This is a genomic window from Klebsiella sp. w6 (assembly GCF_033100215.1).
Lineage (GTDB): Bacteria > Pseudomonadota > Gammaproteobacteria > Enterobacterales > Enterobacteriaceae > Klebsiella > Klebsiella variicola.
The window spans coordinates 228755-1143407 of record NZ_CP136907.1 but is presented as its reverse complement, the minus strand read 5'-3'; the positions used below and the strand labels follow the sequence as shown (position 1 = coordinate 1143407).

At 58.0% G+C, this 914653-nt stretch carries 884 protein-coding genes, 14 tRNA genes, 4 rRNA genes, 2 other RNA genes, 6 pseudogenes and 3 riboswitches (1 of these 913 only partly in view); of the genes and pseudogenes, 398 read left to right on the top strand and 512 right to left on the bottom strand.

Going from position 1 to position 914653, the window contains the following annotated elements; genetic code table 11:
• The first annotated feature begins 49 nt into the window (after window positions 1-49).
• The 9 genes from speB (R0140_RS05645) (at window position 50) to R0140_RS05605 (ending at window position 8612) form a co-directional block, all read left to right on the top strand.
• Window positions 50-1000, top strand: a complete 951-nt coding sequence (speB, locus tag R0140_RS05645) for an agmatinase (RefSeq protein ID WP_004145693.1) — start codon at window positions 50-52, stop codon at window positions 998-1000.
• Between the two features lie 10 nt (window positions 1001-1010).
• Window positions 1011-1874 carry a sugar phosphate isomerase/epimerase family protein gene (locus R0140_RS05640; RefSeq protein WP_012540818.1) on the top strand — a complete coding sequence of 288 codons (864 nt, stop codon included), beginning with the start codon at window positions 1011-1013 and terminating at the stop codon, window positions 1872-1874.
• Window positions 1871-2938, top strand: a complete 1068-nt coding sequence (locus tag R0140_RS05635) for an isopenicillin N synthase family dioxygenase (RefSeq protein WP_004145695.1) — start codon at window positions 1871-1873, stop codon at window positions 2936-2938. The genes R0140_RS05640 and R0140_RS05635 overlap by 4 nt, the downstream gene beginning before the upstream one ends.
• A gap of 19 nt (window positions 2939-2957) precedes the next feature.
• Window positions 2958-3761, top strand: a complete 804-nt coding sequence (locus tag R0140_RS05630) for an ABC transporter substrate-binding protein (RefSeq protein WP_004899993.1) — start codon at window positions 2958-2960, stop codon at window positions 3759-3761.
• A gap of 30 nt (window positions 3762-3791) precedes the next feature.
• On the top strand, window positions 3792-5312 hold the full coding sequence (locus tag R0140_RS05625) for an amino acid ABC transporter permease/ATP-binding protein (protein WP_012967389.1): 1521 nt from the start codon (window positions 3792-3794) through the stop codon (window positions 5310-5312).
• Window positions 5313-6041, top strand: coding sequence for a class II aldolase/adducin family protein (locus tag R0140_RS05620; protein WP_004899997.1), 729 nt, complete (start codon window positions 5313-5315; stop codon window positions 6039-6041).
• A gap of 5 nt (window positions 6042-6046) precedes the next feature.
• Window positions 6047-6979 (top strand): 2-hydroxyacid dehydrogenase, encoded by a 933-nt coding sequence (locus tag R0140_RS05615; RefSeq protein ID WP_008806113.1) that lies wholly within the window; start codon window positions 6047-6049, stop codon window positions 6977-6979.
• Between the two features lie 60 nt (window positions 6980-7039).
• On the top strand, window positions 7040-7834 hold the full coding sequence (locus tag R0140_RS05610; RefSeq protein WP_032731122.1) for an SDR family NAD(P)-dependent oxidoreductase: 795 nt from the start codon (window positions 7040-7042) through the stop codon (window positions 7832-7834).
• A gap of 157 nt (window positions 7835-7991) precedes the next feature.
• On the top strand, window positions 7992-8612 hold the full coding sequence (locus R0140_RS05605) for a hypothetical protein (RefSeq protein WP_032740862.1): 621 nt from the start codon (window positions 7992-7994) through the stop codon (window positions 8610-8612).
• Between the two features lie 54 nt (window positions 8613-8666).
• Here the strand turns inward: R0140_RS05605 and R0140_RS05600 are convergent, their stop codons facing one another.
• A complete protein-coding gene (locus R0140_RS05600; RefSeq protein ID WP_012967386.1) occupies window positions 8667-9503 on the bottom strand; it encodes a transporter substrate-binding domain-containing protein in 837 nt (278 codons plus the stop codon).
• Between the two features lie 466 nt (window positions 9504-9969).
• Here R0140_RS05600 and R0140_RS05595 point away from each other — a divergent pair, with 466 nt between their 5' ends.
• On the top strand, window positions 9970-10521 hold the full coding sequence (locus tag R0140_RS05595; protein WP_012540815.1) for a fimbrial protein: 552 nt from the start codon (window positions 9970-9972) through the stop codon (window positions 10519-10521).
• 36 nt (window positions 10522-10557) lie between these two features.
• Entirely contained in the window at window positions 10558-11247 is a 690-nt protein-coding gene (locus R0140_RS05590) for a fimbrial biogenesis chaperone (protein ID WP_032736315.1), read from the top strand.
• On the opposite strand, the gene R0140_RS05585 is transcribed toward R0140_RS05590, so the two are convergent.
• The 5 genes from R0140_RS05585 to R0140_RS05565 form a co-directional block, all read right to left on the bottom strand.
• On the bottom strand, window positions 11244-12338 hold the full coding sequence (locus tag R0140_RS05585; RefSeq protein WP_032733662.1) for a fimbrial protein: 1095 nt from the start codon (window positions 12336-12338) through the stop codon (window positions 11244-11246). The two genes, R0140_RS05590 and R0140_RS05585, sit on opposite strands and share 4 nt — an antisense overlap.
• 7 nt (window positions 12339-12345) lie before the next feature.
• Window positions 12346-14859: a fimbria/pilus outer membrane usher protein gene (locus tag R0140_RS05580; RefSeq protein WP_032736316.1), complete on the bottom strand. Its 2514-nt coding sequence runs from the start codon at window positions 14857-14859 to the stop codon at window positions 12346-12348.
• Window positions 14860-14937: 78 nt separating this feature from the next.
• On the bottom strand, window positions 14938-15600 hold the full coding sequence (locus R0140_RS05575) for a fimbrial biogenesis chaperone (RefSeq protein ID WP_008806121.1): 663 nt from the start codon (window positions 15598-15600) through the stop codon (window positions 14938-14940).
• A 194-nt stretch (window positions 15601-15794) separates the two neighbouring features.
• Window positions 15795-16388: a fimbrial protein gene (locus R0140_RS05570; protein ID WP_008806122.1), complete on the bottom strand. Its 594-nt coding sequence runs from the start codon at window positions 16386-16388 to the stop codon at window positions 15795-15797.
• Window positions 16389-17089: 701 nt separating this feature from the next.
• Complete coding sequence (locus R0140_RS05565; RefSeq protein WP_008806123.1) at window positions 17090-18610, bottom strand: acetaldehyde dehydrogenase ExaC; 1521 nt, start codon at window positions 18608-18610, stop codon at window positions 17090-17092.
• Between the two features lie 263 nt (window positions 18611-18873).
• Between R0140_RS05565 and R0140_RS05560 the strand changes: the two genes are divergently transcribed.
• Window positions 18874-20661, top strand: a complete 1788-nt coding sequence (locus tag R0140_RS05560) for a sigma-54-dependent Fis family transcriptional regulator (RefSeq protein WP_032740864.1) — start codon at window positions 18874-18876, stop codon at window positions 20659-20661.
• Between the two features lie 2 nt (window positions 20662-20663).
• On the opposite strand, the gene R0140_RS05555 is transcribed toward R0140_RS05560, so the two are convergent.
• Window positions 20664-21260 (bottom strand): undecaprenyl-diphosphatase, encoded by a 597-nt coding sequence (locus R0140_RS05555; RefSeq protein ID WP_008806125.1) that lies wholly within the window; start codon window positions 21258-21260, stop codon window positions 20664-20666.
• Window positions 21261-21319: 59 nt separating this feature from the next.
• Window positions 21320-22237, bottom strand: a complete 918-nt coding sequence (locus tag R0140_RS05550; RefSeq protein ID WP_032736318.1) for a LysR family transcriptional regulator — start codon at window positions 22235-22237, stop codon at window positions 21320-21322.
• A gap of 103 nt (window positions 22238-22340) precedes the next feature.
• Here R0140_RS05550 and R0140_RS05545 point away from each other — a divergent pair, with 103 nt between their 5' ends.
• From R0140_RS05545 to R0140_RS05535, 3 genes and pseudogenes are all read left to right on the top strand, one after another.
• Complete coding sequence (locus R0140_RS05545; RefSeq protein ID WP_008806127.1) at window positions 22341-22946, top strand: FMN-dependent NADH-azoreductase; 606 nt, start codon at window positions 22341-22343, stop codon at window positions 22944-22946.
• 75 nt (window positions 22947-23021) lie between these two features.
• Window positions 23022-23321 carry an ArsR/SmtB family transcription factor gene (locus R0140_RS05540; protein WP_012540804.1) on the top strand — a complete coding sequence of 100 codons (300 nt, stop codon included), beginning with the start codon at window positions 23022-23024 and terminating at the stop codon, window positions 23319-23321.
• 7 nt (window positions 23322-23328) lie between these two features.
• Window positions 23329-23875 (top strand): annotated as a pseudogene (locus R0140_RS05535) (rhodanese family protein).
• Here R0140_RS05535 and lpxO read toward each other — a convergent pair.
• The gene (gene lpxO / locus R0140_RS05530) at window positions 23856-24758 is read right to left on the bottom strand and encodes a lipid A hydroxylase LpxO (protein ID WP_012540802.1); all 903 of its coding nucleotides are present in this window, start codon (window positions 24756-24758) and stop codon (window positions 23856-23858) included. The pseudogene R0140_RS05535 and the gene lpxO overlap by 20 nt on opposite strands.
• Before the next feature lie 205 nt (window positions 24759-24963).
• On the opposite strand from lpxO, the gene R0140_RS05525 reads away from it, so the two are divergent.
• Entirely contained in the window at window positions 24964-25143 is a 180-nt protein-coding gene (locus R0140_RS05525) for a YodC family protein (protein ID WP_012540801.1), read from the top strand.
• Window positions 25144-25221: 78 nt separating this feature from the next.
• On the opposite strand, the gene stpA is transcribed toward R0140_RS05525, so the two are convergent.
• Window positions 25222-25623, bottom strand: coding sequence for a DNA-binding protein StpA (gene stpA / locus R0140_RS05520; RefSeq protein WP_008806130.1), 402 nt, complete (start codon window positions 25621-25623; stop codon window positions 25222-25224).
• Between the two features lie 728 nt (window positions 25624-26351).
• Here stpA and alaE point away from each other — a divergent pair.
• The gene (gene alaE / locus R0140_RS05515) at window positions 26352-26801 is read left to right on the top strand and encodes an L-alanine exporter AlaE (RefSeq protein WP_008806131.1); all 450 of its coding nucleotides are present in this window, start codon (window positions 26352-26354) and stop codon (window positions 26799-26801) included.
• A 75-nt stretch (window positions 26802-26876) separates the two neighbouring features.
• On the opposite strand, the gene R0140_RS05510 is transcribed toward alaE, so the two are convergent.
• Window positions 26877-27239: a DUF2002 family protein gene (locus R0140_RS05510; RefSeq protein WP_008806132.1), complete on the bottom strand. Its 363-nt coding sequence runs from the start codon at window positions 27237-27239 to the stop codon at window positions 26877-26879.
• Between the two features lie 149 nt (window positions 27240-27388).
• Between R0140_RS05510 and R0140_RS05505 the strand changes: the two genes are divergently transcribed.
• Complete coding sequence (locus R0140_RS05505; RefSeq protein WP_002914293.1) at window positions 27389-27736, top strand: ElaB/YgaM/YqjD family protein; 348 nt, start codon at window positions 27389-27391, stop codon at window positions 27734-27736.
• A gap of 118 nt (window positions 27737-27854) precedes the next feature.
• Here R0140_RS05505 and R0140_RS05500 read toward each other — a convergent pair whose 3' ends face one another.
• Window positions 27855-29216, bottom strand: a complete 1362-nt coding sequence (locus R0140_RS05500) for a MocR-like pyridoxine biosynthesis transcription factor PdxR (RefSeq protein ID WP_032736320.1) — start codon at window positions 29214-29216, stop codon at window positions 27855-27857.
• Between the two features lie 88 nt (window positions 29217-29304).
• Between R0140_RS05500 and R0140_RS05495 the strand changes: the two genes are divergently transcribed.
• The 14 genes from R0140_RS05495 (at window position 29305) to leuA (ending at window position 43897) form a co-directional block, all read left to right on the top strand.
• Complete coding sequence (locus R0140_RS05495; protein ID WP_012540797.1) at window positions 29305-29736, top strand: carboxymuconolactone decarboxylase family protein; 432 nt, start codon at window positions 29305-29307, stop codon at window positions 29734-29736.
• Between the two features lie 183 nt (window positions 29737-29919).
• A complete protein-coding gene (nrdH, locus tag R0140_RS05490) occupies window positions 29920-30165 on the top strand; it encodes a glutaredoxin-like protein NrdH (protein WP_012540796.1) in 246 nt (81 codons plus the stop codon).
• Window positions 30162-30572 carry a class Ib ribonucleoside-diphosphate reductase assembly flavoprotein NrdI gene (gene nrdI / locus R0140_RS05485; protein WP_008806136.1) on the top strand — a complete coding sequence of 137 codons (411 nt, stop codon included), beginning with the start codon at window positions 30162-30164 and terminating at the stop codon, window positions 30570-30572. Before nrdH ends, nrdI begins: the two co-directional genes overlap by 4 nt.
• On the top strand, window positions 30545-32686 hold the full coding sequence (nrdE, locus tag R0140_RS05480) for a class 1b ribonucleoside-diphosphate reductase subunit alpha (protein ID WP_032736322.1): 2142 nt from the start codon (window positions 30545-30547) through the stop codon (window positions 32684-32686). The genes nrdI and nrdE overlap by 28 nt, the downstream gene beginning before the upstream one ends.
• Window positions 32687-32696: 10 nt before the next feature.
• Window positions 32697-33659, top strand: a complete 963-nt coding sequence (gene nrdF, locus R0140_RS05475; protein ID WP_008806138.1) for a class 1b ribonucleoside-diphosphate reductase subunit beta — start codon at window positions 32697-32699, stop codon at window positions 33657-33659.
• 357 nt (window positions 33660-34016) lie between these two features.
• Window positions 34017-35219, top strand: coding sequence for a glycine betaine/L-proline ABC transporter ATP-binding protein ProV (gene proV, locus R0140_RS05470; protein ID WP_008806139.1), 1203 nt, complete (start codon window positions 34017-34019; stop codon window positions 35217-35219).
• A complete protein-coding gene (gene proW, locus R0140_RS05465) occupies window positions 35212-36279 on the top strand; it encodes a glycine betaine/L-proline ABC transporter permease ProW (RefSeq protein WP_008806140.1) in 1068 nt (355 codons plus the stop codon). The genes proV and proW overlap by 8 nt, the downstream gene beginning before the upstream one ends.
• Window positions 36280-36357: 78 nt before the next feature.
• On the top strand, window positions 36358-37356 hold the full coding sequence (proX, locus tag R0140_RS05460) for a glycine betaine/L-proline ABC transporter substrate-binding protein ProX (RefSeq protein WP_044613575.1): 999 nt from the start codon (window positions 36358-36360) through the stop codon (window positions 37354-37356).
• Between the two features lie 183 nt (window positions 37357-37539).
• Entirely contained in the window at window positions 37540-38286 is a 747-nt protein-coding gene (locus R0140_RS05455; RefSeq protein ID WP_008806142.1) for an AzlC family ABC transporter permease, read from the top strand.
• Entirely contained in the window at window positions 38276-38611 is a 336-nt protein-coding gene (ygaH, locus tag R0140_RS05450; RefSeq protein WP_008806143.1) for an L-valine transporter subunit YgaH, read from the top strand. Before R0140_RS05455 ends, ygaH begins: the two co-directional genes overlap by 11 nt.
• A 90-nt stretch (window positions 38612-38701) precedes the next feature.
• Window positions 38702-39232 carry a transcriptional repressor MprA gene (gene mprA, locus R0140_RS05445; RefSeq protein WP_002914337.1) on the top strand — a complete coding sequence of 177 codons (531 nt, stop codon included), beginning with the start codon at window positions 38702-38704 and terminating at the stop codon, window positions 39230-39232.
• A gap of 125 nt (window positions 39233-39357) precedes the next feature.
• The gene (gene emrA / locus R0140_RS05440; protein ID WP_008806144.1) at window positions 39358-40530 is read left to right on the top strand and encodes a multidrug efflux MFS transporter periplasmic adaptor subunit EmrA; all 1173 of its coding nucleotides are present in this window, start codon (window positions 39358-39360) and stop codon (window positions 40528-40530) included.
• Between the two features lie 15 nt (window positions 40531-40545).
• Window positions 40546-42084 carry a multidrug efflux MFS transporter permease subunit EmrB gene (gene emrB, locus R0140_RS05435; RefSeq protein WP_008806145.1) on the top strand — a complete coding sequence of 513 codons (1539 nt, stop codon included), beginning with the start codon at window positions 40546-40548 and terminating at the stop codon, window positions 42082-42084.
• Between the two features lie 136 nt (window positions 42085-42220).
• Window positions 42221-43897: a 2-isopropylmalate synthase gene (gene leuA, locus R0140_RS05430; RefSeq protein WP_032736323.1), complete on the top strand. Its 1677-nt coding sequence runs from the start codon at window positions 42221-42223 to the stop codon at window positions 43895-43897.
• On the opposite strand, the gene R0140_RS05425 is transcribed toward leuA, so the two are convergent.
• From R0140_RS05425 to mltB, 20 genes are all read right to left on the bottom strand, one after another.
• A complete protein-coding gene (locus tag R0140_RS05425) occupies window positions 43876-44643 on the bottom strand; it encodes an AraC family transcriptional regulator (protein WP_032736324.1) in 768 nt (255 codons plus the stop codon). The genes leuA and R0140_RS05425 overlap by 22 nt on opposite strands.
• 52 nt (window positions 44644-44695) lie before the next feature.
• Window positions 44696-45211, bottom strand: a complete 516-nt coding sequence (gene luxS, locus R0140_RS05420) for an S-ribosylhomocysteine lyase (RefSeq protein WP_002914351.1) — start codon at window positions 45209-45211, stop codon at window positions 44696-44698.
• Window positions 45212-45374: 163 nt separating this feature from the next.
• Window positions 45375-46931 (bottom strand): glutamate--cysteine ligase, encoded by a 1557-nt coding sequence (gene gshA / locus R0140_RS05415; RefSeq protein WP_008806148.1) that lies wholly within the window; start codon window positions 46929-46931, stop codon window positions 45375-45377.
• A gap of 66 nt (window positions 46932-46997) precedes the next feature.
• Window positions 46998-47426 carry a YqaA family protein gene (locus R0140_RS05410; protein ID WP_032740867.1) on the bottom strand — a complete coding sequence of 143 codons (429 nt, stop codon included), beginning with the start codon at window positions 47424-47426 and terminating at the stop codon, window positions 46998-47000.
• A complete protein-coding gene (yqaB, locus tag R0140_RS05405) occupies window positions 47423-47989 on the bottom strand; it encodes a fructose-1-phosphate/6-phosphogluconate phosphatase (RefSeq protein ID WP_004174701.1) in 567 nt (188 codons plus the stop codon). The genes R0140_RS05410 and yqaB overlap by 4 nt, the downstream gene beginning before the upstream one ends.
• 124 nt (window positions 47990-48113) lie before the next feature.
• Window positions 48114-48428, bottom strand: a complete 315-nt coding sequence (locus R0140_RS05400; RefSeq protein WP_008806150.1) for a BON domain-containing protein — start codon at window positions 48426-48428, stop codon at window positions 48114-48116.
• A 288-nt stretch (window positions 48429-48716) separates the two neighbouring features.
• Window positions 48717-48793, bottom strand: a tRNA-Arg gene (locus R0140_RS05395).
• Window positions 48794-49021: 228 nt separating this feature from the next.
• A tRNA-Arg gene (locus tag R0140_RS05390) sits at window positions 49022-49098 on the bottom strand.
• A 56-nt stretch (window positions 49099-49154) separates the two neighbouring features.
• A tRNA-Arg gene (locus R0140_RS05385) sits at window positions 49155-49231 on the bottom strand.
• A gap of 150 nt (window positions 49232-49381) precedes the next feature.
• A tRNA-Arg gene (locus R0140_RS05380) sits at window positions 49382-49458 on the bottom strand.
• 4 nt (window positions 49459-49462) lie between these two features.
• A tRNA-Ser gene (locus R0140_RS05375) sits at window positions 49463-49555 on the bottom strand.
• A gap of 322 nt (window positions 49556-49877) precedes the next feature.
• Complete coding sequence (csrA, locus tag R0140_RS05370) at window positions 49878-50063, bottom strand: carbon storage regulator CsrA (RefSeq protein ID WP_000906486.1); 186 nt, start codon at window positions 50061-50063, stop codon at window positions 49878-49880.
• Between the two features lie 364 nt (window positions 50064-50427).
• A complete protein-coding gene (alaS, locus tag R0140_RS05365) occupies window positions 50428-53055 on the bottom strand; it encodes an alanine--tRNA ligase (RefSeq protein WP_032740868.1) in 2628 nt (875 codons plus the stop codon).
• Between the two features lie 251 nt (window positions 53056-53306).
• Window positions 53307-53807: a recombination regulator RecX gene (gene recX, locus R0140_RS05360; RefSeq protein ID WP_008806152.1), complete on the bottom strand. Its 501-nt coding sequence runs from the start codon at window positions 53805-53807 to the stop codon at window positions 53307-53309.
• A gap of 70 nt (window positions 53808-53877) precedes the next feature.
• Entirely contained in the window at window positions 53878-54936 is a 1059-nt protein-coding gene (recA, locus tag R0140_RS05355; protein ID WP_004205686.1) for a recombinase RecA, read from the bottom strand.
• A gap of 90 nt (window positions 54937-55026) precedes the next feature.
• Entirely contained in the window at window positions 55027-55524 is a 498-nt protein-coding gene (pncC, locus tag R0140_RS05350; RefSeq protein WP_008806153.1) for a nicotinamide-nucleotide amidase, read from the bottom strand.
• A gap of 138 nt (window positions 55525-55662) precedes the next feature.
• The gene (locus R0140_RS05345) at window positions 55663-56541 is read right to left on the bottom strand and encodes a metal ABC transporter substrate-binding protein (RefSeq protein WP_016161684.1); all 879 of its coding nucleotides are present in this window, start codon (window positions 56539-56541) and stop codon (window positions 55663-55665) included.
• 7 nt (window positions 56542-56548) lie between these two features.
• Complete coding sequence (locus R0140_RS05340) at window positions 56549-57412, bottom strand: metal ABC transporter permease (RefSeq protein ID WP_012540788.1); 864 nt, start codon at window positions 57410-57412, stop codon at window positions 56549-56551.
• The gene (locus R0140_RS05335; RefSeq protein ID WP_012540787.1) at window positions 57409-58119 is read right to left on the bottom strand and encodes a metal ABC transporter ATP-binding protein; all 711 of its coding nucleotides are present in this window, start codon (window positions 58117-58119) and stop codon (window positions 57409-57411) included. The genes R0140_RS05340 and R0140_RS05335 overlap by 4 nt, the downstream gene beginning before the upstream one ends.
• Window positions 58120-59213: 1094 nt before the next feature.
• Window positions 59214-60293 carry a lytic murein transglycosylase B gene (gene mltB / locus R0140_RS05330; protein WP_012540785.1) on the bottom strand — a complete coding sequence of 360 codons (1080 nt, stop codon included), beginning with the start codon at window positions 60291-60293 and terminating at the stop codon, window positions 59214-59216.
• Window positions 60294-60570: 277 nt separating this feature from the next.
• On the opposite strand from mltB, the gene R0140_RS05325 reads away from it, so the two are divergent.
• From R0140_RS05325 to gutQ, 7 genes are all read left to right on the top strand, one after another.
• The gene (locus R0140_RS05325) at window positions 60571-61134 is read left to right on the top strand and encodes a PTS glucitol/sorbitol transporter subunit IIC (RefSeq protein ID WP_022065932.1); all 564 of its coding nucleotides are present in this window, start codon (window positions 60571-60573) and stop codon (window positions 61132-61134) included.
• The gene (locus R0140_RS05320; RefSeq protein ID WP_012540783.1) at window positions 61131-62102 is read left to right on the top strand and encodes a PTS glucitol/sorbitol transporter subunit IIB; all 972 of its coding nucleotides are present in this window, start codon (window positions 61131-61133) and stop codon (window positions 62100-62102) included. Before R0140_RS05325 ends, R0140_RS05320 begins: the two co-directional genes overlap by 4 nt.
• Window positions 62103-62115: 13 nt before the next feature.
• A complete protein-coding gene (srlB, locus tag R0140_RS05315) occupies window positions 62116-62478 on the top strand; it encodes a PTS glucitol/sorbitol transporter subunit IIA (protein ID WP_048964376.1) in 363 nt (120 codons plus the stop codon).
• A gap of 12 nt (window positions 62479-62490) precedes the next feature.
• Complete coding sequence (srlD, locus tag R0140_RS05310) at window positions 62491-63270, top strand: sorbitol-6-phosphate dehydrogenase (protein WP_008806161.1); 780 nt, start codon at window positions 62491-62493, stop codon at window positions 63268-63270.
• A 618-nt stretch (window positions 63271-63888) separates the two neighbouring features.
• Complete coding sequence (gene gutM / locus R0140_RS05305; RefSeq protein WP_099217056.1) at window positions 63889-64248, top strand: transcriptional regulator GutM; 360 nt, start codon at window positions 63889-63891, stop codon at window positions 64246-64248.
• Between the two features lie 67 nt (window positions 64249-64315).
• Window positions 64316-65089 carry a glucitol operon DNA-binding transcriptional repressor SrlR gene (srlR, locus tag R0140_RS05300; RefSeq protein ID WP_008806163.1) on the top strand — a complete coding sequence of 258 codons (774 nt, stop codon included), beginning with the start codon at window positions 64316-64318 and terminating at the stop codon, window positions 65087-65089.
• Window positions 65082-66047 carry an arabinose-5-phosphate isomerase GutQ gene (gutQ, locus tag R0140_RS05295; RefSeq protein WP_023298119.1) on the top strand — a complete coding sequence of 322 codons (966 nt, stop codon included), beginning with the start codon at window positions 65082-65084 and terminating at the stop codon, window positions 66045-66047. The genes srlR and gutQ overlap by 8 nt, the downstream gene beginning before the upstream one ends.
• On the opposite strand, the gene norR is transcribed toward gutQ, so the two are convergent.
• The gene (gene norR, locus R0140_RS05290; protein WP_099217055.1) at window positions 66010-67560 is read right to left on the bottom strand and encodes a nitric oxide reductase transcriptional regulator NorR; all 1551 of its coding nucleotides are present in this window, start codon (window positions 67558-67560) and stop codon (window positions 66010-66012) included. The two genes, gutQ and norR, sit on opposite strands and share 38 nt — an antisense overlap.
• Window positions 67561-67747: 187 nt before the next feature.
• Here norR and norV point away from each other — a divergent pair, with 187 nt between their 5' ends.
• Window positions 67748-69196 (top strand): anaerobic nitric oxide reductase flavorubredoxin, encoded by a 1449-nt coding sequence (norV, locus tag R0140_RS05285; protein WP_099217054.1) that lies wholly within the window; start codon window positions 67748-67750, stop codon window positions 69194-69196.
• Entirely contained in the window at window positions 69193-70326 is a 1134-nt protein-coding gene (norW, locus tag R0140_RS05280; RefSeq protein ID WP_086512062.1) for an NADH:flavorubredoxin reductase NorW, read from the top strand. The genes norV and norW overlap by 4 nt, the downstream gene beginning before the upstream one ends.
• A 96-nt stretch (window positions 70327-70422) precedes the next feature.
• Here the strand turns inward: norW and R0140_RS05275 are convergent, their stop codons facing one another.
• From R0140_RS05275 to R0140_RS05260, 4 genes are all read right to left on the bottom strand, one after another.
• Entirely contained in the window at window positions 70423-71436 is a 1014-nt protein-coding gene (locus tag R0140_RS05275; RefSeq protein ID WP_008806172.1) for a HoxN/HupN/NixA family nickel/cobalt transporter, read from the bottom strand.
• Window positions 71433-73667: a carbamoyltransferase HypF gene (gene hypF / locus R0140_RS05270; protein ID WP_049153533.1), complete on the bottom strand. Its 2235-nt coding sequence runs from the start codon at window positions 73665-73667 to the stop codon at window positions 71433-71435. The genes R0140_RS05275 and hypF overlap by 4 nt, the downstream gene beginning before the upstream one ends.
• 8 nt (window positions 73668-73675) lie before the next feature.
• Window positions 73676-74203, bottom strand: coding sequence for an electron transport protein HydN (gene hydN / locus R0140_RS05265; RefSeq protein ID WP_008806174.1), 528 nt, complete (start codon window positions 74201-74203; stop codon window positions 73676-73678).
• 135 nt (window positions 74204-74338) lie between these two features.
• Window positions 74339-75352 carry a LacI family DNA-binding transcriptional regulator gene (locus tag R0140_RS05260; protein ID WP_032740884.1) on the bottom strand — a complete coding sequence of 338 codons (1014 nt, stop codon included), beginning with the start codon at window positions 75350-75352 and terminating at the stop codon, window positions 74339-74341.
• A gap of 267 nt (window positions 75353-75619) precedes the next feature.
• Between R0140_RS05260 and ascF the strand changes: the two genes are divergently transcribed.
• From ascF to R0140_RS05245, 3 genes are all read left to right on the top strand, one after another.
• Window positions 75620-77062 (top strand): PTS cellobiose/arbutin/salicin transporter subunit IIBC, encoded by a 1443-nt coding sequence (gene ascF, locus R0140_RS05255; protein WP_032740885.1) that lies wholly within the window; start codon window positions 75620-75622, stop codon window positions 77060-77062.
• 26 nt (window positions 77063-77088) lie between these two features.
• Window positions 77089-78513 (top strand): 6-phospho-beta-glucosidase, encoded by a 1425-nt coding sequence (locus tag R0140_RS05250; RefSeq protein WP_032740886.1) that lies wholly within the window; start codon window positions 77089-77091, stop codon window positions 78511-78513.
• A gap of 181 nt (window positions 78514-78694) precedes the next feature.
• The gene (locus tag R0140_RS05245; RefSeq protein WP_012967361.1) at window positions 78695-79003 is read left to right on the top strand and encodes a SymE family type I addiction module toxin; all 309 of its coding nucleotides are present in this window, start codon (window positions 78695-78697) and stop codon (window positions 79001-79003) included.
• Here the strand turns inward: R0140_RS05245 and hycI are convergent.
• From hycI to hycA, 9 genes are all read right to left on the bottom strand, one after another.
• Window positions 79000-79470: a hydrogenase maturation peptidase HycI gene (hycI, locus tag R0140_RS05240; protein WP_008806179.1), complete on the bottom strand. Its 471-nt coding sequence runs from the start codon at window positions 79468-79470 to the stop codon at window positions 79000-79002. The genes R0140_RS05245 and hycI overlap by 4 nt on opposite strands.
• On the bottom strand, window positions 79463-79873 hold the full coding sequence (locus R0140_RS05235) for a formate hydrogenlyase maturation HycH family protein (RefSeq protein ID WP_032731137.1): 411 nt from the start codon (window positions 79871-79873) through the stop codon (window positions 79463-79465). Before R0140_RS05235 ends, hycI begins: the two co-directional genes overlap by 8 nt.
• Entirely contained in the window at window positions 79870-80637 is a 768-nt protein-coding gene (locus R0140_RS05230) for an NADH-quinone oxidoreductase subunit B family protein (protein ID WP_002914891.1), read from the bottom strand. The genes R0140_RS05235 and R0140_RS05230 overlap by 4 nt, the downstream gene beginning before the upstream one ends.
• Window positions 80637-81179: a formate hydrogenlyase complex iron-sulfur subunit gene (locus R0140_RS05225; RefSeq protein WP_032731138.1), complete on the bottom strand. Its 543-nt coding sequence runs from the start codon at window positions 81177-81179 to the stop codon at window positions 80637-80639. Before R0140_RS05225 ends, R0140_RS05230 begins: the two co-directional genes overlap by 1 nt.
• Before the next feature lie 9 nt (window positions 81180-81188).
• A complete protein-coding gene (gene hycE / locus R0140_RS05220; RefSeq protein ID WP_004151044.1) occupies window positions 81189-82898 on the bottom strand; it encodes a formate hydrogenlyase subunit HycE in 1710 nt (569 codons plus the stop codon).
• A gap of 16 nt (window positions 82899-82914) precedes the next feature.
• Window positions 82915-83838, bottom strand: a complete 924-nt coding sequence (locus R0140_RS05215; protein WP_317703953.1) for a respiratory chain complex I subunit 1 family protein — start codon at window positions 83836-83838, stop codon at window positions 82915-82917.
• A 2-nt stretch (window positions 83839-83840) separates the two neighbouring features.
• On the bottom strand, window positions 83841-85667 hold the full coding sequence (hycC, locus tag R0140_RS05210) for a formate hydrogenlyase subunit 3 (protein ID WP_012967357.1): 1827 nt from the start codon (window positions 85665-85667) through the stop codon (window positions 83841-83843).
• A complete protein-coding gene (locus tag R0140_RS05205; RefSeq protein WP_012540764.1) occupies window positions 85664-86272 on the bottom strand; it encodes a 4Fe-4S dicluster domain-containing protein in 609 nt (202 codons plus the stop codon). Before R0140_RS05205 ends, hycC begins: the two co-directional genes overlap by 4 nt.
• Window positions 86273-86354: 82 nt before the next feature.
• Window positions 86355-86804 (bottom strand): formate hydrogenlyase regulator HycA, encoded by a 450-nt coding sequence (gene hycA / locus R0140_RS05200; protein ID WP_004205645.1) that lies wholly within the window; start codon window positions 86802-86804, stop codon window positions 86355-86357.
• A 209-nt stretch (window positions 86805-87013) separates the two neighbouring features.
• Between hycA and hypA the strand changes: the two genes are divergently transcribed.
• The 6 genes from hypA (at window position 87014) to flhA (ending at window position 92882) form a co-directional block, all read left to right on the top strand.
• Entirely contained in the window at window positions 87014-87358 is a 345-nt protein-coding gene (hypA, locus tag R0140_RS05195) for a hydrogenase maturation nickel metallochaperone HypA (RefSeq protein WP_012540763.1), read from the top strand.
• Between the two features lie 3 nt (window positions 87359-87361).
• On the top strand, window positions 87362-88234 hold the full coding sequence (gene hypB, locus R0140_RS05190) for a hydrogenase nickel incorporation protein HypB (protein ID WP_008806186.1): 873 nt from the start codon (window positions 87362-87364) through the stop codon (window positions 88232-88234).
• Window positions 88225-88497 (top strand): HypC/HybG/HupF family hydrogenase formation chaperone, encoded by a 273-nt coding sequence (locus R0140_RS05185; protein WP_022064696.1) that lies wholly within the window; start codon window positions 88225-88227, stop codon window positions 88495-88497. The genes hypB and R0140_RS05185 overlap by 10 nt, the downstream gene beginning before the upstream one ends.
• Window positions 88497-89618, top strand: coding sequence for a hydrogenase formation protein HypD (gene hypD / locus R0140_RS05180; RefSeq protein ID WP_012967355.1), 1122 nt, complete (start codon window positions 88497-88499; stop codon window positions 89616-89618). Before R0140_RS05185 ends, hypD begins: the two co-directional genes overlap by 1 nt.
• Window positions 89615-90625 (top strand): hydrogenase expression/formation protein HypE, encoded by a 1011-nt coding sequence (gene hypE, locus R0140_RS05175; protein ID WP_048964703.1) that lies wholly within the window; start codon window positions 89615-89617, stop codon window positions 90623-90625. Before hypD ends, hypE begins: the two co-directional genes overlap by 4 nt.
• A gap of 184 nt (window positions 90626-90809) precedes the next feature.
• Entirely contained in the window at window positions 90810-92882 is a 2073-nt protein-coding gene (gene flhA / locus R0140_RS05170; RefSeq protein ID WP_008806189.1) for a formate hydrogenlyase transcriptional activator FlhA, read from the top strand.
• A gap of 53 nt (window positions 92883-92935) precedes the next feature.
• On the opposite strand, the gene R0140_RS05165 is transcribed toward flhA, so the two are convergent.
• The 4 genes from R0140_RS05165 to R0140_RS05150 form a co-directional block, all read right to left on the bottom strand.
• Complete coding sequence (locus R0140_RS05165; RefSeq protein ID WP_032731143.1) at window positions 92936-94336, bottom strand: glycoside hydrolase family 1 protein; 1401 nt, start codon at window positions 94334-94336, stop codon at window positions 92936-92938.
• A 50-nt stretch (window positions 94337-94386) separates the two neighbouring features.
• Entirely contained in the window at window positions 94387-96579 is a 2193-nt protein-coding gene (locus tag R0140_RS05160) for a CBM35 domain-containing protein (RefSeq protein ID WP_048964702.1), read from the bottom strand.
• A gap of 12 nt (window positions 96580-96591) precedes the next feature.
• Window positions 96592-97929 (bottom strand): maltoporin, encoded by a 1338-nt coding sequence (locus R0140_RS05155; RefSeq protein ID WP_008806192.1) that lies wholly within the window; start codon window positions 97927-97929, stop codon window positions 96592-96594.
• 262 nt (window positions 97930-98191) lie between these two features.
• Window positions 98192-99463, bottom strand: a complete 1272-nt coding sequence (locus R0140_RS05150) for a PTS sugar transporter subunit IIC (RefSeq protein WP_004151052.1) — start codon at window positions 99461-99463, stop codon at window positions 98192-98194.
• Between the two features lie 177 nt (window positions 99464-99640).
• Here R0140_RS05150 and R0140_RS05145 point away from each other — a divergent pair, with 177 nt between their 5' ends.
• The 9 genes from R0140_RS05145 (at window position 99641) to R0140_RS05105 (ending at window position 107219) form a co-directional block, all read left to right on the top strand.
• Window positions 99641-99955, top strand: a complete 315-nt coding sequence (locus R0140_RS05145; RefSeq protein WP_002914979.1) for a PTS sugar transporter subunit IIB — start codon at window positions 99641-99643, stop codon at window positions 99953-99955.
• A gap of 9 nt (window positions 99956-99964) precedes the next feature.
• Window positions 99965-101287 (top strand): PTS cellobiose transporter subunit IIC, encoded by a 1323-nt coding sequence (locus R0140_RS05140; protein ID WP_012967351.1) that lies wholly within the window; start codon window positions 99965-99967, stop codon window positions 101285-101287.
• Between the two features lie 23 nt (window positions 101288-101310).
• The gene (locus R0140_RS05135) at window positions 101311-101625 is read left to right on the top strand and encodes a PTS lactose/cellobiose transporter subunit IIA (RefSeq protein ID WP_002914983.1); all 315 of its coding nucleotides are present in this window, start codon (window positions 101311-101313) and stop codon (window positions 101623-101625) included.
• A 50-nt stretch (window positions 101626-101675) separates the two neighbouring features.
• Window positions 101676-102590, top strand: a complete 915-nt coding sequence (locus R0140_RS05130; protein ID WP_012540756.1) for an ROK family protein — start codon at window positions 101676-101678, stop codon at window positions 102588-102590.
• A gap of 56 nt (window positions 102591-102646) precedes the next feature.
• The gene (locus R0140_RS05125; RefSeq protein WP_008806194.1) at window positions 102647-103609 is read left to right on the top strand and encodes a LacI family DNA-binding transcriptional regulator; all 963 of its coding nucleotides are present in this window, start codon (window positions 102647-102649) and stop codon (window positions 103607-103609) included.
• 181 nt (window positions 103610-103790) lie between these two features.
• Window positions 103791-104708, top strand: coding sequence for a metal ABC transporter substrate-binding protein (locus tag R0140_RS05120; RefSeq protein WP_046622649.1), 918 nt, complete (start codon window positions 103791-103793; stop codon window positions 104706-104708).
• Window positions 104705-105526, top strand: a complete 822-nt coding sequence (locus R0140_RS05115) for a manganese/iron ABC transporter ATP-binding protein (RefSeq protein ID WP_004181057.1) — start codon at window positions 104705-104707, stop codon at window positions 105524-105526. Before R0140_RS05120 ends, R0140_RS05115 begins: the two co-directional genes overlap by 4 nt.
• Window positions 105523-106371, top strand: coding sequence for an iron/manganese ABC transporter permease subunit SitC (sitC, locus tag R0140_RS05110; protein ID WP_008806197.1), 849 nt, complete (start codon window positions 105523-105525; stop codon window positions 106369-106371). Before R0140_RS05115 ends, sitC begins: the two co-directional genes overlap by 4 nt.
• Window positions 106365-107219, top strand: a complete 855-nt coding sequence (locus R0140_RS05105) for a metal ABC transporter permease (protein WP_012540752.1) — start codon at window positions 106365-106367, stop codon at window positions 107217-107219. The genes sitC and R0140_RS05105 overlap by 7 nt, the downstream gene beginning before the upstream one ends.
• 59 nt (window positions 107220-107278) lie before the next feature.
• On the opposite strand, the gene R0140_RS05100 is transcribed toward R0140_RS05105, so the two are convergent.
• The gene (locus tag R0140_RS05100; protein WP_008806199.1) at window positions 107279-107620 is read right to left on the bottom strand and encodes a nitrous oxide-stimulated promoter family protein; all 342 of its coding nucleotides are present in this window, start codon (window positions 107618-107620) and stop codon (window positions 107279-107281) included.
• A gap of 67 nt (window positions 107621-107687) precedes the next feature.
• Window positions 107688-108575, bottom strand: coding sequence for a LysR family transcriptional regulator (locus tag R0140_RS05095; protein ID WP_012967349.1), 888 nt, complete (start codon window positions 108573-108575; stop codon window positions 107688-107690).
• Between the two features lie 186 nt (window positions 108576-108761).
• On the opposite strand from R0140_RS05095, the gene R0140_RS05090 reads away from it, so the two are divergent.
• Together R0140_RS05090 and R0140_RS05085 are read left to right on the top strand one after the other, a co-directional pair.
• Complete coding sequence (locus tag R0140_RS05090) at window positions 108762-109703, top strand: AEC family transporter (RefSeq protein WP_008806201.1); 942 nt, start codon at window positions 108762-108764, stop codon at window positions 109701-109703.
• A gap of 35 nt (window positions 109704-109738) precedes the next feature.
• Window positions 109739-111448, top strand: coding sequence for a thiamine pyrophosphate-requiring protein (locus R0140_RS05085; RefSeq protein WP_032740899.1), 1710 nt, complete (start codon window positions 109739-109741; stop codon window positions 111446-111448).
• A gap of 39 nt (window positions 111449-111487) precedes the next feature.
• Here R0140_RS05085 and R0140_RS05080 read toward each other — a convergent pair whose 3' ends face one another.
• On the bottom strand, window positions 111488-111781 hold the full coding sequence (locus R0140_RS05080) for an Rdx family protein (RefSeq protein WP_049153520.1): 294 nt from the start codon (window positions 111779-111781) through the stop codon (window positions 111488-111490).
• Between the two features lie 215 nt (window positions 111782-111996).
• Between R0140_RS05080 and R0140_RS05075 the strand changes: the two genes are divergently transcribed.
• From R0140_RS05075 to mutS, 9 genes are all read left to right on the top strand, one after another.
• Window positions 111997-114360 (top strand): TonB-dependent receptor domain-containing protein, encoded by a 2364-nt coding sequence (locus R0140_RS05075; protein ID WP_048964699.1) that lies wholly within the window; start codon window positions 111997-111999, stop codon window positions 114358-114360.
• A gap of 71 nt (window positions 114361-114431) precedes the next feature.
• Window positions 114432-115463 carry a hemin-degrading factor gene (locus R0140_RS05070; RefSeq protein ID WP_032740910.1) on the top strand — a complete coding sequence of 344 codons (1032 nt, stop codon included), beginning with the start codon at window positions 114432-114434 and terminating at the stop codon, window positions 115461-115463.
• On the top strand, window positions 115460-116278 hold the full coding sequence (locus tag R0140_RS05065; protein ID WP_032733708.1) for a heme/hemin ABC transporter substrate-binding protein: 819 nt from the start codon (window positions 115460-115462) through the stop codon (window positions 116276-116278). The genes R0140_RS05070 and R0140_RS05065 overlap by 4 nt, the downstream gene beginning before the upstream one ends.
• Entirely contained in the window at window positions 116278-117273 is a 996-nt protein-coding gene (locus R0140_RS05060; RefSeq protein WP_032740911.1) for a FecCD family ABC transporter permease, read from the top strand. Before R0140_RS05065 ends, R0140_RS05060 begins: the two co-directional genes overlap by 1 nt.
• Window positions 117266-118045, top strand: a complete 780-nt coding sequence (locus R0140_RS05055; RefSeq protein ID WP_032740913.1) for a heme ABC transporter ATP-binding protein — start codon at window positions 117266-117268, stop codon at window positions 118043-118045. Before R0140_RS05060 ends, R0140_RS05055 begins: the two co-directional genes overlap by 8 nt.
• 278 nt (window positions 118046-118323) lie before the next feature.
• The gene (locus R0140_RS05050) at window positions 118324-118806 is read left to right on the top strand and encodes an Hcp family type VI secretion system effector (protein WP_002915094.1); all 483 of its coding nucleotides are present in this window, start codon (window positions 118324-118326) and stop codon (window positions 118804-118806) included.
• A gap of 11 nt (window positions 118807-118817) precedes the next feature.
• Entirely contained in the window at window positions 118818-119267 is a 450-nt protein-coding gene (locus R0140_RS05045; RefSeq protein ID WP_004188736.1) for an STM2901 family protein, read from the top strand.
• A complete protein-coding gene (locus tag R0140_RS05040) occupies window positions 119252-119599 on the top strand; it encodes a DUF1493 family protein (protein WP_008806210.1) in 348 nt (115 codons plus the stop codon). The genes R0140_RS05045 and R0140_RS05040 overlap by 16 nt, the downstream gene beginning before the upstream one ends.
• 268 nt (window positions 119600-119867) lie before the next feature.
• Complete coding sequence (gene mutS / locus R0140_RS05035; RefSeq protein ID WP_012967342.1) at window positions 119868-122429, top strand: DNA mismatch repair protein MutS; 2562 nt, start codon at window positions 119868-119870, stop codon at window positions 122427-122429.
• A gap of 118 nt (window positions 122430-122547) precedes the next feature.
• Here mutS and R0140_RS05030 read toward each other — a convergent pair whose 3' ends face one another.
• The 4 genes from R0140_RS05030 to R0140_RS05015 all read right to left on the bottom strand — a co-directional run bounded on the left by R0140_RS05030 (window position 122548) and on the right by R0140_RS05015 (window position 125306).
• Window positions 122548-122700, bottom strand: a complete 153-nt coding sequence (locus tag R0140_RS05030) for a Hok/Gef family protein (RefSeq protein ID WP_002915097.1) — start codon at window positions 122698-122700, stop codon at window positions 122548-122550.
• Between the two features lie 338 nt (window positions 122701-123038).
• The gene (locus tag R0140_RS05025; RefSeq protein ID WP_002915098.1) at window positions 123039-123275 is read right to left on the bottom strand and encodes a non-oxidative hydroxyarylic acid decarboxylases subunit D; all 237 of its coding nucleotides are present in this window, start codon (window positions 123273-123275) and stop codon (window positions 123039-123041) included.
• A 10-nt stretch (window positions 123276-123285) separates the two neighbouring features.
• On the bottom strand, window positions 123286-124713 hold the full coding sequence (locus R0140_RS05020) for a non-oxidative hydroxyarylic acid decarboxylases subunit C (protein ID WP_023340664.1): 1428 nt from the start codon (window positions 124711-124713) through the stop codon (window positions 123286-123288).
• Window positions 124713-125306, bottom strand: a complete 594-nt coding sequence (locus R0140_RS05015; protein ID WP_002915099.1) for a non-oxidative hydroxyarylic acid decarboxylases subunit B — start codon at window positions 125304-125306, stop codon at window positions 124713-124715. The genes R0140_RS05020 and R0140_RS05015 overlap by 1 nt, the downstream gene beginning before the upstream one ends.
• A gap of 174 nt (window positions 125307-125480) precedes the next feature.
• Between R0140_RS05015 and R0140_RS05010 the strand changes: the two genes are divergently transcribed.
• Window positions 125481-125888: a MarR family winged helix-turn-helix transcriptional regulator gene (locus R0140_RS05010; RefSeq protein WP_008806213.1), complete on the top strand. Its 408-nt coding sequence runs from the start codon at window positions 125481-125483 to the stop codon at window positions 125886-125888.
• 8 nt (window positions 125889-125896) lie between these two features.
• On the opposite strand, the gene R0140_RS05005 is transcribed toward R0140_RS05010, so the two are convergent.
• On the bottom strand, window positions 125897-126784 hold the full coding sequence (locus R0140_RS05005) for a LysR family transcriptional regulator (protein WP_012540741.1): 888 nt from the start codon (window positions 126782-126784) through the stop codon (window positions 125897-125899).
• A 108-nt stretch (window positions 126785-126892) separates the two neighbouring features.
• Here R0140_RS05005 and R0140_RS05000 point away from each other — a divergent pair, with 108 nt between their 5' ends.
• Window positions 126893-128095 (top strand): MFS transporter, encoded by a 1203-nt coding sequence (locus R0140_RS05000; RefSeq protein ID WP_032740915.1) that lies wholly within the window; start codon window positions 126893-126895, stop codon window positions 128093-128095.
• A complete protein-coding gene (locus tag R0140_RS04995) occupies window positions 128092-128469 on the top strand; it encodes a DUF4440 domain-containing protein (RefSeq protein ID WP_008806216.1) in 378 nt (125 codons plus the stop codon). Before R0140_RS05000 ends, R0140_RS04995 begins: the two co-directional genes overlap by 4 nt.
• A 52-nt stretch (window positions 128470-128521) precedes the next feature.
• On the opposite strand, the gene rpoS is transcribed toward R0140_RS04995, so the two are convergent.
• The 13 genes from rpoS to cysG (R0140_RS04930) all read right to left on the bottom strand — a co-directional run bounded on the left by rpoS (window position 128522) and on the right by cysG (R0140_RS04930) (window position 139752).
• Window positions 128522-129514, bottom strand: coding sequence for an RNA polymerase sigma factor RpoS (rpoS, locus tag R0140_RS04990; RefSeq protein ID WP_317703952.1), 993 nt, complete (start codon window positions 129512-129514; stop codon window positions 128522-128524).
• A gap of 157 nt (window positions 129515-129671) precedes the next feature.
• Entirely contained in the window at window positions 129672-130808 is a 1137-nt protein-coding gene (nlpD, locus tag R0140_RS04985) for a murein hydrolase activator NlpD (RefSeq protein WP_008806218.1), read from the bottom strand.
• 125 nt (window positions 130809-130933) lie between these two features.
• Window positions 130934-131560, bottom strand: coding sequence for a protein-L-isoaspartate(D-aspartate) O-methyltransferase (locus tag R0140_RS04980; RefSeq protein WP_008806219.1), 627 nt, complete (start codon window positions 131558-131560; stop codon window positions 130934-130936).
• Complete coding sequence (gene surE / locus R0140_RS04975) at window positions 131554-132315, bottom strand: 5'/3'-nucleotidase SurE (protein ID WP_012540737.1); 762 nt, start codon at window positions 132313-132315, stop codon at window positions 131554-131556. The genes R0140_RS04980 and surE overlap by 7 nt, the downstream gene beginning before the upstream one ends.
• Window positions 132296-133345, bottom strand: coding sequence for a tRNA pseudouridine(13) synthase TruD (gene truD, locus R0140_RS04970; protein ID WP_008806221.1), 1050 nt, complete (start codon window positions 133343-133345; stop codon window positions 132296-132298). The genes surE and truD overlap by 20 nt, the downstream gene beginning before the upstream one ends.
• The gene (gene ispF, locus R0140_RS04965) at window positions 133342-133821 is read right to left on the bottom strand and encodes a 2-C-methyl-D-erythritol 2,4-cyclodiphosphate synthase (protein ID WP_008806222.1); all 480 of its coding nucleotides are present in this window, start codon (window positions 133819-133821) and stop codon (window positions 133342-133344) included. The genes truD and ispF overlap by 4 nt, the downstream gene beginning before the upstream one ends.
• Window positions 133821-134531 carry a 2-C-methyl-D-erythritol 4-phosphate cytidylyltransferase gene (ispD, locus tag R0140_RS04960; protein WP_008806223.1) on the bottom strand — a complete coding sequence of 237 codons (711 nt, stop codon included), beginning with the start codon at window positions 134529-134531 and terminating at the stop codon, window positions 133821-133823. The genes ispF and ispD overlap by 1 nt, the downstream gene beginning before the upstream one ends.
• 19 nt (window positions 134532-134550) lie before the next feature.
• On the bottom strand, window positions 134551-134868 hold the full coding sequence (ftsB, locus tag R0140_RS04955; protein ID WP_002915156.1) for a cell division protein FtsB: 318 nt from the start codon (window positions 134866-134868) through the stop codon (window positions 134551-134553).
• A gap of 140 nt (window positions 134869-135008) precedes the next feature.
• Window positions 135009-135335, bottom strand: a complete 327-nt coding sequence (locus R0140_RS04950; RefSeq protein ID WP_008806224.1) for a DUF3561 family protein — start codon at window positions 135333-135335, stop codon at window positions 135009-135011.
• A gap of 50 nt (window positions 135336-135385) precedes the next feature.
• On the bottom strand, window positions 135386-135991 hold the full coding sequence (cysC, locus tag R0140_RS04945) for an adenylyl-sulfate kinase (protein ID WP_002915158.1): 606 nt from the start codon (window positions 135989-135991) through the stop codon (window positions 135386-135388).
• Window positions 135991-137418 (bottom strand): sulfate adenylyltransferase subunit CysN, encoded by a 1428-nt coding sequence (gene cysN, locus R0140_RS04940; protein ID WP_012967340.1) that lies wholly within the window; start codon window positions 137416-137418, stop codon window positions 135991-135993. Before cysN ends, cysC begins: the two co-directional genes overlap by 1 nt.
• Before the next feature lie 9 nt (window positions 137419-137427).
• Complete coding sequence (gene cysD, locus R0140_RS04935) at window positions 137428-138336, bottom strand: sulfate adenylyltransferase subunit CysD (RefSeq protein ID WP_002915160.1); 909 nt, start codon at window positions 138334-138336, stop codon at window positions 137428-137430.
• A gap of 9 nt (window positions 138337-138345) precedes the next feature.
• Window positions 138346-139752 carry a siroheme synthase CysG gene (gene cysG, locus R0140_RS04930; protein WP_162494494.1) on the bottom strand — a complete coding sequence of 469 codons (1407 nt, stop codon included), beginning with the start codon at window positions 139750-139752 and terminating at the stop codon, window positions 138346-138348.
• 246 nt (window positions 139753-139998) lie between these two features.
• Here cysG (R0140_RS04930) and R0140_RS04925 point away from each other — a divergent pair, with 246 nt between their 5' ends.
• Window positions 139999-141045 (top strand): aminopeptidase, encoded by a 1047-nt coding sequence (locus R0140_RS04925; RefSeq protein ID WP_032736344.1) that lies wholly within the window; start codon window positions 139999-140001, stop codon window positions 141043-141045.
• Window positions 141046-141117: 72 nt separating this feature from the next.
• Here R0140_RS04925 and cysH read toward each other — a convergent pair whose 3' ends face one another.
• From cysH to cysJ, 3 genes are all read right to left on the bottom strand, one after another.
• Complete coding sequence (cysH, locus tag R0140_RS04920; protein WP_008806238.1) at window positions 141118-141852, bottom strand: phosphoadenosine phosphosulfate reductase; 735 nt, start codon at window positions 141850-141852, stop codon at window positions 141118-141120.
• A gap of 98 nt (window positions 141853-141950) precedes the next feature.
• The gene (gene cysI / locus R0140_RS04915) at window positions 141951-143663 is read right to left on the bottom strand and encodes an assimilatory sulfite reductase (NADPH) hemoprotein subunit (RefSeq protein ID WP_008806239.1); all 1713 of its coding nucleotides are present in this window, start codon (window positions 143661-143663) and stop codon (window positions 141951-141953) included.
• Window positions 143663-145462: an NADPH-dependent assimilatory sulfite reductase flavoprotein subunit gene (cysJ, locus tag R0140_RS04910; RefSeq protein ID WP_032740917.1), complete on the bottom strand. Its 1800-nt coding sequence runs from the start codon at window positions 145460-145462 to the stop codon at window positions 143663-143665. Before cysJ ends, cysI begins: the two co-directional genes overlap by 1 nt.
• A gap of 316 nt (window positions 145463-145778) precedes the next feature.
• Between cysJ and queD the strand changes: the two genes are divergently transcribed.
• Window positions 145779-146144 carry a 6-carboxytetrahydropterin synthase QueD gene (gene queD / locus R0140_RS04905; protein WP_012967329.1) on the top strand — a complete coding sequence of 122 codons (366 nt, stop codon included), beginning with the start codon at window positions 145779-145781 and terminating at the stop codon, window positions 146142-146144.
• Between the two features lie 41 nt (window positions 146145-146185).
• Here the strand turns inward: queD and queE are convergent, their stop codons facing one another.
• Window positions 146186-146857, bottom strand: a complete 672-nt coding sequence (gene queE, locus R0140_RS04900) for a 7-carboxy-7-deazaguanine synthase QueE (protein WP_008806241.1) — start codon at window positions 146855-146857, stop codon at window positions 146186-146188.
• 475 nt (window positions 146858-147332) lie between these two features.
• Between queE and R0140_RS04895 the strand changes: the two genes are divergently transcribed.
• Window positions 147333-148442 carry an SDR family oxidoreductase gene (locus R0140_RS04895; protein WP_032740919.1) on the top strand — a complete coding sequence of 370 codons (1110 nt, stop codon included), beginning with the start codon at window positions 147333-147335 and terminating at the stop codon, window positions 148440-148442.
• Window positions 148443-148505: 63 nt separating this feature from the next.
• Here the strand turns inward: R0140_RS04895 and eno are convergent, their stop codons facing one another.
• From eno to rlmD, 5 genes are all read right to left on the bottom strand, one after another.
• Entirely contained in the window at window positions 148506-149804 is a 1299-nt protein-coding gene (gene eno / locus R0140_RS04890) for a phosphopyruvate hydratase (RefSeq protein ID WP_008806243.1), read from the bottom strand.
• 80 nt (window positions 149805-149884) lie between these two features.
• A complete protein-coding gene (gene pyrG / locus R0140_RS04885; protein ID WP_008806244.1) occupies window positions 149885-151522 on the bottom strand; it encodes a glutamine hydrolyzing CTP synthase in 1638 nt (545 codons plus the stop codon).
• A 280-nt stretch (window positions 151523-151802) separates the two neighbouring features.
• Entirely contained in the window at window positions 151803-152594 is a 792-nt protein-coding gene (mazG, locus tag R0140_RS04880; RefSeq protein ID WP_016161725.1) for a nucleoside triphosphate pyrophosphohydrolase, read from the bottom strand.
• A gap of 412 nt (window positions 152595-153006) precedes the next feature.
• The gene (gene relA / locus R0140_RS04875) at window positions 153007-155244 is read right to left on the bottom strand and encodes a GTP diphosphokinase (protein ID WP_008806246.1); all 2238 of its coding nucleotides are present in this window, start codon (window positions 155242-155244) and stop codon (window positions 153007-153009) included.
• A gap of 121 nt (window positions 155245-155365) precedes the next feature.
• A complete protein-coding gene (gene rlmD, locus R0140_RS04870; protein WP_032740921.1) occupies window positions 155366-156670 on the bottom strand; it encodes a 23S rRNA (uracil(1939)-C(5))-methyltransferase RlmD in 1305 nt (434 codons plus the stop codon).
• A gap of 112 nt (window positions 156671-156782) precedes the next feature.
• Here rlmD and barA point away from each other — a divergent pair, with 112 nt between their 5' ends.
• Window positions 156783-159533, top strand: a complete 2751-nt coding sequence (gene barA, locus R0140_RS04865; RefSeq protein ID WP_012540726.1) for a two-component sensor histidine kinase BarA — start codon at window positions 156783-156785, stop codon at window positions 159531-159533.
• Window positions 159534-159762: 229 nt separating this feature from the next.
• Here the strand turns inward: barA and R0140_RS04860 are convergent, their stop codons facing one another.
• From R0140_RS04860 to syd, 8 genes are all read right to left on the bottom strand, one after another.
• The gene (locus tag R0140_RS04860; RefSeq protein WP_008806249.1) at window positions 159763-160902 is read right to left on the bottom strand and encodes a glycerate kinase; all 1140 of its coding nucleotides are present in this window, start codon (window positions 160900-160902) and stop codon (window positions 159763-159765) included.
• A gap of 72 nt (window positions 160903-160974) precedes the next feature.
• Window positions 160975-162315 (bottom strand): glucarate dehydratase, encoded by a 1341-nt coding sequence (gene gudD / locus R0140_RS04855; RefSeq protein WP_008806250.1) that lies wholly within the window; start codon window positions 162313-162315, stop codon window positions 160975-160977.
• A 17-nt stretch (window positions 162316-162332) separates the two neighbouring features.
• Window positions 162333-163673: an enolase C-terminal domain-like protein gene (locus R0140_RS04850; protein WP_012967325.1), complete on the bottom strand. Its 1341-nt coding sequence runs from the start codon at window positions 163671-163673 to the stop codon at window positions 162333-162335.
• A complete protein-coding gene (locus tag R0140_RS04845; RefSeq protein WP_008806252.1) occupies window positions 163670-165028 on the bottom strand; it encodes an MFS transporter in 1359 nt (452 codons plus the stop codon). The genes R0140_RS04850 and R0140_RS04845 overlap by 4 nt, the downstream gene beginning before the upstream one ends.
• A gap of 471 nt (window positions 165029-165499) precedes the next feature.
• Window positions 165500-165943 carry a flavodoxin gene (locus R0140_RS04840; protein WP_008806253.1) on the bottom strand — a complete coding sequence of 148 codons (444 nt, stop codon included), beginning with the start codon at window positions 165941-165943 and terminating at the stop codon, window positions 165500-165502.
• A gap of 4 nt (window positions 165944-165947) precedes the next feature.
• Window positions 165948-166742 (bottom strand): tRNA pseudouridine(65) synthase TruC, encoded by a 795-nt coding sequence (gene truC / locus R0140_RS04835; protein WP_008806254.1) that lies wholly within the window; start codon window positions 166740-166742, stop codon window positions 165948-165950.
• Entirely contained in the window at window positions 166742-167071 is a 330-nt protein-coding gene (locus R0140_RS04830) for a YqcC family protein (RefSeq protein WP_008806255.1), read from the bottom strand. Before R0140_RS04830 ends, truC begins: the two co-directional genes overlap by 1 nt.
• Window positions 167072-167703: 632 nt before the next feature.
• Entirely contained in the window at window positions 167704-168249 is a 546-nt protein-coding gene (syd, locus tag R0140_RS04825; protein ID WP_008806256.1) for a SecY-interacting protein, read from the bottom strand.
• Between the two features lie 68 nt (window positions 168250-168317).
• Between syd and queF the strand changes: the two genes are divergently transcribed.
• The 5 genes from queF to R0140_RS04800 all read left to right on the top strand — a co-directional run bounded on the left by queF (window position 168318) and on the right by R0140_RS04800 (window position 174954).
• Window positions 168318-169163, top strand: coding sequence for an NADPH-dependent 7-cyano-7-deazaguanine reductase QueF (gene queF / locus R0140_RS04820; protein WP_008806257.1), 846 nt, complete (start codon window positions 168318-168320; stop codon window positions 169161-169163).
• A 111-nt stretch (window positions 169164-169274) separates the two neighbouring features.
• The gene (gene ppnN, locus R0140_RS04815; RefSeq protein WP_008806258.1) at window positions 169275-170642 is read left to right on the top strand and encodes a nucleotide 5'-monophosphate nucleosidase PpnN; all 1368 of its coding nucleotides are present in this window, start codon (window positions 169275-169277) and stop codon (window positions 170640-170642) included.
• A 509-nt stretch (window positions 170643-171151) separates the two neighbouring features.
• On the top strand, window positions 171152-172441 hold the full coding sequence (locus R0140_RS04810; RefSeq protein WP_032731171.1) for an HAAAP family serine/threonine permease: 1290 nt from the start codon (window positions 171152-171154) through the stop codon (window positions 172439-172441).
• A 65-nt stretch (window positions 172442-172506) separates the two neighbouring features.
• Window positions 172507-173874, top strand: coding sequence for an L-serine ammonia-lyase (locus R0140_RS04805; protein ID WP_317703951.1), 1368 nt, complete (start codon window positions 172507-172509; stop codon window positions 173872-173874).
• A gap of 138 nt (window positions 173875-174012) precedes the next feature.
• On the top strand, window positions 174013-174954 hold the full coding sequence (locus tag R0140_RS04800; RefSeq protein WP_002915261.1) for an aliphatic sulfonate ABC transporter substrate-binding protein: 942 nt from the start codon (window positions 174013-174015) through the stop codon (window positions 174952-174954).
• A gap of 45 nt (window positions 174955-174999) precedes the next feature.
• Here the strand turns inward: R0140_RS04800 and R0140_RS04795 are convergent, their stop codons facing one another.
• The 9 genes from R0140_RS04795 to R0140_RS04755 form a co-directional block, all read right to left on the bottom strand.
• Window positions 175000-176223 (bottom strand): acyl-CoA dehydrogenase family protein, encoded by a 1224-nt coding sequence (locus R0140_RS04795; protein WP_016161727.1) that lies wholly within the window; start codon window positions 176221-176223, stop codon window positions 175000-175002.
• A 10-nt stretch (window positions 176224-176233) separates the two neighbouring features.
• Window positions 176234-177655 carry an MFS transporter gene (locus R0140_RS04790; RefSeq protein WP_004151071.1) on the bottom strand — a complete coding sequence of 474 codons (1422 nt, stop codon included), beginning with the start codon at window positions 177653-177655 and terminating at the stop codon, window positions 176234-176236.
• Between the two features lie 193 nt (window positions 177656-177848).
• Window positions 177849-178727: a MetQ/NlpA family ABC transporter substrate-binding protein gene (locus tag R0140_RS04785; protein WP_032740925.1), complete on the bottom strand. Its 879-nt coding sequence runs from the start codon at window positions 178725-178727 to the stop codon at window positions 177849-177851.
• Complete coding sequence (locus tag R0140_RS04780) at window positions 178724-179422, bottom strand: methionine ABC transporter permease (protein WP_008806263.1); 699 nt, start codon at window positions 179420-179422, stop codon at window positions 178724-178726. Before R0140_RS04780 ends, R0140_RS04785 begins: the two co-directional genes overlap by 4 nt.
• Window positions 179419-180441, bottom strand: a complete 1023-nt coding sequence (locus R0140_RS04775; RefSeq protein ID WP_008806264.1) for a methionine ABC transporter ATP-binding protein — start codon at window positions 180439-180441, stop codon at window positions 179419-179421. Before R0140_RS04775 ends, R0140_RS04780 begins: the two co-directional genes overlap by 4 nt.
• Window positions 180438-181844, bottom strand: a complete 1407-nt coding sequence (locus R0140_RS04770) for an LLM class flavin-dependent oxidoreductase (RefSeq protein WP_032740927.1) — start codon at window positions 181842-181844, stop codon at window positions 180438-180440. The genes R0140_RS04775 and R0140_RS04770 overlap by 4 nt, the downstream gene beginning before the upstream one ends.
• A gap of 73 nt (window positions 181845-181917) precedes the next feature.
• Window positions 181918-183315, bottom strand: a complete 1398-nt coding sequence (locus tag R0140_RS04765; RefSeq protein WP_032740929.1) for an FAD/NAD(P)-binding protein — start codon at window positions 183313-183315, stop codon at window positions 181918-181920.
• Window positions 183316-183361: 46 nt separating this feature from the next.
• Window positions 183362-184534, bottom strand: a complete 1173-nt coding sequence (ssuD, locus tag R0140_RS04760) for an FMNH2-dependent alkanesulfonate monooxygenase (RefSeq protein ID WP_259614906.1) — start codon at window positions 184532-184534, stop codon at window positions 183362-183364.
• A 77-nt stretch (window positions 184535-184611) separates the two neighbouring features.
• Window positions 184612-184728: a hypothetical protein gene (locus R0140_RS04755; protein ID WP_004219275.1), complete on the bottom strand. Its 117-nt coding sequence runs from the start codon at window positions 184726-184728 to the stop codon at window positions 184612-184614.
• A gap of 77 nt (window positions 184729-184805) precedes the next feature.
• Here R0140_RS04755 and R0140_RS04750 point away from each other — a divergent pair, with 77 nt between their 5' ends.
• Complete coding sequence (locus R0140_RS04750; RefSeq protein WP_008806268.1) at window positions 184806-186749, top strand: sigma-54-dependent Fis family transcriptional regulator; 1944 nt, start codon at window positions 184806-184808, stop codon at window positions 186747-186749.
• A gap of 96 nt (window positions 186750-186845) precedes the next feature.
• The gene (gene xni, locus R0140_RS04745; protein ID WP_004142871.1) at window positions 186846-187601 is read left to right on the top strand and encodes a flap endonuclease Xni; all 756 of its coding nucleotides are present in this window, start codon (window positions 186846-186848) and stop codon (window positions 187599-187601) included.
• A 70-nt stretch (window positions 187602-187671) separates the two neighbouring features.
• On the opposite strand, the gene fucO is transcribed toward xni, so the two are convergent.
• Together fucO and fucA are read right to left on the bottom strand one after the other, a co-directional pair.
• The gene (fucO, locus tag R0140_RS04740; protein WP_023298150.1) at window positions 187672-188820 is read right to left on the bottom strand and encodes a lactaldehyde reductase; all 1149 of its coding nucleotides are present in this window, start codon (window positions 188818-188820) and stop codon (window positions 187672-187674) included.
• Between the two features lie 27 nt (window positions 188821-188847).
• On the bottom strand, window positions 188848-189495 hold the full coding sequence (gene fucA / locus R0140_RS04735; RefSeq protein WP_012540715.1) for an L-fuculose-phosphate aldolase: 648 nt from the start codon (window positions 189493-189495) through the stop codon (window positions 188848-188850).
• Window positions 189496-190061: 566 nt separating this feature from the next.
• On the opposite strand from fucA, the gene fucP reads away from it, so the two are divergent.
• The 5 genes from fucP to fucR all read left to right on the top strand — a co-directional run bounded on the left by fucP (window position 190062) and on the right by fucR (window position 195899).
• A complete protein-coding gene (gene fucP / locus R0140_RS04730) occupies window positions 190062-191372 on the top strand; it encodes an L-fucose:H+ symporter permease (RefSeq protein WP_008806271.1) in 1311 nt (436 codons plus the stop codon).
• Window positions 191373-191404: 32 nt separating this feature from the next.
• The gene (fucI, locus tag R0140_RS04725) at window positions 191405-193180 is read left to right on the top strand and encodes an L-fucose isomerase (RefSeq protein WP_032733731.1); all 1776 of its coding nucleotides are present in this window, start codon (window positions 191405-191407) and stop codon (window positions 193178-193180) included.
• A 107-nt stretch (window positions 193181-193287) separates the two neighbouring features.
• Window positions 193288-194706 carry an L-fuculokinase gene (gene fucK / locus R0140_RS04720; protein ID WP_032740937.1) on the top strand — a complete coding sequence of 473 codons (1419 nt, stop codon included), beginning with the start codon at window positions 193288-193290 and terminating at the stop codon, window positions 194704-194706.
• A gap of 1 nt (window position 194707) precedes the next feature.
• Entirely contained in the window at window positions 194708-195130 is a 423-nt protein-coding gene (gene fucU / locus R0140_RS04715) for an L-fucose mutarotase (protein ID WP_008806274.1), read from the top strand.
• Between the two features lie 58 nt (window positions 195131-195188).
• Window positions 195189-195899 (top strand): L-fucose operon activator, encoded by a 711-nt coding sequence (gene fucR / locus R0140_RS04710; RefSeq protein WP_012540709.1) that lies wholly within the window; start codon window positions 195189-195191, stop codon window positions 195897-195899.
• 48 nt (window positions 195900-195947) lie between these two features.
• Here fucR and rlmM read toward each other — a convergent pair whose 3' ends face one another.
• From rlmM to R0140_RS04690, 4 genes are all read right to left on the bottom strand, one after another.
• On the bottom strand, window positions 195948-197048 hold the full coding sequence (gene rlmM / locus R0140_RS04705) for a 23S rRNA (cytidine(2498)-2'-O)-methyltransferase RlmM (RefSeq protein WP_008806275.1): 1101 nt from the start codon (window positions 197046-197048) through the stop codon (window positions 195948-195950).
• A complete protein-coding gene (locus R0140_RS04700; protein WP_002915543.1) occupies window positions 197041-197436 on the bottom strand; it encodes a DUF423 domain-containing protein in 396 nt (131 codons plus the stop codon). Before R0140_RS04700 ends, rlmM begins: the two co-directional genes overlap by 8 nt.
• Window positions 197437-197455: 19 nt before the next feature.
• Window positions 197456-198373, bottom strand: coding sequence for a glycine cleavage system transcriptional regulator GcvA (gcvA, locus tag R0140_RS04695; protein WP_002915545.1), 918 nt, complete (start codon window positions 198371-198373; stop codon window positions 197456-197458).
• 351 nt (window positions 198374-198724) lie between these two features.
• Window positions 198725-198949 carry a YgdI/YgdR family lipoprotein gene (locus tag R0140_RS04690; RefSeq protein WP_002915549.1) on the bottom strand — a complete coding sequence of 75 codons (225 nt, stop codon included), beginning with the start codon at window positions 198947-198949 and terminating at the stop codon, window positions 198725-198727.
• Window positions 198950-199146: 197 nt separating this feature from the next.
• Between R0140_RS04690 and csdA the strand changes: the two genes are divergently transcribed.
• On the top strand, window positions 199147-200352 hold the full coding sequence (gene csdA, locus R0140_RS04685) for a cysteine desulfurase CsdA (RefSeq protein WP_008806276.1): 1206 nt from the start codon (window positions 199147-199149) through the stop codon (window positions 200350-200352).
• Window positions 200352-200789 carry a cysteine desulfurase sulfur acceptor subunit CsdE gene (csdE, locus tag R0140_RS04680; protein WP_032740939.1) on the top strand — a complete coding sequence of 146 codons (438 nt, stop codon included), beginning with the start codon at window positions 200352-200354 and terminating at the stop codon, window positions 200787-200789. The genes csdA and csdE overlap by 1 nt, the downstream gene beginning before the upstream one ends.
• A gap of 140 nt (window positions 200790-200929) precedes the next feature.
• Here csdE and tcdA read toward each other — a convergent pair whose 3' ends face one another.
• Together tcdA and mltA are read right to left on the bottom strand one after the other, a co-directional pair.
• A complete protein-coding gene (gene tcdA, locus R0140_RS04675; RefSeq protein WP_032731177.1) occupies window positions 200930-201739 on the bottom strand; it encodes a tRNA cyclic N6-threonylcarbamoyladenosine(37) synthase TcdA in 810 nt (269 codons plus the stop codon).
• Between the two features lie 87 nt (window positions 201740-201826).
• Window positions 201827-202924, bottom strand: a complete 1098-nt coding sequence (mltA, locus tag R0140_RS04670) for a murein transglycosylase A (protein WP_008806279.1) — start codon at window positions 202922-202924, stop codon at window positions 201827-201829.
• 210 nt (window positions 202925-203134) lie between these two features.
• On the opposite strand from mltA, the gene R0140_RS04665 reads away from it, so the two are divergent.
• The 3 genes from R0140_RS04665 (at window position 203135) to R0140_RS04655 (ending at window position 203432) form a co-directional block, all read left to right on the top strand.
• A tRNA-Met gene (locus tag R0140_RS04665) sits at window positions 203135-203211 on the top strand.
• 35 nt (window positions 203212-203246) lie between these two features.
• Window positions 203247-203323: transfer RNA gene (locus R0140_RS04660), tRNA-Met, on the top strand.
• A 32-nt stretch (window positions 203324-203355) separates the two neighbouring features.
• A tRNA-Met gene (locus R0140_RS04655) sits at window positions 203356-203432 on the top strand.
• A gap of 93 nt (window positions 203433-203525) precedes the next feature.
• On the opposite strand, the gene cobT is transcribed toward R0140_RS04655, so the two are convergent.
• The 21 genes from cobT to pduF all read right to left on the bottom strand — a co-directional run bounded on the left by cobT (window position 203526) and on the right by pduF (window position 221769).
• Window positions 203526-204581 carry a nicotinate-nucleotide--dimethylbenzimidazole phosphoribosyltransferase gene (cobT, locus tag R0140_RS04650; protein ID WP_032740941.1) on the bottom strand — a complete coding sequence of 352 codons (1056 nt, stop codon included), beginning with the start codon at window positions 204579-204581 and terminating at the stop codon, window positions 203526-203528.
• 43 nt (window positions 204582-204624) lie between these two features.
• Entirely contained in the window at window positions 204625-205170 is a 546-nt protein-coding gene (gene cobU, locus R0140_RS04645; protein ID WP_016161746.1) for a bifunctional adenosylcobinamide kinase/adenosylcobinamide-phosphate guanylyltransferase, read from the bottom strand.
• Entirely contained in the window at window positions 205164-206687 is a 1524-nt protein-coding gene (locus R0140_RS04640; RefSeq protein ID WP_012540692.1) for a cobyric acid synthase, read from the bottom strand. The genes cobU and R0140_RS04640 overlap by 7 nt, the downstream gene beginning before the upstream one ends.
• Window positions 206684-207508 (bottom strand): energy-coupling factor ABC transporter ATP-binding protein, encoded by an 825-nt coding sequence (locus tag R0140_RS04635; protein ID WP_317703950.1) that lies wholly within the window; start codon window positions 207506-207508, stop codon window positions 206684-206686. Before R0140_RS04635 ends, R0140_RS04640 begins: the two co-directional genes overlap by 4 nt.
• Window positions 207509-207516: 8 nt before the next feature.
• Window positions 207517-208194 (bottom strand): energy-coupling factor ABC transporter transmembrane protein, encoded by a 678-nt coding sequence (locus R0140_RS04630; protein ID WP_032740943.1) that lies wholly within the window; start codon window positions 208192-208194, stop codon window positions 207517-207519.
• Window positions 208181-208462 (bottom strand): energy-coupling factor ABC transporter substrate-binding protein, encoded by a 282-nt coding sequence (locus R0140_RS04625; protein WP_008806285.1) that lies wholly within the window; start codon window positions 208460-208462, stop codon window positions 208181-208183. Before R0140_RS04625 ends, R0140_RS04630 begins: the two co-directional genes overlap by 14 nt.
• Window position 208463: 1 nt before the next feature.
• Window positions 208464-209201 (bottom strand): cobalt ECF transporter S component CbiM, encoded by a 738-nt coding sequence (gene cbiM / locus R0140_RS04620; RefSeq protein WP_008806286.1) that lies wholly within the window; start codon window positions 209199-209201, stop codon window positions 208464-208466.
• Complete coding sequence (locus tag R0140_RS04615; RefSeq protein WP_023287952.1) at window positions 209201-209911, bottom strand: cobalt-factor II C(20)-methyltransferase; 711 nt, start codon at window positions 209909-209911, stop codon at window positions 209201-209203. Before R0140_RS04615 ends, cbiM begins: the two co-directional genes overlap by 1 nt.
• Entirely contained in the window at window positions 209908-210702 is a 795-nt protein-coding gene (gene cbiK, locus R0140_RS04610; RefSeq protein WP_008806288.1) for a sirohydrochlorin cobaltochelatase, read from the bottom strand. Before cbiK ends, R0140_RS04615 begins: the two co-directional genes overlap by 4 nt.
• A gap of 10 nt (window positions 210703-210712) precedes the next feature.
• Complete coding sequence (locus R0140_RS04605) at window positions 210713-211498, bottom strand: cobalt-precorrin-6A reductase (RefSeq protein ID WP_008806289.1); 786 nt, start codon at window positions 211496-211498, stop codon at window positions 210713-210715.
• The gene (locus R0140_RS04600) at window positions 211495-212220 is read right to left on the bottom strand and encodes a precorrin-3B C(17)-methyltransferase (RefSeq protein ID WP_008806290.1); all 726 of its coding nucleotides are present in this window, start codon (window positions 212218-212220) and stop codon (window positions 211495-211497) included. Before R0140_RS04600 ends, R0140_RS04605 begins: the two co-directional genes overlap by 4 nt.
• Window positions 212220-213275 carry a cobalt-precorrin 5A hydrolase gene (gene cbiG, locus R0140_RS04595; protein ID WP_032740945.1) on the bottom strand — a complete coding sequence of 352 codons (1056 nt, stop codon included), beginning with the start codon at window positions 213273-213275 and terminating at the stop codon, window positions 212220-212222. Before cbiG ends, R0140_RS04600 begins: the two co-directional genes overlap by 1 nt.
• A complete protein-coding gene (locus R0140_RS04590) occupies window positions 213256-214029 on the bottom strand; it encodes a cobalt-precorrin-4 methyltransferase (protein ID WP_004149602.1) in 774 nt (257 codons plus the stop codon). The genes cbiG and R0140_RS04590 overlap by 20 nt, the downstream gene beginning before the upstream one ends.
• Window positions 214022-214591 (bottom strand): decarboxylating cobalt-precorrin-6B (C(15))-methyltransferase, encoded by a 570-nt coding sequence (locus tag R0140_RS04585; protein WP_012540685.1) that lies wholly within the window; start codon window positions 214589-214591, stop codon window positions 214022-214024. The genes R0140_RS04590 and R0140_RS04585 overlap by 8 nt, the downstream gene beginning before the upstream one ends.
• Entirely contained in the window at window positions 214581-215186 is a 606-nt protein-coding gene (locus R0140_RS04580; protein WP_012540684.1) for a cobalt-precorrin-7 (C(5))-methyltransferase, read from the bottom strand. The genes R0140_RS04585 and R0140_RS04580 overlap by 11 nt, the downstream gene beginning before the upstream one ends.
• On the bottom strand, window positions 215180-216319 hold the full coding sequence (cbiD, locus tag R0140_RS04575; RefSeq protein WP_032740947.1) for a cobalt-precorrin-5B (C(1))-methyltransferase CbiD: 1140 nt from the start codon (window positions 216317-216319) through the stop codon (window positions 215180-215182). The genes R0140_RS04580 and cbiD overlap by 7 nt, the downstream gene beginning before the upstream one ends.
• Window positions 216316-216951 (bottom strand): cobalt-precorrin-8 methylmutase, encoded by a 636-nt coding sequence (locus R0140_RS04570; RefSeq protein ID WP_032740949.1) that lies wholly within the window; start codon window positions 216949-216951, stop codon window positions 216316-216318. The genes cbiD and R0140_RS04570 overlap by 4 nt, the downstream gene beginning before the upstream one ends.
• A gap of 10 nt (window positions 216952-216961) precedes the next feature.
• Window positions 216962-217921 carry an adenosylcobinamide-phosphate synthase CbiB gene (gene cbiB, locus R0140_RS04565; protein ID WP_032740951.1) on the bottom strand — a complete coding sequence of 320 codons (960 nt, stop codon included), beginning with the start codon at window positions 217919-217921 and terminating at the stop codon, window positions 216962-216964.
• Complete coding sequence (locus R0140_RS04560) at window positions 217918-219294, bottom strand: cobyrinate a,c-diamide synthase (RefSeq protein ID WP_317703949.1); 1377 nt, start codon at window positions 219292-219294, stop codon at window positions 217918-217920. Before R0140_RS04560 ends, cbiB begins: the two co-directional genes overlap by 4 nt.
• A gap of 92 nt (window positions 219295-219386) precedes the next feature.
• Window positions 219387-219565: riboswitch (cobalamin riboswitch) on the bottom strand.
• A 280-nt stretch (window positions 219566-219845) separates the two neighbouring features.
• Window positions 219846-220757, bottom strand: a complete 912-nt coding sequence (pocR, locus tag R0140_RS04555; protein WP_012967304.1) for a transcriptional regulator PocR — start codon at window positions 220755-220757, stop codon at window positions 219846-219848.
• Window positions 220758-220959: 202 nt separating this feature from the next.
• Window positions 220960-221769 carry a propanediol diffusion facilitator PduF gene (gene pduF / locus R0140_RS04550; protein WP_032740957.1) on the bottom strand — a complete coding sequence of 270 codons (810 nt, stop codon included), beginning with the start codon at window positions 221767-221769 and terminating at the stop codon, window positions 220960-220962.
• A gap of 524 nt (window positions 221770-222293) precedes the next feature.
• Here pduF and pduA point away from each other — a divergent pair.
• From pduA to R0140_RS04445, 21 genes are all read left to right on the top strand, one after another.
• Window positions 222294-222578 (top strand): propanediol utilization microcompartment protein PduA, encoded by a 285-nt coding sequence (gene pduA, locus R0140_RS04545; RefSeq protein WP_002915737.1) that lies wholly within the window; start codon window positions 222294-222296, stop codon window positions 222576-222578.
• The gene (pduB, locus tag R0140_RS04540; RefSeq protein WP_317703948.1) at window positions 222575-223387 is read left to right on the top strand and encodes a propanediol utilization microcompartment protein PduB; all 813 of its coding nucleotides are present in this window, start codon (window positions 222575-222577) and stop codon (window positions 223385-223387) included. The genes pduA and pduB overlap by 4 nt, the downstream gene beginning before the upstream one ends.
• 18 nt (window positions 223388-223405) lie before the next feature.
• On the top strand, window positions 223406-225070 hold the full coding sequence (gene pduC, locus R0140_RS04535; protein ID WP_002915744.1) for a propanediol dehydratase large subunit PduC: 1665 nt from the start codon (window positions 223406-223408) through the stop codon (window positions 225068-225070).
• Window positions 225071-225080: 10 nt separating this feature from the next.
• On the top strand, window positions 225081-225770 hold the full coding sequence (pduD, locus tag R0140_RS04530; RefSeq protein WP_008806302.1) for a propanediol dehydratase medium subunit PduD: 690 nt from the start codon (window positions 225081-225083) through the stop codon (window positions 225768-225770).
• A gap of 14 nt (window positions 225771-225784) precedes the next feature.
• Window positions 225785-226309 (top strand): propanediol dehydratase small subunit PduE, encoded by a 525-nt coding sequence (gene pduE, locus R0140_RS04525; RefSeq protein ID WP_012540674.1) that lies wholly within the window; start codon window positions 225785-225787, stop codon window positions 226307-226309.
• A gap of 12 nt (window positions 226310-226321) precedes the next feature.
• Entirely contained in the window at window positions 226322-228154 is a 1833-nt protein-coding gene (locus R0140_RS04520) for a diol dehydratase reactivase subunit alpha (protein WP_032740958.1), read from the top strand.
• Window positions 228144-228494 (top strand): glycerol dehydratase reactivase beta/small subunit family protein, encoded by a 351-nt coding sequence (locus R0140_RS04515; RefSeq protein WP_064323777.1) that lies wholly within the window; start codon window positions 228144-228146, stop codon window positions 228492-228494. The genes R0140_RS04520 and R0140_RS04515 overlap by 11 nt, the downstream gene beginning before the upstream one ends.
• 18 nt (window positions 228495-228512) lie before the next feature.
• Complete coding sequence (pduJ, locus tag R0140_RS04510; protein WP_002915806.1) at window positions 228513-228788, top strand: propanediol utilization microcompartment protein PduJ; 276 nt, start codon at window positions 228513-228515, stop codon at window positions 228786-228788.
• A gap of 21 nt (window positions 228789-228809) precedes the next feature.
• Window positions 228810-229277 (top strand): BMC domain-containing protein, encoded by a 468-nt coding sequence (locus R0140_RS04505; protein ID WP_032740960.1) that lies wholly within the window; start codon window positions 228810-228812, stop codon window positions 229275-229277.
• Window positions 229277-229909: a phosphate propanoyltransferase gene (locus R0140_RS04500; RefSeq protein ID WP_032740961.1), complete on the top strand. Its 633-nt coding sequence runs from the start codon at window positions 229277-229279 to the stop codon at window positions 229907-229909. Before R0140_RS04505 ends, R0140_RS04500 begins: the two co-directional genes overlap by 1 nt.
• Complete coding sequence (gene pduM, locus R0140_RS04495; RefSeq protein WP_012540669.1) at window positions 229906-230397, top strand: microcompartment protein PduM; 492 nt, start codon at window positions 229906-229908, stop codon at window positions 230395-230397. The genes R0140_RS04500 and pduM overlap by 4 nt, the downstream gene beginning before the upstream one ends.
• A 3-nt stretch (window positions 230398-230400) precedes the next feature.
• Entirely contained in the window at window positions 230401-230676 is a 276-nt protein-coding gene (locus tag R0140_RS04490; protein WP_012540668.1) for a EutN/CcmL family microcompartment protein, read from the top strand.
• Window positions 230677-230686: 10 nt separating this feature from the next.
• Window positions 230687-231703 (top strand): two-domain cob(I)yrinic acid a,c-diamide adenosyltransferase PduO, encoded by a 1017-nt coding sequence (pduO, locus tag R0140_RS04485; protein ID WP_032740962.1) that lies wholly within the window; start codon window positions 230687-230689, stop codon window positions 231701-231703.
• Window positions 231700-233085 (top strand): CoA-acylating propionaldehyde dehydrogenase PduP, encoded by a 1386-nt coding sequence (pduP, locus tag R0140_RS04480; RefSeq protein WP_032740963.1) that lies wholly within the window; start codon window positions 231700-231702, stop codon window positions 233083-233085. Before pduO ends, pduP begins: the two co-directional genes overlap by 4 nt.
• 11 nt (window positions 233086-233096) lie before the next feature.
• Window positions 233097-234209, top strand: a complete 1113-nt coding sequence (pduQ, locus tag R0140_RS04475; RefSeq protein ID WP_032740964.1) for a 1-propanol dehydrogenase PduQ — start codon at window positions 233097-233099, stop codon at window positions 234207-234209.
• Window positions 234206-235558: a 4Fe-4S dicluster domain-containing protein gene (locus R0140_RS04470; RefSeq protein WP_032740965.1), complete on the top strand. Its 1353-nt coding sequence runs from the start codon at window positions 234206-234208 to the stop codon at window positions 235556-235558. Before pduQ ends, R0140_RS04470 begins: the two co-directional genes overlap by 4 nt.
• A 2-nt stretch (window positions 235559-235560) precedes the next feature.
• Entirely contained in the window at window positions 235561-236115 is a 555-nt protein-coding gene (gene pduT, locus R0140_RS04465) for a propanediol utilization microcompartment protein PduT (protein ID WP_012967293.1), read from the top strand.
• Window positions 236115-236465, top strand: a complete 351-nt coding sequence (pduU, locus tag R0140_RS04460; RefSeq protein ID WP_002915850.1) for a propanediol utilization microcompartment protein PduU — start codon at window positions 236115-236117, stop codon at window positions 236463-236465. Before pduT ends, pduU begins: the two co-directional genes overlap by 1 nt.
• 4 nt (window positions 236466-236469) lie before the next feature.
• Window positions 236470-236910, top strand: a complete 441-nt coding sequence (pduV, locus tag R0140_RS04455; RefSeq protein ID WP_072125676.1) for a propanediol utilization protein PduV — start codon at window positions 236470-236472, stop codon at window positions 236908-236910.
• The gene (locus tag R0140_RS04450) at window positions 236907-238121 is read left to right on the top strand and encodes an acetate/propionate family kinase (protein ID WP_032740967.1); all 1215 of its coding nucleotides are present in this window, start codon (window positions 236907-236909) and stop codon (window positions 238119-238121) included. The genes pduV and R0140_RS04450 overlap by 4 nt, the downstream gene beginning before the upstream one ends.
• A 91-nt stretch (window positions 238122-238212) precedes the next feature.
• The gene (locus tag R0140_RS04445) at window positions 238213-239079 is read left to right on the top strand and encodes a GHMP family kinase ATP-binding protein (RefSeq protein WP_032741042.1); all 867 of its coding nucleotides are present in this window, start codon (window positions 238213-238215) and stop codon (window positions 239077-239079) included.
• A gap of 3 nt (window positions 239080-239082) precedes the next feature.
• Here R0140_RS04445 and cobD read toward each other — a convergent pair whose 3' ends face one another.
• On the bottom strand, window positions 239083-240159 hold the full coding sequence (cobD, locus tag R0140_RS04440) for a threonine-phosphate decarboxylase CobD (RefSeq protein WP_012967290.1): 1077 nt from the start codon (window positions 240157-240159) through the stop codon (window positions 239083-239085).
• A 17-nt stretch (window positions 240160-240176) separates the two neighbouring features.
• Window positions 240177-241430, bottom strand: coding sequence for an N-acetylmuramoyl-L-alanine amidase AmiC (amiC, locus tag R0140_RS04435; RefSeq protein ID WP_008806319.1), 1254 nt, complete (start codon window positions 241428-241430; stop codon window positions 240177-240179).
• Between the two features lie 227 nt (window positions 241431-241657).
• Between amiC and argA the strand changes: the two genes are divergently transcribed.
• The gene (gene argA, locus R0140_RS04430) at window positions 241658-242989 is read left to right on the top strand and encodes an amino-acid N-acetyltransferase (protein WP_004149616.1); all 1332 of its coding nucleotides are present in this window, start codon (window positions 241658-241660) and stop codon (window positions 242987-242989) included.
• Window positions 242990-243220: 231 nt separating this feature from the next.
• Window positions 243221-243541 carry a hypothetical protein gene (locus R0140_RS04425; protein WP_008806320.1) on the top strand — a complete coding sequence of 107 codons (321 nt, stop codon included), beginning with the start codon at window positions 243221-243223 and terminating at the stop codon, window positions 243539-243541.
• 59 nt (window positions 243542-243600) lie between these two features.
• On the opposite strand, the gene recD is transcribed toward R0140_RS04425, so the two are convergent.
• The 12 genes from recD to rppH form a co-directional block, all read right to left on the bottom strand.
• Window positions 243601-245445 (bottom strand): exodeoxyribonuclease V subunit alpha, encoded by a 1845-nt coding sequence (recD, locus tag R0140_RS04420; RefSeq protein WP_317703947.1) that lies wholly within the window; start codon window positions 245443-245445, stop codon window positions 243601-243603.
• Window positions 245442-248978, bottom strand: coding sequence for an exodeoxyribonuclease V subunit beta (gene recB, locus R0140_RS04415; RefSeq protein ID WP_012540659.1), 3537 nt, complete (start codon window positions 248976-248978; stop codon window positions 245442-245444). Before recB ends, recD begins: the two co-directional genes overlap by 4 nt.
• Window positions 248975-251860: a pitrilysin gene (gene ptrA, locus R0140_RS04410; RefSeq protein WP_008806323.1), complete on the bottom strand. Its 2886-nt coding sequence runs from the start codon at window positions 251858-251860 to the stop codon at window positions 248975-248977. Before ptrA ends, recB begins: the two co-directional genes overlap by 4 nt.
• A 120-nt stretch (window positions 251861-251980) precedes the next feature.
• Complete coding sequence (gene recC, locus R0140_RS04405; protein ID WP_012967287.1) at window positions 251981-255358, bottom strand: exodeoxyribonuclease V subunit gamma; 3378 nt, start codon at window positions 255356-255358, stop codon at window positions 251981-251983.
• A 12-nt stretch (window positions 255359-255370) separates the two neighbouring features.
• Window positions 255371-255694, bottom strand: a complete 324-nt coding sequence (locus tag R0140_RS04400; RefSeq protein ID WP_008806325.1) for a prepilin-type N-terminal cleavage/methylation domain-containing protein — start codon at window positions 255692-255694, stop codon at window positions 255371-255373.
• Entirely contained in the window at window positions 255679-256086 is a 408-nt protein-coding gene (locus R0140_RS04395) for a DUF2509 family protein (RefSeq protein ID WP_032740972.1), read from the bottom strand. Before R0140_RS04395 ends, R0140_RS04400 begins: the two co-directional genes overlap by 16 nt.
• Window positions 256083-256640, bottom strand: coding sequence for a prepilin peptidase-dependent protein (locus R0140_RS04390; protein WP_023298179.1), 558 nt, complete (start codon window positions 256638-256640; stop codon window positions 256083-256085). The genes R0140_RS04395 and R0140_RS04390 overlap by 4 nt, the downstream gene beginning before the upstream one ends.
• On the bottom strand, window positions 256637-257188 hold the full coding sequence (locus R0140_RS04385) for a prepilin peptidase-dependent protein (RefSeq protein WP_032736373.1): 552 nt from the start codon (window positions 257186-257188) through the stop codon (window positions 256637-256639). The genes R0140_RS04390 and R0140_RS04385 overlap by 4 nt, the downstream gene beginning before the upstream one ends.
• A 188-nt stretch (window positions 257189-257376) precedes the next feature.
• Window positions 257377-258171: a thymidylate synthase gene (gene thyA, locus R0140_RS04380; protein WP_008806329.1), complete on the bottom strand. Its 795-nt coding sequence runs from the start codon at window positions 258169-258171 to the stop codon at window positions 257377-257379.
• Window positions 258172-258177: 6 nt separating this feature from the next.
• The gene (lgt, locus tag R0140_RS04375) at window positions 258178-259053 is read right to left on the bottom strand and encodes a prolipoprotein diacylglyceryl transferase (protein WP_002915934.1); all 876 of its coding nucleotides are present in this window, start codon (window positions 259051-259053) and stop codon (window positions 258178-258180) included.
• A gap of 245 nt (window positions 259054-259298) precedes the next feature.
• The gene (ptsP, locus tag R0140_RS04370; protein WP_008806330.1) at window positions 259299-261545 is read right to left on the bottom strand and encodes a phosphoenolpyruvate--protein phosphotransferase; all 2247 of its coding nucleotides are present in this window, start codon (window positions 261543-261545) and stop codon (window positions 259299-259301) included.
• 12 nt (window positions 261546-261557) lie between these two features.
• Window positions 261558-262088: an RNA pyrophosphohydrolase gene (gene rppH, locus R0140_RS04365; RefSeq protein WP_004205443.1), complete on the bottom strand. Its 531-nt coding sequence runs from the start codon at window positions 262086-262088 to the stop codon at window positions 261558-261560.
• A gap of 453 nt (window positions 262089-262541) precedes the next feature.
• Between rppH and R0140_RS04360 the strand changes: the two genes are divergently transcribed.
• From R0140_RS04360 to R0140_RS04340, 5 genes are all read left to right on the top strand, one after another.
• On the top strand, window positions 262542-262685 hold the full coding sequence (locus R0140_RS04360; RefSeq protein ID WP_012540652.1) for a hypothetical protein: 144 nt from the start codon (window positions 262542-262544) through the stop codon (window positions 262683-262685).
• 85 nt (window positions 262686-262770) lie between these two features.
• The gene (gene mutH / locus R0140_RS04355) at window positions 262771-263466 is read left to right on the top strand and encodes a DNA mismatch repair endonuclease MutH (RefSeq protein ID WP_008806331.1); all 696 of its coding nucleotides are present in this window, start codon (window positions 262771-262773) and stop codon (window positions 263464-263466) included.
• Window positions 263467-263529: 63 nt separating this feature from the next.
• Window positions 263530-264243 (top strand): TerC family protein, encoded by a 714-nt coding sequence (locus tag R0140_RS04350; protein WP_004205441.1) that lies wholly within the window; start codon window positions 263530-263532, stop codon window positions 264241-264243.
• A 123-nt stretch (window positions 264244-264366) separates the two neighbouring features.
• Window positions 264367-264585, top strand: a complete 219-nt coding sequence (locus tag R0140_RS04345; protein ID WP_002915974.1) for a YgdI/YgdR family lipoprotein — start codon at window positions 264367-264369, stop codon at window positions 264583-264585.
• A gap of 220 nt (window positions 264586-264805) precedes the next feature.
• Window positions 264806-265846: an NADP(H)-dependent aldo-keto reductase gene (locus tag R0140_RS04340; protein ID WP_008806332.1), complete on the top strand. Its 1041-nt coding sequence runs from the start codon at window positions 264806-264808 to the stop codon at window positions 265844-265846.
• Window positions 265847-265950: 104 nt separating this feature from the next.
• On the opposite strand, the gene lplT is transcribed toward R0140_RS04340, so the two are convergent.
• Together lplT and aas are read right to left on the bottom strand one after the other, a co-directional pair.
• Window positions 265951-267144: a lysophospholipid transporter LplT gene (lplT, locus tag R0140_RS04335; protein WP_008806333.1), complete on the bottom strand. Its 1194-nt coding sequence runs from the start codon at window positions 267142-267144 to the stop codon at window positions 265951-265953.
• A complete protein-coding gene (gene aas / locus R0140_RS04330) occupies window positions 267137-269296 on the bottom strand; it encodes a bifunctional acyl-ACP--phospholipid O-acyltransferase/long-chain-fatty-acid--ACP ligase (RefSeq protein ID WP_012540651.1) in 2160 nt (719 codons plus the stop codon). The genes lplT and aas overlap by 8 nt, the downstream gene beginning before the upstream one ends.
• 621 nt (window positions 269297-269917) lie before the next feature.
• On the opposite strand from aas, the gene galR reads away from it, so the two are divergent.
• Window positions 269918-270934, top strand: coding sequence for an HTH-type transcriptional regulator GalR (gene galR / locus R0140_RS04320; protein ID WP_008806335.1), 1017 nt, complete (start codon window positions 269918-269920; stop codon window positions 270932-270934).
• Here galR and R0140_RS04315 read toward each other — a convergent pair.
• The 4 genes from R0140_RS04315 to R0140_RS04300 all read right to left on the bottom strand — a co-directional run bounded on the left by R0140_RS04315 (window position 270895) and on the right by R0140_RS04300 (window position 274984).
• Window positions 270895-271374, bottom strand: coding sequence for a GNAT family N-acetyltransferase (locus R0140_RS04315; protein ID WP_012540650.1), 480 nt, complete (start codon window positions 271372-271374; stop codon window positions 270895-270897). The two genes, galR and R0140_RS04315, sit on opposite strands and share 40 nt — an antisense overlap.
• Window positions 271371-272144, bottom strand: a complete 774-nt coding sequence (locus R0140_RS04310; protein ID WP_004205433.1) for a GntR family transcriptional regulator — start codon at window positions 272142-272144, stop codon at window positions 271371-271373. The genes R0140_RS04315 and R0140_RS04310 overlap by 4 nt, the downstream gene beginning before the upstream one ends.
• A 67-nt stretch (window positions 272145-272211) precedes the next feature.
• The gene (locus R0140_RS04305; protein ID WP_032733773.1) at window positions 272212-273639 is read right to left on the bottom strand and encodes a glycoside hydrolase family 1 protein; all 1428 of its coding nucleotides are present in this window, start codon (window positions 273637-273639) and stop codon (window positions 272212-272214) included.
• Window positions 273640-273646: 7 nt separating this feature from the next.
• Window positions 273647-274984: a PTS sugar transporter subunit IIC gene (locus tag R0140_RS04300; protein ID WP_008806339.1), complete on the bottom strand. Its 1338-nt coding sequence runs from the start codon at window positions 274982-274984 to the stop codon at window positions 273647-273649.
• Window positions 274985-275283: 299 nt separating this feature from the next.
• Here R0140_RS04300 and R0140_RS04295 point away from each other — a divergent pair, with 299 nt between their 5' ends.
• Window positions 275284-276291: a LacI family DNA-binding transcriptional regulator gene (locus R0140_RS04295; RefSeq protein ID WP_162708846.1), complete on the top strand. Its 1008-nt coding sequence runs from the start codon at window positions 275284-275286 to the stop codon at window positions 276289-276291.
• On the opposite strand, the gene lysA is transcribed toward R0140_RS04295, so the two are convergent.
• A complete protein-coding gene (gene lysA / locus R0140_RS04290) occupies window positions 276277-277539 on the bottom strand; it encodes a diaminopimelate decarboxylase (RefSeq protein WP_023340698.1) in 1263 nt (420 codons plus the stop codon). The genes R0140_RS04295 and lysA overlap by 15 nt on opposite strands.
• Window positions 277540-277676: 137 nt before the next feature.
• Here lysA and R0140_RS04285 point away from each other — a divergent pair, with 137 nt between their 5' ends.
• Window positions 277677-278603 (top strand): LysR family transcriptional regulator, encoded by a 927-nt coding sequence (locus R0140_RS04285; RefSeq protein ID WP_008806342.1) that lies wholly within the window; start codon window positions 277677-277679, stop codon window positions 278601-278603.
• On the opposite strand, the gene R0140_RS04280 is transcribed toward R0140_RS04285, so the two are convergent.
• A complete protein-coding gene (locus R0140_RS04280) occupies window positions 278569-279282 on the bottom strand; it encodes an aspartate/glutamate racemase (RefSeq protein WP_008806343.1) in 714 nt (237 codons plus the stop codon). The genes R0140_RS04285 and R0140_RS04280 overlap by 35 nt on opposite strands.
• A 139-nt stretch (window positions 279283-279421) precedes the next feature.
• On the opposite strand from R0140_RS04280, the gene R0140_RS04275 reads away from it, so the two are divergent.
• The 5 genes from R0140_RS04275 to R0140_RS04255 all read left to right on the top strand — a co-directional run bounded on the left by R0140_RS04275 (window position 279422) and on the right by R0140_RS04255 (window position 284430).
• A complete protein-coding gene (locus R0140_RS04275; RefSeq protein WP_012540645.1) occupies window positions 279422-279748 on the top strand; it encodes a cupin domain-containing protein in 327 nt (108 codons plus the stop codon).
• Window positions 279749-280201: 453 nt separating this feature from the next.
• A complete protein-coding gene (locus tag R0140_RS04270) occupies window positions 280202-281092 on the top strand; it encodes a carbohydrate ABC transporter permease (RefSeq protein WP_004205419.1) in 891 nt (296 codons plus the stop codon).
• On the top strand, window positions 281085-281987 hold the full coding sequence (locus tag R0140_RS04265) for a carbohydrate ABC transporter permease (RefSeq protein ID WP_008806346.1): 903 nt from the start codon (window positions 281085-281087) through the stop codon (window positions 281985-281987). Before R0140_RS04270 ends, R0140_RS04265 begins: the two co-directional genes overlap by 8 nt.
• Before the next feature lie 12 nt (window positions 281988-281999).
• Complete coding sequence (locus R0140_RS04260) at window positions 282000-283127, top strand: ABC transporter ATP-binding protein (RefSeq protein ID WP_008806347.1); 1128 nt, start codon at window positions 282000-282002, stop codon at window positions 283125-283127.
• A 16-nt stretch (window positions 283128-283143) separates the two neighbouring features.
• A complete protein-coding gene (locus R0140_RS04255; RefSeq protein WP_008806348.1) occupies window positions 283144-284430 on the top strand; it encodes an ABC transporter substrate-binding protein in 1287 nt (428 codons plus the stop codon).
• A gap of 59 nt (window positions 284431-284489) precedes the next feature.
• Here R0140_RS04255 and R0140_RS04250 read toward each other — a convergent pair whose 3' ends face one another.
• From R0140_RS04250 to R0140_RS04235, 4 genes are all read right to left on the bottom strand, one after another.
• Window positions 284490-285833: a carbohydrate porin gene (locus R0140_RS04250; RefSeq protein WP_022064921.1), complete on the bottom strand. Its 1344-nt coding sequence runs from the start codon at window positions 285831-285833 to the stop codon at window positions 284490-284492.
• 121 nt (window positions 285834-285954) lie between these two features.
• The gene (locus R0140_RS04245; protein WP_032747069.1) at window positions 285955-287388 is read right to left on the bottom strand and encodes a glycoside hydrolase family 32 protein; all 1434 of its coding nucleotides are present in this window, start codon (window positions 287386-287388) and stop codon (window positions 285955-285957) included.
• Between the two features lie 19 nt (window positions 287389-287407).
• Window positions 287408-288649, bottom strand: coding sequence for an MFS transporter (locus tag R0140_RS04240; RefSeq protein ID WP_012540640.1), 1242 nt, complete (start codon window positions 288647-288649; stop codon window positions 287408-287410).
• A gap of 12 nt (window positions 288650-288661) precedes the next feature.
• On the bottom strand, window positions 288662-288796 hold the full coding sequence (locus R0140_RS04235; protein WP_046621754.1) for a hypothetical protein: 135 nt from the start codon (window positions 288794-288796) through the stop codon (window positions 288662-288664).
• A gap of 94 nt (window positions 288797-288890) precedes the next feature.
• Between R0140_RS04235 and R0140_RS04230 the strand changes: the two genes are divergently transcribed.
• Window positions 288891-289886 carry a LacI family DNA-binding transcriptional regulator gene (locus R0140_RS04230; RefSeq protein WP_008806352.1) on the top strand — a complete coding sequence of 332 codons (996 nt, stop codon included), beginning with the start codon at window positions 288891-288893 and terminating at the stop codon, window positions 289884-289886.
• On the opposite strand, the gene R0140_RS04225 is transcribed toward R0140_RS04230, so the two are convergent.
• Both R0140_RS04225 and kduD read right to left on the bottom strand, forming a co-directional pair.
• Window positions 289883-291304 carry an arabinose-proton symporter AraE gene (locus R0140_RS04225; RefSeq protein WP_008806353.1) on the bottom strand — a complete coding sequence of 474 codons (1422 nt, stop codon included), beginning with the start codon at window positions 291302-291304 and terminating at the stop codon, window positions 289883-289885. The two genes, R0140_RS04230 and R0140_RS04225, sit on opposite strands and share 4 nt — an antisense overlap.
• Before the next feature lie 297 nt (window positions 291305-291601).
• A complete protein-coding gene (kduD, locus tag R0140_RS04220; RefSeq protein ID WP_012540639.1) occupies window positions 291602-292363 on the bottom strand; it encodes a 2-dehydro-3-deoxy-D-gluconate 5-dehydrogenase KduD in 762 nt (253 codons plus the stop codon).
• Between the two features lie 486 nt (window positions 292364-292849).
• On the opposite strand from kduD, the gene R0140_RS04215 reads away from it, so the two are divergent.
• On the top strand, window positions 292850-294025 hold the full coding sequence (locus tag R0140_RS04215; protein ID WP_008806355.1) for an oligogalacturonate lyase family protein: 1176 nt from the start codon (window positions 292850-292852) through the stop codon (window positions 294023-294025).
• 134 nt (window positions 294026-294159) lie between these two features.
• Here the strand turns inward: R0140_RS04215 and ompK26 are convergent, their stop codons facing one another.
• The 3 genes from ompK26 to R0140_RS04200 form a co-directional block, all read right to left on the bottom strand.
• Window positions 294160-294855, bottom strand: a complete 696-nt coding sequence (ompK26, locus tag R0140_RS04210; RefSeq protein WP_012967271.1) for a KdgM family porin OmpK26 — start codon at window positions 294853-294855, stop codon at window positions 294160-294162.
• 249 nt (window positions 294856-295104) lie between these two features.
• Window positions 295105-296283, bottom strand: coding sequence for an acetyl-CoA C-acetyltransferase (locus R0140_RS04205; protein ID WP_008806357.1), 1179 nt, complete (start codon window positions 296281-296283; stop codon window positions 295105-295107).
• A 118-nt stretch (window positions 296284-296401) separates the two neighbouring features.
• A complete protein-coding gene (locus R0140_RS04200; protein ID WP_032755442.1) occupies window positions 296402-297271 on the bottom strand; it encodes a LysR family transcriptional regulator in 870 nt (289 codons plus the stop codon).
• A 102-nt stretch (window positions 297272-297373) separates the two neighbouring features.
• Here R0140_RS04200 and R0140_RS04195 point away from each other — a divergent pair, with 102 nt between their 5' ends.
• From R0140_RS04195 to R0140_RS04170, 6 genes are all read left to right on the top strand, one after another.
• Window positions 297374-297835, top strand: coding sequence for a multidrug/biocide efflux PACE transporter (locus R0140_RS04195; RefSeq protein WP_008806359.1), 462 nt, complete (start codon window positions 297374-297376; stop codon window positions 297833-297835).
• A gap of 124 nt (window positions 297836-297959) precedes the next feature.
• The gene (locus R0140_RS04190; protein ID WP_110184894.1) at window positions 297960-299189 is read left to right on the top strand and encodes an amino acid permease; all 1230 of its coding nucleotides are present in this window, start codon (window positions 297960-297962) and stop codon (window positions 299187-299189) included.
• Between the two features lie 119 nt (window positions 299190-299308).
• The gene (locus R0140_RS04185; RefSeq protein WP_012967270.1) at window positions 299309-300187 is read left to right on the top strand and encodes an aldo/keto reductase family oxidoreductase; all 879 of its coding nucleotides are present in this window, start codon (window positions 299309-299311) and stop codon (window positions 300185-300187) included.
• A gap of 382 nt (window positions 300188-300569) precedes the next feature.
• Complete coding sequence (mrkH, locus tag R0140_RS04180; RefSeq protein ID WP_008806362.1) at window positions 300570-301274, top strand: transcriptional activator MrkH; 705 nt, start codon at window positions 300570-300572, stop codon at window positions 301272-301274.
• 17 nt (window positions 301275-301291) lie between these two features.
• Complete coding sequence (locus tag R0140_RS04175; protein ID WP_022064922.1) at window positions 301292-301864, top strand: transcriptional regulator MrkI; 573 nt, start codon at window positions 301292-301294, stop codon at window positions 301862-301864.
• Window positions 301865-302007: 143 nt separating this feature from the next.
• Window positions 302008-302724 (top strand): cyclic-di-GMP phosphodiesterase MrkJ, encoded by a 717-nt coding sequence (locus R0140_RS04170; protein WP_032740977.1) that lies wholly within the window; start codon window positions 302008-302010, stop codon window positions 302722-302724.
• Window positions 302725-302760: 36 nt separating this feature from the next.
• Here R0140_RS04170 and mrkF read toward each other — a convergent pair whose 3' ends face one another.
• The 5 genes from mrkF to mrkA all read right to left on the bottom strand — a co-directional run bounded on the left by mrkF (window position 302761) and on the right by mrkA (window position 308299).
• Window positions 302761-303396, bottom strand: a complete 636-nt coding sequence (gene mrkF, locus R0140_RS04165) for a type 3 fimbria minor subunit MrkF (protein WP_012540633.1) — start codon at window positions 303394-303396, stop codon at window positions 302761-302763.
• Window positions 303397-303409: 13 nt separating this feature from the next.
• A complete protein-coding gene (gene mrkD / locus R0140_RS04160; RefSeq protein WP_032733785.1) occupies window positions 303410-304405 on the bottom strand; it encodes a type 3 fimbria adhesin subunit MrkD in 996 nt (331 codons plus the stop codon).
• Window positions 304396-306882, bottom strand: a complete 2487-nt coding sequence (gene mrkC / locus R0140_RS04155) for a type 3 fimbria usher protein MrkC (RefSeq protein WP_008806367.1) — start codon at window positions 306880-306882, stop codon at window positions 304396-304398. Before mrkC ends, mrkD begins: the two co-directional genes overlap by 10 nt.
• Before the next feature lie 11 nt (window positions 306883-306893).
• Window positions 306894-307595: a type 3 fimbria chaperone MrkB gene (gene mrkB, locus R0140_RS04150; protein ID WP_012967265.1), complete on the bottom strand. Its 702-nt coding sequence runs from the start codon at window positions 307593-307595 to the stop codon at window positions 306894-306896.
• Between the two features lie 95 nt (window positions 307596-307690).
• Window positions 307691-308299: a type 3 fimbria major subunit MrkA gene (gene mrkA, locus R0140_RS04145; protein ID WP_008806369.1), complete on the bottom strand. Its 609-nt coding sequence runs from the start codon at window positions 308297-308299 to the stop codon at window positions 307691-307693.
• 705 nt (window positions 308300-309004) lie between these two features.
• Between mrkA and R0140_RS04140 the strand changes: the two genes are divergently transcribed.
• Window positions 309005-309214, top strand: coding sequence for a YdgH/BhsA/McbA family protein (locus tag R0140_RS04140; RefSeq protein WP_002916131.1), 210 nt, complete (start codon window positions 309005-309007; stop codon window positions 309212-309214).
• A gap of 95 nt (window positions 309215-309309) precedes the next feature.
• On the opposite strand, the gene R0140_RS04135 is transcribed toward R0140_RS04140, so the two are convergent.
• A complete protein-coding gene (locus R0140_RS04135) occupies window positions 309310-310206 on the bottom strand; it encodes an EamA family transporter (protein ID WP_012540631.1) in 897 nt (298 codons plus the stop codon).
• A gap of 81 nt (window positions 310207-310287) precedes the next feature.
• On the opposite strand from R0140_RS04135, the gene R0140_RS04130 reads away from it, so the two are divergent.
• Window positions 310288-310794 (top strand): MarR family winged helix-turn-helix transcriptional regulator, encoded by a 507-nt coding sequence (locus R0140_RS04130; protein ID WP_012540630.1) that lies wholly within the window; start codon window positions 310288-310290, stop codon window positions 310792-310794.
• Here R0140_RS04130 and R0140_RS04125 read toward each other — a convergent pair.
• The 5 genes from R0140_RS04125 to yehD all read right to left on the bottom strand — a co-directional run bounded on the left by R0140_RS04125 (window position 310791) and on the right by yehD (window position 316667).
• Window positions 310791-311747, bottom strand: coding sequence for a nickel/cobalt transporter (locus R0140_RS04125; RefSeq protein ID WP_032731217.1), 957 nt, complete (start codon window positions 311745-311747; stop codon window positions 310791-310793). The genes R0140_RS04130 and R0140_RS04125 overlap by 4 nt on opposite strands.
• A gap of 137 nt (window positions 311748-311884) precedes the next feature.
• On the bottom strand, window positions 311885-312874 hold the full coding sequence (locus R0140_RS04120) for a fimbrial protein (protein ID WP_012967263.1): 990 nt from the start codon (window positions 312872-312874) through the stop codon (window positions 311885-311887).
• A 12-nt stretch (window positions 312875-312886) separates the two neighbouring features.
• On the bottom strand, window positions 312887-315367 hold the full coding sequence (locus R0140_RS04115) for a fimbrial biogenesis outer membrane usher protein (RefSeq protein ID WP_012967262.1): 2481 nt from the start codon (window positions 315365-315367) through the stop codon (window positions 312887-312889).
• Between the two features lie 12 nt (window positions 315368-315379).
• The gene (locus R0140_RS04110; protein WP_012540626.1) at window positions 315380-316063 is read right to left on the bottom strand and encodes a fimbria/pilus periplasmic chaperone; all 684 of its coding nucleotides are present in this window, start codon (window positions 316061-316063) and stop codon (window positions 315380-315382) included.
• 61 nt (window positions 316064-316124) lie between these two features.
• Window positions 316125-316667 (bottom strand): fimbrial protein YehD, encoded by a 543-nt coding sequence (gene yehD / locus R0140_RS04105; RefSeq protein ID WP_008806376.1) that lies wholly within the window; start codon window positions 316665-316667, stop codon window positions 316125-316127.
• 349 nt (window positions 316668-317016) lie between these two features.
• Between yehD and R0140_RS04100 the strand changes: the two genes are divergently transcribed.
• The gene (locus R0140_RS04100; protein ID WP_008806377.1) at window positions 317017-317262 is read left to right on the top strand and encodes a hypothetical protein; all 246 of its coding nucleotides are present in this window, start codon (window positions 317017-317019) and stop codon (window positions 317260-317262) included.
• A 410-nt stretch (window positions 317263-317672) separates the two neighbouring features.
• Here R0140_RS04100 and R0140_RS04095 read toward each other — a convergent pair whose 3' ends face one another.
• A complete protein-coding gene (locus R0140_RS04095; RefSeq protein WP_153242724.1) occupies window positions 317673-317870 on the bottom strand; it encodes a hypothetical protein in 198 nt (65 codons plus the stop codon).
• Window positions 317871-318114: 244 nt separating this feature from the next.
• On the opposite strand from R0140_RS04095, the gene fimB reads away from it, so the two are divergent.
• From fimB to R0140_RS04045, 10 genes are all read left to right on the top strand, one after another.
• Entirely contained in the window at window positions 318115-318720 is a 606-nt protein-coding gene (gene fimB, locus R0140_RS04090) for a type 1 fimbria switch DNA invertase FimB (RefSeq protein ID WP_012967261.1), read from the top strand.
• Between the two features lie 463 nt (window positions 318721-319183).
• Window positions 319184-319792, top strand: a complete 609-nt coding sequence (gene fimE / locus R0140_RS04085; RefSeq protein ID WP_012540621.1) for a type 1 fimbria switch DNA invertase FimE — start codon at window positions 319184-319186, stop codon at window positions 319790-319792.
• A gap of 480 nt (window positions 319793-320272) precedes the next feature.
• Entirely contained in the window at window positions 320273-320821 is a 549-nt protein-coding gene (gene fimA / locus R0140_RS04080) for a type 1 fimbrial major subunit FimA (protein ID WP_008806380.1), read from the top strand.
• A 70-nt stretch (window positions 320822-320891) separates the two neighbouring features.
• Window positions 320892-321428 carry a type 1 fimbrial minor subunit FimI gene (locus tag R0140_RS04075; protein ID WP_012967260.1) on the top strand — a complete coding sequence of 179 codons (537 nt, stop codon included), beginning with the start codon at window positions 320892-320894 and terminating at the stop codon, window positions 321426-321428.
• A gap of 49 nt (window positions 321429-321477) precedes the next feature.
• Window positions 321478-322182 (top strand): fimbria/pilus periplasmic chaperone, encoded by a 705-nt coding sequence (locus R0140_RS04070; RefSeq protein ID WP_012540619.1) that lies wholly within the window; start codon window positions 321478-321480, stop codon window positions 322180-322182.
• 80 nt (window positions 322183-322262) lie between these two features.
• Entirely contained in the window at window positions 322263-324878 is a 2616-nt protein-coding gene (locus R0140_RS04065; protein WP_094917336.1) for a fimbrial biogenesis usher protein, read from the top strand.
• A 10-nt stretch (window positions 324879-324888) separates the two neighbouring features.
• Window positions 324889-325416 carry a type 1 fimbrial adaptor subunit FimF gene (locus R0140_RS04060; protein ID WP_023323247.1) on the top strand — a complete coding sequence of 176 codons (528 nt, stop codon included), beginning with the start codon at window positions 324889-324891 and terminating at the stop codon, window positions 325414-325416.
• 27 nt (window positions 325417-325443) lie between these two features.
• Window positions 325444-325929 (top strand): type 1 fimbrial minor subunit FimG, encoded by a 486-nt coding sequence (locus tag R0140_RS04055; RefSeq protein WP_074194464.1) that lies wholly within the window; start codon window positions 325444-325446, stop codon window positions 325927-325929.
• Window positions 325930-325946: 17 nt separating this feature from the next.
• Window positions 325947-326852, top strand: a complete 906-nt coding sequence (locus tag R0140_RS04050) for a fimbrial protein (RefSeq protein WP_012540615.1) — start codon at window positions 325947-325949, stop codon at window positions 326850-326852.
• A complete protein-coding gene (locus R0140_RS04045) occupies window positions 326849-328261 on the top strand; it encodes a cyclic diguanylate phosphodiesterase (protein WP_110184895.1) in 1413 nt (470 codons plus the stop codon). The genes R0140_RS04050 and R0140_RS04045 overlap by 4 nt, the downstream gene beginning before the upstream one ends.
• 42 nt (window positions 328262-328303) lie before the next feature.
• Here R0140_RS04045 and R0140_RS04040 read toward each other — a convergent pair whose 3' ends face one another.
• Both R0140_RS04040 and yjdI read right to left on the bottom strand, forming a co-directional pair.
• The gene (locus R0140_RS04040; RefSeq protein WP_008806388.1) at window positions 328304-328576 is read right to left on the bottom strand and encodes a GNAT family N-acetyltransferase; all 273 of its coding nucleotides are present in this window, start codon (window positions 328574-328576) and stop codon (window positions 328304-328306) included.
• A gap of 11 nt (window positions 328577-328587) precedes the next feature.
• Window positions 328588-328818: a 4Fe-4S mono-cluster protein YjdI gene (gene yjdI, locus R0140_RS04035; RefSeq protein WP_012540613.1), complete on the bottom strand. Its 231-nt coding sequence runs from the start codon at window positions 328816-328818 to the stop codon at window positions 328588-328590.
• A 206-nt stretch (window positions 328819-329024) separates the two neighbouring features.
• On the opposite strand from yjdI, the gene R0140_RS04030 reads away from it, so the two are divergent.
• From R0140_RS04030 to R0140_RS04015, 4 genes are read left to right on the top strand one after another with little or no spacing between them, the layout of a single operon-like run.
• Complete coding sequence (locus tag R0140_RS04030) at window positions 329025-329297, top strand: YtcA family lipoprotein (RefSeq protein WP_008806389.1); 273 nt, start codon at window positions 329025-329027, stop codon at window positions 329295-329297.
• 6 nt (window positions 329298-329303) lie between these two features.
• Window positions 329304-330329 carry a multidrug transporter subunit MdtN gene (gene mdtN, locus R0140_RS04025; protein ID WP_008806390.1) on the top strand — a complete coding sequence of 342 codons (1026 nt, stop codon included), beginning with the start codon at window positions 329304-329306 and terminating at the stop codon, window positions 330327-330329.
• Window positions 330330-330341: 12 nt separating this feature from the next.
• Window positions 330342-332279 carry a multidrug efflux transporter permease subunit MdtO gene (gene mdtO / locus R0140_RS04020; RefSeq protein ID WP_032733790.1) on the top strand — a complete coding sequence of 646 codons (1938 nt, stop codon included), beginning with the start codon at window positions 330342-330344 and terminating at the stop codon, window positions 332277-332279.
• Complete coding sequence (locus R0140_RS04015; protein WP_110184896.1) at window positions 332276-333724, top strand: MdtP family multidrug efflux transporter outer membrane subunit; 1449 nt, start codon at window positions 332276-332278, stop codon at window positions 333722-333724. The genes mdtO and R0140_RS04015 overlap by 4 nt, the downstream gene beginning before the upstream one ends.
• Before the next feature lie 62 nt (window positions 333725-333786).
• On the opposite strand, the gene R0140_RS04010 is transcribed toward R0140_RS04015, so the two are convergent.
• The 5 genes from R0140_RS04010 to R0140_RS03990 form a co-directional block, all read right to left on the bottom strand.
• A complete protein-coding gene (locus R0140_RS04010; protein WP_008806393.1) occupies window positions 333787-334086 on the bottom strand; it encodes a DUF1889 family protein in 300 nt (99 codons plus the stop codon).
• A 183-nt stretch (window positions 334087-334269) separates the two neighbouring features.
• Window positions 334270-335823, bottom strand: a complete 1554-nt coding sequence (locus R0140_RS04005; RefSeq protein ID WP_032740980.1) for a peptide MFS transporter — start codon at window positions 335821-335823, stop codon at window positions 334270-334272.
• A gap of 476 nt (window positions 335824-336299) precedes the next feature.
• A complete protein-coding gene (gene arsC / locus R0140_RS04000; protein ID WP_008806395.1) occupies window positions 336300-336722 on the bottom strand; it encodes a glutaredoxin-dependent arsenate reductase in 423 nt (140 codons plus the stop codon).
• Between the two features lie 9 nt (window positions 336723-336731).
• Window positions 336732-338024 carry an arsenic transporter gene (locus R0140_RS03995; protein ID WP_032740981.1) on the bottom strand — a complete coding sequence of 431 codons (1293 nt, stop codon included), beginning with the start codon at window positions 338022-338024 and terminating at the stop codon, window positions 336732-336734.
• Window positions 338025-338076: 52 nt separating this feature from the next.
• Window positions 338077-338406, bottom strand: a complete 330-nt coding sequence (locus R0140_RS03990; RefSeq protein ID WP_008806397.1) for a metalloregulator ArsR/SmtB family transcription factor — start codon at window positions 338404-338406, stop codon at window positions 338077-338079.
• A 219-nt stretch (window positions 338407-338625) separates the two neighbouring features.
• Between R0140_RS03990 and R0140_RS03985 the strand changes: the two genes are divergently transcribed.
• Both R0140_RS03985 and R0140_RS03980 read left to right on the top strand, forming a co-directional pair.
• The gene (locus R0140_RS03985; RefSeq protein ID WP_032740982.1) at window positions 338626-338919 is read left to right on the top strand and encodes a YciI family protein; all 294 of its coding nucleotides are present in this window, start codon (window positions 338626-338628) and stop codon (window positions 338917-338919) included.
• A gap of 18 nt (window positions 338920-338937) precedes the next feature.
• The gene (locus tag R0140_RS03980; protein ID WP_023323252.1) at window positions 338938-339510 is read left to right on the top strand and encodes a DUF1349 domain-containing protein; all 573 of its coding nucleotides are present in this window, start codon (window positions 338938-338940) and stop codon (window positions 339508-339510) included.
• Window positions 339511-339513: 3 nt separating this feature from the next.
• Here the strand turns inward: R0140_RS03980 and R0140_RS03975 are convergent, their stop codons facing one another.
• Together R0140_RS03975 and R0140_RS03970 are read right to left on the bottom strand one after the other, a co-directional pair.
• On the bottom strand, window positions 339514-339789 hold the full coding sequence (locus tag R0140_RS03975) for a hypothetical protein (protein ID WP_008806400.1): 276 nt from the start codon (window positions 339787-339789) through the stop codon (window positions 339514-339516).
• Between the two features lie 170 nt (window positions 339790-339959).
• Window positions 339960-340859, bottom strand: coding sequence for a LysR family transcriptional regulator (locus tag R0140_RS03970; RefSeq protein WP_012540606.1), 900 nt, complete (start codon window positions 340857-340859; stop codon window positions 339960-339962).
• 138 nt (window positions 340860-340997) lie between these two features.
• Here R0140_RS03970 and R0140_RS03965 point away from each other — a divergent pair, with 138 nt between their 5' ends.
• The 4 genes from R0140_RS03965 to R0140_RS03950 are packed head-to-tail and all read left to right on the top strand — an operon-like array spanning window position 340998 to window position 343748.
• On the top strand, window positions 340998-341306 hold the full coding sequence (locus tag R0140_RS03965; protein ID WP_032740983.1) for a superoxide dismutase: 309 nt from the start codon (window positions 340998-341000) through the stop codon (window positions 341304-341306).
• 2 nt (window positions 341307-341308) lie between these two features.
• Window positions 341309-341872: an NAD(P)H-dependent oxidoreductase gene (locus tag R0140_RS03960; RefSeq protein WP_032755472.1), complete on the top strand. Its 564-nt coding sequence runs from the start codon at window positions 341309-341311 to the stop codon at window positions 341870-341872.
• Window positions 341873-341892: 20 nt separating this feature from the next.
• On the top strand, window positions 341893-342912 hold the full coding sequence (locus R0140_RS03955; RefSeq protein ID WP_110184898.1) for an aldo/keto reductase: 1020 nt from the start codon (window positions 341893-341895) through the stop codon (window positions 342910-342912).
• A gap of 32 nt (window positions 342913-342944) precedes the next feature.
• Window positions 342945-343748, top strand: coding sequence for a carboxymuconolactone decarboxylase family protein (locus R0140_RS03950; RefSeq protein WP_032740985.1), 804 nt, complete (start codon window positions 342945-342947; stop codon window positions 343746-343748).
• Between the two features lie 360 nt (window positions 343749-344108).
• Here R0140_RS03950 and R0140_RS03945 read toward each other — a convergent pair whose 3' ends face one another.
• Window positions 344109-345038 (bottom strand): LysR family transcriptional regulator, encoded by a 930-nt coding sequence (locus tag R0140_RS03945; protein ID WP_008806405.1) that lies wholly within the window; start codon window positions 345036-345038, stop codon window positions 344109-344111.
• 129 nt (window positions 345039-345167) lie between these two features.
• Here R0140_RS03945 and R0140_RS03940 point away from each other — a divergent pair, with 129 nt between their 5' ends.
• A complete protein-coding gene (locus tag R0140_RS03940) occupies window positions 345168-346556 on the top strand; it encodes an MFS transporter (RefSeq protein ID WP_032736400.1) in 1389 nt (462 codons plus the stop codon).
• Between the two features lie 230 nt (window positions 346557-346786).
• Here the strand turns inward: R0140_RS03940 and R0140_RS03935 are convergent.
• Together R0140_RS03935 and actS are read right to left on the bottom strand one after the other, a co-directional pair.
• Window positions 346787-346860 (bottom strand) — tRNA-Gly (locus tag R0140_RS03935).
• Between the two features lie 80 nt (window positions 346861-346940).
• Entirely contained in the window at window positions 346941-347654 is a 714-nt protein-coding gene (gene actS / locus R0140_RS03930; protein ID WP_016161813.1) for an amidase activator ActS, read from the bottom strand.
• Between the two features lie 313 nt (window positions 347655-347967).
• Here actS and idi point away from each other — a divergent pair, with 313 nt between their 5' ends.
• Window positions 347968-348522 (top strand): isopentenyl-diphosphate Delta-isomerase, encoded by a 555-nt coding sequence (idi, locus tag R0140_RS03925; RefSeq protein WP_008806421.1) that lies wholly within the window; start codon window positions 347968-347970, stop codon window positions 348520-348522.
• A gap of 230 nt (window positions 348523-348752) precedes the next feature.
• Here the strand turns inward: idi and lysS are convergent, their stop codons facing one another.
• The 5 genes from lysS to xerD form a co-directional block, all read right to left on the bottom strand.
• The gene (lysS, locus tag R0140_RS03920) at window positions 348753-350270 is read right to left on the bottom strand and encodes a lysine--tRNA ligase (protein WP_008806422.1); all 1518 of its coding nucleotides are present in this window, start codon (window positions 350268-350270) and stop codon (window positions 348753-348755) included.
• 9 nt (window positions 350271-350279) lie between these two features.
• Window positions 350280-351378 (bottom strand): peptide chain release factor 2 gene (prfB, locus tag R0140_RS03915; protein ID WP_012540595.1). Its coding sequence is split into 2 segments (ribosomal slippage): window positions 350280-351302 and window positions 351304-351378, totalling 1098 coding nucleotides; the frame shifts between segments, so codons are not numbered across the junction.
• Between the two features lie 85 nt (window positions 351379-351463).
• On the bottom strand, window positions 351464-353197 hold the full coding sequence (gene recJ / locus R0140_RS03910; protein WP_032736401.1) for a single-stranded-DNA-specific exonuclease RecJ: 1734 nt from the start codon (window positions 353195-353197) through the stop codon (window positions 351464-351466).
• Between the two features lie 5 nt (window positions 353198-353202).
• Window positions 353203-353916 carry a bifunctional protein-disulfide isomerase/oxidoreductase DsbC gene (dsbC, locus tag R0140_RS03905; protein WP_012540593.1) on the bottom strand — a complete coding sequence of 238 codons (714 nt, stop codon included), beginning with the start codon at window positions 353914-353916 and terminating at the stop codon, window positions 353203-353205.
• A gap of 22 nt (window positions 353917-353938) precedes the next feature.
• Complete coding sequence (gene xerD / locus R0140_RS03900) at window positions 353939-354835, bottom strand: site-specific tyrosine recombinase XerD (protein ID WP_008806426.1); 897 nt, start codon at window positions 354833-354835, stop codon at window positions 353939-353941.
• Window positions 354836-354935: 100 nt separating this feature from the next.
• On the opposite strand from xerD, the gene fldB reads away from it, so the two are divergent.
• A complete protein-coding gene (gene fldB, locus R0140_RS03895) occupies window positions 354936-355457 on the top strand; it encodes a flavodoxin FldB (RefSeq protein WP_008806427.1) in 522 nt (173 codons plus the stop codon).
• A gap of 6 nt (window positions 355458-355463) precedes the next feature.
• On the opposite strand, the gene R0140_RS03890 is transcribed toward fldB, so the two are convergent.
• Window positions 355464-355874, bottom strand: coding sequence for a protein YgfX (locus R0140_RS03890; protein WP_002916310.1), 411 nt, complete (start codon window positions 355872-355874; stop codon window positions 355464-355466).
• The gene (gene sdhE / locus R0140_RS03885) at window positions 355855-356121 is read right to left on the bottom strand and encodes an FAD assembly factor SdhE (RefSeq protein WP_002916312.1); all 267 of its coding nucleotides are present in this window, start codon (window positions 356119-356121) and stop codon (window positions 355855-355857) included. Before sdhE ends, R0140_RS03890 begins: the two co-directional genes overlap by 20 nt.
• A 245-nt stretch (window positions 356122-356366) precedes the next feature.
• On the opposite strand from sdhE, the gene ygfZ reads away from it, so the two are divergent.
• Window positions 356367-357350 (top strand): tRNA-modifying protein YgfZ, encoded by a 984-nt coding sequence (gene ygfZ / locus R0140_RS03880; protein WP_032740987.1) that lies wholly within the window; start codon window positions 356367-356369, stop codon window positions 357348-357350.
• Between the two features lie 155 nt (window positions 357351-357505).
• Here ygfZ and trhA read toward each other — a convergent pair whose 3' ends face one another.
• Window positions 357506-358165 (bottom strand): PAQR family membrane homeostasis protein TrhA, encoded by a 660-nt coding sequence (gene trhA / locus R0140_RS03875; protein WP_008806429.1) that lies wholly within the window; start codon window positions 358163-358165, stop codon window positions 357506-357508.
• Window positions 358166-358328: 163 nt separating this feature from the next.
• Window positions 358329-358640, bottom strand: a complete 312-nt coding sequence (gene yqfB / locus R0140_RS03870) for a N(4)-acetylcytidine aminohydrolase (RefSeq protein WP_008806430.1) — start codon at window positions 358638-358640, stop codon at window positions 358329-358331.
• Between the two features lie 50 nt (window positions 358641-358690).
• Between yqfB and R0140_RS03865 the strand changes: the two genes are divergently transcribed.
• The 6 genes from R0140_RS03865 to R0140_RS03840 all read left to right on the top strand — a co-directional run bounded on the left by R0140_RS03865 (window position 358691) and on the right by R0140_RS03840 (window position 364621).
• On the top strand, window positions 358691-359419 hold the full coding sequence (locus R0140_RS03865; RefSeq protein WP_012967245.1) for a MurR/RpiR family transcriptional regulator: 729 nt from the start codon (window positions 358691-358693) through the stop codon (window positions 359417-359419).
• A 119-nt stretch (window positions 359420-359538) separates the two neighbouring features.
• Window positions 359539-360972, top strand: a complete 1434-nt coding sequence (gene bglA / locus R0140_RS03860; RefSeq protein WP_110184899.1) for a 6-phospho-beta-glucosidase BglA — start codon at window positions 359539-359541, stop codon at window positions 360970-360972.
• Window positions 360973-361096: 124 nt separating this feature from the next.
• Entirely contained in the window at window positions 361097-361456 is a 360-nt protein-coding gene (locus tag R0140_RS03855) for a hypothetical protein (RefSeq protein ID WP_012967243.1), read from the top strand.
• Between the two features lie 49 nt (window positions 361457-361505).
• On the top strand, window positions 361506-363515 hold the full coding sequence (locus R0140_RS03850) for a protein-disulfide reductase DsbD family protein (RefSeq protein WP_049152859.1): 2010 nt from the start codon (window positions 361506-361508) through the stop codon (window positions 363513-363515).
• Window position 363516: 1 nt separating this feature from the next.
• Window positions 363517-364128: a DsbA family protein gene (locus R0140_RS03845; RefSeq protein ID WP_032740990.1), complete on the top strand. Its 612-nt coding sequence runs from the start codon at window positions 363517-363519 to the stop codon at window positions 364126-364128.
• Complete coding sequence (locus tag R0140_RS03840) at window positions 364118-364621, top strand: protein disulfide oxidoreductase (RefSeq protein ID WP_022064985.1); 504 nt, start codon at window positions 364118-364120, stop codon at window positions 364619-364621. The genes R0140_RS03845 and R0140_RS03840 overlap by 11 nt, the downstream gene beginning before the upstream one ends.
• A 231-nt stretch (window positions 364622-364852) precedes the next feature.
• Here R0140_RS03840 and R0140_RS03835 read toward each other — a convergent pair whose 3' ends face one another.
• From R0140_RS03835 to R0140_RS03800, 8 genes are all read right to left on the bottom strand, one after another.
• Window positions 364853-365596 carry an SDR family oxidoreductase gene (locus R0140_RS03835; RefSeq protein WP_008806437.1) on the bottom strand — a complete coding sequence of 248 codons (744 nt, stop codon included), beginning with the start codon at window positions 365594-365596 and terminating at the stop codon, window positions 364853-364855.
• Window positions 365597-365656: 60 nt separating this feature from the next.
• Window positions 365657-368530 carry an aminomethyl-transferring glycine dehydrogenase gene (gene gcvP / locus R0140_RS03830; protein ID WP_023323258.1) on the bottom strand — a complete coding sequence of 958 codons (2874 nt, stop codon included), beginning with the start codon at window positions 368528-368530 and terminating at the stop codon, window positions 365657-365659.
• A 206-nt stretch (window positions 368531-368736) separates the two neighbouring features.
• Window positions 368737-369126, bottom strand: coding sequence for a glycine cleavage system protein GcvH (gene gcvH, locus R0140_RS03825; RefSeq protein WP_002916479.1), 390 nt, complete (start codon window positions 369124-369126; stop codon window positions 368737-368739).
• A 24-nt stretch (window positions 369127-369150) separates the two neighbouring features.
• A complete protein-coding gene (gene gcvT / locus R0140_RS03820) occupies window positions 369151-370245 on the bottom strand; it encodes a glycine cleavage system aminomethyltransferase GcvT (protein ID WP_008806440.1) in 1095 nt (364 codons plus the stop codon).
• 422 nt (window positions 370246-370667) lie between these two features.
• The gene (ubiI, locus tag R0140_RS03815; protein WP_117122471.1) at window positions 370668-371870 is read right to left on the bottom strand and encodes an FAD-dependent 2-octaprenylphenol hydroxylase; all 1203 of its coding nucleotides are present in this window, start codon (window positions 371868-371870) and stop codon (window positions 370668-370670) included.
• 10 nt (window positions 371871-371880) lie between these two features.
• Window positions 371881-373059 carry a 2-octaprenyl-6-methoxyphenyl hydroxylase gene (ubiH, locus tag R0140_RS03810; RefSeq protein ID WP_022064835.1) on the bottom strand — a complete coding sequence of 393 codons (1179 nt, stop codon included), beginning with the start codon at window positions 373057-373059 and terminating at the stop codon, window positions 371881-371883.
• A complete protein-coding gene (gene pepP / locus R0140_RS03805; RefSeq protein WP_008806443.1) occupies window positions 373056-374372 on the bottom strand; it encodes a Xaa-Pro aminopeptidase in 1317 nt (438 codons plus the stop codon). Before pepP ends, ubiH begins: the two co-directional genes overlap by 4 nt.
• A 23-nt stretch (window positions 374373-374395) precedes the next feature.
• Window positions 374396-374974 (bottom strand): YecA/YgfB family protein, encoded by a 579-nt coding sequence (locus tag R0140_RS03800; RefSeq protein WP_142792203.1) that lies wholly within the window; start codon window positions 374972-374974, stop codon window positions 374396-374398.
• Between the two features lie 166 nt (window positions 374975-375140).
• Between R0140_RS03800 and zapA the strand changes: the two genes are divergently transcribed.
• From zapA to R0140_RS03785, 3 genes are all read left to right on the top strand, one after another.
• Window positions 375141-375470, top strand: a complete 330-nt coding sequence (gene zapA / locus R0140_RS03795; RefSeq protein ID WP_004205298.1) for a cell division protein ZapA — start codon at window positions 375141-375143, stop codon at window positions 375468-375470.
• Between the two features lie 40 nt (window positions 375471-375510).
• Window positions 375511-375694, top strand: a non-coding RNA gene (gene ssrS, locus R0140_RS03790) — 6S RNA.
• A 99-nt stretch (window positions 375695-375793) separates the two neighbouring features.
• On the top strand, window positions 375794-376390 hold the full coding sequence (locus tag R0140_RS03785) for a 5-formyltetrahydrofolate cyclo-ligase (RefSeq protein ID WP_012967234.1): 597 nt from the start codon (window positions 375794-375796) through the stop codon (window positions 376388-376390).
• 83 nt (window positions 376391-376473) lie between these two features.
• Here the strand turns inward: R0140_RS03785 and serA are convergent, their stop codons facing one another.
• Together serA and rpiA are read right to left on the bottom strand one after the other, a co-directional pair.
• On the bottom strand, window positions 376474-377706 hold the full coding sequence (gene serA, locus R0140_RS03780) for a phosphoglycerate dehydrogenase (RefSeq protein WP_008806446.1): 1233 nt from the start codon (window positions 377704-377706) through the stop codon (window positions 376474-376476).
• A 269-nt stretch (window positions 377707-377975) separates the two neighbouring features.
• Window positions 377976-378635, bottom strand: coding sequence for a ribose-5-phosphate isomerase RpiA (gene rpiA, locus R0140_RS03775; protein WP_008806447.1), 660 nt, complete (start codon window positions 378633-378635; stop codon window positions 377976-377978).
• A 167-nt stretch (window positions 378636-378802) separates the two neighbouring features.
• Between rpiA and argP the strand changes: the two genes are divergently transcribed.
• Entirely contained in the window at window positions 378803-379696 is an 894-nt protein-coding gene (argP, locus tag R0140_RS03770; protein WP_008806448.1) for a DNA-binding transcriptional regulator ArgP, read from the top strand.
• 54 nt (window positions 379697-379750) lie between these two features.
• Here argP and R0140_RS03765 read toward each other — a convergent pair whose 3' ends face one another.
• From R0140_RS03765 to tkt, 7 genes are all read right to left on the bottom strand, one after another.
• Window positions 379751-380518, bottom strand: coding sequence for an oxidative stress defense protein (locus R0140_RS03765; protein WP_032740992.1), 768 nt, complete (start codon window positions 380516-380518; stop codon window positions 379751-379753).
• A gap of 89 nt (window positions 380519-380607) precedes the next feature.
• Entirely contained in the window at window positions 380608-381243 is a 636-nt protein-coding gene (gene argO, locus R0140_RS03760) for an arginine exporter ArgO (protein WP_032740993.1), read from the bottom strand.
• A gap of 151 nt (window positions 381244-381394) precedes the next feature.
• Window positions 381395-382252, bottom strand: a complete 858-nt coding sequence (locus tag R0140_RS03755) for a small-conductance mechanosensitive channel MscS (protein WP_012967232.1) — start codon at window positions 382250-382252, stop codon at window positions 381395-381397.
• Window positions 382253-382443: 191 nt separating this feature from the next.
• The gene (gene fbaA, locus R0140_RS03750; RefSeq protein WP_008806452.1) at window positions 382444-383523 is read right to left on the bottom strand and encodes a class II fructose-bisphosphate aldolase; all 1080 of its coding nucleotides are present in this window, start codon (window positions 383521-383523) and stop codon (window positions 382444-382446) included.
• A gap of 97 nt (window positions 383524-383620) precedes the next feature.
• Entirely contained in the window at window positions 383621-384784 is a 1164-nt protein-coding gene (pgk, locus tag R0140_RS03745) for a phosphoglycerate kinase (RefSeq protein WP_008806453.1), read from the bottom strand.
• Window positions 384785-384823: 39 nt separating this feature from the next.
• Entirely contained in the window at window positions 384824-385852 is a 1029-nt protein-coding gene (gene epd / locus R0140_RS03740; protein WP_004205289.1) for an erythrose-4-phosphate dehydrogenase, read from the bottom strand.
• A 384-nt stretch (window positions 385853-386236) separates the two neighbouring features.
• A complete protein-coding gene (gene tkt, locus R0140_RS03735) occupies window positions 386237-388228 on the bottom strand; it encodes a transketolase (RefSeq protein ID WP_012540573.1) in 1992 nt (663 codons plus the stop codon).
• 280 nt (window positions 388229-388508) lie between these two features.
• Here tkt and R0140_RS03730 point away from each other — a divergent pair, with 280 nt between their 5' ends.
• Entirely contained in the window at window positions 388509-389267 is a 759-nt protein-coding gene (locus tag R0140_RS03730) for a metalloprotease LoiP (protein WP_012540572.1), read from the top strand.
• Window positions 389268-389644: 377 nt separating this feature from the next.
• The gene (locus R0140_RS03725) at window positions 389645-390913 is read left to right on the top strand and encodes an OprD family outer membrane porin (RefSeq protein ID WP_008806455.1); all 1269 of its coding nucleotides are present in this window, start codon (window positions 389645-389647) and stop codon (window positions 390911-390913) included.
• A 131-nt stretch (window positions 390914-391044) separates the two neighbouring features.
• Here R0140_RS03725 and speB (R0140_RS03720) read toward each other — a convergent pair whose 3' ends face one another.
• The 4 genes from speB (R0140_RS03720) to R0140_RS03705 form a co-directional block, all read right to left on the bottom strand.
• Window positions 391045-391965 (bottom strand): agmatinase, encoded by a 921-nt coding sequence (speB, locus tag R0140_RS03720; RefSeq protein ID WP_002916572.1) that lies wholly within the window; start codon window positions 391963-391965, stop codon window positions 391045-391047.
• Window positions 391966-392198: 233 nt separating this feature from the next.
• The gene (speA, locus tag R0140_RS03715; RefSeq protein ID WP_008806456.1) at window positions 392199-394175 is read right to left on the bottom strand and encodes a biosynthetic arginine decarboxylase; all 1977 of its coding nucleotides are present in this window, start codon (window positions 394173-394175) and stop codon (window positions 392199-392201) included.
• 8 nt (window positions 394176-394183) lie between these two features.
• Window positions 394184-394315: an acid stress response protein YqgB gene (yqgB, locus tag R0140_RS03710; RefSeq protein ID WP_002916578.1), complete on the bottom strand. Its 132-nt coding sequence runs from the start codon at window positions 394313-394315 to the stop codon at window positions 394184-394186.
• 287 nt (window positions 394316-394602) lie between these two features.
• Window positions 394603-394878, bottom strand: coding sequence for a hypothetical protein (locus tag R0140_RS03705; protein WP_136027425.1), 276 nt, complete (start codon window positions 394876-394878; stop codon window positions 394603-394605).
• Window positions 394879-395016: 138 nt separating this feature from the next.
• Between R0140_RS03705 and metK the strand changes: the two genes are divergently transcribed.
• From metK to ruvX, 8 genes are all read left to right on the top strand, one after another.
• Window positions 395017-396171, top strand: a complete 1155-nt coding sequence (gene metK, locus R0140_RS03700) for a methionine adenosyltransferase (protein ID WP_008806457.1) — start codon at window positions 395017-395019, stop codon at window positions 396169-396171.
• 379 nt (window positions 396172-396550) lie between these two features.
• Window positions 396551-397945 carry a sugar porter family MFS transporter gene (locus R0140_RS03695; RefSeq protein WP_008806458.1) on the top strand — a complete coding sequence of 465 codons (1395 nt, stop codon included), beginning with the start codon at window positions 396551-396553 and terminating at the stop codon, window positions 397943-397945.
• A 77-nt stretch (window positions 397946-398022) separates the two neighbouring features.
• Window positions 398023-398523: a SprT family zinc-dependent metalloprotease gene (locus R0140_RS03690; RefSeq protein ID WP_008806459.1), complete on the top strand. Its 501-nt coding sequence runs from the start codon at window positions 398023-398025 to the stop codon at window positions 398521-398523.
• Between the two features lie 94 nt (window positions 398524-398617).
• Entirely contained in the window at window positions 398618-399325 is a 708-nt protein-coding gene (gene endA, locus R0140_RS03685) for a deoxyribonuclease I (RefSeq protein WP_012540568.1), read from the top strand.
• 91 nt (window positions 399326-399416) lie between these two features.
• A complete protein-coding gene (rsmE, locus tag R0140_RS03680) occupies window positions 399417-400148 on the top strand; it encodes a 16S rRNA (uracil(1498)-N(3))-methyltransferase (protein WP_008806461.1) in 732 nt (243 codons plus the stop codon).
• Window positions 400149-400168: 20 nt separating this feature from the next.
• The gene (gshB, locus tag R0140_RS03675) at window positions 400169-401119 is read left to right on the top strand and encodes a glutathione synthase (protein WP_012540567.1); all 951 of its coding nucleotides are present in this window, start codon (window positions 400169-400171) and stop codon (window positions 401117-401119) included.
• A gap of 174 nt (window positions 401120-401293) precedes the next feature.
• Window positions 401294-401857 (top strand): YqgE/AlgH family protein, encoded by a 564-nt coding sequence (locus tag R0140_RS03670; protein ID WP_012540566.1) that lies wholly within the window; start codon window positions 401294-401296, stop codon window positions 401855-401857.
• The gene (gene ruvX / locus R0140_RS03665; protein WP_012540565.1) at window positions 401857-402273 is read left to right on the top strand and encodes a Holliday junction resolvase RuvX; all 417 of its coding nucleotides are present in this window, start codon (window positions 401857-401859) and stop codon (window positions 402271-402273) included. The genes R0140_RS03670 and ruvX overlap by 1 nt, the downstream gene beginning before the upstream one ends.
• Before the next feature lie 52 nt (window positions 402274-402325).
• On the opposite strand, the gene R0140_RS03660 is transcribed toward ruvX, so the two are convergent.
• Together R0140_RS03660 and R0140_RS03655 are read right to left on the bottom strand one after the other, a co-directional pair.
• A complete protein-coding gene (locus tag R0140_RS03660; protein WP_004205179.1) occupies window positions 402326-402979 on the bottom strand; it encodes a LuxR family transcriptional regulator in 654 nt (217 codons plus the stop codon).
• A gap of 348 nt (window positions 402980-403327) precedes the next feature.
• Window positions 403328-404308, bottom strand: a complete 981-nt coding sequence (locus tag R0140_RS03655) for a type IV pilus twitching motility protein PilT (protein ID WP_032736413.1) — start codon at window positions 404306-404308, stop codon at window positions 403328-403330.
• Window positions 404309-404324: 16 nt separating this feature from the next.
• On the opposite strand from R0140_RS03655, the gene R0140_RS03650 reads away from it, so the two are divergent.
• From R0140_RS03650 to R0140_RS03615, 8 genes are all read left to right on the top strand, one after another.
• Window positions 404325-405026 (top strand): YggS family pyridoxal phosphate-dependent enzyme, encoded by a 702-nt coding sequence (locus tag R0140_RS03650; RefSeq protein ID WP_023298214.1) that lies wholly within the window; start codon window positions 404325-404327, stop codon window positions 405024-405026.
• Window positions 405027-405046: 20 nt separating this feature from the next.
• The gene (locus R0140_RS03645) at window positions 405047-405613 is read left to right on the top strand and encodes a YggT family protein (protein ID WP_004205182.1); all 567 of its coding nucleotides are present in this window, start codon (window positions 405047-405049) and stop codon (window positions 405611-405613) included.
• Window positions 405610-405900, top strand: a complete 291-nt coding sequence (yggU, locus tag R0140_RS03640) for a DUF167 family protein YggU (RefSeq protein ID WP_002916614.1) — start codon at window positions 405610-405612, stop codon at window positions 405898-405900. The genes R0140_RS03645 and yggU overlap by 4 nt, the downstream gene beginning before the upstream one ends.
• A gap of 12 nt (window positions 405901-405912) precedes the next feature.
• Entirely contained in the window at window positions 405913-406506 is a 594-nt protein-coding gene (locus R0140_RS03635; protein ID WP_008806469.1) for an XTP/dITP diphosphatase, read from the top strand.
• A complete protein-coding gene (hemW, locus tag R0140_RS03630; RefSeq protein ID WP_032736417.1) occupies window positions 406499-407635 on the top strand; it encodes a radical SAM family heme chaperone HemW in 1137 nt (378 codons plus the stop codon). Before R0140_RS03635 ends, hemW begins: the two co-directional genes overlap by 8 nt.
• A gap of 305 nt (window positions 407636-407940) precedes the next feature.
• Window positions 407941-408927 (top strand): TRAP transporter substrate-binding protein, encoded by a 987-nt coding sequence (locus tag R0140_RS03625; RefSeq protein ID WP_317703946.1) that lies wholly within the window; start codon window positions 407941-407943, stop codon window positions 408925-408927.
• Between the two features lie 46 nt (window positions 408928-408973).
• Window positions 408974-409477, top strand: coding sequence for a TRAP transporter small permease (locus tag R0140_RS03620; RefSeq protein ID WP_032731249.1), 504 nt, complete (start codon window positions 408974-408976; stop codon window positions 409475-409477).
• The gene (locus R0140_RS03615; RefSeq protein ID WP_022064843.1) at window positions 409477-410778 is read left to right on the top strand and encodes a TRAP transporter large permease; all 1302 of its coding nucleotides are present in this window, start codon (window positions 409477-409479) and stop codon (window positions 410776-410778) included. The genes R0140_RS03620 and R0140_RS03615 overlap by 1 nt, the downstream gene beginning before the upstream one ends.
• 47 nt (window positions 410779-410825) lie before the next feature.
• On the opposite strand, the gene R0140_RS03610 is transcribed toward R0140_RS03615, so the two are convergent.
• From R0140_RS03610 to trmB, 3 genes are read right to left on the bottom strand one after another with little or no spacing between them, the layout of a single operon-like run.
• Window positions 410826-411545, bottom strand: a complete 720-nt coding sequence (locus R0140_RS03610; protein WP_317703945.1) for a YggN family protein — start codon at window positions 411543-411545, stop codon at window positions 410826-410828.
• Between the two features lie 50 nt (window positions 411546-411595).
• Entirely contained in the window at window positions 411596-411922 is a 327-nt protein-coding gene (locus R0140_RS03605; RefSeq protein WP_012967224.1) for a YggL family protein, read from the bottom strand.
• A complete protein-coding gene (trmB, locus tag R0140_RS03600; protein WP_317703944.1) occupies window positions 411922-412641 on the bottom strand; it encodes a tRNA (guanosine(46)-N7)-methyltransferase TrmB in 720 nt (239 codons plus the stop codon). The genes R0140_RS03605 and trmB overlap by 1 nt, the downstream gene beginning before the upstream one ends.
• A gap of 136 nt (window positions 412642-412777) precedes the next feature.
• Here trmB and mutY point away from each other — a divergent pair, with 136 nt between their 5' ends.
• From mutY to R0140_RS03580, 4 genes are all read left to right on the top strand, one after another.
• Window positions 412778-413836, top strand: a complete 1059-nt coding sequence (gene mutY / locus R0140_RS03595; protein WP_008806473.1) for an A/G-specific adenine glycosylase — start codon at window positions 412778-412780, stop codon at window positions 413834-413836.
• Between the two features lie 28 nt (window positions 413837-413864).
• The gene (locus tag R0140_RS03590) at window positions 413865-414140 is read left to right on the top strand and encodes an oxidative damage protection protein (RefSeq protein WP_004105744.1); all 276 of its coding nucleotides are present in this window, start codon (window positions 413865-413867) and stop codon (window positions 414138-414140) included.
• A gap of 48 nt (window positions 414141-414188) precedes the next feature.
• On the top strand, window positions 414189-415271 hold the full coding sequence (gene mltC, locus R0140_RS03585; RefSeq protein WP_012540557.1) for a membrane-bound lytic murein transglycosylase MltC: 1083 nt from the start codon (window positions 414189-414191) through the stop codon (window positions 415269-415271).
• Window positions 415272-415462: 191 nt separating this feature from the next.
• On the top strand, window positions 415463-416716 hold the full coding sequence (locus tag R0140_RS03580; RefSeq protein ID WP_008806476.1) for a nucleoside permease: 1254 nt from the start codon (window positions 415463-415465) through the stop codon (window positions 416714-416716).
• A 43-nt stretch (window positions 416717-416759) separates the two neighbouring features.
• Here R0140_RS03580 and R0140_RS03575 read toward each other — a convergent pair whose 3' ends face one another.
• Window positions 416760-418898, bottom strand: coding sequence for an ornithine decarboxylase (locus tag R0140_RS03575; protein ID WP_008806477.1), 2139 nt, complete (start codon window positions 418896-418898; stop codon window positions 416760-416762).
• Between the two features lie 419 nt (window positions 418899-419317).
• Between R0140_RS03575 and R0140_RS03570 the strand changes: the two genes are divergently transcribed.
• A complete protein-coding gene (locus R0140_RS03570) occupies window positions 419318-420031 on the top strand; it encodes a DUF554 domain-containing protein (protein WP_008806478.1) in 714 nt (237 codons plus the stop codon).
• 105 nt (window positions 420032-420136) lie between these two features.
• Window positions 420137-420212: transfer RNA gene (locus R0140_RS03565), tRNA-Phe, on the top strand.
• Window positions 420213-420472: 260 nt separating this feature from the next.
• Here the strand turns inward: R0140_RS03565 and R0140_RS03560 are convergent.
• From R0140_RS03560 to R0140_RS03545, 4 genes and pseudogenes are all read right to left on the bottom strand, one after another.
• Window positions 420473-420770, bottom strand: a pseudogene (locus R0140_RS03560) (transposase); the annotation flags it as partial.
• Between the two features lie 96 nt (window positions 420771-420866).
• Window positions 420867-421460 carry a hypothetical protein gene (locus R0140_RS03555; RefSeq protein ID WP_004188553.1) on the bottom strand — a complete coding sequence of 198 codons (594 nt, stop codon included), beginning with the start codon at window positions 421458-421460 and terminating at the stop codon, window positions 420867-420869.
• A 703-nt stretch (window positions 421461-422163) separates the two neighbouring features.
• Window positions 422164-422649, bottom strand: coding sequence for a GNAT family N-acetyltransferase (locus tag R0140_RS03550; protein ID WP_032740995.1), 486 nt, complete (start codon window positions 422647-422649; stop codon window positions 422164-422166).
• A complete protein-coding gene (locus tag R0140_RS03545) occupies window positions 422646-422939 on the bottom strand; it encodes a type II toxin-antitoxin system TacA family antitoxin (protein WP_004150912.1) in 294 nt (97 codons plus the stop codon). The genes R0140_RS03550 and R0140_RS03545 overlap by 4 nt, the downstream gene beginning before the upstream one ends.
• 595 nt (window positions 422940-423534) lie before the next feature.
• Here R0140_RS03545 and R0140_RS03540 point away from each other — a divergent pair.
• Window positions 423535-424911 (top strand): pyridoxal-phosphate dependent enzyme, encoded by a 1377-nt coding sequence (locus R0140_RS03540; protein WP_016161835.1) that lies wholly within the window; start codon window positions 423535-423537, stop codon window positions 424909-424911.
• Window positions 424912-424922: 11 nt separating this feature from the next.
• Window positions 424923-426071, top strand: a complete 1149-nt coding sequence (locus tag R0140_RS03535) for a trans-sulfuration enzyme family protein (RefSeq protein ID WP_008806488.1) — start codon at window positions 424923-424925, stop codon at window positions 426069-426071.
• Here R0140_RS03535 and R0140_RS03530 read toward each other — a convergent pair whose 3' ends face one another.
• Window positions 426072-426983 carry a LysR family transcriptional regulator gene (locus tag R0140_RS03530; RefSeq protein WP_012540554.1) on the bottom strand — a complete coding sequence of 304 codons (912 nt, stop codon included), beginning with the start codon at window positions 426981-426983 and terminating at the stop codon, window positions 426072-426074.
• 97 nt (window positions 426984-427080) lie between these two features.
• Here R0140_RS03530 and R0140_RS03525 point away from each other — a divergent pair, with 97 nt between their 5' ends.
• From R0140_RS03525 to R0140_RS03515, 3 genes are all read left to right on the top strand, one after another.
• Window positions 427081-427683: a short chain dehydrogenase gene (locus tag R0140_RS03525; protein WP_012540553.1), complete on the top strand. Its 603-nt coding sequence runs from the start codon at window positions 427081-427083 to the stop codon at window positions 427681-427683.
• An 86-nt stretch (window positions 427684-427769) separates the two neighbouring features.
• The gene (locus tag R0140_RS03520) at window positions 427770-428114 is read left to right on the top strand and encodes a hypothetical protein (protein ID WP_012540552.1); all 345 of its coding nucleotides are present in this window, start codon (window positions 427770-427772) and stop codon (window positions 428112-428114) included.
• A 199-nt stretch (window positions 428115-428313) separates the two neighbouring features.
• Window positions 428314-428502: a hypothetical protein gene (locus tag R0140_RS03515; RefSeq protein WP_016161836.1), complete on the top strand. Its 189-nt coding sequence runs from the start codon at window positions 428314-428316 to the stop codon at window positions 428500-428502.
• Window positions 428503-428698: 196 nt separating this feature from the next.
• On the opposite strand, the gene R0140_RS03510 is transcribed toward R0140_RS03515, so the two are convergent.
• The 3 genes from R0140_RS03510 to R0140_RS03500 form a co-directional block, all read right to left on the bottom strand.
• Window positions 428699-429880 (bottom strand): aminotransferase-like domain-containing protein, encoded by a 1182-nt coding sequence (locus tag R0140_RS03510; protein WP_110185299.1) that lies wholly within the window; start codon window positions 429878-429880, stop codon window positions 428699-428701.
• 145 nt (window positions 429881-430025) lie between these two features.
• Window positions 430026-431891, bottom strand: a complete 1866-nt coding sequence (gene gss, locus R0140_RS03505; protein WP_008806494.1) for a bifunctional glutathionylspermidine amidase/synthase — start codon at window positions 431889-431891, stop codon at window positions 430026-430028.
• Between the two features lie 76 nt (window positions 431892-431967).
• Window positions 431968-432090, bottom strand: coding sequence for a hypothetical protein (locus R0140_RS03500; protein WP_004217169.1), 123 nt, complete (start codon window positions 432088-432090; stop codon window positions 431968-431970).
• A 20-nt stretch (window positions 432091-432110) separates the two neighbouring features.
• On the opposite strand from R0140_RS03500, the gene R0140_RS03495 reads away from it, so the two are divergent.
• Both R0140_RS03495 and yghU read left to right on the top strand, forming a co-directional pair.
• Entirely contained in the window at window positions 432111-432671 is a 561-nt protein-coding gene (locus R0140_RS03495) for a DsbA family protein (protein ID WP_317703943.1), read from the top strand.
• A gap of 47 nt (window positions 432672-432718) precedes the next feature.
• A complete protein-coding gene (yghU, locus tag R0140_RS03490) occupies window positions 432719-433585 on the top strand; it encodes a glutathione-dependent disulfide-bond oxidoreductase (RefSeq protein WP_008806496.1) in 867 nt (288 codons plus the stop codon).
• 72 nt (window positions 433586-433657) lie between these two features.
• Here the strand turns inward: yghU and R0140_RS03485 are convergent, their stop codons facing one another.
• From R0140_RS03485 to exbB, 5 genes are all read right to left on the bottom strand, one after another.
• The gene (locus R0140_RS03485; RefSeq protein ID WP_002916743.1) at window positions 433658-433945 is read right to left on the bottom strand and encodes a DUF2623 domain-containing protein; all 288 of its coding nucleotides are present in this window, start codon (window positions 433943-433945) and stop codon (window positions 433658-433660) included.
• A gap of 78 nt (window positions 433946-434023) precedes the next feature.
• Window positions 434024-434911: a YghX family hydrolase gene (yghX, locus tag R0140_RS03480; protein ID WP_012967220.1), complete on the bottom strand. Its 888-nt coding sequence runs from the start codon at window positions 434909-434911 to the stop codon at window positions 434024-434026.
• Window positions 434912-435033: 122 nt separating this feature from the next.
• On the bottom strand, window positions 435034-435528 hold the full coding sequence (locus tag R0140_RS03475) for a TIGR00645 family protein (protein ID WP_008806498.1): 495 nt from the start codon (window positions 435526-435528) through the stop codon (window positions 435034-435036).
• Between the two features lie 140 nt (window positions 435529-435668).
• Window positions 435669-436094, bottom strand: a complete 426-nt coding sequence (gene exbD, locus R0140_RS03470; protein ID WP_012967219.1) for a TonB system transport protein ExbD — start codon at window positions 436092-436094, stop codon at window positions 435669-435671.
• A 6-nt stretch (window positions 436095-436100) separates the two neighbouring features.
• A complete protein-coding gene (gene exbB / locus R0140_RS03465; RefSeq protein ID WP_004174395.1) occupies window positions 436101-436832 on the bottom strand; it encodes a tol-pal system-associated acyl-CoA thioesterase in 732 nt (243 codons plus the stop codon).
• A gap of 250 nt (window positions 436833-437082) precedes the next feature.
• Here exbB and metC point away from each other — a divergent pair, with 250 nt between their 5' ends.
• A complete protein-coding gene (gene metC, locus R0140_RS03460; protein WP_008806499.1) occupies window positions 437083-438270 on the top strand; it encodes a cystathionine beta-lyase in 1188 nt (395 codons plus the stop codon).
• A gap of 131 nt (window positions 438271-438401) precedes the next feature.
• A complete protein-coding gene (gene yghB / locus R0140_RS03455) occupies window positions 438402-439061 on the top strand; it encodes a DedA family general envelope maintenance protein YghB (RefSeq protein WP_004205217.1) in 660 nt (219 codons plus the stop codon).
• A gap of 49 nt (window positions 439062-439110) precedes the next feature.
• On the opposite strand, the gene R0140_RS03450 is transcribed toward yghB, so the two are convergent.
• Entirely contained in the window at window positions 439111-440010 is a 900-nt protein-coding gene (locus tag R0140_RS03450) for an AraC family transcriptional regulator (protein ID WP_012967218.1), read from the bottom strand.
• A 196-nt stretch (window positions 440011-440206) separates the two neighbouring features.
• Between R0140_RS03450 and yqhD the strand changes: the two genes are divergently transcribed.
• Together yqhD and dkgA are read left to right on the top strand one after the other, a co-directional pair.
• Window positions 440207-441370 carry an alcohol dehydrogenase gene (gene yqhD / locus R0140_RS03445; RefSeq protein WP_317703942.1) on the top strand — a complete coding sequence of 388 codons (1164 nt, stop codon included), beginning with the start codon at window positions 440207-440209 and terminating at the stop codon, window positions 441368-441370.
• 145 nt (window positions 441371-441515) lie between these two features.
• Window positions 441516-442343 carry a 2,5-didehydrogluconate reductase DkgA gene (dkgA, locus tag R0140_RS03440; protein ID WP_008806502.1) on the top strand — a complete coding sequence of 276 codons (828 nt, stop codon included), beginning with the start codon at window positions 441516-441518 and terminating at the stop codon, window positions 442341-442343.
• Between the two features lie 86 nt (window positions 442344-442429).
• Here dkgA and R0140_RS03435 read toward each other — a convergent pair whose 3' ends face one another.
• The 6 genes from R0140_RS03435 to R0140_RS03410 form a co-directional block, all read right to left on the bottom strand.
• Entirely contained in the window at window positions 442430-444703 is a 2274-nt protein-coding gene (locus tag R0140_RS03435) for a YgiQ family radical SAM protein (RefSeq protein WP_171005125.1), read from the bottom strand.
• A 33-nt stretch (window positions 444704-444736) separates the two neighbouring features.
• Window positions 444737-446149 carry a cell division protein FtsP gene (gene ftsP / locus R0140_RS03430; RefSeq protein WP_008806504.1) on the bottom strand — a complete coding sequence of 471 codons (1413 nt, stop codon included), beginning with the start codon at window positions 446147-446149 and terminating at the stop codon, window positions 444737-444739.
• An 83-nt stretch (window positions 446150-446232) separates the two neighbouring features.
• Window positions 446233-446970: a 1-acylglycerol-3-phosphate O-acyltransferase gene (gene plsC / locus R0140_RS03425; RefSeq protein ID WP_008806505.1), complete on the bottom strand. Its 738-nt coding sequence runs from the start codon at window positions 446968-446970 to the stop codon at window positions 446233-446235.
• 191 nt (window positions 446971-447161) lie between these two features.
• Window positions 447162-449420 carry a DNA topoisomerase IV subunit A gene (gene parC / locus R0140_RS03420; protein ID WP_317703941.1) on the bottom strand — a complete coding sequence of 753 codons (2259 nt, stop codon included), beginning with the start codon at window positions 449418-449420 and terminating at the stop codon, window positions 447162-447164.
• A gap of 121 nt (window positions 449421-449541) precedes the next feature.
• Complete coding sequence (locus R0140_RS03415) at window positions 449542-450411, bottom strand: AraC family transcriptional regulator (protein ID WP_032741000.1); 870 nt, start codon at window positions 450409-450411, stop codon at window positions 449542-449544.
• A gap of 77 nt (window positions 450412-450488) precedes the next feature.
• Window positions 450489-450896 carry a YgiW/YdeI family stress tolerance OB fold protein gene (locus R0140_RS03410; protein ID WP_008806508.1) on the bottom strand — a complete coding sequence of 136 codons (408 nt, stop codon included), beginning with the start codon at window positions 450894-450896 and terminating at the stop codon, window positions 450489-450491.
• A 149-nt stretch (window positions 450897-451045) separates the two neighbouring features.
• Between R0140_RS03410 and qseB the strand changes: the two genes are divergently transcribed.
• From qseB to R0140_RS03390, 4 genes are all read left to right on the top strand, one after another.
• The gene (gene qseB / locus R0140_RS03405) at window positions 451046-451705 is read left to right on the top strand and encodes a quorum sensing response regulator transcription factor QseB (protein ID WP_317703940.1); all 660 of its coding nucleotides are present in this window, start codon (window positions 451046-451048) and stop codon (window positions 451703-451705) included.
• Entirely contained in the window at window positions 451702-453051 is a 1350-nt protein-coding gene (qseC, locus tag R0140_RS03400) for a quorum sensing histidine kinase QseC (RefSeq protein ID WP_032741001.1), read from the top strand. Before qseB ends, qseC begins: the two co-directional genes overlap by 4 nt.
• Before the next feature lie 106 nt (window positions 453052-453157).
• On the top strand, window positions 453158-453739 hold the full coding sequence (locus tag R0140_RS03395; RefSeq protein ID WP_008806511.1) for an NAD(P)H-dependent oxidoreductase: 582 nt from the start codon (window positions 453158-453160) through the stop codon (window positions 453737-453739).
• A gap of 81 nt (window positions 453740-453820) precedes the next feature.
• Window positions 453821-454135, top strand: a complete 315-nt coding sequence (locus R0140_RS03390; RefSeq protein ID WP_008806512.1) for a putative quinol monooxygenase — start codon at window positions 453821-453823, stop codon at window positions 454133-454135.
• A 72-nt stretch (window positions 454136-454207) separates the two neighbouring features.
• Here the strand turns inward: R0140_RS03390 and parE are convergent, their stop codons facing one another.
• From parE to nudF, 5 genes are read right to left on the bottom strand one after another with little or no spacing between them, the layout of a single operon-like run.
• Complete coding sequence (parE, locus tag R0140_RS03385; protein WP_008806513.1) at window positions 454208-456103, bottom strand: DNA topoisomerase IV subunit B; 1896 nt, start codon at window positions 456101-456103, stop codon at window positions 454208-454210.
• A gap of 30 nt (window positions 456104-456133) precedes the next feature.
• Complete coding sequence (gene yqiA / locus R0140_RS03380; protein ID WP_008806514.1) at window positions 456134-456709, bottom strand: esterase YqiA; 576 nt, start codon at window positions 456707-456709, stop codon at window positions 456134-456136.
• Window positions 456709-457536: a 3',5'-cyclic-AMP phosphodiesterase gene (cpdA, locus tag R0140_RS03375; RefSeq protein WP_008806515.1), complete on the bottom strand. Its 828-nt coding sequence runs from the start codon at window positions 457534-457536 to the stop codon at window positions 456709-456711. Before cpdA ends, yqiA begins: the two co-directional genes overlap by 1 nt.
• 24 nt (window positions 457537-457560) lie before the next feature.
• Window positions 457561-457983, bottom strand: a complete 423-nt coding sequence (locus R0140_RS03370) for a DUF1249 family protein (RefSeq protein ID WP_002916847.1) — start codon at window positions 457981-457983, stop codon at window positions 457561-457563.
• The gene (gene nudF / locus R0140_RS03365; protein ID WP_008806516.1) at window positions 457980-458612 is read right to left on the bottom strand and encodes an ADP-ribose diphosphatase; all 633 of its coding nucleotides are present in this window, start codon (window positions 458610-458612) and stop codon (window positions 457980-457982) included. Before nudF ends, R0140_RS03370 begins: the two co-directional genes overlap by 4 nt.
• Window positions 458613-458808: 196 nt before the next feature.
• Here nudF and tolC point away from each other — a divergent pair, with 196 nt between their 5' ends.
• The 3 genes from tolC (at window position 458809) to R0140_RS03350 (ending at window position 462286) form a co-directional block, all read left to right on the top strand.
• Window positions 458809-460281: an outer membrane channel protein TolC gene (tolC, locus tag R0140_RS03360; RefSeq protein WP_008806517.1), complete on the top strand. Its 1473-nt coding sequence runs from the start codon at window positions 458809-458811 to the stop codon at window positions 460279-460281.
• A gap of 167 nt (window positions 460282-460448) precedes the next feature.
• A complete protein-coding gene (locus R0140_RS03355; protein ID WP_008806518.1) occupies window positions 460449-461120 on the top strand; it encodes a DUF1190 family protein in 672 nt (223 codons plus the stop codon).
• A 5-nt stretch (window positions 461121-461125) separates the two neighbouring features.
• Complete coding sequence (locus tag R0140_RS03350; RefSeq protein WP_008806519.1) at window positions 461126-462286, top strand: glutathionylspermidine synthase family protein; 1161 nt, start codon at window positions 461126-461128, stop codon at window positions 462284-462286.
• Window positions 462287-462326: 40 nt separating this feature from the next.
• Here the strand turns inward: R0140_RS03350 and ygiD are convergent, their stop codons facing one another.
• Window positions 462327-463118, bottom strand: coding sequence for a 4,5-DOPA-extradiol-dioxygenase (gene ygiD / locus R0140_RS03345; protein ID WP_008806520.1), 792 nt, complete (start codon window positions 463116-463118; stop codon window positions 462327-462329).
• A gap of 186 nt (window positions 463119-463304) precedes the next feature.
• Here ygiD and zupT point away from each other — a divergent pair, with 186 nt between their 5' ends.
• Complete coding sequence (zupT, locus tag R0140_RS03340; RefSeq protein ID WP_032731259.1) at window positions 463305-464075, top strand: zinc transporter ZupT; 771 nt, start codon at window positions 463305-463307, stop codon at window positions 464073-464075.
• Window positions 464076-464136: 61 nt separating this feature from the next.
• Here zupT and ribB read toward each other — a convergent pair whose 3' ends face one another.
• Complete coding sequence (gene ribB / locus R0140_RS03335) at window positions 464137-464790, bottom strand: 3,4-dihydroxy-2-butanone-4-phosphate synthase (protein WP_004174356.1); 654 nt, start codon at window positions 464788-464790, stop codon at window positions 464137-464139.
• A 105-nt stretch (window positions 464791-464895) separates the two neighbouring features.
• A riboswitch (FMN riboswitch) is annotated at window positions 464896-465047 on the bottom strand.
• Window positions 465048-465167: 120 nt separating this feature from the next.
• Between ribB and ubiK the strand changes: the two genes are divergently transcribed.
• Entirely contained in the window at window positions 465168-465440 is a 273-nt protein-coding gene (gene ubiK / locus R0140_RS03330) for a ubiquinone biosynthesis accessory factor UbiK (RefSeq protein WP_008806522.1), read from the top strand.
• A 35-nt stretch (window positions 465441-465475) separates the two neighbouring features.
• On the opposite strand, the gene glgS is transcribed toward ubiK, so the two are convergent.
• Window positions 465476-465673 carry a cell surface composition regulator GlgS gene (glgS, locus tag R0140_RS03325; RefSeq protein ID WP_004205248.1) on the bottom strand — a complete coding sequence of 66 codons (198 nt, stop codon included), beginning with the start codon at window positions 465671-465673 and terminating at the stop codon, window positions 465476-465478.
• Between glgS and R0140_RS03320 the strand changes: the two genes are divergently transcribed.
• A complete protein-coding gene (locus tag R0140_RS03320; protein ID WP_004144536.1) occupies window positions 465665-465814 on the top strand; it encodes a hypothetical protein in 150 nt (49 codons plus the stop codon). The two genes, glgS and R0140_RS03320, sit on opposite strands and share 9 nt — an antisense overlap.
• 77 nt (window positions 465815-465891) lie before the next feature.
• On the opposite strand, the gene hldE is transcribed toward R0140_RS03320, so the two are convergent.
• The 3 genes from hldE to R0140_RS03305 are packed head-to-tail and all read right to left on the bottom strand — an operon-like array spanning window position 465892 to window position 471540.
• On the bottom strand, window positions 465892-467325 hold the full coding sequence (gene hldE, locus R0140_RS03315) for a bifunctional D-glycero-beta-D-manno-heptose-7-phosphate kinase/D-glycero-beta-D-manno-heptose 1-phosphate adenylyltransferase HldE (RefSeq protein ID WP_012540541.1): 1434 nt from the start codon (window positions 467323-467325) through the stop codon (window positions 465892-465894).
• Window positions 467326-467383: 58 nt separating this feature from the next.
• Complete coding sequence (glnE, locus tag R0140_RS03310) at window positions 467384-470221, bottom strand: bifunctional [glutamate--ammonia ligase]-adenylyl-L-tyrosine phosphorylase/[glutamate--ammonia-ligase] adenylyltransferase (RefSeq protein ID WP_317703939.1); 2838 nt, start codon at window positions 470219-470221, stop codon at window positions 467384-467386.
• Window positions 470222-470241: 20 nt separating this feature from the next.
• Window positions 470242-471540: a CYTH domain-containing protein gene (locus R0140_RS03305; RefSeq protein WP_032741004.1), complete on the bottom strand. Its 1299-nt coding sequence runs from the start codon at window positions 471538-471540 to the stop codon at window positions 470242-470244.
• Window positions 471541-471754: 214 nt separating this feature from the next.
• Here R0140_RS03305 and R0140_RS03300 point away from each other — a divergent pair, with 214 nt between their 5' ends.
• Window positions 471755-472375, top strand: a complete 621-nt coding sequence (locus R0140_RS03300; protein ID WP_008806527.1) for a TIGR04211 family SH3 domain-containing protein — start codon at window positions 471755-471757, stop codon at window positions 472373-472375.
• Window positions 472376-472436: 61 nt separating this feature from the next.
• The gene (locus R0140_RS03295) at window positions 472437-473678 is read left to right on the top strand and encodes a multifunctional CCA addition/repair protein (RefSeq protein ID WP_032741005.1); all 1242 of its coding nucleotides are present in this window, start codon (window positions 472437-472439) and stop codon (window positions 473676-473678) included.
• Between the two features lie 11 nt (window positions 473679-473689).
• Here R0140_RS03295 and bacA read toward each other — a convergent pair whose 3' ends face one another.
• Window positions 473690-474511 (bottom strand): undecaprenyl-diphosphate phosphatase, encoded by an 822-nt coding sequence (gene bacA, locus R0140_RS03290; protein ID WP_008806529.1) that lies wholly within the window; start codon window positions 474509-474511, stop codon window positions 473690-473692.
• 197 nt (window positions 474512-474708) lie between these two features.
• Window positions 474709-475092, bottom strand: coding sequence for a bifunctional dihydroneopterin aldolase/7,8-dihydroneopterin epimerase (folB, locus tag R0140_RS03285; RefSeq protein ID WP_004150923.1), 384 nt, complete (start codon window positions 475090-475092; stop codon window positions 474709-474711).
• Between the two features lie 107 nt (window positions 475093-475199).
• Between folB and plsY the strand changes: the two genes are divergently transcribed.
• A complete protein-coding gene (plsY, locus tag R0140_RS03280; protein ID WP_008806530.1) occupies window positions 475200-475817 on the top strand; it encodes a glycerol-3-phosphate 1-O-acyltransferase PlsY in 618 nt (205 codons plus the stop codon).
• Between the two features lie 155 nt (window positions 475818-475972).
• Complete coding sequence (locus tag R0140_RS03275; RefSeq protein ID WP_046621578.1) at window positions 475973-476068, top strand: hypothetical protein; 96 nt, start codon at window positions 475973-475975, stop codon at window positions 476066-476068.
• A gap of 10 nt (window positions 476069-476078) precedes the next feature.
• Here R0140_RS03275 and R0140_RS03270 read toward each other — a convergent pair whose 3' ends face one another.
• Window positions 476079-476225, bottom strand: coding sequence for a short-chain dehydrogenase (locus R0140_RS03270; protein WP_317703938.1), 147 nt, complete (start codon window positions 476223-476225; stop codon window positions 476079-476081).
• Between R0140_RS03270 and R0140_RS03265 the strand changes: the two genes are divergently transcribed.
• From R0140_RS03265 to R0140_RS03230, 8 genes are all read left to right on the top strand, one after another.
• A complete protein-coding gene (locus R0140_RS03265) occupies window positions 476215-477039 on the top strand; it encodes an urease accessory protein UreD (protein ID WP_032731261.1) in 825 nt (274 codons plus the stop codon). The two genes, R0140_RS03270 and R0140_RS03265, sit on opposite strands and share 11 nt — an antisense overlap.
• 9 nt (window positions 477040-477048) lie before the next feature.
• Window positions 477049-477351, top strand: coding sequence for an urease subunit gamma (locus R0140_RS03260; RefSeq protein WP_002916871.1), 303 nt, complete (start codon window positions 477049-477051; stop codon window positions 477349-477351).
• Window positions 477352-477360: 9 nt separating this feature from the next.
• On the top strand, window positions 477361-477681 hold the full coding sequence (locus R0140_RS03255; RefSeq protein WP_008806532.1) for an urease subunit beta: 321 nt from the start codon (window positions 477361-477363) through the stop codon (window positions 477679-477681).
• Complete coding sequence (ureC, locus tag R0140_RS03250) at window positions 477674-479377, top strand: urease subunit alpha (RefSeq protein WP_032741006.1); 1704 nt, start codon at window positions 477674-477676, stop codon at window positions 479375-479377. The genes R0140_RS03255 and ureC overlap by 8 nt, the downstream gene beginning before the upstream one ends.
• Window positions 479378-479386: 9 nt before the next feature.
• Window positions 479387-479863 (top strand): urease accessory protein UreE, encoded by a 477-nt coding sequence (gene ureE / locus R0140_RS03245; RefSeq protein WP_008806534.1) that lies wholly within the window; start codon window positions 479387-479389, stop codon window positions 479861-479863.
• Between the two features lies 1 nt (window position 479864).
• Complete coding sequence (locus R0140_RS03240) at window positions 479865-480539, top strand: urease accessory protein UreF (RefSeq protein WP_032739005.1); 675 nt, start codon at window positions 479865-479867, stop codon at window positions 480537-480539.
• Window positions 480540-480547: 8 nt separating this feature from the next.
• Window positions 480548-481165 (top strand): urease accessory protein UreG, encoded by a 618-nt coding sequence (ureG, locus tag R0140_RS03235; RefSeq protein ID WP_002916877.1) that lies wholly within the window; start codon window positions 480548-480550, stop codon window positions 481163-481165.
• A gap of 152 nt (window positions 481166-481317) precedes the next feature.
• Entirely contained in the window at window positions 481318-482925 is a 1608-nt protein-coding gene (locus tag R0140_RS03230) for a purine-cytosine permease family protein (RefSeq protein WP_032731264.1), read from the top strand.
• A gap of 44 nt (window positions 482926-482969) precedes the next feature.
• Here R0140_RS03230 and tsaD read toward each other — a convergent pair whose 3' ends face one another.
• The gene (gene tsaD / locus R0140_RS03225) at window positions 482970-483983 is read right to left on the bottom strand and encodes a tRNA (adenosine(37)-N6)-threonylcarbamoyltransferase complex transferase subunit TsaD (RefSeq protein ID WP_008806537.1); all 1014 of its coding nucleotides are present in this window, start codon (window positions 483981-483983) and stop codon (window positions 482970-482972) included.
• A gap of 237 nt (window positions 483984-484220) precedes the next feature.
• On the opposite strand from tsaD, the gene rpsU reads away from it, so the two are divergent.
• The 3 genes from rpsU to rpoD all read left to right on the top strand — a co-directional run bounded on the left by rpsU (window position 484221) and on the right by rpoD (window position 488353).
• On the top strand, window positions 484221-484436 hold the full coding sequence (gene rpsU / locus R0140_RS03220) for a 30S ribosomal protein S21 (protein WP_001144069.1): 216 nt from the start codon (window positions 484221-484223) through the stop codon (window positions 484434-484436).
• 111 nt (window positions 484437-484547) lie between these two features.
• Window positions 484548-486293, top strand: a complete 1746-nt coding sequence (gene dnaG / locus R0140_RS03215) for a DNA primase (RefSeq protein WP_008806538.1) — start codon at window positions 484548-484550, stop codon at window positions 486291-486293.
• Window positions 486294-486511: 218 nt separating this feature from the next.
• Complete coding sequence (rpoD, locus tag R0140_RS03210; protein ID WP_008806539.1) at window positions 486512-488353, top strand: RNA polymerase sigma factor RpoD; 1842 nt, start codon at window positions 486512-486514, stop codon at window positions 488351-488353.
• A gap of 99 nt (window positions 488354-488452) precedes the next feature.
• On the opposite strand, the gene mug is transcribed toward rpoD, so the two are convergent.
• Window positions 488453-488959 carry a G/U mismatch-specific DNA glycosylase gene (mug, locus tag R0140_RS03205; protein ID WP_002917636.1) on the bottom strand — a complete coding sequence of 169 codons (507 nt, stop codon included), beginning with the start codon at window positions 488957-488959 and terminating at the stop codon, window positions 488453-488455.
• A 124-nt stretch (window positions 488960-489083) separates the two neighbouring features.
• On the opposite strand from mug, the gene R0140_RS03200 reads away from it, so the two are divergent.
• Window positions 489084-489159 (top strand) — tRNA-Ile (locus R0140_RS03200).
• Between the two features lie 159 nt (window positions 489160-489318).
• Here the strand turns inward: R0140_RS03200 and R0140_RS03195 are convergent.
• Together R0140_RS03195 and R0140_RS03190 are read right to left on the bottom strand one after the other, a co-directional pair.
• A complete protein-coding gene (locus R0140_RS03195) occupies window positions 489319-489891 on the bottom strand; it encodes a GNAT family N-acetyltransferase (RefSeq protein WP_008806541.1) in 573 nt (190 codons plus the stop codon).
• Window positions 489892-489983: 92 nt separating this feature from the next.
• Entirely contained in the window at window positions 489984-490211 is a 228-nt protein-coding gene (locus tag R0140_RS03190; protein ID WP_223168545.1) for a hypothetical protein, read from the bottom strand.
• Between the two features lie 755 nt (window positions 490212-490966).
• Here R0140_RS03190 and R0140_RS03185 point away from each other — a divergent pair.
• The gene (locus R0140_RS03185; protein WP_008806543.1) at window positions 490967-491812 is read left to right on the top strand and encodes an MBL fold metallo-hydrolase; all 846 of its coding nucleotides are present in this window, start codon (window positions 490967-490969) and stop codon (window positions 491810-491812) included.
• 303 nt (window positions 491813-492115) lie between these two features.
• Window positions 492116-492388 (top strand): hypothetical protein, encoded by a 273-nt coding sequence (locus tag R0140_RS03180; RefSeq protein ID WP_032691249.1) that lies wholly within the window; start codon window positions 492116-492118, stop codon window positions 492386-492388.
• A gap of 68 nt (window positions 492389-492456) precedes the next feature.
• Here R0140_RS03180 and R0140_RS03175 read toward each other — a convergent pair whose 3' ends face one another.
• On the bottom strand, window positions 492457-492822 hold the full coding sequence (locus R0140_RS03175; RefSeq protein ID WP_163613462.1) for an HdeA/HdeB family chaperone: 366 nt from the start codon (window positions 492820-492822) through the stop codon (window positions 492457-492459).
• Window positions 492823-493122: 300 nt separating this feature from the next.
• On the opposite strand from R0140_RS03175, the gene evgA reads away from it, so the two are divergent.
• Together evgA and R0140_RS03165 are read left to right on the top strand one after the other, a co-directional pair.
• Window positions 493123-493737 (top strand): acid-sensing system DNA-binding response regulator EvgA, encoded by a 615-nt coding sequence (evgA, locus tag R0140_RS03170; protein ID WP_008806546.1) that lies wholly within the window; start codon window positions 493123-493125, stop codon window positions 493735-493737.
• A 4-nt stretch (window positions 493738-493741) separates the two neighbouring features.
• On the top strand, window positions 493742-496984 hold the full coding sequence (locus tag R0140_RS03165; protein WP_016161848.1) for an ATP-binding protein: 3243 nt from the start codon (window positions 493742-493744) through the stop codon (window positions 496982-496984).
• 90 nt (window positions 496985-497074) lie between these two features.
• Here the strand turns inward: R0140_RS03165 and R0140_RS03160 are convergent, their stop codons facing one another.
• Window positions 497075-497737 (bottom strand): YfdX family protein, encoded by a 663-nt coding sequence (locus R0140_RS03160; RefSeq protein WP_162493302.1) that lies wholly within the window; start codon window positions 497735-497737, stop codon window positions 497075-497077.
• Window positions 497738-497974: 237 nt separating this feature from the next.
• Between R0140_RS03160 and R0140_RS03155 the strand changes: the two genes are divergently transcribed.
• Together R0140_RS03155 and hdeB are read left to right on the top strand one after the other, a co-directional pair.
• Entirely contained in the window at window positions 497975-498550 is a 576-nt protein-coding gene (locus R0140_RS03155) for an HdeD family acid-resistance protein (RefSeq protein WP_012540525.1), read from the top strand.
• 26 nt (window positions 498551-498576) lie between these two features.
• Entirely contained in the window at window positions 498577-498882 is a 306-nt protein-coding gene (gene hdeB, locus R0140_RS03150; protein ID WP_016161849.1) for an acid-activated periplasmic chaperone HdeB, read from the top strand.
• A gap of 55 nt (window positions 498883-498937) precedes the next feature.
• Here hdeB and R0140_RS03145 read toward each other — a convergent pair whose 3' ends face one another.
• Genes R0140_RS03145 through R0140_RS03125 form a run of 5 tightly spaced genes read right to left on the bottom strand, consistent with a single transcriptional unit; the run spans window position 498938 to window position 504323 of the window.
• Entirely contained in the window at window positions 498938-499741 is an 804-nt protein-coding gene (locus R0140_RS03145; protein WP_008806551.1) for an MIP/aquaporin family protein, read from the bottom strand.
• A 53-nt stretch (window positions 499742-499794) separates the two neighbouring features.
• Window positions 499795-501618 (bottom strand): diol dehydratase reactivase subunit alpha, encoded by a 1824-nt coding sequence (locus R0140_RS03140; protein WP_032736435.1) that lies wholly within the window; start codon window positions 501616-501618, stop codon window positions 499795-499797.
• A gap of 12 nt (window positions 501619-501630) precedes the next feature.
• Window positions 501631-502056 (bottom strand): glycerol dehydratase small subunit DhaB3, encoded by a 426-nt coding sequence (locus R0140_RS03135; protein WP_002917670.1) that lies wholly within the window; start codon window positions 502054-502056, stop codon window positions 501631-501633.
• Window positions 502057-502058: 2 nt separating this feature from the next.
• Window positions 502059-502643 carry a propanediol/glycerol family dehydratase medium subunit gene (locus R0140_RS03130; RefSeq protein WP_002917672.1) on the bottom strand — a complete coding sequence of 195 codons (585 nt, stop codon included), beginning with the start codon at window positions 502641-502643 and terminating at the stop codon, window positions 502059-502061.
• A 12-nt stretch (window positions 502644-502655) separates the two neighbouring features.
• A complete protein-coding gene (locus R0140_RS03125) occupies window positions 502656-504323 on the bottom strand; it encodes a propanediol/glycerol family dehydratase large subunit (protein WP_002917676.1) in 1668 nt (555 codons plus the stop codon).
• A 412-nt stretch (window positions 504324-504735) separates the two neighbouring features.
• Here R0140_RS03125 and R0140_RS03120 point away from each other — a divergent pair, with 412 nt between their 5' ends.
• From R0140_RS03120 to R0140_RS03105, 4 genes are read left to right on the top strand one after another with little or no spacing between them, the layout of a single operon-like run.
• The gene (locus R0140_RS03120) at window positions 504736-505164 is read left to right on the top strand and encodes a GlcG/HbpS family heme-binding protein (RefSeq protein ID WP_032736439.1); all 429 of its coding nucleotides are present in this window, start codon (window positions 504736-504738) and stop codon (window positions 505162-505164) included.
• A gap of 21 nt (window positions 505165-505185) precedes the next feature.
• Window positions 505186-506349, top strand: a complete 1164-nt coding sequence (gene dhaT / locus R0140_RS03115) for a 1,3-propanediol dehydrogenase (RefSeq protein ID WP_004889680.1) — start codon at window positions 505186-505188, stop codon at window positions 506347-506349.
• A 20-nt stretch (window positions 506350-506369) separates the two neighbouring features.
• Entirely contained in the window at window positions 506370-506723 is a 354-nt protein-coding gene (locus tag R0140_RS03110; RefSeq protein WP_032731284.1) for a glycerol dehydratase reactivase beta/small subunit family protein, read from the top strand.
• The gene (locus R0140_RS03105; RefSeq protein WP_032731285.1) at window positions 506724-507254 is read left to right on the top strand and encodes a cob(I)yrinic acid a,c-diamide adenosyltransferase; all 531 of its coding nucleotides are present in this window, start codon (window positions 506724-506726) and stop codon (window positions 507252-507254) included.
• Here R0140_RS03105 and dhaR read toward each other — a convergent pair.
• Together dhaR and R0140_RS03095 are read right to left on the bottom strand one after the other, a co-directional pair.
• Entirely contained in the window at window positions 507232-509157 is a 1926-nt protein-coding gene (gene dhaR / locus R0140_RS03100; protein ID WP_032741012.1) for a dihydroxyacetone kinase operon transcriptional regulator DhaR, read from the bottom strand. The genes R0140_RS03105 and dhaR overlap by 23 nt on opposite strands.
• Window positions 509158-509258: 101 nt before the next feature.
• Window positions 509259-510356 (bottom strand): glycerol dehydrogenase, encoded by a 1098-nt coding sequence (locus R0140_RS03095; protein ID WP_008806556.1) that lies wholly within the window; start codon window positions 510354-510356, stop codon window positions 509259-509261.
• Between the two features lie 251 nt (window positions 510357-510607).
• Here R0140_RS03095 and R0140_RS03090 point away from each other — a divergent pair.
• The 5 genes and pseudogenes from R0140_RS03090 (at window position 510608) to R0140_RS03070 (ending at window position 515836) form a co-directional block, all read left to right on the top strand.
• Window positions 510608-510810: pseudogene (locus R0140_RS03090) on the top strand (hypothetical protein).
• A gap of 155 nt (window positions 510811-510965) precedes the next feature.
• Window positions 510966-512036: a dihydroxyacetone kinase subunit DhaK gene (dhaK, locus tag R0140_RS03085; protein ID WP_032741013.1), complete on the top strand. Its 1071-nt coding sequence runs from the start codon at window positions 510966-510968 to the stop codon at window positions 512034-512036.
• Between the two features lie 10 nt (window positions 512037-512046).
• A complete protein-coding gene (dhaL, locus tag R0140_RS03080; RefSeq protein ID WP_008806558.1) occupies window positions 512047-512679 on the top strand; it encodes a dihydroxyacetone kinase subunit DhaL in 633 nt (210 codons plus the stop codon).
• 10 nt (window positions 512680-512689) lie between these two features.
• Complete coding sequence (gene dhaM / locus R0140_RS03075; protein WP_032741014.1) at window positions 512690-514111, top strand: dihydroxyacetone kinase phosphoryl donor subunit DhaM; 1422 nt, start codon at window positions 512690-512692, stop codon at window positions 514109-514111.
• Window positions 514112-514186: 75 nt separating this feature from the next.
• Entirely contained in the window at window positions 514187-515836 is a 1650-nt protein-coding gene (locus R0140_RS03070) for a glycerone kinase (protein WP_032736447.1), read from the top strand.
• Window positions 515837-516039: 203 nt separating this feature from the next.
• Here the strand turns inward: R0140_RS03070 and R0140_RS03065 are convergent, their stop codons facing one another.
• Window positions 516040-516816, bottom strand: coding sequence for a siderophore-interacting protein (locus R0140_RS03065; RefSeq protein WP_004144829.1), 777 nt, complete (start codon window positions 516814-516816; stop codon window positions 516040-516042).
• A 237-nt stretch (window positions 516817-517053) separates the two neighbouring features.
• Here R0140_RS03065 and R0140_RS03060 point away from each other — a divergent pair, with 237 nt between their 5' ends.
• Together R0140_RS03060 and ygjG are read left to right on the top strand one after the other, a co-directional pair.
• On the top strand, window positions 517054-517608 hold the full coding sequence (locus R0140_RS03060) for a PadR family transcriptional regulator (RefSeq protein WP_008806562.1): 555 nt from the start codon (window positions 517054-517056) through the stop codon (window positions 517606-517608).
• A gap of 257 nt (window positions 517609-517865) precedes the next feature.
• A complete protein-coding gene (gene ygjG, locus R0140_RS03055) occupies window positions 517866-519245 on the top strand; it encodes a putrescine aminotransferase (RefSeq protein WP_012540512.1) in 1380 nt (459 codons plus the stop codon).
• 47 nt (window positions 519246-519292) lie between these two features.
• Here the strand turns inward: ygjG and lsrG are convergent, their stop codons facing one another.
• From lsrG to lsrA, 6 genes are read right to left on the bottom strand one after another with little or no spacing between them, the layout of a single operon-like run.
• On the bottom strand, window positions 519293-519589 hold the full coding sequence (gene lsrG / locus R0140_RS03050) for a (4S)-4-hydroxy-5-phosphonooxypentane-2,3-dione isomerase (RefSeq protein WP_002917723.1): 297 nt from the start codon (window positions 519587-519589) through the stop codon (window positions 519293-519295).
• Window positions 519586-520473, bottom strand: a complete 888-nt coding sequence (gene lsrF / locus R0140_RS03045; RefSeq protein WP_002917724.1) for a 3-hydroxy-5-phosphonooxypentane-2,4-dione thiolase — start codon at window positions 520471-520473, stop codon at window positions 519586-519588. The genes lsrG and lsrF overlap by 4 nt, the downstream gene beginning before the upstream one ends.
• Window positions 520474-520484: 11 nt before the next feature.
• The gene (lsrB, locus tag R0140_RS03040) at window positions 520485-521498 is read right to left on the bottom strand and encodes an autoinducer 2 ABC transporter substrate-binding protein LsrB (RefSeq protein WP_008806564.1); all 1014 of its coding nucleotides are present in this window, start codon (window positions 521496-521498) and stop codon (window positions 520485-520487) included.
• Entirely contained in the window at window positions 521495-522499 is a 1005-nt protein-coding gene (lsrD, locus tag R0140_RS03035) for an autoinducer 2 ABC transporter permease LsrD (protein WP_008806565.1), read from the bottom strand. The genes lsrB and lsrD overlap by 4 nt, the downstream gene beginning before the upstream one ends.
• Window positions 522500-523534, bottom strand: coding sequence for an autoinducer 2 ABC transporter permease LsrC (gene lsrC / locus R0140_RS03030; RefSeq protein ID WP_016161856.1), 1035 nt, complete (start codon window positions 523532-523534; stop codon window positions 522500-522502).
• A complete protein-coding gene (gene lsrA, locus R0140_RS03025) occupies window positions 523531-525018 on the bottom strand; it encodes an autoinducer 2 ABC transporter ATP-binding protein LsrA (protein WP_317704050.1) in 1488 nt (495 codons plus the stop codon). Before lsrA ends, lsrC begins: the two co-directional genes overlap by 4 nt.
• Window positions 525019-525236: 218 nt before the next feature.
• On the opposite strand from lsrA, the gene lsrR reads away from it, so the two are divergent.
• The 3 genes from lsrR (at window position 525237) to R0140_RS03010 (ending at window position 530047) form a co-directional block, all read left to right on the top strand.
• The gene (gene lsrR / locus R0140_RS03020; protein ID WP_012540508.1) at window positions 525237-526208 is read left to right on the top strand and encodes a transcriptional regulator LsrR; all 972 of its coding nucleotides are present in this window, start codon (window positions 525237-525239) and stop codon (window positions 526206-526208) included.
• Between the two features lie 37 nt (window positions 526209-526245).
• A complete protein-coding gene (gene lsrK / locus R0140_RS03015) occupies window positions 526246-527844 on the top strand; it encodes an autoinducer-2 kinase (RefSeq protein ID WP_016161858.1) in 1599 nt (532 codons plus the stop codon).
• Between the two features lie 181 nt (window positions 527845-528025).
• The gene (locus R0140_RS03010; RefSeq protein WP_032736453.1) at window positions 528026-530047 is read left to right on the top strand and encodes an NADPH-dependent 2,4-dienoyl-CoA reductase; all 2022 of its coding nucleotides are present in this window, start codon (window positions 528026-528028) and stop codon (window positions 530045-530047) included.
• Between the two features lie 224 nt (window positions 530048-530271).
• On the opposite strand, the gene rlmG is transcribed toward R0140_RS03010, so the two are convergent.
• Both rlmG and R0140_RS03000 read right to left on the bottom strand, forming a co-directional pair.
• Window positions 530272-531402, bottom strand: coding sequence for a 23S rRNA (guanine(1835)-N(2))-methyltransferase RlmG (rlmG, locus tag R0140_RS03005; protein WP_012967193.1), 1131 nt, complete (start codon window positions 531400-531402; stop codon window positions 530272-530274).
• Between the two features lie 76 nt (window positions 531403-531478).
• Window positions 531479-532819 (bottom strand): MFS transporter, encoded by a 1341-nt coding sequence (locus R0140_RS03000; protein WP_008806572.1) that lies wholly within the window; start codon window positions 532817-532819, stop codon window positions 531479-531481.
• A gap of 108 nt (window positions 532820-532927) precedes the next feature.
• On the opposite strand from R0140_RS03000, the gene R0140_RS02995 reads away from it, so the two are divergent.
• From R0140_RS02995 to sstT, 6 genes are all read left to right on the top strand, one after another.
• Entirely contained in the window at window positions 532928-533794 is an 867-nt protein-coding gene (locus R0140_RS02995; protein WP_012540503.1) for a helix-turn-helix domain-containing protein, read from the top strand.
• A gap of 129 nt (window positions 533795-533923) precedes the next feature.
• Window positions 533924-535567, top strand: a complete 1644-nt coding sequence (locus tag R0140_RS02990) for a glycoside hydrolase family 43 protein (protein ID WP_012967192.1) — start codon at window positions 533924-533926, stop codon at window positions 535565-535567.
• A 78-nt stretch (window positions 535568-535645) separates the two neighbouring features.
• Window positions 535646-536146: a M48 metallopeptidase family protein gene (locus R0140_RS02985; protein WP_012540501.1), complete on the top strand. Its 501-nt coding sequence runs from the start codon at window positions 535646-535648 to the stop codon at window positions 536144-536146.
• 73 nt (window positions 536147-536219) lie between these two features.
• The gene (locus R0140_RS02980) at window positions 536220-537209 is read left to right on the top strand and encodes a Gfo/Idh/MocA family protein (RefSeq protein ID WP_012967191.1); all 990 of its coding nucleotides are present in this window, start codon (window positions 536220-536222) and stop codon (window positions 537207-537209) included.
• A gap of 271 nt (window positions 537210-537480) precedes the next feature.
• Window positions 537481-538452, top strand: coding sequence for a TerC family protein (locus tag R0140_RS02975; protein ID WP_008806577.1), 972 nt, complete (start codon window positions 537481-537483; stop codon window positions 538450-538452).
• 231 nt (window positions 538453-538683) lie between these two features.
• Window positions 538684-539931, top strand: a complete 1248-nt coding sequence (gene sstT / locus R0140_RS02970; RefSeq protein WP_008806578.1) for a serine/threonine transporter SstT — start codon at window positions 538684-538686, stop codon at window positions 539929-539931.
• Window positions 539932-539946: 15 nt separating this feature from the next.
• Here the strand turns inward: sstT and R0140_RS02965 are convergent, their stop codons facing one another.
• The 3 genes from R0140_RS02965 to uxaC form a co-directional block, all read right to left on the bottom strand.
• Window positions 539947-540501 (bottom strand): YgjV family protein, encoded by a 555-nt coding sequence (locus R0140_RS02965; RefSeq protein ID WP_008806579.1) that lies wholly within the window; start codon window positions 540499-540501, stop codon window positions 539947-539949.
• A gap of 129 nt (window positions 540502-540630) precedes the next feature.
• Complete coding sequence (locus tag R0140_RS02960) at window positions 540631-542118, bottom strand: UxaA family hydrolase (RefSeq protein ID WP_317703937.1); 1488 nt, start codon at window positions 542116-542118, stop codon at window positions 540631-540633.
• A gap of 18 nt (window positions 542119-542136) precedes the next feature.
• Window positions 542137-543549, bottom strand: a complete 1413-nt coding sequence (uxaC, locus tag R0140_RS02955; RefSeq protein WP_032736454.1) for a glucuronate isomerase — start codon at window positions 543547-543549, stop codon at window positions 542137-542139.
• Between the two features lie 482 nt (window positions 543550-544031).
• On the opposite strand from uxaC, the gene R0140_RS02950 reads away from it, so the two are divergent.
• The 11 genes from R0140_RS02950 to R0140_RS02900 all read left to right on the top strand — a co-directional run bounded on the left by R0140_RS02950 (window position 544032) and on the right by R0140_RS02900 (window position 551496).
• On the top strand, window positions 544032-545333 hold the full coding sequence (locus R0140_RS02950) for an MFS transporter (RefSeq protein WP_008806582.1): 1302 nt from the start codon (window positions 544032-544034) through the stop codon (window positions 545331-545333).
• 127 nt (window positions 545334-545460) lie between these two features.
• The gene (exuR, locus tag R0140_RS02945; RefSeq protein WP_012967188.1) at window positions 545461-546237 is read left to right on the top strand and encodes a transcriptional regulator ExuR; all 777 of its coding nucleotides are present in this window, start codon (window positions 545461-545463) and stop codon (window positions 546235-546237) included.
• 341 nt (window positions 546238-546578) lie between these two features.
• Window positions 546579-547241: a DedA family general envelope maintenance protein YqjA gene (gene yqjA, locus R0140_RS02940; protein WP_004206121.1), complete on the top strand. Its 663-nt coding sequence runs from the start codon at window positions 546579-546581 to the stop codon at window positions 547239-547241.
• Window positions 547242-547249: 8 nt separating this feature from the next.
• Complete coding sequence (gene mzrA, locus R0140_RS02935; protein WP_162493301.1) at window positions 547250-547627, top strand: EnvZ/OmpR regulon moderator MzrA; 378 nt, start codon at window positions 547250-547252, stop codon at window positions 547625-547627.
• Window positions 547628-547776: 149 nt separating this feature from the next.
• The gene (locus R0140_RS02930) at window positions 547777-548145 is read left to right on the top strand and encodes a DUF1090 domain-containing protein (RefSeq protein ID WP_032741017.1); all 369 of its coding nucleotides are present in this window, start codon (window positions 547777-547779) and stop codon (window positions 548143-548145) included.
• 45 nt (window positions 548146-548190) lie between these two features.
• Window positions 548191-548496: an ElaB/YgaM/YqjD family protein gene (locus R0140_RS02925; RefSeq protein ID WP_008806586.1), complete on the top strand. Its 306-nt coding sequence runs from the start codon at window positions 548191-548193 to the stop codon at window positions 548494-548496.
• 2 nt (window positions 548497-548498) lie between these two features.
• Window positions 548499-548897: a phage holin family protein gene (locus tag R0140_RS02920; RefSeq protein WP_012540496.1), complete on the top strand. Its 399-nt coding sequence runs from the start codon at window positions 548499-548501 to the stop codon at window positions 548895-548897.
• Entirely contained in the window at window positions 548894-549190 is a 297-nt protein-coding gene (locus R0140_RS02915) for a YqjK-like family protein (RefSeq protein ID WP_022066322.1), read from the top strand. Before R0140_RS02920 ends, R0140_RS02915 begins: the two co-directional genes overlap by 4 nt.
• Before the next feature lie 356 nt (window positions 549191-549546).
• Window positions 549547-549939, top strand: a complete 393-nt coding sequence (locus R0140_RS02910) for a DoxX family protein (protein WP_002917920.1) — start codon at window positions 549547-549549, stop codon at window positions 549937-549939.
• A gap of 75 nt (window positions 549940-550014) precedes the next feature.
• Window positions 550015-551001, top strand: coding sequence for a glutathione S-transferase family protein (locus tag R0140_RS02905; protein WP_008806589.1), 987 nt, complete (start codon window positions 550015-550017; stop codon window positions 550999-551001).
• A gap of 126 nt (window positions 551002-551127) precedes the next feature.
• On the top strand, window positions 551128-551496 hold the full coding sequence (locus R0140_RS02900) for a DUF805 domain-containing protein (protein WP_008806590.1): 369 nt from the start codon (window positions 551128-551130) through the stop codon (window positions 551494-551496).
• A gap of 41 nt (window positions 551497-551537) precedes the next feature.
• Here R0140_RS02900 and R0140_RS02895 read toward each other — a convergent pair whose 3' ends face one another.
• Window positions 551538-552434 carry a LysR family transcriptional regulator gene (locus tag R0140_RS02895; RefSeq protein ID WP_032741018.1) on the bottom strand — a complete coding sequence of 299 codons (897 nt, stop codon included), beginning with the start codon at window positions 552432-552434 and terminating at the stop codon, window positions 551538-551540.
• A gap of 104 nt (window positions 552435-552538) precedes the next feature.
• On the opposite strand from R0140_RS02895, the gene R0140_RS02890 reads away from it, so the two are divergent.
• Together R0140_RS02890 and R0140_RS02885 are read left to right on the top strand one after the other, a co-directional pair.
• Window positions 552539-553240, top strand: coding sequence for a pirin family protein (locus R0140_RS02890; protein WP_008806591.1), 702 nt, complete (start codon window positions 552539-552541; stop codon window positions 553238-553240).
• 24 nt (window positions 553241-553264) lie between these two features.
• Window positions 553265-553432: a hypothetical protein gene (locus tag R0140_RS02885; RefSeq protein ID WP_008806592.1), complete on the top strand. Its 168-nt coding sequence runs from the start codon at window positions 553265-553267 to the stop codon at window positions 553430-553432.
• A 73-nt stretch (window positions 553433-553505) separates the two neighbouring features.
• Here the strand turns inward: R0140_RS02885 and R0140_RS02880 are convergent, their stop codons facing one another.
• Window positions 553506-553916 (bottom strand): Spy/CpxP family protein refolding chaperone, encoded by a 411-nt coding sequence (locus R0140_RS02880; RefSeq protein WP_008806593.1) that lies wholly within the window; start codon window positions 553914-553916, stop codon window positions 553506-553508.
• A gap of 311 nt (window positions 553917-554227) precedes the next feature.
• Here R0140_RS02880 and R0140_RS02875 point away from each other — a divergent pair, with 311 nt between their 5' ends.
• On the top strand, window positions 554228-554692 hold the full coding sequence (locus R0140_RS02875) for an OB-fold putative lipoprotein (protein WP_032741019.1): 465 nt from the start codon (window positions 554228-554230) through the stop codon (window positions 554690-554692).
• Between the two features lie 577 nt (window positions 554693-555269).
• Here R0140_RS02875 and rnpB read toward each other — a convergent pair.
• The 4 genes from rnpB to garL form a co-directional block, all read right to left on the bottom strand.
• Window positions 555270-555652, bottom strand: an RNA gene (gene rnpB / locus R0140_RS02870) — RNase P RNA component class A.
• Between the two features lie 32 nt (window positions 555653-555684).
• Window positions 555685-556830, bottom strand: a complete 1146-nt coding sequence (gene garK / locus R0140_RS02865; RefSeq protein WP_032741020.1) for a glycerate 2-kinase — start codon at window positions 556828-556830, stop codon at window positions 555685-555687.
• A 64-nt stretch (window positions 556831-556894) separates the two neighbouring features.
• Window positions 556895-557785, bottom strand: a complete 891-nt coding sequence (gene garR, locus R0140_RS02860) for a 2-hydroxy-3-oxopropionate reductase (RefSeq protein WP_012540492.1) — start codon at window positions 557783-557785, stop codon at window positions 556895-556897.
• 26 nt (window positions 557786-557811) lie between these two features.
• Window positions 557812-558582, bottom strand: a complete 771-nt coding sequence (gene garL, locus R0140_RS02855; RefSeq protein ID WP_023298255.1) for a 2-dehydro-3-deoxyglucarate aldolase — start codon at window positions 558580-558582, stop codon at window positions 557812-557814.
• A 523-nt stretch (window positions 558583-559105) separates the two neighbouring features.
• On the opposite strand from garL, the gene garD reads away from it, so the two are divergent.
• On the top strand, window positions 559106-560677 hold the full coding sequence (gene garD, locus R0140_RS02850; protein WP_317703936.1) for a galactarate dehydratase: 1572 nt from the start codon (window positions 559106-559108) through the stop codon (window positions 560675-560677).
• A 200-nt stretch (window positions 560678-560877) separates the two neighbouring features.
• Here garD and rsmI read toward each other — a convergent pair whose 3' ends face one another.
• Window positions 560878-561741 (bottom strand): 16S rRNA (cytidine(1402)-2'-O)-methyltransferase, encoded by an 864-nt coding sequence (rsmI, locus tag R0140_RS02845; protein WP_032741022.1) that lies wholly within the window; start codon window positions 561739-561741, stop codon window positions 560878-560880.
• Between the two features lie 63 nt (window positions 561742-561804).
• Here rsmI and R0140_RS02840 point away from each other — a divergent pair, with 63 nt between their 5' ends.
• From R0140_RS02840 to dolP, 4 genes are read left to right on the top strand one after another with little or no spacing between them, the layout of a single operon-like run.
• Window positions 561805-563913 carry a penicillin-binding protein activator gene (locus R0140_RS02840; protein WP_032741023.1) on the top strand — a complete coding sequence of 703 codons (2109 nt, stop codon included), beginning with the start codon at window positions 561805-561807 and terminating at the stop codon, window positions 563911-563913.
• A complete protein-coding gene (locus R0140_RS02835) occupies window positions 563871-564257 on the top strand; it encodes a YraN family protein (protein WP_008806614.1) in 387 nt (128 codons plus the stop codon). Before R0140_RS02840 ends, R0140_RS02835 begins: the two co-directional genes overlap by 43 nt.
• 25 nt (window positions 564258-564282) lie before the next feature.
• Complete coding sequence (diaA, locus tag R0140_RS02830; protein ID WP_002918211.1) at window positions 564283-564873, top strand: DnaA initiator-associating protein DiaA; 591 nt, start codon at window positions 564283-564285, stop codon at window positions 564871-564873.
• 9 nt (window positions 564874-564882) lie between these two features.
• Window positions 564883-565458: a division/outer membrane stress-associated lipid-binding lipoprotein gene (gene dolP / locus R0140_RS02825; protein WP_008806615.1), complete on the top strand. Its 576-nt coding sequence runs from the start codon at window positions 564883-564885 to the stop codon at window positions 565456-565458.
• A gap of 121 nt (window positions 565459-565579) precedes the next feature.
• Here the strand turns inward: dolP and R0140_RS02820 are convergent, their stop codons facing one another.
• Window positions 565580-566620, bottom strand: a complete 1041-nt coding sequence (locus R0140_RS02820; protein WP_008806616.1) for a permease — start codon at window positions 566618-566620, stop codon at window positions 565580-565582.
• Between the two features lie 75 nt (window positions 566621-566695).
• Window positions 566696-567343 carry an NAD(P)H-binding protein gene (locus tag R0140_RS02815; protein ID WP_016161870.1) on the bottom strand — a complete coding sequence of 216 codons (648 nt, stop codon included), beginning with the start codon at window positions 567341-567343 and terminating at the stop codon, window positions 566696-566698.
• A gap of 128 nt (window positions 567344-567471) precedes the next feature.
• Here R0140_RS02815 and R0140_RS02810 point away from each other — a divergent pair, with 128 nt between their 5' ends.
• Window positions 567472-568008, top strand: a complete 537-nt coding sequence (locus tag R0140_RS02810; RefSeq protein ID WP_008806618.1) for a type 1 glutamine amidotransferase domain-containing protein — start codon at window positions 567472-567474, stop codon at window positions 568006-568008.
• On the opposite strand, the gene R0140_RS02805 is transcribed toward R0140_RS02810, so the two are convergent.
• Entirely contained in the window at window positions 567970-568413 is a 444-nt protein-coding gene (locus tag R0140_RS02805) for a YhbP family protein (RefSeq protein ID WP_008806619.1), read from the bottom strand. The two genes, R0140_RS02810 and R0140_RS02805, sit on opposite strands and share 39 nt — an antisense overlap.
• Before the next feature lie 49 nt (window positions 568414-568462).
• Between R0140_RS02805 and R0140_RS02800 the strand changes: the two genes are divergently transcribed.
• On the top strand, window positions 568463-568753 hold the full coding sequence (locus R0140_RS02800; protein WP_032691467.1) for a GIY-YIG nuclease family protein: 291 nt from the start codon (window positions 568463-568465) through the stop codon (window positions 568751-568753).
• Here R0140_RS02800 and R0140_RS02795 read toward each other — a convergent pair.
• Both R0140_RS02795 and R0140_RS02790 read right to left on the bottom strand, forming a co-directional pair.
• Window positions 568740-569243, bottom strand: coding sequence for a GNAT family N-acetyltransferase (locus tag R0140_RS02795; RefSeq protein ID WP_008806621.1), 504 nt, complete (start codon window positions 569241-569243; stop codon window positions 568740-568742). The two genes, R0140_RS02800 and R0140_RS02795, sit on opposite strands and share 14 nt — an antisense overlap.
• The gene (locus tag R0140_RS02790; protein WP_016161871.1) at window positions 569237-569761 is read right to left on the bottom strand and encodes a ubiquinone anaerobic biosynthesis accessory factor UbiT; all 525 of its coding nucleotides are present in this window, start codon (window positions 569759-569761) and stop codon (window positions 569237-569239) included. Before R0140_RS02790 ends, R0140_RS02795 begins: the two co-directional genes overlap by 7 nt.
• A 221-nt stretch (window positions 569762-569982) precedes the next feature.
• Here R0140_RS02790 and R0140_RS02785 point away from each other — a divergent pair, with 221 nt between their 5' ends.
• From R0140_RS02785 to R0140_RS02775, 3 genes are all read left to right on the top strand, one after another.
• Window positions 569983-570978, top strand: coding sequence for a ubiquinone anaerobic biosynthesis protein UbiU (locus R0140_RS02785; RefSeq protein ID WP_004206164.1), 996 nt, complete (start codon window positions 569983-569985; stop codon window positions 570976-570978).
• A 5-nt stretch (window positions 570979-570983) separates the two neighbouring features.
• On the top strand, window positions 570984-571862 hold the full coding sequence (locus R0140_RS02780) for a U32 family peptidase (RefSeq protein WP_008806623.1): 879 nt from the start codon (window positions 570984-570986) through the stop codon (window positions 571860-571862).
• A gap of 143 nt (window positions 571863-572005) precedes the next feature.
• Window positions 572006-573013 (top strand): luciferase-like monooxygenase, encoded by a 1008-nt coding sequence (locus R0140_RS02775; RefSeq protein ID WP_022066332.1) that lies wholly within the window; start codon window positions 572006-572008, stop codon window positions 573011-573013.
• A 44-nt stretch (window positions 573014-573057) separates the two neighbouring features.
• Here the strand turns inward: R0140_RS02775 and mtr are convergent, their stop codons facing one another.
• The 12 genes from mtr to R0140_RS02715 all read right to left on the bottom strand — a co-directional run bounded on the left by mtr (window position 573058) and on the right by R0140_RS02715 (window position 586759).
• Window positions 573058-574302 carry a tryptophan permease gene (mtr, locus tag R0140_RS02770; RefSeq protein ID WP_012540482.1) on the bottom strand — a complete coding sequence of 415 codons (1245 nt, stop codon included), beginning with the start codon at window positions 574300-574302 and terminating at the stop codon, window positions 573058-573060.
• 143 nt (window positions 574303-574445) lie between these two features.
• The gene (gene deaD, locus R0140_RS02765) at window positions 574446-576377 is read right to left on the bottom strand and encodes an ATP-dependent RNA helicase DeaD (RefSeq protein ID WP_012540481.1); all 1932 of its coding nucleotides are present in this window, start codon (window positions 576375-576377) and stop codon (window positions 574446-574448) included.
• Complete coding sequence (gene yrbN, locus R0140_RS02760) at window positions 576370-576450, bottom strand: protein YrbN (RefSeq protein WP_085903200.1); 81 nt, start codon at window positions 576448-576450, stop codon at window positions 576370-576372. Before yrbN ends, deaD begins: the two co-directional genes overlap by 8 nt.
• A gap of 104 nt (window positions 576451-576554) precedes the next feature.
• On the bottom strand, window positions 576555-577439 hold the full coding sequence (gene nlpI / locus R0140_RS02755; RefSeq protein WP_002918241.1) for a lipoprotein NlpI: 885 nt from the start codon (window positions 577437-577439) through the stop codon (window positions 576555-576557).
• Between the two features lie 108 nt (window positions 577440-577547).
• Window positions 577548-579683 carry a polyribonucleotide nucleotidyltransferase gene (gene pnp, locus R0140_RS02750; RefSeq protein ID WP_008806626.1) on the bottom strand — a complete coding sequence of 712 codons (2136 nt, stop codon included), beginning with the start codon at window positions 579681-579683 and terminating at the stop codon, window positions 577548-577550.
• 242 nt (window positions 579684-579925) lie between these two features.
• Complete coding sequence (gene rpsO, locus R0140_RS02745) at window positions 579926-580195, bottom strand: 30S ribosomal protein S15 (RefSeq protein WP_012540479.1); 270 nt, start codon at window positions 580193-580195, stop codon at window positions 579926-579928.
• Between the two features lie 148 nt (window positions 580196-580343).
• The gene (truB, locus tag R0140_RS02740; RefSeq protein WP_008806628.1) at window positions 580344-581288 is read right to left on the bottom strand and encodes a tRNA pseudouridine(55) synthase TruB; all 945 of its coding nucleotides are present in this window, start codon (window positions 581286-581288) and stop codon (window positions 580344-580346) included.
• Window positions 581288-581689 (bottom strand): 30S ribosome-binding factor RbfA, encoded by a 402-nt coding sequence (rbfA, locus tag R0140_RS02735; protein WP_002918248.1) that lies wholly within the window; start codon window positions 581687-581689, stop codon window positions 581288-581290. The genes truB and rbfA overlap by 1 nt, the downstream gene beginning before the upstream one ends.
• Window positions 581690-581791: 102 nt before the next feature.
• Window positions 581792-584482, bottom strand: a complete 2691-nt coding sequence (gene infB, locus R0140_RS02730; protein WP_008806629.1) for a translation initiation factor IF-2 — start codon at window positions 584480-584482, stop codon at window positions 581792-581794.
• 24 nt (window positions 584483-584506) lie between these two features.
• Complete coding sequence (gene nusA / locus R0140_RS02725; RefSeq protein ID WP_008806630.1) at window positions 584507-585994, bottom strand: transcription termination factor NusA; 1488 nt, start codon at window positions 585992-585994, stop codon at window positions 584507-584509.
• Window positions 585995-586021: 27 nt separating this feature from the next.
• Window positions 586022-586474 carry a ribosome maturation factor RimP gene (rimP, locus tag R0140_RS02720; protein ID WP_002918364.1) on the bottom strand — a complete coding sequence of 151 codons (453 nt, stop codon included), beginning with the start codon at window positions 586472-586474 and terminating at the stop codon, window positions 586022-586024.
• Between the two features lie 208 nt (window positions 586475-586682).
• Window positions 586683-586759: transfer RNA gene (locus R0140_RS02715), tRNA-Met, on the bottom strand.
• A 307-nt stretch (window positions 586760-587066) separates the two neighbouring features.
• On the opposite strand from R0140_RS02715, the gene argG reads away from it, so the two are divergent.
• The 3 genes from argG (at window position 587067) to R0140_RS02700 (ending at window position 590112) form a co-directional block, all read left to right on the top strand.
• On the top strand, window positions 587067-588410 hold the full coding sequence (gene argG / locus R0140_RS02710; RefSeq protein ID WP_008806631.1) for an argininosuccinate synthase: 1344 nt from the start codon (window positions 587067-587069) through the stop codon (window positions 588408-588410).
• A 171-nt stretch (window positions 588411-588581) separates the two neighbouring features.
• Window positions 588582-589211, top strand: coding sequence for a winged helix-turn-helix transcriptional regulator (locus tag R0140_RS02705; protein WP_012540476.1), 630 nt, complete (start codon window positions 588582-588584; stop codon window positions 589209-589211).
• 349 nt (window positions 589212-589560) lie between these two features.
• Window positions 589561-590112 carry a YfaZ family outer membrane protein gene (locus tag R0140_RS02700; protein WP_032736457.1) on the top strand — a complete coding sequence of 184 codons (552 nt, stop codon included), beginning with the start codon at window positions 589561-589563 and terminating at the stop codon, window positions 590110-590112.
• A gap of 41 nt (window positions 590113-590153) precedes the next feature.
• Here the strand turns inward: R0140_RS02700 and R0140_RS02695 are convergent, their stop codons facing one another.
• The 7 genes from R0140_RS02695 to rlmE all read right to left on the bottom strand — a co-directional run bounded on the left by R0140_RS02695 (window position 590154) and on the right by rlmE (window position 596295).
• Window positions 590154-590402 (bottom strand): hypothetical protein, encoded by a 249-nt coding sequence (locus R0140_RS02695; protein WP_162493299.1) that lies wholly within the window; start codon window positions 590400-590402, stop codon window positions 590154-590156.
• 297 nt (window positions 590403-590699) lie between these two features.
• Window positions 590700-590786 (bottom strand) — tRNA-Leu (locus R0140_RS02690).
• A gap of 9 nt (window positions 590787-590795) precedes the next feature.
• Window positions 590796-591125: a preprotein translocase subunit SecG gene (gene secG / locus R0140_RS02685; protein ID WP_002918369.1), complete on the bottom strand. Its 330-nt coding sequence runs from the start codon at window positions 591123-591125 to the stop codon at window positions 590796-590798.
• Between the two features lie 229 nt (window positions 591126-591354).
• A complete protein-coding gene (gene glmM, locus R0140_RS02680; RefSeq protein WP_002918370.1) occupies window positions 591355-592692 on the bottom strand; it encodes a phosphoglucosamine mutase in 1338 nt (445 codons plus the stop codon).
• Window positions 592685-593533, bottom strand: coding sequence for a dihydropteroate synthase (gene folP, locus R0140_RS02675; protein ID WP_117122444.1), 849 nt, complete (start codon window positions 593531-593533; stop codon window positions 592685-592687). The genes glmM and folP overlap by 8 nt, the downstream gene beginning before the upstream one ends.
• Window positions 593534-593631: 98 nt before the next feature.
• Window positions 593632-595566, bottom strand: a complete 1935-nt coding sequence (gene ftsH / locus R0140_RS02670) for an ATP-dependent zinc metalloprotease FtsH (RefSeq protein WP_008806637.1) — start codon at window positions 595564-595566, stop codon at window positions 593632-593634.
• A 99-nt stretch (window positions 595567-595665) separates the two neighbouring features.
• The gene (gene rlmE / locus R0140_RS02665; protein WP_008806638.1) at window positions 595666-596295 is read right to left on the bottom strand and encodes a 23S rRNA (uridine(2552)-2'-O)-methyltransferase RlmE; all 630 of its coding nucleotides are present in this window, start codon (window positions 596293-596295) and stop codon (window positions 595666-595668) included.
• A gap of 123 nt (window positions 596296-596418) precedes the next feature.
• On the opposite strand from rlmE, the gene yhbY reads away from it, so the two are divergent.
• Window positions 596419-596712: a ribosome assembly RNA-binding protein YhbY gene (gene yhbY, locus R0140_RS02660; protein ID WP_002918374.1), complete on the top strand. Its 294-nt coding sequence runs from the start codon at window positions 596419-596421 to the stop codon at window positions 596710-596712.
• Between the two features lie 152 nt (window positions 596713-596864).
• Here yhbY and greA read toward each other — a convergent pair whose 3' ends face one another.
• Window positions 596865-597341: a transcription elongation factor GreA gene (greA, locus tag R0140_RS02655; RefSeq protein WP_008806639.1), complete on the bottom strand. Its 477-nt coding sequence runs from the start codon at window positions 597339-597341 to the stop codon at window positions 596865-596867.
• Between the two features lie 235 nt (window positions 597342-597576).
• Between greA and dacB the strand changes: the two genes are divergently transcribed.
• Window positions 597577-599010 carry a serine-type D-Ala-D-Ala carboxypeptidase gene (gene dacB / locus R0140_RS02650; RefSeq protein ID WP_008806640.1) on the top strand — a complete coding sequence of 478 codons (1434 nt, stop codon included), beginning with the start codon at window positions 597577-597579 and terminating at the stop codon, window positions 599008-599010.
• A 51-nt stretch (window positions 599011-599061) separates the two neighbouring features.
• Here the strand turns inward: dacB and cgtA are convergent, their stop codons facing one another.
• The 4 genes from cgtA to rplU all read right to left on the bottom strand — a co-directional run bounded on the left by cgtA (window position 599062) and on the right by rplU (window position 601903).
• Complete coding sequence (gene cgtA, locus R0140_RS02645; protein WP_008806641.1) at window positions 599062-600240, bottom strand: Obg family GTPase CgtA; 1179 nt, start codon at window positions 600238-600240, stop codon at window positions 599062-599064.
• A 15-nt stretch (window positions 600241-600255) separates the two neighbouring features.
• The gene (locus tag R0140_RS02640; RefSeq protein WP_023298271.1) at window positions 600256-601221 is read right to left on the bottom strand and encodes a DMT family transporter; all 966 of its coding nucleotides are present in this window, start codon (window positions 601219-601221) and stop codon (window positions 600256-600258) included.
• 92 nt (window positions 601222-601313) lie between these two features.
• Window positions 601314-601571 carry a 50S ribosomal protein L27 gene (gene rpmA, locus R0140_RS02635; RefSeq protein ID WP_002434222.1) on the bottom strand — a complete coding sequence of 86 codons (258 nt, stop codon included), beginning with the start codon at window positions 601569-601571 and terminating at the stop codon, window positions 601314-601316.
• 20 nt (window positions 601572-601591) lie between these two features.
• Entirely contained in the window at window positions 601592-601903 is a 312-nt protein-coding gene (gene rplU, locus R0140_RS02630; protein ID WP_002918379.1) for a 50S ribosomal protein L21, read from the bottom strand.
• Between the two features lie 260 nt (window positions 601904-602163).
• Between rplU and ispB the strand changes: the two genes are divergently transcribed.
• Window positions 602164-603135, top strand: coding sequence for an octaprenyl diphosphate synthase (ispB, locus tag R0140_RS02625; protein WP_008806643.1), 972 nt, complete (start codon window positions 602164-602166; stop codon window positions 603133-603135).
• A gap of 196 nt (window positions 603136-603331) precedes the next feature.
• Window positions 603332-603604, top strand: coding sequence for a DNA-binding transcriptional regulator SfsB (gene sfsB / locus R0140_RS02620; RefSeq protein WP_008806644.1), 273 nt, complete (start codon window positions 603332-603334; stop codon window positions 603602-603604).
• 54 nt (window positions 603605-603658) lie between these two features.
• On the opposite strand, the gene murA is transcribed toward sfsB, so the two are convergent.
• From murA to mlaF, 7 genes are all read right to left on the bottom strand, one after another.
• Window positions 603659-604918, bottom strand: coding sequence for a UDP-N-acetylglucosamine 1-carboxyvinyltransferase (gene murA, locus R0140_RS02615; RefSeq protein ID WP_008806645.1), 1260 nt, complete (start codon window positions 604916-604918; stop codon window positions 603659-603661).
• A 53-nt stretch (window positions 604919-604971) separates the two neighbouring features.
• Window positions 604972-605226, bottom strand: coding sequence for a BolA family iron metabolism protein IbaG (ibaG, locus tag R0140_RS02610; protein ID WP_004144910.1), 255 nt, complete (start codon window positions 605224-605226; stop codon window positions 604972-604974).
• Window positions 605227-605362: 136 nt separating this feature from the next.
• Entirely contained in the window at window positions 605363-605653 is a 291-nt protein-coding gene (gene mlaB / locus R0140_RS02605) for a lipid asymmetry maintenance protein MlaB (RefSeq protein WP_008806646.1), read from the bottom strand.
• Complete coding sequence (gene mlaC / locus R0140_RS02600) at window positions 605653-606288, bottom strand: phospholipid-binding protein MlaC (protein WP_002918386.1); 636 nt, start codon at window positions 606286-606288, stop codon at window positions 605653-605655. The genes mlaB and mlaC overlap by 1 nt, the downstream gene beginning before the upstream one ends.
• 18 nt (window positions 606289-606306) lie before the next feature.
• Window positions 606307-606858 carry an outer membrane lipid asymmetry maintenance protein MlaD gene (gene mlaD, locus R0140_RS02595; protein WP_004206195.1) on the bottom strand — a complete coding sequence of 184 codons (552 nt, stop codon included), beginning with the start codon at window positions 606856-606858 and terminating at the stop codon, window positions 606307-606309.
• A 4-nt stretch (window positions 606859-606862) separates the two neighbouring features.
• A complete protein-coding gene (mlaE, locus tag R0140_RS02590; protein WP_004150949.1) occupies window positions 606863-607645 on the bottom strand; it encodes a lipid asymmetry maintenance ABC transporter permease subunit MlaE in 783 nt (260 codons plus the stop codon).
• Window positions 607646-607652: 7 nt separating this feature from the next.
• Window positions 607653-608465: a phospholipid ABC transporter ATP-binding protein MlaF gene (mlaF, locus tag R0140_RS02585; RefSeq protein WP_012540470.1), complete on the bottom strand. Its 813-nt coding sequence runs from the start codon at window positions 608463-608465 to the stop codon at window positions 607653-607655.
• A gap of 209 nt (window positions 608466-608674) precedes the next feature.
• On the opposite strand from mlaF, the gene R0140_RS02580 reads away from it, so the two are divergent.
• The 11 genes from R0140_RS02580 to npr all read left to right on the top strand — a co-directional run bounded on the left by R0140_RS02580 (window position 608675) and on the right by npr (window position 616571).
• A complete protein-coding gene (locus tag R0140_RS02580) occupies window positions 608675-609652 on the top strand; it encodes a calcium/sodium antiporter (RefSeq protein WP_008806648.1) in 978 nt (325 codons plus the stop codon).
• Entirely contained in the window at window positions 609649-610653 is a 1005-nt protein-coding gene (kdsD, locus tag R0140_RS02575; RefSeq protein WP_075206807.1) for an arabinose-5-phosphate isomerase KdsD, read from the top strand. Before R0140_RS02580 ends, kdsD begins: the two co-directional genes overlap by 4 nt.
• A 14-nt stretch (window positions 610654-610667) precedes the next feature.
• Window positions 610668-611234: a 3-deoxy-manno-octulosonate-8-phosphatase KdsC gene (gene kdsC / locus R0140_RS02570; RefSeq protein ID WP_032741030.1), complete on the top strand. Its 567-nt coding sequence runs from the start codon at window positions 610668-610670 to the stop codon at window positions 611232-611234.
• Window positions 611231-611806 (top strand): LPS export ABC transporter periplasmic protein LptC, encoded by a 576-nt coding sequence (gene lptC, locus R0140_RS02565; RefSeq protein ID WP_008806651.1) that lies wholly within the window; start codon window positions 611231-611233, stop codon window positions 611804-611806. The genes kdsC and lptC overlap by 4 nt, the downstream gene beginning before the upstream one ends.
• Complete coding sequence (gene lptA / locus R0140_RS02560) at window positions 611775-612320, top strand: lipopolysaccharide ABC transporter substrate-binding protein LptA (RefSeq protein WP_002918415.1); 546 nt, start codon at window positions 611775-611777, stop codon at window positions 612318-612320. Before lptC ends, lptA begins: the two co-directional genes overlap by 32 nt.
• A 6-nt stretch (window positions 612321-612326) precedes the next feature.
• Window positions 612327-613052, top strand: a complete 726-nt coding sequence (gene lptB / locus R0140_RS02555) for an LPS export ABC transporter ATP-binding protein (RefSeq protein ID WP_002918417.1) — start codon at window positions 612327-612329, stop codon at window positions 613050-613052.
• A gap of 47 nt (window positions 613053-613099) precedes the next feature.
• Window positions 613100-614533, top strand: a complete 1434-nt coding sequence (rpoN, locus tag R0140_RS02550) for an RNA polymerase factor sigma-54 (protein ID WP_008806652.1) — start codon at window positions 613100-613102, stop codon at window positions 614531-614533.
• Window positions 614534-614555: 22 nt separating this feature from the next.
• On the top strand, window positions 614556-614843 hold the full coding sequence (gene hpf / locus R0140_RS02545; protein WP_004206206.1) for a ribosome hibernation promoting factor: 288 nt from the start codon (window positions 614556-614558) through the stop codon (window positions 614841-614843).
• A 70-nt stretch (window positions 614844-614913) separates the two neighbouring features.
• On the top strand, window positions 614914-615402 hold the full coding sequence (ptsN, locus tag R0140_RS02540) for a PTS IIA-like nitrogen regulatory protein PtsN (RefSeq protein ID WP_004144926.1): 489 nt from the start codon (window positions 614914-614916) through the stop codon (window positions 615400-615402).
• 45 nt (window positions 615403-615447) lie between these two features.
• On the top strand, window positions 615448-616302 hold the full coding sequence (gene rapZ, locus R0140_RS02535) for an RNase adapter RapZ (protein WP_002918428.1): 855 nt from the start codon (window positions 615448-615450) through the stop codon (window positions 616300-616302).
• On the top strand, window positions 616299-616571 hold the full coding sequence (npr, locus tag R0140_RS02530) for a PTS phosphocarrier protein NPr (protein ID WP_002918431.1): 273 nt from the start codon (window positions 616299-616301) through the stop codon (window positions 616569-616571). The genes rapZ and npr overlap by 4 nt, the downstream gene beginning before the upstream one ends.
• A 63-nt stretch (window positions 616572-616634) precedes the next feature.
• Here npr and mtgA read toward each other — a convergent pair whose 3' ends face one another.
• From mtgA to uxuA, 4 genes are all read right to left on the bottom strand, one after another.
• Complete coding sequence (gene mtgA / locus R0140_RS02525) at window positions 616635-617360, bottom strand: monofunctional biosynthetic peptidoglycan transglycosylase (RefSeq protein WP_008806653.1); 726 nt, start codon at window positions 617358-617360, stop codon at window positions 616635-616637.
• Window positions 617357-618010: an isoprenoid biosynthesis glyoxalase ElbB gene (gene elbB, locus R0140_RS02520; protein WP_032733859.1), complete on the bottom strand. Its 654-nt coding sequence runs from the start codon at window positions 618008-618010 to the stop codon at window positions 617357-617359. Before elbB ends, mtgA begins: the two co-directional genes overlap by 4 nt.
• Window positions 618011-618243: 233 nt before the next feature.
• Window positions 618244-620583 (bottom strand): aerobic respiration two-component sensor histidine kinase ArcB, encoded by a 2340-nt coding sequence (gene arcB / locus R0140_RS02515; RefSeq protein ID WP_012540466.1) that lies wholly within the window; start codon window positions 620581-620583, stop codon window positions 618244-618246.
• Between the two features lie 149 nt (window positions 620584-620732).
• Complete coding sequence (gene uxuA / locus R0140_RS02510; protein ID WP_008806656.1) at window positions 620733-621797, bottom strand: mannonate dehydratase; 1065 nt, start codon at window positions 621795-621797, stop codon at window positions 620733-620735.
• 288 nt (window positions 621798-622085) lie between these two features.
• On the opposite strand from uxuA, the gene R0140_RS02505 reads away from it, so the two are divergent.
• Together R0140_RS02505 and R0140_RS02500 are read left to right on the top strand one after the other, a co-directional pair.
• Entirely contained in the window at window positions 622086-623102 is a 1017-nt protein-coding gene (locus R0140_RS02505) for a Zn-dependent oxidoreductase (RefSeq protein WP_012967168.1), read from the top strand.
• Between the two features lie 86 nt (window positions 623103-623188).
• A complete protein-coding gene (locus tag R0140_RS02500) occupies window positions 623189-624472 on the top strand; it encodes an MFS transporter (protein ID WP_008806658.1) in 1284 nt (427 codons plus the stop codon).
• A 46-nt stretch (window positions 624473-624518) separates the two neighbouring features.
• Here the strand turns inward: R0140_RS02500 and R0140_RS02495 are convergent, their stop codons facing one another.
• Entirely contained in the window at window positions 624519-625454 is a 936-nt protein-coding gene (locus R0140_RS02495) for a tRNA modification radical SAM protein MnmL/YtqA (protein ID WP_032736465.1), read from the bottom strand.
• A gap of 673 nt (window positions 625455-626127) precedes the next feature.
• Between R0140_RS02495 and gltB the strand changes: the two genes are divergently transcribed.
• Complete coding sequence (gene gltB, locus R0140_RS02490; protein WP_008806660.1) at window positions 626128-630588, top strand: glutamate synthase large subunit; 4461 nt, start codon at window positions 626128-626130, stop codon at window positions 630586-630588.
• A gap of 9 nt (window positions 630589-630597) precedes the next feature.
• Entirely contained in the window at window positions 630598-632016 is a 1419-nt protein-coding gene (gene gltD / locus R0140_RS02485; protein ID WP_016161882.1) for a glutamate synthase subunit GltD, read from the top strand.
• A gap of 55 nt (window positions 632017-632071) precedes the next feature.
• Here gltD and R0140_RS02480 read toward each other — a convergent pair whose 3' ends face one another.
• The 7 genes from R0140_RS02480 to zapE form a co-directional block, all read right to left on the bottom strand.
• Window positions 632072-632776 carry an N-acetylmannosamine-6-phosphate 2-epimerase gene (locus tag R0140_RS02480; RefSeq protein WP_012540463.1) on the bottom strand — a complete coding sequence of 235 codons (705 nt, stop codon included), beginning with the start codon at window positions 632774-632776 and terminating at the stop codon, window positions 632072-632074.
• A 119-nt stretch (window positions 632777-632895) separates the two neighbouring features.
• On the bottom strand, window positions 632896-633390 hold the full coding sequence (sspB, locus tag R0140_RS02475) for a ClpXP protease specificity-enhancing factor (RefSeq protein ID WP_008806663.1): 495 nt from the start codon (window positions 633388-633390) through the stop codon (window positions 632896-632898).
• A 3-nt stretch (window positions 633391-633393) separates the two neighbouring features.
• The gene (gene sspA / locus R0140_RS02470; protein WP_002918467.1) at window positions 633394-634032 is read right to left on the bottom strand and encodes a stringent starvation protein SspA; all 639 of its coding nucleotides are present in this window, start codon (window positions 634030-634032) and stop codon (window positions 633394-633396) included.
• A gap of 41 nt (window positions 634033-634073) precedes the next feature.
• A complete protein-coding gene (locus tag R0140_RS02465; protein WP_136047529.1) occupies window positions 634074-634286 on the bottom strand; it encodes a hypothetical protein in 213 nt (70 codons plus the stop codon).
• 57 nt (window positions 634287-634343) lie between these two features.
• On the bottom strand, window positions 634344-634736 hold the full coding sequence (gene rpsI, locus R0140_RS02460; RefSeq protein ID WP_000829815.1) for a 30S ribosomal protein S9: 393 nt from the start codon (window positions 634734-634736) through the stop codon (window positions 634344-634346).
• Window positions 634737-634751: 15 nt separating this feature from the next.
• Window positions 634752-635180, bottom strand: a complete 429-nt coding sequence (gene rplM / locus R0140_RS02455) for a 50S ribosomal protein L13 (RefSeq protein ID WP_002918559.1) — start codon at window positions 635178-635180, stop codon at window positions 634752-634754.
• A 266-nt stretch (window positions 635181-635446) separates the two neighbouring features.
• On the bottom strand, window positions 635447-636577 hold the full coding sequence (zapE, locus tag R0140_RS02450) for a cell division protein ZapE (protein WP_008806664.1): 1131 nt from the start codon (window positions 636575-636577) through the stop codon (window positions 635447-635449).
• Between the two features lie 190 nt (window positions 636578-636767).
• Here zapE and zapG point away from each other — a divergent pair, with 190 nt between their 5' ends.
• The 3 genes from zapG to degS all read left to right on the top strand — a co-directional run bounded on the left by zapG (window position 636768) and on the right by degS (window position 639853).
• Window positions 636768-637166 carry a Z-ring associated protein ZapG gene (zapG, locus tag R0140_RS02445; RefSeq protein ID WP_012540461.1) on the top strand — a complete coding sequence of 133 codons (399 nt, stop codon included), beginning with the start codon at window positions 636768-636770 and terminating at the stop codon, window positions 637164-637166.
• 173 nt (window positions 637167-637339) lie between these two features.
• Window positions 637340-638707 (top strand): serine endoprotease DegQ, encoded by a 1368-nt coding sequence (gene degQ, locus R0140_RS02440; RefSeq protein ID WP_008806666.1) that lies wholly within the window; start codon window positions 637340-637342, stop codon window positions 638705-638707.
• Between the two features lie 87 nt (window positions 638708-638794).
• Complete coding sequence (gene degS, locus R0140_RS02435; protein ID WP_008806667.1) at window positions 638795-639853, top strand: outer membrane-stress sensor serine endopeptidase DegS; 1059 nt, start codon at window positions 638795-638797, stop codon at window positions 639851-639853.
• Window positions 639854-639878: 25 nt separating this feature from the next.
• Here degS and R0140_RS02430 read toward each other — a convergent pair whose 3' ends face one another.
• The 10 genes from R0140_RS02430 to mdh all read right to left on the bottom strand — a co-directional run bounded on the left by R0140_RS02430 (window position 639879) and on the right by mdh (window position 649524).
• Window positions 639879-640589, bottom strand: a complete 711-nt coding sequence (locus tag R0140_RS02430; RefSeq protein ID WP_008806668.1) for a hypothetical protein — start codon at window positions 640587-640589, stop codon at window positions 639879-639881.
• A 59-nt stretch (window positions 640590-640648) separates the two neighbouring features.
• Window positions 640649-641950 (bottom strand): oxaloacetate decarboxylase subunit beta, encoded by a 1302-nt coding sequence (locus tag R0140_RS02425; protein ID WP_117122497.1) that lies wholly within the window; start codon window positions 641948-641950, stop codon window positions 640649-640651.
• Between the two features lie 15 nt (window positions 641951-641965).
• Window positions 641966-643735: a sodium-extruding oxaloacetate decarboxylase subunit alpha gene (gene oadA, locus R0140_RS02420; RefSeq protein ID WP_032741034.1), complete on the bottom strand. Its 1770-nt coding sequence runs from the start codon at window positions 643733-643735 to the stop codon at window positions 641966-641968.
• A gap of 15 nt (window positions 643736-643750) precedes the next feature.
• Complete coding sequence (locus R0140_RS02415; RefSeq protein WP_012540458.1) at window positions 643751-644002, bottom strand: oxaloacetate decarboxylase subunit gamma; 252 nt, start codon at window positions 644000-644002, stop codon at window positions 643751-643753.
• A gap of 141 nt (window positions 644003-644143) precedes the next feature.
• Window positions 644144-644761 (bottom strand): L(+)-tartrate dehydratase subunit beta, encoded by a 618-nt coding sequence (gene ttdB, locus R0140_RS02410; protein WP_012967163.1) that lies wholly within the window; start codon window positions 644759-644761, stop codon window positions 644144-644146.
• The gene (ttdA, locus tag R0140_RS02405) at window positions 644761-645660 is read right to left on the bottom strand and encodes a L(+)-tartrate dehydratase subunit alpha (protein WP_008806674.1); all 900 of its coding nucleotides are present in this window, start codon (window positions 645658-645660) and stop codon (window positions 644761-644763) included. Before ttdA ends, ttdB begins: the two co-directional genes overlap by 1 nt.
• A gap of 32 nt (window positions 645661-645692) precedes the next feature.
• On the bottom strand, window positions 645693-646961 hold the full coding sequence (locus R0140_RS02400; RefSeq protein WP_012967161.1) for an SLC13 family permease: 1269 nt from the start codon (window positions 646959-646961) through the stop codon (window positions 645693-645695).
• 211 nt (window positions 646962-647172) lie between these two features.
• A complete protein-coding gene (locus R0140_RS02395) occupies window positions 647173-647838 on the bottom strand; it encodes a GntR family transcriptional regulator (protein ID WP_008806676.1) in 666 nt (221 codons plus the stop codon).
• Window positions 647825-648454, bottom strand: a complete 630-nt coding sequence (locus tag R0140_RS02390; protein ID WP_008806677.1) for a GntR family transcriptional regulator — start codon at window positions 648452-648454, stop codon at window positions 647825-647827. The genes R0140_RS02395 and R0140_RS02390 overlap by 14 nt, the downstream gene beginning before the upstream one ends.
• 131 nt (window positions 648455-648585) lie before the next feature.
• Window positions 648586-649524, bottom strand: a complete 939-nt coding sequence (mdh, locus tag R0140_RS02385) for a malate dehydrogenase (protein WP_008806678.1) — start codon at window positions 649522-649524, stop codon at window positions 648586-648588.
• A gap of 414 nt (window positions 649525-649938) precedes the next feature.
• Here mdh and argR point away from each other — a divergent pair, with 414 nt between their 5' ends.
• The 3 genes from argR to yhcN-B all read left to right on the top strand — a co-directional run bounded on the left by argR (window position 649939) and on the right by yhcN-B (window position 651411).
• Window positions 649939-650409: a transcriptional regulator ArgR gene (argR, locus tag R0140_RS02380; protein WP_002918625.1), complete on the top strand. Its 471-nt coding sequence runs from the start codon at window positions 649939-649941 to the stop codon at window positions 650407-650409.
• A 373-nt stretch (window positions 650410-650782) separates the two neighbouring features.
• A complete protein-coding gene (gene yhcN / locus R0140_RS02375) occupies window positions 650783-651046 on the top strand; it encodes a peroxide/acid stress response protein YhcN (RefSeq protein WP_008806679.1) in 264 nt (87 codons plus the stop codon).
• 98 nt (window positions 651047-651144) lie between these two features.
• The gene (gene yhcN-B / locus R0140_RS02370; protein ID WP_008806680.1) at window positions 651145-651411 is read left to right on the top strand and encodes a DUF1471 family stress response protein YhcN-B; all 267 of its coding nucleotides are present in this window, start codon (window positions 651145-651147) and stop codon (window positions 651409-651411) included.
• A gap of 193 nt (window positions 651412-651604) precedes the next feature.
• Here the strand turns inward: yhcN-B and R0140_RS02365 are convergent, their stop codons facing one another.
• The 4 genes from R0140_RS02365 to aaeX form a co-directional block, all read right to left on the bottom strand.
• Window positions 651605-651880 (bottom strand): barstar family protein, encoded by a 276-nt coding sequence (locus tag R0140_RS02365; RefSeq protein WP_008806681.1) that lies wholly within the window; start codon window positions 651878-651880, stop codon window positions 651605-651607.
• Between the two features lie 79 nt (window positions 651881-651959).
• Window positions 651960-653927, bottom strand: coding sequence for a p-hydroxybenzoic acid efflux pump subunit AaeB (aaeB, locus tag R0140_RS02360; protein ID WP_008806682.1), 1968 nt, complete (start codon window positions 653925-653927; stop codon window positions 651960-651962).
• Between the two features lie 5 nt (window positions 653928-653932).
• On the bottom strand, window positions 653933-654865 hold the full coding sequence (gene aaeA, locus R0140_RS02355) for a p-hydroxybenzoic acid efflux pump subunit AaeA (protein ID WP_008806683.1): 933 nt from the start codon (window positions 654863-654865) through the stop codon (window positions 653933-653935).
• A gap of 7 nt (window positions 654866-654872) precedes the next feature.
• The gene (gene aaeX / locus R0140_RS02350) at window positions 654873-655076 is read right to left on the bottom strand and encodes a p-hydroxybenzoic acid efflux pump operon protein AaeX (RefSeq protein WP_002918640.1); all 204 of its coding nucleotides are present in this window, start codon (window positions 655074-655076) and stop codon (window positions 654873-654875) included.
• A 131-nt stretch (window positions 655077-655207) separates the two neighbouring features.
• On the opposite strand from aaeX, the gene aaeR reads away from it, so the two are divergent.
• Complete coding sequence (gene aaeR, locus R0140_RS02345) at window positions 655208-656137, top strand: HTH-type transcriptional activator AaeR (RefSeq protein ID WP_008806684.1); 930 nt, start codon at window positions 655208-655210, stop codon at window positions 656135-656137.
• Window positions 656138-656172: 35 nt separating this feature from the next.
• Here aaeR and tldD read toward each other — a convergent pair whose 3' ends face one another.
• The 9 genes from tldD to R0140_RS02300 all read right to left on the bottom strand — a co-directional run bounded on the left by tldD (window position 656173) and on the right by R0140_RS02300 (window position 668714).
• A complete protein-coding gene (gene tldD / locus R0140_RS02340) occupies window positions 656173-657618 on the bottom strand; it encodes a metalloprotease TldD (RefSeq protein WP_008806685.1) in 1446 nt (481 codons plus the stop codon).
• Between the two features lie 88 nt (window positions 657619-657706).
• Window positions 657707-661504 carry an AsmA2 domain-containing protein YhdP gene (gene yhdP / locus R0140_RS02335; RefSeq protein WP_032736472.1) on the bottom strand — a complete coding sequence of 1266 codons (3798 nt, stop codon included), beginning with the start codon at window positions 661502-661504 and terminating at the stop codon, window positions 657707-657709.
• Window positions 661505-661541: 37 nt separating this feature from the next.
• A complete protein-coding gene (rng, locus tag R0140_RS02330; RefSeq protein ID WP_008806687.1) occupies window positions 661542-663011 on the bottom strand; it encodes a ribonuclease G in 1470 nt (489 codons plus the stop codon).
• 2 nt (window positions 663012-663013) lie between these two features.
• Window positions 663014-663595: a Maf family protein gene (locus R0140_RS02325; RefSeq protein WP_008806688.1), complete on the bottom strand. Its 582-nt coding sequence runs from the start codon at window positions 663593-663595 to the stop codon at window positions 663014-663016.
• A 7-nt stretch (window positions 663596-663602) separates the two neighbouring features.
• A complete protein-coding gene (mreD, locus tag R0140_RS02320; protein WP_008806689.1) occupies window positions 663603-664091 on the bottom strand; it encodes a rod shape-determining protein MreD in 489 nt (162 codons plus the stop codon).
• Window positions 664091-665083, bottom strand: a complete 993-nt coding sequence (gene mreC / locus R0140_RS02315; RefSeq protein ID WP_008806690.1) for a rod shape-determining protein MreC — start codon at window positions 665081-665083, stop codon at window positions 664091-664093. The genes mreD and mreC overlap by 1 nt, the downstream gene beginning before the upstream one ends.
• A 70-nt stretch (window positions 665084-665153) precedes the next feature.
• Window positions 665154-666197, bottom strand: a complete 1044-nt coding sequence (gene mreB, locus R0140_RS02310; RefSeq protein ID WP_002918653.1) for a rod shape-determining protein MreB — start codon at window positions 666195-666197, stop codon at window positions 665154-665156.
• A gap of 305 nt (window positions 666198-666502) precedes the next feature.
• Window positions 666503-668443 (bottom strand): RNase E specificity factor CsrD, encoded by a 1941-nt coding sequence (csrD, locus tag R0140_RS02305; RefSeq protein WP_008806692.1) that lies wholly within the window; start codon window positions 668441-668443, stop codon window positions 666503-666505.
• 79 nt (window positions 668444-668522) lie between these two features.
• Window positions 668523-668714 carry a hypothetical protein gene (locus R0140_RS02300; RefSeq protein ID WP_032691257.1) on the bottom strand — a complete coding sequence of 64 codons (192 nt, stop codon included), beginning with the start codon at window positions 668712-668714 and terminating at the stop codon, window positions 668523-668525.
• A gap of 228 nt (window positions 668715-668942) precedes the next feature.
• Between R0140_RS02300 and msrP the strand changes: the two genes are divergently transcribed.
• The 10 genes from msrP to fis all read left to right on the top strand — a co-directional run bounded on the left by msrP (window position 668943) and on the right by fis (window position 677409).
• On the top strand, window positions 668943-669944 hold the full coding sequence (msrP, locus tag R0140_RS02295; RefSeq protein ID WP_012540448.1) for a protein-methionine-sulfoxide reductase catalytic subunit MsrP: 1002 nt from the start codon (window positions 668943-668945) through the stop codon (window positions 669942-669944).
• Window positions 669944-670543, top strand: a complete 600-nt coding sequence (gene msrQ, locus R0140_RS02290) for a protein-methionine-sulfoxide reductase heme-binding subunit MsrQ (RefSeq protein WP_012540447.1) — start codon at window positions 669944-669946, stop codon at window positions 670541-670543. The genes msrP and msrQ overlap by 1 nt, the downstream gene beginning before the upstream one ends.
• A 232-nt stretch (window positions 670544-670775) precedes the next feature.
• Entirely contained in the window at window positions 670776-671228 is a 453-nt protein-coding gene (aroQ, locus tag R0140_RS02285; protein ID WP_012540446.1) for a type II 3-dehydroquinate dehydratase, read from the top strand.
• A 22-nt stretch (window positions 671229-671250) separates the two neighbouring features.
• Window positions 671251-671718 carry an acetyl-CoA carboxylase biotin carboxyl carrier protein gene (gene accB, locus R0140_RS02280; protein ID WP_008806696.1) on the top strand — a complete coding sequence of 156 codons (468 nt, stop codon included), beginning with the start codon at window positions 671251-671253 and terminating at the stop codon, window positions 671716-671718.
• Between the two features lie 10 nt (window positions 671719-671728).
• Window positions 671729-673078: an acetyl-CoA carboxylase biotin carboxylase subunit gene (accC, locus tag R0140_RS02275; RefSeq protein WP_008806697.1), complete on the top strand. Its 1350-nt coding sequence runs from the start codon at window positions 671729-671731 to the stop codon at window positions 673076-673078.
• A 110-nt stretch (window positions 673079-673188) separates the two neighbouring features.
• Window positions 673189-673431, top strand: a complete 243-nt coding sequence (locus R0140_RS02270; RefSeq protein WP_012540445.1) for a YhdT family protein — start codon at window positions 673189-673191, stop codon at window positions 673429-673431.
• The gene (gene panF, locus R0140_RS02265) at window positions 673421-674872 is read left to right on the top strand and encodes a sodium/pantothenate symporter (RefSeq protein WP_012540444.1); all 1452 of its coding nucleotides are present in this window, start codon (window positions 673421-673423) and stop codon (window positions 674870-674872) included. The genes R0140_RS02270 and panF overlap by 11 nt, the downstream gene beginning before the upstream one ends.
• A gap of 11 nt (window positions 674873-674883) precedes the next feature.
• On the top strand, window positions 674884-675765 hold the full coding sequence (gene prmA, locus R0140_RS02260) for a 50S ribosomal protein L11 methyltransferase (protein ID WP_008806699.1): 882 nt from the start codon (window positions 674884-674886) through the stop codon (window positions 675763-675765).
• A 357-nt stretch (window positions 675766-676122) separates the two neighbouring features.
• A complete protein-coding gene (gene dusB / locus R0140_RS02255) occupies window positions 676123-677088 on the top strand; it encodes a tRNA dihydrouridine synthase DusB (protein WP_008806700.1) in 966 nt (321 codons plus the stop codon).
• A gap of 24 nt (window positions 677089-677112) precedes the next feature.
• Window positions 677113-677409, top strand: a complete 297-nt coding sequence (gene fis / locus R0140_RS02250) for a DNA-binding transcriptional regulator Fis (protein ID WP_000462905.1) — start codon at window positions 677113-677115, stop codon at window positions 677407-677409.
• An 84-nt stretch (window positions 677410-677493) separates the two neighbouring features.
• On the opposite strand, the gene envR is transcribed toward fis, so the two are convergent.
• On the bottom strand, window positions 677494-678147 hold the full coding sequence (gene envR, locus R0140_RS02245; protein ID WP_008806701.1) for an acrEF/envCD operon transcriptional regulator: 654 nt from the start codon (window positions 678145-678147) through the stop codon (window positions 677494-677496).
• 378 nt (window positions 678148-678525) lie between these two features.
• Here envR and R0140_RS02240 point away from each other — a divergent pair, with 378 nt between their 5' ends.
• The 3 genes from R0140_RS02240 to R0140_RS02230 all read left to right on the top strand — a co-directional run bounded on the left by R0140_RS02240 (window position 678526) and on the right by R0140_RS02230 (window position 683307).
• The gene (locus R0140_RS02240; protein WP_008806702.1) at window positions 678526-679665 is read left to right on the top strand and encodes an efflux RND transporter periplasmic adaptor subunit; all 1140 of its coding nucleotides are present in this window, start codon (window positions 678526-678528) and stop codon (window positions 679663-679665) included.
• A 12-nt stretch (window positions 679666-679677) separates the two neighbouring features.
• Entirely contained in the window at window positions 679678-682788 is a 3111-nt protein-coding gene (locus R0140_RS02235) for an efflux RND transporter permease subunit (RefSeq protein ID WP_032741036.1), read from the top strand.
• 297 nt (window positions 682789-683085) lie between these two features.
• Window positions 683086-683307: a putative periplasmic lipoprotein gene (locus tag R0140_RS02230; protein WP_004206262.1), complete on the top strand. Its 222-nt coding sequence runs from the start codon at window positions 683086-683088 to the stop codon at window positions 683305-683307.
• A 435-nt stretch (window positions 683308-683742) separates the two neighbouring features.
• Here R0140_RS02230 and rrf (R0140_RS02225) read toward each other — a convergent pair.
• The 5 genes from rrf (R0140_RS02225) to R0140_RS02205 form a co-directional block, all read right to left on the bottom strand.
• Window positions 683743-683858 (bottom strand): 5S ribosomal RNA (gene rrf / locus R0140_RS02225).
• A gap of 38 nt (window positions 683859-683896) precedes the next feature.
• A tRNA-Thr gene (locus tag R0140_RS02220) sits at window positions 683897-683972 on the bottom strand.
• 14 nt (window positions 683973-683986) lie between these two features.
• Window positions 683987-684102: ribosomal RNA gene (rrf, locus tag R0140_RS02215) — 5S ribosomal RNA — on the bottom strand.
• A 96-nt stretch (window positions 684103-684198) separates the two neighbouring features.
• Window positions 684199-687102, bottom strand: a 23S ribosomal RNA gene (locus tag R0140_RS02210).
• Between the two features lie 194 nt (window positions 687103-687296).
• Window positions 687297-688836 (bottom strand): 16S ribosomal RNA (locus R0140_RS02205).
• Together the 16S, 23S and 5S rRNA genes with 1 tRNA gene alongside form the textbook arrangement of a ribosomal RNA operon.
• Window positions 688837-689307: 471 nt before the next feature.
• Here R0140_RS02205 and R0140_RS02200 point away from each other — a divergent pair.
• Window positions 689308-689862, top strand: a complete 555-nt coding sequence (locus R0140_RS02200) for a gamma carbonic anhydrase family protein (protein WP_008807065.1) — start codon at window positions 689308-689310, stop codon at window positions 689860-689862.
• Here R0140_RS02200 and R0140_RS02195 read toward each other — a convergent pair.
• From R0140_RS02195 to dprA, 6 genes are read right to left on the bottom strand one after another with little or no spacing between them, the layout of a single operon-like run.
• Window positions 689838-690095 (bottom strand): DUF1488 family protein, encoded by a 258-nt coding sequence (locus R0140_RS02195; protein ID WP_008807064.1) that lies wholly within the window; start codon window positions 690093-690095, stop codon window positions 689838-689840. The genes R0140_RS02200 and R0140_RS02195 overlap by 25 nt on opposite strands.
• The gene (gene aroE / locus R0140_RS02190) at window positions 690092-690910 is read right to left on the bottom strand and encodes a shikimate dehydrogenase (protein WP_008807063.1); all 819 of its coding nucleotides are present in this window, start codon (window positions 690908-690910) and stop codon (window positions 690092-690094) included. The genes R0140_RS02195 and aroE overlap by 4 nt, the downstream gene beginning before the upstream one ends.
• Before the next feature lie 3 nt (window positions 690911-690913).
• On the bottom strand, window positions 690914-691486 hold the full coding sequence (tsaC, locus tag R0140_RS02185) for an L-threonylcarbamoyladenylate synthase type 1 TsaC (RefSeq protein ID WP_008807062.1): 573 nt from the start codon (window positions 691484-691486) through the stop codon (window positions 690914-690916).
• Between the two features lie 4 nt (window positions 691487-691490).
• On the bottom strand, window positions 691491-692033 hold the full coding sequence (locus R0140_RS02180) for a DNA topoisomerase family protein (protein WP_032740259.1): 543 nt from the start codon (window positions 692031-692033) through the stop codon (window positions 691491-691493).
• Window positions 692034-692059: 26 nt separating this feature from the next.
• Entirely contained in the window at window positions 692060-692533 is a 474-nt protein-coding gene (smg, locus tag R0140_RS02175; protein WP_008807060.1) for a DUF494 family protein Smg, read from the bottom strand.
• A complete protein-coding gene (dprA, locus tag R0140_RS02170; protein ID WP_080782733.1) occupies window positions 692505-693629 on the bottom strand; it encodes a DNA-protecting protein DprA in 1125 nt (374 codons plus the stop codon). The genes smg and dprA overlap by 29 nt, the downstream gene beginning before the upstream one ends.
• 128 nt (window positions 693630-693757) lie before the next feature.
• Between dprA and def the strand changes: the two genes are divergently transcribed.
• The 5 genes from def to mscL all read left to right on the top strand — a co-directional run bounded on the left by def (window position 693758) and on the right by mscL (window position 698521).
• Window positions 693758-694267 (top strand): peptide deformylase, encoded by a 510-nt coding sequence (gene def, locus R0140_RS02165; protein ID WP_008807058.1) that lies wholly within the window; start codon window positions 693758-693760, stop codon window positions 694265-694267.
• Window positions 694268-694281: 14 nt separating this feature from the next.
• Complete coding sequence (fmt, locus tag R0140_RS02160; RefSeq protein ID WP_022064750.1) at window positions 694282-695229, top strand: methionyl-tRNA formyltransferase; 948 nt, start codon at window positions 694282-694284, stop codon at window positions 695227-695229.
• A 52-nt stretch (window positions 695230-695281) separates the two neighbouring features.
• Window positions 695282-696577, top strand: a complete 1296-nt coding sequence (rsmB, locus tag R0140_RS02155) for a 16S rRNA (cytosine(967)-C(5))-methyltransferase RsmB (RefSeq protein ID WP_008807056.1) — start codon at window positions 695282-695284, stop codon at window positions 696575-696577.
• Between the two features lie 13 nt (window positions 696578-696590).
• Complete coding sequence (gene trkA / locus R0140_RS02150) at window positions 696591-697967, top strand: Trk system potassium transporter TrkA (protein WP_008807055.1); 1377 nt, start codon at window positions 696591-696593, stop codon at window positions 697965-697967.
• Between the two features lie 140 nt (window positions 697968-698107).
• Window positions 698108-698521 (top strand): large-conductance mechanosensitive channel protein MscL, encoded by a 414-nt coding sequence (mscL, locus tag R0140_RS02145; protein ID WP_004145325.1) that lies wholly within the window; start codon window positions 698108-698110, stop codon window positions 698519-698521.
• Here the strand turns inward: mscL and R0140_RS02140 are convergent.
• From R0140_RS02140 to R0140_RS01985, 32 genes are all read right to left on the bottom strand, one after another.
• Window positions 698457-698735: an alternative ribosome-rescue factor A gene (locus tag R0140_RS02140; protein ID WP_072023787.1), complete on the bottom strand. Its 279-nt coding sequence runs from the start codon at window positions 698733-698735 to the stop codon at window positions 698457-698459. The two genes, mscL and R0140_RS02140, sit on opposite strands and share 65 nt — an antisense overlap.
• Before the next feature lie 57 nt (window positions 698736-698792).
• Window positions 698793-699218, bottom strand: a complete 426-nt coding sequence (gene zntR / locus R0140_RS02135) for a Zn(2+)-responsive transcriptional regulator (RefSeq protein WP_008807053.1) — start codon at window positions 699216-699218, stop codon at window positions 698793-698795.
• A gap of 2 nt (window positions 699219-699220) precedes the next feature.
• Window positions 699221-699589 carry a DnaJ family domain-containing protein gene (locus tag R0140_RS02130; RefSeq protein ID WP_008807052.1) on the bottom strand — a complete coding sequence of 123 codons (369 nt, stop codon included), beginning with the start codon at window positions 699587-699589 and terminating at the stop codon, window positions 699221-699223.
• A 108-nt stretch (window positions 699590-699697) separates the two neighbouring features.
• Window positions 699698-700084, bottom strand: coding sequence for a 50S ribosomal protein L17 (gene rplQ, locus R0140_RS02125; protein ID WP_002919206.1), 387 nt, complete (start codon window positions 700082-700084; stop codon window positions 699698-699700).
• Window positions 700085-700124: 40 nt separating this feature from the next.
• On the bottom strand, window positions 700125-701114 hold the full coding sequence (locus R0140_RS02120) for a DNA-directed RNA polymerase subunit alpha (protein WP_002919219.1): 990 nt from the start codon (window positions 701112-701114) through the stop codon (window positions 700125-700127).
• 25 nt (window positions 701115-701139) lie between these two features.
• Complete coding sequence (rpsD, locus tag R0140_RS02115; RefSeq protein WP_002919224.1) at window positions 701140-701760, bottom strand: 30S ribosomal protein S4; 621 nt, start codon at window positions 701758-701760, stop codon at window positions 701140-701142.
• A gap of 33 nt (window positions 701761-701793) precedes the next feature.
• The gene (rpsK, locus tag R0140_RS02110) at window positions 701794-702183 is read right to left on the bottom strand and encodes a 30S ribosomal protein S11 (protein ID WP_004388621.1); all 390 of its coding nucleotides are present in this window, start codon (window positions 702181-702183) and stop codon (window positions 701794-701796) included.
• A 16-nt stretch (window positions 702184-702199) separates the two neighbouring features.
• The gene (gene rpsM, locus R0140_RS02105; protein ID WP_002919259.1) at window positions 702200-702556 is read right to left on the bottom strand and encodes a 30S ribosomal protein S13; all 357 of its coding nucleotides are present in this window, start codon (window positions 702554-702556) and stop codon (window positions 702200-702202) included.
• A 146-nt stretch (window positions 702557-702702) separates the two neighbouring features.
• The gene (gene rpmJ / locus R0140_RS02100; protein WP_000868187.1) at window positions 702703-702819 is read right to left on the bottom strand and encodes a 50S ribosomal protein L36; all 117 of its coding nucleotides are present in this window, start codon (window positions 702817-702819) and stop codon (window positions 702703-702705) included.
• Between the two features lie 33 nt (window positions 702820-702852).
• Window positions 702853-704184, bottom strand: coding sequence for a preprotein translocase subunit SecY (gene secY / locus R0140_RS02095; protein WP_008807050.1), 1332 nt, complete (start codon window positions 704182-704184; stop codon window positions 702853-702855).
• A 7-nt stretch (window positions 704185-704191) separates the two neighbouring features.
• Complete coding sequence (gene rplO / locus R0140_RS02090) at window positions 704192-704626, bottom strand: 50S ribosomal protein L15 (protein ID WP_002919516.1); 435 nt, start codon at window positions 704624-704626, stop codon at window positions 704192-704194.
• A gap of 3 nt (window positions 704627-704629) precedes the next feature.
• The gene (gene rpmD, locus R0140_RS02085) at window positions 704630-704809 is read right to left on the bottom strand and encodes a 50S ribosomal protein L30 (RefSeq protein ID WP_001140434.1); all 180 of its coding nucleotides are present in this window, start codon (window positions 704807-704809) and stop codon (window positions 704630-704632) included.
• Between the two features lie 3 nt (window positions 704810-704812).
• Window positions 704813-705316, bottom strand: coding sequence for a 30S ribosomal protein S5 (rpsE, locus tag R0140_RS02080; protein ID WP_000940121.1), 504 nt, complete (start codon window positions 705314-705316; stop codon window positions 704813-704815).
• Window positions 705317-705330: 14 nt separating this feature from the next.
• Window positions 705331-705684 (bottom strand): 50S ribosomal protein L18, encoded by a 354-nt coding sequence (rplR, locus tag R0140_RS02075; protein ID WP_006817270.1) that lies wholly within the window; start codon window positions 705682-705684, stop codon window positions 705331-705333.
• 9 nt (window positions 705685-705693) lie between these two features.
• A complete protein-coding gene (gene rplF / locus R0140_RS02070) occupies window positions 705694-706227 on the bottom strand; it encodes a 50S ribosomal protein L6 (RefSeq protein ID WP_008807049.1) in 534 nt (177 codons plus the stop codon).
• Between the two features lie 12 nt (window positions 706228-706239).
• Window positions 706240-706632 (bottom strand): 30S ribosomal protein S8, encoded by a 393-nt coding sequence (gene rpsH / locus R0140_RS02065; RefSeq protein ID WP_008807048.1) that lies wholly within the window; start codon window positions 706630-706632, stop codon window positions 706240-706242.
• 33 nt (window positions 706633-706665) lie between these two features.
• A complete protein-coding gene (rpsN, locus tag R0140_RS02060; RefSeq protein ID WP_002919667.1) occupies window positions 706666-706971 on the bottom strand; it encodes a 30S ribosomal protein S14 in 306 nt (101 codons plus the stop codon).
• Between the two features lie 14 nt (window positions 706972-706985).
• Window positions 706986-707525, bottom strand: a complete 540-nt coding sequence (gene rplE, locus R0140_RS02055; RefSeq protein ID WP_003031123.1) for a 50S ribosomal protein L5 — start codon at window positions 707523-707525, stop codon at window positions 706986-706988.
• A 14-nt stretch (window positions 707526-707539) separates the two neighbouring features.
• Entirely contained in the window at window positions 707540-707854 is a 315-nt protein-coding gene (rplX, locus tag R0140_RS02050; RefSeq protein WP_003031122.1) for a 50S ribosomal protein L24, read from the bottom strand.
• Window positions 707855-707864: 10 nt separating this feature from the next.
• Window positions 707865-708236, bottom strand: coding sequence for a 50S ribosomal protein L14 (gene rplN, locus R0140_RS02045; protein ID WP_002919748.1), 372 nt, complete (start codon window positions 708234-708236; stop codon window positions 707865-707867).
• Between the two features lie 165 nt (window positions 708237-708401).
• Window positions 708402-708656: a 30S ribosomal protein S17 gene (rpsQ, locus tag R0140_RS02040; protein ID WP_004106347.1), complete on the bottom strand. Its 255-nt coding sequence runs from the start codon at window positions 708654-708656 to the stop codon at window positions 708402-708404.
• Window positions 708656-708847: a 50S ribosomal protein L29 gene (gene rpmC, locus R0140_RS02035; protein WP_002919754.1), complete on the bottom strand. Its 192-nt coding sequence runs from the start codon at window positions 708845-708847 to the stop codon at window positions 708656-708658. The genes rpsQ and rpmC overlap by 1 nt, the downstream gene beginning before the upstream one ends.
• The gene (gene rplP / locus R0140_RS02030; RefSeq protein WP_002919759.1) at window positions 708847-709257 is read right to left on the bottom strand and encodes a 50S ribosomal protein L16; all 411 of its coding nucleotides are present in this window, start codon (window positions 709255-709257) and stop codon (window positions 708847-708849) included. The genes rpmC and rplP overlap by 1 nt, the downstream gene beginning before the upstream one ends.
• A gap of 12 nt (window positions 709258-709269) precedes the next feature.
• Window positions 709270-709968, bottom strand: coding sequence for a 30S ribosomal protein S3 (gene rpsC / locus R0140_RS02025; protein ID WP_002919766.1), 699 nt, complete (start codon window positions 709966-709968; stop codon window positions 709270-709272).
• A gap of 17 nt (window positions 709969-709985) precedes the next feature.
• Entirely contained in the window at window positions 709986-710318 is a 333-nt protein-coding gene (gene rplV, locus R0140_RS02020) for a 50S ribosomal protein L22 (RefSeq protein ID WP_002919773.1), read from the bottom strand.
• Between the two features lie 14 nt (window positions 710319-710332).
• Window positions 710333-710611, bottom strand: coding sequence for a 30S ribosomal protein S19 (gene rpsS / locus R0140_RS02015; RefSeq protein ID WP_001138115.1), 279 nt, complete (start codon window positions 710609-710611; stop codon window positions 710333-710335).
• Between the two features lie 16 nt (window positions 710612-710627).
• Window positions 710628-711449 (bottom strand): 50S ribosomal protein L2, encoded by an 822-nt coding sequence (gene rplB / locus R0140_RS02010; RefSeq protein WP_002919786.1) that lies wholly within the window; start codon window positions 711447-711449, stop codon window positions 710628-710630.
• A gap of 17 nt (window positions 711450-711466) precedes the next feature.
• A complete protein-coding gene (gene rplW / locus R0140_RS02005; RefSeq protein WP_000617546.1) occupies window positions 711467-711769 on the bottom strand; it encodes a 50S ribosomal protein L23 in 303 nt (100 codons plus the stop codon).
• The gene (gene rplD / locus R0140_RS02000) at window positions 711766-712371 is read right to left on the bottom strand and encodes a 50S ribosomal protein L4 (RefSeq protein WP_002919794.1); all 606 of its coding nucleotides are present in this window, start codon (window positions 712369-712371) and stop codon (window positions 711766-711768) included. Before rplD ends, rplW begins: the two co-directional genes overlap by 4 nt.
• 10 nt (window positions 712372-712381) lie before the next feature.
• Window positions 712382-713011, bottom strand: coding sequence for a 50S ribosomal protein L3 (gene rplC / locus R0140_RS01995; protein ID WP_002919796.1), 630 nt, complete (start codon window positions 713009-713011; stop codon window positions 712382-712384).
• A 32-nt stretch (window positions 713012-713043) separates the two neighbouring features.
• Entirely contained in the window at window positions 713044-713355 is a 312-nt protein-coding gene (rpsJ, locus tag R0140_RS01990) for a 30S ribosomal protein S10 (protein WP_001181005.1), read from the bottom strand.
• A 209-nt stretch (window positions 713356-713564) separates the two neighbouring features.
• On the bottom strand, window positions 713565-713723 hold the full coding sequence (locus R0140_RS01985; protein WP_153242722.1) for a hypothetical protein: 159 nt from the start codon (window positions 713721-713723) through the stop codon (window positions 713565-713567).
• 13 nt (window positions 713724-713736) lie between these two features.
• Between R0140_RS01985 and R0140_RS01980 the strand changes: the two genes are divergently transcribed.
• Window positions 713737-714222: a prepilin peptidase gene (locus tag R0140_RS01980; RefSeq protein ID WP_008807047.1), complete on the top strand. Its 486-nt coding sequence runs from the start codon at window positions 713737-713739 to the stop codon at window positions 714220-714222.
• Here R0140_RS01980 and bfr read toward each other — a convergent pair.
• The 11 genes from bfr to fkpA all read right to left on the bottom strand — a co-directional run bounded on the left by bfr (window position 714206) and on the right by fkpA (window position 722422).
• On the bottom strand, window positions 714206-714682 hold the full coding sequence (bfr, locus tag R0140_RS01975; protein ID WP_004206792.1) for a bacterioferritin: 477 nt from the start codon (window positions 714680-714682) through the stop codon (window positions 714206-714208). The genes R0140_RS01980 and bfr overlap by 17 nt on opposite strands.
• A 73-nt stretch (window positions 714683-714755) precedes the next feature.
• Window positions 714756-714950 (bottom strand): bacterioferritin-associated ferredoxin, encoded by a 195-nt coding sequence (bfd, locus tag R0140_RS01970; protein ID WP_317703935.1) that lies wholly within the window; start codon window positions 714948-714950, stop codon window positions 714756-714758.
• A gap of 179 nt (window positions 714951-715129) precedes the next feature.
• Window positions 715130-716314, bottom strand: coding sequence for an elongation factor Tu (tuf, locus tag R0140_RS01965; protein WP_012540432.1), 1185 nt, complete (start codon window positions 716312-716314; stop codon window positions 715130-715132).
• 69 nt (window positions 716315-716383) lie between these two features.
• Window positions 716384-718498, bottom strand: a complete 2115-nt coding sequence (gene fusA / locus R0140_RS01960; protein WP_008807045.1) for an elongation factor G — start codon at window positions 718496-718498, stop codon at window positions 716384-716386.
• A gap of 96 nt (window positions 718499-718594) precedes the next feature.
• A complete protein-coding gene (gene rpsG / locus R0140_RS01955) occupies window positions 718595-719065 on the bottom strand; it encodes a 30S ribosomal protein S7 (RefSeq protein WP_008807044.1) in 471 nt (156 codons plus the stop codon).
• Between the two features lie 96 nt (window positions 719066-719161).
• Window positions 719162-719536: a 30S ribosomal protein S12 gene (rpsL, locus tag R0140_RS01950; protein WP_002920115.1), complete on the bottom strand. Its 375-nt coding sequence runs from the start codon at window positions 719534-719536 to the stop codon at window positions 719162-719164.
• A gap of 124 nt (window positions 719537-719660) precedes the next feature.
• Window positions 719661-719948 (bottom strand): sulfurtransferase complex subunit TusB, encoded by a 288-nt coding sequence (gene tusB / locus R0140_RS01945; RefSeq protein WP_008807043.1) that lies wholly within the window; start codon window positions 719946-719948, stop codon window positions 719661-719663.
• 7 nt (window positions 719949-719955) lie between these two features.
• Complete coding sequence (tusC, locus tag R0140_RS01940; protein WP_012967152.1) at window positions 719956-720315, bottom strand: sulfurtransferase complex subunit TusC; 360 nt, start codon at window positions 720313-720315, stop codon at window positions 719956-719958.
• Window positions 720315-720701: a sulfurtransferase complex subunit TusD gene (gene tusD, locus R0140_RS01935; protein WP_008807041.1), complete on the bottom strand. Its 387-nt coding sequence runs from the start codon at window positions 720699-720701 to the stop codon at window positions 720315-720317. Before tusD ends, tusC begins: the two co-directional genes overlap by 1 nt.
• Window positions 720701-721423 (bottom strand): helix-turn-helix transcriptional regulator, encoded by a 723-nt coding sequence (locus R0140_RS01930; protein WP_002920130.1) that lies wholly within the window; start codon window positions 721421-721423, stop codon window positions 720701-720703. Before R0140_RS01930 ends, tusD begins: the two co-directional genes overlap by 1 nt.
• Before the next feature lie 168 nt (window positions 721424-721591).
• A complete protein-coding gene (fkpA, locus tag R0140_RS01925) occupies window positions 721592-722422 on the bottom strand; it encodes an FKBP-type peptidyl-prolyl cis-trans isomerase (RefSeq protein WP_012540430.1) in 831 nt (276 codons plus the stop codon).
• 222 nt (window positions 722423-722644) lie between these two features.
• Here fkpA and R0140_RS01920 point away from each other — a divergent pair, with 222 nt between their 5' ends.
• A complete protein-coding gene (locus tag R0140_RS01920; protein ID WP_002920136.1) occupies window positions 722645-722863 on the top strand; it encodes a protein SlyX in 219 nt (72 codons plus the stop codon).
• 58 nt (window positions 722864-722921) lie between these two features.
• Here the strand turns inward: R0140_RS01920 and slyD are convergent, their stop codons facing one another.
• The 4 genes from slyD to kefG all read right to left on the bottom strand — a co-directional run bounded on the left by slyD (window position 722922) and on the right by kefG (window position 726173).
• Complete coding sequence (slyD, locus tag R0140_RS01915) at window positions 722922-723512, bottom strand: peptidylprolyl isomerase (RefSeq protein WP_008807039.1); 591 nt, start codon at window positions 723510-723512, stop codon at window positions 722922-722924.
• A 93-nt stretch (window positions 723513-723605) separates the two neighbouring features.
• Window positions 723606-723806: a YheV family putative zinc ribbon protein gene (locus R0140_RS01910; protein WP_002920143.1), complete on the bottom strand. Its 201-nt coding sequence runs from the start codon at window positions 723804-723806 to the stop codon at window positions 723606-723608.
• Window positions 723807-723817: 11 nt separating this feature from the next.
• Complete coding sequence (gene kefB, locus R0140_RS01905; protein WP_012967149.1) at window positions 723818-725623, bottom strand: glutathione-regulated potassium-efflux system protein KefB; 1806 nt, start codon at window positions 725621-725623, stop codon at window positions 723818-723820.
• Window positions 725610-726173, bottom strand: coding sequence for a glutathione-regulated potassium-efflux system ancillary protein KefG (kefG, locus tag R0140_RS01900; RefSeq protein WP_008807037.1), 564 nt, complete (start codon window positions 726171-726173; stop codon window positions 725610-725612). Before kefG ends, kefB begins: the two co-directional genes overlap by 14 nt.
• A gap of 173 nt (window positions 726174-726346) precedes the next feature.
• On the opposite strand from kefG, the gene R0140_RS01895 reads away from it, so the two are divergent.
• The 4 genes from R0140_RS01895 to R0140_RS01880 all read left to right on the top strand — a co-directional run bounded on the left by R0140_RS01895 (window position 726347) and on the right by R0140_RS01880 (window position 730596).
• The gene (locus R0140_RS01895; protein ID WP_008807036.1) at window positions 726347-728251 is read left to right on the top strand and encodes an ABC transporter ATP-binding protein; all 1905 of its coding nucleotides are present in this window, start codon (window positions 726347-726349) and stop codon (window positions 728249-728251) included.
• A gap of 264 nt (window positions 728252-728515) precedes the next feature.
• Window positions 728516-729475 carry a hydrolase gene (locus tag R0140_RS01890; RefSeq protein ID WP_229531505.1) on the top strand — a complete coding sequence of 320 codons (960 nt, stop codon included), beginning with the start codon at window positions 728516-728518 and terminating at the stop codon, window positions 729473-729475.
• Complete coding sequence (locus tag R0140_RS01885) at window positions 729472-729690, top strand: YheU family protein (protein WP_002920151.1); 219 nt, start codon at window positions 729472-729474, stop codon at window positions 729688-729690. The genes R0140_RS01890 and R0140_RS01885 overlap by 4 nt, the downstream gene beginning before the upstream one ends.
• Window positions 729691-729726: 36 nt before the next feature.
• Window positions 729727-730596, top strand: a complete 870-nt coding sequence (locus R0140_RS01880) for a phosphoribulokinase (RefSeq protein WP_008807033.1) — start codon at window positions 729727-729729, stop codon at window positions 730594-730596.
• A gap of 55 nt (window positions 730597-730651) precedes the next feature.
• Here the strand turns inward: R0140_RS01880 and R0140_RS01875 are convergent, their stop codons facing one another.
• Window positions 730652-731056 carry an OsmC family protein gene (locus tag R0140_RS01875; RefSeq protein WP_004202200.1) on the bottom strand — a complete coding sequence of 135 codons (405 nt, stop codon included), beginning with the start codon at window positions 731054-731056 and terminating at the stop codon, window positions 730652-730654.
• A gap of 306 nt (window positions 731057-731362) precedes the next feature.
• Between R0140_RS01875 and crp the strand changes: the two genes are divergently transcribed.
• Window positions 731363-731995 (top strand): cAMP-activated global transcriptional regulator CRP, encoded by a 633-nt coding sequence (gene crp / locus R0140_RS01870; protein ID WP_000242758.1) that lies wholly within the window; start codon window positions 731363-731365, stop codon window positions 731993-731995.
• Between the two features lie 51 nt (window positions 731996-732046).
• Window positions 732047-734125 carry a YccS/YhfK family putative transporter gene (locus tag R0140_RS01865; RefSeq protein WP_012540426.1) on the top strand — a complete coding sequence of 693 codons (2079 nt, stop codon included), beginning with the start codon at window positions 732047-732049 and terminating at the stop codon, window positions 734123-734125.
• On the opposite strand, the gene R0140_RS01860 is transcribed toward R0140_RS01865, so the two are convergent.
• The 5 genes from R0140_RS01860 to ppiA form a co-directional block, all read right to left on the bottom strand.
• Complete coding sequence (locus R0140_RS01860) at window positions 734115-735335, bottom strand: bifunctional acetylornithine/succinyldiaminopimelate transaminase (RefSeq protein ID WP_008807030.1); 1221 nt, start codon at window positions 735333-735335, stop codon at window positions 734115-734117. The two genes, R0140_RS01865 and R0140_RS01860, sit on opposite strands and share 11 nt — an antisense overlap.
• Window positions 735336-735425: 90 nt before the next feature.
• A complete protein-coding gene (gene pabA, locus R0140_RS01855; RefSeq protein ID WP_008807029.1) occupies window positions 735426-735989 on the bottom strand; it encodes an aminodeoxychorismate synthase component 2 in 564 nt (187 codons plus the stop codon).
• 32 nt (window positions 735990-736021) lie between these two features.
• Window positions 736022-736624 carry a putative adenosine monophosphate-protein transferase Fic gene (locus R0140_RS01850; protein WP_008807028.1) on the bottom strand — a complete coding sequence of 201 codons (603 nt, stop codon included), beginning with the start codon at window positions 736622-736624 and terminating at the stop codon, window positions 736022-736024.
• Window positions 736614-736781: a YhfG family protein gene (locus tag R0140_RS01845; RefSeq protein WP_012540423.1), complete on the bottom strand. Its 168-nt coding sequence runs from the start codon at window positions 736779-736781 to the stop codon at window positions 736614-736616. Before R0140_RS01845 ends, R0140_RS01850 begins: the two co-directional genes overlap by 11 nt.
• 106 nt (window positions 736782-736887) lie before the next feature.
• On the bottom strand, window positions 736888-737457 hold the full coding sequence (gene ppiA / locus R0140_RS01840; protein WP_002920238.1) for a peptidylprolyl isomerase A: 570 nt from the start codon (window positions 737455-737457) through the stop codon (window positions 736888-736890).
• A 277-nt stretch (window positions 737458-737734) separates the two neighbouring features.
• Here ppiA and tsgA point away from each other — a divergent pair, with 277 nt between their 5' ends.
• Window positions 737735-738922 (top strand): MFS transporter TsgA, encoded by a 1188-nt coding sequence (tsgA, locus tag R0140_RS01835; protein WP_002920240.1) that lies wholly within the window; start codon window positions 737735-737737, stop codon window positions 738920-738922.
• Here the strand turns inward: tsgA and R0140_RS01830 are convergent.
• Window positions 738919-740241 carry a cytosine deaminase gene (locus R0140_RS01830; protein WP_012540421.1) on the bottom strand — a complete coding sequence of 441 codons (1323 nt, stop codon included), beginning with the start codon at window positions 740239-740241 and terminating at the stop codon, window positions 738919-738921. The genes tsgA and R0140_RS01830 overlap by 4 nt on opposite strands.
• 238 nt (window positions 740242-740479) lie before the next feature.
• Between R0140_RS01830 and nirB the strand changes: the two genes are divergently transcribed.
• From nirB to cysG (R0140_RS01815), 3 genes are all read left to right on the top strand, one after another.
• On the top strand, window positions 740480-743023 hold the full coding sequence (gene nirB, locus R0140_RS01825; RefSeq protein WP_022065527.1) for a nitrite reductase large subunit NirB: 2544 nt from the start codon (window positions 740480-740482) through the stop codon (window positions 743021-743023).
• Window positions 743020-743346, top strand: coding sequence for a nitrite reductase small subunit NirD (nirD, locus tag R0140_RS01820; RefSeq protein ID WP_077139456.1), 327 nt, complete (start codon window positions 743020-743022; stop codon window positions 743344-743346). The genes nirB and nirD overlap by 4 nt, the downstream gene beginning before the upstream one ends.
• A gap of 152 nt (window positions 743347-743498) precedes the next feature.
• Window positions 743499-744872 (top strand): siroheme synthase CysG, encoded by a 1374-nt coding sequence (cysG, locus tag R0140_RS01815; RefSeq protein WP_012967144.1) that lies wholly within the window; start codon window positions 743499-743501, stop codon window positions 744870-744872.
• 74 nt (window positions 744873-744946) lie between these two features.
• On the opposite strand, the gene trpS is transcribed toward cysG (R0140_RS01815), so the two are convergent.
• The 12 genes from trpS to R0140_RS01755 form a co-directional block, all read right to left on the bottom strand.
• Window positions 744947-745951 carry a tryptophan--tRNA ligase gene (gene trpS / locus R0140_RS01810; RefSeq protein WP_008807022.1) on the bottom strand — a complete coding sequence of 335 codons (1005 nt, stop codon included), beginning with the start codon at window positions 745949-745951 and terminating at the stop codon, window positions 744947-744949.
• The gene (gene gph / locus R0140_RS01805) at window positions 745944-746705 is read right to left on the bottom strand and encodes a phosphoglycolate phosphatase (RefSeq protein ID WP_012540418.1); all 762 of its coding nucleotides are present in this window, start codon (window positions 746703-746705) and stop codon (window positions 745944-745946) included. Before gph ends, trpS begins: the two co-directional genes overlap by 8 nt.
• Window positions 746698-747375 (bottom strand): ribulose-phosphate 3-epimerase, encoded by a 678-nt coding sequence (gene rpe / locus R0140_RS01800; RefSeq protein ID WP_008807020.1) that lies wholly within the window; start codon window positions 747373-747375, stop codon window positions 746698-746700. The genes gph and rpe overlap by 8 nt, the downstream gene beginning before the upstream one ends.
• 17 nt (window positions 747376-747392) lie before the next feature.
• Complete coding sequence (gene dam / locus R0140_RS01795) at window positions 747393-748220, bottom strand: adenine-specific DNA-methyltransferase (RefSeq protein WP_008807019.1); 828 nt, start codon at window positions 748218-748220, stop codon at window positions 747393-747395.
• Between the two features lie 78 nt (window positions 748221-748298).
• A complete protein-coding gene (damX, locus tag R0140_RS01790; protein ID WP_012967143.1) occupies window positions 748299-749588 on the bottom strand; it encodes a cell division protein DamX in 1290 nt (429 codons plus the stop codon).
• A gap of 84 nt (window positions 749589-749672) precedes the next feature.
• Window positions 749673-750767 carry a 3-dehydroquinate synthase gene (aroB, locus tag R0140_RS01785; protein WP_008807017.1) on the bottom strand — a complete coding sequence of 365 codons (1095 nt, stop codon included), beginning with the start codon at window positions 750765-750767 and terminating at the stop codon, window positions 749673-749675.
• A 55-nt stretch (window positions 750768-750822) separates the two neighbouring features.
• The gene (gene aroK, locus R0140_RS01780) at window positions 750823-751344 is read right to left on the bottom strand and encodes a shikimate kinase AroK (RefSeq protein ID WP_002920267.1); all 522 of its coding nucleotides are present in this window, start codon (window positions 751342-751344) and stop codon (window positions 750823-750825) included.
• Window positions 751345-751614: 270 nt separating this feature from the next.
• Window positions 751615-752856: a DNA uptake porin HofQ gene (hofQ, locus tag R0140_RS01775; protein ID WP_032691266.1), complete on the bottom strand. Its 1242-nt coding sequence runs from the start codon at window positions 752854-752856 to the stop codon at window positions 751615-751617.
• The gene (locus R0140_RS01770; protein ID WP_049152999.1) at window positions 752792-753172 is read right to left on the bottom strand and encodes a HofP DNA utilization family protein; all 381 of its coding nucleotides are present in this window, start codon (window positions 753170-753172) and stop codon (window positions 752792-752794) included. The genes hofQ and R0140_RS01770 overlap by 65 nt, the downstream gene beginning before the upstream one ends.
• A complete protein-coding gene (locus R0140_RS01765; RefSeq protein WP_032740269.1) occupies window positions 753162-753590 on the bottom strand; it encodes a HofO family protein in 429 nt (142 codons plus the stop codon). The genes R0140_RS01770 and R0140_RS01765 overlap by 11 nt, the downstream gene beginning before the upstream one ends.
• A complete protein-coding gene (locus R0140_RS01760; protein ID WP_012540413.1) occupies window positions 753580-754113 on the bottom strand; it encodes a PilN domain-containing protein in 534 nt (177 codons plus the stop codon). Before R0140_RS01760 ends, R0140_RS01765 begins: the two co-directional genes overlap by 11 nt.
• Complete coding sequence (locus R0140_RS01755) at window positions 754097-754897, bottom strand: type IV pilus biogenesis protein PilM (RefSeq protein ID WP_032740271.1); 801 nt, start codon at window positions 754895-754897, stop codon at window positions 754097-754099. Before R0140_RS01755 ends, R0140_RS01760 begins: the two co-directional genes overlap by 17 nt.
• Window positions 754898-755015: 118 nt before the next feature.
• On the opposite strand from R0140_RS01755, the gene mrcA reads away from it, so the two are divergent.
• The gene (gene mrcA, locus R0140_RS01750; RefSeq protein WP_008807011.1) at window positions 755016-757574 is read left to right on the top strand and encodes a peptidoglycan glycosyltransferase/peptidoglycan DD-transpeptidase MrcA; all 2559 of its coding nucleotides are present in this window, start codon (window positions 755016-755018) and stop codon (window positions 757572-757574) included.
• Window positions 757575-757627: 53 nt separating this feature from the next.
• Here mrcA and nudE read toward each other — a convergent pair whose 3' ends face one another.
• Window positions 757628-758188 carry an ADP compounds hydrolase NudE gene (nudE, locus tag R0140_RS01745; protein ID WP_012967138.1) on the bottom strand — a complete coding sequence of 187 codons (561 nt, stop codon included), beginning with the start codon at window positions 758186-758188 and terminating at the stop codon, window positions 757628-757630.
• Window positions 758189-758507: 319 nt separating this feature from the next.
• Here nudE and R0140_RS01740 point away from each other — a divergent pair, with 319 nt between their 5' ends.
• The 5 genes from R0140_RS01740 to pckA all read left to right on the top strand — a co-directional run bounded on the left by R0140_RS01740 (window position 758508) and on the right by pckA (window position 764664).
• Window positions 758508-760637 (top strand): intracellular growth attenuator family protein, encoded by a 2130-nt coding sequence (locus tag R0140_RS01740; protein WP_012540410.1) that lies wholly within the window; start codon window positions 758508-758510, stop codon window positions 760635-760637.
• Window positions 760638-760697: 60 nt separating this feature from the next.
• Entirely contained in the window at window positions 760698-761381 is a 684-nt protein-coding gene (gene yrfG / locus R0140_RS01735; protein ID WP_004181456.1) for a GMP/IMP nucleotidase, read from the top strand.
• Window positions 761378-761779, top strand: a complete 402-nt coding sequence (gene hslR, locus R0140_RS01730) for a ribosome-associated heat shock protein Hsp15 (protein WP_008807008.1) — start codon at window positions 761378-761380, stop codon at window positions 761777-761779. The genes yrfG and hslR overlap by 4 nt, the downstream gene beginning before the upstream one ends.
• Window positions 761780-761797: 18 nt before the next feature.
• Window positions 761798-762682 carry an Hsp33 family molecular chaperone HslO gene (gene hslO / locus R0140_RS01725; protein WP_008807007.1) on the top strand — a complete coding sequence of 295 codons (885 nt, stop codon included), beginning with the start codon at window positions 761798-761800 and terminating at the stop codon, window positions 762680-762682.
• A gap of 359 nt (window positions 762683-763041) precedes the next feature.
• A complete protein-coding gene (gene pckA, locus R0140_RS01720) occupies window positions 763042-764664 on the top strand; it encodes a phosphoenolpyruvate carboxykinase (ATP) (RefSeq protein ID WP_032731343.1) in 1623 nt (540 codons plus the stop codon).
• 77 nt (window positions 764665-764741) lie between these two features.
• Here the strand turns inward: pckA and envZ are convergent, their stop codons facing one another.
• Complete coding sequence (gene envZ, locus R0140_RS01715) at window positions 764742-766097, bottom strand: two-component system sensor histidine kinase EnvZ (protein ID WP_049139638.1); 1356 nt, start codon at window positions 766095-766097, stop codon at window positions 764742-764744.
• Window positions 766094-766813 (bottom strand): osmolarity response regulator transcription factor OmpR, encoded by a 720-nt coding sequence (gene ompR, locus R0140_RS01710; RefSeq protein ID WP_001157751.1) that lies wholly within the window; start codon window positions 766811-766813, stop codon window positions 766094-766096. Before ompR ends, envZ begins: the two co-directional genes overlap by 4 nt.
• A gap of 227 nt (window positions 766814-767040) precedes the next feature.
• Between ompR and greB the strand changes: the two genes are divergently transcribed.
• From greB to feoC, 5 genes are all read left to right on the top strand, one after another.
• Entirely contained in the window at window positions 767041-767514 is a 474-nt protein-coding gene (gene greB, locus R0140_RS01705; RefSeq protein ID WP_008807004.1) for a transcription elongation factor GreB, read from the top strand.
• Between the two features lie 100 nt (window positions 767515-767614).
• Window positions 767615-769945, top strand: coding sequence for a Tex family protein (locus tag R0140_RS01700; protein WP_008807003.1), 2331 nt, complete (start codon window positions 767615-767617; stop codon window positions 769943-769945).
• A gap of 420 nt (window positions 769946-770365) precedes the next feature.
• Window positions 770366-770593: a ferrous iron transporter A gene (gene feoA, locus R0140_RS01695; protein ID WP_002920506.1), complete on the top strand. Its 228-nt coding sequence runs from the start codon at window positions 770366-770368 to the stop codon at window positions 770591-770593.
• 28 nt (window positions 770594-770621) lie between these two features.
• The gene (gene feoB, locus R0140_RS01690) at window positions 770622-772940 is read left to right on the top strand and encodes a Fe(2+) transporter permease subunit FeoB (protein WP_008807002.1); all 2319 of its coding nucleotides are present in this window, start codon (window positions 770622-770624) and stop codon (window positions 772938-772940) included.
• Between the two features lie 9 nt (window positions 772941-772949).
• Window positions 772950-773189, top strand: a complete 240-nt coding sequence (feoC, locus tag R0140_RS01685; protein ID WP_004202151.1) for a [Fe-S]-dependent transcriptional repressor FeoC — start codon at window positions 772950-772952, stop codon at window positions 773187-773189.
• A gap of 86 nt (window positions 773190-773275) precedes the next feature.
• Here feoC and R0140_RS01680 read toward each other — a convergent pair whose 3' ends face one another.
• Together R0140_RS01680 and bioH are read right to left on the bottom strand one after the other, a co-directional pair.
• Window positions 773276-773545, bottom strand: a complete 270-nt coding sequence (locus tag R0140_RS01680; protein ID WP_002920510.1) for a YdgH/BhsA/McbA-like domain containing protein — start codon at window positions 773543-773545, stop codon at window positions 773276-773278.
• Window positions 773546-773665: 120 nt separating this feature from the next.
• Window positions 773666-774439 (bottom strand): pimeloyl-ACP methyl ester esterase BioH, encoded by a 774-nt coding sequence (bioH, locus tag R0140_RS01675; protein WP_012540403.1) that lies wholly within the window; start codon window positions 774437-774439, stop codon window positions 773666-773668.
• 39 nt (window positions 774440-774478) lie between these two features.
• Here bioH and gntX point away from each other — a divergent pair, with 39 nt between their 5' ends.
• The 3 genes from gntX to gntT all read left to right on the top strand — a co-directional run bounded on the left by gntX (window position 774479) and on the right by gntT (window position 777439).
• A complete protein-coding gene (gene gntX / locus R0140_RS01670; protein WP_032731349.1) occupies window positions 774479-775153 on the top strand; it encodes a DNA utilization protein GntX in 675 nt (224 codons plus the stop codon).
• Window positions 775154-775211: 58 nt separating this feature from the next.
• Window positions 775212-775787 carry a Fe-S biogenesis protein NfuA gene (nfuA, locus tag R0140_RS01665; protein ID WP_002920540.1) on the top strand — a complete coding sequence of 192 codons (576 nt, stop codon included), beginning with the start codon at window positions 775212-775214 and terminating at the stop codon, window positions 775785-775787.
• 335 nt (window positions 775788-776122) lie between these two features.
• A complete protein-coding gene (gene gntT, locus R0140_RS01660; protein WP_008806999.1) occupies window positions 776123-777439 on the top strand; it encodes a gluconate transporter in 1317 nt (438 codons plus the stop codon).
• A gap of 98 nt (window positions 777440-777537) precedes the next feature.
• On the opposite strand, the gene malQ is transcribed toward gntT, so the two are convergent.
• The gene (gene malQ, locus R0140_RS01655; RefSeq protein WP_032740275.1) at window positions 777538-779634 is read right to left on the bottom strand and encodes a 4-alpha-glucanotransferase; all 2097 of its coding nucleotides are present in this window, start codon (window positions 779632-779634) and stop codon (window positions 777538-777540) included.
• A 10-nt stretch (window positions 779635-779644) separates the two neighbouring features.
• Window positions 779645-782035, bottom strand: coding sequence for a maltodextrin phosphorylase (malP, locus tag R0140_RS01650; protein WP_016161908.1), 2391 nt, complete (start codon window positions 782033-782035; stop codon window positions 779645-779647).
• A gap of 624 nt (window positions 782036-782659) precedes the next feature.
• Here malP and malT point away from each other — a divergent pair.
• Window positions 782660-785365 carry an HTH-type transcriptional regulator MalT gene (malT, locus tag R0140_RS01645; protein ID WP_012967130.1) on the top strand — a complete coding sequence of 902 codons (2706 nt, stop codon included), beginning with the start codon at window positions 782660-782662 and terminating at the stop codon, window positions 785363-785365.
• Window positions 785366-785380: 15 nt separating this feature from the next.
• Here malT and R0140_RS01640 read toward each other — a convergent pair whose 3' ends face one another.
• Genes R0140_RS01640 through glpE form a run of 3 tightly spaced genes read right to left on the bottom strand, consistent with a single transcriptional unit; the run spans window position 785381 to window position 787399 of the window.
• Window positions 785381-786139, bottom strand: coding sequence for a DeoR/GlpR family transcriptional regulator (locus R0140_RS01640; RefSeq protein WP_008806995.1), 759 nt, complete (start codon window positions 786137-786139; stop codon window positions 785381-785383).
• 49 nt (window positions 786140-786188) lie between these two features.
• A complete protein-coding gene (glpG, locus tag R0140_RS01635; protein ID WP_032740277.1) occupies window positions 786189-787019 on the bottom strand; it encodes a rhomboid family intramembrane serine protease GlpG in 831 nt (276 codons plus the stop codon).
• Window positions 787020-787069: 50 nt separating this feature from the next.
• Complete coding sequence (glpE, locus tag R0140_RS01630) at window positions 787070-787399, bottom strand: thiosulfate sulfurtransferase GlpE (RefSeq protein ID WP_032733885.1); 330 nt, start codon at window positions 787397-787399, stop codon at window positions 787070-787072.
• 204 nt (window positions 787400-787603) lie between these two features.
• On the opposite strand from glpE, the gene glpD reads away from it, so the two are divergent.
• A complete protein-coding gene (gene glpD, locus R0140_RS01625; protein WP_032740278.1) occupies window positions 787604-789112 on the top strand; it encodes a glycerol-3-phosphate dehydrogenase in 1509 nt (502 codons plus the stop codon).
• Window positions 789113-789174: 62 nt separating this feature from the next.
• Here glpD and R0140_RS01620 read toward each other — a convergent pair whose 3' ends face one another.
• The 8 genes from R0140_RS01620 to asd form a co-directional block, all read right to left on the bottom strand.
• On the bottom strand, window positions 789175-789474 hold the full coding sequence (locus R0140_RS01620) for a helix-turn-helix domain-containing protein (RefSeq protein ID WP_008806992.1): 300 nt from the start codon (window positions 789472-789474) through the stop codon (window positions 789175-789177).
• Window positions 789474-789821 carry a type II toxin-antitoxin system RelE/ParE family toxin gene (locus tag R0140_RS01615; protein ID WP_032740280.1) on the bottom strand — a complete coding sequence of 116 codons (348 nt, stop codon included), beginning with the start codon at window positions 789819-789821 and terminating at the stop codon, window positions 789474-789476. The genes R0140_RS01620 and R0140_RS01615 overlap by 1 nt, the downstream gene beginning before the upstream one ends.
• A gap of 214 nt (window positions 789822-790035) precedes the next feature.
• Window positions 790036-792483 carry a glycogen phosphorylase gene (gene glgP / locus R0140_RS01610; protein WP_008806990.1) on the bottom strand — a complete coding sequence of 816 codons (2448 nt, stop codon included), beginning with the start codon at window positions 792481-792483 and terminating at the stop codon, window positions 790036-790038.
• A gap of 17 nt (window positions 792484-792500) precedes the next feature.
• A complete protein-coding gene (glgA, locus tag R0140_RS01605) occupies window positions 792501-793934 on the bottom strand; it encodes a glycogen synthase GlgA (RefSeq protein ID WP_004202133.1) in 1434 nt (477 codons plus the stop codon).
• Window positions 793934-795229, bottom strand: a complete 1296-nt coding sequence (glgC, locus tag R0140_RS01600; protein WP_008806989.1) for a glucose-1-phosphate adenylyltransferase — start codon at window positions 795227-795229, stop codon at window positions 793934-793936. The genes glgA and glgC overlap by 1 nt, the downstream gene beginning before the upstream one ends.
• A gap of 80 nt (window positions 795230-795309) precedes the next feature.
• Window positions 795310-797286, bottom strand: coding sequence for a glycogen debranching protein GlgX (glgX, locus tag R0140_RS01595; protein WP_032733887.1), 1977 nt, complete (start codon window positions 797284-797286; stop codon window positions 795310-795312).
• Window positions 797283-799469 (bottom strand): 1,4-alpha-glucan branching enzyme, encoded by a 2187-nt coding sequence (glgB, locus tag R0140_RS01590; RefSeq protein WP_032740282.1) that lies wholly within the window; start codon window positions 799467-799469, stop codon window positions 797283-797285. Before glgB ends, glgX begins: the two co-directional genes overlap by 4 nt.
• Window positions 799470-799707: 238 nt before the next feature.
• Window positions 799708-800814, bottom strand: coding sequence for an aspartate-semialdehyde dehydrogenase (asd, locus tag R0140_RS01585; protein ID WP_008806986.1), 1107 nt, complete (start codon window positions 800812-800814; stop codon window positions 799708-799710).
• A gap of 103 nt (window positions 800815-800917) precedes the next feature.
• On the opposite strand from asd, the pseudogene R0140_RS01580 reads away from it, so the two are divergent.
• Window positions 800918-801280: pseudogene (locus R0140_RS01580) on the top strand (hypothetical protein).
• On the opposite strand, the gene gntU reads toward R0140_RS01580, so the two are convergent.
• From gntU to R0140_RS01555, 5 genes are all read right to left on the bottom strand, one after another.
• Complete coding sequence (gntU, locus tag R0140_RS01575; protein WP_008806984.1) at window positions 801277-802617, bottom strand: gluconate transporter; 1341 nt, start codon at window positions 802615-802617, stop codon at window positions 801277-801279. The pseudogene R0140_RS01580 and the gene gntU overlap by 4 nt on opposite strands.
• The gene (gntK, locus tag R0140_RS01570; protein WP_012540395.1) at window positions 802617-803147 is read right to left on the bottom strand and encodes a gluconokinase; all 531 of its coding nucleotides are present in this window, start codon (window positions 803145-803147) and stop codon (window positions 802617-802619) included. The genes gntU and gntK overlap by 1 nt, the downstream gene beginning before the upstream one ends.
• A 180-nt stretch (window positions 803148-803327) precedes the next feature.
• Complete coding sequence (gene gntR, locus R0140_RS01565) at window positions 803328-804323, bottom strand: gluconate operon transcriptional repressor GntR (protein WP_002920777.1); 996 nt, start codon at window positions 804321-804323, stop codon at window positions 803328-803330.
• Window positions 804324-804437: 114 nt separating this feature from the next.
• Window positions 804438-805133: a pirin family protein gene (locus tag R0140_RS01560; protein WP_002920779.1), complete on the bottom strand. Its 696-nt coding sequence runs from the start codon at window positions 805131-805133 to the stop codon at window positions 804438-804440.
• Window positions 805134-805254: 121 nt separating this feature from the next.
• Entirely contained in the window at window positions 805255-806292 is a 1038-nt protein-coding gene (locus tag R0140_RS01555; RefSeq protein WP_032740283.1) for an oxidoreductase, read from the bottom strand.
• A 264-nt stretch (window positions 806293-806556) separates the two neighbouring features.
• Between R0140_RS01555 and R0140_RS01550 the strand changes: the two genes are divergently transcribed.
• Both R0140_RS01550 and yhhY read left to right on the top strand, forming a co-directional pair.
• The gene (locus tag R0140_RS01550; RefSeq protein WP_032740285.1) at window positions 806557-807210 is read left to right on the top strand and encodes a bactofilin family protein; all 654 of its coding nucleotides are present in this window, start codon (window positions 806557-806559) and stop codon (window positions 807208-807210) included.
• A 227-nt stretch (window positions 807211-807437) separates the two neighbouring features.
• The gene (gene yhhY, locus R0140_RS01545; RefSeq protein ID WP_317703934.1) at window positions 807438-807926 is read left to right on the top strand and encodes an N-acetyltransferase; all 489 of its coding nucleotides are present in this window, start codon (window positions 807438-807440) and stop codon (window positions 807924-807926) included.
• 207 nt (window positions 807927-808133) lie between these two features.
• On the opposite strand, the gene ggt is transcribed toward yhhY, so the two are convergent.
• Window positions 808134-809879, bottom strand: coding sequence for a gamma-glutamyltransferase (gene ggt, locus R0140_RS01540; protein ID WP_032740286.1), 1746 nt, complete (start codon window positions 809877-809879; stop codon window positions 808134-808136).
• A gap of 123 nt (window positions 809880-810002) precedes the next feature.
• Between ggt and R0140_RS01535 the strand changes: the two genes are divergently transcribed.
• The gene (locus R0140_RS01535; RefSeq protein WP_032740288.1) at window positions 810003-810323 is read left to right on the top strand and encodes a DUF2756 family protein; all 321 of its coding nucleotides are present in this window, start codon (window positions 810003-810005) and stop codon (window positions 810321-810323) included.
• Window positions 810324-810346: 23 nt separating this feature from the next.
• Here R0140_RS01535 and ugpQ read toward each other — a convergent pair whose 3' ends face one another.
• From ugpQ to livK, 12 genes are all read right to left on the bottom strand, one after another.
• Window positions 810347-811087 carry a glycerophosphodiester phosphodiesterase gene (gene ugpQ / locus R0140_RS01530; RefSeq protein WP_016161912.1) on the bottom strand — a complete coding sequence of 247 codons (741 nt, stop codon included), beginning with the start codon at window positions 811085-811087 and terminating at the stop codon, window positions 810347-810349.
• A complete protein-coding gene (locus R0140_RS01525; protein WP_023323353.1) occupies window positions 811084-812154 on the bottom strand; it encodes a sn-glycerol-3-phosphate import ATP-binding protein UgpC in 1071 nt (356 codons plus the stop codon). The genes ugpQ and R0140_RS01525 overlap by 4 nt, the downstream gene beginning before the upstream one ends.
• Window position 812155: 1 nt before the next feature.
• Complete coding sequence (ugpE, locus tag R0140_RS01520) at window positions 812156-813001, bottom strand: sn-glycerol-3-phosphate ABC transporter permease UgpE (RefSeq protein ID WP_032740290.1); 846 nt, start codon at window positions 812999-813001, stop codon at window positions 812156-812158.
• Complete coding sequence (gene ugpA / locus R0140_RS01515; protein ID WP_012967120.1) at window positions 812998-813885, bottom strand: sn-glycerol-3-phosphate ABC transporter permease UgpA; 888 nt, start codon at window positions 813883-813885, stop codon at window positions 812998-813000. The genes ugpE and ugpA overlap by 4 nt, the downstream gene beginning before the upstream one ends.
• Window positions 813886-813991: 106 nt before the next feature.
• A complete protein-coding gene (gene ugpB / locus R0140_RS01510; RefSeq protein ID WP_008806974.1) occupies window positions 813992-815308 on the bottom strand; it encodes a sn-glycerol-3-phosphate ABC transporter substrate-binding protein UgpB in 1317 nt (438 codons plus the stop codon).
• A gap of 291 nt (window positions 815309-815599) precedes the next feature.
• Window positions 815600-815968 carry a type II toxin-antitoxin system death-on-curing family toxin gene (locus R0140_RS01505; protein ID WP_032733892.1) on the bottom strand — a complete coding sequence of 123 codons (369 nt, stop codon included), beginning with the start codon at window positions 815966-815968 and terminating at the stop codon, window positions 815600-815602.
• Window positions 815965-816186: a type II toxin-antitoxin system Phd/YefM family antitoxin gene (locus R0140_RS01500; RefSeq protein WP_004174006.1), complete on the bottom strand. Its 222-nt coding sequence runs from the start codon at window positions 816184-816186 to the stop codon at window positions 815965-815967. Before R0140_RS01500 ends, R0140_RS01505 begins: the two co-directional genes overlap by 4 nt.
• A 162-nt stretch (window positions 816187-816348) precedes the next feature.
• Window positions 816349-817062 carry a high-affinity branched-chain amino acid ABC transporter ATP-binding protein LivF gene (livF, locus tag R0140_RS01495; RefSeq protein WP_004145133.1) on the bottom strand — a complete coding sequence of 238 codons (714 nt, stop codon included), beginning with the start codon at window positions 817060-817062 and terminating at the stop codon, window positions 816349-816351.
• 1 nt (window position 817063) lies between these two features.
• Window positions 817064-817831: a high-affinity branched-chain amino acid ABC transporter ATP-binding protein LivG gene (livG, locus tag R0140_RS01490; protein WP_008806972.1), complete on the bottom strand. Its 768-nt coding sequence runs from the start codon at window positions 817829-817831 to the stop codon at window positions 817064-817066.
• On the bottom strand, window positions 817828-819105 hold the full coding sequence (gene livM / locus R0140_RS01485) for a branched chain amino acid ABC transporter permease LivM (protein WP_008806971.1): 1278 nt from the start codon (window positions 819103-819105) through the stop codon (window positions 817828-817830). The genes livG and livM overlap by 4 nt, the downstream gene beginning before the upstream one ends.
• Window positions 819102-820028 (bottom strand): high-affinity branched-chain amino acid ABC transporter permease LivH, encoded by a 927-nt coding sequence (gene livH / locus R0140_RS01480; RefSeq protein ID WP_012540389.1) that lies wholly within the window; start codon window positions 820026-820028, stop codon window positions 819102-819104. Before livH ends, livM begins: the two co-directional genes overlap by 4 nt.
• Before the next feature lie 61 nt (window positions 820029-820089).
• Window positions 820090-821199 (bottom strand): high-affinity branched-chain amino acid ABC transporter substrate-binding protein LivK, encoded by a 1110-nt coding sequence (livK, locus tag R0140_RS01475; RefSeq protein WP_002920808.1) that lies wholly within the window; start codon window positions 821197-821199, stop codon window positions 820090-820092.
• 423 nt (window positions 821200-821622) lie between these two features.
• Between livK and panM the strand changes: the two genes are divergently transcribed.
• Window positions 821623-822006: an aspartate 1-decarboxylase autocleavage activator PanM gene (gene panM / locus R0140_RS01470; protein ID WP_012540387.1), complete on the top strand. Its 384-nt coding sequence runs from the start codon at window positions 821623-821625 to the stop codon at window positions 822004-822006.
• A gap of 647 nt (window positions 822007-822653) precedes the next feature.
• Here panM and livJ read toward each other — a convergent pair.
• From livJ to R0140_RS01455, 3 genes are all read right to left on the bottom strand, one after another.
• Complete coding sequence (livJ, locus tag R0140_RS01465) at window positions 822654-823757, bottom strand: branched chain amino acid ABC transporter substrate-binding protein LivJ (protein ID WP_002920812.1); 1104 nt, start codon at window positions 823755-823757, stop codon at window positions 822654-822656.
• A 257-nt stretch (window positions 823758-824014) separates the two neighbouring features.
• Window positions 824015-825259 (bottom strand): aromatic amino acid transport family protein, encoded by a 1245-nt coding sequence (locus tag R0140_RS01460; protein ID WP_008806968.1) that lies wholly within the window; start codon window positions 825257-825259, stop codon window positions 824015-824017.
• A gap of 147 nt (window positions 825260-825406) precedes the next feature.
• Complete coding sequence (locus R0140_RS01455) at window positions 825407-826672, bottom strand: 4-aminobutyrate--2-oxoglutarate transaminase (protein WP_032740291.1); 1266 nt, start codon at window positions 826670-826672, stop codon at window positions 825407-825409.
• 118 nt (window positions 826673-826790) lie between these two features.
• Between R0140_RS01455 and R0140_RS01450 the strand changes: the two genes are divergently transcribed.
• Window positions 826791-828314, top strand: coding sequence for a MocR-like pyridoxine biosynthesis transcription factor PdxR (locus R0140_RS01450; RefSeq protein ID WP_317703933.1), 1524 nt, complete (start codon window positions 826791-826793; stop codon window positions 828312-828314).
• 52 nt (window positions 828315-828366) lie between these two features.
• Here R0140_RS01450 and rpoH read toward each other — a convergent pair whose 3' ends face one another.
• The 4 genes from rpoH to ftsY form a co-directional block, all read right to left on the bottom strand.
• Window positions 828367-829221 (bottom strand): RNA polymerase sigma factor RpoH, encoded by an 855-nt coding sequence (gene rpoH / locus R0140_RS01445; protein WP_002920815.1) that lies wholly within the window; start codon window positions 829219-829221, stop codon window positions 828367-828369.
• 269 nt (window positions 829222-829490) lie between these two features.
• Complete coding sequence (gene ftsX / locus R0140_RS01440) at window positions 829491-830546, bottom strand: permease-like cell division protein FtsX (RefSeq protein ID WP_008806965.1); 1056 nt, start codon at window positions 830544-830546, stop codon at window positions 829491-829493.
• Complete coding sequence (ftsE, locus tag R0140_RS01435; protein WP_008806964.1) at window positions 830539-831207, bottom strand: cell division ATP-binding protein FtsE; 669 nt, start codon at window positions 831205-831207, stop codon at window positions 830539-830541. The genes ftsX and ftsE overlap by 8 nt, the downstream gene beginning before the upstream one ends.
• Window positions 831208-831209: 2 nt before the next feature.
• Window positions 831210-832733, bottom strand: a complete 1524-nt coding sequence (gene ftsY / locus R0140_RS01430) for a signal recognition particle-docking protein FtsY (protein ID WP_012540382.1) — start codon at window positions 832731-832733, stop codon at window positions 831210-831212.
• Window positions 832734-832916: 183 nt separating this feature from the next.
• Between ftsY and rsmD the strand changes: the two genes are divergently transcribed.
• Window positions 832917-833513, top strand: a complete 597-nt coding sequence (rsmD, locus tag R0140_RS01425) for a 16S rRNA (guanine(966)-N(2))-methyltransferase (protein WP_002920820.1) — start codon at window positions 832917-832919, stop codon at window positions 833511-833513.
• Window positions 833503-833778, top strand: coding sequence for a DUF1145 family protein (locus tag R0140_RS01420; RefSeq protein ID WP_002920822.1), 276 nt, complete (start codon window positions 833503-833505; stop codon window positions 833776-833778). The genes rsmD and R0140_RS01420 overlap by 11 nt, the downstream gene beginning before the upstream one ends.
• A 13-nt stretch (window positions 833779-833791) precedes the next feature.
• Here the strand turns inward: R0140_RS01420 and R0140_RS01415 are convergent, their stop codons facing one another.
• On the bottom strand, window positions 833792-834142 hold the full coding sequence (locus R0140_RS01415) for a DUF2500 domain-containing protein (RefSeq protein WP_004173989.1): 351 nt from the start codon (window positions 834140-834142) through the stop codon (window positions 833792-833794).
• A 150-nt stretch (window positions 834143-834292) separates the two neighbouring features.
• On the opposite strand from R0140_RS01415, the gene R0140_RS01410 reads away from it, so the two are divergent.
• The gene (locus tag R0140_RS01410) at window positions 834293-834919 is read left to right on the top strand and encodes a lysoplasmalogenase (RefSeq protein WP_004173987.1); all 627 of its coding nucleotides are present in this window, start codon (window positions 834293-834295) and stop codon (window positions 834917-834919) included.
• Window positions 834920-834997: 78 nt separating this feature from the next.
• Window positions 834998-837208 (top strand): Zn(II)/Cd(II)/Pb(II) translocating P-type ATPase ZntA, encoded by a 2211-nt coding sequence (gene zntA, locus R0140_RS01405; protein ID WP_317703932.1) that lies wholly within the window; start codon window positions 834998-835000, stop codon window positions 837206-837208.
• Between the two features lie 364 nt (window positions 837209-837572).
• On the opposite strand, the gene tusA is transcribed toward zntA, so the two are convergent.
• A complete protein-coding gene (tusA, locus tag R0140_RS01400; RefSeq protein ID WP_002920858.1) occupies window positions 837573-837818 on the bottom strand; it encodes a sulfurtransferase TusA in 246 nt (81 codons plus the stop codon).
• A gap of 206 nt (window positions 837819-838024) precedes the next feature.
• Here tusA and R0140_RS01395 point away from each other — a divergent pair, with 206 nt between their 5' ends.
• Together R0140_RS01395 and R0140_RS01390 are read left to right on the top strand one after the other, a co-directional pair.
• Window positions 838025-838690, top strand: coding sequence for a 7-cyano-7-deazaguanine/7-aminomethyl-7-deazaguanine transporter (locus tag R0140_RS01395; RefSeq protein WP_008806961.1), 666 nt, complete (start codon window positions 838025-838027; stop codon window positions 838688-838690).
• A gap of 73 nt (window positions 838691-838763) precedes the next feature.
• Window positions 838764-839321, top strand: coding sequence for a DcrB family lipoprotein (locus tag R0140_RS01390; RefSeq protein ID WP_012540380.1), 558 nt, complete (start codon window positions 838764-838766; stop codon window positions 839319-839321).
• On the opposite strand, the gene R0140_RS01385 is transcribed toward R0140_RS01390, so the two are convergent.
• Window positions 839322-840542, bottom strand: coding sequence for an MFS transporter (locus tag R0140_RS01385; RefSeq protein WP_008806959.1), 1221 nt, complete (start codon window positions 840540-840542; stop codon window positions 839322-839324).
• 133 nt (window positions 840543-840675) lie between these two features.
• On the opposite strand from R0140_RS01385, the gene R0140_RS01380 reads away from it, so the two are divergent.
• Window positions 840676-841725, top strand: a complete 1050-nt coding sequence (locus tag R0140_RS01380; protein ID WP_008806958.1) for an AI-2E family transporter — start codon at window positions 840676-840678, stop codon at window positions 841723-841725.
• Here R0140_RS01380 and arnF read toward each other — a convergent pair.
• From arnF to R0140_RS01340, 8 genes are all read right to left on the bottom strand, one after another.
• Complete coding sequence (gene arnF, locus R0140_RS01375; RefSeq protein ID WP_012540378.1) at window positions 841722-842102, bottom strand: 4-amino-4-deoxy-L-arabinose-phosphoundecaprenol flippase subunit ArnF; 381 nt, start codon at window positions 842100-842102, stop codon at window positions 841722-841724. The genes R0140_RS01380 and arnF overlap by 4 nt on opposite strands.
• Complete coding sequence (arnE, locus tag R0140_RS01370; protein ID WP_008806956.1) at window positions 842102-842440, bottom strand: 4-amino-4-deoxy-L-arabinose-phosphoundecaprenol flippase subunit ArnE; 339 nt, start codon at window positions 842438-842440, stop codon at window positions 842102-842104. Before arnE ends, arnF begins: the two co-directional genes overlap by 1 nt.
• Complete coding sequence (gene arnT, locus R0140_RS01365) at window positions 842437-844092, bottom strand: lipid IV(A) 4-amino-4-deoxy-L-arabinosyltransferase (protein ID WP_008806955.1); 1656 nt, start codon at window positions 844090-844092, stop codon at window positions 842437-842439. Before arnT ends, arnE begins: the two co-directional genes overlap by 4 nt.
• Window positions 844092-844994, bottom strand: a complete 903-nt coding sequence (arnD, locus tag R0140_RS01360) for a 4-deoxy-4-formamido-L-arabinose-phosphoundecaprenol deformylase (protein WP_008806954.1) — start codon at window positions 844992-844994, stop codon at window positions 844092-844094. The genes arnT and arnD overlap by 1 nt, the downstream gene beginning before the upstream one ends.
• Window positions 844991-846976: a bifunctional UDP-4-amino-4-deoxy-L-arabinose formyltransferase/UDP-glucuronic acid oxidase ArnA gene (gene arnA, locus R0140_RS01355; protein WP_008806953.1), complete on the bottom strand. Its 1986-nt coding sequence runs from the start codon at window positions 846974-846976 to the stop codon at window positions 844991-844993. The genes arnD and arnA overlap by 4 nt, the downstream gene beginning before the upstream one ends.
• The gene (gene arnC / locus R0140_RS01350; RefSeq protein ID WP_008806952.1) at window positions 846973-847956 is read right to left on the bottom strand and encodes an undecaprenyl-phosphate 4-deoxy-4-formamido-L-arabinose transferase; all 984 of its coding nucleotides are present in this window, start codon (window positions 847954-847956) and stop codon (window positions 846973-846975) included. Before arnC ends, arnA begins: the two co-directional genes overlap by 4 nt.
• Before the next feature lies 1 nt (window position 847957).
• Complete coding sequence (arnB, locus tag R0140_RS01345; RefSeq protein ID WP_012540377.1) at window positions 847958-849097, bottom strand: UDP-4-amino-4-deoxy-L-arabinose aminotransferase; 1140 nt, start codon at window positions 849095-849097, stop codon at window positions 847958-847960.
• A 396-nt stretch (window positions 849098-849493) separates the two neighbouring features.
• Window positions 849494-850000 (bottom strand): phenolic acid decarboxylase, encoded by a 507-nt coding sequence (locus R0140_RS01340; RefSeq protein ID WP_012540376.1) that lies wholly within the window; start codon window positions 849998-850000, stop codon window positions 849494-849496.
• Between the two features lie 97 nt (window positions 850001-850097).
• On the opposite strand from R0140_RS01340, the gene R0140_RS01335 reads away from it, so the two are divergent.
• From R0140_RS01335 to R0140_RS01300, 8 genes are all read left to right on the top strand, one after another.
• Window positions 850098-850958 carry a LysR family transcriptional regulator gene (locus R0140_RS01335; RefSeq protein WP_008806950.1) on the top strand — a complete coding sequence of 287 codons (861 nt, stop codon included), beginning with the start codon at window positions 850098-850100 and terminating at the stop codon, window positions 850956-850958.
• Window positions 850959-851097: 139 nt separating this feature from the next.
• Window positions 851098-852666 (top strand): nickel ABC transporter substrate-binding protein, encoded by a 1569-nt coding sequence (nikA, locus tag R0140_RS01330; protein WP_016161923.1) that lies wholly within the window; start codon window positions 851098-851100, stop codon window positions 852664-852666.
• Window positions 852666-853610: a nickel ABC transporter permease subunit NikB gene (gene nikB / locus R0140_RS01325; RefSeq protein WP_016161924.1), complete on the top strand. Its 945-nt coding sequence runs from the start codon at window positions 852666-852668 to the stop codon at window positions 853608-853610. The genes nikA and nikB overlap by 1 nt, the downstream gene beginning before the upstream one ends.
• Window positions 853607-854440: a nickel ABC transporter permease subunit NikC gene (nikC, locus tag R0140_RS01320; protein ID WP_012967107.1), complete on the top strand. Its 834-nt coding sequence runs from the start codon at window positions 853607-853609 to the stop codon at window positions 854438-854440. The genes nikB and nikC overlap by 4 nt, the downstream gene beginning before the upstream one ends.
• Window positions 854440-855204 (top strand): nickel import ATP-binding protein NikD, encoded by a 765-nt coding sequence (locus R0140_RS01315; RefSeq protein WP_008806946.1) that lies wholly within the window; start codon window positions 854440-854442, stop codon window positions 855202-855204. Before nikC ends, R0140_RS01315 begins: the two co-directional genes overlap by 1 nt.
• Window positions 855201-855992 (top strand): nickel import ATP-binding protein NikE, encoded by a 792-nt coding sequence (gene nikE / locus R0140_RS01310; protein WP_008806945.1) that lies wholly within the window; start codon window positions 855201-855203, stop codon window positions 855990-855992. The genes R0140_RS01315 and nikE overlap by 4 nt, the downstream gene beginning before the upstream one ends.
• Complete coding sequence (gene nikR / locus R0140_RS01305; protein ID WP_016161926.1) at window positions 855980-856378, top strand: nickel-responsive transcriptional regulator NikR; 399 nt, start codon at window positions 855980-855982, stop codon at window positions 856376-856378. The genes nikE and nikR overlap by 13 nt, the downstream gene beginning before the upstream one ends.
• 98 nt (window positions 856379-856476) lie before the next feature.
• Window positions 856477-856658: riboswitch (M-box (ykoK) riboswitch) on the top strand.
• 56 nt (window positions 856659-856714) lie between these two features.
• A complete protein-coding gene (locus tag R0140_RS01300; RefSeq protein ID WP_012540371.1) occupies window positions 856715-857728 on the top strand; it encodes a magnesium transporter in 1014 nt (337 codons plus the stop codon).
• A gap of 39 nt (window positions 857729-857767) precedes the next feature.
• Here the strand turns inward: R0140_RS01300 and R0140_RS01295 are convergent, their stop codons facing one another.
• Window positions 857768-858961 carry a BaiN/RdsA family NAD(P)/FAD-dependent oxidoreductase gene (locus R0140_RS01295; protein WP_012967106.1) on the bottom strand — a complete coding sequence of 398 codons (1194 nt, stop codon included), beginning with the start codon at window positions 858959-858961 and terminating at the stop codon, window positions 857768-857770.
• A 229-nt stretch (window positions 858962-859190) separates the two neighbouring features.
• Here R0140_RS01295 and pitA point away from each other — a divergent pair, with 229 nt between their 5' ends.
• Complete coding sequence (gene pitA, locus R0140_RS01290) at window positions 859191-860687, top strand: inorganic phosphate transporter PitA (protein ID WP_008806938.1); 1497 nt, start codon at window positions 859191-859193, stop codon at window positions 860685-860687.
• Between the two features lie 59 nt (window positions 860688-860746).
• Here the strand turns inward: pitA and uspB are convergent, their stop codons facing one another.
• Window positions 860747-861082, bottom strand: a complete 336-nt coding sequence (uspB, locus tag R0140_RS01285) for a universal stress protein UspB (RefSeq protein WP_002921203.1) — start codon at window positions 861080-861082, stop codon at window positions 860747-860749.
• Between the two features lie 382 nt (window positions 861083-861464).
• On the opposite strand from uspB, the gene uspA reads away from it, so the two are divergent.
• Together uspA and dtpB are read left to right on the top strand one after the other, a co-directional pair.
• The gene (gene uspA, locus R0140_RS01280) at window positions 861465-861902 is read left to right on the top strand and encodes a universal stress protein UspA (protein WP_004145166.1); all 438 of its coding nucleotides are present in this window, start codon (window positions 861465-861467) and stop codon (window positions 861900-861902) included.
• Window positions 861903-862182: 280 nt separating this feature from the next.
• Window positions 862183-863631 carry a dipeptide/tripeptide permease DtpB gene (gene dtpB, locus R0140_RS01275; RefSeq protein ID WP_194388802.1) on the top strand — a complete coding sequence of 483 codons (1449 nt, stop codon included), beginning with the start codon at window positions 862183-862185 and terminating at the stop codon, window positions 863629-863631.
• Window positions 863632-863776: 145 nt separating this feature from the next.
• Here dtpB and rsmJ read toward each other — a convergent pair whose 3' ends face one another.
• The 3 genes from rsmJ to R0140_RS01260 all read right to left on the bottom strand — a co-directional run bounded on the left by rsmJ (window position 863777) and on the right by R0140_RS01260 (window position 868033).
• On the bottom strand, window positions 863777-864529 hold the full coding sequence (rsmJ, locus tag R0140_RS01270; RefSeq protein WP_012540366.1) for a 16S rRNA (guanine(1516)-N(2))-methyltransferase RsmJ: 753 nt from the start codon (window positions 864527-864529) through the stop codon (window positions 863777-863779).
• A 7-nt stretch (window positions 864530-864536) separates the two neighbouring features.
• A complete protein-coding gene (gene prlC, locus R0140_RS01265) occupies window positions 864537-866579 on the bottom strand; it encodes an oligopeptidase A (RefSeq protein WP_117122378.1) in 2043 nt (680 codons plus the stop codon).
• Between the two features lie 182 nt (window positions 866580-866761).
• Window positions 866762-868033 (bottom strand): acid phosphatase, encoded by a 1272-nt coding sequence (locus tag R0140_RS01260; protein WP_032755961.1) that lies wholly within the window; start codon window positions 868031-868033, stop codon window positions 866762-866764.
• Between the two features lie 193 nt (window positions 868034-868226).
• Here R0140_RS01260 and R0140_RS01255 point away from each other — a divergent pair, with 193 nt between their 5' ends.
• Together R0140_RS01255 and gorA are read left to right on the top strand one after the other, a co-directional pair.
• A complete protein-coding gene (locus R0140_RS01255) occupies window positions 868227-869069 on the top strand; it encodes a 23S rRNA (adenine(2030)-N(6))-methyltransferase RlmJ (RefSeq protein ID WP_032755963.1) in 843 nt (280 codons plus the stop codon).
• 72 nt (window positions 869070-869141) lie between these two features.
• Entirely contained in the window at window positions 869142-870494 is a 1353-nt protein-coding gene (gorA, locus tag R0140_RS01250) for a glutathione-disulfide reductase (RefSeq protein WP_012967102.1), read from the top strand.
• Between the two features lie 52 nt (window positions 870495-870546).
• Here the strand turns inward: gorA and R0140_RS01245 are convergent, their stop codons facing one another.
• Window positions 870547-871170 (bottom strand): glutathione S-transferase family protein, encoded by a 624-nt coding sequence (locus R0140_RS01245; protein ID WP_012540364.1) that lies wholly within the window; start codon window positions 871168-871170, stop codon window positions 870547-870549.
• Between the two features lie 135 nt (window positions 871171-871305).
• Between R0140_RS01245 and R0140_RS01240 the strand changes: the two genes are divergently transcribed.
• The 3 genes from R0140_RS01240 (at window position 871306) to R0140_RS01230 (ending at window position 874946) form a co-directional block, all read left to right on the top strand.
• Entirely contained in the window at window positions 871306-872454 is a 1149-nt protein-coding gene (locus tag R0140_RS01240) for an iron-containing alcohol dehydrogenase (protein ID WP_023323366.1), read from the top strand.
• 239 nt (window positions 872455-872693) lie between these two features.
• Complete coding sequence (locus R0140_RS01235) at window positions 872694-874346, top strand: alpha,alpha-trehalase (RefSeq protein ID WP_008806929.1); 1653 nt, start codon at window positions 872694-872696, stop codon at window positions 874344-874346.
• Between the two features lie 66 nt (window positions 874347-874412).
• Complete coding sequence (locus R0140_RS01230; protein WP_032740307.1) at window positions 874413-874946, top strand: GNAT family N-acetyltransferase; 534 nt, start codon at window positions 874413-874415, stop codon at window positions 874944-874946.
• A gap of 34 nt (window positions 874947-874980) precedes the next feature.
• On the opposite strand, the gene R0140_RS01225 is transcribed toward R0140_RS01230, so the two are convergent.
• Window positions 874981-875739, bottom strand: coding sequence for an SDR family NAD(P)-dependent oxidoreductase (locus R0140_RS01225; RefSeq protein WP_032736512.1), 759 nt, complete (start codon window positions 875737-875739; stop codon window positions 874981-874983).
• Between the two features lie 119 nt (window positions 875740-875858).
• On the opposite strand from R0140_RS01225, the gene R0140_RS01220 reads away from it, so the two are divergent.
• The 3 genes from R0140_RS01220 to R0140_RS01210 all read left to right on the top strand — a co-directional run bounded on the left by R0140_RS01220 (window position 875859) and on the right by R0140_RS01210 (window position 879490).
• Window positions 875859-876758 (top strand): LysR family transcriptional regulator, encoded by a 900-nt coding sequence (locus R0140_RS01220; protein WP_012967098.1) that lies wholly within the window; start codon window positions 875859-875861, stop codon window positions 876756-876758.
• A gap of 106 nt (window positions 876759-876864) precedes the next feature.
• Window positions 876865-877896, top strand: coding sequence for an inner membrane protein YhjD (yhjD, locus tag R0140_RS01215; protein WP_032740309.1), 1032 nt, complete (start codon window positions 876865-876867; stop codon window positions 877894-877896).
• Between the two features lie 271 nt (window positions 877897-878167).
• The gene (locus R0140_RS01210) at window positions 878168-879490 is read left to right on the top strand and encodes an MFS transporter (RefSeq protein ID WP_012967096.1); all 1323 of its coding nucleotides are present in this window, start codon (window positions 878168-878170) and stop codon (window positions 879488-879490) included.
• A 37-nt stretch (window positions 879491-879527) separates the two neighbouring features.
• Here the strand turns inward: R0140_RS01210 and R0140_RS01205 are convergent, their stop codons facing one another.
• Entirely contained in the window at window positions 879528-881579 is a 2052-nt protein-coding gene (locus tag R0140_RS01205; RefSeq protein WP_023340806.1) for an AsmA family protein, read from the bottom strand.
• A gap of 194 nt (window positions 881580-881773) precedes the next feature.
• On the opposite strand from R0140_RS01205, the gene R0140_RS01200 reads away from it, so the two are divergent.
• Window positions 881774-882703 carry a 2-dehydro-3-deoxygluconokinase gene (locus tag R0140_RS01200; RefSeq protein WP_012967094.1) on the top strand — a complete coding sequence of 310 codons (930 nt, stop codon included), beginning with the start codon at window positions 881774-881776 and terminating at the stop codon, window positions 882701-882703.
• Between the two features lie 53 nt (window positions 882704-882756).
• Here R0140_RS01200 and R0140_RS01195 read toward each other — a convergent pair whose 3' ends face one another.
• From R0140_RS01195 to bcsR, 9 genes are all read right to left on the bottom strand, one after another.
• Entirely contained in the window at window positions 882757-884259 is a 1503-nt protein-coding gene (locus tag R0140_RS01195; protein WP_008806921.1) for a M16 family metallopeptidase, read from the bottom strand.
• 220 nt (window positions 884260-884479) lie between these two features.
• Window positions 884480-885766, bottom strand: coding sequence for a dicarboxylate/amino acid:cation symporter (locus R0140_RS01190; RefSeq protein WP_008806920.1), 1287 nt, complete (start codon window positions 885764-885766; stop codon window positions 884480-884482).
• Window positions 885767-885922: 156 nt separating this feature from the next.
• Complete coding sequence (gene hmsP / locus R0140_RS01185) at window positions 885923-887929, bottom strand: biofilm formation regulator HmsP (protein ID WP_016161933.1); 2007 nt, start codon at window positions 887927-887929, stop codon at window positions 885923-885925.
• Between the two features lie 243 nt (window positions 887930-888172).
• Window positions 888173-891652 carry a cellulose synthase complex outer membrane protein BcsC gene (gene bcsC, locus R0140_RS01180; protein WP_032740311.1) on the bottom strand — a complete coding sequence of 1160 codons (3480 nt, stop codon included), beginning with the start codon at window positions 891650-891652 and terminating at the stop codon, window positions 888173-888175.
• A complete protein-coding gene (bcsZ, locus tag R0140_RS01175; protein WP_032740312.1) occupies window positions 891634-892743 on the bottom strand; it encodes a cellulose synthase complex periplasmic endoglucanase BcsZ in 1110 nt (369 codons plus the stop codon). Before bcsZ ends, bcsC begins: the two co-directional genes overlap by 19 nt.
• Before the next feature lie 3 nt (window positions 892744-892746).
• Window positions 892747-895092, bottom strand: a complete 2346-nt coding sequence (gene bcsB, locus R0140_RS01170) for a cellulose biosynthesis cyclic di-GMP-binding regulatory protein BcsB (protein WP_008806916.1) — start codon at window positions 895090-895092, stop codon at window positions 892747-892749.
• A gap of 10 nt (window positions 895093-895102) precedes the next feature.
• On the bottom strand, window positions 895103-897721 hold the full coding sequence (gene bcsA / locus R0140_RS01165) for a UDP-forming cellulose synthase catalytic subunit (RefSeq protein ID WP_012540356.1): 2619 nt from the start codon (window positions 897719-897721) through the stop codon (window positions 895103-895105).
• A complete protein-coding gene (bcsQ, locus tag R0140_RS01160) occupies window positions 897718-898449 on the bottom strand; it encodes a cellulose biosynthesis protein BcsQ (RefSeq protein ID WP_022064695.1) in 732 nt (243 codons plus the stop codon). Before bcsQ ends, bcsA (R0140_RS01165) begins: the two co-directional genes overlap by 4 nt.
• Before the next feature lie 11 nt (window positions 898450-898460).
• Window positions 898461-898649: a cellulose biosynthesis protein BcsR gene (bcsR, locus tag R0140_RS01155; protein ID WP_002921513.1), complete on the bottom strand. Its 189-nt coding sequence runs from the start codon at window positions 898647-898649 to the stop codon at window positions 898461-898463.
• A gap of 168 nt (window positions 898650-898817) precedes the next feature.
• Here bcsR and bcsE point away from each other — a divergent pair, with 168 nt between their 5' ends.
• Genes bcsE through bcsG form a run of 3 tightly spaced genes read left to right on the top strand, consistent with a single transcriptional unit; the run spans window position 898818 to window position 902244 of the window.
• Entirely contained in the window at window positions 898818-900371 is a 1554-nt protein-coding gene (bcsE, locus tag R0140_RS01150) for a cellulose biosynthesis protein BcsE (RefSeq protein ID WP_032740317.1), read from the top strand.
• Window positions 900371-900568, top strand: a complete 198-nt coding sequence (gene bcsF, locus R0140_RS01145) for a cellulose biosynthesis protein BcsF (RefSeq protein WP_008806912.1) — start codon at window positions 900371-900373, stop codon at window positions 900566-900568. Before bcsE ends, bcsF begins: the two co-directional genes overlap by 1 nt.
• A complete protein-coding gene (gene bcsG, locus R0140_RS01140; RefSeq protein WP_032740318.1) occupies window positions 900565-902244 on the top strand; it encodes a cellulose biosynthesis protein BcsG in 1680 nt (559 codons plus the stop codon). The genes bcsF and bcsG overlap by 4 nt, the downstream gene beginning before the upstream one ends.
• 107 nt (window positions 902245-902351) lie before the next feature.
• Here bcsG and R0140_RS01135 read toward each other — a convergent pair whose 3' ends face one another.
• The 9 genes and pseudogenes from R0140_RS01135 to dppF all read right to left on the bottom strand — a co-directional run.
• Complete coding sequence (locus tag R0140_RS01135) at window positions 902352-903353, bottom strand: glycosyl hydrolase family 8 (protein WP_012967086.1); 1002 nt, start codon at window positions 903351-903353, stop codon at window positions 902352-902354.
• An 11-nt stretch (window positions 903354-903364) separates the two neighbouring features.
• A complete protein-coding gene (gene bcsD, locus R0140_RS01130; RefSeq protein ID WP_008806909.1) occupies window positions 903365-903841 on the bottom strand; it encodes a cellulose biosynthesis protein BcsD in 477 nt (158 codons plus the stop codon).
• The gene (locus tag R0140_RS01125) at window positions 903841-907893 is read right to left on the bottom strand and encodes a cellulose biosynthesis protein BcsC (protein WP_032740320.1); all 4053 of its coding nucleotides are present in this window, start codon (window positions 907891-907893) and stop codon (window positions 903841-903843) included. Before R0140_RS01125 ends, bcsD begins: the two co-directional genes overlap by 1 nt.
• Window positions 907893-910325 (bottom strand): cellulose biosynthesis cyclic di-GMP-binding regulatory protein BcsB, encoded by a 2433-nt coding sequence (bcsB, locus tag R0140_RS01120; RefSeq protein ID WP_032740321.1) that lies wholly within the window; start codon window positions 910323-910325, stop codon window positions 907893-907895. Before bcsB (R0140_RS01120) ends, R0140_RS01125 begins: the two co-directional genes overlap by 1 nt.
• Window positions 910322-912433 carry a UDP-forming cellulose synthase catalytic subunit gene (bcsA, locus tag R0140_RS01115; protein ID WP_008806906.1) on the bottom strand — a complete coding sequence of 704 codons (2112 nt, stop codon included), beginning with the start codon at window positions 912431-912433 and terminating at the stop codon, window positions 910322-910324. Before bcsA (R0140_RS01115) ends, bcsB (R0140_RS01120) begins: the two co-directional genes overlap by 4 nt.
• Window positions 912434-912452: 19 nt before the next feature.
• Window positions 912453-913245: pseudogene (locus tag R0140_RS01110) on the bottom strand (cellulose synthase operon protein YhjQ/BcsQ).
• A gap of 1 nt (window position 913246) precedes the next feature.
• A complete protein-coding gene (locus R0140_RS01105) occupies window positions 913247-913783 on the bottom strand; it encodes a cellulose biosynthesis protein BcsO (RefSeq protein ID WP_008806904.1) in 537 nt (178 codons plus the stop codon).
• 316 nt (window positions 913784-914099) lie between these two features.
• Window positions 914100-914273 (bottom strand): annotated as a pseudogene (locus R0140_RS01100) (hypothetical protein); the annotation flags it as partial.
• 24 nt (window positions 914274-914297) lie between these two features.
• On the bottom strand, window positions 914298-914653 hold the 3' end of the coding sequence (dppF, locus tag R0140_RS01095; protein WP_008806903.1) for a dipeptide ABC transporter ATP-binding subunit DppF. The gene runs 658 nt beyond the window's last position; 356 of the gene's 1014 nt are visible here — the last part of the coding sequence; its start codon lies beyond the right edge, outside the window; its stop codon occupies window positions 914298-914300.

Below are 914653 nucleotides of genomic sequence, written 5' to 3'. Positions count from 1 at the left end.
GCGCACTATCTCTCCTGTTACGTTTCATCCGTCAGATTCAGGAGCAGACATGGATAACCTCTTTCACCAACCGCAGGGTGGCAATGAGATGCCACGCTTCGCCGGCCGCGCCACAATGATGCGCCTGCCGTTTATCGAAGATTTACAGGGACTTGATGCGGCATTTGTCGGCATTCCGCTGGATATCGGCACCTCGCAGCGCTCAGGTACGCGCTACGGACCGCGCTATATTCGCGCCGAATCGGTGATGATCCGTCCGTACAATATGGCAACCGGCGCCGCGCCGTTCGACTCGCTGTCGGTGGCCGACATCGGCGATGTGCCGATCAATACCTACAGCCTGCTCAAATCGGTGCAAATTATCGAAGATTACTACACCGGTTTGAATAGTTATCCGCTGATCCCGCTAACCCTCGGCGGGGACCACACCATTACCCTGCCGATCCTGCGGGCGCTGACCAAAAAACATGGTCCGGTGGGGCTCATCCACGTCGACGCCCATACCGATACCAATGATGAGATGTTCGGAGAGAAAATCGCCCACGGCACCACCTTCCGCCGCGCCGTTGAGGAGGGACTGCTCGACCTCAAACGGGTGGTGCAGATTGGCCAGCGCGCCCAGGGCTACGCCGCCGGCGACTTCCAGTGGGGCGTTGACCAGGGCTTTCGCCTGGTGCAGGCGGAGCAGTGCTGGCATACCTCGCTGGCGCCGCTGATGGCCGAAGTCCGTCAGCAGATGGGCGACGGACCGGTGTATCTCAGCTTTGATATCGACAGCCTCGATCCCATCTGGGCTCCAGGAACCGGGACGCCGGAAGTCGGCGGCCTGACCTCCATTCAGGCGCTGGAGATCGTCCGCGGCTGCCGCGGCCTGAACCTGATTGGCGCCGATCTGGTCGAGGTCTCGCCCCCCTATGACGTGAGTGGTAATACCTCCCAGCTGGCGGCCAACCTGCTGTACGAGATGCTCTGCGTCCTGCCCGGCGTGAAGTACGCCTGAGGAAGCCGCCATGGAGCTGAAATGCTTTCGCACCCTCTGGGGAGTCACCACCCCCTGGTCGCAAACGCTGGATGAGCTGCAGCGCGTCGGCTGCTGCGGTATCGAAGCCCGCGTGCCGTTAACGGTGGCCGAACGGCGGGAGCTCGCCGACCGCCTGCAGGCGTCGGGGCTGGAGTATATCGCCATTCTTTTCAGCGGCGGCGGAGTGCTTCCCGCCCAGCATGAAACGCCGGAGCAGCATCTGGCGCGCCTGCAGACCCGCTTCGCCGAGGCCAGCAGCCTCAACCCGCGCTTTGTCAATCTGCTGGCGGGCAACGATCGCTGGCCGCTGGCGCAGCAGGTCGATTTTCTCGGCAAGGCGCACGAGCTGGCCGCCGGGTTTGGTTTGACCTGCAGCTTTGAAACCCATCGCGCCACCTCGCTGTACAGCCCGTGGCTCACGCTGGAGATTATTCAGCAGCTCCCCCAGTTGCGCTTTACCGCCGACATCAGCCACTGGGTGGTGGTCAGCGAGCGCCTGCTGGATGACCCCTGCGATGACTTCAGCGCCTTTATCGACCGCGTGCATCACGTGCAGGCCCGGGTGGGCTACGACCAGGGGCCGCAGGTGCCGCACCCGGCGGCGCCGGAGTATCAGCCGGCGCTGGCTTTTGCCGAGCGCTTCTGGCAGCAGGTCTGGCATTCACAGCGCCAGCGCGGCTACCCGCAGACCACGCTGACCCCGGAGTTTGGCGCCGACGGCTATCTGCACCATCTGCCGTTCACCAACGTTCCGGTGGCCGACCTCTGGTCGCTCAACGCCTGGATGGCCGCGCGCCAGCAGGCCCACTTTCAGCAGTTTTTAACGCTCACTGAACAGGAACCGCAGCCATGACCGCCGTGAAGCACGCTTTTACTGAACTCCCGACCATCGATATCCGCGATCTGGCCGGCGACGATCTCGCCAGGCGCCAGGCGGTGGCCGACGCCATCGGCCGCGCGGCGCGCGAGGTGGGCTTTTTCTACATCACTGGCCACGGCATCGATCCGGCGCTGATCGCCGGCGTCCGCGAGGCGGCGAAGCAGATCTTCGCCCTGCCGATGGAGGAGAAGATGAACTATTACATCGGCCACTCCAAAAGCCATAAGGGCTACGTTCCGGAAGGAGAAGAGATCTACGGCTCCGGCAAGCCGGACCATAAAGAGGCTTTCGATATCGGCTTCCAGGCAGCGGATGACCATCCGCTGGTGCTCGCCGGCACGCCGCTGATCGGCGCCAATGAGTGGCCCGATCTGCCGGATTTCCGCGCGCGGGTGCTGGCCTACTACGACGCAGTCTTCGCCCTCGGCCACCGTCTGTTCGACGCTTTCGCCCTCGCGCTCGGCCTGCCGGAAGGGTATTTCAAACCGATGGTGACCTGCCCGCCGGCCAAGCTGCGGCTGATCCATTACCCGTTCGACGCCAGCGTCGAAGATGTTCCCGGAATTGGTGCACACACCGACTATGAGTGCTTCACCCTGCTGCTCGCCGACCAGCCCGGCCTTGAAGTCCTCAATGAAGAAAGCGTGTGGATCGATGCACCTCCCGTCAAGAACGCCGCCGGAGAAGAGGCGTTCGTGATCAATATCGGCGACATGCTGGAAGTGCTCAGCGCTGGCACATTTGTTGCTACAGCCCACCGGGTGCGCAAAGTGCCGCAGGAGCGGTACTCCTTCCCGCTGTTTTTCGCCTGCGATTACCACACGCTGATCCGCCCGCTGCCGACCTTCCTCGCCGCCGGCGAAGCCGGTGAATATCAGGAGCTCAGCATCGGGGAGCATATGTGGAGCCAGGCGCTGCAAACCTATCGCTACCTGCGCGAGAAGGTCAATCGCGGTGAACTTCAGCTACCGGAGCGCGCGCGCGGCACCAATACCTTTGGCCATTTGAAAAAACAGGCACAGCAAAAAAACCCCTAACCACCCGTGAGGAACCATGATGACTAGCACCCTGAAAAAAATCTCGCGCCGTGTCGCGCTTACCCTCGCCGTCAGCGCCTGTTTTTCCCCTGTCACCCAGGCGGCGGAACTGCTGACCGAGGGCGTCTTTAAGGTGGGGATGGAGGTCACCTACCCGCCGTTTGAGTCCTATGACAGCAATAACAACATCGTCGGTCTCGACCCGGATTTCGCCGCGCTGATCGCCCAACATCTGCAGGCCAAACCGCAGCTGATCGACACCAAGTTCACCAGCCTGATCCTCGGCATCGGCAAGAAATATGATGCGGTGATCTCCGGGATGTACGTGACGCCGGAACGCCAGAAACAGGCCGACGCCATCCCTTACGCCCTCTCCGGCGCGTCGATCATCGCCCTGAAGGGCGGCGCGGTGCAGCCGAAAACCGAAGATGAGCTGTGCGGCGTGAAGGTCGGCCTGCAGGCAGGCACCACCTGGGTGACCAGCCTGAAAAAACACTCCGATGAGTGGTGCCTGAAAAACGGCAAACCGGCCATCACCATTCAGGAGTTCCCGACGGCGCCGGAAGCCTCGCAGGCGCTGCTGTCGAAGAACATCGGCGCCCAGCTTGAGATTGCCCCGGCGGCGCAGATCATCGTCGACAAGAGCCGCGGCCGCCTGGGGATAAGCTCTACGCGCCTGGTCTACCCGCTGCCGTTGGGGATCTACGTCGCCAAAGGCAACACCGAGCTGGCGGAGGCGATTAAGGCTACCCTGGCCGCGCTGAAAGCCAACGGCCAATATGCCGCGCTGATCAAAAAATACAACTTAGAAAGCATCGATTAAGACAATAAGCACTGCGCAACAGGAGTCGGTATGGCGTTCGATTGGGGATACTTTTTTTCACTGTTTAGCATTGGAGCATTCTGGCAGGCGTGCGTGACCGTGATCGTGGTCAGCACCTTGTCCTGGGGGATCGGCCTGGTGGTCGGTTTTCTGTTAGCCTGCGCGAAGCTCTCCGCGCCGCGCTGGGTCAAGATCCCCGTCGAACTCTATATCTGGTTTTTTCGCAGCGTGCCGCTGATGGTGCTGCTGGTGTTTGTCTACAACCTGCCGCAGCTGTTTCCGGTGACCCAGCCGCTACTCGGGGTGCCGTTTATCGCCGGGCTGGTGTCGATGACCGTCACCGAAGCGGCCTATATGGCGGAGATCCACCGCGGCGGCCTGCTGTCGGTGGCCAAGGGGCAGAGCGAGGCGGGCCATGCGCTGAGCTTCAGCTTTATCGGCATCCAGCGGCTGATTGTTATTCCTCAGGCGTTTCGCATCTCGCTGCCGACGCTGATCAATGAATACATCACCATCATTAAGCTGAGCTCGATTCTGTCGGTGGTCTCCTTACCCGAGCTGCTGCTCACCGGCCAGCGCTTGTATGCGCAAAATTTCCTCGTGATGGAGACCCTGCTGGCGGTGGCGGTGTACTACGTGATGGTGGTTACCGTCTTCACCTGGCTGTTCCGGGCGCTGGAAAATCGTCTCGATATTCAGCGCAAGCGTCCGCAAACCCTCAGCGAGGCGGAATGCCAGGCGCTGCGCCAGAGCCTGCCGGCGCTGACGGAGGAGATCAAAACGCCGGCCGTCAACGGCGCGCCGCCAGCGCTCGATCTGCGGGGCATCCGCAAATCCTGGGGTCAGCATGAGGTGCTGAAAGGCATCGATCTGCAGGTGGAGAACGGGGAGGTGATCAGCATCATCGGCCCGTCCGGCTCCGGCAAAACCACCCTGATCCGCACCATCAACGCCCTCGAAAGCCTTGATGGCGGGGAGATCATTCTCTACGGCGAGGACTATCTGAAGGGCGGAGCCATCGTCGACAAACGCCAGATGCGCGCCGGGGTGCGGCGCATCGGCATGGTCTTCCAGAGCTTCAACCTGTTCCCCCACCGCACGGTGCTCGACAACGTGATGCTGGCCCCGCGCTATCACCAACTGCTTGACCAGCCGGTCGCCCGCGAGCAGGCCCTGGCGCTGCTCGACCGCGTCGGCCTGCTGGCCCATGCCCACAAATACCCCTGGCAGCTCTCAGGCGGCCAGCAGCAGCGCGTGGCGATCGCCCGGGCGCTGGCGCTGAAGCCGGACATTATGCTGTTTGACGAGCCAACCTCGGCGCTGGATCCGGAGCTGGTAGGCGAAGTGTTGAAGGTCATTCAGTCGCTGGCCCGCGAAGGCATGACCATGCTGATTGTCACTCACGAGATGGAGTTCGCCCTGTCGATTTCCGACCGCGTGGTGCTAATGGAGAACGGCGTGGTGCAGGCCGATATCGCCCCGCAGGTGATCCGCAGCCCGCTGGAGGCCCCTTCTCTGCAACGAATCCGTGAATTTATGGGAGTACGCTAAATGGCAACTGAGCAACACCTGCGCCAGCAGTTGGCCGCCGCCTACCGGCTGGCGGCGCTGTTCGGCTGGGAGGATACCCTCTACACCCACTTCTCCGTGCGCCTGCCCGGCGACGGTGAGCCGCGTTTTTTAATTAATCCCTTCGGCATGATGTTTGACGAAGTCACCGCCAGCAACCTGATCGTGGTGGATATGCAGGGTAAGGTCGTAGAGGGCGACGCACCGGCTAACTCGGCGGGCTTTACCATCCACAGCGCGGTGCATATGGCCCGGGAAGATGCCCACTGCGTGATCCACACCCATACGCTGCCGGGAATGGCGGTGGCCGCCTGCGAGGACGGCCTGCTGCAGCTCAACCAGATCAGCACCGAGTTTTACCAGCGCGTCGGCTACCATCCCTATGAAGGGGTGGCCTTTGACCTCGACGAACGGGCGCGCATCCAGCGCTCGCTGGGGAATAATATCGCCATGATCCTGCAGAGCCACGGCCTGCTGTCGGTGGGCCGCACCGTGGCTGACGCCTTTTATATCATGTACTACCTGAACCGCGCCTGCGAGATCCAGATGGCCACCGCCCAGCTGGCGGCCCTCAGCCCGATCCACACCATCGCTCCGCACCTCAGCCAGCACGCCTGCGAGCAGCTGATGGGCGTGGAGCATGAACGTCAACAGGTCTGGCAGGCGTGGCTGCGCCGTCTTGACCGTCTCGATACCTCTTACAAAGACTAACGCCTATGTCTGATATCACTATCGTTGTGGATTGTAACGACGCGGATTTCGCCCGCGATATTTGCGCCGCCCTGCAGCAGTTTCCCGACGTCACGGCGCTTCTGCCCCATCACCAGGCGGCACGCGACGCCCAGTACGCCAGTTGCTGGTTCCCGGACCCGCAGCTGCTGAGCCGCTCGCCGGGGCTGAAGCTGATCCAGGCCGCGTCCGCCGGGGTCGATCATCTGCCGCCCGCGCTGTTCGCCAGCGAGATCCCGCTGTGCCGGGTGATCGATGAAGATTTTCGCCACGGCATGTTCGAATATGCTCTGTGGAGCGTCCTGTGGTTTCAGCGCCATTTCGACCGGGCGCTGGCCCACCAGCGAACCCAAACCTGGAAGCTCTATCCCCAGCGCGCCGCCGCCGACTTCCATATCGGCATTATGGGTCTGGGCGAAATTGGCGGCTATATCGCTGACCAGCTGGCCCGCCTCGGCTATCGGGTCTCCGGCTGGTCGCGCAGTGAAAAGCAGCTGGCTGGTGTCACCTGCTATCGCGGCGAGGAGGCGCTCGACCACTTTCTTGGGTCGCTTGACGGGCTGATTAACCTCCTGCCGCTCACCGCGCAGACCCGAGGTATCCTCGCCGCGCCGCTGTTCAACCGGCTACCCGCCGGGGCGGTGTTGATCAACTGCGGCCGCGGGGAGCATATGGTCAATGATGATGTGCTGGCGGCGCTGGAGAGCGGCCAGCTCGCCGGGGCGGTGCTCGACGTCTTCCCGCAGGAGCCATTGCCGGCGGACGATCCGCTGTGGCGCCATCCGCAGGTGGTCATCACCCCGCATATGGCCTCTGCGGCCCCTGCCGAGGTGATCGCCCGCCAGTTGCTGGAGAACATTCAGCGCCAGCGCCGCGGGCTGCCGCTGAAGAACCTGGTCAATAAGCACGCCGGTTACTGATCCCCAGCCATACTGCCGCTGCTACGCTTAATGGGAGATCCACAACCAGAAGGCAGGAACATGAAGATTGATTTAGCGGGGAAAGTCGCGCTGGTCACCGCCTCCACGGCGGGTATTGGCTTCGCCATCGCCAAAGGCCTGGCGGAGAGCGGCGCAGAGATCATCATTAACGGGCGCAGCGAGCAGAGCGTGAACGCCGCCATCGCTCGTCTGCAAAATGAGGTGTCGGGCGCGAAGGCGCGACCCGCCATCGCCGACCTCAGCGACGCCGACGGCGCAGCCCAGCTGCTGCGGGCGGTGACCGGCGTCGATATTCTGGTCAATAACGCCGGGATCTATGGCCCGCAGGATTTCTACGCCACCGACGACGCGACATGGGACAACTACTGGCAGACCAACGTCATGTCCGGCGTACGCCTGTCACGGGGGCTGCTCCCGGCGATGGTCAGTAAAGGCTGGGGGCGGGTGGTGTTTATCTCCTCAGAATCGGCGCGCAATATCCCGGCGGACATGATCCATTATGGCGTGACCAAGACCGCGCAGCTGTCGCTGGCCCGCGGCCTGGCGAAATATGTCGCCGGCAGCGGAGTGACCGTTAACAGCGTACTGCCGGGGCCGACGATTTCCGACGGCTTTGCCGAGATGCTGAAAGACGACGTGGCGAAAACCGGCAAGTCGCTGGAGGAACTGGCGAAAGCGTTTGTCATGACCCATCGTCCGAGCTCGGTGATCCAGCGGGCGGCCTCGGTGGAAGAGGTCGCCAATATGGTGGTCTACGTCTGCTCGCCGCAGGCATCGGCCACCTCCGGTGCCGCACTGCGCGTCGACGGCGGCGTGGTGGATGATATTCTCTGACGCCCACCTCATTCAGGGGAGTCACCCTCCCCTGTCGCCTTCGCCGGCGCTAAACCGCGCAAAATGTTAAAAAAACGCGGCAAAGTCGCACAAAGTGAACAGGAACATGCATTCCCAAAACTTATGATATTTCTTTTAAGTATAAGTTGTGGTGTTAATGTCTCTGTTACGAAGCTTGCTATTCTTTCTCGGCGCGGCGGTCGCAGCCGCCCTCGCGGTACTCTGTCTGTGGGTGGATATTCGGGTGTTTGGCAACGACATCCCGGAGGTGTCGCTGACCGAAGTGGTGCAGGAGAGCGTGCTGGCCGTCATCGTACTGGTTCACTTCCTGCTGGCGCGAAAATATACCCGCCTGCGCTATAGCAATATCCTCATCGGCGGCTTCTTCCTCGCCATGCTGATCCGTGAACTGGATGGCCTGTTTGATTTGCTCTCCCACGGCAGCTGGGTGTGGTTTGCCCTGCTGGCCACCGTAGGGTCGCTGCTGGCGCCGCTGCGCCATCTGCGTCAGACCCTGTCGCAGCTGGCGGAGTATACCCGCACGCCCTATTACGGGATGATGATCAGCGGCCTGCTGGCGATTCTGGTCTTCTCTCGGCTGTTTGGTATGCACGGCCTGTGGTACGCCGTGCTGGATGAGAACTACGCCCGGGTGGTGAAAAACACGGTCGAGGAAGGCAGCGAGTCGTTTGGCTATATGCTGTGCCTGACCGCCACCCTCGGCTACGCCTGCTACTTCCGCGGCCTCGCGCGACAGACCCTGTCGCCGCAGCGCTAACCGTGGACGATAACCACCGCCGGACGCGTCTGCCGGCGGTGGCGCGCCGCCGCGTTAACCGCGAATTTTCCACTTCCGTTTGAGAACCTCTTTGTCCTGGCTATCCAGCCACTGGTTCACTTTCTCCAGCAGCGCCGGGTTATCCTTATTCATCATATACACCTTGTCGCTGGCGGTGCCGGCGAACGGTGTTTCGTTAGCAACGCAGAACACGCCGGGCTCTTTGCTTTGGTAATAGTCGCCTTCGATCAGGTCTGTCACCATCATATCGGCTGTTTTCTGCCGCAGCGCCTCCAGATTGTCGACGTTGTTCTGTACGCGAATGATCTGCGCCTGCTTAATATGCTCATCGACAAAGCTCTGGTTTGTGCCGCCAGGGTTGACGACCACCTTCACCTCCGGGCGGTCAATCTTCGCCAGCGAGCCGAGCCGCGGGGCGGCCTGGCAGTTGGCTAAGGCGATTTTACCGTTCGCCACTACCGGATGGCTGAGGGCGAAGTCCTTCGCCCGCGCCGGAGTCTGCGTCACGCCGCCCATCGCAATATCAAACTTGTCCGCCCGCAGATCGGCGGCGAGCGCTGGCCAGCTGGTGTAGACGAAGCTCACCTTCAGCCCCAGCGTGCGCCCGAGATCGCGGGCCATGTCCACGTCATAGCCCTGCAGCTCGCCGGCGGCATTGCGAAACGCCAGCGGGGCGTAATCGCCCGGCACGCCCACTTTCAGCTCACCGCTGTGCTCGATGGTTTGCATATCGCGCGCCTGGGCGCCGCAGGTCATTATCGCCAGCGTCAGCGCCAGCCCCACCGTCAGTTTCATCTCGCCATCCTTATCGTTATCGATTTTTCGCGCCGGGGTGATCGGCCGCTTATCAGTCAACACCATCCGCAGCATACGCCAGGGCATTCATCCTATTTTTAATCATCGTGACATACAACCCGGCAGCACGGTTGCCGATCGCAAATCTGGCGATAAAAAACAGCCCCCCTCCGGTGAATGATCCCTCATCTGCCGGGCGTAGCCTTACGTGAACGATCGTATTTTCCACCATGAAGTGGGTTCGAACACCTGGCAAAAAAGAGCAATAAGCTATTTCTAATGCATTGAATTAAAATAGCAATTTATTTTATCGAGCGATATTTGGCATTCAACTCGCGTTAATAACCGTCTTATTTACGTCGCAATTCCCCCACGCTACTATCCCGACAAAAGCAGCCCCTAAATAACAAGCCAGTTTATTTCCTGGTATTAATAAATTTGTCAGTCAGATGAATTAATAAAAAACATACCTGGCGTAAATAAGACTCATCAAAATAACGGCCCTGGCGCCAGCTTTACGGGCAATAGAGAAGGAAAGAAAATGAAAATAATCACGCTGTGTCTGGCGACGGTCTTTGCCGGGCTGGCCGCTGTCCCTGCACTCGCGGCAGAGGGCAAGCTGAATTTCATCGGCAAGGTCGTGAACGCCTCCTGCAAGCTCGAAGGGGTGAGCGACAGCGGGGTCATCGACGTCAGTATGGGCGCTATTCCGCTGTCGAGACTGAAAAACAGTCAGTCTGGGACCGGGCCGGCGGTCGGCATCGACATTCGCGTTAAAGATTGTGAGAAAGGCACTTACTACATTGTGGTTGACGGCCCCTCGCCTGCCGACACACCTGAAAACCGCGTGCTGGCGCTCGACGGCAGCGGTAAGCCGGCCAGCAAGGTAGGTATTCTGCTCACTGACCGCACGGGCACCCCGCTCAGCCTCGATGAACGCCTTGATCCGCAACACGATCCCCGCATAGAGATCCCGGTGGACGGCGGCTCCGGAACCTTCAGGCTGAACGCCTTCTATTACACCTGGGACAAAACCCACGCCGATCCCGGCGACGGCAATGCGACGGCCCGATTTACCATTATGCAGGAATAACTTCCCGGTCAGGGATGAGACGTCAAGGGAGTCCTCATGAAAACACAGCTGGCGATTCTGCTCTGCGCAGTGACCTTTCAGGCCTGCGCCGGGATCACCATTAATGCCACGCGGGTGGTCTATTCCGGGAAAGAAAAGGTCGCCAGCCTGAACATTCACAATCGCAGCAGCACGCCTTATAAAGTGCAGATCTGGCTGGACGCCGGACTCAATACCTCGCGCGTCGGCCTGCCGATAGTGGCGACGCCGCCGCAGGTCTATTTATCGCCGCAACAATCCGCCCAGCTGCGCTTTATCTATCTCGGCGGCGGGCTGCCCGGCGATCGGGAAAGCGTGTACTGGGTCAATATCCAGGAGACGCCTCCCGCAGCCGTCGGCACGCATACGCTGCAATTTGTCGTCCGTACCCGCCTGAAGCTCTTTTATCGTCCGCCCGCCATCACCACCACCCTCGCCAGAGAGGTGCAAAAGCTGCAGTGGCAGCAGAACGGGAATCACCTGCGCTTTACCAACTCAGGCCCACTGCATATCACCCTGGTCAACGGGACGCTGATCGATAATAAAGGCCACTTCTCGCCGATGAGAAACGTGATGCTCCGGCCATACAGCAGCCATACCGTGATGACCACCGACAGCACTCGCCTGTACCAGCTGAACTATATCGACGACTACGGCGCGGTGGTGCCCATCCCCCTGCAGAATGCCCATGCGCCAGCGTCAGGCTAGTTATACTCCAGGGCGAAGGTCACCATGCTGTTGGCCGTGCCCGCTCCCACCGTGGCGTCAGTTTGCACATACTGGGCGTTAAAATTGATCGCCTCGGCGGCCCCGGCGTTTGTGCCGGTCACCCTTTTCAGGATCGGCAAGTTGCTGGCCTCATTGATCTTAACGCTGGTGCCATCAGAGACCGCCGCGCCGGGGTTATTACCGTAGGTCAGCTTCACGCCGACGCCGCTGGCGCTGTTGCTGGCCTTGCTCAGGGCCAGGGTATCGCTCTCCACGCTGACGCCGAAAAAGCCGATGCGCACGTCGGTCGGCGACGGGCAGAACACCGGGATCGAAAAGCGCTTCGCCTGGCCGCCGGTGCTCCCTTTACCGTGAAACTCCGCCCGGTTTACCGTGCCCAGAGTGACCTGGATCGTCGACGTCGCTACCTGACAGCTGCCGCTGCTGCCGATGTCCACGTTCAGGGCCGCCATATCGATACTGACCGGCGCGCTGGCGACATAGCTGGCGCTCCCGCTGGCCTGCTGCTCAATGGTCATCTCCCCCACCTGCGGCAGCGACGGCGAGTTGGTGTGCGTCCCGTCCGCCAGCTGCACCGTCCCGGTTTTATAGAAGGTCACCGCGATCCTGACCGTGGTTTGCTGCTGCGTCATCAGCGCCGGAAGCATTGCGCTGTCGCACACCACCACCGACTCGCCGCCTGCGGAGTGGCTGCCATCGATAGCGCGCATCGGGCCGCCCGCGCACTGAAAGCTGAGCGAGTAACCGATGCCGTCGATGGCGCTGGGGTAGACGTGCTGTCCGTTAATCACCACCGGCGAGCCGCCGGTTTTCAGTTGCTTATAGACGATGCGTTTGGCGCTCGCCGTCGGCAGCTGCAGGTCGCAGGAAAAGGGGATCCCGCTGCCGTTATCCGCCATCGCGCTGGTCATCTGGGTATTGACCGGTAGCGTGGGTAAATATTTGATATTGGGAATATTGACCGTGGTCTGGCCGATATTCGCGCGGCAGGTTTCAGCCCGCACGCCGGGGAGGTAACCACTCAGCGCCAGCAGAAAGAGAACAGGAAGTAGACGAAAAACAGATTTCATAGCCGCCTCAGCGTGTCTGGCACAGTCCGGAGACGGTTTTCACCGTATTCAGACTCTGCTGTGGGTTATCCGGAAGTTGAAAATGCAGCGTGCAGCTCTGCGACTGGTTGTTAACGACCCAGCTCACCGCCAGGGTCCCCTCCTGCGGCACGCCGCTGAGGTACACCTGCCCACCGTCGGCCACCATGCCGCCCGGCGCATTGCCGCTCTCCTCCGCCGTGACCAGCCGCGCGCTGGCGCCAAACGGCAACGGCCCCTGGGCATTGCGCAGGGTAAACAGCACCCGGTTGCCAATGTGGGTCCGGTAGTTGGCCATCACCACCGCGCCGCCGCCGGGGATCACGGTCTGCCCCTCCTGATCGACGTCGGTATCGTCGGCCATCGACTCTGTGTCGAGGGTAATGACATTTTTTCGATAGGCGGTCAGGGATGGCACCACGGCATAGCCGCGCCAGTCGGTGTGCACATTGTTGCCGTTTTGTACCGCCACCCCAGCGGCCCCCGGCGCGCGGACGATGGCGAAGCTCTCGCCCACCGTCTGGCCGAAGGTGACGCCGTGCGGATGCGCGACCACCGAGCCGGCGCCTCCCCAGGTCAGCTGGTTGCTGGCGGCGTCATGACGATAGCCGAGCTGGGCGTTGCCGAAGCCGCCGTGGTAATCCAGCGCGACGCTGCTGTTGCTGCCTCGCCCCTGGTTGCCATAGCCCTGCTGGACCGAATAGAACAGATTTGGCCGCGTCGGCACCGCGCCATACAGCAAGACCTGCTGCGAGGTATAGCCATTGCTGTCCGAGGTGGTGTTATAGCTTACCGCGCTGTCGGACAGCGGGCCGCCCAGCGGGATGTTGATATTAAATGACCAGGAACGGTCATTTTTTTCCTGATTGCTGGCGCGGGTGTAGTAATAGCCCACGCCCCAGGAGATCCCCTTCCAGGCGCTGTAGAACCCGAGGTGTACCGTCTCATCCCGGCTCTGCCGGTGCCAGTAATCCTGCGACCAGGCGGAGATCGCCAGACTGCCGAGGCCGCCAAGGCTTTGTGTCACCGACAGCTCTTCCCGGCGACGCCGGTTGTCCACCTGCCCCTGCGCGCTTTCCAGCGCGCTGGCTTCGGCAAAATCGTAATAGCCGCTGGAGGAGTAGCGGTAGCTGGCGAGGCTGAATGAAGTCCCCGAGCTGACAAAATCTTTCTGATACTGGGCGCGCAGCGAATGGCCCGCGTAGCGCTTGCCCGACGGCGTGCGGGTGATGGCCTGGGTCACGTCGCCTCCCAGCGATCCGAACTCGCCGAAACCGCGCCCCAGGCCCAGCGCCCAGGACTGATAGTCCTGGGCCAGTTGCGTACCGCCGTAGAGAGTAAATCCCGCCGACAGACCGTAGAACAGGGTTCCCTGCAGGAATTCCGGCGAGCGGACGGTATCCGCCCCCGAATGGTAGCGCCCGGCGCTAAGGCTGAATTTGCCGCGCCCTTCGCGCAGCATAAAAGGAACTGCGGAATAGGGCTGAGTAAAAGTGCGCACCGAACCATTGCTCTCGGTCACCTTCACCTCCAGATCGCCGCTCTGCGAGGTGGGGTAAAGATCGCTGATGGCAAATGCCCCCGGCGACACGAAGGTTTCGTAGATCACATACCCGTGCTGAGAGACGGTCACTTTGGCATTGCTGTGCGCCACGCCGCGGATGGTGGGGGCAAAGCCGCGCTGGCTGTCCGGAAGCATCTCATCGTCAGACATCAGCTGGACGCCGCGAAAGGGGATGCTGTCAAACACATCGCCGGTGGTGTAGGTATCGCCGATCCGCAGCAAGCTCTTCAGCGAGCGGACGTCGCGCTGCAGCCAGGTGCTCTGGGTATCCCAGTGCCGGCGCTGCTGGTCGTACTGCATTGAGGAGACGTTGCGCAGCCGCCAGGCGCCCAGGTTCACGCCGCTGCGTAAATTGAGGTAGTTTGAGCGGCTGCTCTCCCCGTCATCGGCGTTCTTTATTTGCGCGCCGGAAAAATAGTAATCGACAAACGCGGCCGGCACGCCATCGTCCCAGCGCGAGGGATCGACATAGCCGCGGCTTTGCACGTTCATCGCCGCCTGGGGAATACTCAGCGTCAGGCGCTGGTTAGCAAAGGTGAACCGACTGCTGGCGTCGGGAATAAACTTCTCGATCCGGGTGAAGGTTTCTCCTTCATGCAGCGTTTGAAAGGCGGGAAAGGCGCTGACGTTGACCCCATAATCCGCCAGCTGACCGGGCGTCAGCACCGGCTGCAGCTTCCCGCCATCGTCAACAAACGTAATATCAGCCTGACCCAGCTCCTGATCGTTAACCACCACGGTGACAGAGTAAGTGCCCGGCTGCTGCCCGCCGGGTTTGGCGAAGTAGTGCAGGTCGGAGGTTTGCTGCTGCGGGTCGGCAAACTCCAGCGCCGCCGGGTCAAAATAGTCGTCGGCCAGCGCCCGGTTCAGCGGGCTGAGACAAAACATCATCGTCGGCACTGTCGCCAGCGCCAGCGCCCGTCCTGCTGTCACTGGCATTGCGGCATATTCCCGCACCTTCGCTGTTGTTGTTCTTTTCATGCTGGCGCCGTCCGGTCATGTCATCACAAAAGGGAATTACTGCTGGGCGAAATCGCTGACGCCACCGTAGTCGTTAATCGCCCGCCATTTGACGGCGCCGTGCCCGCTCACCGGCCACGTTTTCTGGCCGAACGGAGCCACCATGCCTGGCTCATCGATGCTCTGCCCGCCCACCGCGACGGAGTAAAAAGAGACAAAATAGGGAGTGGGGTTTGCCACCGTCAGATGACCGCCGGACTGGGTAAACTTCAGTTGCTGCCAGGCTTTTGCCGGGTCGCCTGCCAGACCGTTGGGGCGATAGAAAATTTTGAATTTCGACTTAATATTGACCTGCAGCTTATTCACCTCGCCCTGCGGCGTCGGAGAAATACTTTTGACGTTCAGCCAAAACACCGACTCACGATCGCCGGGCAGCGAGGCGCCAATAAAGTTAATACGCAGAACGTTATTCTGCTCCGGATCGAGACGGAACAGCGGTGGGGTCACAATAAAGGGCACCTTGCTCTTGTCATTTTCCGCGTAATTTTCCACCCACGACTGCACCAGATAGGGTGTGTGAGTATCGGCATTGGTGACTGAAATAGCGGCTTCACGCTTCCCTTCCTGATAAATCACACGGGTTCCCCCCATGACAATACCGGCCTGCGCTGCCGTGGAGCACAGCAGAAAAGCCGCAACGGCAATTATTTTCTTCATCATTAATAACCATCAGGTAAAGGTTGAACAGACAATAAAATAAAGCTGTGAATAACAGAGCCAGTAACCATTGAGATAATTAGCAGGAACAACAATACCGTCACGAATATATATCGCGACTGCTTCGCCATTAATATTTCAACAGACTGCTATGGATCCAGACGCAATGGACTGGCTCTGAATAACGCGCAATATGCTTAGTTATAAATCATATTGAAATTAGCCGTACCGTTGGCATCGCCCGCCGCCACGGCCCCGGTAGAGACATAGTCGGCGTAAAACTCGAGGTCAGCAGAGCCGGTGCCGGCAGTGGCGCCCGCGACGACCGGGTGATCTTTGGACACTTTGCCGAGGCTGACCGCCGTGTTCTGGTCGTCTTCATACAGCTTGATCGCCACGCCGGTGGCGCCGCCATTGGTGGCCAGCAGAGTGGTATCAGACTGATCGCGCGCGCCGTCAAACAGCACCGCAACCTTGGCCACGCTGGCCGGGCAATCTTTGACTTTGATATGGAAGGGAGTTTTGGTGGTTTCGGAGCCGGTGCCGGTAAAATAGCTGCTGGCCCATTTGCCCAGATCCACGGTCTGGCCGGTTGAACCGCTGTCGACGTTGCAGGAGCTGTCGGTAATAGAGCCGTTAAAAATTACCTGCCCACCGGTACCCTGAGTGCCTGCGCTGGCGCCTGGGTTAACGGTCATTGTCGATCTTGCCGGTTGCGTATTGCCTGAAATTGCCGCGCCCGAAACCAGCGCGCCCATGAGAATTGCCATAATACGAAGTTGGGTTTTCATTATTTATCTCATCGTTAACGAATATATCACACAGTCATCGGCAATAGCGCTTGGCTATCGCGAAGCTGCTCATCAGTTCCTCCTTGTAAATGTTCATTGCGTTCCTTCCGCAGGATAGTAGGCACACGCCCTCTCGCTCTGCTTTATTCTGTCAAAAGGTGAACATTAATAAAAAACAGAAGCTAAAAAAGTTATTTTGGTGTGCGAAATAAATATATTACCGCACCTACCAAAAGGCAACCCGGCACAATGTTACGAATAAGTTAATGATTATCAGAGGCATAAAATTTATTTTTGAAATGCCTTTTCAATGTTAATTTACATATCTATACAAACGGTAATAAAACACTTTCAAACAACAACAGATCAAAACCATTAACAAATTTAAAGTTAATTACTCAAAAAGTTGTCTTGTTTTATTGTGCTTCCGATCGGCAGCACAGGAAAATTAGGAATTTTCCTGGTATTAATATTCATCATTTCTACATAAATGAAGCACAAGTGTCCGCCTCACTGCGCATAATTTCTTGTTGTGGAACCCTTTTTATTTTCAAGTGAAAGATATTACATCAGCCGTGTGAATGTGTTGGTCATGCCGCTCAATAAAGCCGGCTAAATAGCAGGGTTATTTTGCAGTTAAAAAAAATCCGCAACCCGGACGGATTGCGGACAGAGGTTGGAACAGAAGCGCGGGGTTGTATTTAGAACAGACCCAGCGGCGCGGTGCCGTAGCTCACCAGCAGATTTTTGGTTTGCTGATAGGCATCCAGCGCCATCTTGTGCGTTTCCCGGCCAACGCCAGACTGTTTATAGCCACCGAACGCCGCATGCGCCGGGTAGACATGATAGCAGTTGGTCCATACGCGGCCGGCTTTAATCCCGCGGCCCATGCGATAGGCGAGGTTGGTATCCCGTGTCCAGACCCCGGCGCCAAGGCCAAACTGGGTCTCATTGGCGATGGTCAGCGCTTCCGCTTCGTCCTTAAAGGTGGTCACCCCGATCACGGGCCCAAAGATCTCCTCCTGGAAGCTGCGCATATCGTTGCGGCCTTTAATCAGCGTGGGCTGAATATAAAAACCGTTATCCAGCGCCGGCGCGATAGCCGCCCGCTCGCCGCCGGTCAGAATTTGCCCGCCCTCTTCCCGCGCAATCTGAATGTAGGAGAGGATCTTATCGAACTGCTGGCGGGAAGCCTGCGCGCCGATCATGGTGTCGGTATCTAACGGGTCACCACGGCGGATCTGCGCCACCTTCTCCATGACCCGCGCCATAAAGGGCTCATAGATGGATTCATGGATCAGCGCCCGCGACGGGCAGGTACATACCTCCCCCTGGTTGAAGAAGCCAAGCACCAGTCCCTCCACCGCCTTCTCAATAAACTCCTCTTCTCCCTCCATTACGTCGGCGAAGTAGATGTTGGGCGATTTGCCCCCCAGCTCGACAGTGCAGGGGATAATATTTTCCGCCGCGCAGGCGAGAATATGCCGCCCGACCGGCGTGGAGCCAGTGAACGCCAGCTTGGCGATACGCTTGCTGGTGGCCAGCGCCTCGCCTGCCTCTTTGCCGAATCCCTGTACCACGTTAAGCACCCCGGCCGGGAACAGATCGCCGATCAGCTCCAGCAGCAGGGTAATGCTCAGCGGCGTCTGTTCAGCCGGCTTGAGCACCACGCAGTTACCCGCCGCCAGGGCCGGGGCCAGCTTCCACGCGGCCATCAGCAGCGGAAAGTTCCACGGGATAATCTGCCCAACCACCCCCAGCGGTTCATGGAAATGATAGGCCACCGTCGTTTCGTCAATCTCGGCGGTGCTTCCCTCCTGGGCGCGCAGGCAGCCGGCGAAGTAGCGAAAATGGTCCACCGCCAGCGGCAGGTCGGCATTCAGGGTTTCGCGGATCGGTTTCCCGTTGTCCCAGCTCTCCGCGACGGCCAGATACTCCAGGTGCTGTTCAATACGATCGGCGACCTGTAGCAGCAGCCTGGAGCGCTGCTGCACTGACGTTTTACCCCACGCCGGCGCCGCACGGTGAGCGGCATCGAGGGCGAACTCAATGTCTTTGGCGTCCGAGCGGGGAAACTGCGCAATGTTGCTGCCGTCGACCGGGGAGGTATTCATAAAGAATTCACCGCTCAGCGGCTCGACAAATTTACCGTCAATGAAGTTGCCGTAAGCGGATTTAAATGAAACCAGGGCGCCGGGCTGGCCAGGATGTGCATAACGCATCGCAAATCTCCTTCTGTAGGGTTGAGACGCAGCGGCATATTGATTTTTTAAACTTGCCGCCGAACGCTTCTCACTTTGCAGGGGTTATGCCAGTTTTTAATCGCCAATAATTTACATTATTTATTAATGAGTTAGGGTTATCTCTTTACCAGGCTGGCAGGCGCTGTCGCACAGATGTCCACTTCTGTGTTGCAAATCGCAACACCAAATAAACCAAATGGCTACAATATTGCAACACAGCAACATCGACCCTGAGGTGCCCTGTGCCAGGTAATCCCTATCTTCTCGCACCAGAGGTTAACGCTAACCCCCTGCTCAGCGACTCGTGGTCTCGCTGCCAGCGCTATGGTCTGGATCCCGCTACCGAGGATTTTCCCCGTCTGCGCGCCGGGGAGCTGGCAGACCGGCTCGCCAGCCACCGCAGCCTGCAGCAGCTGGCGCAGCCGGTGGTGGATGCCCTGTCGCGCCAGGTGGCGGACCTGCAGTCGGTGGTGGTCCTCTCCGACCCCAGTGGCCTGGTGCTGCACACCGTCGGCGATACTCAGGCGATGCAGAAGGCTCAGCGCGTGGCGCTGGCCCCCGGCAATCTGTGGAGCGAAAGCGGGCGCGGGACCAACGCCATTGGCACCGCGCTGGTCATTGATGACGGCTGCGAAATCGATGGCCGCCAGCATTTTCTTACCCGCAATCAGAATCTGTACTGTGCGGCGATGCCGCTCCAGCGGCCGGACGGAAGTATTGCCGGGGTGCTGGATATCTCCGGCCCGGCGGATTTTCCCCACCAGCATACCTTTGGCTGGGTGAAGGCGGCGGCAAAGCAAATTGAGTATCTGTGGGTGAAACAGAGCCTGCATCCGGAGCAGTGGCTGATGAGCCTGCACCGGCAGGTGGACAAGCTCGACAGCGTCGAGGAGCTGCTGCTGGTCTTTTCTGACAACGTCCTCACCGCCGGCAACCGACTGGCGATGCGCGAGTTCGGCCTGAGCGCGGCGCAGTTTGGCCAGCTAACCTTTGCGTCGCTTTTTCCGACGCTGGCGCAAAGGGCGGTCAGCGTCCCGCTGCCGCTGACCACCCCGCAGGGCCGCTATCACTATCGCCTGCGGGAGCCCACCCGCCGCCGGGTGGCGGTAAGCGCCCCGCAGGTCATGCATCTCCCTTTCACCAGCCCGCGCGAAGGCGAAAAGCTGCTGCGGCTGCTCAACGCCGGCATTGCGCTATGCATTGAGGGAGAAACCGGCAGCGGCAAGGAGTATGTCAGCCGTACGCTGCATCAGCACAGCCGCTGGCGCAGTGGCAAATTTGTCGCCATCAACTGCGCGGCCATCCCGGAATCGCTGATCGAATCCGAGCTATTCGGCTACCAGCCGGGGGCATTTACCGGCGCCAGCAAAAACGGCTATATCGGTAAAATCCGCGAGGCTGAGGGCGGGGTACTGTTTCTCGATGAGATCGGCGATATGCCGCTGGCGCTGCAGACGCGGCTCCTGCGGGTGTTGCAGGAAAAAGAGGTGGCCCCGCTGGGCGCCAGCCGCAGCGTGCCGGTGAATTTCGCCTTGATCTGCGCCACCCACCGCAATCTGACGCAACGGGTCAGCGCCGGCGAATTCCGTGAAGATCTGCTGTGGCGCCTGCGGGAGTATGCCCTGGCGCTGCCCCCGCTGCGCGAGTGGCCGGCGCTGGAAACCTTTATCGCCACGCTGTGGCGCGACCTGGGCGGTGTTTCACGCCGGGTGACGCTTTCAAATGCACTGCTGGTCCACCTCAGCCAGCTGCCGTGGCCGGGAAACGTGCGCCAGCTGCAGAGCGTCCTGAAGGTGATGCTGGCTCTGGCCGATGAGGGCGACACGCTGACGCCCGACGCGCTGCCGGAGGCGTATCGCACCGCGCCTGCGCCGCTGCCGCGCGGAGGATTGCAGGCCCATGACGAGCAGTTGATTGTCGATACCCTGGCCAGCGTTAACGGCAACGTCAGCCGGGCGGCACAGATACTGGGTATCGCCCGCAGCACGCTATACCGCCGCGCCGCCCGTACCGGACGGCCTCGTCGCTGAGGCTATGGCGTAAAGCGCGCCGGCAGCCAGGAGAACATCCGCCGGCTGACGGCCTCGCACAGCAGCACCAGCCGTGGGCCGACCGCCTGCCAGACCCGCTTCGCCACGATGACCCCGCCAATGGAGACCAGGGCTGCGCCCACCATATCCAGCGGAAAATGCACCCCAAGATAGATCCGCGACCAGGCCACCGGCAGCGCAGCCAGCAGCATCAGCAGACCAGGCGCCCGCAGGCGCAGCGACAGCAGCGCAAACGCGGCGCTGAACATCACCGTAGCGTGATCGCTGGGGAAGCTGTTATCCGCCGGATGACTTATCCAGGTATGGCCGAGGGGGATCATAAACGGCCGCGGATGAAACCAGAGCGTCCCGCACACCATCCCCAGCCCGAGGGAAATCATCACAGCCAGGGTCATAAACAGCGCCTGGCGGTGTCCCTCACGACCACCGAGAAACCACAGGCCGAGCGCGATCGCCGGCATCATAAACACGATGCCGCTGGCGCAAAAACGGGCCAGCGACAGCAGGCCCTCCGCGGCGCCAGGCTGCGCGTTAAGCGCGAAAAAAACAGATTGATTCAGCGTTTCCAGGGCGTTCATGGCGATAGCTCTCAGTCGTCATCTTTCTGTCATTATCGCCCGGTCGCCTTAAGATACCCTTAACCGCTGGGCGGTGTGCTTTTAGCAAGGCGCAGTCCTTCCCGCAGGGCATCGATCGTCACCCGCGTTTTTTGCGGCAGCCACGGCCCCTCCGGCCACACCGCGTGGATAGCGAAACGCACCTGAGCGCTGGGCGCCAGCACCTGCTGCAGCGTCCCGTCGGCGAGCGCCTGCGCCACCAGCCAGTCCGGCAACCAGGCGATGCCCATCCCCTGCAGCACCGCCGCCGCGATGGCGGCAAAATCATCCTGTACCAGCCCCGTCTCCGGACTGAAGCGCACTTCGCCCTGCTGCGGGTCGTACAGTTGCCATTTTTGCAGTTGGCCGTTGTGCAGATAGCCGAGGGTGCGGTGCTCGCTCAGCCCGGCGATGGTCTGCGGCGGCGGCTGGCGGCGCAGGTACTCCACCGCCGCGCACAGCACCATGCCATGCTCCCCCAGCGCCCGCGCCCGTAGCGACCCGGTATCGGCCAGGTTTCCGATACGCACCGCAAGATCAAACCCCTCCTCCAGCAGATTGACCTGCCGGTCGCTGTAGTGGAGCTCGAGCTTCAGTAACGGATAGCGCTGGCTCAGGCGGAATAGCACCGGCGCCACGCAGCGCTGGCCAAAGAGCACTGGTAGCGAGATCCGCAGCCGCCCCTGCACCTCGCCCTTCCCGCGCTGGAGCGCCTCTTCGGCCTCGCGGATGCGCGCCAGCGCTTCCCGGCACTGGTGGTAAAATTGCTCCCCCTCTTCCGTCAGCAGTTGCCGACGGGTAGTGCGCTGGAATAACGCCACGCCGAGGCGCGCTTCCAGCCGGGCAATGGTTTTACCCACCGCCGAACGCGTCACGTGGAGGATCGCCGCCGCGCTGGCAAAGTTACCGCTCTCGACCACGGTGACAAACACCGGGATCGCGTTCAGATCGTCACGCACAGATTGGTTCCTTACGGGATACAATAGAGGAAAATAATGTCACTCCAGAGAGAAAAAAGACAGTGTTAGTCTCTGCCTCTCCCCTTCACTTGAGGCACTCATCATGGCTAACGTTCTGGTATTAAAATCCAGCATTAATGGCGAAACATCCCTGACCAATCAGCTGATTAACGAATTTCTCGCGGCGCGCCGGGCAGCAGGACACCGCGATCGGCTCACGGAACACGATCTCAGCGCCATGGCGCTGCCAACGCTGGATCGCCCCCTGTTCGCCGCCCTGCGCGGGGCAGTGGATCCGCAGCCAGCCATCCGCGCGGCGGTTGCGCGCTCCGACCAGCTTATCGCCGAGTTAAAAGCCAGCGACCTGCTGGTGATCGGGGCGCCGATGTATAACCTCAACGTCCCGACCGACCTGAAGAAATGGTTCGACCTCGTGGCGCGGGCGCGGGAAACCTTTCGCTACACCGACAGCTGGCCGCAGGGGCTGGTCGAGGGCGTTCGGGCGGTGGTCGTCAGCAGCCGCGGCGGTATTCACCAGGGAGAGACCACCGACGCCATCACCCCCTATCTGCGCGCGGTACTGGGGCTGATGGGGATCCATGAGGTGGAATTTATCTATGCCGAAGGGCTGGACAATCGTCCGCATGGTCGCGACGCAGGGATCGCCAGCGCCCGGGCGCAGATTGCCCAGCTCGCCGTTCCGGCCTGAGTCACAGATAAAAAGTGCTGGCGCAGGGGATGTTTTTATTTTAGAGTTATCTAAATTTAGAAAAAGCTAAAATATATGACCACACCTGAAGACCTGCAGGCCCGCGCCGGAGAAGCCGCCGCGCTGATGAAAGCCATGAGCAATCCTCACCGATTGCTGATCCTGTGCATACTGTGCGATGCGCCGCGGGCCAGCGCCGGTGAACTATCGCGCGCTACCGGCCTGAGCCCTTCCGCCACCTCGCAGCACCTTGCGCGGATGCGTGACGAGGGGCTGATCGACAGCGAGCGCGATGCCCAGCGTATCCACTATTTCATCACCCACCCTGCGGTACAGCAGGTGATCAACACGCTGAAAACGCTCTATTGCCCGTGAGGATCCTATGACCATCGCTACCTTAACCCCGGCCGAAGCCCGGGCGCTGATTGCCCAGGGCGCCAGACTGATTGATATCCGTGATGCGGATGAATACGCGCGCGAACATATTCCCGATGCCGAACTGGTGCCGCTGGCCAGCCTGACCAACGGTGCGACCCTCAATGCCCGGGCCGGAGAGACAGTCATCTTTCACTGCCAGGCGGGTTCCCGGACGCAGAATAACGCGATTCGCCTGGCCGCCGCCGCCGCACCGGCGCAGGCAAGCCTGCTGGCCGGGGGGATTCAGGGCTGGAGGGCCGCGGGGTTCCCGGTTGAGGAGGATAAATCCCAGCCGCTGCCGCTGATGCGCCAGGTACAAATTGCCGCTGGCGTCCTGATTTTACTCGGTGTACTGCTGGGCTATACCGTGAGCAGCGGCTTCTTCCTGCTCAGCGGCGCGGTCGGCGCCGGGCTCACCTTCGCCGGGGTGACCGGCTTTTGCGGCATGGCGCGTCTGCTGGCGATCATGCCCTGGAACCGGCGTCATGAGGGTTAAAACGCACTCCAGATAAGCCAGGCAATGCCGCCGAACAGCAGCCATTTAACGATGTAATAGACCGTCTTATTCCATTTTTTCAGCCGCTTGCCGACAATGCGGATCTGGTAGATATAGCGAAACGCCCGGTTAATCCCGCCAATGCGATCGCCGGTATCATTGGGCGCCGAGGCGGCGCTCATCAGATGACGTCCCAGCCAGTGGTTCACCTGCTGCGCCCAGCGGTAGCGCATGGGCCGTTCAATATCACAGAACAGAATCAGCCGATTCTCACCGCTGGTATTTTCCGCATAGTGAATATAGGTCTCATCAAACAGCACCCCTTCCCCATCGCGCCAGCTGTAGCGCTGGCCATCCACCTCGATAAAGCAGCGGTCATCGTTCGGCGTCGCCAGGCCGAGATGAAAGCGCAGCGAACCGGCGTAGGGATCGCGGTGGCGCGGCAGACGGCTGCCGTCTGGCAGGGTGGCGAACATGGCCGCTTTCACCGACGGGATATCGCGCAGTAGCGCGGTGGTGTGTGGGCAGAGCTGGCTGGCGGAGGGATGGGCCTCCTCATACCATTTCAGATAAAAACGTTTCCAGCCGGTTTTAAAAAATGAGTTAAATCCGGCATCGTTATATTTATCGGCCGCTTTAATCTGCTCCAGCTGCTGAAGGTGGAGACCTTCATCGCGAATTACCTGCCAGTTCTGCTGCAATATCGCCAGCTCGGGAAACATCTCCGGGCGCAGATATGGCGTATTCGGCACGCGGGAAAATAAATACATAAATCCATTCAGCGGAGCAGTAAATGTTGAATGATCGGAGAGCTGTCGCCAGAAACGATAGCGCACCCGCCCGCGATAATGGACATACAGAACAGCAATAACAATGATCAATAGAACGATATACTTCATGGTGTCTTTCCTGACCTGATTGATGGTAACCCTACCCTCGCCGTCCCCCCTTCTCAGCAGCGGTATGGCGCCAGCAAAACATTAACAACATTAATACATATACCCCCAAATTGTTTTAACAAAAAACAGCACAGCCAGTGTTCACTGGCCAGTCGTTGAGCTATGGTTGAGGTTCATCCAGGATGTTAACCGTGAGGAGTGAATGATGTTTTCTGTCGGCGATCTGGTACAACCGCGTGCGGGTGGACCAAAACTGAAAGTGGTTGAAGTACAGGGAGAACAGCTGGTGGTGGTTCAGGCCGCGCAAGAGCAGGGCGAGCGCTATACGCTGAACTCAGAAGAGGTGACGCCATACCAGGAAGAGGGCGACTTTGGCGTCTGCTAAAGCCCCTCTCCCGGAGAGTGATAAGGCCGGACGGAACGGCGGGTCTCCCCCACTGTCCTGATACCGGCCGGATCGGCTTTAAATGAGGAAACTGTCCAGCGATTTGCCCTGAGCAACCGCCTGAGCAATCGGCTTCGGCATTCTTCCCTGACCGGTCCAGGTTTTTTCTGCGCCAGTATGATCGGTATAACGATATTTCGCCGGGCGCGGTTGCCGCTTTTTCCCTACCGCCATCGACGGCTGAATATCGGCCACGAGGTCGTCAGGAGAAATACCGTCGGCGCGCATCAGCTCAAGCCAGGTATTCACTTTTTCCTGATATTCCGCCTGCTGCTGCGCCGCCAGCTGCTGTTGCGTACGTTTTTCTTCAGTGACGATCCTGAGCTTTTCCAGCATCTCTTCAAGCACGTCAATGGAGAATTCACGGGACAGGGTACGCAGTGAACGGATATTATTCAGTTTGTGTAACATTAAAGACATAAAATTAAGAAATCCCAGATAACCAATTAAAAGATACAACGCGGCAAGTGTAATGGAAACACTTATTTATTTCCAGCCTTCGGTTGTCCAGATAAATATATTATGCAAAGAGTAAACCTTTTCCGCCTGCCCTATATCGGCAAATCCCCGGTTCTTTTTCGCCAGCGCAGGCCAACAAGACCATGAATAAATAAAAGCGGCGGATGGTAAGATATGAAAATATATTCAGCAGGCGATATTACCTTTATGGTCAGCGGTTTATCCTCTTATCGTCGGCGGATGCGCAGGCCCTCTCCACACGGCCTAATGAATAGTTACCCAGCCAATCAGAATAAAACGCCACACGTCATTTTAGAATTTTTCACCACAAAAACCGGCATAATGGCATAAAAACATCTTAACGAGACCTTCATCACAGGCTCACGCGATTTTGCGCCACAGCGGGCGGTCAGACGCCGCCTCCCTGGTCAGATATCATGCAAAAACGTCAAGTAACCAACTGAAATTAAACACATTTAACAAAACCAGCAATAAAAGTAGCGTAACGGGCAGAAAACCAACTGTCGCAGAGTATTTTATCGACAAAAAGACAATAAATAAAAATTTATAGCTAGTTGCCACTTTTAATGCAGAGATATACTCTACGCACATCAAAACAGGCAGCCCAAAAACGCTATACCAACGCGCATTTTTCGGCGTTATTGACTTCATTTTCGAGGAGCACTCCGATGTTCTCTGCGCACTCCCGCTTGCGGCATGCGGTTGCAGACACCTTTGCGATGGTGGTTTACTGCACCGTCGTCAACATGATGATCGAAATTTTTCTCTCTGGTATGACGTTTGAGCAGTCGTTATCGTCGCGCCTGGTGGCGATCCCGGTCAACATTATTATTGCCGTGCCCTATGGTTTTTATCGCGACTTTGCGATGCGTCAGGCCCGGCGCATTAGCCCGGCAGGCTGGATGAAAAATATGGCCGACGTGCTGGCCTACGTCACTTTCCAGTCGCCAGTGTATGTCGCAATATTGTGGAGCGTAGGTGCAGACTGGCACCAGATTGTCGCTGCAGTGAGCTCAAACCTGGCGGTATCGATGATGATGGGCGCTGCTTACGGCTACTTCCTCGACTATTGCCGCCGCCTGTTCCGCGTGGCCCCCTACCAGCAGGCGAAAGCCTGACCGACGCTATTCCAGCGACTGGCCCTGCCAGTCGCTCTCTCGCCAGCCTGCTCCGCCCCGGTCTTAACCGTCGTATTAATTTGTCGACATCGCCGGCTGGGCTTCGCCAAATAGTCCATTCAGAAAACGCTCAAGCGCCATCCGTGAGCTAAATCCGTGCGGAATACCATAATGCTGCTGCGCATCTCCGGCTAAATACAGCGGAAATTGTTCATAATGGTCGCAGGTTTTGATATCTGAGGCCGGTTCGGCCAACATATTGCTACGCTCTTTGAGCGCTGGATGAATAATTAACGCTGTCCGCCCCATGCGCGCTTCGCGGTTCACATAAACATAATTATCGCCTCGGCGATAGCCGTACGCTTTTTGCGTCACAACATCCATGGTGAAGCCGGCTTTTTCAAGAACACGCGCCACCTCATCGGGTCTTAAATACATACTGATTCCTCGTTATCTTTTACCGCACATTGACCTTACCTTATTCGTTAAGCGCAGTGCTTTCGGAATATTCCAGAAACCACAGCAGTAAGCATAATTCAAAATCTTGTCCTACACTTACTCACTCGATGGAATTAAGGGAGATAACGATGGCTAACCATGTGAACCGCAACAATTTTGACGAGAATGCTGAGGATATCCATAACGATGTCAGTCAATTAGCGGATACGCTGGAAGAGGTGCTGAAATCGTGGGGCAGTGACGCGAAAGAGGAAGCCGAAGCGGCGCGCGTTAAAGCTCAGTCGCTGCTGAAAGAGACCCGTGCCCGCCTCAATGGTCACAACCGGGTGCAGCAGGCGGCGCTGGATGCCCGTCAGGCAGCCTGTGATGCGCTGGGCTGCGCCGATACCTACGTGCGCAATAAACCCTGGCACAGCGTCGGCGCCGCAGCCGCCGTCGGGGTATTTATTGGCGTATTGCTCAATTTACGTCGATAATAGAGACAGCGTCAGCTTCCGCGCGCGCCTGGCGAGCGGAAGCCCGCGAGCTTCACGGAATCTAATGAAGATAACAAATACGCGTCAGCCCCTGCGCGCCTCTGGCCGCAGGGGTTTTTTATGCGCCATCGTTCGCGATCGCCTCTCTGAGCCGCCGGGCCAGCGCATCGGCCATCGCCGCTGAGCGAATATTGGTAAAACTCATCAGTAATCCCCCCTCGCCTGCATGGCGAAGACGCCAGTCGCTCAGCGCCTGCACCGCCAGCCCGGCCTCAACCGCCTGCCGGGCCAGCAGGCGATCGTTGCCGCTGACCGGCATGACCAGCTGAATGCCCCCCTGCTGCGGCGTGACCTGAAAGCCCTGCGCCTGCAGGGCCGACTCGAGCCACTGTCGGCGCTGGCTATAGCTGGCGCGCATTTTTTTCAGATGACGCCAGAAATGTCCCTGCTGGATAAAATCCGCCAGCGTCTGCTGCCACAGAGTAGGAACGGTGCAGGGCTGGCGCTCCGCCGTCTGATGAAAACGCGCCGCCAGCGGGGTCGGCACCACAAGCCAGGCGGTGCGCAGCGCCGGAAACATCGACTTACTGAAAGTGCCGGCGTAGATAACCCGCTGCGGCGCATCGAGGCTTTTCACTGGCGGCAGCGGTTTGCCGTGATAGCGAAACTCACTATCGTAATCGTCCTCAATAATCCACGCGTCGCGCGCTGTCGCCCACGCCAGCAGCTGGCGACGCCGGGGCAGCGACAGCGCGACCCCCAGCGGGCTCTGGTGTGCCGGGGTGAGCAGGGCAAACCGCGCTTGAGGGTGATGCCGCAAGCCCCAGCCAACATCCATTCCTTCGTCGTCCACCGGGATCGCATCCACCACCAGCTGCCTGGCCTCAACGACCGGGCGGATAAAGGGATACCCCGGATCCTCCATCCACATATGCTGCCCCGGCTGCGCCAGCGTACGCAGGATAAGATCCATGGAGGTAGCATAGTTGCCGGTAATCAGCACCTGCTCCGGCTGGCAGTCAATACTGCGCGACAGGCGCAGATACTCCACGATCGCCTGGCGCAGAAGCGGGTCGCCGCCGGGATCGCCGGGGGCAAGGTCGAACCGCGACTGCGTCCGCAGCCGACGACCCATCACTCGCGCCCACAGCCCGCGCGGAAAGAGATCCAGCGCCGGCAGCCCCATCTGAAAGGGCAACGGGTCCGTCGAGGCGGCTGATTGCGCTGGCGTTACCGGCGCCAGCTGGCGCGGACTGAGCCGCTCGCTGACAAAGGTCCCCGCCTGCCCACGCCGCTCAAGCCACCCCTGGGCGACCAGTTCACCCCAGGCGTTTTCGATAGTCCCCCGGGAGACGCCCTGCTCCTGGGCAAACACCCGGCTGGCGGGCAGACGGCTGCCCGGGGTCAGTTCGCCCCGTTCAATTGCCGATTTCAGCTGGCGGGCAATACGCTGATAAAGAGGGAGGTGGATCGCTTCCATTATGGTCTGCTTTTTTCATCACAATATGGCTATCTTTTGCAGTCCATTATAGTGCTATTTTGGCTGCCGTCTTAGAGAGGAGAACACCATGAGCCAATTACGTCAGCCATTCAGTGAACTGAGCCCGGAAGTCTATAAAGGGCTGGTACAGGCCAGCATCGCGCTGGAGAAAAGCGAGCTGGGCAGCGCCCTGGTAGAGCTGGTTTATTTACGCGTCTCGCAGATCAACGGCTGCGCCTTCTGCCTTGAGAAGCACAGCCAGGCGCTGCGCAAGGGCGGTATGGCGCAAAGCAAACTGGATGCCCTGGCGGGCTGGCGGGTAAGCGCCCACTTCACACCTGGCGAACGCGCAGCGCTGGCGTGGGCCGAGTCGGTCACCGACATTGCCGCCAGCCATGCGGAAGATGACGTTTACCTGCCGCTGCGCGAACATTTTACCCCGCGTCAGATAAGCGATCTGACCTTAGCCATCAGCCTGATGAACGCTTTCAACCGACTCGCCGTCGCCATGCGTCTGTAGTTCCGCACAGCCTTCCCCCTCCTCCGCCGAATTGTCCCGGCGGGGGATTTCCTTGCTAAAAACGCTATATATTGAGTGGTTGAACTTTCAAACAACTACATCTAGTATTTCCTTATCGAATGACCCACAACGTTCGACGCTGCGTTTAGCGCCGTGCTGTTATCTTAAATGGAAATACGAATCATGCGCATTATTATTTACACTCGAAATGACTGCGTGCAGTGCCATGCCACACGGCGAGCCATGGAGAGCCGAGGACTGGCCTTTGAAATGGTGAACGTCGACCAGCAGCCGGATGCAGCTGACACCCTGCGCGAGCAGGGATTTCGCCAGCTGCCGGTGGTGATCGCCGGTGAGCTACGCTGGAGCGGCTTCCGCCCGGATATGATCAATCGCCTGCGCCCCTCCGTCACGGCGGCCAGCGCATGAGCCTCATCGTCTACTTCTCCAGCCGTTCGGAGAATACCCATCGCTTTGTGCAGCGCCTGGGGCTGCCGGCGGTGCGCATTCCGCTGAACGAGCGCGAACATCTCCAGGTAGACGAACCCTATATTCTCATCGTTCCCAGCTATGGCGGCGGCGGTACGGCCGGCGCGGTACCGCGTCAGGCGATCCGCTTTTTAAACGACGTGCATAACCGCCAGCTGATCCGCGGGGTGATTGCCGCTGGCAATCGCAACTTTGGCGACGCTTGGGGGCGTGCCGGGGAGGTCATCGCGCAAAAATGCGCCGTGCCCTATCTCTACCGCTTCGAGCTGATGGGAACCCCCGACGATATCGACAACGTGCGTAAAGGAGTCAGCGAATTTTGGCAACGACAACCGCAGAACGTATAACCGCCGCGGCGGATTTTCACGCCCTCAACGCGATGCTGAATTTGTACGACAGCGAGGGTCGCATACCGTTTGAGAAAGATCGCCAGGCGGTGGAGGTCTTTATGACCGCCCAGATACAGCCCAACACCCTCAGTTTTGTCAGCCAGGAGGATAAACTCACCTGGCTCGTTCGTGAGGGCTATTACGATCCGCAGGTGCTGGCCGGCTATGACCGCGCGTTTGTGCTGGCATTGTTCGCCCATGCCCGGCGCGCCGCGTTTCGCTTTCAGACCTTCCTCGGCGCCTGGAAGTTCTATACCAGCTACGCGCTGAAGACCTTTGACGGCAAGCACTACCTCGAGGATTTTGCCGATCGCTGCGTAATGGTGGCGGTGACGCTGGCCCAGGGGGATGACCAGCAGGCGCGGCAGCTAATGGAAGAGATGCTCAGCGGCCGCTTCCAGCCCGCGACCCCCACCTTCCTCAACGCCGGCAAGCAGCAGCGCGGGGAGCTGATCTCCTGCTTCCTGCTGCGCATTGAAGATAATATGGAATCCATAGGCCGGGCGGTTAACTCGGCGCTGCAGCTGTCGAAGCGCGGCGGCGGCGTGGCCTTTTTACTCTCCAACCTGCGCGAGGCCGGGGCGCCGATCAAGCGCATCGAAAATCAGTCCTCCGGGGTGGTGCCGGTGATGAAGATGCTGGAGGACGCCTTCTCCTATGCCAACCAGCTTGGCGCCCGCCAGGGGGCGGGAGCGGTCTGGCTGCATGCGCACCATCCCGATATTTTGCGCTTCCTCGATACCCGGCGTGAGAATGCCGATGAGAAAATCCGCATCAAAACCTTGTCGCTGGGAGTGGTGATCCCCGATATCACCTTCCAGCTGGCAAAAGAAGACGCGCAGATGGCCCTGTTCTCGCCGTATGACGTCGAGCGGCTGTACGGTAACCCCTTCGCCGACTGCGCCATCGGCGATCTCTATCCGCAGCTGGTGGCCGACGAACGGGTCCGCAAGCGCTGGATCCGCGCCCGCGACCTTTTCCAGCGCCTGGCGGAGATCCAGTTTGAGTCCGGCTATCCGTACATCATGTTTGAAGATACCGTCAATCGCGCCAATCCGGTGGCCGGACGGATCACCATGAGCAATCTGTGTTCGGAAATTCTGCAGGTCAGTACGCCATCCACCTATGATGAGAACCTCAGTTACGCCCATATCGGCGAGGATATCTCCTGCAACCTCGGCTCGCTGAACATCGCCCATACCATGGACTCGCCGGATTTTGCCCGCACTATCGCCACCGCGGTGCGCGCCCTGACCGCGGTATCCGATATGAGCGACATACAGTCGGTTCCCTCGGTGGCGGCCGGCAATGCGGCCTCCCACGCCATCGGCCTGGGGCAGATGAATCTGCACGGCTACCTGGCGCGAGAAGGGATTGCCTACGGCAGTCCGGAGGGGCTGGACTTCACCAATATCTATTTTTACACCGTGACCTGGCATGCCCTGCACACCTCGATGCTGCTGGCCCGCGAGCGCGGCCAGCGCTTCGCTGGCTTCGAACAGTCACGCTACGCCAGCGGGGCGTACTTCGACAAATATCTGCAGGAGGAGTGGCAGCCGAAAACCGAACGGGTGCGCGCACTGTTCGCCCGCGCCGGTATCCCCCTGCCCGACCGGGAAAGCTGGCGCCAGCTGCGCGACGATGTCATGCGCTATGGCATCTATAACCGTTATCTGCAGGCGGTGCCGCCCACCGGGTCGATCTCGTACATCAACCATGCCACCTCCAGCATTCATCCGATCGTCTCGAAGATTGAGATCCGCAAAGAGGGGAAGACCGGGCGGGTGTACTACCCCGCGCCGTTTATGAATAACGCCAATCTGGCCCTTTATCAGGATGCGTACGAGATAGGGCCCCAGAAGATCATTGACACCTACGCCGAGGCGACGCGCCACGTCGATCAGGGGCTGTCGTTGACGCTGTTCTTCCCGGATACCGCCACCACCCGCGATATCAACAAGGCGCAAATCTACGCCTGGAAGAAAGGCATTAAGACCCTCTACTACATCCGTCTGCGCCAGCTGGCGCTGGAAGGCACTGAAATTGAAGGCTGCGTGTCCTGCGCACTGTAAGGAGAACAGGATGACCCATTTAACGCGCATCAGCGCTATCAACTGGAACCGCATTGATGACGACAAAGATCTTGAGGTCTGGAATCGTCTCACCAGCAACTTCTGGCTACCGGAGAAAGTGCCGCTATCGAACGACATTCCCGCCTGGCAAACCCTCAGCGCGGCGGAGCAGCAGTTGACCATTCGCGTCTTCACCGGGCTGACGCTGCTCGACACCATTCAGAACACGGTCGGCGCGCCGGCGCTGATGGCGGACGCGCTGACCCCGCATGAGGAGGCGGTGCTGTCGAACATCAGCTTTATGGAAGCGGTTCATGCCCGCTCTTACAGCTCCATTTTTTCCACGCTGTGCCACAGCAAAGAGGTGGATGCCGCCTTCGCCTGGAGTGAAAGCTGCGAACCCCTGCAGCGCAAGGCGCAACTGATGCTGGGCTACTATCAGGCCGACGAGCCGCTGAAGAAAAAAATCGCCAGCGTGTTCCTCGAATCCTTTCTCTTCTACTCCGGCTTCTGGCTGCCAATGCACTTCTCCAGCCGGGGAAAACTGACCAATACCGCGGATCTGATCCGTCTGATCATTCGCGATGAAGCGGTACATGGCTATTACATTGGCTACAAGTATCAGAAAGGACTGGAGATCGTCAGCCCCGGAAAGCGCGAAGAACTGAAAAATTTCGCCCTCGATCTGCTGATGGATCTTTACGACAACGAGCTGGCCTACAGTCGGGAACTGTACGGCGAGAGCGGCTGGTTTGACGACGTCAGCGCTTTCCTGTGCTACAACGCCAACAAAGCGCTGATGAACCTCGGTTATGAAGCGCTGTTTCCGGCGGAGATGGCAGCGGTTAACCCGGCGATCCTCGCCGCGCTGTCGCCTAACGCCGATGAAAACCACGACTTTTTCTCCGGCTCCGGCTCCTCGTACGTGATAGGCAAAACGGAAGAAACCGCCGACGACGATTGGGACTTTTAACCATACTTTCACCAGGAATATGGCGGGCTGGTTCCTGGTGATCTATTTCGCAGAAAAGTGGGTTCATCTGCCAAATATTCTCTCCATCGCATAACCGTCATCACTCCGTCATATTTAACAGAAAACTGGTCCATTTCAGTCGAATTATCCAGAGATAATCAAAAAATATTACCCACAACAAATTGACGCTCAGCCCTTATATCACGGGGGCTGCGCCACCCTATCCCTCACGCCATTTTGCCGAGAGTTTGCCATTGAGGGTTGTCACAGAATCTGAGTATGTTAGGGTGTAAAAAGATCATAATCACCATCGGGTATCGTATCGCAATAAACAAATAACAGGAACTTCTCTATTGCATGGCAATTAAATTAGAAATCAAAAATCTTTATAAGATATTTGGCGAGCACCCAAACCGGGCTTTCAAATATATTGAGAAAGGACTCAACAAAGCGCAAATACTGGAAAAAACGGGGCTGTCGCTTGGCGTCAAAGACGCCAGTCTGGCCATTGAAGAAGGCGAGATATTCGTCATCATGGGGCTCTCCGGCTCGGGGAAATCCACCATGGTTCGCCTTCTCAATCGCCTGATTGAACCCACCCGCGGCCAGGTGCTGATTGACGGGGTCGACATCGCCAAAATGTCGGATGCCGAGCTGCGCGAGGTGCGTCGCAAGAAAATTGCGATGGTATTTCAGTCCTTTGCGCTGATGCCACACATGAGCGTGCTCGACAACACGGCGTTTGGCATGGCGCTGGCCGGCGTCCCGACCGCCGAACGAGAACAAAAAGCGCGGGAGGCGCTGCGGCAGGTGGGGCTGGAGAATTATGCCCACGCCTGGCCGGATGAACTCTCCGGCGGGATGCGTCAGCGCGTCGGTTTAGCTCGCGCGCTGGCGATTAATCCCGATATTCTGTTAATGGATGAAGCCTTCTCCGCGCTCGACCCGCTCATTCGCACCGAAATGCAGGATGAGCTCATCAAATTACAGGCTAAGCATCAACGCACTATCGTCTTTATTTCCCATGACCTTGATGAAGCCATGCGAATTGGCGATCGCATTGCCATTATGCAAAATGGCGAAGTGGTCCAGGTCGGTACGCCGGATGAAATACTGAATAATCCGGCCAATGATTATGTGCGCACCTTCTTCCGCGGCGTGGATATTAGCCAGGTCTTCAGCGCCAAAGATATTGCCCGCCGCAGCCCGGTTGGATTGATTCGTAAAACCCCAGGTTTTGGCCCCCGCTCCGCGCTGAAATTATTACAGGATGAAGACCGGGAATATGGCTATGTCATCGAACGCGGAAATCGCTTTGTCGGGATTGTCTCGATCGATTCTCTGAAAACCGCGCTCAGCGTCGGCCAGGGGATCGAGGCGGCGCTGATTGACGCCCCGCTGGCGGTGGAGGCGCAAACGCCGCTCAGCGATCTGCTCTCCCACGTCGGCCACGCCCCGTGCGCCGTCCCGGTGGTGGATGAAGAACAACAATACATTGGCATCATTTCCAAACGAATGCTGCTCCAGGCTTTAGATCGCGAGGGGGTGAATCATGGCTGATCAAACTAATCCGTGGGACAGCGCCCCGGCAACCGACAGCGCTGCGCAGGCCGCCGATGCCTGGGGTGGCGCCTCTACTGCCGCGCCGGCCAACGGCGGCGGCGCCGACTGGCTGCACAGCGCGCCCGCGCCGCAGCCGGAATCGTTCAACATCATGGACCCGTTCCATAAAACGCTGATCCCGCTCGACAGCTGGGTCACCCACGCTATCGACTGGATCGTGCTGCACTTCCGTCCGCTATTCCAGGGGATCCGCGTGCCGATCGACTACATCCTCAGCGCCTTCCAGCAGCTGTTGTTGGGGATGCCAGCGCCGGTGGCGATTATCGTCTTCGCGCTGATCGCCTGGCAGATCTCCAGCCTCGGCATGGGGGTCGCCACCCTGGTTTCGCTGATTGCCATCGGCGCTATCGGCGCCTGGTCGCAGGCGATGGTCACCCTGGCGCTGGTCCTCACCGCCCTGCTGTTCTGCATGGTTATCGGCCTGCCGCTGGGTATTTGGCTGGCGCGCAGCCCGCGGGCGGCAAAAATTATCCGCCCGCTGCTCGATGCCATGCAGACCACGCCGGCCTTCGTCTACCTGGTGCCGATCGTGATGCTGTTCGGCATCGGCAACGTGCCCGGCGTGGTAGTGACGATTATCTTCGCCTTGCCGCCGATCGTCCGCCTGACAATTCTCGGGATAAACCAGGTGCCCGCGGATCTGATCGAAGCGTCGCGCTCGTTTGGCGCCAGCCCGCGCCAGCTGTTGTTTAAGGTTCAGCTGCCGCTGGCGATGCCCACCATCATGGCCGGGGTAAACCAGACGCTGATGCTGGCCCTGTCGATGGTGGTGATCGCCTCGATGATCGCCGTCGGCGGTCTTGGCCAGATGGTGCTGCGCGGCATCGGCCGCCTGGATATGGGTCTCGCCACCGTCGGCGGAGTGGGGATCGTGATCCTCGCGATTATTCTTGACCGCCTCACCCAGGCCGTCGGTCGCGACGCCCGCAGTCGCGGCAACCGCCGCTGGTACACCACCGGCCCACTGGGGCTTATCACTCGCCCTTTCTGTCGATAAGTCGATAACAGCGCCGCTCCCCGGCACCAGCCGAGGCCGGGGGGTCGCTCTTCCCGTTAAACAATAAGAGGAACCACCATGCGACATCGTACGATGATGGCCACCGCCGCCTTTGCCACCCTGATCGCCACCAGCACCTTCGCCGCCGACCTGCCGGGCAAAGGGATTACCGTGAAGCCTGCCCAGAGCACTATTTCGGAAGAGACCTTCCAGACCCTGCTGGTCAGTCGCGCGCTGGAGAAGCTTGGCTACACCGTCGAGAAACCGAGCGAAGTGGACTATAACGTTGCCTATACCTCGATTGCCGCCGGGGATACCACCTTTATCGCCACCAACTGGCAGCCGCTGCACGATGACATGTACGCCGCGGCGGGCGGTGATAACAAATTCTATCGTAAAGGGGTGTATGTCTCAGGCGCCGCTCAGGGCTATCTGATCGACAAAAAAACCGCCGAGCAGTACCACATCACCTCCATCGATCAGCTTAAAGATCCGCAGATCGCCAAACTGTTTGATACCAATAACGACGGTAAAGCGGATCTCACCGGCTGTACGCCAGGCTGGGGCTGCGAAGCGGTGATTAACCACCAGATTGACGCCTATGGCCTGAGCAAAACCGTCACCCATAACCAGGGCAACTACGCGGCGATGATGGCTGACACCATCGCCCGCTATAAAGAGGGTAAACCGGTGCTCTACTACACCTGGACGCCGTACTGGGTCAGCGACGTGCTGAAACCTGGCAAAGACGTCGTCTGGCTGCAGGTGCCGTTCTCCTCCCTGCCGGGCGAGCAGAAAAACATCGACACCAAACTGGCCAACGGCGCCAACTATGGCTTCCCGGTGAACACGATGCACATCGTCGCCAACAAAACCTGGGCCGAGAAAAATCCGGCCGCCGCCACCCTGTTTAGCGTCATGAAGCTGCCGATCGCCGACATCAACGCCGAGAATGCGATGATGCACGAAGGCCATGCTTCCGAAGCCGACATTAACGGTCATGTCGATGGCTGGATCAAAGCCCACCAGCCGCTGTTCGACAGCTGGGTGAAAGCGGCGCTCGCCGCGCAGCAGTAACCCTGCCTCCCGGATAAGGCGCTCCGTCTTATCCGGGCTCCCTTTCCCTCGTTGCTCGCAGCACAGAGTATGGAAAAGCGGATTCCAGGAATTTCCATAGTGTTAAGGCGCGTCGCGCTCTGTTAAGGTGGACCCATCGGTCAATTTGTCACCTTCACATGGATCCAGCGATAAGTTATTCATATGGAAAACCCCGCGCCCTTAACCTGTGCCTTACCTGAACGTGTCGCCACCGTCGGCGAAGGCATCAAAGACAGTCTCCCCATCGTTATCAGCTACCTGCCGGTGGCTTTCGCCTTCGGACTGAACGCCACCCGGCTGGGATTCACCCCGCTGGAAAGCCTGTTTTTCTCCTGCATTATTTACGCCGGCGCCAGCCAGTTTGTGATCACCGCCATGCTGGCCGCCGGCAGTTCGCTGTGGGTCGCCGCCCTGACGGTGATGGCGATGGATGTCCGCCACGTGCTGTATGGTCCCTCATTGCGCAGCCGCATTCGCTCAGCGCTGGATAAAAAGAAAACCGCCCTCTGGGCCTTCGGCCTGACCGATGAGGTTTTCGCCGCGGCCACCGCCAGGCTGGTTCGCGATAACCGCCGCTGGAGCGAAAACTGGATGCTCGGTCTCGCTTTTACTTCCTGGGCATCGTGGGTGTGCGGCACGCTGGCCGGCGCCTGGTCCGGTAACGGCCTGCTGGTGGATTATCCCGCGGTGGAGGCCGCGCTCGGCTTTATGCTGCCGGCGCTGTTTATGAGCTTCCTGCTGGCCTCATTCCAGCGCCAGCAGTCACTCTGCGTCACGGCAGCCCTGGCGGGCGCGCTGGGTGGCATTTTGTTATTTTCCATTCCGGCGGCCATCCTCGCCGGGATTGTCTGCGGGTGTCTGACGGCGCTGGTCCAGGCCATGCTTAAGGGGATGCCGGATGAACAGTGAAGTCCTTCTGCTCGGGGTGATAGTCGGCAGCGTGAATTATCTGTTTCGCTATCTTCCCCTGCGCCTGCGCGCCGGCCATGCCCGGCCTGCCCGCCGTGGCCCGGTCAGCGTGCTGCTGGATACCATCGGCATCGCCTCGATTTGCGCGCTGCTGGTGGTCTCCAGCGTGCCGGAGATCCTCGCCGATGCCCATCGCCTGGCGCCGACGCTGATCGGCTTCCTGGTGCTGGGGGCCGCCTTCTGGAAAACCCGCAGCATTATTGTCCCGACGCTGCTGTCGGCGTTGGCCTACGGTCTGGCATGGAAAATCACCAGCGGACTCTAAGCTTTACGTATCAATTTTAGTCAATAATTCATTTGATTTATTTGTCACAATAGTTATTATATCGGCTGTAATTAATGAGGTCATACCCAAATGGATAGTTCGTTTACTCCCATTGAGCAAATGCTCAAATTCCGCGCCAGCCGCCATGAAGATTTCCCGTTCCAGGAGATCCTGTTAACTCGTCTTTGCATGCATATGCAAGGTAAGCTGCTGGAAAATCGCAATAAAATGCTCAAAGCGCAGGGAATTAACGAGACATTATTTATGGCGCTGATTACGCTGGAGTCACAGGAAAACCACAGCATCCAGCCGTCCGAGCTGAGTTGCGCGCTGGGCTCGTCGCGTACCAACGCCACCCGTATCGCTGATGAACTGGAAAAACGCGGCTGGATTGAACGTCGCGAGAGCGATAACGATCGCCGCTGTCTGCATCTGCAACTGACCGAAAAGGGTCATCAGTTTTTGCGTGAAGTCCTGCCACCGCAGCATAACTGCCTGCATCAGCTGTGGTCTTCACTCAGCACCAGCGAAAAAGATCAGCTCGAACATATCACCCGCAAACTCCTGAGCCGCCTTGACCAGATGGAAGAAGAAGGCGTGCTGGCGGACTCTCTACGCTAAGGGCGGCGTCGCTCAGCCCATTTTTACGTTGCAAGGAAAACAGCCAGGCCAGCAGATCTCTGCTGGCCTTTCTGATAAACAGGTCGGCTCAGCCGATGTGAAATAATAAGATCGTGGAGAATAACATGAGCGCAAATGCGGAGAGCCAAACCCCGCAGCAACCAGGCAGCAAAAAAGGAAAGCGCAAAGGCGCACTCCTGTTGCTGACATTGCTCTTTATTATTATTGCCGTGGCATATGGGATTTACTGGTTTCTGGTACTGCGTCATTACGAAGAGACCGACGATGCCTACGTGGCAGGGAACCAGGTACAAATTATGGCCCAGGTCTCAGGCAGCGTGACCAAAGTCTGGGCTGACAACACGGACTACGTGCAGAAAGGCGATCCGCTGGTGACGCTCGATCAGACCGATGCCCAGCAGGCGTTTGAGAAAGCCAAAACGCAGCTGGCCGCCAGCGTGCGTCAAACCCGTCAGCAGATGATCAACAGCAAGCAGTTGCAGGCGAATATTGACGTCAAAAAGACCGCCCTCGCCCAGGCGCAGGCTGACCTGAATCGCCGCATCCCGCTGGGCGCCGCGAACCTGATCGGCCGCGAAGAGTTGCAGCACGCCCGCGATACCGTCGCCAGCGCGCAGGCCGAACTCGACGTGGCAATCCAGCAATACAACGCCAACCAGGCGATCGTGCTGGGCACCAAACTGGAACAGCAGCCGGCGGTGCTGCAGGCGGCCACCGAAGTGCGTAACGCCTGGCTGGCCCTGCAGCGTACGCAAATCGTCAGCCCGATTAGCGGCTACGTTTCCCGTCGCTCGGTACAGCCTGGGGCGCAGATCGGCACCACCACGCCGCTGATGGCGGTGGTCCCGGCGACCAACCTGTGGATCGACGCCAACTTTAAAGAGACCCAGCTGGCGCACATGCGCATCGGCCAGCCGGCCACCGTGATCAGCGACATCTATGGCGATGACGTGAAATACACCGGCAAAGTGGTCGGCCTCGATATGGGCACCGGCAGCGCCTTCTCCCTGCTGCCGGCGCAGAACGCCACCGGTAACTGGATCAAAGTGGTACAGCGCCTGCCGGTCCGTATTGAGCTGGATGAAAAACAGCTGGCGGAACACCCGCTGCGCATCGGCCTCTCCACGCTGGTGGAGGTCAACACCACCGATCGCGATGGCGAAATGCTGGCCAGCCAGGTGCGAAGCTCCCCGGTTTACGAGAGCAATGCCCGCGAAATCGCGCTTGAGCCGGTTAATAAACTGATCGACGAGATCATTCAGGCCAACGCCGGATAATTCGGGGTGAGCGTAATGCAACAGCAAAAACCGCTCGAAGGCGCGCAACTGGTCATTATGACCATTGCGTTGTCGCTGGCGACGTTCATGCAGGTGCTGGACTCCACGATCGCCAACGTGGCGATCCCAACCATTGCCGGTAACCTTGGCTCGTCGCTGAGCCAGGGGACGTGGGTCATCACCTCGTTCGGGGTGGCCAACGCCATCTCCATCCCCATTACCGGCTGGCTGGCGAAGCGCGTCGGCGAGGTGAAGCTCTTCGTCTGGTCGACGGTGGCATTCGCTATCGCCTCCTGGGCCTGTGGGGTGTCGAACAGCCTGACGATGCTGATTTTCTTCCGCGTCATTCAGGGGATCGTCGCCGGTCCGCTGATCCCGCTGTCGCAGAGCCTGTTGCTCAGCAACTACCCACCGGCGAAGCGGTCGATTGCGCTGGCCCTGTGGTCAATGACCGTGATCGTCGCTCCGATCTGTGGCCCGATTCTCGGCGGCTATATCAGCGATAACTACCACTGGGGCTGGATCTTCTTCATCAACGTGCCGATTGGTATCGCAGTGGTGATCATGACGCTGCAAACCCTGCGCGGGCGCGAAACCCGTACCGAACAACGACGTATCGACGGCGTCGGGCTGGCGTTGCTGATTATCGGTATCGGTAGCCTGCAGGTGATGCTCGACCGCGGTAAAGAGCTCGACTGGTTCGCTTCCAACGAGATTATCATCCTGACCATCGTGGCGGTGGTGGCGATAAGCTTCCTGATTGTCTGGGAGCTGACTGACGATAACCCGATAGTCGACCTGTCGCTGTTTAAGTCGCGCAACTTCACCATCGGCTGTTTGTGTATCAGCCTGGCCTATATGCTCTACTTCGGCGCTATCGTACTGCTGCCGCAGCTGTTGCAGGAGGTCTACGGCTACACCGCTACCTGGGCCGGTTTGGCGTCGGCGCCGGTGGGGGTGATCCCGGTCATTCTGTCGCCGATTATTGGCCGCTTTGCCCATAAGCTCGATATGCGTCGGCTGGTCACCTTCAGCTTTATTATGTATGCCGTCTGCTTCTACTGGCGTGCGTGGACCTTTGAACCGGGTATGGACTTTGGTGCATCGGCGTGGCCGCAGTTTATCCAGGGCTTCGCGGTGGCTTGTTTCTTCATGCCATTGACCACCATCACCCTCTCCGGCCTGCCGCCGGAGCGGCTGGCGGCGGCGTCGAGCTTGTCAAACTTTACCCGAACTCTGGCCGGCTCCATCGGGACCTCGATCACCACCACCATGTGGACCAACCGTGAGGCGCTGCACCATGCGCAGCTCACCGAGTCGGTGACGCCGTTCAACCCCAACGCCCAGCAGATGTACGATCAGCTGCAGGGCATGGGAATGACCCAGCAGCAGGCTTCCGGCTGGATAGCGCAGCAGATAACCAACCAGGGGTTGATTATCTCCGCCAACGAAATCTTCTGGGTTTCGGCGGGGATCTTTATTCTTCTGCTCAGCCTGGTGTGGTTCGCCAGGCCGCCATTCAGTGCCGGCGGCGGCGGCGGGGGCGCACACTAAGCATCAGACTAAGGGACCTGCGGGTCCCTTTTTTATGGCGTCAGATTGTCCAATTCTCGCTAGTTTCTGTCTCGTTTGCGAAAGCTCGCCACCCGGTGCTCGGGCAGGATAAAGGCTGACCATTAAGGAGAACACTATGCTGAGCCATCCTGCTGAAAAGTACCGTCCCTATCCGCCGATTGCCCTGCTCGACCGCCGCTGGCCCGACCGGCAAATCAGCCACGCCCCGCGCTGGCTGTCGACCGACCTGCGCGACGGCAACCAGGCGCTGGCGGAGCCCATGGACAGCGCCCGCAAACTGCAGTTCTGGGATCTGCTGCTGGAGTGCGGTTTTAAAGAGATTGAGGTCGCCTTCCCTTCCGCTTCGCAAACCGATTTCAACTTCGTCCGCCAGCTGATCGACGAGCAGCGCATCCCGGAAGATGTCACCATCCAGGTGCTGACCCAGGCGCGGGATCCGCTGATCCTGCGCACCTTTGAGGCACTGCGCGGCGCCCGCCAGGCCACCGTCCACCTCTACAATGCCACCGCGCCGCTGTTTCGCGAGCTGGTCTTCGGGATGGATAAAGCCGAAGTGATCGCCCTGGCGACCCGCGCCACCCGACTTATCCGCCAGCAGTGCGAACAACAGCCGGAGACCCGCTGGCAATACGAATACTCACCAGAGACCTTCTGCTTTACCGAACCCGAGTTTGCCCTTGAGATTTGCGAGGCGGTGGCGGACGTCTGGCAGCCCTGCGCCGAACGGCCGATGATCGTCAATCTGCCGGCGACGGTGGAAGTGAACACCCCCAACGTCTATGCCGATCAGATCGAGTATTTTTGCCGCCACTTCTCCCGCCGCGGCGAGGTCTGCATCAGCGTGCACCCGCACAACGACCGCGGGACCGGTGTCGCCAGCGCCGAGCTGGCGGTGATGGCCGGCGCCGATCGGGTGGAAGGCTGCCTGTTTGGCAATGGCGAACGCACCGGCAACGTCTGCCTGGTGACGCTGGCCATGAATCTCTACAGCCAGGGCATCGACCCTGAGCTTCGCTTCGAGCAGATGAACCGGGTGGTGGAGGTGGTGGAAAACTGCAACCAGATCCCCGTTCACCCACGCCACCCGTGGGCGGGAAGTCTGGCTTATACCGCCTTCTCCGGCTCCCATCAGGATGCCATCAAAAAAGGGTTTGATGCCCGTCAGCCAGGCGATCCGTGGCAGATGCCCTACCTGCCCATTGATCCACAGGATATTGGCTGTAGCTATGAGGCGGTGATCCGCGTCAACAGCCAGTCGGGAAAAAGCGGCAGCGCCTGGCTTATCGAACAAAACCATGGTCTCAAGCTGCCCCGCGGGCTGCAGCAGGACTTCAGTCAGCATGTACAGCAGGTGACCGATAGCGACGGCAAAGAGATGACCCACCACGCGCTGTGGCAGCTGTTCCGCACGCGCTACGGCCTGCTGGCGCAGCCTGCGCTGACGCTGCTTGATTATCAGAGCGCCAGCCAACAGGATGGCCAGCTTTCGCTGCAGGCGACGCTGCGACACCACGGCGAAACCCGACGCCTGCAGGGCCAGGGCAACGGCCTGCTGTCGGCCGCCGCCAGCGGCCTCAGCGCGCTGCTCAGACAACCGTTTATGATCAAGGACTACCATGAGCATACCCTTGGCGCGCGCAGCGACAGTCGGTCGGTCGCCTATATCCGCTGCGTTTTTCCACAAGGTGAAAGCTACTGGGGAGTGGGTATTGATAATGACGTGGCGCGCGCTTCGCTGCAGGCATTGTGCAATGCGATTAGCGTCGCCGATCAGGTCGAAGGGCGAAAATAGTCGCTGGGGGCGACGCCCATCACCCGACGAAACATGGCGCTGAAGGCGCTGTGGCTGCCGTAGCCCAGCTCCAGCGCCACCCGCAGCACGGAGTGACCCTGCGCCAGGCGAATCAGCGCTTCCATTAGCTTCGCCCGGCGCACCCACTCGCTCCACGTCAGGCTAGTCTGCTGCTGAAAATGGCGGTTAAGGGTTCGCTCACTCATGCTGCACACCTTTGCCGCCTGGCCGCTGCTCCAGGCTTTGCCCGGCGCCTCGCGTACCTGCTGGCACAGCCGACGCAGCGTGTCACTTTGCGGTTCCGGCAGGCCAAACGGCAGGATCGCCATCCCGCGGATCTCATCGAGGATCAGCTCATAAATCCGTTCGTCACGGCTGGCGGGGGCATAGCACTCGGCCAGTCCCAGGGATGAGACGATCAGTTCCCGCAGCAGCGGCGTGATCTGTACGATCTGGCAACCCGCCGGGAGATCGGCGCGCGCCAGCGGATCGATAAACAGGGTGCGCGCCGCCACGTTGCCGGTCATACGCAGCGCGTGCGGCGTTCCCGCCGGCAGCCAGACGCCGCGCCCGGGAGGCACCACCCAGTAACCTGCCGGTGTCGCGACCCGCACCACGCCGCTTAAAATATGCAGCAGCTGGGCGCAGTCATGCTGATGCCAGTCTTCCTGGTCACCGTGGGCATAATCATGGGCAAAAGGCACCAGCGGGCGGTGCTGAAAGGAGAAAGTCGTGGTGGTCGTCATGGCGGCGTCAGGAGAGCGGCCCGGCGACAGGCGTCGGGCCGTGGCGGAAGCACTAGATGTGCAGTTCCTGCAGTTTTTCTTTCGGCAGTGCCAGTTCGTCGTTGCTGTTGATGCGTACATCGCGCTCAATGATATGACGAGCGATGTCCTGGGCCTCTTCCAGCGAGTGCATGGTATAGGTTCCGCACTGGTAGACGTTGAGCTCCGGGATCTGGTTCTGATCTTTCACCTTCAGCACATCGGCCATCGCCGCTTTCCAGGCGTCAGCGACGCGCTGCTCGTCCGGTGTACCAATCAGGCTCATATAGAACCCGGTGCGGCAGCCCATTGGCGAAATGTCGATAATTTCCACGCCATTCCCGTTCAGGTGATCGCGCATAAAGCCCGCGAACAGGTGCTCCAGGGTGTGGATACCGCGTTCCGGCATCACTTCCTGGTTCGGCACGCAGAAGCGCAGATCGAAAACGGTGATTTCATCGCCATGCGGCGTGTTCATTTTCTTCGCGACACGCACCGCTGGGGCTTCCATTCGGGTATGGTCGACTGTGAAACTATCTAACAACGGCATTCGTCACCTCCGGGAGTGATTTTTTTTAAAATAAAATGAACTCTTTGTTCAGCCGCGAGTCTCAGTATATGAAAGACGCGCATTTATTATCATCATCATCCCTGAATCAGAGATGAAAGTTTGGCCACATTGATGTGGCCTTTTTCTTTTGTATCGTCAGCGGCTACGCGTGTCGTGCCAGCAGCGCTTCGAACGGCTCACTGTCTTCCGCTTCCACTTTCTTCTGCCGTGCCACCGATGCCTCGCGCTCGGCGATGAAATCGGCTTCGCTCAGGATCTCCAGCGGCTCTTCCCGCAGTTGCGTCCGATAGCGATCCGCCAATGCACGGCCAGTGCCGCCAATCCCTTCTTCAATCATAGAACGCAGAATGCGGGCTGAGAAGGTTAATTCCGGATCGTCAAAGCAGGCCAGCAGCTCGTCGCAGACCTGCTGATATGCCTGGCCACCGTGGATACTGTCAAGGGTCTGCGCCACGCGGCGTAAATCGCGGAACAGATCTTTGCCCACCTGAGCCAGCGGGAACTGCGCGCTTTCGCAGCCAATCCCCAGCGTTAAGCCCGGCTTACGCCCTTCCAGAATCACCCGATTCCAGTTGGTGCGAGTGCACAGCAGCTCATCGCTGCTCATCTCCGGCGCGTCGGCCAGCGCGCACCAGACCATAAACAGATCGAGGAAACGCACCTGCTGGGCGTCAACGCCGATCGGCGAGAACGGGTTGATATCCAGCGAACGCACTTCAATGTACTCAATGCCGCCGCGGAGCAGCGCATCGGACGGGGTTTCGCCCCGACGGGTCACGCGTTTCGGACGGATCGGCGCATAGAGTTCGTTTTCAATCTGCAGGATATTGCTGTTGATCTGCAGATACTTGCCGTCTTTCTGCAGCCCGATTTTAGCGTACTCTTCCGACGGCGTTTTAATCGCCCGCTTCAATCCTGCCACATACTCATGCAGATCGTTAAACGTAATTCCGAGATTGCTTTGCGACTTATTGGTATAACCGAGGTCGCTGAGGCGCAGCGAGGTGGCGTACGGCAGGTAGTACATACCGTTACCCGCTTCCTCAAAAGGCAGCGTCGTCGGTTTCCCTTGCAGGAACGAGGAGCAAATCGCCGGCGAAGCGCCGAACAGATAAGGGATCACCCAGCCAAAACGATAGTAGTTACGAATCGAGCGGAAATAGCCCGCCGAGATAGCTTCTTTACCGCTTTCGACGTCTTCCACGCCACACTTCGCCTGCCAGAACGCCATCGGCAGCGAGAAATTATAGTGCACGCCGGAGATAGTCTGCATCAACGCGCCATAGCGGTTCTTCAGCCCCTCGCGATACAGCGTTTTCAGACGCCCCACGTTTGAGGTGCCGTACTGCGCCAGCTCAATATCCTGACCGGGAGCGATATAGCATGGCATACTCAGCGGCCACATTCGCTCGTCGCCCAGCTGACGCGCGGTATAGCGATGGACATCGCGCATAAAGGTCAGCATATGCTCAATATCGCCATCCACCGGCGTAATGAACTCGAGTAAAGCTTCGGCAAAATCGGTGGTAATCCATTTATGCGTCAGCGCTGAGCCTAACGCCAGAGGGTGACCGGTCGTTGCAAGGGTGCCGTCTGCGTTCACGCGCAGCGTTTCCCGCTCCAGACCACGTTGAATACCCTGCAGAGCCTGCGGATGTTTTTCCAGCCAGGCCAGCGCCTGTGATACGTCCGGGATCAATTTGACCTCCCGCCTGTCGAAATCGTTTGAATAAGCATAATTGTAATGGATGAACTATCAGTCCAATTAGTGCCACCACGTCATACCCTGAAGCGTCGCTGCTGCAATAACGATATAGCGCAGCGCCTTACCAAGGCATAAGAAAAAGAGTACCGGTCCCCAGGAAATGCGCATCCATCCCGCCAGCAAACACAGTAAATCGCCGACAACCGGCGCCCAGCTCAGTAAGAGCGTGACCGCGCCGTAGCGCTTAAGCCAGCCAGCCGCCCGCTCCTGCCAGCGCGAGGTTTTGCGCAGCGGAAACAAGCGCCCCAGAATAACGTTAGTTACCCCTCCAAGGCTATTGCCGATTGTTGCTATTAATACTAACCACCATGGATGACTGACCCCTGCAAGTAGCATAGCCACCAGCACAACCTCCGAATTACCGGGAAGCAGCGTGGCGCTTAAAAAGCTACTGGCAAACAGCGAGGTGAGTGACAGCGCGCCACTCACAGCAAACGCACGTCAACAGCGTCCATGCCTGCACGCTTCGCCGCCTGCAGACCAAAGTCGGCATCTTCGAAGACCACGCATTTTTCCGGCGCGACGCCCATGCGCTCGGCGCACAGCAGGAAGGTATCGGGCGCGGGTTTATGGTTGACTACATGATCGGCCGCCACCACCGCAGAGAAGTAATGACGCAGGCCCAGGTGCGCCAGTAGCGCCTCGGCGACGGCGCTTTCGCTGCCGGTACCCACCGACATCGGGCGACGACCATGCCACGCTTTGACCACCTCAATTAGCGGCAACGGGCGTACGCTGTCCAGCAGCATCGCCTTAACCGCCTGGGTTTTTTCCTGCGCCAGGCGATGTGGATCGAGATCCGCCTGGTTGAGTTCAATAATCGCCTGGGCAATCCGCCAGGTTGGTGAGCCATTGAGCGCGACCATCGCCTGTTCGTCGAAACGCATACCGTAGCGGCCCAACACCTCGTTCCATGCCTGCCGATGGGTCGGCTCGGTATCGAGAATGGTGCCATCCATATCAAAGATCAGTCCTGCGTAACCTTCGTACATTGTCTTCTCACCAACCGGTTAATGAATAGTTACTCTATCGCAAAAGCCCGTCGTTGTCGCGGCCAGCGGCTCAAACGACAAAGGCGCCCTCAGGCGCCTTCAGGCATAAACCGGGTAGTGGGTCTTATTTAATACGCAGATCGTTCTCGACCATACGCACGCCCTGCACCCGACGGGTGACTTCCACCGCACGTTTAGCGCTTTCCGCAGAGGAGACAAACCCGCTCAACTGCACGCGGCCTTTAAAGGTCTGGACGCTGATTTCTGAGGACTTGATATCTTTATCGTTAAAGAGCGCCGTTTTCACCTTAGTGGTCACCACGGTATCGTCAATGTAACCGCCGGTGCTTTCTTTGGTGGACGAACCGGCACAGCCAGTAAGGGCCGTCGCCACCAGCAGCGTCGCGCAAAAAGCAGGTATTGCTTTGAACCATTTCATGGATTTCTCTCCTTGCATTTAACTCAGCCTGATAACGCTGATATACAAGGATAAATTATAGTGGAAAGCGCGGCTTGCCAATAAAAAAAGTCAGTATGAAACCGGTGATGGAAAACGAGGTTATCGGGATGGTGAGGAGAGAGTAAAGAGTGAAGATGGTGCATCCGGGAGGATGACTCGGCTAAGCCTCGCCCTTCGGGCCGTTGCTTACGCAACGTTATCCTTCCTGGTGCTGGCGCTGATTTCGCAGACCATACAACAACGTCGTCGCTGTTACTAAGGAGAATATGGTGCATCCGGGAGGATTCGAACCTCCGACCGCTCGGTTCGTAGCCGAGTACTCTATCCAGCTGAGCTACGGATGCATCGGGAAAGCTATTTTACTGCGGGGTTACTCTCCTGGCACTTACGATGGTTTCGCAAACCAGATAACAACAATGTTGCTGTTACTAAGGAGAATATGGTGCATCCGGGAGGATTACTCGGCTGCGCCTCGCCCTACGGGCCGTTGCTTACGCAACGTTATCCTCCCTGGTGCTGGCGATAATTTCGCAGACCATAAAACAACATCGTTGCTGTTATCAAGGAGAATATGGTGCATCCGGGAGGATTCGAACCTCCGACCGCTCGGTTCGTAGCCGAGTACTCTATCCAGCTGAGCTACGGATGCATCGGAATAACTAGTTTACTACAGAATTCATCTAAATAATCAGAATCGGGCAAGAATGGTGCATCCGGGAGGATTCGAACCTCCGACCGCTCGGTTCGTAGCCGAGTACTCTATCCAGCTGAGCTACGGATGCATCGGGAAACTTGCTTTACTACGCGTCAGTGTCACAACTAACACCTGCCACACTGAGTATGATGGCCTAATCGGTAGAGTGACTCGATTATGCCTCGCACTGCGGGCCGCTGCTTTCACAGCGTTCTTCTCTCTTAATTCAGAAAGAAGATGGTGCATCCGGGAGGATTCGAACCTCCGACCGCTCGGTTCGTAGCCGAGTACTCTATCCAGCTGAGCTACGGATGCAAAATGGCGGTGAGGCGGGGATTCGAACCCCGGATGCAGCTTTTGACCGCATACTCCCTTAGCAGGGGAGCGCCTTCAGCCTCTCGGCCACCTCACCACACACGCCTCTTTCGAGTGCTTCGAAGAACTTGTTTCTGCTCTTCGTCGCTGCGATGGCGCACATATTACTTTCTGGTACTTATAAGTCAAACACTTTTTCGAGACCTTTTTTCGTTTGCACACTTCGCACGCAATTCGCGTGCAAAAACGGCAAAAAGGGCAATTTATCAACAGGAAATCAGACCTGACGCAGGCATAACGCCAAACAGCCAAAGCGGCAAAGGGTGATGAAAACCGGTATTGCGCAGGGGAAAAAGTGAAAAAGGCAAAAATAACGGCGGGAAGGGATGCGCCTCACTGAACAGCGAGGCGCGGAAACCTTAGTAACTGGACTGCTGGGATTTTTCAGCCTGAATACGCTGGTAGATCTCTTCACGGTGAACAGATACTTCTTTAGGGGCGTTTACGCCAATACGAACCTGGTTACCCTTCACCCCTAAAACTGTCACAGTGACCTCATCTCCAATCATGAGGGTCTCACCAACTCGACGAGTCAGAATCAGCATTCTTTGCTCCTTGAAAGATTAAAAGAGTCGGGTCTCTCGTATCCCGGCATTATCCATCATATAACGCCAAAAAGTAAGCGATGACAAATACCTTGCGGTATAAGGCAGTCATGGCATCACATTCTGTTAAACCTAAGTTTAGCCGATATACACAATTTCAACCCGACTTTATCGTTATCAGTACTTATGACGCAAGGTGCCGTTTCCCCGAGGTTACGGCACCTATACCCGCCATACTTCAAGTTGCCTGTGTGTTGGCTTTCCTCACTCACCCCAGTCACTTACTTGAGTAAGTTCCTGGGGATTCGCTGCGTCGCCGCCTTCCTGCCACTCGAATTATTTAGGGTATAGGCGTTTATAGTTATTACAGTTTTGCGCTGACCCAGCCTTTCACACTGGCTAACGCTGCAGGGAGAGCAGACGCATCGGTACCACCGGCCTGCGCCATATCCGGACGACCGCCCCCTTTACCGCCCACCTGCTGAGCGACCATACCAACCAGCTCCCCTGCCTTCACGCGATCTGTCACATCCTTAGACACACCGGCAATCAGGGAAACTTTACCGTCTGCGACCGTAGCCAACACCACAACCGTCGAACCCAGTTGGTTCTTCAGATCGTCAACCATGGTACGCAGCATCTTCGGCTCCACGCCGGCCAGCTCGCTGACCAGCAGCTTAACGCCGTTAATCTCTTCCGCTTTGCTGGAGAGGTTTGCGCTCTCCTGCGCCGCAGCCTGCTCTTTCAGCTGCTGCAGCTCTTTTTCCAGCTGACGGGTACGCTCCAGCGCGGCGCGAACTTTCTCGCCGAGATTGTGGCTGTCGCCCTTCAGCAGCTGTGCGATATCGCTGAGCTGATCGCTCTGCGCGTGCAGCATGGCTATCGCGCCTTCGCCGGTTACCGCTTCGATACGGCGCACGCCAGCGGCGGTACCGGACTCAGAGGTGATGCGGAACAGGCCGATATCACCGGTACGCGCCGCGTGAGTCCCGCCGCACAGTTCGGTGGAGAAGTCGCCCATCTGCAGCACGCGGACGCGGTCATCGTATTTCTCGCCGAACAGCGCCATGGCGCCGGATGCGCGCGCGGCATCGATATCCATAATGTTGGTTTCGATAGCCAGGTTACGACGGATCTGCGCATTGACCAGATCTTCGACTGCACGGATCTCTTCCGGCTTCATCGCTTCGAAATGCGAGAAGTCAAAGCGCAGCGCTTTATCGTTAACCAGCGAGCCTTTCTGCGCCACATGGGTGCCGAGCACCTGGCGCAGCGCCGCATGCATCAGATGCGTCGCGGAGTGGTTCAGACGGATACGCTGACGGCGAGCCTCGTCCACATCGGCCTGCACCGCGTCGCCCACTTTCAGGGAACCGCTGGCGACTTTACCGATATGACCAATGGCCTGACCGTACTTCTGCGTGTCGCTGACGGCGAAGGAGATGCCTGCGCCTTTCAGTTCGCCTTTATCGCCCACCTGGCCGCCGGACTCCGCATAGAACGGGGTCTGGTCGAGGATCACCACCGCTTCCTGGCCCGCGCTGACACTATCCACCGCTTTACCGTCGATAAACAGCGCAGTCACTTTGCCGTTCAGCTCCAGATGATCGTAGCCTTTAAATTCAGAGGCGCCGTCAACGCGGATCATCGCGTTATAGTCAGCGCCGAAACCGCTGGACTCGCGCGCGCGGCGGCGCTGCTCTTCCATGGCGGCCTCAAAGCCAGCTTCGTCAACTTTAATGTTGCGTTCGCGGCACACGTCCGCCGTCAGGTCGACCGGGAAGCCGTAGGTGTCGTACAGACGGAAGGCCGTTTCGCCATCCAGCGTGTCGCCTTTCAGCTTCGACAGCTCTTCATCCAGCAGCGCCAGTCCGCGCTCCAGAGTACGGGCGAACTGCTCTTCTTCAGTTTTCAGTACCTGCTCAACCTGAGCCTGCTGCTGTTTCAGTTCTTCACCGGCGGAACCCATCACGGCGATCAGCGGGGCAACCAGTTTCCAGAAGAAGGTGTCCTTCGCGCCCAGCATGTTGCCGTGACGGATCGCACGGCGAATGATGCGACGCAGCACGTAGCCGCGGTTTTCATTCGACGGGATCACGCCGTCAGCAATCAGGAATGCACAGGAGCGAATGTGGTCGGCAATCACACGCAGCGACTTGTTCGTCAGGTCGGTCGCGCCGGTGACTTTCGCCACGCTGGCGATCAGATCGCGGAACAGGTCGATATCATAGTTGGAGTTAACGTGCTGCAGCACGGCGGCAATACGCTCCAGCCCCATACCGGTATCAACGGACGGCTTCGGCAGCGGCTCCATGGTACCGTCAGCCTGACGGTTGAACTGCATGAAGACGATGTTCCAGATCTCGATGTAGCGGTCGCCGTCTTCTTCCGGGCTTCCCGGAGGGCCGCCCCAGATGTGATCGCCGTGGTCAAAGAAGATTTCGGTGCACGGGCCGCACGGACCCGTGTCGCCCATCTGCCAGAAGTTATCAGAAGCAAACGGCGCGCCTTTGTTGTCGCCGATGCGGATGATACGCTCGCGCGGAACGCCTACTTCATTGGCCCAGATGTCGAATGCTTCGTCATCGGTCTCGTAGACGGTGACCCACAGCTTCTCTTTCGGCAGGGCGAACCAGTTTTCACCGGTCAGCAGTTCCCATGCGTATTTGATGGCATCCTGTTTGAAGTAATCGCCAAAGCTGAAGTTGCCCAGCATTTCAAAGAAGGTGTGGTGACGCGCGGTGTAACCGACGTTTTCCAGATCGTTGTGTTTACCACCCGCACGCACGCAACGCTGCGCGGTGGTCGCGCGCGAGTAATTACGTTTGTCGAGGCCAAGGAAGACATCCTTGAACTGGTTCATCCCGGCGTTGGTAAACAGCAGGGTTGGATCGTTGTGCGGTACCAGGGAGCTGCTGGCAACTACCTGATGTCCCTTACTATGGAAAAAGTCGAGAAACGCCTGACGGATCTCAGCGGTGCTCTTGCTCATAATTATCCTGAAATCAAGCTACACGTCATCCTTCAAGTCGCCTCTGTCCTGGCTGCGCTTGCTCTCCCGGCACCGAACTGACGTGCGTTCCAGAAGATGTTCTCTCTTGCCGCCCTGATGCAGCTTGAATGATTTTGTGTATAAGGAATAATCGCCCTGGACGCTGTCTGTACTGTCACAACCAGCGGCCCGACGGAATAAAGTGGGAATAAGATAAGTTTTCTTTACGGCGAAGTAAAATCCCCGATGGGTCAATCTGCAAAATTTCGCCAGATTTCCTGGATATCTTCCATCAGGTAGCCGCGGTAAAGCAGGAATCGCTGAACTTTCACTTTTTCAGTAAAGGCGGAAGGTAACGGTTCGCCGTATTTACGCTGCGCCTGCTCCCTGGCAAGGCTCACCCAGTCGATATCACATTCGCGCATCGCCTGTTCAACGTCCTGGCGGGCAATCCCTTTCTGGCTGAGCTCCTGACGAATGCGCGCCGGGCCATAGCCTTTGCGGCTCCGGCTGGCGATGAACTGGCCGACAAAACGGTGATCGTCGAGATAGCGGTTTTCGATACACCAGGCAACCACCTGCTCCAGCTCTTCGGGGGTGACGTCCAGCGCCTCGGGGCCATTTTTGCTCATTACTGGTGCAGCCAGTTTGCGCCGCAGCTCCTGTTCGCTGTGGTCGCGCATGGCCAAAATGCGGATAGCGCGGTCCAGCAGGCGGGCGTAGCCGGAGCGGCGTGATGAAGGTTCAGTCACAGGCACCTCAATAATCTAAAAAATGCAAAAGGGCCGCATAAGCAGCCCTTTATCACTCTGTTAGACGATATCAGAAATCTTGTTCCGTTTCTTCTGCGTCGTTGCCGTCAACGGCGAAGTCCGGCGTAGAGTCCTGGTTGTTGAGCAGCAGTTCGCGAACTTTCTTCTCAATTTCTTTCGCCGCCGCCGGGTTCTCTTTCAGCCAGGTGATCGCGTTCGCTTTACCCTGACCAATTTTGTCGCCGTTGTAGCTGTACCAGGCGCCCGCTTTCTCAATAAGCTTCTCTTTCACGCCCAGGTCAACCAGCTCGCCGAAGAAGTTGATGCCTTCGCCGTAGAGGATCTGGAATTCAGCCTGTTTGAACGGCGCGGCGATCTTGTTCTTCACCACTTTGACGCGGGTTTCGCTGCCGACGACATTGTCGCCCTCTTTCACCGCGCCGATGCGGCGGATGTCCAGACGCACGGAGGCGTAGAACTTCAGCGCGTTGCCGCCGGTGGTGGTTTCCGGGTTACCGAACATTACGCCGATTTTCATACGGATCTGGTTGATGAAGATCAGCAGCGTGTTGGACTGCTTCAGGTTACCCGCCAGCTTACGCATCGCCTGGCTCATCATACGCGCCGCGAGACCCATGTGAGAATCGCCGATTTCGCCTTCGATTTCCGCTTTCGGCGTCAGCGCCGCGACGGAGTCGACGACGATAACGTCAACCGCGCCAGAGCGCGCCAGCGCGTCACAGATTTCCAGCGCCTGTTCACCGGTATCCGGCTGAGAACACAGCAGGTTGTCGATATCCACGCCCAGTTTGCGCGCATAGACCGGGTCCAGCGCGTGTTCGGCATCGATGAACGCACAGGTTTTACCTTCACGCTGCGCTGCGGCGATAACCTGCAGCGTCAGGGTGGTTTTACCGGAAGATTCCGGGCCGTAGATCTCGACGATACGGCCCATTGGCAGACCGCCGGCGCCGAGCGCAATATCCAGAGAAAGCGAGCCGGTGGAGATGGTTTCTACGTCCATAGAACGGTCTTCACCCAGGCGCATGATGGAGCCTTTACCGAATTGCTTTTCGATCTGGCCCAGTGCAGCCGCCAACGCTTTCTGTTTGTTTTCGTCGATCGCCATTGTTACTCCTAATCATGCAGGGTGAAGCGTGTTCGCTTCGCCGTTAATATTTGTTCAGTTGAGGCAATTATACTGTATGGTCATACAGTATCAAGTGTTTTGTAGAAATTGTTGCCAGAGCAGATTGAGCGCATAGGCCGTCGCCTGACGACGCACCGCTTCGCGGTCTCCGGCAAAGCATTCGCGCCGCGTCACGCCTTGCCCGCTCACGCTGGCGACACCAAACCACACCGTGCCGACCGGCTTTTCGTCGCTGCCGCCATCCGGCCCGGCGACGCCGCTAACGGAGATGGCATAGTCCGCGCGCGCCGCGCGCAGTGCGCCGATCGCCATCTCGACCACCACCGGTTCGCTCACTGCGCCGTTCTCCCGCAGCGTCGCTTCGCTGACGCCGATCATTTGCGATTTGGCTTCGTTGCTGTAGGTCACAAAACCGCGTTCAAACCACGCTGAGCTGCCGGCAATATCGGTGATCGCTTTCGCTATCCAGCCGCCGGTGCAGGATTCCGCCGTGGTCACCGTCGCACCGCGCGCCTTCAGCGCCCGGCCCACCTTCTCGCTTAGCTGCATTAATTCTGAATCGGTCATTATCGCCCCGCTTTGGTCTGGATAAAGAGGCCATCAAAGATAGCACTTTCCACAGAGATATGGGGACGAGGTGTGGAATTTACGAGGGGACATCCAAAATGAATCATCCCGGCGACGCCGGGATGATAAATCGCACGATTACTTCATGCTGGCGGCGATCAGCGCCACGTTATGACGCATCATTTTCACATAGCTATCCGCGACGCCACCCGGTGCGGAGAGCGCCTCCGGATAGAGTTCGCCCCCCGGCTGGGCGCCTGTCGCGCTGGCGATTTGCTTCACCAGCCGCGGGTCAAGCTGGTTCTCCATAAACCAGGTATGGACGCCATCGGCTTTGATTTGCTTAATCAGCGCCGCCACCTGCGCCGCGCTGGCCTCGCTCTCTGAAGAGAGCCCCTGTGGCGCGAGGAATGTCACATTGTAAGCGCGGCCAAAATAGCCGAAGGCGTCATGGCTGGTCAGGACCTTGCGCTTTGCCAGCGGAATGGCGCTGAACTGCGCTTTCGCCCAGCCGTCGATATTCGTCAACTGCTCGATATAGCGCTTGCCGCTGCTGGTCAACGCCGCTTTATCTTCCGGGTCGGCTTTCACCAGACCATCGAGGATATTCTGCGCATACAACGCACCGTTCGCCGCGCTGTTCCAGGCGTGGGGATCGGTCACCGTTTTGCCATCCTCATCAAGGGTATGGGTCTTGACGCCTTTCGAGGCCACCACCAGCTCGCCCTTAAAACCAGAGGCCTTAATCAGACGATCCAGCCACCCTTCCAGCCCCAGGCCGTTGACCACCACCACGTCGGCCTTGCTGAGCAGCGCACTATCTTTCGGCGAGGGCTCGAAGGTGTGTGGATCGCCGTCCGGGCCGACCAGCGTATCGACATGGACATGCTCGCCGCCGACCTGCTGCACCATATCACCCAGCACCGAAAAACTGCTTACCACGTTCAGCGTTTTTGCCATCGCCCCCTGCGCCATCAGCCCCAATGCCAGCGCCACAACCATTGCACTACGTTTCATCATTTCCTTACCCCATCAATTTGCGCCAGCCGACCAGCAGCCGGCTATGCGTGCCAAAAAACAGCGAAATAAAAAACAGCGCGCTGGCGGTCAGCACGATGGCGGGCCCGGCGGGAAGACTGGCCGCCCAGGAGAGACTTAATCCCAGCCAGGCGCAGAGTGCGCCGGAGAGCGCCGCCAGCAGCAGAATGCCCGGCAGCGTTCGCGCCCAGCAGCGCGCGGCAACCGCCGGAAGCATCATCACCCCTACCGCCATCAGCGTGCCGAGTACCTGAAACCCCGCCACCAGATTAAGCACCAGCAGCGCCAGAAACAGTCCATGCAGCAGCGCGGGAAGGCGGGGGTGGTTCACCTGCAGCCAGGCGCTGTCGAACGCCTCGCTGACCAGACCGCGGTAGCACAGCGCAATGCACAGCAGCGTCAGGCTGGCGACGCCGCTGACAAACAGCGCCGCGTCACGATCGACCGCCAGAATAGAGCCAAATAACAGATGCAGGAGGTCGACGCTGGAGCCGCGCAGCGACACCAGGGTGACGCCCAGGGCCAGCGATCCCAGATAAAATCCGGCAAAGCTGGCGTCCTCTTTTAACGGTGTCCGCCGGCTCACCCACCCGGCCACCAGCGCCACCACGATGCCGGCGATGAAGCCGCCCAGGGTCATGGCCAGCAGCGACATGCCGCTCAGCAGATACCCCACCGCCACCCCGGGGAGAATGGCGTGCGACAGCGCATCGCCCATCAGGCTCATACGCCGCAGCAGCAGGAAGACGCCCAGCATGGTGGTGCTCAGCGACAGCGCCAGACACACCACCAGCGCCCGGCGCATAAAACCAAATTCAATAAAAGGCTGAAAGAAGGTGTGCCAGATCATGCCGACCTCGCATGACTGAAAGCCGGAAGTACCGCCCGGGTGACGCCCCAGCAGGCGCGTTGGGAAGTCAGCAGCAGCGTCTCGGGGAAAAAGTCGGCCACCCGCTGGTTATCATGCAGCACCGCCAGGATGGTCTGCCCCTGCTGATGCATCTCGAGGATCAATTCCATCAGTTCCCGGCAGGTCGCTTCGTCGATGCCGGTGAAGGGCTCGTCGAGCATCACCAGCGGCGCCTGCTGCACCATCACCCGGGCAAACAACATGCGCTGAAACTGGCCGCCGGAGAGCGCCTCAATCGGCGATTTCGCCAGACCCGCCAGCCCGACCCGCTCCAGCACCGCGCTGATACGTCGCCGGGTATCGCCGCCCAGACCGCGTAGCAGCGACACGCCGGGCCATGCGCCCTGACTCACCACATCCTGCACGTTGAGAGGAAACTGCGACTCGAGGGCATGGCGCTGCGCCAGCCAGCCAATCACCGGCCGTTTCCCCTGCCAGCGCAGGCGGCCACTGACCGGTGGTAGAAACCCGGCGAGCGTTTTCAGCAGCGTTGATTTTCCGCAGCCATTGAGGCCAACGATTGCTGTCAGGCTGCCGGGGCATATCATCCCGCTCAACGGTGGGGTGATCGCCACCCCGTCATAGCCAGCGACCAGTTGCTCCAGCTCAATCATGGCAGCGCCACCGCCCACCAGGTCGCTAACCATAGCGCCACCAGCAGCACGCCTGCGATGGTCGCGCGCGTCGCGCCGGAGGCCATAAAAACTGATGTGAACATATTTCACCTCTTTTAATGTTATAACATAACAATACAGAAGCGAAAAAAGAATGTAAATCAGTGTCAGTGAGCAGAAATGTAACAAAGGTCAACAAGAGGCATGCGGGCGGGTAAAAACGGGAGGTTAAGCGCGGCCGCCCCGGCGTCATCCCCCGGTCGCGCTGCGCTTACCGGGGCTAGCAACCGGATACCGCATCGTAGCCCGGATAAAGCGCTGCGTGCCGCTATCCGGGGAGGCGCGGAATCTGTCAGTAACGTAGCCGCTGTGTTGCCGATGGGTGACAAGCTGTCATTGAACTCTCCCCCGGTCGCGCTGCGCTTACCGGGGCTAGCAACCGGATACCGGACCGTAGCCTGGCTAAGGCGCTACGCGCCGCTATCCGGGGAGGTTCGAAATCTGTCAGTAACGTAGCCGCTGTGTTGCCGATGGGTGACAAGCTGTCATTGAACTCTCCCCCGGTCGCGCTGCGCTTACCGGGGCTAGCAACCGGATACCGGACCGTAGCCTGGCTAAGGCGCTACGCGCCGCTATCCGGGGAGGTTCGAAATCTGTCAGTATCGTAGCCGCAGTGTTGCCGATGGGCGACAAGCTGTCATTGAACTCTCCCCCGGTCGCGCTGCGCTTACCGGGGCTAGCAACCGGATACCGGACCGTAGCCCGGCTAAGGCGCTACGCGCCGCTATCCGGGGAGGCGCGGAATCTGTCAGTAACGTAGCCGCTGTGTTGCCGATGGGTGACAAGCTGTCATTGAACTCTCCCCCGGTCGCGCTGCGCTTACCGGGGCTAGCAACCGGATACCGGACCGTAGCCCGGATAAGGCGCTGCGCGCCGCTATCCGGGGAGGCGCGGAATCTGTCAGTAACGTAGCCGCAGTGTTACCGATGGGCGACAAGCTGTCATTGAACTCTCCCCCGGTCGCGCTGCGCTTACCGGGGCTACCAACCGGATACCAGACCGTAGCCCGGATAAGGCGCTACGCGCCGCTATCCGGGGAGGCGCGGAATCTGTCAGCCGGATGAAAATCAGTACCCGCCACGGGCCTGAGAAACCGCCAGGCCCAGTTGCCAGACGGCCATCGCGTAGTGGGTGCTGTGGTTATAGCGGGTGATGGTGTAGAAGTTCGGCAGCCCGTACCAGTACTCATAGCCGGTGCCGACATCCAGCCGTAGCAGACTGGCCTGCTGATGGTTACCCAGCGGCTGGGTTGGGGTTAGCCCCGCCGCCGCCAGCTGCGACACGCTGTATTTGGTTTTGAAACCATTCTCCAGCCCCGGTGCCTGGCCCAGCGCCTGCACCGCCACCAGATCGCCGCTCACCCAGCCATGCTGTTTGAAGTAGTTGGCCACGCTGCCGATGGCATCCACCGGGTCCCACAGGTTGATATGGCCGTCACCGTTAAAATCGACCGCATACTGCTTATAGGAGGACGGCATAAACTGGCCGTAGCCCATCGCCCCGGCGAAAGAACCTTTCAGATCCAGCGGGTCGTCGCTTTCGCTGCGCGCCATTAACAGGAAGGTTTCCAGCTCCGACGAGAAGTATTCAGCGCGGCGCGGGTAGCTAAATGACAAGGTCGCCAGCGCATCAAGGATGCGGGTTTTGCCCATCACCCGACCCCAGCGAGTCTCCACGCCGATAATGCCGACGATGATTTCCGGCGGCACGCCATAAACCTGATAAGCGCGGTTCAGCGCATCCTGATACTGGTTCCAGAACACCACGCCGTTCTGCACATTATCCGGGGTAATAAACTGTTTCTTGTAGCGCAGCCAGGCGCCGGTCGGCCCGGTCGGCGGCAGGCCGGTCGGCGCCTGACGATCCATCAGCCGCAGGACGTAATCCAGGCGCTTAGCCTGCGACAGGATCTCCTGCAGCTGCTGTCTGTCGAAGCCGTGCTTCGCCACCATCTTATCGATGAACTGCGCCGCCGCCGGATTGTTGGCGAAGTCGCCGCCCATCTGCATCACGTTATGCTGCGGTTCCAGCAAAAAGCCGCCGGTTCCACTCGCCATCTCCGTTTCCGCGGGGGTCTTGGGTTTGCTGCTGCAGGCAGCGAGGAGCACACAAAGGGGAAGTAAAGCCAGATAGCGACGCTTCAACATGGGAATTCCGTTTAACAAATTCAGCAAGGGATAATTATGGTAAAGCATGCGACGACCAACAAGAAAGCGACAATCCGTTTGTAGACAAAATAGTCCTTCACCGACCCCTTCCCGGCATGCTGCCATGCGCCTCATCGTTTCATCCTCTTGCCTTCAAACTTTCAAAATAAAATATTTATCTTTCATTTTGCGATCTATTTAACACTTTAAAACCTTTCAAAATGATTAAAATCAGCCTGCAGTTAGCAAGAAAAATAACACGCTGAAGGAGAGAACAATGATTGACGTCGTTACCCACGGCGCGGAGTGGTTTATCGGCCTGTTTCAGAAAGGCGGCGAGGTATTTACCGGCATGGTGACCGGGATCCTCCCCTTACTGATCAGCCTGCTGGTGATCATGAACGCGCTGATCAACTTTATCGGCCAGCAGCGGATCGAAAAACTGGCGCAGCGCTGCGCCGGAAATCCGATCTCCCGCTATCTGCTGTTGCCCTGCATCGGCACCTTCGTTTTTTGTAACCCAATGACCTTAAGTCTCGGCCGCTTTATGCCAGAGAAGTACAAGCCCAGCTATTACGCGGCGGCGTCCTATAGCTGCCACTCGATGAACGGTCTCTTTCCACATATCAACCCCGGCGAGCTGTTTGTTTATCTCGGCATCGCCAACGGCCTCACCACGCTTGGCCTGCCGCTTGGTCCCCTGGCGGTGAGCTATCTGCTGGTTGGGCTGGTGACCAACTTCTTCCGCGGCTGGGTCACCGACCTGACCACCTCTATTTTCGAGAAAAAAATGGCGATTCAGCTTGCCCGGAAAGTGCATCTGTCAGGAGCGACATCATGACCCGCATTCGTATTGAGAAAGGCACCGGCGGCTGGGGCGGCCCGCTTGAGCTCGACGTCGTCGAGGGCAAAAAGATCGTCTATATCACCGCCGGCACCCGCCCGGCGATCGTTGACCGCATCGCCAGCCTGACCGGCTGGCAGGCGGTGGACGGTTTTAAAGAGGGCGAACCGGCGGAAAGCGACATCGGCGTGGCGATTATCGACTGTGGGGGTACCCTGCGCTGCGGGCTCTATCCCAAGCGCCGTATCCCTACGGTGAATATCCATGCCACTGGCAAATCGGGGCCGCTGGCGCAGTATATCGTCGAGGATATTTACGTCTCCGGGGTGAAAGAAGAGAACATCAAACTGCTGGAAGATAGCGGCGAGACGGCAGCGCAACCACTCCCTGCCGCGGGCCGCGATTATGACGCCAGCAAAAAGATCACCGAACAGAGCGACGGCCTGCTGGCTAAGGTCGGGATGGGGATGGGATCGGTGGTGGCGGTGCTGTTCCAGGCCGGACGCGACACCATCGACACGGTGCTGAAAACCATTCTGCCGTTTATGGCCTTCGTCTCGGCGCTGATCGGCATCATCATGGCCTCCGGCATCGGCGACTGGATTGCCCACGGCCTGGCGCCGCTTGCCAGCCATCCGCTGGGGCTGGTGACCCTGGCGCTGATCTGCTCCTTCCCGTTGCTGTCGCCATTTCTCGGCCCCGGCGCCGTTATCGCCCAGGTCATCGGCGTGCTGATCGGCGTCCAGATCGGCCTTGGCAACATTCCACCGCACCTCGCCCTGCCCGCGCTGTTTGCCATTAACGCCCAGGCCGCCTGCGATTTTATCCCGGTAGGCCTGTCGTTGGCCGAGGCCCGTCAGGATACCGTGCGCGTCGGCGTGCCGTCGGTGCTGGTCAGCCGCTTCCTCACCGGCGCGCCAACCGTGCTGATCGCGTGGTTCGTTTCCGGATTTATTTACCAGTAAGAGGTTCCTGAAGATGACCGTCATTTACCACACCACCATTACCCGCATCGGCGCCTGCGCGACGATGGCGCTGGAAGAGCAGATGCTGATCACCTTCCGCGAGGGCGCCCCGGCGGATATCGAAGAGTATTGCTTTATTCACAACCACGGCGAGCTTGCCGGCCCCCTGGCGCCGGGCGCAGAGCTGCAGCTCGGTGACAGGCGTTATCCGGTGACCGCCGTCGGCGAGGTCGCCGAACAAAACCTGCGCGAGCTGGGCCATATCACCCTGCGCTTCGACGGCCATCGTGAAGCGGAGTTTCCCGGAACTGTTCACGTCGCCGGCCCGGTGCCGGACGCTATCGCGACCGGCTGCGTACTGAAATTTGTTGCTTAGAAGGAGAGAAAGATGAATCAGGTTGCTGTTGTCATTGGTGGCGGACAAACCTTAGGAGAGTTTCTGTGCCGCGGTCTGGCCGCCGAGGGCTACCGCGTGGCGGTGGTCGATATTCAAAGTGAAAAAGCCAGCCGGGTCGCCCAGGAGATCAACGCTGAATATGGCGAAGGCACGGCATACGGCTTCGGCGCCGACGCCACCAGCGAAGCCAGCGTCACTGCCCTGGCTCACGGGGTGGATGAGATTTTCACGCGCGTCGACCTGCTGGTGTACAGCGCCGGGATTGCCAAAGCGGCGTTTATAAGCGACTTCGCGCTGGGGGATTTCGACCGCTCGCTGCAGGTGAACCTGGTGGGCTATTTCCTCTGCGCCCGCGAGTTCTCGCGGCTGATGATCCGCGACGGCATTAAGGGACGCATCATTCAGATCAACTCGAAGTCCGGCAAAGTGGGCAGTAAGCACAACTCCGGCTACAGCGCGGCGAAGTTCGGCGGCGTCGGGCTGACCCAGTCGCTGGCGCTGGATCTGGCGGAGTACGGTATTACCGTCCATTCGCTGATGCTCGGCAATCTGTTGAAATCGCCGATGTTCCAGTCGCTGCTGCCGCAGTATGCCACCAAGCTCGGTATCGATGAGAGCGAAGTCGAGCAGTACTACATCGATAAGGTGCCGTTGAAACGCGGCTGCGATTACCAGGATGTGCTGAACGTGTTGATGTTTTACGCCAGCCCGCAGGCGTCGTACTGCACCGGGCAGTCAATTAACGTTACCGGCGGCCAGGTGATGTTTTAAAAGGTTCCCGGATGGCGCTGCGCTTATCCGGGCAAAAAAACCATAGATACTGTTATCGGTTTGCAACGGTTTTGGTTGGGGAAAAACATGTGCTTTGTGTTAATTCCGAGCACATTGCGCTCCCGATATTTCTTCTGCGTTATGGCTCTCATGGCGCAGGGAGCGCACAGAGGGCGGCCAGTCGCCGCCGCCCTCTGTACTCCCGGGCTCTGGCCGCCAAAATCGCCACTTCGTGGTACCTTCGACTTATCCCGGCAGGCTCCGGGTCGGGCCGAGGCAGCGTCCCTGCAAATCACGGCCCTCAGCCCGCATCCATGCGGGCTGCCCCGGCCTTCCGGGAACGTCTCAGCGATTTTGAGGCCACCAACACCGCAGTTTCAGTAGCCATGGTTACAAGATAGAGATCTTAAGCTCACAATGGCACGGACCGTAGGCCGGATAAGGCGCAGCCGCCATCCGGCGCGAAAGTAGCTCTTTACCCGCGGTTATTGCCCGGCGGCGCTACGCTTGCGCGGGCCTACAGATCACATGCCAGCGTAGGTCGGGTCAGGCGCTAGCCGCCACCCGACAAAAAACGGTACCGGGGTTGTACCCGATACCCCACCTTCAGGAGACATTATGGTTACCACATTAATCACCGTCGCCGCTATCGCCTGGCTGACTCAGCTGGCTTTCGGCGGCTGGCAAATTCGCCGCTTCAATCGCGCCTTTGATAGCCTTTGCCAGCAGGGCCGCGTTGGCGTCGGCCGTTCCTCCGGGCGCTTTAAACCGCGCGCGATTGTCGCTATCGCCGTCGATGAAAACGATCGTATTTGCGACACGCTATTGATGAAGGGACTCACCGTCTTCGCCAGTCCGCAAAAAATCCCCACGCTTAGCGGTAAACATCTCGAGGAATTGCAGCCTGATGTGATCTTTCCCAATGATCCGCTCTGTCAGAATGCACTATCATTAGCGCTTAATCCGAAACATGCATAATTTCGTTGTGAAAGTTAATATCTTGCGAAATTATCACTTCGAAACTTAAACGCAGGATACAACGCCTATGAAACCACGTCAGCGCCAGGCAGCCATTCTCGAGCACCTGCAATCGCAGGGCAAATGCTCGGTCGAAGAGCTGGCGCAACACTTCGACACCACCGGCACCACTATCCGCAAGGATCTGGTGATTCTGGAGAATGCCGGGACCGTCATCCGCACCTACGGCGGCGTAGTGTTGAATAAAGACGAGGCCGACCCGCCTATCGACCACAAGACGCTGATCAACACCCACAAGAAAGCGCAGATTGCCGAGGCCGCCGTACGCTACATCCACGATGGCGATTCAATTATCCTCGACGCCGGCAGTACCGTGCTGCAAATGGTGCCGTTGCTGAGCCGCTTCAATAACATCACGGTGATGACCAACAGCCTGCATATCGTCAACGCCCTTTCCGAGTTCGATAACGAGCAGACCATCCTGATGCCGGGCGGCACCTTCCGTAAAAAATCGGCTTCATTCCACGGCCAGCTGGCGGAAAACGCCTTCGAACAATTCAGCTTCGACAAGCTGTTTATGGGCACCGACGGCATCGATCTGGTGGCGGGCGTCACCACCTTTAACGAGGTCTATACCGTCAGTAAGGCGATGTGTAACGCCGCCCGCGAAGTGATCCTGATGGCCGACTCATCCAAGTTTGGCCGTAAAAGTCCCAACATTGTCTGCGGCCTTGAACGCGTGGATAAATTGATTACCGATGCCGATATTGACCCTGAATTCCAGCGGGCGCTGGAAGCCAAAGGTATTGAAGTCATTATTACTGGAGAACATCATGAGTAACTTTTTGTTAGAGGCCGGACGCCAGACCCTGATGCTTGAGCTGCAGGAGGCGAGCCGCCTGCCGGAACGCCTGGGCGACGACTTCATCCGCGCGGCGGAAACCATCATCCACTGCGAGGGCAAACTGATTGTCTCCGGTATCGGTAAATCCGGCCACATCGGTAAAAAGCTGGCGGCAACCTTCGCCAGCACCGGCACCCCGGCCTTTTTCGTCCATCCGGCGGAAGCCCTGCACGGCGATCTCGGTATGCTCGATAGCCGCGACGTGATGCTGTTTATCTCCTACTCCGGTAGCGCAAAAGAGCTGGATCTCATCGTGCCGCGGCTGGAAGAGAAATCCATTCCTCTGCTGGCGATGACCGGCAAATCCACCTCGCCGCTGGCGCTGGCGGCGAAAGCGGTGCTGGATATCGCCGTGGAGCGCGAAGCCTGTCCGATGCATCTGGCGCCGACCTCCAGCACCGTTAACACCCTGATGCTGGGCGACGCGCTGGCGATGGCGGTGATGCAGGCGCGCGGTTTCAATGAAGAAGATTTCGCCCGTTCCCACCCGGCGGGCGCCCTCGGCGCGCGTCTGCTGAATAAGGTGCATCACCTGATGCGCCGCGACGAAGAAGTGCCGCGGGTCAATACCGAGGCTAACGTCATGGACGCCATGCTTGAACTAAGCCGAACCGGACTCGGCCTGGTGGCGGTCTGCGATGAAGCCAACCGCGTGCAGGGCGTTTTCACCGACGGCGACCTGCGCCGCTGGCTGGTTGCTGGCGGTACGCTCAACGATAGCGTCACTCGGGCGATGACCCGCAACGGCGTGACGCTGCAGGCGGAAAGCCGCGCGGTGGAAGCCAAAGAGCGGCTGATGAAACACAAAATCAGCGCCGCGCCGGTGGTGGATGAAAACGGCCAACTGGTCGGCGCCATCAACCTGCAGAATTTTTACCAGGCAGGGATCCTTTAAGCCCCAGACGTTTCGCCAGCCGATGCAGGTTGGCGACGTCCAGTTCCAGCGCACGGGCGGTCGCCGCCCAGTTGCGCTGGTTCGCCTCCAGGGCGCGGCTAATCGCTTCTCGCTGAAAAGAGTCAGTCGCCTCGCGCAAATTGACGTTTTCCGTCGCCGGCGCCGCTGCCGCCGTCTCAGTCGGCAACATCGGCGCCGTCACCGCAAACTGGAAATGCTGCGGCTCCAGTACCACTTCATCACCGGCCTGGGTGGCCCGCGCCAGCACCACCGCCCGGTGAATAGCATGCTCCAGTTCGCGCACGTTGCCCGGCCAGGACCACTGCTGCAGCCTGTTTCGCGCCGCCTCAGCCAAAATGACCCGCGCCAGCCCCATCCGCAGGCGGCACTGCTCACAGAAATAGCCCGCCAGCAGCACCACATCGTTTTCCCGTTCGCGTAGCGCCGGAACCGACAGCGGGAAGACGCTCAGCCGATGGTACAGATCGGCGCGAAAGCGCCCTTCCACCACCTCCTGGCGCAGATCGCGGTTCGTCGCCGCCAGCACCCGCACATCGACCCGCAGGCTGCGGTCATCGCCGACGCGCTGAATATCGCCATACTGCAACACGCGCAGCAGCTTCGCCTGCAACGCCAGCGACAGTTCGCCTATTTCATCAAGGAACAGGGTGCCGTTATCAGCCATCTCAAATTTACCGCTACGGTTGCTGATAGCCCCGGTAAACGCCCCTTTCACATGGCCAAACAGCTCGCTCTCCGCCACGCTTTCCGGCAGCGCCGCGCAGTTGAGATAAACCAGCGGATTGGCGGCTCGCGGCGATCCCTGGTGCACCGCCTTCGCCACCAGCTCTTTACCGGTGCCGGTTTCGCCGCTTATCAGCACGTTTAAATCCGAGGCGGCGACGATATCGATCTCTTTTTTCAGCTGCAGCATGGGCGCTGACAGGCCGATAATTTCCTGGCGCTCAGGTTGCGCATAATTGACCGGCTGCGCCGGCAACACGTTTTGCGCCTCAAGGCGGGCGATGAGCAGCGCGTTGTTCAGCGCGCCGGCCACCAGCGCGGCAATCAGCCGCAGCTCTTCATCGCTGAAGCTATCGAAACGGTCGGCATCCATACCATCAAGGGTCAGCGCGCCAATCAGCGTCTGTCCGGCAAACAACGGCAGGCCAACGCAGGCGTGAACCTTCAGGCTCTCATGACCGGGGATCAGCCCGTCATAGGGGTCGGGCAAATCGCTATCCGCCGGGAAGCGCACCACATCCCCGGCGCGCGCAATCGCCTCAAGCCGCGGGTGTCCTTCCAGGGCAAAGCGCCGACCAAGCACATCCTGCGCCAGGCCATCGATCGCCAGCGGCACAAACTGATGCGCCTCATAGCGCAGCAGCGCCGAGGCATCGCAGCCGAGGATCTGCCGCAGGGTAGTAATCAGGCGCGAAAAGCGGTCGGTGTGACCAATATCGCTTTGTAAATCAATGGCGATTCTCGCCAGCTCGTCGACGGAAAAACTCATTGCCGCTCCATTGTCATTTTGACAACACGCATTGTCATATCGACTATTTTAGCTATTGTCATTTTGACAGCAACCAAAATCAGAAAAAATTAAAAATAGATAATTATCAATGAATTAAAAAGTTGGCATGTAACTTGATATAAGCCAGTCAACTGAGTTTAAACACACTGTATTGATTGAGGTTGCTATGTCTATTGCGGTTAAAAATAACATTCTTTGGGTTGGCCAACGTGACTGGGAAGTGCGTGATTTCCACGGCACCGAATATAAAACGCTGCGCGGCAGCAGCTACAACAGCTATCTCATCCGCGAAGAGAAGAACGTGCTGATTGATACCGTCGATCATAAATTCAGCCGCGAGTTCGTGCAGAACCTGCGCAGCGAAATCGATCTGGCCGACCTCGACTATATCGTCATTAACCACGCCGAAGAGGACCATGCCGGCGCGCTGACTGAGCTGATGATGCAGATCCCGGATACGCCGATCTACTGCACCGCCAACGCTATCGACTCGATCAACGGCCACCATCATCATCCTGAGTGGAACTTCCACGTGGTGAAAACCGGCGATACTCTCGATATCGGTAATGGTAAACAGCTGATCTTCGTGGAAACGCCGATGCTGCACTGGCCTGACAGCATGATGACCTACCTGACCGGCGACGCGGTGCTGTTCAGCAACGACGCCTTCGGCCAGCACTACTGCGACGAACACCTGTTCAACGATGAAGTGGACCAGATTGAACTGTACGAACAGTGCCAACGCTACTACGCCAACATCCTGACGCCCTTCAGCCGCCTGGTGACGCCGAAAATTACTGAAATCCTCGGCTTCAACCTGCCGGTGGAGATGATTGCCACCTCCCACGGCGTGGTCTGGCGCGATAACCCGACGCAAATCGTCGAGAAATACCTCGAGTGGGCGGCGGATTATCAGGAAGATCGCATCACGATTTTCTACGACACCATGTCCAACAACACCCGTATGATGGCGGATGCTATCGCTCAGGGGATCACTGAAGTCGACCCGCGGGTAGCGGTAAAAATCTTCAACGTCGCCCGCAGCGACAAAAACGACATTCTCACCAATGTTTTCCGCTCGAAAGGCGTACTGGTGGGCACCTCCACCATGAACAACGTGATGATGCCGAAAATCGCCGGGTTGGTGGAAGAGATGACCGGGCTGCGTTTTCGCAATAAACGCGCCAGCGCCTTTGGCTCGCACGGCTGGAGCGGCGGCGCGGTAGACCGCCTCTCCACCCGCCTGCAGGATGCCAGCTTTGAGATGTCGCTGAGCCTGAAAGCCAAATGGCGCCCGGATATCGACGCGCTGGAATTGTGCCGCCAACACGGACGCGACATCGCCCGCCAGTGGGCCCTCTCTCCGCTGCCGGTTGCTGAAGCAGCGACAACGCCGGAACAACAGGACTGTGCCTGTGCCGCCGCCGCGGCCGCCGATCTCGGTCCCATGATGCAGTGCAGCGTGTGCCAGTGGGTCTATGACCCGGCGAAAGGCGAACCTAACCAGGATGTCCAGCCGGGTACGCCGTGGAGTGAAGTGCCGGACAATTTCCTCTGCCCAGAGTGTTCTCTTGGCAAAGATGTCTTTGACGTACTGGCGACGGAGGCAAAATGAGTGATGGCATCGTCATCATCGGCTCGGGCTTCGCGGCCCGCCAGCTGGTGAAAAATATCCGTAAGCAGGATACGCAAATCCCGCTGACGTTAATCGCCGCCGATAGCATGGATGAATACAACAAACCGGACCTCAGCCATGTCATCAGCCGCGGGCAGAAGGCTGACGATCTGACCCTGCAAAGCGCCGGCGAGTTCGCCGAGCAGTATAATCTGCGTCTGTTTCCCCATACCTGGGTGAGCGATATCGACGCCGAAAAACGGTTAGTGAAGAGCCAGGATAACCAGTGGCGCTATGACAAACTGGTGCTGGCCACCGGGGCGACGCCGTTTATCCCCCCGGTACCGGGACGCGAGCTGATGCTGACGCTGAACAGCCAGCGCGAATACGGCGCGGCGCAGAGCCAGCTGCACGACGCGAAGCGCGTGCTGATCGTCGGCGGCGGCCTGATTGGTTGCGAACTGGCGATGGATTTCTGCCGCGCCGGTAAAGCGGTAACGGTGGTCGATAACTCAGCCAGCGTGCTGGCGGCGCTGATGCCGCCGGAGGCCAGTAGCCGCCTGCAGCATCGGCTTACCGAGATGGGCGTACAACTGATGCTCAAGGCGCAGCTTGAGGGGTTAGAGCAAACCGCCGACGGCATTCGCGTCAGTCTCGACCGCCAGCGCGCGATAACCGTCGATGCGGTGGTGGCCGCCGCCGGCCTGCGCCCGGAAACGTCGCTGGCGCGCCATGCCGGATTGCAGATTAACCGCGGCGTGGTGGTCAATAACCAACTGCAAACCAGCGACCCGGCGATTTATGCGCTCGGCGACTGTGCGGAAATCAACGGTACGGTACTGCCGTTCCTGCAGCCGATTTTACTCAGCGCCATGTGCCTGAGTAAAAACCTGCTGGCGCAGGCGGGGGAACTCAAGCTGCCGCCAATGCTGGTGAAAGTGAAAACCCCGGATCTGCCGCTGCATCTGGCCGGCGACACCCGCCGCGACGATCTGACGTGGAATATCGTGGCCGCCAAAGAGGGGCTGGTGGCGAAAGGCCTGGATGCAGAGAATCAACTGCGTGCCTTTGTGGTCAGCGAAGACAAGATGAAAGAAGCCTTTGCGCTGCTCAAGCAACTGGTGAGTTGATGGTTTTCCCGGCTTGCGGCGTAAACGCCTTAGCCGGGCTACGGTATTGTCCTGGTAGCCCGGCTAAGCACAGCGCAAGCCGGGAAAATCTCCAGGTTAACGCGCCAGATTGTCGTAGCCGCGCCAGCGGTAGTTAAGCACCGACAGCGCCCAACAGGCGACAAACAACCCGACCACCACAAATCCGGCATCGCCAAGGTTATCGTTTAACATCCCCACCCAGCGCCATATCCCGCCACTGAGCGCAAACTTATCCATTAGCAGGCCCAGCGCTTCCAGGCCGCCGATAAACAGCGCCACCACCACCGAGGTGCCGGTGATGGTCATATTGTAATAAAGCTTGCGCTGCGGTTTGCTGAACGCCCAGCCGTAGGCGCCGACCATCAGCACGTTATCGAGGGTATCCACCAGCGCCATACCACTGGCGAACAGCGCCGGGAAGACCATAATCGACCAGACGGAAATCCCGCTCGACGCGCCGGCGGCGGAGATACCCAGCACGCCGATTTCGGTAGCGGTGTCAAAACCGAGGCCGAACAGGAAGCCGACCAGGTACATCTGCCAGCTGCGGCTGACCAGACGGAAGGTTTTGCCAAACAGCCAGCTCATCACCCCGCCGCCGCTGACGATTTCGTCGCTCACTTTCTCACCGCGCTTCCACGCCCGAAAGCTGCGCCACACGCTGCGTAAAATCACCAGGTTGATAAAAGCCATCGCCAGTAAAAACAGGGCCGACACGGCGGTGCCGATGACGCTACCGGTGTCATGCAGCCAGCTCATCTGCGCGCTGAAGGCCGTGGCGGTCGCGGCAATCGCCGCCGAGGCCAATACCACAATCGATGAGTGGCCCAGCGAGAACCAGGCCCCGACGGCGAAAGGCCGCCGCCCCTGCTGCATCATCTTCCGGGTCACGTTATCAATCGCCGCGATATGGTCGGCATCCACCGCGTGGCGCAGGCCGTAGCCCCAGGCCAGAAGGCTGGCGGCCATCAGCGCGCCGCTGTCGCCAAAGGCCTGCAGCGCCCAGCACCAGGCCAGTAAGTTTGCCGCGATCAACCCCAACACCAGTCCCGCAGCGCGCGGCTGCTGGCGTAAAACTGTCATTATCATTGTTGTGTTCCTTGAGCCTGCCCGCGGGCGGCGGCGATCACCGCCTGACCATATGCGATTGCGCCGTCGCCGGCCGGCAACTGCTGCGCCAACAGCAGAGTAAAATCCGCCAGATAAAAGGTCAATCGCGCCGCCAGCAGGCGGTTATGCAGCACCCCGCCGGTGCAAACTATCGTGTCGATGCCGCGAGCGGTGGCGCAGTCGCAGGCCATCGCCGCCAGCCCACAGGCCAGGGCGTCATGGAAGGCCCAGGCTTTCTGCGCCGGGGTCGCCTGCCAGTTCAGCCACCGTCGCCAGAAGGTTGCTAAGTCCAGCGCGTCGTCGCGCCACGGCAGCGTAACCGGGTGGCTGACGCCGGGGCAGCTGGCGGCCAGCGCCTCCAGCCGACAGGCTGCTTCGCCTTCATAGCTCAGGCTCTCCGGCGCACAATCCAGCGCACAGGCGACGGCATCAAACAGCCGTCCGCAGGACGAGGCGCGCGGCGCGTTAATGCCGCGATCGATGGCCTGCGCCAGCAGCGGCCAGTTGCGCTGGCGGAGGGGGGCGGTCTGCGGATAATCCTGCCAGTCAGGGACAAAGGCCAGGCACTGAGCCAGCAGATTTCGCCACGGCTGGCGCGCCGCCAGGTCACCGCCCGGCAGCGCGACGGCCGGCAACCCGCCAAGATGTTCGCACTGGCGATAGTTAACCCGCAGGCACTCCCCGCCCCACAGCGCGCCGTTCTCCCCCATGCCGATGCCGTCGAGGGTCAGGGCGATAACGTCGCCGCCGTCAAGCGGCCAGCGGTGCTCGGCCAGGCACGCCGCAGCATGAGCATGGTGATGCAGCACCGTCTCCACCGGCAGCGACAGGGACGCCGCCCACTGCGTTGAGCGATAGCCGGGGTGGGCATCAACCACCACCCGCTGCGGCACAAACGCGTAAATGCTTTGCATCAGTTGCAGGGCGCGGCGCCACTGCTGTTCAACGCCTTCCTCGCCAAGATCGCCAAAGTGCTGGCTCAGCACCGCTTCGCTGCCGCGCGCCAGGCAGAAGGTATTTTTCATATCCGCGCCGAGAGCCAGCAGCGGCGGGATGTCTTGTAGCCCCGGCGGCAGCGGCAGCGCATCCGGGACGTAGCCCCGGGCGCGGCGCAGCATTTCACCGCTTGACCGCACCAGCGAATCATCCATTCGCTGCAGGATGTCGCGATTATGCAAGAGAAAGCCGTCGGCAATGTCGGCTAAGTCGTTGAGCGCCTGAGCATTACTTAACGCCGGCGGACGGCCGCTAAGGTTGCCGGAGGTCATGACGATGGGGCGCGCCAGGGCCTGCAGAAGCAAATGCTGCAGCGGATTAGACGGCAGCATCACCCCTACTTCCGCAAGTCCTGGCGCAATCTCGTCACACAGGCCGGAGACCTGCGCTTTAGCAATCAGTACGATGGGCGCCGCCGGGGAGCCCATCAGCGCCGCGGCGTCGGCGGGTAAGCCCGCCGCTGACGGCAACATCACCGCCAGCGGTTTCGCCGGACGGTGTTTCCTCGCCCGCAGCGTGGCAACGGCAGCGGGATTACCGGCATCGCAGGCCAGATGAAAGCCGCCGATGCCTTTTATCGCCACGATGTCGCCTGCCGCCAGCCGCGTGATGGCCGCCTGCAGCGCCGCCTCGCTGTTCAGCGTTTCCCCCTCTGCCCGCCATTCCAGCCGCGGTCCGCAGTCGGGGCAGGCCACCGGCTGGGCGTGAAAACGGCGATCCGCAGGATCGCGGAACTCCGCCTCACAAGGGGAACAGAGCGGGAACGGCGCCATTGCGGTGAAAGGCCGGTCGTAGGGCATGGCGCGGATAATGGTTAACCGCGGCCCGCAGTGGGTGCAGTTGATAAAGGGGTAGCGGTAGCGGCGCGCCCGGGGATCGTTCATCTCCGCGAGGCACGCCGGACAGGTCGCGGCATCGGGCACGATCTGAGTGCGCATGCATCCCGCCCCGCTCTCGCGGATGGTGAAATCCTTCGGCGTGGCCGTCCAGCAATAAGGGGTGCAGTCGGTGCTGTCGATACGCGCCAGCGGCGGGCAGTGGTCAGCCAGAGCGGCAGTAAAACCATCGTCGCCCCCGGCCAGCCGCACGAGGACGCCGTCACCGTCATTACAGACATCGCCGCAGCGGGCCTGCGTCCGGGCCAGCTGCCAGACAAAGGGGCGGAACCCCACCCCCTGCACTTTACCGCGAATGCGGATTTGCACCCCGTTCATGCCACGACTTACCAGGCCAGCGCCGTACGGCGACGTTTCTCGATATTCATCTGCTCGAGTTTATTGCGGTCAACGCACACCAGGGCGTGCGTCGGGCAGACTTCCATGCAGGCCGGGCCGCTCTCGCGGTGGAAGCAGAGGTCGCACTTGTTGGCTTCGGCTTTTTCCGCCACGACGTTCAGTCCGGCACCGCTATGGCGGATCACCGGGCGCACCACCACCTCCATCGCCCCGTACGGGCAGGCAACAACGCAGGTTTTGCAGCCGATGCAGCGCTCCTGCATCACATGGACAAAGCCTTTATCGCGGCTAATGGCGCCGTTCGGGCAGACGTTGGCGCAGGGGGCGTCTTCACACTGACGGCAGGCGGTCGCCGTGGAGACATTGACCCCTTTGATCACGTGAATACGCGGTTGAAAGGTGTGAGGCGTCAGGGCGGCGCAATCCTGATGTTCCTGATGGGACACCACGCAGGCCACTTCGCAAGTGCGACAGCCGATACATTTGCTCGCATCGGCGATAATGAAACGGTTCATCCATTTCTCCAGCAGTAAGAAGGTTAGGCGCCGGAGTATGCATAATACGTTCCAGTTTTTATATCATTGATAGTTAAGAGAATTAAATCGAATATTTGCTGTCATCGTCAGTAGTGACGATGACAGCTGACGACGTCAGGCACAGGGACCCGACACCAGTGAATCACGCTCAATTAACGCCCCGGGGAAGCTCTGCTGAAAGTTGAATTCCCCACCATCCAGCATAAATATCAGCCGATTGATGCTCTCTTTAATCATCTCCGTCACCGGTACCCGAACGCTGGCGAGCGACGGCACCATATACGGCGCCAGCACAATATCGTCAAACCCCACCACCGAGACCTGATCCGGAACCTTAACGCCCAGCTGGTGAAGCTGCTTCATCGCTCCGATCGCCATATCGTCATTGCTCGCCACCAGCGCGCTGTAGGTCACCCCGCGCTGACGCAGGATCTCCACCGCCGCCGCGCCGGTTTCCGGCGTCCAGCGCCCCTCCGCGATGAGCGCCTCGTTCAGGGCGACGCCATGGCCAGCCAGCGCGTCTTTGTAGCCGGCAAGGCGTTCGACGCCGGTGGGTGAGTCAAGGGAGCCGGTAATAAAGGCGATATCGCGATGGCCAAGCGCAATCAGCCGCTCCACCACCCGCATCGCCGAGGCTTTTTGATCGGACCAGACACAGTGGCTGGCGTGGCGACGCAGGCGGCGGTTAAGCACCATGATCGGCTGCGAGTGGTTCTCAACGATCTCGTCCATCTCGTCAACGGTGAGAAAGCGCGGGTAGATGATGATCGCATCGCAGCGCAGATCCAGCAGGTACTGGATCGCCTCCCGCTCCTCTTGCGCGCTGTGCTTGCCGTCGGCCAGGATCAGCTGTCGTCCCTTGTCTTCCGTCATCCGCGCCACGTGATACAGCAGCTCGCTGAAATAGACGCCGTGGTACAGGGTGTTGGTCACCACCAGGCCCAGGGTTTGCGTCGTTTTAGTCGCTAGGTTGCGCGCCAGCAGATTAGGCCGGTAGCCGCTCTCCGCCACCGCCTTAAACACCCGGTCTTTGGTCTCCTGACTGACATAGCCGTTGCCCGACAGTACCCGCGAAACGGTTGCCTTCGATACCCCCGCGCGCTTTGCGACCTCCAGCATCGTTGCCATGTGATTCTTCCTGTTGCAAAAGTTGCAGGCAGTGTACTGCACGTTTCCCGCTTTTACAGCATTCCCCTGTTCACCACCGCGATCCGGCTTACGGCGACGCTTCGCGATCAAAATCACAAAATTGAGATCATCTTTTTTTATTCCTTGTGCAATCAAATGAAAGTCACCATGATTTTGTGGAACCGGTTTCCTATATAAACATGGTATCGCCCGGCGATGCGGCGCGGTAGCAGATCAGTACCCTATTGATAAACAGGATAAAATCCGATGTCGAAAAATTATGCAGCCCTGGCGCAACAGATAGTCGAGGCAATCGGCGGAGTCGATAACGTCGCCGCCGTGACCCACTGCATGACCCGTCTGCGCTTCGTGGTCAAAGACGACAAAAAGGTCGATAGCCCCACCCTGAAAGGCCTGACCGGGGTACTCGGCGTTGTGCGCAGCGATAACCAGTGCCAGGTGATCATCGGCAATACCGTTTCCCAGGCCTACCGCGAGGTGGTGAATCTGCTGCCTGGCGACCTGCGCCCGGCTGAGCCGCAGGGCAAAGCGCCGCTAACCCTGAAACGCATCGGCGCCGGGATCCTTGACGCGCTGATCGGCACCATGTCGCCGCTGATCCCGGCGATTATCGGCGGATCGATGGTCAAGCTGCTGGCAATGATCCTCGAGATGAGCGGCGCGTTGCCGAAAGGCTCACCGACGCTGACCCTCCTGACGCTTATCGGCGATGGCGCGTTTTTCTTCCTGCCGCTGATGGTGGCCGCCTCCGCGGCGGTGAAATTCAAAACCAATATGTCGCTGGCTATCGCCATCGCCGGGGTGCTGGTGCATCCCGGGTTTATCGAATTGATGGCCAAAGCCGCCCAGGGCGAACACGTTGAATTTGCCTTTATTCCGGTTACCGCGGTGAAATACACCTACACGGTGATCCCGGCGCTGGTGATGACCTGGTGCCTGTCGTATATCGAGCGCTGGGTGGATCGCATTACCCCGGCGGTGACGAAAAACTTCCTTAAGCCGATGCTGATCGTGCTGATCGCCGCCCCGCTGGCGATCCTGCTGATTGGCCCGCTGGGCATCTGGATCGGTAGCGCCATTTCCGCGCTGGTGTATACGATCCACAGCTATCTCGGCTGGCTGTCGGTGGCGATCATGGGCGGGCTGTGGCCACTGCTGGTGATGACCGGGATGCACCGCGTCTTTACGCCAACCATCATTCAGACCATCGCCGAAACCGGCAAAGAGGGCATGGTGATGCCATCGGAGATCGGCGCCAACCTGTCGCTGGGCGGATCGTCGCTGGCGGTGGCGTGGAAAACCAAAAACCCGGAGCTGCGCCAGACGGCGCTGGCCGCCGCGGCATCGGCGATTCTGGCCGGGATTTCCGAACCGGCGCTGTACGGCGTGGCGGTGCGCCTGAAGCGCCCGCTGATCGCCAGCTTAATCAGCGGCTTTATCTGCGGCGCGGTGGCGGGAATCGCCGGTCTGGCCAGCCATTCGATGGCGGCGCCAGGGCTGTTTACCAGCGTGCAGTTTTTCGATCCAGCCAATCCGATGACTATCGTCTGGGTATTTGGCGTGATGGCGCTGTCGGTGGTGCTGTCGTTTGCCCTGACGCTGATCCTCGGCTTTGAAGATATTCCCGTTGAACAGGCCGCTGCCGACGCCAGAGCGCGCCAGGCCCGGGCCCAGGCATCCCACACCTGAACACACAATTGATAATGAGGTAATGCATGGCGAGTTTCCCACAGGGATTTTTATGGGGCGGCGCACTGGCCGCCAACCAGTCTGAAGGCGCTTATCTTGAAGGCGGTAAGGGGCTGACCACCGTGGATACCCTCCCCCACGGCGCCCACCGCCTGCCGGTAAAATTAGGCCTGGAGAAGCGCTTTACGCTGCGTGAAGACGAATTTTACCCCAGCCATGAGGCGATCGATTTTTACCATCGCTATAAAGAAGATATTGCCCTGATGGCCGAGATGGGGTTCAGCGTCTTTCGCACCTCCATCGCCTGGAGCCGACTGTTCCCGCGCGGCGACGAGCAACAGCCGAATCCGCAGGGCATCGCCTTCTACCGCTCACTGTTTGAGGAGTGCAAAAAGCACGGTATTGAGCCGCTGGTCACGCTGTGTCATTTCGACGTGCCGATGCATCTGGTGATGGAGTACGGCTCCTGGCGCAACCGCAAAATGGTGGATTTTTTCAGCCACTACGCCCGCACCTGCTTTGAAGCTTTTGACGGTATGGTGAAATACTGGCTCACCTTCAATGAAATCAACATCATGCTGCACAGCCCCTACTCCGGCGCCGGGCTGGTGTTTGAAGAGGGTGAAAATCAGGAGCAGGTGAAGTACCAGGCCGCGCATCACGAGCTGGTGGCCAGCGCGCTGGCGACAAAAATCGCCCATGAGATTAACCCGCAAAATCAGGTCGGCTGCATGCTGGCGGGCGGCAATTTCTATCCTTACTCCTGCAAGCCGGAAGATGTGTGGATGGCGCTGGAGAAGGACCGCGAAAATCTGTTCTTTATCGACGTCCAGGCGCGCGGCGCCTATCCGGTGTGGGCCGCGCGGGTGTTCCGGGAAAAAGGGGTCACGATTGCGAAACAGCCGGGCGATGACGAGATCCTCAAAAACACCGTCGATTTCGTCTCCTTTAGCTACTATGCGTCGCGCTGCGCCTCGGCGGAGATGAACGCCAGCAACACCAATGCCGCCAATATCGTCAAGTCGCTGAAGAACCCGCACATCCCGGCCAGCGAATGGGGCTGGGGCATCGACCCGCTGGGCCTGCGTATCACCATGAACATGATGTACGACCGCTATCAGAAACCGCTGTTCCTGGTGGAAAACGGGCTTGGCGCCCGCGATGAGATCGATGCCAATGGCGACATCAATGACGACTATCGCATCAGCTACCTGCGCGAGCACATCAGGGCAATGCGCGACGCTATCGGCGACGGTATTCCGGTGCTGGGCTACACCAGCTGGGGCTGCATCGATCTGGTCTCAGCGTCAACCGGCGAGATGAGCAAGCGCTACGGCTTTGTCTATGTCGATCGCGACGATGCCGGCAATGGCACCCTGGCGCGTAAGCGTAAAAAGTCATTCTTCTGGTACCAGAAGGTGATAGCCAGCAACGGCGCCGATCTCGACTAAGCGTCCTCGCCCACGCGCGCCCATTCCCCGCGATAAACGGGGGACGGGCGTCTGCTTTCTGTTGCATCTATTACATGCTTTTTTCTCGAGCCTGATTCCAGTTTCTGGTTTGCCTCCTGTTCACAATAACTGGTATTTTATCCAGTACTTTTACAGGGGTATCTTCAGCAAGGAGCACATCATGAGCGCACAGCACACTACCGCAGCCAGAGGGATAGCCAGGGCCATTCGCCAGTTAACCGTGGGATATGTCAGAAAACGCCATGAAGACCGCAAAACGCGGGAGACGCGGCGCTACACCCGCCACGCAGCCCTGAACCTGAACGGCGACTGGCTGGAGCAGGCGGGGTTTCCGGTCGGCACGCAGGTCAGAGTCTCGGTGTCGCCCGGGAAATTAGTGATAGAGAATCTTGAGCTGGCGCCGCCGGGAACGGGGCTCCCGGCAGGTCAGTCGTGCGCCGGCGGAGAGCCCGGTTCGCCGCTGGGTTAATCGTCTTCAGCCTCCAGCCGGGCAAAGCCGCCCTGGCCCTGCCAGTCTGCCAGCTGCTGGTACACCCGGGCAACGGCCTCTTTTACCGGCTGGGTCATCGGATAATAAAAACCGACGATATCCGGCTGAATGCCGAGGAAAATCACCTCGCCGACGTCCTCTTTCAACTGATCGACCAGATAGTTGAGCGGCATGTTATGGGTGGTCATCATAAACATCTCGGCGATGTCGTCGGGGTCGATGACGCGAATGTCGCCGGGGTTGAGGCCCATATCGGTGGCATCGACAATCAGCAGGCGTTCGGGGCGTAATTCGCGGATCGCCACGATGTCGTTTTCCGGCGCGCTGCCGCCGTCGATGACCACCCACTGGCCGGCCGGGTTCGCCGCGCACATCTCCGCCAGCAGCGGGCCGGCGCCGTCGTCGCCCATCATGCTGTTGCCAACACAGAGTAAAACGTCAGTCACGTAATCTCCTCACCATCAGGTAGATGGCGCTCTCCTGGTGAATATCATGCAGCATGCTGAGCAGGGTTTTGCTCCACGCCTGCTGCTGCGGGGTCTGCGCGGACTGCGCTTTATCAAAGGCGTTGGCCAGCATCGCCACATGGCTGCTGTCGATGACGATTTCGCCATACTTCGGCACGCCCTCCATTTTGCGCCGCGCGGCGCTCCCGGCCTCAAGGGTGGCGATCCATGCCAGATACGCCTCCCACGGGCAGCTCAGCGCCGCCTCAAGACAGTCGATGACGCCGAGGTGGTGGCCAATCGCCAGGCTGTAATAGACCACCTGCTGCGCCTGATCCGGCGTGGCGTCGTTCTCATCAATAAATTTACGGCTCAGCTGACTGAACACCACCGTCTCGCTCATCGGATACGCGCCCCCTCGACCACCTGGTTGAGATGGGTGACGATCTCGGTCAGACGCGGATCTTTCTCCGCCTCCAGCCAGCGCAGCACCTGGCTGTCGCCCTGGCCGAGCAGACGCATATAGTCGTCAGCAATCTGCCGGCCATAGCGATAGCCCGCCAGACGCCGCGCTTCGCGATCGATGCGCACCCGCAGGGGCTGCACCATATCGGCATGCAGCAGCTCGGTCGGCTGTTCGTCGAGTTCGCCTGGCAGACGAGCATGGATTTTCTGCTCCAGCAGGCCGAGCGCCATAGCAAAGCCGTACAGGGTGGCGGCGGGCGTCGGCGGGCAGCCCGGAATATAGACATCGACCGGTACGATTTTATCGGTACCGCCCCAGACACAGTACAGGTCGTGGAAGATGCCGCCGCTGTTGCCGCAGGCGCCGTAGGAGATACAGATCTTCGGATCCGGCGCCGACTGCCAGGCGCGCAGCGCCGGGGAGCGCATGGCGCGGGTCACCGCCCCGGTAAACAGCAGGATATCGGCATGGCGCGGCGAAGGCACCACTTTAATCCCGAAGCGTTCAGCGTCGAACAGCGGCGAAAGGGTGGCGAAGATTTCAATTTCGCAACCGTTGCAGCCGCCGCAGTCGACGCGGTAGACGTAGGCCGAACGTTTAATCTTCTTCAGCAGCGAGGCCTTCATGCTGGCGATGGATTCATCCACCGTCATCGGCACGGGAATGCCGTTTTCATCGCGCGGGCCAAGTAAAGTACTCATCAGCTGGCCTCCCTCATATGGCGGGTTAGTTCAATACGATCGGACGGCACCAGGCATTTCTGGCGCTTGCATTCCGGGCAGGTTTCGAAGCTTTCGCGGTGCAGCTCGGCGCGGGTATCGCCGTTATGCTTGAGCAGCGCGATGGCGTAGTCGATCTCCTTCTGCACCGCGAACGGACGCTGGCACTCCCGGCAGTGGCAGATAGCGAAGCGCGACTGCTGGAGGAAATCCTCTTTCTTCCACACCGCCAGCTCATACTCCGGCGACAGCTTAATCGCCGCCGTCGGGCACACCTCTTCACAGCGGCCGCAGAAGATGCAGCGCCCGAGGTTAAACTGCCACGCCAGCTGTTTAGTGGTCAGATCGGTCTCGACCGTCAGGGCGTTCGACGGGCAGGCGTTCACGCAGGCCGCGCAGCCGATACACTGCTGCGGCGTATGCTCCGGCTTGCCGCGAAAGTTTTTGTCTACCGGCATCGGCTCCAGCGGGTAGGCGTGCGTCGCGGTGCCGGTCTTAATAACTTTTTTAATAAAGGTAAACATGGCGATTCCTTATTTCAGCGGCGAGTTTTTACGCTCGATGCTGTAGCGCTCCAGCTCTTTGTACGGCACCACTTTGCTCTTCTTCTTGCGTACGTCGACAACGGTCATGCGGTCGGTACAGGAGTAGCACGGGTCGAGGCTGCCGATGATCAGCGGCGCATCGGAAACGGTGTTGCCGCGCAGCATATAGCGCAGGGTCGGCCAGTTGGCATAGGTCGCCGCCCGGCAGCGCCAGCGGTACAGTTTCTGGTTGTCGCCGGTCATGCTCCAGTGGATATCGTCGCCGCGCGGCGCCTCGGAGAAGCCCAGTGCGAAGCGGTGCGGAATATAGGTGAACCCTTCCACCATCAGCGGGCCGCCCGGCAGGTTATCGAGACCGAAATCAATCATATTCAGCGCGGTATAAACCTCGTTGATCCGCACCTTGAGGCGAGATATTACGTCGCAACCCTGCTCGCTGTGGACTTCCATCGGCAGCAGGCCGTAGCCGACAAACGGGTGGTCGGCGCGGGTGTCGCGGGCGTGGCCGCTGGCGCGCACCATCGGGCCGACGTTACTAAAGTCGCGGGCGATTTCCGGATCCAGACGGCCAATACCGACGGTACGCTGTTCCATATTCGGCGTGCTGAGCAGCATATCCACCAGTTCCTGCACGTCGCGGCGCATCTGCTGCGCCAGCTGACGGGTCTGGATCATGTCCTCTTTCAGCAGGTCGCGGCGGATCCCGCCGATCAGGTTCAGGCCGTAGGTTTTACGCGCGCCGGTGAGAATTTCCGCCATCTTCATTGAGGTTTCGCGCACGCGGAAGAACTGCATAAAGCCGGAGTCAAAGCCGGTAAAGTGGCAGGCCAGACCGAGGTTCAGCAGGTGCGAGTGCAGGCGTTCCACCTCCAGCAGAATGGCGCGGATCATCTGCGCCCGCTCCGGCACCACGATGCCCATCGCGTTCTCCACCGAGGTGGTGTAAGCGGTACTGTGGGCGAAGCCGCAGATGCCGCACACCCGGTCCGACAGGAAGGTCACTTCGTTATAGCCCATGCGGGTTTCCGCCAGCTTTTCCATCCCGCGATGGACGTAGAACAGGCGGTAGTCGGCATCGATAATGTTCTCGCCGTCAACGAACAGGCGGAAGTGGCCAGGTTCATCAGAGGTGACGTGCAGCGGGCCGATCGGCACCACGTTGTTTTTCTTGCTGCCGAGCTCGTTAATGAACTCGTAGGTTTCCGCGTCGGTGGTCGGCGCCGGACGCTGGCGATAGTCCATGCTGTCTTTGCGCAGCGGATAGAGTTCGTCCGGCCAGTCGTCCGGTAGCACCAGACGACGTTCGTCCGGCAGACCGACCGGCACCAGGCCGTACATATCGCGCACTTCGCGCTCGCCCCACACCGCCGCCGGGACGCGCGGCGTCACCGACGGGTATTCCGGTTTGTTGGCGTCCACTTCCACGCGCACGGTGATCCAGCATTTGGTGCCCTGCTCCATCGACAGCACGTAATAGACCGCGTAGTGGCCGTTGAGCTTACGTTCATCGTTGCCGAACAGCACCGACAGCCAGCCACCCTGCTGGTAGTAGAGAAACTCCACCACTTCCGGCAGGTAGTTGACCTTCACGGTGATAGTTAACTGGTCTTTGGTCTGCCAGGCTTCGTCCAGCACCACGCCCGGAAAGGCCTGGTGCAGCGCCGCAAGATAGTGTTGACCGATTTTTTCTTCAGACATGCTCAAACTCTCTTAATCACGCCACCAGCAAGGAGACGAAAGCTAAAAAGGCGAAACCAAACCCGGCCCAGGTGACGCGGGAGGTGGCACAAAAACGCAGACGCGCCATGCTGTTTTCAAACAACGCGATAATCAGCACCCCGACTACCAGCTTGACGACAGCGACCACCAGCGCCAACAGCAGGCCGCCGACGCTGAAGCTGGTCATCTGGCCCCACGGGAAAAAGACCCCAACAAACATCTGCAGCACCACCAGCTGTTTGAGGCTGATGCCCCACTTCAGGATGCCAAAGCCGCTGCCGCTGTATTCCGACAGGGGGCCCTCCTGCAGCTCCTGCTCCGCTTCCGCCAGATCGAACGGCAGTTTGCCCATCTCGATAAAGGTGGCGAAGGCGCAGGCGCACAGCGCCAGAATCAGTGGAATGCTGTGCGCCGCCGGCCAGTGGTAAAGGGTATCGGTGATGGTGCTGATATGGGTCGAGCCGGCGACCTGCGCCGCCACCCACAGGCCCAGCAGCAGGATCGGCTCCACCAGCACGCCGAGCATCGCTTCGCGACTGCTGCCCAGCGCGGTAAACGGGCTGCCGGTGTCCAGACCGGAAATAGCAAAGAAGAAACGGGCGATGGCGAACAGGTAGATCAGGGTGATGAGATCCCCGAGCACCGGCAGCGGAGAGTCCACCGTCACCACCGGCAGCGCGGTGGCGATGGTCAGCATCACGCCGACCATGACGTACGGCGTCAGGCGGAACACCCAGCTAGAGGCGTCAGGACCGACGCTCTGACGGCCCAGCAGTTTCAGGATATCGCGATACTCCTGCAGTACCCCCGGTCCGCGGCGGTTATGCAGCCGCGCGCGGGCGACGCGAACGATCCCGGACAACAGCGGCGCGACGGCAAACAGCACCAGCGCCTGTAGCAATGCAATTAACAGACTCATTCTCAGGCTCCTCGCGAAATGACAATCACCACCAGCACCGCCAGCTCAACCAGCGCGATCCCGCGCAGCAGCGCCGGCGCCGAGGCCGATTGCCAGCCCGGCACCAGACGCACCGGGTTCAGCCAGTGACGCAGCTTCAGCAACGGCGCAAAGGCCTCTTTCACCGGCATGGCAAAGCCGTGGGCCGTTACCACCATCGACTGCTCGTGGTCGTAACCGCAGACCCACGCCGCGCCGCGCGAGCGCGCCGCCAGGCGATCGCCTTTAAAGAAGATCATCAGCAGGAACGGCAGCAGCGGGCAGGCGATAAGCAGCAGCGCGATCATCGGCTGCGATACCACGCTCGATACCTGAGCCTGCACCGGGAAGGCGCCGCTCACCAGCGGCAGCAGCCACGGCGCGGCGATGCCGCCAACGAGGCAGAAGACCGCCGCCAGTATTACGCTCAGGGTCATCAGCCAGGGGGCGCAGGTGGCGTTTTCCGCCTCTTTCGTCCGCGGCGCGCCGAGGAAGGTCACGCCATAGACTTTCGCCATACACATCACCGCCAGTGCGCCGGTGATCGCCAGGCCGACGGCCAGCAGCGGCCCCAGCAGACGGCCAATAAACAGGTCGCCGGTGCTCATTTTGAAGAAGGACTGGTAGATAACCCACTCGCCGGCGAAGCCGTTCAGCGGCGGCAGGGCCGCCATTGCCATCAGTCCTACCAGCATGGCGAGGGAGATCAACGGCATTTTTTTACCGATGCCGCCCAGCTTCTCGATATCGCGATGGCCGGTACGGAACCACACCGCCCCGGCGCCGAGGAACAGCGTGGTTTTGAACAGGCTGTGGTTAATCAGGTGATACATGCCGCCGATAAAACCCAGCACCATCAGCGTGCTGTTGCGGGTTGCCACGCCGGTAACAAAGGCGCCCAGCCCCAGCAGGATGATGCCGATGTTCTCGAGGGTGTGATAGGCCAGCAGACGCTGAATGTTATGCTCCATCAGGGCATACAGCCCGCCGATAAAGGCGGTGATCATCCCCAGCGCCAGCAGCATGACGCCCCACCACAGCGGCGGCACGCCGCCAGCCAGCGAGACGGTCAGCATGCCGTAAAGACCGACCTTCATCACCACGGTGGAAAACAGCGCGGCGGCCGGCGCGCTGGCCCCGGCGTGAGCCTGCGGCGCCCAGCCGTGCAGCGGGATCGCCCCGGCCAGCAGGGCGAACCCCACCAGTCCCGGCAGCCACAGCAGCGGGTTCTGCATCATATCCACTGCCTGGAGGTTGATCTGCGCCAGCTCGAGGGTGCCGTAGGTCGACCACACCAGCCAGCAGGTCCAGGCCATCAGCAACGTGCCGAGACGCCCCAGGGCAAACCACAGCTTACCGGAAGCGGCGCAGCCGGTGAGAAACGCCGCGCAGAGCGCCATGATCTCCGCCATCACCACCAGCGAACCGATATTGGTCACCACCACCGCGCAGGTGGCGGCGGCCAGCAGCAGGTTGACCAGCAGGCCGTTGGCCTTCACCTGCGGATGGCGATGCCAGCTAATATTGAACAGCGACACCGGCAGCGCCGACAGGCCGATGGCCAGCAGCCACAGCGCGTTGACACCGCCCACCCGCATCGTCAGATGCAGAAACTGCAGCATGCCGCCGTGGATCCGTTCCGGCATCAAGAGCGCTGCGCCGCCGGCAACCACCAGCATGGCGCTGGCCACCGCGCCGCCGATCCCGGCAATAGCGCCGCTGAGCGGTTTACGCATGGCAAACACAAAGGCCAGCACGGCGCTGGCGGCGTACCACATCACCGCCTGATTGACTAATCCCATTACACTCATTCCCTCTCCCCCTGTTGCGCCTGGAACAGCGACAAGTCGCCAAGGTCGGTATTAAAGGTCAGCTGGCGTTTACGCTTGCTGGCCTGGGCGATATCCCGGCTATCCACCAACAGCAGCGCGTTGGTCGGGCAGGTCCGCACGCAGGCCGGGCCCTGGTCATCGAAGTGGCAGAGGTCGCATTTCACGGCAATGGCGCGCACGCCGGGCACCCAGTCGAGCAGCGAGCTGACACGGGCCGGCGCCGGCGGCGCGGGGGGCGCCAGTCGGGTATTGGCATTGGCCGGAATATCCAGCGGACGGCTGCCGGAAAATTCGATGGCGCCAAACGGGCAGGCGATGCCGCACAGTTTGCAGCTTACGCACAGGCTCTCGTTGAGCTGGACGGCGCCATCGACGCGCTGGATGGCGTTAACCGGGCAGACGGTGGCGCAGGGGGCATCTTCGCAGTGGTGGCACATCTGCGGTGCCGATTCTTTTTCATTACGCATCACCTGCAGCCGCGGCATAGCCTGCAGGCCGTGCTGGCGATGCGTCTCAGAGCAGGCGGCTTCGCAGGTGCGGCAGCCGATACAGACAGTGGAGTCAGCAATTACAAAACGGTTCACCGGGTCATCCTCGGGTGAAAGTCATTTTTGACGAAATCAGGTTGCGCAGGTGTCATTTTCGACACGTGTCGACACCTCGCGATCAGTGGGTCAGGGCCAGATGGCTTAAATCCACCGGTTGGTCTTGCTCCATGGCGTCATATAGACGGTCATAGACAGTGGCGATAATCGCCAGATAGTGCTCCAGCACCTGGTCGCGGGAGCGGTTGCTGATCCGCCCGTCCACCGTGCCATCTGCCGCCAGCGTGGCCTGAGCAATCAGGTACTTATCACCGCCGCCTTTGTTTTCGACGTAGTATTCGATGGTGTGGCTGTTAAAGCCTTCCGCCAGCGCGACAAACACCTGAAAATGGCCGAACAGCACGAAGCACAGCTCTTTATCCGGCGCGCAGCTCATCGCGTGATGCAGGCGGGCCTTCGACAGGGTGATCCCCTGAACCAGCGAGTTACAGTAGATGTGCCACTGCTCCTGCTGCTGCCGGTGACGGTCGGCGATGTAATCCGCCTTTTCACTTATTTCCCAAATAGTCATATCGGTTTCTCCGTTGCATGAGATGCACCCTCTAAGCATTTTTCATGCCATTTTTTATTTAATTGATTTAACTATGTTTTTGTATTCATCCCTACCGATGCGACATGTCGATGACAGCCCCGGGGCGTCGACATCGACATTGCCGGCCACGACGATTTCATTCTGGCATCGTTATTGCATACAAGGCGCATTGCGATACGGAGGCGACTATGCACGAAATCACCCTCAGCCAGCGGGCGCTGGAAATTATTGAACAACAGGCGCAGCAGGCCGGCGCGCGACGGGTGACCGGCGTGTGGCTCAAGGTCGGCGCATTTTCCTGCGTGGAAGCCAGCGCCCTGACCTTCTGCTTTGAGCTGGTCTGCCGCGGCACGCTGGCGGAGGGGTGCGAACTGCATATCGCCGAACAACAGGCTGAATGCTGGTGCGAACGCTGCCAGCAGTACGTCCATCTTGTCTCGCAGCACGTCCGCCGCTGCCCGCTCTGCAATAACGACCAGCTACAGATCGTGGCGGATGACGGCTTACAGATTCAGCGTTTAGAACTGGAGTAAACTATGTGTACAACATGCGGCTGTGGCGAAGGCAACCTCTATATTGAAGGAGACGAACGAAACCCGCATTCCGCGTTCCGCAGCGCCCCCTTCGCGCCCGCCCCACGCCAGACGATGACCATCACCGGTGTCAAAACCGATCACTTCGCCCCCACCCGCACGCCAGAGGGCGACCTGCATTACGGCCATGGCGAGGCTGGGACTCACGCCCCGGGGCAGAGCCAGCGGCGGATGCTGGAAGTGGAGATCGACGTGCTGGATAAAAACAACCGTCTGGCGGCGCGCAACCGCGCACGCTTTGCGGCGAAACAGCAGCTGGTGCTGAATCTGGTTTCCAGCCCCGGCTCCGGTAAAACCACCCTGCTGACCGAAACCCTCACCCGGCTGAAAGGACGCGCCGACTGCGCGGTGATTGAAGGCGATCAGCAAACGGTCAATGACGCCGCCCGCATTCGCGCCACCGGCACCCCGGCGATTCAGGTCAATACCGGGAAAGGCTGCCATCTCGATGCCCAGATGATCGCCGACGCCGCCCCGCGCCTGCCGCTGGCTGACCACGGCATTCTGTTTATCGAAAACGTCGGCAACCTGGTCTGCCCGGCCAGCTTTGATCTTGGCGAACGCCATAAGGTGGCAGTGCTGTCGGTCACCGAAGGCGAAGACAAGCCGCTGAAATATCCACATATGTTTGCCGCCGCCAGCCTGATGCTGCTCAACAAAGTCGACCTGCTGCCGTATCTCAATTTCGACGTTGAGAAGTGCCTGGCCTGCGCCCGTGAGGTCAATCCGCATATTGAGATTATTCTCCTCTCGGCCACCAGCGGCGAAGGCATGGAGCAGTGGCTCACCTGGCTGGAGACGCAGCGATGTGCATAGGCATTCCGGGACAAATTTGCGCCATCGACGGCGTGCTGGCGAAGGTGGAAGTCTGTGGCATTCAGCGCGACGTCGACCTGACGCTGGTGGGCGCCGTTGACGAGCAGGGTCAGACGCGTCTCGGCCAGTGGGTGCTGGTGCACGTTGGGTTCGCCATGAGCGTGATCAATGAAGCCGAAGCGCGCGACACTCTCGAGGCGCTGCAAAATATGTTCGATGTGGAGCCGGACGTCGGCGCGCTGCTGTATGGCGAGGAGCGATAATGCGTTACGTTGACGAATACCGCGCCCCCGAACAGGTGATGCAGCTGGTGGCGCATCTTCAGCAGCGTGCGCGTCTGCTGCCGCACACCGCCGCGCGACCGCTACGCATCATGGAGGTCTGCGGCGGCCATACTCATGCCATTTTTAAATTCGGGCTCGACCAGCTGTTGCCGGAGAATATCGAATTTATTCATGGGCCAGGCTGCCCGGTGTGCGTCCTGCCGATGGGGCGCATCGATGCCTGCATTGAGATTGCCAGCCGTCCGGGGGTCATCTTCTGCACCTTCGGCGACGCCATGCGCGTGCCAGGTAAAAACGGCTCGCTGCTGCAGGCGAAATCCCGCGGCGCCGATGTCCGCATCGTTTACTCGCCGATGGACGCCCTGCGGCTGGCGCAGCAAAACCCGCAGCGTGAGGTGGTCTTTTTCGGCCTCGGTTTCGAAACCACCATGCCCGCCACCGCCCTCACCCTGCGTCAGGCGCGGGAGCGCAACGTCGATAACTTCTACTTTTTCTGCCAGCACATCACCCTGCTGCCGACCCTGCGCAGCCTGCTGGATCAGCCGGACAACAGTATCGACGCCTTTCTCGCCCCGGGCCACGTCAGTATGGTGATCGGCACCGAAGCCTACGGCTTTATCGCCAGCGACTATCATCGTCCTTTAGTGGTCGCTGGTTTCGAACCGCTTGATCTACTGCAAGGCGCGGTGATGCTGGTTGAGCAGACAATAGCGCAGCGCAGCGATGTGGAAAATCAGTACCGTCGCGTGGTGCCGGATGCCGGCAACCCGCTGGCGCAAGCGGCGATGGCCGACGTCTTTCGCCTGGATGGCGACAGCGAATGGCGCGGCCTGGGGGTCATTAGCGACTCCGGCGTGCAGCTTACGCCAGCCTATCAGCGCTTCGATGCCGAGGCGCATTTCCGCCCGGCGCCGCAGCGCGTGTGCGACGACCCGCGGGCCCGCTGCGGCGAGGTGCTGACCGGCCGCTGTAAACCGCACCAGTGCCCGCTCTTCGCCCGCACCTGCAATCCGCAAAGCGCCTTTGGCGCGCTGATGGTCTCCTCAGAAGGGGCCTGCGCCGCCTGGTATCAATATCGCAGTCAGGAAAATGAAGCATGAAAAGCGTCCAGTTAGCCCACGGTAGCGGCGGTCAGGCAATGCAGCAGCTGATCGGCGACCTGTTTATGCAGGCCTTCGCCAACCCCTGGCTGGCGGAGCAGGAGGATCAGGCGCGCCTCGATCTGGCAGCGCTCGCCTCCCAGGGGGACCGCCTCGCCTTCTCCACCGACGGCTACGTGATTGACCCGCTGTTCTTTCCCGGCGGCAATATCGGCAAGCTGGCCGTCTGCGGTACCGCCAACGATGTGGCGGTCAGCGGCGCCATCCCCCGCTATCTTTCCTGCGGCTTTATTCTCGAAGAGGGGCTGGAGATGGCCACCCTGGAAGCGGTGGTCGCCAGCATGGCCGACACCGCCCGGGCGGCAGGGATCGCCATCGTCACCGGCGACACTAAAGTGGTGCCGCGCGGCGCGGCGGATAAGCTGTTTATTAACACCGCCGGCATCGGCGCCATCCCGGCGGACGTTCGCTGGGGGACGCAGCAGATTAGCGCCGGTGATGTGCTACTGGTCAGCGGCACGCTGGGGGATCATGGCGCCACCATCCTTAACCTGCGCGAGCAGATGGGGCTGGACGGCGCGCTGTCCAGCGATTGCGCGGTGCTGACGCCGCTTATCCAGACCCTGCGGCCACTGAGTGGAGTGAAAGCTCTGCGCGACGCCACCCGCGGCGGGGTCAATGCCGTCGCCCATGAGTTCGCCGCCGCCAGCGGCTGCGGCATCGAACTGCAGGAGGCAACGCTGCCGGTCAACGATACGGTGCGCGGCGTCTGCGAACTGCTTGGGCTGGACGCCCTGAACTTCGCCAATGAAGGCAAACTGGTGCTCGCCGTCGCCCGCGAGGCCGCGGAAAACGTGCTAGCGCATTTGCGGTCTCACCCACTGGGACGCGATGCGGCGATAATCGGCGAAGTGGTCGACCGCCCGGGCGTGCGTTCCGTTGGGCTGTACGGCGTGAAGCGTACGCTCGATCTTCCCCACGCCGAGCCGCTGCCGAGAATTTGTTAACGACGGCGTCGGGTCCCGGATAGCGGCTGGCGCCTTATCCGGGCTACAAAACTGCGCGCACGTAGCCCGGCTAAGCGCAGCGCGAGCCGGGGTTAAAGCGGCAATAACCGCTTTATTAACATACTATTATTTGTACCATCATTTTCTTATGCGCCACGTTGTCGGCGCGTTTTGGACGTAAGCAATGTCGTATACACCGATGAGCGATCTCGGCCAGCAAGGGCTGTTCGATATCACCCGGCTTTTATTACAGCAGCCCGATCTGGCCGCGCTGAGCGAAACTCTCACCCGCCTGGTGCAACAGTCTGCGCTCGCCGACGAGGCGGCCATCATCCTGTGGAACGCGGGTAACCACCGCGCGGCCAGGTACGCCTGCGATGAAGCCGGTCACCCGGTGAGCTACGAGGACGAAACCGTGCTCGCCCACGGTCCGGTGCGCCGCTTACTCTCCCGGCCGGATGCCCTGCATTGCGACCACGAGACCTTTGCCGACACCTGGCCGCAGCTTATCCGCAGCGGGCTCTATCGCCCGTTCGGGTACTACTCGCTGCTGCCGCTGGCGGCTGATGGGCGGATCTTCGGCGGCTGTGAATTTCTGCGCCGTGACAACCGGCCGTGGAGCGAGAAAGAGTTCCAGCGGCTGCATACCTTCACGCAGATCGTCGCCGTCGTCACCGAGCAAATTCAGAACCGGGTCAGCAATAACGTCGATTACGATCTGCTGTGCCACGAGCGCGACAACTTTCGCATCCTGGTGGCGATCACCAACGCGGTGCTCTCACGCCTGGATATCGACGAGCTGGTCAGCGAGGTGGCGAAAGAGATCCATCGCTACTTCCGGATCGACGCCATCAGCGTGGTGCTGCGCAGCGACCGCAAAGGGAAGCTCAACATCTATTCCACGCATTATCTTGACGCCAGCCATCCCGTCCACGACCAGAGCGAGGTGGATGAAGCTGGTACCCTCACCGAGCGCGTGTTCAAAAGCAAAGAGATGCTGCTGCTCAACCTGCACGAGCATGACACCCTCGCGCCGTATGAGAAAATGCTCTTCGAGATGTGGGGCAATAAGATCCAGACCCTGTGCCTGCTGCCGCTGATGTCCGGCAATACCCTGCTCGGGGTGCTGAAGCTGGCGCAGTGCGACGAACAGGTCTTCACCACCACCAATCTCAAGCTGCTGCGGCAGATCGCCGAGCGGGTATCGATCGCTATCGATAACGCCCTCGCCTACCGCGAAATTCAGCGCCTGAAAGAGCGGCTGGTGGATGAGAACCTCGCCCTCACCGAGCAGCTCAATAATGTCGAGAGCGAATTCGGCGAGATCATCGGCCGCAGCGAGGCGATGAACAATGTGCTCAAACAGGTCGAGATGGTGGCGCACAGCGACAGCACCGTGCTGATCCTCGGCGAAACCGGCACCGGTAAAGAGCTTATCGCCCGCGCCATCCACAACCTCAGCGGGCGTAACGGTCGACGGATGGTGAAGATGAACTGCGCCGCGATGCCCGCCGGGCTGCTGGAGAGCGATCTGTTCGGCCACGAACGCGGCGCGTTCACCGGGGCCAGCGCCCAGCGTATCGGCCGCTTCGAGCTGGCGGACAAAAGCTCCCTGTTCCTTGATGAAGTGGGCGATATGCCGCTGGAGTTGCAACCTAAACTGCTGCGCGTCCTCCAGGAGCAGGAGTTCGAACGTCTGGGGAGCAACAAGCTGATCCAGACCGACGTCCGGCTGATCGCCGCCACCAACCGCGATCTCAAGCAGATGGTTATCGACAGGGAATTCCGCAGCGATCTCTACTATCGGCTCAACGTGTTCCCCATCCACCTGCCGCCGCTGCGCGAACGTCCCGACGATATCCCGCTGCTGGTGAAGGCCTTTACCTTTAAAATCGCCCGCCGCATGGGGCGCAACATCGACAGCATTCCGGCGGAAACCCTGCGCACCTTGACGCGGATGGAGTGGCCGGGCAACGTGCGCGAGCTGGAAAACGTTATCGAACGGGCGGTGTTACTCACCCGCGGCAACGTACTGCAGCTCTCCCTGCCGGAGCGGGAGATCGTGGAAGTTCCTCGAACGCCGGCGGTCCTGCCTGAGGAAGGTGAGGATGAATATCAGCTGATCGTCCGGGTGCTGAAGGAGAGCAACGGCGTGGTGGCCGGGCCGAAAGGCGCCGCCCAGCGACTGGGGCTCAAGCGCACCACGCTCCTGTCGCGCATGAAGCGGCTGGGTATTAATAAAGACGAACTGGTGTAACCTCGCGCGCTCCCCCTTTCCGCCCCGGTGAGAGGGAGCGCTGGCGCCGCGCGCTATTTATCGCTGGTAAAACCGTTGCTGGTCGCCAGTTCGGCAAACCACAGCGCATTGCGTTTTATCTGTCGCTCGCCGGTCTCCAGATCCAGTCGCCAGAAGCCGTAGCGTCGTTTGAAGGCATTGATCCACGACCAGTTGTCGATAAACGTCCACTGGTGTACGCCAAAGCAGTTCGCGCCGTCGGCAATGGCGCGGTGCAGCTGCACCAGATGCTCCTCCATCAGCTGGATGCGGAAATTATCGTCTATCACCCCGTCCGCCCCGGGCTCTCCCTCTGATTGTCGATCCATCGCGATGCCGATTTCCGCGAGATACCACTTAATGTTGCCGTAGTTATCGCGAATATTGGCGGCAATGTCATAGATCGCCTGTGGCAGGATCTCGTTGTTATCACGATAGGGATTAAAGCGGCCCTGCGGGTTCACCGCGTTTTCGAAATAGTATTCCGGGGTGAAATAATCGAGATCATATTCGCCCTCACGCGCTTTTACCCGCCGCGGCACGTAATAGTTCACCCCAAGAAAATCGATATCCGCGCTGAGGATCAACGCCACGTCGTCTTTGCTGGTCGTCGGCAGGCAATCGTGGGCGGCGAGGATCTCGCACAGCGCTTTGGGGAATTCATGTTTTACCAGCGGGTCAAGGAAGCTGCGGTTAAAAAACAGGTCGGCATACCCGGCGGCTTTTTTATCCGCGTCGCTGTCGGTGAGGGTATAGCTCGGGGTCAGGTTGAGCACCACGCCGATCTCGCCCACCAGCGCCAGTTCACGATAAGCCGTTACCGCTTTGGCGTGCGCCAGCATAATGTTAAACGCCACCTGCGCCGCCAGCCGGCCATCTTTCTTACACGGATAGTGGAAGTCGTACAGGTAGCCCCCCTCAACCGGCACAATCGGCTCGTTGAAGGTTATCCAGTATTTAACCTTATGGCCAAACAGGCTAAAGGCGGTGCGGGCAAAGCGGGCAAACAGCTCGGCCACGTGCGCCGATTCAAAGCCGCCGTACTGTTTCTGCAGCGCTTCCGGCATATCAAAGTGGTAGAGATTGATCATCGGCTCAATGCCGTTGGCGATCATCTCATCGAGATAGGCGTGATAAAAACGCACCGCGTCCGGGTCCGGCGCGCCGGTTTCCAAATCAGCGATCAGTCGTGACCACTGTATCGAGGTGCGAAACGAGTTGAAGCCGGTCTGTTTCATTAGCGCCACGTCCTGCGGATACTGATGATAAGTATCACATACGGTTTGCGGCCCTACCTGCTGATAAAATCGCTCCGGTTGTTCGGCAAACCAGCTATCCCAGATGGAACGATGGCGCTTATTGGTGACCCCTTCCGTTTGCGGGCCGGACGCCGCCGCCCCCCACAGGAACCCTTGCGGAAACTGATATTGCTGCATAACCTCTCCTTCGAAAAAAGGCTGCGCCCGTCTGGCGCAGCCTGAACGTACTACTCTGCGACCACTTCGATCGATTTAATGAACATATAGCCCCAGTCGCCGGCGAAGCGGCCGAAGTCAATCTGATTAGTCCCCGCGTTAAGCGTCACCGGTATCCGCAACTGCTGGCCCTGCTCATCCGTCTGCGGGAAGGCCACGGCCTGCGGAGCGCCCCCGTTGACGACAAATGAGTTCTGCTTACCGCCCCATTTGCCGTTGAAGGTTACATTGAGCAGGAACTGACCGCTCCACGGCGCCTGCACCTGCCAGCTGACCTTATCCCCCTCGTTGGCAAATGGGCCGAGGAAGCCGTCCTCGCCAACTGTCAGCGCGTCTTTATCACTCTTCATCACCGTCAGCCGCCCCTCAGCCACGCCATAAACTTCGCCGTGATAACGACAAAAATCTGCTGGCGCTTTCCCCGTCGCTTCGCCCACCGTCACGGTCACGGTTTTGCTGCTTTTCAGCAGCCCATCGTCCGCCGTGAACGTCAGCGCATAGGTACCTGGCGCCGTAAACCAGGCCCGGGTTTGAGCCCGATCGGCATGGCAAAAATGCACCTGCCCCTCACCGGCGTGCTGCCAGCCCACCTTAACCTCTCGCGACGGCAGGCCATCGTCCTGCCAGCTGGCCGTAAGCTCGACGCCCTGGTCCTGCGTGGTGGTTAGGGCCGGTTCCAGCGTGACAACCGGCGGCTGATTCTCCTCGCTATGCTGCACGCTAATCACATTGGAAGGAGCCGAATGACCGCTCTCGTTTTTCGCCGTCACCCGGTAGTAATACGTATGCCCGAGCTGAAGCTGACGATAATCGTCGCGGAACAGAACCATGGTTTCCGGATTCCATTCGTTAACGCCATCGGAGATATCCCGGCCCACCACCGTCCACGGCCCGGTCGGCGAGGCGGCGCGTTCGACATCGTAGCTGCGTCCCACCGCGGCTCCCATCCAGTTGATCGCGAAGGGCGAGGTGGTCTCGCGCAGCAAAGGCGCGTCCGGCTTCGGCAGCGGCGCCATCGTCTGCTGCCCGGCCATCTGCGCCGCGGCCGTGCGCACCAGATCGACCACCGCCTGCTCCTGGTTCGCTTCGCCTTCTTTGGCAAACCCCGGCAGGTGGTAACTGTAGTGCCCGGTCGACTCCTTATGCCAGTAGAAGCCGCCGTCTTGACGATGGCCGCGGAAGCCCCAGATAAGCCCGCCGGCGGCTTGCGCCCCGTTGACGTCGCTGTGAACGATCGACTGCATAATGGCGTTCAGTTGATCCGCCGGCAGCAGGCCAAACTCGCCGACGAGATAGACTTTTTGCCCGCCGACGGCGCGCAGATCCTGCGTCACCTGCCCGGGATGGTTATTATCGGCATTGGTGTAATAGTGATTGCTGACGATATCTACATTGGGGTCGGTCAGCGCAAAGGAATTGATTTTCTTATAGGTGCCATCCACCACCAGCTGATGAGGGGCCCATTTTTTAATCCACGCCGCGGTCTGATGCAGGAAATCGGCGTTGGTATCCTCCAGCTCGTTACCGGTTTCCCAGGCCATGATCGCCTTTTCATCATAATAGGCGCGGCCGGTGACAGTATTTGTCCGGGTGATAACCTGGCGGATCACATCCAGATAGGCTTTGAAGGTCTTGCTATCGGTCCGATAAAAGTCTTCCGCTTTTTCGTGGTAGAAGGCCGCCAGCTGCTCGCGCCCGCCCCACCACCACCAGTGGTCAATAAACGGCAGGATCAGTCGCAATCCCTGTTTATCCGCTTCGGCAATCATGTTGTCATACACCCGCATGGCTTTCTCATTCAGCCGCGGCATGCCGTCCGCCGTTTCCGGCGCCAGAATATGGGTCTCGCGCCCGCAGGCTTTATCAAATTCCTGCTGCACCGACAGCACGTAGACGCGCTGGGCTTTCGCCCCGGTTTGCACCATCGCCTGGATCCAGTTTTGCTGCTCCTGCGCCGTTGGCCATTTAAAGTATTGTCCCCAGCCGCGCGGGTCTGCTCTGCAGGGGCCGCGGGCGTCGTCTTCAATGCGGTGCAGCTCCGGCGCGTGGATCCCGGCGAAACGAAACACCTTGTCGCCGTCCTTGAGGGTGGCGCCGTCGCGAGTGATAAAGTGCGTAAAGTGCGATCGCTCGGCGGCCAGCGCCCCGCCGGCCCCCAGCGCGGACAGCAGCCCCATCAGCAGCAGGTTTTTCATCGGCTTCATCGTTGTCTCTCCTTAGAACCAAACCTCGGCCTGTACGCCGAAGTTAACGGTGTCGGTAGAGCCACTGCGGGAATACCCGCCGGCGGTGATGGTATTGGTATCCCAGTTGTAGTTGCCGTCCAGCGCATCGGAGACACCTTTATCCCACTTCGCGTAGGTGACGAAGAAGCGCAGCTGCGGGCGTGCCCAGAAACCGGAGTCAAAGGTCAGGGTTGGCGCAACGGTGACTTTGGTCAGGCCGCCTTTGCCTTTGCCGTTTACCCCTTTGTAGTTTTTGTCATCCAGGTATTCGTAGCCCAGCTCGTACTGCATGGCAAAGTTGCGGGTGATCTGATGATAAGGGCGGATACCGGCGACCCACATCGAGCGTCCCCAGCCATGGTCATCTTCCGTCCACCAGCGGTAGTTTTTATCTTTCTGCCAGAAAGCGAAGGTCGAGATCTCCAGGTCGCCCATCGAGGCCACGCTATCCAGCACCACTCGCCAGGACTGAGTGTTTTCCAGATTGGCCCAGCCCCAGCCGTTTTTACCCAGTGAGTCACCCGCCGCCAGCCCTTTCCCGTACTGCAATGCAAGGCGGGAGTAGCCTCCGGTCAGACCATAGAAACCGTCAAAGTTATAAATACCGGTCACGCCATAGCCCTTCTCGGCGGAAGTCGGGTGGTTTTCGTTACGGTTCATATGGTGGCCGATCAGCTCCAGATCGAAGCCTGTCCCCGCGATCTTTTTCAGCCACAGGTTGAGGGAATAGTCATCCGGGTAGCCCTGATCTCCCTTATCCACCGGGTAGGCTTTGGTTTCATCGGTGGGTGAAAAGGCGTACACCCCGGCGTCGAAGCGGGCGAAGCCGAGATCCATGTTGTCGAAGCCGCCGCCGGTGCCGTTGTACTGAATGTACTCCCAGTCGAACTGATGGCTGGAGGTGTTGGAGCTGCTGTAGCGCTTACCGGCCCAGAAGGTCATCTCCGGCGCAAAATCCAGATTGCTCAGCTCGGCGAACCCTTCGCGAAACTGTACGTCATGGCCATCGTCATCCTGACAGTTCCAGTCGGAGGTGCATTTCGACTGATGAGTGAGGTTGGCCTGCACTTTCGCCACCACGCCGCTGTCCGCCGTCAGCGTCACGGTGGGGATCAGTTCGATCTTGGTGTCTTCTTCGTTGCCCAGTCGCCACTTACCGTCCGGCATCAGGCCGACGGAGTCCGCGCGGTTGCCATCGGAGTTCGCCAGGATCCCGGAGCGGATATAGCCATGCAGCGCAAAATCATACTTCGGATCGGCGCAGGCCAGGCTGCTGGCCCCTGCCAGCGAGAGGAGAGCCAGAGGTATTGAATGTTTCAGCTTTATCATTATTTTTTTCCCACGTTATGTTTGTTAACACGAACCGATAACGGAGGGGAAATTTACGGATCAAAAATGGAAATGTACATCCGTTAATGGAAAGCGCTTTCCATAATTGCCTATCTGGTTCACAAAATTCGCTCCGCGACGAATATATTCGTGAGACTGATCACATAAAATAACAAGAATGCCGCCGGGAGCCGGCAGCAGAGCGGAAGGAGGAGCAGGTGAATGAGTGCCGCCGGGGGATAAGCCGCCGACGGCGAGGGGGTCAGCGTTCGGTTTCCGCGAGCTGGCGTTCGTACACTTTGAAGAAGGGGCGATAGAGCATCCAGGCGTTAAACATCGCGAACAGGCTCATGCACAAATTTTTCCAGCTACCGTTCGCCGACCATGCTGCCCCCAGCGGGGAAGGCATCGACCATGGCAGCATCGCCACCGCGCGGTCGAGGATACCCAGCTGAGTTAAATACCATGCGATACAGGCATTTATCAGCGGAACAAAGAGAAACGGCAGTAAAAAAACCGGGTTCATGATTACCGGAAAACCAAACAGTATTGGCTCGTTGATATTAAACAGCGACGGCAGCAGGCCAATTTTTGCCACGCTTTTCAGCTGCCGCGAGCGGCTGCGCATCGCCATCAGCACCAGCGGCAAAGTGGAGCCAATACCGCCGATCAGCAGGTAAAAATCCCAGAACCCCTGCAGATAAATATGCGGCAGCGTTGGCGAACCCGCCGCCAGCGCCTGCTGATTTTCAAACAGATAGGTCATCCAGAAGGGGTTCATGATCCCGGTGATGATCAGCGCGCCATGGATACCGATAAACCAGAGTAAGTTACAGATAAATAAAGAGATAAGTACCGCCATCAGCGTGTCGGACGCCAGCACCAGCGGCCGCACCGCTTCGCTGATCAACTCCGGTACGATGCGTCCGGTGGTCTGCAGCAGTATGGCATTCATCACGCTTATCGACAGCATCACCACCAGCAGCGGGATCAGCAGTTGAAAGCCATTGCGGGTCATCAGCGGCACTTCATCAGGCAAGCGAATACACCAGCCTTTTTTGTAAAAAAAGCGAATTATCTCAATGGAATAGGTGCTGGATATCAGGGCGGTAAATATCCCCATACCGCCGAGATAAACATTGCTCACCGCAGTCTCACGAAAGCCGATAAACAGCAGAAAAGCCAGACACCCGGTTAAACCGCAGAGCCGTTCCGGCAGACGGTACTGCTTGGCAAGACTGGCGCTGGCGCCGAAGGCGACAATCAGCGCCACCAGGCCAATGGTTAGCTGAAAGGTCGGCAGCAGGATAGGCCGCAGTAGCAAATAGACCTGGCCGAAACGCGAGGCGCCGTCTATGGAAACGGGCGGAAACAAAATGGGCACCAACAGGCTGCCAACAATCACAAAGGGCATCGCCAGCGCAAAGCTATCGCGCATCGCCGTAATGTGGTTGTTGCGCGTCAGAACATTCGCCAGCGGCGCCAGCCGCTGCTCGATGATGTCCACGGCCACATTCATTAACTGAATGTTCATACTCCTACCTTTGCGAATGGTTGTCTCGCCGGGATGATCGCCCACAACACCGGAAAGTGAAAGCCTGCCATAGGTGATCATGGTCACAATTAATAAATCCACAAACGGAAAGCGCTTTCCGTAATGCATCCATTTTGACTATAGTCCGCTCATCCAACCTCATCAGGAGCGGTACTTATGAAAAAAATTATGTTGTGTTGTTCGGCAGGCATGTCCACCAGCCTGCTGATGAAAAAAATGATTGCCGAAGCCGAACAGCGGGGCCTGCCGGTAGAGATCAATGCCTATGGCGTAGCGGAGTTCGCCGAACAGGTTGGCCATTATCAGGTGGTACTGCTAGGGCCGCAGGTGAAATACATGCAGCAGGATCTGCAAAAACAGGCGGATAAATACGGTATTCGCGTCGAACCCATCAATATGATGGACTACGGCATGCAAAAAGGCGCCGCGGTCCTCGATTTCGCCCTTTCCCTCATTGAAAACAAGAACTAAGGAAAGAACATGAGCTCTCTGTACGCTAAATTGATCGATGTGATCGAACGGCAGATCACGCCTATGGCGGGGGCGATCGGCCAGCAAAAATACGTCACCTCGATCCGCGACGGTTTTATTACCGCCCTGCCCTTTATGATCGTCGGCTCGTTTTTGCTGGTATTTATCTTTCCGCCGTTTTCTCCGGATACGACGTGGGGCTTTGCCCGCGCCTGGCTGCAATTTTCGCTCGATCATCGCGATGCGCTGATGCTGCCGTTCAACTTCAGCATGGGGGTGATGACCCTGTTCATTGCCGTCGGGATCGCCGCCAGCCTCGCCAAGCACCATCACCTGGACTCGCTGACCGCCGGGATGCTGTCGCTGATGTCGTTTCTGCTGGTGGCCGCGCCGCTGAAAGATGGCCAGATCTCTACGGCCTACTTCTCCGGCCAGGGGATCTTCACCGCCATTCTGGTGGCCATCTATTCCACCGAGCTGTACGCCTTCCTCAAGCGGCATAACATCACCATTCGCCTGCCGCCGGAAGTGCCTGCCGGGGTGGCGCGCTCGTTCGAGATCCTGATCCCGGTGCTGGCGATCATTCTGACGCTGCATCCGCTGAACCTGTTTATCGAGGCTCAACTGGGGATGATCATTCCGGAAGCGATCATGTCGCTGGTCAAACCCCTGGTCGCGGCTTCCGATACGCTGCCGGCCATTCTGTTGTCAGTGCTGGTCTGTCAGGTACTGTGGTTCGCCGGGATCCACGGCGCGCTGATCGTCACCGGGATCATGAACCCGTTCTGGATGGCCAACCTGTCGGTCAATCAGGCGGCCATGGCGGCAGGTACCGCTATCCCGCACATCTATGTCCAGGGCTTCTGGGATCACTATCTGCTGATCGGCGGCGTCGGCTCCACCCTACCGCTGGCGCTGATGCTGCTGCGCAGCAAGGCCGTGCATCTGCGGACGATTGGCCGGATGGGGGTCGTGCCGGGGGTATTCAATATTAACGAACCGATCCTCTTCGGCGCGCCGATCATCATGAACCCACTGTTTTTCCTGCCGTTCGTGCTGGTGCCGATGGTCAACGCGACCCTGGCGTACTTTGCGCTGAAGCTGGATCTCGTCAGCCGCGTAGTATCGATGACGCCGTGGACAACGCCGGCGCCCATCGGCGCCTCGTGGGCGGCGAACTGGAGCTTTAGCCCGGTGATCCTGTGCCTCATTTGTATGGCCACCTCCATGGTGATGTACCTGCCATTTCTCAAAGCTTACGAAAAACAGCTGCTGGCCCAGGAGCGTGAAAACGCCGTCGGCCAGGCTGACAACGCGGCGCAAACCGCTTAACGCTAACGATTCAGAGGATAATCATGGAATTAGAAGAACAGGTGATGGGGATCATCATCAACGCCGGCCAGTCACGTAGTCTGTGCTACGAAGCGCTGCACGCCGCTAAAGCGGGTGATTTCGCCACCGCCGACGCCAAAATGCAGGAAGCGGCGCACTATTCCCGCGAAGCTCACCTTGTACAGACCCAGCTTATCGAAGCTGACGAAGGCGAGGGAAAAACCAAAATGACGCTGGTAATGGTCCATGCTCAGGATCACCTGATGACCTCCATTCTGGCGAAAGAGCTGATTGCCGAACTGATTGCGATTTACCGCGCGCAACCACTTCACGCCTAGCGCGTTCCCCGGCCAGGCGCGCTGGCCGGGTCTGATTCCCCGAGGTCACTATGTTACATCTTGGAATAGATATTGGCGGCACCAAAATGGAAGCCGTACTGCTGGACCCGGCGGGCGAATGCGTCCAGCGCCTGCGCCGGCCGACCCACAAAGAGAGCTATGACGCCTTTATGCGTCAGCTGCTGACCCTGATTGCCGATATTCGCGCGGTCAGCCCGCAGCCGTTCACCCTGGGGATCGGCCTGCCCGGGGCTATCGATCCGCAAAGCGGACGCATTAAAAACTGCAACTGCCTGGTGCTCAACGGTCACGATCTGCGCCGGGATATCATGCAGCAGCTTGGCCAGCCGGTGTGGATGGCAAACGATGCCGACTGCTTCACCCTTTCGGAGGCGGTAGATGGCGCCGGCGCCGGGGCCTCCACCGTCTTCGGGGTGATTATCGGTACCGGCTGCGGCGGGGGGATCGCCGTTCATCAACAACTGCTCAGCGGCCCCAACGCTATCGCCGGGGAGTGGGGGCATAATCCGCTGCCGGGCTATACTCCTGAGCGCGATGGTCCGCCGCAGCCCTGCTACTGCGGCAAAACGAACTGCATCGAAAGCTTTCTCTCCGGCACCGGCTTCGCCCGCCGCTATGGGGAACAAGCCCGTGCGGAAGCCATTGTCGCCGCGGCGCAAAACGGCGATCCGCGCGCGCTGGCCCACTGGCGACACTTTATCGATGCCTTTGCCCGTAGCCTGGCGTCGGTGATCAATATTCTCGACCCGCAGGTGATTGTGCTGGGCGGCGGTCTGTCCAACGTCAGCCAGATCTATCGCGATCTGCCTGCCGCCATCGTGCCGTGGATCTTCTCCGACACCTGCCGCACGCAGATCAAACCGGCCCGCTTCGGCGACGCCAGCGGCGTGCGCGGCGCGGCCTGGCTGCCCCGTCTGCCCGGCGCCGCGGACGGGCAGCGGTAGACACTTTTTTCAGCAGGTATGTTAAGCTAGGCGAAAATGTTCAGACAGAAAAAGCCATGCCAACGATTGATGATGTTTCAAGATTAGCGAATGTCTCAAGAGCGACGGTTTCCCGCGTGCTGACCGGCACCCGGGGCGTGCGCGAAGAGAGCCGGGAAGCTGTGCTGCGGGCCGTTGAAGAACTCAACTATCGCCCTAGCTTTGCCGCGCAAAACCTCGCCAGTCAGACATCCAGCCACGTTGGTCTGGTGATTTCCGCGCAGGACGAAAGCCACGGCGCGCGTCTGCTGCCGCTGCTCTCTCAGGCGCTGAAAGGGCTGAATAAAAGCCTGCTGGTCCAGTATGTCAGCGATCCGGTAGAGCAGGCGGCGGTGATCGACGATCTGCAGCGCCAGTGCGTGGCGGTGGTGGTGCTGGGCGCCGTTGCCGCCGACGCGCCGCGCAACGTTATCGCCTTTGACCGCTTCGGCGTCGCCGGGAGCAACAGCCAGGGCTACGACTTCGCCTTCGCCACCGAAAGCGCCTGCCGCTATGTGATTGGCAAGGGACACCGCAACATCGCCCTGCTGATGGACAGCGATAGCGACGATGCCAGCCGTCAGATGCTGGAAGGCTACCGCAACGTCCTGCAAAACTACTCCATTCCTTTTAACCGCCAGCTGGTGCTGACGGCCAACGATGATGTCGAGCAGGCGCTGCTGACCTTAATTAACAGCTTCAGTAAATACTCAGTGATTATCGTTAAACGCGACCGCTACGCGGCTGAGGCGATGCGTCTGTTACGCGAATTCACCATCGCCGTCCCGCAGGAGGTCTCCCTGTTGAGCCTTGAGGATTCCCCGCTCGCCTCGCTGCTCTACCCGCCGCTGACCTGCATCTCCTGGCCACTGGAGGCGCTGCTGGATAACTGTATTCAGCGTATTCGCAGCCTGATTGACGACCGGCCAACCTTCACCGCCGAGGGCCGCTCGCTGGCTGGCCGCCTGATCCCGCGCCAGTCGGTCGCCGATATCTCTTGATCTTCGCCCGGTTCGCGCCGGGCCAGCCTTATCTCCCCCTTTCTTGTCGCTTTCGTTTCCCGGCTCATTATTACCCACGCATGCAAATAAGAATTATTTTCATTTGTAAATAGCTTGTGCTATATAACATAGCAATGGCTATAAACGCTGGGAAATTAACCACACCATTGCGAGGGATCCTATGCTACACCTGACACCGCTGAAATCATTGCTGCTGGCCAGCGCGCTGGCTCTGCTGGCCGCGACGCCGGCCACCGCGCAGGAGAAATTCAGGGTTATCACTACCTTCACGGTTATCGCCGATATGGCGCAGAACGTGGCCGGCGACGCCGCCGTCGTCAGCTCCATCACTAAACCGGGCGCGGAGATCCATGATTACCAGCCCACGCCCGGCGATATCAAACGCGCGCAGGGGGCGCAGCTGATCCTCAGCAATGGGCTTAATCTCGAGCGGTGGTTTGCCCGTTTTTATCAGCACTTACAGGGCGTTCCGGAGGTGGTAGTCAGCGAGGGGATCCAGCCGATGGGCATCAGCGCGGGCCCCTATAGCGGGAAGCCCAATCCCCATGCCTGGATGTCGGCAGATAACGCCTTGATCTATGTCGATAACATTCGCGATGCGCTGGTGAAGTACGATCCGCCTCAGGCCGACACCTATCGCCGTAACGCCGAGGCCTATAAGGAGAAGATCCGCCAGACGATGGCGCCGCTGCAGGCCAGACTGGCGCAGCTGCCGGCGGATAAGCGCTGGCTGGTCACCAGCGAGGGGGCCTTCTCCTATCTGGCCCACGACTATGGTCTGCGCGAACTGTATCTGTGGCCGATCAATGCCGACCAGCAGGGCACCCCGCAACAGGTGCGCAAGGTTATCGACATCATGAAGAAAGAACGCATCCCGACCATCTTCAGCGAAAGCACCATCTCCGATAAACCGGCGCGTCAGGTGGCGCGCGAAGCCGGGGCCCACTACGGCGGCGTGCTGTATGTCGATTCGCTGAGCGCCGCCGACGGCCCGGTGCCGACCTGGCTCGACCTGCTGCGCGTCACCACCGAAACCATCGTCAACGGTATCCAGGACGGGATGAGGAAGCAGCCATGAATGCAGCGCAAGCGGGACTGTATGTCGACCAGCTCACCGTCACCTGGCGCAACGGCCACACTGCCCTGCGCGACGCCTCGTTCAGCGTACCGCGCGGCTCCATTGCCGCACTGGTGGGCGTTAACGGCTCGGGTAAATCCACACTGTTTAAAGCGCTGATGGGCTTTGTGCGCGTCGGCCACGGCGAGATCGCCATACTCGGCCAGCCGGTCAACCGCGCGCTGCGCCAGAACCTGGTCGCCTATGTCCCGCAGTCGGAAGAGGTGGACTGGTCCTTCCCGGTGCTGGTGGAGGATGTGGTGATGATGGGCCGCTACGGCCATATGGGCTGGCTGCGGCGGGCAAAGCCGCGCGATCGCGAGATTGTCGATGCCGCGCTGGCCCGCGTGGGCATGAGCGAGTTCCGCCATCGGCAGATTGGCGAGCTCTCCGGCGGGCAGAAAAAGCGCGTTTTCCTTGCCCGCGCTATCGCTCAGCAGGGTCAGGTGATCCTGCTGGATGAGCCTTTTACCGGCGTCGATGTGCAGACCGAAGCGCGGATCATCAGCCTGCTGCGCGAGCTCCGCGATGAGGGCTGTACCATGCTGGTCTCCACCCACAACCTCGGGTCAGTGAGCGAATTTTGTGATTACACGGTGATGGTGAAAGGCACCGTGCTGGCCAGCGGCCCGACAGAAACCACCTTCACCGCCGAGAATCTGGAGCGGGCTTTCAGCGGCGTGCTGCGCCACGTCGCGCTCACCGGCGGGGAAGCGCAGGTTATCACCGATGACGAGCGGCCGTTTATCAGCCGGCGCGCGGCAGGAGGCCCACGATGAGCTGGCTGCTGGAGCCGTTTGGCTATCACTATATGATCAATGCGATGTGGGTGTCGGCGCTGGTAGGCGGCGTCTGTGCGTTTCTCTCCTGCTACCTGATGCTGAAGGGCTGGTCGCTGATTGGCGACGCCCTCTCCCACTCGATTGTGCCCGGCGTCGCCGGGGCCTATATGCTCGGCCTGCCTTTCGCGCTCGGCGCGTTTCTCTCCGGCGGCCTGGCGGCGGGCAGCATGCTGTTTTTGCAGCAGCGCTCGCGGCTGAAAGAGGATGCCATTATTGGCCTGATCTTCTCCTCCTTCTTCGGGATCGGGCTGTTTATGGTGTCGCTGAATCCGACGTCGGTGAATATCCAGACCATTATCCTCGGCAATATTCTGGCCATCGCCCCGGAGGATATTATCCAGCTGGCGGCGATCGGCTTTATCTCGATGGCGATCCTGCTGCTGAAGTGGAAAGATCTGATGGTGACCTTCTTTGATGAAAACCATGCCCGCTCGATTGGCCTGAACACCCGCGGCCTGAAGCTGCTGTTCTTTACCCTGCTGGCCGCCTGCACCGTGGCGGCGCTGCAGACCGTCGGCGCCTTTCTGGTCATCTGCCTGGTGGTGACTCCCGGGGCCACCGCGTGGCTGTTAACCGACCGCTTTCCGCGCCTGCTGGCCATCGCCGTGGCTATCGGCAGTCTGACCAGTTTCTTCGGCGCCTGGCTCAGCTACTATCTCGACGGCGCCACCGGCGGCATTATCGTGGTCGCGCAAACGCTGTTGTTCCTCATCACCTTTATCTTCGCGCCGAAGCACGGCCTGCTGGCCAGCCGCCGCCGTGCCAGGGAGGCCGCATGCTGAACCTGTTCCTGGCCCCGTTCCAGTTTCCTTTTATGGTCAATGCGATAGCGGTATCGATCATCGTGGCCGTGCCCTGCGCGCTACTGTCGGTTTTTCTGGTGCTCAAAGGCTGGGCGCTGATGGGCGACGCCATGAGCCACGCGGTCTTTCCGGGCGTGGTGCTGGCCTACATTATCGGCATCCCCTTCGCCATCGGCGCGTTTATCGCCGGGCTGCTGTGCGCCGTGACGACCGGTTTTCTCGACGATAACAGCCGACTCAAGCGCGATACCATCATGGGGATTGTCTTCTCCGGCATGTTTGGCGCCGGGCTGGTGCTGTATGTAGCGATCCAGTCCGATGTTCATCTCGACCATATCCTGTTCGGCGACATGCTGGGGATATCCCTTCGCGATATTGGACAAACGGCGGCTATCGCGCTGGTGATTGCGCTGATTATCGGTCTCAAATGGCGGGATTTTTTGCTGCACGCCTTTGACCCGACGCAGGCCAAAGCCAGCGGCCTGCGCGGCGGGCTATTGCACTACGGCCTGCTGTGCATGATCGCCCTGACCATCGTCGCGACGCTGCAGTCGGTGGGGATTATTCTGTCGATTTCGCTGCTGATTGCTCCCGGGGCGATCGCGCTCCTGCTGGTGCGGCGCTTTATCCACGCCCTGCTGCTGGCGGTAGCGGTGGCCATCGGCTGCTCGGCGGGAGGGGTGTGGCTGGCGTTTTATCTCGACAGCGCGCCGGCGCCGACTATCGTGGTGCTGTTTTCCGCGCTGTTTGTGGTCGCCTTTGTGGCAAGCACAATTCGGGATAGTCAGAAACAGAGGGCTTCAGCAACCATCCCCGGTGGCGGCTAATGCCTTACCGGGGCCGACTTGTCGCCCGGCTACGCGCCGCGCTGACCAGGGAAAGGCCGCTATTTTTTCGGTCGGTATTTTTCCGGTAGCGCCGGCACCGGGCGCCTGTCGTCCAGCAGATGGCGAATAGTGAGGATCGGGTGGCGCCAGAGCATTCGCGGCCCGGCCCAGCGCATAATCTGCTTCATCTCTTCGCGCTTCGCCGGCTGGTAGCAATGCACCGGACACTGCTTGCAGGCTGGTTTATTCTCGCCAAACACGCACTTATCAAGGCGCTTGTCGGCGTAGGCGTTCAGCGCCTGATAGTGCGCATTATCGGCCAGCGCCCCGGGACAGCGCCGCTGGTAGAGGGCAATCATCCGCTGAATCGTCATCTTTTCCCGTTCGATACGCTTCCCCATCTCCCCGCCTTTCGCCTGTTATTAAGATGCATATATTATACATCTTATTGTTCGTGCCCGACCAGCCTCACTGCTTGAGATGCTGGATCAACTGCAGGGCTGCCCCGGACAGAACCCCGAAATGGCTGTAGGCATAGAAATCGCGGATAAAAACGCTGCCCTCGAGTTCGAACGGACGCAGCAGGCCCAGCGCTTCCTCGTGCCGGTAAACCGGGGCCGGCATCGACGTTAACAGATCGCTCTCGCACAGAAAGGCCTTAATGGCCGAGGAGGACGCGCACTCAATCACCGGCTGCGGACAGGGTAGCTGATGGGCACGAAAGATATCCTCAAGGATGTTCATCGGGGTACTTAACGGCGGCGGCATGATCCACGGATAGTCCAGCATCGCCTCGAGGGATAAGTTCGCCGCCTGATGTAGCGGGTGGTACTGCCTGGCGACGATGCAGATCCGGTCCTGCCAGTTAATTTTACCGCGCACCACGATTTTCTCATCATGCGGTAAGGGGCCGCAGAGGGCGATATCGATGTCGTGCATCCGCAGGAGTTTAAAGAGCTCGGAGTCAATGCGGTCAACGATCCGCAGATGGATCTTGGGATGACGCTGATGGAAAGCCGCCAGCTTATCGATGAAATGGCTGGTCAGCAGGCTGGAAACACAGCCAATCCGCAGGATACCTTTCCCGGCGCCGCGGATGAGCGCAATCTCCTCGCGGGCCTTTTGTTCGGTATTCAGCATCGTCAGCGCATAGGGTAAAAAGGCGCTGCCATATTCGCTCAACGCCATACCGTGTTTGTGTCTTTCGAATAAGGTCGCGCTCAGGTCCGCTTCCAGGCTCAATAACAGCCGGCTCAGTCCCGACTGAGTGATCCCCATCTTCTCTGCAGCCAGGGTCATATTGCCTTCGTGAGCGACAGTAATAAAAGCCTGAATCTGCTTAAATTTCATTGGCATGATATTTACTCATTGAATAAACGGTTTTTGCATTTCCCTTGCGGCCTGTTTTAGCGAATAAATGTCGCTATCAATACGCTCAAAAATAGCTACCGCGCATCAGGAAAAACGGATTTATTAACCTCATCACGCACGGCAAAAACGAATTGCGGACCCGAAGATAATTTATAACGAGAATATATCACCATGACACAGAACAATATTCTATTAATTTCAGGCGCTATATTACCGGTCATCATTACCGTCATCATCGGCTATATTAGCGGTAAACGAAAAGACTTTAACTGGCAGCAGGCAGGAGACATCAATAAAATTGTGATGCTCTATGCATTACCACTAAGTATTTTCAGCAATATGGTGATGACGCCGCGACACATCGTCATGACCATGGGCCCGGTTGCGGTGGCCATTATCCTCGCGCTGATTCTGAGCTTCGTCATTCCCTTACTGGTCGCCCGCTATCTGTTCCGACGCGACCTCGCCCTCAGTACGCTGCAGGCGCTGGCCATCGGCTCGCCGGCGGTTCCTTTCATCGGCACCTCAGTGCTGGCCTTTTTATTTGGCACCGTCAGCGCGTCGCTGATCACGGTGTCCAGCATCACGCAAAATGTCTTCCAGCTGCCGCTGGTGATGATTCTGATGTCGGTCGCCACTGGCGATAAAAGCCAGCATATCTCCTTTGGCACACGGGTGATAAACGCCATTAAACAACCTGTGGTCTGGTCACCGGTGATCGCCCTGATCATCGTGCTGGCGGATATCCATATTCCGCAGACTATCTCGATGTCGCTGGGTCTGCTGGGTAAAGCCTCTGGCGGGCTGGCGCTGTTTGCCGCCGGGATCGTGCTCTATACACGCAGCATTGTTATCACCACCGCTACCATTATCACCGTTATCGCCCGCAATATTTTGGTGCCCGGCGCCTGCTATCTCCTGTTATTAAAAATGGGCTTCAGCATGGAGCAAATAAAGGAAGTCGTATTGACGATGGCTATCCCGGTAGGCTCCATCGCGATAATTATTGCCATGCAGTATAAAACCGGCGAGCAGGAAATGGCCTCGACGATGGCGCTGAGTATTATTGCCTCCATCATTACGATGGGCGGATTTATTTTCTTAACCTTTTAATTATCGCGATTACACCGCGTGAATACGGAGAGAATATGGCCTCTATCACATTATCGGCTGCTGAACTGTTACTGCATCGGCTACAGGCGCTGGACGTGGCATATATTTTTATTAACTCGGGCACCGATTATCCGCCAGTTATTGAAGCCTGGGCAAAGGCCCGGGCGACCGGGCAAAAGGTACCCGAGCTGGTGATCTGCCCGCATGAAAACGCCGCCATCGGCATGGCGCACGGCTACTACCTCGGCACTGGCAAGGTGCAGGCGGTAATGGTTCATACCAACGTCGGGTTAGCCAACGCCGCCTGCGGTGTCATCAATCTGGCGAACAGCAATATCCCGGTGCTGATTTTTGGTGGTCGCACGCCGATTAGCGAACATTCCCACTTCGGCTGCCGCAATACGCCGATTGGCTACGGCCAGGAGATGCGCGACCAGGCGGCGCTGATCCGTGAATCCGTGAAGTGGGATTTTGAACTGCGGCTGGCCGATCAGATCGGCGAGCATGTTGACCGGGCCTGGGCGATTGCCAGCTCCCTGCCGAAAGGGCCGGTCTACCTGAGCTTACCGCGCGAGCCATTGTGCGAGACCTTTGCTATTGATGAGGCCGCACTGCAGGCCGGTCCTTCGCAGCAGCCGGTCCGCTATGCGCCAGTCCGGGAAGATATCGCCCGGGCCGCCGAGGCAATCGCCTGCGCCAGGCATCCCGTCATCTTCGCCCAGCGCGGCGCCCGAACGGCGGGTGGCTTTGCGCGACTTAATAGCCTGGTGCGCGAATGGGCGATCCCATTGGTGGAATACTGGGGTACCGAGGTGACCCTGAGCGCCGATAACCCACTGCTCGCCGGGGCTGATCCCAGCGCCTGGCTCGCCGACGCCGATGTGATTCTGGTGGTCGACTCGCAGGCGCCATGGATGATCGCCGAGGGCGACTGTCGCCAGGACTGCACCGTGATCCAGATGGGCCCCGATCCGCTCTTCTCCCGCTACCCGGTACGTGGCTATCGCGCGGACATCAACCTGGCGGGCGAGACCGATGAAGTCTTCAGCCTGCTGGAAGAGGCGCTGCGCCCGCTGCAGGCCGCCCGCCAGCAACATGTGGCGGAGCGGGCGGCATATACGCAGAACCGCATCCAGCAACAGAAAAACCAGCGCGACGCGCTTCTCCATGCCAGCCAGACCGGGGTCATTACCAAACCCTGGCTCAGCTACTGCCTCGGCCATCTGGCGAATCAACACCGCGGCCGGATCGTTTCTGAGCTGACCACGCTGCCGCAATTTGCCGGGCTGATCCATGCCGAGAGCTATTACCAGGAAGCGCTGGCCGGCGGCCTGGGCGAAGCCCTGCCTATCGCACTGGGGCTGCAGCTTGCGCGCCAGGAAGAGCTGATTATTGCCGCCGTCGGCGACGGGTCGTACCTGTTCGCCAACCCTGCGGTCTGCCACCATATTGCGGAGGTAATGAAGCTCCCTGTGCTCGTCGTGGTCGGAAATAACGGCGGATGGGGCGCCGTCGCGGGCGGCACCAAAGCGCTCTACCCGGACGGCTACGCAGCCCGCGCGGAGACCATTCCGGCCACCGCCTTTACCACCTCGCCGGATTTCGCCGCGATCGCCGCCTCCAGCCGCGCGGCGTCCCTGTCGGTTTCCCGGGCCGAGGATCTCCCCGGCGTGCTGGAAGAAGCGGTCACCCTCATACGCACCCGCCGACAAAGCGTGCTGGTTGACGTGCAGTTAGCCCGCTAACGGCTTCTCCTCCGGGCGCTTGTCGCCCGGAGGGGGTTGTCACCCCTTCTGCTCACCTTTATCCACATGGCCCAGCGGCTTCTCCGGGAAACAGACATCGCGCACCCGGCGTTTCAGCTCGGCCGCATCCGGAAAACCGCCATCCTGCTTGCGCTCCCAGATCTGCTGACTGCCGACATCGATCGTGAAGATCCCGCCGGTCCCCGGCACCAGCGTCACCGAGGCGATGTCGGTGCTGAAGGTATGTAACAGCTCCTGCGCCATCCAGCTGGCGCGCAGCATCCAGTTGCACTGGGAACAGTAGGTGATGGTGATGGCCGCTTTTGAGTTCATCGTCGTCTCGCTAAGTCTGAAAGGGCAAATTGTAAACAAAGTGCAGTTTAAATGAAGAACACATGATTATTTTGTTGCAAACGATAATACCTATCATTACCATTCGCAATCAACAAATGGAGTAAGACCCCATCCGCAACGGAAAAGACGGAGCAACCTGCAACTCTGGAAGTAACGCGTGAGCCGATACTAATAACGATCAAGGCGTGGCGACTATGTACAAATCGACTCCGTCAGCAGCATGGTGTAAAAAACGCCTGCTGGTGACCTCTTTGCTTGCAGCAATTTATCAGACTTCTGCCATCGCAGCAGACACTTCCGCCGTTAGCGGCGAGGCGGTGGATGACACCTCGGAACAAATGACCGTCACCGCCCCCGCACCGGTGCAGAAAGCCGGTAGTGAGCACAGCATCAGCGCCCGGGAGCTGGAGGATAAAGGCGCTAACGATTTTGGCTCTATTATGCGCTATGAGCCGCTCATCAGCGCCACCGGGGCCAGCGGCGGCTCCGGCAACGGCAAAAGCGGCTTCGACCGCGGAGGCTACACCGGCTACAACATCCGCGGCATGGAGAGCAACCGCGTCGGCATCGACGTGGACGGTATTGCCCAACCCAACGCTACCGGCCGCGGCTACGTCGGTCGCGCCGGGCTCAACACCTTCGGCATCGGCCGCGATTATATCGACCCGTATATGTATGGCAGTGTGGATATTCAGTCCGGCGCCACCTCGACGGAAACGGCCAACAGCGCTATCGGGGGAAATGTCTCCTTCCGCCCGAAATCGGCAGATGATTACCTGCGCCCGGGCAAGACCAGCGCCTTCGGCTACCGCAGCGGTTACGACTCTGCGGATCGCAGCTGGCACAACGGGGTGACCGTCGCCGGCGGCGATGAGTTCCTGCGCGGAATTTTGGTCTATAGCCGCCGTGACGGCCAGGAAACCGAAAACAACAGCGGCACCGTCGACGCCTACCCGGCGAACTGGCACTCCGATGCGTTTCTGGCCTCCGGGATCTGGCAGCCTAACGATGAGCACAAGCTGACCAGCACCTTCGACTATTACCATAAAACCAACCACACCCACTACGATACCTGGGACTCCAGCGGCAACAGCACCATCGGCACCGCCAACCAGACCAGCCAGACCCGGCGCTGGGGCCTGAGCCTGAAGGATGACTGGACGCCGATGAACGACTACCTCGACAGCGTCTCCACGAAAATCTACTACCAGCATACCGAAGCCCATGACTGGACTTATATGCCGGACAGCGTCACCCGCAGAATGCAGACGGTGAACTCTAACTACGATACCGATACCTGGGGCCTGCAGACCGCGCTGGCGAAAACCCTGGGCCGCCACGATCTGAGCGCCGGCTTCAACGCCAGCACCAGCAAAACCCAGCGACCGTTCAGCCAGTCGCCGATCCCCAGCGTTTACAGCGAGATCATGCAGCCGGAGGCAGACAGCCGCAGCTACACTCTCGGCGGCTTTGTCCAGGATAAGATCAACTTCGACCTTGATAGCCACAACTTCGCCATTATTCCCGGCGTGCGCGTGGTGCATCAATCGACTAAGCCGGAAAATCTGTCCGACCTTGCCGCCAACAGCAGCGTACTGACCGAATCGTCGGTGGCGAATCTGTACGGCAAAAACAGCGATACCCAGGTTCTGCCGTCGTTGACCTTCCAGTACGACCTCACCCCGCGCCTGATGACCTACCTGCAGTACCAGCGCGGCGCGCAGTTCCCCAACGCCAGCCAGCTGTATGGCTCCTGGAACCTCGGCTCCAGCTACGCCGGTAGCCAGCAATATGCCCTGATCGGCAATACCGATCTGAAGACGGAAACCAGCGATAATCTCGAGTGGGGGCTGAAAGGGGAAGTCACCGAAGGCATCACCGTGCGCACGGCGCTGTTCTACAACAGCTATAAGAACTTTATCGCCTATACGCGCTATACCCGCGCCAATAATCCGGGCCAGTTCACGAATGTGCCGTCGAACATCTACACCATTTATCAGGCGGAAAACCGCGATAAAGCCTATATCTACGGCGGAGAGATCAGCACCAAATTTAACTTTGGCACCTGGTTTGAGCAGGTGAACGGCCTGAGCAGCACCCTCGCCCTCGGCTATAGCGAAGGGAAATCGAAATCCAGCTACAGCGGCGATAAATACGTCGACCTCGACAGCGTGGCGCCGATGAAAGCCATCGTCGGCGTGGCGTGGGACGATCCGGCGAAACGCTACGGCACCGCCCTGACGGCGACCTTTGTCAAAGGGAAACAGGCGACCGCCACCAACCGCGAAAGCTACAGCAACAGCGGGTCCGCCATCACCGATGCCAGCAGCGACTATATGCGCGTGCCGGGCTACGGCATGCTGGACTGGACCGCGTACTGGCAGGTGGCGAAAAACGTGCGCCTCAATGGCGGGGTCTACAACCTCACCGATCGTAAATACTGGGATTACCTGAGCAGCCGCAATATCGAGACCGGCACCAACCAGGACGCCAACGATAAAGCGCTGGCGGTGATGCCGGGCCGCACCTGGCAGCTGGGCGTCAACGTCGACTTCTGATTGCCCGAATAATAACGCACCTGCCCCCGGCCCGCCGGCCGGGGATATTCATCGTCGAGAAGGATATGATTATGCCAAATGCACACCCTGACCTGTGGCAGCGCTACCAGGCCACCAAAGCGGCCAGTACCGCGAAATATGCCCGCGATATCGCCGCGGAAATGGGGATCAGCGAAGCCGAGCTGACCGCCGCCCGCCTCGGCCATGATGCCGTGCGCCTGAGCGATGACGCCCGGACGCTGATTGCCGCCCTGGAGCGCGTCGGCGAAACCAAATGCATCTGCCGCAACGAGTATGCCGTGCATGAGCAGGTGGGCCAGTTCACGCACCAGCACCTCAGCGGCCACGCCGGGCTGGTGCTGAATCCGCGCGCGCTCGACCTGCGTCTGTTCCTCAGCCAGTGGGCCAGCGCCTTCCATCTGAACGATAATGGCCGTCAGAGCATCCAGTTTTTCGACCACCACGGCGACGCCCTGCTGAAAGTCTATGCGACCACGCAGACCGACATGGCGGCCTGGGACACCCTGATCGCGGAACATCAGGTGGCGGCGCCGGCACCGCTGGCCCTGCGCCCGCTGGAGCCGGTGAAATATGCCGACACCGCCGACGGCGCCGCGCTGGAGAACGACTGGCGCGCGATGACCGACGTTCACCAGTTCTTCGGTCTGCTGCGTAAATATCAGCTTTCCCGCCAGCAGGCCTTCCGTCTGGTGAGCGACGACCTCGCCTGCCGCGTGGATCGCCATGCGCTGCCGTCGCTGCTGGAGACGGTGCGCCAGGAGGGCAATGAAATCATGATCTTCGTCGGCAATCGCGGCTGCGTACAGATCTTCACCGGCGCCCTGGAAAAGCTGGCCCCCATGCGCGGCTGGCTAAATATCTTCAATACCACTTTTACCCTGCATCTGCGCGAAGAGAGCCTCGATGAAGTGTGGGTGACCCGCAAGCCGACCTCAGATGGACACGTCACCAGCGTCGAACTGTTCGCCAAAGACGGCACCCAGATTGCCCAGCTCTATGGTCAGCGCAGCGAGGGGCACCCCGAGCAGGCGCAATGGCGCCAGCAGGTAGATCGTCTGACCCGTGAAGGGCTGCCCGCATGATGCGCTGGTTACTGCTCTTCATCGCTTTCCCGCTGCTGAGCCACGCTGCCGTTGAGCGACTCGTCACCCTCGGCGGAGATGTCACTGAGATCGTCTATGCCCTTGACGCGGAACAGAGTCTGGTGGCGCGGGATAGCACCAGCAGCTGGCCCCCGGCGGCGCAAAAGCTGCCGGACGTCGGCTACCTGCGACAGCTGAACGCCGAGGGGATCCTCGCGTTACGCCCGCAGCTGGTATTAGCGAGCGCCCAGGCGCAGCCCTCGCTGGTCTTACACAAAGTACAGGCGAGCGGGGTGAAGGTGGTTAACGTGCCGGGCGGCGAAAGTCTGTCCGCGATCGATAACAAAGTGGCTGTCATTGCCGAAGCGTTAGGCAAAACGGCGGCAGGCGACGCGCTGCGCCAGCAGCTTCAGCAACAGATCGCCGCCATTCCCACGCAGCCGGTTGCTAAGCGGGTGCTGTTTATTCTCAGCCACGGCGGAATGAATACCCTGGTGGCCGGACAGCACACCGCGGCCGATGGCGCCATTCGCGCCGCCGGGCTGCAGAACGCGATGCAGGGCTTCAACCACTATCGCGCCATGTCGCAGGAAGGGGTCGCCGCCAGCCAGGCGGATCTGGTGGTGATCTCCGCCGATGGTCTCAAAGGGATGGGCGGCGAAGCCGGGCTGTGGAAACTGCCCGGTCTGGCACAGACCCCGGCGGGGCGTCATAAACAGCTGCTGACGATCGACGATATGGCCCTGCTCGGCTTCGGGCCGCGCACACCGCAGGCGATAATCGCGCTGCGAAACAAAGCGGAGCAGTTGCCCTGATGCGCCCTGCCCTCGCCCGTCGTTTGCTGTTGATGACGCTGCTGCTGGTCTCCCTGACGCTGTTTGCCACCACCCTCGGCGCTATGCGTTTGCCGCTGGTCAACTTGCTGCCTTCCGGGGATGAGATGCTGCGCCACATCTGGCTGAGTATCCGTCTGCCGCGGGTACTGCTGGCCCTGCTGGTGGGCGCGGCGCTGGCCCTCTCCGGTTGCGTGATGCAGGGGCTGTTTCGCAATCCGCTTGCCGACCCGGGCCTGCTGGGCATCAGCAGCGGCGCCGCGCTGGCGGTGGCCAGCTGGCTGGTGCTTCCGTTCTCCGCTACGGGGCTGATCGCCCTGTACATGCCGATGCTGGCGGCGTTTATTGGCAGCCTGGCGGTGATGGTGGTGATTTTCATCCTCAGCCGGGCGGAGGAGGGTTCGCTGTCGCGCCTGCTGCTGGTGGGGATCGCCATCAACGCGCTGTGCGGCGCGCTGGTCGGGGTCCTGTCCTGGCTGAGCAACGACGCCCAGCTGCGCCAGCTGTCGCTGTGGGGAATGGGCAGCCTGGGCCAGGCCGAATGGCCGACGCTGCTGGTGGCCGCGACCTTGATTATCCCGGCGGCGCTGGCGGTGTGGTGGATGGCGTCCCGCCTCAATCTGCTGCAGCTTGGCGATGAAGAGGCACACTATCTCGGGGTCAACGTGCAGGCACTACAGCGCTGGCTGCTGCTGTGCAGCGCAGTGCTGGTGGCCGCCGCGGTGGCCATCAGCGGAGTCATCGGCTTTATCGGCCTGGTGGTGCCGCACCTGATGCGCCTGTGGCTGGGGCCGGACCATCGCGGACTGATCCCCGGCTCGCTGTTGGCCGGCGCGATCCTGCTTCTGCTGGCCGACACCCTGGCTCGCACCGTGGCGGCGCCGGCGGAGATACCGGTCGGTCTGCTCACCAGCCTGCTGGGCGCCCCCTGGTTTCTGTGGCTGGTCTTTCGTCGGGAGAACTCCAGACATGGTTAATGAATACTGCGCCCAGGGGCTGTCACTTCACCTTGGTAAACGACAGATTATCGACAACGTCTCCGTCGCGCTGCGCGGCGGCGAGATGACGGCGCTTATCGGGCCGAACGGCGCCGGGAAATCCACTCTGCTGCGCCTGTTGACCGGCTATCTGACTCCGGACAGCGGCACCCGCCATCTTGCAGGCAAGCCGCTGGAGGCCTGGTCCCCCGAGGCGCTGTCGCGCCGGCGGGCGGTCATGCTGCAGCGAACGGCCCTGCAGGCCGACTGGACGGTGGAAACGGTCATTGCCATGGGACGCTCACCGTGGGGCGCGACGGCGGATCCGGCGGTGCTGGCGGCGGTGATGGCCGTCACCGGCTGCGATGGCCTTGCCGGTCGCCGCTATCCCGGCCTCTCCGGCGGCGAGCAGCAGCGGGTGCAGCTGGCCCGCTGTCTGGCGCAGCTATGGCGCGACGGCGCGCCGCAGGGCTGGCTGTTTCTCGATGAGCCCACCTCGGCGCTGGACCTTTACTATCAGCAGCACCTGCTGCGTTTGCTCAAACGGCTCACCGCCGGCGGGCAACTGCATGTCTGCGTGGTGCTGCATGACCTTAACCTCGCCGCCCTGTGGGCCGACCGCATTCTGATGCTTCACCAGGGCCATCTGGTCGCCCAGGGCACGCCGCAGGAGGTGATCCAGCAGCCGGTTATCCATCGCTGGTACGGGGCGGATGTCCGCCTCGTCCAGCACCCGGACAACGCGGCCCCCCAGGTTTATCTGGCGCCATAATCCCCGCGCGGCGCAACTGGAATCCGGATCGCGCCGCGCTTACGCTTTCTGGCAATAATTGCCTGCATTATATTATTGAGGGTCATTTATATTTAAAATCTATACCAATGGCGTAATAACCCAATGAAATATTTACGACAGCTATTTTTAAATATAAACCATCATTACAGAGAAGATATTTCCCGTATTGATCCAAAAACGACACATTGATTATTTACTGCGCTTAATCAACTCGATACACTGTTTTCTTACTAATGATAATAGAGGGAAGAAGAAGCATGGCTATTCCAGGTAATATGTGGATATACGACGACGGTGGGGCACTAATCAAAGGTGGTTGTGATGTTGCAGACAGGGAGTTCAGCATCGAATTTAAAGGGTTTCATCACAATCTCTCCATTCCCACTGATAATGCCACTGGCAAGCCTACCGGCACTCGTCAGCACTCACCAATGATCATCGTTAAAGAATTCGACTATTCCAGTCCATACCTCTACAAAGCAGTAGCTACTGGTCAGAACCTGAAATCTGCTGAAATCAAATGGTATAAAATCAGCGATGCTGGTCAAGAAGTGGAATACTTCAATATGCTACTTGAAGGCGTCCGAATCGTATCAATATCTCCTACAATGGCTTCCCCAGAAGACAAGAACAACAACCATCTTGAATCTGTCGAACTTAGATATGAGAAGATCACCTGGAAACATTGTGACGGAAATATAATTTTCACCGATGCCTGGAATGAAAGACAAACAGCATAATAGATGAGCAAATGGATACGACAGAAGAACTAAATGGAACCTATTTCTATCACGGACAATCCAATCTTTCGGCTGGTGAACTTTTTGATGTCATTTTTCTTGAACAATTTTGTGACGAACTTGGCATTGGTATTGAGTCTGGTGCCGCTATCCTCGCCGGGCAACCTTGGCTAAAAACCAGAACAAAGCCAGGAGAGGCAATAAAAGGAACAAGTGTTGTTTCTAAATATGGAAGGATGCTTCTGAGAAATGCAAAAACTCCATTTGGTATTAGGGTTCCTACACCCGTTGGTGTAAGAATGAGAAAAACAAATAGTCTTGCTGCTGTTATCGCCCGTTATGTTCCGTGGTTAGGTTGGATAGGACTTGTAAACTCAATTTATCAAGTTTCAAGAAAAACTCAGGAAAAATACAACCTAATAGCTCGCCCCAAAGACCGTATACAATGGACATCCTTTTAATGAAAAGTATTCAAGATCAGGTTTTAGACTTGTTTAAAGATGAGATCTCAACCCGTTTAGATAAAAATTGGAAAGAAATCCCATTGGAACTTGATTATGACTTATTTGATGCTCCCGGCGACGATCTGCATGACGCTTTAAATAAATTTGAACAAAAATTTAATGTTGATCTTTCCAGTGTTAAATGGTCGTGTTATTTCCCTTGGGAGAATACTCCAATGCTAACTCGGTGGTTTAAAGTAAAACGAGAAGATGTAGAAAAAACGCGTAAACCTTTAACCATCAAAATGTTTGCCGAATCAGCAAAAGCAGGTAAATGGCTTTACGACTAGCAACCACAAGCCGTTGTCGTAACGAGGTCTGCGGCCAGAAGGCAGAACAACATCGACGGCGAACGTAATGCATGAAGACGATCGCGTGCCGGTGATTCAACCACTGTGACGGTACCCCGCCCCCTCTGCAACTGGAATCCGGATCGCGCCGCGCGCTTTCGTCGGTTTCCCTCACCTGCCCATCTCCGTTATTATGTCTCATCCATGTGATAACGACGACAACTACAAAATCGCAGCCATTTCAAATCAGGGATCTGGATAACACCCCATGAGCACAATTGACAATCTCGACGCCCACACGCCGATGATGCAGCAGTATCTCAAGCTGAAGGCGCAACATCCTGACATTCTACTGTTTTACCGGATGGGGGATTTTTACGAGCTATTTTATGACGATGCGAAACGCGCGTCGCAGCTGCTCGATATCTCGCTGACCAAGCGCGGCGCCTCCGCGGGCGAACCCATCCCGATGGCCGGCATCCCCCACCACGCGGTCGAGAACTACCTCGCCAAACTGGTCAACCAGGGCGAGTCGGTGGCCATTTGCGAGCAGATTGGCGACCCGGCCACCACCAAGGGACCGGTCGAGCGTAAAGTGGTGCGTATCGTTACGCCGGGCACCATCAGCGATGAAGCGCTGCTGCAGGAGCGCCAGGACAACCTGCTGGCCGCCATCTGGCAGGACAGCAAGGGCTTTGGTTACGCGACGCTGGATATCAGCTCCGGGCGCTTTCGCCTGAGTGAACCGGCCGACCGCGAAACCATGGCGGCAGAGCTGCAGCGTACTAATCCGGCGGAACTGCTGTATGCGGAAGATTTTGCCGAATCGTCGCTGATCGAGGGCCGCCGCGGTCTGCGCCGTCGCCCGCTGTGGGAATTTGAAATCGACACCGCGCGCCAGCAGCTTAACCTGCAGTTCGGCACCCGCGATCTGGTCGGCTTCGGCGTGGAAAACGCCCCACGCGGCCTGTGCGCCGCCGGCTGCCTGCTGCAGTATGTCAAAGACACTCAGCGCACCTCGCTGCCGCACATCCGTTCCATCACCATGGAACGCCAGCAGGACAGCATCATTATGGATGCCGCCACCCGCCGTAACCTCGAGATCACCCAGAATCTGGCCGGCGGCACCGACAACACCCTGGCCTCGGTACTCGACTGTACGGTGACGCCGATGGGCAGCCGGATGCTCAAGCGCTGGCTGCATATGCCGGTCCGCGATACCGCCGTGCTGGTGGAGCGCCAGCAGACCATCGGCGCGCTGCAGGAGCGCTATACCGAGCTGCAGCCGGTGCTGCGCCAGGTCGGCGATCTGGAACGTATTCTGGCGCGTCTGGCGCTGCGTACCGCCCGTCCACGCGATTTAGCCCGCATGCGTCATGCCCTGCAGCAGTTGCCGCTGCTGCGTGAGCTGCTGGCCGACGTTGACCGTCAGCCGGTGCAAAAATTGCGCGAGAAAATGGGCGAGTTCACCGAACTGCGCGAACTGCTGGAGCGCGCGGTGATTGACGCGCCGCCGGTGCTGGTCCGCGACGGCGGAGTCATCGCTCCGGGCTATAGCGAAGAGCTGGACGAGTGGCGGGCGCTGGCCGATGGCGCCACCGATTATCTCGATAAGCTGGAGATCCGCGAGCGCGAGCGGCTGGGCCTCGATACCCTGAAAGTCGGCTACAACGCCGTCCACGGCTACTACATCCAGATTAGCCGCGGCCAGAGCCACCTCGCGCCGATCCACTACGTGCGCCGCCAGACGCTGAAGAACGCCGAACGCTACATTATTCCTGAGCTGAAGGAATACGAAGATAAGGTGCTGACCTCCAAGGGCAAAGCGCTGGCACTGGAAAAACAGCTTTATGACGAACTGTTCGACCTGCTGCTGCCGCATCTCGCCGACCTGCAAACCAGCGCCAGCGCGCTGGCCGAGCTGGACGTGCTGGTCAACCTGGCGGAACGGGCGGAAACCCTGAACTACTGCTGTCCGACCTTTAGCGATAAGCCGGGCATTCGCATCAGCGAAGGCCGCCATCCGGTGGTCGAGCAGGTGCTGAAAGAGCCGTTTATCGCCAACCCGCTGCAGCTAGCGCCGCAGCGGCGGATGCTGATCATCACCGGGCCGAACATGGGCGGTAAAAGTACCTATATGCGCCAGACCGCGCTGATTGCGCTGCTGGCCTATATCGGCAGCTACGTCCCGGCGCAGAAGGTGGAGATCGGGCCCATCGATCGCATCTTTACCCGCGTCGGCGCGGCGGATGACCTGGCCAGCGGCCGCTCGACCTTTATGGTGGAGATGACTGAAACCGCCAATATTCTGCACAACGCCACCGAGCATAGCCTGGTGCTGATGGATGAGATTGGCCGCGGCACGTCCACCTACGACGGGCTATCGCTGGCGTGGGCCTGTGCGGAAAATCTGGCCAACAAAATCAAGGCGCTGACGCTGTTCGCCACCCACTACTTCGAGCTCACTCAGCTGCCGGAGAAAATGGAAGGCGTCGCCAACGTCCACCTCGACGCGCTGGAGCACGGCGATACCATCGCCTTTATGCACAGCGTGCAGGATGGCGCGGCCAGCAAGAGCTATGGCCTGGCGGTCGCCGCGCTGGCCGGGGTGCCGAAAGAGGTGATCAAGCGCGCGCGGCAGAAACTGCGCGAGCTGGAGAGCATCTCGCCCAACGCGGCGGCGACCCAGGTCGACGGCACGCAGATGTCGCTGCTCGCCGCCCCGGAAGAGACCTCGCCTGCGGTTGAAGCACTGGAGAATCTTGATCCCGACTCCCTGACCCCGCGTCAGGCGCTGGAGTGGATCTACCGTCTGAAAAGCCTGGTTTAGCCACCCATTAAGGTGAAAAACGGCAGCGCCGCTCAGCGCTGCCGTTTTAACAAACTAAAAATGGGTGCTAGAGGATGCGTCCTGACAACCCATACGCGGGGTTGCCCCCGCGCGGATGCTACTTCTTCGATTCGTAAGCGAGAACAGCTTTAAACTCAATATTACGCTCTTTAATACTCAGCTCGCATAGTGAGCTGTGCACCAACAGCGTAAATCCCAGTACCGTAATACAGAGTACGATGATTGCCACAAGGGCATATTTTGTCAGCATATCTTGCCTCCCTGCAAAGAAGAGACTAACATCTGAATTGTCGATGTTCATTCGCTAGCCTCAGTTGATAGAAATATCTCCTGGGGCTTTCGTCTGTCTGGGGTCCTGGTAATGCTCAAGGCCAGACAGCCTCAAGCACCCGCCGCTATTCTATACTCGTCAGGGCGTGAAATTTATCTGCAAGGAATTAATCAGACGGATTTTATAATAATCTGGAAGCAGGCTCGCAAAGTCATCCCAGTATATTAACCCTTCGCGTAATTTTTTAATTTAATGAAAAAATAGCTTCCATAATTGTACTAAATATAAAAAAGGCCCGACTTAGCGGGCCCCTTTCATTAACGCTTATCTTCCGGCAATAGCGGCGGTACGTGTGGCACCTGCGGTGCCTCATCAATATCTTTCTGCGTCATGCGGAACGCTTCCGGATAGTGTTCGCGACTGGTGCGGCGCAGCGGCTCGGTATCTCGCCAGGTGTAAAGACAGTGCTGGCACTGATACACGGTCCAGACCCCTTTCACCGGCGAGGTCGCCATGACTTCAATCTTTTCATCGGCGCAACGTGGACAAATCATCTTTTTCTCCTTATTTACGGTTGGCCAGCATAGCGGTCAGTTTTTCAGCCCAGGCTTTAGTTTCCGGCAGATCCTGCACCGGCTGGCTGTAGTGGCCGCGAAGGTCCGGCGCAACCGGGGTGGTGGCGTCGATAATCAGTTTGTCGGTGATGCCTGCCGGGCTGGAGCCAGGGTCAAGTTCAAGGACCGACATGTTCGGCAACTGCACCAGGTCACCCGCCGGGTTAACTTTCGAGGAGAGCGCCCACATCACCTGCGGCAGGTTGAACGGGTCGACGTCTTCATCAACCATGATCACCATCTTCACATAGCCGAGGCCGTGCGGAGTGGTCATCGCCCGCAGGCCCACCGCGCGGGCAAAACCGCCGTAGCGTTTTTTGGTGGAGATGATCGCCAGCAGACCATGGGTGTACATGGCGTTGACCGCCTGCACTTCCGGGAACTCTGCCTTCAACTGCTGATACAGCGGCACGCAGGTCGCCGGGCCCATCAGATAGTCAATCTCGGTCCACGGCATACCGAGATAGAGCGATTCAAAAATCGGTTTGCTGCGATACGAGACTTTGTCGATACGCACTACCGTCATGTTACGACCGCCGGAGTAGTGACCGGTAAACTCACCGAACGGCCCCTCGATCTCACGCTTACGCCCTTCAATGACCCCTTCGAGGATCACTTCCGAACCCCAGGGCACGTCAAAGCCGGTCAGCGGCGCGGTGGCGATGGGATACGGGCTCTCGCGCAGCGCGCCAGCCATTTCATATTCTGATTGATCGTATTTCAGCGGCGTGGCGCCCATCAGGGTAATAATCGGGTCGTTACCGAGGGTAATAGCGATCGGCAGATCTTCCCCACGCTCTTCCGCTTTGTGCAGATGCAGCGCGATATCGTGCATCGGCACCGGCTGCAGGCCGAGCTTGCGCTTGCCTTTCACTTCCATGCGGTAGATACCGACGTTTTGCTTACCGAAGTTGTCAGGATCAAGCGGATCGCGCGAAACGACACAGGCTTTATCGAGGTAGAAACCGCCGTCACCATCGTTGAGGCGGAACAGTGGCAGAATATCGAACAGGTTGATATCGTCGCCATCCACGGTGTTTTCCGCCCACGCCGGGTTGGCGCGGCGCTCTGGCGTCACCGGGAAGTTATCCCAGCGGCGAATGAATTCATCAATCTGCTTTTTCACCGGCGTGTTGGGCGGCAGGCCCAGCGAGATGGCATGGTTCTGCCACGAGCCGATGGTGTTCATCGTCACGCGGGCGTCGGTAAAGCCGCGAATATTATCGAACCACAGCGCCGGGGCGCCGTCGCCGATGCGTCCGGTCGCATTGGCGGCCGCCGCCAGATCGGGCTCAGCGTTCACCTCTTCACTGATTTTCAGCAGTTGTCCCTGGTCATTCAGCGCCTGCAAAAAGCTGCGCAAATCATCAAAAGCCATTATTCGATCTCCTGTGCAAATTGTTCTGCCGTGCGCAAGCCGTTCCAGCGGCGCGCTTTGTGATAGTCGAGGCCAAACTGATCCAGCACCCGGGTGACGATATGATTGGTGATATCGTCAACCGTCTCCGGGTGGTTGTAGTAAGCCGGCATCGGCGGCACCATCGCCACGCCCATGCGCGACAGCGCCAGCATGTTCTCCAGATGGATCGTGCTGAGCGGCATTTCCCGCGGGACCAGCACCAGCTTGCGCCCCTCTTTGAGCACCACGTCCGCCGCGCGGCCCACCAGCCCTTCGGCATAACCCGCGCGAATGCCTGCCAGCGTTTTCATACTGCAGGGAATAACGATCATGCCGTCGGTACGAAATGAACCGGAAGAGATGGTGGCGGCCTGGTCTGCCGGGCTGTGGGAAAAGTCCGCCAGCGCGGCCACTTCGCGCGCTGTCCAGGGCGTTTCCAGCTCGATGGTGGTTTTGGCCCATTTCGACATCACCAGGTGGGTTTCCACCTCCGGCATATCACGTAGCGCCTGCAGCAATGCCACCCCAAGCGGAGCCCCGGTGGCCCCCGTCATCCCAATAATCAGTTTCATTCCAGACCTCATTCATTTTGTTCGTACACGAACTTTATATTTAAATTACCCTCTCCGGACAGGGATGACAAGATCGTTCGTATACGTGCGCATTTTTAATCAAAAACGCAGAAAGGGTATAAAATGGCGTACGAACGGCTATCATAGAGGTGACAGTTTTGTTACGGAGTATTCATGGAGTTACGAAACGAAGCATTTCACCTGCTGCGCCAGCTTTTTCAACAACATACCGCCCGCTGGCAGCAGGCGTTACCGGACCTGACTAAACCTCAGTATGCGGTGATGCGCTCGGTAGCGGAGCAGCCGGGTATTGAGCAGGTCGTGCTGATTGAAGCGGCGGTCAGTACCAAGGCCACGCTGGCGGAGATGCTCAGCCGGATGGAGGCGCGCGGCCTGGTGCGCCGGGAACACGATCCCGCCGATAAACGCCGCCGTTTTGTCTATCTGACCGAACAAGGCGAGGCGTTGCTTAACCGTTCGATTCCGCAGGGCAATGAGATCGATGACGAGTTTCTCGGCCGCCTGAGCGATGGCGAACGTGAACAGTTCACCCGGCTGGTGCGCAAAATGATGGCGCCCTGAACGGGCGCTTAACCGACCTTCTCGCGCAGGAAGTCAATAAACGCCCGCACCCGGGTCGGCATATGCTGCGCATCGGGATAAAGGGCATACACGCCCTGCTGTGGGAAATGGTATTCCGACAGGAGCGGCACCAGCTCCCGCTGCGCCACTTTTTCGGCTACCAGCCATGCCGGCAGCAAGGCGATGCCGCACCCGGCCAGGGCAAAGCTCATCAGCGCCGTAGCGCTGTCGGCTGAAAAGCGCGGCGCGCTGGCGATGGCGAAATCTACCTCTGTCTGTTGATCCGTGCGCAGCTGCCAGCGCAGCGGCGCCGACAGACGCTCATGAATAATCCAGTCAGCTTGCGCCAGATCGGACAGCGTCTGCACCGGATGGCTTGCCAGCCAGGCCGGAGAGGCGACGGGCAGGATCGCGAAACTGGCTATCCGCGTCGCCCGATAGCGGGAATCGGCCAGCGTACCGAGGCGTATCGCCACATCAAATCGTTCTGAAATGAGGTCCGCATGATGGGAGGAGGAGACGTGGCGCACCCGCAGCGCCGGGTGACGACGGGCAAACGCGGCTAGCGCCGGAATGATAACCTGCGCGCCATACTCCGGCGTGGTGGTGATCCGCAGCTCGCCACTTAAGCCGGTATGGCTGGCCCGCACCTCATCCTGCAGATTTTCCGCCGCTTTCAGCAGCGCCACCCCGCGCTGATAGAACAACGTCCCGGCGTCAGTGAGCCGCAGACGACGCGTAGAGCGCAGCAGCAGGGTCACCCCCAGCTCATTTTCCAGTTGCCGCACGTTAAAGCTGACCACCGCCTTGGTCTGCCCCAGCGCCGCAGCGGCCAGGGTGAAGCTGCCGGCATCCACCACGGCGATAAACATGGTCACACGCTGAAGATTAAGCATTGTCGTCCGGATGATTGTCAAAAATATTCAGACAGTATATCCCGACCAGCCCCGTTTATCCCCCGCAGAACCGGGTTTACAGTAGCCGCCTGTCTGAGGGAGTGAACCATGACCTATCGCCACCGCGTTGCCACCGTTTTTCTGTTCGGCTTTTTTCTCGATTTGATCAATATGTTTATCGCCAGCATCGCCTTCCCGGCCATCAGCCGCGCGCTGGCGGTTTCCGTCTCTCAGCTGGCGTGGGTCAGCAATGCCTATATTCTCGGTCTGACGGTCGTCGTACCGTTCAGCGCCTGGCTTAGTCAGCGCTGGGGGGCGAAACGGCTGTTTTTACTTTCGCTGGGGCTGTTCAGCCTCGGCGCGCTGGCGGCAGGGCTTGCCAGCAGTCTCGGCGAGCTGATTTTCTGGCGGACGCTGCAGGGGATGGGCGGCGGGCTGTTAATCCCCCTTGGCCAGGCATTGACGTGGCCGCTGTTTCAGTCGCATGAGCGGGCGAAACTCTCGGCGGCGGTGATGCTGGTCGGCCTGCTGGCGCCAGCCTGCTCGCCGGCGATCGGCGGCTTGTTAGTCGAGGCCTTCAGCTGGCGCTGGGTCTTTTTCGCCAGCCTGCCTGTGGCTCTGCTAACCTTTGTGCTGGCAGTGCGATGGCTGAACGACAGCCCCGGCCCGGTTCGCCCAACTCGCTTTCTTCCGCTGTCGTTGCTGGCCGATCCCCTGCTGCGCTTCGCGATGCTGATCTACCTCTGCGTACCGGGGATGTTTATTGGCGTCAACGTGGTCGGGATGTTCTACCTGCAACGCGTCACCGGGATGGCGCCGGGGGCCATCGGTGCCCTGATGGTGCCCTGGTCACTGGCCTCGTTCGCCGCCATCACTTTTACCGGCAGGTATTTCAACCGCTTCGGGCCCCGGCCGCTGGTCGTCATCGGCTGCCTGCTTCAGGCGGCGGGGATCCTGCTGCTGCTGAAGATCGATACGCACAGCCCGCTGGCGCTGTTGATTCTGGCCTTTACGCTGATGGGCGGCGGAGGCAGCTTATGCAGCAGTACTGCGCAAAGCAGCGCCTTCCTGCATATGCCTGCCGAAGAGATGCCTGACGCCAGCGCGCTGTGGAATCTGAACCGCCAGCTCAGCTTCTTTGCCGGCAGCGCGCTGCTCGCCCTGCTGCTGAGGGTGTTCCCGCCGGTCTACGCCTGGCAGGGGGTGTTTATTAGCGCCGCTGCCATCACCCTGTTGCCGCTGCTGTTTTGCCTGCGGCTGAACAATCGGGCGATTATCCATCGCCTGCACACCACTCTGGAGAAGTCATGAACCCTTATCTGCAGGAAGTCCTCGACGCCCATGTCCTTATTGAACGCTGGTTAAGCCAGGGGGAAGGAAGCGCTGAGGCGCTGATGACACGTTTTGCCGCCGAATTCATCATGATCCCTCCGGGCGGCGAGAAGATGGACTACCCGGCGGTGAGCCGTTTTTTCCACCATGCGGGGGCAACCCGTCCGGGATTACACATCGTGGTGGATCAGGCGAAAATCATTAGCGAGTGGCACGACGGCGCCGCAGTGCGATACCGTGAAAGCCAAACGCTGGCGGATGGCAGTGAGAACGTACGCTGGTCGACGGCGATTTTTCAGCAAGCGGAAGGAAAAATGATCTGGCGTCATCTGCAGGAAACCCGCCTCGGCTAGCGCAAAGAAAAAGGCCCCGACTGTCGAGGGGGCCTTTTTGAGAGAAAAGATCTTATTCGCGGAAGAGCGCTTCGATATTCAGCCCCTGTCCCTGCAGAATTTCCCGCAGGCGACGTAGACCTTCCACCTGGATCTGCCGCACACGCTCGCGGGTGAGGCCAATTTCACGGCCCACATCTTCCAGCGTGGCTGCTTCATAACCCAGCAGACCGAAACGACGCGCCAGAACTTCACGCTGCTTGGCGTTCAGTTCGAACAGCCATTTGACGATGCTTTGCTTCATATCATCGTCCTGCGTGGTGTCTTCCGGGCCGTTCTCTTTCTCATCGGCCAGAATATCCAGCAGCGCTTTTTCTGAATCGCCACCCAGCGGAGTATCCACGGAGGTGATGCGCTCGTTCAGACGCAGCATACGGCTGACGTCATCGACCGGTTTGTCCAGCTGTTCGGCAATCTCTTCCGCACTCGGCTCGTGGTCCAGCTTATGGGACAACTCGCGCGCGGTACGCAGATAGACGTTCAGCTCTTTAACAATGTGGATCGGCAAACGGATCGTACGGGTTTGGTTCATGATCGCCCGTTCAATAGTCTGGCGGATCCACCAGGTCGCATAAGTCGAAAAACGGAACCCACGTTCCGGGTCAAACTTTTCAACGGCGCGGATCAGTCCGAGGTTACCTTCTTCAATCAGATCCAGCAGCGCCAGACCACGATTGCTGTAACGACGGGCAATCTTCACCACCAGACGCAGGTTGCTTTCAATCATGCGACGGCGTGAAGTGACATCACCACGCAGTGCGCGACGCGCGAAATAGACTTCCTCTTCCGCGGTCAGCAGTGGGGAATAACCAATCTCTCCAAGATAAAGCTGAGTGGCGTCAAGTACGCGTTGTGTTGCGCCTTGCGACAGCAGCTCTTCCTCAGCCAGATCGCTATCACTGGGTTCCTCTTCTACTAAGGCCTTCTCGTCGAAAACCTCAATTCCGTTCTCATCAAATTCCGCGTCTTCATTTAAATCATGAACTTTCAGCGTATTCTGACTCATAAAGGTGGCTCCTACCCGTGATCCCTGAGCAAAGCACCTTCCACGGCACATCAACAAACGACGCCTGGACGATTTCCCCTGCCCTCTCTGCGAGAGGGACATAGACACCGCCCTGGCGCCTGTTAGCTGATGCTTCGCTTATCCGTACTTTGCCAAATTATCGCTGCGGTAAGTACTGCAGCGGGTTGACGGATTTCCCCTTGTAACGAATTTCAAAATGTAATCTTGTTGAGCTGGTTCCGGTGCTACCCATGGTAGCGATTTTCTGCCCCGCTTTGACTTCCTGTTGCTCCCGAACCAGCATGGTATCGTTATGAGCGTAGGCACTCAGGTAATCATCGTTGTGTTTGATGATAATAAGATTACCGTAGCCGCGCAGTGCGTTACCGGCATAGACGACACGCCCATCGGCGGTCGCGACAATAGCCTGTCCCTTACTGCCTGCAATGTCGATACCTTTATTGCCGCCTTCCGCGCCGCTAAAGTTCTCGATAACCTTGCCATCAGTCGGCCAGCGCCATGATGAGATCGGCGAACTGGTTGACGTACTGCTTGCAGTCGGCTGGGTTGTGCTCACCGTTGTTGGTGCCGTCACCGGCGCGACAACCGTTGTGGTCGTGGTCGCTGGTTTATTATTAGGCAACATCTTGGTAGCACTCTGTTCACCTGAAGATTCAGAATACGTAATAGTCGGTTGTGAAGCAACCACCGCGGTCGATTTTTGTGCAGAAGTTGTGGTGGCTGTCGCACCGCCGCTCGCCCTTGCGCTGGCCTGAGAAACGGCGTTTTCACCAGTGATCGGCTGGCCTGAGGCGTTGCCGACCTGCAGCACCTGACCCACGTTCAGCGCGTACGGGGCCGGGACATTGTTGCGTTGCGCCAGGTCGCGGAAATCGTTGCCGGTGACCCACGCGATATAGAACAGCGTGTCGCCGCGTTTGACCGTATAGGTACTGCCGCCGGTGTAGCTACCTTTCGGAATATCGCCATATTTGCGGTTGTAAACGATCTTACCGTTCACCGTCTGCACCGGCTCCTGCGCCATCGGCGTCGGCTGCGGCTGAATGGTCTGGGTCTGTACCGGCTGGATCGGCTGCGCCTGAGGAGCAGACTTGACGCCGGAGGATGGCGGCGTAATCAGCATGCCGGAGTTGGTGCTGGAAGAGGCGGCACCGCCGGCAGAGCTAACCGGCGCTGGCGGATTATTGGTGTTGGTACACCCGGCCAGCCAGAGTGAAACCAGTGAAAGAGCCGCAATACGGCTGACGGTAAATTTGGTGCTTCCCGCGCTCATTTATCCCCCAGGAATATGTTAACTGCCAATATCTTGCTTACCGGGCGGCGCCCGGCCAGGACACTGAAAAATGCGTCCACCCTACGCCTAAAGTCAGGCAAAAAAAACCTGGAATAATCCGGGTCTCAGGCCAGCTCCCCCTTCACCAGGGGAACAAAGCGAACGGCCTCGACGGTATCAATGATAAATTCGTTGCCCCGGCGACGGATCCGTTTGAGAAACTGATGCTCTTCGCCAACCGGCAGCACCAGCACGCCTTCGTCATCCAGCTGCGCCAGCAGCGCGGTTGGAATCTCCGGCGGCGCCGCCGTCACAATAATGGCATCAAATGGCGCCCGTGCCTGCCAACCTTGCCACCCATCGCCATGACGGGTTGAAACATTATGTAAATCAAGTTGTTTCAGGCGACGACGCGCCTGCCACTGTAAACTCTTAATCCGCTCCACCGAGCAAACGTGATGCACCAGGTGCGCCAGGATGGCCGTCTGGTAGCCGGAACCAGTGCCGATCTCCAGCACGCGCGACTCCGGCGTCAGCGTCAGCAACTCGGTCATCCGCGCCACCATGTAAGGCTGGGAGATGGTCTGCCCCTGGCCAATCGGCAGCGCGGTGTTTTCCCACGCTTTATGTTCAAAGGCTTCATCAACAAATTTTTCGCGCGGGACCCGCGCGATCGCCTCGAGGACACGCTCATCGACGATGCCCTGCGTGCGCAGTTGATTCAACAAACTTTCAACACGTTTACTTACCATTGCCCGTCAACCCCGACACGTTCCAGCCAATCGCTGACTACCTCATGCGCCTGATGGGCGGTTAAATCGACGTGCAATGGCGTCACGGAAACATAGCCTTCATCCACTGCCGCAAAATCGGTGCCCGGCCCGGCATCGCGCTTATCGCCCGGCGGGCCAATCCAGTACAGGGTGTTGCCGCGCGGATCTTTTTGCGGGATCACCTGGTCGGCCGGATGGCGGTTGCCGCAGCGGGTCACGCGAATGCCCTTGATTTGATCAAGCGGGAGATCCGGCACGTTGATGTTAAGGATCCGTCCGGTACGCAGCGGCTCGCGGCTTAAGGCGCGCAGAATGGTGCAGGTTACCGCCGCGGCGGTATCGTAATGCTGATAGCCGTTCAGCGACACGGCCAGCGCGGGGAACCCCAGATGGCGACCTTCCATCGCTGCGGCCACGGTGCCGGAATAGATGACGTCATCGCCCAGGTTGGGACCCGCGTTAATGCCGGAAACGACGATGTCCGGACGCGGGCGCATCAGCGCGTTCACGCCGAGATAGACACAGTCGGTCGGGGTGCCCATCTGGACGGCGATGTCGCCATTTTCAAAGGTAAACGTACGCAGGGATGATTCCAGCGTCAGCGAATTCGAGGCTCCGCTGCGGTTACGATCGGGTGCAACAACCTGGACCTCGGCAAACTCCCTTAAGGCCTTTGCCAGGGTCTGTATCCCCGGCGCATGGATCCCGTCATCGTTACTCAGCAATATTCGCATAGTCACCCGTTGTATTGATAAGCTCCCTGACCACGCTGGTGGCGAAGCTGCCCGCCGGCAGCCAGAAACGCAGTTCAACGGTTACGTCATCCCACCAGTTCCAGCTAAGCTGCTGCGGATAGAGGAGCATCGCCCGGCGCGCCGCCTCAACTTTCTCCCGCACCAACAGCGCCTGCAGCGACGTTTCTTCGGCGATGGCGGCCTGCTCGGCGGCCAGAGCGTCGCGCTGGCTTCCCCAGTCGCCGCTGCCCGGCAGCGCAGCCGTGATCATCAGTTCGCGGTTGTGCACCCGCGCCTGCGAAACCTCGAGTTCTTCCGGTGTGACGACAAACCAGCTCCCACGCCCCGCTAATTGTAGCGCATCGCCATCAACAACCTGATTAAATTCCGTTTTTTTTAATCTAATACTGACTTGCTGATTAAACAACGCACTGCGGGCCGCCGACAACCAAAAACTGCGCTTATTGCGATCGCGCACCGGCGCGTCGCTTTCCGCCCAGCGCAACGCGCCCTGCAGATTACTGCCGCCAATGCCAAAGCGCTGCGCGCCGAAATAGTTCGGTACGCCCCGTTCAGCGATGGCCTGCAGACGCGTCTCCACGTCCTGGCGATCGCTAATCTCGCGCAGGATCACGGTAAACTGGTTGCCTTTCAGCGCGCCTAAACGCAGCTTACGCTTATGGCGGGCATATTCCAGTACCTGGCAGCCCTCGAGCTGAAATTTGCTCAGGTCCGGCATCTCTTTGCCGGGCACCCGCGCGCACAGCCACTGCTCGGTGACGGCGTGCTTATCCTTTTGCCCGGCGAAGCTCACTTCTCGGGCGTGGATCTTGAGGAATTTCGCCAGCGCGTCGGCGACAAAGCGCGTATTGCAGCCGTTTTTCAGGATCCGCACCAGCACATGTTCGCCTTCGCCGTCCGGCGCAAAGCCCAGATCCTCCACTACCAGAAAATCTTCCGGATTGGCTTTCAGCAGCCCGCTGCTCTGCGGCTTGCCGTGCAGCCAGGTCAGTTGGTCAAAGGCGATCATTTTTCGGCCTTACGCAGCAGCGCGACCGCTTCGCAGGCGATCCCTTCCCCGCGGCCGGTGAAGCCCAGCTTCTCGGTGGTGGTCGCTTTCACGTTGACGTCGTCCATATGGCAGCCGAGATCTTCCGCGATAAAGACGCGCATCTGCGGAATATGCGGCAGCATCTTCGGCGCCTGGGCGATAATGGTGACGTCGACGTTGCCGAGCGTATAGCCTTTGGCCTGAATACGACGCCACGCTTCGCGCAGCAGTTCGCGGCTATCGGCGCCTTTAAACGCCGGATCGGTATCGGGGAACAGCTTACCGATATCGCCGAGCGCCGCGGCGCCCAGCAGCGCGTCGGTCAGCGCATGCAGCGCGACGTCGCCGTCGGAGTGGGCCAGCAGCCCTTTTTCATAAGGAATGCGTACCCCGCCAATAATGATTGGGCCTTCACCGCCAAAAGCGTGTACGTCAAAACCATGTCCAATTCGCATTAAGCTTTCTCCTGGTGTCGGGAACGGGTGAGGTAAAATTCAGCCAGCGCCAGGTCTTCCGGGCGCGTCACTTTAATATTATCCGCGCGACCGGCGACCAGTTGCGGATGGAAGCCGCAGTACTCCAGCGCCGAGGCTTCATCAGTGATGGTCGCCCCCTCGTTCAGCGCCCGGGTGAGGCAATCCACCAGCAGCTCGCGAGGGAAAAATTGCGGGGTGAGCGCATGCCACAGGTCATTACGATCGACGGTATGGGCGATAGCGGTTTTGCCCGGCTCGGCGCGCTTCATGGTGTCGCGCACCGGCGCCGCGAGGATCCCGCCGACACGGCTGGTTTCGCTGAGCGCCAGCAGACGGCTGAGGTCGTCCTGATGCAGGCAGGGGCGCGCGGCGTCATGCACCAGCACCCACTGCGCCTCCGGCAACGCCTTCAGGCCCGCGAGCACGGAATCGGCGCGCTCGGCGCCGCCATCCACGACGGTAATTTGCGGGTGCTGCGCCAGCGGTAGCTGGCTGAAGCGCCGATCGCCGGGGCTGACGGCAATCACCACGCGCTGGACGCACGCATTCGCCAGCAGTGCGGCGACGGCATGTTCGAGAATCGTTTTGTTACCGATTGAGAGATATTGTTTCGGGCATTCCGTTTGCATGCGGCGGCCAAAACCGGCTGCCGGCACCACGGCGCAAACGCCCGGAAAAGTGGCTGCCATGTCGTAATCCTGGGCCTGGTTATCGATTGTTCTGCTGTTGCCCCGATGCCTGGTTGCGTTTAGACGCATCCGGTACCAGACGATAGAAGGTTTCGCCCGGGCGGGTCATACTGAGTTCATTGCGCGCACGCTCCTCGATCGCTTCCTGCCCGCCGTTGAGGTCGTCAATTTCGGCAAATAGCTGATCGTTGCGTGCTTTTAATTTGGCGTTAGTCGCCTGCTGGGCGGTGACGTCGTCGTTAACCCGCGTGTAGTCGTGCAGGCCGTTTTTACCGAACCACAGTGAATACTGTAGCCAGACCAGCAAAGCTAATAATAGCAGCGTTAGTTTACCCATCCTGCCCCCTGAAAAACGGCATCATCATCCCAAAACTCGCCCGGGTACGCTACCGGGGCGCGCGGACGATGCCGCGTAACGCGGGGACTGTACCATATTTTTGCTGCCGATACCCATGCTTGATTCATCCCGGAAACGGGTTATCCCAACAGCCAGAGGAAGAGTAGCGCAAACATCAGCCCGACGGTCAGGATAGTCGCGCTGGCGCTATAGAGCAGTTTGCCATTGAGCAGAGAGTGCAGCGCAATACCGACCACTACCGCCACCGGCATCAACGCAAGGAAGAACGGCCAGGTGTAAAGGAGGAAGAAGAGCGTATTACTGCCATAGAGAAGGAAGGGAATACCCAGCGCCAGCAGCCATGAAATAAAGCCCACGGCAGCGCCCGACAGAGACCAGGTGGTCTCGTCGCCGATCGCCGGAGGCGGTTCTGAACGAATAATACTGAGGTTCTGGGTATTGCGCATATCGAATCCTGTAGACCGGGCAACCGGCACCCCTCGATGCCGCTGCCGTTTCAGGATCTGATAATATCGCTCTGTTGCAGCAGGTCTAATAGTTGGTGCACCAAATTTGTTACCAATTGTTCACCATCCAGATGAATTTCCGCCTTTTCCGGTGCCTCATAGACCGAGTCTATGCCGGTGAAATTGCGTAATTCCCCTGCCCGCGCCTTCTTGTATAATCCTTTCGGATCCCGCGCCTCGCAGATGGCCAGCGGGGTATCGACGAACACTTCGATAAAGCGTCCCTCCCCCAGGCGCTCGCGCACCATCTGCCGTTCCGCGCGGTGTGGTGATATAAATGCCGTCAATACCACCAGCCCGGCATCGACCATCAGCCTGGCCACTTCGCCGACGCGGCGAATGTTCTCTTTGCGATCCTCATCACTGAATCCCAGATCGCTGCACAGACCATGGCGCACGTTGTCGCCGTCCAGCAGATAGGTGCTGACGCCACGCTCATGCAGCGCCTCTTCCAGCGCCCCGGCGACAGTGGATTTACCCGACCCCGAAAGGCCGGTAAACCACAGCACCACGCCGCGATGGCCGTGATGCTGTTCCCGCTGCTGCTGAGTCACAGGATGGGCATGCCAGACGACGTTTTCGTCATGCTGGGCCATTATTGGCCTCCCAGCAGGTCGCGGGCGTCCCAGTGTGGGAAGTGTTTACGGATCAGCTGGTTCAGCTCCAGCTCGAAGGCGCTGTACTGCGATGCCGAGGTCGACGCCTGCAGGTGCGGCTCGTTGACCATCCCGGCGCCCACGGTGACGTTGGTCAGGCGATCGATAAAGATAAGACCGCCGGTCACCGGGTTTTGCTGATACGGATCCAGCACTAAAGGTTCGTCAAAGGTCAGCTCCACCAGCCCAATGCCGTTCAGCGGGAGAGACTCGACTTCACGCTGGGTCAGGTTGTTAATATCGACCTGGTAACGGATAGCGTCGACGCGAGCGCGGGTCTTCTTCCCGGCGATTTTGATGTCGTAGCTCTGGCCCGGGGTCAGCGGCTGCTCAGCCATCCACACCACGTCGATGCTGGCGCTTTGCACCGCCGGCAGCGAGGCTTGCGCGTCAACCAGCAGGTCGCCGCGGCTGATGTCGATTTCATCTTTCAGCACAAGGGTAATGGCTTCGCCGGCGGCGGCTTCCTGCAGGTCGCCGTCGAAGGTGACGATACGCGCCACGCTCGATTCGACGCCCGACGGCAGCACCTTCAGACGCTGGCCAACGGTAACCGTGCCAGAGGCGACCGTGCCGGAGAAGCCGCGGAAATCGAGGTTCGGACGGTTAACATACTGCACCGGGAAGCGCAGCGGCTGGCTCTCGACCACCCGCTGGATCTCCACGGTTTCGAGGACTTCCAGCAGGGTCGGGCCGCTGTACCACGGTATATTCGCGCTCTGGCTGGCGACGTTATCGCCTTCCAGCGCCGACAGCGGTACAAAGCGGATATCGAGGTTGCCCGGCAGCTGCTCGGCGAAAGTCAGATAATCTTCCCGGATCTCGTTGAAGCGCGCTTCGCTAAACTCGACGAGATCCATTTTGTTGACCGCTACCACCAGGTGTTTAATGCCCAGCAGCGTAGAGATAAAGCTGTGACGGCGGGTCTGGTCGAGCACGCCTTTGCGCGCATCGATCAGCAGGATCGCCAGGTCGCAGGTTGACGCGCCGGTGGCCATATTGCGCGTGTACTGCTCGTGCCCCGGGGTGTCGGCGATGATAAATTTGCGTTTTTCGGTCGAGAAGTAGCGGTAAGCGACATCGATGGTGATGCCCTGCTCACGCTCAGCCTGCAGGCCGTCCACCAGCAGCGCCAGGTCCAGTTTTTCGCCCTGGGTACCGTGACGCTTGCTGTCGTTGTGCAGAGACGACAGCTGGTCTTCATAGATCTGGCGCGTATCGTGCAGCAGACGGCCAATTAAGGTGCTTTTGCCATCATCGACGCTGCCGCAGGTCAGAAAACGCAGCAGGCTCTTGTGCTGTTGCGCGTGCAGGTAAGCTTCTACGCCGCCTTCATTAGCAATTTGTTGGGCAATTGTGGTGTTCATGGCGGCTCCTTAGAAATACCCCTGACGTTTCTTCAGCTCCATCGAGCCGGCCTGGTCGCGATCAATCACGCGGCCCTGACGTTCGCTGGTGGTCGATACCAGCATCTCTTCAATAATTTCCGGCAGCGTCTGCGCTTCAGACTCCACTGCGCCGGTCAGCGGCCAGCAGCCAAGGGTACGGAAACGCACCATCCGTTTTTCAATCACCTCGCCCGGCTGCAGATCGATACGGTCGTCATCGATCATCATCAGCATGCCGTCGCGCTCCAGCACCGGGCGCTCAGCGGCCAGATACAGCGGCACGATTTCAATATTTTCCAGATAGATGTACTGCCAGATATCCAGCTCAGTCCAGTTGGAGAGCGGGAAGACGCGGATGCTTTCGCCTTTGTTAATCTGGCCGTTGTAGTTGTGCCACAGCTCCGGACGCTGATTTTTCGGGTCCCAGCGGTGGAAGCGGTCGCGGAAGGAGTAGATGCGCTCTTTCGCGCGGGATTTCTCTTCGTCGCGACGCGCGCCGCCGAACGCGGCGTCAAAGCCGTATTTGTTCAGCGCCTGCTTCAGGCCTTCCGTTTTCATGATATCGGTATGCTTAGCGCTGCCGTGGACAAACGGGTTGATGCCCATCGCCACCCCTTCCGGGTTTTTATGCACCAGCAGCTCACAGCCGTAGGCTTTGGCGGTACGGTCGCGGAACTCATACATCTCACGGAATTTCCAGCCGGTATCGACGTGCAGCAGCGGGAACGGCAGGGTTCCCGGATAAAACGCTTTGCGCGCCAGATGCAGCATTACGCTGGAATCTTTCCCGATGGAGTACATCATCACCGGGTTAGAAAATTCGGCGGCCACCTCACGAATAATATGGATGCTTTCCGCCTCCAGTTGCCGCAGGTGAGTGAGTCGTTTTTGGTCCATAACCGTTCCTTAAGCCAGATTGACCACCGAAGCGTTAAACCCTTCGGCGGATGATGTATGTTGAAACCAGGCGAGCTGCTGATGCAGCTGCACCACTTCGCCGACCACCAGCAGGGCGGGCATCGGGGCGTCTTTCGCCAGGTGTTCGAGTTGTTGCAATGTGCCGGTTATCGTCTGCTGATCGTCGCGGGTACCGCGGGAAATCACCGCGACCGGCGTAGCGCTGTCGCGACCGTGGGCGATCAACTGGGCGCTGATTTCCGCCGCCTTCATGGTGCCCATGTAGATCGCCAGCGTTTGTTGGCTCTTCGCCAGCAGCGACCAGTCGAAGGGGGCGCTGTCCGGCTTGTAGTGGCCGGTGACAAAGACGGCGCTTTGCGCATAGTCGCGATGGGTCAGCGGAATACCGGCGTAGGCCGTCGCCCCGGCAGCAGCAGTGACGCCAGGCACCACCTGGAACGGGATCCCCGCTTCGGCGGCAGCCTGCAGCTCTTCTGCGCCGCGGCCAAAAATAAACGGATCCCCGCCCTTCAGACGCACGACGGTTTTCCCTGCCTTCGCCGCCGCCACCAGCAGCTGATTGGTTTCATGCTGCGGCACCGAGTGCTCGCCGGCGCGTTTGCCGACACAGATCAGCTCGGCATCACGGCGCACCAGCTCGAGAACCGGCGGGGTCACCAGATGGTCGTGGAAAACCACGTCCGCCTGCTGGATCGCCTGCAAGCCGCGAAGGGTCAGCAGCCCGGCATCGCCCGGCCCGGCGCCCACCAGAATAATTTCTCCCGTCTCGCGTTCGGGCTTATCCAGCTCATCCTGCAGCGCCTTTTCCGCCTCCGCATGATTGCCCGCCACCATCAGGCTGGCAAAGCGGCCGGTAAAGACGCGTTCCCAGAAGCGGCGACGCGCTTCGGTGGTCGTCAGACGGGTTTTCAGATGGTTGCGCCAGTAGCTCGCCGATTCCGCCAGCCGCCCGAGGTTCGTCGGCAGCAGCGCTTCAATTTTCTCGCGCAGAATACGCGACAGCACTGGCGCTTTGCCGCTGGAGGAGATCGCCACCAGCAGCGGCGAACGGTCGACGATAGAAGGGAAGACAAACGAGCACAGCGCCTGGTTATCCACCACGTTGACCAGCCGGTAGCGCGCGTTAGCCGCCGCAAACACCCGCTGATTAAGCGCCTCATCCTCCGTGGCCGCAATCACCAGAAAGACATCATCCACCAGCGACTCGCTAAATTCCGTCGCCCGCCAGCTAAGCGCCTGGCGCGCCGCCAGATCGGCCAGCGCCGGAGAGAGCGTCCCGGCGACCACCTGCACCTGCGCCTGAGCGCGCAGCAGGAATTTAATCTTGCGTTCAGCAATCTCATCGCCGCCGATCACCAGCACGGGCCTTTGTTTCAGTTCGGCAAAAAGGGGCAAGTAATCCACGGCGCAACAACTCTCTTACAATCAGCGATACTGCGACTATAGGGTGCGCCTGAGAGCAAATGAAATTACGAAATGGAATGAGTTGTGACGCAAAGGAATAACGCTGTGGAAATACAAATATCAAAAAGTGCTTAACGCGCTATTTTTCCGCTATTTAAGAGCAATTGAAATTGTTTAACCGCGGTCACAGTTTCATACTGTACGCGTCAAATTGTCTTGTTCGTGTAAGGACCCCTTATGTTTTCCGCGTTGTGCCGCCGTCTGCTTCCTCTGGCGCTCGGCACCGGTTTTGTTTTCGCCGCCGCCCCCGCTTTCAGCGCGCTGGGCGACGCCGCCAGTAGCCAGGCCCGTCATATCGCCACCGTCTTCCCGGGACGAATGACCGGAACACCAGCCGAGATGTTGTCAGCCGAGTACCTCCGCCAGCAGTTCGCCCAGATGGGTTATCAGAGCGACGTGCGCAGCTTCAATACCCGCTACATCTATACCGATAACAATCAGCGTAAGAACTGGCATAACGCCACCGGCAGTACGGTGATCGCCGCCCATGAAGGCCAGTCCCGCCAGCAAATCATTATTATGGCGCATCTCGATACCTACGCGCCGCAGAGCGATAAAGACGTGGAGAACAACCTTGGCGGCCTGACGCTGCAGGGAATCGACGACAACGCGATGGGGCTCGGCGTGATGCTGGAGCTGGCGGATCATTTAAAGAATATCCCCACCCGCTATGGCATTCGCTTTATCGCCACCAGCGGTGAAGAGGAAGGTCGTCTCGGGGCGCAAAATCTGCTGCAGCGCATGAGTGAGGCGGAAAAGAAAAATACCCTGCTGGTGATCAACCTCGATAATCTGGTGGTGGGCGATAAGCTTTACTTCAACAGTGGCCGCCGCACGCCGGCCTCGGTGCGTAAGCTAACCCGCGACCGCGCGCTGGCTATCGCCCGCAGCAAGGGGATTGTCGCGGCGACCAATCCAGGACTGAACCCAGCATACCCAAAAGGCACCGCCTGCTGTAACGACGCCAGCGTCTTCGACAGCGCGGGGATCCCGGTGCTGTCGGTCGAGGCAACCAACTGGTCACTCGGCAAAAAGGATGGCTATCAGCAGCGCCAGAAATCCCGCGCCTTCCCGGACGGCACCAGCTGGCATAGCGTGCAGATTGATAATCAGCAGTATCTCGACCACGCGCTGCCGGGACGCATAGAACGCCGCAGCCGCGAGGTAGTGAAAGTGATGCTGCCGCTGGTGAAAGAGCTGGCGAAGGTGGAGAAGAAAAGCTGATACGCACAAAAGAACGCGCGGTATCACCCGCGTGTTCTTCTTGAATTATCACCCAAAGAAAGCGCTAACAGCTTAACCCTCGTGCAATCCGCACTCGCGTTTAAGCCCGAAGAACCGAGTCTCTTCTTCTGCCATGCCTGGCTCCCATTTGCGGGTGGTGTGGGTATCGCCTACAGACAGATAGCCCTGATCCCACAGCGGGTGGTATTTCAGCCCGTGCTTTTGCAGGTACTGATACACCGTCCGGTTATCCCAGTCGATAATCGGCAGCACCTTGAACACCCCGCGCTGGATAGCCAGCACCGGTAAGGTCGCCCGGCTACCGGACTGCTCGCGGCGCAGACCAGCGAACCAGGTCTGGGTATTGAGCTCTTTCAGCGCCCGGTTCATCGGCTCGACTTTGTTGATCTCATTGTATTTCTCAATGCCCTCAACGCCCTGCTCCCACAGCTTACCGTAACGCGCCTCCTGCCAGGCGGCGCTCTCCTGCGCCCGATAGACCTTCAGGTTCAGCTTGAGCTTGTCGGTTAACTCATCGATAAACTGATAGGTTTCCGGAAACAGATAGCCGGTATCGGTGAGGATCACCGGAATATCCGGGCGCAGCTGGTTCACCAGGTGCAGACTCACCGCCGCCTGAATGCCAAAGCTGGAAGATAACGCATACTCGCCAGGCAGATTTTCCAGCGCCCACGCTACGCGTTCTTCGGCGCTGAGCTTCTCCAGCTTCGCATTGGTCTCCGCCAGCGCCAGGATACGTTCCACTTTCGGCAATGCATTAAGCGCGTTTAGATCGAGTACGGACATATAAACCTCGTTTGCCTGTTTTACCGGGCGGCACTGCGTTTGCCCGGCCTACGGGTTTTACAGGCCCGGGTCGCTACGCGCCACCGGGCACCAGGATGTTATTCCCAGAAATCGCGGGCTGGGTCGAGCACCGGGCGAATGATGCCCGCACGCACCGTAAAGTCGCCGAAGCCTTCACCCGCTTCGCGCTCTTTCGCCCAGCGCCCTACCAGTTCGTCTAGCGAGTCGAGAATTTCCGACTCGGTAATATTCTCACGGTACATCCGCGGGATGCGGGTGCCGCTGCGGTTACCGCCAAGGTGCAGGTTGTAGCGCCCCGGCGCTTTGCCCACCAGTCCCACTTCCGCCAGCATCGCGCGGCCGCAGCCGTTCGGGCAGCCGGTGACGCGGGTGACGATATGCTCATCGCTCACGCCGTGCTTGTTCATCACCCCTTCCACCTTGTCGATAAACGACGGCAGGAAACGTTCGGCTTCCGCCATTGCCAACGGGCAGGTCGGGAAGGAGACGCAGGCCATCGAGTTTTCGCGCTGCGGAGTAACGGCATTCATCAGACCATGATCCCGCGCCAGCTTCTCGATCCGCGCCTTCTGATCTTCCGGTACGCTGGCAACGATCAGGTTCTGGTTGGCGGTGATGCGGAATTCGCCTTTATGGATCTTAGCAATCTCCAGCAGGCCAGTCTTCAGCGGACGACCCGGATAATCGAGAATGCGGCCGTTTTCAATAAACAGCGTCAGGTGCCATTTGTCATCAATCCCCTTCACCCAGCCGATGCGGTCGCCGCGGCCGGTGAATTCGTACGGGCGGATCGGCTCAAACTTAATGCCGGCCCGGCGCTCCACTTCCGCCTTGAAGGTTTCGACGCCAACGCGCTCAAGGGTGTACTTGGTTTTCGCATTCTTACGGTCGGTACGGTTGCCCCAGTCGCGCTGGGTAGTCACGACCGCTTCCGCCACCGCCAGAGTATGCTCCAGCGGCAGATAACCGAATTCGCTCGCCGTGCGGGCGTAGGTTTTCTTGTTGCCGTGTTCGATTGAGAGACCGCCGCCCACCAGCAGGTTAAAGCCCACCAGCTTGCCATTTTCGGCAATCGCCACGAAGTTCATGTCGTTAGCGTGCAGATCGATATCGTTCTGCGGCGGGATCACCACCGTGGTTTTAAACTTACGCGGCAGATAGGTCTGACCGAGGATCGGCTCTTCGTCAGTAGTGGCGACCTTTTTCTGATCCAGCCAGATCTCGGCATAAGCGCGGGTACGCGGCAGCAGATGCTCGGAGATCTTTTTCGCCCACTCGTAGGCCTCAGCGTGCAGCTGCGACTCGTACGGGTTGGAGGTGCACAGCACATTACGGTTCATATCGTTGGCGGTGGCCAGCGCGTCCAGCCCCACCGAGTGCAGCATCTGATGCACCGGTTTCACGTTCTTTTTCAGAATGCCGTGGAACTGGAACGTCTGCCGGTTGGTCAGACGAATACTGCCGTAAATGGTGTTGTCCGCGGCAAACTTATCGATCGCCTTCCACTGGGTGGTGGTGATCACCCCGCCCGGCAGACGGCAGCGCAGCAGCATCGCATGGCGCGGCTCCAGCTTCTGGGCGGCGCGTTCCGCGCGGATATCGCGATCGTCCTGCTGGTACATGCCGTGGAAACGGATCAGCAGGAAGTTATCACCTTTAAAACCGCCGGTCAGACCGTCGTTTAAATCTTCCGCAATGGTGCCGCGCAGGTAGTTGCTCTCAAGCTTCATGCGCTCGGCATCGGTCAGTTTACCTTCGACCACTAAAGGCCCCGGATGTTTTTCACTCATTAGTAGACATCTCGCTGATAACGGCGCTCAACGCGCAGCTCACTTAAAAATTCGTCCGCCGCTTCGGCGTCCATCGCGCCGTATTCGGCAATCACTTCCAGTAAAGTATGTTCCACGTCTTTCGCCATACGATTGGCGTCGCCGCAGACATAAATGTGGGCGCCATCATTGATCCAGCGCCACAGCTCGGCTCCCTGCTCGCGCAGTTTGTCCTGCACGTAGATTTTTTGTTGTTGATCGCGGGACCAGGCCAGGTCAATACGGGTCAGCAGACCTTCCTTCACATAGCTCTGCCACTCTACCTGATAGAGGAAATCTTCAGTGAAGTGTGGGTTGCCGAAGAACAACCAGTTCTTGCCTTGCGCCCCGTCCGCTGCGCGCTGCTGCATAAAGGCGCGGAACGGCGCAATGCCGGTGCCCGGGCCAATCATGATCACCGGCGTCTCCGGGTTAGCCGGCAGACGGAAGTTGTCATTGTGTTCAATAAAGACGCGGACTTCGCCATCTTCTTCCACACGGTCGGCGAGGAAGCTGGAGGCACCGCCAGCCCGGGCGCGGCCTTCTATTTCATAGCGCACCACGCCCACGGTGACATGCACTTCGCTCTCCACTTCCGCCTGTGAGGAGGCAATGGAGTACAGGCGCGGCGTCAGCGGACGCAGCAGACCGATTAACGCCTCGGCGTCCAGCTGCGCCGGCGAGAAACGGACCATATCGACGATCGGCGTCGCAGCAGCATACTGCTGCAGCTGAGCTTTATCGCCCACCAGCGGCAGCAGCGATTCGCTGCGGGTCAGGGTGGCGTAGTTTTCGACGATAGTCGCGGTGTTAACCGTCAGCTCAAAATGCCACTCCAGCGCTTCCGCCAGCGGCAGAGTTTTGCCATCAACGGTTACCGGCTCGTCACCTTTCAGCCACAGCAGCTCCACCAGCTCTTTGACCAGCTGAGGATCGTTTTGATACCAGACCCCCAGCGCGTCGCCCGGCTGATAGCGCAGACCGGAATCACCGAGGTCAATTTCGATATGGCGCACATCTTTTTCGGAATCGCGGCCAGTGATTTTCTGGTTGACCGACAGGGTCGCCGACAGCGGAGCCTCTTTGGTGTACGGGCTGGTATGGATGTCGTTCACCGCGCCGCTGGTGGCCAGCTGGGCGGGCGCGGACACTGGCGCACGGGCTTTCAGCACCTCAACGACGCGCGCGCGCCATTCCGCAGCCGCGGTCTGATATTCGACGTCGGCATCGACGCGATCGAGCAGGCGTTCCGCGCCGAGCTCGGCCAGCTTGCTGTCGAAATCTTTGCCAGACTGGCAGAAGAATTCATAAGAAGTATCGCCGAGGCCAAAGACAGCGAACGCGGTCCCGTCCAGCTTCGGCGCTTTTTTCGAGAACAGGAACTTATGCAATGCGACCGCTTCTTCCGGCGGCTCACCTTCCCCCTGGGTGGACGTCACGACCACCAGCAGTTTTTCCGCAGCAATTTGTTTGAATTTATAATCGCCTGCATTCACCAGCTTCACGTTCAGCTTCGCTGCCAGCAGATCGTCGCGCAGCGCTTCGGCGACGCGGCGGGCATTGCCGGTTTGCGAGGCGGAAATCAGCGTGATCGAGGGCACCTCAGCGGCCTGGGCAGGAACGGCCACAGCCGCGCCGGACTGCTGATTCAGCACGCCCCAGAAATAGCCAGACACCCAGGCAAGCTGAGTGGGCGTGAAGTCAGTGGTGGCCGCCTGAAGGCGCGCCAGTTGCTCCGGGTTGAGCGGCAGCAAGTTGGAAGGTGTGGCCTGTGTCGTCATGCGTCGTTTGTTCCAGTAAGCAAAGCTGTTGTTCGCGCCCTGTCAGCGCGACAAAAACAGAAGAGAATAGAAGGGTAACGGTGCTGATAGTAACAATTAAAGAAGGGATGGAAATAATAAATAACCAAATGGACTAACCTGTTTTAGTTGTAGTTATTAACAACAAAATCGATTAAATAACCACATGAAATATAACCATTTAATTCAGATAACCCAGATAAATGTGTCCATTTTCTGTTCAGGGCCGTTTTAGTTAATGCGAAAAAATGTGCTTTCCGGTACCCTACGGCGGTTTTTTTCGTCCTGTTGAGAGTCAATGATGTCCACCACGCTGTTTAAAGATTTCACCTTCGAAGCCGCCCACCACCTGCCGCACGTCCCGGAAGGGCACAAATGCGGTCGCCTGCATGGCCACTCCTTTATGGTGCGTCTGGAGATCACCGGTGAAGTCGATCCCCATACCGGGTGGATCATGGATTTTGCCGAGCTGAAGGCCGCCTTCAAGCCGACATACGATCGCCTGGACCACTATTATCTGAACGATATCCCCGGTCTGGAAAACCCCACCAGCGAAGTGCTGGCGAAATGGATCTGGGATGAGATGAAACCGCGGGTACCGCTGCTGAGCGCCGTGATGGTCAAAGAGACCTGCACCGCTGGCTGCATCTATCGCGGCGAGTAAGCGAAAAAAAAGCCCGGTCAGTACGCTGCCGGGCTTTTTTATCAGGCAATATTCAAATATTTGTGCGTCTGCATGGACAGGCGCCAGTTACGGGCGATGCAGGTGTCGATACACAGGCGCGTCGCGTCTTCTTTCTGACTAATCGGCTGCAGGGCGATGATCCGCGGTTTGTCATCGCTCAGCGTTTCCAGCAGTTCGTCCAGCGCTTCGATGTCGCGGACACGCCCTACCGGATGCTTGATCTCATCCGCCCGCTGCAGAGCCTGCGACAGCACATCATACCCACCACGCATATTGACCTTCGGGGATACCGTCACCCAGGTGTTGTGGCTGCAGCGCACTTCATGGGTGCCGCTGGTTTCAATCTGACAGCTAAAGCCGTTTTGTTCCAGAAGCGAGGTTAACGGCGTTAAATCATGAATGCAGGGTTCACCGCCGGTAATGACCACGTGGCGGGCAGTCCACCCCTGGCGCCCAATAATCGCCAGCAGATCCTCGCTGCTTGCCGGCCCCCACTTATCGCTCTCTTTGGTTTTCGCCAGGATGCTGAACAACGACACTTCCCGATCGGCCAGCTTGTCCCAGGTATGCTTGGTGTCGCACCACGCGCATCCTACCGGGCATCCCTGCAGACGAATAAAAATGGCAGGCACGCCGGTGAAGTAACCCTCGCCTTGCAGGGTCTGGAACATCTCGTTAATCGGGTACTGCATAGTCATCTCTGTTTAGGGTCATAAACGTCCATTATCGCAGATTTCAGCGCACAGGTCTTGTCCTGCGCTGCGATCCCTTTTTTACCCCTTCGTCAATATCCGTGTCGGGAATAATATTATTGATTAAAGAAACAATCTTTTCTTTTGGCTTAATTTATTAGCATGATAAGAATTAAAATAATTAATATTCTGACACGTGGACTGAAAATGTGTAACAGAAAATGTTATTCCTGTCATTCAGGATAAAATAAAAGGTCCAGACAGCAAAATAAAAAACATTAAAATACAGTGATGTACAAACTGATACATGAAAGAGTGAATTATCTGGCCGATCTGCGAGTCCAATTCAATCCGCCGGTGATAATAACCTTAAACTGGTCTTAATAAATCCCTGATCGGGCCCCTTTTTTATTTAATCGTCGTTTACTTTTGCCCGCCTAGAATCCCGCAGACCAACCATAATGAGATAGCGTTTATGACCACATTATTAATTACCGGCGTTACGGGGTTTCTGGGCGGTGCCGCGTTAGAGAAAATACTCCATCAGGAAACCCGGTTAGATCTGCTGCTGCTCGTGCGTGCTGATAGCCCCGAGTCTGGCCTCGAACGGGTCAAAGAGAACATGCGTAAGTTCAACATCGCCGAGGAGAAGCTGGCGATGTTGCGCCAGCAGCATATCCTGCTGGGCGATCTCGCCTCTCCGGAGCATTTTCTTAACGATCCGCGCCTCGATCAGGTGACGCATGTCCTCAACTGCGCCGCTGTCGCCTCGTTTGGCAGCAACCCGCTCATCTGGAAGGTTAACGTTGAGGGTACGCTGCGCCTGGCGCAACGGATGGCGCAGGTTGAGGGTCTGCAGCGTTTTCTGCACGTCGGCACAGCCATGTCCTGCTCGCCTGAGCCGGATTCACTGGTCGCCGAAAGCGCGGAGTTTCGGGAACGCGCTGAGCACCTGGTGGAATACACCCACTCGAAATCAACCATCGAGCAGTTGATGCAGCAGCATTGCCCTACACTGCCGCTGGTCATTGCCCGCCCTTCTATCGTGGTGGGTCATACCCATCACGGCTGTCGGCCTTCCAGCAGTATTTTCTGGGTGTTCAGCATGGGGCTGATGCTGCAGAAATTTTTATGTTCCATGGAGGACCGAATCGATGTCATCCCGGTGGACTACTGCGCTGATGCCCTGCTGATGCTGCTTAACCAGCCGCTGGCTCACGGCGAAGTGGTGCACATCTCTGCCGGGGAGGAGAATAGCGTGAAGTTTGCCGAAATCGACCGGGCGATGGCTCAGGCCCTCGAACAGGCCCCGGTGGGGGATAAGTACGCCCAGGTCAGCTATGACACGCTGGTCAAAATGCGTCGTGAACTGAAAGGGATATTTGGGCCATGCAATGAACGTCTGATGCTGAAAGCCATGCGCTTATATGGCGCGTTCGCTACGTTGAATGTGCGCTTTAGTAACGACAAGCTGTTGAGCATGGGAATGCCAAAACCACCGCGTTTTACGGATTACATCGACCGCTGCGTGGAGACCACTCGCGGGCTGTCGATCCCCCAGCAAATGGCCGTCGATTTTAAATAATCGCCGACGAGGTAAAAAAAATGCCAGCCCTGAGGCTGGCATTATTATTTCACAAAGACAGGATTATGCCTGGCCTTTGATCTCTTTACGACCGTTGAACGGCGCTTGCTCACCCAGCGCTTCTTCGATACGAATCAGCTGGTTGTATTTAGCAACGCGGTCAGAACGGCTCATAGAACCGGTTTTGATCTGGCCTGCAGCGGTACCGACAGCCAGGTCAGCGATGGTCGCGTCTTCAGTTTCGCCAGAACGGTGAGAGATGACAGCGGTGTAGCCAGCGTCTTTCGCCATCTTGATGGCAGCCAGAGTTTCGGTCAGAGAACCGATCTGGTTGAATTTGATCAGGATGGAGTTAGCGATGCCTTTTTCGATGCCTTCTTTCAGGATCTTGGTGTTGGTTACGAACAGGTCGTCACCAACCAGCTGGATTTTGTCGCCCAGTACTTTGGTCTGGTATGCGAAACCGTCCCAGTCAGATTCGTCCAGGCCATCTTCGATGGAGACGATCGGGTACTGTTTGGTCAGGTCTTCCAGGAAGTGAGTGAACTCTTCAGAGGTGAACGCTTTGTTGCCTTCGCCAGCCAGAACGTATTTACCGTCTTTGTAGAATTCAGATGCTGCGCAGTCCATCGCCAGGGTGATGTCTTTGCCCAGCTCGTAGCCAGCAGCTTTAACCGCTTCAGCGATAACAGCCAGTGCTTCGGCGTTAGAACCCAGGTTCGGCGCGTAGCCGCCTTCGTCACCAACGGCAGTGTTCATGCCTTTGGACTTCAGCACTTTCGCCAGGTGATGGAACACTTCAGAACCCATGCGTACGGCTTCTTTCAGGGTCGGCGCGCCAACCGGCTGAATCATGAATTCCTGGATGTCGACGTTGTTGTCAGCGTGCTCACCACCGTTGATGATGTTCATCATCGGAACCGGCATGGAGTATTTGCCCGGAGTGCCGTTCAGTTCCGCGATGTGCGCGTACAGCGGCAGGCCTTTGGACGCTGCAGCTGCTTTGGCGTTTGCCAGAGAAACAGCCAGGATAGCGTTCGCACCGAAGTTAGATTTGTTTTCAGTACCGTCCAGGTCGATCATGATCTTGTCGATGCCAGCCTGATCTTTAGCATCTTTGCCCAGGATTGCCTGAGCGATCGGGCCGTTTACCGCAGCAACAGCTTTGGTTACGCCTTTACCCAGAAAACGGGATTTGTCGCCATCGCGCAGTTCCAGCGCTTCGCGGGAACCAGTAGAAGCACCTGACGGAGCAGCTGCCATACCGACGAAACCACCTTCCAGGTGTACTTCGGCTTCAACAGTCGGGTTACCACGGGAGTCGATGATTTCACGACCGATGACTTTAACGATTTTGGACATTAGGTTTTCCTCAGTACAAGTTAAACTAAAACTCCAGACAAACAATGCACCCAGTTGGGTGCATTGCCGTTCTAACTCTTTTACTTCGCCTGACGCTTCTGGTACTCGCTCGCGGCTTTCACAAAGCCAGCAAACAGCGGGTGCCCATCACGCGGCGTCGAAGTAAACTCCGGGTGGAACTGGCAGGCAACAAACCACGGATGGTTCGGCACTTCGATGATCTCGACCAACTGATCATCCCCGGAACGGCCCGCAACGCGCAGACCAGCAGCTTCAATCGGTTTCAACAACATGTTGTTGACTTCGTAGCGGTGACGATGGCGCTCGGTGATGGTCGGCTCGCCGTACAGCTGGCGCACCAGAGATTCATCATCCAGCTGGCACTGCTGTGCGCCCAGGCGCATGGTGCCGCCCAGATCGCTCTTCTCGGAGCGGACTTCAACGTTGCCATCTTCGTCACGCCATTCGGTAATCAGGGCCACAACCGGGTATTTACAGTCTGGCACAAATTCCGTCGAGTTGGCGTTTTCCATACCCGCTACGTTGCGCGCGAACTCAATCAGCGCAACCTGCATACCCAGGCAGATGCCCAGATAAGGAATATTGTTCTCACGCGCATAGCGCGCGGTGGCGATCTTACCTTCCACACCGCGGTAGCCGAAGCCGCCCGGGATAAGGATAGCATCTAAATCCTTGAGGATTTCGACGCCGCGCGTTTCCACATCCTGCGAATCGATCAGCTTGATGTTGACGGTCACGCGGTTTTTCAGACCACCGTGTTTCAGCGCTTCAATCACCGACTTGTAGGCATCCGGCAGTTCAATGTACTTACCGACCATACCAATGGTGACTTCGCCTGCCGGATTGGCTTCTTCATAGATTACCTGTTCCCATTCGGCCAGGTTTGCTTCCGGACAAGTTAAGCTGAATCGTTTACAAATATAATCGTCCAGCCCCTGAGATTTCAACAGGCCCGGAATTTTATAAATGGAATCGACGTCTTTCAGAGAAATCACAGCCTTTTCCGGAACGTTACAGAACAAAGCAATTTTGGCTCGTTCGTTGGCCGGAACCGCGCGGTCTGAGCGGCAGATCAGGATATCTGGCTGGATACCGATGGAGAGCAGCTCTTTCACGGAGTGCTGGGTCGGCTTGGTTTTGACTTCGCCCGCAGCGGCCATGTACGGCACCAGGGTCAGGTGCATAAACAGGGTATGCTCGCGGCCGATCTCTACCGCCATCTGACGAATGGCTTCGAGGAACGGCAGGGATTCGATATCGCCTACGGTACCGCCGATTTCCACCAGTACGACGTCATGGCCTTCGCCGCCCGCCAGTACGCGCTCTTTGATAGCGTTGGTGATGTGTGGAATAACCTGAACGGTGGCACCCAGATAGTCGCCACGGCGCTCTTTGCGCAGTACGTCGGAGTAGATACGGCCGGTGGTGAAGTTGTTGCGACGCGTCATCTTGGTACGGATGAAACGCTCATAGTGGCCCAGGTCCAGATCGGTTTCTGCGCCGTCTTCAGTAACGAACACTTCCCCATGCTGGATTGGGCTCATGGTGCCCGGATCGACGTTGATATACGGATCCAGTTTCATGATGGTCACGTTGAGACCACGGGCTTCAAGAATGGCTGCCAGGGAGGCTGCGGCAATGCCTTTACCCAGAGAGGATACGACCCCGCCGGTCACAAAAATATAGTTCGTTGTCATGCTGAACCTGAGAAGTTAGGGTAAAACGATGGAATAACCAGGACGGGAAAGTAGTATACCCGAACATGCGTGACGCCACAAACTTTCATTCTTCCCCTCCCCTTCGTTCTTCAAGTTGCACCTGTGTTGCGACTCGAACAACTCGAAGAGGCAGGCTACATGGTGTTTCAACGACATAACGGAAAGAGAAAATAGACGCTTTTGGCGAAATGTTTTTGACGTAAATCAAGCGCTTGTTATTTATAAAATCACACAAATCGCGCTTGATCACGAAAACTCGTTAGAGATCAGTTTCCTGGCGTTTTACTTCCTGCCACACTTCTTCCATGGTATCGAGGTCGATGCCGGTCATTTCCAGGCCGCGGGCGGCGACAATGCGCTCGACCTCGCGGAAGCGACGCTCAAATTTGCGGTTTGCTTTCTGCAGCGCCACCTCGGCTTTGACCCCTAAATGACGGGATAAATTCACCGTGGCAAACAGCAGATCGCCCACTTCCTCTTCCAGTTTTGCTTCATCCACCACCGCCTGCTGCGCTTCATGCATCACTTCATCAATTTCTTCATGCACCTTGTCGAGCACCGGTCCCAGCGAGGTCCAGTCGAAACCGACCGCCGAGCAGCGGCGCTGGATTTTGTGCGCGCGCATTAGCGCCGGCAGGCTATGGGGAATATCGTCCAGCGCCGAGTGCTGGGCTTTTTCCGCCCGCTCCGCGCTTTTGATCTGCTCCCAGCGCGCCAGGACTTCGCTGCTGTTTCCTGCGGTAGCATCAGCGAAAATATGGGGATGGCGACGCTCCAGCTTGTCGCTGATGGCAGCGCAGATATCGTCAAAGTTAAAGCGTCCCTCTTCCTGCGCCATTTGCGCATAGAACACCACCTGGAACAGCAGATCGCCCAGCTCACCGCGCAGGTCGTCAAAATCTTCCCGCTGGATAGCATCGAGGACCTCGTAGGTCTCCTCAAGGGTGTAAGGGGCGATAGTGGCAAAGGTCTGCTCTTTATCCCACGGGCAGCCGTTTTCCGGGTCGCGCAGGCGCTTCATAATGCCGAGCAGGCGGTCGATTTGGGTCATGTGAGGATCCTGGAAATGTAAAAAATGGTAGAAATTGATATCGGTTTGCAACTTTTGAGCCCGGGAAAAGCGTTTTTCACGTGTGACTCCAGCGTACTTTGCGCTCCCGGTAAATGTTCTGCCATATGTCTCCTGTGGTACAGGGAGCGCACAGGGGGCGGCCAGTCGCCGCCGCCCCCTGTACCCCCGGGCTCCGGCCAGCAAAATCGCCGCTGCGCGGTGCCTTCGACTTATCCCTGCAGGCTTCGGGTCGGGCCGAGGCAGCGTCCCTGCAAAACACGGCCCTCAGCCCGCATCCATGCGGGCTGCCCCTGCCTTCCAGGAACGTCTCAGCGATTTTGAGGCCGCCAACGCCGGCAGTTTCAGCAGCCATTGCCCCAGCGGTCATTCATTGACCTGGCCTGGAGAGGACTTAACCGCCGTGCAGACGGCGCGCGTCAATGACATCGGGCACCTGGTTGAGCTTACCAAGCACCCGGCCCAGCACCTGCAGGTTGTAAATCTCAATGGTCATATCGATGGTTGCCAGCTGCTGACGGGTATCGCTGCGGCTGGCGACACCCAGCACATTCACCTTCTCATTGGCGAGAATGGTGGTGATATCGCGCAGTAAACCGCTGCGATCGTTCGCCTCCACCCTGACCACCAGCGAGTAGCCCGCCGAGTAGCTTTCACCCCATACCGCATCGACGATGCGCTCCGGAGCATGCGACTGCAGTTCAGCCAGCTGATCGCAGTCGGCGCGATGCACGGAAATCCCGCGCCCCTGGGTGATAAAGCCGACGATCTCATCGCCCGGGATCGGCTGGCAGCAGCGGGCAATATGGTGCATCAGGTTGCCTACCCCTTCCACCACCACCCGGCCATTATCCTTGGTGCGGTTCTGTGGGGCGTAGGTTTTCTGCTGCAGCTGCTTCAGCGCGGCCGCATCCTGCTCAGCGGCGCTCGGTTTATTGAACTGCGCCTGCAGGAAATTGACCATCTGGTTGAGACGGATATCGCCGCCGCCAATGGCAGCCAGTAGTTCATCGAGCTCGTTGAAGTTGTAGCGCGGCAGCAGGTGTTTTTCCGCATCCTTAAGACTGATGCCCAGATGCTCCAGCTCGTCGTCGAGGATCTGCCGACCGGCGAGAATATTCTTGTCGCGGTCCTGTTTACGGAACCAGGCGTGGATCTTCGAGCGTCCGCGACTGGTGGTCACGTAGCCGAGGTTAGGGTTCAGCCAGTCGCGGCTCGGGTTCGGCTGCTTCTGGGTAATAATTTCGATCTGATCGCCCATCTGCAGCTGATAGGTGAACGGCACGATACGGCCGCCAATTTTGGCGCCGATGCAGCGATGGCCGACGTCGCTGTGAATATGGTAGGCAAAGTCGAGCGGCGTCGACCCCGCTGGCAGGTCCACCACGTCGCCTTTCGGTGTAAAGACATACACCCGATCGTCGAAAACCTGACTGCGCACTTCGTCGAGCATTTCGCCAGAGTCGGCCATCTCTTCCTGCCAGGCAATCAGCTTACGCAGCCAGGCGATGCGGTCCTCATAGCCACGGCCACCGCCGGTGCCCGCTCCCGCCCCCTCTTTGTACTTCCAGTGCGCAGCCACGCCAAGCTCAGCATCTTCATGCATCTGCCGGGTGCGAATTTGAATCTCCACCGTCTTGCCGCTCGGGCCCAGCACCACGGTATGAATAGACTGATAGCCGTTGGGTTTCGGGTTGGCCACGTAGTCATCGAATTCATCCGGCAGGTGACGATAGTGGGTATGGACGATCCCCAGCGCGGCGTAACAATCCTGCAAACGCTCGGCCACGATGCGCACCGCGCGAACGTCAAACAGCTCGTCAAACGCGAGGTGTTTTTTCTGCATTTTGCGCCAGATGCTGTAGATGTGCTTCGGCCGGCCATAGACTTCCGCCTTGACGCCTTCGGCTTTCATCTCCGAGCGCAGGTGACCGACGAACTCGTCGATGTAATGCTCACGGTCGATACGGCGTTCGTGGAGCAGTTTAGCAATGCGCTTGTATTCTGCCGGATGCAGATAACGGAAGCAGTAATCTTCCAGCTCCCACTTCAGCTGGCCGATACCTAAGCGGTTCGCCAGCGGCGCATAGATATTGGTGCACTCTTTCGCCGCCAGCACGCGTTCATCTTCCGGCGCGTCTTTGACCTCGCGCAGATGCGCGATCCGCTCAGCAAGCTTGATGACCACGCAGCGGAAATCGTCAACCATCGCCAGCAGCATGCGGCGAATGTTATCCACCTGCTCGGAAGATACCGAGTCGTTATGGGTGGCTTTTAGCTGGCGGATAGCGGCCATGTCCCGCACCCCGTGAATCAGGGTCACGACCGATTTACCCACGCTCTCCTGCATGACCTCTTCACTAACGACTTCACCGTCCGCCAGTGGGAACAACAGCGCCGCGCGCAGCGTATCGAGATCCATACTCAGGGTGGACAGAATCTCCACCATTTCGACGCCACGCCACAGCAGCAGGTCTGCCTGCGGGTGTCCTTGCGTTTTTTCGCGACAATAATCCCAGGTTTCGGCTAAGCGCTCACACGACTGCTGGCTGGAAATCCCCAGACTCGCGATCCATTTCTTCGGGTCAAATTCACCAGCTTTATTAAGATGTGCACTTCTTACCGCAACCATTGTCCTCTCCTTAAGGGACCGGCCTGCCGAAGTCGGCAAGCCTCAACTTTCTACATGTCATCCTGCAGGTCGCGTCAGCATTGACGGCCAGGGTGGCTCTTCTGCGACGTTGTGAATGACCTTATGTAAGCCTGCGCTCAAACAACACCATTGATTCCAGATGACCGGTATGCGGGAACATATCCAGCATCGCCAGGCGTTGAATCTGATATCCAGCCTGCAACAGGGTTTCGCTGTCTCGCGCCAGCGTCGCCGGGTTGCAGGAAACATACACCACCCGCCGCGGTGCCAGTTTTATAATATGCGGCATCACGCCCGGCGCGCCGGCGCGGGCCGGGTCCAGCAGCACCTTATCAAAGCCGTGCTTCGCCCAGGCCTGACGGGTGACATCCTCTTCCAGATTTTCATGGAAGAAAGTGACATTTGATAAACCATTGAGAGCGGCGTTTTCCCGCCCCTTTTCTACCAGCGCGGGCACCCCTTCCACCCCCACCACCTGGGCGGCTCGCGTCGCCAGCGGCAGGGTAAAGTTCCCCATCCCGCAGAACAGATCCAGCACCCGGTCCTCCGGCCGCAGATCCAGCCATTCCAGCGCAGTACGCACCATCTGCTGATTCACGCCGTCGTTGACCTGGATAAAATCCCGCGGACTGAACACTAAGCGTAGTCCGTCTGAGGTGTACCATGGCGCTTCGCCATGAATATGTTCCAGTATCTCGCTTTGCGGCGCGAGGTACAGAGAAAGACCGTGAGTTTGCGAAAAGCGTTCCAGTTTTTCCCTGTCGCCCGCTGGCAGCGCGGCGGTATGGCGCAGCACCATCAGCGGGCCGTTGTCCGCCTGCACCAGCTCGACGTGGCCGAGGTGGCGTAATGCGCTCAGCGCGCTTAAGCACTCACGCACGGCGGGCAGCAATGCCTCAAGCTGGGGCACCAAAACAGGGCATTGCACCACATCGACGATCGCTTTGGCGTTGGCCTGGCGAAAACCCATCTGCAATTGTTGGGTCTTTGGCTGATAATTCAAGCTTAAGCGCGCGCGACGGCGGTAGCCCCACGGCATGCCGGCGATGACCTCATCCACCTCACGCTTCATCAGCCGCGCCAGCGCGGCGCGTTTACTTTGCTGCTGAAGCGCGACGCTGGCATGCTGCTGTTGGCAGCCGCCGCAGACGCCAAAATGCGGGCAGCGCGGCGCCTGGCGCTGCGGGCTGTCGGTTAGACGGCGTTTCACCTGGGCGCGGGCGTACTGTTTTTTGTCTTCCACCAGCACCACCTCGGCCTGCTCCTGCGGCAGCAAACCGCTCACGAACAGCGCCTTCCCCTGGTGACGGGCAACGCCCTGACCAAAGGGATCGAGGTCATTGACTGTAACGGTTATGATCTGGCGCGTCGTCACACGCCGTTTTGCAGAGTAGAATTGCGCCATCGTAGAGAGTTGTCTCAATCAAATAAAACGAGCTCGTTCAGGGCGGCAGTGCCGCGAAGCGCACCGACGCGCACAGAACGATGATGTCTATATTCTCCCATAATGGAACCGCATGACCAACTACAGCCTGCGTGCTCGCATGATGATTCTGATACTGGCGCCAACCGTCCTGATTGGGCTGTTGCTCAGTATTTTCTTTGTCGCTCATCGTTATAACGACCTGCAACGCCAGCTGGAGGACGCCGGCGCCAGCATTATTGAGCCGCTGGCGGTCTCCAGCGAATATGGGATGAATTTGCAAAACCGCGAATCCATCGGCCAGCTGATCAGCGTCCTGCATCGGCGTCATTCGGAGATCGTGCGGGCCATCTCGGTATACGATTCGCATAACCGGCTGTTTGTCACCTCCAATTACCAGCTCAACCCCAGCGAACTGCAGATCCCGAAAGGCGAGGCATTTCCCCGCCATCTCAGCGTCATCCGCGACGGCGACATCATGATCCTGCGCACGCCGATCGTCTCGGAAAGCTATTCGCCCGATGAGTCCCCCGAATCTGACGCCAAAATGCCGGGCAATATGCTGGGCTACGTCGCGCTGGAGCTGGATCTGAAATCAGTCCGCCTCCAGCAGTACAAAGAGATTTTCATCTCCAGTGTGATGATGCTGTTCTGCATTGGCATCGCGCTAATCTTCGGCTGGCGCCTGATGCGCGACGTCACCGGGCCTATCCGCAATATGGTCAACACCGTCGACCGCATCCGCCGCGGACAGCTGGACAGCCGGGTCGAGGGTTTTATGCTCGGCGAACTGGATATGTTGAAAAACGGCATTAACTCGATGGCCATGTCGCTGGCGGCCTACCATGAGGAGATGCAGCACAACGTCGACCAGGCGACCTCCGATCTGCGGGAAACCCTTGAGCAGATGGAGATCCAGAACGTTGAGCTGGACCTGGCGAAAAAGCGCGCCCAGGAGGCGGCGCGCATTAAGTCTGAGTTCCTGGCCAATATGTCCCACGAACTGCGCACCCCGCTCAATGGGGTGATCGGCTTTACCCGCCTGACGCTGAAAACCGATCTCAACGCCACGCAGCGCGACCACCTGACCACCATCGAACGTTCGGCCAATAATCTGCTGGCGATCATCAATGACGTGCTCGACTTTTCCAAGCTGGAAGCCGGGAAGCTGATTCTGGAGAGTATTCCGTTCCTGCTGCGCACCTCGCTTGATGAAGTGGTCACCCTGCTGGCGCATTCCGCGCACGATAAAGGGCTGGAGCTGACGCTGAACATTAAGAACAATGTGCCGGATAACGTCATTGGCGACCCGCTCCGTCTGCAGCAGATTGTGACCAACCTCGTGGGCAATGCGATTAAATTCACCGAGCACGGCAATATCGACGTGCTGGTGGAGCAGCGGGCCATCAGCAACTCGCGGGTACAGATCGAAATTCAGATCCACGATACCGGCATCGGCATCCCCGAGCGCGACCAGTCCCGACTGTTCCAGGCCTTCCGTCAGGCCGATGCCAGCATTTCACGCCGGCACGGCGGCACCGGGCTTGGGCTGGTGATCACCCAGCGTCTGGTCAAAGAGATGGGCGGCGATATTTCGTTCCACAGTCAGCCGAACCGCGGCTCCACCTTCTGGTTCCATATCAGCCTTGATCTCAACCCGAACGCCATTCCGGATATGCTGAACACCGACGGGCTGACGGGCAAACGTCTGGCCTATGTGGAAGCCAACGCGACGGCGGCGCAATGTACGCTGGAGATGCTGGCCGCCACGCCGCTGGAGGTGATCTACAGCCCTACCTTCTCCTCGCTGGCGGAAGCGCAGTACGACATTCTGCTGGTCGGCATCCCGGTCTCAATGCGCGATTTGTCGCCGCATCGGGAAAAATTAGTCAAAGCCTGCGCGATGTCTGACAACGTGCTGCTTGCTCTGCCATGTCATGCCCAGGTCAGCGCCGAAGCCCTGAAGCGCGACGGCGTCGCTGCCTGCCTGTTGAAACCGCTCACTACCACCCGCCTGCTGCCGGCGCTGGTGGCCACCAATCATGCGCCGGCTTCCGCGCCGTTGACGCAAACCGACAGCCATAAGCTGCCGATGACCGTGATGGCCGTCGACGACAATCCGGCTAACCTGAAGCTGATTGGCGCCCTGCTGGACGACCTTGTGCAGCAGGTGATCCTCTGCGACAGCGGCCAGCAGGCCGTGGACCAGGCCAAGCGGCTGCAGATGGATCTGATCCTGATGGATATTCAGATGCCGGATATGGACGGTATCCGCGCCTGCGAGCTGATTCATCATCTGTCGCATCATCAGCAAACCCCGGTGATTGCGGTCACCGCGCACGCCCTGGAGGGCCAGCGGGAGAAGCTGTTGAGCGCCGGCATGAACGATTATCTGGCGAAGCCAATCGAAGAAGAGAAACTGCACGCTCTGCTGCTGCGCTATCAGCCCGGCCTGCTCAGCGTCGCTCCGGCGGCGCTACCGCCCGCAGAGCCGGTCATCGACCATAACCTGACGCTTGACTGGCAGCTGGCGCTGCGTCAGGCCGCCATGAAACCGGATCTGGCGCGGGAGATGCTGCAGATGCTGATCGCCTTTATGCCGGAGGTGCGTAATAAAGTGGAAGAGCAGCTGGTGGGCGAGCAGCCGGAAGGGCTGGTGGATCTGATCCACAAGCTGCACGGCAGCTGCAGCTACAGCGGCGTGCCGCGGTTGAAAAAGCTGTGCCACACCCTGGAGAGCCAGCTGCGGTCGGGTACCGCCGCCGAGGACCTGGAGCCGGAGCTGCTCGAGCTGTTAGACGAGATGGATAATGTGGCCCGCGAAGCGTGCCGGATGGGCGTGTAAACCCCGGATAGCGGCGCTACGCGCCTCATCCAGGCTACGCCCTACGGTCCGGTATTCGGTTGGTAGCCCCGGTAAGCGTAAGCGCCACCGGGGACGGTTCCCGGATCGCAGTGTTACGGTCCAGTACCCGATTGGTAGCCCCGGTAAGCGTAAGCGCCACCGGGGATGGTTCCCGGATCGCGGTGCTACGCACCTTATCCGGGCTACAAATACCACTGCGCCAACCGGGTTACCGCTTATCGCCCATCTGCAAAACCGCGGCGACGTTACGCGCCGTCATCCGCAGGTTGGCGGCGGCATTGGCCAGCGCTTCATCCAGGGTACAGATGGTATATAACACGCTGAATACCGCATCCAGCCCGTGCTGATGCACCACCCCGACATCGGCGGTAAGGCTGCCGGCAATCCCAATCACCGGGACGTTAAAACGCTTCGCCACCTTAGCTACCCCCACCGGCACCTTGCCGTGGATCGTCTGGCTATCGATACGCCCTTCGCCGGTGATCACTAAATCGGCATCCGCCACCCGCGTCGCCAGCTGCAGCGCATCGGTGACGATCTCAATGCCCGGGCGCAGCGTTGCGCCACAAAACGCATACAGCGCCGCCCCCATGCCGCCCGCCGCGCCACCGCCTTCCAGGCTCAGCACATCGATATCTAAATCACGGGCGATTATCCGGGCATAGTGCAGCAGGCCGCTGTCGAGGCGGTCGATCATCTGCGTCGTCGCCCCTTTTTGCGGGCCAAACACCGCGCTGGCCCCCTGCGGGCCGGTTAGCGGGTTGGTGACGTCGCAGGCAACCTCAATCCGGCAATCTGCCAGCCGCGGATCGAGTTCGCTAAGGTCGATACGCGCCAGCGTCTCCAGCGCGCCGCCCCCGGAGGCGATTTGCTGGCCGTCGGCGGTCAACAGTTTCGCCCCCAGCGCCTGCGCCATCCCGGCGCCGCCGTCATTGGTCGCACTGCCGCCAATGCCAATAATGATCTGTCGCACGCCGGCGTCCAGCGCGTGGCGGATCAGCTCCCCGGTCCCCCAGGAGGTGGTTAGCAGCGGATTACGCTGCGCCGGCGGGACGCTCTCCAGCCCGCTGGCTGCCGCCATTTCGATAAAGGCGCACTGGCGATCGCCGGACAGCCCATAAAATGCCTCAACCGGTTCACCCAGCGGCCCGGTGACCGTCAGCGGAACCTGATGCCCGCCAGTCGCCGCCACCATGGCTTCCACCGTCCCTTCACCACCGTCGGCAACCGGCAGCTTGACGTACTCCGCGTCAGGATAAATCTCGCGAAAGCCTTGCTCTATCGCCGTGGCCACTTCCAGCGCGCTCAGACTCTCCTTCCAGGAATCCGGTGCGATCACTATTTTCATGTGCTGTCCTTACTCTGAGCCAACCCCTGGCGCTGTCGCGCAATGCCGGCCCCCGCAGAGGCCGGCGGCCATTTAGCGCACCATGCATGGACGCTTGTTGTCAAAGGTCCAGCCCGGGATCAGATACTGCATCGCCATCGCATCGTCGCGGGCGCCAAGACCATGTTTCTTATATAGCTCATTTGCCTGCATCACGCGGTCCATATCCAGCTCAACCCCCAGGCCCGGGGTACTCGGTACCTGCACCATACCGCCTTTGATTTCAAAAGGTTGTTTGGTCAGACGCTGGTTGCCCTCCTGCCAAATCCAGTGGGTATCAATCGCGGTGATTTTGCCCGGCGCCGCTGCCGCGACATGGGTGAACATCGCCAGCGACACGTCGAAGTGGTTATTGGAGTGCGATCCCCAGGTCAGGCCGAACTCATGGCACATCTGCGCCACACGCACCGACCCCTGCATGGTCCAGAAGTGCGGGTCCGCCAGCGGGATATCCACCGACTGCAGGGACAAGGTATGGCCCATCTGTCGCCAGTCGGTGGCGATCATATTGGTCGCGGTCGGCAGGCCCGTCGCGCGGCGGAACTCGGCCATCACTTCGCGGCCAGAGAAACCTTGTTCGGCGCCGCATGGGTCTTCCGCATAGGCCAGCACGCCCTTCAGCTGTTTACCAATCTGGATGGCTTCCTCCAGCAGCCAGGCGCCGTTCGGGTCGAGAGTGACGCGGGCATTCGGGAAGCGTTTCGCCAGGGCGCTGATCGCCTCAGCTTCTTCAAAACCGGCCAGCACGCCGCCCTTCAGCTTAAAGTCGTTGAAGCCATATTTTTCATACGCCGCTTCCGCCAGGCGGACCACCGCATCCGGCGTCATCGCCTCTTCATGGCGCAGGCGATACCATTCGCACTGCTCATCCGGCTGGCTCTGATAGGCCAGCGGCGTGGCGTGGCGGTTGCCGACAAAAAACAGATAGCCCAGCATTTCGACTTCGCTGCGCTGCTGGCCATCGCCAAGCAGAGAAGCGACATTGACGCCAAGGTGCTGGCCCAGCAGGTCCAGCAGCGCCGCTTCAATCCCGGTTACCACGTGAATGGTGGTACGCAGGTCGAAGGTCTGCAGGCCGCGGCCCCCGGCGTCGCGGTCGGCAAACTGATTGCGCACCGCGCCCAGCACATTCTTGTACTCGCCCAGCGTTTTGCCTACCACCAGCGGCGCGGCATCTTCCAGGGTCTGGCGGATTTTTTCGCCGCCGGGGATTTCGCCGACGCCGGTATGCCCGGCGTTATCTTTGATAATCACAATATTGCGGGTGAAGTACGGGGCGTGCGCGCCGCTCAGGTTCATCAGCATGCTGTCATGGCCGGCAACCGGGATCACCTGCATGGTCGTAACAACGGGCGTTGAAGTGAAAGTCGTCATAGCATCATCCTTTTTAATTAGTGGCGGCCGAAAACGGGACGTTTGCGGTCGAATGTCCAGCCGGGGATCAGGTACTGCATCGGGCCTGCGTCGTTGCGCGCGCCGCCCGGCAGCGCTTTATAGGCCTCATGGGCTTTGCGCACCTGCTCCCAGTCAAGTTCCACGCCGAGTCCCGGCGCGTCTGGCACGGCAATCTTGCCGTGAATAATCTGCAGCGGATTTTTGGTCAGGCGCGCGTCGCCCTCCTGCCAGATCCAGTGGGTGTCAATGGCGGTGGGGTTGCCCGGCGCGGCGGCGCCGACGTGGGTAAACATCGCCAGGGAAATATCAAAGTGGTTGTTGGAATGGCAGCCCCAGGTGAGCCCCCAGTCGTCACACAGTTGCGCCACCCGTACCGCGCCGGAGAGCGTCCAGAAATGCGGGTCCGCCAGCGGGATGTCGACGGCATTGAGCATCACCGCATGGCCCATTTCACGCCAGTTGGTGGCGATCATATTGGTGGCGACCGGCAGCCCGGTGGCACGACGGAACTCGGCCATCACCTCCCGGCCGGAGAAACCTTGCTCGGCACCGCACGGATCTTCGGCATAAGTCAGGACATCCTGCAGCCCTTTGCACAGCGCGATGGCCTCATCCAGCAGCCAGGCGCCGTTCGGGTCGACGGTGATGCGCGCCTCCGGAAAACGCTTTTTCAGCGCCCGCGCGGTGTCGATCTCCTGCTCGCCGGGCAGCACGCCGCCCTTCAGCTTAAAGTCTTTGAAACCGTAGCGATCCTGGGCGGCTTCCGCCAGACGCACTACCGCCTCGCTGCTCAACGCCTGCTGATGGCGCAGGCGGTACCATTCATGATCGCCCGGCGTATGGTCCAGATAGCCAAGGTCGGTTTTCTGCCGATCGCCAATATAGAACAGGTAGCCCAGCACGGTGACGGCATCACGCTGCTTACCCGGCCCCAGCAGCTCGCAGACCGGCACCTTCAGCACCTGGCCGAGCAGGTCGAGCAGCGCCGCTTCCAGCGCCGCCACCGCGTTAACCTTCAGTTCGAAGGTCCACGCCCCTTTGCCGAAGGTATCGAAATCCGCCGCCTGATTGCCTTTGTGCACCTGCTGCACTACGCGATTGAGTCGGGCGACCTCCTGGCCCACCACCTGCGGGATCGCCGCCAGCAGCGTCTGGTAGATGACCTCCCCGCCGGGCGCTTCGCCAACGCCGGTGTGGCCGGCGTTATCGGTCAATACCACGATATTGCGGGTAAACCAGGCGTTGTGCGCCCCGCCGATGTTCAGCAGCATGCTGTCGTGCCCGGCCACCGGAATGACCTTCATCTCTGTGATAATCGGGCTGGATTGGGTAGTCATGATGAGCGCCCCACCACAGGTTTCAGTTCGATGCGTTTGATATCGCCCACCAGCACCAGGTAGCTCAGCACCGCCACCAGGGCATGGATGCCGACGTAGATCAGCGCGCCGTTGAACGAGCCGGTGGTGCCAACGATATAGCCGATGGCGATGGGAGTGACGATACCGGAGATATTGCCGAACATGTTGAACAGGCCGCCGGAGAGACCGCTAATTTCTTTCGGCGCGGTATCCGCCATCACCGCCCAGCCGAGCGCCCCGATCCCTTTGCCGAAGAAGGCCATTGCCATAAAGCCGATCACCATCCACTCCACGTTGACATAGTTACACATCAGCATGGTCATGGAGAGCAGCATCCCCAGCACGATCGGCGTTTTGCGCGCGATATTCAGCGAGCCGGTGCGGCGCATTAACCAGTCGGAAATCACCCCGCCCAGCACCCCGCCGACAAAGCCGCACACCGCCGGAACGGAGGCGACAAAGCCGGCTTTGAGGATCGACATGCCGCGCGCCTGCACCAGATAAACCGGGAACCAGGTGATAAAGAAGTAGGTTAAGGCGTTGATGCAATACTGACCGATATAGATGCCGATCATCATCCGCGATCCGATCAGCTGTCTGATCTGTCCCATTTTGACGCTAAACGGCACTTTCTGCGCGCTGCTCTTCTGATCCATGTTGATCAGCGCCCCGCCTTCGGCGATATAGTCCAGCTCTTTCTGGTTCACGCCCGGATGGTTGTTCGGATCGTGGATCACTTTCAGCCACACAAAGCTGATCACAATCCCCAGGCCGCCCATAAAGAAGAACACGTGCGACCAACCCACCTCATGCGTCAGCCAGCCCATGATCGGCGCGAAGATAACGGTGGCAAAGTACTGGGCGGAGTTAAAAATCGATACCGCCGTCCCCCTCTCCTGCGCCGGGAACCAGGCGGCGACGATACGGCTGTTGCCCGGGAATGACGGCGACTCGGCAAGGCCGACGAGGAAACGCAGAGTGAACAGCGCGATGATAATGCCAAAGCCGCTGAAGATATCGACGAAGCCCTGCAGCAGGGTAAACATCGACCAGATGAAGATCGACCAGAAATAGACGCGCTTCGAACCGAAGCGGTCAAGCAGCCAGCCGCCCGGGATCTGGCCGATGACATACGCCCATGAGAAGGCGGAGAACACATACCCCATGCCAACAGGATCGAGGCCGATATCTTTGGCCATTTCTGAACCGGCGATCGACAGCGTCGCCCGGTCACCATAGTTAAAAGAAGTGACGATAAACAGCATCACCACTATCCAGTAGCGGGCGTTGGTGCGCTTTTCAGCCGCCGTCGCCGCCTGACTTAATGAACTCATTGTTGTACTCCTGAATCATAGCGTTTAGCTACGTTCATTCTGAACAGCACAACCTGTAGGGTAATCAGAATGACGTGGTCGTGTTTTGATAGTTGTCGTTATATCTGGCACTGCATTTATCACTGGCTGGAGCAGTATATGAAGAGGCACACCGCGGCTCACCGTGCATCTACACAGCTTTTACGCCGCTATTGCAGGTGGTTTGTGGCGGATGCCTGAAAGAATGGGGGGAAGTTCACGGAAATGAAAAACCAGCGCCGCTGGAGCCGCAAAGCACAGCAAAAAGGGCCGGAGTGTGAAATACCTCACTTGACCCGGTGAAACTGGCTGGCTTAAGCCATGATATTGCTAAGGATATTGTGGCGTTTGCCTAAAGGCGTGGCGCCAGGAACGCGCTACCATTTTGACGTCCGCGTATCTGGCCGCGACGTATTGAAAGAGCGCCCTCTGCGTAGGGAGAGGGCAGCGCTTTTATTCGAGCAGGGTGGCCCACTGCTCAACCCACGGATTGGAGACGCTCTCCGGCTCCGGGTCTTCGCTAGCGTCAATCTTCAGCATCTCGCCGATGCGCTTCGCGCCCTGCTCCTGCAGTAGCTGGTCGAACTTCAGCCCGCCGCCGCAAAAGTTAGCATAGGTGCTGTCGCCGAGCGCGATAATGCCGTAGCGCAGATGGGGCTGATACATATCTTTCATCCCCTCATACAGCGGAACAATGCTGTCCGGCAGATCGCCCTGCCCGGTGGTGGAGGTGACCACCAGCACATATTTACCCGTATAGGATTCCCAGTCGTTGACCTGCGGATCCTCGTACACGGTTGCCTTGTGTCCCAGTCCGCTGAGGATCGCTTCCGCTTCTTCCGCGACCAGCAGCGAGTTGCCGTACATGGTGCCGACAAAAATTCCGACTTCCGCCATGCTATTATCTCCCTGGATTGACCTTATTCCCTTCATCCTGACCGCAGTCGTCGGCAAACTCAACCCTTTCATTTAGCGGGAGAAGCCCGCGCCAGCCAAACTGCGACAGGGCGCGCATCCAGACCTCGTCAAAACCAGCGCGCAGGGTCAGAGGCTCGCCGGTAAACGGATGGGTTAACGACAGCTCGCTGGCGTGCAGCATCAGGCGGTGACAGCCGAAATGTTCTGCGGCGCTGCGGTTTTGCCGCAGATCGCCGTGCTTGCTGTCGCCAAGGATCGGATGACGCAGATGAGCAAGATGGCGGCGCAGCTGGTGCTTGCGGCCGGTTTTCGGCTCCAGTTCCACCAGCCCGTAGCGCGTGGTGGGATAACGCCCGGTTGCCACCGGCATCTCCACCGTCGCCAGGCCGCGGTAGTGGGTCACCGCCGGCTGCGGATCTTTGTCCTCACGAGCAAATTTATCGGCGATTTTATCCAGCTCTTCCACCAGCGGGTAATCCAGCAGCGCTTCGTCCATCAGCCAGCCGCGGACGATCGCATGGTAGCGCTTCTGGATCTGATGCTGTTCAAATTGCTGCGCCAGCAGGCGGCCCGCCTCGCTCGACAGCCCCATCAGCAGGACGCCGGAGGTGGGCCGGTCGAGACGATGAGCGGTAAAAACGTGCTGGCCAATCTGGTCGCGCACGGTCTGCATCACCACCACTTTCTCGTCGCGATCGAGCCAGCTGCGATGCACCAGCCAGCCCGAGGGTTTATTGACCGCCACCAGCCAGTCGTCCTGGTAGATAATCTCCAGCATCAGGCCTGCTCACCGGCAAACAGCGCGTCTAACAGCAGAAGTTCCGCCAGCATGGATTCGCGGACCGGGTGGGCCTGATCCAGAGCCATCTCGTAATAAGGCGCAACGGCAAAATTTTGCGGCAGCGGCTGACCGCTCTCCAGCAGCTGGTGCATACGCGGGATCAGGACCCACTGCAGCCACTCCAGCGGCTCCAGGGTATCCAGGCAAAACGGCTTATCGCTGGCGAAGGCGCTGCTGTCCGGCGCCGTCGCCTGCCAGTGCTCTGTTTCGCGCAGCAGGGCTTCAATGGCGCGCAGGCGATCGCGCACGCTATCGTGAAGAGTCATGGGGAAACCTCGATGAGTTAAAAACCGGGCGCAGGATAGCAAATCCGCAGAAGAAATAAAAAAAGGGAGCACTGTATAAACAGTGCTCCCGGTTCGTTTTGCAGCATTCCCGCTACATTAGTGCTCCCTGCTCGTCCTTGAAAACTTTTCCTGAGGTCTCCTGACCAATGTTCATCCATAAACTCGCGCATCCTGCTTTCACACCACCCCGATGCGAAATGACTTATCCTTAAGTTTGTCCCGATCTTCCTGATCCACCGTTCATCCTGAGCGGCTCTCGTTCTCCATCCTGGAGGTGTCCATTACGCGTTCCTGCGTTATCCTTGCTTCATCCTGAAGCCTGTCCTTGCAACGCCATCCTGGCGGGTCCTGCAGAAGCGCCATCATCCTGATGTTCGCTTCATTTCGCGACTTCCTGTCGACAGACATAGGATCACTGATTCTGCCTCGTCTTACAACCCTTCTTGAGACAATCTCTTAAGATTAGTCCCCACTCAAAAGGACGAAAAAATTAAGATCTGATTTGATACCAATGACTTATAAAAAAAAGAAGGGATTAAATTTGCCTTAAATGATGACGATCTCTTACAGGTTTTGTAAGAGATCTCTCACAAACGACCAAGTAGACTGGATTACAGAACCGGCTCAAGGTGGCTGAGGAAACTCGCAAGCGAGGGGGAAAGCGTGATGCGTTTGGCGGTGCCGAGGGTCTCTTTGATCACCTCGCCGCTGAGATTACAGACGGAAATCACATCCCGTTCACTCTCGAGGGTGGCGATAAACAGCGTCGGCGCCAGCTTCAAGCGCTTCTGTACCACCAGGTGCCCGATTAAGTTTTCCTGCACCCGCTGGAAATCCTCTTCACTCCAGGTCTGCAGCAGCGTCAGCGTTTCGTCGGCAAACCGGCCGGTCATGTCGCCGGCAAACTGAGTGGTATAATAAGAATGAAGCGGCTGTTGTACCACAATATCCAGGGCGCGTTCAACCGCGCTGATATTTTGCGCCAGCGAAAACGGCTGCGGCTGCCAGAATACGGCCTCGCCCTGGGTATCAACGACGCAAGGCGACGGAACGCCGTAAAGCTCTTCACTGCGCGGCAGGCTGTTGCGCTGTTGCTGCCAGGCGGCGCAGTAACGTTGGGTAAAAGCGCGCAGCGCTTCTGCGGTCTGATGGTCCACCGGTTTCTCTCTTCACGTTAGACAGGATACACTGGAGAGATAGTGTACCCGCTTTACTATGGTGAAACATGTCTTCTTACGATAATCATCAGGCGCTGGCCGGCCTGACGCTCGGTAAATCAACCGATTACCGCGATACTTATGACGCCTCGCTGCTGCAGGGCGTCCCGCGCAGCCTTAACCGCGATCCGCTGGGCCTGCATGCCGATAACCTGCCGTTCCACGGCGCCGATATCTGGACGCTGTACGAACTCTCCTGGCTGAACGGCAAAGGCCTGCCGCAGGTGGCCGTCGGCCACGTCGAACTCCCCGACACCAGCGTCAATCTGGTGGAGTCAAAAAGCTTTAAGCTCTATCTCAACAGCTTTAACCAGACGCGTTTCGCCAGCTGGCAGGACGTTGCAGAGACGCTGACCCGCGATCTGAGCGCCTGCGCGCAGGGCGAGGTCAAGGTGGCGCTGTATCGGCTGGATGAACTGGAAGGCCAGCCGATTGCCCACCTGCACGGCGCCTGCATCGACGATCAGGATATCGAGATCGATAACTATCAGTTCAGCACCGACTATCTGCAGGGCGCCGCCAGCGGCAAAATCGTGGAAGAGACGCTGGTCAGCCATCTGCTGAAATCCAACTGCCTGATCACCCACCAGCCGGACTGGGGCTCGGTACAGATCCAGTATCGGGGGGCGAAAATCGACCGCGAGCAGCTCCTGCGCTATCTGGTCTCATTCCGCCATCATAACGAATTCCATGAGCAGTGCGTCGAGCGCATCTTTAACGATATTCTCCGTTTCTGCCAGCCGGAATCGCTTTCCGTTTACGCCCGCTATACGCGACGCGGCGGTCTGGATATCAACCCCTGGCGCAGCAACGGCGACTTTTCCCCCGCCACTGGCCGCCTCGCCCGACAATAATAAATAATTTCACAATATGCGTGCGTTTAGGCGCGCGCAAGGTTGTGGAAACGCCGCTCGCAGGGCTATTGTAATCACAGGAAGACCATAAGCGTCCTGTAAGGAGTTCACTTGATTACACATGTTAGCCCGCTTGGTTCAATGGATATGCTGTCGCAGCTGGAAGTGGATATGCTTAAGCGCACCGCCAGCAGTGACCTGTATCAACTCTTTCGCAACTGCTCGCTTGCTGTGCTCAACTCGGGGAGCCTGACCGATAACAGCAAGGAGCTGCTCTCCCGTTTTGAAAACTTCGATATTAACGTGCTGCGTCGCGAACGTGGCGTGAAGCTGGAACTGATCAACCCGCCGGAAGAGGCTTTCGTTGACGGGCGTATTATCCGTTCCCTGCAGGCCAACCTGTTCGCCGTGCTGCGCGATATCCTGTTCGTTTACGGCCAGATCCACAATACCGTTCGCTTCCCGAACCTCGATCTGGAAAGTTCGGTCCATATCACCAACCTGGTGTTTTCGATCCTGCGCAACGCCCGCGCGCTGCACGTCGGCGAAGCACCGAACATGATCGTCTGCTGGGGCGGTCACTCCATTAATGAAAACGAATATCTCTACGCCCGCCGCGTCGGTACGCAGTTGGGACTGCGCGAACTGAACATCTGCACCGGCTGCGGGCCTGGCGCAATGGAGGCCCCGATGAAAGGCGCCGCCGTCGGCCACGCGCAGCAGCGCTACAAAGACAGCCGCTTTATCGGCATGACCGAACCGTCCATCATTGCCGCAGAACCGCCGAACCCGCTGGTCAACGAACTGATCATCATGCCGGATATCGAAAAGCGTCTGGAAGCCTTCGTGCGCATCGCCCACGGGATCATTATCTTCCCGGGCGGCGTCGGCACTGCCGAAGAGCTGCTCTATCTGCTGGGTATTCTGATGCATCCGGAGAACAAAGCGCAGGTGCTGCCGCTGATCCTCACCGGACCGAAAGAGAGCGCCGACTACTTCCGCGTGCTGGACGAGTTTATCACCCATACTCTGGGCGAGTCCGCCCGTCGTCACTATCGGATCATCATCGACGATCCGGCGGAAGTGGCGCGGCAGATGAAAAAAGCGATGCCGCTGGTGAAAGAGAGCCGTCGCGAGACCGATGACGCCTACAGCTTCAACTGGTCGATTCGCATCTCGCCGGACCTGCAGATGCCGTTTGATCCGACCCATGAAAACATGGCCAATCTCAAGCTCTCCCCGGACCAACCGGTGGAAGTGCTGGCCGCCGACCTGCGTCGCGCCTTCTCCGGGATTGTCGCGGGTAACGTCAAAGAGGTGGGCATCCAGGCCATTGAGCAGTACGGTCCTTACAAGCTGCATGGCGATCCGGAGATGATGCGCCGGATGGACGATCTGCTGCAGGGCTTCGTCGCCCAGCATCGTATGAAACTGCCGGGCGGCACCGCCTATATTCCTTGCTACGAAATCATCGCCTGATTTCTCACTCTCCCGCCGGGGTATCTTCTGCAGCCTGCCCCCGGCGGGCTCTCTTCCTCTGACTTCCAGAACGCGCTAAAAACCTTTCTGTTATTATTCAGTCACCTGAATCATTTCTACATAGCCAATCGTTTGCGTTGGTAAAAACTGCGACAATTATCACTGCAAAAAATGGTTTTAAGCGCAAAAACGTCGACTACATCTCTTTTTTACAGTAAATCCCTCGTTATTACGCCGCTCCGCTTTTATCTCATATGCTGCAAATGGTAGCCTGCGCGCCACAAATCGCTGGCTGATCACCAGAAACAGGCTGTTGGACTAAAAATACGCACATTGAAAGTGGATTATTGCATTTGAGATCGCGATCACTGATGCATAAACCATATAAATGTATCTTTCCGGCCCAATTATTACGGAGAAAATTTCTAAAAAAACCGTAATTAAACGAATTTCATGTTACGCAATTGTATTTGTTCATTAGATTTTGTTGATTCCTCCAGGAGATACAGATGGAAACCACTCAAACCAGCACCATCGTTTCGGGCGAAACCCGCAGCGGATGGCGTAAAACCGACACCATGTGGATGCTGGGCCTGTACGGTACAGCGATCGGCGCGGGCGTCTTGTTCCTGCCGATCAACGCCGGCGTCGGCGGCATGATCCCCCTGATTATCATGGCGATTCTGGCCTTCCCGATGACCTTCTTCGCTCACCGCGGTATGACTCGCTTCGTCCTCTCCGGGAAAAACCCGGGCGAAGACATCACCGAAGTGGTGGAAGAACACTTCGGCGTAGGCGCAGGGAAGCTGATTACCCTGCTCTACTTCTTCGCTATCTACCCGATCCTGCTGGTGTACAGCGTGGCGATCACTAACACCGTCGAAACCTTCATGTCGCACCAGCTGCACATGACGCCGCCGCCGCGCGCCATTCTGTCGCTGATCCTGATCGTCGGCATGATGACCATCGTGCGTTTCGGTGAGCAGATGATTGTGAAAGCGATGAGCATCCTGGTGTTCCCGTTCGTTATCGCCCTGATGATTCTGGCGCTGTACCTGATCCCGCAGTGGAACGGCGCGGCGCTGGAGACGCTCTCCCTGAGCAGCGCCTCCGCAACCGGCAATGGCCTGCTGATGACCCTGTGGCTGGCGATCCCGGTGATGGTCTTCTCCTTCAACCACTCGCCGATCATCTCCTCCTTCGCGGTGGCCAAGCGTGAAGAGTACGGCGCAGGCGCCGAGAAGAAATGCTCCAGCATCCTGGCACGCGCTCACATTATGATGGTGCTGACCGTGATGTTCTTCGTATTCAGCTGCGTCCTGAGCCTCTCTCCGGCGGACCTGGCGGCGGCGAAAGAGCAGAACATCTCGATTCTGTCTTACCTGGCAAACCACTTTAACGCGCCGGTTATCGCCTGGATGGCACCGATCATCGCGATGATCGCCATCACCAAATCCTTCCTCGGCCACTATCTGGGCGCCCGCGAAGGCTTTAACGGCATGGTGATTAAATCCCTGCGCAGTAAAGGCAAATCTATCGAAGTCAACAAACTGAACAAGCTGACCGCGCTGTTCATGCTGGTGACCACCTGGATTGTGGCGACGCTGAACCCGAGCATCCTCGGGATGATCGAGACCCTTGGCGGCCCGATTATCGCGATGATCCTGTTCCTGATGCCGATGTACGCGATTCAGAAAGTGCCGGCGATGCGTAAATACAGCGGCCATATCAGCAACGTCTTCGTGGTGATTATGGGTCTGATTGCCATCTCCGCGATCTTCTACTCGCTGTTCAGCTAATTCAGTCAATACCTCCCCCCGCGCCGCTTAACGGCGGCGCGCTTTCCGACAGCACGGGAATACATATGATCAGCGTATTCGATATCTTTAAAATCGGCATTGGCCCTTCCAGCTCCCATACCGTTGGACCGATGAAAGCGGGCAAACAATTCACTGACGATCTGATCGCACGCGGCCTGCTGGCCGACGTCAGCAAAGTCGTCGTCGACGTCTATGGCTCCCTCTCCCTGACCGGTAAAGGCCACCATACCGACATCGCGATTATCATGGGACTCGCCGGCAACCTGCCGGACACCGTCGACATCGACGCCATTCCGGGCTTTATTCAGGACGTTAACACCCATGGCCGCCTGATGCTGGCCAACGGTCAGCACGAAGTGGACTTCCCGGTCGATCAGTGCATGAATTTCCATGCCGACAACCTGTCGCTGCATGAGAACGGCATGCGCATTACCGCCCTGGCCGGTGACAAGGTGATCTACAGCCAGACGTATTACTCTATCGGCGGCGGCTTTATCGTCGACGAAGCGCACTTCGGCCAGATCGCCGATGCGCCGGTTGCGGTTCCTTACCCTTATAAAAACGCCGCCGACCTGCAGCGTCACTGCCGTGAAACCGGGCTGTCGCTCTCTGGGCTGATGATGCAGAACGAACTGGCGCTGCACAGCAAAGAAGCGCTGGAGCAACACTTTGCCGCGGTATGGGAAGTGATGAGCGCCGGTATCGAACGCGGCATCACCACCGAAGGCGTTCTGCCGGGCGAACTGCGCGTGCCGCGCCGGGCCGCCGCGCTGCGCCGCATGCTGGTGAGTCAGGACACCACCAACAGCGATCCGATGGCGGTGGTCGACTGGATCAATATGTTCGCCCTGGCGGTGAACGAAGAGAACGCCGCCGGTGGCCGGGTCGTTACCGCGCCAACCAACGGCGCCTGCGGTATCGTGCCGGCGGTGCTGGCCTACTATGACAAGTTTATCCGCAAGGTGAACAGCAACTCTCTGGCCCGCTATATGCTGGTCGCCAGCGCGATTGGTTCGCTGTATAAGATGAACGCGTCAATCTCCGGCGCCGAAGTCGGCTGTCAGGGTGAAGTGGGCGTCGCCTGCTCGATGGCGGCGGCCGGTCTGGCGGAACTGCTGGGCGGTAGCCCGGGTCAGGTGTGCATCGCGGCAGAGATCGCCATGGAGCATAACCTCGGCCTGACCTGCGACCCGGTTGCCGGCCAGGTGCAGGTACCGTGCATCGAACGCAACGCTATCGCCGCCGTGAAAGCGGTCAACGCCGCGCGAATGGCGCTGCGCCGGACCAGCGAGCCGCGCGTCTGCCTCGATAAAGTGATCGAGACCATGTACGAAACCGGTAAAGACATGAACGCCAAGTACCGGGAAACCTCTCGCGGTGGCCTGGCGATGAAGATCGTCGCCTGCGATTAATCCTCAGACCCGGCACGCGTCGGCGTGTCGGGTCATCGTCCTGAACAACTCTTTTTGTTATATCAATAAAATTTTAGTTATTTAATGGTTATAAGCGCTGTTTGTTACCTTACGCAAAACCGCTAAGGAGAACAGACAATGTCCAACCGATTCCGCCCCGCCTGGCTGCTGGTCCTCGCCGCCCTCTCTACCTCCGCGCTGGCCAAAGCGCCGGAAACCGTCAACATCGGCTATCAAAAGGCGAATATCTTCGCGCTGCTGAAGTATCGCGGCACGCTGGATGAGAGCCTGAAAAAACAGGGTATTGCCGTACGCTGGGTCGAATTCCCCGCCGGACCGCAAATGCTGGAGGGGCTGAACGTCGGTAGTATCGATCTGGCCGCGACCGGCGATGCGCCTCCGGCCTTTGCCCAGGCGGCGCAAGCCGATCTGGTCTACCTTGCCCATTCCCCCGCTAACCCGAAAACGGAAGCGATTGTGGTGCCTGAACAGTCGGCAATCCACAGCGTGGCCGACCTGAAGGGCAAGCGCGTGGGGTTGAACAAGGGGTCTGACGTCAACTACCTGCTGGTTGCCGCACTGGAAAAAGCGGGCCTCAGCTATAAAGACATCACCCCGGTCTATCTGCCGCCGGCGGATGCCCGCGCCGCTTTCCAGCGCGGGGCGATTGATGCGTGGGTGATCTGGGATCCGTTCCTCGCAGAAGTGGAAACCAACGCGAAAGCCCGACAGATCCGCAATGCCGAGGGGCTGGTGCCGCACTACACCTTCTATCTCGCCAGCCGCAAGTTTGCAGATACCTACCCGGAGACAGCAAAGCAGGTGGTGGATGAACTGGGTAAACTCAGCGCGTGGGCGAACAGCCATCAGGACGAGGCCGCCGGGCTGCTGTCGACCTCAACCGGACTGGATAAAGCCATCTGGCTGAAGACCCTGGCCCGCCTGCCCTACGGTGCCGAACGCATGACCCCGGCGGTGTATAACGAACAGCAGGCGCTGGCGGATACCTTTACGCGCATCGGCCTGCTGCCGGTGAAAGTCGACGTGCGCAGCGCCACCTGGTCGCTGGATAAACCTTGATTTTCCTGACGACGGGAAGCACTGCGCCTCCCGTCGCCGACAGGCTTACCCCGCCGTTTTCTCACCATTGCCTATCTGCCAGATAAAGGTGGGCGCTTCACCGTTCACCAGCCAGTTACCGATATTACGTGCCTTATAAATCACCGGATTATGCGAGGCGACCGTCCGCGCATTGCGCCAGTGGCGATCCAGCGCCAGGCGAGTTCGCGTATCCGACGCCCCGAGGGCATTAAACAGCTCCGTCGCCGCCCGCGGGATCCAGTCGCTGGCGATCACCTGCGCCTGCGCCGCTTCCACTTCCGCCAGCTGGTTACGCCGGGCAATCAATGCTTCGTCGTCGCTGACGTGCGCCACATAGGCCTGCTGCAGCGATTCCGCGGCCTGCAGGACCGCGGCCCGGGTCGCCCATGCCCAGCTGCTGATCTGCCCAACGACCTGCAGAACCTGAGCGTCATCGCGCGGCACGGCGGCGTTGCCGTGGCTGTACATCCGGGAGCGATGTTTGACGCCCTGCGCGGCATCCCGCTCAACCGCCAGGCCAATGCCCGCGAGGGTCGCCAGCAGCACATGCTGGTAGAAGGCGGTCTGATAGCGAAAGCGCTGGGCAAAATCATAGACATGTTCGGTTTCCACCCGAGCGCCGGTAAAGCGGGTGGTCCCGCTGCCGGTCAGCCGCTGGCCAAAGCCATCCCAGTCATCTTCCCGCGCCACGCCGGTCTGCTGGGTGCTGACCAGGGCTATCACATCGCCGGCGGTATCACTGCGCCGGGCAAACACATCGATCCAGTCGGCGTACAGCGCGCCGGTGCTGTAAAATTTCTCGCCGTCGAGTCGCCAGCCGCCCTCTGTCGGCGTCACTCTGGTGTTCACCTCTCCCAGCTTAACCGCGCCGATCTCCGTCCAGCCGCTGCCCACCAGCTCACCGTCGAGGAAGCGACGAAACCAGCGGTCGCGCCCGGCGGAATCCGGCTGATTCAGCTGATCTTCCACAAAGGCAAAGTGCGCGCGCAGGGCCTGCGGCAGGTTAGAGTCCGCTTGCGCCAGCTCGATCAGCAGCGCGCTGAGCTGCGGCAGCGAAGCGCCCCAGCCGCCCTTCTCGCGCGGGATACGCAGCGTGCCGAAGCCCGCTTCTTTCAGCCAGCGGATCGGCTCATCGGGCAGAATGCGCTGCTGTTCGCGCTCCGCAGCGCCCTGGGCGATACGGGTGAATATCGGGCGGAAGGCGGCCGCCAGCGCGTCATAATCGGTGCCAGTGGAGAGCAGGGTCATTGTCAGTTCCTTATTCATGGAGTGCGTCGATATCTTCTCGCGTCGGTTCATGACGGACCGCCAGCAGGAAGAAAATGGGAATAATGGCGGCAAGCGAGACCACCCAGAACATCTGCGTGCCGAGGGAGGCCTGCAGCAGCGGCAGAATAAACAACGCCAGCGCGCTGCCGATCCCGGAGAGTGCCCGGCTGAAACCGACCCCGGTGGCGCGAATGGCAGTAGGATAGGAGAGCGCCGGGTAGATCATCAGCTGCGCCCCCGGGCCAAACCCTTCGGCGAACAGCCACAGCCCCAGCATCGCGATAGCCAGCACGATACCTGCCGTCGCGTGCGGTTGCCCCACCAGCGCCAGCACAATCAGCGCCACAAACTGCAGGGCGAAGCCGGCTATCGCCACATGACGCGAAGGATATTTCCACGCCAGATGCATACCGAGCAGCCCGCCGGTAAAAGCAAACAGGGCGTTCAGCCCCAGCGATGCCGAAATAGTTTCGAAGACGCCAGCCCCGAGGAACTGGGCAAGAATTGACGGCAGGAAAAAGGCAATCGCCGTGTACTCGAAGGAGATACAGATATTCATCACCCCGGCGACGATAGTCCGCTCGCGGTAGGGTTTTTCGAACAGCACGCGGAAGCTCACTTTCGGCGCTGGCGCGGGCTTCGCCGCCGGGACCTCATGGGCATGGATCCCCCAGGAGTCGCGTAAAATACGCACTGCAGAGGTCAGATCGCCCTGGTTCGCCGCCCACAGCGGGGATTCATTCATAAATCGACTGCGGACGGCAATAATCAGCAGTGCCGGCACGGCGCCGAACAGCAGGGAGGCGCGCCACAGCCAGTCAAGATGCTCCTGCGGCAGCAGGAAATAGAGGCCGAAGATAATGAGAAAGCAGACGGTTGAGGCGGCGTACCACATCGGGCACCACGCCGCGAGGCGAGCCGCTTTGTTGCCTTTGCCGGCAAAGCGGGAAAACTCGGCCAGATAGGACATCGCTACCGGCAGGTCGATGCCAACGCCGATGCCCATCAGGAAGCGGGCGCCAATCAACACCCAGACGTTCGGCGCCAGCCCGGCGGCGATAGCCGAAATCACGAAAAAGAACATATCGGCCATAAAAACCGAATAGCGACCATATTTATCGGTCAGCCAGCCGCCGATAATATTGCCGACGATAGTCCCGACCATAATGGACGAAGTCACCAGGCCGGTCAGCAGCGGTGAGAGCTGAAATTCACGTACAACGTCATCAATACCGTAGGAGAGCGTGGTTAAGTCATATGCGTCGAGAAAAACGCCCCCCAGCGCGAGGAAGACAATCATCCGCGCATATTTCGCTTGTTCCTTGCCGGAATTAATTAGCCGCGCCACATCCCCGACGCTACTGACCGGTACCGAAGCGATACCGGGATTATCCACTGGTAATGTACTCATTTTTTCACCTTATTATTTTGTGCAGGTCATCAGCGGTTATAGACCGCGCGCGACGAGAATCAAAACAACAAATCATTCTATAAAAATCAATATAATCAATAAGTTAATAAATATTACCAGCACAAAAAGGACGCGCTTTCGCGCATCCTCAAGGGAAATAAATAACAACGAAAATAGACGTCGTGCAGGACGCTTATTCCGCGGACACTGGAACTAATACGTCTTTTACCAGCGGGTCATCGGTGGTTTTTAACCACGTCTGGATCCGCGGGTCAGAAAAAGCCTGTTTTAATTTGACGATATTTTCCTGCGATAAATACGGTGTACCAATCACTAATTGCGAAGCAAAGGTGCGCGGCGCCGGCGGGAATAATATGCCTTTCTCACGCGGCACTTTCCCGGCGTCAAATTGCGAGACATAGCCGATGGCGGCATCCACCGAATTTAACGCCCGCGGCATGGTCAGCAGATCCAGCTCTTTAAAGACAAACTGATGCGGGTTACCGACAATATTTTTCAGCTTCGCCGTACGCGGCTCCACCGCCGGGTCGAGCGAGATCAACCCAATGCGCTGGAGCAGCCACAGGGCCTGCCCCTGATTGGCGCCATCGTCAGGCACGACAATGGTCGCGCCGTTGGGCAACGCCTGTACCGACGAGTAGCGGTCGGAATAGATGCCAAACGCCCACTGGAACACCGGCACCGTGGTCGACAGCGCTAAGCCGTTAGCGTCCACCACCTGTTTAAGCCACCACTGATGCTGATAGATCGTCCCGGCATACTGTCCTTCCGCTACCGCGCGGTCAGCCTGGACCGGATCCTGCACCCCCACCGCCTCCAGTTTCAGACCGTAATCGGGCGCAATATGCTGATTAATATACTCAATGATCCGCTGCTCGCCAGCCATCGCCGGCTCGTAGTGAATTTTTAACGTGCTGCCGAAGACCACCTGCTGGCTTTGGGTATGTCCCCGCCACCACCAGAAGGCGATGGCGAGCAGGATAATCACCGCCAGCGCCGCCAGCCAGGGCCAGCGCCGCGCTTTACGTAACTCAAATTGCTCTGTTGTCATACAAGGTTCCCCTGCGTGTGGCGTAAACGGTTGACCAGACGGTCACCCAAAAATTGAATCAACTGGATCGTGGCGATCAGGGCAACGATCGTCGCGATCATGATGTGGTTGTCGAAGCGCTGATAGCCGTACACCACGGCCAGGTAGCCGATGCCGCCGGCGCCGATGGTCCCGGCGATAGCCGAATACTCAATCATCGAGACCAGGTTCAGCGTCACCGCCGCCACCAGCGCGGGCAAGGCTTCACTGAGCTGCGCGCTGGCAATGATTTGCCAGCGCGACCCGCCGCAGACGACCCCCACTGCGGTGACCTCCGCCGGCAACTCGCGCAGCGCGTTCTCCACCAGACGGCCAAAGAACGGGACGCCGGCGGCGATCATCGGCACTACCGCGGCGGGGATGCCAATCGTGGTGCCGGTCAGCCAGTAAGTGAACGGGATAATAGCGGCCATCAGCACCAGAAACGGCAGCGAACGTCCCATATTGACCACCCAGTTCAGCAGCCGGTACAGCAGCGCGTGCGGAAATAAGCCCCGCGGCGAGGCGTTAAACAACACCACCCCCACCAGCCCCCCCAGCGTGACGACAAACAGCATCACAATGGCCACCATCAGCCAGGTTTCGCCATAGGCGGGGAGCAGCAGCGAAGGGATTTCGCCCCAGGGGGTATCCTGGCTGATGACTGTCGGTTTCATACCACCTCCCTGAGCAACGGCGCGCTGTCGAGGATCTCCGCCGTTATGCCGAGCTGCGCCAGCAGGCCCTGCAGTCGCGCGGGCGACAGGCGTTCGCCCTGAAAGCGCACTCCGGCCTGCAGGCGACCGGCCAGCCGACCATTAATCACCTCGACGTGACCGCCAAGGAGATCGATCTGCAGCGCCCACTGCTGGCTCAGGCGGCTGATCCAGTCGGTGGCCACCGGCACATCCCAGCGGTAGCTCAGACGCAGCAGCAGATCGCTGTGGGCCGCTGCCGCCGGCGTCAGCGGCAACAGCTGCTGGCCGAGCAGAGAATCGGGACGCGCCAGCAGATCTTCGATCCGCCCGTACTGGACGATCGTCCCGTCGCGGATCTCCGCCACCGCATCCGCCGCCGTGCGCACCGCGTCCATTTCATGGGTGATCAGGACGATCGCCAGCTGGTACTCGTCACGCAGCCGCTTGAGCAGAGCCAGCACCGAGGCCGTGGCCTGAGGATCGAGGCCGGAGGTGGCTTCATCTGCCAGCAGAACGGACGGGCGCAGCGCCAGCGCGCGGGCAATGCCGATCCGCTGGCGCTGGCCGCCTGAGAGCTGGGCCGGCCAGGCATCCGCTTTGTGGCTCAGGCCGACGCTCTCCAGCAGCTCGCCAACCCGCGCCTTGATATCGCGCTCCACCACACCCAGCCACGCCAGCGGCAGGGCGACATTCTCCCAGGCGGTCCTGCGGCTCAACAGCGCCGAAGACTGGAAAACGGTGCCAATCGCCCGCCGTTCCCGGCGCAGCGCCTCGCCGGACAGCGCCGACAGATCCTGGCCATTGATACGAATACTGCCGCTGTCCGGTTGCTCCAGCAGGCTGATGCAGCGCGCCAGGGTTGATTTACCGGCGCCGCTCGGCCCCACCACCGCGGTGATGGAGCGCTCAGGCACCTGCAGCGACAGCCCTTTCAGCACCGCGCTGAGCCGGCCATCCGCCGTGCGGTAACTTTTATGCAGGTCATCGATAGCGATCATGTCACCTTCTCCTCTACCGATGCCGCCGTGCGCGCATCGCGGCGGTAGCTGGCGCCCGGGTGAGGCGCGGCCAGACGCGGGCCGGCGCCGAACAGTTTTTCGCGCAGGGTCCCCTCGCGGTACTCCTGCTTAAAGACGCCGCGCTTTTGCAGCTCAGGCACCAGCAGCTCGACGACGTCGCGGAAGGTTTCGTGAGTGACGGCATAGGCGAGGTTAAAGCCATCGACGTCCGTCTCTTCGACCCAGGACTGCAGTTCGTCCGCCACGGTTTGCGCGCAGCCAACCACCAGCGGACCGAAGCCGCCGATCCCCGCCCAATCGGCCAGAGCCTGCACCGTCCACTGGCGGTTCGGATCAGCGGTCGAAAAGGCCTCCACCGCCGACTGAATGGCGTTGGTGTGCAGATACTTCAGCACTTGATCCGGCTGATACTGGCCGAAATCGATCCCCGTCCAGCCGGAGAGCAGCGCCAGCGCGCCTTCATAGCTGACGTACTGCTTATATTCCTGCCACTTCGCCTGCGCCTCGCGGTCGGTGTCGCCGACAATCACCGTCTGCAGGTTGAAGATCAGGATGCTGTGCGGATCTCGCCCCGCCTCAGCTGCCCGGCGGCGAATATCCGCCACCGTCTTCTTCAGCAGCACCTTCGACGGCGCAGCGACGAAGACACATTCGGCATGGCCGGCGGCGAACTGTTTGCCGCGGCTGGACGCCCCCGCCTGATACAGCACCGGCGTGCGCTGCGGGGATGGCTCGCAGAGGTGGATCCCCGGCACGGAAAAGAACTGTCCCTGATGGTTAATGGGATGGATTTTCCGCGGATCGCTGAAGATCTTCCGCTCTCTGTCGCGCAGCACCGCCCCGTCCTCCCAGCTTCCCTCCAGCAGTTTGTAGATCACCTGCAAATACTCATCGGCATAGTCATAGCGGGTGTCATGGTCGGTCTGAGTCTGCTGGCCGATATTGCGCGCCCCGCTCTCCAGATAGGAGGTGACGATATTCCAGCCCACCCGCCCTTTGGTCAGATGGTCGAGCGTCGACAGACGACGAGCGAAGGGGTAAGGATGCTCAAACGACAGCGAGGCGGTCAGGCCGAAGCCCAGATGCTCCGTCACCAGCGCCATCGGGGTGATCAGTGCCAGCGGATCGTTGACCGGAACCTGCGTCGCCTGGCGGATCGCCGCGTCGCCGCTGCCGTTCAGTACGTCATAGATCCCCAGCACGTCGGCGATGAACAGCCCGTCGAACTTGCCGCGCTCCAGCAGCCGCGCCAGATCCACCCAGTACTCCAGATCTTTATACTGCCAGGAGCGATCCCGGGGATGCGCCCACAGGCCCGGCGACTGATGGCCGACGCAGTTCATATCGAAAGCGTTAAGACGAATTTCACGTTGTGATGACATAGCAATCTCCATAGCGCGGCCCGTCGCCGGGGCGCACGCGGCAAAATGAATCAGGGAAAATAAAGGGAGGTATTCAGTACGCAGGACATCGGGAGTCCAGCGGGATCCCGAGCGTGAGTAACGCTTGCGCCGCCACGTCGGCGGCATGGTCGGCTACCTGCGGCAGGCCCATCAGTTCGCCAAAACGCCCGCGGGCGGCCGGACCGGCCACCAGCACCGGCGGCGCCTCAACGTGCGGCTCAGCCACTGCCCGGGAACGGCTGTCCACCTCCAGGCCCATGCCGAGGGCATCGGCGCGAATCAGGCCGCGGCGGGCGAGGTCCTGTAAAAATGGCTGGCTGTCGGTCAGGGCGCGGTGTGCGGGTCCGGTGGTCAGGATCAGATGATTGACGCTCAGGGTCTGCACACCGCCGCCGCGCCGCGCCAGCGTCAGACGCAGCGTTTCGCCTTCACCGCTTATCGACAGTAGCCTGGCCGCCTGCACCTGCAGACTGCCCGTGCGCTGGCGCGCCTCCAGCACCTCGGCGACCTGCGGCGCCACGCGGTAGCGGTGGACATCCCAGTAATGGCGCAGATGGCGCAGAAAACGCTGGCGATCGGCGACGCTGAGCGCCTGCCAGATCCGCTGCCCCTGTTGACGAACCGCATCCAGCACCACCTGCCAGCTCAGGCCCTGCTGCGCCGCATACGCGACGTCGAGGCGGATCTGACGCAGGCGCTGACGCAGGTTGCCCTGCTGATAGTCGCCGGGCCAGGTTGTCCCTGCGCCGCTAAGGTTGCCGCGAGACAGCAGGCCATGGCGCGAAAAGGCGATGATACTGCCGCGGTGGCCCAGCCGGTCCAGCGTCGCGACCGTATCGGCCATGGTTAATCCGGTGCCCATCACCGCCACCCGGGCGTGCGGGGCGATGGCGTCGAGCGCGCCGGGCTGCCACGGGTTGGCAATCAGCGCCGGATGATGACGCCAGGCTTCGGCCTGCGGCGGCAGCGAAGGCGGTGGATGACTGATCGCCAGCACCAGCAGATCGGCCTTAAGCTGCAGGCCGCCGTCGGTGGTCACCGTCCCCTGATGAAAAGCGAGCGCCCGATCGCGCAGGTGGCGAAGCCGTCCGCCGCTGGACGCCGCGGCGTCGGCAAAACGCTGCGCCACATAGCGACCAAACTGGCCGCGCTGAGGGTAGACGGAACCGTCCGGGCGCAGCGCCTGCACATCGACGGCAAAGGCAGGCTGATGGCGGTACCAGCGATCAAAGGCGCCTTCTTCGTCGCCGGCCAGCTGCATGCGAGCGGCCGGGACGTTAATCCGGTGCGTCGGCTCCGCAGTGGAGTAGGCCACCCCGGCCCCGGGGGACTGGCGCGGCTCCAGCAGCGTCACGCGCACCCCGTTCGGCGCCAGGCGCAGCAGCTCAATCGCCACCGCCGCGCCGCTAAAGCCGCCGCCGATAATCACGATATGCGGTTCTGCACTCATCGCAGCCCTCCTCCGGTATGCTGTCTCATGGTCGCGCTCCGGGCCATCAGCTGGCGCTGACCTGGCGCACCGGGCGCTTATCGCCGCCGATGGTTTCGCCAAACGGACCGGTGTTCACGCTACGCGCCTTCGACGAGGCCGCGTTTTCCAGCGGCAACAGAGGCATCACCAGCTCAGCAAAGCGGTGCGCTTCTTCCAGATGTGGGTAGCCGGAGAAGATAAAGTTGCTGATGCCGAGCGCCTGATATTCGCGGATGCGTTCCGCTACCTGCTGCGGATTACCTACCAGCGCGGTACCCGCGCCGCCGCGCACCAGTCCGACGCCGGCCCACAGATTGGGCGCAATGCGCAGATTATCGCGCGACCCCTGATGCAGGGCGCTCATCCGCGCCTGGCCGGCCGAGTCCATGCGGGCGAAGATCTTTTGCGCCTGGGCAATGGTATCGTCGTCAAGATGGGCGATCAGCCGGTCGGCGGCGGCCCATGCCTCTTCTTCCGTTTCGCGCACAATGACGTGCAGACGAATGCCGTACTGCAGGGTGCGTCCGCGGGCCGCGGCGCGCTCGCGCACCACCGCCAGCTTCTCCGCCACCAGTTCCGGGGGTTCGCCCCACGTCAGATAGCTGTCGATCTGCTCGGCCGCCACATCAATGGCCGCCTCAGAAGAGCCGCCGAAATAGAGCGGCGGGCCATTCTCCTGTACCGGCGGGAACAGCACTTCAGCGCCTTCCACGTGAATATGCTCGCCGTGATAATCCACTTTTTCCCCGCGCAGCAGGCGGGTGTAAACATCAAGAAATTCGCGGGTCGCCTGATAGCGCTCGCTGTGGCTGAGGAAGATACCGTCGCCTTTGTTTTCCACCGGGTCGCCGCCGGTAACGACGTTGATCAGCAGCCGACCTTCCGATAAACGGTCGAGGGTGGCCGCCATCCGCGCCGCCAGGGTTGGCGGCTGCAGGCCCGGCCTGACCGCCACCAGATAGCGCAGACGGCGGGTCAACGGCGCCAGCGCCGAGGCCACCAGCCACGAATCTTCACAGCTTTTACCGGTGGGGATCAGCACGCCGTAGTAGCCCAGACTGTCGGCCGCCAACGCCACCTGCTGCAGATAAGGTAAATCGACCGGGCGTCCACCCTCGGTGGTACCCAGATAACGGCCATCGCCATGGGTAGGTAAGAACCAGAAGACATTGATCTTGTCGGGAGCTTGCTGCGTCATTATCTATTTCCTATATAACCATATCCGATATTTATCGAAGAGATGTTTTAATTTGGTTATATGAGTGTTAGCGATAATCATGCCAATGGTGAATAAAAAATTAATCTTTTAAAATCAATGCACTGAAAACGGCTTCGCCGCGCCGCGCTGTTGCAAATCGCGCAGCCGCCGCGCATCCGCTGGCGCATTTGCAACAGCCGCGGGCCTTCCCCCTCTGGTTTCTGCGGCCGCCGCAGGATAAGTTCAGAGCGTCAACGATCGGAGGCCCGCTATGCTGAACCCAGAATCCCCTTCCACCGCTCCCGCGCTGATCGACCCGGCGTCGAAGGCCTTCCAGAGCCTGCTGGACAAGCTCGCGCCAACGGAGGCGACCGTGCTGATCGTGGGCGAAACCGGCACCGGCAAGGAGGTGGTGGCCCGCTATCTCCATCATCACAGCGCCCGTCGCCAGCAGCCGTTTCTGGCCGTTAACTGCGGCGCGCTGACCGAGAGCCTCGCCGAAGCCGAACTGTTCGGCCATGAGAAAGGCGCCTTCACCGGCGCGCAGCAGGGACAGCCCGGCTGGTTTGAAGCCGCGGAAGGGGGGACGCTGCTGTTGGACGAGATCGGCGAATTAAGCCTGCCGCTGCAGGTCAAGCTGCTGCGAGTGCTGCAGGAGCGTGAAATTACCCGCGTCGGCTCACGCAAAGCGATTAAAGTGAATGTCCGGGTGATTGCCGCCACCCACGTCGACCTGGCCCAGGCGATCCGCGAGCGCCGCTTTCGCGAGGATCTCTACTATCGACTGAATATCGCGGTGGTGCCGCTGCCGCCGCTGCGCCAGCGTCGGCAGGATATCCCGCTGCTGGCGCACCACTTTTTATCACTCTATGCCCGGCGCCTAGGGCGGCCAACCCTGCGTCTGGCGCCGGAATCACTGGCCCGGCTGATGGACTATTCGTGGCCGGGCAATATTCGCGAGCTGGAAAACACCCTGCACAACGCGGTGCTCCTCAGTAAAGAAGAGGAGATCAGTCCTGCCCAGCTGCGCCTGGCGACGCTCAACGACGCCCCGGCGCCGGCGAGCGATCATGAACTGGACGACTTTATTCGCCACCAGCTGGCGCTTCCCGGCGAGCCGCTGTGGCAGCGAGTGACCAGCGCCCTGATTCGCCACGCCATGGCGCATTGCGACGATAACCAGAGCCAGGCGGCCGCGCTGTTGGGGATCAGCCGGCATACCTTGCGCACCCAGCTCGCTAACCTCGGGCTGATCAAAAGCCGCCGCCGCCCGCCTGCGCCGCCGCGGGCATTCGCCAACGCAGCCGGGGCCGATCGCGAACTGCGCATTGGCTACCAGCGCTTCGGCAGCCTCGGGATCCTGAAAGCCCGTCAGAGTCTGGAAACCGCCTTCGCCAGCCTCGGCGTCAACGTGCTGTGGAGTGAGTTTCCTGCCGGACCGCAGCTCCTCCACGCCCTCGCCTGCAACGAGATCGACTTCGGCACCACCGGGGAAGCGCCGCCGGTGTTTGCCCAGGCCAGCAATAGCGAACTGATGTACGTCGCATGGGAGCCGCCGGCGCCGCGCAGCGTGGCGATGGTCGTCCCGCAGGAGAGTGACATTCGCCAGCTCAGCGATCTGCGCGGCAAACGCATCGCCCTCAATAAGGGGTCGAATGTCCACTGGCTACTGCTGCAGATCCTCGAAGACGCCGGGCTGGGGCTGAACGACGTGCGGGTGGTCTATACCCCGCCGAAATATCCGCTGACCGCCAGCGACTACCTGGCGGTTGACGCCTGGATGATGTGGGACCCGCTGCTCAGCGACGCCGAGCACACCGGCGAGCTGCGGGTGGTCGCCAGCGGCGAAGGACGGGTCAACAACCATCAGTTTTATCTTTCGCGACGGGACTACCTCGCTCAGCATGGCGATATCATGCGCCGTCTGTTGACGGAGCTGACCCACACCGGGCAGTTTATCGACTCACATCGTGGCGAAGCGGCCCGCTTACTCTCGGCAGAGCTGGGGATTGACGCCCGGTCGCTGAGCATGGCCCTCGCCCGCCGCAGCCATCGCCCGCGGCCGATGGATCTGTCGGTGATCCGCGCCCAGCAGACCATCGCCGATCGCTTTTACGCCCTCGGGCTTATCGCCAAACCGGTCCCGGTGCGCGAAGCGGTGTGGTACGGCGAACCCGCGCCGGGCGTCATCAGCCCGCTGATGGCGGTCAGTTAGCGAAATTTGCGCGTTATCTTCCTGATTGTTCAGGCGCAGATAGCCTCGATCTGATGGCGATGTTACCCTAAAGACGCTGAGAATAAGGGGGTATCTGTGGCTGTTCATCTGTTAATCGTCGACGCGTTAAATCTGATCCGCCGCATCCATGCGGTGCAGGGTTCGCCCTGCGTCGATACCTGCCTGCATGCGCTGGAGCAGCTGATCGTCCACAGTCAGCCCACCCACGCGGTGGCGGTGTTCGATGATGAGGATCGCGCCCACGGCTGGCGCCACCAGCGCCTGCCAGAGTACAAAGCCGGCCGCGCGCCGATGCCGGAGACGCTGGTGGCCGAGATGCCAGCGCTGCGGGCGGCCTTCGAACAGCGGGGGATCCGCTGCTGGGCCTCGCCGGGCAGCGAAGCGGACGACCTCGCCGCCACCCTGGCGGTAAAGGTGGCCCAGGCGGGCCATCAAGCCACCATTGTCTCCACCGACAAAGGCTACTGTCAGCTGCTGTCGCCCACCATCCGCATCCGCGACTACTTTCAGAAGCGCTGGCTGGACGCGCCCTTCATCGCCAGCGAGTTCGGCGTCACCCCGGAGCAGCTAGCGGATTACTGGGGGCTGGCGGGGATCAGCAGCTCGAAGGTGCCGGGCGTGGCGGGCATTGGACCCAAAAGCGCCGCCCAGCTGTTGAACGAGTTTCAGGACCTGGAGGGGCTGTACGCCCGTCTGGCCGAGGTCCCGGAGAAGTGGCGCAAAAAACTGGCAGCGCATCAGGAGATGGCCTTCACCTGCCGGGAAGTGGCCCGCCTGCAGACCGACCTCCAGCTGGATGGCAATCTGCAGCAGCTGCGGCTGACGCGCTAACCATCGTTAAGAGGTGCGCCGGTGCAGGGTAACTGCCTCCGGCACTGCCTGCTTTACCCGGGCCAGGCAATCACCAGGCCGCCTGATATAACCCGACGATATCGGCCAGGCTCGCCTCACGCGGGTTACCGCCGGTACACACATCCTCCAGCGCCGCCTGCGCCAGCGCCGGAATATCCTCTTTCCTGACGCCCACCTCGCGCAGATGGCCGGGAATACCGACATCGCGGTTTAGCTGGCAGACCGCCTCCACTGCCGCCTGGCGCGCGGCAGTCAGGCTTAACGCTTCCACCCTGACGCCCATCGCCCGGGCGATATCGCGATATTTTTCCCCCGTCGCCTCAGCATTAAAGCGCATCACGTGCGGCAAAAGGATGGCATTCGCCACGCCGTGCGGCGTGTTGTAAAAAGCGCCGAGCGGATGCGCCATGCCGTGCACCAGCCCGAGCCCGACGTTGGAAAATCCCATCCCCGCGACGTACTGGCCGAGCGCCATGGCTTCGCCCGCGCCGGCATCCCCGGCAACCGAGCCGCGCAGCGCCCCGGCAATGATCTCGATGGCCTTGAGGTGCAGCGCATCAGTCAAAGCCCAGGCGCCGCGGGTGAGATATCCTTCGATAGCGTGCGTCAGGGCGTCCACGCCGGTGGCCGCCTTCAGCGCCGGCGGCATGGCGTCCATCATATCGGCATCGATAAAGGCCACCTGCGGGATATCATGCGGATCGACGCAGACGAACTTACGCCGCTGTTCTTCATCGGTGATGACATAGTTAATCGTCACCTCCGCCGCGGTACCCGCGGTGGTCGGCACCGCGAAGATCGGCACGCTGGGCTGACGGGTAGGCGACAGCCCCTCAAGGCTACGGACATCGGCGAATTCCGGGTTACGCTGAATAATACCGATCGCCTTACAGGTATCCTGCGGCGAACCGCCGCCGATGGCGATCAGGTAATCCGCCCCGCTGCGCTGAAAGGCCTGCAGCCCCTGCTGGACCACGGCAATGGTCGGGTTAGGGATCACGTCGCTGAACATATCCCATGCCAGCCCGGCGGCATCCAGTTTGTCGGTGACTTTCGCCGCCACGCCGCACCGGGCGAGGGTGCTGTCGGTGACGATCAATGCTTTACGATAGCCGCGCCGCGCTACTTCATCGGTTAATGCGTTTATCGCCCCCCGGCCAAACCACGCCGTTTCGTTGAGGATCATTCGGTTTGCCATCGCGTCTCTCCTGTTAGCGTTGCGGCATCACTCTTCAATACGTAATCCGTAGGTTTTGAACTTCTCCAGCACGATGGCGATCGCCTCGTCATTCAGCACCGGTACCGGGTCGATAATCGCCAGCGTGCTGAGATAGAGCTGGGCCAGGACTTCCACTTCATGTGCCAGCCAGAGCGCTTTCTCCAGGCTGGCCTCGCAGGCGATCAGGCCATGATGCTGCAGCAGCGTGGCTTTGCGGTGCTTCAGCGCTACCGCGACATGCTCAGACAGCTCGCGGGTGCCGAAGGTGGCATAGGGCGCGCAGGGGATCGAATTCCCGCCGGCCGCGGCGATCATATAGTGGATGGCCGGGATGGGCCGGTTGAGGATCGACACCGCCGTACAATGGACAGCGTGATTGTGGACCACCGCCTGGGCATCGGGCCGCGTCTGGTAGGCCGCCTGATGAAAACGCCATTCGCTGGAGGGCAGTTTTCCCTGCTCATGCTGGCCATCGGCATCAATAAAGACGATCTTGTCTTCCGTCAGCTTTTCATACGGGATACCGGTGGGGGTGATCAGCATTCCTCCCTGATAGCGCACGCTGACATTGCCGGCGGTCCCCTGATTTAACCCCAGGCGGGTCATTTCCAGGCAGGTATCGATAATCTGCCGGGCCAGTCTGTTTCTTTCCATTGCGTTCCTCTTTTGGTGACTCATCATCCGTCAACGGCAGGGCAACAGAAATATCGTCGGCTACCGTGGGATAAGGTGAATAATGGTCTTCATCATCAACCTGAATAATCGAAGGGGAATTTTCATGACTATATTTTGTGAGCCGCGTCAATTATTCCAGCATAAATAAAGGAATTATGCCGGTTAAGAGAGTGTTTAAAATGCCCGTTCTTAATAATATTTCATCAAGCGGGCATTTTATTTCTTTGTAACATTTGCCCGTTTTCCACGATATACATTCATTCGGTCATTAGCGTTGTGGTTTTGTGAATTTATTTTCTCAAACGGTCAGCGTTTTTGAAAAATTAAAGTGACAATTATCACATAAAATGGTCCACAGCGCGTTAAGTGTGACCATCATCATATTAACAGACGGTTTTTATTTGAAAATGAAGTCATGAGTTCCGCCGTGACTTTCATTTCACTCACCGGCGCGTCACCTGAGCTCACTTAATTTTGCGGTCTGCTGCAGCACCAGACTGCGCCCTGAATGCTGTTGTAAATGCTTCTGAACTGATGAGGACGCTATGGGAAACACAACGATACCAACGCAAAGTTACCGCGCCATGGAGAGCGGGCAGAGTAAGAGCTACATTATTCCTTTTGCTCTGCTGTGCTCCCTCTTTTTTCTGTGGGCGGTGGCTAATAATCTGAATGATATTTTATTACCGCAATTTCAACAGGCCTTTACCCTGACTAATTTCCAGGCCGGATTAATTCAGTCGGCCTTTTATTTTGGCTATTTTATTATTCCCATCCCCGCCGGGATGCTGATGAAAAAATTCAGCTATAAAGCAGGCATTCTTACGGGTCTGTTTTTATATGCCTGCGGCGCCGCGCTGTTCTGGCCTGCCGCCGAAGTGATGAACTACACTTTATTCCTGATTGGATTATTTATTATCGCCGCCGGGCTTGGCTGCCTGGAAACGGCGGCCAACCCGTTTGTGACCGTTCTCGGTCCGGAAAGCGGCGGTCACTTCCGCCTTAATCTGGCCCAGACCTTTAACTCATTTGGCGCCATTATTGCCGTGGTATTTGGCCAGAGTCTTATTTTGTCTAACGTCCCGCATCAGCCGCAGGATGTGCTGGATAAAATGACGCCAGAACAGCTCAGCGCCTGGAAGCACAGCCTGGTCCTGTCGGTACAAACCCCCTATATGATTATCGTGGCCATCGTCCTGCTGGTTGCCCTGCTGATCGTCTGTACCCGCTTCCCCTCCCTGCAGAGCGATGACCACAGCGACAGCGCGCAGAGCACCTTCCTCGCCTCGCTGACGCGCCTGATGCGCATCCGTCACTGGCGCTGGGCGGTGCTGGCCCAGTTCTGCTACGTCGGCGCGCAAACCGCCTGCTGGAGCTACCTGATTCGCTACGCTATCGAAGAGATCCCGGGCATGACGGCCGGTTTCGCCGCCAACTACCTGACCGCCACCATGGTCTGCTTCTTTATTGGCCGTTTCACCGGCACCTGGCTTATCCGCCGCTTTGCGCCGCATAACGTGCTCGCTATCTATGCGTTTATCGCCATGCTGCTCTGTTTGCTCTCTGCCTTCAGCGGCGGCCACGTCGGCCTGCTGGCCCTGACCCTGTGCAGCGCCTTTATGTCCATTCAGTACCCGACCATCTTCTCGCTGGGGATTAAGCATCTGGGCCAGGACACCAAATATGGCTCGTCCTTTATCGTCATGACCATTATCGGCGGCGGGATCGTCACCCCGGTGATGGGCTTTGTCAGCGACGCCGCCGGCAATATCCCGACCGCCGAACTGGTCCCGGCGCTGTGCTTCGCCATCATCTTTATTTTTGCCCGTTTCCGTTCACAAGCGGCGACGAACTAAACCTGTTATCCGCATAACCTGAGGGATCTGTAATGAAAAAAATCAGCTTACCGAAGATCGGTATCCGCCCGGTAATCGATGGTCGTCGCATGGGGGTCCGCGAGTCGCTGGAAGCGCAAACCATGAACATGGCGAAAGCCACCGCCGCGCTTATCAGCGAGAAACTGCGCCACGCCTGCGGCGCCCAGGTGGAGTGCGTGATTGCCGATACCTGCATCGCCGGCATGGCCGAGTCGGCCGCCTGTGAAGAGAAATTCAGCAGCCAGAACGTCGGCGTGACCATCACCGTCACCCCCTGCTGGTGCTACGGCAGCGAAACCATCGACATGGATCCGCTGCGCCCGAAGGCCATCTGGGGCTTTAACGGCACCGAACGTCCGGGGGCGGTCTATCTGGCCGCCGCGCTGGCGGCCCATAGCCAGAAAGGGATCCCGGCGTTCTCCATCTACGGACATGACGTGCAGGATGCCGATGACACCTCGATCCCGGCGGACGTCGAAGAAAAGCTGTTGCGCTTCGCGCGCGCCGGCCTGGCCGTCGCCAGTATGAAAGGGAAAAGCTATCTGTCGCTGGGCGGCGTCTCAATGGGCATCGCCGGCTCCATCGTCGACCACAATTTCTTTGAATCCTGGCTCGGCATGAAGGTCCAGGCTGTCGACATGACGGAGCTGCGCCGGCGAATCGATCAGAAAATCTATGATGAAACCGAGCTGGAGATGGCGCTGGCGTGGGCGGATAAACACTTCCGCTACGGCGAAGATCAGAACGCTGAGCAGTATAAGCGCAATGAAACACAGAGCCGCGCGGTGCTGAAAGAGAGCCTGCTGATGGCGATGTGCATCCGCGACATGATGCAGGGCAACCCGAAACTGGCGGAAAAAGGGCTGGTGGAGGAGTCGCTGGGCTACAACGCCATCGCCGCCGGTTTCCAGGGTCAGCGCCACTGGACCGATCAATACCCCAATGGCGATACCGCTGAAGCGCTGCTCAACAGCTCTTTTGACTGGAACGGGGTGCGCGAGCCATTTGTCGTCGCTACCGAAAACGACAGCCTCAACGGCGTGGCCATGCTGATGGGTCATCAGCTCACCGGCACCGCCCAGGTGTTTGCCGACGTGCGCACCTACTGGTCGCCGGACGCCGTTGAGCGGGTCACCGGGCAGCCGCTCACCGGGCGGGCGGAGCACGGCATTATTCACCTGATTAACTCCGGCTCTGCGGCGCTGGACGGCTCCTGCCAGCAACGCGACGCGCAGGGCAACCCGACGATGAAACCTCACTGGGAGATTGAACAGAACGAGGCGGATGCCTGCCTCGCGGCGACCGAATGGTGCCCGGCGATCCACGAATACTTCCGCGGCGGCGGCTTCTCTTCCCGCTTCCTGACCGAAGGCGGCGTGCCGTTCACCATGAGCCGGGTGAACATCATCAAAGGTCTGGGGCCGGTGCTGCAAATTGCCGAAGGCTGGAGCGTGGCGCTGCCCAAAGCGATGCACGACCAGCTCGACGCCCGCACCAACTCCACCTGGCCCACCACCTGGTTTGCCCCACGCCTGACCGGCAAGGGCCCGTTCAGCGATGTGTACTCGGTGATGGCTAACTGGGGCGCCAACCACGGCGTGCTGACCATCGGCCACGTTGGCGCGGATTTCATTACCCTCGCCGCCATGCTGCGCATTCCTGTCTGCATGCACAACGTGGAAGCGGCGAAAATCTACCGCCCCTCCGCCTGGGCCGCGCATGGCATGGACATCGAAGGCCAGGACTACCGCGCCTGCCAGAACTACGGGCCGCTGTATAAGCGTTAACAGGTTGGTTTCGCCCGGTGGCGCAGGCTTACCTGGCCTACAGACGCGCGCGGTCTGTAGGCCGAATAAGCGCCGCGCCATCCGGCGATGTTGTTTCGGGAGTCACTATGAAGCAAGACGTTATCCTGGTCCTCGACTGCGGCGCCACCAACGTGCGGGCGATGGCCGTTGACCGACAGGGAAACATTATCGCCCGCGCCGCAACGGCGAACGCCAGCGACATCGCGGCGGAGAACAGCGACTGGCACCAGTGGTCGCTGGAGGCCATTATGCAGCGCTTTGCCGACTGCTGTCGGCAGATCCATGACCAGCTGGCCTCCTGCACGGTGCGCGGCATCACCGTCACGACCTTTGGCGTCGATGGCGCGCTGGTGGATGAGCAGGGTGCCCTGCTGTATCCGATCATCAGTTGGAAATGCCCGCGCACCGCGGCGGTGATGGAGAATATCAGCCAGTATATGCCAGCACACCAGCTGCAGCAGATTGCCGGTGTCGGCGCGTTTGCGTTCAACACCCTGTATAAGCTGGTGTGGCTGAAAGAGAACCACCCGCAGCTGCTGGCGCAGGCCCATGCCTGGCTGTTTATTTCGTCGCTGATCAACCATCGGCTGACCGGGGAGTTCACCACCGACCTCACCATGGCGGGCACCAGCCAGATGCTCGATCTCCGGCAGCGCGATTTCAGCGCGCCAATCCTGCAGGCGACCGGCCTGCCGCGCCGCCTGTTCCCGCGGCTGGTTGAAGCAGGCCAGCCAATCGGCGCCCTGCTGCCGGAGGCCGCTGCGCTGCTGGGCCTTCCCATCGGGATCCCGGTTATCTCGGCCGGGCACGACACTCAGTTCGCTCTGTTTGGCGCCGGCGCCGGGCAGGATGAGCCGGTGCTCTCCTCCGGGACCTGGGAGATCCTGATGGTGCGCAGCGCCCAGGTCGACACTTCGCTGCTCTGCGACTACAGCGGCTCCACCTGCGAGCTGGACAGCCAGCCGGGCCGCTATAACCCGGGAATGCAGTGGCTGGCCTCCGGCGTGCTCGAATGGGTGCGCAAGCTGTTGTGGAGCGCTGACACGCCGTGGCAGACGCTGATTGCCGAAGCGCAGGCGATCCCGCCCGGCGCCCAGGGCGTCAGGATGCAGTGCGACCTGCTCGCCAGCCAGCACGCCGGCTGGCAGGGCGTCACGCTCAACACCACCCGCGGCCATTTTTACCGCGCCGCGCTGGAGGGGTTAAGCGACCAGCTGGCGCAGCATCTGCAAACCCTGGAAAACATCGGCCGCTTCCGGGCGCAAGAGCTGCTGCTGGTGGGCGGCGGCAGCCGCAACGCGCTGTGGAACCAGATCAAGGCCGACCGGCTTGGAATACCGATCAAAGTTCTCGATGATGCCGAAACCACGGTGGCCGGCGCGGCGATGTTTGGCTGGTATGGCGTGGGCGAGTTCTCTTCGCCGGAACAGGCCAGAGCGCAGGTCGCGTACCGCTACCGCTATTTTTGGCCGCAAACTGAACCTGAATTAACAGAGGAAGCCTGAGATGCTCAAAACCATTTCCCCGCTGATATCGCCGGAGCTGCTGAAAGTGCTGGCCGAAATGGGCCATGGGGATGAAATCATTTTTTCCGATGCCCATTTCCCGGCGCACAGCATGGGGCCACAGGTGATCCGCGCCGATGGCCTGCGGGTCAGCGATCTGCTGCAGGCGATTATCCCGCTGTTCGAGTTAGACAGCTACGCGCCGCCGCTGGTGATGATGGCCGCCGTCGAAGGCGATGCGCTGGACCCGACGGTGGAACAGCGCTATCGGCAGGCGCTATCGGCGCAGGCCCCCTGCCCGGATATCGTGCGGATTGACCGCTTTGCCTTCTACGACCGGGCGCAAAAAGCCTTTGCGATCGTTATCACAGGAGAGCGTGCTAAGTACGGAAATATCCTTTTAAAAAAAGGAGTCACGCCGTAATCTCATGCCGGAGCGTCTGCCTGATGCAGACGCTCAATCAATGATGGGATGAGAATAAATGAAAGCAGCCCGCCAGCAGGCGATCGTCGATCTCCTGATCAACCACAGCAGCCTGACCACCGAAACCTTGTCAAAACAGCTCAACGTCAGCAGGGAAACCATTCGCCGCGATCTGAGCGAGCTGCAGGCGCAGGGCAAAGTGCTGCGCAACCACGGCCGGGCCAAAGTGATCCATCAGCGCAGCCAGGACAGCGGCGACCCTTTTCACATGCGGCTGAAAAGCCATTACGCGCATAAAGCCGATATCGCCCGCGAAGCGCTGGCCTGGATTGACGAAGGGATGGTGATCGCCCTCGATGCCAGCTCCACTTGCTGGTATCTCGCCCGCCAGCTGCCGGACCGCCCGCTGCACGTCTTTACCAACAGCCAGCCCATCTGCCAGGAGCTGGCCAAACGCGACCAAATCACGCTCACCTGCTCCGGCGGCACTCTGCAGCGGAAATATGGCTGCTACGTGAACCCGGCGCTGATTTCCCAGCTGAAATCGCTGGAGATCGATCTGTTTATTTTTTCCTGCGAAGGCATCGACCCGCAGGGCGCGCTATGGGACTCCAATGCGTTCAATGCCGACTTTAAATCGATCCTGCTTAAGCGCGCGGCGCAGTCGCTACTGCTGATCGACAAAAGCAAGTTCAACCGTTCCGGCGAGGCGAGAATTGGTCATCTGGATGACGTGACGCATATTGTGTCGGATGCGCCGCAGCCTTAAGGGGAAGGCCGGAGGACGCGCACGCGTCTCCGGCCTGAGGGGGAAGGATTAACGCTCGTCGCGACGTCCGCCGACGGCGGCCCACAGGCGACGCACGTGAACGGTCACCTCTTCACGATCGTGATACAGCTGACGCGCCTGGATCTGGGCGTTGATGCCGTGCTCGTCCAGTTGGGCCTGAATATAGGCCAGATTCTGCGACACCTCTTCATAGCGCTTTTTCATCGGCAGCTTGAGGTTGAAGATGGTCTCCCGGCACCAGCCGTTGACCAGCCACTGCGCCATCAGCGCCGCCACCTTCGCCGGTTTCTCCACCATATCGCAGACCATCCACGAGATGTTGTTGCGGTTCGGACGATAGCGGAAACCGTCTTCGCGCAGCCAGGTCACCTGGCCGGTATCCATCAGGCTCTGGGCCATCGGGCCGTTATCGACCGAAGAGACCCACATGTTGCGCTTCACCAGCTGATAGGTCCAGCCGCCCGGGCAGGCGCCGAGATCGACGGCATACATGCCGTTCGCCAGGCGCTCGTCCCACTCGTCCGCCGGAATAAAGACGTGGAACGCCTCTTCCAGCTTGAGGGTGGAACGGCTCGGGGCATCGGACGGAAACTTCAGCCGCGGAATGCCCATATAGAACGGTGAGTTGTTGTTGCTGTACGAGTAGCCGGTATAGCAGCAGCCGGGTGCGATAAAGAACACATGCACCACCGGTCGCTTTGGCGTTTCATAGTTGGTCAGCACGCCCGCCTCGCGCAGCGCCGCGCGTAACGGCACCGTGAACTTGCGGCAGAACTTCATCAGCTCTTTGCTTTCGTTGGTATCCGCCACTTCCACACGCAGCTCGCCACCCTTCTCCACCACGCCCTGCAGCATGCCGACGATCGGAGTAATGCGATCCTCCGGCGGCAGGTCGCGCAGCAGTTCGCCGACCACGAACATCTGACGGGCGAAAATCAGCGAGCTGAACGGCAGATCGCGTACCAGCTTCTCACCGTCGTCTTGCTGATAACCTTCAAAAATCACATAACCAGAGTCTTCTTTGACCCGGGCAAAACCAAACACCTCAAGGCGGGCGGCCTTATCGGTAATTTCTGCTGCGCACTCTTTCTCAAACCCAGGGCGACAATAGAGGACAACCTTATTCATGAACAACGCCCTTACGTTTCAGACGAATTGCACCAATTAACATTAAAACCCAACCGGCGAGGAAGCTTACGCCGCCCACCGGGGTCACGAACGCCCACAGACGTAAATGAGACAGCGCCAGACAATAGAGGCTGCCGCTGAACAGCACGGTCCCTAACGCCAGAAACACGCTGCTCCAGTAGAACCAGATACTGATCCGACGCTGCATCGCCACCGCCAGACCAAAAATCGCCAGGGTATGGAAGGCCTGATACTCCAGGCCGGTATGGATCCAGGCCATCTCCGCCGCGCCGAGCGATTGACTTAATACATGCGCGCCAAAGGCACCCAAAGCCACAAAGATAAAGCCGCTAATCGCGGCGAATATCAGCATAAAACGGCTGGTCATGTTTTTACCCTACAAGTATTTATTGTTCATAACGAAAGCGGAATTTTTCTTGCTCACTTGCCGCTTTCGCCAGGATCCATTGCCGGAAAGCGGCTATTTTACCCAGTTCTGCCTGACTGTCATGGCAAACAAGGTAAAACGCATTCTTACTGACCAGAACATCATTAAACGGACACACCAGACGACCGGCTTCAATTTCGGACTGCGCCATCACGTTGTTGGCCAGCGCCACACCCTGCCCGTGAATGGCCGCCTGCAGCACCATCGCGCTATGGCTGAAAATCGGCCCCTGTTGCACATTAATATGGCTTAGACCAAGCTGGCGGGTATAAGTTTGCCAGTCGCGGCGGGACGCATCGTGAAGCAGCGTATGTTGCGCCAGATCGGCAGGCGTTTTCAATGCTTTGTCGCCGGTGAGCAAGAGCGGGGAACAGACCGGCAGCAGATACTCGGCGTACAATTTTTCCACACGCAGGCCCGGCCAGTTGCCGCGGCCGTAAAAAATCGCCACATCGACATCGTCCGCCAGCTTATCCTCCTGGCGGTCCACCGCCTGGATCCTGACGTCGATTCCCGGATAAGCTGAGTTAAAGCTTGTCAGTCTCGGCACCAGCCACTGGATGGCAAAACTTGGCAATAAACTGACCGTTAATGCCCCTTTGGCGCTGCGCGCCTGCAGTTTACGCGTCGCTTCCGTCAGTTGCGAAAAAATCTCTTTAATATCCTGAAAATAGCTCTGCCCTTCTTCCGTTAACAGCAGCGAACGATTGCGCCGCCGGAACAGCTTAAGGCCCAGAAAATCCTCGAGAGACTTGATTTGATGGCTGACTGCGGCCTGCGTCACAAAAAGCTCATCGGCTGCCCGAGTGAAGCTGAGATGACGTGCGGCTGCATCAAAAACACGTAATGCATTCAGAGGTGGTAATCGCTTCGACATGGTTATTCTGGCTTAGATGTTAACTCAATTTAACAAATAGGAAACAATGATTAACCTATTAGTTTTTTTTATCTGAGCCATTATAAATTGTCCGTTGAGGTTCTACCAGCAAATACCTATAGTGGCGGCACTTCCTGAGCCGGAACGAGAAGCTTTTTTTGGAATGCGTGTTCCATCAAGCTTTTGGCTTACGGTTGTGATGTTGTGTTGTTGTGTTTGCAATTGGTCTGTCTTTGCAGACCCTGGTAGCAAAGCTACCCCTTTTCACTTCCTGTACATTTACCCTGTCTGTCCATAGTGATTTAATGTAGCACCGCAACGCGCGGTGCTTTTTTTTGCCTTTTTACTGCCTTACTCGTCCAGCTCACCCAGCTGTTTCACGTCAGAGCGATTGATCTGCTGTTTGTTGCCCCACGCGTCCTTATACGAGATCATGCCAGTATCATTATCGGTTTGCGGTTTCCCGTCGGTAACGATGGTTCGCCCATCATTGGTATGCATCACATAGTTAGAGGAACAGGCGCTCAGGCCTAAAGTCAGCATACAGGCAGAGATAATCGCAGCGGCCTTAGTCATTTTCATTTTTCTCTCCTTACGGCTATTTATACTATTCGTGACTCGTTAAGTAATAGGTTAAAACACAAACCCAACACTTTTCAGCATAACCCTCTTTGACCCACCTGAAGTCACATTCGGACAATTCCACAGGGCGCAGAGGCCTTGTCACGCCCGGCAAATTGCGCGACGATCGCGGGATTGATACGAGGAATTCCATGAACGCATTCAACCCGGCGCACTTTCGCGCGCAGTTTCCGGCTCTGGCCGATGCCGGCGTCTATCTCGACAGCGCGGCGACCGCGCTCAAACCGCAGGCGGTGATCGACGCCAGCGACCAGTTTTATCGCCTGAGCGCCGGCAACGTCCATCGCAGCCAGTTCGCCGCCGCCCAGCGGCTGACCGAGCGCTACGAGGCGGCCCGCGAGCGCGTGGCGGCGTGGCTTAACGCCCCGTCCGGCAAAGATATCGTCTGGACGCGGGGAACCACCGAGGCCATCAATATGGTGGCGCAGAGCTACGTCCGGCCGCGCCTGCAGCCTGGCGATGAAATTATCGTTAGCGAAGCCGAGCATCATGCCAACCTCGTGCCCTGGCTGATGGTAGCCGGGCAGACCGGCGCCCGAGTCGTCAAACTGCCGCTTGGCGCCGACCGACTGCCGGATATCGCCAGCCTCAGCGCGCTCATCACCCCGCGCAGCCGGGTGCTGGCCATCGGCCAGATGTCCAACGTCACCGGCGGCTGCCCGGACCTGGCGCAGGCTATCCGCCTTGCTCACGCCGCCGGGATGGTAGTGATGGTCGATGGCGCCCAGGGAGCGGTGCATTTCCCCGCTGACGTGCAGGCGCTGGATATCGATTTTTACGCCTTTTCCGGCCATAAGCTATATGGCCCGACCGGGATCGGCGCCCTGTACGGCAAAAGCGAGCTGCTGGCGGCGATGTCGCCCTGGCTCGGCGGCGGGAAAATGATCGCCGAGGTCAGCTTTGACGGCTTTACGCCGCAGCCGGCCCCTTATGGTCTCGAGGCCGGCACGCCGAATGTCGCCGGGGTAATCGGCCTTAGCGCCGCCCTGGAGTGGCTGGCGCAGAGCGATATCGGCCAGGCGGAAAACTGGAGCCGCAGTCTGGCGAGTCTGGCGGAAGAGGCGCTGGCGAAACGGCCGGGCTTCCGCTCTTTCCGCTGCCAGCAGTCAAGCCTGCTGGCCTTTGAGTTCGACGGTGTTCATCACAGCGATCTGGTGACGCTGCTGGCGGAGTCCGGCATTGCTCTGCGCGCCGGGCAACACTGCGCCCAACCGCTGCTGGCGGCCTTAGGGGTCAGCGGCACGCTGCGGGCCTCTTTCGCCCCCTACAATACCCAAGACGATGTTGCGGCGCTGGTCCACGCGGTGGATCGCGCTCTGGAAATTCTGGTGGATTAATGACAACTCTGCACCCCTTCGGCACAACCATTACCGACGCCACGCTGCGCCAGACCTTCGCCCCGCTGAACCAGTGGGAGGATAAATATCGTCAGCTGATTTTATTGGGCAAAAAGCTGCCGACGCTGACCGATGAGCGCAAAGCGCAGGCCCGGGAGATTGCCGGGTGTGAAAACCGCGTCTGGCTGGGCTATGAAGAGGATGCCGAGGGCAGGCTGAACTTCTTTGGCGACAGCGAAGGACGGATTGTGCGCGGTCTGCTGGCGGTACTTTTGACCGCCGTGGAAGGCAAAAGCGCCGCTGAGCTGCTGGCGCAGGATCCGCTGGCGCTGTTCGACGAGTTGGGGCTACGCGGCCAGCTCAGCGCCTCGCGCAGCCAGGGCCTCAGCGCCCTCAGCGAGGCAGTGCTCGCCGCCGCCCGCGAGGTTGAGGTTTAAGCTCATCCCGGGGGCGGCGCTTGACGCGCCTTGCCCGGGCTACGGGCTCATGCAGTTTTGTCGCCCGGACAGGTGCGCAGCGCCGCCTCCGGGGAATTGTCCTGTAGACCGGGTAAGGCGCCTGCGCCGCGGCCCGGGATTTACGTCGTCTGCCGCTCCGCCTTCGCCAGCATCTTCTTCAGAGCATGCGATACCGCGACGAAGCCAAAGGTCGCGGTCACCATGGTGGCCGCGCCAAAGCCGGAAGCGCAGTCCATCCGTTTCGGCCCTTCCGCCGTGCTCTTCATCGCGCAGACGCTGCCGTCCGCTTGCGGGTAGACCAGCGCTTCCGTAGAGAAGACGCAGTCCACGCCGAGCTTGCCTTTGCTGTTTTTCACCACCCCAAACTGGCTTTTCAGCCGCTCGCGCAGTTTAGCCGCCAGCGGATCCTGGATGGTCTTCGCCAGGTCAGCGACCTGGATCTGCGTTGGGTCAATCTGACCGCCCGCCCCGCCGGTGGTGACCAGCGGCACTTTGTAGCGGCGACACCAGGCGATAAGCGCCGCTTTCGGCCGGACGCTATCGATCGCGTCGATAACATAGCTAAAGCCGACGCCAAGATATTCCGCCACGTTTTCCGGGGTCACGAAATCATCCACCACCGTCACCCGACACTCCGGGTTGATGAGACGAATACGCTCTGCCATCACTTCCGCTTTCGCCAGCCCGACGTTGCCGCTCAGGGCGTGGATCTGACGATTGGTGTTGGTGACGCAGACATCGTCCATATCGATAAGGGTGATCGCCCCGATGCCGGTTCGCGCCAGCGCTTCCGCCGCCCAGGAACCGACCCCGCCGATCCCGACCACGCAGACGTGGGCCTCGGCAAAACATTGCAGCGCTTTTTCACCATATAAACGTGCCGTACCGCCAAAACGCTGGCGCCAGGCATCGCTGATAACAACAGACATAGAACCTCAGAACAAAATGACAGCGCCCGGAGGCCGCCGTAAACGGCGTCATCCGGGCGCCCTGGTCAACAGGCAGGGCCAGGGGAGTTAGCCGCTAAAAACATTCCCCGCGCCCGGGGCGTTTTTCAGCACCCATACGCGGCCATAGTGGTTATACCAGCCGGCACGGTGGCCTGCGTCAGGCCCAATGCCCTGATAGATGTCGAAATGCTGGCCTTTGATGGCCCCGCCGACGTCGAGAGCGACCATCAGGCGCAGTTCGTACTGGCCGTTAAACTTGCCGTTATTATCCAGCAGAGGCACCTCGGCCAGCAAGGTGGTTCCCGGCGGAATAATCGACCGGTCAGAGGCCACCGAGGCGCGGCCGATCAGCGGCACAGCGCTGGCCCCTTTCACCGGCGCGAAAGACTGCGGTTTAAAGAACACGAACGACGGGTTCTGCTCCAGCAGCTCGCGCACTTCCGCTTCGCTGTGCTTTTCACCCCACTCGCGGATCGCCTGCATCGACATATCTTCTTTCTTCACTTCCCCGCGGTCGATCAGCACTTTGCCGATGCTGCGATAGGGCCAGCCGTTTTTCCCGGCATAGCTAAAGAAATTGAGCGGCGAACCATCGCCAAAGTCGATATAGCCGCTGCCCTGCACGTCCATGATGAAGTTATCCATCAGCGAATTGCTGTACGCCAGCACATAGTTATCGCTCAGCGCGCCGGCATAGATGCTGGCGCGGGACGGCAGCTTACCGCGTTTCGGCGGCATACGGTAAATGGGGTACTGGAATTCGCCCTGACGGGTGTGGCGCGCCTGCACTACCGGCGTGTAATAGCCGGTAAACTGGACGTTGCCATAGTTGTCGGTGCCCTGCATCTGCCAGGCGTCGATGCCGAACTGGCGCAGCGTGCGGGTGTCGCCGCCGGCGCGCAGCCACTCCTGCAGCGCGTTATAGACGTTGCTCTGGCTATTATAGAGGCGCGGCGAGGCGTTACGAATTTGATTAACCTGCTCGGAGAAGTCGCCGGCGTTGATCGGCGCCCCGACGGCATCCGGCTGGTTTACCAGTGAAAACGGCTGGGTGAACTTGCCATCGCTATATTGCTGACCGCGGTCGGTCGGTTTTGAGGAACAGGCGGCGAGCATAGCCAGCATTGCCCCCGTCGCTACATATTTTGCCCAACGTCCTTTCATGGTGTCTCATCTTTTGCTGCGAAGCCTTAGTGCGTGTTGAAGATAACAAAGCGCCGGGGCTATTGAAATGCGCGATCTCATCGATGGCACAGATTTGTGTAAAAAAAGACCACAAGATGGCGTTTTATAAGCCAATTCTTACAAAAATGTCGATTTGGTCGAAAAAAGGTTGCATCATCTCGCTAGCGGAGTATAGTGCGCTTCCACGGACGCGGGGTGGAGCAGCCTGGTAGCTCGTCGGGCTCATAACCCGAAGGTCGTCGGTTCAAATCCGGCCCCCGCAACCAGTTAAAATTTGATGAAGTACAAAGCAGTACGGTGACGCGGGGTGGAGCAGCCTGGTAGCTCGTCGGGCTCATAACCCGAAGGTCGTCGGTTCAAATCCGGCCCCCGCAACCAATCAAATTTGACAAAGTAAAGCAGTACGGTGACGCGGGGTGGAGCAGCCTGGTAGCTCGTCGGGCTCATAACCCGAAGGTCGTCGGTTCAAATCCGGCCCCCGCAACCAACATCATAAACACCCTCAAGGGTGTTTTTTTGTTTCTGCCGCCGGCAAACCTCTGCCGAAAACGGGAACGGCCATTGCCGCCCCCTCGCCGGCTTACCCCTTCGGTAACACAATATTGCTTGCCGCCAGCATGCCCATGCGATGGTACATCGCGCAGGCTGCCTCGACGATCGGCATCGCCAGCGCCGCGCCGCTGCCTTCTCCCAGACGCATACCCATATTGAGATACGGTTCGAGGCCCAGATGCGCCAGCGCGATACGCGCCCCCTTCTCCGCCGAATAGTGGGACGGGATCAGATACGGTTTTACCTCCGGCGCTATCTGGCACGCCGCCAGCGCTGCGGCGTAGGAAAGAAAGCCATCCAGCACCACCGGCAGTCCGCAGGCCGCCGCCCCCAGCATCACCCCCGCCATCCCCAGCAGATCGAAACCACCGACTTTGCTCAGCACATCGAGACCATCATTCGGGTCGGGCTGATTGACGGCGATAGCCCGCCGCACCACCTCCACCTTGTTGCCAACCTTCGCCAACGGCAGATTGGCGCCAATCCCGACCACCTCCTGCGCATCGCTGCCGGTCAGAACGCTGACGATCGCCGCCGCCGGCGTGGTATTGGCCATCCCCAGCTCGCCGACACCAAACAGAGTAACCCCCTCCTGGGCCAGCGCGCGGGTGTAGCGCATCACCTCCAGCAGCAATTCCTGCCCCTGCTCGCGGCTCATGGCCGGGCCGCGGGCAATATTGCCGCAGCCCCGCGCCACCCGCATATTCACCACCCCGGGGAGCGGTTCGCTATCGATACCGACATCAATCACATGCACTTGCGCCCCGGCCTGGGCGGCGAGCACGCAGACGCCGGTGGTGCCGCGGGTCATATTGGCTGCCTGAATGGCGGTGACCGCTTTCGGCGAAATCGCCACCCCTTCGTCCCACACCCCATGATCGGCGCACATCACCAGCAGGGCCTTTTTCGCCACCTGCGGCTGGCCGCCCAGGCCGGGCATTCCCGCCAGCTGAACCGCCAGCGCCTCCAGACGCCCCAGGCTGCCGGGGGGCTTGAGTAAGCCGTCGATATGGTGTTGTGCCCGCGCCATGGCGTCGGCGTCCGGCGCGGGGATCGCCCGCAGAACCGTGTTTAAATTTTGCATACAGAATCCCTGCCAGGGCTGGCCCGGTCAGCCAGCGATTGAGTTATTTGATTTTGACGCCGATGCCGGAGACCACCAGCCAGACCGCATCCGCCGCGGCCGCCAGGCGCTGATTGACCCGCCCGGCGATATCGCGAAAATGCCGCGCCAGGCGGTTCTCCGGCACAATGCCCATCCCCACCTCGTTGGTCACCAGCACGACGTGCGCCGGACAGCGCTGACAGGCAGCAATCAGCACGCCAATTTCGTCATCAATAGCCCGTTCCATGGCGGCGTAATCCCAGCCGTCGGGGTCGCTGTCGCCGCCGAGCGCGAACAGCAGGTTGGTGACCATGGTGGTGATGCATTCCAGCAAAATCGCCTCCGCTGGGGCGATATCCGGGGTGATCAGTTCATCAAGCTGCTGCCAGCGCTCGGCGGTGCGCCAGTGGGCGGGCCTGCCGTCGCGATGGTGCTGGATCCTTGCGGCCATCTCGTCGTCAAAGATTTGCGAGGTGGCGATATATAACACCTGCGGCGCATCGGCAATCAGCGCCTCGGCATGGCGGCTTTTGCCGCTACGCGCGCCGCCGGTAACCAGAGTCAGCATAGGGGCTCCTGATGTTGGCGCATGATGGCGTAAATTTTATCGATGGCGATATGTTCGCGCATGGCGTCCGCCAGCCGATCAAACTGCCGGGTTTTATAGCGGGCATACTCCAGGGCGCTATCCAGCGGCGCCAGCCCTTTGCGCTGGCGCAGGCCGTTGAGCAGCGCCCGGGTAAAGGCATCGCTGTCGAACAGGCCATGGAGATAGGTGCCGAACGCCAGGCCGTCGTCGCTTATCGCCCCGTCCTCTACTGACTGTCCCGCTTTATGCAGCTGCAGCAGCGGCGGGCTGCCGGCCTCGCGGCGCGTCTCACCCATATGAATTTCGTAGCCACTGACATGCAGACCTGCCGCGTCGGCTAACCATTCCGGGAGGTTAGTTCCCAGGGTCGCCTGCACCTGGGTGGTGGTTTTATGCTGGGCGAAGTGGGTCACGGTCTTCAGCACCCCCAGTCCGGGCTGGGTGCCAAGGCCAGACTCCACCTCATCGATAATGGTTTCGCCCAGCATCTGATAGCCGCCGCAGATCCCCAGCAGCGGCACCTTGCGCTGCCGGGCCTGCTCGACTGCATGCGCCATGCCGCTCTCGCGCAGCCAGCACAGATCGCCGAGGGTATTTTTACTGCCCGGGAGAATGACCAGGTCGGCGTCGGCCAGCGCCTGCGGGTCGCGGACATAGCGCACCCGGACGTCTGGCTGCGCCGCCAGGGCGTTAAAGTCGGTAAAATTGGCGATATGCGGCAGGTGAACCACGGCGATGTCGATGTCGCGCCGGTCGGTGCGATGGTATTTCCCGGCCTGCAGCGCGACGCCGTCCTCATCCTCGAGATCCACGTCAAGCCACGGCATAACGCCCAGCACCGGCACCCCGGTCAACGCCTCGATCTGCTCTATCCCGGAGCGCAGGAGCGCCACATCGCCGCGGAATTTATTGATGATCACCCCTTTCACCCGCGCCCGCTCCTGAGGCTGCAGTAGCGCCAGCGTACCGTAAATCGCGGCAAACACCCCGCCGCGGTCGATATCGGCCACCAGGATCACCGGGCATTGCGCCATCTCGGCCATGCCCATATTGACGATATCGCGGTCGCGCAGGTTAATCTCCGCCGGACTGCCGGCCCCTTCCAGCACCAGCGCCTCATACTCTCCGGCCAGGCTCTGGTAGACCGCGAGGATCTGTTCGCGCAGGCGCGGCTTGTACTGGTGATAGCTCACCGCGTCCATGCTGGTCGCCACCTGCCCCATCAGGACCACCTGCGCCTGACGGTCGCTGGTGGGCTTGAGCAAAATCGGGTTCATGCGGACATCCGGCGCGATCCCTGCCGCTTCGGCCTGGAAAATCTGCGCCCGGCCCATCTCTTTGCCATCCGGCGTAATGCCGGAGTTCAGCGCCATATTCTGTGATTTAAACGGCGCGGTACGCAGCCCATCCTGATGAAAAATGCGGCACAGTCCCGCCACCAGTACGCTTTTCCCCACGTCGGAAGCCGTGCCCTGTAACATCACTGCCAGCGTCATGACGCCTCCTTTATCGCGCCTATCGCGTTGTTGTGCATCCGCTGAAAAAACTCCGCTTCGGTTTTACACAGCGGCAATCCCAGTTCGCTATGAAGTTTCACCAGCCACGGCTGCGTCAATCCCGCCTGGGCCATGATCGCCGCGCAGGCAAAGACCTCGCCGGGATCCCCCGCGGCCAGCACTTCGCCGTGACGCAGAACGTAAACGGCGTCGCTCACCTCATAGATCAGAGCGATATCGTGGCTGGAGATCACCACGCGCCGCCCCTGCCCGACAATGCGCCGGATGATGGCGATCATCTGCGCCCGCCCCCGGGGATCGAGGCCCGCGGTGGGCTCGTCAAGCAGCAGGTAGCGCGCCTGCAGCACCAGCGCCCCGGCGATCGCCACCCGTTTTTTCTGCCCATGGCTGAGACACTGGATCGGCTGCTGGCGAAACCCCTGAGCATCAACGAGGGTCAACGCTTCATCCACCCGGCGGGCGATCTCCTCTTCCGCCACCCCGAGATTACGCAGGCTAAAAGCGATATCGCTGTCGATATCGGTATAGAAGATCTGCTGATCCGGATCCTGAAACACCGTCGCCACCTGCTGGCGCAGCGCCAGCAGACCGCGCTTGCTGTAATTCAGCGCCTCTCCCTGCCACAGCACCGCCCCCTGCTGCGGGCGCAGCAGGCCGCTCAGGTTCATAAACAGCGTCGACTTTCCGCAGCCGTTGGCCCCCACCAGGCCGGTCACCGCATGGCGGGAAAAATCCAGCGTCAGCCCTTTAAGTACCGGCTCATCCTGATAGCGAAACCAGAGATCGGTTGTGGCAAGCATACTTATCCTTAGAGGTGAAAATCACCCTGGTACAATTTGATATCCAGCGCGGTGCTCATCTGCTGATAGCGCAGGAGGACGCGAGTGAACAGCAGTCCCACCAGCATCGCCAGCGAGCGATAGCCCTGCGGCACGCTACCATAGCCAAAACGTAGGGTTTGCGCGCGGTGAATCGCCATCGCCTCGTCTAACAGAATAAAAATGAAGCGCCAGGTCAGCAGGATCTGCTCCGTCAACAGTCGCGGTACGCGACCGCGCTTGAGCAAGATAATCAGCTGTGGGAAAGGCAGATTAAGCACCAGCCAGAGCGTGGCCGCCATCGCTGCCAGGCTGCGCCAGAAGGTCTCCCCGGCCACGGCCAGCCCCGGGGCGGAAATCCCTATCGAGAAAGCGCCCAGCCGCAAGCTCGCTAACAGCATCTGCGGGTCGCGGCTGACGCTGAACACAATGGTCAGCACGCCGACCAGCAAAAAGCCAAAGGGTAGCGCCATCCAGCGGCACCAGCGCCACAATGAGACCCGCAGCAGCCAGCAGGTCAGCGCGGCGGTCAGCGCCAGCGTCAGCGCCTGGCCCCACGCCGGCAGCGTAAAGGCCAGCACCATCAGCAGCAGCCAGAGCAGAAACTTACGCTCTGGCGCCACGTGCAACCAGCGGCTCTGGTAGCTGAGTCGGTCAAACCCGGTCATCACGGCGCTGCCTGCCCCTCGCATAGCCGAGAATGTAAAAAATCACCGCCGCGCCCAGCGAGCCCTGCAGGGTAAACAGCAGGCTCTCAATCTCGCCGCTCGCCGGTTCGTACAGCGGCTGGAACCAGGGTTGATAATCCGGCGCCACCACCTGGATCTGGCTCTCCGCTTCGCCGTCCGAACCGCCAAACTCACCGCCATGATTAATAAAAAAGGGCAGGATCATCAGGGCAACCACCATCGCCAACAGGATCAGGGGCTTTTTCATATTAATGTCCCTCCGCGGCGATCAGCCGCCGTTTGGTCAGTTGATCGTAGATCATCACGGTAAGCAATCCTTCCGCGATGGCGATCGGGATCTGCGTCAGGCAGAAGATCCCCATAAACTTCAGGATCGATCCACCTGCCCCGGTGGCCGGATCGGGAAAGGCCACCCCGAGCTGGACGGAGGTGACAAAGTAGGTCATCAGATCCGCCAGCATGGCGCAGAGAAAGACCCCGACATCGCGACGGATCCCCGCCCGGCAGGCCAGCTTCCACACCAGATAGCCGACCATCGGGCCGATCACCGCCATCGACATCCCGTTAGCGCCAAGGGTGGTCAGGCCGCCATGCGCCAGCAGCAGCGCCTGGAACAGCAGAACGATCGCCCCCAGCACCGCCACCACGCCCGGCCCGAAGAGGATCACCGCCAGACCAACGCCGGTCGGGTGCGAGCAACTGCCGGTCACCGACGGGATCTTCAGCGCCGAAAGAACAAAAATAAACGCCCCGCACAGGGCCAGCAGCACCTTCTGATTGCTCTCCTCCTGGACGATACGCCGCAGGCGCACCAGGCCGTACCACAGGCAGGGTAAAAACAGCAGCCACCACGCCAGCGCCCACATCGGCGGTAAAAAACCCTCCATGATATGCATGGCGAACGCCTCCTGCGGGACGATGATCAGCAGAACAGCCGCTGCCAGCCCCCCGTACGAAAGCTGCTTCAGCGATTTCACCTGATTCATTACGCCTCCTCCCACTGTTTGTTAACCAGGATGGTCGAGAAATAGGGCAGCGGCTGGTCATCGCTGACCTCGCGCAGACGGCGCCAGCACTGCTCGCCCGGCAGGGTGGCCTCTGACATCATCAGCGCCGCATCCAGCAGCCCCGCCTGCGCCAGCAGCGCCTTAATGCGGGCGAAGCGGCTATAGACTTTCATCAGCACCAGACTGTCATGCTGGCGCAGCGCCGCGGCAATGTCCGCTTCCGGCGCGGTACAGGAGATCACCGCCAGCGACTGCTGCTCCATAGCCAGCGGAGTTTTCGCCCGCGCGGCAATGGCGGCGAAGGAGGTAACGCCAGGGACAATCTCCAGCCAGTCCGGGCAGCCAATCCGCTGCAGCAGAAAGACCCAGGTGCTGAACAACATGGCGTCGCCGAGGGTGATAAATCCAACCTGCCTGCCCGCCGCCACCTCCTGGGCCAGCGCCGCGGCAACGTCGTTCCACACCGCCTCTTTTTCCGCGCTGTCGGCGCTCATCGGAAAATGGCAGCAGCGGACCTCCGTGTGTGCGCCAAGGTACTCGCGCACGATGGAGAGGGCCAGGCTGTCGCCGCCTTTGCGGCCGGCTGGCGCGTACAGCACATCCAGCTGGCCGAGTATCCGCGCCGCACGCACGGTGATCAGATCGGCCGCCCCCGGCCCGGTGCTCAGGGCGTAGAGTTTGCCGCTCATGCTGCTTTCTCCATCGCGTTATTCAGCGCCTGCTGCAGATGGGCGACAAACATCGCCCGCACCGCCGGATTTTCCCCTAACCCGTTCAGCCACGGCGTGGCAGGAATACCGGCGGCATTAAAGCGGGTTTTCCACGAATCGTCTTCGTCGGAGGCCATATCATTAATGGCATGATCGCCGGCCACCAGCATCAGGGGCATCAGATGCACGCCGGTCACGCCCTGGCGGGAGAGTTCGTTAATGACGATGTCCACTTCGGGATAGCTTTCCACCGCCCCCACCCGCGCCGGAAAACCCTGCACCGCCATCATATGATCCAGACAAGCGTAGGCCGCGAAGGCGTGGTGGCTGGCGCCGTGCCCCATAAACACCACTCGCTCCGTCGCCGCCAGCGGCGGCATCTGCTGGCGCAGGGCCTGCATCAGCTGAACATAATCGCCATGACCGCTCAGCAGCGGCACGCCCAGCGTCAGGCGCTGAAAGCGCGGGCGCAGGCTCTGCACTTCGCGAACGATCTTCTCGTACTCGTCGCCGTTGATAATGTGCAGGGACTGGATCGCCACATCCTGGTACCCCTGCTCAGCCAGCTTTTGCAGGGCCTGCAGCGGGGTATCGATATGGATACCGTCGCGCTGCCGCAGTTTGCGAATAATCATCCCCGAGGTGAAGGCGCGGAACAGCGTGCGATCCGGACAGCTGGCGGCAAGATCGCGCTCGCAGGCGGTAATGTTCTTCTCGCGGGTGTCGTGATAGCTGGTGCCGAAGCTCACCACCAGAAGTGCTTTTTTCATATCCTGTTCCTCAAGTCGCCGACAGCCAGCGCGTCAGCCGCGTAGCGAAATCGGCCTGGCTTTCCAGTAATTCATCGCCCTTCACCAGCGGCGCCGGGCGGGTAATGACGATGCAGGGGATCCCCGCATCAAGACAGGGTTGTACTTTTTCCTGATAGCCCCCTTCCGCGCCCGAGGCTTTCGTTACCACAACATCAGCCCGGCACTGGCGATAAAAGGCGGCGTTAAATTCGGCGCTGAACGGCCCGCAGAGGGCAAAGATTTCCCCGACGCCAAACCCCAGATCGCTACAGTGCTGAACCACCTCCGGCACCGGCAGCACCCGGGCGAGCAGCGTTTTCTCCGCCAGTCCCGCCCGCCAGGCCGCCAGATCTTTGCTGCCGGTGGTCAGCAGGATCCGCTCCCCGAGGCGACGGGCCAGCGCGCAGGCCTCGTTCAGATCGCCGACCACGTGAAGTAGCGGATGGCGCAGATCGCTCAGCTGCTCCGGCCTTTGATAGCGGCTGAGCAGGACCCCGACGCTGGCGCAGGCGCGCACAATATTCTGGCTGACCACTTCGGCGTAGGGGTGAGAGGCGTCAATCACCCAGCGGGTGCGCTGCGCCCTGAGCCACTCCGCCATCTGCTGCCACTCCATGCGCCCGCAGCGTATCCGCCCGCGGATATCGCCGGCCAGCCGCTCGCCGGTGGGGGTCGCCACCGACAGGGTGTAGCGCACGCCGGCGGCGTCCAGCTGCTGGCAGATCGCCCGCGCATCGCTGGTGCCCCCGATAACCAGCACGTCGCCGTGGTTCACAGCGCGTAGCCTCGCGGGGTGATCATCAGACCGTTGTCGATGTAAGTCGCTTTGTTGCCGACGATGACCAGACTGGTCATATCCACCGGGGCAAAATCCATCTCTCCGAGGGTGGTCAGCCATTTCTCCTGCTTTTTGCGCCCGGCGGATTTGACTACGCCGACCGGCGTGTCCGGGCTTTTGCTGGCCGCCAGCAGCGCAAAGGCGCGCGCCAGATGCCCTTCGCGGCCGCGGCTGCGGGGGTTGTAAAAACAGATAACGAAGTCTGCTTCCCCTGCGGCGACAATGCGTTTTTCAATCACTGGCCACGGCGTCAGCAGATCGCTGAGGCTGATATGGCAGAAATCATGCATCAGCGGCGCGCCGAGCAGCGAGGCGGCGGCGATACTCGCCGTCATCCCTGGGATCAGACGGACCTCAATGTCCAGCTGCTGCTTATTGACCAGCTCCAGCACCAGCCCCGCCATGCCGTAGATGCCGGCGTCGCCGCTGCTGATCAGCGCAACGTTGTTCCCGGCCTGCGCCAGCTCAATGGCGGCCTGGCAGCGTTCAATCTCTTTGCACATGCCGGTTTTGATCACCTGCTTGTCACCGGTAAAGGCTTTTACCAGGTGGGTGTAGGTCTTGTAGCCCACCACAATCTCTGCCGCCTGCAGGGCCTCCACGGCTTCCATGGTCATCATCGCCTGCGAGCCAGGGCCAATTCCGATTACGCTTAACATCAGTGTGTTACTCCCAAAGTAATGGTCACGCCCTGCTCGCGCAGGGTTTCGCCGGACAGGTTTCCCTGACTCAGCAGCCAGGCCACCGGACCGGAGACGCTGCCGACGCCGACCGTCTCCCGGACAAAAGACGAGGCCGGAAAGCGGTGCTCGTGCTCGCGCAGCGCCTCGGCGCTGAAGGTTTCGAACGGCACCCGGCAGCGGTGAGCCAACTGGCGCAACCCCGGCTCGTTTGCCTTCAGGCTCACGCTGCCGATCGCTTTCAGCGCCAGCGGGTCAAGACGCTGAGCGGCAAGCTGGCGATCCAGCAACGTACAGAGCAAGGAACAGGGGGTGTCGCGCCGACAGCCGATGCCCGCCACCACCCGCTGGGGCACCAGCTTCCAGTGAGGTACCGGCAGCGACGGCAGCGACCGGCGCAGGGTGACGCAGATCAGCGCGTCGAGCGCCGGCAAGCGCGCCAGGTCGCTTACCGGGATAAAGCCGCGTTGGTCGCACCGGCTTAGCGCCTCGGTGAATTCGCCGTCGCACCACAGCCCCACCCGCTTGCCGCTCACCAGCATCTGGTTGACGGTTTTCACCGCCGCGCGAAAATCGGTCATCCGGGCGTTCAGCTGGAAGGCCAGCGTGTCAAGGGCGGCCAGCTCGTTGACATCGGTGGCGGTGGTGATCACCGGGTCGGCGTCGAGCATCCCGGCCAGATAGCGGGTCAGCGCATTCGCCCCCCCGGCATGGCCGGAGAGCAGGCTGATGACGTGCCGGGCGCGCTCATCAATCACCACCACCGCCGGGTCGCTGAGCTTGTCATTCACCAGCGGGGCCAGCACCCGCACGGCAATCCCGGTGGCGCCGATAAAAATCAGCGCCGAGAAGCTGCTGAATGCCTCGCGGGCTGCGCTGGCAAAGCCGCCGTTGAAGGGGATAAACCCCTCTTCCTGCAGCGCTTCGCTGGTGTAGCAGGTGAGCGGCAGCATGGCCGCCAGCCGTTTTGCCAACCGCACGCCGCCGGGCGTCAGGCAAAACAGGGCAATGGATTCAGGCTTTACGGTATTCATGGCTAAAATCCGCTGCGTACAGTTTTGAGTAGTGATACTCATCGCCGAGGAAGGGGCCGACCAGGATCAGCGCCGTTTTGCGGATCCCGGCGTCGCGTACTTTGTCGCCGATGTCCGCGAGGGTACCGCGGACGGTCTGGCTTTCCGGCCAGGTGGCCTTGTAAATCACCGCGACCGGGGTGGTCGCGGGGTAGCCGCCCTCCACCAGCCGCTCCGCCACCCGGTGAATACGTTGCACCGACAGGTAAATCGCCATCGAGGTTTGATGGCTGGCAAAGGCCTCCAGCTGTTCGCGCGCGGGAACCGGCGTGCGCCCTTCCAGACGGGTAATAATCAGACTCTGCGAGACTTCGGGTACCGTGTACTCCACCCCCAGCTCGGCCGCCGCGCCGAGGAAAGCGCTGACGCCCGGCACCACCTGCCAGCGGATCCCGCGGCGGGTCAACTCTTCGCCCTGCTCGCGCACCGAGCCGTACAGCGAAACATCGCCCGTCTGCAGACGCACCACCGTTTTTCCCGCCTTCACCCCCGCCTCCATCAGGTCGAGGATCTGCTCCAGATGCAGCGCGGCGCTGTCGTGGCACTCCGCCTGTGGCGGACAGTAGGCCAGCAGCTCGGTGTTGATCAGCGACCCGGCGTAGATCACCACCTGCGCCTGCTGCAGCAGACGGTAGCCTTTGAGAGTAATCAGTTCGCGATCGCCAGGACCGGCGCCGACGAACCACACGCAATGGGGATCAAAAGTCTCAGCCATGGTTTTCTTCCTTCTGACAGGCGATGACAAAAACGGGATTATGGGGTTTGAAATAGTGGCCGCTGCCCAGCGTGGCCAGAGTGGAGACCGCCAGCTGCTGACAGTCCACCTCGCGAATGCGGCACTGCTGCAGGTGCCCCAGGGCGCTATGAAGGTTTTCCTGCAAAATAAAAGTCATCACCAGCCGGCCGCCAGGATGCAGCTGCGCCAGCGACCAGTCGATCAGCGCCGTCAGGTGGCCGCCGCTGCCGCCCATAAAGATCGCGTCGGCTTTGTCGGCGACCGCCAGCGGCGCAACGCCCGCCACGATAGCGATATTGTCGCAGCCAAAGCGCTGCCGGTTGTCCGCCAGCAGGCGCAGCGCGTCGGCCTGACGCTCAATCGCCGTCACCCGCAGCACCGGGTTCTGCAGGGCGGCCTCAATGCTGACGCTGCCGGTGCCCGCGCCGATATCAATCAGGTGGCGCGCACGGTGCAGCTCCAGCTTCGCCAGCGCCAGCGCGCGCACGGCCTCTTTGGTCATCGGCACCTGGGCGCCGCGCAAAAACAGCTCATCTTTCATCGAGGATCACCACCGCATTCATCTCATATTCGTCCTCCACGGCGCTGACCGGCAGCCAGTGGATCCGCTCGTTTTCCATCGCCAGATTTTCGCCGATCACCATCCAGCGGTGGCCTTTGCCGCGGGCCGTCAGCTGGGCGGCAATCTCCCGCGGACCACAGCGGCCGTCGGTCACCATGGCGACTTTCCGGTGGGCGGCCAGCGCATCGAAGCTCACCGCCCGGCCATGGCTGCTGGTCAGCCACATGTCGTTCATGTCGATGCCCGCCCGGGCGCAGAGGTACTGCACCGCGCTGATGCCGGGGATCACCTGCACCCGTTCCCGGCCAAAGTGGGCAATCAGCCGGGTGCCAATGCCATAGAACAGCGGATCGCCGGAGGCCAGCACCACGACGTGGCGCCCGGCGCGGGCCTCGATCCACGCCAGCAGCGCCGGCATATCGGCCCCCAGCGCAAAGCACTCCCCGGCGAAGTCGGGAAACTGCCGGAGGTGGCGGCTGCCGCCCACCAGCGCCTCGGCGGCGGCGATTGCCTCGCGCGCGGCCGGGGCCAGCCACTGCAGCCCCGCCGGGCCCATTCCCACGACCGTCAACATGTCAGCTCCCGGGCAATCGCCGCCAGCGGACGGCTGCTGCCCAGCACCTGGTTATCAAAAGAAAACAGAACCGCGTCGCAGGTGGGCGGGTGCTGAGTGAAGCGCAGCATCTCAAGAACACGCTGGCAGATTCGCTCAGCCAGATGGTTATAGAGACGCTGGTATCCCCAGGCGTCGATATGCTCCATTGCCGCTTCGGTGGTGTCGCACTCGCTGACCAGCGTCAGCAGCGGCAGCGGCGCGCCAAGCAGCGCCAGATGAGCGACGAGGGTTTCCATCCGCGCATCGGCGATATGGCTGTGGGTATGAAAGATCCCGGCGGCGATTTTGATCAGTTTGCCGGGGTGGCCGATGAGCACAATCTGGCGGAAACCAAGCCGGACCGCCTCTTCAATCATGTAACCGACGAAGTTGCTCATGGTGACCACCACCTGCGGGTCGATGCCCATCTGCTCGCGGACAAAGCGCTCGCCGTGGTTGCCCGGCACCAGCACCACGCGCTCCAGCCCGGCGGCGCGTTTTATCTCCAGCTCGAGGGAGAGCGAGCGCTTCCAGCTCTCTTCCGACATCGGGGTGACGATCCCGGTGGTGCCGATAATCGAGATGCCGCCGAGGATCCCCAGCCGCGCGTTATAGGTTTTTTGCGCGCGAAGTACACCTTCCGGGGCAAAGATCTCCACCTGCGCGCCACGGGAAGGGCCAATCGCTTCGCGAACGGCGGTCTCGATGGTGTGCCGCGGAGTACGGTTTATCGCCGGGCTGCCTGTCGGCAGACCGATCCCTTTGCGGGTCACCGTGCCGATGCCCTCGCCGCCCTGCAGGCTAATCTCTCCGCTGTCATTGAGGGTCACCCGGGCAAAAATCAGCATGCCGTGGGTGGCGTCGACATCATCGCCGCCGTCTTTACGGATCGCGGCGACCGCCTGCTGCCCTTCGACGTGCGGAGACTCGACGTTCAGGCACAGGGTGACGCCGGAGGGGGTGACGATCGAGACCTGGTGGATCAGATGCTGGCGCATCACCATCAGCGCCGCCACTTTTGCCGCCGCCGTGGCGCAGGAGCCGGTGGTGTAGCCCTTGCGCAGCGCTTTGCCGTGATGCCACACCGGGGCGTCAAAGGTCTGATCGCTCATTGCGCCTCCCGCAGGTGGTAAAGCAGAGCGTTCACAATCGCTGCCGCCACGTTGCTTCCCCCCTTGCGGCCGAGCGCGGCGATGGCCGGCAGGCCGCTCTCGCTGAGCGCCGCTTTCGACTCCGCGGCGCCGACGAACCCGACCGGCACCCCCACCACGCCGCCGATGGCCGTCTCGCGATGTTCCAGCAGGCGAAACAGTGCGGTTGGCGCATTGCCGAAGACGAACACTTTCTCCCCGGGCTCCTGCACCGCAATATCCACCGCCGCCATCGAGCGGGTCATCCCCCGGCTTTGCGCCTCGCGCACCACCCGTGGGTCGCTGATATAGCAGCGGCATTCGCCGCCAAAGCGGGCCAGCAGGGTTTTGTTGATCCCGGACAACGCCATGGTGGTATCGGTATACAGCGTGCAGGGCCGGCTCAACGCCTCGCTCAGCGCGATCAGGGCATCCGGAGAAAACCACAGAATATCCAGCCAGTCGAAGTCAGCGGTGGTGTGGATCACCCGCTTGATAATCGCCTCGTGCAGCGGGCTGGCGAAACGGTAGTCCGGTCGCGTTTCGGCGATGATCTCGCTGATGATGTCGAAGCTTTTCGACTCGATCGCCTGCGGTTGTTGGATGTACTGCATCAGGTTCTCCTCAGGCCGCGCCGACCAGCCAGTAGCGCACGCCGATAAATAGCGCCAGCGCCAGGCTTGACGCCACCCACATTAATCGAATGGTTCGGGAAATATCGTCCACCGCGATGCCGCGGACGGCGTCGCCTATCCAGGGCTTTTCAACGCGCTGGCCGAAGTAATCGTTCGGGCCGCCAAGGCGGATCCCCAGCGCGCCGGCGACGGTCGCTTCCGGCCAGGCGCAGTTAGGACTGCTGTGCTGATAACGATCGCGCCAGCCCGTACGCAGCGCCCGGGCGCCATCTTCCCGGCATAGCACTGCGGCAAGGCTGAGCAGCAGCCAGCTCAGCCGGGCGGGAAGGAAGTTGGCTACATCATCAAGACGGGCGCTGACCATGCCGATCGCCCGGTATTTTTCGTGTTTATAGCCGACCATGGAATCGAGGGTGTTGACCGCTTTATAGGCCATGGCCAGCGGCGCGCCGCCCAGCAGCAGGAAAAAGAGCGGCGCGATAATGCCATCCACCGTGTTTTCCGCCACGGTCTCCACCACCGCACGGTTGATCTGCGCTGGCTGGAGCTGAGAGGTATCGCGCCCGACAATCCAGGAGAGCTTATGCCGGCTTTCGGCGAGATCCGCGGCCTGCAGCGGCCGGGCCACCGCCATCGCCGACTGTGCCAGACAGCGTCCCGCCAGCACGGTGAAGATCATCCACACCTCCACCAGCCATCCCAGCCAGGGATGGAGCCCGTGCGCCAGCGCCAGTGCGCCCCAGGCCACGCCCCATGTCAGGCCGGTCACCACCAGCCACATTACCCCGCCGCCGATGCGCAGCGCCCGGTCGCTATGGCAGACGCGCCGCACCACACGCTGGCTGACGGTGATCAGGCGACCTATCCAGCGCACCGGATGCGGCCAGTGCGGCGGATCGCCAATGAGCACATCAAGTATCCAGGCCACACACCAGGCGAGAAGAGTCATTGCGCCCTCCTTGCCGCTCGCAGCCAGTGGTTGAGCATGGTGGGGCGCTGGGCAAAGTGGACATGGAGATAGCTGGCAAAGGCGCTGCCGGACTGCCATCCTCCCGGCCACTGCTGGAGCGTCTTACCGTCTCGCTGTTTACGGCAGGCCAGTACGGCAGGGGTGGCGGGCGAAAAATCGGAGTAATGAAATTCATGGCCGCGCAGCCACTCGCCAGAAGCGGCCAGCAGCGTCTGCTGCTGCGCCTGCGCTTCGCAGTAGCCGAACCGGGTCAGACGCGTCCCCATTCGGCTGTGTCCAGGAATAATATCCGCCATGGCGTAGCGCTCGCCGCCGGTGACTTCCAGGGTCGTGCCCAGATACATCAGGCCGCCGCACTCGGCGTAGATCGCCACCCCGCGCCGGTGCGCCGCGCGAAGCTGCGCCAGCATCTCATGGTTGGCGGACAGCCCGGCCGCATGCAGCTCCGGGTAGCCGCCGCCGAGCCAGATCATCTGGCAGGCCGGCAGCTGGCGATCGCGCAGCGGGCTAAAGCGCACCATCTTCACGCCGCAGCGCGCCAGCAGCGCCAGGTTATCGGGGTAATAAAAATTGAAGGCCTCATCGTCGGCGAGGGCCAGCGTCAGTCCTTCGCCGGCGTCGGCGGCAAGCTGTTCCCCCCACTCGCCGGCCGGCATGGCGGCCAGTTCGCTGAGGGCCAGTAGCCGGTCTATGTCGAGGGTGCGCCCCAGCAGGCTGGCAAAATCCCGCCATGCCTGCTGATTGACCACCGACTCGCGGGCGGTCACCAGCCCCAGATGCCGTTCGGGCAGCACCACGCCTTCCACGCGCGGCACATAGCCGAGCACTGGCACCTGACAGTAGCGCTTAATGGCGCTTTTCAGCAGCTGGAAGTGCGCGTCGCTGTTAACCCGATTGACGATAACGCCAGCGATGTTGAGGGCCGGATCAAAGTGTTGAAAGCCCATCACCGTGGCGGCGATGGAAGTCGACACCGCTTTGCCATCCACCAGCAAAATCACCGGGCAGCCAAGCTGTTTAGCCATCGCCGCGCTGCTGCAGTAGTTGGGGTCGATGCCGTAGCCGTCATACAGGCCCATCACCCCTTCGATAACCGCGATGTCGGCCTGCTGCAGTTGTTCGGCAAACAGCGCGTTGAGTATCGGGGCGGGAAGCATAAAGCTGTCGAGATTGCGGGAGGCGACGCCGCTGATGGCGGTGTGCCAGGCGGTGTCCAGGTAGTCTGGCCCCACTTTACACGGTTGCACCCGCAAACCGCGCTGTTGGAGCAAGCTGAGCAGGCCAAGCGTAACGGTGGTTTTGCCACAACCGCTGCCGGTACCCGCAAGAATAAACGCACGCCTGGTTGCCATACCCTGTCCTGTTCAGGTGGTCGGGGTATAGCTGCGCGCATGCCTGGTCCTGCGACCACGCACCGCTAAGCCACCCACTTCCCACCGAAGTTGTTGGTCAGTTACCGGCAGGCAGGTCTTCTGGCTTAGCCTCGTTCTCGCCCGCCCTTCCCAATCTTTCGATCAGTGGTTTTTGCGGGGTCGTCAGCATCACAGCAGCGGGGGCTGCGGGGGATTTACACCCCCTTCCCTGACACCAAACTGGTGTCGAACCTGTCGGTTGTATTCGCCGATGCGCCATGCATCCGCGGTTAATGTTTCAAGCTTACTTTTACCGCCTCATCGCCTGCAAAATGACGTCAGCGAGGTGAAGCGGTGTTGTGATATTCATCAGTCTCGTATTAACGGACACTCTATCCCATCACAAAAATAAAAACTGGTGTAGTTTATCCCTCGAATATCACTATTTTGTTGCGCTATGACAATTTATTGCTCTACTGTCGTTTTTTTCATTTTATAATGATGAAGATACTCCGGGATATCAAAAATCGGCAATAGCAAAATATTGTCATTTAAAAAGACTCAGTTTGTGATCCGGCATTAATTTGCTGACGAAATGCCTGCGGCGTTACCTGATAGGTCTGGCGAAACACTTTGCAAAAATAGCTGGTTTGCGAAAAACCTAAATTCCGCGCGATGCTGGCAATGCTCCAGTCGCTGTGGCATAGCAGCTCTTTTGCGCTCGCCATCCGCTGCTGATTGACCCAGGCGTTAAAGCCGATCCCCTGATACTTTTTAAACAGTTTGCTGAAGTAGTACGGGCTGAGATAGACGTGCGCCGCCACGTCCTCCAGACGCAGCTCATCGGAGAGATGCGCGTCGATATAGCGCAGCGCCTTCTTCATTTTGCCATCGTGCGGCGAGGCCGCCCGGCAGGCCTGCGCCGGGTCGTTCTGCGGCGGGTTATCTTTGATAACCACAAAGTTGAGCTGTTTTTTCAGGCAATTCTCGACGATCAGCTTCAGCAGATCCGCCGAAGCGATAACCCGCGAATAGTCCATCTCAGGCACATCGCGAAACGCCTGGACCAGCGCCGGATCGTCCTGCCAGCGGTCATCCACGTTCAGAATATCAACCAGTTCAATATCATTGCTCAGACGCACCTGGCCGCACAGCACGAAGCCAACGAGGTGGCCGGCGATCACCAGCGGGATGGAAAAATCAGTTAACCCCGCGTGACAGCGGTAGATACACAGCTGGTCATTTTTCGAGGCTTCCAGCCCGCCGCAGCGGTCGCTCATGCGACAGCGTCCGCTGTGCTCCGGGTGCTGACGCATGAGTTGGCAAAACGGCGTGAAATTAAACAGTTCAGAAATCTCATCACCGTGAATATTGACGACCACAACCGCCAGACTGGTGGCTTGCGCAAAATCCTGTGCGATTTTATTGATGAGTTCTGAGTTCAGGGTACTCGCAGAAATCATGATAAAACCCCTCAGTTAATTTTTTGTTATAAATAAAACATATTATTCATATTTCCCTTTTTTAGCATCAGATCCCGTCGACGATAAAAAAGTGCATTGACAATAACAAAAGTCTCCCACCCCGGGGAGACTTTTTGAGCGGTTCGTGATATCGGTTCATGAAATAGTTTTGCTATTTCAGTAATACATTTTTCACTGGATGCTAACGCGTATTTTTCTCCTCAACGCAGGTATGACAGGGAAGATTATTAGCGATGAGAAAACGATAAATTGCGGAGCCGAGGCAGGCGCCCAGCAATGGCGCGATGATGGGCACGATAAAATAGGGAATATCCCTTCCGCCAGTCATCGCGATGTCGCCCCACCCGGCGAGCCAGGCAAATAATTTCGGGCCAAAATCGCGCGCCGGGTTCATCGCAAAACCGGTAAGCGGCCCGGTCGAGGCGCCGATCACCGCTACCAGAATGCCAATCAACAGCGGCGCCAGCGGGCCCTTGGGTACGCCATTGCCATCATCGGTGAGCGCCATGATCATCCCCATCAACATCGAGGTGATCACCACCTCCACCAGCGCCGCATGCCAGATGCTGAGCTCAGGCGCCGGGTAGGTACTGAAGATACTGGCCAGCTGCAGGCTTTCCAGGCTGCCACGCACCATATGATGTACCGTTTCAAATTGCGTAAACAGGGTGCTGTAAAGTATCCAGGCCAACACGGCGCCGCCAAACGCGCCGGCGACCTGGGCCACGATATAGGGCAACACTTTTCTGCCCGGGAAGCAGGCAAACAGCCACAGGGCGACGGTGACGGCGGGGTTCAGATGCCCCCCCGAAATGCCGGCCGTCAGGTACACCGCCAGAGAAATACCCAGTCCCCAGATAATACAGATCTCCCACAGCCCCAGGCTGGCGCCAGCCAGCTTCAGAGCACTCAGGCAGCAGATACCAAAAAACAGAAATAGCCCGGTGCCTAAAAACTCGGCGATACATTGCGCACGTAAAGAACCATTCATTGTGACACCTCTTGACGTAGTTCGTGTCCAGGCCAGCCAACCATCCGCTGGCTCGTTGGGTACGGCGAGGCCCACTATAGAAACCGGCGGCAGCAAAGTGTTGGCATCCTGCGGAAAACGGGCGGCGTAAAGTCGCTGAAGAAGAGCAATTTATTGCTATTTGCTCGCGAATCCATGCAGCAATGGCGGGCGTTCAGGGGATATTTTTATTTCCAACTCAATAATAAAAAATTGCAAAAGCGCAGTGCTTATTTTCCAACAAATATCACACCACGCAAAATATCGCATAGCAAAAACAATTTAAAAAATCACGCCCAAAAATGTAAATACGGAACAGCATCCGCAAGATAATCACATTAATAAGTAAAATAAAAACCAATAAAAACAACAATATAAAATAAATCATGACTATTTATTATTATATAAAAACCACTATTTTTTCGTTCTACACCATCAACTCAGCCATTCTTTTTCGCCGCCCCGCCATATAGTTCCCTCACTGGAACATACCCTGCGAGGTCTTTATGCAACAAGAAGCATTAGGAATGGTAGAAACCAAAGGCTTAACCGCAGCCATAGAGGCCGCTGACGCAATGGTTAAGTCGGCCAATGTTTTATTAGTTGGCTATGAAAGGATCGGTTCAGGCCTGGTGACCGTCATCGTGCGTGGCGACGTGGGGGCAGTTAAAGCCGCTACCGACGCCGGTGCCGCCGCAGCCCGCCACGTGGGCGAGGTGAAAGCCGTACACGTTATTCCCCGCCCCCATACCGATGTTGAAAAAATCTTACCGAAGGGGAATAGCCAATGAGCAGCAATGAGCTGGTTGAACAGATCATGGCGCAAGTCATAGCCCGTGTGGCGACGCCAGAGCAGCAGGCGCTTCCCGATACCCCCCATCCCACAGGAGAAACGGCTATGGCAGAGGAAAGCTGCAGCTTAACGGAATTTGTCGGGACCGCCATTGGCGACACCCTCGGGCTGGTCATCGCCAACGTGGATGCCGCATTGCTGGAAGCCATGAAGCTTGAAAAACGCTATCGCTCTATCGGCATCCTCGGTGCGCGCACCGGCGCCGGGCCGCACATTATGGCCGCCGATGAAGCGGTCAAAGCCACCAACACCGAAGTGGTCAGCATTGAGCTTCCTCGCGACACCAAAGGCGGCGCCGGCCATGGCTCGCTGATTGTGCTGGGCGGGAACGATGTTTCCGACGTCAAACGCGGGATTGAGGTCGCGCTGAAAGAGCTGGACCGTACTTTCGGCGATGTCTACGGCAACGAGGCGGGTCATATCGAGCTGCAGTATACCGCGCGCGCCAGCTACGCCCTGGAAAAAGCCTTCGGCGCTCCGCTGGGCCGCGCCTGCGGGATTATCGTCGGCGCGCCGGCGTCCGTTGGCGTGCTGATGGCCGATACCGCGCTGAAATCAGCCAACGTCGAAGTGGTGGCTTACAGCTCACCGGCCCACGGCACCAGCTTCAGCAACGAAGCCATCCTGGTGATTTCCGGCGACTCCGGCGCGGTGCGCCAGGCGGTGATCTCCGCCCGGGAGATCGGCAAAACCGTACTGGGGACGCTGGGCGCCGAACCGAAAAACGATCGCCCCTCCTACATTTAATATCCGCGAGGCTGATTCATGAGATCGAAAAGATTTGAAGCACTGGCGAAACGCCCTGTGAATCAGGATGGTTTCGTTAAGGAGTGGATTGAAGAGGGCTTTATCGCGATGGAAAGCCCTAACGATCCCAAACCTTCTATCCGCATCGTCAACGGCGCGGTGACCGAACTCGACGGTAAACCGGTTGAGCAGTTCGACCTGATTGACCACTTTATCGCGCGCTACGGCATTAATCTGGCACGTGCCGAAGAAGTGATGGCCATGGATTCGGTCAAGCTCGCCAACATGCTCTGCGACCCGAACGTTAAACGCAGCGACATCGTGCCGCTCACTACCGCGATGACCCCGGCGAAAATCGTCGAAGTGGTGTCGCATATGAACGTGGTCGAGATGATGATGGCGATGCAAAAAATGCGCGCCCGCCGCACGCCGTCCCAGCAGGCGCATGTCACTAATATCAAAGATAATCCGGTACAGATTGCCGCCGACGCCGCTGAAGGCGCATGGCGCGGCTTTGACGAGCAGGAGACCACCGTCGCCGTGGCGCGCTACGCGCCGTTCAACGCCATCGCCCTGCTGGTCGGTTCACAGGTGGGCCGCCCCGGCGTCCTCACCCAGTGTTCGCTGGAAGAAGCCACCGAGCTGAAACTGGGCATGCTGGGCCATACCTGCTATGCCGAAACCATTTCGGTCTACGGTACGGAACCGGTGTTTACCGATGGCGATGACACCCCATGGTCGAAAGGCTTCCTCGCCTCCTCCTACGCCTCGCGCGGCCTGAAAATGCGCTTTACCTCCGGCTCCGGCTCTGAAGTGCAGATGGGTTATGCCGAAGGCAAATCGATGCTGTATCTCGAAGCGCGCTGCATCTACATCACCAAAGCCGCCGGGGTGCAAGGCCTGCAGAATGGCTCCGTCAGCTGTATCGGCGTGCCGTCCGCCGTACCGTCGGGTATCCGCGCCGTACTGGCGGAAAACCTGATTTGCTCAGCGCTGGATCTGGAGTGCGCCTCAAGTAACGATCAAACCTTTACCCACTCGGATATGCGGCGTACCGCGCGCCTGCTGATGCAGTTCCTGCCAGGCACCGACTTTATCTCCTCCGGTTACTCGGCGGTGCCGAACTACGACAACATGTTTGCCGGTTCCAACGAAGATGCCGAAGACTTCGACGACTACAACGTGATCCAGCGCGATCTGAAGGTCGATGGCGGCCTGCGGCCGGTGCGTGAAGAGGACGTGATCGCCATTCGTAATAAAGCCGCCCGCGCGCTGCAAGCGGTATTTGCCGGCATGGGTTTGCCGCCAATTACGGATGAAGAGGTGGAGGCCGCCACTTACGCCCACGGTTCAAAAGATATGCCTGAGCGCAACATCGTTGAGGACATCAAGTTTGCCCAGGAGATCATCAACAAGAACCGCAACGGCCTGGAGGTGGTGAAAGCCCTGGCGAAAGGCGGCTTCCCCGATGTCGCCCAGGACATGCTCAATATTCAGAAAGCCAAGCTCACCGGCGACTACCTGCACACCTCCGCCATCATCGTCGGCGAAGGCCAGGTGCTCTCAGCCGTGAATGACGTGAACGATTATGCCGGTCCGGCAACAGGCTACCGCCTGCAAGGCGAGCGCTGGGAAGAGATTAAAAATATCCCGGGCGCGCTCGATCCCAATGAACTTGGCTAAGGGGTGAAAAATGGAAATTAACGAAACGCTGCTGCGCCAGATTATCGAAGAGGTGCTGTCGGAGATGAAATCAGGCGCAGATAAGCCGGTCTCCTTTAGCGCGCCTGCGGCTTCTGTCGCCTCTGCCGCACCGGTCGCCGTTGCGCCTGTGTCCGGCGACAGCTTCCTGACGGAAATCGGCGAAGCCAAACCCGGCACGCAGCAGGATGAAGTCATAATTGCCGTCGGGCCAGCGTTTGGTCTGGCGCAAACCGCCAATATCGTCGGCATTCCGCATAAAAATATTCTGCGCGAAGTGATCGCCGGCATTGAGGAAGAAGGCATCAAAGCCCGGGTGATCCGCTGCTTTAAATCTTCTGACGTCGCCTTCGTGGCGGTGGAAGGCAACCGCCTGAGCGGCTCCGGCATCTCGATCGGTATTCAGTCGAAAGGCACCACCGTCATCCACCAGCGGGGCCTGCCGCCGCTTTCCAATCTGGAACTCTTCCCGCAGGCGCCGCTGCTGACCCTGGAAACCTACCGCCAGATTGGCAAAAACGCCGCGCGCTACGCCAAACGCGAGTCGCCGCAGCCGGTGCCGACGCTTAACGATCAGATGGCTCGTCCCAAATACCAGGCGAAGTCGGCCATTTTGCACATTAAAGAGACCAAATACGTAGTGACGGGCAAAAACCCGCAGGAACTGCGCGTGGCGCTTTAACAAAGGATATCCCGATGAATACCGACGCAATTGAATCCATGGTACGCGACGTGCTGAGCCGGATGAACAGCCTACAGGACGGGGCAACGCCCGCGCCAGCCGCACCGACAAACGACACCGCTCGCCAGCCTAAAGTCAGCGACTACCCGTTAGCCACCCGCCATCCGGAGTGGGTCAAAACCGCTACCAATAAAACGCTCGATGACCTGACGCTGGAGAACGTATTAAGCGATCGCGTTACGGCGCAGGACATGCGCATCACCCCGGAAACGCTGCGTATGCAGGCGGCGATCGCCCAGGATGCCGGACGCGATCGGCTGGCGATGAACTTTGAGCGGGCCGCCGAGCTCACCGCGGTTCCCGACGACCGGATCCTTGAGATCTACAACGCCCTGCGCCCATACCGTTCCACCCAGGCGGAGCTACTGGCGATCGCTGATGACCTCGAGCATCGCTACCAGGCCCGGCTCTGTGCCGCCTTTGTTCGGGAAGCGGCCGGGCTGTACGTCGAGCGTAAGAAACTGAAAGGCGACGATTAACAGGGGGCAAGCATGCGCTATATCGCTGGCATTGATATTGGCAACTCATCGACAGAGGTCGCCCTAGCGACGGTCGATGACGCAGGTGTGCTGAACATCCGCCACAGCGCGCTGGCTGAAACCACCGGTATTAAAGGCACATTACGTAATGTGTTCGGTATTCAGGAGGCGCTAACACAGGCGGCAAAAGCGGCAGGCATTCAGGTCAGCGATATCTCGCTTATTCGCATTAACGAAGCCACGCCGGTCATTGGCGATGTGGCGATGGAGACCATCACGGAAACCATCATCACCGAGTCCACCATGATCGGCCACAACCCGAAGACACCCGGCGGCGTCGGACTGGGGGTCGGCATCACCATCACACCGGAGGCGCTGCTGTCCTGCGCTGCGGACGCCCCCTATATTCTGGTGGTCTCCTCAGCCTTTGACTTTGCCGATGTCGCTGCGATGGTCAATGCGGCGACGGCAGCGGGCTATCAGATTTCCGGCATTATTTTGCAGCAGGATGATGGCGTGCTGGTCAATAACCGGCTACAGCAACCGCTGCCGGTGATCGATGAAGTTCAGCATATCGACCGTATTCCACTTGGCATGCTGGCGGCGGTCGAGGTCGCTTTACCCGGCAAGATTATCGAAACGCTCTCCAACCCCTATGGTATTGCCACCGTTTTCAATCTCAACGCCGAAGAGACCAAAAATATCGTGCCAATGGCGCGGGCGCTGATTGGCAATCGTTCGGCCGTAGTGGTGAAAACCCCCTCCGGCGACGTCAAGGCACGGACTATTCCGGCGGGGAATCTGCTGCTCATCGCTCAGGGGCGCAGCGTACAGGTTGATGTGGCCGCCGGGGCGGAAGCCATCATGAAGGCGGTTGACGGCTGCGGCAAACTGGACAACGTCGCGGGAGAAGCGGGCACCAATATCGGCGGCATGCTTGAGCACGTGCGCCAGACCATGGCGGAGCTTACCAATAAGCCAGCTCAGGAGATCCGCATTCAGGATCTGCTGGCCGTTGATACGGCGGTGCCGGTCAGCGTGACCGGTGGCCTGGCGGGGGAGTTCTCGCTGGAGCAGGCGGTGGGTATCGCCTCGATGGTCAAGTCGGATCGCCTGCAGATGGCCCTGATCGCCCGTGAAATTGAGCACAAACTGCAGATTGCGGTTCAGGTGGGTGGCGCTGAGGCGGAAGCGGCCATTCTCGGGGCGCTCACCACTCCCGGCACCACGCGCCCGCTGGCGATCCTCGATCTGGGCGCCGGGTCGACCGACGCCTCCATTATCAATGCGCAAGGAGAGATCAGCGCCACTCACCTGGCCGGCGCCGGCGATATGGTCACGATGATCATCGCCCGCGAGCTGGGGCTTGAGGACCGCTACCTGGCGGAAGAGATCAAAAAATACCCGCTGGCGAAAGTCGAAAGCCTGTTTCATCTGCGTCATGAAGACGGCAGCGTCCAGTTTTTTCCGTCGGCCTTACCACCGGCGGTATTTGCCCGCGTCTGCGTGGTGAAACCGGATGAACTGGTTCCCCTGCCCGGCGATCTGCCGCTGGAGAAGGTGCGCGCCATTCGCCGTAGCGCCAAATCACGCGTCTTTGTCACCAACGCCCTGCGGGCGTTACGTCAGGTGAGCCCTACCGGCAACATTCGCGACATTCCCTTCGTGGTGCTGGTGGGCGGCTCGTCCCTCGATTTCGAGATCCCCCAGCTGGTCACCGACGCGCTGGCGCACTACCGGCTGGTTGCCGGGCGCGGCAACATCCGCGGCAGTGAAGGCCCACGCAATGCGGTCGCCAGCGGATTACTCCTCTCCTGGCAAAAAGGAGGCACGCATGGAGAGTAGCGTAGTCGCCCCCGCCATCGTCATTGCCGTCACTGACGAATGCAGCGAACAGTGGCGCGATGTCCTGCTGGGCATTGAAGAGGAGGGCATTCCTTTCGTTCTGCAACCGCAGACCGGCGGCGATCTGGTCCAACACGCCTGGCAGGCGGCGCAGCGTTCGCCGCTGCTGGTGGGCATCGCCTGCGACCGGGAACAGCTCATCGTGCACTACAAAAATTTACCCGCATCAACTCCGCTGTTTTCGTTGAGGTATCACCAGGACAGGCTGGCCCGGCGAAACACTGGCAACAATGCGGCTCGTCTCGTCAAAGGGATCCCATTTCGGGATCGCAATGCTTAATCCACAGGAGAACACAATATGAATAACGCACTAGGACTGGTTGAAACGAAAGGCCTGGTTGGCGCCATTGAAGCCGCTGATGCAATGGTGAAATCTGCCAACGTGCAGTTGATTGGTTACGAAAAAATTGGCTCCGGGCTGATTACCGTGATGGTCCGCGGAGACGTCGGCGCGGTCAAAGCCGCCGTTGACGCCGGGAGCGCGGCGGCCAGCGTGGTCGGCGAGGTCAAGTCCAGCCATGTGATCCCACGCCCGCACAGCGATGTCGAGGCCATCCTGCCGAAATCCGTCTGACCTTGAAACAAGGAGCACTGCGTGAAGCAATCACTGGGATTACTTGAGGTCAGCGGCCTGGCCCTGGCCATCACCTGCGCCGACGCCATGGCGAAAGCGGCCGCCATCACGCTGCTCGCCCTGGAAAAGACCAACGGCTCCGGCTGGATGGTGGTGAAGATCGCCGGTGATGTGGCCTCTGTCCAGGCGGCGGTGATGACCGGGGCCGAACTCGCCGACCGGCAGCAGGGGCTGGTGGCGCAGAAGGTTATCGCCAGGCCCGGCGCAGGCCTGCTGCCAGCCCGCGTCGAAGCGCCTTCACCAGCACCTGACGCTGCTCTGGAAGAGGAGAACGCCACCGTAATGGATGAGCGCAGAGATCCCGCAGACACCCTCCCCCGCCCTGCGGAGCAGGTGGCCTGCAACCTGTGCCTGGACCCGCACTGTCCACGGCAAAAAGGCGAACCTCGCTCGCAGTGCCTGCACGCCGGTAAACGAGGTGACGCGTAATGGATAAACAACAGCTGGCTTCAACAGTCAACAAAGTGCTGGATGAGATGCGCCAGCGTCCCATCCCTATCGGTATCTCCAGTCGCCATATCCATTTAGCGGCGGAGGACTATGCCAGGCTTTTTCCCGCTCAGTCCATCCAGCCGAAAAAAGCGCTGCTGCAGCCCGGGCAGTATGCCGCAGAGCAGACGGTGACTCTGGTTGGCCCCAAAGGACGATTAAATAACGTGCGCCTGCTCGGCCCTTTGCGCCAGACCAGCCAGGTGGAAATCTCACGCACCGACGCCCGGACCCTCGGTATCGCCGCGCCGCTGCGCATGTCAGGCAATCTGCAGGACACGCCAGGGATCCGCCTGATAAGCCCCTTTGCCGAACTGGAGCTGAGCAGCGGGACGATCGTCGCCCAACGACATATTCATATGTCCCCGCTCGATGCCCTGATCCTGCGCGTCGCCCATGGCGATAGCGTCGCGGTGGCGATCGAAGGCAGCGACAGGCGGCTTATCTTCGACAATGTAGCGGTCCGCGTAGCCCCGGATATGCGTCTTGAGATGCACATCGATACTGACGAAGCCAATGCGGCAGGCGCTGACGCTGCGCAGGCCTGGGCTACGCTGGTGACGAAGCCATGAACCACGCGATGCTGCAGCGTATCGTCGAAGAGGTCGCCGCCCGTCTGCGCCGTCGCGCCCGGAGTACGGCCACGCTCAGCGTGGCCCAGCTCGGCGAAGCGGATATCCACAGCCTGCTGTGCCAGCACGCTTCGCTGCGCATCGTGCAGGTGGATTTACCGCTGCTGGAGCAGCTTACCGGCCAGCGCGCGCTGACGGCCGCCGGTTGCGCGTTGCATGAGGCGATGGCCTGGGGCGTTCGGGTACAGCTAACGCTGCTTCCCGCCCTGCTCCCCGCGCTGGCGGTAAAAAAACTCGCCCGTTTGCCGCTGACGTTCAGCGACCCGCCTGGCCAGCCCGTCAGACTTCACGCCGCGTCGGTGCTCACCTATGCCGATGTAGCCCGTCTCAGGGGAGGTTATCTGGTGCTGCGCCGCCGCCCCATTATCACCGCCCTCGCCCGCGAAGCGGCCGTCGCGCGGCATGTTCAATTGATTAAGCAGGAGTGAACTATGCATCTGGCACGCGTGACCGGCGCCGTCGTCTCGACGCAAAAATCGCCCTCTCTGAACGGCAAAAAACTGCTGCTGGTGCGCCGGGTAAGCACAGACGACGAACATCCATTTCAGCCCGCGAGCGGCGATGAAGTGGCGGTAGATTCGGTTGGCGCTGGCGTCGGCGAACTGGTGCTGCTCTGCAGCGGCTCGAGCGCACGCCACGTCTTTAGCGGCCCGAATGAGGCCATCGATCTTGCCGTTGTGGGCATTGTTGACTCACTTTCACGCTAAGGGGGCGCCTGTGGCTATTTATACCCGAACCGGCGATGCCGGCAGTACATCACTCTTTACCGGCCAGCGGGTCAGCAAGACGCATCCGCGCGTCGAAGCCTACGGCACCCTGGATGAACTGAACGCGGTGCTGAGCCTGTGCGTCTGCGCCGCCGCTGAAGAGGAACATCGCGTCCTGCTCGAAGCCCTGCAGCAGCATATTTTCTGGTTCAGCGCGGAGCTCGCCAGCGACAGCGAACAGCCATCACCGGGTAAGCGCTATATCAGCAGCGAAGAGATTGCCCTGCTGGAGCAGACCATCGATCGCGAGATGGCCCGCGTGCCGGCGCTGCACCAGTTTGTGTTGCCCGGACGGTGCGAAGCCGCCAGTCGCCTGCACCTGGCCCGCACCGTTGCCCGTCGGGCGGAGCGTCGGCTGGTCGAGCTGGCGGCAGAGGTCACTCTCCGTCAGATACTGCTGCGTTATCTGAACCGCTTATCTGACTGTCTGTATGCCCTGGCGCGCAGCGAGGATCATGCCGATCACCAGCGCCGGCTCGTGGCGGAGATCGCGGCCCGCTACCTGGCCGCCAGCGGGTCGCCTGCGTCCGACGCGCCCAAAGCCCAGGCCGGGGCACTCTCCTTTCACGAGCTGCATCAGCTTACCCGTCAGGCTATCGAACACGCCCGCCAGCTGCAGGTGCCGGTGGTGGTCAGCATCGTTGACGCACACGGTACCGAAACCGTGACCTGGCGAATGCCCGATGCGCTGCTGGTCAGCAGCGAGCTGGCGCCAAAAAAAGCCTGGACCGCCGTCGCCATGAAAACCGCCACCCACGAGCTCGCGACGACCGTACAGCCAGGCGCTGCGCTGTACGGTCTGGAGAGCCATCTGCAGGGCAAAGTCGTCACCTTTGGCGGCGGATATCCGCTGTGGCGCGATGGTCAGCTAATAGCCGGTCTCGGGATTAGCGGCGGCAGCGTCGAGCAGGATATGGCTATTGCACAGGCTGCCATGGCGGCCATTAACGTGAGAACACATCAATGAATACAGCAGAACTGGAAACCCTTATCCGCACCATTCTCAGCGAAAAGCTCGCGCCCGCCCCCGTTTCTCAGGAACAGCAGGGCATTTTCCGCGACGTCGGCTGCGCCATCGACGCCGCCCATCAGGCTTTTCTCCGCTATCAGCAGTGTCCGCTAAAAACCCGCAGCGCCATTATCAGCGCGCTGCGGGAGACGCTGGCCCCCGAGCTGGCGACGCTGGCGGAGGAGAGCGCCACGGAGACCGGCATGGGCAACAAAGAAGATAAATATCTGAAAAATAAAGCTGCCCTTGAGAACACACCGGGCATTGAGGATCTCACCACCAGCGCCCTCACCGGCGATGGCGGGATGGTGCTGTTTGAGTACTCGCCGTTCGGGGTTATTGGCGCCGTGGCGCCCAGCACCAACCCAACGGAAACCATTATCAACAACAGTATCAGCATGCTGGCGGCGGGTAACAGCGTCTATTTCAGCCCTCATCCCGGCGCGAAAAAGGTCTCGTTAACGCTTATTGCCAGGATCGAAGAGATCGCCTACCGCTGCAGCGGGATCCGTAACCTGGTGGTCACCGTTGCCGAGCCGACCTTTGAGGCCACCCAACAGATGATGGCCCACCCGCTGATTGCCGTTCTGGCTATCACCGGCGGCCCTGGCATTGTGGCGATGGGCATGAAAAGCGGTAAAAAAGTGATCGGCGCTGGCGCCGGCAATCCGCCGTGCATCGTTGATGAAACGGCCGATCTCGTCAAAGCCGCCGAAGATATCATCAGCGGCGCCGCCTTCGATTACAACCTGCCCTGTATCGCCGAAAAAAGCCTGATCGTCGTCGCCTCCGTCGCTGACCGCCTGATCCAGCAGATGCAGGATTTTGACGCGCTGCTGTTGAGCCCGCAGGAGACCGATACCCTGCGCGCCGTCTGCCTGCCCGACGGCGCGGCGAATAAAAAACTGGTTGGTAAGAGCCCGGCTGAGCTGCTGGCGGCCGCCGGTCTCGCCGTCCCTTCCCGCCCCCCTCGCCTGCTGATAGCCGAGGTGCAGGCGAACGACCCCTGGGTGACCTGCGAGCAACTGATGCCGGTGCTGCCGATCGTCCGGGTCGCCGATTTTGATAGCGCCCTGGCCCTGGCCCTGCGCGTTGAGGAGGGTCTGCACCACACCGCCATTATGCACTCGCAGAATGTCTCGCGGCTCAATCTGGCGGCACGCACGCTGCAGACCTCCATTTTTGTCAAAAATGGTCCGTCTTACGCGGGTATCGGCGTCGGCGGCGAAGGGTTTACCACCTTCACCATCGCCACGCCAACCGGAGAAGGCACCACCTCCGCGCGGACGTTCGCCCGCCTGCGGCGCTGCGTGTTGACCAACGGTTTTTCCATTCGCTAACCGGGGGCGCCATGCACACCTTTTCTCTGCAAACGCGCCTCTACAGCGGCCCGGGCAGCCTGGCCGCGCTGCAGCGCTTTAGCCATCAGCACATCTGGATCGTCTGCGACGGCTTCCTGGCGCGCTCGCCGCTGTTCGAGCGGCTGCGCGCCGCGCTGCCCGCCAGCAACCGCGTCAGCGTGTTCAGCGATATTACACCGGATCCGACCATTCACACCGTGGCGAAAGGGATAGCGCAGATGCAGGCCCTGCGTCCGCAAGTGGTGATCGGCTTCGGCGGCGGCTCGGCGATGGACGCCGCCAAGGCGATCGTCTGGTTCAGCCAGCAGGGCGGGCTGCCTGTCGACACCTGCGTGGCGATCCCCACCACCAGCGGTACCGGGTCGGAAGTGACCAGCGCCTGCGTCATCAGCGACCCGGAAAAAGGGATCAAGTACCCGCTGTTCCATGAGGCGCTCTGTCCCGACATGGCGATCCTCGACCCAACGCTGGTGATCAGCGTACCGCCCACCATCACAGCCCATACCGGACTGGACGTCCTGACCCACGCCCTTGAGGCATGGGTATCGCCGCAGGCCACCGATTTTACCGATGCGCTGGCGGAAAAGGCCGCCAGGCTGGTGTTTCGCGCCCTACCCGTTGCGGTTCGCCAGGGCGACTGCGTTGCGACCCGCAGCAAAATGCACAATGCTTCAACCCTCGCCGGTATGGCCTTTAGCCAGGCTGGCCTTGGGCTCAATCATGCTATCGCCCATCAGCTTGGCGGCCAGTTTCACCTTCCCCATGGCCTGGCCAACGCGCTGCTGCTGACCGCGGTGATCCGCTTTAACGCCGGCGAGCCGCGAGCGGCGAAGCGCTATGCGCGCCTGGCCAGGGCCTGCCGGTTCTGCCCGCCGGAAGCTGGCGAACAGGAGGCTCTCCAGGCGCTGCTTGCCGCGGTGGAAACACTGAAACAGCAGTGCGCCATTCCCACCCTCAAGGGCGCCTTGCAGGAAAAATATCCCCTTTTCTTATCGCGAATTCCCGCCATGGTGCCGGCCGCGCTGGCCGACGCCACCCTGCGCACCAACCCGCGTCCGGCCGATGGCGCGGCCATCGCGCAACTGCTGGAGAGCCTGCAATGAGTGAAGCGATAGTGCCACTACCAGACATGGACGCGGCGGAGATCCGCGAGCGCATCCGGGCCGCCGGCGTGGTGGGCGCCGGTGGGGCGGGCTTTCCGACCCACATCAAACTGCAGGCCAGGGTGGATACCGTGCTGGTGAACGCCGCTGAATGCGAACCGATGCTGAAGGTTGATCAACAGCTGATGGCGCAGCAGGCTGACCGGCTGATTCGCGGCCTGGGTTACGCAATGACCGCCACCGGCGCCCGGGAAGGGATCATTGCCCTGAAAGCGAAATATACTCCGGCGATTGCGGCGTTAACCCCGCGACTACCGGAATGGGCCCGGCTGCATATTCTGCCTGATGTCTATCCGGCCGGGGATGAGGTGCTCACTATCTGGCTGGCGACGGGTCGTCGCGTGCCGCCTGCCGCGCTGCCGGTCAGCGTCGGCGTAGTGGTCAATAACGTGCAGACGGTGCTCAATATCGCCAGAGCCGTGGAGCAGGGCTATCCGGTGACCCGCCGGACGTTGACCGTCAATGGCGCTGTCGCCCGTCCGCTGACGCTGACTGTCCCGCTGGGCATGTCGCTGCGCGAGGTGCTGGCCCTGGCCGGCGGCGCGACGGTTGCCGAACCGGGGTTTATCAACGGCGGTCCGATGATGGGCGCACTCATCACCTCCCTCGAGACACCGGTCACCAAAACCACCGGCGGCCTGCTGGTGCTTCCGGGCAACCATCCGTTGATCCAGCGGCGGCGGCAGGATGAGCACACCCTGCTCGCCATCGCCCGCACCGTCTGTGAGCAGTGCCGCTTATGCACGGATTTATGCCCCCGGCACCTGATCGGCCATGAGCTTTCTCCCCACCTGCTGGTGCGGGCGGTGAACTATCGCCAGGCGGCCACCCCGTCGCTGCTGCTCAGCGCCCTGACCTGCTCGGAGTGCAACGTTTGCGAGAGCGTCGCCTGCCCGGTGGGGATTTCCCCTATGCGCATCAACCGTCTGCTGAAACGTGAGCTGAGAGCGAAAAATCTGCGCTACGAAGGACCGCTGCGTCCGGCGGACGAGATGGCGAAGCACCGCCTGGTGCCGGTCAAACGGCTCATCAGCAAACTGGGGCTTGATCCCTGGTATCAGGAGGCGCCGCTGACGGCGGTGGAGCCGGAGGTGGGCTGCGTCACCCTGCCGCTGCGCCAGCATATCGGCATCAGCGCCGTCCCCTGCGTCGCGCCGGGAGAGCGAGTAACGCGCGGCCAGCTACTGGCAGACATCCCTGCCGACGCCCTCGGTGCGCCGGTACACGCCAGTATTGACGGCCAGGTCTCCGCCATCACGGAGCAGGCCATTACGCTTGTAAGAGGTTAATCATGACCCAGGCTATCGGAATTTTAGAACTGACCAGTATCGCCAGGGGAATGGAGCTGGGCGACGTCATGCTGAAAAGCGCGAACGTACAGCTCCTGCTCTGCAGAACCCTTTGTCCCGGGAAATTCCTGCTGATGCTCGGCGGCGACGTCGGCGCCGTGCAACAGGCAATCGCCGCCGGCACGGCGCGCGCCGGGGAGATGCTGGTGGACAGCCTGGTGCTGGCCAACATTCACCCCAGCGTACTGCCGGCGATCAGCGGACTCAACGTGGTCGAGCAGCGGCAGGCGGCGGGGATCGTCGAAACCTGGAGCGTGGCGGCATGCATCAGCGCCGCCGACCGCGCGGTGAAAGCGGCCAACGTCACCCTGGTTCGCGTTCATATGGCGTTTGGTATCGGCGGCAAATGCTACATGGTGGTGGCGGGTGATATCGCCGATGTCGACAACGCCGTCACGGTGGCCAGCGACAGCGCAGGCGAGAAAGGATTACTGGTTTACCGGGCAGTGATCCCGCGACCGCACGATGCGCTGTGGCAACAGCTGATGGAGGGATAATGGAACCGCAAACCCCTACCGAACGCATGATCCAGGAGTATGTCCCGGGTAAACAGGTCACTCTGGCGCATCTCATCGCCAATCCGGGCAAAGATCTGTTCAAAAAGCTGGGCCTGCCGGACGCGGTCTCCGCTATCGGCATTCTCACCATTACCCCCAGTGAGGCGTCGATCATCGCCTGCGACATCGCCACCAAGTCCGGCGCGGTGGAGATCGGCTTTCTCGATCGCTTCACCGGCGCGGTGGTATTGACTGGCGATGTCTCCGCGGTGGAGTACGCGCTCAGGCAGGTCACACGCACCCTTGGTGAGCTGATGCGCTTCACCGCCTGCCCGATCACACGGACCTGAGCCCATGAAACGCCTGATGCTTATCGGACCCAGCCAGTGCGGCAAAACCTCGCTGACCCAGGTATTGCGTGGCGAAACCCTGCGTTATCAGAAAACGCAGGCCATCGTCTGGACGCCGACCGCCATCGACACCCCGGGGGAATATCTGGAAAACCGCTGCCTGTACAGCGCGCTGCTCACCAGCGCCTGCGAGGCCGATGTCATCGCGCTGGTAATGAATGCCGATGCGCCCTGGTCACCCTTTTCTCCGGGGTTTACCGCTCCGATGAACCGCCCGGTCATCGGGGTGATCACCAAAGCCGATTTGGCCGCCCCGCCCCGTCTGCAACAGGTCCGGGCATGGCTCGAGGCGGCAGGCGCCGAACATATCTTTATCACCAGCGCGTTAACCGGCGACGGGCTTGATGACCTGCTCGCCTGCCTGAACGCAGAGGAATATCAATGACCTATAAAATCATGGCGATCAACGCCGGCAGCTCCTCCCTGAAGTTTCAGCTGCTTAACATGCCGCAGGGAGCGCTGCTCTGCCAGGGGCTGATCGAACGTATTGGCCTGCCCGAGGCCCGCTTCACGCTGAAAACGCCGACGCAGAAATGGCAGGAGACGCTGCCCATCGCCGATCACCATGAGGCAGTGACCCTGCTGCTGGAGGCGCTGACCGGCCGCGGGATCCTGAGCAGCCTGCAGGAGATAGACGGCGTTGGCCACCGCGTCGCCCACGGCGGCGAACGCTTCAAAGACGCCGCGCTGGTCTGCGACGACACCCTGCGGAAGATCGAACGCCTGGCGGAGCTGGCGCCGCTGCATAACCCGGTCAATGCGCTGGGCATTCGTCTCTTTCGCCAGCGGCTGCCGGCGGTACCGGCGGTGGCGGTCTTTGATACCGCCTTTCACCAGACCCTGAAGCCGGAGGCCTGGCTCTATCCCCTGCCCTGGCGCTATTACGCCGAGCTCGGCATTCGCCGCTACGGTTTTCACGGCACCAGCCATCACTATGTCAGCAGCGCGCTGGCGGAAAAGCTGGGCGTACCGCTGAGCGCCCTGCGGGTAGTGAGCTGCCACCTGGGCAATGGCTGTAGCGTCTGCGCCATCAAAGGCGGGCAGTCGGTGAATACCTCAATGGGCTTTACTCCCCAGTCCGGGGTAATGATGGGCACCCGCAGCGGCGATATCGACCCGTCGATCCTTCCCTGGCTGGTGGAGAAAGAAGGTAAATCCGCCCTGCAGCTCAGCCAGCTGCTGAATAATGAATCCGGGCTGCTGGGCGTCTCCGGCGTGTCCTCTGACTACCGCGACGTCGAACAGGCAGCCGACGCCGGCAATGAACGCGCAGCTCTGGCGCTGTCGCTGTTTGCCGAACGCATTCGCGCAACTATCGGCAGCTATATCATGCAGATGGGAGGCCTGGATGCGCTGATCTTTACCGGCGGCATTGGCGAGAATTCCGCCCGGGCGCGGGCGACAATCTGCCGCAATTTGCACTTTCTCGGCCTCGCGCTGGACGACGAGAAAAACCAGCGGAGCGCGACCTTTATTCAGGCGGATAATGCGCTGGTCAAAGTGGCGGTGATCAACACCAATGAAGAGCTAATGATTGCCCGCGACGTCATGCGTCTTGCATTGCCGCAGGCGCGCGAGCTGACGGTGTCGGCATAAACGACGCGCCTCCTCTTGCGGAGAATCATGGTAACCTGCGGGTCGCCATGCCACTATGCGCCCTGGCGAAGGTAAGCGGAAAGGTGAAAACGTGGCTGTTGCACAATGTCCCGCCTCGTGCGGAGAACTTATCCAGGGCTGGATCCTCGGCAGCGAAAAGCTGGTCTCCTGTCCGGTGGACTGGTACAGCACCGTCGAGGTCGAGACCGGGGTGCCGCGAAAAGACGAGCGGCCGCTGTCGCGGGCGATGGTCGACCAGCTGCTGGCCCACTGGGGCTACCCCCCAGCGCTGAGCCAGCAGATCCGCATCACCCTGCACTCAACGATCCCGGTGGCCAAAGGGATGGCCAGCAGCACCGCCGATATCGCTGCCACCGCCGTCGCCACCGCCCATCATCTGGGCCATCTACTGGATGAGCCGACGCTGGCGCGCCTGTGCGTCGCGCTGGAGCCTACCGACAGCACCCTGTTTCGCCAGCTGACGCTGTTCGACCATAATACCGCCGCCACGCAAATCGCCTGTCCCCCTCCGCCGGCGCTCGACCTGTTAGTACTGGAGAGCCCGCTGACGCTGCGCACCACCGACTACCACCAGCTGCCGCGCGAGGCGGGTCTGTTGGCTAACGCCTCCCGGCTGCAGCTGGCGTGGGAGAAAGTACAGCAGGCCTGCCATTGCGGCAGCCCACAGCTGCTGGGCGAAGCGGCGACCATCAGCGCCATCGCCAGCCAGCAGCTGTTGCCCAAACCGGGGTTTGACGCGCTACTGCAACTGGTGGAAAGCGCAGGATTGTATGGCCTTAATGTAGCGCACAGCGGCAGCGTCGTCGGCCTGCTGCTGGACCGCCGTCGTCATGACGTCGAATTTCTGCAATGGCGGCTGGCAGAGAGCGACATCGCCGCCCACTGGCCGCAGCAGCATCTGCTGGCGATGGTGACCGGGGGCGTCACCCTGCAGTAGGCCTCAGGCCAGCGCCCGGCGCAGCGCCGCCAGCAGCTGGTCGTTTTCGCTGGCGCTACGGATCGCCACCCGGAAATAACGGCTATCCAACCCCGGGTAGTTGGCGCAGCTGCGGATCAGCACATGCTGGCGCAACAGGGCGTATTGCAGGTCAAGCCCTTGCCTGTCGCAGCGCAAGAACAGGTAGTTAGCACGCCCGGGCCACACGGTCAGCCCGGTAATCTCTTTCAGTCGTGAACAGAAACGCGCCCCCTCCTCCTGCAGCCATTGCCAGGTGGCCCGCTGATACGCCCGGTCCTGGAGGATGATCTCTCCGGCCAGGGCGGCATAGGCATTGATGGACCACGGCATTTGTCGCTCGCGCAGCCGGGCCACTGCCTGGGCGTCAGCGTTGAGCAGGTAGCCGAGACGCAGCCCCGGAATAGCATAAAATTTGGTGAGCGAGCGCAGAACCCAGACGTGCGGGTGCTGCGCCAGCAGGGGAATAAATCCCGGCTGGTCGGGGATAAAGTCGAGGAAGGCCTCATCGAGGATCAGGCTGATGTTCAGCGCCCGACAGCGCTGCGCAATGGCTTCCAGCAGGCCCCGCTCCGGCAGCAGGCCGGTGGGGTTGTTCGGGGTGCAAAGAAACAGGCAGTCCAGCGCCGGAGTCAGGGCATCGAGGATGGCGTCAGTCAGCTGCCAGCCATCGCACTCCCGGAGGGCATACTCCACCAACTCGCAGTCCACCGTCTGCAGCGCCCGCCGGTACTCCGCGAAACCAGGAATGACGATCATCGCCCGCCGCGGCTTAAGGCCGTGGACGAGGGTGAAGATCGATTCAGTTTCGCCGTTGCCGGCAAGGATATGCGCCGCCGGCAGCTGATGGTGGGCAGCCAGCGCCTGATGCAGCTGTTGATACTCAACGTCAGGGTAGCGCTCGGCGCAGCCTGGGTTGTCGACGATCGCCTGCCTGAGCGAAGCTGGCATCCCCAGCGGATTGATGTTGGCGCTAAAATCCAGCAGCTCGCCGGGCGCAATACCCAGCAGGGCGGCGGCCTCGCGGATATTGCCGCCATGGGCGCTTTTCAGTAAGGCCATATCCCTTTCCTGTGTGGTTATCCGCGACGGGCCAGCGTCGCGCCGTCGGCGAAGTAGGCTTTAATCCCGGCGAGGATCGACTCGGCTACCTCCTGCTGGAATTTGGCCGTTTTCAGCTTCCGCTCTTCTTCCACGTTACTGATAAACGCCGTCTCCACCAGAATGGAGGGGATATCCGGCGCCTTCAGCACCGCAAAGCCCGCCTGCTCTACCCGATTCTTGTGCAGGTTATTGATATTGCCCATTTTCTCCAGCACCGCCTTGCCAAATTTGAGGCTGTCGGCGATGGTCAGGGACTGCACCATATCGAACATGGTGTGGTCGACATAGCGGTCGCCGCTCTTGCTGACCCCACCGATCAGATCCGAGGCATTCTGCGTCTGGGCGAGATATTTTGCCGCGGTACTGGTGGCCCCCCTGGTAGAGAGGGCAAACACTGAGGAACCGCTGGGCTGGCGGCTGGTAAAGGCGTCGGCGTGAATCGACACGAACAGGTCGGCGCGCTGCTTCTGCGCCTTGGCGACACGCACCTTCAACGGGATAAACACGTCTTCGTTGCGGGTCATATAGGCCTTCATATTGCCTTCTTTGTCGATCAGCGCCCGGAGGCGGCGGGCAATCTGCAGCACCACATCTTTCTCGCGGGTGCGATACTTCCCCACGGCGCCGGAGTCTTCGCCGCCGTGTCCGGGATCGAGCATAATGACAATCGGCCGGTCACGCCCGGCTTTGCCCGGCTGCGGTCCGCTTTGCGCCGGCGGCACCTGACGCTCCAGATCGCCTTTGTTGTAATCCTCGAGCAGCGCCAGCAGCGGATCCTGAACATCGGTGGCGTTGGCGGGGTAGAGGTCCATCACCAGACGCTCTTTAAAGCCGGCCACCGGCGCGAGGGCAAACAGCTGCGGCTTAACGTTCTGCTTGAGCTCAAAAACCATGCGCACGGTTTGCGGATCAAACTGGCCCACGCGGGCGGACTGAATAAAGGGGTCGTCATCGCGGATCTGCCCCCCCATGCCCTTCAGCACAGAGTTCAGGTTAACCCCTTCCAGATCCACCACCACCCGCTCCGGGTTACTGAGGGCAAACTGCCGGTATTTCAGCACATGATTCGATTCTACCGTGACGCGCGTGTAGGTCGATGCTGGCCAGACGCGAACAGCGACCACCCGCGCATCGGCAGCCAGCCCCACAGGGCTCACGCTCATTAACCACATGGCGCCCGCGCCCTGCAGCAGACGGCGACGGCTTAATCCAGAGTTGTTTCCCGACATGCCACTCCCAAGCAATAAAAACGCATTTGTACCCAAAACAAACAGATTGACCAGAAACTTTAACGAAAGGCATATAACCTGTCATCTATAAAAGGGTAAACATTCATTGACACCCTGCGCCGGGTCACATGTTTTTCGTGGCTTAGCCTAAAATTGGCACTTGCGTTTAACAGCAAAACAGAATAAAAATACAATAATTACGAATAATCATGCATTGAGGGTTTGTCATGGTGAAGGAACGTCGCACTGAACTGGTAGAAGGATTCCGCCATTCTGTTCCCTATATTAATGCCCATCGGGGAAAAACGTTTGTCATCATGCTGGGCGGCGAAGCCATTGAGCATGAAAATTTCTCAAATATTGTCAATGACATAGGATTATTGCATAGCCTGGGCATTCGCCTGGTCGTGGTCTATGGCGCCCGCCCGCAGATTGACGCTAACCTCGCCGAGCACCACCACGAGCCGGTCTATCACAAGCAGACGCGAGTGACTGACGCTAAAACGCTTGAGCTGGTTAAGCAGGCGGCGGGGATGCTGCAGCTGGAGATCACCGCCCGCCTGTCGATGAGCCTCAACAACACCCCGCTGCAGGGGGCCCATATCAACGTCGTCAGCGGCAACTTTATCATCGCCCAGCCGCTGGGCGTCGATGACGGCGTCGATTATTGCCACAGCGGACGCATTCGCCGCATTGACGAAGAGGCGATTCATCGTCAGCTCGACAGCGGCGCCATTGTCCTGATGGGGCCGGTCGCGGTGTCGGTCACCGGCGAGAGCTTTAACCTGACTTCGGAAGAGATCGCCACCCAGCTGGCCATCAAGCTGAAGGCGGAGAAAATGATCGGCTTCTGTTCGTCGCAAGGGGTTTACAACCAGGCCGGAGAAATCGTCTCCGAACTGTTCCCTAATGAAGCGCAGGCCCGCGTCGAAGAGCTGGAAGCGGACGAAGATTATAACTCCGGCACCGTGCGCTTCCTGCGCGGGGCCGTGAAGGCCTGCCGCAGCGGCGTGCGGCGCTGCCACCTGATCAGCTATCAGGAAAATGGCGCGCTGCTGCAGGAGCTGTTCTCACGCGACGGCATCGGCACCCAGATCGTCATGGAGAGCGCGGAGCAGATCCGCCGGGCGACCATCAACGATATCGGCGGTATTCTTGAGCTGATAAGCCCGCTTGAGCAGCAGGGCATCCTGGTGCGCCGCTCCCGCGAGCAGCTGGAGATGGAGATCGACAAATTCACCATTATTCAGCGCGATAACACCACTATCGCCTGCGCTGCCCTCTATCCTTTCCCGGAAGAGAAGATCGGCGAAATGGCCTGCGTGGCGGTGCATCCGGATTACCGGAGCTCGTCGCGGGGAGAGGTGCTTCTGGAGCGTATTGCCGCTCAGGCCAGACAGATGGGACTGAGCAAGCTGTTCGTGCTAACCACCCGCAGCATCCACTGGTTCCAGGAGCGCGGCTTCACGCCGGTGGATATCGACCTGCTGCCGGAGAGTAAAAAGCAGATGTATAACTATCAGCGCCGGTCGAAGGTGCTGATGGCCGACCTCGCTTAGGCCCTTCTTCACCCTTTCTAACGGCCCGGGATAGCGCGACGCTTATCGCTTTATCCTGGGCCGGTCTCCCGCCACTCTTCGCGCCAGCGCTCGTCTGCGGTACGCGGGCGAAATTCCTGGTTTCCGCACAGGCCATTTCTTTCTCGCTGGCTCACCGATATGCTATTGGCTGTCGACAGGACGTCGACTGGCGCCACGGCCGCCACCCGCCCTGCAAGGATCGCTGAAATAATGGAAACCAAACCGAACTGGCTGGTCAGACATATCAACCTCATTACCGCCGCGGTCGCCCTCTATCCGTGGTTGCTGATGATATTGCTGCTCTGGGATAACCAGCGCCATCATCAGCATGGTTATGCCGCGCTCGGCGCCGCCATCGCGATATTATTCCTGCTGGCCCTGACGTCCGGCATGAATGTTCTCATCTCCTCGCTGGTGATTTTTGTTGCCCGCTGTTCCACCCCACCGCTGGCCAGCGGCGCGGCAGTCCGCTTTTGCGCCATGAACTCGATATCGGTGCTCTGGCTCATCCCCCTGGTCTTCAGCTACTGATTTTTCTGCCAGTCCGGGCAACGGGCTGCATTATTTTCCCATCGCCCGGATGCGGCCTCTCAGGGGGCTTCGCGCCCGGCGAAAATCTCCGCCAGGCCGCTGCGCCGCTCGGTGCGCGTCACAATGGCCTGGGAGAGCACCTGCTCGTCGGCATAGAGTGACAATCGCTGTTTCGCACGGGTGATCGCCGTGTAGACCAGTTCGCGGGTCACCAGCGGGATGCTGCGCGCCGGCAGGATCAGCGCCGCATGTTCGAACTCGGAGCCCTGCGATTTATGCACGGTCATCGCCCAGGCGGTATCATGCTCCGGCAGGCGACTCGGTTGCACCGACTTGATGGTGCCGTCGGGCATCAGGAACCACACCCGCAGCTCGCCGTTGCGCTCCAGCGCTATCCCGATATCGCCGTTAAACAGCCCCAGCGCGCTGTCGTTGCGCGATATCATGATCGGTCGGCCGTCATACCAGCGGGAGTGGCGCGGCAGGGCGATCGCCCGCTGGCGGTTGAGCCGCTGCTCCAGCCGCTCATTGACGCCGCTCACGCCGTACGGCCCTTCACGCAGCGCGCACAGAAGCTGGAATTCGCTGAAAGCGGCCAGCATGGCCTGCGGTTCGGCCCGCTCGCGGCGCAGTTGCAGGTAGCGTTCATAGCCCTGCTGGGCCGCGCCGAGCATGGCCTCGTACTCGTCGGTCGTGCTGAGGGGATGAAGCGCGATGTCGTCAAACGGCTGGCGCAGCGTGGCCTTCACCTCCGCGCGCGCGCCAGCATTCACCGCCCGCGCCAGGCTCCCGATGCCGGAGTGACTGCCGAAGCGATAGCTCTTTTGCAGCAGGCACAAGCTGTCTCTCAGCGCGCCAGCGATAGCCCCCTCGCCCGCCGGCACCGGCGAACCGGTCAGCCGGGTCAGCTCCTGCGCCCGCGCGACAGTGTAGCCCGAGCTCGCCCAGGCGCAGATATCCCCCAGCACCGCCCCCGCTTCCACGGAGGCCAGCTGGTCGCGATCGCCGAGGAAAATCACCCGCCCGTGGGCCGGCAGCGCGTCGATAAGCCGCGACATCATCGGCAGGTCAATCATCGAGGCTTCATCCACGACCAGCACATCCAGATGCAGCGGGTTGCCGGCGTGATAGCGCATGCGCTGGCTGCCGGGCTGGGCGCCCAGCAGACGATGCAGCGTGCTGGCCTCGGTGGGAATTAACGCTTTCTGCGCGTCGGTCAGCGGCAGCTTTCTCAGCGCCGCGCCCAGCGATTCGGTCAGGCGCGCCGCCGCTTTCCCCGTCGGTGCCGCCAGGCGAATACGACAGCGTGGACTGTCGTCAATCTGGATCAGCGCCGCCAGAAGCTTCGCCACGGTGGTGGTTTTCCCGGTCCCGGGACCGCCGGAGATCACCGAGATACGGCGAGTCAGCGCCACCGCCGCGGCCACTTTTTGCCAGTCGGTTTCGCCAGTGGCGGGAAACAGCGCATTTAGCGTTGACGCCAGCCGCGCCTCATCCATCTCCAGCACCCGGTTGGCTTCGTTAAAGAAGCGGGCGACGGTCAGCTCGTTGCGCCACATCCGGTTCAGATAGAGCCGGTCGCCGCACAAAATCATCGGCGCCGGAGCATCGCCGCAGCTCACCGCCGACGAAGCGAGCAGCAGCGCGGGCCAGTCCTCCGGCGCGCCGGCTTCGGCCAGCAGCCGATCGCGGATCTCCCCCGCTTTTCCGCTCAGCGCCTCGTCGCCGCTCAACCGCGACAGCGGCAGGCAAACGTGCCCCTCGCCAGCATCCCGGCTCAGCAAGGCCGCCGCCAGCATGACCGCCGGCGGGTCGTTTTGCGCCACCATCAGGGCAAACTGGACGTCCAGCGGCCGCAGCAGACGCTGCTCCACCGCCGCCAGCAGTAATTGTTCGAAAGTCATGAGGTCTCCTCCTGAGTTTCTCCGGCAAAAAGCTGATCCAGACCGTCAATCAGCGGTCTCACCGGCCGGGTGGTGAAGATCCCCTGCCCCCCCTCCTGCCCGTCCATGCCGCGCAGGAAAAGATAAATCACGCCGCCGAAGTGGCGGTCATAGTCATAATCGGCCAGCCGGTGGCGCAGATAGCGGTGCAGCGCCAGGCTGTACAACTGATACTGCAGATCGTAGCGGTGGGCACGCATCGCCTGCTCCATTGCCGGCCGGGTGTAGGCCTCGCGGTCTTCCCCCAGCCAGTTGGATTTGTAATCCAGCAGGTAATAACGGCCTTCGTGGCGGAAGACCAGATCGATAAAGCCCTTCAGCATGCCACGCACCTGGCGGAAATCCAGCGGTGGCGTGTCGGCGGAGAGGGGATCGTACTGGCGGATAAGCGCGTCAAGGCGCTCCGCCGTCAGCAGCTGAGCGATAGGCAGATAAAACGCCATCTCCACCTGTTTATCCCGCGCCGCAAGCTGATTGAGCGCAATATCCGCTCCCGGCAGGCGAGTCTTCAGCACGCCCCCCAGCCAGTCGGTCAGCACCGGCGCCCACTGCGCGTCAAACCCGCTCAGCTGCAGCTTCTCCGCCATCCACCCGTCCGGCACCGGCTGGGTGAAGTCCAGCTCCTCAAACAGGCTGTGCAGGAAGGTCCCCGGCGCGGCGCCGCGCGGAAACTGGTGCGGAGTCAGCTGCGGCTCTTCCACGACTTCGCCGACGCCGGCGGCATCGACATCCAGACGCGGCAGCAGATCCTGCCCGCCGCTGAAACCATGCTGTTGCAGTCCGGAGTAGCTGGTCACCCGCCAGTCGTCGGCGATGCGGCGCTGCAGCTCGCGCGCCGACAGCGGGGGGATGGTCGCCGCGGGCGCCTGCCACGGGGTCAGATCCAGCTCGCCCGGTCTCTGCAATGCAATATCGCCATGACAGAAGTCCGCCAGCCGCGCGGCCAGCCCGGCGGCGTCCATGGCTTCGCCCGCCTGCAACAGCCGCCCCAGCGCGCTGAGGTGGAAATCGCTGTTGCCGGATTTCCGGCTGCTGAGCGGCGCCACGCCGAGGCTGCAGTGCCAGACCGCACGGGTCAGGGCGACGTATAGCAGGCGCAGATCTTCCGCCAGCCGTTCCGCCTCCGCCAGCTCGAGACTGGCCTCATCCTGGCCCAGATCCAGTACCGCCGCGAACGTCTCGCGATCGTGGTAGAACGCCTGGTCCTGTTTACGAAACCGGGCGATAAACGGCAGCCAGACCAGGGGGTACTCCAGCCCTTTTGACTTGTGAATGGTGACAATTTGCACGAGGTGCTTATCGCTTTCGAGACGCATCTGCTGGCTGGCGGCGTTGCTGTCCGGCTCGGCGATATGCTGCGCCAGCCAGCGCACCAGGGCATGCTCGCTTTCCAGCTGGCTGGCCGCCTCCTGCAGCAGTTCGCTGATATGCAGAATGTCGGTTAAGCGCCGCTCGCCGCCGCGGGTCGCCAGCAGATTCTCGGCGATATGCCGGGCCGTCATCAACGCCCGCAGCATCGGCATCACTCCGCGCTGACGCCAGATCTGGCGGTAGTCGCTGAACTCCTCCACCAGCGCGTCCCACGCCTGCTCATCCTGATTGAGATTTTCAATATCCAGCGCGGTCAGGCCAAACATCGAGGTAGCCAGCGCGCTGCGCAGGGTATTTTCCCGCTCCGGGGCCAGCACCGCCTGCAGCAGCCAGAGCAGCTCCTGGGCCTCCAGCGTCTCGAAAACGCTGTCGCGGTTGGAGAGGTAGACCGAGGGGATGCCCAGCGTCTGCAGCGCTTCACGCACCTGCGCCGCCTCCAGCCGGTTGCGCACCAGCACGGTGATATCCGAGGCCTGCACCGGGCGCGAGGTTTCCCCGCGCCACAGCAGCGCGCGCCCCTGCTGCCCGGCGCTCAGCCAGTCGCGGATCTGCGTGGCGCAGAGCTGCGCCATAAACGTTTGATAATCGCCAGACCCGACGGTGTCGCCGGGCATCAGCCAGACGTTCATCGCCGGTACGTCCGCCGCGTCAACGGTAAAGCGCAGCCCCTGATTCTTTGCCGCCGCCTTCACCGGCAGAAACGGGATCTCGCGGAACATGAAAGGGTTATCGCTGAGGCTGAACAGCCGATTGACGCTGCTCACCATGCCCGGCGAGGAGCGCCAGTTGGTATCGAGGGTGTAGTGCGCGGTAACGTCGCCGCGCGCTTTCATATAGGTAAAGATATCGGCGCCGCGAAAGGCGTAGATGGCCTGCTTCGGATCGCCGATCAGCAGCAGCGCCGTCTCCGGCTGCCGGCGCCAGATGCGGCGAAAAATCCGGTACTGCTGGGGGTCGGTGTCCTGAAATTCATCGATCATCGCCACCGGAAAACGCTGGCGAATGGCGCTGGCCAGCGTCTCGCCGCTGTCGCCGCGCAGCGCCTCGTCAAGCCGGCTGAGCATATCGTCAAACCCCAGCTCGCCGCGGCGGCGCTTTTCGCGGGCGACCGCATCGCGGATCTCGACCATCGCTCTCGCCAGCACCAGATCGGTGAGCGTCAGCGAGGAGGCCAGCAGCGACTCTACGGCGCTAAACAGCGGGTGCACCGGCGGTTCGCCACCGGCTTTGGTGCGCTCGAGCAGAAACGACTGGGCAAATTTCTCCAGCGCGTCGGGCAGCTGGTAGCTTAACGTCTCTTCCTGCGCCCAGGCGTTCACTTTCTCAAGCCATTTGCCCTGGTTGCCACGATTGTATTTCCGCCGGTCGAGCCCGGAATTTTCCAGCACGCCTTCGATCTCGCCCACCTGCTCGCGCCACTGCTGCTTGAGCGAGTCAATGCGGCCGATGATCTGCTGATGGCGTTCAGCCAGCGTCTCGTCGGGGGCCGGCGGCGACTTAAGCTGCGGCGCTTCGCCCTGCAGCCAGCGGTCAAGAGACTTCAGCAGATCGCGCGGCCCTTTCCAGACGTCGTGGATCACCGCCGCGATATCGCGGGTCAGCGGATAGCAGTGGCGGCGCCAGAAGTCAGCGCAGGCCTGATAGCGCAGGCGGGATTCATCCTCGATCAGTTGCTGCTCGAACAGCATGCCCGACTCGAAGGCGTTAAGGCTCAGCATCCGTTGGCAAAAGCCGTGGATGGTGAATACCGCCGCCTCGTCCATCTGCCGTTCAGCCAGCAGCAGCGTCTTCGCGGCGTCGTCTTTATCATCGATCTCCGCCAGCAGCGCGCTGTAGAGCGGATTGTCGGATTCGCCGCGCAGGCAGGCGATGCGCAGTTCGTGGATGTTGCTGCGGATACGCCCGCGCAGCTCTTCGGTCGCCGCCTCGGTAAAGGTCACCACCAGCAGCTCTTCAACGCTGATAGCGCGGGAATAGGCGGACTCGCCGCCCAGCCCCAGCAGCAGCCGCAGATACAGCGCGGCGATGGTAAAGGTTTTTCCGGTGCCCGCAGAGGCTTCTATCAGGCGCTCGCCCCTCAGGGGCAAGCGCAGGGGATCCAAAGACTCAGCGGTGTCGGTCATTCATTCTCTCGCATCAGGGGTAAGGATTGCTGCAATGCGCTGACGTTTTCCCACACTTTGCCGCCTTTCGGCTGGGCATAGTCCGCTTTGCCATTCTGGCTACCGGAAATCTGGGACAATATCGTCATGCCCTGCGGATCCACCACCGTCTGATGGAAGAAGTCGGCAAGTTTTTGCGGCGTCAGCAGTTTAATCTGAGCCACTACTTTATCACGTGAATCAAAACGCATATTACCGCGATCGAAATCTTTGCTCAGTTTCGAGGCTTCATCGCCCAGCGTCTGCGGCGCCTGCAGCATCTGGCTTATCACCGCCTGCTGGAGCTGAGCAAACTCTTCCGGCTTCATCGCCCGCAGCTTCGCCTCCGCGGTGGGAAAGAAGGCCTGGAACCGCTGCCAGAGGAAGGCTGGCTGCTTATCGCTACTCTGCAGCAGGAAGCCCATGCCCCACTGGCGCCCCACGTTCATCGGGAAGGCAAAGACCGCATAGCCGAGCTGCTCTTCGGTACGCAGCTGGTTGTAGAACCACGGCTGAATAATCTGCCCCAGCAGGGTGCTGGCGGCGGTGCTGCTGAACTCATCCACGTTGGGCGGCGCGAACACCGCGGCCAGCGCGGAGTCGGTGCTGTTGCCCGCTTTGTTGAAGATCGCCAGCTGCTGCCGGTTCACCACCACGTCTTTATTGCGGCACCATTCGTTGCCGTCAGCGCCCAGCTGCTGCTGGATCTGGCGGGCCAGCGTCGTGGCGGCATCGGCGGTCATATTGCCGATCACCATCAGTTCAGGACGCCCCTTGGTTTTCAGGTTGGCGCGGTAGTCGAGCACCTCTTTAAGAGTGATGGAGGGCAGCAGCGCCCGGCGCACTTCGCGCTGGAAGTACGGCACCTGGGAGACCATCTGGATCGGCATTATCGCCTGATCGTAGGCTTTGCCTTTCTCGGCGGAGTCCATCATCTGCGCATACCAGGATTTGGCCTGCTCCAGCTGCTCCTCGGTCGGCGTATAGCTGAAGTATCCCTGCAACAGATCGCTGAACAGTGCCGGAAGGTGCTGGGTATAGCCGTTGGCATTGACCATTAATCCGTTATTAGCGCCGGTGGAGAACGAAATGCCGCCGACCGCCGCCTGGTTACTGAGCTGATCGAGGGCGATGCCGGCGAGATAATCGTTGAGGGCAAACATCACCTGCCGGCGAGCGCTGTCCATCGCCTGGGGATTACGCAGCACCAGGGAGATATCCGCCTTCGGCTCGCTGGCAAAATACTGGCTCGGGGCATACACCACCCGCAGCGTCGGTTCATCAAGGATCAGCTGCGGATGCGGCCAGGCTTTATCGCTTTTGATGAGGGTGAAATCATCCGGAATATAGGGGTTGAGCACCGGCAGCTGTAGCTGGATGGCCTGCGATTTTTGCTGCCAGTCAGCGAACGTCTGCTCGCTAATCTTATCCACCTGATACGGCGCATCGACAAAATAGGCCGTCTTGTTATGCGGCTCCTGGGGGCTGATATACCAGATACGGGCGTTCTGCGGGGTCATCATCGCCAGCCGATCTTTGATCGCCTGCGGGTCGTACTGGTCGGCAATATTCACCACGTCCAGCGCATGCTCGACCGGCACCCGGATCATGGTATCCGCCAGCCATTCCACGTAGTCCATGTCGCGGTTGATCGACGGATAGCGGAAATCCAGCGCCAGCACATGCGCCAGTTCATCGAAGTACCGTTTGTCGATGCCCTGAGTACGCAGGAGGTCGAGATAGCTGAAAATGGCCGCCGTCACTTCGTCGCGGTGCGCCAGGCCTTTATCGGTGAGGGTAGCAGAGATCGCCAGCACACCGCTGTTGCCGTTTACCACCGGATCGGAATCGGCGCGGATACCTTCCGCCAGCCCCTGCTTTTGCAGCCAGTCGGAGAGCGTGCCCGGGCTGCGGTTGCCGATGAGATAGGTGACCAGCTCATCGGTTTTGCTGCGGAAGCGATCGCTGTTGTTGTCGATGCGAAACTCGACGCGCAGCACTTTGCGCGGCATCGCCGGCACATAGTGAATAATGATGCCTTTTTGCGCATCCGTTACCACCGGGACGGTAATTTCCGGCCTGCTGATCTGACGATTCGGCACGCGGCCAAAGGTGTCAGCAGCCATCCGCGCCAGCGCCGGCAACGGCTTGTTGCTGTAGATCACCGCTTTCATCAGGTTGGCGGAGTACCAGCTATCGCGGAAGGTATGCAGCGCATCAAGTACCGGGCTGCCGGGCTTATCGCTGAGCGTCTCGAGGTTACCACCGGAGAAGTGGGCCGCCGGGTGGGCCGGGTTGATGGTCTCCGCACTGACCTGGGCCATGCGCATCCCGTCTCGCGTCCGGGCCATCGTCAGTTCGGCGTTGACCGCGTTACGTTCGCGATCGGCATATTTCTTATCCAGCAGCGGCGCGGCGATGGCGTCGGCCAGGCGGTCTACGGCCCCGTCCAGCGCATCATTTTCCACTTCGAGATAAAACGCGGTGCGGTAAGGCGCGGTGCTGGCGTTATGGCTGCCGCCGTGCAGTTTAAGAAACTCTGCAAGGCTGTCAGGCTGGGGATATTTTTGCGACCCCATCAGCGTCATATGTTCCAGAAAATGCGCCAGCCCCTGATGATCGGCCGGATCCTGCAGGGATCCCACCGGCACCACCAGCGCCGACAGCGATTTCACCGCCTGCGGATCGGAAACCAGCAGCACGACCATGTCGTTATCAAGGCGGATCGCCTGATACTGACGCGTATCTTTTTCGCTTTTGCGGATCGTCTCCTGAATCGGCTGCCATCCGGTGTCGGCCTGACTAAACGGCGCCCAGAGGGCGGCCAGCACAACAAAAACCTTGAACCATAAACTGCGGGGCATTCACGAACCTCATCATTAACAAACTTGCGCTGCACAGCGTGCAGCCTTTTATGTCCATCAGTCCGTGATACGTTGCGCATAATAAATGAACCGCCATTCACTGCGCAATTTTTATACTATTTAAATTTGTGTGGACTGATGGTAACGATATAGCGGTAACAGATAACGCTGCGTCTGAGCAATAATTTCTTCGTAATGCGCCGGCTCCAGCGAACGCCACAGGCGTTGATACCAGATATCGGCGCCCTCCCCGCTGACCACCATGTTACCTTCGTAGGTCTGCAGGAATTTGCTCCGCGCTTTCTGCTGCGTCTCTTCGTCCATTAAGATGACATCCTTTTCGGCGTCGTAACAGGCTTTCAGCCAGGCGCCACCACTTTCCGGCAGCAGCAGCAGCGGCTGCGACATCCCCAGCAAATAGCCATCCACCAGCGCATTAAGGTACGCCTGCGCCTCGGCGGGCGCCAGCGCCGGGAAGCGCCACTCTCCCTCTTTCCGCACAAACAGCCGGCTCTCGCCGGTTCCGCCGCTGGCACAGTAGACAAGGTGTTCCAGCCAAAGTTGCATCCCCTGGGAGACGCTCAGCAGCGAAGGCCGCCAGCGCAGCAGACCGTCCGGCTGCACCTGCTGCAGCCAGCCGGTCAGGTTCACGCCGCCGCACTGCAGATCGATCTCCATGCTCTGCGCCTGCTGGCGCTCGGCCATCACCCGCTCGGCCAGCGCCTGCATCTCCAGGCGCTGCGTCTCCCAGACCAGCTCGCCAAAGGCGCCATACGGTAGCTCGCCCGCGGCGCGGAAGCGGCGGAACATGGCTGAGACGTCCTGCTCCTCGATAAGCGTATTGAGCAGTTGCTGATTCAGTTGATAACGGCTCAGCCCTTCAAGAGTGAAGGGCTCGTCGTCTGGAATATCGTCCTCTTCGGCGCGGAAATTGACCCGCAGACGCTGCTGAAAGAACGCGCGAACCGGGTGCTGCCAGAAGCGTAAGAGCTGCTCGAACGGCAGGCTGTCAATCGGCGGCGCGGTGAGCGGCTGTATAAAATCGCTATGCGCCTCTCCCTGCTGGCCGGCGGCGGCCAGCCATTCACGAGCGTAGCTCTTGTTCTCGTCTTCCTGGAAATTAGCGACGTCGAACGGCATGCGCGTATGCAGATGGGTGATATGGGCTTTGACCCGGGCTTCGCTGGCGTCGCAGTCAAGCTCTTCGTCGCCAGCGAGACAGTGGCTCTGGCCGATATAATCCACCAGCTCCTGCACCAGCACCGAGGGAAAGCGCTCGCTGTTGTCCTGAATCGAACGGCCGATGTAGCTGATATACAGCGTCTGTTCGGCGGACATCAGCGCTTCGAGGAACAGATAGCGGTCATCATCGCGCCGGCTGCGGTCGCCGCGCTGCGGCTTCTGGCTCATCAAATCAAAGCCCAGCGGCGGCAGCGTTCGCGGATAAACCCCGTCGTTCATCCCCAGCAGGCAAACCACTTTGAAAGGAATAGAGCGCATCGGCATCAGGGTGCAGATGTTGACCGGGCCAGCAAGAAAGCGCTGGCTGATCCGCTGCTGATCGAGACGCTGGGCCAGCTCATCGCGCAGTAGCGTCAGCGGCACCTGGTCGCCATACTGTGCTTCCAGACCGCTATCAATAACCGCCAGCCATTGTTGCTCAATCAGTGCCAGCGCCGCTTCGGTCTCGCTGTCCGGCAGGAAAAAGTCATTCAGCAGATCGCGACAGACCGGCAGCCACTCCGCCAGCGGCCGCTGCTGGGCAAGGCCGCGTCGCCACAGATTAAGCTGCATCAGCAGCGACGCGAGGTTGCCCACCAGTTCGGCGATCAAACCGCTGGATTCGTCATACGGCAGCACCGACTGCCACTCTCCCTCGCGGCTGTCCATGGCGTAGCCCAACAGCATACGGGTGAGGCCGAACCGCCAGGTATGCTGCCCGGTCGCCGGCAGGTCCAGCTCGCGGACGTTGTCGTCATCCATTCCCCAGCGGACGCCGGACTCGTTCACCCACTGGCGCAGGTAGCGCAGCCCTTCTTCCGTGATATTAAAGCGCGCCGCCAGCACCGGCACGTCCAGCAGCGCCAGCACATCTTCGCTGGCGAAGCGGCTGTCCGGCAGTGAGAGCAGCGTGATAAACGCCTGCAGCACCGGATGCGACTCGCGGGCGCGACGGTCGGAGATCGCCCACGGCAACCAGCGATCGCCGCTGGCCGCGCCAAACACCGCCTGAATATAGGGACTGTAGCTGTCGATATCCGCCACCATGACGATGATATCCCGCGGCGTGAGCGTCGGATCCGCCTCCAGCATCGCCAGTAGCCTATCGTGCAGAACCTCCACTTCGCGCTGCGGACTGTGGCAGACGTGAATGCTCAGACTGCGGTCATCCAGCGCCAGCGGACGTTTGTCGCGACTGTGAGCGAACGCCTCTGCGCTCTGCCCGGCCACCGCCGCGTTGCGCAGTTCGAGGATATCCGATTGCAGGTTATGCAACAGGTTATCGGGGGCAATATCGACAAAGGCGTCCAGCTCCTCATAGCGCTCCAGCCCCGCCAACAGGTAGATATAGTCGCGCCCCAGTTTGCCCCAGGAGGCGAGCAACGGGTTGCCGACATCCTGTTCCCCAGCGTCATTAAACAACCCCGGCGCCTGCTCGGTGTCGCGAAACAGGGGTAGCGCGCGCGCCTCGCGGTGATGGCGCCGCTGGCGCGACAGCAGCTTCGCCAGGAACGCCGGATCCTTAATGTCTCCCCAGTAGTAGCGGCAGGGGTTGGTAAACAAGACATAGACATCGACATGCTTACCCAACGCCTGCAGCGCCTGAAGATAGACCGGCGGCAGCGCGGAAATCCCGCAGATGAAGACGCGCGACGGCAGCCCGGCGGGCGGTTCGTCCGCTTTTTCCAGGGTACTGATAAAGCGCTGGTAGAGATTGGCGCGGTGCCACTGCGGTTGCCCCAGCTCGGCGGTATAGCTCACCAGTGCCTGCCACAGCGGCGCCTGCCACTGCTGGGCATCGCCGAGACCTTCCACCCGCTGGCCGGCCTCCCAGCGCATCAGCCACTCCGGGCGATAGACGAGGTACTGGTCATAGAGGTCCGCCACCCGGGCGGCGAGTTGAAACAGTTTGCGCTTGTCGCCGTCATCGCTCAGATACTGGCGCAGCAAGATAAAATCGTCTTCCTCCAGGTGCTGCGGCAGGAGGGTCATCAGCTTCCAGCTCATGCTCTGCTTGCTGAAGGCGCTTTCGCCAGGAATATCTTTCAGGACGCGCACGAACATGTCCCAGATAAAGCTCGCCGGCAGCGGGAACTCGATATTGGCGGCAATTCCGAAGCGCGAGGCCAGGGTCATCTGCAGCCACTGCGCCATACCGGTACTCTGCACCAGCACCATTTCGGCCTGAAAAGGGTCATCCAGCCGCTGGCGCTCGACGATAAATTCCATCAACGCCTCGAGAACATCCAGCCGGTTTGAGTGGTATACCCTTAACATAATTGCTCCTGACTACTGACTGACCGGGCAATGCAGCCGGGTCATCTGCACCCGCTTGGCAACGGGCATACTGATCGTTACCGTGATGCTGACACATCTTTGCGTCGATGTCTGCATACGGCTTACCTGCCCGCGTGCCGGCGAGGGCGGCGCGGAGAGCTGGCTATAGCGCCACGCGTCGCGCCACAGCTGACGGGTCTGGTTCAACTGGACAATTCCTTGCGCCATTCCGCGCTGATAGCCGCCCAGCGCGGTGACCGTCAGCACCATCAGCGCCATCGCCAGCACGGTCTCCGGCAGGCTAAACCCCCGCTGATGCTTCAGGGCATTTGACATAAGCTCGCCTCCCTGAGCGGGCAAAAATCGCTCCAGCCGTGGGCGGAAAAACGCACCTGCCCGCCGCGCACCTCGCCGGACTGCCAGACCTGCACCTCGCCGCTGGCGCTGCTGAGCAACAGTGAACCGTCGCCGAAGATACGCAGGCAGGCGCGCCAGCCCTGCTGCGTCTGCTCCCGGCAGGCCAGCGGCAGCTGCGCCGACCAGGCCTGTTGTTTTCCCCACTGCAGCGCCGAATGGGCTATCGCCGTATCACGGATCGCCTGCGTTTCGCTGGCGGTTTGCGCCAGCAGCGCCCGCTGCTGCAGGTTAAGCCCCTCGAGTAACAGGCTGCCGAGGGTCAGCAACAGGAGCACCATCAGCAGCGACGACATTCCACGCTGACGGATCACAGGTTATACCCCGTCACCCGCTGCTCCACCTCGCTCGTCAGGCCCCTCTGTTGCGCGGAGCGCGCCGCCAGCGTCACGCTCAGCTCCGGCGCGAAGCCCGAGGTGACCTGACGTTGTACCGAGAAGCGCGTCACCACGATGGCGGCCGGGTTGGTGATTTTCTCCCATCCGCCCCCGCGGCAGTCGCTGGCCCCGCGCAAGGTCTCCAGCGCGCCGTCGCGCAGGCGAAAGCCGGTGCTCTCCGCCGCTGCCGCGGGGGAGGTTTCCCATCTCCCGTTGCTGTTCGCATCCCAGCGCACAATCAGACACTCGCCATCAGCGGCTAGCTCCAGCCCGGCTCCGCCGCACGCTCCCCGGCAGTACCCGGCGCGCTGGAGATGTTTTCCCACGGCATGCACGCGCTGCCACAGCTCGTTCTCCAGGGCCAGCTGTTCGCCCTGGCGCAGAATATGACGCTGCAGGGCAGGCAGAAAACGGCAGGCCCCCATCAGCAGCAGCGAGCCGATGGCCATGGCGATAAGCGCCTCCGCCAGGGAAAATCCTCGACTGTTCACTGACACCCTCCTGCGCTGTCGCTGCGGCATAAACGAATCCGCCCCCAGTGTGAGATCACAATGCTCCAGCTGCCGGCCGCGCTCTGCAACCGCAGATTCCCCGCCCAGGCGGTGCTGCGCAGACCATAAAACCCCAGACCAGGCGTAACGCCAGCCAGCGTGATCCCCGGCCAGCGCGGGCGCAGCGTGAAGGATGTCCCCGAGGCGCATTCCGGCCCCTCCCCCTCCGCGCTCAGGCACCAGCCCACTTCGTCCTGGCCGACGCGAAGCACGCGGTCCCGGTTGTACGCGTTGGCGTCATCGCGCAGAAAGAGCAGAAAATCCCGCACCTGGACGGCGGTTTGCCACAGTTGTTGCTGCTGCTGCCAGCGCTGCCAGCCGTACAGGCCGCCGACGCTGAGGATCATCATCAGTGTCAGCGTTACCAGGGTTTCCATCAGGGTGTAGCCATGTTCTCTGTTCATGGCGTCGAGTATGCCGCGGCGGTTGGCCCTGGCGCGACGACGGAAAATAGCTTTCCCGGCCAGATACGCAAAAAAGGTTTGCATACTCGACAGAAGAACATTTTTTTGCGAGCGTCTACCCAACTTCGCCCACCGCAACCGCCGGGGGGGGCTGTGGGCAGGCTGAAGCGACCTTATCCCTGTGGCTATGGAGATAGCCTCCATTCTGATGGTGCAAAAGGCATAAAAAAACCGGCGCCATCGGGCGCCGGTTGGTCATCTCTGCTGGAGGGTTAAATCGCCACCGGCGCTTTAATGCCCGGGTGCGGATCGTAACCTTCAATCTCGAAGTCTTCAAAACGGTAGTCGAAAATCGACGCCGGTTTGCGTTTGATGACCAGCTTCGGCAGCGGACGCGGTTCGCGGCTCAACTGCAGGTTGGTCTGCTCAAGATGGTTGCTGTACAGATGGGTGTCGCCGCCGGTCCAGACGAAATCACCGACCTGCAGATCGCACTGCTGCGCCACCATATGCACCAGCAGCGCGTAGCTGGCGATATTGAACGGCAGGCCGAGGAATACGTCGCAGGAGCGCTGATACAGCTGGCAGGAGAGCTTGCCGTCAGCGACGTAGAACTGGAAGAAGGCGTGGCACGGCGCCAGCGCCATTTTATCCAGCTCGCCGACGTTCCACGCCGAGACGATGATCCGGCGGGAGTCCGGGTCGTTTTTCAGTTGGTTCATCACCGTGGTGATCTGGTCGATATGACGACCGTCCGGCGCAGGCCAGGAACGCCACTGTTTGCCGTAGACCGGCCCCAGGTCGCCATTTTCATCTGCCCACTCGTCCCAGATGGTGACGTTGTTGTCGTGCAGATAGGCGATGTTGGTGTCGCCCTGCAGGAACCACAGCAGTTCATGGATGATGGAGCGTAAATGACAGCGCTTGGTGGTCACCAGCGGGAAGCCTTCCTGCAGGTTAAAACGCATCTGATGGCCGAAAATAGAGATCGTGCCAGTGCCGGTGCGGTCATTTTTTGGCGTGCCCTCGGTGAGCACTTTCTGCATCAAATCAAGATACTGTTTCATGGTTCCTCAAGAATTCTGTTGCTGCGGACGATGGCGGTAAGCCCAAACCATCATGATGATACCCGCAAGCACCATCGGGATCGAAAGAATCTGCCCCATGCTGATGTACTGCACCCAGCCGCCGGTGAACTGGGCGTCGGGCTGGCGGAAGAATTCCACGATGATGCGGAACAGGCCGTAGCCAATCAGGAACAGACCGGAAACGGAGCCGGTCGGGCGCGGTTTACGGATAAACAGGTTCAGGATCAGGAACAGCACCACGCCTTCCAGCGCCAGCTCGTACAGCTGCGACGCGTGACGCGGCAGCGCGCCGTAGGTATCGAACAGCGATTGCCATTCCGGATGCGTCGGCAGCAGCGCCAGGTCTTCGGCACGGGAGCCCGGGAAAATCATCGTGTAGTGGAAGCTCGGGTCCACGCGGCCCCACAGCTCACCGTTGATGAAGTTGCCCAGACGTCCGGCGCCAAGGCCAAACGGGATCAGCGGCGCGATAAAATCGGAGACCTGGAAGAAGGTGCGTTTGGTGCGTCTGGCGAAGATAATCATCACCAGGATCACGCCGATCAGGCCGCCGTGGAACGACATGCCGCCGTCCCAGACGCGGAACAGATACAGCGGATCGGCAAGAAATACCGGCAGGTTGTAAAACAGCACGTAGCCGATACGGCCGCCCAGGAAGACGCCGAGGAAGCCCGCGTAGAGCAGGTTTTCCACTTCATTTTTCGTCCAGCCGCTGCCCGGACGATTCGCCCGACGGGTGGCCAGCCACATCGCAAAGACAAAGCCCACCAGGTACATCAAACCGTACCAGTGGAGGGAGACCGGGCCTAGAGAAAAAATGACCGGATCGAACTCCGGAAAATGCAGGTAGCCACTATTCATCTGTCACCATAAAGACTTGTTATTCCGCCGAAAGTGGACAGCGGTGATGATCTATGCCCGATAAAAACGGGCACGCCGAAGGAGGCGAATCATAGCATAAGCCTGGAGTGCGATCCGCGCCGAACGTGTAAAAGATATGTATACGGATGCTAACAGAATGCCGTTTTCCCGGCGGTACCCTATTTTGCCGGATGGTGCGAGCAGAGGATCCCCGGGTTACGGCTTACGCCTCACCCGGGCTACCGCTACCGCCCGCCGCGGATCAGGCCGCCGAGACCGCGACGCTCCATAAAGGCCGCCACCTGATGGCGCACCTCAGCGGTCATCTGGGCATCAAGGCTGCGACGCGACAGCTCCTGCGCCTCTTCGATATCAATGCGGCGCAGCAGATATTTCACCCTCGCCACCGAGCGGCCGTTCATCGACAGATGGCGATAACCGAGGCCGATAAGGATCGTCACGCACATCGGGTCGCCCGCCATCTCGCCGCACAGTCGCAGATCGATGCCAAAGCGCTCCGCGTCATGGGCGATCATCGCCAGCGCCCGCAATACCGCCGGATGCAGGCTGTCATACATGCTGGCGACCCGGGTATTGTTGCGGTCGACGGCCAGCAGGTACTGGGTCAGGTCGTTCGTCCCTACCGAGATAAAATCGATCCGACTGGCCAGCTGCGGCAGCATAAAGACCATCGACGGGACCTCCAGCATCACCCCCAGGCGCGGACGTGGGATGGCGTAGCCGATCATCTCTTCCACTTCCCGGCTGGCGCGGTCGATCAGCCGACGGGCCTCATCCACCTCCTCCAGACTGGTCACCATAGGCAGCAAAATGCTGAGGTTGCCGGTGGCGGCGTTGGCGCGCAGCATCGCTCGCACCTGGATCAAAAAGATCTCCGGCTGATCGAGGGTGATGCGGATCCCGCGCCAGCCGAGGCACGGGTTCTCTTCGCTGATCGGCATATACGGCAGCTGTTTATCCGCGCCGATGTCCAGGGTACGAAGGGTCACCGGTTTGCTGTTAAACATCTGCAGCATGCCCTGATACTGGGCGACCTGCTCCTCTTCAGAGGGGAAGCCGCTCTGCAGCATAAAGGGAATTTCGGTACGGTAGAGGCCAATGCCGTCAACAAAGCTGCCGAGCTTCTCTTCGTGCTCCGGGCTTAAGCCGGCGTTGAGCATGACTTTCACCCGCTCGCCGCTTTTCAGCTCCGACGCGCGCTGGAGATCGTCCTCCGCCAGGCGGCTGAGCTCGTTCTCTTCGCTAATAAGGCGCTGATATTCCTGTAACAGAACAGGTTCGGGATCCACCAGCAGCTCACCGCGATAGCCATCGACAATCAGCGTATGGCCATGCAGCAGAGAGGGCTGGATATCGGCGCCCATCACCGTCGGGATCCCGAGGGCGCGTACCATAATGGCGGCATGGGAGTTGGCGGCGCCATCGCGCACCACCACACCGACCAGACGATCCTGCGGCACTTCGGCAAGGGTGGTGGCCGACAGCTCGTCCGCCACGAGGATAATGCGCGCCGGCCAGGTGTTGGGCCCCTGAATGCTGTCGTCGAGATGGAACAGCAGACGCTGACCCAGGGTACGCAGATCGCCGGCCCGCTCTTTCAGATAACCGTCGCTGAGCGCGGCAAACTGTTCGGCGAACTTCTCAATGATCTTTTTGACCGCCCACTCGGCGACGGCGCCTTTGTCGACTTCGGCAAACAGCTCGCGACGCAGGCGGGCGTCGGAGAGGAGGTGCGAGTAGAGATCGAAGATCGCCGCCGTCTCTTTTTGCGCGCCGGCAGCATAGCGTTTGCTGTAGCGACGAAATTCGTTAGCCGCCTCTTCCAGCGCGCCGGTCAGGCGTTCGCGTTCCGAGGCGGTGTCCAGCGTCGAGGCTTCATACACCTGCTCCATCAGCGGCAGGCTGACGTCCATCCAGCCCTCGGCGATCGCCACCCCGGAAGAGGCCGGGAGGGCGCGAATGCGCGTCTGACGATACTGGCCGAACAGGGCGTTCAGCTGGGACTGGGAGAGGATCGCCGCCATCTGGGTGGCGAGGGTGACGAGGAAAGACTCTTCGCTTTCATCAAACTGACGCAGCTCGCGCTGCTGGACCACCAGCACGCCCAACAGCTGGCGGCGCTGAATGATCGGCACGCCAAGGAAGGCGCGGAAGCGGTCCTCTTTGACGGCAGGGATATATTTGAAGCTGGGGTGTTTTTGCGCATCGGCGAGGTTGATGGGCTCCGCCAGGCGGCCAACCAGACCCACCAGGCCTTCATCGAACGCCAGCGCAACGGTGCGCCCGCGAGGTTTTTTTAACCCGCGGGTGGCCATCAGGTAATAGCAGCGTCGGTCATTGTCAGCCAGGTAAACCGAGCAGACTTCCGTCTCCATCGCCTGGCAGACATCCGTCACCAGAATATCCAGCGCCTCGTTTAAACGCGGCGCACTCGCGACCTTCTCGACTATTTCTCGCAACCGAGTGAGCATAATGTGCGTGGCTTAACCTCTTTTACGTCGATAAGCAGGCGCGCTTTGCGGCTTAGGTGCACTCTCCGCCAGCGACATGGTCACGCTGGCGAACTCTTTCATCACCCGGCGGTAGACGTCGCGCTTGAACGACACCACCTGGCGGACCGGGTACCAGTAACTCACCCAGCGCCAACCATCAAATTCTGGTGTACTGCTGGTTTGCATATTGATGTCCGCATCGTTGCCGATCAACTGCAAAAGAAACCACTTTTGTTTCTGGCCGATACAAACCGGCTTTGTGTCCCAACGCACCAAACGTTTAGGCAACTTGTAACGCAGCCAGTTACGGGTTGAGGCAAGGATCCGCACATCTTTACGGCTTAACCCGACCTCTTCAAACAATTCCCGATACATCGCCTGCTCTGCGGATTCTCCTGGATTTATGCCCCCTTGCGGGAACTGCCACGAGTGCTGACCATAGCGCCGGGCCCACATGACCTGGCCCTGACGATTACAGATTACAATACCGACATTTGGGCGGTAGCCATCGTCATCAATCACCGGACTACCTCAAGATAAGCTTCAATGTGAATGATTGTTTCACACTCGCCGGAAACGGTAAACCACTCTGTTCGCACACTGAGAACGGATAACATTTGAATAACTCACAGTAATGGCCAGAGTTATAAACAACGAATGCGGCTTAGGCCCTATTTTATTCACTTTTTCTGTGGATAGAGTTGTGAAGAAGTACGGAATTACCCCGGGAAAACCCGGAGTAATCTGAACATCGCACCGCTAACACATTAAAATAATGATAGCATATTCATCAAGTTAGAATATATTCCTTTCATTTATCACAACGTAACGTGACGATCATCACATATGCGATCCGCTGACTGATGAAAGATCGAGCAATGTCGATTTTATCCACAGATTACGCGCAGACCGCGGGCAGGTTTTCTCTAAAATTTCGATTTTCGTCGCACGTCAAGGCTGTAAATCGAACCAGTAGTGAGGCTTTTCCCCAGTTATCCCAATTTTCTGTGGATAACATGGTGTAAGATCCTGTTTATTGTCAGTGACCAGTTCTGGAAAACCTGTTTTCACGGTTTTCACCCGCGGCGCAATAAGTTTAAAAACTCATATAAATCATGACATTGGTATAGTTACTCAGAAAACGGTAAACTCTATCCACAACGCGCAAAAATAGCGCTCATTTTTTAGCCAAAGGTAGCGCCCTATGCCCACTATCGCCCCTCTCTCCTCGCCGCCGCAAAGTCAGGAACAGTTGCTGGCCCAGGCCCGTCAGCTGGCTGGCTATTCGCTGGGCGAGCTGGCGGCGCTGGCCGGGATCCCCATTCCGCGCGATCTGAAACGCGATAAAGGCTGGACGGGCATTCTGCTGGAGCTGTGGCTGGGCGCCAGCGCAGGCAGTAAACCCGAGCAGGATTTCGCCGCGCTGGGGGTCGAGCTCAAAACGATCCCCATCGACAGCCGGGGGCGTCCGCTGGAGACCACCTTCGTCTGTGTCGCCCCGTTAACCGGCAATAGCGGCGTCACCTGGGAGAGCAGCCATGTGCGGCATAAGCTGCAGCGCGTCCTGTGGATCCCGGTGGAGGGTGAGCGCACCATTCCGCTGGCGGCACGGCGCGTCGGCGCACCACTGCTCTGGAGTCCGGACGAAGACGAGGAGCGCCAGCTGCGCATGGACTGGGAGGAGCTGATGGATCTCATTGTTCTGGGCGAAGTTGAGCGCATTACCGCCCGCCATGGCGAGGTGCTGCAGTTAAGACCGAAAGCCGCCAACAGCAAGGCGCTGACCGAGGCCATCGGCGCGCACGGGGAGACGATCCTGACGCTGCCGCGCGGCTTTTACCTGAAAAAGAATTTTACCGCCGCCCTGCTCGCCCGCCATTTCTTGTTACAACACGATTAATTTTTTGTTCTGCGTTAGGGCTTGCATATAATTGCTGCTTTCTATTTTGCAGGACTTTGAACAATGTTATTTGCATGGATAACCGATCCTAACGCCTGGCTGGCGCTGGGCACGTTGACGCTGCTGGAGATCGTGCTCGGGATCGATAATATTATTTTTCTCTCTCTGGTCGTGGCCAAGCTCCCCACCGCCCAGCGCGCCCACGCGCGACGGATCGGTTTGATGGGCGCGATGGTCATGCGCCTGGCGCTGCTGGCCTCTATCGCCTGGGTAGTGAAACTGACCAACCCGCTCTTCACCGTCCTCGGTCAGGAGATTTCGTTTCGCGACCTGATCTTGCTGCTCGGTGGGCTATTCCTTATCTGGAAAGCCAGTAAAGAGATCCATGAATCTATCGAAGGTGAAGAAGAGGGGCTGAAGACCAACGTCCACTCCTTTCTCGGCGCTATCGTGCAGATCATGCTGCTGGATATCATCTTTAGCCTCGATTCAGTGATCACCGCCGTCGGCCTGTCGGATCATCTGTTCATCATGATGGCGGCGGTGGTGATTGCGGTGGGGGTGATGATGTTCGCCGCGCGACCTATCGGCGATTTTGTTGACCGCCATCCTTCGGTGAAAATGCTGGCGCTGTCGTTTCTGATCCTCGTCGGCTTTACCCTGATGCTGGAAAGTTTCGACGTTCATGTGCCGAAGGGATACATCTATTTCGCCATGTTCTTCTCTATTGCGGTGGAGAGCCTTAACCTGCTGCGTAATAAGAAAAACCCGCTGTAAACCACAAAATTGCAGCCTGGTCACAGGCTGCAACCCTTTTTCAGACTTTACTGCTTTTTATGTCTCACAAATCAGGCTATTAATAGACGGGTATGGGGTGCAGCTACTCAAGAGGTGATGACGATGAAAAAATGGGCAGTATTGATTTCCGCCGTAGGACTGGCTTTCTCGGTTTCCGGTTGCAGCAGCGATTACGTCATGGCGACCAAAGATGGGCGAATGATCCTGACCGACGGTAAACCTACCGTGGATGACGATACCGGTTTAATCAGTTACGAAGATCAGCAGGGTAATAAAATGCAGATCAATCGTGACGACGTTTCGCAAATCATTAAGCGTTAATCTTTCCCCGTCGGCCCCAGCCTCTGTTGACGCTGCGCTTACCGACAACCAGTCTTTTGAGAAGAGTCGGGACACACCAGGACGCCGCGGGTTCCACCCACCGCCCCTCCTCGTCACCCGGCTTTTTTGATTTTTTAGTTCCTCTTTTTCTCACCCTCTGCCATGTTGATACTCCTTTGTCGGGGAATGCCTGACCTTATAAATAAAAAGGAAGCTGGCTATGCAGTATCACCGTATCCCACACAGTTCACTTGAAATCAGCACCCTCGGGCTGGGGACCATGACCTTTGGCGAGCAGAACAGCGAAGCTGATGCCCATCAGCAGCTCGACTATGCGGTCGCCAACGGCATCAATCTGATCGATGTCGCCGAAATGTACCCCGTCCCGCCGCGCCCGGAAACTCAGGGGCTGACTGAAACCTACGTCGGCAACTGGCTGGCGAAACGCGGCAATCGCGAAAAGCTGGTGCTGGCCTCCAAAGTTAGCGGGCCCGCGCGCAATAACGACAGCAGCATTCGGCCCAATCACGTCCTGGACCGCAAAAATATCCGCGAGGCGCTGCACGCCAGCCTGAAGCGGCTGCAGACCGATTACCTCGACCTGTACCAGGTACACTGGCCGCAGCGCCCAACCAACTGCTTTGGCAAGCTGGGTTATACCTGGGCTGATGCCGCGCCCGCCGTGACCCTGCTGGATACCCTCGAAGCGCTGACCGAGTTCCAGCGCGCCGGGAAGATCCGCTACATCGGCGTGTCGAACGAAACCGCCTTCGGCGTGATGCGTTATCTGCACCTGGCGGATAAGCACGACCTGCCGCGGATCGTGACGATTCAGAATCCTTACAGCCTGCTGAACCGCAGCTTTGAAGTCGGCCTCGCGGAAGTGAGTCAGTTCGAAGGCGTGGAGCTGCTGGCCTACTCCTGCCTGGCTTTCGGCACACTGACCGGGAAGTATCTCAACGGCGCGAAGCCGGCAGGGGCGCGTAACACGCTGTTCAGCCGCTTTACGCGCTACAGCAGCGAGCAGTCGCAGAAAGCGGTAGCGGCCTATGTGGATATCGCCAAACGCCACGGCCTCGATCCGGCGCAAATGGCGCTGGCCTTTGTGCGTCGGCAGCCATTTGTCGCCAGCACCCTGCTGGGGGCGACGACCATGGCGCAGCTGCAGGCCAACGTGGAAAGTTTGCAGCTTGAACTGAGTGAAGAGGTATTAGCGGAGATTGAGGCGGTGCATCAGGTTTATACCTACCCGGCACCGTAAGAAAGCAAAGCCCCGGGTAGCGGCGTATACGCCACCACCCGGGCTACCGAAGAGCAGACATTGATGAACCCGTCGCCCGGTTAAGCGCAGCGCAAGCCGGGAGGTTATTTACGCCGCCCCCAGACCCACAGCGCGGCGATGGCCACGGCAAAGACCGCGCCAAACCCTATCCCAACGGCAACCGGCGGAACGCCCACGCTCACCGCCAGGGAATAGAGCCCCAGCATCAGCAGCATCGCCACGTTTTCGCCCAGGTTCTGTACCGCAATGGCGTTACCTGCCCCGACCGAATGTTTCCCACGCTCCTGCAGCAGCGCGTTCAACGGTACGATAAAGAACCCGCCGAACACCCCGAGCAGTAACAGCAGACCGAACGCCGGCAGCAGCGACTGCTGCACCGCAAAGGCCATCACCGCGATACCGATCAATATTCCCGCCGGCATACAGCGCGATACCGTCTCCAGGGTCACCAGCTTCGCCGCCGCCCCGGCCCCCAACACAATCCCCACCGCCACCATCGCATTAAGATAGGTAGGCATGGCGTTGCTGGTAATGCCCAGCGCCACCGGCACCCAGATCACCAGCAGGAAGCGCAGGGTCACGCCAGCGCCCCAGAACAGGCTGGTCCCCATCAGCGAAAAGCGGGTTTCGCCGTTGCGCCACAGCGTGCGGCAGGCGCTGAAGAAGCTGTGCGTCATTGGCTTAAAACGCCACGACTGCCCCGGGCGCGCCGCCGGCAGCCTGGGTATCCACAGGTTAGCCACTACCGCCCCGCCGTAGACCAGCGCGCAGACGATCAGCGCCGCCAGCACGTGCCAGTCGGCGAGGATCCCGCCGGCCATGGAGCCCAGCAGGATCGCCGCGATGGTCGAGGACTCCATCAGTCCGTTAGCCTTCACCAACTTATCGCCGGTGGTCAGTTCGCCGAGAATGCCGTACTTGGCCGGCGAATAGGCGGCGGCGCCAATCCCCACCAGCGTATAGCCGATAAACGGATTGACACCGAAGCAGATGCAGCCGGCGCCGAGCAGCTTCAGACCGTTGGCCACCATCATCACCCGGCCTTTGGCAAAGCTATCGGCAAACTGGCCGACAAAAGGAGCAAAAAGAATGTAAGCGCCCACAAACAACATCTGCAGGACCGGCTGGCTCCACTCCGGATAATAGAGCTGCTTCATCAGCGCCAGTGTGGCGAAGAGAAGCGCATTGTCGCCGAAGGCCGACAGGAACTGGGCGCAGATCACCGCCAGCATCCCTTTCGAGTACAGCGAAGGGTTAGTATGTACTGACTCACTCATGGGTTGTTTCCGCCTCGTCGACCATGTTTTTCAGGGTGACATAGTCTGGCTTGCCGCTGCCCAGCACCGGCAGTTGCTTCAGCCAGCGTATATCTCGCGGTACCGCCAGCTCCGGTACTCCGTGCTGGCGAGCGTAGCGCAGCAGGGCTTCGCGAGTCAGTTCATTATCGGTGGTAAACAGCACCAGCGCCTCACCTTTGCTGGCGTCCTGCTTAATCGCCGTGGCGTGCATTTTGTCCGGCGACGCGCCGAGGGCCACCTGCTCCACCATCTCGAGGGAGATCATCTCGCCGGCGATTTTGGCAAAGCGCTTCGCGCGGCCCTGGATGCGAACATAGCCCTGCTCGTCGAAGGTGACGATATCGCCGGTGTCATACCAGCCCGCTTCCTTCTCGCCGTGCTGGTTTTCCGCCGCTGGCGCTTCCAGCACCCCGGGGTTTTCCACCCGCAGGTAGCCTTTCATGATGTTCGGCCCTTTTAGCTGCAGTCGCCCCCCTTGCTCAATGCCTGGCATCGCCAGCAGGCGGGCGTCCATCCCCGGCAGGATACGGCCCACGGTGCCGACCTTCGCCGCCATCGGTACGTTAATCGATACCACCGGCGCGCACTCGGTCACGCCATAGCCTTCGAGAATGCGCAGGCCGAATTTATCCTGCCACAGCTGTTTGGTGCTCTCCTGCAGTTTCTCCGCCCCGGCGACCACATAGCGCAGGCGGTAGAAATCATACGGATTAGCGAAGCGGGCATAGTTGGCGAGGAAGGTCGAGGTACCGAACAGCACCGTGCAGTTGCGATCGTAGACCAGCTCCGGCACCACGCGATAGTGCAGCGGGCTGGGATAGAGAAACACTTCTGCCCCGGTAAACAGCGGCGTCAACAGGCCGACGGTGAGGCCAAAGGAGTGGAACAGCGGCAGCGCCGACATAAAGCGGTCGTTGGCGGTAAAGTCGGCGATGGTTTTGATCTGCTCGACGTTGGCCAGCAGGCTCTTATGGCTGTGCACCACCCCTTTTGGATTGCCCTCCGAGCCGGAGGTGAAGAGGATCATCGCCGCGTCTTCCGGCTGCTGCTTAACCTGCGCCAGACGCGGCGCCAGCAGATGTCCGAAAATCCATAGTTTGTCAGCGAGGGTGATATCACCTTTAAGATCTTCGAGGAATACCCAGCGCACCTGGGTCAGCTGCTCCGGCAGATGCCAGAGTTTGCCTTTATCGAGGAAGGTGCGTGAGGTAAAAATAGTGTTGATTTCCGCGGCGGCTATCGCGCTGCTAAGCCCTTTCACCCCGGCGGTATAGTTCATCATCGCCGGAATACGCCCGCGGGCGATAGCGCCGAAAATCACCGCCGCGCTGATGCCGGCGTTAGGCAGCATCAGGCCAATCTTTTCGCCCCGCTGGCTGTATTTTTCCAGAATGCGGGCGACAAACAGGGTCTTGGTCAGCAGCTTGCGATAGGTATCCGGCTGGAAGTTGATATCCTCCACGCAGGGTTTGCGCGCGCCGAAGCGGTCCTGTGCCGCCAGCAGCGACTCATACAGGGTTTCCCGCGGACGCACTGCCATCCGGGCTTCCATCATGATTTGATGCAGCATTTCCCCGGCGATTTTCCGCCGGTCGCGGGCGCGCGGCGCCTCGGGCATCGGCAGATGGGTGGGCGGCAGCAGATGCAGCTGAATACGCGGGAACAGGCGACGCTTCACCAGCCCCTTCAGCCGGCTGAAGGGCGTCAGTTCGGCGCCGTCAATGCGTAGCGGCACGATGGTCGCCTGCGATTTGGCGGCGACAAAGGCGGCGCCGTCATAAATTTTCATCAGCGAGCCGCTAACCGAAATTCGCCCTTCCGGGAAGATAACCACCGGCCGCCCCTGCTCAATCAGCCGCACCAGATGTTTGATCGACATCGGTTTGGTCGGGTCCAGCGGTACAAAATCGATAATCGGCGTCAGCGCGCGCATAAACCAGCGCTGGCTGATTGAGGTATAGACCGCAAAAACCGGTCGGACCGGCAAAAACAGCGCCAGCAGAATGCCGTCGAGGAAAGAGACGTGGTTCGGGGTAATTAAGACCTTTTGCTGGTATAAAGCCTGTGTGTCGCCGGTCAGTCTGACCCGGTATAACCCCTTGAACAGCAGTCTGAAAAATCCCAAAAGCATAACAACTCCATGTGACCGGTGATGAGTCAAAGCAGGTTACACGAGAAGGCATGGGAAAGCAGTGCAGCGGGGAGATTTTCGGAATAAAAAAAAACCTGCGCATCCGCGCAGGTCGGTGTAAGACGTTCAGTACGAAGAGCGTACCTAAGAAACTCACCTATCAATACCTCTGGGATCTCGATTGTCGCGTTTTTCGACCGTAACGGGCCAGCGGGAAAACGCAAGGGAGTGAGCCTAAGTGCAACCAGGTATTACGATTTTCGCTATCTGTAACAACGCCGATAGCGGGCAAAAAAAAACCTGCGCATCTGCGCAGGCTGGTGTAAGTAAAGTGGTCAACGTGACGTTGACTCCACCTATCAATACCTCTGGGATAGCCAGAATATCAACCGGGTCCGCGAACAAACCAGCGAACATTCGCAACAGCGCATCGCAAAGTGTAAGCAAAGGTTTGTATTTCCCTGCGTCGGTTTCAATTAGCGATGACGTCAATGTAAACAGGTTACCCATAAGCCCGGTCTGAATCACATTTGCGCCATTCCTTCGCCGCCGCGCCTTGAATCTGCCGCTCTTTCCCGTAACATAGCAGTATGTAAACGCTTACCCTATAAAAGGCATGGTATGGCGACAATTAAGGATGTAGCCCGACTCGCAGGAGTCTCCGTCGCTACCGTCTCCCGCGTCATCAATAACTCTCCCAAAGCCAGCGAAGCCTCGCGTCAGTCCGTGGGCGCGGCGATGGAAACCCTGAACTATCATCCCAACGCGAACGCCCGGGCCCTGGCCCAGCAGTCAACAGAAACCGTCGGCCTGGTGGTGGGTGATGTCTCCGACCCCTTCTTCGGCGCGATGGTCAAAGCCGTCGAACAGGTGGCTTACCGCACCGGCAACTTTTTGCTGATTGGCAATGGCTACCACAACGTGCAGAAGGAACGCCAGGCGATAGAGCAGTTGATCCGCCACCGCTGCGCGGCGCTGGTGGTGCACGCCAAAATGATCCCCGATGAGGAACTGGCGGGGTTAATGAAGCAGATCCCCGGCATGGTGCTGATCAACCGCATCCTGCCTGGGTACGAAACCCGCTGCGTAGCGCTGGACGACCGCTATGGCGCCTGGCTGGCGACCCGCCATTTGATCCAGCAGGGGCACACGCGTATCGGCTATCTATGCTCAAACCACCATATCTCCGATGCGGAAGATCGACTGCAGGGGTACTACGCGGCGCTGGAAGAGAGCGGCCTGCCGTGCAATGACCGGCTGGTCGCCTTTGCTGAACCGGATGAAAGCGGCGGCGAACTGGCAATGACCGAACTGCTTGGCCGCGGCCGCCACTTTAGCGCCGTCGCCTGCTATAACGACTCGATGGCCGCCGGCGCGATGGGCGTACTCAACGACAACGGCATCGACGTCCCGCGGGAAATTTCGCTGATTGGTTTCGACGATGTCCTGATTTCGCGCTATGTCCGTCCGCGGCTGACCACTGTCCGCTACCCGATCGTCACCATGGCGACCCAGGCGGCCGAGCTGGCCTTAGCCCTGGCGGAGTACCGCCCGGCCCCGGAGATCACCCACCTGTTCAGCCCGACGCTGGTGCGCCGTCACTCGGTGGTCGCCCCGCTGGAAGGCGATAAGTCGTAGCGATAGAGATGCACGGCGGTGGCCGGGTAATCCAGCCCCTCGCCGATGTAGCGCCAGCCGAAGCGTTCATAGAAATCCCGGCAGGCGGAGTAGAGATAGAGCTCCCGAAAGCCCGCGCGGCGGGCATAATCGATCACATGCCGCTGCAGTTTTCCGGCCAGCCCCTGACCGCGGGCGGCGGGCGCGACGTACAGCGCCGCCAGCCAGGGAAACAGATCCTGGCGGCTGATCAAGTCGCAGCGCCAGAGGCCAATCGTGCCGAGCAACTGCTCGCCTTCCACGGCAATAAAGGTCAATGGCAGCGCCTCCGCCGTCTGGCTATGCTGCACAATGCTGGCGAAAAACTCCCGCGGCAGCGTCTCGCCGCCAAAGGCGTGCCACAGCCAGTCGGTTACCTGCGGGGCGTACTGCGGCGCAGCGTACAGCGGCAGGATCGTCATACCAGCTTCCCCTGAAAAATCGGCACCGAGTCGAACAGATAGCCGTCAAAGTCGGGGGCGTCTTCATCGGACAGCTCCAGCAGACTGTTTTTGACGTTTTCCAGATGCTGCCACATCGCCTGCCAGGCGCCCATCACATCGCGACGCCGCAGCGCGGCGAGCAGCGTCTGTCGGTCACCGAGCCACTTCAGCCGCCAGGCGCGGCTGGCAATATGCACATTGAACTGCTGCCACAGCGGGCTGCTGTCCATCTGCAGCCAGATCCGCTCCACCGTCGCCAGCAGCATCTGGTTCTGCGTCGCCCCGGCCAGCACCAGATGGAACAGACGAGCGTTATCCTGCGCGGTGTCGTTGAGGGCGATAGCCCGCTGCTCCTGCTCGATAATCCGCTTCAGATTGTCGATATCGGCGCGGGTGGCCATTTTCGCGGCAAAGGCGGCGATATTGCTCTCCAGCAGTTGGCGCGCCTGCAGAATTTCAAACGGACCGACGTCGCTGCTGAGCAGTTGCTCCTCTTCGCTGTCGTTCTCGTGGGGAATACGCATGACGTACACCCCGGATCCCTGACGAATATCCACCGTCCCCTGCAGCTCCAGCATCAACAGCGCTTCGCGCACGATGGTCCGGCTGACGCCGTAGGTTTCGGCAATATGGCGTTCCGGCGGCAAACGCGACCCGACCGGGTAGCGCCCCTGCGCGATCTGGGCGCGTAAGTCATCACCAATCTCCTGATAGGGCTTCTTTTCCGGCGGAATTATCGCTTTTTCCACAAAATCACCTGTGCGTTACATGCCTGCGAGTCAAATACGCCGCTATCTTAGCAAATATTGCCCCCGGCTAGCGGTATTCATCATCGATATCCAGCACCAGTTCACGCCGTTCGCCCAGTTGACGAAACCAGTGCGCCGAGGCTTTGGGTCGCCGGGCGCGATGGTTTTGCAGGTCGATTTCGATAAGCCCGTAGCGGTTTTTAAAAGCGTTCATCGGCGATACGTTGTCGGTAAACGCCCACAGCATATAGCCCTGGCAGTTGGCCCCTGCCTCGCGGGCGCGCAGGGTGTGCCACAGATGTTCGCTGATAAAACGGATGCGGTAACTGTCATCGATGGTGCCTTCGCGATTACGGAACTGGCCTTCGTTTTCCACCCCCATCCCACTCTCCGCCACGAACCAGGGGATGTTGCGATAGTCATTTTTGATCCGCATCGCCATATCAAAGATGATTTGCGGGTAGATTTCCCAGCCGCGGGAGGCGTTCATTCGCCGGCCGGGCAGCTCAAACGGCTCATAATACCAGGCCGGATGAAACGGGGTATGCGGATGCCAGGCCCGCGACGGGGCTTTGACCCGGTGCGGGTAGTAAAGATTAATCCCCAGCTCATCGACGGTGTGCTCGCGAATAATCGCCAGATCCTCCTCGCTGGCGTCCCACGTCACCTGATGCTGTTCGAGCAGTGCAAGAAGCTCCGGCGGCCAGACCCCGTGCACCAGCGGGTCGAGGAACATGCGGTTGTAGAACAGATCGTAGATCTCCGCCGCGCGCAGGTCATGGGGGGCGCGTGAGCGTGGGTAGGTCACCTCCGGATTGAGGATGCAGCCGACGGTCCCGGGATAGCCGAGCTCGCGAAACCGCTTCACGACGCTGGCGGTCGCCAGCACCTTATGATAGTTCCACTGCATCCAGGTGCTGGTGTTCTGCTCATAGGGCCAGCGCAGGGAATCCAGATAGACCCGGGTCTGTACCACAATTGGCTCATTAAAGGTAAACCAGCGGGTCACCTTCGGGTGGTAGCGGGCAAAGACCTGCTCCGCGTAGCGCACAAACAGCTCGACCACCGTTTTCGACCCCCAGCCGCCATACTTTTCCAGCAGATAGCCGGGCAATTCATAATGCTCAAGGCAGATCATCGGCGTGATGCCGTTGGCCAGCAGCGCATCGAACAGCTGGTCGTAATAGGCCGCATACTCCTCATCCACCGTGACGTTTTCATAGTCGGTCAGAAAGCGCGACCAGTTGATTGAGGTGCGGTAGTGGGTCAGCCCGGCCAGCTTCATCAACTGCACATCTTCCTGAAAGCGGTTGATAAAATCGGTGGCCACCGCCGGGCCATAGCCGTTATGCCAGACGTGGCGGTCGTTTTTGTACCAGAGATCGGGCCAGGAGTCCTGCCCCGGTTTTTTCCCGCTCCAGCCCTCGGTCTGCCAGGCGGAAGCCGCCGCGCCAAGGATAAAATCATCGGGAATGGTCATCTGTACGGTAGTCATAGGCTCCTCAGACAGGGTTGGCGGTCTGTTGATTGTCGGCCTGACGCTGTGCGGCATCGGCACGGCGGGAGGCGATTTTGACGAAAGGCAGATAGATAAGCACCGCGGTCACGATGCAGATAAGCTGGGTCACCACCGCCCCCATCGAGCCGGCGGTGGAGAGCCAGGCGTTGATCAGCGGCGGCGTGGTCCAGGGCACCATCACTACCGCCTTGCCGGCGAAGCCGGTCAGGGTGGCGAAATAGCCGATGCTGCCGGTCACCAGCGGGGTGATGATAAACGGGATAGCGAGGATCGGGTTGAGCATGATCGGCATCCCGAAGATCACCGGCTCGTTAATATTGAACAGCCCGGGACCTATCGACAGCTTGGCGATCTCTTTCATCTCTTTACGCTTCGTGGCGATCATCACCGCAATCAGCAGGCCGATGGTCAGCCCCGAGCCGCCGATGCTCATGTAGACGTCCCAGAAGGGCATCGTGATAATGTTCGGTACCTCTTTTCCCTGCTCAAAAGCGCTCATATTGACGGTGATCGCCCCCAGAAGCAGCGGCTCGCGGATCGGCTTGATCATCTGGTTGCCGTGAATGCCGATCACCCAGAACAGCTGGGCGACGAACATCAGCAGCAGGATCCCCGGCAGGCTCTGCACCACCCGCTCCAGCGGCTGCTGCACCACCTGGTAGACCGCATCGTACAGATACATTCCCGTCAGTTGGTGAAAGAGAAAACCCAGGGTGGCGATCGCGGTGGTGGTGATGATCGCCGGGATCAGCGCCGAAAAAGAGGCGGAAACGTTCGGCGGCACGGTATCCGGCATTTTAATTTTCAGTCCCTTGCGCCCCTCCAGCCAGCAGTAAATCTCCACTGACAGAATGGCGATGAACATCCCGAGGAACAGGCTGCGGGTATCGGAGAACTGGCGCAGCAGGACATCTTTCACCACGTGCATCTGGCCATCGACCATCATCTCCACCGTCGTCGGCGTGACGCAGATAAAGCAGATCACCGCCAGCAGGCCGGGAAACAGGCTTTTGATGCCGTTGATCCGCCCCAGCTCAATACCGATCAGAAACACGGCGCCGATATTGAGGAAGTTGAGCGTGGCGTAGTTAAGCGCGCTGGTGATCGGCTTCAGCGCCGCAAGAAAGGAGAGCGAGGAAAAGCTGGCGAGCCCATTCTTCGGATCCAGCACCATATTGGAGATCAGTACCGAAAAGGCCCCGACGATGATCACCGGCATCAGAGTAATAAACGCCGATTTGATCGCCATAATGTAGCGATAGCTGTTGAAAGTCGTCGCGAAACGCCCCAGCGCGTCGATCAGTTTGTCCTGTAATGCCATAAAAGAGTACCTCAGAGTAAAGGGCTTATTGCGGCCAGGTGAACAGCCAGAGACTTTTGGCATACCAAAACATAGTCGCCAGGCAAAAATAGTTCTGTGACAGCGCTCGCAACGCGCACTGTGGTATCCCAAATATCCGATAGAATCGACATTGGCATACCAGACTATGCCGGCTCGTCAGTTCCTGCCAAAAGCGTGATCGCGATGGTTTTTCCGCCCCGCCCCGTCGATATGTCCCTTTTCGGTCTGTGATAAACTGCGCTTTACCACGTGAAATCAGGAATCGATGAATGGCTACAATGCTGGATGTCTCAATTCGCGCAGGCGTCTCGAAAGCGACGGTTTCCCGCGTGTTGAACGGCACAGGTCAGGTGAAAGAGAGCACCCGCCAACAGGTCTTTAAAGCGATGGAAGAGCTGGGCTACCGGCCGAATTTTCTCGCACGCTCGCTGGCCAATCAGACCAGCAATAGTATCGGGCTGGTCGTCTCCACCTTCGACGGCTTCTACTTTGGCCGTCTGCTGCAGCAGGCTTCACGCCAGACGGAAGCCTGGGGAAAGCAGCTTATCGTCACTGACGGTCATGATACGCCGGAGCGCGAAGAGGAAGCGGTGCAGATGCTCGCCGACCGGCAATGCGATGCGATCATCCTCTATACCCGGCACATGAGCGAAAAGGCGATCATGTCGCTGATTAATTCGATCGCCATGCCGCTGGTGGTGATTAACCGCGATGTGGCGCAGGCCCGCGAACGCTGCGTGTTCTTCGAGCAGCAGGAAGCCGCCTTTCAGGCCGTGGAGTATCTGATTACCCAGGGCCACCGCGATATCGCCTGCATGACCGTCCCGATGCACACCCCTACCGGCCAGGCTCGCCTGCAGGGCTACCGCAACGCGCTGATAAAACATGGGATTGAGTGGGATCCGAGCCGGGTGAAGTACGGGGACTCGACGATGACCCGCGGCTACGAACTGTGCCGGGAACTGCTGGACGAGAAAGCCCGCTTCAGCGCGCTGTTTTCCTGTAACGATGATATGGCGCTGGGGGCGTCAAAGGCGCTGCATCAGGCGGGGCTGCGTATTCCACAGGATGTGTCGCTGTTTGGCTTCGACGATGCGCCAAGCGCGAAATGGCTGGAGCCGGGGCTGTCGACGGTCTATCTGCCGATCGACAACATGATCACCACGGCTATCGATCAGGCGATCAAGCTTGCTAACCAGCAGCCGATAGAAACGATCCCGCCGTTTACCGGCACGCTGGTGTTGCGCGAGTCGGTAACGACGGGACCTTTTTTAAATAAGCTCTAAGGCCAGCAGCTCCTGAATGGTCTGGCGACGGCGGATCAGCCGCGCCTTGCCGCCATCAAACAGCACCTCCGGCAGCAGCGGACGGCTGTTATAGTTGGATGACATCGAAGCCCCGTAGGCGCCGGTGTCATGGAGCACCAGATAGTCCCCAGGCACCACCGCCGGCAGCAGGCGGGTCTCGACTTTGCCCCCTTCCTGCTGGGTAAAGACGTCCCCGGATTCGCACAGCGGCCCGGCCACCACGGTTTCCACCTGCGACGCGGCGCTGAGATCGCGACCATCCGCCGCCAGAGCGGTGATATGGTGATAGCTGCCGTACATTGCCGGGCGCATCAGGTCGTTAAAGCCGGCGTCAATCAGCACAAAGTGACGGCTGCCCATCTCTTTCACGCTGCGCACCTGCGACACCAGCACGCCGGACTCGGCCACCAGGAAGCGTCCGGGTTCAATCTCCAGTTTCACCGGGTGCCCCAGATGGGCCGCGATCTGCTCCCTGGCGCGGTTCCACAGGCCATAATAGTGGGCGGTGTCGATGGCCTCTTCGCCTTCGCGGTAAGGAATCGACAGACCGCCGCCGGCGGAGATGGCCTGCAGATCCTGGCCAAAGTCGACGACCTGACGCACCATCGCGCCGCACACCTGCTCCAGGTGACCGTAGTCAACGCCAGAGCCAATATGCATATGGATCCCGACCAGCTGCAGCTGATAGCGACGCATCACTTCCAGCGCCGCCGGCAGGTGGCTGTACCAGATACCATGCTTGCTGTTCTCCCCGCCGGTATTGGTTTTCTGGCTGTGGCCGTGACCAAAGCCCGGGTTGACGCGCAGCCAGACGCGATGGCCCGGCGACACCTCGCCCAGCTGGCTCAGCATGTCGATCGAGCCGGCGTTCACCGGGATCTGTAACGCTTTCACCCGATCGAGGGTGGCGTCGTCGATCAGATCGGCGGTAAAGACGATATCCTCTGGATTCTGCTGCGGATCGTAGCCCGCCGCCAGCGCCCGCTCGATCTCCCCCAGCGACACCGAGTCCACCTTCACCCCCTGCTCACGCATCAGACGCAGAATATGAATGTTAGAGCAGGCTTTTTGCGCAAAACGTACCACGTCAAACTGGCTGAGCTGGGCAATCTGGCGGCGAATAATCTGCGCATCATAGACCCAGACTGGACAGCCAAATTCCGCGGGCAGGCGCAGCAGGTTATCCGCGGTCAGGTCAGTATCGGTGGCGTAAAGCGAGTGTGGCATAAGAACTCCGGTGCAGTGCGTGTGTTGGTCGCTGTTTTTTTTCGATTACGCCACAGTGGCGGACGAATAAAAAATATCGTTTTATCGCGACTTTATGCAAAAATGATATGGTTACAGCCGAGCCTCATGGAGACCGCATGCCAGCCGTTAATTTGCGTCATATCGAAATCTTTCACGCGGTGATGACCACCGGCAATCTGACCGAAGCGGCGCGGATGCTGCACACCTCGCAACCCACGGTCAGCCGCGAGCTGGCGCGCTTTGAGAAAGTGCTCGGCCTGAAGCTGTTTGAACGGACCCGCGGTCGCCTGCAGCCGACGGTGCAGGGCCTGCGTTTGTTTGAGGAGGTTCAGCGTTCCTGGTACGGCCTGGACCGCATCGTCAGCGCCGCCGAGAGCCTGCGCGAGTTCCGCCAGGGCGAGCTGTCGATCGCCTGCCTGCCGGTCTTTTCCCAGTCCTTTCTGCCGCTGCTGTTGCCGCCGTTTCTCGCTCGCTACCCGGAGGTCAGCCTGCAGATCGTCCCCCAGGAGTCGCCGCTGCTGGAGGAGTGGCTCTCCGCCCAGCGCCATGACCTCGGCCTGACGGAGACCCTGCATACCCCGGCGGGCACCGAACGCACCCCACTGCTGACGCTGAATGAAGTCTGCGTGCTGCCTGCCGGCCATCCGCTGGCGGTGCAGACGACGCTGACCCCCGCCGATTTTCAGGGCGAAAACTACATCAGCCTGTCGCGCACCGACAGCTATCGCCAGCTGCTTGACGCCCTGTTCCTTGAGCATCAGGTTAAACGGCGGATGGTGGTCGAAACCCACAGCGCGGCCTCGATCTGCGCCATGGTGCGCGCCGGCGCCGGGATCTCGGTGGTGAATCCCTTGACCGCTCTGGACTATGCCGATAGCGGCGTGGTGGTGCGCCGCTTTAGCGTCGAGGTGCCGTTTACCGTCAGCCTGATCCGCCCCCTCCACCGCCCGCGATCGGCGCTGGTCGACGCCTTTGTTGCACACCTGCAGGAGAGTCTGCCGCAGATCCTCACGCCGCTGGCGTCGGTCCTGCAGAGAGCATAAAGTTGACCGCGTCTTCTGCGTGGATCGCCGCAGTGTCAAAGACCGGCAGCGGGCTGAGCTCGGCAGGCACCAGCAGGCCAATTTCCGTACAGCCGAAAATAACCCCTTCCGCCCCCTGCTCCGCCAGGGCGGCGATCACCTGCAGATAATAATCCCGCGACGCCTCGCTGAAAGTGCCGAGACAGAGTTCGTCGAAGATGATCTGATTGATCCGCGCCCGATCGTCAGCCTCGGGGATCAACGTCTCGATGGCAAACTGCTCCAGCAGACGACCGCGGTAAAAGGTCTGCTCCATGGTATAGCGGGTGCCCAGCAGCGCGACCCGGCGCTGGCCTTTGGCGGCAATCGCCCGCCCGGTGGCATCGGCAATATGCAGGAAGGGAACCTGGCAGCGGGCGGCGATGGCATCCGCGACTTTATGCATAGTGTTGGTGCACAGGACAATGCCTTCGGCCCCCGCCTGCTGCAGCCCAACCGCGGCTTCAGCAAGGATCTCCCCGGCGCGATCCCAGTCGCCGGCGGACTGGCAGGCTTCGATGTCGTGAAAATCGACGCTGTGCAGCACCAGGCTGGCAGAGTGCAGGCCGCCCAGTCGCGCCTTAACGCCCTCATTGATCAACCGATAATAGGGGATCGTGGACTCCCAGCTCATGCCGCCTAACAGGCCAATGGTTTTCATCTTCTGCTCCTTATGTCGTTTCTGCCAGTGAAGCAAACTTGTGATCAACTTTCCACTTCTCTGGCCGCGTATTTCTTTTTCATGAAGAGTGGGATAAGTTAAATGAAACAATGTTTCACTTTAACAACAGGACCGCCCGATGTTTATTTTCCATAAAGACACCACCCTTGAAGACCTCGGCAATGGCGTAACCCGCCGCATTCTGGCCCACGACGGAAAAATGATGGCCGTGGAGGTGAATTTTGCCGCCGGCGCCGTCGGCCCGATGCATAACCATCCCCACGAACAGCTCACCTATGTGCTCTCCGGTGAGTTTGAATTCACCATCGGCGAGGAGACGCGCGTCGTCAGTGCCGGCGATACGTTGTATAAGCAGCCAGGGATCATGCACGGCTGCGTCTGCCTGCAGCCCGGCACGCTGCTCGATACCTTCACGCCGGTCCGCGAAGATTTTCTCTCACGCTGATCCATGATGGGGGCGTTTACCGCCCCCGGTTTACGTGTTACTGCAGGCATTAAAAAAGATGCCGTCACAATCATTATCCTGGTAATAATATTTTTCACTCAGTTAACGCTGAACCTTCATTCTTTTCAGGCTCCCGCAGCCCCCTAAAATGCTTACCACCTCACCTTTTTGAAACATCGTTTCGACTTTGATCACATTTCCATCCTGATCTGCATGACGCAGAAATAAATCGCAATAAAATGAAATTAAAACGGTGTTTTATAAAAAATAGAGCAGCATAAAAGCGAGCCTGACAGCACGCCACTTGCTGGCTCACTTAAATAATAACCCATTCATTAACAAGGACATGTTAATCAGAGGAAGCGTTCAGACATTTTTGCGTTGTCAGGCGAAAAGGCCGACAGCGCCGCGTCACCGAATCCGTATTACAACTCGTAAGCCAGGTAGGTATGTATGAATGAAAACAAGCTGCTGGGATTGGCATGGATATCACCCTATATCATCGGGCTGATCGTCTTTACCGCTTTTCCCTTTGTTTCATCTTTCTTTCTCAGTTTTACTGAGTACGACTTGATGAGCCCGCCGGTATTTAACGGCATCGAAAACTATCGCTATATGTTGACCGAGGACAGCCTGTTCTGGAAATCGATGGGCGTGACCTTCGCCTACGTTTTTTTAACTATTCCCTTAAAACTAGCTTTCGCCCTCGGCATTGCTTTTGTGCTCAATTTCAAACTGCGCGGCATCGGCTTTTTCCGTACCGCCTACTACATTCCGTCGATTCTCGGCAGCTCGGTGGCTATTGCGGTACTGTGGCGCGCCCTGTTCGCCATTGACGGCCTGCTGAATAGCTTCCTCGCCGTCTTTGGCATCGATGCCGTCAACTGGCTGGGGGAGCCTTCGCTGGCGCTGATGTCGGTCACCCTGCTGCGCGTCTGGCAGTTTGGTTCCGCGATGGTCATCTTCCTCGCCGCGCTGCAGAACGTTCCGCAGTCGCAGTATGAGGCGGCGATGATCGACGGCGCCTCAAAGTGGCAGATGTTCATGAAGGTCACCGTGCCGCTGATTACCCCGGTCATTTTCTTCAACTTTATTATGCAGACCACCCAGGCGTTCCAGGAGTTTACCGGCCCGTACGTGATAACCGGCGGCGGCCCAACCTATTACACCTACCTGTTCTCACTCTATATCTACGATACCGCCTTTAAGTACTTCGACATGGGCTATGGCGCCGCGCTGGCATGGGTGTTGTTCCTCGTCGTCGCGGTCTTTGCATCGATAGCCTTTAAGTCATCGAAATACTGGGTCTTCTACTCCGCCGATAAGGGAGGCAAAAATGGCTGATATTCAACAGATGGCGCCGGTAATGAGCAACGCCGATCGTGAGGTCGCTCGTACGCTGCGTCGGGAAAAGGTGAGTCGGGTGGTACGCTACGTCGTGTTGATATTCGTCGGCCTGCTGATGCTCTACCCGCTGGCGTGGATGTTCTCCGCCTCGTTCAAGCCGAACCATGAGATCTTCACCACCCTCGGACTGTGGCCTGCCCACGCGACCTGGGACGGGTTTATCAATGGCTGGAAGACCGGCACCGAATACCATTTCGGCCACTATATGCTTAACACCTTTAAATATGTGATCCCGAAGGTGGTGTTAACGATCATCTCCTCCACCATCGTGGCGTACGGCTTTGCACGCTTTGAGATCCCGTGGAAGAAGTTCTGGTTCGCAACGCTCATCACCACCATGCTGCTGCCGAGCACCGTCCTGCTGATCCCGCAGTACCTGATGTTCCGTGAAATGGGGATGCTGAACAGCTATCTGCCGCTGTACCTGCCGCTGGCCTTCGCCACCCAGGGATTCTTTGTCTTCATGCTGATCCAGTTTCTGCGCGGCGTCCCACGCGATATGGAAGAGGCGGCGCAGATCGACGGCTGCAACTCCATCCAGGTGCTGTGGTACGTGGTCGTGCCGATCCTCAAGCCGGCCATTATCTCGGTGGCGCTGTTCCAGTTCATGTGGTCGATGAACGACTTTATCGGCCCGCTGATCTACGTCTACAGCGTCGATAAGTATCCCATCGCGCTGGCGCTAAAAATGTCCATCGACGTCACGGAAGGCGCGCCGTGGAACGAAATTCTGGCAATGGCGAGTATCTCCATTCTGCCGTCCATCATTGTCTTCTTCCTGGCTCAACGCTACTTCGTGCAGGGCGTGACCAGCAGCGGAATCAAAGGTTAAGAGGGAAATATCATGGCTGAAGTCATTTTCAACAAACTGGAAAAAGTTTACTCCAACGGGTTTAAAGCGGTGCATGGTATCGACCTGAAGATTGCCGATGGCGAATTTATGGTGATCGTCGGCCCCTCCGGCTGCGCCAAATCGACCACCCTGCGCATGCTGGCGGGTCTGGAAACCATCAGCGGCGGCGAGGTGCGGATTGGGGACAAAATCGTCAACAACCTGGCGCCAAAATCACGTGGCATCGCGATGGTGTTCCAGAACTACGCCCTCTATCCGCATATGACGGTGCGCGAAAACCTCGCCTTCGGCCTGAAGCTGAGCAAGCTGCCGAAGGCGCAAATCGACAGACAGGTGGAAGAAGCGGCGAAAATTCTCGAACTGGAAGAACTGCTCGATCGCCTGCCGCGCCAGCTCTCCGGCGGCCAGGCGCAGCGCGTGGCGGTGGGTCGGGCGATCGTCAAAAAACCGGACGTTTTCCTGTTCGACGAACCGCTCTCCAACCTTGACGCCAAACTGCGCGCCTCGATGCGGATCCGCATTTCCGATCTGCATAAGCAGTTGAAAAAATCCGGCAAACCGGCGACCACCGTCTACGTCACCCACGATCAGACGGAAGCGATGACCATGGGCGACCGCATCTGCGTGATGAAGCTCGGCCACATTATGCAGGTTGATACGCCAGACAATCTCTACCACCAGCCGAAAAATATGTTTGTCGCCGGGTTCATCGGCGCGCCGGAGATGAATATTCGCCCCAGCCAGCTGGTTGAGCACGACGGTCGCCTGCATCTGACGCTGGGCGATCAGCGACTGCCGCTCAACGACCTGCTGCAAAGCAAAGTTGAGACCCATAAGAATCAGCAGGTTTTCTTTGGCGTGCGCCCGGAGTTTGTCTCTCTCTCCGATGAACCCTTTGCCGAGGGTTCCTGCACGGGTGAAATGGTACGTGTGGAAAACATGGGACATGAATTCTTTGTTTATCTGAAGGTTGCTGATTATGAGCTGACCGCCCGCGTGCCGTCCGATGAAGCGAAACCCATGCTCGAGAAGGGCCTTCATCGCAAGGTGTATTTCAAATTTGATCTCAATAAGTGTCACATCTTTGACGCGAAAACCGAACAGAACCTCTCTCTGTGAACACTGGAGTATTAAAATGAAAAACGTGCTTTTAAGCGCCGTCATCTCCGCCACTCTGGGCCTTACCGCATTACCGTCAATGGCGAAGGATGTCGACCTTCGTATGTCCTGGTGGGGGGGCAACGGCCGCCATCAGGTCACCCTCAAGGCGCTGGAGGAATTCCACAAACAACATCCCGACATTAACGTCAAAGCAGAATACACCGGCTGGGACGGCCATCTTTCGCGCCTGACCACCCAGATTGCCGGCGGCACTGAGCCTGACGTGATGCAGACCAACTGGAACTGGTTGCCGATCTTTTCGAAAAATGGCGAGGGCTTTTACGATCTCAATACCCTGAAAGACGAGATCGACCTCAGCCAGTTCGATGCCAAAGAGCTGCAGTCCACCACGGTCAACGGCAAGCTTAACGGTATTCCCATTTCCGTCACCGCCCGCGTCTTCTACTTTAACGACGAAGCGTGGAAAAAGGCGGGCATCGCCTTCCCGAAAACCTGGGATGAGCTTATGGCGGCGGGCAAAACCTTCGAAAGCAAGCTCGGGAAACAGTACTACCCGGTCGTGCTCGAACACCAGGACGTGCTGGCGCTGCTCAACTCTTATATGGTGCAAAAATACAATCAGCCGGCCATCGATGAGAAGGGGCGCAAATTTTCCTACAGCAAAGCGCAGTGGGCAGATTTCTTCGGTATGTATAAGAAGCTTATCGACAACCATGTGATGCCGGACACCCGCTACTATGCCTCGTTCGGCAAGAGCAACATGTACGAGATGAAGCCGTGGATCCAGGGTGAATGGGGCGGCACCTACATGTGGAACTCCACCATCAACAAATATTCCGATAACCTGAAGCCGCCGGCGAAGCTGGTGCTGGGGGAATACCCGATGCTGCCGGGCGCCACCGACGCCGGACTGTTCTTCAAGCCCGCGCAAATGTTGTCGATTGGCAAATCGACGAAAAACCCGCAGGCGGCGGCGAAAGTGATTAACTTCCTGCTGAACAGTAAAGAAGGGGTGGATATTCTCGGACTGGAGCGTGGAGTACCACTGAGTAAAGCGGCGGTCAACTACCTGACCGAGGACGGGATCATCAAAGCCGACGATCCGGCGGTGTCTGGCCTGAAACTGGCACAATCCCTGCCCACGACCCTGCCGGTCTCCCCGTACTTCGACGATCCGCAGATCGTCGCCCAGTTCGGCACCACCCTGCAGTACATCGACTACGGTAAAAAGTCGGTGGAAGAAGCGGCCGAGGACTTCCAGCGCCAGACCGACCGCATTCTGCGCCGCGCGATGCGCTAACGTGCCCGTCGGAAACCTCCCGCGGCGTCCGCCGCGGGAGAGTCTGCCTGAGTATCCTGTCAGAAAAAATATTTAAAACGCACCCGAGCGCCGTAGCGTTCATCGGGATTCCCGCTCTTCGCTGCCGTGGAATCGAGCCACGAAGCATAGGCGCCAAGGTAAATATTGAAGTTCGGCATCGCCATAATATTCGGCAACTGCCAGGAGGTGTGCAGGGTATGGATGTCATAGCGCCCCGGCGCGAGAATTGCGCAGTCGCCATCACATTCGCTGGTCACCCCGGCCATATTGAACTGGTCGATTTTGTTATGCGCGTAGATATAGCCCAGCTCCACGCGATGCCACAGGGCGTTAATTCCGGCGCTGAAGTCGGTTTCGTCCGCCGCGTCCAGCAGAGCGGTACTCAGATTGACCACCGCCCCATCCTGCGGGTCGCTTTTCAGGGTGTTCCAGCTCATGGTCAGCCCGTAGCCGGTGCGATTTGACTGGTCGACCCAGCGTCCGCTCTGGTTCTGATAGCCGTAAGCATTGTTGACGAGATTGCTCTCTATCGCCGCGGCCGCCGACCAGGCGCCGGACTGCCACACCGCCACCGGCCGCACGTACACCACATTTTTGCGGTTTTCCAGCGCGTTACCGTGATAGTTCTGATCGACAAACAGCGAACTGCCGTCCTCCACCAGGGTATTAACCTCGAAATACCAGTTATCCACCGTTTTGCTGAACAGAAGGTTGCCGCCGCTGCTGCTGCGCCCGCGCCCCTCTTTCATCATGTAAATATAGCCATAGCCGTCGGAATAGAGATCGTTGGCGGTATTGCCTGAATATTCAATAAAGGTGTCCTGATTCAGGGGGAACATATCCCAGGCTTCAAAGCGGCCTATTTTTATTTTCCAGTCATCCTGCTGACCAAAGAAAAATACCGCATCGTCGAGATTCATTTTGCCATCCATATCCGCCAACGGCTGCACGCTGAATCCGGCATATTTCCCGTCAGCGCCATTACGCCTGCCGTCAATCCCCAGCAGAATACGACCATTAATATCCCAGCGTTCTTTATCGCCCGGCGCCCAGCTTTTATTCGCGCTGGTTTTGACCGACGTCAGACTGCCGGTGCGGCTGGCGCCATCGAGGTTAAATTCGACGTCGCCATAAAATTTTAATTCGCCATTGTCGTTTAGCTGCAGGCGCGGCGTAGCCGGCGCCGCGCGGGCGACCGTCGTGGCCTGCTGCTGGCCTTTCAGTGTCTTAATTTCCGCCTCTGCGCTGGCGGCGCGCGCCTCCGTTGCCTTTAACCGCTGCTCCATTTGCGCCAGTCGCTCCTCCAGCGATAACGGCGCCTGCGCCATAACGGATGGCAGATACAGAGACGTGAGAAAACACCCGACCCAGATTTTATTCATCGGTAAACCCTTTTATTATGGAATGAACTGAATTTGTTATTAATGGGTAACGCACGACGATGCAGGCAATAATAACCCGCCCATCGTCAAAGACGGGTTATTAACGACAACAGCCTTATTATTATTCGAGCTGCCAGGCGCCGGCTTCAGTTAATGCAGCTGAGCCGCTCCAGGCAAATAACGCTAATTCACGGCAAGGGACCTGCGGATAGATACGGCTGCTCAGGCAGGCTTCGCCATCATTGACGAAAACCTCAACCGAAGAGCTATCGAAAAATATCCGCAGGTTGAGATCCGCCCCGGCGGTCAACGGCACGCTGCGCGTCCCACACAGGCCAAACTGCGGATAATGCCGCTCCACCACCAGACGCTGCTGTTGGGCATCCACGTAGATGCGCAGGCCATCGCCAAAGCGCAGACCATACTGCTCAGCGCTGCTGCGGGCGCAGTCCCAGCGCAGGTGCACTTCCATCGCCTCGCAGTTGTCGACCATCGTCGTCTGCTGGTTGTTCAGCGTGCTGACCGGCCACGGGAACCAGGCGCCGCGCAGGCTCTCCACTTCTTTCGCCGGGCGCATCTGCAGGCGGCCATCGGCGCTCAGGCTCAACTCGCGCGGCAGGGAGAGCATGCCCGCCCAGCCGTCCTGCTGTTCCGGTAGCGGCGATTCCCACATATCCAGCCAGCCAATTACGATCCGCCGGCCATCGGGGGTGGCGAAACTTTGCGGGGCATAGAAATCGTGGCCGTGGTCCATCTCCCTGAATTCGCCGTGGCGAATAAAACGCTGCCCCGGCTGCCACTCGCCGATCAGATAGCCGCTCTGGAACAGGTTGCGGTTGCGGAACCCTTCGGCCTGCATCCCCTGCGGGGAAAACATCAGGACGCGCTTACCGTTGAGGGTGAAGAAGTCCGGGCACTCCCACATGTAGCCCATGGTGCTTTCCGCTTCATCCAGCACGCCCGCATCCTGCCACTGGCGCAGATCGGTTGAACGGTACAGCCGCACCTGGCCGGTATCGCCTTCGCGCGCGCCGACGATCATGTACCAGCTATCCCCTTCCCGCCAGACCTTCGGGTCGCGGAAGTGGTGCATGCCTGGAGGGGTGTCGACCACCATCCCCTGGCGCTCAAAGTGGATCCCGTCGCGGCTGGTGGCCAGACACTGCACCTGATACAGATTGGCTTCGTCGCCAGGATCGCCGTGGAACTTATGCCCGGTGTAAATCAGCGCCAGGGTATCGCCATCGACCACCGCCGAACCGGAGAAGCAGCCGTCTTTATCTTCCGGCCCCTCCGGCGCCAGCGCCACCGGCAGGTGCTCCCAGTGCACCAGATCCTTACTGCGCGCGTGCCCCCAGTGCATCGGCCCCCACTGGGTGGAATACGGGTGATGCTGATAAAAGGCATGGTACCAGCCGTCGAACCACACCAGACCGTTAGGGTCGTTGATCCACCCGGCGCGGGCCGCCAGGTGATAGTGTGGATACCAGCGCAGATTGAGCGCCTGGCGTTGTGTCTGGAGTACCTGTTCAGCCCGGGAGATTGTGTAAGTCATCATTTTCACTCTTTTTGATTCAGATAGCGGTAGGTTGCGACACCAGCGGATCGGCCGAGGATTTACCGGAGCGCAACAAGAAGATGGAGATAAAAGTGGTGCAGAACACCAGCAGGCCCATGATCAGATAGGACTGGGCGAAGCCATATTTTTCATAGCTGTAGCCCGCCAGCGGCGACAAGACGCTGGCAATGATCGAGCTGGTGCAGGCGAAACCCACCAGATAGAGGGTGGAGGAGAGGCGTTTATCAAAGTTGATGCTGTTGTACTTAAAGATAGCCACCAGCAGTATCGGCAGCTCCACCGCGTGCAGCAGTTTGGTAATGGAGATCAGCAGCGGCCCCTCCACCAGGCCAGAGGCCACCATGCGCATCGCCATCACCATGCCGGCGAAAATCAGACCGTTCTTGGCGCCGATACGGTTCACCAGCCACGGCGCGCAGAACATGCCGGCCGCCTCGAGGAACACCTGGAAGGAGTTGAGATAACCATACATCTCATTGCCTTCCTGCAGGGTCGCGAACTGCGATGAGAAATAGACCGGGAACTGCTGGTCATAGACGCCGTAGATGCAGGTGCCGATGACGAAAAAGACCAGCGCCCAGAACCGCGGCAGCGTCAGCAGGCGCAGTGCATCTTCCAGCGTCACCTTACCGCCCGATACCGCCTCCTGCATCGCATGCGGCGCCGAGGAGACCCGCAGCCGCGCCAGCAGGATAAAGAACACCAGCCCTGAGCAACTGGCGACGAGGAAGTTAAGCTGCGGATTGATGTTAAACAGCAGGCCGGCGAAGAAGGTGGCCACCGCCCAGCCGAGCGAGCCCCACATCCGTGCCCTGCCGAATTCAAACTGGCTCTGACGCGCCACGCGCTCGGTGTAGGATTCCAGCACGCCAATGCCGCCGTTAAAGGTCAGGCCGATGTAGATCCCGCCGAAGATGCTGCCCAACAGGACGTTAATCTTCAGCAGGTGGCCGAACAGCAGATACGCCGGACCGGAGAGGATCAGCAGCGCGGTGATATACCAGAGCAGATGTTTGCGCAGCCCCAGTTTGTCCTGAATGAAGCCATAGCAAACTTGCGCAAACAGCGCGGAAACCGACAGTACGGCATAGATAATACCGGTATCGCCAGCCTTTAACCCAACCTCCTGGTGAAGCCAGATAGAGAGCAAGGAGCCGGATGACGACCAGGTCACGAAAAAGAAAAACAGTAAGGCACTGAGCAACGGGTAGCTGTGTGAGTGATGCGCTTTCATCATGACATTCTCGTGTTAGAGGAATGCAATTATGGTAACGTTAACAAAAAACAAAACGCAGGGGGATTCGCTGCGATACATGATGTTAATCACAAAAGTTAACGTTAACATAATGAAGATGCGATCGCGATCAAATATTAACCGCGGCAGCGTTCAGGACGGCGATAGCAGAAAATCGTTTCACTCTTTTACATCAGCGACTTAGTTGTATAGCCTGTACTCTGCAGCCACGGCGGAGGAAAAAATGGCGTCCCTGAAAGATGTAGCAAAACTGGCGAATGTATCTCTGATGACCGTCTCGCGGGCGCTGAACACCCCGGAGCGGCTCAAGCCGGAGACCCTGGCCCGCGTGCAGGCCGCCATCGCCGAGACCAACTACGTCCCCGACCTGTCGGCGAAGAAGATCCGCGGGGCGCGCGCCACCCCCAGCACCATCGGCGTGCTGGCGCTGGATACCGTCACCACACCCTTTTCGGTGGAGATCACCCTCTCGATCGAAGAGACCGCCCGCGCCCACGGCTGGAACAGCTTTGTGGTCAACATGTTTTCGGACGATAGTCCGGAAGCGGTGGTCGACCTGCTCCTCTCCCACCGTCCGGACGGCATTATCTTTACCACCATGGGGCTGCGCCAGGTGCCGCTGCCGGACAAACTGCTGACTCTGCCCTGCGTGCTGGCCAACTGCGAAAGCCTCAGCCAGCCGGTGGCCAGCTATATCCCGGACGATGAACAGGGCCAGTACGACGCGGTGAAAGCCCTGCTTGCCGCTGGCTATCGTCATCCGCTGTGCCTGCACTTACCCGCCAGCCAGCTGGCGACGATCCGCCGCCGCCAGGGGCTGGAGCGCGCCTGCCGGGAGGCGGGTATCGAACCGGACCATCTGATCCATTCGTATATGGGCCAGGGCGATGAGCATTACCACGATATCCCGGCGGTGGTGCTGGCGCATATCCGCGAGGGTAAACCTGGCTTTGACTCGGTGATCTGCGGCAACGATCGCATCGCGTTTATGGTCTATCAGACGCTGCTGGGTCAGGGGTTACGCATTCCCCAGGACGTGGCGGTGGTGGGATACGACAATATGGTGGGCATTGGCGATCTGTTTCTGCCGCCGCTTTCCACGGTGCAGCTGCCGCACTACGACATCGGGCGCCTGAGCGCCCTGCATATCATTCACGGCGACAACCATCGGGAGACTCGCAAAGTCGCCAGCCCGTGGTTGCCGCGCGCCTCACATTAACGGTTACCGATGTTGCGCAGCTTCTCGCCCGCCATCAGGTTGCGCTCAATGTGCTCGAGGGTGACATTCTTGGTTTCCGGGATCAGCCAGAAGGTGACGCCGATAAAGGCCACGTTGAGCACCGTGTAGAGCCAGAAGGTGCCGGCGGCGCCAATCGCGTCAAGCAGCGTCAGGAAGGTGGCGCCGATGATCATGTTCGACACCCAGTTGGTGGTGGTCGAGCAGGTGATACCGAAGTCGCGGCATTTCAGCGGCTGGATCTCGGAGCAGAGGATCCACACCACCGGCGCCGCGCTCATCGCATACCCGGCAATACACATCATGGTCATGCCGACGGAAAGCCAGGAGAGACCGCTGGAGGCGGTGCCATTGTCGAACTGCATCAGGCAGTAACCCAGCACCAGGGTGCCCAGCGCCATCACGCTAAAGCCGATTTTTAGCGCCGGCTTACGACCCGCTTTATCCACCGTGAACACCGCAATAAAGGTGGCAAACATAAAGGTCAGGCCCACCACCAGAGTGGCGATCATCTGCTGTTCGGTAGTGGTAAAGCCCGCCATTTTAAAGATACGCGGCGCGTAGTACATGATGATGTTCATGCCGGTGAACTGCTGCATCGCCTGCAGCAGCATGCCAAGGAACACCGCCCGGCGCACGTTACGATTGACCTTAAACAACGCCCAGCCGCCCTGCTTCAGCTTCAGGCTCTCACGGATCTCGTTAAGCTCGTCGCGCGCCTTTTCCGAGGTATCGCGCAGCATCCGCAGCACCTCTTCCGCTTCGATATGGCGTCCTTTCTCCGCCAGCCAGCGCGGGCTGTTCGGCAAAAAGACGACCAGAATAATCAGGATCACCGCCGGCAGCGCCAGCACGCCTAACATGGCGCGCCAGTTACCGCTGTAGCTAAAGGCGGTATCGGAAAGAAACGCCAGCACAATGCCGAGGGTCACCATCAGCTGGTACATACTGATCATTTTCCCGCGCACGTTCTCACTGGCCATCTCGGAGAGGTACAACGGCGCGGTATAGGAAGCGATCCCGACGGCCACCCCCAACACCACGCGGGCTATCAGCAGCACCTCCACGCTGGCGGCAAAAGCGGAGCCGATAGAGCCGGCAACAAAGAGCACAGCCCCCGCCATCAGGCTGTATTTACGGCCGAGGCGGAACGACAGCCAGCCGTTAAACAGCGCACCGATCGCCGCCCCCAACATCATACTGCTGACCACCCACTCCTGAAGCTGGCTGGATAAGGTGAAGTGGTCGGTAATAAAGGGCAGCGCCCCGGATATCACGCCGATATCCAGGCCAAAGAGCAACCCCGCTACCGCCGCAGCGATAGAAACAAACCAGTTCATCCGCCGGGTGTCACGTTGTGTCCGCGGCGTTAATGCAGAGTCGTTACTGATTGAAGTCATTTTTATTCCTGCCACACAGAGAAAGACATAGGACGAAAGTACGTGACTGGCGGAGGAGTTTGTCAGGCTGGATAAGCCAAAGATATGGACTATTTTGCTGGCAGGAGAGGTTTTGTGATGGACATTAAACTTTCTAAGGAACAAAAAATGCGTTTGTCATAGTGAATAACCCTGTCCATACAGGGCAGTAACATTAATCAGGCGATATAGAATATGGACGATTATCACTTATTGATATGGACAATAATTGCTCACTCGGCCGGTGCGATACTCACCGCCCCGGCCTCGCGGAGGGGGTTAGCGTGCCAGCCAGCCGCCGTCCACCGCCACCGTATAACCATTGATGTAATCGGAAGCTGGGGAGGCAAGGAATACCACCGGCCCCATCAGATCGGCCGGCAGGCCCCAGCGTCCGGCGGGAATGCGGTCGAGAATTTCGCTGCTACGCTGTTCGTCAGCGCGCAGCTGCTGGGTGTTATTGGTCGCCATATACCCCGGAGCGATGGCGTTGACGTTGATATTGTGTTTGGCCCATTCGTTCGCCAGCAGGCGGGTCACGCCCATCACCGCGCTTTTGGACGCCGTATACGATGGCACGCGGATCCCGCCCTGGAAAGACAGCATGGAGGCGATGTTAATGATCTTCCCGCCGCTGCCCTGGGCGATAAAGTGCTTCGCCGCCGCCTGGGACATGAAAAATACGCTCTTGATGTTCAGGTTCATGACGTCGTCCCAGTCCTTTTCGCTGAACGCCAGCGCGTCCTCGCGGCGGATCAGCCCGGCGTTATTGACCAGAATATCAATATGGCCGAATTCCGCCACCGCACGCTCCAGCAGCTGGGGGATACCGTCGATCTGGCGCAGGTCGGCGGTCAGGCTGAGAAAGCGGCGTCCCAGCGCCGTCACCCGTTCGATGGTTTCCACGGGCTCGACGATATTGATACCAACAATATCGCAACCTGCTTCCGCCAGCCCGAGGGCCATTCCCTGACCTAAACCGGTATCGCATCCGCTCACGACGGCTACTTTTCCCTGCAGGGAGAATGCATCAAGAATCATAATGTGTTCCTTAATCGTTCAGAGCCTGCTGCGTGCAGGCAAGGTTCTCTCGGCCCTGCCCACGCCGATGGCGGAGCTGAGCGTGGGGTGAACTCTCGGGCATAGCCCACCATAATGAAAATAAAACAGAGTTCCGTTTTTGCTGATGAGTGCCATCTTAGCCCTGCCCCCTGTCATTTTCAATAATATTTAAAACGATGTTTCATTTTTTATGATGGCGATTACAAAAAAAGAAAAAGCGAAGGCACCCGGCGGCACGCGCCGGGCGGGAGAGGTGTTAAAAGGACGATGATTCAACCGGTTGTCTGGAGAGGCGAACAAAGAGAGGCCAGCAGGCCGCTGAAAATGCGGGAATTACGCTGAACTGCGTGAGGCATCACAAATAATGAAACGGCGTTTTGATATATTAACACTCATCTTTTAAAACACATCACACAGCGACACGCCTCTGGTCCAGCGGCATCGCAGGAAAGAAAGGAGCACTACATGGCTAAAGGCATGCGGGTCAAACTGAATTATCAGGTCAGCCACGATCCGGATACCGGAGCGGAAGTTACCCGCTTAACCCCTCCGGAGGTCACCTGTCATCGCAACTACTTCTATCAGAAGTGTTTTTTTAACGATGGCAGCCATTTACTGTTCGCCGGCGAGTTTGACGGCCACTGGAACTACTATCTGCTGAATATCGCCAGCGCCGAGGCCATCCAGCTGACGGAAGGCGCCGGGGATAACACCTTCGGCGGCTTCCTCTCCCCGGACGATAAGTCGCTTTATTACGTGAAAAATGACCGCACCCTGCTGGAGGTGAATCTGACCACCCTCGTTGAGCGCGAAGTTTATCGCGTCAGCGATGACTGGGTCGGCTACGGCACCTGGGTGGCAAACAGCGATTGCAGCAAACTGGTGGGCATTGAGATTGCGAAAAGCGACTGGACGCCGCTCAACGACTGGCAGATTTTTCATGACTTCTTTCACAAAGGACCACACTGCCGCCTGCTGCGCGTCGATCTGCACAGCGGTGAGAGCCAGGTGATCCATGAGGAAAAAATCTGGCTGGGACACCCAATCTATCGTCCCTTCGACGACCACACCGTCGCCTTCTGCCATGAAGGGCCGCACGATCTGGTGGACGCCCGCATGTGGCTGGTCAATGAAGATGGCAGCCACGTCCGCAAAGTGAAAACGCATGCCCCGGGCGAAAGCTGCACCCATGAATTCTGGGTACCGGACGGTTCGGCGCTGATCTACGTCTCCTATCTGAAAGGTCAGCAGGGGCGGACTATCTATCGCTTTGATCCCGAAAGCGGCGTCAACGAGGCCCTGATGACGATGCCGGCCTGCTCGCATCTGATGAGCAATTTCGACGGCACGCTGCTGGTGGGCGATGGCTCAGGGACCCCGGTGGATGTCAAAGATACCGGCGGCTACTCCATTGATAACGATCCTTATCTGTATGTCTTTAACGTGGCGCAAAAACGCTACTTCCGCGTCGCACGTCATGATACCTCGTGGGCGACGGTGGCCAACAGCCGTCAGGTGACTCACCCACACCCCTCGTTTACCCCGGACGACAGCGCCATTCTGTTCAGCTCCGATAAAGACGGTAAACCGGCCATCTATATCGCGAAATTGCCCGAGCATCCGCCAATGCTAAGCGCCTGATCCACGCCACACGTCTTTCTGTCACTGGCCTTGCCCTCCTTCGTGGAGGGCTTTTTTTGTCCCTTCTCTTTCCCCCATAAAAAACCCCGGCTGACGGCGCCGGGGAAAACAAACGATGAGGGCTGAATGGTCTGTCAGAACGAGTAGGCCACCCCAACGCGGAAGCGGGTCTGACGATCGCTGCGGTCGTTCACCCCGACGTTGCCAATTTCACCATACGGTGACCAGTTGTTATCCAGCTTATAAGCCACCTTCACGTTATATTCCTGCGAGTAGGGTTTGTTGTCGTTGCGGCTGACCCCTTCGGAACTGCGGGCATAGACATAGTTCAGCTCTGTACGCCAGTCACCAAGCGCAAACCCGGCCCACGCGTCGCCGCGGTTAACTTTGTCATCATCTTTACCGGCGTTGTTCGGATAACGGGTGTATTCATAGCGATAGCGAGCGGCGACATAGAAGCCGTTGTCGAAGCTGTATTGCACGTGGAGGTGCGGCTTGTAGATGGAGCGGCTGTCGTTGCTCTCAATGGTAAACCCGGGGGTGAGGAAAAAGTTCGACGTTGCTTTCCAGCGCCAGCTGATGGTGTCTTCATGTCCATTACCCACCACGTCTGAATAGGGCTGCGAACCGTTGTCGCCACCCGAGCGCCATTTGGCCTCGACGGTAAAGCCTAGCCCGTTGGCAAAACGGTGGGAAACGGAGACGCGGTCGGCATTACTTTTATCGCTCTTGCCGCCATCTATAAATTCATGACGTAAATCTATCGTTACCGCAGTTGCCGCAAAAGACATACCACAGAGGGCGGCCAGAACCAGAGATCGTTTTAACATAGGGTACCCCTTATAATAAATAAAATGTCATTTCGTTTTTATGAAACGTTATTTTATTTTTTAAGCACCTTAGTTTTAGTGACCAGGATCGTAGTTATTTGTTTCAAAAAATGTGGCACAACAAGACGTGACGGAGCTCAATAAATTCGCCAGGAGGGAAGTGAAATACGCGAGAAAAAGCAGGGTTCGGCAAAGTGCGGCGCATAAAAAAGGCCTCCCGCAGGAGGCCATGTAGATCGAGACAGAGTGTCAGGCGCGCTCTACCGCCAGCGCCACGCCCTGACCGCCGCCGATGCACAGCGTCGCCAGCCCTTTACGGGCATCACGCTTGATCATTTCATGCACCAGCGATACCAGGATCCGGCAGCCGGAGGCGCCGATGGGGTGGCCGAGAGCGATCGCGCCGCCGTTGACGTTGACCCGCCGTTCATCCCACTCCAGTACCCGGCCAACCGAGATCGCCTGAGCGGCAAAGGCCTCATTGGCTTCGATCAGATCAACGTCGTCCAGCCGCCAGCCGGCCCGCTCCAGACAGCGACGGGTGGCGTGCACCGGGGCAATACCCATCAGCGCCGGATCGACCCCGACGCTGGCGAAGGCGCGGATCCGGGCGAGGATCGGCAGCCCCAGTTCAAGGGCTTTGGCTTCACTCATCATCATCACCGCCGCCGCGCCGTCGTTGATGCTGGAGGCGTTGCCGGCGGTCACCGACCCGAGGCGGTCGAAGGTGGGCTGCAGGCTGGCCAACCCTTCCGCGCTGGCATCCACCCGCGGTTGTTCATCGGTATCCACGGTGCGCGCCGCGCCGTTATGCTCGGTAATAACCGGGACAATCTCGTCGCGAAAGCGGCCGGAATCAATCGCCTTGCGCGCCTTATGCTGTGAGCTGAGCGCCCAGGCGTCCTGCAACTCGCGGCTGATGCCGTATTCCCGGGCGAGGTTTTCCGCCGTAACGCCCATATGATAATCGTTGAAGGCATCCCACAGTCCGTCATGCACCAGGCTGTCAATCAGCTGGCTGTTGCCCAACTGGGCGCCGGTGCGGCTGTCGGTGAGTACATGCGGAGCGCGGCTCATATTCTCCTGGCCGCCGGCGATCACCACATCCGCTTCCCCGCACTGAATCGCCTGGGTGGCGAGGTGCAAAGCCTTCAGGCCGGAGCCGCAGACGTCGTTTATGGTAATGGCCGATACAGTGTTAGGCAGCCCGCCGCGAATTGCGGACTGGCGCGCGGGGTTTTGCCCGGTACCGGCGGTCAGCACCTGGCCGAGGATCACCTCATCCACACTCTGCGGATCGATCCCTGTCTGCTCAACCAGCGCTTTCAACACCACGCTCCCCAGCTCGACGGCTGAATGGCGCGATAAGGCGCCCTGAAAGCAGCCAATCGGCGTTCGTAGCGCCCCGACGATCACGACATCCTTCATCCTCTACCCCTGCCCGTGCTTTTGCGCAAAGAAACAGCGATATACTAGATAATTGTTATCAAAAAACTTTGTAATTGTTTAAAAAAAGTGAAGCTAATCACAAAGAAACCGCTTTTTATTAACGTTCACGCCGCTGCAGATGCTCACGCAGCCAGCTGCCGGCCGCCCCCGGCGGCGCTTTCTTATTCCACAGCAGATCGACCGAAATCGCCCGCGGCCAGCCGGGAATATCAAGCGCCACCAGCCCGCCCTGCGGCGCAAACTCCGCCACCAGCGCACAGGGCAGAATGCACCAGCCGAATCCCTGCACTGCCATGCTGAGCAGCAGCAGATAGTTTGGCGCCGACCAGACCTGACCTGCGGCAGGTTCGGTGGCGCTGGCCAGAAAGGTGCTCAACCGCAGCTCACGCCAGCTGCGCAGCTCATCCCAGACGACCTTGCCCTGCGCCGCCAGCGGATGGTCAGGCGCCACGTAAATGCTCATCGCCGTCTGCAGCGGCAGGCGGGTGCTGCCGATGTCGGTCGGGTAGCGATCTCTGGCCTCAATCAGCCCCACCTGGGCGCGGGCTTTTTGCAGGAGATCGATCACATCCTCGTCTTCGCCAATCAAACACTCAAACTCGGTATGGGGAAAGCGGCGGTCAAACTGCACCAGCAGATCTTCCAGCACGTCCGGGTGCAGGGTGTCCGAGAGCACGAAGGTCAGTCGCGGTTCCGTCTCACCGGCGAGCGACACCGCCAGCTCATCCAACCGCTCGCTGGCGGCGAGGATCGCTTTGACATAGCTTAGCACCTGCTCCCCCTGCGGCGTCAGCGTCGGCTGCCGCGTTGCCCTGTCAAAGAGGGTCACGCCGAGATCGGCCTCCAGGTTGGCGATAGCGGTACTGATCGTCGACTGGCTTTTACGCAGGCGACGGGCGGCAGCGGAAAACGATCCGCAGTCAACCGCCTCCACAAAGGCGGTTAACGCTTCCGGGGAATAACGCATAATCTATCTACTTTATCGATGGTTTCTATCTTTTTTTTATCATATTTTTCCATAAAATGCCGGGTAATTTCCTGTTCAGGCTAAAACTGGAGGTCGCTCGCCATGCAACAGATCCCTCATCAGCGCAAGACGCTTACGGAACGCGTTATCCACGCCATCACCTTCGAAGGACTGGCGACGCTGATCCTCGCCCCTACCGCCGCCTGGCTGATGCAGCGCTCGGTCGTGGAGATGGGCGGGCTGAGTATTCTGCTCGCCACCCTGGCGATGGTATGGAACATCATCTATAACGCGATGTTCGATCGCCTGTGGCCGGTCTCCCGCTTTCCCCGCCAACTGAAAGTGCGTGCGCTGCACGCGCTGGGCTTTGAGACCGGATTCATCATCATTGGCGTCACCATGGTGGCGATCGTGCTGGGCGTATCGCTCTTGCAGGCGTTTATGCTGGAGATCGGCTTCATGCTCTTCTTCCTGCCCTACACCATGGCGTTTAACTGGGCATGGGACACCCTGCGCGAGCGCGTTATCCGCCGCCGCCGCCCACGCCAGCCGGCGCGCGGGTAGTGCCCCGGGCGGATCCTCCACGATCCGCCGCGACTTTATCACCAAAAACTATCGCAACAGACGAACCATAAATATGGTAAATTGCACTCCTTTTTTTTGGTTTACCGGTTGATAAAGTCGCATAATGTCTAAAATTTGGTCTAAAGAAGAAACTCTATGGAGTTTTGCCTTATATGGCACTGCAGTAGGCGCTGGGACGCTATTTCTACCGATCCAGCTGGGTTCGGCTGGCGCCATTGTCCTGTTCATCACCGCGCTGGTCGCCTGGCCGCTCACCTACTGGCCTCACAAAGCGCTAAGCCAGTTTATTCTCTCGGCCAATATCGCGCCGGGAACCGGGATCACCGGCGCAGTCAATCACTACTATGGTAAGAAAATCGGCAACCTGATCACCGGCCTCTATTTCCTCGCCTTCTTCGTCGTGGTGCTCATCTATGCCGTGGCCATCACCAACTCGCTGGCCGAGCAGGTGGCGCATCGTACGCCGGTGACCCCCACGCTGCGCGCGCTGCTGAGCCTGGGCGTTGTGCTGGTCCTCAACCTGATCTTTCTCATGGGGCGGCAGGTCACCATCAAGGTGATGGGCTTTCTGGTCTTCCCGCTTATCGCCTGCTTCCTGTTTCTCTCCCTCTATTTAATCCGCGACTGGCATCCTGAGCACCTCACCAGCCAGATGCAGTTCAGCACGCACACGCTCCATCAGATCTGGATCTCCATTCCCGTGATGGTTTTCGCTTTTAGCCATACGCCGATCATTTCTACTTTTGCTATCGACCAGCAGGAGAAACATGGCGACCTGGCCATGGATAAATGCAAAAAAATCATGAAGGTGGCCTACACCATCATCTGCGCCAGCGTGCTGTTTTTCGTCTTCAGCTGTCTGCTGGCGATCCCGGCGACCTATATTGAAAGCGCCCGCGATCAGGGGGTGACCATCCTTTCCGCCCTGTCGATGGTGCCGGGCGCGCCCGGCTGGCTGGCGGTAACCGGCATCATCGTTGCCGTGGTCGCCATGTCGAAATCCTTCCTTGGCACCTACTTCGGGGTGATTGAAGGCGCCAGTGAAATCGTCAAGAGTTCGCTGGGGCTGGTCGGGGTGCGTAAGAGCCGCGCCTTCAACCGGGCGATGTCGATCCTGCTGGTCTCCGCCTTCACCTTTGCGGTGTGCTTTATCAACCCGAATGCCATTTCGATGATCTACGCCATCAGCGGGCCGCTTATCGCCATGATCCTGTTTATCATGCCCACGCTGTCCACCTGGCTTATTCCGGCGCTTAAACCGTACCGCTCGGTGGGTAACGCCATTACGCTGGTGGTCGGCCTGCTCTGCGTTTCAGTGATGTTCTTTGGCTAATCGCCTCTTGCGGCAGCGGCTTACCTGAGCCGCTGCCGCACATTCTGACAACATTCTCGCCCTTCCCTTTCCCCTGAGCGGATTACACTTACGGCTTAGCCACCGTAAGGAGAGTTCGTATGTCCAGTGTCACCTTATCCGGTCGCGGCACGCTCGGCGATCGCCAGGTTTATCGGTTGGGTTATGGCGCGATGCAGCTGGCCGGCCCCGGCGTCTTCGGCCCGCCGAAAGATCCCGAGGAGGCGGTGCGCGTCCTGCAGGCTGCCGTCGAGGCCGGGGTAAACCATATCGATACCTCTGATTTTTACGGTCCGCATGTGACCAATCAATTGATCCGCAAAGCGCTCCATCCCTATCCTGACGACCTGTGTATTGTCACCAAGGTTAGCGCCCGCCGCGACGAGAAGGGCAACTGGCTGCCGGCCATGTCGCCTGCCGAACTGACCCAGGCCGTCGAGGATAATTTGCGTAACCTGGGGCTCGACGTGCTGGAGGTGGTGAACCTGCGCAGTATGCTCAGCCCTCACGGCCCGGTGGAAGGCTCGCTGGAGGCGCCGCTCACTACCCTGCTGGAGCTCAAAGCGCGGGGATTGATCCGCCATATCGGCCTCAGCAACGTGACGGCAAAACAGGTCGCGGATGCGCAGAAAATGACGCCCATCGTCTGCGTGCAAAACCTCTATAACATTGCCCATCGCGCCGACGACGCGCTGGTCGATGCGCTCGCCGCGCAGCACATCGCGTGGGTGCCCTTCTTCCCGTTGGGTGGTTTTACGCCACTCCAGGCGCAAGAGCTGAACGAGGTCGCGGCCTCGCTTGAGGCGACGCCGATGCAGGTCGCCCTGGCCTGGCTGCTTCAGCGTTCACCGAATATTCTGCTGATCCCCGGCACGTCATCCCGCACGCATCTGGCGGAAAATATTGCCGCCGCGCAGCTGGTCCTGCCGGCAGACGCCCTGCGCATCCTCGATAATATCGCCACCCGCGCACGCCCCTGACCCATGGGGAGAAATGGGGGGAACGACAGCTATCCTTAATATTTGCCTGGAAAAACCTCAACACTGCTGGCACTATAGATCTTACAAATGGGGTGTGATCGACGATCGTTTTCTCATTATCCCCGTTAATCAAACTACTGTTTTTATCCTTCGACCGGTCTCCAGCATGGAGGCCGTTGTCGTTTTTGTCATGACCAAAATTTGAAACTCTTGATTACAGGAAACACAATATCGAATTCCAAGTTTATACATATCAATCTGGCTGCAAAGATAGTCAATAACATCAAACGCTCATAAAAACATCTGATTAACCCAATCAGAATGTTGCTATTGCTATAAGAAAAATCAAACGCCTCACGACAACTATTTACAAGGGAAGCACATGACAGAGGGAACGATAAAGACCAGTAAGTATGAAATTATTGCTATTTTCAGAGAGGAGTTGCGCAAACGTACTGAAATTGAAATATTTTTTAACAACACGAGTATCGTAACCCAACTGACACGTGTGGATTTTGCCGAGTTCCATATTCAGACTCACCGCAAAATCCCGCCGGGGCATAAAATTCGCTTTCTCCTGCATAGTGATTCAGGGAAAATAGAGTTTAATGCACCCCTGACAAAACATGACAATAGCGGTGTGGATAAAGGTATCCGCTACGCCTTTTCTTTGCCTGAATGTCTGCAGGTCGTACAGCGCCGCCGCGATCCCCGTTTTCGTTTACGCCACGAACATGATTTTTATTGCCGCGGTCGCCATAAAAATGGCGAAAACTATCTTTTCGACATCAAAGACATTTCAGATGGCGGTTGCGCATTGATGACCAGGACGCCGAACCTGAAATTTCTCAGCCATAACGCCTTACTGAAAAATGCTGTACTGATGCTCGCGGAATATGGTGAGATCACCATTGACCTGGTGGTAAAGAATGTCATTGTTATCACCCTTGATGACGCCAATGAAGAGAGTGAAAGCTACTATCAGATATCCTGCCAGTTTAAGTTCCGCCATCTCGATGACCAGCGCAGAATAGAGAAGATACTGCTGGACCTGATCTTAGAAGCCAAGCGCAAAAAGAGAATCTGATACCCTTGGACAGTATATTGCTGTACACCAATGATAATCTCATTGGTCACTCAATCTATCACTACCTTATTGATAGCCATGAAAATATCACCCGTCTTGGTTATGGCGACGTTATCCATGAGAAACATCTACCACTGGCTCAGACGGTTATTTTCAATTTAATTAATAAGGATATTTCTGCCATCAGAATCGTCGACCTGCTGAACGCGCTTCGCCTTTCTCTGCAGCGCTGCCAACAGCCGGTACTGGTGGTGAAAAGCGACATTGTCGCCCTGTGCAGAGAGTTGATAACTATTGATAATGCCATGATTATTAGCGAAAAATCTCCATTATCTCTTTTTTCCTCTATCGTCAAGCGCGCAGAGGGCGCCAGCGAACTGCCACCGCGAAGGTTGCGCAAACAGCTGTCGCCACGAGAGTGCCAGATCCTCGAACTGCTGATTGCCAACAATAATAACAAGCGTATTGCCGCCCTGCTCGGCATTGCCCATAAAACGGTTCACAGCCATCGTATCCATATCATGCAAAAGCTGGGCATTGATAATTCCCGCGCCATGAACCAGCGTATTGCCGCACTCCATCAATGTTAAATTATGCTCCAGTAAATCAATAGCGGATAAAGCGTACTTATTCGCTGTTGATTTACATTTCCTGCCATTCCCATTAACCATCAGGTAGCCTATAATTAGTGTATCCTCTGCCTATTGTCTGACTAACCTCGTGATGAGGGATAATGAACACTAAAATAACCGAAGACAACATTTTATCTCGTAATGATATCGCTGTACGCTACGTCTTTCAGAAAATGTTTTCCCCACAAGGTACCTTAGTCGCGGTTGAATGCCTGAGCCGCTTCGATAATCTTACCGTCTCTCCTGAGTATTTTTTTCGTCATGCTACCGCGGCGGTTCGTGAGCGTATTTTTCTCGAGCAACTGGCATTGATTGAAAAACATAAAGATTGGTTTTTACGCAACAACATTTCCGCCACCATTAACGTCGATGACCATATCCTGAATCTGCTGCGTCAGAAGGAAATAAAAGATAAAATTGCCGTACTCGCCTGCGTCCATTTCGAAGTGACCGAAAACGCTGAGAATCTTCTCAATAATTCCCTGGCCGCCTGGCAAAACCCGCAAGATACCTCGCTGTGGCTCGATGACTTCGGCTCAGGCTATGCGGGGATTAACGCCATCAGAGGGTATCATTTTGACTATGTCAAAATTGATAAAGATTTTTTCTGGCATCTGATGCGCAAAGAGTCAGGCCGCCAGTTAATGGATGCCCTGGTGACCTTTTTATCCCGCAATCATCACAACGTGATTATTGAGGGGGTGGAAAGCGAAGACCATAAAAAATGGTTGCAGGGAATGGAATGGTTTGCCATTCAGGGCCATTACTGGCAAGAAGTCAGTATTGAACAACTGGTTGCTGACGATATTACCCGATAAAAAAAAGCCGGGGATTCTCCGGCTTTTTTGCATTGCTTAATTATAAACTAATTCCCACGTTGCCCAACTGGTAATCGGCCCACTGGTGGCGCTTTTTGGCGTTGGCGAAACGTAGCCCACGTAATAGGTGAACAGCCCACCGCTGACCGCGTTTTCCTGCAAATGCACCTGATTTTGCTGCGGGTCCGCCGGGACAATTTTATTACTTTTATCCAGCGTATTATTATCATTGGTCGACAGCGCCAGATAAATATTCTGCGCCCCATCTGGCAAGGTATTGGCCAGATAGCCCGCATTCTCATTCCCGACCGCCGTCAGTAAAAAACCGTCAATCCAGCGAACGCTGACCCGTCGCACTTCGTCCTGCGAGGCGGCCCCACCGTCATGGCGCAACTGACAGTTTGACAGCGCCAGGGTAAATGGCTGCGGCTTCATAAACGCCCCGGCCCCGCGATCGTGCACTTCCGCCAGGCTGACCGGCGCCAGCCAGACGTTGCCATTGCCGGCATGCTGACCGCCATTCAGCGCGACGCTGCAGGAAATATCCGTCACCCGCCCGGCAAATTCGACCCGTCCGCGGTCATAATTGGTCTCGAAACCCCACGCCGAGGGGGCGGCGAGGCTGCCGCAGAATAGCAGCCACGCGATAGTGTGTTTCGGCAATCCCTTCATTCCCCCTCCCGTATTAATCGTACGTCAGGTTAAAGATCATATGCGACTCCACCTCGCCGGTGCTGGTCGTCGGGCCATACTGATAAAAGCGCGCGTGCAGCGGGATGGTGATGTAGCGGATCTCCTGATTATTCAAGCGGCCAACGGTGTATTTCTTATTAAACTGCAGCGGCGATCCATCCTTCAGTACCTGAATACCGACGCCTTTTGCCATACCGCTACCGGCCTTTTCATTGAGCAACGCGCCCATAGTCGCCGTCGTGCTGGTAGCCAACGTTCCGGAAAACGAGGTGCTGATGTTGGCATACCCGGTTTCGCTCAGGCCGCCGCTGCACTGCAGATCGATATTAAAATCTTTCCCGCCCGCGGTAGTGCCCACCCCTTTCAGGTCACTGCGCCGGATGGAGCCCACATCGACATTCATATTCTTCCCGCTCATCACCGTACAGGAGGGCGAAACCACGGTGATGGCGTTGGCGCTCAGATAGGTTTCGAGGATCGGGTTGCCGCCGCTCTCCCAGTCATAGGAGGTGTATTTTCCCGTCGCCAGGGTGCCGCTGCCGGTGGTTGCCGCAGTTTTGATTATCTCCAGGGTAAAGCGCGATCCCTCCAGCGAATAGTTGGTGGTACTCGATACCCGAGACGAAAAGACGTCGGGATAGACGATATTGACCGTCGCGCCGCCGCGGCTGAAACGCATGCCGATACCCGGCACGTTGGTGGAATAGATTTTATTCCCGAGGTCCGTGGCCCCTGGCGCAACAATCTTCGCCGCGAAGCGGTTGGTGCCGGAGGTACAGCGATAGCTCGCGCCGCCGGGGGCGCTCATCGTCCAGTCGCGGGTGAGGATCACCGACCCCACCGGCAGATCCGGAGGCACCACCACCCTGCCCACCACCATGTCCAGCATCACCGTTGGCGAAGAAAGGCGCGTACAGACGGCCCAGGAGGAGGTGGTTCCCAGCGCCATTAAGACGATAAAAAGCGTTAGTAATTTCCTCAGCGACATACGCTATCCTTTGTTGTTTGCGGTCCCAGATCCACCGAACACTGCCCGCCGCTCCACTTCACAATCGCGCGTTTGGCATTCGCATCGCTGATAAACATCATGCTGCCCTGGCCGACAACGCCGATCTCCTTACCATCAGGAGAGAAAATACTCGCCGCAAACGGCAGCGGCTCATGGTTCGCCTGGCGCACCTGCAGCGTGAGGTTGTTCTGCACCGTGGTGCCGAACGCCACCTTAACCACGCTGCCTTCCCACGGCACAACCTGCGCCACGGTGCGATCGAAGGCGACATCGTCAAGGCTACCTTTCGGGTCGATCTCGACGGCGTTAATCCGGTACGGGCGCAGATACGGCAGGATGGCGTAACCATTGCTGTCCACACGGGTGCCCGGCGACCCCGGGAGCATGGCGCCGGCAGCGTCTTTGGCTTCAATCAGCGCCATCGTCGAGCCGCTTTCGGGCGAGAGCACCACGCCGCCGCTATGGGCGATCATCGTCCCGCTGGCGCCCAGGCCGCTCTGGCGATAGCCTTCGCCCTGGCTGTAGCTGCCGTTGAGCGTGGTCCATGGCGTACGGTAGCTGCCGTTGAGCGCCACGTCGTGCTGGCCGCCGGTGGCCGTGGTGGTCGACACGCCGTAGTTAAGGTTGTTTTCACTGTCCAGCGAACCGTTGATACCAATCTGCGAGCTGGCAAAGCGCGAGTTGTTGAACGAGGTGTTCGACGTCAGGTTGGCGGTGCGGTTATCGCCAAACCACAGCGGGTAGCTGAAGTTAAGTGAAATGCGATCGTCGCGGCGATGACCGGAGCTGTCTGGCGTGTAAACGCGCTGCGCGCTCGCCGACCAGGAGAGACGACCAAATGAGTTGTTGTAGCTGACCTGATACTGCTTCTCGGTCCCGGAGCGGTTCCAGTAGTCGGAGACGCGACCGCTCAGATAAAACCCGCCCCAGCCGTCCGGCAGGTTCTGGTTCACGGTGAAGGTCATGCCGTTTTTCTGCCGCCACAGGGTGTAGTTGCTGCGGCTGTTTTTTTCCTGATCGACGGCATACAGCGCGTCGTTGAGGTTGTAATAACCTTTCGTCGAGTAGCGATACGCCGCCAGCACGATGCTGGTCTGGGTATCGGTAAACATGCGGTTAAAGGTGGCGCGATAGCTCTGCCCCGAATCATCATGGGTATCACTCTTCAGCCGCGAATGGGTCACGTCAAAGGAGAGCGCGCCGATGCCGGTGTTCATCCCGGTCCCCACCAGGAAGGCCTGATAGTCGTCGAAACCCGTGACCCCGGTATAGCCGGTCAGCAGGTTGTTGATACCGTGCTGCCAGGTGGCCTGATAGAGCATCGGCTTGTTACGCAGAGAACTGTCGTCCACTTTACCGGCGGAGAGCGCGTAGCGGGTCATTCCCGGGCGCAACAGCTGGGCGACGGAAGCGTAAGGCACGCTAAACACTTCCACCGAGCCATCCGCCTCTTTCACCGAGACCTCAAGGTCGCTGCCATAGCCGGAAGGATAGACATCCTGCAGGGTAAACGGCCCGGGCGGAACGGTGGTCTGATAGATAATGTTGCTGCCCTGGCGCACGGTGACGAGGGCGTTGCTCTGCGCCACGCCGCGAATTTCCGGGGCATACGAGCGCATGCCATCCGGGAACATATTGTCATCGGTGGAAAGGTTGACCCCACGCAGACCGATGGTGTCGAAAAATTCACCATTGGTAAAAATCTGACCGCCGCTGACGATGGAGTTGAGCTGCGGAATGGGGCGCTGGAGATAGGTCTGGTTGCTGTTCCAGTGCGCTTTACCCTGCTGCTGTTGCCAGTTCAGGTTGCCGATGTGCTTCAGCAGCCAGCCGTCCCACGACAGGCCGGCGTTGACGCCAAGATAGGCGCTGCTGTTATCCGAGCCGCCGACCGAAGAGGTGTGGCTGTTCCAGGCGTTGGCCATCCAGCCCAGATTGAGCGCAGTAATGCCTTTGTCCCAGAACTCCGGGCTGACATAGTTTTTCAGACGTTGATCTTCATAGATCTGCGGCACCGAAATGTTCAACCGCAGGGAGGACTGGACCAGGTTGTCTTTGACGTTTTCTTCGTTACGCCAGGATTTGAGGCTACCACAGTACCCCTCCTGTTCGCTGAGCTTTGGGTTAAGCTTTTCCGCCGCGATGCCGTACTGCGTCAGCATCGCTTTGGTGTAGCAAACGCCAAGGTTACCGTCTTTGTCGCGCGCGATGCGCAGGTCGTAGCGCCCTTTCCACTCGTCGTTGGTGTAGACGTCAAGGGAGTAAGTGCCTTCGGTAATCGCGCTGGTCGAAAAGCGAGACAGATCGACCTTCTCGCGGCTACCGACAATAAAGCCGTCGTTAAATTGATATACCGTTCCCGGGTTTTCCTGTCCGCTGGAAAATGGCGGAAAGCAGCACAGCGCGATGGCTATCGCGGTGCTTAATCTTCCCGGGCAGAATGACCTCTGCTTCATTAGATTTTCCCTTATTTAACGGCCACTTTCACTGCGACATCGGCGCCATAGTCATTAATGTTGTTAACGGTCAGGGTTTCGCCGCGGTTGACGGCGGAGGAGAGTGCTACCGTCTGGCTGGACTGCGGCGCCAGCATCACGGTTTTGCTGTTCAGGGCTTTACCGCCGTCGCGGGAAATACGGCTGACGGTAATGTAGAACGGTGTCGGGTTATTGATGGCGAGACTGCTGCCGTTGGCAGTCAGCGTCAGCTTCTCGGCCGCCGCATCGCGGTTGCCCAGTCCGGCAGGGCGGTAAATAAATTTAAAGCGGGAACGGATCGCCAGCTGCAGCACGTTCTGGCCTTCATTTTTCTGATTGGCCACTACCGGTGGAATTTCCAGCAGATTCAACCACCACAGTGTCTCTTTATCTTTCGCCAGACCGGCGCTGCTGCCGAGCTTAATACGCAGCGTCTGGCCACTTTTGGCGTCAACGCGCGAGATCGGCGGGGTGATAATAAACGGGGTGGTAATGGTATCCGGTGTGGCATCGGCATCGCCATTATCCAGCCAGGCCTGCGCCAGTGCCGGACGGTCGGCGTTATTTGAAAGCTGTACCGTTATTTCTTTTTCATTTCCTGGATAAATAAAGCGGGTACCGTTAACAATAATGTTGTTGGCATGGGCCGCAAAACTAAAAATGAAACAGAAAAAAAGGGCAATACGCTTCATGCTGACCTCAGAATAAAAATACAAGCGGCGGACATCGCCGCTTTATTATTGTTATTAACTGCCCCGGAGCGGGGCAGTTTTATTTTCTGGCGGAATTACTGATAGGTAATTTCGTAAGTCGCGTAGCTGTTGACCACACCGGTAGTTACTGTGGTCGGTGCGCTGGTCGCATAACCAACGTAGTAGGTGAAGCGCGCGCCATCGGCTACAGCAGCAGCATCGCCTTTTGCTTTCGGCTGAGTGCTGTCACCCGGGATGATTTTGTTGGTCAGCGCGGTGGCGTTGTCAGTAGACAGCACCAGCTGGATGTTCTGGGCACCGGAAGCTTCGGTGTTCGCCAGGTAACCCTGCTGTTTGCTGGTTGCGCCAGCCAGCAGGTTACCGCCGGTCCAGTTCACGCCCAGTTTGGTTACGTCATCCTGTTTGGTGCCGTCAGCAGCCTGGCAGTTAGAGACGTCAATGGTGAAAGATTTCGGTTTCAGATAAGTATCCGCTGCTGCCGCTTTAACTTCAGTCAGGGTTACCGGAGACAGGTAAACGTTCGCATCGCTGCCCTGGCCGTTAACAGAAACAGTACAGGATACATCGGTAACTTTACCGAAGAAATTAACCTGGCCGCCGCCAACATTGGTATCAGCTGCATGGGCAGCAGTCATGCCAAAAAACGCGGTTGCCATTGCTGCAGAGAGAAGAACCTTTTTCATTGCCATTTCCTTGTCAGAGTGAATTACGAATCAATGAGCACACTGTGAATTCGCATAGAACCAGAAACATCAGGCGATGCTGATTTATGCCACTGCTAATAGAATCTTCGACTGACCGGGAGCCGCAATATTTAAGGCGTCAGGTAACGAACTTAAAAATATCAGTTCGCTGGTGCTATCGGCGTCAAAGAATGCTATTTATTCGCCGACAAATATACATTTGTTCACGTTTCATTAAGTTATATAACAGATAACCATCAACTATTAATAAACAGTCATTGATAGATGAAAACGAGAGGGTGGTTGTTTACAGCGCAGCAAGCCTAACGCCAGTGCGAGAGAAAGTGACCGCAACAGCATGCAGAAAAAGCCCTCGGAAGGCCATCGCGATAAGTCTGAATCTGCCTTTGCGGTGGTGAAAACAGCACCAAACCATTCATACAACGAATGATGAAAGCATGAATGAGGCGCATTCCTCTCCCTGAACAAGGGCAGCCCATGTGATATCCCCTTCCAGAAACAAATCATTAATCCATTGTTTTTAAATTAAAAAATCGATAAACGATCATATTTCCGCCATCAAACCGCCATAAAAATGTGATCTAAATCGCACTTTTTGCAACGCACGTTATAGTTAGCAGACTTATTATAAGTCCATCGAAAGCAAACACGCTTTCCACCATAAAAGTTAAAAGGACAAACACCATGAAAAACGTAAAATTACTCGCCGCTGCCGGTATGCTCTCCCTGGTTTCTTTTGCTAGCTTCGCGCATCCGGTGAGCGTGACTGCCGACACCCTGGACAGCGCAGAAGCGAAAATCGCGACCATTGCGAAAGAACAAGGCGCTTCCTACCACATCACCGAAGCGTACACCGGCAACCAGGTCCATATGACCGCCGAGCTGTCTAAATAAGCGAATGGTTGCAGAGGGAGCTGCCGGACAGGCCGCCTGCGGGTGGCTGGTCTGGCTCCCGCCGCCCCCCCCGCACGCAGCAATGTCGAGCCCCGTTATGGGGCTTTTTTCGTTTTTGCTCCCGCCGCCTGGCGCGCCAGCGCGCGCTGGATAGACAGCACGCTCGCCAGCACCACGATCAACCCCACCAGCGCCATCCCCTGGATCTTTTGTCCAAGGAAAATCCATCCCAGCACCACGGCGGTCACCGGGCTCAGCAGACTCATCGCCGACACCGCCACCGGCGAGAGGCGACCAATCCCCCGGAACCACAGGCCATAGGCCAGCATGGCGCCCGCGACGCACAGCCACAGATAGCCTGCGACCTGCAGCGCTGTCACCTGATGCAGAGGGGGGTCAACGATCAGCGCCACCGGGGCCAGCACCACTCCCCCAATCGCCAGCTGCCAGCCGGTCAACGCGACAATCGGCAAGGAGAGCGCCCAGCGGCGGGAGAGCCAGGTGCCCAGCGCCATACTGATCGCGCCGAGAAACGCCGCGCCGATCCCCAGCGGGTCGAGGACGGTGTGCGGCGACAGCAGCAGCATGGCCATACCGAGTATACCGGCGATGGCGGAGAACACCGCCAGCCAGGGCGAGCGCTGCCGATCAACGCACCAGGCGAGGAGCATCACCAGCAGCGGCTGGATCGCGCCAATCACCGCCGCCAGTCCACCGGGTAAGCGATAGGCAGCGATAAACAGCAGCGCCTGGAAAGCGCCGATATTTAAAATGCCGGTAACGATAAGCTTTGCCCACTCGCCGCGCTGCGGGAAACGACGGCTCCAGATCAGCAGGGCGATGCCTGCCGGCAACACCCTCAGCAGCGCAGCGATAAATGGCCGATCGGGAGGAAGGAACTGGGAGGTGACGATATAGGTCGTCCCCCAGATAGCGGGTGCCAGCGCGGTGAGCAGTAAGTCGATCATCAGACTACGTGAGAGAAAAGCCATGATTTTATCTTCACTTCAAGCTAAATTGGTGACTGAAGTATGTACCGACAAGTATCTTGATATCAAGACAAGTGAGCACTGATGGACAAATCACCCGCGATCGACGCCGTGGATCGCATTCTCGCCCAGTGGCAGCGGGAGCGACCGGATCTGGACTGCAGCCCAATGGGACCGATAGGCCGCCTGAAACGATGCGCCATGCTGCTGGAGCCGCAGGTGGAAGTGGCCTTTACGCGCCACGATCTGGTGCGCTGGGAGTTTGATATGCTGGCGACGCTGCGCCGCGCCGGCCCCCCTTTCACTCTTTCGCCGACCCAGCTCTTCTCCACGCTGATGATCACCTCCGGCACCATGACTCATCGCCTGAAGGCGCTGGAGAAACGCGGATTTATTACCCGCCTGCCGAACCCGGAGGATGCCCGCAGTATGCTGGTCGCCCTGACTCCTGTCGGGCGTGAGCGGATCGATGAGGCGGTGGAAACGCATGTCGATAATGAACGGCAGCTGCTGGCAGGACTCAGTGACAGCGAACGCCTGCAACTGGATCAGGCGCTGCGGGTATTGATGCACCTGCTGGAAAGTCGTTAACAGCCGGCGGCGATAAAGTCGCCGTTGGCGCTGATCGGCACCACGGTGAAAAACAACCCGGCGGCAAAGAGGATCAGCGCCAGCCCGCCGAGGATCTTCACCAGCGGCACCAGCCAGGGCCGCGGACGACTCCCCACCGTCAGCCTGTTGGCCATACGGTGACGGGCATAGTGCACCGTCAGTGACAGACCGAGGATCGAAAGTCCGGTGCCCAGCGCCATGGTCATCACCGCGGCGATGCCCCAGCTGACAATCCCCAGCGCGTTGGCGAACAGCAAGATCATGATTGCCCCGCTGCAGGGGCGGGCGCCGATGGCCAGCACCACGCCAAGGCGTGTTTTCCAATCGGCGCCGTGCAGGTTGTGCCCCACGCCGTGGTGCCCGCAGCCGCACGAGGCATCATGCTGATGCGCCGGCGTCATGGCGCGAATCACTCTCTTGCCCGGCCCCAGGTTCTGCAGCGCGCGAAAGATAATGTAAATTCCAAAGGCGCCGATGGTCAGGGCGCTGATCTTCTCAACGTACCAGCGGCTGGCGCTGAGATCGCCGGCGGCCAGATTCAGTCCTACCGCGAGAATAAAGACAAAGAGGATGGCGCTGACGCCCTGCAACAGGCTGCCGAGAAAGGGCACCACCCGCGCCGCCATCAGGCTCTCCGGGTTGGTGCTCAGGTAAGTCGTGACGATAAACTTGCCGTGACCCGGCCCGATGGCGTGCAGCACGCCGTAGAGAAAGGCGCCCACTAACAGCCAGACGCCGCCGCTGTACTGGTGATTATTCAGCAGTAAAAGATACATCACCAGATAGCGATGTAAGGTTATTTGGGTGGCGAGGCACCACTGGAGAAAATCGCCCCAGTGGCTGTGCAACATGATGCCGGCCACCAGCAGAAGGAGCCCGCCGCTCCCGGCCGCCAGCAGGCGCCAGTCGCGCTGCGCAATCGGAGTATTCATCATTATGCCATTGCGTAAAGAGTTTATCTCACCGGGCGGCGAACCGTTTGCCTGCCCTGTCGGCCAGGGGAAGCGGTATGCCCCCTGACAGATAGAGATAACATTAGCCTGGGCTGGCGTCGACAGGCAAAGCGGGGTTAGTTATTGTTGACCACGATGATGACCCGGCTTTTCATCTCCCCGGTACGTATATTCTCGCCATACTTCATTGGCTTGATATTAAGGGTAATTGGGTTTTTGCCGTGCACGGCTTCCTGAGGCGTTTCGTACAGGTAGCCATTGTCATACTGGATATCCGCCCCGCTGGCATCCTGAATATGGAACCCGACCTCACCGGCGCCGGTGGCAGATAATTCCTCATCGTTGGCTAACACCTGGCCGTTTTTCAGTCCCGATGCGCTCCTGAACGAGTACTCAATCTTGCCCGGCGTCAGTTCCAGTACACCGGACTCTCCCTGGCGGCAGTCGATATAGATCACCTCCGGGCGGTACGCTACGGTTCCCTGTTTAATATCGATGAAATTATATTCACCCATGTTGATTTCCGTCGTCGGATTCTCAAAACCACAGGTCATCACGTTGATTTGCAAAATGATATGATAAATATAGGTAATGGGGATATCGGTGCACTCTTTATCCTTATTCTGACAATATCTTAGATTGAGTTTATAACTTACCGTAAAGGGCTGACCGGGGGTGATCACCGGCCTGCCTGCGACCTCTCCCTTACTAATGGCATAGCTAATCGAGGCGGTATCATTAAAAATGTCAGACAATTTATAGTGAATTTTTTCGGTCAAATCGGTGCCGGAAATATTATGCGGCGACAGGTCGAATTTAATTTTATATTTTTCGTGGCCCACCAGGAAATTATACTCGGTGCTGTGCTGCGCTTCTCCTGTCAGGGTAATCACGACGTTCTGTAATGACTGACAAACAAACAGCCAGTCATCATTGGTAAAGGTGCCTTCGCGTAACGCCAGAGTACCGGAGAGGGTGACGGGTTTGAAAATATAGGTACCGTACCCCTCAATCCCTTTCTGGATATGACTGGTGTTCAGGTCGCAGTTCCCCGCCCAGGCGCCAAAGGTACTGAAGGTGAATAGCAGAAACAGTAGCCATCTCATCGTAATATTCCTTTACCGGCAGACATAGGTCTGCTCTTCATCAATGGTTTGTTTAAAGGTGATCGTGCAGTACTGATTATTTGCTTTATCAACAGCCACTTTCAGCGTCGACGGAACAGTATCCGTGCGGATGTATAATAAGCTGCCCTGGCCCACGACCCCGACATTCTGCCCCCGGTTATCCTCGATTTCATAACCAAACGGCAGCGGCTCACCCGCGGCTTGTCGGGCATGAATCAACCACGGCTTACGCTGGTCGGTATCAAAGTGGCTGACCACCACAGCCCCCCGATACGGAGCCACCATTTTCCGGTTGCCTTTCAGTTCCGTCGTACTGTGGGAATCCGACACATCCAGCATCAGGGCGTTTTCACGGAACGGCGTGAGGTTGTCGTAGAGCACGATCCCTTTCCCGTTGGTGGTGCGGTATTTCTGACCATTGACATAAGCCCCCTCCAGCCCCGGCGCCTGCAAAATCGCGAAGGTGTCTGATAACCGATTCGCCAGGTTCACGCCCCCGGACCAGAGCACCATGCCCCCGGACAGGCTTCCGCTGGCCTGGGTGTAGTTTGACGACTGGCTGTAACTTCCGCTCAGTGTGGCCAGCGGGGCATTCCAGGTAAGGTTGGCCCCGGCAGCGGTTTCATTATTTTGCTGCTGATGACTGAGATTAACCCCGTAGCTGAACTGATCGCGCGAGCCGGCAATGCCGTTCAGTCCGGTGTTATTGGAGGCAAAGCCACTGTTATCGAAGGTGGTGGAGTTAGACAGATTCAACCGACGGCGCGGCGCGGTCAGGTCGTCCCCCCAACTGAACGGAATGGAGAAATAAAGATTAAATCGCTTATCCTGGTGATGATATTCGTCATAGGTTTGGCTGGCCGATAGCGTATAGGTCAGCCGCTGCCAGGTATTCGAGTAGCCGAGCTGATAATCTTTATTGCTGCCGCTTTTTCCCCAGTAGTCGCGCCACAGGGCGCTCAGGGAAATCGCGCCATAGCCCGCCGGAAGCGCCTGACTCAAACTGGCCGACAGGGAATTTTTCCTGCCGAAATCATATTGATAATAATCGGCAATATCGTAGACATCATTTTCGTCGCGGTGATAGTGGGTTCTGTTCTTCGCCCACACGTGATCGTTAAAGGTGCGGTAATCGCGGCTGGAATAGCGGTAGGCCGCGAGGCCAAAACGGGTCTGGGTTGGGGTGAGGAATTTACTGTAAGCCACCTGATAGCTTTGTCCATCATAGGTGCCGTTATCCTGCTCGCTGTGCGACTGGGTGGCATCGACGGAAATAGCGCCGAGCCAGGTATTCCAGCCCGTCCCGAGGGTAAAAGCCGAATAGTGATTCGACAGCATCGAACCACCATACAGCGTCAGCAGATTGTTCAGACCATACTGATAGGTCCCCTGGATAAAATCAGCCTGCCGATCGGCCCCCTCAATATGGCTGCGTCCGGCAGCAAGATCGTATTTCGAGACGCCTGCCTGCAGCATATTGGGAACGGAAGAAAAGGGAACCAGATAGCTGGTGACCGTCCCGTCTGCTTCTCTGATGCTCACGTCAAGATCGGCCCCGCCGCCGGCCATCTGTAAATCAGCGATGGCAAAGGGACCGGGCGGCACCTCTTTCTGATAAATGACAAAGCCATTTTGCTCAATGGTGACCAGGGCATTGCTTTGCGCAATCCCCTGGACGATCGGCGTAAAGTTGCGTCTGGAGTTGGGCAACATCTGCATATCGCGATATAAGCGCACCCCGCGAAAGCGCACAGTGTCGAATATATCGCCTGATGTGTACATATCGCCAGCGCGCAGCGTACTCTCTATCTCGCCGAAGCCTCGCTCCAGATAAAGGGTGTTACTTTTCCACTCACCGGCGCCAGAATCATTATTGTTATAGCTGGCGTCAGAGTGCAGTTGCCATCCCAGGAGATTTAAACCGCTGGTAAAACGGGCAAAGGTACTCTTGTTATTCCCGGCGCTTTTATAATCGCTGTAATACTGACTGGCATAATAGGACGTATAGAAGGCGTTGACCCCGCGGTCCCAGCTTTCCGGGGAAGCATAGCCCGCCTCCAGCTCATTAACAAACGCCTGCGGGACAGTGAGCTCGAGGGTCAGGGTGGAGATATCAAAATGATATTTCCCCCCCTGCACAGCCTCGCGTAGCGTGATGCATTGCGCCAGATCCTTTTTGTCCAGCCTCTCGGCTTTAATACCGAGCTGCTGCAGCTGGGAGTGTGACAAGCAGCTTTCCCCTGGCTGCTCCTTCACTGTCAGGTCATATTTCCCACGCCACTTGTTATTGACATACACATCCAGGTTATATTCACCCGCAATCGGTGCGTCATCTGTAAACTGATAGTGACTGTCTTTGACCCCTTTCATCCCGCCGAACATAAAGTTGGTATCAAAGGTCTCTTCTGCCGCCAGGGCTTCAGCAAATAATGATGCAATAATTGCCAGGGCCAGTGATGTCATCCTTAACATAACCACCTCTTTTTATTTTACGCTGATGCTATCACTAATATAATTTCCATAATCATCAATAAGAGTTATTTTGTACTGTCTGGCAACGCTGCCGCTGAGGGTGATCATTTGCTGTGAAAATGGCGCCAGCATAATGGCTTTACTGTTTCCTTTCACATTATTCACTTTAATTTCAGGGATCGTTATCCAGTTTGCGCTGTTATTTTTAAGCAGTACATTTTTACCTTTTTGCTGCAGGTCTAAATGATGAAAACTGGCCTGCGTAACGCCAGCGACACCTTCCGGGCGATAAAACAACTTAATTCGATTTTGGATCGCAAATTTCACCACATTTTTACCATCATTCACGCTGGCATTGGGTGGGATATCGAGGACATTCAAATAAAATAAACTTTCCTGATTTTGCGGTAACGTATTGGATAATGCTTTTATTTTAAGCTGCTGACCGGTATTGGCTCTGACGCGCACCACCGGCGGTGAAATAAGAAAAGGTACGCGGATATTTTCCGGGGCAATGGAAGTATTACCGTCGTCGATCCACGCCTGTACCAGGGCGCCGCGATCGCCGCGATTCATTAACTGCACCATCACCTCATTTTTACCGGCCGGATAAATAACGCGCGTCCCATAGATCACAATACCCGCCTGCGCGGGGATAATGAAAAAGGTCAGTAGCAGCAGAATGAATCCTTTCATCTCTTTCACTCCATGTAAACAGAGACCCGGCGAACGCCCTGCGTCTCGCCGGGTGACAGCATCACTCGGTTACCACGGTCAGCGTAAGGGTTGACTCAACATCGCCCTGGGTGACTGCGTTACCTGCGGCCACCACCGCATACTGTGCTGAAAAATCAATGGTATATACACCGTTTTCATCAGGATCCCCATTAAGAGGAATCAGCGAGTTGGCGTTTAGTTCGGCGTCATTCGCTGTCACCACAAAGCCGACGCCGGATGCGCCACCCGCTACGGTATTTTTCGTAATGTTCGGGTAAGTGGTATCAAACTGGTTACGTGCCAGGCTGATTTTCGGCGCAGCACCGGTACATTTTAATTTTAATGGCACCGTGGTGCTGTTTTTAATGCCGGTATAGGTGGCGCCGGCACCCAGACTTGCAAGACTTTCCTGCCCGACCTGGTTCATCGTAATAGTGGTAGAGTTGTTGCCATCAAGAAACTGACACGTGGTTCCCACAACGCGTCCGGTGATAATAACTTCACCCTGGTCAGTATCCGCAAAAGCACCGGCACTCATAAATACGGTGGACAGGACTGCTGCAGCAACAGTTAAACGCTTCATAATATAGTTCCTTTTATTTGTTTATCCATTTGGCTTATGAGATGAGAAAAAACTCATGCGGTAAATATTGCACGCGACTTAATCATTCACAACAGACGTATTTAATTCACTTGACTAATATCAAGCCAAATAATTCATTATATCTACGACTCATCCAAAAGTTATGTTGCTTATATCGCATTAAAACACAATAAAAACATAGACATCAGAAACGACGAATTCATTTAATAAAAAACAACGTTATCGCTGGCAGCGACGCATTTTGTGCTATCCTCACTTAAGCTATATGATAATTTTATAATTACCTGCTAATTATTTATTGTGTTTATAAAAACAGAAGGCCATCTCCATGAAAAGAGGCTTACTTGCCCTGGTCTGCGTCGCGCTGCTGGCGCCATCGTTTTCGGCGCAGGCGACCTGGCGTGGCGACAAACGCCAGGACGCCCGCGATATCCGACAGGATAGCCGCGAGCAAGGTCGTGATACCAAGCAGGAATGCGTCCGCAATAACAATCAAAGCAACGCCAGCTGCCGTCACGATAAACGGGAAAACCGCCGCGAAGGTCGCCAGGAAGCACGTGACGAAAAATGGTGAAACTGAGGTTTTGGCGTCTCCAGGACGTCATTCCTCCCGCCGCCGGAGCCTTTAACGCCCCCTCATACTTCAGTTGTCTGGCTGACGTTTGTGGCATGCGCCTTATTCTTAGCATAGCGCAGAATATTCCCGCGCCCCCCTCAGACCGTATCCCGGTCCTCATCATATCCCCCTTTTTTCCAGCCCACTAATATCGCCGCCACTAGCGCTTACCGTGCCTGATACCACTCCACTTCGACCACATGCTTTAGATTAAACTGAATTACTGAAATACAGCGTAAAGTGCCCTCATACAGACAATGGCTATTATCCCCAGGCTTTTTGCAGTATGGTTTAATCACTGTTGTAGTTTTGCAGTGAATGCTATCCAGACGATGCAGAGTTGTATTCTGTCTGAGAAATTTCTCATGCTATTCCCGAAGGTTGTTGGCGCGGGAGGTTGGTTTGCTGGCGCAATGATGTCCAGCAGGCAGGCAATAAATCATGACGGCATTGATGGCCGCCTTGCCGCGGCCGGAAGCCCGCGCCTTCATCATCATGCGGGCATCATCAAGAGGATCAGGGATGTACAGGACGTGGAAACCACCAGGAAAGCGACGCCACTTCAACCCGCTAACCCTTTCTTTACCCTTCAGCTTGCGGCGCCTTATCGGTGGCGATGGAGATAGCCTATGATACCGCACGCTCACTCAGCGATAGCATTCAGATTTTGCCTTCACCAGGTGAAACGCTTTCGTATGAGATTAAAACGTTATCAGCACGCCGTTTCAAAATAAAAAGGCAGTCGAATTTAACAATGACCTGACGCAGGCCTGGAAAGAGAAAAATATGCCTGCAATAAAAGGGAAAACCATGACGAATAACGCCGATATAAAAAAAAGGAACTTCCTGACTCAGAATGAGATCGAGTCTTTACTTAAAGCCGCCGATACCGGTCTCTATGCCGCACGGAATTATTGCCTGACATTACTGTGCTTCATTCACGGTCTGCGAGCCAGCGAGATCTGCCGTCTACGAATATCGGATATCGACCTTGCTGCCCGCTGCGTTTACATCCATCGACTCAAAAAGGGGTTTTCAACTACCCATCCGTTGCTGGAGAAAGAGATCCACGCCCTAAAGCGATGGCTGGCCATTCGCAGCAGCTGGCCGCAGGCAGCCAGCGAATGGCTGTTTCTCTCCCGCAAAGGTAATCCCCTTTCTCGCCAGCAGTTTTATCAGATTATCGCCTCATCAGGGGATCTGGCGGGATTACCGCTGGAGATCCACCCACACATGCTGCGTCACTCCTGTGGCTTTGCGCTGGCCAATATGGGGATCGATACCCGTTTGATCCAGGATTACCTTGGGCATCGCAATATCCGCCATACCGTCTGGTATACCGCCAGCAACGCGGGACGTTTCTATGGCATCTGGGACAATACGCGCGACAAACAGCGATCGTCTTTGATCCAATAACCTTGACGCCAAGGATGGCGTTGTCTCGCAACCTGCTCGCAAATTATAACATTTATTATAATTAACCCTGCGTTAATTATGATTACTGTTCCCGCAAGTTCTTATTTATTCCTGCCAGCTCCGCGTCAATTTAACCCTGCGTTCATTCTGGATTTGACCGAATTATTTATTGCTCGAGTAAAATTTCCGCACCGTTTTTTTAATGACAACGTGCGCCAGAAAAAAATCCTTTTATTTTATGCACCTGGCGATAACATCTGGAGAGGCTATTGAGACAACGATTAAAATCTTTAAAATTAAGAATTATCGCCCGGCGATATTTTTAGTATCAGTCAATGTAATGTGCTATCTATTCGTAGTTAATCAACTTCACCCTACAACGTTTTAGCATTACGCATTCTTTTCGTCATGGCGTAAGGTTTCGCCGTGACGGTCATTCATCCTTTTTTCAGGAGCTAATATTGTGAACCGACGTCGTTTTCTTACCGCCAAAGAAGTTCAGGCAATGATGCAGGCCGCTCGCCAGGGCCCAACCGGTGAACGGGATTACTGCCTCATCCTGCTTGCCTTTCGCCACGGCATGCGCATCAGCGAACTGCTGGATCTGCACTATCACGATCTGGATCTGCATGAAGGACGGGTCAATGTGCGGCGGCTTAAGAACGGTTTTTCGACTATTCATCCGCTGCGCTTTGATGAGCGCGAGGCAATCGAACGCTGGAGTCAGGTCCGCGCCGGCTGGAAAGCGGCGGCAAAAACCGACGCGCTGTTTATCTCTCGTCGCGGTACGCCGCTCTCACGCCAGCAGGCATATCGTATTATTCGATCCGCCGGTGAAAATGCGGGCACCGTTACGCACACGCACCCTCATATGCTGCGTCACGCCTGCGGCTATGAACTGGCGGAAAGAGGTACAGATACCCGTTTGATACAGGATTATCTGGGACATCGTAATATTCGTCACACGGTACGCTACACTGCCAGCAATGCGGCGCGTTTTGCCGGGATTTGGGAAAGAAATAATCTTTTAGAGGAAAAAGGCCTGTCAAAGGAAAATGATTTAAGCGATTGATTTAATACAACAAAATAAATTGCTAACAGGTCAATTGGGGCCAAACTGTTTATATCATAAAAATGTTTTGTAATGTTTTGCAACTCACCGCGCTATATTTCTGCAGAAAAAATCATAGTTTATTGATTATTATATATTTTTAATCACGCAATCACTCACTTTTCTCCCACCATACTCCCGTTGCACCGGCGATCCTTCGCCAGCGCCATCGCTATTCCTTTTGCACTCCCGCCCACCACTCCAGATTATATACCCACAAAAAGCCAAATAAACGGAATTTAAAACCACAAATAAACCAGTCAAAAACCAAAAACAGATCATTTATCCCAACGAGTCAAAATGGCCCCAATTGTCTCATCAGTTGGGTAAAAACTGTGCAGAGCCGGCAGCCTGACTACTCGGCTGAAATCTGACATGCCTGGAAGGCACATCGGCTGCCAATCCGGTTCGTTATTTCGACATCATTCAAAGGAAAACAGTATGAAAATCAAAACACTGGCAATGGTTGTTGTGTCAGCCCTGTCTCTGAGCTCCGCGGCGGCGCTGGCCGATACCACCACGGTCAACGGCGGGACAGTGCATTTTAAAGGGGAAGTCGTCAATGCGGCCTGTGCGGTAGATGCCGGCTCTATCGATCAAACCGTCCAGTTAGGTCAGGTGCGTTCCGCGAAACTTGCCACCGCAGGTAGCACCAGCTCCTCCGTCGGTTTCAACATTCAGCTGGATGACTGCGACACCACAGTGGCGACCAAAGCTTCTGTCGCTTTCTCCGGTACCGCTATCGACAGCAGCAACACCACCGTTCTGGCACTGCAAAACTCTGCCGCCGGCGGCGCAACCAACGTTGGCGTGCAGATCCTCGACAGCACCGGCACGCCGCTGGCGCTGGACGGGGCCACCTTCAGTGCCGCGACCACGCTGAATGACGGCACCAACATCATCCCGTTCCAGGCGCGTTACTACGCGACCGGCGCAGCGACCGCCGGTACGGCGAACGCGGATGCCACGTTCAAAGTGCAATACGAGTAAGGCCCGATCCACGCAGGGAGGCAATCAGGGCCAGGAGGGCCCGCTCTCTATTTCCAACTGGAGTGAAACGATGCAGGGAATGAAATCAGGTCTGCTGCTGCTACTACCCCCGCTGGCCCTGGCCGGTAATCAGTGGAACGTCACGCTGCCTGGGGGCAGCATGCGTTTTCAGGGCCTGATTATGGCGAGTTCCTGCCGCGTCGAAGCGGGCGATCGGCAGATGACGGTCAATCTGGGGCAGATCAGCAGTAACCGATTTCATGATGTCGGCGAAGACAGTAACCCGATCCCTTTCGCGATTCATTTACAGGATTGCAGTACCGCAGTCAGCCAGCATGTGGGGGTGGCATTTCACGGCGTGGCTGATGGTAAAAATCCCGATGTGCTCTCGGTGGGCGAAGGCCCGGGGATCGCCAGCGGGATTGGCATTGCGCTGTTCGACAGTCAGGGCCAGCAGCTGCCGCTCAATCGTCCGCCCGACCGCTGGGTGCCGCTCTACCGCGGACCGACGACGCTCAATTTTGTCGCCAAATATCGGGCGACCGGACGCCAGGTCACCGGCGGCGCGGCCAACGCCCAGGCCTGGTTCTCATTGACCTATCAGTAATTAATCCGCAGACAAACAGGACAACACGGTGAGCAGACAAGGAGATAACGTGAGAAAAATGGCAACGACGACACGCGGCATACTGGCGGGATGTTTACTTTTCGTCGCCGGTGCGTTGAGCGCCAGCGCGCAGGCGGGCGTCGCGCTGGGCGCGACCCGGGTTATCTACCCGGCGGGACAGAAGCAGGTCCAGCTCGCGGTGACCAATAATGACGACAACAGCACCTGGCTTATACAGTCATGGGTGGAAAATGCCGATGGTCAGCGAGACGGCCGGTTTGTCATCACTCCCCCGCTGTTTGCCATGCAGGGCAAAAAAGAGAACACCCTGCGCATTATCGACGCCACCAATAACCAGCTGCCGCAGGATCGGGAAAGCCTGTTCTGGATGAACGTGAAGGCGATCCCCTCGATGGATAAATCCAAGCTCAGCGACAATACCCTGCAGCTGGCGATTATCAGCCGCATCAAGCTCTACTACCGTCCGGGAAAACTGGCACTGCCCCCGGATCAGGCAGCGGAAAAGCTGACCTTTAGCCGCAGCGGATCGTCGCTGACGCTGACGAACCCCACCCCTTATTACCTGACGGTGACCGAACTGAACGCCGGGACGCGCATTCTGGAAAACGCCCTCGTGCCGCCGATGGGCAAAACCAGCGTCAAGCTGCCCGCGGATGCCGGGAGCACCATCACCTATCGCACGATTAACGATTACGGCGCGCTGACGCCGAAAATGAATGGCGTACTGCGTTAACCCAGAGTACCCCGCCGCGCGGGCCACGCTGCGCATGACCAGAAGCACTGACAGCCGGGCAACGTCGGACCGGAGGGATTATGTCACATCGAAAATATGGACTGGACCATTGGGGTTGCCGAAGCGCCCGGCGCCTGATTACGCCGGCGCTGACGCTGTGGCTCTGCTCACAGCCGTTTGCCGCGCGGGCGGACCTCTATTTTAACCCCCGCTTCTTAGCTGACGATCCGGCGGCGGTGGCTGACCTGTCGGGATTTGAAAAAGGCCAGGAGGTGCCGCCAGGCACCTATCGCGTCGATATTTATCTCAACAATGGTTTTATGACCACCCGGGACGTCACTTTCCAGGCCGACGTTCAGGGCCATGGCTTGTCGCCCTGTCTGACGCGCGGCCAGCTGGCGAGCATGGGCGTGGATACCGGTCGGGTGCCGGGCATGGCGACGCTGGACAGCGCAGCCTGCGTGCCGCTAACGACGCTTATCAGCGAAGCCACTACGCGCTTCGACGTCGGCCAACAGCGTCTGTATCTCACCGTGCCTCAGGCATTTATGGGCACCCGCGCGCGCGGCTATATTCCGCCGGAGCTGTGGGATAACGGTATCACCGCCGGGCTGATTAACTATAACTTCACGGGCAATAACGTCCATAACACCACGGGTGGCAGCAGCCGTTACGCCTATCTGAATCTGCAGAGCGGCCTGAACGTTGGCGCCTGGCGTCTGCGCGATAACAGCACGTGGAGCTACAGTAGCGGCAGCGGCAGCGCTTCCTCCAGTGAAAACCGCTGGCAGCACGTTAACAGCTGGCTTGAGCGGGACATCACGCCTCTGCGTTCGCGACTCACCCTCGGGGACAGCTATACCAACGGCGATGTCTTCGACGGGATCAACTTCCGCGGTGCCCAGCTGGCCTCAGACGACAATATGCTACCGGACAGCCAGAAAGGCTTCGCGCCGGTGATCCACGGGATCGCCCGCGGCACGGCGCAGGTGTCAATCAAACAAAACGGCTATGAAATCTACCAGAGCACAGTGCCGCCGGGGCCGTTTACCATCGACGATCTCTACGCCGCGGGCAATGGCGGCGATCTGCAGGTCACGATTAAAGAAGCGGATGGCTCCCGCCAGGTCTTCAGCGTGCCCTGGTCAACGGTGCCGGTGCTGCAGCGTGAAGGCCATACCCGCTTCGCCCTCACCGCCGGGGAGTACCGCAGCGGCAACAGCCAACAGGAAACGCCCGATTTTTTCCAGAGCACGGCCATGCATGGCCTGCCGGCCGGCTGGACCCTGTACGGCGGCACTCAGCTGGCGGACCGCTATCGCGCCTTTAACCTTGGGGTGGGGAAAAACATGGGCTATTTCGGCGCCCTGTCGCTGGATATCACCCAGGCCAACGCCACGCTGGCGGACGACAGCGAGCATCAGGGACAGTCGGTGCGTTTCCTCTATAACAAATCCCTGGATGAGACCGGGACTAACCTGCAGCTGGTGGGCTACCGCTACTCCACCCGCGGCTACTATAACTTTGCCGATACCACCTACCGCCGGATGAGCGGCTACAGTGTGGAAACTCAGGACGGCGTTATCCAGGTGAAACCCAAATTTACCGACTACTACAATCTGGCTTACAGCAAGCGCGGCAAGGTGCAACTGAGCGTGACCCAGCAGCTGGGGCGCACCGCCACCCTCTATCTCAGCGGCAGCCACCAGACCTACTGGGGCACCGACGATGCCGATGAGCAGCTGCAGGCCGGCCTCAACGCCGCCGTAGACGATATCAACTGGTCGCTAAGTTACAGCCTGACCAAAAACGCCTGGCAGCAAGGGCGCGATCAGATGCTGGCGGTCAACGTCAATATCCCCTTCAGCCACTGGCTGCGTTCCGATAGCCGCTCAGTCTGGCGGCACGCCAGCGCCAGCTACAGCCTGTCGCACGATCTCAATGGCCGCATGACTAACCTGGCGGGCCTGTACGGCACCCTGCTGGAAGACAACAACCTCAGCTATAGCGTGCAGACCGGCTATGCCGGCGGCGGCAACGGCGACAGCGGGAGCACAGGCTATACGGCGCTCAACTACCGCGGCGGCTACGGCAACGCCAACGTCGGCTACAGCCGCAGCGACGGCTTTAAACAGCTCTACTACGGGGTCAGCGGTGGCGTGCTGGCGCACGCCAACGGCATCACCCTGAGCCAGCCGTTGAACGATACCGTGGTGCTGGTGAAAGCCCCCGGCGCCGGCGGCGTGAAGGTGGAAAACCAGACCGGGGTACGCACCGACTGGCGCGGGTATGCCGTCCTGCCCTATGCCACCGAGTATCGCGAAAACCGGATCGCGCTGGACACCAACACCCTGGCAGACAATGTCGACCTTGATGATGCAGTGGTCAGCGTGGTGCCGACCCATGGGGCGATCGTCCGCGCCAACTTTAACGCGCAGGTGGGGATGAAGATCCTGATGACGCTGACCCATCGCGGCAAACCGGTGCCGTTTGGCGCCCTCGCCACCGGCGACAGCAACCAGAGCGGCAGCATCGTCGCGGATAACGGCCAGGTCTACCTGAGCGGGATGCCGCTGGCGGGCAAGGTGCGAGTGAAATGGGGCGATGGCCCGGACGCTCAGTGCGTGGCCGATTATCGTCTGCCGCCGGAGAGTCAGCAGCAGGCGCTCAGCCAGCTGTTGGCCGCGTGCCGCTAAGGAGATCATGATGAAAACACTGCAGTATCTGCTGGGCGCTCTGCTCACTCTGGCCGCGCCGCTGAGCTTCGCTGCCGATAGCACGATCACCATCAGCGGCTATGTGCGCGACAACGCCTGCGCAGTGGCCGGCGAGTCGAAGGATTTCACCGTCGATTTTCAGGACAACGCCGCAAAGCAGTTTTATGCCGTCGGGGCGACGACGCCGCCGGTGCCGTTCCGCATCGTGCTGTCGCCCTGTGGCACTTCCGTCACCGCGGTGAAGGTCGGTTTCACCGGCGTGGCGGACAGCGTCAACACCAGCCTGTTAAAACTCGATGCCGGCGCCTCGGCGGCGGCGGGAATGGGGGTGGAAATTCTCGATCAGCAGCAGTCCCGGCTGCCGGTCAATGCGCCGTCGTCAGCCATGTCCTGGACCACGCTGACGCCGGGCCAGACCAACATTCTCAACTTTTACGCCCGTCTGATGGCCACTCAGGTGCCCGTCACCGCCGGGCATGTCAATGCGACAGCGACATTCACGCTGGAATTTCAGTAAGCGGAGGCTGAAATGAAATGGACCCACGTGGGCTGGCTGCTGGCCGGCCTGTTAACCGCGAGCGCTTCCCTGCGGGCGGCCGACGTCACCCTCACCGTCAACGGGAAGGTGGTGGCCAGACCCTGCACGGTTTCCACCGTCAATGCCACCGTCGAGCTGGGCGATCTCTATACCTTTAGCCTGATCGGCGCGGGCTCGGCATCGGCCTGGCACAGCGTGGCGCTGGATCTCAGTAACTGCCCCGTGGGTACTTCACGGGTGAAGGCCACCTTCAGCGGGACGGCGGACAGCACCGGCTATTACAAAAACCAGGGAACGGCGGGCAATATTCAGCTCGAACTGCAGAGCGAGGACGGCACCACGCTGAACAATGGCAGCAGCCAGTCGGTACAGGTGGATGAGGCCAGCCAGTCCGCTCGCTTCCCGCTGCAGGTTAGAGCCCTGTCCGTCAACGGCGGCGCCACGCAAGGCACCATTCAGGCGGTGATTAACGTCACCTATACCTACGCCTGAGCCAGGAGAGCATTATGATGAAAAAAATTATCCCCCTGTTCACCACCCTGCTGCTGTTGGGCTGGTCGATGAACGCCTGGTCCTTTGCCTGCAAAACGGCCACCGGGGCGACGATCCCCATCGGCGGCGGGTCAGCCAACGTCTACGTAAATCTGACACCGGCGGTTAACGTCGGGCAAAACCTGGTGGTCGACCTCTCCACGCAGATTTTTTGCCATAACGACTATCCGGAAACGATCACTGACTACGTCACCCTGCAGCGCGGATCCGCCTACGGCGGCGTGCTGTCGAGTTTCTCCGGCACCGTGAAATATAACGGCACCTCTTACCCCTTCCCGACCACCACGGAAACGGCGCGGGTGGTTTACGATTCACGGACCGATAAGCCCTGGCCCACCGTCCTGTATCTGACGCCGGTCAGCACCGCCGGTGGGGTGGCGATCACCGCAGGATCGTTAATCGCGGTGCTGATCCTGCATCAGACCAACAACTACAATAGCGACTCCTTCCAGTTCATCTGGAACATTTACGCCAACAACGACGTGGTGGTCCCCACCGGCGGCTGCGATGTCTCCGCCCGCGATGTCACCGTCACCCTCCCCGACTACCCGGGATCGATGGCCGTGCCGCTCACCGTGCACTGCGCGCAAAGCCAGCAGCTGGGGTATTACCTCTCCGGCACCACCGCGGATAGCGCCAACGCGATCTTCACCAATACCGCCTCCGCCTCGCCGGCGCAGGGGATAGGCGTTCAGCTGACCCGCAACGGCAGCGCCGTGCCGGCGAACAGCACGGTCTCGCTGGGCACCGTCAGTACCTCGCCAGTTAATCTCGGTCTGACGGCAACCTATGCCCGGACCACAGGCCAGGTCACTGCCGGCAACGTGCAGTCGATCATCGGCATCACCTTTGTCTATCAATGATGACCGACTATATCCTCTCACCCTGCTCGCTGGCCGCCCGCGGGTTGAGCCAGCTGATGGTGAACGCCGCGAAGCGGCCCGTTGAGCTGCCGGTCGAGGGCGTGTCCCTGCGGGAGCTGACCGCCGTGAAGCGGATCGTGGTGTTTCTCCCTGACGATCCCCTGTGGATGCTCACCACGCTGCGCCAGGCGGCAAGGCTGCTCGACCAGGCCTTGCAGCCGTTACCGATGTTGATTCTGAGCCGCAGCCCGGCCATCTGGCTGTGGCAAACGCTGCTTTATCAGGTGAGCCATCCGGATCGTCTGCGCAACGTCCATACCGCCCCCGCCGATCTGTCCTGCACGGAGCTGGCCGATCGGCTGGAGAACGCACCGCGACTTGAGCGGCTTGCCAGTGAAGCCGCCCTGCTCAACGACAAACGAGCCGCCGGATTGAGCCATGCCGAGTTCAAAGTGATCCTCGCCCTGCTGCAAGGGCAGACGATAGGCGAGCAGGCCCGGCGTCTCCGATTGAGCCAGAAAACGCTCTACACCCAGCGGCTGGCCGGGGTGAAAAAGCTGGTGGAATATCACCCGCATCTGGCCCCCCGCTTTCCGCGTACGCTGCTACCGCGCTCATCCGCCAGCTCACTGTCGGCGTTTGAACAGGAATGGGTACAAGCGATCCACGATCGCCAGGTCTTCCCGGTTTTTCAACCTATCGTCGATAGTCGCTCACAGCTACAGGGGGTGGAGATCCTGATCCGCTGGCGCCACCGCGGCCAGGTTCTCCATCCGCAGGCTTTTTTGCCGCAGTTCCGCGCCGACTACGCCTGGCTGCTGCTCACGGCCTTTGTCCTGCAGGAGGCCGTGCAGAATATTAATGAGCATCCGGGTACTTTCTATTTTTCGGTCAATATTCCTTCCTCGCTCGCCGCCAGCGATAGCCTGCTGCGGATGGTGGAAGCCGCTCGCCAGCAGCTCCGGCAGCCAGAGGGCGTGGAAAGGCTGGTGCTGGAATATGCTGAAACCATCGATTTTCTCCGTCAGAGCCGATCCACCGCCCAGGTGGAGGAACTGCAACGTGCTGGCGTGCGGGTGATGCTGGACGACTGCTTTTCTCAGGGGAGCGTCATCTTTCCGGCGCGTCGCCTGCACTTCAATGCCTATAAACTGGATATGAGTATCGTCAACGACGCTCAGCACGATCAGAAGGCGCTTGCGCTGATAAAAAGCCTGGCCTACTACTGCCAGTTGAGCGGCAGCCGCTGCGTGGCGGAAGGGGTGGATTCGCTGGCGAAGTTTACGCAGTTAAAATCGCTGGGTATTGACCGTTTCCAGGGCTATCTGTTTTCACCGCCGATGCGGCGCGAGCATCTCCCGGATCTGATCCGCCGCTTTTCCCATCAGCGCGATCCGGCGGATCGTTAATGGCGCGAGAAAAGCGCACCGGTTGGCACCGGTGCCGGTACGTCAGGCGCGAATATCGTCGTATTCGCGGGTGTTATCGAATTCATGTTTGGCAAACGGGCAGAGAGGGATGATCTTCCGCTGCTCCTGGCGCATTTTTTCCACCACCTTCGCCACCAGCTGTTTCCCCACGCCCTGGCCTTTCAGGCTGGGATCAACATCGGTATGTTCGATAATGCTGAGGTGGTCGCCGGTGGGAACAAAAACAATTTCCGCCACCTGGTTTCCCTGCGCGTCGTTAACATAAAACTTGTTGTGCCCTTCCAGTATTTCCATCTTCTCCTCGCTTATTTATGACGATAGTGCAGGGCGCCGCTCGGGCAGGTATCGATCACTTTTACCACCGTCGCCACATCCACTTCATCCGGGATAATCCACGGTTTACGCTTCAGGTTAAAAAGCTTCGCGCTGCCGCGCACGCAGTTCCCCGAATGCTGACAGATCGCCGTATTAAAGTAGACGTCGATTTTCTCTCCGGTGTAGGCCCGGTAGCCCGCTTCCAATAATTCCTTATCCATGACATTGCCTCGTTCTTTTTTTATGTTTCAGGCTAAGCATAGTCCTACACGTCGCGGCTGACTACGCGTAAGCGTGGGAATTGGCGCCTCACATCATGCTTTCCCATCGGGTAAGGCTCCCGCAGTCGGCGATCCGTTGACTTTCATTCCCGCAACGAGGCGATTACACTCATCACACACTGGTATGATCACTCAGGGATGCTCTATTGAATCATATTGCCACCATCGCCCGCCCGGCGCGGTTACTGCTCGTCTTGCCGCTTTCTGGCTGCTCACTTTCGCCCGCGATCCCGGTATTGGGCGCCGCGTTCCCCGGCTGGTTTTTCTGCTTATTGGGCGGGGCGTTTTTACTGATCCCCTGCCATATCCTGATTACCCGTAAAGGCTGGCAGCCGCGCTTTTCTCCTCTGGTCTTCAGCTATGTCGCGCTGATGTTCCTGTTCGCCACGCTGCTGTGGTTTCTGTTTTTTGTTCACTGATCGCTTATGACAACTTCCCGCACTCCCCTGTTACGCAAAAAGTGGCCTCTGCTGGCGCTGGTCCTTGCCGCTATCCTGGCGCTGATCCTGGTTATCTGGCAGTTGCAAACCTCGCCGGAGACCAATGACGCCTATGTCTATGCCGATACCATCGATGTGGTGCCCGAGGTCAGCGGACGCATCGTGGAGATGCCCATTCGCGATAACCAGCGGGTGAAAAAAGGCGATCTGCTGTTCCGCATCGACCCCCGCCCCTATCAGGCGATGCTCGATGACGCGAAAGCGCGGCTAACGACCCTCGACGCGCAGATCATGCTGACCCAGCGCACCATCAAAGCGCAGGAGTATAACGCCCAGTCGGTGGCGGCCGCCGTCGAGCGCGCCAGAGCGCTGGTCAAGCAGACCACCTCCACGCGCACCCGCCTTGAGCCGCTGGTGCCGCAGGGGTTTGCCTCCCAGGAAGATCTCGATCAGGCGCGCACCGCTGAGAAAGCGGCGCGGGCGGAGCTGGAGGCCACGCTGCTGCAGGCCAGACAGGCCTCGGCGGCCGTGACCGGCGTGGATGCCATGGTGGCGCAACGCGCCGGGATCCTGGCGCAAATCGCCCTCGCCGAACTGCATCTGGAATTTACCGAAGTGCGTGCGCCCTTCAACGGCGTGGTGGTGGCGCTGAAAACCACCGTCGGCCAGTACGCCTCGGCGCTGAAGCCGGTCTTTACCCTGCTGGATGACGACCGCTGGTATGTGATCGCTAACTTCCGCGAGACCGATCTGAACAACGTGCGCCCCGGCGTGGCGGCGCGGATCACCGTGATGACCAACCACAACCGGACCTTTAACGGGGTGGTCGATTCGGTCGGCTCCGGGGTCCTGCCCGAAGGCGGGAGCGTCATCGAAGGGCTGCCGCTGATCCAAAAAAGCATTAACTGGGTTCACGTCTCGCAGCGCTTCCCGGTGAAAATCGCCGTCAGCGATCCCGATCCGGCGCTGTTCCGCATGGGCGCCTCGGCCAGCGCCGTGCTGCAGCCGTAGCCGGGGGACGCGATGTTTCCTCTCGCCCATTTTTTACGCCAGGAGCTGCGCGACGCGCCGGGACGCGCCAGCTACACGCTGCGCCTGACGCTGAGCTGCGCGGTGCTCATCACCCTGTTTATGACCCTGCAGATCCCCTTCCTGGCCGTTGCGCTGATCGTCGTGTTCTACGTCAGTCAGCCTAACGTGTTGATGATCAAGCTGGTCAGCGTGGTCTTTTTTGTCACCGTCACCGTGGCGCTCGGCGGCGTGCTGCTGATCATCAAGTGGACCTATGACTACCCGCTGATCCGCCTGGCGGCCTCCGTGGCGCTCTTTTTCTGCGCCATCTACCTGATGCGGGTGCTGGGTAAGCTGGGACTGGCTTTTTTCGTGGTGGCGCTGGCGGTGATTTACGCTCAGACCTTCCCGTCAATGACCAGTCAGAGCGAGATCCTGGTGCGGCTGCTGCTCTGGCTGTGGGTGGCGATTAACACCGCGATCCTCGTCACTTTGCTGGTCAACGCCTGTTTTCAGCAGGCCTTTCCCGGCAACCAGTTTAAGGCGCGCCTGGCGGGGATGCTGCACGAGGTCGCCCGGCGGCTGACGGCTCCTGGCGATGAAGCGCCACCGACCTTCGGCGAGACCGCCGCGCAGTTCAACCAGCTGCAGTCGCTGTTCGCCCAGGCCAGCCGGGCCACGCCGGAGATAGCCGCCGAACCGCAGGCCTGGCGCTCGCGGCTGGCCGCCACCCTGCGCTGCTATCAGCTGGCGGCGCTGCTGCAAGCAGACGAGGCGGATAGCGAAGATCGCCAGCAGCTGTCGCAGGCGGTACTGAAGCTGAAGAGTGCCCTCAGCGAGGAACAGTTTGACGGCGCCATTCCTCCCCTGGCGCTCAGCGGTCGTGGCATTAATCACGCGGTTCTGCAGGAGATGGCTACCCTCCTGCAGCAGCTGGCGCAGGGTGAGCCCGTCGCCCTGCCGCAGGGTGAGGTGGAGAAGGCGCCCCTGCTGGCGCCGGACGCCTGGCGCAACCCCGCTTATCTCCATTTTGCGCTCAAGACCCTGCTGGCGACGCTAATCTGCTATGTCTTCTATACCGCTGCCGACTGGCAAGGGCTGCACACCATTATGCTGAGCTGCGTCATTGTCGCCCAGCCCGGGCTGGGCGCCACGATGCAAAAGACATGGCTGCGTATCGGCGGGGCGCTGCTCGCCACCCTGCTGGCGCTGCTGTTAATCGTCTTTGTTCAGCCCTGGACCGATTCGCTGTCGGGCCTGCTGGCGATGTCTCTGCCGGTGCTGGCGCTGGCGGCGTGGATTGCCGCCGGCTCGGAGCGTATCGCCTACGCCGGGATCCAGATTGGTTTCACCTTTGCGCTGGCCTTCCTCAGCTGGTTTGGCCCGCTGACGAACCTCACCGAGCTGCGGGATCGGGTGCTCGGCATCCTGCTCGGGGTGCTGGTCTCCTCCATTGTCCATTTGTATCTCTGGCCGGACAGCGAAGCGCCGCAGCTGAAATCGCGCCTCGCCAGCCTCTATCGCCGGCTGGCGGACTGCCTCGCCGCCCCGCACGATGCGGTGCCGCTGGCCCCTCTGTTTGTCGCCTTCACCGACAGCGAAGCGCTGCTCCATCGGGTTCGCGCTGAACCGCTGGGCACCTGGGCCCATCCCTGGCCCCAGGCGAAAGGCTGGCCGATGCGCGCCACCCTCGCCCAGGCCGAGGAGATCGCCCGCCTCAGCGAAGGCTACCGGCTCAACGCCGCGCCGGGAGACCCGACGCTGGCCCGCTGCGCCGAACAGCTGCGGCGCTACGCCGAACGTATCGAACAGGAGGCGGCAGCGCCTGACGGGACGCTGGCCGCCGATCTCCGCAACCCCTTTGGCCCGGCGCTGGCTACCGCGCTGGCCGCCCTGCCCGACTGGGGCCCGACACCGATAGCGACTGAGCAACAGGCTAAAACGTCATGATGATGCTTCCTTTCCCCGCGCGATTGCGGGTCACTCTCTTTACCCTGACGCTGACGCTGCTCAGCGGCTGCGCGCTGATCCAGGATGAGCCTTCCCAGGTCGCCATCGTCAATCCGCAGCAGGCCCAGCTGGCGCAGGTGATCCACCTGGCGAACAGCGACTGGCCGGCAGCCCGCTGGTGGGAGGCCTATGATGATCCTCAGCTCAACCTGCTGATCAACCGGGCGCTGCAGAACTCGCCGACCATGCAGGCCGCCCGGCTACGCATCTCCCAGTCGCAGTCCACGGTGGAACTCGCCCGGTCGGCGATGGGCCTGCAGGCCACCGCCGTCGCGGCGCAAAACCGCCTGCGGATCACCGACAAATCCTTTAGCTGGCCCTACTCGTACTCCCTGCCGGTGGATAAGAACGGTCCCTGGTATACGCTGAATACCGTTGGCGTCGGGGCGCAGCTGAATATCGATCTCTGGGGAGCCGATCGCGCCCGGGTCGCCGCCGCCATTGGCGAGAAAAATGCCCGGCTGGCGGAAACCGCCGGCATTGAACTCGACATCGCCAGCAGCGTGGCGCAGCTCTATTTCGCCATGCAGGCGACGTTCCAGAAAATCGCGCTGCTGCAGGAGCTGGAGGGTATTGCCCAATTCTCGGCAGCGGCCCATGAGCACCGGACCCAACGCGGCGTGGAAGACAGTGTGGATGTGGCCAATGCCCGGGCTGAGCAGCTCGCCGCCCGCCAGCAGATCATTAGCGCCGAGGGGATGCTGACCCAGTATCGTGAAACCCTGCGGGCGCTGATCGGCGCCGATGCGCAAAGCATGCCGGCCATCCATCCGGTGGCGCTGCCGGCGCTCCAGGAGACGCTGCCATCGTCGCTCTCTTTCGAGCTGCTGGCCCGCCGTCCGGACCTGCAGGCGCTGCGCGGCTACGTGACTGCCTCCCTGAGCCAGGTCGATGCGGCGAAAGCGGCCTTCTATCCTCATTTTGATATCAAAGCGTTCTGGGGATATAACGCCCTGAGCGTCGGGGATCTGTTTAAGTCCTCTTTCCAGCAGATCAACCTGCTGCCCGGGCTGTATCTGCCAATCTTCGACGGCGGTCGTCTGAACGCTAATCTGCAGTCGGTGCGCACCGCCAGCAACATCCTGATCAAACAGTACAACCAGGCGGTGCTGGACGCGGTGCGCGATGTCGCCATCAGCTCCAGCCAGCTTAACGATCTGAACCAACAGCGCGCGCTGCAGCAGCTAAAGGTCACCGCGGCGCAGACCACTACCGACAGCGCTCGCGCCCATTATCAGCGCGGCCTGCTCAGCCGCTACGCCGCCGAAGAGGCCCGGCGGGCGGTCCTCGCCCAGCAGCTGTTGCTGCTGGACATTGAGGCCCAGCGGCTAAGCACCGACATTACCCTGATCAAAGCCCTGGGCGGCGGCTATCGCGGGCAGTAACAAAAATGCCTTCCCGGATGGGGAAGGCATTTAACAGAAGAGGCGGGGTGGCTGCGCGGCGATTACACCAGGGCGCGCAGCTCCTCCTGCATATAGGTGGAAAAGAATTCCGGATGCTTGATGACCATCCGCTCGCCGGCGGCGATCCGTTCAGCCCAATCCGCCACTTTGTCGGTAAACCCGGCGCTCCAGCCCTGCTGCTGCCCGCGTTCAGCGACGTCGGCCGGGGTGGCGGGCACGCCCAGCTCTTTCAAATATTTGAGAATTCCCTTCGCGGTACTTTCATCCATAGACTGTGGTACTGGCTCAGACGTATTCATACCACCGATGAAATCCAATGCTTTATCAATGACTGCTGGCATAGGTGTGTCCTTATATTAACCACATAGTAAACCTGACTACACTATGGACCGGAAAGTGACGTGATTTCAAAGAACACGCTCACGTTATGGGACATCGCGCATTCTGAAAAAGGGATTTTGTTCTGCTGAGGCGGGTTTCGTACAAAAATAAGCCGGCCCCGTAGGGCCGGCCTGAGGATCGCGTCAGGCGTTGCTGACGGATGTTTGCCCGGCGCTGGACCGACTGTTCTCCAGCATCCGGCGGACCGGGACAATCAGCACGGCCAGCACGGCGGCGCAGATCAGCAATGCGATGGAGCAGCGGGCGAAGAGGTCCGGCAGCAGCGACAGCTGATCGGCCTTCACGTGACCGCCAATCAGGCCCGCCGCCAGGTTACCCAGCGCGCTGGCGCAGAACCACAGGCCCATCATCTGGCCGCGCATTCTCTCCGGCGCCAGCAGAGTCATGGTCGCCAGACCAATCGGACTCAGGCACAGCTCACCAAGCGTCAGCATCAGGATGCTGCCCACCAGCCACAGCGGCGACACACCGGCCCCGCCGTTGCTCAGGACGTTCTGCGCCGCCAGCATCATCAGGCCAAAGCCCGCCGCTGCGCACAGGATGCCAATCACGAATTTGGTCATACTGCCCGGACGCACGTTTTTGCGCGCCAGCGCAGGCCACGCCCAGCTGAATACCGGCGCGAGCAGAATGATAAACAAGGCGTTAATCGACTGGAACCAGACCGCGGGGATCTCAAAGTCGCCGATCATCCGGTTGGTGTAGTCGTTAGCAAACAGGTTAAAGGAGGTCGGTTTCTGTTCAAACGCGGACCAGAAAAAGGCCGCCGAGACCAGCAAAATAAAGCACACCAGCAGGCGCGCCCGCTCTTTACGGTTCAGCCCCGCGAAGACGAACAGCCAGATGAAATAGAGCGCCACGGAGGCGGCAATCACATAGACCAGCACGCTGGCCACCGCCACCGGGTTAATCACGATCGTGCCCAGGCTAATCAGCGTGACCAGCACCGCCACCCCCAGGGCCAGCGCCAGCAGCCACGCTCCGACGCCATTCTTTTTCGCCACCGGGCTGTTCCAGGTGGAATCGAGGCCGACCTCCGCGTCATAGCGCTTCATCGACGGCACGGCAAAGACGCGGAAAATGACCAGCGCCACCAGCATCCCGATCCCCCCGATGCCGAAGCCCCAGTGCCAGCCATGGGATTTAATCAGCCAACCGGAGATCAAGGGCGCGATAAACGAGCCGATATTGATCCCCATGTAGAACAGCGAAAAACCGCCGTCGCGGCGCGCGTCGCCTTTTTTATACAGGGTGCCGACCATCACTGAGATACAGGTTTTAAACAACCCGGAACCCAGGACGATAAACATCAGACCGATAAAGAACAGGTCGTTGCCCAGCCATGCCGACAGGGCGATCGACAGGTGCCCCAAGGCGATCAGGATAGAGCCGTACCAGACGGCCCGCTGCTGGCCAAGCCAGTTATCCGCCAGCCAGCCGCCCGGCAGCGCGGCCAGATACATACTGCCAGCAAAAATCCCGACGATCGCCGAGGCGTTCTCCCGCGCCAGTCCCATCCCGCCGTCGTACACCGTCGCCGCCATAAACAGGATCAGTAAGGGACGGATGCCGTAAAACGAGAAGCGCTCCCACATTTCGGTGAAGAACAGGGAGCCCAGCGGATAAGGATGGCCGAAAAAGGTACGGCTTTCTTTTTTATTAACAGAGGAATGCATAAATTCTCCAGGTAAGGTGCGCCGCAGCGCAAGTTAACCGTATAAAGCGGGCTGACGATTTATAATTTGTTTGCATTAACATCAAATGCGAGCATTTTTAACCATTTGATAACCACACAATGGTTTTGTCCAGCCCCTTACCTTCCCTTTTTAGATGAAAAGTCGACAAACATCTAGTTTTGCAGATTTAACGTTCATAAAAAGATAAACAGCATTGACTTTATATTAGTGCAGAAAATCCGATTATTTTTATTAAAAAACAGAAAGTTAACGCTAAGGCGAGGTTCTATAGCGGCTCAGTTCGGCTACCAGGATAACGACAGAAAAAGTAAGGAAAACAGGTGGAATGATGTAGAAACCACGCTAAGTGGCAATATTTCTCTATCAGGGACTATCCTGGCCCACGGTGTTTGTCGCGGAGGATGACGGGAGGGGAAGTGAGGCAGCCGGGAGTCAAAGCCGGCGCCTTTCGCGAGTTATTTCACACGCTGCCCTGCAGCATCAATGACTGGCTCACCGTCTTCCTTCACGAACGCGCCTTTTTGCGACGCCGTCAGGATCTCCAGCACCACCTCTGAGGGGCGGCAGAGTCGGGTGCCCCGCGGCGTTGTCACGATCGGACGGTTAATCAGGATCGGATGCTGAAGCATAAAGTCGATTAACTGATCGTCAGTAAACCGGTCTTCCGCCAGCCCCAGCGCGTCGTAGGGTTCAACGTTTTTCCGTAGCAGGGCACGTACCGGGATCGCCATCGCGGCGATCAGCTGGCGCAGCTCATCGCGCGATGGCGGCGTCTCCAGATAATAGATAATGGTGGGCTCAGCGCCGCTGTTGCGGATCAGCGCCAGGGTATTACGCGAAGTGCCGCAGTCAGGGTTATGGTAAATGGTGATGCTCATCGTACGTTCTCATGGCTGGTTGAAGGAGAGACGCAGCGCCAGCGCGGCCAGCGTCACAAGCAGCACCGGCAGGGTCATGGTAATGCCACAGCGGAAATAATACCCCCAACCGATGGTGATGTGCTTCTGCGCCAGCACATGCAGCCAGAGCAGCGTGGCCAGGCTACCAATTGGCGTGATCTTGGGCCCCAGATCGCAGCCGATGACGTTGGCATAAATCATGGCCTCTTTGATCGTCCCTGTTGCCGCGCTGCCATCAATCGACAGGGCGCCGACCAGTACGCTGGGCATATTATTCATTATTGAAGAGAGGAAGGCCGACAGGATACCGGTGCCCAGCGTCGCGGCCCAGAGCCCGCGCTCCGCCAGCATGTTCAGCACCGTGGTCAGATAATCCGTTAACCCGGCGTTTCGCAGGCCATACACCACCAGATACATTCCCAGCGAGAAGATCACGATCTGCCACGGGGCGCCGCGCAGCACCTTGCCGGTGTTAATCACCCGCCTGCGCTTCGCGACAGCAAACAGGATCCCCGCTCCCGGCGCCGCGATGGCGCTGACCGGGATCCCCAGCGGGTCAAGAACGAAAAAGCCGACCAGCAACAGCAGCAGCACGCCCCAGCCGGTGCGGAACGTCGCCGGATCTTTTATCGCCGTGACCGGCGCTTTCAGTAACGCCATATCCCAGGCCGGCGGCATATCCCGGCGAAAGAACAGATGCAGCATCGCCAGGGTGGTGAGGATCGCCGCGAGATCGACCGGCACCATCACCGAAGCGTACTCCCTGAAGCCGATGGCAAAGAAATCTGCCGAAACGATATTCACCAGATTCGACACCACCAGCGGCAGGCTGGCGGTATCGGCAATAAATCCGGCGGCCATGACAAAGGCCAGCATCGTTCCCTTGCTGAATCCCAGCGCTCGCAGCATGGCAATCACGATGGGGGTGAGGATCAGCGCCGCGCCGTCGTTGGCAAACAGCGCCGCCACCGCGGCGCCGAGCAGGATAATCCAGGTAAACAGCAGACGACCCCACCCTCTTCCCCAGCGGGAAACGTGCAGCGCGGCCCATTCAAAAAAGCCAGACTCATCAAGCAGCAGGCTGATAATGATAACGGCGATAAAGGTGGCGGTCGCATTCCAGACGATATGCCACACCACCGGGATATCGGCTAGTTGTACTCCACCGGTGGCCAGCGCCAGCGCCGCGCCAAAGGCCGCGCTCCAGCCTATCCCTAAACCCCGCGGCTGCCAGATCACCAGCACCAGGGTCAGGACAAAAATCGCGCCTGCCAGCAACATGATTACCCCCGTCAATCACATTCGAAAAAACAGATATGTTTAGATAAAATTTTTACTGACAACCCGCCCCGTCAGCCAGTCTGCAAACCATCATCCGCACATCGTCCTGCTGACTGAGCCAGGCTTGCTCAATCACCTGCGCCGCCCAGGCCGGCATCTGCGGAGAGAGGCGGTAATGGACCCATTTACCCTGTTTACGATCCAGCAGCAGCCCGCTTTCCCGCAGCATCGCCAGATGGCGGGAGATCTTGGGCTGGGACTGGGCGAGCGCCGTACAGAGATCGCAAACACACAGCTCTCCACGCGCCTTGAGCAGCAATACGATCCCCAGCCGGGTTTCATCGGCGAGGTTTTTGAACAGTTGCAGGGGCAATAAAGACATGATTTCTCCTTAAGCGTGACGGACAGCATACGGAACCACCAATAAAGATCAATATACATTCGTAAAAACATATGTGTTATTTCACGCCTGCGATAAGCCCCCGTTGAGTGGCTACACGCCCTCCCTTGTGCAATAGCACGGAAAAATGCCGCGCTTTCTTTTATCCCTCATCGAAATGTGTCAGGCTGGCGATCCCATCGGATTGACAGGGTTTTCAGGATGAGTACGCTTTATGTGGTTGTTTTAACGTATATAAAACCGCTCGAAGAGGTGGACGACGCCATTCCCGCCCACGTCGAATGGCTCAAAAAAGGCTATGCTGACGGCCTCTTTCTCGCCTCCGGCCGCCGCCTTCCCCGCACCGGCGGGGTGATTCTGGCGAAATGCGCCAGCCAGGAAATGCTGGAATCGCGTCTGAGTCAGGATCCCTTCCAGCAGTTGGGTCTCGCCCGTACCGAGATTATTCCCTTTGAGGCCAGCATGGCGTCACCCGTACTGCAGTCGCTGTTATAAGCGTATCCCGGAGGAAAAATGCAGCCGTCCTTTCACTGGATCAATGAACCTGCCGAGTGGCGCCGCGATACTGACGGCCTGACGGTGGTCACCGATAAGCATACCGACTTCTGGCGCCATACCTGGTATGGCTTCGAGCGTTTCTCTGGGCATCTTTATGCTACTGAGGTGGAAGGTGATTTTACCCTGCAGGCAAAAATATGTGCCGATTTCACCACGCTTTACGACCAGGCTGGACTAATGATGATGGCGGACGAGCAGACCTGGCTGAAGGCGGGGATTGAATTCAATGACGATGCCCCGGCCATCGGCAGCGTACTGACGCTAACCCACTCCGACTGGGCCACCGGGCTTTTTCCCGGCGACCCGCGCACCTTCTGGCTGCGGCTGACCCGCAAGGGCGATGCGTTAAGGCTGCAGTATTCGACCGACGGCGAGCGCTGGCCGCTGCTGCGGCTCGGCTACTTTCCGCCAGGCCCGGTGAAAGCGGGCGTCATGTGCTGCTCACCGGAGCGCGCGGGACTGGCGGTTGAGTTTCAGGATATCCAGCTTTCCCCGCCATCAGACAAAGCGCTGCACGATCTGAGCTGAACGCTAGCGGGAAGACCCGACTTTCTCTGCATCCTGAGGGCCAGGATTGCAGGGTTCGCGGGTGCCGGGCAGGTAAAAATGGCCGTGCTTATCAGGATCGGTGCCGCCCGGGCACCCTGCCCGACCCGAGGAATTATCGCTATCGCCGCCGTTCGAACCGTTGCCGCCGTCGGCGCCAGCTATTACCGACTGCCCGTTATGGCCACCGTGAACGCCCTGCGCTGCACTGGCCGAAAACGCCACCAGCGCGAACATACAGACCATGAAGCGTCTGCCCATTGCTGCCTCTCCCTTATCGATATTCCCCGTCCATCGCGTTGACGATGGGATGAGCCGTTGCACGGCAAAATGCACCGCGATAAAAACGCGTTATCCGCAGGGAGTATAGGGTTAAGACTGAGAGAAAGACAGGGCCGGTGCCTTCAGACATTTCGCACGCAAAATAGCCTCTATTCCGCAGTATGCGCTATCAGAAAATCAATCAGGGCTTTCACCCTTTTCGTTCTGCCCGCGTTTTTCGGGTAATAGAGATAAACCGGCGGATAGGTTTTCCAGTAGTCCTCCATCACCGGTAGAAACTGTTCACGATCGGGCTGTAGCCGCCAGATGGGTTCAAACAAGCGGCCAATCCCCAGTCCATGGCGGATACCGTCGGCCATGACGTCAATATCATTGCTGATTAACTGTCCGGGCATCTCGACGGTCAGTTGCTCGCCGTGGTCATTGAGGATCAGCGGCAGGATGCGGTTGTTGGTAATAAAGCGATAGCCAATCAGCCGGTGATGGTTGAGATCGGCGGGCACCGCAGGCACGCCATATTCGGCCAGATAGGCTGAGGAGGCATATAACCCTTCCCGAAACGGCTTCATTAACGGGCGGGCGACCACTCCGCCTTCGAGAATATCGCCAAAGCGGATCCCCAGGTCGAATCGTTCTTCAATAATATTGACGGTACCGTCATAGACCGATATTTCCAGCTGGATCCCCGGATATTGCTGACAAAATGCCGCCATCGCCGGTTTCAAAATAAGCAGGTAGGCAAAGCGCGAGAGGGTTATTCTCACTGCTCCGGAGGGTTCCTGATTCTGGTCGCGGAGGCTCTCCAGCGATGTTTCCAGAACCTCCACCGCCGCCGCAGTCTGCTCCAGCAGCTGTTGCCCGGTTTCTGTCAACTCGATTCGCCGGGTAGTGCGCACAAAAAGCGGATGACCAATGTGCTCTTCCAGCAGCTTGAGCGCATTGCTGACCGACGGCGGCGTGATTTCTAATTTCCTTGCGGCGGCCGAGATAGTGCCTTCGCGCGCAATGCTCTGAAAAATGCGTATCTGATTATAAAGCGCGTTATTCATAGCATCTCCTTAAGCCAACCTCGCCTGATTATTAAGTACAGGCTAAATATTCTTAAGTCAATGACCGCCTAATCTTCGCCACCAGGGGCCCGTATACTTTTGTCTCTTCCCGCTGATAACGACTTTCCGGAGACAAAGATGCGAATTTTATGTCTGGATATTCCCGCGCCCGGCGCGACGCTGGAACACTATGCGCCGCACCTTACCGCGGAAGCCCTGCATGCCTGGGGACTGTATAGGTCTGGCTTTATCCGCGATATCTATTTCCGTCAGGACCGACCCGGCGTCGCTATTTTCCTCGAGTGCGACACCGTGGAAGAGGCGAATAACGTCATGGCCGAATTTCCGCTGGCAAAAGCGGGTTTATTAACCTTCGAGTGTATTCCACTCGGCTCGTTTATTAGCTGGGAAAACCTCTTTTCTGCCGAATTTAAACATCAGGAGTAACGATGGGAACGCCTCATATCCTTATCGTTTCCGGACATCCGGACCTCAACCATTCCATCGCCAACGCCACCATCCTCGACGAAGTGACGACCGCCCTGCCCGACGCGGAAATCCGTCGTCTGGACTGGCTCTATCCGCACGGCAACATCAACATCAGCGCAGAGCAGGAAAGCCTGCTCAGGGCCGATGTGATTGTCTGGCAGTTTCCTTTTTCCTGGTATGGGCTGCCCGGGTTAATGAAACAGTGGCTGGACGAGGTTTTTGTTCATGGCTTTGCTCACGGCTCAACGGCGAAACTGGGCGGTAAAAAACTGCTTCTCTCTTTCACCACCGGGGCGCCGCAAGCGCTCTACACCACTGACGGTTTCTTTGGCCACGCCATTGAAGAGTACCTCCTTCCTTTCGAGACCACGGCCAGGCTGTGCAATCTTGAGCTGCTGGCGCCGGTTTATACCTGCGGCATCAGCTACGCCGACCGGGATGCCGACAAAATCGCCCAGCAAAAAGCGCGTGCCCGGGAGCACGCGGCCAGACTGATCGCGCAGCTGAAAACTCTGGTGGAATAACCCAAAGGGAGAAAATAACGATGCAGTATACCCGGCTCGGTAAAAGTGACTTACTGGTCTCCCGCATCTGCATGGGATGTATGGGGTTTGGCGATCCGTTGACGGGCCAGCATCGCTGGACGCTGGACGAAACAGCCAGCCGGGACATCATTCGCTACGGCCTCGAAAAGGGCATCAATTTTTACGATATCGCCATCGCCTATCAGAACGGCTCCAGTGAGCGGTACGTTGGCCGGGCGCTGCGGGAGATGGCAAAACGCGAGGAGGTGGTGCTGGCCACCAAGTTTCTGCCACGAACCGCTGCCCAGATAGCCGAGGGGATCAGCGGAAAAGAGGCGATAGCCCGCTCGCTCGACCAGAGTCTGCGAAACCTCGGGATGGACTACATCGACCTCTACATCTACCACATCTGGGATCACAACACCCCGGTTATCGACGTGCTGGAGGCGCTGCACACCGCCGTGACCGCCGGCAAGGTGCGCGCGATTGGCATTTCCAATTGCTATGCCTGGCAGCTGGCGAAGGCGAACGCCCTTGCTGAACGCGAAGGGCTGACGCCCTTTGTCTCCATGCAAAGCCATTACAACCTGATTATGCGTGAAGACGAACGAGAACTCTTCGGGCTGTGCGCAGAAGATAATATCGCCATGACCCCCTATAGCGCGCTGGCCAGCGGCCGTCTCTCGCGTTTAGAAGGCTACACGCGGCGAGCGGTGGAAGATGATTATGCCCGGGGTAAATACGACGGCACGGCAGAGCAGGATCGGATCATTATTGCGCGCGTCGCCGAACTTGCCGAACGGCATCAGGTCTCCATGACCGAAATCTCGCTGGCCTGGCTGCTGACTAAAGTCACCGCCCCGGTGGTCGGCGCCACGCAAAAGCACCATGTTGACGGTGCGGTCAGCGCCGTGAACCTGCGGCTCAGTTCTGAGGAGATCCGCTATCTGGAAGAGGCCTACCAGCCGCACGTTCTCACAGGCGTGATGGCGCAAAACACGCCGCAAGCCAAAGACCATCCTCAGGTGTGGACGCGGTAACCCTCTGTCCTGTTCAGCAGGGAGAATAAAACATGAAAAACGTGATTGCCGCGGCAGCCTTGTCGCTTGTGCTGTCTGATTTTGCTTATGCCAACGAAAAAAGAGATGAAGCTATGATGAAAATTACCCCTTCAACCCTTGTGGACGCTGATATTCACGCGGTCTCACCGGCGCTGGCGCGCTTCGGCCGCGAGGCCATCAGCAACGACCTCTGGCAACGTGACGCCCTGTCCACCCGCGACCGCAGCATCGTGACTGTGGCCATGCTGATTGCCCGCAACCAGCCAGGCGAGCTGAAGCACTATATTGAAGTCGCTCTCGATAGCGGCGTGACGCCAGCGGAAGTATCAGAGATCATTACCCATCTGGCGTTCTACTCAGGTTGGCCCAATGCAATGTCAGCCGTCAGCGTGACCAAAGCGATCTTTGCAGCCCGCGGCATCACGGCAGAGGCCCTGCCCGCCGCCTCGCCAACGCTGCTGCCACTCAATGAACAGGTAGAGAAACAGCGTGCAGAGACCGTGGAAAAAAATGTCGGCCCCATTTCGCCTGGCCTGGTTAAATTTACCGCCGACCCGCTGTTTCTCGACCTCTGGCAACGGCCCGCGCTTACGCCCCGCGACAGAAGTCTGGTGACGGTCAGCGCGTTAATCGCCGCCGGACAGAGCGCGCAGATTGGCTACCACCTGAACAGAGCCATGGATAATGGGCTTTCGGCTGAAGAGGCCGGAGAAGTAGTCGCCCAGGCGGCGTTCTACGCGGGATGGCCAAATGCGTTTACCGCCGCCCCGGTGGTCGGCGAGGTATTGCGATCGCGCGAAAGCAAAACTGAATAAAAAAGAATAAAGGACAGGGAAGCTGTCCTTTATTTATCGTTAACTGTTAATTTAAAGGTACCAGGAGGGCTTTCGATTAGGTCTCGCGGAAAGGACATAAACGGTCTATCGAAGTATGGAGACTTCGATAGTGAGTCTGTTCACATCGCTCATTGAGAAAATTGCCGTTCCGTATGCCGTCATGAGTCTCATCCTTTGAAAGCAGCGATCGCTGTGGCGAGACGGTAGCGCGGACATGTCTATTTGGTCAGAGATGGACATCTCAATTTAGCTACTACACCGCTACTTCGCTTGATTTTTTATATTAAATATCAATAATTTGAATTATTCATTTAATATAAATTGATGTTATAGCAATCGCTATACAGGCTCCTTAGTCATGACTGACCTCCCCACACCGCATATCGCAAGAATTTGCTCTCTCAGCCAGCGGTGACCGGGGTCGCGTTCCATTCTTGGGTGCCACATCTGCGATACCGTAATACGACGGCTTTTGAACGGCAGCTCGAAAACATGTACCTGGTCCGTTACCTGCTGATTGAGTAAATAGAGTGCGGGTATCATGGCGATAAGATCCGATTCCAGCGCCACGGACAGGGCTGTCGGAAATCCCGGTACGACGCTCGCAATTTTACGTTTTGTCCCCAGTTCGGCCAGCGCATCGTCAACGGATCCGTGCAACGCGCCATCGGGTGACGCTACCACATGGCCCCAGGCGACATAATCACCCACGCCTATTTCTGCCTGCTTAGCCAGCGGGTGCCCTTTACGCACGACGCCAACAAACCGATCCTCAAACAGTCGTTGCAGCCGTATTTCTGGCCCCATATTACTCTGAACGCCAATCTCCAGATCAACCAGCCCTTCCCGAAGATAGCGCGACGTTTTTTCCGGCTTAGGCGCGAAGCGTATACAGACATCCGGCGCGGCGTCGGCAACCGCTGCTATGAGCGCAGGCCCAAACGCCACCACAAAGCCATCGTTTGCCCTGATGGTAAAAAGACGCGCCAGACTTCTCGCGCAGAACGTTTCCGTTGAGGGCTGCAATACTGCCCTGGCCTCGTGCACTGCACGCCTGGCGCGATCCCGGGTCGCTTCGGCCCACGGGGTCAGTACCATGTTACGCCCGGCGCGCACCAGGATCGGGTCTCCTGTGACATCGCGTAACCTGCTTAATGTCCGGCTCATGGCCGAGGTGCTGAGGTTCAGACGACGTGCCGCACCTGCGACACTCGCTTCACTCAGCAATATGTCGAGTGCTACCAGCAAATTAAAATCGGGATCAGACATTACCCTTCCTCCCAGCACATTAAGATAAGGCGTTTGATGCAACAATAAAGTGAAAGTAGTGCGTCTTCCGCCCAGTAAAAGCCATCTTTATAGTTTTGTCATCCATACACTCTTCTCAGAGGACAAATGATGACGCTCTTTTCCAGTCAACCCGGCGACGAAGGACTGCCTGGCCCGGCGCGCGCACGGGTGATGGCCGCAATAATGACCACCACCTTAATGGGCGTGTTTGATGGCACCATGATCAACATTGCCCTCCCCTCAATGGCTCAGGAGATGCAGGTACCTGCCAGTATTGCCGTCTGGTTCGCCAACGGGTATCTGCTGGCGGCTGCGATGACGCTGGCGATATTCGCGGCGCTTGCGGCCCGTCTGGGTTATCGCTCCGTATTTCTGGCGGGCCTGACGACCTTTACCCTGACATCACTGGGTTGCGCGCTGGCGAATAAGCCCGAAGTGCTTATCGGTATGCGCGTGCTTCAGGGGATCGGCGGCGCGGCGACGCTGAGTATTGCCCCCGCAATACTCAGGTCCGTATTTCCCGGACGATTACTTGGCCGCATTCTGGGATTCCATGCCCTGCTCATTGCCTCCAGCTCCGCTATCGGCCCGGTATTGGGCGGTACGATCCTTCACACCCTGAGCTGGCAATGGCTGTTTGCGATAAACGTTCTTCCCGGCACCCTCGCCTTACTGCTGGCGGTCAGAGCGCTGCCGCGGGATGCGATCCCTATGCAGGCGCCCTTCGACACCCTGGGCGCCATATTGTCGGCGCTGCTGTTGGGTTCGACGATCATGGCGGCGAACAGCCTACAGAACGCTACTTCTCAATTCGGCAGCCTTTGCTGGATGGCTCTCGCTGCGCTGAGCGGCATGGCTTTTATCTGGCAAATCCGCCGCACGGATCATCCCTTACTGCCGCCGACCATGTTTAAAAATGAACGTTTTACCCTCGCGGCCTTCACGTCGATGGTTGCTTTTGTCAGCCAGGGGATCACCTTTATTGCGCTACCCTTCCTGTTTCAGAGCGAATACGGCTACAGTCCGGTAGTGTCTGCCCTGCTGTTTACGCCGTGGCCGTTAGGGATCGTGCTGATTGCGCCGCATGCAGGCCGTTGGGCGGACACGATATCAGCCCCGGCGATATCCACCCTGGGGCTGGTGATTTTTGTCGTCGGTTTGATCCTGCTGGCGACGTTACCCGCCAGCCCTTCAATGTGGGATATCTGCCTGCGAAGTCTGGTGTGCGGAATAGGGTTTGGCTGCTTTCAGAGTCCCAATAACCGGGAAATGCTCTCAAACGTTATTCGTGAGCACGCGAGTTATGCGTCCGGTGTTTTATCCATTATGCGCACTTTCGGGCAGTGCCTGGGAGCCGCCGCCGTAGCCGTTCTGCTGGCAGCAGATGAAAGGTCAATTCATGTTGCGCTGTGGAGCGCTGCCGCGGCCTCTGCGGTATCGGTCATCGTCAGCGCGAGCCGGTTGCGTAAAATTACTCATCCTGCGGAAACAGGATAAATGCGAAAATATCACTAAACGCGACGACTCCAGCGCCAGCAGCGCAAAACGCTGATCCCGCAACCAAAGTGGAGTCCTCCGTCGGAGTTCAATAGACTAACAGCATGCTATAACCGCTTATTTATCAAGGGAGAAGTGAGTTTAGAAGACGTCAGGAGACTGGAGTTTGGAGTTTGGAGTTTGGAGTTTGGAGTTTGGAGTTTGGAGTTTGGAGTTTGGAGTTTGGAGTTTGGAGCGGGCGAAGGGAATCGAACCCTCGTATAGAGCTTGGGAAGCTCTCGTTCTACCATTGAACTACGCCCGCGAAGAGGTGCGAGAAGCATTATAGCCCTTACGCACCCTGTGACAAGCCTGCCAGATGCTGACTGGCGATAAAATAACCTTTTAGCACTTAGGTTTACTGCCCTGCGGCGGCAGATAGCGCAGCGGATCGATGGCCGTGGCCCGATAGCGGATCTGGAAATGCAGGCGCACAGAGTCGGCATCCGTACTGCCCATGGTGGCAATTTGCTGGCCGGCCTTCACGCTCTGGCCATTATTCACCATCAGCTTATCGTTGTGGGCGTAGGCGGTGATGTAATCCTCGCTGTGCTTAATCATGATCAGGTTGCCATAGCCGCGCAGCTGGTTGCCGACATACACCACCTTGCCCGCCCCGGCGGCATACACCGGCTGCCCGCGGGTCCCGGCAATATCAATGCCCTTATTGCCGCCATCGGCGGTGGAATAAGGCAGGACCACTTTGCCACTGGTCGGCCAGCGCCAGCAGCGCTGTCCCACCGGCGGCCAGGAGGATTGAGGTACCGCAGATGAAGGGGTGACCGCCGCAGTGCGCGTAGAGGAAGATTTTTTCTTCGTCGTCTTTGACGCGCCGCTGCCGTTGAGCTTCAGCTTCTGCCCCACCTCAATGGTGTAAGGCGGCGAGATGTTATTCAGACGAGCCAGATCGCGAACGCTGGTGCCGGTGGTGCGCGAGATGCCGTACAGGGTATCGCCACGTTTGACGGTATAGGTGGCACCGGAGTCGGAGGTGCTGGAGCAACCGGCCAGCACCAGGCTTGTCGCCAGCATCAGTGTCATATAAAAGCGTTTCATCATCAGGCATCCTGCACTTAACACAACCACTTACCTCGCAATCAGGGCGAATATCATACCAGCCCGCGGCGCAGGGCGTCATCCCTGAAGGCTAACAGATGACCCTCTGGCATCACGTTCGGCCAGCGACGAAAAGATTCACGTTCATACCGCACGTCGTGGAGGGCACGCCCCGCAGTCCCAGGCTGCCGCTCGCAGACCAGCCTCCAGGGCTTGTTTTGGTAATGCCTTTCTCCCATTTATGGGCTACCCTAGTGGCCTGAGTACATGACCCGGCGGGTTTGTGCCGGGTCATTTTTTATTTTCAGGAGTCGTCATGGCCGGGGAACACGTCATTTTACTGGATGAGCAGGATCAACCTGCCGGTATGCTGGAGAAGTATGCCGCCCACACGCTTGATACCCCTTTGCATCTCGCGTTTTCCTGCTGGTTGTTTAATCAGCAGGGTCAGTTTCTGGTCACCCGTCGTTCGCTGGGCAAAAAAGCCTGGCCCGGGGTGTGGACCAACTCGGTCTGCGGACACCCCCAGCAGGGCGAGACCTTCGAGCAGGCCGTCACACGCCGCTGTCGTTTCGAGCTCGGCGTGGAGATCGCCGATATCGCGCCGGTTCACCCGGCCTTCCGCTACCGGGCGGTCGCCCCTAACGGCATTGTTGAGAACGAAGTGTGCCCGGTGTATGCCGCACGCGTGGTCAGCCAAGTGCAGCCTAACGACGATGAAGTCATGGATTATCAGTGGGTTGACCTGGAAACGATGTTAAGCGCGCTGGCCGCCACGCCGTGGGCGTTTAGCCCGTGGATGGTACTGGAAGCGGAAAACCAGGACGCCCGCCAGGCGCTGATCGATTTCGTTGCGCGTCTGCGCGGGTAAGCTGACTATTCTCCAGGCCAGGCGCAGCCCTGTGCCTGTCATTAATGCCTGGCGGCGCTACGCTTGCACAGGCCTACGGTTCTGCGCCATTGCGTAGCCCGGATAAGGCATTTACGCCGCTATCCGGGATCCCCCGGCTTGCGCTGCGCCGGGCTACGTCAGGCTTCGGCCCTCATATCAGACATAAAAAAACCCGGCAAGCCGGGTTTTTTGTATTTCGCGAAGGGCGATTATTTCTGCGGACGCATCGCCGGGAACAGGATCACGTCGCGGATGGTGTGGCTGTTAGTGAACAGCATGACCATACGGTCGATACCGATACCCAGACCAGCGGTCGGCGGCAGGCCGTGTTCCAGCGCGGTGACGTAGTCTTCGTCGTAGAACATCGCTTCGTCGTCGCCGGCGGCTTTCGCATCAACCTGATCCTGGAATCGCTGCGCCTGATCTTCAGCGTCGTTCAGCTCGCTAAAGCCGTTACCGATTTCACGGCCGCCGATAAAGAACTCGAAACGGTCGGTGATTTCCGGATTCACGTCGTTACGGCGCGCCAGCGGAGAAACTTCCGCCGGGTATTCGGTGATGAAGGTCGGCTGAATCAGATGCGCTTCTGCCACTTCTTCGAAGATCTCGGTCACGATACGGCCCAGACCCCAGCTCTTCTCAACTTTTATGCCGATGGACTCAGCGATCGCTTTCGCGGAATCGAAGTTATCCAGATCCGCCATCTCGGTTTCCGGACGGTATTTCTTGATCGCTTCGCGCATGGTCAGTTTTTCAAACGGCTTGCCGAAGTCGAACACCTGGTCGCCGTAAGGCACTTCAGTGTTGCCGAGGATGTCCTGCGCCAGGGTGCGGAACAGGGATTCGGTCAGCTCGATCAGATCTTTGTAATCCGCGTATGCCATATAGAGTTCCATCATGGTGAACTCTGGGTTATGACGAACGGAGATCCCTTCGTTACGGAAGTTACGGTTGATCTCGAAGACGCGTTCGAAGCCGCCAACCACCAGACGCTTGAGGTACAGTTCCGGCGCGATACGCAGGTACATGTCCAGATCCAGCGCATTGTGATGGGTGATGAACGGACGCGCGGAAGCGCCGCCCGGGATCACCTGCATCATCGGGGTTTCCACTTCCATAAAGCCGCGGCCAACCATGAACTGACGAATACCCGCCAGGATCTGCGAACGCACTTTGAAAGTGTTGCGAGATTCATCGTTGGAGATCAGATCGAGGTAACGCTGACGATAGCGCGCTTCCTGATCCTGCAGGCCGTGGAATTTGTCCGGCAGCGGACGCAGGGCTTTGGTTAGCAAACGCAGCTCGGTGCAGTGGATGGACAGCTCGCCGGTTTTAGTCTTGAACAGCTTACCGCGGGCGGCGATGATGTCGCCGAGATCCCATTTTTTGAACTGGTCGTTATAAACGCCTTCCGCCAGGTCATCACGCGCGACGTACAGCTGAATGCGGCCGCCAACGTCCTGCAGGGTAACGAAAGACGCTTTACCCATGATACGACGGGTCATCATGCGGCCAGCAACGGCCACTTCAACGTTCAGCGCTTCCAGCTCTTCGTTTTCTTTCGCATCGAAGTCAGCGTGCAGTTGGTCAGAGGTATGGTCACGACGGAAATCGTTCGGGAAAGCGACGCCCTGCTCACGCAGCGCGGCCAGCTTCTCACGGCGGGTTTTCAGTTCATTATTAAGGTCAATTGCCGCGTCAGCGCCCTGTGCTTGTTGTTCAGACATGTTGGTTCCTCATAACCCTGCTTTCAAACTTGCTTCGATAAATTGGTCCAGGCTGCCGTCGAGCACCGCCTGAGTGTTGCGGGTTTCCACCCCGGTACGCAGATCTTTAATACGCGAGTCGTCCAGCACGTAAGAGCGGATCTGGCTGCCCCAGCCGATGTCGGACTTGTTGTCTTCCATCGCCTGCTTCTCGGCATTTTTCTTCTGCATCTCCAGCTCATAAAGCTTCGCTTTCATCTGCTTCATGGCCTGGTCTTTGTTCTTGTGCTGCGAACGGTCGTTCTGGCACTGCGTCACTAAGCCGGTCGGAATGTGGGTGATACGCACCGCGGATTCCGTACGGTTAACGTGCTGACCGCCCGCGCCGGATGCGCGATAAACGTCAATGCGCAGATCGGCCGGGTTAATTTCGATATCGATATCGTCATCCACTTCCGGATAAACGAACGCCGAGCTAAAGGAGGTATGACGACGGCCGCCGGAATCGAACGGGCTCTTACGCACCAGGCGGTGAACGCCGGTTTCCGTACGCAGCCAGCCGTAGGCGTAATCGCCAATGATTTTGATGGTCACGGATTTAATGCCCGCGACTTCACCTTCGGATTCTTCGATGATTTCGGTCTTAAAGCCGCGGGCTTCCGCCCAGCGCAGGTACATGCGCATCAGCATGCTGGCCCAGTCCTGGGCTTCGGTGCCGCCGGAACCGGCCTGAATATCGAGGTAGCAGTCGGCGCTGTCGTATTCGCCGGAGAACATGCGGCGGAACTCAAGCTGCGCCAGCTTCTCTTCCAGCCCGTCCAGCTCAGCAACCGCTTCGTTGAAGGTCTCTTCGTCTTCGGCTTCAACCGCCAGCTCCAGCAGACCAGCCACGTCTTCCAGCCCCTGGGACATCTGATCCAGGGTATCCACAATGGCTTCCAGGGAAGAACGCTCTTTACCCAGCGCCTGGGCGCGTTCAGGTTCGTTCCAGACGTCCGGCTGTTCCAGCTCGGCGTTTACTTCTTCGAGACGCTCTTTCTTGGCATCGTAGTCAAAGATACCCCCTAAGAACGTCGGAGCGCTCCGTGAGGTCCTGAATGCGGTTTTTTACCGGATTTATTTCAAACATGGTCGGTTTCTTTTAATGGATTTGTCAAAATGCGGTGATAAGAGCGGAATTCTACCGGATTCGCGCCCTTATTCATACACTGTTGTCAATTTGGCCAGAGGTGATCGATGATCAGCTGCAGGCTGCGGTTGCCGCGGAACTCGTTGATGTCGAGCTTGTAGGCTAACTGCACTTCGCGCACGCCGTTGTCCGGCCAAATGGAAGTATCAACGTTGAAAGCAATACCGTCCAGCAGCGGGCCGCCGCCAACCGGTTCGACCATCACTTTCAGGTGACGCTCGCCCACCAGCCGCTGCTGCAGCAGGCGAAAACGGCCATCAAACAACGGTTCCGGGAACATCTGCCCCCATGGTCCGGCATCGCGCAGCATCTGCGCCACTTCCATGCTCATCTCCGTCGCCGCCAGCGGGCCGTCGGAGACCACCTCGCCCTGCAATAATGCGGGATCCAGCCACTCAGTCACCAGTTCGCCGAAGCGCTGTTGAAACTCCTCAAAGCGCGCCTCTTCCAGCGATAAACCCGCCGCCATCGCATGGCCGCCGAACTTCAGGATCAGTCCCGGATAGAGCGTATCCAGGCGCTCCAGCGCATCGCGCATGTGCAGCCCCTGAATAGAGCGGCCGGAACCTTTCAGCGTGCCGTCGCCGGTCGGCGCAAAAGCGATAACCGGGCGATGGAAGCGCTCCTTAATGCGTGATGCCAGAATGCCGACCACCCCCTGATGCCACTGCGGATGGTACATCGCCAGCCCGCCAGGCAGGGTGTCGCTGCTGCGTTCCAGTTGCTGACACAGGGTCAACGCTTCGGCCTGCATCCCCTGTTCAATCTCTTTACGCGTCTGGTTGAGCGCATCAAGCTCATTGGCTAACACGCGCGCTTCGCCGATGTTATCGCACAGCAGCAGCGCCACGCCGACGGACATATCATCCAGCCGCCCCGCCGCATTGAGGCGCGGCCCAAGGGCGAAACCGAGGTCGCTGGCCGCCAGTTTTTGCGGGTCGCGATTGGCAATTTCCAGCAGCGCTTTAATGCCTGGCCGACATTTGCCGGCGCGAATGCGGCTTAACCCCTGCCAGGTCAGGATGCGGTTGTTGGCATCCAGCGGCACGACGTCCGCGACGGTGCCCAGCGCCACCAGATCCAGCAGCTCGGCAAGGTTCGGCGCGGCTATGCCGCGGGCGTCGAACCAGCCTTTATCGCGCAGGAAAGTACGCAGCGCCAGCATCAGATAAAACGCCACCCCCACCCCGGCCAGTGATTTCGACGGGAAGTCACAATCGCGCAGGTTAGGGTTAACGATGGCCTCGGCCGCCGGTAGCGTCTCGCCCGGCAGGTGGTGATCGGTCACCAGCACCGGAATGCCCAACGCATGGGCGTGATCGACACCGGCATGTGACGAAATGCCGTTATCAACGGTCATGATCATCTGCGCGCCGCGGGCGTGCGCCTGATCGACCACTTCCGGGCTTAAACCGTAGCCGTCTTCAAAACGGTTGGGCACAAGATAGGAGACGTTACCGTAGCCCAGCGCGCGTAGCGCCAGCACGCTAAGGGCGGTACTGGTGGCGCCGTCGGCATCAAAATCGCCGACCACCACAATATGTAACCCTTTCTCGAAAGCGTCGTGCAGCATCTCAACCGCTTTTTCAACGCCGGTGAGCTGCGTCCACGGCAGCATGCCTTTGACGCTGCGCTCCAGCTCCTGCGCACTGCGCACCCCGCGGCTGGCATACAGCCGCTGCAGCAGCGGCGGCAGGTCGGCGGGGAGATCGACGCCGTCAACCGCCTCACGGCGGCGTAGTTGTATCTGTTGTTTCACGCGAATCAGTTACCGCTTGTCTGTTTTTTATGCTCGTCGAGGAACGCTTTCAGCTCTTTCGGCCCCTGATAGCCCGGCAACACCATACCGTTGCTGAGAACCATCGCCGGGGTGCCGTTGACGCCCATCTGCACGCCGAGGGTGTAATGTTTGGCGATATCCACATTGCAGCTTGCCGGCTGTACGCCTTTGCCGTTCATGGCGTCATCCAGCGCTTTGTTGCGATCTTTCGCACACCAGATGGCCTTCATGTCCTGCTCGGCCTGGCTCTGCAGCCCCTGGCGCGGGAAGGCCAGATAGCGCACGGTGATGCCCAGCGCGTTGTAGTCGCTCATCTGCTCGTGCAGTTTATGGCAGTAGCCGCAGGTGATGTCGGTGAAGACGGTAATGACGTGCTGCTCCTTCGGCGCTTTATAGACAATCATCTCGTTGCTCAGCGCGTTCAGCTTACCGACCAGCAACTGGTTGGTGACGTTGATCGGCTGCGCGCCGCTCACATCGTACATCGGCCCCTGGATGATGTGTTTGCCATCGTCGGTAACGTACAGGACGCCGCTGTCGGTCAGCACCGTGCTCATCCCGGAAACCGGCGACGGTTGAATATCAGTACTCTGCACACCCAGCTTCGCCAGCGACTGTTTGATCGCCGCGCTATCGGCATGCGCCGCGCCGGAAAGCGAGGCTGCCAGCAGAGTGAACATCAATAAACCTTTTTTCATACTCAGTCCTTTTGTTCAGCACTCACGCCCGCGGGTGGTGCTGTTGATGAAGTTGTCGCAGACGCTCGGTCGCCACGTGGGTGTAGATCTGCGTGGTGGAGAGATCGCTGTGTCCTAACAGCATCTGCACCACGCGCAGGTCGGCGCCGTGATTGAGCAAATGCGTGGCGAAGGCATGGCGTAATACGTGCGGGGAGAGTTTCGCGCTGTCGATCCCCGCCAGGACGGCATAGTGTTTAATGCGGTGCCAGAAGGTCTGACGCGTCATCTGCTGTGCGCGCTGGCTGGGAAATAAGACATCCGACGCCACGCCATTCAGTAGCCACGGGCGACCATATTCGAGGTAATTTTCTACCCACATTACCGCCTCTTCGCCCAGCGGCACCAGCCGTTCTTTGTTGCCTTTACCAATGACCCGCAACACGCCCTGACGCAGGCTGATATCGCTCATCGTCAGGCCAACCAGTTCCGAGACGCGCAGGCCGGTGGCATACAGCACTTCCAGCATCGCCTTATCGCGTAACTCCAGCGGCTGCTCCACCAGCGGCGCCTGCAGCAGACGTTCAACCTGCGCCTCGCTGAGATCCTTCGGCAACCGCTGCGGCAGCTTCGGCGAAGCCAGCAGCGCGCTGGGATCGTCCGGGCGAATTTTTTCCCGGTACAGATGCTGGAAGAACCGGCGCACGGCGCTGAGCAGACGTGCGGTGCTCGTTGCTTTGTAGCCGCCGGTTTGCCGCTCGGCCAGCAGCGCCTGCAGATCGTCGCTGCCGACGCTGGCCAGCGACAGGCCGCGATGGTGCAGCCACTCGACTAACATCGTCAGATCGCGACGGTAAGCGCTGAGCGTATTCTCCGCCAGATTCCGCTCCAGCCAAAGGGCATCGAGAAACTGTTCGATTTGTGCCAGATCCTGTTTCACATCGGCCTCTTTGTTCGTTATAGGGTCTCATTATGCCTTAAGAGGCCGCCTTTCTGGTACACTGGGCGCAATTCACGGCAAGAATTGAGACGTTTACGCGATGAATATAGGTCTTTTTTACGGCTCCAGTACCTGCTATACCGAAATGGCTGCGGAGAAAATCCGCGATATCATCGGCCCTGAGCTGGTGACGCTGCACAATCTGAAAGACGATTCCCCCGCGCTGATGAGCCAGTACGACGTACTGATCCTCGGCATCCCGACCTGGGATTTCGGCGAAATTCAGGAAGACTGGGAGGCGGTCTGGGAGCAACTGGATACCCTGGACCTGGAAGGCAAAATCGTCGCACTGTACGGCATGGGCGATCAGCTGGGCTATGGCGAATGGTTCCTTGACGCACTGGGCATGCTGCACGACAAGCTGGCGACCAAAGGCGTGAAGTTTGTCGGCTACTGGCCAACCGAAGGCTATGAGTTCACCAGTCCAAAACCGGTTATCGCCGATGGCCAACTGTTCGTTGGCCTGGCGCTGGATGAAACCAATCAGTACGACCTGAGCGACGAGCGCATCCAGAGCTGGTGCGAGCAGATCCTCGGCGAAATGGCCGAACACTTCTCCTGACGCCGCTTACTCCTGCGCCGGTTTTTGCAGCACCAGCCGGCGCAGATCGCGCCATTCTCCGGCATCCATGCTATCCGCCGCCAGCCACAGATGCTGCCCGCGCCGGGTATCGACATGGCGTAAACGCAGCAGCATACCGCTATTGATGACCCACGGCGTCCCGAGGATCTCCCATTCGGCGTTTTGCCAGCGAAGACGGGAATCGGTGAGCAGTTTTATCTCTCCGCGACGGGCATGGATCCGCCGCTGGCTGCGTACGCAGTCAAACACTACCAGCGACAACAGCAGCAGCCAGATCGGGGTGTAGCTTAGCGGCCAGGGAACCAACAGCACCAGCGCCGCCACAACGCCGTGGAGCAGCAGGGAAAACCACTGCGCGCGCCAGGAGATACGGAGATCAGATTGCCACAGGACCACGTTCCCGATTCCGTGTCTGAATTAAGGTTACCATCCGCTGCAGCTCCGCATCGGCCGGTTTGCCGTGGTTCATCAGCCAGTTGAACAGATCCGGATCGTCATTTTCCAGCAGGCGAATGAACAGCTGTTTGTCAGCGTCGCTGAGGGTATCGTACTCATACTCAAAGAACGGCATGATGGAGATGTCGAGTTCGCGCATCCCGCGGCGGCATGCCCAGTGGATACGTGCTTTATTGTTAATGTCCATGTTGACCTTCCAGCAGCAAAATATAGGTTAGTTTAACCCGTTTTCTGCCGTAACTTTACAGGAATATCGCTGAATGCGAGCATCCTTCCATAAAAACCATAAAATAATGATGGGCTTATTGATTCCCTGCGTCAGGCGGCTGTCTCACGCCAGCGCACAAATGGCCTGTTGAAAGCACTTGCAATGCACTATAGCTCTTTTACCATTGGTCACACACACTGCGTTAAGCGATTCAGGATATGACTATGGCTTTTACACCTTTTCCTCCGCGTCAGCCTTCCTCTTCCGCTCGTCTGCCGTTAACGCTGATGACCCTGGATGACTGGGCGCTGGCGACGATTAGCGGGCCGGATAGCGAAAAATATCTGCAGGGCCAGATTACCGCCGATGTGAGCAGTCTCACCGATGCTCAGCATCTGCTTGCCGCCCACTGTGACGCCAAAGGCAAGATGTGGAGCAACCTGCGCGTGTTCCGCCGCGACGGCGGCTTCGCATGGATCGAGCGCCGCAGCCTGCGCGACGTACAGCTGACCGAACTGAAAAAATATGCCGTCTTCTCCAAAGTCACCATCGCCGCCAACGACGATCTGGTTCTGTTGGGGGTGGCCGGCTTCCAGGCGCGCGCCGCGCTGGCGCCGCTGTTCGCCGCCCTGCCCGACGCAGCCACCCCGGTGGTCAGCGAAGGCGCCACCAGCCTGCTGTGGTTTGACCATCCGGGCGAACGCTTCCTGCTGGTGACTGATGTCGACACCGCTAACCGCATTACCGACGCGCTGCGCGGCGAAGCGCAGCTCAACAACAGCCAGCAGTGGCTGGCGCTGAATATTGAAGCCGGTCTGCCGGTTATCGACAGCGCCAACAGCGGGCAGTTCATTCCGCAGGCGACCAACCTGCAGGCGCTGGGCGGCATCAGCTTCAGGAAAGGCTGCTACACCGGTCAGGAGATGGTGGCGCGGGCGAAATTCCGCGGTGCCAATAAGCGTGCGCTGTGGACGCTGTCAGGGACCGCCAGCCGGGTGCCGGAAGCGGGGGAAGATCTGGAGCTGAAAATGGGCGACAACTGGCGCCGCACCGGGACGGTGCTTGCGGCGGTTCAGCTGGATGATGGCCAATTGCTGGTGCAGGTGGTGATGAATAACGATATGGAGCCGGACAGCATCTTCCGCGTGCGCGACGATGCCGGAAGCCTGCGCATCGAACCGCTGCCCTATTCGCTGGAAGACGTGTAATAAAGCGTTATGACTCCCGGCTTGCGGCGCTCGCGCCTTAGCCGGGCTACTTGACTGCAAATACCGTAGCCACGGTAAGCGTAGCGCCACCGTGGGATTTCCAGGCCGCAGATAACCGTAGCCACGGTAAGCGCAGCGCCACCGTGGAAGTTTAATCAGGACTGGCCGACGTACAGATAGATCGCCAGGAAGTGACACACGCTGCCGCCGAGCACGAAGCCGTGCCAGATAGCGTGGTTATAGGGAATACGTTTGCAGACGTAGAAGATAACCCCCAGCGAGTACACCACCCCGCCGACCGCCAGCAGCGTTACGCCGCCCACCGCCAGCTTCACTGCCAGCTGATAGACCACGATAAGCGACAGCCAGCCCATGGTCAGATAAGTCACCAGCGACAGAATTTTAAAGCGGTGTGCGATGGTCAGCTTAAACAGGATCCCCAGCAGGGCCAGGCTCCAGATGACGATCATCAGCCCCTTCGCCAGCGGTGAATTCAACCCCACCAGCAAAAACGGCGTGTAGGTCCCGGCAATCAGCAGGTAGATAGCGCAGTGGTCGAACTTTTTCAGCCACTGTTTCGCCCGCTGATGCGGGATCGCGTGATAGAGCGTAGAGGCGAGGAACAGCATAATCATGCTGCCGCCGTACAGGCTGTAGCTGGTGATCGCCGTCGCGCTGGCGTTGGTGTCTACCGCCTGCACCAGCAGCAACACGAGGCCGACAATACCGAACACCAGCCCGATCCCGTGGCTGATACTGTTGGCAACTTCCTCTGCCAGAGAATATCCCTGAGTGATTAATGGTTTGCGCACCATATTTGACTCCGTGAAAACAAGAACGCTTTCATTGCCCACTTAGGGTAACTGAGAATGATTCCAGTGAACACCTGTTAGCCAAAATAAAACGATGTATATTTGTAAATACATTAAAATCAAAATGTTACAAGATTATTTCAACTAACAGCTGTGCCGGTTTTATTTAAAGGCGTTTGAATTCAATAACATAAAACCGATCTTCCGCAGGATAGATTTCCCTAATCACCTGCCGCAGTTGTTCGAGGGTCATATTCTCCTGTTGAGCATGCTGTTCAGTTAGCGTATCGAGCGTCACCGTCGAGGTGGCGGTCACGGCGATGGTGCAAAAATAGCCGTCATCTTCATAGCGCCCAACGCGCAGGACGTCACCCGGTTTAAAATGCGATTCCGCCGCATCGCGGATAGTAATCGTTTTGCGCCCGGCAAGGATGTCCTCCTGAAAACGCTGAAAAAAGGTAATGTCATTGGCCTGCATGATATAATTCCGTCCTGGTCATTATGAATTGTGAGTTCGCCACTGTGAGTATGTTCTCCCACGCCGCTGTCGCCAGTCTCAATAATCTTGAGATGATGGTCTATCACTATGTCATTAAGAATCGTGACAAAGTGATGTACATGACCATCCGCGAACTGGCCGAGGCCGCCGGGGTCTCCACCACCACCGTGTTGCGCTTCTGCCGCAAACTGCAGTGCGAGGGCTACTCTGAATTTCGCGTACGCTTTAAATTATATCTTGAGCAGAATGAGCCTCAACAGGCAAATATCGGCGCCAGCGAAATTATGAGCTTTTTTAAAAGCGTCAATAATGACGAATTCGATGAATTACTCGAGCAGGCCGTGGATATTATTCTCGCGTCGGAACGTATTATTTTCGTCGGCGCCGGCACCTCCGGCGCGCTGGCGAAATATGGCGCACGCTTCTTTTCCAACGTCGGTAAATTCAGCAACCATATTGACGACCCCTATTTTCCGGTAACCAATGATATGGCCCGTAACGCGCTGGCGATCGTGCTTTCCGTCTCCGGCGAAACCGAAGAGATCCTGCGCTTCGCCAGCCAGTTCAGCCTGCACCGCTGCAAGGTGATGTCGATTACCAGCCACGAGCATTCGCGACTGGCGAAACTGGCTGATTTCAATCTCTCCTGGCACGTGCCGCAGACGCGCATCGGCGGCGTCTACGATATTACAACGCAAATTCCGGTGATCTATATCCTTGAATCGCTGGGACGTAAATTAGCGCGCAAAATCAGCTAAAAATAACAGCCTGTTTTTTCGATGTAACATATTACCTTTAGCGGAATTTGTTATATCGTGACATTCAATTTCGCTTTGCTAGACTCAATCGCAATAGTTATTCAGAGAGATTAGCAAAGATGAAAAAATTGACTCTTCCCAAAGACTTTTTGTGGGGCGGCGCGGTCGCCGCGCATCAGGTTGAAGGCGGCTGGAATAAAGACGGCAAAGGCCCGAGCATCTGCGACGTGCTGACTGGCGGGGCGCACGGCGTACCGCGCGAAATCACCCACCAGGTCGAAGCGGGTAAATATTACCCTAATCACGAAGCGGTCGATTTCTACGGCCACTACAAAGAAGACATCAAACTGTTCGCTGAGATGGGCTTCAAATGCTTCCGCACCTCTATTGCCTGGACCCGCATCTTCCCGCAGGGCGACGAAACCCAGCCGAATGAAGAGGGGCTGAAATTCTACGATGACATGTTCGATGAACTGCTGAAGTACAACATCGAGCCGGTGATCACCCTTTCCCACTTTGAAATGCCGCTGCATCTGGTACAGCAGTACGGCGGCTGGACCAACCGCAAAGTGGTCAATTTCTTTGTGCGCTTCGCCGAAGTGGTCTTCGAGCGCTATAAGCACAAAGTGAAATACTGGATGACCTTTAACGAGATCAATAACCAGCGCAACTGGCGCGCGCCGCTGTTCGGCTACTGCTGTTCCGGCGTGGTCTATACCGAGCATGAAAATCCGGAAGAGACCATGTACCAGGTGCTGCATCACCAGTTTGTCGCCAGCGCGCTGGCGGTGAAAGCGGCCCGTCGTATCAACCCGGATATGCAGGTCGGCTGCATGCTGGCGATGGTCGCCCTCTACCCTTATTCCTGCAAACCGGAAGATGTCATGTTCGCCCAGGAGTCGATGCGCGAACGCTACGTCTTTACCGATGTCCAGTTGCGCGGTTACTACCCGAGCTATGTGTTGAATGAATGGGAACGCCGTGGCTTCAACATCAAAATGGAAGACGGCGACGCGCAGATCCTGCGCGAAGGCACCTGCGCCTACCTCGGCTTCAGCTACTACATGACCAACGCGGTGAAAGCTGAGGGCGGCACCGGCGATGCCATTTCCGGTTTCGAAGGCAGCGTGCCGAACCCGCACGTCAAAGCCTCCGACTGGGGCTGGCAGATTGACCCGGTTGGCCTGCGCTACGCCCTGTGCGAACTGTATGAGCGCTACCAGAAGCCGCTGTTTATCGTGGAAAACGGCTTCGGCGCCTACGACAAAGTCGAAGCTGACGGCAGCATCAACGATGACTACCGCATCGATTATCTGCGCGCCCACGTCGAAGAGATGATCAAAGCGGTGACTTATGACGGCGTCGATCTGATGGGCTATACCCCATGGGGCTGCATCGACTGCGTCTCCTTCACTACCGGGCAGTACAGCAAACGCTACGGCTTCATCTACGTCAATAAACACGATGGCGGCACCGGCGACATGTCCCGCTCGCGCAAGAAGAGCTTTAACTGGTACAAAGCGGTTATCGCCAGCAACGGTGAGAATCTGTAACTGACCGCCCTCTCCCGGCCGGGAGGGGGCAAATCACTTATCCGCCAGACACTTCTTTACAGCTTTACCATTGCTAAAACGCGTTCGCCCGATAAGATAGGCCTCGTGAATATTTGAGGCGACCATGATTAAGCGACAACGCAAAGCCATTCTTTTTGTCCTCCTGGCCTGTCTGGTGGTGCTGACCTGCACCGCCCAGCGGATGGCCGGGATGCACGCGCTGGTCATGAACCTCACCGCCGACAGCCCGTCGCTACAGCAAAACCCGGATAAGGCCGAGGCGCCGGTCACGCCGTGCGAGCTCAGCGCCAAGTCGCTGATGGCCGTTCCGCCGATGCTGTTTGAAGGGGCGCTGTTGGCTATCACTCTGCTGCTGGCGGTGCTGGCGGCGATCCCGCCGCGTATCGAACGCCAGTGGCCTCCCCGCGTTATCTCCCCACCCCGATTGCGGGTGCATCTGCGATTATGCGTCTTCCGTGAGTGATTAATTCTCCTGACAGCTCAGGTTAATTTATTACTTACGGAGAAAATTTATGTTTATGGTATTCAGGCGACTGCTGGTCTGCCTGCTTTGGCTATGGCTGCCCGTCAGCCAGGCCGCCGATAGCGGCTGGCTGCGCGTCGCCGACAATCAACACGCCAGCGTGCGCCTGCGGGCGCAAAGCGGAAGCAATGGCGACACCCGCCTGCTTTTAGACGTAGCGCTGGGAAAGGGCTGGAAAACCTACTGGCGTTCGCCGGGCGAAGGCGGCATCGCGCCAGCTATCGCCTGGCACACGCCGCTGGAGGTTAACTGGCGCTGGCCGACGCCGCAGCGCTTCGACGTCGCGGGTATTTCCACTCAGGGGTATCACGGCGACGTCAGCTTCCCGATGACCCTGCGCGGGAAAATACCGCCGACGCTTAGCGGCGTCCTGACGCTCTCTACCTGCAGCAATGTCTGCATTCTCACTGACTACCCCTTTTCGCTGGATATGACGGCTCCGGCGGGGGAGCAATTTAATTACGATTTCACCCGCGCGATGGGCACGCTGCCGCTGCGCGACGGTCTCACCTCGGCGCTTAGCGCCAGCTACGTCAGCGGAAAGCTGACGGTAACTGCCCGCCGCGATGCCGGCTGGCAGCAGCCAGCGCTGTTTATCGACAGCATGGAGGATGTCGATTTCGGCAAGCCGAGCTTTACCAGCCGCGGCGATACGTTGACCGCCACCGTACCGGTCACCGATAGTTGGGGCGAGGCGGCGCCGGATCTGAGCGGCAAAACGCTGTCGCTGGTGCTGGCCGATAGCGGCCAGGCGCAGGAAAGCCAAATCGCCGTCGCCGCCGGCAGCGCCGCGGCAGGAGTGGCATTAGGCTGGGTGCTGCTGATGGCGCTGGCCGGCGGGCTTATTCTCAACGTCATGCCGTGCGTGCTGCCGGTACTGGCGATGAAGCTCGGCTCGCTGGTGCAAACCGAACGTCGCGAACGCGGCGCGGTGCGGCGGCAGTTCCTCGCCTCGGTATGCGGGATCGTCGTCTCCTTCCTGGCGCTGGCGCTGATGATGACCGCGCTACGCTTAGGTAATCAGGCGCTCGGCTGGGGGATCCAGTTCCAGAACCCGTGGTTTATCGGCGCGATGGCACTGGTGATTGTGCTGTTCAGCGCCAGTTTATTGGGACTATTCGAAATCCGTCTCTCCTCCAGCGCCAGTACCTTCCTCGCCACCCGCGGCGGCAACGGCTTGATGGGCCATTTTTGGCAGGGCGCCTTCGCCACCCTGCTGGCGACGCCCTGTACCGCGCCGTTCCTCGGTACCGCCGTGTCGGTGGCGCTGGTGGCGCCGTTGCCGCTGCTGTGGGGGATTTTCTTCGCCATGGGGATCGGCATGAGCCTGCCGTGGCTGCTTATTGTCGCCTGGCCGGGGCTGGCGCAACGACTTCCACGTCCAGGCCGCTGGATGAATCATCTGCGCGTGGTGTTGGGGCTAATGATGCTTGGTTCAGCACTATGGCTGGTTAGCCTGCTGACGATCCACATCGGCCGCACGCCGGTGCTTACCCTGCTGGTGATTCTGGCCATCGGCCTGCTATTGGCCACCGCCTGGCGCTACCGCTGGCGTACGGCGCTGCGCGCGGGCGCTCTGGCCATCGTGGTGGCGGGCGCCGTCGCCTTTGTCGTCCAACAGGACGGCCAGGGCCCGCGCCGCGACCGGGTTAACTGGCAGCCGCTCAGCGAGCAGGCTATCGCTAACGGCCTTGCGGAGCATAAACGGGTATTTATTGATGTCACCGCCGACTGGTGCGTGACCTGTAAAGCCAATAAATACAACGTGCTGCTGCGCGACGACATCCAGCAGGCGCTATCAGCGCCAGACGTGGTCGCCTTACGCGGCGACTGGAGCCGACCCTCCGCCGACATTAGTCAGTTTTTAACCGCACGCGGCAACGCCGCGGTGCCGTTTAACCAGATTTACGGACCGGGATTGCCGCAGGGAGAGATCCTGCCTGCGCTGTTAGACCGCGAACAACTTCTCGCCACCCTGTCCGCCGCTAAAGGAAAATAACATGAGAGCTATCACCGCCTTATTACTGCTGTGCGTATCGGCCTTCAGCTTCGCCGCGCCGGCGGAAAAACCGCAATCGAACGGTAATGACCAGTTAGCCCAGCTGCTGTTTAACGATCCGAACAGCCCGCGCACCGGCGCGAAAGAGCCAAAACTCACAATCGTCTCGTTTACCGATTACAACTGTCCTTACTGCAAACAGTTTGATCCGCTGCTGGAAAAAATCGTCCACGATAATCCGGATATTCAGCTCATCGTTAAGCTGCTGCCGTTTAAAGGGCAGAGTTCGGTGAATGCCGCTAAAGCCGCGCTCTCCACCTGGCGTCAGCAGCCCGATAAATTCTGGGCGCTGCATCAGCGGCTGATGGCAAAAAAAGGCTATCACGATGACGCCAGTATCGCCGCCGCGCAGAAGAAAACCGCCACCGATAGCGTGAATATTGATGACAAGACCATGGATTCGCTGAAGATGAACCTGATTTTGTCGCAGGTGCTGAATATTCAGGGCACCCCGGCGACCATCATCGGCGATCAGATGGTGGCCGGCGCGATCCCTGCTGAAGACCTGGAGGGGCTGGTGAAAGAACAGCTGGGGAAAGCCCGTGGCCAGTAAAATCAGGCGCTGGCTGCGCGAGCTGGCGGTGTGGCTGCTGATTGGCGCGGCGGTGAGCCTGGCGGTGGATTATTTTCGCCAGCCCGCGCTGCCGCAAAACGTCAGCGCCACATCGCTGCAGACACTCGACGGCAGGACGCTGGATCTGAACGCCATGAGCCAGCAAAAGCCGCTGCTGCTGTACGTCTGGGCGACCTGGTGCGGAGTCTGTCGCTATACCACGCCGTCGGTGGCATCGCTTGCCGCCGACGGCGGCAATGTGCTGACGGTAGCCCTGCGTTCCGGCGATAACGCCGCGCTGGAGAAGTGGCTGACCAGGAAGAAAATGACGCTGCCGACGGTGAATGACCCGAGCGGCCAACTGGCGCGGCAGTGGGATATCCAGGTAACGCCAACGCTGGTGGTCATTTCTCAAGGCGAGGTGAAGTCGGTTACCACCGGCTGGACCAGCGGTTGGGGAATGCGCCTGAGGCTGTGGCTGGCCTCCTGGTAGACCGTCGGTTTCCCCGGCTCGCGCTGCGCTTAGCCGGGCTACGGGTAGGCATCGTTGGGTAGCCCGGATAAGGCGTAGCCGCATGCGGGAAGGTTACCCGGCTCGCGCTGCGCTCAGCCGGGCTACGGGTACGCATCGTTGGGTAGCCCGGATAAGGCGTAGCCGCCATCCGGGAAGGTTACCCTGTAGGCCCGGCAAGCGCAGCGCCGCCGGGCAATAGACATCTATGGGTTATTTACCGCCCGCCAGTTCAAGAAAACTGCCCGTCACATACGACGCTTTGTCGCTCAGCAGCCAGGCAATGGCCTGAGCGACCTCTTCCGGCTGGCCGCCGCGCTGCATCGGTAGCGAATTTTTTACCCGGTCCACGCGTCCCGGTTCGCCGCCGGAAGCATGCATCTCGGTATAAATCAGCCCCGGACGCACGCCGTTTACCCGGATCCCCTGCGCCGCCACCTCCAGCGCCAGCCCGGTGGTCAGGGTATCTACCGCCCCTTTTGAGGCGGCATAGTCAACGTACTCGCCCGGCGCGCCAAGGCGCGAGGCCGCCGACGACACGTTAACTATCGCCCCGCCCTTGCCGCCATGCCGATGCGCCATGCGCTTTACCGCCTCACGACAACAGAGGAAGTAGCCGGTGACGTTGGTGGCCAGCACGCGGTTAATACGCTCGGCGCTCAGGCTCTCCACCGTACATTGGGTAAACAGGATCCCGGCATTGTTGACCAATGCCGTCAACGGTTCGCCCATGCGGTCAACCGCCTCAAACATCGCCATCACCTGCGCTTCATCGCTGATATCCGCCCGCAGCGCCGTGGCTTTGCCGCCAGATTCAACAATGGTATTGACCACTTCGGTGGCGGCGTTAATGTTGTGATGATAATTAACCGCGACGGTATACCCTTCCTGCGCCAGCAGCAGCGCCGTCGCCCGGCCTATGCCGCGGCTCGCGCCGCTAATCAGAGCTATCGCCATACCTTCCCTCCAAAAAATAAAGGCGCCGCAGCGCCTTTAAAAGTTTAGCTAATTCACCACTTACTGGTATTCGCTCATCGGCACGCAGGAGCAGAACAGGTTGCGGTCGCCGTAGACATCATCCAGACGTTTCACCGTCGGCCAGTACTTGTTGTGCAACCCAGCCGGGAATACCGCCAGCTCGCGGCTGTACGGATGGTTCCACTCGCTCACCAGCTCACCCTGGGTGTGCGGCGCGTTCACCAGCGGGTTGTCTTCCAGCGGCCATTCACCGGCTTTGACGCGGTCGATTTCCGCGCGGATCGCCAGCATGGCGTCAATAAAGCGGTCCAGCTCTACCTTGCTTTCCGATTCTGTCGGCTCAACCATCAGCGTCCCGGCAACCGGGAAGGACATGGTCGGCGCATGGAAACCAAAGTCGATCAGGCGTTTAGCAATATCCAGCTCGCTAATGCCGGTCTCTTCTTTCAGCGGACGAATATCGAGAATACATTCGTGCGCCACGCGACCATCGCGGCCGGTATAGAGCACCGGGTAAGCCTCTTTCAGCCGGGTAGCGATATAGTTGGCGTTAAGGATCGCGTTCTGGCTCGCCTGCTTCAGGCCTTCCGCGCCCATCATGCGGATATACATCCAGCTGATCGGCAGAATGGAAGCGCTGCCGAACGGCGCGGCGGAAACCGCGCCCTGACGGGTCAGCATACCTTCAATCTGTACCACGCTGTGGCCCGGTACAAACGGCGCCAGGTGCGCTTTCACACCGATAGGGCCCATACCCGGACCGCCGCCGCCGTGCGGAATGCAGAAGGTTTTATGCAGGTTGAGGTGCGAAACGTCAGCGCCGATAAAGCCCGGAGAAGTGATCCCGACCTGGGCGTTCATGTTGGCGCCATCGAGATAAACCTGGCCGCCGAACTGGTGCACGATCTCGCACACTTCACGGATGGTCTCTTCATACACGCCGTGGGTTGACGGATAGGTGACCATGATGCAGGAGAGATTCGCCCCTGCCTGCTCTGCTTTTTCACGCAGGTCGGCAAGATCGATGTTGCCGTTTTTGTCGCAGGCAACGACCACGACCTGCATACCCGCCATCTGCGCGGAAGCCGGGTTGGTGCCGTGCGCGGAGCTTGGGATCAGGCAGATATCGCGATGGCCTTCGTTGCGGCTTTCGTGATAGTGGCGAATCGCCAGCAGGCCAGCATACTCGCCCTGCGCGCCGGAGTTCGGCTGCATACAGACGGCGTCATAGCCGGTCAGTTTCACCAGCCAGTCAGAAAGCTGGGCGATCATCTGATGATAACCTTCCGCCTGCTCGACCGGACAGAACGGGTGCAGCTCGGCAAATTCCGGCCAGGTGATCGGGATCATCTCCGCCGCGGCGTTCAGTTTCATGGTGCAGGAGCCCAGCGGGATCATCGCCTGGTTCAGCGCCAGATCTTTACGCTCCAGCGCATGCATGTAGCGCATCATCTCGGTTTCGCTATGGTAGCGGTTAAACACCGGATGGGTGAGGATCGCATCGTCGCGCAGCATCGCCGCCGGGATCGAACGGCTATCCAGCGCCACGTCTTTATCCAGGGTATCGATATCCAGACCGTGATCGTCGCCGACGATGGCGCGGAACAGGTTCAGCACATCTTCGCGGGTGGTCGCTTCATCGAGCGTAATGCCAACCGCGCCGTGAATATCGCTACGCAGGTTAATCTGCAGCGCTTCGGCACGCGCCAGCACCGCAGCTTTATCCGCCACTTCGACGCACAGGGTATCGAAGTAGTGCGCATGACGCAGCTTCAGCCCTTTCTTCTGCAGGCCGTCGGCCAGAATATCGGTCAGGCGATGAATGCGGCCAGCGATACGTTTCAGGCCCGCCGGGCCGTGGAATACCGCGTAGAGGCTGGCGATGTTGGCCAGCAGAACCTGCGAGGTACAAATGTTGGAGTTCGCTTTCTCGCGGCGGATATGCTGCTCGCGAGTCTGCATCGCCATGCGCAGCGCGGTATTACCCGCCGCATCTTTCGATACGCCGATAATCCGGCCCGGCATGGAGCGTTTGAATTCATCTTTCGCCGCGAAGAAGGCCGCGTGCGGGCCGCCATAGCCCATCGGCACGCCGAAACGTTGGGCGGAACCGAAGACAATATCCGCGCCCTGCTTGCCCGGCGCCGTCAGCAGCACCAGCGCCATAAAGTCGGCGGCGATGCTGACAATCACTTTGCGCGCTTTCAGCTCGGCGATCAGTTTGCTGTAATCGTGGATTTCACCGGTGGTGCCCACCTGCTGCAGCAGCACGCCAAAGACATCCTGGTGATCGAGCACTTTGTCGGCGTCATCGACGATCACGTCGAAGCCGAAAGTTTCCGCACGGGTGCGCACCACGTCCAGGGTTTGCGGATGGACATCGGCGGCAACGAAGAAACGGTTGGCGTTCTTCAGTTTACTGACGCGTTTGGCCATCGCCATCGCTTCGGCGGCGGCGGTGGCTTCATCGAGCAGCGAAGCGGAAGCGATATCCAGCCCGGTCAGATCCAGCGTGACCTGCTGGAAGTTGAGCAGCGATTCCAGACGGCCCTGGGAGACTTCCGGCTGGTAAGGGGTATAGGCGGTATACCAGCCCGGGTTTTCCAGCATGTTGCGCTGAATGACCGGCGGCAGCTGCACGGCGGTGTAGCCCATGCCGATGTAAGACTTGAAGCGCTTGTTGCGACCGGCAATCGCCTTCAGCTCCGCCAGCGCGGCGAATTCGGTAGTCGCGTCGCCCACCTGCGGTGGGGTCGCCAGCTGGATATCCTGCGGCACAATCTGGCCAATCAGGGCGTTAAGCGAATCCGCGCCGACGGTCTTCAGCATCTCTTGCTGCTGCTGAGCGTCCGGGCCAATGTGACGTTCAATAAAGGCGTCGCGGTTTTCAAGCTGACTTAAAGTCTGAGTCATGAGCGATGGTTCCTGAAACGTGCGGTGAATCGTGATTGTCTGACTGGTTTGCCCGGCAAGCGCTGATGCTTACCGGGCCAGAATACGCAAAATCATTCGCGTTGCAGGAAGGCGGCGACACAGCGACTCCCCGGGAGCTTACAAAAGTAAGTGACCGGGGGAAGCCAGGAAGCCAACACCCCTGCAGCATGAAGGATGAAGCGTATTTATTCGTCTTCCAGTAAAGCTTCATACGCGGCGGCATCCAGTAGCGCGGCAACCTGCGCTTCGTCGCTGGCTTTAATTTTGAAGATCCAGCCATCGGTATACGGGTCGCTGTTGACCAGTTCCGGAGAGTCGTTTAACTCTTCGTTGACGGCAACGATTTCACCGCTAATCGGCGCGTAGATATCAGAAGCCGCTTTCACGGATTCAGCAACGGCGCAATCGGCGCCCGCTTCAACGGTGGCGCCCACTTCCGGCAGATCAACGAAAACCATATCGCCAAGCAGCTCCTGCGCGTGCTCGGTGATCCCGACGGTATAGGTGCCGTCTGCTTCTTTACGCAGCCATTCGTGTTCTTTACTGTATTTCAGTTCTGCTGGTACGTTGCTCATCAATTCATCTCCAAAAAAGGGAAATCACACAATGGCTTTGCCATTGCGTACAAAACCAGGTTTAGTCACTTTTACCGGCATTTCACGGTTACGAATTTGCACCACCGCGGTGTCGCCAATCCCGGCCGGCACGCGCGCCAGCGCGATGCTGTAGCCCAGGGTCGGCGAGAAGGTGCCGCTGGTGATAATGCCTTCTTTTTGATTACCGTCGCTATCGGTAAAACGGACCGGCAGGCCGCCGCGCAGGACGCCTTTCTCGGTCATCACCAGGCCGACCAGCTGCTCGGTGCCTTTTTCGCGCTGCATCTCCAGCGCTTCGCGACCGATAAAGTTACGATCGGCGGGCTCCCAGGCGATAGTCCAGCCCATGTTCGCCGCCAGCGGGGAGACGCCTTCGTCCATCTCCTGGCCATACAGGTTCATCCCGGCCTCCAGGCGTAGGGTGTCACGCGCGCCGAGACCGCACGGCTTAACGCCGGCATCCAGCAGACCGCGCCAGAAATCAGCGGCCTGCTCGTTCGGCATCGCAATTTCATAGCCCGCTTCGCCGGTATAACCGGTGGTGGCGATAAACAGGTCGCCGGACTGCACGCCAAAGAACGGCTTCATGCCTTCCACGGCCTGACGCTGCGCATCAGTAAACAGCGTTGCCGCCTTCGCTTTCGCCTGGGGGCCCTGCACCGCGATCAGCGACAGATCGTCGCGAACGGTAATTTCAAGGCCGTAAGGTTCAGCTTGTTCGGAGATCCAGGCGAGGTCTTTTTCGCGGGTGGCGGAGTTAACAACGAGGCGGAAATAATCTTCAGAAAGGAAATAGACAATCAGGTCATCGATGACGCCAGCGGAGGCGGTAAGCATTCCCGTGTAGAGCGCTTTGCCTGGGGTGGTCAGCTTCGCCACATCGTTGGCCAGCAAATAGCGCAAGAACTCGCGGATCCGGCTGCCGTGGAAATCGACGATGGTCATATGCGACACATCGAACATCCCTGCATCGCCGCGCACCGCATGGTGCTCATCAATCTGGGATCCGTAATGCAGCGGCATCATCCAGCCATGGAAATCCACCATGCGAGCGCCGCATAGCGTGTGTTGTTCATACAACGGAGTCTGTTGAGCCATCTTTTCCTCATCGAATAAAACGGAACCAGCCACGAGATTGTCGGCGATTTTGCGCCACGAAATTCGGCGACGGCACCGCTGACGGACGCCGACGCAAACGTTCTCTTTTGCCTGAACTTACCACCGAACCCGGCGCTAAACCATAAGCTCATTCAGGGCATCACATTAGCTTATGACTAAAATCCGCCGAAAAGCCTACAGAGTTATTGACTGGAAAAAAGCGATTTATGCCACATAAAATTAACATCAAGCTTTCATCGATAAGGTAATGATGGTGTTTTATGCGATTTTACGGGCCTAATTTCTTTAACAAAAAAAAGAGCGCATTAATAAAACTAATGCGAAAAAAGAGGTGAAATTAGAATATTTCAAATGAGGGAGAAAACCCGGCACGCAGGCCGGGTAAAAGAAGTGTGACGGGGTTAACGTAACCAGGCGGGGAGATCGTTGAGGCCCATCGCCTGACGAATCAGCTGCGGTTTTACGCCAGGCAGCGAATCGGCCAGTTTGAGTCCCATGTCGCGGAGGAATTTCTTCGCCGGATGGCTGCCGGAGAACATTTCGCGGAATCCCTGCATACCCGCCAGCATCAGCGCGGCGCTGTGTTTGCGGCTGCGCTCATAGCGGCGCAGGTACAAATGCTGGCCGATATCTTTCCCCTGCGCATGCAGGCGCCTCAACTCGTCGATAAGCTCGGCGGCGTCCATAAAGCCAAGGTTCCCCCCCTGCCCGGCCAGCGGGTGGATGGTATGCGCGGCATCGCCGACCAGCGCCAGGCGGTGGGCGGCGAACTGACGGGCATAGCGGCCGGTCAGCGGGAAGACTTCACGTTCGCTTGCCAGCTGGCAGAGGCCGAGGCAATTATCGAAGGCGATATTCAGCGCCTGGTTGAAGGTGGCTTCATCAGCCTCCTGCATCCGCTTCGCTTCCGCTGGCGATAGCGACCAGACGATCGAGCACAGGTGCGGATCGCTGAGCGGCAGGAAGGCCAGAATACCCTCGCCATGGAACGCCTGGCGTGCCACCGCCTGATGCGGCTCAGCGGTGCGAATCGTCGCCACCAGCGCATGATGGTGGTAATCCCAGAAGGTCAGCGGAATATCGGCCTTATTACGCAGCCATGAATTCGCGCCATCAGCGCCCACCACCAACCTCGCGGTCAACATGCTGCCGTCCTGCAGGCTGAGAAAGGCTTCGTTTTCACCCCACGCCACCTGCTGTAGTTCCGCAGGCGCCAGCAGGGTGACGTCAGCGCAGCGCTGCGCTTTTTGCCACAATGCGTGATGCACCACGGCATTTTCAATAATATGGCCCAGATGGCTAAAGCCCATGCTCTGGTCATCGAAGCTAATGCGGCCGAAGCTGTCTTTGTCCCACACTTCCATACCGTGATAGCAGCTGGCGCGCTGGGCGACGATCTCGCGCCAGACATCCAGCTTAGTCAGCAACTTTTCGCTGGCGGCATTGATCGCCGAAACGCGCAGCGCCGGCGGCGCATCGGCGGCCAGAGGCTGCGGCGCTGCTTTCTCCAGCACCGCGACGCGCAGGCCGCTGCCCTGTAAACCGCAGGCTACCGCCAGTCCCACCATTCCACCGCCAACAATGGCAACATCAACACTTTGCACGTTTTACTCCTTAACGGGGAACCCAACCGAGGGTACGCTGCGCCAGCGCATCGCGCGCCGGGGTAAATAAGTCCATGGCCATCAGACCGACGTTGCGCCCCGCCACCAGCGGCGCCCAACGGTTGGCAAACAGATGCACCAGCCCATCGGTGACACCGATAGTGGCGGCTTTATCACCTGCCCGCCGTGCCTGGTAGCGGCACAGCAGGGAATAATCGCCCACATCGTCGCGGGCCACATGCGCATCGGCAAGCATCTCCGCCAGGCTCATCACGTCGCGCAGGCCGAGGTTAAAGCCCTGCCCGGCGATCGGATGCAGCGTCTGCGCCGCATTACCGACCAGCGCCAGGCGATGCGACACCGCACGGGTGGCGGTGGTTAAGGCTAACGGATAGACGCTGCGCTTACCGGCATGGGTAATACGCCCCAGCCGCCAGCCGAATGCCTGCTGTAACGCCTGACAAAAACGTTCGTCAGACCAGCTCTGTACCTCGTCGCGCCGCGACTGCGGATGGCACCACACCAGCGAACAGCGCCCTTGCGACATCGGCAGCATCGCCAGCGGACCATGCTCGGTAAAGCGCTCGAAGGCGCGGCCTTCGTGCGGCAACGCAGTGCTAACGTTAGCAATGATCGCTATCTGCTCATACGGCTGCTGCTGCCAGCTGATGCCGCAGTGAGCGCCCAGCGACGAACGGGAACCGTCCGCCGCCACCAGCAGCTTACCGTTGATGATTTCGCCGCCCTCAAGCGTAAGGCTGACGCTCTCCTCGCGGCGGCTGACCGCTTCCACTTTCGCCGGACAGTGCAGGGTGACGCCCGGCGCCTCGCGCAGCAGACTAAACAGCCGCTGGCCGACATCGTGGAGTTCAACCACCTGCCCCAGCGCCGACAAGCCGTAATCGGCCGCCGCCAGGTTCACAAAACCAGCGTGACCACGGTCGCTGACATGGACCCGCTGGATGGGCGTCGCTCGTTTAGCCAGGGTCTGCCAGATACCAATGCGCGCCAGCTGCTGGCAGGTACCGGCCGCCAGGGCAATTGCCCGATCGTCAAAACCGGGATGGCGTGACGAATGCGGATCCTGCGCCTCAATCAGATGGACCGGCAGGGCGCCGCCGGTCAAACGGGAGATGGCCAGCGCGAGCGTCGCCCCGGTCATCCCGCCGCCGACGATCAGCACGCTCATGACTGGCGCGCCGCCGCCATCAGCGCCTCGATCTCATCCGCCTTCTTCACCACGCTGGCGGTGAGATTTTCGTTGCCGTCTTCGGTAATGACGATGTCATCTTCAATACGAATGCCGATGCCGCGATATTGGGCCGGTACGTCGGCATCGGTGGCGATATACAGCCCCGGCTCGACGGTCAGCACCATTCCCGGTTCCAGTACCCGCGAACGGTCGGTGTCGTAATTACCGACATCGTGCACATCCAGACCCAACCAGTGGCTCAGGCCATGCATAAAGTACGGGCGGTGGGCGTTGTTGGCGATGAGCTCGTCAATCTCGCCTTTCAGGATCCCCAGCCGCACCAGGCCGGTAATCATAATGCGCACCACTTCCTGATTAACTTCATAAATGGAGGTGCCCGGACGATAAAGCTCCAGCGCGGTTTCCAGCGACTCCAGCACGATGTCGTAGATTTCACGCTGCGGTTTGCTGAATTTACCGTTAACCGGGAAGGTGCGGGTGATATCGCCCGCATAGCCGCGGTATTCGCAGCCGGCGTCAATCAGCACTAAATCGCCATCGCGCAGCTCGGATTCGTTTTCGGTGTAGTGCAGAATGCAGCCGTTTTCGCCGCCGCCAACGATGGTGTTATAGGACGGGAAACGCGCGCCGTGGCGGTTGAATTCATGGAGAATTTCGCCTTCCAGCTGATACTCGAACATGCCAGGGCGACATTTTTCCATCGCCCGGGTATGGGCAAGGGCGGAAATTTCGCCGGCGCGGCGCATCACTGCCAGCTCTTCCGCAGATTTAAACAGGCGCATCTCATGCACGATGGGCCGCCAGTCGATGACCGAGTTCGGCGCCTGCAGATTCTGGCGAGAGCCTTTGCGCAGTTTTTCGAGGGCGTTAAACACAATCTCATCGGCATAGGCATATTCACCCTGGGCGAAGTAGATAGCATCCAGGCCGTTGAGCAGCTGATACAGCTGCTGGTTGATTTCGCTAAACGCCAGCGCACGATCCACACCGAGCTTCGCCGGCGCGGCATCCTGGCCCAGACGGCGACCGAACCAGATCTCAGCGGTCAGATCGCGAACCCGGTTAAACAGCACGCTATGGTTGTGCGTTTCATCGCTTTTGATCAACACCAGCAGCGCTTCCGGTTCGTTGAAGCCGGTGAAGTACCAAAAATCGCTGTTCTGCCGGTAGGGATATTCCGAATCTGCGCTACGCACCGCTTCCGGTGCGGCGAAAATCAGCGCCGCGCTGCCTGGCTGCATCTGCGCCAGCAGCGCCTGGCGACGCGAGAGAAATTCCTGCTGAGTCATGACGCCCCCTGAACGAATTTTAGTTAGTGTAATGTCGGTTTGCGGACTTCCGGTGCGGTTGGCTGCTGACGAGAAAAAGTGTCGTGGCACAGCAGTGCGGCAACGCGGACATACTCGATAATCTCCTCCAGAGACATCTCCAGCTCTTCCTGATCTTCGTCTTCATCGTAGCCCAGCTGGGCAATATTACGCAGATCGTCAATCGCTTCCCCGGTCTCGTCTTTCACTTTATCCAGCTTCGGTTGGGTGACGCCAAGGCCGAGCAGGAAATGGTTGACCCAACCGGCGAGAGCGTCGGCGCGGTCGAAGACGCTTACCGCATCGCCTTCCGGTAGATACAGTTGAAAGAGGAAACCGTCGTCATCCAGTGAATCGCTGATGGCGGAATGCATGTTACGCAGCGCCTGGGCCAGTTCATGACCAAAGGCGAGCCCTTCGTTGGTCAGGTCGTGCACCATCGGCAGCCAGCTGCTGTCCGTGTTGCCGCCGCACAGCAATCCGCTGATCAAACCGTGCATTTCGGCTGGGGTGAGGCCGACCCCTTGTTGGTTCAGTAACTGGTCTACATCGTTGTAACCAGGCATTTCGTTCTGTATAGACATGCGCATTCGTCATCGTTGGGAGGAATATTCATGATATGCTACCACTTTGGACCCTGGTGAACCAGAAAAGGGCTTGTATCCCTGCACCAGGGTAGCTATAGTGTCGCCCCTTCGCAGACCCAGGCTCGGATGTGAAGGCAGCGCAGTCAATCAGCAGGAAGGTGGCATGTCTGCACAACCCGTAGATCTCCAAATTTTCGGCCGTTCACTGCGAGTGAATTGCCCGCCTGAACAAAGGGATGCCCTGAATCAGGCAGCTGAAGACCTTAATCAGCGGTTGCAAGATTTAAAAGAACGCACTAGAGTCACAAATACTGAGCAGCTGGTCTTCATCGCCGCGTTGAACATCAGCTATGAGTTGACTCAGGAAAAAGCGAAGACCCGCGACTACGCTTCGAGCATGGAGCAGCGCATTCGGATGCTTCAGCAGACCATTGAACAGGCATTGCTTGAGCAAGGTCGCATAAGCGAAAGACCAGGGTCAAAGTTTGAATAACACTTTGCAGTTAACTGTGTTAGAGTAATTCCAGAACAAAATTTCTCTGAGATGTTTGCAAGCGGGCCAGTCCCCTGAGCCGATATTTCATACCACAAGAATGTGGCGCTCCACGGTTGGTGAGCATGCTCGGTTCGTCCGAGAAGCCTTAAAACTGTGACGACACATTCACCTTGAACCAAGGGTTCAAGGGTTACAGCCTGCGGCGGCATCTCGGAGATTCCCTTCTTTAGTTCGCATTATCCCAACGCTCTAGTTTTCGGCTGCTGCCGCCCTGTATTACACTTCCTCGTACTGTTTCGCTTGCTCGTAATGAGACCTGTATGACCCTACAGCCTGATATCCCGCTCTCCAGACAGCATATTCGCCAGCAGATCCGCGAGCGTCGCCGCGCGCTCAGCCCGGAGCAACAGCGCCTGTTTGCCCAACAGGCCGCCGAGCGGATGATGGCCTGGCCGCCGGTCGTACTCGCTCATACCGTGGCGCTGTTCCTCTCCTTTGACGGCGAGCTGGACACCCAGCCGCTAATTGACCAGCTCTGGCGCGCCGGCAAACGGGTGTATCTCCCGGTGCTGCATCCGTTTAGCCCCGGAAACCTGTTGTTTTTACACTACCATCCACAGAGCCAACTGATAGTGAATCGCCTGAAAATCCGCGAACCGAAGCTCGATGTGCGGGACGTGCTGCCGCTCGCTGAACTCGATGTGCTGGTGACCCCGCTAGTGGCCTTCGATGTCAGTGGCCAACGGCTGGGAATGGGCGGCGGTTTTTACGACCGGACGCTGCAAAACTGGCAGCAGTATCGCCTGCAGCCGGTAGGCTACGCGCACGACTGCCAGCAGGTGGATAGCCTGCCAAGCGAAGAGTGGGATATCCCGTTACCAGCGGTGATCACCCCGGGAAAAACCTGGAGTTGGTAGGTACTCGAGGACGAGAATTTCAGCCTGGAAAGTATTAACAAAAAAACGGGCAGGTACGCGACCTGCCCGAGAGGCAAAAATGATTAAAACAGCAGACGGGCGCGGATAGTCCCCGGGATCGCTTTCATTGCCTGCAGCGCCTGCTGGGCAACATCTTCTTCCGCTTCAATATCAATAACCACGTAGCCCATCTGCGGCGACGTTTGCAGATACTGCGCGGCAATGTTGATGCTCTGCGCGGCGAAGATCTGGTTGATGGCGGTCAGGACGCCCGGCCGGTTCTCATGGATATGCAGCAGACGGCGGCCGCCATGCAGCGGCAGAGAAACTTCCGGGAAGTTAACTGCCGACAGAGTTGACCCGTTGTCAGAGTACTTCGCCAGCTTGCCAGCCACTTCCAGACCGATGTTCTCCTGCGCTTCCTGGGTTGAACCGCCGATATGCGGGGTCAGGATCACGTTATCAAACTCGCACAGTGGCGAAGTGAAGGGGTCGCTGTTGGTGGCGGGTTCTGTCGGGAAGACGTCGATAGCCGCCCCGGCCAGATGCTTACTCGCCAGCGCATCGCATAGCGCCGGAATATCCACCACGGTACCGCGGGAGGCGTTGATCAGCAGCGCGCCCGGTTTCATCAGCGCCAGCTCTTCCGCACCCATCATATTTTTGGTGGAGGCGTTTTCCGGCACGTGCAGGCTGACCACATCGCTCATGTTCAGCAGGTCGGAGAGATGCTGAACCTGGGTGGCGTTGCCGAGCGGCAGTTTATTTTCAATATCATAGAAGAAGACATGCATCCCCAGCGATTCCGCCAGAATGCCGAGCTGGGTACCGATATGGCCGTAACCGATAATCCCCAGTTTCTTGCCGCGCGCTTCAAAGCTGCCGACTGCCAGCTTATTCCATACGCCGCGATGCGCCTTGGCGTTGGCTTCCGGCACGCCGCGCAGCAGCAGCAGCAGCTCACCGATGACCAGCTCGGCCACCGAACGGGTATTCGAGAATGGCGCGTTAAACACCGGAATACCGCGCTTCGCGGCGGCGTTCAGATCGACCTGGTTGGTACCGATGCAGAAGCAACCCACGGCAACCAGTTTTTCCGCCGCGGCGAAAATCTCTTCAGTCAGATGGGTACGGGAACGCAGGCCGATGAAATGGGCATCACGGATCGACGCTTTCAGCTGTTCGGAGTCCAGCGCGCCTTTATGAAATTCAATGTTGGTGTAACCTGCTGCGCGAAGGCTATCGATTGCCTTTTGATGCACACCTTCAACCAGCAGAAATTTAATCTTGTCTTTTTCCAGTGATACCTTAGCCATTTCCCCGTCCTGTTTTGTCTTAACTGATGTCGTGCTGAACGAAAGTTCGTCTCAGCAACATATCAAAAAAAACTATCGCGGCAATATGAACGTTTGCGTCGCCGTCCTGAAGAAATGTCATCCAGAGGGAAATGACAGGACAAAACACCAGAAAGAAGATTAATGGTAGCGTGTTAATCAGAATGGTTGCATAAATGTGACAGAAGTCACCAAATTGCACCAGGTGAAAAAATATTTGCGAGGGAGCCGACTGGCTCCCTGCGGACAGACTATTTTACGATGGTTTTCACGCCATCGGCCGTACCGATCAGTGCCACGTCGGCCCCGCGGTTGGCGAACAGCCCTACGGTCACGACGCCAGGGATGCCGTTGATGGCATTCTCCAGCGCGACAGCATCAAGAATTTCCAGGCCATGCACGTCCAGGATGACGTTGCCGTTATCGGTCACCACGCCCTGACGGTACTCCGGACGACCGCCCAGCTTGACCAGTTGACGCGCGACGGCGCTGCGCGCCATCGGAATGACTTCAACCGGCAGCGGGAATGCGCCGAGAATATCAACCTGCTTGGAGGCATCGGCGATGCAGATAAATTTATCGGCGACCGAAGCGATGATCTTCTCACGGGTCAGCGCCGCGCCGCCGCCTTTGATCATTTGCATATGGCCGTTGATCTCATCCGCGCCATCAACATAGATCCCCAGGCGATCGACGCTGTTGAGATCGAAGACGGGGATCCCGAGGCTTTTGAGCTTTTCGGTAGAGGCATCGGAGCTGGAGACCGCGCCTTCAATCTGCCCCTTCATCGTGCCCAGCGCGTCAATAAAATGGGCCGCCGTCGAGCCGGTGCCTACGCCGACAATGGTCCCTGGCTGTACGTATTGCAGCGCCGCCCAACCTACTGCTTTTTTCAGTTCATCCTGCGTCATAATTATGGTCCGAGATGTGAATGCCTGTGGCGCATTATAGAACATCGACAGTGGAAATGTCCCTGCGATGCAGATCACACAACTGAGCAGACCAATTTCGTCTGTATCAAATAAAAATTTATGTCATAGTGCGAGATAACGATTAGTTATGGGGGCACGCCAGAATAATGAAACGACCGGACTACAGGACACTACAAGCGCTGGATGCGGTGATTAGGGAACGAGGATTTGAGCGCGCCGCGCAGAAGCTATGTATTACCCAGTCCGCCGTCTCACAGCGTATTAAGCAGCTGGAAAATATGTTCGGTCAGCCGCTGCTGGTGCGCACCGTGCCGCCACGCCCCACCGAGCAGGGGCAAAAGCTGCTGGCCCTGTTACGCCAGGTTGAACTGCTGGAAGAAGAGTGGCTGGGCGACGAGCAGACCGGCTCCACGCCGCTGCTGCTGTCGCTGGCGGTGAACGCCGACAGTCTGGCTACCTGGCTGCTGCCGGCGCTGGCCAATGTTCTGTCAGACTCCCCTATTCGTCTTAACCTGCAGGTGGAAGATGAAACCCGCACCCAGGAGCGCTTGCGCCGTGGGGAAGTGGTGGGCGCAGTGAGTATCCAGCCGCAGGCGCTGCCAAGCTGTCTGGTGGATCAGCTCGGCGCGCTCGATTACCTGTTTGTCGCCTCAAAAGAGTTTGCGCAACGCTATTTCCCGAACGGCGTGACGCGTTCTGCGCTGCTGAAAGCGCCGGTCGTCGCCTTTGATCATCTGGACGATATGCATCAGGCGTTCCTGCAGCAAAACTTCGACCTGCCGCCGGGTAGCGTCCCCTGCCACATCGTTAACTCATCAGAAGCCTTCGTGCAGCTGGCGCGCCAGGGCACTACCTGCTGTATGATCCCGCATCTGCAAATCGAAAAAGAGCTGAAAAGCGGCGAGCTTATTGACCTCACGCCCGGTCTGTTCCAGCGTCGTATGCTGTACTGGCACCGCTTTGCGCCGGAAAGCCGCATGATGCGCCGGGTGACCGATGCGCTTATTGATTACGGCCACAAAGTGCTGCGTCAGGATTAAATCCCCGGCATAAAAAAAGCCACTTCCCGGAAGTGGCTTTTTTGTTTCTATCGCTTACTGCGCTGGTTTCGGCTCTTCCGCCGGTTTCGCCGGCGCAGCTGGCGCGGCGGCCTGAGCTGGCTGCAGCTCAAAGACCACGTCAACCTGGTCGTCAAACTGGATAGTCGCCTGCTCGTAGGTTTCCTGGGCTGAAACCGGCGCAGCGTCAGCGGCCTTCATCATACGCACCATCGGGCTCGGCTGATAGTTGGAGACGTGGTAGCGCACGCTGTAGACCGGCCCCAGCTTGCTGTGGAAGCCAACCGCCAGCTCCTGTGCCTGATGCACCGCGTCATCGATCGCCGCTTTACGCGCCTTATCCTTGTAGGCATCCGGTTGCGCAACGCCCAGCGAAACGGAGCGGATTTCGTTCAGTCCCGCCTTCAGCGCGCCGTCCAGCAGGCCGTTAAGTTTATCCAGCTGGCGCAACGTCACTTCGACGGTGCGCACCGCGCGATAGCCTTTCAGAATGCTTTTCCCGTTCTGATAGTCGTAATCAGGTTGGGTACGCAGATTCGCCGAGCTAATGTCTTTTTTGGCGATACCGCTCTTTTCGAGGAAAGAGAGATACTGCGCGACGCGATCGTCTGCCTGCTTTTTCGCCGATGCGGCATCTTTCGCCGCGACGTTCACTTCGATCGCCAGGGTAGCGATATCCGGAACCGCCGCAACGCTTGCTGTGCCTGAAGTCACAATGTGCGGACCGTCCGGCAATTCGCTGGCCTGTACCGCCATTGTGCTAAATCCGAGTGTTGCCGCCAGGGCTAAGACTTTTAACTTCACTGTCGTTTCTCCATGTTACTTAAATCGCCCTTACGGGACGCATGCCAGCAAGCTTAGCGCGTACAGCAGGAAAGTCCATCGGACAACGCTTAGTTGAGCAACGCCAGGATATGGCCGACGCCCTCTTTTGCCAGCTGAAACGCAATAAACCACATGACGGCGCCGACCACAATATTGATGAGCCGCTGGGCTTTGGCGGTACGCAGCCGCGGCGCCAGCCAGGCGGCTAACAGCGCCAGGCCAAAGAACCACAGGAAAGAGGCGCTAATGGTCCCCAGCGCAAACCAGCGCTTCGGCTCCACCGCCAGCTGCCCTCCCAGGCTGCCCAGCACCACAAAGGTATCCAGGTAAACATGCGGGTTCAGCCAGGTGACCGCCAGCATAGTTATAATGATTTTCCAGCGCCCCTGCTGCATCACCTCGGCGCTGGCGAGCTCAAGATTCTGACTGAACGCCGTTTTCAGTGCGCCGAAGCCATACCACAACAAAAAGGCCACGCCGCCCCAGGTCACTATCGCCAGCAGCCATGGGGATTGCATCAGCAGCGCGCTACCGCCAAAAATACCGGCGCAGATCAACAGCAGGTCGCTGACCGCGCACAGCAGGGCAATCATCAGGTGATACTGACGACGGATCCCCTGATTCATCACAAAAGCATTTTGCGGGCCAAGCGGCAAAATCATTGCCGCTCCCAGGGCAAGGCCCTGAAAGTAATAGGTAAACATAAGGATTTTTCCGCTGTGTTCGAGAGTGGCGCTGACTATAACGCGAATGGATTATTAGCGGAAATTGAAAGTATTAATCATTAATAAGCTAAGCTAATAGTGAGCCATTAAAAAAGGCCGGCATGGCCGGCCTGACTCTGTCAGTGATGATTTACTCTGCTTTTTCCGGCAGTTGTACCACATGAACATCCATCTGCGGATACGGGAAACTGATGCCGTTAGCGTCGAAATCACGCTTAATACGCTCCAGCACGTCCCAGTAGACGTTTTGCAGATCGCTGCTTTTGCTCCACACGCGAACCACGAAGTTCACCGATGAGGCGCCAAGTTCGTTCAGGCGTACGGTCATTTCGCGATCGCGCAGAATACGATCGTCAGATTCGATAATCGAGGTCAGCAGCTGCTTCACCTTGTCGATATCGGCATCGTAGGATACGCCAATGATAAACTCATTGCGGCGCGCCGGTTCGCGGGAGAAGTTAATGATGTTGCCGGCGATGATTTTGCCATTCGGCACCACCACGATTTTGCCGTCTGCGGTACGCAGGGTGGTGGAGAAAATCTGCACGTTCTGCACGGTGCCGGCGATACCGCCGAGATCGACATATTCACCCGCGCGGAACGGGCGGAACATCACCAGTAGTACGCCTGCGGCAAGGTTCGACAGCGATCCCTGCAGTGCTAAACCCACCGCCAAACCGGCGGCACCCAGCACAGCAATGACCGAGGCGGTCTGCACGCCTACCCGGCCCAGGGCGGCAATCAGGGTGAAGGCGATAACCGCGTAACGCACCAGCGCCGAGAGAAAATCAGCAACGGTGGCATCAATCTTACGCGCCAGCATCAGGCGGTTGACGGTGTTAGAGACGATGCGCGCCACGATCATCCCGATGACCAGGATAACGATCGCCGCCACGATGTTGACGGCATAGCTCAGCAGCAGCTCCTGGTTGCGTGCCAGCCACGTCCCGGCGTTGTTGATGCTATCGACAACGTTCAAATCTTCCATTTAACATTCCTTATGAATCCCCGAACGGGGAAGTAAATAACTCAGCCTGCAACAGGGCAGTCAGGTTATAGGGTAAACAATAAGTGCACGTTTTGCCAAATGGATCACAGTTTTCCTGCACGCTATCCTGTTGTTAAAGTAATAAAAAAGCCCGCATTGCTGCGGGCTTCAGGGTAAGAAACAGATTTTTCTTACAGAACGTCGATCGCGTTCAGCTCTTTAAATGCCTGCTCCAGACGGGTCACCATGGAAGTCTGTGCAGCACGCAGCCATACGCGCGGATCGTAGTATTTCTTGTTCGGCTGGTCTTCGCCTTTCGGGTTGCCCAGCTGGCCCTGCAGGTAAGCTTCGTTAGTTTTGTAGTACTGCAGGATACCGTCCCAGGTCGCCCATTGGGTGTCGGTATCGATGTTCATTTTCACTACGCCGTAGCTGACGGAGTCTTTGATTTCCTGAGCGGAAGAACCGGAACCGCCGTGGAAGACGAAGTTCAGGCTGTTGTGCGGCAGGTTGTGTTTCTTGGAAACATATTCCTGAGAGTCGCGCAGGATGGTCGGAGTCAGAACCACGTTACCCGGTTTGTACACGCCGTGTACGTTACCGAAGGAAGCGGCAATGGTGAAGCGCGGGCTGATTTTGCTCAGCTCGGTGTAGGCGTAATCCACATCTTCCGGCTGAGTGTACAGGGCGGAAGCGTCCATGTGGCTGTTGTCCACGCCGTCTTCTTCGCCGCCGGTGCAACCCAGTTCGATTTCCAGGGTCATGTCCATTTTGGCCATGCGCGCCAGGTATTTAGAGCAGATTTCGATGTTTTCGTGCAGGGACTCTTCAGACAGGTCGATCATGTGAGAAGAGAACAGCGGTTTACCGGTAGCGGCGAAGTGTTTTTCACCGGCGTCCAGCAGACCGTCGATCCACGGCAGCAGTTTCTTCGCGCAGTGGTCAGTGTGCAGGATAACCGGCACGCCGTAGTGCTCAGCCATCTGGTGCACGTGGTGCGCGCCAGAGATAGCGCCGAGGATAGCAGCACCCTGAGGAACGTCAGTTTTCACGCCTTTACCTGCGATGAACGCGGCGCCGCCGTTAGAGAACTGAACGATAACCGGAGAGCGAACTTTCGCAGCAGCTTCCAGAACGGCGTTGATGGAGTCAGTACCTACGCAGTTTACCGCCGGCAGTGCAAAGTTGTTTTCTTTCGCTACCTGGAACACTTTCTGAACGTCGTCGCCAGTGATGACGCCCGGTTTTACGAAATCAAAAATTTTAGACATGTTACTTAGTCCTGTATCTGTATCTTCGACCGTTGAAGAAGGTTCGCGAGCCCTTAAGCGCGCTGAAAAACAGGCGGGTTTCCCCGCCTGAACTGAATTACTGCTTAGCGCGCTCTTCGAGCATCGCTACTGCCGGCAGGACTTTGCCTTCGACGAATTCAAGGAATGCGCCGCCGCCAGTGGAGATGTAGGAGATTTTGTCAGCGATGCCGAACAGGTCGATCGCTGCCAGGGTGTCACCGCCGCCGGCGATGGAGAAACCTTCGCTGTCCGCGATAGCGTTAGCCACGATTTCAGTCCCTTTACGGAAGTTCGGGAATTCGAATACGCCAACCGGGCCGTTCCACAGGATGGTTTTGGCGTTTTTCAGGATGTCGGCCAGTTTCTGTGCGGAAACGTCGCCAAGGTCCAGAATCTGCTCGTCATCTTTGATGTCGTTAACAGATTTCAGGGTTGCCGTTGCGGTTTCGGAGAACTCGGTCGCGACGCGAACGTCCGTCGGAACCGGGATATCACAGGTGCTCAGCAGGCGCTTAGCTTCATCAACCAGGTCTGCTTCGTACAGGGATTTACCGACGTTGTGGCCCTGGGCAGCAACGAAGGTGTTGGCGATACCGCCGCCGACGATCAGCTGGTCAGCGATTTTAGACAGGGAATCCAGCACGGTCAGTTTGGTGGACACTTTAGAACCACCCACGATAGCGACCATTGGACGAGCCGGCTCTTTCAGCGCTTTACCCAGCGCGTCCAGTTCAGCGGCCAGCAGCGGGCCTGCGCACGCCACGTCAGCAAATTTGCCGATGCCGTGGGTGGAAGCCTGCGCGCGGTGCGCAGTACCGAAAGCATCCATCACGAACACGTCGCACAGCGCGGCGTATTTTTTGGACAGCGCTTCGTCGTCTTTTTTCTCGCCTTTGTTGAAGCGAACGTTTTCCAGAACCACCAGCTCACCGGCAGCCACTTCCACGCCGTCCAGGTAGTCTTTAACCAGACGTACCGGGTTGGACAGTTTGTCTTTCAGGTAATTAACAACCGGCAGCAGAGAGAATTCTTCGTTGTACTCGCCTTCGGTCGGACGACCCAGGTGAGAAGTAACCATGACTTTCGCGCCCTGCTTCAGCGCCAGTTCAATGGTCGGCAGAGATGCACGGATACGTGCGTCGCTGGTTACTTTCCCGTCTTTAACTGGTACGTTCAGATCCGCACGGATAAAAACGCGTTTACCAGCCAGATCCAGATCGGTCATCTTAATTACAGACATGGTGAATCCTCTCGTTGATTCATAAAGTTTTGTCGACGTTTATGCGTCGAACCTGAAACCAATAGCCGCCATCGCTAACGTCGTGTCGAGCATTCGGTTAGCAAAGCCCCATTCGTTATCGCACCAGACCAGCGTTTTGATCAGATGCGCGCCACTGACCCGGGTTTGCGTGCCATCAACAATAGCACTGTGCGGATCGTGGTTAAAATCTGTCGAGACCAACGGTAATTCCGTATAGTCAACTATACCATGAAATGCACCTTGTGCTGCTTTTTGCAGCAACTGGTTGACTTCACATGCTTTTACCGGTTTTTTCACCGTCACGCTCAGGTCAATTGCCGTCACGTTTATCGTCGGCACCCGCACGGCAATCGCTTCAAAACGGTCATTAAACTGCGGGAAAATACGGGTGATCCCTGCCGCCAGTTTGGTATCCACCGGAATGATCGACTGGCTGGCCGCGCGGGTACGCCGCAGATCCGGATGGTAGGCGTCAATCACCTGCTGGTCATGCATCGCCGAATGAATGGTGGTGACGGTGCCGGACTCAATGCCATAGGCATCATCGAGCAGTTTAATGATCGGAATAATGCAGTTGGTGGTGCAGGAGGCGTTGGAGACAATGCGGTGCTCGGCGCGGAGCTCATCCTGATTGACGCCATAGACCACCGTCGCGTCGAGATCGTTGCCGCCAGGATGGGAGAAGAGCACTTTCTTCGCGCCAGCCTGCAGATGGGCTTCGCCGTGTTCACGACTCCCATATACGCCGGTACAGTCGAGCACCACGTCTACCGCCAGCTCGCGCCACGGCAGCGCCGCAATGGTCGGCTCGTGTAGCAGGCGGATGGCATCATCGCCAACAAACAGCTGTTCGCGCTCCTGACGGACATCCCAGGCGAAGCGGCCATGGCTGGTATCATATTTCAACAAATGCGCGATCCCTGCCGCATCCGCCAGCTCATTGATTGCCACCACGGTGATTTCCGCACGACGCCCGGACTCATATAGCGCACGAACCACGTTGCGTCCAATACGACCGAAGCCATTAATCGCGATGCGAATGGTCATAGATCTCCTGCAAGGCTGACCCTTTTTTGAGGTGGCTGACAGAGTAATCCAGCAACGCTCTGAGGGGAACCTTACCAGCTGCAAACTGCGACTGATTGATTAATTGTCGAACATTTAAACGACTGAAACGCTTCAGCTAGAATAAGCGAAACAAGGAATAAAAGGAATGTTTGTCCAGCGCAATAAACCAGCTATATGACTTGTGTCACATTTCTTTTGGAATAATTCACAGGGTGGTTACATGTTCGAAGAATAGTGCATACAAAAAGCCGGGTGGCGAGGTAACAGCAAAACGGTAACCCAGGGGTTACCGTTTTTGGTGTTTGCACCCTCTCCTGTGGGGGAGGGTTGGGGTGAGGGCATCAGCCCGCACCGTACCAGCCATTACAGCAGCGCTTTCGCTTTAGCGACCACGTTGTCGACGGTGAAGCCGAACTCTTCGAACAGCTGCTCAGCCGGCGCAGACTCACCGAAGGTGGTCATGCCAACGATAGCGCCGTTCAGGCCAACGTATTTGAACCAGTAGTCCGCGATACCGGCTTCTACCGCGACGCGGGCAGAAACGGCTTTCGGCAGTACGGATTCACGATAAGCGGCATCCTGCTTGTCGAACGCGTCGGTGGACGGCATGGAGACCACGCGCGCCTTCACGCCTTCGGCAGTCAGTTTGTCCCACGCGGCAACCGCCAGCTCTACTTCGGAACCGGTGGCGATGAAGATCAGCTCCGGCTGGCCGGCACAATCTTTCAGCACGTAACCGCCGCGAGCGACGTTTGCCAGCTGCTCTGCGGTACGCTCCTGCTGCGCCAGGTTCTGACGGGAGAGGATCAGCGCGGTCGGGCCGTCCTGACGCTCTACGCCATATTTCCACGCAATCGCGGATTCAACCTGGTCACACGGACGCCAGGTGGACATGTTCGGCGTCACGCGCAGGGAAGCCACCTGCTCTACCGGCTGGTGAGTCGGGCCGTCTTCACCCAGACCGATGGAGTCGTGGGTGTAGACCATCACCTGACGCTGTTTCATCAGCGCGGCCATACGTACCGCATTACGCGCGTATTCCACGAACATCAGGAAGGTGGAGGTGTACGGCAGGAAACCGCCGTGCAGCGCGATACCGTTGGCGATAGCGGTCATACCAAATTCACGCACGCCGTAATGAATGTAGTTACCCGCGGTGTCTTCGTTGATCGGCTTAGAACCAGACCACAGGGTCAGGTTGGACGGCGCCAGGTCAGCGGAGCCGCCGAGGAATTCCGGCAGCAGCGGGCCGAAGGCTTCGATAGCATTCTGCGACGCTTTACGGCTGGCGATTTTCGCCGGGTTAGCCTGCAGCTTCGCGATGAACTCGTTAGCTTTGGCGTCGAAGTCAGACGGCATTTCACCTTTCATACGACGGGTGAATTCGGCCGCTTCCTGCGGGAAGGCTTTCGCGTAGGCAGCAAACTTCTCATTCCACGCCGCTTCTTTCGCCTGGCCGGCTTCTTTGGCATCCCACTGGGCATAGATGTCAGACGGGATGTCAAACGGCGCGTGTTTCCAGCCCAGCGCTTCGCGGGTCAGGGCGATTTCGGCGTCGCCCAGCGGTGCGCCGTGGGAGTCGTGGGTACCGGCTTTGTTCGGCGAACCAAAACCAATGATGGTTTTGCACATCAGCAGGGACGGTTTGTCGGTAACTGCACGCGCTTCTTCTACTGCGCGTTTGATGGCGTCAGCGTCGTGACCGTCAACGCCGCGTACCACGTGCCAGCCGTAGGCTTCAAAGCGTTTCGCGGTATCGTCGGTGAACCAGCCTTCAACGTGGCCGTCGATGGAGATGCCGTTGTCATCATAGAAGGCCACCAGTTTGCCCAGTTTCAGAGTACCGGCCAGGGAGCACACTTCATGAGAAATGCCTTCCATCATGCAGCCGTCGCCCATGAAGGCGTAGGTGTAGTGGTCGACGATATCGTGGCCCGGACGGTTGAACTGCGCCGCCAGAGTTTTCTCGGCAATAGCCATCCCGACCGCGTTAGCGATACCCTGGCCCAGCGGACCGGTGGTGGTTTCCACGCCCGCGGTGTAGCCGACTTCCGGGTGACCCGGGGTTTTGGAGTGCAGCTGGCGGAAGTTTTTCAGCTCTTCAATCGGCAGATCGTAGCCAGTGAGGTGCAGCAGGCTGTAAATCAGCATCGAACCATGGCCATTTGACAACACAAAACGGTCACGGTCAGCCCAGGCCGGATTGTTCGGGTTATGGTTCAGGAAATCACGCCACAGCACTTCGGCAATGTCAGCCATACCCATCGGGGCCCCCGGGTGGCCGGATTTGGCTTTCTGTACAGCGTCCATGCTCAGCGCACGAATAGCGTTAGCAAGCTCTTTACGTGAGGACATTTTGACTCCAGTTCGGACTGTTGAAGGCCATGCCCTTAACGACTTGACGAGAGCGCGTTTTGGGCTACGCCGGAAAAAAGTGTGAACAATGTAACCCAAGCGACAAGTCATGTACATGGAGCATCCTTTTGCCCTTTAAGAAATCTCTGGAACAGGTTGTGCTACCCCGGAATCCGCTCGCCCGCATCCTGCGATACTCTTTATAATTTACGCAGAATACGGTTCCCTGCCGTCGCCGTATTGTCGGATAAACAACCATAAGATTGTGGAAGATAAAAAAATGAAAATTCGCTCAACCGTACTTGCTCTTGGGATCGCAGCAACCCTCACCGGATGTCAGAACATGGACTCCAATGGTCTGCTCAGCTCAGGCGCCGAAGCCTTCCAGGCGTACTCCCTCAGCGACGCGCAGGTGAAAACCTTAAGCGACCAGGCCTGTAAAGAGATGGACGCCAAAGCGAAAATCGCCCCGGCCAGCAGTGAATACAGCCAGCGTTTGAGCAAAATCGCGACCGCGCTGGGCGATAACATCAATGGCCAGCCAGTGAACTACAAGGTCTATGAGACCAAGGATGTGAACGCCTTCGCGATGGCGAACGGCTGCATCCGCGTTTACAGCGGGCTGATGGACCTGATGAACGATAATGAAGTTGAAGCGGTTATCGGCCACGAAATGGGTCACGTTGCGCTGGGCCACGTGAAGAAAGGCATGCAGGTCGCGCTGGGGACCAACGCCGTGCGTGCGGCGGCGGCCTCCGCCGGCGGCATCGTCGGCAGCCTGTCGCAGTCGCAGCTGGGCGATTTAGGCGAAAAACTGGTGAACTCGCAGTTCTCCCAGCGTCAGGAATCGGAAGCGGATGACTACTCTTATGACCTGTTGCGTAAGCGCGGCATCAATCCGTCGGGACTGGCCACCAGCTTCGAAAAACTGGCCAAGCTGGAAGCCGGTCGTCAGAGCTCGATGTTTGACGATCACCCGGCCTCCGAAGCTCGCGCCCAGCATATTCGCGATCGCATGAAAGCCGACGGGATTAAATAATCGACAGCGGGAGGCATTATCGCCTCCCTTTTTTATATCCCTGTAAAAATATTTAGCCGCATGAATTGATAACTTAAGCGCACAAACCGTTAATTATTGCTGCACCTCGTCACAGCCAATTATTTTAAGCGCTGTCACTCAGCAAGATATTATTTGGCAAATAAAAAACAGCGTACACAATCCGCCTTTCAGAACCGCGTTCCTCCAGATAATAAATAGTCCACCCCTCTTCGCCAAACGCAGCCGGCGTGCGCCACACAGCTTGTTTCCTGGCGATACCATTGCTCACACAATGATTGCTTTCGACATTATTTCAGGAGAATATCGCGACTGCAGTGATTCCCTTGAATATATCGACAGACAGAGAAGTGCCTTCAGTGAAAAAAGAATTATCGTTAATCGCACTTGGCATTATTGCCGCCACGCCGACTTTCGCCAGCCAACAATCCGCCAGTCAGGGCTTTATTGACGACAGCCATCTGGATCTCTTTTTGCGTAACGCGTATATCAAACGTGATTATCGCGATGGGTTGCCGGATAAAGCCGAATGGGGCCAGGGGATTATCGCCACCTTCGAATCGGGCTTTACCCAGGGACCGGTCGGCTTTGGCGTGGACGGTATCGCCCAGTATGCGGTGCGCCTTGACGGCGGTCGCGGGCGCAGCGGCGCGGGCGGGATCGACTTTTTCGCCCAGGATGACGACGGCCGCGCGAAATCCGACCTCGCCAAATTCGGCGCTACCGGCAAAATGCGCTTTTCGAATACCGTGCTCAGCTACGGCAGCCAGCGGCCGATGCTGCCCATCGTCTACGCTGACGATTCACGCCTGCTGTACGAGAGCTATACCGGCACCATGCTCACCTCGCGCGAAATCGACGGCCTGGAAATTAACGCCGGTTATCTCACCGACCAGCAGCGCAAAAGCGACGACAGCCATAACAGCGGCCTGAAAAGCCTGACCTTCGGCGGGGCAAGCTACCGGTTCAACGACCAGCTCAGCGGCGCGCTGTACGCGTCACACGTCGAAGATGTGCTGAACAAACAGTATCTTGGCCTGAACTATAAGCAGCCGTTCGCCGCCAACCAACAGCTGGTTCTCGATTTCAACGGCTATAACTCACGCCTGGATCAAGAATATGCCGATGCCAATGACACCGGTCGCAGCAATAGCATCTGGAGCCTGGCCGCCAGCTACATCTGGGATATTCATACCTTTAAAGTCGCTTATCAGCAAAGCAGCGGCAGCACCGGTTACCACTACGGCGGCTACCAGAACCAGGGCGGCGTCGGCGATGGCGGGAACACCATCTGGCTGGCCAACTCCTACTGGTCTGATTTTAACGGGGAAGATGAACGCTCCTGGCAGGCATCGTACGGACTGGATTTTGCCGGGCTGGGATTACCGGGGCTGACCTGGACCACCGCCTATGTGCGCGGTGATAACATTAAAACTTCAGAGACCAGCAACGGCAAAGAACACGAATGGTTCAACCAGGTTCAATACCAGGTACAAAACGGCGTGGCGAAAGATTTGAAATTCAGACTACGCTATTCGGTGCTGCGCGTTTCCAGCAACGCCAGCGACTATAACGTCAGCGGGAATGAAGTCCGGTTCTACGTCGAATATCCGTTTAACGTGTTTTGACGCGATAATGACCCCTCTCCTGCGCGCCGGCCCTCTCCCGGCGCACAGGAGCACTCGCCCGGCGCCTTGATAACCCCTCTGTGCCGCGCGCAACCCTCTCCCGGGAAGGGAGAGGGTCGGGGTTACCCGGCTTATTCGCCCTTCTTCGCCGCCTGGATGTAGAGCATTTCCAGAGCGAGAGTCGCCGCCGCCAGAGCGGTAATTTCGGACTGATCGTAGGCCGGAGCGACTTCCACTACGTCCATCCCCACGATGTTCAGATCCTTCAGGCCACGCACCAGTTTGATCGCCCGGTCTGAGGTCAATCCGCCGATAACCGGGGTCCCGGTGCCTGGCGCAAACGCCGGATCCAGACAGTCGATATCAAAGGTCAGGTACACCGGCATGTCGCCGACGATCTGCTTCACCTGGGCAATGACGTCATCAACGCTGCGGTCGTTAACCTGGCCGGCGTCCAGCACCGTAAAGCCATTATCTTTGTCGAACTCGGTACGGATACCAATCTGCACGGAGTGGTTCGGATCGATAAGCCCTTCGTTCGGCGCGGTGTAGAACATGGTGCCGTGGTCGAACTCGCAGCCGTTGGCGTAAGTGTCGGTGTGGGCATCGAAGTGCACTAGCGCCATTTTACCGAAGTGCTTAGCGTGGGCGCGCAGCAGCGGCAGGGTAACAAAGTGGTCACCGCCGAAGGAGAGCATGCGCTTGCCTGCCGCCAGCAGCTTCTCGGCGTGGGCCTGCAGCTTCTCGCTCATTTCGCGCGCGTCGCCGAAGGCGTACACCAGATCGCCGCAGTCCACCACGTTCAGGCGTTCGCGCATGTCAAAGTTCCACGGGAAACGGTTGTGCTCCCAGGCGAGGTTAGTGGAAACCTGACGGATAGCCGCCGGGCCATGACGGCCACCCGCGCGCCCGGAGGTCGCCATATCGAACGGCACGCCGGTGATGACCCAGTCCGCATCGCTTTCATACGGCATGAAGTTCATTGGCAAACGCAGAAAGCCAAAGGCATTGGATACCAGGGAGTTATCGTATTGATGACCTAAAGTGCTCATGGATATGACCTCTTTTCGCAGTCGTGGAACGTAAAAAATAAGTATAAAAAAACCCCTCCGCGTCGTTAGGCCCGACGAGGAAGGGTTTGATAGATAAATCGCTTATTGGCGTGAATTATCGCCGGTAATGCATACGGGTTCAAGTAAGTATCGCATTCCGCCGGATGACGGCTTCGCCTTATCCGGCCTACCTTCGCAGGCCCGGTAAGCGCTACGCCACCGGGCATCATTGGTTACTCGTCTTCCAGATAAGTATAGCCGTACAGTCCCGCCTCAAACTCTTCGAGGAACTGCTGCTGCAGCGCGTCGTCCAGGCCGGTATTTTTCACCTGATCGCGGAACTGGGTCAGCAGCGTGTTCGGATCCAGCTGCACATACTGCAGCATATCCGCCACGGTATCGCCCTCGTCGGACAGCTCAACCTCAACGCTGCCGTCAGGGAAGACGAACACGTCCACCGCCTCGGTATCGCCAAACAGGTTATGCATGTTGCCAAGGATCTCCTGATAGGCGCCGACCATAAAGAAGCCCAGCATCGGCGGGTTCTCCGGGTCGTACTCCGGCATCGGCATGGTGGTGGCGATCCCGTCGCCGTCCACGTAGTGATCGATGGCGCCATCGGAGTCGCAGGTGATGTCCAGCAGCACCGCACGGCGCTCCGGCGACTTGTTCAGCCCTTCCAGCGGCATCACCGGGAACAGCTGATCGATCCCCCAGGCATCCGGCATCGACTGGAACAGCGAGAAGTTGACGTAGATTTTATCCGCCATCCGCTCCTGCAGCTCATCGATGATGGGACGATGCGCGCGGTTGCTCGGGTCGAGCTGCTTCTGCACTTCATGACACATGTTCAGATACAGCTGCTCGGCCCAGGCGCGCTCCTGCAGGTTGAAGGTGCCAGAGGAGTAGCCGATATGGATATCGTGCAGGTCCATCTGGCTGTCGTGCAGCCATTCGCGCAGCGAGCGGCGGTTGCCGGTCTCGTGCATCTCCAGCCAGGTTTCCCACATGCTCTGTAGCGGACGCGCGGCGTCTTCCGCCGGCGGGGTCGCCTCAGTGTATTCGTTACGCTCCACGCCGATGATGTTGGAAACCAGCACGGTATGGTGCGCGGTCACCGCGCGGCCGGATTCGGTGATCACCGTCGGGTGCGGCAGGCCGTTCTCTTCGCAGGCATCGCCGATCGCCCAGATGATGTTGTTGGCGTATTCGTTCAGACCGTAGTTCACCGAGCAGTCAGACTGCGAGCGGGTCCCTTCATAGTCCACGCCCAGACCGCCGCCGACGTCAAAGCACTGAATGTTGACGCCCAGCTTATGCAGTTCGACGTAGAAACGCGCGGATTCACGCACGCCGGTGGCGATATCGCGAATATTGGCCATCTGCGAACCGAGGTGGAAGTGCAGCAGTTGCAGGCTCTCAAGGTGCCCTGCGGCACGCAGGATCTCGACCAGCTGTAGTACCTGGGTCGCCGCGAGGCCAAACTTGGACTTCTCTCCGCCGGAGGATTGCCATTTGCCGGAGCCCTGCGAGGCCAGACGCGCACGCACGCCAAGGCGCGGCACCACGTTCAGGCGCTCGGCCTCTTCCAGCACGATGGCGATCTCGGACATCTTCTCGATGACCAGATAGACCTTGTGGCCCATCTTCTCGCCCACCAGCGCCAGGCGGATATATTCGCGGTCTTTATAGCCGTTACAGACGATGACGCTGCGGGTCATCCCGGCGTGCGCCAGCACGGCCATCAGTTCGGCTTTCGAACCGGCTTCCAGTCCCAGCGGCTCGCCGGAATGGATCAGCGATTCAATCACGCGACGGTGCTGGTTAACCTTAATCGGGTAGACAAGGAAGTAATCGCCATTATAACCGTACGATTCACGCGCGCGTTTGAAGGCGGCGTTGATCGAGCGCAAGCGGTGCTGCAGGATCTGCGGGAAGCAGAACAGCGCCGGCAAACGTTGCCCTTGCGCCTCGCGGGCTTTGACTAATTCCGCGAGGTCCACGCGCGCTTCCGGGACGTCCGGATCCGGGCAAACGCTGATGTGGCCCAGTTCGTTGACGTCATAATAGTTATTGCCCCACCAGGCAATATTATAAGTACGCAGCATCTTGCTGGCTTCCTGGGAGCTCATCGCTACCTCCTGCATGGAACGTAGTACACCGTGTTCGCCTGCTGACGAAGGCGAAACCATAGACATGTCGTCAGACATAGCGAACCTCAATTTTTAATAATAAGTGTAAGACAGTTAACTACTATCGCAGTCCAAAGATGCGATAACAACCCATGAACAGTCCTAAAGCCCAGCACTATCTGCTGGTTTTGCGACTGCGCGACCGGTTTCTTATTCATATCATCGTAAAACACGTAGCCGAACAGAGTATGACAGTCCGGAGAAACCACGAGAAAACTCTTGCCAGGCAAGAGCGCCCTTGTTCAGTTTTCTGACGACCGACCGGCCCTGGAATCCTGAGAAGCGCCGAGATGGGGTGAACATCGGCTGGTTTGCATGAGAGAGATGCAGGTTGCGGAGTGCTGACGCGCGACAGAACGACGCGACGAATCAAGCGAAAAACGTTGGTTCATTATCTGGTATCACCTCCACACCGCCCTGCGACAGGGTCGGCGACAAGCCAAAGCTATACATACCGGGCAACAGGCGCTACGCCGCTGCGAGATTCTGTAAATACAGACTGCTTAACCCGGCTGGAAGTGGCACCACAGGGCGATGCCCCGTGCGCTTTTTTAATGAGCCGCGCGCGGCGTTTTATACCGAGAAGCAGGGTAAAAAGCAAAATAAAAATGTGTGCGTTTGCGTGGTTGTCAGGAAAATTTGCCAGGCGGGTTTTCCCATAAATGCGACCGCCATCAAAAAAGGCTGGAAATGGGCTCAAGAATTGACCTAAAATAGCCATCCAGAAGTTAATCCGTCTATACTGATTAACACTCAGACTGCTCGTGTCGCTACCTGCGCGGCTTTGCGCTGATTATCCACCAAAGCCACATTACACAACAGTATGAGCTATCCGAATCGTCCACAGGTGAAATAAAATATGGCAAAACACCTTTTTACGTCTGAGTCCGTATCAGAAGGGCATCCTGACAAAATTGCTGACCAAATCTCTGATGCCGTGCTGGATGCGATCCTCGAGCAGGATCCGAAAGCGCGTGTCGCATGTGAAACCTATGTCAAAACCGGCATGGTGCTGGTAGGCGGCGAAATCACCACCAGCGCATGGGTTGATATCGAAGAGATCACCCGCAACACCGTCCGCGAAATTGGCTACGTGCATTCCGATATGGGCTTTGACGCCAACTCGTGTGCCGTTCTGAGCGCCATTGGTAAACAGTCTCCGGACATCAACCAGGGCGTCGACCGTGCCGACCCGCTGGAACAGGGCGCAGGCGACCAGGGTTTGATGTTTGGCTATGCGACCAACGAAACCGACGTGCTGATGCCGGCGCCGGTGACCTATGCTCACCGTCTGGTGCAGCGCCAGGCTGAAGTGCGTAAAAACGGCACCCTGCCGTGGCTGCGTCCGGATGCGAAAAGCCAGGTGACCTTCCAGTATGACGACGGCAAAATCGTCGGCATCGATGCGGTGGTTCTGTCCACGCAGCACGCGGAAGACATCGATCAGAAATCCCTGCAGGAAGCGGTGATGGAAGAGATCATCAAGCCGACCCTGCCGACCGAATGGCTGAACGCTTCGACCAAATTCTTCATCAACCCGACCGGACGTTTCGTTATCGGCGGCCCGATGGGCGACTGCGGTCTGACCGGTCGTAAGATCATCGTTGATACCTACGGCGGCATGGCTCGTCACGGCGGCGGCGCGTTCTCCGGTAAAGATCCATCTAAAGTTGACCGTTCCGCAGCCTACGCGGCGCGCTATGTGGCGAAAAACATCGTTGCCGCTGGCCTGGCCGATCGTTGTGAAATTCAGGTCTCCTACGCTATCGGCGTCGCTGAACCGACGTCGATCATGGTGGAAACTTTTGGCACCGAGAAAGTGCCTTCTGAACAGCTGACCCTGCTGGTGCGCGAGTTCTTCGACCTGCGTCCGTACGGCCTGATTCAGATGCTGGACCTGCTGCACCCGATCTACAAAGAAACCGCGGCTTACGGTCACTTTGGTCGCGAGCATTTCCCATGGGAAAAAACCGACAAAGCGGCTCTGCTGCGCGAAGCGGCCGGTCTGAAATAACCCCTGCTTCCTCTCTTCAAGGCCAGCCTCGCGCTGGCCTTTTTGTTTCCGTCTCCCTCCCCTCTGCGCCTCGCTTCAGCGGAACGCGGTAACGCGATGAAAGCGATTACATTATGATGACTGCCCCTTTGTTTCCAGAACAGGCATAGCATGCGGGTATTTTTCACAATGTTACATATTGTTTCGGTCAACTCCGATTACCGTTTTTCAAAATGTCGACTATCCTTGTATATACTGCTGATTTAAAAAGCATTTAATGGATTACGTTTCTTTACCTTTGTGTAAACGATTACACAGCCGTGACTATAATCACGTTTTTTTACCGTCGAGTGTCCTACCCTAACCATCGACAGAATCAATAACTCAACTGGAGGGCGTTATGCCTGACAACAAAAAACAAGGGCGTTCGAACAAGACTATGACGTTCTTCGTCTGTTTCCTCGCCGCGCTGGCTGGCCTGCTGTTCGGCCTTGATATCGGTGTTATTGCGGGTGCCTTACCCTTTATTGCCAATGAGTTCCAGATTTCAGCCCACACCCAGGAGTGGGTGGTCAGCTCCATGATGTTCGGGGCTGCCGTCGGTGCGGTCGGCAGCGGCTGGCTCTCCTTCAAACTGGGCCGTAAAAAAAGCCTGATGATCGGCGCCATCCTCTTTGTCGCCGGCTCTCTGTTCTCCGCTGCCGCGCCAAACGTCGAGATCCTGCTGGTTTCCCGCGTGCTGCTGGGCCTGGCGGTGGGCGTCGCGTCATACACGGCTCCGCTGTATCTGTCGGAAATCGCGCCAGAGAAAATTCGCGGCAGTATGATTTCGATGTACCAGCTGATGATCACCATCGGGATCCTCGGCGCCTATCTCTCTGACACCGCTTTCAGCTACAGCGGCGCGTGGCGCTGGATGCTCGGCGTGATCATTATTCCGGCGGTATTGCTGCTGATCGGCGTTATCTTCCTGCCGGACAGCCCGCGCTGGTTCGCCGCCAAACGTCGTTTCGTCGATGCCGAACGCGTGCTGCTGCGCCTGCGCGATACCAGCGCCGAAGCGAAACGTGAGCTCGACGAAATCCGCGAAAGCCTGAAGGTGAAACAGTCCGGCTGGTCGCTGTTCAAAGACAACAGTAACTTCCGCCGCGCGGTGTTCCTCGGTATTCTGCTGCAGGTGATGCAGCAGTTCACCGGCATGAACGTCATCATGTACTACGCACCGAAGATTTTTGAACTGGCGGGCTATGCCAACACCACCGAGCAGATGTGGGGGACGGTGATCGTCGGTCTGACCAACGTGCTGGCCACCTTTATCGCTATCGGTCTGGTCGACCGCTGGGGCCGTAAACCAACGCTGATCCTCGGCTTTATCGTGATGGCCGCGGGCATGGGCGTGCTGGGTAGCATGATGCACATCGGCATTCACTCCTCTACCGCGCAGTACATCGCCGTCCTGATGCTGCTGATGTTCATCGTCGGTTTCGCCATGAGCGCCGGTCCGCTGATTTGGGTACTGTGTTCCGAAATCCAGCCGCTGAAAGGCCGCGACTTCGGCATCACCTGCTCCACAGCGACCAACTGGATTGCCAATATGATTGTCGGCGCCACCTTCCTGACCATGCTCAACTCGCTGGGCAGCGCCAACACCTTCTGGGTGTACGGCGGTCTGAACGTGCTGTTTATCCTACTGACTATCTGGCTGATTCCGGAAACCAAAAACGTCTCGCTGGAACATATTGAACGTAACCTGATGCAGGGTCGTCCGCTGCGTGAAATCGGCGCCCGCGACTAACCCGCCTGAGCTTCCTCCCCTCCCGGGAGGAAGCTTCCTCTTGCTCTCCCCCGCCCGTCGCACTATCCTCTGGCGCTATGAAAACACCCCGTATTCCCATCGCTATTCAGCAGGCCGTGATGCGCAGCCTGCGGGAGCATCTCGCCAAAGCGAACCTCAAACTGGAACGCCGCTACGCTGAGCCGACGCTGGTCTACCAGCAGCGCGGTACCTCCGCCGGCACCGCCTGGCTGGAGAAAAACGAAATTCGTTTAAATCCGGTGCTGCTGCTGGAAAATCAGCAGGAGTTTATCGATGAAGTGGTGCCGCACGAGCTGGCGCACCTGCTGGTCTGGCAGCACTTTGGCCGCGTCGCGCCGCACGGTAAAGAGTGGAAATGGATGATGGAGAACGTCCTTGGCGTTCCCGCGCGTCGCACCCACCGTTTTGAACTCGATTCGGTCCGCCAGAACACCTTCCCCTACCGCTGTCGCTGTCAGCAGCATCAGCTCACCGTCCGTCGCCATAACCGGGTGGTGCGCGGCGAGGCCACCTACCGCTGCGTTCACTGCGGCGATCTGCTGGTGGCTGAAAAATAACCATCAGAATTTATTAGAAACTTTCTGATCTGACTGATTGCATCCAGCACCCTCATTCGCTACGTTGCGGGCTCGTTTTGACACGGAGTTAACGATGTCCCGTATGCATATTTTAGCCGTTGCGGTATTGAGCACGGCAGTCAGTGGCCCGCTCGCGGCCGCCGGTATTAATAGTTTTTCCCAGGCCAAGGCCGCTGGCGTCAAAGTGAACGCCGACGTTCCGGGCGACTTTTATTGCGGCTGTAAAATCGACTGGCAGGGTAAAAAAGGCGTTATCGATCTGGAATCTTGCGGCTATAAAGTGCGTAAAAATGAGAACCGCGCCAGCCGGGTTGAATGGGAACACGTGGTGCCGGCGTGGCAGTTCGGCCATCAGCGCCAGTGCTGGCAGGAAGGCGGGCGGCAAAACTGCGCCAAAGATCCGGAGTACCGCAAGATGGAAAGCGATATGCACAACCTGCAGCCGGCGGTAGGGGAAGTCAATGGCGATCGCGGCAACTTTATGTACAGCCAGTGGAACGGCGGTGAAGGCCAGTACGGCCAGTGCACCATGAAGGTCGATTTTAAAGATAAAGTCGCCGAGCCCCCTGCCCGCGCCCGCGGCGCTATCGCCCGCACCTACTTCTATATGCGCGACCGCTACCATCTGAATCTTTCCCGCCAGCAAACTCAATTGTTTACCGCCTGGGATAAACAGTACCCGGTCACCGCCTGGGAATGTGAGCGCGATGAGCGCATCGCGAAAGTGCAGGGCAACCATAATCCGTATGTCCAGCAGGCTTGCCAGGCGCAAAAGAGCTAACCTACACTAGCGGCAATTGTTAATTTGCAGCCCTGTGCTTCCCGCCCGGTGGCGGGAAGCTGGCATCTGCGCAACGAACGGAATATCAAGCATGCGCATTCCTCGCATCCATCATCCAGAACGCCTCACTGTCGGCAGCCAGATTGCGCTGAGCGATGACGCGGCCAACCACGTCGGTCGCGTCCTGCGCATGACCGCAGGTCAGCACCTACAGCTTTTTGACGGCAGTAACCAGGTATTTGACGCTGTCATCACTGAGGCCGGCAAGAAAAATGTCACGGTTGAAGTGCTCAGCGGCGAACCCGACGATCGTGAATCGCCGCTGCATATTCACTTAGGCCAGGTGATGTCGCGCGGTGAAAAAATGGAATTTACTATCCAGAAATCGATCGAACTCGGGGTAAGCCTCATAACGCCACTGTTTTCCGAGCGCTGCGGCGTTAAACTGGACGCCGAACGTTTGCAGAAGAAGATCCAGCAGTGGCAGAAAATCGCTATTGCCGCCTGCGAACAGAGCGGTCGTAATGTGGTACCGGAAATACGTCCGGCCATGCAGCTGGAAGAGTGGTGCGCCGAGCAGGACAGCGGGATGAAGCTCAACCTGCACCCGCGCGCCAGCGCCAGCATTAATACGCTGCCGCTACCGGTTGAACGCGTCCGTTTGCTGATTGGTCCGGAAGGTGGGCTATCGGCAGAAGAGATAGCGATGACCGCGCAATACCAGTTTACTGATATCCTGTTGGGACCGCGCGTTCTGCGTACAGAGACTACTGCGCTCACCGCCATCACCGCCCTGCAGGTGCGTTTTGGCGACTTAGGTTGAGGCGTTAACGGAGAAGAACCATGATCAAGCTCGGCATCGTGATGGATCCCATCGCAACCATCAACATCAAGAAAGACACCAGCTTCGCTATGTTGCTGGAAGCGCAACGTCGCGGCTATGAACTCCATTATATGGAGATGAACGACCTCTATTTGATCAACGGCGAAGCCCGCGCCCGTACGCGCACGCTGAGCGTCGAACAGAACTACGATAAATGGTATGACTTCACCGGTGAGCAGGATCTGCCGCTGGCCGATCTTGACGTTATTTTGATGCGTAAAGATCCGCCGTTCGATACCGAATTTATTTATGCCACCTACATCCTGGAGCGGGCGGAAGAGAAAGGCACGCTTATCGTCAACAAGCCGCAGAGCCTGCGCGACTGTAACGAGAAGCTGTTCACCGCCTGGTTCTCTGAACTGACGCCGGAAACGCTGGTCACCCGCAATAAAGCCCAGCTGAAAGCCTTCTGGGAAAAACACGGAGATATCATTATGAAGCCGCTCGATGGCATGGGCGGCGCCTCTATTTTCCGCGTCAAAGCCGGCGATCCGAATCTCGGTGTGATCGCCGAGACCCTGACCGAGCTCGGCAGCCGCTACTGCATGGCGCAGAACTATCTGCCCGCGATTAAAGATGGCGACAAGCGCGTGCTGGTGGTGGACGGCGAGCCGGTGCCTTACTGCCTGGCGCGTATTCCGCAGGGTGGCGAGACCCGCGGTAATCTGGCCGCCGGCGGCCGTGGCGAAGCTCGCCCGTTGACCGAAAGCGACTGGGAAATTGCCCGCCGCGTCGGCCCGACGCTGAAAGCCAAAGGTCTTATCTTCGTCGGCCTGGATATCATCGGCGACCGTCTGACGGAAATTAACGTCACCAGCCCCACCTGCGTGCGTGAGATTGAAGCCGCCTTCCCGGATATTTCGATCACCGGCATGCTGATGGACGCTATCGAAAGACGTATCACCAAATAAACACCAGGGCGGATAAACGTCCGCTCATGGCGCAGCGAGCGCGGTTGACCGCGCTCGTGAAACGCCGCCAGCCAGGCGCCACTCGGGCGCCAGCCAGATAAAGTGCATCGACACTATTCTACTTTGCCCGCATACTGGGTGTTGCTTTTTGAACCAGGAACAGAACCTCTGACAATGAATTTACAGCATCACTTTCTGATTGCCATGCCTGCGCTTCAGGACCCGATTTTCCGCCGCTCCGTGGTCTATATCTGCGAGTATAACGACGAGGGAGCCATGGGCATTATTATCAATAAGCCGCTGGAAAATCTGCAGGTGGAAGGGATCCTTGAGAAGCTCAAGATTGTTCCGGAGCCGCGCAATCCGGAGATCCGTCTGGATAAACCAGTGATGCTGGGCGGCCCGCTGGCGGAAGACCGCGGCTTTATTCTGCATACCCCGCCCTCGGACTTCTCCTCGAGTATCCGCATTTCGGATAACACAGTAGTCACCACCTCGCGGGATGTTCTTGAAACCTTAGGTACCGACAGACAGCCGGGCAACGTACTGGTTGCGCTGGGCTACTCCTCATGGGAGAAAGGACAACTGGAGCAGGAGATTTTAGATAATGCCTGGCTCACCGCCCCTGCCGACCAGAATATTCTCTTCCGCACGCCCATCGCCGATCGCTGGCGCGAGGCGGCTAAACTGATTGGTATCGACATTGTGACGATGCCTGGCGTCGCGGGGCATGCATGATGAGCGGAACCTTTCTCGGCTTTGATTTCGGCACCAAAAGCATCGGCGTGGCGGTGGGGCAACGCATCACCGCAACCGCGCGACCTTTACCGGCGCTGAAGGCGCAGGACGGTAAACCGGACTGGAATGTCATCGAAAAACTGCTCAAAGAGTGGCAGCCTGAGGCGGTGATCGTTGGCCTGCCGCTGAATATGGACGGCACCGAGCAACCGCTGACGGCGCGCGCGCGGAATTTCGCCAATAAAATTCATGGCCGCTTTGGCGTCGCGATCGTCCTTCACGATGAACGTCTGAGTACGGTGGAGGCTCGGGCAGGCTTATTTGAACACGGCGGCTACCGGGCGCTGAATAAAGGTAGCGTTGATTCGGCCTCAGCCGTGGTCATTCTGGAAAGCTACTTCGAGCAGAGCTTTTAGGCTCTGCTCTCCTGCGCCGCCGGCAAATGGCTGACGGCGCGCTTCCGACCGCTTAGTGGCGCAGATGTTCGTTCGCCCAGCTCACCGCTTGAGTGCGATTCTTCACGCTCAGTTTACGAAACACATTGTACAGGTGCGTACGCACCGTGTTCTCGCTGATAAACAGGGCACGGGCAATATCCAGATTCGTCGCCCCACAGCGCAGCTCGTTGAGGATCTCACATTCCCGCTCGGTGAGTGGCGAGTTCTCAACGGGCGCCGATGCATGGTCCGCAGCGTACATCGCCGGGTGCATCACGCTCAATTCAGCCGTCTGTTCGCCGTTCAGTACGGCCTTAACGCCCTCAATTAAGCGCGATTCATCATCGTCATGGCGGAACACGCCATATAAAGCCGGCCACTGCGCCATTTCGTATAACTCATACTTTTGTGCGCTATTAATAATCAACAAACGAGGATTATCTGCCTGCAGTCGAATAATGTCTCGCCATACCCCATTTAATTTCTTATTTGACACTGCGATATCAAATAATATTACAGAATCTTTCGCCAGGCGTTGTGCCAGTGGTTTATTAATATTTTGTAAAACCACTGGTGCCATCAGGGTTTCGCTCAGATAGCTGGCAAAAGCTTTGCTCTGAATTGACGGATGGGTAATAAATGTGACCTGACGAGAAGATGATGAATTTCCATTTAAATTAATCACTTAAAACTCTCCTTAGCTGCTACCCACCGCCATGGTGGTTAAATGAATAAAAAAATATACAAACAGTCGTGAATTTATAAATAGCCTTGGCAATTTACAAATTGAAACGTTATTCCATGAGAATCATCCTATTCCCGTAAACAGCATAAATCGAACACCTCAAAGCTGTCAAAAGGTAATCAAACTTTTTTCCTGGAAATGCGTATTCACTGTCGACATATCGCAACTGAATGTGTTATTTGAATTTATTCATAGTGATTATTTGTATTACCAAATAATATAAAGAAACAGCAATCAAACATTCAGTTAACATATCATTTAACCCGCCCTGCCTGCTTCACGCTGCTCTTATAGTTCGCCTGCGGCGACACGTTGCTGAAAACTCTGCGTAAATGTCAGCATTCCGGCCTGCATCCCGGTCTGCATTATGCCGGGCAACTGATGCACTTTTCCTTCACGGATCAAGTTAGCTACTGCGGGGGTATTGACCAAAAGCTCGTATAGCGCAACTCTGCCGCCCTGACGTGCAGGCAACAATTTTTGCGCCAGCACCGCGCACAGGCTTCCGGCCAGCTGACTACGAACCTGATCTTTCTCCTCTGCCGGAAAGACATCGATCAATCTCTCCACCGCCGGCGCCGCGCCGCGGGTATGTAATGTCGCCATTACCAGATGTCCGGTCTCCGCAGCCGTTAACGCCAAACGAATGGTTTCGCTGTCGCGTAGCTCCCCGAGCAGGATCACATCCGGATCCTGGCGCAGCGCCACGCGGAGCGCCGTGGCGAACGAAGGACAATGACGGCCAATCTCCCGCTGCAGGATCAGGCAGCGCTCGCTGTGATGAATAAACTCCACCGGGTCCTCCAGGGTCAGAATATGGCCATCAAGACGCTGGTTGAGATGCCCCACCATCGCCGCCAGGGTGGTCGACTTGCCGCTGCCCGTCGCTCCGGTGACCAACAGCAAACCACTCTCTTCCGCCAGCAGCTCGCTCAGCGCAGGCGGGGCGCCCAGCGTCTCCAGACGCGGGCACTGTTCAGGCAGAAGGCGTAGCACCAGCGATATTCCACGCGTATGGGCGAAAGCGCTGGCGCGCAGCCGCAAACCGCAGGTTAGGGTCAGCGCAAAGTCAATCTGGCCCTGTTCCTGCCAATGCTGTAACTGTGCGGCATCAAGCCAGCAGTTGAGTAAATCCGGGATATCCGGCGCGGGAAACGGGGCGGGCTCCAGCTTGCCCTGCCGCCGCCAGCGCGGTGCGGCGGAATTGCACAGGTGTAGATCGGAGACATTATGCTTTACACTAAGGGCTACGATTTCTTCCAGCTTCATAACTCATCCTCGGAATATGAACGATATTGCGCATAACCTGGCACAGGTCCGGGACAAAATCTCCGGTGCCGCCGCTCGTTGCGGGCGTGCGCCAGAAGAAGTGACATTGCTTGCAGTGAGTAAAACGAAACCTGCGAGCGCGATCGAAGAAGCCATCGCGGCAGGCCAGCGGGCATTTGGTGAAAACTACGTCCAGGAGGGCGTGGAGAAGATTAACCATTTCCAGCAGGCCGGCATCAGTGGACTACAGTGGCACTTTATTGGCCCCCTGCAGTCCAACAAAAGCCGGTTGGTGGCAGAGCATTTTGACTGGTGCCACACCGTCGATCGGCTGAAAATCGCCACCCGCCTGAACGAACAGCGCCCGGCGCATCTGCCGCCGCTGAAGGTGCTGATTCAAATCAACATTAGCGATGAGCAGAGCAAATCCGGCATCCCGCTGGAAGCGCTCGATGGATTAGCGGCAGAGATCGCTGAGTTACCTCATCTGGAGCTGCGCGGTCTGATGGCCATCCCCGCGCCTGAGTCAGAATATGTAAGGCAGTTTGCCGTCGCCCAGCAAATGGCGGTAGCATTTGCGCGATTAAAAACGCGGTACCCCACGGTCGATACGTTGTCTCTGGGAATGTCGGACGATATGGAAGCCGCAATCGCGGCGGGAAGCACGATGGTGCGCATCGGCACAGCTATTTTTGGTGCGCGCGACTACAGCAAATAATAAGGAATCTGAGGAACGCCATGAAGACGTTGACTTTCCTGCTTTCAACGGTCATTGAGCTTTACACGATGGTCGTGTTGTTACGCGTCTGGATGCAGTGGGCGCGCTGCGACTTTTACAACCCGTTTTCGCAGTTTGTGGTGAAGGCCACCCAGCCGATTGTCGGGCCGCTGCGCCGGATTATCCCGGCGATGGGGCCGATTGACAGCGCCTCGCTGCTGGTGGCATTTATTCTCTGCGTCATCAAAGCGATCGTGCTGTTTATGGTGATCACCTTCCAGCCGATCATCTGGATCTCCGCCCTGCTTATTCTGCTGAAAACCATCGGCTCATTGATCTTCTGGGTGCTGCTGTTGATGGCGATCATGAGCTGGGTCAGCCAGGGCCGTAGTCCGGTGGAGTACGTGCTGATGCAGCTGGCGGACCCGCTGCTGCGCCCTATCCGCAACCTGCTGCCGTCGATGGGCGGTATCGATTTCTCACCGATGGTGCTGGTGCTGCTGCTGTACGTGATTAATATGGGTGTCGCCGAGGTGCTGCAGGCCACCGGTAACGTGCTGCTGCCGGGGCTGTGGATGGCGCTATGAGTGCCGTTGAAACCTGTGCTGACGGGCTGGTGCTCAGGCTGTACATTCAGCCGAAGGCCAGCCGCGATAGCATCGTGGGCGTACATGGCGACGAGCTCAAAGTCGCCATTACCGCCCCGCCCGTTGATGGCCAGGCCAATGCCCACCTGGTGAAATTTCTCGCCAAACAGTTCCGCGTCGCCAAAAGCCAGGTACTGATTGAAAAAGGCGAGCTGGGTCGCCATAAGCAAGTTAAAATCATCGCCCCACAACAGATCCCGACTGCGGTCGCGGCGCTAACTGAATAAACAGGATTCATCATGCAAAAAGTCGTCCTCGCGACCGGCAACGCCGGTAAAGTGCGCGAACTGGCCTCGCTGCTGGAAGATTTTGGTCTCGATATCGTCGCTCAGACCGAGCTGGGCGTGGACTCTGCGGAAGAGACCGGCCTGACCTTTATTGAAAACGCGATTCTGAAAGCGCGTCATGCGGCACAGATCACCGGCCTGCCGGCCATCGCTGACGATTCCGGTCTGGCCGTCGATGCGCTTGGCGGCGCGCCGGGTATTTACTCCGCCCGCTATTCCGGCGTCGACGCCACCGACCAGCAGAATCTTGAGAAGCTGCTCGACGCGTTAAAGGACGTGCCGGACGACCAGCGTCAGGCGCAGTTCCACTGTGTGCTGGTCTATCTGCGCCATGCCGAAGATCCCACGCCGCTGGTATGCCACGGCAGCTGGCCTGGGATAATCACCCGACAAGCCGCCGGTACGGGTGGCTTCGGCTACGACCCGATATTCTTCGTCCCGTCCGAAGGGAAAACCGCGGCCGAACTGAGCCGTGAAGAAAAGAGTGCGATTTCCCATCGTGGGCAAGCGCTAAAACTGTTACTGGAAGCATTACGTAATGGCTAATTTTCCGCCGCTGAGTCTCTATATTCATATTCCCTGGTGCGTGCAGAAATGCCCGTACTGCGACTTTAATTCGCATGCGCTGAAAGGCGAGGTGCCGCATGACGATTACGTCCAGCATCTGCTAAACGACCTGCAGGCCGATGCGCAATATGCTCAGGGACGGAAAATAGGCACTATTTTTATCGGCGGCGGTACGCCAAGCCTGCTGTCCGGCCCGGCCATGCAAACCCTGCTGGATGGCGTCCGCGCCTGCCTGCCGCTGGCCGCCGGGGCGGAAATCACCATGGAAGCCAACCCGGGCACCGTGGAGGCCGATCGCTTCGTTGATTACCAGCGCGCCGGGGTGAACCGTATCTCCATCGGCGTACAAAGCTTTAGCGAACCGAAGCTGCAGCGCCTGGGGCGGATCCACGGTCCGGAGGAGGCCAAGCGCGCAGCACGTCTCGCCAGCGGCCTCGGCCTGCGCAGCTTCAATCTCGACCTGATGCACGGTCTGCCGGACCAGTCGCTGGAGGAGGCGCTGGACGATCTGCGTCAGGCGATTGCCCTCAACCCGCCGCACCTGTCGTGGTACCAGCTGACCATTGAGCCGAACACCTTGTTCGGCTCCCGGCCGCCGGTGCTGCCGGATGACGACGCGCTATGGGATATTTTCGAGCAGGGGCATCAGCTGCTAAGCGCCGCTGGCTATCAGCAGTACGAGACGTCCGCCTACGCTAAACCGGGCTTCCAGTGTCAGCATAATCTCAACTACTGGCGCTTTGGCGACTACCTCGGCATCGGCTGCGGCGCGCACGGTAAGATAACCTTCCCTGACGGACGCATTCTGCGGACCGCCAAAACCCGCCACCCGCGCGGGTATATGGAAGGCCGTTACCTCGAGCGTCAGCATGATGTGGAAGAGGCGGATAAACCGTTTGAGTTCTTTATGAACCGTTTCCGCCTGCTGGAGGCCGCGCCGCGCGCAGAATTTAGTCGCTATACCGGTCTTGATGAAGCAGCGATCCGCCCGCAGCTGGACGCGGCGATAGCCCAGGGCTATCTGCAGGAAGACGAGCAGAACTGGCAGATTACCGAGCACGGTAAGCTGTTTTTGAATTCCCTGCTCGAACTCTTCCTTAACGAATAAATATCCCCCTTGTCCTTCCCTTTATCGTTTTAACGGGAAGGACAATAGTTCGAATTTATCGACATATCAACCTCGTCATTCCCGAACCATTCTTTTAAAATATTTCATCATCTAATTAATTCACTTTTATTTATAGAAACCAAATATAATTGAAGCCATAAAAGCCGTTATTTCAGTGCCTCATTGAGAAAAAGTGTGAGTCAGGCAGCTTAAAGATGTACGACAACAAGGATAATATGTCATACAGAAACAAAGCATGACGCTTAAGATATTGACCAATTACCACAAGTGCATGGAGCCAACTTATGAAAAAATACGCTTTTTCTCGTTCTCTGATAGCAATATCTTTGCTTGCTCTATTCTCTTCAGGAGCCAGCGCAGCTGAAAAAATCACGTTAAAACTGGCACTTAACCTTGAACGCAGTCACGTGGTGCATCAGGCGTTTGAAGATATGGCCAAAGAGGTAAACCAACTTTCTGACGGTAATATGAAGATTCGTATTTACCCCAGTAGCCAGATGGGCAGCGCACGAGAAACGATGGAGTTATTACAAAATGGCGCGCTGGATTTGACCAAAGGTTCCGCCAGCGATCTGGAGTCATTTGATAATATCTATGCGATATATAATTTACCGTTCCTGTTTAACGATCAAAATCATTTCAATAAGGTGGTCTTCGGAGAAGCGGGCAAGGAAATAATGGATTCGACGAAAGAGAAAGGATTCTTTGCCCTTTCCGCTTATGTCGCCGGAACCCGAAGTTTTTATGCCAAAAAGCCCATCACCAAACCGGAAGATTTAAAAGGACTGAAGATCCGCGTGCAGGCCAGCCCGACAACCTTAAAAATGATTGAATTAATGGGCGGCTCCCCGACACCAATCTCCTTTGGTGAGGTTTATACCGCCATGCAGCAAGGGGTGGTGGACGGCGCGGAAAATAACGTGCCCTCCTGGGTGCAGACTCGCCATATCGAAATCGCGAAAGTATTCTCTGAAGATGAGCATGCCTCCATCCCTGACTTCCTCGTTATCTCCAGCAAAACCTGGGACAAACTGACGCCGGGACAGCAGCAAATCCTGGTCAAAGCGGCCAAAGCCTCAGAGGTTTATCAGCAACAGCTGTGGCAGAAGATCGACGCCGATACCCGCGCTCAGGCCAAAGCCCTGGGGGGCGAAATTATCAAAGTGGATAAAGCGCCGTTCCGCGCCGCCGTGCAGCCGCTATTTGATGACTTTAAGAAAGATCCAAAACAGGCCGCTCTGCTGGCCAAATTTGACGCTGCCGCTGAATAACCTTTAACGGGCCAGCCGCTGGCCCGCTTTCACCAGGAAATCAATGATGATACTTAACCGCATAAAGCTGGCGGTGGACCGCACCATCGCCGCATTCTCTGTCGTCGTAATGATTGCGCTGGTTTTCTGCGTCGTCTGGCAGGTGTTCAGCCGCTACGTGCTCAACCAGCCTAGCACCCTGACCGATGAACTGGCGCGTTTCTTAATGATCTGGGTCGGGCTACTGGGTGCGGCCTATACCGTCGGCGCCCAGCGTCATCTGGCGATCGATTTACTTACGCTGATGCTCTCTTCCCGCAAGCAGGCACTGCTCAGCGTCATTATCAATCTGCTTATCTTTCTGTTTGCTGGCTCAGTGATTGTTACCGGCGGCGTAAAACTGATTGAAAAAACGCTGTCGACCGCCCAGGTCTCAGCCGCAATGCAGATCCCGATGGGCTATGTGTATCTGATCCTGCCGCTCACCGGCATCATGATGATGTTTTACGCGTTGTGTTTTATCAGCAACGGTCTAAAAAACATGAAACATTCAGAAGCAGGAGCAAATTAATGGATAGCTATATTGCACTGACGCTGTTTGGCTCGTTCTTTATTCTGGTCTTTATTGGCGTACCTATCTCTTTTTCCATCGGTCTTGCTACCGTCGGCTCAATGCTGCTGATGTTTCCCTGGGATATCGCGGTGATTACCGTTGCTCAGCGCCTGGCGAACGGACTCGATAACTTCGCGCTGCTGGCTATCCCCTTCTTTATCTTTGCCGGTACCCTGATGAACAGCGGGGGAATTGCTATACGCCTCATCAATCTGGCGCAGGTGATGGTTGGGCGGGTACCCGGATCGTTGGGACACGTCAACGTGCTGGCCAATATGATGTTCGGCTCGATCTCCGGTTCGGCGGTCGCTGCCGCCGCTGCGGTAGGGGGGACGCTTAATCCCATTCAGACGCAGAAAGGCTACGATCCGGCATTCTCCACGGCGGTAAACGTTTCATCCTGCATCACGGGCCTGCTCATTCCGCCATCAAACGTGCTGATCGTCTTTTCTCTGACGGCCGGCGGCGTCTCGGTCGCCTCGCTGTTTATGGCCGGTTATTTGCCGGGCATTCTGATGGGTCTGTCCATCATGCTGGTCTGCGCTGGTATCGCTAAACACCGCGGATATCCGGTTTCCGAGCGCCCGACCTGCGCCCAGGCGGCAAAGGCTTTTTTCGACGCCCTGCCCAGCCTGCTGCTGGTCATTATTGTCATGGGCGGGATCCTCGGCGGTATTTTCACCGCCACTGAAGCTTCCGCCATCGCCGTGGTCTACACCTTTATCCTCTCAGTGCTGATTTATCGGGAAGTCAAATGGCGCGACCTGCCAAAGCTGATCCTTGAATCGGTGGTGATGACGTCTATCGTCCTTCTGCTGATCGGTTTTTCCGTCGGCATGTCGTGGGCAATGACCAATGCCGATATTCCCTACATGATAAGCGATGCGCTCATGGGGTTTTCTGAAAATCCGCTGGTGATCCTGCTACTGATTAACATCGTGCTGTTAATCGTCGGTATCTTTATGGATATGACCCCAGCAGTACTGATTTTTACGCCAATATTTCTCCCCATCGCTGAGGATTTAGGCATGAACCCGGTCCATTTTGGCATCATGATGGTCGCCAATCTGTGCATCGGCCTGCTGACCCCGCCGGTAGGCAGCGCGCTGTTTGTCGGCTGCTCCATTTCAGGGGTTAAAATTCAGCAGCTCATCAAACCGCTGCTGCCGTTCTACGCCGCCCTGCTGATCGCGCTGATGATGATTGTTTATATCCCGCAGATCTCACTGTTTATTCCACAGCTGCTGGGGCTGATGTGATCGACTGAGCCTAACCGCTACCTGCAGGCGCAGGTAGCGAAATCAACTTACTTTAACGAGCCAACCAGCGATTTCCGGCTATCCTCCAGCGAGACCACCCGGCTGCAGACGTCCTTACCAAACTGCTGGAAATCGGCCTCCTGGTTTTTCCATTCATCCTGAATGGCCGTTTGCAGGCCGCCGAGGCTGCCGAGAATGCCCTGCAGCGGGTTGCCGCCGCCTTTGAGCACTGCTTTCGCGCCCATCTCGTTAATACTGTCCTGCAGAATGCCGCCCATCGCCTGATTCACCAGCTGCTGACCATCGGCACGTACCTGGTCGATAGCTTTATAGTGGAAGGTCAGGCCATCGCTGCGGCGCTCAATGATGCGGTTCATCTGTTCTTTCAGCTGCGCATCCAGCTTGGTCAGGCGACCATGCATTCTGCTGTTGGCGCCAACCTGTTCGGTAATGATTTTATCCAGCGCCTTGCGGCCTTTTTCGACTCGCGAGCGCGCGCCTTCGTCAATCCACGGCAGGCTGCTGCGCAGACTGGCCTGATAGTCCTGCGCCTGCTCGCGCTGGGCGGCGCTCAGAGTATAGGCTTTACCGTTAAAGGTCAGGTTGCCGTCCGGCTTTATCACCAGATTGCCGTTTTCCCCTTTCACCTGCACCTGCTGCGGGCTGAGGATCACATCGTCACGCGGCGTGACGCTACACTGGTAGTCCGCATGGGCAGACAAAGCGGTGACGGAGAGCGCCACCGCCAGCAGCGTTTTACGCATCATAAAACTCCCTTAAGACAAAACGGGCCGGCAGTTGCCGACCCTTGTCAAACTTAGTCCCACCAGACGTCAAAAAGTTCGCTGGTGCGCACATCCTCTAACTTACGCGCTTCCAGCCATTGGCGTACGATGGCCTGATGCTCTTCGGTGCACTTACCGATCTCCTGCATGCAGATGAGCCCTTCCCAGGAGAGATAGCCGCTACCGTCGAAGGCCAGCTTGTTCGGCTCAATCACCTCTTCGATCAGATCGTTGACCGTCTGGTCGATCTGCTCTTCGGTGGTCCCTTCCGGGAAACGCCAGGCGACGGAGAAGCCTAACTCCTGAAACTCATCGATATGCATTTTTTTACGCAGACGACGGCTACGATTCTTGGCCATTATTTCACCCTCTCGAACATTAAGTCCCATACGCCGTGGCCGAGACGATGGCCACGCTGTTCAAATTTGGTTACCGGGCGCGATTCCGGGCGCGGTACGTAATGGTTGCTTGCCGACTGGTTACGATAGCCTTCCAGCGAGGACATCACTTCCAGCATATGCACGGCATAGGCTTCCCAGTCGGTCGCCATATGGAAGACGCCGCCGAGTTTCAGTTTGCTTTTGACCAGCTCAGCGAAAGGCGGCTGCACGATACGACGTTTATTATGACGCGCTTTATGCCACGGGTCAGGGAAAAACAGCTGCACCATATTCAGTGAGTTATCCGGGATCATGGTATGCAGCACTTCCACCGCATCGTGACACATCACGCGCAGATTTTGCACACCTTCTTCTTCAGCAGAAGCCAGACAGGCGCCAACGCCCGGGGAGTGCACTTCAATGCCGAGGAAATTCTGTTCCGGTTTGGCTTTTGCCATCGCCACCAGCGAAGCCCCCATGCCGAAACCAATTTCTAGTGTGACCGGCGCGTCGCGGCCAAACAGGGCAGCGAAATCGAGCGGCGCATCGTTGAATTCAACGCCCATCACCGGCCAAATGTTATCCAGCGCATGCTGCTGCCCTTTCGTCAGGCGCCCCTGGCGACGGACGAAGCTACGAATACGGCGCAGCGGGCGACCGTTTTCATCGAATTCCGGAGAAATGACGTCGTTTTTCATAAAAGTTAAGTCTGCTAGTGAAAGTGTTCGGAAAACGGGCATTATCCAAAGTTACCCGGCGGATGCAAGGGTTTACAGCCACTCGCCCTTGTGCTGCAATCTGCCACCCTGTAATCGCGATCCCGGAGCCATAGCTTTGACTTTTCTCGCCGCGCAATTTTCAGCCCAGGTCCTGGACTGGTACGACAAATACGGGCGTAAAACCCTGCCCTGGCAAATCGCCAAGACGCCCTACAAAGTATGGCTCTCCGAAGTGATGTTGCAACAAACCCAGGTGACCACGGTAATCCCGTATTTTGAACGCTTTATGGCGCGTTTCCCAACGGTGGTTGATTTAGCCAACGCGCCGCTGGATGAGGTGCTGCATCTGTGGACCGGCCTTGGCTACTACGCGCGGGCGCGCAATTTACATAAAGCCGCCCAGCAGGTGGCGACACAGCATGGCGGCATCTTCCCGCAATCCTTTGAGGAAGTGGCCGCGCTGCCCGGCGTCGGGCGTTCAACGGCAGGGGCGATTTTGTCGCTTTCGCTCGGTCAGCATTATCCGATTCTCGACGGCAACGTGAAGCGCGTGCTCGCCCGCTGCTATGCTGTCAGCGGCTGGCCGGGAAAAAAAGAGGTCGAAAAACGGCTGTGGGATATCAGCGAAGAGGTGACCCCGGCGCAAGGGGTAGAACGCTTCAACCAGGCGATGATGGATCTCGGGGCGATGGTTTGCACCCGCTCGAAGCCGAAGTGCGAGCTGTGCCCGTTGAGCAATGGCTGCGTGGCCTACGCGAATCATTCATGGGCGGAATATCCGGGTAAAAAACCGAAGCAGACCATCCCGGAACGCACCGGCTATTTCCTGCTGATGCAGCACGGCGACGAGGTGTTTCTCTCCCAGCGTCCGCCGGTGGGTTTGTGGGGCGGACTATTCTGTTTTCCGCAGTTTGCAGACGAAGCGGAGCTGCGCGAGTGGCTGGCGCAGCGTCAGATAAAGGCCGATAATCTGACGCAATTAACCGCCTTTCGCCACACTTTCAGCCATTTCCACCTGGATATTGTGCCGATGTGGCTTACAGTGCACTCATCTGGCGCATGCATGGATGAAGGCAACGCACTCTGGTATAACTTAGCGCAGCCGCCGTCGGTCGGACTGGCGGCCCCCGTGGAGCGCTTGTTGCAACAGTTAAAAGCCGGAACGCCGGTATAAATTTTTCGGCTATCAAAGAGGAGTGATTATGAGCAGAACCATTTTTTGTACTTTCCTGCAGCGTGAAGCGGACGGCCAGGATTTCCAGCTCTATCCAGGCGAACTCGGGAAGCGCATTTACAACGAAATCTCCAAAGAAGCCTGGGCGCAGTGGCAGCACAAGCAGACCATGCTGATCAACGAGAAAAAACTCAGCATGATGAACCCGGAGCACCGCAAGCTGCTGGAGCAGGAGATGGTGCAGTTCCTGTTTGAAGGGAAAGACGTGCATATCGAAGGCTACACGCCGCCGGAAAAACAGTAAGGGCCCTGCGGCCTTTTAAAAACAAACACAACACGCACGCCCGGAATGATGAAAAAATACTTAGCGCTCGCGCTGATTGCGCCGTTGCTCGTTTCGTGTTCCAGCTCCAATAAAAAAGGCACCGAATACAACGAGGCCTGGGTCAAGGACACGAACGGATTCGATATCCTGATGGGCCAGTTTGCCCATAACATCGAGAACATTTGGGGGTATAACGAAGTCCTGCTCGCCGGGCCGAAGGACTACGTTAAATATACCGATCAATATCAAACCCGCAGCCACATCAACTTTGATGCCGGGACGATCACCGTCGAGACCATCGCGGGCACCGATCCGCGCGGACGACTGCGCCAGGCGATCATCAAAACGCTGCTGATGGGCGATGACCCCAACTCCATTGACCTCTATTCCGACGTCGATGATATTCAGATCTCCAAAGAGCCGTTCCTCTATGGTCAGGTGGTGGATAACACCGGCGCGTCGATTCGCTGGGAGTGGCGCGCCGCGCGCTACGCCGATTATTTGCTGCAAACCCGCCTCAAGAGCCGCAACAATGGCCTGCGCGTGATCTACAGCATCACCATCAACCTGGTACCAAACCACCTCGACAAACGTGCGCATAAATACCTCGGCATGGTGCGCCAGGCCTCGCGTAAATACGGCGTTGATGAGTCGCTGATCCTTGCGATTATGCAAACAGAATCATCGTTTAACCCCTATGCGGTGAGCCACGCGGATGCCATGGGGCTGATGCAGGTCGTCCAGCACAGCGCGGGGAAAGACGTCTTCCGTTCGCAGGGCAAATCCGGCCTGCCGAGCCGCAGCTATCTGTTTGACCCGGCGAATAACATCGATACCGGCACCGCTTATCTGGCGATGCTGAACAATGTTTATCTCGCCGGCATCGATAACCCCACCTCGCGTCGCTACGCGGTGATCACCGCCTATAACGGCGGCGCCGGCAGCGTACTGCGCGTGTTCTCCAGCGATAAAGTCCAGGCGGCGAACATCATTAACAGCATGGCGCCAGGCGACGTCTACCAGACGCTCACCACCCGCCATCCGTCGGCCGAATCGCGCCGGTATCTGTATAAAGTTAACACTGCGCAGAAAAGCTATCGCCGCAAATAACCCCCCTCTCTTACAGGCCCGGACATCGCACTGGGCCTCTCTTTTTTATAGGACATACTTCGTAATATCTTTTCGATTTTCTGCGGCAGTTAACAGAAGCTTCTCACCCCTGAATGATAGAATCGCATCAAAATAACGGTGGTTATGTTATTTAATAAACATAACAAGCCCACATTCGTGAGGATAAATACATGAATCTTAAGCTGCAGCTAAAAATACTGTCGTTCCTGCAGTTCTGCCTTTGGGGGAGCTGGCTGACCACGCTCGGCTCGTACATGTTTGTCACGCTGAAGTTTGACGGCGCGGCAATCGGCGCAGTGTATAGCTCGCTCGGTATCGCCGCCGTCCTGATGCCAACGCTGCTCGGCATCGTCGCCGATAAATGGATCAGCGCCAAATGGGTATACGCCATCTGCCACCTGGTCGGCGCGTTAACGCTGTATCTGGCGGCGCAGGTCACCACGCCGGGCGAGATGTTCCTTGTGATCCTCCTCAACTCGCTGGCCTATATGCCGACGCTGGGGCTGATTAACACCATCTCTTACTATCGCCTGCAGTCGGCGGGGCTGGATATCGTCACCGATTTCCCGCCAATTCGTATCTGGGGCACCATCGGCTTTATCCTCGCCATGTGGGGCGTCAGCTTCTCGGGCTTCGAACTGAGCCATATGCAGTTGTACATTGGCGCGACGCTGTCGGTCTTGCTGGCGCTGTTCACCCTGACGCTGCCGCATATTCCGGTCGCCAACGCCCAGCGCAATCAAAGCTGGACGGAGATGCTGGGGCTTAACGCCTTTGCGCTGTTTAAAAACAAGCGCATGGCTATCTTCTTTATCTTCTCGATGATGCTCGGTGCCGAACTGCAAATCACCAATATGTTCGGCAACACCTTCCTGCATAGCTTCGATAAAGATCCGCTGTTTGCCGGCAGCTTTATCGTCGAGCACGCGTCAGTGCTGATGTCGATTTCGCAGATCTCCGAAACGCTGTTTATCCTGACCATCCCGTTCTTCCTTAGCCGCTACGGCATTAAGAACGTGATGCTGATTAGTATCGTGGCGTGGATGCTGCGCTTCGGCCTGTTCGCCTTTGGCGACCCGACACCGTTCGGCACTGTACTACTGGTGCTGTCGATGATCGTTTACGGCTGCGCCTTCGACTTCTTCAACATCTCCGGTTCGGTGTTCGTTGAGAAAGAGGTTCGTCCGGAAATCCGCGCCAGCGCCCAGGGGATGTTCCTGATGATGACCAACGGATTCGGCTGTATTCTTGGCGGGATGGTGAGCGGCAAAGTGGTTGAGCACTTTACCGTCGAGGGGATCACTGACTGGCAAAGCGTGTGGCTGATTTTCGCCGGTTATTCGCTGGTGCTGGCCTTTGCCTTCGTGGCGCTGTTCAAATACAAACACGTCAGACAACCGACCGCCGCGCAGCAGAGCGCGTGATCGTCAAAAGCAAAACGCCCCGCCTGTTCAGCGGGGCGTTTTTTTATCCCTTCAGCACGTAGCCATACAGCCGCTTAATACCATCCGGATCCGTCTCGCTGTAAACCCCCTGCAGCTCCGGTGAGAAGCCCGGCAGCATATTGACCCCCTCCTCCAGCGCGAGGAAATAGCGCAGTACTGCCCCGCCCCAGATCTCGCCGGGCACCACGCATAATACCCCCGGCGGATAGGGCAGCGCCCCTTCAGCCGCGACGCGGCCTTCCGCTTCGCTCAGACGCACCAGCTCCACGTTGCCGCGGATAAATTCGCGGTTAGCATCCTGCGGATTCATCACCACGCGCGGGAAGCTCCGTTTACGGAACATCTCCTTTTGCAGGCTCTTCACATCAAAGCTGACGTACAGATCGTGCATCTCCTGGCACAGCTCGCGGAGTGTGTAATCGCGATAGCGCACCGGATATTTGTTGTAGATGGTCGGCAGCACGTCAGCCAGCGGCGTATCCGACTCAATATGCTGTTCGAACTGCCCCAGCATCGCCACCAGCTGCGCCATTTTTTCGGCGCTCTCCGCCGGCGTCAGCAGGAACAGAATCGAGTTGAGATCGCACTTCTCCGGCACGATGCCGTTTTCACGCAGATAATGCGCCAGAATGGTTGCCGGGATGCCAAACTCACTGTACTCCCCACTTTCAGCGTCAATGCCCGGGGTGGTCAGCAACAGCTTGCATGGGTCGACAAAATACTGGTCGTCCGCATAGCCCTCAAAACCATGCCAGCGCGCGTCGGGTTCGAAGCTGAAGAAGCGACGCTCCCGGGCGATCGCCTCGGTCGGGTGATCCTGCCATGGACGCCCCGCCACCACTGGCGGAATAAAGGGCTGGATCATCTTGCAGTTAGCGATGATCGCTTTCCGCGCCTCAATGCCCAGCGCCACACACTCGGCCCACAGGCGGCGGCCGCTCTCACCTTCATGAATTTTGGCGTTGACGTCCAGCGCGGCAAACAGCGGATAGAACGGGCTGGTGGAGGCATGCAGCATAAAGGCGTTATTCAGCCGCTTGTGCGGACAGAAACGCGCCTGGCCGCGCAGATGGTTATCCTTTTTATGGATCTGCGACGTCTGTGAGAAGCCGGCCTGCTGCTTGTGCACGGACTGGGTGACAAAAATACCCGGATCGTCCGGGGTCAGCTCCAGCAGCAGCGGCGAGCAGTCGGCCATCATCGGGATAAACTGCTCATAGCCCACCCACGCCGAGTCGAACAGGATGTAATCGCAGAGGTGGCCTATTTTATCCACCACCTGGCGGGCGTTATAGACCGTGCCGTCGTAGGTCCCCAGCTGGATCACCGCCAGACGAAACGGGCGGGAGGCATTGGCTTTCTCAGGCGCCGCTTCGCGGATGAGATCCCGCAGGTAATGCTCATCAAAGCAGCGCTCGTCAATGCCGCCGATAAAACCGAACGGATTGCGCGCGGCTTCAAGATAGACCGGCGTCGCCCCCGCCTGAATCAGCGCCCCGTGATGGTTTGACTTGTGGTTGTTACGATCGAACAGCACCAGATCGCCGCGGGTCAACAGCGCATTGGTCACGACTTTGTTGGCCGCCGAGGTGCCGTTGAGGACGAAGTAGGTTTTATCCGCATTGAACACTTTCGCAGCGAACTTCTGCGCGTGCTTGGCCGACCCTTCGTGGATCAGCAGATCGCCTAATTTCACGTCGGCGTTGCACATGTCGGCGCGAAAGACATTTTCGCCAAAAAAGTCATAGAACTGACGGCCTGCAGGGTGCTTTTTGAAAAACGCCCCGTGCTGATGCCCCGGACAGGCAAAAGTGCTGTTATCCATCTCGACGTACTGGGTCAGAGTATTGAAAAACGGCGGCAGCAGACGCGCTTCATAATCACAGGCCGCCGCCTCCAGCTCCAGCCACTCCTGATCTTTACCGGCGATCACCGCCTGCACCCCCTCTGGCCTCTCGACCGCCGTCTCACTCAGCAGGTAGACCGGCAGATTAAATCCGCTGCGTCTGAGGAGAGCAAGGATGCCGCTGCGACTGTCCGCCGCGGTGATGACGACTGCCGCCACATCGGTAAAATCGGTACTGTCCAGCGCCACAACGCGACGGTGGGTGGACAAGCGGGTGACCAGCTCGCAGCTGGCGGCAATGTGCATGGATTTCATAAGCGCAAATGCCCGTATCGGGAGTGTAAAAATCTCAGACAAGGAAACCTTGCCCAACGATGTGTCCGGGTCTGACGGATTTCAGCTCCGACCGCCGGACATCAGTAAAAGCAGACGCGTCCGATCTTACTGTTGCCCTACAGTGAGCATACGTGTCCTTCACCGCATGGTGAACAGAGGAGTAAGCGTAGCAAGATGAGGCAGCCCGCGCATCTGTGCGCGACGTCGCTGGCGAGATAATGGCAGTGTCGTCATCGGCGGCCTCATATCAGGGAGGAGAAAATTCGCGCAATCATGGCACCTTTCCCGAACAGGCGCAAGATGAAAACCGTATGCACTTATATCACGGATACACAAGCTTTCACGGCGGGTTAACGTCATAATAATGCGGTTATCAGGGATATTTAACAGGAGTCAGCGTGGTTACAGGACCTTTTATTAACGCCAGCGCGGTGCTGGTCGGCGGTGTGCTGGGCGCCTTGCTCAGTCAACGGTTGCCGGAACGGATCCGCACATCAATGACCTCAATTTTTGGCCTGGCGTCATTAGGCATCGGCATTTTACTGGTCATTAAGTGCGCCAATCTGCCAGTGATGGTGCTGTCGACCCTGGTAGGGACGCTGCTCGGCGAAATATGCAATATGGAAAAAGGCATCAATACGCTGGTCAGTAAACTCCAGCAGTTGATGTCAGCGAAAGGCAAGAAAAAGGCTTCGGCTCATGAGTCTTATATTCAGAGCTATGTGGCGATTATCGTCCTGTTCTGCGCCAGCGGCACCGGCGTCTTCGGCGCCATGCGCGAAGGGATGACTGGCGACGCCAGCATTCTGATTGCTAAAGCGTTTCTCGACTTTTTCACTGCCACCATTTTCGCCTGCACCCTGGGCATTGCCGTCGCCGCCATCAGCGTGCCGATGCTGCTCATCCAGCTGACTCTTGCGGCCTGCGCGGCGATCATTATGCCGCTTACTACCCCGATGATGCTGGCGGATTTCAGCGCCGTCGGCGGTATGCTACTGGTGGCCACCGGGCTGCGCATCTGCGGGATAAAAATGTTTGCGGTGGTGAATATGCTGCCTGCGCTGGTGCTGGCGATGCCAATTTCAGCGGCCTGGACGCTGTTTTTTGCCTGAAGACGCGTGCTTTTAGCGCAATGTGGTGATAGATTGTTCAGTCTGCTGCAAAACAGATAAATTTCGTTGACGAGGCGCGGCGATTACGGTTTAATGCGCCCCGTTGCCCGGATAGCTCAGTCGGTAGAGCAGGGGATTGAAAATCCCCGTGTCCTTGGTTCGATTCCGAGTCCGGGCACCACTATTTAAAGAACCCGCCCAAAAGGCGGGTTTTTGCTTTTCTAAGACCGGACTCTCCATCGAACTGCGTTCGATTATTCGCCGCACAGCGGCTCACCCCTTCGGGGCCAGCGCGACACGCGCGCTGTTCAACGCCTGCGGCGTTAGTCCGAGTCCGGGCACCAAATTCATAGCAACGGACCTCCACGGAGGTCCGTTTTTGCATTCCAAGCCCGCAGTAATCAACATCTCTTCAATCCCTTAACTCCACCCAACTCAATCAACTTCAACCCGCATCATGTCCATTGCGAGGGTACAACTGAGGGTGAGCTGACTCCGCCCCGGTAGACGATCCTGCCCTATAGCCACAAGCTTTTTCAGCCGCTGATTTTTATCCTCCTGTTGCCGCAGACGATGCAATTCAAGTTCAGTTACGCCCAGAGCAGCGAATTTCTCTTCTAATTATAAAAATGGCTTCAGAAATGCCCATCTTTCGGCAGACTTCCCCGACACAGATGCCGGTTTCGGCCTGCTTCAGTGCAAATGCAATCTGTTCTTCGGTATAACGGGTCTTTTTCATGGCGATATGCCTCTCTGTGAGATGGAAGAAAAACCGTAGACTTCAGTTTATCCTGTCACTCTTTTCTGGGAGGAGATCAACTTAAGAGCCTCGTGATTAACGTCCTGGCTTCAGATAAGGGGTGAACATCCCCTGGAAATCAGATTTTAATTCTGGGGTGATAAGAACATCTCCTGTAACTTTTCTAGATTCTTCTACACCTACCATTTGGGAGCAACCGTCCATTGCATTAAATGATCGTAAATTTTTATAAGTTGTTTCACTACACCATGCTTCATCCACAGATTTTACAATGTTTATATATAAAAATTTTAACTGTGGCTCATTGTCACATTTATCACATCTAAAAAAAGGATACCAATAACTTCTCCCTATACCTATTAAGGTATAGCCTTTCATATATGGTATGTATGCCTTTAATATTCTATTACGAAAATCAGCATGCTGAATATCAACAAAAAAAATATCACCTTTATTTTTATAAGAAATTGTATAGTTTGTTTTTCCTGGAATATAGCCATTGCCATACGCCATTTCATTTGCCAGTCTGAAATCCATGACTATATACCCATAGCCGGGCATCTGTTTAGCGTCTTGATAATCAATAGTTTTATCAAAACTTCCCGAACAAGAAACCATAAACAATGACAGAATAATACAAACTGACAACCTTGCGAGAATTGAAGGCATCTAAATTTCCCTTTAGTAATATTAGCTTCCTGTTAGCAATTATCATCCTTCGCGTTCAACATAGCAACAAATTATTACTTAGAACATGCAGGTTTATTCATCCCCTCCCCGTTTTGCCGTTTCCGGAACACAGCGTTCATAGCGGCGATAAAATGTAATTTGCACGGCGTCGTCAATTCATTTTAATTTTATGGCTTGTCGTGACTAACTGGGCTGTTTTCACCTGTGCGGTGAATTTTGCAGGCAACCTTATCTAGTTCGCCATCGGCGACCTTTAAGCGTCCATATGCTAATTGGTGACCTGGAGCGGTAAAGGACCGCTTGACGACGCCGTAACATCGGACGATATGCAATACATCCTGTGAGTCCATATAGAACACCCTTTGTCGGATTTTCCCAGCTACAGCGGGAAGCTTATTACTTAGATCTGCATCCACGTCTATTCGCGTTCAAAGAGCTTGATAGCCAGTCACGGTACGACAAATCTGCATTACTTGGTTCAGACTGTTATGCATAAATTTGACATACAGTTGGAAGCCTTCTGACCGTCAGTTGGGACCATAGTCACAGACTAAATAGTACTAAAATGAGCAGATGGGACCGTGGTCCCAGGTTGATAATCTGACCGACGATACATGTGGGACTGAATCGCTACGGGTTTAACAAACACTTCAGATTCTCTTGTAATTATAAATAATACCCATCAGGCATGAACCAAATCCCTCAACGTCACCATCAACATCATCGGATCCATCGGCGACGGCTCAAACCCCACCCGCAGGTAAAAATCCCGTGCTTCATCCGACAGGGCGTGAACCAGCATCCCGCGAATGCCGATAGTCTCCGCCACCTGAATCACACGCAGCCCGGCATCACGTACCAGGGCCCGCCCGACACCTTTCCCATGTAGTGATTTATCCACCGCCAGACGACCCAGTACCACAACCGGGATCGGGTCAGGCATATTGCGGCGAAAACGACCCGGCGCAGTATTTGTCGTCACAGCGCTGGAAGCCAGTGAGTAGTAAGCCATCACCTTCGCGTCGTCGCAGCAGACAAAGGTGCGGGATGCGCCAGTAACCTGATTTTTCATCGCCCGCTGTTTCAGCCAGTGATCCATGGAATCTATACCGCAGCAAAACGGGGTAAGAATATGCCCGGCATGAAGCGGTTCTGGTGCCGAGATCATTCTTCCTGTTCCCACGGCGCAGGGGTCTGCATAGTTTTACGCAGTGCGGCATTAGGTGCAGGAGCCTGATCCAGACGAGCGAGAAATTCCTGATAAGCCTGCGGATCGGCCATAATGATGCGTTGCTCAATCAGCGCTTCCTCAGCGGCAGCGCGGGCGGCCTCCAGCACAAAGTCGGTGCGGTTTTTCCCTCTGGCTTTCGCCGCCCGATCAATAAGATCGCGTTCGGCAGGTTTAATGCGCAGATTTAACGTTTCGCGTTTTATGGACATGCTGTTTGCGGCTGGCATAGTTCTATCCTTTAGTCGATGGCTGGACAGTAATTATACAATCAATGTAACGCTAATGTCATTACGAAATACAGAACTCAGATGAAATCTCACGAAGACTTAAACCCATTTATTGCCTATGCAAATAATGTCATCTTTATGATTTAAAACCCAAAATACCCTCACCACTTAACACTCTATAGCACAAGAAGTACTGACAGAAATCCAAGTGGTCATGCACTTAAGACGATCGCGCACAGACAATAGTGATCGCCAAAAAGACGGGTTTTCTCTTTTCTACACCCTGCATCGGTGTCTATGGGTTTCTACCACGCCGTATCCTCTGTGCCATTAAGGCCTATTTCCCATAGAATCTTTTCGAAAATGCATTTTCAGATATCAAATAACACGCTGATTCAAATCGCCATTTTCTCGCCAAAAGCGGCTAAAAACGCCCTTTTCTGGCAATCGATCCGCCCAGGTGGCTACCCTGCTTTCCCTCCAGATGGCCAAATAGCATCTTATATTCCATTTGACGCTAACAGGCAGAGAAATGTTCTTTAAATTACCGTTTTCACAGCTCTACCATGCAAAAATATCTTAAACGAGTGGGTAAATGGTTATGTCACTGTTTCATTCCGTGAGCGACCTGATCGGTCATACTCCCCTGCTCCAGTTGCACAAACTGGATACCGGCCCCTGCAGTCTGTTTTTAAAACTGGAAAATCAGAATCCCGGCGGGTCAATTAAAGATCGCGTTGCGCTGTCGATGATTAATGAAGCCGAGCGCCAGGGAAAACTGGCGCCCGGAGGAACGATAATCGAAGCCACCGCCGGCAACACCGGCCTCGGCCTGGCGCTGATCGCGGCGCAGAAAAATTACCGGCTGATCCTGGTGGTGCCGGACAAAATGAGCCGCGAGAAAATCTTTCACCTGCGGGCGCTGGGCGCGACGGTGCTGCTCACCCGTTCCGACGTCAATAAAGGCCATCCGGCCTATTATCAGGATTATGCCCGCCGCCTTGCCGATGAAACGCCGGGCGCCTTTTATATCGACCAGTTTAATAACGACGCCAATCCGCTGGCCCATGCCACCTCCACTGCGCCGGAGCTTTATCAGCAGCTGGAGGGCGATATCGACGCCGTCGTCGTCGGCGTCGGCTCCGGCGGTACGCTGGGCGGGCTTCAGGCCTGGTTTGCTGAACACTCGCCGAAAACGGAATTTATTCTCGCCGATCCGGCGGGTTCCATTCTTGCCGATCAGGTCGATACCGGACGCTACGGCGAAACGGGATCCTGGCTGGTCGAAGGGATCGGCGAAGATTTTATCCCGCCGCTGGCCAGGCTGGAGGGGGTACATACCGCGTATCGCGTCAGCGACCGCGAAGCGTTCCAGACTGCGCGCCAGCTGCTGCAGGTCGAGGGCGTGCTGGCCGGCTCTTCCACCGGCACCTTGCTCAGCGCCGCCCTGCGCTACTGCCGGGCACAAAGCCGTCCGAAACGGGTGGTGACCTTCGCCTGTGATAGCGGCAATAAATACCTGTCCAAAATGTTCAACGATGACTGGATGCGCCAGCAAGGACTGATCGCCCGGCCCGAACAGGGCGATCTCAGTGATTTTATCGCCCTGCGCCATGACGAAGGCGCCACCGTCACGGCCGCGCCGGACGACACCCTGGCCGCAGTCTTTACCCGCATGCGGCTGTATGACATCTCCCAACTGCCGGTGCTGGAGGATGGCCACGTGGTCGGCATTGTCGATGAGTGGGATTTGATCCGCCACGTACAGGGCGATCGCCAACGCTTCTCCCTGCCGGTCAGCGAAGCGATGAGCCGCCATGTTGAAACTCTCGATAAGCGTGCGCCAGAGAGCGAACTGCAGGCTATTCTCGATCGCGGTCTGGTGGCGGTGATCGCTGACAACGCGCGTTTTCTTGGCCTGGTCACCCGCAGCGATGTACTAACCGCCTGGCGTAACCGAGTCGCACAATAAGGAATTTTTTTATGTCATCTATCCACACCCTGAGCGTACATAGCGGAACCTTCACCGACAGCCACGGCGCAGTGATGCCGCCGATTTACGCCACCTCCACTTTTGCTCAGCCGGCGCCGGGGCAGCATACCGGCTATGAATATTCCCGCAGTGGGAACCCTACCCGCCACGCGCTGGAGACGGCGATCGCCGACCTGGAAAACGGCACGCGCGGCTACGCGTTCGCCTCCGGGCTGGCCGCCATCTCCACCGTGCTGGAGCTGCTGGATAAGGACAGTCACCTGGTGGCGGTCGATGATGTGTATGGCGGCACTTATCGCCTGCTGGAAAACGTTCGCCGCCGTAGCGCTGGTCTGCAGGTGAGCTGGGTGAAACCCGACGACCTGAAGGGGATTGAAGCGGCGATCCGCCCCGATACGCGCATGATCTGGGTGGAAACGCCCACCAACCCGCTGCTGAAGCTGGCGGATCTCAGCGCCATCGCCGCCATCGCGCGACGCCATAACCTGATCAGCGTCGCCGATAACACCTTCGCCTCGCCGGCGATCCATCGCCCGCTGGAGCATGGATTTGATATTGTGGTGCACTCCGCGACCAAATACCTCAACGGCCATTCCGATGTCGTCGCCGGCCTGGCGGTGGTTGGCGATAACTCCGAGCTCGCGGAAAAGCTTGGCTATCTGCAGAATGCGGTAGGCGGTGTACTCGACCCGTTCAGCAGCTTCCTGACGCTACGTGGTATCCGTACCCTGGCGCTGCGGATGGAGCGCCACAGCGCGAACGCGCTGCAGCTCGCCGAATGGCTGGAACAGCAGCCGGAAGTGGAGCGAGTCTGGTTCCCCTGGCTGGCCTCGCACCCGCATCATCAGCTGGCGCGCCAGCAAATGGCGCTGCCCGGCGGCATGATTTCGGTGGTGGTGAAGGGCGATGAAGGTTACGCCGAGCGCATTATCAGCAAGCTGCGCTGGTTTACGCTTGCGGAGAGCCTGGGCGGCGTGGAGAGTCTGGTGAGCCAGCCGTTCAGCATGACCCATGCCTCGATCCCGCTGGAGAAACGTCTGGCGAATGGCATCACGCCCCAGCTGATCCGCCTGTCGGTGGGGATCGAAGATCCCAACGATCTGATTGCCGACTGGCAGCAGGCGCTGCGGGAGGAGTGATTATTCCGACGCGCGGGTCATTGTCAGCGCGTCGGCCATTCCCTGCTGAAGATGGGCAATAAACTGCGTCAGCTTCGGCAGGGGCCGACGATCCTGGCGCCAGAGCAGATGCACGGGTCTCGGCTGCGGGGTCCAGGCCTCCAGCACCCGCACCAGGCTGCCGCTGGCCAGCGCATCGGCCAGCAGCACCTCCGGCTGCATCAGCAGCCCGGCCCCGGCGATTGCCGCCTGGCGCAGCGCGTAACCATCATTGCAGCGTAAAATCGCATCGCGTTTCCAGCGAACTTCCCCCTCTATGCCCGGCAGTCGCCACTCATTGCGGGCGGTCCAGACCGTATGGGACAGGCAGAGATGATCGGCGAGATCCTCTGGCGTCCCGGGGGTCCCGTAACGCGCCAGATAAGCCGGCGCGGCGCAGATCACCATCCGATACGGCGCCAGATAGCGGGCCACCAGATCCTCCTGATGGATCTCGCCAATGCGGATCGCCAGATCGACCCCCTCATCCACCAGATCGACCATCCGGTTAGTCAGATCCAGTTCCACCCGGACCGCAGGCCAGGCCTGCAGGAAGGTGGCGGTCAGGGGCGCGATCACGCTGGCGCCAAACGAGGTGGGGGCGCTCACCCGCAGGGTGCCGGCGGGCGCCAGCCGCAGCCGCTCGACCGCGCTTTCGGCGATGGAGACCTGCTCCATCACCCGTTTCGCTTCGTCAAAATAGACCCGCCCGGCGTCGGTGAGGCTCTGGCGTCGGGTGTTACGCTCCAGCAGACGCGTCGCCAGCTGGCTTTCCAGCTGGGCGATATATTTCCCGACCATCACCGCCGACAGCCCCAGGCGCGACGCCGCCCCGGTAAAGCTGCCGCACTCCACCACGGCAATAAACGTCTCCATCCCTCGCAGCTTATCCATATTGCTAACCTCTGGTTAGTAATGTTCTAACTTTTAGCCAGTTTATCCGATATTCGTTTTATTAAAGAATAGCGTCTCACCTCATCAGGAGACAGCCATGAAAATTATCGTTATCGGTGCCAGCGGCACCATCGGTCGCGCGGTCAGCGAAGAGCTGAGCCAGAGACATGACGTTATCCGCGTCGGCCGCACCCGGGGAGATTATCAGGTGGATATCACCTCGCAGGAGAGCGTCGAGGCGCTATTTGCCCAAACGGGCGAAGTAGATGCGATTGTCTCCACCACCGGCAATCTGCACTTTGGGCCGTTAAGCACCATGACCGACAGTCAGTTCAACCTCGGGCTGCAGGACAAGCTGCTGGGGCAAATTCGCCTGGCGCTGATCGGGCAGCATTTCCTGCGTGACGGCGGGTCGATTACTCTGGTCAGCGGTATTGTCGCCCAGGAGCCCATTGCTCAGGGCGTCAATGCCACGACGGTCAACGCCGGTCTGGAAGGCTTTGTGCGCGCCGCCGCCTGCGAACTGCCACGCGGGATCCGCATCAATCTCATTAGCCCCACCGTGCTCAGCGAGTCGCTGGCGGCCTACGGCGACTTTTTCCCGGGCTTTGCCAGCGTCCCCGCCGCCGCCGTGGCGCAGGCCTATCGTCGCAGCATTGAAGGCGTTCAGACCGGCCGCATCTACCCGGTCGGCTACTAGCCTGCGCCGGCCCGCCGGGGCCGGCGCTTACATCAGGCCGTCATTGCAGGTACACTGACGGCTGATTGTCTCCGACCGAAAAACTGATGTTGAAAAAATTACCTTTTATTATCCCGCTTTTGGCGCTTATCGCGCTGCTGGTCTGGTGGTTCACCCCGCATTACACCGCAGATGAAGAAGCCTACTACCGGGCAGTCTTTTGCATGATCGATCATGACGACAGCCGCCAGTTCCTCCACGATATGCAAAATATCGTCGAAGGGGGAAATTCTGACTATGCATTGCATAAAACCCATTACCTGCCGGCGCTGGGGCAGCGGATGCTGGACACCTGGCGCCAGCTCAGCGCGCAGGAGCAGCAAACACTGGGCGAAGATCGGCAGCGCTGTGGCGAGATATTGCGCGAAAAACAGCAGGGAAAATCATCCTGATGGGGGGCGAAATCGCAGTATATCTTCAGCGTCGAATGAGATTTTGCTGTTGGTAGCCAGATGACCGCCATAAAACACCCCGCTCTTGCGGGGCCGCGATATGACGTTTTTTTCTGCTGCGACATACTATAAAAAGTAGTTGATCTGGTACGAACTAACTCTTATTTTGCTTCTCAGTTTTCAAAATGAGATAAAACTGATGCCAGTCATTATTGCCAGTAGTATTAAAGAAGCCAAAGCATTGATTAACGGTGGGAAATACAGAGAAATTATTCTCAACTTCGATATTGATGCAGATGACTTTTTCTCTCTCGCCAGCCATTCTGCTGGGACAAAAATCTCCATCTCCGACCGAAACGATCGCTCTCCGGTAAAATCAGAAAAATAATTAACCCGCGAGGGACATTTATGTGGTTGTTTATTGGCACCTTTGCGGTTGCTTTTCTCGCATCGCTGATGCTGGTCTGGCTGGATGACCGGATCGCCGAGACAGATTGACCCTGGCGCTGGACGCTAACGTCAGTTCCTCCCGCTCTCGCCGCGAAGGGCTGTGCGCCGTCGTTAAGCGGCGCACAGCAGAGTCATTACAGGGAGGCCGCCAGCCGCTCAACGGCCGTCAGCAACCCGGCCTCAGACACCGTGGAGTAGGAGAGACGCAGAGTACGGGTATCCGGCTTATCGTGATAGAACGCTTCGCCAGGAACGTAGACTACGCCGTTTTCCAGCGTTTTCTTCATCCATTCCATGGTATCGAACGGATAGCGGAAACGCGCCCACAGGAACATGCCCCCCTGCGGGCGGCTGAATTCCAGGTGCTCGCCAAGGCGGCTTTCCAGCGCGTCGGCCAGCGCCACACACTTCTTGCGGTAGTCTTCGCGAATCAACGCGATCTGGTTCTCCAGCCGGTTCATGCCGAGGTACTCCGCGGTGATCACCTGCGAAAGCATATTGGTATGCAGATCCGCCGCCTGCTTGACGATCACCGTCTGCTGCGCCAGCCAGTCCGGCATCACGACCCAGCCGATGCGCATCCCCGGCGCGAGGATCTTCGAAAAGGTCGAGGTGTAGACCACCTGATCTTCACAGCCCAGCTCAACCGCGTGCTGATAGAGCGGGCGTCGAACGGCGTCAGTGAAGCTAATTTCGCCATAGGGATCGTCTTCCAGAATGACGAAGTCATATTTTTTCGCCAGTTCAACCAGGCGACGACGACGCGTCTCGCTCAGCGTTTTGCCGCCGGGGTTGCCGAACGTCGGCACCAGATAAACGGCTTTGACGTGGGTGGTCTCCAGCAGGTCGGCCAGTTGCTCCACCAGCATCCCGTCATCATCGGTGTCGACACTGAGAATATTGGCCTGCGCCAGCTGAAACACCTGCAGCGCCGCCAGATAGGTAGGACGCTCAACGACAATAGTGTCACCTGGATCGAGCAGCGTACGAGCAACGATATCCAGCGATTGCTGCGAGCCGGAGGTGATATAGACCTGAGCGGGAGAACAGGTCACGCCACGGGAGTGACAGATTTCACTCACCGCCTGACGTAGCGGCGGGTAGCCCTCCGTCAGACCGTACTGGAATGCGTCATGAAAACGTTCGCTCATCACCTTCTGCACCGCCAGCTCCAGGCCTTCGGTATCAAACAATTCCGGGGCCGGAATGCCGCCGCCAAGCGAGATCACGCCGGGCAGTTTACTGTGCTTGAGAAGTTCGCGGACGGCGGAGGGCTTGAGTTCACCCGCGCGGGCGGCGAGACGCCGATCGTGCATACTATTTTCCTTTTCTGTCTTGTTGTTGTGTTAATTATCTTCGCTTCGTTGCAGGTGTTCCCCGGCGGCGCTGACCATGCCGGGGCTATCCTTTTCTGTACGTTGTCACCCGGACAGGGGTATGCCGCTACCCGGGTTTCGCACGTCATGCTTTGTCTTTCAAAACGATTAACGGCTCGATATCGCTCTCTTTTTTCACCACCAGCGACGAATCGCCGCGCAGACAGGTACCGCCGTAGTTACCGCCGACGGTAAATGTGCACACCTGAATGTACTTACCGTCCACTTTCGGCAGGCACCACAGCTGCTGGTAGATATTCTTGCGATCGACAAACTGGCCGCTGGTCTTATCCAGAACCTCATCCTGAGGACCGATCAAATCGATATTGTTCCCGCAGCGTCCGGAAATGGGCTTCACGGCATAGCCGGTTTTCGCCAGCTCGTCGTTAACCACAAAATCGGTATCCAGCAGATAGCGATGATGCGGGAACAGCGACCACAGCACCGGCAGAATCGCTTTGTTGCCCGGGATCACCGTCCACAGGGGTTCGAATACCAATACTTCAGGACGCAGCAGGACGTCAATCAGCCGCACCTCATTCTGCGGATGTCCGGTACGAATCGGCACCGCCGCGTACTCATCGGCGCTGACTTCGCGCACCTGCTCAATGGCGGTTTCCCATGCCCAGGTTTTCCAGACGCAGTTGACCAGCCGCCCGTCAGCGTCAATCAGCTGGCCGGCAGCGTCCCAGCGCAGCTCATCAAGGCCAAAGAGAATTTTGCTCTCAAAACCGGCCTGGGTCAGCGAACGCTGAATAAATTTCGCGTGGTAATTCTCTTCCAGATCCTTGTCCTGCATGATGTGGACGAAGGGCCGCGCCCGGCTGTGTTTCCACGCCCCCGCCAGCTCATCGAGCAGACCTTCCGCCGGATTGTGGCCGGTGCCGTAGTAGCCCTGCTTCAGCCACTGCTCAAGGATCAACCCGCCTTCGGTATGGCAGGAGGCGGAGTCGGCATTGTATTCGTACACCTTCAGCCCGCGCTCGTCCATGCAGAAATCCATGCGCCCGGTGATCATATGATGACGACGGCGCTGCCAAGAGAGACGCAGACGCGGCCAGAGGATTTTCGGGATATCAAACAGCGCCAGCAGGTTATCATCCTTCATCACCTTATCGGTGGCGTGCAGATACATCAGGTGTAGCTCGTTAGTGGCTTTGATCAGCTCCTGTTCGGCGCTTTCGCTGATGGTGAAATACTGGTAGGGATCCTGGTTGATGAAATGGCCGTTGGCCGCCACGTAGGCTTTCTGCAGCGGATCTTTCTCGTTCAGCCATTTGCCGCGGAACTGGCCGTTGTTCGGCAGCCGCGCGCCTTTGATCGCCATCGCCTCGCCCGGCAGCACCGGCTGCGGCAGGCTGTGTTCGGTATCGGCGGTCTGGATCATCCAGCCTAAAATTTCGGTATCGGTAAAGGTATCTTTGATGGTGTACCGGCCGGCGTTGACCTCGAGGGTCAGCTCGCGGGTCCACTGCTGGCCCTGCGGCAGCGGCGAGTGAATGACGTTCTGCTCGGCGATACGCACTTTATTGCCGACAAGCTGGGTGATCACCGCGACGTGGCCGGTGTGCTTAAACTCGCCTCCCTTCTGCCAGATCAGTAACGAACCGGCGATGGGCGGACGGCGGGAACCGTTGGCGAAGGCCTGCAGCGGCAAAATATTGTCATTGACCACTTCACGCAGGAAACGCAGGGAGAAGATTTCATATGCCATCCCCACATCGGTAAAGACAAACCCGTAGGTCAGGAACAGAAAGCGGCGTGCAAACTCGACGCACTGCCATTTATGCCCCATATACTCATTGCCGATGTAGCTGCGAAACGTCGCATCATCCGGGTAGTCTTGCGGATTTAAGCTACTGTAATTCGATGAATAAATCGCCACGCCGCCGGGCGCGTAGCCTAACAATGTCCCAAACGGGGCGTCACTGCTTGTCGATCCTTTGCTCATTTAGCCTGACCTCAAATTAATGCAGCCCGGGCAGTTGGCGAAACAAAACTCCCTCTTCTTATCCTGCCGCAGGCACTTACCAGACAGAGGTGTAACGATGATACCACTCATTCGTTTCGCTAATCGTGCCGTTAAGGAAAATAACCCTGCAGCCGGAAACAAAAGTGATATCGTTATCGGTGATATAACAAAAAAACAACGCAACATCAGGAGTCGACAATGAGCACACCCTCGCATCTGAATGCCCAACCGCTGGTCTGGGGACACGGTCCGCGGACGTTTGAGGTGTTCCTTGAGCCCACCTGCCCCTACTCTGTCCGCGCGTTTAATAAGCTCGACGACCTGCTTGATGAGGTCGGCGCCGATAACGTCACCATCAAGATACGCCTGCAGTCGCAGCCGTGGCATCTGTTCTCCGGGGTGATTGTCCGCTGCATCCTCGCCGCGTCTACCCTGCCGCACGGCAGAGAGCAGGCGCATAAGGTGATGCAGGCCGTGGCCGACCATCGGGAAGAGTTTGAGTTTACCGATCACTGCAGCGGGCCGAATATGAACGCCACGCCGCAGCAACTCATTGAACGCATTGAACGTTACAGTCACGTGCTGCTGGGGGCCGCCTTTGCCCGCCCGGAGCTGCAGGACGTGATCAAGTGGCACAGTAAATACGCCCGTCAGAACGGCATTCACGTCTCGCCGACCTTTATGGTCAATGGCCTGGTGCAGCCGGATCTGGGCAGCGGTGATGATGTCAGCGTGTGGGCTGCGCGGATTATGGCCTGAGGTCACCTGCTACACTTTTTGTACATCCACGAAAAAGGCAAACCAGCATGTCAGAGCAAAACTACCAGCCACCCAAAGTGTGGGAATGGAAGCAAAACAGCGGCGGCGCGTTCGCCAATATCAACCGTCCCGTTTCCGGCGCGACCCATGAACGCGTCCTGCCGGTCGGTACCCATCCGCTCCAGCTATACTCACTGGGCACGCCCAACGGCCAGAAGGTGACGATCATGCTGGAGGAGCTGCTGGCGCTGGGCGTCAGCGGCGCGGAGTACGACGCCTGGCTAATACGCATTGGCGAAGGGGATCAGTTTTCCAGCGGCTTTGTCGATATCAACCCGAACTCGAAGATCCCGGCCCTCAGCGACCACTCCACCACGCCGCCGACCCGGGTATTTGAGTCCGGCAACATTCTTCTCTATCTGGCGGAAAAATTTGGCTTCTTCCTGCCAAAAGATCCTGCCGGCCGCACCGAAACCCTCAACTGGCTGTTCTGGCTGCAGGGCGCGGCGCCATTCCTCGGCGGCGGCTTCGGCCACTTCTATAACTATGCGCCGGTGAAGATCGAGTACGCGATCGACCGCTTTACGATGGAAGCCAAACGCCAGCTCGACGTGCTGGACAAACAGCTCGCCCGCGGTCGCTATGTGGCCGGCGAGGAGTACACCATCGCCGATATGGCTGTCTGGCCGTGGTATGGCAACGTAGTGCTGGGCAATGTCTATAACGCGGCGGAGTTCCTCGACGCCGGGAGCTATAAAAACGTGCTGCGCTGGGCGCAGGATGTGGGCAACCGCCCGGCCGTCAAGCGCGGACGCATCGTCAACCGCACCAACGGCCCGCTCAATGAGCAGTTACATGAGCGCCACGACGCCCGCGACTTTGACACCCAAACGGAAGATAAGCGCCAGGCGTAAGGTCTTCACCCTTTCCCGCTGACGGGAAAGGGTTCCCACCACAGGACGGCTCCGCCTGCGAAGCCGTCCTGTTTAGCTTTCCAGCCGATAGCCCGCCAGAAAATAGCGCATCGCCATACCCGACCCACCTTCTTTGAAGAAATCCATCACCATATCTCTGTCAAGGCCATAGCGACGGGTCAGGATCCCCGCCTCCCACGCGCTGAGCTGACGGTCGCCGGTTTTTTCAAACATGCGGTGCGAGTAGCCGAGCACAAACCCGCGTTTATAGTCGGCGCAAAAATTCGCCGCATGCGCGGCGGTGTCAGCATAGGATGCCTGTAGCCCCGCCATTAAGCCTTTGCCAAAATGATTTTCCATCGCGCCCTCCCAATCGTTATATAATAAATTATATAGCGTTTTTTTGAGCGAGCGGTAGCGCTATTTATGACGTTTGCGCTAGCGTAAATACTTCTCAAACCATGCCAGCGTGCGTTGCCAGGCCAGATCAGCCGCAGCCCGATCGTAGCGCGGCGTGGAATCATTATGAAAGCCGTGATTCACGCCCTGATAGAGATAGGCCTCGTAGACTTTATGGTGTTCCTTCAACGCCTGTTCATAGGCGGGCCAGCCTTCATTAATGCCGCTATCGAGGCCGGCATAGTGCAGCAGCAGCGGCGCTTTAATTTTATCGACCTCCTTCAGCGGCGGCTGGCGGCCGTAAAACGGCACCGCGCAGGCTAGCTCCGGGATCGCCACCGCCGCCGCGTTGCTGACGCCGCCGCCGTAACAAAACCCGGTGATACCGACCTTCCCCGTCGCCTGTGGATGCTTCGCCATAAACGCGACCGCCGCAAAAAAATCATTCATCAGCTTCACGGGATCGACTTTCTGCTGTAGCAAGCGGCCTTCATCATCATTCCCCGGATAGCCGCCGACGGCGCTCAGGCCATCCGGCGCCAGCGCGATATATCCCGCTTTCGCGACCCGCCGGGCTACGTCTTCAATGTAGGGATTCAGGCCTCGGTTCTCATGTACCACCACAACGGCGGGCGCTTTGTCGGCTATTTTCGTCGGCGTCACCAGGTAAGCCCGCACTTCGCCGTGGCCGTCAGGAGAGGGATAATGAATATACTCCGGACGGATATCCGGATCGGTGAACGGTACCTGCTCTGCCAGGGCATAGTCGGGCTTCAGCAGATTAAACAGCGCCAGCGCGGTCATCCCGCCGACAGTATATTTCCCCGCCAGCTGGAGAAACTCGCGTTTGCTGATTTTGCCGTGGGCATAGTAGTCATAATACTCGAGCAGCTGCTGCGGGAAATCTTTGGCCGTTAATCGCGTCATCACCCTGCCTCCGTTGTTAAGCGCCCTTTAAGCAAAGCAGAAGCCCGGACATACGCCAGCGCAGAGAAGCAGAAACGGGGGAGAAAAAAGCCCAGCGGCTAACACCGCCGGGAGAGAAGAGATCAGTGTTTCACTTTGTTCAGACGATCGAGATAGCCCATCACAAAGGCCGAAAGGACGAAGGTCAGGTGGATAATCACGTACCACATCAGCTTATTGTCCGGCACGTTTTTCGCATCCATAAACACCCGCAGCAGGTGGATAGAGGAGATCGCCACAATTGACGCCGCGACTTTATTCTTCAGAGAGGTGGCGTCCATTTTACCGAGCCAGCTCAGCTTCTCTTTCCCTTCATTGATATCCAGCTGCGACACGAAATTCTCATAGCCCGAGAACATCACCATCACCAGCAGGCCACCCACCAGGGTCATGTCCACCAGCGACAGCAGCGTCAGGATCAATTCCGACTCGCTGACGCTGAAGATATGCGGCAGAACGTGGACGATCTCCTGAAAAAATTTGATGGTCAGCGCGACCAGTCCCAGCGAAAGGCCAAAATAAACCGGTGCCAGCAGCCAGCGCGAAGTGTACATAGCGTTTTCCAGAAAGCGTTCCATATAATCCTGTTAGTTAACAAAAAGAAGCGACATTATATCTCAGACAGATAACGTGATGGCAACGCCAGGCCAACACATCGCCGGCAGACGGCCATAAAAAAGGCCGGCGCGCGGCCAGCCTTTTCAGGAACAGAATCGGATTATTTGGCTTTGACGGTCTCTTCGCCCACCAGCCCGATCTTGAGATAGCCCGCCTGATGCAGGGTATCCATCACTTTCATCATCGTCTCGTAATCGACGGTTTTATCCGCGCGGAAGAAGACAGTGGTATCTTTTTTGCCGGCGGTCAGGCTATCCAGGGCGTTAATCATATTCGCTTCGGTAATCGGGTCGTTGCCGAGGAACATGCTCTTATCCGCCTTCACCGACAGATAAATGGGTTTTTCCGGTCGCGGTTGCGGCTGGCTGGAGGAGGCCGGCAGATTCACCTTCACGTCAACCGTCGCCAGCGGCGCAGCCACCATAAAGATAATCAGCAGAACCAGCATGACGTCGATAAACGGCGTCACGTTGATCTCATGCATTTCGCCGTTATCGTCCAGATTTTCATTAAGACGCATCGCCATAGCCGATCAACCTACCCGTAATTTCTGCGCGCTACGCACCGGCTTCACACCGCTGGCGCTGAGGTCCAGGTCGCGACTTTGCAGCAGCAGCACCTGAGCGGCGACGTCGCCGAGCGAGGCCTTGTAGCTGCCAATCATGCGGGCAAAGATGTTATAGATGACCACCGCCGGGATGGCGGCGAACAGGCCGATGGCCGTCGCCAGCAGCGCTTCCGCGATGCCCGGCGCTACCACCGCAAGGTTGGTAGTCTGCGTCTGGGCGATACCGATAAAGCTGTTCATGATGCCCCAGACGGTCCCGAACAGACCCACGAACGGCGAAATGGCACCGATGGTGGCCAGATAACCATTGCCGCGCCCCATATGGCGACCGACCGCCGCGACGCGGCGCTCAAGGCGAAAACCGGTGCGTTCCTTGATGCCTTCATTGTCTTCCGCACCGGCAGAGAGTTCGAGTTCGTTCTGCGCTTCATTGATAAGCTGGGTGGTCAGGCTCTTCGCCTCAAAGGCGCTGGCGATATCGCTGGCCTGATCGAGAGAGCGGGCTTCCGCCAACTGCTGCTGTTCACGTTTGAGGCGACGCTTGCTGGCGAGGATTTCCGCCCCTTTGCCGAAAAAGATGGCCCAGGTGACGACCGACGCCAGAATCAGGCCAATCATCACCACCTTAACGACAATATCGGCATGATGATACATACCCCAAACGGAGAGATCCGCCTGCATCAAATTATTACCCACGCTCTATCTCCACGACGATAATCACAAAATCTGCCCACAATAATATCAAAACGACATCGAATTGATAGTGGTTCTCATTAGTATTTACACTGTGCAGCAAATCACGTTTATTTTCCTTGCGCTCACGCAGTAAAAAAGCGGCTTACTGCGGGCCTGGTAAAATTTTCGCCTGTATCGGCACCGCACTGGTACAGAAAAGAAGATTCATGCTAGTTTAGACGTCCAGACGTATAAAAACAGGTTCATCAACATGGCTGATAAACATCTTGATACCGCGCTGGTCAACGCCGGGCGGAGCAAAAAATATACCCAGGGCTCAGTGAACAGCGTGATCCAGCGCGCGTCATCGCTGGTTTTCGACACCGTAGAGGCCAAAAAACACGCCACCCGCAACCGGGCTAACGGCGAGCTGTTCTACGGGCGTCGCGGCACCCTGACCCACTTCTCACTGCAGGAAGCGATGTGCGAGCTGGAAGGCGGCGCCGGCTGCGCCCTCTTCCCCTGTGGCGCGGCCGCGGTGGCCAACACCATCCTGGCGTTCGTCGAACAGGGCGACCATGTGCTGATGACCAATACCGCCTATGAGCCAAGCCAGGATTTTTGTACCAAAATTCTCGCTAAACTCGGCGTCGCCACCAGCTGGTTCGATCCCCTCATTGGCGCCGATATTGCCCAACTTATTCGGCCGGAGACCCGCGTGGTGTTCCTGGAATCGCCTGGCTCCATCACCATGGAAGTGCATGATGTGCCAGCGATTGTCGCCGCCGTGCGTCAGGTCGCGCCGGAAGCGATTATCATGATCGATAACACCTGGGCGGCGGGGATCCTGTTCAAAGCGCTGGATTTTGGCATCGATATTTCTATTCAGGCAGGCACCAAATACCTGATCGGCCATTCTGACGCCATGGTCGGCACTGCGGTGGCGAACGCGCGCTGCTGGCCGCAGCTGCGTGAGAATGCCTATCTGATGGGACAAATGCTGGACGCCGATACCGCCTATATGACCAGCCGCGGCCTGCGCACCCTGGGCGTGCGCCTGCGTCAGCATCATGAAAGCAGCCTGCGCATCGCCGAGTGGCTGGCGCAGCATCCGCAGGTGGCGCGGGTCAACCACCCCGCCCTGCCCGGCAGTAAAGGCCATGAGTTCTGGAAGCGCGATTTTACCGGCAGCAGCGGGCTGTTCTCGTTTGTACTCAACAAGCGCCTCAATGATGCCGAACTGGCCGAGTACCTCGACAATTTCAGCCTGTTCAGCATGGCCTACTCGTGGGGCGGCTTTGAATCGCTGATTCTGGCCAATCAGCCGGAGCAAATCGCTCACATCCGACCTGATGCGGAAGTCGACTTCAGCGGCACGTTGATCCGTTTGCACATTGGTCTCGAAAATGTTGACGATCTGCAGGCGGATTTAGCAGCGGGCTTCGCGCGTATCGTGTAAAGTGACAGTCAGTGGCAACAATAGCGGACGCTTTTTAGCAAAGCGGCCGCTTTTGTTGCGCCCGGGATCAAGGTGCTCGGGTCTCTTCAGGAGTACACTAGTCAACAATACGGTACCACTTAGGAAAGTCCATGGTTGTCATTCAAGAGATTGTCGCCGCGTTGTGGCAACATGATTTTGCCGCATTGGCGAACCCTCACGTTGTGGGCGTTGTATATCTGGTTATGTTCGCCACCCTGTTTCTGGAAAACGGGCTGCTGCCCGCGTCCTTTTTACCGGGGGACAGCCTGCTGCTGCTCGCCGGCGCGCTGATTGCTAAAGGCGTCATGGACTTTGTGCCCACTATCGCCATTCTGACCGCCGCCGCCAGCCTCGGCTGCTGGTTGAGCTATGTGCAAGGGCGCTGGCTGGGCAATACGCAAACGGTGAAAGGCTGGCTGGCGCATCTGCCGCACAAGTACCATCAGCGCGCCACCTGTATGTTTGATCGCCACGGCCTGCTGGCGCTGCTCGCGGGCCGCTTTCTGGCATTTGTCCGCACCCTGCTGCCAACCATGGCGGGGATTTCCGGCCTGCCGAACCGCCGCTTTCAGTTCTTCAACTGGCTGAGCGCCCTGCTGTGGGTTGGCGTGGTCACGGGTCTCGGCTATGCACTGAGCATGATCCCGTTTGTGAAGCGCCATGAAGATCAGGTCATGACCTGCCTGATGATCCTGCCGATTGCTCTGCTGCTGGCGGGCCTGCTCGGCACGCTGTTCGTGGTGATCAAAAAGAAATACTGCAGCGCCTGACGGCCACCTGCCGGGGGGCCTGCGCCCGCCCGGCTTGCCCTTCCCGATATTACATGCCCTGCATCGTGCGAATTCGTGCGGCATCTTCCCCGGGCGTCATACCGAAGTAGCGCTTAAACTCGCGGCTGAACTGCGAAGGACTTTCATACCCCACCCGCATCGCCGCCGCGCTGGCCTTCATGCCGTCATGGATCATCAGCATACGCGCCTTGTGCAAACGGTAGGTTTTCAGATACTGCAGCGGTGAAGTACTGGTCACCGATTTAAAATTATGGTGAAACGCCGAGACGCTCATATTCGCCTCTGCCGCCAGCCGATCGACGCTCAGGTTTTCGGTGTACTGGCTCTCGATGTGTTTCAGCACGCGACTTATCAAACTGAAATGGGTCTGTCGGCTGACCAACGCCAGCAGTGCGCCGCCGCAGGGGCCCGTCAGCACATAGTAGAGGATTTCACGGATAATCTGCTTGCCAAGAATGCGCGCGTCCAGCGGACGATCCATGACGTCGAGCAGCCGTTCGGCAGCGCATAAAATATCTTCGGAAAGCACTGCCGAATTTATTCCGCTGGAGGCGACGGCGGGCTGAAACAGCGGATCCTCGCCAATATCCATCAGCAGCTCCTGCAGTTGCAGGATATCGACGTTCAGACGCATCCCGGCGAGGGGCACCTCCGGGGTGGCAAAGGTTTCGCATTCGAAGGGCAGCGGCACGGTCAGCAGCAGATATTCATTTGTGTCGTAGCGAAAAGTCCGCTCATTGATATAACCAATTTTATGGCCGGAAAAGAGAAAAACGATCCCCGGCTGATACATCACCGGCGTCCGGGTACCCGGCTGCGTCCCATACAGCAGGCGGACGTCAGGCAGCAGCGAACTTAACAGTTCGTGCTTATCTTTCAGCTGGTTAATCTTCTCTGTCAATATCTGGCATATCTGTGCGTGTTGCATTGCCACCGCCTCTCCCGATGTTTCTTCACCCATACATTGTGCGCAGGCTGGCGAGAATTCTCCAGCCACATGGAGAAATAGGCAAGACATCGGCAGAAATGTGCATTGAGGGTCAACGGCGCCAGGACCACAATAACCGTCATCTGGCAGCGGTATCGTCCCTGTCGGCGGTTTTACTCTTTTGAGGACACTAGCAATGAATAATTTTGACCTGCATACCCCAACCCGCATTCTGTTTGGCAAAGGCGCGATTGAAAAGCTGCGTGAACAGATCCCGGCGGAGGCTCGCGTACTGATCACCTACGGCGGCGGCAGCGTGAAAAAAACGGGCGTCCTGGATCAGGTACTCACCGCCCTGAATGGCCTGGATGTCCTTGAATTTGGCGGCATCGAGCCGAACCCGTCTTACGAAACTCTGATGAACGCCGTGAAGCTCGCCCGTGAAGAGAAGGTCACCTTCCTGCTGGCGGTCGGCGGCGGTTCAGTACTGGATGGCACCAAGTTCATCGCCGCGGCGGCCCATTACGACGCCGCTATCGATCCATGGGAAATTCTGGAAACTTACGGCAGTAAGATCGCCAGCGCCATTCCAATGGGTTCGGTTCTGACTCTGCCAGCGACCGGTTCTGAATCAAACAAAGGGGCGGTGATTTCGCGGAAAACCACCGGCGACAAACGCGCGTTTATGTCTTCGCACGTCCAGCCACAGTTCGCGATCCTCGACCCGGTTTACACCTACACTCTGCCACCGCGCCAGGTCGCCAACGGCGTGGTTGACGCCTTCATCCATACCGTTGAACAGTACGTCACCTACCCGGTTGACGGCAAAATTCAGGACCGTTTCGCCGAAGGCATTCTGCTGACGCTGGTGGAAGATGGCCCGAAAGCGCTGCAGGAACCAGAGAACTACGACGTGCGCGCTAATATTATGTGGGCGGCGACTCAGGCGCTGAACGGTCTTATCGGCGCTGGCGTACCGCAGGACTGGGCGACCCATATGCTCGGCCACGAACTGACGGCGATGCATGGTCTGGATCACGCCCAGACGCTGGCTATCGTGCTGCCGGCGCTGTGGAATGAGAAACGCGATACCAAGCGCGCGAAGCTGCTGCAGTATGCCGAGCGCGTATGGAATATCACCGAGGGCTCCGAAGAACAGCGTATCGATGCCGCTATTGCCGCAACCCGTAGTTTCTTCGAGCAGATGGGGGTGCCGACCCGCCTCTCCGATTACGGTCTCGACGGTAGCTCCATCCCGGCGCTGCTGGCGAAACTGGAAGAGCACGGCATGACCAAACTGGGCGAACATCAGGATATCACCCTGGACGTCAGCCGCCGTATTTACGAGGCTGCTCGCTAATTTAACCCCGCCTGATTCACCTCTCCTTACGTTAAACAAACGTCGGGGAGAGGTGTTTTTACTACCGTTTTTAGCTATTTCGTCCAGACTTAATGCTACCCCTCGGCGGATTCTGCCTCGCCGAGTTCATTAACAGGAGGAAGGCATGACACATCCAACCGTTATAAAACTACACGACGGCAACCTGATGCCGCAGCTGGGTCTCGGCGTGTGGAAAGCTGGCAACGAGGAAGTCGTCTCCGCCATTCATAAGGCGCTGGAAGTCGGTTATCGCTCCTTTGACACCGCCGCCGCGTACCAAAATGAGGCCGGCGTCGGCAACGCGCTGCACAGCGCAGGCGTCAATCGCGATGAGCTGTTCATCACCACCAAGCTGTGGAACGACGATCAAAAACGGCCGCACGAGGCGCTGAAAGAGAGCCTCAGCAAGCTGAAGCTCGACTATGTGGATCTCTACTTAATCCACTGGCCGGTGCCGGCGATCGGCCATTACGTCGAAGCCTGGCAGGCTCTGATCGAGCTGCAGCAGCAGGGGCTGGCGAAAAGCATCGGCGTGTGTAATTTCCAGGTCCCGCATCTGCAGAAGCTGATTGATGAAACCGGCGTCGCACCGGTGATCAACCAGATTGAGCTCCATCCGCTGCTGCAGCAGCGTCAGCTGCATGCCTGGAACGCCACCCACAAGATCCAGACCGAATCCTGGAGCCCGCTGGCCCAGGGCGGTAAAGGGGTGTTCGATCAGAAAGTCATCCACCAGCTCGCCGATAAGTACGGCAAAACGCCGGCGCAAATCGTCATCCGCTGGCATCTTGATAGCGGTCTGGTGGTGATCCCGAAATCAGTGACGCCGTCGCGTATCGCGGAAAACTTTAACGTCTGGGATTTCCGTCTCGACAAAGACGAACTCAGCGAAATCGCGAAGCTGGACCAGGGCAAGCGTTTAGGGCCCGATCCGGATCAGTTTGGCGGCTAACATATAAAAAAGCCGGATAGCACTGACGCCTATCCGGCTCTCTAACTGGCCTGGCCAGCAAAGCGCTACCGGGCACAACGTCAGGCTTAACGCCCGGCGACTTTACCGCGTTTGACCGGTTTTTTCGCCGTCGTTTCACCGTTAGAACGCTGATGTACAATCGGCGTGTGCTTGGTCAGCGCCGGACGGGTATGGCGGTTCTGGCGACGCGCTTCACGCATCTCATCCAGCGTCGGGGCAGGCACCAGGCAGTCGCGGCGTGAGCCAATCAGGTGCTTTTTACCCATCGCCTCCAGCGCCTGACGTATCAGCGGCCAGTTTGCCGGATCGTGATAGCGCAACAGCGCTTTATGCAGACGGCGCTGTTTATCGCCCTTCGGCACCACCACGTCCTCGCTCTTATAGCCGATTTTACCCAGCGGGTTCTTGCCGGTGTAATACATAGTGGTCGAGTTCGCCAGCGGCGACGGATAGAAGTTCTGCACCTGGTCGAGACGGAAGCGATGTTTCTTCAGCCACAGCGCCAGGTTCACCATATCTTCATCACGGGTTCCCGGATGGGCGGAGATAAAGTACGGGATCAGATACTGTTCTTTACCCGCCTGCTTCGAATAGGTATCAAACAATTCTTTAAAGCGGTCGTAGCTGCCCATCCCCGGCTTCATCATCTTCGACAGCGGCCCCTCTTCGGTATGCTCCGGGGCGATCTTCAGATAGCCGCCGACGTGGTGGGTCGCCAGCTCTTTGATATAGCGCGGATCTTCGACGGCGATGTCATAGCGTACGCCAGAGGCAATGAGGATCTTCTTAATGCCCTTCAGCTCACGGGCGCGACGGTAAAGATTGATCGTCGGCTCATGGTTGGTATCCATGTGCGGGCAGATATCCGGGTAGACGCAGGAGAGACGGCGGCAGGTCTGCTCGGCGCGTGGCGATTTGCAGCGCAGCATATACATGTTGGCCGTTGGTCCGCCGAGATCGGAGATCACCCCGGTAAAGCCGGGCACCGTGTCGCGAATGGCTTCGATTTCATTAATGATCGAATCTTCTGAACGGCTCTGGATAATGCGCCCTTCGTGCTCGGTGATTGAGCAGAACGAACAGCCGCCGAAGCAGCCGCGCATGATGTTGATCGAGAAACGGATCATCTCATACGCCGGGATACGCGCGTCGCCGTAAGCAGGATGCGGCACACGCTTGTAAGGCAGCGCGAAGACGCTGTCCATCTCTTCAGTCGAGAGCGGGATTGCCGGCGGGTTGATCCAGATATAGCGTTCGCCATGCTTTTGCATCAGCGCCCGGGCGCAGCCGGGGTTGGTTTCATGGTGCAGAATACGCGAAGCGTGAGCGTACAGGACCTTATCGCCTTTCACCTTCTCGAAGGAAGGCAGCAGCACATAGGTCTTTTCCCACGGTTTGGGCCGCGGCGGCTGCACGGTGATGCTTTTGGCTTCCTGCTTTTTCGGCGCAACCGGCTTGTTATCGGCACACGGCAGATCCTCACCGTACGGATGCGGGATGGGATCAATTTTGCCAGGCGTATCCAGGCGGGTGGAATCGACGCCGCTCCAGCCCGGCAGCGCCTCTTTCACCATGATGGCGGTATTGCGCACATCGCGGATCTGGTCGATGGTTTCGCCCATCGCCAGGCGATGCGCGACTTCCACCAGCGGACGCTCGCCGTTGCCGAACATCAGCATATCGGCCTTGGAGTCCACCAGCACCGAGCGGCGCACGGTATCGGACCAGTAATCATAATGCGCGGTACGGCGCAGGCTGGCCTCGATGCCGCCAAGGATCACCGGCACGTCTTTCCACGCCTCTTTACAGCGCTGGGTGTAGACCAGGGTGGCGCGGTCCGGGCGTTTACCCGCCACGTTGCCGGCGGTGTAAGCATCGTCATGGCGCAGCTTACGGTCGGCGGTGTAGCGGTTGATCATCGAGTCCATATTGCCCGCGGTCACGCCGAAGAACAGGTTCGGCTTACCCAGGCGCATAAAGTCGTCTTTGCTGTTCCAGTCCGGCTGGGAAATGATCCCCACCCGGAACCCCTGCGCTTCCAGCATACGGCCGCAGATGGCCATCCCGAAGCTCGGGTGGTCGACGTAGGCGTCGCCGGTCACCAGAATAATGTCGCAGCTATCCCAGCCAAGTTGGTCCATCTCTTCACGCGACATCGGTAAAAATGGCGCAGGGCCAAAACAGGCAGCCCAGTATTGCGGCCAGGAAAAAAGGTCACGATCCGGTTGGATCAGGGATATTGCGCTCATATTGCTTCCGGGGGAAATGATAAAAAAATAACCAAAAGGGCGTGGATTATAAGCCGGAATGATAGTGGAAATGAAGGAGGATTTTCTCAAACCCTGACCGTGTTCCGGCCAGGGTTGAAGAGATTACGGCGCGGGATTCACCAGCATCTGGCCGATCGAGCCGCGGTCGGCAAGCTCCAGCGTCTGGCTCAGATACTGGAACGGGAAGTGCGGCCACGACGGCTGAGCATAGTAGACCAGCAGTTCAACCTGCCCGTCGACCCACACGGTGTCCTTCCAGCCGCGATCTTCCGGGAAGGGCGACGAGCCGTTGACGTTACGGATCTGGAACATCACCCCTTCAATATGGAACGACTGCGGGCGGTCGGCGCGCACCGTCCAGCGCTCCCAGGTCCCCTGTTGCGCCGTGATATCGATACGCTGCGGATCCCACAGCTGGCCGTTGATGCCCGGATCGTCGCCAAGGGTGATATCCCGGCTGCGGATCGGCGTGCCGGAGAGCAGTTCGGTCGGCAGCAGACGCACCGGCAGACTGTCGGTGACCAGCGGCAGCAGCCCGGTCGGCCGCAGGGTCAACACCAGCGTGGAGACCAGGATGCTTGACGGTTCAAAAAAGCCGCGGATACGGTCGACAATACTCGCCGCTTCTCCGCAGGTAATGGACACTTCATCGCCGTTGGTCATATCGACCAGAATTTCACGCCGTTCCCCCGGCCCCAGCGACAGCTGCTTGAGCGAGACCGGCGCCGGCAGGAACCCCTGATCCCCGGAAATCACATGCAGCAGTCGGCCATCGCTCATCTGCAGCTGATAGCGCCGGGAGTTGGAGGCGTTCAGCAGGCGCAGGCGCACCCAGCCGCGCGACACTTCGACATAGGGGCTCTGCACGCCGTTAACCAGCAGCGTATCGCCAACGAAGCCGCCGCTCCCCGGTTCGCTATATTCCGGCGTGCCGAAGTTATCCAGCCGCTTGTCCTGAATAATCACCGGGAAGTCATCAACGCCGTAGTGGTTAGGGATTGGCAGGTTCTTGCTGACCTCATCTTCCACCAGCCACATGCCGGCCAGGCCGTTGTATACCTGCTTCGCCATCCGGTTCGGCGTGTTGGCCTGATACCACAAGGTGGCAGCGCTTTGGCGGATAGGCAGCACCGGCGCCCAGTCGGCGTTCGGCGACATCATACGCGCCGCGCCGCCGATCAGCGGGCCAGGCACCTGCAGACCGCGGATGGTCATCGCGACATTCTCAGTCAGACGGTTGCTGTAGATAAGCTTGACGTCGTCCCCGCTCCAGACGCGGATCGTCGGCCCCATGTAGCGGCCATTGATCCCCCAGACGGGGGCGCGAGTGCCTGGCGTAAACGACCAGTGCGAACGCTGCAGCGTCAGAAACAGCGGCTGACCGCGACGCGATTCCAGCAGCGGCGGAACCGGCAGCGCAAGCTGCTGGCCGGCGGCATGGGCTTTCAGCGGCGCGGCGCCAGCGCACAGCGCTACGCCGGAAGCCTTAATAAACTGACGCCGACTGAGTGACATATTAACTCCATGACATACTGACAAATGAAAAAGGGAATTCGTTTCCCGCCAGCAATACGCGCGCGTTGGCGGCGTTTCCTGTCTTATGACTTTTTAGCCGCTTCGCGCGCGGCCACTTCGTTGTCCAGCTCAGCAATTTTGGCGGCCATCAGCTCGCGGCAATGCGTCGCCAGCGCGCGCACGTTGTCTTTACCGAACTGGCTGGTATCCACCGGCGGCAGCATCTCAACAATCACCAGACCGTTGTTCCAGCGGTTGAGCTTAATTTTGTTCGATGTGTTGGACACGCACACCGGAATAATCGGCACTCCGGCGGCGATCGCCGCGTGAAAGGCGCCGGTTTTAAAAGGCAGCAGGCCGCGGCCGCGACTGCGGGTCCCTTCCGGGAACATCCAGAACGAAATTTTACGCTTTTTAAAGGCGTTCACCACTTCAGCAATGGTGCCATGCGCTTTGGTTCGGTTATTACGGTCAATCAGCAGGTTGCCCGTCAGCCAGTAGAGCTGGCCAAAGAACGGGATCCACAGCAGGCTTTTTTTACCTACGGTGACCGTCGGCGGCTGCACGATGTTCGACGCCGTCACCATATCATAGTTGTTCTGGTGGTTAGCGATGTAGATCGCGTTGCCATAGCTTTCCGCATCAGCAGGTTTGCGCAGTTCCACCTTCAGGCCAAATACCGGAGATAAGCGGCCAAACAGATGGCCGAAAGTGGCAACATGTTTTGGATTACGCGGGCTGAACAAGCAGTACAGACAGCCAAGTATGCACACCACGATGCAATAAATGACCACGAAAATTACTCGAAAAATGAATAGCATAGCTACCTCTAAAACCCAAACCGCTTAGAATTATTCGCTGCTGACAGAAGGCAGGCTCATCAGTTCTGCGCAGGCCGGGACCGTTCTTCCTGGGTCCCTGGTGATGGACATTGTTAATCGCAACGCCTGAATAAACAACGATTTTGCGGCATTTTTTCGCCTCCTCCCGTCAAAGACGGGAGGAGTGGCGTTTACTCTTCACTATCGCCTGCCGCGGCGCGGCGCGGCGAGTCGATTTCAACACGGTCGATCTTCTGCAGCCCGCGCATCAGCGAACCGCGGCGACCACGCTCGCCGGTGACTTTTTGCAGCTCTTCCGGACGCAGTTTGATTTTCCGTTTGCCAACATGGATGGTGAGCGTGCTCTGCGGTGGCAGGATAAACAGATGCGCCAGGCCATCCTGCCCGGCGGCGGCTTCCGCCGCAGGAATGCTGATAATTTTGTTGCCCTTGCCTTTCGACAGCTGCGGTAGATCGCTCACCGGGAACATCAGCATCCGTCCGGCTGCCGTGATGGCCAGCAGCATATCGGACTCGTCCTCAATCACCAGCGGCGGCATCACGTGCGCGTTGTCAGGCAGGGTGATCAGCGCTTTACCGGCACGGTTGCGCGCCACCAGATCGTTGAAGGTGCAGACAAAACCGTAGCCCGCGTCGGAAGCCATCAGCAGCTTACGATCGTCGCTTTCCATCAGCATATGTTCCACGGTCGCCCCCGGCGGCAGAGTCAGCTTACCGGTAAGCGGCTCGCCCTGGCCACGCGCGGAAGGCAGGGTAATCGGATCGATGGCATAGCTGCGCCCGGTGGTATCGATAAACACCACCGGCTGGTTGCTCTTGCCTTTCGCCGAGGCCTTCCAGCTGTCGCCCGCTTTATAGCTCAAGCCCTGAGCGTCGATGTCGTGCCCTTTGGCGTTCCGCACCCAGCCCATCTGCGACAGAACGATAGTCACTGGCTCAGACGGCTGCATATCATGCTCGCTCATCGCTTTCGCTTCTTCACGTTCGTGAAGCGGCGAGCGGCGTTCGTCACCGAAAGCATCGGCATCAGCCTGCAGCTCTTTTTTCAGCAGGTTGTTCATTTTACGCTCAGAAGCCAGAATCGCCTGCAGCTGGTCGCGCTCTTTTTCCAGCTCGTCCTGCTCGCCGCGGATCTTCATCTCTTCCAGTTTGGCGAGGTGGCGCAGTTTTAATTCCAGAATCGCTTCCGCCTGGGTTTCGCTGATGCCAAAGCGCGACATCAGGGCTGGCTTCGGTTCATCTTCGGTGCGGATGATCTCGATCACTTCATCGATATTGAGAAACGCCACCAGCAAACCTTCAAGGATATGCAGGCGCTTAAGCACTTTCTCTAACCGATGGTTCAGACGGCGACGCACGGTATCGCGACGGAACACCAGCCACTCGCTGAGGATCTCCAGCAGGTTTTTCACCGCCGGGCGTCCGTCGAGGCCGATCATATTGAGGTTGATGCGGTAGCTTTTTTCCAGATCGGTAGTGGCAAACAGGTGGTTCATCACCTGTTCCATATCCACCCGGTTGGAGCGCGGGACGATCACCAGACGGGTCGGGTTTTCGTGGTCCGATTCGTCGCGCAGATCGTCAACCATCGGCAGCTTTTTATTGCGCATCTGCGCCGCAATCTGCTCCAGCACTTTGGCGCCGGAAACCTGGTGCGGCAGCGCGCTAATCACCACCGCGCCGTCCTCTTTGCTCCACACCGCGCGCATGCGCACTGAGCCGCGTCCGTTCTGGTAGATTTTGCGAATTTCCGCCCGCGAGGTGATGATCTCCGCCTCGGTCGGGAAATCCGGTCCCTGCACGATATCCAGCAGTTCGTCGAGAGTCGTTTTCGGCTGCTCAATCAGCGTAATCGCCGCTTTGGCCACTTCACGCAGGTTGTGCGGCGGAATATCAGTGGCCATACCCACCGCGATGCCGGTGGTGCCATTAAGCAGGATGTTCGGTAGACGCGCAGGCAGCATTTTCGGCTCCTGCAGCGTCCCGTCAAAGTTTGGTACCCAGTCGACCGTTCCCTGTCCCAGTTCGCTGAGCAGCAGTTCAGCATACTTCGACAGGCGGGACTCGGTGTAACGCATGGCGGCGAAGGATTTCGGATCGTCCGGCGCACCCCAGTTTCCCTGCCCGTCTACCAGCGGGTAACGGTAAGAGAACGGCTGCGCCATCAGCACCATCGCTTCATAGCAGGCGCTGTCGCCGTGCGGGTGATATTTACCCAACACGTCGCCGACGGTGCGGGCGGACTTTTTGAATTTCGCGCTGGCGTTCAGCCCCAGCTCGGACATCGCGTAGACGATGCGACGCTGGACCGGTTTTAAGCCATCGCCAATAAACGGTAATGCCCTGTCCATGATCACGTACATGGAGTAGTTCAGGTAAGCATTTTCCGTAAATTCATGCAGCGCAAGGCGCTCTGCCATATCGCTCATTAATCGTGGATCCTCAATCTGGGTACCGACCGTTCGGACGGCAAAACTACGCGCGATAATACCCGATCTCACGCCCTGAGTCACAGGCCGTGAGATCGGCTGAGGATTCCGTCACGCTTAATCAGGCCAGCGGCAGATAAATATCGGTTTGCAGTTCATGCTCAGCCACCTCATGGACAAAATTGAGGTAACGGAAGTACACCGGAAAATCCCGTAACGTCTCGCCTGACGCGGGTAACCAGTCGCGATAGAGAAACCAAACGCTGTTCGCCAGCGTGTCCAGCGAGCCGTGATGGCGCACGACGGCGCAGCGTCCGCCGGGGATTTCGCCGTTAATCACGCCAAAGGCGTTTTCACCGACCGGCCCAGCGACCGTACCGCAGATATCAAAACGAAATGCCTCCTGCGGGGTGGTCTGCGGATCGTCCCAGGCGATACCCCAGGTATCGCTGGTGGCGACGGGCGATAATCCGCTCGTCTTACGCCAGGCGATAAAACGCGCGGCGGTGGCGTTGACAAGGTCCGGGCTGCCGCGATGTTGCAGTACGGCTATCCGGGTGGTGGGGAAGGAAATGATGTTGACGTCCATCGACGTTTGCTCCTGTAGCGTATGTTTCGGTACGCGTCGATGCCACTCGGCCCAGTCCGGTTGCTGACGGAATTGGGTCGGGCTTTGGTCAAACGCGGTACGGAAGGCACGACTGAACGACTCCGCATTCTGAAATCCGGCATCAAGGGCAATATCGATGACTTTATCGCGGGGGTTGAACGCCAGGCGCCAACAGGCGCGTCGCAGACGCAACCACTGAATATACCGGTACAATGGAATGCCGGTATAAGCGCTAAATTGCCGGTGAAAATGGTAAGGCGAACTGTGCGCTATCGCGCTCAGCGTCTCCAGCGACAGCGGCTCATCAAGATGGCGCGCAATGTACCTACAGACACGCTGGAAGCGCCCGACATACGCCGGGCTGGCCTTAATATCGTTCATCGTCTCCTCCTCGCGACATACTCTGACAGAGCGAGGATCGCGATGCCTGACCGATCTTGCGCTTATCTGACGAAGCCTTATGGCGCGATTTTACGGATCTGTTTAACGTCGATTTCTACTGAGTTCCAGTCCTTATCGACTTCCCCCTGAATTTCTACTGTGTCCTGCGGGCCGACGGTCACGCCGTTCCAGCGCTTGTGGTCGATATCGACATTGATCACCCCGGAAGCATCCTGGAATTTATACAGATCGTCAGAAATGCGCTCGGTTATCTTGCCGCGCAGGGTCACCCAGGTATCGTCCCGCAGCGATTTGGCATTGGCGACGGTGGTCACCGCGCCGCTCGGGCCGGTGAATCCGCCAGCCTGCGCGGTGGAACTGACCTGCGTGGTCGAAGAAGGACCGGTAAACCCGCCCTGTTCGGCAGCCAGCACCGGCATGGAAACCAGGGCAACGATCGCGGTCATCGCAGCAATTTTCTTCATGATGTGTTCTCCCTTCGTGTTGATATGGCTCCTATTACGCCCGACAAAACTTAACGACTTCTTAAGCGGAAAAAAGAAATTTTAATGCTGTACATCACCCGCTTCAACGCGGTTTACTGCGCAAAGAAACAGGATCGTCGGAGGGAAACATGCGCATATTACTGGTGGAAGATGACAAGCTGATCGGCGACGGCATCAAAGCCGGGCTGAGCAAAATGGGCTTCAGCATTGACTGGTTTACCGCCGGGCTGGAGGGCAAAAATGCCTTATATAGCGCCCCCTACGACGCCGCAATCCTGGATCTCACCCTCCCCGGCATCGATGGCCTCGATATTCTGCGCGAATGGCGGGACAAGGGCCTCCATGAGCCAGTGCTGATCCTTACCGCCCGCGATGCGCTCAGCCAGCGAGTGGAGGGGCTACGGCTCGGCGCCGATGACTATCTGTGCAAGCCTTTCGCCCTGATTGAAGTGGCGGCGCGCCTCGAAGCGTTGATCCGTCGCGCGCACGGCCAGAGCAGCAGCGAGCTGCGCCACGGCAAGGTGAGCCTCGACCCGAACCGCTTAACCGCCAGCCTCGACGGCGAGAGCCTGGTGCTAAAGCCGAAAGAGTTCGCCCTGCTGGAACTGCTGCTGCGTAACGCTGGTCGCGTACTGCCGCGCAAGCTTATCGAAGAAAAGCTCTACACCTGGGACGACGAGGTCTCCAGCAACGCCGTGGAAGTTCACGTCCATCATCTGCGCCGCAAACTCGGTAGCGGATTTATCCGCACTGTCCACGGCATAGGCTATACCCTGGGTGACGCATGAAACGACTTGCCCGCCTGAGCCTGCGCGTCCGTCTGACGCTGCTGTTTGCTGTGCTGACCGCGGCCGCCTGGGGCGTCGCCAGCGTGATCGCCTGGCAGCAAACCAGCAAAAAGCTGGATAAGCTGTTCGATACCCAGCAGTTGCTGTTCGCCCGCCGCCTGAGCGCCATGCATTTCGATGAACTCCGCGCCCCGCCCGAATCGCTCGGTGAAAAGAAAAAGGTGCGGCATGGACACATCGACGACGACGCGCTGGCGTTCGCCATCTTCACCCGCGACGGCACCATGGTGCTCAACGACGGCGAGAACGGGGAGGATATCCAGTGGAACTCGCAGCGCGAGGGGTTCAGTGATGGCTATCTGCGCGGCGATGATGACGAGTGGCGCTTCCTGTGGTTAACCACTGCCGATGGTCGTCATCGCATCGTCGTCGGTCAGGAGTGGGATTATCGGCGCGAAATGGCGATGGATATCGTGACCTCGCAGCTCACCCCGTGGATGATCGCCCTGCCGCTGATGTTCGTGCTGCTTATCGTGCTGTTAAGCCGCGAACTGGCGCCGTTGAAAAAGCTGGCGCGCACGCTGCGCCTGCGCGCGCCGGACTCAGCGGAATCGCTCAGCGTGGAGAAGATCCCCTCCGAAGTCCGCCCGCTGGTCGAGGCTCTGAATCAGCTGTTCCAGCGCACCCATGACGCCATGCTGCGCGAACGTCGGTTTACCTCTGATGCCGCCCATGAGCTGCGCAGCCCGCTGGCGGCGCTGAAGGTACAGACCGACGTCGCCCAGCTCTCTATGGACGATGCAGAAGGACGTGAGAAAGCGCTGGCCCAGCTCCACCAGGGGATCGATCGCGCCACCCGGCTGGTCGATCAACTGCTGACGCTGTCGCGGCTGGACTCACTCGCCCAACTGGACGACGTGCAGCCGGTCGCCATCGACGACCTGCTGCAGTCGGCGGTCATGGAGATGTATCACCATGCGCAGCAGTCCGCCATTGAACTACGCCTACACCTGAATGCCAGTCATATCGTTCACACCGGCCAGCCGCTGCTGCTCAGCCTGCTGGTGCGCAACCTGCTGGATAATGCCGTACGCTATAGCCCGCGCGGCAGCCAGGTTGATATCACCCTCAACGGCCGCGAGTTTCGGGTGCGTGATAACGGCCCAGGCATTAGCCCGCAGGCGCTGGCGCGCATCGGCGAGCGTTTTTATCGCCCGCCGGGGCAGGACGCGCCGGGCAGCGGCCTGGGCCTGTCTATCGTCCGGCGCATCGCCTCGCTGCACGGCATGCAGGTTGATTTCGCCAACGCGCGCGACGGCGGCTTCGAAGCCCGCGTGTACTGGTAGCGAGATTATTGCTCATTTGGCAAAAGACTTTGCACATTTTGCTCATTTTACTGCCCCGCTTCGCGGGGTAAGATCATCGGCAAATTTTCAAGATTGAGGACAAATGATGAGCAACATCCTGATTATCAATGGCGCAAAAAAGTTCGCGCACTCGAATGGCCAGCTGAACGACACCCTGACCGAGGTCGCGGAGAGTTATCTGCGCGACGCCGGGCACGATGTTAAAAGCGTTCGCGCCGAAAGCGAGTACGACGTAAAAGCAGAAGTGCAGAATTTCCTCTGGGCCGATGTGGTGATCTGGCAGATGCCGGGCTGGTGGATGGGCGCCCCGTGGACGGTGAAGAAATATATGGATGATGTCTTTACCGAAGGCCACGGCTCGCTGTACGCCAGCGACGGTCGTACCCGCTCCGACGCCAGCAAAAAATATGGCTCCGGCGGCCTGGTGCAGGGGAAAAAATATATGCTCTCCCTGACCTGGAACGCGCCGATGGAAGCCTTCACCGACGAAGACCAGTTCTTCCACGGCGTCGGCGTTGACGGCGTTTACCTGCCGTTCCATAAGGCTAACCAGTTCCTGGGAATGGAAGCGCTGCCGACCTTTATCGCCAACGACGTGATTAAAATGCCTGATGTCCCACGGTATATCGCAGAATATCGCAAGCATCTGGCGGAAATTTTTGGTTAACTACAGGTCTACGCTCTACATATTTCGAGTTATTCGAACCTGGAGTATGACGAGATACACACAGAAGGAGTTGAGTTAACCATGTTAACAGTGATTGCAGAAATCCGTACCCGCCCGGGCCAGCACCACCGTCAGGCGGTTCTCGATCAGTTCGCGAAAATCATTCCGACCGTTTTGCAGGAGGCCGGCTGCCACGGCTACGCGCCCATGGTAGATCATGCCGCCGGCGTCAGCTTCCAGACCACGGCCCCCGACTCTATCGTCATGGTGGAGCAGTGGGAAAGCGTCGCGCATCTTGAAGCGCACCTGCAAACGCCGCACATGAAAGCCTGGTCGGAAGCGGTCAAAGGCGATGTGCTGGAGACCACCATCCGTATCCTGCAGCCTGGCGTCTAAGCCCGCCGACGCAGTCGTGAAATGAAAAAGGGAGCCTGAGGCTCCCTTTTACGTCAGGCGCAGCGTACAGACTTACACTTCCAGATCCGCCATATCGCCCTTCTCCTGCAGCCAGTTGCGACGGTCTTCGGAACGCTTCTTGGCCAGCAGCATGTCCATCATCGCCGTGGTCTGCTGCTCATCCTCATCGCTGATCACCAGTTGCACCAGCCGGCGGGTATTCGGATCAAGCGTGGTTTCCCGCAGCTGCATTGGGTTCATCTCACCCAGACCTTTAAAGCGCTGGACGTTTGGCTTGCCCTTCTTACGCTTCAGCTGCTCCAGCACGCCGGTTTTTTCTTCTTCCGTCAGCGCGTAGTAGACCTCTTTACCGAGATCGATACGGTACAGCGGCGGCAGCGCGACGTAGACGTGCCCCTCTTTCACCAGGGTACGGAAATGTCTCACAAACAGCGCGCACAGCAGGGTGGCAATGTGCAGGCCATCGGAATCGGCATCCGCCAGAATACAAATTTTGCCGTAGCGCAGCTGGCTTAAATCATCACTATCCGGGTCAATACCAATCGCCACCGAAATGTCGTGCACTTCTTGCGAAGCTAACACTTCATCGGACGAGACTTCCCAGGTATTCAGGATCTTGCCTTTCAGCGGCATGATCGCCTGATATTCGCGATCGCGCGCCTGCTTGGCTGAACCGCCCGCCGAGTCCCCTTCGACGAGGAACAGCTCGGTGCGGTTCAGGTCCTGGGCGGTGCAGTCTGCCAGCTTACCCGGCAATGCCGGACCGCTGGTCAGCTTTTTACGCACCACTTTCTTGGCGGCGCGCAGACGACGCTGGGCGCTGGAGATAGCCATCTCCGCCAGCAGTTCGGCAGCCTGTACGTTCTGGTTCAGCCACAGACTGAAGGCATCTTTCACCACGCCGGAGACGAATGCCGCGCACTGGCGCGACGACAGACGCTCTTTGGTTTGCCCGGCGAACTGCGGATCCTGCATTTTCACCGACAGCACGTAGGCGCAGCGATCCCAGATATCTTCCGCTGACAGCTTCACGCCGCGCGGCAGGATATTACGGTATTCGCAGAACTCGCGCATCGCATCCAGCAGTCCCTGACGCAGACCGTTAACGTGCGTCCCGCCCTGCATGGTCGGGATCAGGTTGACGTAGCTTTCGGTCAGCAATTCGCCGCCTTCCGGCAGCCACAGCAGCGCCCAGTCCACGGCTTCCGTCTCGCCGGAGAAGGTGCCGACGAACGGTTTTTCCGGCAGCAGCGGCAGGCCGTTTACGGCTTCGCACAGGTAGTCGTTAAGGCCATCGGCATAGCACCAGCGCTGCTCGCTGTCGTTGACCTGATCGCGAAACACGATTTCCACGCCGGGACACAGCACCGCTTTCGCTTTTAACAGATGGGTCAAACGCGAAACGGAGAAACGCGGGCTGTCGAAGAAGCTTTCGTCCGGCCAGAAATGGACGCTGGTCCCGGTATTGCGTTTGCCACAGGTACCAGTGACGTGCAGATCTTCTACTTTTTCACCGTTTTCAAAGGCGATGCTGTAGACCTGACCGTCGCGACGAACCGTTACCTCTACGCGTTTTGACAGGGCGTTGACCACCGAGATCCCCACCCCGTGCAGGCCGCCGGAAAACTGGTAGTTTTTGTTGGAAAACTTACCGCCCGCGTGCAGTCGGCAGAGGATCAGCTCAACCGCCGGCACCCCTTCTTCCGGGTGAATGTCGACCGGCATGCCGCGCCCGTCGTCAATGACTTCCAGGGACTGGTCGGCATGAAGGATAACTTCCACGCGTTTGGCGTGGCCTGCCAGCGCTTCATCGACACTGTTATCAATAACTTCCTGACCAAGATGGTTAGGACGGGTGGTGTCGGTATACATGCCCGGACGGCGGCGCACCGGCTCTAGCCCGGTGAGTACCTCAATGGCATCAGCGTTATATGAAGATTGCGTCATGGTGTGTATTCGTAGGTCGTTCAGGGCCGTTTAGCACAGGCCGAGAAATTCGATAATCTGAGTGAAATGATCGTCAAAGCCGACAAATGCGTGATTACCGCCCTCCTCCACCGTTTGCCGGCAGGAGGCGTAGTAATGAACGGCCTGGCGGTAATCAAGCACTTCATCCCCGGTCTGCTGCAGCAGCCAGAGTAAATCCGGCGCTTCAAGCGGGTCGATTTGCATGACCTTGAGATCGTAAATATGGCGAGACTCTAGCACATATTGCTGCCCGGTGTATGGATTCTCATTGTGGCCGAGAAAATTGTTCAGCAGTTCAAACGGGCGCACCGCCGGGTTGACGACCACCGCCGGCACCATAAAGCACTGCGACAGCCAGGTCGCGTAGTAGCCGCCCAGCGACGACCCCACAACCCCGAGTGGCTCGCCGCCATGCTCCAGCACAATGGATTCCAGCAGCTCTGCCGTTTCAGCCGGATAAGGCGGCAGCTCCGGTACCACCATGGTGATGTCGGGGTGCTGCTGCGACAGCCAGGTCTTTAACGCCATCGCCTTCGCCGAGCGCGGGGAACTGTTAAAGCCGTGCAGATAAAGAAGCGTCGCCATCAGTAGCCTTCTGAAGCAATATCCGGGTGGAACTCGGCGCCTTCCAGGCGGCACACTTCGGTGGTCAGCGTCCCGTCAGGATGCAGCTCCAGCCAGCGCCAGCCGGGTGAGACGGTATCCAGAGTGAAATTGGCGCAGTGTGGTTTGAACTGGACGCAGGTCGACGGCGTCGCCATCATACGCCGGCCATTCCAGTCCAGATCCAGTTCCTGATGAATATGGCCGCACAGCAGATGTCTCACCCGCGGCCAGGCGCTCAGCGCGCGGTCCAGCGCGCCAGCGTTGCGCAGGCTGTGTTGGTCCAGCCAGCTACAGCCAGCAGGCAGCGGATGGTGGTGCAGCAGGAGTAAGGTATAACGCTCCGGCGCTTCTGCCAGCTTGTGTTCGAGCCACTCCAGCTGGAAGTCGCTCAGCTCGCCATGGGGAACGCCAAACACCTGGCTGTCCAGCAGCAGGATCTGCCAGTGGTCGCCGAGAAACACGCGCTTGGCGGGTGAAATGCCTGACGCCTGCAGCGTACTGTACATCGCCGGCTGGAAATCATGGTTACCCGGTAGCCAGACGCAGGGTGCAGCAAAACTCGCGATACCCTCAGCAAAATGCTGATAGGCCGCGGAGGAGTGGTCCTGCGCCAGATCGCCTGTTGCGACAATCAGATCGCATGGACGCTGTGAGGCATGAATAGCCGACAGTACGGCCTGATAACTTTCCCAGGTATTAATGCCTAACAACGTTTCATGTTTTTCAGCAAACAGGTGAGTATCAGTAATTTGTAAGATCCTGACTCTGGCCTCACCAGCCAGAGGTAGGTTTAACAGGCTTTCCAAATGGTGTCCTTAGGTTTAACGACGCTAACAAACCGGAATCGCCATCGCTCCATGTGCTAAACAGTAACGCAGCCAGTCGGCCAGAAACTGGTTAATTTGATGCTTTTCGTCGCGTTGATGCAACTTTTTATTAGGATAATCATACCGCGCTTTGAAGCGAAAGATCTGCTGACTCGAACACACTTCGGCCACCATGGCGTCATGGTAGAGGCGAACGGTCATCGACGGCAGGCTCCAGTAGCTTACCGCAGGCAGAGTCTGTTCTATCGCCACCAGAGTAGTGTAGCGGGTCGATTCAACTATCGTTAACCGATACTGCGCGCTTCCCACCTGATAACTTACCTTCTCACCCGCTGCATCCGTTCGCGGCAACAGGCGGCGCAACTGCGCGAAGTTGGTCTCGCACAGGCGCATCATCTCAGGGAAGTCAGGTGTATAACGCTTCATTTTGTCCACTCGTTTCGTAAATTGTGATAATGCAATTGCAGCCATTGCAAGGCGATGACAGAGGCTGCGTTATCGATTTTCCCCTCTTCTACCCACTGGTAAGCCTGTTCCCGGCTCACCACATGCACCCGAATATCCTCGTTTTCCTCGGCCAGGCCGTGAATGCCTTTTGCCGTGGATGCATCAACTTCTCCCACCAGGATCGATAACCGTTCGCTGGTGCCGCCAGGACTGGCCAGATAGCTTAATATTGGTTTCGTCCGCCCAACTTCAAGTCCGGCCTCCTCCAGCGCTTCCCGACGGGCAACGTCTTCCACCGTTTCCCCCGCTTCGATCATGCCGGCGACCATTTCGAGCAGCCACGGGCTCTCGCTGGTATCATAGGCGGCAATACGGATTTGTTCGACGAGCACCACTTCGTCCCGCACCGGGTCAAAGGGTAGCAAGACGGCGGCATGCCCGCGCTCAAAAATTTCACGGGTGACTTCGCCGCTCATGCCGCCGTTAAACAGGCGGTGGCGAAAACGGTATAAATCGAGCGAAAAAAAACCACGATACAGCGTTTCGCGTGCAATAATTTCTACATCATTTTTGAAGAAGGTAATTCCCTGCTGAATGGGTTTGCTCATTGTCATGTCCTGCTAATCCGAAATTAGGGATTTCCAGACCGTTTGGCTACCGTTTTACGGTCCGTATGTTAGATTGGTGCAAATTACCGCCGGATGGCACGTAACGCCAACTTTTTACGGCGGCAGAATCGATACAATCAGCGGAATTTTTCTTAGAATTAGACCAGCGCTAAATGCTTCACAACAAGGAATGCAAATGAAGAAATTGCTCCCCATTCTTATCGGCCTGAGCCTGACCGGGTTCAGCGCCATGAGCCAGGCGGAAAACCTGCTTCAGGTTTACCAGCAGGCGCGCATCAGCAACCCCGATCTGCGTAAATCGGCAGCCGATCGTGACGCCGCGTTCGAAAAGATCAATGAAGCGCGCAGTCCATTACTGCCTCAGCTTGGGCTGGGAGCGGATTATACCTATAACAATGGCTATCGCGACAGCAACGGCATCAATTCAAACGTCACCAGCGGCTCGCTGCAGTTAACGCAGGTTCTGTTTGATATGTCGAAATGGCGCGCCCTGACGCTGCAGGAAAAAACGGCAGGCATTCAGGATGTCACGTATCAGACCGATCAGCAAACGCTGATTCTGAATACCGCGACGGCCTATTTTAAAGTGCTGGCCGCCATCGACACGCTCTCCTATACCGAAGCGCAGAAACAGGCCATTTACCGCCAGTTGGATCAAACCACGCAGCGCTTTAACGTAGGCCTGGTGGCGATCACTGACGTACAGAACGCCCGTTCACAATACGACGCCGTGCTGGCGAACGAAGTCACCGCGCGTAACGATCTCGACAACGCCGTCGAAGAACTGCGCCAGGTCACCGGTAACTACTATCCGGAGCTGGCCTCGCTGAATGTGAATGGCTTCAAAACCAACAAGCCGCAGGCGGTCAACGCCCTGCTGAAGGAAGCGGAGAACCGCAACCTGTCGCTGCTGCAGGCGCGTCTGAACCAGGACCTGGCTCGCGAGCAGATTCGCCAGGCGCAGGACGGGCATTTGCCGACGCTCAGCCTATCCGCGTCGAGTGGGGTATCGAATACTAGCTACAGTGGTTCAAAAACCCATAATAATCCTCAGCAATACCAGGATAACGATGCCGGGCAGAACCAAATCGGCCTGAACTTCTCTCTGCCACTGTATCAGGGTGGCGCGGTGACCTCGCAGGTCAAACAGGCGCAATACAACTTCGTTGGCGCCAGCGAGCAGCTGGAAAGCGCCCACCGTAGCGTCGTGCAGACTGTACGTTCGTCGTTTAACAACGTGAACGCCTCCATCAGCAGCATCAATGCCTACAAACAGGCGGTGGTCTCTGCGCAAAGCTCCCTGGATGCGATGGAAGCAGGCTACTCGGTGGGTACGCGTACCATCGTTGACGTCCTCGACGCCACCACCACGCTGTATAACGCCAAGCAGCAGCTCTCCAATGCGCGCTATAACTACCTGATCAACGAGCTGAACATTAAGTCGGCGTTAGGTACCCTGAACGAGCAGGATCTGGTCGCCCTGAACAACACGCTGGGCAAACCGATCCCCACCTCCGCAGACAGCGTCGCGCCGGAAAATCCACAGCAGGATGCCACTGCCGATGGCTACGGCAATACTACCGCAGCGGTGAAACCGGCGTCCGCACGGACCACCCAGAGCAGCGGCAGCAATCCGTTCCGTCAGTAATTCCCATACTGTGACGCGCATCGCCTGTCCGTCGGACAGGCGATGCGTTAAACGTAAGGCAACGTAAAGATCCCCCGCTTAGCGCCCCTCTTCGCTTCATTTTCCACCACTCATCCTCTATCCTGAGCGTTAACACACGCCATACCACTGGGTCCTGGAAGACAAATATGAAACGGACAAAAAAAATTAATCATTCGTCGTTCCGCAAAAGCTGGAGCGCACGCCATCTGACGCCGGTCGCGCTGGCCGTCACCGCGGTCTTTATGCTTGCCGGTTGTGAAAAAAGCGATGAAACGGTGTCGCTATACCAGAACGCCGATGACTGCTCCGCCGCCAATCCGGGCAAAGCAGCCGAGTGCACCACGGCTTACACCAACGCGGTAAAAGAGGCAGAACGTACCGCGCCGAAATATGCCACCCGGGAAGACTGCGTCGCCGAGTTTGGCGAAGGCCAGTGCCAGCAGACGCCAGCCCAGGCGGGCGTCGCCCCGGAAAACCAGGCGCAGGCGCAAAGCAGCGGCAGCTTCTGGATGCCGCTGATGGCCGGCTATATGATGGGCCGCCTGATGGGCGGCGGCATGGCGCAACAGCAGCCGCTGTTCAGCTCGAAAAACCCGGCCAGCCCGGCCTATGGTCAATACACCGATGCGAGCGGCAAAAGCTATGGCGCCGCCCAGCCGGGTCGCACCATGAACGTGCCGAAAACCGCGATGGCGCCGAAGCCAGCGACCACCACCACCGTTACCCGCGGTGGTTTTGGCGAGTCGGTGGCGAAGCAGTCGACTATGCAGCGTAGCGCCGCAGGCTCAACGTCCTCTTCTCGCTCGATGGGCGGCTAACTCACATGGAAAGAGTCAGTATTACCGAGCGTCCGGACTGGCGTGAGAAAGCGACCGAGTACGGTTTCAACTTCCACACCATGTACGGCGAGCCCTACTGGAGCGAAGAGGCTTATTACAAGCTGACCCTCGCGCAGGTGGAAAAACTGGAGGAAGTCACCGCCGAGCTGCATCAAATGTGCCTCCAGGTGGTGGAGAAAGTGATCGCCAGCGATGAGCTGATGACTAAATTCCGCATCCCTAAACACACCTGGGGCTTTGTGCGCCAGTCGTGGAAAACCAACCAGCCGTCGCTCTACTCGCGTCTCGACCTGGCCTGGGATGGCGTCGGCGAGCCGAAGCTGCTGGAGAACAATGCCGACACCCCGACCTCGCTGTATGAAGCGGCCTTCTTCCAGTGGATCTGGCTGGAAGACCAGCTCAACGCCGGCAAGCTGCCGGCGGGCAGCGACCAGTTCAATAGTTTGCAGGAAAAGCTCATCGATCGCTTCGGCGAGCTGCGCGAGCAGTTTGGCTTCCAGCTGCTGCATATGGCCTGCTGCCGCGATACCGTTGAAGATCGCGGCACTGTGCAGTATCTGCAGGACTGCGCCGCAGAAGCAGGCCTGGCGACGGAATTCCTCTATATCGAAGATATCGGTCTGGGCGAAAAAGGTCAGTTTACCGATCTGCAGGATCAGGTGATTGGTAACCTGTTCAAGCTCTATCCGTGGGAGTTTATGCTGCGGGAGATGTTCTCCACCAAGCTGGAAGACGCCGGCGTGCGCTGGCTGGAGCCCGCGTGGAAAAGCATTATCTCCAACAAAGCGTTGCTGCCGATGCTGTGGGAAATGTTCCCCAATCACCCGAATCTGCTGGCGGCCTACTTCAGCGAAGATGCCCACCCTGAGATGGAGAAGTACGTCATTAAGCCGATCTTCTCTCGTGAAGGGGCCAACGTCTCCATTGTTGAGCAGGGCAAGGTCGTGGAGTCGGTGGAAGGTCCGTACGGGGAAGAAGGAACCATCGTGCAGGAGTTTTACCCCCTGCCGAAGTTTGGTGACAGCTACACGCTGATTGGCAGCTGGCTCATCAACGATCAGCCCGCCGGGATCGGCATTCGCGAAGATCGGGCGCTGATCACTCAGGATCTGTCGCGCTTCTATCCGCACATTTTCGTCGAATAATGTCGCGCTCCGGCGACGATATCGCTGGAGCGCACTATCATCAGGCGCCAACCACCACCGACAGCATACTCAGCGAGCCCATCTCGATGCCATCGACCGGGATCGTAATCGCTTCAACACCATCCCACGCCCCCAGGATATATAGCAGCGGCAGGAAATGCTCCGCCGTTGGGTTGGAGAGCGAGCCTCCTTCGTGTGCCAGGTAGTTAACCAGCGGGTGCTGCTCGTCCGGCCCCTGCCATTGCAGATTCGCCTTCACGTAGTTATTGAAGGACTCTGCCCATGGGTATGGCGTGTTCTCGCCGTGCCAGCGGGCGGTGCGCAAGTTATGCACCACGTTGCCGCTGGCCACCAGCATAATGCCTTCATCACGCAGCGAGGCCAGTTTCCGCCCCATTTCGAGATGCCAGGCCGGCGGTTTGGTGCTGTCGATGCTCAACTGAACCATCGGGATATCCGCCTGCGGATACATTTTAATCAGCACGCCCCACGAGCCATGGTCAAATCCCCAAGCCTCTTTGTCGAGAGTGACCGGCACAGGCGAGAGCAGCTCCACCAGTCGTTGCGCCAGCGCCGGAGAGCCCGGCGCCGGATAATGGGTGTCATACAGCGCCTGTGGGAAACCGCCGAAGTCGTGAATGGTCTTCGGGGCTTCCATCGCCGTCACGCCCGTACCGCGCGTGAACCAGTGCGCAGAGACCACCACAATCGCCTTCGGACGCGGCAGGGTTTCGCCCAGGTGAGCCCAGGCGCGAGTATAAATGTTGTCTTCCAGCACGTTCATTGGGCTGCCATGGCCGAGAAACAACGCGGGCATTCGGGTAGGGGACATGATGATATCCTTAGGGTGTCAATGTGATGTGCTCACATTACGCGCTTTTGCGCCAGGATAAACTCAGATAACCATGATGATGATCGTCAGAAAATTTGAATGTAAGTCGCGGTAAAGGGACGTGTCCCGTACGCGCATCCTCAGGCAATATACTCATATGCACTTATTTTCACAGGGAGAGTAGCGATGTCATCACCCTTAATATTGACGCTGTTAGCCGGTAGCGCAACCTTTATTGGCGCCATATTCGGCGTGATTGGTCAGAAACCCTCTAACCGTCTGCTTGGCTTCTCCCTCGGCTTTGCCGCCGGGATCATGCTGTTGATTTCATTGATGGAAATGCTGCCTGCCGCGCTGACCGCCGAAGGCATGTCGCCGCTGCTCGGTTACGGGATGTTTGTCATCGGTCTGCTGGGCTATTTCGGCCTTGACCGCCTGCTGCCGCACGCTCACCCGCAGGATCTGATAACCCCCGCCACGCCGCGTCCACGTAATTTACGTCGCACCGCTATTCTGCTGACGTTGGGTATCAGCCTGCATAACTTCCCGGAAGGGATCGCCACCTATGTCACGGCCAGCAACAACCTGGAACTCGGCATGGGCGTGGCCCTCGCCGTTGCCCTGCACAATATTCCTGAAGGACTGGCCGTTGCCGGGCCAGTATATGCCGCCACCGGATCGCGCAGCAAGGCGGTGCTCTGGGCCGGGCTTTCCGGCATGGCGGAAATTTTGGGCGGCGTGCTGGCGTGGCTGATTCTGGGGAGTCTGGTCTCACCGCTGGTGATGGGAGCGATCATGGCTGCCGTCGCCGGGATTATGGTGGCACTGTCCGTCGATGAACTGATGCCGCTGGCGAAAGAGATCGATCCGCAAAGCAACCCAAGCTATGGCGTTTTGTGCGGGATGTCGGTCATGGGGCTGAGTCTGGTGGTACTCCAGACGATGGGCATCGGTTAAAGCGCAGAAACAACACAGCCCACTAAGAAGTGGGCTGTGGTCGGGCGTAGCGAACCGCTATTTAGCTGGCTTTACGCTCATGTTCGCGACGATAGGCCACCAGATCTTCAATCGTGACTACCGCCATATTGTGCTGCTGAGCGAACTTGATGCACTCCGGCGCGCGCGCCATGGTGCCATCGTCGTTGGTCAGCTCGCACAGCACGCCTGCGGGTTTAAAGCCAGCCAGGGTCACGAGGTCGATAGTGGCTTCAGTGTGGCCGCCGCGGGTCAGTACGCCACCCGGCTGCGCACGCAGCGGGAAAACATGGCCAGGACGGTTGAGATCGGAAGGTTTCGCGCCGTCGGCAATGGCTGCGCGGACGGTGGTCACGCGGTCGGCAGCGGAGACGCCGGTGGTCACACCTTCGGCCGCTTCGATGGTCACGGTAAAGCCGGTGCCGTAGGCGCTGGTGTTGTTCTCTACCATCATCGGCAGATCCAGCTGTTTGCGGCGATCTTCGGTCAGGCACAGGCACACAATGCCGCTGCCGTGACGAATGGTCAGCGCCATCTGCTCAACGGTCATGGTTTCGGCGGCGAAGATCATATCGCCTTCGTTTTCACGGTCTTCATCATCAAGCACCATCACGCCGCGGCCTTCGCGCAGGGCGTCCAAAGCGTGTTCCACACGTTCAAAAGCGGTACCAAAAGAAGAAAGGAGCGTCTGATTCATGGTAAAAAAACCTCATTAAAATTATGGTTACCAGAATCAGGGCAGTCTTAGGAGCGCCGGTTTAGCGGCAAAAGTCAACGCGAGCGGGCCTGGACCCGACTGTGCCGTTACTCTCTCCCATCCGGACTTTAACCGTCGGCCCCGGAATTACACCGGATCTGCTGACCTTCCCGTAGTCACGGGAAGCGCTCGCGGGCTTTCAACGCAATGGTTGATTTACCGCCGGTGGGGAATTTCGCCCCGCCCTGAGAATAAGCGAGATAACTATAACGCTATTGACTATCCTCGGCAATGCATAAGCTTCAAACATTTCTGGTTTATAGGCGGCCTGGTTCGCACTACAATGATCAATCATCCGACCCGAGCAGGAAACCACCATGATTGACCCGAAAAAAATTGAACAAATCGCCCGCCAGGTCCATGAGTCGATGCCAAAAGGACTTCGCGATCTGGGTGAGGATGTTGAGAAGAAAATCCGCCAGGCGCTGCAGTCGCAGCTGACCCGCCTGGATCTGGTCAGCCGCGAAGAGTTTGACGTACAGACTCAGGTTTTGCTGCGGACCCGCGAAAAACTGGCGCTGCTGGAGCAGCGTCTGAATGACCTCGAAAACCGCCAGGCAGCGACGCCTGGCAGCGAAGAGCAGCCGTAAAAAACGGGCCCTCAGGGGCCCGTTTTGCGTTTGGCTTAGTGGGCGGCTTCCGCCGGGCTGTTTACCTGACGACAGTAAAGTTCATAACGCTGGCAAAACCATTCACGATGCTCTTCATCCATATTGCCGACAATAGCCTGAAGATCAACTGGCTGGCCTTGCGCGTGCATTCTGGCGAAACTCCGCGCCAAAAAATCAAAATTCTTCATTGAATACATATCGTTATGGTTCATGCGCATACTCCTTCAGCGGTGGATGTTCTGATCAGTCATATGCCTTTTACTCACTTCAGTATTTACGCTTACCTTAACGCGATTTGTACGAAAAATGCGCTTAACATGATTATTTATTGCGCTAAATCATTTTCCACATGATTAAATAAAAACGGCCCGCGATATCTCCATCGCGGGCCGTGATGCTTCACCGTACAAGCCGGTGAATAGCGAAAAGCTTATTTATCGCTATCTTTTTGTATTTTCTTAATAATATTGGTGGTCGAGCAGCCATCTTCAAAGTTGAGCACCAGCACTTCGCCGCCGTTAGCCCAGACTTCTTCGCTGCCGGCGATCTGTTCCGGCTTATAATCGCCGCCTTTGACCAGCAGGTCCGGCAGGATACCGGCAATCAGCCGCTGCGGGGTGTCTTCCTCGAAGGAGACCACCCAGTCGACGGCCTCCAGCGCCCCCAGCACGATCATCCGCTGTTCCAGCGGGTTCACCGGGCGGGTTTCGCCTTTCAGACGTTTGGTTGAGGCATCGCTGTTAACCGCCACGATCAGACGGTCGCCCAGCTTGCGCGCATTCGCCAGATAGGAGACATGGCCGGCATGCAGAATGTCGAAGACCCCGTTGGTCATCACCACTTTCTCACCGCGCTTGCGCGCTGCCGCAACCGCCTGTTTGAGTTCCTCTTCGCTCATCACGCCAAAGCCGGTCTCAGCCCGGCCGCGGACCGCGTTTTCCAGCTCGACAGGGGAAACGGTGGAGGTTCCCAGCTTACCGACCACCACGCCCGCCGCGGCGTTGGCGAAATAGCAGGCCTCTTCCAGGGTGTTGCCGGAGGCCAGGGTCGCCGCCAGCACGCCAATCACCGTGTCGCCGGCGCCGGTGACATCGTACACTTCCTGGGCCTGGGTCGGCATATGCAGCGGCGGACGTCCCGGCTGCAGCAGCGTCATCCCCTGCTCAGAACGCGTCACCAGCAGCGCTGACAGTTCAAATTCGGCGATGAGCTTCATGCCGCGTTCAACGATCTCCGCTTCATCCTGACACTTGCCCACCACCGCTTCAAACTCAGAGAGGTTCGGGGTGAGCAGCGTCGCGCCGCGGTAGCGTTCGAAATCGGTGCCTTTCGGATCGATCAGCACCGGCACGCCCGCTTCACGGGCGAGCTTGATCATCGTCTGGACGCTGGTCAGCGCCCCTTTGGCGTAGTCCGAGAGAACCAGCGCGCCAATGGAGCCCAGCGCCTGCTGAATGCGCTCGTGCATCGGCTGCGGATCCACGCCGGAGAAGCCCTCTTCAAAGTCGAGGCGGATCAGTTGCTGATTGCGCGACAGCACCCGCAGCTTGGTGATGGTCGGGTGAGTCGGGACGGAGACGAAGTCGCACTTCACATTCACATTGGCCAGCGCCTGGCTCAGCGCGCGTGCAGCGTCATCAATCCCGGTCAATCCCACCAGGCGCGACGTTGCCCCCAGGGAGGCGATGTTCATCGCTACGTTTGCCGCGCCGCCAGGACGTTCTTCGATATTTTCCACCTTCACCACCGGCACCGGGGCTTCCGGGGAAATACGACTGGTGGGGCCGTACCAGTAGCGGTCCAGCATCACATCACCCACCACCAACACTCCTGCACGTTCAAACTCCGGCAGCGTTACTTTCATGACTCTCTCCTGCGAGACGCAAACTTTGCGCGCGATAATAGCACACCCGATTTTATAGTTAAGCCATCAGCCACTTCTGCCAGCTGGCGCTGACCTGCTGACGCTCCCGGCTGAAGGCCTCTGGCGCCACGTGTCCCGGCTGCTCCTGCAGGGCCAGGTGATGGAGCGCATCACGCAAGGTGGTGTACGCATGCGTTAAGGCGCGCGCCTCCTCCTCGTCCATGATGTCGTTCTGCGCCAGCAGCTCAAGAATACGCACGTTGTCAGACCAGCGGGTCAACTTCGGCTTGTCACTGGCATAGCGTAGGACCAGATACTGAGTAATAAATTCAATATCGGTGATCCCGCCGGCATCGGCTTTGATATCAAAACGATCGGGATGTTTGTTGCCAAGGTGGGCGCGCATCTTCTCGCGCATCTCGCGAACCTCGGTCTGCAGGGTCATCCCCTCCCGCGGGGTGGTCAGGATATCGCGACGAATGGCGTCAAAGCGCGCCTGCAGCGCCGGGTCGCCATAGACCACGCGGGCGCGCACCAGCGCCTGATGTTCCCACGTCCAGGCTTCGTTCTGCTGATAGTCAGCAAACGCGTCGGCGGTGGTGACCAGCATCCCCGCCGCGCCAGAAGGACGCAGCCGGGCGTCCACTTCGTAGAGAATACCGGACGAGGTGCGGGTGCTGAACAGGTGCATGATCCGCTGGGCCAGCCTCAGGTAGAACTGACGGCCGTCAATCTCCCGCTCGCCGTCGGTCATCACCTCCGCCGGGCAGTCATGGAGGAACACCAGATCGAGATCGGAGCTGTAGCCCAGCTCCCAGCCGCCGAGCTTACCGTAGCCGACAACGGCGAAGCCGCGACCCTGGCGATCGTGCAGGTGGGTCGGCTGGCCGTAGCGAGCGACCATCTGCCCCCATGCCTGCTGCACCACCGCGTCGAGGATCGCTTCGGCAAGCCAGGTTAAGTGATCGCTGACCTTCATCACCGGCAGGGTGCCAGCGATATCCGCCGCCGCGATATGCAGCTGCTGCGCCTGCTTAAACTGGCGCAACGCCTCCAGCTGCTGCTCTTCATCCTCTTCCGGCACGCGCAGCAGGTACTGGCGCAGCTCGTCGCGATAGGCGTCGGTCGCCGTCGGCTGATAGAGGGTGTTGGGATCCAGCAGCTCATCCAGCAGCAGCGGGTGGCGCGCCAGCTGGCTGGCGACCATCGGCGACGCCGCGCAGAGCGTGATCAGGTGCTTCAGCGCGCCGGGGAATTCGCTCAGCAGCTCAAGATAGGTGGTACGGGTGACGATCCCGGTCAACAGCGGCGTGATCCGCGCCAGAGGCAGCGGCGCATCGGCGCGCGAGCAGATTTCGCTCAGCAGATGCGGCATCAGCTGATCCAGCACCTGGCGGCCGCGCGGGCCGATGGTGCGCCGATCCAGCTCTTTACGAAAATCGGCAATCAGCGCCAGCACGCTACGGCGGTCGGTATCGTTTAAATGCGCCAGCGCCGTGCTGGCGTCATCTTCTTCCAGCGCATCCTGCCACAGCTCGCGCCAGTACTCGGCCAGTTGCTCATCCGGGGACTGATCCTCATCATCGCCGATCAGTTCATTAAACACTCGCCGCACGTTGGCCATTTGGCTCGCCAGCTGCGCGCTCAGCGTCTCCCAGTCTTCGGTATGCATCCCCCATGCCAGCCTGGCGCGGTTAAGTTCATCCTGCGGCAGGGTCTGGGTCTGTTCATCGTTGATGCTTTGCAGCAGGTTTTCCAGCCGGCGCAGGAACAGATAGGCCTCGCGCAGCAGCGCCGCGTCGCCTTCCGGCAGCAGATGTAGCTCATCAATCGCCGCCAGCGTCGGCAGCAGGGCGCGCTGCTGCAGTGCAGGTTCGCGACCACCGCGGATCAGCTGGAAGACCTGAACGATAAACTCAATTTCACGGATCCCGCCGGCGCCGAGCTTGATGTTGTCTTTCAGCCCGCGACGCCGCACTTCGCGGGCGATCATGCCTTTCATGTTACGCAGCGACTGGATCACGCTGAAGTCGATATAACGGCGGAAGACGAAAGGACGGAGCATCGCGCGCAACTCGCTGGCGTACACGTCGTCGTTATCCCCCATGATCCGCGCTTTCACCATCGCATAGCGTTCCCAGTCCCGACCCTGCTCCTGGTAATAATCTTCCAGCGCCGCAAAACTGAGTACCAGCGGCCCACTGTCGCCAAACGGCCGCAGGCGCATGTCAACCCGATAGACAAAGCCGTCCTGCGTCGGCTGGTCAAGGGCCTTGATCAGCCGCTGCCCCAGACGGGTAAAGAACTGGGCGTTATCCAGCTCGCGGCGGCCGCCGCGGGTGGCGCCATGCTCAGGCCAGGCAAAGATCAGATCGATATCGGAAGAGAAGTTCAGCTCGCCGCCGCCCAGCTTTCCCATCCCGAGGATCAGCAGCGGCTGCGGCTGGCCCTCGGCATTGCATGGCGTTCCCCACTCCTTACAGCAGGCGGCGTAGAGCCAGTCGCGGGCGGCGACAATCAGGGTCTCCGCCAGGGCGCTCAGCTGCTGCAGGGTCTCTTCTTCGCTCACCAGCGACAGCGCCTGCGCCCAGGCGATGCGGACCATCATCTGGCGGCGGAAGAGACGCAGCTCTCGCATCAACCCCGATTCGTCAGTGACGGCCTGCAGGCGATCCTGCAGCCAGGCCTCGTAATGCCGCCACTCTTCCGCCTCCGGCGAGGAGTCCGCAAGCTCATTCAGCCAGCCCGGCTGGGCGATCACACTCTGTTCGACAAAATCGCTGAACGCCATGACCGACCTGGCCTGTGGGCTCAGTTCTGCAATGGGAAAATCCGCTGGCAGACGGTCAGAGACCGTCTGCCAGTGCTGCTGTAATTGCGGAGAAAGCGGCATCATAAGGGCTCCCTGGCCTGAAATTATCGTTTTCCACTATGCAGCCAGAACGGCTCGGCAGCCAGCGCCTGGCGACGGAAATATTCAAAGACGCTGCGATCGTCATGTGCTATTGCACGGTGAAGCTCCTGCCAGTTCTCCAGCCACGGCGCGACGGCGTCGCCATAGGCGCCCGCCAGCAGCTGGACGCTGTCGATGTCACGGGACAGCTTCGGCAACTGGTCGGCGGCATCTTCGACCGCCAGATGCTGCACGGCGCCGCGCAGCTCGGCCGCCACCCGCGAGAGGTTAATATCGGCAAACCGTTTGAACGATCCGGCTATTTTTTTCTCTCCCGCCTCGTTGAGGAACGGACGCCAGCCGCGCTGGACCAGCCATTCGGTCAGGGCCAGTTTGGCGCCGACGACCTCGGTGCGGAATAACGCCTCGTCGGCGGTGTCCGCGGCCAGCAGAACGGCTTCGGCGTCGTTCAGCAACGCGCGGAGCTGGGTGGTCGCCTTACGCGGCACGATGCCGCCGAACAGCACGAGGGTATGGCGCACGCGGGCTAACGCCAGCAGGATTTCCGCTTTGGCTTTCGCATTGCCGCGCAGCCATACTTCGTCGTGATACAGCCAGTGCGCCAGGGCGCTCTCCAGCGCCGCCTCCAGCCCCTGCTCCACGCTGGCCTTCGCCGCCACCGTCAGCACCGTCAGCGAGATGACGGGACGCTCGCCATTGCCTTGCGCCAGATGATACCCGCGCGCGGCTTTGCTCAGGCTCCCCTGACGCAGGACGCCGCTCTCCAGCAGACGGTGCGCAAGGCGCAGCAGATCGGCAGTCTCCCCGGCAAGCAGCTCCAGCTCCAGTTCACAGATCGGCTCCTGATGTTCGCCAGCCTTCACTTCGCCGCGATCGAGGGCGATCTCAATCTCACTATTCCCTTCCTGTATCACCCAACGTTCACGAGCAAAATCAGTGCTGAACAGCGGCTGGACATGCTCCGCCAGTGCGGCCGGGAGCTCGCCTTGCGGCCAGACCTCCGCCGGCAGGCGCTCAAGCGCCAGCTCCGGTTTATCCAGTGGGATATTGTATTCCGGACGCTGGTGCAGCCCCCCTACCACCCGGCCGGCAATTTTCAGCGTCATTTCATAACGCCCCTGATCGCCGCGGATGCGCAGCCCCATATCGTGACGACGCAGCCAGTTATCGGCGGTTTCGTAATAAATGTTCAGTAACTGGCCCGCAGGCGTATGTTTCGCCTCGAGCGCATTGAGCTGCTCGCGCAGCGTCTCTACCCCATTCTGAGCGACGATAAACTTGAGTTCGATTTCTTGAGCCATGACTGAATTCTTCCGCTTCTGTGCTGCGCCGACAAATTGCGGCGAACTTACGACGATATTTTTTGTCAGTAGATAGTATTTTGCGGCGAATCGCCATGCAACGCGCTTTTTGCCGGGCCACCTCCTGGATGATTCCGATTGTGGTGGAAAACTTTGCGTCGCTCTGGCGATGCCTCTACTATCGTTCCACTTTTTATGACCAAACGATGACCTGATGCCAAAATTACGCCTGATTACTTTTACTTTGCTCGCGCTTAGCGCCGCTACGGCGGTTCACGCAGAAGAAAAGCGCTACGTTTCCGATGAGCTGAACACCTGGGTTCGCAGCGGCCCGGGCGATAATTATCGTCTGGTCGGCACCATCAACGCCGGGGAAGAAGTGTCGGTGCTGCAAACGAACGACAGCACCAGTTACGCGCAGGTCCGCGACAGCAATGGCCGTACCGCCTGGATCCCGTTGAAAGAGCTGAGCAATGAGCCCAGCCTGCGCACCCGCGTCCCGGATCTGGAAAACCAGGTCAAAACGCTGACCGATAAGCTGAACAACATCGACGCCACCTGGAACCAGCGTACGGCGGATATGCAGAAGAAAGTCGCCGGCAGCGACAGCGCGATTAACGCGCTGAAGGACGAGAACCAGAAGTTGAAAAACGAGCTGGTGGTCGCGCAGAAGAAGGTGAATGCGGCGAATCTGCAGCTTGATGACAAACAGCGCACCATTATCATGCAGTGGTTCATGTACGGCGGCGGCGTGCTCGGCGTCGGTCTGCTGCTGGGTCTGGTGCTGCCGCATCTGGTGCCAAGCCGCAAACGTAAAGACCGGTGGATGAACTAATTCGTCTTCTCTGCCAGACTTACGTATCATCTTGCGAAAAACAGATACGGGAGAATCGGGCGTGAAGAGCTATCTGGTCGGCGGTGCGGTGCGCGATGCGCTATTAGGGCTGCCGGTCAAAGACCGAGACTGGGTGGTGGTGGGCGCCACCCCGCAACAGATGCTTGACGCGGGCTACCAACAGGTAGGCCGCGACTTTCCCGTGTTCCTCCATCCGCAAAGCCGGGAGGAGTATGCCCTGGCCCGTACCGAGCGCAAATCCGGCGCGGGCTATACCGGTTTTACCTGCTATGCCGCCCCGGACGTGACCCTCGAAGCCGATCTGCTGCGCCGCGACCTGACGGTCAACGCCCTCGCCCAGGACGCCGATGGCACGATCATCGACCCCTACGGCGGGCAAAACGATCTTCGCCTGCGCCTGCTGCGCCATGTCTCTCCCGCCTTTAGCGAAGATCCGCTGCGCGTGCTGCGTGTGGCGCGCTTTGCTGCCCGCTATGCGCATCTGGGCTTTCGCATTGCCAAAGAAACCCAGGCCCTGATGCATGCGATGGTTGAGGCCGGTGAGCTGGCGCATTTAACGCCGGAGCGGGTGTGGAAAGAGACGGAAAGCGCGTTAACCACCCGCAATCCGCAGGTCTTTTTCCAGACGCTGCGCGACTGCCAGGCTCTTAAGGTGCTGTTTCCGGAAATTGACGCGCTATACGGCGTGCCGGCCCCGGCGAAGTGGCACCCGGAAATCGATACCGGCCTGCACACCCTGATGACCGTCACGATGGCCGCGATGCTGTCGCCGGATGTCGACGTGCGTTTCGCCACCCTGTGTCATGACCTCGGTAAAGGGCTGACGCCGAAAGCGCTCTGGCCGCGTCACCACGGCCATGGCCCGGCGGGAGTCAAGCTGGTAGAACAGCTCTGCGCGCGTCTGCGGGTGCCAAACGATATCCGCGATCTCGCGAAACTGGTGGCGGAGTACCATGACTTGATCCACACCCTGCCGATCCTGCAGCCGAAAACCCTCGTCAAACTCTTCGACAGCATTGACGCCTGGCGCAAACCGCAGCGCGTGCAGCAGATCGCCCTCACCAGCGAAGCCGACGTCCGCGGACGCACCGGTTTCGAGGCCAGCGATTACCCGCAAGGGCGCCAGCTTCTGGAGGCCTGGGAAGTGGCGCAGTCTGTCTCCACCAAAGAGGTCGTGGCGGCGGGCTTTAAAGGGGCGGAAATTCGCGAAGAGCTGACGCGGCGGAGAATTGCTGCGGTGGCGCAGTGGAAGGAACAGCGTTGCCCCCAGCCGCAAGGCTGAGGGCACTGGTCTTAGAAGAAGACCACGTAAACGGCTGCCGCCACGATAAAGCGGTAGATAGCGAACGGGATAAACGAGATCCGCTTGATCAGCTGCAGGAAGGTTTTAATCGCAATCAGCGCCACGATAAACGCCATCACGAAGCCGACGGCAAACATCGGCACATCGCCCATGTTCAGGAAGCCGATGCTCTTGTAGACGTCCAGCACGGTGGCGCCCATCATCATCGGTACCGCCAGCAGGAAAGAGAACTCCGACGCCGCGTAGCGGCTGACGCCCATCAGCATGCCGCCGGAGATAGTCGCCCCCGAGCGCGAGAACCCCGGCCACAGCGCCAGACACTGAAAGCAGCCGATGACAAACGCCTGACGATAGGTCATATCGTCAATCCCGACCGCGCGCGGCTGTTTCGGCTTGAGTACTTCCGCCGCAATCAGCAATACGCCGCCGACAATCAGGGCGTACATCACGTTTACCGGGTTAAATAAGGATTTAATGGTGTCGTGGAAAATCAGCCCCAGCACCACCGCGGGGATCATGCCGAGGAGGATATGGATAAGCGACAAGCGACCGCTGCCTTTGCCTTCATGCTCCGGCGGCCTGCCGAAATGGATGCCGATCAGACCGAACAAACGACGCCAGAACATCACCACTACGGCGAGTATCGAGCCTAGCTGAATAACCACTTCAAAGGTATTTGCCGTATCACCTTCAAACCCCAGCAGGTGACCAACAATAATCATATGACCGGTACTGGAAACAGGTAAAAACTCTGTCAACCCCTCAACCACACCCAATATTGCCGCCACCAGCAGCGAGTGTATATCGCTCATTCAATTAAACCCTTTAAAAAGTAAAATGAAAAAAACCAGGAACACATTATCGATCAACAGGCGCAACCCGACAGCCAGAGCGCGCGTAATCCGCAGCGTACAGGAAGTACACACGGATTCGTCCACCGTTCTGGAAGGACATCGCCAGTAAAATTGCCTGATGACCGGATGCTATGACCGGTATAAACGCAATTTGTTTAACAAGTATGACCTGAAAAGTTTTGTTTCAGATTAAGGCCACGTTCAATAATCACACCGACATTTGCCGCGCGGGCCACGGCGCCAGGTTTGCTGACTTTAATACGCACCCATGGCGACTGGAATGTTTCCAGCAGCAGGTCGGCCACTTCTTCCGCCACCCGCTCCACTAACGCGAATTTTCCCCCCTCCACATGCGCGATCACTCGCTCGCTGATATCAGCATAGCTGAGGCAGTCGCTGACATCATCGCTGGCGGCCGCCTTGCGGTTATCCCATGCAATTTCGATATCGAACACCAGCTTCTGCTCAATGGTTTGTTCCCAGTCATAAACACCAATGGTGGTGATTACCGAAAGTTGCTCTATAAATACAATATCCATCACGCCCTGCCTGCTTTTTAGCTAAACCGGATACCACTTCCGGCGAATTATGCGTATTATCCACAGATGCAGAGAATACAACGACATTTTCAAAACGGAACAGCGTTATGAGTGCAATCGCGCCTGGACTGGTACTCCTCGCCTACCTCTGCGGCTCCATTTCCAGCGCCATTCTGGTATGTCGCCTTGCTGGCCTGCCCGACCCACGCGACAGCGGCTCAGGCAACCCCGGGGCCACTAACGTACTACGAATTGGCGGAAAAGGGGCGGCCGTAGCGGTACTTATTTTTGATGTGCTGAAGGGTATGCTCCCGGTGTGGGGCGCCTGGGCGCTGGGCCTTACGCCATTCTGGCTGGGGTTAGTGGCGATTGCCGCCTGCGTGGGCCATATCTGGCCAGTCTTCTTTCATTTCCGCGGCGGTAAAGGCGTCGCCACGGCCTTCGGCGCTATCGCCCCCATCGGTCTCGATCTGACCGGGGTGATGGCCGGGACCTGGCTGCTGACCATCCTGCTCAGCGGCTACTCATCCCTTGGCGCTATCGTCAGCGCGCTTATCGCGCCTTTCTACGTCTGGTGGTTTAAACCACAGTACACTTTTCCGGTGTCGATGCTCTCCTGCCTGATCCTCCTGCGCCATCACGACAACATTCAGCGTCTGTGGCGCCGCCAGGAGAGCAAAATCTGGACCCGGATGAAGAAGAAAAAAGCGCCAGAGCAGAAATAATCTCCCCTCCCGGCCCCGTCTGCCGGGAGGATCCCCGGGCCTGTTTGCCCATCTCACCCGCACTTTTGCTCCACGTCGTCATGATACGCGGTAATCGCCGCATCCCCCTTTTATAACAACGCGTTATCGGCAACTAAAAGCAAAAGCTCCGCCGCCTGCTGGCATCGGGGACGGGCCCGCCCTCCCGCTTTATCCGCCGCGGCCAGTCAGCGGATAAGGATATTGACGGCAAAGATTATCCGGGTGAATAATCCGGAGCGGTTATACCGCTTTCCCCTCGCGCCCGTCGCGACGCGCCGGGTAACGAATGAAATAAGCGTTTCGTATGACCGGGATAAACTCCCGCCGATCAATACTCATTGCTGCTGTTTTATCTTGATTTTGCAGGGGCGCAACATTGCACGGCACCGTGTTACCACCACTCAAAAAAGGCTGGCAGGCTACGCTGGATCTCCGCTTTCAGCAGGCCGGAGGCAAGACCGTTCTCGCCAGCGCCCAACACGTCGGCCCGCTGACCGTCCAGCGCCCGTTTTACCCGGAAGAAGAGACCTGTCACCTCTATCTGCTTCACCCGCCCGGTGGCATCGTCGGCGGTGATGAGCTGACAATTAGCGCCCATCTTGACCCCGGCTGCCATACGCTGATAACCATGCCTGGCGCCAGCAAGTTTTACCGCAGCAGCGGTGCGCAAGCGCTATTGCGCCAGCAGTTGACCCTCGCCCCGCAGACGACCCTGGAGTGGCTCCCGCAGGATGCCATCTTCTTTCCCGGGGCCAATGCCCGGCTGTCCACCACCTTTCATCTTTGCGCCTCCAGCACGCTGCTGGCATGGGATCTACTCTGCCTTGGCCGCCCGGTGATTGGTGAAACCTTCAGCCACGGCACCCTCAGCAACCGGCTGGAAGTGTGGGTGGATGAGAGACCGCTGCTGGTTGAGCGCCTGCACCTGCAGGAGGGAGAGCTGTCCAGCGTCGCCGAACGTCCCTGGGTCGGCACTTTACTGTGCTATCCGGCTACCGATGCCCTGCTCGACGGGGTGCGCGACGCGCTGGCGCCGCTCGGTCTCTACGCTGGCGCCAGCCTGACCGACCGCCTGCTGACGGTGCGTTTCCTCAGTGACGATAATCTGATTTGCCAACAGGTGATGCGCGACGTCTGGCAGTTTCTGCGCCCTCATCTCACCGGCAAATCCCCCGTACTTCCCCGAATCTGGCTGACTTAAGAGAACGTTATGGAACTGACCCCCCGAGAAAAAGACAAGCTGTTGCTGTTTACCGCCGCGCTGGTGGCGGAACGCCGCCTGGCCCGCGGCCTGAAGCTCAACTATCCGGAGTCCGTGGCCCTCATCAGCGCCTTTATTATGGAAGGCGCCCGCGACGGCAAAAGCGTGGCCTCACTGATGGAGGAAGGCCGTCACGTCCTGACCCGCGAGCAGGTGATGGAGGGCGTCCCGGAAATGATCCCGGATATCCAGGTCGAAGCCACCTTTCCGGACGGTTCGAAGCTGGTCACCGTTCACAACCCGATAATCTGAGGTAGCGCCATGATCCCCGGTGAATATCACGTTAAGCCCGGTCAGATAGCCCTGAATACCGGCCGGGCGACCTGCCGCGTGGTCGTTGAGAACCACGGCGATCGACCGATTCAGGTCGGTTCGCACTACCATTTCGCCGAGGTCAACCCGGCGCTGAAGTTCGACCGTCAGCAGGTCACTGGCTATCGCCTGAATATCCCGGCCGGCACGGCGGTACGTTTTGAACCCGGCCAGAAACGCGAGGTCGAGCTGGTGGCCTTCGCCGGTCACCGCGCTGTCTTCGGCTTCCGCGGCGAGGTCATGGGCCCTCTGGAGGCAAACGATGAGTAATATTTCACGCCAGGCCTATGCCGATATGTTCGGCCCCACCGTCGGCGACAAGGTGCGCCTGGCCGATACCGAGCTGTGGATCGAGGTGGAAGATGATTTGACCACCTACGGAGAAGAGGTCAAATTCGGCGGCGGCAAAGTGATCCGCGACGGGATGGGTCAGGGACAGATGCTGGCCGCCGACTGTGTCGACCTGGTGCTCACCAACGCGCTGATCGTTGATCACTGGGGGATCGTCAAGGCCGATATCGGCGTGAAGGACGGCCGGATCTTCGCCATCGGCAAAGCCGGCAATCCCGATATCCAGCCCAACGTCACCATCCCCATCGGCGCCGCGACGGAAGTGATTGCCGCCGAAGGCAAGATCGTCACCGCCGGCGGGATCGATACCCATATTCACTGGATCTGTCCGCAGCAGGCGGAAGAGGCGCTGGTCTCCGGCGTGACCACCATGGTCGGCGGCGGCACCGGCCCAGCCGCGGGCACCCATGCCACCACCTGCACCCCGGGCCCCTGGTATATCTCACGCATGCTGCAAGCGGCCGACAGCCTGCCGGTCAATATCGGCCTGCTGGGCAAGGGCAACGTTTCTCAGCCGGATGCCCTGCGCGAGCAGGTAGCGGCGGGCGTCATTGGCCTGAAAATTCATGAGGACTGGGGCGCCACCCCGGCGGCGATCGACTGTGCGTTAACCGTCGCCGATGAAATGGACATTCAGGTCGCCCTGCACAGCGACACCCTCAATGAGTCCGGTTTTGTGGAAGATACCCTCGCCGCCATCGGCGGGCGCACTATTCACACCTTCCATACCGAAGGGGCCGGCGGCGGCCATGCGCCGGACATCATCACCGCCTGCGCCCACCCGAACATTTTGCCGTCGTCCACCAACCCAACGCTGCCCTACACCCTCAACACCATCGATGAACATCTCGATATGCTGATGGTCTGCCACCATCTGGACCCGGACATTGCTGAGGACGTGGCCTTTGCCGAATCGCGCATTCGCCGGGAAACCATCGCCGCGGAAGACGTGCTGCACGACCTCGGCGCTTTCTCGCTCACCTCCTCCGATTCGCAGGCCATGGGTCGCGTCGGGGAAGTGGTTCTCCGCACCTGGCAGGTGGCGCATCGCATGAAGGTACAGCGCGGAGCGCTGGCGGAGGAGACCGGGGATAACGACAACTTCCGCGTGAAGCGCTACATCGCCAAATACACCATCAACCCGGCGCTGACCCACGGCATCGCGCACGAAGTCGGATCCATTGAGGTGGGTAAGCTGGCGGACCTCGTGGTCTGGTCGCCAGCCTTCTTCGGCGTGAAACCGGCCACCGTGCTCAAAGGCGGCATGATCGCTATCGCGCCGATGGGCGATATCAATGCCTCGATTCCGACCCCGCAGCCGGTGCACTACCGTCCGATGTTTGGCGCCCTGGGCAGCGCCCGCCATCACTGCCGCCTCACCTTCCTGTCGCAGGCGGCGGCGGACAACGGCGTTGCCGAACGGCTGAACCTGCGCAGTGCGATCGCCGTGGTGAAAGGCTGCCGTACGGTGCAGAAAGCCGACATGGTGCACAACAGCCTGCAGCCTAACATCACCGTCGACGCGCAGACTTATGAGGTGCGGGTGGATGGCGAACTCATCACCAGCGAGCCGGCAGACGTTCTGCCGATGGCGCAACGGTATTTTCTGTTTTAAGGAGAGCGGATGCTTTATTTAACTCAACGTCTGGAGACCCCCGCCGCCGCGACCGCCAGCGTTACGCTGCCGATTGATGTTCGCGTCAAAAGCCGGGTAAAAGTCACCCTCAACGATGGCCGGGAAGCCGGTCTGCTGCTGCCCCGCGGCCTGCTGCTGCGCGGCGGCGATGTGCTCAGCAACGAAGAAGGCACCGAGTTTGTGCAGGTGATTGCCGCTGATGAAGGGGTGTCGGTAGTGCGCTGCGACGATCCGTTTATGCTGGCGAAGGCCTGCTACCACCTCGGCAACCGTCACGTGCCGCTGCAGATCATGCCGGGCGAGCTGCGCTACCATCACGATCACGTGCTGGACGATATGCTGCGCCAGTTCGGCCTGACGGTGACCTTTGGCCAGCTGCCGTTCGAGCCGGAAGCCGGCGCTTACGCCAGCGAAAGCCACGGTCATCATCATGCTCATCATGCCCACCACGCTCACAGCCACTAGCATGTCGACAGCGGAACAACGCCTGCGGCTGATGCAGCTGGCCAGCAGCAACCTGCCGATAGGCGGTTACAGCTGGTCCCAGGGGCTGGAGTGGGCTGTGGAAGCCGGCTGGGTGCCGGACGTCGCGGCCTTCGAGCGCTGGCAGCGACGCCAGATGACGGAAGGCTTTTTTACCGTTGACCTGCCGCTGTTCGCCCGCCTGTACCGCGCCTGCGAACAAGGCGATATCGCTGCGGCCCAGCGCTGGACCGCCTATCTGCTGGCCTGCCGGGAAACTCGTGAACTGCGGGAGGAAGAGCGCAACCGCGGCGCGGCGTTTGCCCGTCTGCTGAGCGACTGGCAGCCGGACTGTCCGCCGACGTGGCGCACGCTGTGCCAGCAAAGCCAGCTCGCCGGGATGGCCTGGCTCGGCGTGCGCTGGCGCATCGCGCTGCCCGAGATGGCCCTCAGCCTGGGCTACAGCTGGATTGAGAGCGCCGTGATGGCCGGCGTCAAGCTGGTGCCCTTCGGTCAGCAGGCCGCCCAGCAGCTGATTTTACGTCTTTGCGACCACTACGCGGCCGAGATGCCCCGCGCGCTGGCCGCGCCGGACGGCGATATCGGATCGGCCACCCCGCTCGCCGCTATCGCCTCGGCCCGGCATGAAACCCAATACTCCCGATTATTCCGTTCCTAGGAGAAGCCATGAACTCTTATAAACACCCGCTGCGCGTCGGCGTCGGCGGCCCGGTCGGCTCCGGTAAAACCGCTCTGCTGGAAGCGCTGTGCAAAGCGATGCGTGATACCTGGCAGCTGGCGGTGGTCACTAACGACATCTATACCAAAGAAGATCAGCGCATCCTCACCGAAGCGGGCGCGCTGGCGCCTGAACGCATCGTCGGTGTGGAAACCGGCGGCTGCCCGCATACGGCGATCCGCGAAGATGCCTCAATGAACCTCGCCGCCGTGGAAGCGCTGAGTGAAAAGTTCGGTAACCTCGACCTTATCTTCGTGGAAAGCGGCGGCGACAACCTGAGCGCCACCTTCAGCCCGGAGCTGGCGGATCTGACCATCTACGTCATCGATGTGGCCGAAGGGGAGAAGATCCCGCGCAAAGGCGGGCCAGGGATCACCAAATCCGATTTCCTGGTGATCAATAAAACCGACCTTGCCCCCTATGTGGGCGCGTCGCTGGAGGTGATGGCAAGCGATACCCAGCGTATGCGCGGCGATCGCCCATGGACCTTCACCAACCTGAAGCAGGGCGACGGCCTGAGCACCATTATCGCCTTCCTTGAAGACAAAGGCATGCTCGGCAAATAGGCCTGTTGCACCAGCCGGGCGCAGGCGCGTCCGGATGGTGCAGCCCCTGCTCTCTCTTCTATCACCCTGCACCATCCTCCCCGCCACGCCTGCCCTGCAATATGGCATAAGGTTTGCTAATTCAAGTCATGCCTAACCATTAAGGAATGACTATGTCATCACTGGATCTCAACCCTGAATTACCTGCGACAACGCGGACTTCCGGCTCCCGGGAAACCTTAGAAGATTACACCTTACGTTATGCCCCGCTGAGCTTCCGCCGCTGGGGACCGGGCGTCGTCGCGGTCACGGCGCTGGGCGGCATCGCCTACCTGGCCGACTTTTCCATCGGCGCCAGCATCGGTATGGCCTGGGGCACCAGCAACGCCATCTATTCGATCCTGGTGGCGGCGCTGGTGATCTTCCTCACCGGCATTCCGCTGGCGATCACCGCCGCGCGCTACAACATTGACCTTGACCTGATCACCCGCAGCGCCGGCTTCGGCTATTTCGGCTCGGTGATCACCAGCATTATTTTTGCCGGCTTCACCTTTATCTTCTTCGCCCTCGAAGGCTCGATCATGGCCCAGGGGCTGCTGGTGGGCCTCGGGATCCCGCTGTGGATGGGGTATCTGATCGCCACCCTGATGGTGCTCCCGCTGGTGGTCTATGGCATGAAAGCCCTGACCCGCCTGCAGGTATGGACCACCCCGCTGTGGCTGGTGCTGATGGTGGTGCCGGTGGTGTGGCTGATTGTCAAAGATCCGCAGCTGGTGGACGGCTTCCTGCATTTCGCCGGTAAAAACAGCGCGTCGACGGTGGATATCACCGCCATCATGCTCGGCGCCGGGGTATGCCTGTCGCTGATCATGCAGATTGGCGAGCAAATTGATTACCTGCGCTTTATGCCGCCTAAGACCGCGGAGAACCGTAAAAGCTGGTGGCTGGCGGTCTTTTCCGCCGGCCCGGGCTGGGTGGTGTTAGGCGCGATCAAACAGATCATCGGCGCCTTCCTCGGCTTCTATCTGTTGACCCGTTTCCCGGCGGTGCACAATACCGAACCGGTGCAGCAGTTCGTCAGCGTCTTCGATAACCTGGTGCCCGGCTGGCTGGCCCTGACGCTGGCGGTGGTGCTGGTGGTGATCTCGCAGATCAAAATTAACGTCACCAATGCCTACTCCGGCTCGCTGGCGTGGACCAGCGCCTGGACCCGCACCACCAAACGCTATCCGGGACGGATTATTTTTGTGGTAGTCAACTTGGCGATTGCCCTGGCGCTGATGGAAGGCGATATGTTCAGCGCCTTGTCGTGGATCCTCGGCTTTTACTCCAACTTCGCCATCGCCTGGGTCGTGGTGGTGGCGACCGACATCACCTTTAATAAAGGCTTGCTCAAGCTGGCGCCGGCGCAGCCGGAGTATCGTCGCGGCATGATCTACAACGTTAACCCGGTAGGCGTGGTCTCCTTTGGTCTGGCCGCCGGGCTGTCGATCTGCGCCTTCTTCGGCCTGCTGGGCGCGACGCTGGCGCCGTTCTCGCCGCTGATTGCGCTGGTCGTCGCCTTTGTCATGACCCCGCTGATGGGGATCCTTACCCGCGGGCGCTACTATATTAAGCAGGTGGATGACGGCATCGCCGAGCCGCGCTATGACGCGGCGGGGAACGCCTCCACCACCGTGTATCAATGCGTTAGCTGTGAGGAAGAGTACGAGCGCCCGGATGTGATGCACTCACACAAGCATCAGGGAGCCATCTGCTCGCTGTGTAAAAGTATGGAGTAGTCAGAAAGGCAGGCCGACGTGACGTCGGCCTGTTTCAGGATGCGTTAGGCGGCAGGCAGCTCGGCCAGCGGCCAGCGCGGGCGAACCGTCACGCCGAGCTCGGCTTTGGCGCCGGTTTGCAGACGCACCATGCCGGCGTAGGCGATCATCGCGCCGTTGTCAGTACAGAACTCAGGGCGGGCGTAGAACACCTCGCCGCCGCGTTTTTGCATCATCTCCGCCAGCTTCGCCCGCAGGGTACGGTTGGCGCTCACGCCTCCCGCCATCACCAGACGCTTAAAGCCGGTTTGCTCCAGCGCGCGGCGACATTTAATCATCAGCGTATCGACGACCGCATCCTCAAATGCCCGGGCGATGTCGGCGCGGGTTTGCTCATCGTCGCCATTATTACGAATGGTGTTGGCGGCGAAAGTTTTCAGGCCTGAGAAGCTGAAATCGAGCCCCGGGCGGTCGGTCATCGGCCGCGGGAAGACAAAGCGGCCTTCGGTGCCCTGAGCGGCCATTTTCGACAGCATCGGCCCGCCGGGATAATCCAGTCCCAGCAGTTTCGCCGTCTTATCAAAGGCTTCGCCCGCCGCATCGTCAATCGACTCGCCCAGCAGTTCATACTGACCAATACCAGTGACGCTAATCAACTGGGTGTGGCCGCCGGAAACCAGCAGCGCGACGAACGGGAACGCCGGTGGGTTATCTTCCAGCATCGGCGCCAGCAGGTGCCCTTCCATATGGTGTACCGGGATCGCCGGCACGTTCCAGGCGAAGGCCAGCGACCGGCCAACGGTCGCCCCGACCAGCAGCGCGCCGACCAGGCCAGGACCCGCCGTATAGGCGACGGCGTCGATATCTTTCGCCGTCAGACCGGCTTCTTTCAGCGCCGCCTGGATCAGCGGCACCGTTTTGCGCACGTGGTCGCGCGATGCCAGCTCCGGCACCACGCCGCCGTAGTCCGCATGCAGTTTCACCTGACTATACAGTTGGTTGGCTAACAGACCTTGCTGGTCGTCATAAATCGCGATGCCGGTTTCATCGCAGGATGTTTCAATGCCCAGTACACGCATGAGTTGTTTTACCTCGCTTCAATACCGCGCAGTGTAGGTCCAATGACCGGCGATGTAAAACTTTGCTCACCCCTGGTGCTCTCTTCGTGTATACTCCTCACCCTTATAAAAGTCCCTTTCAAAAAAGGCGCCGGTGCTTTACAAAGCAGCAGTAGTTGCAGTAAAATTCCGCACCATTTTGAAATAAGCTGGCATTGCGGCCAGCGGCAAACCGAATTAATCAAAGGTGAGAGGCACATGCCGGTAATTAAAGTACGTGAAAACGAGCCGTTCGACGTAGCTCTGCGTCGCTTCAAGCGTTCCTGCGAAAAAGCAGGTGTTCTGGCGGAAGTTCGTCGTCGTGAGTTCTATGAAAAACCGACTACCGAACGTAAGCGCGCTAAAGCTTCTGCAGTGAAACGTCACGCGAAGAAACTGGCTCGCGAAAACGCACGCCGTACTCGTCTGTACTAATCTGTTGAGAGCGACGCTCTCAATTCAGACCGAGTTGTAGTTGTAAGGCCGTGCTTCCGAAAGGAATGCGCGGCTTATTTTCGTTTATAGTCATCAGAAATAACGGGGCTTATGGCTGGACGAATTCCACGTGTATTTATTAGCGATCTGCTTGCCAGAACCGACATCGTCGATCTGATCGATGCGCGGGTAAAGCTGAAAAAGCAGGGCAAAAATTTTCACGCGTGCTGTCCGTTCCATAACGAAAAAACCCCCTCTTTCACCGTCAACGGTGAAAAACAGTTTTACCACTGCTTCGGCTGCGGGGCGCACGGCAATGCTATCGACTTCCTGATGAACTACGACAAGCTCGAGTTCGTGGAAACGGTCGAAGAGCTGGCCGCCATGCACAACCTTGAAGTGCCTTATGAAGCAGGCAACGGACCCAGCCAGATAGAGCGCCATCAACGGCAGAACCTCTACCAGTTACTGGATGGGCTGAATGCGTTTTACCAACAGTCTCTGATGCAGCCCGCCGCCGACCCTGCGCGCCAGTACCTGGCAAAACGGGGGTTAAGCAGCGAGGTGATTACGCGCTTTGCCATCGGCTATGCTCCCCCGGGTTGGGATAACGTTTTAAAACGTTTTGGCGGCAATCAGGAAAACCGCCAGTCGCTTATTGATGCCGGCATGCTGGTCACCAACGATCAGGGACGCAGTTACGACCGCTTCCGCGAACGGGTGATGTTCCCCATCCGCGATAAGCGAGGCCGGGTAATTGGGTTTGGCGGACGAGTGCTGGGCGATGCCCTGCCGAAGTATCTGAACTCCCCGGAAACCGACATATTCCATAAAGGCCGTCAGCTGTATGGCCTGTATGAAGCGCAGCAGGACAATCCCGAACCACCGCGTTTGCTGGTTGTCGAAGGGTATATGGACGTCGTGGCGCTGGCGCAATACGACATCAACTATGCCGTGGCCTCGCTGGGCACCTCGACCACGGCCGACCATATCCAGCTGCTGTTTCGGGTGACCAATAACGTCATCTGCTGCTACGACGGCGACCGGGCCGGCCGCGATGCCGCCTGGCGCGCGCTGGAGACGGCGCTGCCGTACATGACCGATGGCCGCCAGCTGCGTTTTATGTTTCTGCCTGACGGCGAAGACCCGGATACGCTGGTGCGTAAAGAGGGCAAAGCGGCGTTTGAGGCGCGGATGGAGCAGGCTCAGCCGCTCTCCACGTTCTTGTTTAACAGCCTGCTGCCGCAGGTCGATCTGAGTACCCCGGACGGGCGCGCGCAGCTGAGCACGTTGGCGCTGCCGCTGATAACCCAGGTCCCGGGCGAAACGCTGCGCATCTACTTGCGTCAGGAGCTGGGCAACAAGCTGGGCATTTTAGATGACGCACAGCTTGAACGTTTAATGCCAAAACAGTCTGAAAATGGCGCGCCGCGTCCCGCGCCACAGCTAAAACGCACGACCATGCGTATACTGATAGGACTGCTGGTGCAAAACCCGGATCTGGCGCCGTTAGTCCCGCCGCTGGAGGGACTGGACTCGCGCAAAATGCCAGGCCTTAGCCTGTTCAGCGAGTTGGTGAAAAGCTGTCTGGCGCAGCCTGGTCTGACGACCGGGCAACTTTTAGAGCAATATCGCGGCACAAAAGAGGCTGCAACCCTTGAAAAACTGTCGATGTGGGACGATATAGCAGATAAAGATATCGCTGAAAAAACCTTCACCGACTCGCTTAACCATATGTTTGATTCACTGCTGGAACTGCGACAGGAAGAGTTGATAGCTCGCGATCGCACACACGGTTTAAGCAGTGAAGAACGCCGGGAACTCTGGACCATCAGCCAGGAGCTGGCGAAAAAATAAATGACAGACAATATCCTTCACGTTGTATCAAAGCAGTAAGAAAACGCAGAACAACGTGAGGGAAAAGTATTTAACGGCTTAAGTGCCGAGTATCGATCGGGAAGCCCCCGACAGCCGCGCAGAGGCGCAGCGGCAATAATATAAGTACGCCCTCGCTTTAAATGTCGACAGCCCGCCTGCCGACACCAATCAAACGAATTAAGTGTGGATACCGTCTTATGGAGCAAAACCCGCAGTCACAGCTGAAGCTTCTTGTCCAACGTGGTAAGGAGCAAGGCTATCTGACCTATGCCGAGGTCAATGACCATCTGCCGGAAGATATCGTCGATTCCGATCAGATCGAAGACATCATCCAAATGATCAACGACATGGGTATTCAGGTGATGGAAGAAGCACCGGATGCCGATGATCTGATGCTTGCCGAAAACACCGCGGATGAAGATGCTGCCGAAGCTGCCGCGCAGGTGCTCTCCAGCGTGGAATCCGAAATCGGACGCACGACCGACCCGGTGCGCATGTACATGCGTGAAATGGGTACCGTAGAGCTGCTGACCCGTGAAGGCGAAATCGACATCGCCAAACGCATCGAAGATGGGATCAACCAGGTCCAGTGCTCCGTTGCCGAATACCCGGAAGCGATCACCTACCTGCTTGAGCAGTACGACCGCGTCGAAGCGGAAGAAGCCCGTCTGTCCGATCTGATCACCGGTTTCGTCGATCCGAACGCCGAAGAAGACATGGCGCCGACCGCCACGCACGTTGGCTCCGAGCTGTCTCAGGAAGAGATGGATGACGACGAAGACGAAGATGAAGATGACGACGCCGACGACAACAGCGATGACGACAACAGCATCGACCCAGAGCTGGCCCGTGAGAAGTTCGCCGAGCTGCGTACCCAGTACGAGCTGACGCGCGACACCATCAAAGCCAAAGGTCGTAGCCATGCCGCCGCGCAGGAAGAGATCCTGAAGCTGTCTGAAGTCTTCAAGCAGTTCCGCCTGGTGCCGAAGCAGTTCGATTACCTGGTCAACAGCATGCGCAGCATGATGGATCGCGTTCGTACTCAGGAACGTATCATCATGAAGCTGTGCGTTGAGCAGTGCAAAATGCCGAAGAAAAACTTCATCACGCTGTTCACCGGCAACGAAACCAGCGAAACCTGGTTCAACGCTGCGGTAGCAATGAACAAGCCGTGGTCCGAGAAGCTGCTGGAAGTGAAAGAAGACGTGCAGCGCGGCCTGCAGAAGCTGCAGCAGATCGAAGAAGAGACCGGCCTGACCATCGAACAGGTGAAAGACATCAACCGTCGCATGTCCATCGGTGAAGCGAAAGCCCGCCGTGCGAAGAAAGAGATGGTGGAAGCGAACTTGCGTCTGGTTATCTCTATCGCCAAGAAATACACCAACCGTGGTCTGCAGTTCCTCGATCTGATTCAGGAAGGCAACATCGGTCTGATGAAAGCGGTTGATAAGTTCGAATACCGTCGCGGCTACAAGTTCTCGACCTACGCTACCTGGTGGATCCGTCAGGCGATCACCCGCTCCATCGCGGATCAGGCGCGCACCATCCGTATTCCGGTGCATATGATTGAGACCATTAACAAGCTCAACCGTATCTCCCGTCAGATGCTGCAGGAGATGGGCCGTGAACCGACCCCGGAAGAGCTGGCTGAGCGGATGCTGATGCCGGAAGACAAAATCCGTAAGGTGCTGAAGATCGCCAAAGAGCCTATCTCCATGGAAACGCCGATCGGCGACGATGAAGATTCGCATCTGGGGGATTTCATCGAGGATACCACCCTCGAGCTGCCGCTGGATTCCGCGACCACCGAGAGCCTGCGTGCGGCAACGCACGACGTGCTGGCCGGCCTTACCGCTCGTGAAGCGAAAGTCCTGCGTATGCGTTTCGGTATCGACATGAACACCGACCACACGCTGGAAGAAGTGGGTAAACAGTTCGACGTTACCCGCGAACGTATCCGTCAGATCGAAGCGAAGGCGCTGCGTAAACTGCGCCACCCGAGCCGTTCTGAAGTGCTGCGTAGCTTCCTCGACGATTAATCGTCGCGGGACATCGTCCACAGCCGGTTAAAAAGCTCCCTGCGGGGAGCTTTTTTTATGGCGTTCAGGTGGCCATCCGGGGAAAGTCGCCTCTCTCCGCTACTGGCCGCGGGTCGCCAGGGCATCATCCAGTTCACGATAGGCCGCCACCAGCTTATCGAGCGTCGCCCGGTTTAAGCCGCTGGGATTGGGCAGCACCCAGACCTGGGTCGTCCCGATGGTCATAGCCTGTTTCCCCCACTTCGCGCCGCGCTGGTTAAAGGCGAGCTCGAAGGCCTGCTTGCCGAGCACCGCCAGCGCCTGCGGCTGATACTCCTCAATCTTCCTCACCAGCTCACGGCCACCGCTGCGCAGCTCCTGCAGGGCGACCTCGCTGGCCTGCACCGTCGGTCGCTCTACCAGCATGGTGATGCCGCAGCGCGTATCCAGCAGCTGCAGCTCCTCTTCCGGCCTGAGCTGTCGATCGGTGAATCCGGCCTGATGGATGACCTTCCAGAAGCGATTGCCAGGATGGGCAAAATGAAAGCCGGTATGGGCGGAGGACTTCCCCGGGTTGATACCGCAAAAGACAACGCGCAGGCCCGGCGCAAGGATATCGCTAATCATGTTTTCTCCGGCTGTATGGCTAAAACATGATTATAAAGGATTGAAAATGCATTGTTTATAAAAACAGCAGCTGCGCGCTTTACGCTGGATTGCAACCGTCAGTTACTTTATAATCCCTCGCCACGGCCCCTTAGCTCAGTGGTTAGAGCAGGCGACTCATAATCGCTTGGTCGTTGGTTCAAACCCAACAGGGGCCACCAGATATCAAGGGCTTACGTGCAAACGTAGGCCCTTTTCCTTTTCAGCCTTCCCTGAAGAGAACAGCGATCGGCAAACCACCGGCTTAACCTGGACCTGCGCTTATGCCGACAGGCGCCGAAGACGCCCGCCGGGTATACCGCACTATTTCAGCCCAACGCTCAGGAGGTCGGTAATGCCATCATGTGGTACTTATTGCCATTGAAGTTAAAGAAACCGACGTCTTCAAACTGGTTGCGGGTATGAAACGCATACGAGCGCGGGTTCAGTACATTGACGAAAGTAACGATGACGGGATAACGCGGGGCGAACACCTTGCGCTGATACTCAAGCAGCAACTCGCCCACGCCCTGACCACGATACTCTTCTGCGACGCAGATGGGGCCATACTGATATGAGCTAGCCGCATCCAGTTTTTTCCCCTGGTAGCGATATTCGTTGAGAATACTTGCCATATATTTAAACATGGGCCAGGGGCTGAGAAATTCCCACGATCCGCCGAGCAACAGGCCAATAACCTTGTTACATGAACGATCAACAGCGATCACTACACCACTTTCGGCTGAACTCAGTTCGCTTAATTGCTGCTGCGTCATATCGGTGGTGACAAATCCATTCGCCCGCTGCTCGCCTGCAAGATTTTTAGCGTGATAGCGCTCCAGCAATTGTTTCACCTCAGGGATGTCTACGTCTTGCGCCAGACGAATGACGATATTTTCATTGACCATTGCCATTTCATACTCCTGTAAAATATTTTACTGAAAGCGTCACCATCATCGCACCCACGGTGACAAACAGAACTTTGCGAATGATTTCACCATTGTTTTTAATGGCGGGCAGAACCATAAGCGCCATGTACCTCTGCATTTTTTGCTTCAATATAATCAGTACAGGCGGGAATGATGGAGGACTGGGTGATTTGCCGGATATAAAATTGCGGTAGTTTCCATATTACATAACAGTCCTCTTCAAGCCTTTTCCTGAATTCGTCTGTTGGTATGGGAAGCGCGTCTTTGATACGATCGGCGATTGATAGAATAATTCCATTCTTCATAAACATACCCTGTCCTGAAGCTACCAGTATAATAAGATTTGTTTCACTATTTATCTGAATAACGCATTCAGATATTTCCATTTCATTCTAAATAGTGCGGTCAATTTATAACGCAGATTTATTAACCCCTTCAAGATAGCGGATAAAATCCAGACGATCTTTTTACCTTGCGAGCTGATTACAATCCTTTAAATTTTAACTACATAATTTTTATAAAACTTTATCCTGCCGGGATAAAGCTGAATCAGTTCAGCTAAATATTGTCAACAATTCATTAATAACAAATAGAAATAAGATATATCAACATTAGCAATGCTACTGGATACGACGTTTCTCAAGTCAGTTCAGCGATGCGGGCAATTGCGCATTTCCATCCCTGCAGCCCTCAGGATCGTGGATGTCGAACGGCCCGACCTGACGGTCGCGTTCATTCGGTCTACCACGAGGGCGTGGCGTAATACCGGCATACTCATAGACAGGTTAAGTTGTCAGGAATGAAAGACAGTGATTGCCCTGCCACCGCTGCCATTGACACGATAGTTGCCGCGTCTGCATTAATAGCTAACTCAAGCAAGAAGCGGGCTTTGCGAATTTTTTAGCTGTGCCCATTCTTTTTCCTGCAGGTGGCTAGCCAGCATTAACGTGCAAGCCAAATGTTGGTGAATTGCTTATCCGCAATGAATGTGGCATAACACCGGTCCATAATAGAAAGAGTTTCCTTTTCATATTGTTGGCGCAACATCGAGGATTTGCTGATGCAATTAACGGTTCTGGTTGATAATAATACATTAATTGACAGGTATCTTGTCGGTGAGCCTGGTGTATCCTATCTGATTGAGCATGATGGACAAAAAATCCTTTTCGATACCGGATATTCGGATGTTTTTTTGCAGAATGCGCAAACGTTGCAAATTGATTTAACCACCATCGATAGTATCGTTTTATCGCATGGGCATAACGATCATACCTGGGGCCTCAATCATTTAACCCAACATTATGATCGCCTAAATTTCACGCCTGAGAGAAAGATAAACTTAGTTTGCCATCCAGATGCATTAAACCCAAAGTATTTTGATGCAAAATCTATAGGGATCAACTACAGATTCGATCAAAATGATCTCTTCTTCGATAAAATTTGCAGCAAAAAACCTTATCCACTCACTGAAAACATCATCTTTCTTGGTCAAATACCAAGGGACAATAAATTCGAGATGCTGACACCGGTAGGCCAAACGGTGGATGATAACGGCGAAATCACTGATGATTACGTTATGGATGATTCTGCGTTGGCAATAAAGACAGAAGAGGGACTGGTGGTAGTCACAGGCTGTTCTCACGCGGGAATAGCTAACATTATCGAATATGCCAAACAGGTTACCGGAGAGAATCACATTGTGTCGGTCATTGGCGGATTCCATCTGCAAAATGCCGATGAAGATCGCCTCACGCAGACAGGGGATTATCTTAAAGCATTATCCCCAGATTCCCTCTATCCATGCCATTGTACCGATCTTGCGGCTAAGATTAGCCTGGCGCGTTTTATCAAAATCAACGAGGTCGGCGTTGGGCTAAAACTAGATTTTTCTGCCGCCGGGAAATGAATGCAAAAGAAGGTAGCCGGCACGCAGGAGAGCAAACGGCAGCAGCGGCAGCAGCGGCAGCGGCAGCGGCAGCGGCAGCGGCAGCAACCAGGCTCGTTAAAATTCAGGTCAATATCTGAAAAATAACCATCGCCTGCGCCAGCTGATCGAAATCAATACTCCTCTCTCGCCCCTCTTATATATAACCCGTTGACTCACAAAAAGGACGAAATGATGAAAATACGGGATATATCAATCAGTACCTGTCTGGCATTGTTATTAATGGGTTGCGTAGCTAAACCGCCAATGGCGACGGAAAGTGAAATGAAAGAGGCCGCCGCCTTTGCTTTTAATGTCGATGCTTCACAGGTGACAATTTCCGATGCGAAGCAGCAGGATGTGAAAACCAATTTTGTGGCCACCATCGGCAAAACCAGCCATCGATGCTATGTGACAAAAGCCGCCGAGCCGAAACTTTACGGACTGATCCCACTGGGCGGCGGCAGTACCGTCTCGGATGCCATCTGTGCCGGCAGCAACCCGACGCCAGCGAGCAAAACCTGCGACGCCCTGTCGAAAAAAGCGGGCCGCTGCTGAGCCTTTGCGCAGGAGAAGGCCGCTGACTGCACACTTAGTCACTTTTCCTGCCGCTTTACCGCGGTCGCTTAATTCAGCGACCGCACCTGCTGATAAGAATTGAGCCGTTCACGCAGCGAAGTCAGCCAGACATCTGGCTCCTGGCGGCAGATTTCGGTGAGGATCGGCGTCAGCACCAGCTCAGCTTCATGGAAGTCGGTCCACTCCGGCGGCTGCAGAGAAAAAGGATCGTTCATCAACCAGATCACCATCGGCGTCCAGGTGCGCGGGTCCAGTTGCAGATAATCCTGACAGCGCATCATATCGCGAGTCCGTACCTCATCGGGTGCGATATTCTTTCCCGCCGCGGCGCTACTTATTGCCAGAACGATTATTCCTGCCATCAGACGTTTCCAACCCCATTTTCGCCAGAGGGCGCGCTTTTCTTTTGCCATTGTTATTATTTACCTGCCAGCTGTTGCCGGAGGGAATTCCGGGCTACTCACCTTAAAAAGAGCAGATTAATCGTTTGCATTTTTTTTAACAGCAGACAGCGCTGAAGTCAGTGAACGCCTGTTCCTACAGCTGTCATCCAGATATGCAAATATATTCGACAAGCACTCATCCACAATATTTTCCCGGCCGAAAACGATTTGTGTTACAATTGCGCCTTATTCCGGCACCGATAAAAATAACCTCCGCCGCACCTGCACCAGGCATCGCCCTTCTTTTTTCATATCAGGATTTACGCCCCCATGAATGCGATAATCATTGACGATCATCCATTGGCACGTATCGCCATTCGCAACCTTCTCGACACCAACGGCATTACCGTCGCGGCAGAACTCGACAGCGGCGCCCATGCGGTGCAGACCGCAGAAAGCATGCAGCCTGACCTGCTGATTGTCGATGTCGATATTCCGGAGCTCAGCGGCATCGACGTTCTGGAGCAGCTGCGCAAACGCCGTTACCGGGGAAAAATTATCGTCATTTCCGCGAAGAATGAACTGTTCTACGGCAAACGCAGCGCCGACTGCGGAGCAAATGGTTTTGTGAGTAAAAAAGAGGGAATGAATAATATCCTCGCCGCAATCGACGCAGCCAATAATGGCTACAGCTATTTCCCCTTTTCACTGGAACGCTTCTGCACCCACGGCATCACCGATCAGGACCGGCTGGATACGCTGTCAACGCAGGAGATGAAGGTGTTCCGCTATATTCTCAGCGGCGTCGACTACACCACCATCGGCAGCAAAATGAATATCAGCAATAAAACGGTAAGTACCTATAAGGTCCGTCTGATGGATAAATTAGGCTGCAGCACCCTGCTTGAGCTATATGACTTTGCGCAACGCAATAAAATAGGGTGATGGCATGGCGGTTCGTCTTATTTTATCCGTCGTTGTCGGGTTGGCGCTGAGTCTCTCTCCTGCCACGTATGCCATGAAACAGCTGGAGCTGAAGAGCCATTCTCATATCGCGGCGATCGATATCCCGCTTAGCGTTAAGGAGAAAGCCTGGCTTGCCGGACAACCGACGTTGACCATCGGCACCTGGCTTCCCGAAATGACACCCATCGTCTATGACGGCGACGAGAAAAGTTATCAGGGCATTAACGCCGACTATCTGGCGCTGATGGCGCACAGCCTCGGACTGAAGGTGATTATCCGCCAGTATGACACCGAGCAGCAGGCGCTCACCGCCCTGGCCGACCGGCAGGTGGATACCCTGCTCACTCAGGTGGCGCACCGGGATGCGCTCGCCCCGGGCCTGGATCAATCCGCGCCGCTGCTTAAAACCTGGCCGGCGCTGGTGATCTCGCTGAAATCCCCCCTGCCGCCGCTGACCACTGACCGCCGCGTTACGCTGGCCTGCACCCGCGAATGCGCCTTTTTCGATATTATTCAGCAGGCGTTTCCCAACGCCAAAATCACCCTTTACGATAGCGACTATCAGGCGCTTGCCTCGGTGGTCAGCGGTGAAAATCAGTATTTCATTGGCAACAACATCACCACTGGCCACTGTATCTCGAAGTATTTCTCGCAATCGTTGGTCATTGCGCACTATTTTCGTCAGCAGGAGCAACACAACCGCTTCGTCACCCGCGACGATCGGCCGGAGTTACACCAGATCCTCGATCGTTTCATTCATGCCATCGACAGCGATACCGCGATGCGGATCATGCAAAACTGGCTCAACCGCGGCGATCTGTCGTTTCTCAATACCCCCCTCCCCTTTAGCGCCGAGGAGCAGCGCTGGCTGCAGAAGCATCGTCGCGTCCGCCTGCTGGTCAACCCCTACTTTCCGCCGTTTACCCTGGTGGATGACGAAGATGAGCTGCGCGGCATCATGGCCGATATGCTGAATATTTTCTCACTGCAGACCGGACTACAGTTTGAACCCATCCTGGTGCGCAATCGCCACGATCTGGCAAAGCGCATGGAAAAAGAGGACTGGGCGATCATGCCCGCCGCCACCCTCAATTCGCAGCCGCAGGCCTACGTCACCCTCAGCGATCCGCTCATTAACGTGGCCTTTGTGCTGGTCGCTCGCGGCAGCGCGCCCGACCCGCATCTGCTGACGCGATCGGCGCGGATCGCCCTGCCGGTGGGGCCGATTGCCGCCCACGACCTGAAAACGCGCTTTCCACAGGTCAACTGGGTGGAGACAGATAACGTTGGTATCGCCATGAAGATGGTGGAAGAAGGCGAAGTGGATGCCGCCGTGGCCTCGGAACTCTCCGCCCGCTATATGATCGATCACTACTATCCGCAGGGCCTGCACTACACCCGCATCGACGGACTCCCGGTCGCTGCCATTCGGCTGGCCATCCCGCGCGATGAACCGGTGCTGGCCGCCATTCTTGGCAAAGCGCTGCAGGCGATTCCACCACGGGATATTCTGCAGATGACCGAGAAGTGGTCGAAAATATCCAGCCAGCAAATCGAGAACTGGAGCCAGTACAGCCGCCAGTTTTACCAGCTGATCGCCTTTGCGCTGGTGCTGATCGCCATCAGCCTCGGCTGGGGACTCTCCCTGTGCCGGGAAGTACGCAAACGCAAAGACTCCCAACAGCGGCTGGAAGACGAGCTGGCGCAGAAGGAGGCGCTCTCCTGTGCGCTGGAGCACGAGAAAGATAAAGCCGTTCAGGCGACAAAAGCGAAGAGTCGCTTTCTGGCCAGCATGAGCCACGAGCTGCGCACGCCGGTCAGCGCCATCGTCGGCTTTCTGGAGCTGCTGGCGAAACCGGAGCTGAACGTCGGCCAGCGTAAAGAGGCGATCGAGCTGGCGGGGTCGACGGCGCAAACCCTGCTGGGACTTATCGGTAATATTCTCGATATCGACAAGATTGAGTCGGGAAAATACCAGATCACCCCGCAGTGGAGCGATGTCGCACAGTTAGTGTCGCAGCAATGCCACACCTTCGACGCGCTGGCGCAGCAAAAGGGCATCGTTCTGCACCACCATAACGCGCTGCAGGAAGGGATCATGCTGTGGCTCGACCCGCAGGCGCTACGGCAAATCCTCAATAATCTCATCGGCAATGCGCTGAAGTTTACCGCCGAGGGTGCGATTCAGGTCAGTTGCCGGCTGGTGCAAGCGGATGAGACGCAGGGGGAGCTGACGCTCATCGTCAGCGACAGCGGCTGCGGGATCAGTGAAGCAGAGCAGGCTACTCTCTTCCACCGCTATGCTCAGGCGCGCCAGGGGCGCCAGCAGACCGGCTCCGGACTGGGGCTGGTCATTTGCAAAGAGCTGGTTGCGCTGATGCAGGGTCGACTGGAGATGGTCAGTCACCCGGGGGTGGGGACAACTTTCACCATCACCCTGCCGGTCAAGGCGAGTCACTGCGCGCTTCATGCGCCGCAGGCATTGCCCACCAGGCCGCAGGCCCTGCCCGGACTGGCGATATTGATAGCGGACGACCACCCCACCAACCGGCTGCTGCTTAAACGCCAGCTCAGCACCATCGGCTATAGCGTCGATGAAGCCTGCGACGGTGAAGAGGCGGAGAATAAGCTCGCCAGCAAACATTACGATCTGCTGATCACGGACCTCAATATGCCCAGGAAAGATGGTCTGGCGCTGGCGGCCTCGTTACGCCGTCGCTATCCGGGCCTGGTCATTTGGGGCGTGACCGCCAGCGCGCTGCCGCAGTCACGGGAGGCGTGTCTGGCCAGCGGCATGAATATGTGTCTGTTTAAGCCGGTGTCGGTTCAGACGCTGAGCCATGAGCTCAGCCGTTTAGCGGGGGGCCGCGCATCACCTAACGTCACCCGGCACCTGAAGCTCAGCGTGCTGACCGAAAATACGGGGGGAGACCAGGCGCTGATGACTGAAATACTGGAGACGTTCCGCGATGCGTCGGCCACAGATTTGCAGGCCGCCGGACAGGCTATCGCCCGGCATGAACCGCAGACCTTTCTGCGAGCGCTGCACCGTCTGCACGGTTCAGCACAAATTCTGGGGATTACTGCGCTACAACAATTGTGCGCCCCTTTTGAGGCTAAGCGACCTGATTCGCTGACGCCGGCAAGCTGTCTGGAGGTGGTACAGCACATCACCGGCGTCATGCGCGAGATCGACGGCGAAATCAACGCCCTGATCGGCCGCTAGCCGTTCCGCTCGGGCAGTCCGCCTGCCCGAGCGTTAAGGGGACATCCATGTCAGTTTCTTCCTCTGCGCTCTCTCAGGGTGGAACGAGGATCAGTTGCCTGCCACCAGCATCTCGCTATCCACCACAATGCCCTCTTCAGCGCCCTTCAGCACCAGATTCGCTTCGTAATACTTCCCGGCTTTCAGCAGTTTTTGCGCCTGCGCCACCGCTTTACGGGTCTGGTTGAGCGGCATCAGATACTGGTTCTCGATCACGCCGATGCCGGCCAGACGCAGGGTATCAATAGCCCCTTTCTGGTCACCTTTCGCCAGCTTTTCGTTGGCAGATTTAATGGCACTCTCTTTTTCCGGTGTGGCCACGTAGTCTTCAGACAGGGCGACGGTCGCGTTGATCACCACATAGCGATCGGCGATCATTTTTGCTGTGGCGTCAGTTTTCACGAACTTCGCCCAGCTGGCGTCATCGGCGGCCAGCAGCGCGGCGGCGTCGTCTGTCAGTTTTTTGGCGCTCTCCGGCTGGCCGTGGAACAGCGCCAGACGGGCGAACTGGACGTCGCGCATCGCGTTCGCGCCCTGCACCGCCACCTGCAGCACATCGGCAGCTTCTTTCTGTACCTGCGCCGTGGCTGCCGCGGTTGGCGCTGCCGTCGCGCTGTCTGCCGCCCACACCGGAGAGGTACCCATCATGGTTGCCAGCAGGCTCGCCAGAATGACTTTTTTCATTGTTAACTCCTGATTAAAATCGGTAAGCATCACCAAACGCAGCCAGCTTAAAAAATATCGTGGTTATTGAGAATCAGAGCCCGGAAGTGATATTGCGGGCCAGGTCTGACAGCTGTCAGACCCGGCGTATAAAGTGACCTCGGCGCTCTTATTTACGCCTGGCGATACCGCGGCCTACTATTTTCCTCAGACATTTCTTTTGGCCCGCGGAATAAACCATACGTTTATTTCAGCGCCAGGCCGCCTACCGGGATCTGCGGAGCAATTATGTTTATGTTTAGCCATTACACTTTAAATGCGTTTAGTCCACGCATCTTCTTACGATATAAACGGCATGCCGGCATGATGGCCGCCCTGCTGTTTATCTGCGGGGCCTGTTGCCTGGCCTGGCCGTTGGTCGCCGGTTGGTATCTCGCCGTCGTCACCGGCATGTTGTTGATGATCTGTGGCTTCTATTCACTGTACAGCTTGATTGTCTTCCGCCAGCAGCACTGGAAATCACGCCTGGTGGCGCTGATCTTCGCCATCGCCTGGATCGTGCTCGGCCTGAGCTTTGTCGTCAATCCCCTCAACGGTATGAGCAGTCTGGCCATTTTATTTGGCTTTTTATTTGTTCTCGGCGGTATTTCCCGCATCGTCAGCGGATGTCAAACCCGAAAACAAAGCGGCGCTGGCTGGAATATTTTTATCGGTTTGCTGGATTTACTTATCGCCTGCCTGTGGCTGGCAATGAACCCGCAGCAAAGCTGGTTATTTATCACCGCGTTTATCGGCGTTGAAATGATATTTAGCGCCATCGGCTTTCTGGTCCTGCGCAATAAGATGAAGCACGCCCAGGCTTAAGCCGTATTTTATCACTGGAGAAGAAAATGAATTTACCTAAAGCACTCGTGTTGACCGCGGCGGCCACCACATTCTGTCTGATGACCAGCCCGGCGTTCGCGGTTCAGGAAACCACACCGCAGAATATGACCTGTCAGGAGTTTATGGATATGAACCCGAAAAGCATGACCCCCGTGGCCTTCTGGGTCGTGAATCGCAACACCGACTTCAGCGGCGGCGACTATGTCGACTGGCATGAAGTCGAAACCGTCTCGGTACCGAAAATGCTGCAGGAGTGCCACAAGAACCCCGCAGCTAAACTTGGCGATCTCAGCGCGGTCATCAAAAAATAACCCTGCTCCCCGGCGTCAGGCCGGGGAAACCCGCCGCGCTGCGGCGGGTCCCGCTTTACTCATCGATACCGCATTCGCACGGCAGATGGCGGCCGATAAGCTTGCGGTAAAAAAACGCCCCGATAATCGCCCCCACCACCGGCGCCAGCAGCGGCACCAGAAAGTAAGGGATCGCCAGCCCACCGGTAAAGGCGATCGAGCCCCACCCGGCCAGACTGGTAAACAGTTTTGGGCCGAAGTCGCGCGCCGGATTCAGTGCAAAGCCGGTTAGCGGCCCCATCGACGCGCCGATCACGGCGATCAGCAAGCCAATCAGCAACGGCGCCAGCGGCCCGCGCGGAATTCCGTTGCCGTCGTCGGTCAGGGCCATGATCATCGCCATCAGGATTGCCGTGATGGTGGTCTCCACGGCAAACGCCTGTATAAAAGTGATATGTGGATGCGGGTACGTGGAAAAGACCCCGGCCAGGTTAAGGCTGGCGGCAGTGCCGCGCACGATATGCTGACTCTGTTCAAGATCGAGAAACAGCTGGCGATAGAGCCCATACACCAGCGCGGCGGCGCAGAAGGCCCCGGCCGTCTGGGCAACAATAAACGGCAGCACCTTGCGGCGTTCAAAACAGGCGAACAGCCACAGGGCAATGGTCACCGCCGGATTAAGGTGCGCGCCGGAGACACCGGCCGTCAGGTAGATGGCCATGGCGACGCCAAGGCCCCAGATAATACTGATCTCCCACTGACCAAAGCTGGCCCCGGCGACCCGCAGCGCAGCGACGCAGCCCGCGCCGAAGAAAATAAGCAATCCGGTGCCAAGAAACTCGGCCACGCACTGCCCGGTTAAGGTAGAAGTCTGATTCATTATCGGCATCCTGAAATAGCACGTTAAAGAGAGAGGCTGGCGCGAGCGCCCGTTTAATTCGCCTGACCGGCCAGTACCAGCCCGGTGGCGACCGCATTGCGCGGCCCTTCTGTTCCCCGAATATTGCCCTGCCCGGCGACCACGCCATAGTGCGACAAGGCTTCCGTGATAAGCTGCGGGATCTCAAAGTCCAGCGATGAGCCGCCCACCAGCACCACAAAGGCGATATCGCGAATGGAACCGCCGGGTGAGACCTGGCGCAGCGCGCGCAGGCAGTTGGTGACAAACACTTTCTCTTTCGCCTGCCGGCGCACGAGACGAATTTTTTCCAGCGGGCTGGCGTTATCGATCGGCACCAGTTCGCCCTCCCTGATGTACACCACCTTGGCGAACACCGCCGGGCTGAGGGCTTCCCGAAAGAACTCCACCGCGCCATTCTCATGACGAATACTGAACAGGCTTTCCACTTTGGCCAGCGGGTATTTTTTAATCGCTTCCGCCAGCGAAAGATCCTCGAGGCCCAACTCGGTTTTAATCAACAGGCTGACCATATTCCCCGCCCCGGCGAGATGGACCGCCGTTATCTGCCCCTCCGCGTTGACGATCGCCGCATCCGTCGAGCCGGCGCCGAGGTCGAGGATCGCCAGCGGCGCCGCACAGCCGGGAGTGGTTAACGCCCCGGCGATGGCCATGTTGGCCTCCACGCCGCCCACCACCACCTCGGTCTGCAGTCGGGCGCTCAGTTCGCGGGCGATAACCTGCATTTGCAGACGATCCGCTTTCACCATCGCCGCCATCCCGACGGCATTCTCCATGGCGCACTCGCCGGCCATCCCGCCCTGCACCTTGCGCGGAATAAACGTATCCACCGCCAGCAGATCCTGGATATATATCGCGCTCATCTCATGGCCGGTCAGGGACGCCATTACCTTGCGCACCCGCTCAAGCATGCCGCCGGCGTGGGTGCCCGGTTCGCCGCGGATATCGCGTACCGGAACGCAGGCGCTCATCGCCTGCATGATGGCTTCCGCGCCCTCGGCGACATCGGCCTCTCCGCGGCGCTTTTCGCCGCTAATGTAGAGGTTACCCGCCGGGATCACCCGCGACTGCACGTCCCCCTGCGGGGTCTTGAGCACCACCGCTGAACGGTTGCCAATCAGGGCGCGGGCGATGGGGACGATGGCCTGGGTCTCTTCCGGGCTTAGCCCGAAGAAGGTGGCGATCCCGTAGGGATTCGACAGGATCCGCACCACCTGGCCCGGCGCAGCCACTTCCACCGCCGCCATCACCCCCTCGGGGACCTGCTCCAGCAGCGTCACTTCATCCACCACCGGCAGGGTTTTACGCAGGCGGTTGTTCACCAGCACGCCGTCGTCCTTTTTGAGGATCGCCGCCACCACGTTGATCCCCCGGTCGAGCGCCTCATTGAGCCACCACACGGCGTCAAGGAAATCGACGGCGTCGTCAATCAGTACGATCCACCCCTCGGCATACTGCGCCGCCGGCAGCGTCGCCAGCCGCCCGAGGGCGATAGTCGTCCCCACGCCAACGCCCACCCCGCCCGGAGTCTGCGGGTTATGACCGATCATGGTCGATTCGGTGATAATGGTCTCGGTGATGGTTTCCATCGCCACATCGCCAATCACCGGCGCGGCTTCGTTAAGATAGATGCGAGAGACATCGCTCATCGACCAAGGTGTTTTCGCCAGGGCCTGCTCCAGCGCGGCGAGGGTCCCGGCGATATTGTCCCGCGTCCCTTTCATGCCCGTCGTCGCGACGATCCCGCTGGCAACAAACGCCCTCGCCTGCGGGTCGTCGGACGCCAGCGCCACCTCAGTGGTGGCGTTGCCGATATCAATCCCGGCTATTAACGGCATGCTGACCTCCGCTTAGCTTCCTTTACGCAGCTTATGCCGCTGCTGATACACTTCCGCCGACTCCCGGACAAAGGCGGCATTCACTGTCGCATGCCAGGTGTGCTCCAGCTCGTCGGCGATCGCCAGCAGCTCCGCCTGCGAGGAGCGGAACGGGCGCAGCGCGTTATAGATAGCCAGAATGCGCTCGTCAGGAATGGCGATAAGTTCCGCCGCGCGGCGAAAATTGCGCGCCACCGCATGGCGCTGCATCTGCTCGGCAATCTGCGCCTGGTACTCAAGGGTCTGGCGGGAGATCCGCACATCCTGCGGGCCCACCTCGCCAGAGAGCACCTTCTCGAGGGTAATATCGGTCAATGGTTTGCCGGTAGGCGTCAGGATATGCTCCGGGCAGCGGGTGGCTAACGGATAATCCTGCACGCGCATGGTTTTCTCGCTCATGGTCACTCCCTTACTAAGTCGACGTGCAGGGTGACGGGCTCGGCGTCCTGCACCACATGTTTGGTCTCTTTGATATGAAATAGCGCGGCTTTGGCCATAAATTTCGGCCGCACCATCTGATCGTTCACCACCGGCACCGGCGAAGGTGACTCTTTGCGCGCATAGCGCGCGGCGTTTTTGCCAATCTGCCGGTAGGTCTCCAGCGTCAGCAGCGGCGCCTGGGAGAACAGCTCCAGGTTGCTGAGCGGCAGCAGATCGCGCTGATGGATGACCGTGGTCCCCTTCGACTGGATACCGATGCCGATCCCCGAGCCGCTCAGGTTGGCCGCATCCCAGGCCATAAAGGAGACGTCGGACGTGCGCAGAATGCGCACCACTCGGGCGTGAAGCCCCTCTTCTTCCACCCCGGCAATCAGCTCTTTGAGGATCGCGCCATGGGGCATATCGATCAGCGTGTGATGCTGGTGTTTATCGAAGGCAGGGCCGACGCCGATCACCACTTCATCGGCACGTTCATCGGCAGAAGCCACCCCGCCCTCGCGGGTTTTCAGGGTAAAAGAGGGCTGAATTTGGGTTGTCTGTTGCACAGGAATACCGCCTTATTCAATGGTGTCAGGCTGAACCACGCCCGGAATATTTTTGATCTCCGCCCAGCGTTCGGCAGAGATGCGATAGCCGGTGCCCGGCCCCTGATAGTCATTGATGTCGTTGACCGCGCTCACCACCTCGAATTGCCGATCGAGAATGGCCGAGGTCTGTAGGTAATCGCCGGTGACCCGCTGGCGCAGCATATTGAGAATATTGCTGGCGATATCCTCAAAGCCGCTGCGGCTCAGCGCGCCGACAATATCGAGGCCGGTGATGTTGCGCTTCATCATCTCTTCCACCGCGCTCAGATCCTCCACCACGTTACGCGGCGGCATCTCGTTGCTGCCGTGCGCGTAGGTGGCGGCCTCCACCTCCTCGTCGGCGATCGGCGGCAGCCCCAGCTCGCGGAAAACCGCCTGGATCGCCCGCGCCGCTTTCTGGCGAATGGCAATGGTTTCCGCCTCGGTCACCGGACGCAGGCCGCCGTCAACCATCAGGTCACGCTGCAGGATGTTGTAATCATCAAAATCTTCCGCATCGAAGTTCGAGCCGGCGAACATGTTGTCGTAGTTCGGCACCGCGCTGTAGCCGGAGAAAATAAAGTCGGTGCCCGGCAACATCTGCATCAGGGTGCGCGCGGTGCGGCGAATATCCGAGTGGGAGAAAGTCTGGTCGTTGGCGGACGCCACTTCGAGGTCGAGCATAGAGGCAATCAGGTTTTCCGCCAGCACCGCCCGAATGCCCGACGGCACAGCACCGGTCATGCCGATACAGCTCACCGCGCCGTTTTGCAGTCCCTGAACCCCGGCGCCTTTGGTAATGAAGATGCAGCGCGATTCGAGGTAGAGCATCGACTTGCTCTCCGAATAGCCCATCAGCGCTTCGGATCCGGTGCCGGAGGTGTAGCGCATTTTCAACCCGCGGGAGGCGTAGGCCGAGGCGAGGAACGCCTTTGACCACGGAGTATCATCGCCGTCGGTAAATACCGCCTCGGTGCCGTAGACCGACACCGTCTCGGCGTAGCTGGTTAAGCCACGCATGCCCAGCTCCAGCTCGGTGGCCTCTTCCACCGAGCACTGCGTCAACACGCCGGGGCGGCCGCACTGCGAACCGACCAACAGCGCCAGGGCGTTAAACGGCGCGTAGCGCGCGATACCGACCGTGGTCTCCTGTTCTGAGAAGCCGCGGATCCCGGCCTCGGCGGCGTCAGCGGCAATCTGCACCGGATTATCTTTGAGATTGGTGACGTGGCACTGGTTGGAGGGGGTCCGGCGGGCACGCATCTTCTGCAGCGCCATCATCATCTCCACCACGTTCATCTGCGCCATCACCTCGACCGCTTTGGCCGGCGTGATGGCGGTAGTGATGGCAATGATCTCCTCCCGGCTGACGTGAATATCCACCAGCATGCGGGCTATTTCCACCGCCTCCAGGCGCATTGCCTGCTCTGTGCGCTCAACGTTGATCGCGTAATCGGCGATAAACCGGTCGATCATGTCAAACTGGTCCCGGCGTTTGCCGTCCAGTTCGACGATCAGACCGTTGTCCACTTTTACTGAAGAGACAGGGTCAAAGGGGCTGTCCATGGCGATCAGCCCCTCTTCAGGCCACTCGCCAATCAGCCCGTCCTGATTGACGGGGCGCTGGGCCAGTACTGCAAATCGTTTTGATCTTTTCATTGTTCATCGGCTCAAAAGGTGAAATCCGCAGACGGTAGCGAATACGCCGGGCCAGCGTCGTTGCCGCCCGGCCATTACCGGCAATAGCGGAACTTTAAATGAGCCAGTGGTGAAAAAAATAAATTTAATTTCGTTTCAATTTGGCACACGAAATCTACCGACAGTTTCACTATGAAACTTTACTCCGGCGGCAAAAATAAAAAATGTGATCGCCCGCAATGATGTAAATCAATTAATAAAAAACGCCCTTAATTACGTTTTGCCGACGCTATTTTAACCCTATTGACTAAATCATGGCGGGCGACAAAATAACGCTGACAAAAATAAAGCAAGCCAACCGAATGGTAATAGTTTTTACTATCACCCCCTACTGACTATTCGCGCCAGCGTTATCCTGGTGCGGGAGAGAATGATGAACAAGAGCCAACAAGTTCAGACAATCACCCTGGCCGCCGCCCAGCAAATGGCGGCGGCGGTGGAAAAAAAAGCCAATGAGATCAAGGTGGCGGTGGTGTTTTCCGTGGTTGACCGCGGAGGCAACACGCTGCTTATCCAGCGGATGGACGAGGCCTTCGTCTCCAGCTGCGATATTTCCCTGAATAAAGCCTGGAGCGCCTGCAGCCTGAAGCAAGGTACCCATGAAATTACGTCAGCGGTCCAGCCAGGACAATCTCTGTATGGTCTTCAGCTAACCAACCAACAGCGAATTATTATTTTTGGCGGCGGCCTGCCAGTTATTTTTAATGAGCAGGTAATTGGCGCCGTCGGCGTTAGCGGAGGTACGGTCGAGCAGGATAAATTATTAGCCCAGTGCGCCCTGGATTGTTTTTCCGCATTATAACCTGAAGCGAGAAGGTATATTATGAGCTATCGTATGTTTGATTATCTGGTGCCAAACGTTAACTTTTTTGGCCCCAACGCCATTTCCGTAGTCGGCGAACGCTGCCAGCTGCTGGGGGGGAAAAAAGCCCTGCTGGTCACCGACAAAGGCCTGCGGGCAATTAAAGATGGCGCGGTGGACAAAACCCTGCATTATCTGCGGGAGGCCGGGATCGAGGTGGCGATCTTTGACGGCGTCGAGCCGAACCCGAAAGACACCAACGTGCGTGACGGCCTCGCCGTGTTTCGCCGCGAACAGTGCGACATCATCGTCACCGTGGGCGGCGGCAGCCCGCACGACTGCGGTAAAGGCATCGGCATCGCCGCCACCCATGAGGGCGATCTGTACCAGTATGCGGGAATCGAGACCCTGACCAACCCGCTGCCGCCTATCGTCGCGGTCAACACCACTGCCGGCACCGCCAGCGAGGTCACCCGCCACTGCGTCCTGACCAACACCCAAACCAAAGTGAAGTTTGTGATCGTCAGTTGGCGCAACCTGCCATCGGTCTCCATCAACGATCCGCTGCTGATGATCGGTAAACCGGCCGCCCTGACCGCGGCGACCGGGATGGATGCCCTGACCCACGCCGTAGAGGCCTATATCTCCAAAGACGCTAACCCGGTGACGGACGCCGCCGCCATGCAGGCGATCCGCCTCATCGCCCGCAACCTGCGCCAGGCCGTGGCCCTCGGCAGCAATCTGCAGGCGCGGGAAAACATGGCCTATGCCTCTCTGCTGGCCGGGATGGCTTTCAATAACGCCAACCTCGGCTACGTGCACGCCATGGCGCACCAGCTGGGCGGCCTGTACGACATGCCGCACGGCGTGGCCAACGCTGTCCTGCTGCCGCATGTGGCCCGCTACAACCTGATCGCCAATCCGGAGAAATTCGCCGATATCGCTGAACTGATGGGCGAAAATATCACCGGACTGTCCACCCTCGACGCGGCGGAAAAAGCCATCGCCGCTATCACGCGTTTGTCGATGGATATCGGTATTCCGCAGCATCTGCGCGATCTGGGAGTAAAAGAGGCCGACTTCCCCTACATGGCGGAGATGGCTCTGAAAGACGGCAATGCGTTCTCGAACCCGCGTAAAGGCAACGAGCAGGAGATTGCCGCGATTTTCCGCCAGGCATTCTGAGTGTTAACGAGGGGGCCGTCATGTCGCTTTCACCGCCAGGCGTACGCCTGTTTTACGATCCGCGCGGGCACCATGCCGGCGCCATCAATGAGCTGTGCTGGGGGCTGGAGGAGCAGGGGGTCCCCTGCCAGACCATAACCTATGACGGAGGCGGTGACGCCACTGCGCTGGGCGCCCTGGCGGCCAGAAGCTCGCCCCTGCGGGTGGGTATCGGGCTCAGCGCGTCCGGCGAGATAGCCCTCACTCATGCCCAGCTGCCGGCGGACGCGCCGCTGGCTACCGGACACGTCACCGATAGCGACGATCATCTGCGTACGCTCGGCGCCAACGCCGGGCAGCTGGTTAAAGTCCTGCCGTTAAGTGAGAGAAACTGAATGTACCGTATCTATACCCGCACCGGGGATAAAGGCACCACCGCCCTGTACGGCGGCAGCCGCATCGAGAAAGACCATATTCGCGTCGAGGCCTACGGCACCGTCGATGAACTGATATCCCAGCTGGGCGTCTGCTACGCCACGACCCGCGACGCCGGGCTGCGGGAAAGCCTGCACCATATTCAGCAGACGCTGTTTGTGCTGGGGGCTGAACTGGCCAGCGATGCGCGGGGCCTGACCCGCCTGAGCCAGACGATCGGCGAAGAGGAGATCACCGCCCTGGAGCGGCTTATCGACCGCAATATGGCCGAGAGCGGCCCGTTAAAACAGTTCGTGATCCCGGGGAAGAATCTCGCCTCTGCCCAGCTGCACGTGGCGCGCACCCAGTCCCGTCGGCTCGAACGCCTGCTGACGGCCATGGACCGCGTGCATCCGCTGCGCGACGCGCTCAAACGCTACAGCAATCGCCTGTCGGATGCCCTGTTCTCCATGGCGCGTATCGAGGAGACTAGGCCTGATGCTTGCGCTTGAACTGGCTGGCGTCAATATCGTACTGCTTCATTTTGCGCCACAGGGTGGTGCGGCCGATATTGAGCAGCTGCGACATCTCCTGCACCCGCCCGCTGGTCACCCGGGCGGCGTGAATAATAGCTTCCTTTTCGATGGCGCTAAAGGTCAGGCTGGCCGGCAGCAGCGATGACGTGCTATCCCCGCCCGGCCGCTCGGAAAAGAGATATTCCGGCAGATTACTCAGGCGAATGTGGCCGTTGTCGCTGCTGATGGCGATATTTTCAATGACGCTGTTGAGCTCAAAATCATTCCCCGGCCACGAGTAGGCCACCAGCTGCGCCAGCGCGTCATCGTCCACTTTCAGTCGCGAAGAGAAACGCTTCTCCAGGCTCTTCAACCGGTTATGCACCAGCGACGGAATACTGTTGCGTCGGGCGCGCAGCGGCGGGATGACGATCTCGAACGAGTGCAGCGCATAGTACAGCTGGCGGCTAAAGCGGTTCTGCTCCACCAGGTTGGCCAGATCGACGGTGGTGGTGGCGATCACCTTCACATCCACCGGGATCAGGCGCCGGGCGTCAAGGCGGGTGAGCACTCCCTGCTTAATGACCTGCAGCAGAGCCGACTGCAGCTCCGGCGCCAGATACTCAATCTTTTCCAGAAACAGGGTGCCGCCGTTGGCCAGCTCAAGCCGGCTCAGGCGGCCATTCTCATCATCAGTGGGGGCGCTGCCCATAAAGTCCTGGCCCAACACGCTGTCGGCATACAGCTGGCAGTTGACGGCGATGTAGGGGCCGCCTGCCCGCTCGCTTTCATTGTGGATGGCCTGGCTCAGCAGCTCTTTCCCGACCCCCTCTTCGCCGCACAGCAGCACCGGGAAGCCGCCGCGCGCCGCCTGGCGGCCAAAGTGGATCAGGCGCCGGGTTTCCGGATCGTCAGCAGACATCTGCTCAAAGGTGTGGCTGACTTTACCGAGCTGGCTGGTCATCAGCTGCCGCATCTGCTCCACCGGGTGCAGGAGCAGGATAAAGCTGTTGCCTTGCGCCTCGACAATCGGTTTTAAGGTGATCACCGCGTCGACAAACTGATGCTGGCTTTCAAAGGTGACTTCGACGTGATTCAGGCCGCGGGCGTGTTTGATGGCGCGGCGCAGCAGCGCAGGGAGGGTCACCAGATCGGCGATATTTTTCCCCTGGCTGGCCTGGGCATCAAGATGCAGCAGTCTCGCCGCCTGAACATTGAGAAACTGCAGGACGCCCTGCTCGTTCCACGCCATCACCCCATCGTCCATGCTCTCCAGCAGGCCGTACATCTGATTGAGGTGGCGGTTGGATTCCGCCAGCAGGCTGTCGGTGAGCAGTGAATTGCCCACCTCGCGGGCGATGGCCAGCGTCAGGGAAAGGTCGGCGCTGGACTGGTGCTCCACCAGGCAACCGAGGGAGATGGAGCCGAATAGCCGCCCGTGATTATCAAACACCGGCGTCGAACAAAAGCTCCATGGCTGCAGGGCCTGCTTAAAATGCCGATCGCCGGCGGTGTTGATCGGCTGCCCCTGCATCGCGGCCAGCGACAGCGCGCAGGTGCCGATAATGCTCTCCGCGCAGTAGCTGCCGTCGCGAAATCCCAGGTCAGCCAGCTGGGCCAGCGTTTGCGGTTCGCCGCAGCGGCTCAGGATGCAGGCGGTCTCATCAAGAATAAACAGCGCGCAGGGGCGACCGTCCATAAACTCCCAGGCGTCCTCCAGCGCCGCCTGACCGATGGTCAGCAGCGCGGTTTTACGCCGACAGATGGAGTCGAAGGTCAGGCCCTGGGCCTGGTGCGGCGTTTGCCAGGTTTCACGCTGCATAAACTTGCTGCAGCGATGCCATGACTGGGCGATGACGGCAGAGACCGCCTTCCCGGTATCCTGAGTCTGAACAGTCATACTGTTTTCCGCGTTTTACCATAGAGAACCCCTCCGGCAGCCACTGCCAGAGGGGAGAAAGAAAAACCGCCGACCGGCGCCAGCGGTTTAGCCACCGCGAATTAACGCGCCAGCCACTGCTGGCCTAACAGATCGGCGGTGAGGATAGCGGCGTGCACACTCTCCGGGGTCACCGCGAACGGCATATTGTGGATGGTTTCCCCTTCCGCGCAGGTGGCTTTCGCCACCGCGGCGATTTTCGCGTCGATCCCCTCTTTGACGCCCATCTGCGCGAGGGTCACCGGCAGGCCGACGCGCTGGCAGAAGCCCAGCACCGTTTCAATCTCGTCCATCGGGCTGTTCTGCAGCACCAGCTGCGCCAGGGTACCGAAGGCCACTTTCTCGCCGTGATACAGGTGGTGGCACTCTTCCAGAATGGTGAAACCGTTGTGGATCGCGTGGGCGGCGGCCAGGCCGCTGCTTTCAAAGCCAATGCCGCTGAGGTAGGTGTTCGCCTCGATGATGCGCTCCAGCGCTTCGGTCACCACCCCGGCCTGTGCCGCCAGACGGGCCTTTTCGCCCTCCGCCAGCAGCGTATCATAGCACAGGCGGGCGAGGCTCAGCGCCGCCTCGGTGGACTGCCCCCCGGCCATGCTGGTGGCGCGCGCATCGTAGCAGGCCTTGGCCTCGAACCAGGTGGAAAGCGCATCGCCCATGCCGGAGACCAGCAGGCGTACCGGCGCTTTGGCGATAATCGCCGTGTCCATCACCACCATATCCGGGTTTTTCGGATAGATCAGATACTCTTCAAACTCACCCGCTTCGGTGTAGATCACCGACAGCGCGCTGGTTGGCGCATCGGTCGAGGCGATGGTCGGGATCACCACCACCGGCAGCTTCTGGTAGTAACCGATCGCCTTCGCGGTATCGAGGGTTTTACCGCCGCCGATGCCAACCACGCCGCGGCAGCCCTGTTTTTGCAAAATCGCCATCAGACGGTTAATTTCCGCATGGCTGCATTCACCGTTGAACCGTTCCGCATGGCAGCGAATATCGTGGCTCTGCAGACCATTCACCACTTTCTCTCCCGCCAGCTTCATCACGAAATCGTCGGCGATGACGAAGAAGCTCTCCGCCAGGTTTTTGGCGTATTGACCGAACAGGACAGCAGCATCAGGACCCTGAAGATATTTGGCTGGAGATTGAATAACTTTTAGCATTCCTTTCACCCTCAAATAAGTGCGCATGTAGACATGAAGAGCCCTGGCGTTATCCGCGCCGGCCGGAAAACGCGGCCTGAACGGAACGGTACCGGAGCAGTGCGATCACTGTAGGGCCGGCAGGGAACAAAAAAATCTTTCGCCTTTTTGTTCTGATATGAAACACAGCTTAAATTTTTACGTTTCATATTGGAACAAAAAACCCTGTTCTCTGTCAGGATTGCGATCCCGATCCGCTCATCTGCCGCATAATGCCCTTACCATCCCCCCTTTTCGGCCTTTTTTTCTCCCGCAGCCGGCAGAAAATCAGCAAAAATTTTTTCCCACCCGCTTCGCCAGCCATCCTGACCGCCGCTTATAACAGAAGAAAAAAAGCGCGCCAGCTCGCATTTTCACCGTATCCTCGGCAAAAACGTTCCATAAAGAAACAAAATCAGGAAGCAATGTTTCGTAATGAAACCCGATCGTCGGGGCATTCTTTTTTTCGTCCGCTCAGCCAGAATCATCATATCGCCAGGCACGCTCCACCGTCAGACGATACCCCTACGCGATGACCGCCTCCGCCAGCAGAGAGGCCGCATCGAACCTTCTCCAACGGAGCACTGAATAATGAAAAAGCTGATTAACCGTGTTGAAGATGTACTGAATGAACAATTACAGGGGCTGGCTAAAGCCCATCCGCAGCTGACCCTGCATCAGGACCCGCTATATGTGACCCGCACCGACGCGCCGGTGGCCGGCAAGGTGGCCTTGCTCTCCGGCGGCGGCAGCGGACATGAGCCGATGCACTGCGGCTATATCGGCCAGGGCATGCTCTCTGGCGCCTGCCCGGGGGAAATCTTCACCTCGCCGACGCCGGACAAAATGTTCGAATGCGCGATGCAAATTGACGGCGGCGAAGGCGTTCTGCTGATTATCAAAAACTACACCGGCGACATCCTGAACTTCGAAACCGCCACCGAGCTGCTGCATGAGAGCGGCATTAAAGTCACCACCGTGGTGGTCGACGACGACGTGGCGGTGAAAGACAGTCTCTATACCGCTGGTCGCCGCGGCGTCGCCAATACCGTGTTGATCGAAAAACTGGTCGGCGCCGCCGCCGAGCGCGGTGACTCGCTGGAAGCCTGCGCTGAACTGGGCCGCCGCCTGAACAATCTCGGCCACTCGATTGGTATCGCTCTCGGCGCCTGCACCGTACCGGCCGCCGGGCAGCCCTCCTTTACGTTGAAAGATAACGAGATGGAGTTCGGCGTCGGCATTCACGGCGAGCCGGGCATCGACCGCCGCCACTTCAGCTCGCTGGACCAAACCGTCGATGAGATGTTCGATACCCTGCTGGAGAATGGCGCCTACAGCCGCACGCTGCGCCAGTGGGATACCGTCAAGGGCGCGTGGCAGGAAGTGAAGCAGAGCAAAACCGCGCTGCAAAACGGCGACCGGGTCATCGCGCTGGTCAATAACCTCGGCGCCACCCCGCTGTCCGAACTGTACGGCGTGTATCACCGTCTCGCCCAGCGCTGCGAAGCGTCCGGCATCATCATCGAACGCAACCTCATCGGCAGCTACTGCACCTCGCTGGATATGTCGGGCTTCTCCATCACCCTGCTGAAAGTGGATGATGAGACGCTGGCGCTATGGGACGCCCCGGTTCATACCCCGGCGCTGAACTGGGGAAACTAAGGAGCACGACATGTCACTGAACAGAACGCAAATCGTCGACTGGCTGTACCGCTGCGGCGACATTTTCACCAAAGAGAGCGATTTTCTCACCGGCCTCGATAAAGAGATCGGCGACGCCGACCACGGTCTCAATATGCACCGCGGCTTTAGTAAAGTGGTCGAAAAGCTGCCGTCGATCGCCGATAAAGATATTGGCTTTATCCTGAAAAATACCGGCATGACGCTGCTCTCCAACGTTGGCGGCGCCAGCGGCCCGCTGTTCGGCACCTTCTTTATTCGCGCCGCGCAGGTCACTCAGGCCCACCAGAGCCTGACCCTCGACGAACTGTACCTGATGATCCGCGAAGGCGCGGACGGGGTGGTCAACCGCGGCAAAGCGGAGCCAGGGGATAAAACCATGTGCGACGTCTGGCTGCCGGTGGCGGACTCCCTGCGCCAGTCCAGCGAGCAGCACCTGTCGATCGCCGCCGCGCTGGATGCCGCCTGCGAAGTGGCCGAGCGTGCGGCCCACGCCACCATCACCATGCAGGCGCGTAAAGGCCGCGCCAGCTATCTCGGCGAGCGCAGCATCGGACATCAGGATCCCGGCGCAACCTCGGTGCTATTTATGGTTCAGATGCTGGCCGCCGCCGCCAAAGAGTAAGGAAATCGCGATGGTAAACCTGGTTATTGTTTCTCATAGCGCCCGGCTGGGCGAAGGTGTCGGAGAACTGGCCCGGCAGATGTTAATCAACGATGGCTGCAAACTGGCGATCGCCGCCGGGATCGACGATCCAGACAGCCCGATCGGCACCGATCCGCTTAAAGTCATGGAGGCGATCGAATCTGTCGCCGATACCGATCACGTGCTGGTGATGATGGATATCGGCAGCGCGTTGCTCAGCGCCGAAACCGCCCTCGATCTGCTCGATCCGGCGATTGCCGCGAAGGTGCGGCTGTGCGCCGCGCCGCTGGTGGAAGGGACGCTGGCGGCCACCGTCAGCGCTGCCTCCGGCGCCGGGATCGACAAGGTGATCGCCGACGCCATGAGCGCCCTGGAGGCCAAGCGGGTTCAGCTGGGTTTACCTTCGCCAACTTCTGACGCCGCGCCGGCGCCGATGCTTGCCGACGACGGCGACACAAAATCGGTTTCAGTTATTATTAACAATCACAACGGCCTGCACGTGCGTCCGGCGTCGAAGCTGGTCGCCGCGCTGGCGGGTTTTAATGCCGATCTGCTGCTGGAGAAAAACGGGAAGTGCGTCAAACCGGACAGCCTCAACCAAATCGCGCTATTGCAGGTACGCCGTAACGATAAACTGCGCCTGCTGGCCCGCGGTCCGGATGCCGACGCGGCGCTGGCGGCGTTTCAGGCGCTGGCCGCCGATAACTTCGGTGAATCGCCTGCGGCGCAACCGGCAGCGGCTCCGGCAACGCCCGAGCGCGTCGAAGGCGTTGCCCTGCGCTATCCGCTGGCCCTGATCCAGCCGCTCCGCCCGGCTGCCGCCGATGCTGCCCGCGAGCAGCAGCGCCTGCGCCAGGCCATCGACCAGACGCTGGCGGATCTTATCGCCCTGACCGAGCTGGCGGAAAATAAATTTAACGCCGATATCGCGGCGATCTTCGCCGGGCACCACACCCTGCTCGACGATGACGATCTGTTTGATGCCGCCAACGATCGTCTGCTCACCGAACAATGCTCGGCGGAATGGGCGTGGCATCAGGTGCTAATGGAGCTCAGCCAGCAGTATCGCCAGTTGGATGACGCCTACCTGCAGGCGCGCTATATCGATATCGAAGATATTCTGCAGCGCACCCTGCGCCATCTGCAGGGTATTAAGCAGACGCTGCCGACGCCCGGCGAGCCAACAATTATTATTGCCGACAACATTTATCCCTCAACCGTCTTACAGCTGGATGCCAATCTCGTCAAAGGCCTGTGCCTGCGCGATGGCAGCGAACAGGCTCACGGCGCGATTATCGCCCGCGCCGCGGGGATCGTCTGGCTGTGCCAGCAGGGCGAGGCGCTAAATGATATTCAGCCTGGCGAAGCCATCGCGCTCGATATGCGTAACCAGCGCCTTATCCGTGACTAAAATTCACGTTGACCGTTACCGCTCCGGAGGCCTGCCTCCGGAGGGTGAGTTTTCGCTTACTCTTCAGGAACCACTATGTCTCAATTCTTTTTTAACCAGCGCGCCAGCCTCGTCAACGATGTGATTGAGGGTACCATTATCGCCAGCCCGTGGAATAACCTCGCCCGTCTGGAGAGCGACCCGGCGATCCGGGTGGTGGTCCGTCGCGATCTGAATAAAAACAACGTGGCGGTGATCTCCGGCGGCGGCGCCGGCCATGAACCGGCGCACGTCGGCTTTATTGGTAAAGGCATGCTGACCGCCGCGGTCTGCGGCGATCTGTTCGCCTCGCCGAGCGTCGACGCGGTGCTTACCGCCATTCAGGCGGTGACCGGCGAGGCGGGCTGCCTGCTGATCGTCAAAAACTACACCGGCGATCGGCTTAACTTCGGCCTGGCGGCGGAGAAAGCGCGCCGTCTCGGCTACAACGTGGAGATGCTGATCGTCGGCGACGACATTTCGCTGCCGGATAACAAGCAGCCGCGCGGCATCGCCGGGACCATTCTGGTGCATAAAGTGGCGGGCTATTTCGCCGAGCGCGGCTTCAACCTCGCCACCGTCCTGCGTGAAGCGCAATACGCCGCCAGCCATACCGCCAGCATCGGGGTGGCGCTGGCCAGCTGCCACCTGCCGCAGGAAGCCGACAGCGCGCCGCGCCATCAGGCCGGTCACGCCGAGCTGGGAATGGGCATCCACGGTGAGCCGGGCGCCTCGACGATCGCCACGCAAAACAGTGCGGAAATCGTCAACCTGATGGTGGAAAAACTGACTGCCGCCCTGCCGGAAACCGGCCGCCTGGCGGTGATGCTTAATAACCTCGGCGGCGTGTCGGTGGCTGAGATGGCGATCCTCACCCGCGAGCTGGCCAACACCCCGCTGCAGGCGCGCATTGACTGGCTGATAGGCCCGGCCTCGCTGGTGACGGCGCTGGATATGAAAGGCTTCTCGCTGAGCGCCATCGTGCTGGAGGAGGGTATTGAAAAAGCGCTGCTGTCGGACGTGGAAACCGCCGGCTGGCAGACGCCGGTGCAGCCGCGGGCAGTTAACATCATGCCGTCCACTCTCGCCAGCGCGCGCGTCGACTTCATGCCATCGGGCAATCCACTGGTGGGCGATTACGTCGCGCAGGTGACCGGCGCCCTCATCGATCTTGAAGAACATCTCAACGCACTGGACGCCAAAGTGGGCGACGGCGATACCGGCTCCACCTTCGCCGCCGGGGCGCGCGAGATTGCCGACCTGCTGCAGCGCCAGCAGCTGCCGCTAAACGATCTGCCAACGCTCTTCGCGCTGATCGGCGAACGTCTGACGGTGGTGATGGGCGGCTCCAGCGGGGTATTGATGTCTATCTTCTTCACCGCTGCCGGGCAGAAGCTGGGACAAGGCGCCAGCGTGGCCGAGGCGCTGAACGCCGGTCTGGAACAGATGAAGTTTTACGGCGGCGCCGATGAGGGAGACCGGACGATGATCGACGCTCTGCAGCCGGCGCTGGCGGCGCTGCTGGCCGAACCGGAGAACCTGCAGGCCGCTTTTGCCGCGGCGCAGGCCGGGGCGGATCGCACCTGCCAGTCGGGCAAAGCTGGCGCCGGACGCGCGTCCTATCTCAATAGCGATAGCCTGCTCGGCAACATGGACCCCGGCGCCCATGCGGTAGCGATGGTGTTTAAGGCCCTGGCGGAACGATAAGCCTTCCCCGGTGGCGCAGCGCTTACCGGGGCTACAAATCGGCGCCAACCGTACGCAAGCCGCTATCCGGGTTTTACTGGGGCGACGTCACACCGCCGAAGAGAAGGTCGGGTAAGGCGTAAGCCGCCACCCGACAAAAAACGGCGCCAACCGTAGCCCGGATAAGGCGCAAGCCGCTATCCGGGTTTTACCACGATGGCTTTTTACTTGCTGTGCCAGTACGCCTGGGAACGCACCAGCTGCTGATCGATACTCTCGTCTTCAAAGCGCGCCAGCAGCGATTTCACCACCGCGCCTTCGCCGGTCAGCCAGATGAAATAATCCTCCGCCGGCACCTTCACCTGGGCCAGACGCTCGGCGACGAAGGCCGGGTTGTGGCCCACCACCCACTCGATGTTAAAGCCGTCGAGATCCGCCAGATAATCTTTATACGACGCATCGGCGATAGTAACGATGGCCGTCACCTGCGGCCTTGCCGGCAGCTGGCGTAACCCCAGCAGACGACGGCGCAGCGCCGGCATGCCGGACTCATCGCAAACATACAGCTGCCAGGCATAATCTTCCGGCACCACCAGCGAGCCGCGCGGGCCGCCGATCACCAGCTTATCGCCCACTTTTGCTTCCAGCGCCCAGCGGCTGGCAATACCGCCATCGTGGATATAGAAATCGTAAGCCAGCTCGTGACGTTCGGCATCGTACAGCGGCGTATAGTCACGGGTCGCAGGCCGCACGCCCTCGCCCCAGTCAATCCCCTCCTCGGTCACCTGCGGCGGGGTAAATGCCGCGCCCGGCTCGGGGAAAAAAAGCTTGGTATGATCGTCAAAGCCGTGAGAAGCGAAGCCTTCCAGCGCCTCGCCTCCCAGCACGATACGCTGGAACGCCGCGCCTGCGCGCTCCACGCGCAGCACCGTCAGCTCACGGAAACGCAGCTCATTGCGGACACGCTGCGGGTACTTGTCTGCTTTGGTTTTTGTCATCATCGATTGCCTTCGTGAACGGTAAATAGATATATCTAAACTTGATGCAAATGATAATGATTGCCAACTAAAAAGAATGCAAGTCTTTTTTTGATATAGTCAAAACAAACCGCATCAAAATCCACAATCAGAAAATAATTACATATATATCAATATATTAAAAAATAAATATCAACCAGCATTGCGAACATTTATTTTTTAGATATAAATTAGATATATCAAAAACAACAGGAGGTAACCATGCGACATCATCATGAAGAGGGGCGTGGGCCACGCGGGCGCCACGGTGATCCCAGCGAACACGGCGACCATGGCCGCCGCGGCGGCGGACGCCGCCAGCGTTTCTTTGGCCACGGTGAACTGCGGCTGATCATTCTGGATATCCTCAGCCGCAACGCCAGCCATGGCTATGAGCTGATCAAAGAGATCGAAACGCTTACCCAGGGGAACTACAGCCCCAGCCCGGGGGTGATCTACCCGACGCTGGATCTGCTCCAGGACCAGGGCCTTATCAGCGTGGAAGATGACAACGGACGTAAAAAAATCGTTATCAGCGAGGAAGGAAAACAGCTGCACGCCGAGAACCAGGAGCACCTGGCCCATATCCAGGAGCGTCTGCAGGCGCGGATGGTCGGCTGCGAGCTGCGCCGGGATCCGCAGATGAAGCGCGCGCTGGAAAACTTCAAAGCGGTCCTCGACCTGAAAGTGAACCAGCAGGCCAGCAGTGCCGCCCAGCTCAAGCAGATCATCGGCATTATCGACCGGGCGGCGATGGAGATCTCTCAGCTCGACTAAGCCTCTTTTTTCACCACCGGCTGCCCCGCGCTGGGGCAGCCCGCACCACGGCGGATCGCCCCGTCCATTGCTGCCAGGCAGAAAATCTTGTCAGCTCAGGAATAAAACATGCCAATAGTGGCGCAATGAGATTAAATTTTACACATTTCGTCTTTTGCTTTGCATTTATCCCGATTTTCACCGCTTCTGCCGAACTGGCGTAATCCCTGCAATACTTAATCCAGTATCGTGTGATACGTCCGCCCCAGGAGCACATTTTGAACAGGTTACCTTCCAGCGCATCGGCTCTGGCCTGCAGCGCACACGCACTGAATCTCATTGAAAAGCGCACGCTTGATCATGAGGAAATGAAAGCACTTAACCAGGAGGTCAGGGAATACTTTAAAGAGCATGTGAATCCGGGGTTTTTAGAGTATCGAAAATCGGTCACAGCCGGCGGGGATTACGGAGCCGTAGAGTGGCAAGCGGGAGGGTTAAATACGCTTGTCGACACCCAGGGACAGGAATTTATCGACTGCCTTGGTGGGTTTGGCATCTTCAATGTAGGGCACCGTAATCCAGTTGTGGTATCCGCCGTCGAGAATCAACTCGCGAAACAACCGCTTCACAGTCAGGAACTGCTGGATCCGCTACGCGCGATGCTGGCGAAAACCCTGGCAGCCTTAACGCCCGGCAAACTAAAGTACAGTTTCTTCTGCAACAGCGGTACCGAATCGGTAGAGGCGGCTATCAAGCTGGCGAAAGCCTATCAGTCGCCGCGCGGTAAATTTACCTTCATCGCCACCAGCGGCGCCTTCCACGGTAAATCGCTGGGTGCGCTGTCGGCCACCGCCAAGTCGACCTTCCGCAAACCCTTTATGCCGCTGCTGCCGGGCTTCCGCCACGTGCCGTTCGGCGATATCAACGCCATGCGCACCATGCTGAGCGAGTGCAAGAAAACCGGCGACGACGTCGCGGCGGTGATCCTCGAGCCGATTCAGGGCGAAGGGGGCGTGATCCTCCCGCCGCAGGGGTATTTGCCGGCGGTGCGTAAGCTGTGCGATGAGTTTGGCGCCCTGCTGATCCTCGACGAAGTGCAGACCGGCATGGGCCGCACCGGCAAGATGTTCGCCTGCGAGCATGAGAACGTTCAGCCCGATATTCTGTGTCTGGCGAAAGCGCTCGGCGGCGGTGTGATGCCGATCGGCGCGACGGTGGCGACGGAAGAGGTCTTCTCGGTGCTGTTCGACAACCCGTTCCTGCACACCACCACCTTCGGCGGCAACCCGTTAGCCTGTGCGGCGGCGCTGGCGACGATCAACGTGCTGTTGACGCAAAACCTGCCGGCGCAGGCGGCGCAGAAAGGCGATATGCTGCTGGACGGGTTCCGCCTGCTGGCGCAGGAGTATCCGGACCTGGTGAATGAAGTACGCGGGAAAGGCATGCTGATGGCCATCGAATTTGTCGATAACGAGATTGGCTACGACTTTGCCAGCGAGATGTTCAGACAGCGGGTGCTGGTCGCCGGGACGTTAAACAACGCCAAGACGATCCGCGTTGAACCGCCGCTGACCCTCACCCTGGAGCAGTGTGAGCAGGTGCTGAAAGCGGCGCGTAAGGCGCTGGCGGCCCTGCGCGTCTCGGTTGAAGAAGCGTAATAAGTGCCCTTCCCCCTCTCCCACAGGGAGAGGGGGAAGGAAAATCCTCACACCTGCGGTAACAGGCCGATAAAGCTGCGCTTCTGCCGCGGCTGCGACATCATCTCCTCCAGCTTTTCGACGCAGGCTAAATAGTGCGGCGTCTTCTTATGCGCCAGCACCGCCTCATCGTCTTTATAGGCTTCGTAGATAAAAAAGCGGGTTTTCACCTCAGGATCCTGCAGGACATCAAAGCGCAGGTTGCCCGGCTCCTGCAGCGCGCCTTCGTGGTTGGCGCGAAACACCTCGAGAAACTCATCCACCCGCTCGGGTTTAATATTGATCTCCACCAGCGTCACGTTCATTTCAGCTCTCCCTGTTTCTCTTCCTGCCAGAACTGATACGCTTCGCGCGCGTTCAGATTCTCATGCACCACCTTTTTCACCGCCTTCAGCATCGCGCGCGGGGCGCTGGACTGGAAAATATTGCGCCCCATATCCACCCCGGACGCTCCCTGATCGATCGCCCGCCAGCACATCTCCAGCGCCTCATGCTCCGGCAGTTTTTTACCGCCGGCAATCACGATCGGCACCGGACAGCTGGCGGTCACTTTTTCAAAGCCTTCCTCAACGAAATAGGTCTTCACAAACTGCGCCCCCATTTCGGCGGCAATCCGGCTGGCCAGCGAAAAGTAGCGCGCATCGCGGGTCATCTCTTTGCCGACGCCGGTAACCGCCAGGACCGGCATACCGTAGCGATTGCCGGCATCCACCAGTTTGATGATGTTATTGATCGACTGATGTTCGTATTCGCTGCCGATATAAACCTGCGCCGCAACCGCGCATACGTTGAGACGCAGCGCGTCTTCCATCGCCACCGCCACGCATTCGTTGGAGAGTTCGCTCAAAATCGAATTGCCGCCGGAGGCGCGGAGCACCACCGGCTTATTGGTGGCCGCCGGTACCTGGCTGCGCAGTACGCCGCGGGTGCACATCAGCACGTCGGTGTCGGCAAACAGCGGCGCAATCGACAGGTCGATACGCTCCAGCCCGGTGGTTGGCCCCTGGAAGTAACCATGATCGAAGGCCAGCATCACCGTGCGGTTGCTGTGCGGATTAAAGATGCGCGCCAGCCGCGACTGCATGCCCCAATCCAGTGAACCACAGCCTTTCAGGGTATACAGCGTATTCTGCTGCGGGCGGTCGATGCCGAAGTCCTTACCCTCTTTGATATCGTCTAAATCAGCCATCTTTTCCTCCGTCAGAAGTCGTAGTTGTTGATGTTCTCTTTGCTGAACACCACGCGCTCCGGCAGCAGCACGATACCGTTGCCCTTCGCCTCATACTGGTAGCCCTGCACGCTATTCGGTTCGACCTTCAGCGAGCCGATATCTTTCACCTCAACGCTGTCGCCGACGTTAAGATCGCCCTTTTTCAACAATCGATCGGCGACGTTAACCGCAATTTTGCCCTGCTGAACCACATCCCACAGGCCGAACGCTTTCACCGTGCCGCGCTCAACGTACGGGCGCATCACGTTCGGCGTACTAAAGCCGACGATCGCCACGCCCTGACGCTTGAGGTTCTCCGCCGCCTGCGCCGCCGCCGGCAACGCATTGGCATCCGGCGCGATAATGGCGTCGAGATCCGGATACGCTTTTAAGATCCCCTCGGCGGTTTGCAGCGATTTGGTGGCATCGTTATAGCCAAACTGGGTGGTGACGATTTGCCACTGCGGATGCTCTTTTTCGATTTTGGCTTTGGCTTCCTTCACCCACTGGTTCTGGTCGGTCACCGTCGGGCTGGAGTAGAAAAACGCGACTTTGGCGGCAGGTTTGCTGACCTGCTTTTCCGCCATCTCCACCAGCAGGCCGCCGAGCTGCTGCGGCGTGCCCTGGTTGATATAGATGCTGCGGCACTCCGGTTTGGTATCGGAATCCCAGGTCAGGACTTTCACCCCGCGCTGCATCGCCCGCTTCAGCGCCGGGCACAGGCCGTCCGGCGAAACGGCGGAGACGATAATCGCGTTGTAGCCCTGGTTGACGAAGTTGTTGATAAGCTGCACCTGGCCGGAGACGCTGGGCTCGGTGGGGCCGTCATAGGTGACATCAACGCCCAGCGCTTTCCCCGCCTCTTTCGCGCCGTTGCCGCCGCTGGTAAAGAAGCCGACGCCGACCAGCTTAGGAATAAAGGCGATGCGGTCCGCCGCTTGCGCGGTAACCACGCTCATCGCCAGCGCCAGCGCGCTGACCTGCAGGATACGTTTTGTTTTCATTGTTGTGCTCCGATTGTTCTATGCGAGAAAAGACGCCGCCAGGTCGCGCGCACCCATTCACGGTGCAGGCTCAGCGAACGCCCCATCACCACCACAACCAACAGCGCCCCTGACAGCGCGCTCGACACCTGGTTGGGGATGCCGACCATCTGTAAACCCTGTTGCAGATACCCCACCAGCAATGCCGCCAGCGCGGTACCCAGTATCGATCCCGAGCCGCCGTAAATATTGGCCCCGCCGAGCACCGCCGCGGTCAGCGCCGGCATCAGCAGGTCGCGGCCTAAATCCGAACGCGCCGAGCCGAAATAGGAGACCATCACCAGCGCCGCGACCGCCGAGGCGACGCCCACCAGGCCATACAGCACGTACGGGATGCCGTTCACCGACAGCGCGGCATAGCGCGCGGCGCGCGGGTTTTGCCCGAGTAAAAAGAGGTGGCGGCCAAAGCGCCCGCGATGGGCCAGCAGCCAGAAGAGAAAGGTGATAATCGCGAACAGCACCAGCGGCAGCGGCAGTCCGGCGAGGGTTAAATTGGCGAAGGCGGTGAAGCTATCGGGAAAACCGCCAATCCCCTCGTAACCGGTCGCGCCGGCCATCCCGGAAAGCAACAGCGCGCCGCCGCCGTACAGATACAGCGTACCAAGCGTGATCACCAGCGGGCTGATGCCGGTGTAGTGGATCAGCGCGGCGTTAAATAACCCGCACAGCAGCCCTAACAGCAACGTCAGCGATACCGCGAGCCACAGCGGCCAGCCCGCCTGGGTCATCACTCCGAGGGCGATGGCGCACAGGCCGATGGTCGAGCCCAGCGAAATATCGATCCCGCCGCTGATGATCACCAGCGTCAGCGGCAGCGCGACAATACCGATGCAGATAAAGTCGCTGGTGCTAAAGAGCAGCATATTGAGATCCAGCATGCGCGGATTCAAGGCGCCGAACAGCAGGATTTCCGCGATCAGCAACGCCAGCAGCGCGCTTTCCCAGTTAAGCTTCAGCTTCATTTAAGCCACCTCTTTGCTTTTGCGTTCGGGAAAGCGGGCAACCTGTTTGCCCCCTTTATTACCGGGCTGGAAACGGCTGTATTTTAGCGCCCGCTGATGGCGGGCCAGCGCCTGGCGCAGGCGGCCATCGAGCACCAGCACGCCGAGCAGCACCAGGCCGGCGATAAAGTCATTCCACCAGGCGGGAAGGCGGAACAGCACCAGCACGGTGTCGATTTGGGTGAGGAAAAAGGCGCCGAGAAACGCGCCGAGCAGCGTGCCGGTACCGCCGAGCAGCGAGATCCCGCCCAGTACGCAGGCGGCGATGGCTTTCATCTCCAGCCCGCTGCCGGTCTGATTAGGCACAAAACCAATCTGCGCGGCGAAGACAATCCCGGCGCAGGCTGCCAGCATGCCGTTGAGGGTAAAGGCCAGCATCCGCGTGCGATTGACCGCCACGCCCAACTGGCGCGCGGCGGCGAGGTTATCGCCGACGGCGTAAAAATCACGACCAAAGGCGGTGCGCGACAGCAGCCAGCCGCCCGCCAGCAGCAGCGCCAGCACCAGCCAGCCCAGCGGCGACACGCCGATAAACGCCGGCTCCGAGAGCGACTTCAGGCTGTCGGGCAAGCCCTCGATCCATTTCCCGCCGGTCCACAGCAGCATCACCCCGCGATACAACCCCAGCGTGCCGAGGGTGGCGACGATCGCCGGAATGCGCAGTCCCACTACCAGCAGGCCGTTAAACGCCCCGGCCAGCGCGCCAATCGCCAGCGCGAAGGCGATAGCCGTCGCCAGCCCGTAACCGTTGTTCAGCGCCACGCCGACGGCGATGGCGCACAGCCCAACGGTGGAGCCTACCGACACGTCAATATTGCGGGTCAGCATCACCAGCGTCGCGCCCAATGCCAGCAGGCAAAGGATCTGCGAGCTGGCGAAAATCATCGCCAGGGTCTGCAGGCTGAAATAGGCTGGATTGAGCGCCACCAGCACGGCAAAGAGCGCCACGATGGCAAAGAAGGCGCTCAGTTCGCGATTCTTCAGTAACGTTTTCATGCCTGCCCTCCGAAGGCCAGGGTCATCATGCGATCGACGGTCACCGCCTGTCGCGCCAGCTCACCGCTGTAGCGGCCCTGATGCATCACCAGCACCCGGTCGGCCAGGCTAACGAACTCATCCAGATCGCTGGAGATCATCAGCACCGCCACGTTTTGCGCGGCAACGCTTTTTAGCAGTTGATAGATATCGGCGCGGGCGGAGACATCCACGCCGCGCGTCGGCTCATCGACAATCAGCAGCAACGGATTAGCTTCCAGACAGCGCGCCAGCAGCACCTTCTGCTGGTTGCCGCCAGAGAGAGTGCGCACGGGCTGATCGCCATCGGCCAGCTTGATCCCCAGCGCCCGGTGATAGCGTTCAACCACCGCCGCCTCCCGTTTCCCCTGCTGCCACCACGACGGCTGATTGAACATCACCGTGTTCCAGCGCACCGGCGCATCGAGAAACAGCCCCGAGACCTGGCGGTCTTCCGGCAGATAGACCAGCCCGCTGGCCAGCCTGGCGCGGGTGCTGTCGCGGCTAATCTCGCGGTTCTCCAGCCAGATCCGCCCGGCGCGCGGTGGACGCAGGCCGTATAAGGTTTCGGCAAATTCGGTGCGCCCGGATCCCACCAGTCCCGCCAGACTGACAATCTCTCCGGCGCGGATCTCCAGATTGAGATCGATAAAACCTTCTCCGGTAAGATCTTCCACCCGCAGCACGGGAAAGTCCTGCGGTTGCGTACGGCGGTTGCCCGGTAGCGACAGCCACAGCTTTTGCGTGTCGCTCAGCGCATGGTCACGGCTGGCCGGCGTCATCGCGTTAATCAGTTGCTCGTCGCGGTATGCCGCGGTCTCGCCGCTCAGCACCACCGCGCCATCGCGCATCACCGAAATATGGCTGGCAAGCTGGCGGATTTCGGGCAATTTGTGTGAGATAAAGACGATCCCAACGTCCAGCGCCTGTAACGCGCGGATCTGGCTAAAGAGCCTCTCGGTTTCACCCGGCGTTAAAGAGGCGGTGGGCTCATCCAGGATCAGGATCTTGGCCTCGCGCATCAGCCCGCGCAGGATCTCGACCATCTGTTGATCGGCCACCTCGAGCGTGCTGGCGCTGGCATCGAGGTTGATTTGGCAGTTCAGCTGCCGCAGTTTGTCCTGCAACCGCGGGGCGGTATCCGCCCGCTTCGGCAAACGAAAGAGAATGTTCTCGCGCACGCTGAGGTTGGGAAACAGCATCGGCTCCTGTGGCACCAGATAGATGCCCAGTTGGTGCGCCAGCGCCGGGCTGAGGCGCGCAAACGCGCGGTCGCCGATCGTCAGTTCACCGCTATCCGGCGTTTCAACGCCGGCGATGATCTTCATCAACGTCGATTTACCCGCGCCGTTGCCGCCCATCAGCGCATGCACCTGGCCCGCGCCTAGCGTGAAATCAATGCCCTTGAGCACCGCAACGCCGGAGAACTGTTTGCAAATCTGGCGAGCTTCAAGCAGTGGCTTCATCATCGCGCCTCGATTGAACAAATGATTTTTAAATTTAATAATGTTCAAAAGCGTAGACGGTGAACTATATTTACAACCGTGCGAAGATCACAGTTTGGCGCTTTAGATCCTCAGGAAAAAATGGGCCAGCGATGAAAGATCCGTTTTGCCAGTCGGCTCACACTTTCCGACCGCGCAATAGCGAACATATGATCTAAATTTTTATAAGAGTTCAATTTATGAGCGAAAAACGCATTACGGAAGAGAACCGCTACGCCGGGCTGGCGTTAGCCGAGGAAGAGCTGGTGGCGCGGGTGGCGTGGTGCTACTACCACGACGGCCTGACGCAAAATGACATCGGCGAGCGTTTGGGGCTGCCGCGGCTGAAGATTTCCCGTCTGCTGGAGAAAGGCCGCCAGTCCGGGGTGATCCGCGTGCAGATCAACTCGCGCTATGAGGGCTGTCTGGCGCTGGAAAGTGAACTCCAGCAGCGCTTTGGCCTCAAGATTGCCCGCGTGCTGCCGGCGCTCAACACCCCGCCGATGAATACCCGGTTGGGGATCGGCGCGGCGCAATCGCTGATGGGCATTCTGCAGCCGGGACAGCTGCTGGCGGTCGGCTTCGGTGAGGCCACCATGAGCTGCCTGCAGCATCTCAGCGGCTTTATCGGCTCGCAGCAGGTGCGGCTGGTGACCCTCTCCGGCGGCGTCGGCCCCTATATGACCGGCATCGGCCAGCTTGATGCCGCCTGCAGCGTCAGCATTATTCCGGCGCCGCTGCGGGTCTCTTCAGCGGAGGTCGCCGAGATCCTGCGCCGTGAGTCGAGCGTGCGCGACGTGATCCTCGCGGCAACGGCGGCGGACGCGGCGGTGGTCGGCATTGGCGCCATCGATCAGCGGCGCGACGCCACGATTTTACGCTCCGGCTATATCAGCGAGGGCGAACAGCTGATGTACGCGCGCAAAGGCGCGGTCGGCGACATTTTAGGTTATTTCCTGCAGGCCGACGGCCGGCCGGTAGAAGGACTGGAGATCCATCGGGAACTGCTCGGCGTAACCCTGGATGAGCTGGCGCAGCTGCCAACCATCGTCGGCGTCGCCGGGGGAGAAGAAAAAGCGCAGGCGATTTATGCCGCTCTGACTGGAAAGCGCATTAATGGCCTGGTAACGGAAGAGACAACAGCACGCGCGGTACTCGCGCTGGCCTCCTGACGGCCAGGCGCCGCGCGACAACAGCGAGGCGCATGTCATGAGTTACCTGTTAGCGTTAGATGCCGGGACCGGCAGCATTCGGGCGGTCATTTTCGATCTTAATGGCCGCCAGCTGGCGGTAGGCCAGGCCGAATGGAAACACCTGAGCGTCGATAACGTCCCCGGCTCGATGGAGTTCGACCTTACCACCAACTGGCAGCTGGCCTGCCAGTGTATTCGCCAGGCGCTCAACGCCGCCGGGCTCTCTGCCGCCGATATTCAATCCGTCGCCTGCTGTTCGATGCGCGAAGGGATCGTTCTCTATGACCGCGACGGCGAGGCCATCTGGGCCTGCGCCAACGTCGATGCCCGCGCCAGCCGCGAAGTGGCGGAGCTTAAGGAGATCCACGACTATCGTTTTGAATCCGAGGTATACGAGGTCTCGGGACAAACCCTGGCGCTTAGCGCCATGCCGCGCCTGCTGTGGCTGGCGCACCACCGCCCCGATATCTACCGCAAAGCGGCAACCATCACCATGATCAGCGACTGGCTGGCGGCGAAGCTATCCGGCGAGCTGGCGGTCGACCCGTCAAACGCCGGCACCACCGGCATGCTCGACCTGTTCAGCCGCGACTGGCGTCCGGCGCTGCTGGATATGGCCGGGCTGCGCGCCGATATGCTGTCGCCGGTCAAAGAGACCGGTACCCTGCTGGGCGCCGTCACCGAAGCGGCGGCGCATGAGAGCGGCCTGCGCGCCGGGACGCCGGTGGTGATGGGCGGCGGCGACGTCCAGCTCGGCTGCCTGGGCCTTGGGGTGGTGCGCGCCGGGCAAACTGCGGTACTCGGCGGCACTTTCTGGCAGCAGGTGGTCAACCTGCCGCAGGTGCGTACCGATCCGCAGATGAATATTCGTGTTAACCCTCATGTCATTCCCGGCATGGCGCAGGCGGAATCGATCAGCTTCTTTACCGGCCTGACCATGCGCTGGTTTCGCGACGCCTTCTGCGCTGAAGAAAAACTGATTGCCGAGCGGCTCGGCGTCGATGCCTATTCGCTGCTGGAGGAGATGGCCAGCCGCGTCCCCGCCGGTTCCCACGGCGTGATGCCTATTTTTTCCGACGCCATGCACTTTAAGCAGTGGTACCACGCCGCGCCGTCGTTTATTAACCTCTCCATCGATCCGGAGAAGTGCAACAAAGCGACCCTGTTCCGCGCGCTGGAGGAGAACGCAGCGATTGTCTCCGCCTGCAACCTCGCGCAGATCTCCCAGTTCTCCGGGGTGACATTCGAGAGCCTGGTGTTTGCCGGCGGCGGCTCTAAAGGCGCGCTGTGGAGCCAGATCCTCAGCGACGTCACCGGCCTGCCGGTGCGGGTTCCGGTGGTTCGCGAAGCCACCGCGCTGGGCTGTGCTATCGCCGCCGGAACCGGCGCCGGACTGTATGGCGATATGGCCAGTACAGGAGAACGGTTAGTGAGCTGGCACCGCGAGTTCACCCCAAATCCGCAGCATCGCGAGCTGTATCAGGAGATGATGAGCAAATGGCAGACGGTGTACGCCGATCAGCTTGGCCTTGTCGATAGCGGGCTGACAACGTCGATGTGGCAGGCACCGGGTCTGGAGCGCCGCCAGCGCGTAGCGTCTTCCCCGTCACCCTAACCACCGGTACCGATCCGCCTTTCTCCCTCTCCCTTTGGGAGAGGGTCGGGGTGAGGGACAACGTGTTCCGTTCTTTGAATCCCATCACAATCACCGCACTCCCCTTTTCCCTTTTTCTTCGCGACGGCTAAATTAGTAACTCATCCGACCACATAACAATAATTTTACATTGGAAGCCACTATGAGCCGCTATCCGTCGCTTTTCGCCCCGCTTGAGCTGGGCTTCACAACGCTCAAAAACCGCGTGTTGATGGGCTCGATGCACACCGGGCTGGAAGAGCTGCCGGACGGCGCGCAGCGGCTGGCGGCCTTTTACGCCGAGCGCGCCCGCCACGGCGTGGCGCTGATCGTCACCGGCGGCATCGCTCCGGCGCCCTCTGGCGTCACCATGGCCGGCGGCGCGGTACTCAACGATGCCAGCCATCTGGCGCACCATCGCCATATTACCGACGCGGTACATCAGGAAGGCGGCAAAATCGCCTTGCAGATCCTGCATACCGGCCGTTACAGCTACCAGCCCGCGCTGGTGGCCCCCTCGGCGCTACAGGCGCCGATTAACCGTTTTACGCCCCATGAACTGAGCCACGATGAGATCCTGACGCTGATCGATGATTTTGCCCACTGCGCCCAACTGGCGCGTGAAGCGGGCTATGACGGCGTCGAAGTGATGGGTTCTGAGGGCTATCTGATTAACGAATTTCTCGCCGCGCGCACCAACCAGCGCGACGACCAATGGGGCGGCGATTATGCCAGGCGCATGCGTTTCGCCATTGAAGTGGTTAAGGCGGTGCGCCAGCGCGCCGGCCACGATTTCATTATCATCTACCGCCTGTCGATGCTCGATCTGGTCAACGACGGCAGCACGCTGGCGGAAGTCACCGAACTGGCTAAAGCGATTGAAGCGGCGGGGGCAACAATTATCAACACCGGGATTGGCTGGCACGAAGCGCGCATTCCGACCATCGCCACGCCGGTACCGCGCGGAGCGTTCAGCTGGGTCACCCGCAAGCTGAAAGACGCGGTGTCGATCCCGTTGATCACCACCAACCGCATCAACGATCCGCAGGTCGCGGAGGATATTCTCTCCCGCGGCGATGCCGATATGGTATCGATGGCCCGCCCGTTCCTCGCCGACGCCGAATTTATGTCTAAAGCGCAGCGCGATCGCGCCGGGGAGATCAATACCTGTATCGGTTGCAACCAGGCGTGTCTCGATCGAATCTTCGTCGGCAAAGTCACCTCCTGTCTGGTCAACCCGCGCGCCTGTCATGAAACCCTGATGCCGGTCCTGCCGGCCAACGCGCCTAAACGGCTGGCGGTGGTCGGCGCCGGGCCGGCCGGTCTGGCCTTCTCCGTTAACGCCGCCGCCCGCGGTCACCATGTCACGTTGTTCGATGCGCTCCCGGAGATCGGCGGCCAGTTTAATATCGCCAAACAGATCCCCGGCAAAGAGGAGTTTCACGAGACGCTGCGTTACTACCGCACCATGCTCGATCTTCATGGTGTCGATCTACGCCTGAACACCCGCGTCACGGCAGACGATCTGCTGACGTTCGATGAGACGATCCTCGCCACCGGTATCGCCCCGCGCCTGCCGGCGATCGACGGGATCGATCATCCCAAGGTGCTGAGCTACCTGGATGTCTTGCGTGATAAAGCGCCGGTTGGCGCGAAGGTGGCGATTATCGGCTGCGGCGGTATCGGCTTCGACACCGCGATGTATTTAAGCCAGTCGGGCGTGGCCACCAGCCAGGATATCGGCGAGTTCTGCCGCGAATGGGGTATCGATACCAGCCTGCAAACGGCGGGAGGGCTTAGTCCTGATGGCCCACAGTTGAGTAAAAGCCCGCGACAGATTGTGATGCTACAGCGCAAAGCCAGCAAACCGGGCGAAGGGCTCGGCAAAACCACCGGCTGGATCCACCGCGCGACGCTGCTGGCGCGCGGCGTGAAAATGATCCCGGCGGTCAGCTATGAAAAGATCGATGATGAAGGGCTACATGTGACTATCGGCGGCGAGCGTCAGCTGTTGGCGGTCGATCAGGTGGTGATCTGCGCCGGTCAGGAGCCGCGCCGCGAGCTGGCGGATCCGCTGCGCGCGGCGGGGAAAACGGTGCATTTGATCGGCGGTTGCGACGTGGCGGCGGAGCTGGATGCGCGCCGGGCGATTGCCCAGGGCACAAAACTGGCGCTGGCGATTTAGCCGTGTCCCGGGGGCGGCGCGATGCGCCTTCCCCGGGCTACCACGATAATCCCGGACGGTAGCCCGGCTAAGGCGACAGTCGGTAGCCGGGGGGAAACAACAAAAGGAATCAGCGCTGCTCACGCACCTTCGTTTCTTTCAAAACTACGAACTTATTGTTCGTCGCAATCGTCGGTAGCCCAGCTAAGGCGACAGCCGCGAGCCGGGGGAAACCGCGACAAGAATCAGCGCTGTTTACGCACCTTGGTTGCTTTCAAAATGACAAACTTATTGTTCGTCGCAATCGTCGTGCAATTACCAAAAGCGCGCTTCAGCTTACGGAAGTAATCGAGGTGGCGGTTGCCGACGACGTACAGCTCGCCGCCATATTTCAGGCTGCGGCGGGCATCGTTAAACATCTGCCAGGCAATATGGTCGGTAATCGCGTGCTGCTGATGGAACGGCGGATTACACAGGATCGCCGTAAAGCGATCCGGCTCAATGCCGGAGAGCGAGTTATTGACCATAAATTCACAGCGTGCGATATCGTCCGGCAGGTTGCGCTCGACGTTCAACCGGCTGGAAGCCACCGCCATGTGCGACTCATCGGTGAACATCACGCTGGCGTTTGGGTTTTGCGCCAGCGCCTGCAGGCCAATCACCCCATTGCCGCAGCCGAGATCGGCGATCTCGCCTTCTAGATCAGACGGTAAATGCTGCAGGAAGAAACGCGCGCCGATATCCAGTCCGCTGCGGGCAAAAACGTTGGCGTGGTTATGGATGGTCCACGGCGTGCCGTCCAGCTTCCAGCTGTAGGTTTGCGGCGCATCGGCAAGCTTGGGGGCGGTGAAAACGCAGTGGATCAGACGCGCTTTTTTCCACGCCAGCGAGGTGGTGGTGGTGCCGAGGATTTTTTCAAACAGCGCCAGCGTCGAGTTGTGCACATCACGGGCTTTCGCCGCGGCGATAATGCGGGTTTCCGGCGTGACCACTTCGCGCAGGGCGCGCAGCTGCTGTTCCAGTAGCGCCAGCTGTTTTGGCACCTTAATCAGCACCAGCGCCGGCGCAGCCGGTAGCGGGCTCAGGCTATCCTGAAAGCGCACGCTCTCTTCATCGATACCGTTCATCCGCAGGTTGTGGCGGGTCGCCAGCTCGGAAATAAAGGAGTCGTTGATGCTGACCGGGTTGCGCGCCGCCAGCGCGCAGGCGAGCGCGCCGAAGCCGTCGTTGAAGATGAGCGTCAGGCCGTCGACGTCATTCACCTGTTGCAGCAGATATTCATCCGCCGCTTCCCATGCCTGTAGCGCTTCTTCTTCAGCGTTAGGTGGGAACCGCTCTAATGTGAATAACTCACCGTTTAACTCTGCCTGGCTCATCGCCTCTCCGCCTCCGGAATACTAAAACCCGCGAGTTTATACGCAAACTTCGCCCAGTTGAATAGAGATCGGTCGATTATCTCCCGCTTTCCTGCGCCATATGCGACAGACGTTTATCATCCAGACTGTAGCGATTCATTATCACTATCAACAGCGCCACCAGCACACCCGGGAAGAGAGTGAACAACAATTTAATCATCTGCAGCGCTGAAGCCGATTGCTGCGCGGCGCCGCCGACGTAGTCCCCCCACGCCAGCAGATAACCCACCAGCGCGCCGCCGATGGCAATCCCTAATTTGATTGCAAACAGGTTGGTTGAGAAGACAATTCCGCTGAGCTTCTTGCCGCTGCGCTTTTCTTCCGCATCAATGATATCTGAGAGCATGCTCCACTGTAGCGGTGTTGCCGCCAGCTGAATGATATTGATGATTATCACCAACGTGAAGATGGCGGCGACGTTGCCCGCCGGGACGAAATACATCGCGATTAACAGCACCGCCTCCAGCGCCATTGACAGCTTGAAGCCCTTCACTTTATCGATGTTCTTAAATATGAACGGCGACAGCATGGCTCCCACCACTCCGGAAGCCAGCGTGGTGGTCAGCAACAAGCTGCCAAGATCCGCGCGCCCCATAATGTTATTGACGTAGTAGAGCGTGGTACCGCCTTTGAACAGCACGGCGATCAGGTTCACCACGTTCAGCGTAAATAAAATGCGCCAGTCTTTGTTCGCCAGCAGGGTTTTCAGGTCATCAAGGATGCTGCTCTGATTATTGGCCGTAATGTCTGTAGAGTAGCGCTCTTTAGTCAGGCCAAAACAGATAAAGAACAGCACGATGCTCAAGGCGCCCATCACCATCATGGTGTAGAAATACCCGTTTTGCAGATTGCCTTTCCCCAGCCAGGCTACCAACGGTAGCGCAGTCAGCGACACAATCAGGCCGCCTAAGGTACTTAGCGCAAACCGCCACGACTGCAGCGATACTCGCTCGCGGGAGTCATTGGAAATATTATTAATCATCGCGCAGTACGGGACGTTAATAGCGGTATACACTAACGATAATAAAGTATAAGAAACATAGGCATAAATTAACTTACCGCTATAACCCAAATCCGGGGTATAAAACGTTAAGCAGCACAATACGCCAAACGGAATGGCAAACCATAAAATATAGGGCCGGAATTGACCATATTTAGTGCGGGTTCTATCAGCCACCGCCCCCATTAATACATCGGTCACCGCATCTAATACTCTGACGGCTAAAAACATGGTTCCCATATGCGCGGGGCTTAAACCAAATACGTCAGTATAAAACCAGGCCATGAACAACATCACTGTTTGCCATACTAAATTACAACCGGTGTCGCCTAAGCCATAGCTGAATTTTTCTTTGATACTAATACGAGCAGTATTCATCGCGCCTCCGCAATAAGAGCACTGGTAGATTTGATATGCATACGTTATTGCTAAGGGCAATCTGGTTATGTATAAATTATCCTGTTAAATATAAGAAGAGTGTACCCGATGAGTGACGAATCTCCCGTTTTCGAAAAGATCCCCGTTGGCGCAGGTGAACTCTTTACGCTGCGAGCAGATAACATAAATGATTTCAATGGGATAAATGTAGTTCCACATTTCCATATGATGGACGAACTGATGTGGTTCAGAGAATCAGGGGGAAGCTATTCCATTGGCGACGAAAAATTTACCATTAAAAACAACACGCTGGTATATGTCCCTGCCCTACTCATTCATGAAATGACGCTACCGCCCGCTGCCAGCCACAAGCGTTATCTTATGCAATTCGAAAAAGAGTGGCTGGAAGGATATGATCTGTCGCTACCTGCGGCCCACTGCGGCGCGGTAGTTTATCTTTCCGGCGAGGAGGCTGAGCGCCTTGAGCTGCTGCTGAGCTGGTGCAGTGAGTTCAGCGACTTCTCCGATTCGCTGTTCCGTTCCCTGATGCAAAGCGTACTACTGCATGCTTTTAATCGCCTTAAAGATTCTGTTCCTGTTACCGAACGAACCCATCATCGCTACCTGAGCGAACTTATCGAACTACTACAAGTCATTAATGCCAATGAAAATTTTGAAATGACAACAGAGGAAGCCGCCCGACGCTGTCAGTGGTCAAAATCCTGGTTTTCCCGCACCTTTAAATCCGCCTTTGGCATCAGCTTTAAGAAATTCATGCTGCTGCGCAAACTCAATATCGCTGTCAATCTGCTGACAAACACCGACCTGAAGATCAGCGATATCTCGCAAAGTGCCGGCTTCACTGACAGCGCCTACTTCTGCCTCAAGTTTAAAGAGATGATGAACGATACTCCGCAATCTTTCCGCCACAAAATCAGAAGCACCGATGCCGTAGGCAGTCGGGCGGAGAAATAAATCGTTTTTTGTGAGCAGCATCACCAGATAAGTGGACGTTTATTATATAAATAGAAACAGTCTATATATCTCCTGAGTCATCCTCCACTTAAAATTATTGCTATATTTTGAGCATTAAGGATAAATACGATGATTCAGAATCCTGTCTTTAGAGGTTTTAATCCTGACCCCTGTATATGCCGCCGCGGCGATGATTATTATGTGGCGGTATCATCATTTGAATGGTTTCCCGGACTACCGGTTTATCATTCAAGGGATCTTAAACATTGGCAATTGCTCACCCATGTGCTTACCGATGATAATAACCCAGACTTAAAAAAACTGCCTTCTGCCAAAGGTATTTGGGCCCCAAGCCTGACCTGGTGCGAAGAAGAAAAGCTGTTTTATGTCATTTATGGCGTTATGAATTCAATGAACTCCCGTTATTTTGACGTTGATAATTATCTTATTACCGCCGAGGAGATCACTGGCCCGTGGAGCGCCCCCGTTTATCTCCATTCTGCTGGATTCGATGCCTCAATTTTGCACGACCACGATGGCAGAAAATGGATCGTCTCACTGGAGTGGGAAACTCGCGAAGGCTATGAAAAACCGGGAGCGATCTGCCTGGTGGAATATTCGCCGCAGACGCACAGCGTCATCGGCTACCCGCAGCGCATCTGGCACGGCGGTACCGACCGCGGCTGCATTGAAGCGCCGCATCTGACGAGACGCGGCGACTATTACTACCTGATGGTCGCCGAAGGCGGCACCGGTTACGGGCATTCTGTCACCATGGCCCGCGCCACCGAGGTCGCTGGCCCCTATCAAGGCGATCCGCTCAATCCAATCGTCACATCCTGGCCAGAGAATTTTAACGAACGCAAAGATACAGGCCATCTCAAGCCCCACTATTTCAATCCGGAAACCTACCTGCAAAAGGCCGGGCACGGTAGCTATGTCGAGACCCCAACGGGTGAAGTCTGGCTAACCCACCTTTGCAGTCGTCCGTTTCGCCAGGAGCTACGCTGCCCGCTGGGTCGCGAAACGGCGATCCAAAGGATGGAATGGAGCGAGGATGGCTGGCTGCGCCTGGCCGCTGGGGGTCATCTCGCACAGCATCAGGTAGAAGGATCCCGTCTGCCGCCGCACCCGTTTCCACCAAAAGCGGACCTTGATGATTTTGATGAGCCAAGGGTGGATAACGCGTTTTATGCGCCGAGGATCCATTTCCAGCGTTTTACCTGCCTGACGCGTAAAGCAGGCTATCTTGCTCTACGCGGTCAGGAGTCGCTGAGCTCGCTCAATAAAGTCAGTCTGCTGGCGAAAAAGCTGACCTCGGTATACGCCAACATCAGTACGAAGATGGATTTTAACCCGGAGATTTATCAGCACAGCGCTGGACTGGTGCTCTATTACGACAACATGAACTATCTGTTTTTACATAAAACCTGGGATGAAACCTCTGGCGCAGCGCAACTGGCTATTATTTACATGGATAACGGTGAGCGTCACGACGATCCACAGAAAATTCGCCTTGCCGAGGGAGAAATCTATCTCGCGATTGCTATTAATGGCCGAGAGGTACAGTGTTCATGGTCTGTCGACGGTGAGCACTATCACCCCATCGGAGCGGTCTACGACACATCGCATTTCTCCGATGAATACAGCCGCTACGGTGAGTTTACCGGGGCGTTTGTCGGCATGGCCTGCGTGGATAGTATGCTGCATCGCAAAGAGGCGCTGTTTGATTTCTTCTGCTACCGGGCGGATGAAGACGCGATAATCGAGTAACGATGCCTTTCTGGCATCCTGTCCGCACAGGGTGCTAGAATCCCCGGCTGTTGTCGCTTAATTACGCAAACGGGCTACATGAGCACATTACCTTATCTCCATGGCTATCCTGAATCGCTGTTGTCGCAGGTCACGGCTTTAATCGAGCAAGACCGCCTCGGCGAGGTGCTGCAAAAGCGTTATCCGCAGGGGCATGACGTTAACAGCGATAAAGCGCTGTATCAGTACACCCAGGATCTGAAGGCCCGCTTTCTGCGCGGGGCGGCGCCGATCAACAAAGTGATGTACGACAGTAAAATCCACGTGCTGAACAATGCGCTCGGCCTGCATACCGCGATTTCCCGCGTTCAGGGCGGTAAGCTGAAAGCCAAAGCGGAAATTCGCGTGGCGACGGTGTTTCGCGACGCGCCGGAGGCCTTTCTGCGGATGATCGTGGTCCATGAACTGGCGCATTTGAAAGAGAAAGATCACAACAAAGCCTTTTATCAACTGTGCTGCCATATGGAGCCACAGTACCATCAACTGGAATTCGATACCCGCCTGTGGCTGACGCACCTTTCGTTAAATCGTTCTGCGTAGTGACGCACTGGTTTTGTCATGATGGCATGATAGAGTGACGACAGGTTCCCTTTAATGGAGTTCGTCAACGTTTATGATACGTTTCGCAGTTGTTGGCACAAACTGGATCACCAAGCAGTTTGTCGATGCCGCCCATGAAACCGGCAAATATAAACTTACCGCCATCTACTCCCGCAGCCTCGAACAGGCGCAAGCCTTCGCCAATGACTATCCGGTCGAGCATCTGTTTACCTCGCTCGATGAGCTGGCACAGAGCCCTGACGTTGACGCGGTCTATATTGCCAGCCCGAACTCGCTGCACTTCCCGCAGACCCGGCTGTTCCTGAGCCACAAAAAGCACGTCATTTGCGAAAAGCCGCTGGCATCGAACCTGCAGGAAGTCGAGGCGGCGATAGCGCTGGCGAAAGAAAATAACGTTGTGCTGTTTGAAGCCTTTAAAACCGCCAGCCTGCCTAACTTTCTGCTACTCAAAGAGACGCTTCCTAAAGCGGGCAAACTGCGCAAAGCCTTCATCAACTACTGTCAGTACTCCTCGCGCTATCAGCGCTACCTTGACGGCGAAAACCCCAACACCTTTAACCCGGCGTTCTCTAACGGTTCGATTATGGATATCGGCTTCTATTGCCTGGCGTCCGCTGTGGCGTTATGGGGCGAACCGCGGGCCGTTCTTGCCACCGCCAGCCTGCTGGACAGCGGCGTAGACGCCCAGGGCACCGTGGTGCTGAGCTATGGCGACTTCGACGTGACGCTGCATCACTCCAAAGTTAGCGATTCCGCGATCCCCAGTGAAATCCAGGGCGAAGACGGCACATTAGTGATCGAAAAAATCTCCGAATGCCAGAAGCTGGCGTTTGTGCCGCGCGGCGGCAAAGCCCAGGACCTGACGCAGCCCCAGCACATTAATACTATGCTGTATGAGGCGGAGACCTTTGCGCGCCTGGTGGAGACACAGGACGTCAATCACCCGGGTCTGACCGTGAGCCGTATTACGGCAAAACTGTCGAGCGAAATTCGTCGCCAGACCGGAGTGATCTTCCCGGCCGATACGCAGCCGCTGGCGTAAAAGAGTGTAAAGGCCGGACCGGCCGCCATTGACGAAAACCGCCCTGTGACATATTTTGTTACGTGCAAAGGGGAGTAACTTCCTTGCCGGTTGATCGTCATTACGATGCGTGCAATACCGCATCCGGTCGCCGGGCAATAACCAAAGCCCATCGCGATGTACTTTGGTTGTTGTAAGTGAGACCTTGCCGGAAGGCGAGGTCTATGCATAAAAGCGCAGCGGCTGCCGTCTTCCGACGTCAGCCGTTTTGTTTTTATGTAAGGAATATCAAATGAATACTGTCGGCACGCCGTTGCTATGGGGTGGATTCGCTGTCGTCGTCGCGATCATGTTGGCAATCGATCTGCTGCTTCAGGGACGACGCGGTTCGCATAGCATGACCATGAAGCAGGCCGCGGGCTGGTCAATCCTCTGGGTCACGCTTTCTCTGCTGTTCAACGCCGCCTTCTGGTGGTATCTGGTACAAACCCAGGGCCGGGCCGTCGCTGACCCGCAGGCCTTAGCCTTCCTCACCGGTTATCTGATTGAGAAAGCGCTGGCGGTCGATAACGTCTTCGTCTGGTTGATGCTGTTCAGCTATTTCGCCGTACCGCCTGCTCTGCAGCGCCGGGTACTGGTGTATGGCGTGCTGGGCGCGATTGTTCTGCGTACCATCATGATCTTCGCCGGCAGCTGGCTGATTTCCCAGTTTGACTGGCTGCTGTACGTCTTCGGCGCCTTCCTGCTTTTTACCGGCGTGAAGATGGCGCTGGCGAAAGAAGATGACTCCGGCATCGGCGATAAACCACTGGTGCGCTGGATCCGCAGCCATCTGCGAATGACGGATAAAATCGAGAGCGAGCGCTTCTTCACCCGTAAAAACGGGGTGCTGTTCGCCACGCCGCTGCTGCTGGTGCTGATCCTGGTGGAACTGAGCGATGTGATTTTCGCCGTCGACAGTATCCCGGCGATCTTCGCGGTCACCACCGATCCGTTTATCGTCCTGACCTCAAACCTGTTCGCGATCCTCGGCCTGCGCGCCATGTACTTCCTGCTGGCGGGGGTCGCCGAGCGCTTCTCGATGCTCAAATACGGTCTGTCGGTGATCCTGGTGTTTATTGGCGTGAAGATGCTGATCGTCGACTTCTACCATATCCCGGTCGCCATCTCGCTGGGCGTAGTAGGAGGCATCCTGGCCGTCACGCTGCTGATTAACGCCTGGGTCAACAAGCAACACGACAAGCAGCGCAAACTGCCTGAGTAATCTGCACAACGCGCCGTCGGCCATCGCCGACGGCAATCTCTGCTCATGTCACAGTTATGTTACTACATAGTTAAAAAACAAGATCCAGATTAAAATCACAGCATTTTACGCTTCCCGCCCGCCATTCTTTCCGTATACTCGACTATGCAAACATCTACTTACATCCTGACATAAACGTAACAAATAATACGTGGCTGGGATGGCTTGCTACATCACTGGAAGGAATGAATTATGACCACACGCACTCCCCCATCGGGGTGGATCTCACGCCTGGCGCAAGGCAGCCTGGTGAAACAAATTTTAATCGGTCTGGTGCTTGGCGTGCTGCTGGCGCTGGTCTCTAAGCCAACGGCCATTGCCGTCGGTCTGCTGGGGACCCTGTTCGTCGGCGCGTTAAAGGCGGTGGCGCCGGTGCTGGTATTGATGCTGGTGATGGCCTCCATCGCTAACCATCAGCACGGACAAAAAACCAGTATTCGCCCCATTCTGTTTCTCTATCTGCTGGGCACCTTCAGCGCGGCGCTGACCGCGGTGTTGTTTAGTTTTGTCTTTCCGTCGACTCTGCATTTAACCACCGCCGCCGACAGCATCACGCCGCCGTCGGGGATTGTCGAAGTGCTGCGCGGCCTGCTGATGAGCATGGTATCTAACCCGATCGACGCCCTGCTGAACGCCAACTATATCGGCATTCTGGTGTGGGCGGTGGGGCTGGGCTTCGCCCTGCGTCACGGTAATGACACCACCAAAAACCTGATCAACGATGTCTCCCATGCGGTGACCTTCATCGTCAAAGTGGTGATCCGTTTTGCACCGCTGGGGATCTTCGGTCTGGTCTCTTCCACCCTGGCGACCACCGGTTTCGAGACCCTGTGGGGCTACGCCCAGCTACTGCTGGTGCTGGTCGGCTGTATGCTGCTGGTAGCGCTGGTGATTAACCCGCTGCTGGTGTTCTGGAAAATCCGCCGTAACCCCTATCCGCTGGTGCTGACCTGCCTGCGCGAAAGCGGCGTCTACGCGTTCTTCACCCGCAGCTCCGCCGCCAATATTCCGGTGAATATGGCGCTGTGTGAAAAGCTGAATCTGGATCGCGATACCTATTCGGTCTCCATTCCACTGGGGGCGACCATCAATATGGCGGGCGCGGCGATCACGATCACCGTGCTGACGCTGGCGGCGGTGCATACGCTGAATATTCCGGTGGATCTGCCGACGGCGCTGCTGCTGAGCGTGGTCGCTTCGCTGTGCGCCTGCGGCGCCTCCGGCGTGGCGGGCGGTTCGCTGCTGCTGATCCCGCTGGCCTGTAATATGTTTGGGATCCCGAACGATGTGGCGATGCAGGTGGTTGCCGTCGGCTTTATTATCGGCGTGCTGCAGGATTCCTGCGAAACGGCGCTCAACTCCTCAACCGACGCCCTGTTTACCGCCGCGGCCTGCATAGCAGAAGATGACCAGCTGGCGAAAAACGCCCTGCGCAGCTAATGCCTTTCCCCTCCGCTATCGGGCGGAGGGGCTCTCTTCCTGGACTGCGTTTTCAACCTTAAACGGATCGATACCGCGCTTTTGCATCCGGCGGAAGCGAATGATATTCAGCCCGTTGACGATCAGAAAACTGCCTTCAATCAGCGTCCCACCAATCGAACCCAACCACAGATTATGCGTGACCCAGCAGGCGGTGGAGCACCACATCACGCAGCGGACGGTCAGCCCTTTGCAACGAAACAGCGCCCAGGTGCTGGCGACGGTGCCAATGATCGGCAGCAGCTCCATGGCATGCTGCAGTTTGCCCAGGCCGAGGATCAGCGTCAGGAGGATAAAGACGGTCATCACCCACAGGCTACGGGTGCGTAAGGAAATGACCGTACGTAGCGCATTGAGCCCGGCGCTCATTCCGGCCGACCCGGCGCCCATCAGGAAAAAATGAACGCCGATAATAGCGCTATAGACCGCCAGCTGTAGCCTGAAACGGCGTTCATCGCGGTTGATAAAGGTGGTAATGCCGATAAGAAAGGCGATGACGCCGACCCCCTGGGCCAGCCAATACGCGGTCATGAAAGCTCCCTGACTGAAAAAAACAAACGGCGCTTCACTGGCTGAAACGCCGCTGTTACGAGCCCGATGGCGTTACGCTATCAGGCCGATACACGTTCTACGCCCCTGGGCGCCAATGTGAATACACCTTTACAGGGTAACACCGCTTTTAAAGATGGCCAGTTCGCGGAAGTCATTCTGTTCATTACAGGTCGGTTTACCGTTAGCGAAAGCCACAATGGCATCCACAAACTCCTCCAGCAGCTGCGGCATCGCTTTGCCATAGATCAGCTGCCCGGCATCAAAGTCGATCCAGTGCTTTTTCTTCGCCGCCAGTTCGCTGTTGGTGGCGATCTTCACCGTCGGCACAAAGCCGCCGTACGGCGTGCCGCGTCCGGTGCTAAACAACACCATATGACAGCCGGCGCCGGCCAGCGCGCTGGTGGCGACCGCGTCGTTGCCCGGCGCGCTCAGCAAATTCAGACCATGAACCTTCAGGCGCTCGCCGTAGCGCAGGACATCCACCACCTGGCTGGAACCCGCTTTCTGAGTACAGCCCAGCGACTTATCTTCCAGGGTGGTGATCCCCCCGGCTTTGTTACCCGGGGAAGGGTTTTCGTAAATAGGCTGGTCGTGTGCGATAAAGTACTGCTTAAAGTCATTGACCATGGTCACCAGCTTGTCGAAGGTCGCTTCGTCACGGCAGTGACTCATCAGCAGCTGTTCAGCACCGAACATCTCCGGCACTTCGGTCAGCACGGTGGTGCCGCCGTTGGCGATCACATAGTCTGAGAAGCGGCCCAGCATCGGGTTAGCGGTAATGCCCGACAGGCCGTCCGATCCCCCGCACTCGAGACCAAACTTCAGCTCGCTCAATTTACCCGGCTGGCGTTTATCCTGACGCATCACTTCATACAGCTGATGCAGATGCGCAACCCCCGCTTCCACTTCATCGTCCTGGTGCTGGCAAACCATAAAGTGCACACGCTGCGGGTCAAACTCGCCCAGCGTTTCGCGAAAGGCATCCACCTGGTTGTTTTCACAGCCAAGGCCAACCACCAGTACCGCCCCGGCGTTCGGGTGACGAACCATATTTTGCAGCATGGTGCGAGTGTTGATGTGGTCATCCCCAAGCTGCGAGCAGCCATAGGTGTGGCTGAAGAGATGCACCCCATCGATATCCTCAGCGCCATACGTCTCTTTCAGGAAACGGTTCTGCATTTGTCTGGCCATCGCGTTGACGCAGCCGACGGTCGGCAGGATCCACAGCTCATTGCGCACGCCGACGTCACCGTTGGCGCGACGATAAATCTGCACTTCGCGATCCGCAGGCTGTGGCGGTTGGGCAACCCGGTCCGGTTGATAGCGATACGCGTCAAGGTCGCTGAGATTGGTGCGCGTATTGTGCGCATGAACATGCTCGCCCGGCGCGATATCCGCCAGCGCATGGCCAATCGGCAACCCGTACTTAACGACGTTTTCCCCTTTCGCGATAGCGCGCAGTGCAAACTTGTGGCCGCGAACGATATCCTGGCCGAGGGTGACCGAATCCTTATCAATCGTCACCACACTACCGGCAGCGATATCCGCCAGCGCGACCGCGACGTTATCCTGCGAATGGATTTTAATGTATTGCATATCAACCGACCTCTGGCCTTAGTTCAGTTCAATGGCGAAATAGTCACGCGCATTGTTAAAGCAAATGTTTTTCACCATCTCGCCCAGCAGCGCGATATCCGCAGGCGCTTCGCCGGCAGCCACCCAGCGGCCGATCATCTGGCACAGAATGCGGCGGAAGTATTCGTGGCGCGTGTAGGAGAGGAAGCTGCGGCTGTCGGTCAGCATCCCGACGAAGCGGCTCAGCAGGCCGAGCTGCGCCAGCTGGGTCATCTGCCGCTCCATGCCGTCTTTCTGATCGTTGAACCACCAGCCGGAGCCGAACTGCATCTTGCCTGGCATGCCTTCACCCTGGAAGTTACCGATCATGGTGCCCAGCACTTCGTTATCGCGCGGGTTCAGGCAGTAGAGAATGGTTTTCGGCAGCAGGTTTTCTTCGTTCTGCTTGCTCAGCAGCTTAGACAGCTCTTCCGCCATCGGGCGATCGTTGATCGAATCGAAGCCCACATCCGGGCCTAACAGTTTGAACTGACGCAGGTTGTTGTTACGCAGCGCACCGATATGGTACTGCTGTACCCAACCGCGACGGGCATATTCTGCGCCGAGGAACACCAGCACCGCGGTTTTGAACTGCGCCACTTCGTGTTCGCTGAGGGGCTCGCCAGCCAGACGGCGCGCCAGAATGGCGTCCAGCTCGGCGTCGGTCGCTTCCGCAAACAGCACCACGTCCAGCGCGTGGTCGGAGACCTTGCAGCCGTGTGCGGCAAAGTGGTCCAGACGTTTGGTCAGAGCGCTTTGCAGGTCCGCAAAACGGCGAATATCGGTATCGGACACCTCACCCAGCCTCGCCATGTAGTCATTAAAGGTCGCCTGTTCAATGTTGAATGCTTTATCCGGGCGCCAGCTCGGCAGCACTTTGATATCAAAGGAGGTATCTTTGGCGACAACCGCATGGTGCTCGAGAGAATCAATCGGATCGTCGGTGGTACCGACCATCTTCACATTCATCCGCTTCATGATCCCGCGGGCGGAGAAGGCGTCCTGAGCCAGTAAATCATTGCACTGGTCCCAGATCTCATCGGCGGTGGATGGAGACAACAGCTTACCTGTAATACCAAAAGGGCGACGCAGCTCTAAATGGGTCCAGTGGTATAACGGGTTGCCAATAGTGTGCGGCACCGTTGCCGCCCAGGCGTCAAATTTCTCGCGATCGGACGCATCACCGGTACACAGACGCTCCGGTACGCCGTTAGTGCGCATTGCGCGCCATTTGTAGTGATCGCCTTTCAGCCAGATGTCATACAGATTTTTGAAGCGATAGTTTTCGGCAACCTGCTGCGGCGGAAGGTGGCAATGGTAGTCGAAAATCGGCTGATCTTTGGCGTAATCGTGGTACAGACGGCGAGCAAATTCGGTATCGAGTAGAAAATCTTCAGTCATAAACGGTGTCATTCGCGTGTCCTCTTCGCTCCGTAGCGGGAGCCTTTCAGATGATTGACTACAATGCTGACAAAGTTATCACACCAATTTCTACAGACCGAGCTGTTTTTCGTGAGTTAGATCAATAAACGTCGATAAAAAAACGACCGCCTCATTGGAAAACACCCCGGCAGGGCGCGCCATCTCTGGCTTTCCCGGTAAGGGCTAAAGACCACACTAACTTTCCCACTTTTGTGACAGCACTCAACTTTTAAAGTTGTATGACAAGTTATCTTTCTGCCGTCGCAACATATAAACCGACGGAATGCATTACCGGTGTTTATGGCATCGGCTTATACGGAATGGACACCGACTTTCAACATAACAACTGATGGTAAGGTTCGGGCCAGAGGGGGATCCCCCCTCCTGAACCCTCCGTTTCGCTTTCCCGACCGCGTATTGCCGTCAGGAAAGGCCGCACCTGATGCGGAAAGATAACAGACGATGAGGTTTACATGCGTAAAATTAAAGGGTTACGTTGGTACATGATTGCGCTGGTGACGCTAGGCACCGTGCTGGGCTACCTGACCCGTAACACCGTGGCGGCGGCCGCGCCGACGCTGATGGAAGAGTTACACATCTCGACTCAACAGTACTCCTATATCATTGCAGCCTATTCCGCTGCCTACACCGTCATGCAGCCTGTCGCGGGTTACGTCCTCGATATTCTCGGGACCAAAATCGGCTATGCCTTCTTTGCTATCGCCTGGGCGATATTCTGCGGCTCAACCGCGCTGGCAGGCAGCTGGGGCGGCCTGGCGCTGGCTCGCGGCGCAGTCGGCGCAGCGGAAGCCGCGATGATCCCTGCCGGGCTGAAAGCCAGTTCTGAATGGTTCCCGGCAAAAGAGCGCTCTATCGCGGTGGGCTACTTCAACGTCGGTTCCTCTATTGGCGCCATGATCGCGCCGCCGTTGGTGGTGTGGGCGATTGTCATGCACAGCTGGCAGATGGCGTTCATCATCTCCGGGGTATTGAGCTTCGCCTGGGCCATCGCCTGGCTTATCTTCTACAAACACCCGCGCGACCAGAAAAAATTATCTGACGAAGAACGCGACTACATCATTGGCGGTCAGGAGTCTCAGCATCAGACCAATAACGCGAAGAAAATGTCGCCGTGGCAGATCCTGCGCAACCGTCAGTTCTGGGGTATCGCCCTGCCGCGCTTCCTCGCCGAGCCGGCCTGGGGGACCTTTAACGCCTGGATCCCGCTGTTCATGTTTAAGGTTTACGGCTTTAACCTGAAAGAGATCGCGATGTTCGCCTGGATGCCGATGCTGTTCGCCGACCTCGGCTGCATCGTGGGCGGTTACCTGCCGCCGCTGTTCCAGCGCTGGTTTGGCGTCAACCTGATCGTGTCGCGTAAAATGGTGGTCACCATGGGCGCCCTGCTGATGATTGGCCCGGGGATGATCGGCCTGTTCACCAGCCCGTACGTGGCGATTGCCCTGCTGTGCATCGGCGGGTTCGCTCACCAGGCGCTGTCCGGGGCGCTGATCACCCTCTCTTCCGACGTCTTTGGCCGTAACGAAGTCGCTACCGCCAACGGTCTGACCGGGATGGCCGCCTGGCTGGCGAGCACCATGTTCGCCCTGGTTGTCGGCGCGCTGGCAGACACCATCGGCTTCAGCCCGCTGTTTGCGGTACTGGCCGTCTTTGACCTGCTGGGCGCGTTGGTTATCTGGACGGTGCTGAAAAACAAACCGGCTGACGATGACTCGACGCCGCTTAGCAGCCGCAAACCCGCCACGCAGAGTTAGATCATGTGCTGATATGACCGCTTATCGAGCCGCCTTCTCAGGCGGCTTTTTCATGCCTGCCAGTGGTGGAAAGCGTGTAAAAGTGGTATAACAAATCGAATATTGTCGCCATCTTGCGGGAGCGAATATGGAAATCATTGAACCACGCCGTCTGTATCAGCAGCTTGCCGCTGAGCTGAAGACGCGCATCGAACAAGGTGTCTACCTTGTAGGGGATAAGCTGCCCGCCGAGCGCTTTATCGCCGATGAAAAAAACGTCAGCCGCACCGTGGTTCGTGAAGCCATTATCATGCTGGAAGTGGAAGGGTATGTCGAAGTCCGCAAAGGGTCGGGTATTCATGTCATCTCCAACCATCCCAAGTACCAGCAGGTGGCCGATGAAAGCCTTGAATTCGCCAACTATGGCCCTTTTGAACTCCTGCAGGCGCGGCAGCTAATTGAAAGCAATATTGCTGAATTCGCGGCGACTCAGGTGACCAAACAGGACATCATGAAGCTGATGGAGATTCAGGAGAAAGCGCGCAACGAGAAGTGTTTCCGCGACTCCGAGTGGGATCTCCAGTTCCACGTCCAGGTGGCGCTGGCCACGCAGAACAGTGCGCTGGCGGCGATCGTGGAAAAAATGTGGACCCAGCGCGTGCATAACCCGTACTGGAAAAAGCTGCATGAGCATATCGACCTGCGCACGGTCGATAACTGGTGCGACGATCACGATCAGATCCTGAAAGCCCTGCTGCGTAAAGATCCCAACGCCGCCAAGCTGGCGATGTGGCAGCATCTGGAAAATACCAAGCAAATGCTGTTTAACGAAACCAGCGATGACTTTGAATTTAATGCCGATCGCTACTTATTTGCCGATAATCCGGTAGTTCATCTCGATACGGCGGCCAACAGCGCGAAATAAGCGCTTATCCTGACGGCGCGCGGCCCCTGCGCGCCTGCCCCCCAGGCCGGCTGGAGTAAGTAAAACATATATAGTGTCAGCCTGTGTAAATCCTCTCGCCTCCCACCGCCGCAATCAGCAAAATCAACGAGCAACACCTTGCAATTTCTCTGACGTAAAGTCAGCTGATTTGTTACAATTAGATGCATTTTGCCGTTCTGGGGGTAAGTGTTTACTTACTTCAGTCTTATACAGGGAAGCGTTCAGAGCGCCTAAGCAGCGACCAAAATCTCATAAAAATCTTGTCGCCCAACATGCCACGCGCTCAGACGTGCCGTTAACCGATGTACCAGGAATCGTGAATGGAACTTTTAACCCAGTTATTGAATGCCTTGTGGGCTCAGGATTACGAAACGCTCGCGAATCCCTCCATGATTGGCATGCTGTATTTTGTCTTGTTTATGATTTTGTTCCTTGAGAACGGGTTACTGCCTGCCGCGTTTTTACCGGGGGATAGTCTGCTTGTGCTCGTGGGCGTGCTGATCGCCAAAGGGGCGATGGGCTTTCCGGAAACCTTGCTGCTGCTTACCGCCGCCGCCAGCCTCGGCTGCTGGCTGAGCTACATTCAGGGGCGCTGGCTGGGCAATACGCGGATCGTGCAAAACTGGCTGTCGCATCTGCCCTCTCACTATCATCAACGCGCGCATCACCTGTTTCATAAGCATGGGCTCTCCGCGCTGCTGATCGGCCGCTTTATCGCCTTCGTGCGTACGCTGTTGCCGACGATTGCCGGCCTTTCAGGCCTCAATAACGCTCGCTTTCAGTTCTTTAACTGGATGAGCGGCCTGCTGTGGGTGCTCATCCTGACCTCGCTGGGCTATCTGCTGGGCAAAACCCCGGTATTCCTCAAGTATGAAGATCAGCTGATGTCCTGCCTGATGCTCCTTCCGGTCGCGCTGCTGGTCTTCGGACTGATCGGCTCGCTGGTGGTGCTGTGGAAGAAAAAATACAGAAGCCGGGGCTAATGATGGTCATTAAACGCCCCTCCCTGCGCCAGCTGAGCTGGCTGCTGGGTGGCTCTCTTGTGCTCTGCGCGCTGTTCTGGCTCTGGCTGGCAGTGCAGCAGCAGGAGGCCACGCTGGCGATCCGTCCGGTTGGCCAGGGCGTCAGCATGCCGGACGGCTTCTCCGTCTGGCATCATCTCGACGCCAACGGTATCCGCTTTAAGAGCATTACGCCGCAAAAAGATGGCCTGCTGATTAAGTTCGACTCCACCGCCCAGGGCGCGGCGGCGAAAGAGGTTCTCGGTCGCGCTCTGCCACATGGTTATATTATTGCCCTGCTGGAGGACGATAACTCGGCCACCGCCTGGTTATCCCGTCTGCGCGACGCGCCTCACCGGCTCGGGTAAACTACCGCCTTACTGCGTTTTTTACGCAGTCTGGTGGTTTCCTGCATTTGTTACTATGCTTAAACCTGCGGGAATCAACGCATTCCCGTTCACCATCGGGAACGGGTATATCCTCCGGGTATACCCTCAGACAATGGAAGGTACTATCCATGAAACACCGCATCGCTCTGCTTCTGGCCCTGACTTCACTTAGCGCCAGCGCCATAGCAGCCTCTCCCTGCCAGGAAAAAGAGCAGGATATTCAACGAGAGATCAGCTATGCCGAAAAGCATCATAATCAAAGTCGCATTGATGGGCTAAATACCGCGCTACGTCAGGTACGGGAAAACTGCAGCGACAGTAAACTCAAAGCCGATCATCAGCAAAAAATTGCCAAACAGCGGGAAGAGATCGCTGAACGTCATCGCGATCTGCAGGAAGCCCGGAAGAAAGGCGATGCGGACAAAATCAACAAACGCCAGCATAAACTCAATGAAGCGCAACAGGAGTTAAAAACGCTGGAGTCTCGGGACTACTAATAACAGTTAACTTTCGCAACACGGACCACGCTACAGGAGAACGACATGGCTAAAGAGAATGTAACTGACGACCTTCGTGCAGAACTGAAAACGCTGGCGGATACCCTGGAGGAAGTTCTGAATTCCTCGGCGGACAAGTCGAAAGAAGAGATTGGTAAACTGCGTAGTAAAGCAGAGAGCGCGCTAAAAGAGAGTCGTGCACGCCTGGGTGAAACCAGCGATGCGATTTTGCGTCAAACGCGCGAGACCGCCGCGCGGGCGGATGATTATGTTCGCGAAAATCCGTGGACAGGAGTCGGGATTGGTGCCGCCGTCGGGCTGGTGCTGGGTGTCCTGTTGTCGCGTCGCTGATTATGGCGAATACTCAACACACGCAGGGGCCAGGCCAGCGCGTGTTCTCCATTGGCCAGCGTATCGTCACGCTGCTGGTCGAAATGGTGGAAACACGGCTGCGCCTGGTCGTCGTGGAGCTGGAGGAGGAGAAAGCCAACCTCTTCCAGCTGCTGATCATGACCGGACTGACGCTGCTGTTTGCCGCGTTTGGCCTCATGAGTCTGCTGGTGCTGGTTATCTGGGCCGTTGACGCCCAGTACCGCCTGCACGTCATGATCGCCACCACCGTCGTTCTGCTCCTCGCCGCCGCGATCGTGGGTATCCTTACCCTACGTAAGGCGCGCCGCTCCACGCTGCTGCGCCTGACGCGTAAAGAGCTGGAGAACGACCGTGCCCTTCTGGAGGACGATAAACCGTGAATGGCCGACAGGAGCGTGAACGGCAAAAGGCGCTGCTGCTGCGCCAGATCCACCAGCAACGACTGGAGCTTAGCGCCTGTCGTCGCCACTGGCTGGAGGCGACAGCGCCCCTCGATCGCGGCTGGCATACGCTGCTGAGTTTACGTTCGTGGCTGATGGTTGGCAGCGGTTTGATGGCCGTCTGGTCCATACGACACCCGCACTTTTTGATGCGCTGGACCAAACGCGGTCTCGGACTGTGGAGCACCTGGCGGATGGTCCGCGGGATCCTGCGCCAGTCGTCAACACACTAGCAGCCCGGAGCGCGGGCGCTTATCCGGGCGCCCCGCTCTGCCATTTCCCCGTCCGATACAATACGCCGTTCGCGGCAGCCGGGGCCTTCGCCGCAACCCGCGGTTAGCCCCCCTCAGATCTCAATTCATTCCGCTCAGCCACCCGATATCGGGACGGGTAGTTCCCCTCGTCGCCAGAAAATTTCTCCTCACCGCAGTTATTGCTCAGAAACTTTGAAGAAGATCTACAGTTTTCCTTGCTAACAATTCCCTCTCCGCCTCGTTACTATCCTCTCCATCGACAGCAACACCGTGTAACCACGCGGGATTGCGCTAAAAAACAAAACTGCCGCCCTTTGGGTTTTCTGGAGTAAGAAATGAAAAAATTAGAAGATGTTGGTGTACTGGTAGCGCGTATTCTGATGCCGATTCTGTTTATCACTGCAGGATGGGGCAAAATCACTGGTTACGCCGGAACCCAGCAGTATATGGAAGCCATGGGCGTGCCGGGAGCACTGCTGCCGCTGACCATTCTCCTTGAATTCGGCGGCGGTCTGGCGATTCTGTTCGGTTTCCTGACCCGTACCACCGCGTTGTTCACCGCAGGCTTTACGCTGCTGACCGCGTTCCTGTTCCACAGCAACTTTGCGGAAGGCGTGAACTCGCTGATGTTCATGAAAAACCTGACCATTGCTGGCGGTTATCTGCTGCTGGCCATTACCGGACCGGGCGCATTCAGCATCGACCGCGTACTGAATAAAAAGTGGTAAGCGCACTATACTGAGTAAAAATCTAAAAAAAGCGAGGGGATATCTCCTCGCTTTTGCTATCTGCAGGAGGAAGTAATGGGACAATTAGTCGACGGCGTCTGGCAAGATACCTGGTATGACACCAAATCCACCGGAGGACGATTCAAGCGTTCCGTTTCGGCCTTCCGTAACTGGCTCACGGCCGATGGCGCGCCGGGGCCTGCGGGCGAAGGTGGCTTTGCCGCAGAAAAAGACCGTTATCATCTGTATGTTTCTCTGGCCTGCCCGTGGGCGCACCGCACGTTAATTCTGCGCAAGCTGAAAGGACTGGAACCCTTTATATCCGTCTCCGTGGTCAATCCGCTGATGCTGGAAAACGGCTGGACCTTCGCCGATGATTTCCCTGGTGCTACCGGCGACCAGCTCTATCATCATCAGTTCCTCTATCAGCTCTATCTGCAGGCTGACCCGCACTATACCGGTCGCGTCACGGTCCCGGTATTGTGGGACAAAAAACAGCAGACCATCGTCAGCAATGAGTCGGCAGAAATCATCCGCATGTTTAATACCGCCTTCGATGGTCTGGGCGCCAGAGCCGGGGATTACTATCCGCCGGCGCTGCGGGAAAAAATCGATGAACTGAACGGCTGGATCTACGACAACGTCAACAACGGCGTGTATAAGGCCGGCTTTGCCACCAGCCAGCAGGCTTACGACGAAGCGGTCGAGGCGGTCTTTACTTCACTGGAGCGGCTGGAGCAGATCCTCGGTCAGCATCGTTACCTGACGGGAAATCAGCTGACGGAAGCCGATATTCGCCTGTGGACCACGCTGGTACGGTTCGACCCGGTATATGTGACGCATTTTAAATGCGACAAACGGCGCATTAGCGATTATCTCAACCTGTACGGTTTTCTGCGCGACATCTACCAGATGCCCGGCATCGCGGAGACGGTGAGTATTCCGCATATCCGCCACCACTATTACCGCAGCCATAAAACCATTAATCCAACCGGCATTATCTCCATTGGACCGCAACAGGATCTCAACGAACCCCACGGTCGCGATCAGCGCTTCCGTTGATCTTTCGGGCGCCAGTGATGGCGCCCAATAATTCAGAAAACAGATATTTACCCACCATTCATTCACGTCTATTCTTATTGCGATCGCTTAAAAAACAAGTGATTGACGGTTAATTGAGGCGTAGAAATGGACTGGTATCTCAAGGCATTAAAAAACTATATAGGATTTGGCGGCCGTGCGCGGCGCAAAGAGTACTGGATGTTTATTCTGGTCAACCTCATCCTGACCGGCGTATTGAGCATCATCGATAAAATGCTGGGCTGGCAGCGGGCGGGCGGCGAAGGCATTCTGACGACCATCTATGGCGTACTGGTCTTTTTACCGTGGTGGGCGGTGCAGTTTCGGCGTCTGCACGACACCGACCGCTCAGCCTGGTGGCTGCTGCTGCTGTTGATCCCGGTCATCGGCTGGCTGGTGATCCTGATCTTTAACTGCCAGCGCGGCACCGAAGGCAACAATCGCTTCGGACCCGATCCGAAACCCTTCTCCTATTAATCTTCCCGCTCCTCCCGCTAGCGGGAGGAGCGTCTTCTCGACTAGCGTCCCGCAAACAGCTTAGGGATTTCGCGCAGACACCAGGACTTCGCCTCGCCCATGCTATCCCGCCGCCAGGCCATGATTATGTCAATTTCATTGGTGTATTCCGGGCTGACGACCCGCAGACGCCCTTCGGCAATATCCTTCTCCACCAGCGGATAGGGCATGGTCGCCACGCCTAGCCCGGCCAGCAGTGCCTGGCGCTTATCTTCAATGGTACTCACCGTTAAGCGCGGCTGTTTATCCAGCAGCTGAACGGTAAGTACGGGCCGCTCGCGTGCGGTATCCGCTACTGCGACGCCGCGGTATTTCACGCGGGTCACTTCCGAGAGCGGTTCCGGCTCCAGGTGGATCGGGTGATCCGGCGCCGCGACGTACACACTGAGCACCGAATAGAGTTTGCGCGAGTTAATCTCCGAGGAGGAACGAAAATGCATATCCGGCGCGACAACAATATCCGCCCGCCCCTGCTCCAGCCGCTCCCAGGCGCCGGCCAGCACTTCGGTGATAATCGACAACTGCGTGTTGGATTTGGTCGCCAGTTTTTCAATCAGCGGAAACAGATCCACGGTCGGAACCAGCGCTTCGGTGACGATTGTCAGGTGGGTTTCCCAACCGCGCGACAACGCTTCCGCATCGGTGGTGAGTTTATCCGCCGCTTCGAGCAGCACGCGCCCGCGTTCCAGGAGCATCCGTCCAACGTTGGTGAACTTCGTGCGATGACCTGAGCGGTCAAACAGCACCACGTCCAGCTCCTCTTCCAGTTTTTGCATGGTATAGCTCAGGGCGGAAGGCACGCGTCCCAGCTCATCAGCCGCGGCAGCAAAGCTCCCACGGCGGTCGATCGCATCCATCACACGCAACGCTTCCAGCGTTAATGCTCTCTCTTTGGCCATCGCTTTCTCATTCAGGAAATTTGAACATACCGGGCAGAATATCTGGCTAACAATACAGCGTCCATACCTTTACCATTGATTTAGTGTAAAGAGAGGTCAAGAACATGATTACTACCCGAACAGCCAAACAATGCGGACAAGCAGACTTCGGCTGGCTGCAGGCCCGCTACACCTTCTCCTTTGGCCACTACTTCGACCCGAAATTACTGGGCTTCGCGTCCTTGCGCGTCCTCAACCAGGAAGTGCTGGCGCCCGGCGCTTCCTTCCAGGCCAGGACGTACCCAAAAGTCGATATCCTGAACCTGATTCTGGAAGGCGAAGCGGAGTATCGCGACAGCGACGGCAACCACGTGCAGGCCAAAGCCGGTGAAGCGCTGCTTATCGCCACCCAGCCTGGCGTGAGCTATAGCGAGCATAATCTGAGCAAAGAGCAGTCGTTAACGCGAATGCAGCTGTGGCTCGACGCTTGCCCGCAGCGGGAAAACCCGCTACAGCAGAAAACCGAAGTGGTGAGCGCACCGCTGCAGCTGCTGGCCTCGCCGGAGGGAGAGAACGGCAGTCTCCAGCTTCGCCAGCAGGCCTGGGTCTACCATATCGCACTGGAGAAAGGAGAGCAGATTAGCGTGCAGCTACATGGTCCACGGGCTTATCTACAGTCGATTCACGGCACCGTCCATGCCGTCGCGCAGGAACAACAAAAACAGGCTCTCACCTGTGGTGACGGCGCATTTATTCGTGACGAAGCTAACATTACCCTCGTCGCCGATACGCCGCTGCGCGCTTTGCTGATAGATTTACCGGTGTAACAACGGAAGGGATGGAGTCTGTCAATGAGTAAAAAGAAAAACAGAAAAAAGGCGTCCCCGACGCCATCAGCCCCGACGCAGCCGGAAACCGCCGGCGTCGTCAGCTTTGGTTATGATGAGATGCTGAGCGAACTGGAAGCCATTGTTGTCGAAGCGGAGATTCGTCTGCGGGATGAAGAAAGTCTCGCCTGAAAAGGCAATATCAATGATTCGATTTTCGTTTATAGCCTGAAGATAATATCGGCCCCGAAAGGGGCCGATGACATTATTCGCTCAGCGCGTCGGCAAGATCTTTTTTCACCTGGGTACGCTGCTCCGGCGTCAGGACCTGATTCACATCGAAATAATACTTCACGCGGTAATAACGCACCTGCTGATCGATCTTACTGAAGGCAGCCAGCTGATCCTTGACTGCCTTTTCATCCCATTTTCCGGAATCAATCACGTTAATCAGGGCGCCATCTTTAATGTCTTGCTGCGAAATCTGTTGAACATTATTTTCCAGTTGCTGATGCAGGCTTTTAATTTTCGCAACCTGATCGCTGGTGAGTTTTAAGTGCTGGACAATAGGGTCCTGCGCCGGCGCTGGCGCCGCCTGCACGTCCGCGGCTTGCGCAGACAGAGAGAAACCGGTAGTCAGAAGGGCTGCAAACGCAATACGGGTCATTAATTTCATTGTTTTATCCTGAAGTGAAAGTGTCTGAAATAGCGGTTTATTATTTTACAGTTGGTAGTGAATAAATGTAAAAAATAATACCTAAAGATTATTCACATCGTGCACCTGATCACAAACCATTCAATACATAAGAAATTCAAATGTTCTCACCAAATGAATTCATATGAAAAATACCACGTTTATATAAAATGACTTTAGCGCTTATCACGGAAATTAATTGACAGTAGCCACGGTTGCTTTATTTAATTAGCGAGAAAGATGTCATACATAAAAGCAGGGATATCATTTTTAAAATATATAAGGAGATAGTTATGTTATTACGCACTCGCGTATTACCGCTGGTTTTTGTCATCTCGCTGTTAAGCGGCTGCGGCCTGGCGTCTAAAGCCTTTTATTCCGCGGGAGACAAATTATTTCAACCGGGAGATGACGCCGTCGCTTCGATGCAGACGTATTCAGTCGCCCAGTTCCTGCAGCCGTTTACCCTCAACCCGGCGAAGGCCAGCAGCGATTATCTGGGCAAATGGGTCAAGGTGCGCGGCGTGATTGTCGACATTCGCCGAATGAGCGGTATCGCCGGCAGCTACTATTTTACCGTGACCATGCGAGACGAACAGAATAAAACGGATAAACGTCTGACCTTCAATTTTGGCTCACATAACAGCGCAGACGTTGAGGCGTTAAGCAATGGCAGCGTCGCCACGATCGTCGGCCAGGTTCATCAGGTGCAAAATTCCACGATCCCGACGCTACAGAATCCTAAGGTGGTTAAATAACGGTAACTGACCGATAAGCCGCGTTCTTTTGGTATAGCGTCGTGGACAGTCATTCATCCTGTTCCCGCTATCCGAATAGTCAAAACCCCGCCGGAGCAGGGTTTTAGCGTAAAAGGTGAAACTGACCGATAAGCCGCGTTCTTCTGGTATAGCGTCGTGGACAGTCATTCATCCTGCTTTCGGTATTCGAATAGCAAAAACCCCGCCGGAGCGGGGTTTTGACATAAAGAGGTGAAACTGACCGATAAGCCGCCTTCTTCTGGTATAGCGTCGTGGACAGTCATTCATCCTGCTTCCGGTATTCGAATAGCAAAAACCCCGCCGGAGCGGGGTTTTTGCATAAAGAGGTGAAACTGACCGATAAGCCGCCTTCTTCTGGTATAGCGTCGTGGACAGTCATTCATCCTGCTTCCGGTATTCGAATAGCAAAAACCCCGCCGGAGCGGGGTTTTTGCATAAAGAGGTGAAACTGACCGATAAGCCGCCTTCTTCTGGTATAGCGTCGTGGACAGTCATTCATCCTGCTTCCGGTATTCGAATAGCAAAAACCCCGCCGGAGCGGGGTTTTTGCATAAAGAGGTGAAACTGACCGATAAGCCGGGTTCTGTCGTGGACAGTCATTCATCTAGGCCAGCAATCGCTCACTGGCTCAAGCAGCCTACCCGGGTTCAGTACGGGCCGTACCTTATGAACCCCTATTTGGCCTTGCTCCGGGTGGAGTTTACCGTGCCGCGGACTGTTACCAGCCGCGCGGTGCGCTCTTACCGCACCCTTTCACCCTTACCTGATCCCGCTTACGCGGGCCATCGGCGGTTTGCTCTCTGTTGCACTGGTCGTGGGCTGTGACACCCCCCAGGCGTTACCTGGCACCTTGCCCTATGGAGCCCGGACTTTCCTCCCCTCCGCCCGTCTCCCCCCGAAGGAGGACGACGACGAAGCGGCGACTGTCTGGTCAGCTTCGGCGCGCAGTATAGAGGGTTTACCGCCCGTTGTCATCCTTCTGTCGTCATCCCAACCTGCAGGGTGGCGGCGATATTGCGCGACGCGCGGTAAATGTTATCAAACGCCCCGCGAAATGCCTCTTCCAGCGTCGAAACTGTGGTTAACACGCTGAAAACCGCATCGATGCCGTGATGATGAACCACGCCGACGTCGTGGGTCAGGCTGCCAGCAATACCGATCACCGGCTTACGGTATTTTTTCGCCACCCGGGCTATCCCCACCGGCACCTTACCGTGAATAGACTGGCTATCGATCCGCCCTTCTCCGGTGACCACCAGCGAGCAGTCATGGATCTGCTCTTCCAGCTTCAGCGCCTCGGTAACGATCTCAATCCCGCTACGCAGTTCCGCATTAAGAAAAGCCATCAGCGCCGCGCCCATGCCGCCGGCCGCCCCCGCCCCGGGGATCGGCTTAACGTCCACCTGCAGCGACGCCTTAATGACGTCGGCGAAGTGCGCCAGATTACGATCCAGCTCAACGATCATCGCCTCGGTCGCCCCTTTCTGCGGGCCAAAGATCCGCGACGCGCCGCGCTCGCCCACCAGCGGGTTAGTGACGTCGCAGGCCACGTGGATCATCCTGTCACGTAAGCGTGGATCGATGGCGGAAAGATCGATCCGGCTCAGACGGCTCAGGCTACCGCCGCCATGGCCGATCTCCTGCCCCTCGGCGTCGCAAAGACGGGCGCCTAGCGCCTGCATCATGCCCGCCCCACCATCATTGGTCGCACTGCCGCCGATACCGATAATGATCCGTTTCGCGCCATGTTCCAGCGCCTGTAATATCAGCTCGCCGGTACCGCGTGAAGTGGTGATGAGAGGGTTGCGTTTTTCGGGCGGAACGAGTCCCAGGCCGCTGGCCGCCGCCATCTCAATAAACGCAGTGACGCCATCGCCGGACATGCCCCAGCAGGCCTCCACTTTCTCGCCCAGCGGGCCAGTCACCCATGCGGAATGTTCCGTTCCCTGCGTCGCGGCAATCATCGCCTCCACCGTTCCCTCGCCGCCGTCGGCGACGGGCATGGAAACATACTGCGCGTCGGGGAAAATTTCACGGAATCCTTTTTCTATCGCCTGAGCTACCTCGGCGGCAGACAGGCTTTCTTTGTAAGAGTCTGGGGCAATGACGATTTTCATAAGTTTGTAGCCTGACAGTGCCGCGCAAGGCAAGAATAACAGGGCGCGTGGTGCGCCCTTCTTGTTAGCGAGTGACTTCCACTTTCGCCAGTTTTTCGTAGTAGCACGCCAGCGCGCTATGGTCCGCGGTGCCCAGACCGTCCGCACGCAGCGCCTGCATCATCTCCATTACCGCCGCCGTCAGCGGTAGCTGAGCGCCCACGCCATGGGACGTATCCAGGGCGTTCGCCAGATCTTTAATATGCAGGTCGATACGGAAGCCCGGCTTGAAATTACGATCCATCACCATCGGCGCTTTGGCATCCAGCACGGTACTGCCCGCCAGGCCGCCACGGATCGCCTGATATACCAGATCCGGATTGACGCCAGCTTTGGTCGCCAGAGTCAGCGCTTCAGACATCGCCGCGATGTTCAGGGCGACAATCACCTGGTTAGCCAGTTTGGTGACGTTACCCGCGCCGATGTCGCCGGTATGCACCACGGAGCCCGCCATCGCTTTCATCAGATCGTAGTATTTATCAAAGATCGCCTTATCGCCGCCGACCATCACCGACAGGGTGCCGTCGATGGCTTTTGGTTCGCCGCCGCTCACCGGCGCATCCAGCATATCAATACCCTTGGCTTTCAGCGCTTCGCTGATTTCCCGACTCGCCAGCGGCGCGATAGAGCTCATATCAATCACCACGGTGCCCGGCTTTGCGCCTTCGATAATGCCGTTTTCACCCAGCGCCACCTCTTTCACATGCGGAGAGTTTGGCAGCATGGTGATAATGACGTCGCACTGTTCGGCAATCGCCTTCGGCGTCGTCGCGGTCTCAGCACCCGCGGCGATCACGTCGGCAATCGCTTCCGGGTTACGGTCGGACACCACCAGCGAATAACCTGCTTTCAGCAAATTTTTGCTCATCGGTTTACCCATAATGCCAAGACCGATAAAACCCACTTTGATTGTCATAATGTTCTCTCTCTTCATCCTGGTGATTATTTTTTAAACGCATCAGCAAGTTTCTGCGTTGCTGAGCGGAAGACGCCCAGATCGCTGCCGACGGCGACGAAAGTCGCGCCCCATTCCAGATAGCGGCGCGCATCGGCTTCCACCGGCGCCAGAATGCCACTTGGCTTACCGTGTTTCTTCGCGCTGGCGAAGATATGCTGGATGGCGCGCTGCACCTCAGGATGGGCGGCATTGCCCAGATGACCTAAGGCCGCGGCCAGGTCGCTCGGGCCGACGAACAGGCCGTCGACGCCGTCGGTCGCGGCAATCGCCTCGACGTTGTCCACCCCGGTCTGGCTCTCAATCTGCACCAGAATGGAAATGTTCTTGTTGGACTGGGCGAAGTAGTCCGCCACGGTGCCAAACATATTGCCGCGGTGGGAAACGGAGACCCCGCGGATCCCTTCCGGCGGATAACGGGTCGACGCCACCGCCTGCGCCGCCTGTTCAGCCGTCTCGACAAACGGCACCAGGAAGTTATAGAAGCCGATGTCCAGCATGCGCTTGATGATGATCGGCTCATTGGTCGGCACACGGACTACCTGCGCGCTGGAGCTGCCCTTCAGCGCCATCAGCTGTGGGATAAGCGTGGTCACGTCGTTCGGCGCGTGTTCCGCATCCAGCACCAGCCAGTCGAAACCGGCCAGACCCAGCACCTCGGTGCTGATCGGGTTAGCCAGCGCGCACCAGCAGCCAATCTGCACCTGATGAGCCGCCAGCGCGGCCTTAAATTTGTTCGGGAAAATTGCGTTATCCATGATGTTTACCTTGCGTTAATCGTTGCTTACTTCTGCAATTCCAGGCGTTTAATCTCGCGAACCATAAATATAATCAGCAGAATAAAATAGCGAGTTGGTATTCCTTGTTTCTCATCCCATCCAGGATCATGAAGATATTCATCAAACACAGAACACCTTTTATTATTTTTTTAATCGGGTTCTTTATTTGTTAAATAGACGATATCAACGCTCTCTTATTGGCTATCGGCTACCTCAAAAACATGACACAGTATAATCAGCCTGCCATCGCCAGACACCATGCATAATCACAATATAAATGTCTTATCTGACGCTTTAGTTAGGCAAATGCCACAAGTCATGGGCGCTAATCCACAGTTCTCATGATTGCCTGTCGGTGCGTGAGCGTCGTCGCCGAGAGGGGTGACACAGATCACATTTTAAAGCCATTACTCCTGACATTCTTTATTTCATTATTCTTTTCTACAGCACCAGAATGACCATTTCATTCTTTTTTTAGCACCTGTTTGGAGATGACTGGACAATGGCTGACATTGCAATTCGACAACAATCGCCAACCGCGTTTTATATTAAAGTTGACCCGACAGATAACGTGGCGATTATTGTTAACGATCGGGGATTGACCGCCGGAACACGTTTCCCGGACGGCCTGACGCTCGTCGAACACATCCCACAGGGTCATAAAGTAGCCCTGGTGGATATCCCTGCCCGCGGTGAAATCATCCGCTACGGAGAAGTGATTGGCTTCGCCGTGCGCGACATCCCACAGGGAAGCTGGATTGACGAATCGCTGGTGGAACTGCCCACCGCCCCGCCGTTGAACACCCTGCCGCTGGCGACCAAAGTGCCTGAACCCCTACCGCCGCTGGAAGGCTATACCTTTGAAGGGTACCGCAATGCCGATGGCAGCGTGGGCACCAAGAACCTGCTGGGCATCACCACCAGCGTGCACTGTGTGGCGGGCGTGGTTGATTATGTGGTGAAAATCATTGAACGCGACCTGCTGCCGAAATACCCCAACGTCGACGGCGTGGCAGGCCTGAACCACCTCTACGGTTGCGGCGTGGCGATTAATGCGCCGGCGGCGGTAGTGCCAATTCGCACTATCCACAATATCGCCCTCAACCCGAATTTCGGCGGTGAGGTGATGGTCATTGGCCTCGGCTGTGAAAAGCTGCAGCCGGAACGCCTGCTGCAGGGCACGGAAGACGTCAAAAGTATCCCGGTGGACAGCGCCAGCATCGTCAGCCTGCAGGATGAAAAGCATGTTGGTTTTAAATCGATGGTCGATGACATTCTGCAGGTGGCCGAGCGCCACCTGGCGAAACTGAACCAGCGCCAGCGGGAAACCTGTCCGGCTTCAGAGCTGGTGGTCGGCATGCAGTGCGGCGGCAGCGACGCCTTCTCCGGTGTGACCGCCAACCCGGCGGTGGGTTATGCATCCGACCTGCTGGTGCGCTGCGGCGCGACGGTGATGTTCTCGGAAGTGACCGAAGTCCGCGACGCCATCCATCTGTTAACCCCGCAGGCGATTAACGAAGAGGTCGGCAAACGCCTGCTGGAAGAGATGGCCTGGTACGATAACTATCTCGACATGGGCAAAACCGACCGCAGCGCCAACCCCTCCCCCGGCAACAAAAAAGGCGGCCTGGCCAACGTGGTGGAAAAAGCATTGGGTTCTATTGCTAAATCAGGGAAAAGCGCCATCGTCGAGGTGCTCTCTCCAGGCCAGCGTCCGACCAAACGCGGCCTGATTTATGCCGCTACCCCCGCCAGCGATTTTGTCTGCGGCACCCAGCAGGTTGCCTCTGGCATCACCGTGCAGGTGTTCACCACCGGCCGCGGCACGCCGTATGGCCTGATGGCGGTACCCGTAATAAAAATGGCGACCCGGACCGAGCTGGCCAACCGCTGGTATGACTTAATGGACATTAACGCCGGGACCATCGCCACTGGCGAAGAGACGATTGAGGATGTCGGACTGAAGCTGTTCGAATTTATTCTCGACGTCGCCAGCGGACGCAAGAAAACCTTCTCCGATCAATGGGGCCTGCACAACCAGCTGGCGGTGTTTAACCCGGCGCCGGTGACCTGATCGAGAGCGTGAGAATTTAACTACTTTTAGCCCGGATTTATCCGGGCTTTTTGGTTAGGGATGCTGTGCGGCAAGGAAAGCGATTCTGCCCTTTTCTTCCGACATTTCTTCCGACATTTCTTCCGACATATCGGATGACGTTCAAGCCGCCCTTCAATTTCTGAAGAGCGGCTTGCTGCTCCCAAAGTCAGTTTACAGGCTTACTCCCCCTGCTGCTCCAGGGCGTACTTATACAACGCATTTTTCTTCACGCCGTGGATCTCCGCGGCCAGCGCGGCGGCTTTCTTCAGCGGCAGCTCCGCTTGCAGCAGCGCCAGGGTACGCAGCGCGGCCGCCGGCAGCGCCTCTTCCTGGGCCTTGAAGCCTTCGACAATCAACACCATCTCGCCTTTGCGGCGGTTTTCGTCTTCCTTCACCCACGCCACCAGCTCGCCGATCGGCGCGCCGTGGATCGATTCCCAGGTTTTGGTCAGCTCGCGGGCCAGCACCACGTAGCGGGATTCTCCCAGTACCACGCAGATATCTTCCAGACTCTCCACCAAACGATGGGTCGACTCATAGAAGATAAGGGTGCGCGGCTCTTCTTCCAGCGCTTTCAGGGTATCGCGGCGGCCTTTCGATTTCGCCGGCAGGAAGCCTTCATAGCAGAAACGGTCGGAAGGCAGACCGGCGGCGCTCAGGGCGGCGATGGCCGCACAGGGACCCGGCAACGGCACCACGCGAATATTCGCTTCGCGGCAGGTGCGCACCAGATGATAGCCTGGGTCGTTAATCAGCGGCGTGCCGGCATCGGAGACCAGCGCGATGTTTTGCCCTTCTTTCAGTTTAGCGAGAAGTGTTTCCGCCTTCTGCTGCTCGTTATGGTCGTGAAGCGCAAATAAGCGGGCGTTAATCGCAAAATGTTGCAGCAGCAAACCGGTGTGGCGGGTATCTTCCGCAGCAATTAAATCAACAGCTTGCAACACTTCCAGTGCGCGCTGCGTGATATCAGACAGATTCCCTATCGGAGTGGGCACAATATAGAGCTGCCCCTGAGAATTATCCGCTGATTCGTGTTGTTTCATTGTCTCGTCCGTATTGCCGATTTAATATTGAGCATTGAGCCAAAAAAATATCACTGGACACTTATGGTACCGTCAACATTTCTTCGTTCTAAGCCCGCGCGCTGTCTGCCCGTATTGCTGGCGACGCTTCTTTTTGCTGGCTGCGGCACCCACACGCAGGATCAAAGCACGGCGTTTATGCAGGGTACATCGCAGGCCAACTCCAGTTTCTACCTACAGCAGATGCAGCAAAGCACGAATGATAGCAAGACCAACTGGCAATTACTCGCCATTCGTGCACTGCTGCAGGAAGGGAAGAAGCAGCAGGCCATCGACCTGTACAACCAGCTGCCGTCGAACCTGAACAGCACCCAGGCCCGTGAACAGTCGCTGCTGGCGGTGGAAGTGAAGCTGGCGCAAAACGACTATCATGGCGCTCGTACTCTGCTGGCAAAGCTCGACCCGACAAGCCTGGATCAACCCCAGCAGGCGCGCTACTGGCAGGCGCAAATCGATGCCAGCCAGGGCAAACCATCGCTGACCCTGCTGCGCGCCTTAATCGCCCAGCAGCCGCTGCTGAGCGACGCGAAACAGCGTCAGAAAAATATTGATGCGACGTGGCAAGCGCTCACCTCGATGCCCCAGGACCAGGCCAATGCGCTGGTGATCAACGCCGATGAAAATACCCTCCAGGGCTGGCTGGATCTGCAGCGGATGTGGTTTGACAACCGCAACGATCCGACGCTGCTGAAAGCAGGCGTTAAAGACTGGCAGACGCGCTATCCGCAAAATCCGGGCGCCAAAATGCTGCCAACGGCGCTGGTGAACATGCAAAACTATAAGCCCGCGTCCACCAACAAGATTGCGCTTTTTCTGCCGCTGAACGGTCAGGCGTCGATCTTCGGCCGCACTATCCAGCAGGGCTTTGAAGCCGCCAAAAATGGTGCGCCGTCGGTGACGGGTAGCGCGGTTCCCGCGCAGGTTGCCCAGGCGGCGAATGTCTCCGGTAATGATGATGTAGTGAGTCCGTCGCAGGCAGAAGTCAGCGATCTAACCGCCACCGGAAGCCGCGCTGAACCGGTGCAAGCCCCGGCACAAGACCAGGCGGCGCCTGCCGCGGAACCTACAGCCCAGGCGCCGGCAGCGTCCGCCACGCCGCAGACCACCGCTTCCCCGGTCACTCAGCCGGTCACCGCCCCGACCGCACAGCCTCAGCCCGCAGTCGCCAGCGCCGCCAATCCCTCTGCGGAACTGAAAATTTACGACACCACCAGCCAGCCCATCAGTCAGTTGCTTGCCCAGGCTCAGCAGGATGGCGCCACTTTAGTCATCGGGCCGCTGCTGAAAGAGAACGTAGATGATGTGATTAAGAGCAACACGCCGCTCAATGTACTGGCCCTCAACCAGCCGGAGAAAGTCGAAAGCCGCGCTAACCTCTGCTATTTCGCGCTTTCCCCGGAAGACGAAGCGCGTGACGCGGCCCGACATATCCACCAACAGGGCAAGCAGACGCCACTGCTGCTGGTTCCGCGCGGTGCGCTGGGCGATCGCGTGGTTAGCGCGTTTGCCGACGAATGGCTGAAGCTGGGCGGCGCCAGCGTCCTGCAGCAGCGTTTTGGATCCACGGCCGAGCTGCGCGCCGGCGTCAACGGCGGAGGGGGCATTGCGCTGACCGGCACCCCGGTCTCCACCCTGCCTTCGGCCCAGAACAGTTCCCTCGGCAGTGCGGATGAGATGCCGGTGAGCAGCGGCGGCAGCGTGGACGCCGCCTATATCCTCGCCACCCCGGAACAGATTGCCTATATCAAACCAATGATCGCCATGCGCAACGGCAGTCAAAACAATGTCACCCTGTACGCCAGCTCGCGCAGCGCCCAGGGCACCGCAGGGCCGGATTTCCGTCTGGAGATGGAAGGGCTGCAGTATAGTGAGATCCCGATGCTGGCCGGCAGCAACCCGGCGCTGATGCAGCAGGCGCTGTCCGCTGTACGTAATGACTACTCGCTGGCGCGCCTGTATGCCATGGGAGCTGACGCCTGGTCACTGGCGAACCACTTCACGCAAATGCGCCAAACGCCGGGCTTCGAGCTGAACGGCAATACCGGCGATCTGACGGCCACCCAGGACTGCGTGATTAACAGGAAACTGTCATGGCTCAAGTACCAGCAGGGAAAAATCGTTCCGGCCAGCTAAGCAAACAGACTGGCGATGCCTGGGAAAACCAGGCTCGCCGCTGGCTGGAAGGCCAGGGCCTGCGTTTTATCGCCGCCAATGCCCGCGAGCGTGGCGGCGAAATTGACCTCATCATGCGCGACGGCGCCGTCACCGTTTTTGTCGAGGTGCGCTACCGCCGTAGCGCCCGGTACGGTGACGCGGCGGCCAGCGTCACCCCGCAAAAACAACAACGACTGCTTAAAGCCGCCCGTTTGTGGCTCTGCCGACAGAATGGGAGCTTTGAGACTGTGGATTGCCGTTTCGATGTGGTAGCCTTCACCGGAAACGACATCCAATGGCTAAAAAACGCCTTTGGCGAATAGCGTAATACCAGAAGTAAGGGATCCCGTGCTCGACAGAATCAAAGCCTGCTTTACCGAAAGCATTCAAACCCAAATTGCCGCAGCGGAAGCACTCCCGGACGCCATCTCCCGGGCGGCGATGACGCTCGTGCAGTCCCTGCTCAACGGCAACAAAATCCTCTGTTGTGGTAATGGCACCTCCGCCGCCAACGCACAGCATTTTGCTGCCAGCATGATTAATCGTTTTGAAACGGAACGCCCTGGTTTACCCGCCATTGCACTTAATACCGATAATGTGGTCTTAACCGCCATCGCCAACGATCGCCTGCATGACGAGATCTACGCCAAGCAGGTGCGCGCTCTGGGACACGCCGGCGATGTGCTGCTGGCGATCTCTACGCGCGGTAACAGCCGGGATATCGTCAAAGCGGTGGAAGCCGCCGTGACTCGCGACATGACTATCGTCGCGTTAACCGGCTATGACGGCGGTGAGCTGGCTGGCCTCTTAGGTCAGCAGGATGTCGAAATCCGCATCCCCTCGCATCGCAGCGCGCGTATTCAGGAGATGCATATGCTAACCGTCAACTGTCTGTGCGATTTGATAGATAACACCCTTTTTCCACACCAGGACGATTAAGGAGAACACATGAAGGCTCTCTCGCCCCTCGCCATCCTGCTTTCTGCACTATTGCTGCAGGGCTGCGTTGCCGCCGCGGTAGTCGGAACGGCAGCTGTCGGCACTAAAGCCGCAACGGACCCGCGTACGGTGGGAACCCAGGTCGATGACAGCACCCTGGAACTGCGCGTCAATAGCGCCTTGTCGAAAGATGAACAGATTAAGAAACAGGCCCGCATCAACGTCACGGCTTATCAGGGCAAAGTCCTGCTGACCGGCCAGTCGCCGACGCCGGACCTCTCCGCCCGCGCCAAGCAAATCGCCATGGGCGTGGAAGGGACCACGGAAGTGTTTAATGAAGTGCGCCAGGGCCAGCCGATTGGTTTAGGGACCGCCTCGTCTGATACCTGGATTACCACCAAGGTGCGTTCGCAGCTGCTGAGCACCGATCAGGTCAAATCCTCGAACGTGAAGGTGACCACGGAAAACAGCGAAGTCTTCCTGATGGGGCTGGTGACCGAGCGCGAAGGCCGGGCTGCCGCGGATATTGCCAGCCGGGTGAGCGGCGTGTCCCGGGTGACTACCGCCTTTACCTACATCAAATAAACCTGCAGTCTCCCGGCTGGCGCTGCGCTTAGCCGGGCTACCGTCCCCTGTCCGTTGTGTGCCGGGTAAGGCGTAGCCGCCGCCCGGCAGCCAATCCGGCTATCCATACGTTTACGGCAAACTACACCAGCGCCAGCGCACCGACAATCGCCCCGCACAGCGCCACCAGTCCGCCCGTCAGCCACAGCGCTTTGGCGGGGAAGGCTTTGCGCAGCATAATCAGCGACGGCACGCTCACCGCCGGCAGAGTGATGAGCAGCGCCAGCGCGGGCGCTGTCCCCATGCCAGCCAGCATCATCGTCTGCACAATCGGAATTTCCGCCGCGGTAGGGATCACAAACAGGCAGCCGGCGATCGCCATCGCGATGACCCAGAACAACGTGTTATCCACCGCGCCATCGGCGTGCGGGAACAGCCAGACCCGCGCCGCTCCCAGCACCAGTACCGCGAGGATATAAACCGGGATCGTGTTCCAGAACAGGGTCCACAGCGCCCGCAGCCAGCGGCTAAAGAAGCTGTCTCTGGCCGCTTCAGACGGTGCAGCAGGCACCGCTACCGGCTGCGTCGCCGCCTCTTTCACCCATTTCTGCACCAGGGTCGCAACAATCAGCACCGTCGCCAGGCCAGCGACCAGGCGAACCAGCGCAAACTGCCAGCCCAGGACAAAGCCCATAAACACCAGTGTCGCCGGGTTGAGCAGCGGGTTACCCATCCAGAACGCCAGCGCCCCGCCCATCGACACCTGTTGTTTACGCATGCCGGCCGCGACCGGCGCGGCGCAGCAGGTGCACATCATGCCAGGCAGTGAAAAAATCGCCCCCAGCAGCGTGCCCTGAAAACGCGATTGTCCCAGGGTGCGCAGCAGCCAATCGCGCGGGATGAGCACCTGAATCAGAGACCCGAGCAGCACGCCGAGCACTGCCGCTTTCCAGACGGCGAGGAAGTAAACCATCGCATAGTCCCACGCGGCTTTCAGCGGATTGGCGTCGGCCTGGGCGAGAATGGATTTACCGATACTGTGGGTTTCCGCGGCGGTGAAGGCTTTCCCGTAATAGGGCTGCCATTTGACGAACCACAGGCCGACAATCACGACGAGAAAGAAAAGCGCGGGTTTCCACCATTGAAACGGTGACGCCGCCTGAGATGAAGACTGACCAGTCATAGCATTCCCCAGCAAGAAATGTGGATATGAATTGAAGCCGTGAATAGTACGCCGGATATTTGCGTTTGCAAAACGCTATTCAGCCTGCTGCGCGGCGCGCTCCCGCAGCTGGGATGACGTCAGAATTTGCACGCCTTCCTGGGAGGGCGACAGCGCCTCCGCCAGCAGGGCAATCGCCACGTCACGGGCCGGAATCGCTTTCCAGTTTCCTGGCAGCAGCCGGAACAGCGGTTCGAGGAAAGTCTCATTGGCCCGTTTTTTTTCCCGCTCGCCTGACAGCATCGACGGCCGGGCGATGGTCAGCCGCGGCCAGGCCTGTTCAATCAACGCCGCCTCCATTTCCCCCTTCACCCGATTGTAGAAAAACGGCGAGTGGGCATTGGCGCCCATCGCGCTAACCACCAGCATATGTTGCGCACCAAGTCGTTTGCCGGTCAGCGCGGTATCAACCACCAGCGTGTAGTCAGCATGGACAAAGGCCTCTTTGCTTCCCGCTTCCCGACGCGTCGTCCCCAGGCAACAGAAGACGATATCGACCGGGTCGACTACCTGCGCCAGGGCATCGGTCAGCTGGGGATCGTGGGGATTAAAGACACCTTCCGCCGGCGCCAGAGGGCGACGCGTCGGCGCGGCGATGGTGCTGATGCTCGGCTCATTCTGCAGCAGCCGGAGTAAGTGACCGCCAACTAACCCGGTCGCACCGGTTAATAATACCTGACTCATTGATTCTCCTTTACAGAATTCTCCGCCTTGCACTTTCGGGCTCATGTTCCAGGCTTAATACCTTACAAGGTAAGTATCCACCATCATCATGGAATTACCTCATTGACCATCCAGATAGCGGAGGAAGCATGAGTAAAAAGATAGCCGTGCTCATTACCGACGACTTTGAAGATTCTGAATTTACCTCTCCCGCCGACGCGTTCAAGCTCGCCGGGCATCAGGTCGTCACGATCGAAAAGCAGGCTGGCAAGACGGTGAAGGGTAAACAGGGAGAAGCGGAGGTGGCCATCGACAGAGCCATTGATGACGTCACACCGGGCGAATTTGATGCCTTGCTGCTGCCCGGGGGCTATTCCCCTGATCAGCTGCGCGGGGATGAACGCTTCGTCACCTTTACCCGCGATTTCGTCAACGGCGGGAAGCCGGTGTTTGCCATCTGCCATGGCCCACAGCTGCTGATCAGCGCCGATGTGATCCGCGGGCGTAAGCTCACGGCGGTGAAGCCTATCGTGGTGGATGTGAAAAACGCCGGGGGCGAGTTTTACGACCAGGAGGTGGTGGTCGATAACGAACAGCTGGTCACCAGCAGAACGCCGGACGATCTGCCGGCCTTCAATCGCGAAGCGCTACGCCTGCTCGGCGCCGGCATCACGCCGCCAGTGTAACTTTTTCCCGAAGCCCAGCGTGTTATCGGTAAACTTGATTTCGTCCGGACGAATCTCCCATACCGGCGCCGACAGCATGCGGGCCACTGGAAAGCGCTTGACGTAGCGCTGGCGCATCCGCGCCTCTTCGTCACCGCTCAGACGACGGATCTCGCCTTTGAACTGCACGCCGCGGATCAGGGCCACGGTTTTTGGCTGGCCATTAACCGTACCGGCCACTTTCGCCCGTTCGCCGGTCATCTGACCGTGGCGGGTGTGCTCATCGCTGAGCAGATAAAAGGCCACGGTATCCGGGTCATAGACGTAAAAGGCATTCGCACACCACAGCTCGTCGTCGCGGGAGACGCACCAGGTGACGACGTGCTGCTTACTCAGCCAGCGACCAATGGCAGCAAGGGTTTCCATCTTTCTTCTCCATTATGCTATGGTGCACACACCTTACCATAGTGACTTTGTGACCGTGTGCTGGTTTCTGTATCTCATTCGAACCGCGGACAATCGCCTTTATACCGGCATCACCACCGATGTGCCGCGCCGCTTTCGCCAGCATCAGGCGGGAAAAGGCGCGAAGGCGTTGCGCGGTAAAGGCGACCTGCTGCTGGCCTTTAGCCACGAGGTTGGTGAACACTCACTTGCGTTGCGACTGGAATACCGCGTTAAGCAGCTAACGAAGCGCGAAAAAGAGCGCCTCGTTGCCGGAGAGGATGCCTTCGATACCCTGCTGGCGAGGCTCAAAGGCGATTAAAATGGTCGCTGTATTCTACCTGGCCGTGGACGCCTTCGAGAGCGTCATCCGCCAGACGGTGAACCTGGAACGCCTCCGCGCTGTCCGGCCAGCGGCAGCGGAGATCGAAGCGCGCGGCCGGCTCAAAGCCGAAGCGACGGTATAAATCCGGGTCGCCCAGCGTCACCACCGCGGCATAGCCGAACTCATTCAGCGAATCCAGCCCTTCATAGACCAGTTGCCGGCCAATGCCCTGTCCACGATAGTGTTCATCCACCGCCAACGGCGCCAGACCGACCCACTGCAGCTCTTCACCTTCCACTGCAACCGGGCTGAAGGCAACGTAGCCGATCACCTGGCCTTCATCATCCGTTGCCACCACCCCCAGCGTGATCAGTCCATCTTCACGCAGATCGTGCACCAGCTGCGCTTCGGCATCGCGGCCGAAGGTACGACGCAGCAGCGCGTCGATTCCCGGTGCATCAATCCCAATCTCCACTCGAATCAGCATGCCTCACCTACCGATGTCTGTTCAGGTTTCTGCGGGCTCTTCAGTCCAGCTTCGACAAAATCCGCCAGTTGCAGCAACATCACGCGCAGCGCTTTTGGCATCTGCTCGAGCTCAATGGCGTCCATCAAATTTTTTACGTACAGCCCCAGCTCCGTATCGCCTTCAATCACCAGACGACGCTGGAAGAATAGCGTATCCGGATCCTGCTTGCGCGCGGCAATCATTAACAGATCGCTGGCGTCGGCGCTGAAGCTGACGTCGGCGTCGGCCTGCTGGCTGACCACCAGGCGACCATCGACTACCGAGGTATACCACAGCAGACCGATGTCACGCACATGAATACTTAACCAGCGCCCCTCGAGAAACGCCAGTTCTCCCTCTGCCAGCGCCTGACGGAACTGCCAGCTTAGCACCTGCTCCAGCACCTGGCGCTTGAGGGCAAAAGGCGCCAGCTTAACCGGCACGCTCAGTAAAGACGGGCCAAAGTGGACCAGCCGGGAACGCAGTTTATCCAACACAAGCTTTACTCCATGAATGCAATTGTTCCGCTATTGTGCCATATCACATAAACAACATAGCGGCGTAAATCAACAAAAACGCGATGACGGCCGCCAGTTATTGGCGCCACCAATACACTTTTAACTGCCTCAAATCAAAAATTGTCACCAGAAGGTTAACTAAAATCCCTGCTCGTTAACCATTCAGCGTCCCTGACGGGCCGCATTTTTCAGGAAAAATTATGGAGCTGCTCTGCCCAGCCGGTAACCTTCCGGCGCTTAAGGCGGCCATCGAAAACGGCGCCGATGCCGTCTATATCGGGCTGAAAGATGACACCAACGCCCGCCACTTTGCCGGCCTTAATTTCACCGAAAAGAAACTGCAGGAAGCCGTCAGCTTTGTGCATCAGCACCGTCGTAAGCTACATATTGCGATCAACACCTTCGCCCATCCCGACGGCTACGCCCGCTGGCAGCGCGCGGTGGACATGGCCGCCCAGCTGGGCGCCGATGCGCTGATCCTGGCCGATATCGCCATGCTGGAGTATGCCGCGGAGCGTTATCCACACATTGAGCGTCACGTTTCGGTGCAGGCTTCCGCCACCAATGAAGAGGCCATTCGCTTCTATCATCGCAACTTTGACGTGGCACGCGTCGTACTACCACGAGTGTTATCTATTCACCAGGTGAAGCAGTTGGCCCGTGCCACGCCGGTGCCGCTGGAAGTCTTCGCCTTCGGTAGCCTGTGCATCATGGCGGAAGGCCGCTGCTATCTCTCTTCCTACCTGACCGGCGAATCGCCGAATACCGTCGGCGCCTGTTCACCTGCCCGCTTCGTGCGTTGGCAGCAAACGCCGCAGGGGCTGGAATCTCGCCTTAATGAGGTGCTGATCGACCGCTATCAGGATGGCGAAAACGCAGGCTATCCGACGCTGTGCAAAGGCCGCTATCTGGTCGATGGCGAGCGCTATCACGCACTGGAAGAACCCACCAGCCTAAACACCCTGGAGCTGTTGCCGGAGCTGATGGCCGCCAATATCGCCTCGGTGAAAATCGAAGGCCGTCAGCGCAGCCCGGCGTACGTCACCCAGGTGGCGAAAGTCTGGCGCCAGGCGATCGACCGCTGCAAAGCCGATCCGCAGAATTTTGTGCCGCAATCCGCCTGGATGGAAACCCTTGGTTCGATGTCCGAAGGGACGCAAACCACCCTTGGCGCCTATCACCGTAAATGGCAGTGAGAAACATGAAATATTCATTAGGGCCGGTGCTGTACTACTGGCCAAAAGAGACGCTGGAAGATTTTTACCAGCAGGCGGCAAACAGCAGCGCCGACACCATTTATCTCGGCGAAGCCGTGTGCAGCAAACGCCGCGCCACCAAAGTTGGCGACTGGATCGAGATGGCAAAAGCGCTGGCCGGTAGCGGCAAACAGGTGGTGCTGTCTACCCTCGCGCTGGTGCAGGCCTCTTCCGAACTGGGCGAACTGAAGCGCTATGTCGCTAACGGCGAGTTCCTGATTGAGGCCAGCGACCTTGGCGTGGTGAACCTCTGCGCCGAACGCAAGCTGCCGTTCGTTGCCGGGCATGCGCTGAACTGCTATAACGCCGTCACTCTGCGCCTGCTGCTCAAACAAGGCATGATGCGTTGGTGCATGCCGGTAGAGCTTTCCCGCGACTGGCTGGCAAATTTACTGACCCAGTGCGAAGAGCTGGGTATTCGCAACCAGTTTGAAGTGGAAGTGCTGAGCTACGGCCATCTGCCGCTGGCCTATTCCGCGCGCTGCTTTACCGCCCGCTCGGAAGACCGGCCAAAGGACGAATGCGAAACCTGCTGCATCAAGTACCCGACCGGACGCAGCATGCTGTCGCAGGAGAACCAGCAGGTGTTCGTGCTCAACGGTATCCAGACGATGAGCGGCTACGTCTATAACCTTGGCAACGAGTTAACCTCGATGCACGGCCTGGTGGATATGGTGCGCCTGTCGCCGATGGGCAACGAAACCTTCGCTATGCTAGAGGCCTTCCGCGCCAACGAAAACGGTGCTGCGCCACTGGATCTTACCAGCAATAGTGATTGCAACGGCTACTGGAAACGGCTGCCCGGTCTGGTGCTGCAAGCCTGATAAACCGCTCACTTTGTTAACAACAGTGCTCAGATTTTAATGCATTATTAAAGATGCAGCTTTTCTGGCTGGCGCGTCCAGGATGCGCCAGGCTGGAAGAAGACCTTCAATCTGATGACGATGCTGTAGCAAAGTGAGCCTTTATGACTGACAAATCTGTTCCGTTCTCGGTGCTCGACCTGGCGCCGATCCCGCAAGGATCTTCTGCCAAAGAAGCCTTTACCCACTCTCTGGATCTCGCCAGGCTGGCCGAATCGCGCGGCTATCACCGCTACTGGCTGGCGGAGCACCATAATATGGTCGGCATTGCCAGCGCGGCGACCTCAGTGCTGATAGGCTATCTCGCCGCCAATACCACCACTCTGCATCTCGGTTCCGGCGGGGTGATGCTGCCCAACCACTCACCGCTGGTGATCGCCGAGCAGTTCGGCACCCTGAATACCCTTTATCCCGGGCGTATCGATCTCGGCCTTGGCCGCGCGCCAGGCAGCGATCAGCCGACCATGCGCGCCCTGCGCCGCCATATGAGCGGCGATGTCGATAACTTCCCGCGCGACGTGGCGGAACTGGTGGACTGGTTTGACGCCCGCGATCCGAACCCGCACGTGCGTCCGGTTCCCGGCTATGGCGAACGAATTCCGGTGTGGCTGCTGGGCTCAAGCCTGTACAGCGCCCAGCTGGCGGCGCAGCTCGGCCTGCCGTTTGCTTTCGCCTCGCATTTCGCGCCGGATATGCTGTTCCAGGCGCTGCATCTGTATCGCAGCAATTTCAAACCTTCGGCGCGGCTGGAAAAACCGTACGCGATGGTGTGTATCAATATTATCGCCGCCGACAGCAACCGCGATGCGGAGTTCCTCTTTACCTCTATGCAGCAGGCGTTCGTTAAGCTGCGGCGCGGCGAAACCGGACAGCTGCCGCCGCCGGTGGAAAATATGCATCAGCTGTGGTCAGCGTCCGAGCAGTATGGCGTGCAGCAGGCGTTAAGCATGTCGCTGGTCGGCGATAAAACGAAAGTCCGCCACGGCTTAGAGTCCATTCTGCGCGAAACCAAGGCGGATGAAATCATGGTCAACGGCCAGATCTTCGACCATCAGGCTCGCCTGCATTCGTTTGATTTGGCGATGCAGGTGAAAGAGGAGCTGTTGGGGTAACACAAACGTCAGCCCGGTGGATGTTATGCCACCGGGCATTAACCTTACTGATAAACCGGCAGCAGATTAAAGCTCGACAGGAAGTGCACCACCGCGTTGCCGAGACCAAAGAGCAGGATCAGCACAATCATCGCTTTTCCGCCCCACACGCGGAACTGTGGGCTGCCGAAGCGTTTACGCGAAGCGCGGGCCAGCAACGCCGGCACAATGGCCGCCCATACCGTCGCCGCCAGGCCGGCATAGCCGATGGCGTAAAGGAAACCATCTGGTTTCACCAGCCCACCGAGCATCGGCGGGATAAAGGTCAACAGCGCGGTTTTAAAGCGCCCCATCGCGCTATCGTCAAAGCCAAACAGATCCGCCAGATAGTCGAACAGACCCAGCGTCACGCCGAGGAACGAACTCGCGACGGCAAAGTTGGAGAACACTACCAGCAGCAGATCCAGGCCGCGGTTATTCAGTACGCCGCTCAGGGCCTGTACCAGTACATCAATGTTACCGCCCTTCTGCGCAATATCGATAAACTGCGGACGCGGGATATTGCCCATCGTCACCAGCAGCCAGACCACGTACAGACCCAGCGCCAGCAGCGTACCGTAAATCAGACAGCGGGTAATGGTGCGCGGATCCTTACCATAATATTTCATCAGGCTCGGCACGTTACCGTGATAGCCAAACGAGGCCAGGCAGAACGGCAGCGTCATCAGCAGGTAGGGCGCATAGGAGGCATTCTTTTCCGCGACGTTAAACAGCGTCGTCGGTTCGACGTGTCCCAGCAGGCTGCCGAAGGTCAGGAAGAAGGTGATGACCTTGGCGCCGAGCACGATAGCCGTCATGCGGCTCACCGCTTTGGTGCTCATCCAGACAATAAATGCCACCAGAAGCGCAAAGCCGAAGCCCGCCGCGCGCGCCGGTACGTTCAGCGACATTTCACTGAAGGTATGGTGCAGGATCGAACCACTCGCCGAAATATAGGCGTAGGTCAGGATATACAGCACAAAGGCGATCGACACGCCGTTCACCAGGTTCCAGCCCTTACCGAGCAGGTCTTTGGTGATGGTGTCGAAACTGGAGCCAATCCGGTAGTTGAGGTTGGCTTCCAGGATCATCAGTCCGGAGTGCAGCATGCAGAACCAGGTAAAAACCAGCGCCGCCAGCGACCAGAAGAACCACGCGCCGGACATCACCACCGGCAGCGAGAACATGCCCGCGCCAATAATCGTGCCGCCGATAATCACCACGCCGCCAAACAGGGACGGTCGGGTGGTCGTAGTGGTTAGTGTCGCCATTTACCGAAATCTCCAGTCAAAAAAACTTTCCCACAATGGGTGCGACGCACTGTACCAGTACACGAGTACAAAAGAAATAAAAAAAGCCCCAATCATGACGATCGGGGCTGTATTATTTACTTTACGCTAGCGTGTTGCGCTAATTACGCATCGCCACCGAAACGACGACGACCAGCGGAGTCATCACGGCGCGGCGCAGCTGCATCGTCACGACGCGGCGCACGGCCTTCACGACGTTCGCCGCTGAAACGACGACCATCACCACGACCGCCTTCACGACGTTCGCCACCGAAGCTACGGCCGCCTTCACGACGCTCACCGCCGAAACCACGGCCGCCTTCACGACGTTCACCGCCGCCACGACGTTCAGTGCGCGGCTGCGCATCGCCCATCAGCTGCATGTTCATCGGTTTGTTCAGGATGCGGGTGCGAGTAAAGTGCTGCAGTACTTCGCCCGGCATACCTTTCGGCAGTTCGATGGTGGAGTGAGAACCGAACAGCTTGATGTTACCGATGTAACGGCTGCTGATATCGCCTTCGTTAGCGATCGCGCCAACGATATGACGAACTTCAACGCCGTCATCACGGCCTACTTCAATGCGGTACAGTTCCATCTCGCCAACATCACGACGCTCACGCTTCGGACGATCTTCACGATCGCCACGCGGGCCGCGGTCATTACGGTCGCCACGACGCTCGAAACGGTCATCACGATCGCGGAACTCACGCTTAGGACGCATCGGCGCATCCGGCGGGACGATCAGAGAACGTTCGCCCTGGGCCATTTTCAGCAGCGCGGCGGCCAGCGTTTCCACGTCCAGCTCTTCGCCTTCCGCCGTCGGCTGGATTTTCGCCAGCAGCGCACGGTACTGGTCCAGATCGCTGCTTTCCAGCTGCTGCTGAACTTTAGCCGCGAATTTTTCCAGGCGACGTTTGCCCAGCAGTTCTGCGTTTGGCAGTTCTACTTCAGGGATCGTCAGTTTCATCGTACGTTCGATGTTACGCAGCAGGCGACGCTCGCGGTTCTCAACGAACAGCAGGGCGCGGCCAGCACGACCCGCACGACCGGTACGGCCGATACGGTGAACGTAAGACTCGGAATCCATCGGGATGTCATAGTTAACAACCAGGCTGATACGCTCAACGTCCAGACCACGGGCCGCAACGTCGGTAGCGATCAGAATGTCCAGACGACCGTCTTTCAGACGCTCCAGCGTCTGCTCACGCAGCGCCTGGTTCATATCGCCGTTCAGCGCGGCGCTGTTATAGCCGCTACGCTCCAGCGCTTCAGCCACTTCCAGGGTCGCGTTTTTGGTACGCACGAAGATAATCGCCGCATCAAAGTCTTCCGCTTCCAGGAAGCGCACCAGCGCTTCGTTTTTACGCATGCCGTAGGCCGTCCAGTAGCTCTGGCTGATGTCCGGGCGCGTGGTGACGCTGGACTGAATGCGCACTTCCTGCGGCTCTTTCATAAAGCGGCGGGTAATGCGACGAATCGCTTCCGGCATGGTGGCAGAGAACAGCGCGGTCTGATGACCTTCCGGGATCTGCGCCATAATGGTTTCTACGTCTTCGATAAAGCCCATGCGCAGCATTTCATCGGCTTCGTCCAGTACCAGACCGCTCAGTTTAGAGAGATCCAGCGTGCCGCGCTTGAGGTGGTCCAGCAGACGACCCGGGGTACCGACAACGATCTGCGGACCCTGACGCAGAGCGCGCAGCTGCACGTCATAACGCTGGCCGCCGTACAGGGCAACCACGTTTACGCCGCGCATATGTTTAGAGAATTCCGTCATTGCTTCAGCAACCTGTACCGCCAGTTCGCGGGTCGGCGCCAGCACCAGAATCTGTGGTGCTCTCAGCTCAGGATCAATGTTGTTCAGCAGCGGTAAAGAGAACGCTGCGGTTTTACCGCTACCGGTCTGGGCCATACCCAGAACATCGCGGCCGTCCAGCAGATGCGGAATGCACTCAGCCTGGATCGGAGATGGTTTTTCGTAACCCAGATCGTTAAGCGCTTCAAGGATGGGAGCCTTCAGGCCCAGATCTGCAAAAGTGGTTTCGAATTCAGCCATGTAGTACGTGTGCCTCAAAATTAATGGCGGCCAGTCTACATAACTCATCGTGAAAATTTACGGTAATTTTCATTGAAAAGTGTGAACCGGCTCAAAGTAGGTGTATTAACGAACAACAACGCCCTCACCCGCAAAGGTGATGGCAAGCAAAAAACTATGGGCTGATGTGTTCGTCAGCTATTGCTGGTCCGATTCTGCCAGGTCATCTTGCTCCTGGCCCAAGAGCGATAATTCCAACAATGCGTATCGGTGCTCAACGTAGTTATGTACGTTGTTAGCGACCGCCAGTTTGAACAGTGCCGTAGCGCTGTCCTTGTCCCCCAGACTTAGGTAGTACTTACCTAAATAGAAGTTGGTTTCACTGAGATGCTCAGCGAGCGAGGTGTTATCCGTTGCGTCTGCCTTCAGACGAGTCATCAGCTCTTTTTCGCTAATGTCGCCAAGGTAGAACTCGACAATGTTCCATCCCCATTGCTCTTTGTCCGACTTGTTTAAGCGCTCTCTGAGTGCTTCAAGCGCCCGCTTCTCGTCGAGTTTACGCTCGGCGATATAAAGCCACAGGCTACGGAAAGGATCATTGGGATCGTCTTGATAAAACGCCAGCAGATCATCTTGCGCTAACTTAGCCCGGCCGCCGTAATACAGGGCGATACCGCGGTTCAAGTGCGCGTAGTTGTAAGTTGGATCAAGCTCAAGTACAGAATCAAACGCTTCATAGGCAGCATCAAAATTGCCTGCCTGCGTTAAGTAAATGCCTAAGTAATTGAATACTTCAGGCATATCGGGTCGGATTGCCAGCGCTTGTGAAAAATCATTTCGCGCTAATGCCCTCAGACCGAGACTATCATACAACACTCCGCGCTCATATAAAAGCTGTGCGCGTTCGTCATCGGATAAAGCCCGACTGGCAAGAATTTGTTCCATGCGTGCCAGAATCACTTCTTGCTGTAAAGTCGGTTGCAATGGTACTGCGAGGACGGCGTCCTTACGCCAGGCGGTGCTACTGCATCCTGCCAGCGTGAGAGCTGTCGCCACGAAACACCAGCGCAAAAAAGGCTTCATTTCCCACTCCCGAAGACAACGATTGGATGAACGTCCTGTTCCCCGGCTGCAAACGAGGCGTCCTGCCCGTAAAACGCCCTCCGCAAAAGCGGAGGGCTAACGGCAACCTTACTCGCCCTGCTCGGCGACCGGAGCTTCCGGCGCTGCGGCAGACGGAGTCTGTTCAGTTGCTTCTTTGATGCTCAGACGAACACGGCCCTGGCGGTCAACTTCCAGAACCTTAACCGGCACTTCCTGACCCATCTGCAGGTAGTCAGTCACTTTCTCAACGCGCTTATCAGCGATCTGCGAGATGTGAACCAGACCTTCTTTACCGCCGCCGATGGCAACGAACGCGCCAAAGTCAACGATACGGGTCACTTTACCATTGTAGATGCGGCCAACTTCGATCTCAGCGGTGATCTCTTCGATACGACGGATAGCATGCTGTGCTTTATCGCCGTCGGTCGCTGCGATCTTCACGGTACCGTCATCTTCGATTTCGATGGTGGTGCCGGTTTCTTCGGTCAGGGCACGGATAACAGAACCGCCTTTACCGATAACGTCTTTGATCTTGTCCGGGTTGATCTTGATGGTGTGGATACGCGGTGCGAATTCAGAGATATCGCCGCGCGGCGCGTTAATCGCCTGCTCCATCACGCCCAGGATGTGCAGACGCGCACCTTTAGCCTGGTTCAGAGCAACCTGCATGATTTCTTTGGTGATACCTTCAATTTTGATATCCATCTGCAGCGCAGAGATACCGTCGCGGGAACCCGCAACTTTGAAGTCCATATCGCCAAGGTGGTCTTCGTCACCCAGGATGTCAGACAGAACGACGAAGTTGTCGCCTTCTTTCACCAGACCCATTGCGATACCCGCAACGGCGGCTTTCACCGGCACACCCGCATCCATCAGCGCCAGAGAGGCGCCACAGACGGAGGCCATGGAAGAAGAACCGTTGGATTCGGTGATTTCAGACACCACGCGAACGGTGTACGGGAATTCGTCTATAGTCGGCATCACGGCCAATACGCCGCGCTTAGCCAGACGACCGTGACCGATTTCACGACGCTTCGGAGAACCCACCATGCCAGTTTCGCCTACGGAGTACGGAGGGAAGTTGTAGTGGAACAGGAAGGAGTCGGTGCGCTCGCCCATCAGTTCGTCGATGTTCTGCGCGTCGCGTGCGGTACCCAGAGTCGCGGTAACCAGCGCCTGCGTTTCGCCACGGGTGAACAGTGCGGAACCATGAGTACGCGGCAGTACGCCGGTACGAACGTCCAGACCACGGATCATGTCTTTTTCGCGGCCATCGATACGCGGCTCGCCTGCCAGTACGCGGCTACGAACCACGTTTTTCTCGATGGCGTGCAGGATTTCACCCAGCTCGTTAGCGTCCAGGGTTTCATCTTCTGCTACCAGCGTGGCGATGGTTTCAGATTTGATCACGTCAACCTGAGCGTAACGCTCTTGTTTGTCGGTGATACGGTAAGCATCGCTCAGGCGGGATTCAGCCAGCGCAGCCACGCGCGCGTTCAGCGCTTCGTTGACGGCTTCCGGCTGCCAGTCCCAACGCGGTTTACCGGCTTCTTTCACCAGGTCGTTGATGTTCTGAATAACAATCTGCTGCTGCTCGTGGCCGAAGACCACCGCGCCCAGCATCTGGTCTTCGCTCAGCAGTTCAGCCTCGGATTCAACCATCAGCACGGCCGCTTCAGTACCGGCAACCACCAGATCCAGTTTGCTGGACTTCAGTTCTTCCTGGGTTGGGTTCAGTACGTACTGGTCGTTGATGTAACCCACGCGCGCGGCGCCGATTGGGCCATTGAACGGAATACCAGACAGGGACAGCGCAGCGGAAGCGCCGATCATCGCGACGATATCCGGGTTAACCTGCGGGTTAACGGAAACGACGGTGGCGATAACCTGAACTTCGTTAACGAAGCCTTCCGGGAACAGCGGGCGAACCGGGCGGTCAATCAGACGCGCGATCAGGGTTTCGCCTTCGCTTGGACGGCCTTCACGACGGAAGAAACCACCCGGGATTTTACCGGCAGCGTAAGTACGCTCCTGGTAGTTAACAGTCAGCGGGAAAAAGTCCTGGCCTGGCTTCGCTTTTTTCTGACCCACAACGGTCACGAATACCGCGGTGTCATCCATGCTAACCATCACAGCGGCCGTTGCCTGGCGCGCCATCATGCCGGTTTCCAGGGTTACGGTATGCTGGCCGTACTGGAATTTACGAACGATCGGATTAAGCAAAATTCTATCCTTTTTATCTATAAATCACGCCATATCAAAGATATAGCGTCTATTGACCCGATCCTCTGCATCCTCGCGACTAATGACAACCTTTACCCGCCCCTGCGGATGAAGCCTCTCATTAGCCGCGCGAACCTCTGCATGAAGATCATTACTAGCAACAATACATGAGTTTTGAATGAATTGCTGCCGCCCGGTCGAAAAAAGGGGCCGTCAGGCCCCTTTTTCTGAAACTCGCAGAATTAGCGACGCAGACCCAGACGCTCGATCAGCGCAGCGTAACGTGCAACATCTTTACGTTTCAGGTAGTCGAGCAGTTTACGACGCTGAGAAACCATGCGCAGCAGACCACGACGGCTGTGGTGATCTTTTTTGTGCTCTGCAAAGTGGCCCTGCAGGTGGTTGATCTGTGCAGTCAGCAGTGCAACCTGAACTTCGGTAGAACCGCTGTCGTTTTCGCCACGACCAAACTCAGAAACGATTTTTGCTTTAGCTTCAACGCTTAGAGACATTTTAGAACTCCAAAAATTAAAAGAAAGAAAGGGTGCCGATCTCTAATTCAGCGACCCCTGATGCAACGCCCGAAAATGTTAAAACACTTTAGCGGACGTTAAGCGGCGATATTCTACTCGTAGCAGGCTTTTATCGCAAGAAAAGCGCTTACGCCGGGTATTCCACCACCAGACGACGCGGCGCCACGCGGCCTTCATCGTCAATTTCGCCCATGCCGAGAAACTTGCCGGATTCGTTTTCCATCACCCGCACCAGCCCGTTAAGCGGCGCGCCTGACTGACGAACCGGGTTACCGTTTTTAAAGTAAACCGCGGAGGTCTCCGGAATCGCCACCAGCGGATAGTCCGACGCCGGGCTGTCCATCGGCATCAGCAGCGGATCAAGCAGCTGCGCGGCAGGAATATCCTGCGCTGCCGCCTGATCGACCAGCGCCTGCAGCTGCTCGAGGGTCACCATCCGCTCAACCGGGTATTTGCTCACCGCCAGGCGACGCAGGAAAATCACGTGCGCGCCGCAGCCGAGCTTTTCACCTAAATCATCGATAATCGTCCGGATGTAGGTGCCTTTCGAGCAGTGGATCTCCAGCTCCAGTTCATCGCCTTCATGGCGAATAAACAGCAGCTCATAGACCGTAATCGGCCGGGCTTCACGCGGGACCTCAATGCCCTGACGAGCATACTCGTACAGCTTCTTGCCCTGATACTTCAGCGCCGAGTACATCGACGGTACCTGCTGCGTCTCGCCGCGGAAACTATCCAGCGCCGCCGCCAGCTGCTCGTCGCTAAAGGTTAGCGGACGCTCTTCCACCACCTGACCGTCGGCATCGGAGGTATCCGTGCGCTGGCCCAGTTTGGCGATCACGCGATAACGCTTATCGGAGTCCAGCAGATACTGGGAAAACTTGGTCGCTTCGCCAAGACACACTGGCAGCATACCGGTCGCCAGCGGATCCAGCGCGCCGGTATGGCCAGCGCGGTTGGCGTTATAAATACGCTTTACTTTCTGCAGCACATCGTTGCTGGAAGCGCCCTGAGGCTTGTCCAGCAACAATACGCCGTGCACGTCGCGGCCGCGACGACGAGGACGACTCATCAGTCCTCCTTGCTGTCGTCCGGGTTCACACGACGTTCATCGTCGTGTTTCACCACGCTGGTGACCAGGTTGGACATACGCATCCCTTCCACCAGCGAGTTGTCGTAGAAGAAAGTCAGTTCCGGCACGATACGCAGACGCATCGCTTTACCCAGCAGGGAGCGGATAAAACCAGAAGCTTCCTGCAGCGCTTTGATGCCCGCTTTCACCGCGGCTTCATCTTTGTCGTTGAGGAAGGTGACATACACCTTGGCATAGGCCAGGTCACGGGACATTTCCACACCGGAAACGGTGGTCATCATACCCAGACGCGGATCTTTGATTTCACGTTGCAGGATGATGGCAATCTCTTTTTGCATCTCCTGGGCCACACGCTGCGGGCGACCAAATTCTTTCGCCATAATAAGTTCTCCAGAATAAAGACAAAAAAGGGGCCAAAAGCCCCTTTTTAAAATGATTGCCGGGTGGCGCTTCGCTTCCCCGGCTGCTTAGCCATCAAATGATTAATCGATGCTACGCTGGATTTCGATGATTTCGAACACTTCGATCATATCGCCAACGCGAACGTCGTTGTAGTTCTTCACACCGATACCACATTCCATGCCGTTACGGACTTCGTTAACGTCATCTTTGAAGCGGCGCAGGGATTCCAGCTCGCCTTCATAGATAACCACGTTGTCACGCAGGACGCGGATTGGGTTGTGACGTTTGATCGTCCCTTCGGTAACCATACAGCCCGCGATGGCGCCGAATTTCGGCGATTTGAACACATCACGCACTTCAGCCAGACCGATGATCTGCTGTTTCAGTTCCGGAGACAGCATGCCGCTCATCGCCGCTTTCACTTCGTCGATCAGGTTATAGATGACGGAGTAATAACGCAGATCCAGGCTTTCCGCTTCGATAACTTTACGCGCAGAGGCATCGGCACGAACGTTGAAGCCAACCAGAATCGCGTTGGATGCTGCTGCCAGGGTCGCGTCGGTTTCGGTGATACCACCTACGCCGGAACCGATGATCTTCACTTTCACTTCGTCGGTAGACAGTTTCAGTAAGGAATCGGAAATCGCTTCGACAGAACCCTGTACGTCCGCTTTCAGCACGATGTTCACTTCGTGAACTTCGCCTTCGGTCATGTTAGCGAACATGTTTTCCAGCTTAGATTTCTGCTGACGCGCGAGCTTAACTTCACGGAATTTGCCCTGACGATACAGTGCCACTTCACGCGCTTTTTTCTCGTCACGAACCACAGTCACTTCATCACCCGCAGCCGGCACACCGGACAGACCGAGGATTTCCACCGGAATGGACGGACCCGCTTCCAGCACTTCGCGACCCAGTTCGTCACGCATCGCACGCACGCGGCCATATTCAAAGCCACACAGGACAATATCGCCCTTATGCAGAGTACCTTCGCGAACCAGAACGGTAGCCACCGGGCCACGACCTTTATCGAGGAAGGACTCGATGACCGCGCCGCTCGCCATACCGTTACGTACAGCTTTCAGTTCAAGAACTTCAGCCTGCAGCAGAATCGCGTCCAGCAGGTCGTCGATGCCGGTACCGGCTTTCGCGGAAACGTGGACGAACTGGCTCTCGCCGCCCCACTCTTCCGGCAGGATGCCGTACTGGGACAGTTCATTCTTCACGCGATCCGGATCAGCTTCTGGCTTATCGATTTTGTTCACCGCAACCACCACCGGTACCTGCGCCGCTTTAGCGTGCTGGATAGCTTCGATGGTCTGCGGCATCACGCCGTCGTCTGCCGCCACCACCAGAACCACGATATCCGTCGCCTGCGCACCACGAGCACGCATGGAGGTAAACGCGGCGTGGCCCGGGGTGTCCAGGAAGGTGATCATGCCGTTGTCGGTTTCTACGTGGTAAGCACCGATGTGCTGGGTAATACCACCCGCTTCGCCGGAGGCAACCTTAGTAGAACGAATATAGTCCAGCAGCGAGGTTTTACCGTGGTCAACGTGACCCATGATGGTCACGACCGGTGCGCGCGGTTCAGCCGCAGCGCCGGTGTCACGGTCGCTCATTACCGCTTCTTCCAGTTCGTTTTCACGACGCAGGATAACTTTGTGGCCCATCTCTTCGGCAACCAGCTGCGCGGTTTCCTGGTCGATGACCTGGTTAATGGTCGCCATGGCGCCCAGTTTCATCATCGCTTTGATGACCTGAGAACCTTTCACCGCCATCTTGTTAGCCAGTTCACCAACGGTGATGGTTTCGCCGATGATAACGTCACGGTTAACGGCCTGCGCCGGCTTCTGGAAGCCCTGCTGCAGAGCGGAACCTTTACGGTGCTTACCGCCTTTACCACCGCGAACGGCCGCACGGGCTTCTTCACGATCAGCTTTAGATTCAGCGTGTTTGTTGCCTTTCTTCGCCGGACGCGCCGCTTTGCTGCTACGGCTACGGCCGCGACCGCCTTCAACTTCACGATCGTTATCATCTTCAGCCTGACGAGCATGCTGTGACGTAGTGACGTGATAGTCGCTGCTATCTTCCGGGCTGTCTGAGGTTTCAGACCAATTTTTTTCGTTTTCTTCTGCCATACGGCGTGCTTCTTCCGCTACACGGCGCGCTTCTTCTTCAAGTTTGCGGCGTGCTTCTTCTTCCGATTTGCGCTTCAGTTCCGCGGCTTCGTTCTCACGGCGGATCTTTTCAGCCTGGGCGGTTTTGGTCATTTCGTCGGTATGTTGATTGCTCACTTTGTCTTTTTCCGCAGCTTCACGTTTAGCTTTATCAGCGACTTCACGTTTAGCTTGTTCTGCGGCCTCACGTTCAGCTTTTAATTGCGCCTCGCGTTTCGCTGCTTCTTCAGCTTCACGACGGGCCTGCTCTTCCGCTTCACGCTGCGCCTGCTCTTCCGCGGCCAGACGTTCAGCCTCTTGCGGATCGCGTTTCACAAAGGTGCGTTTCTTGCGGACTTCGATTTGTACCGATTTACTCTTTCCACCGGTACCTGGAATATTCAACGTGCTGCGGGTTTTACGCTGCAACGTCAGCTTGTCGGGCGCCGAGCCGTGTTCACGGTTCAGGTGCGTCAACAAAGTTTGTTTCTCTTGCGCGGTCACAGAATCATCAGCCGATTTGCGGATGCCTGCGTCAGCAAATTGCTGTATCAGGCGATCCACAGAGGTCTGAATCTCTGAGGCCAGCGCTTTAATAGTCACATCTGTCATGCTGTTCCTTCCTGCTACAGTTTATTACGCTTCGTCGCCGAACCAACAAATGTTGCGAGCGGCCATGATGAGCTCGCCAGCTTTCTCGTCGGTCATCCCTTCGATATCAGCCAGGTCATCAACGCCCTGCTCGGCGAGATCTTCCAGCGTACAAACACCACGGGCAGCCAGTTTGAATGCCAGGGCACGATCCAGACCTTCCAGATTCAACAAATCATCGGCAGGTTTGTTATCTCCCAGGCTTTCTTCCTGAGCCAGCGCCAGCGTAGTCAGTGCGTTTTTCGCACGCTCACGAAGTGCTTCAACGGTGGCTTCATCCAGACCGTCGATTTCCAGCAGTTCTTTCATCGGCACATAGGCCAGCTCTTCCAGCGAGGAGAAGCCTTCTTCAACCAGCACTGTCGCGAAATCTTCATCAATATCGAGATATTTGGTGAAGGTATCGATAGCGGCATGCGCTTCCGCCTGGTGCTTAGCCTGCAGGTCGTCAACGGTCATCACGTTGAGTTCCCAGCCGCTGAGCTGCGAAGCCAGACGAACGTTCTGACCGTTACGGCCAATCGCCTGCGCCAGGTTGCCCGCTTCTACCGCGATATCCATGGTGTGTTTATCTTCATCCACCACGATAGACGCGACGTCTGCCGGCGCCATGGCGTTGATCACGAACTGCGCCGGGTTATCATCCCACAGGACGATATCGATGCGTTCGCCGCCCAGCTCAGTAGAGACGGCCTGCACGCGCGCACCGCGCATACCGACGCAAGCGCCAACCGGGTCGATGCGCTTGTCGTTGGTTTTCACCGCGATTTTGGCACGAGAGCCCGGATCGCGAGCCGCCGCTTTGATCTCCAGCACTTCTTCACCGATTTCCGGCACTTCAATGCGGAACAATTCGATCAGCATCTCAGGTTTGGAACGGGTCACGAACAGCTGGGCGCCACGCGCTTCCGGACGGACAGCGTACAGTACGCCGCGGATGCGGTCGCCCGGACGGAAGTTTTCACGCGGCAGCATATCTTCACGCAGGATCACGGCTTCAGCGTTGTTGCCCAGATCCAGGGTGATGTTGTCGCGGTTCACTTTTTTCACCACGCCGGTGATGATCTCACCTTCGTGCTCGCGGAACTGATCGACCACCATCGCGCGCTCGGCTTCGCGGACTTTCTGCACGATAACCTGTTTAGCGGTCTGCGTGGTGATACGGTCGAAGGTAACAGATTCAATCTGATCTTCGACATAGTCGCCGACGTTCATGCTTTCATCTTCGTAACGCGCTGCTTCCAGCGTGATCTCGCGCGTCGGCTGAGTCACCTCTTCAACAACCAGCCAGCGACGGAAGGTGTCGAAATCGCCGCTCTTACGGTCGATTTCTACGCGAACGTCGATCTCTTGTTCGTATTTTTTCTTGGTGGCCGTTGCCAGCGCGCTTTCCAGCGCTTCGAAAATTTTCTCGCGCGGCAGCGCTTTTTCGTTGGAAACGGCTTCAACAACAGCCAAAATTTCTTTGTTCATCGGGGCCTTTCACCTCAATCCAGACTGTTAAAAGTGGGGAACCAGGTTCGCCTTCTGGATGTTACTCAGCGCGAACACTTCATCTTTGCCTTCGACGGTTACCGTGATCATTTCACCGTCTACCGCTTTGATAATGCCCTGCCATTTGCGACGGTTCTGAACCGCCATGCGCAGCACCAGCGCAACTTCTTCGCCAGTGAAACGTTGGTAGTGTTCGGCGGTGAACATCGGACGGTCGAGACCAGGCGAAGAGACTTCCAGGTTGTAAGCGACAGTGATCGGGTCTTCAACATCCATGACGGCGCTTACCTGGTGGCTCACATCAGCACAATCATCAACGTTGATGCCATCTTCACTATCAATATAGATGCGCAGTGTGGATGTGCGACCGCGAATAAATTCGATGCCGACCAGCTCAAAGCCAAGCGCTTCAACCGGCGCTGTGAGCATCTCTGTCAATTTTTGCTCTAATGTGGACAAACCCACCCCCAAGACATAAAAAAAGGGCGTATAGCCCAGTTATTCTGAAGTCAGATAACAAAAAACCCCGATAAATCGGGGCTTTAGATAACTGAACCCTGAGATCGCCATGGCGATCTGGAACACCTTCCGCAAGAATTCTTTCAAATTCGGCTACGAAGGACACTTAGTCCTCACAGTATATTTGAAAAAGTACTTAATGGGAAAGTGGTTGCGGGGGCCGGATTTGAACCGACGACCTTCGGGTTATGAGCCCGACGAGCTACCAGGCTGCTCCACCCCGCGCCTGAAACGTGGCGTATTTTACTCTTATTGAGCAAAAGACGCAAATACTGCTGGGATTTGGTACCGAAGACGGGACATAAAATCGGGGTGAATTGTATCGGCAATTAGTATATTTTGTCAACATGCTTTTTATCGCCCCCGATTGCCGTTTGTGCTGGTATTTCAGGCTTTTTTAGCAAAAAGATGATGAAGCCCTTCCTGTCGCCAGTAAAAGATGGTTAAATGAATACTCACAATTAATGCATAAAAATGCAGTTAAGGTTGTTGAGTCGAACTCACCACAGTCTATCGAGCAGGGTTTTATTTTATGACGACGATTCTCAAGCATCTCCCGGTTGGTCAACGTATTGGTATCGCTTTCTCTGGTGGACTGGATACCAGCGCCGCGCTGTTATGGATGCGCAAAAAAGGCGCCGTGCCTTATGCATATACCGCTAACCTAGGTCAACCGGACGAAGACGACTACGATGCTATTCCGCGCCGCGCGAAAGAGTATGGCGCTGAAGGTGCCCGTCTGATCGACTGCCGCAAACAGCTGGTCGCAGAAGGGATCGCGGCGATTCAGTGTGGCGCTTTCCATAACACCACCGGTGGGTTGACCTACTTCAACACCACGCCGCTGGGCCGCGCGGTCACCGGCACCATGCTGGTGGCGGCAATGAAAGAAGATGGCGTCAACATCTGGGGCGATGGCAGCACCTATAAAGGCAACGATATCGAACGTTTCTATCGTTACGGCCTGCTGACCAATGCTGAACTGCAGATTTACAAGCCGTGGCTGGACAGTGATTTCATCGATGAGCTCGGCGGCCGGCACGAAATGTCCGAATTTATGATCGCCTGCGGCTTTGACTACAAGATGTCGGTTGAAAAAGCCTATTCCACTGACTCCAACATGCTCGGCGCGACGCACGAAGCGAAAGACCTCGAATTCCTCAATTCCAGCGTGAAAATCGTCAACCCGATTATGGGCGTGAAGTTCTGGGACGAAAACGTGAAGATCCCAGCGGAAGAGGTAACCGTACGCTTTGAGCAAGGCCATCCGGTGGCGCTGAATGGCAAAACCTTCGCTGACGACGTCGAGATGATGCTGGAAGCCAACCGCATCGGCGGCCGCCACGGTCTGGGGATGAGCGATCAGATTGAAAACCGCATTATCGAAGCGAAAAGCCGCGGTATTTATGAAGCCCCCGGGATGGCGCTGCTGCATATCGCCTACGAGCGTCTGCTGACCGGTATCCATAACGAAGACACAATCGAGCAATACCATGCCCACGGTCGTCAGCTGGGCCGCCTGCTGTATCAGGGACGCTGGTTCGATTCCCAGGCGCTGATGCTGCGTGATTCTCTGCAGCGCTGGGTCGCGAGCCAGATCACCGGCGAAGTTACCCTTGAGTTGCGTCGCGGTAACGACTACTCGATCCTCAATACCGTTTCAGACAACCTGACCTATAAAGCAGAGCGTCTGACCATGGAAAAAGGCGATTCCATGTTTACCGCCGAAGACCGTATCGGTCAGCTGACCATGCGTAATCTGGATATCACCGATACCCGCGAGAAGCTGTTCGGCTATGCCCAGTCTGGCCTGCTGAGCGCCTCCTCGGCAACCGGTTTACCGCAGGTTGAGAATCTGGAAAACAAAGGCAAATAATCGCCTGACGATGTTTGCTCCCCGCCGGCGGCCCTCCGCCGGCTTTTTATTTTTTGTTCCCTGTCAGCGCCAGAAAAATTGAAAAGAGGCATTTTTTCCTTATCGCCCGGTCAGCAAAATTGTTGACTATAATAGCCTCAATTGATTAATTCATATCTGGTGATAAACATCATGAATATTAAACCGCCGATCAGGCCGCAAAAGGCCATTGACCGACTGATCGATGTGCTTGAGCCACACGCGACGCCCGTTAACGCGATCGCCAGAAAAAGACTCACCTGGGAATATAAAGGCAAAACCCAGCTCTTTATTTTTAAAAAAGGCGAGCTATCGATTATTCGGAATTCCGACAAGCTATTGATGGTGACCGTCTATGAGCCCCACCTTTTCGGCGTGGCGGAAATGCTACAGCCCAGCCGCAGCCATAGCCTGCGAGCGGAAGTCTCTTCCGAACTGCTACGCATCGACTATGACCTGGCTTCCGCGCTCTTTCGTCAGCATAACCTGTGGGAGGAGGTGACCAGCCTGCTGGCCTATCATACTTCTTACCTGGTATATCGTGACGATCTGGTCCTGCAACAGCGAACCTATTCAGTGATCCGTAACCATCTGCTGGAAATGATGCTATTAACCGCAGAGACCCGACTGCGCGTGTCTATTCTTGAATATATTCAGGACAGGACCCACCTGTCGCGCAGCAGTATTCTCAATGTCTTGTCAGCATTAAAGAAAGGTGGTTATATTGCTTTCGCCCGCGGCGGTTATTTGCAAAGCATCACCTCACTTCCTGAAAAATTTTGACCGCGTCAGTCACCTTTATTTGTTGTTACTCGCCTCAATGTTGAAAATGTTTAAATTTAAATTAATAAACGCTAACGGTAAAAAAAGAAAAATTTTATGCTGAGCACCTGAATTTACCGGCGGACAACATGTCCCTGGGCTCGACCAGCAGGCAACCACTCACGGCGTTAACCGCCGGGCCTGCACCGGCTCAGGATATGCCCCGGAAATCGGCCAGGCGTGAGCAGCGGTAGCGGGAGTTGACCCCCTCGCCTGCCGTCTGCAGCGACCATAACGATGAGATCCAAGAACCCGTTAATTTTGCCCGAACGCCCGTATCGGGCTTTTTTTTATCTGAAGGAATTCAACAATGAAGTCGATTGCTCCAAAATTGTTTGCCGTGATGATCGCCCTGGGGGCCGGCAGCGCCGTCTGCGCATCCGTTAACCTGCATGGTGAAGCCGGTGCCGAGTTCACCAATCTGTCCGCCAGCTTTGGCGCCGGGGAACCGGGTATGACGTTCAATACCCAGTGGGCTCACAGCGACAATGACGGGGACAGCGTAGGGCTGGGAATGGGCTACAACTTTAACCTTGGACCTTTTCTGATGACGCTGGGCGGTAAAGGCGTCTATCTGAATCCCAAAGATGGTGATGAAGGCTATGCCATCGCCGCTGGCGGCGGCGCAGAGCTGCCCCTCGGCCAGTACTTCACGCTCTTCGGTGAGGGGTATTACTCGCCGGACTCAATGTCCAGCGGCGTCGATGATTATGTGGAGGCCAATGCCGGATTACGTATTAACGTACTCCCGTCTCTGAATATCGAAGCAGGCTATCGTTATATCGATATGGCGGGGAAAGATGGCAATCGTGACAACACCCTTGCCGACGGGGCCTATGCCGGGGTTAACTTCCGCTTTTAATCCTTACACAGGGATTGCTGTCCGGCAGTCCCTGTCTTCTCTCAGCTGGCCAACGGCACGCTTTTCAGCACGCGGTTGATCTCCTGCAGACCGGCAACATTATTCTCTTTACGGTAAACATCATTCATGGACGCCATCTGCTCCAGACGGGTCAGGGCGCCATACACCTGGTACGCCTCACTATGTCTGTCAAACACATCGCGGCGCTCCACATCCTGCAAATAATGATTTTTCAACGAATGGTTAAGGCGACCAATCAGTGCCGTATTATCCTGGAAATAGCGCGTCACCGCCTGGGCATTATTCGCTGTCGCCCCAGGCTCACTGTGCGATACCGGTACCGTTAGCGCATTAATCGTCTCCACCGTTTGGGAGGGTGATGTTGAACTGCACCCTGCTAAACCGAGCACACCGGCGACGATAAGCAACCCGATCTTGTTCATTATGTCACTTCACCTCTGTTAATTTGACGAGGCGACTTTAACGACAGTAAAAGAAGGGAACCAGCAAAGAGATGTTTATAATTAAATGGCCGGAGGGGACAAAAACAAAAAAAGACGCTTTTCAGCGTCTTTTTTCTGGAATATTGGTACCGAGGATGGGACTCGAACCCACAAGCCCGTTAGGGCACTACCACCTCAAGGTAGCGTGTCTACCAATTCCACCACCTCGGTACAGAATACTTAGTGCGGGATGTCGCTGGTCGGCTGAGCCGGCGCAGTTGGCTGAGTTTGCTCCGTTTTCGGTGCGCTCAGGTTATCCCACTCACTTCCTTTACTGGTCTTGTTGCTGTTGATATTACCCAGCGCCAGACTGATGATGAAGAACAGCGCAGCCAGGATGCCGGTCATACGGGTCATGAAGTTGCCAGAACCGCTGGACCCAAACAGTGTGCCGGAAGCACCTGCACCGAAGGAGGCTCCCATATCAGCGCCTTTACCTTGCTGCAGCATAACCAGACCAACAAGGCCAATCGCTACAATAAGGAAAACAACCAAAAGAGCTTCGTACATAATCAACCTGTTCCTTGCGGATTTGCCGCATACCAAGTGCTTCGACCAATAAAGCGGGACGTTTTAACGTTTCCCACTGAAGCGGGTGTGAATACTAACCAAAGCGAATGACCTTCGCAAGGGCAATTTCGACACATTGTATCAACTGCAGAAAAAAACAGCAAAAAGCCGGTTTTCTATCATAAAAAAGGCGGCAAGCGCCGCCTTTTTAACCACTTAGCCGGCAAGCTTAGACGCTTTTTACCGCTTCGGCGATGCGATGCGCAAACTCGTGCACCTGATCTTCATGCTCGCCTTCCACCATGACGCGGATCAGCGGCTCCGTTCCGGATTTACGCAGCAGGACACGGCCGCGTTTCCCTAACGCTGCTTCCACTTCTGCGGTCACCGCTTTGACATGCTCGTTCTCCAGTGGGTTACCGCTGCCTTCGGTAAAACGCACATTCACCAGTAGCTGAGGGAACATCTTCATGCCACTGCAAAGGTCATGCAGACTCATATGGTTACGTACCATCGCCGCGACCACCTGCAGACTGGCGACGATGCCATCGCCGGTGGTGGTTTTATCCAGCAGGATCACGTGGCCTGAGTTTTCCGCACCAATGCGCCAGCCTTTTTCCTGCAGCATCTCCAGCACATAACGGTCACCGACCTTCGCGCGGGCAAACGGGATGCCTAACTGCTTGAGCGCCAGCTCCAGTCCCATATTACTCATCAGCGTGCCCACGGCGCCGCCGCGCAGCTGCCCCTGACGCAGCCCTTCCCGGGCGATGATGTAGAGGATCTGGTCGCCATCGACTTTATTGCCTTCATGGTCAACCATGATCACCCGATCGCCATCGCCGTCGTAGGCAATACCCAGATCGGCTTTCTCCGCCAGCACGCGCGCCTGCAGCGCACGCACGTCGGTGGCGCCGACCTCTTCGTTGATGTTGAGGCCATCAGGCTCGCAGCCCATCGCGATAACCTGGGCGCCCAGCTCGCGGAAGACATTGGGGGCAATGTGATAGGTCGCACCGTGCGCGCAATCCACCACCACTTTCAGCGTGCCGAGGCTCAGTTCGTTGGGAAAGGTGCCTTTACAAAATTCAATGTAGCGCCCGGCGGCATCAACGATACGGCTGGCTTTGCCCAGCTCTGCCGAATCCACGCAGGTGAGTTCTTTCTCCATTTCGGCTTCAATCGCCTCTTCCACATCATCCGGCAGCTTGGTGCCCTCAATGGAGAAGAATTTAATACCGTTGTCGTAGAAAGGGTTATGCGAAGCTGAAATAACGATCCCCGCCTCGGCGCGGAAGGCGCGCGTCAGGTAGGCGATGGCCGGTGTCGGCATTGGCCCGGTGAACGACGCAGAGAGCCCCGCGGCCGCCAGCCCAGCTTCCAGCGCGGACTCCAGCATATAGCCCGAAATACGGGTATCCTTGCCGATGATAATTTTACGCGAGCCGTGGCGCGCTAACACTTTCCCCGCCGCCCAGCCCAGCTTAAGCACAAATTCCGGAGTGATCGGCGCATCGCCGACGCGGCCACGAATACCATCGGTGCCAAAATACTTGCGGTTACTCATAACGTTTTTTTCCCTTAGCGGCGAGGGTGGCTTCCACCACGCGCAGCGCTTCTACCGTTTCTTTGACATCATGGACGCGGATTATCTGCGCGCCCTGCATTGCTGCAATGACGGCACACGCCAGGCTGCCGTTCAGCCGTTCCGACGGCCCGACGTTCAGCAACTGACCTACCATCGACTTACGCGACATACCGACCAGCAGAGGCAGCCCAAAGTGGTGAAATTCACCCAGCCTGGCCAGCAGTTGATAATTATGGGAGAGATTTTTACCGAAACCGAATCCCGGGTCGAGCAGCAATTTTTCTTTTGCGATCCCCGCCTGCTCGCAGCGCACAATATGTTCTGCAAAAAAGCGCTCGACATCGGAGAAGACATCCTCATATTTCGGCGCCTCCTGCATGGTTTTCGGCTGACCCTGCATATGCATCAGACACACCGGCAGCCCGGTTTCCGCAGCGGCCTGCAGCGCGCCAGGTTCGGTCAGCGAACGAATATCGTTAATGATATGCGCCCCGGCCCGGGCCGATTCGCGGATAACCTCCGGTTTGGACGTATCCACCGAGATCCACACTTCAAAGCGCTGAGCGATCGCTTCGACAACCGGGATCACCCGCGCGAGTTCCTCTTCTACGCTCACCTCAGCCGCCCCTGGCCGCGTGGATTCACCGCCGATATCAATGATGGTCGCCCCGGCGTTAATCATCAGATTGGCATGCTTCACCGCCTCAACCAGCGAGTTGTGAGCGCCGCCATCGGAGAAAGAGTCGGGCGTCACATTAACAATGCCCATCACATGCGGATGAGAGAGATCGAGGGTTGAGCCCTGGGCTACAAGTTTCATCACAAAATCCCTGAGACTGAAGAGGTTAAAAAAAGAAAAACCCCGGAGCGGGCGCCCCGGGGTTTTTAAGGTTAAAACAAGACATCAACAGCGGTAGCTTACTTGTCGCCCAGCTGCTCTGACATGGTGTTGCCCGGGTTCGGCGTACGCGGTTCATCAACCGGACGCGGCGCACGAGGCGTGCCATTGTTGTCAGAGTTATTCGAAGAACCCGGTTCTTCCCAACCCGCCGGCGGACGAACATCGCGACGAGCCATCAGGTCGTCAATCTGCGGCGCATCGATAGTCTCATATTTCATGAGCGCATCTTTCATCGCGTGCAGGATATCCATGTTGTCGTTCAGCAGCTGGCGAGCACGACCGTAGTTACGCTCGATCAGCGATTTCACTTCCTGGTCGATGATACGCGCGGTTTCATCGGACATATGCTTCGCTTTCGCTACGCTACGGCCGAGGAAGACTTCGCCTTCTTCTTCCGCATACAGCAGCGGACCGAGTTTGTCGGAGAAGCCCCACTGGGTCACCATGTTACGCGCCAGGTTCGTCGCCACTTTAATGTCGTTGGACGCGCCGGTAGAAACATGTTCCGGACCGTAGATAATCTCTTCCGCCAGACGACCGCCGTACAGGGTGGAGATCTGACTTTCCAGTTTCTGACGACTGGCGCTGATCGCATCGCCTTCCGGCAGGAAGAAGGTCACACCCAGCGCACGACCGCGCGGGATAATCGTCACTTTATGGACCGGATCGTGTTCCGGAACCAGACGGCCGATAATGGCGTGGCCTGCTTCGTGATAAGCGGTCGATTCTTTCTGCGCTTCCGTCATCACCATGGAGCGACGTTCCGCACCCATCATGATTTTGTCTTTCGCTTTTTCGAACTCAACCATCGAAACAACACGTTTGTTGCCGCGAGCAGCAAACAGCGCCGCTTCGTTGACCAGGTTCGCCAGGTCCGCACCAGAGAAGCCAGGGGTACCGCGCGCAATGATCGCCGCGTCGATATCCGGCGCCAGCGGTACGCGACGCATATGCACTTTCAGGATCTGTTCACGACCGCGAACATCCGGCAGACCAACGACAACCTGACGGTCGAAGCGGCCTGGACGCAGCAGCGCGGGGTCCAGAACGTCCGGACGGTTAGTCGCCGCGATAACGATAATACCTTCGTTACCTTCGAAGCCGTCCATTTCAACCAGCATCTGGTTCAGGGTCTGCTCACGTTCATCGTGACCACCGCCAAGACCCGCGCCACGCTGGCGGCCGACGGCGTCGATTTCATCGATGAAGATGATGCAAGGCGCTGCTTTCTTAGCCTGCTCGAACATGTCACGCACACGAGATGCACCGACACCGACGAACATTTCGACGAAATCAGAACCGGAAATTGTGAAGAACGGTACTTTTGCTTCGCCAGCGATCGCTTTCGCCAGCAGCGTTTTACCGGTACCCGGAGGGCCGACCATCAGGACGCCTTTCGGGATCTTACCGCCCAGTTTCTGGAAGCGGCTCGGCTCACGCAGGTATTCCACCAGCTCACCGACTTCCTCTTTCGCTTCGTCACACCCGGCAACGTCGGCAAACGTGGTTTTGATCTGGTCTTCCGTCAGCATACGGGCTTTGCTTTTGCCGAAGGACATCGCGCCCTTCCCGCCGCCGCCCTGCATTTGCCGCATAAAGAAGATCCAGACGCCGATCAACAGCAGCATTGGGAACCAGGAGATGAAGATGGAAGCCAGCAGGCTTGGCTCTTCTGGTGGTTCGCCAATAACTTTGACGTTTTTAGTCAACAGGTTATCGAGCAGCTTCGGATCGTTAACCGGAATGTAAGTCGTGTAACGGTTACTATCTTTCTTGGTAACGTTGATCTCACGTCCGTTGATACGCGCTTCGCGAACCTGGTCCTGATTGACCTCTTGCAGGAAGGTAGAATAATCCACCTTGCGGCCATTCGACTCGCTGGGCCCAAAGCTCTGGAATACTGACATCAGCACAACGGCAATGACCAGCCAGAGTATTAGGTTTTTCGCCATGTCACTCAAGGGATTAACCTCTTATTACAACTGTGTTAAAAACAGCGTCAGGATACTCTATATCCAGTTTCTTTCAAACTTTCGTTTGAAATCTGCCGGTTATGGTTTACGCCCGGTCGCTACAATATACACTTCACGCGAACGAGCGCGGGAAGAGTCCGGTTTACGAACTTTGACCTTCGTAAACAGGGAGCGAATTTCTCGAAGATACTCATCGAAGCCTTCGCCCTGGAACACCTTCACTACAAAACTACCACCTGGCGCTAATACATCACGAGACATTTCAAGCGCCAGTTCTACCAGATACATAGCCCGGGGAATATCCACCGCCGGTGTTCCGCACATATTCGGCGCCATATCGGACATGACAACTTGGACTTTACTGTCGCCCACTCGCTCAAGTAACGCTTTCAGGACTAATTCATCACGAAAATCGCCCTGAAGGAAGTCCACACCAACGATTGGATCCATTGGTAAAAGATCGCAAGCGATGATGCGGCCGCTGTTGCCGATCTGCGTGACCGCATACTGCGACCAGCCACCGGGAGCAGCACCGAGATCGACTATCGTCATCCCCGGCTTAAAAATTTTGTCACTTTGCTGTATTTCATCAAGTTTAAACCAGGCACGGGAACGTAACCCCTTTTTCTGTGCCTGTTGAACATATTTATCGCTAAAGTGTTCCTGAAGCCAGCGGCTTGAGCTGGCAGAACGCTTTTTACCTGTCATTTAACATTCCCGTTCGGGTTCATCGTACTTTACTGCGTAAAAATCGACGCGGTAGTTTGGCGATATATGGGAGATGGCGGTAGAATGACCCGTTTTCAATCCCAACGTAAGCAAAAAAACACGATGAATCTGAGTACTAAACAAAAACAGCACCTGAAAGGTCTGGCACATCCGCTCAAGCCGGTAGTTATGCTTGGCAATAATGGTTTGACCGAAGGGGTACTGGCCGAGATCGAACAAGCGTTAGGGCACCATGAGCTCATCAAGGTGAAGATCGCCTCAGAAGATCGCGAAACTAAAGCCTTGATCGTGGAAGCCATCGTACGTGAAACCGGCGCCTGTAACGTACAGGTCATCGGTAAAACGCTGGTTCTGTACCGCCCAACGCCAGAGCGTAAGATCTCGCTGCCACGCTAAGAATATCCTGAATCTCGACACAACTTTGTGTAAAACGAGGGATTTCTGCGGCCAGGCGAGCAAAATGCCATGCTCCTGACGTTGATAAAAGGCCGCTATGCGGCCTTTTTCCTTTCTTTACAATCTATAAACATCGTAGCGGGAAATACGCCTTACAGGTATTCAACCTTAGTAATTTCGTATTCCACTTCACCACCCGGGGTACGGATAGTCACGACGTCATCCTGCTCTTTGCCGATCAGACCACGGGCGATCGGCGAGTTCACGGAGATCAGATTCTGCTTAAAATCAGCTTCATCATCACCCACGATGCGGTAGGTCTGTTCCTCATCGGTATCGAGGTTGAGCACGCTGACGGTTGAGCCAAAAATTACCCGGCCATTGTTCGGCATTTTGGTGATATCGATCACCTGGGCATTGGACAGCTTCGCTTCAATATCTTTGATACGCCCTTCGCAGAAGCCCTGCTGCTCACGCGCAGCATGATACTCAGCATTCTCTTTCAGATCGCCGTGTTCACGAGCGTCAGCAATAGCGGCAATGATTTCAGGACGACGCACAGACTTCAGATAATCCAGTTCTTCGCGCAGTTTCTCAGCGCCACGTAAGGTCATCGGAATCGCTTGCATTAGTTATACCTCTTTATCATTCCTTCAGGGAACGGAGAGCTCCGCCCCGCCACCTGCCCTGCCCACAGGCAGGACACGAGCAAAAAGAAACCGACCCGGGAAACACTCCCCAGGTCAGCAGCAATTTTTCATTTGATAGGTATTTTACCCCGAAGTTCATTATGGGTCATCGTTTACTTTACTGGGCGTTGCACCGTAGTATGACGGCCTGGCTTCAGGTTGTTAGCGCGAGATTATGCGATTTCCCAGATTTATCATCGGATTGACTGCCGGTATAGCGCTTAGCGCTCAGGCGGCGAATATTGACGAGTACATCAACCAGCTTCCCGCCGGTGCGAACCTTGCCTTTATGGCGCAAAAGGTCGGCGCATCGACGCCGGAAATCGACTATCACAGCCAGCAAATGGCGCTCCCGGCCAGTACGCAAAAGGTTATCACCGCGCTGGCGGCTCTGCTGCAGCTGGGGCCCGATTTCCGCTTTACCACCACGCTGGAAACCAAAGGCTCACTTGACGGCGGCGTGCTGAAAGGCGATCTGATTGCGCGCTTCGGCGGCGATCCGACGCTCAAACGGCAGGATATTCGCAATATGGTGGCGACGCTGAAAAAAGCTGGCGTGCAGCGTATCGAAGGCAATGTGCTCATCGATACCTCGGTCTTCGCCAGCCATGACAAAGCGCCGGGCTGGCCGTGGAACGACCTGACGCAGTGCTTCAGCGCCCCGCCGGCGGCCGCAATTGTCGACCGTAACTGCTTCTCTGTCTCGCTGTATAGCGCGCAGAAACCGGGCGATCTCGCCTTCATTCGCGTTGCGTCCTATTATCCGGTCACCATGTTCAGCCAGGTGCGAACGCTGGCGCGCGGCTCAGCAGAAGCACAGTACTGCGAGCTCGACGTAGTGCCAGGCGATCTCAATCGCTATACCCTCACTGGCTGCCTGCCGCAGCGTAGCGAGCCGCTGCCGCTGGCCTTCGCCATTCAGGATGGCGCCAGCTACGCCGGGGCGATCCTCAAAGCGGAGCTGACCCAGGCGGGGATCACCTATAGCGGCACGCTGCTGCGCCAGACGCTGGCCAATGACCCCGGAACGGTATTAGCCACCACCCAGTCGGCTCCACTGCACGATCTGCTGCGGATCATGCTGAAGAAGTCAGATAACATGATTGCCGACACCGTCTTTCGTACCATCGGCCACGCCCGCTTCGGCGTACCAGGCACCTGGCGGGCAGGATCCGATGCCGTACGCCAGATCCTGCGTCAACAGGCTGGGGTCGATCTCGGCAATACGATCATCGCCGACGGCTCTGGCTTGTCGCGCCACAACCTGATCGCCCCGGCGACCATGATGCAGGTGCTGCAGTATATCGCCCAGCACGATACCGAGCTCAACTTCATCTCCATGCTGCCGCTGGCGGGCCACGACGGGTCGCTGCAATACCGCGCCGGTCTCCACCAGGCGGGCGTGGATGGCAAAGTCTCGGCGAAAACAGGTTCGTTGCAGGGGGTTTATAACCTTGCAGGCTTTATCACTACCGCCAGCGGACAAAAGGTGGCCTTCGTGCAATATCTCTCCGGCTACGCCGTGGAACCCGCCGACCAGCGTAATCGCCGCATCCCGCTGGTCCGCTTTGAAAGCCGCTTGTATAAAGATTTGTACCAGAACAACTAAAACAAAAGGGCCGCATCAGATGCGGCCCTTTTTGATCCAGCGAAGTCAGGATTAGCGTTTGTAGATGAATTCGACGCCTTCTTCGTCGTCTTCGTCCCAGTCGTCATCCCAGTCTTCGTCATCTTCCACTTCGACTTCGGCTTCTTCAAGCTGCTGACGGTGATAGTCGTCCCACATGAACTCGACTTTCTCCGGCTTCTGCTCTTCTTCCACATGCACGATCGGGTTTTCGATGATAAAGGTCATCACGTCCCAGCACAGCTCTTTCACGCCCTGCTGGCTGGCCGCGGAGATCAGATAGAATTTATCTTCCCAACCCAGCGCTTCGGCAATCGCCTTCGCTTTGGCTTCGGCTTCCGCTTTGTCCATCAGGTCAATCTTGTTAAAGACTAACCAGCGTGGCTTGGAGGCCAGCTTCTCGCTGTATTTCTCCAGCTCGCCAATGATAATGCGGGCATTCTCAACCGGATCGGAACCATCGATAGGCTCGATGTCGATGAGATGCAGCAGCACACGGCAGCGCTCAAGGTGCTTGAGGAAGCGGATACCAAGGCCTGCGCCTTCCGCTGCGCCTTCAATCAGCCCCGGGATATCGGCGACCACGAAGCTCTTCTCGTTGTCCATACGCACCACGCCCAGGCTCGGCACCAGGGTGGTAAACGGATAGTCAGCCACTTTCGGCTTGGCGGCGGAGACCGCGCGGATGAAGGTGGATTTGCCGGCGTTCGGCATCCCCAGCATCCCGACATCGGCCAGCAGCATCAGCTCCAGCTGCAGGTCGCGTTTATCACCCGGGGTACCCATGGTCTTCTGACGCGGGGTGCGGTTAACGGATGATTTGAAACGGGTGTTGCCCAGACCGTGCCAGCCACCTTTCGCCACCATCAGACGCTGACCGTGTTTGGTCATGTCGCCCATGGTCTCGCCGGTTCCCTGGTCGATAACCCGGGTCCCGACCGGCACTTTCACCGTCACGTCTTTACCACGCTTACCGGTACAGTCGCGGCTCTGGCCATTCTGCCCGCGTTCGGCGCGGAACGATTTTTCAAAACGGTAGTCGATCAGGGTGTTCAGGTTCTCGTCCGCTTCCAGCCAGACATCGCCGCCGTCACCGCCATCGCCGCCGTCCGGACCGCCTTTCGGAATATACTTTTCGCGGCGGAAGCTTACGCAACCATTGCCGCCGTCACCTGCTACGACCAGGATCGTTGCTTCATCTACAAACTTCATTTTACTCTCCGTAAATCATTCGCCTGAGCGGGGCAGCGGTACTACCGCCTCTCGCTTACGCCAACGCCCCCAAAGACGATGGCCGATGGCGGAATACATCGCGCCCGCAACCACGACAAACGCACCGAGATAACCAATCAGGTTTAACATCGGTCTGGCGAAAACATCGGGCCAGGCCATTGATAATAAATCAGAAAACAGTAGCGTAAACAGTGGCGTCAAGGTGATTAACGCGCTGACCTGCGCCGCCTGCCAGCGCGCCATGGCTTCCGCCAGCGCCCCGTAGCCGACCAGGGTATTTAGCCCGCAAAAAATCAGGCATGCCAGTTGCCAGTCGCTTAGCTGGGATATCACCCCGGGCTTAGCGAGCGGCAGTAATGCAATCGTACATAAAGTGTACAGCAAAAATAGTATCTGCTGTGATGCCAGACGGCGCAATAACACCTTTTGCGCGACGCCATAGCTTACCCACACCGTTGCAGCAGCAACGCCGAAAATTACCCCCCATGTGTAATCCGTCAGGCGGGTAAAGATTTCAATCAGGCTGGTGTTGAAAAACATCACCAGCCCGCTGAGCAACATCAACGCGCCCACCACCTGGGTACCGCGCATGCGCTCTTTCAGAATCACGACGCTTGCCACCATCATGCCCACCGGCGATAGCTGGCCGATGACCTGAGAAGCAGTGGGGCTGAGATATTGCAGGGAAGAACTGAACAGAATGAAGTTACCGAACAGGCCACCGGTGGCAATGGCTAACAAAAGCAGCCAGCGCGGCTTGCGAAAAATTCGCAGCGGCGGCAGTTTGCCTTTGATCGCGAGGATCGCGCCAAGCCCAATGCTGGCCATCAGGAAGCGATAAAACACCACCGTAGGCGGCTCCATCACCTCAAGAACCTGTTTCATCGCAATCGGCAACGCTCCCCAACACATCGCGGTGGTAAGCGCCAGAATAATGCCAATCCCAGCCTGCTGCTTCATGCCTGTTTCCCTGCAAAATTTTCCAGTAGACGAATGTAAAAAGCCCCGCAACGTGTTGCGGGGCTTTCATCCGTTACCGGGACGCGAAAAACTTATTCAGCAACGATGCTGATGAATTTACGGTTTTTCGGGCCTTTAACTTCGAACTTGACTTTACCGTCAGTCAAAGCGAACAGAGTGTGGTCACGGCCGCAACCAACGTTGGTGCCAGCGTGGAATTTGGTACCACGTTGACGAACGATGATGCTACCTGCCAGAACTGCTTCACCGCCGAAACGTTTTACGCCCAGACGTTTAGCTTCTGAATCGCGACCGTTACGAGTCGAGCCGCCAGCCTTTTTATGTGCCATTTAAATCTACTCCTCAGGTCTTAGGCGCTGATGCCAGTGATTTTCACATCAGTGAACCACTGACGATGGCCCTGCTGCTTACGATAGTGTTTACGACGACGAAACTTAACGATTTTAACTTTCTCGCCACGACCGTGAGCAACAACTTCAGCTTTGATTACGCCGCCCTCAACGAAAGGAACGCCGATCTTGATTTCTTCACCGTTTGCGATCATCAGCACTTCAGCGAATTCAACAGCTTCGCCAGTTGCGATGTCCAGCTTTTCCAGGCGAACGGTCTGACCTTCGCTTACTCGGTGTTGTTTACCACCACTTTGGAAAACCGCGTACATATAAAACTCCGCTTCCGCGCACCTCTTTATGTGATTCAGAGTGCGCTATAAATATTCACAATAGGGCGCGAATATTACGCAAAACGCGAGCCTTTGACAAGAGCGATTAGCGATCAATGCAGAAAAAAAACACAACTTTCACGACAACGTTTATCTACGGCAATTTTTCAGTACAATCATATCTTCTTTTAATTCTGTCTTAATCCTTCTGTGATCCCACCTGGATTCATGGTAACAGGACATTTGGCCCGGCTTTTGCGATGAATTTAGAAAAAATCAATGAGTTAACCGCGCAAGATATGGCGGGTGTCAATGCGACGATTCTTGAGCAACTCAACTCCGATGTTCAGCTTATCAATCAGTTAGGCTATTACATCGTCAGCGGCGGCGGCAAACGCATTCGCCCGATGATTGCTGTGCTTGCCGCGCGCGCGGTGGGCTATCAAGGGAGCGCGCATGTCACTATTGCTGCGCTGATTGAATTTATTCATACCGCCACGCTACTGCATGACGACGTCGTCGATGAGTCTGACATGCGTCGCGGCAAAGCCACGGCCAATGCGGCGTTCGGCAATGCCGCCAGCGTGCTGGTTGGCGATTTCATCTATACCCGCGCCTTCCAGATGATGACCCAGCTAGGCTCACTGAAGATCCTCGAGGTCATGTCGGAGGCGGTGAACGTCATTGCCGAAGGCGAAGTGCTGCAGTTGATGAACGTCAACGATCCGGATATCACGGAAGAGAACTATATGCGCGTCATCTACAGCAAGACGGCGCGCCTGTTTGAGGCGGCCTCGCAGTGTGCGGGAATGCTGGCCGACTGCTCCGCGGAAGAAGAGCGCGCGTTGCAGGATTATGGTCGCTATCTCGGCACCGCTTTCCAGCTGATCGACGATTTACTCGACTACAGCTCCGACGGAGAGCGACTCGGTAAAAACGTCGGTGATGACCTGAACGAAGGCAAACCGACGCTACCGCTGCTGCATGCTATGCATCATGGCACCCCCGATCAGGCGGCGATGATCCGCGGGGCGATCGAGCAGGGCAATGGTCGCCATCTGCTGGATGCTGTTCTGGAAACCATGGCCACCTGCGGTTCGCTGGAGTGGACGCAGAAGCGTGCTGAAGAAGAAGCCGATAAAGCGATTGCAGCCCTGCAGATCCTCCCGGACACACCGTGGCGCGAAGCTTTGATTGGACTGGCACATATTGCGGTCCAGCGCGATCATTAATCCCCCCTCCTTTCCCGCGCGATGCGCGGGAAAGTTCCAGTAAAATGCCACTTCTCTCCCTAAGCTTCCGAATATCTTGATAGATTCTGAATATTCTGGCGCCTTAACAGAACTTGTTAGAACCCTACATAGTACGCGGGTATAGTGTCCCCATCGCCCATGTGGACGATCTGGACCTTTAACACCAGGAGAATTTATGGATAAGTTCATCGACTGGCATCCCGCCGATATTGTTGCTGGGTTACGTAAACGGGGAACATCGCTGGCGGCAGAGTCGCGACGGCACGGCCTGAGTTCTTCAACGCTGGCGAACGCCCTGACCCGCCCCTGGCCGAAAGGCGAGTTGATTATCGCCACGGCGCTGGAAACGCAGCCGTGGGTCATCTGGCCGTCACGCTACCACGACCCGGTGACTCATGAGTTTATCGACAGAACGCAGATGATGCGTCAAAAGAAGACAGACAGGTGATGTGATAATCGACAGGGTCCCGAACCAACGCCCCGGGGCCCTGTCAGGACACGGTTACTCGCCCTTCACGCGCTGAATATTGGCACCCAACGCCTGCAGTTTATCCTCGATACGCTCATAGCCACGATCGATGTGGTAGATGCGATCAACGATGGTGGTCCCTTCAGCGATGCAGCCTGCCAGCACGAGGCTCGCCGACGCACGCAAATCGGTCGCCATCACCTGCGCGCCCGAAAGCTGCTTCACGCCGTGACAGATAGCGGTATTGCTCTCGATCTCCGCGTGCGCGCCCATACGGATCAGTTCCGGAATGTGCATGAAGCGGTTTTCAAAGATCGTTTCGGTGATCACGCCGGTCCCTTCCGCCACCAGGTTAAGCAGCGTGAACTGGGCCTGCATATCGGTCGGGAAGCCCGGGTGCGGCGCGGTACGCACGTTGACCGCTTTCGGACGGTTGCCGTGCATATCGAGGCTAATCCAGTCTTCGCCCGTTTCGATGTCAGCCCCGGCGTCACGCAGTTTCGCCAGAACGGCATCCAGAGTATCCGGCTGCGCGTTACGGCAGAGGATCTTGCCGCCGGAAATCGCCGCGGCCACCAGGAAGGTGCCGGTTTCGATACGGTCCGGCAGTACACGGTATACGCCGCCACCCAGACGCTGCACGCCTTCGATGGTAATGCGATCGGTGCCCTGGCCTTTGATTTTCGCGCCCAGCGCGTTAAGGAAGTTGGCGGTATCGACAATTTCCGGCTCGCGCGCGGCGTTTTCGATAATCGTCGTCCCCTCCGCGAGGGTCGCTGCGCTCATGATAGTTACGGTAGCGCCGACGCTCACCTTATCCATCACGATATGCGCGCCTTTCAGGCGACCGTTGACCGAGGCTTTGACATAACCTTCTTCCAGTTTGATCTCGGCGCCCAGCTGTTCCAGACCGCTAATGTGCAGGTCGACCGGACGCGCGCCGATGGCGCAGCCGCCTGGCAGAGAAACTTGTCCCTGACCAAAACGCGCCACCAGCGGGCCCAGCGCCCAGATGGAGGCACGCATGGTTTTCACCAGGTCGTACGGAGCACAGAATACATCAACCGGGCCGGCGTCAATCCATACCGAACCATTGCGCTCAACCTTCGCGCCCAGCTGGCTCAGCAGCTTCATGGTGGTATCGATATCTTTCAGCTTAGGTACGTTCTGGATCTCTACCGGCTCTTCGGCAAGCAGCGCGGAAAAGAGGATTGGCAGGGCGGCGTTCTTTGCACCAGAAATGGTGACTTCGCCCTGAAGGCGAGTCGGCCCCTGAACACGGAATTTATCCATTGATTCTGTTCTCTATTAAAAATTCACATACGCTGCAGGGGACCCCCCACAGCTTAGAAGCCATTTAGTTTGCGGTCTCGCGCCCACTCCTGCGGAGTGAAGGCCTTGATCGACAGCGCATGGATACGGTTGTCAGCAATATATTCCATCAGCGGCGCGTAGACGCTCTGCTGCTTTTTAACCCGACTCATGCCATCGAACATCTCACCCACAGCAATAACCTGAAAGTGGCTGCCATCGCCAGAGACGTGGACTTCCTGGAGGGGGAGTGCGTTCATCAGCACGGTCTGAATTTCATGATTTTCCATGGGCTCAAATTTATCTGATAGTGAAAACAGCCCAACATCTTAGAGGAAAGTGGCGCGGTCTTAAACAAGCAAAAAGCCCCGACGAAAAGATTGCCGGGGCTTTCGGAATAGCTTCAACGCTAAGGCACTGAAAAGATTATGGGATCATATCGACAGGCAGGTTGTAAAGACCGATCAGCGTTTGCAGATTTTCGCTCTTCGCGATCAGCTGCGCTTCCCGCCCCTGACGGCGGATCAGTGCCACAAAATGCACTAACAGCGCCAGGCCCGCCGTGTCCACGCGCGTAGTCTGGCTGAGATCGATGATCGTCGCCCCCTCCGTCGCCCTGGCGCGTGCTTCCCAGAGCGGGACCAGCAGATCCTGGTCCAGCTCTCCGTGCAGCGCCAGCGTCTCGCCCTCGCGAGTCCAGCTCAGCTGCCCGGTCATTATTTTTTCTGTTCCAGCGTGATCGGCTGAGCGGAGATCGCTTTCAGCTGCGCGGTCAGGCCGTCAACGCCCTTGGTGCGCAGCAGATCGCTCCACTCATTCTGTTTGGTAGTGATCATACTGACGCCTTCGGCGATCATATCGTAGGCCTGCCAGTTACCGGTCTGGGTATTTTTACGCCACTGGAAGTCCAGACGCACCGGCGGACGACCGTTCGGGTCGATGATAGTGACGCGGATCGGAACGATGGTTGCGCTGCCCAGCGGCTGCTCCGGCGCAATCTGGTAAGTCTGCCCGTGGTACATCGCCAGCGCCTGGCCGTAGGCCTGCTTCAGATATTCACGGAAGGCGGCAAAGTAGGCCTCACGCTGCGCGGGGGTCGCTTCTTTGTAATAGCGGCCCAGCACCAGCGCGCCAGCATATTTCACCTGCACATACGGCAACAGCTCCTGGTCGACGATGTCGCGCAGATAGTTAGGGTTGGCTTTGATCTTCGGCTGTTCATTCTTCAGGCGATCGAAGGTTTTCTGCGCCGCTTCATTCATCAGCTTATACGGGTTGGACTGGTCTGCCGCCTGGACAGCGGTCAGCGGGGCAATCACCAGCATGGCGACCATGAGTAAGCGTTTAAACATATCGTGTTTCTCCTGAAATTAATGCGTCGTGCCGGCTGCCGGCGTCGCGTCAGTATGACCTTCTGCCTCGGCCTTATCATTGCCAGAATTCTGATTGTCGCCGCCCTTGCTGTTATAAAGGAACTGACCAATCAGATCTTCCAGCACCATGGCGGACTTGGTGTCCTGGATAGTACCGCCGTCTTTAAGGATAGTCGTCCCAAGGTCCGGGTCTTCAAAACCGACGTTCAGCGCCAGATACTGTTCGCCCAGCAGACCCGAGGTGCGGATCGCCAACGAACTGGTATCCGGGATATGGTTGTAGCGCTCATCGATATCGAGCTCCACGCGTGGCAGATAGGTTTTCGGGTCGAGAGTGATGTCCGCTACCCGTCCCACAACCACACCGCCGATGCGTACCGGCGAACGCGCCTTCAGGCCGCCGATGTTATCGAAGGTCGCGTAAAGGCGGTAAGTCGGCTCAGTACGTAGCGAGGTGACGTTCGCCGCCTTCAGGCAGACAAACAGCGCCGCCAGCAGCGCCACCAGTAAGAACACCCCTACCCAGATTTCATTTTTTTTCGTTTGCATGAACTCAATTCCCAAACATCAGCGCAGTCAGCACAAAATCCAGCCCCAGAACCGCCAGCGACGCATGCACCACGGTGCGTGTTGTCGCCCGGCTAATCCCGGCGGAAGTGGGGATAGCGTCATAACCGTTAAATAACGCAATCCAGGTTACCGTAATGGCGAATACCAGACTCTTAATCAGGCAGTTCACCAGGTCCATTCGCCAGTCGACGGCATTTTGCATCGCGGTCCAGAAAAAACCACCGTCAATGCCTTTCCAGCTTACGCCTACCAGCGCACCACCCCAGATCCCTACCGCGACAAAGATAATCGTCAACAGCGGCAGCGAAATGACGCCAGCCCAGAAGCGTGGAGAAATCACGCGACGCAGCGGATCCACCGCCATCATCTCCATACTCGAGAGCTGCTCCGTGGCCCGCATCAGGCCAATCTCGGCGGTCAGCGCCGATCCGGCGCGCCCGGCAAACAGCAGCGCAGCGACCACCGGCCCCAGCTCGCGCAGCAGCGACAGCGCCACCAGCATGCCAAGACTGGTCTCTGCGCTGTAGGTGGTTAAGACCAGATACCCCTGCAGCCCGAGCACCATACCGATAAACAAGCCCGATACAATGATAATCAGCATCGACAGAACGCCAACGTTATAGAGCTGACGAACCAGCAGCGGCGCGTGCTTGCGAAACTCTGGTTTGCCCACAACGGCGTTGAAAAGCATTAATCCGGCGCGTCCAAACGTCGCGGTGGTTTTAATCCCGCGATGCCCTAGCGCGGCCAGCGCATTAAACAGCATGAGTCGCTCAACTCCCTATGCCTAATAAATCATGGTGATAGTCGCCAGCCGGATAACGGAACGGCACCGGGCCGTCGGCAATACCATCAATAAACTGACGAACCCGAGGATCGGTATTCTCCCGCAGCGACTGGGCGCTACCGTGGGCGACAATCTTTTTATCCGCCACGATATACGCGTAGTCCGCAATGCTAAGCACCTCAGGCACATCGTGCGAAACCACGATGCAAGTGACACCCAACGTGTTGTTGAGTTCAGAAATCAGCTTCACCAGCACGCCCATGGTGATGGGATCCTGCCCGACAAACGGTTCGTCGAACATAATCAGATCCGGCTCAAGGGCAATCGCTCTCGCCAGGGCGGCGCGGCGCGCCATCCCGCCGGAAAGCTCGGAGGGCATTAACTTCGCCGCCCCACGCAACCCCACCGCTTCCAGCTTCATCATCACCGTCGTATGCAGCAGCGCAGGCGGCAGCTGCGTATGCTCGCGCAGCGGATAGGCAACGTTATCAAAGACATTGAGATCGGTGAACAGCGCGCCAGACTGGAACAGCATGCTCATCCGCTTACGCACCGTATAAAGACGCGATCGCGTCATCTGCGGCACGTTCTCGCCATCAAACAGGATCTCTCCCCTGTCCGGCGGGATCTGCCCGCCGATCAGGCGTAACAGGGTAGTCTTGCCGATCCCCGAAGGTCCCATGATCGCAGTAATTTTACCGCGCGGCACCGACAGCGAGATGTCGTCGAAGATCACACGATCGCCGCGTGAAAAGCGGATACCGCGTACTTCAACTAAATTCGCCTGAGTTTGGCTCATAAAATCATCCTTACTAAACACCTGACGGGCAAGCATGGCCCTTTCTTGCGCCACAATCACAACATTTTTACAGAATCTTACCTGCACAGGTTAGCGAAAGCTGGCATTTGTTTTACTTTTGGCACACATAAAGTCAAAATTAAGAATTCGTTACGCTGCGTAGGGATAACCCAGCGAGGCGACGATTATACCTGAAGAAAGGACTTTAGATGCTCTTAGCGACGGCTCTGTTAATTATTGGTTTACTGCTGGTTGTCTACAGCGCCGATCGTCTGGTCTATGCCGCTTCCATCCTGTGTCGTATGTTGGGGATCCCGCCGCTGATCATCGGTATGACGGTGGTGAGTATCGGCACCAGCCTGCCCGAGATCATGGTTTCCACCACGGCCTCGCTGCATGGGCAGATCGATCTGGCGGTCGGCACCGCGCTCGGCTCCAACATTACCAATATTCTTCTGATCCTCGGACTCGCCGCCTTACTCAGGCCATTTACCGTGCATTCTGATATTCTGCGCCGCGAATTACCGCTAATGTTGCTGGTCAGTGTGCTGGCCGGGCTGGTGCTCTACGATGGACAGCTGTCCCGTCTCGACGGGCTGTTTTTACTGGCGTTAGCGCTTCTGTGGCTGCTGTTTACCATCAAAATCGCCCGTCTGGCGGAGCGCCAGGGCAGCGATAGCCTGACTCGCGAACAGCTGGCGGAGCTGCCGCGTGAAGGATCGCTGCCGGTCGCTCTGCTCTGGTTAGGGGTCGCGATGATTGTCATGCCCATGGCTACCCGTATGGTGGTGGATAACACCACGGTATTGGCAAACTTTTTTGCTATTAGCGAGCTGACCGTCGGTCTGACGGTGGTGGCGATAGGTACCAGCCTGCCAGAGCTGGCCACCGCTATCGCCGGGGCGCGGAAAGGGGAAGATGACATTGCTATCGGCAATATCATCGGCGCCAATATCCTCAATATTGCGCTGGTGCTGGGTTTACCGGCGCTGATCGCGCCGGGGAGCTTTGCGAGCGAAGCCTTCACTCGCGATTATGGCGTGATGCTGCTGGTCAGCCTGATCTTCGCGGTGCTGTGCTGGCGCCGCCAGCAGCAGCCGGGACGGCTGGTTGGCGCACTGCTGGTCGGCGGCTTTGTGGTTTGGTTGGCGATGCTGTTCTGGACAGCGCCGCTCTTCGTTGAATGACTCGGGATAACATCATGTCGCAAATAGATTTGCCCACGGATTTTGACTTTCAACAGGCAGGCCGTCAGGTGCTGGAAATTGAACGTGAAGGTCTGGCCCAGCTCGATCAATATATAAATGAAGACTTTACCCATGCTTGCGAAACGATTTTCCGCTGCGGCGGCAAAGTCGTGGTGATGGGGATGGGCAAATCCGGCCACATCGGCCGCAAAATGGCGGCGACGTTCGCCAGTACCGGCACCTCGGCTTTTTTTGTCCACCCCGGCGAAGCGGCGCACGGCGATTTAGGAATGGTCACTCCACAGGATGTGGTGATTGCGCTGTCGAATTCCGGCGAATCGAATGAAATTCTGGCGCTGATCCCGGTCCTGAAGCGCCAGCAGGTGAAGCTTATCTGCATCACCAGCCGGCCTGAGAGCAGCATGGCGCGCGCAGCGGATATCCATCTGTGCGTGAAAGTGCCCAAAGAGGCCTGCCCGTTAGGGCTGGCGCCCACCTCCAGCACCACCGCGGCGCTGGTGATGGGTGATGCCCTCGCCGTCGCTCTGCTGGAAGCCCGTGGCTTTACCGCCGAAGATTTCGCCCTGTCTCATCCTGGCGGCGCACTCGGTCGTAAGCTGTTGCTGCGCGTCAATGATATTATGCATACCGGTGATGAAATCCCGCACGTCGGCCTGCAGGCCACCCTGCGCGATGCGCTGCTGGAAATCACGCGTAAAAATTTAGGCATGACCGCCGTCTGCGATGACGATATGAACATCATCGGGATCTTCACCGATGGTGACCTGCGCCGGGTCTTTGATACCGGCGTCGATATGCGTAATGCCAGCATTGCCGATGTCATGACCCGGGGAGGGATCCGCATCCGTCCCGGCACCCTGGCGGTAGATGCGCTAAACCTGATGCAATCCCGTCATATCACCTGCGTGCTGGTTGCCGATGGCGACCACCTGCTAGGTGTGGTACATATGCACGATCTCCTGCGCGCGGGCGTAGTGTAAGTAAGGAAAAAATAATGAATAATGCTGATGCTCAGTTAGCGACATGCTATGGGCCGGTAAGCCAGGCATTTCTCGATCGCGCGGCTAAGATCCGTCTACTGATCCTCGATGTTGACGGTGTATTATCCGACGGACTTATCTATATGGGTAATCACGGCGAGGAGCTGAAAGCGTTCAACGTCCGCGATGGCTATGGTATCCGCTGCGCGCTGACCTCCGGCATCGAAGTGGCGATTATTACCGGGCGAAAAGCTAAACTGGTAGAAGACCGCTGCCAGACGCTGGGCATTACGCATCTCTATCAAGGTCAGTCGGATAAGCTGTTGGCGTTTCGCGAATTAGTCAGCAAACTGGCGGTTCGTCCGGATGAAGTGGCGTATATCGGCGACGATCTGATCGACTGGCCGGTGATGGCGGAAGTGGGTTTAAGCGTCGCCGTCGCCGATGCGCATCCGCTGCTGCTGCCGCGGGCGAATTATGTCACGCGCATTAACGGCGGACGCGGCGCGGTACGCGAAGTCTGCGATTTGGTACTATTGGCGCAGGGCAAGTTGGATGAGGCCAAAGGGCAATCAATATGAGTAAAACCAGACGTTGGGTTATCATTTTACTGTCGCTGCTCGCGCTGATCCTCATCGGCCTGAATCTGGCGAATACGGACGACACGGCCCAGCCGGAGGTCAATCCCAACGACCCGACGTATAAAAGCGAACATACCGACACCGTCGTGTACAGCCCGGAAGGCGCCCTGAGCTATCGGCTGATTGCCGAGCATGTGGAATACTTTTCCGATCAGGAGGTTTCCTGGTTTACCAAGCCGGTGATGACCACCTTTGATACCAATAAGGTGCCAACCTGGTCAATCAGGGCAGATAAAGCGAAGCTGACGAATGACCGTATGCTCTATCTTTACGGGCACGTTGAGGTGAATGCGCTCGCGCCTGACTCTCAACTGCGCAAAATTACGACGGATAACGCCCAGATAAATCTGGTCACACAGGACGTTACCTCCGATGACATGGTGACGTTATACGGCACCACATTTAATTCCAGCGGCCTGAAAATGCGTGGAAACCTTCGCAGCAAAAATGCCGAGCTGATTGAAAAGGTGAGAACCTCTTATGAAATTCAGAACAAACAAACTCAGCCTTAAGATTGCGCTCGCCGGCGCTTTACTGGCCGCCAGCCTGCCGGCCCTGGCCAAGACGGGAGATACCGATCAGCCGATCCATATCGAGTCCGATCAGCAGTCACTGGATATGCAGGGCAACGTCGTCACTTTCACCGGTAACGTGGTCGTCACCCAGGGGACGATCAAAATTAACGCTGATAAAGTGGTGGTCACCCGTCCGGGCAATGAGAAAGGTAAAGAGGTGATCGAAGGCTTCGGTAACCCGGCCACCTTCTACCAGATGCAGGATAACGGCAAGCCGGTAAAAGGCCGGGCGTCGAAAATGCGCTACGAGCTGCAGAATGATTACGTCGTGCTGACGGGCAACGCTTATCTGGAACAGCTCGACAGCAATATCAAGGGCGATAAGATCACCTATCTGGTGAAAGAGCAAAAAATGCAGGCCTTCAGCGACAAAGGTCGACGCGTCACCACCGTTCTGGTGCCGTCTGAGCTGCAGGATAAAAGCGGCAATCAGCAAAAGAAGAGTAACTAATTCGTTATGGCAACCTTAACTGCGAAGAACCTCGCCAAAGCTTATAAAGGCCGCCGCGTGGTGGAAGATGTCAGTCTCACCGTTAACTCCGGAGAGATTGTCGGCTTGCTCGGCCCGAACGGCGCCGGTAAAACCACCACCTTCTACATGGTGGTCGGCATTGTGCCGCGCGACGCGGGCAATATTATTATCGATGACGAAGACATCAGTCTGCTACCGCTGCACGCGCGCGCGCGCCGGGGCATCGGCTATCTGCCGCAGGAAGCCTCTATTTTTCGTCGTCTGAGCGTCTATGACAACCTGATGGCGGTCCTGCAGATCCGTGACGATTTAACCAGCGAACAGCGGGAAGATCGCGCCAAAGAGCTGATGGAAGAGTTTCATATTGAGCACCTGCGCGACAGCCTCGGTCAGGCGCTCTCCGGTGGTGAACGCCGCCGTGTCGAAATTGCTCGCGCGCTGGCGGCGAACCCGAAATTTATCCTTCTGGATGAACCCTTTGCCGGTGTTGACCCCATCTCCGTTATCGATATCAAACGCATCATTGAACACCTGCGCGACAGCGGCCTCGGCGTACTGATCACCGACCATAACGTCAGAGAGACCCTCGCCGTCTGCGAACGGGCGTATATTGTCAGTCAGGGACACCTTATTGCTCATGGTACGCCGCAGCAGATCCTCGAAGATGAGCAGGTTAAGCGCGTGTATCTTGGGGAAGACTTCAGACTCTGATAGGGTAGAGGTTACAGACGTTTTAGCCGGAGATATTTACCCTGAACATGAAGCAAGGTTTGCAATTAAGGCTTAGCCAACAGCTTGCCATGACGCCGCAACTGCAGCAGGCTATTCGTTTGCTGCAGTTGTCCACGTTAGAACTCCAGCAAGAGCTCCAGCAAGCGCTGGAAAGTAACCCATTGCTTGAGCAAACCGATCTTCACGACGAGGTAGAGGCGAAAGAAGTGGAGGACCGCGAGTCCCTCGATACCGTCGATGCGCTTGAGCAAAAAGAGATGCCGGACGAGCTCCCTCTCGATGCCAGCTGGGATGAAATCTATACCGCCGGTACGCCGTCAGGCAACGGCGTGGATTATCAGGACGACGAGCTGCCCGTCTATCAAGGCGAAACCACTCAGACGCTGCAGGATTATCTGATGTGGCAGGTCGAGCTGACGCCCTTCACCGACACTGACCGCGCCATTGCCACCTCCATCGTCGACGCCGTCGACGATACGGGCTATCTCACCATTCAGATTGAAGACATCGTCGACAGCATTGGCGATGACGAAATCGGCCTGGAAGAGGTGGAGGCCGTTCTGAAGCGCATCCAGCGTTTTGATCCGGTTGGCGTCGCGGCGAAAGATCTGCGCGACTGCCTGCTGATCCAGCTGTCGCAATTCGCTAAAGAGACGCCGTGGCTGGAAGAGGCCCGGTTGATTATCAGCGACCATCTCGATCTGCTGGCTAACCACGATTTCCGCACCCTGATGCGAGTAACGCGCCTGAAAGAAGAGGTGCTGAAAGAGGCGGTGAATCTGATCCAGTCGCTGGATCCCCGCCCTGGCCAGTCCATTCATACCAGTGAACCGGAATATGTCATTCCCGACGTACTGGTCCGCAAGGTCAGTGGCCGCTGGACCGTGGAGCTCAACGCCGACAGCATTCCCCGGCTGAAGATTAATCAGCAATATGCGGCAATGGGCAACAGCACCCGCAATGACGCCGACGGCCAGTTCATTCGCAGCAATCTGCAGGAAGCCCGCTGGCTAATCAAAAGTCTCGAAAGCCGCAACGATACGCTGCTGCGCGTCAGCCGCTGCATCGTTGAACAGCAGCAGGCTTTTTTCGAACAGGGTGAAGAGTATATGAAGCCGATGGTGCTGGCCGATATCGCCCAGGCTGTCGAGATGCATGAATCCACCATTTCCCGTGTCACCACGCAAAAATATCTGCACAGTCCGCGCGGTATTTTTGAACTGAAGTATTTCTTCTCCAGCCATGTGAATACCGAAGGCGGCGGCGAAGCCTCGTCGACGGCCATTCGCGCGTTGGTGAAGAAGTTAATCGCCGCGGAAAACCCCGCGAAGCCGTTGAGCGACAGTAAGCTCACCTCCATGCTGTCCGAGCAGGGTATCATGGTCGCGCGCCGCACTGTCGCGAAGTACAGAGAGTCTTTATCCATTCCGCCGTCAAACCAGCGTAAACAACTGGTCTGACACAACCGATAAGGAAGACACTATGCAGCTCAACATTACAGGACACAACGTCGAGATCACCCCCGCGATGCGCGACTTCGTCACGGCGAAGTTCAGCAAACTGGAGCAATTTTTCGACCGGATCAATCAGGTCTATATTGTGTTAAAAGTAGAGAAAGTGACGCAAATTGCGGACGCGAATCTGCATGTCAACGGTGGCGAAATCCATGCCAGTGCGGAAGGGCAGGATATGTATGCAGCTGTCGATGGTCTTATCGACAAGCTGGCAAGGCAGTTAACGAAGCACAAAGATAAACTAAAACAACACTAATTGTCCGGGCCCCCCTGCGTCCGTCGTGGTTTAACATCGGCGGCGGGCGCGGGGGCGCTCAGGTGAAATTATGATGAACAACGATTCGGCTCTACAACTGAGCAACGTCCTGAACCAGGAATGTACCCGTAGCCAGGTTCACTGCCAGAGCAAGAAGCGTGCTCTGGAAATCATTAGCGAACTGGCCGCCAAACAGTTAAGTTTGCCGCCGCAGGTGGTGTTCGAAGCGATCCTCACCCGCGAAAAAATGGGCAGTACCGGGATTGGCAATGGTATTGCCATTCCTCACGGTAAACTGGAAGAGGATACGCTGCGTGCTGTCGGCGTTTTTGTCCAGCTGGAAACCCCCATCGCCTTCGACGCGATCGACAATCAGCCTGTCGACCTGCTGTTCGCGCTGCTGGTGCCAGCCGACCAGACAAAGACTCACCTGCATACGCTCTCCCTGGTGGCCAAACGGCTGGCGGACAAAGCGATTTGCCGTCGCCTGCGCGCGGCGCAGAGCGATGAAGAGTTGTATGAGATCATCACCGAAGCAGGAAGCAGCGATGACGCATAACGGCAGTCGCACCTTATCCTTTATCGTACTGAGGAGAAACGGTACATGGTACTGATGATCGTCAGCGGCCGCTCGGGCTCGGGGAAATCCGTCGCTCTGCGAGCGCTGGAAGATATGGGCTTTTACTGCGTGGATAACCTGCCGGTCGTGCTGCTGCCCGATCTGGCGCGGTCGCTGGCTGACCGCAATATCTCCGCGGCCGTCAGCATCGACGTGCGTAACATGCCGGAATCACCGGAAATCTTTGAACAGGCGATGCAGAACCTGCCGGAATGCTTTTCTCCGCAATTGCTGTTCCTTGATGCCGATCGTAATACCCTGATCCGCCGTTACAGCGATACTCGTCGCTTACACCCGCTCTCCAGCAAGAACCTGTCGCTCGAAAGCGCCATCGACGAAGAGAGCGACTTGCTGGAGCCACTGCGCTCCCGTGCGGATCTGATCGTCGATACGTCCGAAATGTCGGTGCATGAGCTGGCGGAAATGCTGCGTACTCGCTTGTTAGGCAAACGCGAGCGCGAACTGACGATGGTCTTCGAATCCTTCGGCTTCAAGCACGGTATTCCGATCGATGCTGATTACGTCTTTGACGTGCGCTTTCTGCCAAACCCGCACTGGGATCCGAAACTGCGTCCAATGACCGGTCTGGATAAACCGGTGGCCGCCTTCCTTGACCGGCACACTGAAGTGCACAACTTTATTTACCAGACCCGGAGCTATCTTGAGCTATGGTTACCGATGCTGGAGACCAACAATCGCAGCTATCTGACGGTGGCCATTGGCTGCACCGGCGGTAAACATCGTTCGGTTTATATTGCTGAACAACTGGCTGACTACTTCCGCTCCCGCGGCAAGAACGTACAGTCTCGTCATCGGACGCTGGAAAAACGTAAATCATGACCGTAAAGCAGACCGTTGAAATCACCAATAAGCTGGGCATGCACGCCCGCCCGGCGATGAAACTGTTTGAGCTGATGCAGAATTTCGATGCCGAAGTACTGCTGCGCAACGATGAAGGCACGGAGGCGGAAGCAAACAGCGTGATTGCCCTGCTGATGCTGGACTCCGCGAAAGGGCGGCAGATAGAGGTGGAAGCCAGCGGTCCGCAGGAAGTTGAGGCGCTCGCCGCGGTGATTGCTCTTTTTAATGCCGGATTTGATGAAGACTAAGCGTCACGCTTCCCGGCGACGGCCGACTGGCGACAGTGCCAGCCCCGGCGCCGGATTCACGCGCTAATACAGCTTATGCTCGCGCATAAACCCTTCCCCGCCCAGCTGTCGCATCTGGCGTAAGATCCAAGCCTGGCGGCTGCGCACATAGCCCGAAGGCGCGTCAGCGCGATAGCGGATCGGATTTGGCAGTACCGCGGCCAGCAGAGCCGCTTCCCCCGGCGTCAGCTGGCTGGCAGGCTTATGAAAATAGCGCTGCGCGGCCGCTTCCACACCAAATATCCCATCGCCAAACTCGGCAATATTCAGGTAGACGGTCAGGATCCGCTTTTTACTCCAGACGGTTTCTATACCGACCGTCAGCCCGGCTTCCAGCCCCTTACGCAACCAGCTGCGGCCATCCCATAAAAACAGGTTTTTCGCCGTCTGCTGCGACAGCGTTGACGCGCCGCGGATGCGGGTATCATGACGCTCATTGTGCGCCAGCGCTTTTTCTATCGCCGATACGTCGAACCCCCAATGTTCCGGGAACTTTTGATCTTCGGCGGCAATCACCGCCAGCCCCATCCACGGAGAGATCTCATCCATGCCGACCCAATCAGAGTGCGCCAGATAGTGGACATCTCCGGAGAGCCAGGCGCTCACCTGCCGCTCAAGCATCACCGCCGAAAACGGCACCGGCAGCACGCTAAACAGCGCGATCCCCCCGCCCCAGAAGACGGCGGCGATCAGCAGCAGACGCAGCGCCAGTCGTTTTAGCAGCGCAAAGGGCGCAACGCGGAGCCTCATGCGCTCAGCGCCAGCACGCGGGCGACCAGCTTTTCGATCCCGGTGGCGGCTTGAGCAATATTCTCTGCCAGCATATACGCCGGGGTGGTGACCACTTTGTTCTCTTCATCCACCACGATGTCGTCGACCGGACAAGGCACGTGCTCCGCCCCCATCTCTTCGACCACATCGGCAGTATCGAGATCGGTCCCGATGGTTATGCGCAGCGGAAACGCAAAAATCTTCGGCAGCAGCGCCGGGGCAATGCACATGAAACCCAGCGGTTTGCCGGCCTGATGCATCGCCAGTGCCAGAGCCTGCAGATCGCGGTCCACCTGACATTCGCTGCCCTCGGCGGCGAAGCTGCTTAAATTTTTCGCCGCGCCGAAGCCGCCGGGGACGATCAGCCCGTCCAGCGTCTCCGCACGCGCCTGCGTCAGCGGTAAGATGTCGCCGCGGGCAATTCGCGCCGCTTCCACCAGCACATTGCGTTGCTCCGTCAGCGGTTCCCCCGTCAGATGGTTGATGACGTCGCGCTGCGGTTTATCGGGTGCAAAGCACACCGCCTGCGCGCCGTTGCGCGCGATCGCCAGCAGGGTAATCACCGCTTCATGAATTTCACTGCCGTCGTACACGCCGCAGCCGCTCAGTACCACACCAATTTTTTTCATCGCTTTCGCTCCTCCATGCAACTCGCTGAAACCAGTCAAAAATGTCGATTTACTCGCTATGCTTCACATATTTTACTGATTCATGTAACAAATTAGTTAAGCTTTGCTATCTTAATGAGCGAGCAATCCACTTCTCAGGTTGCGCCACGTAACAACATCACTCAAATAACACTGGCTCAACCACCAGTTCCCTGGTGTTGGCGCAGTATTCGCGCACCCCGGTCTGTCCGGGGTCATTTTTTCCCGGCCTTCGCCACCCACGCCTTCAGTACCGCCACGTCGTTTTGCCACTCAGATTTCATCTCTTCAACCCATTCAGCGACATTATCAGACCAGGCTGGCAGATCCGGCGTCTGGATCTGCTGCCCCAGCTGCTGGATGTGGCGCAGACCAATAGAACCCGCCGCCCCTTTGATCTTATGCCCCTCTTCGACAATCCCTTTTTGATCGCGGGCGGTGAGATTGGACTCGAGGACAGACATATAGCCCGGCATCATCTTCTCAAACACCGCGAGGCCATCGTTGATAAGCTTCGGTCCCACCAGTTCGATATATTGCTCCAGCATATCGGTATCCAGCACCGCGTCGGCTTTATGCAGATCGGCCGCCGGCGCTTCCTGCGCTTCCTCTTCCGGCGCATCCCAAAATTTCTTGATCATGGCCGTGAGCGCTGGCACCGACAACGGCTTGCTCAGCACATCGTCCATCCCGGCGTCGAGATACTCTTTCTTATTCTTCAGTACGTTGGCGGTCAGGGCCACCAGCGGCGGCAGCTCATCCGCGGCAAAGTTCTGTTTTAGCTGGCGAGAGATATCCAGCCCCGTCATATCCGGCAATTGAATATCCAGCAACACCAGGTCGTACTCGCCTGGCTCAAACATCTCCAGCGCGGCTTTCCCGGTCATGGCGACATCCACGCTGTTGCCCAGCTTTTCCAGCACCGAACGGGCCACAATGACGTTGAGCTCAATGTCTTCCACCAGCAGCACGTTAAGCGCGGGTAATGGCATGTCGTCTTCCGCCAACGTATCTTCCACTTCTTCCGCAATGGCAGGCGCATGGACGGTGAGCGTAAAGGTCGCCCCTTTACCCGGCTGGCTGGTTACGCTGATATCGCCGCCCATATTGCGCGCCAGGCGACGCGAGACGGCGAGACCAATGCCGGTTCCGGTGGCTGGTTTGCCGCCGTGGCTGTCTTTGACCTGGTAATACATGGCGAAAATTTTGTCCTGTTCCGCTTCAGGAATACCAATTCCGGAGTCTTCCACTTCGAAGTGCAGGATATCGCCTTCGTCATAGCGCACGCGGACATTCACCCCGCCGCCCTGGGGGGTAAACTTCACGGCGTTGCTGATAAGGTTCCACAGGATCTGGCGCAAACGCGTACCGTCGGTGATCACTTTATGCGGTAGCGGCAGGCTCGGCTCCAGCACAAAGCGCAGGCCCTTCTGCTGGGCCTGCAGACCGGAGAGGTTTTCAAGGTCGGCAAGGAAGCTGGTGAAGTCCACCGGCTGGTTATCGAGCTGTACCTTACGGCGCTCCATTTTATCCATGTCGATAATATCATTGAAGATATTCCCCAGCGTCACCGCCGAGACATGGATGGTTTTCAGGTATTTCTCCTGCTCGCTGGTCAGTTCGGTATCCAGCAAAATACGGCTCAGCCCGACGATCCCGTTTAGCGGGGTACGCAGCTCATGGCTGATGGTCGAGATAAAGGTAGTTTTATCCCGGCTGGCGCGCTCGAGGGCATCCTGATAGCGTTTTCGTTCGGTGATATCGCGCCCGAAGCCCATCAGGCCGCGACGCTTACCGACGCGATCGTAGTACGGGACCTTGCGGATTTCGAAGCACGCTTTGCGGCCATCGGGATAGTCCAGCCACTGCTCATAGGTCAGCGATACATTGTGGCGGAACACCTTCTCGTCGGTTTCCAGCACCTTTTCTGCGGCCTCTTCGCTATAGACGTCCTGCGGTTTGAGATGGATCAGCTGTTTCTCACTTTTGCCGGTCAACAGCTCCATCGCCCGGTTACAACCTGAAAACTCCTTATCTTCATTGCGATAGAAGACCAGGTCCGGGGAAGCATCAAGGAAAGAGCGCAGAAAGGAGGATTGCTGTTCGAGCTGGATCTGCGTCTCTTCACGCTCTTTCATCTCGATCTTCAACTGCTCGAGAGTGGTCTCGCGCTCGGCTTCCGCCTTTTCACGTTCGCCAATCTCCTGATTCAACTGCGCGATGTTATCTTTCAGCTGCACGTTCAGCTTCAGATCGCGCTCTCGCATCTCCTCCAGCTTGTCCACCAGCCGCGAAAGACGCTGGCGGGACTCTTCGAGTTGCTCCACCACCACCGAGAGAAAGTAGACCGCCCAGGGGGTAATCAACAGACCAAAGAAGATAGAGCGGATAACGTCGATACTTTCTACCTGGCCATGCAGCACCATGGTGACCGCCATCTGTACCACAATGGCCAGCACCACCAGCGCAAGAGCCAACAGCATCGAAAAGCGGACCAGACCCAGCTTCATCATCAGGTCGACATAATACTGCGCCAGCATACGAATTTGCTTCATAGAGGATTCCTTCACGACAACTCCGCACAATAATACTCAATTCTGAGCAATGCGCTGTAAGTTGTGCAAAAAATGCGGGAAGGAGCTGATATGACGGCTGGTCGCCAAGGCGAACCAGCCGCTAAAAAGAGGCAAGGTCAGGAGAACGATTAGCGCTTGCTTAACGCCTCCCAGAGCCCCTTCAGGTAGGTCACGCCGAGAGCGCGGTCGTACAAGCCATAGCCTGGCCGTCCGGTCTCTCCCCAGATAAAGCGGCCATGATCCGGGCGAATATAGCCGTCGAACCCGTTGTCATACAGCGCTTGCATCACCTTGTACATATCCAGGGAACCGTACTCTGACGGATGGGCGCACTCGTAAAAATCTTTATCCCGTATCAGCTTAATATTGCGGACGTGGGCAAAGTGGATCCGTTTGCGCCGGGTAAACTCTGCCAGGATGGCGTACACATCGTTATCCGGATCTTCGGCAATCGAGCCGGTGCAGAGCGTGATGCCGTTGGCGGGCGAATCGACGGCCCGGCAGATCCAGTCCAGATCGTCGCGGTTTTTGACCACCCGCGGCAGGCCAAAAATGGAGTACGGCGGATCGTCCGGATGGATCGCCATTTTCACCCCGACCTCTTCACAGACCGGGATCACCGCCCGCAGAAAATAGACCAGGTTCTCCCGCAGCTTGTGGTCATCCACCGCGCTATATTTGGCAAACAGGGTCTGCACCTCCGCCAGCCGCTCTGGCTCCCAGCCCGGCAAGGCGAAGCCGTTTGAGTTCTCCAGTACCTCTTTCACTACGTCTTCCAGCCGTTTATCGATATCTTTCTTCTCAAAAGCCATCGTCAACGAACCATCCGGCAGGACGTAGTTCATATCTGTCTTCATCCAGTCAAAAACCGGCATGAAGTTATAACAGATAACTTTGACGCCGAAGCGGGCAAGGTGGCGAATGGTCTGCTGATAGTTGGCAATATAGCGGTCACGAGAAGGAAGGCCGATTTTAATGTCATCATGAATGTTGACGCTCTCTATCACCTCCATTTTCAGGCCCGCGGCATGGGCCTGGCTGACCAGACGCTCAATTTTATCGACTGGCCATACCTCACCCACCGCGACGTCATAGAGCGCGCCGACGACCCCCTCCACGCCGGGCACCTGTCGTATATGCTCTAATGAAACCTTGTCTTCCTCTGGCCCAAACCAGCGCATTGTCATCTGCATCGTTATCACCTGCTTCATAATTTGTGTTTTTACCCTACTACCATACCAGCAATCATAATCGAATTGCCCTTTCCTGTCGTGATAACGATCACATTCCTGCACCGGGCAAGCCCATCCCGGCGCATTCATATTTTTTTTCAATTTATTTCAATAGATTAATAATAGTCTGGCTTTTTCTGACGACCTCTTCCAAATGTGATCCAGAGCTATTTATGATCAAATGCATACTTGTATGGTAATAAAAACAGGCGAAATTCGTTCGCGAAACAGACAATGGAAGGAACAGAAATGAGAAGCGTCATCGTCAAAGAGCCAGGCCAACTGAACATTGCATCACGTCCGGTTCCCGTTCCGGGCAGCCATGAAGTACGGGTGAAAATCGCCTTTGCCGGGATCTGCGGTTCCGATGTACACATCTATCAGGGCCACAACCCCTTCGCGAAATATCCCCGCGTTATTGGTCATGAATTCTTCGGCATTGTCGATGCCGTCGGCGAGCAGGTCTCTCCGGCGCGTATTGGCGAACGCGTCGCGGTCGATCCGGTGGTCAGCTGCGGCCATTGTTATCCCTGCTCGGTTGGTCGGCCGAATGTTTGCGCGCAGCTCCAGGTCATCGGGGTGCACCGCGATGGGGGATTCAGCGACTATGCCTGCGTGCCGGCCAAAAATGCCTGGCGCATTCCGGAGGCTATCAGCGATCGTCAGGCGACAATGGTTGAGCCTTTTACTATTGCGGCAAATATTACCGCCCAGCTGCAGCCCACGCCGCAGGATATCGCCCTGGTTTACGGCGCTGGCCCAATGGGCCTGACGGTGATCCAGGCGCTGAAGGGGGTGTATGGCGTTAAGCAGGTGATCGTCGTGGACCGCATTGCCGAACGTCTACAGATGGCACGGGACAACGGCGCCGATCTGACGCTCGATAACACCCATCAGCCGCTGGCGGATCAGCTGGCGCAGCGGCAGATAGCCCCCACGCTGGTCATTGATGCCGCCTGCCACCCAGCCATTCTGCAGGAGGCAATCCTCCTCGCCTCCCCTGCAGCCCGCATCGGCATACTCGGTTTCTCCGGCGAGGCGTCCACGCTGACCCAGCAAAGCATCACCAGTAAAGAGATCTCCATTTTCTCCTCGCGGCTGAACAGCGGGCGCTTTCCGCTGGTCATCGACTGGATGGAAAAAGGCCTTATCCATCCTGAGGCGTTAATCACCCACTGTATGCCGCTGGAGCAGGTGAAAGAAGCCATGGAGATTTTCGCCAACGATCGGAAGACCTGCTGCAAAGTGCTGCTGCAATTAGGCTAAGCCGACATTATTTTTAAATAACGGCCGACGGATATCTGTAGATCCGCCGCGCCTGATATAAATCATATAATGAGCATGGTGTTATCATGGGAAAAAATATTCGCTGGATTATCGTCCTGTTATTATTTTTAGTGTATATGATAAATTATCTGGACCGGGTGGCGTTATCCATTACGGTGCCGATGATTGAAAAGGACCTTGCACTTAACGCTGAACAATTTGGTATGATTTTCGGCAGCTTTTTCTTCGGCTACGCGGTCTTTAATTTTATTGGCGGCCTCGCCGTCGATAAATTTGGCGCCACATTGGTGATGGGCCTGGCGGTTGGGTTATGGTCGCTGTTTTGCGGCTTAACCGCGGTTGCCACCGGCTTTTATTCCATGCTGGTGCTCCGCGTGCTCTTCGGGATGGCAGAGGGCCCGATTTGCGCCTCAGCGAACAAGATGATTAACGGCTGGTTTCCTAAAAAGCAAGCAGCAACCGCAGTGGGGTTCCTCAGCGCCGGCTCTCCGCTGGGCGGCGCGGTCGCCGGACCTATCGTCGGTTATCTGGCCCTGGCTTTCGGCTGGCGTCCCGCGTTTATGATTATTTTCGCCATCGGTATTGTGTGGATGGTCGTGTGGTTTTTTATTGCCGCCAACTCGCCTGACAAACATAAGCATGTCAGTCAGGAAGAGCTCATGCTCATTAATAAAATGAAGCAAGAGGAGGACGCCCTGGAAACCGTAGAAAATCAAACGGCCCACTCACTGGGTTATTATCTCAAGCAGCCTATTATTCTGGTGACGGCATTTGCCTTCTTCTGCTACAACTATATTCTGTTTTTCTTTCTCAGCTGGTTTCCGTCCTATCTGGTCCAGCAGCACCATCTGGATATTAAACAGATGAGTCTCACCACCATGATCCCGTGGATCGTCGGTTTTGTCGGTCTGGCGCTGGGGGGTTATATATCCGATAAAATATTTAACCTTACCGGAAGGCTGCTGCTGTCGCGCAAAATCGTGCTGGTGGTATGCCTGCTAATGGCCGCGCTCTGCGTGGGGCTCGCCGGTACCGTTAGCAGCGTCGTTCCTGCCGTTCTGCTGATGTCGGTCTCCATCTTTTTCCTCTATGTGACCGGGGCGATCTACTGGGCGATTATTCAGGACGTGGTGCATAAATCCCGCGTCGGCGGCGCCAGCGGCTTTATCCATCTTATCGGCAGCGTCTCCGGCATCGTGGGGCCGATTGTCACGGGCTATATCGTGCAGTCCACCGGCAAATTCGACAGCGCCTTTATTCTCGCCGGCACTATCGCCGCGCTTGGCGCCGTGCTGGTGCTGCTGGTGATTAAAACCCCACGGATGACGATGAAAGCCAGTCAGGCATAAATGGCTGAAGAGCGATGTCCGGCCTTGGCCCGGACATCGTCTGCTTCTACTTCTCCGCCAGGGGCACAGCCCAGCTGCGGCCTAGCGCCGAGCCCTGAGCGCCCTGCTCATTCAGATAGCGATCCAGTTCAACCATTCCGGTCCAGCGATTTTCGCACCACAGCGGCGCCAATAGCGTGGGTCGACGGGCGCTGGCCGATATCCGGTGATAGATCACCTCCGGCGGCGTATGGCGAATCATCTCCCCGGCGGTCACGGTATACGCCTCCAGCTCAATGCCATTGAGACGCCCGGCCTGCCACGCTTTGGCCATAATACTGCCTTTGACAATGTGCAGCGGGTGCAGCTTGATGCCGTCCACGCCGGTCGCCACCACCCGCTCCAGCGTCTCCAGGCAATGGCCTTGGGTCTCTCCGGGCAGGCCGACGATCAGATGTACGCAGACCTTCAGCCCTCGCGCTCGCGCCAGACGCGCAGTACGCTGGTAGCAAGCGAAATCATGCCCACGGTTAATCCGATGCAGGGTTTTATCGTGCGCGGTTTGCAGTCCCAGCTCCAGCCATACCTCATATCCTTGCTCATGATATTCACTCAGCAGATCGAGGACTGCCTCCGGCACGCAGTCCGGGCGGGTGCCGACGCAGAGGCCGACAATATTCGCCTGGCTGATGGCCTGACGATACATCGAGCGGAGCACCTGCACTTCAGCGAAGGTGCTGGTATAGGCCTGGAAATAGGCCAGATAGCGCTTTGCCCGGTTGACGAGCTGCGCCTGATGAGCGAGCTGTTCGGCGATGGAGCGATGCTGCTGCGCCTCATCGGCAAAGGAAGCCACATTACAGAAAGTGCAACCGCCGCGGCCCAGCGTGCCGTCGCGGTTCGGGCAGCTAAAACCGCCGTGCAGCGTCAGCTTATGGACCTTTTCGCCATAGCGGCGCATAAGATCCCCACCAAACATATTGACTAATTTCTGTAACTGCATAATCTGATAGACCGGCCTCAACAAAGGGGGCCAAGCCTGCCACTTTTTGTCACCGACGGCGATGACCTGGATCAATCGTCAGCGCGGCGGCCACCCTCATTGCATAAACAATCATGATTACTGCAATTTCATTCACCTCTGTGGTGATGAGTTTTCCTTATATTTCACCTGCGGATAGCCCTAATCTTCTTCACGGTAAAAAACAGTATTAATATCCATTGAGAAAATATATGGCAGTCAAATATGCTAATGATGACATGCATTTCAGCGCATAACGGTAATGCAAAGCCGCGTGCACAGTGAGACAGATCACACTAGCCTGACCTTCCTGAGGCGTATTCATAGCACGAAAAATGGCACTATTTATTTTTAAAACAACAAGTTAACACCTGTATAGCACATTTTTGTATTAATAAGATTGCCATTTGACGTAAGTGTGGATTCCCGATAAGTTGGGAATCCGCTGGAAGCTTTCTGGATGAGCACTCTGCTCATCATATTTATGCAGTAATTGAGATTCCCTCTTAACAGCAAGTCCTCAAACTTGTGTACCGATGCGAAAAGGATTTAAAGAGGGCGAATGCGAGGTGCAAACCCCGTCGCCATGCTCTTTCTGTGCCTGTGCGCAATCGGTATCGGAGGGTGTCCGCAGAGCCTGGGGAGGTTCACTGATATGTTGTACGACAAATCCCTTGAGAGGGATAACTGTGGTTTCGGCCTGATCGCCCACATAGAAGGCGAACCTAGCCACAAGGTAGTGCGAACCGCGATACACGCACTGGCCCGCATGCAGCACCGTGGCGCAATCCTTGCCGATGGTAAAACCGGCGACGGTTGCGGTCTGCTGCTGCAAAAACCCGATCGTTTCTTCCGCATCGTTGCTGAAGAGCGCGGCTGGCGTTTAGCCAAAAACTACGCCGTTGGGATGCTGTTCCTGAATAAAGATCCTGAGCTGGCTAAAGCGGCGCGCCGCATCGTTGAAGAAGAACTTCAGCTTGAGACCCTGTCGATTGTCGGCTGGCGCGATGTGCCGACCAACGAAGGCGTCCTCGGTGAAATCGCCCTCTCCTCGCTGCCCCGTATTGAGCAAATCTTTGTGAACGCCCCGGCTGGCTGGCGCCCGCGCGATATGGAGCGCCGTCTGTTTATTGCGCGTCGTCGCATTGAAAAACGCCTGCAGGAAGACAAAGATTTCTACGTTTGTAGCCTGTCCAACCTGGTCAACATCTATAAAGGTCTGTGTATGCCGGCGGATTTGCCGCGCTTCTACCTGGACCTCGCGGACCTGCGCCTGGAGTCGGCTATCTGCCTGTTCCACCAGCGCTTCTCCACCAACACCGTGCCGCGCTGGCCGCTGGCGCAGCCGTTCCGTTACCTGGCGCACAACGGTGAAATCAACACCATCACCGGCAACCGCCAGTGGGCCCGCGCCCGTACCTATAAGTTCCAGACCCCGCTGATCCCGGATCTGCACGACGCCGCGCCGTTCGTTAACGAAACCGGCTCTGACTCCAGTTCAATGGACAACATGCTGGAGCTGCTGCTGGCCGGCGGGATGGATATCGTGCGCGCCATGCGCCTGCTGGTGCCGCCAGCCTGGCAGAACAACCCGGATATGGATCCGGAGCTGCGTTCGTTCTTCGACTTTAACTCCATGCATATGGAGCCGTGGGACGGCCCGGCGGGCATCGTCATGTCCGATGGCCGCTACGCTGCCTGTAACCTCGATCGTAATGGCCTGCGCCCGGCGCGCTACGTCATTACCAAAGATAAGCTCATCACCTGCGCCTCTGAAGTCGGTATCTGGGACTACCAGCCGGACGAAGTGGTCGAGAAAGGCCGCGTGGGCCCAGGCGAGCTGATGGTTATCGATACCCGCGCCGGACGCATTCTGCACTCGGCGGAAACCGATGACGATCTGAAGAGCCGCCACCCGTACAAAGAGTGGATGGAGAAAAACGTTCGTCGCCTGGTGCCGTTCGAAGATCTGCCGGAAGAAGAAGTCGGCAGCCGCCAACTGGATGACGACACGCTCGCCAGCTACCAGAAACAGTTTAACTACAGCGCGGAAGAGCTGGACTCCGTCCTGCGCGTGCTCGGCGAAAATGGCCAGGAAGCAGTCGGTTCGATGGGCGATGACACGCCTTTCGCCGTGCTCTCCAGCCAGCCGCGCATTATCTACGATTACTTCCGTCAGCAGTTCGCCCAGGTGACTAACCCGCCTATCGATCCGCTGCGTGAAGCGCACGTCATGTCGCTGGCCACCAGCATCGGTCGCGAAATGAACGTCTTCTGCGAAGCGGAAGGCCAGGCCCATCGCCTGAGCTTCAAATCGCCGATCCTGCTGTACTCCGATTTCAAACAGCTGACGACGATGGAAGAAGAGCACTATCGTGCCGACGTCCTCGACATCACGTTTAACCCGGCAGAGGCCTCGCTCAGCGAGACGGTGAAAGCCCTGTGTGACAAAGCAGAGCAAATGGTGCGCGAGGGTACCGTGCTGCTGGTGCTGTCCGACCGCAACATCGCCAAAGACCGTCTGCCGGTACCGGCGCCGATGGCCGTTGGCGCGATCCAGACCCGTCTGGTCGATAAAAGTCTGCGCTGCGATGCCAACATCATCGTTGAAACCGCCAGCGCCCGCGATCCGCATCACTTTGCGGTCCTGCTCGGCTTCGGCGCGACCGCTATCTATCCGTACCTCGCCTATGAAACGCTGGCGAAGCTGGTCGACAGCAAAGCTATCGATAAAGCCTACCGTGCGGTGATGCTGAACTATCGCAACGGTATCAACAAAGGTCTGTACAAAATCATGTCGAAGATGGGGATCTCCACCATCGCGTCCTACCGCTGCTCGAAGCTGTTCGAAGCCGTCGGTCTGCATCGCGAGGTTTCCGATCTCTGCTTCCAGGGCGTGGTCAGCCGCATCGGCGGCGCCGGCTTCGACGATTTCCAGCAGGATCTGCTGAATCTGTCGAAACGCGCCTGGCTGGCACGTAAGCCACTGGCTCAGGGCGGCCTGCTGAAGTTCGTGCACGGCGGTGAATATCACGCCTACAACCCGGACGTGGTTCAGACCCTGCAGAAGGCCGTGCAGAGCGGCGAATACAGCGACTATCAACAATACGCGAAACTGGTTAACGAACGTCCGGCGGCCACGCTGCGCGATCTGCTGGCGCTCAATCCAGGCGAAGACGCAATCAGTATCGACGACGTAGAACCGGCGAAAGAGCTGTTCAAACGCTTCGATACCGCGGCGATGTCGATCGGCGCGCTGAGCCCGGAAGCACACGAATCGCTGGCGGAAGCGATGAACAGCATCGGCGGTTTCTCTAACTCCGGTGAAGGCGGTGAAGACCCGGCGCGCTACGGCACCAATAAAGTGTCGCGCATCAAGCAAGTCGCGTCCGGCCGCTTCGGCGTCACGCCAGCCTATCTGGTCAATGCCGACGTCATCCAGATCAAAGTCGCCCAGGGGGCGAAACCGGGTGAAGGCGGTCAGTTGCCGGGTGATAAAGTCACCCCGTATATCGCCAAACTGCGCTATTCCGTACCGGGCGTGACGCTGATCTCCCCGCCGCCGCACCACGATATCTACTCTATCGAGGATTTGGCGCAGCTGATTTTCGACCTCAAGCAGGTCAACCCGAAAGCGATGATTTCGGTCAAACTGGTTTCTGAACCGGGCGTTGGCACCATCGCCACCGGCGTGGCCAAAGCCTATGCCGACCTGATCACCATCGCCGGCTACGACGGCGGTACCGGGGCGAGCCCGCTCTCGTCGGTGAAATATGCCGGCTGTCCGTGGGAGCTTGGCCTGGTGGAAACCCAGCAGGCGCTGGTCGCTAACGGTCTGCGTCACAAGATCCGTCTGCAGGTGGACGGCGGCCTGAAAACCGGCCTCGATATCATCAAAGCGGCGATCCTTGGCGCAGAAAGCTTCGGTTTCGGTACCGGCCCGATGGTCGCGCTGGGCTGTAAATACCTGCGTATTTGCCACCTGAACAACTGCGCGACCGGCGTGGCGACTCAGGATGACAAACTGCGTAAGAACCACTATCACGGTCTGCCGTTCAAAGTGACCAACTACTTTGAATTTATCGCCCGTGAGACCCGCGAGCTGATGGCCCAGCTGGGCGTCAAACGTCTGGTGGATCTGATTGGCCGCACCGATCTGCTCAAAGAGCTGGATGGGTTTACTGCCAAGCAGCAGAAACTGGATCTGGGTAAACTGCTGGAGACCGCAGAGCCGCATCCGGGCAAAGCGCTGTACTGCACCGAGAACAACCCACCGTTCGATAACGGTGTACTCAACGCGCAGCTGCTGCAGCAGGCGAAACCGTACGTGGATGAAAAGCAGAGCAAAACGTTCTGGTTCGATATCCGCAATACCGACCGCTCCGTGGGGGCCTCGCTGTCCGGGTATATTGCCCAGACCCATGGTGACCAGGGACTGGCCGGGGATCCGATCGTCGCCCACTTTAGCGGCACCGCAGGCCAGAGCTTCGGCGTGTGGAACGCCGGTGGCGTAGAGCTGCATCTGACCGGCGATGCCAACGACTATGTCGGGAAAGGCATGGCGGGCGGTCTGCTGGCCATTCGTCCTCCGGTCGGCTCTGCGTTCCGCAGCCATGAAGCCAGCATTATCGGCAACACCTGCCTGTACGGCGCGACCGGTGGTCGTCTGTACGCCGCAGGCCGCGCAGGCGAGCGTTTCGCCGTGCGTAACTCCGGCGCCATTACCGTGGTGGAAGGCATCGGTGACAACGGCTGTGAATATATGACCGGCGGCATCGTCTGCGTGCTCGGTAAAACCGGCGTCAACTTTGGCGCAGGGATGACCGGCGGCTTTGCTTATGTCCTGGATGAAGATGGCGACTTCCGTAAACGCGTGAACCCGGAACTGGTGGAAGTGCTGGACGTTGATTCTCTGGCTATCCATGAAGAGCACCTGCGCGGTTTAATCACCGAACATGTGCAGCTTACCGGTTCGCAACGTGGCGAAGAGATCCTCGCCAACTGGCCGGCCTTCTCCGCGAAGTTTGCGCTGGTTAAACCGAAGTCCAGCGATGTTAAAGCACTGTTGGGTCACCGTAGTCGTTCCGCAGCTGAGCTGCGGGTGCAGGCGCAGTAAGGGGTTAAGATGAGTCAGAACGTTTATCAATTTATCGACCTGCAGCGCGTTGATCCGCCAAAGAAACCGCTGAAGATCCGTAAAATTGAGTTTGTGGAAATTTACGAGCCGTTTTCAGAAGGCCAGGCCAAGGCGCAGGCAGATCGCTGCCTCTCCTGCGGCAACCCGTACTGTGAATGGAAATGCCCGGTGCATAACTACATCCCGAACTGGCTGAAGCTGGCCAACGAGGGGCGTATTTTTGAGGCGGCTGAGCTGTCGCATCAGACCAACACCCTGCCAGAAGTCTGCGGGCGCGTTTGCCCGCAGGACCGCCTGTGTGAAGGCTCCTGTACGCTGAACGATGAGTTCGGCGCGGTGACCATCGGCAACATCGAACGCTATATCAATGACAAAGCGTTCGAAATGGGCTGGCGTCCGGATCTCTCCGGCGTGAAGCCGACCGGTAAAACCGTCGCGATCATCGGTGCTGGCCCGGCGGGCCTCGCTTGTGCCGACGTGCTGACCCGCAACGGCGTCAAGGCGGTGGTGTTTGACCGCCATCCGGAAATCGGCGGCCTGCTGACCTTCGGTATCCCGGCGTTCAAGCTGGAAAAAGAGGTGATGACCCGCCGCCGTGAAATCTTCACCGGCATGGGCATTGAGTTCAAACTCAATACCGAAGTGGGCCGCGACGTACAGCTCGACGACCTGCTGAAAGAGTACGATGCCGTGTTCCTCGGCGTCGGGACCTATCAGTCGATGCGCGGTGGACTGGACAACGAAGACGCCCCGGGCGTCTACGACGCGCTGCCGTTCCTGATCGCTAACACCAAGCAGATCATGGGCTTTGGCGAAACAGCTGATGAGCCCTACGTCAGCATGGAAGGCAAACGCGTGGTCGTGCTCGGCGGTGGCGACACCGCGATGGACTGCGTGCGAACCTCCATTCGTCAGAATGCGGCGCACGTGATCTGTGCCTATCGTCGTGACGAAGAGAACATGCCCGGTTCAAAACGCGAAGTGAAAAACGCGCGTGAAGAAGGCGTTGAGTTCCAGTTCAACGTCCAGCCGCTGGGCGTGGAAGTGAATGCCAATGGCAAAGTGTGCGGCGTGAAGATGGCGCGCACCGAGATGGGCCAGCCGGACGCGAAAGGCCGCCGTCGCGCGGAGATCGTCGCTGGTTCTGAACACGTGGTGCCGGCTGATGCGGTGGTAATGGCCTTTGGCTTCCGTCCGCACAGCATGGAGTGGCTGGCGAAGCACAGCGTCGAGCTGGACTCTCAGGGCCGCATCATCGCGCCGGAAGGCAGCGACAACGCGTTCCAGACCAGCAACCCGAAAATCTTCGCCGGTGGTGATATCGTTCGCGGTTCCGACCTGGTGGTCACTGCGATTGCCGAAGGCCGTAAAGCGGCGGACGGGATCCTCAACTTCCTTGAAGTCTGATTAGGCTCTGAGCCTCAGCGCCTAAAAGCCCGATGGTTAACGCCATCGGGCTTTTTTATTGCTCATTCGCCGGGCAAACCGCCGCTTTCAGCGCCGAATTATACCAGCCGCAGATATGCTCTAAGCGGGTGATCGCCGATCCGACGGTCACCGCCCACGCGCCGCAGCGCATCGCCTCAGCTGCCTGCGCAGGCGTATTGTAGCGCCCCTCTGCGACCACTCGGCAGCCCGCGGCGCTCAGGCTTTTCACCAGCGCCAGGTCCGGTTCGACCGGTGTCCCCTCTGCGGTATAGCCGGAGAGAGTAGTGCCAACCATATCGAAGCCCAACTGCCAGCATTCCAGGGCATCGTCGAGAGAGGAACAATCTGCCATCGCGTTTTTCCCCTGGCGGTGAATTGCCGCCAACAACGATGCGACAGAGGCCGGACGCTGGCGCCGCGTGCCGTCAACCGCAATGATATCGGCCCCCGCCTGCGCCAGGGCATTCACATCCTCAAGCCACGGCGTAATACGCACCGGGCTATCATGCAGATCGCGCTTAATCAGCGCGATAACAGGCACCGTCACTAACGGACGAACGGCCTGCAGGTTGGCCAGACCTTCTATGCGCAGCGCCACCGCCCCCGCCTGTTCCGCCGCCAGCGCCATCGCCGCGACGATGGCGGGGTTATCCAGCGGGCTGCCCGGCACCGGCTGACAGGAGACAATTAACCCACCGTAATAGCGAATACGCCGATCCAGTTGTGCAAGTAAAGACATGACTGCTCCCTGAAAGATAAGTGTGGCAATAACAGTACCAGCCGCAGGGGCGCGTCGTGTGTGGCGGGGTTAACAAAGCAGGCAGGAAAAAAAACAGGCCCCGGAGGGCCTGTCAGGCGTTACTTCACAACGCGGAGCGCCGGGCGACCACCGCGCGGCGGCGGCGTGTCGTCAGGATCGTCGTCGTGATTATCCGGCTTATCGCCATCGATCACCGACATCACCGTTTCGCTTTCACTCTCAGGCGCGACGTCATCATCGTTGAGGCTGCTGACATCTTCGTCATAGGCCGCTTCCGGTTCAAACATCGTGCCGGCGCCGTTCTCACGGGCATAGATGGCGAGTACCGCAGCCAGCGGAACAGACACGTTACGCGGCACGCCGCCAAAGCGCGCGTTAAAACGCACCTCGTCATTCGCCAGCTCCAGATTGCCGACCGCACGCGGGGCAATATTGAGAACGATTTGACCGTCGCGCGCGTACTCCATCGGTACGAGCACGCCCGGCAGAGTGACATCCACCACCAGGTGCGGCGTCAGCTGGTTATCCAGCAGCCACTCATAAAACGCCCGTAACAGATACGGGCGACGCGGCGTCAGCTGTGATACATCCATTATTTAGCCCCGACCGAGGCGCATTTCACGCTCGGCTTCAGTTAAAGAAGCGAGGAAGGAATCACGCTCAAATACGCGAGTCATGTAGCCTTTGAGCTCTTTCGCGCCTGCGCCAACCAGTTCCACACCGAGAACCGGCAAACGCCACAGCAGCGGCGCCAGGTAGCAATCCACCAGGCTGAACTCGTCGCTCAGGAAGTAAGGTTTCTGGGTGAAGACCGGCGCGATGGCCAGCAGTTCTTCACGCAGCTGCTTACGCGCAGCATCAGCTTGCGCTGCGGTACCGCTCTGGATGGTGTTCATCAGCGAATACCAGTCCTTCTCGATACGTTGCATATACAGGCGGCTTTCTCCACGCGCCACCGGATAAACCGGCATTAACGGCGGATGCGGGAAACGCTCATCCAGATACTCCATAATGATGCGAGATTCCCACAGAGTGAGCTCACGATCCACCAGCGTCGGTACGCTTTGATTCGGGTTGAGGTCAATCAGATCCTGAGGTGGGTTGTCCTTCTCCACGTGCTCTATCTCAAAACTGACACCCTTCTCAGCCAGCACAATGCGGACCTGATGGCTATAGATGTCAGTAGGACCAGAAAACAGCGTCATTACCGAACGTTTGTTGGCAGCGACAGCCATGAAAACCTCCAGGTATATTCAGAATTTTGTACTGCTGCCAGTCACTCATGACCGGCCAGATGTAAAAACCCCAGTAGCGCGATGTCACCTTCGTTCACGAATAAAACAAAAAATGAACAATCACCAGCATTTGGGCAGAAAATTGGATGATAGTTTACCAGATTTTGAAGACGTTGTGGTGAGGGGATTCTGGAAATGCTGAAAAAGTGGCGAAAACCGGCGGCATGATTGTGGATAACAGCCGTTTTATCCATAAAAAAACCCGCCGGAGCGGGTTTTTTCGCAAATTGTTCTGCGTGAGCAGAAGACAATTAACGTTTGGAGAACTGCGGACGACGACGTGCTTTACGCAGACCGACTTTCTTACGTTCAACCTGACGAGCGTCACGAGTAACGAAGCCTGCTTTACGCAGTTCGCCACGCAGGGACTCATCGTACTCCATCAGAGCGCGGGTGATACCGTGACGGATCGCACCAGCCTGACCAGAGATACCACCACCTTTAACAGTGATGTACAGATCCAGTTTCTCAACCATGTCGACCAGTTCCAGCGGCTGACGAACTACCATGCGGGCAGTTTCGCGACCGAAGTACTGTTCCAGAGAACGCTGGTTGATAACGATTTTACCGTTGCCCGGTTTGATGAATACGCGAGCTGCGGAACTTTTGCGGCGACCAGTGCCGTAGTATTGATTTTCAGCCATTGCCTATAATCCCGATTAGATGTCAAGAACTTGCGGTTGCTGTGCCGCGTGGTTGTGCTCGTTACCCGCGTAAACTTTCAGTTTACGGTACATAGCACGACCCAGCGGGCCTTTTGGCAGCATGCCTTTAACCGCGATTTCAATCACACGCTCAGGACGGCGGGCAATCATCTCTTCAAAGGTCGCTTCTTTGATACCACCGATGTGGCCGGTGTGGTGGTAGTACATTTTGTCTTCGCGCTTGTTGCCGGTTACAGCAACTTTTTCTGCGTTCAGAACGATGATGTAATCACCGGTATCAACGTGCGGAGTGTATTCCGCTTTATGCTTACCGCGCAGGCGACGAGCCAGTTCAGTAGCCAGACGGCCCAGAGTTTTACCGGTCGCGTCAACAACATACCAGTCGCGTTTTACGGTTTCTGGTTTAGCTGTAAAAGTTTTCATTAAAAGCTTACCCAAATAATAAGTTACACGTTGGTGAACACCCAAACGTTTAGTCAGTTGAGGTTCACACGACATTGTCCAGCAAACCTACCCCTTCGAATAGCCTATGCCGGCGCATAGAAAGTTTCGGGAAAAAAACCTTCTCGTAACGTGGGGTCGCAAGATTATAGAGAAGTCGGGGTCAAAGATCGACCCCTTTATGAGATTTTTCAGGCAGGCCCCGGGGTGGTCTTCCGGCTCTCAATCCGTCGGGAAAAAGCGCCCTGTCAGGGCATATGCGGACGCTTGAGATACTCTTCGCTCTGCATCTCCTGCAGACGCGACAGACAGCGCTGGAACTCAAACTTCAGCCGCTCTCCCTGATAAATGTCGTACAGCGGCACCGCGGCGCTGACCACCAGCTTCACGTGGCGCTCATAGAACTCATCCACCAGGGCGATAAAGCGCCGCGCTTCGCTCTCCAGCTGCGCGGTCATCACCGGCACGTCGAGCAGCATCACGGTGTGGAACAGACGGGAGAGGGCAATATAGTCATGCTGGCTACGGGCATCCACACACAGCGTGGCGAACGACGCCGCCAGCGTCTGGTTTTCGACGCCAAGCGTGGGCAGCTCGCGGTGATTGATCTCCAGCGTCGGCCCGGCAGCAGCGCGCGGCGCCCCGGCCAGCGCCAGCCACAGTTTATCCATCTGTTCGCGGGTTTCGCTGTTCAGTGGCGACAGCCACAGGTGCGCCTGCGTCAGCGTACGCAGACGATAATCGATGCCGGCATCGACGTTCATAATATCGCAATGCTGCTTGATGGCGTCGATCGCCGGCAGAAAACGGGCCCGTTGCAGGCCATTGCGATAGAGCTCATCCGGCGGAATATTGGAAGTGGCGACCAGGGTGATGCCGCGGGCAAACAGGGCTTTCATCAACCCGCCTAACAGCATGGCATCGGTAATATCAGAGACGAAAAACTCGTCAAAACAGAGCACATCCGTTTCCGCCTTGAAACGGTCGGCGACAATCTCCAGCGGGTCGCTATGTCCCTGCAGGGTGGTCAGCTCTTCGTGCACGCGCAGCATGAAGCGATGGAAATGCAGGCGCTGCTTACGCTCGCCCGGCAGACTCTGGTAAAACAGGTCCATCAGCCAGGTTTTCCCCCGCCCCACGCCGCCCCACATATACAGGCCGCGGACAGGTGCCGCCTCGACAACCGGTTCGCGCTTGCCCAGCAGTTTGCCGAATTTCGCGCGCAAACCGCCGCCTGACGCGACAGGCGCGGGCTGAGTCTGCAGTTCCTGGTAAATGGTATCAAGGCGGCTCACCGCTTCTTGCTGGACGTCGTCGGGTTGATGGCTGCCCTCTTTCAGGGCTAAAAGGTAACGCGATGTTGGAGACAGGCTTTGCATGATCTAATTGTTATTCCTTGAAAACCGTAATGCCGAAGCTCACGATTGACGAAAAAAAGGCCGTTCTACACTACGCGATGATACGCCAGGATTCCACTTCTGTGGAATTAGCGGTTATAGTGGCACTATCGGGCGCAGGCGGAGAGCCTAAGAGCCACCCTACGGAACCACAAAACAACGGGAGATGTTCATGACCTGGGAATACGCGCTAATTGGGTTAGTCGTCGGTATCATTATTGGTGCCGTCGCCATGCGTTTCGGCAACCGCAAACTGCGCCAGCAGCAGGCGCTGCAGTTCGAACTGGAAAAGAATAAAGCCGAGCTTGAAGAATACCGTGAAGAGCTGGTCAGCCACTTCGCGCGCAGCGCTGAGCTGCTGGATAACATGGCGCATGACTATCGTCAGCTGTATCAGCATATGGCGAAAAGCTCTAACAACCTGCTGCCGGACTCTATGGCAGACGCCAACCCGTTCCGCAACCGTCTGGAAGAGTCTGAAGCCAGCAACGATCAGGCACCGGTCCAGATGCCGCGCGACTACTCTGAAGGCGCATCCGGTTTACTGCGCGGTGGCGCAAAACGCGATTAACTGATCGCGTCTGATAAAATATCTCCGGGCGCGCCCACCGCGCCCGCTCCTTCCCCCACTTCCCGGCTACAATTTAAACCAGTACCCACATTGTTACCTGTGCAAAAATTCAATAACATCAGGTTATTCAGGACGTTTTTCCATACACCTCAGGTTACGAGAGCCAGCATCTAATGAAGAAACAGACTTTGCTGTTGAGTGCGTTAGCGTTAAGCATTGGGTTATCGTTGTCGGCCCTGCCTCCGGCAGCAGCATCCTTACCGACTCAGGTGCCCGGCCAGGGCGCGTTACCGAGCCTGGCGCCGATGCTGGAAAAGGTCCTGCCAGCGGTGGTCAGCGTGCAGGTGGAAGGCACCGCCTCGCCGACGCTCAATATGCCGGAAGAGCTGAAGAAATATTTTGGTGATAACGCCCCGCAGGAGCAGGCGCAGCCGTTTGAAGGGCTCGGCTCCGGCGTCATCATCGACGCAGCGAAAGGCTACGTGCTGACCAATAATCACGTCATCAATCAGGCGCAGAAGATCAGCGTCCAGCTGAACGATGGCCGTGAATTTGATGCCAAACTGGTCGGCAGCGATGAACAGAGCGATATCGCTCTGCTGCAGCTGATCAAGCCGGCGAACCTGACACAAATCGCCATTGCTGACTCCGATAAACTCCGCGTCGGCGACTTCGCCGTCGCCGTCGGCAACCCGTTCGGCCTTGGCCAGACCGCCACCTCCGGCATTATCTCTGCCCTTGGCCGCAGCGGCCTGAACCTGGAAGGGCTGGAGAATTTCATCCAGACCGATGCCTCGATTAACCGCGGTAACTCCGGCGGCGCGCTGTTGAACCTCAACGGCGAGCTTATCGGGATCAACACCGCGATCCTGGCACCGGGCGGCGGTAGCATCGGCATCGGCTTCGCCATTCCAAGCAACATGGCGAAAACCCTCGCCGACCAGCTCATTCAGTTTGGCGAAATCAAGCGCGGCCTGCTGGGCATTAAAGGCATGGAAATGAGCGCCGATATCGCCAAGGCGATGAATCTCGACGTTCAGCGCGGCGCCTTCGTCAGTGAAGTGTTACCAAACTCCGGTTCCGCCAAAGCAGGGATCAAATCCGGCGACGTCATTGTCAGTCTGAACGGCAAGCCGCTGAACAGTTTTGCCGAACTGCGCTCGCGTATCGCTACAACCGAACCGGGGACCAAGGTCAAACTGGGCCTGCTGCGCGACGGAAAACCGGTCGATGTCGAAGTGACGCTGGATAAGAGCACCTCCTCCACCGCCAGCGCCGAGCTGATTATCCCTGCCCTGCAGGGAGCCTCGTTCAGCGATGGTCAGATGAAGGACGGTACCAAAGGCGTGGTGATCGATAATGTCGATAAAGGCAGCGCCGCCGCCCAGGTCGGCCTGCATAAGGATGACATTATCATTGGCCTTAACCGGGAACGTATTCATTCGATTGCCGAACTGCGCAAAGTGCTTGAAGGCAAACCGCCGGTCATCGCCCTGAATGTGATCCGCGGCAACGAAAGCATCTATCTGCTGCTACGCTGATTGTCTTCCCGGACATCGCCGCCATGTGCGATGTCCGGACAACTCATGCTATGCTGCGTCTGACCATTCATTAACGATATTTGCATCATGCCTGGAAAGTTATTACGTTCGATACTCATCGGTTTGATTGTCGGGGGACTGCTGCTGGCCCTGATGCCATCGCTGCGCCAGTGGCAACTGACGCCGACCACCCAAAACGATACGGCAGACGACTCCCCTGTGAGCTATAACGCCGCCGTACGCCGCGCGGCGCCCGCCGTGGTGAACGTCTATAACCGCGCCCTGAACAGCACCAGCCATAATCAGCTGACGCTTGGCTCCGGGGTGATCATGGATCAGCGCGGCTATATCCTGACCAACAAGCATGTTATCAATGATGCCGATCAGATCATTGTCGCACTGCAGGACGGCCGCGTCTTCGAAGCGCTGCTGGTCGGATCCGACACCCTGACTGACCTCGCCGTGCTGAAGATCAACGCCACCGGCGGGCTGCCGGTGATCCCGATCAACCCGAAACGCACGCCGCATATTGGCGATGTCGTCCTGGCGATTGGCAATCCCTATAACCTGGGGCAGACCATCACTCAGGGGATCATCAGCGCCACAGGGCGCATTGGCCTCAACCCGACCGGCCGCCAGAACTTCCTGCAAACTGACGCCTCGATTAACCACGGTAACTCGGGTGGGGCGCTGGTGAACTCCCTCGGCGAGCTGATGGGGATTAACACCCTCTCCTTTGACAAGAGCAATGACGGCGAAACGCCGGAAGGCATTGGCTTTGCGATCCCGTTCCAGTTAGCGACCAAAATTATGGATAAGTTGATCCGGGATGGCCGGGTGATCCGCGGCTATATCGGCATTAGCGGCCGGGAGATCGCCCCGCTGCACGCACAGGGCGGCGGGATCGATCAGATCCAGGGGATCGTGGTTAACGATGTGGCGCCTGATGGCCCCGCAGCACAAGCCGGGATCCGCGCCAACGACGTGATCATCTCCGTGAATGACAAACCTGCGGTTTCTGCACTGGAGACGATGGATCAGGTGGCCGAGATCCGCCCGGGATCGGAAATTCCGGTAGTCATCATGCGTGATGATAAGAAAATTACGCTCCATATCGCCGTTCAGGAATACCCGGCCACCAACTAAACGGCTCCCCGTTTGGGGAGCCTCGTTAATCGCTAAATACCGGACCGGCCGGGAATCTGACCAGAAACCCGGTCACCGCCAGCAGCGATCTCAGCCCGGGCCAGACTATCTGTCGCTCGCGAAGCTCATCATCCAGCGTCAGTAGCGCAAATTCCCCCTTCTCACCCAGCACGCCACCCTGCCAGAGCAGGCGCTGCGCCTGCTGCCGCGCCCAGGGCGACTCACTCTTCCAGGCCAGCAAATGCAGCAGCGCCTGCTGCAGACAGACGCTGTGCGAATGGTTATCCCGCCGCAGCCGCCGGTAAACGGGCAGGGACACGCTGCGCACGGTATAAAATCCACTGCCCGCCTCTTCATCGCCTTCAGGAATAGCGCGGGCGAACTGCCCCGCCACGTCGCACAGCCGGTTGTGCGTCAGCGGAAGTTGCCGGGCGCTGAGCGCCCCGGCCGCCATGCACAGCAGACCGCTGCGCTGCAGCGAGGGCGTCGCAGAGCGCACGACCGCCGCCGGTAAGGCGATCACCGCCCGTGTCGCCTCGTCAGCGTTATGGTCAGCGCCGGCCTCATAACAGCTGGCCAGCAGCGCTTCACCAGGCGTGGCGTTCAGCGGGGGCGAAAGCAGGTTCAGCGCCGGCTGCAGTTGTGCAAGTTCATCGCCTGACGCCAGCATGGCGTCAACCACCGCCTCCCGTGTTGATGTCCGGTTTTCCGGACAGCATGCTATGGCTTCATTCATCACCGTCTCCTTATGAGAAATCTCCGCGGCCGGTATGCCAGCCGCGGGAACAGGCTGGCCTACATCGCCAGCACGTACTTGAGCATCACCCCGGCGGCGATCGCCGAGCCGATCACCCCGGCCACGTTCGGGCCCATGGCGTGCATCAGCAGGAAGTTCTGCCCGTCCGCTTCCAGACCCACTTTGTTCGACACCCTGGCTGCCATCGGCACCGCCGACACCCCCGCCGAGCCGATCAGCGGGTTGATTTTGTGCCGGCTGAACACGTTCATCAGCTTCGCCATCAGCACCCCGGCCGCGGTGCCCATGCAGAAGGCGATCACCCCCAGCACCAGGATCCCCAGCGTCTGCGGCTGCAGGAACTTGTCCGCCACCAGCTTGGCCCCCACCGACAGCCCGAGGAAGATGGTCACGATGTTGATCAGCGCGTTCTGCACCGTATCGCTCAGCCGCTCCACCACGCCGCTCTCGCGCATCAGGTTGCCGAAGCAGAACATCCCCAGCAGCGGCGCGGCGTCCGGCAGCAGGAGCGCCACCAGCAGCAACAGCTCCGCCGGGAAGAGGATCTTCTCCCGCTTACTTACCGTGCGCAGCTGCACCATGCGAATTTTCCGCTCCCTGTCGCTGGTCAGCGCCTTCATGATCGGCGGCTGGATCAGCGGCACCAGCGCCATATAGGAGTAGGCCGCCACCGCGATGGCCCCCAGCAGCTCCGGTGCCAGCTTGCCCGACAGGTAAATCGCCGTCGGGCCGTCGGCGCCGCCGATGATGCCGATGGCCGCCGCCTGCGGCAGGGTGAAGCTGATGATGCCGAAGTAGTTCAGCGTCAGCGCCCCGAGCACGGTGGCGAAGATCCCGAACTGCGCCGCCGCCCCCAGCAGCAGGGTGCGCGGGTTGGCCAGCAGCGGGCCGAAATCGGTCATTGCCCCAACGCCCATAAAGATGACCAGCGGCGCAATGCCTGAGCCAATCGCCACCTTATAGAAGATGGCCAGCACCCCGGCGGAGTAGCCCATGTCCACCGCGAGGCTCTCCATCTGCCCCTGCACCGACGGCAGGGCCAGCGCCAGCGCCTCCTTAATGGCGTGGACGTCCGGCGCGCAGTGGAGCTTCGCGGCAATCACCGCCAGCTGCGCCGGGTCGTGGTGGGCCAGCAGGCTCTCCAGGGCGGTGAGCGCCAGCCCGGCCTCCGGGATGTTCGACAGCAGGCCGCCGAAGCCAATCGGCAGCAGCAGTAACGGCTCGAACTTCTTCGCAATCGCCAGCCACAGCAGCAGCAGGCTGACCAGCAGCATGATGGCCTGGCCGGCGCCGAGGTGCATCAGCCCCATGCCCTGAATCAGGGCGTTCAGACTTTCCATTTCCGCTCCTCGTCCTTACGCCAGCTGCAGCAGAGTGTCGCCGACCGCCACCGCGTCGCCGGCTTTCACCGCGATACCGCGTACGGTCCCGGCCTGCGCGGCGCGGATTTCGGTTTCCATCTTCATGGCTTCCAGAATCAGCAGCACCTCGCCTTCGGACACCGTCTGGCCTTCCGCGGCCAGCACCTTCCAGATAGTGCCCGCCAGCGGGGCGGTCACCGGGATGCCGGCGCCGGCCGGAGCCGGGGCGGCAGCAGGCGCAGCGGCCACCGGCGCGGCGCTGAGCTGGCTGACGTCGCCGCCGTCGCTGACTTTGACCACAAAGGCTTTGCCTTCCACCTCCACGGTGTAGATACCGGAGGCGGCTGGTTTTTCTGCTTTTGCCAGCGGCTGCGCGGCTTCCGCCTGCGGTACCGGCTCAAAGGCTGCCGGGTTGTGGCGGTTTTCGAGGAACTTGAGGCCGGGCTGCGGGAACAGCGCCACGGTGAGCACGTCGTCGATGGCGTTTTCGGCAAGGGTGATGCCCTTCTCCTGCGCCTGGCGTCTGACGTCGGCTTCCAGCTGCGCCAGCTCCGGCTTCAGCAGGTCGGCCGGGCGGCAGGTGATGGCTTCAGCGCCGTCAAGCACCCGCGCCTGCAGGGCGGCGTTCACCGGCGCCGGGGTGTGGCCGTACTCGCCCTTCAGGATACCGGCGGTCTCCTTCGCGATGGTTTTGTAGCGCTCGCCGGTCAGGACGTTGAGCACCGCCTGGGTGCCAACAATCTGCGAGGTCGGGGTCACCAGCGGGATGAAGCCGAGGTCCTCGCGCACGCGGGGGATTTCCGCCAGCACCTCATCCAGACGGTGGGCGGCGCTCTGCTGCTTCAGCTGGCTTTCGAGGTTGGTGAGCATCCCGCCCGGGACCTGGGCGACGAGGATGCGGCTGTCGGTGCCCTTCAGCTGGCCTTCGAAGGCGTGGTACTTCTTACGCACCTCGCGGAAGTACGCCGCGATGCTCTCCAGCTTGTGGATATCCAGCCCGGTGTCATATTGCGTGCCGGCGAGGGTGGCGACCAGCGCCTCGGTGGCCGGGTGGCCGTAGGTGGCGCTCATGGACGAAATCGCCGTATCCACGCCATCGACCCCGGCTTCAATGGCCTTCAGCAGCGCCATCTCCGCCATCCCGGTGGTGGCATGACAGTGCAGGTGCAGGGTGACGTCGTAGCGCTTCTTGATTTCGCTGACCAGCTCAAAGGCGGCATGCGGCGTCAGAATGCCGGACATGTCCTTGATGGCGACGGAGTCGACGCCGGTCTCCAGCAGCTGTTCGGTGAGGTCAAGCCAGGTCTGCAGGGTGTGCGCCGGGCTGGTGGTGTACGAAAGCGTGCCCTGGGCGTGGGCGCCGTGGCGGCGGACCGCCTGCAGGGCGGCCTGCATGTTGCGCGGGTCGTTCATGGCGTCGAAGACGCGGAAGACGTCCATGCCGTTTTTGACGGCGCGCTCCACGAAGCGCTCCACCACGTCGTCGGCGTAGTGGCGGTAGCCGAGCAGGTTCTGGCCGCGGAGCAGCATCTGCAGCGGGGTCTTCGGCATCGCCTTTTTCAGCTCGCGCAGGCGGACCCACGGGTCCTCGCCGAGGAAGCGGATGCAGGCGTCAAAGGTGGCGCCGCCCCAGCACTCCAGCGAGCGGTAGCCGACGTCATCCAGCTGAGCGGCGACGGGGAGCATATCGTCGAGACGCAGACGGGTGGCGAACAGGGACTGGTGGGCGTCGCGCAGGACGACATCGGTAATGGCAACGGTCATAAATTCCTCCGTGAATTAAGGGTGAAGACGGCGATGGTGGTGAATGGCGGCGACAATCGCCGGCTTTAAGCGGGCGAAGTCGTCGGCGGGCGCGACGGCGGCCGGTGCCGGTTTGGGGGCGGCAGGCGGCTCGGGAAACAGGCGGTTGACGGCGAGGGACATTCCCCGGATGGCAAAGATGAGCAGCAGCAGAAACACCAGCACAAAGCCCATGCCGAGAAACATCAGGGTGAAGCCTTCGCCTAACAGGACGGCATTGTCAGTCATAAAATAGCCTTTGGGAGGGGCGCAATAATGGCTAACAGCAGACCGCGTTAGCCGAGTGGATTTCCCCGGACCGCCTGGTCAGAAGCCTCTGTTTAGCAGTCAGCTGCCGCTGCCATTACTGCGCTATATATTCAATCGGGGTTATTTAATGAAGCTCACATGTTTGCAGATTTCATCGGCGACCATGTCTTTGCGCTGATTAAAGATCACTTTATTCTGCTCAAACAGGTTATTGCCGTGGGTATCGATTGAGACAATTAACGGCCCGAACTCTTTCACACGACATACCCATAAGGTTTCCGGCATCCCTAAATCACGCCACTGCGCATCTTCGATTTCTTCCACGCAGACCGCGGCGACGACCGCGCAGCCGGCCGGGAACACGCAGTGCAAGGCTTTATGCTCGGCGCAACCCTCTTCGGTTCCCTTCCCCATACCGCCTTTACCAACGATTAATTTCACGCCAGTCCTGGCAATAAACTCTTTTTCAAATTTCTCCATGCGCATACTGGTGGTCGGCCCAACGGAGACCATTTCAAATTTATCTTCCGAACCTTTAATCGGTCGCACAATCGGCCCGGCATGCAATATCGCGCCACCGGCAACATTGACCGGTAATTCACGCCCGCCCTCAATTAAGCGACGATGAGCCACATCGCGACAGGTCACAATATGGCCGTTGAGATAAATGATATCGCCCGCTTTAATATCAGCTAAATCTTCATCTTTAATGGGCGTAGTGAGTATTTTTTTAGCCATCAGAATGCCACTCCTGTGTGAGACGTAATGGTGTAGTTCAGGTCTTTATCGAAAACGATATGTCCTTTGCGGTGCGACCAGCAGCCGACGTTGACCGCCACGCCAATGGTGGAAGGATGGCGTGCGGTATTTTCGATATTGACGCCCATCACGGAGGTATTGCCGGACATCCCCTGCGGGCCCAGACCGATTTTGTTGATGCCGTCTTCGAGCATTTTTTCCAGCGATGCCGCCCGTTCGTTATCATTGTGCGAGCCAATCGGGCGCATCAGCGCTTTCTTCGACAGCAGCGCCGCGGTTTCCACCGACGTTGCCACCCCAACGCCAACCAGCAATGGCGGACAGGCGTTCAGGCCATAGCTGGTCATCACATCCAGCACAAAGCGGGTCACCCCTTCATAGCCAGCGCCAGGCATTAACACCATCGCTTTACCCGGCAGCGAGCAGCCGCCGCCAGCCATATAGGTGTAGATGCTGCACTGATCGGAATTGGGAACGATCTCCCAGAAGACCGTCGGCGTACCTTTACCGACGTTTTTACCGGTGTTGTATTCATCAAAGGTCTCGACGCTGTTATGACGCAGCGGGGAGTCGACGGTGGCTTTGATCACCGATTCGCGCAGCAGCGCTTCCAGTTCGCCGATCAGCGGAAAGTTGGCGCCGCACTCCACCAGAAACTGGATCACGCCGGTATCCTGGCAGGAGGGACGATCCAGCTCTTTCGCCAGACGCTGGTTTTCAATCATGGTGGTAAAGATGACGTCCGCCAGCTGGCTGGTCTCTTTCTTATGCAACTCTTTTAGTTTTGCCGTGACGTCATCAGGCAATACTTTGCCGGTATATCCCACAAATCTGGCCATGATGTCGGTCATGCGGGATATCTGTTCGCTTTTGCTCATAAAGGCTCCTTAGTCAGAACAGCGTCCGTAAGTTACGGATGAAAAGGGAAAAGGATTGGCAGCAGGATCAGGCTGACAATGGTGGAAACGATAATCAGAGGGATGCCGGATTTGGCGTAATCGACGAACTTATAGCCCCCGGCCGACAGCACCATCATATTGGCGGGCATCCCGATCGGCGTCGCATAGGCGCAGGAGCTGCCAATCACCGTCGCCATCAGCACCGCACGCGGATCGGCGCCCATACCGGCGGCAATCGACAGGCTCACCGGCACCAACAGCGCGACGGTGGCGGTATTGGACATAAAGTTGGTCATCACCACGGAGAGGGCAAAGACCACCACCAGCAGCATGAACGGCGAGGAGTTGTTGCCCAGCAGACCGATAACCTGGTCAGCCACCAGCTTGCCCGCCCCGGTCATTTCCAGCGCCTTTGCCAGCGCCAGGGTGCCGCCGAAAATAAAAATAGTCTGTGAATCAATAGCTTTGTAAGCTTGCTTTTCCGTCAGCACCCCGGTAACCACCAGCACCAGGGCACCGATACAGCCGGCCACCGCCAGGCTAATGCCGGTCTGTTTTTCGAAAATCATGCCGAGGATCGTGGCGATCAACACCACCAGGGACAGGATCTGCTTCCAGCGTGGAACGTGGCTGTAATCCCGCTGTTCGCCGACGCTGCCCACTTCCCCGCTGTTTGGATTATTGGGCAAAAACTTATAGCCGATGGTCAGGAAATAGAGGATGCCGCAGACCAGCATCGGTAGACCCACTTTCGCATACTCAAAGAAACCGAAGCCGCTGCCGATGTTCTGTAAGGCCGATTGCGCGATCAGGTTGCCCGGGGCGCCAATCAGCGACAGGTTGCCGCCCAGCGCGGCAGCAAACACCAGCGGCATCAGCAGACGCGAGCGGGAAAATCCCGATTTGGCGGCCACGCCAATGACGACCGGGATCAATACGGCTGCTGTACCGGTATTGGAGAGAAAACCTGACATCACGCCAACCACCACCATAATGGTGAAGATCAGCTGCTTCTCCGTTTTGGCGAAGTGAGTGATCACCCCACCGACTTTATTGGCCATCCCGGTCTCAAATAACGCCCCGCCAACGATGAACATGGCGACAAAAAGAATGACGTTGCTGTCGATAAAACCAGCAAAGGCCTGCTTCAGATCCAATACGCCAGTGACCACTAACGCCACGCAAACCACCATGGAAGTCACTGCCAGCGGCACTTTCTCCCAGACGAACATGACGATAGCGAACACCAGCAAACATAGGGTGATGGTAATCGGTTCCATACTTATAATTCTTCCTATCAATGATATATGATATTGTATCCAATATTGACGAGGGAGAAATTATTCCCATGCAAAAAGTAAGTCAATGCGTTTTTGTGGAATGATCGCGCAATGAGATCTGCATCAAGATCCTGTGCAGATCGTCACGTGAAGGAATTAATAACGTTGATAAATATAATAAACGCCAGCTATTCGCTGGCGATCGATCCGGTCAGGGAGCAGGATCGGGCAGGTAACGCGTGAGCATATTCTCCATCGAGCGGATGATATGCTCATGCATTCGCTGACGGGCCAGCGCTTCGTTATGCTGCTCAAGCGCTTGTAAGATCGCTTTATGTTCACGGAGGGAAATGACGGCGTACTCTTCTTCGGTCACCTTGTGCCCCATCGACAGTCCGTTCCACATGTTGCAGAGCAGCATCTTCATTTTTTCATTTCCCGCCGCGTTCCAGATCTCCATGTGGAAGGCCTGGTTCAGGTCGGAATATTCAGCAGAATTATTGTCTGCCAGCGCCTTCTCTGCGGCATAGTGAACCTGAGCGATGCGTGAAATATCGGTCCCTGGACGAGAAGCTTTCGCCACCGCTTCACTTTCCAGTACAGCGCGAATTTCGTAATGCTCGCGGATAGTCTGCTCATTAATCCCCAGCACCACCGCACCTTTATTCGGCCGCACTTGAATCAGACCATCGGCGGCTAAAATCTGAAACGCTTCACGTACCGGCATGCTGGAAACGCCAACCATTTTGGCAATCCCTTCAAGGGTAATTTCCTGCCCTTCCACTAAATCCCGCGAAAGGATCGCTTTACGCAAAACCGCCGCCACCTGCTCCTTCGCGGAAAGAAGCTTAATTTTCCCTAATTTAGGCTTCTGCACTTTCCCAATCCTTCATATGTTGACGCATTATCTCCGCAAGCATAAGGAAATAACGCTGTGTTGCCTGAGCAATTTTTTCGCCTTCGCCATGGCCAATGGCGCTCGCCAGTTCGTTCAGGATCTGCGCCGACTCCTGGCCATCCTCTTTCAGGTACAGAATGACATAGGAAATATAACCGTCCAAAAATTGCTGATACGCCTTTGCCAGATAGCGGTTATCAAGATAGGAAATCAGCAACTGATGAAACGCCAGTTCACCGGCGTTATCGCCAGCACGCGCCAGCTCCTGCGCGCGCGCGCGAAGTAATTCCCCCTGATTTGCCGGCACGAGGGCAAACAGTTCCGCAGCCATCACCGCGATAACGCGAAAAATATGGCTCACATCCTCGACGGCCAGCGTGGAGACCTGCATATGTCGGTTAGGCAAGCGCACCAGAAATCCTTCCTGTTCAAGGGACTGTAGCGCTTCCCTAACCGGCATACGTGAAAGTCCCAATTGTTCCGCGATGTTCTCCTGAGTCAGTTCCTCCCCGGGTTTCATGGCGCCGGAGAGGATCTGATAACGAATCATCTGCGCGATTTGGTCCCGGGTCTGTTTTCTTTCGATCTTTTTCACGCTGTCCTCATGGCTGGTGGCTTAAAACGCGGGGGATTTTAGCAGATTTGCCCGACCGCTGGCGCATGGAGGCGAAAAGTGAGGCAATAAAAAGCCGGAACAACGGTTCCGGCTTTTTTGCACGTGCGAGGTTACTTGTTGACGAAGTCTTCACCGAGCGCGATATCTTTCTTCAGGGTGTCCAGCATGCCTTCCAGCGCCTGCTGCTCAAAGGCGCTGAGTTTGCCGATAGACTGTCGCTCTTCCACGCCGTTTTTCCCCAGCAGCAGCGGCTGGGAGAAGAAACGCGCATAGTGGCCGTCGCCTTCCACGTAGGCGCACTCCACCACACCTTTCTCTCCCTGCATCGCGCGAACCAGAGAGAGACCAAAGCGCGCAGCCGCCTGACCCATCGACAACGTCGCCGACCCACCGCCCGCTTTCGCTTCCACGACTTCGGTACCGGCATTTTGAATGCGTTTAGTCAGATCGGCCACTTCCTGATCGCTGAAGCTGACGCCCGGGATCTGCGACAATAATGGCAGAATGGTGACGCCGGAGTGACCACCAATGACCGGGACTTCCACCTCGGTTGCCGATTTACCTTTCAGCTCAGCGACAAAGGTATTGGAGCGGATAATGTCCAGCGTGGTGACGCCGAACAGCTTGTTTTTATCGTACACGCCGGCTTTTTTCAGCACTTCGGCGGCGATAGCCACGGTGGTATTCACCGGGTTGGTGATAACACCGATGCAGGCCTGTGGGCAGGTTTTGGCAATCTGCTGCACCAGGTTCTTAACGATGCCGGCATTCACATTAAACAGGTCGGAACGATCCATGCCGGGCTTACGCGCTACGCCCGCGGAGATCAGCACCACATCAGCGCCTTCCAGCGCCGGGGTAGCATCTTCACCGGAAAATCCTTTAATTTTTACATCTGTGGGGATATGACTTAGATCTACCGCCACGCCCGGCGTAACCGGAGCGATGTCGTACAACGAGAGCTCTGAACCTGAAGGCAGTTGGGTCTTAAGTAGTAGGGCAAGCGCCTGGCCGATACCACCGGCGGCGCCAAGGACTGCAACTTTCATCCTAAACTCCTTATTATGGTTAATTTAGTCTTTCGTTATTCCGTCGCCTGGACCTTAATTCACAAGATGAACAATTACAATGATTATGGCTGAAGAATGCATTATTGTGCGTAGCAATAGAACAGCGGCGCACTTTATGCTTCCTGACTGACCATCCAGCAAAGCGAAGTACCGGATCGACTGTTGGTTACAATACACCCAGCCAGTTGCGCAAAACAACACCAACTCAATAACATTTCATTTACTTTTACATGGCTTTAAGCGTTGTGATGTGAACATGTTCCTTATATGGTTTTTTTGCTAAAATATGCCCCCTTCATAACATTATTGACCTATCCCGTTGCGGATTATTTGCATAAAAATTCACGGTTATGCATAATGATGTTGTTTTTACCACCATAATCTGGGTGACTTATGCGAAGTTCGGCAAAACAAGAAGAACTGGTTAAAGCGTTTAAAGCGCTGCTTAAAGAAGAGAAATTCAGCTCGCAGGGAGAGATCGTCCAGGCGCTGCAGGAAGAAGGCTTCGAGAATATCAACCAATCGAAGGTCTCCCGCATGCTCACCAAATTTGGCGCGGTTCGTACCCGTAACGCCAAAATGGAAATGGTCTATTGCCTGCCTGCTGAGCTTGGCGTGCCGACCACCTCCAGCCCGCTGAAAAATCTGGTGCTGGATATCGACTATAACGATGCCGTCGTGGTGATTCACACCAGCCCCGGCGCGGCGCAGCTGATTGCCCGTCTTCTCGACTCGCTGGGCAAGGCGGAAGGTATTCTCGGCAGCATCGCCGGGGATGACACCATCTTCACCACCCCTGCGCGCGGCTTTACGGTGAAAGATCTGCACGACGCCATCCTGGTCCTGTTCGAACAGGAACTCTGAGTATTCCCCTCTGGCAATCGTCAGAGGGCGACTCCCCTTTCTTTCTCTCTCACGCCCCTCAATCCAACAATTATTTAACATTTTGTGTGATTTAACGCGTCTATACGTTCTTTTACTTAAGGGAAACGCCTAAAACGCACAAAAGATCAAATTCGCATACCTTTATGATTTTATTAGAAATAAATCTTATCACTGCGGATAAGTTGTCATTTTTAATTCTTATAGGTTATAAAAAGCGCAATTCATTGTAACTATTAACGCGCAAAACAATTAGCATGGTATTAATATTTTTGGTGATTAGTGTATACTTGGTTTTGTGATGAGGGTCACGAAACAAAGACCCTCAACAAAAAGATTCGACGAGGTGAACATCATGAAAATCAAAACCACTGTAGCAGCACTCAGCATCCTGTCCGTCGTGTCGTTTGGCGCTTTTGCCGCTGACGTTATCAACAGCGAGCAAGCCCAGGGCCGCGAGGCCATCGGCACAGTTTCCGTCGGCGCGGTAGCCTCTTCCCCGATGGATATGCATGAAATGCTGAACAAGAAAGCGCAGGAAGAAGGGGCTTCTTCTTATCGCATTATCGAAGCCCGCACTGGCGACCACTGGCATGCCACCGCTGAGCTTTATAAATAAGTTGTAGTTCGTCAACGACTAACCCGACACAGATTCTCTACCGCGGCCTGGGCGCATACATCCCCCGCCGCGGCAAAACAAAGACTGGAGTAAAGATTATGAAACGCGCAATGATCATCGCATCCCTTGGCCTGGCTTCCGTTCTCTCTTTCGGCGCAAGCGCGGCCGTTCAGCAAGTTAACGCTGAACAAGCACAAAACCTGCAGTCCATGGGCACCATCTCCGTATCCCAGGTAGGTAGTGCGCCAATGGACATGCGTCAGGAGCTGGCCGCTAAAGCCGAGAAAGAAGGCGCCAGCAGCTACCGTATTATTGAAGCACGTACCGGCGATAGCTGGCACGCCACCGCTGAGCTGTACAAATAAACCCTCGTCGTCTTATTTCGACGACTTGCCCCCGCCTGCCGGGGGCTTTTTTTTGCTTCATCGCCGGCCCCGTCCGGAACAGCGATGTCTAAATACGCTCCCCTGGTTCAGAAACACGTCCGTCACGGTCGGCGAGGCGCGCAACCTCTGGAGGGAAGCCTTCACCAATATTCAACAGATTAGAAATGAACGTTTAGCCATGCCGGGCGTTAAAGCGCAACTCCCCCTCCAGCTCCTCTTCTGCTTCATCAAATAATAAAATCAGCGCGCCGAAGCGCCGACGCTGCTTGTCGTTTAAATGAATAAACTCAATATCCAGCGGCAATGGCAGCAGCCCACCAGTCACCGCGTCCCACAGTGAATCGAGGTTGTTGACCTTATCCTGAGCCAGCTCAAAGGTTCGGGAAAACTCCCGGTAGAAATCCTGTTGTTCGGCGATTTCGTCAAAATCAAACGTATAGGTGGTCATGGCAGCCCCTCCCGCTTCTCTTCCTGTCGCCGTTAAGTATAGCGATAAAAAAACCGACGCCTGGGCGTCGGTTTAGGGGTTAACTGCTGGTCAGCACATGCTGGTACTTGTGCAACATCTCAACCAGCCGCCGCACGGGCTCGGTCACCTGGGGCGAAGCCTCCCAGACCCGCAACTTCTCCTGATAGACATCAAGCTCAGCCAGCAGCTGGGTAAAGTAGCGCCGACGCTTATCATCACTCCCGGCGGAGATCACATGATCTGCGGTACGTCGCAGCTGTCGATGGAAGGCCGACAGATCGTCGTTCACCGGCACGGGCGCATCACGCAGGCGCTGATGGGCAATAATCAACGTCAATGCCAGACGGAAGCGGGCGACATCGCCGGGGAACTTATTGAGCAATAAAAACAACTGCTGATAGAGCGCGGGCAGATGGTTCTCTTTACGACGCGCCGAGTTCGTTGTCAGCGAAGAGACCGCCGCAGAGACAAACTGATTCAACAGCACCCGACCGGTTCTGGCCCGAGAATTATCCCTGACAATGAGAATGACCATCAGGGCAAGGAAACAGCCGACGATCTGCCCCAGCGCACTGTCGAGGAACTGACTGAACTGAAACTGCATCGGGTTATCCAGCACCAGAATGTTAATGGTGCTCGCCAGCGCTCCCAGCGATCCGAGACGCCTTTTCTGCACTTCGATACCGATAAAGAACGCCATCGCCGCCAGGCTGATGCAAAGCAGCAGCATGCTCTGCTGCGTCGCCGGCATGATCACCAGGAAGTACAGGGTACCCAGCGGTAACGCCGCCAGGGTGCCATAAAGGAAGTCCATCGCCACCATTCGGGGGTTAGGCAGGCGCATCGCCAGCGCGGTAACGACGGCAATCATCACCATCGCGCCGCTGCCTGAGGTCCAGCCTGTCCACAACCAGAACAGCGTCCCGAGGATACAGGAGACGGAGGTACGCCAGAAGTTCACCATCGCATGGTGGCGCTCAGCAGATTCCACTTTGACCACCGCTTCGCCGCGCAGCACACTATCTTCAATGCGACTGATTTTGGTGTTACCCACCACGCCACGCTTAAGCAATAAGTAGCGCGTAGCGGCACCCACCCAGCTGTAGATGGTGACGGGCGTATTATGCTCGCCTTTCCAGGTCAGAAAACGGCGCATACGCTTCAGCTGCTGGTGGACGTCCTGCACTGTCTCCACCGGCTCGGCGAACAGCTCACGGTAGTCATCCGTCACCATTTCCGGGCGCGAGTTCTGAATCAGGTAGGTCTCGCAAGCCTGGGTGATAAGCGTTAATGAAAGGGTATTGATCGCCTTCAGGCGCTGATTCGCCTTCGCCCAGCGAGAGGATTCCATGATCAGATTACTGCGCATACCTTCCAGCGCCGTGGTGCGACGCACCAGCGCGCCCCACGCCTGATCCACTTCCTCTTTTTCACCGTGGGCGACGCATAACTGCATCAGCTTATATTGCGCAATCAGCAGGTTATCCAGCTCAAGGTCGATCTCTTTTTTAATCGAACGTGGCGAAAACAGGAGATCGGCGACGATGGCGCTGACAATACCGATGACAATTTCACTGCAGCGTTCGACCGCAAACTGCGGCGCCAGCATCGGGTTGGTATGGATGGTGATAATGATAATCAGCGCAGTGTACCCGGCCAGTCCCCAGGCATAGGAGTTCTCGACCTTAACCAGCGACGAAATCCAGGTACAAAACCCGGCCCACAGGCAGCAAACCAGCATCATCAGCAGAGGCGCACGGATCATCAGGATGATGATAATCAGCGCCGCAATACAGCCAATAAAGGTCCCGGCAATTCGCAACATCCCACGATAGCGGATCGCGCCCGAGTAAGGTTCGCCGCCAGCAGCAAAGGCTGGCCCGGCGGCGACGATCGCTGCCGTCAGTACTGCCCAGCGCGGTGTTTCGAGCTGAAAATGGAAACCGACGAACAGCGCCAGCACCACCGCGCATGCAAGCTTAATGGCAAAGCGGAGATGCCGGGGAGCAATGGTATATGTCCCCATAGCGATTAACCGAATTCGCGCAGGCGCATAGCCAGTTTCTGGAAGAAGTTGGCCCGGCTGGTATCGCGGTCTTCTTTACCGGTGATCACCACCGTCGCCGTGGTGCCCGATGGCCACAGATTGCCCTGCTGCTGGTCGAGGCGAATACGCACCGGCACACGCTGCGCCAGACGCACCCACTCAAGGTTGGAGTCGACCGAGGCCATCCCTTTCGAGTCGCTGCTGCTGCTGGCGTTGGTCACCCCTGCAGCGATACTGTCCACTGTCCCTTTAATGGTTTTGCTGCTGCCAAGCGGGGTAATCTCCGCACGGTAGCCAGGGCGGACGCCTTCCAGCTTGGTCTCTTCCAGATAGGCCATGACGTAAAACGTATTCTCTTTCACCAGCGCCACCGCCGTGGAGCCACGGGTAATAAACTCCCCGGTATAGACGTTAAGGTTGGTCACCCAGCCATCCGCGGGGGCGCGAATTTCTGTGCGCTCGAGGTCCAGCCTGGCCAGATCGCGGCTGGCTACCGCTTTCGCCAACTGATGCTCAACGGTTTGCAGCACGTTGTTCGCCTGGTCTATTTCTTCCCGCGACATCGCCTGTATGCCCAGCTTATTACGCCGACCCGCTTCAACGCGCTTCTCCTGCGCTAAGGTCTGGTAGTAGGCGACATCGGCTTCCGCCTCCGCCAGCGCTTTTTGGTAACGAGGTTGGTCAATAACGAACAATACCTGGTCTTTCTTAACCAGTTGGTTATCCTTGACGTTTACCTGGGAAATCAGCCCGGAGACGTCAGGGGCAATCGCCACAATGTCAGCGCTAAAGCGCGCATCCCGCGTCCACGGCGAAGCGGTGTAATAGACCCAGGCGCGGAAAATCGCCACGAAAGCCAAAATGACCAGTATCACGGTAATAGCGGTACGGAGGATATTTCTTGTTAGTGTTTTCACATCAACCTCAAACGAACAAGCGCGATATCAAATAAAAAAGGCAGCAATATAGCGCCGTATTAAACAGTGCAGGGTGCCAGACAAAATCGTAAATGCCGGTCGGAACCAGCAGTCGATGCACCAGCCAAAAGATGGCCAGCGACAAAAGCAACTCGAAGAAGATCGGCGGAAACGATAAGCCGAAAATCACGATGACAGGAAACAGACTCATGATGACCTTGAATAAGAAGCGTACAGGTAGTGAGCAGATGCGTTTATTATGTAGCTAACAATATATTAACGTAACGATTGCCGCATTATCTACAATGTGTGATCTAAATCACTTTTAAGCCAGAGTGAATAATGGAACGATTAAAACGCATGTCCGTTTTCGCCAAAGTGGTCGAATTAGGTTCATTCACCGCGGCGGCCCGCCAGCTTCAGATGAGCGTTTCTTCGATCAGTCAGACCGTCGCCAAACTGGAAGATGAGCTGCAGGTAAAGCTGCTCAACCGCAGCACCCGCAGCCTTGGCTTAACTGAAGCAGGTAAAATCTATTACCAGGGCTGCCGTAGGATGCTGTTTGAAGCGCAGGATGTCCATGAGCAATTATACGCATTTAATAACACCCCCATCGGGACGCTGCGCATCGGTTGCTCTTCAACTATGGCACAAAATGTTCTGGCGCGCATAACGGCGGAAATGCTGAAAGAATACCCCGGACTCTCCGTCAATCTGGTCACCGGCATACCAGCCCCTGACCTGATCGCCGACGGCCTTGACGTGGTGATCCGCGTGGGGGCCCTGCAGGATTCCAGCCTTTTTTCCCGCCGCCTGGGCTCAATGCCGATGGTATTATGCGCCGCCAAAAGCTATCTGGCGCAGGCAGGCAATCCGGAGAAACCGGCCGACCTCGCCAGCCATTCATGGCTCGAATATAGCGTACGTCCGGATAACGAATTTGAAATTATCGCCCCGGAAGGGATCTCAACCCGCCTGATCCCGCAGGGGCGCTTTGTGACCAACGATCCCATGACGCTGATACGCTGGCTGACAGCCGGGGTGGGTATCGCTTATGTACCATTGATGTGGGCGATCGAAGAGATCAACCGCGGCGAGCTTGAGATCCTGCTGCCCAGCTATCAGTCCGATCCACGGCCGGTCTACGCGCTGTATACGGAAAAGGATAAACTGCCGCTGAAAGTGCAGGTCTGTATCAACTATCTGACAGAGTATTTTGTCGACGTGGCGAAGATCTATCAAGGCATGCACGGGCGCGGGATCGCCCGGTGAAGCGGTTCCCGGCAGCGCCGGGAACCTGGTCAGGATCAGGCGGTACCGCCGACGGTAAGATTATCGACCTTCAGGGTCGGCTGGCCGACGCCCACCGGCACGCTCTGGCCCTCTTTGCCACAAACGCCAACGCCGTTATCCAGCCGCAGGTCATTCCCTACCATCGAAATCTGCTGCATGGTTTCAATCCCGGAGCCGATCAGCGTGGCCCCTTTCACCGCCTTCGTGACCTTCCCTTTTTCGATCAGATAGGCCTCGGAGGTAGAGAAGACAAACTTACCGGAGGTGATATCCACCTGCCCGCCGCCAAAGTTAGGCGCGAAGATACCGTAGTCGACCGACTCGATAATCTCCTGCGGCGTCGACTGGCCCGCCAGCATATAGGTGTTGGTCATACGCGGCATCGGCAGATGGGCATACGACTCGCGACGGCCGTTACCGGTCGGCGCGACGCCCATCAGACGCGCATTGAGCTTATCCTGCATATAGCCTTTCAGGATGCCGTTTTCGATCAGCACGTTGTATTGCCCCGGCGTGCCTTCGTCATCGATGGCAACCGACCCGCGACGATCGACGATGGTGCCGTCATCCACCACGGTGCACAGCTCAGAGGCAACTAATTCCCCCATATGGCCGCTAAAGACCGAGGTGCCGCGACGGTTGAAATCACCTTCCAGCCCATGGCCGACCGCTTCGTGCAGCAGGACGCCAGGCCAGCCGGCGCCGAGCACCACCGGCAGCATCCCCGCCGGGGCGGCGACTGCCGAAAGGTTCACCAGCGCCATGCGCACGGCTTCTTTCGCCCAGGCATCAGCCCGCACGTCGCCCTCCTGGGAGGCGAGGAAATAGTCATAGCCAAAGCGTCCACCGCCGCCGCTGCTGCCGCGCTCACGCTTGCCATCCTCTTCCACCAGCACGCTGACCGAAAGGCGCACCAGCGGGCGAACATCCGCGGCGAGGGTGCCGTCGGTGGCGGCCACCAGAATCAGCTCATAAACGCCGCTCAGGCTGGCCGAAACTTCCTGCACGCGCTTGTCCGCCGCCCGGGCGACTTTGTCCACCCGGCGCAGAATATCCAGCTTCTCTTCCCGACTCATGCTCTGCAGCGGGTCGATGCTGGTGTACAAAGGGCTGTACTCAACGGCTCCCAGGGTCTGCACTTTGCCATTACCGGTATCACGCACAATCGTCCGCGCCGCCTGGGCGCTCTGCTCCAGCGCCAGCTTGCTAATCTGGTCCGCATAGGCAAAGCCCGTTTTTTCGCCGCTGACGGCGCGCACGCCTACGCCCTGGTCAATGTTGTACGACCCATCTTTAATGATGCTGTCTTCCAGAACCCAGGATTCGTGATAGCTCGACTGAAAATAGAGATCGCCGTAATCGAGGCGGCGCTCGGTCAGTTGACCAAGAATGGCAAACAGATCCTGATGATTCAGGCCATTTGCCGACAGTAATTGTTCACTTACCAGGTTCAGACTCATCGTTATGCTACTCGTTTGTTGCCGCCTGACAGGCGGAAATACAGAAGGCGATCTATTGAGATTGCGGCAATTCCCGGCAATCGTCAAATCATTGCTTTTTGTTGCTACGCGCCTGGCGCAGCACCTCATTGATCTGCGGCTGGTCAATCGGACCAGTAATGCGATAGCGCAGAATCGAGACTTTGTTCCACAGCGGGCCCAGCACCTTGCTGGCGGCAAACACCGCCGCGCCGACGATAGGGTTGACGGCAAAAGCCGCCGCCACGCCGACGGTCGCAGAGATCTCCGGCGCCACCACCGCCTGCAGATCCAGCCGGCGACGCACCAAATCGACCGAACCTTTCATGGCAATATCCGCTTCCAGGCCATCCACCAGCGTATCGTCGGTATGCAGCACGCCATCCTTGATCCATGCCGTACTGTTAATCGAGTCGAAGTAAAAGCCCTCGCTGAAGGTATCGCTAAAGTCGAAGCGCAGCTTACGCAGCAGGGCATCAACGCTCAGCAAACGCAGCAGCTGGCCAGCGTGTCCGGTACTCAGGTCGGTAAACTGTCCCTTGCCGAGGTGGCTTTTAATGATCCCATTGAGCGATGCGACATCGGGCGACCAGGGCGGCGCGCGCCAGTGCAGATCATAGTCGATGTCAAACGGCGAATCCTTCACCGGCGTGGAAACGCCGAAGAAACTGGCAAACTCATCCGTTTTATTGCCATGCAGTTTGCCTTTCAGCGACGTGCGTACACCGGTCGGCGCGCTGACCCAGACGCCATCGGTCGTCAGTCGGCCAAACCCGGTATCCACCAGACCATTGGAGAGCGTTAAGGTATCGCCCTTAATCGCCACATCGCCGTCAATACGGCCATATTTTTGCCCCCACAACCAGCATTCCGCACAGCGCAGCTGCAGATCGGGCCAGCCGTGGAAATCCAGCCGCGTCTCTGCCTGCGGGGCAGCGTTCTTCTCACCGGTCTGGCCATTGGCGCTGGTCGGGTTGAAATAGAGATAACGCACATTCGCCAGCCAGGGCGCATTGTCGCGCATCGTCAGGGTAGCGTTGATTTCACGCCCCTGCGCCTCGACCTGCGAGCCGCCGGCGACCGGCTGCGACATCAGACTGACGTTGTTCCACTGTTGACCGGCAAGCGCCAGCGACGGCGTACGCAGCACAATGCGCTGGGGAAAGAGTATGGTGCTGCTGACTTCATTCGCCGCCCCGTTTTGAAAGAGCGCCAGCCATTGAGCGCCATCCATCGGTGGCAAATTGAGTTCAACCCCAGGCTGGTCAGGCAGCGGAGAGAGCCCCTTGCTGTCCGAAGTAAGGATTGCCCGATCCAACGTCAGCTTATGGTTCAGCAACCAGCGGCTGTTGATATGATTCTTCGCGCCGACGGAGCCGGTCAGGTCGAAGCTGCTCAAACCGCCGGCGACGTTAATTTTGATCGGCATCGGCTCTCCAGCGGGCTTATTGACCGGCGAAGGTAAGTGACTGCTCACATTCTTGAGGTCGCCGTTGATATCAACCTTATAGCTGGCGTTACCATGGTACGGCAGTTCGATAGCGACCTTGCCCTCCCACGGCACGCTGCCGCTCAGCGACTCGTTGACGGCTTTTGGCAGCAACCCGGTATGCGATGGCTGCCAGTTGGCGTTCATCCCGACGTCCACCAGAAACGCTTTTTCGCCCTCCCGGGTGGAAAAATTGAGATTCAGCGGCTGATGAAACCAGGTCGCGCTCAACGTTTCGCTATTGAGATCGCCATTCACGAAGCTGAAATTCCCGCTCAGGTTTTGCAGAGTGGTGTCTAACGGCTTGATAAACAGACTGTTATTCTGCAGACGCACATCGCCTTTCGCGGTGGTCATTTCGCCATCTAAAGGGATGTTAAGATGTAAGCGAGCGCTCACATCCCCGTCCAGCTGCAGGGAATCCAGCGCCGCTCCCAGGGTCTCTTTCAGCGGCGTGGTGTTGAAATAAGGTCCCACCTCTTTGCCCGGGCCTTTGATATCGGCATCAATCAACAGCTTTTCAGCGGTATAGTCCGGGATCGCGGCATCGAGATTGCTGGCGGTGACATTGCCGAGCATCGCTTTATCCGCCCGCATCCACAACCCGTTATTGATGAAGTTGAGGTCGATGTTCAGCCCGGTCAGCGCCGGCCAGTCCGGCTGGAAGGCAAAAGTGGCGTTCTTCAGTGGGACATAAACCTGGAACTGCCCTTCATTATGCGGGTAAGGGAAAAGATGCGGATTGCCGCCATACACCAGCGTCGCATCGCGAGCCTGTCCGGCTTTAATCGCGCCGCTGAGATAGTCCACCAGCGCCTTGCCCATCAGGTTTTCCGGGAAGTAACGCCATGCCTGGCCACCATCATTGGTGCTGATGCCCGCCAGAATGCCCAGCCAGGGATCATCTCCCTGCGGTTGCAGATAGCGGAAGCCGCCGCGGGCGCGGACACCCGTCGCCTGCACGTCAATATCGCGGCCATCAAGCATAAACCCTTTGTCGTTTTTCACCCAGCTGAGGGTGGCTTCGCCAGCGGCGATCTCCAGCGGGGCGCGGAAAACACCGGTATAAGGCATCAGCGCCTGCGTCATGCGGGCGCGCAGTTCCCCGTGCTCAACGCTGCCATTCAGACTGCCGGAAAAGTGTTCCGCTCCCGGCAGGAGTTTCCACTGCTTCCATGCCAGATCGCTCCACTGCGCCTGAAAGCGCGTTTTCTCCGTCGCCTGAAGGGGAATATCGAGCGCCAGCAGGTTGATTTTCCCGCTGGGCTGCGTGGTGCGCCAGAGCTCGCCCAGGGAAGGCGCCAGCTTATCGGCGAAGGGCTGTAATCCGCTGAGGCCGCTGAGGGTTAAGTTGCTGGCACGAATGCGTAATTCATCGCTACGCTGATGGTCGTCGCCACCGACGTCCTGCGCCGGGATCCAGGCCATCGCCAGCGCGCCGCTTGGCCAGGGTTTATCGTCGATAGCGATCCGCGTATCGGGAATGTAGAAGCCCCAGCTCTGCTTGTCATGGGAGAGATGCGCCGTCAGGTTATCCACTGACAGGTGATGCACCTCGTCATCCCCCTGCCAGCTGGCGCCCCCTTTTTTCAGCCATACGTCACCGCTGGCCACATCGCCTTTTTCAATGGTCATCCAACCTTCAAGGCTGAAGCGGGCGCTCTTCAGAGCGATATTGTCCTGCATCCAGCGGCCGAGCCACGGTTTGACGTCAATATCGTCAGCCTGTAGCCAGACTCGCCCTTTATTCAGCAGGCCATCCTCATCGCGGAGATCCATCCGCACCTGCATCACGCCATGCTGGCCGGTGAGACTGGAGAGGCTAAGCTGCCCCTCGGCGCGGTGACGGTTCCTGCCGTTAAGCCAGGTCAGCTGCGGGACTGCCAGCTCCGCCCGCTGACCGGAAATGGTCAGGAAGCTCAGATGGCTGTCGCGCAGGGTAAAGTGGTCGAACTGACGTAAAAAGAGATCGCTGATGCGGTCGGTTTTCAGGCTTTCGCCGCCGTCATTGGTCTGAATAGGGGTGTTGGTATGAACCTGCAGCTGCCAGAAGGTAAGATCGCGGAACTGCCAGCGCATATGCAGCAAACTCTGCCAGACGTCCAGCGCCAGGGTCACGCGCTTCACCGCCATTTTGCCGCCGTCTTTCAGCCCGACCTGAATATCACGGACATCTAACGTCGGACCAAAATTTTGCCAGCTGGCGGTGATCTGCGAGGCATCCACCGGCGTGCCGGTAAGTGTGGAAATCTTCTCCAGCAGCTGCGGACGCCAGGCGTCAAGCTGCGGCAACACGAGACGCAAGCCACTCACCAGCAGCGCGACGATAACAATCAATGTTGCCACGGTGAGCAATAAAATCCCGGGCAGTCGCCTCACGCCTCTCTCCTTGTCAGCCGCACAATGACGCGGTGTCTTACATCATAACCACATCGAACTGCTCTTGATTATAGAGCGGCTCAATTTGTACCTTGACCTGCTTGCCGACAAAGATTTCCACTTCCGCCAGCGCGTGCGACTCTTCCCCTTTCAGGGTTTCCGCCACCGCAGGGGAAGCATAGACCAGGAAGCGATCGGAATCATAAGCATGATGCACGCGGACGATCTCACGCATAATCTCATAGCATACCGTTTCAACCGACTTTACCGTTCCGCGTCCGTGGCAGGTCGGGCACTCGTTGCACAGCACATGCTCCACGCTTTCACGCGTCCGCTTGCGGGTCATCTCCACCAGCCCCAGTTGAGAGAAACCGTTGATGCTGGTTTTCACCCGATCTTTACTCAGCGCCTGCTCTAAGGAGTGCAGTACCCGTCGCCGATGGTCTTCATTGTTCATGTCAATGAAATCAATGATGATAATACCGCCGAGGTTACGCAAACGTAGCTGGCGGGCTATCGCCTGGGTGGCTTCGATATTGGTATTGAAGATAGTATCGTCAAGATTCCGGTGCCCGACAAACGCCCCGGTATTGATATCAATGGTAGTCATCGCCTCGGTCTGGTCGATGATCAGGTAGCCCCCGGACTTCAGCTCAACCTTACGCTCCAGCGCGCGCTGAATTTCGTTCTCCACGTCAAAGAGATCGAAAATCGGCTGGCGACCGCTGTAGTGTTCCAGCTTGCTGGTCATTTCCGGGATATATTCAGCGGTGAACTCAAGTAACGCCTCGTAGGTCAGGCGAGAGTCGACGCGAATACGGTCGAGATGCGCATCGGCAAAATCACGCAGCACGCGCTGAGCCAGGGCCAGCTCGCCGTACAGCTGATAACGGGTCTGATTGCGCTTTTTGCGCTCCATCACCTTGGTCCAGACGCGCTTCAGATAGGCGGCATCGGCGGCCATTTCCTGCTCGTGAACCCCTTCCGCAGCGGTGCGAATGATAAATCCGCCCTGCTCGTCGCAGTAATCTGCGACAACCTTCTTCAACCGCTCACGCTCGGCTTCGCTTTCAATGCGTTGGGATACTCCCACATGGGAGGCGCCTGGCATAAACACCAGATAACGGGAAGGCAGGGTGATATCCGTGGTCAGACGCGCGCCTTTGGTGCCCAGCGGATCTTTGACCACCTGGACCATCAGGTCCTGGCCCTGGCGCACCAGCTCCGAAATATCGCGTACGGTAAACTGCTTTTGCTCCTCACCAGCGACACATTCGGTATGCGGCATGATATCGGAGGCGTGGAGGAACGCCGCCTTATCGAGACCAATATCTACAAAAGCCGCCTGCATTCCCGGCAGCACTCGGCTAACACGACCTTTGTAGATATTGCCTACTATTCCGCGTCGCGCTTCACGCTCAATATGGATTTCCTGCAGAATACCGCCATCGATATACGCGACGCGCGTTTCGGATGGCGTTACGTTAACTAATAATTCAGCCGTCATCTTTATCCCTTTTCTTTACGCAGTGAGTTAAAGTTACTGAGCAACTCATACGTTTCCACCAGCGGTAAGCCGACTACGGCGTGATAGCTGCCATTAATCTTCCTGACGAAGCAACCACCCAACCCTTGAATACCGTATGCACCTGCTTTATCTAAAGGCTCGCCGCTGGCCACATATTCGGCGATATCCTGCTCGCTAAGCAGCCGGAAGGTCACGTCCGTGACCACCAGACAGTCCAGCGTCTGCTGCGTATCTGCCAGCGCCACCGCAGTCATGACCTGATGCGTTTGGCCGGAAAGCAGACGCAGCATTGCTGCAGCGTGTTCAGCGTCGCGCGGTTTCTCCAGCACTTCGCCGTTAAGAATGACAATCGTATCCGCCCCCAGCACCGGCAAATCGCGCGATGCCATCGCCACCCCGGCCTGCGCTTTTTCGCGCGCCAGGCGGACAACATAGTGCTCGGCGCTCTCCTGCGGCTGGCGCTGTTCCTCAATACCGGGAACCAGACGCTCGAAAGTGAGACCAAGCTGAGTCAGCAGTTCCTGCCGACGCGGGGAACCTGAAGCAAGATACAGAGTTGTCATATCAACCTTATTGCACTGCAAATTGCTGACGCACTTTGCGCATCAGCAGGAAGAGCCATGGCCAGAGGACACCGTTTACTACACTACTCCAGAATACTTCCGGACGGAAAGAGACGTTGATCACTAAAAACTCTGCCCAGAAAACAATGATATCCACGGCCAGGGATAACAGCATGACCACCAGCGCTTGTTGCCACAGCGCCAGGTTACGGAACAGCTGATATTTCAGCGCGACCAGATAGGCGATAATGCTTAAGGACAGGGCGCGAACGCCCAGCGTCGAGCCGCTAATGAGATCAAGAATAGCCCCCATCACGAAGCCCGTCCCCACGTTCACCCGGTGCGGCAGGGCGAGGATCCAGTACAGCAGGATCAATAATACCCAGTTGGGCCGGAAAACGCTGATGTCCGCCGGCCAGGGCATAATTTGCAGCAATAGCGCGATAAGAAACGAGAGCCAGATAACCCAGCGTCCCTGGCTACGATAACTTGCCACTATTGCCCCCCTGCAGGCAGAGACGGCTGCGATGGCGTCAGCCCGGTGGCTGGCGCCGGCATCTGCGGCCCCATGGCATCCGGCGCAGGCAGCACCTGCGGCATCATCTGCATCAGGCGCTCGTTAGCCACGCGATGGACCTCTTCCGGGGTCATCGGGTTGGCGCCATTGCGATCGGCGCCCCACAGCAGCAGCAGATAGCGCAAGCGCTGCAGCCCGGCCGTCGGACGCGCCTGAATCACGGTGTAGGCGCGCTGAGTGTCCAGCTTCACCGAGGAGACCACCCCGACCGGATACCCTTCCGGGAAGCGGCCACCGAGACCAGAGGTCACCAGCACATCGCCGACGCGAATATCGGTATTCGCCGGCAGATGCTCAAGCTGGAGATCGTCAGTACAGCCGTTACCGGCGGCAATCACGCGAATGTCGTTACGCAGGACCTGGATCGGCAGCGCATGGGTGGCATCGCAGATCAGCAGCACCCGGCTGGTCATTTTCGCCACGGCCACGACCTGCCCCACTACGCCTTTATCGCTGATAACCGGCTGGCCTTCGTAAACACCGTTCACGCTGCCCTTATCAATAACCACCTGATCGCTGTAGGGGTCGTTGACCGTTGAGATGACCTGCGTCACCATTTTTTGTTCGTCCTGGCGCAGCGGCGAGCCAAGCAGTTCACGCAGACGCGCGTTCTCTTGCTTGTACTGGCCCAGCATCAGCAGATCGCTGTTTTTCAGCAACAGTTCCTGACGCAGCGCGCGGTTTTCCAGTTCGAGCTGATCGCGGGTCGCCAGCGTTTGCGATACGCTGTCGAGGAGTTCCCGGGGACCATTAGAGACAAAGTAGAAAGGGCTGACGGCTGTATCCATGTACGTTCTGATTTGACTGAACGTACCCAGGCGGCTGTCGGCGATAATGACGCCAAGCGCCACCAGCACCGCCAGAATAAGGCGAATCTGTAGCGAGGGGCCACGGCTAAAAATTGGCTTCATAGGCTATGCGTATTCTCGTGTCAGTAAAGACCAGGGGCAGCCGCTAAGCCACCCCAGACCTTCAGGCTGACTACTCTTCGCTAAACAGGTCGCCGCCGTGCATGTCGATCATTTCCAGCGCCTTGCCGCCGCCACGCGCTACGCAGGTCAGCGGATCTTCAGCAACCACGACTGGAATACCGGTTTCTTCCATTAACAGACGGTCCAGGTTGCGCAGCAGCGCACCACCGCCGGTAAGAACCATCCCGCGCTCGGAGATATCAGAAGCCAGTTCCGGCGGGCACTGCTCCAGAGCAACCATGACCGCACTCACGATGCCGGTCAGCGGCTCCTGCAGCGCTTCAAGAATTTCGTTGGAATTCAGGGTAAAGCCGCGTGGTACGCCTTCCGCCAGGTTACGGCCGCGAACTTCGATTTCACGCACTTCATCGCCCGGGTAAGCCGAACCGATTTCGTGTTTGATACGCTCAGCGGTCGCTTCACCGATCAGGGAGCCGTAGTTACGACGCACGTAATTAATCACGGCTTCGTCGAAACGGTCGCCGCCGATACGCACGGAAGAAGAGTAGACCACGCCGTTCAGGGAAATAACCGCGACTTCGGTAGTACCGCCGCCGATATCGACAACCATAGAACCGGTCGCTTCAGAAACCGGTAAGCCTGCGCCAATCGCTGCCGCCATCGGCTCTTCGATCAGGAAGACTTCACGAGCGCCAGCGCCCTGCGCGGATTCACGGATCGCACGACGCTCAACCTGGGTGGCGCCAACCGGTACGCACACCAGCACGCGCGGGCTCGGGCGCATAAAGCTGTTGCTGTGCACTTGTTTGATAAAGTGCTGCAGCATCTTTTCCGTCACGAAGAAGTCAGCGATGACGCCGTCCTTCATCGGGCGAATCGCCGCGATATTACCCGGGGTACGGCCGAGCATCTGCTTCGCTTCATGACCTACGGCGGCGACGCTTTTCGGCGATCCGGCACGATCCTGACGAATGGCCACCACGGAAGGCTCATTCAATACGATGCCTTGTCCTTTTACGTAAATAAGGGTATTCGCGGTACCCAGGTCAATGGACAGGTCATTGGAAAACATGCCACGAAATTTTTTTAACATACTAAGGGATAATCCTGAAAGCTGGGGCGGAAAACAAAATCCGCTTACTTTACCAACCACACGCAGCAGCGACAAGGCGCAAAAATCACCTGCTGCGGTGAAAATTAGTGCAGTTCATTTCCTTTGTTACAAATTTTTCCGACTCCGTTCATTGCTGAAATCTTCAGCAGCGCTCCACGCCTGAATTTGTAACCTGTCAAAGGAGGGTCACTGGCATTTACATTGCGATGATCCGGCGAGTAGACAAGCACACCCCCTTCACGATGGCGCGCGTTATTCTACGTGAAATCACGCTAAACGGCAGATCAAACCGAGTATCTTTGCGAATATTTTTTCACATTTGTGTCAAGTGGCTGTGAGGCCGCAAAAAATTCCCCCTGACCGCCTGTGACACCGCATTGGGACAGCACTAACCACTCGCTGCGGCTGCGTACGCCCGTCGCAAAAACTTGCATAGGCATGCCTTTGCAGGCTTCCACCAGACTTTGCACCAGCAGCTGGTTCTCACTGCGCTTTTCAATGTTGCGCGCCAGCCCAGGATGCAGTTTGATCAACTCCGCATCCAGCTGCTTGATCCAGCTGGTTCCCACCAGGGTTAGTCCCGCCTGAACGACCGCCACCCGAACGCCCAGGGCGTTAACCAACCGCATAACCGGCTGCAGACGGCCGATATATTGACAAACATCTGCCTCCGCAAGTTCAAAAATAATCCGCTGACGCTGCGATTTTTCACACTGCATTAAGGCATCGCGCAGCCAGCGCTGAAAACGGGGACGGATCAGCGACTCCACCGACAGCTGTAACGCCAGGTTTTCTTCAGGCCAGAAGCCTAAAAATGGCAGCAGGCGCGTCACCTGCAGGCGGTCATACTCCTCCGCCAGACCAAACTGCAGCACCATCGGCATGTACTCGGCGGCGATCACCTCTTCTTTACCGTCGTACATCCGCGACATCAGTTCACGGTGATGCACCCGGCCATCGCGGGTAACGGCAGGTTTTTGGTACAACCGCGGTCCCCCGCGGCTCAGCATCTGTTCGATCAGCGTCCGCCAGCGAACGTTGCCGCGACCTTTCTCAGGAAGGGTGTCATCGTAAACCGACCAACTATTGCTACCCTGCAGCACCGCGTTGCGCGTTGCCGCTTCCGCGTGCTCCATCACCTGCGCTGTCGATTGCCCGCTGCGGAAAGCACAGATCCCGATATGCATCATATCGTCGCGATCGAGAATGCGCGTCGGCGGCAGTGCGTCCATGGCCTTCAGCAACAGCCCGGCGATACTATCCGCCTCTTTTAACGTGCGGTGCGGCAGCAGCACGGCGAAGTCGCTACGGTGATAGCGCGCCAGTAGCGCGCCGGGATAACGCATAATAAAGGTAGAGAGCAGGTTGATAAGCGTGAAGTAATGCTCTTCGGCGGCCGCCCGTCCCCAGTTGTCCCGTAGCAGATCGAACTCCGGCAGACGGATCATCATGACGATGCCGTAGGCGCCCACTTTCTCCTGGTCTTCCAGCAGCGTGGCCAGCTGATTATCAAAGAACAGGCGGTTATTCAGGCCCGTTTTAGAATCCTGTGCCGCATAGGAGCGAATCAGCGTATCCATACGGCTGCGCTGATCGCTGGCGAATTGCAGCTCCGACAGCAGCATATCCAGCGCGCTGCTGGTGCTGGCTGGCCATTCATAGACCGATCCGCGCACCTGCGGCCCGCGCTCGCCGCTCAGGATGCGCGTGGAACGCAGCTCAAGCAGCTCCTGACCAGCCAGCTGGCGGCGGATCCAGCGGACGGCGAAGAAAATAATCACCACCATAAAGCCGATGGAGATCGACAGCGGGGCCGTGATCGACAGCGAGCGGAAATAGTTCACCATTGGGTCAACGTAGACCAGATGCAGAGTGATACCGGGGTGTTTAAGCGACGGGACCGTGATCTCACGGAATTGCTCATGGCTGCCAAGCGGGCGGTAGCTGTCGGTTCGGGAGTGGCTGTAGAGTGGTTTGCCGTTAAGCATGAAATCGATATGCACGATCTCGATCGGCGTCATCAGCTCATCCAGCTGCGGCTCAAGCTGATCAAAAGAGGTGGTGATGAGCCGGTTATCCAGCATGGTCGCCACCGCCTGAACCCGGTTTTCGACCTTGTTCTCAATGCCGTTATAAAAACTCAGCGAAGCGCCAATCAGCGTGACAAAGATGGTCAGGCTAGTTAGCAGCGTGATAAAGGCTGAGAACTTCGTCGTTAATCGCATCCCTGTGTTAACTCCGCGAGTGAATGACTGCCCGATGAACCATCAGGCTCCCGTGCTGGCGCGCGCCTTGCCGCTAGCATTAACCTTTTAAAGCGCGACGCATACTATCAAAGATGGCGAGTCTGGCAATGGAATGCGTATTATCGGCGAAAGTATGCCGATAGCGAGTATAGTCGGCAGAAAAAATTTGCCAATCATTGCCCGCCTGCGGCCTGCGCCAGAAGCGCTTTAATTTTAGACGCAGGATGGCAAACCCGCGCCAGCGACGCAAATTATTACCGGTTTACCGTCTGGCCAGCTTACCGCCCTCTTTTCCCTGCTAAAGATGCCGGGTCATGCGCGGTAAAGGAAACGTCTTGCGCCACTTTCCGATGATTCCTGGACGACCGCGCCTCTGCTTCGGCGGCGGCTCCTCATCCTAATCTGCAATTTTTCGTGACATATTCGCGATAAATCGTCGTCTCCGTCATGCTTAGGGAAACGCATGACGGAGGACACCATGAAAAGAAAAAAACTGACGGAAGCCGACGTCACGGCCGAATCCGTTTTTATGCTCAAGCGGCGCCAGGTGCTGAAAATGCTGGGTATCAGCGCGACGGCGCTTTCGCTTCCCGCCGCCGCGCAGGCCGATCTGCTGGACTGGTTTAAAGGAAATGACCGCCCGCCGGCCCCGGCGGGCAAGGCCCTGGACTTTGCTAAACCCGCCGAGTGGCAGGCTAATCTGACGCTCACCCCGGAAGATAAGGTCGCCGGTTACAATAACTTTTATGAATTCGGCCTCGATAAAGCCGACCCGGCGGCGAACGCAGGTAGCCTGCGCACCGATCCCTGGACACTGACCATCGGCGGTGAAGTGGCGAAGCCGCTGACCCTTGACCATGACGATCTGACCAAACGCTTTCCGCTGGAGGAGCGCATTTACCGTATGCGCTGCGTGGAGGCCTGGTCGATGGTCGTTCCCTGGGTCGGTTTCCCGCTGCATAAACTGTTGGCGCTGGTGGAACCCACCAGCAACGCACGCTATGTCGCCTTCAAAACCCTTTACGCCCCGGATCAAATGCCCGGGCAGAAAGATCGTTTTATCGGCGGGGGACTTGCTTATCCTTACGTGGAAGGGTTGCGACTTGACGAAGCCATGCACCCCTTGACGCTGCTTACCGTCGGCGTATATGGCAAAGCGCTGCCGCCGCAGAACGGCGCGCCGATCCGCCTGACCGTGCCGTGGAAGTACGGTTTTAAAGGCATTAAATCCATCGTCAGCATTGAACTGACGCGCGAGCAGCCGCCGACCACCTGGAATCTGGCGGCGCCGGACGAATACGGCTTCTTTGCCAACGTTAATCCCCATGTCGATCATCCCCGCTGGTCGCAGGCCAGCGAGCGGTTCATCGGCTCAGGCGGTGTGCTCGATGTGAAACGTCAGCCGACGCTGCTGTTTAACGGCTATGCCGACGAGGTGGCCTCACTGTATCGCGGTATGAACTTGCGGGAGAACTTCTAGTGCGTTTCACCGTCAAACAGATCGCGTGGTTGAAAGTCTTCCTCCACCTGGCGGGGTTTTTACCGCTGGTCTGGTTGTTCTGGGCCGGGCATCAGGGCTACTTTAGCGCCGATCCGGCCAAGGATATCCAGCACTTTACCGGCAGGATGGCGCTTAAATTTCTGCTGGCGACTCTGCTGGTCGCCCCGCTGGCGCGCTATGCGAAGCAGCCATTATTGATTCGCATTCGCCGCCTGTTAGGTTTATGGTGTTTTGCCTGGGCGACGCTGCACCTGACCAGCTACACCTTGCTGGAGCTGGGCATTAACAATCTGGCGCTGCTGGGCTCGGAGATTATCAATCGCCCCTATCTGACGTTAGGCATGATCTGCTGGGTGATCCTGCTGGCGCTGGCGGCGACTTCGACGCAGGCGATGCAGCGAAAACTGGGCCGTCGTTGGCAACTTTTGCACAATTTCGTCTATCTGGTGGCGATCCTCGCGCCGATTCACTACCTGTGGTCAGTGAAGATCGTCTCGCCGCAGCCCATCATTTATGCCCTGCTGGCGGTGGTGCTTTTGGCATGCCGTTATAAGAAGTTCCGCCAGTGGTGGCGCTGAATCCGGTAATGTGCAGTTTCCCGCAGATCTTTTATCAACCGCGACTCTTTTTACGATAGCGGTTGATAATCTTCCCTGATAAGACCAGTATTTAGCTGCCAATTGCTACGAAATCGTTATAATGTGCGACTTTGGTTTTCCTGACGGGGTTTTCTGACCCTGAAAAGGTGACAAGGGCGCATTGAAGGTATATGTTGTTTTTTACCCGAAGATGGCAGGAGATCGCCACACGATGGCTGACAAGTTTCACATTTTGCTTTTGAATGGTCCAAACATTAACATGCTCGGTACCCGCGAGCCTGATAAGTATGGCACCCTCTCGCTGGCTGAAATTGTTAACCGTTTGACATCTGAGGCGGCGGCGCTGAATGTGAGCCTGGATCACCTGCAGTCCAACGCGGAGTATGCGTTAATCGACCGAATTCATCAGGCTAAAGACAACGTGGACTATATCCTGATTAATCCGGCCGCGTTCGCGCATACCAGCGTAGCAATCCGTGACGCGTTGCTTGCCGTGAACATCCCGTTTATCGAGATTCACTTGAGCAACGTGCATGCACGCGAACCCTTCCGCCAGCACTCATACCTGTCAGATGTCGCCGCTGGCGTCATTTGCGGACTGGGGGCGGACGGCTATTCATACGCTTTACAGACGGCGGTAAAACGCCTGTCACAATCACACTAAACAAAGAGTACGGAACCCACTCATGGATATTCGTAAGATTAAAAAACTGATCGAGCTGGTTGAAGAATCAGGTATCTCCGAACTGGAAATTTCTGAAGGCGAAGAGTCTGTTCGTATCAGCCGCTCTGCACCGGTCGCAAGCTATCCGGTTATGCAGCAGGCTTATGCTGCGCCGATGATGCAGCCTCAGGCGCCTGCCGCCGCGGCTGCCGCACCAGCTGCTGCAGCTGAAGCGCCGGCAAAAGCGGAAATCAGTGGTCACATCGTACGTTCCCCGATGGTTGGTACTTTCTATCGTACGCCAAGCCCGGACGCGAAAGCGTTTGTGGAAGTTGGCCAGAAAGTTAACGTGGGCGACACCCTGTGCATCGTCGAAGCGATGAAAATGATGAACCAGATCGAAGCCGACAAAGCCGGCGTGGTGAAAGCTATTCTGATCGAAAGCGGCCAACCGGTAGAATTCGACGAGCCGCTGGTAGTTATCGAGTAACGAGGCGAACATGCTGGATAAAATTGTCATCGCTAACCGTGGCGAGATCGCATTGCGCATCCTGCGTGCCTGTAAAGAACTGGGCATCAAGACCGTCGCTGTGCACTCCACCGCGGATCGCGATCTAAAACACGTATTGTTAGCGGATGAGACGGTCTGTATTGGCCCGGCTCCGTCCGTAAAAAGCTATCTCAACATCCCGGCTATCATCAGTGCGGCGGAAATCACCGGCGCGATAGCGATTCACCCGGGTTATGGTTTCCTCTCCGAGAACGCCAACTTTGCCGAGCAGGTTGAGCGCTCCGGCTTTATCTTCATCGGTCCGAAAGCCGACACTATCCGCCTGATGGGCGACAAAGTGTCCGCAATCACCGCGATGAAGAAAGCCGGCGTCCCGACCGTTCCAGGTTCTGACGGCCCGCTGACCGACGATATGGACGCTAACCGCGCCCATGCCAAACGCATTGGCTATCCGGTGATCATCAAGGCCTCCGGCGGCGGCGGCGGTCGCGGTATGCGCGTTGTGCGTAGCGACGCCGAACTGGCGCAGTCTATCTCCATGACCAAAGCGGAAGCGAAAGCGGCTTTCAATAACGACATGGTCTACATGGAGAAATACCTGGAAAATCCTCGCCACATCGAGATCCAGGTACTGGCGGACGGTCAGGGTAACGCTATCTATCTGGCAGAGCGTGACTGCTCCATGCAGCGTCGCCACCAGAAAGTGGTCGAGGAAGCGCCGGCGCCGGGCATCACCCCGGAACTGCGTCGCTACATCGGCGAACGTTGCGCGAAAGCCTGTGTGGATATCGGCTACCGCGGAGCGGGCACCTTCGAGTTCCTGTTCGAAAACGGCGAGTTCTACTTCATTGAAATGAACACCCGTATTCAGGTAGAACACCCGGTTACCGAAATGATCACCGGCGTTGACCTGATCAAAGAGCAGCTGCGTATTGCAGCTGGCCAGCCGCTGTCCATCAAGCAGGATGAAGTGGTCGTCAGAGGCCATGCGGTGGAATGCCGTATCAACGCCGAAGACCCGAACACCTTCCTGCCGAGCCCGGGTAAAATTACCCGCTTCCACGCGCCGGGCGGTTTTGGCGTGCGCTGGGAGTCTCATATCTACGCCGGTTACACCGTACCGCCGTACTATGACTCCATGATCGGTAAACTGATCTGCTACGGCGAAAGCCGTGACGTGGCGATTGCCCGCATGAAGAATGCGCTGCAGGAGCTGATCATCGATGGCATCAAAACCAACGTCGATCTGCAGATGCGCATTATGAGCGACGAGAACTTCCAGCATGGTGGCACTAACATCCACTATCTGGAGAAAAAGCTCGGACTGCAGGAAAAATAATCCTGTATTTGCTGCAAAAGGCCGGTTAATCCGGCCTTTTTTCTTTTTCTCTCCCCTCGACTTTTCCATGCGGTACAATCCCCGCTTTCTTCATCCTCAAGGGACAAAAAATGGACAAACGCTTTGTTCAGGCCCATAAAGAAGCGCGCTGGGCGCTGTGGCTGACCCTTCTCTATCTTGCCGCCTGGCTGGCGGCGGCCTATCTGCCGGGCGTCAGTATCGGTTTTACCGGCCTGCCCCACTGGTTTGAAATGGCCTGCCTGCTGGTGCCGCTGCTGTTTATACTGCTGTGCTGGGCGATGGTGCGCTTTATCTTCCGTGATATCTCTCTGGAGGATAACGATGCAGCTTGAGATTATCGTGGTGCTGATCGCTTATCTGTTTGTGGTCTTCGGGCTGTCGATTTACGCGATGCGTAAACGCAGCACCGGGAACTTCCTTAGCGAGTATTTCCTCGGCAGTCGATCGATGGGGGGGTTTGTATTAGCCATGACCCTCACCGCCACCTATATTAGCGCCAGCTCGTTTATAGGCGGCCCCGGCGCCGCCTATAAATATGGGCTGGGTTGGGTACTGCTGGCGATGATCCAGGTACCGACGATCTGGCTCTCTCTCGGGATCCTCGGCAAGAAGTTCGCGATCCTGGCGCGACGCTACAATGCTATTACCCTTAACGATATGCTGCAGGCGCGCTACCAAAGCCGCGCGGTGGTATGGATTGCCAGCGTCAGCCTGCTGGTGGCCTTTGTCGGGGCCATCGCGGTGCAGTTTATTGGCGGCGCGCGCCTGCTGGAAACCGCTGCCGGGATCAAGTACGAAACCGGTCTGCTGATCTTTGGGATCACCATCGCGCTGTATACCGCTTTCGGCGGCTTCCGCGCCAGCGTACTCAACGATACGATGCAGGGAATGGTGATGTTGATCGGGACAATCGTCCTGCTGGTTGGTGTCGTCCATGCTGCCGGCGGCCTGCATCAGGCGGTGGACACACTGCAGCGGATCGACCCACAGCTGGTGTCGCCGCACGGTGCGGATGATATCCTGTCCCCCACCTTTATGACCTCGTTCTGGGTGCTGGTTTGCTTCGGCGTTATCGGCCTGCCGCATACCGCCGTACGCTGTATCTCCTATAAAGACAGCAAAGCCGTGCACCGCGGGATTGTCATTGGCACGATCGTCGTGGCGATTCTGATGTTCGGCATGCATCTCGCCGGCGCTCTTGGCCGCGCCGTCCTGCCGGGCCTCACCGTGCCCGATCTGGTGATCCCCACGTTGATGGTCCAGGTGCTGCCGCCGTGGGCTGCAGGACTGTTCTTAGCCGCGCCGATGGCCGCGATTATGTCGAACGTGAACGCCCATTTACTGCAGGCATCGGCTACGATCATTAAAGATCTGTGGCTCAGCGCGCAGCCAACAAAAAAACGCAATGAGCAGAAGCTCAAGCGGATCTCAACGATCGCCACCTTAGTGCTGGGTATATTAATGATGCTGGCCGCCTGGCGGCCGCCGGAAATGATTATCTGGCTCAATCTGCTGGCCTTCGGCGGCCTGGAAGCGGTGTTTTTATGGCCGTTGGTGCTGGGCCTTTACTGGGAGCGAGCAAACGCTGCCGGGGCGCTCAGCGCGATGTTGGTGGGCGGCGTGCTGTATGCCGTGCTCGCGACGTTTCATATTCAGTTCCTGGGCTTCCATCCTATCGTGCCCTCGCTACTGCTAAGTTTGTTGGCTTTTGTCGTCGGGAACCGTTTCGGCCAACCCGTCCCGCCAGCCCCTGTGATGACTACTGATAAATAAAGAGTTTTGCTATGCCATGGATCCAACTGAAACTAAATACTACCGGCGCGAACGCAGAAGATCTTAGCGATGCGCTGATGGAGGCCGGATCGGTCTCCATCACCTTCCAGGATACGCACGATACGCCGGTATTTGAGCCGTTGCCCGGGGAAACCCGGCTGTGGGGCGATACCGACGTGATCGGCCTGTTCGATGCCGAAACCGATATGAAAGCGGTCGTTGCCCAACTGGAGCAGCATCCGCTGCTCGGCGCCGGCTTTGCGCATAAAATTGAACAGCTGGAAGATAAAGACTGGGAGCGCGAGTGGATGGATAACTTCCACCCGATGCGTTTCGGTGAGCGCCTGTGGATTTGTCCGAGCTGGCGCGATGTCCCCGATGAGAACGCGGTCAACGTGATGCTTGATCCGGGACTGGCTTTTGGTACCGGCACTCATCCCACTACCGCCATGTGTCTGCAGTGGCTCGACGGCCTCGACCTGCAGGGCAAAACCGTTATCGATTTTGGCTGCGGTTCCGGCATCCTGGCGATCGCCGCCCTGAAACTGGGTGCCGCTAAAGCGATCGGGATTGATATCGACCCACAGGCCATCCAGGCCAGCCGTGATAACGCCCAGCGTAACGGCGTCTCCGAGCGTCTTGAACTGTATCTGCCGCAGGATCAGCCAGAAGCCATGAAAGCCGATGTCGTGGTCGCAAACATCCTCGCGGGCCCGTTACGTGAGCTGGCCCCATTAATCAGCGTCCTGCCGGTTACAGGCGGCCTGCTGGGCCTTTCCGGCATTCTGGCAAGCCAGGCGGAAAGCGTCTGCGAAGCCTACGCCCCGCTCTTCACCCTCGACCCGGTGGTGGAGAAAGAGGAGTGGTGCCGGATCACCGGCCGGAAAAACTAAGCACAATGCGGCCTGCGGGCCGCATTTTTGTTTCCAGTAGCCACCAAATAATGCCTGGAAATGAGAGGCAGATCGCACTACAGAGTACTTTTTTGGCTACAAAAACAGCGTTTTATGCCGTCAGGCAGCGAGTTTATCTAAGAAAAATCGAGAAGTTTTACGATTTTATAAATGGACACAAATTACCCATCATCAATTAAAGCAATGATTAATATAAGTATTTATTCATCGCTTTTACGCTAGTCCCGGATTCATTGATCTGCAACAGAGGATTGCTCAAAGTTTGGCCTTTCATCTCGTGCAAAAAATGCGTAATATACGCCGCCTTGCAGTCACAGTATGGTCATTTCTTAACTCATGCGCATCGGACACCACCAGCTCAGAAATCGCCTGATCGCAGCGCCCATGGCTGGCATTACTGACAGACCATTCCGGACGCTGTGCTATGAGATGGGAGCGGGTTTAACCGTTTCCGAGATGATGTCCTCTAATCCACAGGTGTGGGAGAGCGACAAGTCCCGTTTACGGATGGTGCATATTGATGAGCCCGGTATTCGTACCGTGCAAATCGCCGGTAGCGTACCGGAAGAGATGGCTGCAGCCGCGCGGATTAACGTGGAAAGTGGCGCCCAGATTATAGATATCAATATGGGATGCCCGGCGAAAAAGGTGAATCGCAAGCTTGCAGGTTCAGCCCTCTTGCAGTACCCCGAGCAGGTGAAGTCAATCCTGACGGCGGTCGTCAACGCGGTGGACGTTCCTGTGACTCTCAAGATTCGCACCGGTTGGGAACCGGAACACCGTAACTGCGTAGAGATTGCCCAACTGGCCGAAGAGTGTGGCATTCAGGCTCTGACTATTCACGGACGCACCCGCGCCTGCTTGTTTAACGGAGACGCTGAGTACGACAGTATTCGGGCAGTTAAGCAGAAAGTTTCCATTCCGATTATCGCGAATGGTGACATTACTGACCCGCTTAAAGCCAGAGCTGTGCTCGACTATACAGGGGCTGATGCCCTGATGATAGGCCGTGCAGCTCAGGGAAGACCCTGGATCTTTCGGGAAATCCAGCATTATCTGGACACTGGAGAGCTGCTGCCCCCGCTGCCACTGGCAGAGGTTAAGCGCTTGCTTTGTGCGCACGTTCGGGAATTGCATGACTTTTACGGTCAGGCAAAAGGGTACCGAATCGCGCGTAAACACGTCTCCTGGTATCTTCAGGAACATGCTCCAGATGACCAGTTTCGGCGCACATTCAACGCCATTGAGGATGCCAGCGAACAGCTGGAGGCGTTGGAGGCATACTTCGAAAATTTTGCGTAATAGAAATAAAGAGCTGACAGAACTATGTTCGAACAACGCGTAAATTCTGACGTACTGACCGTTTCTACCGTTAACTCTCAGGATCAGGTAACTCAAAAACCCCTGCGTGACTCGGTTAAACAGGCACTGAAGAACTATTTTGCTCAACTGAACGGTCAGGATGTGAATGACCTGTATGAGCTGGTACTGGCTGAAGTTGAACAGCCCCTGTTGGACATGGTGATGCAATACACCCGTGGTAACCAGACCCGCGCAGCCCTGATGATGGGCATCAACCGCGGTACACTGCGTAAAAAACTGAAAAAATACGGCATGAACTGATACTAGTCAGTTGCTTGCTTGATATAAAAGGCGCTCTTCGGCATGGGGAAGCGCCTTTTTTATTATCTGCGCTGACAGAACACATTACTGATTCACTACCCGCAGTACAGGCTCCTGCGATAAACGAGCAGCACAGACCACCGCCATAATATTATCCACCAGCGCAGGTGCCTGCTGATACAGATCGAAGCGTTGCGGTTCAAGCAGCCAATTTTTAATCAAGCCGGAAAAGGCGCTATGTAAAACAATTAATATCACGTCGATATTTGTTTCGGCTGGCAATATATTGTTACGCACACAGCGCTGCAGAATGCCGCCAATAACGGAATAGTTAAATCCAATGCGTTGGCGAATTTCGCTCTCCGATAACATATCGCTGGCAAACTCACAGCGTTGATAAAGGATTTGCATCAGGGCACGCTGGCGAGGATTCTCAGCAATATAGCGCAGGCCGGCAATAAATCGCTGGCGCAAATCTTTTAAGGGCTCCTGCTCATTCCTTGTCGCCAGGTTTTGCTGAATCAAATCCCTGAGCGGCGGCTGCTGCTGCCACATCTCATTAAACAACTCGGTCTTACTGGCAAAATGCCAGTATACGGCACCGCGAGTCACCCCCGCCGCATCAGCGATATCCGTCAGGGTCGTATTGGTCACCCCCCGCAGGGCGAACTGCTGGATCGCAGACTCAATCAGGAGCTGCCGCGTGCGCAGCGCCTCCTCTTTGGTTTTTCTCGCCATATAAGATCTCAGTTCCCGATTAACAGGCAATATAGATTTTTCTGAAGATCCCTTAATCTAACATTCGGTGCACAATATTATTTAGCAAAAATGCAGACAAGCTAATTCTGATGTAGAAAACCAACGAATCACCTTAATGAATATTAATAGCCAACTCATTCATTAAAACAATGTCTGTTTATTATGTTTTACAATTAAGATAAATAGTAAAAACAGATCGGCCATTTTTTTGTTTTTGCGTGCCTTGCTGATTGCTTAAAAATAAGTATCTCTTACATCCAATGGCGTTTATTTGTAGGATGGCAAACTGCTTTTTGATTCCCTCTTTCTTTCGCAGATTCGCCGCCGAATTTGGCACGTAATCTATAAGGAACCGCAATGACAACTCACGCCAGAGTGACACTTTTATCCGGTTTAATTATCTCTGCCTTGTTGCTTACCGGCTGCGATAATTCGGGCAACCCGCAACCCCATGCACAGGCGCCGCAGGTGACGGTCCATGTCGTGAACAGTGCGCCGTTGTCGGTCACCACCGAACTGCCAGGCCGCACCTCTGCTTTTCGCGTGGCGGAAGTCCGCCCCCAGGTGAGCGGTATCATCCTGAAGCGTAACTTTGTTGAAGGAAGTGATGTCGAAGCAGGTCAGTCGCTCTATCAGATCGATCCGGCAACCTATCAGGCCGCCTGGAACAGCGCGAAAGGCGATGAGGCCAAGGCCGAAGCCGCAGCCGCCATCGCCCATTTGACGGTGAAACGCTACGTTCCACTGCTGGGTACCAAATATATCAGCCAGCAGGAATACGATCAGGCGGTGGCCACTGCACGCCAGGCCGACGCCGACGTCATCGCCACCAAAGCCGCCGTAGACACCGCCCGTATCAACCTGGCCTACACCAAAGTGACCTCCCCCATAAGCGGGCGCATCGGCAAATCGAGCGTCACCGAGGGCGCGCTGGTCACCAACGGTCAGTCGGATGCCCTGGCCACCGTCCAGCAGCTCGACCCCATCTATGTCGACGTGACGGAGTCCAGCAATGACTTTATGCGCCTTAAGCAGGAAAGCCTGCAGCGCGGCGGTGATACAAAAAGCGTTGAGCTGGTGATGGAGAACGGCCAGGCCTATCCGCTTAAAGGGTCGCTGCAGTTCTCTGACGTCACTGTCGATGAAAGCACGGGCTCTATCACGCTACGCGCTATCTTCCCTAACCCGCAGCATGCCCTGCTGCCGGGGATGTTCGTCCGTGCTCGCATAGACGAAGGTGTCGATCCGCAGGCCATCCTGGTGCCGCAGCAGGGAGTGACCCGCACGCCGCGGGGCGATGCCTCCGTGATGTTGGTGAATGACAAAAACCAGGTTGAAACCCGGGAAGTGGTCGCGACTCAGGCCGTTGGCGATAAATGGCTCATCACCAGCGGGCTGAAGCCGGGCGATAAAGTGATTGTCAGCGGCTTACAGAAAGTCCGTCCAGGCGTCACCGTCAAAGCGGAAGCGGAGCGTGCGGCACCGGCCGCACAATAAGGATACTCAGCCATGTCTAAGTTTTTTATCCATCGACCGGTCTTCGCCTGGGTGCTGGCCATCATTATGATGATTGCCGGCGGCCTGGCCATCCTGCAGCTACCGATAGCGCAGTATCCGACGATTGCGCCCCCTGCGGTGGCGATCTCCGCCACCTACCCGGGTGCGGATGCCCAAACCGTGCAGGATACGGTCACTCAGGTTATCGAACAGAATATGAACGGTATCGACAACCTGATGTATATGTCGTCAACCAGCGACTCCGCTGGCTCGGTAACCATTACGCTCACCTTTAAGTCCGGCACCGATCCGGATATCGCCCAGGTGCAGGTGCAAAACAAACTGCAGTTGGCTACGCCGCTGCTGCCTCAGGAAGTACAGCAGCAAGGGATTAGCGTCGAAAAATCCAGCAGCAGCTTCCTGCTGGTTGCCGGCTTTATCTCTGATAACCCGGCCACCACCCAGGACGATATTTCTGACTATGTCGCCTCCAACGTGAAAGACCCTATCAGCCGCCTCAACGGCGTGGGCGATGTGCAGCTGTTCGGCGCGCAGTACGCCATGCGCGTCTGGCTGGACGGCAATTTGCTGAATAAATACAACCTCACGCCGGTCGACGTCATCAATGCGCTGAAGGTTCAGAACGATCAGATCGCCGCGGGTCAGTTGGGCGGTACGCCGGCGCTGAAAGGTCAGCAACTGAACGCGTCGATCATCGCTCAGACGCGGCTTAAAGATCCGCAGGAGTTTGGCAAGGTTACACTCCGGGTCAATGCCGATGGTTCGGTCGTCAATCTGAAAGACGTCGCCCGCATTGAGCTGGGGGGAGAAAACTACAACGTCGTCGCGAGAATTAACGGTAAACCCGCCTCTGGTCTGGGTATTAAGCTTGCGACCGGCGCCAACGCGCTGGATACTGCCACCGCGATTAAAGCGAAGCTGGCCGAGCTACAGCCCTACTTCCCTCAGGGGATGAAGGTTGTCTATCCGTACGATACGACCCCTTTCGTCAAAATCTCCATCCACGAAGTGGTTAAAACGCTCTTTGAGGCAATTATCCTCGTCTTTCTTGTCATGTATCTGTTTCTGCAGAACATGCGCGCAACGCTCATTCCGACGATTGCCGTTCCTGTCGTGCTGTTGGGTACCTTTGCGGTACTGTCGATGTTTGGCTACTCCATCAACACCCTGACGATGTTTGGCATGGTGCTGGCGATAGGCCTGTTGGTCGATGACGCCATCGTGGTGGTGGAAAACGTCGAACGTGTAATGGTTGAGGAGAAGCTCTCGCCAAAAGAAGCGACAGAAAAGTCGATGTCGCAGATCCAGGGGGCGCTGGTGGGTATCGCCATGGTGCTCTCTGCGGTATTCGTCCCGATGGCCTTTTTCGGCGGCTCGACTGGCGCGATTTATCGTCAGTTTTCGATCACTATCGTCTCCGCCATGGCGCTCTCCGTGCTGGTTGCGCTGGTACTGACGCCGGCGCTCTGCGCCACGTTGTTGAAGCCAGCCTCAGCCGAACACCATGAGAAAAAAGGATTTTTCGGCTGGTTTAACGCCCGCTTTGACCAGAGCGTCAATCACTATACCAACAGCGTTAGCGGCATTCTGCGTGGAACAGGCCGTTATCTGGTGATCTACCTGGTGATAGTCGTGGGGATGGCCGTGTTGTTCATGCGTTTGCCCACGTCCTTTCTGCCCGACGAGGATCAAGGCGTCTTCCTGACCATGATCCAGCTGCCTTCCGGCGCGACCCAGGAGCGCACGCAGAAGGTGCTGGATACCGTAACCGACTACTATCTGCATAACGAGAAGGCCAATGTTGAAAGCGTCTTTACCGTTAACGGCTTCAGCTTCAGCGGCCAGGGGCAAAACTCCGGCATGGCGTTTGTCAGCCTGAAACCCTGGGAAGCGCGTAGCGGTGATGAAAACAACGTTGAGTCGATTATTAAACGGGCCACCGTGGCCTTCAGCCAGATAAAAGACGCCATGGTTTTCCCGTTCAACATGCCGGCCATTATTGAGCTGGGTACCGCCACCGGCTTCGACTTTGAGCTGATCGACCAGGGTGGACTTGGCCATACCGCCCTGACCCAGGCGCGAAACCAACTGCTCGGTATGGTGAAACAGCATCCGGATCAGCTGGTCCGGGTACGGCCCAATGGGCTGGAAGATACGCCGCAGTTCAAACTGGATGTCGATCAGGAAAAAGCGCAGGCGCTGGGCGTATCCCTCTCCGATATCAATGAAACGATATCTGCGGCGCTGGGGGGGTACTATGTCAATGACTTTATCGACCGCGGCCGCGTGAAAAAAGTGTACGTCCAGGCTGATGCCCATTTCCGTATGCTGCCGAGCGACATTAACAACATGTACGTTCGTAGCGCCAACGGCGAAATGGTTCCGTTCTCCGCCTTTGTCACTTCACGCTGGATATATGGCTCGCCGCGTCTGGAGCGCTACAACGGCTTGCCGTCCATGGAGATCCTCGGTGAAGCCTCGCCAGGAAAAAGTACCGGGGAAGCCATGGCCCTGATGGAACAACTGGCCAGTAAACTGCCGAGCGGCATCGGTTACGACTGGACCGGGATGTCTTACCAGGAACGGCTCTCCGGCAACCAGGCGCCTGCACTTTATGCCATCTCATTGATCGTCGTCTTCCTGTGCCTGGCAGCGCTGTATGAGAGCTGGTCGATCCCCTTCTCAGTCATGTTAGTGGTTCCGCTGGGGGTCATTGGCGCGCTGTTAGCGGCCACGCTGCGTGGGCTGAATAATGACGTTTACTTCCAGGTCGGTCTTTTGACTACGATCGGTTTGTCGGCAAAGAATGCGATCCTGATCGTTGAGTTCGCCAAGGATCTGATGGAGAAAGAAGGGAAAGGGATCATTGAGGCTACGCTGGAGGCATCGCGGATGCGCCTGCGCCCTATTCTTATGACATCTCTGGCTTTTATCCTCGGGGTTATGCCGCTGGTGATTAGCCATGGTGCCGGTAGCGGGGCTCAGAATGCAGTGGGCACCGGCGTGATGGGCGGGATGCTTACCGCGACACTGCTGGCGATCTTCTTTGTTCCGGTGTTCTTCGTGGTCGTTAGGCGACGCTTTACCCGGCACGCTGAATAATTCGGCTATGTCTTGAAGGCGCCCCCTCCGGGCGCTTTTTTTTGCATGGAATATTGGTCGCCAGCTAAACTAAACTCCCCGCAGTCTGGCAACCGCCATCGCACGCAGCATCGCTGAATCACAATCTTTCTCTCCATCTTTTCTGCATATTCCCGGGCTTATCTTCACGATATTTACGCGGCTCATAAATTGAGATGATTTCGGCATCCGGGCCGGACAATCCGCGGTGATAAAATAAGCCATTCCGTTCTGCACTGGCTCTCAGTACAACCCTGCGGATTATCCAGAGGTAATATCATGAAAAAGTATTTAATCGTGGCGCTGCTGGCCTCTCTGCTGGCAGGCTGTGCCCATGACTCTCCTTGCGTGCCGGTTTATGACTCGCAAGGCCGCTTAGTCCACACCAATACCTGTATGAAAGGCACAACAGAAGACAACTGGGACACCGCAGGTGCGATCGCCGGGGGGGCCGCCGCGGTAGCCGGCCTCACGTTAGGGATCGTCGCGCTGACTCGTTAGCAACTCCGCTCCACAAATGCTCAGCCTGGAGGCGTTCCCTTCGGCTCAGTCGCCAGAAAGACAAAAGGCCCAGTCACACGACTGGGCCTTTCATTTACGTTGATATGACCGCTGCTTTCCCCAGAGGCGGTGCTGCGCACCTTTTCCGGGCTACGGGGTCTGTAGCCCCGGTAAGCGCAGCGCCACCGGGGGAGCTGGCGGCGCGTCTGGCCGCAAAAAACAAAAAAGCCCGGTCTTCCGCTGAGCCTTTCGTTTTATTTGATGCCTGGGAATGATGGCGGGCGTCCTGCCCGCTACCCTCCGGCCGTTGCTGCGCAACGTTCAAATCCGCTCCCGGCGGATTTGTCCTGCTCCGGAGAGCGCTCATCGGCAAACAACAGATATAACAAAAACAAAAGGCCCAGTCTTTCGACTGGGCCTTTTGTTTTATTTGATGCCTGGCGATTCCCTACTCTCACATGGGGAGACCCCACACTACCATCGGCGCTACGACGTTTCACTTCTGAGTTCGGCATGGGGTCAGGTGGGACCGCCGCGCTATTGTCGCCAGGCAAATTCTTTACAACGTGCCGAACTTTAACCTAAAAAGTGGTGCTGATACCCAGAGTCGAACTGGGGACCTCACCCTTACCAAGGGTGCGCTCTACCAACTGAGCCATATCAGCACGCTAAATTTGATGCCTGGCAGTTCCCTACTCTCACATGGGGAGACCCCACACTACCATCGGCGCTACGGCGTTTCACTTCTGAGTTCGGCATGGGGTCAGGTGGGACCACCGCGCTATCGCCGCCAGGCAAATTCTGTTTTCAACACGTCCTGCGGACGCATCGATTAATCTGTATCACGCTGAAAATCTTCTCTCAAATCCGCCAAAACAGCTTCGGCGTTGTAAGGTTAAGCCTCACGGTTCATTAGTACCGGTTAGCTCAACGCATCGCTGCGCTTACACACCCGGCCTATCAACGTCGTCGTCTTCAACGTTCCTTCAGGAGACTTATAGTCTCAGGGAGAACTCATCTCGGGGCAAGTTTCGTGCTTAGATGCTTTCAGCACTTATCTCTTCCGCATTTAGCTACCGGGCAGTGCCATTGGCATGACAACCCGAACACCAGTGATGCGTCCACTCCGGTCCTCTCGTACTAGGAGCAGCCCCCCTCAATTCTCCAGCGCCCACGGCAGATAGGGACCGAACTGTCTCACGACGTTCTAAACCCAGCTCGCGTACCACTTTAAATGGCGAACAGCCATACCCTTGGGACCTACTTCAGCCCCAGGATGTGATGAGCCGACATCGAGGTGCCAAACACCGCCGTCGATATGAACTCTTGGGCGGTATCAGCCTGTTATCCCCGGAGTACCTTTTATCCGTTGAGCGATGGCCCTTCCATTCAGAACCACCGGATCACTATGACCTGCTTTCGCACCTGCTCGCGCCGTCACGCTCGCAGTCAAGCTAGCTTATGCCATTGCACTAACCTCCTGATGTCCGACCAGGATTAGCTAACCTTCGTGCTCCTCCGTTACTCTTTGGGAGGAGACCGCCCCAGTCAAACTACCCACCAGACACTGTCCGCAACCCCGGTCAGGGGCCTACGTTAGAACATCAAACATTAAAGGGTGGTATTTCAAGGTTGGCTCCACGCAGACTGGCGTCCACGCTTCAAAGCCTCCCACCTATCCTACACATCAAGGCTCAATGTTCAGTGTCAAGCTATAGTAAAGGTTCACGGGGTCTTTCCGTCTTGCCGCGGGTACACTGCATCTTCACAGCGAGTTCAATTTCACTGAGTCTCGGGTGGAGACAGCCTGGCCATCATTACGCCATTCGTGCAGGTCGGAACTTACCCGACAAGGAATTTCGCTACCTTAGGACCGTTATAGTTACGGCCGCCGTTTACCGGGGCTTCGATCAAGAGCTTCTCCTTACGGATAACCCCATCAATTAACCTTCCGGCACCGGGCAGGCGTCACACCGTATACGTCCACTTTCGTGTTTGCACAGTGCTGTGTTTTTAATAAACAGTTGCAGCCAGCTGGTATCTTCGACTGGTCTCAGCTCCGTCCGCAGGGACTTCACCTACACACCAGCGTGCCTTCTCCCGAAGTTACGGCACCATTTTGCCTAGTTCCTTCACCCGAGTTCTCTCAAGCGCCTTGGTATTCTCTACCTGACCACCTGTGTCGGTTTGGGGTACGATTTAATGTTACCTGATGCTTAGAGGCTTTTCCTGGAAGCAGGGCATTTGTTACTTCAGCACCGTAGTGCCTCGTCATCACACCTCAGCGTTAAAAGGTACCGGATTTACCTGGAACCTCCGCCTACATGCTTAAACCGGGACAACCGTCGCCCGGCTAACATAGCCTTCTCCGTCCCCCCTTCGCAGTAACACCAAGTACAGGAATATTAACCTGTTTCCCATCGACTACGCCTTTCGGCCTCGCCTTAGGGGTCGACTCACCCTGCCCCGATTAACGTTGGACAGGAACCCTTGGTCTTCCGGCGAGCGGGCTTTTCACCCGCTTTATCGTTACTTATGTCAGCATTCGCACTTCTGATACCTCCAGCAACCCTCACAGGCCACCTTCGCAGGCTTACAGAACGCTCCCCTACCCAACAACACATAGTGTCGCTGCCGCAGCTTCGGTGCATGGTTTAGCCCCGTTACATCTTCCGCGCAGGCCGACTCGACCAGTGAGCTATTACGCTTTCTTTAAATGATGGCTGCTTCTAAGCCAACATCCTGGCTGTCTGTGCCTTCCCACATCGTTTCCCACTTAACCATGACTTTGGGACCTTAGCTGGCGGTCTGGGTTGTTTCCCTCTTCACGACGGACGTTAGCACCCGCCGTGTGTCTCCCGTGATAACATTCTTCGGTATTCGTAGTTTGCATCGGGTTGGTAAGTCGGGATGACCCCCTAGCCGAAACAGTGCTCTACCCCCGAAGATGAGTTCACGAGGCGCTACCTAAATAGCTTTCGGGGAGAACCAGCTATCTCCCGGTTTGATTGGCCTTTCACCCCCAGCCACAAGTCATCCGCTAATTTTTCAACATTAGTCGGTTCGGTCCTCCAGTTAGTGTTACCCAACCTTCAACCTGCCCATGGCTAGATCACCGGGTTTCGGGTCTATACCCTGCAACTTAACGCCCAGTTAAGACTCGGTTTCCCTGCGGCTCCCCTATACGGTTAACCTTGCTACAGAATATAAGTCGCTGACCCATTATACAAAAGGTACGCAGTCACACCCGAAGGTGCTCCCACTGCTTGTACGTACACGGTTTCAGGTTCTTTTTCACTCCCCTCGCCGGGGTTCTTTTCGCCTTTCCCTCACGGTACTGGTTCACTATCGGTCAGTCAGGAGTATTTAGCCTTGGAGGATGGTCCCCCCATATTCAGACAGGATACCACGTGTCCCGCCCTACTCTTCGAGTTCACAACCTGTGCATTTTGGTGTACGGGACTATCACCCTGTACCGTCGGACTTTCCAGACCGTTCCACTAACACACAAGCTGATTCAGACTCTGGGCTGCTCCCCGTTCGCTCGCCGCTACTGGGGGAATCTCGGTTGATTTCTTTTCCTCGGGGTACTTAGATGTTTCAGTTCCCCCGGTTCGCCTCGTTAACCTATGTATTCAGTTAACGATAGTGCAACGAATTGCACTGGGTTTCCCCATTCGGACATCGCCGGTTATAACGGTTCATATCACCTTACCGACGCTTTTCGCAGATTAGCACGTCCTTCATCGCCTCTGACTGCCAGGGCATCCACCGTGTACGCTTAGTCGCTTAACCTCACAACCCGAAGATGTCTTCAGATTGCGAAAATTTGAGAGACTCGAACACACTTAAACAGTGTGTCGTTTCAATTTTCAGCTTGATCCAGATTTTTAAAGAGCAAAATTTCACAATGCACTTCGCAGTACATTTTGAAATTTATCATTTATCAAACAATCTGTGTGGACACTACAAAGGCAGGTTCTTTAAGGTAAGGAGGTGATCCAACCGCAGGTTCCCCTACGGTTACCTTGTTACGACTTCACCCCAGTCATGAATCACAAAGTGGTAAGCGCCCTCCCGAAGGTTAAGCTACCTACTTCTTTTGCAACCCACTCCCATGGTGTGACGGGCGGTGTGTACAAGGCCCGGGAACGTATTCACCGTAGCATTCTGATCTACGATTACTAGCGATTCCGACTTCATGGAGTCGAGTTGCAGACTCCAATCCGGACTACGACATACTTTATGAGGTCCGCTTGCTCTCGCGAGGTCGCTTCTCTTTGTATATGCCATTGTAGCACGTGTGTAGCCCTGGTCGTAAGGGCCATGATGACTTGACGTCATCCCCACCTTCCTCCAGTTTATCACTGGCAGTCTCCTTTGAGTTCCCGGCCTAACCGCTGGCAACAAAGGATAAGGGTTGCGCTCGTTGCGGGACTTAACCCAACATTTCACAACACGAGCTGACGACAGCCATGCAGCACCTGTCTCACAGTTCCCGAAGGCACCAATCCATCTCTGGAAAGTTCTGTGGATGTCAAGACCAGGTAAGGTTCTTCGCGTTGCATCGAATTAAACCACATGCTCCACCGCTTGTGCGGGCCCCCGTCAATTCATTTGAGTTTTAACCTTGCGGCCGTACTCCCCAGGCGGTCGATTTAACGCGTTAGCTCCGGAAGCCACGCCTCAAGGGCACAACCTCCAAATCGACATCGTTTACAGCGTGGACTACCAGGGTATCTAATCCTGTTTGCTCCCCACGCTTTCGCACCTGAGCGTCAGTCTTTGTCCAGGGGGCCGCCTTCGCCACCGGTATTCCTCCAGATCTCTACGCATTTCACCGCTACACCTGGAATTCTACCCCCCTCTACAAGACTCTAGCCTGCCAGTTTCGAATGCAGTTCCCAGGTTGAGCCCGGGGATTTCACATCCGACTTGACAGACCGCCTGCGTGCGCTTTACGCCCAGTAATTCCGATTAACGCTTGCACCCTCCGTATTACCGCGGCTGCTGGCACGGAGTTAGCCGGTGCTTCTTCTGCGGGTAACGTCAATCGATGAGGTTATTAACCTCACCGCCTTCCTCCCCGCTGAAAGTGCTTTACAACCCGAAGGCCTTCTTCACACACGCGGCATGGCTGCATCAGGCTTGCGCCCATTGTGCAATATTCCCCACTGCTGCCTCCCGTAGGAGTCTGGACCGTGTCTCAGTTCCAGTGTGGCTGGTCATCCTCTCAGACCAGCTAGGGATCGTCGCCTAGGTGAGCCGTTACCCCACCTACTAGCTAATCCCATCTGGGCACATCTGATGGCATGAGGCCCGAAGGTCCCCCACTTTGGTCTTGCGACGTTATGCGGTATTAGCTACCGTTTCCAGTAGTTATCCCCCTCCATCAGGCAGTTTCCCAGACATTACTCACCCGTCCGCCGCTCGTCACCCGAGAGCAAGCTCTCTGTGCTACCGCTCGACTTGCATGTGTTAGGCCTGCCGCCAGCGTTCAATCTGAGCCATGATCAAACTCTTCAATTTAAGTTTGATGCTCGTGAATTAAACTTCGTAATGAATTACGTATGTTCACTCAGAGACTTGGTATTCATTTTTCGTCCGAGGACGTTAAGAATCCATGTCACTTTGAGTGCCCACACAGATTGTCTGATAAATTGTTAAAGAGCAGTTGCGACGCGCTTTAGCGCTCTGTCGCGAGGTGGCGTATATTACGCTTTCCTCTTTCAGAGTCAACCCTGAATTTCAGGATTTTTCTCTTCAACCGAACCGGCTGTTTGTGTGAAGTGATTCACATCTGCCGTGTCAGTGGGAGCGCATTATAGGGATCCCATTTTTTTGCACAAGCCTTTTTTCGATCTTTTTTTCTGAATGGTGATTTTTCACCCTTTTCGTCGCGTAATTGCACGATTTGCTCAATTTTCACCGTTTTCAGGGGTTGCACAGGGAGATAAAAGCCACCAAAGTCTTCTTACATTCCGGTATTTTGAGGTCTATATGTCTGCTCAGCTGCGCCCCTATAAAGCATTTTTCCCACAAATCGGTCTTCGCGTCATGATTGACGCATCCAGCGTTGTCATCGGTGATGTCAGAATTGCCGATGATGTCAGCGTCTGGCCTCTGGTGGCCATTCGCGGCGACGTCAACTATGTATCGATAGGTCAACGCAGCAATATTCAGGACGGTAGCGTTCTCCATGTGACCCATAAGTCCTCTTATAAGCCGGAGGGAAATCCGCTGATCATTGGTGAGGATGTAACTGTTGGTCATAAAGTGATGCTGCACGGCTGCACTATCGGCAACCGCGTGCTGGTTGGTATGGGTTCGATCTTATTAGATGGTGTCGTCGTTGGCGATGACGTCATGATTGGTGCAGGCAGTTTGGTACCGCAGAACAAACAACTGGAAAGCGGCTACCTTTACTTTGGCAATCCGGTCAAACAGATCCGCCCCCTGACGGAGACGGAACGGGAAGGACTGAAGTATTCAGCAAATAACTATGTGAAATGGAAAAATGAATACCTGGATCAGGATAACCAGATCCAGCCCTGAGCATCTTCCTGACCATCGCGGATCAATGCTTCCACCTCTTCCTCTAGATCCCAACGATGTTCCTGGAAGGCGGCCAGCCACTGCGCTGGCCCCTCTGCACCAAAACGCTGCTGCAGGCTCTGTCCTGAAATTGCGCAGGTTAATTGCATCCCATTGACCAGCACAGGAAAAACCACACCCTGCCGTTCGGCATCCCATGATTCCCGGTCAGGAAACTGAATCGCCTGATTCATGCATTCAGTTCCTGCTGCAGCGTTTCGATGACCGGAGCGATAGCCGGCAGGACGCCGTGCCATAGCAGAACAGCATGGGCGGCTTGCGCCACCAGCATTCCCAGCCCATCAGCACAGTGGACTGCGCCATACTGCTGGCACCAGTGAAGAAACGGTGTTGGCCCTTTCTGGTAAAACATGTCATAGCAATACACGTCAGCGTGGACAACAGATGCCGGGATAGCCGGTACATCACCGTCTATTCCACTGGACGTCGCATTGATGATCAGATCGAATGTTTCCCCGGATAAGGTATCCATCTCTCTTGCGCTGACGCTACCGGTATGGGCGAAGAGAGTGGCTAACTCATGGGCACGAGAATAGGTTCGATTCACGATCGTGACGGCACATCCCAGCGACAGAAGCGGCAAAAGAACCCCGCGTGATGCGCCACCAGCACCTACCAGCAGGATCCGCTGGCGCGGCTTAATGAACCCCAGGCGTTCCAGATCGCTCAGGAGGCCAATACCGTCGGTGTTGTCCCCCAGTAAACGGCCATCTTCCAGGCGTTTCAGGGTGTTTACTGCTCCCGCCAGCGCAGCGCGTTCTGTCAGCTCGTCCGCGCGCGCAAAAGCTTCCTCTTTAAAAGGAACGGTGACGTTGGCCCCCTTTCCTCCTTCTGCAAAGAACTGATTCAGAGAAGAGACAAAATCGTCCAGTGGCGCCAGCACACGTCCATAAGGATGAGTAATCCCTAACTGGCGGGCAAACAGCTGATGAATAGAAGGCGACTTGCTGTGCGCGATCGGATTACCAAAAACGGCATAGGTTTCCATGGTTCACCCCTGGCGGAACAGTTTACCCGTCAGGGCATCACGGATTTCAGATGGATTTTGCCGTCCACCCGTGGCGCCATCCACAACCGGGAAGCTGTCACCAAACTGAGCATGAACCTCTGCGGTGGTACGACACGGTGGTTGCCCGGTGAGATTGGCGCTCGTCGAGACCAGCGGTTTCCCGTAAGCTTCGCACAATTCAATCACCAGCGGATGGTTGGTCACGCGTACGGCCAGCGAATCAAAACGCCCCGTCAGCCAGCGCGGCGTTTCAGGACGCGCCGGGAATACAAACGTCACCGGTCCCGGCCAGCAGGAAAAGATAGCGTCCCGCTGCGAGTCACTTAACCGTGAATCATCAACATAAGGCTTCAACTGCTCAAAGCTGGCGGCGATAAGGATCAATCCCTTGTCAACAGGACGCTGCTTCAGCTCCAGCAGACGCATGACGGCCGTTTCGCTGTCTGGATCGCAGCCAACGCCAAAAACGGCTTCTGTGGGGTAGGCGATGACATGTTCATTTTTCAGTACCGCCACGGCATGGGCGACGGTTTCTGAGGGCAGGTTATTGTTCACTGATTTATTCCGCCGGGATCGGCTTTCCACATTGTTTACTGGCACAGAAGCGTCTGAGCCCCTGCGCCGTCTTCTTTTCAATTAACAGCGGGTAATGGCATTCAGGGCATTCGCCCGCTACCGGTTTAAAATTGATAACGAACTGGCAATCAGGGTAGCGATCGCAGGAATGAAAGGTTTTACCGAAACGAGAGCGACGCTGGACCAGATGCCCTTGTCCGCATTGCGGACAGGCGATAGCGGTCTCATCGGGTTTATCAATCAGCTCGGTATGCTCGCATTCGGGATAGCGACTGCAGCCGATAAACATACCAAAGCGCCCCTGGCGTAACACCATGACAGCGCCGCAAGATGGGCACTCCTGTCCCTCCAGCACCTTAACGATATGACCGTCCGCCTGACTTTTCAGGGGACGGATATAGTCACAGTCCGGATAATGCGAACAACCGAGAAACGGGCCATGTTTCCCGGAACGGATCACCAGTTCAGCCCCGCACTGCGGGCAGGGCTCATTTTTACGCACCGAAAACAGTGCTGATTTGGCCATAACAACTCGATGTTGCTGCAAAAAGATTAATGCAGCATACCTTCATTTACTTCGAAGAGTAATTCTTCCATTTGCTGATAGGCGTTTTCACAGCCCGGAATGTTGAACAGTACCATCAGGATGACCCATTTCAGGTCTTCCAGTTCAAATTCAGCTGTATCCAGCGCCAGGACGCGCTCTATCACCATTTCTCGCGTTTCGAGGTTCAACACCTGAATCTGCTCGAGGAAGAGTAAAAATCCCCGGCAACTGGCATCCAGACGCTGGCACTCCTCTTCGGTATACACCCGAAGCGACAGCGGGTCGGAAGCGAGCTGCATGGGTTCAACGAGACCTTCCTGATAATCAGCCAGTTTCTCGAGCCACATTAACGCGTTATAGATATCTTCCCGCTCAAAGCCTGCATCGGTAAGATCCCGCGTCAGTTTGTCCTGATCCACGCGCATTTCTGCTTCGTTATGGATGTAAGTTTCAAACAAATACATGAGTACGTCGAACATGGCTTGCCCTCCTTAATCGGACATAGCCGCCGGGTACAGCTGCGATCCAGCCTGCTAACTCCAGTTCAAGTAGCTGAGCTACGGTTACTGGCACAGATTGGCCGGCACGTTCAGCGACAACGTCAACAGGTGTTACCTCATCTCCTACGTTAGCCAGGAGCTCCGGAAATGGCAATGCTACAGACGGCTGATCGGCGCAATTATTTATCGAATCAGACGTATCAGTAAGCCAGGCCAGCTCGTTTTGCCAGTACTCCACGATATCCTCTGGCGAGGTCACCGGTACCGCGCCTTGCTTGATTAACCAGTGCGGACCTTCAGATCCCGGATTACCAATCGGGCCAGGCAGGGCAAACACATCTCTTCCCTGCTCCAGGGCGCAACGGACGGTGACCAGCGATCCGCTTCGCAACGCCGCCTCAATCACCAGCACGCCCAAACTTAAGCCGCTGATAATACGGTTACGTCGGGGAAAATGAGCGGGAAGCGGCGGCGTAATGAGTGGAAATTCAGAGACCAGCGTACCGCCATTGTCGATGATCTGTTGGGCGAGGTTTGCATGGCGCCGCGGATAAACCTGTTCCAGCCCGTTGCCCAGCACCGCGATGGTTTTCCCCTCCGCGGCCAGCGCGCCGCGGTGCGCAACGCCATCAATGCCTAACGCCAGCCCACTGGTGATGGTGATCCCTCTACGCGCCAGCGTTTCGCTGAACAGTTTTCCCCAGCAGGCGCCATACCAGGAGTGCAAACGGCTGCCAATAACGGCAAGCTGCGCGCTGTGAAGCAGGGCGGGGTCGCCACTGACCAGCAACGCGCCGGGGTAATCAGCGATAGCCCTTAGCCGCAACGGATAGCGCGGATCGTCAGCCCGTAACAGATGATGATCCGGATGTTCCAGCCAGCGCTGCGTCTCGTCAAGCTCCCGCTCGTCAAACCGTAAAAATGGCTTCACCTGCGCCGCGGTCATCCCAACGGCATGTAGCGCTTCACTATCCACGAAAGCGGCTGCGCATAACCGCTGCGCAATATCCAGCATCCTGTCGCCATACAAATTACTGACCTTCATCAGCCGCAGCCAAATCTCGTCGGGCGTCATCCTTACCCCCTGCCATAAGCGGCATTGACAATCTTTGCGATTGGACAGTGAGACTGTCAATTGCAGGGGGTTTTGTCTAGAATAGAGCTAATAATCTTATCAACTCCTGAATACGACTCTGGAACTTTATGGCAGTTTTGCAAGTGTTACATATTCCGGACGAGCGCCTTCGCAAAGTCGCCGAGCCGGTCAAAGAAGTGAATGCGGAAATTCAGCGTATCGTCGATGATATGTTCGACACCATGTACGCCGAGGAAGGCATCGGTCTGGCCGCAACCCAGGTCGATATCCATCAGCGCATCATCGTGATCGATGTGTCGGAAAATCGTGAAGAGCGGCTGGTGTTAATCAACCCGGAGCTGCTGGAAAAAGACGGCGAAACCGGTATTGAAGAAGGCTGCTTGTCCATTCCGGAACAGCGTGCTCTGGTACCCCGTGCGGAAAAAGTGAAGATCCGTGCGCTGGATCGCGACGGTAAGCCGTTTGAGCTGGAGGCCGATGGCCTGCTGGCGATCTGTATCCAGCATGAAATGGATCACCTGGTTGGCAAACTGTTTATTGACTATCTGTCACCGCTCAAACAACAGCGCATTCGTCAGAAGGTTGAGAAACTGGATCGTTTACGTTCCCGTGCCTGATAACAAGGAATACCGTGTCACATTCACTACGTATCATTTTCGCCGGCACCCCCGATTTTGCAGCGCGTCATCTTGACGCGTTGTTGTCGTCTGAACATCAGATCGTTGGCGTGTTTACTCAGCCAGACCGTCCCGCGGGACGCGGCAAAAAATTGATGCCGAGCCCGGTAAAAGTGCTGGCTGAAGCCCATGATGTCCCCGTATTCCAGCCATCGTCTCTTCGTCCGCAGGAGAACCAACAGCTCGTCGCCGATTTGGGCGCCGATATCATGGTGGTGGTGGCGTATGGTCTGATCCTGCCAAAAGCGGTGCTTGAAATGCCGCGACTGGGCTGCATCAACGTTCATGGCTCCCTGCTGCCGCGCTGGCGTGGCGCCGCGCCGATCCAGCGTTCGCTGTGGGCGGGCGATAGTGAAACCGGCGTGACCATCATGCAGATGGACGTCGGCCTTGATACGGGTGACATGCTGTATAAGCTTTCCTGCCCCATTACCGCTGAGGATACCAGCGGCAGCCTGTACGATAAGCTGGCCGATCTCGGCCCACAGGGACTGCTGACAACCTTAGCGCAACTGGCAAACGGAACGGCACAGCCTGAAGTCCAGGACGAGTCACTCGTCAGTTATGCCGAGAAGCTGAGTAAAGAAGAGGCCCGCATCGACTGGTCGCTTTCCGCTGCACAGCTGGAACGTTGCATCCGGGCGTTTAATCCTTGGCCAATGAGCTGGCTGGAGATTGACGGGCAGCCAGTCAAAGTCTGGCGGGCATCGGTTATTGCCGAAGCCACGCACGCCGAGCCGGGAACAATAGTGGCAGCAACCAAACAGGGTATTCAGGTCGCCACGGGTGATGGGATCCTCAGTCTGGAATCACTACAGCCAGCGGGTAAAAAAGCGATGAGCTCGCAGGACTTACTCAATTCCCGCCGGGAGTGGTTCATCCCTGGTACCCGTCTCGCCTGACGGTTGTCTCTTTAAAAGCCCGGGTTAGCCGGGCATTTTTATTTTTGCGCTTATGAAAAACAAAATAAACTTACGCAGTCTGGCCGCCCAGGCTATCGAGCAAGTGGTAGAACAAGGTCAGTCTTTGAGCAACGTTCTGCCCCCTCTGCAGCAGAAAGTCAGCGATAAAGACAAAGCGCTGTTGCAGGAGCTGTGCTTTGGCGTATTGCGTACGCTCAGTCAGCTTGAGTGGCTTATCAACAAGCTGATGGCGCGTCCGATGACCGGCAAACAGCGCACCGTGCATTTTCTGATCATGGTTGGGCTTTATCAGTTGCTCTATACCCGTATTCCTCCGCATGCCGCACTGGCGGAAACGGTAGAAGGCGCGGTGGCCATTAAACGCCCGCAGCTTAAAGGGCTGATCAACGGCGTGCTACGCCAGTTCCAGCGCCAGCAGGAAGCGTTATTAGTCGAATTTGCTGAGCATGAAAACCGCTATCTTCATCCCAAATGGCTGCTGAAACGCCTGCAGCAGGCCTGGCCGCAGCAGTGGCAGGAGATCGTCGATGCGAACAACCAGCGCCCGCCGATGTGGCTGCGCGTTAATCGCAACCATCATTCCCGGGATGAATGGCTTGCTCTGCTTAAAGAGGCCGGCTTAGAGGGCTTCACCCACCCTGACTATCCCGACGCCGTGCGTCTGGCCACCCCTGCCCCAGTCCATGCGTTGCCAGGTTTTGCCGAAGGCTGGGTCACCGTCCAGGATGCCTCGGCCCAGGGCTGTATGCGCTACCTGCTGCCGGAAAATGGCGAACGCATTCTCGATCTTTGCGCCGCACCGGGCGGCAAGACGACGCATATTCTGGAGGTTGCCCCGCAGGCTCAGGTCATGGCGGTGGATATTGATGAACAGCGTCTGTCACGCGTCTATGACAACCTGAAACGGCTGGGCATGAAAGCCGAAGTCAAACAGGGCGATGGTCGCTTCCCTGAGCAGTGGTGTGGCAACGAACAGTTCGATCGTATTCTGCTGGATGCCCCCTGCTCCGCCACCGGCGTCATTCGCCGCCATCCGGATATCAAATGGCTGCGCCGGGATCGGGATATCGCCGAGTTAGCCCAGCTGCAGGCCGAGATCCTGAATGCCACCTGGGAGCACCTGAAACCAGGCGGTACGCTGGTTTACGCTACCTGTTCTATTCTGCCGGAAGAGAATAGTCAGCAAATTTCCGCCTTCCTCGCACGAACCCCGGATGCTGAACTTCATGCAACCGGTACGCCGGCGAGCCCCGGGCAGCAAAATCTGCCGGGCCCGGAAGAAGGTGATGGCTTCTTTTACGCTAAGCTAATCAAACGTCGGAATTAATGGGTCACTGCAGATGAAGATTATTATTCTGGGCGCCGGCCAGGTCGGCGGCACGCTGGCGGAAAACCTTGTCGGCGAGAACAATGATATTACGCTGGTTGATACCAATGGCGACCGTCTGCGCAGCCTGCAGGATAAGTTCGACCTGCGTGTCGTCCAGGGACATGGCTCTCACCCTCGCGTACTGCGCGAGGCGGGGGCCGATGATGCCGATATGCTGGTAGCGGTCACCAGTTCGGATGAAACCAATATGGTGGCCTGTCAGGTCGCCTACTCATTATTCAATACCCCAAACCGTATTGCGCGTATTCGTGCGCCAGATTACGTTCGTGATGCGGATAAGCTCTTCAATTCTGAAGCGGTGCCTATCGATCACTTAATCGCTCCGGAACAGCTGGTCATCGACAATATTCACCGGCTGATCGAATATCCCGGCGCGCTGCAGGTCGTGAACTTCGCCGAAGGGAAAGTCAGCCTCGCCGTAGTAAAAGCCTATTACGGTGGTCCGCTGGTAGGGAATGCGTTGTCCACCATGCGGGAGCATATGCCGCATATCGATACGCGTGTGGCCGCTATTTTCCGCCACGATCGTCCTATTCGCCCGCAGGGTTCGACGATTGTGGAAGCCGGCGATGAAGTATTCTTTATTGCCGCCTCGCAGCATATTCGCGCGGTCATGAGCGAACTGCAGCGACTGGAAAAGCCGTATAAGCGTATTATGCTGGTCGGCGGGGGCAATATTGGCGCGGGTCTGGCCCATAAGCTGGAAAAAGATTACAGCGTCAAGCTTATCGAACGTAATCAGCAGCGAGCCGCTGAGCTTGCGGAAAAGCTGCAGCATACAATCGTCTTCTACGGTGATGCATCGGACCAGGAGCTGCTGGCTGAAGAGCATATTGACCAGGTGGACCTGTTTATTGCCGTCACTAACGACGATGAAGCAAACATTATGTCGGCGATGCTGGCGAAGCGAATGGGCGCGAAAAAAGTGATGGTGCTGATCCAGCGCAGAGCCTACGTGGATCTGGTCCAGGGCAGTGTCATTGATATCGCGATATCACCTCAACAGGCCACAATTTCCGCACTCCTCAGCCATGTTCGTAAAGCCGATATTGTCGGCGTCTCCTCCCTTCGCCGCGGTGTTGCCGAAGCGATTGAGGCCGTGGCGCACGGTGATGAGAGCACCTCCCGGGTGGTCGGGCGTTCGATCGATGAGATCAAGCTGCCGCCAGGTACGATCATCGGCGCCGTTGTGCGGGGCAACGACGTAATGATCGCGAATAATAATCTGCGGATCGAGCAGGGCGATCATGTGATCATGTTTTTGACCGATAAGAAGTTTATTTCCGATGTAGAAAGGCTGTTCCAGCCAAGTCCTTTCTTCCTGTAATTCCCAGGGCGCCGAACAGGCGCCTTTTTATTATCCCTTATTATTCAAAGGTTAATATTTTGCGGTAACTATCTACTGGGAATGGCAAATGAAAATACATTTGTTAAACTTACAACGTCAGCTGGCACAAGGAGAATAAAATGAGTTTTTTAAAAGAGTTTCGCGAATTCGCGATGCGCGGGAACGTTGTCGATTTGGCAGTGGGTGTGATCATCGGTGCAGCATTCGGTAAAATTGTTTCATCGCTGGTCGCAGATATTATTATGCCACCACTCGGCCTGTTGATTGGCGGGATCGATTTTAAACAGTTTGCCGTCACGCTACGTGATGCCCAGGGCGATGTCCCGGCTGTCGTGATGCATTATGGGGTATTCATTCAGAACGTTTTCGATTTCATCATCGTCGCGTTTGCCATCTTCATGGCGATTAAACTGATGAATAAGTTAAATCGTAAGAAAGAAGAGGCTCCGGCGGCGCCGCCTGCTCCTTCTAAAGAAGAAGTCCTGCTGAGCGAAATTCGCGATCTGCTGAAAGAGCAAAACAACCGTTCTTAATCAGCACCGAAAGCAGAAGGCCAGTGGTAAAAAAGCGATTCGCTTGCTTGCCACTGGCATCCCGGTCAATCCTTCCTGCATGTTTATCTTTACGTTGATAGCTTCCTTTCCCTTTCTTGTTTTTCTCTACACGCTGCCTGAATAACGGATCGTGGAGAAGTGCCTCAATGGCGTTATCTTTAATTTGCCCTTTAGTATGCTGATAGCGACTCATATAAACTCCAGTGCATGTGTGAATTCCGCGCGAGTGTAGATCCGCGCGATGAAAAAATCAACGTCCCGTACCGCCATTGCTGGCGCCTTGTTCAAGGGCCTCAAGGATCGAACAATAAACACTACTGTGCGCAGTCCCACAGCAGGCATCATTAAGCCGCTGCAGAGAGCGACGCATCGTCTGCAACTCTTTGATCCGCGCCTCGACTTCGCTTAATCGCGCCTGAACGATCCCTTTCGATTCCTGGCAGGTATGGTGCTCCGGATCGATACGGATCGACAATAATTCGCGGATCGCTTCCAGAGTGAAGCCCAGCTGACGGGCATAGCGAATAAAGCGTAGCCGCTGAAGATCGTTATCCGAGTAAAGACGAAATCCTCCCTCGGTGCGCACGTCATGATCCATCATTTGCTGTTTCTCATAATAACGGATGGTATCTGGCGTGACGTCAGCCAGCTTAGCCAGCTCACCAATACGATACATATTTACTCCTGGTTCATTCTTTGTAGCAAAGCCTCGGCATACTCACCGCGTAAAAAGTCGGTACTCAGACCAGCCTGACGAAGCTTCAGTTCGAGCAAGGCAAGCCGTTTGCTCAGTTCAGCATGACGAGGATCGTCCTGGCGGACGCCCTTCAGTAAATCAGCCAGTGCCACCGCTTCTCTTCGCTGCTCCAGCTCCGGGGGAAGGCATCCAGCATTCTTCAGAAGGCGATAACCTGCCCGCAGCTCCGCCGGCACATGCGAGTCGTCATCGAGAGTCAGCGGCTCGCCGCTGCCGGGTAAGTTATCGAACTCACCTTTAGTTTGGGCATCGAGGATATGGCGTTCCGCCCACTGATCCAGTAACCACATTCTACGGCTCCGGGGGATGAACAAAAAGAGTACAGATAGTGTAGTGAAGTGGGGATGCGGTAGATATAAAAAAACCCGCCGGGGCGGGTTTTTTTACGTTACTACAGATTACTCTGCAGCAGCTTCTGCTTTCGGCTCAGCACGATCAACCAGCTCGATGTATGCCATCGGCGCGTTGTCGCCTGCACGGAAGCCACACTTCAGAATGCGAGTGTAACCACCGGCGCGGCTCGCGAAACGCGGGCCCAGCTCGTTAAACAGTTTTGCCACGATCTCGTTATCACGAGTGCGGGCGAATGCCAGACGACGATTAGCAACGCTATCAGTCTTGGCAAGAGTAATCAGCGGCTCAACTACGCGACGCAGTTCTTTCGCTTTCGGCAGGGTCGTCTTGATGATTTCATGACGAACCAGCGAACCTGCCATGTTACGGAACATAGCCTGGCGATGGCTGCTGTTGCGGTTCAGTTGACGACCACTCTTACGATGGCGCATGACCTTATCCTTCTCAGTAAAACCTTAACCTGTGATCCGGTTACTCGTCAGCAATGCTTGCTGGTGGCCAGTTTTCCAGGCGCATGCCCAGAGACAGTCCACGGGAAGCCAGCACGTCTTTAATCTCAGTAAGAGATTTTTTACCCAGGTTCGGCGTTTTCAGCAACTCAACCTCGGTACGCTGTACCAGATCACCGATATAGTGGATAGCTTCTGCCTTGAGGCAGTTAGCAGAGCGGACAGTCAATTCCAGATCGTCAACAGGGCGCAGCAGGATCGGATCGAACTCTGGTTTCTCTTCTTTCACTTCTGGCTGACGTACATCACGTAAGTCAACAAAAGCTTCCAGTTGTTCAGCCAGAATGGTTGCCGCACGACGAATCGCCTCTTCAGGATCGATTGTGCCGTTGGTTTCCATTTCGATGACCAGCTTGTCCAGGTCGGTACGCTGTTCTACACGCGCAGCTTCAACATTGTAGGCAATACGCTCTACAGGGCTGTAGCAGGCGTCGACCAGCAGACGGCCGATTGGGCGCTCATCTTCTTCCGAATGAATTCGGGCAGAAGCCGGCACATAACCGCGACCGCGCTGAACTTTGATACGCATGCTAATAGCAGCGTTCTCATCAGTCAGGTGGCAAATCACGTGCTGCGGCTTGACGATTTCGACATCACCGTCGTGGGTAATGTCGGCTGCAGTCACAGGGCCAATGCCAGATTTATTCAAAGTAAGGATGACTTCATCTTTACCCTGAACTCTCACCGCCAGCCCTTTCAGGTTGAGCAGGATTTCAAGGATGTCTTCCTGAACGCCTTCTTTGGTGCTGTACTCGTGCAGTACACCATCAATCTCAACCTCGGTCACCGCGCAACCCGGCATCGATGAGAGCAGAATACGGCGCAGTGCGTTACCCAGAGTATGGCCGAAGCCACGCTCTAAAGGCTCAAGGGTCACCTTGGCGTGCGTCGAACTCACTTGCTCGATATCGACCAGGCGCGGTTTTAGAAACTCTGTCACAGAACCCTGCATTGTGTCCTCTCTTTGGTACTAAGCTTTACTTGGAGTAAAGCTCGACGATCAGGTGTTCGTTAATGTCCGCAGACAGATCAGAACGCTCCGGCTGACGCTTGAACGTACCTTCCATCTTGCCAGCATCAACTTCCAGCCAGGTTGGCTTTTCACGCTGCTCAGCCAGCTCCAGAGCGGCTTTCACGCGAGATTGCTTTTTCGCTTTCTCACGAATGCTGACAACGTCATTCGCTTTAACCTGATAAGAAGCGATGTTAACAACACGACCGTTTACCATAATCGCTTTGTGGCTAACCAGCTGGCGTGCTTCAGCACGAGTGGCGCCGAAGCCCATACGGTATACAACGTTGTCCAGACGACCTTCCAGCAGAGCCAACAGGTTTTCACCGGTGTTGCCTTTCAGACGTGCTGCTTCTTTATAGTAGTTACGGAACTGACGCTCCAGCACACCGTACATACGGCGAACTTTTTGCTTTTCACGCAACTGCACACCATAGTCAGACAGACGCGGTTTACGCGCACCGTGCTGGCCAGGAGCTTGTTCAATTTTACACTTGGTATCGATCGCGCGAACGCCAGACTTAAGGAATAAGTCGGTGCCCTCACGACGGCTCAGCTTGAGCTTAGGACCCAAATATCTTGCCATTTTCTTTCTCCAACTAACCTGGAAAACGTAGCGTTATACGCGACGTTTTTTCGGCGGACGACAACCGTTATGAGGGATCGGAGTCACATCAGTAATATTAGTGATGCGGAAACCAGCGGCGTTCAGTGCACGAATGGTAGATTCGCGACCCGGACCCGGACCTTTGACCATAACTTCCAGATTCTTGATGCCGTATTCTTTTACGGCTTCTGCGCAACGCTCTGCTGCAACCTGAGCTGCAAACGGAGTGGATTTGCGAGAACCACGGAAACCGGAACCACCGGCTGTTGCCCAACCCAGTGCGTTACCCTGACGATCAGTGATAGTAACGATGGTGTTGTTAAAAGAAGCATGGATATGAGCCACGCCATCAGAGACTTGTTTTCTTACACGCTTACGTGCACGAACTGGTGCCTTTGCCATTATTCAATCACCCCGATTATTTCTTGATCGGTTTACGCGGACCCTTACGGGTACGTGCGTTGGTCTTGGTACGCTGACCGCGAACCGGAAGACCACGACGATGGCGTAAACCACGGTAGCAACCAAGGTCCATCAGACGCTTGATGCTCAGGGTGATTTCACGGCGCAGATCACCTTCAACGACAAATTTACCTACTGCTTCACGCAGAATATCAATTTGTTCTTCAGACAGCTCACTGATCTTAACATTTTCAGCGATGCCCGTTTCAGCGCAAATAGCTTTAGAACGGGTTTTGCCGATACCGAAAATAGCGGTTAAAGCGATTACGGTATGTTTGTGATCAGGAATGTTAATGCCTGCTATACGGGCCACTATGCACTCCTACTATTTAATATGTACGTACCATGCTGAAAAGCCCGTTTTCAGGATACTCAAATGGAAACGTACAGACATACAAAAGATTGGCTGGCTAATCTAGCCAGCTCAATCCAACTTTGCAAGAAAAATATGCGAATAAATCAGCCTTGGCGCTGTTTATGCTTCGGCTCGGCACTGCAAATCACACGGATGACGCCATCACGCTTAACGATTTTGCAGTTACGGCATAATTTCTTGACGGAAGCACGAACTTTCATTTTTACTCTCCGTAACTTCTCGGGCGACCAGTTTTAACGGCCGTAGCCTTTCAGGTTCGCCTTCTTCAATGCAGACTCATACTGACTGGACATCATCAGAGTTTGCACTTGAGCCATAAAGTCCATAATCACGACAACAACGATAAGCAGCGATGTCCCACCGAAGTAGAACGGCACTTTCATCGCGTCACGCATGAACTCCGGGATCAGGCAGATAAAAGTAATATACAACGCACCAACCAGAGTCAGGCGAGTCATCACTTTATCGATATACTTCGCCGTTTGCTCTCCCGGACGAATTCCTGGTACAAATGCACCGGACTTCTTCAGGTTATCTGCTGTTTCACGCGGGTTGAAAACCAACGCCGTGTAGAAGAAACAGAAGAAGATGATTGCAGACGCATAGAGTAACACATAAAGCGGTTGCCCAGGCTGCAAATACAGCGAAATTGTTGTCAGCCAGTTCCAACCAGTACCACCCCCGAACCATGACGTGATGGTTGCCGGGAACAGTATAATACTGGAAGCGAAGATTGCCGGGATTACCCCCGCCATATTCACTTTCAGCGGTAAATGTGTGCTCTGTGCAGCATAGACACGACGACCCTGCTGCCGTTTCGCGTAGTTTACCACAATGCGGCGTTGACCACGTTCAACGAATACAACAAAGAAGGTCACTGCAAATACTAATACTGCAACCAACAGCAACAGGAGGAAGTGCAGGTCGCCTTGACGCGCTTGCTCGATAGTATGGGCGATGGCCGGCGGGAGTCCCGCAACGATCCCGGCGAAGATCAGGATCGAGATACCGTTACCGATACCGCGTTCAGTGATCTGTTCGCCGAGCCACATCAGGAACATAGTCCCTGTGACCAGACTTACAACAGCGGTGAAATAGAACGCAAAGCCTGGATTAATCACCAGGCCCTGCATACCAGGCATATTCGGCAGACCGGTAGCAATACCGATCGACTGGAATATCGCCAGCACCAGAGTACCGTAGCGGGTGTACTGGCTGATCTTACGACGACCAGACTCCCCTTCTTTCTTCAGCTCTGCCAGCGGTTGGTAAACCACCGTCAGCAGCTGCACGATGATAGATGCCGAGATATACGGCATAATCCCCAGTGCAAAGATAGAAGCACGGCTGAGAGCACCACCAGAGAACATGTTGAACATTTCAATGATGGTGCCTCGCTGTTGCTCAAGCAGTTTGGCAAGTACAGCGGCATCAATACCAGGGATCGGAATAAAAGAGCCAATACGGAACACTATCAGCGCACCGACCACAAACAGAAGTCTGCGTTTCAGTTCGCCAAGGCCACCTTTGGCACTTTGAAAATCTAATCCCGGTTGTTTAGCCATCTGCTACTTATTCCTCAATTTTACCGCCAGCAGCTTCGATAGCAGCACGAGCACCTTTAGTCACACGCAGGCCACGAACAGTTACCGGACGAGTTACCTCACCAGACAGGATCACTTTCGCGAACTCGATCTGGACACCGATAATGTTTGCCGCTTTCAGCGCGTTCAGGTCTACTACATCGCCTTCTACGTGAGCCAGATCGGAGAGACGGATCTCTGCGGTGATCATCGCTTTACGAGAAGTGAAGCCGAATTTCGGCAGACGACGGTACAGAGGCATCTGACCACCCTCGAAACCGCGACGTACGCCACCGCCAGAACGAGACTTCTGACCTTTGTGACCACGACCACCGGTTTTACCGAGGCCAGAACCGATACCACGACCCAGGCGTTTACCCGCCTTTTTGGAGCCTTCGGCCGGAGACAGAGTATTTAAACGCATCTCTTACTCCTCAACTTTAACCATGAAGGAAACCGCGTTGACCATACCACGAACAGCAGGAGTATCCTCGCGCTCTACGGTGTGACCAATACGACGCAGACCCAGGCCAAGCAGTGTTGCCTTGTGTTTCGGCAGACGACCGATTGCACTGCGGGTTTGAGTAATTTTAATAGTCTTTGCCATGGTTTATTTCCCCAGAATTTCTTCAACGGATTTACCACGCTTGGCAGCGACCATTTCTGGAGAATTCATATTTTCCAGGCCATCAATAGTTGCACGAACCACGTTGATCGGGTTGGTGGAACCGTATGCTTTAGCCAGAACGTTATGAACCCCAGCAACTTCCAGAACGGCGCGCATTGCACCACCGGCGATGATACCGGTACCTTCGGAAGCTGGCTGCATGAATACACGAGAACCCGTGTGAACACCTTTAACCGGGTGTTGCAGGGTGCCGTTGTTCAGCGCGACGTTAATCATGTTGCGACGGGCTTTTTCCATCGCTTTCTGGATCGCTGCTGGAACTTCACGCGCTTTACCGTAACCAAAACCAACGCGACCGTTACCATCACCAACTACAGTCAGAGCTGTGAAGGAGAAAATACGACCACCTTTAACGGTTTTAGATACGCGGTTTACCGCGATCAGCTTTTCCTGCAGTTCGCCAGCTTGTTTTTCGATGTGAGCCATCTTACACCTCTACCTTAGAACTGAAGGCCAGCTTCACGGGCAGCATCTGCCAGTGCCTGGACACGACCATGATATTGGAACCCGGAACGGTCAAAGGAAACATCTTTGATGCCTTTTTCCAGAGCGCGTTCAGCAACAGCTTTACCCACAGCTGCAGCCGCGTCTTTGTTACCGGTGTACTTCAGTTGTTCAGAGATAGCTTTTTCTACAGTAGAAGCAGCTACCAGAACTTCAGAACCATTCGGAGCAATTACCTGTGCGTAAATATGACGCGGGGTACGATGTACCACCAGGCGAGTTGCACCCAGCTCCTGGAGCTTGCGGCGTGCGCGGGTCGCACGACGGATACGAGCAGATTTCTTATCCATAGTGTTACCTTACTTCTTCTTAGCCTCTTTGGTACGCACGACTTCGTCGGCGTAACGAACACCCTTGCCTTTATAAGGCTCAGGACGACGGTAGGCGCGCAGATCTGCTGCAACCTGGCCGATCACCTGCTTATCAGCGCCTTTCAGCACGATTTCAGTTTGAGTCGGACATTCTGCAGTGATACCGGCCGGCAGCTTATGTTCAACAGGATGAGAGAAACCTAAAGCCAGGTTTACTACATCCCCTTTAACCGCTGCACGATAGCCTACACCAACCAGCTGAAGCTTTTTAGTGAAGCCTTCGGTAACACCGATAACCATTGAGTTCAGCAGGGCACGCGCGGTACCAGCCTGAGCCCATCCGTCTACGTAACCATCACGCGGACCGAAGGTCAGAGCATTATCTGCATGTTTAACTTCAACAGCATCGTTGAGAGTACGAGTCAGCTCGCCATTTTTACCTTTGATCGTAATAACCTGACCGTTGACTTTAACATCAACGCCGGCAGGAACAACGACCGGTGCTTTAGCAACACGAGACATTTTTTCCTCCGATTAGGCTACGTAGCAGATAATTTCGCCACCAAGACCAGCCTGGCGCGCTGCACGATCAGTCATAACACCTTTAGAGGTAGAAACAACTGCGATACCCAGACCCGCCATAACTTTCGGCAGCTCATCTTTACGTTTGTAGATGCGCAGACCTGGGCGGCTGACACGCTGAATGCTTTCTACAACAGCTTTACCCTGGAAATACTTAAGAGTCAGTTCCAGTTCCGGCTTGATGTCGCCTTCAACTTTAAAATCTTCAATAAAGCCTTCTTCCTTCAGCACGTTGGCAATTGCCACTTTCAGCTTGGAGGAAGGCATGGTGACCGCAGCTTTATTCGCGGCCTGACCGTTACGGATACGGGTCAGCATATCCGCGATCGGATCTTGCATGCTCATCTGTCTTTACTCCCGTGATTCAATTGGTGACAATTACCAGCTAGCCTTTTTCAGACCCGGGATTTCACCGCGCATAGCGGCTTCACGGACCTTAATACGGCTCAACCCGAACTTCCGCAGGAAACCATGCGGACGACCTGTTTGACGGCAGCGATTACGCTGACGAGACGGGCTGGAATCACGCGGCAGAGTCTGCAGCTTGAGAACAGCGTTCCAACGATCTTCGTCGGTTGCGTTCACATCAGAGATGATAGCTTTCAGTTCAGCGCGTTTAGCGAAGAATTTATCAGCTAAAGCCACGCGCTTTACTTCGCGTGCTTTCATTGATTGCTTAGCCATTAAGTAACCCTACCTTACTTGCGGAACGGGAAGTCAAAGGCAGCCAGCAGAGCGCGGCCTTCTTCATCAGATTTCGCAGTAGTGGTAATGGTAATATCCAAACCACGAACGCGGTCGACTTTATCGTAGTCGATTTCTGGGAAGATGATCTGCTCACGGACACCCATGCTGTAGTTACCACGGCCGTCGAAAGACTTAGCGGACAAGCCACGGAAGTCACGGATACGCGGTACAGCAATAGTGATCAGGCGCTCAAAGAACTCCCACATGCGCTCGCCGCGCAGAGTTACTTTACAGCCGATCGGATAGCCCTGACGGATTTTGAAGCCTGCAACTGATTTGCGTGCTTTGGTGATCAGCGGTTTTTGACCGGAGATTGCTGTCAGGTCAGCTGCTGCGTTATCCAGCAGTTTCTTGTCAGCGATCGCTTCACCAACACCCATGTTCAGGGTGATCTTCTCGACCCGAGGGACTTGCATGACAGAATTGTAGTTAAACTCAGTCATGAGTTTAGCGACTACTTCGTCTTTGTAGTAATCATGCAGTTTCGCCATCGTACTACTCCAAATTACTTGATAGTTTCGCTATTAGATTTGAAGAAACGGACTTTTTTGCCGTCTTCGAATCTAAAGCCTACACGGTCAGCCTTGCCGGTTGCCGCGTTGAAGATAGCAAGGTTAGAGATCTGAATAGCTGCTTCTTTCTCTACAATGCCGCCTGGTTGGTTCAGGGCCGGAACCGGCTTCTGATGTTTCTTAACCAGGTTGATACCTTCAACAATGACCTTGCCGGAAGACAGGACATTTTTTACTTTACCGCGTTTACCTTTATCTTTACCGGTTAACACGATAACTTCGTCATCACGACGGATTTTAGCTGCCATGATTCGCTCCTTAGAGTACTTCTGGTGCCAGAGAGATAATTTTCATGAACTTCTCGGTACGAAGTTCACGAGTTACCGGCCCAAAAATACGCGTACCGATAGGCTGCTCGCTGTTATTGTTCAGAATAACGCATGCATTACCATCGAAGCGAATGACAGAACCGTCCGGGCGACGAACACCCTTCTTGGTGCGCACCACTACCGCCTTCAGCACATCACCTTTTTTGACCTTACCACGCGGAATTGCTTCCTTGATGGTGATCTTGATGATGTCGCCTACGCCTGCGTAGCGACGGTGCGAGCCACCCAGAACCTTGATACACATTACGCGACGTGCACCGGAGTTGTCGGCGACGTTCAGCATAGTCTGTTCTTGGATCATTTTAGTGCTCCGCTAATGTCAACTACTACTGAGACCCGAAAATTAGGGTCGTTAAAAAGCCCCATATCGAGGGCGCGGCATTATAACACCACAAACCAGATATGGGTAGAAAAAATAAACGGCTCATCGCTGAGCCGTTTATCCGTATCGAGAATGCGTACTCTATTACAGAACCGCTTTCTCTACAACGCGAACCAGCGTCCAGGACTTAGTCTTGGACAGCGGACGGCATTCGCGGATTTCAACCACGTCACCGATACCGCATTCGTTGTTCTCGTCATGTACGTGCAGTTTGGTCGTACGTTTGATGAATTTGCCGTATACCGGGTGTTTCACCATACGTTCGATAGCAACAACAATGGATTTCTCCATTTTGTCGCTAACTACGCGACCTTGCAGAGTACGGATTTTATCGGTCATTACGCACCCGCCTTCTGAGTCAGTAAAGTCTTAACGCGTGCAACATCACGACGCACTTGCTTCAGCAGATGAGTCTGTTGCAGCTGGCCACTTGCAGCCTGCATACGCAGGTTGAACTGCTCACGCAGCAGGTTCAGCAGCTCAGCGTTCAGCTCTTCAACGCTTTTTTCACGCAGCTCTTTTGCTTTCATTACATCACCGTCTTAGTTACAAAGGTGGTTTTGATCGGCAGTTTCGCTGCTGCCAGGCCGAATGCTTCACGGGCCAGCTCTTCCGGTACGCCGTCCATTTCATACAGGACTTTACCCGGCTGAATCAAGGCAACCCAGTACTCCACGTTACCTTTACCTTTACCCATACGAACTTCCAACGGCTTCTCGGTGATCGGTTTGTCCGGGAATACACGGATCCAGATCTTACCTTGACGCTTAACTGCACGGGTCATAGCACGACGTGCTGCTTCGATCTGACGGGCAGTCAGACGACCACGGCCAACAGCTTTCAGACCGAAAGTGCCGAAGCTAACATCCGTACCCTGCGCCAGACCACGGTTGCGGCCTTTGTGCACTTTACGGAATTTTGTACGCTTTGGTTGTAACATCAGCGACGCTCCTTATTTACGGCCTTTACGCTGCTGCTTTTTAGGTTGAGCAGCCGGTTCCGGTTGTTCAACAGCAGCCATACCACCCAGGATCTCACCTTTGAAGATCCATACCTTAACGCCGATTACACCGTAAGTGGTGTGCGCTTCAGAGGTGTTGTAGTCGATGTCAGCACGCAGAGTGTGCAGCGGTACGCGACCTTCACGGTACCATTCGGTACGTGCGATTTCCGCGCCGCCCAGACGGCCGCTAACTTCAACTTTGATACCTTTAGCGCCCAGACGCATTGCGTTCTGTACAGCACGCTTCATCGCACGACGGAACATAACGCGACGTTCCAGCTGAGAAGTGATGCTGTCAGCAACCAATTTAGCGTCCAGTTCAGGCTTACGAACTTCGGCAATATTGATCTGTGCAGGTACGCCAGCGATATCCGCTACGACCTTGCGCAGTTTTTCTACGTCTTCGCCTTTCTTACCGATAACGATACCCGGGCGAGCAGTGTGAATGGTCACACGGATGCTCTTAGCCGGACGCTCGATAACGATGCGAGATACAGACGCTTTAGCCAGTTCTTTTGTCAGGAACTGACGTACTTTAAAATCGCTGTCCAGGTTGTCAGCGAATTCTTTGGTGTTCGCGAACCAGGTAGAGTTCCATGGTTTGACAATACCCAGGCGAATACCATTAGGATGTACTTTCTGACCCATTGCTAGTCTCCAGAGTCTCAGCGATCGGACACAACCACAGTGATGTGGCTGGTGCGCTTCAGGATGCGATCTGCACGACCTTTAGCACGCGGCATAATGCGCTTCATGCTCGGGCCTTCGTCTACGAAAATTTTCGCAACTTTCAGATCATCAATGTCAGCGCCATCGTTGTGTTCAGCGTTAGCAATGGCAGATTCCAGTACCTTCTTGACCAGTACAGCAGCTTTTTTGTTGGTGTAGGTCAGAATATCCAGGGCCTGCGACACTTTCTTACCGCGAATCAGGTCAGCTACGAGGCGAACCTTCTGAGCAGAAGAACGAGCATGGCGATGTTGAGCTAAAGTTTCCATCTCTTCCTCCTACCTTATTTCTTCTTCGCTTTTTTATCAGCAGCGTGGCCGCGATAAGTACGAGTCGGTGCGAATTCACCCAGTTTGTGACCAACCATTTCGTCGGAAACAAAGACTGGAACGTGCTGACGACCATTATGGACAGCGATGGTCAAACCGATCATGTTAGGAAAGATCGTTGAACGACGGGACCAAGTGCGCAGGGGCTTCTTGTCTCCGCTTTCCACCGCTTTCTCTACCTTCTTCAGCAAGTGCAGGTCAATAAAAGGACCTTTCTTGAGAGAACGTGGCATGGCTTATCCTCTAAAATTATTTGCTACGGCGACGTACGATGAATTTATCAGTACGCTTGTTGCTGCGGGTCTTCTTACCTTTGGTCTGCAGGCCCCACGGGGATACCGGGTGCTTACCAAAGTTACGACCTTCACCACCACCATGTGGGTGGTCTACTGGGTTCATCGCAGTACCGCGAACGGTAGGACGAACACCACGCCAGCGTGCAGCACCTGCTTTACCCAGAACGCGCAGCATATGCTCAGCATTGCCAACTTCGCCCAGAGTAGCGCGGCAGTCTGCTTCGACTTTACGCATTTCACCAGAACGCAGACGCAGGGTGACATAAGCACCATCACGAGCAACGATCTGAACGTAAGTACCAGCGGAACGTGCCAGCTGACCGCCTTTACCTGGTTTCATTTCTACGTTATGAACGGTAGAACCAACCGGGATATTGCGCATCGGCAGGGTGTTGCCTGCTTTGATTGCAGCATCAACGCCAGACTGAATCTGGTCACCAGCTTTCAGGCCTTTCGGGGCCAGGATGTAACGGCGCTCGCCGTCTTTGTACAGAACCAGCGCGATGTTCGCGGAGCGGTTCGGATCGTACTCAAGACGTTCAACAACTGCCGGGATACCATCTTTGTTGCGTTTGAAGTCAACAATACGGTAAGCCTGCTTGTGGCCACCACCGATATGACGGGTGGTGATACGGCCATTGTTGTTACGACCACCGGATTTGCTGTTTTTTTCCAGCAACGGAGCAAAAGGTTTGCCCTTGTGCAGCTCTGGGTTAACCACTTTAACGACGTGGCGACGACCCGGAGATGTCGGTTTACATTTAACAACTGCCATTGTATTACTCCTCCGACTTACTCAGCGCCGCCAACGAAGTCCAGATTCTGGCCTTCCTTCAGGGTGACGTAAGCTTTTTTCCAGTCGCTACGACGACCGATACGCTGTCCGTGACGTTTAACTTTCCCTTTAACTACCAGGGTGTTAACGACTTCGACTTCGACTTCAAACAGTTTCTGCACAGCAGCTTTGATTTCTGCTTTGGTCGCGTCTTTAGCAACTTTGAGAACGATGGTGTTTGTTTTTTCCATCGCAGTAGACGCTTTTTCAGAAACGTGCGGTGCGCGCAGCACCTTCAGCAGACGTTCTTCACGAATCATGCCAGCATCTCCTCAACTTGCTTAACAGCATCAGCAGTCATTACGACTTTGTCGAAGGCGATCAGGCTAACCGGGTCGATACCGTTCGCATCACGTACGTCAACCTTGTGCAGGTTACGTGCGGCCAGGAACAGGTTCTCGTCCAGCTCACCGGTGATGATCAGCACATCTTCCAGAGCCATGTCTTTCAGTTTCTGTGCCAGCAGCTTAGTTTTCGGCGCTTCAACAGAGAACTTCTCGACAACGATCAGACGATCCTGACGTACCAGTTCGGACAGAATGCTTTTCAGCGCGCCGCGGTACATCTTCTTGTTAACTTTTTGACTGTGGTCCTGCGGACGAGCAGCGAAGGTCACGCCACCGGAACGCCAGATCGGGCTCTTGATAGAACCAGAACGCGCACGGCCGGTACCTTTCTGGCGCCACGGTTTTTTACCGGAGCCAGTGATTTCAGCACGAGTCTTCTGAGCACGAGTGCCCTGACGCGCACCAGCTGCATAAGCAACAACAACCTGGTGAACCAGCGCTTCGTTGAAATCACGACCGAAGGTAGTTTCGGAAACAGTCAGCGCGCTCTGCGCGTCTTTCAATACTAATTCCATTGCTATCTCCTCACGCCTTCACAGCTGGTTTAACGATCAGGTCGCTACCGGTAGCACCCGGGACAGCACCTTTAACCAGCAGCAGGTTGCGCTCAGCGTCAACACGTACTACGTCCAGGCTCTGAACGGTTACACGCTCATTACCCAGCTGACCTGCCATTTTCTTGCCTTTGAACACTTTGCCCGGAGTCTGGTTCTGACCGATAGAACCCGGAACGCGGTGAGACAAGGAGTTACCGTGAGTAGCGTCCTGGGTACGGAAGTTCCAGCGCTTAACGGTACCAGCAAAACCTTTACCTTTAGAGGTACCGGTTACGTCAACTTTTTTAACGTCAGCAAACAGTTCAACGCTAATGTTCTGACCTACGGTGAATTCTTCGCCGTCAGCAAGACGGAATTCCCACAGACCACGGCCAGCTTCAACGCCAGCTTTAGCGAAGTGACCCGCTTCCGGCTTGGTTACACGGTTAGCTTTTTTAGCACCGGTGGTAACCTGGATTGCGCGGTAGCCATCGTTAGCCAGGTCTTTAACCTGAGTAACGCGGTTTGCTTCAACTTCGATTACGGTTACTGGGATAGATACGCCATCTTCAGTGAAGATGCGGGTCATGCCCACTTTTTTACCGACTAAACCAATCATTGTTTCAACCTCTCAATCGCTCGATGACCTGATTAACCCAGGCTGATCTGCACGTCTACACCGGCAGCCAGATCCAGACGCATCAGAGCATCAACGGTTTTTTCAGTTGGCTCAACGATGTCAACCAGACGCTTGTGAGTGCGAATCTCGTACTGATCACGCGCGTCTTTGTTGACGTGCGGGGAGATCAGAACGGTAAAGCGCTCTTTGCGGGTCGGCAGCGGGATCGGACCACGGACTTGCGCACCAGTGCGCTTAGCAGTCTCGACGATTTCCGCGGTTGATTGATCGATCAGACGATGATCAAACGCTTTAAGGCGGATACGGATTCTTTGGTTCTGCATGAGACCAGAGCTCCAATTATTTTATAGACGAAATGATTACTCCTCATACCCATTACGATTGATGGGAGAGTGTAACCGTTCTTACATAGTCCCCCGATTGGGGACATTGTTTGATAGCAAAAAGCACTATCAGGGTTCATATCGAACCGGCTGTCAACTTTGACAGGCCCGCGCATTATACGCAAATTCTGGCACGACGCAAGCGCTGTTTAGAAAATCATCACCGGGATTTGCGCGTCTTCGCGATAGTGCGCTGTGCAAGCGCCGTAACGCTGCCAATAAATCCGCAAAGCGCCATCCACTCTCGAAAATTGCATTTTGCCCTGCGCCGAGCCGATAAGCATAGTGAGGCCATGTTCATTGCTCATCACGGGGTAACCTATGCTCGCCGCCCTCCCCTTCTTACTGTGCTATAGCGGATTGACGCTAGCATTATGTCAGCAGGACCTGCGTTACGGCTTGCTGCCAGACCGTTTCACCTGTCCCCTGCTATGGAGCGGCTTGCTTTTTTATCTCTGTCTGGCGCCGCATCAGCTCAACGAGGCTGTCTGGGGAGCACTAGCCGGCTATCTCTCGTTTGCCGCCCTTTATTGGCTATACCGCAGGGTCCGTGGGCATGAAGGATTAGGCTATGGCGATATAAAATATCTCGCCGCCCTTGGGGCCTGGCATGGCTGGCGAATGCTGCCGCAGCTGGTGCTGGTAGCGTCATTGCTCGCTGGCATGACGTGGGTGATATTGGGACTGTCCGCCAGGTGCGGCGGCAACAGAAAATGGGAAAAGAATAACCCGCTGCCATTTGGGCCATTTCTGGCGGCAGCAGGTTTCTGGTGCGGGTGGCAAACGCTGGCTAATCTGACACTTTGATCTGCGACTGCAGGTAATTTTGCAGGCCAATTTTGCCAATGAGATCGAGTTCGGTTTCCAGCCAGTCGATATGGCCTTCTTCATCCGCCAGGATCTCAATCATCATATCGCGGCTGACATAGTCATGTACGCTGTCGGCATAGGCGATCGCTTCACGCAGGTTTTGCGCGCCTTCCAGCTCCAGGCGTAAATCTGACTGCAGCATCTCTTCCACATCTTCACCGATGCCAAGTTTGCCGAGATCCTGCAGATTAGGAATGCCTTCGAGGAAAAGAATACGCTCGATGTACTTATCGGCGTGCTTCATTTCATCAATTGATTCGTGGTACTCAATATCGTTGAGGCGCATCAGACCCCAGTTTTTGAACATTCTCGCATGGAGAAAGTACTGATTGATTGCGACCAGCTCATTTCCCAATAATTTATTGAGATAACTTATGATTTTGACATCACCTTTCATTATATAGTCCCTCCGCTTCCACTTATTGAAGCGTAGTCCGGCCTATAGGGATGTCAAAAGAGAAGCGCGGACTTCAGGCGATTTCTTTGAATTCCGGCATGGTGGTTAATTCATCTTCCATCACTTCACGTGCAGCTCGAACACACTTACCGCATTGATTTCCAACGGGAACAAACTTACGTAATTGCTGAAAAGATTGCGGTTGAAACTGGCGAACAATCTGGCGAATTTTTTTATCGCTAACGCCATTGCACAAACAAACGTACATATAAACTCCCGTTCAATTTATGCACAAATATTAAATGAGAATAGTTATGATTACAATAGACCATTTGCGCATTATCCGCCGCAGCGCACGTTATGAATGGTGTGTTGTACACGTTATTTCGCGGAACTGCGCGCAGCAAAAAGGGCGCCGAAGCGCCCTTTTTATTCGAAGCTAACGAATTAGCCCAGAACTTTAGCTACAACGCCCGCGCCAACGGTACGGCCGCCTTCACGGATTGCGAAACGCAGACCGTCGTCCATCGCGATCGGGTGGATCAGGGTAACAACCATTTTGATGTTGTCGCCCGGCATAACCATCTCTACGCCTTCCGGCAGTTCGATGGTGCCAGTCACGTCAGTAGTACGGAAGTAGAACTGCGGACGGTAGCCTTTGAAGAACGGAGTATGACGGCCGCCTTCGTCTTTGGACAGGATGTACACTTCAGATTCGAACTTGGTGTGCGGCTTGATGCTGCCCGGCTTAGCCAGTACCTGACCACGTTCGATTTCTTCACGTTTGATACCACGCAGCAGAACACCAACGTTCTCACCAGCACGGCCTTCGTCCAGCAGTTTGCGGAACATTTCAACGCCAGTACAGGTGGTTTTCGCGGTGTCTTTGATACCAACGATTTCAACTTCTTCACCGACTTTGATGATACCGCGCTCTACACGACCGGTAACAACGGTACCACGACCGGAGATGGAGAATACGTCTTCGATCGGCAGCAGGAACGGCTTGTCAATCGCACGCTCTGGTTCCGGGATATAGGTATCCAGGTGGCCAGCCAGTTCGATGATTTTTGCTTCCCACTCTGCGTCGCCTTCCAGCGCTTTCAGAGCAGAACCACGAACGATCGGAGTGTCGTCGCCCGGGAAATCGTACTGAGACAGCAGTTCACGAACTTCCATCTCAACCAGTTCCAGCAGCTCTTCGTCATCAACCATGTCGCATTTGTTCAGGAACACGATGATGTACGGAACGCCTACCTGACGACCCAGCAGGATGTGCTCACGAGTCTGCGGCATCGGGCCGTCAGTCGCAGCAACAACCAGGATCGCGCCGTCCATCTGCGCAGCACCGGTGATCATGTTTTTAACATAGTCGGCGTGGCCCGGGCAGTCTACGTGTGCGTAGTGGCGAGTCGGGGTGTCATATTCAACGTGAGAGGTGTTGATGGTGATACCACGAGCTTTTTCTTCCGGTGCGTTATCGATCTGGTCGAATGCACGAGCAGAACCACCGTAGGTTTTAGCCAGAACGGTAGTGATGGCAGCAGTCAGGGTAGTTTTACCATGGTCAACGTGGCCGATAGTACCAACGTTGACGTGCGGTTTTGTACGTTCAAATTTTTCTTTAGACACGGCTATATTCCTTACTATAGTGCTCTCCCCTTCGGAGAGAACACGGGACTTAGGTTTTAATCCTGTGGATTATTTACCACGGGCTTCAATAACGGCCTGAGCAACGTTGTTCGGCGCATCATCATACTTCAGGAATTCCATGGTGTATGATGCACGACCTTTGGTCAGAGAACGCAGCTGAGTTGCATAACCGAACATTTCGGACAGCGGTACTTCAGCGTGGATCTTAACGCCGGTTACTTCGGATTCCTGACCGCGCAGCATACCGCGACGACGGCTCAAGTCACCGATAACATCACCAGTGTTCTCTTCCGGAGTTTCTACTTCAACCTTCATGATCGGCTCAAGCAGAACTGGTTTTGCTTTCTTAAAGCCTTCTTTAAAGGCAATAGACGCAGCCAGTTTAAACGCCAGCTCAGAGGAGTCAACGTCGTGGTAAGAACCGAAGTGCAGACGGATACCCATATCAACTACCGGGTAACCTGCCAGCGGACCAGCTTTCAGCTGTTCCTGGATGCCTTTATCAACGGCCGGGATGTATTCGCCAGGAATTACACCACCTTTGATGTCGTTGATGAACTCGTAACCTTTCGGGTTAGAGCCCGGCTCCAGCGGGTACATGTCGATCACAACGTGACCGTACTGACCACGACCACCAGACTGCTTGGCGTGTTTACCTTCGATATCGGTAACTTTCGCGCGAATCGCTTCACGGTAAGCAACCTGAGGTTTACCGACGTTCGCTTCAACGTTGAATTCACGCTTCATACGGTCAACGATGATGTCGAGGTGCAGCTCACCCATACCGGCGATGATGGTCTGGTTAGACTCTTCGTCAGTCCATACGCGGAATGACGGGTCTTCTTTAGCCAGACGACCCAGAGCCAGACCCATTTTTTCCTGGTCAGCTTTGGTTTTCGGCTCAACGGCGATGGAGATTACCGGCTCAGGGAATTCCATACGCTCCAGAATGATCGGCGCATCCGGGTCACACAGGGTGTCACCAGTGGTTACGTCTTTCAGACCGATAGCAGCAGCGATGTCGCCCGCGCGAACTTCTTTGATCTCTTCACGTTTGTTAGCGTGCATCTGTACGATACGACCGAAACGCTCACGTGCAGCTTTCACGGAGTTCAGTACGGTATCACCAGAGTTAACCACACCGGAGTACACACGGAAGAAGGTCAGGTTACCAACAAACGGGTCGGTAGCGATTTTGAACGCCAGTGCAGAGAACGGCTCTTCGTCGCTTGCGTGACGCTCAGCCGGGGTATCTTTACCGTCGTCCAGAATACCGTTGATTGCCGGAACATCAACCGGGGATGGCAGGTAATCAATTACCGCATCCAGCATCGCCTGAACACCTTTGTTCTTGAACGCAGAACCGCAGGTTACCAGGATGATTTCGTTGTTCAGAACACGCTGACGCAGAGCTTTTTTGATCTCTTCTTCAGTCAGTTCTTCACCACCCAGGTATTTCTCCATCAGCTCTTCGGAAGCTTCCGCAGCGGACTCGATCAGGTTCTGGTGCCATTCGTCAGCCAGGTCCTGCATGTCAGCCGGGATATCTTCGTATTCGAAGGTAACGCCCTGGTCTGCATCGTTCCAGTTGATGGCTTTCATTTTCACCAGGTCAACAACACCGGTGAAACCTTCTTCAGCACCAATCGCCAGCTGCAGCGGAACCGGGTTCGCGCCCAGACGGGTTTTGATCTGACCAACAACTTTCAGGAAGTTCGCACCCATGCGGTCCATTTTGTTAACGAACGCAATGCGCGGAACTTTATATTTGTTTGCCTGACGCCATACGGTTTCAGACTGTGGCTGAACACCACCAACTGCGCAGTAAACCATTACCGCACCATCAAGAACACGCATGGAACGTTCTACTTCGATAGTGAAGTCAACGTGCCCCGGGGTGTCGATGATGTTTACACGGTGCGGTTCATACTGCTTAGCCATACCAGACCAGAATGCAGTAGTCGCAGCGGAAGTGATGGTGATACCACGTTCCTGCTCCTGCTCCATCCAGTCCATGGTAGCGGCGCCGTCATGAACTTCACCGATTTTGTGGTTTACACCGGTGTAGAACAGAATACGTTCGGTAGTAGTGGTTTTACCGGCGTCGATGTGCGCACTGATACCGATGTTACGGTAGCGTGCGATGGGTGTTGTACGAGCCATTTGATTCCTCGTTTATTTCTTTAGGCGTTCAGTTAAGTTATCCAGAGCGGGCGACTCATCTGAAGCGCCCGCCTGGTGACTATGACTCCGAAGGGATTACCAACGGTAGTGTGCGAACGCCTTGTTGGCTTCGGCCATACGGTGAACGTCTTCACGTTTCTTAACTGCAGTACCTTTGTTGTCTGCAGCATCAGTGAGTTCGTTCGCCAGGCGCAGAGCCATGGATTTATCACCGCGTTTACGAGCAGCTTCAACGATCCAACGCATTGCCAGAGCATTACGACGAACCGGACGAACTTCAACTGGAACCTGATAAGTAGAACCACCAACGCGGCGAGACTTAACTTCTACAGTCGGGCGCACGTTGTCGAGAGCGACTTCGAAAGCTTCCAGTTCATTTTTACCAGAGCGCTGAGCCAGGGTCTCCAGCGCGCTGTATACGATTGCTTCTGCAGTAGATTTTTTACCATCTACCATCAGGATATTGACAAATTTAGCCAGCAGTTCTGATCCGAACTTCGGATCCGGCAGAATTTTACGCTGACCAATGACGCGACGACGTGGCATGGAAATACTCCGTTGTTAATTCAGGATTGTCCAAAACTCTAAGAGTTTAGTATGACATTAAGGTAAATCAGTTTGGCCTTACTTAACGGAGAACCATTAAGCCTTAGGACGCTTCACGCCGTACTTGGAGCGAGCCTGCTTACGGTCTTTAACGCCGGAGCAGTCAAGCGCACCACGAACGGTGTGGTAACGAACACCCGGAAGGTCTTTAACACGACCGCCACGGATCAGGATCACGGAGTGCTCCTGCAGGTTGTGACCTTCACCACCGATGTAGGAGGTGACTTCGAAACCGTTAGTCAGACGCACACGGCAAACTTTACGCAGTGCGGAGTTCGGTTTCTTAGGAGTGGTGGTATATACGCGAGTACATACGCCACGTTTCTGCGGGCAGGCTTCCAGCGCAGGCACGTTGCTCTTTGCAACTTTGCGTGCGCGTGGTTTGCGTACCAGCTGGTTAATTGTTGCCATTAAATAGCTCCTGGTTTTAGCTTTTGCTTCGTAAACACGTAATAAATCGCCTCATATAATATGAGGACGCAGAATTTTAGGGCGGTGCCGAAAAGGTGTCAAGAAATATACAACGATCCCGCCATCACCAGGCCAGCTGACCGGCATGTTTTACCGTGAGTCTGACGAAATCAGTATAGCTAACCCTACCGACACTGTCCGCAATTTGACCAGCCAGCCCGCGGGCGTCAACGTCGTCTTGCAGCACATAGAGGGTTATGGGGGCGGATTGCAGGATCTCAAGGAAGCGACCGCCGGCGATGGCCGCCGTGACGCCATCAGACAGCAATAACAGATCGTCGCCGTGATCCATCACGCGAAGCATTGCTGCAATATCGGCATGCCAGGGAGAAACACTGAGCGTATGGAGCATGGGGACCTCAGAAACGCAAAATCACATCAAATTCATGCAGACGGGCGCGCAGGGTATCCGGCGCCAGGCATTCGACATCCACCGCCCACGGAGTAGCGGGGTCCAGACCGCGCTCCCGCGCGGAGTCGGCACACAGCCAGCACTGATCGATGTCATACAGTGACAGCAGTTTAAAGGTGGCTATGTAGTCGCGAGCCAGCACTGCACCCGGCCGTTGATCGGGCAGCAGTTGAAAAACGCCGTCGCCTACAAAGAACACGCCAATCTCGTCGGTGAGCGCGGAGGTTGCTAATAAGGCATCGAGCCCTTCCCTGCCGGCGGCGCTGCCGTGCGGCGCGGAGGAAAAAATAAAAGCCACACGTTTCATCAGAACTGCACCATCCGATCGCAAGTGAGCGCGGCTTCCGCCAGCGCGCCGAGCCCGCTCAGCGTGAAGCCGGGTTGCAAATTGTGGCTGGCCAGCGCGAGCTGTTGCGCCTCACGCTCGTCCGTTACGCCTCGACGCAAGGCAGCCGCCACGCAGATGTGTAGTGCCACACCTTGTTCATCGTGCAATGATTGCCACGCGCGCACCAGATCGAACTCATCGCTGGCGGGCGCCGTCAGTTGGTTAGCGTTGAGCACGCCTTCGCGATAGAAAAAAACGCATGCCAGTTCATGACCTTCCTGCAATACGGCCTGGGCAAACTGCCAGGCGCTGCTCGCCTGCTGGGTCCCATAGGCAGGGCCAGTCACCGTGAGGGCAAAACGCATTACTTATCCAGCCCCTGGAAATCGCCGCTCTTGAACTGGCGGATATAGAGGTAGACGGTATGCTTGGAGATATTCAGACGATCGGCCACCTGGTTAATGGCGTCTTTGATATCGAAGATCCCTTTTTCGTAGAGATTCAGCACGATTTGGCGGTTTTTCGCATTATTAGACACGCTGCGATCGGCGTTCACCTCTTCAATGGTGAATTCCAGCGTCTGCGCGACCAGATCGTCAACCGAGGAAGCAAAGTTCACCGGTGAGTTGACCTCCGGCGTTTCTGGCGGAATAAAGGTGCTCATGATCTGTGAAAAAGGCACATCCAGATTCATGTTGATGCACAGCAGACCGATCACCCGATGATCGCGATTGCGAATGGCTATCGTCACCGACTTCATCAGTACGCCGCTTTTGGCACGGGTGAAGTAGCATTTGGAAACGCTGCTATCGGCGCCCGTCATATCGTGCAGCATGCGCAGCGCAAGATCGGTAATCGGTGAACCGATTTGGCGGCCGGTATGTTCACCATTGGCGATACGGATGGCAGAGCATTTAAGATCCTGCAAAGAATGCAGCACGATTTCACAGTGCGAACCGATGAGCATCGCCAACCCGTCCACCACCGCTTCATAAGATTTAAGAATATCGAAATCGGTCTGGTCAAAGGGACGTTGATCCAGCAGGTCAAGCTCGCTGGTTTCGTTGGTTAAAAGCGACCTGGACATGAAAAAAAGCACTCCTTTTCAGGAGCCTGTCGTTATTGTCAGGGCAGGCTCATCATCATTATTAAGCTATCTAAAGTAATACAGCGCCTGAGGATCTTTCCAGTTTTAATTATATCTGCGCTCAATAAAAAAGCCGCCGCCTCTGACGAGACGGCGGCCTGAACCCGATTACTTCTTAGCGTCAGCGTTCGCGTCTGCGGCTTTCGCGTCGCCAGCGGCTTCCGGCTGTGCATCCGCCTTCGGCGCCGGTTTGATATCCAGCAGTTCTACGTCAAAGACCAGCGTAGAGTTGGCCGGGATCCCCGGAACGCCGGTTTTGCCGTAAGCCAGATCCGGTGGAATGACCAGCTTGATTTTTCCGCCTTTCTTGATGTTCTTCAGGCCTTCCGTCCAGCCCGGGATCACGCCGTCCAGGCGGAAAGAGAGCGGCTCACCGCGGGTATAAGAGTTATCAAACTCTTTACCGTCGATCAGGGTGCCTTTGTAGTTAACCACCACGGTGTCGCTGTCTTTCGGCGCATCACCAGTGCCTTCTTTCTCGACTTTATACAGCAGGCCAGTTTTCGATGTTTTCACGCCCTTCTCTTTAGCAAAGCTATCGCGGAAGGTTTTGCCTTTGGCTTCGTTCTCAGTCGCGTCTTTTTCCATTTTCTGCTGAGCCGCGGTCTTCACGCGCGTTTCAAAGGCCTGCAGAGTCTGTTCGATCTCCTGGTCGGACAGCTTGCTCTTATCGGCAAACGCGTCCTGTACGCCGGCGATCAACTGGGCTTTGTCCAGCTTAATGCCCAGCTTTTCTTGTTCTTTCAGGGAGTTTTCCATGTAACGCCCGAGAGACGCGCCCAGTGCATAGGCGGATTTCTGATCGTCATTTTTAAATGCCGATTTACTCTCAGCCGCTGGGGCTGCCTTCGCCGCCGCATCTGCAGCAAAGGTCAGCGGTGCATTCAGGGCGACGGCCATTGTGGTCGCCAGCAGCGTTACTTTAAACAGTGATTTCATCCATTTCTCCAGGGCCGGGGCCTCTCACCCCAGGGTTATCGTAAAAAGCAAAAAACGTACTATAGAACGTTGCCGTTAAAATCTACATACGGACGTTCCTGAATATCGCCTCTTTTAGGACTATTTTTGTATGAATAAGTTTCCTGTCAGACGCAGCGATGCTGCGCGAAAAGAGAAACTTAAGTAGAATCCGCTCGCAGGATCAGACTAAAGAGGTTACCCATGCACGATAGCACATTAGAAACGCGCCTTGCAGAGCTGGAAAGCCGGCTGGCGTTTCAGGAAATCACCATCGAAGACCTCAATAAAACCGTGACCGCCCACGAGATAGAGATGGCGAAGATGCGGGAGCATATGCGTCTGATGATCGAGAAACTGAAGGCGACCCAACCGTCCCATATCGCCTCTCAGGCAGAAGAGACGCCGCCTCCCCATTATTGAGACGTAAAAAAAGCGGGTTTCCCCGCTTTTTTTGGCTATCCGCGCGAACGCGACGCCATTAGTGGCAACCGCAACCGCCGTTACCGCAACCACCTTTGCCGTGTTCATGGTCGTGACCATGATCGTGGCCGTGGCCGCCGCAGCAACCGTCATGACCATGGTCATGATCGTGATCGTGGCCATGAGCGCCATGCACGTGACCATGCTCCAGCTCTTCAGCCGTTGCTTCACGAATAGCGACAACTTCCACATTGAACTTCAGGTTCTGGCCAGCCAGCATGTGGTTGCCATCAACCACAACGTGGTCGTCTTCAACTTCAGTGATTTCTACCGGTACTGGACCCTGATCGGTTTCCGCCAGGAAGCGCATACCAACCTGCAGTTCATCAACGCCCATAAAGACGTCTTTCGGTACACGCTGCACCAGGTTTTCGTCATACTGGCCGTAAGCGTCGTTAGCGCCGACAGCTACGTCAAATTTGTCGCCCACTTCGTGGCCATCCAGCGCGTTTTCCAGGCCGGAAATCAGGGAGCCGTGACCGTGCAGGTAATCCAGCGGCGCGCTTACCGGAGACTCATCAACCAACACACCGTCTTCTGTACGTACCTGATAGGCCAGGCTGACCACCAGGTCTTTTGCTACTTTCATGATATCTCCTGAGATGGGAAGAATAGTGGCGCAGATTGTAGCGGAATTCTGCAGCCGTGTACCCTCTAGCTTAAAAAAAGCCGACGGATAACGCTAGTCGGGATGAAAAATGCCAATCACCTGCTCCTCTTTGCGTACATGCTCACGGGCCTCTTTATCCGCCTCACGCATCTGATGACCGCACTTAACGCATTCAACGACATCGACATTATTCTCACGCCACATCGCCAGCGAATCCTGCGCCTGGCACGCCGGACATTTCGCCCCGGCAATAAAACGTTTACGCACTGCCATATGATTTACCTTTATTCAAACTCGTCCCAGCCGTCCAGCTGCCGGCTTTCTTTCTGCATTTCACGCTGAAAAATCTCTTCCAGTTCGCGTCGGGCTTCCCGCACGCGAGATACCTGTACCGTATCAGTATGCACTGGCATTAACTCGCGCAGCATTCGCATATCGAGCCGTCGGAAGTGCAGTTGCGCGCGCTGGGCCTGGTGAGGATGCATCCCCAGGGTGATGAGCGCTTTGCGCCCCAGTTCCAGTGCACTGGAGAAGGTTTCACGAGAAAACTGCGTCACACCGGCCTGCAGCAGCTCATGCGCCTCAACGCGACCGCGTGCGCGGGCCAGAATATGCAGATGTGGAAAGTGTTGTTGACACATTTCCACCAGCCGCATGGTGTCTTCCGGCTCATTACAGGTGATGACGATCGACTGCGCCTCTTCCGCTCCCGCCGAGCGCAGCAGCTCCAGCTGGGTAGCGTCGCCAAAATAGACTTTGTAGCCATAGTTTCGCATCAGATTCACCGCGCTGATGTCCCGCTCCAGCACTGTAATACGCATCTTATTGGCCATCAGCAGGCGACCGATAACCTGACCAAAGCGACCAAACCCGACAATAATCACCTGCGGCTTGTCATCCTCCACCCACGGCGCCTCATCGGTATCATCTGCCGGATTCAGCCGTCGCGACAATAGCTTATCTATCCCCTTCATCAGCAGCGGCGTCGTCATCATCGATAACGTCACCGCCACCAGCAGCAGCGCCATCTGGTCATGCTGGAACAACCGCTGAGAGGCGGGCAGCGAAAAGAGGACAAACGCGAACTCACCGCCCTGGCTTAATACGCCCGCAAACTGCATCCGCTCTGAACTTCGCAGGCCATAGAGACGGGCCAGCAGATAGAGCACCAGCATTTTTACCGCCACCAGCACCATCACACTCACCGCCACCCACAGCAGATGGGTATACAGCACGCCAAGGTTCAGCGCCATGCCGACGGAGATAAAGAACAGCCCAAGCAGCAGCCCCTTGAACGGATCGATAGCGATTTCCAGTTCGTGGCGATACTCGCTTTCCGCCAGCAGCACGCCGGCGATAAAGGTACCCAGCGCCATCGACAACCCCAGCGCCTCCATAAACAGCGCCGACCCAAGGACCAGCAGTAGCGTGGCGGCAGTAAATACTTCCCTGACCCCTGAGCTGGCGATGAAACGGAACACCGGCCGCAGCAGATAGCGTCCGCCAATCAGCATCCCGGCAAAGGCCAGGACCTTCATACCGACCGTCAGCCAGTTAACATGCTCATCCGCGGAACCGGCCAGCAGGGGCACCAGCGCCAGCGCCGGGATCACCGCCAGATCCTGAAACAGCAGGACCGAAAAGCCTAACTGCCCCGATTCGCTGCGGCTCATTCCCTTCTCACGCATCAGCTGCAGCGCCATGGCGGTGGAAGACATCGCCAGGCCGATCCCGCCGACCACCGCCGCCTGCCATGAAAACCCGGTCGTCATCAGCAGACCGCCAAGGATCGCCGCGCTGAGCATCACCTGCGCCGCGCCGACGCCGAAGATGGAGCTCCGCAGCCGCCATAGCTTGGCCGGATTAAGCTCCAGGCCGATGATAAACATCAGAAACACTACGCCGAGCTCAGAGAAATGGAGAATTTCATCCACATCGCTGATAAACCCAAGTCCCCACGGGCCAATCGCAATCCCGGCCAGCAGATAGCCCAGCACCGCGCCAATACCCAATCTTGAGGCCAGAGGTACGGCAATAACGGCGGCGAACAAAAAAAGAACGCCCGCCAGCAGCAAATCAGATCCCGCCATGTATACCTCCGGCGGTAAGGGGATTGGCCAGCCAGTCCCGGTAGGCCCGAGCGCGGCTACGCAATTCCTCTGGCTGTTGCCGCCGTGCCCAGTAGACAATAATGGGGCTCATCCAGTGCATACGGCACATGCCGGCGGTCAGTTCAAAAGGACGTAAAATATCGTTCATCGGATAGCGATTGGCATCGCGACGGTAGGCGCTCTCAGGTTCGCCGGTGGTGATCACACTACGCCAGTACTTTCCCGCCAGTTCGTTTCCTCCGGCACCGCTGGCGAAGCCGCGGCTTAACACACGATCCAGCCACTCCTTGAGCAGCGCCGGACAGCTCCAGGTATATAAAGGATGCTGGAAAACAATCACCTCATGCTGGCGCAGCAGGTCCTGTTCATGAGCGATATCGATAAAAAAATCCGGATAGTGCGCGTAAAGATCGTGCACGGTGACGTTCGGCAACTGTAAGGCCGGCTCTAATAAAACCCGGTTGGCCACGGAATCATGAGATTCTGGGTGGGCATACAGCAGCAACACTTTCGCTGTCTGAGACATCATTCCCCTCCCGTAGGTCTTCTGGCGGCCTGCGCAGCCCCGGTGTTCTGACACCGCCAGAATGACTTTGTGTATCGTCTTCGTTTTGGGCTACCATGGCGGCCCGGTGAAGCGATTCGCTTCCACACTACATTATCATAATGACAAATTAACATAGTCTGAACATACGGCGCCTTATGATTGTTTTCTCCTCGTTACAAATTCGTCGCGGCGTACGCGTCCTGCTGGACAACGCCACCGCTACCATCAACCCTGGCCAAAAGGTCGGTCTGGTGGGCAAAAACGGCTGCGGGAAATCGACGCTGCTATCGCTTTTGAAAAACGAGATAAGCGCTGACGGCGGCAGTATGACCTTTCCAGGCAGCTGGCAGCTGGCATGGGTGAATCAGGAAACCCCGGCGCTGCCTCAGCCGGCTATCGATTATGTTATTGATGGCGATCGTGAATACCGCCAGCTGGAAGCCGCGCTCCAGCAGGCAAATGAGCGCAACGACGGCCATGCCATCGCCACGGTCCACGGCAAGCTGGACGCCATCGACGCCTGGACCATCCGTTCGCGCGCTGCCAGCCTGCTGCACGGTCTGGGATTCAGCAACGAACAGCTGGAGCGGCCAGTCAGCGATTTTTCCGGCGGCTGGCGTATGCGCCTTAACCTCGCCCAGGCGCTGATTTGCCGCTCCGATCTGCTGCTGCTCGATGAACCGACTAACCACCTCGACCTCGATGCCGTCATCTGGCTCGAAAAATGGCTTAAGGGTTACACAGGTACGCTGATCCTGATCTCCCACGATCGCGATTTTCTCGATCCTATCGTCGACAAAATTATCCATATCGAACAGCAGACGATGTTTGAGTACACCGGTAACTACAGCTCGTTCGAAGTGCAGCGCGCTACCCGTCTCTCTCAGCAGCAGGCGATGTACGAAAGCCAGCAGCAGCGCGTTGCGCATCTACAAAGTTATATCGACCGCTTCCGCGCGAAGGCCACCAAGGCCAAGCAGGCGCAAAGCCGTATCAAAATGCTGGAGCGGATGGAGCTTATCGCCCCGGCGCACGTAGATAACCCATTCCACTTCAGTTTCCGCCAGCCAGAGAGTCTACCTAACCCGCTGCTGAAGATGGAGAAAGTCAGCGCCGGCTACGGCGAGCGTATTATCCTCGACTCCATCAAGCTCAATCTGGTGCCGGGCTCGCGCATCGGCCTGCTGGGCCGCAACGGCGCCGGGAAGTCGACGCTGATTAAGCTGCTGGCAGGTGAACTCCAGCCGGTGAGCGGCGAGATCGGCCTCGCAAAAGGTATCAAGCTCGGCTACTTTGCCCAGCATCAGCTTGAGTTCCTGCGTGCCGATGAATCGCCGCTGCAGCACCTGGCTCGCCTGGCGCCGCAGGAGCTGGAACAAAAGCTGCGTGATTATCTGGGCGGCTTTGGTTTCCAGGGCGATAAGGTCAGCGAAGAGACCCGCCGCTTCTCTGGTGGAGAAAAAGCGCGCCTGGTACTGGCCCTGATCGTCTGGCAGCGCCCTAACCTGCTGCTGCTCGATGAACCGACCAACCACCTTGACCTCGATATGCGTCAGGCCTTAACCGAAGCGCTGATCGACTTTGAAGGGGCGCTGGTTGTCGTGTCGCACGATCGTCACCTGATCCGCTCCACCACCGACGATCTGTACCTCGTCCATGACGGTAAAGTCGAGCCGTTCGACGGCGATCTGGAAGATTATCAGCAGTGGCTCAGCGACTCGCAAAAACAGGAATCACAGAGCAGCGACGCGCCAAAAGAGAGCGGCAACAGCGCCCAGGCGCGCAAGGACCAGAAGCGTCGGGAAGCGGAACTGCGCAGCCAGACCCAACCGCTGCGCAAAGAGATCGCCCGTCTGGAAAAAGAGATGGACAAGCTCAACGCGCAGTTGGCCAGTGCGGAAGAAAAACTTGGCGACAGTGAGCTTTATGACGCCTCACGTAAAGCCGAACTAACCGAATGCCTGCAGCAGCAGGCCAGCGCGAAGTCCGGGCTGGAGGAGTGTGAAATGGCCTGGCTGGAGGCCCAGGAGCAGCTGGAGCAGATGCTTCAGGAAGGCTAATATTGACTTCCTCATCCTGCCTGCGCGTACGATGCCGCTGGCAGGGTGGGTTTCTGCCCTCTCCATGGCCTGCCATCAGTGACATCAATGATTTGTTTTTGCTGTAACCTGGCGTCGCTGGCCACAAGACCACATATTGGCTAACCCCTGTGCGCCCTGCGCGGTATAGTCATCATCACGTTTATTAATTGTTCTGGTGCTATGGTTGAAATCATCCCCACAGACATGACGCCCCCCGAAAACGATTCGCGTGAGTTCCATCCGATGCGCGGCGTGGGCAATCGTCATCTGCAAACCATGCTGCCGCGGCTGATCCGCCGTAAATTGCGCTTTACCCCGCACTGGCAGCGCCTTGAGCTGCCGGACGGCGATTTTGTCGATCTGGCCTGGAGCGAAGACCCGCATCAGGCGCGCCATAAGCCGCGCCTCGTCGTCTTTCATGGTCTCGAAGGAAGCCTGCACAGCCCGTACGCCCATGGTCTGATCCACGCGGCGATGCAGCGCGACTGGCTGGGCGTGGTTATGCATTTCCGCGGCTGCAGCGGCGAACCTAACCGCAATAACCGCATCTATCACTCCGGCGAAACAGAAGATGGCACCTGGTTTCTGCATTGGCTACAGCGCGAGTTTGGCCCCGTGCCGACCGCAGCCGTCGGCTATTCACTAGGCGGCAATATGCTGGGCTGCCTGCTGGCAGAAGAAGGCGACCGCTGCCCGCTGGATGCGGCGGTGATCGTCTCCGCGCCTTTTATGCTGGAAGCCTGCAGCTATCATATGGATAAGGGCTTCTCGCGGGTTTATCAGCGCTATCTGCTCAATCTGTTAAAAGCCAATGCCTCACGCAAGCTGAAAGCGTATCCTGGCTCACTGCCTGTCGATTTACGCCAGCTTAAAGGGATGCGCCGCATCCGGGAATTTGACGATATGATCACCGCCAAAATCCATGGTTTCGCCGATGCGCTGGATTATTACCGGCAATGCAGCGCCATGCCGCGGCTCAGCGATATCACTAAGCCAACGCTCATCATTCACGCGAAAGACGATCCATTTATGGATCACCACTCCATACCACCGCAGGAGCAACTGCCGGCGAACGTTGAGTATCAATTAACTGAGCAAGGCGGCCACGTTGGTTTCGTCGGCGGCACCCTGCGTAAGCCGGAGATGTGGCTGGAAAGACGCATCCCGGACTGGTTAAACCGTTGGCTGGAGGCCCCCGTATGATTATTCCCTGGCAGGATCTGGATCCCGAAACGCTGGATAACCTGATTGAAAGCTTTGTGTTACGTGAAGGCACCGATTATGGTGAACATGAACGTTCACTTGCCGATAAAGTCGCCGATGTAAAACAGCAGTTGAAACGCGGAGAGGCGGTTCTTGTGTGGTCGGAACTGCATGAGACGGTCAATATTATGCCGCGTGCGCTGTTTAACGGCTAAGGCGACGCCACTACATCGTTTAACCAGGGAGTTGTTATGTCTGCCAAACATCCGGTGATCGCCGTCACGGGCTCCAGCGGCGCGGGCACTACCACCACCAGCCTTGCCTTTCGCAAAATCTTCGCGCAGCTAAACCTGCACGCCGCGGAGGTGGAAGGCGATAGCTTTCATCGCTACACCCGCCCGGAAATGGACATGGCGATCCGCAAGGCGCGGGATCAGGGCAAACATATCAGCTACTTTGGCCCGGAGGCGAACGACTTTGGCCTGCTGGAGCAGACCTTTGTCGACTATGGCCGCCACGGAAAAGGCCAGTCGCGGAAATACCTGCATACCTATGACGAAGCCGTACCGTGGAATCAGGTGCCAGGGACTTTCACCCCCTGGCAGCCGCTGCCGGAGCCGACAGACGTACTGTTCTATGAGGGGCTGCACGGCGGGGTTGTCACGCCGCATCATGATGTCGCCAGCCATGTCGACCTGCTGGTCGGCGTAGTGCCTATCGTTAACCTCGAGTGGATCCAAAAGCTTATTCGCGACACCAGCGAGCGCGGCCACTCCCGGGAGGCGGTGATGGACTCAGTCGTCCGCTCGATGGAAGACTACATCAACTTCATTACCCCGCAATTTTCCCGCACCCATATCAACTTTCAGCGCGTGCCGACGGTAGACACTTCCAACCCGTTTGCCGCGAAAACTATTCCCTCGCTGGACGAGAGCTTTGTGGTGATCCATTTCCGTAACCTGCAGAATATCGACTTCCCCTGGCTGCTGGCGATGCTGCAGGGGTCGTTTATCTCGCACATGAACACGCTGGTGGTGCCGGGCGGTAAAATGGGGCTGGCGATGGAGCTTATCATGACGCCGCTGGTCGAGCGCCTGATGGAAGGCCGCAAGATCGGCTAACAGAAAAAACCCCGGCCAGGCCGGGGTTGAGATGCTTCACAACGGCAGGCGAAGACTACGCCTCGATCACTTCATAGGAGTGGGTGATCTTCACCGCTTTTTCCAGCATCAGCGCCACCGAGCAGTATTTCTCTGCCGACAGATCCACCGCCCGGGAGACCGCGGCATCTTTCAGCGCCTTACCGGTGACGATAAAGTGCAGATTAATATGCGTAAACAGACGCGGCGCCTCTTCGCGGCGCTCCGACGTCAGCTTCACTTCGCAGTTGGTCACCTCATGGCGACCTTTTTGCAGAATAGAAACCACATCGATCGCACTGCAACCGCCCGCCGCCATCAGCACCATCTCCATCGGGCTGGGTGCCTTATCCCCGGAGTTGCCATCCATCAGAATCTGGTGTCCTGACGCGGACTCCCCGATAAAGGTTAACCCTTCAACCCATTTCACACGCGCTTGCATAAAATTTAACTCCAGTATCGCAATTTTCCTGTCAGATTACGCGCACATAACAATTCTCGCAACGGAAGGCGACCTGCGTCATGCTGAAGCGAGACACCAGGAGACATGCGGCGAAAGCTATGCTAAAACAGTCTGGATGCTACAGTATTACATTGATGTACTGCATGTATGCAGAGGAGTTCACATTACGGGCTGTCGAAAAATCATCAGCCAGCTTCCCAGGTATAGGGAAACAATACGATTGCATGCCCGGACGCCGTGTAGTGTCGGCGCCCGGAGATAGCTTATAACAGAGGATAACCGCGCATGGTGCTTGGCAAACCGCAAACAGACCCTACCCTTGAATGGTTCTTGTCTCATTGCCACATTCATAAGTACCCATCAAAGAGCACGCTGATCCACCAGGGTGAAAAAGCAGAAACGTTGTACTACATCGTTAAAGGCTCCGTGGCTGTACTCATCAAGGATGAAGAAGGTAAAGAGATGATCCTCTCCTACCTCAACCAGGGCGATTTCATCGGTGAATTAGGCCTGTTTGAAGAGGGTCAGGAGCGTAGCGCCTGGGTACGGGCGAAAACCGCATGTGAAGTGGCCGAAATCTCTTATAAGAAATTCCGTCAGCTGATCCAGGTTAACCCGGACATTCTGATGCGTCTCTCTTCGCAAATGGCTCGCCGTCTGCAGGTCACGTCTGAGAAAGTGGGCAACCTCGCCTTCCTCGACGTGACGGGCCGTATCGCCCAGACGCTGCTGAACCTGGCGAAGCAACCTGATGCCATGACCCACCCGGACGGTATGCAAATTAAAATTACCCGTCAGGAAATTGGTCAGATCGTCGGCTGCTCTCGTGAAACGGTTGGCCGTATTTTGAAAATGCTGGAAGATCAGAACCTGATTTCCGCACACGGTAAAACTATCGTCGTCTACGGCACCCGTTAAGTTGCTAAGCGGCGTATTGCTCCTGCAGTACGCCGTTTTTGTTTTTCCCTCATGTGGCGCAGGCTGATTTACCACCCGGAAGTCAACTATGCACTGCGGCAAACGCTGGTGCTGTGTCTGCCTGTGGCCATCGGTCTTCTGCTCGGCCATCTCCAGCAGGGGCTGTTGTTTTCCTTAGTGCCCGCCTGCTGCAACATTGCCGGTCTTGATACCCCACATAAGCGCTTTTTCAAACGTCTGATTATCGGCGGCTGTCTGTTTGCCGGATGCAGTCTGGTGGTGCAGTTGCTGCTCGCTCAGGCCATTCCCCTGCCGCTTATTCTCAGCGGCCTGGCGCTATTGCTCGGCGTCACCGCGGAGATCAGTTCGCTGCACGCGCGCCTGCTGCCCGCGTCGCTGATCGCCGCTATCTTTACCCTGAGCCTGGCGGGCAATATGCCCATCTGGGAACCACTGCTGATCTACGCTTTCGGTACGCTGTGGTACGGCGTGTTTAACTGGCTCTGGTTCTGGCTGTGGCGCGAACAGCCGCTGCGGGAGTCGCTCAGCCTGCTTTACCGGGAACTGGCTGACTATTGTGAAGCCAAATACAGTCTGTTGACCCAGCATACCGATCCGTCGACCGCCCTGCCGCCGCTGCTCACCCGCCAGCAGAAGGTAGTCGACCTGATTACCCAGTGCTATCAGCAGATGCATATGCTGGCCGCCAACCAACGCAACGACCACAAGCGTCTGCTGCGGGCGTTCCAGGTTGGGCTGGATCTACAGGAACATATTTCGGTTAGCCTGCATCAGCCAGAAGAGGTACAAAAGCTGGTGGAACGCAGCCATGCCGAAGCGGTGATCCGCTGGAATGCGCAAACCGTCGCTGCCCGCCTGCGCGTGCTGGCGGATGATATTCTCTATCATCGCTTTCCGCAGCGTTTTCAGATGGATAAACAGATTGAGGCTCTGGAAAAGATCGCCCGCCAGCATCCGGACAACCCGGTCGGTCAGTTCTGCGCCTGGCACTTTAGCCGTATCGCCCGGGTGCTGCATACCCAGCGCCCCCTGTATGCCCGGGATCTGATGGCCGACAAAGAGCGTCGTTTACCGCTGTTTCCCGCGCTAAAGAACTATCTGTCGCTGAAATCACCCGCACTGCGCAATGCCGCGCGCATCAGCGTCATGCTGAGCGTCGCCAGCCTGATGGGCAACGCCCTGCATTTGCCGAAGCCCTACTGGATCCTGATGACGGTGCTCTTCGTCACGCAAAATGGCTATGGCGCCACGCGGGTGCGAATTGTTCACCGGGCGGCGGGAACGCTCGCCGGCCTGGTCATCGCCGGGCTAACCTTGCACTTTCACGTTCCGGAGAGCTATACCCTGAGCGGGATGCTGCTGATTACCCTGCTCAGCTATCTGATCATCCGTAAACACTATGGCTGGGCGATGGTAGGCTTTACGGTGACGGCGGTGTATACCCTGCAACTGCTGACGCTCAACGGCGAACAGTTTATTGTCGCCCGGCTTATCGACACGCTTATCGGCTGCCTGATCGCCTTCGGCGGGATGGTCTGGCTGTGGCCGCAGTGGCAGAGCGGCCTGCTGAAAAAAAACGCCCACGATGCGCTGGAGGCCGACCAGCAGGCGATTCGCCTGATCCTCAGCGCCGATCCAAAAGCCCCCGCGCTGGCCTATCAACGCATGCGCGTCAACCAGGCGCATAACGCGCTCTACAACTCCCTGAATCAGGCGATGCAGGAGCCCGGTTTTAATACCCACTACCTGGAAGATATGAAGCTGTGGGTGACGCACAGTCAGTTTATCGTCGAACACATCAACGCTATGACCACCCTGGCCCGGGAGCATACGATGCTCACCCCGGATCTTGCCCAGCGCTATCTCGAATCTTGTGAGATTGCCTTGCAACGCTGCCAGCAGCGGCTGGACAGCGATGGTCCCGGCAGCGCAGGGGATGCCAATATTCTGGAGTCGCCGGAAACAGAGGTGCCGAACGGTCCGTTAAGTACCCTGGAGCAGCACCTGCAACGCATTCTGGGCCATCTGAACACCATGCATACCATATCGTCAGTAGCATGGCGTCAGCGGCCGCATCATGGCATCTGGCTGCGGAAAATCAGCCGTTAATCACCTTTGCCACTGCCTGGGCAAAACGCGCCATCCCCTCGGCAATATCCTGCTCGTCGATGATCAGCGAGGGAACAAAACGCATCACGTCCGGCCCGGCGTTGAGCACCATGACGCCGGCTTGCGCAGCGGCATAGAGGAAATCACGCGCGCGGCCCTTGTGCTGCGGCTTGAGTTCGGCGCCAATCAGCAGGCCCATCCCGCGAATATCACTGAACAGATCAAATTCAGCATCCAGCTGCTGCAGGTGTTTGACGAACAGTTCGCGCTTCGCGCTCACGCCATCCAGCACCGCCGGGGTATTGATTAGATCGAAGGCGGCGTTGGCGACCGCGCAGGCCAGCGGGTTGCCGCCGTAGGTTGAGCCATGGGAACCCGCATGGAAGGCGCTGGCGATCTCATGGGTGGTCAGCATGGCGCTGACCGGGAAGCCGCCGCCGAGCGCTTTGGCGCTGGTCAGAATATCCGGCGTCACACCGTAATGCATATAGGCGAACAGCGATCCGGTACGTCCCATACCGCACTGCACTTCATCAAAGACTAACAACGCCTGGTGCTGATCGCACAGCTCACGCAGCCCCTGCAGGAAGGCCGGCGTCGCTGCCGTCACGCCGCCTTCGCCCTGAATCGGCTCCACCACCACTGCGCAAGTGTGGTCATCCATCACCGCTTTTACCGCCTGCAGGTCGTTGAAGGGAACATGGACAATATCCGCCGGTTTCGGGCCGAAACCATCGGAGTACTTCGGCTGCCCACCGACGGAAACGGTAAACAGGGAGCGGCCATGGAAGGCATTATGGAAGGCAATGATTTTGGTTTTATACGGGCTATGGCGGGTCACCGCATAGTGACGCGCCAGCTTAAAGGCCGTTTCATTGGCTTCCGTACCGGAGTTCATAAACACCACGCGCTCGGCGAAGGTGGCCTCGACAAGTTTACGTCCCAGACGCAGCGCTGGCTCATTGGTAAAGACGTTGCTGGTGTGCCACAGCGTTTCGCCCTGCTCGTGGAGCGCCGCTACCAGCGCCGGGTGGCAATGGCCGAGCGCCGTCACCGCGATACCGCCGGCAAAATCAACATACTCTTTGCCCTGCTGATCCCAGACGCGGCTGCCTTTCCCTTTCACCGGGATGAATTCTGCTGGTGCATAAATCGGCAAAATAACTTCATCGAATGTGGCGCGGGTGATTGCCGGTTGTTCAGTTGCCATGTCTTGCCCATCCCTCTTCGTTATGCAGATGTAATCATGAAAATATAATCACAAAATATGCATAAAAAATCAGTCAATGGCAACTGAAAATCACCGCTTCAGAAAGTTTTCCAGCAATTGATGGCCCTGCTCGCTGAGGATGCTTTCCGGATGAAACTGCACGCCCTCAAGATCCCAGTCGCGGTGGCGGATCCCCATAATCTCAGCGCTGGCGCTGCGGGCGGTGACGATAAACTCGGGCGGGAGCGTCGGCGGGTCAATCACCAGCGAGTGATAACGGGTCACCGTCAGGGGATTATTCAGCCCCTGAAACACCCCTTCGCCGTTATGCTCAATAAGCGAGGTTTTACCATGCATCACCTGTGCCGCCCGTACGATGGTCGCGCCAAACGCCTGGGCTATCGCCTGGTGCCCGAGACAGACGCCCAGTAGCGGCGTTTTCCCCGCATAGTGGCGGATAACCGCGAGGGAAATCCCCGCCTCATTCGGCGTGCAGGGGCCTGGCGAGATCACGATTTTCTCCGGCGCCAGCGCCGCTATCTCCTCCAGCGTCAACGCATCATTGCGCCTGACCAGTACTTCCGCACCCAGTTCGCAGAAGTACTGATACAGATTCCAGGTGAAAGAGTCATAGTTATCGATAAGCAGGATCATAGCGGCTCCGGAACAATCAAAACCGGGCTATTCTACTCAGATTCCCGCGCTTCGCTTACCACTTTGCGAAAGATCGCCACCAGCGGAGCCGGATCGCCCATCGCGCTCTGCTGGCAGGCCGCGCTCCAGCCGGCAGGGTCGACGTCACGCCAGTCAAGCAGGTAGCCGGCATGTATTGCCAGCTGTTCAAAGAAAATGCGCTGGGTCAGGCCATTGCCAAGACGAAAAGGGTGCAGCACATTAATTTCGCCATAGAACCAGCTCAGGCGTTCAATAAAGGTCTCGCGCGGCAGGCCATTGAGATAATCCTCCTGCTCAAGGGCCTGCATCAGGGCGTTCCCCTCCTCCTCGATCCGGGCAAAGTGGCAGAACGGCGTATCGCCCAGGTAGAGGTTCACTTCACGTAACCGGCCGGCCCAGTCAAACAGATCCTGATACAGCTGATGATGAATCGCGCACAGATAGGGTAAGCCGCGCACCCGCGGCCCCAGCGGCAAGGTTGCCGCCCGCAACGCCGTCATCTCAAAGGCGGCCTGTTGCAGATTTTTAGCCTGCCGGATGCCGAGGCGGTTGCGCAGGACATTCAGCGCCGGGTAGAGGTAAGGATCGCGTTCATCGCCGAATTTATCGCTCATACTCCCTCCGCAGCGTCGCCAGACGCGCCAGCGCCTCTTCGGCAGTTAACGTAACCAGCGGCACCGTCACGCCTTCAAGGCGACGACTGGCCTGAAAATTGGTATTGCGTGTCTGTTCCCAGAGTCGGGATTTTTGCTTTTCGGTGAGTGGACGCATCGTCGCCCCCCTTATCGTCCCCTGTGTGCCACAAGTATAAGCAGCAATTTCAGGTTATGCCGGGAGGCAACCGGGCGCGGCGATAGCACACCGCGCCGTGGAAGGATTAGGGCAGCACTTTCGCAGAGAGGATAACGACCGGTTTGGTCGGCACATTCTGGTATGGGCCGACGTTATGGGTCTGGACCTGGGAGATCTTATCCGCGACGTCCATACCTTTCACTACCTTGCCAAACACCGCATAGCCAAAGTCGCGCTGACCATGGTCAAGGAAGGCGTTATCCGCCACGTTGATGAAGAACTGGCTGGTGGCGCTATCCTGGTCGGCGGTACGCGCCATCGCGATGGTCCCGCGGGTGTTGCGCAGGCCGTTGTCTGCTTCATTCTTGATCGGCGGGTTAGGCTGTTTCTGCTGCATCTGCTCGTTAAAGCCGCCGCCCTGCACCATGAAACCCGGGATCACGCGGTGGAAGGTGGTGTTGTTGTAGAAGCCGCTGTTGACGTACTTCAGGAAGTTATCCACGGAAATCGGGGCTTTCTGACTGTTTAACTCAAGCTCAATGTTCCCTGCCGAGGTGGTCAGCAGCACATGCGGATCGCCCTTTGCCGCCATGGCCGGGGAGAACGCTGAAATGGCGAAAACGGCAGCCATCGCCGCCAGTGTTGATTTGAGCATGGAAATTCCTTAACGGAGCAGAATAAAAGCGAGTGCCTTGATTCTAAAGAGCCTTTGCATCCTGGGCCAGCCTTTTACCAAATTTTACTTAGCTGTAATAATTGTAACCGCGCAAACGTTCTCCTGTGCGGCGAATAAAGTGTGATGCATGTCACATTAAACCATGCAAAAGATAACCACTTTCACAATAAACATTTGATTACATCACCTGAACGAATAAAATCTGTCCGCCCGGCGCAGCGTCAACGCGCTTTACCTTTCTATTCACAGGCCAGTCATGACTAACAGCAACCGTATTAAGCTCACATGGATCAGCTTCTTCTCCTACGCCCTGACCGGCGCGTTGGTGATCGTCACCGGGATGGTGATGGGTAACATTGCGGATTATTTCCATCTGCCCGTTTCCAGTATGAGCAACACCTTTACCTTTCTGAACGCCGGTATTCTGATCTCTATCTTCCTCAATGCCTGGCTGATGGAAATCGTGCCGCTGAAAACTCAGCTGCGCTTTGGCTTTATTCTGATGGTGCTGGCGGTGGCCGGCCTGATGCTCAGCCACAGCCTGGCGCTGTTTTCCGCGTCGATGTTCGTTCTCGGCCTGGTGAGCGGGATCACCATGTCGATCGGGACCTTCCTGATCACCCATATGTATGAAGGCCGTCAGCGCGGAGCGCGTCTGCTGTTTACCGACTCCTTCTTTAGCATGGCGGGAATGATTTTCCCGATGGTCGCCGCCGTCCTGCTGGCGCGCAGCATCGAGTGGTACTGGGTCTACGCCTGTATTGGTCTGGTGTATGTCGCCATTTTCGTCCTGACTTTCGGCTGTGATTTTCCGGTGTTGGGCAAAAAAGCGCAGAGCGAAAACAGCCAGCCGGTAGTGAAAGAGAAGTGGGGCATCGGCGTGCTGTTCCTCTCCGTTGCGGCGCTGTGCTACATCCTCGGTCAGCTGGGCTTTATCTCCTGGGTACCGGAATATGCGAAGAGCCTGGGCATGAGCCTCGGGGATGCCGGTAAACTGGTGAGCGATTTCTGGATGTCCTACATGATCGGCATGTGGTCATTCAGCTTCATCCTGCGCTTCTTCGACCTGCAGCGTATCTTAACCGTCCTCGCCGGGCTCGCGACGGTGCTGATGTACCTGTTTATCAATGGTTCCCCGGAGCATATGCCGTGGTTTATTCTGACCCTGGGCTTCTTCTCCAGCGCCATCTACACCTCGATCATTACGCTCGGCTCGCAGCAGACGCGGGTCGCTTCGCCGAAGCTGGTGAACTTTATCCTCACCTGCGGCACCATCGGCACCATGCTCACTTTCGTGGTCACCGGCCCGATTGTGGCTGCCAGCGGTCCACTGGCAGCGCTGCACACCGCTAACGGCCTCTATGCCGTGGTATTCGTGATGTGCTTTATCCTCGGCTTCGTCTCCCGTCACCGCCAGAACAACGCTCAGGCGGCGTCTCACTAAGCCTTCGGCCCCTTTGCGTCCGCAAGGGGGCTGTTCCTCATAAAAGAGAGCTCCTCGCCACCGCGGTCGGTCTGGATCCAGGTTTGCGCCAGCTGGGTGGTCGCGATCACCCTTCCCTGACGAATTGACCAGCGCACAGGCACCTGGCAGCGGACGGCCTCAAAGCCATTCTCCGCCGGGAGAATGATCAGGTTAGCCGGGTTGCCGCTGACAATGCCGTAATCCTCCAGGCCAAACGTGCGGGCGCTGTTGGCGGTGATAAGCTTCAGACCGTCGTTGATCTGCTGGTAGCCCATCAGCTGGCAGACGTGCAGGCCCATATGCAGGACCTGCAGCATATTGCCGGTCCCCAGCGGGTACCACGGGTCAAAGACGTCATCATGACCAAAGCACACGTTGATCCCCGCCGCCATCAGCTCCTTCACCCGGGTAATCCCCCGTCGCTTAGGGTAGTCATCAAACCGGCCCTGCAGATGAATATTCACCAGCGGATTGGCGACAAAGTTGATACCGGAGAGCTTAAGCAGGCGGAACAGGCGCGAGGTATAAGCGCCATTATAGGAGTGCATGGCGGTGGTATGGCTGGCCGTCACCCGCGCCCCTATCCCCGCCTTTAACGCCAGCGCGGCAACGGTTTCAACAAAGCGCGACTGTTCATCGTCAATTTCATCGCAGTGAATATCCAGCGGGCGATCATATTTTTGCGCCAGCCGGAAGGCGATATGCAGCGACTCCACCCCATATTCACGGGTGAACTCAAAATGCGGGATGGCCCCAACAACATCCGCCCCCAGCTTGAGGGCCTCCTCCAGCAGCGCTTCGCCGTTGGGGTAAGAGAGGATCCCCTCCTGTGGAAAAGCAACTATCTGCAACTCGACCCATGGCGCGACCTCCCGTTTGACCTCCAGCATCGCCTTCAGCGCCGTTAATGTGGGATCGGAGACGTCGACATGAGTGCGGACAAACTGCACGCCATTGGCGATCTGCCACTTCAGGGTTTTCCACGCCCGGGCTTTGACGTCCTCATGGCTGAGCAGCGCTTTTCGCTCCGCCCAGCGCTCAATCCCCTCGAACAGGGTGCCGGACTGGTTCCAGTGCGGCTCGCCGGCCGTCTGGGTGGTATCCAGGTGGATATGCGGCTCAATAAAAGGCGGGATCGCCAGCCCGCCGCGAGCGTTCAACACCTCGTAGCTTTCGTCGCGCGCCTCGCCCATCGGCGTGATCTCGCCAAAGCGGCCCTTATCAATCGCTATTTGCCACAGGCCGTCGCGGTCTGCCAGGCGTACGTTCTGAATTAACCAAAGCGGCGCTGCTGTCATATCACCTTCTCCATTCAATATGGCTAGTTTTCTGCCCAACCCCAATCGCGGCCCATCCAATTCTTGTACACAAAATCAGCAAAAAGGAAAAGCCAGCGTTTTCCATAACTTAGAAAAATACAGACAAATCAATTATATACCCATTAAGTGGTAGGTGAAGTTGTCATTGATTTGCATCAATAAGCCTGATGGCTGAATCGTTAAGGTAGGCGGTAATAGAAAAGAAATCGAGGCAAAAATGAGCAAAGTCAGAATCGCTATCATCGGTAACGGCATGGTTGGCCATCGCTTTATCGAAGAGCTTCTCGATAAGGCGCCTGCCGGACAGTTCGACATTACCGTGTTCTGTGAAGAACCGCGTATCGCCTACGACCGTGTCCACCTGTCGTCTTATTTCTCCCACCATACCGCAGAAGAGCTGTCGCTGGTGCGCGAAGGTTTCTATGAGAAACACGGCGTCAAGGTGCTGGTCGGCGAACGGGCGATCACTATTAACCGCCAGGAGAAGGTGATCCACTCCAGCGCCGGGCGCACCGTGTTCTACGACAAGCTGATTATGGCGACCGGCTCATACCCCTGGATCCCGCCGATTAAAGGCGCGGAAACTCAGGATTGCTTCGTTTATCGCACCATTGAAGATCTTAACGCGATTGAATCCTGCGCCCGTCGCAGCAAACGCGGCGCGGTGGTCGGCGGCGGCCTCCTTGGCCTGGAAGCCGCAGGCGCCCTGAAAAACCTCGGCGTGGAAACCCACGTGATCGAGTTCGCGCCGATGCTGATGGCCGAGCAGCTCGACCAGATGGGCGGCGAGCAGCTGCGGCGCAAAATTGAAAGCATGGGCGTGAAAGTTCACACCAGTAAAAATACCAAAGAGATCGTCCAGCAGGGCACCGAGGCGCGTAAAACCATGCACTTCGCCGACGGTAGCGAGCTGCAGGTCGATTTCATCGTCTTCTCAACCGGGATCCGCCCGCGCGATAAGCTGGCCACCCAGTGCGGGCTGGCAGTCGCCCAGCGCGGCGGCATCATGGTCAACGATAGTTGCCAGACTTCCGACCCGGACATCTACGCCATCGGGGAATGCGCCAGCTGGAACAACCGCGTGTATGGCCTCGTCGCGCCGGGCTACAAAATGGCCCAGGTGGCCGTCGACCATCTCCTCGGCAGTGAAAACAGCTTCACCGGCGCCGACCTCAGCGCCAAGCTGAAGCTGCTGGGCGTGGATGTGGGCGGGATCGGCGATGCCCACGGCCGTACGCCGGGCGCCCGCAGCTACGTCTATCTCGACGAAAGCAAAGAAGTCTACAAACGTCTTATCGTCAGCAAAGACAACAAGACCCTGCTCGGCGCGGTACTGGTCGGCGACACCAGCGATTACGGCAACCTGCTGCAGCTGGTGCTCAACGCTATTGAGTTGCCGGAAAATCCGGATTCGCTGATCCTCCCGGCCCACGCCGGCAGCGGCAAGCCGTCGATCGGCGTCGATAAACTGCCGGACAGCGCGCAGATCTGCTCCTGCTTTGACGTCAGTAAAGGCGACCTGATCGCCGCCATCAACAAAGGCTGCCACACCGTCGCGGCGCTGAAAGCGGAAACCAAAGCCGGAACCGGCTGCGGGGGTTGTATCCCTCTGGTGACGCAGGTGCTCAATGCCGAACTGGCGAAACAGGGCATCGAGGTCAACAACAACCTGTGCGAACACTTCGCTTACTCCCGCCAGGAGCTGTTCCACCTGATCCGCGTGGAAGGCATTAAAACCTTCGACGAACTGCTGGAAAAACACGGTCAGGGTTATGGCTGCGAGATCTGTAAGCCGACCGTCGGCTCTCTGCTGGCCTCCTGCTGGAATGAGTACATCCTCAAACCGCAGCACACGCCGCTGCAGGACACCAACGACAACTTCCTTGCCAACATTCAGAAAGATGGCACCTACTCGGTGATCCCGCGCTCCGCTGGCGGCGAAATCACGCCGGAAGGGCTGGTCGCCGTGGGCCGTATCGCGCGTGAATTCAATCTGTACACCAAAATCACTGGCTCCCAGCGCATCGGCCTGTTTGGCGCGCAGAAAGACGACCTGCCGGAGATCTGGCGTCAGCTGATTGAAGCGGGCTTCGAAACCGGCCACGCCTACGCCAAAGCGCTGCGGATGGCGAAAACCTGCGTCGGTAGCACCTGGTGCCGCTACGGGGTCGGCGACAGCGTCGGCTTCGGCGTGGAACTGGAAAACCGCTACAAAGGCATCCGCACCCCGCACAAAATGAAGTTCGGCGTCTCCGGCTGCACCCGCGAATGTGCGGAGGCCCAGGGCAAAGACGTGGGGATCATCGCCACCGAGAAAGGCTGGAACCTGTACGTGTGCGGTAATGGCGGGATGAAGCCGCGCCACGCCGATCTGCTGGCCGCGGACCTTGATCGCGAGACGCTGATTAAGTATCTCGACCGCTTTATGATGTTCTACATCCGCACCGCCGATAAGCTGACCCGCACCGCGCCGTGGCTGGACAACATGGAAGGCGGCATCGACTATCTGCGCAGCGTCATCATCGATGACAAGCTGGGCCTGAACGACCATCTGGAAGAGGAGCTGGCTCGCCTGCGCGCCGCCTTCGCCTGCGAGTGGACCGAAACCGTCAACAACCCGGCGGCGCAGACCCGCTTCAAACACTTTATCAACAGCGACCAGCGCGACCCGAACGTACAGGTGGTGCCGGAACGTGACCAGCACCGCCCGGCCACGCCCTATGAGCGCATCCCGGTCACGCTGGTGGAGGAAAACGTATGAGCCAGTGGGTAAACATCTGCAAAATTGACGACATCCTGCCGGCCACCGGCGTCTGCGCGCTGCTCGGCCAGCAGCAGGTGGCGATCTTCCGTCCCTACCAGGACGACAGGGTATTCGCCATCAGCAACATTGACCCGTTCTTCAACGCCAGCGTGCTGTCTCGCGGGATTATCGCCGAACATGACGGCGCGCTATGGGTTGCCAGCCCGCTGAAAAAGCAGCGCTTCCGCCTGAGCGACGGCCTGTGCATGGAAGATGCCAGCCACTCCATCGCCCGCTTCGACGCCCGGGTGAAAGACGGCCAGGTGCAGCTTAAAGCGTAAGTCCTCTTCCTCCCCCCGGCTACGGGGGGAGACATAAGCAACACTTCTGACCGACAACGCATGAGTGCGGGATAAGTCGCATGTTTTGTATTACCTTTGCTGCTATTCTACGACCACGCATTTTCTACCCCTTATTTTCATGAGGTTATTCTGTGGATCACTTACCCATATTCTGCCAGTTGCGCCAGCGGGATTGTTTACTGGTTGGCGGCGGGGATGTCGCCGAACGCAAGGCCCGTCTGCTACTGGATGCTGGCGCAAACGTCACGGTCAATGCGCTCGACTTCACCCCGCAGTTTCAGGTGTGGGCCGATTCACAGATGCTAACCCTGGTGCAGGGGGAGTTTATCCCCTCGCTGCTGGACACCTGCTGGCTGGCCATTGCCGCTACCGATAATGAGACGGTGAACCAGCAGGTCAGCGATGCAGCCGAAGCGCGGCGTATCTTCTGTAACGTGGTGGATGCCCCGCGTCAGGCCAGCTTTATTATGCCATCCATCATCGACCGCTCGCCGCTGATGGTCGCCGTCTCTTCGGGCGGGACATCGCCGGTACTGGCGCGCCTGCTGCGCGAGAAGCTGGAGTCAGTCTTACCCCTGCATCTCGGCCAGCTGGCCCGCTATGCCGGCCATCTGCGCGCGCGCGTTAAGCAGCAGTTTGCCAGCGTGGGCGAACGCCGCCGCTTTTGGGAGAAGCTGTTTGTGAACGACCGGCTGGCGCAGTCGCTGGCCAATGACGATCGGCAGGCGGTGGCGGATACCACCGAGCAGCTGCTGACGGAGCCGTTGGAGCATCGCGGCGAGGTGGTGCTGGTTGGCGCCGGCCCCGGCGACGCCGGGCTGCTCACGCTCAAAGGCCTGCAGCAGATCCAGCAGGCCGACGTGGTGGTTTATGACCGGCTGGTTTCCGACGACATCATGAATCTGGTGCGTCGCGATGCCGACCGGGTGTTCGTCGGCAAACGTTCTGGCTACCACTGCGTCCCGCAGGAGGAGATCAACCAGATCCTGCTGCGTGAAGCGCAAAAAGGAAAACGCGTGGTCCGGCTGAAAGGCGGCGATCCCTTTATCTTTGGCCGCGGAGGGGAAGAGCTGGAAACCCTCTGTGAGGCGGGCATCCCCTTCTCCGTTGTTCCAGGCATCACCGCCGCCTCCGGCTGCTCCGCCTACTCGGGGATCCCGTTAACACACCGCGATTTCGCCCAGGGCGTCCGCCTGGTCACCGGCCATCTGAAAACCGGCGGCGAGCTGGACTGGGCAAACCTGGCAGTGGAGAAGCAAACCCTGGTGTTCTACATGGGCCTGAACCAGGCGCCGGCGATCCGCGAGAAGCTCATTGCTCACGGCATGGCGGAAGATATGCCCGCCGCCATCGTCGAGAACGGCACCGCCGTGTCGCAAAAAGTGGTCAGCGGCACCTTAGGGCAACTGGATATCCTGGCGCAGCAGATGGCTAGTCCGGCGCTGATCATCGTCGGTCGCGTGGTTGGCCTGCGGGATAAACTGAACTGGTTCTCGAACCACTAACCTTCGCCTCCCCACATGGACGACAGACATAAAAAAAGCGGGATAATATCCCGCCTTTTTAGCTGTTGCGTCGCTTACGGCCTGGCGACAAAACCAATCGCTTCGTATACCGCTTTCAGGGTCTGAGAAGCGCGCGCGCTGGCTTTCTCTGCGCCGTCTTTCATTACCTGGTTGAGAAACGCTTCGTCGTTACGGAAACGATGATAGCGCTCCTGCAGCTCAGTCAGCATACCCGACACCGCTTCAGCGACTTCACCTTTCAGGTGGCCATACATTTTGCCTTCAAAATGCTGCTCCAGCTCAGGAATGGTTTTCCCGGTGACCGCGGAGAGGATATCCAGCAGGTTGGAGACACCCGCTTTTTCTTTCAGGTCGTAGCGTACCACCGGCGGCTCGTCGGAGTCGGTCACCGCGCGTTTGATCTTCTTGACCACCGATTTCGGATCTTCCAGCAGGCCGATGACGTTGTTGCGGTTGTCGTCGGACTTGGACATCTTTCTGGTCGGCTCCAGCAGCGACATCACGCGTGCGCCGGACTTCGGAATAAACGGCTCAGGCACTTTAAAGACATCGCCATAGATGGCGTTAAAACGCTGGGCGATATCGCGGCTCAGTTCCAGGTGCTGTTTCTGATCTTCCCCTACCGGAACCTGGTTGGTCTGATACAGCAGAATGTCAGCGGCCATCAGTACCGGGTAATCAAACAGACCGGCGTTGATGTTTTCCGCGTAGCGTGCGGACTTGTCTTTAAACTGGGTCATGCGGCTCAGTTCGCCGAAATAGGTGTAGCAGTTCAGCGCCCAGCCTAACTGGGCGTGTTCCGGCACGTGCGACTGAACGAAGATGGTGCTTTTTTGCGGATCGATGCCGCAGGCCAGATACAGCGCCAGGGTATCCAGGGTCGCCTTGCGCAGCTGCTGCGGATCCTGGCGCACGGTAATGGCGTGTTGGTCCACGATGCAATAGATGCAGTGGTAATCGTCCTGCATGTTTACCCACTGACGCAGCGCACCCATGTAGTTGCCAATGGTCAGTTCACCTGAGGGCTGTGCGCCACTAAAAACGATGGGCTTAGTCATGTTTCAATTCCTGAGTTTCACTGTGCGGTAACCCGAGAGCGGGTAAGAGTTCATTAAACTGGTCGAAGAGATAGTCCGGCTCGCTCAGCGCAAGCGGTTCGCCATAGTTATAACCGTAGGTCAGGCCGACAGAGCAGCAGCCTGCCGCTTTGGCCGCCTGAATATCATTGCGCGAATCGCCGACGAACAGCAGCTCGGCAGGAGCCAGAGAGAGCTTTTCCGCCACCAGCAGCAGCGGTTCCGGATGCGGCTTTTTGTTCTGCACGTCATCGCCGCCAATCACCACGGTAAAATATTTCGCGATATCGAGCGCGTCCAGCAGCGGGGCGACAAACGGCGTCGGCTTATTGGTGACCAGCGCCAGCGGCAGGCCTTTGGCATGCAGCGCGCCGAGCGTATCGGCCACCGCCGGGAACAGGAAGCTACCCTCTTCCGCCGTTTCGGCGTAATAGCGGTCAAACAGTTTACGCAAAATGCGCAGCTGTTCGTCTTGCGGAATATCATGATCGTCGACGGAAGGCTTACCCATCGCCGCCCGTAACGTCGCACGCTCCTGACGAGCCCAGGTCAGCGCCCGCTCCATCAGGACATCGGCGCCGTTGCCGATCCAGGTGACAACGCGTTCTTCTCCCGCCACCGGCAACTCCAGGGCGTAGAGGGCGTTATCAACCGCCGAGGTTAGACCCGGCGCACTGTCCACCAGCGTGCCGTCGAGATCAAACGCGATGCCGCGGATCGCCTGTAATTTATCCATGACTCACCTTCGCTAATTCACTACGCATTTGATCAATCACTTTCTTGTAGTCCGGCTGACCGAAGATCGCCGAACCGGCAACAAACATATCCGCACCCGCCGCGGCGATTTCGCCAATATTGCTGGCTTTCACGCCGCCATCCACTTCCAGGCGAATATCGTAGCCAGAAGCATCGATGCGCTGGCGTACTTCACGCAGTTTATCCAGCGTCTGGGGAATAAAGGACTGGCCGCCAAAGCCCGGGTTAACCGACATCAGCAGGATCACGTCCAGCTTATCCATCACGTAATCGAGGTAGCTCAGGGACGTCGCCGGGTTAAACACCAGGCCCGCTTTACAGCCGTGCTCTTTAATCAGCTGCAGGCTGCGATCGACGTGTTCGGAGGCTTCAGGATGGAAGGTGATGATGCTGGCGCCGGCTTCGGCAAAATCAGGAATGATGCGGTCGACCGGCTTTACCATCAGGTGGACGTCGATTGGCGCGGTAATACCGTAATTGCGCAGCGACTTCAGCACCATCGGGCCAATCGTCAGATTCGGCACGTAGTGGTTGTCCATGACGTCGAAGTGCACGACATCCGCACCCGCCGCCAGCGCCTTCGCGGTATCCTCACCCAGACGGGCAAAATCAGCTGACAGAATCGAAGGGGCAATCAAATACTGCTTCATCCGCATCTCCTTGAAATTTATTTGGTCTTAGGCGGACGGTAGAGCGCTAACAGCTCATCCACCTTTTTACGCGTACCACCGTTGCTGCTGATGCTGCGCCGAACCTTCACAATATGTGTTTCTGCCGCGTTTTTATACCATTCCTGCGTCAACGGTGTGCGGTGGTTGGAAATCAGCACCGGGATCCGCTTTTTCATCAGCGATTCCGCCTTTTGCGCCAGCAGTACCTGTTGTTCCAGATTGAAGCTGTTGGTGTGGTAGGCGGTAAAGTTCGCCGTCGCCGTCAGCGGCGCATAGGGTGGATCGCAATATACCACCGCGCGGCTATCTGCACGTTGCATGCACTCTTCATACGATTCGCAGTAAAACTCGGCGTTTTGTGCTTTCTCGGCGAAATGATAGAGCTCTGCCTCGGGGAAATAGGGCTTTTTATAGCGGCCAAACGGCACATTAAACTCGCCGCGCAGATTGTAGCGACACAGGCCGTTGTAGCCGTGGCGATTCAGATACAGGAACAGCACCGCGCGACGCAGCGGATCCTGGCTTTGGTTGAATTCATCACGATACTGGTAGTAGCGCTCAGCGACGTTGTTTTCCGGGACAAACATCTCACGCGCAGCGGCGACGTATTCGTCGGTACGCAATTTAACGATGTTGTACAGGCCAATTAAGTCACTGTTGATATCCGCGAGGATATAACGAGAAAAGTCGGTATTGAGAAATACCGACCCGGCGCCCACAAAGGGCTCGATTAAGCACTCGCCTTCCGGCAAATGCTTTTTAATATCGTCAAGCAGGGGGTATTTCCCCCCTGCCCACTTCAGAAAAGCGCGATTCTTTTTCATGCTGCCTAACTAATTACACGTTCTCCGGCTGTGGAGAAAGCTCCGACAGCATCCTGCGCTTAAGACTACCCCACGGCATTATTTCAGGTCAGCCTGTACCTGATGCAGTGGTTTTGCCCATGGATTTTTCGCCTGCACGTCCGCCGGCAGCGAGGTGACAGCGCGTTTCGCTTCTTCTTTCGAAGCATAGATACCGCTCACCAGCACGTACCACGGTTGGCCGTTACGCGACGTTTCATAGACAACATATCTATCCAGCTTCTCTTTCTTCGCCCAGTTGTTCAGGTTGTCGTAGTTAGAGGAGCTGCTGAGCTGCAGGGTATAGTTACCCGACGGCGCAGATTTCATTGAGCTCACGTCACCTGCCGTTTTACCGCTCTTCGCGGCTGGCGCTGCCGTTGCGGCTGGCGCGGCAGTGGTGGTGGACGCTGTTGCTACCGGTTTGCTCTGCGCTGTTGCCACCGGTTTGCTTTCGGTTACGGTGGTTTTCGCCGGGGCGGTAGTCGCCGCGCTTTCAACATGCTTCGGCTGAACCGGCTTCGTTTCTACCGGCGCTTTTGCCACGGCCTGAGGCTTCGTCTGCGGCTTCGCTTCGATAACGGTGTGCTTACGCTCTGCCGGACGCGGCGTTGCAGCCGTCTGACGCTCGGTCGCCTGGCGCGGCGCCGCAGTGCTATTGGCGCCATTACGGATCGGCGCGACGGTTGCCGGTTCAGTTGGCAGCGTCGAGTTAGCCACGGCGCCGTCCAGCTGGCCCTGCTGCTGGGTCAGCGCATTGTTCAGATCGCCCTGAACTTCAATACGCTGCTGGCCCTGCGGCTCTGATACTGCCTGGCCCTGCGTCGGGTTCGCGGCAATAGGCGGAACCGTTACGTCCTGCTGTGGGGTGGTGTTGGCAGCAGCAGTCTGATCCTGACCGGCAGCAGGCGTGCTGGTGGACTGATCGTCAGACAAATTAATGCTCTTCTCGCCGGAAGCGGTCTGCTGGCTGGACGAGGATGGCGATTTCAGCGCAGAACCAATACCCACGATTAACAGCAGCAGCACCAGAATCCCCACGCCCATCATGATGTACTGACGGGAGGCAGGTTTGGCCGGCGCTTTTTTACGCTTGCGCGGACGACGCTCTACAGGCTGCTCTTCGAGCAGTTCCTCGTCTTCCGCATCCAGTTCTTCTTCGAACTCTTCCTCTTCACGCTCGCGACGGGCCTTACCGGCGCGCGTCGGACGGCCTTCATCGGCATCAAGATCGACGTCGTCAAAATTGATCTGCGGATCGGCATCACGCTCGGAAGACTGACGGGAACGACCAGCACGACGATCGTTGCGATCGGCTTTCATATCGTCTTCTGGTTTGAAATCATCCATTTAACACCCCACTAAAAGGCTTATGCTCACGATTATTGCACATCACCCGAAATGATAACGCCGCGCGAACGCGGCCAGACCTTCTTATTGTTGCGCCTGCTGAGTATCAGCAATCGCGCCAAGAACCACATCATGCGGCACTCCGCCGCGCAGCTCGCTGCTTCCTATTGCGAGCGGGAGCACCAGCCGCATGTCGCCCGCCAGTACTTTTTTATCGCGCATCATATGGGGCAAATACGCCTGCGCACTCATCTCCTGCGGGCCGCGTACCGGTAAGCCTGCACGCTTGAGCAGATCGATAATGCGCTGTGTATCCTGCGCGCGGAACTGCCCCAGCCGTTCGGACGTATGCGCCGCCATCACCATACCTGCCGCCACCGCTTCGCCGTGCAGCCAGTTACCGTAGCCCATTTCCGCCTCGATAGCATGGCCGAAGGTATGTCCAAGATTGAGTAAAGCACGTAACCCGGTTTCACGCTCGTCGGCAGCCACAACTTCCGCTTTCAGCTCACAGCAACGGCGAATACAGTACGCCATCGCTTTTTCATCCAGCGCCAGCAGCGCATCAATGTTGTTTTCCAGCCAGCTGAAGAATTCGCCGTCGAGGATCACACCGTACTTGATGACCTCAGCCAGTCCGGAAGCGAGTTCACGCGCCGGGAGGGTCTTCAGACAGTTAAGATCAACCACCACCGAAACCGGCTGCCAGAAGGCGCCAATCATATTTTTGCCGAGAGGATGGTTCACTGCGGTTTTGCCGCCGACCGACGAATCGACCTGTGACAGCAGAGTGGTAGGGACCTGGATAAAACGCACCCCGCGCTGATAGCTTGCCGCGGCGAAACCGGTTAAATCACCGATTACGCCACCGCCAAGCGCCACCAGCGTGGTGTCGCGGCCATGCGGTTTTTGCAACAGCGCGGTAAAAACAGTATCCATCACCGCCAGGCTTTTATACTGCTCGCCATCGGGCAGGATCACGCTGTCAACGTTGACCCCTGCCTGCTCCAGCACAGAGCGGACGGTATCCAGATAAAGCGGCGCCAGCGTTTCGTTGGTGACCAGCATAGCCTGGTCGCCCGACTTGAGTGGCAGGAAGGAAGCTGGATCGTTAAACAAACCAGCCGCGATGGTAATCGGGTAACTACGTTCCCCGAGGGTAACAGTAAGCCTCTCCATAACGCGACGTCCACCTCAGTGACTTTTACTCTGACGCACTTTTATTAAGCCAGAATCAATTGCTTTCCAGCATATGAATAATCTGGTTCGCGACGACTTTCGCACTCTGATCGTCTGTGCGGATAGTCACATCGGCGATCTCTTCATACAGCGGGTTACGCTCGTCAGCCAGCGCTTCCAGCACTTCACGAGGCGGCGCATCGACTTGTAGCAAAGGACGCTTTTTATCGCGCTGCGTACGGGCCAACTGCTTCTCGATTGTCGTTTCCAGGTAGACCACCACGCCGCGGGCGGAGAGACGGTTACGCGTTTCACGGGATTTTACAGAGCCGCCGCCAGTCGCCAGCACAATCCCCTGTTTTTCCGTCAACTCATTGATAATTTTTTCTTCACGGTCGCGGAAGCCTTCTTCGCCTTCAACATCGAAGACCCAGCCCACATCAGCGCCAGTGCGTTTCTCAATTTCTTGATCGGAATCGTAAAATTCCATGTTGAGCTGTTGGGCTAACTGACGCCCAATAGTGCTTTTGCCGGCACCCATAGGCCCAACCAGAAAGATATTGCGTTTCTCTGCCATTTTTTCGGTACTACTAAGACTATTCGTTAATGATAAACCCGCTTCGCAGACACCCAGCGCCGCAGGGCATGAACTGAAACCTCATATGCAATAGAGCGAGAGTCAGACTAAAAATTATCTCAATACTCCGGCTGGTTTGGCAACTGAATAAAATCGCCGGACAATAAAGGGAGGATTGATGTCGTACCCGACTCTCAAATCGGTACCCCTTGTATGCTAAATCCGTCCTCACGTCAAACACCTGAAACGTGTTTAGCATGAAAAACCTGCTTAACGTACCGCCAGAATCCGTGGCGTAATAAAGACAACCAGTTCACGGCGTTCATTATCTTTCCCGTCGCGACGAAACAGACGCCCCAGCACCGGGATATCGCCAAGCAGCGGGACGCTGTCGCGGGCGGTTTTGTTTTTCTGCGAAAAGATGCCGCCCAACGCTAACGTCTCGCCGCTGCGAACTTCCACCAGGGTTTCTATCTCCTGTTTATCGATGGCCAGCGCCTCGCCATTATCCTGCTTCAGCACCTGACCCGGCGTATTTTCGCTGATCCTCAGCTTCAGCCGCACTCTCCCCTGCTGCAGCACCGTCGGCGTCACCTCCATGCCCAGCACGGCCTCTTTAAACTCCACCGACGTGGCGCCGCTTTCACCGCTGGAAACCTGATAGGGGATCTCGCTCCCCTGCTTGATGCTGGCGGGCTGCATATGCGAGGCCAGCAAACGAGGGCTGGCGATAATATCGACCTGCTGCTTGCGCTCCAGCGCGGAAAGTTCCAGTTCGAGTAAGCGACCGTTAATCTTGCCGATGTTAAACCCCGCACGGGTGCTGGCATCGTTCACCGACATATCGCTGCTCAGGGTGGTGATTTGTCCTGATCCCGGCGAGCCTCCGGCCTCCGCCAGCCGCCACTTCACCCCCAGCTCGCGAAGGCTGGTTTCGCTCATCGACACGATATGAGCGGCCAGCTCCACCTGTCCGACGGGCAAATCCATCTCCTGCGCCCAGGCTTTCAACGCCGGCAGATGCCGGGCATCATCGCGGATCAGCAGACGGTTGGTCCGTTTGTCCGCCATCAGGTGCCCCCTGGCGCTAAGCAACTTACCGCCCGTTTTAGCCAGCTCCTCGGCATCGGCATAGTGCAGGGTCACGTTCTCGGCCTGCAGGGGCAGGTTCTGCAGGCGTTTCTCCTGTTCCGCTTCACGCTGCGCCTGATTCGCCTTTTGCCAGGCCTGGGTATGCGCGTAGATGACCGTTCCCTGCTGTTGCAAAGAGAGGCCTGCGCTATCCGCCACCGCCCGCAACGCCTGGGTCCAGGGAACCGTTTGCAGATGCAGGGAGAGCGTACCGCTAACGTCCGGCGCCACAACAAGGTTCTTGTGGTTCATTTCGGCCAGCGCTTGCAGCACATGAGCCACCGGCGCGTCATCGACCACCAGCGAAATTGTCTTTTCATTTCGGGCGGCGCCCGCCGCCAGCGGCAGCAGCAGAAGCAGCAGGCTTATCCATCGCATCATATTGTTTCCCTTCACGTTGCCAGCGCCACGCTGGCGGTTCACACCCCGCAGGTGTGGCGATCTCCAGCTCGCCGGTCGTCAGCCGGCTCACCCGCCAGCCCGTGGGCAATTGATCATCCATGCGCACCCGCCGCCATTTGCCGCTCCCGTCCTGCAGAAACCCCGTCCAGCCTGCGCCATCCCCGGCCGCGCCGCCATAGCGCCATTGTGATAGTTGCGCCGTGCGGCAGGGATCCTCTACCGGCTGAAAAGGATCGCGCTCGGCCGCCAGCAGCGACAGCGGCAGCCACAGTAAAGCCCAGCGTTTACGTCCCATCTTCCGCCTCCAGTTGCAAACGCAGGCGGAGCACCTGCGCCTCACGCTCCAGCGAGAACGATCGCGGGTTCATCCCGCAGCGCGCCAGCCAGGAAAAAAGTGCGGGCAGCGTCTGCCAGGGCAGGGTCAGCTCCATCTCGCCCCCGCTTCCCTGAGGTCGCCAGGCGATAAGCTTCACCCCGGCAAGCGGAATGGCTATCGGCGAAAACGGCTGCTTGTCGATGCGCCCTCCGGGTGTTTCACCGGCAGGCATGCGCAATGCCATCACCCGGCGCCACTGCGTTTGCAGGACGGGGTCGCGGGACACTGCCGCCAGCGGCGGCCCGGCAGCGCACCAGAGCGTAACGCCGAAGCCCAGCCCCCCCATCGCGAGCAGGGTCAGCAGCACCGCCTGGCTGCGCCGGCTGCTAATCCACATCGGCACGCTCTTCTGCAAGGGTAAAACTGAACTGCCAGCGTCCCTCGGCGTCGCGCTGCGTTCCGCCCGCTTTTGCCGGCGCGAATCCCGCCACATTGGTCAGAATGCGCTCCAGTCCGGCCAGCGCCTGAAGGTTGAGGGCCAGGCCGTTCACGGTCAGAACCGCGCCCTGGTAATCCAGCCGCGTCAGCCACGCCTGCGCGGGCAGATCTGCCGCCAGCGCCAGCAGCCTGGGTTGCCAGGCGGCGATCGCCGCTCTACGCCGTTGCTGTTGACGATGACGCTGGTGCTGCTGCCACGCCTCGCGCATTGGAAGCTCGCGCTGTTTAAGCGAGGCGAGCAACTGCGCGTCGGCCGTCGCGTGGAGTGTCGCCAGGGCGAGATGCTGCAGACGGACCGTGCGACATACCTGCAGGATCATCAATCCCAGCAGCATAATGCCGGTAGCAATCAGCAGGATGAAGCGCAGGCGCTGGCGCCGCCGCAGGTCGCGCCAGGGGAGAAGATTAACGGCATGCGTCATGGTGTTCACTCCCCAGCGCCAGCCCAAGGGCGATAGCGTAGCGATCGCCATCGACCGGCAGAGGAGGCTGCCGGCGGTGAATGACCTGCCAGACATCTAAGTTGCTGGCCTCGTCGCCAGCGTCAGCGCACAGACGCAAAGGAACCTGAAGCTGCTCCGCCAGCTGGCTTAACGACTTCACCTCATCGCAGGTGACACAACCCCAGGCCTCCTGCGTCGCCCATAGCCAGTGATTTTCATCCCGCCACGCGAGGCCCTGCGACTGCGGGTTCAGCAAGGGGACAAACGCGCCGAGCGCGCTGGCATCCGGCACGATGGCCGCTACCCGCAGTCGTAGCCGTCCTGCCAGCGCCCGCAGGACATTGATGTCCAGCCGCTGCGCCGCCGTGACCTGCCAACCGTCATCCCGCGAGGTGGGAGCATAATCAATGCTTAAGGAGGCGGCGGGCATCGCCAGTTGCCGGGTCATCGCGCTGGCTATCCACGTCGCCTGTTCACGATCCCGCAGGGCGAACTGGGGATAAGGCAGGCGCTTTTGCAGCGTGCGAACGGCGGGGAAAGCGATACTGACCTGATGCTGCACCGGTAGCTCCCGCCGCCAGGCGCTAAGCTGTGCGCCAAGGGCGCTGACGTCCACCACCATCCCCTGCCGTACCAGGCCTGGCGGCAGCGGAATACGCCACCAGCGGCGCAGCGCCCAGTGTGAGCGTTCATGCAATAGCGCGACAATGGCGATGCTATCCTGCTGGATATGCATCCCGATCCGCCAGTTTCTGAAAGCCATGCTTACGATCTCCTTATCCGGCAAAACTGTCCGGCTATATCAATGCACCTGGCTTGCCTTTATACTACCGCGCGTTTGTTTATAAACTGCCCAAATAAAACTAAATGGGAAAACACCGGTGAAGTTCGTAAAGTATCTATTGATCCTTGCAGTCTGTTGCGTACTGCTGGGAGCAGGCTCGATTTTTGGCCTCTACAAATACATAGAGCCGCAACTCCCCGACGTCGCAACCCTGAAGGATGTGCGTTTGCAGATCCCGATGCAGGTCTATAGCGCCGACGGTGAGCTTATTGCGCAATATGGCGAAAAACGCCGTATCCCTGTGACGCTGCAGCAAATTCCCCCCGAGCTGGTGAAAGCGTTTATCGCCACTGAAGACAGCCGTTTCTATGAGCACCACGGCGTCGATCCGGTGGGTATTTTCCGCGCCGCCAGCGTGGCGATGTTTTCAGGCCACGCCTCCCAGGGCGCCAGCACCATCACCCAGCAGTTAGCACGTAACTTCTTCCTCAGCCCCGAGAAGACGTTGATGCGTAAGATTAAAGAGGCCTTTCTGGCTATCCGCATCGAGCAGTTGCTGAACAAAGATGAAATCCTTGAGCTGTATCTGAACAAGATCTACCTCGGCTACCGCGCCTATGGCGTCGGCGCCGCGGCGCAGGTCTATTTTGGCAAACCTATCGACCAGTTGACCCTGAGTGAGATGGCGGTGATTGCCGGTCTGCCGAAAGCGCCTTCTACCTTTAACCCGCTCTATTCCATGGATCGCGCGACCGCCCGTCGCAACGTGGTGCTGTCGCGTATGTTGAGCGAGGGGTACATAACCCAGGCGCAATATGATGAGGCGCGCAGCGAAGCGATCGACGCCAGCTATCACGCGCCGAAAATCGCTTTCTCCGCCCCTTACCTGAGCGAAATGGTGCGCCAGGAGATGGTGAATCGCTACGGCGAGCAGGCCTATGAAGATGGCTACCGGGTTTACACCACCATTACTCGCAAGAATCAGCAGGCAGCCCAGCAGGCGGTACGCAATAACGTGCTGGATTACGATATGCGTCACGGCTACCGCGGCCCGGCCAGCGTACTGTGGAAAGTCGGTGAAACGCCGTGGGAGACGAAGAAAATCATCGACTCGCTGAAGCGTCAGTCTGGCTACGGCCCGCTTTTCCCGGCGGTGGTCACTTCCGCGAATGCCCAGGAGGCCGTCGCGCTGTTGGCTAACGGCGACTCCGTTTCTCTGACGATGGACGGCGTGCGCTGGGCCCGGCGCTTTATCTCGGATACGCAGCAGGGGGCGACCCCGCGTAAAGTCAACGACGTCCTGCAGGCCGGGCAGCAGATCTGGGTTCGTAAAGTGGCTGACGGCTGGTGGCTGTCGCAGGTCCCGGACGTCAACTCAGCGCTGGTCTCCATTAACCCGCAGAACGGCGCGATTATTGCTCTCGTCGGCGGGTTTGACTTTAACCAGAGCAAGTTCAACCGCGCCACTCAGGCGCTGCGTCAGGTCGGCTCCAACATTAAGCCGTTCCTCTATACCGCCGCGATGGATAAAGGCTTAACGCTGGCCAGTATGCTCAACGATGTGCCGATCTCGCGCTGGGACGCAGGCGCAGGATCCGACTGGCGGCCGAAGAACTCGCCGCCGCAGTATGCCGGTCCGATTCGTTTACGCCAGGGGCTTGGACAGTCGAAAAACGTGGTGATGGTGCGCGCTATGCGCGCCATGGGCGTTGACTATGCCGCCGAGTATCTGCAGCGCTTTGGCTTCCCGGCGCAAAACATTGTCCACACAGAATCGCTGGCCCTGGGCTCCGCCTCCTTTACGCCCCTGCAGGTTGCCCGCGGATATTCGGTGATGGCCAACGGCGGCTTCCTGGTCAACCCGTTCTTTATCAGTAAGATTGAGAATGATCAGGGCGGCGTTCTCTTCGAAGAACGTCCGAAAATCGCCTGCCCGCAGTGTGATTTACCGGTCATTTACGGTGATACGCCAAAATCCAACGTGCTGGAAAATAAAGATGTGGAAGATGTCGCCACCTCGACGGAACCGCAGAACGGCAACGTGCCGCCACAGCCGCAGCTGGAGCAGGCCAACCAGTCGCTGGTTGCACAGAGCGGCGCCCAGGAATACGCGCCGCATGTGATTAACACGCCGCTGTCGTTCCTGATAAAAAGCGCACTGAACAGCAACATCTTTGGCGAACCGGGCTGGATGGGAACCGGCTGGCGTGCCGGACGCGATCTGCAGCGGCATGACATCGGCGGGAAAACCGGGACCACCAACAGCTCGAAGGATGCCTGGTTCTCAGGCTACGGCCCAGGTGTAGTGACTTCGGTATGGATCGGCTTTGACGATCATCGTCGCGATCTTGGCCGCACCACCGCCTCCGGGGCGATTAAAGATCAGATCTCCGGTTATGAGGGGGGTGCTAAAAGTGCCCAGCCGGCCTGGGACAGCTTTATGAAGAGCGTGCTGGAGGGGGTGCCGGAAGAGCCGTTAACCCCGCCGCCGGGGATCGTCACGGTGAATATCGACCGCAGCACTGGTCAGTTGGCTAACGGGGGCAACAGCCGCGCGGAATACTTCATTGAAGGAACCCAGCCCACGCAGCAGGCGGTCCATGAGGTGGGCACCACCCTGACTGACGGCGGTGGTGAAACCCACGAACTGTTCTGACAAAAAAAGCGCCTGCGGGCGCTTTTTTATTGCTGCTAACGGCGCGCTTTCTCTCAGAGTCGGCCCTGAGCCAGCAGCCACTCGCGCACCAAAAACAGCGCGCTGACGTTACGGGCTTCGTTAAAATCTTCTTCATCCAGCAGCGACATCAGCTGCGCCAGCGGCCAGCGCACCTGCGGCAGCGGCTCAGGTTCATCGCCCGGCAGTGACTCAGGATAGAGGTCTTCCGCCACCAGGATATTCATTTTGCTGGAGAAGTAAGAGGGGGCCATACTGAGCTTCTTCAGAAACGTCAGCTTATTGGCGCCAAAGCCAACCTCTTCTTTCAGCTCGCGATTCGCTGCTTCATCCACGGTTTCACCCGGGTCAATCAGCCCTTTGGAGAAACCCAGCTCGTAGGATTCCGTGCCGACGGCATACTCGCGAATCAAAATAATGTGATCATCAACAATCGGCACAATCATCACCGCTTCACGGGTGGATGGCCGCATACGTTCATAAACGCGACGCACACCGTTGCTGAATTCCAGATCGACGCTTTCGACATTAAAGAGGCGCGAACGGGCGACAGTTTCAACATTGAGAATGGTGGGTTTTTGTAATGATTTGCTCATTGTCATCGGTCTATGCTGTGATTAAGCAGTCATTGTGCGATACGCAACACGCTTTCGGCAATCCAAATCGCTACTTATTTACAGAGTTGTAACCTTTTACCGGCAAAGGGGAAAGTAATAAAGATAAAAAAGTCAATAGCTTGAATTCTGTTTGAGAATTTACCGATTTCTGCGCATTAACGTTTTTGGTAAGCTTATACGTTGCTGCATGACATATTCACTACCCTGTAACCAGGTGCGCCACTAACACTGCAGCTTGACGTTAGTCTTCACGTTCACCGACGATATCGTAAGAAAAAATAACTATGATGGGATGGGCATGGGCACCTTTCTGATTTTCCTTACAGCTCTGCTAATCTGCGTATTGCTCATCGGATGGTGGTACCGCGCTCACGCCAGACGCCGACGCCTTCCTCTACTGCACGCCTTTAGCGACGCCACTACGCGGCCGCTTCCTGCCGATGAGCGTCAGGCTATCGAAAAGTATCTTGCGGAGCTCAGTCGCACCCTGCAGGTCCCGGCGTCCGGCGCAACGACCGCACCCGTCGCTTTGGCGCTGAATGAACAGAGTGATACGGTCTACGCGGTGACGCGAGCCATCACTCGCTACGGGATCACTACCGACGCGCCGAATAAATGGCGCTACTTTCTCGATTCGGTGGAAGTCCATCTGCCGCCGTTCTGGGAACAGCATATCAACGACGAAAACAGCGTTGAGCTGATCCCCACCGACAGCCTGCCGCTGGTTATCACCCTTAACGGACATAGCCTGAGCGACTATCGTCAGGAGGCGCAAAGCTACGCCCTGGAACGCGCATCGGCCACCCAGGCCTCCATTCGCGGCGAAGAGAGCGAACAGGTAGAGCTACGGCAGATCCGTCGGGAAAGTCGGGAAGAACACGCCCTCAACCGGCCGGATGGGCTGCGCGAAGCGATCCTGATCGTCGCCTCCTTTCTGTTCTTTTATTTCAGCCTGATTGGGCCAGCCGTTTTTACCCCCTGGCTGGTGGCCGCGGGGGTACTGCTTCTCGCCGCTGGCGTGGGGGGGATCTATGCCCCGCCGCGCCGCGCCGCGTTGCGCGAAATTCACTGCCTGCGGGGCGTTCCCAAACGCTGGGGTCTGTTTGGCGAAAACGATCAGGAACATATCAATAACATTTCGCTGGGTATTATCGATCTCATCTATCCGCGCCACTGGCAGCCATGGATCGCCCAGGACCTGGGACAGCAGACCGATATTGATATCTATCTCAACCGTCACGTGGCCCGCCAGGGACGCTACCTGTCGCTCCATGATGAAGTGAAAAACTTCCCGCTACAGTACTGGCTGCGCAGCGCGATTATCGCCGCCGGCGCGCTGGTAGTGGTGATCATGCTGTGGGTCAGCGTACCGCTAAATATGCCGTTTAAGTTCACCCTGTCGTGGTTGAAGGGCGCCCAGACGATTGAAGCGACAACCGTCGACCAGCTGGCAAAAGCCCATGTGCGCATTGGCGATACGCTGCGCCTGACAGGCACCGGGATGTGTAATATCCGTACGCCGGGTAGCTGGTCGGCCAAAGAGGATTCGCCGTTCCTGCCTTTCGATTGTTCACAGATTGTATGGAACGACGCCCCTCCTCTGCCGCTGCCGGAGTCTGATATTGTCAGCAAAGCGACCGCCCTGATGCAGTCCGTCCAGCGCCAGCTGCACCCGGAAACCGACGATGACTCCCGCGTCAGCCCGGCGCTGCGCTCCGCGATTCAGAAATCAGGCATGGTGCTGCTGGATGATTTCGGCGATATCGTCCTGAAAACCAACGATCTCTGCTCGGCAAAGGATGACTGCCTGCGCCTGAAAAACGCGCTGGTCAATCTCGGGAATACCCGTAACTGGGAGGCGCTGACCAAGCGCGCCACCGCCGGAAAACTGGACGGCGTGAACGTGCTGCTGCGCCCGGTCAGCGCGGAGTCGCTGGAGAATCTGGTGACCACTTCCACCGCCCCCTTTGTAATGCGTGAAACTTCGCGAGCCGCGCAGGCGCTAAACAGCCCGGCGCCCGGCGGTTTCTTGATCGCCAGCGATGAAGGCAGCGTGCTGGTCAATCAGCCGTGGCCGGCGGTGAGCCTGTATGATTATCCGGCACATGAGCAGTGGAGCGAGCTGCGGCGACTGGCCGGTATGCTCATGCATACCCCTTTCCACGCCGAAGGGATCGTCACCAATCTGTTTACCGACGCCAACGGCACCCAGCATATCAATCTGCACCGCATCCCCGACCGCAGCGGACTGTGGCGCTATCTGGGCATTACGCTGCTGCTGTTGTCGATGCTGGGATGCATGGCTTACCACGGCATACAGGCGCTGCGTCGTTATCAACGCCATCGCCAGCGTATGGAAGAGATTCAGAAATATTACGAAAGCTGCCTGAACCCGGTACTGCTCCCCGCGTCTGACCCGCAAGATTAATTTTCCCGGCGACAGGGTATGATACCCTGTCGCCCATTTTCTGCTCGCTGGAGAGTCATCATGCATTTTGATATCGCCTGGCAGGAGGTTGATACCGTTCTGCTGGATATGGACGGCACGCTCCTGGACCTCGCTTTTGACAACTATTTCTGGCAAACGCTGGTGCCTGAAACCTGGGGAGCCGCCCGCGGCCTCAATCTGCAGGAGGCGAAAGACGCCATGCGCCAGGAGTATCACGCCGTGCAGCATACGCTAAACTGGTACTGTCTGGATTACTGGAGCGAGCGCCTGGGTTTGGATATTTGTGCGATGACCAGCGAACAGGGTCCGCGCGCCACGCTGCGCGAGGATACGGTGCCGTTCCTTGATGCGCTCAAGGCCTGCGGTAAGCGACGCATTCTGTTGACCAATGCCCATCCCCACAATCTGGCGGTGAAGCTCAAACACACCGGCCTGGATGCGCACCTTGATTTATTACTTTCCACCCACACATTTGGTTATCCGAAAGAGGATCAGCGCCTGTGGCGCGCCGTGGCGGAGGAGACTGGCCTTGAGGCCCATAAAACGCTGTTTGTCGACGACAGCGAGGCGATTCTGGATGCCGCGAGGGAATTTGGCATTCGTTACTGCCTGGGCATTACCAATCCCGACTCCGGGCTGGCGGAAAAGCAGTATCTGCGCCACCCAGGATTGAATGATTACCGGCGACTGATCCCTTCGCTTACCCCGAAGGAGAGGCGATGAAAGAGAAGCCCAGCGAAACCGTCAGACTGGACAAATGGCTTTGGGCCGCCCGCTTTTACAAGACCCGCGCGCTGGCGCGGGAGATGATTGAAGGCGGCAAGGTGCATTACAACGGACAACGCAGCAAACCCGGGAAAATTGTCGAGCTGGACGCCATGCTGACGCTGCGCCAGGGCAATGACGAGCGTACGGTACGGATTGTCGGTATTACCGAACAGCGCCGCCCGGCAAGTGAAGCCGTCGCCCTGTATGAAGAGACGGCGGAAAGTATCGAGAAGCGTGAAAAAGTGGCCCTGGCGCGCAAAATGAACGCCCTGACCATGCCGCACCCTGACAGACGTCCGGACAAGAAAGAGCGCCGCGACCTGATGAGATTTAAACACGGCGAGAGTGAGTAACTCGCGCCAGAAAGAGAGATGATTATGACTCAACACGATCAATTACATCGTTATCTGTTTGAAAACTATGCCGTACGCGGCGAGCTGGTGACGGTGTCGGAAACCCTGGAACAGATTCTGGCCAATCACACCTATCCACAGCCGGTGAAAACGGTGCTGGCGGAGCTGCTGGTCGCCACCAGCCTGCTGACCGCGACGCTGAAGTTTGCTGGTGATATTACCGTTCAGCTGCAGGGCGATGGCCCTTTACAGCTGGCGGTGATCAACGGCAATAACCAGCAGCAGTTGCGTGGCGTCGCGCGCGTGCAGGGCGATATTGCGGACGATGCGGATCTGAAAACGATGGTCGGCAACGGCTATCTGGTCATTACCATCTCCCCGAAAGAGGGTGAACGTTATCAGGGTGTGGTCGGTCTGGAAGGCGATACGCTGGCCGCCTGCCTGGAAGATTACTTCCAGCGTTCAGAGCAGCTGCCGACGCGCCTCATCATTCGCACCGGGGAACATGAAGGTCAGCCGATGGCCGGTGGGATGCTGCTGCAGGTGATGCCGGCGCAGGATACCCAGACGACCGACTTCGAGCACCTGGCGACGCTCACCGAGACCATCAAGGCGGAAGAGCTGTTCACCCTGCCGGCGAACGATGTGCTGTGGCGCCTGTACCATGAGGAAGAGGTCACGGTCTACGAGCCGCAGAGCGTCGAGTTCAAATGTACGTGTTCTCGTGAACGCTGCGCTGGCGCGCTGAAGACCCTGCCGGATGAAGAGATAGATAGCATCCTCGCCGATGAAGGCGAGATTGATATGCACTGCGACTACTGCGGTAACCACTATATCTTCAATGCCATGGATATTGCCGAGATCCGTAATAACGCCTCTCCGGCCGACCCACAGGTCCATTAATCCCCGCGTCTTCCACAGGTACAGGGTGGCGATGTTGTTCGTCGCCTTGTGCCTGACTTTTATTTATTCACGAGTTGAATCGATTTTCCCTGAAAGAGTTACGTAATTTTATTCCAGGAAAGCGATTACATTCACAATTCAGTAGTTTTTTTAATTACTTTTTAACCATTAATAAACATCTACCCCCAACATCCGCCCATTTCCTGAGATAATCCACTTCACTTCGTGACAGGAGTCACCGTTTTTTTCATCATTCTGAGGAATGTCGAGATACGTAAATCTATGAGCCTGGTCGCGGTCAATACCCGGTAAGAAACCCTACAATTTACAGCAGTACATCTTAGCTAAGGAGCAGTGACATGCGCGTTAATCATGGTTTAACCCCGCAGGATCTCAAGGCTTATGGTATCAATGACGTTCAGGATATCGTCCACAACCCCAGCTACGATATGTTGTTTCAGGAAGAGCTCGACCCCAGCCTGGAAGGTTACGAACGTGGCGTATTAACCAGTCTGGGTGCTATCGCCGTCGACACGGGCATTTTTACCGGCCGTTCTCCGAAAGATAAGTATCTCGTTCGCGACGACACCACCCGCGATACCGTCTGGTGGTCCGATAAAGGCAAAGGTAAAAACGACAACAAGCCGCTTTCACAGGAAACCTGGCAGCATCTGAAAGGGCTGGTGACCCAGCAGTTGTCCGGTAAACGGCTGTTTATCGTCGACGCCTTCTGCGGCGCCAACGCCGATACGCGTCTCAGCGTGCGCTTTATTACCGAAGTGGCCTGGCAGGCGCACTTCGTTAAAAACATGTTCATCCGCCCGAGCGATGAAGAGCTGGCGGACTTCGAGCCCGACTTCATCGTGATGAACGGCGCGAAGTGCACCAATCCGCAGTGGAAAGAGCAAGGTCTGAACTCAGAAAACTTCATCGCCTTCAACCTCACCGAGCGCATCCAGCTGATCGGCGGCACCTGGTATGGTGGCGAAATGAAGAAAGGGATGTTCTCGATCATGAACTACCTGCTGCCCCTGAAGGGCATCGCCTCTATGCATTGTTCTGCTAACGTCGGCGAGAAAGGCGATGTCGCCATTTTCTTCGGCCTCTCAGGCACCGGCAAAACCACCCTCTCCACCGATCCAAAACGCCGCCTGATTGGCGATGATGAACATGGCTGGGATGACGACGGCGTGTTTAACTTCGAAGGGGGCTGCTACGCCAAGACCATCAAGCTCTCTGAAGCGGCCGAGCCGGATATCTATCACGCCATTCGCCGCAATGCTCTGCTGGAAAACGTGGTGGTGCGCGCCGATGGCACGATCGATTTCGATGACGGTTCGAAGACTGAAAACACCCGCGTCTCCTACCCCATCGACCATATCGACAACATTGTTAAACCGGTTTCCAAAGCGGGTCACGCCACCAAAGTGATCTTCCTGACGGCCGATGCGTTCGGCGTCCTGCCGCCGGTCTCCCGCCTGACCGCCGATCAGACCCAGTACCATTTCCTGTCCGGGTTTACCGCCAAACTGGCCGGCACCGAACGCGGCGTGACCGAGCCCACGCCAACCTTCTCCGCCTGCTTTGGCGCCGCCTTCCTGTCGCTGCATCCGACACAGTACGCCGAAGTGCTGGTTAAACGTATGCAAGCGGCCGGCGCGCAGGCTTATCTGGTCAATACCGGCTGGAACGGCACCGGCAAGCGTATCTCGATTAAAGATACCCGCGCCATCATCGACGCCATCCTCAATGGCTCGCTGGACAACGCGGAGACCTTTACCCTGCCGATGTTTAACCTGCAGATCCCAACGGCGCTCCCGGGTGTGGATACCCAGATCCTCGATCCGCGCAGCACCTATGGTTCCCCGGAGCAGTGGCAGGAAAAAGCCGATCAGCTGGCGAAGCTGTTTATCGAGAACTTTGAGAAGTATACCGATACGCCAGCGGGCGCCACGCTGGTGGCGGCAGGGCCGCAGCGCTAACGGGCGCAGAGGTGAAAAAGCCGGGCTTGCCCGGCTTTTTGTTGTGCAACGTCCTGATCGGCCAACCTCGGCCGCACTCAGCTCTCTTTGGCGGATTTCATCGGCGCCAGCATCCGGTGCACCGGTAGCCAGGCGCGGATCAGTAATCCGCCGCGTTCGCTGGAGCCAATCTCCAGCCGGCCGTTGTGATTGTCGATAATACGCTGAACAATCGCCAGCCCCAGCCCGGTGCCGCTGGTACTGCGGGCGCTATCGCCGCGTACAAACGGCTGGAACAGATGTTCGCGCTGCTCAGGTTTGATCCCCGGCCCGTCATCTTCCACCTGGAACCAGGCCCGACTCGCTTCGCTGCCGCTGCTGACCTTGATCCAGCCATTGCCGTAGCGGGCCGCATTCACCACCATATTCGCCAGCGCACGCTTGATAGACAGGGGATGCATGCGTACCGGGATTTCACCGGCCTGCAGGGCAGTGGCGATCTCACGTTCATAGCCGCTCTCTGCGGCGATCACTTCCCCCAGCACCGCATTGAGGTCCGCCAGCTCCATCGGCATCTCCTGCCCGGTGCGCAGATAATCGATAAACTGCTCGATGATGGCGTTGCACTCTTCGATATCTTTGTTAATCGACTCCGCGAGATACCCGTCCTGCTCGCCCATCATCTCGGTGGCCAGACGAATGCGCGTCAGCGGAGTACGTAAATCGTGGCTGACCCCGGCCATCAGCAACGTACGGTCGTCAGCCAGCTGCTTCACGCCCGCGGCCATATGGTTAAAGGCGCGGGTCACCGAACGCACCTCAGAGGCGCCGTACTCTCGCAGCGGCGGCGGGATAATACCGCGCCCGACCTGCAGCGCCGCGTGTTCGAGATCTACCAGCGGACGGTTCTGAATACGGATAAACAGCCAGGCGCCGCCTATCGCCAACAGCATGATCGCCAGGGTATAGCGGAACAGCGGCGAGAAGTCGCCCTGATGGATCTCGGTCAGCGGTACCCGCACCCAGATATTGGGCGACAGCCAGGTCTTCAGCCACACCACGGGGGAGCTTTTATTGACCTCCACCCGCACCTCAGTGGGGCCGCCGAGCTGATGCGCCATCTGCTGGCTTAAGAATTCATAATGCTGCGCCCAGCGCAGCCCTGCGTCTTCCGCCGCTTCATTGGAATAGAGCGAAATCCCCAGCTCACGATAAATTTCACGACGAAACGCCGGGGGCACCACCAGCTGGGTGCCATCCTCCAGCTGCAGTTTGTCGGTCATCAGCATACGGACTTCGTAGGCCAATACTTTATTAAACTGCTGGAGACTCGGCAGGATCGCGAAATTCAGTACCACCAGATAGGTCGTCACCAGGCTGACGAACAGCAAGGTGACGATCAGAAGCAGCGTGCGAGCAAAGGAGCTGCGCGGCGAAAAGCGCACGCGTTTCATGCCTTAGAGCCGTCCGGGACGAAGACGTAGCCCAGACCCCAGACGGTCTGGATATAGCGCGGATGCGCCGGGTCCTCTTCCACCATGCGGCGCAGGCGGGAGATCTGAACGTCGATGGAGCGCTCCATCGCAGAATATTCGCGCCCGCGGGCGAGGTTCATCAGCTTATCGCGCGACAGCGGTTCGCGAGGATGACTCACCAGCGCCTTCAGGACCGCAAATTCGCCGCTGGTCAACGGCATCGGCTCGTCTTCACGGAACATCTCGCGGGTGCCCAGGTTCAGTTTGAATTTACCAAAGGCGATAACCGCCTCTTCCTGCGATGGCGCGCCCGGCAGTTCATTCGCCTGACGACGCAGCACCGCCCGAATACGGGCCAGCAGTTCACGCGGGTTAAACGGCTTCGGAATGTAGTCGTCAGCCCCGATTTCCAGGCCAACGATCCGGTCAACCTCTTCACCTTTCGCCGTCACCATAATGATCGGCATCGGGTTGCTCTGACTGCGCAGACGACGGCAAATCGAGAGACCATCTTCCCCAGGCAGCATCAGATCCAGCACCATCAGGTGGAAGGATTCACGGGTTAACAGACGATCCATCTGTTCGGCGTTCGCCACGCTACGAACCTGGAAGCCCTGCTCGGTCAGATAACGTTCGAGCAGCGCACGCAGGCGCATGTCGTCATCCACAACCAGAATCTTATAATTCTCTTGCATTGTTTGTACTCCCAAAGGTTCACTGCAATAGTCAGTGCGTATTCTCAAAAAAGCCCGGCGCGCTCACCAGCTAAATCTGGTATATATTCCAGGCTAAATTGTTACAAAGCATATTTAACAGCAGGTTAAGTATACATTTAATCATAAGACACAGTATTTATCCTGTCGGTATTATTACGCGCTACAAATTGTGCGCAACGACAGACTGTCAGAAGGTTGAACTCACGATGAAAACGCCGCTGATCACCCGCGAGGGATATGAAAAACTGAAGCAGGAAATGGACTACCTGTGGCGCCAGGAGCGCCCGGAAGTGACCAAAAAGGTCACCTGGGCCGCCAGCCTTGGCGACCGCAGCGAGAACGCGGACTACCAGTACAACAAAAAGCGCCTGCGGGAGATCGATCGCCGGGTCCGCTATCTGACCAAATGTCTGGAACAGTTAAAGATCGTCGATTATTCCCCGCAGCAGGAAGGCAAAGTCTTCTTCGGCGCCTGGGTAGAGATCGAAAACGACGAGGGTGACACCAAACGCTTTCGCATCGTCGGCTACGATGAGATTTTTGGCCGCAAAGACTACATCTCCATCGACTCGCCAATGGCGCGCGCCTTATTGAAAAAAGAGGTCGGCGATCTGGCTATCGTTAACACGCCGGCGGGCGAAGCCAGCTGGTATGTCAACGAGATCGAATACGTAAAATAGACAAGAACTTTCCGAGAGACACCGGGCGCGACTGGCATTTTCAGCCGTCAGTCCGTATAACTAGTCCCTGATTTTTGACCCTAAAGATGAATTAAAAGCCATGATGAATGATTCGCTCTGCCGCATTATTGCGGGTGAACTTCAGGCCAGAGCCGAACAGGTAGAAGCTGCCGTTCGCCTGCTTGATGAAGGGAACACCGTGCCGTTTATTGCACGTTATCGTAAAGAAGTCACCGGCGGTCTGGATGACACGCAGCTGCGTAATCTGGAAACCCGCCTTGGCTATCTGCGCGAACTGGAAGACCGTCGTCAGGCGATCCTCAAATCCATCGCTGAACAGGGCAAACTGACCGACGCGCTGGAAAAAGCCATCACCTCCACGCTGAGCAAAACCGAACTGGAAGACCTCTACCTGCCGTACAAGCCGAAGCGCCGTACCCGCGGGCAGATCGCCATCGAAGCCGGGCTGGAGCCGCTGGCTGACCTGCTGTGGAACGAACCGGCCCACGATCCGGAAGCGGAAGCCGCAAAATATATTAACGCTGACAACGGCATCGCCGACAGCAAAGCGGCCCTGGACGGCGCGCGCTATATTCTGATGGAGCGGTTTGCCGAAGACGCCGCGCTGCTGGCGAAGGTCCGTGACTATCTGTGGAAAAACGCCCACCTGGTCTCCACCGTCGTCAGCGGCAAAGAAGAGGAAGGCGCCAAATTCCGCGACTACTTCGATCACCATGAACCGATCGCCACCGTGCCGTCGCATCGCGCGCTGGCGATGTTCCGCGGTCGCAACGAAGGCGTGCTGCAGCTCTCTTTAAACGCCGATCCGCAGTTTGACGAGCCGCCGAAAGAGAGCCACGGCGAGCAAATTATTATCGACCACCTTGGCCTGCGCCTGAATAACGCCCCGGCGGACAGTTGGCGTAAAGGTGTCGTCAGCTGGACCTGGCGTATCAAAGTGCTGATGCACCTCGAAACCGAGCTGATGGGCACCGTGCGCGAGCGCGCGGAGGACGAAGCCATCAACGTCTTCGCCCGTAACCTGCACGACCTCCTGATGGCCGCGCCCGCCGGGCTGCGCGCCACCATGGGACTCGATCCGGGCCTGCGCACCGGGGTGAAAGTGGCCGTCGTCGACGCCACCGGTAAACTGGTCGCCACCGATACCATCTATCCCCATACCGGCCAGGCCGCCAAAGCGGCCGTCGTCGTCGCCGCGCTGTGTGAAAAGTACAATGTTGAGCTGGTGGCCATCGGCAATGGTACCGCCTCGCGTGAAACCGAGCGTTTCTTCCTCGACGTGCAGAAGCAGTTCCCGAAAGTCACCGCCCAGAAGGTGATCGTCAGCGAAGCCGGGGCTTCCGTTTACTCCGCCTCCGAGCTGGCGGCCCAGGAGTTCCCGGACCTCGACGTGTCGCTGCGCGGCGCGGTCTCCATCGCCCGCCGTCTGCAGGATCCCCTGGCCGAGCTGGTGAAAATCGACCCGAAATCGATTGGCGTCGGCCAGTATCAGCACGATGTCAGCCAGACCCAACTGGCGCGTAAGCTGGACGCAGTGGTGGAAGACTGCGTGAACGCCGTCGGCGTTGACCTGAATACCGCCTCCGTTCCGCTGCTGACCCGCGTCGCCGGCCTGACCCGCATGATGGCGCAGAACATCGTTGCCTGGCGCGACGAGAACGGCCAGTTCCAGAATCGCCAGCAGTTGCTGAAGGTCAGCCGTCTGGGGCCGAAAGCCTTTGAACAGTGCGCCGGCTTCCTGCGTATCAACCATGGCGACAACCCGCTGGATGCCTCCACCGTGCACCCGGAAGCCTATCCGGTGGTCGAGCGCATTCTGGCCGCCACCCAACAGGCGCTGAAAGATCTGATGGGCAACAGCAGCGAACTGCGTCATCTGAAGGCCGTGGATTTCACCGATGAGAAGTTCGGCGTTCCGACCGTCACCGACATTATCAAAGAGCTGGAAAAACCGGGCCGCGATCCGCGTCCGGAGTTTAAGACGGCGAAGTTCGCCGACGGCGTAGAGACCATGAGCGATCTACTGCCGGGGATGATCCTGGAAGGCGCCGTCACCAACGTCACCAATTTCGGCGCGTTTGTCGATATCGGCGTCCATCAGGATGGACTGGTACACATTTCGTCGCTTTCTGACCGGTTTGTTGAAGATCCGCACACCGTGGTGAAAGCGGGCGACATCGTGAAGGTCAAAGTCATGGAAGTCGATCTGCCGCGTAAACGTATCGCCCTGACCATGCGTCTCGACGAGCAGCCAGGCGACAGCAACGCCCGCCGCGGCGGCGGTCAGGATCGCCCCCAGGGTAACCGCCCGGCCGCGAAGGCCGCCAAACCCCGCGGTCGCGAGGCACAGCCTGCCGGTAACAGCGCAATGATGGATGCCCTCGCTGCGGCGATGGGTAAAAAACGCTAATCTCTCCCTGCCCCTTTTCAGGGGCAGTTTTCATTTTTCATCCCCTGGCGATACGGCCGCCATTACGCGCAAAACGGGTTCAGTCATTTCTGATAACCTGCATTAATTCCGTTAAGGAAAGGTCGCGAAATTATTATTTTCATTTCGTTAACTTAAGAAACCTTAATTAAACATTAGATCGCCGAAATAATATTTTGCGCCTATTTGATCACCGACTGGATTTTGCGGCATATCAATAAAAAGGTGATTTTCGCTATAAAAATAGCGCGAAGCGCATCATATGTATTGATGATAAAAACCATTCTCATTATCATCACTTTCAGAACGTTTTTTCCTTTTTCGTTGGCTACGGTCCCCGGCGCAGCTGCCTCCAGGCGTCCGGAAAATTCTTCTTCGGTTAGCGATAGACAAGTAGGCCCTATGCAATTCACACCTGATAGTGCGTGGAAAATTACCGGATTCTCCCGCGATATTAGCCCAGCATACCGTCAGAAATTACTCTCCCTCGGCATGCTGCCCGGTTCCTCTTTTCATGTGGTTCGCGTAGCGCCGCTTGGCGATCCTGTTCATATTGAAACCCGACGCGTCAGTCTGGTATTACGCAAAAAAGATCTCGCCTTAATCGAACTGGAAGCGGTTGCACAATAACGGCTGGCCCGGCACAAGAGTCTGAAATATGAAAAAATTAACCGTTGGTTTAATTGGTAATCCTAATTCTGGCAAGACCACCTTATTTAATCAGCTGACTGGCGCCCGCCAGCGCGTAGGCAACTGGGCCGGGGTCACCGTTGAGCGTAAAGAGGGCGTTTTCGCCACCACTGACCATCAGGTCACGCTGGTCGACCTGCCGGGAACCTACTCCCTGACCACCATCTCTTCGCAGACCTCGCTGGACGAGCAGATTGCCTGCCACTACATCCTGAGCGGCGATGCCGACATGCTGATTAACGTGGTTGATGCCTCCAACCTTGAGCGAAACCTCTATCTGACGCTGCAGCTGCTCGAGCTGGGGATCCCCTGCGTCGTCGCGCTGAACATGCTGGATATCGCCGAAAAGCAGCAGGTGCGTATCGATATCGACGCCCTCGCCGCCCGTCTCGGCTGCCCGGTCATTCCGCTGGTCTCAACCCGCGGACGCGGAATCGAAGCGCTGAAGATTGCCCTCGACCGTCATCAGGCGAACAGCGATATTGAGCTGGTTCACTATCCGCAGCCGCTGCTGCGCGAAGCTGACCTGCTGGCGCAGCAGATGTCAGCGCAGATCCCGACCCGGCAGCGGCGCTGGCTGGGTCTGCAGATGCTGGAGGGCGATATCTACAGCCGGGCCTATGCCGGCGACGCCGCCGATAAACTGGATATTGCTCTGGCGAATCTCAGCGACGAGATCGACGACCCGGCGTTGCATATCGCAGACGCACGCTATCAGACCATCGCCGCCATTTGCGACGCCGTCAGCAACACCCTGACCGCCGAGCCGAGCCGCTTCACCGCGGCGATGGACAAAGTGATCCTCAACCGCTTCCTCGGGTTGCCGATTTTTCTCTTTGTCATGTACCTGATGTTCCTGCTGGCGATAAACATCGGCGGCGCGCTGCAGCCGATTTTTGATGCCGGTTCGGTCGCGGTCTTTATTCACGGTATTCAATGGCTGGGCTACACCCTGCACTTCCCGGACTGGCTGACCGTGTTCCTCGCCCAGGGGATCGGCGGCGGTATCAACACCGTACTGCCGCTGGTGCCGCAGATCGGCATGATGTATCTGTTCCTCTCCTTCCTCGAGGACTCCGGCTACATGGCGCGCGCCGCCTTTGTCATGGACCGCCTGATGCAAGCCCTCGGCCTGCCGGGGAAATCCTTTGTCCCGTTGATTGTCGGTTTCGGCTGCAACGTGCCGTCGGTGATGGGCGCCCGCACCCTTGACGCACCGCGCGAGCGTCTGATGACCATTATGATGGCGCCGTTTATGTCCTGCGGCGCGCGGCTGGCGATCTTCGCCGTCTTCGCGGCCGCGTTCTTTGGTCAGAACGGTGCGCTGGCGGTCTTCTCGCTCTACGTGCTGGGCATTGTGATGGCCATTCTCACCGGCCTGATGCTGAAGCACACCATTATGCGTGGCGAAGCCTCGCCGTTCGTGATGGAGCTGCCGGTGTACCACGTCCCGCACATCAAGAGCCTGATTATCCAGACCTGGCAGCGCCTGAAAGGCTTTGTGCTGCGCGCCGGGAAGGTGATCGTCATTGTCAGCATCTTCCTCAGCGCGCTGAACAGCTTCTCGCTGAGCGGTAAGGTCGTCGACAACATCAACGACTCCGCGCTGGCCTCGGTGAGCCGGGTCATTACGCCGGTGTTTAAACCGATCGGCGTGCATGAAGATAACTGGCAGGCCACCGTCGGCCTGTTTACCGGCGCGATGGCGAAGGAGGTGGTGGTCGGTACGCTGAACACCCTCTATACCGCCGAAGATATCCAGAATGAGGAATTCAATCCGCAGACCTTCAGCCTCGGCGAAGAACTGCTCGCCGCCGTCGACGAAACATGGCAGGGACTGAAAGACACCTTCAGCCTCAGCGTCCTGGCCAACCCCATCGAAGCCAGCAAAGGCGATGGCGAGATGGCCACCGGCGCCATGGGCGTGATGGGCAGTAAATTTGGCAGCGCGGCGGCGGCATACAGCTACCTGATCTTCGTTCTGCTCTATATCCCCTGCATCTCGGTGATGGGCGCCATCGCCCGCGAATCGAGCCGCGGCTGGATGACCTTCTCCATCCTGTGGGGGCTGAATATCGCCTATTCGCTCTCGACGCTCTATTACCAGACCGTCAGCTTTAGCGACCATCCGCGCTACAGCCTGGTGTGTATCCTGGCAGTGGTGTTGTTCAACGTGGTGCTCTTCGGCCTGCTGCGCCGGGCGCGCAGCCGGGTGGACGTCTCGCTGCTGGCCACCCGAAAAACGCCGGCCTCCTGCTGTTCCAGCCCGGCTGGCGATTGCCACTAAGGAGGGTCTGTGGCGTCGTTAATGGAAGTCCGCGATATGCTGGCCCTGCAGGGCCGCATGGAGGCGAAACAGCTCAGCGCCCGCCTGCGGACGCCTCAGCCGCTGATTGACGCGATGCTGGAACGGATGGAAGCCATGGGTAAGGTGGTACGGATCAGCGAAACGAGCGAGGGCTGTCTCTCAGGCAGCTGTAAAAGCTGTCCTGAAGGGAAAGCGGCGTGCCAGCAGGAGTGGTGGGCGCTGCGATGAAAGGAGTCAGGCCTGGTCGTGCAACGGGTAAAACGAGTAAGAAAGCAGTGAAAAACGGGCCAACAGGCCCGTTTTTTATGACTGGATTATTTATAAACGTCAGCGTTAGCGTGTACGGTTTTTTCGTTTTTCTGCCCGGCAATCACCACAAAGTATTTCCCACCCAGCTCATCGGCTTTTTTAGACAGATCGCGTCGGGCGTCCATCGGTGACGTCGTCCTGGAGGTCGTGATGCTGCCGACCTTGGTCAAATTCATCTTCGCCACGTCTTCTTTTTGGATCTCTTTCGCGGCAAATGCGCCAAAAGACAGGGTGCCAATCACCAGAGATGCAACCATTCCTGTAACAAGTTTCATAGCCTCTACTCTCCATAAGGTTGTTATTGTAGGTCACGGTGGCGGAATGAAATAATCAACCACCGTAACAACCTAAGTATTGCTAGGAATGGCCCATTTACCATGGCGTGGCAAAAAAAATTACCCCAGCTGCGTTTTCAACGCCAGCAGCGGCTCGCAGAAGGCCGCGGGATGGGAAACAAACGGCGCATGCGCCGCCTTATCGAAGAGGATTGACTCGCTTTCCGGCCACAGCTCATCCAGCAGCGGGACAATCTTGCGCGGCACCAGTCCGTCCAGCCGGCCATACAGCCGCAGAAACGGTATCGGCAACCCAACCAGCGCCTGGCGCAGATCGACGGTTCTGAGGATCTCCAGTCCGCCGTTCAGCGCCTCGGCAGAAGGCATCGGCAGCGAGAGCACCGCCTGCTTTAACGCCCGCGCATCCTGACGCGCGCTCTCTGTGCCCATGGTTTGCAGGGCGAGGAATCGCTCGACGGTGCGCTGGAAATCGTCGCTCAGCTGCTGCTGAAACCCGGCCAGCACCTCGGGCTTGATGCCGGGCCAGTCGTCACAAGCCGCGAAACAGGGGGAAGAGGCAACCGTCACCAGCGCCTGCACGCGTTCCGGGTGCATCATCGCCACCTGGCTTGCCACCAGCCCGCCCAGGCTCCAGCCCAGCCACACCGCCTGAGGAGGAGCCTGCTCCAGCACCCGCTGCGCCATCGCCTCGAGCGACATCGCCCCATATCCGCCGCTGCGGCCATAGCCCGGCAGGTCCACCAGGTGGAGGGTAAAATGCGAAGCCAGCTGCGGCGTGATGCAATCCCATACCTGAGCGTTCAGCCCCCAGCCGTGCAGCAGCACAAGATGACAATCACCTTCGCCGATTGTTTGCCACCAGATGTCGTTCATCCGTTACCGTTCTCTTTTTTACTGGACAGAAGGCCAAATATGCTAACAGCACACAGCTTATGCTGGCTATGCCAAATGCCGCTGGCGGTCGCCTGCTGGGGGATCTGCTCCCGCTGCAGCCGCGCCCTGCTCGCCTGCCCCCCGCTCTGCCCGCAGTGTGGCCTGCCGGCGGCGACATCCCATCACCCCTGCGGCCGCTGCCTGCAAAAACCACCTCCCTGGCATTGGCTGGTGGCAGTCAATGACTATCGCCCGCCGCTGAGCGGTCTGGTCCAGCAGTTGAAGTTTCACCATCGTCCGGAGCTGGGGCCCGCCCTCGCGCGCCTGCTGCTGCTGCGTCTTCTGCAGTGTGACGATTTGCCGCCGGTGGACGGTATGATCGGCGTACCGCTGTGGCATCGCCGCCGCTGGCGCCGGGGTTATAATCAGTGTGACGAACTGTGCCGACCGTTAGCCCGCTGGCGAGGTTGCGTCTGGCATCGGGAAGGCCTGACGCGCCAGCGAGCCGGCGCCGTCCAACATTCGCTCAATGCCCGCCAGCGCAGGCAGAACCTGAAAAATGCCTTTCAGCTTGAATTTGCCGTGGAGGGACTCCATATCGCTATCGTGGATGATGTCGTCACGACCGGCAGCACCGTCGCCGAGATATCCCGCCTGCTTTTGCGAAACGGCGCCGCGACGGTTCAGGTATGGTGTTTGTGCCGTACCTTGTAGACCCCCGCTGATGGGCGTATTATAACCCAGTAAAATAGTCAACTATTAGGCCAACGCTATGATCCGTATTTCCGATGCTGCACAAGCGCACTTTGCCAAACTGCTGGCAAATCAGGAAGAAGGGACGCAAATTCGCGTATTTGTGATTAATCCCGGCACCCCAAACGCTGAGTGCGGCGTATCTTACTGCCCACCGGATGCGGTGGAAGACACCGACACGGCGCTGAAATTTGAACAGCTGACCGCCTATGTCGATGAGCTCAGCGCGCCCTATCTGGAAGACGCTGAAATTGATTTCGTCACCGACCAGCTTGGCTCGCAGCTGACGCTGAAAGCGCCGAACGCCAAGATGCGCAAAGTCTCTGACGATGCCCCGCTGATGGAGCGCGTCGAGTACCTGCTGCAGTCGCAGATTAACCCGCAGCTGGCGGGCCACGGCGGCCGCGTGTCGCTGATGGAGATCACCGACGACGGTCTGGCTATTCTGCAGTTCGGCGGCGGATGCAACGGCTGTTCGATGGTTGACGTGACTCTGAAAGAAGGCATTGAAAAGCAGCTGCTGAACGAGTTTCCGGAGCTGAAAGGGGTTCGCGATCTGACCGAGCATCAGCGCGGCGAGCACTCCTACTACTAAGCCTTCCTCCGGCGGCACCCTGCCGCCGGTCCTCCCTGGCCCTTTCTGTGTTACCGCGCAACATCTCCCGCTAAATGACCGGCAAAAACCGGGGAAAGAGTATGACTTAAGTCTCATATTTAACATTTTCCCCCGTCAGGTGATTCTCAACCCTCACATGTTACCCGTATCATCCCCTTCAGGCACCACCGGCAAAAAAATAGCCAGCTATCCTTTCTCTGGGTAAGGATAATGCAAGTATTTACGGTGCCAGACTATTTTGCTCCCACATGGGGCAGATGTCTTACAGGTTGAATCTTTGACGTTACCCATAACAAATTAAGGCCAGGTAAATCATGCCATTAATCATCGTTGCTATCGGGGTTGCCCTGTTATTGCTGTTAATGATCCGTTTCAAAATGAACGGCTTCATTGCGCTGGTTCTGGTGGCGCTCGCCGTCGGATTAATGCAGGGTATGCCGCTGGATAAAGTGATCGTCTCTATCAAGAACGGCGTTGGCGGCACCCTTGGCAGCCTCGCGCTGATCATGGGCTTCGGCGCTATGCTCGGTAAACTGCTGGCAGACTGCGGCGGCGCCCAGCGTATCGCCACTACCCTTATCAATAAGTTCGGTAAGAAGCATATTCAGTGGGCGGTTGTGCTGACCGGCTTCACCGTCGGCTTCGCGCTGTTCTATGAAGTGGGCTTCGTGCTGATGCTGCCGCTGGTATTTACCATCGCCGCCTCGGCCCGCATCCCGCTGCTGTACGTCGGTGTCCCGATGGCTGCTGCACTCTCCGTCACCCACGGCTTCCTGCCGCCGCACCCGGGTCCGACCGCGATTGCCACCATCTTCCATGCCGATATGGGCAAAACGCTGCTCTACGGCACCATTCTGGCTATCCCGACGGTTATCCTGGCAGGGCCGGTGTTTGCGCGCTTCCTGAAAGGCATTGATAAGCCGATCCCGGAAGGCCTGCATAACCCGAAAGTATTCACTGAAGAAGAGATGCCTGGCTTTGGCGTCAGCGTCTGGACCTCGCTGGTACCGGTGATCCTGATGGCGATGCGCGCCGTGGCCGAGATGATCCTGCCGAAGGGCCACGCCTTCCTGCCGATTGCTGAGTTCTTCGGCGACCCGGTGATGGCCACCCTGATTGCGGTACTGATCGCCCTGTTCACCTTCGGTTTGAACCGCGGCCGCTCCATGGAGCAGATCAACGATACCCTGACTTCTTCTATTAAAATCATCGCGATGATGCTGTTGATCATCGGCGGCGGCGGCGCCTTCAAACAGGTGCTGGTGGATAGCGGCATGGATAAATACATCGCCTCTATCATGCACGAATCGAACATGTCTCCGCTGTTTATGGCGTGGTCAATCGCCGCAGTGCTGCGTATCGCGCTGGGTTCGGCGACCGTTGCCGCCATCACCGCAGGCGGGATTGCCGCGCCGCTGATCGCCACCACCGGCGTCAGCCCGGAACTGATGGTTATCGCCGTTGGCTCCGGCAGCGTTATCTTCTCTCACGTCAACGATCCGGGTTTCTGGCTGTTCAAAGAGTACTTTAACCTGACCATCGGCGAGACCATCAGGTCCTGGTCGGTGCTGGAAACCATTATCTCAGTATGCGGCCTGGTAGGCTGTCTGCTGCTGGGGATGGTGGTGTAAGGAGACTCCCGCACAGAAAAAGGCCGGTCCGCATAATGCGGACCGGCCTTTTTTATCGGACATGCTCATCGCCGCGCAGCAAACGACGCGGCGGGAAGTCATCTGGCGGCGGCTTTCTTGCTCGCCGCCTTGCGCCGTTTATCCAGATCCTTAATCAGCTTATTGACCTGTTCATCGGCAAACATCTGCTCCAGGGTGACGGACAGCTTCCGGCGCCAGTTCGGGTACTCAGTGCTGGTGCCCGGAATGTTAACCGGCGACGCCATCTCCAGCCAGTCTTCCGGCTGCAGGCCCAGTAGCGCACTGTTACTGTCGGCAATGTAACGCTGCATCCCCCGGTTGAGGATCCCGGTCATGCTCATCAGAGAGGCCTTATGCCCGGCACGTTTGGGCAGACAGCCGTACTTATGCAACGCATCCAGCAGCCCTTGCTTCGCCAGCTCGCGGTCCTGGTACAGCCCGCGCAGCACCACCTCATCAGGATAGAGCCCCAGCGCTTTACCTAGCGTCAGATCGCCGCTTTCCCAGTAGCCGCGGAGGGTGGGCAGGTCGTGCGTCGTCGCCACAGCCATTGATTGCTCCGGGTACAGCGCCGGCGCGCGGAACGTTTTCTCTGCATCACTCTCAAAATAGAGCACCTTATAAGAATAGACGCCGCTGTTGCGTAACTTGCTGACAATCTCCACCGGTACCGTGCCCAGGTCTTCGCCGATCACCATGCAGCGATGACGCTGGCTTTCCAGCGCCAGAAGCGACAGCAGATCGTCGACGGGATACTGAACGTAAGCGCCATGGTCGGCGGTTTCACCATAGGGGATCCACCACAAACGCAGCACCGACATCACGTGATCGATGCGCAGCGCGCCGCAGTTCTGCATATTGGCGCGCAGCAGGTCGATAAACGGCTCATAGGCGCGAGCGGCAATAATATGCGGATCCATCGGCGGCAGGCCCCAGTTCTGGCCCAGCGGGCCCAGAATATCCGGCGGCGCGCCCACGGACGCTTTCAGGCAGTACAGCTCACGGTCGCACCAGGTCTCCGACCCGCCTTCGGCGACGCCCACCGCCAGATCGCGGTAGAGGCCAATCGGCATCCCGTCGCGCTGGCTGGTTTCCCAGCAGGCGGCAAACTGGCTCCAGGCCAGCCACTGCAGCCAGAGATAGAAACTGACGTCGTCCTCATGCTCAATGCAGAAGGCTTTCACCTCCGGGCTGTCGATATCCTGAAAGGCCTTCGGCCAGGCCGGCCAGCCCCAGCGCAGCGGGTCCTGTTGTACCTGCCAGGCGTGAAGCGCATCGAAAGCGGCCTGCCAGTAGAGGCTTTCCCCTTCGCGCAGAACAAACTCGCGGAACGCCGTCATCTGCTCGTCTTCACGACGAGAGAATCGTTTCCACGCCATACGCAGCGCGGTCATTTTCAGCGTGGTGACCGCGGTATAGTCGACATCATCCGTTTGCCGCGCCGCCTGCAAGGCCTGCTGGGTCGCTGCGGACAGCCACCACGCCTGCGCCTCTTCGCTACGCTGGAAATCTTCAACCGCATTAACGTCGATGTAGATGACGTTCAGCCAGCGACGTGAAGACGGGCTATACGGACTGGCGCTCTCCGGGTTCGCCGGATAGAGAGCATGTATCGGGTTAAGGCCAATAAACGACCCGCCGCGGCGGGCGATTTCCGGCAACATGGCCCGCAGATCGCCAAAATCGCCGATCCCCCAGTTTTTCTCCGAGCGCAAGGTATAAAGCTGCACGCAGGTGCCCCACAGCTTTTTCCCCTCTTTCAGCGGCTGCGGTTCGTAGCAGCGCGCCGGCGCGACGATGGTCCGGCAGTGCCAACGCTCTCCCTCCTGGGTGAGCGTCAGGGAGTGGTACCCCTCCGGCAGTTTAGCCGGCAGCGGCAGCGTCTCGCCGCCGCGGGTTTTCCCTTGATACTGCTTACCGTCCTCAGTGGTCAGGATCCACTGATACTCACCGCGTCCTGCCACCGGCAGCGACATTTTTTTGCCGTGAGTGAAAATTTTCACGTTCGGCAGCGGGTTAACCGCCACTTTCGTGGCGGCGGTAGAGCGATGCATCGCATCCAGCAGGCGCTGTTTGGTGACAGCCGCGATAGACTGCGGCTTGCCGTGCGCATTGATATAACTGGGGCTGATGCCCGCCGCCAGCGCGGCATTATCGAGGCGTTTACTCTCCATAGGCCTTCCTTTAGCGTTTCGCCTGCCAGATACGTTGCTGATAATCGCGGATCGAGCGGTCGGAGCTGAACATGCCGCAGCGCGCGGTGTTGAGGATAGCCGCGCGGGTCCAGGCCTCCTCGTCGCGATACAGCTCATCTACCCGTTTTTGCGCCGCTACGTAGGCTTCGAAATCGGCCAGCACCAGGTACGGATCGCCGCCCTGCAGCAGGCTGTGCAGCATCTGATCGAAGGCATGCTTGTCGCCGTTGCTATAGGTGCCGTTCTCCAGCTCCTTAAGTACCGCATCGAGCAGCTTGTCTTTTTTACGCCATTTCAGCGGATCGTAGCCTTTCGCTTTCAGGGCTTTCACCTCTTCAACCGTGTGGCCGAAGATAAAGATGTTTTCCTCGCCCACCTGCTCAGCGATTTCCACGTTAGCGCCATCCAGCGTCCCGACGGTCAGCGCGCCATTCAGCGCCAGCTTCATGTTGCCGGTGCCAGAGGCTTCTTTACCCGCGGTGGAGATCTGCTCGGAGATATCCGCCGCCGGGATCAGTTTTTCCGCTGCCGATACACAATAGTCCGGCAGGAAGACCACCTTCAGCTTATCGCCGACTTTCGGGTCATTGTTGATCGCTTCCGCTACCTTATTGATGGCAAAAATAATGTTTTTCGCCAGATAGTAGCCCGGCGCCGCTTTCGCGCCGAACAGGAAGACGCGCGGCACGCGGTCCGCCTGCGGGTTTTCGCGGATCTCTTTGTACAGCGCAAGAATATGCAGCAGGTTAAGGTGCTGACGCTTGTACTCGTGCAGGCGTTTGATCTGAATATCGAAAATCGCCTGCGGGTTGATCTCAATCCCGGTACGCTGCTTCACAAACTCGGCCAGATGAACTTTGTTGGCCTGCTTGATATCGCGATAGGTCTGACGGAATGCCGCATCGTCAGCGTATTTTTCCAGATTGATCAGCTGGTCGAGGTCATTGGCCCACTCTTTTTTCAGCGTCTCATCCAGCAGCGAGGCCAGCGCCGGGTTGCACTGCTTGATCCAGCGGCGCGGCGTGATGCCGTTGGTCACGTTATGGAATTTGTTCGGCCACAGCTGGTTATATTCCGGGAACAAATCTTTTACCACCAGGTCCGAGTGCAACGCCGCCACGCCGTTGACAGCAAAGCCGCCCACCACGCACATGTTGGCCATCCGAACCTGCTTGTCATGCACCACCGCCAGCTTCGCCCAGACCTGCTTATCGCCCGGCCAGGTTTTGTCCACCAGCTGTTTAAAGCGGTCGTTGATCTCTTTAATGATCTGCATATGGCGCGGCAGCAGCGCTTTCACCAGCTTCTCATCCCAGCACTCCAGCGCTTCCGGCATCAGGGTGTGGTTGGTGTAAGCAAAGGTTTTGCTGGTGATCGCCCAGGCGTCGTCCCAGCTCAGCTGGTGCTCGTCGATCAGCACGCGCAGCAGCTCCGGAATGGCGATGGTCGGGTGCGTATCGTTCAGCTGGATCACTTCGTAATCCGCCAGCTCGGCCAGCTTGCGGCCTGCCAGATGATGACGGCGCAGGATATCGGCCACTGAGCAGGCGCACTGGAAGTACTGCTGCATCAGGCGCAGTTTTTTACCGGCCTGATGGTTGTCGTTCGGGTACAGCACCTTGGTCAGTTTTTCCGCGTCGATGCCCTGCTGCTCGGCGCGCAGGAAATCGCCATCGTTGAATTTGGTCAGGTTGAACGGATGAGCGTGTTTGGCCTGCCACAGACGCAGCGGCTGGGCGACGTTGTTGCGATAGCCAAGCACCGGCAGGTCCCAGGCTTCGCCGGTAATGACGAACGCCGGCTGCCATTCGCCGTTTTTGCTGACTTTCCCGCCGATGCCGACCTGGACATCCAGCGCCTCGTTATGGCGGAACCACGGGTAGCTGTTACGCCCCCAGTCGTCCGGGGCTTCCATCTGCTGGCCATCGTCAAAGGACTGGCGGAACAGACCATACTGATAGTTGAGGCCGTAACCGGTCGCCGACTGCCCCACCGTCGCCATGGAGTCGAGGAAGCAGGCTGCCAGACGTCCCAGGCCGCCGTTACCCAGCGCCGGGTCTGTCTCTTCTTCCAGCAGATCGGTGAGGTTGACGTCGTAGCCTTTCAGCGCGTCGCTAACGCCCTCGTACCAGCCCAGGTTGAGCAGGTTGTTGCCGGTCAGGCGACCAATCAGAAACTCCATCGAGATGTAGTTAACGTGACGCTGTCCTTGCGCCGGTTTCGCTACCGGCTGCGCCGCCAGAAGTTCCGCCAGCGCTCCGCTGACCGCGCGCCACCATTGACGCTGTGTCATCTCGGAAGCGGACTGTAAACCAAAATGCTGCCACTGACGCGTCAGTGCAGCCTGAAACTGAGCTTTGTTAAATGAAGTCTGTGACATAATGAGATCCGGGTCCTTTACTAAAACGATGGCGCTAGTGTGCCGACCTCCCGATTCATCGTCCTCATCCCGACGGGGATTAGACAGGGAGGAGTGGCGGGGATGAGCGAAAAGTGTGATCCTGGACACTATAGTGTGGGTGAGAAGGCAAAAATATGCTGTAAAAATCACCGCGATATGACAATCGAGAGGTTACGTCCGCAGGGAAAAAATTTGTTACAGGCCAATACGCGCTAAAAATCTTTCCGCCTCTCGCCAGGTTATTAAAAAAATAAATAGAGAGCTCTGGAGAAATAAGCACATTTCATCACATTGATCCGCAAAAAAGATTACTTCTAAGAAATCTCTGACAATAATTTAATAAAAACAAACAACTACTCTTCACATAAAATAAATCTCTCCCCGCTCCGCCAGCCGCCGCCTGAAAACCGCTGGCGGCGAGTTCTGCCTGCGATTTTTCCCCATTCTCAACCAATGTCAAAATTTGTGACATAGAGCAAATTCAAGAGCATAAAGTTCGGACATAACTTGCAATAAATTTCATAATCACCGACCTTATTAGATATTAATTACGAAGCGCAAAAAAAATCGCAACCTCTCTCTTGCACAGCGAAATGTAGAACTATGTTGATTCCGTCCAAATTAAGTCGTCCGGTCCGCCTTGAACACACTGTGGTTCGTGAGCGTTTACTGGCGAAACTTTCCGGCGCGAACAATTATCGTCTCGTGCTGATCACCAGCCCTGCCGGGTACGGTAAAACAACGCTCATTTCTCAGTGGGCCGCGGGTAAAAACGATCTCGGGTGGTTTTCGCTGGACGAAGGCGACAATCAGCAGGAGCGTTTTGCCAGCTATCTGATCGCGGCGATCCAGCAGGCCACCGGCAACCACTGCGGGGCCAGTGAAGCGATGGTGCAAAAGCGCCAGTACGCCAGCCTCTCCTCTCTTTTTGCGCAGCTGTTTATTGAACTCGCCGACTGGCAGCGCCCGCTGTATCTCGTCATTGACGATTACCATCTGATCAATAATCCGGTGATCCATGACGCGATGCGCTTTTTCCTGCGCCATCAGCCGGAGAATATGACCCTGGTGGTGCTGTCGCGTAACCTGCCGCAGCTGGGCATTGCCAACCTGCGCGTCCGCGATCAGCTTCTGGAGATTGGCAGCCAGCAGCTGGCCTTTACCCACCAGGAAGCGAAACAATTTTTCGACTGCCGTCTGACGTCGCCAATCGAAGCCGACGACAGCAGCCGGCTGTGCGACGATGTCGCCGGGTGGGCCACCGCGCTGCAGCTTATCGCCCTCTCCGCCCGCCAGAATAACTCTTCCGCCCAACACTCCGCCCGCCGCCTCGCCGGGATTAACGCCAGCCATCTGTCGGATTATCTGGTGGATGAAGTACTGGATAACGTCGACGCCCGCACGCGTAACTTTTTGCTGAAGAGTTCTCTGCTACGCTCGATGAACGACGCGTTAATCGTGCGCGTCACCGGCGAAGAGAATGGCCAGATGCAGCTGGAGGAGATCGAACGCCAGGGGCTATTCCTGCAGCGGATGGATGATTCCGGTGAATGGTTCCGCTATCACCCGCTGTTTGGCAGCTTCCTGCGCCAGCGTTGTCAGTGGGAGCTGGCGGTTGAACTGCCGGAGATCCACCGCGCTGCGGCGGAAAGCTGGATGGCGCAAGGGTTCCCCAGCGAGGCCATTCATCATGCTCTGGCCGCTGGCGATGCCAAAATGCTGCGCGATATCTTACTCAACCACGCCTGGGGCATGTTTAACCATAGCGAACTGGGGCTGCTGGAGCAGTCGCTGTCGGCGCTGCCCTGGTCAAATCTGCTGGAAAATCCGCGCCTGATCCTGCTGCAGGCCTGGCTGATGCAGAGCCAGCATCGTTACAGCGAAGTCAACACCCTGCTGGCGCGCGCCGAGCAGGAGATGAGTGTGGAAATGGACACCGCGATGCATGGCGATTTCAACGCGCTGCGCGCACAGGTAGCGATTAACGACGGCGACCAGGACGAAGCGGAACGTCTGTCGATGGTGGCCCTGGAAGAGTTGCCGCTGGCCAACTATTACAGCCGCATCGTCGCCACCTCGGTGCATGGCGAAGTCCTCCATTGCAAGGGGAAACTGACCAAATCCCTCGCCGTGATGCAGCAGACCGAACAGATGGCCCGCCGTCACGACGTGTGGCATTACGCGCTGTGGAGCATTATTCAGCAAAGTGAAATTCTCTTTGCCCAGGGCTTCCTGCAGGCTGCCTGGGAGAGCCAGGAGAAAGCCTTCCAGCTGGTGCGTGAACAGCACCTTGAGCAGTTGCCGATGCATGAGTTCCTGCTGCGCATCCGTTCTCAGCTGCTGTGGGCATGGGCGCGCCTCGACGAAGCTGAAGCCTGCGCCCGCCAGGGAATGGACGTTCTCTCAACTTATCAGCCGCAGCAGCAGCTGCAGTGTCTGGCGCTGATGGTCCAGTGCTCGCTGGCGCGCGGCGATCTCGATAATGCCCGTAGCCACCTGAACCGGCTGGAAAACCTGCTCGGTAACGGTCACTATCACAGCGACTGGGTCTCCAACGCCGATAAGGTGCGGGTGATCTACTGGCAGATGACCGGCGATAAAACCGCGGCGGCCAACTGGCTGCGCCAGACGCCGAAGCCGGAATTCGCCAACAACCACTTCCTGCAGAGCCAGTGGCGCAACATTGCCCGGGCGCAGATCCTGCTGGGCGATTTCGAACCGGCGGAAATGGTGCTGGAAGAGCTGAACGAAAATGCGCGTTCGCTGCGTTTGATGAGCGATCTCAACCGCAACCTGCTGCTGCTCAATCAACTGTACTGGCAGGCGGGACGCAAGAGCGAAGCGCAGAAAGCCTTGCTCGAAGCCCTGACGCTCGCCAACCGCACCGGCTTTATCAACCACTTTGTGATTGAAGGCGAGGCGATGGCTCAGCAGCTGCGCCAGCTGATCCAGCTGAACACTCTGCCGGAGCTGGAGCAACACCGCGCCCAGCGTATTCTGCGCGACATCAACCAGCATCATCGCCACAAATTCGCCCACTTTGACGAAGGGTTCGTCGAGCGGCTGCTGAATCACCCGGAGGTGCCGGAGCTTATCCGCACCAGCCCGCTGACCCAGCGCGAATGGCAGGTGCTTGGCTTAATCTATTCCGGTTACAGCAACGAGCAGATTGCCGGCGAGCTTGACGTGGCGGCTACCACCATCAAGACCCACATTCGCAACCTGTATCAGAAACTGGGCGTCGCCCACCGGCAAGACGCGGTGCAGCATGCTCAGCAGTTACTCAAGATGATGGGATACGGCGTCTGACGACGCCGTTGCCGTTTAGCACAGCTCCAGCTGGAGGTTGTTATCGGTGATGACCTTCAGCACGCCCGCCGGCGGCAGCACGTCGGTATAGACCGCATCGACCATACTGATACTACCCATATTGACCATCGCATTGCGGCCAAACTTGGTATGATCCACCACCAGCATCACGTGGCGTGAATTCTCAATGATCGCGCGCTTGGTGCGCACTTCATGATAATCAAACTCCAGCAGCGAGCCATCGCTGTCGACGCCGCTGATGCCAAGAATGCCGAAGTCGAGACGGAACTGCGAGATAAAATCCAGGGTCGCTTCCCCAATGATCCCGCCGTCGCGACTACGCAGTTCACCACCGGCGAGAATAATGCGGAAGTCCTCTTTCACCATCAGCGTGTTGGCCACGTTCAGGTTATTGGTGACAATGCGCAAATCGTGGTGATCGAGCAGGGCGTGCGCCACCGCTTCCGGCGTGGTGCCGATATCAATAAACAGCGTCGCCCCGTCGGGGATCTCGCTGGCTACCCGCCGGGCGATACGCTCTTTTTCCGCCGTCTGGGTCGCTTTGCGATCGTGCCAGGAGGTGTTCACCGAGCTGGAGGGCAGCGCCGCGCCGCCGTGATGGCGGAGGATCATTTTCTGTTCGGCTAAATCATTCAGGTCGCGGCGGATGGTCTGCGGGCTGACCGCGAACTGCTCAACCAGCTCTTCCGTGCTGACGTAACCCTGTTTTTTTACCAGCTCGATAATCGCGTCATGACGTTGTGTTTGTTTCATGAAATATCCCTGGAAAAATATCGCCTACCCGACCCCTGTCGGTAAGTCTTTATGCGCGTTTTCGCCCATGCAAGGTATCAACAAACGCCATCGCCAGGCCGGTCGCCAGACCAGCCACATGCGCGCCGTTAGCGATCGCCATGCCGAAAACGTCAAACCAGCCAGCAATTAACCACACTAAAGAAAAGAGTATCAACCCGCGCTGCAGATAAATACCGCTCTGCGGATCGCGCTCGCCCCGCAGCCAGACGTAGCCCATCAGCGCATAGACCACGCCCGATAAGCCGCCAAACCACGGGCCGCTAAACTGATGCTGCACGAAGCCGCTCAACAGGGCGCTGATAACGGTGATCACCACCAGTTTGCCGCTGCCGATGCGTTTTTCCACCGCGCCGCCGAGATACCACCACCATAGCAGGTTGAAGAGAATATGCATCAGCGAGAAATGCATGAAAGCATGGCTGAAATAGCGCCAGGCTTCGAACTGCAGCGAAGGATCGTAGGGCCAGGCCAGCCAAATCATCACCGGCTGATCGCCCAGCAGATTTTGCAGGATAAACACCGCGATGCAGATGAGCAGAATCGCCCAGGTGAACGGGCCGGCGTTATGCCGCAGCGTGGCAAAAAAAGGAAAGCGCTGATAGCGCAACCCGCTATTGGTCTGTCCGGACTGCCAGCTCGCCGCCAGATAACGCGGATCCGCCGGGTTCTCAAGGAAGCGGGCCAGCTCAGTCCTGACGCGCCCGGCCTGACTCTCATCAGCCAGCCAGACGTCGCTCTGGGCGTGCTGCTGAATGGTCAGGATAATCCCCTGCGTCGCCATATAATCGACAAACGCCTGGGCCACCCGCGGATTGGCAAAAGAGGTAATCATTAACATGCAGCGAATCGCTTATTCCACACAAAGGGGGATAGTATACCTGCCAGCCGTTAAAACGTCCCGTGCGCCACTTCCGCCGGGAAATGGCGATGCCAGGCGTCGAACCCGCCATCAACGCTGTAGACCTTATCAAACCCCTGCTGCAGCAGATATTGCGCGGCGCCCTTACTGCTGTTGCCGTGATAGCACATCACCATCACCGCCGTGTCAAAGTCGTTATCACGCATAAACGCGCCCAGCGTATCGTTGGTCAGATGAAACGCGCCCGGCGTATGGCCCATCGCATAGCTTTGCGGATCGCGGATATCCACCAGCACTGCCTTCTGCTGATGCAGCTTCTGGTGCGCTTCTTCAACATTGATACATTCAAACTGTTCCATGGTTCTCTTCTCTTTCTCGTCATGACGGGCGATGGCCGGCCCAATTTTACCCTGTAGTGTACCGTCAGGCGGTAAAGAAACGCCAATATGTTACACCCATCACTCCAAAATGTTTTTTTGATGTTACCAAAAGCGCGTTTGTTTGCTATAGTGAGCGATATCGAGCATTTGTGAGCTTAAACGAAAGTGTGAGAGGGTAAGAACGTGGAAACCAAAGATCTGATTGTGATAGGCGGAGGCATCAACGGTGCCGGTATCGCGGCAGATGCCGCCGGGCGGGGTTTATCCGTACTGATGCTGGAAGCGCGCGATCTCGCCTGCGCTACCTCCAGCGCCAGTTCCAAACTTATCCACGGCGGGCTACGCTACCTCGAACACTATGAGTTCCGCCTGGTCAGCGAAGCGCTGGCCGAGCGTGAAGTGCTGTTAAAAATGGCTCCGCATATCGCCTTCCCGATGCGCTTTCGTCTCCCGCATCGTCCGCATCTGCGTCCGGCATGGATGATCCGTATCGGCTTGTTTATGTACGATCATCTGGGCAAACGCACCAGCCTGCCGGGCTCCACCGGCTTGCGTTTTGGCGCAGAATCGGTACTTAAGCCGGAAATTGTGCGCGGTTTCGAATATTCCGACTGCTGGGTCGACGATGCCCGCCTGGTGCTGGCCAACGCGCAGATGGTTGTCCGCAAAGGCGGCGAAGTGCGGACCCGCACTCGCGCCATCTCGGCAAAACGAGAGAACGGCCTGTGGGTGGTGGAAGCGGAAGATATCGATAGCGGCGAGAAGTTTACCTGGAAGGCGCGCGGTCTGGTCAATGCCACCGGTCCATGGGTCAAACAGTTCTTCGACGAAGGGATGCATCTGCGCTCGCCTTACGGTATCCGCCTGATCAAGGGCAGCCACATCGTGGTGCCGCGAGTGCATACTCAGAAGCAGGCCTACATTCTGCAAAACGAAGATAAACGTATTGTGTTTGTTATCCCGTGGATGGATGAGTTCTCCATCATCGGCACGACGGACGTCGAGTATAAGGGCGATCCGAAAGCGGTGACCATTGATGATAAAGAGATTAATTACCTGCTGAACGTCTATAACGCGCACTTTAAAAAGACTCTCAGCCGGGACGATATCGTCTGGACCTACTCCGGCGTCCGTCCGCTGTGTGATGACGAGTCGGATTCGCCGCAGGCGATCACCCGCGACTACACGCTGGATATTCACGATGAGAACGGCCAGGCGCCGCTGCTCTCCGTCTTCGGCGGGAAGCTGACCACCTATCGCAAACTGGCCGAGCATGCGCTGGAAAAACTGACTCCCTATTACAAAGGGATCGGCCCGGCATGGACCAAAACCGCGGTGCTCCCCGGCGGCGATATCGGCGGCGACCGCGACGACTATGCAGCAAAACTACGCCGTCGCTTCCCGTTCATCAGCGAATCACTGGCCCGCCATTATGCCCGCACCTACGGGAGCAACAGCGAGTGGATCCTGAAGGAAGCCAGCGCCCTGAGCGATCTGGGGGAAGATTTCGGCCATGAGTTTTATGAAGCCGAGCTGAAATATCTGGTTGAGCACGAATGGGTGCGCAGCCTGGATGACGCCATCTGGCGTCGTACCAAACAGGGCATGTGGCTGAATGCCGAGCAGCAAGCGCGCATCAGCGAATGGCTGGCGCAGCATGCGGGAAAGTCTGAACTGTCGTTAGCGTCCTGACATCGCGCGGCGCCAGGAGAGAAATACCCGGGCTATGGCTTGCGCTTGGCCCGGATACCTGTTCACAAATTAAACGAGACTTTTTTTCCAGTCGGCAACGTGACATTTATACTGAGTTCTCCCCCCAATGCCGCAATGTAGCGTTTTAGGGTCGAAAGCCGCGGATCGTTATCAGCCTGTTCCATTTTAGCGATCGTTGGCTGCTTTACCCCCATAGCCGCAGCCATCTCTGTTTGCGACATTTGCAACTCTTCTCGAAGCAAGTTTAAAGCGACAGACTGGCGTATCTCTGCCGCTTTCGCTGCAATACGCTGCTGGCTTTCAGGACTCTGTTTCGCCATGAGTTCTTTTAGCGTGGCCATTATCGCTCCTTAGTCAGGTGTTGGCTGAATTCTCTGTCAGCCAGAGTAATCATCTCTTTGTAAAAACGTTTCTCATTCATGCCATCCTTATTGCCCGCACATAAAACGATAGCTTTCCGCAGAGGATCAAAAGCAAAAAAGGCGCGGATGGGGAGCCCATGATGCTGAACCCGGAGTTCTTTCATATTCTGAAACGTTGAATCTTTCACCGTATCAACATACGGGAGCCCAAGCTGCGGACCAAACTCAGACAAGATGAGCATCGTGGCCAACATATCCTCTTTTAAAGCTCTACTTTGTAATTCGAACCAGGCATCAAACGTATCCGTCGTTTCTACATCCCACATAGGCGATCCCTCATAGCCTAAAGGCTATCATCCATATTATAGCCATTAGACTATGAACGTAAACTTATTGAGCATTTATCGTACTGCTGGCGAATTCACGTCAATAGTATATTCCCGCAATAGCCTGAATCCTCCCCGGCACTTTTCCGAATAAAACGTTCTCCGCACAGACAGAAACGGGGCCAAATGGCCCCGTTGAGTTGCATTGACTGGCTTACAGCCTTACCGGGTCGATATGCCAGATATATTTCGCGTACTCCTGGATCGTCCGGTCAGAGGAGAAGTAGCCCATGTTGGCAATATTCAGCATCGCTTTATAGGCCCACTCTTCCGGATGTTGATACAGCTCGTCGACGCGATCCTGACAGTCCACATAGCTGCGATAGTCCGCCAGCACCTGGTAGTGGTCGCCAAAGTTAATCAGCGAATCCAGCAGGTCGCGGTAGCGCCCCGGTTCCGCCGGGCTGAACACGCCGGTACCGATCTGCGTCAGCGCCTGGTGAAGCTCTTCATCCTGCTCGTAGTATTCGCGTGGTTTATAGCCGCTGCGACGTAGCTCCTCCACCTCTTCCGCGGTGTTGCCGAAGATAAAGATATTCTCTTCGCCCACGTGCTCCTGCATCTCCACGTTCGCCCCGTCGAGGGTGCCGATAGTCAGCGCTCCGTTAAGGGCAAACTTCATATTGCTGGTGCCGGAAGCTTCAGTGCCTGCGAGGGAGATCTGTTCCGACAGGTCTGCCGCCGGAATAATCAGCTGCGCCAGGCTGACGCTGTAGTTGGGGATAAAGACCACCTTCAGCTTGTCGCCAATCTGCGGATCGTTATTGATCACCGCGGCCACATCGTTGATCAGGTGAATAATATGCTTGGCCATGTAGTAAGCCGAGGCCGCCTTACCGGCGAAAATGTTCACTCGCGGCACCCACTCCGCCTGCGGATCGGCTTTGATCCGGTTATAGCGGGTAATGACGTGCAGCACATTCATCAGCTGGCGTTTGTACTCATGGATGCGTTTGATCTGCACATCAAACAACGCCTTCGGATTCACCACCACATTAAGCTGCTGCGCAATATAGCTGGCCAGCCGCTGTTTGTTTTCCAGTTTAGCCTGACGCACCGCCTGATTGACCGTCGGATAGTCGATATGCTGCTTCAGCTCGTCAAGCTGGCTCAGATCGGTCCGCCAGGTGCGGCCGATATGCTCATCCAACACTTTCGACAACGGCGGGTTGGCCAGCGCCAGCCAGCGGCGCGGCGTGACGCCGTTGGTGACGTTGGTAAAGCGCATCGGGAAGATTTTAGCGAATTCGGCAAACAGCGACTCCACCATCAGCCGCGAATGCAGCTCCGACACGCCGTTGACCTTGTGGCTGACCACCACCGCCAGCCAGGCCATCCGCACGCGACGGCCGTTGGACTCGTCGATAATCGAGGTTCGGCTGAGCAGCGCGGTATCATTGGGATACTGCTCCTGCAGGGTCTTGAGGAAGTAATCGTTAATCTCGAAGATAATCTGCAGATGGCGCGGCAGAATTTTGCCCAGCATATCCACCGGCCAGGTCTCAAGCGCCTCGCTCATCAGCGTATGGTTGGTATAGGAGAAGACCTGACAGGTCACCTCGAACGCCTCGTCCCAGCTGAATTTATGTTCGTCGATAAGCAGGCGCATCAGCTCCGGTATTGACAGCACCGGGTGGGTGTCATTGAGGTGAATGGCAATCTTGTCCGCCAGGTTGTCAAAGGTCTTATGCAACATGTAATGGCGGCTCAAAATATCCTGTACCGTCGCCGACACGAGGAAATACTCCTGGCGCAGACGCAGCTCGCGTCCGGAGTAGGTCGAGTCATCCGGATAGAGCACGCGGGAGACGTTTTCGGAGTGGTTTTTATCCTCTACCGCAGCGAAGTAGTCGCCCTGGTTGAATTTACCAAGGTTAATTTCGCTACTGGCCTGCGCGCTCCACAGACGCAGCGTGTTGGTGGCGTCGGTGTCAAAGCCGGGGATGATCTGGTCGTAGGCTTCCGCAATAATCTCTTCCGTCTCAATCCAGCGGGTTTTCTTTCCTTCCTGCTGAATGCGGCCGCCGAAACGCACTTTGTAGCGGGTGTTGTGGCGCTCAAACTCCCACGGGTTACCGTACTCCAGCCAGTAGTCAGGGGACTCTTTTTGTCGGCCATCGACGATATTCTGTTTAAACATCCCGTAGTCGTAGCGGATCCCGTAACCGCGTCCCGGCAGACCCAGCGCCGCCAGGGAATCCAGGAAGCAGGCCGCCAGACGGCCCAGACCGCCGTTGCCAAGACCGGGGTCATTCTCTTCATCGATCAGCTCTTCCAGATCGAGCCCCATCTCCGCCAGTGCGCTGCTCACATCGTCATAAATGCCCAGCGACAGCAGCGCGTTAGAGAGGGTACGGCCAATCAGGAACTCCATCGACAGATAGTATACCTGGCGCACTTCCTGCGAGAGCTGCGCGCGGTTGGAGCGCAGCCAGCGCTCCACCATGCGATCGCGGACGGCAAACAGCGTGGCGTTAAGCCATTCATGCTTGTTGGCGATGGCCGGATCTTTACCGATGATAAACATCAGCTTATAGGCAATAGAGTGCTTTAACGCCTCAACGCTCAGCGTCGGTGATGCATAGCTAAAGGGTACATTCATAACAATGACTCCAGTGGTTACATCAAGCGTTGATAAAGTTCGCGATAGGAGTTCGCGGCAACCTGCCAGCTAAAATCCATATTCATCGCCTGACGCTGCACATAGCGCCAGAGCGACGGGCGCGACCAGAGAACAAAGGCACGACGGATAGCGCGCAGCAATGACAGCGCATTGCTGTCCTCAAAGACAAACCCTGTCGCCAGACCATCGGCAAGGTTCTCCAGCGAACTGTCAGAGACCGTGTCCGCCAGCCCCCCGGTGCGGCGCACCAGCGGCAGCGTGCCGTACTTCAGACCATACAGCTGAGTTAAGCCGCACGGTTCAAAGCGGCTCGGCACCAGAATGACGTCGGCGCCGCCCATAATGCGATGGGAGAAGGCCTCATGGTAGCCAATCTGCACCCCCACTTTGCCCGGATGTTCGGCGGCGGCGGCGAGGAAACCTTCCTGCAGCACCGGATCGCCGGCGCCCAGCAGCGCCAGCTGGCCGCCCTGCTCAAGCAGACCCGGCAGCGCTTCGAGCACCAGATCCAGCCCTTTCTGGCTGGTCAGGCGGCTGACCACGGCAAACAGCGGCGCTTTGTCATCGACCTTCAGGCCCATCGCAATCTGCAGCTGACGCTTGTTCTCCGCCTTCTCCTCCAGCGTGTCGCGATCGTAGCGCATCGGCAGCAGCAGATCGTTTTGCGGACTCCAGATACCGTCGTCAACGCCGTTGAGGATCCCCGACAGCCGTCCTTCATGATGGCGCTGGCGCAGCAGCCCTTCCATGCCGTAGGCGTATTGCGGTTCGGTGATCTCGCGCGCGTAGGTCGGGCTTACCGCCGTAATATGGTCGGCGTAGTAAAGACCGGCCTTCAGAAACGAGATCTGACCGTTAAACTCGAGGCCATGCATGTTGTAAAACGACCACGGCAGCTCGATATCATTCATATGCCAGGAGTAAAACATCCCCTGGTAGGCCAGGTTGTGCACGGTAAAGACCGATTTAGCCGGGCGTCCGCGCGCCGCCAGGTAGGCCGGCGTCAGGCCGGCGTGCCAGTCATGGGCATGCACCACATCCGGGCGCCAGAATGGATCCAGTCCGCTGGCCATTTCGCTTCCCACCCAGCCCAGCAGCGCAAAGCGCAGGACGTTGTCGGTATAAGCGTGCTGGTTGGTATCGTGGTATGGGCTCCCCGGCCGGTCATAGAGATGTGGGGCATCTATCAGGTAGATCCCCACGCCGTTAAAGTGGCCGTACAGCAGCGTGATCCGCCCGGCGAAGGTATCGCGGCGGGTTACCACCTGGGCATCCACCACGCCGCGGCGGATATCGGGAAACGCCGGCAACAGCACGCGGGTGTCGATACCCTCCGCAATTTGCGCCGCCGGCAGTGCGCCGATGACGTCCGCCAGACCGCCCGTCTTTAACAGCGGGAACATCTCAGAACATACATGTAAGACCTGCATTAGCGCTCCTGTTTGTGCCCCAATTTCCGCAGCATGTCGCGGGTCACCAGCACGATACCTTCCTCTGAGCGATAGAAGCGGCGTGCATCCTCTTCCGCGTTCTCACCAATCACCATACCTTCCGGGATGACGCAGGCGCGGTCAATCACGCAGCGACGCAGGCGGCATGAGCGCCCCACCCAGACATCTGGCAACAAGACTGCCGAATCAATGTTACAGAATGAGTTCACCCGCACGCGCGGGAACAGCACCGACTGCACCACCACCGACCCGGAGATAATGCAGCCGCCGGAAACCAGCGAGTTCAGGGTCATGCCGTGGCTACCGGAGCGGTCCTGGACGAACTTCGCCGGCGGCAGCGATTCCATATGGGTGCGGATCGGCCAGTTCTGGTCGTACATATCCAGTTCCGGCGTGACTGACGCCAGATCGAGGTTGGCCTTCCAGTAGGCCTCCAGCGTTCCCACATCGCGCCAGTACGGCTCAGCGTTCGGGTCAGACTGCACGCAGGAGAGCGGGAAAGGATGTGCATAAGCCATGCCAGCTTCGGTGATCTTCGGAATGATATCTTTGCCGAAATCGTGGCTGGAGTTTTCGTTGCGATCGTCTTCTTCCAGCAGCTCATAAAGATAGGCGGCGTCAAAGATATAAATGCCCATACTGGCCAGTGATTTGGTCGGGTCGGTTGGCATCGCCGGCGGGTTAGCGGGTTTCTCGACGAACTCAATGATTTTTTCGTTTTCATCGACCGCCATGACGCCGAAGGCGGATGCCTCTTCAATGGGCACCGGCATGCAGGCCACGGTGCAACGCGCCCCTTTTTCGACATGGTCGATCAGCATGCGCGAGTAATCCTGCTTATAAATATGATCGCCCGCGAGGATCACCACGTACTCCGCTTTGTAGCGGCGGATGATGTCCAGGTTCTGCGTCACTGCGTCCGCCGTGCCGCGATACCAGTTTTCGCCGTGCACGCGCTGCTGGGCAGGCAGCAGATCGACAAACTCATTCATCTCTTCGCTGAAGAACGACCAGCCGCGCTGGATGTGCTGCACCAGCGTGTGCGACTGATACTGGGTGATGACGCCGATACGGCGGATCCCTGAGTTAATGCAGTTAGATAATGCGAAATCGATAATACGGAACTTGCCGCCGAAGTGAACGGCAGGTTTCGCACGCTTAATGGTGAGATCCTTGAGCCGGGTGCCACGCCCGCCCGCGAGGATCAACGCCACGGATTTGATGGGTAATTGACGCGCCAGCATCAGCGGATCGTTTTTTTCAAGCCTAACCATGATTAACTCCTTTTTACACCCCAGCTTTCCTTCTCATCCCGCCGCGCCGCCGCCACGAGTTCAACCGGAAGCTTCAGGGATTACGACCTTTGAAATACGCACACTCCGTGCGCGGGCCCATGCCAGACAGCCATGATGACCGGATTATCCTCTCCGGCGAAGGGAGGAACGGCGCGCCATTCCCCCTCAGGTAAAACCATATCGACCACCTCTGCGGTGGCGTTCAGTGTGAGCAGCCAGCGATCAGACAACTGGATCTGCATACACGCTGCGCCCTGCTGCCACTCCCCGGCAGTCAGCGGCTGGGCGTTGCGATTAAGCCAGCGGACATTGCCATCGCCCTCCTGCCACCAGCGGTTGCGGGTGAGCGCTGGAATGCGACGGCGCAGGTGGATCAGCGCCGCGGTAAACGCGGTTAATCCCGGGTTCGCCTGACGCCAGTCCAGCCAGGTCAACGCGTTATCCTGGCAGTAGGCATTATTGTTGCCGTGCTGGCTGTGGCCCTGCTCATCGCCCGCCAGCAGCATTGGCGTCCCCTGAGCCAGCAGCAGCGTCGTCAATAGCGCATGCACGCTGGCACGCCGCCGTTCAATCACCGCAAGATTGGCGTCTAATCCCTCTATACCATGATTGTTGCTGTAGTTATTGTTAGTCCCATCGCGATTCTCCTCCCCGTTTGCCTCATTGTGTTTCTGATTGAAACAGACGCAGTCGCGGAGCGTGAAGCCATCGTGGGCCGTCACCAGGTTCACCGTCGCCGATGGCCGTTTGCCATCGCGAGCAAAGAGATCGCTGGAGGCCGCGAAGCGTTGCGCAAAGTCACCGAGGGAGACGTTTTGCTGCAGCCAGAAACGACGGGAAATATCGCGAAAATGGTCATTCCATTCGGCGAACAGCGGTGGAAAATTAGCCACCTGATAGCCGCCCGGGCCGATATCCCAGGGTTCCGCAATCAGTTTCACCTGCGACAGCACGCTGTCGCGGCGGATAGCCTCGAACAGCGGCGCATCCTGGCGGAATTCCGGCGTCCGCCCCATCACTGAGGCGAGGTCGAAGCGAAAGCCGTCAACATGGCACTCATCCACCCAGAAGCGCAAACACTGGCGCGCCCATTCCACCACCCCGGGGTGGCTGAGATTGAGCGTATTACCGCAGCCGGTCCAGTTGTGATAATCGCCATCCTCCCTTACCCAATAATAGCTACGGTTGTCGATTCCGCGCAGGGAGACGGTGGGCCCTTCGAGATCAATTTCCGCGCTATGGTTGAGCACGATATCCAGAATCACCTCGATGCCGGCGGCATGAAGCGCCTTAACCGCATCACGAAACTCATTGAGGGCACGCGCGGGATCGCTGGCATAGCGCGGATCCAGCGCGAACCATGCCAGCGGGTTGTAGCCCCAGTAGTTGCTCAAGCCCATCCGCTGCAGTCGCGGCTCGCTGGCGAATTGCGCTACCGGCAACAGCTCGAGGGCGCTGATGCCCAGCGATTTGAAGTAAGCGATCATCACCGGGTGGCCCAGCGCCTTATAAGTTCCGCGAATGGCTTCCGGCAGCTGCGGGTGCAGCAGGGTGAGTCCTTTCACGTGCGCTTCATAAATCACCGTTTCCCCCCACGGGGTACGCGGCGGCTTATCGCCCCGCCAGTCGTAATGCAGATCCACCACTTGCGATTTTGGCGCGATTGCGGCGCTGTCGCGATGATCCGGCTCCCACATTCCACCATGCAGGCGTTCGTCATCCGGCAGATCGCCCTCGACCCGATACGCGCAGGGATCGAGCAGCAGCTTCGCCGGGTTAAAGCGGTGCCCCTGCGCCGGGTCCCAGGGACCATGCACCCGATAGCCGTAGCGCAGGCCCGGCCCGGCAGCGTCCAGCCAGCCGTGCCAGATGTCGCCGCTGCGCGCCGGGAGATCGACGCGTTGCTCGTTACCCTGCTCGTCGAATACGCACAGTTCCACCCGCTCCGCATGGGCGGAGAAGAGGGCGAAATTCACGCCCTTGCCGTCATAGCTGGCGCCCAACGGCGCAGGTTTGCCTGCCGCAAGTGAGGTCATTGCGCCTCCCGGACCAGCCAGATCGTCGCCAGCGGAGGCAGGGTCAACGATAGCGAATGTTCGCGGCCATGGCTGGCGATCGCGTCGCTCTCCACCACACCGCCGTTACCCTGGTTGCTGCCGTGATAGTGCATGGAGTCGGTATTCAACGCCTCGCGCCAGCGTCCCGGCTGGTTAATGCCGAAGCGGTAGTCATGGCGCGGCACCGGCGTGAAGTTGCTGGCGACGATAATCTCATTCCCGGCCCGGTCGCGGCGCACAAAGACAAACACCGAACGCTCATGGTCGTCGACCACCAGCCATTCGAAACCGTAGGGGTCAAAATCCAGCTCGTGCAGCGCTTTATGGTGACGGTAGGTATGGTTCAGGTCACGCACCAGTCGCTGGACGCCATGGTGCCAGTTGTCGCCGCCCTCCAGCAGATGCCAGTCGAGGCTGCCGTCGTGGTTCCACTCGCGGCCTTGAGCGAACTCATTGCCCATAAACAGCAGTTTTTTACCCGGGAAGGCGAACAGCCAGCCGTAGTAGGCGCGCAGGTTGGCAAACTTCTGCCAGGCATCCCCCGGCATGCGGTCGAGAATCGATTTTTTGCCGTGTACGACCTCGTCATGGGAGAGCGGCAGCACGAAGTTCTCGGTGTAGTTATAGAGCATGCCGAAGGTCATTTTGTCGTGATGGTAGCGGCGATGCACCGGATCGAGCTTCATGTAATCCAGGGTGTCGTGCATCCAGCCGAGGTTCCATTTGAACCAGAAGCCCAACCCACCGCCGGCAGGCGGACGGGTGACGCCAGCAAAATCGGTGGACTCTTCCGCCATCGTCACCGCGCCCGGCGTCTGTTCGCCGAGGATGCGGTTGGTGCTGCGCAGAAACTCAATAGCTTCCAGATTTTCCCGGCCGCCGTATTCGTTGGGGATCCACTCACCTGCCTTGCGGCTGTAATCGCGATAGATCATTGAGGCCACCGCGTCGACCCGCAGGGCATCAATACCGAAGCGCTCGATCCAGTGCAGCGCGTTACCGACGAGGAAGTTGCTGACTTCGCGGCGACCATAGTTGTAGATCAGGGTATTCCAGTCCTGGTGATATCCCTCGCGTGGATCGCTGTGCTCATACAGCGAAGTACCGTCAAACGAGGCAAGGGCAAAATCATCCGCCGGGAAGTGGCCGGGCACCCAGTCAAGAATGACGTTCAGCCCGGCGGCGTGCGCGGCGTTGATAAAGTAACGGAAATCGTCGCGGGTGCCGAAACGGCGGGTCGGCGCATAGAGCCCGGTGGGTTGATAGCCCCAGCTGCCGTCGAACGGGTGCTCGTTAACCGGCAGCAGTTCGAGATGGGTGAAGCCCATCCATTTCGCGTAGGGCACCAGCTGGTCGGCCAGCTCGCGGTAGCTCAGCCAGAAATTATTATCGGTATGACGGCGCCAGGAGCCGAGATGCACTTCATAGATAGAGATCGGGGCATCAAACTGGTTCGCCGCTTTGCGGTCCGCCGGCTGTTCCACTTTGGGCGGCAGGTCGCAGATAAGCGAGGCGCTTTCCGGACGCATTTGCGACTCAAAGGCGTAAGGGTCGGCTTTGACCCGCAGATGGCCGTGGGCGTCAATCAGTTCGAATTTATACAGCTGGCCATTATGCGCGCCGGGAACGAACAGCTCCCAGATCCCGGACTCTTTGCGGAATCGCATCGGGTGGCGACGCCCATCCCAGTAGTTAAACTGCCCCACCACCGAGACGCGGCGGGCATTCGGCGCCCACACCGAGAAACGGGTACCGGTGACGCCGTCCATGGTGGCAGCGTGCGCGCCCAGCGTTTCGTAAGGACGCAGGTGGGTCCCTTCGGACAGCAGCCAGACATCAAGATCCTGCAACAGCGGACCAAAGCGATAAGGGTCATCAATCAGATTCTGCTGCCCGTGCCAGGTGACGGCCAGCTGATAGCGAAAGGCGTTTTTGCGACGTGGCAGGACGCCGCTGAAGAAACCACGCGAGTCGAGGCATTCGAGCTTGCCGACTTTGCGTCCGGTTTTCGGTTCAATAACCCACACGTCGGTGGCATCGGGTAATAATGCGCGCACTTCCAGCCCGGCGTCAGTTCGGTGCATGCCGAGCACGGAAAAGGGATCCGCGAAATGACCGGCGATTAGCGCATTAATCACGTCTCTATCAATATGATTAGACATGCTTTCATCCTGTTGTAAGTGTCGCTCATTCCTGTAACTGGCGACTTTTTTTGACCTGAACGGCGCAGTGCTCTCAGCATCCTCCTGCTCCGTCCCACCTTCAGGTAAGGAATTCCTTACTTAAAGCATAGCCAAGGCTGAGTTACCTCCGTGGGGAAAAATCTAACATCCGCGTTTACTCCTTGTATTACGCAAAAAAAAAGGGGGCTTGAAGACCCCCTTTATGTTCATCCTGCGCTTACGCCAGCTGGCGAAGCATCCGGCGCAGCGGCTCCGCAGCGCCCCACAACAGCTGGTCGCCAACGGTAAAGGCCGACAGATACTCCGGCCCCATATTCAGTTTACGCAGGCGCCCTACCGGGGTGGTCAGGGTGCCCGTCACCGCGGCTGGGGTCAGCTCGCGCATGGTAATCTCACGATCGTTCGGTACCACTTTGGCCCACGGGTTGTGCGCGGCCAGCAGCTCCTCAACGGTCGGGATAGACACATCTTTCTTCAGCTTGATGGTGAACGCCTGGCTGTGGCAGCGCAGCGCGCCAACGCGGACGCACAGGCCGTCTACCGGGATAACGGACGAGGTGGCGAGGATCTTGTTGGTCTCCGCCTGGCCTTTCCACTCTTCGCGGCTCTGGCCGTTATCCAGCTGTTTGTCGATCCACGGGATCAGGCTGCCCGCCAGCGGTACGCCGAAGTTATCTACCGGCAGCTCGCCGCTGCGGGTCAGCGACGTCACTTTGCGCTCGATATCCAGAATGGCGGAAGCCGGATTCGCCAGCTCTGCCGCAACATGGTTGTGCAGCTGACCCATCTGGCTCAGCAGCTCGCGCATATGACGCGCGCCGCCGCCGGAAGCCGCCTGGTACGTTGCCACGCTGACCCACTCCACCAGATCCTGGGCAAACAGGCCGCCGAGGGACATCAGCATCAGGCTAACGGTACAGTTGCCGCCGACAAAGGTTTTGATGCCGTTATTCAGGCCGGCGGTGATCACGTCCTGGTTAACCGGGTCGAGGATAATGATCGCATCATCCTTCATGCGCAGCGAAGAGGCGGCGTCAATCCAGTAACCCTGCCAGCCGCTTTCGCGCAGCTTCGGGTAAATCTCGTTGGTGTAATCGCCGCCCTGGCACGTGACAATAATGTCCAGTGCCTTCAGCGCGTCCAGATCGAACGCATCCTGAAGCGTGCCACCGGTGCTACCGCCGAATGACGGCGCTGGCTGTCCCAGCTGGGAGGTAGAGAAGAACACCGGGCGAATGGCGTCGAAATCGCGCTCTTCAACCATGCGTTGCATGAGAACAGAGCCGACCATTCCGCGCCAGCCGATAAAACCAACATTTTTCATAACGTATTCCTGCGAGGTGTGTGCTGTTTGTGCCTGGCCAGTTTCCAACTGGATTATCCCTCACCTTACAAAATGCAGCTAAAGTCGCAAGTGAAATTAATCAATGATTGCTGAACAATCAGAAAAGCAACTTATCCTGCACATTGTCCACCGTCGCTGGTCGTCGTCAAAAACGCAACGATTATCGGGGAAATCCCCTGCGCAATGGAATATTTTCCGTTGCTATTTTATTGATCCTGATTATGGATTGAGCGCGAAATCAGGTGATTTACCGCTTGCCAAATAAACGCATCAAACCCAGGCACAGCAAGGGCTGACGAGGGATACGAGTATCGTCGTAGCGCTAATAAGGGCGAATAGCAGGCAAGGAAAAGGGGGAAAAAGGGCGGCTTATTACAAAGAAGCCAGGGTAAGCAGCGTTACCCTGGCTTTTTATACCCCGCGAGCGGGAGGTGAGCGGGCTTAGCTCAGCAGCTGGAAAGCGATCATACCGACAATCGCCCCGGTGGTACCCAGGATGGTTTCCATCATGGTCCAGGTTTTCAGCGTCTGGGCTTCCGTCGCACCGGTAAATTTACCGAACAGCCAGAAGCCGGCATCGTTCACGTGGCTCACCACAATCGAGCCGCCGGCGATACAGATAGACAACGCTGCCATCTGCGCGCCGCTGTAGTTCAGTTGCTCAATGACCGGCATCACCAGGCCAACCGCCGTCAGACAAGCAACGGTCGCGGACCCCTGAATGATACGGACGGCAGCCGCCAACACGAAGCAGGTAATCGCAATCGGCAGACCCAGGCCTGTCAGCGCTTCGCCGAGCGCCGGGCCGACGCCGGAGTCAACCAGCACCTGCTTGAAGACGCCGCCGGCGCCGATCACCAGCAGGATAATCCCCGCCGGCTGCAGCGCGTGGCCACAGATCTCCATCACGCGGTCTTTCGCCATCCCCTGGCGCATCGCCAGGCCGTAGATCGCGACCAGGCAGGCAACCAGGATCGCGGTGAACGGATGGCCGATAAACTCGAACCATTCGTAGGCAGTGGAACCCACCGGCACAAAGCGCGCGGCGATGGTTTTTAGACCCACCAGCACCAGCGGCAGCAGGATCAGCGACAGGCTAAAGCCGAAGGAGGGCATTTTTCCTTCGCCGAGATGCGGTTCGCTGATATCGTCAGGAATATGCAGCTCAACGTAGCGGCTAATGAAGTTACCCCACAACGGACCGGCGATAATCATCCCCGGGATCGCGGCGCACAGGCCAATCAGGATCATCCAGCCAAAGTCGGCGTGCATTTGCGACGCCAGCAGCATCGGCGCCGGCCCGGGAAGCAGGAACGCGGCGGCGGCGGCCACCCCGGCAAACAGGGGGATCACCAGCTTCACGAGGTTAGTGCCGGTATGGCGCGCCATCGAGAAAGCGACGCTGATCAGCAGGACAATGGCCACTTCGAAGAACAGCGGCAGCGCGCAGATAAGACCGGCAAGACCAATCGCATAGTGCGCGCGGTTGTGGCCGAAGGATTTGAGCATCTTGACGGCAATCTGATCGACCGCCCCCGTTTCATGCAGGATCTTACCGAACATCGCGCCGAGCGCGACGACGATCGCCAGGAAGCCCAGCGTACCGCCCATCCCTTTCTCCATCGTCGCCGCGATTTTATCCAGCGGCATGCCGGAGAAGAGACCTGCACCAATAGAAACCACCATCAAAGCCACGAAGGCGTGCATCCGCGCTTTCATGACTAAAAACAGCAGCAGCAATACCGAGCCGACTGCTGTTAAAACAAGCGTTAAAGTACTCACTAGTGACTGCCTTTGTTGATCACCTCGATGGTGCTGGCCACCACGCCTTCCAGCGGCTGGTCGATATCGACGATAAGCACATCGCTCTCGTCGGCGCCTGGTTCCTGCAGCGTTTCAAACTGCGTCACCAACATTTGGGTTTTGAAGAAGTGTCCTTTGCGTGCCTTCAGACGGTTTTCGATCACGTCGAAATCGCCTTTCAGATAGATGAAGGAGAGGTTCGGGTTGCCCTTGCGCAGAATGTCGCGATAGCTCTTCTTCAGCGCCGAGCAGACGATCAGCGACACCTTGTTGGTACGCTGCATAGCAAACGCGGCGTCATTCAGCGCCTGCAGCCACGGCGTGCGGTCATCATCGTTCAGCGGCTCACCGGAGGCCATCTTGGTGATGTTGCTGCGCGGATGCAAAAAGTCGCCGTCGAGAAACGCGGCATGCAGTTGATGCGCCACTTCGCTGGCGACAGCGGATTTCCCGCTGCCGGAAACGCCCATCAGAACATAGACGTGGTGATCATGATTAGTCGTGCTCAAAGCATCCTCCCACCGGACAGGTACGCCGCGCCATGGCTGACTCATCCAGCGCGAAGGCGGCGTATCGGTTAATTGTTACGGGTAACTGTTATCGGTAACATTGTCATGCCGGACCTGTGGAGAAGCAATATCCATTCGTGCCAGATGTGAATATGTGTGATCTACTTCAAACTTGTCAGTTTAAATTGATCCGCCCGGTGACAATGTGAAACCTAAATCTAACATCTTAGGGGTAATCGCTTCACCACGAATGCGCGCCAGCAGCCGTTCGGCGCCGATGCGTCCCATTCGCTCGCGCGGGGTCAGGACGCTGGCGAGACGCGGCTCCATCACCTGGCCGATATCATGGCCGTGGAACCCGGCGATCGCCATATCATCGGGGATCTTCAGCCCCAGGCGCTGGCATTCAAACGCCGCGCCGACCGCAAGGTCATCGTTGGTACAGAAGATACCGTCAAGCTGCGGATATTCGCGGCGCGCCTGACGCATCAGCTCAATACCCGACGAGTAGGACGAAGACTGCTCCACCATCACGCTATAGGGCGTCATCCCGGCGTCGAGCATCGCCTGCTCGTACCCCTTCTGTTTGATGATAGTTCGTTCATCGAGACGCGCCCCCAGATAGGCGACGTGGCGGTGGCCGCGGGCGATAATCGCTGCGGTCATCTGCCGGGCGGCTTCAAAGTTATCAAACCCGACGGCGATATCGAGGCACGGCGACCGGCTGTCCATCAGCTCCACCACCGGAATGCCGGCGACTTCAATCATCTTCAGGGTGCGAGGCGTATGAGTGCGTTCGGTGAGGATCAGGCCGTCAATGTTCCAGGAGAGCATCGATTCGAGGCGTTTCTCTTCCATTTCCGGCTTATAGCCGTAGTGCGCCAGCATGGTTTGATAGCCGAAGGCGTCGGTGACGCTTTCGATACCGCGCAGCACTTCCGAGAAGACCTGGTTAGTTAACGACGGCAGCAGCACGCCGATGGCGCGGCTGGTCGCGTTGGAGAGAATGTCAGGGGCGCGATTGGGAATATAACCCAGTTCATCGAGGGCAACGGCAATCTTGCCACGCAGCGCTTCGGAGACCTGCTCCGGGTTGCGTAAATAGCGACTGACCGTCATTTTGGTCACGCCGACAAGATCGGCTACATCCTGAAGTACGGGTCTTTTCTTTTTCATCGTCCTGACTGTGATCAACGGGGAAACATTTTCTCAGTTTATCACGGACAAAGCGCAACCTTCGCCGATGTTGGAGAAGGTTGCGCAATTTATTTAACCTGGCTCAGATAACTATCAAACCGGCGGCAGATCGAACAGCAGGATCTCGCTATCGCTGTCGGCATGAACCGAAATAGCCTGCTCGTCCCAAATGGCCAAACCGTCGCTGGTGGTGGCTTTGGTACCGTTGATGGTCACTTCGCCTTTGACCACCTGGATCCACACGCGGCGTTCCGCGGCAATCTGGTGAACCGACTGCTCATCTTTCAGCAGCGCCCAGCGATAGAGTTCCATATCCTGGTACACCTTCAGCGAGCCATCTCGCGCATCTGGCGACAACACCAGCTGTTTGCCCTGGGCGGCGTCGAAGCGGCGCTGCTCGTAGCGCGGGGTAATGCCGGTTTCTTCCGGAATAATCCAGATCTGATACAGACGCAGACGATCGGTTTTGCTCGGGTTGTACTCAGAGTGGCGCACCCCGGTACCCGCACTCATGATCTGGAACTCGCCTGCCGGCACCTGCTCTTTGTTGCCCATGCTGTCCTGGTGCTCCACCGCCCCTTCCAGCACATAAGTCAGGATTTCCATGTCTTTGTGTGGATGGGTACCGAAGCCCTGACCGGCGTCGATGACGTCGTCGTTAATCACCCGCAGGGCAGAGAAGCCCATAAAATTCGGGTCATAATAGTTGGCGAAAGAGAAAGTATGCCAGGAATCCAGCCAACCATGGTTAGCGTGGCCACGTTCGTTCGCTTTGCGTAAGTAGATCATGTTGCACCCCCGTATGTTTTCGATGGAGTCAGTGTGGACCCATTTCGCCGTCGATCATAGAGGGTGAAAATTGACTCCTCTGTTCAAAAAATATGAACAAGCGTCGAGGAGCCCGTTTTGCTTATTTTGCCAGGGTGATGGTGGCCGGAGAAGGCTGTTCAAAGCCGCGCTCCAGGATCTCCATATTGGTGAGAACGTCAGATTCCTTGACGTAATTCGGCTGGCCGTTGACGAGAGTTTCATACAGCGCGTCGTACACCCGACCGTAGTCGCCGGTCTCCAGCGGCACCGCTTCACGCACCGTCTCCCCCGCCTCGTTGACGTACACCAGCTCGCCGACGCTGTCGTCCGCGCCAAAACCCGGCTCGCCCGGCATGATATTGGCCTTCAGGCTGGTCTCCTGCTGGTCAATGCCGTATTTCACAAACGAACCTTTATGGCCGTGAACGATGAATTTCGGGTAGTCGATCTGCACCAGGTGGCTGGTTTTGACGATGGCCTTCAGATCGCCGTAGAACAGTTGGGCCTCAAAGGTGTCATCCGGGTTGGCTTTATTGCGCAGCGAGCGCAGATCGTAAGAGACATGGTCCGGACGGCCGAACAGCGAAATGATCTGATCCAGGGTATGTACGCCAAGGCCATAGAACTCGCCGTTTTGCGGGCCGCCGGGGTTGGTCTCCGCCACCGGGCGGTAGTTATCAAAATGACTTTCGATCTCCACCAGTTCGCCGAGTTTCCCGCTCTCAATCACCTTTTTGGTGGTCAGGAAACAGGAGTCGAAACGGCGATTCTGGTAGGGCGTCACCGTGAGACCTTTGCTGTTTGCCAGGGAAAACAGGGTTGTGGCCTCCTCAAGCGTCGGGGTGAACGGCTTTTCCACCAGCACGTTTTTCCCCGCCTCCAGCGCCTTTTTCGCATATTCGAAATGACTGTCGGCGTGGGTGCAGACCACCACCAGATTGACCTGTGGGTCGTTTAACACGTCATCAAGATCGCTGGTGAAATGGATATGGGAATATTGCGGCGCCTGCTCCTCGGGCTTTGCCCGGCGGCGGTAAATGTGCGCCACCTGCCAGCGGTCTTTGCGTTGCAAAACGTAAGGAAGGTGATAGCGGGTGGTGCTTTTACCAAAGCCAATAAATGCACAGTGCAGAGTCATAACGCTGTCCTTAGTTGATGAGCTACCTTCAACCATAGCGCAAGCCGGGCCATCACTTCATCCTCTCTGTCCGCTTTCCTGGAAGATTCGCCAGCAAAATAGCTCAAGCATCACTTATACGAAAATATTAATAACTAATTGATTAACCAGTGATTAATTCGCCATTTTCCAGCTAAAATACTTGATCCTAACGGCGAAACTACGGATAAGTGGAGGGCAAACCAGGACGTTGCTGATGACTAACGGAGTAGCCAGACGCTGCTAATGGACAAACAGTATTTCGCCATAAACGGCACCCTTTTTTTCTGGCTTCTTGGACTGATCGCCTGGTCTGTCGATGCCATCGCGCTGGCGCGCCTGGCGGCCGCCTGCGCGCTTGTCGCTTTCCTCCTCCATAGCCAACGGAACAAGATTAACGCGATGTTTATTAAGAAAAATAAAACGGAACCTCAAGCGTCAGAAGCAGCCACATTTCCGGCAATAAACCCAGAACCCGAAGCGGTCACCAGCAAAAAACACGAGACCACGATCATCGCCAGCGGGGTACATTTCGTCGGCAATATCGTCGCCAGCGGCCATGTCTATATTCACGGCCAGTTGACCGGCAACATTGAGGCCAAAGAGCATCTGATTAAGGTAATGCGTGAAGGCCAGGTGGAGGGCAACATCAGCTGCCGGGAGCTGATTATTGACGGCAAGGTGCAGGGCCAGTGTCATGGCGATAGCATCACCATCGAGGAGCACGGCCATCTGGATGGTACCCTCGCCTATCGCGCGCTGGCGATCAAGAAAGGCGAGGTTTTTAGCGGTCGCGCTGAAATGCTGGCCGCAGCGGAGAACAAAAGTCATATTCTCGGTCTGGTAGCAGACACGCCATCCAAAGCCGACGCGGAGCCCGCCAGGCCGCAGAGCGCCTGAAATAGCGGCAAAAAAAAAGCCAGCACCCGGCTGGCTAAAGTAATACTGGAAGCAATGTGAGCAATGTCGTGCTTTCAGGCTTTCCGCAAGGGTCTCCCTGAATGCAGGACAATAATAATCATTCTCATTCGCACTTGTCTACTTTTTTTTGCAAATAATGCGTGTTGACTCGAACGCCGTAGTCAGTGATGTTTAAAGGGACTTTTCACCTGAATGAGGAACAAGGAATGAGTGACATCGTGATACGCCATGCTGAACCGAAAGATATTGACGCGATTCGTCAAATTCACGCCCAGCCGGAGGTGTATCACAACACGCTACAGGTCCCTCATCCATCCGAACATATGTGGCGGGAGCGGCTAGCCGATACGCCCGGCGTGAAGCAGCTGGTGGCCTGTATCGATGAGCAAGTCGTCGGCCATTTAAGCATTGCCGTCGTCCAACGTCCTCGCCGTAGCCACGTCGCCGATTTTGGTGTCAGCGTGGATTCGCGCTGGCACAACCGCGGCGTCGCCAGCGAGCTGATGCGTACCATGATTGATATGTGCGACAACTGGCTGCGGGTCGAGCGTATTGAGCTGACGGTGTTCGCCGATAATGCCCCGGCAATTGCGGTGTATAAGAAGTACGGCTTTGAGATCGAAGGCACCGGCAGGCGTTACGCGCTGCGCAACGGTGAGTATGTGGATGCGTATTATATGGCGAGAATGAAGTAGCGTGTTGCCGGGCGGCGGCGACTGGCCGCCCTCTGTGCGCTCCCTGCGCCATGAGAGTCATAACGCAGAAGAAATATCGGGAGCGCAATGTGCTCTGAATTAACACAAAGCACATATTTTTCCCGGACCAAAAAGTTGAAAACCGATAACAGTATCTACGTTCGCGCAGTTGTAGGCCCGGTAAGCGCAGCGCCACCGGGCAACACATCAATACCCCGCCGTTAAATCATCCGGCGAACGCGGATCGGAGGCGCCATACAGCATGCCGTCCGGCCCTACCATGATGCTTTGGGTACTGCCCATCGCCTCTTTCAGCGCCACTTTCTGCCCCTTCGCCTCGAGCAGCTTCAGGGTATCCGGGCTAAAGCCTTTCTCCACCCGCAGCTCATCCGGCAGCCATTGATGGTGGAAACGCGGCGCATTGGTGGCTTCCGCGACGTTCATCCCGAAATCGATGGTATTGACCACCATCTGCAGTACGGTGGTGATGATCCGACTGCCGCCCGGGCTGCCGGTCACCAGCCAGGTTTTGCCGTCTTTCACCACAATGGTCGGCGACATCGACGACAGCGGGCGTTTTTTCGGCTCCACCGCATTGGCGTCGCCGCCCACCAGACCATAGACGTTAGGCACGCCGGGCTTCGCCGAGAAATCATCCATCTGGTTATTGAGTAAAATACCGGAATCGCCGGCCACAATGCCGGTACCGAAGGTGGTATTCAGCGTATAGGTCACCGCCACCGCATTACCCTCTTTATCGACCACCGAGAAGTGGGTGGTCTGGTTGCTTTCATACGGCGCCAGCTTGCCCGGGCGGATCTGACTGGAAGGCTTCGCCTTGTTGACGTCGATCTCGGCGGCAATTTCTTTGGCATAGGCTTTGCTGGTCAGCGCCTGCCACGGCACTTTGACGAAGTCAGGATCGCCGAGATATTCAGAGCGGTCGGCATAGGCGTGTTTCTCCGCCTCCGCCATCACCTGCATAGCATCGGCGCTGCCAAAGCCATATTTCTGCATATCGAAGTTTTCGAGGATATTGAGGATCTGCACGATGTGGATCCCGCCGGAAGACGGCGGCGGCATGGAATAAACCTCATACCCGCGATATTCGCCGCTAACCGGCGTACGCTCCACGGCCTTATAGCTGGCAAGATCGGCTTTGGTGATTAGCCCGCCGTGCTTTTTCATCTCGTCAGCGATCTGGTCGGCGATGGCCCCTTTATAGAAAGCCTCCGGGCCGTGCTCGGCAATCAGCTCCAGGCTCTTACCGAGATTCTTTTGCACCAGCCGGTCGCCCTTTTTCAGCGGCTCGCCGTTCTTCCAGAAGATCGCTTTACTGTTTTCATGCTGCGGGATCACTTCGCTGCCATAGGTCTTCAGATCGTCCGCCAGCGCATCGTTAACGATAAAGCCCTCTTCTGCCAGCTTAATCGCCGGGCGGATCACTTTGTTCAGCGGCATGGTGCCGTATTTTTCCAGGGCGAGAGAGAAACCGGCGACGCTGCCTGGCGTGCCGGAGGCCAGATGCGAAGTCAGTGATTTTTTACTGTCCGGGTTGCCCTGGTCGTCAAGGAACATGTCGCGGGTGGCCTGTTCCGGCGCCATTTCGCGGAAATCGATCGCCGTGGTCTTGCCGTCTTTAGTCCGCAGCATCATAAAACCGCCGCCGCCGATATTCCCGGCCTGCGGATGCGTGACCGCCAGCGCGTAGCCAACCGCCACCGCCGCATCGACAGCGTTGCCGCCCTGGCGCAGAATATCCACGCCGACGCGGGTCGCCAGCGCGTCCACCGACGCCACCATCCCCTGCCGGGCGCGTACCGGGTGGAACACATCTTCCTCTACGCCATAAGAGACCGGCGGCGGCGGTGGCGGATTGGCGGCGACGGTGAAACTACCGCCCGCCAGCAACGCAGCGATGACCACCTGGCGCCATATTGTTGTTTTTATCATTGTCTTACTCCTGAAAGGTAGGTTTCATTCCCCGCTTAAGCCTGGTTGATAACTCCTAAAAAATCATTGTTATGGCGGATTCGAGGTACACTTAAGTGATCCCACGCACGGGAGGAGAAAACCATGAAAGCGATTCTGTTTCTGGCGGCGCTGATGCCGCTTGGCGTATTAGCCCAGCCGATCAATATTAATAACAACCCTAACCAGCCGGGTTACGTGGTGCCCAGCCAGCAGCGCATGCAAAATGAGATGAAGGTGCAGCAACAGCAGCAGCAGAGCATGCTGAAGCAGGATCTGAACAATCAGACCCGCTCGCAGCAGCAGCATTTGCAAAACCAGTTGCAGACGAATCAGCAGCGCGCGACCCAGGGCGGCAATCTCAATCCGCCGCAGCAGGTGCTACCGAACAACAACGGTGGAATGCTGCGGCAGACCAACCCGTAAAGGTCAGCCGCCGCAAATCCGTCTTAAGGGTGGAAATTCGGCCCGATGACGTCAATGGCATCGGTGCAGATGCAATCTACACCCCAGCGCAGCAGCTCGGCGGCGCGCTGGGGTTTATTGACCGTGTACACCAGAATATGCAGGCCGGCCTGTTTCAGGCTCGCCACCCGCGCCGCATCCAACAGCTTGTGATTGAGGTGAATCGACACGCAGCCCAGCCGGGTGGTCAATTCGCGCCAGTCATCGCGCCACTCATCCAGCAGCAGCCCGCGCGGCAGCTCGGGCGCGGCTTCCTGCGCCGCCTCCAGAGCATCGATTTCAAAAGAGGAGAGCAGCGGCGCGGCCATGCCTTGCCACAGATCGCGCGCAGCCAGGGCCACCACGTTGCCGGTCTGCGGCCCCAGCCCGGTGGTCGGCTTAATTTCGATATTCGCCATCATACCGTGACGGCGGCAGCGCTCCGCCACCTGAGAGAGCAACGGCAGCGGCTCGCCCTTAAATTCACGGCTGAACCAGCTGCCGGCATCGACCTTCAGCAGATCGTCCCACGCCAGCTCGCCCGCCACGCCCCAGCCGTTGCTGGTGCGTTCGAGATTATCGTCATGCAGCAGAAAGATCTGCCCGTCCTTCGACAGCTTGGCGTCAAATTCAATCATCGTGTGCCCGTAGCGGGCGCCAACGTCGATAGCCGCCAGGGTGTTCTCCGGCGCCAGTTTACCGCCGCCGCGATGGGCGACGATGTGGGGATAAGGCCAGTTACTCATGCGCGTTGTCCTGTTTCACCATCAAAGAGGTGCAGATGTTCCAAAGGCAGATGCAGCCATAGCGTGCTGCCGCCCGCCGGGCGCTGCTGATGCGGCAGTCTGACCACCAGCTTCTGCTCGCCCCAGCGCCCGTGGGCGAGGTTATCGGCACCTAAAATTTCCAGGGTATCCATCAGCAGCGGAATGCCGCCTTGCGCCTGCGAGCTTAAAATAAAGTGCTCCGGGCGGATACCGAGCGTCATTTTACGCCCGGCGTAGCGCCGATGCTCGTGATTCATCGGCAACGCCATGCCACCGGCCAGCTCGAAGCGACCGCCGTCATCGCTGATGCGCCCTTCCAGCAGGTTCATGGCCGGGCTGCCGATAAAGCTTGCCACAAAGCGGCTGGCGGGCTTCTCATACACTTCCACCGGGGTGCCGATCTGCTCGGCAACGCCTTTATTCATCACCATCACCCGCTGGGCCAGGGTCATCGCTTCGACCTGATCGTGGGTGACGTACAGCGAAGTCGTTTTCAGGCGGCGATGCAGCTGCTGCAGTTCCAGACGCATCTGCACGCGCAGCTTGGCGTCGAGATTTGACAACGGTTCGTCGAACAGGAATACCGCCGGGTCACGCACGATAGCGCGGCCCATCGCCACGCGCTGGCGCTGACCGCCGGAGAGCTCCCGCGGGCGACGCTTGAGCAGACCATCCAGCTCCAGAATACGCGCCGCCTCCTGCACCCGCTCGGCAATCAATCCCTTACCCATGCCGCGGATCTTCAGCCCCCACGCCATGTTCTCTTCCACGCTCATATGCGGATAAAGCGCATAGTTCTGGAACACCATCGCGATGCCGCGATCTTTCGGTTCCATCTCAGTCACCCGTTTGCGATCGATCCAGATATCGCCGCTGGTCACCCGCTCCAGTCCGGCAACCATCCGTAGCAGCGTTGATTTCCCGCAGCCCGACGGGCCGACCATGACGATAAATTCCCCGTCCGCCACGTCCAGCGTCAGCGGTTGAATCACCTGGGTTTTGCCATCCCAGCTTTTGCTTACTGCCTGTAGTTTTAAACCAGCCATTTTATTTCTCACTATCGACCAGGCCACGCACAAAGGCGCGCTGCATGGCTAAAACGATGACGACCGGCGGGATCAGGGTCAGCAGCATCGCCGCCATCACCTGATTCCACTGGGTAGTACCTTCGCCGGTGGCGATCATGCCTTTGATACCGGCGACGGCGGTGCCAAGATTCACATCCTGAATAATCAGCAGCGGCCACAGATATTGGTTCCAGCCGTAGATAAAGGTGATGACGAACAGCGCCGCAAGATTGGTTTTCGACAGCGGCAGCACGATGTCGCGGAAAAAACGCATCGGCGAAGCGCCATCAATACGCGCCGCTTCAATCAGTTCGTCCGGCAGGGTCATAAAGAACTGGCGGAACAGGAAGGTGGCGGTGGCCGAAGCCATCAACGGCAGCGTTAACCCGGCGTAGCTGTCGAGCATGTCGAGGTTGGCGATGACCTCCACCGTCGGGAAAATCCGCACCTCGACCGGCAGCATCAGGGTAATAAAGATCATCCAGAAGAACAGGTTACGCAGCGGAAAGCGGAACCAGACGATGGCGAACGCCGAAAGCATCGACACCACGATTTTGCCGACCGTAATGGCGAACGCCATGATGAAACTGTTGAGCATCATCAGCCAGAACGGCGCGCTGTTGACGCCGACGCCGTTCACCCAGATGGTCTTCATGTTCTCCAGCAGATGGCCGCCGGGGATCAGGGTCATCGGCGTTTCAAACACCGATTGGTTATCCAGCGTCGCCGCCACGAAGGCGACGTACAGCGGGAATAAAATGACGGCAATACCCAGAATGAGCATGGTGTGGCTGAAAATCGTCAGCCCGCGACGGTTCTCAATCATTGGTAACGCACCTTACTTTCAACGTAACGGAACTGCACCACCGTCAGAATAATGACGAGGAACATCAGCACCACCGACTGTGCGGCGGAAGCGGAAAGATCGAGTCCGGCAAAACCTTCGCGATATATTTTGTAGATTAGGGTGGTGGTGGCCTGCACCGGGCCGCCGGCGGTGGCGGCATCGATCACCGGGAAGGTGTCGAAGAAGGCGTAAACCAGGTTGACCACCAGCAGGAAGAAGCTCACCGGCGCAATCAATGGCAGCGCCAGCTTAAAGAAGCGACGAATGGGCCCGGCGCCGTCAATGGCGGCGGCCTCAACCAGCGAACGCGGGATCGACTGCAGCGCGGCGAAGAAGAACAGGAAGTTATAGCTTATCTGCTTCCATACCGAGGCGAAGACCACCAGGAACATCGCCTGGCCGCTGTTTTGCGCGTGGTTCCAGTCGTAGCCCAGCTCGCCGAGGAAATGGGTGATCAGCCCGCGCCCGGGGTTAAAAAGGAAGATCCACAGCACCGCCGCGACGGCGGGGGCCACGGCGTACGGCAGCAGCATCAGCGTTTGATAAAAGCGGCTGCCGCGCACCACATAGTCGACCAGCGCGGCAAAAAACAGCGAAACGAGCAGGCCGCTGACAGTCACCAGGGTGCTGAATTTTATAGTGGTCCAGAACGAGTCCAGATAGTACGGGTCGTGGAACAGCGCAACGAAGTTATCCAGGCCGACAAACTGGCTGGAGAGACCAAACGGATCGACACTCTGCAGCGAGTACCACAGCGCTTCGCCCGCGGGCCAGATAAAGAAAATCAGCGTGATAATCAGCTGCGGCGCGACCAGCACATAGGGCAGCCAGCGCGAGCGGAATACCGGACGGGATGATGACATTGAGATTGGGTTCCTGAACAATGCCGGGAGGCGGCTACGCCTTACCCGGCCTACATAGGGCACATCGTAGGCCCGGTAAGCGCAGCGCCACCGGGCAAGTTACAGATTACGATTTGGTCGCTTGCTCGAAGCGACGCAGCAGCTGATTCCCACGCTGAACAGCGGAATCCAGCGCCTGTTGCGGGGTTTTCTTGCCGGTCCACACGCTCTCCAGCTCTTCATCGACGATGGTGCGGATTTGCGGCATGTTGCCCAGACGCAGGCCTTTGGTGAACGGCAACGGCGGCTTGTTCAGCATCTGGCGGGTGGCGATATCGGCGCCCGGGTTCTTATCATAGAAGCCCTGCTGGCGCGTCAGATCGTAGGCCGCAGTGGTGATCGGCAGATAGCCGGTTTTCTGGTGCCATTCGGCGGCGATTTCCGGTTTGGTCAGGAAATCGAGGAACTTCGCCACGCCGGTGTAAGTCTCTTTGTCTTTACCCTGCATCACCCACAGGCTGGCCCCGCCGATGATGGCGTTCTGCGGCGCGCCTTTCACGTCGGCATCGTATGGCATCATGCCGACGCCGTAGTTGAATTTGGCGTACTGACGAATATCGGCCAGCGAGCCGGATGACGCGGTAGTGATCGCGCAGTCACCGTTATAGAACTTCTCGGTGGACTCGTCTTTGCGCCCGAAGTAGCTGAAATCACCCTTCTTGTTCATCTCTTCGAGCAGGGCGATATGCTTCACCTGCTCCGGCTTATTGAACTCCAGTACCGCATCGGTACCGTCGAAGCCGTTATTTTTCGTGGCCACCGGCAGACCATGCCAGGCGCTGAAGTTTTCAATCTGGATCCAGCCCTGCCAGCCGCTGGCGTACCCGCACTTCATCCCGGCGGCTTTCAGCTTCGCGGTATAGGCCGCCAGATCCTGCCAGGTCTTCGGCGGCTGCTCCGGATCTAAGCCGGCTTTTTTGAAGGCGTCTTTGTTGTAGTACAGCACCGGCGTAGAGCTGTTAAATGGCTGGGAGAGCAGATGGCCGGTTTTCGAATCGGTGTAATACCCGGATACCGTCGGCACGAACTGCGATTCATCAAACTTGATGCCCGCCTCGCTAAACACCTGGTACACCGGCTTAATGGCTTTTGACGCCATCATGGTGGCGGTGCCGACTTCATACACCTGCAGGATCGCCGGGGCGTTGCCGGTACGGAAAGCGGCGATACCAGCACTCAGGCTCTGTTCATAGTTGCCTTTGTATACCGGAACGATTTTGTAATCAGGATTGGCCGCGTTAAAGCGTTGCGCCAGAGAATCCACTTCTTTACCCAGCTCGCCTTCCATTGAGTGCCAGAATGGGATGGTGGTAACCGCCAGGGCCTGACCGGCAAAAGCCAGGCTCAGCGCCAGTCCTAAAGCTGTATGTCGTAACGATATCATCGGTTATCTCTCTTGTTGTGCCGGATGCGCGATTTCACGCGTTTTATGCTCGCGGGGTAACATGACATGTTCGAATTACAGAAAAATAACTTTTTTATTACAAAAAAAAGATAGTAACGGGTCAGAGAGATGACAAGCCGATGAAAGGACGGGGGAAGTAAAGTGGGAGCTGAGACACGGATAATATTTGCGCGATCGGCTCCCGGGGTCGGCGCAAGCGCCTCGCCCGGGCTACAACGGCTTGGGTAGCCCGGCCAAGCGAAGCGCCGCCGGGTTGCAACGATTTAACCGTCATCCGCGCAAACGCGCGACAATCTGTTCCAGGGTAAGTTGCCCCGCTGCCGCCTCGACGGTCATGCCGACGAAGTCTGGATTCGCCGGCAATATAATTCCATTTCGCTTTAAAAAAAGCAGGGTAATAAACAGTGCCGTACGCTTATTTCCATCATTGAAAATATGGCCGCGAGAAATCGCCAGCAGGTGCATCGCAGCGAGTCGCCACACGTCTGTCACACCTTCATATTCAATTTTGTTTAGCACCCTATACATTATCGCTTCGGCACGCCCCGGGTCGGGCATACCGGCAACGTCAGGCGTGACGCGGAGCAGCCTGTCGTGAAACTGTATTATCTCTTCCGCTGAGATAATCTGCAGCGTCATTTATCCGCAAGCTCCCTGATCTCATCACCATGAACCGCCATAATAGCCGCGAACTCATCATCCATTCTGGCCGCCTGGTAGCGTTCAAACTCTTCTGCACTAATGATGACCGCAGATTTATGCCCACGACGGGTAATGGTCACAGGTACACCTGTCACTGCGCTTTCCAGCACATCGGCCAGATTTTGTCGGGCTTCGCTATAGTTAACCGTTCTCATAAATACCTCCAAAGCTGTACTCTTTTATTGTACAACATACATGTACAAAAAAGAGCCATCAGGCTCTTTTAAAGGTATTTGTGCGATCGGCTCCCGGGGTCGGCGCAAGCGCCTCGCCCGGGCTACAAACCGGCGAAGCGAACGACGCCGGGTTGCGATGAATTAACCGCCGAGATAGGCGCTGCGCACCGCCTCGTTGGCCAGCAGCGCGTCGCCGGTATCCTCCAGCACCACGTGGCCGTTCTCCAGCACGTAGCCGCGGTCGGCCAGCTTTAGCGCCTGGTTGGCGTTCTGCTCAACCAGGAAGATCGTCATCCCCTGCTCGCGCAGCTGCTCGATGGTGTCGAAAATCTGCTGAATGATAATCGGCGCCAGCCCTAATGAGGGCTCATCAAGCAGCAGCAGGCGCGGCTGGCTCATCAGAGCGCGACCGATCGCCAGCATCTGCTGCTCGCCGCCGGACATAGTGCCGGCGCGCTGAATACGGCGTTCATGCAGACGCGGGAACAGCTCATACACCCATTTGATGCGGGTCTGGAACTGATCGCGGTCGGCAAAGAAACCGCCCATCGCCAGGTTCTCTTCCACCGTCATACGCGAAAAGACGCGCCGCCCTTCCGGGACGATCGCCACCGCTTCACGCATGATTTTCGCCGTCTGCCAGTCGGTAATATCCTTACCGTCAAAGACAATGCGCCCGCTGGAAGCGCGCGGATCGCCACACAGCGTGCCGAGCAGGGTGGTTTTCCCCGCGCCGTTGGCGCCGATCAGCGTGACGATTTCACCCTGTTTGATATGCAGGCTGACGTTGTGCAGCGCCTGAATCTTGCCGTAGTGGGCGCTGACATTGTCAAAAGTTAACATCGCGTTTTCCATCTTATGCCTCACCAAGGTATGCGCGGATCACGTCCGGGTTATTACGAATCTCTTCCGGCGTCCCGTTGGCCAGCGGCGTCCCCTGGTTCACGACGTAGATGCGATCGGAAATGCCCATCACCAGCTTCATATCGTGTTCGATAAGCAGAATGGTGGTGTTGTGATGGTTACGCAGCTCGGCGATAAGCTCGTCCAGCTCTTTGGTCTCTTTCGGGTTCAGCCCCGCCGCCGGTTCATCAAGCATAAGAATTTCCGGCTGGGTCACCATGCAGCGGGCAATCTCCAGCCGGCGCTGGTCGCCGTAGGCCAGGTTGCTGGCCTGGCGGTTGGCGTGCTCCAGCAGGCCGATACGCTCCAGCCAGGTGGCGGCCCGGTCCAGCGCTTCGCTCTGCGCCCGACGGAAGGCCGGCGTTTTCAGCAGGCCGGAGAAGAGCCCGGTTTTCAGCTGCTGATGTTGCGCCACCAGCAGGTTTTCAATCACCGTCATTTCGCGGAACAGACGCACGTGCTGGAAGGTTCGCACCACCCCCATCCGCGCAATCTGCTGACCCGGCAGCCCTTCCAGGTGCTGGTCGCGCAGCATAATGGTGCCGCCAGTGGGCTTGTAGAAACCGGTCAGGCAGTTAAAGACGGTGGTCTTCCCGGCGCCGTTGGGGCCGATCAGCGAGACAATCTCGCGCTCTCTGAGCTCCAGCGACACATTGTTGACGGCCAGCAGGCCGCCGAAACGCATCATCAGGCCGCTGACGGATAATAATGGCTGACTCATGCCTGCTCTCCTTTCGCCTGACCGTTTTTCAGCTTCAACTGCACGCGCGTCATTGGCAGAAGCCCCTGCGGACGCCAGATCATCATCAGCACCATCAGGCCGCCGAGCATTAACATGCTGTATTCGTTGAAGTCACGCATCAGCTCGCGCGAGACCACCAGCAGAATAGCCGCGAGGATCACCGCGAACTGCGAGCCCATCCCGCCCAGCACCACGATCGCCAGTACGAAGGCCGACTCAGCGAAGGTGAAGGACTCCGGGCTGACAAAGCCCTGGCGCGCAGCGAACAGCGTCCCGGCGAAGCCAGCAAACGCGGCGCTGATGGTAAAGGCGGTCAGCTTGATGCGCGTCGGGCTCAGGCCCAGCGAACGACAGGCGATCTCATCTTCACGCAGCGCTTCCCACGCCCGCCCCAGCGGCATTCGCAGCAGGCGGTTGATGACGAACAGGCTGAGCACGACCAGCAGCAGCGCCACCAGGTAGAGGAAAATCACCCGATCGGAGGGATCGTATTTGACGCCGAAGAAGTTGCTGAAGGTATCCCAGCCGCCTTCGCGGGCGGTACGGCTAAATTCAAGGCCGAAGAAAGTCGGTTTCGGGATCTGGCTGATGCCGTTCGGCCCGCCGGTGATCTCGGTATTGTTGAGCAGCAGAATACGCACAATTTCACCGAAGCCTAAGGTCACAATCGCCAGATAGTCGCCGCGCAGACGCAGCACCGGGAAGCCCAGCAGGAAGCCGGCCGCCGCGGAGACCAGGCCAGCCAGCGGCAGACAGGTCCAGAAGCCGAGACCGTAATAGTGGTTCAGCAGCGCGAAGGTATACGCGCCGATGGCGTAGAACCCGCCGTAGCCCAGCACCAGCAGGCCGGAAAGGCCGACCACCACGTTCAGCCCGAGGCCGAGGATGATATAGATCATCGTCAGGGTGGCGATATCCACCGTGCCGCGCGACACCATAAACGGCCAGGCCACGGCGATCACCAGCAGGGCTATCAGGAACAGCTTCTGCTTCACCGTTGAGCCGTCAATCGCCGGCATAATAAACTTCGGCCCGGAGACGTTCTTAACCGCTTTCTGGAACAGCGGCCGCAGCAGCTGGAAGAAAAAGACCACCGCGGTGCCGATAAAGATCCACTGCCAGCGAATATCGGCGGCGGTATCGACCACCAGCTTGGTGCCGTCCAGCTCCAGCTGCACGCCCATAAAGACGCCCGCCAGAATGAAGAACATCACGGCAGACAGCAGCGCCATTGCAATTTGCATCGGTTTCATACTTTTTCCACCTCCGGGCGGCCCAGAATGCCGGTCGGCATCACTAACAGCACCAGAATCAGCAGCGCGAAGGAAACGACGTCCTTATATTCAGTGCTGAGATAGGCAGAAGAGAGCGCCTCGGCAATACCCAGGATCAAGCCGCCGATCATTGCGCCAGGAATACTGCCGATACCGCCGAGCACGGCGGCGGTGAAGGCCTTCATCCCGGCCATAAAGCCGATATAGGGGTTAATCACGCCGTAGAACTGGCCGAGCAGCACGCCCGCCACCGCCGCCATCGCTGCGCCGATGACAAAAGTCAGGGCGATGACGCGGTCGGTGTTAATCCCGAGCAGGCTGGCCATTTTCAGGTCTTCGGCACAGGCGCGGCAGGCGCGCCCCATCCGCGAGTAGCGAATAAACAGCGTCAGGGCCAGCATGGCGATAAAGGTCACCACCCAGATCACCAGTTGCATGGTGGTGATCGTCGCGGAGAAGCTGTCGCTGTGGCCGACGATCCACTGGCCGTTAAACAGGCTTGGCAGCGCCACGTCGCGCGACCCCTGGGTCAGGCTGACGTAGTTCTGCAGGAAGATAGACATCCCGATAGCGGAGATCAGCGCAATCAGACGCTTAGAGTTACGCACCGGCCGATAGGCAACGCGCTCGATACTCCAGCCGTAGGCGCTGGCAATCACAATGGCGCCCACGAATCCGGCGGCGACCAGCAACCAGCTGGTGTCGATGCCCATCATCATCAGCGCGGCGATGATCATGAAGGAGACATAGCTGCCAATCATGTAGACCTCGCCGTGGGCGAAGTTGATCATGCCAATAATGCCGTACACCATCGTGTAGCCGATGGCGATCAGCGCGTAGGTACTGCCCAGCGTGACGCCGTTAAACATCTGCTGCAGAAAATAGAGAAACTGCTCGGACATAAGGTAACCTTTTTCAAACCGCCCGCGGTTCGCGGGCGGAGGGATAACTCGTCTTCAGCGCTTATTTCGCCGCGCTCGAAGAGCCGTCGGCGTGCCACTGGAAGACACCAAACTCAAATCCCTTCAGATCGCCTTTTTCATCCCAGGTCAGCGGCCCAATCACGGTTTTCGCCCCGTGCGCTTTCAAATCTTTGATTAAATCCAGCGGCTGCTGGCTGCCGGTTCTGTCCATCGCCTGCGCCAGCGACTGAACGGCGGCATAGGTGATCCAGACGTACGGCCCGCTCGGATCTTTCTTCTCCGCTTTCAGCGCGTTGACGATGGCGCTATTGGCAGGGTCCTGATCGTAGCGTTTTGGCATTGTCACCAGCATGCCTTCCGCCGCGGCGCCCGCGATATTGGACAGCGAGGCGTTGCCGACCCCTTCCGGCCCCATAAACACGGTTTTCAGCCCGACGGAGCGCGCCTGGCGCAGCATCTGGCCCATTTCCGGGTAGTAGCCGCCGTAGTAGACGAAGTCAATGTTCTCTTTCTTCAGGCGCGCCAGCAGGGCGGAGAAATCTTTTTCCCCCGCGGTGATGCCGTCGAAGAAGACGATATTGGCCCCGGCTTTCTTCAGGTTGTCCTGCACCGAACGCGCCAGCCCTTCGCCGTACTGCTGCTTGTCATGAATGATGGCGATACGCTGCGGTTTCACTTTCTCGACGATATATTTCGCCGCAGTCGGCCCCTGCGAGGAGTCGAGGCCGGCGGTACGCATGATGTACTGATAACCGCGCTGGGTCAGCTCCGGATTGGTCGCCCCGGGGGAGATCATCAGGATGCCTTCATCCTCATAGATGTCGGAAGCCGGCTGGGTGGAAGAGGAGCAGAGGTGGCCGATAACGTACTGAATGCCGTCGTTGACGATTTTGTTGGCCACCGCGACCGCTTGCTTCGGATCGCAGGCGTCGTCATATTCGACGGCCACCAGCTTGTCACCCTTAATACCGCCGCTGGCGTTGATGTCTTTAATCGCCTGACGCGCGCCATTGAACTCCATGTCGCCCCACTGGGCCACCGGACCCGACATCGCGCCGACCACGGCGACCTTAATATCCTTGGCCATCGCCGCGTGCGACATCGCTAATGCGACAATGCCCGCGACGATGGTTTTCGCGTTCCTTTTCATGCTGCAGAACCCCGTTCGTGATGTGGTGTAAATGTTTTGTATTTTTATGGTTAAAAAGCATTCTGTGCTTTTATTAAACAACGCCATTTTTACCATTGAGTTTAATGGTTTAGCGCAGCTTTTCACTAAAAAACAGATTAAAATCTCTATTTTTCAGTCGATTAAGCAAAGATAATATTCTGTATTTTGGTGAAGATAAACAAAAAAAAGTCCATCCTGCAGCATAAAATAACGATACATAAGGCGGAATAAAACGCTGCACATTAGGTTAAAATTCTGCTTATTTTTCGATCCATGACGGATTGCGCTACCCTGACTACATCCGGAAAACGAATCCCCTGATGTATGCGCAAAAAACAGCGCTCCGCCAGACAGCAATTTTGGGTACACTGGCGCCTCTGTTTTGCACTGGATTTGCCGCCCATGAAACTGACCATTATCCGTTTACAGCACTTCAGCGATCAGGATCGCATCGACCTGGGGAAAATCTGGCCGTCGCAGGATCTGTCGACCCTAACCCTGGACGAGAATCATCGTCTCTACGCCGCCCGCTTTAACGAACGCCTGCTGGGCGCCGTGCGCGTCACCCTGCGCGGCGTCGAAGCCGAGCTCAGCGATCTGTGCGTGCGTGAAGTGACCCGCCGCCGCGGCGTCGGGCAATACTTAGTGGAAGAGACGTTGCGTGATAACCCGGCCATCAATAGCTGGCGCGTCGCCGACCAAGGGGTGGAGGACCGCGGCGTGATGGCCGCATTTATGCAGGCGCTCGGCTTTAGCGCCCAGCAGACCGGTTGGGAAAAGCATTAAGCCGTAGCCCCAATATGCGGAGCATGACCAAGGAAGAACCCGGCGGCGCTTCGCTTAGCCGGGCTACCTGGCGACTGTAGCCCCGGTAAGCGCAGCACGACCGGGGTGCAGACAACGCATCTGCGGCGTGAAAGGCCCCCCACCCATTTAACCCAGCATTTCGCGTTGCAAAAAGGCGTCAAGACCCGAAATCCCCGGGAGCTTACATCAGTAAGTGACCGGGGTTGAGGGCCGCAGACAACGCATTTGCAGCGTGAAAGGCGCCCCCCATTTAACCCAGCATTTCGCGTTGCAAAAAGGCGTCAAGACCCGAAATTCCCGGGAGCTTACTCAGTAAGTGACCGTGGTTGAGGGCCGCAGACAACGCATTTGCAGCGTGAAAGGCGCCCCCCATTTAACCCAGCATTTCGCGTTGCAAAAAGGCGTCAAGACCCGAAATCCCCGGGAGCTTACATCAGTAAGTGACCGGGGTTGAGGGCCGCAGACAACGCATCGGCAGCGGGAAAGGCGCCCCCCACCCATTTAACCCAGCATTTCGCGTTGCAAAAAGGCGTCAAGACCCGAAATCCCCGGGAGCTTACATCAGTAAGTGACCGGGGTTGAGGGCCGCAGACAACGCATTTGCAGCGTGAAAGGCGCCGGTTAAATTATTTGGCGTCGGTCGCCGTACCGTTAGCATGCCAGGTAAAGACCCCGAACTCGAAGCCTTTCAGGTCGCCTTTCTGATCCCACGACAGCGGGCCCATCACGGTGTCTACCGTCGCGCCTTTCAGGTATTTAGCGATTTCCGCCGGATCGTCAGACTGATTCAGGCCCGCCTGCAGCGACTGCAGCGCCGCGTAGGTGGTCCACACGAAGGCGCCGCTCGGATCCTGTTTCTTCGCCTTGATCGCATCCACGATCGGTTTGTTCGCCGGCACCTGGTCGTAGTTCTTCGGCTTGGTCACCAGCAGGCCTTCCGCCGACTCGCCGGCGATGTTAGACAGGGAGACGTTCGCTACGCCTTCCGGGCCCATAAACTGGGTTTTCAGACCGGCAGCACGGGCCTGACGCAGGATCTGGCCCATTTCCGGGTGGTAGCCACCGTAGTAAACGAAATCGATATTCTCTTTCTTCAGGCGCGCCACCAGGGTGGAGAAATCTTTCTCACCGGCGGTGATGCCGTCGAAGAAGACCACGTTCGCCCCGCCTTTTTTCAGGCCATCCTGCACCGCACGGGCCAAACCTTCACCGTACTGCTGTTTATCATGTACCACAGCGATACGCTGCGGCTTCACTTTGTCGAGAATGTATTTCGCTGCGGTGGGTCCCTGATCGGAGTCCAGGCCGGTGGTGCGCAGGATCAGCTTATAGCCGCGCGCGGTCAGCTCCGGGGCAGTCGCTGCCGGCGTGATCATCAGAATGCCTTCGTCTTCATAGATGTCAGACGCCGGCTGAGTGGAAGAGGAGCACAGATGGCCGATAACGTATTTGATACCGTCGTTGACCACTTTGTTGGCGACCGCTACCGCCTGTTTCGGGTCGCAAGCGTCATCATATTTGACGATCTGCAGCTTATTGCCCTTGATGCCGCCCTTAGCGTTGATATCCGCTACCGCCTGCTCGGCACCGGTAAACTCCTGGTCGCCGTACTGAGCCACCGGGCCGGACATCGCCCCGACGACCGCGATTTTGATATCTTCCGCCAGCGCCGCGCTGCTCATAACTAAGGCAATACATCCTGCCAGTAACGCTTTACCCTTCATATTCATCCTGAGGCTCCCCATTATTATGGTTTTTGCATTTGTTGTGATGTTGTTTTTTAGCGCATTATTTTGTTTATATCGATAGGAAAAGCATATGATAGCTAATCCACCGGGGGCTGCTCGCGCTTTTGCAGCACACTATGCTAAACATACCGTCATTCTGAGGAATTTGAAACGACTAAATTGCGGGCTATGTAACAGATAAGTGACAAATAAAAAAACCGCGCCAGCATGAACCGGACGCGGTGCAAAACAGGCCCTGATTACCAGCCAGCGGGCAGGTAGCCTACCGCGGACGCTATCGCGTAGACGGCGCTGCAAAGATACAACAACACAATGAAGCATTGGATAAGCGGATGGGTCATCCAGGCCGGACAGGTCCAGCCAGGGGTCAGATCGCCACGCTGGCGGGCGCCCTTCAGCATCAGGATCGGCATAATTGATAAAATGACGCCGCTGAACACTCCGGCAAAATAGAGCGCGTTGACGAAAGAAACCATGCCGCTATAGGCCAGCACGAACGGCGGGATCGCCACCACCAGCAGCACCATCAGGCGCCGGGCGGGCTGTTCGTCATTCCCCAGGCGGAACTGATCGAAGATATTGGTCAGAAAGCTGCCGCCCAGCCCCCAGTAAGAGGTCAGCATGGCGCACAGCGCAAACAGGTTGGCCGAGAAGAACGCCCATTCGCCAAGCGCCCGGCCCCAGGAGATGGTGGCCACATCCGAGATATTGTCCAGGCCATTAAGCGAGATAACCGATAGCGGCACCAGCGCCAGCAGGGCAAAGGTCAAAGCCATACCGACCATAATGGCCCTGGGCAATTTTTCCGGTTTGTCGGCGAAGCCCCGCGCCATCTCCGGCACGATATACTGTGCCGAGAAGCAGAATGCCACGACATTGAAGACCGGAACCATATACAGCCAGTTGCCGTCGAGCAGATAGCCCACGCGGGTGGTCTCTTTCAACAGCGTGGCAATCACCAGCACCGAGATCATCACCACCATACCGATGCTGATAAATTTCTCGCCGCGGCCAATCGCCTTCAGGCCCAGGTAGAGCACCCCTGCCGCCGGGACGAAAAACAGCACGCTGCCCAGCGCCGGCGAGATGCCAAACAACGAGTGCAGCAGCTTGCCGCTGCCGGTCATATAAGCCGTCAATGCGCCGACGCTGTTGACGCAAACGGAGAGGAACATCATCAGCGCGCCAAAGCCGCCGACGTAGCGCTTCGATAAACCGCTGAGCTGCAGATGTTTACGGGTGCGGAGCGTGGATTCCGCGACATAGAGCATAGTCACCGTCGTCAGGCTGCCCACCAGCACCAGCCAGAACAGCAGCGGTAAGAAGCCCGCTTTGCTCGACGCATAGGCGATAGAGAGGACACCCGCACCGATATTGGTACCGACAATCATCGATACCCCTTCGATGAAGCTCAGAGATTTTGTAGGGACAGCCGTACGTTCCCGGCCGGTGAGGACGGGAGAAAAGGTGGAGTTTTCAGACATAATACTTTCCGTTTTACTCCGGCGGTTTTTACCGCCGGAAAAAAGGTGATATCAGGGTGATAAACCACTCACGCTGAGCATGAACAGCTGGCTGCGGCGTCCTGTTTCTGTTCGGCTTCCGTGCCGCCGCAGCCCGCCGGGGAGACGTTAGCTCTTCAGGATGCGCGCCAGAATATCCAGCGCTTTCGAGAACTGGGCGTCGGGGATAGTCAACGGATACAGGAAGCGGATCACGTTGCCGTAGACGCCACAGCTCAGCAGCAGCAGGCCGTTTTCCTGCGCTTTCTGTTGCACCTGGCGGGTGAACTCCGGCGACGGCTCGCCAGTTTGCGGATCGTTAAACTCCACCGCCACCATCGACCCCCGGCCACGGACATCAACGATCGCCGGGCAGGTGGCGCGCGCCTGGTTGAGCACCTCCTGCAGATGGCTACCCAGCTGTTCAGCCCGTTGACACAGCTGCTCTTCGGCAATGACATCCAGCACCGCGTGCGCCGCGGCCACCGCCAGCGGGTTACCGGCATAGGTTCCGCCCAGCCCGCCTGGGGCTGGCGCATCCATCACCTCGGCGCGACCGACAACGCCCGACAGCGGGAAACCGCCGGCGAGGCTTTTCGCCATCGTCATCAGATCCGGTTTCACCTGATAGTGCTGCATAGCGAACAGCTTGCCGGTGCGGGCGAAACCGGTCTGCACTTCATCAGCGATCAGCAGAATACCGTGGGTATCGCACAGATCGCGCAGCGCCTGCATAAAATCGGCCGGCGCGACGTTAAAGCCGCCTTCCCCCTGGATCGGCTCGAGGATGATGGCCGCTACCTGGTCCGGCGCAATATCCGCTTTGAAAATGCGCTCCAGGCTTTTCAGCGCATCCGCGGTGGTCACGCCGTGCGCCGCATTCGGGTAGACACCGTGATACACCGAGCCCGGGAAGGGCCCGAAGCCGATTTTGTAGGGCGCGACCTTACCGGTGAGGGCCATGGTCATAAAGGTACGGCCGTGGAAGCCGCCGCCGAAAGTAATTAGTCCAGGGCGGCCGGTGTAAGCGCGGGCAATTTTCACTGCGTTCTCAACCGCTTCCGCGCCGGTGGTGAAGAAAGCCGTTTTTGCCGGCCCGTCAATTGGCGCCAGATCGTTGATACGCTCCGCCAGCGAAACATAGCTTTCGTACGGCACAATCTGATAGGCGGTGTGGGTGAACGCCTGCAGCTGATCGGCGACCGCGGCGACCACTTTCGGATGACGGTGACCGGTATTTAACACGGCGATCCCGGCGGCGAAATCGATCACCTCATTACCTTCGATATCCCACAGCGTGGCGTTTTCCGCCTTCTCGACAAAGTAGTTACACATTACGCCTACGCCGCGCGGCGTCGCCTGCTGGCGACGTTGATTCAGTTCTGAGCTTTTCACCTGCGAATCTCCTGTCGTGTATGTCACGTTATCGCAACAAATTAGAAACGATGTCGTTTATTTACACAGGAGTTGGCCCTATAATCGAGTACCAATTTAGAATATCTGAGGGATCCAATTGCGTTCGCTGGTGGGTGACCTGGTGCTGGTCCGTCTGCAGGAAGAGCGGGATCCTCTTCTGCACAAACGCTTATATAACGCGCTGCGCCGCGCGATCCTCGATGGTTCGCTGGCGCCGCAAAGCCGCCTGCCGCCGTCGCGCGATCTGGCGGGTGAACTCGGCGTATCAAGAAACACCATATTAACAACTTATGAACAATTACTGGCGGAAGGATATGTGGTTTCCCGCCGGGGAAGTGGAACATTCGTTGCCAAAACCGCCCCTGAGAGCTCATTGACGGCTAAAGGTCAGCAAGAAAACAGCAGTATCGCGGCACCGACGGTGCATCTTTCACGCCGAGGCCAACATCTGCTCGGCCAGGTCAGCGCCAGCCCGCGCCAGTGGGGGGCGTTTATACCCGGCGTGCCGGACGTTAACGCCTTTCCCCACCCGCTGTTCAGTAAGATCCAGGCCCGTATCAGCCGTCGGCCCAAGCCGGAGCGGCTCAGCTATAGCTGCAACGGTGGCACCCCGGAACTGCAGCAGGCGCTGGTGGATTATCTGCGCGTGTCGCGCGGCGTCCACTGTCAGGCAGATCAAATTCTTATCACCGAGGGGATCCACCAGGCGATCGATCTGGTCACCCGCATGCTGTGTGATAACGGCGATCTGGCGTGGGTGGAGGAGCCTTCCTATTGGGGGATCCGCCACGTGCTGGCGATGAACGACGTTCGGGTGGAACCCCTGACCGTCGATGCCAACGGCCTGTGCCCGCCGGAAACGGTTGACGACGCGCCGAGGCTCATCTTCGTTACGCCTTCCCACCAGTACCCGCTGGGCGCGGTGATGAGCCTTGAGCGCCGCCAGCGACTGCTGGCGCTCGCCCGTCAGCAGGGGAGCTGGATCGTCGAAGATGATTATGACAGTGAGTTTCGCTTTTCCGGCCAGCCGATCCCCGCCCTGCAGGGTCTGGTCCCCGATGCCCCGGTGGTCTATATCGGCACCTTCAGCAAAACGCTCTATCCCGGCCTGCGCCTGGGCTACGTGGTGCTCCCCCGTCCGCTGGTCAGCGATCTGAAGCACGCCCATGCCGAGCTTTACCGCGGCGGCCATTCGCTGATCCAGATGGCGCTGGCGGAGTTTATTACCGCCGGCCACTATTCGGCCCATATCCGCCGTATGCGGTTGCTCTACAGCCGTCGCCGCGCCTTTTTAACTGAGCTTATCCAGCGGCACTGTATGCCGTACGCCCTGTCTGACTTCAGCGATAATGCCGGGCTGCATTTGATCCTCAATTTGCCCGCAGAGGCTGACGATGTGGCGATTGCCAAAGAGGCTAATGCGCGCCACATTCTGGTGCGGCCACTGTCGCGCTACTACCTGACGGCGGCGCGGAAGAAAGGATTACTGATGGGATTCGCCAGCCAGCCCGAAGAGCAGATGGCGCCGGCGTTCAGCATCTTACTCGGCTGCCTGCAGACGCACTGCCCGCAGATGCTCCTGCCCCGGGAGGACGCAGAAAAACAAAACGCCCCAACCTGAGGCGGGGCGTTATCGGGGAGCCTGATATCAGGTATCAGGCAGGCGTGGCGTATCAGGCTTCGATAGCGGCACGCAGTTTTTTCATGGCGTTCTTTTCCAGCTGACGCACACGCTCTGCGGAGACGCCGTAGCGGTCGGCCAGTTCCTGAAGCGTGGACTTGTTGTCTTCGTCCAGCCAGCGGGCGCGGATGATGTCCTGGCTACGCTCGTCCAGGCCCTGCATCGCGTCAGTCAGCTTATTCGCCGCCTGCTCTTCCCAGTTGTCGTCTTCGATGCCGTCGGCAAAGTTAGACGTTTTGTCCTGCAGATACAGGACCGGCGCCATCGGCTGGCTGTCGGACTCATCGTCGGAAGACATGTCGAAGGTCATGTCCTGGGCCGCCATGCGGGATTCCATCTCGCGGACGTCTTTGCTCGACACTCCCAGCTCACGGGCCACCATTTCCACTTCATCCTGGTTGAACCAACCCAGACGCTGTTTGGTTTTACGCAGGTTAAAGAACAGCTTACGCTGTGCTTTGGTGGTAGCGACCTTCACAATACGCCAGTTACGCAGCACGTATTCGTGAATTTCGGCTTTAATCCAGTGCACGGCGAAGGAGACCAGGCGCACACCCACTTCCGGGTTGAAGCGACGCACGGCTTTCATCAGGCCGATATTGCCTTCCTGGATCAGATCCGCCTGCGGCAGGCCATAGCCCGAGTAGTTACGAGCAATGTGAACAACAAAGCGCAGGTGAGACAGAATCAGCTTTTTCGCTGCTTCCAGATCGCCCTGGTAATGCAGCTTTTCAGCAAGCTCCCGCTCTTCATCAGCCGACAGCATCGGCCAAGTGTTAGCGGCCCGGATGTACGATTCCAGGTTACCAACGGGGGCTAAAGCTAAAGTTTGCATTTCTTTGGTCATTCAAATCCTCTCAATTGATATCTTCTGACGCGTTCTTGTCCCCATCAGGCAACAAGCATGCCAGCATTCATGAGCAACGAGAATATCACTCACATTAGTATCAGACAGTGATTTTATCCACAAGTTCCATGCAACGGTGTGAATAAATTACGCACAAAATGTGACACCACGATGAACAAGTGAGGGCAGGAAAAGGAGAACAAGCTTGCGGTATCTTTCCCTGCGAACAGGAACTCATTGCAGCAGGGAAAGATTATATCACGCTTTTTTTAATCGGGAGTAAAGTGACGTAAATGTTGCACTGTCGCCAGCCAGGCGGCGACCCACCCGATCATCGAGCAGACAATCAGCATCAACAGGCACTCGTCGAAGCCCAGGCCGCTCAGCTCAAACTGGGTGCCGAACACTTTCGCCACTTCGGTCACTGCCGACGAGAGGCGCATCACCAGAATCTCCGACAGGATCAGCGATAAAAACGCGCCGGAGAAGCCCAGCATCGCTCCGCCGTAGAGGAACGGACGCAGGATAAAGCCGTCGGTGGCGCCGATCAGCTTCTGCACGTTAATGGTATCGCGGCGGGCAAAGATGCTCAGGCGCACGCTGTTGCCGATCACCAGGAACACCGCCGCCACCATCAGCACGCCGATCATCGCCGACACGCGGCCTACCAGCCCGGTAAGCGAGGAGAGACGGGCAAACCAGCTGTCGTCCATCCGCACCTCATCCACCCCCTGGATCCGCGATACCCGCTCGCGCAGGGTATTGAGCGCTTCCGTGCTCTGGAAATCCAGCTTCGGCACCACGATGGCGACCGCTGGCAGCGGGTTCTCTTCCAGCATATCCAGTGCGCCGCCAAAGCCTGACCAGTTACGGAATTCACCCAGCGCCTCGTCACGGGACAAATAGTTTACCTTGTCGACGCCCTGCTCCGCCTGCAGCTGGCCCACCACCCGCGCCGCGGCGTCGTCATCCAGCGTTTTTTCCAGATAAACGGTGATCTGCGGCGATGGATAATACTGTGACGCCGCGCTGCTGACGTTTTTGTAGACCATGTAGCAGACGCTTGGCAGGGTCAACGAAATGGCGATGACCATCACCGTCAGGAAGGTCGCCAGCGGCGTGCTTTTGAGATCCTGCAACGCGCCGTGCCAGGCATAGCGCACCTGTTCGTTGAACACGTTACTCTTACGCGAGGCCGGGTTAGGCGCCGCTTTCGGCCGTTTTGGCGCATTGCGCCCGCCGCCGCTGCCGCCCGCCGCGTTGCGCAGGCGATCGAACTTACTGCCGAACTGGCGAATCTGGTTCATTGCGTCGCGCTTATTCACCCCGAATGCCTCCATGCAGATGGCCGTCGCTGAGCGACAGCACGCGGTACGGACGACTGGAGATAAGCCCCAGATCGTGCGTCGCCATCAGTACCGTCACCCCAACGCGGTTAAACTCTTCAAACAGACGTAAAATCCCCTCCGAGAGCGCCTCGTCGAGGTTACCGGTCGGTTCATCCGCCAGCAGCACCGCCGGCTTGTTGACCACCGCGCGGGCTATACCGACGCGCTGCTGCTCACCGCCGGAGAGCTGAATCGGAAAGTTCTTCGCTTTGTCCAGCAGGCCGACCTTGTCCAGCGCCGCCGAGACGCGGCGACGAATGTCATCGCCGCTGGCGCCGGCGATAATCAGCGGGATCGCCACGTTGTCATACACGGTACGATCCATCAGCAAATGGTGGTCCTGGAAAATCATGCCGATCTGGCGGCGCAGGAACGGCACCTCACGGCTCTTCAGGCGGCTGATTTCATGACCGCTGAAGAAAATTTTCCCGGCGCTGGGCCGTTCGATACCACAGATAAGCTTCAGCAGGGTACTCTTCCCTGCGCCGGAATGGCCGGTCAGAAACGCCATCTCGCCCGGCTGCAGGTGGAAGGTCACCCCCTGCAGCGCTTGTCTCCCACCGAGATAGGCTTTGCTGACTTGTTCAAAGCGAATCATTCTTAATCCTCTCGGGCAAAAAGTGCCTCAATAAAGTCGCCCGCATTAAACGGACGCAGATCCTCAATACGCTCGCCGACGCCAATATAGCGAATCGGAATGCCGAACTGATCGGCCACCGAGAAGATCACGCCGCCTTTGGCGGTGCCGTCCAGCTTGGTCAGGGTGATCCCGGTCAATCCTACCGCCTCATGGAACAGTTTGGCCTGGCTAATGGCATTCTGCCCGGTGCTGGCGTCAATAGTTAACATCACCTCATGCGGCGCGTCGACGTCCAGTTTTTTCATCACCCGGACAATCTTCTTCAGCTCTTCCATCAGGTGCGATTTATTCTGCAGACGCCCGGCGGTGTCGGCAATCAGTACGTCAACATGGCGCGCCTTCGCCGCCTGAATGGCGTCGAAAATCACCGAGGCGGAGTCCGCGCCGGTATGCTGGGCGATCACCGGGATATTGTTACGCTGACCCCAGACCTGCAGCTGTTCCACCGCCGCCGCGCGGAAGGTATCCCCCGCCGCCAGCATCACCGATTTACCCTGCTGCTCAAACTGACGCGCCAGCTTGCCGATGGTGGTGGTTTTCCCCACCCCGTTTACGCCGACCATCAAAATAACAAATGGCGTTTTGCCTTCTACGTTCAGCGGCTCATCCACTTTGGCGAGAATCTCGCCCATCTCTTCTTTCAGCAGGCCGTACAGCGCTTCCGCATCGCGCAGTTGCTTACGGCTGGCGCCTTCCGTCAGGTTGGTAATGATCTTGCGAGTGGTTTCCACCCCGACGTCGGCGATCAGCAGTTGCTCTTCCAGCTCTTCAAATAGATCATCGTCGATCTTCTTGCCGCGGAACAGGCTGATAAATCCGGAACCAAGATTTTCTTTGGTTTTCAGAAGGCTACGCTTGAGGCGGGCGAAAAAGCCTTCTTTCGTCGGTTTTTCCTGCTCCTGAGCCAGCGCTTCCACCGGCGCCTCGTCCTCGGGCTCCGGCACCACGACCGCCGCCTCTTCGGCCGCCTCGGCCGCCAGCGCCAGTGCTTCCAGCTCTTCATCGCTTAACGGGGCGTCCTCTTCAGGGACATCCGTCTCCTGCGGCTCGGCGATAACGTCTGCCACAGGCTGCTCTGCTACGGCTTCCGCCACCACCGGTTCGGCGATCACCTCTTCCGCCAGCGGCTCAACCACCGCAGGCTGTTCAGGCGGTTCGCTGACCGCGGGCTCCGGTTCAACAACAGGCGCGTCTCCGGTCAGAGCAGGCGTTTCCACCCCCTCTTCTTCCTGCACGCTGGCAGGCTCCGCGAGGTGCGCTTTTTCGCTTTCGACCACCGTCTCGGTCACTTCGACGACATCTTCGGCAAACGCCTCCGGGTCTGCTTTCGGCGCGCTCGGCTCAGCAGGGGTTTCCGCTACCGGCGTCTCATCGGCAACTGCTTGTTGTTCTTCTACTTTTTGTTCAGTCTCGGTTTCCTGTGCCTGTTCTTTCTGTCCAAAGCCCAGCCAGGAAAAGAAGCCACGTTTTTTCTCTTTTGCCATTTGCGACCACACTCCTCGCTGTTTTATTCATGGCGCAGCTTCATCAGAAGCTGAAAAAATGATGAAATTAGTCGGATAGTCTATCACTTAACTTAACTCGCAGCACCGCCCCCGGATTAAGGTTTCGTCAACCGCCGTCGATCGCTAGAATAGCAGGCCGGAAGTTGAGACTTGAGCAGAGAGATGAAAAAACCAAACCACGCGGGCAGCGGCCAGATCCGCATTATCGGTGGGCAATGGCGCGGCCGTAAATTACCGGTGCCGGAGAGCCCGGGCCTGCGGCCGACCACCGACCGGGTTCGCGAAACCCTTTTTAACTGGCTGGCGCCGTCCATCGTTGACGCGCACTGCCTCGACTGCTTTGCCGGCAGCGGCGCGCTGGGGCTGGAGGCGCTGTCCCGCTATGCGGCCAGCACCACGCTACTGGAGATGGAGCGCGGCGTAGCCCAGCAGTTGCAAAAAAATCTCGCCACCCTGAAAGCGGATCGCGGCAAGGTGATCACCACCAACACCCTCAGCTTCCTGAGCCAGCCGGGGACACCGCACCAGATCGTGTTCGTCGACCCGCCGTTCCGTCAGGGGCTGCTGGAGGAGACGCTACGTCTGCTGGAGACACAAGGCTGGCTGGCCGATGAGGCCCTGGTGTATGTCGAAAGCGAAGTCGAAAACGGTTTACCGCCGGTGCCCGCTAACTGGCAGCTGTATCGTGAAAAAGTGGCCGGACAGGTCGCCTACCGTCTTTACCAACGTGAGGCCCAAGGAGAGCACCATGCTGATTAATTTAGGCCGCCTGCTGATGCTGTGCGTCTGGGCCTTTCTGTTATTGAACCTGTTTCAGCCCTTCCCGAAGCCGCTGAATATCTTCGTCAACGTCGCGCTGATTTTCATGATCCTGATGCACGGGCTGCAGTTGACGCTGCTCAAGGCGACGCAGCCGAAAGAGGCGCCGCCGCTGAGCCGCTTTGAGCAAATCCGCATTTTTATCTTCGGCGTGTTTGAGCTCGTCGCCTGGCAGAAAAAACTGAAGGCGACGCTGAAAAAGTAGTCCTGAAAAGGGCTCAGGGATCGGGAGTAAACGCCACGAACGCTGTGCCCTTATAACTCAACATCCCGCGATCGCCCACGCTCAGCGCATGATATTGCGGCGCGTCGAGGCGAAACACCACCTCCAGCCCACCGTTTTCGGGGCGAAAGCTCGCTTCATAGCGCATCTCACTGCCTGCGGGCGTCACCGTCTGCTGCCGCGAGCGCCGATCGTTAATCACTTTTTCCCGTTTATTGCTGACGATAACCCGCTTTTGTAGCAACGGCGCGGCGTCATTCGCCTGTTTCTCACGGCGCTGCTGGACATAGCGAAACGAAGCCGCCACCACAATCACCGCGACGACCAGAACAAAAAAGAGGGGCATTTTACTCATCAAGGTTACCCATAAAAAATATCAGGAATCAGCATACTGCGTCGGGAATAACATTGTCATCTGCTACGCCAAACCACTACACTGAGTTGTAGCATCACGCATCCGTAACTTTCTTTATGATAACAGATACAGGGACTTACTATGCTTTGGTCATTTATTGCTGTCTGTTTCTCCGCATGGCTTTATGTCGATGCATCCTATCGTGGGCCGGCCTGGCGACGTTGGGTATTTAAACCTGTCACCCTGATTCTGTTGCTGTTACTGGCCTGGCAGGCGCCGATGTTCAATGCCATCAGCTATCTGGTGCTGGCCGGCCTGTGCGCCTCGCTGCTCGGCGACGCCCTGACCCTGCTGCCGCGCCAGCGGGTGATGTACGCGGTGGGCGCTTTCTTCCTGTCACATCTGCTGTATACCATCTGGTTCGCCAGCCAGCTGACGCTGTCGTTCTTCTGGCCGCTGCCGCTGGTGCTGCTGGTATTCGGCGCCCTGCTGATGGCGGTGATCTGGAGTCGGCTGGAAGAGATGAAAATGCCGGTGCTGACCTTTATTGGAATGACGCTGGTGATGGTCTGGCTGGCCGGTGAGCTGTGGTTTGCCCGCCCCACCAACACCGCGCTGTCCGGTTTCGCCGGCGCGGCCCTGCTGCTGCTGAGTAATGCCGTGTGGCTGGTGAGCCACTATCGTCGCCGCTTCCGCGCCGATAACGCCATTGCCGCCGCGTTCTACTTTGCCGGCCACTTCCTGATCGTGCGCGCGCTATACCTGTAATTTAGTCCTTGACTCTGGAGTCGACTCCAGAGTGTATCCTACGGCTAATGAGAAAATTATCATTTCCCGGAGGGTGCCATGTCGACTCCAGACGCGCAGGATAAAAAAGTCCCACAATTCTCGTCATTCACCATGCGGCCAGCGACCGCGCCGGCGGAGAGCTGCTGTACAGATCACGCCTGCGCCACAGAATCCGCCCCTGCCGCCGAAGCGCTCGACGACGCCCGCTATAGCTGGCAGGTTGATAGCATGGACTGCGCCGCCTGCGCCCGCAAGGTGGAAACCGCGGTTCGCCAGGTACCCGGCGTCAGTCAGGTCCAGGTGCTGTTCGCCACAGAAAAGTTGCTGGTTAACGCCGAGGGCGATATCCGCGCTCAGGTTGAGAACGCGGTCCGCCAGGCGGGCTATACGCTGCGCGATGCCGATGCTCCCGCAGCAGAGAAAACCCGAGGGTCGCTGCTGCGCGACAATCTGCCGTTACTGACGCTGGTTATCATGATGGCCCTGAGCTGGGGGCTGGAGCAGGCCAACCACCCCGCCGGTCAGTTGGCCTTTGTTGCTACCACCCTGGTCGGCCTGTGGCCGGTTGCTCGCCAGGCGCTGCGCCTGATCAAGAGCGGGAGCTGGTTCGCCATTGAAACGCTGATGAGCGTCGCCGCCATCGGGGCGCTGTTTATCGGCGCCACTGCGGAAGCGGCGATGGTCCTGCTGCTGTTCCTGATCGGCGAGCGTCTCGAAGGCTGGGCCGCCAGCCGCGCACGGCAGGGGGTGAGCGCGCTGATGGCGCTGAAGCCCGACACCGCCATCCGTCTGCGCAACGGTGTGCGGGAAACCGTCGCCCAGCGCGACCTGCGTCCCGGAGATGTGATTGAAGTGGCCGCCGGCGGGCGTCTGCCGGCGGATGGCCAGCTGCTGTCGCCGTTTGCCAGCTTTGATGAAAGCGCCCTGACCGGCGAGTCGGTGCCGGTGGAGCGTCAGGCCGGGGAACGAGTCGCGGCGGGCGCCACCAGCGTCGATCGCCTGGTGCAGCTTACCGTGATATCCGAACCGGGCGACAGCGCCATCGACCGCATCCTGAAGCTGATTGAAGAGGCAGAGGAGCGTCGGGCGCCAATCGAGCGCTTCATCGACCGCTTCAGCCGGATCTACACCCCGGCCATTATGGTCGTAGCCTTGTTGGTCGCCATTGTCCCGCCGCTGTTCTTCGCCAGCGCCTGGCTGCCGTGGATTTATAAAGGGCTGACGCTGCTGCTGATCGGCTGTCCGTGCGCGCTGGTCATCTCCACGCCGGCGGCCATCACCTCCGGCCTGGCGGTCGCCGCCCGCCGCGGGGCGCTAATCAAAGGCGGCGCGGCGCTGGAACAGCTGGGCCAGGTGCGGCAGGTGGCGTTCGATAAAACCGGCACCCTGACCGTCGGCCAGCCGCAGGTGACTTCGGTGATCGCCACGGCTGAGTTTGACGACAACGCGCTGCTGGCGCTGGCGGCGGCGGTGGAGCAAGGCTCCAGCCACCCGCTGGCGCAGGCCATCGTCCGTGAAGCACAGCGGCGTCAGCTGAGTATTCCGCTTGCCAGCAGCCAGCGGGCGCTGGCGGGCTCTGGCATCGAAGCCGAGGTGAACGGCAGCCGCATCTTGATCTGCGCCGCCAGCAAAGCCGCCCCGGCAGAACATGAGGCGCAGATCCAGCAGCTGGAAAGCGCCGGGCAAACGGTAGTGATGGTGATGCGCGGCGAGACGCTGCTCGGTATCCTGGCGCTGCGCGACACCCTGCGCGACGACGCGCGTCAGGCGGTGGATGCCTTGCACCAGTTGGGGGTTCAGGGGGTGATCCTTACCGGGGATAACCCGCGCGCCGCGGCAGCCATCGCCAGCGAACTGGGGCTGGAATTCCGCGCCGGTCTGCTGCCGGCGGACAAAGTGAAAGCCGTCATGGCGCTGAATGCCGATGCGCCGCTGGCGATGGTCGGGGACGGCATCAACGACGCGCCAGCGATGAAAGCGGCCACCATCGGCATCGCCATGGGCAGCGGCACCGATGTGGCGCTGGAGACGGCCGACGCCGCGCTGACCCATAACCGTCTGACCGGCCTGGCGCAGATGATTTCCCTGGCGCGCGCCACCCATGCCAATATTCGCCAGAACATCGCGATAGCCTTAGGGCTGAAGGGGATTTTCCTCGTCACCACCCTGCTTGGCCTGACCGGCCTGTGGCTGGCGGTGCTGGCGGATACCGGCGCCACCGTGCTGGTAACGGCTAACGCGCTGCGGTTATTGCGTAAGAAGTTGTAGCATAGATACCGGCTTCCCTGCTCGCGCTACGCTTAGCAGGGCTACGGTTCCAGACCGTCGGGTAGCCCGGATAAGGCGCTACGCGCCGCCATCCGGGGTATTCCCTGCTCGCGCTGCGCTTAGCAGGGCTACGGTTCCAGACCGTCGGGTAGCCCGGATAAGGCGCTACGCGCCGCCATCCGGGGTATTCCCTGCTCGCGCTACGCTTAGCAGGGCTACGATTCCGGACCGTCGGGTAGCCCGGATAAGGCGCTACGCGCCGCCATCCGGAGTATTCCCTGCTCGCGCTGCGCTTAGCAGGGCTACGATTCCGGACCGTCGGGTAGCCCGGATAAGGCGCTACGCGCCGCTATCCGGGAAAAGCTCAGTGGCTTTTGCGGATCAGATAGCGGTACGGCAGGGCTTCGGTTTCCTGGGCCACCAGCTCATGCTCCATAAAGCGGCAGAATCCCGGGATATCGCGGGTGGTGGCCGGATCGTCAGCAATAATCAGCAGCGTCTCGCCGACCGGCATCGTCCGCACGGTTTTACGCACCATCATGACCGGCTCCGGGCAGCGGAGCCCCAGGGCATCCAGGGTATGGTCAGGAGTGGAGAAAAGTTCGCTCATTTTAGTCTCACGTTAACAAAACGGCCCTAGTTTACCCCCAGTTCGCCAGTACGCAAGCCAGGTTAACGTTTGCGCGAAAAACAACCATTGCATTACGCCGACAACGCAGTATCATGCAGCCGTTTTTTATTGGGTTCCCTCACCCCAACGTTCCGCTGCCGATTGCTCCTTAACCTGAAGCATGACGGGCATAAAAAGGTCACAATATGAATCCGTTTACTACCGTACAGCGCAAAAAAGCGCTCGTCTGGCTTTCGCTATTTCATCTGCTGGTCATCACCTCCAGCAACTATCTGGTTCAGCTGCCGATCTCCATTTTTGGTTTCCATACCACCTGGGGCGCGTTTAGTTTTCCGTTTATCTTTCTCGCCACCGATCTGACGGTACGCATTTTTGGCGCACCGCTGGCGCGACGCATCATTTTCGCGGTGATGGTCCCGGCGCTGGTTATCTCTTACGGCATCTCTGCGCTGTTCTACATGGGCGAGTGGCAGGGCTTTGCCGCGCTGGGCACCTTTAATCTCTTCGTCGCGCGCATCGCCATCGCCAGCTTTATGGCCTATGCACTGGGGCAGATCCTCGACGTCCACGTCTTCAACCGCCTGCGGCAGAGTCGCCACTGGTGGCTGGCCCCCACCGCCTCGACGCTGTTCGGCAACATCAGCGATACCGTCGCGTTCTTCTTTATCGCTTTCTGGCGCAGCCCGGACCCGTTTATGGCCGCCCACTGGGGGGAAATCGCCCTCGTCGACTACAGCTTTAAAGTGCTTATCAGCATTATTTTCTTCCTGCCGATGTACGGCGTGCTGTTAAATATGCTGTTGAAAAGACTGGCGGATAAATCTGATTTGTCGGCATTACAGCCGAGTTAAAGGTACTCGCGGGCCGATGTGTTAAGATAGCCGGATGAGCCATTAGTGGCCGTTTATCGAAAGGAAGATGTCAATGCGCAATTTGGTTAAATATGTCGGTATTGGCCTGCTGGTAATGGGGCTTGCCGCCTGCGATAACAGCGATTCAAAAGCGCCAACCGTCGGAGCGGCGGCGGAGAGCAATGCCAGCGGCCAGGCAATCAGCCTGCTGGATGGCAAACTGAGCTTCACCCTGCCTGCGGGCATGGCCGACCAGAGCGGCAAACTGGGTACCCAGGCGAACAACATGCACGTCTACTCTGACGCTACCGGCCAAAAAGCGGTCATCGTCATCGTCGGCGACAGCACCAATGAAGATCTGGCGGTACTGGCGAAACGACTGGAAGATCAGCAGCGTAGCCGCGACCCGCAGCTGCAGGTGGTGAGCAATAAATCGCTGGAGATGAAAGGCCATACCCTGCAGCAGCTGGACAGCATCATCTCTGCCAAGGGGCAGACCGCCTGGTCTTCCGTGATCCTCGGCAAAGTGGATGACAAACTGCTGACCCTGCAGGTGACCCTGCCGGCGGACAACCAGCAGCAGGCGCAGACCGAAGCAGAAAGCATCATCAACACCCTCACCATCCAGTAATTACTGGCCTGGTGCGATGGCCTCCGGTTCGCTAACCGGGGGCCGTTTTTTTAGCCGCCAGCCCAACAGCAGCGCCGCCATCACCAGCCCAGCCGCGGCGAGATAAATCATCGAGATCCCGGTCCACGCCATCAGCAATCCGGCCAGCGGCCCGGTGACCCCCAACGACAAATCCATAAACACGGTATAGGTCGCCAGCGCCGACCCCTGATTGTGCTGCGGCACCGCTTTGACCGCCACCACCCCCAGCGCCGGGAAGACCAGCGAGAACCCCGCCCCGGTAAGGAAGGTACCGATTTTCGCCAGCAACGGCGTATCGGCAAAGCCGACCAGCAGTAGTCCGATAATCTCCACGCTAAAGCAGAGCATCGCCACGTTCAGTCCACCGAGGCGATTAATGCCGTTAGGAAACAGCAGCCGCGTGCCAACGAACGCGCAGCTGAATAACGTCAGAGCGAAAGCCGCGCCGTCCCAGCCTTTGGCGTCATAAAACAGCGTGATAAAGGTGGCGATCACCCCGAAGCCGGCGGAGGCCAGCGCCAGCGCCATACCGTAGGGCCAGACCCGGCCAAGCACCGCGCGAAACGACATCGCTTTACCTTTGGTAGCCTTCACCGCCGCGCGGGGCAGCGCACAGAGGATCGCCACCAGCGCCACCGCCATAATGACTACCGCCAGGCCGCTGAGGCCAATGTGTGAATAGCACAGCACGCCGAGCGGCGCGCCCATCGCCATCGCCCCGTAGGTCACAATCCCGTTCCACGAGATCACCCGCCCGATATGCAGCGAACCGACCACGCCGACGCCCCACAGCGTCGAGCCTGTGCCGGCGAAGCTCTGGCCGATACCAAGGATCACCCGTCCGAGGCATAACAGCAGCAAGCTAACCAGAGGCCAGCCGCTGCTCCAGGCCGCCAACAGATAGCTCAAACCGCTCAAAAAACAGCCACAGAGACCGAAGACGACAATCTTTTTAGGCCCCAGCAGGTCGGCATAGCGCCCGGCATGCGGGCGGCTGAGCAGCGTGGCGAAATATTGCAGACTAATCACCAGCCCGGCCCAGAAAGCGCTAAAGCCCATGACATCATGCACATAGCCGGGCAGCACCGCCAGCGGCAGGCCGATGGTGAGATAGCTGGCAAAGTTAAAGATAACGACAGAGACAATCCGCAGATTGAGGCGCAGTCCATTGAGCGCCGGCTCGGCGACGGGTTCGGGCATCAGGTTCCACCAGATTTCGACAATCAGCTTTCACTATTACCACGCTGTCGGCGGAAAAGCAGCCCTCCTTTCGGAATATTGGCAGTCGGCGAACCGCTACACTTATCTGGCGCGACTCATAAAAGGAATACCTATGTCCTCTCCGCAGGCTGATAAAGCCGGGCTCCATATTTTACTTAAGCTGGCAGCGTTAGTGATTATCCTCGCCGGGATCCACGCCGCCGCCGATATTCTGGTGCAGCTGCTGCTGGCGCTGTTTTTCGCTATTGTTCTCAACCCGCTGGTCACCTGGTTCATTCGCCGCGGGGTGCGGCGTCCGTTCGCCATTACCCTGGTGGTGACGGCGATGTTGGTGATGCTCACCGCGCTGCTTGGCGTACTGGCGGCGTCGCTCAATGACTTTGTCGCCATGCTCCCCGATTTCAACCGCGCCCTGACGCGCAAGATCCTCCAGCTCCAGGAGTATCTCCCCTTCCTTAATCTGCATATCAATCCGGAGCGCATGCTGCGGCGCATGGATTCAGAACGGCTGATGACCTGGGCCACGACGCTAATGACCCAGCTTTCCGGGGCGATGGCCAGCATCGTGCTGCTGGTGATGACGGTGATCTTTATGCTGTTTGAGGTTCGCCACCTGCCCTACAAACTGCGTTTTGCCCTCAATAACCCGCGCCTGCATATCGCCGGCTTGCACCGGGCGCTGAAAGGCGTCACCCATTATCTGGCGCTGAAGACGCTGATTAGCCTGTGGACCGGGCTGATTGTCTGGCTGGGGCTGCTGGCGATGGGGGTACAGTTCGCCCTGATGTGGGGGGTGCTGGCGTTTCTGCTGAACTATGTGCCGAACATTGGCTCCGCTATCTCCGCTATCCCCCCGATGCTGCAGGCGCTGCTGTTTAGCGGCATTTATGAGTGCCTGTTGGTCGGGGCGCTGTTTCTGGTGGTGCATATGGTGCTGGGCAACATGGTGGAGCCGCGCATGATGGGCCATCGGCTGGGAATGTCGACCCTGGTGGTGTTCCTGTCGTTGCTGGTCTGGGGCTGGCTGCTGGGGCCGGTGGGGATGCTGCTCTCGGTACCGTTAACCAGCGTCTGTAAAATCTGGATGGAGACCACCGTCGGAGGCAGCAAGCTGGCGATCCTGCTCGGCCCGGGCCGTCCCAAAAGCCGGCTCCCCGGCTAGCGGCGTTTGACCGGCCAGAAGATGGTCAACACGCCGGCGACAATGATCGTCACGCCCAGCAGCGATTGCCAGTAGAACGGCTCATGCCAGCCGGGCAACCAGATGGCGGCGGCCCACACGAGGATATAGCTCAGGCTCAGCAGGGCATACGCTTTCGACAGCGGCAGGCGATGCAGGGCAAAGTACCAGCAGACCATCGACAGCAGGTAGCCCAGCAGGCCGAAAAACAGGCCGACGGTCCCGGGCTGGAAATGCAGCAGATGCTGGAGAAATGCCACAATATCGGTCAGCGGCGGCAAGGCCACCATGGCGCTGCGCAGCAGCAACTGCGCGGCGCTGACGAGGCCGACGCTGAATAATGCCCAGAGAAAGCCCATCAGACGCTGGTCCCCAGAATGACAATGCCCACGACGATCAACCCGACGCCAAGCCAGTGACGGCGAGCGACCGGCTCATGCCAGATGCCCCAGCCCGCGAGGGTAACCCAGACGAAATTCAGGCTCAGCATCGGATAGGCGATGCTGACCGGAATAGACTGCAGCACGCTCAGCCACAGCAGCATGCCGCAGCCCAGGCATAACAGCGCCATCCCCAGCCAGAAGAGTATATGGCGACTCCGCCGTCCGCGACGGGACGGGCGGGTCGCCTGTTTCTGGCAGAGTTGCCCGGCGCAGCTCAGCAGGCTGGCGAACACCAGACAGATCCAGACGCTCATTGCGGCAGATACTGAAGGAAGACCACCCGACCCAGCTCGTAGGCGTTATCTGGCTTCGGTAACGGTAAGTCAACCATACTCTCTCCTTTATCCATCAACAGCACCAGCGAGACCGGCCCCTGCTGACGGTGCGTGGCCAGCCAGTCGGCAAAACCGGCCTGGCTGACAAAGCTTCCCTGAGCATCCGGCCAGTCGAGACCGTACTTCAGCTCACCCTGTTTGTCGAACATAATAATATCGCTGCGCTTCAGCTCCCAGGCCAGGCCGCCGGCGATCCCAACGTTGTTGGTCAGGACGTAACGGCTGGGCTGCAGGGATTCACTGACGATATCCACGAGGAACTGCGGCTGTTTGCTGTCGATAACCCGGTCCGGGATGGCGAAGCCCACCAGCAGCGCCAGGCCGAGCGGACAGAGCGCGGCGAGGCTCCAGCGGCGGCCAGGGTTTTTCATCGCCAGCCAGCCCATCAGCGCCCAGACGGCGAAGGCGATCGCCGCCAGCAGACATTTATACAGCTCAATCTTGGTCCACACCGGCTTGTGCATCACGCCCCAGGGTGAGACCACCAGCACGGCGATCAGCCCCAGCAGGCCAACGCCCAGGTTGATCATCCCGTTGATGCGCAGCGCTTTTGCGCCGGTCTTTGCGGCCTCCAGCGCGTAGCGGGCCATCAGAATCGACAGCGGCGCAAAGCACGGCAGGATATAGGTCGGCAGTTTGCCTTTGGCGATACTGAAGAACAGGAACGGCATCGCCACCCAACCCAGCAGATACAGCGCGCCGCGAGCCTCATCGCGCTCAAGCCAGCCGCGCTTCAGCGCCCCCGGCAGCAGGGCCAGCCACGGCAGGCTGCCGGCGATCAGGAACGGAATGTAGTACCAGAACGGCGCTTTGTGCTGGGCATCTTTTTCGGCAAAACGCTGAATATGCTCGACCCAGAAGAAGTAGCGCCAGAAGTCCGGCTCGCGCTGGGCGATAGCCAGCCCCCAGGGCAGCACCACCAGCGTACAGACGATCACCGCCAGCCAGCCGTAGGTCAGCACTTCACGCCAGCGTTTACGGGCGATCACCCACGGCAGCACGCCCACCACCGGCACCGCCAGCGCCAGGAAGCCCTTGGTCATCACCCCCATACCGCAGGCGACGCCCAGCAGCGCGTAGCCCAGTATTTTGCCGCTGCGGCTCTGCGCCTGCGCCGCGCCCCAGAAGCTGCACATCGCCAGCGCCAGCCACAGGGTGATCATCGGGTCCAGCACCGCATAGGTGCCAATCGCATACACCAGCATCGCGGTAAGGAAAATCACCGGCGACAGGACAGCCACCTTTTTGTCGCGAAAGACGCGCCACGCCAGCCAGGCCACCAGCAGGGCAGTCATGGTGATAGCGAAGACCGACCCAAAGCGTACGCCGAAGTTATTATGGCCAAACAGCCACTGACCGATACTGTTGATCCAGTAACCGGCAATCGGCTTTTCGAAGTAGCGCAATCCGAGAAAATGCGGCACCACCCAGTCACCGGTGGCCAGCATTTCACGGCTGATCTCCGCATAGCGGGTTTCATCGGGTTGCCAGAGCAAACGAAAATTAAGCGGCAGCAGGTAATACAGCGCAAACAGCGCAATCAGAGAGACGCCATAGCGAATGCTTTTCATCAAACACCCGAAGTCAGTAATTGTTCACGTCCGAGCCAGCCTTCTCGGCCAGCCAGTTCACCCCGAACCACTTTGCCAGACGGCAGCTCGCTAAAGTCAGCGGGCAGCAGCTGGCTCAGTGGGCAAAACTGAATTTCCTCTTCCGCCGCCATGGTCAGCAGTTCATTGAACTGATCGGCGTAAGCAATACCTTCCACTTCGGCGTGAATGGTATAGACCGGCACGCCCGGGTCGCGATGGATGCAGTCGAGCAGGTAGCGGTTAAAGCCGGCGATATCGACCGCCGTGCCCACCGCCTCATCCCAGGTCGGCAGCGTGACCGGGATCTGCACCGTACCAAACGTGCCGCTACCGAGCTGGGGCAGGAACGGCCGCGTGCCGCGACAGTCGCTGTTGTAGAGAAAATCGAAGGATTCTTTGGCTTTGACCACCCGCTGATCGGCGCGCCAGCCGGCGACAGCCGAACAGGTGACCGGCCGGCCGATGATGCGTTCCAGTTCGAGCAGGCCGCGCTCAACCTCCAGCGCCAGCCGTTCCTGCGGCCAGACGCCGCTCCACGCCTGCCAGCTGTAGTGATCCCAGGCGTGCAGCCCGACTTCATGAGACTCGGCGGCCGCGCGGATCACCGCTTCGTTCCCCGCGCCGATGCGGCGTCCCGGCCACGCGGTGCCAGCCAGCAGAATATCCCAGCCGTACAGCGAAGCCGCTCTGGAACGCAGCATCTTCCACAGAAACTTCGGTTTTACCAGGCGCCACAGATGGCGCCCCATATTGTCCGGCCCGACGCTGAAGAAGAAGCTTGCCTGGATCCCGTGCTGGCCCAGCAGGTCCAGCAGCCGCGGAACGCCGTCCCGCGTTCCGCGAAAGGTATCGACATCTATGCGTAAGCCGACCTGTTTCATGGATTTTTATCGTCCACCAGTTCAACTGTACGCAGGAAGAAGTCCAGCGTGTGTTCGACCGTTTCTTCCATCTCCACCTTCGGTTCCCAGTTCAGGCAGCGTTTGGCGTTGCGAATGCTCGGCTTACGATGCTCAACGTCCTGGTAGCCCTTCCCGTAGTAATCGCTGCTTTCCACTTCACGGAAGCCGGCAAACGGCGGGAAGCGATCGCGCAGCGGATGGCGTTCGAAGCAGGCGAGCAGCATTTCGGCCAGCTCTTTGATGCTCGCTTCGTTTTCCGGGTTGCCGATGTTGATGATCTGCCCGTCGCAGCGGCCGTCTTTGTTCTCGATGATGCGGAACAGCGCTTCGATACCGTCGCTGATATCGGTGAAGCAGCGCTTCTGCTTGCCGCCCTCGATGAGCTTGATCGGCGACCCTTCCACCAGGTTGAGGATCAGCTGGGTGATGGCGCGGGAACTACCGATACGCGCGGCGTTGAGGTTATCCAGGCGCGGCCCCATCCAGTTGAACGGACGGAACAGGGTGAACTTAAGATCGTACTTATCGCCGTAGGCCCAAATCACGCGATCCAGCAGCTGCTTGGAAACCGAGTAGATCCAGCGCTGTTTGTTGATCGGCCCGACCACCAGATTGGAGGTATCTTCGTCGAAGTTTTTATCGGTGCACATGCCGTACACTTCAGAGGTCGACGGGAAGATGATGCGCTTATTGTATTTCACGCAATCGCGGATGATCTTCAGGTTCTCTTCGAAATCCAGCTCGAACACGCGCAGCGGGTTACGGGTATATTCGATAGGGGTGGCGATGGCCACCAGCGGCAACACCACGTCGCATTTCTTAATGTGATACTCGATCCACTCGGAGTGAATGCTGATATCGCCTTCCACGAAGTGGAAACGCGGGCTCTCAAGGAAACGGCTGATGGCGTCGGAGCCGATATCCAGGCCGTAAATTTCATAGTTGTCGTCCTGCAGCAGGCGCTCGGTCAAATGGTTACCGATAAAGCCATTGACGCCTAGGATCAGCACGCGGGTGCGACGCTTAATCGCCACCACCGGTTTGCTGCTGATCACCGCCCCGGACACCAGGCCCAGCGCCTGCGCCAGCTGAGCGCCCTGCATGTACACACCGCGTTCGGTCTGGCCGGTGACAATTTCCAGCGCCCCGTCCTGGCACGCCACGATCAGCGGCGCAACGGAGATAACGGTACCCGGTTTGGCTGCCGGCAGATCGTGGCGGACGCGGGATTTCCAGACGATAAACTTGTTCGCGCCAGCGTAGCCGAAGGCGCCCGGCCACGGATCCGAGACGGCACGCACCAGATTGTGCAGGGTCTGCGCCGGCTGCTCCCAGTCGAGGCGGCCATCCTCCGGGGTACGACGCCCCACGTAGGTCGCCTGGCTGTGATCCTGCGGGCGCTCTGCGGTTTTTCCTTCAAGGATCGCCGGCAACGCCTGGCCCAGCAGCTCAGTGGCGGCGGCGCACAGCTTACGATGCAGCGTCAGGGCCGCGTCATCCGGGCCAATCGCCACGGTTTGCTGGGCGACGATATCGCCGGCATCCGCGCGGTTCACCATGCGGTGCAGGGTGACGCCGGTTTCGCTTTCGCCATTGACCAGCACCCAGTTCAGCGGCGCACGGCCACGATATTTCGGCAGCAGCGAACCGTGCAGGTTGAACGCCCCTTTCGGCGCCAGATTGAGGATCTCATCGCCCAGCAGGTTGCGGTAGTAGAAGGAGAACAGCACGTCCGGCTTCATCTCGCGGATACGCTCAATCCACAGCGGATGGTTCACGTCTTCCGGCGCCCACACTGGAATGCCCTGCTCGGCGGCAAGGCGCGCCACGGAGCCAAAGAAATGGTTTTCGCCAGGGTTATCCGGGTGGGTGAAAATAGCAGCGATATCATACCCGGCGTCCAGCAGGGACTGGATACCGGTGCAGCCCATATCGTGATAAGCGAAGACTACGGCTTTCATGAACGATCTTCCTCTTTAGATGCCGTTTCCGGCTGGCGAACAACACGTTGAATAAAGTAGCGGGGACGAGCGCGAACGTCGTTATAGATGCGTCCGATATACTCGCCGAGCAGGCCCATACCGATAAACTGGGCGCCGATGAACATAAACAGCACGGCGAAGAGCATGAACACCCCTTCCGCCGCCCACTGCGGGCCAAAGGCCAGGCGCAGCACCACCAGCAGCAGGCCGAAGGCGAAGCCCAGCAGGGCAATCACGCTGCCGAAAATGCTGAGCAGACGCAGCGGCGTGGTGGTCAGACAGGTCACCAGGTCGTACATCAGGTTGATCAGGCGCATGAAGCTGTATTTGGAGTCGCCGAATTCGCGCTCGGCATGCATCACCGGGATCTCGACCGCGCGACGGGCGAAGGTATTCGCCAGGATCGGGATAAAGGTGCTGCGCTCGTGGCAGTTGAGCATCGCGTCGATAATATGGCGGCGGTAAGCGCGCAGCATGCAGCCGTAGTCGCCCATCGCTTTGCCGGTGGTGCGCTGGATCAGGCGGTTGATCATCTTCGAGGCGCTTTTGCGGAAGATGCTGTCCTGACGGTTCTGGCGGACGGTGCCCACCACGTCGTAGCCTTCATCAGCCTTCTCTACTAACCGCGGAATTTCCTCCGGTGGGTTTTGCAGATCGGCATCAAGGGTAATAATCAGATCGCCCGTCACATGGCTAAAGCCGGCCATGATCGCCGAGTGCTGGCCGTAGTTACGGTTTAACAGCACGGCGACGACGTGACTGCCTTCCGCCTCGGCGGCTTCGGTCAGCATGCGCGCGGAATCGTCGCTGCTGCCATCGTCGATCAGCAGAATTTCATATTGCCGCCCCAGCGTGGCGCAGGCGGTATCCGTACGACGAAGCAGTTCCGGCAGACTATCCTGTTCGTTATAAACCGGGATAACCACCGAGACCTTCTTCACGGGAGGGTAAGTAAGCATATCAACGTCCTGACAGCTGGCGCAGTGCGGAAATGACGCGAGTGACATCGTCATCGGTCATGTCCGGGAACAACGGGAGAGAACAGATGCGGGCGCTGTTCCATTCGGTATTTGGCAGGGAAACCTCAGGGAAGCGCTCGCGGTAATATTTTTGCGTATGAGCCGCACGGAAATGCAGACCCGTGCCGATACCCATCGCCTTCAGCTTTTCCATCAGCGCGTCGCGGCTGATGCCGCATGCGGCCTCATCGACGCGGATGATAAACAAGTGCCAGGCGTGCTGGTGATCCCATGCCGGGACGGTCAGCGGTTTAAACGGCGTGTCCGCCAGCTCGCGCAGGTAGCGCTGGGCAATCTCCGTCCGGCGCTGATTGGCGTGGCTCAGTTTTTCCAGCTGGACCAGCGCCAGAGCGGCGTTGATATCGGCAAGGTTGTACTTGAAGCCCGGGGTGATCACCTCCGCCTGCGGCGCGCGGCCGTGGGTCTGACGATCATAGGCGTCCACGCCCAGACCATGGAATTTCAGACTGCGGATACGGGAGGCCAGCTCGTCGTCGTCGGTGACAATCAGCCCGCCTTCGGCGCAGGTCATGTTCTTGATCGCGTGGAACGAGAAAATGGCGGTCCCCTGCCAGCCAATGTGGCGGCCTTTATAATGGGTACCCGCCGCATGGGCGGCATCTTCAATCACCGGAATGCCGTGGCGCTCGCCCACCGCGCGAATGGCGTCGATGTCGGCTGGCGCGCCCGCGTAGTGCACGGGAATTATCGCTTTGGTACGCGAAGTGATCGCCGCTTCCACCGCGTCAGGGGTAATCATCAGATTGTCGTTATCGACATCGATCATCACCGGCGTAGCGCCCAGCAGGCAGATCATATTGAGAGTGGAGACCCAGGTCTGGGACGGCGTAATGACTTCATCGCCGGGGCCAATACCCAGCGCCATCAGGGTCACATGCATCCCGCCGGTCGCTGAACTGACGGCAATCGCGTGGCGGTTGCCGGTCAGCTGGCAGAATGCCGCTTCGAGTGCCTGATTCTTCGGTCCGGTGGTGATCCAGCCCGACGCTAAAACTTCACGCAGCGCAGCCAGCTCTGCGTCGCCCATCGACGGGCGCGAAAACGGCAAAAAATCGCTCATCATCATCCTGTTCTGTAGTTGACCCACGCACAAATCAGGGTCGTTAGAATAAAATATCCTGCGCCTGCGGACTTAAACGAAATTAAAATGAAGTGAGTTCAGCGCGGCATTCCATTTCAGGGTATTTCGACCACTATTAATGTAGTCGACCTTGCTTAGGATAATATTAAGAAATTAATATTTTCTCAGAATAAGTAATAACTCATTACTAAACAGTATGATAGGAATTTTTTATGGCAGGGGTATGACAGGAAAGCGTTCCTGTTAAGCGGCAAGAAACAGGAACGCAATAGCAAAAAGTAAACGGGAATTAAACCAATACACAATACTTAAATTAGCGATCGTCACGCTTAATGACAAAATGTTAGCGCAGATCACAAAGTTATTTCTGCTGAATTACAAATTTGCAGGAAAATCCGCAGGTAATTCGCTCGCCGGGCAATTAATGACCTCGTCATTATCGGCGCCACAGTCGCGAATGAAGGTGATAGTGGCGAACTCGTCAATCACTTCCGTTGGATAGGCCGGGCCGGCATCACGGTACGAATTCATCAGCGGAATATGGTCGTTCTGGAAGCAGACGGTTTTTTCCGGGTTATTCATGATCCAGCGCGGGAAGAAAATGGTGCCGTGGAACAGTTTGTCGCCCAGGTTGACGATCAGGCTGACGTCGGTGCCGGTCGGTTCGGTCCAGGAGATTTTGTAGATACTTTCCCCCACCCGCACGATGTACGCTTCCTGATCTTTCACCCAGCGATTGCCGACGATGCCGCTGTGAATACGGTAGTCGAGGGTGTGGCCATTTTTGACGTAAATCTCGTAGTTCCAGCCGTTGTCGTAGGTATAGACCAGATGTTTACCGATAAAGCCGCTGAGGTCATGTTTGTCGAAAGTGCTCATCATTTATTCTCCTCTGTTTTGTTGAGGACAGCATACGTCTTTAAAAAATGAATGAATAACGCTATGTTTGGATTAAATACATCCAAATTTTAGATTGATTATGCACAAGACAACCCTGGAGCAGTGGGCGTTACTCGAAAAGGTAGTGGAATTGGGGAGCTTTGCCAGAGCGGCGGAGGAGACCAACCGCAGTCAGTCTTCGGTGAGCTATAACCTCGCGCTGCTGCAGGAGCGCTTAGGCGTGGCGCTGCTGGCGCCGTCCGGCCGGCGGGCGGTGCTGACCCCGGCCGGCGAACTGCTGCTGAATCAGGTCAAACCGCTGCTGCAGGCCTTCGCCTACGTCGAGACCCACGCCGCCACCTTACGCAACGGGGCGCGTACCCGCCTGGATCTGGTGGTCGACAGCATTTTCCCTCGTCAGCGACTATTCGCCATTCTGCGCCAGTTTCAGCAGCGCTATCCGCAGACCCAGGTCAGACTCACCGAAGTGCTGGAAAACGTTGATGACGAGAGCGCGGCGCGGACGGAAGCTGATGTGATGGTGCTGACCCGCCGCCAGGATATTACCGGCCGTGGAGAGTGGCTGATGAATATTGATTTTATCGCCGTCGCCCACCGCGACCACCCTCTCGCCACGCTCGACGGGCCGCTGGAGGACAGCACGCTGGCGCCGTGGCCGCTGGTGCGCATTGCCGATCAGACCGGCGATGGCCAGGCGACGCGTGACGCCTGGACCTTCTCCACCATTGACGCCGCCATTGATGCGGTGATGTATCAGGTCGGGTTCGGCTGGCTGCCGGAAGAGCGCATTCGCCCCCATCTCGACCAGGGCGTGCTGAAGCGGCTGCCCCTCAGCCACGGCGCGCGCCGCGCGACGCCGCTGCACCTGATCGTTAAGCGGGACCTGGCGCCGATCGACGAGCAGGTAGCCACGCTGCTGGGCTTATTCCGGGCGCCCTGAGAAGCGCAGGCGGTGTTTACCGCCCGCGTGTAATGATACGATTTTCTTATACTTTCCGGCGCAATATTGATCCAGGTTACTCCCAAAGTATGATGAATCACTAAAATCGTCATACTTTCCTGTCGCTGAGATCACCGTCTTGTCTACTATCCGCCTCACCCTGCTGGCGCTGGTTGCCTGCGTCCCTTTACTGGCTCAGGCCGCGCCGCACCAGCTCACCACCGCCTGGCCGGTTAACGTCGGCCCGCTGAATCCCCATCTCTATACACCCAACCAGATGTTTGCCCAAAGCATGGTCTATGAACCGCTGGTGAAGTATCAGGCTGACGGCAGCGTACAGCCCTGGCTGGCGACCCGCTGGCGTCACGCCGCCGATGGTAAAACCTGGTGGTTCACCCTGCGCGACGATGTGACCTTCTCCAATGGCGAACCGTTTAACGCCCAGGCCGCGGCGGCCAATTTCCAGGCGGTGCTGGCCAACCGCCAACGCCATGCCTGGCTTGAGCTCGCCAACCAGATCACCGACGTGCGGGCGCTCAGCGCCACTGAGTTGCAGATCACTCTGAAAAGCGCCTACGCGCCCTTACTACAAGAGCTGGCCCTGCCCCGCCCGTTCCGCTTCATCGCGCCCTCGCAGTTTATCGATGGCGGCACCGCCAGGGGCATTAAAGCCCCGATCGGCACCGGTCCGTGGCGACTGGCGAGCTCGCAGCTCAATCAGCGCGATGTGCTGGTACGCAATGAGCGCTACTGGGGTCGCAAACCGGCACTGCAGCAAATCACCATCAAGGTGATCCCCGACGCTACCAGCCGGGCGGTGGCGTTCGAAACCGGGGAAATCGATATGCTCTACGGTGACGAAGGGCTGCTGCCGCTGGACACCTTCGAACGCTTTCGCCATCACCCCGGCTACGTGGCGCGCCTGTCCGCCCCGGTGGAAACGGTGATGCTGGCGCTGAACGCCAGCCAGGGCCCGACCCGCGAGCAGGCGGTTCGTGAGGCGCTCAACTACGCCGTCGATAAACAGACCCTTGTCGATAGCGTGTTGTATGGCACCCAGCAGGTTGCCGACACCCTGTTTGCCCCCTCGGTCCCCTACGCGCCGCAGGATCTGACGCCGCGCCGTTACGATCCGGCAAAAGCCCGCGCCCTGCTGGAGCAGGCTGGCTGGCAGCAGCCGGATGGCCAGCCCTGGCGACAAAAAGCCGGGCAACCGCTGGCGATTGAGCTGGCGTTTATCGGCACCGACGCGCTGGCTAAATCAATGGCCGAAATTATTCAGGCCAATCTGCGGCAGGTCGGCGTCCAGGTCACCCTGGTGGGTGAGGAGGAGAGCAGCATTTACGCCCGCCAGCGCGAAGGCCGCTTCGGTATGATCTTCAATCGCACCTGGGGCGCGCCCTACGATCCGCATGCCTTTTTAAGCTCGATGCGCGTCCCGTCGCATGCGGATTACCAGGCCCAGCGAGGCCTGCCGGACAAGGCGCTGATTGATAAAGAGATTAGCGAAGTACTGACCACGGGGGACGAGGCGCTGCGGAGAAAACTGTACCACGATGTGCTGACCCGCCTGCATCAGGACGCGGTGTATCTGCCCATCAGCTATGTCTCGCTGATGTCGGTTGCGCACCAGGAGGTCGGGGAGATCCCGTTCGCCCCGGTGACCACCGAGATCCCTTTCGATCAGATTAACCCGGTAACGCCATAATGCTACGCTATATTTTACGCCGCCTGCTGCTGCTGATCCCGCTGCTGCTCGCCGCCTCCGCCATCATCTTTCTGCTGCTGCGGCTCGGCACCGGTGACCCGGCGCTGGATTATTTACGCCTGTCGAACCTGCCGCCCACTGAAGAGATGGTTGCCTCGACCCGCGAGCTGCTGGGGCTCAACCAGCCGCTGGCGATGCAGTATCTGCACTGGCTGTGGCGGGCGCTGCACCTGGATTTCGGTCTCTCCTATGCCACCCAGCGCCCGGTGCTGGATGACCTGCTGCACTTCCTGCCAGCCACCCTGCTGCTCACCGGCGCGGCGCTGGCGCTGATCCTCGTCACCTCCCTGCCGCTGGGCATCTGGGCGGCGCGCCATCGCGATCGCCTGCCGGACTATGTGGTACGGCTGATTGCCTTTCTTGGCGTCTCAATGCCGAACTTCTGGCTGGCCTTTCTGCTGGTGATGCTCTTTTCCGTGCATCTGCAGTGGCTCCCGGCGATGGGGTATGGCGACTGGCAGCACCTGATTTTGCCCGCCGTCTCCATCGCCTTTATGTCGCTGGCGATCAACGCCCGCCTGCTGCGCGCCAGCATGCTGGACGCCGCCAGCCAGCGTCACGTGATATGGGCGCGGCTACGCGGATTGAGCGCGCGCCAGGTGGAGCGCCGACATATCCTGCGCAATGCCACCCTGCCGGTGGTGACCGCCATGGGCATGCACATTGGCGAGCTGATCGGCGGCACCATGATTATCGAAAATATCTTTGCCTGGCCCGGGGTCGGCCGCTACGCAGTTTCCGCCATTTTCAATCGCGATTACCCGGTGATCCAGTGCTTTACCCTGATGATGGTGACGGTGTTCGTGCTGGCTAATCTGGCGGTAGATGTGCTTAACGCGGCGCTCGACCCGCGCCTGCGCCGCCACGAGGAGGTGAGCGCATGAGATGGCTACAAAGCTTTCGCTGGCCGGTAAAACTGGCCATGCTGGTTATCGCGCTGTTGGCAGTCATCGCCATCGGCAGCGGCTGGTGGCTGCCCTGGGATCCAGCGGCGATTGACCTTCAGCAGCGGCTGCTACCGCCGGGCGCAGCGCACTGGCTCGGCACCGATCATCTCGGCCGGGATATTTTCTCACGCCTGCTGGCCGCCACCCGCGTTTCGCTGGGGGCGGTGATGGCTTGTCTGCTGCTGGTGCTGCTGATCGGTCTGGCGGTCGGCGGCAGCGCCGGGCTGCTGGGCGGCCGCGCCGACCGCGGCCTGATGCGCCTCGCCGAACTGTTTATGACCTTTCCGACCTCGATCCTGTCGTTCTTTATGGTGGGGGTGCTGGGTACCGGGTTGACCAACGTGATCCTCGCCATTGCGCTGTCGCACTGGGCCTGGTATGCCAGAATGGTGCGTAACCTGGTGGTTTCCCTGCGCCAGCGCGAATTTATCCTCGCCGCCCGACTGAGCGGCGCCAGCCAGTGGCGGCTGTTCAGCGACCATCTGGCCGGGGCGGTGATCCCCTCGCTGCTGGTGCTCGCCTCGCTGGATATCGGCCATATGATGCTTCACGTGGCCGGCATGTCGTTCCTCGGTCTCGGCGTCAGCGCGCCGACGGCGGAATGGGGGGTAATGATCAACGACGCCCGACAGTATATCTGGACCCAGCCGCTGCAAATGGTCTGGCCGGGGCTGGCGCTGTTCATCAGCGTGATGGCTTTTAACCTGCTGGGCGACGCGCTGCGCGATCGTCTCGATCCCCACCTGATCGCGGAGCATAGCCACTGATGCCGCAGAAGATCCAACTGGAACAGATCTCGCTTGCCGCTGACCGACCGCTGGTCAGCGACGTTTCCTTCACCCTGCGCCGCGGGCAGGTGCTGGCGCTGCTCGGCAGCAGTGGCTGCGGAAAATCACTGACCTGCGCCGCCGCGCTGGGCATGTTGCCGCCTGGCGTCAGGCAAACCGCCGGCCGGGTGCTGCTCGACGGCATTCCGGTGCACGGCGAACAACTGCGCGGCACGACTATTGCCACCATCATGCAAAACCCACGCAGCGCCTTTAATCCACTGCAGACCATGGCCGCGCACGCCCGGGAAACCTGCCGGGCAGCGGGTCGTGAAACAAATGACGCCGTGCTGCTGGCAGCGATGGAGGAGGTCGGTCTGGACAATCCGCGGGCGTTGCTGAAGCGCTACCCCTTTGAGATGAGCGGCGGCATGCTGCAGCGGATGATGGTCGCTCTCGCCCTGCTCAGCCGCGCGCCCTTTATCATCGCCGACGAGCCGACGACCGATCTCGATGCCATCGCCCAGGCGCGCATTCTCGATCTGCTGGCGGATATCGTCGCCAGGCGCGGTCTGGGGCTGCTGCTGGTGACGCATGATATGGGCGTCGTGGCGCGGCTGGCGCATCACGTGACGGTCATGGAGAACGGTCGCCTCGTTGAACACTGCGATGTGAATACGCTATTTAGCGCCCCGCGGCACCCGCTCAGCCAGCGCCTGCTGGCCGCGCATCTGGCGCTGTACGGCCTGGAGAAAACACCATGAATTTACTCAGCGTCACCGGAGTGAGTCACGATTATCCTCACCACGGCAGGGTCCTGCATGCGATCCATCTCGCCATCGCCCCCGGCGAAACGGTGGCCCTGCTCGGACGCAGCGGCTGTGGGAAAAGCACCCTGGCGCGGATGCTGGTGGGTCTGGAAACGCCGCAGCACGGTGATATTGCCTGGCGCGGCACGCCGCTGACTGCCCTCAAGGGCGAGGCCATCGGCGCCTTCCGCCGTGATATTCAGCTGGTATTTCAGGATGCCTTCAGCGCGGTGAATCCGCGCAAAACGGTGCGCGAGATCGTCAGCGAGCCGCTACGCCATCTGTTACGCTTGTCGCGTGAGGCGCGTTCGCGGCGGGTGGAAGAGATGCTGCTGGCCGTCGACCTCGCGCCGTCGCTGCTCGATAAGCGCCCGGCGCAGCTCAGCGGCGGGCAGCTGCAGCGCGTCTGCCTGGCACGCGCCCTGGCGGTGCGGCCGCAGCTGTTGATCCTGGATGAAGCGGTTTCGAATCTTGATCTGCTGCTGCAGGCGGAGATTATCGCCCTGCTGAAGCGCCTGCAGGCGCAGTTTGACACCGCCTGCCTGTTTATCACCCACGACCTGCGGCTGGTGGAGCGCTTTTGCCAGCGAGTGCTGGTGATGGAGCACGGGCGCATCGTCGAAACCGCGACGGTCAGCTTACCGCTGCGCCTGCACTCCCCTGCAGGTCAGGCGCTGCAGCGCGCGGTGCTGCCACCTTTTCCTGCCACTCTGCTAAACGAGGCCATGCCATGCAGCGCGTAACCCTGACCCTTGATGATGACCTGCTGGCCGCCCTCGATGCGCTCAGCGCCCGCCGTGGCTACCACAATCGCTCGGAGGCGGTACGCGATATTCTGCGCGACGCCCTCAACCAGGATCCTCCGTCGCCGGAATCACGGCGCGGGTATGCCGTCCTGTCGTACGTGTATGAACATGAGAAACGCGAACTGGCGAGCCGGCTGGTGGCCACCCAGCATCATCATCACGATCTCTCCGTCGCCACGCTGCATGTGCATATCAGTCATGACGACTGCCTGGAGATTGCGGTGCTGAAAGGTGACATGGCCGAGGTACAGCATTTTGCCGACGAGGTGATTGCCCAGCGCGGCGTGCGGCATGGGCATTTGCAGTGTTTAGCGGATGATTAATTATTTGAAAATTCTTGGGTGGTTTATCAACAGTTGATAAACCACATAAACTATACGCTTTGTGAATTATCCCTCTTCGCCAATAATGGCGCCTCATTTAACGATCTCGTTATGGCGAGGCTCCTGCATAAATACAAGTTACCGCCCTGTTGGTATCGAGAGAGACCACTCAGGGAAATACAGGCTTCCATCGAATCAAGGTGTTGCCAAGGTAACTTCTGGCGGTCATGACCGTTCAGATACGTTATGCAGTGCTAAAACCAGGACGTAGGGATCTGCCTGCGCTAACCCTGTCTTGTTCGCCCCTATGAGTGATTTTTTATAGGGATTTTAATCATGTCTTCCATTCAACTCTGCGCCGCCCATCAGGCGACCTCTGGCTTCGACGGCGATGCGATCGCCCAGTACATGCGTACCGATTTTATTACGCTGCAGGAACATCTCAGCGTCCATGAGGCGCGCGAACACTTTATCTCCCAGCTGGACAGTGATGATATTCCCGGCCAGGTGTTTGTCGTCGCCGGCAGGAAACTGCGCGGCAGCCTGTCGGTCAAAAAGCTCCTGCAGGAAGGGGATGTCGGGCAGTCTATCCGCTACCTGATGGACAGCTGCCTGTTTCGCGTCAAACCTGACGACGAGCGCCCGCAGGTGATTGCCGAACTCACCGAGCGCGGCCTCGATCTGGTACCGGTTGTCGATAAAGGCGAGCTGGTCGGCTGCCTGATGGAAAAGGAGATCGCCCATCTGCTGGAGGATGACGTCACCGAAGACGCCCAGCTGCAGGGGGCGACGCTACCGCTGGAAAAACCGTACCTCGAGATCAGCCCCTGGACGCTGTGGAAGAAACGTTCGGTCTGGCTATTGCTGCTGTTCGTGGCCGAAGCCTATACCAGCAGCGTGCTGCAGCATTTCGAAGAGGCGCTGGAATCGGCCATCGCCCTCGCCTTCTTTATTCCGCTGCTCATCGGCACCGGCGGCAATAGCGGAACGCAGATCACCTCGACGCTGGTGCGCTCGATGGCGCTGGGGGAAGTGCGGCTGCGCGATATGGGGCGGGTGATCCGCAAAGAGGTGTCGACCTCGTTTCTGATTGCCCTGACCCTGGGTCTGGCGGGCTGCCTGCGCGCCTGGATGATGGGGATTGGCATGGAAATCACGCTGATCGTCAGCCTGACGCTGGTATGTATTACCCTGTGGAGCGCGATTGTCTCGTCGATCATTCCGATGGTGCTTAAGCGGATCGGCATCGACCCGGCGGTGGTTTCCGCGCCGTTTATCGCTACGCTGATTGATGGCACCGGGCTGATTATCTATTTCAAAATCGCCCAGTATTTTCTTGGGTTGAACTGATCAAGTAAGCCCGGGTGCCACAGTACCCGGGCCCTTGGATTACCCTTCCACCAGCGCCTGCGCGCAGGCCCAGGCGCTTGACCACGCCCACTGGAAGTTATAGCCGCCGAGCCAGCCGGTGACGTCCATCACTTCGCCGATAAAGTAGAGACCCGACGCCTTACGCGCCTCCATGGTACGTGACGAAAGTTCGTTGGTATCCACGCCGCCGAGGGTCACCTCCGCCGTCCGGTAGCCTTCGGTGCCGTTCGGCTGCACGCGCCAGGCGGTCAGTGTCTCCACCAGCGTCTGCTGATCGCGAACGTTCAGTTGCTTCAGTGTCACATCAGGTATCTGTCCCAGCTGCTGCAGACACTCCACCAGCCGCTTCGGCAGCTGCATCGCCAGGGTATTTTTCAGGCTCTGGTTGGGATGCGCGCTGCGCTGCTCGTTAAGGAAGTCCTCAAGATTGCAGTCCGGCAACAAGTTAACAGTGACGAACTCGCCGGGCTGCCAGTAGCTGGATATCTGCAGCACCGCCGGCCCGGAAAGGCCACGATGGGTAAACAGCAGATTTTCGCGGAACAGGGTGCCGTTCTCGGCGGTAATGGTAGAAGGCACCGAAACGCCGGAGAGCACCTGAAGCTGCTCGAGCAGCGGCTTATGCAGGGTAAACGGCACCAGCCCGGCGCGGGTCGGCAGCACCTTCAGGCCGAACTGCTCGGCCACCTTGTAGCCAAACGGCGAGGCGCCGAGCCCCGGCATCGACAGACCGCCGGAGGCAATCACCAGCTTTTTGGTCATCAGCGTTTCGCCGTTCACCTGTAGCCGGTAGCCTTGTTCATCTCGCTCGACGCTGAGGATTTCGCTGCGCAGGCGGATCTGCACGTCGCCCTTTTCGCATTCCGCGAGCAGCAGATTGACGATCTGCTCCGCCGAATCATCACAAAACAGCTGGCCGAGCGTCTTCTCATGCCAGGCGATGCCATATTTGCCGACCAGCTCGATAAAGTCCCACTGGGTGTAGCGCGCCAGGGCAGATTTGCAAAAATGCGGGTTTTGGCTCAAATAGGCCGCCGGCTCAACATACATGTTGGTAAAGTTGCAGCGGCCGCCGCCGGACATCAGAATTTTTCGTCCCGGCTTTTTGCCGTTATCGAGCAGCAGGACGCGGCAGCCGAGCTGGCCCGCCTGCGCTGCGCAAAACATTCCCGCCGCTCCGGCGCCAACGACAATGGCATCAAACCTTTCCACACCGCGTTCCTCGTTCCCCAATTGTCGGGTTTTGTAAATATTTCACTCTGGTCACACCAGCGGGAAAAATCCCGCATTAGATACATCATTGAAAGATATAGGATTACTCCCAACAGGGTAAAACCTAAACAGGAAGAAAATCAAAAAAAGTCTATATTTCACTTTGCCCGCGCCGCTAAAGTCACTGATAATGCGCCGCGTTCATGTCCTCAAAATGGCGTAACGTCCTATGCTACATTTATTTGCCGGTCTGGATTTACATACCGGACTATTATTATTGCTTGCTTTAGCTTTTGTACTGTTTTACGAAGCGATTAACGGTTTCCATGATACCGCAAACGCGGTGGCTACGGTTATCTACACTCGCGCAATGCGGTCGCAGCTTGCTGTGGCGATGGCGGCGCTCTTCAACTTCTTCGGCGTTCTGCTGGGCGGTCTCAGCGTAGCCTATGCCATTGTGCATATGCTGCCCACCGATCTGCTGCTTAACATGGGTTCCGCACATGGCCTCGCCATGGTGTTCTCTATGCTGCTGGCGGCGATCATCTGGAACCTCGGCACCTGGTATTTCGGCCTCCCGGCCTCCAGTTCTCACACCCTGATTGGCGCCATCATCGGTATTGGTTTAACCAATGCGCTGATGACCGGTACTTCAGTGGTTGATGCGCTGAATATCCCGAAAGTCATCGGCATTTTTGCTTCGCTTATCATCTCGCCGATCGTCGGTCTGGTGATTGCGGGCGGCCTGATTTTCATTCTCCGTCGCTACTGGAGCGGTACCAAAAAACGCGCGCGTATCCACCTGACCCCCGCAGAACGTGAAAAGAAAGACGGTAAGAAAAAACCGCCGTTCTGGACCCGTATCGCCCTGATCCTGTCCGCTATCGGCGTGTCGTTCTCCCACGGCGCCAACGATGGGCAGAAAGGCATTGGTCTGGTGATGCTGGTGCTGATTGGCGTCGCCCCGGCGGGCTTCGTGGTGAATATGAACGCCTCCGGTTACGAAATCACTCGTACCCGCGACGCGGTCAACAACGTGGAAACCTTCTTTCAGCAGCGCCCTGACCTGCTGAAGAAAGCCACCGGTGTTGACCAACTGGTTCCGTCTCCGGATACCAATACCGCGGCCAACGGTGAGTTTCATTGCCATCCAGCAAATACTATCAACGCGCTTGACCGCGTGAAGACTATGCTGACCGGCGTTGAAACCTACGATTCACTGTCACCGGATCAGCGCGGTCAGCTGCGTCGCATTATGCTCTGCATCTCCGACACCACTGATAAAGTGGCGAAGCTGCCGGACGTCAGCGCTGACGACCAGCGTCTGCTGAAGAAACTGAAAACCGATATGCTGAGCACCATCGAGTACGCGCCAATCTGGATTATTATGGCGGTCGCGCTGGCGTTAGGTATCGGCACCATGATCGGCTGGCGCCGCGTGGCGACCACCATCGGCGAGAAGATTGGTAAGAAGGGCATGACCTACGCTCAGGGGATGTCGGCACAGATGACCGCAGCGGTTTCTATCGGTCTGGCGAGCTACACCGGAATGCCGGTTTCCACCACCCACGTGCTCTCCTCCTCGGTGGCGGGGACAATGCTGGTGGATGGCGGTGGTCTGCAGAAAAAGACCGTGACCAGCATCCTGATGGCCTGGGTGTTGACCCTTCCGGCAGCGATTATCCTTTCAGGCGTCCTTTACTGGCTCTCCCTGAAACTGATTTAAACGTCATTCGATCAAAACGGGTCAGCTTGCTGGCCCGTTTTTTTATCCCGAAGATGTCGTTAGTGCCAGATCATCAGCGCAATCAGGCTCACCACCACCAGACCGCACAGCGCGCTGGTCAGGATAAACTGACGACGGACACGTTCGCAGCGACGAATAAATTCATCATCGTGATGGTCACGGTAACGCTGGGCGTAGATATACCAGACCAGCCGCATCTGTTTGCTGGGCTGCCCATGCGAGGTAAAAAAGCCGCCGCCATCAACATACTGATAGAGCAAGGGATCGCAACCACGTAGCACCACCAATAATGCACGCAACGATGAGAAGTAGCGTGCCATATTCACCACACAAACGACACACAGGGCCCAAAACAGCGCAATAGTGCTGATCATACCTCCTCCCCGGCGACCCGCCCACGGAGAAATCCTCCGCGGCTACCGCTCCCCAAATAACCCACGACGATACCGTAAAGAGTGCGATTCCGATCACATTTATTTTTCCGACCGGCTCATTAAATAGTGTAGGAGATCCATTAATTTTTTTACCACAAGGTTATTCGTTATCAATACGTAAGACGGATAAATTTGTTTAACTTTTAGGTGAACCCAGTGCATTGACGGAGTGCGGGGGGCGCTATAAGGTAGGAAATATCTTCTACAATGAAGTCCTTAAAGGCTACCCTCCCGCGAATGTAGCACGCAGGACGCGGGCGAAACGGCAGCGCCAGCTGTCAGGTCCAATGGTCATCGACAAACTTATGGAAGGAGTAACACTATGGCTTACAAACATATTCTTATTGCAGTAGACCTGTCCCCGGAGAGTAAAGTACTGGTTGAAAAAGCCGTTTCTATGGCCCGCCCGTATAACGCAAAAGTGTCCCTGATCCACGTGGATGTGAATTACTCCGACCTCTACACCGGGCTGATTGACGTTAACCTCGGCGACATGCAAAAACGCATCTCCGAAGAGACCCATCACGCGCTGACCGAGCTCTCCACTAACGCGGGCTACCCGATCACCGAGACCCTGAGCGGCAGCGGCGACCTCGGCCAGGTGCTGGTCGATGCGATTAAAAAATATGATATGGATCTGGTGGTCTGCGGCCACCATCAGGACTTCTGGAGCAAGCTGATGTCCTCTGCCCGCCAGCTGATCAACACCGTCCATGTCGACATGCTGATCGTCCCGCTGCGCGACGAAGAAGACGAATAACCGTCCCGTTTTATCCGCGTAAGACGCCCGCCGATGCGGGCGTCTTTATTTTCGCTTTCCCCTCACCGCATGGCAGAGATTAAAGCCATAAAATCGCCATTCAATTAGTGTGATCAACCAGTTATTCGCCAAAACATCTATATAATAATCTATTCATTAAGCCAATAACCGCAGCATGGCGAGTTATCAGACATTTTCGGCGCGTTCTGGCATACGCGTTCATACTTTTTGGGAAAGTAAAACAAGGCGAAGGAATATGAATACAACTGCACCTACGGGCTTGCTGCAGCAACCACGTCCGTTCTTCATGATCTTCTTTGTGGAGCTCTGGGAACGTTTTGGCTATTACGGCGTTCAGGGGATCCTGGCGGTCTTCTTTGTCAAACAGCTGGGCTTCTCTCAGGAACAGGCCTTTATCACCTTCGGTGCCTTCGCGGCGCTGGTTTACGGGCTGATCTCCATCGGCGGCTACGTGGGCGACCATCTGCTGGGGACCAAACGCACGCTGGTGCTCGGCGCCATTGTGCTGGCTATCGGCTACTTTATGACCGGGATGTCGCTGCTGAAACCGCAGCTGATCTTTATCGCTCTCGGCACCATCGCCGTCGGCAACGGTTTGTTTAAAGCCAACCCGGCGAGCCTGTTGTCAAAATGCTATCCGCCTAAAGACGCCCGTCTCGACGGGGCGTTTACCCTGTTTTATATGTCGATAAACATCGGTTCACTGCTGTCGCTCTCGCTGGCGCCGGTGATCGCCGAAAAGTTTGGCTATGCCGTGACCTATAACCTGTGCGGCGCGGGGCTGATTATCGCGCTGCTGGTCTACTTCGCCTGCCGTGGGATGGTGAAAGATATTGGCTCCGAGCCGGATCATCGCCCCCTCAGCCTGCGCAATCTGGCGCTGGTGCTGGCCGGGACGGTGGTAATGATTTTTCTCTGCGCCTGGCTGATGCATAACGTGATGGTCGCCAACCTGGTGCTGATTGTCCTGTCGATCGTGGTCATTGCGTTCTTTTTCCGCGAAGCGTTTCGCCTCGATAAAACCGGACGCAACAAAATGTTCGTCGCCTTTATCCTGATGATCGAGGCGGTGTTGTTCTACATTCTGTATGCCCAGATGCCGACCTCGCTAAACTTCTTCGCCATCAACAACGTCCATCATGAGATCCTGGGCTTTACCATCAACCCGGTCAGCTTCCAGGCGCTCAATCCCTTCTGGGTGGTGGTCGCCAGCCCGGTGCTGGCGGCGATCTACACCCATCTCGGTCACAAAGGGAAAGACCTGACCATGCCGGTGAAGTTTACCCTCGGGATGTTGCTCTGCGCGCTGGGCTTCCTGACCGCCGCAGCCGCCGGGATGTGGTTTGCCGACGCCCAGGGATTAACCTCGCCGTGGTTTATTGTGCTGGTCTATCTGTTCCAGAGCCTGGGCGAACTGCTGATCAGCGCCCTGGGGCTGGCGATGGTTGCCGCACTGGTGCCGCAGCATCTGATGGGCTTTATTCTGGGGATGTGGTTTCTGACCCAGGCCGCCGCGTTCCTTCTGGGCGGCTATGTGGCGACCTTCACCGCAGTGCCGGAAAACATCACCGATCCGCTGCAGACCTTGCCGGTCTATACCAATGTGTTCAGTAAAATTGGCCTGGTGACGCTGGGCGTCACGGTGGTGATGGCGCTGATGGTGCCGTGGCTGAACCGGATGATTAATACCCCGGCCAGCGCCGAGTAACCGTTTAAGACGGCCGATCCGCGCTGGCGCCGTTTGTTCAGATATTGCGGTTCCCGGCTTACGCTACACTCAGCCGGGCGACAATTCGGTAGCCCGGATAAGGCGCGTTGCGCCGCTATCCGGGAGATACCACCACGGCGTAATATTACTCCGGCGTACCGGCGTAAATATCAAACCGATGCCCTTTGGTCACCACCGCGTTCGGCGTGGCGACCTCCGCCAGCGGCGGCGCGTAATCCGGGCGCTTCACCACCACCCGTTTGGTCGCCAGCTGGCGCGCCGGGGCCAGCAGGCCATCGGCGTCTAAATCGGGCCCCACCAGCGACTGAAAGACGCGCATCTCTTTCTTCACCAGCGCGCTTTTCTGCTTATGCGGGAACATCGGATCGAGGTACACCACCTGCGGACGCGGGGTGATATCGGTCAGCGCCGTCAGGCTGGAGGCGTGGATCAGCTGCAGCCGCTCCTGCAGCCAGCCGCCAATTTCCGCATCGGCATAGCCGCGCGCCAGGCCATCGTCGAGCAGCGCGGCGACCACCGGATTACGCTCCAGCATTCGCACGCGGCAACCGACCGACGCCAGCACGAAGGCATCGCGTCCCAGCCCGGCGGTGGCGTCGACGACATCCGGCAGGTAATCACCTTTAATACCCACCGCTTTGGCGACCGCTTCACCGCGGCCGCCGCCAAACTTGCGCCGGTGGGCCATCGCCCCGCCGACAAAGTCGACGAAGATGCCGCCAAGTTTGGGCTCATCGCGCTTACGCAGCTCCAGATGCTCCGTCGTCAGCACCAGCGCCATCAGGTTATCTTCATCCTGCTCCAGCCCCCAGCGGGCGGCTAAAACAGATAAGGCGCCGTCTCCGGCGCCTGTTTCATCAATTAAGCAGATCTTCACCGCAGACTTAACCCTTGATCCCGTAGTGCTCCAGCATCGCGTCCAGCTGCGGCTCACGGCCGCGGAAGCGTTTGAACAGCACCATCGGCTCTTCGGAACCGCCGCGGCTCAGGATATTGTCGAGGAACGACTGACCGGTTTCGCGGTTGAAAATCCCCTCTTCTTCGAAGCGTGAGAAGGCGTCTGCCGCCAGCACGTCGGCCCACAGGTAGCTGTAGTAACCTGCCGCATAGCCGCCGGCGAAGATGTGGCTGAACGCATGCGGGAAACGGCCCCAGGTCGGGCCCGGCACCACAGCGACCTGCTTTTTAATCTCGGCCAGGGTCTCAAGAATTTTCGCCCCCTGCTCCGGCTTGTATTCCGCATGCAGGCGGAAATCGAACAGGCCGAACTCCAGCTGGCGCAGAATAAACATCGCCGCCTGGTAGTTTTTCGCCGCCAGCATTTTCTCCAGCAGCGCCTGCGGCAGCGGTTCACCGGTTTCATAATGACCGGAGATAAAGGCCAGCGCTTCCGGCTCCCAGCACCAGTTTTCCATAAACTGGCTCGGCAGTTCGACTGCATCCCACGGCACCCCGCTGATGCCGGAAACGCCGGCGGTATCAATGCGGGTCAGCATGTGGTGCAGACCGTGGCCGAACTCGTGGAACAAGGTAATCACTTCGTCGTGGGTGAACAGCGCCGGTTTGCCGTTGACCGGGCGGTTGAAGTTACAGGTCAGGTAGGCGACCGGCTTCTGCAGGGAACCATCCAGTTTACGCATCTGACCGACGCAATCGTCCATCCACGCCCCGCCGCGTTTATGTTCGCGGGCATACAGGTCAAGATAGAAGCTGCCGCGCAGCTCGTTATTTTCGTCATACAGCTCGAAGAAACGCACTTCCGGATGCCACACATCGACATCGGTACGCTCTTTAGCGGTAATGCCGTAAATGCGCTTAACCACTTCGAACAGGCCGTTAACGGCTTTGTTTTCCGGGAAATAGGGGCGGAGCTGCTCATCGCTGATGCTGTAGAGGTGCTGCTTCTGTTTTTCGCTGTAGTAGGCAATGTCCCACGGCTGCAGTTCATCAACGCCAAACTCGGCTTTGGCGAAGGCACGCAGCTGGGCCAGCTCTTTTTCGCCCTGCGGACGGGCGCGTTTTGCCAGGTCGGTGAGGAAGTCGAGCACCTGCTGTGGATCCTCCGCCATTTTGGTGGCGAGGGATTTAAAGGCATAGCTGTCAAAGCCCAGCAGCTGCGCCAGCTCATGGCGCAGAGCGAGGATCTCCGCCATCACCGGGCTGTTATCCCATTTACCGGCGTTCGGCCCCTGATCGGAGGCACGCGTGGAGTAGGCGCGGTACATCTCTTCGCGCAGCGCCTGGTTGTCGCAGTAGGTCATCACCGGCAGGTAGCTCGGGATATCCAGGGTCAGCAGATACCCTTCCTGCTCTTTCGCCTGGGCCTGAGCCTGAGCGGCGGCCAGCGCGCTTTCCGGCATACCGGCCAGATCGGCGACGTCGGTCACCAGCTTGTTCCAGCCCATGGTGGCGTCGAGGACGTTGTTGCTGTACTGGTTGCCCAGCTCAGAGAGGCGCGCGGCGATTTCACCGTAGCGTTTCTGCGCCTCCGGCGGCAGGCCAATACCGGATAATTCAAAATCGCGCAGCGCATTATCAACCGCTTTTTTCTGCGCAGTATTCAGCGTGGCGTAGTTATCGCCATCGCGCAGGTCGCGGTAGGCTTTATACAGCCCTTCATGCTGGCCAACCCAGGTACTGTACTCGGAGAGCAGCGGCAGGGTCTGTTCGTAAGCTTCGCGCAGTTCCGGGCTGTTTTTTACCGAATTCAGATGGCTGACTGGCGAGAAGATGCGTCCCAGCACATCGTCCACTTCCGCCAGCGGCTGGCAAAGATTTTCCCAGCTATACGGCGCGCCGTGCGCCACCGCGCTTTCCACCGCGGCCCGGCAATCATCCAGCGCTTTGGTGACCGCAGGGACCACGTGTTCCGGTTTGATCGCAGAAAAAGGCGGCAGGGAAAAAGGCGTCAGTAATGGATTGGTCATATGCGCTGTCCTGTTGAAAAGGGTGAATGAAGCGCACGTCCGGCGCTTATGCATGAGATCTAGAATGGGGGATAGTTGGGGGAATTTCAATGACGGGCGGTGCGTCATCCTGGGTATTGCTGCGATAAGTCCGCCCGTTGCGGGAAAAGGCCGACACGCGGTGCAGCGTGCCGGAAACCGCATTAATGCCTTTTTTGCGCCATCTCCCAGGCCGCCGACAGATTCAGCCGCTGCCAGAACTGCTGTTCGGGGGTGGCGCCGGAAAGGGGGTAACCCGCCGGCAGCGCGGTGTTGACCATCAACGCCCGACGCTGGGCCGCTGACAGTTGCGGCAGAGCAGCCTCCAGCAGTACTTCCGCCCCCTCAGGCACCTGCAGACGCGGCTGCGGCCCCTTCTGCTGCGGCAGATCGTAGGTCATGGTGAAACGAGAGAAATCACGCATCGCCGGATCGCGCCAGGGATCGTCTTTCACGCTGCTCTTCGCGCACTCAGCAAGCGATGTGCCGCAGGCTTTCGCCAGCGCGGCGCGCAGCTGATCGCGAGCTTCGTTAAATAATACCCGGTAGTGCGGATCGTTAAGATAATGGGCCACGTTGCGCTCGGCCACCATCCGCGAGCCGATCACGTCCAGCGGATAGTGGACGCCCAGCACGATGCGCGAGTAGCCATAGCGGGCGCCGCGGGTTACCAGCGCGTCGTAGCGCTCCGGGATCATCGCCGCCAGCAGCAGCGCATCGGTATAGCCGGTGTTGGTGTGGCCGCTGGGGAACGAGCCGCCGTCGGCGGTATAGGGCTGGTTATCCTTCACCACCACATCGTCAGGCACCAGGTGAATGGTGTTGCCCTGAACCAGAAACGGCCGCGGATTGTTGAAGTGCTTTTTCGCCTCGCCGGTGCTGACCTCCGAGGCTTTGATCAATGCTGCCGCTTTCCCCAGCGCGCCCTGGTCATAGGCGGTCAGAAACGCTTTGCCCAGCCGCGGCCCCAGCGCATCGCTGAGGAAGTAGAGGTAGCTAATCCCTTCCGCATCTACCAGCGCCTGACGGCGTGTCGTCTGCGCGGCATCGCGATTGATGCTAGTCACCGTCGCCAGATTCTGCTTCACGACGGTCTCCGGCAGGGTGCTGAACGCCGACAACAGCGCAATACCCGCCTGCTGGTTGGCCCGGGTCTGGAAGTCATAGCCGCTGGCCTTCAGCCAGGCGGTATCGGCCTGAGTTTTGTTTTGTTTCGTGTGCGCCAGCCGATCGCGGGTCAGCGTGGCGGCATCCCCCTGCAGAGCGTGACGTAGCTGCGTCAGCCCCTGTTGCTCAAGATCGTCATACGCCTGGCTGGAGGCAGCCGGCGTCACGCTATTGGCGAGGGCCGCCGCCCTGTCCAGCGGGATGTCTTTGGCCAGAACCGGTTGCGCCAGCAGCAGCGCGACGGCCAGCAGTGAGAGTTGCCTTTTCATTATTTTTCCTTTTATTCAGATAATTACCTTGCCTGCACCCGACGCTAGCGCGGCCGTTTGACGTTTTTATGACAGCGTTATGTTTTGCAACGCTTTTGGCAGAAATGAAACAGCGCGGCGGCGCAGCGGTAATCTCGGCCGATCTGCGGTAAACTATCGGTTAACTTGTTTACTTCCCGGAATCTCTGTATCCATGCTCAGTTATCGCCACAGCTTTCACGCAGGCAACCACGCCGACGTCCTCAAACACACCGTTCAGAGCCTGATCATCGAAGCGCTGAAAGAGAAAGAAAAACCGTTTCTCTACCTGGACACCCACGCTGGCGCGGGCCGCTATCAGCTGAGCGGCGAGCACGCCGAGCGTACCGGCGAGTATCTCGAAGGCATCGCCCGCATCTGGCAGCAGGACGACCTGCCGGCAGAGCTGGAGCCGTATATTTCCGTGGTCGAACACTTCAACCGTAATGGCCAGCTGCGCTACTATCCGGGCTCTCCGCTGATCGCCCGCCAGCTGCTGCGCGAGCAGGACAGCCTGCAGATGACCGAGCTGCACCCGAGCGACTTCCCGCTGCTGCGCGCCGAGTTCCAGAAAGACAGCCGCGCGCGCGTCGATAAAGCCGATGGCTACCAGCAGCTGAAAGCCAAGCTGCCGCCGGTATCGCGCCGCGGTTTGATTCTGATCGACCCGCCGTACGAAATTAAAACCGACTATCAGGCGGTGGTGACCGGGATCCACGAAGGCTACAAACGCTTCGCCACCGGCACCTACGCCCTGTGGTATCCGGTCGTGCTGCGCGCACAGATCAAACGCATGATCAAAGAGTTAGAAGTCACCGGCATTCGCAAAATTCTGCAAATCGAGCTGGCGGTGCGTCCGGACAGCGACCAGCGCGGCATGACCGCCTCCGGGATGATCGTCATCAACCCGCCGTGGAAGCTGGAGCAGCAGATGAACAATGTGCTGCCGTGGCTGCACAGCAAGCTGGTTCCGGCCGGCACCGGCCACGCCACCGTCAGTTGGATCGTACCGGAGTAATCGCAACCATCGGTGGAACCTTTTAAGCCTCGCGCTACAATCGCGGCAATCAACGATTAAGGACATATGGGCATGAGCAAACATTATGATTACCTCGCCATCGGCGGCGGTAGCGGCGGTATCGCCTCGATTAACCGCGCGGCCATGTACGGCCAGAAGTGCGCGCTGATTGAAGCCAAAGAACTGGGCGGCACCTGCGTCAACGTCGGCTGCGTGCCGAAAAAAGTAATGTGGCATGCGGCGCAGATCCGCGAAGCGATTCATCTTTACGGCCCGGACTACGGTTTCGATACCACCATCAACCATTTCGACTGGGAGAAGCTGGTCGCCAGCCGTAGCGCCTACATCGACCGCATCCATACCTCCTACGACAACGTACTGGGTAAGAACAACGTCGACGTGATCAAAGGCTTCGCGCGCTTTGTCGATGCCCATACCGTGGAAGTGAACGGCGAGACGATCACCGCTGACCATATCCTGATCGCCACCGGCGGCCGGCCGAGCCACCCGAATATTCCGGGTGTGGAATACGGTATTGATTCCGACGGTTTCTTTGAACTGCCGGCGCTGCCGAAGCGCGTGGCGGTGGTCGGCGCGGGCTATATCGCCGTTGAGCTGGCGGGGGTGATTAACGGCCTCGGCGCCGAAACCCACCTGTTCGTGCGTAAACACGCGCCGCTGCGCAGCTTCGATCCGCTGATCGTGGAGACCCTGGTGGAAGTGATGAACGCCGAAGGCCCGCAGCTCCACACCAACGCGATCCCGAAAGCGGTAGTCAAGAATGCCGACGGCAGCCTGACGCTGGAGCTGGAAGATGGCCGCAGCCAGACCGTAGATTGCCTGATTTGGGCGATTGGCCGCGAACCGGCGACCGATAACTTCAACCTGGCGGCTACTGGCGTCAAAACCAACGAAAAAGGCTACATCGTCGTTGATAAGTTCCAGAACACCAACGTGCCGGGCATCTACGCGGTGGGCGATAACACTGGCGCCGTCGAGCTGACCCCGGTGGCCGTGGCCGCAGGCCGTCGCCTCTCCGAACGCCTGTTTAACAACAAGCCGGAAGAGCATCTGGACTACAGCAACATCCCGACCGTGGTCTTCAGCCACCCGCCTATCGGCACCGTCGGCTTAACCGAGCCGCAGGCGCGCGAGCAGTACGGCGACGACGCCGTGAAGGTCTACAAATCCTCCTTCACCGCGATGTACACCGCCGTCACCTCGCACCGCCAGCCGTGCCGCATGAAGCTGGTGTGCGTCGGCCCGGAAGAGAAGATTGTCGGGATCCACGGCATCGGCTTTGGGATGGATGAGATGCTGCAAGGCTTTGCGGTGGCCCTGAAGATGGGCGCCACCAAAAAAGACTTCGACAACACGGTTGCCATTCACCCGACGGCGGCAGAAGAGTTCGTCACCATGCGCTAAGACGCGATCGCCGGATGATAAAAAGAAGCCCCAGGGGCTTCTTTTTTTATGTTCAGGCCACGCCGTTATTGCCGTGGCGCATAAACGCCGGGCGCTGGTTGAGCGCCATATACCAGCGTTCCACGGCCGGCATCTCCGGATGGGCAAAAGGGGTCATCTTCCAGCGATGCACCGACAGCCCCAGCACGATATCGGCGAGAGTGAAGCGCTCGCCGGCTATCCACGCCCCGGTACGCTGCAGTTGCGCTTCGACAATGCGCACGCAGTGGGTCCAGGTGGCAATACTCTCTTTAATCGCCGCCGGATCCTGAAAGCGCGGATCTTTACGCACCAGCCCCATAAAGGCATGGCGCCAGGCAGTGTTAAACTCGGTCGCCTGCCAGTCCATCCAGTGCTCCACCTCGGCGGCGGGCTGTGGCTCGGCGGGCAGCAGATCCCAGCGCTCCGCTTTCCGCGCCAGATAGCGGCAGATACTGTTCGACTCCCAGAGCACGAAGTCACCGTCCAGCAGCACCGGCACCAGGCTGTTAGGATTCAGGCGCTGAAACTCAGGCGTATCCAGAGGCTTAAATCCGCTGCCGTAATCCTCCTGCTGGTACGCCAGCCCGGCTTCCTCGCAGGTCCACAACACTTTCCGTACATTGATTGAAGAGCGTTTGCCCAGAATTGTTAGCATTGTCAGCGATTCCTCAGCCATAAAAGAGAGATCTTTCACTCTACTCTATTGTCAGCCTTGCCAGCCAGCAACAAGGCAGAGTAGTGGATAATGTGTATAGTTGATTCCAGCCTGTTTGCCGAAAAGGAACCCGACATGTTGACCCCTTTTACCGTTTTGATGCCCGCAAATATTCGTTTTGGCCGTGGTCAGGCCCTGAGCGCTGCCCCCTGGCTGGCGCAGCAGGGCGGCCCCATTCTGCTGGTGCATGGCGCCAGCCCGCAGCGGGCGGCGTTTCTGCGCCATCAGCTGGAGGCGCTGCAGCTGGAGGTCACGATGCTGGCGATAAGCCGCGAACCCTGGCTTATCGATATCGAGCAGGGCGTCCAGCTGGCGCGCGAGAAAGGCGTCCGGGCAGTGGTCAGCCTCGGCGGCGGCGCGGTGATTGACGCCGGTAAGGCGATTGCGGCGCTGGTGCCCGCCGCCGGCCCGCTGGTCGACTATCTGGAGGTGGTGGGAACGGGTCGTCAGCTGGAAGCCAGTCCGCTGCCGTTCGTGGCGATCCCGACCACCGCCGGGACGGGCGCGGAGGTCACCAAAAATGCGGTGATCAACGTCCCGGAACAACAGCGGAAAGTGAGCCTGCGCGACGACCGAATGCTGCCTGACCTGGCGATTGTCGACCCGGCGCTGACCGACAACGCGCCGCGGAGCATCACCCTGAGCTCCGGCCTCGATGCCCTGACCCAGGTGATCGAGCCCTGGCTCTGCAGCCGGGCCACTCCCTTCACCGATGCCCTCTGCCAGCAGGCGATCCCGCGGGGCATCCGCGCGCTGAAAATCCTGATGGAACAAGAGTGTCCGGCCAGCCGCGACGAGATGGCCTGGGTCAGCCTGTGCGGTGGACTGGCGCTGGCGAACGCCGGGCTGGGAGTGATCCACGGCCTTGCCGGCCCGCTGGGCGGCCTGAGCCGCGCCTCGCACGGTGCTTTATGCGGCAGCCTGCTGCCGTTTGGCCTGGCGCTCAATGAGTCGCAGATAAGCGACCCTGCCCTGCGCCAGCGCTTCAACGACGTTCGCCGCTGGCTGGCCGACGGGCTGGACGTCCCTGTGGATCGGGTCTGGGACAGTCTGCGGGAATGGAGCCATCGCGCTGGCCTTGGCACCCTGCGCGACCTCGGCGTAGCGCGCGATGCCCTGGAACCGGCGGCGCTGGCCGCCAGCACCTCCTCATCAATGAAGGCCAATCCGGTCAGCCTGAGCGGCGAACAGCTGCTGGAGATGCTGGAGGCGGCGTGGGAGTGAGCGCGCCGGGATAAAATTTTGTTGCATAATGAATGCTCCGAATTTCATCTGTGCCAGGATGTACAATTTTTAATTACTTATCAATAGTATACTTTAAAATGACAGCTTTTCTTCTCGGCGGAAAAGCGTGATCTCACGCACAGTTTGCTTCACACTCACCGAAGCGACTGTCTACGCTTAATAGACAAGGCCGGGTATGCCCGGCCCCGAACTCACGCTATCCGGAGGTCCGTATCGCTATGTTCAGCCAGAAATTACGCCACGTTGAAGACGACGAGTTAAGGATCGACATCGATCCCTGCTACGAAGCCGATCCGTACGAATTAAAGCTGGATGAGATGATAGACGCTGAACCGGAGCCTGAGGTGATCGAGGGGCTTCCGGCGTCCGATGCCCTTACCCCGGCGGATCGCTATCTTGAGCTGTTTACCAACGTGCAGAAATCACGCATCTTTGCCGACAGCAAAACTTTCCCCGACTGCGCGCCGAAACACGATCCGCTGGACATCCTGCGCAACTACCGGAAGGTCAAACGTCAGCCCGACTTCGACCTGCGACAGTTCGTTGAAGACAACTTCTGGCTGCCGGAGAACCAGACCGACGTCTACACCTCGGACCCCAGCCTGACGCTGAAAGAGCACATCGATAAGCTGTGGCCGGTGCTGACCCGCGAGCCTCAGGATCATATCCCCTGGTCGTCGCTACTGGCGCTGCCGCAGGCCTATATTGTGCCTGGCGGTCGCTTTAGCGAAACCTATTACTGGGACTCTTATTTCACCATGCTGGGGCTGGCGGAGAGCGGCCGGGAAGATCTGCTGAAATGCATGGCCGATAACTTTGCCTGGCTGATTGAAACCTACGGTCACATTCCGAACGGCAACCGCACCTACTACCTCAGCCGATCGCAGCCGCCGGTGTTTGCCCTGATGGTCGAACTCTTTGAAGAGGACGGGGTGCGCGGCGCGAAGCGCTATCTGGACCATCTGAAGATGGAGCACGCCTTCTGGATGGACGGCGCCGAGTCGTTGATCCCGCACCAGGCGTATCGCCACGTGGTGCGTATGCCGGATGGCTCCCTGCTCAATCGCTACTGGGACGACCGGGACACGCCGCGGGATGAGTCCTGGCGCGAGGACGTGGAGACCGCCCGACACTCCGGGCGGCCCGCCAATGAAGTGTACCGCGACCTGCGGGCGGGCGCCGCGTCCGGCTGGGACTACTCCAGCCGCTGGCTGCGGGATATCACGCGGCTGGCCAGCATCCGCACGACGCAGTTTATCCCTATCGACCTGAACGCCTTCCTGTTCAAGCTGGAGACGACCATCGCCAATCTCTCCGGCCTGAAGGGCGATCGCGAGACAGAGGCGGCCTTCCGCCAGAAGGCTCAGGATCGGCGGGCGGCGGTCAACCGCTATCTGTGGGATGATGAGAACGGCTGTTTCCGCGATTATGACTGGCGCCGTGAACAGCTGGCGCTGTTTTCCGCGGCCAGCATCGTCACCCTTTACGTCGGCCTGGCGACTCACGAGCAGGCAGAACGCCTTGCCGATGCGGTGCGGGCCCGCCTGCTCACCCCCGGGGGGATCATGGCCACCGAATATGAAAGCGGTGAGCAGTGGGATAAACCTAACGGCTGGGCGCCGCTGCAGTGGATGGCGATCCAGGGATTTAAACGTTACGGCCAGGATCCGCTGGGGGATGAGATTGCCTGGAGCTGGCTGCAGACGGTCAATCACTTTTACAAGCAGCATCACAAGCTGATTGAGAAATACCATATTGCCACTGGTGTCCCCCATGAGGGTGGCGGCGGGGAGTATCCCCTGCAGGATGGCTTTGGCTGGACCAACGGCGTGGTGCGCCGACTGATTGGCCTGTACGGTGAGCCAACCTAGTCGGGCTGTTCCCGGCGGCTTTCTCCTGCTATGTTCAGAGGATTCGCCCTGCCTGGAATGACGCTTATGCCTGAACTCCTGACGCCGCGCCTGCGCTGCTCACCGCTGCAGCTGGACGACTGGTCGTTTTTTCTTTCCCTGCAGCAGGATCCACAGGTCATGCTCTACGTCGCCGACCCCCGGCCGCAGGCGGCCATCCGCGAGGCGTTCGATTCGCGGCTGCCGTCGTGGACGCCCGGGGATGAACACTGGCTGTGCCTGGTGGTGCGCGACAGGCTCACCCATACCCCGCTCGGCCTGACCGGTTACCAGCATCATCGGCGCGAGATTGCCGAGGTCGGCTTTCTCTTCGCTCCGGCGGCGCAGGGCCGGGGCTACGGCTACGAATCGCTGCGCGCGCTGTGCGACTACGCCTTTACCACTGGCGGCGTCCGCCGCCTGACCGCCAGCGTCACCGCCGGCAACGAGGCGTCTAAGCAGTTGTTGCTCAAAGCCGGCTTCCGGCTGGAGGGGGAGCTGCGGGAGAACTACTGGCTGAACGGGCGCTGGCACAATGACTGGCTGTTCGGTCGGCTGCGTGGGGAGGGCGATGCGCCGTAGCGCACCGCCGGTCACAGGCTGGTGGCAGTCAGGATCAGAGGAACATCCCGCCCGAGACTTCCACGCGCTGCGCGTTCATCCACGCCAGCTCATCGCTGAGCAGGGCGGCGATGGCGTCGCCGATATCATCCGGCAGCCCGACGCGCCCCAGCGCGGTCTGGGCGGCGATATGCCGATTCACCTCGGCGTTATCGCGCACCACGCCGCCGCCAAAGTCGGTCTCGATGGCTCCCGGCGCAATGATATTCACCGAAATACCGCGCCCGCCCAGCTCTTTCGCCTGATAGCGGGTCAGTACCTCCATCGCCCCCTTCATCGCGGCGTAGGCCGCATAGCCCGGCAGGGCAAAGCGCGCCAGGCCGCTGGAAACGTTGAGGATCCGTCCCCCGTCCTGCAGGAGGGGCAGCAGCCGCTGGGTCAGGAAAAATGGCCCTTTGAACTGGATGTTCATCAGCTCGTCAAACTGCGCTTCGCTGGTCTCGGCGAAGGGGACGTTAAGGCCGATCCCGGCGTTGTTCAGTAAATAATCAAAGGTGGTTCGCCCCCACTTCTGCGCCAGCACCTGCGCCACCTCGCTGGCGAAAGCGTCGAATGTTGAAGAATCGCCGACGTTCAGCGCCAATGCCGCCGCCTTGACCCCTTTTTGCTCAATCTCCGCCACCACATCGAGAGCCGCCTGGCGGTTGCTGTGGTAAGTCAGAAGAATGTCGGTTCCCTTCGCCGCCAGCTTCAACGCGGCGTTTTTACCCAGACCGCGGCTGCCGCCGGTCACTAAAGCGATACGTTGTGTCATCAGAAGACCCCTTTCAGGTTGCGTTGTGATTGTGTTCTAGCTTATTAACTGCCAGTGAAACAATAAATACGCTACATTACGTTTTACTGTTTCATTCATAACAACAATAGGCGATCGGCATGGATAAAATTCATGCAATGCAGTTATTCATTCGCGTAGCGGATCTGGAGAGTTTTTCCCGCGCCGCCGAGACCCTGGCGCTGCCGAAAGGCAGCGTCTCGCGGCAGATTCAGGCCCTGGAAAGCCATCTTGGCGTGCGGCTCCTGCACCGCACTACCCGCCGGGTTCAGCTCACCCAGGATGGGATGGTCTACTACGAGCGGGCGAAGGATCTGCTGAGCAACCTCGATGAACTGGACGGCATGTTCCAGCACGATCCGGCGAGCATCAGCGGCCGGCTGCGGGTGGATATGCCGGTCGGTTTTGCTAAAAAACTGGTGATCCCTCATCTGCCGACTTTTTTACAGCAGTATCCGGGCATCGAACTGGAGCTGAGCAGCAGCGATCGGCTGGTGGACGTGATCCGCGAGGGGTTTGACTGCGTGGTACGCGTCGGCGCGCTCAAAGACTCAGGGCTTATCGCCCGCCCACTGGGCAAGCTGACGCAAATTAACTGCGCCAGCCCGGACTACCTTGCGCGATTTGGCTATCCGCAATCCCTTGAGGATCTGGCGGATCATGCCCTGATCCACTACGCCAGCACCCTCGGGGTCCGTCCCCCCGGCTTTGAGGTGGTGATCGACGGCGCGGTGCGCTGGGTAAAAACCGGCGGCATATTGACAGTCAACAGTACGGAAACCTATCAGGCAGCCTGTATCGCCGGGCTGGGGATCATTCAGGTGCCGCGTACCGGCGTGCGCGAGGCGTTACGCGCCGGCGACCTGACGGAGATCCTGCCCCAGTACCGCGCCGAGCCGCTGCCGGTCTCGCTTATCTACCCCCATCGGCGCAATCTCTCCCGTCGCGTACATCTGTTTATGGAGTGGCTGGGCGGGCTGATGAAAGCGTATGTCGATTGATCCACACGAGTGGAGAACGGGGGGCAGGCAGAGGCGTTCCTGCAGGATACGCCATTTAAGGTATACTTTTTGCTGAATCTCGCGGTAAAAAAGGAAGAAATCACGTATGACGCCGGAAAACGACGATCGACGCCCACCACAGGAACCGGACACGCAGCCGGAGAAAAACAAAAGCCCCCTCGACGCTCTCAATGACACGGCCGTCGGGCAAAAAGCCAGCCAGGCGCTGAAGACCGTCACCGGAACGGCGGCCAAAGTGCAGCGCAACCCGGTGATCGCCCACTTACTGCGCGCCGCAGAACGTTTCAATGACCGGCTGGGCAATCAGTTCGGCGCGGCCATCACCTACTTCTCGTTCCTGTCGATGATCCCAATCCTGATGGTCTCCTTTGCCGCCGCCGGTTTCGTGCTGGCCTGGCACCCGACCCTGCTGCAGGACATTTTCGACAAGATTCTGCAAAACGTCAGCGACCCGACGCTGGCGGCGACGTTGAAAAACACCATCAACACCGCGGTGCAGCAGCGCACCGCCGTCGGTCTGGTCGGCCTGCTGGTCGCCCTCTATTCCGGTATTAACTGGATGGGCAATTTGCGCGAAGCGATCCGCGCCCAGTCGCGCGACGTCTGGGAGCGCCGGCCGCAGGACGAAGAGAAAATCTGGATAAAATACTTCCGCGATCTTATCTCGCTGATCGGTCTGCTGGTGGCGCTGATTATTACGCTGTCCATCACTTCTGTCGCGGGTTCCGCCCAGCAGTTGATTATCTCCACGCTGTATCTCGACAACATTGAATGGCTGAAGCCCGCCTGGCGGCTGATCGGCCTCGCCATCTCGATTTTTGCCAACTATCTGCTCTTTTTCTGGATCTTCTGGCGGCTGCCGCGCCATCGTCCGCGGCGCAAAGCCCTGTTTCGCGGCACGCTTATCGCGGCGATTGGCTTTGAAATCATCAAAATCGTCATGACCTGGACGCTGCCGGCGCTGGTGAAATCCCCCTCCGGGGCGGCGTTCGGTTCGGTGCTGGGGCTGATGGCTTTTTTCTATTTCTTTGCCCGCCTGACGCTATTCTGCGCCGCATGGATCGCCACCGCGGAGTATAAAGACGACCGGCGGATGCCTGGCAAAACCCACCGTTAACGCATTGCGAGGATGAATTGAAGAGGCAAAATTCATCCTCGCGCTTTATTTCAGTAGATAAATCCACCCATTAACTTTTATTTAACCAAAAACTGGTTTTATCCTCTATCTTTTTAATTGTGTGAAGCATTTCATAGAACCATTTTTACTGGTGTAAAAATTATCCGCTTTTTGCCTGTTTTTTGCCCACTTTCCACGTTTGTTACAGATTGAAATGTCCCTGTGGCTGTGGCTATATGGCTTTTCGTTCGCGCAAAAATAAGAAAGATCTATGCAAGCCACAGCCACCACACTCGAAAACTCGCAGGAAACCGCCCCGGTCAATTCACGCAACAAAGTCGTTGTCGCCTCGCTCATTGGCACCGCCATTGAGTTTTTCGACTTCTACATCTATGCCACTGCCGCGGTCATCGTCTTCCCGCATATCTTTTTCCCGCAGGGCGATGCCGCCGCGGCCACCCTGCAGTCGCTGGCCACCTTCGCCATCGCCTTCGTCGCCCGGCCGATCGGCTCCGCGCTGTTTGGTCACTTTGGCGATCGCGTCGGCCGCAAGGTCACTCTCGTGGCCTCGCTGTTAACCATGGGGATCTCCACCGTGGTGATCGGCCTGCTGCCCGGCTATGAAAGCATTGGCATTGTCGCGCCGATGCTGCTGGCGCTGGCGCGCTTCGGTCAGGGGCTTGGCCTCGGAGGGGAATGGGGCGGCGCAGCGCTGCTGGCAACGGAAAACGCCCCGGCGCGCAAGCGCGCCCTGTACGGCTCCTTCCCGCAGCTGGGCGCGCCGATCGGCTTCTTCTTCGCCAACGGCACCTTCCTGCTGCTCTCCTGGCTGTTAACCGATCAGCAGTTTATGGAGTGGGGCTGGCGCGTGCCGTTTATCTTCTCCGCGGTGCTGGTGATCATCGGTCTGTACGTTCGCGTCTCGCTGCACGAAACGCCGGTCTTCGCCAAAGTGGCAGCGGCGAAAAAACAGGTCAAAATCCCGCTGGGTACCCTGTTGACCAAACACGTCCGCGTGACGGTGCTGGGCACCTTCATCATGCTGGCAACCTATACCCTGTTCTACATCATGACCGTCTACTCGATGACCTTCAGCACCGGCGCCGCGCCGAATGGCCTGGGCCTGCCGCGTAACGAAGTGCTGTGGATGCTGATGATGGCGGTGATTGGCTTCGGCGTGATGGTGCCTGTCGCCGGCCTGCTGGCGGACGCCTTTGGCCGTCGCAAGAGCATGATTGTCATCACCACGATGATTATTTTGTTCGCCCTGTTTGCTTTTAAACCGCTGCTGGGTTCCGGTAACCCGCTGCTGGTCTTCGCCTTCCTGCTGCTGGGCTTAAGCCTGATGGGACTGACTTTTGGCCCGATGGGCGCGCTGCTCCCGGAGCTGTTCCCCACGGAAGTGCGCTACACCGGCGCGTCGTTCTCCTATAACGTGTCGTCGATTCTCGGCGCCTCGGTCGCGCCGTACATTGCCGCCTGGCTGCAGGGCAACTACGGCCTGGCGGCGGTCGGCACCTATCTGGCGGCGATGGCGGCGCTGACGCTGATCGCCCTGCTGCTGACCCACGAGACCCGCCACCAGTCGTTGTGATCCTTCGCCCTGACGCCGCTGGCGTCAGGGCTCTCCCCTACTTTTTCATCTGCGACAAAATGGTCCGGCACTGGTTGCTATCGCCCTCCGCCGGGGAGATCAGCGCCAGCAGCGCGGCAGCCGGCGTCACCAGGGTCGCCAGCGCCGCCGCTACCGCGCCGCGGACAATCAGCGGCCCGGCCTTCACTCCCGCCTGCGGCGATTTAAAGGTGCCCCGTACATACAGCGGTGAACGCAGGGTGATCACCCGGAAGCCTTTGCTTTCCGGATCGATGGTCAGGTCCAGCTGCTCGGAGGCGAAGCTGGCGGTTCCGGTCACATTGATCAGCGCGTTTTCCGTATCGAAGGCAAAAATCTGCGGCCGGGCGACGCCGTTGGTCACGTCGATATTGGCCGCCGCACAGTTCACCCGAACTTCCTCATCACCAAAAATCTGGCCGATCAGGTAGTTGCCGACGTTAAGACCGAGAATTTCCATCAGGTTACGACTGATCAGGCCGTCGTTCATCAGCAGTTTCAGGTTGCCATTACTGTTGCCGAGCAGGGCCGCCACCGAGTTGCCGCTGCCGCGCAGCTGAACATCGCCATTCATCTCGCCGAGGGTTTTCTGCATCATCTCGACGTTCGGCATCAGCGCCTTCAGCTTCAGGCGTCGCGCCTGCAGATTGGCCTCACCCTGCAGCGGCTTTTTATCGCCCTGCAAGTGTACGCTGCCGGCAATCGACCCGTTGGCCAGGCCAAAGCGCACCGGCTGCAGGCGCAGGTCGCCATCTTCCAGGATCACATGGGTCGACAGATCGCTGATCGGCAGGGTGCCGCCGTGCTCAATTCTCCGGCCCTTAAAGCGTACATCGGCATCCATCACCTGCCATTTATCGGTTTCAAAACGGTCTGCCGGCAGCACTTTACCCGCCGGCTGCGGTCGGTCGCCCGCCTGGCGCGCAGCGCCTTTCTTCGTCCCTTTGCCGGAATCGACGCCGATTAACGGCCCGAGATCCGCCAGCCGCAGCTGCTTCGACTCCATATCGCCGCTGAGTTTCGGCCGCGGTTTGCCGGTGGTATAGGTGAGGGAGCCATGAATGTCGCTATCGCCGATCCGACCATTAAAATCCTGGTAGTCAAAACGCATGCGGTTTTTCTGCTTAAAGTCGGCGCGCAGGCGGCCATCGGTAGAGAACGATGGCGTCTCCGGCAGCAGCACACCGGTCAGGTCGTAGAGATCGCGCAGCGAGTCGCCGGCGAATTTCAGCCGCAGGTCAATACCGCCGACGTTGAGCGGGTCGCTGACCGTGCCGCTGAATGCCACCCGGGTGTTGCCGGAGTGGAAGTCGCCCTGCAGCGGGAAAGGCGTGCTTGCGCTGCGCAGGGCCAGCATGCCGCCGATTTTACCGTTACCGGTGACCGGCTGGTCCTTGTAGCGGCCCTTCAGCGACAGGCCAAAGACGTAATCGCCCACTTTCGCCGCGCTATGCTGATCCTTCGTGCCGGTCACTTCGCTGAACGGCAGCGGTTTGCCGAGGGGATCGACAAGGATGGTGATATCGCTGCGGGTGATCTTGTCATCAATGGCGATAGTCCCGCGGTCAAAGAGAATATTATCGAGGCGAAAGGACCAGCTGGAGGGCGCGCTGTCGCCCGACGTACGCTGATCGCCAGCCAGCTGAAAGGTCCAGTTATTATTGTCTTCCGCCAGGCGGATCAGCCGCACGTCGGGCTGTTCCAGCTTGATCCACGGCAGGTACACCGTTTTGCTCAGCAGCGCCAGCGGGGCGAGGGTCGCCTCCACCCGCGGCAGGTGGATCATGGTCACCTGGGGGATGGCCGGCGGGTTGCCCAGCACGATATCTTCCGCGTGCACATGGGGCCACGGGATCCAGCTGCGCCAGCCGCGCTCGTCCGGCTGCCGCTCCCAGACCACGCCGAGATCGCCGCGGATGGCGAACGGTCGGTTAAGTTCGGCGGACACTTTCTGATTGATCGTCGGCTTCAGCCGGTTCCAGTCAAAGGTGGCCAGCACGATAAAGAAGAGAACGATCAGCAACAGTATCGTTCCTGTGATGATAACCAACGTTTTACGGGTTCTGCTCATCCCTACTCCGCTCCTTTTGCATCACGTCAGTCCTGAATATAGTCAAAACGCGGCGTTTATCCTGGAAATGCGCTTTTCGTCACATTACGCGCGTCAGGTCAAAAAAATAATGGAACGATGTTTTAATATGATTGACCAGCAAAACAGCGCAGCGCACACTAGCGCTTATATCGATTCCATTGCAGGTTCTGGCTATGTCTAAAAAAATTGCCGTTATTGGCGAATGCATGATTGAGCTGTCAGAGAAGAACGGGGCCGTTAACCGCGGCTTTGGCGGCGATACCTTAAACACCTCGGTCTATATCGCGCGGCAGACCGATGCCAGCGCACTGAGCGTCCACTATGTCACCGCGCTGGGAACCGATGCGTTCAGCCAGCAGATGCTCGACAGCTGGCAGCAGGAAAACGTCAACACCGATCTTATCCAGCGGATGGCCGACCGCCTGCCGGGGCTGTATTACATTGAAACCGATGACACCGGCGAGCGCACCTTCTACTACTGGCGCAACGAGGCGGCGGCAAAGTTCTGGCTGGAGAGCGATCGCGCGGCGGCGATTTGCGAAGAGCTGGCCACTTTCGACTATCTCTATCTGAGCGGCATCAGTCTCGCCATTCTCAGCCCGGCCAGCCGCGACAAGCTGTTCACGCTGCTGCGTGAGTGCCGCGCCAACGGCGGCAAGGTGATCTTCGACAACAACTATCGTCCACGCCTGTGGGCCAGCCAGGCGGAGACGCAGCAGGTCTATCAGGAGATGCTTGCCTGCACCGATATCGCGTTTCTGACGCTCGATGATGAAGACGCGCTGTGGGGGGAAAAACCGGTTGCTGAGGTGATCGCCCGCACGCATGCCGCCGGCGTGGAAGAGGTGGTGGTGAAGCGCGGGGCGGATGCCTGCCTGGTCTCGGTTAGCGGGCAACCGCTACAGGAAGTGCCGGCTGTCAGGCTGGCCAAAGAGAAGGTGGTGGATACCACCGCCGCCGGAGACTCCTTCAGCGCCGGCTACCTGGCCGTTCGCCTGACCGGCGGCGATGCTGAATCCGCCGCCAAACGCGGACACCTGACCGCCAGCACGGTGATCCAGTATCGCGGGGCGATCATCCCGCGGGAAGCGATGCCGCAGTAATTCTCCGCAGGAAGCGCTCTCCGGCCGCCGCTGGCGCGCCGGAGAGGCGTTAGTTACTGCCCTGGCGGGATGTCGCTGGCCTCGCTGTGGGCGTCAACTGTATCAGCGCTGCCGCTGACCGCCGCGGCCGCCGGATTCGGCGCCATCAGTTTTTCCCACGTGGCCTGCAGCTCCTTCATGTTGTATTCCGGTTCGCCTTTCGGCTGCTGTAGCACCAGCGCCATATCCTGGGACAGCTGCTGACGCAGGTACTGGTTCAGCATGTCTACCGTCAGGGAGTTGAGGAACTCCTGGCGCAGCTTCTGATACTGCTCCGGCGCGATATCCACCACCTGATTCTGCAGGGAGCGCATGCGCTGGCTCATCAGAATATCGGTGTCAGTGCGCGCATAGGTGGCAAACAGCCTCTGCAGCTCGAGGCTTTTCTGGGCGATAAGCGCGTCAAACTCCTCCTGCGGCAGGCCGTTGTCCCGCACTTTCGCCAGCTCGCGCGAGACCACGCTCAGGTTGTTGTTCAGACGCTCGCCCGGCGATTCGATGTTGATCGCGCACTGCGCGCGCTGATAGAGCACCCGGCAGTCAAAGCCAAGACCAATATCCTTCACGTTATTTTTGCTCAGGCTCTGCTGCACGTGCCAGAACAGCGCTTCGCGGGCGAGGTCGTCGCGCCAGTAGCGCTGCAGCGCCGCGGAGTCGCGGATTGGCTGCCAGGGCGCATCCCACATGATGGACAGTTTGTCCTGACGCACCGCGCTGGTCATGATGCTGACCGGCACGGTAGGCAGTGGCGATAAGGTCGGCACCGCCGCGGGCGTTTCCCGCTTGCCCTTCAGATCGCCGAAGGTTTTGCTGATTTGCTCAGCGACGCTGCGGCTGTCGACGTTACCGACCACAATCAGCGTCATGGCGTCGGGGGTGTACCATTTATGATAAAAGTCTTTCAGCTGCGCCACGTCTATCGGCTGCTTCAGCGGCGCGGCAGGATCATGGCCCAGCATGGTGGACCCTTTCAGGCGGTAGCGCCACCAGCCCTCTTTGGTATCCAGCGGCCACGTCGCCACCATGTCGCTGCCCTGCAGCGCATGATTGATCGATTCAGGCGTAATGGTCAGCTTACCGCTGGCGTCCGCCAGCCAGCTCAGCGCCTCTTTCAGCAGATCGTTGCGGTTATTGGGCAGACTGAGATTAAACATTGTGTAATCGTAGGAGACGATGGCCGGCGGCAGAGGACGCTTCGGGTCAATACTCTGCTGCCATAAAGAGCGCGCCTGCATCGTCGGCAGGCTGCCGCTTTGCGTCAACGCCAGGCGAGGAACAAAGCGGCTGAAACCACTCTGCTGAGTGCTTTCGCTCAGCGAGCCAATATTCACGGACAGACGGACTTCAATACGGTCGCTGGGACGCTGCGGCGTGGCCAGCACCTGCCACGTCAAACCATTCGCTAAGGTCCCTTGTTGCCAGGCCGGATCAGGCTGGAGCGCTTCTGCCTGCACATAACCGGCCGCCGCTACCATCAGCAAACCGCCCGTTAAGAGTTTAATTGTTGTGCCCTGCATGTGAACCCCTGATGAACATTCCTGGTTACAACAGCACCCCACTGACGGGCTGCCGAAAAAAAGTGAGAGTGAAATACGTCGGTTAGACCACACGGAGACGAAAATGTCGCATGACAACGCAAAATAATCATTTCGTGTCATTTCCGCCAAGCGGAAATGACCTCTAATTATGCGCAGGAGCCCGTACTCCAGCAAGGGAGTACGGGCCTAAGAGGAGGATTTAAGAGGATAATTCGTGCGATTTGTTCGCTGGAACACGGTTATTCAGAACATCATCCATCTGTTTGGCATCGAGTTCTTTGACCCATTTAGCCACCACCACCGTAGCGACGCCGTTACCCACCAGGTTGGTCAGCGCACGGGCTTCGGACATAAAGCGGTCGATACCGAGGATCAGCGCCAGGCCCGCCACCGGCAAATGCCCGACGGCGGAGATGGTCGCCGCCAGCACGATGAAGCCGCTGCCGGTCACCCCCGCCGCCCCTTTCGAGGAGAGCAGCAGCACCACCAGCAGGGTGATCTGATGGAAAATATCCATATGGCTGTTGGTCGCCTGGGCGATAAAGACCGCGGCCATCGTCAGGTAGATGGAGGTGCCATCGAGGTTGAACGAATAGCCGGTCGGGATCACGAGGCCCACCACCGATTTGCGGCAGCCCAGCTTCTCCATCTTGTCGAGCATTCTCGGCAGCGCTGATTCTGACGAGGAGGTTCCCAGCACAATCAGCAGCTCCTCACGGATATAGCGGATAAATTTGAAGATGCTGAAGCCGGTAGCCCGGGCGATACTCCCCAGCACCACCACCACGAACAGAATACAGGTGATGTAGAAGCAGATGATCAGCTGCCCCAACTGCACCAGGGTGCCGACGCCATATTTACCGATGGTAAAGGCCATGGCCCCGAAGGCGCCAATCGGCGCCAGGCGCATGATCATATTGATGATGCCGAAGATAACCTGGGAGAAGCTTTCAATGACGTTGAAAATCAGCTGGCCCTTGCTGCCCAGACGGTGCAGGGCAAAACCAAACAGGACGGCGAACAGCAGCACCTGCAGAATGTTGCCGCTGGCGAAGGCGCCAATGACGCTGCCCGGGATCACATCCAGTAAAAAGGCCACCACCCCCTGGTCTTTCGCCTGCTCAGCGTACACCGCCACCGCTTTCGCATCGAGCGTTGACGGGTCGACGTTCATCCCGGCGCCAGGCTGCACCACGTTGACGATAATCAGACCGATAATCAGCGCGATGGTGCTGACCACTTCGAAATAGAGCAGCGCCACCGCCCCGGTACGGCCGACGGCTTTCATGCTTTCCATCCCGGCGATCCCCGTCACGACGGTACAGAAGATAACCGGAGCAATCACCATTTTAATCAGCTTAACGAAGGCGTCGCCGAAGGGTTTCATTTGCGCGCCCAGTTCCGGGTAAAAATGGCCCAGCAGAATACCGATCGCTATGGCCGTCAGAACCTGGACATAGAGGCTTTTAAAGATAGAGGTTTTCATAGGGTGTCCTTTGGGAATAACCACAGAGCAAGAAGGGATATTTGACGTCTGTGGCTTAAAAATAACACCCTGGAAACATTTCAGAAATAACTAACGCCGAAAGTGCAACGCAATTGTTAAAATCTTTGAGCTGACTCGCACAAGTCAACAAAACATTTACAAATTTTCATCCTCACGAACCGGGGAGAGATAGCGCGCGCTGAATGCCTCCAGCGGCAAAGCGCAACCGAACAGATGGCCCTGGAGCACCTCGACGCCCGCGGCTTGCAACCAGCGGTACTGGGCGTCGTTCTCCACCCCTTCCGCCACGATACGCAGCGACAGGCCGCGCGCGAGCTGGATCATCGCCGGCACCATGCTGACATCCTCCGGCAGCATATCGATGAATACTTTATCGATTTTCAGAATATCCACCGGCAGAGCTTTCATCTGCTGCAGCTGGTGCAACCCGGCATAACCCATGCCAAAATCATCCAGCGCAATCTGTACCCCGGCCTCGCGCAGCGGTCGCAACCGCGCCATCACATCCTGCGGATCGTCCATCCGGCAGCTCTCCGTCACCTCGAGGATGAGGGTGCCAGGGGCGATACGGTAGCGGGCGATCAGCTTTAGCATCTCCTCGCCACGGTCGTGTTCCAGCAGCTGGAGCAGGGAAACATTGACCGACAGCGGCAGCATAATCCCCTGGCTTTGCCAGGCCGCCAGCTGGCGGCAGGCCTCTTCCATCACCCAGTAGCCGACCGGGATAATCAGCCCGCAGGACTCAATGCGCTCAATCAGCGACGGTGGTAGCGACCAGCTGCCATCCGCCTGCCGCTGGCGCAGCAGTACTTCGGCGCCGCAGATCTCGCCGCTGGCGCAGGCCACCTGCGGCTGCAGCCAGATAGCGAACTGCTGGTTGTCGAGGGCGGTCATAATGTCGTGCTCTTCCATCAGACGGCGCTGAGCCTTTTCCATCTGCTCGGGATCGAAGAACTCAATCTGGTTTTTGCCTTTACGTCGTGCGGTGACGGCAGCCGACACCGCGCGCCGGTAAAACTGCTCGGCGCTGAGCCCGGCGTGGAACATGGCGATCCCGACGCTGGCGTAGGGCCGCAGCTGCAGCCCATGCAGCGGCAAACGCTCATTAATAATAGTGAGCACTTGCTTACTTAACGTCACCGCCTGCCACGGTTCGGCAAGGCCATCGGCGAGAATCGCGAAGTCATACCCGCTCACCTGAGCCAGCACCATTTGCGGCGGAATGGCGGCTCGCAGCTTCTCCACCAGCGTCAGGAGCAGCATTTCGCGCTGGCTCTCCTTGAGGACCCCGGCGGCATCCTGCAGGGTTTCGCAGGCGACGACGATTAGCGCGGCGCTCTGGGGGCGGGCCACCGTCTGCTCCAGCATCGCCAGCAAAAAGGCTTTATTCGGCAGCTCTGAGACCGGGAAGCGGGTCGACTGGATGGACAGTTCATCATGCTGGCGCACCAGGCTCTGCTGGTTGCGGTTATAGCTGCGCACCAGCATACCGATCTCGTCGTCATGGTGCAGGCGCGGGAGCGTTAGCTGATGGCCGAGACGATCCTGCTGGGAGAGATCGTTCAGCTCGCGGGCGATACGCCGCAGGGGGCGCACCATCAGCCGGTTGATGCACCAGGTAAGCGCCACCGTCAGCATCAGCACCAAAAGTAAGTAAGCCGTCACTAACGTAGCAAGGGCGCTCATGACGAATTTATACATGCGGTATGAATCCGCCTGCAGCACCAGATAGGCCAGCGGCTGGGGATTAGCCGGCCGTTCCAGTGAATAAATAGGCAGCGAAATCTGCACCGGCAGCTCAAACAGCCGGGTGACGGTCACCGGCACCGGCCGCTCGGGGATAAATCGCATCCGCAGCGCCTGGAACTGGTTCGGCAACACCACATCCGCCCGGCTGACGATGCCAGCAGGCTGGATACGGCTTAAAATGGCTTCCGCTTCCGGAATATCGGCTTTCAGAATAGCCGCAGACAGCGGTTCGCGAACGGATCGCGCGATACTTTCTAACTGCGTGGCCGTGGTAAAGCGACTCTGTTGCACAAAGTGAAACAGCAAAATAGTGCAAAAAACCAATACAAAGGCCATGGACACGCTCGCGACCATCGCCATCTGTTTGATTGTAAGTGAACGGCTGACGCGCAACGGTGTTCTCCACTGATACTGAATGCATACCCGGTATCAATCCTTCAATGCCGGTCGTTTCAGGCTGATTATATACTCAAATCCTTCGCCCACGCCCGCGAGGGATGAAGTGACGGGATATTTCCGCGCGGTGGCGCAGACGCCGGGGAAATCGCCCCGGCGGCCGACGGTGGGCAATGCCTCACGAGTATACGCGAAGCGCGTCGTGGAGTGGCGCTCTGTGACGTAATTCAGCCTATTCTGCTACCAGTCGGCGTAGGGCACCAGCGGCTGGGGCGGCATATCCAGATCCCCCTGCCAGCCGGCCGCCGAGTAGCGGACGTAAAGCAGCGCATGGCTCGGGGTGTAATCCTTCGCCTGCTGAATATCGACCGCGGCGCCGACGAACCAGTTGCTGGTCACCCGCCGCTCCACCAGCGCTCTGGCGGTGTAACCGAATCCCTGGCTGCTGCTCCCCTCCTCCGTCAGCTCGCTGGCGCGCTGGCGGTAGTCGGACGGGATCAGGTTCAGCAGCGGATAACGGGCTTGCGTCTGGGTGCGCGAATGGGACCATGACACCGACCCGCCGAGCTCCCAGGACCAGTTCTCGGTACGCTGACGCCAGGTCACCGGCACGGCGAATGAGAGATACTCCTGCGGGCTGTAATAGCCGCCCTGGCCGAGGGTGTAACCGCTGAGATCTTTGTCGTAGTGCCAGATCATATTGTTGAGGCCGACGGTGACGCGACGATTATTCTCGTTGATGACCTTGTAGTAGTACCCGGTCATCCAGCGCACGCGCCAGTTATCCGCCACGTTTTTACCGGTCAGCGAATCGGCCCCCAGCGAGGACCAGATGCCGTGCGCTTCGCCCCGGTCATAGCTGAGGCTCAGGCCGCCGCCGTCGGCGCGGACGCCGCCCCAGGTGGTGCCGGTATGGCTGCTGCTGTCTTTCTGCCCGCCAAAGGAGAGCAGCGAGCTGGAGATGGGGCGCCGGTGGACGTTGACCGTGTACCCCACCGGCCCGACGTCGCTGCTGTAGCTCAGCCCCCCCACCACATCGACGACATTGAAGCCCATCGGGGTGGTGCCGATATCGCCGCTCCAGGTGTCATTCTTCCAGCCGACCGCCACGCTGGCCCCGCTGTCGGTCTGGTTTTTACTGCCGCTGGTACAGGCGATCTCCCCGCAGGTGCCCCAGCTGGGCGAGTAGCTCCCGTCGCTGTGGGTGGAAAAGCTGCCGGCATCCATATTGACCAGATCGGTGCGAAAGAACATCCGGCCATCCGCCAGCGGAGCATCCACCTGCAGCATGGTGGTATGCGCCTTCAGGTCGGAATAGCCGCCGGTGCCGCTGGAACCCCAGAAGTCGTGTTCCAGGGTGACGTTCAGATCCTGCTGGCGATAAAGATCGGCGGCATCGCTACGGATCCCGCGCTTCAGCCAGTCATCCTGGCTGTCGTTGCGCGTCAGCCGCGTAAAGGTATCGTTATTCTGCGGCTGCGCGGGGGCGATGCCGGAGGCCACCATCGCCTCCCGGTAGTGCGTCAGCGCCTGCTGCGGCGCCCCGGTCTGGGTGGCAAAGCGCGCGGCATCGCGCAGCACCAACGCGCTCTCCATCGAGGGCGGCTGCGCCTTCGCCTGCGGCACAATCTGGTTAAAAATCTGTTGGGCATCAGCGGTATCGCCAAGGCCGGCTCGCGCCAGCGCGACCCGACGCTGCATATTCATGGATTCGGTCTCTGCGCCTTTCAACTGCATGACCTGCGCCCGGGCGGCCTGTTTATCGCCCTCGGCCAGGTAGACTTCCGCAAGGCCGAGGCGCGCATCGCCGTTGTCGGCCTCCTGGCGCAGCACCCGCTGATAGTCGGCAATCGCCGTCTGGCTGTCGCCGCGCTGCTGCGCCCAGTCGGCCAGCGTCAGGTCATAGCGCACCGAGTCGGGCTGCTGTTGGATAAGGGCGATCGCCTGCGCTTCGTTACCGCTGTCGCGCAGCTGGTTGGCCTGGCGCAGCACCCGGTCGCTTTGCAAACGCGCTTCGAGCTCACGAATATTATCCGTCCACGCGCTGCGCGGCAGAGCGGCGATTTGCGCCAGGGCCAGATCGTCCTGGTCGTTTCCCGACAGGTAGAGCCCCGAGGCGTAGACCCGTTCAGCATCCTGCGGCTGGCGGTTGACCATCGCCCGCATCAGCGCGTCGGCCTCCTGGCGTTCACCGGCGCTAACCAGATCGCGCGCCAGACGGTAGGTTATCCACACGCTGTCCGGATCCAGCGCCAGGCGCCGACGCTGGACTTCCGCCGCCTGCGCCCAGTTGCCCTGACTTTCCAGGGCCTGCGCCTGTTTCTCCAGCCGGTCGTTGGTCAGACTGCGCTCAATATCATCGATGCTCCGCCGCTGAGCGGGAGGGAGGCCGGCGATCCAGGCGCTGGCTTTCTCCGGCGATTCGGCGCGATAGAGGTTGGCCAGACCGCGCACCGCCAGATTATTACCGCGATCCAGGCGCAACGCCTGCTGGTAATAGCGCTCCGCCGCCGCCGACTCTTTGCGCGCCGCCGCGACGTCCCCCAATCCCAGCACGGCATAACTGTCGGTGCGATCGACCCGCTGCGCCTGGGCATAATAGTGCTGCGCCTGCGAAAGCTGGCCGGCCTTCAGGGCGTTATCCCCCTGCTTGATCAGTAGCCAGTAACGGTTGGTTTGTAGCAGGCTGTCCCATTTGCCGCGGTTCGGGCTGTCGGGGTCCATGGCAATCGCTTTATTGAGCTGCGCCACTGCCCGCGCGCGATCGCCGCGCTGGGAATAGGCCTGGCCGAGGGCGCCCACCGCATCGCTGTCGCGGCTGTCGGCCTGAACGGCTTTCTGCAGATCCGCGACCGCCTGCGAGGCATTCCCGGACTTGACCGCCGCCAGCCCTTCCGAGCGGGCGCGGAAGGTCGGATCCTGCAGCTGCGCCTGCTGCTGGTCGAGCAGAACGCGGGCGTTCGCCGCCACCGAGCCGGTGGGAAACTGCAGGAGAAATTGCTGCAACGCCTGCACGCTGGCCTTGCTCACCGGCATGCTTTTCACTTCACTGAACCACATGTCGGCGGCGATGCCGCGTCCTGAGGCCGAGCGGGCCATCTCCGCCAGATAGGCAAACCCTTCCTGCGGTTTGTTATCGGCAAACATCTGCTTCGCCAGCGAAGTCAGCAGGCTGACGTTGCCCGGCGCGCTGGCGTTCAGCTTTTTCAACTGGCTGACGCCTTCGCTATGGCGAGCGGGCAGGCGCGCCACCAGCGTCCAGTATTCAATGGCGACGTCAACGTCATCCGGCACCCCGCCGTACAGTTTTTCATAGGCGGCGATGGCTTCATCGACCTTCCCGGCCACGCCCAGCAGTCGCGCCTGCTGCAGCGCCTGCCGGCCCTCGCCGGTGTTGCTTTTCATCTCATTGCGCGACGCCTTCAGCTCCGGGGAGTCCGGCGCCAGCTTCGTCAATCGTTCCAGCTCTTTTTGCGCCCCGGCGGCATCCCCCTGACGCAGCAGGTAGCGCATCCGCGCGGCAATCAGATCCGGGTTGTTGGGATCAATCAGCTCCAGGCGGTACAGCGACTGGCGCACCAGGTCTTCACGATTACTGGCCTCGCCAAGGCGGACCTGCTCCAGCAGATGCTCCTGGGCAGGCGTCGTCGCCGCCTGCGCTAACGGCAGCAGCGCCACGCCGAGGGACAGCGTGAGTAAACTTAGTGAGAGCTTGCGCATTCCTGGTTCCAGTCAGGTTGTAATTCGCCACCCGCAGTGAAACGAAAACGGTGTTGATCCCAACCCTGGCCGAACAGCGTCAGAACTGCGCTGTAGTAGGCATCCGCGCCGGGATAGTTATCGGCGACGCGCTGGCGTTGCACCGACCGGGCCTCGTCGTCCTGTAAAAACGGTAGCATCACCGCGGAGAAGCCCACGGGCCCCTGGCCGCTGGTTTTGCCGGTGGCGATATTCACTTTCTCCGGGGGCACCCCCTGCTCCGTGGTCTGCGCCGCCATCGGCGCGAAGCGTTGCAGCAGTCGCGCTTTCTGCTTATCGCCATCATGGAGCATGCCCACCCACAGGTAGACGCGAATCGCGTCATAGCTGCCGATCAGCGGCTTTTCGGTTTTCAGCTGCCAGCCTTTCCCTTTCTCATAGCGCACCCAGTCCGGGGTAAAGCCTTTCGGCGCGGTCTCCAGCAGCAGGCGCAGGTTGCTGTCGCGCAGGGCAGGCCACGGCGCGCCAAAACGCACAAAGTAGGTGGCCAGCTGCGGCGGAAGATAGCTGGGGTTAAACCGCCAGCCGCTGTCATCGGCAAAACCGACTTTTCCCGGCAGCAGCATCGTGCCAAGGCCGGGTACCGCCACCGTCTCTTCCTCGACAATCCGCGCCAGCAGCGCTTTTCCGGTCTCGGTGTACTGCGGCTGCTGCCACAGGCGGCCCGCCTCCAGCAGCGCCCAGGCTATCCACAGATCCGAGTCGGACGCCGAATTGCTGTCCAGCAGGGTCCACTGCTCATCGTCCTTTTTGCCCCACAGCCAGCCCGGCAGATGTTGTCGCAGGTCGCCTTCCGCCAGGTTGTTCTGCGTCCAGGTCAGCAGTTTGTCGAACCCCGCGCGATCGTTGGCGGCCAGGGCGAAAAACAGGCCATAGCTCTGTCCTTCCGAGGTGGAGATTTTGCGCGCATCGCTGGGGTCAATCACCCGTCCCTCAGGGCTGACGTACGCTTTTTTAAACTGCTCCCAGGCGGGCCACTGGCAGGCGGCGCTCGCCGGGCCCGCCGCCAGCAGCAGCGCGGAGAGCACCGCGCCACAAAGTACTTTCATCATGGTTTATTCATCATCCAGGCTAAGACGGCGGCGACTGATGATGCGCAGCATGCGCCACAGCACCCACGCCAGCAGCACAATACTGATAGCGGCGAAGATCGCCAGCAGTATCGGGTGGTTAGAGAGCGCGAACCAGATGCGCTCGAACCAGGGCAGATGACCCACGTAGTAGATATCCCCTACCCGCAGACTGTTGACGCCGGACTCGCGGATCACCGCTACCGAGCCAAACATTGCTGCCCGCTTACCGCTGTCGTTGAGGGCGTTGGTCAGCAGTTCATTACCGCGCGGGCTGTCGGCCAGCAGGGCCACCACGCTGCGCTGATCGTTATACGGCGACTGGAAGCCAATCACCGCCGCCATCGGCCCGGAAGAGGTAATGTCGGTGCGGGTATTGGGCGTGCGGGCATCGTCATCGGGATAAATGCTCGCCAGGTCATAGTGGCGCATCGGCATTTTCACCCAGCTTTTGGTCGCCTCGACCAGCAGGTTGATTTTGGTGTCGTCCTTGAGGGACGACGGGATCGCGCCGATCAGCAGCAGATCCGCATCTTTGTTCTTGATCTGGTTGCCATCGTCGGTCATCTGCAGATTAATCGCCGCCAGACCGGTCTGCGAACCGATACCGCCCAGCGCCTGCAGCAGCGTCGCCACCTGGCCCTGGGTCGGCGCTTTCGGCACCACCACCAGCGTGTCGGAGAGGTCGGCCATACGGCTGTAAGGGAAGCCCGCATTGGCAAAGACGCGCAGGTCCGGCAGGGCGATAAAGTGATAATACTTCGAGAAGTCGATGGTCGAATCGTCGCCAATCACCACATGGTTCTGCACCGGCTGGAAGGTAATACAGTTGTCGATGGAGCCGCCCGGCATCGGGTTCATGTACTGGAAGTCAAAGCGCAGCTGGTTGACCGCCCCGAGACGCAGCGCGGGGATGGTGACCTCTGATTTGCCGTCCAGCAGCCCCTGCAGCACCGGCAGGCGCAGGATCAGTTTGTTCACGTCCTGAGCGCTGTTCAGGCTGAACGACTGCAGGAACTGGTCGTTGAGGCTGATATCCATCCGCGAACTGTCCTTCACCGGCGGCATGGTGTAGCGATATTTCAGATCCATATCGATGCCGTTGGCCCGCAGCAGATAGAGATCCGGCGGCAGATTAAGCGCCACGGTGATGGCATCCGGCACCAGCCCGCTGGACTGCAGCTGTTGCTCATAGGTTTTCAGCTCAGCGAAGGTGACCGAGCGGTCGGTGCGCACCCAGTTCGGTGCGTCGTAAGGCTGACGCGGCTGCAGGGTTTTGATGCCGTCCACGGTGACGCTGCTGCCGCGGAACAGAATATTGCCCTGGGCAATCCCCTTCGCTGCCAGCAGCAGGTCGTTATCATCGCGGCCGAAAATTACCAGCAGCTTGACGTAAGGATCGTTCGGGTTGTCGATCATTTCGATGGTCGGCGCCTTGACCGGCGGATGATCGCGCAGGAAGTCCGGGCGCTTGTCGTTGGTGGCGAAGACGATGGCGTTACGATCCGGCAGTTCGTTGAAATAGACCGGGAACTGCTGGCCGCGCCAGCCGGCCTTGCTGCCGAACCAGGAGGCGACAATCGCCGCCGCCTGCTGCTGGGCCACCGCTGGCGAGCCCGGGAAAATCATCGGTAGCGTCAGCGGGCGGTTATCGCGCGGATCGTAGAACGGCACCGGGAAGTGTGACAGATCGTTATGCACCTTCAGCGACTGGTAGGTGAGATCCAGATAGCTTTCGCGCCCGACGTCCAGCCACAGCGTGCTGCTGGCGGGGTTTTCGCAGACATCGCGGTAGTGACCGACAAACTCCAGCCGTACGCGGTTGAAGTCGGTGATGTACAGCGGGTCAATCGGCAACTGCGCGCGGATCTTTTTCCCCAGCTGCTCTTTGGTCACGGGCAGGACGCCCATCAGCTCATCGTTGAGATAGACTTTCAGCTGCGACTGCACGGGCAGCAGCGAAGGCGATGGGGTGTATTCCAGGTTGAGCAGCGCGTTGGCAACCAGCTCATCGCTGCGCATGCCGAATTCGACCGACGCGTCAGGCCGTGAGCCGCGCAGCACGATGCTGCCGGGCGGCGGCGCGATGGTGGCAAAAGTCAGTTTCACCTCCCGCTGCGGGACGTTCTCGGCCACCGCCGCCGGGGCGGTCGGTTCGGCAAGGGCCGCCGTTGGCTCGCCCACCACGATCGGCGCGCCCGGGGTCGCTACCTGCGGCTGAACGCCAGGGGCGGCGTTCGCCACGACGGCCGGCGCCGCATAAGAGGCCAGCGGATACCAGCTGCACATGCCCACCGCTACTGCACACATCCAGGAAAGTTTTCTTTTCATCGCATTATCATCATTGTTGAGCCATTGCCGGGTCTGCGGAGAGCGTCGGCGCGGCGCGTTCAGGGCGTCGGGGTACAAACGACACTATCCAGGCCACCAGCGAAGTGAGCGCGCGGAAAACCACCTTCACCGACGGCGGCGAAAACTCCGCCAGGTGACGATAGCCACGGAAGCCCAGCTTGAGGATATCCAGCAGGCTTTCCATCGGCTTGTCTTCCGGGAAGCTATCCTGCCAAAGCGCCCACGTATCAGCGCGGGCAAACGTACACTGCACAAAATCGATATGCTGTTGGTTGGTCAACGGCAGTAGCTGGAGCCCCACCTCGCTGCCGTTGACCCGCGCGACCCTTACCGGGAAGGCATATTCCTGCTGTCCCCGTTTGAGCAACAGCCTGGCGTTCTGGCCTTCCAGCACCTGCGCGTCGCCGTGAATTTTGATCCCCAGCCCGCCGTCGGAATAGTCGTGAACCGTGCAGGAGAACAGATGGCCATCTTCGCGGGCAATCGCCGCCGGCATGCTCATTTCGACACGATGCGAACGGCGAACCTGCTTGCTTTCGACCGAGACCGCCACCGCGCCGCCAAGAATAATCAGGTTGTAGAACACCCAGACAATACTCACCCAGACGGTGAGAATTTCGTTTTCCGGGCCATACATAAATCGCCAGATCCCCACCGCGACGCCGACCAGATTGAGCAGTACAAGGTAGATATAGGGCCGGGAGATCACCCAGTCGACATACTCTTCTTCCACCAGCCCGCCCTTCGCGGTGACGTTGAACTTACCTTTATGCGGGTTAATCAGCGCCACAAAGGTGGGCGGCGCGATATACCAGGCCAGCACCGTCTCGTAGATTTCACTCCAGAACGAATGGCGGTATTTGCCCTGAATCTTCGAGTTGGTCAGGCTGGCGTGGATCATGTGCGGCAGCACGAACAGCGCGATCATCAGCGCGGGCGCATAAATGATATAGGCATGGAGCAGCAAAAAGGCCAGCGGCGCCGTGAGGAAGATGAGGCGCGGAATACCGGAGAGGAAGTGGAGCATGGCGTTAGCGTAGCAGACGCGCTGCGCCAGCTTCAGGCCTTTGCCAAACAGCGGGTTATCGAGCCGGAAAATCTGCACCATCCCGCGCGCCCAGCGGATGCGCTGGCCGATATGCGCGGACAAACTCTCCGTCGCCAGCCCCGCCGCCTGCGGGATCCGCATATAGGCTGAGGTGTGTCCCCGCCGGTGCAGACGCAGAGAGGTATGGGCATCTTCGGTTACCGTTTCGACGGCTATCCCGCCAATCTCATCCAGCGGGCCGCGACGGATAACGGCGCAGGAGCCGCAGAAGAAGGTGGCGTCCCACATATCGTTCCCGTCCTGCACCAGGCCGTAGAACAACGTCCCTTCGTTCGGCGTTTTGCGAAAGCGGCCAAGGTTGCGCTCAAAGGGATCGGGCGAGAAGAAGTGGTGCGGGGTCTGCATCATCGCCAGCTCTTTCTCTTTCAGGAACCAGCCCATGGTCATCTGCAGAAACGAGCGCGTTGGCACATGGTCGCAGTCAAAGATCGAGACGAACTCCCCTTTAGCGTATTTCAGCGCATTGTTGATGTTACCGGCCTTGGCGTGCTCGTGGCTGGTACGGGCGATATAGTGCACCCCGACATCTTTGGCAAACTGGCGAAACGCTTCCCGTCCACCATCGTCGAGGATCCAGATGTTCAGCTTGTCCTTCGGCCAGTCGATGCCCTGCGAGGCGTAAATGGTGTTTTTCACCACGTTGAGATCTTCGTTGTAGGTAGGGACGAAGATGTCCACGGTTGGCCACAGATCCATATCCTCCGGCAGCGGCACCGGCTGGCGGTTCAGCGGCCAGACCACCTGGAAGTAGCCCAGCACCAGCACCACCCAGGCGTAGGTCTCTGCGAACAGCAGAATGATCCCGCACACCAGGCTTACCGGGTCGTTCCAGTTCAGCGTCGAGGTGTAGCGCCACCAGATATAGCGGCACGACACCGTCAGCGACAGCACGATAAGCATCAGCGCCGAGAAACGCCCCGGGATGCGCCGCACCAGCAGCGCCACGCCCCACAGCAGCATCAGGAAGATAAACTGCGACAGCGGGTTAAAGGGCTGCGTAATACACATTAGCGCCAGCACCAGCGAGCAGAAGGTCACCCCCCCAAGGATTGCCCGGCGCAGCTTCGGATTAAGGTGCGCCAGCTCTTTCTGTTTATCCAGATGGCCGGTGCGGGCGTTCACCTGTTCAGGCAGTTTCTCCAGCCATTGCGTATAGCGACCGTGCACCCCTTCCAGGGCCGCCAGCGAGCGCCAGTTGACCTTTTTTTCCGGCTCCGGCACGCGCGTCGCCAGCAACCACAGGGATTGCAGCAGGTAGCGCAGCGGATCCAGCGGACGCGGGCGATGCGGATTAATATGGGGAAAATAGGTTTCATGGTGGGCCAGAATCGCCTGCCAGCGCGGCGTCTCCAGCGGCATCAGCGCCCAGACCAGCGACGCCCACAGACAGCCAAGCGACGCCGAAAGCCAGGAGGCCCCGTGCTGCCGATAGTCGTCATAGCGCGCGCGCAGCCGTTCCCCCACCGGCGGAGCCAGCAGCAGCGTGCTGAGGCGGATCATGCCGGCCTCCCGCCGGAATAGTGGATCAGGCACCAGTTCGCCAGGGTCAGCACCTCTTCCGCCGCCAGGGAGTCCTGACGATACTCCCCAAGAGGCTGTTTCGCCGCCAGGCACTCGGCCATCGCCTCGTCGCGGTGAATCGTCACCGGCAGGATGCGCGGCTGGCTCTCCAGCCACAGCTGGTAGAGATCTTCCTGCAGCTGGCTGCCGACCCGCAGGTCGTTAATCAGAATGTCGCTGTTGGCCGGGAGGGGCTGCTGGTGTAGACGGATATGGCTATTGGCGTCGGGATGAACCACCACCAGCGTGCGATCGCATAGCGTCAGCAGCTCGCGGGTTAATGGCGAATAACCGTTCGGCAGATCCAGCAGCAGCCAGCGGTACTGACTCTGCAGCTGCTGCACAGCCTCCGCCATCGCCCCCAGCGCGGGCTGCAGCTGGTCAGCATTTTCTCTTTCGCCGGCGCTGAGCTGGCCAAACGGCAGCAGATCGATATGTTGCGTATAGCGCAGACCCGCGTCGCGCCAGTCCCGGCCGTCGAGCAGCGCCCGCGCCCAGCCGTCCTGATGATGGACATCGGTATTGAAAAAAAAGCGCAGCATATTATCCGGGCTGGCGTCGATCGCCAGCACCGTTTCACCGAGCAATTGCAGCGCCCAGGCGAGTGCAGCCGTAATGGACGTGACGCCAGTCCCCCCGCGCACGCCCTGTAATCCCAGAATAGCCATCTCCGGCTTCCTTATTTTTTCTCTGCAAACTCTGCCAGTAACGGCCAGCGCTTCAGCGCCGCATTCAGCTGCTCGCGCCGGGAAATATCATGATAATCAATATCCGGCAGGGAAAATGCCCGGCTTAGCGCCAGAAAATCATTTTGAAAGGTGTACCCCAGCGTGGCGTCCGTGGGTACTGCAGGATCTTTTGCTGGCATATCTCTGTCCGTTTGAAATTTATTATTAAACCAGAGGACGAATACAGCGCATCCTTAAAAGCAGGTGTACATGCTAAAACTGATGACCTTTAATTTCAATGTTAGGTTTACTCTGCCGGTTTCGCTAGTAAACTTATCCAGTGTCAATCAGGGCGCACGAGGGATGCCGTGGATAGTGTATTTACTTTGGGTATTTCATCATTATGGGATGAAGTGTGCCATATGCCGGTCGGTGGGGTATGGTGGCTCAACGTTGACCGTTATACCGATGCCGTCAGTCTGTTTAATCAGACGCTGGCCGCGCAGGCGAAAAACAGCAAGATCGCCGCGCTGGTAATGGGAGACAAACCTAATAATATCATTTCATTAGATAATGAAGGTGGCCCGGATAATATCGCGCTGTTCACCCTGCCGAATCGTCCGGAAGCCCTGGAAGAAATACATCGTGATTTAGTCTGCTCCCTCGAACCTGGCAATTACTTGTTTATTCTGCTATGCGCTGAAAATACCTGGCAAAATATAAATAAAGATAAGCTATGCGCGTGGGTGGAAAAGACCAGCCGCTGGGCGCAATATCACCGTTGCGCTTTCCTGGCGATCAATTCCGCCCAGGATATCGATCGACAGCTCACCCCATTATTACGCGAGTACCGTTCCCTTTCCGGCCTGGCAAGTATTCGTTACCAGGGCGACCGGCATCTCTTTGATATTGCCTGGTGGGGAAGCGACAAAGGCATCAGCGCTCAGCAGCAGCTGATGGTCCAACACGATGATGCCGGCTGGCGGCTGGCGCAGGAGACGGAAACCAACGTTCAGCCACGTAGTGATGAGAAGGTGATCCTCAGCAATATGCGCGTGCTGGAAGGCGCCCCGCCGCTGTCGGAATACTGGACCCTGTTCGATACCAACGACGAGGTTTTCAACGCCGGGCGCACCGCACAAGCGGCCACGGTACTTTTCTCCATCACCCAGAATACGCAAATTGAACAGCTGGGCCGCTATATTCATACCCTGCGTCGCCAGCGCGGTACGGCGCTGAAAATTATTGTCCGTGAACAAACGCCCAGCCTGCGCGCGACAGATGAGCGGCTACTGCTTAGCAGCGGCGCCAGTCTGGTGATCCCCAGCAGCGCGTCGCTCTCCCGCTGTCTGACGTTGATCGAAAGCGTGCAGAACCAAAAATTCTCCCGCCATATTCCGGAGGATTTCGCCACGCTGTTGACCTGGAGCCAGCCGTTAAAGCTGCGCGGCTACCAGAAGTGGGATGCTTTCTGCGAGGCGGTACAGAACGTGATGGCCAATACCCTGCTGCCCGCCGACAGCAAAGGCGTAATGGTGGCCCTGCGCCCGGCGCCAGGGCTGCGCGTTGAGCAGGCGCTGACGTTATGCAAACCCAACCGGATGGGCGATATCATGACCATCGGCAATAACCGGCTGGTGCTGTTTTTGTCGTTTTGCCGGATCAATGACCTCGATACCGCGCTAAACCACATTTTCCCGCTGCCGACCGGCGATATTTTTTCTAACCGCATGGTGTGGTTTGAAGACAAGCAGATCCTCTCGGAAATCGTGATCATGCGCGGCGTCGAGCCCGCGCACTGGAACACGCCGCTGCCCTTGTCGATAGATAAAAACGAAACCATCAACGCCACCCACGATGGACGCCACTGGCGACGCTACCCCGAGCCGCACCGGTTAACCACCCGCGAGGAACAAGCCTGATGATGTCTATCGCCGATATTCTGCAACTGGTGGTGCTCTGCGCCCTGCTGTTTTTCCCGCTGGGTTACCTGACGCGCCATTACCAGCGCCGTATTCGCACGACGTTAAGATTGATGTTCTTTAAACCCCGTTACGTGAAACCGGCAGGCGTATTACGCCGGGGAGCCACGGTTAAGCAAGGCAAAGCGAACAAATGACAAACACTAAACCGACCGCGACACCGCTTCCGCTCTGGCAGTACTGGCGCGGCCTTGGCGGCTGGAATTTATATTTTCTGGTCAAATTTGCCCTGCTGTGGGCCGGGTATCTCAATTTCCACCCGATGCTGAACCTGGTGTTTCTCGCCTTTCTGCTGGTGCCGATCCCGCGCGAAAAGCTACACCGTATCCGCCACTGGATCGCTATTCCGCTCGGCTTCGCGCTGTTCTGGCACGATACCTGGCTGCCCGGTCCGGAGACGCTTCTTAGCCAGGGTTCGCAAATCGCCGGCTTCAGCGCCAGCTATATCTGGGATCTGATCGTCCGGTTTATTAACTGGAGCATGGTCGGCGCCTTCTTTGTTTTACTGGTCCTGTGGCTGTTTATCAGTCAGTGGCTGCGCGTCACTGTGTTTGTCTCCGCGATGGTCGTCTGGCTGGCGGTCAGCCCACTGCTGCCGGCCTTTACCCTGTGGCCCGCCGGTCAGCCCACCACGGCCGCCGCCACGACCGCGCCGGCCAATACCGGGGCCAACGCCGCCGCTGGCGCCGCGACCAGCCCCGCCAGCAGCGATATTCCGCCGCAGACCGAGCCGCCGACGTCAGCCAATCTCACCAACTGGCTGAACGGTTTCTATGCCGCCGAGCAGAAGCGCAAAACGCCGTTCCCGGACCAGCTGCCGGCGGATGCCCAGCCGTTTGACCTGCTGGTGATCAATATCTGCTCGCTCTCCTGGTCGGATATTGAAGCCGCCGGTCTGATGGACCATCCGCTGTGGAAGCATTTCGATATTGTCTTCAAAAACTTTAACTCCGCGACCTCCTACAGCGGCCCGGCGGCGGTGCGCCTGCTGCGCGCCAGCTGCGGCCAGCTGTCGCATACCAACCTGTATCAGCCGTCCGGCGCCGATTGCTACCTGTTTGAAAACCTGGCGAAACTCGGCTTCAACCAGCAGCTGATGCTCGGCCATAACGGTCTGTTCGGCGACTTCCTGAAAGAACTGCGTTCGCTGGGCGGCATGCAGAGCCCGCTGATGGACCAGACCGGGTTGCCGGTCAGCCTGCAGGCGTTTGACGGCTCCCCGGTGTATGAGGATCTGGCGGTCCTCAACCGCTGGCTGAAGACCGAAGAGGCCAGCAGCAATCCGCGGAGCGCCACCTTCTATAACACCTTGCCGCTGCATGACGGCAATCACTTCCCGGGGCAAAGCAAAACCGCAGACTACAAAGTGCGGGCGCAGAAGCTGTTTGATGACCTGGATAACTTCTTCACCGAGCTGGAGAAATCGGGGCGGAAAGTGATGGTGGTGGTGGTGCCGGAACACGGCGGCGCGCTGAAGGGCGATAAGATGCAGGTCTCTGGCCTGCGGGATATCCCGAGCCCGTCGATCACGAACGTCCCGACGGCGGTAAAATTCTTCGGCATGAAAGCGCCGCATGAAGGGGCGCCGATTATCATCGATCAGCCCAGCAGTTACCTGGCGGTGTCGGAGCTGGTGGTGCGTGCCCTCGACGGCAAAATGTTCAGCGAGGACAGCGTCAACTGGCAGCAGTATGTCGCAAACCTGCCGCAGAGCGCAGCGGTGTCCGAAAACGCCAACGCCATCGTCATCCAGTATCAGGGCAAGCCTTATGTCCAGCTGAATGGCGGTAGCTGGGTGCCTTATCCGCAATAAGCGACAAGGCCGCCCAAACTGGCGGCCTTACATCGTGAGACGTTCCCATTCTCCCTTCCCCACCCGCATGCCTACGGGCGGGGAAGGCGGCAAATCAATCACCGTCTCTAACGCTGATCCTGTTTCGCCAGCCAGACCAACTGCTTGAGGCTGGCAGAGTAATAATCATCCTTGTCGTCAATCTGCGGCGCCTCCTGCGGTTCACCCAGCGTCAGATCGCGCACCGCCAGCAGACCGCCGGCCATATACCAGGGGGCCACCTCGTTGGTGCTGACGTTGATCCACGCCGGGGTTTGCAGACGCGGGTAACTCTGCATCCAGGCCTTCCACGGCGCGAGCAAAGCGCTTTGCGGATCGGCCCACGAGAGATACAGCGGGATACGAATCGCATCGAAACTCATCCGCGGCGGCCACTCTTTGGCTGGCAGCATCTTGCCATCCGCCCGCAGCGCCACCCAGTCGCTGGGCAGGTGTGATTTCCCCCACCCCATCTGCCCCAGCAGCGCCTGTCCGTCGGTCTGCAATGTCCGCCAGGCGGTCAGATGCGTCCGCTCCGCGAAGGCGCGCCAGGCCGGGAAGATGAAATAGGAGGGATTAAGGTTCAGATGGTCGTTGAGATTGAACCCTTTCACGCCCGGGAGCATCACCTGACGACCGGCGAAGGTCACCACCGTATATTTCAGCAGGGAGGCGGTGATGGCATCCGAGGCAATCGCGTAGCGCTTGTCCTGCCACTGCTTTTGCGCACGCAACAGCGCCCAGGCGATCAGCGTATCGCCATCAGAGGCGTTGTTTTTATCGGCGATAGGGTCCGGCGCCACCGGGTTATAGCGCCAGTAAAACAGCCCGTTAGACTTATCGCGCAGGGTGCTGTCCGTCCACTGCCACAGCTTGTCGAACGCCGGGCGATCGTTATTCGCCACCGCCAGGAGCATGGCAAAGCCCTGACCTTCCGTATGCGACACATTGCCATTGGCGGTATCAATGATACGGCCGTCCGGCATCATAAAACGGGCCTTATAGCGCTCCCAGGCCGTATCCGCCCACGCCCGGGGCACCAGCATCACTGCCGTTGTCACTATCACCGCCACTAAAGCACGCAGGGGCATACATTCACTCATTATGGATGGTAGTAAAGAAACTGAACGTCAGAGACAGAGAACACCCGCTCACGTTGTAAAACGACATGAGCACTGCCTCCCTGACTCTGCAGCCAGCGAGAATATAACCCCTCCAGTATGGCACAGAACGCGTTGCACCAGCGCACGCGTCCCGCGTCGTCCCGGCTGACCGGCAACGCCTGATGGCGCAGGCGCAGGCCATCCTCACCGACATCAATCGTCACCACGCCCCAGTGGAAATGGGTCAGCAGCCGGTTGATATTCGCCTCCAGCTCTCCCACCGTCTCCGACGCCGGCAGCGGATGGGTCTCCGCCAGCGAGGCGCCCATCTGACGCAGGAAGGGCTGGCTTTCCAGCTCGCCGGCATTATTTAACATACCTTCGACCATAATAACCAACAGATCGAACCATCCGGCAGGCGTCTGCTGCTGCTGGAACCAGGTCGTGACCACCGGGTTATTGTTCTCCGTCATCATCAATGATCTCCCAACATATAGCGGATATAGAGCCCGGCGGTGCTTTCGTTATAATCCCCGAAGGTGTCATAGCCAATCTGGCCCCCCAGCGTCATCTGTTTGTTAACCTTGTAGTCCGCCCCGGCGCGCAGGGTATAGCCGATGCCGCTCTTCGAGGTCGCGGAATAGTAGGCTTCCTTGGCAAACCCATTGCTCACCGCCGTCTCCAGGGTCTGCTGCCACTCCGAATTGGTCGGGAAATAGGCGCTCTTATCCTGACTGTAAGACTGGTAGCCCACCGAGCCGCCAAGCTTCATGGTCCAGTTATCATATTTCTCCGTCAGACTGACCGGCAGCGACACGCTGACATAGTTTTGCGGGCTAAAGTAGCCCCCCTGGCCATAGGTGAAGTAGCTGAGGTTCTTGGAATAATCCATATAGCTCATGCTCAACCCGGTCTGTAACTGGCGGTATTCGTCATGATAGGGCCGCAGATAGACCCCGGCATTGGCGTTAATGCTGGTGTTGCTGGCGACGTTCTGCCCCAGATAGCTGTATCCGCCGCCGCCGACATAGAAGCCCGCGTCGCCGTCGTCATAGCTCAGCTGCAGGGTGCCGCCGTTTTTCGTCACCTGCCCCCAGGTTTTACCGGAATAGGCGTCTTTCAGACCAACGTAAGAAAGCAGGCTGTCGGTCAGTGAGCGGCGTTCGCCGGTCAGGATCAGCGACAGGTAGTTGCTCAGCTTAGGCGACCATTTCACCCCGCCGACAACGGTATTGAGATCCTGGCCCAGCGGCGTGCTGCCAATATCGACGCGATAATCGTCACCGCTTAACGCCAGCGCCAGCTCGACGCCGTTAGCCTTCTGCGAATCGGTTGAGCCGCTGGTCTGGTCAACGTTCGGCTTAAGGCTGGAAGAGGCCAGATAGCTGGCGACCTGTCCCGAATCATAGCTCCCGAGCTTCGCCAGGTTTTCCATCCCGCTGCTGGTGGTCGGATTGAAATCTGCCGCATTCAGGGTGCCCAGGCCGCTTAAGGCTTCGGCCCCCGGATTGCTGGCAAAATAGGCCGTCCGCTCCGCCTCGGTCATCGAGGCGATCGCCGCCTGCTCGCTGGTGGCGGTACTCACCATATTGGAGACCGCGTTAGCCAGCGGGTTGGCGCCGTAGCGACGCCAGGCGTCGCCGCTGGCGGTTCCGGCGTTCAACGACACCGGGGTGACGGTAAAGTCAAAGCGCGAATCGCCAAATGGCGAAGAAGACCAGGTCAGCGGCGTCCGGAGCTCCGTCAGCTTGCTGGTACCCGATTCGCCGTCGCGCCCGCGCACGTCCATACCGCCCTGCAGCCAGCTGCCGGTTTTCTCCTGCAGAGACTCCATCATGGTGTCCACCTGGCGCAGCATCCGCGTCTCGGCGGTGTCCACTGGCAGATCGGGGCGCTGGATCCCCGGCAGCGTGGAACCGGGCGCGGCGGCCGACTGGGCGACCTGCCACGGCATATACTGTCCGTAGGTGGAAGCGGTCCGCGTCGGCGCCGACGTTTGCGACACGCCGATGAAGGGGTTATCCGCCGCCAGCACCCCGCCGACGGTCGGCGTTTCGCTGCTGTTGGTGCTTTGCATACCCAGCAGTTTGCCGCGGGCGCTACGCAGGTAGGTCATCGCCTGCTGATGATGGCCCTGCGCCTCTGCGACTCTCGCCAGCAGCAGCAGGCGGTCCGGGGAGTTATCCTGACGCAAGCCGCCGGCCAGCTGTTCGGCGCGATCGTTATTCCCCGCCGACAGCGCCACGTCGATGGCCCCGGCGCGCGCATCCTGGTTCGGCGTATCACGCGTCATCAGGTAGTCATAAACCACCCCGGCCTCTTTATTCATTTTGCCGCTCTGGTACAACCGCGCCATCGCGAACATCAGATCGGTATTCTGCGGGTCGCTTTGCATGGCGCGGATCAGCTTGTCATACGCCGCGGCGTAGTTGCCCTGCTCGCGCAGGCGATCGGCTTCGTTGATCACATAGCCATTGCGAATACTCGCCAGCTGCGTCGGCGTACTGCTGGCCTGCAGCTGCGGATTGCTGAGCAGGTTCTGCGCCTCGCCGGTCAGCCCGGCCTGATTCAGCACCGCAATCTGATCGGCGTAATCACCGGCGTTGCCGGACACCCCGCTGCTGATATTGTTGCGCACCAGCGAGACCGCGGTAGTCAGATCGCCGCTCTCGGCCAGCAGCCGCGCCAGCTTGCCGGCGTCCGCCGGGGCTTTCGGCGGCGTGGAGGCCATCGCCCGCAGGGTATTGCTGGCGGCAGTGCGGTTGCCCTGCGCCAGATAGTTTTCGGCGGTCGCCAGCTGCAGGTTGTAGTTCACCCGCTGGCGTAAATCGCGCATGTCGCTGGTCTGGCTGCCGCCGGGAATGCGCGCCAGCAGCGTCTGCGCCTGCTGCCAGGCGCCGTTTTCGCTGGCAAACAGGGCGGCGGCATACAGCGCATTGTTGCTGGCGCCGGGGCGATAGGCCGCCGACATCAGCGAAGAGGCCTCGCTGCCGTTACCCGATTTTTGCAACAGCCGGGCCAGATCAAGGCGCAGCCAGGGATCGTCCGGATAGCGGGCGACGCCTTCGCGCAGAGTGGCAATCGCGCCGGCTGGATTACCGCTGCTGACCTGCGCCTGGGCCTGACGGCGCACGGCATCGCCCGGCATACCGGCCACCACCCGAGGCTGCAGTTTTTGCTGCAGGCTCTGCGGGAGCGTCTGCAGCATCGCCTGCGCCTCGGCGGATTTATTCTGCTCGCGCAGCACGTAATAGAGGTTTTCCCGCCCCGCCGCGTTCTGCGGGTCGTCGCTTAACAGCGAGCGTAGCGTTTGCTCCGCCTGGGGCAAATCTTTGTTATGCCGCAGCACATCGGCGCGGAACAGCTTCGCCGAGGCGCCCCGCGCCCCGCTCTGCTGCGCCAGCGGCGCGGAGAGCGCCAGCGCCTGACTAATATTGCCCTGCTTATAGGCCTGCTGCGCCTGCGCCAGCTGGCCGTAGAACAGCGCATCGGCCGCCTGCTGACGACGGGTCGCCGAGGCGTCGCCGCCGAGATCCGCCGCCCGGCTCAAATACTGTGACGCGGCCTGGTAGTCGCCGCTGCGCTGCGCGATATAACCCATGCCCGCCAGCGCATCGGCATCCTGCGGGTTGGTCTGCAGCACCTCTTCAAATTGCTGCTTCGCGGCGGCGGTATTGCCGCTGTTCAGATTGGCGTAGCCCTGGCCGCGCGCCTGACCGCTGCGCCGTTCGCGAAAGTAATTCTGAACTTCGCTATCCTGCGGATGCCGCTGCATCCAGGTATCGTAATACTGCTCATCCCCGGCCTGCGGGCCCAGCCAGAGCAGCGCCTGACGCAAGCCGCTGTCCGCCTCTTTATTGCCGCTGGCCATCGGCTCGAGCAGAGCGATCCCTTCCCGGCGGGTCTCTTCCCGCCAGGTTAAGGCTTTGCCCAGCGCCACCCGCGGGGCGTTCTCCTGCGGATGCTGGGCCACGTACTGGCGCAGTTCGCTGATGGCCTGCGGATAAAGCGATTTGTCGCTGGCCATGGTCAGGTAATATTCCGCCGCCAGCCCGGCAGGCGGCGTATTGCCATTAAACATGCTGCGCCAGGTCGCCAGCGCCCCGGGAATATTGCCGCCGCGCGCCTGCTGGCGGGCCAGACTGAGCTGCCCCTGCGGCACCTGCGACATCTTTTTAGCGTTGTCTAAATCCTGCAGCCCCGGGCTGTCCGGCGCCGCTTTCGCCAGCCGGGCGCGCCACTGCGCCGCCGCCTGCATATCGCCACCCTGCTGCGACCAGAGCGCCATCAGATACAGCGCCTGGGTGTTATTGGCATCGACCGAAAGCACCTTCTGCAGGGACTCCATCGCCAGTTCGTCATGGGATTTCTCATGCCAGTAGTTGGCCTGGGCGAACAGCGCCTGCAGCGCCGCGTCGTTACCTGCCGCCAGCGCGCCGCCAGAAGCACCGAGAGTCAACGCGCCGGTGAGGCAGAACGTCGTGAGCCGGCGGGAGGTTTTCATCGTTATTGTTATCTTTCTTTTCATTAGTTATCCCCCGAACCCAGACGCTTACGGGCATGACGTTTAAACATCGCGGTCAGCGCCAGTCCCATTATCGAGGTGGCAATCAGCCCCAGCACCGCCAGGAAACCGGAATGCTGGCTGGCATACCAGACAGCCATCATGTACCACGGCATCTGACCGCTGGGGAACGGCGTGCTGACCTGGAAGCTGCGCACCCCGTTATCACTGGTGATCACCGCGGTATCGCCACGGATCCCGGCGTTGATACGCGGCGAGTCCAGATCGGTCTTCAATCGCGCCAGCTGGTCATCATTGCTGGCCATCGCCACCACCACCAGGCGAGTCGCGTTCCACGGCGAACGATAGCTGATGAACCCGCGCCAGGCGCTGCTGGACGAGAAGTAGCGATCGGCATCGAGGCTGGCCGAGGTCCAGTCGCCGGTGAGCCGACGCTGCACTTTTTGCCACAGGTCAGGCTCACGGACGCTCAGTGTGTTATCCACCGGACGATACGGTGAATCAGCCAGCAGGCTCTGGTTAAAGGCCTGCTGATCGAGAGCGGTGACTGCCAGCACGTCACGTTCGCGCAGCGACTGCAGATCCGCGCCACCGGTCGGCATCCCGAGCACGACGCGGTTATTCGCCAGCGCGGTGCCGGTCGCATTTCCGGAGCGCGCCGCCAGATTCAGCAGGGTGGCCACCTGGGTCTCAGACGGGTCCGCCGGCAGCATAAGCGTCGTTTGCGAATAGTCCGCCAGTCGCGAGAAAGGGAATGAGGCACCAACGAAATAGGAGAGGTTTGGCAGCAGCGAGAAGTGTCGCGTTTTGCTCAAATCAATCCAGGAGTCGTCAGTGATCCGGCTCTTGATATTGTTATTCAGCAGCACCGAGCACGGAACATCGTCCTTCGGCACCACATTGAAGTACATCGACAGCTGGTTATCGCCGTAGATCAGGTAGGGCGCCAGCGGGATGGTAAAGCGCTCCTGGCGCGCATCGCCCCCGAGGTGGCGCCAGACTTTCTCCAGCGGCCCCTGCTTGTTCATCGCCAGGTTATTGAGGAAGGTACCGTTGAGCGTGACGCTCAGCAGGGACTTGTCCTCATTAATCCAGCTTTCCGATGGGAAGCGGTAGCCAACCTGTAGCGGGATCGTCTCGCCATCCCAGAGATAGAGGTCGGGCGCGGCGCGAAAGGCGATACGTAAAGGCTCATGCCAGACGCCGCTGACGGTCGGGCTTTGATCCTTACGCAACAGTTCGCTGAGCCTGACCGGACGATCGGTGGGGATCCAGCGCGGCGCATCGTACGCTTTACCAACCGGGATGGTCTGCGGTTCGACATCCAGCGTCGCGGTTTGCGGCGCGAAGTTGCCGCGGGTCAACCGCCAGGCGGCCATGCGCAGCGCGGTATCGTTTTTACCGACAATCAGCAGCAGTTTGTAGGCCGGATTGGCGGGGTTGGCGATGATGCGCAGCAGCGGTTTATCGGTTTCCGGCAGCGTCATGCCGCCCACTTGCTCGCCCGGATGGCCAATCACAATACCATGGCGTTCCGGCAGGCGATCGCGCAGGGCGCTGAAGGCGATGCCGCGATAGTCCGCCTGGATACCCAGCCATGAAGAGACCAGCGCCGCGGCGCTGAAGACGTCAGCCGACGGCTTCGCCCCATAGGCGACCGCGATGTCCGCCGGGGTCATCTGCATACTGTCAAAGAAGGGGCGTGGGAAGTGGCTCAGGTCGTCGCTGATGTTCAGTTGCTGGCTTTCCCAGCTGAAATGCGACGTGGGCAGCACCGTCACCCGCGATGAATCATGAATGTCACGCTGGCACTGCAGGGTATCGCCATCGTTGATCTTCACGCTCAGGTTATTGCTGGAGACCATCAGCGCAGGCGGAATATCCAACTGATAATGTGAGACATCCTCGCCATCGGCACCCAGCGGCAGAGTGCCGAGGGGCTGACCGTTGAGCATCAGCTGCAGGGTGGCGTTGCGGCTCGCCATTTCCGGCGATACGCGGACGGCAAGGCTGAGCTGGGAATGGATCACCACCTGGTCGGAAGGCAGCGTAAAGCTAACGCCCCCCTGCCGCTGGCCGCCGCTGAGGATAATGCCATCCGGCATCCCCATTTGCGCCAGATTCAGATCGCCTCCCCAAACCGGGGCGACGGGGATGACATCGGGCGCAACCGTGTCGCTCACCGGCGGGGTTACTGCGGGCATCTCAGGCACAGGCGTTGTCAACGCCGCATCGCCTGCGGGGGCGGGCGCTACCGCTGGCGTGGCCTCTTCCGGAGCGGCCGCCGGAGGTTCGTCACCGGGCTCATTGTCCGCCGCGCCGTTGAGCTGCGGAAAACTCAGCGGGGCTGAAGCGCCAGTAGCCGGCTCTTCACTGTGCAGCGCAGGCGCAGAGAACATCCCTGCCAGCAGCGCCAGCGTCGTTAATCGCTTCATAACGTCCCATCCTCCTGCGCCGTTTTCGCCACAGCCGTCCGGCTGCGCTGGCTGCGACGGGTTTTCCACGTCAACCAGAACAGTTCGAACACGCAGCGCAAAATGGTGAAGAAGGAGCGGAACGGGTTATCCTGCGGGCGCGGCGGATTAATCCAGGCATCCGCGCGGGCCAGCACCACCCGCACCAGTTCACGGCGGCGTGAGAGAGGAATATCTTCATCAAACTTGAGGCGCAGGAAGCGCTCATCCGAGGTGACCAGCTGAGCCGGGATGGAGATAGCCCCGGACTGCAGGATCAGCTCAATCTCTTCGATATCATCCTCCAGATGGCGCATATCCGGCGCGGCCACGCGGCAGCCGCCCATCGACAGGTCCGCGGTATGGCTGCGGGAAACGATACCGCTGGCGTAATGGATCACCACCGGAATGTCGACATCGATACGAATGGTTTTTCGCACCTGCCGCGTTTCGCGCGCTACGGCAATCGCCGCCAGCAGGAAGATCAGGCTGTAGATCCCCCACCCGACGTTGAGGGCGATAACGTTGGGATCCGAGCCAAAGTAGTCATGGCCTATCGCCCGGACGATGCCGACGACCACCCCCAGGGCCAGCAGGCAGGCCACCACCAGATGCGGCCGCACCACGGTGAAATCGAAGTAACCGACGTCAAGCAGCCCGCCCTTATCGGTAACGTTGAATTTGCCGCGTTTGGGGAAAATCATCGTCACCAGAGTCGGCAGCACCAGGTGGAAGGCCAGTACAATATCGTAGATCTCCCCCCAGAAGCTGTAGCGATAGCGGCCGTTCATTCGCGAACCAACGTAAATAGCGAGGAACAGATGCGGCAGGGCATAGGAGACAATCAGGCTCGCTGAAGAGTAAATAATATTGAGGTTAAACAGCAGATAAGCCAGCGGGGCGGTGACAAACACCACCCTCGGGAGCGCGAACTGGTAGTAGAGCATGGCGCTCAGGTAGCACAAGCGCTGCTGGAAGGTCAGGCCGCGACCAAACAGGGGATTATCTACGCGAAAGATCTGCGTCATCCCGCGCGCCCAGCGGGTACGCTGGATGACGTGCACCACCAGACGTTCGGTGGCGAGACCAGCCGCCAGCGGAATATCGAGAAAGGCCGACTTCCATCCCAGACGCTGAAACTTCAGCGCCGTATGGGCATCTTCGGTCACCGTTTCGACAGCGAAACCGCCGATCTGCGCCAGCGCCTCGCGGCGGATCACCGCGCAGGAGCCGCAGAAAAAGGTGGCGTTCCAGTTGTCGTTCCCCTGCTGAATCGGGCCATAGAACAACATCCCTTCGTTCGGGATGTTGCGCCCGACGGAGAGGTTACGTTCAAACGGGTCCGGGGAATAGAAATAGTGCGGCGTCTGCACCAGAGCCAGCATCGGATCTTTCAGGAAACCGCCGACGGTGGCCTGCAGGAAGACGCGCGTGGCGACGTGGTCGCAGTCGAAAACGCAGATAAGCTCCCCGTGGGTCAGGGTCAGCGCATGGTTAAGGTTCCCCGCTTTGGCGTGCTTGTTGTCGTTACGGGTGATATAGCCCACGCCGACGTCGGCGGCGAACACGGCAAACTCACTGCGTTTGCCATCATCCAGAAGATAGATCTTCATTTTATCTTTTGGATAATCAATGCATTGTGCCGCCAGGACGGTATCGCGCACCACCTCTAACGGTTCGTTATAGCTCGGGATATAGATATCGACCGTCGGCCACTTACTCATATCATCCGGCAGTGGAACAATGCCGCGCTTCAGCGGCCAGACCGTCTGCAGGTAGTTAAGCAGCAGCATCACCCAGATATAAACTTCCGCCAGAAAGAGTCCCATCCCGAGAATGGCTTCAATGGATGAGTTGAAGTGCAGGGTCTGCGTGAGGCGAAAATACATGTAACGCGTGGACATCAGCAGCGACGTGACGACCATAATGACCGATACGCTGCGGCGCTTGCTGAAGCCCATCAGAAAGAGAATACCGATACTAAGCAGACCAAAAATATACTGCTTTTGGCTGTCCATCGGCGTGATCACCACCAGCACGGCGACGGGAGACAGCACCAGCGCCAGCAACCAAAAAAGAGATTTTTTCATTCAGCAGCCCTGCAATAAGTTAAAGCCCTGACATGCGTGGCTGGCTGTGCACCGTGCCATCGCCAATATGGATACCCAACAGCGAAGATATTTTTTTAGCCATGATTTCAATATCAAAGGCCGCTGCGGAGGAGGCGTTGAAGTCCAGGATCGACTTCTGCGAGGCATTAGCCTCTACCACGCTTTCATCACGATGGATCACGCCAAGCAGTCGCTCGCCCAGTTTCTCTTCCATCAGGCTGGTGACGTCCCGGCTGACCTGGCGACGGCTATCGCTTTGGTTTATGACGAAATAGTGCCCGTGCTTGTGATTCAGCGCCCCGCCGGTCAGGCGCTGCTTTTCCACGTGCGCCAGGGTCGACATTGAGGCGGTATCCGCCAGCAGCGGGATCAGATGCAGATCCGCCAGCCCCGTCAGGGCTTTCAGCGCCGGTGAAGGCCCTGGCGGCATATCGGCGATGGTGATAAGCCCGGGATAGTTGAGCAGCGCCGACAGACCGCGCTGGAGAAAATGGTCATTGTGGGTCAGTTGCTCATCAAACGCCTGACGCTGCGCTTCGCTCACTTCGCCGTAAGGCAGGACGAAAATATTGCTGCCGGCGCTCAGCACACACTGGCTCCAGTCATGCAGTTCCAGCGCCTTCGCCACGTAGCCCCGCTCATCGCTCAACGGCACGCCAAAATGCAAACGCAGCGCATTCTGGACGTCAAAATCCAGCGCCAGGACTTTGCTGCCGGTCCGCGCCAGCGAATAAGCTAAATTGGCCGCAAGGGTCGTTTTCCCCACGCCACCTTTCGGTGAACAGACGCAAATCAACGGCATGTAGCGATCCTTTCCAGAAGAGATTTCAAAGGCTGGTCTTTATTTTTCGCCACCGGCTCCGCGGTTTTTGCCGCGAACAGGTGGGCATAGTTGTCGGCGCCCGGCGCAGGCCGCGGGGCCATCCTCGGCGGCGGGGCCATCACCGGTTCAGGTACTGGCGTCGCTGCCAAGGGCTCTGCCGTCATCGCTGGCGCCGGAGCGACAGGTTCCGGCATTGCAGGTTCTGCGACCGGCAGTGGGATCGCGGCAATAACTGGGGGGACTGGCGCAACCGGAGGTGATGCTGGCGCGGCGACCACAGGGTCGACACGCTGGAAGAGATCCGCAGGCACGGGCTGCGGCAGCGGCGCGGAGACCGACCCTCCCAGCGCCAGAGAAGCGGGTTTCCCGGCGTCGGGATTCAGCTGATTGAGGATCGCCCAATCCCCATGTTCCCGCGTGGCGGCTTGCGAAGAAAGATCCTGAAATTTGAGGTTTTGCGTCCGCGTTTTTTCTTGAAAGCGCTGCAGATCATCATAATGGTTCATTGATAACCTCATGATTTTAAAAATGTCATATTAAGTTTGTTGTTATTTTCTGGGTATATTAAAAATATCGTGACGCTTCTGGTATGGCAGATAAAGCGCCGGTGGTGACGTACCAATACACACGATTGACAGGGTTATAATAGTTTAGAATTTGATTTTTGGGATGATTCCACGGCAGAAGTATCGCTACACTAACACTTCCCTTTCAGAAGGATAGCCCCATTTTTTAGGTATGCGTACATCCTTAACCCCCGCAACCATCGCGCTTCCCAGTCGTTTTTATATAAAAGTATTACGCCATGATGAAATCATAGCGTCAGTTGAACGAAAGAATAAACCTGAACCATTTTAATTTCTCTTTAATTCTATAAAAATGGACTGAAAGGCTTATTTTTTCGGATAATCGACGAAGAATGCTCCGAGAGTATGGCAGAAACTGCGGTAATAAACGGTGTTGCCAGGTTTCCTCTCCGGCGGAAGAGAAACTCCCGGTCCTGGGACCGGGAGTGTGCCATCAGGCGTGGGGTTTTTGCGGATTCTCATCCTGATCGACGGCAAAGCAGGCTACCAGCTGGCCGCCGTAATCCTTAAGCTGCGGCTGAAGCTGGGTGCAGGGACCAAAGCGTCGACGGCAGCGCGCGTTAAAGGCGCAGCCCGGCGGTGGGTTCAGCGGGCTCGGCAGTTCGCCGGTCAGCTTGATCCGCTCGCGCCGATCGTCCGGATTCAGACGCGGCGTCGCCGACAACAGCGCCTGGGTGTACGGATGACGCGGATTGTTGAAGATCTGGTCCTTGGTGCCCTTCTCCACGCAGCGGCCGAGATACATCACCATCACTTCATCAGCGATGTGCTCGACGACCGACAGGTCGT

Excerpts from the sequence above, each read along its gene's own strand:
- speB (WP_004145693.1), top strand. The coding sequence starts at position 50 with ATGGATAACCTCTTTCACCAACCGCAGGGTGGCAATGAGATGCCACGC.
- R0140_RS05640 (WP_012540818.1), top strand. The coding sequence starts at position 1,011 with ATGGAGCTGAAATGCTTTCGCACCCTCTGGGGAGTCACCACCCCCTGG.
- R0140_RS05635 (WP_004145695.1), top strand. The coding sequence starts at position 1,871 with ATGACCGCCGTGAAGCACGCTTTTACTGAACTCCCGACCATCGATATC.
- R0140_RS05630 (WP_004899993.1), top strand. The coding sequence starts at position 2,958 with ATGACTAGCACCCTGAAAAAAATCTCGCGCCGTGTCGCGCTTACCCTC.
- R0140_RS05625 (WP_012967389.1), top strand. The coding sequence starts at position 3,792 with ATGGCGTTCGATTGGGGATACTTTTTTTCACTGTTTAGCATTGGAGCA.
- R0140_RS05620 (WP_004899997.1), top strand. The coding sequence starts at position 5,313 with ATGGCAACTGAGCAACACCTGCGCCAGCAGTTGGCCGCCGCCTACCGG.
- R0140_RS05615 (WP_008806113.1), top strand. The coding sequence starts at position 6,047 with ATGTCTGATATCACTATCGTTGTGGATTGTAACGACGCGGATTTCGCC.
- R0140_RS05610 (WP_032731122.1), top strand. The coding sequence starts at position 7,040 with ATGAAGATTGATTTAGCGGGGAAAGTCGCGCTGGTCACCGCCTCCACG.
- R0140_RS05605 (WP_032740862.1), top strand. The coding sequence starts at position 7,992 with ATGTCTCTGTTACGAAGCTTGCTATTCTTTCTCGGCGCGGCGGTCGCA.
- R0140_RS05600 (WP_012967386.1), bottom strand. The coding sequence starts at position 9,503 with ATGCTGCGGATGGTGTTGACTGATAAGCGGCCGATCACCCCGGCGCGA.
- R0140_RS05595 (WP_012540815.1), top strand. The coding sequence starts at position 9,970 with ATGAAAATAATCACGCTGTGTCTGGCGACGGTCTTTGCCGGGCTGGCC.
- R0140_RS05590 (WP_032736315.1), top strand. The coding sequence starts at position 10,558 with ATGAAAACACAGCTGGCGATTCTGCTCTGCGCAGTGACCTTTCAGGCC.
- R0140_RS05585 (WP_032733662.1), bottom strand. The coding sequence starts at position 12,338 with ATGAAATCTGTTTTTCGTCTACTTCCTGTTCTCTTTCTGCTGGCGCTG.
- R0140_RS05580 (WP_032736316.1), bottom strand. The coding sequence starts at position 14,859 with ATGCCAGTGACAGCAGGACGGGCGCTGGCGCTGGCGACAGTGCCGACG.
- R0140_RS05575 (WP_008806121.1), bottom strand. The coding sequence starts at position 15,600 with ATGATGAAGAAAATAATTGCCGTTGCGGCTTTTCTGCTGTGCTCCACG.
- R0140_RS05570 (WP_008806122.1), bottom strand. The coding sequence starts at position 16,388 with ATGAAAACCCAACTTCGTATTATGGCAATTCTCATGGGCGCGCTGGTT.
- R0140_RS05565 (WP_008806123.1), bottom strand. The coding sequence starts at position 18,610 with ATGCGTTATGCACATCCTGGCCAGCCCGGCGCCCTGGTTTCATTTAAA.
- R0140_RS05555 (WP_008806125.1), bottom strand. The coding sequence starts at position 21,260 with ATGAACGCCCTGGAAACGCTGAATCAATCTGTTTTTTTCGCGCTTAAC.
- R0140_RS05545 (WP_008806127.1), top strand. The coding sequence starts at position 22,341 with ATGGCTAACGTTCTGGTATTAAAATCCAGCATTAATGGCGAAACATCC.
- R0140_RS05540 (WP_012540804.1), top strand. The coding sequence starts at position 23,022 with ATGACCACACCTGAAGACCTGCAGGCCCGCGCCGGAGAAGCCGCCGCG.
- lpxO (WP_012540802.1), bottom strand. The coding sequence starts at position 24,758 with ATGAAGTATATCGTTCTATTGATCATTGTTATTGCTGTTCTGTATGTC.
- R0140_RS05525 (WP_012540801.1), top strand. The coding sequence starts at position 24,964 with ATGTTTTCTGTCGGCGATCTGGTACAACCGCGTGCGGGTGGACCAAAA.
- stpA (WP_008806130.1), bottom strand. The coding sequence starts at position 25,623 with ATGTCTTTAATGTTACACAAACTGAATAATATCCGTTCACTGCGTACC.
- alaE (WP_008806131.1), top strand. The coding sequence starts at position 26,352 with ATGTTCTCTGCGCACTCCCGCTTGCGGCATGCGGTTGCAGACACCTTT.
- R0140_RS05510 (WP_008806132.1), bottom strand. The coding sequence starts at position 27,239 with ATGTATTTAAGACCCGATGAGGTGGCGCGTGTTCTTGAAAAAGCCGGC.
- R0140_RS05505 (WP_002914293.1), top strand. The coding sequence starts at position 27,389 with ATGGCTAACCATGTGAACCGCAACAATTTTGACGAGAATGCTGAGGAT.
- R0140_RS05500 (WP_032736320.1), bottom strand. The coding sequence starts at position 29,216 with ATGGAAGCGATCCACCTCCCTCTTTATCAGCGTATTGCCCGCCAGCTG.
- R0140_RS05495 (WP_012540797.1), top strand. The coding sequence starts at position 29,305 with ATGAGCCAATTACGTCAGCCATTCAGTGAACTGAGCCCGGAAGTCTAT.
- nrdH (WP_012540796.1), top strand. The coding sequence starts at position 29,920 with ATGCGCATTATTATTTACACTCGAAATGACTGCGTGCAGTGCCATGCC.
- nrdI (WP_008806136.1), top strand. The coding sequence starts at position 30,162 with ATGAGCCTCATCGTCTACTTCTCCAGCCGTTCGGAGAATACCCATCGC.
- nrdF (WP_008806138.1), top strand. The coding sequence starts at position 32,697 with ATGACCCATTTAACGCGCATCAGCGCTATCAACTGGAACCGCATTGAT.
- proV (WP_008806139.1), top strand. The coding sequence starts at position 34,017 with ATGGCAATTAAATTAGAAATCAAAAATCTTTATAAGATATTTGGCGAG.
- proW (WP_008806140.1), top strand. The coding sequence starts at position 35,212 with ATGGCTGATCAAACTAATCCGTGGGACAGCGCCCCGGCAACCGACAGC.
- proX (WP_044613575.1), top strand. The coding sequence starts at position 36,358 with ATGCGACATCGTACGATGATGGCCACCGCCGCCTTTGCCACCCTGATC.
- R0140_RS05455 (WP_008806142.1), top strand. The coding sequence starts at position 37,540 with ATGGAAAACCCCGCGCCCTTAACCTGTGCCTTACCTGAACGTGTCGCC.
- ygaH (WP_008806143.1), top strand. The coding sequence starts at position 38,276 with ATGAACAGTGAAGTCCTTCTGCTCGGGGTGATAGTCGGCAGCGTGAAT.
- mprA (WP_002914337.1), top strand. The coding sequence starts at position 38,702 with ATGGATAGTTCGTTTACTCCCATTGAGCAAATGCTCAAATTCCGCGCC.
- emrA (WP_008806144.1), top strand. The coding sequence starts at position 39,358 with ATGAGCGCAAATGCGGAGAGCCAAACCCCGCAGCAACCAGGCAGCAAA.
- emrB (WP_008806145.1), top strand. The coding sequence starts at position 40,546 with ATGCAACAGCAAAAACCGCTCGAAGGCGCGCAACTGGTCATTATGACC.
- leuA (WP_032736323.1), top strand. The coding sequence starts at position 42,221 with ATGCTGAGCCATCCTGCTGAAAAGTACCGTCCCTATCCGCCGATTGCC.
- R0140_RS05425 (WP_032736324.1), bottom strand. The coding sequence starts at position 44,643 with ATGACGACCACCACGACTTTCTCCTTTCAGCACCGCCCGCTGGTGCCT.
- luxS (WP_002914351.1), bottom strand. The coding sequence starts at position 45,211 with ATGCCGTTGTTAGATAGTTTCACAGTCGACCATACCCGAATGGAAGCC.
- yqaB (WP_004174701.1), bottom strand. The coding sequence starts at position 47,989 with ATGTACGAAGGTTACGCAGGACTGATCTTTGATATGGATGGCACCATT.
- R0140_RS05400 (WP_008806150.1), bottom strand. The coding sequence starts at position 48,428 with ATGAAATGGTTCAAAGCAATACCTGCTTTTTGCGCGACGCTGCTGGTG.
- csrA (WP_000906486.1), bottom strand. The coding sequence starts at position 50,063 with ATGCTGATTCTGACTCGTCGAGTTGGTGAGACCCTCATGATTGGAGAT.
- alaS (WP_032740868.1), bottom strand. The coding sequence starts at position 53,055 with ATGAGCAAGAGCACCGCTGAGATCCGTCAGGCGTTTCTCGACTTTTTC.
- recA (WP_004205686.1), bottom strand. The coding sequence starts at position 54,936 with ATGGCGATCGACGAAAACAAACAGAAAGCGTTGGCGGCTGCACTGGGC.
- pncC (WP_008806153.1), bottom strand. The coding sequence starts at position 55,524 with ATGACCGATTCAGAATTAATGCAGCTAAGCGAGAAGGTGGGCCGGGCG.
- R0140_RS05345 (WP_016161684.1), bottom strand. The coding sequence starts at position 56,541 with ATGAAACGTAGTGCAATGGTTGTGGCGCTGGCATTGGGGCTGATGGCG.
- R0140_RS05340 (WP_012540788.1), bottom strand. The coding sequence starts at position 57,412 with ATGATCTGGCACACCTTCTTTCAGCCTTTTATTGAATTTGGTTTTATG.
- R0140_RS05335 (WP_012540787.1), bottom strand. The coding sequence starts at position 58,119 with ATGGTTAGCGACCTGGTGGGCGGTGGCGCTGCCATGATTGAGCTGGAG.
- mltB (WP_012540785.1), bottom strand. The coding sequence starts at position 60,293 with ATGTTGAAGCGTCGCTATCTGGCTTTACTTCCCCTTTGTGTGCTCCTC.
- R0140_RS05325 (WP_022065932.1), top strand. The coding sequence starts at position 60,571 with ATGATTGACGTCGTTACCCACGGCGCGGAGTGGTTTATCGGCCTGTTT.
- R0140_RS05320 (WP_012540783.1), top strand. The coding sequence starts at position 61,131 with ATGACCCGCATTCGTATTGAGAAAGGCACCGGCGGCTGGGGCGGCCCG.
- srlB (WP_048964376.1), top strand. The coding sequence starts at position 62,116 with ATGACCGTCATTTACCACACCACCATTACCCGCATCGGCGCCTGCGCG.
- srlD (WP_008806161.1), top strand. The coding sequence starts at position 62,491 with ATGAATCAGGTTGCTGTTGTCATTGGTGGCGGACAAACCTTAGGAGAG.
- gutM (WP_099217056.1), top strand. The coding sequence starts at position 63,889 with ATGGTTACCACATTAATCACCGTCGCCGCTATCGCCTGGCTGACTCAG.
- srlR (WP_008806163.1), top strand. The coding sequence starts at position 64,316 with ATGAAACCACGTCAGCGCCAGGCAGCCATTCTCGAGCACCTGCAATCG.
- gutQ (WP_023298119.1), top strand. The coding sequence starts at position 65,082 with ATGAGTAACTTTTTGTTAGAGGCCGGACGCCAGACCCTGATGCTTGAG.
- norR (WP_099217055.1), bottom strand. The coding sequence starts at position 67,560 with ATGAGTTTTTCCGTCGACGAGCTGGCGAGAATCGCCATTGATTTACAA.
- norV (WP_099217054.1), top strand. The coding sequence starts at position 67,748 with ATGTCTATTGCGGTTAAAAATAACATTCTTTGGGTTGGCCAACGTGAC.
- norW (WP_086512062.1), top strand. The coding sequence starts at position 69,193 with ATGAGTGATGGCATCGTCATCATCGGCTCGGGCTTCGCGGCCCGCCAG.
- R0140_RS05275 (WP_008806172.1), bottom strand. The coding sequence starts at position 71,436 with ATGATAATGACAGTTTTACGCCAGCAGCCGCGCGCTGCGGGACTGGTG.
- hypF (WP_049153533.1), bottom strand. The coding sequence starts at position 73,667 with ATGAACGGGGTGCAAATCCGCATTCGCGGTAAAGTGCAGGGGGTGGGG.
- hydN (WP_008806174.1), bottom strand. The coding sequence starts at position 74,203 with ATGAACCGTTTCATTATCGCCGATGCGAGCAAATGTATCGGCTGTCGC.
- R0140_RS05260 (WP_032740884.1), bottom strand. The coding sequence starts at position 75,352 with ATGGCAACGATGCTGGAGGTCGCAAAGCGCGCGGGGGTATCGAAGGCA.
- ascF (WP_032740885.1), top strand. The coding sequence starts at position 75,620 with ATGTCGAAAAATTATGCAGCCCTGGCGCAACAGATAGTCGAGGCAATC.
- R0140_RS05250 (WP_032740886.1), top strand. The coding sequence starts at position 77,089 with ATGGCGAGTTTCCCACAGGGATTTTTATGGGGCGGCGCACTGGCCGCC.
- R0140_RS05245 (WP_012967361.1), top strand. The coding sequence starts at position 78,695 with ATGAGCGCACAGCACACTACCGCAGCCAGAGGGATAGCCAGGGCCATT.
- R0140_RS05235 (WP_032731137.1), bottom strand. The coding sequence starts at position 79,873 with ATGAGCGAGACGGTGGTGTTCAGTCAGCTGAGCCGTAAATTTATTGAT.
- R0140_RS05230 (WP_002914891.1), bottom strand. The coding sequence starts at position 80,637 with ATGAGTACTTTACTTGGCCCGCGCGATGAAAACGGCATTCCCGTGCCG.
- R0140_RS05225 (WP_032731138.1), bottom strand. The coding sequence starts at position 81,179 with ATGTTTACCTTTATTAAAAAAGTTATTAAGACCGGCACCGCGACGCAC.
- hycE (WP_004151044.1), bottom strand. The coding sequence starts at position 82,898 with ATGTCTGAAGAAAAAATCGGTCAACACTATCTTGCGGCGCTGCACCAG.
- R0140_RS05215 (WP_317703953.1), bottom strand. The coding sequence starts at position 83,838 with ATGAGTCTGTTAATTGCATTGCTACAGGCGCTGGTGCTGTTTGCCGTC.
- hycC (WP_012967357.1), bottom strand. The coding sequence starts at position 85,667 with ATGAGTGTAATGGGATTAGTCAATCAGGCGGTGATGTGGTACGCCGCC.
- hycA (WP_004205645.1), bottom strand. The coding sequence starts at position 86,804 with ATGACTATTTGGGAAATAAGTGAAAAGGCGGATTACATCGCCGACCGT.
- hypA (WP_012540763.1), top strand. The coding sequence starts at position 87,014 with ATGCACGAAATCACCCTCAGCCAGCGGGCGCTGGAAATTATTGAACAA.
- hypB (WP_008806186.1), top strand. The coding sequence starts at position 87,362 with ATGTGTACAACATGCGGCTGTGGCGAAGGCAACCTCTATATTGAAGGA.
- R0140_RS05185 (WP_022064696.1), top strand. The coding sequence starts at position 88,225 with ATGTGCATAGGCATTCCGGGACAAATTTGCGCCATCGACGGCGTGCTG.
- hypD (WP_012967355.1), top strand. The coding sequence starts at position 88,497 with ATGCGTTACGTTGACGAATACCGCGCCCCCGAACAGGTGATGCAGCTG.
- hypE (WP_048964703.1), top strand. The coding sequence starts at position 89,615 with ATGAAAAGCGTCCAGTTAGCCCACGGTAGCGGCGGTCAGGCAATGCAG.
- flhA (WP_008806189.1), top strand. The coding sequence starts at position 90,810 with ATGTCGTATACACCGATGAGCGATCTCGGCCAGCAAGGGCTGTTCGAT.
- R0140_RS05165 (WP_032731143.1), bottom strand. The coding sequence starts at position 94,336 with ATGCAGCAATATCAGTTTCCGCAAGGGTTCCTGTGGGGGGCGGCGGCG.
- R0140_RS05160 (WP_048964702.1), bottom strand. The coding sequence starts at position 96,579 with ATGAAGCCGATGAAAAACCTGCTGCTGATGGGGCTGCTGTCCGCGCTG.
- R0140_RS05155 (WP_008806192.1), bottom strand. The coding sequence starts at position 97,929 with ATGATAAAGCTGAAACATTCAATACCTCTGGCTCTCCTCTCGCTGGCA.
- R0140_RS05150 (WP_004151052.1), bottom strand. The coding sequence starts at position 99,463 with ATGAACATTCAGTTAATGAATGTGGCCGTGGACATCATCGAGCAGCGG.
- R0140_RS05145 (WP_002914979.1), top strand. The coding sequence starts at position 99,641 with ATGAAAAAAATTATGTTGTGTTGTTCGGCAGGCATGTCCACCAGCCTG.
- R0140_RS05140 (WP_012967351.1), top strand. The coding sequence starts at position 99,965 with ATGAGCTCTCTGTACGCTAAATTGATCGATGTGATCGAACGGCAGATC.
- R0140_RS05135 (WP_002914983.1), top strand. The coding sequence starts at position 101,311 with ATGGAATTAGAAGAACAGGTGATGGGGATCATCATCAACGCCGGCCAG.
- R0140_RS05130 (WP_012540756.1), top strand. The coding sequence starts at position 101,676 with ATGTTACATCTTGGAATAGATATTGGCGGCACCAAAATGGAAGCCGTA.
- R0140_RS05125 (WP_008806194.1), top strand. The coding sequence starts at position 102,647 with ATGCCAACGATTGATGATGTTTCAAGATTAGCGAATGTCTCAAGAGCG.
- R0140_RS05120 (WP_046622649.1), top strand. The coding sequence starts at position 103,791 with ATGCTACACCTGACACCGCTGAAATCATTGCTGCTGGCCAGCGCGCTG.
- R0140_RS05115 (WP_004181057.1), top strand. The coding sequence starts at position 104,705 with ATGAATGCAGCGCAAGCGGGACTGTATGTCGACCAGCTCACCGTCACC.
- sitC (WP_008806197.1), top strand. The coding sequence starts at position 105,523 with ATGAGCTGGCTGCTGGAGCCGTTTGGCTATCACTATATGATCAATGCG.
- R0140_RS05105 (WP_012540752.1), top strand. The coding sequence starts at position 106,365 with ATGCTGAACCTGTTCCTGGCCCCGTTCCAGTTTCCTTTTATGGTCAAT.
- R0140_RS05100 (WP_008806199.1), bottom strand. The coding sequence starts at position 107,620 with ATGGGGAAGCGTATCGAACGGGAAAAGATGACGATTCAGCGGATGATT.
- R0140_RS05095 (WP_012967349.1), bottom strand. The coding sequence starts at position 108,575 with ATGCCAATGAAATTTAAGCAGATTCAGGCTTTTATTACTGTCGCTCAC.
- R0140_RS05090 (WP_008806201.1), top strand. The coding sequence starts at position 108,762 with ATGACACAGAACAATATTCTATTAATTTCAGGCGCTATATTACCGGTC.
- R0140_RS05085 (WP_032740899.1), top strand. The coding sequence starts at position 109,739 with ATGGCCTCTATCACATTATCGGCTGCTGAACTGTTACTGCATCGGCTA.
- R0140_RS05080 (WP_049153520.1), bottom strand. The coding sequence starts at position 111,781 with ATGAACTCAAAAGCGGCCATCACCATCACCTACTGTTCCCAGTGCAAC.
- R0140_RS05075 (WP_048964699.1), top strand. The coding sequence starts at position 111,997 with ATGTACAAATCGACTCCGTCAGCAGCATGGTGTAAAAAACGCCTGCTG.
- R0140_RS05070 (WP_032740910.1), top strand. The coding sequence starts at position 114,432 with ATGCCAAATGCACACCCTGACCTGTGGCAGCGCTACCAGGCCACCAAA.
- R0140_RS05065 (WP_032733708.1), top strand. The coding sequence starts at position 115,460 with ATGATGCGCTGGTTACTGCTCTTCATCGCTTTCCCGCTGCTGAGCCAC.
- R0140_RS05060 (WP_032740911.1), top strand. The coding sequence starts at position 116,278 with ATGCGCCCTGCCCTCGCCCGTCGTTTGCTGTTGATGACGCTGCTGCTG.
- R0140_RS05055 (WP_032740913.1), top strand. The coding sequence starts at position 117,266 with ATGGTTAATGAATACTGCGCCCAGGGGCTGTCACTTCACCTTGGTAAA.
- R0140_RS05050 (WP_002915094.1), top strand. The coding sequence starts at position 118,324 with ATGGCTATTCCAGGTAATATGTGGATATACGACGACGGTGGGGCACTA.
- R0140_RS05045 (WP_004188736.1), top strand. The coding sequence starts at position 118,818 with ATGGATACGACAGAAGAACTAAATGGAACCTATTTCTATCACGGACAA.
- R0140_RS05040 (WP_008806210.1), top strand. The coding sequence starts at position 119,252 with ATGGACATCCTTTTAATGAAAAGTATTCAAGATCAGGTTTTAGACTTG.
- mutS (WP_012967342.1), top strand. The coding sequence starts at position 119,868 with ATGAGCACAATTGACAATCTCGACGCCCACACGCCGATGATGCAGCAG.
- R0140_RS05030 (WP_002915097.1), bottom strand. The coding sequence starts at position 122,700 with ATGCTGACAAAATATGCCCTTGTGGCAATCATCGTACTCTGTATTACG.
- R0140_RS05025 (WP_002915098.1), bottom strand. The coding sequence starts at position 123,275 with ATGATTTGTCCACGTTGCGCCGATGAAAAGATTGAAGTCATGGCGACC.
- R0140_RS05020 (WP_023340664.1), bottom strand. The coding sequence starts at position 124,713 with ATGGCTTTTGATGATTTGCGCAGCTTTTTGCAGGCGCTGAATGACCAG.
- R0140_RS05015 (WP_002915099.1), bottom strand. The coding sequence starts at position 125,306 with ATGAAACTGATTATTGGGATGACGGGGGCCACCGGGGCTCCGCTTGGG.
- R0140_RS05010 (WP_008806213.1), top strand. The coding sequence starts at position 125,481 with ATGGAGTTACGAAACGAAGCATTTCACCTGCTGCGCCAGCTTTTTCAA.
- R0140_RS05005 (WP_012540741.1), bottom strand. The coding sequence starts at position 126,784 with ATGCTTAATCTTCAGCGTGTGACCATGTTTATCGCCGTGGTGGATGCC.
- R0140_RS05000 (WP_032740915.1), top strand. The coding sequence starts at position 126,893 with ATGACCTATCGCCACCGCGTTGCCACCGTTTTTCTGTTCGGCTTTTTT.
- R0140_RS04995 (WP_008806216.1), top strand. The coding sequence starts at position 128,092 with ATGAACCCTTATCTGCAGGAAGTCCTCGACGCCCATGTCCTTATTGAA.
- rpoS (WP_317703952.1), bottom strand. The coding sequence starts at position 129,514 with ATGAGTCAGAATACGCTGAAAGTTCATGATTTAAATGAAGACGCGGAA.
- nlpD (WP_008806218.1), bottom strand. The coding sequence starts at position 130,808 with ATGAGCGCGGGAAGCACCAAATTTACCGTCAGCCGTATTGCGGCTCTT.
- R0140_RS04980 (WP_008806219.1), bottom strand. The coding sequence starts at position 131,560 with ATGGTAAGTAAACGTGTTGAAAGTTTGTTGAATCAACTGCGCACGCAG.
- surE (WP_012540737.1), bottom strand. The coding sequence starts at position 132,315 with ATGCGAATATTGCTGAGTAACGATGACGGGATCCATGCGCCGGGGATA.
- truD (WP_008806221.1), bottom strand. The coding sequence starts at position 133,345 with ATGATCGCCTTTGACCAACTGACCTGGCTGCACGGCAAGCCGCAGAGC.
- ispF (WP_008806222.1), bottom strand. The coding sequence starts at position 133,821 with ATGCGAATTGGACATGGTTTTGACGTACACGCTTTTGGCGGTGAAGGC.
- ispD (WP_008806223.1), bottom strand. The coding sequence starts at position 134,531 with ATGGCAGCCACTTTTCCGGGCGTTTGCGCCGTGGTGCCGGCAGCCGGT.
- ftsB (WP_002915156.1), bottom strand. The coding sequence starts at position 134,868 with ATGGGTAAACTAACGCTGCTATTATTAGCTTTGCTGGTCTGGCTACAG.
- R0140_RS04950 (WP_008806224.1), bottom strand. The coding sequence starts at position 135,335 with ATGCGCAATACCCAGAACCTCAGTATTATTCGTTCAGAACCGCCTCCG.
- cysC (WP_002915158.1), bottom strand. The coding sequence starts at position 135,991 with ATGGCCCAGCATGACGAAAACGTCGTCTGGCATGCCCATCCTGTGACT.
- cysN (WP_012967340.1), bottom strand. The coding sequence starts at position 137,418 with ATGAACACCACAATTGCCCAACAAATTGCTAATGAAGGCGGCGTAGAA.
- cysD (WP_002915160.1), bottom strand. The coding sequence starts at position 138,336 with ATGGACCAAAAACGACTCACTCACCTGCGGCAACTGGAGGCGGAAAGC.
- R0140_RS04925 (WP_032736344.1), top strand. The coding sequence starts at position 139,999 with ATGTTTTCCGCGTTGTGCCGCCGTCTGCTTCCTCTGGCGCTCGGCACC.
- cysH (WP_008806238.1), bottom strand. The coding sequence starts at position 141,852 with ATGTCCGTACTCGATCTAAACGCGCTTAATGCATTGCCGAAAGTGGAA.
- cysI (WP_008806239.1), bottom strand. The coding sequence starts at position 143,663 with ATGAGTGAAAAACATCCGGGGCCTTTAGTGGTCGAAGGTAAACTGACC.
- cysJ (WP_032740917.1), bottom strand. The coding sequence starts at position 145,462 with ATGACGACACAGGCCACACCTTCCAACTTGCTGCCGCTCAACCCGGAG.
- queD (WP_012967329.1), top strand. The coding sequence starts at position 145,779 with ATGATGTCCACCACGCTGTTTAAAGATTTCACCTTCGAAGCCGCCCAC.
- queE (WP_008806241.1), bottom strand. The coding sequence starts at position 146,857 with ATGCAGTACCCGATTAACGAGATGTTCCAGACCCTGCAAGGCGAGGGT.
- R0140_RS04895 (WP_032740919.1), top strand. The coding sequence starts at position 147,333 with ATGACCACATTATTAATTACCGGCGTTACGGGGTTTCTGGGCGGTGCC.
- eno (WP_008806243.1), bottom strand. The coding sequence starts at position 149,804 with ATGTCCAAAATCGTTAAAGTCATCGGTCGTGAAATCATCGACTCCCGT.
- pyrG (WP_008806244.1), bottom strand. The coding sequence starts at position 151,522 with ATGACAACGAACTATATTTTTGTGACCGGCGGGGTCGTATCCTCTCTG.
- mazG (WP_016161725.1), bottom strand. The coding sequence starts at position 152,594 with ATGACCCAAATCGACCGCCTGCTCGGCATTATGAAGCGCCTGCGCGAC.
- relA (WP_008806246.1), bottom strand. The coding sequence starts at position 155,244 with ATGGTTGCGGTAAGAAGTGCACATCTTAATAAAGCTGGTGAATTTGAC.
- rlmD (WP_032740921.1), bottom strand. The coding sequence starts at position 156,670 with ATGGCGCAATTCTACTCTGCAAAACGGCGTGTGACGACGCGCCAGATC.
- barA (WP_012540726.1), top strand. The coding sequence starts at position 156,783 with ATGACCAACTACAGCCTGCGTGCTCGCATGATGATTCTGATACTGGCG.
- R0140_RS04860 (WP_008806249.1), bottom strand. The coding sequence starts at position 160,902 with ATGAAAATAGTGATCGCACCGGATTCCTGGAAGGAGAGTCTGAGCGCG.
- gudD (WP_008806250.1), bottom strand. The coding sequence starts at position 162,315 with ATGACGACTTTCACTTCAACGCCCGTTGTTACGACCATGCAGGTGATC.
- R0140_RS04850 (WP_012967325.1), bottom strand. The coding sequence starts at position 163,673 with ATGACTACCCAATCCAGCCCGATTATCACAGAGATGAAGGTCATTCCG.
- R0140_RS04845 (WP_008806252.1), bottom strand. The coding sequence starts at position 165,028 with ATGAGTTCATTAAGTCAGGCGGCGACGGCGGCTGAAAAGCGCACCAAC.
- R0140_RS04840 (WP_008806253.1), bottom strand. The coding sequence starts at position 165,943 with ATGGCGGAAGTCGGAATTTTTGTCGGCACCATGTACGGCAACTCGCTG.
- truC (WP_008806254.1), bottom strand. The coding sequence starts at position 166,742 with ATGCTGGAGATTATCTACCAGGACGACTGGCTGGTGGCGGTCAATAAA.
- R0140_RS04830 (WP_008806255.1), bottom strand. The coding sequence starts at position 167,071 with ATGACTCTTCACGATAGCGTGCGCGATCGCCTGCGCGCCATTGAAGCC.
- queF (WP_008806257.1), top strand. The coding sequence starts at position 168,318 with ATGTCTTCTTACGATAATCATCAGGCGCTGGCCGGCCTGACGCTCGGT.
- R0140_RS04810 (WP_032731171.1), top strand. The coding sequence starts at position 171,152 with ATGGAAACCACTCAAACCAGCACCATCGTTTCGGGCGAAACCCGCAGC.
- R0140_RS04805 (WP_317703951.1), top strand. The coding sequence starts at position 172,507 with ATGATCAGCGTATTCGATATCTTTAAAATCGGCATTGGCCCTTCCAGC.
- R0140_RS04800 (WP_002915261.1), top strand. The coding sequence starts at position 174,013 with ATGTCCAACCGATTCCGCCCCGCCTGGCTGCTGGTCCTCGCCGCCCTC.
- R0140_RS04795 (WP_016161727.1), bottom strand. The coding sequence starts at position 176,223 with ATGACCCTGCTCTCCACTGGCACCGATTATGACGCGCTGGCGGCCGCC.
- R0140_RS04790 (WP_004151071.1), bottom strand. The coding sequence starts at position 177,655 with ATGAGTACATTACCAGTGGATAATCCCGGTATCGCTTCGGTACCGGTC.
- R0140_RS04785 (WP_032740925.1), bottom strand. The coding sequence starts at position 178,727 with ATGACAACAGAGCAATTTGAGTTACGTAAAGCGCGGCGCTGGCCCTGG.
- R0140_RS04780 (WP_008806263.1), bottom strand. The coding sequence starts at position 179,422 with ATGAAACCGACAGTCATCAGCCAGGATACCCCCTGGGGCGAAATCCCT.
- R0140_RS04775 (WP_008806264.1), bottom strand. The coding sequence starts at position 180,441 with ATGATCGCTATCGATGACCTGCATAAAAGTTACCGCACGGCGGATGGC.
- R0140_RS04770 (WP_032740927.1), bottom strand. The coding sequence starts at position 181,844 with ATGTCATCACAACGTGAAATTCGTCTTAACGCTTTCGATATGAACTGC.
- R0140_RS04765 (WP_032740929.1), bottom strand. The coding sequence starts at position 183,315 with ATGAGTGCAGAACCGCATATCGTGATTATCGGCGGCGGCTTTAGCGGC.
- ssuD (WP_259614906.1), bottom strand. The coding sequence starts at position 184,534 with ATGACGCAGCAAGCTCCCGACAAGATCAATGTCTTCTGGTTCTTACCT.
- R0140_RS04750 (WP_008806268.1), top strand. The coding sequence starts at position 184,806 with ATGCTGAACCCAGAATCCCCTTCCACCGCTCCCGCGCTGATCGACCCG.
- fucO (WP_023298150.1), bottom strand. The coding sequence starts at position 188,820 with ATGGCAAACCGAATGATCCTCAACGAAACGGCGTGGTTTGGCCGGGGG.
- fucA (WP_012540715.1), bottom strand. The coding sequence starts at position 189,495 with ATGGAAAGAAACAGACTGGCCCGGCAGATTATCGATACCTGCCTGGAA.
- fucP (WP_008806271.1), top strand. The coding sequence starts at position 190,062 with ATGGGAAACACAACGATACCAACGCAAAGTTACCGCGCCATGGAGAGC.
- fucI (WP_032733731.1), top strand. The coding sequence starts at position 191,405 with ATGAAAAAAATCAGCTTACCGAAGATCGGTATCCGCCCGGTAATCGAT.
- fucK (WP_032740937.1), top strand. The coding sequence starts at position 193,288 with ATGAAGCAAGACGTTATCCTGGTCCTCGACTGCGGCGCCACCAACGTG.
- fucU (WP_008806274.1), top strand. The coding sequence starts at position 194,708 with ATGCTCAAAACCATTTCCCCGCTGATATCGCCGGAGCTGCTGAAAGTG.
- fucR (WP_012540709.1), top strand. The coding sequence starts at position 195,189 with ATGAAAGCAGCCCGCCAGCAGGCGATCGTCGATCTCCTGATCAACCAC.
- rlmM (WP_008806275.1), bottom strand. The coding sequence starts at position 197,048 with ATGAATAAGGTTGTCCTCTATTGTCGCCCTGGGTTTGAGAAAGAGTGC.
- R0140_RS04700 (WP_002915543.1), bottom strand. The coding sequence starts at position 197,436 with ATGACCAGCCGTTTTATGCTGATATTCGCCGCGATTAGCGGCTTTATC.
- gcvA (WP_002915545.1), bottom strand. The coding sequence starts at position 198,373 with ATGTCGAAGCGATTACCACCTCTGAATGCATTACGTGTTTTTGATGCA.
- R0140_RS04690 (WP_002915549.1), bottom strand. The coding sequence starts at position 198,949 with ATGACTAAGGCCGCTGCGATTATCTCTGCCTGTATGCTGACTTTAGGC.
- csdA (WP_008806276.1), top strand. The coding sequence starts at position 199,147 with ATGAACGCATTCAACCCGGCGCACTTTCGCGCGCAGTTTCCGGCTCTG.
- csdE (WP_032740939.1), top strand. The coding sequence starts at position 200,352 with ATGACAACTCTGCACCCCTTCGGCACAACCATTACCGACGCCACGCTG.
- tcdA (WP_032731177.1), bottom strand. The coding sequence starts at position 201,739 with ATGTCTGTTGTTATCAGCGATGCCTGGCGCCAGCGTTTTGGCGGTACG.
- mltA (WP_008806279.1), bottom strand. The coding sequence starts at position 202,924 with ATGAAAGGACGTTGGGCAAAATATGTAGCGACGGGGGCAATGCTGGCT.
- cobT (WP_032740941.1), bottom strand. The coding sequence starts at position 204,581 with ATGCAAAATTTAAACACGGTTCTGCGGGCGATCCCCGCGCCGGACGCC.
- cobU (WP_016161746.1), bottom strand. The coding sequence starts at position 205,170 with ATGCTGACTCTGGTTACCGGCGGCGCGCGTAGCGGCAAAAGCCGCCAT.
- R0140_RS04640 (WP_012540692.1), bottom strand. The coding sequence starts at position 206,687 with ATGACGCTGGCAGTGATGTTACAGGGCACGGCTTCCGACGTGGGGAAA.
- R0140_RS04635 (WP_317703950.1), bottom strand. The coding sequence starts at position 207,508 with ATGCTTGCCACAACCGATCTCTGGTTTCGCTATCAGGATGAGCCGGTA.
- R0140_RS04630 (WP_032740943.1), bottom strand. The coding sequence starts at position 208,194 with ATGACCGGGTTTGACCGACTCAGCTACCAGAGCCGCTGGTTGCACGTG.
- R0140_RS04625 (WP_008806285.1), bottom strand. The coding sequence starts at position 208,462 with ATGAAAAAGCCCCTGATCCTGTTGGCGATGGTGGTTGCCCTGATGATC.
- cbiM (WP_008806286.1), bottom strand. The coding sequence starts at position 209,201 with ATGAATCAGGTGAAATCGCTGAAGCAGCTTTCGTACGGGGGGCTGGCA.
- R0140_RS04615 (WP_023287952.1), bottom strand. The coding sequence starts at position 209,911 with ATGAGCGGCAAACTCTACGCCCTGAGCACCGGGCCGGGGGCGGCCGAT.
- cbiK (WP_008806288.1), bottom strand. The coding sequence starts at position 210,702 with ATGAAAAAAGCACTTCTGGTGGTGAGCTTCGGCACCAGCTATCACGAC.
- R0140_RS04600 (WP_008806290.1), bottom strand. The coding sequence starts at position 212,220 with ATGTTAAGCGTAATCGGAATTGGCCCTGGCTCGCAGGCGATGATGACC.
- cbiG (WP_032740945.1), bottom strand. The coding sequence starts at position 213,275 with ATGAATACCGTAAAGCCTGAATCCATTGCCCTGTTTTGCCTGACGCCC.
- R0140_RS04590 (WP_004149602.1), bottom strand. The coding sequence starts at position 214,029 with ATGGCTGAGACTTTTGATCCCCATTGCGTGTGGTTCGTCGGCGCCGGT.
- R0140_RS04585 (WP_012540685.1), bottom strand. The coding sequence starts at position 214,591 with ATGAAAGATGAGCTGTTTTTGCGCGGCGCCCAGGTGCCGATGACCAAA.
- R0140_RS04580 (WP_012540684.1), bottom strand. The coding sequence starts at position 215,186 with ATGTTGACGGTCGTGGGAATGGGCCCGGCGGGGCTGCAGTGGCTGGCC.
- cbiD (WP_032740947.1), bottom strand. The coding sequence starts at position 216,319 with ATGAGCGATCAGACCTTTGACGCCCCGGTGTGGCATCACGGCAAAGCG.
- R0140_RS04570 (WP_032740949.1), bottom strand. The coding sequence starts at position 216,951 with ATGCAGTACATCCAACAACCGCAGGCGATCGAGTCGAAAAGCTTCGAC.
- cbiB (WP_032740951.1), bottom strand. The coding sequence starts at position 217,921 with ATGACTCTTCTCGCCTGGTGTGTGGCCTGGATACTTGATGTGCTCATT.
- R0140_RS04560 (WP_317703949.1), bottom strand. The coding sequence starts at position 219,294 with ATGGCAACCAGGCGTGCGTTTATTCTTGCGGGTACCGGCAGCGGTTGT.
- pocR (WP_012967304.1), bottom strand. The coding sequence starts at position 220,757 with ATGATTTCTGCGAGTACCCTGAACTCAGAACTCATCAATAAAATCGCA.
- pduF (WP_032740957.1), bottom strand. The coding sequence starts at position 221,769 with ATGAATGGTTCTTTACGTGCGCAATGTATCGCCGAGTTTTTAGGCACC.
- pduA (WP_002915737.1), top strand. The coding sequence starts at position 222,294 with ATGCAACAAGAAGCATTAGGAATGGTAGAAACCAAAGGCTTAACCGCA.
- pduB (WP_317703948.1), top strand. The coding sequence starts at position 222,575 with ATGAGCAGCAATGAGCTGGTTGAACAGATCATGGCGCAAGTCATAGCC.
- pduC (WP_002915744.1), top strand. The coding sequence starts at position 223,406 with ATGAGATCGAAAAGATTTGAAGCACTGGCGAAACGCCCTGTGAATCAG.
- pduD (WP_008806302.1), top strand. The coding sequence starts at position 225,081 with ATGGAAATTAACGAAACGCTGCTGCGCCAGATTATCGAAGAGGTGCTG.
- pduE (WP_012540674.1), top strand. The coding sequence starts at position 225,785 with ATGAATACCGACGCAATTGAATCCATGGTACGCGACGTGCTGAGCCGG.
- R0140_RS04520 (WP_032740958.1), top strand. The coding sequence starts at position 226,322 with ATGCGCTATATCGCTGGCATTGATATTGGCAACTCATCGACAGAGGTC.
- R0140_RS04515 (WP_064323777.1), top strand. The coding sequence starts at position 228,144 with ATGGAGAGTAGCGTAGTCGCCCCCGCCATCGTCATTGCCGTCACTGAC.
- pduJ (WP_002915806.1), top strand. The coding sequence starts at position 228,513 with ATGAATAACGCACTAGGACTGGTTGAAACGAAAGGCCTGGTTGGCGCC.
- R0140_RS04500 (WP_032740961.1), top strand. The coding sequence starts at position 229,277 with ATGGATAAACAACAGCTGGCTTCAACAGTCAACAAAGTGCTGGATGAG.
- pduM (WP_012540669.1), top strand. The coding sequence starts at position 229,906 with ATGAACCACGCGATGCTGCAGCGTATCGTCGAAGAGGTCGCCGCCCGT.
- R0140_RS04490 (WP_012540668.1), top strand. The coding sequence starts at position 230,401 with ATGCATCTGGCACGCGTGACCGGCGCCGTCGTCTCGACGCAAAAATCG.
- pduP (WP_032740963.1), top strand. The coding sequence starts at position 231,700 with ATGAATACAGCAGAACTGGAAACCCTTATCCGCACCATTCTCAGCGAA.
- pduQ (WP_032740964.1), top strand. The coding sequence starts at position 233,097 with ATGCACACCTTTTCTCTGCAAACGCGCCTCTACAGCGGCCCGGGCAGC.
- R0140_RS04470 (WP_032740965.1), top strand. The coding sequence starts at position 234,206 with ATGAGTGAAGCGATAGTGCCACTACCAGACATGGACGCGGCGGAGATC.
- pduT (WP_012967293.1), top strand. The coding sequence starts at position 235,561 with ATGACCCAGGCTATCGGAATTTTAGAACTGACCAGTATCGCCAGGGGA.
- pduU (WP_002915850.1), top strand. The coding sequence starts at position 236,115 with ATGGAACCGCAAACCCCTACCGAACGCATGATCCAGGAGTATGTCCCG.
- pduV (WP_072125676.1), top strand. The coding sequence starts at position 236,470 with ATGAAACGCCTGATGCTTATCGGACCCAGCCAGTGCGGCAAAACCTCG.
- R0140_RS04450 (WP_032740967.1), top strand. The coding sequence starts at position 236,907 with ATGACCTATAAAATCATGGCGATCAACGCCGGCAGCTCCTCCCTGAAG.
- cobD (WP_012967290.1), bottom strand. The coding sequence starts at position 240,159 with ATGGCCTTACTGAAAAGCGCCCATGGCGGCAATATCCGCGAGGCCGCC.
- amiC (WP_008806319.1), bottom strand. The coding sequence starts at position 241,430 with ATGTCGGGAAACAACTCTGGATTAAGCCGTCGCCGTCTGCTGCAGGGC.
- argA (WP_004149616.1), top strand. The coding sequence starts at position 241,658 with ATGGTGAAGGAACGTCGCACTGAACTGGTAGAAGGATTCCGCCATTCT.
- R0140_RS04425 (WP_008806320.1), top strand. The coding sequence starts at position 243,221 with ATGGAAACCAAACCGAACTGGCTGGTCAGACATATCAACCTCATTACC.
- recD (WP_317703947.1), bottom strand. The coding sequence starts at position 245,445 with ATGACTTTCGAACAATTACTGCTGGCGGCGGTGGAGCAGCGTCTGCTG.
- recB (WP_012540659.1), bottom strand. The coding sequence starts at position 248,978 with ATGACCGACACCGCTGAGTCTTTGGATCCCCTGCGCTTGCCCCTGAGG.
- ptrA (WP_008806323.1), bottom strand. The coding sequence starts at position 251,860 with ATGCCCCGCAGTTTATGGTTCAAGGTTTTTGTTGTGCTGGCCGCCCTC.
- recC (WP_012967287.1), bottom strand. The coding sequence starts at position 255,358 with ATGTTAAGGGTATACCACTCAAACCGGCTGGATGTTCTCGAGGCGTTG.
- R0140_RS04400 (WP_008806325.1), bottom strand. The coding sequence starts at position 255,694 with ATGTCAAATGCCCTGAAGCATCAGCGGGGGTTTAGCCTGCCGGAGACC.
- R0140_RS04385 (WP_032736373.1), bottom strand. The coding sequence starts at position 257,188 with ATGCAAACCTTTTTTGCGTATCTGGCCGGGAAAGCTATTTTCCGTCGT.
- thyA (WP_008806329.1), bottom strand. The coding sequence starts at position 258,171 with ATGAAACAGTATCTTGATTTGATGCAGAAAGTGCTCACCGAGGGCACG.
- lgt (WP_002915934.1), bottom strand. The coding sequence starts at position 259,053 with ATGAATAGTGGCTACCTGCATTTTCCGGAGTTCGATCCGGTCATTTTT.
- ptsP (WP_008806330.1), bottom strand. The coding sequence starts at position 261,545 with ATGCTCACTCGGTTGCGAGAAATAGTCGAGAAGGTCGCGAGTGCGCCG.
- mutH (WP_008806331.1), top strand. The coding sequence starts at position 262,771 with ATGCCCACTATCGCCCCTCTCTCCTCGCCGCCGCAAAGTCAGGAACAG.
- R0140_RS04350 (WP_004205441.1), top strand. The coding sequence starts at position 263,530 with ATGTTATTTGCATGGATAACCGATCCTAACGCCTGGCTGGCGCTGGGC.
- R0140_RS04345 (WP_002915974.1), top strand. The coding sequence starts at position 264,367 with ATGAAAAAATGGGCAGTATTGATTTCCGCCGTAGGACTGGCTTTCTCG.
- R0140_RS04340 (WP_008806332.1), top strand. The coding sequence starts at position 264,806 with ATGCAGTATCACCGTATCCCACACAGTTCACTTGAAATCAGCACCCTC.
- lplT (WP_008806333.1), bottom strand. The coding sequence starts at position 267,144 with ATGAGTGAGTCAGTACATACTAACCCTTCGCTGTACTCGAAAGGGATG.
- aas (WP_012540651.1), bottom strand. The coding sequence starts at position 269,296 with ATGCTTTTGGGATTTTTCAGACTGCTGTTCAAGGGGTTATACCGGGTC.
- galR (WP_008806335.1), top strand. The coding sequence starts at position 269,918 with ATGGCGACAATTAAGGATGTAGCCCGACTCGCAGGAGTCTCCGTCGCT.
- R0140_RS04315 (WP_012540650.1), bottom strand. The coding sequence starts at position 271,374 with ATGACGATCCTGCCGCTGTACGCTGCGCCGCAGTACGCCCCGCAGGTA.
- R0140_RS04305 (WP_032733773.1), bottom strand. The coding sequence starts at position 273,639 with ATGACTACCGTACAGATGACCATTCCCGATGATTTTATCCTTGGCGCG.
- R0140_RS04300 (WP_008806339.1), bottom strand. The coding sequence starts at position 274,984 with ATGGCATTACAGGACAAACTGATCGACGCGCTGGGGCGTTTCGCGACG.
- R0140_RS04295 (WP_162708846.1), top strand. The coding sequence starts at position 275,284 with ATGCTGGATGTCTCAATTCGCGCAGGCGTCTCGAAAGCGACGGTTTCC.
- lysA (WP_023340698.1), bottom strand. The coding sequence starts at position 277,539 with ATGCCACACTCGCTTTACGCCACCGATACTGACCTGACCGCGGATAAC.
- R0140_RS04285 (WP_008806342.1), top strand. The coding sequence starts at position 277,677 with ATGCCAGCCGTTAATTTGCGTCATATCGAAATCTTTCACGCGGTGATG.
- R0140_RS04280 (WP_008806343.1), bottom strand. The coding sequence starts at position 279,282 with ATGAAAACCATTGGCCTGTTAGGCGGCATGAGCTGGGAGTCCACGATC.
- R0140_RS04275 (WP_012540645.1), top strand. The coding sequence starts at position 279,422 with ATGTTTATTTTCCATAAAGACACCACCCTTGAAGACCTCGGCAATGGC.
- R0140_RS04270 (WP_004205419.1), top strand. The coding sequence starts at position 280,202 with ATGAATGAAAACAAGCTGCTGGGATTGGCATGGATATCACCCTATATC.
- R0140_RS04265 (WP_008806346.1), top strand. The coding sequence starts at position 281,085 with ATGGCTGATATTCAACAGATGGCGCCGGTAATGAGCAACGCCGATCGT.
- R0140_RS04260 (WP_008806347.1), top strand. The coding sequence starts at position 282,000 with ATGGCTGAAGTCATTTTCAACAAACTGGAAAAAGTTTACTCCAACGGG.
- R0140_RS04255 (WP_008806348.1), top strand. The coding sequence starts at position 283,144 with ATGAAAAACGTGCTTTTAAGCGCCGTCATCTCCGCCACTCTGGGCCTT.
- R0140_RS04250 (WP_022064921.1), bottom strand. The coding sequence starts at position 285,833 with ATGAATAAAATCTGGGTCGGGTGTTTTCTCACGTCTCTGTATCTGCCA.
- R0140_RS04245 (WP_032747069.1), bottom strand. The coding sequence starts at position 287,388 with ATGACTTACACAATCTCCCGGGCTGAACAGGTACTCCAGACACAACGC.
- R0140_RS04240 (WP_012540640.1), bottom strand. The coding sequence starts at position 288,649 with ATGATGAAAGCGCATCACTCACACAGCTACCCGTTGCTCAGTGCCTTA.
- R0140_RS04230 (WP_008806352.1), top strand. The coding sequence starts at position 288,891 with ATGGCGTCCCTGAAAGATGTAGCAAAACTGGCGAATGTATCTCTGATG.
- R0140_RS04225 (WP_008806353.1), bottom strand. The coding sequence starts at position 291,304 with ATGACTTCAATCAGTAACGACTCTGCATTAACGCCGCGGACACAACGT.
- kduD (WP_012540639.1), bottom strand. The coding sequence starts at position 292,363 with ATGATTCTTGATGCATTCTCCCTGCAGGGAAAAGTAGCCGTCGTGAGC.
- R0140_RS04215 (WP_008806355.1), top strand. The coding sequence starts at position 292,850 with ATGGCTAAAGGCATGCGGGTCAAACTGAATTATCAGGTCAGCCACGAT.
- ompK26 (WP_012967271.1), bottom strand. The coding sequence starts at position 294,855 with ATGTTAAAACGATCTCTGGTTCTGGCCGCCCTCTGTGGTATGTCTTTT.
- R0140_RS04205 (WP_008806357.1), bottom strand. The coding sequence starts at position 296,283 with ATGAAGGATGTCGTGATCGTCGGGGCGCTACGAACGCCGATTGGCTGC.
- R0140_RS04200 (WP_032755442.1), bottom strand. The coding sequence starts at position 297,271 with ATGCGTTATTCCCCGGAAGCGTTAACCGCCTTTGTGGAGGCGGTTGAC.
- R0140_RS04195 (WP_008806359.1), top strand. The coding sequence starts at position 297,374 with ATGCAACAGATCCCTCATCAGCGCAAGACGCTTACGGAACGCGTTATC.
- R0140_RS04190 (WP_110184894.1), top strand. The coding sequence starts at position 297,960 with ATGTCTAAAATTTGGTCTAAAGAAGAAACTCTATGGAGTTTTGCCTTA.
- R0140_RS04185 (WP_012967270.1), top strand. The coding sequence starts at position 299,309 with ATGTCCAGTGTCACCTTATCCGGTCGCGGCACGCTCGGCGATCGCCAG.
- mrkH (WP_008806362.1), top strand. The coding sequence starts at position 300,570 with ATGACAGAGGGAACGATAAAGACCAGTAAGTATGAAATTATTGCTATT.
- R0140_RS04170 (WP_032740977.1), top strand. The coding sequence starts at position 302,008 with ATGAACACTAAAATAACCGAAGACAACATTTTATCTCGTAATGATATC.
- mrkF (WP_012540633.1), bottom strand. The coding sequence starts at position 303,396 with ATGAAGGGATTGCCGAAACACACTATCGCGTGGCTGCTATTCTGCGGC.
- mrkD (WP_032733785.1), bottom strand. The coding sequence starts at position 304,405 with ATGTCGCTGAGGAAATTACTAACGCTTTTTATCGTCTTAATGGCGCTG.
- mrkC (WP_008806367.1), bottom strand. The coding sequence starts at position 306,882 with ATGAAGCAGAGGTCATTCTGCCCGGGAAGATTAAGCACCGCGATAGCC.
- mrkB (WP_012967265.1), bottom strand. The coding sequence starts at position 307,595 with ATGAAGCGTATTGCCCTTTTTTTCTGTTTCATTTTTAGTTTTGCGGCC.
- mrkA (WP_008806369.1), bottom strand. The coding sequence starts at position 308,299 with ATGAAAAAGGTTCTTCTCTCTGCAGCAATGGCAACCGCGTTTTTTGGC.
- R0140_RS04140 (WP_002916131.1), top strand. The coding sequence starts at position 309,005 with ATGAAAAACGTAAAATTACTCGCCGCTGCCGGTATGCTCTCCCTGGTT.
- R0140_RS04135 (WP_012540631.1), bottom strand. The coding sequence starts at position 310,206 with ATGGCTTTTCTCTCACGTAGTCTGATGATCGACTTACTGCTCACCGCG.
- R0140_RS04130 (WP_012540630.1), top strand. The coding sequence starts at position 310,288 with ATGGACAAATCACCCGCGATCGACGCCGTGGATCGCATTCTCGCCCAG.
- R0140_RS04125 (WP_032731217.1), bottom strand. The coding sequence starts at position 311,747 with ATGAATACTCCGATTGCGCAGCGCGACTGGCGCCTGCTGGCGGCCGGG.
- R0140_RS04120 (WP_012967263.1), bottom strand. The coding sequence starts at position 312,874 with ATGAGATGGCTACTGTTTCTGCTATTCACCTTCAGTACCTTTGGCGCC.
- R0140_RS04115 (WP_012967262.1), bottom strand. The coding sequence starts at position 315,367 with ATGTTAAGGATGACATCACTGGCCCTGGCAATTATTGCATCATTATTT.
- R0140_RS04110 (WP_012540626.1), bottom strand. The coding sequence starts at position 316,063 with ATGAAAGGATTCATTCTGCTGCTACTGACCTTTTTCATTATCCCCGCG.
- yehD (WP_008806376.1), bottom strand. The coding sequence starts at position 316,667 with ATGAAGCGTTTAACTGTTGCTGCAGCAGTCCTGTCCACCGTATTTATG.
- R0140_RS04100 (WP_008806377.1), top strand. The coding sequence starts at position 317,017 with ATGAAAAGAGGCTTACTTGCCCTGGTCTGCGTCGCGCTGCTGGCGCCA.
- fimB (WP_012967261.1), top strand. The coding sequence starts at position 318,115 with ATGACGAATAACGCCGATATAAAAAAAAGGAACTTCCTGACTCAGAAT.
- fimA (WP_008806380.1), top strand. The coding sequence starts at position 320,273 with ATGAAAATCAAAACACTGGCAATGGTTGTTGTGTCAGCCCTGTCTCTG.
- R0140_RS04075 (WP_012967260.1), top strand. The coding sequence starts at position 320,892 with ATGCAGGGAATGAAATCAGGTCTGCTGCTGCTACTACCCCCGCTGGCC.
- R0140_RS04065 (WP_094917336.1), top strand. The coding sequence starts at position 322,263 with ATGTCACATCGAAAATATGGACTGGACCATTGGGGTTGCCGAAGCGCC.
- R0140_RS04060 (WP_023323247.1), top strand. The coding sequence starts at position 324,889 with ATGAAAACACTGCAGTATCTGCTGGGCGCTCTGCTCACTCTGGCCGCG.
- R0140_RS04050 (WP_012540615.1), top strand. The coding sequence starts at position 325,947 with ATGAAAAAAATTATCCCCCTGTTCACCACCCTGCTGCTGTTGGGCTGG.
- R0140_RS04045 (WP_110184895.1), top strand. The coding sequence starts at position 326,849 with ATGATGACCGACTATATCCTCTCACCCTGCTCGCTGGCCGCCCGCGGG.
- R0140_RS04040 (WP_008806388.1), bottom strand. The coding sequence starts at position 328,576 with ATGGAAATACTGGAAGGGCACAACAAGTTTTATGTTAACGACGCGCAG.
- yjdI (WP_012540613.1), bottom strand. The coding sequence starts at position 328,818 with ATGGATAAGGAATTATTGGAAGCGGGCTACCGGGCCTACACCGGAGAG.
- mdtN (WP_008806390.1), top strand. The coding sequence starts at position 329,304 with ATGACAACTTCCCGCACTCCCCTGTTACGCAAAAAGTGGCCTCTGCTG.
- mdtO (WP_032733790.1), top strand. The coding sequence starts at position 330,342 with ATGTTTCCTCTCGCCCATTTTTTACGCCAGGAGCTGCGCGACGCGCCG.
- R0140_RS04015 (WP_110184896.1), top strand. The coding sequence starts at position 332,276 with ATGATGATGCTTCCTTTCCCCGCGCGATTGCGGGTCACTCTCTTTACC.
- R0140_RS04010 (WP_008806393.1), bottom strand. The coding sequence starts at position 334,086 with ATGCCAGCAGTCATTGATAAAGCATTGGATTTCATCGGTGGTATGAAT.
- R0140_RS04005 (WP_032740980.1), bottom strand. The coding sequence starts at position 335,823 with ATGCATTCCTCTGTTAATAAAAAAGAAAGCCGTACCTTTTTCGGCCAT.
- arsC (WP_008806395.1), bottom strand. The coding sequence starts at position 336,722 with ATGAGCATCACCATTTACCATAACCCTGACTGCGGCACTTCGCGTAAT.
- R0140_RS03995 (WP_032740981.1), bottom strand. The coding sequence starts at position 338,024 with ATGTTGCTGGCAGGCGCGATTTTTGTCCTGACCCTGGTGCTGGTGATC.
- R0140_RS03990 (WP_008806397.1), bottom strand. The coding sequence starts at position 338,406 with ATGTCTTTATTGCCCCTGCAACTGTTCAAAAACCTCGCCGATGAAACC.
- R0140_RS03985 (WP_032740982.1), top strand. The coding sequence starts at position 338,626 with ATGAGTACGCTTTATGTGGTTGTTTTAACGTATATAAAACCGCTCGAA.
- R0140_RS03980 (WP_023323252.1), top strand. The coding sequence starts at position 338,938 with ATGCAGCCGTCCTTTCACTGGATCAATGAACCTGCCGAGTGGCGCCGC.
- R0140_RS03975 (WP_008806400.1), bottom strand. The coding sequence starts at position 339,789 with ATGGGCAGACGCTTCATGGTCTGTATGTTCGCGCTGGTGGCGTTTTCG.
- R0140_RS03970 (WP_012540606.1), bottom strand. The coding sequence starts at position 340,859 with ATGAATAACGCGCTTTATAATCAGATACGCATTTTTCAGAGCATTGCG.
- R0140_RS03965 (WP_032740983.1), top strand. The coding sequence starts at position 340,998 with ATGCGAATTTTATGTCTGGATATTCCCGCGCCCGGCGCGACGCTGGAA.
- R0140_RS03960 (WP_032755472.1), top strand. The coding sequence starts at position 341,309 with ATGGGAACGCCTCATATCCTTATCGTTTCCGGACATCCGGACCTCAAC.
- R0140_RS03955 (WP_110184898.1), top strand. The coding sequence starts at position 341,893 with ATGCAGTATACCCGGCTCGGTAAAAGTGACTTACTGGTCTCCCGCATC.
- R0140_RS03950 (WP_032740985.1), top strand. The coding sequence starts at position 342,945 with ATGAAAAACGTGATTGCCGCGGCAGCCTTGTCGCTTGTGCTGTCTGAT.
- R0140_RS03945 (WP_008806405.1), bottom strand. The coding sequence starts at position 345,038 with ATGTCTGATCCCGATTTTAATTTGCTGGTAGCACTCGACATATTGCTG.
- R0140_RS03940 (WP_032736400.1), top strand. The coding sequence starts at position 345,168 with ATGACGCTCTTTTCCAGTCAACCCGGCGACGAAGGACTGCCTGGCCCG.
- actS (WP_016161813.1), bottom strand. The coding sequence starts at position 347,654 with ATGATGAAACGCTTTTATATGACACTGATGCTGGCGACAAGCCTGGTG.
- idi (WP_008806421.1), top strand. The coding sequence starts at position 347,968 with ATGGCCGGGGAACACGTCATTTTACTGGATGAGCAGGATCAACCTGCC.
- lysS (WP_008806422.1), bottom strand. The coding sequence starts at position 350,270 with ATGTCTGAACAACAAGCACAGGGCGCTGACGCGGCAATTGACCTTAAT.
- dsbC (WP_012540593.1), bottom strand. The coding sequence starts at position 353,916 with ATGAAAAAAGGTTTATTGATGTTCACTCTGCTGGCAGCCTCGCTTTCC.
- fldB (WP_008806427.1), top strand. The coding sequence starts at position 354,936 with ATGAATATAGGTCTTTTTTACGGCTCCAGTACCTGCTATACCGAAATG.
- sdhE (WP_002916312.1), bottom strand. The coding sequence starts at position 356,121 with ATGGACATTAACAATAAAGCACGTATCCACTGGGCATGCCGCCGCGGG.
- ygfZ (WP_032740987.1), top strand. The coding sequence starts at position 356,367 with ATGGCTTTTACACCTTTTCCTCCGCGTCAGCCTTCCTCTTCCGCTCGT.
- trhA (WP_008806429.1), bottom strand. The coding sequence starts at position 358,165 with ATGGTGCGCAAACCATTAATCACTCAGGGATATTCTCTGGCAGAGGAA.
- yqfB (WP_008806430.1), bottom strand. The coding sequence starts at position 358,640 with ATGCAGGCCAATGACATTACCTTTTTTCAGCGTTTTCAGGAGGACATC.
- R0140_RS03865 (WP_012967245.1), top strand. The coding sequence starts at position 358,691 with ATGTTCTCCCACGCCGCTGTCGCCAGTCTCAATAATCTTGAGATGATG.
- bglA (WP_110184899.1), top strand. The coding sequence starts at position 359,539 with ATGAAAAAATTGACTCTTCCCAAAGACTTTTTGTGGGGCGGCGCGGTC.
- R0140_RS03855 (WP_012967243.1), top strand. The coding sequence starts at position 361,097 with ATGATTAAGCGACAACGCAAAGCCATTCTTTTTGTCCTCCTGGCCTGT.
- R0140_RS03850 (WP_049152859.1), top strand. The coding sequence starts at position 361,506 with ATGTTTATGGTATTCAGGCGACTGCTGGTCTGCCTGCTTTGGCTATGG.
- R0140_RS03845 (WP_032740990.1), top strand. The coding sequence starts at position 363,517 with ATGAGAGCTATCACCGCCTTATTACTGCTGTGCGTATCGGCCTTCAGC.
- R0140_RS03835 (WP_008806437.1), bottom strand. The coding sequence starts at position 365,596 with ATGGCGATAGCTCTGATTAGCGGCGCGAGCCGCGGCATAGGCCGGGCG.
- gcvP (WP_023323258.1), bottom strand. The coding sequence starts at position 368,530 with ATGACTCAGACTTTAAGTCAGCTTGAAAACCGCGACGCCTTTATTGAA.
- gcvH (WP_002916479.1), bottom strand. The coding sequence starts at position 369,126 with ATGAGCAACGTACCAGCAGAACTGAAATACAGTAAAGAACACGAATGG.
- gcvT (WP_008806440.1), bottom strand. The coding sequence starts at position 370,245 with ATGGCTCAACAGACTCCGTTGTATGAACAACACACGCTATGCGGCGCT.
- ubiH (WP_022064835.1), bottom strand. The coding sequence starts at position 373,059 with ATGAGCGTGCTGATCGTCGGCGGCGGGATGACCGGGGCGACGCTCGCG.
- pepP (WP_008806443.1), bottom strand. The coding sequence starts at position 374,372 with ATGACTCAGCAGGAATTTCTCTCGCGTCGCCAGGCGCTGCTGGCGCAG.
- R0140_RS03800 (WP_142792203.1), bottom strand. The coding sequence starts at position 374,974 with ATGTCTATACAGAACGAAATGCCTGGTTACAACGATGTAGACCAGTTA.
- zapA (WP_004205298.1), top strand. The coding sequence starts at position 375,141 with ATGTCTGCACAACCCGTAGATCTCCAAATTTTCGGCCGTTCACTGCGA.
- R0140_RS03785 (WP_012967234.1), top strand. The coding sequence starts at position 375,794 with ATGACCCTACAGCCTGATATCCCGCTCTCCAGACAGCATATTCGCCAG.
- serA (WP_008806446.1), bottom strand. The coding sequence starts at position 377,706 with ATGGCTAAGGTATCACTGGAAAAAGACAAGATTAAATTTCTGCTGGTT.
- rpiA (WP_008806447.1), bottom strand. The coding sequence starts at position 378,635 with ATGACGCAGGATGAACTGAAAAAAGCAGTAGGTTGGGCGGCGCTGCAA.
- argP (WP_008806448.1), top strand. The coding sequence starts at position 378,803 with ATGAAACGACCGGACTACAGGACACTACAAGCGCTGGATGCGGTGATT.
- argO (WP_032740993.1), bottom strand. The coding sequence starts at position 381,243 with ATGTTTACCTATTACTTTCAGGGCCTTGCCCTGGGAGCGGCAATGATT.
- R0140_RS03755 (WP_012967232.1), bottom strand. The coding sequence starts at position 382,252 with ATGGAAGATTTGAACGTTGTCGATAGCATCAACAACGCCGGGACGTGG.
- fbaA (WP_008806452.1), bottom strand. The coding sequence starts at position 383,523 with ATGTCTAAAATTTTTGATTTCGTAAAACCGGGCGTCATCACTGGCGAC.
- pgk (WP_008806453.1), bottom strand. The coding sequence starts at position 384,784 with ATGTCTGTAATTAAGATGACCGATCTGGATCTGGCTGGTAAACGCGTT.
- epd (WP_004205289.1), bottom strand. The coding sequence starts at position 385,852 with ATGACCATTCGCATCGCGATTAATGGCTTCGGTCGTATTGGACGCAAC.
- tkt (WP_012540573.1), bottom strand. The coding sequence starts at position 388,228 with ATGTCCTCACGTAAAGAGCTTGCTAACGCTATTCGTGCGCTGAGCATG.
- R0140_RS03730 (WP_012540572.1), top strand. The coding sequence starts at position 388,509 with ATGAAAATTCGCTCAACCGTACTTGCTCTTGGGATCGCAGCAACCCTC.
- speB (WP_002916572.1), bottom strand. The coding sequence starts at position 391,965 with ATGAGCACTTTAGGTCATCAATACGATAACTCCCTGGTATCCAATGCC.
- speA (WP_008806456.1), bottom strand. The coding sequence starts at position 394,175 with ATGTCTGACGACATGTCTATGGTTTCGCCTTCGTCAGCAGGCGAACAC.
- yqgB (WP_002916578.1), bottom strand. The coding sequence starts at position 394,315 with ATGAATAAGAAACCGGTCGCGCAGTCGCAAAACCAGCAGATAGTGCTG.
- R0140_RS03705 (WP_136027425.1), bottom strand. The coding sequence starts at position 394,878 with ATGGCTATTTTAGGTCAATTCTTGAGCCCATTTCCAGCCTTTTTTGAT.
- metK (WP_008806457.1), top strand. The coding sequence starts at position 395,017 with ATGGCAAAACACCTTTTTACGTCTGAGTCCGTATCAGAAGGGCATCCT.
- R0140_RS03695 (WP_008806458.1), top strand. The coding sequence starts at position 396,551 with ATGCCTGACAACAAAAAACAAGGGCGTTCGAACAAGACTATGACGTTC.
- R0140_RS03690 (WP_008806459.1), top strand. The coding sequence starts at position 398,023 with ATGAAAACACCCCGTATTCCCATCGCTATTCAGCAGGCCGTGATGCGC.
- endA (WP_012540568.1), top strand. The coding sequence starts at position 398,618 with ATGTCCCGTATGCATATTTTAGCCGTTGCGGTATTGAGCACGGCAGTC.
- rsmE (WP_008806461.1), top strand. The coding sequence starts at position 399,417 with ATGCGCATTCCTCGCATCCATCATCCAGAACGCCTCACTGTCGGCAGC.
- gshB (WP_012540567.1), top strand. The coding sequence starts at position 400,169 with ATGATCAAGCTCGGCATCGTGATGGATCCCATCGCAACCATCAACATC.
- R0140_RS03670 (WP_012540566.1), top strand. The coding sequence starts at position 401,294 with ATGAATTTACAGCATCACTTTCTGATTGCCATGCCTGCGCTTCAGGAC.
- ruvX (WP_012540565.1), top strand. The coding sequence starts at position 401,857 with ATGAGCGGAACCTTTCTCGGCTTTGATTTCGGCACCAAAAGCATCGGC.
- R0140_RS03655 (WP_032736413.1), bottom strand. The coding sequence starts at position 404,308 with ATGAAGCTGGAAGAAATCGTAGCCCTTAGTGTAAAGCATAATGTCTCC.
- R0140_RS03650 (WP_023298214.1), top strand. The coding sequence starts at position 404,325 with ATGAACGATATTGCGCATAACCTGGCACAGGTCCGGGACAAAATCTCC.
- R0140_RS03645 (WP_004205182.1), top strand. The coding sequence starts at position 405,047 with ATGAAGACGTTGACTTTCCTGCTTTCAACGGTCATTGAGCTTTACACG.
- yggU (WP_002916614.1), top strand. The coding sequence starts at position 405,610 with ATGAGTGCCGTTGAAACCTGTGCTGACGGGCTGGTGCTCAGGCTGTAC.
- R0140_RS03635 (WP_008806469.1), top strand. The coding sequence starts at position 405,913 with ATGCAAAAAGTCGTCCTCGCGACCGGCAACGCCGGTAAAGTGCGCGAA.
- hemW (WP_032736417.1), top strand. The coding sequence starts at position 406,499 with ATGGCTAATTTTCCGCCGCTGAGTCTCTATATTCATATTCCCTGGTGC.
- R0140_RS03625 (WP_317703946.1), top strand. The coding sequence starts at position 407,941 with ATGAAAAAATACGCTTTTTCTCGTTCTCTGATAGCAATATCTTTGCTT.
- R0140_RS03620 (WP_032731249.1), top strand. The coding sequence starts at position 408,974 with ATGATACTTAACCGCATAAAGCTGGCGGTGGACCGCACCATCGCCGCA.
- R0140_RS03615 (WP_022064843.1), top strand. The coding sequence starts at position 409,477 with ATGGATAGCTATATTGCACTGACGCTGTTTGGCTCGTTCTTTATTCTG.
- R0140_RS03610 (WP_317703945.1), bottom strand. The coding sequence starts at position 411,545 with ATGATGCGTAAAACGCTGCTGGCGGTGGCGCTCTCCGTCACCGCTTTG.
- R0140_RS03605 (WP_012967224.1), bottom strand. The coding sequence starts at position 411,922 with ATGGCCAAGAATCGTAGCCGTCGTCTGCGTAAAAAAATGCATATCGAT.
- trmB (WP_317703944.1), bottom strand. The coding sequence starts at position 412,641 with ATGAAAAACGACGTCATTTCTCCGGAATTCGATGAAAACGGTCGCCCG.
- R0140_RS03590 (WP_004105744.1), top strand. The coding sequence starts at position 413,865 with ATGAGCAGAACCATTTTTTGTACTTTCCTGCAGCGTGAAGCGGACGGC.
- mltC (WP_012540557.1), top strand. The coding sequence starts at position 414,189 with ATGAAAAAATACTTAGCGCTCGCGCTGATTGCGCCGTTGCTCGTTTCG.
- R0140_RS03580 (WP_008806476.1), top strand. The coding sequence starts at position 415,463 with ATGAATCTTAAGCTGCAGCTAAAAATACTGTCGTTCCTGCAGTTCTGC.
- R0140_RS03575 (WP_008806477.1), bottom strand. The coding sequence starts at position 418,898 with ATGAAATCCATGCACATTGCCGCCAGCTGCGAGCTGGTCACCCGCTTG.
- R0140_RS03555 (WP_004188553.1), bottom strand. The coding sequence starts at position 421,460 with ATGCCTTCAATTCTCGCAAGGTTGTCAGTTTGTATTATTCTGTCATTG.
- R0140_RS03550 (WP_032740995.1), bottom strand. The coding sequence starts at position 422,649 with ATGATCTCGGCACCAGAACCGCTTCATGCCGGGCATATTCTTACCCCG.
- R0140_RS03545 (WP_004150912.1), bottom strand. The coding sequence starts at position 422,939 with ATGCCAGCCGCAAACAGCATGTCCATAAAACGCGAAACGTTAAATCTG.
- R0140_RS03540 (WP_016161835.1), top strand. The coding sequence starts at position 423,535 with ATGGTTATGTCACTGTTTCATTCCGTGAGCGACCTGATCGGTCATACT.
- R0140_RS03535 (WP_008806488.1), top strand. The coding sequence starts at position 424,923 with ATGTCATCTATCCACACCCTGAGCGTACATAGCGGAACCTTCACCGAC.
- R0140_RS03530 (WP_012540554.1), bottom strand. The coding sequence starts at position 426,983 with ATGGATAAGCTGCGAGGGATGGAGACGTTTATTGCCGTGGTGGAGTGC.
- R0140_RS03525 (WP_012540553.1), top strand. The coding sequence starts at position 427,081 with ATGAAAATTATCGTTATCGGTGCCAGCGGCACCATCGGTCGCGCGGTC.
- R0140_RS03520 (WP_012540552.1), top strand. The coding sequence starts at position 427,770 with ATGTTGAAAAAATTACCTTTTATTATCCCGCTTTTGGCGCTTATCGCG.
- R0140_RS03515 (WP_016161836.1), top strand. The coding sequence starts at position 428,314 with ATGCCAGTCATTATTGCCAGTAGTATTAAAGAAGCCAAAGCATTGATT.
- R0140_RS03510 (WP_110185299.1), bottom strand. The coding sequence starts at position 429,880 with ATGCACGATCGGCGTCTCGCCGCCCGCGCGGGTGAACTCAAGCCCTCC.
- gss (WP_008806494.1), bottom strand. The coding sequence starts at position 431,891 with ATGAGCAAAGGATCGACAAGCAGTGACGCCCCGTTTGGGACATTGTTA.
- R0140_RS03495 (WP_317703943.1), top strand. The coding sequence starts at position 432,111 with ATGAGCACACCCTCGCATCTGAATGCCCAACCGCTGGTCTGGGGACAC.
- yghU (WP_008806496.1), top strand. The coding sequence starts at position 432,719 with ATGTCAGAGCAAAACTACCAGCCACCCAAAGTGTGGGAATGGAAGCAA.
- R0140_RS03485 (WP_002916743.1), bottom strand. The coding sequence starts at position 433,945 with ATGGAAAATCATTTTGGCAAAGGCTTAATGGCGGGGCTACAGGCATCC.
- yghX (WP_012967220.1), bottom strand. The coding sequence starts at position 434,911 with ATGACGCGATTAACGGCCAAAGATTTCCCGCAGCAGCTGCTCGAGTAT.
- R0140_RS03475 (WP_008806498.1), bottom strand. The coding sequence starts at position 435,528 with ATGGAACGCTTTCTGGAAAACGCTATGTACACTTCGCGCTGGCTGCTG.
- exbD (WP_012967219.1), bottom strand. The coding sequence starts at position 436,094 with ATGGCGATGCGTCTTAATGAAAATCTGGACGATAACGGCGAAATGCAT.
- metC (WP_008806499.1), top strand. The coding sequence starts at position 437,083 with ATGGCTGATAAACATCTTGATACCGCGCTGGTCAACGCCGGGCGGAGC.
- yghB (WP_004205217.1), top strand. The coding sequence starts at position 438,402 with ATGGTTGTCATTCAAGAGATTGTCGCCGCGTTGTGGCAACATGATTTT.
- R0140_RS03450 (WP_012967218.1), bottom strand. The coding sequence starts at position 440,010 with ATGCAACACGCACAGATATGCCAGATATTGACAGAGAAGATTAACCAG.
- yqhD (WP_317703942.1), top strand. The coding sequence starts at position 440,207 with ATGAATAATTTTGACCTGCATACCCCAACCCGCATTCTGTTTGGCAAA.
- dkgA (WP_008806502.1), top strand. The coding sequence starts at position 441,516 with ATGACACATCCAACCGTTATAAAACTACACGACGGCAACCTGATGCCG.
- ftsP (WP_008806504.1), bottom strand. The coding sequence starts at position 446,149 with ATGTCACTCAGTCGGCGTCAGTTTATTAAGGCTTCCGGCGTAGCGCTG.
- plsC (WP_008806505.1), bottom strand. The coding sequence starts at position 446,970 with ATGCTATTCATTTTTCGAGTAATTTTCGTGGTCATTTATTGCATCGTG.
- parC (WP_317703941.1), bottom strand. The coding sequence starts at position 449,420 with ATGAGCGATATGGCAGAGCGCCTTGCGCTGCATGAATTTACGGAAAAT.
- R0140_RS03415 (WP_032741000.1), bottom strand. The coding sequence starts at position 450,411 with ATGAACGATATTAAGGCCAGCCCGGCGTATGTCGGGCGCTTCCAGCGT.
- R0140_RS03410 (WP_008806508.1), bottom strand. The coding sequence starts at position 450,896 with ATGAAGAAAATTGCTGCGATGACCGCGATCGTTGCCCTGGTTTCCATG.
- qseB (WP_317703940.1), top strand. The coding sequence starts at position 451,046 with ATGCGCATATTACTGGTGGAAGATGACAAGCTGATCGGCGACGGCATC.
- qseC (WP_032741001.1), top strand. The coding sequence starts at position 451,702 with ATGAAACGACTTGCCCGCCTGAGCCTGCGCGTCCGTCTGACGCTGCTG.
- R0140_RS03395 (WP_008806511.1), top strand. The coding sequence starts at position 453,158 with ATGAGCAACATCCTGATTATCAATGGCGCAAAAAAGTTCGCGCACTCG.
- R0140_RS03390 (WP_008806512.1), top strand. The coding sequence starts at position 453,821 with ATGTTAACAGTGATTGCAGAAATCCGTACCCGCCCGGGCCAGCACCAC.
- parE (WP_008806513.1), bottom strand. The coding sequence starts at position 456,103 with ATGACGCAATCTTCATATAACGCTGATGCCATTGAGGTACTCACCGGG.
- yqiA (WP_008806514.1), bottom strand. The coding sequence starts at position 456,709 with ATGGCGACGCTTCTTTATCTGCACGGCTTTAACAGTTCCCCGCGCTCG.
- R0140_RS03370 (WP_002916847.1), bottom strand. The coding sequence starts at position 457,983 with ATGAAGCGTTATACACCTGACTTCCCTGAGATGATGCGCCTGTGCGAG.
- nudF (WP_008806516.1), bottom strand. The coding sequence starts at position 458,612 with ATGAGCAAACCCATTCAGCAGGGAATTACCTTCTTCAAAAATGATGTA.
- tolC (WP_008806517.1), top strand. The coding sequence starts at position 458,809 with ATGAAGAAATTGCTCCCCATTCTTATCGGCCTGAGCCTGACCGGGTTC.
- R0140_RS03355 (WP_008806518.1), top strand. The coding sequence starts at position 460,449 with ATGAAACGGACAAAAAAAATTAATCATTCGTCGTTCCGCAAAAGCTGG.
- R0140_RS03350 (WP_008806519.1), top strand. The coding sequence starts at position 461,126 with ATGGAAAGAGTCAGTATTACCGAGCGTCCGGACTGGCGTGAGAAAGCG.
- ygiD (WP_008806520.1), bottom strand. The coding sequence starts at position 463,118 with ATGTCCCCTACCCGAATGCCCGCGTTGTTTCTCGGCCATGGCAGCCCA.
- zupT (WP_032731259.1), top strand. The coding sequence starts at position 463,305 with ATGTCATCACCCTTAATATTGACGCTGTTAGCCGGTAGCGCAACCTTT.
- ribB (WP_004174356.1), bottom strand. The coding sequence starts at position 464,790 with ATGAATCAGACGCTCCTTTCTTCTTTTGGTACCGCTTTTGAACGTGTG.
- ubiK (WP_008806522.1), top strand. The coding sequence starts at position 465,168 with ATGATTGACCCGAAAAAAATTGAACAAATCGCCCGCCAGGTCCATGAG.
- R0140_RS03320 (WP_004144536.1), top strand. The coding sequence starts at position 465,665 with ATGGTTCATGCGCATACTCCTTCAGCGGTGGATGTTCTGATCAGTCAT.
- glgS (WP_004205248.1), bottom strand. The coding sequence starts at position 465,673 with ATGAACCATAACGATATGTATTCAATGAAGAATTTTGATTTTTTGGCG.
- hldE (WP_012540541.1), bottom strand. The coding sequence starts at position 467,325 with ATGAAAGTAACGCTGCCGGAGTTTGAACGTGCAGGAGTGTTGGTGGTG.
- glnE (WP_317703939.1), bottom strand. The coding sequence starts at position 470,221 with ATGATGCCGCTTTCTCCGCAATTACAGCAGCACTGGCAGACGGTCTCT.
- R0140_RS03305 (WP_032741004.1), bottom strand. The coding sequence starts at position 471,540 with ATGGCTCAAGAAATCGAACTCAAGTTTATCGTCGCTCAGAATGGGGTA.
- R0140_RS03300 (WP_008806527.1), top strand. The coding sequence starts at position 471,755 with ATGCCAAAATTACGCCTGATTACTTTTACTTTGCTCGCGCTTAGCGCC.
- bacA (WP_008806529.1), bottom strand. The coding sequence starts at position 474,511 with ATGAGCGATATACACTCGCTGCTGGTGGCGGCAATATTGGGTGTGGTT.
- folB (WP_004150923.1), bottom strand. The coding sequence starts at position 475,092 with ATGGATATTGTATTTATAGAGCAACTTTCGGTAATCACCACCATTGGT.
- plsY (WP_008806530.1), top strand. The coding sequence starts at position 475,200 with ATGAGTGCAATCGCGCCTGGACTGGTACTCCTCGCCTACCTCTGCGGC.
- R0140_RS03260 (WP_002916871.1), top strand. The coding sequence starts at position 477,049 with ATGGAACTGACCCCCCGAGAAAAAGACAAGCTGTTGCTGTTTACCGCC.
- R0140_RS03255 (WP_008806532.1), top strand. The coding sequence starts at position 477,361 with ATGATCCCCGGTGAATATCACGTTAAGCCCGGTCAGATAGCCCTGAAT.
- ureC (WP_032741006.1), top strand. The coding sequence starts at position 477,674 with ATGAGTAATATTTCACGCCAGGCCTATGCCGATATGTTCGGCCCCACC.
- ureE (WP_008806534.1), top strand. The coding sequence starts at position 479,387 with ATGCTTTATTTAACTCAACGTCTGGAGACCCCCGCCGCCGCGACCGCC.
- R0140_RS03240 (WP_032739005.1), top strand. The coding sequence starts at position 479,865 with ATGTCGACAGCGGAACAACGCCTGCGGCTGATGCAGCTGGCCAGCAGC.
- ureG (WP_002916877.1), top strand. The coding sequence starts at position 480,548 with ATGAACTCTTATAAACACCCGCTGCGCGTCGGCGTCGGCGGCCCGGTC.
- R0140_RS03230 (WP_032731264.1), top strand. The coding sequence starts at position 481,318 with ATGTCATCACTGGATCTCAACCCTGAATTACCTGCGACAACGCGGACT.
- tsaD (WP_008806537.1), bottom strand. The coding sequence starts at position 483,983 with ATGCGTGTACTGGGCATTGAAACATCCTGCGATGAAACCGGCATCGCG.
- rpsU (WP_001144069.1), top strand. The coding sequence starts at position 484,221 with ATGCCGGTAATTAAAGTACGTGAAAACGAGCCGTTCGACGTAGCTCTG.
- dnaG (WP_008806538.1), top strand. The coding sequence starts at position 484,548 with ATGGCTGGACGAATTCCACGTGTATTTATTAGCGATCTGCTTGCCAGA.
- rpoD (WP_008806539.1), top strand. The coding sequence starts at position 486,512 with ATGGAGCAAAACCCGCAGTCACAGCTGAAGCTTCTTGTCCAACGTGGT.
- mug (WP_002917636.1), bottom strand. The coding sequence starts at position 488,959 with ATGATTAGCGATATCCTTGCGCCGGGCCTGCGCGTTGTCTTTTGCGGT.
- R0140_RS03195 (WP_008806541.1), bottom strand. The coding sequence starts at position 489,891 with ATGGCAATGGTCAATGAAAATATCGTCATTCGTCTGGCGCAAGACGTA.
- R0140_RS03190 (WP_223168545.1), bottom strand. The coding sequence starts at position 490,211 with ATGAAGAATGGAATTATTCTATCAATCGCCGATCGTATCAAAGACGCG.
- R0140_RS03185 (WP_008806543.1), top strand. The coding sequence starts at position 490,967 with ATGCAATTAACGGTTCTGGTTGATAATAATACATTAATTGACAGGTAT.
- R0140_RS03180 (WP_032691249.1), top strand. The coding sequence starts at position 492,116 with ATGAAAGAGGCCGCCGCCTTTGCTTTTAATGTCGATGCTTCACAGGTG.
- R0140_RS03175 (WP_163613462.1), bottom strand. The coding sequence starts at position 492,822 with ATGGCAAAAGAAAAGCGCGCCCTCTGGCGAAAATGGGGTTGGAAACGT.
- evgA (WP_008806546.1), top strand. The coding sequence starts at position 493,123 with ATGAATGCGATAATCATTGACGATCATCCATTGGCACGTATCGCCATT.
- R0140_RS03165 (WP_016161848.1), top strand. The coding sequence starts at position 493,742 with ATGGCGGTTCGTCTTATTTTATCCGTCGTTGTCGGGTTGGCGCTGAGT.
- R0140_RS03160 (WP_162493302.1), bottom strand. The coding sequence starts at position 497,737 with ATGCTTACCGATTTTAATCAGGAGTTAACAATGAAAAAAGTCATTCTG.
- R0140_RS03155 (WP_012540525.1), top strand. The coding sequence starts at position 497,975 with ATGTTTATGTTTAGCCATTACACTTTAAATGCGTTTAGTCCACGCATC.
- hdeB (WP_016161849.1), top strand. The coding sequence starts at position 498,577 with ATGAATTTACCTAAAGCACTCGTGTTGACCGCGGCGGCCACCACATTC.
- R0140_RS03145 (WP_008806551.1), bottom strand. The coding sequence starts at position 499,741 with ATGAATCAGACTTCTACCTTAACCGGGCAGTGCGTGGCCGAGTTTCTT.
- R0140_RS03140 (WP_032736435.1), bottom strand. The coding sequence starts at position 501,618 with ATGCCGTTAATAGCCGGGATTGATATCGGCAACGCCACCACTGAGGTG.
- R0140_RS03135 (WP_002917670.1), bottom strand. The coding sequence starts at position 502,056 with ATGAGCGAGAAAACCATGCGCGTGCAGGATTATCCGTTAGCCACCCGC.
- R0140_RS03125 (WP_002917676.1), bottom strand. The coding sequence starts at position 504,323 with ATGAAAAGATCAAAACGATTTGCAGTACTGGCCCAGCGCCCCGTCAAT.
- R0140_RS03120 (WP_032736439.1), top strand. The coding sequence starts at position 504,736 with ATGAACAAGAGCCAACAAGTTCAGACAATCACCCTGGCCGCCGCCCAG.
- dhaT (WP_004889680.1), top strand. The coding sequence starts at position 505,186 with ATGAGCTATCGTATGTTTGATTATCTGGTGCCAAACGTTAACTTTTTT.
- R0140_RS03110 (WP_032731284.1), top strand. The coding sequence starts at position 506,370 with ATGTCGCTTTCACCGCCAGGCGTACGCCTGTTTTACGATCCGCGCGGG.
- R0140_RS03105 (WP_032731285.1), top strand. The coding sequence starts at position 506,724 with ATGTACCGTATCTATACCCGCACCGGGGATAAAGGCACCACCGCCCTG.
- dhaR (WP_032741012.1), bottom strand. The coding sequence starts at position 509,157 with ATGACTGTTCAGACTCAGGATACCGGGAAGGCGGTCTCTGCCGTCATC.
- R0140_RS03095 (WP_008806556.1), bottom strand. The coding sequence starts at position 510,356 with ATGCTAAAAGTTATTCAATCTCCAGCCAAATATCTTCAGGGTCCTGAT.
- dhaK (WP_032741013.1), top strand. The coding sequence starts at position 510,966 with ATGAAAAAGCTGATTAACCGTGTTGAAGATGTACTGAATGAACAATTA.
- dhaL (WP_008806558.1), top strand. The coding sequence starts at position 512,047 with ATGTCACTGAACAGAACGCAAATCGTCGACTGGCTGTACCGCTGCGGC.
- dhaM (WP_032741014.1), top strand. The coding sequence starts at position 512,690 with ATGGTAAACCTGGTTATTGTTTCTCATAGCGCCCGGCTGGGCGAAGGT.
- R0140_RS03070 (WP_032736447.1), top strand. The coding sequence starts at position 514,187 with ATGTCTCAATTCTTTTTTAACCAGCGCGCCAGCCTCGTCAACGATGTG.
- R0140_RS03065 (WP_004144829.1), bottom strand. The coding sequence starts at position 516,816 with ATGATGACAAAAACCAAAGCAGACAAGTACCCGCAGCGTGTCCGCAAT.
- R0140_RS03060 (WP_008806562.1), top strand. The coding sequence starts at position 517,054 with ATGCGACATCATCATGAAGAGGGGCGTGGGCCACGCGGGCGCCACGGT.
- lsrG (WP_002917723.1), bottom strand. The coding sequence starts at position 519,589 with ATGAACGTGACGCTGGTGGAGATCAATATTAAACCCGAGCGGGTGGAT.
- lsrF (WP_002917724.1), bottom strand. The coding sequence starts at position 520,473 with ATGGCTGATTTAGACGATATCAAAGAGGGTAAGGACTTCGGCATCGAC.
- lsrB (WP_008806564.1), bottom strand. The coding sequence starts at position 521,498 with ATGAAAACAAAACGTATCCTGCAGGTCAGCGCGCTGGCGCTGGCGATG.
- lsrD (WP_008806565.1), bottom strand. The coding sequence starts at position 522,499 with ATGAAGCTGAAGCTTAACTGGGAAAGCGCGCTGCTGGCGTTGCTGATC.
- lsrC (WP_016161856.1), bottom strand. The coding sequence starts at position 523,534 with ATGAAAACGTTACTGAAGAATCGCGAACTGAGCGCCTTCTTTGCCATC.
- lsrA (WP_317704050.1), bottom strand. The coding sequence starts at position 525,018 with ATGAAGCCACTGCTTGAAGCTCGCCAGATTTGCAAACAGTTCTCCGGC.
- lsrR (WP_012540508.1), top strand. The coding sequence starts at position 525,237 with ATGAGCGAAAAACGCATTACGGAAGAGAACCGCTACGCCGGGCTGGCG.
- lsrK (WP_016161858.1), top strand. The coding sequence starts at position 526,246 with ATGAGTTACCTGTTAGCGTTAGATGCCGGGACCGGCAGCATTCGGGCG.
- R0140_RS03010 (WP_032736453.1), top strand. The coding sequence starts at position 528,026 with ATGAGCCGCTATCCGTCGCTTTTCGCCCCGCTTGAGCTGGGCTTCACA.
- rlmG (WP_012967193.1), bottom strand. The coding sequence starts at position 531,402 with ATGAGCCAGGCAGAGTTAAACGGTGAGTTATTCACATTAGAGCGGTTC.
- R0140_RS03000 (WP_008806572.1), bottom strand. The coding sequence starts at position 532,819 with ATGAATACTGCTCGTATTAGTATCAAAGAAAAATTCAGCTATGGCTTA.
- R0140_RS02995 (WP_012540503.1), top strand. The coding sequence starts at position 532,928 with ATGAGTGACGAATCTCCCGTTTTCGAAAAGATCCCCGTTGGCGCAGGT.
- R0140_RS02990 (WP_012967192.1), top strand. The coding sequence starts at position 533,924 with ATGATTCAGAATCCTGTCTTTAGAGGTTTTAATCCTGACCCCTGTATA.
- R0140_RS02985 (WP_012540501.1), top strand. The coding sequence starts at position 535,646 with ATGAGCACATTACCTTATCTCCATGGCTATCCTGAATCGCTGTTGTCG.
- R0140_RS02980 (WP_012967191.1), top strand. The coding sequence starts at position 536,220 with ATGATACGTTTCGCAGTTGTTGGCACAAACTGGATCACCAAGCAGTTT.
- R0140_RS02975 (WP_008806577.1), top strand. The coding sequence starts at position 537,481 with ATGAATACTGTCGGCACGCCGTTGCTATGGGGTGGATTCGCTGTCGTC.
- sstT (WP_008806578.1), top strand. The coding sequence starts at position 538,684 with ATGACCACACGCACTCCCCCATCGGGGTGGATCTCACGCCTGGCGCAA.
- R0140_RS02965 (WP_008806579.1), bottom strand. The coding sequence starts at position 540,501 with ATGACCGCGTATTGGCTGGCCCAGGGGGTCGGCGTCATCGCCTTTCTT.
- R0140_RS02960 (WP_317703937.1), bottom strand. The coding sequence starts at position 542,118 with ATGCAATACATTAAAATCCATTCGCAGGATAACGTCGCGGTCGCGCTG.
- uxaC (WP_032736454.1), bottom strand. The coding sequence starts at position 543,549 with ATGACACCGTTTATGACTGAAGATTTTCTACTCGATACCGAATTTGCT.
- R0140_RS02950 (WP_008806582.1), top strand. The coding sequence starts at position 544,032 with ATGCGTAAAATTAAAGGGTTACGTTGGTACATGATTGCGCTGGTGACG.
- exuR (WP_012967188.1), top strand. The coding sequence starts at position 545,461 with ATGGAAATCATTGAACCACGCCGTCTGTATCAGCAGCTTGCCGCTGAG.
- yqjA (WP_004206121.1), top strand. The coding sequence starts at position 546,579 with ATGGAACTTTTAACCCAGTTATTGAATGCCTTGTGGGCTCAGGATTAC.
- R0140_RS02930 (WP_032741017.1), top strand. The coding sequence starts at position 547,777 with ATGAAACACCGCATCGCTCTGCTTCTGGCCCTGACTTCACTTAGCGCC.
- R0140_RS02925 (WP_008806586.1), top strand. The coding sequence starts at position 548,191 with ATGGCTAAAGAGAATGTAACTGACGACCTTCGTGCAGAACTGAAAACG.
- R0140_RS02920 (WP_012540496.1), top strand. The coding sequence starts at position 548,499 with ATGGCGAATACTCAACACACGCAGGGGCCAGGCCAGCGCGTGTTCTCC.
- R0140_RS02910 (WP_002917920.1), top strand. The coding sequence starts at position 549,547 with ATGAAAAAATTAGAAGATGTTGGTGTACTGGTAGCGCGTATTCTGATG.
- R0140_RS02905 (WP_008806589.1), top strand. The coding sequence starts at position 550,015 with ATGGGACAATTAGTCGACGGCGTCTGGCAAGATACCTGGTATGACACC.
- R0140_RS02900 (WP_008806590.1), top strand. The coding sequence starts at position 551,128 with ATGGACTGGTATCTCAAGGCATTAAAAAACTATATAGGATTTGGCGGC.
- R0140_RS02895 (WP_032741018.1), bottom strand. The coding sequence starts at position 552,434 with ATGGCCAAAGAGAGAGCATTAACGCTGGAAGCGTTGCGTGTGATGGAT.
- R0140_RS02890 (WP_008806591.1), top strand. The coding sequence starts at position 552,539 with ATGATTACTACCCGAACAGCCAAACAATGCGGACAAGCAGACTTCGGC.
- R0140_RS02885 (WP_008806592.1), top strand. The coding sequence starts at position 553,265 with ATGAGTAAAAAGAAAAACAGAAAAAAGGCGTCCCCGACGCCATCAGCC.
- R0140_RS02880 (WP_008806593.1), bottom strand. The coding sequence starts at position 553,916 with ATGAAATTAATGACCCGTATTGCGTTTGCAGCCCTTCTGACTACCGGT.
- R0140_RS02875 (WP_032741019.1), top strand. The coding sequence starts at position 554,228 with ATGTTATTACGCACTCGCGTATTACCGCTGGTTTTTGTCATCTCGCTG.
- garK (WP_032741020.1), bottom strand. The coding sequence starts at position 556,830 with ATGAAAATCGTCATTGCCCCAGACTCTTACAAAGAAAGCCTGTCTGCC.
- garR (WP_012540492.1), bottom strand. The coding sequence starts at position 557,785 with ATGACAATCAAAGTGGGTTTTATCGGTCTTGGCATTATGGGTAAACCG.
- garL (WP_023298255.1), bottom strand. The coding sequence starts at position 558,582 with ATGGATAACGCAATTTTCCCGAACAAATTTAAGGCCGCGCTGGCGGCT.
- garD (WP_317703936.1), top strand. The coding sequence starts at position 559,106 with ATGGCTGACATTGCAATTCGACAACAATCGCCAACCGCGTTTTATATT.
- rsmI (WP_032741022.1), bottom strand. The coding sequence starts at position 561,741 with ATGAAACAACACGAATCAGCGGATAATTCTCAGGGGCAGCTCTATATT.
- R0140_RS02840 (WP_032741023.1), top strand. The coding sequence starts at position 561,805 with ATGGTACCGTCAACATTTCTTCGTTCTAAGCCCGCGCGCTGTCTGCCC.
- R0140_RS02835 (WP_008806614.1), top strand. The coding sequence starts at position 563,871 with ATGGCTCAAGTACCAGCAGGGAAAAATCGTTCCGGCCAGCTAAGCAAA.
- dolP (WP_008806615.1), top strand. The coding sequence starts at position 564,883 with ATGAAGGCTCTCTCGCCCCTCGCCATCCTGCTTTCTGCACTATTGCTG.
- R0140_RS02820 (WP_008806616.1), bottom strand. The coding sequence starts at position 566,620 with ATGACTGGTCAGTCTTCATCTCAGGCGGCGTCACCGTTTCAATGGTGG.
- R0140_RS02815 (WP_016161870.1), bottom strand. The coding sequence starts at position 567,343 with ATGAGTCAGGTATTATTAACCGGTGCGACCGGGTTAGTTGGCGGTCAC.
- R0140_RS02810 (WP_008806618.1), top strand. The coding sequence starts at position 567,472 with ATGAGTAAAAAGATAGCCGTGCTCATTACCGACGACTTTGAAGATTCT.
- R0140_RS02805 (WP_008806619.1), bottom strand. The coding sequence starts at position 568,413 with ATGGAAACCCTTGCTGCCATTGGTCGCTGGCTGAGTAAGCAGCACGTC.
- R0140_RS02795 (WP_008806621.1), bottom strand. The coding sequence starts at position 569,243 with ATGCTGATTCGAGTGGAGATTGGGATTGATGCACCGGGAATCGACGCG.
- R0140_RS02785 (WP_004206164.1), top strand. The coding sequence starts at position 569,983 with ATGGAGCTGCTCTGCCCAGCCGGTAACCTTCCGGCGCTTAAGGCGGCC.
- R0140_RS02780 (WP_008806623.1), top strand. The coding sequence starts at position 570,984 with ATGAAATATTCATTAGGGCCGGTGCTGTACTACTGGCCAAAAGAGACG.
- R0140_RS02775 (WP_022066332.1), top strand. The coding sequence starts at position 572,006 with ATGACTGACAAATCTGTTCCGTTCTCGGTGCTCGACCTGGCGCCGATC.
- mtr (WP_012540482.1), bottom strand. The coding sequence starts at position 574,302 with ATGGCGACACTAACCACTACGACCACCCGACCGTCCCTGTTTGGCGGC.
- deaD (WP_012540481.1), bottom strand. The coding sequence starts at position 576,377 with ATGGCTGAATTCGAAACCACTTTTGCAGATCTGGGCCTGAAGGCTCCC.
- yrbN (WP_085903200.1), bottom strand. The coding sequence starts at position 576,450 with ATGAAAATTACCGTAAATTTTCACGATGAGTTATGTAGACTGGCCGCC.
- nlpI (WP_002918241.1), bottom strand. The coding sequence starts at position 577,439 with ATGAAGCCTTTTTTGCGCTGGTGTTTCGTGGCGACAGCTCTCACGCTG.
- rpsO (WP_012540479.1), bottom strand. The coding sequence starts at position 580,195 with ATGTCTCTAAGCGTTGAAGCTAAAGCAAAAATCGTTTCTGAGTTTGGT.
- truB (WP_008806628.1), bottom strand. The coding sequence starts at position 581,288 with ATGAGTCGTCCTCGTCGTCGCGGCCGCGACGTGCACGGCGTATTGTTG.
- rbfA (WP_002918248.1), bottom strand. The coding sequence starts at position 581,689 with ATGGCGAAAGAATTTGGTCGCCCGCAGCGTGTGGCCCAGGAGATGCAA.
- infB (WP_008806629.1), bottom strand. The coding sequence starts at position 584,482 with ATGACAGATGTGACTATTAAAGCGCTGGCCTCAGAGATTCAGACCTCT.
- nusA (WP_008806630.1), bottom strand. The coding sequence starts at position 585,994 with ATGAACAAAGAAATTTTGGCTGTTGTTGAAGCCGTTTCCAACGAAAAA.
- argG (WP_008806631.1), top strand. The coding sequence starts at position 587,067 with ATGACGACGATTCTCAAGCATCTCCCGGTTGGTCAACGTATTGGTATC.
- R0140_RS02705 (WP_012540476.1), top strand. The coding sequence starts at position 588,582 with ATGAATATTAAACCGCCGATCAGGCCGCAAAAGGCCATTGACCGACTG.
- R0140_RS02700 (WP_032736457.1), top strand. The coding sequence starts at position 589,561 with ATGAAGTCGATTGCTCCAAAATTGTTTGCCGTGATGATCGCCCTGGGG.
- secG (WP_002918369.1), bottom strand. The coding sequence starts at position 591,125 with ATGTACGAAGCTCTTTTGGTTGTTTTCCTTATTGTAGCGATTGGCCTT.
- glmM (WP_002918370.1), bottom strand. The coding sequence starts at position 592,692 with ATGAGTAACCGCAAGTATTTTGGCACCGATGGTATTCGTGGCCGCGTC.
- folP (WP_117122444.1), bottom strand. The coding sequence starts at position 593,533 with ATGAAACTTGTAGCCCAGGGCTCAACCCTCGATCTCTCTCATCCGCAT.
- ftsH (WP_008806637.1), bottom strand. The coding sequence starts at position 595,566 with ATGGCGAAAAACCTAATACTCTGGCTGGTCATTGCCGTTGTGCTGATG.
- rlmE (WP_008806638.1), bottom strand. The coding sequence starts at position 596,295 with ATGACAGGTAAAAAGCGTTCTGCCAGCTCAAGCCGCTGGCTTCAGGAA.
- yhbY (WP_002918374.1), top strand. The coding sequence starts at position 596,419 with ATGAATCTGAGTACTAAACAAAAACAGCACCTGAAAGGTCTGGCACAT.
- greA (WP_008806639.1), bottom strand. The coding sequence starts at position 597,341 with ATGCAAGCGATTCCGATGACCTTACGTGGCGCTGAGAAACTGCGCGAA.
- dacB (WP_008806640.1), top strand. The coding sequence starts at position 597,577 with ATGCGATTTCCCAGATTTATCATCGGATTGACTGCCGGTATAGCGCTT.
- cgtA (WP_008806641.1), bottom strand. The coding sequence starts at position 600,240 with ATGAAGTTTGTAGATGAAGCAACGATCCTGGTCGTAGCAGGTGACGGC.
- R0140_RS02640 (WP_023298271.1), bottom strand. The coding sequence starts at position 601,221 with ATGAAGCAGCAGGCTGGGATTGGCATTATTCTGGCGCTTACCACCGCG.
- rpmA (WP_002434222.1), bottom strand. The coding sequence starts at position 601,571 with ATGGCACATAAAAAGGCTGGCGGCTCGACTCGTAACGGTCGCGATTCA.
- rplU (WP_002918379.1), bottom strand. The coding sequence starts at position 601,903 with ATGTACGCGGTTTTCCAAAGTGGTGGTAAACAACACCGAGTAAGCGAA.
- ispB (WP_008806643.1), top strand. The coding sequence starts at position 602,164 with ATGAATTTAGAAAAAATCAATGAGTTAACCGCGCAAGATATGGCGGGT.
- sfsB (WP_008806644.1), top strand. The coding sequence starts at position 603,332 with ATGGATAAGTTCATCGACTGGCATCCCGCCGATATTGTTGCTGGGTTA.
- murA (WP_008806645.1), bottom strand. The coding sequence starts at position 604,918 with ATGGATAAATTCCGTGTTCAGGGGCCGACTCGCCTTCAGGGCGAAGTC.
- ibaG (WP_004144910.1), bottom strand. The coding sequence starts at position 605,226 with ATGGAAAATCATGAAATTCAGACCGTGCTGATGAACGCACTCCCCCTC.
- mlaB (WP_008806646.1), bottom strand. The coding sequence starts at position 605,653 with ATGACCGGGCAGCTGAGCTGGACTCGCGAGGGCGAGACGCTGGCGCTG.
- mlaC (WP_002918386.1), bottom strand. The coding sequence starts at position 606,288 with ATGTTTAAACGCTTACTCATGGTCGCCATGCTGGTGATTGCCCCGCTG.
- mlaD (WP_004206195.1), bottom strand. The coding sequence starts at position 606,858 with ATGCAAACGAAAAAAAATGAAATCTGGGTAGGGGTGTTCTTACTGGTG.
- mlaE (WP_004150949.1), bottom strand. The coding sequence starts at position 607,645 with ATGCTGTTTAATGCGCTGGCCGCGCTAGGGCATCGCGGGATTAAAACC.
- mlaF (WP_012540470.1), bottom strand. The coding sequence starts at position 608,465 with ATGAGCCAAACTCAGGCGAATTTAGTTGAAGTACGCGGTATCCGCTTT.
- R0140_RS02580 (WP_008806648.1), top strand. The coding sequence starts at position 608,675 with ATGCTCTTAGCGACGGCTCTGTTAATTATTGGTTTACTGCTGGTTGTC.
- kdsD (WP_075206807.1), top strand. The coding sequence starts at position 609,649 with ATGACTCGGGATAACATCATGTCGCAAATAGATTTGCCCACGGATTTT.
- kdsC (WP_032741030.1), top strand. The coding sequence starts at position 610,668 with ATGAATAATGCTGATGCTCAGTTAGCGACATGCTATGGGCCGGTAAGC.
- lptC (WP_008806651.1), top strand. The coding sequence starts at position 611,231 with ATGAGTAAAACCAGACGTTGGGTTATCATTTTACTGTCGCTGCTCGCG.
- lptA (WP_002918415.1), top strand. The coding sequence starts at position 611,775 with ATGAAATTCAGAACAAACAAACTCAGCCTTAAGATTGCGCTCGCCGGC.
- lptB (WP_002918417.1), top strand. The coding sequence starts at position 612,327 with ATGGCAACCTTAACTGCGAAGAACCTCGCCAAAGCTTATAAAGGCCGC.
- rpoN (WP_008806652.1), top strand. The coding sequence starts at position 613,100 with ATGAAGCAAGGTTTGCAATTAAGGCTTAGCCAACAGCTTGCCATGACG.
- hpf (WP_004206206.1), top strand. The coding sequence starts at position 614,556 with ATGCAGCTCAACATTACAGGACACAACGTCGAGATCACCCCCGCGATG.
- ptsN (WP_004144926.1), top strand. The coding sequence starts at position 614,914 with ATGATGAACAACGATTCGGCTCTACAACTGAGCAACGTCCTGAACCAG.
- rapZ (WP_002918428.1), top strand. The coding sequence starts at position 615,448 with ATGGTACTGATGATCGTCAGCGGCCGCTCGGGCTCGGGGAAATCCGTC.
- npr (WP_002918431.1), top strand. The coding sequence starts at position 616,299 with ATGACCGTAAAGCAGACCGTTGAAATCACCAATAAGCTGGGCATGCAC.
- mtgA (WP_008806653.1), bottom strand. The coding sequence starts at position 617,360 with ATGAGGCTCCGCGTTGCGCCCTTTGCGCTGCTAAAACGACTGGCGCTG.
- elbB (WP_032733859.1), bottom strand. The coding sequence starts at position 618,010 with ATGAAAAAAATTGGTGTGGTACTGAGCGGCTGCGGCGTGTACGACGGC.
- arcB (WP_012540466.1), bottom strand. The coding sequence starts at position 620,583 with ATGAAGCAAATTCGTATGCTGGCGCAGTATTATGTCGACCTGATGATG.
- uxuA (WP_008806656.1), bottom strand. The coding sequence starts at position 621,797 with ATGCAGATGACAATGCGCTGGTTTGGGCCAGAGGAAGACAAGGTTTCA.
- R0140_RS02505 (WP_012967168.1), top strand. The coding sequence starts at position 622,086 with ATGAGAAGCGTCATCGTCAAAGAGCCAGGCCAACTGAACATTGCATCA.
- R0140_RS02500 (WP_008806658.1), top strand. The coding sequence starts at position 623,189 with ATGGGAAAAAATATTCGCTGGATTATCGTCCTGTTATTATTTTTAGTG.
- R0140_RS02495 (WP_032736465.1), bottom strand. The coding sequence starts at position 625,454 with ATGCAGTTACAGAAATTAGTCAATATGTTTGGTGGGGATCTTATGCGC.
- gltB (WP_008806660.1), top strand. The coding sequence starts at position 626,128 with ATGTTGTACGACAAATCCCTTGAGAGGGATAACTGTGGTTTCGGCCTG.
- gltD (WP_016161882.1), top strand. The coding sequence starts at position 630,598 with ATGAGTCAGAACGTTTATCAATTTATCGACCTGCAGCGCGTTGATCCG.
- R0140_RS02480 (WP_012540463.1), bottom strand. The coding sequence starts at position 632,776 with ATGTCTTTACTTGCACAACTGGATCGGCGTATTCGCTATTACGGTGGG.
- sspB (WP_008806663.1), bottom strand. The coding sequence starts at position 633,390 with ATGGATGTATCACAGCTGACGCCGCGTCGCCCGTATCTGTTACGGGCG.
- sspA (WP_002918467.1), bottom strand. The coding sequence starts at position 634,032 with ATGGCTGTCGCTGCCAACAAACGTTCGGTAATGACGCTGTTTTCTGGT.
- R0140_RS02465 (WP_136047529.1), bottom strand. The coding sequence starts at position 634,286 with ATGGATAAAACGGCTGTTATCCACAATCATGCCGCCGGTTTTCGCCAC.
- rpsI (WP_000829815.1), bottom strand. The coding sequence starts at position 634,736 with ATGGCTGAAAATCAATACTACGGCACTGGTCGCCGCAAAAGTTCCGCA.
- rplM (WP_002918559.1), bottom strand. The coding sequence starts at position 635,180 with ATGAAAACTTTTACAGCTAAACCAGAAACCGTAAAACGCGACTGGTAT.
- zapE (WP_008806664.1), bottom strand. The coding sequence starts at position 636,577 with ATGCAAAGCCTGTCTCCAACATCGCGTTACCTTTTAGCCCTGAAAGAG.
- zapG (WP_012540461.1), top strand. The coding sequence starts at position 636,768 with ATGACCTGGGAATACGCGCTAATTGGGTTAGTCGTCGGTATCATTATT.
- degQ (WP_008806666.1), top strand. The coding sequence starts at position 637,340 with ATGAAGAAACAGACTTTGCTGTTGAGTGCGTTAGCGTTAAGCATTGGG.
- degS (WP_008806667.1), top strand. The coding sequence starts at position 638,795 with ATGCCTGGAAAGTTATTACGTTCGATACTCATCGGTTTGATTGTCGGG.
- R0140_RS02430 (WP_008806668.1), bottom strand. The coding sequence starts at position 640,589 with ATGAATGAAGCCATAGCATGCTGTCCGGAAAACCGGACATCAACACGG.
- R0140_RS02425 (WP_117122497.1), bottom strand. The coding sequence starts at position 641,950 with ATGGAAAGTCTGAACGCCCTGATTCAGGGCATGGGGCTGATGCACCTC.
- oadA (WP_032741034.1), bottom strand. The coding sequence starts at position 643,735 with ATGACCGTTGCCATTACCGATGTCGTCCTGCGCGACGCCCACCAGTCC.
- R0140_RS02415 (WP_012540458.1), bottom strand. The coding sequence starts at position 644,002 with ATGACTGACAATGCCGTCCTGTTAGGCGAAGGCTTCACCCTGATGTTT.
- ttdB (WP_012967163.1), bottom strand. The coding sequence starts at position 644,761 with ATGGCTAAAAAAATACTCACTACGCCCATTAAAGATGAAGATTTAGCT.
- ttdA (WP_008806674.1), bottom strand. The coding sequence starts at position 645,660 with ATGAGCAAAAGCGAACAGATATCCCGCATGACCGACATCATGGCCAGA.
- R0140_RS02400 (WP_012967161.1), bottom strand. The coding sequence starts at position 646,961 with ATGGAACCGATTACCATCACCCTATGTTTGCTGGTGTTCGCTATCGTC.
- mdh (WP_008806678.1), bottom strand. The coding sequence starts at position 649,524 with ATGAAAGTTGCAGTCCTTGGCGCCGCCGGTGGTATCGGCCAGGCGCTT.
- argR (WP_002918625.1), top strand. The coding sequence starts at position 649,939 with ATGCGAAGTTCGGCAAAACAAGAAGAACTGGTTAAAGCGTTTAAAGCG.
- yhcN (WP_008806679.1), top strand. The coding sequence starts at position 650,783 with ATGAAAATCAAAACCACTGTAGCAGCACTCAGCATCCTGTCCGTCGTG.
- yhcN-B (WP_008806680.1), top strand. The coding sequence starts at position 651,145 with ATGAAACGCGCAATGATCATCGCATCCCTTGGCCTGGCTTCCGTTCTC.
- R0140_RS02365 (WP_008806681.1), bottom strand. The coding sequence starts at position 651,880 with ATGACCACCTATACGTTTGATTTTGACGAAATCGCCGAACAACAGGAT.
- aaeB (WP_008806682.1), bottom strand. The coding sequence starts at position 653,927 with ATGGGGACATATACCATTGCTCCCCGGCATCTCCGCTTTGCCATTAAG.
- aaeX (WP_002918640.1), bottom strand. The coding sequence starts at position 655,076 with ATGAGTCTGTTTCCTGTCATCGTGATTTTCGGCTTATCGTTTCCGCCG.
- aaeR (WP_008806684.1), top strand. The coding sequence starts at position 655,208 with ATGGAACGATTAAAACGCATGTCCGTTTTCGCCAAAGTGGTCGAATTA.
- tldD (WP_008806685.1), bottom strand. The coding sequence starts at position 657,618 with ATGAGTCTGAACCTGGTAAGTGAACAATTACTGTCGGCAAATGGCCTG.
- rng (WP_008806687.1), bottom strand. The coding sequence starts at position 663,011 with ATGACGGCTGAATTATTAGTTAACGTAACGCCATCCGAAACGCGCGTC.
- R0140_RS02325 (WP_008806688.1), bottom strand. The coding sequence starts at position 663,595 with ATGACAACTCTGTATCTTGCTTCAGGTTCCCCGCGTCGGCAGGAACTG.
- mreC (WP_008806690.1), bottom strand. The coding sequence starts at position 665,083 with ATGAAGCCAATTTTTAGCCGTGGCCCCTCGCTACAGATTCGCCTTATT.
- mreB (WP_002918653.1), bottom strand. The coding sequence starts at position 666,197 with ATGTTAAAAAAATTTCGTGGCATGTTTTCCAATGACCTGTCCATTGAC.
- csrD (WP_008806692.1), bottom strand. The coding sequence starts at position 668,443 with ATGCGATTAACGACGAAGTTCTCAGCCTTTATCACGCTGCTAACTAGC.
- msrP (WP_012540448.1), top strand. The coding sequence starts at position 668,943 with ATGAAAAGAAAAAAACTGACGGAAGCCGACGTCACGGCCGAATCCGTT.
- aroQ (WP_012540446.1), top strand. The coding sequence starts at position 670,776 with ATGGCTGACAAGTTTCACATTTTGCTTTTGAATGGTCCAAACATTAAC.
- accB (WP_008806696.1), top strand. The coding sequence starts at position 671,251 with ATGGATATTCGTAAGATTAAAAAACTGATCGAGCTGGTTGAAGAATCA.
- accC (WP_008806697.1), top strand. The coding sequence starts at position 671,729 with ATGCTGGATAAAATTGTCATCGCTAACCGTGGCGAGATCGCATTGCGC.
- R0140_RS02270 (WP_012540445.1), top strand. The coding sequence starts at position 673,189 with ATGGACAAACGCTTTGTTCAGGCCCATAAAGAAGCGCGCTGGGCGCTG.
- panF (WP_012540444.1), top strand. The coding sequence starts at position 673,421 with ATGCAGCTTGAGATTATCGTGGTGCTGATCGCTTATCTGTTTGTGGTC.
- prmA (WP_008806699.1), top strand. The coding sequence starts at position 674,884 with ATGCCATGGATCCAACTGAAACTAAATACTACCGGCGCGAACGCAGAA.
- dusB (WP_008806700.1), top strand. The coding sequence starts at position 676,123 with ATGCGCATCGGACACCACCAGCTCAGAAATCGCCTGATCGCAGCGCCC.
- fis (WP_000462905.1), top strand. The coding sequence starts at position 677,113 with ATGTTCGAACAACGCGTAAATTCTGACGTACTGACCGTTTCTACCGTT.
- envR (WP_008806701.1), bottom strand. The coding sequence starts at position 678,147 with ATGGCGAGAAAAACCAAAGAGGAGGCGCTGCGCACGCGGCAGCTCCTG.
- R0140_RS02240 (WP_008806702.1), top strand. The coding sequence starts at position 678,526 with ATGACAACTCACGCCAGAGTGACACTTTTATCCGGTTTAATTATCTCT.
- R0140_RS02235 (WP_032741036.1), top strand. The coding sequence starts at position 679,678 with ATGTCTAAGTTTTTTATCCATCGACCGGTCTTCGCCTGGGTGCTGGCC.
- R0140_RS02230 (WP_004206262.1), top strand. The coding sequence starts at position 683,086 with ATGAAAAAGTATTTAATCGTGGCGCTGCTGGCCTCTCTGCTGGCAGGC.
- R0140_RS02200 (WP_008807065.1), top strand. The coding sequence starts at position 689,308 with ATGTCTGCTCAGCTGCGCCCCTATAAAGCATTTTTCCCACAAATCGGT.
- R0140_RS02195 (WP_008807064.1), bottom strand. The coding sequence starts at position 690,095 with ATGAATCAGGCGATTCAGTTTCCTGACCGGGAATCATGGGATGCCGAA.
- aroE (WP_008807063.1), bottom strand. The coding sequence starts at position 690,910 with ATGGAAACCTATGCCGTTTTTGGTAATCCGATCGCGCACAGCAAGTCG.
- R0140_RS02180 (WP_032740259.1), bottom strand. The coding sequence starts at position 692,033 with ATGGCCAAATCAGCACTGTTTTCGGTGCGTAAAAATGAGCCCTGCCCG.
- smg (WP_008807060.1), bottom strand. The coding sequence starts at position 692,533 with ATGTTCGACGTACTCATGTATTTGTTTGAAACTTACATCCATAACGAA.
- dprA (WP_080782733.1), bottom strand. The coding sequence starts at position 693,629 with ATGACGCCCGACGAGATTTGGCTGCGGCTGATGAAGGTCAGTAATTTG.
- def (WP_008807058.1), top strand. The coding sequence starts at position 693,758 with ATGGCAGTTTTGCAAGTGTTACATATTCCGGACGAGCGCCTTCGCAAA.
- rsmB (WP_008807056.1), top strand. The coding sequence starts at position 695,282 with ATGAAAAACAAAATAAACTTACGCAGTCTGGCCGCCCAGGCTATCGAG.
- trkA (WP_008807055.1), top strand. The coding sequence starts at position 696,591 with ATGAAGATTATTATTCTGGGCGCCGGCCAGGTCGGCGGCACGCTGGCG.
- mscL (WP_004145325.1), top strand. The coding sequence starts at position 698,108 with ATGAGTTTTTTAAAAGAGTTTCGCGAATTCGCGATGCGCGGGAACGTT.
- R0140_RS02140 (WP_072023787.1), bottom strand. The coding sequence starts at position 698,735 with ATGAGTCGCTATCAGCATACTAAAGGGCAAATTAAAGATAACGCCATT.
- zntR (WP_008807053.1), bottom strand. The coding sequence starts at position 699,218 with ATGTATCGTATTGGTGAGCTGGCTAAGCTGGCTGACGTCACGCCAGAT.
- R0140_RS02130 (WP_008807052.1), bottom strand. The coding sequence starts at position 699,589 with ATGTGGTTACTGGATCAGTGGGCGGAACGCCATATCCTCGATGCCCAA.
- rplQ (WP_002919206.1), bottom strand. The coding sequence starts at position 700,084 with ATGCGCCATCGTAAGAGTGGTCGTCAACTGAACCGCAACAGCAGCCAT.
- R0140_RS02120 (WP_002919219.1), bottom strand. The coding sequence starts at position 701,114 with ATGCAGGGTTCTGTGACAGAGTTTCTAAAACCGCGCCTGGTCGATATC.
- rpsD (WP_002919224.1), bottom strand. The coding sequence starts at position 701,760 with ATGGCAAGATATTTGGGTCCTAAGCTCAAGCTGAGCCGTCGTGAGGGC.
- rpsK (WP_004388621.1), bottom strand. The coding sequence starts at position 702,183 with ATGGCAAAGGCACCAGTTCGTGCACGTAAGCGTGTAAGAAAACAAGTC.
- rpmJ (WP_000868187.1), bottom strand. The coding sequence starts at position 702,819 with ATGAAAGTTCGTGCTTCCGTCAAGAAATTATGCCGTAACTGCAAAATC.
- secY (WP_008807050.1), bottom strand. The coding sequence starts at position 704,184 with ATGGCTAAACAACCGGGATTAGATTTTCAAAGTGCCAAAGGTGGCCTT.
- rplO (WP_002919516.1), bottom strand. The coding sequence starts at position 704,626 with ATGCGTTTAAATACTCTGTCTCCGGCCGAAGGCTCCAAAAAGGCGGGT.
- rpmD (WP_001140434.1), bottom strand. The coding sequence starts at position 704,809 with ATGGCAAAGACTATTAAAATTACTCAAACCCGCAGTGCAATCGGTCGT.
- rpsE (WP_000940121.1), bottom strand. The coding sequence starts at position 705,316 with ATGGCTCACATCGAAAAACAAGCTGGCGAACTGCAGGAAAAGCTGATC.
- rplR (WP_006817270.1), bottom strand. The coding sequence starts at position 705,684 with ATGGATAAGAAATCTGCTCGTATCCGTCGTGCGACCCGCGCACGCCGC.
- rplF (WP_008807049.1), bottom strand. The coding sequence starts at position 706,227 with ATGTCTCGTGTTGCTAAAGCACCGGTCGTTGTTCCTGCCGGCGTTGAT.
- rpsH (WP_008807048.1), bottom strand. The coding sequence starts at position 706,632 with ATGAGCATGCAAGATCCGATCGCGGATATGCTGACCCGTATCCGTAAC.
- rpsN (WP_002919667.1), bottom strand. The coding sequence starts at position 706,971 with ATGGCTAAGCAATCAATGAAAGCACGCGAAGTAAAGCGCGTGGCTTTA.
- rplE (WP_003031123.1), bottom strand. The coding sequence starts at position 707,525 with ATGGCGAAACTGCATGATTACTACAAAGACGAAGTAGTCGCTAAACTC.
- rplX (WP_003031122.1), bottom strand. The coding sequence starts at position 707,854 with ATGGCAGCTAAAATCCGTCGTGATGACGAAGTTATCGTGTTAACCGGT.
- rplN (WP_002919748.1), bottom strand. The coding sequence starts at position 708,236 with ATGATCCAAGAACAGACTATGCTGAACGTCGCCGACAACTCCGGTGCA.
- rpsQ (WP_004106347.1), bottom strand. The coding sequence starts at position 708,656 with ATGACCGATAAAATCCGTACTCTGCAAGGTCGCGTAGTTAGCGACAAA.
- rpmC (WP_002919754.1), bottom strand. The coding sequence starts at position 708,847 with ATGAAAGCAAAAGAGCTGCGTGAAAAAAGCGTTGAAGAGCTGAACGCT.
- rplP (WP_002919759.1), bottom strand. The coding sequence starts at position 709,257 with ATGTTACAACCAAAGCGTACAAAATTCCGTAAAGTGCACAAAGGCCGC.
- rpsC (WP_002919766.1), bottom strand. The coding sequence starts at position 709,968 with ATGGGTCAGAAAGTACATCCTAATGGTATTCGCCTGGGTATTGTCAAA.
- rplV (WP_002919773.1), bottom strand. The coding sequence starts at position 710,318 with ATGGAAACTTTAGCTCAACATCGCCATGCTCGTTCTTCTGCTCAGAAG.
- rpsS (WP_001138115.1), bottom strand. The coding sequence starts at position 710,611 with ATGCCACGTTCTCTCAAGAAAGGTCCTTTTATTGACCTGCACTTGCTG.
- rplB (WP_002919786.1), bottom strand. The coding sequence starts at position 711,449 with ATGGCAGTTGTTAAATGTAAACCGACATCTCCGGGTCGTCGCCACGTC.
- rplW (WP_000617546.1), bottom strand. The coding sequence starts at position 711,769 with ATGATTCGTGAAGAACGTCTGCTGAAGGTGCTGCGCGCACCGCACGTT.
- rplD (WP_002919794.1), bottom strand. The coding sequence starts at position 712,371 with ATGGAATTAGTATTGAAAGACGCGCAGAGCGCGCTGACTGTTTCCGAA.
- rplC (WP_002919796.1), bottom strand. The coding sequence starts at position 713,011 with ATGATTGGTTTAGTCGGTAAAAAAGTGGGCATGACCCGCATCTTCACT.
- rpsJ (WP_001181005.1), bottom strand. The coding sequence starts at position 713,355 with ATGCAGAACCAAAGAATCCGTATCCGCCTTAAAGCGTTTGATCATCGT.
- R0140_RS01985 (WP_153242722.1), bottom strand. The coding sequence starts at position 713,723 with ATGAGCAATGAACATGGCCTCACTATGCTTATCGGCTCGGCGCAGGGC.
- R0140_RS01980 (WP_008807047.1), top strand. The coding sequence starts at position 713,737 with ATGCTCGCCGCCCTCCCCTTCTTACTGTGCTATAGCGGATTGACGCTA.
- bfr (WP_004206792.1), bottom strand. The coding sequence starts at position 714,682 with ATGAAAGGTGATGTCAAAATCATAAGTTATCTCAATAAATTATTGGGA.
- bfd (WP_317703935.1), bottom strand. The coding sequence starts at position 714,950 with ATGTACGTTTGTTTGTGCAATGGCGTTAGCGATAAAAAAATTCGCCAG.
- fusA (WP_008807045.1), bottom strand. The coding sequence starts at position 718,498 with ATGGCTCGTACAACACCCATCGCACGCTACCGTAACATCGGTATCAGT.
- rpsG (WP_008807044.1), bottom strand. The coding sequence starts at position 719,065 with ATGCCACGTCGTCGCGTCATTGGTCAGCGTAAAATTCTGCCGGATCCG.
- rpsL (WP_002920115.1), bottom strand. The coding sequence starts at position 719,536 with ATGGCAACAATTAACCAGCTGGTACGCAAACCACGCGCACGCAAAGTT.
- tusB (WP_008807043.1), bottom strand. The coding sequence starts at position 719,948 with ATGCTCCATACGCTCAGTGTTTCTCCCTGGCATGCCGATATTGCAGCA.
- tusC (WP_012967152.1), bottom strand. The coding sequence starts at position 720,315 with ATGAAACGTGTGGCTTTTATTTTTTCCTCCGCGCCGCACGGCAGCGCC.
- tusD (WP_008807041.1), bottom strand. The coding sequence starts at position 720,701 with ATGCGTTTTGCCCTCACGGTGACTGGCCCTGCCTATGGGACCCAGCAG.
- R0140_RS01930 (WP_002920130.1), bottom strand. The coding sequence starts at position 721,423 with ATGTCCAGGTCGCTTTTAACCAACGAAACCAGCGAGCTTGACCTGCTG.
- fkpA (WP_012540430.1), bottom strand. The coding sequence starts at position 722,422 with ATGAAATCACTGTTTAAAGTAACGCTGCTGGCGACCACAATGGCCGTC.
- R0140_RS01920 (WP_002920136.1), top strand. The coding sequence starts at position 722,645 with ATGCACGATAGCACATTAGAAACGCGCCTTGCAGAGCTGGAAAGCCGG.
- slyD (WP_008807039.1), bottom strand. The coding sequence starts at position 723,512 with ATGAAAGTAGCAAAAGACCTGGTGGTCAGCCTGGCCTATCAGGTACGT.
- R0140_RS01910 (WP_002920143.1), bottom strand. The coding sequence starts at position 723,806 with ATGGCAGTGCGTAAACGTTTTATTGCCGGGGCGAAATGTCCGGCGTGC.
- kefB (WP_012967149.1), bottom strand. The coding sequence starts at position 725,623 with ATGGCGGGATCTGATTTGCTGCTGGCGGGCGTTCTTTTTTTGTTCGCC.
- kefG (WP_008807037.1), bottom strand. The coding sequence starts at position 726,173 with ATGATGTCTCAGACAGCGAAAGTGTTGCTGCTGTATGCCCACCCAGAA.
- R0140_RS01895 (WP_008807036.1), top strand. The coding sequence starts at position 726,347 with ATGATTGTTTTCTCCTCGTTACAAATTCGTCGCGGCGTACGCGTCCTG.
- R0140_RS01890 (WP_229531505.1), top strand. The coding sequence starts at position 728,516 with ATGCGCGGCGTGGGCAATCGTCATCTGCAAACCATGCTGCCGCGGCTG.
- R0140_RS01885 (WP_002920151.1), top strand. The coding sequence starts at position 729,472 with ATGATTATTCCCTGGCAGGATCTGGATCCCGAAACGCTGGATAACCTG.
- R0140_RS01880 (WP_008807033.1), top strand. The coding sequence starts at position 729,727 with ATGTCTGCCAAACATCCGGTGATCGCCGTCACGGGCTCCAGCGGCGCG.
- R0140_RS01875 (WP_004202200.1), bottom strand. The coding sequence starts at position 731,056 with ATGCAAGCGCGTGTGAAATGGGTTGAAGGGTTAACCTTTATCGGGGAG.
- crp (WP_000242758.1), top strand. The coding sequence starts at position 731,363 with ATGGTGCTTGGCAAACCGCAAACAGACCCTACCCTTGAATGGTTCTTG.
- R0140_RS01865 (WP_012540426.1), top strand. The coding sequence starts at position 732,047 with ATGTGGCGCAGGCTGATTTACCACCCGGAAGTCAACTATGCACTGCGG.
- R0140_RS01860 (WP_008807030.1), bottom strand. The coding sequence starts at position 735,335 with ATGGCAACTGAACAACCGGCAATCACCCGCGCCACATTCGATGAAGTT.
- pabA (WP_008807029.1), bottom strand. The coding sequence starts at position 735,989 with ATGATCCTGCTTATCGATAACTATGACTCTTTCACCTGGAATCTGTAT.
- R0140_RS01850 (WP_008807028.1), bottom strand. The coding sequence starts at position 736,624 with ATGAGCGATAAATTCGGCGATGAACGCGATCCTTACCTCTACCCGGCG.
- R0140_RS01845 (WP_012540423.1), bottom strand. The coding sequence starts at position 736,781 with ATGCGTCCACTCACCGAAAAGCAAAAATCCCGACTCTGGGAACAGACA.
- ppiA (WP_002920238.1), bottom strand. The coding sequence starts at position 737,457 with ATGCTCAAATCAACACTGGCGGCGATGGCTGCCGTTTTCGCCATTTCA.
- tsgA (WP_002920240.1), top strand. The coding sequence starts at position 737,735 with ATGACTAACAGCAACCGTATTAAGCTCACATGGATCAGCTTCTTCTCC.
- R0140_RS01830 (WP_012540421.1), bottom strand. The coding sequence starts at position 740,241 with ATGACAGCAGCGCCGCTTTGGTTAATTCAGAACGTACGCCTGGCAGAC.
- nirB (WP_022065527.1), top strand. The coding sequence starts at position 740,480 with ATGAGCAAAGTCAGAATCGCTATCATCGGTAACGGCATGGTTGGCCAT.
- nirD (WP_077139456.1), top strand. The coding sequence starts at position 743,020 with ATGAGCCAGTGGGTAAACATCTGCAAAATTGACGACATCCTGCCGGCC.
- trpS (WP_008807022.1), bottom strand. The coding sequence starts at position 745,951 with ATGACTAAGCCCATCGTTTTTAGTGGCGCACAGCCCTCAGGTGAACTG.
- gph (WP_012540418.1), bottom strand. The coding sequence starts at position 746,705 with ATGGATAAATTACAGGCGATCCGCGGCATCGCGTTTGATCTCGACGGC.
- rpe (WP_008807020.1), bottom strand. The coding sequence starts at position 747,375 with ATGAAGCAGTATTTGATTGCCCCTTCGATTCTGTCAGCTGATTTTGCC.
- dam (WP_008807019.1), bottom strand. The coding sequence starts at position 748,220 with ATGAAAAAGAATCGCGCTTTTCTGAAGTGGGCAGGGGGGAAATACCCC.
- damX (WP_012967143.1), bottom strand. The coding sequence starts at position 749,588 with ATGGATGATTTCAAACCAGAAGACGATATGAAAGCCGATCGCAACGAT.
- aroB (WP_008807017.1), bottom strand. The coding sequence starts at position 750,767 with ATGGAGAGGCTTACTGTTACCCTCGGGGAACGTAGTTACCCGATTACC.
- aroK (WP_002920267.1), bottom strand. The coding sequence starts at position 751,344 with ATGGCAGAGAAACGCAATATCTTTCTGGTTGGGCCTATGGGTGCCGGC.
- hofQ (WP_032691266.1), bottom strand. The coding sequence starts at position 752,856 with ATGATGCGATGGATAAGCCTGCTGCTTCTGCTGCTGCCGCTGGCGGCG.
- R0140_RS01770 (WP_049152999.1), bottom strand. The coding sequence starts at position 753,172 with ATGGGACGTAAACGCTGGGCTTTACTGTGGCTGCCGCTGTCGCTGCTG.
- R0140_RS01765 (WP_032740269.1), bottom strand. The coding sequence starts at position 753,590 with ATGTGGATTAGCAGCCGGCGCAGCCAGGCGGTGCTGCTGACCCTGCTC.
- R0140_RS01760 (WP_012540413.1), bottom strand. The coding sequence starts at position 754,113 with ATGACGCATGCCGTTAATCTTCTCCCCTGGCGCGACCTGCGGCGGCGC.
- R0140_RS01755 (WP_032740271.1), bottom strand. The coding sequence starts at position 754,897 with ATGGCTTTCAGAAACTGGCGGATCGGGATGCATATCCAGCAGGATAGC.
- nudE (WP_012967138.1), bottom strand. The coding sequence starts at position 758,188 with ATGAGCAAATCATTACAAAAACCCACCATTCTCAATGTTGAAACTGTC.
- R0140_RS01740 (WP_012540410.1), top strand. The coding sequence starts at position 758,508 with ATGGGCACCTTTCTGATTTTCCTTACAGCTCTGCTAATCTGCGTATTG.
- yrfG (WP_004181456.1), top strand. The coding sequence starts at position 760,698 with ATGCATTTTGATATCGCCTGGCAGGAGGTTGATACCGTTCTGCTGGAT.
- hslR (WP_008807008.1), top strand. The coding sequence starts at position 761,378 with ATGAAAGAGAAGCCCAGCGAAACCGTCAGACTGGACAAATGGCTTTGG.
- hslO (WP_008807007.1), top strand. The coding sequence starts at position 761,798 with ATGATTATGACTCAACACGATCAATTACATCGTTATCTGTTTGAAAAC.
- pckA (WP_032731343.1), top strand. The coding sequence starts at position 763,042 with ATGCGCGTTAATCATGGTTTAACCCCGCAGGATCTCAAGGCTTATGGT.
- envZ (WP_049139638.1), bottom strand. The coding sequence starts at position 766,097 with ATGAAACGCGTGCGCTTTTCGCCGCGCAGCTCCTTTGCTCGCACGCTG.
- ompR (WP_001157751.1), bottom strand. The coding sequence starts at position 766,813 with ATGCAAGAGAATTATAAGATTCTGGTTGTGGATGACGACATGCGCCTG.
- greB (WP_008807004.1), top strand. The coding sequence starts at position 767,041 with ATGAAAACGCCGCTGATCACCCGCGAGGGATATGAAAAACTGAAGCAG.
- R0140_RS01700 (WP_008807003.1), top strand. The coding sequence starts at position 767,615 with ATGATGAATGATTCGCTCTGCCGCATTATTGCGGGTGAACTTCAGGCC.
- feoA (WP_002920506.1), top strand. The coding sequence starts at position 770,366 with ATGCAATTCACACCTGATAGTGCGTGGAAAATTACCGGATTCTCCCGC.
- feoB (WP_008807002.1), top strand. The coding sequence starts at position 770,622 with ATGAAAAAATTAACCGTTGGTTTAATTGGTAATCCTAATTCTGGCAAG.
- R0140_RS01680 (WP_002920510.1), bottom strand. The coding sequence starts at position 773,545 with ATGAAACTTGTTACAGGAATGGTTGCATCTCTGGTGATTGGCACCCTG.
- bioH (WP_012540403.1), bottom strand. The coding sequence starts at position 774,439 with ATGAACGACATCTGGTGGCAAACAATCGGCGAAGGTGATTGTCATCTT.
- gntX (WP_032731349.1), top strand. The coding sequence starts at position 774,479 with ATGCTAACAGCACACAGCTTATGCTGGCTATGCCAAATGCCGCTGGCG.
- nfuA (WP_002920540.1), top strand. The coding sequence starts at position 775,212 with ATGATCCGTATTTCCGATGCTGCACAAGCGCACTTTGCCAAACTGCTG.
- gntT (WP_008806999.1), top strand. The coding sequence starts at position 776,123 with ATGCCATTAATCATCGTTGCTATCGGGGTTGCCCTGTTATTGCTGTTA.
- malQ (WP_032740275.1), bottom strand. The coding sequence starts at position 779,634 with ATGGAGAGTAAACGCCTCGATAATGCCGCGCTGGCGGCGGGCATCAGC.
- malP (WP_016161908.1), bottom strand. The coding sequence starts at position 782,035 with ATGTCACAGACTTCATTTAACAAAGCTCAGTTTCAGGCTGCACTGACG.
- malT (WP_012967130.1), top strand. The coding sequence starts at position 782,660 with ATGTTGATTCCGTCCAAATTAAGTCGTCCGGTCCGCCTTGAACACACT.
- R0140_RS01640 (WP_008806995.1), bottom strand. The coding sequence starts at position 786,139 with ATGAAACAAACACAACGTCATGACGCGATTATCGAGCTGGTAAAAAAA.
- glpG (WP_032740277.1), bottom strand. The coding sequence starts at position 787,019 with ATGTTAATGATTACCTCTTTTGCCAATCCGCGGGTGGCCCAGGCGTTT.
- glpE (WP_032733885.1), bottom strand. The coding sequence starts at position 787,399 with ATGGAACAGTTTGAATGTATCAATGTTGAAGAAGCGCACCAGAAGCTG.
- R0140_RS01620 (WP_008806992.1), bottom strand. The coding sequence starts at position 789,474 with ATGGCCACGCTAAAAGAACTCATGGCGAAACAGAGTCCTGAAAGCCAG.
- R0140_RS01615 (WP_032740280.1), bottom strand. The coding sequence starts at position 789,821 with ATGTGGGATGTAGAAACGACGGATACGTTTGATGCCTGGTTCGAATTA.
- glgP (WP_008806990.1), bottom strand. The coding sequence starts at position 792,483 with ATGAATGTACCCTTTAGCTATGCATCACCGACGCTGAGCGTTGAGGCG.
- glgA (WP_004202133.1), bottom strand. The coding sequence starts at position 793,934 with ATGCAGGTCTTACATGTATGTTCTGAGATGTTCCCGCTGTTAAAGACG.
- glgC (WP_008806989.1), bottom strand. The coding sequence starts at position 795,229 with ATGGTTAGGCTTGAAAAAAACGATCCGCTGATGCTGGCGCGTCAATTA.
- glgX (WP_032733887.1), bottom strand. The coding sequence starts at position 797,286 with ATGACCTCACTTGCGGCAGGCAAACCTGCGCCGTTGGGCGCCAGCTAT.
- glgB (WP_032740282.1), bottom strand. The coding sequence starts at position 799,469 with ATGTCTAATCATATTGATAGAGACGTGATTAATGCGCTAATCGCCGGT.
- asd (WP_008806986.1), bottom strand. The coding sequence starts at position 800,814 with ATGAAAAATGTTGGTTTTATCGGCTGGCGCGGAATGGTCGGCTCTGTT.
- gntR (WP_002920777.1), bottom strand. The coding sequence starts at position 804,323 with ATGAAAAAGAAAAGACCCGTACTTCAGGATGTAGCCGATCTTGTCGGC.
- R0140_RS01560 (WP_002920779.1), bottom strand. The coding sequence starts at position 805,133 with ATGATCTACTTACGCAAAGCGAACGAACGTGGCCACGCTAACCATGGT.
- R0140_RS01555 (WP_032740283.1), bottom strand. The coding sequence starts at position 806,292 with ATGACTCTGCACTGTGCATTTATTGGCTTTGGTAAAAGCACCACCCGC.
- R0140_RS01550 (WP_032740285.1), top strand. The coding sequence starts at position 806,557 with ATGGACAAACAGTATTTCGCCATAAACGGCACCCTTTTTTTCTGGCTT.
- yhhY (WP_317703934.1), top strand. The coding sequence starts at position 807,438 with ATGAGTGACATCGTGATACGCCATGCTGAACCGAAAGATATTGACGCG.
- ggt (WP_032740286.1), bottom strand. The coding sequence starts at position 809,879 with ATGATAAAAACAACAATATGGCGCCAGGTGGTCATCGCTGCGTTGCTG.
- R0140_RS01535 (WP_032740288.1), top strand. The coding sequence starts at position 810,003 with ATGAAAGCGATTCTGTTTCTGGCGGCGCTGATGCCGCTTGGCGTATTA.
- ugpQ (WP_016161912.1), bottom strand. The coding sequence starts at position 811,087 with ATGAGTAACTGGCCTTATCCCCACATCGTCGCCCATCGCGGCGGCGGT.
- R0140_RS01525 (WP_023323353.1), bottom strand. The coding sequence starts at position 812,154 with ATGGCTGGTTTAAAACTACAGGCAGTAAGCAAAAGCTGGGATGGCAAA.
- ugpE (WP_032740290.1), bottom strand. The coding sequence starts at position 813,001 with ATGATTGAGAACCGTCGCGGGCTGACGATTTTCAGCCACACCATGCTC.
- ugpA (WP_012967120.1), bottom strand. The coding sequence starts at position 813,885 with ATGTCATCATCCCGTCCGGTATTCCGCTCGCGCTGGCTGCCCTATGTG.
- ugpB (WP_008806974.1), bottom strand. The coding sequence starts at position 815,308 with ATGATATCGTTACGACATACAGCTTTAGGACTGGCGCTGAGCCTGGCT.
- R0140_RS01505 (WP_032733892.1), bottom strand. The coding sequence starts at position 815,968 with ATGACGCTGCAGATTATCTCAGCGGAAGAGATAATACAGTTTCACGAC.
- R0140_RS01500 (WP_004174006.1), bottom strand. The coding sequence starts at position 816,186 with ATGAGAACGGTTAACTATAGCGAAGCCCGACAAAATCTGGCCGATGTG.
- livF (WP_004145133.1), bottom strand. The coding sequence starts at position 817,062 with ATGGAAAACGCGATGTTAACTTTTGACAATGTCAGCGCCCACTACGGC.
- livG (WP_008806972.1), bottom strand. The coding sequence starts at position 817,831 with ATGAGTCAGCCATTATTATCCGTCAGCGGCCTGATGATGCGTTTCGGC.
- livM (WP_008806971.1), bottom strand. The coding sequence starts at position 819,105 with ATGAAACCGATGCAAATTGCAATGGCGCTGCTGTCTGCCGTGATGTTC.
- livH (WP_012540389.1), bottom strand. The coding sequence starts at position 820,028 with ATGTCCGAGCAGTTTCTCTATTTTCTGCAGCAGATGTTTAACGGCGTC.
- livK (WP_002920808.1), bottom strand. The coding sequence starts at position 821,199 with ATGAAAAGGAACGCGAAAACCATCGTCGCGGGCATTGTCGCATTAGCG.
- panM (WP_012540387.1), top strand. The coding sequence starts at position 821,623 with ATGAAACTGACCATTATCCGTTTACAGCACTTCAGCGATCAGGATCGC.
- livJ (WP_002920812.1), bottom strand. The coding sequence starts at position 823,757 with ATGAATATGAAGGGTAAAGCGTTACTGGCAGGATGTATTGCCTTAGTT.
- R0140_RS01460 (WP_008806968.1), bottom strand. The coding sequence starts at position 825,259 with ATGTCTGAAAACTCCACCTTTTCTCCCGTCCTCACCGGCCGGGAACGT.
- rpoH (WP_002920815.1), bottom strand. The coding sequence starts at position 829,221 with ATGACCAAAGAAATGCAAACTTTAGCTTTAGCCCCCGTTGGTAACCTG.
- ftsE (WP_008806964.1), bottom strand. The coding sequence starts at position 831,207 with ATGATTCGCTTTGAACAAGTCAGCAAAGCCTATCTCGGTGGGAGACAA.
- ftsY (WP_012540382.1), bottom strand. The coding sequence starts at position 832,733 with ATGGCAAAAGAGAAAAAACGTGGCTTCTTTTCCTGGCTGGGCTTTGGA.
- rsmD (WP_002920820.1), top strand. The coding sequence starts at position 832,917 with ATGAAAAAACCAAACCACGCGGGCAGCGGCCAGATCCGCATTATCGGT.
- R0140_RS01420 (WP_002920822.1), top strand. The coding sequence starts at position 833,503 with ATGCTGATTAATTTAGGCCGCCTGCTGATGCTGTGCGTCTGGGCCTTT.
- R0140_RS01415 (WP_004173989.1), bottom strand. The coding sequence starts at position 834,142 with ATGCCCCTCTTTTTTGTTCTGGTCGTCGCGGTGATTGTGGTGGCGGCT.
- R0140_RS01410 (WP_004173987.1), top strand. The coding sequence starts at position 834,293 with ATGCTTTGGTCATTTATTGCTGTCTGTTTCTCCGCATGGCTTTATGTC.
- zntA (WP_317703932.1), top strand. The coding sequence starts at position 834,998 with ATGTCGACTCCAGACGCGCAGGATAAAAAAGTCCCACAATTCTCGTCA.
- tusA (WP_002920858.1), bottom strand. The coding sequence starts at position 837,818 with ATGAGCGAACTTTTCTCCACTCCTGACCATACCCTGGATGCCCTGGGG.
- R0140_RS01395 (WP_008806961.1), top strand. The coding sequence starts at position 838,025 with ATGAATCCGTTTACTACCGTACAGCGCAAAAAAGCGCTCGTCTGGCTT.
- R0140_RS01390 (WP_012540380.1), top strand. The coding sequence starts at position 838,764 with ATGCGCAATTTGGTTAAATATGTCGGTATTGGCCTGCTGGTAATGGGG.
- R0140_RS01385 (WP_008806959.1), bottom strand. The coding sequence starts at position 840,542 with ATGCCCGAACCCGTCGCCGAGCCGGCGCTCAATGGACTGCGCCTCAAT.
- R0140_RS01380 (WP_008806958.1), top strand. The coding sequence starts at position 840,676 with ATGTCCTCTCCGCAGGCTGATAAAGCCGGGCTCCATATTTTACTTAAG.
- arnF (WP_012540378.1), bottom strand. The coding sequence starts at position 842,102 with ATGGGCTTTCTCTGGGCATTATTCAGCGTCGGCCTCGTCAGCGCCGCG.
- arnE (WP_008806956.1), bottom strand. The coding sequence starts at position 842,440 with ATGAGCGTCTGGATCTGTCTGGTGTTCGCCAGCCTGCTGAGCTGCGCC.
- arnT (WP_008806955.1), bottom strand. The coding sequence starts at position 844,092 with ATGAAAAGCATTCGCTATGGCGTCTCTCTGATTGCGCTGTTTGCGCTG.
- arnD (WP_008806954.1), bottom strand. The coding sequence starts at position 844,994 with ATGAAACAGGTCGGCTTACGCATAGATGTCGATACCTTTCGCGGAACG.
- arnA (WP_008806953.1), bottom strand. The coding sequence starts at position 846,976 with ATGAAAGCCGTAGTCTTCGCTTATCACGATATGGGCTGCACCGGTATC.
- arnC (WP_008806952.1), bottom strand. The coding sequence starts at position 847,956 with ATGCTTACTTACCCTCCCGTGAAGAAGGTCTCGGTGGTTATCCCGGTT.
- arnB (WP_012540377.1), bottom strand. The coding sequence starts at position 849,097 with ATGAGCGATTTTTTGCCGTTTTCGCGCCCGTCGATGGGCGACGCAGAG.
- R0140_RS01340 (WP_012540376.1), bottom strand. The coding sequence starts at position 850,000 with ATGATGAGCACTTTCGACAAACATGACCTCAGCGGCTTTATCGGTAAA.
- R0140_RS01335 (WP_008806950.1), top strand. The coding sequence starts at position 850,098 with ATGCACAAGACAACCCTGGAGCAGTGGGCGTTACTCGAAAAGGTAGTG.
- nikB (WP_016161924.1), top strand. The coding sequence starts at position 852,666 with ATGCTACGCTATATTTTACGCCGCCTGCTGCTGCTGATCCCGCTGCTG.
- nikC (WP_012967107.1), top strand. The coding sequence starts at position 853,607 with ATGAGATGGCTACAAAGCTTTCGCTGGCCGGTAAAACTGGCCATGCTG.
- R0140_RS01315 (WP_008806946.1), top strand. The coding sequence starts at position 854,440 with ATGCCGCAGAAGATCCAACTGGAACAGATCTCGCTTGCCGCTGACCGA.
- nikE (WP_008806945.1), top strand. The coding sequence starts at position 855,201 with ATGAATTTACTCAGCGTCACCGGAGTGAGTCACGATTATCCTCACCAC.
- nikR (WP_016161926.1), top strand. The coding sequence starts at position 855,980 with ATGCAGCGCGTAACCCTGACCCTTGATGATGACCTGCTGGCCGCCCTC.
- R0140_RS01300 (WP_012540371.1), top strand. The coding sequence starts at position 856,715 with ATGTCTTCCATTCAACTCTGCGCCGCCCATCAGGCGACCTCTGGCTTC.
- pitA (WP_008806938.1), top strand. The coding sequence starts at position 859,191 with ATGCTACATTTATTTGCCGGTCTGGATTTACATACCGGACTATTATTA.
- uspB (WP_002921203.1), bottom strand. The coding sequence starts at position 861,082 with ATGATCAGCACTATTGCGCTGTTTTGGGCCCTGTGTGTCGTTTGTGTG.
- uspA (WP_004145166.1), top strand. The coding sequence starts at position 861,465 with ATGGCTTACAAACATATTCTTATTGCAGTAGACCTGTCCCCGGAGAGT.
- prlC (WP_117122378.1), bottom strand. The coding sequence starts at position 866,579 with ATGACCAATCCATTACTGACGCCTTTTTCCCTGCCGCCTTTTTCTGCG.
- R0140_RS01260 (WP_032755961.1), bottom strand. The coding sequence starts at position 868,033 with ATGAAAAGGCAACTCTCACTGCTGGCCGTCGCGCTGCTGCTGGCGCAA.
- R0140_RS01255 (WP_032755963.1), top strand. The coding sequence starts at position 868,227 with ATGCTCAGTTATCGCCACAGCTTTCACGCAGGCAACCACGCCGACGTC.
- gorA (WP_012967102.1), top strand. The coding sequence starts at position 869,142 with ATGAGCAAACATTATGATTACCTCGCCATCGGCGGCGGTAGCGGCGGT.
- R0140_RS01245 (WP_012540364.1), bottom strand. The coding sequence starts at position 871,170 with ATGCTAACAATTCTGGGCAAACGCTCTTCAATCAATGTACGGAAAGTG.
- R0140_RS01240 (WP_023323366.1), top strand. The coding sequence starts at position 871,306 with ATGTTGACCCCTTTTACCGTTTTGATGCCCGCAAATATTCGTTTTGGC.
- R0140_RS01235 (WP_008806929.1), top strand. The coding sequence starts at position 872,694 with ATGTTCAGCCAGAAATTACGCCACGTTGAAGACGACGAGTTAAGGATC.
- R0140_RS01230 (WP_032740307.1), top strand. The coding sequence starts at position 874,413 with ATGCCTGAACTCCTGACGCCGCGCCTGCGCTGCTCACCGCTGCAGCTG.
- R0140_RS01225 (WP_032736512.1), bottom strand. The coding sequence starts at position 875,739 with ATGACACAACGTATCGCTTTAGTGACCGGCGGCAGCCGCGGTCTGGGT.
- R0140_RS01220 (WP_012967098.1), top strand. The coding sequence starts at position 875,859 with ATGGATAAAATTCATGCAATGCAGTTATTCATTCGCGTAGCGGATCTG.
- yhjD (WP_032740309.1), top strand. The coding sequence starts at position 876,865 with ATGACGCCGGAAAACGACGATCGACGCCCACCACAGGAACCGGACACG.
- R0140_RS01210 (WP_012967096.1), top strand. The coding sequence starts at position 878,168 with ATGCAAGCCACAGCCACCACACTCGAAAACTCGCAGGAAACCGCCCCG.
- R0140_RS01205 (WP_023340806.1), bottom strand. The coding sequence starts at position 881,579 with ATGAGCAGAACCCGTAAAACGTTGGTTATCATCACAGGAACGATACTG.
- R0140_RS01200 (WP_012967094.1), top strand. The coding sequence starts at position 881,774 with ATGTCTAAAAAAATTGCCGTTATTGGCGAATGCATGATTGAGCTGTCA.
- R0140_RS01195 (WP_008806921.1), bottom strand. The coding sequence starts at position 884,259 with ATGCAGGGCACAACAATTAAACTCTTAACGGGCGGTTTGCTGATGGTA.
- R0140_RS01190 (WP_008806920.1), bottom strand. The coding sequence starts at position 885,766 with ATGAAAACCTCTATCTTTAAAAGCCTCTATGTCCAGGTTCTGACGGCC.
- bcsC (WP_032740311.1), bottom strand. The coding sequence starts at position 891,652 with ATGCGCAAGCTCTCACTAAGTTTACTCACGCTGTCCCTCGGCGTGGCG.
- bcsZ (WP_032740312.1), bottom strand. The coding sequence starts at position 892,743 with ATGATGAAAGTACTTTGTGGCGCGGTGCTCTCCGCGCTGCTGCTGGCG.
- bcsB (WP_008806916.1), bottom strand. The coding sequence starts at position 895,092 with ATGAAAAGAAAACTTTCCTGGATGTGTGCAGTAGCGGTGGGCATGTGC.
- bcsA (WP_012540356.1), bottom strand. The coding sequence starts at position 897,721 with ATGATCCGCCTCAGCACGCTGCTGCTGGCTCCGCCGGTGGGGGAACGG.
- bcsQ (WP_022064695.1), bottom strand. The coding sequence starts at position 898,449 with ATGGCTATTCTGGGATTACAGGGCGTGCGCGGGGGGACTGGCGTCACG.
- bcsR (WP_002921513.1), bottom strand. The coding sequence starts at position 898,649 with ATGCCAGCAAAAGATCCTGCAGTACCCACGGACGCCACGCTGGGGTAC.
- bcsF (WP_008806912.1), top strand. The coding sequence starts at position 900,371 with ATGATGTCTATCGCCGATATTCTGCAACTGGTGGTGCTCTGCGCCCTG.
- bcsG (WP_032740318.1), top strand. The coding sequence starts at position 900,565 with ATGACAAACACTAAACCGACCGCGACACCGCTTCCGCTCTGGCAGTAC.
- R0140_RS01135 (WP_012967086.1), bottom strand. The coding sequence starts at position 903,353 with ATGCCCCTGCGTGCTTTAGTGGCGGTGATAGTGACAACGGCAGTGATG.
- bcsD (WP_008806909.1), bottom strand. The coding sequence starts at position 903,841 with ATGATGACGGAGAACAATAACCCGGTGGTCACGACCTGGTTCCAGCAG.
- R0140_RS01125 (WP_032740320.1), bottom strand. The coding sequence starts at position 907,893 with ATGAAAAGAAAGATAACAATAACGATGAAAACCTCCCGCCGGCTCACG.
- bcsB (WP_032740321.1), bottom strand. The coding sequence starts at position 910,325 with ATGAAGCGATTAACGACGCTGGCGCTGCTGGCAGGGATGTTCTCTGCG.
- bcsA (WP_008806906.1), bottom strand. The coding sequence starts at position 912,433 with ATGAAAAAATCTCTTTTTTGGTTGCTGGCGCTGGTGCTGTCTCCCGTC.
- R0140_RS01105 (WP_008806904.1), bottom strand. The coding sequence starts at position 913,783 with ATGAACCATTATGATGATCTGCAGCGCTTTCAAGAAAAAACGCGGACG.